Raw genomic sequence first — 922746 nt, 5'->3', positions numbered from 1 at the left:
CGTTTGAAGCCGATCCAGAAGCGGAAATTCGCCAACTGAATAGCCGTCGCGTTGAACTGGAACGTGCGCTGACCAATCATGAAAATGATAACCAGCAAAGCCGTATGCAGTTTGAACAGGCGAAAGATGGCGTCTCTGCGCTGAACCGCCTGCTGCCGCGCTTGAATCTGCTGGCAGATGATACGCTAGCCGATCGCGTAGACGAAATTCGCGAGCGTCTGGATGAAGCTCAGGAAGCCGCGCGTTTTGTACAGCAACATGGCAATCAGTTGGCGAAACTGGAACCTATCGTTTCGGTTCTGCAAAATGACCCTGAGCAGTTTGAACAGCTGAAGGAAGACTATGCGTATTCCCAGCAGATGCAGCGCGATGCGCGTCAGCAGGCTTTTGCGCTGACCGAAGTCGTACAGCGTCGGGCGCACTTTAGTTATTCCGACTCAGCCGAAATGCTGAGCGGCAATAGCGATCTGAACGAAAAATTGCGTGAACGCCTGGAACAGGCGGAAGCCGAACGTACCCGCGCTCGTGAAGCGCTGCGCAGCCACGCCGCACAGTTAAGCCAGTACAACCAGGTCATGGCATCGCTGAAAAGCTCTTTTGACACCAAAAAAGAGCTGCTGAACGATTTACAACGTGAACTGCAGGATATTGGCGTTCGTGCGGACAGCGGTGCCGAAGAGCGCGCGCGTATCCGTCGTGACGAACTGCATGCACAACTCAGCAACAACCGTGCACGCCGCAACCAACTTGAGAAAGCACTGACCTTCTGCGAAGCGGAGATGGAAAACCTGACCCGCAGACTGCGCAAGCTGGAACGTGATTATCATGAAATGCGCGAGCAGGTAGTCACCGCCAAAGCCGGCTGGTGTGCAGTCATGCGGATGGTGAAAGATAACGGTGTGGAACGTCGTCTGCACCGCCGCGAGTTGGCCTATCTTTCCGGTGACGAACTGCGTTCCATGTCGGATAAGGCGCTCGGTGCGCTACGTCTGGCGGTTGCGGATAACGAGCACCTGCGCGATGTGTTGCGTCTGTCTGAAGATCCAAAACGTCCAGAGCGCAAAATTCAGTTCTTCGTCGCGGTTTACCAGCATCTGCGTGAACGTATTCGCCAGGATATTATTCGTACCGATGATCCGGTTGAAGCTATTGAACAGATGGAGATTGAGCTGAGCCGTCTGACGGAAGAGTTAACCTCACGCGAACAGAAGCTGGCGATCAGCTCACGCAGCGTGGCGAACATTATTCGTAAGACCATTCAGCGTGAACAGAACCGTATTCGCATGCTGAACCAGGGGCTGCAAAGCGTGTCGTTTGGCCAGGTCAACAGCGTTCGCCTGAACGTCAATGTGCGTGAAACACATGCTACCTTGCTGGACGTACTTTCAGAGCAGCATGAACAGCATCAGGATTTGTTTAACAGCAATCGCCTGACCTTCTCAGAAGCGCTGGCGAAGCTGTATCAGCGTCTGAATCCGCAGATAGACATGGGGCAACGTACGCCACAAACCATTGGTGAAGAGCTGCTGGATTATCGTAACTATCTGGAAATGGAAGTTGAGGTTAACCGTGGCTCTGACGGCTGGCTGCGTGCTGAGTCTGGTGCGTTGTCAACGGGGGAAGCGATCGGGACCGGGATGTCTATTCTGGTGATGGTGGTGCAAAGCTGGGAAGATGAAGGCCGCAGATTGCGCGGGAAAGATATCTCTCCTTGCCGCCTGCTGTTCCTTGATGAAGCTGCACGACTCGATGCGCGTTCTATTGCGACCTTGTTTGAGCTGTGTGAGCGTTTGCAGATGCAGCTGATTATCGCTGCGCCGGAAAACATCAGCCCAGAGAAAGGCACCACCTACAAACTGGTGCGTAAAGTCTTCCAGAACACCGAACACGTTCACGTGGTGGGGCTGCGCGGATTTGCGCCTCAGTTACCGGAACCGCTGCCGGGGACTGAAGATGCCTCCTCGCAGGCAAGCTAAGCAAAAAGGCGGCTACATGGCTAATGCTCATCAGTTAAGCATGTATGATGAACATGTGATTCTTGCTCAGGGTTCCGTTCACCTCAGTGGTGTCATTTCTCTGAAGCGCAGATACCTGTGAACGTGCAAGGGAGGCTCACCGCCACCTCCCTTGCAACCCAGACTCCCGGCGGGAAAATCGTCGCTGCGCGAGTTATTCGTCTTATGCCGTCTGCCTGTCGGGTCGGGGCCGAGCCTGCATCCATGCAGGCCATCCCCTCTGCCCGCATCCCTGCGGGCAGTCCCGGGCAGACGTCAACGCCTCATCGATTTTCAGCCGGACAGGGGTCATCGCTTCAATGCCCTGACTTTCAGTAAAAGCTGTTTTGCTGTTTAAACAAAAACGCAGATGGTCAGGCGTGGCTGGTCCGGCTGAAAATTGCCGACGTGTTTCCGTAAGGCCGGGAGAGCCAGCATGGATGCTGGCTCAGGGCGCGCTTTGCAGGGACGCTTCCTCGCGCCCGGCCCGGTAGCCAGGAGGAATAAGCGGAGGGTATTGCGTAGCAACAATTTTCCCGCCGGGAGCCGGGATTGTAAAGGGCGTGGCGGAGAACGCCCTTTACACGTTCACGGGAATCCGTGTTTCAGAGAAACAATGAGCATGAGGTGAACGGAACTCTATTTCCGAGATAGCATGTTCTTTACCTCCGCCAGTTTACTGAAACTGAGGCGCTAACTGACTGGCATTACGGCTACATGGCCGCCTTATTTTTTTCCGAAAAGACTTCATGCCTGGTGTAATTTCTTTAGACTTCTTTACATTAGGTTAGGCAAAAAGTTTTTGATGTTTATATACTAAAGGTGAGCCTAACGCGTCACAGGCTTGCTCGTCATACTTCAGTTTGTATTGGCGTTTTACAGGTCCGACCCTCGTCAGAATAAAGAGGAATACAGACGGCCTGGCTATTCAGAGTATGATAAAGAAAACAGGGGGCAAGGGATGTTGCTTAATAAAATGTTTGGTCGTCGGCTGTCGGCAATCAGTTTGTGCCTGGCCGTAACATTCGCTCCACTGTTCAATGCTCAGGCCGATGAGCCTGAAATGATCCCTGGCGATAGCTCTGCGACCGTCAGTGAACAGCCAACAGCGTTATCGCAGCCGCAGGTTCAATCTTCTGCGACGGCCATCATGGCGGGTATTCAACCGCTGCCAGAAGGCGTGTCTGTCGATAAAGCCCGCGCCGAAATACACTCTCAGCTGCCAGCAGGTTATACGCCGGTTTACATGAGCCAGCTGGAACTGCTGTATGCCGCACGCGAAATGAAGCCGATGTGGGAAAATCGTGATGCGGTAAAGGCATTTCAGCAACAGTTAGCCGAGGTCGCAATTGCCGGCTTTCAGCCGCAGTTCACTACCTGGGTTGCACTTCTGACTGACCCGGCAGTAACCGGTCAGGCGAGAGACATCGTGCTCTCTGATGCGATGATGGGGTATCTGCACTTTATCGCTAACATCCCTGTCAAAGGTAATCGCTGGCTTTACAGCGATAAGCCCTATGCGCTAACGACGCCGCCGATTTCCGTCATCAACCAGTGGCAGGTCGCACTGGATAACGGTCAACTGACTTCATTTGTGGCCAGCCTTGCGCCTCAACATCCGCAGTATGCAGCCATGCATGAATCACTGCTCAAGCTGGTGGGCGATACACGTCCCTGGCCACTGCTCACCAGTACAGCAACGCTGCGTCCGGGGGAGTGGAGTAATGACATCCCCGCGCTACGTGAAATTTTGCGTCGAACCGGGATGCTGGAGCCTGCCGTCAGTACGTCTGGCAAAGAAGGTCGTGGCACCTACGATCGTGAATTGGTTGATGCGGTAAAGCGTTTTCAGACGTGGCAGGGACTTGGCGCAGATGGCGCGATTGGCCCAGCCACACGTGACTGGCTGAACGTGACGCCTGCTCAGCGTGCGGGCGTGCTGGCGTTAAATATTCAGCGCTTGCGCCTGCTGCCGAGTGAGCTGTCTACCGGTATCATGGTGAACATTCCTGCCTATTCGCTGGTTTATTATCAGAATGGCAATCAGGTGCTGGCCTCGCGCGTTATTGTCGGGCGTCCCGATCGTAAAACGCCGATGATGAGCAGTGCGCTGAATAACGTGGTCGTTAACCCACCGTGGAACGTGCCGCCAACGCTGGCCCGAAAAGATATCCTGCCTAAGGTCTGGAATGATCCGGGGTATCTTGAGCGTCACGGTTATACCGTGATGCGCGGCTGGAACAGCAAAGAAACGATAGATCCGTGGCAGGTTGACTGGGCGACCATCACTGCCTCCAATCTGCCGTTCCGCTTCCAGCAGGCTCCGGGAGCGCGTAACTCGCTCGGACGCTATAAATTCAACATGCCGAGTTCGGACGCTATTTATCTGCACGACACGCCGAACCACAATCTGTTCCAGAAGGATACGCGGGCATTAAGCTCCGGCTGCGTGCGGGTGAATAAGGCCTCTGAGCTGGCAAATATGCTGCTACAGGATGCGGGCTGGAATGATACGCGCATCTCGGATGCCCTGAAGCAAGGGGATACGCGGTACGTGAATATTCGCCAGAATATCCCGGTCAACCTCTACTATCTGACCGCATTTGTCGGCCCTGATGGGCGCACGCAGTATCGTACAGATATTTACAATTACGATCTGACAGCGCGATCCAGCGCACAAATTGTGTCAAAAGCCGAGCAATTAATCAGATAAATGAAGCAGTTCGAGGAAAATGATTGTCGTAAGTTATGCTGGAAACGGGGCAAAATGGCTGTGAGCCCCGTATTTCCTGGGGTTGGGAGCCTTGACGTGGACTACTTAGCCAGATAAGGTTTCCCGCGTGCGCTAGAGCATACATACGATAACATTGACCTTGTAGACCTTAATACCATGGACAAATTTGACGCTAATCGCCGCAAACTGCTGGCGCTTGGTGGCATTGCCCTCGGCGCTGCCATCTTGCCTACGCCTGCGTTTGCAACACTCTCTACCCCACGTCCGCGTATATTGACTCTGAATAACCTGCATACCGGTGAGTCAATAAAAGCAGAGTTTTTTGATGGCAGGGGCTATATTCAGGACGAATTAGCAAAACTTAACCACTTTTTCCGTGATTTTCGGGCCAATAAAGTGAAATCCATTGACCCGGGACTGTTTGATCAACTCTTCCGTCTGCAGGGCCTGCTGGGCACGCGTAAACCCGTACAGCTGATCTCAGGCTATCGCTCTATCGATACCAATAATGAACTCCGTGCACGTAGCCGTGGTGTGGCCAAGAAAAGCTACCACACTAAAGGTCAGGCCATGGATTTCCATATTGAAGGCATCGCATTAAGTAATATTCGCAAAGCTGCGTTATCTATGCGCGCAGGTGGTGTAGGATACTACCCCAGCAGTAACTTTGTGCATATTGACACCGGCCCTGCACGGCACTGGTGATCCATAAGCTTAATGAAACAGGAGCTGTATGAACTATCGTATTATTCCGGTCACTGCATTCGCCCAGAACTGCTCGCTAATCTGGTGTGAGCAGACTCGTCTGGCCGCGCTGGTCGATCCCGGCGGCGATGCCGAGAAAATCAAACAGGAAGTGGATGCCAGCGGTCTGACGCTAATGCAGATCCTGCTTACTCACGGTCATCTTGACCATGTTGGGGCGGCGGCTGAACTGGCACAGCATTATGGTGTACCGGTTATTGGCCCGGAAAAAGAAGATGAGTTCTGGTTACAGGGACTCCCTGCTCAGAGCCGCATGTTTGGCCTGGGAGATTGTGAGCCGCTGACGCCCGATCGCTGGTTGAATGAAGGTGACCGGATAAGCGTTGGCAACGTGACGTTACAGGTTCTGCATTGTCCGGGTCATACACCGGGACATGTGGTTTTCTTTGATGAGCAATCAAAGTTACTGATTTCTGGTGACGTGATTTTCAAAGGTGGCGTAGGGCGCAGCGATTTCCCGCGCGGTGATCACAGCCAACTGATCGATTCGATTAAACGTAAACTTTTGCCGTTGGGCGATGATGTGACGTTTATTCCGGGTCACGGCCCAATTTCTACGCTGGGTAACGAACGGCTACATAACCCGTTCCTGCAGGATGAAATGCCTGTCTGGTAATATCTCAGATAAACAAAAGGCCGCTATTGCGGCCTTTTTTGTGCGCGATAGATTACAGTACTGCGACAATCGCTTCGCACAGCGGCGCCATATTATCTGGCGTCATTCCTGCCACGTTTACGCGTCCGGAAGCGACGGCATAGACGCCAAATTCTTCACGCAGACGCAGAACCTGTTCTTTGGTCAGGCCGCTGAATGAGAACATGCCGTTCTGTTTGATGATAAAGCTGAAGTCGCGGTTTGCACCTTTCTCCTGCAGCGTATTCACGAACAGTAGACGCATGCGCTGAATGCGCTGGCGCATATCAGTCAGTTCCTGTTCCCAGATGGCACGCAGCGCATCGTTGCTCAGAATCGTGGCCACTACGGATGCACCGTGTGCTGGTGGGTTGGAATAGTTAGCGCGAATGGCTGATTTCATCTGGCTGAACGCACGGTCAACGGTTTCAGTATCGGCAGCAACCAGCGTACAGGCGCCTACACGCTCATTGTACAGTCCAAAGTTCTTGGAGTAGGAGCTGGCAACGATCAGCTCTTTGTGCAGAGCCGCAAATGCGCGCAGACCTTCTGCATCTTCTTCCAGGCCACGGGCAAAACCCTGGTATGCGAAGTCGAACAGCGGTAACCAACCTTTTTCGACAGACATCTGAGCCAGCGTTTGCCACTGTTCCAGCGTAGGATCGATGCCGGTAGGGTTATGGCAGCAGCCGTGGAATAGCACCACGTCGCCAGCCTGCGCTTCGCTGAGGCTTGCCAGCAGCGCATCAAAATCTAACGAGTGGTTTGCTGCATCGTAATAGTTGTATTCACAAACTTCCAGGCCTGCAGAGTTAAAGACGCTCTTATGGTTCGGCCAGCTTGGATTGCTCACCCATACGCGTTTAGCCGACGTATTTTTTGCCAGGAAATCAGCTGCCACACGCAGTGCACCAGTGCCGCCAGGGGTCTGTGCGGTACGTGCACGCTTATCGTTGATCAGCGAACTTTCTTTACCAAACAGTAGTTCCTGAGTGCAGCGACCAAACTCTGGAATACCGTCAATGCCAAGGTAATTTTTGGTGGTTTCATTTTCCAGTATATATTGCTCGGCTTTTTTAACGCTGGTCAGCACCGGCGTTTTGCCTGTCTCATCTTTATATACACCGATCCCGAGGTTTATTTTTCCAGGGCGGTCATCGGCACGAAACAAATCAGCCAGACCCAAAATGGGGTCGGCAGGAGCGGCGGTAATGTTCTCAAACATGACGAGGTTCCATAGTGATTACAGAAGGGAAGTCCGCTATCAGGTTAACGGTAGATTTAAAAAATGCCAACCGTTACTGACGAAAAGCTGAGGTGTTTTTTTAAGACGCAAGAATTCGCTAGCAGATATAAAAAAACAGGACCGAAGTCCTGTTTTATAGGCATTTAACAAAGAGGTCTGCTATTAGAACTGGTAAACGATACCGACTGCTACGGTGTCGTCAGAGTTCACGCCCAGTTTGTTATCAGAGTCGATCTGGTTGATCTGGTAGTCAACATAGGTGGACATGTTTTTGTTGAAGTAGTAGGTAGCGCCTACTTCAATGTAGTCAACCAGATCTTCGTTACCCACGCCTTCTACGTCTTTCGCTTTAGATTTGTTGTAGGAGAGGGATGGACGCAGACCGAAATCGAACTGGTACTGAGCGACAACAAAGAAATCTTCAGTTTTGTTGGCGAAGCCACTGTTTCCGGCACCTGAGATGCGAGTTGCGTTACGGGTTTCACCGTAGTTCGCTGCCAGGTAGATGTTGTTAGCATCGTATTTAACGCCAGTTGCCCACTGCTCAGCTTTTTTGCCGCCGTTAGCGTAGAAAGAGTTTTCCTGCGCGTTGGTACGGTCAGCTGCACCGTAAGCGCCAACGATACCGAAGCCATCCATTTCGTAGCTTACAGAACCGCCAACGCCGTCACCGTTAGAACGACCGGTATTGCCATCACGCTCGTTTTTACCCAGATACTGGATACCGAAGTTCAGGCCGTCAACCAGACCGAAGAAGTTAGAGTTACGGTAGGTTGCAACACCACCCACACGGCCAACGAAGAAGTTGTCGCTGTATGCGGTATCACCACCAAATTCTGGCAGCATATCGGTGTAACCCAGTGCATCGTAAACGATACCGTAGTTACGACCGTAGTCGAAAGAGCCCAGATCGGCATATTTCAGACCAGCAAATGCCAGACGGGTTTTGTTGCCGTTCTGAGCGTCACTGCCGCCTTCAGAGTTATTACCGGCAAAGTTGTATTCCCACTGACCGTAACCGGACAGATCGGAATTAATCTGAGTTTCCCCTTTGAAACCAAGACGGGCATAAGTCTGATCGCCATCGTTGCCAGCGTTATCAGAAAAATAGTGCAGACCTACGGTTTTACCGTATACATCCAGCTTGTTGCCATCTTTGTTATAAACTTCTGCAGCGTTAGCTGCCCCGGCTACCAGCAGAGCAGGGATAACCACTGCCAGAATATTGCGCTTCATCATTATTTATTACCCTCATCGGTTTTTATATGACACCTGCCACTGCCGCCAATAAATTCCGTCAATCAAAATTTACGGAACTATTGATGAGAGTTTGGTGTCTTTATGTGTCTGACAGGCATCTTTCCATTCAAACTACCGTTTCGCTACCGTCAAAGTGCTACAAATATAAAGATTTGGTTTCAAAAAGAAAAAATGTGTAACAAATTGTTATTTTTGTGCAACTTTGTGAACAGCGTCAAACTTCGGATACCCCTGCGCTTAAAATTCTCGTTTTTATTTCTATTTATATGATTTTCTTATGTTTAATTTTGCTAAGGTCATTTTTTCTCCGTTATGCCGGAAAGTTCGGATTTTACAGGTAACGATTTTTGGACGTCTGGAGTGCCGTGCGAGAGGCTAAAAAATGTACTATTTAATCAGAAAATGCTAATCCACAATAAAATTGCTGATTATTTTTTGTGCAAATGTATTGCGACGAAATATTACGTAACAGGTGGAGGGGATTGAAAGGTTGTGTTTAACGTGAGATGGGTATCCAGATAACACTAAAGGGGTATAAAAAAGGCCAGCAATGCTGGCCTTTGAAACAATAACGCACGTTTAGAAGGTGGCGTTACGTGGAGTACGCGGGAACGGAATAACATCACGGACGTTCTGTACGCCGGTGACGTAAGCGATCAGACGCTCGAAGCCCAATCCGAAGCCGGAATGCGGAACGGTACCGTAGCGACGCAGGTCGCGATACCACCAGTAATCCTCTTTGTTCAGACCCATTTCCAGCATACGGGCATCCAGCACGTCCAGGCGCTCTTCACGCTGAGAACCACCGATGATTTCACCGATTCCCGGGGCCAGTACGTCCATTGCAGCAACGGTTTTACCGTCTTCGTTAAGGCGCATATAAAACGCTTTGATATCTTTCGGGTAGTTTTTCACTACCACCGGCGCTTTAAAGTGCTCTTCAGCAAGGTAACGTTCATGCTCAGAAGACAGATCCACACCCCAGTAAACTGGGTTTTCGAACTGTTTACCGCATTTTTCCAGAATGCTTACCGCGTCGGTGTAATCCACCTGCGCGAAGTCAGCGTCAATGAAACGTTCCAGGCGTGAAATCGCGTCCTTGTCGACACGTTCAGCGAAGAATTTCATATCATCCGCACGTTCTGCCAGTACAGCTTTAAACGCGTACTTCAGCATCGCTTCAGCCAGGCCTGCAACATCATTCAGGTCAGCAAAAGCCACTTCTGGTTCCAGCATCCAGAACTCTGCCAGGTGACGACTGGTGTTAGAGTTTTCTGCACGGAATGTCGGGCCAAAAGTATAAATTTTAGACAGGGCGCAGGCGTAGGTTTCACCGTTCAACTGACCGGAAACGGTCAGGAAGGCTTCTTTACCAAAGAAGTCTTTGTCGAAATCGACTTTGCCCTGATCGTTACGCGGCAGGTTTTCCAGATCCAGCGTAGAAACACGGAACATTTCACCGGCACCTTCCGTATCGGAAGCGGTGATCAACGGAGTCGATACCCAAAAGAAACCCTGCTCGTGGAAGAAACGATGCAGAGCTTGCGCCAGCGTATGACGTACACGCGCTACCGCACCAATCATGTTGGTACGCGGACGCATGTGCGCCACTTCACGCAGATACTCAATGCTGTGACGCTTGGCTGCCATTGGGTATGTGTCAGGATCTTCAACCCAGCCCGTTACTTCAACCTCAGTGGCCTGAATTTCAAAGCTCTGTCCTTGTCCAGGAGATGCAACGACTTTACCCGTTACGATAACTGAACAACCCGTCGTCAGGCGCAGTACGTCCTGATTGTAATTGGGCAGAGAATTATTGATGACGGCCTGTACAGGATCAAAGCAGGAACCGTCATAAACGGCGAGGAAGGAGATGCCAGCTTTTGAATCTCGGCGGGTACGCACCCATCCGCGCACGGTGACTTCGCTGTCAACGGCTACGCGGCCTTGGAGTACGTCGGCTACAGGCACAACGCTCATAATATTCTCTCTGTTAATAGTCGGATATATAAACACATGTCCACCCGTAATGGGGGGATACCTATGTTACCTGGCATCTGCAATCAGACAAGCAGAATTCGTAGCTGGAGTGAAAGATTTCGGAAATAAACGCGAAAAAGGGAGCCAAAATGGCTCCCTGGAAGGCTTAACTGGCTTTTTTGATATGCGGAAGATCGAAGGCTTTGCGCAATGCACGAACAAATGCTTTATCGTGGCAGATGGTTTTACCCGGGCTGTCAGATAACTTCGCCACCGGTTTGCCGTTACATTCCACCAGCTTAATAACGATATTGAGCGGCTTAACCTGCGGAATGTCGCATGTTAGCCGTGTCCCAATACCAAAACTCAGCTGTACGCGGGAAGAGAAGTGGCGGTAGAGTTCAATCGCTTTTTTCAGATCGAGATTATCTGAGAAGACCAGCGTTTTGCTTAGCGGATCAATACCCAGTTTTTCATAATGAGCAATGGCTTTTTCACCCCATTCCACCGGATCGCCTGAGTCATGGCGTAACCCTTGGTAGCGGGTAGCGAACTCAACGCCAAAGTCGCGTAAAAATGCGTCCATGGTGATGCAATCGGTCAATGCAATGCCGAGTTGATCAGGGTATTCATTTAACCAGGCTGCCAGGGCTACGCGCTGGCTGGTGGCAAGTTCTGGACTGATTTGCTGATGAGCCTGGAACCACTCATGCGCCTGCGTACCCATTGGGGTTAATGACAGGCGGCGGGCCAGATCGTAGTTACTGGTGCCGACAAACCAGGGCTCTTGCTGCAGGCGTTTAACGATAGCCTGCTGTACTTCGCGCGAAAAACGACGACGCGTACCGAAATCCATCAAATGGAAGCGGGACATATCGACATCTTTCGTTAAAGCAGAGAATTCTACTAGTTTGCTTTCCAGCTCATCGAGTGCCTGCGGGACGCCTGATTCAGGTGAACGGTAACGATGTACCAGTTCGCTAATCACCGCTAACAGCGGGACTTCCCACATGATCACTTCACGCCACGGACCGGTTAAGCGGATGTTTAGCTTGCCGTTATCATTGGTGACGCAAACCTGTTCCTGGTTATAGCGGAAATCACGTAACCAGGTGAGGTAATCAGCTTTAAAGAAAGGCAGGCCGGAGAGCCACTGGTACTCATCCTCCTGCAGTCGCAGGTGCTGCATAGCATTCACCTGCTCACGAATAGAATCGGCATAAATACCGAGCAGGTCATCGCCACGGCAACGAAATTCAGCCGCTACTTGTACATCATAGTAGTGGTGAAAAACGGCTTGCTGCATATGCAACTTATAAGCGTCTGTATCCAGCAGCGAGTGCAGAACAGGAGAAGCGAATTGTGTCATAGGTGCGCAGTAGCATCCTCTCACGGGAGCGTTTAGTACAATAAACAACTAAGAAAACCGCTGGAGTATACCCTGTTTAGCGATTTATTGAACCCCGATCACACCATAAGCTCTCTTTCTGGTCGAGGGCAATTCGTGCCACGTGTTATGAAAATGTAGCGATACCACCGCTAACCACTTGATTTAAATGCTATCTACTGTGCTGATACAATGCTTTGGGGCAGTGATGGGGCAAAACGTGAAAGAGCCTGGTTGAGCAGTGAAACCTGTTCGGCACTCTTTTCTGACATCCACCTTCCATACACCTTGTAAACCATCTGAGCATCGGTATGCCCCATCTGAGTTGCTATAAAGTTTGGGTTTGCACCAGCTGATAATGACCAGCACGCATAGGTATGCCGTGACTGGTACGCGTTACGGTAGCGAATACCCGCGCGCTTGATTATCGGGGCCCAAATTTTATTAATGGAATTAACCGCGTAGTGATATCCTGTGCGAGGTCCACGTTTGACACATTGAGGGCTGAATACGAAAGTGCACGGTTGTATGACGGACTGTCCATACTCACGCAATTTCACTTCAACCTCATACTGCCGGCCAAGGCGTGTCAACTGGGCCTGATCCCTCAGGGCATCAATAGCTGGTTGTATGAGATAAATCACCCTGTCAGTTCCTGCCTCGGTTTTTGGCAGGGTGAACTCATACGTTTGGGTCAGGTTACGTTTAACCGTAATGGTACCCGCAGTGAGATCGATATCTTCCCATGCAAGACCACATAATTCCCCATGCCTCATTCCGGTATAAACGGCAACGGTCCAGAGGTTACGCATCTGCTGGTGGCCACATGCCTGAATGAACCTGATGAACTCGTCTGACGTGAGTGGATCGGGTTCGTCTTTAGCCTTCCTGAGTCTGTTAATTCCGCTAAACGGGTTTTCCTTTGCATAACCGTTATCAGCTCCGAACTGGAAGATCTCGGCCATCAGCATCATGTAATTATTCACCGTGGAAGACTTCCGGCCTTTTACCTGTGTCCGGTGATCCTTCTTCATTACATGGAAGCCCGTCAGCAACTCTTTCCTGACATACAGCAAATCTTCAGTGGTAACCGCAGAAACCATTTTATTTTCGCCGATGCGCGGAAGCATGTTTTTTATGATGGATTCGTACCTACTCATGGTGTTAGAGCTGATCTCCATTCTCTTCAGCTCTGACCATCTTTCTGTAAGCTCCAGCACAGTAATTTCCTTTCTATCCTGACCGAACCGGGCAAGGTTCGGTGAGTTTGGGAATTTTTCTGCATAGTTAAAATTTCCCATCCTTATCGCAAAACAAACCGAAGAACGCAGCTCACCAGCTATCTTGCGATTTTTTGCAGTGTCAGGGACACCGAGGTTTTCCCTGACACGTTTACCTTTATACAGAAACCAGATGCGGAGTGAACCGCCGTGGTTTTCGACGCCTGTCGGGTATGATGTATTAGCCATTAAGCCCTCCTGACGTCCAGGAGCATCGACGAGTGTACTGCTTTTCATGCTCTTTGCGCACCTGGTTGATTTTTTTTCTGCGCCTCGATCCAGAGATCGACTGCTTTCCTGTTGTACATGCACTCACTTGATGGCTTCGGATTTCCATCTGGTGAGACATGAACGTACTCCCTGCCAAGTAGCCATGACTCCTTACGAGCGCGGGTGATGGTACCGGGCTTAAGCCCGGTTACAGATATCAAAACTTTTTCAGTTACCCAGTCGTTAGGTACCAGCATAATCACATTTGACATACCCACCTCACACTACATTCAGGCCACGGCAGTGGCACCAGACTTCAAACATTCTCTTTACCACTTCCTGGTAGTAGAAACCGTCGCAATCCCGCGTAAGGCCGTAACGGCTCCCGTACTGTTGGCGCACCCATATTTCGAATGCCTTGTGCATTACTTCACCTCCGCAGATAACGTCGTTCATGAAATTGAATCTCCGGCAGTTTCTTTTGTGTAGTTTTCCCATCCCCCATAACTGTTCACCATTTCCCCAAGCCTTGAGAAGCAGGCATTCATCCATCGGATTCCCCTTGGGGTTAATGTTGGTACAGCCCCCCAGTCGATGAAGTCAGAATTACTGCGGTGCATATATTTAATGAGGTCCAGAATGTTGATGTAATGGGCACGGCGTTTTTCCATATCCCAGCCTTTGTCTTCCAGATACGAATCGATGAATCCCTGTAATGCTGGCTGAGCAAGGGAAATATCACCGAACTGGTGGCGATAAACCGGGCGGCGGTGAAGGCTGACCAGATAAAACAGATACGCATCGCATACCCATGTCAGAGCTTGCTGGTGGGCTATCTGTAATGATCCCGCGGGATACCAGAATTGCTTATTCATTTCCCCGACCCTCCGGCGTATAAATCGCTTTATCGTGGCTGTACTCGCCATTCCAGGTCTTTTTCATAGGCAACTCACCTTTCATGTACAGTTGGTACAGGCGGTGACAGCCATTTTCAAGAAGCACGGGCGTAAACCGGGTAAATTCGTCTGATCCGTGCGGGGTGATTTGCGTTTCGTCTTCGGTCAGGTATTTGTCGCGGGCATATGATGCCACCCGCCACTTTGGGTTTTTATCCGGATCCCGCTGGGCGTTGTAGAGCCAGTTGCGCTCATAGGCCCACCAAGACATTTTGCTGACGTTGACACCGTTCAGACCCTTACAGAAGGCAGGGATCGTCATGCCTTTGGTGAAGTGCTTCTCCAGGCTTTCTACGGTGGCGCTGAGAGTTTTATTTTCCAGTGCAGCAGCTTCGGCACGTTCTTCTGCCTCAATCACCATTAGCGCCAGCTCTTTACGGCTGACTGGCAGGGCAATTGCGTCACGCTGCGTGAAGTAAAACTCCACCAGGTCTTCGTGGTAACCCCATGCCTGATCGGTTTCCAGCATTTTTGCGTGATTGGCTGCGCCACGCTCGGTCCAGAGAATCAACTGACTCGTATATTTACTAACCAACCCTCTTAAAGAGGGGAGCCTTTTGAACTCCTGCAATTCAGCACCTTCCACTTTGAAGAAATGCTTACCCTCAACGAAGCGCGATTCGTTGCGAGAAAAGTTATTTGTGAGCATTTTCTCCGTTGCACCATAACCCGCCGCCAACTGCTCAGTTGTCACAACGCGCTGACCGCGATACTCGATGCGCTGCAGATCGATTGCCGCTACCGGTACTAATTCAGTTTTCATGCTTTATCTCCAAAGGCGCGACGCAGCGCTTTCTTCATTTTCTTTCCGTTGTTCACTGAGCAATAAAGTTCTGCCAGCTTCTGGGCCATCATTTGCTCGCCGGTTTCTTCATTGACAAAATACTGATTCGGGTTGTTCTTTATGAACTCTTGCACCATTGGTAACGCGAGAAATTCATCAGGACTGTAAATTCTCGACTGGCGTCGAAGATGCTTTGCATTCGGCACCCTGTGCGAGGATTCAACTGCAAAAACGTTTGCGTTATCCTGGTTAGCCATCAGCGCACACCCTCTGGTTTGCTGGATTGAAGTTCATTGCGTTCTTTCAAGTAGCTGTCGTGCATGGCATCCCACTTTTCACACCATTTCTGCATTTCTCGCTTACGTGCCAAGATGCGACGCAGACGGCGAATACAACGTTGGTGGGCGGCAAGATATTCAGCCTTTGTTTCTCCGTCTCGCCATACCTCCCTGTCATCGCGATCAATACGCACCCGCGGGTGACGCTGCTCAAAACCAGAACGGCTGAAAGCTTCGGTGGTCATGAAGAAAGCCAGATAGCGGATCGCCGTATCCCGTGTGAAGCATTTTTTAGTGCGCCCGTGTCGTACTGCCACGAACAAAGGGCCAACTGGCGTATCGTGTTTATGTAACGCGAGGTCAATCGCGCTTACGGTACGGTTGTCAGTCATTCGATATCTCCTCAAGGCGTAGCTCCATTTCGCGAGCCATTTCGATAAAAGTGTCCAGTGCGCAAATATGTTCGTCGTCGAGCAGCCGGCGGTCGCATGTCACACGACCTTTTTCGATGTAAAGAACAACGCGCCCGGTGAAGTTCGGAAGGACGTGCAGATCCACGTTGAGAACTGGGGTGGGGATCTGCATTCCATGCATAATTGTTTGTTGTGAGGCCATTAGTTAATCCCTCCACATACGTATTTCTCTTTCGCGTGTTTAATTAATTCCGCAAAAATCTCGTCAACAATCATCTTTCCTGTTTCGGTCAGATATTCGGTGTGTCCATTGATATCGACACTTTTCATATACGTCAGGCGAAGAAATGTTTCCGCTTCTGTGTTGAATTCAGTCCGAGCCTGTTTTTCGAAACGCAGCAAAAGTTTCAGCATTGATTCTTCGTTAATCTCGATAACCTGAATATTGTCATCGGGCATATTTACGGAGAGGCAGTAACCTCCTGTCTTGCGCTTCATTCGGTTTAATGCCGCAATAGCAATACGGTGGCGATAAATTTCAATGGTGTTGTTTTTCATTGTCATTACCGCCCGTAAGCCTTGCGCAGAAAAAGGTTTGCAATATGCAGATAGCTATTGCCATAAGAGGCAAAGAGCTTTGCTGTTTTATGTGCCGCTTTATCTCTCAGAAAAGTCATTATTGCCCCCCCTTGGATGAATTCTCCATGGTCATTTGGGTCATGAAGCAAAGCTCATTAAGTAACGAGGTGAATCTTCCTGCTACCTTCACATCTGTACGCGTGATTGCTGGCATCAGTAACTGGATAAACTCTGCACGTAGCTCATGCGCGTATTTATTGGCACACTCTGCTGTTTTGTGTGCCTTGTTTATATAAAGAATGTCGTCATCCTGATTAACTGAATGGATCTTGTTATTTAAGACTTCACTTTTGACGGTAATATTCATCTGCATTTCCTCAGGGTGAGTGATGCCACACCAGTCAAGGCGTTAATTATTTATTTGCTAATTACGAGTTTATTATTTCAGATCTTTTGCTGATTACTTCTTGTAGCTCTGCAAGCTTTTCAAAAACTATAGTCAGAGTTCCGATTGCAGATAATTCCTGCGGAATGCAATCCATCGCATTACAAACCGCCATTTTGCAGTTTCCGGCTTCAGTAGCCCAGGAGTTAAGCACGCCAGATGTTAATCTCTTGCTTGCCCCTGTGGATGAATTATCGGCGATGGCGTGCTGGGTAATGCGCGTCTGGTGTAGCATAGTGACGTATTCATTAACACCATCCAGTGTTTTCTGCATTGAGCGAATAAGGCATGCAATTGCATTATCTGCTTCTGGTGGCAATTCATTGATACGGTAAATAACCTCAAGTAGTGAAGTATTCTCCACAATATCAGCTGCGATACTTTCGAGAATTTCAACTGGAGTTTTCATTTTCTATTCTCCATCTCGTTAGCATGGGCTGCTTCTGCGTATTGCTTGGCCAGAATAAAAATGCAGTCACCAAGATCTGAATGGTCTTCTCCATCTGTAACCGAAATAATTAATCCCGCTTCAATCATAACCGCTATCTGATGAAAAGCGGTTTCCGGTTCGAGGGTGAGGCCTTTAAAGGTTTTCATTGGCGTTTCTCCGATTCGTTCTGGTGGGCCTCATTTGCATAATTACAAACAAATGCAAGGAGGGTATCGCTGATCTCACGATACTTGTCATCGTTAGTTGCAGATAACAAACTAGCAGCTTCAATGATTAAGGACATATTCTTGAAAGCATCGCTTGGGCGAGTGGATAGCCCCTTAAATGTTTTTATCGTTTCTGTCATTTCCTATCACCTCTACGTTAACTTGATAGTTGAATGATAGAACCTGCTATTACTTATTGCAATAGATATTGCTATCTGTATTGCTATTATTTTTTATGTGATTGATATCAATAATAAAAAATCAGCTATTTGGTTTTTGTTGTATTGCGGAGAGCATCCAACGTTATGAAATTACGAGGTATCAATCCTGATAATCAAAGGGAGAGTAATTAGACGTCGTGCGATTATGAGTGGTTACACAGGTAGCGAGGGTGGTAAATAAAAACCCGGCACGGTGGCCGGGTTGGAAGCTATTCACTTTCTGTTGCTGGGAGTTTCATTGTCTTTGAACTGCTTTAACCATGTTTTCTGTACGTCTGTGGCATGCTGCCTATCACCTTTCCGAATATGAAAATTTTGTTCATCTCTTCTTTCTCGATCGGGTCCCATGGTCGATAAGTATGGTTGTCAGAGATAACCAAGAGCTTGTCTTTCATCTTCTGCAAACGCTTAACATGCGACGTATCGTCGTATATGAACGCATAAATGCCGTCGCCGTCAAAGTGCTGAACGCTGATATCGACGAAAAGTAAATCACCAGGCTCAATTGTTCCGGACATGCTATCGCCACGAACGTTGATGATGCGTATCTGTTCCTGTTTTCGTCCGTTAAACATTTGTCGTGCATCTTCAACTGAGTATTCCACGGAGCGCAACACCTCCACGAATTCGCTGTTAATTATTCCTGGGCCTGCACTAACCGTGAGGTCGAGTACGTCAACTCTGAAGATACTTGGGTCTGTTTTGTTGGTAATTTCGGAGGTTGTTTGTTTGGCATCAACTCTCATTGGCCCAGTCCCGTTTGACAACCACTCCGAGCGAACACCTAAAGCATTCGCAATTTCAACGATTTTTGTTGTTCCTCTAGCATTACCAGACGTTATGCGCCATATGGTTGGTTGCGCCATATCTGCTGCCTTTGCCAATTGACCTTGGCTCATGCCCATTTCATGCATTGCGTAGTTAAGTCTGTCTGCTAACGTCTTAAGTGTACTCTCTTGCATATTTATAGCCTCCGCTATCACATTCTAGTTCGGCATGATAAACAAGTCTATTGCTCATTCCAATAGCTATTGCTATTATTTATCGATAGCAATCGAATGAGGTGAGTAAAAAAATGAAATCAGCAATTGAAAGGGCTATTGACGCGGCTGGCGGAGTCAATGCCTTAGCTCGGGCTATAGGTGTAAAGCAGCCGTCAGTCTCTCGCTGGAGAAAGGTTGGTCTTGTTGGCGTTGAACATGTGCCTGATGTGGCTGCATTAACCGGAATTCCCGCCCATGAATTGAGACCCGATAAACCAAAATTATTCCCGCGCCCATCCTCAGAGGCATGACATGTCACACGCGAACACATCACCAAATCCGATTAAGTCACTCGATATCAATTATCGCGATCCGCGAGGTGTTGTTGTGCATGTCACCGGATGGAACCGGGAAAAGCAGCAGGTTTATTTCACTCGGCCCGGATACCCGCATGAGTGCATGCAACCGGTCTGGAAGTTTCAACAGTATTTCAAGAGGTTAACATCATGAGCAGCAAACTACAGGGCTATGTCTGGGATGCCTGCGCTGTTTCTGGTGTCAAGGGGACGCGGCTAATGGTTATGGTACGCCTGGCTGATTATTCCAGTGATGATGGGAAAAGCTATCCTGGCATAAAAACCATTGCCCGCCAACTTGGCGCGGGGGAGAGCACCATACGAACAGCCATTGCTGAACTTGAATCAGAGAAATGGCTTCGACGTGAGAATCGCCGGAATGGTAACCGCAATACATCAAATATGTACTTTCTGAATGTCGAAAAACTTGAAGAAATTGCACTTCGGGAGAGATCTGCTCTTCGTCTGGAACGACGCAAAAACAACCATTTTGACCCGTCAGATTCTGACGTATCGGATTCTGACAAGTCAGATTTTGACGCGTCAGAAATGAGTGACTCAAGTGCACTTGACCCGTCAGATTCTGGCAAAAACAACCATTTTGACCCGTCAGATTCTGGGGGACATGATCCACAAGGTTTAAAACATGATCCACAAGTAAAAGATCATGAACCACAAGAAGTGCGCGCAAAGCGCCAGAAAAAATCTTCTTTCGACCCTGCATGGCTAAAACCTGAAAACGTCAGCGCTGAAATCTGGCTGGACTGGATTAAATTTCGCCGGGAGAAGCGTCAACCGCTGACGGAAACAACCTGCGCATACCAGGCTAAGCAGCTTGCAGGCCATCAGAATGCCGATGAAGTGATCCGACGCTCAATTGCTGGAGGCTGGCAGGGATTGTTCCCGGATCGTGTGCCCAACAAGCCCGCAATGTCACTAGCTGAAAACGAAACGCTGACCGCAAGTCAACCGCCAGCTGGGTCATGGTGCACACCATCTGGAGATGGAACAGCGGAGGTATTTATCAACCAGGCCGCTATCGAGCGCATGAAGCGCGGTGGGTATCGCCAATGAAACCATTCCTCAAGAGCGTGCTGATTGCAGGTTATAACCACGGCGTTCTGAGCGAGGAATTCGTGACATGGTGTTTTGTTAAATTTGATTTACGGAGTGAGTGAGCATGACGCCCGCCGAACTTTCAGAAAAATTATGGGACAACGCCGAAAGGGTTGCAAAGTACCTGCTGCCAAAAGGTCACCTGGAAGGCAAAGAATGGTGTGTTGGGAATACCAACGGTGACGCCGGAAAGAGCCTTAAAATTAACATCGGTGGCAAAAAAACGTGGGCAGACTTCGCCAGCGGCGACAGTGGTGATCTGCTTGATTTGTGGGTGTTGGTACGCAACTGCCAGCTGCATGATGCGATGCGTGAGGCAAAAGAATTTCTCGGTCTGAAAGACGACGATCACCATTTCGAGGCGAAGAAAAAAACATTCTCCAGGCCGACGAAGAAGGGCGTGAAAAAAGCGAGCAATTGTTACGACTACCTGGCTACGCGAGGAATCACCCGCGAGACGGCGGATCTGTTCCGTGTGTCTGATGCGGTGGTCTGGTATCACGAAGAAAATCGAGAAGTACCCGCCGTGGCATTCCCGTACATCCGGAATGGCGAACTGCTGCAAGTAAAACGCATAGGTACTGAAAGACCAAACGGCAAAAAGATAATTATGGCTGAGGCGGATTGCGAGCCATGTCTCTTTGGTTGGCAGGCCCTGGACAAATCCACGCGTCTGGTTGTTCTGTGCGAAGGCGAGATTGACTGTATGACTTTCACGCAGCTTGGTTACGACGCGCTTTCTGTTCCCTTTGGCGGCGGCAAGGGTGCCAAACAGCAGTGGATTGAATATGAGTACCACAATCTGGATCGCTTTCAGGAGATCTGGCTTTGCCTGGATAACGACGATGTCGGCCGTGAAGCTGCAAAGGAAATTGCCAGACGACTTGGCGAGCATCGCTGCCGCCTGGTTGAACTCCCGCACAAGGATATCAACGATTGCCTGATGAGCGGCATGGACAGTGAGTCCATCCTGGAGCACATGGAACGCGCTAAATTTTTCGATCCAGATGAACTGTGCTCGGCAGGTGATTTACTTCAGGAAACCATTGAAGCGTTTGAGCATCGCGATGTTGGCTTGTTCACCAGCCCATGGACCTCGCTGAATTACAATTTCAAATTTCGCGCCGGAGAACTGACGCTGGTAAATGGCGTGAATGGTCACGGCAAGACCGAACTGGTTGGCCATATCGCAGTTGCTGCTATGAATCAGGGGATTCGGACGTGCATCGCCTCTCTGGAACTGAAGCCAGGGAAAATGTTGGCCCGTCTGACGCGGCAGACTATCTGTACCGCATCACCGAAACGCGAAGAAATCGTTATGACGAACGAATGGTTTTCCGATCGTCTGTGGGTGTTCAAACTCACCGGCACCGCGAAGGCTGGTCGTCTGCTGGAAATCTTCGCCTATGCCCGGCGTCGTTATGGGATTGATCTGTTCGTAATCGATAACCTGGCGAAATGCGGACTCGATGAGGAAGACTACGGGGGACAGAAAGAATTTATCGACACCCTGTGTGATTTCAAAAACGAACATAACTGTCACGTCCTTCTGGTGACGCACGCCCGCAAAACTAACGAAGCGGCACCGACCGGGAAAATGGACGTCAAAGGCACCGGCGCATTAACTGATATGCCTGATAACGTTATGTCCGTCTGGCGCAACATTCCCCGCGAGCTGGCACAACGTAAGGCTGAAAAAATGGGATACGAAAGCCTGGATAAGGATGAGCAGGCAGCGATCCAGATGCCAGCTTCAATGATTCGTCTGCTCAAACAACGCGAAGGTGAGGGGTGGGTTGGTGATATTGGCGCAAATTTTGATACCCGTTCACACCAGTTTCTGGAAGGAGAAAAACAACCATTTAACTATCTGGTCGGTAAGCCTCAGAGCGAGGTGGATCTGGAATGGGAAGCAGGCAACGTGACGAGGTACTGAGCATGACAAACGAAATTTTAAAAGAAGCTATTGAAAACTATCAGCACCTGAAAGCTCAGGTTCGCCAGCAGGAAGAAGACGATGATGACATTGAGTCTTTCGGTGGGGTTGATACGGATTTATTTGAACGGTTCATGTTTGCCAAAAGTCAGCTTCAGGAGCTGATTAACCCCGATGATTATTTTGCGATGAAGGATAAGGTGTCGCACCTTAACAACGAGATCGGGGCGCTGATACTAGAAAATATCATTCTTAAAAATGAGGTCGCCAGGTTAGGCGGCGATACTGATTTTTTGGGTAATGTGGACGTTGAGGGGAAAGCATGAAACTGGAAGCATCACTCAAACATTTCAGCCCTCAGGGGATGCATATCAGCGACGACGTGAAAGGAACCTCTCCGGATCGTCTCACCGGCACTGATGTTATGGCTGCTATTGGCACCACCAGCAGCCGCGCACGGTTTGGCTTGGCGGCGTTCTTTGGTAAGGCGGGGATCAGCAAAACTGATGAACAACTGGCGGTTCAGGCGCTGGCGCGTCATGCAATGGAATCAGCCCCGAAGAATGTCAGAAAGGCCGCAGGGAGCGAGCTTGGATGGTGTATGCAGGTGCTGGCGCAATTTGCCTTTTCTGAATACTCGCGTTCTGCGGCCACCAGCGTGATGTGTCACACCTGCAACGGTAGTGGTCTTATTTCTCAGTATGAGGACGTGGTTAAGTACCCTGGATTATTCAATCATGATGGTGATGAAATTGTCGCCACTGACATTAAACGCGAACTTGTGAAACGGCTCTGTATTGTTTGCGATGGAAAAGGCGAAATAAAAGCACGCTGCCGTTGCGGTGGAAAGGGCGAGGTACTCGACCGCAAAGCCACTAGCGAGCGAGGCGCACCGGTGTTTAAAACCTGTGAGCGATGCTCTGGTAATGGATTTTCTGCTATCTCCTCGGCGACGGTACACCGTGCCATTCTGAAGCGTCTCCCTGACCTCCATCAATCCTCATGGTCACGCAACTGGAAACCCTTCTATGAAATGCTGGTGGATACACTGCGGCAGGGGGAGAGTCACGCAGCTGTAGAATTCGAGAAGGCAACAACTTATTAATATGATCGGAGCAAATGGCGACATTTTTTTGCACGTTAATGTTGACTTTGCATAAAACTGTCCTGTATGCTTCTGATTATGGAGTATAACGCCTGTAGATAATTAACCTCGAAAAGCCCGCCACGTTGCGGGTTTTTTTGTATCCGCATTTCCTGCGCACCGCCCGCGCATCCATCACGTCGAACCAATCCATTTGAAATGAGCCTTTGAGGAAGTCGGTTAGCGCTGGCGAGCCTCGACGGGCTGATTTCCTGTGCGGCAAAGGTTCATCTCAAAGTAAGGTAAACGCCATGCAATTAGTTGAAATTAAAAAACTCGACCTTGTAACCAGCACTGTCTCTATTGCTGACGGGGTTGGGCGTGATCATGACACCGTCATTAAGTTAGTGGACCGTAACAAGGCTGATCTTGAAGAATTTGGAAGGGTCGGATTTGAAATCCGAACCATTCAAACTGACGGTGGTCTTCAAAAGCGTCGAGTGGCGCTACTGAATGAACAGCAAACCACTCTACTGATCACCTACATGCGTAATAACGATGTTGTCCGCAAGTTCAAAAAGAAACTGGTTGCTGAGTTCTTCCGCATGCGTGGCGCTCTGGCGGGCAAAAAAATGGATCGCAACACCGCCCGTCTGGAATATCGCCCGATGAGCGATGCCATTAAGCATGAGCGTGAAGTGCAGGGTAAAGAAATCAAGCCTTACCACTTCAGCAACGAAGCCGATTTGATTAACCGCATCGCGCTCGGTATGACGGCGGCAAAATTTCGTGTTTACCACGACCTCGACAAAAAAGAGAACATCCGTGACTACCTGACGCCGGAGCAGATCCACTGCGTAACTGAGTTGCAGCGGGCCAATACAGTTTTCATTGGCATGGGCTGGGACTTTGAGCAGCGCAAAGAGGCGCTAAAGGGTGTATTTGATCGCAATCATCGCCAGCCGCTGATTGAAGAACAGCACAGTTTAGCAGCGTAATGAGCGTCACTTCGACACACAACCTAATCATTGGAACCCTGCCATTCGGCGGGGTTTTTGCTTTTCGCACTCAGTGTAAGTGAAATATAACCATGTGCTTTCAGGGTGAGTTACTATGCAGATTCCTTTCAAAAGTTGTCTGGAGAGTGGCATGGAATTAACATTTAAGGATCTGAAAGAAAAACGCACTAAACTGGTCGAGGCGCAATGGAAGTTACAGGATAAACTTCAGGAGAAGGCGAGCGAACTACTACGAGAGTATTCAGGTTCTCTTGATCTTACATCTCGTGAGTGGACTGGTTCTGACGGAACAAGATGGCCTTATGTGGACATTGGTATTTGGGAGGAGGAGGGGAAGTTCTTTCCTGTCTTAATCCCCCAACTCAATATGGACAGCCGTTACCACTTGAATTTCGTGATTGCAACCACTCTTGATGATTCTCCGCTAACAGGTGGCTACAGGCAGGGCGTAAGCATCTCACTCTGGTATGAGAACTCATCATTTTATGCTGAAGTAGGCTCAGGAGACGACGTCTCCCGTTTTTCTGTCTCATCTCAGCTGGGTGGATTTTATCAGGTATGCAACGCTATTAAGGCGTTAATTAGCTCTTCTATGGATCGCGCCATGCCAGATATTCCAGCGAATTAATAAAGCATAAACATCTTTCAGGGCTATGCAAATGCGTGGCCTTTTCTATATCCCGTTGTGAAATGTTCGTGAGGCATGGGTTGTCAGCCAAAGGATCACCGGGACACACCCGGCACCACGCATCCATTATTGCATAGCAAAAAGGCTCACAACGGTGGAACTTTTAGCAGGGCGAAAAAAAGCCCGCATTGGGTTGCGGGCATAACAGAGAACAAATAGCTAATATTCAAGTTGTCTTTCATCAACTTGTCAGAAGAATTTAACCTTAAGAAAAATTGATGTAAAGACAATATTGATTTCTGGTTACAGGCTGCGCATTTGCGTGGCCTTTTCTATTTCAGGCTCACGGGAATCATCCGCTACGTGCTTTGTTGATAAATCCAGCCCGTGAAGCCTGCTCCCTTACTACAAACAGCACCCGCTAACTATGCGAGGTGAGGCTATGAAAATGAATGACAAGAACCCTGAATTCTGGGCTGCGGTTTTGACCGGACTCAAAAATGCGTGGCCCCAGATTCTGGGGGCGTCAATGGCCGGACTCATTGCCTATGGTCGTCTGATATATGACGGTGCAACACGAAAAAATAAATGGCTTGAGGGCGTCCTTTGTGGCGCCCTTTCTTTATGCATCACCAGCGCGCTTGATGTGGTTGGCCTTCCGGTATCGATATCACCGTTCGTCGGTGGTGTGATTGGATTCGTTGGCGTAGACAAGCTGCGCGAAATCGCTATCAGCGCACTTAAAAAACGGGCAGGAGTGAACGATGACAATCAGCAATGAACCGCGCTGGCTGGTGGAAGCCCGTAAATACATGGGGCAGATGGAAATTAAAGGCCCGCGACACAATCCGTTAATCCTCCAGTTCTGGAAGGACATTAAACGAGGTGGAATTAAAGATGATGAAACGCCCTGGTGTGCCGCTTACGTCGGGTCGATGCTTGAGCGCGTCGGAATCAAATCCACCCGTTTCGAGTCTGCAAAATCCTATCTCAACTGGGGCGTCGAACTTCGCGAGCCAGCCTATGGATGTGTGGTGGTATTCAGTCGCGACGGCGGCGGCCATGTCGGATTTGTGGTCGGGCAGCACCAGAATGGTGACCTGATGGTCCTCGGTGGTAATCAGTCCGACGCTATCAATATTCGTGCATTCTCACGTTCCCGCGTGACGGGTTATCGTTGGCCGGTTAACGAGCCGAGGGATAGCCGCATGTTACCGTTGATGAATGGCACCAGTTCGGTGAAAGAATCATGATTGAAGCTCTACTGGCATCACTGAAAACGTCATGGCGCTGGTGGCTGGTAATTATCGCGGTGGTTATTGTCGTTGGCGCTGTCGCTATTCTCGGTGTTCTGCTGGCAAACAGCCAGGCTGACCTGAGCACAGCGCAAAGCGATAAGCGAGTTCTGGAGCATGATAACGCGCTACAGGGACGGGTTATCGCGGTGCAGGCTTTCAACTTCAACCGCTTCAATCAGGTGGCTGAGAATGCCAGCCGCCTTAATTCGTTGATCGATGCAGGTACCGAAAAGACTGTCATCGAATACCGGGAGATTCTTCGACGTGAAAAAACTTGTGACCTGCCTGTTCCTGCTGATGTCGCTGGTGGGTTGCTCGACTACGCGAACCGTTTACGTACCGGGGCAATGCACACCGATTCCGGGAGCGCTGACGCAGCCAGTGATAACGCCACTACCGCCAGCACCCTGACATATTGCCAGGCTGTTCTATGGATTAAGCCGTTGCTGGCTGCTATTGAAAAAGCGAATAACCAACTGGCAGGAATACGCCGGATCGAACAGGAACGGCAATAGCATTACAGCAGGCATTCACTGAGTGCCTGCGACAAAGCTAAATGGCATCAAGCATGCGATGATGATTGATTAATAATTGAACTATGCATGGTATAATAAGCCCCATTCATTGAAAGGTTAACCACCATGTCATTTTTCGATTATGCAATGCAGCGTGTTGGGCTTGCAGCCAATACGACTGTCATGTGCCCGATATGCGGACATAAATCCACACACTCGACCACGAAAGTACGCCAACAACAGGCGTTACTTTGCCCTAAATGTAAATCTCTGTTTGTCATTCACAGGTAGTGGGTCGCGATACAAATAACCCCAGGCCTCGCAATTGCGGGGCTTTTTAATGCGCATCGCACGCGCACATCTAAGAAAGTCTTTCAGTTGTGAGCCTGGGTAATCCGTTAACTTTCGGCGGTTTTACCGTGCGACAGGCTCACGTCTAAAAGGAAATGAATAATGCATAAGCCAAACTATGAGCATATTGGTCGCTGTGTGGTGCTGAGCCAGCAAATTGAAAAAAATACTCGCAAGCTTCAGCAAATGAAGTACGACATAGCAGTAGCACCATCACCGATTCTGCATGGCAATGAATTAACATTTGAGACAAAAACAGTCGAGATTATCGAGTTAGTAGCTAGGGAATACCGCGATTTACTGGACGAAACAAAGCGTCTGGTGGCTGAGCATAATAAATATGCAGCTTCAGCAGGATTAGACGCAATAGGTTATAAAACATGCCAGCACTAATCCCCCGAGCCTGCCGCAAGCGCGGTTGTCCAGGAACGACTACTGACCGTTCAGGATACTGTGAGCAGCATCGCAATGAGGGCTGGCAGCAGCACCAACAAGGTAAGAGTCGCCATGAACGTGGTTACGGTAGCAAGTGGGATATCAAGCGTGCTCGTATTCTGAAGCGTGATAATCATCTGTGTCAGAACTGCCTGCGTACTGGTCGCGCTGTTGCGGCCACCACCGTTGACCATATCAAGGCCAAGGCTCATGGGGGTACCGATGAGGATTCGAACCTCGAAAGCCTGTGCTGGCCCTGCCACCGCTCGAAAACAGGGCGCGAACGCATTAAATGATAATCATTATCATCGTGGTGGAGGGGGGATCAAATCCCTGTGGCCGGGGGCCCAAAGGACCGCCGCCTAGCCTTTCTTCACATCGCCGCAGGTTAGAAAACTTTTTTTGGGGTCCCCCAGCTGATGATTAATAGGAGTTTTCGATTATGTCAGGACCGCCGAAAACCCCTACCCATCTGCGTTTGGTGAGGGGTAACCCTTCCAAACGACCAATCAACAAAAACGAGCCGCAGCCACCTAAAGGGGTCCCCCCAGTTCCCAAGCATTTCGACAAGCAGGGGAAGTACTGGTTTAAGCGGATGGCCGAAGAACTTGATGCCATTGGCGTCATATCTCAGCTGGATGCCAGGGCTCTGGAGTTGCTGGTAGAGGCATATACGGAATACCGCCATCATTGTGAAACGCTGGATCGGGAAGGTTATACCTATGCGGTATACAGCGATGATGATGCTGATGAAGGGAAAGAACGTGAAATACGCATGATCAAGCCGCATCCGGCAGCCATGATGAAAGCTGATGCCTGGAAGCGACTTCGCGCGATGTTAGCGGAGTTTGGTATGACTCCTTCCAGCAGGTCTAAGGTCAGTAAAGACAAACCAGACGATGATGATCTGTTAAGTCAATTTCTTAATTCGAGGGACTGATGGCAAAAGTTACTGATGGCATACGTTACGCCGAACGCGTCGTTGCCGGGGAGGTTATTGCCTGTGAATTTGTCCGTCTTTCCTGTCAGCGATTTCTTGATGATCTGAAGCACGGTGAAGAACGTGGCATCTATTTCAGCGAGCCCCGCGCACAGCACATCCTCAATTTCTATAAATTCGTGCCTCATGTTAAAGGAGCACTGGCAGGCCAGCCGATTGAGTTGATGGACTGGCATGTTTTCATTCTGATCAACATCTTCGGTTTTGTTATACCTCTGGTAAATGAAGAAACAGGCGAAGTTGTGCTGCGTAATGATGGCAGCGGTCGTCCGGTAATGGTCCGCAGGTTTCGCACGGCATATAACGAAGTTGCCCGTAAAAATGCTAAATCGACATTATCCTCTGGCGTTGGTCTTTATATGGCAGGCGCCGATGGTGAGGGCGGGGCAGAGGTTTATTCCGCAGCGACAACGCGGGATCAGGCTCGCATCGTTTTTGAAGATGCGAAAAACATGGTTAAAAAAGCGAAACCTACACTGGGGCGACTGTTTGAATTCAATAAACTGGCGATCTACCAGGAGCAGACAGCATCCAAGTTTGAACCGCTTTCTTCTGATGCCAACAATCTTGATGGTCTCAATATCCATTGTGGCATCGTCGACGAACTTCATGCGCATAAGACCCGTGATGTCTGGGACGTTCTGGAGACTGCAACCGGCGCACGATTGCAGTCTCTTCTGTTTGGCATAACGACAGCCGGGTTTAACAAAGAAGGGATTTGTTACGAGCTGCGCGATTATGCCATTAAGGTGCTGCGTGGCTATAACAGCGAAGTGGAAGGCGCGGTGAAGGATGACACCTTTTTCGCCATCATCTTCACCCTGGATAAAGATGATGATCCGTTTGATGAAACGGTCTGGCAAAAGGCTAACCCCGGACTCGGAATCTGTAAGCGCTGGGATGACCTTCGCCGACTGGCTAAGAAGGCCAAAGAACAAGTTTCCGCCAGGGTTAACTTTTTCACCAAACACATGAATATCTGGGTGACCGCTGAGTCAGCCTGGATGGACATGATTAAGTGGGAAAAATGTCAGTTTATAGCCCCCCGTCATGAGCTGAAAACCTACCCGATGTGGGCTGGCGTGGATCTGGCCCACAAGATTGATATTTGCGCAGCAGTAAAACTCTGGCGGGCAGACAACGGTCACGCGCATGCAGACTTTAAATTCTGGTTACCCGAAGGGCGACTGGAAAAATGTTCCGCTCAAATGGCGCAGATGTATCGCAAATGGGCTGAGCTTGGGAAGCTGGAACTGACCGATGGTGATGTTATCGATCATGCGCAGATTAAAGCTGATTTTCTGGAATGGATTAGTGGCGAAAACCTGAAGGAAACAGGATTCGACCCGTGGAGCGCAACGCAGTTTAGCCTCGCTCTGGCAGAAGAGGGCGTACCGCTGGTGGAAGTTCCGCAAACGGTCAGAAACTTTTCTGAGTCAATGAAGGAGGTTGAATCGCTGGTTTACGGCGGGCGCTTCCATCACAGCAATCACCCTGTAATGAACTGGATGATGTCTAACGTCACCGTCAAGCCTGACAAAAACGACAATATCTTTCCGAACAAATCCACGCCAGAAGCGAAAATAGACGGGCCTGCCGCCTTGTTTACCGCAATGAGCCGCATGCTTGTAAACGGCGGCGAACAACAGGACAGCCTCTCTGACCATCTGGAAAGTTACGGCGTCCGTTCATTATAAAGAGGCAGTTATGATCCTGATGATTCTCGCCCCACTGATCGGGGTGATGGGCGCTATTTTGCTTTCGTTTGGTGTATGGATGATTTATCCGCCTGGAGGCTTAATCAGTGCGGGTATGCTTTGCCTTATCTGGTCATGGCTGGTTTCCCGCACGCTTTCGCTGGCCGGGAAAACATCGCGAGGAGGGACTGACTGATGTTTTTCCCCGGAATGTTCAAAAAAAGTGACGCCCCTGTCACTACTCCGGCAGAACTCGCTGAAGCAGTGGGAATGACTTACGACACCTATACAGGGAAAAGGGTAAGCAGCCAGAAAGCCATGCGGCTTACAGCAGTTTTCGGTTGTATCCGTGTTCTTGCTGAGTCGATGGGCATGCTGCCCTGTAACCTGTACAAGATAACCGGAAACAGTAAACAAAAAGCGACTTCCGAAAGGCTGCATAAATTACTTACGATGAAGCCAAATGATTACATGACCCCCCAGGAGTTCTGGGAACTGGTCATTGTCTGTCTTTGTCTTCGCGGGAATTTTTACGCCTACAAAGTTAAAGCGCTTGGCGAGGTGGTGGAACTTCTTCCCATTGACCCTGGGTGTGTTGAACCAAAGCTTAACAGCCAGTGGCAGCCGGTTTACCAGGTAACATTCCCCGATGGCTCAACAGATGTGCTTGGGCAGGATGATATCTGGCATGTCAGAACGCTTACCTTTGACGGGCTGGTGGGGCTGAACCCTATAGCCTATGCAAGAGAAGCAATATCTCTGGGAATGGCAACAGAGGAACATGGGGCGCGGTTGTTCTCAAATGGCGCGGTTACCTCCGGCGTACTCCGCACTGAGCAAACGCTCACTGACGCTGCTTACGCAAGGCTGAAAAAGGATTTTGAGGATCGTCACCTCGGGCTGAGCAACGCGCACAGACCAATGATTCTCGAAATGGGACTGGACTGGAAGTCGATGGCGCTCAATGCGGAAGACAGTCAGTTCCTTGAGACCAGGAAATTCCAGCTGGAGGAAATATGCCGCCTGTTCCGGGTGCCGATGCACATGGTGCAGAACACTGACCGCTCGACGTTTAACAATATTGAAAACCTCGGCATGGGGTTTATCAATTATTCACTCGTTCCGTATATGACCCGCATTGAGCAGCGAATCAATATCGGGCTGGTGAAGGAATCAAAGCAGGGTGTGTACTACGCAAAATTCAATGCCGGCGCATTGCTGCGCGGGGATATGAAGTCGCGATTTGAGGCGTATTCAACAGGCATTAACTGGGGGATTTACTCACCAAATGACTGCCGGGAACTTGAAGAACTTAACCCACGCGCAGGCGGAGATATTTACCTTACGCCAATGAACATGACGACTAAGCCGTCAGACAGCAGCAAGAAGAAAACAACCGAGGAACAACATAATGCCGATGACTAAACAGCGGCTGGATATTCCGCTACAGCTAAAATCTGTCAGCGACAGCGGGGAGTTTGAAGGCTATGGCTCTGTTTTTGGCGTAAAGGACAGCTACGATGATGTTGTTGTGCCAGGCGCTTTTTCGACCTCCCTTCAGGCATGGAAAGAAAAGAATGCTCTCCCTGCGTTACTCTGGCAGCACCGTATGGATGAACCCATCGGTATTTACACTGAGATGAAAGAGGATGAGGTTGGCCTTTATGTTAAAGGCCGGTTACTCATTGATGACGATCCCCTTTCGAAACGCGCACACGCCCACATGAAGGCCGGTTCTTTAACCGGCCTTTCTATTGGCTACATGCTGAAAGACTGGGAGTACGACCGTGTTAAGGGCGTGTTCCTTCTCAAAGAGATCGACCTGTGGGAAGTCAGTCTCGTCACGTTTCCGTCGAACGATGAAGCGCGTGTAAGTGATGTCAAAAGCGCATTTTCCCGCGGAGAAATCCCTTCTCAAAAAAGTATTGAACGAGTCCTGCGCGATGTTGGGCTCTCACGCACCCAGGCTAAAGCATTCATGGCCTGGGGTTATAGCTCACTTTCACAGCGTGATGTTGATGAAGTGAGTACCGCACTGGATGCACTGAAAAACATCAAATTTTAATCAGGAGTTAATTATGTCAGTTGACGTTAAAGACGTAGAGCAGGTCGCGCAGGAACTGCAGGCGAAGTTTGATGCGTTCAAAGAAAAGAACGATAAGCGCCTGGAAGCAGTTGAACAGGAAAAGGGCAAGCTGGCGGGGGAAGTTGAAACCTTAAACGGTAAGTTGTCTGAACTTGATGAGCTTAAATCTGCTCTGGAAGAGGAACTGAAGCAGGTTAAACGTCCAGCCGGTGGTCCTCAGAGCAAAGCCGCAAGCGAACATAAAACCGCTTTCATTGGCTTTATGCGTAAGGGTAAAGATGACGGGCTTCGTGAACTTGAACGCAAAGCTCTGCAGGTTGGTGTGGATGAAGATGGCGGCTATGCCGTGCCGGAAGAGCTGGATCGCACGATCCTTAATCTTCTGAAAGATGAAGTGGTGATGCGCCAGGAGGCGACAACCATTACAGTCGGCGGCGCTAACTATAAAAAACTGGTTAATCTCGGCGGTACGGCGTCAGGCTGGGTTGGTGAAACGGATGCCCGTCCGGAAACCGATGCGTCTAAACTCGGTCAGATTGAGCCGTTCATGGGGGAAATTTACGGTAACCCACAGGCCACTCAAACCATGCTGGACGATGCCTTCTTCAACGTCGAAGACTGGATCAACAGCGAACTGGCAATTGAGTTTGCAGAGCAGGAAGAAATCGCCTTTACCAGCGGTAACGGGACGAAGAAGCCGAAAGGTTTTCTGGCATACGCTTCCACGCTTGATCCGGACAAGACTCGTGCATTTGGTACTCTCCAGCACATTCTCTCTGGCGCTGCGGCAGGCGTAACGGCTGATGCGATCATCAAACTGGTCTACACGCTGCGTAAAGTGCATCGTAATGGCGCTAAGTTCATGATGAACAACAACAGTCTGTTTGCTATCCGAATCCTGAAAGATTCAGAAGGCAACTACCTGTGGCGTCCTGGCCTGGAACTGGGTCAGCCTTCCTCTCTGGCCGGGTACGGTGTGGCAGAGAACGAACAGATGCCGGATATCGCGGCTGATGCTAAAGCAATTGCATTTGGCAATTTCAAGCGTGGTTACACCATTGTTGACCGCATCGGCACCCGCATTCTTCGTGATCCCTACACCAAAAAACCATTCGTTGGTTTCTACACCACCAAACGAACCGGGGGAATGCTGGTGGATTCTCAGGCCATTAAACTGCTGCAGATCGGCACTGGCGCTTAATTCTCTGGGGCTTCGGCCCCGATTTTTCGAGGTGATTTATGCCTGAATTATTGCGTGAACTTAAGTGGTCCCCAGATGGTTGTATTGTCGAATCCATTCCCGCAGGGGTGTATTCGGACGGTGAGCTACCTGTCCGCGCTGAGGAAATTGCTGCCGAACTTGGCATTATCAAATTTGGTAGTGGCGGTGTTCATGTTCCTGCAGAGCCAGAGCCACCGAAAACAAAACGTGAGAAGACCAAATGAAACCGTCTATTGCCGAATTACGGCAGCAATGCCGGATAGACAGCGATGATGTTTCTGAAGATCAGACACTGGCGATATATCTCAGTGCAGCAAAGTCCCATGCTGAGAAAATTGTAAACAGGGCTCTATACGATACGAGCATCCCGGATAGTGACCCTGATGGCATCATCATCAGCGACGATATCAAACTGGCGTTAATGCTTCTTGTCAGCCACTGGTACGAGAACAGAGAGCCGGTAAATATTGGCAATATTACAAGCACATTGCCGTTTGGTGTTCAGGCTCTCCTTGGGCCGCACCGGAAGCACCCGGGAACATAAGGAGGGTATATGCAGGCAGGTCGATTACGCCATCGCGTTACTATCCTGAACTTTACTTCTTTTCGTGATACGACAGGCCAGCCGGTTGAAGAGTGGCAGGAGGGAAAGACCATATGGGCGGAAGTGTTGGGTATCAGCGGCAGGGAGCAGTTGCAATCGGGTGCGGAAACGGCTCAGGCAACGATCCGGGTGTGGGTCCGTTTCCGGCGTGATGTGACTGCTGCGTCAAGATTAAAGGTGCTCACAGGACCATTTAAAGGCGCGGTACTGAATATCATCAGCCCCCCTATACCCGACAGTAAAGCCACCAGGCTGGAAATACTCTGTAAAAATGGAGCAGAAAAATGATTGATATCAGTCTTGATTTTTCTGGCCTTGAAGAGATATCCCGCGATCTGGAATTACTGAGCCGCGCCGAAAACAACAAAGTTCTGCGTGATGCCACTCGAGCTGGTGCTGAGGTTCTGAAGGATGAGGTGATAGTAAGAGCGCCTGAACGAACCGGCAAGCTGAAGAAAAACGTTGTGGTGCTGACGCAGCGATCACGTAAACGCGGTGATATTTCATCCGGTGTTCATATTCGTGGTCGAAACATGCGAACGGGTAACAGCGATAATTCAATGAAAGCCTCCGATCGACGTAACGCGTTTTACTGGCGATTTGTCGAAATGGGCACAGTGAATATGCCCCCACATCCTTTTGTCCGTCCTGCGTTTGATACCCGCGAAGAACTGGCGACGCAGGTTGCTATGAAACGCATGAACCAGGCCATTGATGAGGTGCTGAGTAAATGACGGAAGATGACCTTTATCTTTTGCTGAAGCCGCTGGCCGGAGGACAGGTTTATCCTTACGTTGCGCCGCTGGGCAGTGATGGACAGCCCTCGATATCACCGCCATGGGTGATTTTTTCACTTATTTCTGATGTGACCGCCGATGTTCTTTGCGGACAGGCCGAATCCGGGATATCGGTTCAGGTGGATGTTTACTCACTGACTCTCAAAGAGGCGCGGAATCTTTGTGAGATGGCGCTTCAGGTGGTTAAGCCACTCAATCCCACCAATATAAGCAAAACCCCTGGTTATGAACCAGAGAACCGGTATTACCGGGCGACGCTGGAATTTCAGGTCACTGTCTGACAAATCCATTAACTCACAGACCCGCTACGGCGGGTTTTCTATTTTCAGGAGACAAATATGTCCTCACTTTATGAAAAATCGCAGGGTACTAAAATTCAGATCACCTCTGCGCCAGCGACACTGGATACGATTGGCGCCGCAACCTGGCTTGATTTGCACTGCACTATCAAAGAGGTCCAGTTTACTGGCGGCCAGAAGCAGGACATCGATGTCACCACGCTGTGCTCAACCGAGCAGGAAAACATCAACGGCCTGGGCGCTCAGTCAGAAATCTCTATGTCCGGTAACTTTTATGTTAACCCGGCACAGGATGCGCTGCGTGATGCTTACGATAACGACACCACGTATGGTTTTCGGATTGTCTTCCCGTCTGGTATTGGCTTCCAGTTCCTGTCTGAAGTCCGTCAGCATACCTGGTCTTCAGGGACAAACAGCGTAGTGGCCGCAACGTTCTCGCTACGCCTGAAAGGTAAGCCGACGAAAATTGATAACGCGCTGCGCCTTACCACCGATCTGCCTGACACCAAATCCGTTACCTCTGGTGCGGCTTTGTCACTGACGGTCGTAGCTGCCGGGGGAACTGCACCTTATTCCTATGTCTGGAAGAAAGGCGGTAGCGCGGTTAGTGGACAGACGACAGCAACGTTTAACAAGGCAAACGCTGCTGCAGGTGATGCCGGTGATTATGTTTGTGAAGTTACCGACGCCTCCACACCTGCCGGAAAAGTTACCTCAGCAACCTGCGTCGTAACGGTAGCGTAAATCATCTTCTTTAATCAGGGATAAAAAATGGCTAAGAGTCTTAAAGAACTGGCGCTGGCTAAAATGTCAGGCTTTCGTCATAAAATCATTACGGTCCCTGAATGGGGCGGTGTGAAGGTTGTTCTCCGGGAACCTTCTGGCGAAGGGTGGTTACGTTGGCAGGAAATTGCAAAATCTGGTGCTGATGAAGAAGGCGAGGTATCTGTATCAGAAAAAGCACACCGTAATCTTTGTGCTGACGTCGTGCTGTTCATTGATGTCCTTTGCGATACCAACAAGCAACCGGTATTCAGTGTCGATGAAGAAGAGCAGGTACGTGAAATTTACGGCCCCGTTCACTCACGTCTGCTAAAACAGGCGCTTGACCTTATCAACAGCGCGGATGAAGCGCGGGAAAAGTCGCAACCCCCGGCGTAAAGTTTCTGATGGCGCTTGCGCTCCGCATGGGGCGCACGCTCTCAGAACTTCGGCAGACCATGACAGCAAACGAGCTTCTGATGTGGATTGAGTTCGACAGGCAAAGCCCTATTGGCGATATTCGCGGTGATATTCAGGCTGCTCAGATCGTCTCGGCCGTCTACGGATCACAGGGGGCAAAAGTACCGCTGGACGATGCAATTCTACGCTGGGGGGTTGATGAGCAGGATGAAGGTAAAGACCCGTTTGCTAGCCTTGAGGCTGCTTTAGAGGCGGCGATGAAATAGTGTTTTCATTAAAAATTTCTGTTTGCTAATATTTAATAAATTTTAACAAAGGGAAATAGTAATGAAAAAAATAATTATCTTTATTGGTATATTCTGCTCAAGTGTTTTTTTTACATTAAACGCTAAAACAGTCAACTTATCATGTCCCGGCTTGGATAAAAGAGCACAAGATTTAGAGGTGGTTTTAGATATTGATAATGGAACAGCATCCCTTCAATCACCAAGCAGCGGTAGTGGATTAAATTTTACCGAAAAGGCTTCATTTGGTGCTGATTTGGTTACTTGGTCAAAGAAGAGTTCTTCTTTTAAACAGAGCTTTTCTGTAAATAGAGCAACACTTGAGCTTCAAAGAAAAACTTACAGTAACGCAACCGGTGAAACATATAACGAAAAAACAGAATGTACTATTATTAAGAAAAATAAAGCATCAAAGTTTTAGCTTCATAAAAACAACCCGCCCTATGGCGGGTTTTTTAATAGGTGATATATGGCGACTCTCCGCGAACTGATAATTAAAATCTCGGCTAACTCTCAGTCTTTCCAGACGGAGATCGCGCGTGCCTCACGCACCGGACAAGATTATTACCGAACCATGCAAAATGGCGGTCGTCAGGCAGCGGCGGCTTCAAGAGAAACACAACGTGCTCTGGCAGAAGTAACAAGCCAACTTAATTCTGCAAAAGCTTCTGCTATGGGACTGGCTGGTGCATTTGCTGGAGCATACGCCACAGGACACCTGATAACTTTAGCGGATGAATGGAGTTCGGTTAATGCAAGGTTAAAGCAGGCATCTAAGTCTACTGATGATTTTAAAGAATCACAGCGTGCGCTGATGGATATTAGCCAGAGAACTGGTACTGCATTTTCAGATAATGCCAGCCTTTTTGCTCGTTCTGCCGCTTCGATGCGTGAATATGGATACAGTTCAGAAGAGGTTTTGAAAGTAACCGAAGCTATTTCAACGGGTCTAAAGCTTTCAGGTGCAAATACGTCAGAGGCAAGCTCAGTAATCACCCAATTCAGCCAAGCACTAGCGCAAGGTGTGCTTCGTGGTGAAGAGTTTAACTCAGTCAACGAAAATGGCGATCGTGTAATCCGTGCGCTGGCATCGGGAATGGGGGTGGCCAGAAAAGACCTTAAAGCGATGGCCGATCAGGGGCAATTAACTTCTGACAAGGTTGTGCCGGCATTAATCAGCCAACTCGGATCGCTTCGGGAAGAATACAACGCAATGCCACAGACAGTGGCGGCAGCTACAACAAAAATTGAAAATGCTTTCATGGCGTGGGTGGGCGGGGCAAACGAAGCAACTGGAGCGACAAGTGCTTTAACGGGCGTTCTCAATACCATTTCCGATAATATTAATACTGTTGCTGCCGCTGCTGGAGCATTGGCGGCTATTGGTGGCGCAAGATTTCTCGGAGGTATGTTTGGTGATCTCAGTGGGCAAACAGCACAACTGATCGATGCACGTAAAAATGAGATAGCGCTCGCAGCCGCACGAGCCAGTTCAGCGACACAGTCACAGAGAAAAGCCGCAGCAGACGCAATTGCAGCAGAAAGGGCATATCAACTGTCTCAGATGGAACTTGAGCTTACCCGTAATACTAATGCAGAAGCGACGGCAACCCAGAACGTGATTGCCAAACGTCGCGCAATGATTACGGCTAATGCTGCACTGGTTCAGTCAAACCGTGCTGTTACTGCATCTCAGCAAGCTCTTAATTCTGCAACTTCTGTTATGGGGCTTGTCAAAAGTGGTGCAATAGGATTGCTTTCATTGGTTGGCGGTCTCCCTGGAATATTGATGCTTGGGGCTGGAGCCTGGTACACCATGTACCAAAATCAGGAACAGGCGCGACAGTCTGCCCGAGAATATGCAAACCAGATAGATGAAATCAAAGAGAAGACATCAAAAATGTCTCTCCCCGAACTCGACAGTAATCGTAGTCAGACAGTTGCTGCGTTGGAAGAACAGAAGCGACTGATAACGGAGCAAGAAAAAAGTGTAGACAGCCTGAATCGTCGGTTGAATGAACTTAATGAGACGAGAAACAATCCTGCCTTAAATCAGCAAAACGATCTGAATATTGTTAGGGCAATAGCGATAGTCACCGATCAGATCGCAGTCGAAGAAGAAAAACTCGCGCAGTTAAGAGAAAAATCTCGCTCAGTATCGCAATCGCTTGAAGATAACGAAAGACGGCGCAATGACCTCATTAAAGAGCGAGCCTGGCGTCAAAATGCTGAGTATCAGTCTCTGGTAAACATGAATGGGCAACATACTGAGTTCAATAGGTTGCTGGGGCTAGGTAATGATTTACTTCGAGCGCGACAGGGACTTGCTAACATCCCGCTCCGCATCACTCAGACCGAGCTGACCAGCAAACAGAGTGATGCGCTAGCAAAGAGTCGCCGTGAATTGGAGTTATCTAGGTTACAGGGAGAAGCTAAAGAACGGGTTCGGCTTGGATATACTGCTGACGATCTCGGGCTGACAAATGATCCTCAGTATCAAACTAGCAGACAAGAGCTGATAAACAATGGACTGGCGGAGTGGCGAAATAATCAGGCTAACAAGCCGAAAGCAAAAGGTGGAAAAACAGAAGCTGAAAAAACTGCGGATACTTATGACAAGCTGATTAAGCAACAGAAAGAGCAGATCGCTCTTGCTGGGCAGAATACCGAACTGGCAAAGCTTAAATATCAGGTAAGCCAGGGCGAGCTGGCTACGCTGACAGAAACGCAGAAGCAAATTTTGCTACAGAATGCTGCACTTATCGACCAGCAGAAAATCCGCGAACAATTAGCGGCGTATGAAGCTAACCTCGCTGACTCAAACGCCAGCGCGCGAGCATCTAACCAGGCAGAACTTACCGGGTATGGACAGGGAAGCCGAATGCGTGAACGTATGCAGGAAATGCTACGCATCCGGGAGGAATTTCAGCAGAAGAACGTTGATCTGCAGCGGCAGTACCAGTCAGGCGATATTTCTGAAGATCTATACCGTCAGGAACTGGCACTGAATAAACGTTATCTCGATGAACGGTTACGAGATCAGGAAGCTTACTACTCAGCTTCTGACGCTCAGCGTAGTGACTGGACAACGGGTATGCGTGAAGGTTTTGCAAACTGGGCTGACACTGCTTCTGATTATGCATCTCAGTCTGCTGACCTGGTGAATAACGCAATGTCCGGGCTGGTGGGTAACATATCTGATGCACTGGCCGGTAATAAGGTTGACTGGGAAGATTGGGCCAGTTCGGTGCTTCAGTCTATGCAGAAAATTATCCTCAATGCGATGCTGGTGGATTCTTTGCGCTCAGCCAGTAACAGCGGTTTTTTCAGTTCAATCGGCGGTATGTTTGGTGCGGGCGCTGGGGCTGCATCTGGTAGCACTCCTTCCGGCGCTTATAACTCTGCCGCTTCAGGCATAAAGCTAAATGCGAAAGGTGGCGCATATGCTTCTGAAAGTCTGAGCGCTTACAGCAACAGCATTGTTAGCACACCGACATATTTTGCTTTTGCAAAAGGCGCCGGGCTTATGGGGGAGGCGGGGCCGGAAGCCATTATGCCATTGACACGATCAGCTGATGGTTCGCTGGGTGTTCGCATGGTTGGTACTCAGGGGGCTACATCAGGCGGCGGTGATACGATTATTCATCAGCATTTCTCTATTTCCGGTAACGGAGACGCTGCACTGAAACAGGCTATGCAGGAAGCTGCACGACAGGGAGCTAATGATGGTGCGAAACAGGCGCGTCAGGATTTGCTTCAGGACTTCTCTAATAGAGGTCAGGCAAGGCGACTACTTGGCGTGTAATGCACTATTAATATTCATTAAGCCGAAAGGCGGGAGACAGTTATGACTTTAGAAGAACGAGTTGAAGTGCTGGAAAAGTCGCTTTTGCGTATGCGCCAGGCCAATAATGAGATTAACTGTGCGATTGATGAACTCAGTGCTTCTGTTCGACAGCAACTGAAAGTTAATGATAATGGACTTCAGGAGCGGGGCGACAAAGTTACATTAGCAGATGGCGGTATTACTGTTCATCTTAAAGGGGGAGGGGTTATTGTTATTAACTGTTTTAGTTCCCCTGTAAGCGAATCAGATAAATTACGCCAGGCAATGGAGAAAGCCGCTACTGCTGGTGCGGAGGCGGCTATGAAACAAATACATCAAGACTTTATTTCTCGTGGACCACTACGCCGATTACTTGACTGAGGCGGAATATAATCCATTGAGGTACTGATTAACTTCTTTTTCAAGATCCACGAGAGTGCGACTCTTCGCATCCTTAATGTATATATGATTGGTGATGCTTTCTCCGTGCTCACCATAAACGGTAAATCTGACATTTGGATCCCCGGCTTCTGGTTCGTAATCACCTGGCATTCCAATGTGTAGCAGTTGCACTTTAGACAGGTAAAACTTCATTTTATTTCCTTATCCAGAGGTAATCAGCTATCCCTCCTTAATCTGAGTGCGTCAATGTCCCACCACTGACGGGCTGAGTAACAACCATAACCAGGTATGTAAATCAGTAACATCCTGACAAATGATCAGTAGCGCCGCCGTGCGCAGAATAATGCAGGAGAATCTATGGCTGTACTCGAATGGCCGGAAGATGTCTGTCCCGCGTCGCTGACCTGGCGACCGGAGAGTAATACCAAAACTTTTCGTTCCCCCTTCAATGGCTCATCGCAGACAGCACGCTTTCCCGGTACCCGCTGGGTCTGTTCCCTGACCTTTAATAACCTGACAGATGAAAAATCCAGACGTATTGATGCTCTGGTGGCTTCACTCGATGGCGAGTATGGCAGGGTAAAAGTTCGTGACTGGGGGAGAAGTGGCAGAACACCTGCTGGAACGCCAGTTGTTGATGGCGCTAATCAGACCGGAACCCAGCTTCAGAGTAAGGGCTGGACACCAGGAACGGTGGTGCTCAGACAGGGCGATTATTTCACTGTTAACGACGAGCTGAAGATGGTCACAGCTGATGTGACGAGTGCAGCGAACGGTACCGCAATGATTGCATTTGCTCCGATGTTGCGTGGTTCGCCGCCTGCTAATGCGGCCATTGAGGTCGCGAAACCTTACGGAATTTTCAAACTGAAGGACAACCAGCAGGGTGCAGGTAACCGTGTGCCGGGTGTTTTTACCAGTTACACGCTGGAGCTTGAGGAGGCATTTTAATGCTGTATTCCCCCTTTTCGGATTCGATGGTGGACTGGTTATCCCGCGACAGGGTGACGGTCGCGATCGCCGCTAATATTCAGTTTGAATCCGGTACCGTCTATGTGCATTCCGGTACCGGGACACTGGTTCTCGGCGGCTATGTCTATTACGGCATGGGGCGCATGGGTTCTGTTGATGATGCCAGTGAAACCAGCACGACCAGCCCCACGCAGGTCAAAATGACCCTTTCAGGTCTGGATATGGCCCTCTTTGCCACCACGCTGAATGAGCGATGCGTGGGCAGAAATGCCGAAATTTATCTGGTGGCCATGGATGATAGCGGTGTTGTCCAGGTTGCCGATCTCCTGTTTAAAGGGCGGGTATCCAGTACGGGGGCGACTGCTGGCGGGACGAACGCCCTGCAGTACACCATCAGTAATATTTTTGAAGACTGGCAGCGTCCTTTCCCCGATCGTTATACCGATGAATCGCAGCAGGCTGCTTATCCCGGTGACCGCATATTCCGGTATGTGGCTCAGATGTCAGAACGTTCTATTTACTGGGGCAGTAAAAAAGATGCGCCAGGATTTACCTATAAGTGAGGAAGCATGAAGCATCCGGACTGGCATAACAGATTAATCACTGTAATAAGGGCCGCTGAAAAGCGGCCTTTTTTATGGGGCAGTCATGACTGCTGCCTGTTCGCGGCGGACTGCGCTCAGGCCATGTGCGGCGAGGATTTTGCGGCAGGCTGGCGCGGAACCTACGACAGCGAGCATGGAGCTAAAAAGGCGATATTGCGCGGTGGCGGTTCGCTTGAAAAGGTGCTGGCCCGTTATCTCGATGAGGTGCCAGTGAAGCTGGCGCAGCGAGGGGATATTGCCGTGGTTGAAAATGCCGATGCGCGATGTGCCGGGGTGGTGTATTCCGGTGTTGTGTGGGTGCCCGGCGAAAATGGTCTTGTCAGTCTGCGGGTTAAACCGCTGAGTGTCTGGAGGGTGCGTTAATGCCTGCTGCTGTTCCTATTGTTGCCACCATTGCTGCAGGTGTGGCGGCGGCAAATGAAATGTATGCCATCGCGATGGTTATTACCGTTGCCGCACAGATTGCCACTCAGGCGCTGACCAAGACCCCGTCGCTGAATTCCTACCGTGATACGTCAGAACGCAAACAGGTTCTGCGCGCTGCGGCCAGTGCCAAAACCGTTGTTTACGGTCGCTCAACGTCGGCGGGCACTCTGTTCTTTTCCGAAGAGCAGGCTGGCGAACAGGATGATGGCGAAATGCTGCATCTGGGCATTGCCCTGGCGGGGCATCCGTTATCCTGTGTACAGACTGTCTGGCTGGGTGATGAGCCGATCAGTAGCTATCCTGAGCATGCCTTTTTCGAGCTGCACACCAATCGCCAGACGGCGGACCCCTACATGCTGGAAAACTGCCCGTCATGGAAAGAAGACATGATCGGGAAAGGGATCACCTGGCTGCGTGTATCCCTGAAATTCAATGCTGAAAAATTCCCGGCAGGCATCCCTAACATCAAGGTCGAAAAGCAGGGTCGGGCTATTTACGACCCGCGTACCGGACTGACGGGTTACAGCAATAATGCGGCGCTGGTTATCCTGGACTATTACCGCAATTACCTGAAAGTACCCGACACCGATATTCTCTGGGACCAGTTTCAGGAAGCGGCGAACATCTGTGATGAGGATGTGATTACTGGCGGTAATACCGTTGAGAAGCGTTACACGATTAACGGTGAGTTCGATCTCAGTGAAAACAAGGTCAGTATTCTGGAGGGAATGCTGGCGGCATGTGCCGGGGATGTAACATATACCGCGGGTAAACATGGCCTTCTGGTTGGGGCATACTACGGCCCCGCGACAGAGGTGATCACTGAGAGCCAGCTGGCCGGTGATATCGAAATCATGCCAGAAGTCTCTCAGGCGGAACGTGTTAACACTATCAAGGGGACATTTGTCGATCCGCAGCAGGGCTATACCGAAGCGGATTTCCCTTCTGTGTCTGTCAGTGAATGGGTGACGGAAGATGGCGTGGAAATATCGCAGGATATGAAGCTGCGATTTGTGACCTCTGAATTTCAGGCCCAGCGTCTGGCTGACGTGAAGTTAAAGCGCACCCGCATCGCCAGAACCATGAACGTTACGTTAAACCTGAGCGGGTACCGTTACCGCCCGGGAATGTATGTGAAGGTGAATTTCCCGTCTATCGGTATCGTGAATGTTGAGATGCGGGTAACTGACTGGAAGTTCGGCGTTCAGAATGGCGTGCAACTGACTCTGAAGCAGGAAACGGCAGATGTCTGGGGGGATGCCATAGGTAAACCGATCGAGCGACCGCCGTTCACTCAGTTGCCATCCGGTGGGGTGGCGCAGCCGCAGAATCTGAAATACACCGTGGAGGAAATTGGACAGGTTGTACAGGGCATTCTGTCATGGCAGAACATCGGGCAGGTGGTCTACAACAAGGTGGTCATTCGCCGCAATGGTCAGATGGTTATGTCCGTCCAGGTTCCGGGGACGTTCACGCGTCTTACCGGGTTACCGAAAAATACTTACACAGCCCACGTTATTGCCGTAAACCAGATGGGGGCAGAATCGCCAGAAGGATATCTGGAATTCAGCATTGAAGCCCCGCCAGCACCTTCCCATGTTGATATTGAGCAGGGATTCTTTGCCGTCACGCTGATCCCGCGTCTGGCGGCGATCACTAATGTTTCCACACAGTTCGATTTCTGGACGTCAGGCGAAACGAAACTGCCAAATACCTCAACAGCCACGGTGGAAGGGAGTGCCAGCTGCGAAGGCATGGGAACCACATGGACAAGCAATCAGCTACAGGTTGGACATACCTATTACTGGTACATCAGAACGGTTAACGCCTTTGGTGCATCCGGTTTTATCGAAGTGCCGGCGCTGTGCTCTATGGATACGGGCGGGCTGATTGACATCATAGATGATCAGATTCAGAACTCTGACGCGTTCCAGAATATTAAGGCCGGGGTTGATACTAACCTGGAAGGTATTATGGAAAATGCGCTGGCGAATCATGGAACGGTCCAGCGTCAGTTTGAACAGTACGGTGAAGTTAAAGCTGAAATTATGACGGTCAGGACAACAGTGGCAAATCTGGATGGTGCATTTGCTGAACTGGCTGATTATGTACAGGCGCAAATTGGTCCTGATGGACAGTTAATGGCTGCTGTAAACCAGAAGATGACAGCTGAAGTAAAAAGTGACGGAACAGCCAAAGCCTCTTACACCCTGAATATGGGTATTGTCAGGAACGGTGTGAAATATAATACCGGTTTCGGCATGTCCATTGAGCCGGACGGCAGCGGGTATAAATCCACAGTTGTATTTGCCGCCGATCAGTTCGGTATCTATTCCGGTAATAACCCCGGTAACTGGGAGGCTGCATTCTTTGTCTATAACGGTCAGGTATTTATTCGTAGTGCATTGATTCAGGAAGCATCCATAGATTTCGGAAAAATAACTGATTCTCTTCAGTCGTCAAATTTTATTTCCGGTGGTGGCGGGCGCGGCTGGAATTTACCTAAAACGGGGAATGCTGAATTTCATGGAAAGCTTTATGCCGACAGCGGGGAGTTCGCATTTAACGGATTAAATAATGTTGTGAGGATAGATGGAAACGGGTTGACGGTTAATTTGCCTGGTGGAGGAAAAGTTGTTGTCGGGAGGTGGACATAATGCCGGAGGGGATTCTGATTGACTACAATGACGGGCGCCCAGCCATGGCAATAACTGCTGGGCTTCGCGCTCCGTCTTTATGCGGTGAGTTAAGCATTAATAACCTGGTTCCTTCCGCAGCCCGCATAATTAACTTTGATATCAAGAGCACGCCGGGTTCACAGGTAATATTCATACCAAAAAGCGTGATTGATTATAACGATGTCACGTTCGTGCCACAGTTTTATTATGTTACTGAGTTCGGACTAAATAATCAGAACTCAGCATATATAAAATATGGAACCATCAATGGGACCAGCGGCAACCGGCTTACCAGCTTCTCAGGAACTGTTATGGAGATTATGCCAGCCAGTGCGGGTAGTGTGGGTATCCTCGTTGAAAACTCCACCGACTTCACGGCAATACCTGACAACGCAAGACTGATGACGGCGCAATATGTCGGGCGTGTAACTGTTGATGGCTATTTGCCACTTCCCGTCCAGGGGATACCTTTCGGGCGATGGGATAATGCCGGGGTATCAGTGGCATTCGACGGGTCAGGGCTGGTTTGCCGTAATATTCAGTATGATGGCAGGGATGATTTGGAGGGGAAGGTCGATATTGATCTTGTTATTTTTAATAACACGCCACCAGTAGCGGGGCATGGAATAACGATGACCAATAGTGCAGGGCAGGTAACGTTTTCCACTCAAAAACGTCCTTTTGTTTACCGTAACAGTATTTACCTGTCGCAGGATTTTAAGGATATAGGACAAGGTTTTTTCCCCATAATACGAAGCGGCATGGGAAGCCGTTTTATCGGAGGATATAACAATGTCAGGTACAACGGAATTGTAATGTCAGGGGGGCGCGTCAGAAGCGAACGTAATGCCGTGTTCGGAAATTACGCATCCACTGCGGGTAACTTCTCTTTCTACAGAGATGTGACCACGCCACTTCCCGTTATCCCAAATATGTATTGAGGAAAAATCTATGTCCGCAGGAACACTCACCCTGACGAATAACTCTGCTGCTGTTTCCGGCAGCGGAACAGCATTTACTACAGAACTGGCGGGCGGTGATTTCGCTGTCGTTACAGTGGGCGGTATTCCTTACACCCTCCAGGTTAAGACCGTCAACAGCAATACATCATTGACACTGGTGAGCAATTTCACCGGACCAACGCAGTCAGGTGCAGCCTGGTCTGCCGTCCCGCGTGTAGCACTGAATATGGTTACCTCCGCGCTGGTGACTCAGAGTGCGGAAGCACTGCGTGGACTGAATTATGACAAACAGAATTGGCAGCAGGTATTCAGCGGTGCCGGAACCATTACCGTAAGGCTGCCAGACGGCACTACCTTCACCGGCCCGTCATGGAAATACTTGGCCGATAATATGGCCACAAAAATAAATGGGGCTGTTCCTTTAGATCAGGGTGGGCTCGGATCAACGACCCCAGAAGGGGGGAGAAAAACTCTAGGCCTCGGAAGTGCTGCCACGGCCAATGCAACTATAGATAAATTAATGCCTGGCGTTAACTCAGAGAATCTTTTTAACGCAAAATCTATAGGGATGACAGTAGCGCGTCATATAGATAATTTCTCTGATACAACCTTAATTGGTTTTGGCCGCTACACTGGCAGTACAATAAATAAACCGCAGGGGCAGGGTGTAGGCTTGCAATTGCAGTTTGACACCACCCCATCGACTACGTGGTTTGTATGGACAACTGATGGCCGGGCATTTATTCAGACGGCACATGCACAGAACGGGACCTACAATTGGCATGAAGTTTACACGACGGCAAATACGACGAAATCCAGTGACGGTACTTTGAAGTCCGCCTCTCCGGTCGCCCGTATTGTCAAATCGCAGGAAGAAAACCAGCGTATGGATGTGGATAAAAATGGCTTTGCATGGTGTGGATGCGGCACAGCAAACGAAGAAGCTGAAGGTATCAGTATTTCACGTCAGGAAACCGGAGTGTATGTGCTTACCGGTTCGTCTGGCCTGGCATCACAAGGCTGGCAGTTGATTCCACCAATGGACCCAGGAGGTATGGGTGAACTTGGCATTGTCGAAGGAGAAGAGACGGAAAGCGGCGAAATCACGATCCGCCTGTTCAGGCGTAAATACATGATGATTGATGACGGCGAAATTATAAAAGTCAAAGGCGAGCCGATCGACGTCCCGGTCTGCAGTTGGATCGATGTTCGTATGGATATGCCAGAAGACAGCGCCTGGAACCGGAAGCAGGCAGAAGCAAACAATGGCTCCGATATACCGGATGGGGCCGGGATCTGAAAGTTGACGCAACCACGCCGTATGCAAGAGCATGGCAGCGACCGACTGGCGAACGTTCGATAGTGCGAGTATTGAATGATTGCCAGTCACGGCGGATTGTACTTAAGCAATATGATGGCTCAAGACGTTTAATCTGAAACCAGCCACATATCAGCCTCTTCAAACATTTCCTGAACAGTACGGCTTATCTGTTCTTTCTCATGCTTGCTGGCGTCAGTGTTGATTGCCGGCAGTGTCATCATCGGTTTAACCCGAACATCAGCATCGGGGAAAATCTGGTGCACCCGCTTCGTCAGTTCGGCCAGAATGATTTCTCTGGCCCCTTCGAGTCCTTCAACATTACGCTTGTCATAAACCAGTTCTACGAACATACGTGCTCCACTGTTTACTGTTTGGATATACAGTATTTTTGCTTTGGCGGTTTTGTCTGTCAAGGCATGAACCACTTGTTTTTAAATTTTGGGGAACATACTGCTGGTGTGTTTGTTATCGATTTGCCCTGCAGGGCTGATGGGGGCTGGCGTTGACTAAAATTATGTGTGGGGCATGGATGGGGCAAAAGTGGTCTGTGAAGTTCGTTAAAGTTCGTTAATCAAGCTTTATCTCGATCTCGCTCATCCCTTGTTTCATGCGCTCCTGGACGATCTTTATCGATATTAAAAATTATGAGTTCATATTATGAAAATGTAGCAAAAAGGGTGTTTGTGCCTGAAAAGATGAACATTCTGCGTAGCGCGATTTACGCAACAGGAATAGACTGAAGCCGAGACTCTATTAAAGATGCTAAAGGTTTTTTTATGACACAACAGCCACAAGCCAAATACCGTCACGACTATCGTGCGCCGGATTACCAGATTACTGATATTGACTTGACCTTTGACCTGGATGCTGAAAAAACCGTGGTCACCGCAGTGAGCCAGGCTGTCCGTCATGGCGCGTCCGATGTGCCCCTGCGCCTGAATGGCGAAGATCTGACCCTGGTGTCGATCCACGTGAACGACGAGCCGTGGACAGAATATAAAGAAGAAGAGGGCGCTCTGGTCATTAGTCAGTTGCCGGAACGTTTTACGCTGCGTATCGTGAATGAAATTAGCCCAGCGGCCAATACCGCGCTGGAAGGGCTGTACAAGTCTGGCGAAGCGCTGTGCACCCAGTGTGAAGCGGAAGGGTTCCGCCATATTACCTGGTATCTGGATAGGCCTGATGTCCTGGCGCGTTTTACCACCAAAATTATCGCCGATAAAACCCAATATCCGTTCCTGCTCTCTAACGGCAACCGTGTGGCGCAGGGCGAACTGGAAAATGGTCGTCACTGGGTACAGTGGCAAGATCCGTTCCCGAAACCGTGCTATCTGTTTGCGTTGGTAGCCGGTGATTTCGACGTTCTGCGCGATACCTTTACCACCCGTTCCGGGCGTGAAGTGGCGCTGGAACTGTACGTCGATCGCGGCAACCTTGACCGCGCACCGTGGGCGATGACCTCGCTGAAAAACTCCATGAAATGGGATGAAGAGCGCTTTGGCCTCGAGTATGACCTCGACATCTATATGATTGTCGCTGTAGATTTCTTCAACATGGGCGCGATGGAGAATAAAGGTCTGAACATCTTTAACTCCAAATATGTGCTGGCACGTACCGATACCGCCACCGACAAAGACTACCTCGATATTGAGCGCGTTATCGGTCATGAGTATTTTCACAACTGGACCGGCAACCGTGTGACCTGCCGTGACTGGTTCCAGTTGAGCCTGAAAGAAGGCTTAACCGTGTTCCGCGATCAAGAGTTCAGTTCCGATCTCGGCTCACGCGCGGTAAACCGCATCAGCAATGTGCGCACCATGCGTGGTCTGCAGTTTGCTGAAGATGCCAGCCCGATGGCGCATCCTATCCGTCCGGATATGGTCATTGAAATGAACAACTTCTATACCCTGACCGTGTACGAAAAGGGCGCTGAAGTCATTCGTATGATCCACACCCTGCTCGGTGAGGCTAACTTCCAGAAAGGGATGCAACTGTACTTTGAGCGTCATGACGGAAGTGCTGCAACTTGTGATGATTTCGTGCAGGCGATGGAAGATGCTTCTAACGTTGATCTCTCCCATTTCCGCCGCTGGTACAGTCAGTCCGGTACGCCGATTCTGACCGTGCGTGATGACTACAATCCGTCAACTGAGCAGTACACGCTGACGATCAGCCAGCGCACGCCGGCCACGCCGGATCAGGCCGAAAAACAGCCTCTGCATATTCCTTTCGCCCTCGAGTTGTATGACAACGAAGGGAAAGTGATCCCGCTACAAAAAGGCGGGCACCCGGTGAATTCTGTACTCAACGTCACCCAGGCAGAGCAGACGTTTGTCTTTGATAACGTCTACTTCCAGCCGGTTCCGGCGCTGCTGTGCGAATTCTCCGCGCCGGTAAAACTGGAATACAAATGGAGCGATCAGCAGCTGACCTTCCTGATGCGTCATGCGCGTAACGATTTCTCTCGTTGGGACGCGGCGCAAAGCCTGCTGGCGACCTATATTAAGCTTAACGTTGCCCGTCATCAGCAGGGACAACCGTTGTCGCTGCCGGTACACGTGGCTGATGCATTCCGCGCAATTTTACTGGATGAGAAAATCGATCCGGCGCTGGCGGCAGAGATCCTGACGCTGCCTTCAGTAAATGAAATAGCCGAACTGTTCGACATCATCGATCCGGTGGCGATAACCGAAGTACGCGAAGCGTTAACCCGCACGCTGGCGGCCGAGCTGGCAGATGAATTCCTCGCCATCTATAACGCTAATCATCTTGATGAGTACCGCGTTGAGCATGCCGATATTGGCAAGCGTACGCTGCGTAACGCCTGCCTGCGTTTCCTGGCCTTTGGCGAAACCCATCTGGCTGACACGCTGGTAAGCAAGCAGTATCGTGAAGCGAACAATATGACCGATGCGCTGGCGGCGCTATCCGCGGCAGTGGCTGCGCAGCTGCCTTGTCGCGACGCGCTAATGCAGGAGTATGACGATAAGTGGCACCATGACGGTCTGGTGATGGACAAATGGTTTATCCTGCAATCCACCAGCCCGGCGAAAAACGTGCTGGAAACGGTACGCGGCCTGCTGAAGCATCGCTCTTTCAGCATGAGTAACCCGAACCGAATCCGTTCGCTGATCGGTGCCTTTGCAGGTAGCAACCCGGCGGCATTCCATGCGGAAGATGGTAGTGGATATCAGTTCCTGGTCGACATGTTGACTGAGCTTAATAGCCGTAACCCGCAGGTGGCGTCACGTCTGATTGAGCCGCTGATTCGCTTAAAACGTTATGATGCAAAACGTCAGGCGAAAATGCGTGCGGCGCTGGAACAGCTGAAAGTTCTGGAGAATCTCTCCGGCGATCTGTTCGAGAAGATTGACAAAGCGTTAGCCTGAAACGTTGACCTGTAGTTTAGTAGGCCGGATAAGGCGGTAACGCCGCCATCCGGCAAAAGGCCCGGTAAGCGCTACCGGGCCTGGTTTTCTGAGCGGTTATCCATGTCGAAGGATCGGTTGTTCCGTCTCGCCGCGTTTCATAACCCGGTTCAACACTTCCGCTTCCAGATCGGATAACCGTACCGATCCCAAACGGCGGGGGCGCTGAATATCCACCGTCAGATCCAACCCGATTTTTCCGTCCTCAATCAGCAACACGCGATCGGCCATTGCCACCGCTTCACTGACGTCATGAGTGACCAGCAGTACGGTAAAGCCGTGCTCTTGCCATAAAGAGACGATCAGATCCTGCATTTCAAGGCGGGTTAGGGCATCCAGAGCGCCGAGGGGTTCATCCAGCAGCAGCAAACCGGGGCGATGAATTAATGCCCGTGCCAGGGCTACACGCTGTTTTTGTCCACCGGACAGCGCAGCCGGCCATTCGTGAGCACGACTCTCCAGCCCAACGGCGGCCAGCGCATCTCGGGCCGCATCGCGCCACTGACCTTTCAGACCCAGGCCCACATTATCGATAACCGTCTTCCATGGCAGCAGACGCGCATCCTGGAACATCATACGCGTATCATCCTGAATTTCCGCCAGTGGGGTGGTTCCGGCAAGTAATGCGCCTGAGGTCGGCGATTCCAGCCCTGCCAGCAGACGCAGCAACGTACTTTTACCACCGCCGCTGCGGCCAACCACGGCAACAAACTGTCCGGCCGGAATATGCAAATCTAATTGATTGAGCACTGTATTGGCGGCGTATTGTTTTGTCACGGCGCTCAGCAACAGCGGTGTACCCTGGTTCAGGCGAGCGGTATTCATACGGTAGCCTCCTTTACATGGTAAGCCGGATGCCAGCGTAGCCAGACTCGCTCCAGCAATTGGGCGCTGACGTCGGCAAGTTTGCCGAGCAGGGCGTAGAGAATAATGGCCACCACGACCACATCGGTTTGCAGAAATTCGCGGGCGTTCATCGCCAGGTAACCAATACCTGCATTGGCAGAAATAGTTTCCGCCACAATCAGCGTCAGCCACATCAGCCCGAGAGCAAAACGCACGCCGACCATAATCGAGGGCAGGGCGCCAGGGAGGATCACATGAACAAACAGTGAAAAGCCGGATAATCCATAGCTGCGCGCCATTTCTACCAGCCCACGATCGATACTACGGATCCCATGCCAGGTGTTGATGTAAATTGGGAACAGCGTGCCCAACGCCACGAGAAAGATCTTGGCGGATTCATCAATGCCGAACCACAAAATCACCAGGGGGATCAGCGCCAGATGCGGTACGTTACGCAGCATCTGCACCGAGGTATCCAGCAGGCGTTCTCCCCAACGCGAAAGACCGCTGATAAGTCCCAGTGTCAGGCCAATCGATCCACCGATGGAGAATCCGATCAGCGCGCGCCAGGAACTGATGGCCAGATGCTGCCAAAGCTCGCCGCTGGCGGAAAGCGTCCAGAAAGCTTCGATAACACCTTCCGGAGAGGGCAGAATGCGAGTGGACAGCCAGCCCATTGAAGATGCGAGCTGCCAGAGCGCCACCAAACCTACCGGTAAAAACCAGGGCGCGAGGCGTAATAACCACCTGTTTTTCGGCGTTGCCATTAGCCGCTCCTTAGCTTTGCGCGACTTTGCGCGGGATAAATTCGTTTGCCACCGCTTCACCTTGTTGTTGCAGGTATTGCGGCTGCGGAATTTCCGGTATAGCAACATCCAGATGCGGGAACAGCAGCTCGCCAACCTTGTATGCCTCTTCCAGATGTGGGTATCCGGACAACACAAAGCTGTCGATTCCCAGCGCGGCATACTCGTTGATACGCGCCGCGACAGTCGGACCATCTCCGACCAGCGCGGTACCCGCACCACCGCGTACCAGTCCAACGCCTGCCCACAGGTTCGGACTAATTTCCAGTTTGTCGCGTTTACCATTGTGCAGTGCAGCCATTCGCTGCTGACCAACCGAATCCGTTCTTGAGAAGGCGGCCTGGGCTTTGGCAATGGTGTCGTCATCAAGGTGGGCTATCAGACGATCCGCTGCCTGCCACGCCTCGTGGGTTGTCTCCCGTACGATCACATGCAGACGAATACCAAAGCGGACCTTGCGCCCGAGCGCCGCTGCTTTGGCCCGCACCTGTTCAATCTTCGCTTTCACCTGTTCCGGCGGCTCGCCCCAGGTCAGATAAAGATCAACCTGCTCGGCAGCAAGGTCTTGTGCGACATCAGACGAGCCGCCGAAATAAAGCGGTGGCCGGGGTTGTTGTACGGGAGGGAAAAGCAGCTTCGCGCCGCGGACATGAATATGTTTGCCGTTGAAATCCACCGTTTCACCTTGCAGCAAGCGCCGCCAGACCTGAGTAAATTCAGCAGAGGCTTCATATCGTTCTGTGTGATCGAGGAACACGCCGTCACCTGCCAGCTCCAGTGGATCGCTGCCGGTCACCAGGTTAAATAACGCCCGGCCATTTGAGAGTCTGTCGAGCGTCGCAGCCTGACGTGCGGCAACCGTTGGCGAGGTGACACTTGGGCGCAGCGCGACCAGAAACTTTAATCTCTGGGTGACCGGGATCATCGAAGCGGCGACCAGCCAGGCATCTTCGCAAGAGCGACCGGTTGGGATCAGGACGCCGGTAAATCCAAGACGATCGGCCGTTTGCGCGATTTGTTGCAGATAACTGTGATCAACCGGGCGCGAACCTTCTTCCGTTCCAAGATAATGACCGTCACCGTGGGTGGGTAAAAACCAGAACATATTCAGACTCATAATTTTTCTCCTGCCTGCTGAGTGGGTTGCCAGATACGCTGGCGAATATCGATTTTTTTCGGCACCAAACGGTTGTCATAAAACAGATCGGCGGTTTGTTGTTGTAGGGCAGCAACAGAGGCGTTGACTGGCACAATGGTGGTTGGCGGACGATGATCCAGATAAGACGCAATCACCGGTTCGGGTAGCCCCATGGTTTTGGCCAGCAGGGTAATGCTTTGCTGGCGCTGACTGAGCGTTAACGCATCGGCCTGGCTAAAGGTATCCAGTACGCCAAGTACAAAAGCGCCATTTTTCTCGGCATAAGGACGGGCGGCGAGATAAAACGAACCGGTTTGCTTGAGGTCTGAGCCGTCTTTCAGTACGCGTACATCACCTTGCAGTAACGCGGCGGAATAATAGGGATCCCAGATAGCCCACGCATCCACGTTTCCTTGCTGAAAGGCCGCTCGCGCATCGGCGGGAGTCAGATACGTCGGTTGAATATCGGTAAATTTCAGTCCGGCCTGTTGCAGCGCCCGGAGCAGTAAATTGTGGGCGCTGGAGCCTTTCTGGAAGGCGACTTTATGTCCTTTAAGCTGCGCGACGCTCTGGATCGGGCTATTTTTTGGCACCAGAATCACTTCGGCTTTCGGTTTGGGCGGCTCGACGCCCACGTAAACCAGATCGGCCCCGGCTGCCTGGGCGAAAATCGGCGGAATGTCACCGGTACTGCCGAGATCGATACTGCCGATATTGAGTGCTTCCAGCATTTGTGGTCCAGCCGGGAATTCGACCCACGAGATTTTAGTCTGCGGATAGCGTTTCTCGAGTAGCTGATGGCTTTTGGCCAGCACCATACTGACGCTTCCTTTCTGGTAACCAATACGCAGGGCATCGGGGGCCGATTCTGCGGCATGCCCCAGCGTTGACAGCGACAACAACCCGGTCAGTGCCAGCCATGACGTGTGACGCCTGAGAAAATCAAGCATGAGCGGCACCTCGCAGGGTGTTCAGTTGAGGAAGTTGGACATCGCGACGATGCAACGCCTGCCAGAAGGTATCGAGCGCACTGTCCAGACGCTGCTGAAGGTTGGGCGTAAACTGAGGTTTATGCTGATAATCAATCACCTGTGAATCATCAGCAAACACACCGTGCAGGATCTCTTGGGCCTTTAATGCGCTCAGTACCGGTTTCAGCGCGTAATCGACGGCAAGTAAATGCGCCACGCTGCCGCCGGTCGCCAACGGCAAAACCACTTTCCCTTCCAGCGCCCGCTCGGGGAGTAGGTCGAGCAGGGTTTTCAGGGCGCCAGAGTAAGCGGCTTTATAGACTGGTGTTGCGACAATCAGCCCGTCTGCATCCTGCAATTGTTCGATAAATGTGTTCAGCGCCGGACTGTCGAAACGAGCATAGATCAGGTCTTCCGGGGCAAAATTGTGCAGGTTCCAGTGAAAGATTTCGACATCCTGACCGTGAAGTTTTTCTCGGGCATATTCCAGTAACGCACTGGATCGAGAGGGAAAGCGAGGGCTCCCCGCCAGAGTGATGACGCGCATAATTTCATTCTCCCCTTATAACTAATTGTTTGCTTTTGGTTAACATTGATAACAATTTGAGCAGTCTGGCAGAGAGATTTTGTTTATCGAAATGATTTATACGGGATAGAAAAGTTGGAAATTGAATAAAAAGGCAGAGGCGAGGAAAACGATTGCTATTTATTGCCGCAGGTCAATTCCCTTTTTGCTCGCGATCGCACATAATACGCCCCCGGTTTGCACACCGGGAATCCAGGAGAGTTCATGTACTACCCCTTCGTTCGTAAAGCCCTTTTTCAGCTCGATCCAGAGCGCGCTCATGAATTGACATTCCAGCAATTACGTCGCATTACCGGCACACCGCTTGAAGCGCTTGTGCGCCAGAAAGTACCGGCAAAACCGGTTACCTGTATGGGGTTGACGTTTAAAAATCCGCTCGGGCTTGCTGCCGGACTGGATAAAGACGGGGAGTGCATTGATGCGCTCGGCGCGATGGGATTTGGTTCCATTGAGATTGGTACCGTGACGCCACGCCCTCAGCCGGGTAACGATAAACCGCGTCTGTTCCGTCTGGTCGATGCAGAAGGTTTGATCAACCGCATGGGGTTTAATAACCACGGGGTTGATAACCTGGTTGAGAACGTTAAAAAATCACATTTCGACGGTATTCTGGGTATTAATATTGGTAAGAACAAAGATACCCCAGTAGAGAACGGCAAAGATGACTATCTGATTTGTATGGAAAAAGTCTATGCTTATGCTGGCTATATCGCGATTAATATCTCTTCGCCGAATACGCCGGGATTACGTACGCTACAATACGGCGAGGCGCTGGACGATCTCCTGACGGCAATTAAAAATAAGCAAAACGATCTGCAAGCGATCCACCATAAATATGTTCCGGTGGCGGTAAAGATCGCGCCGGATCTTTCTGTGGAAGAACTGATCCAGGTCGCCGATAGTTTAGTTCGTCATAATATTGATGGCGTAATTGCGACTAACACCACCCTCGATCGTTCTCTTGTTCAGGGAATGAAAAATTGCGATCAAATGGGTGGTCTGAGCGGTCGACCGTTGCAATTAAAAAGTACAGAAATTATTCGCCAGTTGTCTCAGGAATTAAAAGGTCAGCTGCCGATTATTGGTGTTGGTGGTATCGACTCGGTGATTGCTGCACGTGAGAAAATAGCTGCTGGTGCAACCCTCGTACAGATTTATTCGGGCTTTATTTTTAAAGGTCCGCCGTTGATAAAAGAAATCGTCAGCAATATCTGAATGCTACCTTAATCACAAACCAGGGCTTTATTTCTAGCCCTGGTTGTTTTATATTCCTTTACTGTTGCTTATTTAAACATTCTGAGCTTTTATTATTAGGGCAATAAACGAAGCGGCAAAAGGATACTGTCGTAACGGTGATGATTAAGGAAAGGAGAGAAACTGATGCGAATTAAACCCGACGATAACTGGCGCTGGTATTATGATGAAGAGCACGATCGTATGATGCTCGATTTAGCCAATGGCATGTTATTCCGTTCGCGTTTTGCTCGTAAAATGCTCACTCCTGATGCATTTTCTCCGTCAGGTTTTTGTGTTGATGACGCCGCGCTTTATTTTTCCTTTGAAGAAAAATGTCGCTACCTGGATTTAGCCAAAGAACAAAAAGCGGAACTGGTGCTTAATGCGCTGGTGGCGATTCGTTATCTCAAACCGCAAATGCCAAAAAGCTGGCACTTTGTCGCACACGGTATTAACTGGTCGCCGGTCGTGGGTGACGCAGCCTGTGTTGATTTAAGCGATACCGATGAACAGGTAAACCTGTTAGTGGTTGAGCCGGGTGAAAACGCCGCGCTTTGCCTGCTTGCGCAACCTGGCGTGGTTATCGCCGGGCGTACGATGCAGCTTGGCGATGCGATTAAAATAATGAATGACAGACTGAAACCGCAGGCCGTTGTTGACAGTTTCAGCCTTGAGCAGGCGGTTTAGCTCTCCAGCCTGATTGCCGTTTTGGGAACACAGCTACAGCACAGAATCGTTCCGTCGTCCCCCATCGCTGATTTCTTCAACGGGCTAACTTCGCCTTCTACCAGTCGAATTCGACAGCATCCGCAAATGCCTGCCCGGCATGAATAGGGAACCCGGATACCCTGGTTTTCCAACTGCTCAAGCAATACCTGTTGATTATTTCCGCGAAAGGTCTGTCCCTGCCAGTCAATAAGCACCGTGGCATCAGGTTGTTGTTCGGGTGTAGTTTCGTCTGATTCAGCCGCGCCGTACGCTCTGGCGGGGCCGGTTGCCAAAATTTCTACCTCATCGCCGACGCGAACAACGCCACTGTTACGCGCGATAAGATTCTGACCGAAATCGACATCGCCGTTATCTACCGCAGTACGGAAGGTTTGCAATGTGGCAAGCGGTTCACCGGATGGATGTTTCTGGCCTTTTTCCGGGCTAACTGTCGTGAAAATACAGCGGCTACAGGGTTTTGCTACATCAAAAATGACGTCACCAATACGAACCACTTTCCAGGTATCTTCTTCCCAGGCACCAGCTCCCGAAACCACTATATTGGGGCGAAACTGTTCCATTTTGACGCTTGCCGGACAGCGCTGTTGCACATCGCGCAGGGATGCTTCGTTGGCCAGCAGATAGGGATAACCATCAGCGAAGGATAAAGGAACATCAACATGGCGTTTTACACGGCGCGTCAGCTGCGGGCCGACCCAGCGTAACTGCACGTCACGGGAGAAAAAGCCGCTAAGCCACTGGTTGATAGCCGCTGGCGCAATACGCGCGGTAAAATGGTTTCCCCATACTTCTGTTGGTGCATCCTGGGGAGCGAAGTCGGCAAATCGCACGAGCGCGCTGCTGCCATCTGGAGCTGTAAGATGCAGTCCATCGTGGAATGGGGAAGGCGTAAAACGGACCATTTGTGGGAACTGGCGGGCGGTTATGAACGTTCCGTCAGGTTCAGTGATCATAAATATGCGATCAAAGGCGAGACCGCTAATATCTGCCAGGGCATGCGTAAGCCCAATGCCTCGCATTGATTTAACCGGATGAATAAAAAGTCGGGTTAACGTGACCACTGTACAGCCCCTCGAATGAAAATAAGCCTTCAACTTTATGACATACAGCCCATATTAGCTATAATGCGCAGCAATTTTCTCGGAGTAAAAGTGACATTATGAATTCTCTGTTTGCCAGTACGGCCCGCGGGCTGGAAGAGCTGTTAAAAACTGAACTGGAAAACCTCGGCGCGCTGGAGTGTCAGGTCGTTCAGGGTGGGGTCCATTTTAAGGGCGACACGCGGCTTGTTTACCAGAGCCTGATGTGGAGCCGCCTGGCCTCGCGCATTATCCTGCCGATGGGAGAGTGCAAGGTCTACAGCGATCTTGATCTGTACCTCGGCGTTCAGGCAATCGACTGGACAGAGATATTTAACCCTGGTGCTACGTTTGCCGTCCATTTTAGCGGACTGAACGAGACCATTCGTAACAGCCAGTACGGCGCGCTGAAGGTCAAGGATGCAATTGTCGATGCCTTTACCCGCAAAAATATGCCGCGTCCGAATGTGGATCGTGAATCCCCGGATCTGCGCATCAACGTCTGGTTGAACAAAGATACTGCCAGCATTGCGCTCGATCTGAGCGGTGACGGTTTGCATCAGCGTGGCTATCGCGATCGCGCGGGTCAGGCACCGATTAAAGAGACGCTGGCTGCCGCTATTGTTATGCGTTCTGGCTGGCAGCCAGGAACCCCGTTACTCGATCCGATGTGTGGTTCCGGCACGCTGCTGATTGAAGCGGCAATGTGGGCGACCGATCGCGCGCCGGGTCTGCTCCGTGGATACTGGGGCTTCAGCGGTTGGGCGCAACACGACGAAGCTGTCTGGCAAGAAGTTAAAGCCGAAGCGCAGGTGCGTGCGCGTAAGGGACTGGCTGACTATACCTCGCATTTTTATGGATCCGATAGCGATGCGCGCGTGATTGAAAAAGCGCGTAGTAATGCTCGCCGCGCCGGTATCGCCGATCTGATGACGTTTGACGTGAAAGATGTCGCCAAACTGAGCAATCCGCTGCCGAAAGGACCGTATGGGACAGTTATCAGTAACCCGCCTTACGGCGAACGTCTGGATAGCGAACCGGCGCTGATTGCCCTGCACAGCCTGCTGGGCCGTACGATGAAAAACCAGTTTGGCGGCTGGAATTTGTCGCTGTTCAGCGCCTCGCCGGATCTGCTCAGCAGCCTGCAATTACGTGCCGACAAGCAGTTCAAAGCGAAAAACGGCCCGCTGGATTGTGTGCAGAAGAATTATCACGTTGCAGAGACCACTGCGGACAGCAAGCCGGCTACGGTAGCGGAAGATTATGCCAACCGCCTGCGCAAGAATATTAAGAAGCTGGAAAAATGGGCGCGTCAGGAAGGCATTGAATGCTATCGCCTGTATGACGCTGACCTGCCGGAATACAACGTTGCAGTAGATCGTTACGGTGATTGGGTCGTGGTTCAGGAATACGCACCGCCGAAGACGGTCGATGCGCAAAAAGCACGTCAACGCTTGTTCGACATCATTGCCGCCACGCTGTCAGTACTGGAAATCGCGCCAAACAAACTGGTGCTGAAAACCCGTGAGCGTCAGAAAGGCAAGAATCAGTATCAGAAGATGAATGAGAAGGGTGAATTCATTGAGGTAAGCGAGTACAACGCGCGCCTGTGGGTGAACCTGACTGACTACCTTGATACGGGTTTATTCCTCGATCACCGTATTGCGCGCCGCATGTTGGGGCAGATGAGTAAAGGTAAGGACTTCCTCAACCTGTTTTCCTACACCGGTAGCGCCAGCGTACATGCAGGATTGGGCGGCGCGCGTAGCACCACGACGGTCGATATGTCGCGTACCTATCTGGAATGGGCGGAACGTAACCTGCGCCTGAATGGATTGAGCGGTCGCGCTCACCGTTTAATTCAGGCCGATTGCCTGGGCTGGCTGCGTGATGCGAATGAACAGTTTGATCTGATTTTCATCGATCCGCCGACGTTCTCTAACTCAAAACGTATGGAAGATTCGTTTGATGTGCAGCGCGATCATCTGGCGCTGATGAAAGATCTGAAACGTCTGCTGCGTAAAGACGGCACGATCATGTTCTCCAACAACAAACGTGGGTTCCGTATGGATCTCGACGGTTTGGCTGAACTGGGATTGAAAGCACAAGAAATTACCCAAAAAACGCTTTCCCAGGATTTTGCCCGTAACCGTCAGATCCACAATTGCTGGCTGATTACCGCAGCCTGAAAGGATAAATAAATGTCATTGATCAGTATGCATGGTGCATGGCTGTCGTTCAGCGATGCGCCACTTCTTGATAATGCAGAACTGCATATCGAAGATAACGAACGCGTCTGTTTGGTTGGCCGTAACGGCGCAGGTAAATCGACGCTGATGAAGATCCTGAACCGTGAGCAGGGGCTTGACGACGGGCGTATCATTTATGAGCAGGATCTGGTTGTGGCGCGTCTGCAACAGGATCCGCCGCGTAATGTTGAGGGCAGCGTGTATGATTTCGTTGCCGAGGGTATCGAAGAGCAGGCCGAGTATCTCAAACGTTATCACGATATTTCGCGTCTGGTGATGACTGATCCAAGCGACAGAAATCTGAATGAGATGGCGCGGGTTCAGGAAATGCTCGATCATCACAATCTGTGGCAGCTCGAAAGCCGTATTAATGAAGTGCTGGAGCAGTTGGGGCTGGATCCAAACGCCGCACTTTCTTCGCTTTCAGGCGGTTGGCTGCGTAAAGCGGCGCTGGGCCGCGCGTTAGTGAGCAATCCGCGTGTACTGCTGCTGGATGAACCAACGAACCACCTCGATATTGAAACTATCGACTGGCTGGAAGGGTTCCTGAAATCCTTCAATGGGACAATCATCTTCATTTCCCACGACCGTTCATTTATACGCAATATGGCGACGCGTATCGTCGACCTCGATCGTGGCAAGCTGGTGACTTATCCGGGGAATTACGATCAGTATCTGCTGGAGAAAGAAGAAGCGCTGCGCGTAGAAGAGTTACAAAATGCAGAGTTTGACCGCAAGCTGGCGCAGGAAGAGGTCTGGATCCGTCAGGGGATCAAAGCGCGCCGTACCCGTAATGAAGGCCGCGTGCGCGCACTGAAAGCCATGCGTCGCGAGCGTGGCGAACGTCGCGAAGTGATGGGCACGGCGAAGATGCAGGTCGAAGAGGCGAGCCGTTCAGGCAAGATTGTTTTCGAAATGGAGAACGTGGATTACCAGGTTGATGGAAAGCAGCTGGTAAAAGATTTCTCAGCACAGGTACAGCGCAGCGACAAAATTGCGCTAATCGGACCGAACGGCTGCGGCAAAACAACGCTGCTGAAGCTGATGTTAGGCCAGCTTCAGGCTGACAGTGGACGCATTCACGTCGGCACCAAGCTGGAAGTGGCCTATTTCGATCAGCACCGCGCCGAACTGGATCCCGATAAAACCGTGATGGACAACCTGGCTGAAGGTAAGCAAGAGGTGATGGTTAACGGTAAACCTCGCCATGTGCTGGGTTATCTGCAGGACTTCCTGTTCCATCCGAAACGCGCGATGACGCCAGTGCGAGCGCTCTCTGGTGGGGAACGAAATCGCCTGCTGTTGGCGCGTCTTTTTCTGAAACCCAGCAATCTTTTGATTCTCGATGAACCAACGAACGATCTTGACGTCGAAACGCTGGAACTGCTTGAAGAACTAATTGATAGCTATCAGGGGACTGTACTGCTGGTAAGCCACGACCGTCAGTTTGTGGATAATACTGTAACTGAATGCTGGATCTTCGAGGGCGGTGGTAAAATTGGTCGTTATGTCGGCGGTTATCATGACGCGCGCAGCCAGCAATCTCAGTATGTGGCGTTTAAACAACCGGTCGCGAAAAAAACAGAGGAAGCTGTTGCTCCTAAAGCAGAAATTGTCAAACGTGGCACGAGCAAACTAAGCTATAAACTGCAGCGCGAACTCGAGCAACTCCCCGCGCAGCTTGAAGAACTGGAAGCTAAACTGGAAAGGCTACAAGCGCAGGTTGCTGACGCCGCTTTTTTCAGTCAGCCACATGAGCAAACACAGCAGGTATTAGCTAATCTGAACGAAGCGGAACAAGAACTTGAGCAAGCCTTTGAGCGCTGGGAGTATCTTGAGTCTTTGAAGAACGGCGCATAATTTAAAGGAGCACATATGTGCGAACATCACCATGCCGCGAAGCATATTTTGTGCTCGCAGTGTGACATGCTGGTGGCGTTACCTCGCCTTGAGCATGGTCAAAAAGCGGCATGTCCACGATGTGGCACTACGTTAACGGTTGAGTGGGACGCGCCGCGGCAGCGTCCTACCGCCTATGTTTTAGCAGCATTGTTCATGCTGCTTCTGTCAAATCTCTTCCCCTTTGTGAATATGAACGTTGCAGGGGTGAGCAGCGAAGTGACGTTGCTGGAGATCCCCAGCGTTCTCTTTTCTGAAGACTACGCCAGTCTCGGCACCTTCTTTTTATTATTCGTGCAGTTGGTCCCCGCGTTTTGCCTGCTGACTATCCTGCTGCTGGTGAATCGGGTGCAGATGCCCGCCAGACTTAAGGCGGGTCTTGCACGCGTCCTGTTCCAGTTAAAAAGCTGGGGGATGGCGGAAATCTTCCTTGCCGGCGTGCTGGTCAGCTTCGTTAAGCTTATGGCTTACGGCGATATCGGCGTGGGCAGCAGCTTTATTCCGTGGTGCTTCTTTTGCGTTTTGCAACTGCGCGCATTCCAGTGCGTTGACCGTCGCTGGCTGTGGGATGATATTGCGCCAATGCCAGTGATTAAGCAGGAGTTAAAACCTGGCGTGCCCGGCATTCGACAGGGACTGCGTTCCTGCTCTTGCTGCACCGCGATTCTTCCCGCTGATGAGCGGGTGTGTCCGCGCTGCCAGACGAAAGGCTATGTGCGGCGTAAAAACAGTCTGCAATGGACGTTGGCATTACTGTTTACGTCAATCATGCTTTATCTTCCTGCCAATATTTTGCCGATTATGATTACCGATCTGCTCGGGTCAAAGCTGCCATCAACGATACTTGAGGGGGTGGTTTTAATCTGGAGCGAAGGCTCGTATCCGGTGGCTGCGGTTATTTTTATCGCCAGTATTATGGTGCCGACGTTGAAAATGATCGCCATTGCCTGGTTATGTTGGGATGCCAAAGGCCACGGCAAACGTGACAGCGAACGTATGCACCTGATTTATGAAGTTGTGGAATTTGTCGGTCGCTGGTCAATGATCGACGTCTTTGTGATTGCGGTACTCTCTGCGCTGGTGCGCATGGGAGGGTTAATGAACATTTATCCTGCAATGGGTGCTTTGATGTTTGCTTTAGTCGTCATTATGACAATGTTTTCTGCGATGACATTTGATCCGCGTCTGTCGTGGGACCGTGAACCAGAACCAGGCCATGAGGAGTCCTGACAGCATGGAATCTAAAAGTGGGGAAGCCAAAGTGCAAAAGGTAAAAAACTGGTCGCCCGTGTGGATATTCCCTATCGTCACTGCACTCATTGGCGCGTGGGTTCTGTTTTATCACTACAGTCATCAGGGGCCGGAAGTCACGCTGATTACCACCAATGCCGAAGGTATTGAAGGGGGCAAAACGACGATTAAGAGCCGCAGTGTGGATGTCGGTATCGTCGAGAGCGCAACCCTGACTGATGATTTGACCCATGTGGAGATTAAAGCGCGTCTTAACTCCGGAATGGAAAAGCTGCTGCATAAAGATTCTGTCTTTTGGGTGGTGAAGCCGCAGGTTGGACGTGAAGGTATCAGTGGGCTCGGCACGCTATTGTCCGGGGCTTATATTGAACTGCAGCCCGGCAATAAAGGCAGTAAGCTGGAAAATTACCAACTGCTGGATTCACCGCCCCTGGCCCCGCCAGATGCAAAAGGGATCCGTGTGATTCTGGACAGCAAAAAAGCCGGTCAGTTGAGCCCAGGCGATCCGGTGCTTTTCCGCGGCTATCGTGTGGGCTCGGTTGAAACCAGCACGTTTGATGCGCAAAAGCGTACGATCAGCTATCAGCTTTTCATCAATGCGCCTAACGATCGTCTGGTGACCAGCAATGTACGTTTCTGGAAAGACAGCGGGATCGCCGTAGATCTTACCTCAGCAGGTATGCGCGTAGAAATGGGATCGCTCTCCACGCTGTTTGGCGGTGGTGTAAGTTTTGATGTGCCCGAAGGACTGGAACAAGGTCAACCGGTTGAGCAGCAGGCCTCATTTAACCTCTATGACGATCAAAAAAGTATTCAGGATTCCCTGTATACCGATCATATTGATTACCTGATGTTCTTTAAAGATTCGATTCGTGGCCTACAGCCTGGTGCACCGCTGGAATTCCGTGGCATCCGCTTGGGTACGGTGAGTAAAGTACCTTTCTTCTCACCGAATATGCGTCAGGTATTTAACAATGATTACCGCATTCCGGTGCTGGTGCGTATTGAACCAGAACGTCTGAAGGCACAGCTGGGAGAAGATACCGATGTTGGCGCTCATTTGGAGCAACTGCTTAAACGCGGATTACGAGGATCGCTCAAAACCGGGAACCTGGTGACCGGCGCGCTGTATGTCGATCTCGACTTCTACCCGAAAGAGCCGCCGATTACCGGTGTACGCGAATTCAATGGTTATCAAATTATTCCGACCGTGAGCGGTGGTCTGGCGCAGATCCAACAGCGTCTGATGGAAGCGTTGGATAAGATTAACAATCTGCCGCTGAACCCGATGATTGAGCAGGCAACCAATACGCTGTCGGAAAGCCAGCGCACAATGAAACATCTGCAAACCACGCTGGATAACATGAACAAGATCACGTCCAGCCAGTCGATGCAGGATCTGCCGGCGGATATGCAAAACACGCTACGTGAACTGAATCGTAGTATGCAGGGCTTCCAGCCTGGTTCCGCGGCCTACAACAAGATGGTGGCGGATATGCAGCGTCTTGATCAGGTACTGCGTGAACTGCAACCGGTACTGAAAACGTTGAACGATAAGAGTAATGCGCTGGTATTTGAAGCGAAGGACAAAAAAGATCCAGAGCCGAAGAGGGCGAAACAATGAAAAAGTGGCTAGTGGTGATGATGGCGGTCTGGCTGACGTCATGCAGCTCCAGCGGAGAAAATAAAAGCTATTACCAGCTCCCTATCGCACAAGGCGGTGTGCAGAGCTCTGCCAATCAGGGAAACCGTCTGCTGTGGGTTGAACAGATTGCGGTACCTGATTATCTGGCCGGTAATGGGGTGGTTTACCAGACCAGCGATGTGCAATATGTGATAGCCAATAATAATCTCTGGGCCAGCCCATTAGATCAGCAATTGCGCAATACACTGGTTGCGAACCTCAGTATGCAGTTGCCTGGCTGGGTTGTCGCTTCACAACCGCTGGGAAGCACTCAGGATACGCTGAACGTGACCGTAACCGGCTTCCACGGTCGGTACGATGGTAAGGTTATTGTGAGCGGTGAATGGTTGCTGAATCATCAGGGACAACTGATCAAACGCCCGTTCCACATCGAAGTTGTGCAGACGAAAGACGGCTACGATGAGATGGTGAAGGTTCTAGCCAATGCCTGGAGTCAGGAAGCGACGGCCATTGCTCAAGAGCTGAAACGCATCCCTTAAGCTTAAATAATTGTAAATTATGCCGCCCCTGGTTCATTGCCCGGGGCGGTTTTTTTTATTTTTTTAGCCGTGAAGATAGCTGTTCTGACTGACTATTTTTGTACAAATGATTTAGAGGCTAGCTCACAAATATGACACTGGCGTGAATTTTGCGCATTGACGAGCCTGATGTTTAGGGGTATTCGTTTAGTGTGATTGCACACTTAGTAATCACTGTTTTCTTTTCCACCAGACCCAAAAATGAGGGAAACGAGGCATGAAGAGACAAAAACGAGATCGCCTGGAACGGGCACATCAACGTGGATATCAGGCCGGCATTGCCGGACGCTCAAAAGAAATGTGTCCCTATCAGACGCTGAATCAGAGGTCATACTGGCTGGGAGGCTGGCGAGAAGCCATGGGGGATAGGGTTTTAATGGCCTGATTCTGTCTCTTTAGATAAAAGAAACCTCCGCAGAGCGGAGGTTTCGCCTTTTTGCACACCAGATAAAACGGGGAAACGTTAATGTCTGGCTGCTTCGCAGTTCTGGATTAGAACGCGGAAGTGTCCTGGAACAGACCCACTTTCAGATCGTTTGCGGTGTAGATCAGACGACCATCAACCAGCACTTCACCATCTGCCAGGCCCATGATCAGGCGACGGTTAACGATGCGTTTGAAGTGAATGCGGTAAGTGACTTTCTTCGCGGTCGGCAGAACCTGGCCGGTGAATTTAACTTCGCCTACGCCCAGCGCACGGCCTTTACCTTCGCCGCCCAGCCAGCCGAGATAGAATCCAACCAGTTGCCACATGGCGTCGAGACCCAGGCAGCCCGGCATCACCGGATCGCCGATAAAGTGACAACCGAAGAACCACAGGTCCGGGTTGATATCCAGTTCAGCTTCAACATAACCTTTGTCAAAGTTGCCACCGGTTTCGGTCATCTTGATGACACGGTCCATCATCAGCATGCTTGGTGCTGGCAGTTGTGGCCCTTTAGCGCCAAACAGCTCACCGCGACCAGAGGCAAGAAGGTCTTCTTTCGTATAGGATTCGCGTTTATCTACCATGTTCTCTGTAAGCCTTATTTTATTGAAGCACGCAGGATAGCTAACACGTGTACGCTGAACAAGTCCGATCAGTTCGGAATAATCCAGTTCAGCCAACGTAGCGGCCATGGAAAACGGTGACGACCTTCCTGTTGCGTTGCCGTGGCAATACGCTCCTGAATGGTTTGCATCAGCGTTGTCTGGCCTTCGCCATCCCACACCAGATTTAACAACAGTGGCAGCGCATCGGTCACGTCGTCCACCGCCCAGATAGTGAATTTTTCTTCTTCTATGGCCTGTAGCAGCGCAGGCTGCAGGCTGAGGTGTCTGACGTTAGCCGAAGGAATGATAACGCCCTGCGTGCCCGTCAGCTCACGCTGCTGGCAGATGGCGAAGAAACCTTCAATTTTCTCATTCAGACCACCGACAGGTTGCGCCCGACCAAACTGATCGACAGAACCGGTAATAGCGATACTTTGATTAACAGGTACGTCGGCGAGGGCGCTTATCAATGCGCACAGTTCTGCCATGGACGCGCTGTCACCGTCCACCTCACTGTAAGATTGCTCAAAGGTCAGCGAGGCAGAGAAGGGGATCTGTTGCTCCAGCTGGAGTTCCGACATCAGGAACGCCTGCATAATCATCATACCCTTGGCATGAATATTTCCGCCAAGCTCGGCTTTGCGCTCAATATCCGTAAACTCGCCGTCGCCAATATGCACGACGCAACTGATACGAGAAGGCTCGCCAAATGCGCGTGGGTGGCCCGGAAACTCAATCACCGACAAGGCGTTGATCTGGCCAATACGCTCGCCTTCCGTCTCGATAAGGATCTGCTCTTGCAGAATTTCATCCTGCATGCGTTCAGCCAGGAATCCCTCACGCCATTCGCGCTGAGCCAGCATCAGGCTGAACTGTTCAGCGTTGCAGGTTTCGCCCTCGCATAACGGAGCCACCTCTTTGAACTGTCGGGTGATCCACAGCGGGTTAAGCGGCAATGTATCCTGTTCACCGGTATAGCGAACGGCTTCACGGATCAGAACCTGCCAGGCATCAGGAGCGGGGTAAGGCAAATTATTGCGCATAGCAGTATGCGTGACCCATTGACACCACTGCGTCATGGTTTCGGCATCCACTACCTGCAGATTATCTTCAAACTCGCTGTAAATGGCCTGCTCAGCCAGCTCTGGTTCCATGTCCTGGAAATCCGCCAGCGATTCACGCTCACCTACTAAAATCACTTTCAGTTTAAGCGGCATAGGCGGAACGGAGACAGGCAGCGGGCGAGACTCATCAAAAGCCACCCAATCAAAACGCTCGTGGCTGACAATGGCTTTCAGGCGCATCCATAACAGCGGTTGGGCCAACAGCGTGCGCAATGAGATAACCAGCACACCTCCATTGGCCTGATGTACCAGACCTGGCTGCAGCGTAATTTCGCCATTGAACTGACGCAGACAGCCAAACAGTTGTTCGGCTTCGGCCCAGTCAGCGCTGACCACCTGCGTCAACGTCGCAAAATTGTCTTCCGCTTTCTCAGCTGTACGATAACGAATAGTGTGACCGGAGATGTCGTAATGGCCGCCAGTCAGGCTTCCCGCATCCGTGTGCAAGGGACGTGCAGCCTTTGCAATAAGGTTGAGATACTCAAGCTCTTCCGGTGCTTTTACCAACATGAACGAGGATGTTGTCCAGTGCTGAAGAAGCTGCTCTAGCGCGAATTGTAAACGTGGCTGAGTATCACTAAGTAAGGTGTCGGTGTCGTCAGTGACGTGCGGCTGTGCAAATACTTCCTGATAACTGTCGGTATCAGGAACCAGATCACGCCATGCAAGTTTCGTAATGGTCAAAGTTGATGTTTTTTAGTCTGTTGTAAAAAACGAGATTATACCGTAACCCTCACCACTAAACACCTGGAAAGCACCGCGAAACGGTTGTGATGACGCGCGACAGTTCACAGGCTGGATATTCTTTTCTTCAGATGCCGAAAAAGCTGATATTCTGATAAGAGTTACACGGTAACATTGAGATCGCAATGAAATATCAACAACTTGAAAACCTTGAAAGCGGCTGGAAATGGAAGTATCTGGTGAAGAAGCATCGTGAGGGGGAATTAATCACCCGTTACGTCGAGGCCAGCGCTGCCAAAGAAGCCGTTGATTTATTGCTAACCCTCGAAAATGAACCGGTTCGGGTCAATAGCTGGATTGAAGAACACATGAATCCTGCGCTGCTTAATCGTATGAAACAAACCATACGTGCCAGGCGCAAGCGGCACTTTAATGCTGAGCATCAGCATACCCGGAAGAAATCCATCGATCTGGAATTTATGGTCTGGCAGCGTCTGGCTGGTCTTGCGCAGCGGCGCGGAAAAACGCTTTCTGAAACTATTGTGCAGCTAATTGAAGACGCAGAGCATAAAGAGAAGTACGCGAACAAAATGTCGACATTGAAACAGGATTTACAGGCGTTGCTGGGGAAAGAGTAGCGGTCGGCTGGTTTAATGCGTGGCTTACTTTGGATGAAAACAGATGAAAAAAAACCCCGCATAGCGGGGTTTTTTATAAGACGATAACTTAAGCCTGAGGCTGAGTTACAACGTCTTTGATGCCTTTAACTTCGATCTCAACACGACGATCCGGAGCCAGGCAGTCGATCAGTGCAGCGCGAGCTTTCACGTTGTCACAGGTGTTGCCAGTAACTGGGTTGGATTCACCCATGCCACGTGCAGAGATTTTGTCAGAAGGAATACCTTTAGAGATCAGGTAATCAACAACGGACTGAGCACGTTTCTCGGACAGAGCCTGGTTGTAAGCGTCAGAACCGATACGGTCAGTGAAGCCCAGAACTACTACGGAACCGTCTTTCGGATCCAGGTTGCTCAGCTGGCTGTACATCTGATCCAGAGCCTGCTGGCCTTCTGGTTTCAGAGTTGCTTTGTTGAAGTTGAACAGAACGTCAGACTTCAGAGTGAAGTGCTTGGTCTGTACTTCTGGAGCCGGAGCCGGAGCAACAACTACTGGAGCTGCTTCTTCCTGCTGACCGAAACGGTAAGAAACACCAACGCTCAACAGGCCGTTATCCGGACGACCACCAACGGTGTTCGCGTCACCGATGTTGTTGGTCCACTGGTATTCCAGACGGGTAGCGATTTCAGGAGTAATTGCATACTCTACGCCACCAGCGAATACTGGGGATACACCAGTGTCGTGGTCTTTGAAACCGTTGCTGCTTTTAGCGTCTGCACGCCAAACCATACCACCCAGACGGGTATAAACGTCCAGATCGTCAGTGATTGGGTAACCCAGTTTAGCGGTCAGCTGAACGCCCTGAGCTTTGAAAGCGCCATTTTGATTGGTAGCGTCAGCAGTGCCTTTGTACGGCATACGACCTAACCAGTCATAACCCATTTCGAAACCAACGTACGGGTTAACCTGATAACCACCGAACGCACCGGCACCCAGTTGGCTTTCGTGGGTCGGACCGGTGTTGTTGATCTGGTTGTTGCCAATATCATGGTACTGAGACCAGCCCATTTTAGCACCAGCGTACCAGGTGTTATCTTTCGGAGCGGCCTGCGCCACGGTAGCGAAACCAGCCAGTGCCACTGCAATTGCGATAGCTGTCTTTTTCATTTTTTGCGCCTCGTTATCATCCAAAATTCGCCATGAATATCTCCGAAGAGAGATAACACGGTTAAATCCTTCACCCGGGGACCAGTTCAATAGTTACTCTACCGATATCTGCGGCTTACGCCGAGCACCCCTGGCGATGTAAAGTCTACAACGTAGTTGAAAACTTACAAGTGTGAAGTCCGTCAGGCATATGAAAAAAAAAGGCTTGTATACACAATATTTAACATTTATGGCTGAATAAATGTACTGAGGATATCCTGAAAACCGCTTCAGACAAGCGTTCAGACGAAAAACACATTACAGCTCAAAGACAAATTGAAAGATGAAAAAAAATTCCAGGATAAATCCTAATTTTACTCAATGATACAAATTCGAGTGAATTTTTAGCCCGGAATGCTGTCTCCCCGCAAGTGTCTGGGCGCGAACCGGACGCATGATAAAACCCATCGCATTACCTTCATCAGCCGCTTTGACCAGTTCGGCATGTTCATCTTCCGTTAATTCTTCCGCCAGCCAGCCAATAACGACGCTGTAATTACCCGTGCGCAGCGCACGAATCATCGATTCCAGCGTATTGCAGGGGGAGAGCTGACTAATTTGCATGACTTTCGTCAATGGAAGTCCAGCTGACTGCACCCACTCCCGGCTTAATTTTTGCTGAGGCGTCAGCCACAGCTGCCAGCGTGATTGTTGCCCTAACTGTTGCAGCAGGGGAAGCAGCAGCAGTTGTGTCATCATGGGCTGGTCCTCGCGATAGACAACTTCACTGATAAGCCCAGCGGTTGCGTTCTCTGATGAAACGCGCGCAATGTTGCTTGATGTGGAAGAGAACGACGATGAACGATTTGCATAGCCTGAAGTGTACATAATCAATCCAGCCCTGTGAGTTACTGTATGGATATACAGTAACCCTGCCATCAACAAAGATCAACCTTATTTTCGGAAACAGGTTCGCATTTTTTAGTCGTCGTCACGGGAAAAATAAAATTCATCTTGCCCCATACGCATAAGTTGCCTATTTTCGTCATTAACGGATCCGCTACTGAAAATCATTTGCTTACGTTATGATTTAAAAAGGATTTTTATGAAAGAGCTTTCTTATGCAAGGATCTATAAATCGCAGGAATATCTGGCTTCTCTGGGGACAATTCACTATCGCTCACTGTTTGGTGGCTACAGTCTGACGGTTGGCGATACGGTCTTTGCCATGGTTGCTAATGGTGAGCTGTATCTTCGCGCCTGTGAGCAGAGCGCCCAGTATTGTGTACAAAATTCTCCTGTCTGGCTGACATTTATTAAGCGCGGACGTCCTCTTGTACTTAATTATTACCAGGTGAACGATGCCCTGTGGCAAAACCAGCAGCAGCTGGTGTCGCTATCGCGATATTCGTTGGATGCAGCGGTTAAGGAAAAACAGAGTCGCTTTGCCCAGCATCGTCTGCGGGAATTGCCGAATATGACGTTTCATCTGGAGACTCTGTTGAATGAAGTTGGAATTAAAGATGAGGGGACCATGCGATCGTTGGGAGCACAAATGTGCTGGCTGAAACTTCGGCAAAATAACCCGGCTCTGACGGTAAAAGTACTCTATGCCCTTGAAGGCGCGGTAGGGGGGATACATGAAGCCGCGCTCCCGGCGACGCGTCGCCAGGAGCTGGTTGAGTGGGTAAGTTCTCTTACGCCGGAGCCGGGGTATTAGACGGCAGCACGTCAATTTGCTGCTGTAATCGCCGGATCTCTGGGAGCAGGGCGATCAATAGCCCAACTTGCTGAACGACCAGCGGCTCTTTACTGTCCGGGCGGGGTTCCAGGTGCTGAATTCGCTGCTTCAGCCCTTCTAACGCCTGATATACACGCTGCTCGTCAGCGGGTTGATGGTGAAGGGCATCATCAACATAGCAAACAGCGTCATCCAGCAATGCCAAAACATCTGGATTGGTCAGCTGTTCGCGATGTGCGCCCAGCGCAGAAATATAGCTGGTAAACGTATGGTTGAGACACAGTAAACGGAACGCCGTTTCGCGGGTTTGGGCCGTGACATCCGGCTCGCTCGACATGTTTGATACCACGGAGGCGAGTTCAGCATCACGATTATGCGCATCACGGCGAGCGATACGGTAGGCCAGACGATTATCACGACCCTGATGATATTGTTCGAGAATTGCATCAAGGTAGCGGCAGTTAGCGTCAGTCGCCCGCTCAATTACCCGTGGTAGATTACGAAAACGCCAGTCTGGCCAGATGAAACTGACAGCCGCCCAGGCGATGGCACAGCCAATTAGCGTATCGATGACACGCGGCAGCGCAACCTCAAAGCCTTCGCCGAGCAGGTTAAAGCACAGTAACACCAGCAGCGTGATAAACATGGTGGCGTGAGCATACTGGACGTTGCGAAAGGCAAAAAACAGTACACCAGTGATCACCAGGAGTATCAGTTGCCCTTCGAGAGAGGGCACAAACCACAGGATCGGTAAACCAATGGCAATCCCAACCAACGTGCCGATAATCCTGAGCGCCAGGCGATGTCGGGTGGCGTTGTAGTTTGGCTGACAGACAAACAGGCTGGTCAGCAAGATCCAGTATCCGTGATTCATGCCGGTTATCTGGATAATGGCGTAACCAACACAGAGCACTAACGACATGCGAACGGCATGGCGAAACAGAGCAGACTCAGGGGTGAAATTACGGCTCAGACGTAACCAGATATCACTGAATCCATGGGGACTGTCATCGGCAAGCTGATTTTCAGACTCATTGCGCGAGAGTACCTGAGCCTGTTCAGACTCTATGGTAGCAAGCTGCGCGTCGATTGCCCGTAGGTTTGACAGTAAAAAACCCAGCGTATTGAGCAGGTCGGCAGGTTCACCACTGGCACGCATGCGCTCAAGTGCGGCATCTATATGGGTGAAGGCGCGCTCAAAGTGCGGATCGTGCTGGTAAGGTGTGCGCAATAAAATACAGCGAGATAATTGTGAACAGGCTTGCCCTTGCATCGACATCAACCGCTGGAAACGGAACATCACATCGCTGTGACGGAAATGATCGCGTAGCGTTTGATACTGAATATGTGAAGAGCTTGCGCGTTCATGAATATCCTGCGCCACAAAATAGTAATGTAGCGTGCGACGTGTTCCCCGTTGTCCACGGTCACCGCGCAGGCGGGTCAGCAGCGACACTTTAGTCTGATTCAGCGTTGCCATCAGTTGGCCATTCGCGAGAGCTAAATCATACAACGGTGCCTGGCTTTCATCTTCTATGTCGGGGTCAAAAAGACGCGATTTCAGTTCCAGGTAGTGCGCTAACTGTTCGTAGCTGCGTGCCAGATTGTCCTGTAAGGGGCGGATGGGGAACAGAAGATGTCCGGTGAGCGTCAGCAGGTTATACCAGATAGCGCCAGCGAGCAGCAGGATGGGTTGTTGATACCACTGATCGTAAAGCGAGGTGCCCAGCATCGTGTAAATGGCGATCAGCAATGCGCCAAAAGCAATAGTTGCATAGCGCTGGCCTAATCCCCCCAGCAGAATAAAGCCGCTGGTGGAAAGCGTTAACCCAATAGCAAACAGCCATGGCCATGGGAAGAGCAGTTCAACGGAGGCCGAGGCAATAAAAAAGCACACCAGTGTGATGATTAAATTGCGCAGTCGGCCTGCGAGACGATCGTCCAGATCGGTAAGTGCGGCAGCGACCATACCTAGCGTGAGTGGGATAGTCAGCTTGACGTCACCCAGCCACCAGGGTAGCGCCGTTGTGCCGCATAGCGCGATAAAAATCCGCACGTAGTACAGCCATGTGCTGTTCCAGGTATAGCGTTTGAGCAGAGGACTTAACATAAAGGCCATCGGTCCTGATTATTCAAAACGACGACGTGCATTGGCTTCACGCGCTGCACGGGCAACTTCTACTGAAACCACCCGGCGACCCACCGGCCAGAGCGCAATGGCAGCGATTTTAAAGTTCGCAATGCCAACCGGAATACCAATAATTGTTATGCACTGGGCAATACCAGAGATAATGTGCATCAGGCACAACCACCAGCCGAAGAAAATCAGCCAGAAAATATTGAGCACGGTGCCGCCGGTATTTAACAGGACGCTTTTACCGGCCGGATTCAGTTCATCGACATGAATCGCTTCGTTACCATAGGGAAACAGCGAAAGTCGGGTTATCTCCCAGCATGAACGGGTCAAGGGTAAAGTAAAAATAAGCACGACACTGACCAGCGTTGCCAGTAACCAGGCCAGGGTGGTGGCGAACCCCCCAAGCACAAAATTTAAAATATTCAGAACAGTACGCATAAACCCTCGGTTAACTCTGGTTTTCTGTGAATTCGGCAATTGTAACGTTTTTTTGGGCTGGAGCACGTTTTCTCTGGCGGTTACACTGATAAGCAAACCTCTTCGTGTGGATCCGCTTGAGTCTTATGGAACTGAAAGCAACTTCTCTTGGAAAACGTCTGGCACAACACCCTTACGATCGGGCCGTTATTCTCAATGCCGGGATTAAAGTTTCCGGCGATCGTCACGAGTATCTTATTCCCTTCAATCAGTTACTGGCTATTCATTGCAAACGCGGCCTGGTATGGGGCGAGCTGGAGTTTGTACTCCCGGATGAGAAGGTGGTTCGTCTTCACGGTACAGAGTGGGCGGAAACCCAGCGCTTCCATCATCATTTGAATGCGCTCTGGCAACAGTGGAGCCAGGAAATGAGTGACGTTGCTGCGGGGGTTTTACAGCAGCAGTTGGATGCGATAGCGGCGCGTACTAGTGAAAGTAAATGGCTGACGCGCGAACAAACGTCAGGGCTGCAGCAGCAGATTCGCCGTGCCTTTGCCGCGTTACCGCTCCCGGTTAATCGGCTGGAGGAATTTGAAAATTGCCGGGAGGCGTTACGTCAATGCCAGGCATGGTTGAAAGACATTGAAGCCTGTCGCTTACAGCACAATCAGGCGTACACCGATGCAATGCTGGAAGAGTATGCCGAGTTTTTCCAGCATATTGAATCTTCGCCGTTGAACCCTGCTCAGGCGCGCGCGGTGGTGAATGGTGAGCAATCATTGTTGGTACTTGCAGGTGCTGGAAGCGGTAAAACATCTGTGTTGGTTGCCCGGGCTGGTTGGTTGCTTGCACGAGGAGAAGCTGCACCAGAACAGATCCTGTTGCTGGCGTTTGGACGCAAAGCAGCCCAGGAGATGGATGACCGCATCCGTGAGCGTCTGCATACGGATGAGGTCACCGCACGGACGTTCCATTCACTCGCGTTGCACATTATTTCGCAAGGTAGCAAAAAAGTTCCAACGGTGAGCAAGCTTGAAAATGATGCTATCGCGCGCAACAAACTCTTTATAACAACCTGGCGTCAGCAGTGCAGTGAGAAAAAGGCTCAGGCTAAAGGTTGGCGACAATGGTTAGAAGAAGAAATGCAGTGGTCTGTACCCGAAGGTAACTTCTGGGATGACGAAAAATTACAGCGCCGTCTGGCTTCCCGGTTGGATCGCTGGGTTAGTTTGATGCGTATGCATGGCGGAGCACAGGCGGAGATGATTGCTAATGCTCCGGAGGAGATCCGTGATCTGTTCAGTAAACGCATAAAGCTAATGGCGCCGCTGCTCAAGGCCTGGAAGAGTGCCCTGAAGGATGAGAATGCCGTCGATTTCTCCGGGTTGATCCATCAGGCTATTGTCATTCTGGAGAAGGGGCGGTTTATCAGTCCGTGGAAACATATTCTGGTCGATGAATTTCAGGATATTTCCCCTCAGCGCGCCGCTCTGCTAGCCGCCTTGCGTAAGCAAAACTCGCAGACTACGCTGTTTGCCGTGGGAGATGACTGGCAGGCCATTTACCGGTTCAGCGGAGCACAGCTTTCTCTGACAACCGCATTCCAGCATAATTTTGGTGAGGGCGATAGCTGTAATCTGGATACGACTTACCGTTTTAATAGCCGTATCGGCGAAGTCGCAAACCAGTTTATCCAGCAAAACCCACACCAGCTCACAAAACCGCTGAACAGTCTGGCGACCGGTGATAAAAAAGCCGTCACTTTGCTCGACGAAAGCCAGTTAGATCTGTTGCTGGATAAGCTGTCGGGTTTTGTAAAAGCCGAAGAGAGAATTCTGGTGCTGGCGCGATACCATCATCTCAAACCTGCCAGCCTGGACAAAGCGGCCACCCGCTGGCCCAAGCTGCAGCTGGATTTTATGACTATTCATGCCAGCAAAGGGCAGCAGGCGGATTACGTCATTGTTATGGGGCTTCATGAAGGGAATGACGGTTTCCCGGCTCCGGCTCGCGAGTCGATTATGGAAGAGGCGTTACTCCCGGCTGTTGAAGATTTTCCTGATGCAGAAGAGAGACGGTTGCTGTATGTGGCGCTAACGCGTGCGCGGCATCGGGTATGGCTACTGTTTAGCAAAGACGCGCCATCATGCTTTGTTGATGAGCTTAAGCAATTAGACGTTCCGGTGACCCGGAAACCCTGAAAAGCAGGCGGCAATTACCGCCTGCTTAGCGTTTATTTGAGGCGTTCTGCCAGATAACGGGCGTAATCCGGGATCAAGATATCCGTTGCGTCGTTGAAGTTTGGCGACTGGATAATAAAATCAGCCGTTGACACGTTGGTGGCGACTGGAATGTTCCAGACCGTGGCCAGGCGTAGCAGGGCTTTGACATCAGGATCGTGGGGAACGGCGTTGAGCGGATCCCAGAAGAAAATCAGCACATCAATTTTCCCTTCTGAAATCAGCGCACCCACCTGCTGGTCACCCCCCATCGGGCCGCTCAGCATGGCGTTGACGTCCATTCCTGTCGCGCGTTGAATTAAGTTTCCTGTTGTTCCTGTAGCATACAGAACGTGTTTTTCCAGTAATGGCTGGTGGCGTTCAACCCAGCTCATCAACATCTTTTTGCAGTGATCGTGTGCGACCAACGCAATATGTTTCTGCGCTGGCAATGTGCGAGTCGTTAATTCCATAGTACAGCTCCCAAGTTAACCTTGTTACAGAGTACTGGAAGCACTTGACGCTGCAAGAGAAAGACAAAAAAAATGCGTATACGAACATAAATGTCACGATGGGGGTTGTTTCTCCGCCCATTGTAAGAAGTTACTTCGCGTTTGTGCGTCAGCCTGTTGAAACCAATATTTTAAGCGCTGCTCGGTTAGTGTTTGCGACTGAGGCGGCACGCGATCCAGTTCAGACACTCCGGAAAGCAGCGAACTGTCATCGGCCATCATCGTGGCAAATTGAGGTAAAGACGCATGCTTAGCCGCTTTGTTATAGCGCTCTGTTTCCATTTCATAATCTACGATTTTTGCGGTGGACGTGATTGACAGAATATCCAGCTTAACCGGTATAGGCATGGAGTCCCCATCCAGCAGTTCTACGCGCGGGGCATCATCAAAATGCGTTGCATCCCGCTCGTTGCTCAGACGTGGGAGGTGGAAATTAACCTGACTGACGAGTTGGGTATCAAAGCTGATGACCAACGGAGGCGAAATATACAGACGTTCTTCGTGGCTGGACAGGCGAATGGTTTTTTCTACGCGAAACACGAGCTGGTGCCGACCATTTTCCAGCTCAATACTGTCGGCACCACGCAGTAATGAGCTGGAGACTTTTTTTCCGTCCAGTACCAGAAGGTCAATATCATTAGACAGACGTAAAGAGGTAGCAAAAACGGTTACCGGCAAACATAGGGCAATCAAGGCTGTCACAATGCCGGCTTTCATAGGTTTCTCCTGTCCAGAAAATATCTCTATAAGATGTATCTAAATTTTTCGATAATCATGTTTACTAACATATAGACATATTTTTGAGTTTAGCTCTCATGCGCCAGTATGGGATGAATGGTTGCGGGGGCAGGTTTGTCGTACACTTTGCTAAACAGCCTGGAGGAAAACGATGAAAGAGACCGATATTGCTGGCATTTTGACAACGACCCATACGATTGCGCTGGTGGGGGCAAGCGATAAACCCGATCGTCCAAGCTATCGGGTGATGAAATATTTACTCGATCAGGGCTATCACGTTATTCCTGTTTCACCGAAGGTTGCCGGAAAAACGCTGCTGGGGCAGCAGGGCTATGCGACGCTGGCAGATGTACCAGAGAAAGTGGATATGGTAGATGTCTTCCGTAATTCTGAAGCGGCGTGGGGTGTTGCTCAGGAGGCAATTGCCATCGGAGCGAAGACGCTATGGATGCAGCTCGGCGTGATTAACGAGCAGGCAGCCGTGCTGGCTCGCGATGCAGGGATGATGGTGGTGATGGATCGCTGCCCGGCGATTGAGATCCCGCGGTTGGGACTGGCGAAGTAAGGCTGATCTGTAGCCGAACAAAACGCACAGGCCCGATTAGCGAATCGCCATCGGGCCTGTGTTAGCATCAATTGCGCAGGCGCGGGGCCTGAAGCTGTTTTCGAATTGTTCGCGCCAGTTCATCCATCGACGGTTGTTCCGGATGTTCTTCCTGTAGCTCACTACTCAGCTGTGCTTCGGCCAGATACGTATGCACTGGCAGACCATTATCGTCTTCCATCACCACGTGATACCAGGGAGCGGCGCGAAGTTCGTCGTTAACCGCCAACTCATCGGCTGACGGTTGATCAAGCGAATATTCCGGGTCGATATCCACGACCACTCCGAGGTAACCTAACAGGGAATGGCGGACCTGCTGGCCGATACCGAATTTGCTGGCAATCATAGTCACCTCCCGGGAAATAGATACCCTTTATGTAAGGGTAATATTCCACTTTTCAAGTTACATGATGCGACAGGCAAACCCTTTCAGATACAGCCCTTCCGGGTAGGTAGCGATCACCGGGTGATCGGCGGCCTGACGGAACTGCTCTATAAATTGTACATCACGACCAGCATCTATTGCGGCATCAGCGATGATTTTCTGAAATAAATCGGTGGTCATTAGCCCAGAGCAGGAGAAAGTCAGCAGCACACCGCCCGGATTGAGCAACTGAATAGCCAGCATATTGATGTCCTTATAGCCGCGGCAGGCACCCATCAACTGGCTTTTGTTTTCGACAAATTTCGGCGGATCCATCACGATGACGTCGAATTTCTCACCACGATCGCGATAAGCACGCAGAAGTTTGAACACATCATCACGCACGAACTCAGCTTTGCTCAGATCCAGCTTGTTCAGTTCCACGTTCTGGCGGGCAATATCGAGCGCTTCCTGAGAGGTGTCAACGCTGACGACCTGACGGCATCCGCCCATTAATGCTGAGACCGCAAAGCCGCCGGTATAAGAGAAACAGTTCAGTACACGCTGATTTTCCACATAACGACGCGTGGCCAGGCGACTGTCGCGTTGATCGAGGTAATAGCCGGTTTTGTGACCATGCTGAATATCAACCAGCAGCTTCATTCCGTGCTCTTCAATTGGCAGCAGGGCTGGCGGAAGCTCACCCGTTACTGGCCCTTGAGTCAGCTCCATACCTTCTTTTTTACGTACGGCCACATCGCTACGGTCATAAATGGCGCAGTCCGGGAAAACAATTTGCAGAGCGCTAATCAGCGCGGCGCGTTGGTATTCAGCCCCCGCACTGAGCAACTGCAACACCAGGAAGTTGCCGAAGCGGTCAATGGTGATGCCCGGCAGGCCATCGGATTCTCCGGCGATCAGACGGTAACTGTCCAGACCGTCTTTTTTCGCCAGCCAGTCACGCCATGTTTGCGCTTGTTGTAGACGACGGGTGAAGAAATCAATATCGATGGACTCAGACTTGTCGAATGTCCAGACGCGTGCACGGATCTGCGACGCGGGTGAGTACGCGCCGCGTGCTAACCATTTACCCTGATGGTCAACAATATCGATGGTTTCACCGAGGTTGGCTTTACCTTCCATACGTGCGACAGCACCGGAAAATACCCACGGATGGCGGCGCAGTAATGATTTTTCGCGCCCTTTGGCTAACACTAAACGTACACTCATAATTTACTATTCTGTCAATTCAAAGAAATGGGCGCCATTGTCCTGAGTTTTACGCATATTTGCAACGCGCGCTGTGATGATAAGGAGAACCGCAATGTCGAAAGTCTGCATAATCGCCTGGGTCTATGGCCGGGTTCAGGGGGTAGGATTTCGCTACACCACCCAGCATGAAGCACAACGGCTGGGGTTGACCGGCTACGCGAAGAATATGGATGACGGCAGCGTAGAGGTTGTCGCCTGTGGTGAAAGCGACCGGGTAGAACAACTGATGAAGTGGTTGAAAGCCGGGGGGCCGAGCAGCGCCAGGGTTGACCGGGTTCTTAGTGAACCACATCGTCCTGGCGACGAGCTAAAGGGATTTAGTATCCGCTATTAAATACATTTCACCGGTTTCGGCAGGCCGGCAATTTTAGTCGCCTGCTTGGCCGGACCTTTCGGGAACAGGCGGTAGAGATAACGGCTGTTGCCTTTCTCTTCGCCAAACTTGTTGGCCATTGCTTTTACCAGCATGCGGATAGCGGGGGAGGTATTAAACTCCAGATAAAACTCGCGGACAAAACGCACCACTTCCCAGTGTTCCGCGGAGAGCGTAATGCCTTCGTTTTCGGCGATTCTCTCCGCCAGCGCCTCGCTCCACAGCGTGGTATCTTTCAGATAGCCTTCGCTATCGGTACTGATTTCTTTACCTTCAAAGATCAACATAATTCGTCACTGCGTTAGTCAAACTGGCGGCAGTTTACCAAAAAAGAAAGCCCCGCATAAGCGGGGCTGGATAATGCGTGTGGACATCTTAATCGCGGCTGGCGAAGCCCAGAATACTCAGCAGGCTGACGAAGATGTTGTACAGCGAAACATACAGGCTAACGGTGGCACGAATATAGTTGGTTTCACCGCCGCGGATGATATTGCTGGTTTCAAACAGGATTGCGCCTGAAGAAATCAGAATGAACACCGCGCTGATTGCCAGATGTAATGCTGGCAGTTGCAGGAAGATATTGGCAACCATACCAATCAACACCACTACAACACCCGCCATCAGCATACCGCCGAGGAAGGACATATCTTTACGCGTGGTCAGCACATAGGCCGAGCAGCTGAAGAAGACCAGTGCCGTACCGCCCAGCGCCATGGCGATAACATCACCCATGCCTGCGGACAGGTATGTATTCAGCATCGGTCCCAAGATGTAGCCCAGGAAGCCAGTGAAGGCGAACGCTGACAAAATACCAACCGGTTTATCTGCCGTTTTATAGGTCAGGAACATCAGACCATACATACCCACCAGCGTCAGGATAAGTCCCGGAGAAGGTAACATCAGTACGGTACTGGCGGTCGCAGTGATCGCTGAAAACGCCAGCGTCAGGCTGAGCAGGAAATAGGTATTGCGCAGCACCTTATGCGTGCTGAGTAGCGATGTACGCTCGCGCGAAGAACTAATAATACGATCCATGAGTCACTCTCTTATGACAGATGTAATTAATGATGGAGGATAATGAAATCAAGGGGAATGACACAGCGGTTTTACCCATCTTTACGCATTTTAGCCCGCCAAACTTAAGCATATTATTTCAACAAAAGTTCCCGAATTAGATGTTAGCACTGTATGTGCAAAAATGTCAGATCGCTATCTACCAGGTAACTGAAAAATATTGCGTTATTCCTGAATCTCTCTGACAGTGACAGCGGTGTCTACATAAAACAGAGCAATAAGGTAAAGGGAATGATTCAACATAAATCGAAGATATTGACGTTTACGCTGTTGGCTGTCTGTTTGATGTCTATAAACGGCGCGGCGAGGGCGGCAAATGTTCCCGCAGGAACACTACTGGCAGAAAAACAGGAACTGGTCAGAAACAACGGCAGTGAGCCGGCATCTCTGGATCCGCATAAAGTTGAAAGCAACGTTGAGTTTAATTTAATCAGCGATATGTTCGACGGTCTGGTTGCTGTCAAGCAGGATGGGTCTATCGAACCCCGTCTAGCCTCGTCCTGGGAGAATAAAGGCAACACTGTCTGGACCTTCCATTTACGCCCGGGCATAACCTGGTCAGATGGATCTGCTATTACCGCACAGGATGTCGTCTGGAGCTGGCAGCGTCTGGTTTCGCCGCAAACGGCTTCACCTTATGCTTCGTATCTGGGCAACATGCACGTTGCGAACGCGGTTGATATTGCCCAAGGGAAAAAAGATCCCGCCACGCTGGGAGTCAAAGCCCGGGATGATACCACGCTGGAAATTACCCTGACGCAACCGACGGCGGCGTTTCTGGCGATGCTGGCGCATCCATCTCTGGTCCCGCTGGATAAAGTGTTGATAGGTCGTTTTGGCGATAAGTGGACCAGGCCAGAGCATTTTGTCAGCAGCGGGCCGTACAAATTATCGCAGTGGGTGGTTAATGAGCGCATCGTTGCCGAGCGTAACCCACATTATTGGGACGATCGGCATACGGTTATTAATAAAGTTACTTATTTGCCTATTAGCTCAGAGTCGGCTGACGTAAATCGCTATAAGGCCGGTGAAATCGACATTGTGTATAGCGTACCGGTTAACCAGTTCGCGCAACTGAAAAAAACAATGGGGGATGAACTGCATGTCTCGCCTCAGCTTTCAACGTATTACTATCAGTTCAATACAACCCGCGCGCCGTTTAATGATCCGCGCGTGCGCCGGGCGCTGAATATGGCGTTGGATAAAGACATCATTGCGCAAAAGGTGATGGGGCAGGGGCAGCGAGCAGCGTGGGTTATCAGCCAGCCGGAAATAGGTGGGGTGAAACTGCATGCGCCGGAGTATGCGTCATGGCCGCTCGAAAAACGTATTGCTGAAGCCAAAAAACTGCTGGCTGAAGCCGGTTTTGGTCCTGAGCATCCGCTTAGCTTGAATCTGCTCTACAACACCTTCGAAACGCACCAGCGTATTGCGATTGCCGCATCGTCGATGTGGAAGAAAAACCTTGGCGTCGAGGCGAAGCTGCAAAACCAGGAATGGAAAACCATGCTGGACACTATGCACACCGGTAATTTTGACGTCGTGCGCTATGCGTGGATAGCCGACTATGATGATGCCTCAAGTTTCCTCAATATCTTCCGGACCGGTGATAGCGAGAACACCACCAAGTACAGTAACCCCGCCTTTGATGAAGCGATGCGTAATGCGGCAAAAGCAAGTTCACTGGAAGAACGCGGTAAATACTATCAGCAGGCTGAAGACCTTTTAGGTGAGGATGTGCCCGCGATTCCGGTTTACCACTATGTCCGCACGCATCTGGTGAAGCCGTGGGTGGGGGGATTTGCGCCGGATAACCGGGGAAATTACTACACCAAAGATATGTACATCAAAAAACATTAAGCGCTATAGCCGGTATTCGTGCTGAATAAATGGTCAATTTGTTGTTATTTCAGTCGATTAACAACATTTTGGCTGTTTTTCAGGCAAACGAACACATTGGTGCTTTACAGGTCCGTTCGGGATGTTTATAGTGCGCCTCATTGGAAGCGTGGCCGAGCGGTTGAAGGCACCGGTCTTGAAAACCGGCGACCCGAAAGGGTTCTAGAGTTCGAATCTCTACGCTTCCGCCAAACATGAAAAGGGGTTACCGAAAGGTAACCCCTTTTTGCTTTTGAGAAAGATTTAAAACATGGTGTCGTGAATGTCAGTGTTACTGTTGCGCATTACATGCTCTATATTTGGCAAGTAAACTGAATAACGTAAGCAGGCATCATATTCTCCAGCCCAGCCTGAGTGAGCTATGGTAATCCCTGATATCACTTGAAATGACTGGTGTAGACACTTCTTCAAAATCAAAGCCCTCCACATTTAGGTGTGAGGGCTTGTAATCGTTAATTGTTAAATTTACCTAAGTAGACTATAGCGGAGTTATCTGAGATGAATAATGAATAATATTCATTAGATGATACAGGTTCAATTCCTTTGTTAATCATATCAGCAAATTGATTTTTGCTTTCATTCACATCAGTATAACCATGTCGTGTTTGTGTTAATCCTTTATTGATCAATTGAAAGGACGCTAAGAATTCAGTGGCTGGGAAAACGAAGTAACCTATGAGGGGTTTGCTCTCTACTATTAGCTTTGCTCTTTCATTTATATTTAATTGACCTACAGTACCAATAGATACGATGTTTTTATGATTGGCAATATCTTGCGCAATCATGTTAAAAACAAAATCTTCGTATTCTTGTTGTGATTTCATTGTGTTGCTTAGTTGAGCACTAAAAGCAAGTGAAGCAATAACCGGTATCAATGCTGCATATTTAAAGCGTGGAGCAAAATGCATAATGGGTATAGCTATTATAACCAATATGACTGAAAATGATACTAAGGTGCGGGGGAGTACCGGTGCATCCTGAAGTAATATAGTTGGCCCCATAAGAGATATAATGAATATTAAAAAAGACAATCCACTATACAAAATAAAGGATACTATACTCCCTATATTTGTGCGATAAGAAATGAGCATAAACACCAGGCTAATTAGTATCGGAATAGCAAAGTAAATGTAAACAGGGTGGTAAAAATATGAAAGGGTTATTGCTTTTAAAGAGGTTAATGTTCCGATTAGGTGCTCAAATCCTCCCTTATCCAAAGATATTAACTCTGAGCGCGAGTTGTGTTTTGGAGAAAAGAAAATCATGTAGATAAGATAAAATGAGATAAATAAAATTGTTTTTTTAAATAAAAATATTACCGATTCTTTGATATGTGCCTGTTTTTTTATTGCGATAATTATTACGTCAACAGCCAGCAAACCGATGAAAATATTTGCACACGGTTGATACAATGTTAAGGATAATACACCCGCTATCAACTTTATTGCTATCTCTAGTGTCAAGTTTTTATTTTGGTATGTATATGCCACTACAGCCACGAAAAAGGAAATAGACATTCCCAGGCTATCGTATCTATAAGCGATATTTTGCAGGATAAATGGGTTGAATATTAAAAGTGCGGCAACCATTTTAGCGTTAGGTACATCTGATTTAATCAAATGTTTACTAAGTGCAAGTGAAGATGCTCCTAAGAGAATGCAGGACGCGATCATGGTATAAGGAAATAAATCTAGATTGTAGTGGCCACTTGCAGAAAAAATTCTTGCTATAACATCCGCAAAAGGTCGACCTAAACCTCGCCAGCCGTAGTTTCCAGTGATCGATCTGTCTAAATCATCTCTATAATATATTCCAGCTTGAATTAGAGGGTAAATAAATAGGAGGGCCAGTCCTGAATAAATAAAAAATAATTTTTTATCGAATTTAGAAAACATGTTAAATCCCATCTTGTTTTTTAACTATGTAGCGCGGTCTTTGTTTGGTTTCAATATATATTCTACCTATGTACTCCCCGAGTACACCGATTCCAATTAACTGAATACCGCCCAGGAAAAGAATTGAAACAATAATAGATGGATATCCCGCTACCGGATTGCCCCAAAATATTTTGTCTATAATCATCCATGCGCCGAATAAGAAGGATAAAGTGGCGACAAAAAAACCAATGTAAGTCCAAATTCGGAGTGGGAACGTTGAAAAGCTGGTAATACCTTCGAGTGCGAGATTCCACAATTTCCAGCCATTAAACTTTGATTTACCGGCTATGCGGCCTGCTCGAGTGTACTCCACTACGTCAGTACGACCTCCAACCCAGCTAAGAACACCCTTCATAAAGAGATTACGTTCCGGCATGAGTTTGATATTTTCTACGACATCGCGGGACATGAGTCTGAAGTCACCAACGTTCTCTTCGATCTTCGGGTCGCTTATTTTATTGTGCAATTTATAGAACCATTCAGCGGTTTTTCGCTTAAGTTTGCCATCTGTAGAACGGTCCGCACGCTTTGCCAGTACAATATCTGCACCCGATAACCATTTATTTATCATCAATGGAATTGTTTCAATTGGATCCTGTAGGTCGACATCGATTGGGATAACGGCTTCGCCAGTGGAACATTCCAGTCCTGCAAATATGGCGGCTTCTTTTCCAAAATTACGTGTGAATGAAACGGGAACAACGAGCGAATCAGATAAGGCAAGGGCATTAATAATTGATTCTGTAGCATCTTTGCTACCGTCGTTGATAAACACAATTTCAACATCGTACTTTTTTAGTTCTTCGTATCCTCGCACCGTCTTGTAGAAAATAGGTATTGTATCTTCTTCATTGAAGACTGGCACTATCAGAGAAATTTTCATTTCGGATCCCTAAAAACAACAAATTTAGAGTATACAAACCCACATACTAAGCTGATTGAGGAGAACTCAATCAGCGTTATGAGTGGGGAAATGTTAAAGCGATCGGAAATCTGACCGGAGATGAAACTCAACAACCCCATAAAACCAACAAACAGTATGTATCCTCTGCTGGTGGCTTTTGCATTGAAGGTGAATTTTGCGTTAGCAAAAAATGAAAATGTTACTGCGCATAAGAATGCCACTACATTGCTCACAGCTTGGTCATTTTTCATGATGTACACCATGATGCCGAACACGGCCCAATGCAATGCCGTGTTTACGATTCCGACAGAAATGTAGCGAGAAAGTAGTTTTATCATGATTAAAAATGCTGAACAGGAAGAAAGGGAGTTTAACATTGATGTAAAACCAGATCGACATGTTGACGCCAGTCAGCGCAGTAAGCAGAGTCATTTGGGGATGATTAAGGGGCTGTAAATGCTACAGCCATGTTATCTGTAAGAATAGGTTGCCGAAAGCCCCCGCTTTTTGCTTTATACTTTTGGCGCAAGTCAGCTGATATAAGGAGATTATGATGATAAAAGTTGGCACCTTGCTGGCGCTAAGCATTCTGTCATTGTCGGCGTACGCAGCAACGACTGGGCTAAACAGTCCAGCGCCGGGCGTATTGTGCGATAAAACCATCTGTGCCGATGAACACGGTTTGTCGGTGGCGTTGACCACGAAATATCTTGGCAAGCAGCAGGGCGAAAAACTGGCAGCTGCCGGACAGTTCGATACCTCGGCTTTTACATTCCGCGGTGGCCTGTTTTGTGACACCAACGAACGTTTGTGTCGGGATGACCGCTATTTCGGCACCGACGGTAAGCGCAGCGGTAAAATAAACACCCATTACACTATGTTACTGTTCGGAAGGGTCGACAAGCCCTGACAATCTCTGACGTGTTCCCAGCCTGTATTGCGGGGGGCACTACAACACTAACTCTCAAAAATGAGAGGCCGATCCTCTGAGCAGGACTTTTGTCCTCAATCACCTCACAAACGTCTGGTTACAATCCCTGCATATCTTCAATACCCATAATTCAGGAATTGTTATGACTGCACATATTAATGCCAAGCCAGGTGATTTCGCTCCAACCGTTATTATGCCGGGCGATCCGCTCCGCGCTAAATTTATTGCCGAAAATTATCTAATGGATTACCGCGAAGTCACCAATGTACGTAATATGCTGGGTTATACCGGTTTATATTTTGGGCAACCTGTTTCGGTGATGGGACATGGAATGGGCATTCCTTCAATGACGCTTTATGCCCATGAACTGGTACATGATTTTGGTGTGCAAAGAATTATTCGCGTCGGCAGTTTAGGGGCAACACAACATCATGTCAAAATGCGCGATATTATCCTGGCCGTCGCCGCCGGAACGGATTCAGTCACAAATTTAAAACGTAGCGCAGGCTATGCGATGGCAACATCCGCCTATTTCCCATTATTGCAGCAGGCGTGGACGCTGGCACAGAAGGCCGGTATCGATATTAAAGTCGGCAATGTTTTTAGCGGCGATCTTTATTACGATCCTGACGATAATTTAATACCGGCACTGGAAAAATTCGGTGTGCTCGGTGTGGATATGGAAGTAGCAGGATTATACGCTTTAGCGCATCAGTTTAATATTGAAGCGCTGGCTATTTTAACTGTCTCCGATCATTGCCTGACAGGTGAAGAAACAACTGCAGAAGAACGACAATTGACCTTTAATAACATGATTGAGCTGGCGCTAAATACTGCTGTTACCGCTTAGTTCCGGCTTTTAATTGAACCAATCAGAGATGGCATTATATGAAGAATAAAATAGCACTTACGCTGATTAGTTTTCTGGCAAATTTTATTATGGCAGGGTTTGCCAGTCAGTTCGGTATGCTAATCGAACCGATTGCAGTACGCTACGGTGCCGATGTGAATACCGTTGCTTCGATATTTTCGTTGCTCAATGGTGGAGCATTAGCCGGCACTATCGCCGCCTTTTTCCTGATTGAGAAAATCGGTGTGAAGCGTATGACGCTCATTATCTATTCGATAGTGTTCCTTTGCGCTCTGGTAATGCATTTAAGCCCTGGCTTATGGCCAGTGATGGTCGCCATGACCCTGGTGGGTTTTTGCGGAGGGATCGGTCTGTGCGTGGCGGGAACGATTGTGGTATCGGTCTGGCAGGATCGTATTCAAAGTACGATGCTGGTGGTGCAGGACGCCACTTTCAACGTTGCGGGCGTGGTTTTTCCGCTGATCACGACCTTCGCCCTGACGCACAATATGTCGTGGAGTTACAGCTATCTAAGCGTGGGTATGGTGGCCTTACTCACGCTGGGCGTTGTGGCGCTCACCCGCTTTACTGCCTGCGAGACGGCGCCCACGGCAGATCGGACAGATAAGGTAAAATCGGAGTGGAATCCAGGGATCATCAGCGGAGGCATTGGCCTGTTCTTAGGAATGCTGGCGCTGTACACCTTCCTGACCTGGGCACCATTATTTGTGAAGAACAAATTTGGCATTCCCTTTGAAGAAGCAGGAAATATTATTACGCAATACTGGGGCGCTGCGCTGGTCGGGGCATTAGTATCAACCGTCATTGTTTCTCGGGTGAAGATACATTATTTCCTGCTAAGTATTATTCTGCTGGCTAGCATTATTACCACAATTATCGTCACGAAGGATAATATCTCCGGGCTTGATTATCTGGCATACAGTTACGGGTTTGTCTGTGCTGCGCTGTATAACTCATTTATTGCCTACGGTGTTTCTTTCGTGAAGCGTGCGAGCAGTCAGAACGTTTCTTATATTTTAATTAGCGGCAGTGCCGGGGCCATGTTTAGTCCGGCGATCAGCGCGCTCATGGAAAAAACAATGGGATTGCAGAAAATTATGTACGCGATACCGGTGTTGTATTTAATTATCTTTGTCATGTTGATGGTGACATTAAAACTCAAGCGTAATTAAAAGCACTAATAACACTTACCTCTTTAATTAAATAGCCAGTCGCCACACCATTTATATGGTGGGGCGATACTCAACCTTACTCAAAGGAATTGAAAAATGCTGAAGAACAATAAGTTAATGATTAAAAAAACAATCCTGGGTGCAGTAGTGACAATGAGCTGTATGCAAGCATTCGCGGCTGACTATACTGATGGCAACATCCGTAAAAATGATTTTAACTGGATGCAGATGAACTTAATGCAAAGTGTGGACGCGAAAGTGCCATATGGTATTCGCAATGACACCTATCTGGAACTGGAGTTTGGTGCACGCTCTGGCATTATCGATCTGTACGGTTATGTGGATTTCTTTGATATTTTGGATCGCGAGCAGGACGATCGTCATGGGGGGGATAACTTCTTTGCCAAGATATCTCCGCGTTTTTCCCTGGACGCCATTTTTAATAAAGATTTATCCGTTGGGCCGTTTAACGAATTCTATATTGCAACGGTAAATAACATTGGCGACCGGGAATTATTTGAACATTACGTTGGCCTGGGTACAGATGTGAAGGTCCCGTGGTTTGGTCTGGTGGGAATGAACATCTATGCGCATTATGTTCGTGAAAACTACGGTGCGGATAACGAAGGAAAGTGGGATGGCTATATGTTCTCGACTAACTGGTCGACGCCATTCTATACCTTTGCCAACGGCAGTTATCTGAACTATCAGGGGTACTTTGACTACCAGTTCGCCGCGAATAAGATTGCTAATCAACCGTTATACAGCAATAACGCGATTGAATGGTATAACGGTATCTACTGGCATTCAGAGCATTATGCAGTCGGTTATGGCCTGAAGTATTTCCGTAACATGGCATTGATGGAAAACCACGGCGGAGCAGGGCGTACCACCGGGCTCGGTCACTATTTCAGCCTCACCTATAAGTTCTGATTGCGCCGAAATGACACACCAATGCTCTGTTAACGAGCGTTGGTGTGTCAGTCAATGATGTCATTGCCGAGAAATTTACGCAGCCCATCCAGATCCTTAATTTCCAGTCCTTGCTTCGTTCGCGTTACCAGCCCGGCATCCGTCAGCGCTTTAACCGCCCGCCGATAGACCCGGTCGGTAGTACCGAATCGCTCAGCTTCCTGGTATTTTTTATGGAAACCATCCATCGGCTGCTTGTTCTGATGCTGGCGATACAGGTCATACGCCACGTTATGTACGATAGGATAGAGCATCCGGTGCAGGAAGATTTCCAGCATATCCTGATAATCAATCGCCATTGCACTGGCAAAAAATATCGCCAGTCTGGGGTGCTGATTTAGCGCTTCTTCCAGACGGTCACAGCTGCACACCGCTACGGTCAGTGGTTCTTCCGCGACGATATCAAGCTGGCAGCGATACCCAGTAAAAAACTCCATTTCACCAAACAGCTGCTCGTCGCATTCCATGGCGCCCAACTGGAATCGGCGACCATTCTCCGCGCTGTAACGCAGCGAAATTCTTCCGGATTGCACCATGATCAGTCGATCGACAACCTGTCCCTGGCGGTATAGATACTCATCTTCCTGGATAATCTGCGTTTCAGAGAGCAGTTCCTGAAATATCTTCTCAATCAAGGCATCATCCTGCTGCCAGATGTTGTGAAAACGACCTTTCGTGAGGGGTTTAAGCTGCATGACTCAACGTCTTATTGTTTAAGATAATTCTTATCTCAGACTGTATGCCATCTGCTGGGCAATGTCATTAAGAGCGCGGGGCGGATAATAAAAGGACCAGCACCATGCTGGTCCTGACACACTAAGGATGGCTGATAAAGCGAGACAGGCGCTGGTGCAGCAGGCGGTTTTCCTGGCGTAACTGAGCGTTCTCCTCCAGCAACGTCAGCGCAACGGCAATCCCTGGCCAGTCAAGTTCCAGCTCCTGACGCAGGCGCACCGCGCGACGCATTACTGTCAGCGCATGATCGTCAAACGTCTCGTCTTCATGAGGTTCTATCACCCCTAAGCCGACAATCTCATGCAGTTCTTCTTCTGACACACCGGTGTACAGACAAAATTCGGTAATGGTAAAAGTGACGGTAACGTTAGCCATTATGCTTTCCCCCACTCTTTGCGCGGATCAAAGGTCTTTTGTGCATCCGCCAGTTGTTGCCACAGGGCGGCACTGGCGTCGTCAGGTTTCGGTGGCATGACGATCTTGATCACCGCATACAAATCGCCGGTATGTTTTTTACTTACCAGACCCTTGCCCTTAATGCGGAGTCGCTGGCCGGCCTGACTGCCTGCAGGAATGGTCAGCAGGATGCTCTCTTTCAACGTCGGAACGGTTACTTTCGCACCCAGCGCAGCTTCCCACGGCGCGAGGGGAACGACAACTTCCAGATCCTGATTAACAATATCGAACAGCGGATGCGGCGCAATATGAATCACCAGCCACAAATCACCGTTCGGCCCACCGTTTTCGCCGGGGGTGCCCTGGCCTTTCAGACGGATACGCTGACCGTTACCGACGCCAGCCGGAATTTTCACATTCAGCGTTTTAGGAATTTCTCGTTCTACCATGCCAAACGCATTATAGACTGGCAGGTTGTAACTGATAGTGCGGCTATGCTCAGTAAGCGTTTCTTCGAGGAATACGGCAACTTCAATTTCAATGTCGTGCCCGCGGCTGGCAGGGCGCTGGCGCGACTGGTGCGCACGCTGGCCAAAAATGGAGGAGAAGATATCGTCGAAATCTTCGGCGCTGTAGCTTTGATTCTCTCCTTGCTGGAATTGACGGCTGAACTGTGGGTCGTTGCGGTGCTGCCACAGCTGGTCGTACTCGGCGCGTCGCTGCTCATCACTCAATACTTCCCAGGCTTCTGCAACCTCTTTAAACCGGGCCTCTGCGTCAGTCTCTTTGCTGACATCAGGATGATATTTACGGGCGAGTCGACGATAGGCGGTCTTGATTGTCTTGAGATCGTCTGTCGGTTTCACGCCCATAATGGCGTAATAATCCTTTAATTCCATAGCGTTCTCTCGTGTAAATCAACACTTGCAGAAGGTGAACCCTGACAACAGGTATCACCGCTAAGTTTAGGGTAATCCTGATAACGGCGAATGCCAACCGGGAAGGGAGGATATTGCGATAAACGATGCAGGCATTGCACCACCAACAGCGCAGTTGAGGTTACGGCATCTGTTGTGTGGTGCGAAAAATGAGATTAGCTAAACATCAGGATTTGCTTATCAGGAAGCGGACCGTATCAGCATAGTTTTGCACGAATGCATTAAGATCATCTGACTTCAGTCCTTTTGGATTGATCATATATTTTCCGTTGATAAAAATGGCGGGCACACCGGTTAAATCAACTGCCTTCGCCATTTCTTGCTGCTTAGCGGTCAGTGATTTCACGGCAAAGCTATTCCATGCCGCATCATAATCACTGGCGCTGACGCCCGCGCTGATAAATACGTTACGAATATCGTCCGCTGTTTTAACGGTTTGTTTTTTCTGAACGGCATCAAAAAGCAACGGCTTAACTTTATCTTGTACGTTCAACAGCATGGCGACGGACCAGGCGTGGGTCATGTCTTGCCCCAGCGGACCTAAAAAGTCGACGTGGTATTCGGTGAGTTTGACATCTGCAGGCAATACTTTTTTCACGTTATCAGTGATTTCAAAAACTTCATCGTACTGATAACAGGAAGGGCAATAGAATGAGAAAAACTTCAGTGCGGCTGGAGCGGAAGCGACAGGTTTTTCCAGTGAGATATACTCTTTGCCGTCGGTAAATGATGCTGCCTGAGCGCTAACTGTAAAAAGTAACCCAATCAGGGGTAATAAATATTTTTTCATTTCCATATACTCTAAATAACATTTAATAAACAAATTATCTGCTAATGAATACGTTATTCATTGCGTCTGAATATAATAAGGAAATTCTCTGGAAATGCGCTGACCCTTACTTTCATTTACGCATCAGTACGTGGTGGGCATTATCTGTGTGCTGTCATGGAAATATCTTTTGGCATTCTTCGTAAATAGTGAATGATAACTTGCGTGATATTTTCAGGGGTGTTTTTAGCAATGTTATAGTGTAATAAATAAAGGCGGGAATATGATTAATTATCATTTCGTTTTTAAAGCGTGAATTACAGGTTGTTGCGTTAAGTTCTGCAAATAACTCCGTAGATTTTCTTTTTCTTGTCGCGCGTGAATGAATAGGGTAAGTGTCAGAGATGAGCAACCCAAATGGATATCGCTATGATTGACCACCTGGATCACCTGGTACTAACCACCAATCATGAAGAGGCTTGCGTTCGTTTCTATGTCGAGCTTTTAGGCATGAGGCTGGAAACCTTCGCGCAAGGTCGGAAAGCCTTCGTCTTTGGCAATCAGAAAATCAATCTCCACATTCGGGGAAAAGAGTTTGAACCCAAAGCCTACGCGCCAACGCCGGGGGCGCTGGATTTATGTTTTATCACCACGCGTACGCTGGAAGAGGTGATGGAGACGTTTCAAACCCACGGAGTCGAGATTATTGAAGGGCCCGTTGCACGTACCGGTGCGACAGGACCTATTCGCTCGGTGTATGTCAGGGATCCCGATCTCAATCTGATTGAAATCGCGGTATATCCAGCAGATGGCAGGACATAACTTTACAGCGTAAAGGTTGCCAAAACCTGGCGAGTGGTTAAGATAACTCGCATCAATGAGTGAGGGTATAATGGCGAAACGTCAACGGATGGGATGGTGGTTCCTCTGTCTGGCATGTGTTGTGGTGATGGTTTGCACCGCACAACGCATGGCGGGCCTGCACGCGTTGCAGATGGATACCGCCGTTACAAGCGTTGTCGCCAGCGCACAAGTGCAGACCGATGAGGCCTCACCCGTTACCCCTTGTGAACTGAGTGCGAAATCATTACTGGCTGCGCCACCCGTATTGTTTGAAGGTGCTATTCTGGTGCTGTGCCTGCTGCTGTCGTTGCTGGCGCCAGTACGGGCGTTTCGTCTACCTTTTTTCCCACCGCGAGCCATCTCGCCGCCCACTCTCCGGGTGCATCTCCGATTTTGCGTCTTCCGTGAATGACAGAACAGCCGTTGCTGACTGTTAGATAATTATTCACGGAGAAAAACTATGATGACTGTTTTCAGACAGGCGCTGCTCTGTCTGTTATTGCTATGGCTGCCCGTATCCTGGGCGGCTGAACCCGGCTGGCTGCGTTCACCCGATAACGATCACGCCAGCGTTCGGTTACGCGCTGATACGTCCGCAGGCGGAGAAACCCGTCTGTTGCTGGATGTCAAACTGGAGGACGGCTGGAAAACCTACTGGCGTTCTCCAGGCGAGGGGGGCGTTGCGCCTGCTATCGCCTGGAAAGGGGAAATGCCCGCGGTCGACTGGTTCTGGCCGACCCCTGCTCGTTTTGAGGTCGCCAATATCACTACTCAGGGGTATCACGATAAGGTGACGTTCCCGATGGGGGTGCGCGGTAGAGCGCCCGCCACGCTCAGCGGCGTTTTGACGCTATCCACCTGTAGCAACGTTTGCCTGTTGACGGATTTTCCTTTTTCCGTGAAGCCCACAGCCCAGGACCCGACTTTTGCACATGACTATGCTCAGGCGATGGGACAGATCCCACTTGCCAGCGGCCTGACCGATGCTCTGAGCGCTGGCGCACGGGCGGGAGAGTTAGTCGTCGAGGCTCGCCGTGTGGGAGGCTGGACTGAACCAGGGCTGTATCTGGATGCTGTTGATGATGCGGATTTTGGCATGCCGCAAATTCATGTTGCGGGGGAGACGTTACGCGCTACGGTACCTGTACATGACGGTTGGGGAGAAGGCGCGCCGGATCTGCGTGGTAAGTCAGTCACGCTGGTGCTGGCAGATAGCGGTGTTGCCCAGGAGAGTCGTCTTGCGATTGGCGAAGCCCCGGTTGTTGAGAACGCCTCACTCCCAATGTGGCAAGTGGTGCTCATGGCACTGCTGGGTGGTTTGATCCTCAATCTGATGCCCTGTGTGTTACCGGTTCTGGGCATGAAGCTGGGCTCTATTTTGCTGGTCGAGGAAAAAAGTCGTCGCCAGATCCGTCGTCAGTTCCTCGCATCGGTAGCCGGAATACTGGTCTCGTTTATGGCACTGGCGCTATTGATGACGGTGCTGCGTTTAACCAATCAGGCCCTTGGCTGGGGGATCCAGTTTCAGAATCCGTGGTTCATTGGCGTCATGGTGCTAGTGATGCTGACGTTCAGCGCCAGCCTGTTCGGGTGGTTTGAATTCCGACTCCCTTCTGCGATGACCACCACGCTGGCGACTCACGGCGGCAACGGACTGTCGGGACATTTCTGGCAAGGTGCATTTGCGGCACTGCTTGCCACGCCGTGCAGTGCCCCGTTTCTGGGAACGGCGGTGGCGGTAGCATTGACCGCTTCGCTGCCGACGTTGTGGGGATTGTTTATCGCACTAGGGCTGGGGATGAGCTTACCGTGGCTGCTGGTGGCCCTGCGTCCCGGTCTGGCGCTGCGTTTGCCGCGGCCAGGGCGGTGGATGAATATTTTGCGGCGTCTGCTTGGCGTGATGATGCTGGGTTCGGCTATCTGGCTTGCGACGTTGCTGCTCCCACACTTAGGGTTTAGCGGACAAAGTAGCGCTAAAGAAAGCGTGAACTGGCAACCGCTAAGCGAGCAGGCGATTGAGGATGCGCTGGCGCAACATAAGCGCGTGTTCATTGACGTCACAGCCGACTGGTGCATCACCTGTAAGGTAAACAAATACAACGTGTTGCATAAAGAAGACGTACAGGCCGCATTGCAACAGCCGGATGTGGTGGCGCTGCGCGGCGACTGGACACTCCCTTCTGAAGCTATTACCGAATTTCTAAAAAAACGCGGCCAGGTTGCTGTGCCGTATAACCAAATTTATGGCCCCGGTCTGCCGGATGGCCAGGCGTTACCCACGTTGTTAACCCGCGATGCGGTACTGCAAACGTTGAATGATGCCAAAGGAGTAACCCCATGAAAATGATGATTGTTCTGTTGTTAACCCTGTTTTCTGCCGTCGGTATCGCGAAAGAGCCTGCGCCGTTTACCCCGGAACAGGAAAAGCAAATTGAAGCATTAATTCAGGAAGCCTTGTTTAACGATCCCAACAGCCCGCGGATTGGCGCGAAGCAGGCGAAACTGACCCTGATAAACTTCACCGATTACAACTGCCCATACTGCAAGCAGTTGGATCCAATGCTGGAAAAAATTGTGCAGAAATACCCTGACGTGGCGGTAGTGATTAAACCGCTGCCGTTTAAAGGTGAAAGTTCGGAACTGGCGGCGCGGACCGTGCTGACGACATGGCATGAGCATCCGCAACAGTCCTTGGCATTACATGAAAAATTGATGCAGAAGAAGGGCTATCATACCGACGTCAGTATCAAACAGGCGCAGGAAAAAGCGGGGGCCAGTCCGGTGACGCTGGACGCCCAAAGTGCTGAAACGCTGAGCACTAACCTGCAACTGGCGCGACTGGTGGGGGTGCAGGGAACCCCGGCAACGATTATTGGTGATGAACTTATTCCCGGCGCGGTGCCGTGGGAAACCCTTGAGGAAGTGGTAAAAGAAAAACTGGCGGCGGCCAATGCTCAGTAAACTGCGCCGCTGGTTGCGCGAAGGGCTGATCTTACTGGCACTGTTGGCGGGGGCAATGCTGCTGATGGATGTCTGGCGCGCGCCGCAGCTCCCTGCCTCCTTTGACAGCACGCCTTTACAAACACTGGATGGTGAAACCGTCACGCTGGCGGCGCTCAGCAAAGATGAGCCGGTGTTGCTTTATTTCTGGGCGAGCTGGTGCGGCGTATGCCGCTTCACGACGCCGGAAGTCGCCAGGCTGCGTTCGGAAGGGGAAAATGTGATGACCATTGCGTTACGTTCCGGAAATGAAGCTGAGGTATCTCGCTGGCTGTCGCGTAAAGGCGTGGACTTTCCGGTCATCAATGATGCGAACGGGGCCATTTCCCGCAGTTGGGCAATCAGCGTCACGCCAACGCTGGTGGTGATGTCACAAGGTCGGGTAGTATCAACCACCAGCGGCTGGACCAGCTACTGGGGCATGAAACTTCGGTTGTGGTGGGCGAAAACGTTCTGATAAATGTGCCGGGGAAACCCGGCATTTTTTATGGCGTCGCCCTCCCCAGGAAGGCATATTTCGTTGCCTGACGAAGCAAACACGGTGATTAACGTCCAGAATCAGTCATCTTCTCTTTTCCAGGAAAGTGCAACATGACGAGTTCTTTAGCGTTTGGACCCGCTCTGGTGGTGATGATTGCCGCCACATTTGTCCTCGCCGGGATGGTGAAAGGCGTTACGGGTATGGGATTACCCACCGTGGCAATGGGGATCCTCGGATCGCTTATTTCGCCGGTTGCCGCGGCGGCCATGCTGTTATTGCCTTCGCTGATAAGCAATTTGTTCCAGTTTGGCGGTGGTGGAAATACACGCCAATTACTCAAACGACTGTGGCCAATGCTGCTGACAGTAGTGGTGGCGACACTGCTTGCCAGCGCCTGGATTACCGGTGGTGACACCACCCGAACTCAGTTTGTACTCGGCGTAGCGCTGGTGGCCTATGCTATCTGGACGCTGGCGGGAAAGAAAATCGCGGTGGCCCCGCAGCGTGAAAAACCGTACTCCCTCGTTATTGGATTTGTGACCGGCTTATTGACCGGCGGAACCGGGGTGTTTGTGATGCCCGCCGTGCCCTGGATCCAGTCCCTCGGCTTTGAGAAAGATGAACTGGTGCAGGCGCTCGGGATCTCTTTTACCTTTTCGACCCTGGCATTGGCGCTGGGTCTGTGGTGGCACAACGCGCTGCCCATACAATCGCTAAGTTTGTCGGCTTTGGCCATTGTTCCTGCGCTGATTGGCCAATGGATAGGTACCCGTGTGCGAAGGGTTATTTCTCCGCTCGTGTTTAAACGCTGTTTTCTGTTTTGTCTGGTCGGGTTGGGGACAGAGATGATGCTGCGTGCTGTGTGACCGGTGCGGTGACTTTGCGCGACTTTCATGGCATCGTTAATTCAGAGATTCAGGGCCAATGAGGTCGTTATGGCATCCGTGATGTTACATGAAGAAGAGGGCGATCTGGAGTCGAAAATGGCACTCACTGCGGCAGTGATGGCCGATAAATCGCGCTCACGTATGTTGTGCGCCCTAATGGATGGCTGCGCCTGGACTGCAACTGAGCTCAGCGCGGTGGCGGATATATCCGCGTCGACCGCCAGCGCGCATCTGGCGCGTCTGTGCGAACAACGTTTTGTTGTCGCGTTGGCGCAGGGCAGACATCGTTATTTTCGCCTTGCAGGTTCCGATATCGCTGAACTGCTGGAACGCCTGATGGGCGTTGCGTGGGCGACATCAACGCCCCGCAGAATCACTACACCGCCAGGTTTGCGGCATGCCCGCACCTGCTACGACCATCTCGCCGGAGAGGTCGCGGTGAGGTTGTTCGATACGCTGGTTTCCCGTCAGTGGTTAACGCCGGATGGTGAAACGCTGACTCCATTTGGCCAGGAAAAGCTGGCACAGATGGGGATTGTCCTGGCGGCTGGCTCATCCCGGCGGAAGTTAACCTGTGGTTGTCTGGACTGGAGCGAACGACGTTATCATCCTGGTGGTGTGCTTGGCGCAACGCTGCTGCGCTGGTTCAGTGAACAGCGATGGATAAAAACCGAACAGGGCAGCCGCCATGTCATCTTCACACCTCTTGGCATTCGTAAACTCGAAACCGAGTTTGGTGTTAAAACGACACGCTAGATGGTCTGTTTTGCGAAAGCGTTCCCGGAAATATGTCATATTTCTGTCACACTCTGTTGTGATTGATAACAACAAGAGGTCGTAGGGATGAATAAATCGTTAATCGCCACAGTCGTGGCAGGGGCTGTCTTATTGTCAACCGCCGCGCAGGCGCAGACCGCGCCGGAAGGCTATCAGCTTCAGCAAGTATTGATGATGAGTCGGCATAACTTACGCGCACCTTTAGCCAATAATGGCAGCGTTCTTGAGCAGTCCACCCCCAAACAATGGCCAGAATGGGATGTCCCCGGTGGGCAACTCACTACTAAAGGCGGTGTGCTGGAAATCTATATGGGCCACTACATGCGAGAGTGGCTGGCAGAGCAGGGGATGGTGAAATCGGGCGAATGCCCGGCACCGAACACGGTCTATACCTATGCTAACAGCCTGCAGCGTACGGTCGCCACGGCGCAGTTCTTTGTTACCGGTGCTTTCCCTGGTTGCGATGTTCCGGTCCATCATCAGGAAAAAATGGGTACCATGGATCCCACCTTTAACCCGGTGATCACCGATGATTCCGCCGCCTTCAGCCAGCAGGCCGTTCAGGCCATGGAGAAAGAGCGCAGCAAAATGCAGCTCAACGATAGCTATCAGTTGCTTGAGCAAATGACCGACTACAAAGACTCTCCGTCCTGCAAAGAAAAACAGCAGTGTTCCCTGACCGATGCCAAAGATACGTTTAGCGCGAAGTACCGGCAGGAGCCAGGCGTTTCGGGGCCGCTGAAGGTGGGGAATTCGCTGGTTGATGCCTTCACGCTACAATATTACGAAGGCTTCCCGATGGAAAAAGTTGCCTGGGGCGAGATTAAATCCGATCAGCAGTGGAAGGTTCTGTCGAAGCTGAAAAACGGCTATCAGGATAGCCTGTTCACCTCCCCGGAAGTGGCGCAGAACGTCGCCAAACCACTGGTGAAATATATTGATAATGCGCTGGTTACTGAACGTGCGAAAGCACCGAAAATAACCGTGCTGGTGGGGCATGATTCAAATATCGCTTCGCTGCTCACCGCGCTGGATTTTAAACCGTACCAGCTTCACGATCAGAACGAGCGTACGCCGATTGGCGGAAAGATTGTCTTCCAGCGCTGGCATGACAGCAATGCAAATCGTGATCTGATGAAAATCGAGTATGTGTATCAGAGCTCGCAGCAGTTGCGTAATGCAGACGTTCTGACGCTGAAATCCCCGGCGCAGCGCGTAACGCTGGAGCTGAAAGGATGTCCGATAGATGCGGATGGTTTTTGCCCGATAGATAAGTTCGATAGCGTGCTGAATGAGGCGGCTAAGTAAAAGAAAACTCCCCCGTGTTCGCGGGGGAGTCAGCGCGCTAGACGTTTTTGCGTTCGATAGTCTGTTCACCCCAAAAGAGCGAATCTTTGTCTGTTTTTTCAAAGGCTTTGATGAGTACCTCATCGCTACCTTCTTCCCAAATTTTTTCCGCCAGTTTCTCGTCATAATGTGCGACTTCAAAAATGGCTTCGGCTATTTCCGGCGATGTATTGCGCAGACTTGCCCATTCGCCGACGCGATGGGCTTTCGCTTCTTGAGTTGGCATTCGAATCCTCCTGTTGAAGATTAGCCGTTGAGTTTTACTGCCAGACCTGCGACATATTCACCCTGATAGCGGGCGATAGATAACTCTTCCTGACTTGGCTGGCGGGAGCCGTCGCCTCCGGCAATGGTGGTTGCACCGTAAGGGGTACCGCCGCGAACTTGAGAGACATCAAACAGCTCTTGCGCCGCGTAACCGATAGGTACAATCACCATCCCATGGTGGGCAAGCGTAGTCCAGGTTGATGTAATGGTTTGTTCCTGACCGCCGCCGGTTCCCGTTGAGCTGAATACGCTGGCGAGTTTGCCGTACAGGCCGCCAGAGGCCCACAGCCCGCCAGTCTGGTCGAGGAAGGTACGCATCTGACCGGACATATTGCCAAAGCGCGTGGGAGTACCAAAAATGATGGCGTCGTAATCAGCCAGTTCTTGTGGGGTTGCGACTGGTGCGTTTTGTGTTTTGCCGCCAGCCTTAAGGAAAATCTCGGGCTGCATGGTCTCTGGTACACGCTTAATAATCACTTCCGCGCCATCTACCTTATTTGCGCCTTCTGCGACTGCGTGGGCCATAGTTTCAATGTGTCCGTACATGGAATAATAAAGCACCAGAACTTTTGCCATTTTACACTACTCCTCGAGTTAACCGTGTCCGTAGCGATTCGCTACCTACCTTTAAAGATATGACGTACTGTCAGGAGTGCAAATTTCACAATCACTTCTTTGATTTATAACAATTTTTATAACAACCTTCTTTGTAGCAAAATGATACATATTTAACCGGGTAGAATTCGGTAGTCATAAGAAAGACTTATTGATTTCTTATGGTGATTATTTCTTTGTCACTCCTGATCCTGTTGCAGGATATTACAGTTAGCGTCTGCCCTGGCCACACTTCACTATGCTTATTCCCACGCAGTTATTTTCAGGGCCTCGCCCGTAACGCTGCGTGAGGTATCACTCCTCAGTACCTATGCAATATGATGTCTAATCAATGACGGAGGTCAGTAATGGCAAACCATCGGGGCGGTTCCGGCAACTTTGCGGAAGACCGCGAAAGAGCATCAGAAGCAGGTCGAAAAGGTGGCCAGCACAGCGGGGGCAACTTCAAGAATGACCCGCAACGCGCTTCAGAGGCAGGCAAAAAAGGGGGCAAAAATAGTCACGGCAACAACAAATCGTAATTGTCGGGCTATCTGTCAGATATGTCGTGACGGCTGAGAGTCAGAGACAGACGTTACGTAGCCACCGCCGCCGGGTCTTTCCGGCGGTTTTTTTTGTCTGCAAGGTTGAACTGTAACAAAACGCAACGCAGACTAATGACATTCAGTTAATCGGGTGTCTCATGTCATTACTTTCTCGTTATTCCTTCTCTGTTAAACCTCAGGAAGCGATCCTCATTGTGATCACCATGTTCTGGGGTGGCACGTTTTTGGCGGTGCAATATGCCGTTACCCTGAGCGGCCCTTTTTTCTTTGTCGGTGTGCGTTTTGCCACTGCCGCGCTGGCGGTCGCACTTTTGTCGTTACACACACTGCATAAGCTGACGTGGCTGGAAGTTAAAGCAGGGGTTGCAATCGGTATCGCAATTGCGCTGGGCTATAGTCTGCAAACCTGGGGGTTACAGTTTATTCCCAGCAGTAAATCGGCGTTTATTACCGCGATGTACGTACCGTTGGTGCCGCTTTTACAATGGTTGTGTCTGGGACGCATGCCAGGTCTGATGCCGTGCGTCGGCATTGTGCTGGCCTTTATCGGATTGATATTTCTTGCCGGACCGGGAGGCAATTTACTGGCTTTAGGCGAAGGCGAGTGGATCACGCTCGTCGGTGCGGTGGCGATTGCGGCAGAAATTATCCTGATTAGCGCGTGGGCGGGAAAAGTGGATGTACGTCGGGTAACGGTAGTGCAACTGGCAACCGCTTCGATAGTGGCGTTTATGGCGATGGGACCGGCCGGAGAGACCGTACCACCAATGTCTACCGGATTGCTGGTGGTGGCGCTGGGGCTGGGGATTTTTAGCGCGATTATTCAGGTCACCATGAACTGGGCGCAGCGCAGCGTTTCGCCGACGCGCGCGACGGTTATTTATACCGGTGAGCCGGTGTGGGCGGGGATCTTTGGCCGTCTGGCGGGTGAACGCTTACCGCTACTTGCATTGCTTGGTGCGGCATTCATTATTGTTGGCGTACTGGTCAGCGAGCTGAAGTTCAAAAAGAAAAAAGCGCTTGGACAAGAGGCGCCGCCGGAATCGCTTTAATTTAACCATTCACCGCGTGATTTGGTATGCTGACGCCCTCACAAGAAGGAGAGGGCGCATGGTCCAACGCGCAGAGAAAAAAACAGGTAAGCGCTCGCAGGCCGTCAGTGCAAAACGCCAGGCCATCTTAACCGCGGCATTAAATATCTTCTCCCAATATGGGATCCACGGCACGCGCCTGGAGCAGGTGGCAGAGCAGGCGGGCGTGTCAAAAACCAATCTACTTTATTACTACCCGTCAAAAGAGGTGCTTTATATCGCCGTTTTACGGCAGATCCTCGACATCTGGCTGGCTCCATTGAAGGCTTTTCGCGAAGACTTTGCGCCGCTGGTGGCCATTAAAGAATACATTCGCCTTAAGCTGGAAGTGTCGCGCGATTACCCTCAGGCCTCACGGCTGTTTTGTATGGAGATGCTGGCCGGAGCGCCTTTATTGATGGCAGAACTGGAGGGGGATCTCAAAACGCTAATTGATGAGAAATCCGCGCTGATTGCCGGTTGGATCAAAAGCGGAAAACTGGCTCCGGTCGATCCGCATCATCTGATTTTTATGATTTGGGCTTCAACTCAGCACTACGCCGATTTTGCCCCACAGGTAGAGGCGGTGACGGGCGCAACGCTGCGTGATGAAGCCTTTTTTAACCAAACGGTGGAGAGCGTACAGCGGATGATTATTGAAGGGATCCGCGTGCGTTAACTGGCCGGCGGTAACGGGCAGCTTAAATCGCCTTCTTCACACTGTAAGAGCGAGGCGAGAAACGCTTCGCGCTCGTTGGTCTTATCCGTCAGGCACTGGCTGGAAATCATCGCCTGAACGCTACCGCCTTCAGTGCCAGAACTGATTAACGCACAGTCCGCATCGCGCAAAGTTATCCAGGATATTTGCGCTTTTTTCAGTAAATCGCGCTGGGTTGGGGCGGCGCGCTTCAGCGCATTCTGATAAGTTTCATTAAGTTTGGCGTCGGCCGCCTTATACTGCTCTGCCGCACAGGTGTTCATCTCAATCTGCGTGTTCGCGTTGGCGCAGTCATCCGCCAGCGCCTGGCCGCTAAGCAGCAGCGCTGCACATGTCAGTACGATTCGTTTCATGCTTCCCTCTGGCTTCATAAAAAAAGGCCCCGTTACCGGAGCCTTAATTAACCACAACCTTAGCCGATTGTCATCAGGCTGGCGTTTCCCCCAGCAGCGGCGGTATTGACGCTCAGGGAGCGCTCAATATACAACCTTTCCAGCAGGATATTGCTTTCGCCGCGGGCAAAGCCCTGGACCGACACAATCGCCCCTTCGCGGGCCGCCACCGCTTCACACAGTGCGCGAAGCTGATCGGAATCACCGTGGAATATAACCGCATCAAACGGCTGCGTAGCGATGTTGTCCGCTTTGGCAAACTGGATGCGCCCGGAAACTACTGCTGGCAGGCGTTTTGCCAGGTCGCGATGGAATGTATCATCCGGCCACAGAATTAAGCTACCAACGGAAGTTACAGCGGCAACCTGTACCAGCGCATCCTGTTCATCATCGGCGATACACAGCACGCGTTCGCGCGGCAACAGCGTCCAGGTATTGCGCTCGCCGGTGGGTCCTGGCAGCAGGCGTTGCGTTCCGGCCTGCGCCAGTTCACCAAACTGTTGGCAGAGCGCACGCAGTGCTGGACGATCGGTTGCCCATTCGCTAAGCGCTTCCAGCGGCTGAACGAGCGCCGTTTTAAGCTGTGCATCGACCGGGTATTCGGCATCCTGACGGGCAAGCGTAATGCCTAACGCATTTTCCGGACGGTTTGCCAGCAGGCGGTACAGATACAGCGGTCCACCCGCTTTTGGCCCGGTTCCTGACAAGCCTTCGCCACCGAATGGCTGCACTCCGACGACGGCGCCGACCATATTGCGGTTAACGTACAGGTTACCCACATGTGCCGAACCCGTGACCTGGGCGATGGTTTCATCGATACGGGTGTGCACGCCCAGCGTCAGGCCGTAGCCGGAGGCATTAATTTGCTCAATCAGGCTGCCCAGATTGTTGCGGGTGTAACGCACAACGTGCAGTACCGGACCGAACACCTCTTTTTGCAATTCGTCGAAGCTTTCCAGCTCGATAAGCGTCGGCGCGATAAAGGTACCGGTTTGCCATTCACGCGCATCGTCGCTGTTTTCGCGCGCGGCCTGGAACACCGGACGCCCTTTGGCGCGCATGGCCTGAATATGGCGCTCAATATTGGCTTTGGCTTCTTCATCGATTACCGGTCCAATATCGGTGGTCAGGCGGCCCGGGTTACCCATGCGGCATTCCGCCATCGCGCCACGCAGCATTTTCAGCGTATGGTCGGCGACATCGTCCTGCAGACACAGGACGCGAAGCGCGGAGCAGCGCTGTCCGGCGCTGTCAAAGGCAGAAGCCAGAACGTCGACCACGACCTGTTCCGTTAACGCAGAAGAGTCGACGATCATGGCGTTCATCCCGCCGGTTTCGGCGATAAGCGGGATTGGACGCCCCTGAGCATCAAGGCGGGTCGCGATATTACGTTGCAACAGCGTGGCGACTTCCGTTGAGCCGGTAAACATGACGCCGCGTACGCGCTCATCGGAAGTGAGCTGTGCCCCGACCGTTTCACCTTGACCAGGCAACAGTTGCACCACGCCTGGCGGCACGCCTGCTTCGAGTAAAATGGCAATACCCTGGGCGGCAATCAGCGGAGTTTGTTCCGCGGGTTTTGCCAACACGCTGTTGCCCGCCGCCAGCGCAGCGGCAATCTGCCCGGTGAAAATGGCCAGCGGGAAGTTCCAGGGGCTGATACAGACCACCGGCCCTAACGGACGATGGGTTTCATTATCGAAGTCATCGCGGACCTGACCGGCATAATAGTGCAGGAAGTCTACCGCTTCGCGCACTTCCGCAATGGCGTTGCTGAAGGTTTTGCCCGCTTCGCGCACCAGAATGCCAATTAACTGCTGCATCTGGCCTTCCATCAGAACGGCGGCGCGATGCAAAATAGCGGCGCGCTCTTGTGGCGGTGTGGCGAACCAGATCGGCGTGTTATTTACCGCGTTCTGCAATGCCTGTTCCACTTCGCTGTGAGTCGCTTCACGCACGTAACCGACAATGTCTTTCGGTTCGGCTGGGTTGACGACTGGGGTCATTTCACCGTCAGCAACCGGATGTTCGAGCATCGGTTTAGCGTGCCATTTTTGCAGCGCGCTGTTGAGCAGGGCGGAGGACAGTGAGGCCAGACGATGTTCGTTCGCTAAATCCAGTCCGCCTGAGTTTTCGCGGCCTTTACCGTACAGGTCACGCGGCAGGGCAATCTTCGGATGTGGCAGACCAGCCTGGCCTTCCTGCTGCGCCAGTTTTTCAACGGCTTCGACCGGATCGGCTACCAATTCATCCAGCGGCAGGGTAGTGTCTGCAATGCGGTTGACGAACGAGGTGTTGGCGCCGTTTTCCAGCAGACGACGCACCAGGTATGCCAGCAGCGTTTCATGCGTGCCTACCGGTGCATAAATGCGGCATGGACGATTCAGTTTGCCATCGGCAACTTTACCTGTGACCTGCTCATACAGCGGTTCGCCCATACCGTGCAGGCACTGGAACTCGTACTGACCCGGATAGTAGTTTTGACCGGCCAACTGATAAATCGCCGCCAGCGTATGGGCGTTGTGGGTGGCGAACTGCGGGTAGATCAGATTCGGCACCGCAAGCAGTTTTTTCGCACAGGCCAGATAGGAAACGTCGGTGTAGACCTTACGGGTATAGACCGGATAACCTTCCAGACCGTCCATTTGCGCACGTTTGATTTCGCTATCCCAGTAGGCGCCCTTAACCAGACGGATCATCAGGCGACGGCGGCTGCGCGTGGCGAGGTCAATCAGGTAGTCGATAACATACGGGCAGCGCTTCTGGTAGGCCTGAATAACAAAGCCGATACCGTTCCAGCCCGCCAGTTCAGGTTCAAAGCACAGTTTTTCCAGCAGATCGAGGGAGATCTCCAGTCGGTCGGCCTCTTCAGCATCGATATTGATACCGATGTCGTACTGGCGGGCCAGCAGAGTAAGCGACTTCAGACGCGGATAGAGTTCATCCATCACGCGGTCATACTGCGCGCGGCTATAACGCGGATGCAGCGCTGACAGCTTGATAGAAATGCCCGGCCCTTCATAGATGCCGCGACCATTTGAGGCTTTACCAATGGCGTGGATTGCCTGTTGGTACGAAACCATATAAGCCTGGGCATCGGCGGCGGTCAGAGCTGCTTCACCCAGCATGTCGTAAGAGTAGCGGAAACCTTTTTCTTCCAGTTTACGGGCGTTAGCCAGCGCTTCGGCGATAGTCTCTCCGGTGACGAACTGCTCGCCCATCAGGCGCATTGCCATGTCGACGCCTTTACGCACCAGTGGTTCACCGCTTTTACCGATAATACGGTTGAGTGAGCGTGAGAGGCTGGCTTCATTATGCGTAGAAACCAGACGACCGGTAAACAACAGCCCCCAGGTCGCCGCGTTGACGAACAGGGACGGGCTGCGTCCAATGTGCGACTGCCAGTTGCCGTTGCTGATTTTGTCGCGGATTAACGCATCGCGGGTTGCCTTATCAGGAATACGCAGCAGGGCTTCGGCCAGGCACATCAGCGCGACCCCTTCCTGTGAAGAAAGTGAGAATTCCTGCAATAAACCCTGTACCATCCCGGCGCGGCCGCTGGCGGTCTTTTGGTTACGCAGTTTGTCGGCCAGATCGTACGCCAGCTTGTGCGCTTGCTCTGCGATGGGTTGCGGCAGACGAGCCTGTTCCATCAGCATCGGCACAGCATCGGTTTCGGCTCGGCGGTACGCGGCGGTGATTGCTGCGCGGGAAACTGACTGCGGCAGGATCTGTTCGGCAAATTCCAGGAAAGGCTGATGCGCTTCATTCTGCGGCGTGGTTGACTCCTCACCCTCATTCGCGGCACCCGCCAGCAGGGCCGGCAGTTCAGGAAGCGCGTCGTCATTTTCCAGTCTTTCGAGATAATTAAAGATGGCTTGCTTGATCAGCCAATGTGGCGTGCGATCGATTCGTGATGCTGCTGTTTTAATACGCTCGCGAGTGGCGTCATCCAGTTTAACCCCCATCGTGGTGGTTCCCATGCCGTTTACTCCTGTTGTACTGAAATACGGGTCTGATAGTTACCGAGAAATATCCACTATGTTGCAACTTTGTGCAACCGTGTTAAATGTGACTTGGTTTGCAAGCTTGGAAATGAATGAGATGTTAATAAATATGAGTCTTATGATGTGGGCTGTATAAATTACAGAATCTTTTTCTCTGCGGTAGTTAACACTTTTAAAAGGTGCAACCGAAAAAAATGTGAGAGAGTGCAACCTACAGAAAAATGCTATCTACTCTGGATCAAATTTGATGTAAATGGTGTGTTAAATCGATTGTGAATAACCATCGCTTCCGGCAGGATACGGTCGCCCTGGTCAACATAGATATCTTTGCCACGTTCCGGCAGGGTAATAAAACGGCAAGCCACGGCATTGCTGATACATAATTTTGGAGAGTTTTGATGGCTATTAGCACACCGATGTTAGTGACATTCTGTGTCTATATTTTCGGCATGATATTGATAGGGTTTATTGCATGGCGTTCAACCAAAAACTTTGACGATTACATTCTGGGTGGACGCAGTCTGGGTCCATTCGTGACCGCGTTATCCGCCGGGGCATCTGACATGAGCGGCTGGTTGCTGATGGGTCTGCCTGGCGCGATTTTCCTGTCGGGGATTTCAGAATGCTGGATCGCCATCGGCCTTATTTTGGGCGCCTGGATCAACTGGAAGCTGGTGGCCGGACGTTTACGCGTACACACCGAATACAATAACAATGCGCTGACGTTACCGGATTACTTTACCGGTCGCTTTGAAGATAAAAGCCGAATTCTGCGTATTATCTCCGCGCTGGTTATTCTGCTGTTTTTCACCATCTATTGTGCTTCCGGTATTGTGGCAGGGGCTCGTCTGTTTGAAAGCACCTTTGGCATGAGCTACGAAACAGCACTGTGGGCGGGCGCGGCCGCGACGATCATTTATACCTTTATTGGTGGTTTCCTGGCGGTTAGCTGGACCGATACCGTCCAGGCCAGCCTGATGATTTTTGCTTTGATCCTGACGCCGGTGATGGTAGTCATTGGCGTGGGTGGATTCGACGATTCGCTGGAAGTGATTAAACAAAAGAGCATTGAGAACGTGGACATGTTCAAAGGGCTGAATTTTGTTGCCATCATTTCCCTGATGGGCTGGGGTCTGGGCTACTTTGGTCAGCCGCATATTCTGGCGCGCTTTATGGCTGCAGATTCCCACCATAGCATCGTTCATGCTCGCCGCATTAGCATGGCCTGGATGATTCTGTGTCTGGCAGGTGCTGTGGCCGTGGGCTTCTTTGGTATTGCTTACTTTAACAACAACCCACAGCTTGCCGGTGCCGTTAACCAGAACGCCGAGCGTGTGTTTATTGAACTGGCGCAAATCCTGTTCAACCCGTGGATTGCCGGTATTCTGCTGTCTGCTATCCTCGCTGCGGTTATGTCGACCCTGAGCTGCCAGCTGCTGGTGTGCTCCAGCGCAATCACCGAAGATTTGTACAAAGCGTTCCTGCGTAAAAATGCCAGCCAGAAAGAGCTGGTGTGGATTGGCCGCATCATGGTGCTGGTTGTGGCCCTGGTGTCTATCGCGCTGGCTGCGAACCCGGAAAACCGTGTACTTGGTCTGGTAAGCTACGCCTGGGCGGGCTTCGGCGCTGCGTTTGGTCCGGTAGTCCTGTTCTCCGTAATGTGGTCGCGTATGACCCGCAACGGTGCGCTGGCAGGGATGATCATTGGTGCGGTGACGGTAATCGTCTGGAAGCAGTTTGCCTGGTTGGGTCTGTATGAAATCATCCCGGGCTTTGTTTTCGGCAGCATCGGTATTGTGGTCTTCAGCCTGTTGGGTAAAGCGCCTTCAACTGCTATGCAGCAACGTTTTGCCGAGGCTGATGCGCATTATCACTCAGCTCCACCATCGCGTTTACAGGCAGAATAATCTGCCTCAGTCTTCAAGCCCGCCGCGTGCGGGCTTTTTTATTGCTTCCGTTGTAAACCTGCTATAACCATTACCCGCCTGGCCTTTTACATTCAGTCATCATTCTCAAAACATTCTGCTTGAGTTTTTCTTTGCTGTAATGATAATCACTATCACTGTAATTTACTTTTCTTTTCATCAATTGACTGAGAATAACGTTTAAGGGTTCTTCGCATGTTTGTTCCATTTTTAATTATGTTGCGCGAAGGGTTAGAGGCCGCGCTGATTGTCAGCCTGATTGCCAGCTACCTGAAACGGACTCAGCGTGGTCGATGGATTGGTGTGATGTGGATTGGTGTTCTGCTGGCGGCGGCGTTATGCCTGGCGTTAGGGATTTTCATCAACGAAACCACCGGTGAATTTCCGCAAAAAGAACAGGAGCTGTTTGAAGGCATCGTGGTGGTCATTGCCGTGGTGATCCTTACCTGGATGGTGTTCTGGATGCGTAAAGTTTCGCGCAACGTCAAAGTCCAGCTTGAACAGGCTGTCGATAACGCGTTGCAACGCGGCAACCATCACGGCTGGGCGCTGGTGATGATGGTCTTTTTTGCTGTTGCCCGTGAAGGGCTGGAGTCGGTGTTCTTTCTACTGGCAGCATTCCAGCAGGATGTAGGTATCTGGCCGCCGTTAGGCGCGATGCTGGGACTGGCTACCGCGGTGGTACTGGGTTACCTGATTTACCTCGGCGGCATTCGCCTCAACCTCGGGGCATTCTTTAAATGGACCAGCCTGTTCATTTTGCTGGTGGCTGCCGGTCTTGCCGCTGGGGCAATCCGCGCTTTCCACGAAGCCGGGTTGTGGAATCATTTTCAGGATGTGGCGTTTGACCTGAGCAGTGTGCTGTCGACGCATTCACTGTTTGGCACATTGATGGAAGGCATTTTCGGCTATCAGGAAGCGCCAAGCGTTAGTGAAGTCGCTGTCTGGTTTATCTACCTGATTCCGGCGTTGGTTATGTTTGCGTTACCGCCGCGTTCAGGCACTACGGCATCGCGTACCGCACCTTGATAAAAACGCGATGCAGAATACTTTTTAGTTACAACATACTTATTTATAGGGATAGGTTATGACGTTTAATTTTCGCCGTAGTGCGCTGCAGCTAGGTATCGCCGCGCTGTTTGCCTCCGCTTTTAATGCACAAGCTGCCGATATTCCGCAGGTGAAAGTCACGGTTAACGACAAACAATGTGAACCGATGACTATCACGGTTAATGCCGGGAAAACGCAGTTCATCATCCAGAACCATAGCCAGAAAGCGCTGGAGTGGGAGATCCTAAAAGGCGTTATGGTGGTTGAAGAGCGCGAAAACATTGCACCAGGCTTTAGCCAGAAAATGACCGCTAACCTCCAGCCAGGCGAATATGATATGACCTGCGGTCTGTTGACTAACCCGAAAGGCAAACTGATCGTAAAAGGTAGCGCAACGGCGGATGCCGCGCAAAGCGAGGCTCTGCTGAGTCTGAGCGGCGCGATTACCGAATACAAAGCCTATGTGACAGCCGAAACCGCGCAGTTGGTTGCGGGCACTAAAGCCTTTACCGATGCGATTAAGGCAGGCGATCTGGAAAAAGCGAAATCGCTGTATGCGCCAACCCGTCAGCATTATGAGCGTATTGAACCGATTGCTGAACTGTTCTCCGATCTCGACGGCAGCATCGATGCGCGGGAAGATGATTACGAACAAAAAGCCGCCGATCCTAAATTCACCGGCTTCCACCGCCTGGAGAAAGCGCTGTTTGGCGACAATACCACCAAAGGTATGGATAAGTACGCCGACCAATTAAACAGCGATGTTCTTGACCTGCAAACGCGTATTAGCGAGCTGGCTTTCCCACCGTCTAAAGTTGTTGGCGGGGCAGCAGGACTGATTGAAGAAGTTGCTGCCAGCAAAATCAGTGGGGAAGAAGATCGCTATAGCCATACCGATCTGTGGGATTTCCAGGCCAACGTCGATGGTGCGCAGAAAATTGTCGATCTCCTGCGTCCTCAGTTGCAAAAATCCAATGCTGAACTGCTTGCGAAGGTGGATGCGAACTTCAAAAAGGTCGATACCATTCTGAGCAAGTACCGTACCAAAGACGGCTTTGAAACCTATGACAAACTGACTGATGCCGATCGTAATGCACTGAAAGGGCCAATCACGACGCTGGCGGAAGATTTGTCGCAATTACGCGGTGTTCTGGGTCTGGATTAAGCACTATGCAGCAAGATAATGAAAACGGCGTGAGCGAACCGTCACGCCGACGTTTACTGAAAGGGATGGGCGCCCTGGGTGGGGCGCTGGCGCTGGCGGGTGGGTGTCCGGTTGCCCACGCGCAAAAACCACAAAGCGCGCCGGGCACGTTGTCTCCGGATGCACGTAGTGAAGCGCAGCCGTTTTATGGTCAGCATCAGGCGGGGATCCTGACGCCGCAGCAGGCATCAATGATGCTGGTGGCGTTCGATGTTCTCGCCAGCGATAAGGCCGATCTTGAGCGTTTATTCCGGTTGCTGACCAGCCGGTTTGCGTTTCTGACCACCGGTGGACCGGCGCCGGATACGCCGAATCCGCGTCTTCCTCCTATGGATTCAGGTATCCTCGGCGCATACATTGCGCCAGACAACCTGACGATGACGTTGTCAGTCGGCTCCTCGCTGTTTGATGAACGCTATGGCCTGAAATCGCAGATGCCGAAAAAGCTGCAAAAAATGACCCGCTTCCCGAATGATTCACTGGATGCGGCGCTGTGCCATGGCGATGTGCTGCTGCAGATTTGTGCCAACACCCAGGACACCGTCATCCACGCGTTGCGCGATATCATTAAACATACGCCCGATCTCCTTAGCGTGCGCTGGAAACGTGAAGGTTTTATTTCCGACCACGCCGCACGCAGTAAAGGCAAAGAGACCCCGGTCAATTTGCTTGGCTTTAAAGACGGCACCGCGAATCCGGACGCTACGGATGCGAAGTTGATGCAAGACGTGGTGTGGGTTACGGACGGGCAGGGCGAGCCTGCCTGGGCACAAGGCGGAAGCTATCAGGCCGTCAGGCTCATTCAGTTTCGCGTTGAGTTCTGGGATCGTACGCCGCTGAAAGAGCAGCAAACGATTTTTGGTCGCGATAAACACACCGGCGCACCGCTGGGTATGCAGCATGAGCATGATGTGCCTGACTATGCCAGCGATCCTGAAGGCGAGGTGATTGCGCTCGACAGCCATATCCGTCTCGCAAATCCGCGTACGAAAGAGACCGACTCCAGCCTGATGATGCGTCGTGGCTACAGTTATTCGCTCGGTGTGACTAATTCCGGTCAACTGGATATGGGGCTGTTGTTTGTCTGCTATCAACACGATCTGGAAAAAGGTTTTTTGACAGTGCAGAAACGTCTGAACGGTGAAGCGCTGGAAGAATATGTCAAACCGATTGGTGGGGGATATTTCTTTGCTTTGCCGGGTGTTAAAACTGCAGATAATTATCTGGGACAGTCTCTGCTTGAAGCCTGATGATTATGCCCCGCAGTACAGCGGGGTTTTTCCTGACATCTTGATGAAGGAACAAACTATTTTTTATGATCGGTATGCGACTGAAATAATTCTGTCATCTTTCTGCAAGAGACTGTCTCTGGTGATAAGATAGAATTTAAGTTAACAACAAGTAAAAATATTGTTGCATTAGCGAAAGGTTATGATGTACTTATAAGTAATAGCGGTAGTTCCCGGCGGTGATTGTCATTCACTATGGAGATCGCGAATGGAAAAGTCCTGTATTGGACACGTTTTTCACAGTAACAGCAGTACCTTACGCGGACGTTTCTCTTCCGGTAGCCTCCTCGTCACCGCTAAATCTCTCGCTCATTCACTTCTTATCTTCGCAACTGACGCCCTGTACGGTGCGCGTAGCTGTGCGTGGCGTCTTATCCGAAAGCAAGCAATGGCTTACAAGGAAGCCAACCCTCAGATGTTCGTGCGCATAATCGTGCCGCCAACGGCGCGTGTGATGTATACCTACAACTCAAGGTGCTATCCATGGGAAGACAAAAAGCAGTGATCAAAGCTCGTCGTGAAGCAAAACGTGTGCTGAGGCGGGATTCGCGTAGCCATAAGCAACGTGAAGATGAATCGGTCACCTCGCTTGTGCAGATGGGCGGCGTAGAAACGATTGGTATGGCGCGTGACAGTCGCGACGCCTCGCCAATCACGGCGCGGAATGAAGCTCAGGCGCACTACCTGAATGCTATCGAGAGTAAACAGCTGATCTTCGCCACCGGTGAAGCCGGGTGTGGTAAAACCTGGATCAGCGCGGCAAAAGCAGCAGAGGCCCTGATCCATAAAGATGTGGACAGGATCATTGTAACCCGTCCAGTTCTGCAAGCTGATGAAGACCTCGGCTTCTTACCTGGAGATGTTTCCGAGAAGTTTGCTCCCTATTTTCGCCCCGTGTATGACGTGCTTGTCAAACGGCTGGGAGCCTCCTTCATGCAATATTGCCTGCGACCTGAGATTGGTAAGGTGGAAATCGCGCCGTTCGCCTATATGCGTGGACGTACCTTTGAAAATGCAGTGGTCATTCTTGACGAGGCTCAGAACGTCACTGCTGCGCAAATGAAGATGTTTTTGACCCGCCTCGGGGAGAATGTGACGGTGATTGTGAATGGGGATGTGACCCAGTGCGATCTACCAGCCCACGTTCGCTCAGGGCTTAGCGATGCGCTGGCCCGTTTCGAAGAAGATGAGATGGTTGGGATTGTTCGTTTCAATAAAGACGATTGCGTCCGCTCTGCGCTCTGTCAGCGGACGCTCAACGCTTACAACTGATAAGTACTCCGTCTTCAAGGCCCGGGAAACCGGGCTTTGTTGTTTGACGCCAGTACATGACCGGTCGGGGCTTCTCATCCCCCCCGTAGATGTGCAACATGCGAAAAAAAAGCCCGTACTTGCGTACGAGCTCTTCTTAAAATATGGCGGTGAGGGGGGGATTGACTCGCTTTGCTCGCCCTTCGGGCAGCCCACTCACTCCGTTCGCGGTCTGTCCAGCTGGCTGCGCCAGCAGTCGAACCCCGGTCGGGGTTTCTCATCCCCCCGCAGATGTGCAATATGTGAAAAAAAAGCCCGTACTTTCGTACGAGCTCTTCTTAAAATATGGCGGTGAGGGGGGATTGACTCGCTTTGCTCACCCTTCGGGCAGCCCACTCACTCCGTTCGCGGTCTGTCCAGCTGGCTGAGCCAGCAGTCGAACCCCGGTCGGGGTTTCTCATCCCCCCGCAGATGTGCAACATGCGAAAAAAAAGCCCGTACTTGCGTACGAGCTCTTCTTAAAATATGGCGGTGAGGGGGGGATTCGAACCCCCGATACGTTGCCGTATACACACTTTCCAGGCGTGCTCCTTCAGCCACTCGGACACCTCACCATATTGTTGTTCCTGTGCTACCGGAACGGGCGCTAATGTAGGGGAAACACCGCCCCGCCGTCAATCAACTTTTTGAAAAAAATGTGCATTTACACAAACTTCAAGCAACATGGAGCATAAATAAGCGGGAATTGTTTTTTTTGCCAGCATCCTAAAATTTGCTACTCTGATGTTCCCTCGAAAAATGATGATAATAAGTGCGAGAAAGTTCCGCACAACAATGTTCAGGAGACAATATGGATATAATTTTCTATCACCCAACATTCGATACGACCTGGTGGATTAATGCGTTGGCAAAGGCAATACCTGGTGCGAACGTACGTGAGTGGAAAGCGGGTGATAATGCACATGCTGACTATGCGCTGGTCTGGCATCCGCCGGTTGAAATGCTCGCAGGACGAAAATTAAAAGCCGTATTTGCGCTGGGAGCGGGTGTCGATTCTATTCTCAGTAAACTCAATGCTCATCCGGAAATGTTGGATGCGTCGATCCCGCTTTTCCGTCTGGAAGATACGGGTATGGGCCTGCAAATGCAGGAATATGCTGTCAGTCAGGTGCTGCACTGGTTTCGTCGCTTTGATGATTATCAGGCATTGAAAAATCAGGCGAAATGGCAGCCGTTGTCAGAATATACTCGCGAGGAGTTTACCGTCGGGATCATGGGGGCTGGGGTATTGGGCGCAAAAGTAGCCGAAAGCCTGCAAGCATGGGGATTCCCACTGCGCTGCTGGAGTCGTACGCGTAAATCCTGGTCTGGCGTGGAAAGCTTCGCCGGTACTGAGGAACTGGGCGCATTTTTGAGTCAAACTCGCGTGCTGATCAACCTTCTGCCTAATACGGCAGAAACCGTAGGCATTATTAACGCTGATTTACTTAGCCAATTGCAGGATGGCGCCTACGTGCTGAACCTTGCACGCGGTGTTCATCTTAATGAAGACGATCTTCTGGCATCGCTGGAAAGCGGCAAGGTGAAGGGGGCCATGCTGGATGTTTATAGCCGTGAACCGCTGCCAGAAAACAGCCCATTATGGAAACATCCGCGTGTGGCGATGACGCCACATATTGCCGCAGTTACCCGTCCGGCAGAAGCGGTGGACTATATCTCCCGCACGATTATGAACCTGGAGAGCGGGCAAGTCGTAACAGGTCAGGTCAATCGCGTTCGGGGATATTGATGGTAACCCGGCAAGTACCGGGTTTCAGCTAAAATACCCGTCATACTTCAAGCTGCATGTGCGTTGGCTACGGTTGTTCACCTGAATCACCTACGTAAGTAAGTGATTCAGGTATCACTCCCTTGCCACCTGCCTGCGACTCGAATTTTAGGGTATTAATGGCGGCGATACCTGCTATCCTTGACGGAAAATGACTACAGGAGAGAGTTATGTATCCCGTTGACCTGCATATGCATACCGTCGCCAGCACCCACGCCTACAGCACCTTAAGTGATTACATCGCGGAAGCTCGTCGCAAAGGCATCAAGCTATTTGCCATTACCGATCATGGACCGGACATGGCGGATGCGCCTCACCACTGGCACTTTATCAATATGCGTATTTGGCCGCGTGTCGTGGATGGCGTGGGGATCCTGCGTGGAATAGAAGCCAATATTAAGAATATTGAAGGTGAAATTGACTGTTCAGGTCCGATGTTTACCTCCCTGGACCTCATTATTGCGGGCTTCCATGAGCCGGTTTTTGCACCTCACGATAAAGACACCAATACCCAGGCAATGATAGCTACGATGGCCAGCGGTAATGTGCACATCATAAGTCATCCGGGAAATCCCAAATATCCTGTTGATATTAAAGCAATTGCGCAGGCGGCGGCAAAGTACCAGGTTGCACTGGAAATCAATAACTCTTCGTTTTTGCATTCGCGTAAGGGCAGTGAGGATAATTGCCGTGCGGTTGCTGCGGCTGTGCGTGATGCTGGTGGCTGGGTGGCGTTAGGGTCGGATTCACATACCGCTTTCACGCTGGGAGAATTTGGCGAATGCCGTAAAATCCTGGATGATGTTAATTTCCCTGAAGACAGAATTTTAAACGTCACACCTAAACGTCTATTGGCGTTTCTGGAATCGCGAGGCATGGAGCCGATCGCGGAATTTGCTGAACTGTAATTGTTACTAACTGGAATATATCAATGAACGAGTTTTCTATCCTGTGTCGTGTACTGGGCTCGCTGTTTTACCGCCAACCGCAGGACCCTTTACTGGTTCCCCTGTTTACCCTGATTAGTGAAGGTAAACTGTCCGCCAACTGGCCGCTGGAACAGGACGAACTGCTCACCCGTTTACAGAAGAGCTGCGATATGCCCCAGTTGGCTGCAGATTACAACGCGCTGTTTGTCGGTGACGAGTGTGCAGTGCCGCCTTATCGTAGTGCCTGGGTAGAAGGGGCGAAAGAATCTGATGTTCGTGCATTTCTTTCAGCCCGGGGCATGCCGCTGGCTGATACACCGGCAGATCACATTGGTACGCTGTTGCTGGCGGCTTCATGGCTTGAGGACCAGTCTGCGGAAGATGAAAGTGAGGCGCTTGAAACCTTGTTTGTAGACTACTTGCTGCCCTGGTGCGGTACGTTCCTTGGTAAAGTTGAAGCGCACGCGAACACGCCTTTCTGGCGTACGATAGCACCGCTGACGCGTGATGCCATTGGTGCGATGTGGGACGAATTGCAGGAAGATACAGACGAATAAATGTGACGTACGTCACTTAAAAGTGCAACTCAATTTATAAGCTTGCATAAATTGTGTGCGCGATCTCATTACCATGCCGTTTTTCTGCTAAGATGCGCGGCATGAACATACTTCTCTCAATTGCAATCACAACGGGCATTCTCTCCGGGATCTGGGGATGGGTGGCCGTTTCTCTTGGTTTACTCAGTTGGGCTGGCTTTCTGGGTTGCACGGCTTATTTCGCCTGCCCGCAAGGTGGGTTAAAAGGACTGTGGATCTCGGCGTGTACGCTGCTAAGCGGTGTGGTGTGGGCGTTGGTGATTATTAACGGTAGTGCGCTTGCTCCGCATATGGACATTATTGGTTATGTCATGACAGGAATTGTCGCGTTTCTGATGTGTATCCAGGCAAAGCAATGGCTGCTTTCATTTGTACCGGGCACGTTCATTGGCGCATGTGCAACATTTGCAGGGCAGGGCGACTGGCGACTGGTTGTACCGTCACTGGCACTGGGCCTCGTATTCGGCTATGCAATGAAAAACAGTGGTCTGTGGCTGGCATCTCGCCGTGAAAATAGAATATCGTCGACGCTGACCAGTAAATAAAAAAGCGTGAGGGTTTTCCTCACGCTTTTTATGCTGTATAGACCCATCAGGATTCTGGCGGTACCGACATATGACGGTATTTAACCAGGATGTCATTATCAACTTGTTTCTTATCCTGCAAATCCCACAATCCGCGATCGATGCCGTCATTAATCAGGAAGATAACGCCCGTTTCAATCGCTGACATCAGACAAAGCATAACCGGTTCGTTAGAGGTGTAGCCAATTTCACCTTCCAACAGACGCTGGTAGTCAATAAAGCGGAACACCCCAGCCTGTACTTCATAAGACAGAATGGTTTTACTGGTATTCACTGACGACAGGATCTCACCGGTGCTGACGTTAACTACGCGCAGGTTTACCGCTATCTGGTCGAGCTGGTATTGCGTATCGGCGCCAATACCAAAATAACGTGCACCGACACCACCCGATTTAACGTTGCTTTCATAACCGATAATTGATCCTTCCACCATGATGTTTGCCGCGGTCAGGGACTGTAGCGGGATCCGGTTATTAATCGCAACCGTACCGTTTTCCTGAGCTGCACGAATGATTTTGCGTTCGTTAAGCAAGTTCTGTAACCCCTGACGTTCCAGTGGGATGAACCAACGAGAATCTTTCAATGCGGTGACAAGCATAGCCGTGGCGCTTTGCGGGACGGCGGTTGAGAAGTTACTTGCCGGGTAAGGTTTAAATTGGCCAGTCTCATCCTGAATGTTGTATACCGACACAAAGATCTTACCTGTAGGCATAGGCAGATGCGTCAAGTCTTTATAGCTTTGGGCTCGGGGCATTAATGTCGGCTTAGCGGCTTCTTGAGGCGGAGCTGTTAAACATCCGCTGAGTAAAATTACTGCCACCATGATAAGTAAACGCTGCATGATTATTTCCTTTCGTGGCTATAACTTAGAAGTCGGTCGACTGTGTTTGTAAACCCGACACTTCAATTGTCGAAGTTTTCCCCGATTTCCTGTCGGTGACATTCAATTGCAGTTGTCCGTCCCGGTTGGCGATATCAATGATAAAATCATTGGTCACCATTCTTCCTGGTTTACCGGTATTAATGTTGGTGAGTAGGCCACCGAGAATTTGTGACTGAATCGCCTGAGTAAAGTTATCCAGAGCTGACGGGGTTTCAATACCGTAATCGTCATAGCTTGGATCTTTATATGAGTTCTGGGCCTGGGCGCTGTTCAACAGAAAAGCACCATTATTCGGGTTGCCACCAAAGTTTGGGTTGCGAAACTGGAACGTCATGTTTCCGGCCCAACTTAATGGTGAAATTAGCATGAGCAAAACCACTGCATGTTTAACACGCATGAAAGCCTCCGGACAAAATCATGTTTTAGAATTCATCACGCGCTAAATCGCTAGTGCTTAATAGTGTTTGATCTATTTGCCGGCGATTTAATGCTTCCTCAGTTTGTGCCAATGCGAAGACTACAATTTTGTCGAAGTCTTTTTTCGTCGGAAATAAAAAAGTCTGGAAGATAACGTCCTGATTGACCGTTATGGTGATCCAACTTCCCCAACGCGCACTGGGTCTTTCATTAATGGTTAAGTTTCCTGTGTACTCGCTTTCCCACTTATCACTAAAGGCCCGATAAAAATCATGCCCGATTGAAGAGACAGTGTGGTCAGTTAACAGCCCGGGAACCTCCACCTCTACGGTTGTCGCTGCGTGCAGACTCCCGGCAGCAAAGAATAAATTTGCTGCCACAATCCAGGTCAAATACCGTTTCATGGCTTTATCGCCTGAGGTTATCATTGGCCCATGAGACCGCCTGCGTACGGTTTTTGACAGCTATCTTTTTGAAAAGATTATAAAGATGTGTTTTTACCGTATTTTCACTGATAAACAGTGAGCGAGCGATTTCAATATTTGAGGCGCCGATACGCAATTTATTAAGGATCTCTTTTTCACGGTGCGTCAGCAGTGCCGACTCCGTGCTGTTATAACGATAATTTCCAGAGTGCGTGATCAGATAACTGGCAAGTTTTTGCGTGAAGTAACATTCACCGCGCAAGATACCCTGCAAGCCGCTTACGACACGCTGCTCGTCTTCAGTTGCGTAAAAAACACCATTGATATGCGGCCAGTTTTCGATATCCCGATAAGGGTAATCATCAGGAGTATTCAACAATAACGTCTTTATATTGTTGTTTTTTCTACTCAAATTATCTTGCCAGTAATGGATCAGTTTTTTATCTGCCTCCATCATATCCAGTAAAACAATGCAGCTGGAGGATATATCATCCAGAGAACGTTGAATATTATGTAGTTTTCCGGTGAGTGCCAGTGATTGTTTTAAATGCTGTAATAATGCAGTTGCCTGCAAAGAAGGTTTTGTGATCAACAATAATGTATGACCATGAATACTATGGACTTCATTAAACATGATGAAACTCCACTTTTTAGTCGCACACCTGACAGCTGTCTCTACTAAAATAGAGGCACCAGAAGTACTGACAGATGTTGCACTGCTGTGTAGATATAAAATATCGACCCAAAGGGGTGAAAATATTAAAACAAATGGACTTCAACTGATTTCAATCTAGCTATTACAAATCTTAAAGCAAGTGTTAAATATGTAACAACTTGTAAAATTATATATTAAAATGTGATTTTATGGTTTTATTAGAGTTTAGATTTGATAGGAAAGTTGTACATTTTACCTTTGCTGCATAGATTTAAAAAATCATACAAATTATACTAACGCATTGATTTTAAATTAGTTAATTAATGGTTGTTGAGTTTTAGATTTCTAATGAATTCTAAAATCCTTGTCTCAATTTACGTTGGTCAATTTTAGATGGAAAAAAATGACCTTTGTCACGACTTGTACCGATGTCTATCTCGACGTTGTACTGAGAGGCCCTGATATCGTGCAAAATGCACTTTCTCAGTGACTGCATAGAAATTCATTACTGATAGCAAAATAAAAATAAAAGCCAGACCAGAAGCGGTGTTATTCACTGTTAATTAGTACTTTGGTGTGAATCCGGATATAAAAATACCACTCGCGGGTGAGTTATTTAAAATGTTTCCACGGACATACTCTTCATCGTAACGTGGCGTTAACAAATGTAAGTCATGTTAACAACAATTTGAGTGGTAATTAATTTAACTTCATGTACGACCAGGTCCAGGGTGACAACATGAAAAACAAGTTGTTATTTATGATGTTTACAATACTGGGAGTGCCTGGGATTGCATCCGCAACCAGTTATGATTTAGCTAATTCAGAATATAACTTTGCGGTAAATGAATTAAGTAAGTCTTCATTTAATCAGGCAGCCATTATTGGTCAGGTTGGTACTGCTAATAGTGCAAATACTCGCCAGGAGGGCACCAAGTTATTGTCGGTCATTTCGCAAGAAGGTTCAGGTAACCGGGCGAAAACAGACCAGACGGGATCAAATAACTTTGCATATATTGATCAAACGGGTAGCTCTAATGATGCGAGTATTAAACAAAGCTCTTACGGTAATACGGCGATGATTATCCAGAAAGGCTCTGGTAATAAAGCCAATATTACCCAGTACGGTACACAAAAAACAGCAGTTGTGGTGCAGAGACAGTCGCAAATGGCAATTCGCGTTACTCAACGCTAATCCATAAACGACGTTTAAATCAATCCGATGGGGGTTTACCATGAAACTTTTAAAAGTGGCAGCATTCGCAGCAATCGTAGTTTCTGGCAGTGCTCTGGCAGGTGTTGTTCCGCAATGGGGCGGTAATCATCATGGTGGCGGTAGCAACTATGGCCCAGACTCTTCAATGAGTATTTACCAATTTGGCTCTAGTAACGTTGCGAATGCGCTGCAAAGTGATGCACGTAAATCAGACGTGACTATCACACAACACGGACATGGTAACGGTGCGACTGTCGGCCAAGGTGCTGATGACAGTACCATTAGCCTGAAACAGACCGGCTTCCAGAACAGTGCTGATATCAATCAGTGGAATGCAAAAAATGCTGATATCAGCGTAACTCAGTTCGGTGGTCGTAACGGTGCTGTGGTTAATCAGACAGCGTCTGACTCCAATGTGCTGATTCAGCAGGTTGGTTATGGCAACAATGCTACAGCTAACCAGCACTAATTCAGTTTTCTGACTGATAATAAACAGGGCGAAAGCCCTGTTTTTTTTCGGGAGAATATTATGCACACGCTATTACTCATTGCCGCGTTGGCAAATCAAATAACATTCAATACAACTCAGCAAGGTGACATGTACACCATTATTCCTCAGGTGACATTAGCTCAACCGTGCGTATGTGAAGTGCAAGTCCTTGCCGTACGTAAAGGAAAGGGCGGACAAAGTCAGTCACAGCAGAAAACAAGCCTTTCGGTCCCTGCTAATCGGCCAATTGAATTAACAAAAATGAGCTTTAATATTTCACCGGAGGATTCGGTCAAAATTATCGTTACCGTTTCTGACGGGCAGTCTCTGCATCTGTCGCAACAATGGCCTGACTCAAACAGTCACCCATAATTTTTTGCCGGATTTGCATTAAGGGTGTGGCTGGGAGTGCAGTGCTGTTCTATGAATATAGAAACGAACAAACGTTTTATTTGATCGTAACTCGCAGCGGTGAAGGATCATTGCGATCCCTCAAGGATGATTAATCATTGAGGAACCCTTATGTGTACATTATTAAAGCGTATTTTAAATACCGGTTTGTGGGCTTTTTCTCTTTTAACCCTCCCCGCAATGGCGACGCAAATCTTACCCGGCGGGGTAATTCATTTTCGTGGTGCAATAGTTGAAGCACCTTGCGACGTTAACACTCGACAACAACAGATTGAATTGTCATGTATGCGTGATGGCACGATGAGTAATAGTCTCTACGACCTGCAACAGGTCACGACAGCGCCTCAGAGTGTGCAACAAATTGCCACGGTGAAAATGCATTACCTCAATGAACAGAAAAGCATGGCTATTCTGAATATTGAATATAAATGAATCATTCTGGCGTAGGTATGCACGCTTATGGCTAAAAAGTGAGATTTCAAGGAAAACCCTGCTGTACACTTAACGGAGAGTGTTTTGTCAGGGGGAACTTATGCAATCGCGTGTTCATGTGTTACAGGGCGACATTACGACGATCGCGGTAGATGTGATCGTCAATGCGGCCAACTCCTCGTTACTGGGAGGAGGTGGAGTCGATGGCGCGATTCATCGTGCTGCCGGGCCTGCGTTGTTGGAGGCCTGCAAACAGGTTATACAACAACAGGGAGAATGCCCGACCGGGCATGCCGTTATCACGCTGGCTGGCGCGCTTCCGGCAAAAGCAGTTATTCACACCGTAGGACCCGTCTGGCAAGGCGGTGATCACCACGAGGCTGAACGACTTGAAGAGGCCTATTTAAATACATTACAACTGGCCTTAGCCAATGGTTATCAATCCATTGCTTTTCCAGCTATAAGCACCGGAGCTTATGGTTACCCACGTGCTGCAGCGGCAGAGATCGCGGTGAAAACGGTGTTGAAATTTATCACCCGACGTACGCTACCTGATCAAATATACTTCGTGTGCTTTGATGAAGAAAACGCTCGACTATACAAGAGATTACTTACCCAACAAGGCGATGAACGCACGGACTGATATGACGCGACTTGAGCGTGCCATCACGCCGCTATGCGTAAACCACCCGGGAGAATGCGGCATTCTGACGTTGGATGACAGCCTGGATGCGTTTGCTGCTCGCTATCGGTTGACAGAAATGGCGGAACGTACCCTGGATGTTCAGTATTACATCTGGGAAAGCGACATGTCCGGGCTATTGTTATTTTCCGTTTTGCTGGCCGCAGCGAAGCGGGGCGTCCGGGTGCGTTTGTTGCTGGATGATAACAACACGCCAGGTCTGGATGACACGCTGCGTTTGCTGGACAATCACCCTAATATTGAAGTCCGCCTGTTTAATCCCTTTTCCTTTCGCATCCTGCGTGCCCTGGGCTATTTAACCGATTTTGCCCGGTTGAATCGACGTATGCACAACAAAAGTTATACCGCTGACGGCGTCGTAACTCTTGTGGGGGGGCGAAATATAGGCGATGCCTATTTTGGCGCAGGCGAACAACCACTGTTTTCCGATCTGGACGTTATGGCTATTGGACCGGTTGTCCAGGATGTTGCAGACGACTTTGAGCGTTACTGGCACAGCCGCTCGGTTTCAACATTGCAAAACGTACTTGAGGTGGCTGAACCAGCTTCTACGCAAAAAATCGAACTTCCCGAATCCTGGTATAATGATGACATCACGCGTCGCTATCTACATAAGCTGGAAACCAGCCAGTTTATGACCCATCTCGATCAGAGGTCGCTGCCGCTAATTTGGGCGAAAACGCGCTTGCTGAGTGATGATCCTGCAAAAGGAGAGGGGAAAGCGCCGCGCCACTCACTATTACCGCAGCGTTTGTTTGACGTGATGGGATCTCCCACCGAGCGTATTGATATTATTTCCGCCTACTTTGTACCAACTCGCGCCGGTGTGGCGCAGCTCCTGAGACTGGTGAGAAAAGGCGTTAAGATCGCAATTTTAACTAATTCTCTGGCGGCGAATGATGTCGCGGTTGTTCACGCAGGCTATGCGCGTTGGCGAAAAAAACTCCTGCGCTACGGCGTGGAGTTATACGAGCTCAAACCAACCCGCGATCGCGTTTCAGCAGTACACGACCGGGGATTAACCGGTAATTCAGGCTCCAGCCTGCATGCGAAAACCTTCAGTATTGACGGTCGTAAAGTGTTTATAGGATCGCTTAATTTTGATCCCCGTTCAACGTTGCTCAATACGGAAATGGGGTTTGTGATTGAGAGTGAAGTACTGGCTGAGTTGATTCATAAACGTTTTATGCAAAGCCAGCGTGACATGGCCTGGCAACTACGTCTTGACCGTTGGGGCAGAATCAACTGGGTTGATCGGCTTTCTGGCAGCGAACAGGTACTGAAAAAAGAACCCGCTACAGGATTCTGGAAGCGGGTTCTGGTGAGGCTTGCATCTGTGCTGCCCATTGAATGGTTGCTCTGAACCATTCAATGCAAGAAAACTAACCGGCAACCGCCTTGTTTTTATCCTGCTTAATGGGCGGTTTACCCGAAAAGAGAAACTTCAGCACAGGGATCCGTAAATGGATTTCGTACAGAATGACCGCAATTCCAACCACAAAAAGCAGACCGCAGAGAAAACCCAGCAGGTTCGACTTGATGTGCGGTGTGATATACGCGCCAAAAAACAGCGTTAGCGGGTGGTGCACCAAATAGATGAACAGCGACGCGTTGACAAAATAGGTCACGCGAGCCGACTGGAAATTCAGTAAACGGTGGCCAAGCGAGAAGACAACGTTCACCATCCATAGCCCCATGACCATGGTAATGACATATTCGGTTTCATACATCCAGGCATCGCCGTTGCCGTAACGCTGATTGAGCAGGTATGCGACAAATGCGAATGCGGCGCCTAACGTGCAGCCGCGCGATGGCGTGGTAAACAGTGCTTTCAGATTCGGATTGATAAACGCCAGCGCACCGAGCATAAAGAAAGGCACATAGAACAACGTTTGCATAACGATAAAATTAAACATGCCATCGCTGAGAATCGAAGGGTAGAGGATGAAAATCGTTCTTCTGACGGCGGCATAGCCGACACCCAACAATATAAAAATCAGCGTTAATTTGGTCATTGACACCCCCGATGCAGGGGTACCGTCTCCACGCGATAGTCTGTTTTTCATCTGGGTAAACACCCACATGCTCAGGGTCGTTAACACCACCAGAACCAGTAAAAACCACAGATGGGAAATCAGCTCCCAGGCCAGCGCATTGTATTTGTCATAGCCGCTGAGGGTATGCCAGCTGTCTGCTTTCCCTTTCACGTATTGCAGCATGATAAATTGCGGCAGCGTAAGCAGCGGAATCGCGGTCAGCATGGGGATCCCCACGCGTTCTACACGCACCTTCCACCAGCGTTTTAACGGATAGCGCAAAAAAAGCATGTAGGAAAAATAACCTGAAATGACAAAGAAGACCTGCATGCGAAATGCATGGATAAAGTCGTTAAAAAGGGTTAACCACCAAGACGGTTCTGCGCTGTTCACGTGCCAGGTGTGGGTGGAGTAGATCAATGAAATATGGAATGGGATCCCTAACAACATTAGCCAGGCACGGATGGAGTCAAGAAAATATTCACGTGGTGGTGATACAGAGCTCATAGACAGTTACGTATTCTCAGACTTTTCGTCTTATCCCTAAGACGAATAATGGTTACATTCGAGGGCAACCCTACACGAAGTCCAACAACCTGTCTCCAGGATAAGCACGCAAAGTGAAAACAGGCAGATGAACCTGCTTAAACCATGAGCCAGCGCGCGAACAATACAGGGATTCAGTTGTCGGAGTACCCGATTATCCATTAAAATGGATCGGATCAATATAAGCACACAAAGGGGGAAGTGCTTACTAATTATGAAACATAAACTACAAATGATGAAAATGCGTTGGTTGGGTGCAGCAGTCATGTTAACGCTGTACACATCATCGAGCTGGGCGTTCAGTATTGATGATGTTGCAAAACAAGCTCAATCCTTAGCCGGGAAAGGCTATGAGGCGCCAAAAAGTAACTTGCCCTCCGTTTTCCGCGACATGAAATATGCGGATTATCAACAGATCCAGTTCAATCGCGATAAAGCGTACTGGAGCAATCTCAAGACCCCATTTAAGCTCGAGTTCTACCACCAGGGTATGTACTTCGACACGCCGGTCAAAATCAACGAAGTTACCGCCACGGCGGTGAAAAGAATCAAATACAGCCCGGATTATTTTAATTTTGGCGATGTTCAGCATGATAAAGACACGGTAAAAGATCTCGGCTTCGCCGGGTTCAAAGTGCTGTATCCGATCAACAGCAAAGATAAAAACGATGAAATCGTCAGCATGCTCGGTGCCAGCTATTTTCGCGTTCTGGGTGCAGGTCAGGTCTACGGCCTGTCAGCGCGTGGCCTCGCGATTGATACCGCTCTGCCTTCTGGTGAAGAATTTCCCCGCTTCCGTGAGTTTTGGATCGAACGTCCGAAACCGACTGATAAACGTTTAACCATTTATGCTTTGTTGGATTCTCCGCGTGCAACCGGAGCGTATCGTTTTGTCATTATTCCAGGTCGTGACACGGTCGTGGATGTTCAGTCCAAAGTATACCTGCGCGACAAAGTGGGCAAACTGGGTGTGGCACCGTTAACCAGTATGTTCCTGTTTGGACCGAACCAGCCGTCTCCGGCGACAAACTATCGTCCGGAACTGCATGATTCTAACGGTTTGTCTATCCACGCGGGCAATGGGGAGTGGATTTGGCGTCCGCTGAATAACCCGAAACATCTCGCGGTGAGCAGCTTCGCTATGGAAAACCCGCAAGGATTCGGACTGTTGCAGCGTGGCCGTCAGTTCTCGCGTTTTGAAGATATCGACGATCGTTACGATCTGCGCCCAAGCGCCTGGATCACGCCAAAAGGTGACTGGGGTAAAGGTAAGATTGAGTTAGTTGAAATCCCAACTAACGATGAAACGAACGATAACATCGTTGCGTACTGGACGCCGGATCAACTGCCTGAAGCGGGCAAAGAGATGAACTTCAAGTACACTTTGACGTTCACGCGTGATGAGGACAAGCTTCATGCGCCGGAAAGCGCCTGGGTACAGCAGACTCGTCGTTCTACCGGTGATGTAAAACAGTCCAACCTGATTCGTCAGCCTGACGGTACCATCGCGTTTGTGGTGGACTTTACCGGCACAGATATGAAAAAGCTGCCGCAGGATACCCCGGTTACCGCACAAACCAGTATTGGCGACAACGGTGAAATCGTTGAAAGCACTGTGCGCTATAACCCGGTATCTAAAGGTTGGCGTTTGATGCTGCGCGTGAAAGTGAAAGACGTGAAGAAAACCACTGAAATGCGTGCTGCCTTGGTCAATGCCGATCAGACGCTGAGTGAAACCTGGAGCTACCAGTTACCTGCCAATGAATAAGACAACTGAGTATATTGACGCAATGCCGCTTTCGGATATCGAGAAAGCGGCACTGCCGAAAACTGACATCCGCGCCGTTCATCAGGCGTTGGATGCCGAGCATCGTACTTACTCGCGCGAAGATGATTCACCGCAGGGTTCTGTGAAAGCTCGCCTTGAGCAAGCATGGCCGGATTCTTTGGCTAAAGAGCAGTTGGTTAAGGACGATGAGGGCCGCGATCAGCTGCAGGCGATGCCAAAAGCAACGCGTACCTCTATGTTCCCCGATCCCTGGCGTACCAACCCGGTTGGTCGTTTTTGGGATCGCTTGCGTGGGCGCGATGTGACGCCGCGTTATCTTTCGCGTTTGACGAAAGAAGAGCAAGAAAGCGAGCAAAAATGGCGTACCGTAGGCACCATCCGCCGCTATACGCTGTTGATTCTAACGCTGGCGCAAACGGTCGTAGCAACCTGGTATATGAAGACGATCCTCCCGTATCAGGGGTGGGCATTTATTAATCCGGTAGACATGATGGGGCAGGATTTATGGGTCTCCTTTATGCAATTGCTGCCCTACATGCTCCAGACCGGCATTCTTATTTTGTTTGCTGTGCTTTTCTGTTGGGTGTCTGCGGGATTCTGGACTGCGCTGATGGGCTTCTTGCAACTGTTGATTGGACGAGATAAGTACAGTATCTCGGCCTCAACGGTTGGGGACGAACCGCTGAATCCCGAACACCGTACCGCGCTGATTATGCCTATTTGTAACGAAGACGTTGATCGCGTATTTGCGGGACTGCGCGCTACGTGGGAATCGGTCAAAGCAACGGGCAACGCCGAACATTTCGATGTTTATATCCTGAGCGACAGCTACAACCCTGATATCTGCGTGGCAGAACAAAAAGCGTGGATGGAGCTGATTGCCGAAGTGCAGGGCGAAGGGCAGATCTTCTACCGCCGTCGTCGTCGTCGCGTGAAGCGTAAAAGCGGCAACATTGATGACTTCTGTCGTCGCTGGGGAAATCAGTACAGCTACATGGTGGTGCTGGACGCTGACTCAGTGATGAGCGGTGACTGTCTGAGCGGCCTGGTGCGTCTGATGGAAGCGAATCCGAATGCCGGGATTATCCAGTCTTCACCGAAGGCTTCCGGTATGGATACGCTGTATGCGCGCTGCCAGCAGTTTGCGACCCGTGTTTATGGACCGCTGTTTACCGCCGGGCTTCACTTCTGGCAGTTAGGGGAATCACACTACTGGGGCCACAACGCAATTATCCGCGTGAAGCCATTTATCGAGCACTGTGCGCTCGCGCCGTTACCGGGCGAAGGCTCGTTTGCGGGATCGATCCTCTCCCATGACTTCGTGGAAGCGGCATTGATGCGTCGGGCTGGCTGGGGCGTGTGGATTGCCTACGATCTGCCGGGCTCTTATGAAGAGCTGCCGCCGAACCTGCTGGATGAACTCAAGCGTGACCGCCGCTGGTGCCACGGCAACCTGATGAACTTCCGTTTGTTCCTGGTGAAAGGGATGCACCCGGTTCACCGTGCGGTATTCCTGACCGGTGTAATGTCCTATCTGTCTGCGCCGCTTTGGTTTATGTTCCTCGCGCTCTCTACCGCATTGCAGGTGGTGCATGCGTTGACGGAGCCGCAGTACTTCCTGCAACCGCGTCAGCTGTTCCCGGTATGGCCGCAATGGCGACCTGAACTGGCGATCGCGCTGTTTGCTTCAACGATGGTGCTGCTGTTCCTGCCGAAGCTGCTGAGTATCTTGCTCATCTGGTGTAAAGGGACGAAAGAGTACGGCGGGTTTATCCGCGTTACGCTGTCGCTGCTGCTGGAGGTTCTGTTCTCCGTGCTGCTGGCGCCGGTGCGTATGCTGTTCCACACCGTCTTCGTTGTAAGCGCTTTCCTCGGTTGGGAAGTTGTGTGGAATTCACCGCAGCGTGATGACGATTCGACCCCGTGGGGTGAAGCGTTTATGCGTCACGGTTCTCAGTTACTGCTGGGGCTGGTGTGGGCTGTGGGTATGGCCTGGCTGGATCTGCGTTTCCTGTTCTGGCTGGCACCGATTGTCTTCTCGCTGATCCTGTCACCGTTTGTTTCCGTGATTTCCAGCCGTTCCACGGTGGGGTTACGTACCAAGCGCTGGAAGCTGTTCCTGATCCCGGAAGAGTATTCTCCGCCGCAGGTGCTGGTGGATACCGATACCTATCTGGTGATGAACCGTAAACGTACGCTGGACGATGGCTTTATGCATGCGGTGTTTAATCCGTCGTTTAACGCACTGGCCACGGCCATGGCGACTGCACGCCACCGCGCCAGCAACGTGCTGGAGATTGCACGCGATCGTCATGTGGAACAGGCACTGAACGAAACGCCGGAGAAACTGAATCGCGATCGCCGCCTGGTGTTGTTGAGCGATCCGGTGACCATGGCGCGTTTACATTACCGTGTCTGGAATTCACCTGATAAGTATTCTTCGTGGGTGAACTACTATCAGGGACTGACACTGAACCCGCTGGCGCTCAGGAAAAAATAAGCGTTCTGTAACGTGAAAATACCGGCCTGGTGCCGGTATTTTTTTATATTGAATAGAATGAGTCGTGAGGTAGCAGGTGCGAATATTGGCTGTAGGAATAATGATCTTCTTCCTGAGCGGATGCGGCAGCATTATTAGTCGTACCATCCCAGGGCAAGGACACGGAAACCAATACTATCCTGGCGTTCAATGGGATGTTAGGGACTCCGCATGGCGCTACGTCACTATCCTCGATCTGCCATTTTCGCTAGTGTTTGATACGTTGCTGCTGCCGCTCGACATACATCATGGACCTTACGAGTAATTATCGCTCATCCCATTCATCGGCTGCGGTCTGTCCCTCTTCAGTATCAAGGGGAGGTTCCAGCTGGAATTCACCTTCATCCCATTCGTGAAGCGTATTTTCTTCCTGCCACTCCTGGCGGATTTCAATTTCATCATAGTCGCCATCAAAAACGCTCTGGGCCGCTTCCCCGCTCAGGATTGGAAGACATTCACCATCTACATCATCCTCGTCAGCAAAGAATTCCGCCTGCCACATAATGTCGCCATCCTGTAGCACGTATTTTTGGACGCTTAGCTGTTGAACGCTGGCGTCGTCTGACTCAAGGTCAGGGTTATCAGCCAGAAACACTTCACGAGCTGCATCAATAGCCTCTTCCAACGTGGCATAAAAATTCATGTCATTCTTTGCCATATTTCTTCTCCTAAGGCGAACAATAAAGGGGGATGATTCAATCTATAGACGGCGATCCGCAGAGCGTCAAACCCATTAGCTGCATGGTTCATTCAATCAGATGATTACTGCCTGCAATGCCTACGAGACTGGGGGAAAGTAACTTCGGTTGTTTATGAAAAATTTACATTGGCAGATACTGAAGCCGACGTAATATCAGGAAAAAAATTCAAGAAAAAATAGTAATGTATGTGATTTGCAATGTAGTAATGAAAATCAAAAAATTAAAAAATGACGTTATATAAGGAAATCTTCAGGGTTGAACGTTATTTTTTATGTGTTTTAGAGAGGGAATCCGATCGCTTATGACGTAATATTTCATAACTTAATAAAAACAAAGAAGAAAATTAATGCCCAATACGGAAGTGTCGCAGGTGCAATCAATGAAAGTGGCTAAACATAGTGGTGTCTCTGGTGGTGACAAAGTATCTTTTGTGTATGGGGGCTGTGAATGGTGTGAGTGATACTAAAATAGTATACATAATAAAATGTTATTAATGACAAAGGTTATAAATCTATAAGAAACCATTAAATAAGAAATGAATTAGTGTCATTGAATCTGTGCAGATATAATAGTTTGCAAAATCTTATGCTTTATTATATAAAATGCAAAATTAAGAGAGCCCTTAAGGTTGTTATGGATAACGGCAATTCAAATAATAGAAGGTTAATGGCTTTCTATATAATCTGTTTGGCTAGCTATGTTCTTGGTGGAGTGTGTCTTACACAATTTAAATTAACGATACAAAGTGTGCCGCAAACAGTATATCTGATTATAATTGTAGGGTTATTCTTTTTATATGGGATAATCTTCCTGTTTATGTTATTCCAGTATCTTTGTAGAAAAGATCTCACCTGCCTTATGATATTAGGTATGGCGTTTCTTGGGAATAACATATTTTTCATCGAGACTATCTACATCGTTCAGGACTTGATTAATGATTATGCCTCAATCGAAAAAAGAACTAACGATATAGCCATATTCTATTACTTTCGGCAGATTAGTTTCATTGCTCTGCTATTTGTTTCATTAAAATCTTATAAAGTATCCTCGACAGTTATTGAAACCAAAGAAAGAGAACCTTGCTATATCGTTCTGTCTTTTTTAATCATGCTTGTTATCGCGGTGGTGGCGCACGCTCTGGTCAGTTACAACCCTAATTTTACACTCGAGATCACAAGCCTGAAGCCTGATAATGTCACCGTGCACTGGCATATTGGGTACATTTATTCGCTTATTGTATCCTGGGGACTGGTCCTGTTGTATTTAATCATTAAAACCAGAACGCATAACATCTTGTGGAAAAGTATAGGGCTACTGTGTTGCTCAGCAATATTGACCAATGTACTACTTCTGAGCCTGGATGAATATAGCATGTATATTTGGTATGTAAGCCGGGGGATTGAGGTGATAAGTGCCCTGTGTATAATCTCAATACTGATGTACAACACCTTCATCATCTTAAAAAAAGAAACGGATTCAGCTATTAAAGACGCAATGACTAAAATATATAATCGTAAACTATTCTATAAGTCATTAAAATTATCATTAGCAAAAGGCACAGTATGTGTAATGGTTCTGGATATTGATAAATTCAAACGGATTAATGATACTTACGGTCATCAGGAAGGTGACAGAGTGATAATCAGCATTGTCGATATTGTCAATAAATCAATCAGAGATACGGATATTTTTGCCAGAGTAGGCGGCGAAGAATTTGCGATCCTTCTTAAGTGTAACGATAAAGATGAGGCAATTGTTGTTGCAGAGCGAATTAGGCGAAATGTAGAGAATGCTACGACAATACCAAATTCGTATGAGTTAAAAGAAAAAATGACGATAAGTATCGGTGTATATTGCAGTAAAATTGATGATGAATCAGTGGATAAAGTTGTTTCATACGCCGATGCCGCATTGTATGAAGCCAAAAATTCTGGCAGAAATAAGGTGTGTTACTATTATCATTAAGGTTGAAATATACGCCGTGTAAGATAAGTTTATTATTCCGAACCGGCGAATACAAATACACAAATCATCCCACGACCTCTGTACTCCGACGACGGCGCAGGCTATTCCACGAGTACAGGGCGTTAAACAGTACGACGCCCGCGGTCACACAGAAAACGGCACGAAAACCGTAGTTGGCGGATATCGCTGCCCCCATTAGAGGTCCTGTTACGTTACCGATATCGCGAAATGACTGATTATAACTGAAAATACGTCCAGCTATTTGATTGGTCGAGTTGTAAACCAGCAGCGTTTGTACCGCCGGGAGCAGAGCGCCGTCGGCCGCACCCAATAAAAAGCGCAGAACACCAAGCTGCCAAGGCGTATGGACAAATGACATTGGAATAAGCAGTAACACAGAAACGATCAGCGCGACGATCAGGATCTTCTCCGGGCCAATTCGATCGCCTAATTTGCCAAGTTTCGGGGCGCTGATTAATGCCGCAACGCCGGGGACAGAGGCTATCATCCCACTGATAAACGCAATATTGCTGACGTTGCCAGCCAACTCTCGAACGTACAGGGTCAGTATTGGCGCGATAGAACCGGTGGCTACCTGAATGATCATAGTGGTGATAAACAGGCTCAGCACCAGTTTGGGGTTCTTTAAAGAGGCCACGACTTCACGAATGTGCAGCATCTCCTTCTTGCTCACCGGCTGGAAACGCTCGCGGATAAAAAATAGCGTCAGGATGAAGCAGACCAGCAGCACGCTGGCGGTGATGAAAAATACAGGGCGTAATCCGTACTGATCCGCGAGCAGCCCGCCCGCTAGCGGCCCGAGCAGTGCGCCACTAACGCCACCGGTTGAAAGCGTTCCCAGTGCCCAGCCGCTTTTATTGCGTGGAACCTGGGTAGCGATCAGTGCATTCGCATTGGGGATGAATCCACCAAGCAGCCCTAACAAGGCGCGCAGGATTAAGAACTGCCAGATATTTTGCGCCAGTCCCATCAGCAGCATCACAATTGCCATGCCCAACGCGGAACGCAGCAGCATGATTTTTCGTCCTTTGCGATCGGCAAGGCCACCCCAGAAAGGAGAGGCAATGGCTGAAAAGAGAAAGGTGATGCTGAAGACCAGGCCTGACCACATATTCAGGGCGCTATGACCCGTGACGCCGAGACTCTCGACGTAAAGAGGCAAAAAGGGCATGACCAGGCTAAATGCTGCTCCGGTTAAAAAACAACCTAACCAGGCAACGGTGAGGTTGCGTTTCCAGTTTATGGGGGCATCTGAGGGTGACATAGCGATCCGCAGTGTGATGCGCTGTTTGCGCTATCGATTGAATATAAGTAAGCGGGCTAATTATGCGCCTGGTTGATAGTTGCTGCAATGTGGATAGCAGTTAAACCTAAAACGGGTTGGGAGGGTGTTGCAGCCCACTGGACTGCAACACTGCGTCAGTACAGAGAAGGGGAGCCTTCAGGACGCGTCTTGAAGCGACGATGCAGCCACATATACTGCTCTGGCGCCATCATTATGCATTGCTCAACAATTTTGTTCATCCACGCGGCTGTGGTTTCTGCGTCGTCCAACGGTGGTGAGCATTCTGGAGGCAACATAATCAATTGATACCCTTTACCGTCAGGTTTGCGGCGGGGAACAAACGGTACCAGGCAGGCATTGGACATGCGCGAAAGCATCCAGGTCCCTGAGGTTGTTGCGGCTTGTTCAACGGCAAAAAGTGGTACAAACACGCTGGCGCGAGGGCCGTAATCATGATCCGGCGCGTACCAGACCACTTCGCCCTTTTTCAAGGCTTTAATCATCCCTTTCAGGTCTTTACGATCGAGCATTGATTTATTCGAGCGCATGCGGCCCCAGGTTTGTAGCCAGTCCAGCAGCGGATTGTCGTTAGGGCGATACACACCAATACCCGGCTCCTGCAAGCCAAACTGGCGCGCACCCAGTTCCAGAGTCAGAAAGTGCAGACCCACTAACAGAATCCCGCGTTTTTGCGCCTGAACGTCACGGATATGTTCCATTCCGATCACTTCCGTCCAGCGCGAAATACGCTTATCGGACCAAAACCAGGCCATCCCGGTTTCCATTACGCCCATGCCTACGGATTCGAAGTTCTTGACGACCATCTGCTGGCGTTCCTGCTCACTCATCTGCGGGAAGCACAGTTCCAGATTTCGGGAAACAATTTTTGCCCGACGTTTCATCAAACGTAGCGCCAGTCGACCTAACGCACAGCCCAACTTAAAGAGGATGGGGTACGGTAACTGCACGATTAACCAAAGGATGCCAATACCCAGCCAGGTTAACCAATAACGTGGATGCAGTAACGCAGCCGAAAACTTGGGTAAATTCGTCATGTCTATCCTGTCTTCAAACGACCAATTCCCTGTATTGTCGCATTTTTTCGCGCGTATCAAAAATTTGTGACGGGAGAACGGTGATTAATTCCGCAATTGTTGTTGCGATTTTATCGTGAAGTATGAAATGTAGCGTAAAATGTGTGGATGTAAATTGGCGATGTTTGCTTTATTATGCCGCCGATTTTCATTTATTCCTTATTTGCAGGATACGTACACCATGCCAGTGTTACACAACCGCATTTCGAACGACGCCCTCAAAGCCAAAATGCTGGCCGAGACCGAGCCGCGCACGACGATCTCATTCTATAAATATTTCACCATTGCCAATCCTCAGCACACGCGTGATGCGCTGTACCAGATGTTCACCGCATTGAACGTCTTCGGGCGAGTATATCTTGCCCATGAAGGAATTAACGCGCAAATCAGCGTACCGCAAAGCAACGTCGAGGCATTTCGCCAGCAGCTCTATGCGTTTGATGCTGCATTGAAGGATTTACGTCTGAATATAGCGCTGGATGATGACGGTAAATCGTTCTGGGTACTGCGTATGAAAGTCCGCGAACGTATCGTGGCGGATGGTATTGACGATCCAGACTTTGACGCCAGCAACGTGGGGGATTATCTCAAGGCAGCAGAAGTGAACGCCATGCTGGACGATCCTGAAGCGGTATTCATTGATATGCGCAATCACTATGAATATGAGGTGGGTCATTTCGAGAATGCGCTGGAGATCCCGGCAGACACGTTCCGCGACCAGTTGCCGAAAGCTGTTGAAATGATGCAGGCGCATAAAGATAAAAAAATCGTGATGTACTGCACGGGTGGGATCCGCTGTGAGAAAGCCAGCGCCTGGATGAAACACAATGGATTTAGCAGAGTCTGGCACATTGAGGGCGGTATTATTGAGTATGCCCGCAAGGCGCGTGAACAGGGACTTCCGGTACGTTTTGTCGGTAAAAACTTTGTCTTTGATGAGCGTATGGGCGAAAGGATCTCTGAAGATGTTATCGCGCATTGCCATCAGTGCGGCACGGCGTGCGATAGCCATACTAATTGCAAAAATGATGGCTGCCATCTGTTGTTTATTCAGTGCCCGGCTTGTGCGCAGAAATATAAAGGCTGCTGTAGCGAGCTGTGTAGCGAAGAGAGTGAGTTGCCGGAAGAGGAACAACGGCGTCGTCGTGCGGGACGTGAAAATGGCAATAAAATCTTCAATAAATCACGCGGTCACCTGAATACCAAACTGGGTATTCCAGACCCTGCGCAATAACATGATGCCGGATGAGGGGCAGAACCTCATCCGGTAATTCATGCGTTACTTCTGCTGAACACCTTCCACTGAGATGATCAAATCGACTTCCTGCGATGCAGGTCCGAGATCGGTGGTGATGTTGAAATCCTTCAGCTTAATCTTACCTTGCGCTTCAAAACCAGCGCGCGTACCGCCCCAGGGATCGCCACCCTGACCGATGAGCTTCGCGTCCAGCGTAACCGGTTTAGTAACGCCGTTCAGGGTCAAATTACCGGTGATATCCAGGTCATTCCCCTCTTTTTTCACGCTGGTGGAGCTGAAGGTAGCCTGCGGGAATTTTGCCACGTTAAGGAAATCTGCACTGCGCAGATGCTTGTCGCGTTCGGCGTGATTAGTGTCAACGCTGTTGGTGTTGATGGTTACGTTAACCTTATCGGCTGCAGGATTTTTCTCATCAAAGGTAAACGTACCGTCGAAATCTTTGAAAGTGCCGTACAGCCAGCTGTAACCCAGATGCTGAATACGGAAATTAACAAAGGCATGCTGTCCTTCCTTGTCAATTTTGTAATCTGCCGCCACGGCCGACCCGGTGGTGAATAACAGAGAAGCGAGTGTAAGTCCCAGCAGGTTTTTTTTCATTTTAAGCTCCATAGTCAGATGACGATTTTCCCAACATGCGATTGAGGGTATCGTCGTTATCAATAAAGTGATGTTTCAGGGCCATCAGTCCGTGTAGTAGGGATAAAATCACCACGGTCCACGCAAGCCACAGGTGCAAGCTACCGGCGAGGTCGGCCTGGGTACCCGCATTGGCCAGGGTGGCAGGAATGTCAAACCAGCCAAAGACGCTTATCGCTTTGCCATCTGCGGTGGAAATCAGATATCCACTGATGACAATCGAAAAGAGCAGCAAATAAAGTGCGAGGTGACCCAGTGCCGCTGCGATACGGGTCAAACGGGAGTAGCTTGCCAACGCAGCAGGCGGAGGGGAGAACAACCGCCAGACAACGCGGATAACCAGTCCCATCATGAGTAGGATGCCGATGCTTTTATGCAGTTCGGGAGCCTGGTGATACCAGCCGTCGTAATAGCTGAGCGTGACCATCCATAACCCCAACGCAAACATGCCATATACAGCAATCGCAACCAGCCAATGTAATGTGGCTGACACTACGCCATAGCGCTGTGGAGTATTATTGAATTGCATAAGCACACCGATTGATATTTCAGAAGTGAATGAAAATGGCGTGTAAAAGACATTAATGCAACTAATAAATAACAATAGTGATGATATTTATTTTTTGTTCAATAAAGTTGACTGATTGTTGAGGTAATCATCAAGGGATTAGTGCGAAAATATGTGGCGGGGCTTAGTCTATGGGGTGTTGTGGTTTTTGTTATTATTCAGTTTATTGCAATGAAAATTAAGCTAATCTCAATTTTTGTCAATTAATGTCAGCGCGCAGGAATCAGAAAAACATAATATATATTACATCCATAATGGCCAGCAGTGACCATAAAATAATGTAGAGCATAAGATGCTCGCGAATATTATTAACCAGATAGTGAAAGATACGGCGCATTGACGTTATTCCTGTCATTAAAAATGGCCTCACCAACGAGGCCATTCATTTATTATCACTTAAAACGGCTTAGCCTGAAGGGGGTCAGGTCAAAGTCAGACGGTTTGTCCTGAGCGAAGTCTGCCGCAATCTCTCCCAGTACAGAGGCAAACTTAAAGCCATGTCCGCTCAGTCCGGTAATGATCAGCGTGTTGTCATGTTCCGGCAGAGTATCAATTATAAAGTCTTCATCTGGTGAATTATCGTAAGTGCAGGATGCGCCGTGCAGGCAACAGCCAATGCCAGGCAGAATTGTGCGCAGGAATGGGAAGGCTTCAGAACCGTCGCTGGCTACAGCGGCAAATGGCTTACGCTCTTCTGCAGAGTGAATTACCTGTCCTCCATTGTGCTTACCAATTTTCAGCTCGTCGTTTTCAGCCGGGAAACCGTAGTATTGATCGCCATTTGGCAGTTCGCCGGTGAAGGCCGGGAAGTTATTCTTAACGCTGTAGCGCCCATCGGCCTGATACCAGGCGAACACTTTGCGCACAGGTTGTATCGGTAGTTCAGGGACTAAAGCCTGCACCCAGGTACCGGCGCTGATCACTGCTTTCTTCGCGTGGTAGTCACCGTCAACCGTTTCTACCGTGATGCCATCATCACCGTGATGAATTGCGCTGACCGGGCATTTAAACAGTTGCGCACAGCCTGCTTCTTCCGCCAGACGGATCCAGGTTTTAATTGCTAACTCACTGCGTAAAAAACCGGACTCCGCTTCAAACAGACCGATATAGTTGTCAGGTACGCGAATTTCCGGCCAGCGAGCCATGATGGCCGCTGCATCTAATTGTTCAACGTTAAGTTGCCACTGTTTTGCGCTTTGCGCTGCAGTTGCTAAGAAGGTTGACTCTGCCGGACCGAGGTTGATAACTCCGGAGCGAACAAAAATCGGTTCTTCATTATGGGTGGATAGTTCATCCCACAATGTTTGCGCACGTAGCACCAGCGGAACGTATTTTTCGCCTTCGCCATAAGCATGACGAATTAATCGAGTATCGCCGTGGTGGCTGCCCTGTTGATGTGGTGGCATATGCGCATCGATCATCAGAACCTTCAGACCGGCACGAGTGGCATAGTATCCAGCTGCGGCGCCTACCGAACCGCTGCCAATAATGATTAAGTCGTATTTCATCCGCTTCTCTCTGCAATCGCGATAGTAGAAGGGTAAATAACTGACCTGGAATATTCAACCTGGAAATAAGAAAGGCACCGCTAAGGTGCCTTTTGATGGTTGGATGTATCAGGTTTAATGTCGCTGATACTCATTTACCTGGTAATCGCCAGATTCAATTTTGGCGATTCCTGCTTCTAATATCGAAATAAATTGCCTGGCAACATCAGTGGTTAACCAGAGCGTTTGACCAACTTCAGTCCCATCCGGGTCAGGGCGGTTCGGGGTTTGGTAGTGCAAACGCAGCATCAGCGCATCGTAGCTATCAACAGTGCTGATGTCCCACCCTACAAGCGGATGAGTCTGAATGACTTCATTATTCTTTTCCATCATGCCCCCTAATTCGTGTTACTAGACAACGGTTTTCGAGGTTCAATGCGTTTTTTTCTGAAGCAACTTCAGTATATCAATAAATAAGGGTATTCATTGAAAATTTAAAGAGGGAAGAGCATAAATTTTTTGTTTTCAGCGTTATCTGACTAAGAAACCGACATGTTATTCATTTTTTTTTAGTATGTTGCACAATTATTTTGTTGTTTTGGTTAAAAGATAATCGGTGGGTTAATATTAAATTAAATGCTCGTCAGAAGAAATGCGCGATTGATTACAAGATAGCGTGTATAAAAAAGCCGGGGCGACCCGGCAAACAAACATCACTGCATATCATTATTTATTCGTTGATGAACCAGTCATCCGCGCTTTCCCAGGTTTCCTGTAGGATCTCGCTGATGCGCTCTTTGTCCTCTTTGGTCGCGCCAATAACCGACAGATTGTTTGCGCCGGCATAACGGACGGTAACGTTACCTTCGTTATCCGGAAAATGGTGCTGAATACGGCGGGAGAGTTCACCTGCCAGTGCGTCAATTGCACCGGCAGGTAAAGGTGAAGTTTTGGCAATAGTGACTTCAATACGCATAGTAGCCCCCTGTGGAATATACTGTTTATTTATACAGTTATTCGAATCGGTTGGCTACACTTTTTTTAGCTTTTTACTGACCAGCGTACCGTTTCGCCACCCAGGAAAGGCACCAGCGTATCGTCTTCCAACGCTATGCTCTCAGGAACCAGGTGCTCCACGCGTTCCAGCTCAATAAAGGTCTCATTTACCGGCAAACCATAGAACTGTGGGCCGTTGAGTGAGCAGAAGGCTTCGAAATGGTCCAGCGCATTCATCTCTTCAAACACGGTGGCATAGCTGCCTAGTGCGGTCGGTGCATTAAAGCATCCAGCACAGCCACAGCTTGACTCTTTGCGATGACGTGCGTGCGGCGCTGAGTCGGTACCGAGGAAGGCGCGCGTAAACCCGCTGGCAACCAGTTCACGCAGCGCCTGTTGGTGGACGTTACGTTTGAGGATCGGCAGGCAGTACAGGTGAGGACGAATCCCGCCAACCAGCATGTGGTTGCGGTTAAACATCAGGTGCTGTGGCGTAATAGTCGCTGCCAGAAGCTCGTTACCGTCGCGCACGTATTCGGCAGCATCTTTGGTAGTGATATGCTCGAACACTACTTTCAGCGAGGTCAAACGCTGGCGCAGCGGTTCCATCACCGTTTCAATAAAGCGCGCTTCGCGATCGAAAATATCGATATCTGCATGCGTCACTTCGCCGTGCACCAGCAGCGGCATACCCAATTTTTCCATCCTCTCCAGCACCGGCATGATGGCGTCAATAGAGGTTACGCCATGCGTCGAGTTGGTGGTGGCATTGGCCGGATAGAGTTTTGCTGCGGTGAATACGCCTTCGTTAAATCCACGTTCCAGCTCGTTGGGATCCAGCGTATCCGTTAAGTAGCAGGTCATTAATGGTGTGAAGTCGTGTCCAGCAGGTACCGCGTCAAGAATGCGCTGGCGATAAGCGATAGCCGCGTCAACCGTGGTGACGGGCGGTGCCAGGTTCGGCATGACAATGGCGCGACCATAAATTTCACTGGTGTAGGGCACGACAGTTTTTAACATGTCGCCATCGCGAAAGTGAAGATGCCAGTCGTCTGGGCGGCGGATCTTTAAAACCTGGGATGGTGCAGTCATTAATATGCTCCGGCTGAGGATAGTCTTTTTTGCCGGAAACAAAGGATAAGCGGAAACGTTTTCGTTTGCACGAAAAAAAAGGGCGCATCGGCGCCCTCAGTTTTATTAGTCGGTGAACGGGATGATGATTTCCCCCGGTTTCACCTCAATTCCCTTCGCCAGTTTTTTCGCCAGTGCTTCACCCTGGCTACTGTCATCCTGCAGAATGTAGGCTGGCTGCTGGTTGAAATAGTTACGCAGCGACTGGTTTAAATAAGGCATCAGCGTTTGCAGTACCGACTGCATTTTTTCTGGTGTAACGGTCGCATCCACGACTTCCATCTCTTGCAGATAAATTGCGCCTTTCTCTTTGTTGAATACCGGTAAGGCTTTTAACTTCAGCTTCATGGTCGCTTTTTGGCTGCCAAACAGGGAATTCATGTCCAGGTTGGCATCACCGGTCAGCGTCACTTTATTGGGTTCTTCACGGCCAATCTGACTGGCGAGATTATTTAGTACGATGTGTGCTTCAGCAACGCCGGGCAAGCCGATATCTTTAGAAAAGTTATTATGCTTTGCCAGGGCCTGATTAATTTCTTGCTCGCTAACCGTGTATTGCGTGAGTTGATTACAACCAACCAACAGGCCGCTGACAATCAGTGCAGCGGCAAAAAAAAACTTTTTCATGGGGTTCCTCAACATGATGCATGTGGCGTAATCGTGACACAAAGCATCATCGAGTACCAGCGCCCCGGACGCCAGCAGAAAAAACTGAAAAGCGCCCGGAAGCAGGTTCGGCTATCAGGTGTCTGGCTCCAGCATGCCTCTCGTTGGGCGTTTGAGACTGAATTGCCAGCCCAGCGCCAGGAAGGTGATGAGGCCGATAATACCGAGCATCATCCAGGGTAACTCAGGCTGTGCCAGGGCCTTGCCCATGTCAAACAGCCAGCCGCCGCCGATATATCCAATTGCGCCACCGATAGCGAGCCCCAGTCGACTGAAGCCCATATAGCTTCCTCGGGCACGTGCATTCGCCAGTGAGGCGCTAAGGGTTTCACGCGCGGGTTCGGCGATGATCGAGCCAATATAGAACGTACAGATCAGGGTGAACAACTGCTGCAAATTCCCCACCAGACCGATCGGCATCATGCTCAGAGACATCACCAGCAGACCGGCCATCAGACGATGTTCAAGGCGAAAACGTTTTTCACTCCAGCGGGCAATTGGGTAGAGCAGCGTCAAGGAGAGGCACGCCTCGATGGCATACATCCATTTCACGGCGGCCGGTGAACCTGCGATGTCGTTCACCATGATTGGCAGCATCAGCATCACCTGTACCGCCAGCATGTAATAGCCCGCCAGCGTCAGCACATAGGTGACAAAGCGCTTGTCATGCATCACGTGGCTCATCCCTTCGCGCACTGGAATTTTCACCGTCGACAGCTTCCATGCCGGGAGCAGCCAGGCGTTAAACGCCGCGCACAGAACGAACAAAATTGCGCCGGTGGCACAGACAAGACGGAAATCGTATTGCAATAACCAACTGCCAAGCAACGCGCCAACCACGGCCCCGGCGCTATCCTGCATCATCAGAATAGAGAAAAAGCGCCCGCGCTTTTCCGGGCGGATCAGTTTAACCACCAGCGCCGAACGGGGTGGGTCGAATAGTGTACCGCCCAGTCCGGAGAGAAAGCAGGAAAACCACAGCAGCCACGGCTCATGGGCAATGCCCATGGTGGCGAACCCGGCAGCGCGCATCAGCATGCCGGTGACGATCATCGGTTTTGCACCGAAACGGTCCGCAATAGCACCGCCGAAAATACCCAACCCCTGCTGGATAAATTGACGTAATCCTAGTGCAATACCGACCATCACGGCGGCCCAGCCCATTTGGTCGACGAAACGAATTGAGATCAGCGGGAAAACGACGAAGAAACCCAGCACGACCAGCATATTATCGATGAGAAGGAAGTATTTACCCAGGTTCCTTGCCTGCGAGACTTGCGACATTTCCCCTCCAGGGAAAAACTCGTCACTCTGGATAGAGTTTAAAAGATAAGCACCTCCTATTCTGCGGTGTCGTCATCGCTTTTCCCACCCTTCGCGGGACAATATTTTTTTATCAAAAGTCCGTCTTGATAGAGAGTTTTCATCAAAATGTGTGAATAATTCAAAAAATGGCATTTTGCTCTTTTCACAGGGCGTATTCGCACAGGTATAGTAATGCGAATAGCGTATTGAAGACGTTACGGGAAGGAGTAGGTATAGAATGTTTGGCTATCGCAGTAACGTGCCAAAAGTGCGCTTAACCACCGACCGCCTGGTCGTGCGTTTAGTGCATGAGCGTGATGCCTGGCGTCTGGCAGATTATTACGCAGAAAATCGTCATTTCTTAAAACCCTGGGAACCTATTCGCGATGAAAGCCACTGCTATCCGTCCGGCTGGCAGGCGCGTCTGAGCATGATCTCTGAGTTTCATAAACAGGGCACCGCCTATTATTTTGCGCTGCTCGATCCGGACGAAAAAGAGATTATCGGCGTTGCGAACTTCTCAAACGTGGTGCGGGGATCCTTCCATGCCTGTTATCTCGGCTACTCCATTGCGCAGAAATGGCAGGGGCAGGGGCTAATGTATGAAGCCTTAACCTCGGCCATCCGTTATATGCAGCGCACGCAGCATATTCACCGCATTATGGCTAACTACATGCCACATAATAAGCGCAGCGGTGACCTGCTGGCGCGACTGGGTTTTGAAAAAGAAGGGTATGCCAAAGACTACCTGCTGATTGACGGGCAGTGGCGCGATCACGTGCTGACGGCGTTGACCACATCAGAATGGACCCCCGGCCGCTAAGTTTCAGATGCAGCCATGATTAATGGAGAAGACGATGAAATACGAATTAACCGCCACCGAAGCACGAGTGATTGGCTGTTTATTAGAAAAACAAGTGACCACGCCGGAACAGTACCCACTCTCCGTTAATGGAGTCGTAACAGCCTGCAATCAAAAAACGAATCGTGAACCGGTGATGAACCTGTCGGAATCGGACGTGCAGGAGCAGTTGGATAACCTGGTTAAGCGACATTTTCTGCGCACGGTGAGCGGTTTTGGCAATCGCGTCACGAAATATGAGCAGCGTTTCTGCAACTCTGAATTTGGCAATCTGAAGCTTAGTGCCGCAGAGGTGGCCATAATCACCACACTGCTGCTGCGGGGCGCTCAGACGCCTGGTGAACTGCGTAGCCGCGCATCCCGTATGTACGAATTCAGCGATATGGCCGAAGTGGAGTCGACGCTGGAAAATCTGGCGAACCGGGAAGATGGGCCTTATGTGATCCGCCTGGCGCGTGAGCCGGGCAAACGTGAAAGTCGCTATATGCACCTGTTTTGTGGTGAGGTTGATGAAGCCATTGCCGCGGCAGATGAACTCCCTGTAGCCTCCGGTGATCTGCAGGCGCGCGTGGAAGCGCTGGAAACGGAAGTCGCAGAGCTTAAGCAGCGACTTGATTCCTTGCTGGCGCACCTGGGAGACTAACGTGAATAAATTACGTATCGGCGTAGTCGGCCTGGGCGGTATTGCGCAAAAGGCCTGGCTACCCGTGCTAGGCACCTCCGCGGACTGGACGCTGCAAGGCGCCTTTTCACCTTCACGCGATAAAGCACAGCGTATCTGTGACACCTGGCGAATACCCTACGTGGATTCATTGAAGAATCTGGCGCAAACCTGCGACGCGGTTTTCGTCCACTCCAGTACCGCGACGCACTATGCGGTAGTCAGTGAATTGCTGAATGCCGGAGTTCACGTGTGTGTGGATAAACCGCTGGCGGAAAACCTGCACGAGGCTGAGCAACTGGTCGAGCTGGCCGCGCGGAAAAAACTCACGCTGATGGTCGGGTTTAACCGTCGATTTGCACCGCTGTACCAGGATCTCAAAACCCAGTTGAGCACCGCAGCGTCTGTACGTATGGATAAGCACCGTACGGATAGCGTTGGGCCGCACGATCTGCGCTTCACTCTGCTGGACGACTATCTGCACGTGGTCGATACCGCTTTGTGGCTGGCGGGAGGGCAGGCGCAGTTAAATAACGGCACGCTGCTGACCAATGAATCTGGTGCGATGCTCTACGCCGAGCATCATTTTTCTGTCGGTCAAATGCAGATAACGACCAGTATGCATCGCCGTGCCGGTAGCCAGCGCGAGAGCGTGCAGGCGGTGACGGACGGCGGCCTGATTGACGTCACTGATATGCGGGAATGGCGGGAAGAGCGTGGGCAAGGTGTTGTTCATAAGCCGATAGCGGGCTGGCAAACGACCTTAGAACAGCGTGGTTTTGCCGGATGTGCGCGTCATTTCATTGAGTGCGTGCAAAATCAGACGGTTCCCCAGACGGCAGGCGAGCAGGCGCTACTGGCCCAGCGTGTTGTTGAAAAGCTGTGGCGGGAGGCGATGGCTGAATAACCCCCTGTAACATCTGGCGGTAGTAATTCATTGTAATCCAGGTACTATATGCCCACTCAAAATAACACCTCTTTTCAACCATAGGCTGGTTTGTCGGCCTGATAAGGTGCCAGGGTGTCGCCATCAGGCACAGCAAAAGTGTCGGATGGCGGCGAGAATGCCTTATCCGACCTACGGGCAGGTTTGTCGGGGTTTTGCCTCAGAGTCTGGAATACAACATAGATGAATTTATTAAAGTCGCTGGCAGCCGTCAGCTCGATGACGATGTTTTCACGTGTGCTGGGTTTTGCGCGTGATGCGATTGTCGCCAGAATCTTTGGTGCAGGGATGGCGACAGATGCCTTTTTTGTGGCATTCAAACTTCCTAACCTGTTGCGCCGAATTTTTGCCGAAGGCGCATTTTCGCAGGCATTTGTGCCGATTCTTGCTGAGTACAAAAGCAAGCAGGGGGAAGATGCTACCCGCGTGTTTGTTGCCTACGTTTCCGGACTGTTGACGCTGGCGCTGGCCGTGGTGACGGTAGCCGGGATGTTGGCTGCGCCATGGGTGATATTAGTCACCGCGCCGGGATTTGCCGACACAGCGGATAAATTTGCGCTGACCACTCAACTGCTGCGGATCACTTTTCCCTATATTCTACTGATTTCACTGGCCTCACTGGTTGGTGCGATCCTTAATACCTGGAACCGCTTTTCCATTCCTGCGTTTGCCCCGACCTTTCTGAATATCAGCATGATCGGCTTCGCGCTATTTGCGGCACCCTATTTTAACCCGCCGGTGCTGGCGCTGGCGTGGGCCGTTACGGTTGGCGGCGTGCTACAGCTGATTTATCAGCTTCCGCACTTGAAGAAAATTGGCATGCTGGTGCTGCCGCGCGTGAACTTCCGTGATGCGGGGGCGATGCGTGTCGTCAAGCAAATGGGCCCGGCGATCCTTGGGGTATCGGTCAGCCAGATTTCACTGATCATCAATACGATTTTCGCCTCGTTTCTGGCCTCTGGCTCAGTTTCATGGATGTATTATGCCGACCGTTTGATGGAGTTTCCGTCCGGTGTTCTGGGCGTGGCGCTGGGGACTATCCTGCTGCCATCGCTGTCCAAAAGCTTTTCCAGCGGTAATCATGATGAATATTGTCGCCTGATGGACTGGGGCCTGCGCTTGTGTTTCCTGTTGGCATTACCGAGTGCCGTAGCGTTGGGTATTCTGGCCAAACCGCTGACGGTGTCTCTGTTCCAGTACGGTAAATTTACCGCCTTTGATGCCGCGATGACCCAGCGTGCGCTGGTGGCGTACTCGGTAGGTTTGATTGGCTTGATCGTGGTGAAAGTGTTGGCTCCGGGCTTTTACTCGCGCCAGGATATTAAAACGCCAGTGAAGATTGCCATTGTGACGCTGATTATGACCCAGGTGATGAACCTGGCGTTTATCGGGCCGTTAAAGCATGCCGGATTGTCGCTGTCGATTGGTCTGGCGGCATGTCTGAACGCTTCACTGCTGTACTGGCAACTGCGGAAACAGAAAATCTTTACCCCACAACCGGGCTGGAGCTGGTTCCTGGCGCGTCTGGTGATTTCCGTGCTGGTGATGTCTGCGGTGCTGGTTGGGATGCTCTACATCATGCCGGATTGGTCGCAGGGAACGATGTTGTGGCGTCTGCTGCGTCTGATGGCGGTCGTGGTGGCAGGTATTGCCGCTTACTTCGCAGCACTCGCCGTACTGGGCTTTAAAGTAAAAGAGTTTGTGCGTCGGACGGCGTAAAGGATCAATGCCGGATGGCGGCATAACGCCGTATCCGGCCTACAAAAGGCGTAGGCCTGATAAGCAAAACGTTATCAGGCTGACATCAAATAGAGAATTTTTTCCCGCCGCGGTGCGCAGCAGAGGTTTGACCGTTTGCGCCATACAACGCTGGTTCCTGGTGCGGTTTCAGCACTTGTATTGCTTGTTGATTACGCTCGATCTGCCCTTCCAGCAGCCAACCGTTGTGCTGGTTGAGGTCGCGTAAATGCTGTGTTTTCTTGGTGATAGTCTGCCAGCGTTCAGCAATCTCATCATTGGCGCTGCGCGTGGCGTCATGTTCCAGGCGGCGCTGCTGCTCAAGATAATCAAGGGTTGCCAGCAAGGAGCTTTTTTCTTCTGTAATACGCTGTAGCTGGCTGCCGTTGATATGCCCTGCGGAAAGCTGCTGCTGTTCAGCATCCATTACCGTTTTCAGGTCATTGAGGACGGTCGTCATCTGGTCAAGTATTTCTGACAAACGAGTCATACTTTATTTACTCTGTAGGTAGCTCTGCGCCTCGCGAATCAGCGAGTCGGCAATTTTTCCGGTATCCATTTTCAATTCACCGTTACGGATTGCGGTTTTCAGTGCTTCCACGCGTTCCATATTGATGTCATTGCTGCCGGGCTGCATCAGTTTGGCCTGGGCGTCGCTCAGCATGACGCTGGTGCTGGTGGTCGCGGTGGTTTTTTCCTTCCGCGCTTTTTGTACCGGCGCATCGCTGGTTTCACGCGGCTGAACGGTGCTTACTGGCTTCAATGGTGAGGTACGATCAATGCTCATTTTATTTTTCCTCATCGAGGGGTTACGCTATAGCGGCCCGCTGTAATCATTGGTTGTTTATCTATCGGCACACGCTAAAAAATCTTTAACCTATTATAGGTTAATAAGAATATTCCCATCAGAATCGACGACGCCGCTCACCACCTGGCCTGAAATCATCCGCACTCGCGCATTCTGTGCGACAGCGGCGTTGTTCAGCGCTTTACCTTCGGCATTGACCCGAAATCCATCTCCGTTGGCAATAACCAGTACGCGCTGACCGGCCTTGATCCGCCATGCCTGGCGCAACATCGAAAGCTGTATCGGTTGGCCCGGCACCAGATCGCGCAGGCTCACTGCATCTTGCACCTGACTCATATCCAGCACCGCGCGCGGCGGTAGTTGGTCCAGTCGACCACGTTTCAGCGTTACGCTGGCTGGGGTCAGGGTGCTACCTCGCGCTACGGATGCAGCGGCAACAACGTAGTTTCCCGTCGCCTGCACGTTCACTTGCAGATAACGTTTTTCGTTGGCACAGCGGGCCAGCACATTCACATTGCCCCACAGTTTTGCGCTACCTGACACGCTTAATGCCGGTTGTTCGCAGTTGGGCAATAAGTTTGGTGACGTTCGGATAGTGACTACCACCTCATCGCTAAATCCGGCCAGGCGCTGGGAAAACCATGCCGTTAGCTGCGAATTCAGGTCTTGTGCCAGCGTCATAGGGCTGAACAGCAGTGCTGCCACGACTATTCCACGTTTAAACGTTTGCATCAAAACCTCGCGCTTTTTCAGGTAGTGGCAGGATTTTACCTGTGTGACGCAGTCATCAACGCAACAAATAGCGACGCATTTTGCGTTTATTCCGGCGATAACGCGCGCGTAATGGGATTTAAGCTGTCGGCTGAATTTTGTCATTTGCGGAGGAGATATGCTCGATAAGCTCGACGCCGCCTTACGTTTTCAACAGGAAGCGCTGAATTTGCGCGCCCAACGCCAGGAAATATTGGCGGCCAACATTGCCAATGCCGACACGCCGGGGTACCAGGCGCGCGATCTGGATTTCGCCAGTGAATTAAAAAAAGTCATGGTGCGAGGACGGGAAGAAACCGGCGGCGTTTCGTTGACGCTGACCTCTGCACAACACATCCCAGCCCAGACCGTTTCTGCGCCGTCTACGGAGCTGCTCTACCGTATTCCTGACCAGCCGTCTCTTGATGGCAATACGGTAGATATGGACCGGGAGCGCACGCAATTTGCAGACAACAGCCTCAAATATCAAATGGGGCTGACGGCGCTGGGTGGACAAATCAAAGGCATGATGAACGTGCTGCAAGGAGGGAACTAATTCGTGGCGCTGTTAAATATTTTTGATATCGCAGGTTCTGCGCTGACGGCTCAGTCTAAACGCCTGAACGTCGCGGCCAGCAACATGGCGAATGCGGATAGCGTCAGCGGACCCGACGGTCAGCCGTATCGCGCGAAGCAGGTTGTTTTTCAGGTAGATGCTGCGCCAGGCGCGGCAACCGGTGGCGTAAAAGTTGCTGACGTCATTGAAAGTCAGGCGCCGGATAAGCTGGTTTATGAACCCGGTAATCCGCTGGCCGATGCGAACGGCTACGTAAAAATGCCGAATGTGGACGTTGTTGGCGAGATGGTCAACACCATGTCTGCCTCACGTAGCTATCAGGCAAACGTCGAAGTGCTCAACACCGTGAAAAGCTTGATGCTTAAAACGTTGACGCTAGGCCAGTAAAGGAGGCGCACATGTCTATTGCTGTAAAAATGAATGACCCGAGCACGACGGGGGTTAATGCCGCCACGGGGAACAGCTCCCTGACGGGCAGCAACGCCGCTGACCTGCAAAGCAGCTTTCTTACGCTGCTGGTTGCACAACTGAAAAACCAGGATCCTACCAACCCGCTGCAAAACAACGAACTGACTACCCAGTTGGCGCAAATCAGTACCGTGAGCGGGATTGAGAAGCTGAACACCACGTTAGGGTCGATCTCCGGGCAGATCGACAACAGTCAGTCGCTGCAGGCCAGTACGCTGATTGGCCACGGGGTCATGATCCCGGGTACCACCATCCTGACCGGTAAAGGGACAGAAGAGGGTGCCAAAACCACGACAACACCATTTGGAATTGAGCTGCAGCAACCGGCAGATAAGGTTACCGCAACCATTACCGATAAAGACGGCAAAGTGGTGCGCACCATTGACATTGGCGGGTTGAAAGCAGGCGTTCATACCTTCACCTGGGACGGCACCATGACCGATGGCACGGATGCACCAAGCGGTTCTTACAACGTGTCAATTGCTGCCAGTAATGGCGGAACGCAACTGGTGGCCCAGCCGCTTCAGTTTGCGCTGGTGCAGGGCGTTATTCGCAGTAACGGCGGTAATACGCTGGATCTGGGCACTTATGGAACCACCACCCTCGACGAAGTACGGCAGATAATTTAAGCCTTCACACTTATCAGGAGTAAGTCATGGCCTTTTCTCAAGCGGTCAGCGGTCTGAACGCTGCAGCGACCAACCTCGATGTCATTGGTAACAACATCGCCAACTCCGCCACCTACGGTTTTAAATCTGGCACGGCATCTTTTGCCGATATGTTTGCCGGTTCGAAAGTCGGTTTGGGCGTTAAAGTTGCGGGTATTACTCAGGACTTTACCGACGGTACGACCACCAACACCGGACGTGGTCTGGATGTTGCTATCAGCCAGAACGGTTTTTTCCGTATGGTAGACAGCAACGGTTCCGTTTTCTACAGCCGTAACGGTCAGTTCAAGCTCGATGAAAACCGCAATATCGTTAACATGCAGGGGCTGCAGCTGACAGGCTATCCGGCTACCGGTACACCGCCAACAGTTCAGCAGGGTGCGAACCCGGCGCCGATCACCATCCCGAATACGCTGATGGCGGCTAAATCAACCACCACTGCGTCAATGCAGGTCAACCTGAACTCCACTGACAAAGTGCCAACCAAGACCCCGTTTAATCCAAGCGATGCCGATTCCTACAACAAAAAAGGCAGTGTTACCGTTTTCGATAGCCAGGGTAATGCCCATGACATGAATATTTTTTATGTCAAAAATGCGCAGAGCAATACCTGGGAAGTTCACACTCAGGATGCTTCAACCGGCGATCCTGCAAAATCAGCCGGGTTTATGCGCTTTAACGAAAACGGTGTGTTTTTAGGGATTAGCGCCACGGCAGCCGAAGTACCACCGACGGCTCCAGCCGTCTGGCCAAAGGATATCAGAATCGATACAGGGCAGATTAACGGCGCAGATGTCGCTAATTTCTCCCTGAGCTTCCTGAACTCCATGCAGCAGAACACCGGTGCCAACAACATCGTTGCCACGAATCAGAACGGCTACAAGCCGGGCGATCTGGTGAGCTACCAGATTAACAATGACGGTACGGTGGTCGGTAACTACTCCAACGAACAGCAACAGGTTCTGGGGCAGATCGTGCTGGCAAACTTTGCCAACAACGAAGGTCTGGCGTCTCAGGGCGACAACGTCTGGGCGGCGACTCAGTCTTCCGGCGTGGCGCTGCTGGGTACCGCAGGCGAAGGTAACTTCGGCAAGCTGACCAACGGCGCGCTGGAAGCGTCAAACGTGGATTTGAGTAAAGAACTGGTGAATATGATTGTCGCCCAGCGTAACTATCAGTCGAACGCGCAGACCATCAAAACCCAGGATCAGATCCTCAACACGCTGGTCAACCTGCGCTAAGCGCCTGACGGGATGGCTTAATGGATCACGCAATTTATACCGCCATGGGCGCGGCCAGTCAGACGCTGAATCAACAGGCGGTGACGGCCAGCAACCTGGCAAACGCCTCCACGCCAGGGTTTCGTGCGCAGCTCAATGCACTGCGCGCGGTTCCTGTAGAAGGATTGTCTTTACCAACGCGTACGCTGGTCGTGGCCTCCACGCCGGGGGCCGATATGACGCCCGGTCAGATGGACTATACCTCCCGCCCGCTGGATGTGGCGCTGCAACAGGATGGTTGGTTGGCTGTGCAGACCGCAGACGGTAGCGAAGGATATACCCGTAACGGCGCTATTCAGGTAAGCCCTACGGGTGAACTGACTATTCAGGGACACCCGGTAATTGGCGAAGCCGGACCGATAGCCGTACCGGAAGGTTCAGAAGTCACCATTGCGGCGGACGGGACCATTTCTGCACTTAACCCTGGCGATCCGGCTAATACGGTCGCGCCAGTGGGGCGGTTGAAGCTGGTGAAGGCTACAGGACTTGAAGTACAACGTGGCGATGACGGTATGTTCCGTCTGACCCAGGCCGCACAGGCAACCCGTGGTGCGACGTTACAGGCTGACCCCAGCATCCGTGTGATGTCTGGCGTGCTGGAAGGCAGTAACGTTAAACCGGTTGCTGCGATGAGCGACATGATCGCCAACGCCCGCCGCTTTGAAATGCAGATGAAAATTATCAGTAGCGTGGATGATAACGCGGGCCGCGCCAACCAACTGCTGTCGATGAGTTAATACAGGACATTTTATGATCAGTTCATTATGGATCGCCAAAACCGGCCTGGATGCGCAGCAAACAAACATGGATGTGATTGCCAACAACCTGGCAAACGTCAGCACCAACGGATTTAAGCGCCAACGTGCCGTATTTGAAGATCTGTTGTACCAGACGATTCGTCAGCCTGGCGCACAGTCTTCTGAACAGACCACACTGCCGTCTGGTTTGCAGATTGGTACCGGCGTACGTCCGGTTGCGACCGAGCGTTTACACAGCCAGGGTAACCTGTCGCAGACCAACAACAGTAAAGATGTGGCGATTAAAGGCCAGGGCTTTTTCCAGGTCATGTTGCCCGATGGTACGTCCGCTTATACCCGCGACGGTTCTTTCCAGGTGGATCAGAACGGCCAGTTGGTGACGGCGGGTGGTTTTCAGGTTCAGCCTGCCATCACCATTCCGGCTAACTCGCTCAGTATCACCATTGGACGTGACGGTATTGTCAGCGTGACCCAACAGGGGCAGGCGGCGCCTGTTCAGGTCGGGCAGCTTAACCTGACAACCTTCATGAACGATACCGGTCTGGAAAGCATTGGTGAGAATCTGTACACCGAAACGCAGTCATCCGGTGCGCCGAATGAGAGCACGCCAGGGCTGAACGGCGCGGGTCTGCTGTATCAGGGCTATGTTGAAACCTCTAACGTCAACGTGGCGGAAGAGCTGGTAAACATGATCCAGGTTCAGCGCGCTTACGAAATCAACAGTAAAGCGGTATCGACCACCGATCAGATGCTGCAAAAACTGACGCAACTCTAAAGTGGAGCCCGGTGGGGTGAAAACCTCACCGGCACACTGATTTTGAAGATGACCGCAATGCGAAAATACGCGCTTCACCCATACCCAATTTTAGCCCTGCTGGTGGTTTCACTAACAGGATGTGCCTGGATCCCGGCCACGCCGCTCGTGCAGGGCGCAACGTCTGCCCAGCCCGTTCCAGGTCCAACGCCGGTGGCGAATGGCTCAATCTTCCAGTCGGCACAACCGATTAACTATGGTTATCAGCCACTCTTTGAAGATCGTCGTCCACGCAATATTGGCGATACGCTGACCATCGTATTGCAGGAAAACGTCAGCGCGAGCAAAAGCTCTTCGGCGAACGCCAGTCGCGACGGCAAGACAAACTTTGGCTTTGATACCGTACCGCGCTATCTGGAAGGATTGTTCGGTAACGAACGTGCAGACGTAGAAGCCTCCGGCGGTAACTCCTTTAACGGTAAAGGCGGCGCGAACGCCAGAAATACCTTCAGCGGTACGCTGACCGTAACGGTCGATCAGGTACTGGTGAATGGCAACTTACATGTCGTGGGTGAAAAACAGATCGCTATAAATCAGGGCACTGAATTCATCCGCTTCTCCGGGGTTGTTAACCCGCGCACCATCAGTGGCAGCAACTCCGTACCGTCAACCCAGGTTGCGGACGCGCGTATTGAGTACGTCGGTAACGGCTACATCAATGAAGCGCAGAATATGGGCTGGTTGCAGCGTTTCTTCCTTAACTTGTCGCCGATGTAAGCGAGGTACCCAGTGTTTAAATCTTTTGTTGGAATGGTACTGGTGCTGATAACCACCTTTGCGCATGCTGACCGTATTCGTGACCTGACCAGCGTTCAGGGCGTGCGGGAAAACTCGTTGATAGGTTATGGGCTGGTAGTCGGTCTGGATGGTACGGGTGACCAGACCACACAGACGCCGTTTACGACGCAAACGCTCAATAACATGCTTTCGCAGTTGGGGATAACCGTGCCAACTGGCACCAATATGCAGCTGAAAAACGTGGCGGCGGTGATGGTTACCGCGTCGTTTCCTGCATTCGGTCGTCAGGGACAAACCATCGACGTAGTGGTCTCCTCTATGGGGAATGCCAAAAGCCTGCGCGGCGGTACGCTGCTGATGACCCCGTTAAAAGGGGTCGATAGTCAGGTATATGCCTTGGCTCAGGGGAATATTTTGGTGGGCGGTGCGGGCGCGGCTGCAGGTGGCAGTAGCGTACAGGTTAACCAGCTCAATGGTGGACGCATTACCAACGGCGCGATTATCGAACGTGAATTACCCAGCCAGTTCGGCGGTGGTAACACCATTAATCTGCAGCTCAATAATGAAGATTTCACGATGGCGCAGCAGATTACCGACACCATCAACCGTTCGCGTGGCTTTGGTAGCGCAACAGCGTTGGATGCCCGAACCATTCAGGTGCGCGTGCCAAGTGGCAACAGCTCGCAGGTGCGTTTCCTCGCTGATATCCAGAATATTGAGGTGAACGTCACGCCGCAGGATGCGAAAGTGATTATCAACTCGCGCACCGGATCTGTCGTCATGAACCGTGAAGTGACGCTGGATAGCTGTGCTGTGGCACAAGGCAACTTGTCGATTACGGTAAACCGCCAGGCGAACGTCAGCCAGCCGGACACACCGTTTGGCGGTGGACAAACCGTGGTGACGCCTCAAACCCAGATTGACCTGCGCCAGAGCGGTGGTTCGTTGCAAAGCGTGCGTTCCAGCGCCAACCTGAACAATGTGGTGCGTGCGCTGAATGCGCTGGGGGCAACGCCGATGGATCTGATGTCCATTCTGCAATCGATGCAGAGCGCGGGTTGCTTACGCGCCAAACTGGAAATCATCTAATGATTGGTGACAGCAAACTGTTGACCAGCGCTGCCTGGGATGCGCAATCACTGAACGAACTGAAAGCGAAAGCGGGCCAGGACCCGGCGGCGAATATCCGTCCGGTCGCCCGTCAGGTTGAAGGGATGTTCGTGCAGATGATGCTGAAAAGCATGCGTGAAGCGCTGCCGAAAGATGGCGTGTTTAGCAGCGATTCAACGCGCTTGTATACCAGTATGTATGACCAACAAATTGCGCAGCAAATGACCGCAGGCAAAGGTCTGGGGTTGGCTGAAATGATGGTCAAGCAGATGACTGAAGGGCAAGCGCAACCTGCGGATGACGCGCCGCAGGTGCCGATGAAGTTTTCACTGGAAACGGTGACCAGCTATCAAAATCAGGCATTGACGCAACTGGTCCGCAAAGCCATCCCCCGGGCGACGGAAAGCAATGATGAGCCGCTGTCAGGTGACAGTAAAGACTTCCTCGCCCAGCTATCGCTGCCAGCTAAGCTGGCCAGCCAGCAAAGCGGGGTCCCGCATCATCTGATTCTGGCACAGGCGGCGCTGGAATCCGGATGGGGGCAGCGACAAATTCGCCGTGAGAACGGTGAACCGAGCTTTAACATTTTTGGTGTGAAGGCTTCAGGAAGCTGGAAAGGTCCAACCACTGAAATCACCACGACTGAATATGAGAACGGTGAGGCGAAAAAGGTGAAAGCCAGATTCCGCGTCTATAGCTCTTACCTTGAAGCGTTGTCGGATTATGTCGGTCTGATATCGCGTAACCCGCGCTATGCGGCAGTGACCGCTGCCGCGACCGCCGAGCAAGGGGCGCAGGCATTGCAAAATGCGGGTTACGCCACGGACCCTAACTATGCGCGAAAATTAACCAGCATGATCCAGCAGTTGAAATCGATGAGTGAAAAAGTGAGCAAAACCTACAGCACGAACATCGATAATCTCTTTTAAATAGCTCAAGTCTACCGACCTGCTGCCGATAATAACGAGTATTGAAGGATTACAAGGAACCTCCATGTCCAGCTTGATTAATAACGCGATGAGTGGACTCAGCGCAGCGCAGGCCGCGTTGAATACTGCCAGTAACAACATCTCCAGCTATAACGTTGCCGGATATACCCGACAGACGACAATTATGGCGCAAGCGAACAGCACGCTGGGTGCGGGGGGCTGGGTAGGCAATGGTGTCTATGTTTCTGGTGTACAACGTGAATATGACTCCTTTATCACTAACCAGTTGCGAGCAGCGCAGAACCAGAGCAGCGGTCTGACGACACGTTATGAGCAAATGTCAAAAATCGACAATCTGCTCTCCAGCAAAACCAGTTCTATTTCGACCTCCATGCAGGACTTTTTTACCAGCCTGCAAACTCTGGTCAGCAACGCCGAAGATCCGGCGGCACGCCAGGCCCTAATCGGTAAAGCTGATGGGTTGGTAAATCAGTTTAAAACGACTGACCAGTATCTGCGCGATCAGGATAAGCAGGTCAACACCGCGATTAAAGCCAGCGTTGATCAGATCAACAACTATTCGAAACAAATTGCCAGCCTCAACGACCAGATTTCTCGTATGACAGGCGTCGGCGCAGGCGCGTCTCCTAACGACCTGCTTGACCAGCGCGATCAGCTGGTCAGTGAACTGAATCAGATTGTCGGTGTTGAAGTCAGCGTTCAGGATGGTGGCACTTACAACCTGACCATGGCCAACGGCTATTCGCTGGTGCAGGGCAGCAATGCGCGTCAACTGGCGGCAGTGCCTTCCAGCGATGATCCTAATCGTACAACCGTGGCCTACGTTGATGGCGTTGCCGGAGCTGTTGAAATTCCGGAGAAACTGCTGAATACCGGTTCACTGGGCGGACTGCTCACCTTCCGTTCTCAGGAGCTGGATCAGACGCGTAATACCCTCGGCCAACTGGCGCTTGCATTTGCCAGTGCATTTAACGCCCAGCATAAAGAAGGTTTTGATGCCAACGGCGATCAGGGTAAGGATTTCTTTGCTATCGGCAGCCCGGAAGTCTTCAACAACGCGAAAAATACGGGCACAGGATCGTTAAGCGCTAAGATCACTGACAGCTCCGCTGTGCAGGCGACAGATTATAAAATCGTTTTTGATGGGACGGACTGGCAGGTTACTCGCCTGGCGGATAATACCAGCTTCAAAGCCACCGTTACCGGTGGAAAAATGTCCTTTGACGGGATGGAAATCACCGTTAATGCTGGCGCGAAAGCTAATGACAGTTTTACTGTAAAACCCGTGAGTAACGCTATCGTTGATATGAAAGTTATGGTGACTGATGAGTCGAAAATCGCCATGGCTCAAGTGTCTAAAAATGATACGGACCCCACCATCGATAAAGGCAAGAGCGACAACCGTAACGGTCAGAAACTGTTAGATCTGCAAACCAAAGCGACTGTCGGTAATAAGACCTTCAACGATGCATATGCCACGCTGGTAAGCGATGTCGGGAACAAAACCGCTACGCTGAAAACCAGCGCCACCACCCAGAACAACGTGGTGACACAGCTTTACCGGCAGCAACAGTCTATTTCCGGCGTTAACCTCGACGAAGAGTACGGTAATTTACAGCGTTTTCAGCAGTATTACCTGGCTAACGCTCAAGTGCTGCAGACCGCGAATGCGTTGTTTGATGCACTGATTAATATCCGCTAAGGGAGAGGGACACAATGCGTATCAGCACCCAGATGATGTACCAGCAGAATATGCGTGGCATCACTAACTCTCAGGCTGAATGGATGAAGTTCGGCGAGCAGATGTCAACGGGCAAACGTGTGATCAACCCATCAGACGATCCGATTGCCGCCTCGCAGGCCGTGGTACTCTCTCAGGCTCAGGCGCAGAACAGCCAATATACGCTGGCACGCTCATTCGCGACGCAAAAGGTGTCGCTGGAAGAGAATGTTCTGAGCCAGGTGACGACGGCAATTCAGGCTGCACAGGAAAAAATCGTTTATGCCGGGAACGGAACGTTAAGTGATGATGACCGTGCATCGCTGGCCACCGACCTGCAGGGGATCCGCGATCAGCTGATGAACCTGGCAAACAGTACCGACGGTAATGGTCGCTATATTTTCGGTGGATATAAAACAGAATCCGCACCGTTTGCCCAGGCAGATGGCGCTTACAGCGGCGGTACAACAAACGTTACCCAACAGGTCGATGCCTCCCGAACCATGGTGATTGGTCATACTGGCGATAAAGTATTCGCCAACCTGACCAGCAACGCTGTACCGGAACCTGGTGGCGGCACTCAGGAAAAGAACCTGTTTAAAATGCTGGATAGCGCGATTGCAGAGCTCAAAATCCCGATTGCGGGTGATGATGTGGCAAAAGACAAAGCCGCTGCTGCCATTGATAAAACCAGCCGTGGCCTGAAAAACTCGTTGAATAACGTCCTGTCTGTTCGTGCAGAATTAGGTACGCAGCTGAGTGAATTAAGCTCGCTGGATTCACTGGGTGCCGATCGTGCATTGGGCCAAACTCAGCAGATGAGTAATCTGGTGGATGTCGACTGGAACGCCGCGATCTCGTCCTACGTCATGCAGCAGGCTGCGCTACAGGCATCCTATAAAGCGTTCACCGATATGCAGGGAATGTCGTTGTTCCAGCTCAATCGTTAACGCCTCGTTTTGAAACATATCTTGAAACTGGGTATGTTTGTCTGCCCGCTCCTTTAACACCCCGGAGCGGGCATTTTTTTAGGCAACCGACGTCTTACTAAGCGACGGGTTCCCCGTCAGTCTTATGACCAACGCAATTGCACTGCTGAAGGTAGCCAACGCAACGACACCTTCCCAATTTGCCAGGGCGTAGACCTGACTTCCGAGAACCGAACCCAGCGCCATACCGATAAACACCATCGTAAACAGCAGAGCGTTCAATCGTCCTCGTGCCAGAGGCTCCAGGCTATAGACCAGATTCTGGTGAGCAACCAGGCTGGATTGCAATCCGAGATCAAAACCTACCGCCGAAAGGGCGATGAGCAGCCACTGCCCCTGAACGGGCAGGGCGGGTAACAAAAACATCAGTGCGAAAGATACCGTTACCAGCAAAGCACCCAATTGCGTTACTTTTGCCGCACCCACTTTATCGGCAAGATGGCCCGCCATCGGTGCGGCAAGCGCTCCGGCTGCCCCCGCGATACCAAAAGCACCCGCTATAGCGCTACCCATGTGGTAATGCTCAGATAACATTACCGCCAGCGTAGACCAGAAGGCGCTAAAAGCAATGGACAGAAAGCCTTGTGCCAGTGCTGCGCGGCGCAAGGTGGAATATCGTTGCCAAAGTTGCGCCATTGAGAGCATTAATGATGGATAACTCAACGTGGAATGGACCGTAAAGCGAGGCAGTACTTTCCACATAATCGCGGTAATTACGGCAATGCTGACGGCAGCGAGTTGGTACATCTCGCGCCAGCCAAACGCTTCGCCCACCAGTCCACTGACGGTACGTGAGAGTAAAATCCCCAGCAGAAGGCCCGTCATCACCGTGCCCACCGTTTTTCCCTGCTTGCCTTCGGGTGCCAGTATTGCCGCCGCAGGCACAATATCTTGTGCCATGGTTGCCGCCATTCCCATCAGCAGGCTCACCAGTAATAGCGAATGCAACTGACCGGTAAAGCTACAGGCCAGCAGCAGCGCGGCAAGAGAGATGCTTTTCAGCAGGATTAATGTCCGGCGGTCATAACGATCGCCTAATGGCAATAAAAACAATATACCTAACGCATATCCCGCCTGGGTCAGCGTCGGGACCAACCCCATACCGGTGAGACTTAAGGCCAGATCCTGACCCATTAAAGGCAGAAGAGGCTGGGCGTAGTAGATAGCGGCCACGCTGAATCCGGCGCCCATTGCCAGAACAAAAATGACCCAACGGGAAAGTGCGGTATGTGTGTTCACAAATGATTCCTCAATCACAGGATGTGCGGCTATTTTTATCCTTCAGCGAGTGGCGCGGTAGCGAGCGCAGTGGTAAAACAGTTATACGCCAGACGTATGATGAAACTGAAAATGATAAAAAATGAGCGTATAGACAGGGTGGAGCTGATGCGTACGTTTGTACGTATTGTTGAAGCAGGATCGCTTTCGGCAGCAGCAAAACAGATAGGGACGACGCAGGCGACCGTTAGCCGACGGCTGCAATCGCTGGAAACGCTGCTGGGTGTGAAACTGCTTATGCGTACCACGCATGCGATGAAATTGACCGACGATGGCGAAAGAGGCTATCAGCATGCTAAGAAGATTATTGATGCCTGGCTGGCGCTGGAAGATGGACTTAATGTCACAGAAGATGAACCGGTGGGGACGTTGCGAGTCCGCGCACCGCATGCGTTCGGGCAACAACAACTACTTGAGCCACTTTTGCAGTTTCTTTCGCGCTATCCCCAGTTGGCAGTAGAGTGGATGCTCAACGACAAAACCGTTGATTTTCTGAGCGATAATATTGATTGCGCGATCAGGGTTGGTGCTGAGGTGGATCCGGCCACGGTTTCCGTCTTACTGGCTGAAGTTCCCCGTAGTATGGTGGTGAGTCCAGGACTGCTGGAGCAATATGGCGAGCTTTCTCATCCTGAGCAGTTATCAGCGCTGCCCTGGATTGCAGTGAACACGTTTTATCAGCATAGCGTTTCGTTGTTGCACCAATTGCGTAATGAGCCAGTCACGCTGAATATTTCACCCAGATTAAGCACAGACAGTATTTATGTCGCAAGAAATGCCGCGCTGGCGGGGTTGGGAGTGACTATTGTTTCAAGCTGGATGGTGGCGGAGGATATTGCCGACGGACGTCTGGTTGCGTTGCTACCTGAGTGGCATGCGGCGCCGTTGCCTGTACATTTGGTTTATCCGTGGGCGCGTTACTATCCGACCCGCTTACGCAAGTTTCTGGCCCTAATGAAGGATGTTATGCCGCAGCTGACGGGGATGAAAGGCGTAGATCAGATATAAAAAAGCCGACCCGAAGGCCGGCTTTGATATTGATTATGGCTTACTCAACAGGCTGTGGACGTGTTGCTGGCGCAGTCGCTTGATGCGTTGCGCTATGTCCACCTGCGGCACCTTTGCCTTCAAAGGCGAATGCCGGACGCTGCCAGTCGCTATGACGCGGCGCTTCTGGCACATATTCCGGTGCCGGAGCGCGGGTCATTGGCGCGGTTGCATGGCTGTGCAGGTGTTCAGCATCAGCGCTGGCTGCGACAACTTCAGCCTTAACGACTTCAGTTTTGACGACAGGCGCGGCAACAACGTCTTTCGGCGCTGCAACTTCTTCAACAACTGGCGCTGTTTCCACAACCTCAGTAATCTCTTCAACCACTTCTGGCTGGGGAATAACAACCTCTGCAGGCTCTTCGGCAACCGGTGCAGTCACAACGTCAACCACAGGTTCGGCTTCAGCGGCGATTTCTTCTGCTACGGGCGCATCAGATGCAGCGATAATTTGCGGTTGTTCCTCGACCGGGGTCGCAATCACTTCCGGATGCGTGGTTTCAACCTGTGTGGTTTCAACAACGGCGGCCTGAGGCTCAGCTACGACAACCTCTGGTTGCACGGCTTCAACCGGCGCAGGGGTATCCACAATGTGTTCAACGGCAGCGGCAGCAACCTGAGGTTCTACGGCGACAGGTGCAGCTTGCTGCTGGACCATTTCCTGTTCACGCTGTTCTTCAACCTGCTGATCCTGAGGACGTGCAACAGGGTAGCGGATCCAAACCTTACCGGACGCTAATTCAGGAGATGCGCAGGCGACCGTTAACGGCATCGGCGACTGAACCGGATAACGCTCGTCACGGTAACGACGACGACGCTGTCCACTGACGCGCAGATGGCGAGGAGAGCGGCGAGAACGACGCGGCATACCGTTGGAGTCACGAGCTTCGCTGTTGTCTTCCTGCTCAGTCGCAACGACGGCTGGCAGATCAACTTTCGCCAGTTCGGTGCGCTGTGCCGGTACCGGCTGTTCTGTTGGTTGAGCAACAGCAGTTTCAGCGATTGCAGCAACAGTAGCCACTTCGGCTTCAACCGCCGGGCTGTCTGTGAAACGAACTTTCTGAGTCAACTGACGCTGTTTGCGGCGGGTTTGAGGCTGACGTACGCGCTCTTCCTGCTCAGTATCCTGCACAGGTTGTTCAGCCTGGTTCAGCTCTTTAACTTCCTGCTGAGCCTGACGCTTGTCATCGTTACGACGGCGGTTGCGTTCGCGACGCGGCGCCTGCTGTTCATCACCGGATTTCGCTTTGTCTGCAACATCAGTGGTTTGCTGGCGGTTATCGCGAGCTTCCGCATTTTGCTGCTGGGACTGACGACGATTACGGCGGTTATCTTCACGGTTTTCGCCGTTTTCTGAACGTTCGCTACGGTTGTCGCGGTCACCGCGATTATCACGGTTATCACGACGATCGTTACGGTCGCGACGATTGTTCTGACGCGGTTTACGACGATCCTGCTGGCGTTCGGTTTTCTCTTCAGCTTTCGGCGCAGGTTGTTCAACCGGTTTCACTTCTTCGCTACCACCGAAGATGGACTTCAGTGCGCCAAAGAAACGGCTAATCAAACCGGGTTGTGCGGCAACGGCTGCGGTTGCTGCTGCAGCTTTAGGCGCGGCGGCTTTCGCGGCAGGTTCCTGCAGAGCAGGGGCTGGCGGAACGTCTGGCATGGCGAAGGTGGCCAGCGCCGGTTGCTCAGGCTGTTTACGCTCGACGTACTCTTCTTCCGTCGGCAATGCCATTGCCTCTTCATGCAGTTTCGGCAGCAGGTAGCTCAGGGTCGGTGTTTCTTCCCCTTTGCGTACGCGCAGCACAGAATAGTGCGGGGTTTCCATCTGATCGTTTGGCACGATCACACAGCGCACGCCATTCTGACGCGTTTCGATAGCATTAACCGCAGTACGTTTTTCGTTAAGCAGGTAAGAGGCGATTGGCACAGGAACAATAGCATGAACTTCTTGCGTATTTTCTTTCAGTGCTTCTTCTTCGATCAGACGCAGAATAGACAGCGACAGTGATTCGTTATCACGTACGGTACCGGTGCCGGAACAGCGCGGGCACACGTGATGGCTGGATTCACCCAGAGACGGGCTCAGACGCTGACGAGACATCTCCAGCAGACCGAAGCGAGAAATATGGCTGATCTGAATACGCGCTCTGTCCTGGCGTACGGCCTCGCGCAGACGGTTTTCAACCGCGCGCTGGTGGCGAACCGGCGTCATATCAATGAAGTCGATTACAATCAGACCGCCGAGGTCGCGCAGACGTAGCTGACGGGCAATTTCATCGGCTGCTTCAAGGTTAGTGTTGAACGCAGTTTCTTCGATGTCGCCGCCGCGAGTTGCACGCGCGGAGTTGATATCGATAGCGGTCAGGGCCTCAGTGCTGTCAATAACGATTGAGCCGCCGGACGGCAGGCGCACTTCGCGCTGGAACGCGGATTCAATCTGAGACTCGATCTGATAGTGGCTGAACAGCGGGATTTCACCGGTGTACAGTTTGATTTTGCTGCTGAAATCCGGACGACCCAGTGCGGCGATGTGCTGACGCGCCATCTCCATCACTTTCGGATTATCGATAAGGATTTCGCCGATGTCCTGACGTAAGTAGTCACGGAAAGCGCGAACGATAACGTTGCTTTCCTGGTGGATCAGGAACGGAGCAGGGCGGCTGTCAGCGGCTTTTTGAATCGCTTCCCAGTGCTTCAGGCGGAAGCTCAGGTCCCACTGCAGTGCTTCGGCGGATTTGCCGACCCCTGCGGTACGCACGATAAGCCCCATGCCATCAGGCAGTTCCAGGCTTGCCAGCGCTTCTTTTAATTCGGTACGGTCGTCGCCTTCAATGCGACGGGAGATACCGCCCGCGCGCGGGTTGTTCGGCATCAGAACCAGATAACTACCCGCCAGGCTGATAAAGGTAGTCAGCGCAGCGCCTTTATTGCCGCGTTCTTCTTTATCGATCTGAACGATGACTTCCTGACCTTCGCGCAACACGTCTTTAATGTTGGGACGACCATGGGAGTTGTAGTTAGCGGGGAAGTATTCGCGGGCAATTTCTTTTAACGGGAGGAAACCGTGACGTTCAGCGCCGTAATCAACAAAAGCAGCTTCCAGACTCGGTTCAATACGGGTAATTTTGCCTTTATAGATGTTGGCTTTTTTCTGTTCGTGTCCAGGACTTTCGATATCCAGATCGTACAGACGTTGCCCATCTACAAGGGCGACACGCAACTCTTCCTGCTGAGTTGCGTTAATTAACATTCTTTTCATCGTAACTTACTCATTATTCTTACATTGACGACTAAGCTGCGGGCAGAGTAATGCCTTTCCGGGTGTGAACCGATGGCCTCGTGTCTATTCGCGTCGCCAACCTCACGGTTATCGTCAGCTCAAAGAGGCGCAGAGTGTCGGTTGCCTGTATTTCATACGGAAACACAGCGCAATTATCAGGGGAACAGTCTGGGTGTTACTCTCCAGAAAAGCTTCCATATTACCGGTAAGGACTGCAACCCGCAGCCCGCTAACTGCCTGAAAGATCAATACGTCTTACGCCATTGCTGCGTTGATGATCGGTCGGGCAAAATTGGGTCATTCCGGAAAAGTTCTTGTTTTAACAAGATTCAACACGGAAACAACCTCATTATTCCACTGCTAACCTTGTTATAGCAAGATGACTTTTGCCATTTATCACCCGGTTACTCACAGTTTTTTCACTTCCGCGTAGTGATTGCTTTAATAACCACCAAATCGGCTATGTCAAACTTAAGTAATAAGGTATAGCAGTTAATATAAGCATAGAAAAATGTGTGGCGCGAATCTTGATGGCTATTTAAAATCGGCCCCCATGAAAACAGAGACTCCAGCCGTAAAAACAGTTGCCATTACTGCCGACGAAGCAGGGCAACGCATCGATAACTTTTTGCGCACCCAGCTTAAGGGCGTGCCGAAAAGTATGATTTATCGCATTTTGCGTAAAGGCGAAGTGCGGGTGAATAAAAAACGCATTAAACCCGAGTACAAACTCGAAGACGGGGATATTGTGCGTATTCCACCTGTGCGTGTCGCTGAACGTGAAGAAGAGGCCATTTCACCGAACCTGCAAAAGGTCGCGGCGCTGACCGACGTCATTTTATATGAAGATGACCACATTCTGGTGCTTAACAAACCTTCAGGTACGGCCGTACATGGCGGAAGCGGGTTAAGCTTTGGCGTCATAGAAGGATTACGTGCGTTGCGACCTGAAGCGCGTTTCCTTGAACTGGTGCATCGCCTCGACCGGGATACCTCCGGCGTTTTGCTGGTGGCTAAAAAGCGCTCAGCCTTGCGTTCATTGCATGAACAACTGCGTGAAAAAGGCATGCAGAAAGACTATCTCGCGCTGGTTCGAGGCCAATGGCAGTCGCATGTCAAAATAGTGCAGGCGCCGCTGTTAAAGAACATTCTGCAAAGCGGCGAGCGTATCGTGCGGGTGAACCAGGAAGGCAAACCGTCAGAAACACGTTTTAAAGTGGAAGAGCGCTATGCGTTTGCCACGCTTGTGCGCTGTAGCCCGGTGACCGGACGTACGCACCAGATTCGTGTGCATACCCAGTATGCCGGTCATCCAATTGCTTTTGACGATCGCTACGGTGACCGTGAGTTCGATAAGCAACTGGCGGATACGGGGTTGAATCGACTTTTCCTGCACGCCGCAGCGTTGAAATTTACCCATCCGGGAACGGGTGAAGTGATGCGTATTGAGGCGCCGATGGATAAGCAATTGAAGCGCTGCCTTGAGGTTTTACGCAGTAAAGCCTGATGCGCGTTGCTTATCAGGCCTACAATCGTGTGATGCACCGTAGGCCTGATAAGACGCATCGCGTCGCCATCAGGCAGATCAATCAGGCATTCAACGGGTTCATCTCTTCCCGCCGCAGCATTTGACACAACGCGATAAGCGGCAAACCGATCAGGGTATTTGGGTCACGACCCTCCAGGCGTTCAAAGAGTGCAATACCTAACCCTTCACTTTTGAAACTACCTGCACAATGGAGCGGGCGCTCTTTACGCAGATAATCATCAATTTCCGCCTCGCTTAAATGACGGAAATGGACGTCAAAAGGTTCTACTTCAGTTTGTAAATGTCCGGTCGCAGAATTATACAGCGCCAGTCCGGTGTAAAACGTCACAATATTGCCACGGGCTTTGAGTAATTGTTGGCGGGCATTTTCTTCAGTTAATGGTTTGCCGGTTATTTCACCATCAAGAACACAAATTTGATCGGAGCCAATAATCAGATGCGATGGGTAACGGTGGGCGAGAGATTGCGCTTTTTTCTGCGCCAGTCGCAAGACTAAATGGCGTGGTGCTTCGCCGGGCAACGGCGTTTCATCAACCTCTGGCGCAGCGCATTCAAACGGGATTGCCAGTTTTTCGAGTAAAGCGCGACGCCAGGGGGAGGTAGAAGCAAGAATAAGTTGAGGCATATTTTTTCCCTCGCATATAGCGTATTGATGAGAGCCATTTTAAACTATGGACTTCGACCTACAAGCTGGCTGTAGTGGCTTGTCTTGAGCGATTTTAAGTCGATGACCCGCAATGTGTGCGAATTATTGGCAAAAGGCAACCACAGGCTGCCTTTTTCTTTGACTATATGACGTTACAAAGTTAATATGCGCGCCCTATGCAAAAGGTAAAATTACCCCTGACTCTTGATCCGGTTCGTACGGCTCAAAAACGCCTCGATTATGAAGGTATCTATACTTCTGATCTGGTTGAGCGCGTCGCCGATTCTGTAGTCAGTGTGGACAGTGATGTGGAATGCTCCATGTCGTTCGCTATCGATAACCAGCGTCTCGCCGTTATAACCGGTGATGCGAAGGTATCGGTTACGCTCGAATGTCAGCGTTGCGGGAAACCGTTCCCACTTCATGTTCACACAACATATTGTTTTAGTCCTGTCCGTTCTGACGAGCAGGCTGAAGCACTCCCGGAAGCGTATGAGCCGATTGAGGTTAACGAATTCGGTGAAATCGATCTGCTTGCAATGGTTGAAGATGAGATTATCCTCTCCTTGCCGGTAGTTCCGGTGCATGATTCTGAACACTGTGAAGTGTCCGAGGCGGACATGGTCTTTGGCGAATTGCCTGATGAAGCGCAAAAACCAAACCCATTTGCCGTATTAGCCAGCTTAAAGCGTAAGTAATTGAGGAGTAAGGTCCATGGCCGTACAACAGAATAAACCAACCCGTTCCAAACGTGGCATGCGTCGTTCTCATGACGCTCTGACCGCAGTCACCAGCCTGTCTGTAGACAAAACTTCTGGTGAACAACACCTGCGTCACCACATCACTGCCGACGGTTTCTACCGTGGCCGTAAGGTAATCGCTAAGTAATCACGCATGACTCAATGGCTTTCCCACTTCTGGTGAGAAAGACAAAGAGTGAACGCGTGATGAAGCTTAGTGAGGCTTTCCCCAGGTGACTGGGGAAACACCTAACCGGGCAGCGACGATACCTTGACACGTCTAACCCTGGCGTTAGATGTCATGGGGGGAGATTTTGGCCCTACCGTGACAGTGCCTGCAGCATTGCAGGCACTGAATTCTAATTCGCAACTCACACTTCTTTTAGTCGGGGATCCCGATACAATCACGCCATTACTTGCCAAAGCTGACTTCGAACAACGTTCGCGTCTGCAGATTATCCCTGCTCAGTCAGTTATTGCCAGTGATGCCCGGCCCTCGCAAGCTATTCGCGCCAGTCGTGGAAGCTCAATGCGTGTTGCCCTGGAGCTCGTGAAAGAAGGTCAGGCACAAGCTTGTGTCAGCGCCGGTAATACGGGCGCACTCATGGGACTTGCGAAGTTATTGCTCAAACCTCTTGAGGGGATTGAGCGTCCTGCGTTGGTGACGGTGTTACCCCATCAGCAAAAGGGCAAAACGGTGGTGCTGGATTTGGGCGCCAACGTAGATTGTGATAGCACGATGTTGGTGCAATTTGCTGTCATGGGTTCCGTGCTGGCAGAAGAGGTTGTTGGCATTGCCAATCCTCGCGTAGCGTTACTCAACATCGGCGAAGAAGAAACGAAAGGTCTCGACAGTATTCGAGACGCTTCAGCTGCGCTAAAAACAATCCCTTCCATTAATTATATCGGCTATCTTGAAGCCAATGAGTTACTGACTGGCAAAACCGATGTGTTGGTCTGTGACGGTTTTACAGGTAATGTCACATTAAAGACGATGGAAGGTGTTGTCAGAATGTTCCTTTCACTGCTGAAATCTCAGGGTGAGGGCAAAAAACGGTCGTGGTGGCTTCTGTTATTAAAACGTTGGTTACAAAAAAGCCTGACAAGGCGATTTAGTCACCTCAACCCCGACCAGTATAATGGCGCCTGTCTGTTAGGATTGCGCGGCACGGTGATTAAGAGTCATGGTGCGGCCAATCAGCGAGCATTTGAAGTCGCGATTGAACAGGCAGTGCAGGCGGTGCAGCGACAAGTTCCTCAGCGAATTGCCGCTCGCCTGGAATCTGTATACCCAGCTGGATTCGAACTGCTGGACGGTGGCGAAAGTGCAAAATCACGAGCACACAGATAACGGTGCGTTTGTGAATGTGGCCAACGTATCAGCGATTTGCTCGTAGCGGTATATAACCAAAAAGTGACTGAGCGTACATGTATACGAAGATTATTGGTACTGGCAGCTATCTGCCTGAACAAGTGCGTACTAACGCCGATTTGGAAAAAATGGTTGAGACATCTGATGAGTGGATCGTCACTCGTACAGGTATCCGTGAACGCCATATTGCAGCGCCAAATGAAACAGTTGCGACGATGGGCTTTGCCGCCGCAAACCGTGCGATTGAAATGGCGGGCATCGACAAAGAACAAATTGGTCTGATTGTGGTTGCTACCACATCATCCACTCACGCATTTCCAAGCGCGGCGTGCCAGATCCAAAGTATGCTGGGGATCAAAGGCTGTCCGGCGTTTGACGTTGCAGCCGCTTGTGCTGGCTTCACTTACGCCCTGAGCGTTGCCGACCAGTACGTTAAATCTGGCGCAGTTAAGCATGCTCTGGTCGTTGGCTCCGATGTCCTGGCCCGTACCTGCGATCCAACCGATCGCGGAACGATCATCATTTTCGGTGATGGGGCTGGTGCGGTTGTACTGAGCGCATCAGAAGAGCCAGGCATTCTCTCCACGCATCTGCACGCTGACGGTCGCTACGGCGAACTGTTGACGCTGCCTAACGCCGATCGCGTGAACCCGGAAAACCCGATCCACCTGACGATGGCGGGTAACGAAGTATTTAAAGTCGCGGTGACCGAGCTTGCGCACATCGTTGATGAAACGCTGGAAGCCAATAATCTCGACCGTTCTGCGCTGGACTGGCTGGTGCCGCATCAGGCTAACCTGCGCATTATCAGCGCGACAGCTAAAAAGCTGGGTATGTCGATGGATAATGTTGTCGTGACGCTCGACAGACATGGTAATACCTCTGCTGCCTCCGTACCGTGCGCGCTGGACGAAGCCGTCCGCGACGGGCGTATTAAAGCTGGGCAGTTGATATTGCTTGAAGCCTTCGGGGGTGGATTCACCTGGGGCTCCGCGCTGGTTCGTTTCTAGTATAAGGATTTAAACATGACGCAATTTGCATTTGTGTTTCCGGGGCAGGGTTCCCAGACCGTTGGGATGTTGTCTGAAATGGCAGCAAACTACCCAATTGTTGAAGAAACATTTGCTGAAGCATCAGCTGCACTGGGCTATGATCTGTGGGCGTTGACTCAGCAAGGTCCGGCTGAAGAACTGAATAAAACCTGGCAGACGCAGCCCGCGCTGTTGACCGCATCCGTTGCGCTTTATCGCGTATGGCAGCAGCAGGGGGGTAAAACACCTGCGCTGATGGCGGGTCATAGCCTGGGCGAATATTCTGCTCTGGTATGTGCGGGTGTTATCGGTTTTGCCGATGCCGTACGTCTGGTTGAACTGCGTGGCAAATTCATGCAGGAAGCGGTTCCGGAAGGCACTGGCGGCATGTCTGCTATTATCGGTCTGGACGATGCCGCTATCGCTAAAGCGTGCGAAGAGTCTGCCGAAGGCCAGGTGGTTTCACCGGTAAACTTTAACTCACCGGGTCAGGTGGTTATTGCCGGGCATAAAGAAGCCGTAGAACGTGCTGGTGCTGCCTGTAAAGCCGCGGGCGCTAAGCGTGCGCTGCCGCTGCCGGTCAGCGTTCCTTCTCACTGCGCGCTGATGAAGCCTGCCGCTGAGAAACTGGCCGTTGAGCTGCAGAAAATCACCTTTAACGCACCGACTGTTCCGGTTGTGAACAACGTTGATGTGAAGTGTGAAACTACGGCAGACGCAATTCGCGATGCGCTGGTTCGTCAGCTGTATAGCCCGGTTCAGTGGACTAAAACCGTTGAATTTATGGCATCCCAGGGCGTAGAGCACCTGTATGAAGTCGGTCCGGGTAAAGTTCTGACCGGTCTGACGAAACGTATTGTTGACACCCTAACTGCTTCGGCACTGAATGAGCCGGCGGCACTGTCTGCGGCGCTAGAGCAATAAAAGAGGAAGACCATGAGTTTTGAAGGAAAAATCGCGCTGGTTACCGGTGCAAGCCGTGGCATTGGCCGCGCAATTGCTGAGACACTTGTTGCCCGTGGCGCAAAAGTTATCGGTACTGCTACCAGCGAAAGCGGCGCGCAGGCCATTAGCGATTACTTAGGTGCAAATGGTAAAGGTCTGATGTTGAATGTGACCGATCCGGCATCTATCGAATCTGTTCTGGAAAATATTCGCGCAGAATTTGGTGAAGTCGATATCCTGGTCAATAATGCCGGGATTACTCGTGATAACCTGTTAATGCGCATGAAAGATGACGAGTGGAACGATATCATCGAAACCAACCTGTCATCTGTTTTCCGTCTGTCAAAAGCGGTAATGCGAGCTATGATGAAAAAGCGTCATGGGCGTATTATCACTATCGGTTCTGTGGTTGGTACCATGGGAAATGCGGGTCAGGCTAACTACGCTGCGGCGAAAGCGGGTCTGATCGGCTTCAGTAAATCACTGGCGCGCGAAGTTGCGTCTCGTGGCATTACTGTAAACGTTGTTGCTCCGGGCTTTATTGAAACGGACATGACGCGTGCGCTGTCTGATGATCAGCGTGCGGGTATTCTGGCGCAGGTTCCTGCGGGTCGCCTCGGTGGCGCTCAGGAAATCGCCAGTGCGGTTGCATTTTTAGCTTCTGACGAAGCAAGTTACATCACAGGTGAGACTTTGCACGTCAACGGCGGGATGTACATGGTTTAACCACGATGAAAAATATTTGCGTTATTGTAGGTCTTGGCCTCAAAATAACGTAAAATCGTGGTAAGACCTGCCGGGATTTAGTTGCAAATTTTTCAACATTTTATACACTACGAAAACCATCGCGAAAGCGAGTTTTGATAGGAAATTTAAGAGTATGAGCACTATCGAAGAACGCGTTAAGAAAATTATCGGCGAACAGCTGGGCGTTAAGCAGGAAGAAGTAACCAACAATGCTTCCTTCGTTGAAGACCTGGGCGCAGATTCTCTTGACACCGTTGAGCTGGTAATGGCTCTGGAAGAAGAGTTTGATACTGAGATTCCGGACGAAGAAGCTGAGAAAATCACTACCGTTCAGGCTGCCATTGATTACATCAACGGCCACCAGGCGTAAGTGAACATCTCCAGGCGGTCATTCGACCGCCTGAGTTTTATCTTTTTATCCCACTTGAATTATTTTCCCTCCCTGGAGGACAACCGTGTCTAAGCGTCGTGTAGTTGTGACCGGACTGGGCATGTTGTCTCCTGTCGGCAATACCGTAGAGTCTACCTGGAAAGCTCTCCTTGCCGGTCAGAGTGGCATCAGCCTGATCGACCATTTCGATACTAGCGCCTATGCAACGAAATTTGCTGGCTTAGTAAAGGATTTTAACTGTGAAGACATTATCTCGCGTAAAGAACAGCGCAAGATGGATGCCTTCATTCAATATGGAATTGTCGCTGGCGTTCAGGCCATGCAGGATTCTGGCCTCGAAATTACGGAAGAGAACGCTCATCGTATTGGCGCCGCTATCGGCTCTGGTATTGGCGGTCTCGGTCTGATCGAAGAAAACCATACCTCACTGGTAAACGGTGGACCGCGTAAGATCAGCCCGTTCTTCGTTCCGTCGACGATTGTTAACATGGTGGCTGGTCACCTGACCATCATGTACGGCCTGCAAGGGCCAAGCATCTCCATCGCGACCGCCTGTACTTCAGGCGTGCATAACATCGGTCATGCCGCACGTATCATTGCATACGGCGATGCAGACGCGATGGTTGCGGGTGGTGCTGAAAAAGCCAGTACGCCGTTGGGTGTGGGTGGCTTTGGCGCGGCACGTGCACTGTCTACGCGTAATGATAACCCGCAAGCGGCAAGCCGCCCATGGGACAAAGAGCGTGACGGCTTTGTGCTGGGCGACGGTGCTGGCATGGTGGTACTGGAAGAGTACGAGCATGCGAAAGCGCGCGGTGCAAAAATCTATGCTGAAGTCGTTGGCTTCGGTATGAGCAGCGATGCTTACCACATGACGTCGCCACCGGAAAACGGTGCAGGCGCTGCGCTGGCAATGGTCAACGCACTGCGCGATGCGGCTATTGAAGCGGGTCAGATCGGCTATGTCAACGCACATGGTACGTCTACGCCTGCAGGCGATAAAGCTGAAACCCAGGCAGTGAAATCTGTCTTTGGCGATGCGGCAAGCCGTGTGATGGTAAGCTCCACCAAATCCATGACCGGACACCTGTTGGGTGCGGCGGGCGCGGTAGAGTCTATTTTCTCTATCCTGGCGCTGCGCGATCAGGCTATTCCGCCAACCATCAACCTGGATAACCCGGATGAAGGTTGTGACCTGGACTTCGTACCTCATGAAGCGCGTCAGGTTAGTGGTCTGGAGTATGCGCTGTGTAACTCCTTTGGCTTCGGTGGTACCAACGGCTCTTTGATCTTTAAAAAGATTTAAGTCCGTCAGGTGATGCGCTAGCATCGATAGCAAATTGAAAAGGTCCGCTTGTCGGGCCTTTTTTTATTCGGTTTTCCGCCCTTGTCCTGTGTTACTCATCCTGCCAAACTAGCGGACCAGAAATAAGGAGCCACCATGTTCTTAATTAATGGCTGCGAGCAAGATATGCTGGCCGCAAGCGATCGAGCGACCCAATTTGGTGATGGCTGTTTTACCACTGCCTGTATTATCGACGGTGAAATTCCTCTCTTTGCAGCGCATCTAGAGCGTTTACAAGACGCTTGCCAAAAACTGCTGATCTCTTTTGAAGATTGGTCCGAGCTGCAAAATGAAATGAAAATGCTGGCGAAAGGGCACGTACGCGGTGTGTTGAAAGTGATTATCAGCCGTGGCAGTGGAGGCCGGGGTTACAGTGGCAAAAGTTGTCACAACGCTACACGCATCCTCTCCGTTTCAGCCTGGCCCGATCATTACGATCGTTGGCGACAAGAAGGCATTACGCTGGCGCTAAGCCCAGTGCGGCTGGGACGTAATCCACTGCTTGCCGGGCTTAAACACCTGAATCGACTGGAGCAGGTGTTGATTCGCTCTCATCTTGAACAGACGGACGCCGATGAAGCGCTGGTTCTTGACAGCGAGGGATGGGTTACGGAATGCTGTGCGGCTAATTTGTTCTGGCGTAAAGGCGATGTGGTTTACACGCCCCGGCTGGACCAGGCCGGAGTGAACGGTATTATGCGACAATTCTGTATCCGGATGCTGGCACAATCGCCATTCAGTATTGTCGAAGTGTATGCCGGGTTGGAGGAGGTAATGCAGGCTGATGAAATCGTCGTCTGTAACGCGTTAATGCCCATTATTCCCGTGCGTGCCTGTGGCGACACGTTGTTGTCTTCACGTTTGTTATTCGATTATTTAGCCCCACTTTGTGAGCACCCGAATTAGTCATGAAAAAACTGTTACTTGTTGTCCTGTTATTGCTGGTTGTGCTGGGCATTGCCGCTGGAGTGGGAATGTGGAAAGTTCGCCATCTGGCGGACAGCAAATTATTGATTAAAGAAGAAACGATTTTTACGCTGAAAGCGGGAACGGGCCGTCTGGCTCTCGGCGAACAGCTGTATGCAGACAAAGTTATCAATCGTCCGCGCGTGTTCCAGTGGCTGCTGCGTGTGGAGCCCGAGCTGTCGCATTTTAAGGCCGGAACATATCGCTTCACGCCTGACATGACGGTGCGGGACATGCTGCAACTGCTGGAAAGTGGCAAAGAGGCGCAGTTCCCGTTACGTCTGGTTGAAGGGATGCGCCTGAGCGATTACCTCAAACAGCTGCGTGATGCCCCGTATATCAAACATACGCTGAGCGACGATAGCTATGAGACCGTGGCCGAGGCGCTGAAGCTGGAAAACCCGCAATGGGTGGAGGGCTGGTTCTGGCCAGATACCTGGATGTATACCGCCAATACTACTGACGTAGCGTTGCTAAAACGCGCGCATCAGAAAATGGTTAAAGCGGTGGATACTGTCTGGGAGGGGCGCGCTGATGGCCTGCCTTATCAGGACAAAAATCAGCTGGTAACCATGGCTTCTATTATTGAAAAAGAAACTGCGGTTGCCAGCGAGCGCGACCAGGTGGCTTCGGTCTTTATTAATCGCTTACGTATCGGTATGCGTTTACAAACCGATCCGACCGTGATTTACGGGATGGGTACACGGTATAATGGCAAATTGTCGCGTGTGGATTTAGACACCCCGACCGCCTATAACACCTATACCATTACGGGACTGCCGCCAGGCCCGATTGCCATGCCGGGAGAGGCTTCATTGCAGGCCGCGGCGCATCCGGCAAAAACGCCGTATCTCTATTTTGTGGCTGACGGTAAAGGCGGCCACACGTTTAACACCAATCTTGCCAGCCATAACCGGTCCGTGCAGGATTACCTGAAAGTGCTTAAGGAAAAAAATGGGCAGTAACTATATCGTCATTGAAGGCCTGGAAGGCGCCGGAAAAACCACCGCGCGTAACGTGGTGGTGGAGACACTTGAGCAACTCGGTATTCGTGACATGGTTTTCACCCGTGAACCAGGTGGAACGCAGCTGGCTGAGAAACTAAGAAGTCTGGTGCTGGATATTAAATCGGTCGGTGACGAGGTCATTACCGACAAAGCCGAAGTTCTGATGTTTTACGCGGCGCGTGTACAGTTGGTCGAAACCGTTATTAAACCTGCACTGGCAAAAGGCGCGTGGGTAATTGGCGATCGTCACGATCTGTCGACCCAGGCGTATCAGGGCGGCGGACGCGGTATCGATCAAAACATGCTGGCAACCCTGCGCGATGCGGTGCTTGGTGATTTTCGCCCGGACCTGACGATCTATCTGGATGTGACGCCAGAAGTCGGGTTGAAGCGTGCCCGTGCCCGCGGCGAGCTGGATCGTATTGAGCAGGAATCTTTCGACTTCTTTAATCGTACTCGCGCGCGCTATCTTGAGCTGGCTGCTAAAGATGCCAGCATTCGTACTATAGACGCTACGCAGCCGTTGGAGGCTGTGATGGCTGATATCCGTCATACCATCACCCAATGGGTGAAGGAGCAGGGCGCATGAAATGGTACCCATGGTTACGACCGGATTTTGAAAAACTGGTAGCCAGCTACCAGACGGGTCGTGGTCACCATGCGTTACTGATTCAGGCGTTACCCGGAATGGGCGACGACGCGCTGATTTACGCCCTCAGCCGCTATTTAATGTGCCAGCAGCCGAAAGGGCATAAAAGCTGTGGACAGTGCCGCGGCTGTCAGCTAATGCAGGCGGGGACGCACCCTGACTACTATTCGCTGCTGCCGGAAAAAGGCAAAAGCACGCTCGGGGTTGATGCGGTACGCGAAGTCAGTGAAAAGCTGTACGAGCATTCGCGTCTCGGCGGTGCGAAGGTCGTGTGGATCCCGGATGCTGCCCAGTTAACCGATGCCGCCGCCAACGCCTTGCTGAAAACGCTGGAAGAACCCCCGGCACAAACCTGGTTTTTCCTCGCCAGCACAGAGCCAGCTCGTTTGCTGGCGACATTACGCAGCCGTTGTCGGTTACATCATCTTGCACCACCGCCGGAGTCGTATGCGATTTCCTGGCTTGCTCGTGAGGTGACTGCATCGTCAGAAGCGCTGCTGAGCGCGTTACGCCTGAGTGCTGGTTCACCTGGCGCGGCACTTACGTTGTTACAGGCTGAAAGCTGGGCGCACCGCACAGATTTTTGTGCGGCACTGGTGAACACATTAAACGCAGGCGACTGGTATATCTTGCTCGCGGCGTTAAACCACGATCAGGCTGCCGCCCGTTTACACTGGCTGGCAACGTTGTTGACGGATGCGTTGAAACGTCCATATGGGGTTTCCCATTTAACGAATCCTGATGCGTTGGACCTGATATCTTCTATCGCAGAACGGTTATCCGTTGCCCAGATACAGGCGATACTCGGTGACGTTTGTCATTGTCGTCAGCAACTGCTGAACGTAACAGGCGTAAACCGTGAGCTGGTGTTAACCGATCTTATTCTTCGTATTGAGCATTACCTGCAACCAGGCACCGTACTGCCTGTTCCCCATCTTTGAGAGAGACATTATGTTTTTAGTCGACTCACACTGCCATCTTGATGGCCTGGATTATCAATCTCTGCATAAGGACGTGGATGACGTGCTGGCAAAAGCGGCCGCACGTGATGTGAAATTCTGTCTTGCCGTCGCGACAACTCTGCCTGGATATCGCAGTATGCGCGAACTGGTCGGTGAGCGTGACAATGTCGTTTTCTCCTGCGGCGTGCATCCGTTAAATCAGGATGAAACCTATGATGTTGAGGACCTGCGTCGTTTTGCCGCCGAAGAGGGGGTTGTGGCGATGGGAGAAACCGGGCTGGACTATTTTTACACGCCGGAAACAAAGGTGCGCCAGCAGGAATCTTTTATCCACCATATTCAGATCGGCCGTGAGTTACTGAAGCCGGTTATCGTGCATACCCGCGATGCGCGAGCCGATACGCTGTCTATTCTGCGCGAAGAAAAAGTGACGGATTGTGGCGGCGTACTACACTGTTTTACAGAGGACAGAGAAACGGCGGGCAAATTACTGGACCTTGGATTCTATATCTCGTTTTCCGGCATCGTCACGTTCCGAAATGCAGAGCAGCTCCGTGATGCCGCCCGCTATGTTCCTCTGGACCGGTTGTTGGTCGAGACGGATTCTCCCTACCTTGCGCCTGTACCGCATCGTGGAAAAGAGAACCAGCCCGCCATGACTCGTGACGTTGCAGAGTACTTGGCCGTAGTGAAAGGTGTTGCCGTTGAAGAACTGGCGCAGGCAACCACTGATAACTTTGCCCGCCTGTTTCACATCGACGCTTCTCGCCTGCAATCTGTTCGTTAACTGACTTTTTTTAAAGCTCGTAATTAATCACTAATGCGAGTAAAGTTCACCGCCACAAAATGGGCGGTGAATAATCAGTTTGACACATTCAGAAACTCATTTTATCGGAATGTGCGGATTTTGTGGCCATTCACGACTGAACTGTGATAGCCGTCAAACAAAAACAAACTGAATTATTTTACTCTGTGTAATAAATAAAGGGTACTTAGATGCCCTGTACACGGCGAGGTTCTCCCCCCTCGCCAATGCGTGAGAACGTAGAATACACAAAGTCAATCAAGCTGCATCAAGGCGGCAAGTGAGTGAATTGCAGGAGCTTACTAGAGTAAGTGTCTGGGATGAACGAGCGCAGCCCGCGCTGAGGCGGTTTGAAGGATGAAGTGTATAAGCACAAATACTCAGGAGCACTCCTAATTATGTTTAAGAATGCATTTGCTAACCTGCAAAAGGTCGGTAAATCGCTGATGCTGCCGGTATCCGTACTCCCGATTGCAGGTATCCTGCTGGGCGTCGGTTCCGCTAACTTCAGCTGGCTGCCAGCCGTTGTATCGCACGTAATGGCAGAAGCAGGCGGTTCTGTTTTTGCGAACATGCCGCTGATTTTTGCTATCGGTGTTGCGTTAGGCTTCACTAATAATGACGGTGTATCTGCACTGGCATCCGTTGTTGCTTACGGCATCATGGTTAAGACCATGGCTGTTGTTGCGCCGCTGGTTCTGCATTTACCTGCTGAAGAGATCGCCGCTAAACACCTTGCTGATACGGGTGTTCTCGGGGGGATTATCTCCGGTGCGATTGCAGCGTATATGTTCAACCGTTTCTACCGTATCAAATTGCCTGAGTATCTTGGCTTCTTTGCGGGTAAGCGTTTCGTTCCTATCATTTCTGGTCTGGCTGCCATCTTCACAGGTGTGGTTCTGTCCTTCATTTGGCCGCCGATTGGTACTGCTATTCAGACGTTCTCTCAGTGGGCTGCATACCAGAACCCGGTCGTGGCGTTCGGTATCTATGGCTTCATTGAACGCTGCCTGGTACCGTTTGGTCTGCACCATATCTGGAACGTTCCATTCCAGATGCAGATCGGTGAGTACACCAACGCTGCGGGCCAGGTGTTCCACGGTGATATTCCTCGCTATATGGCGGGTGACCCGACTGCGGGCAAACTGTCCGGTGGCTTCCTGTTCAAAATGTACGGTCTGCCGGCTGCTGCTATCGCTATCTGGCACTCTGCTAAACCAGAAAACCGCGCGAAAGTGGGCGGTATCATGATCTCCGCGGCGCTGACCTCGTTCCTGACCGGTATTACCGAGCCGATCGAGTTCTCCTTCATGTTCGTGGCGCCGATCCTGTACATCATCCACGCGATTCTGGCTGGTCTGGCATTCCCGATCTGTATCCTGCTGGGTATGCGCGACGGTACGTCGTTCTCCCACGGTCTGATCGACTTTATCGTTCTGTCCGGTAACAGCAGCAAGCTGTGGCTGTTCCCGATTGTCGGTATCGGTTATGCGATTGTTTACTACACCATCTTCCGTGTGCTGATCAAAGCGCTGGACCTGAAAACGCCAGGTCGTGAAGATGCTACCGAAGACAGCAAAGCTGGTGCGACCGGTGAAATGGCTCCGGCTCTGGTTGCTGCATTCGGCGGTAAAGAAAACATCACTAACCTCGATGCGTGCATCACTCGTCTGCGTGTCAGCGTGGCTGACGTTGCTAAAGTGGATCAGGCTGGCCTGAAGAAACTGGGTGCGGCAGGCGTTGTGGTAGCTGGTTCCGGTGTTCAGGCTATCTTCGGGACTAAGTCCGATAACCTGAAAACTGAAATGGATGAGTACATCCGTAACAGCTAAGCAGTAAGAAGTTGGGGAGAACTAAGGCAGCCTGCGGGCTGCCTTTTTTATTGCATTAATTAGCCTGAACGCGAATCGGTGCGGTGGCAGCGAACAGCCAGGGACGAGCCTCTGCGTTCACGCGCGGGGATAGCGTCTCTCTGACCTGCTGGTGGTAATCATCAATCCACTGTTTCTCAGCATCACTCAGCAGATGCAGTTCGACCAGATTCAAATCAATCGGTACCAGCGTCAGCGTTGAGAAACGACAGAAACCAGGACGACTGTTGATAATCTCCACTTGATTTTCAATGCGGATCCCATATTGTCCAGCCAGATAATAACCTGGCTCGATGGTGATGATGTTGCCTGCGACCAGTGGCCACGGGTTTACTTTTTTGGCAATGCGATGTGGCTGCTCATGAATAAGCAACTGGTGACCCACGCCGTGTCCCGTGCCATGATCAAAATCCAGTCCCAGCTCCCACAACGCCCGGCGGCTAAAAGCATCCAGTTGATGGCCCTGAGTCCCGCTGGGAAACTGCAGCGAAATAAGCGACAAAAAGCCTTTCAACACGGCAGTGTAATGCAGGCGACGTTGCGGATCCTGTGGGCCAAACGCGAGGGTACGCGTCGTATCCGTCGTACCATTGTGGTACTGGCCACCGGAATCATTCAGATACATGGCCTGTGAGGTAATTGGCGTATTGGTTTTTTCACTGGAGTGGTAATGGCACATTGCGGCATTGCTGGCAGAGGCCGAAATCGTGCTGAAACTTTGCTCGATAAATCCCGGCTGCTGCTGGCGAAATTCCAGTTGCTTGGCCTGCGCTTCCAGCTCGGTGACCGGATTGCCTGCCGCTTCGCGCAAAGGAACTTCATGGGACAGCCAGGCAAGGAAGTTCACCCAGGCTGCGCCATCTTGTTCATGGCATTCACGATAGCCTGCCAGTTCAACGTCATTTTTGTGGGATTTCATCAGAGTGATGGGATCGGGCGCCCATAAGACGTTGCCACCGTGTTCTTCAATGGCAAAGCGCAATGCGACCGGGGCGTAGTCTTTATCGACCAGGAAACGCTTCCCATTAGCTAACTGCTGGCAGCGAGTCAGAAAATTCTCTTGCGGGGCCAGAGTAAGCGTATTCAGCAGTGATGCGGGGAGCTGTTGCGTTTTATTGCTATCCACAAACCATTCCAGCTCACCGCTGCGATGGAGCAGGGCAAACGAAAACGGCACTGGCACCATGGCCAGATCCGAACCACGCACATTCAATAACCAGGCAATGTTATCCGGCAGGGTAATTGCCAGCACGTCAGCCTGGTGTTGAGCGAGTTGTTCCACGACGCGGGCACGCTTTTGCGTGCTGCTTTCCCCGCTGATTTCAATGGGCATTTCACGAATGATGCCGCAGGGTGCTGCCGGGCGGTCTAGCCATACCTGGTCAAAAGGATCTTGCTCAAGAGGCACCAGCTCGCAGTGGGTTGCCGACAGTGCTTCAAACTGACTATTGACCATCAGCATTGGTTCAAAGCCGATACGTTTACCTGCTGCAACATGAGACTGCAAATAGTCGGCCAGCGGCTCATCGTGTAAATGATGAATCTCAAAATCATCCAGCGAGACTTCACTACGTACCTGGACCTGATAGCGTCCATCGACAAACATTAACGCGCGATCCCGAAGGACCAACGCGAGGCCAGCAGAGCCGCTAAAACCGGTCAGCCAGGCCAGTTTATTGTCATGCGGCGTACAATCTTCGCTTTGATGAGCATCGGCGCGCGGAACAATCATGCCATCCAGCCCCTGCGCTATCAGCAGGTTGCGCAGGGCGGAAAGAGGAGTTGAGTTGTGCATAGTTACCTTCAGGTCTTAACGGAACGGCGGTTCGTTGAATGTACGTAATTTACGGGAGTGCAGTCGGTCGCCTTCAGCACGCAAACGATCGATAGCCCGGATACCTATTTGCAGATGCTCAGAAATGGCACCTTCATAAAAACGGTTGGCCTGACCAGGCAGTTTGATCTCACCGTGCAGCGGCTTGTCGGAAACGCACAGTAGCGTGCCGTACGGAACGCGGAAACGGTATCCCTGGGCGGCGATGGTGGCACTTTCCATATCGATAGCCACCGCGCGGCTGAGGTTAAAGCGTAGCGCAGAAGCGGAATAGCGTAGCTCCCAGTTGCGATCGTCAGTGGTGACGACGGTACCGGTACGCAGGCGCTGTTTAACCTCTTCGCCGGGCATACCGCTGACTTCTTTGGTAGCGTCATACAGTGCGCGCTGCACTTCCGCGATGCTCGGAATTGGAATATCTGGCGGCAGTACGGCATCCAGCACGTGGTCGTCACGCAGATAAGCATGGGCCAGAACATAGTCGCCAATCGCCTGGCTTTCACGCAGCCCGCCACAGTGACCAATCATCAGCCAGACATCAGGACGCAGTACGGCCAAATGATCGCAAATGGTTTTGGCGTTAGACGGGCCAACGCCGATATTAACCAGCGTGATCCCCTGACCGTCGGCGGTGATTAAATGCCAGGCGGGCATCTGGTGTTTCTTCCAGGCGAGATCGGAGATGGCTTCTTCAGGCGCTTCAGTTTCAGCGGTGATCCAGATCCCGCCCGCACAAGAAAGCGCGATATACGGGCTGTCCGGGTCGAGGATCTGGCTGCAACCCCAACGCACAAACTCATCGACGTAGCGGGTGTAGTTGGTGAACAGCACAAACGGCTGAAAATGTTCAACCGGTGTTCCCGTGTAGTGGCGTAGTCGAGCCAGCGAAAAATCTACTCGTCGTGCGTCGAAGTGCGACAACGGGGAGAATTCCGCCGGATGATAGGTACCGTCGGCTGTTTCATCGCCAATCTGTGACAGCTCGGTTGTGGGGAAGTGGCGCGTTAGGCCGGCACTCATCGAGCGGTCGAGCGTCAGTTCAGAACCGTCAATGACATACGGATAGGGGATTTCATGCTGCGACGGCTCAACGGAGATATGCGCATCATAATCCTGATACAGCAGCGTGAGTTGTTCTTCAAGATACGGACGAAAAAGCGACGGACGGGTAATCGTAGTGGTGTAGCAGCCCGCATGGGTAAAACGACCATAGGCGCGGGTTTTAGGGGGATTGGTGGCGCTGCCATCCCAGGTGACACACAGTGATGGGTAAACAAAAAGACCGTTATGGCGGGCGATTACGTCAGGGAGCGTCCCTGTTTCAATATACTTACCAATGGCGCTACGCAGTGCTTTAACCGACTGCTCGTACAGCGCGTCCAGTTTATCCAGTGCCTGAGCTGGGGTCAGGCTGGAGCCCTTATTGTTCATGTCTGTCTCCTTGTTCCACAGATGTACTGCTCTCCCGATAGTATGTCACAGGAATGTGAAACAAAAGTCAGACGTTGAGGAAGATTGTGCGAAGACCGGACGGCCTCCGCACCCGGGCTTAACCGTGCTGCTTATCCCGCATCAGCAATGCTGTAGTGGCGGAAATAAGACAACCCGCCATCAGATAAATGGCCACACTGTGCCAGTCTCCGCCGGAGAATGTTACCAGCGCAGCAGCAATGAAGGGGGTAAAACCGCCGCCAACCACACTTGCTACCTGATAACCAACGCCAGCGCCGCTGTAGCGGTAGCTTGCGCCAAACAAACCGGTAAACATTGGTTGCTGCACGCAGACCACCATATCGTGTGCAATGTTGGCTAACATAATTGCGAAAAACACGATCCAGAAAATGGATTGCGCTTCTAACGCCATAAAGAACGGGAATGCGCTGAGCGTCCCCACCAGTGCGCCGGTAATGTAAACGCGCCGGCGACCAAAGCGGTCGGCGAGCCAGGCGAAGCAGGGGATGGTCAGACAGCTCAGCCCACCCACCAACAAGCCGATATTCAGAAACAGTTCACGGGGTAAGCCCAGATTCTGCGTGGAGTAATTTAGGGCAAACGCAGTGACGATATACATCGTCAGCAGTTCACACAGGCGCAGAGCGATAATTTTCAAAAAGGCACCTGGATGACGGATTAACGCCTCGACTACCGGTAGTCTCTTTTTCTCTGGTTGCGGCGCCTGTTGCTGCTGTTCGAATTCGGCCGATTCATCCATTCGGTTACGCATCCACAACGCGCCCAATACCAGCACGATGCTGAACAGGAATGGAATACGCCAGCCCCAACTCAGGAACTGCTCATCGGTGGTTTGCGAGCTAATCAGCGAGACCAGACCGGTAGAAAGCAGTAGCCCGACGCCATAACCGACCTGAACACCGCTGCTGTAGAAGGCTTTTTTATTTTTCGGCGCGCTTTCGACCGAGAGCAACGCCGCGCCGCCCCATTCACCGCCAACGGCGAATCCCTGAATAGCACGCAGCGTCACCAGCAGAACGGGAGCCCACCAGCCAATGGTGTCAAAGGAAGGAATAATCCCTATCAGTGCAGTGGCGATCCCCATCATCCAGACGGTGAGCATCAGCATACGTTTACGCCCCAGGCGATCGCCAAAGTGGCCGAAGATCACCCCGCCTAACGGGCGGAACAAAAATCCGACGCCAAAGGTAGCAAATGCGGCAAGTGTTCCCATTGCCGGGCTGACTTGCGGGAAGAACTCGCGGTTAAAGACCAGTGCGGCAGTGATGCCGTAAAGCAGAAAATCATACCAGTCGACCACGGCACCCGCGAAGCTACCAAGCGCAGCGCGTCGGGCGCGGTTAAGTGAAGAGGCGTCCTGTTGGGGACCCGTGGAGGTGAGGGAGGAATCCATAGTTATCCTGTCTGTACTGTTTTTTAGTTATTAGTATTTGAGTTGGGTTACACACATTGCAGTCGCAATATTAACGACCGTTATGAGATTACCGCGACAGACGGGAAGTGAAAACGATTATCTCCCTCATCTGATGGCAACATGAAAAATAAGATGAATGAGAAATCTGAACCTGGTGGAATCGTGGCCTGTCAGGAGTGTTCTGATTTCAGGTGGAGCATTAGGAGCGCTGTATTTGGGGAAGTTATAAACCCACTTTCATAATGGTATACGGAGATTAGGTGAAACCACATCGCTCATAAGCACGAATCGCACGCCCGTTATCTCCGTGGACATATAAGCGAAGCTCCAGTGCCTTTTCTGATTTAGCTTCTTTTGTAAGATGTTTGATGAGCTCATCAGCTAATCCCATCCCACGATGCTCCGGGGCGATATAAAAGCTTTGGATCCACCAGTAGTCATTTCCATGAAAATCACTCCATTCTTTTACGACAGAGGTATTGGCGATCACTGTTCCTGAAGAATCTTCCATGACCTAATATTTTGAACGTGGGTTTTCACTAAACGCCGACGAAACGCCACGCTCCACAGCAACAAGGACAATCACTGAACCTTCAGATTCTTGTGCTTCCTGAGTGGTGAATTCGATTATTTTATTGATATCGTCAGGCGTAGCTGGTCGAATAAAGTAGTTCATAAGTCTGGCTCTCATTAACGTTGCGGCTATACGAATCGCGCAATACCCTACATCAAATCTTGTTCAATGTCCGCTCTTGGCGCGAAGCGGACCAGGCAACTGAGCTGAAGGTCCGCTGTGAGCGAACAGCAGACGTTTGCACTTCCCCCCCCACAACGGCGTTAGCATAAACAGTCAGACATGGGGGTTCTGCGGACTGGCAGCACAGTCTTACCCTAAATTTCATAAATCTGAAGATCAGCTTCCTGGAATACTTCAGCATATTTTTTGCTCACACCCCCCTCAATGACGAGCACATCTATCTGGCTGCTACTTGCAACGACATAGCGAGCGGCCGCAGGGATCTTGTCGGATGTTAATCCCACAATCACTTCGCTGCACTGTCTGATAACCGCTTTCTTGAACTCACAATCAGCATAATCGAAACCAGTCAGACCTGATTCTAACGACATTGCACAACCTCCGATGAAACCCTGATCGAAGATAATTGCTTTAATTTGTTCAAGGGCAGGACTGCCAACACACCCTCCAGATGAGCGTTGAACCGCTCCACCCAGCATGATGACTTCGCATAACGGTTTTCTTAATAGAATGGCAGCTATTTCTGGCGAGTTTGTCACCACAGTTAAAGCCACTGACTCCGGAAGAGCTATGGCCATAGCAAGATTCGTCGTGCCTGAATCGATAAAGATACAGCTATTTGCTTTGATAAGTTGCGCGCACTTTTGCGCGATCATGCTCTTTTCATCTGTTTTTGTAGTTGTGCGATCAGCATAATTCCCTACTTCAGGCAGTGTGGCCACAGCCCCACCGTATACCTTTTTGCAAACGCCATCCTTACTAAGCTCATGTAAATCACGGCGAATTGTGTGTTCTGACACACCTAGTTGAGCAGAAAGCTCGACACAAACAACCCGTCCTTTTTCTTGTAAGAGCTCACGAATTAGGGCTTGTCGTTGATCCGGGAAAGCTGCATAATCGAGCACGTTAACTCCTAAGTTCATTTAAACGAGCAAGAGGGTGCATGATCGTGCATTCATATTATCTGTGTCAACTCCGTTGATTTACATTACTCCCCGGCGCATAGGGGATTCATAAATCAACATAAATTTCAGCTGGTTAAAGCATGTTTCGACCGTGCCCCTTTATCTCATTATCAGAGCAACATTTGTGTATCCATGAGTCAGGCTGGTGCAGTGCGAAAATGCGAAAGACCGCTCTCGTAACGAACGCAAAGCGAGCACAAGAATGAACGAAAAAGTTGCAACACGATGCATATTCTTCATCGCAGGATTGGCAACGTCAGCCTGGGCTGTGATGGTCCCTTTTGCAAAAATTAATACTGGAGCTAACGAGGCAGTTTTGGGTGTTTTACTCCTGTGCCTAGGAGGGGGCGCTATTATTTCTATGCCCCTTGCAGGGCCTCTCACAGCTCGCTTCGGCTGTCGTAAAATTATCGGCTGTGCAGTACTGATTATTCTGTTATCCATGCCGTTTTTAACATTAGCCAATGACCCCGTTTCACTTGGCCTTCTTCTACTCACGTTCGGCACTGGGATTGGCCTTGCCAACTGCGCCATGAATATTCAGGCAATACTGGTAGAGAAAAACGAAAGCATCCCACTTATGTCCGGTTTCCATGGGATGTATAGCGTAGGAGGTATTGCGGGAGCTGGCGTAATGACCTGCCTGCTCACTGTTGGTCTGAACATTCACACAGCATCATTGTCAGTCTGTCTCATTATCTTCTTGTTGTTAATAGCCAGTTACAGACAACTTCTTACCTATGCCAGCCCAGCAGAAGGCCCATCATTTTCCTTTCCTAAAGGAGATGTCCTGCTCTTAGGTGTCATCTGCTTTATCGTTTTTCTGGCTGAAGGAACCGTACTTGACTGGAGTGCTGTTTATCTGTCGGAAGTAAGGCAAGTTGCGGATTCTCAGGCAGGTCTCGGTTTCACTTGCTTTGCTGTCGCTATGACGGTGGGAAGACTTAGCGGTGATGCGGTCATTAGTCGCCTTGGCGCTTTGCCTGTCGTCATTTACGGTGCAATTCTGGCCTTTTTCGGTTTTTGCCTCATTATCCTGGTTAGCTCAATTCCTGCACTCCTTGCCGGCTATTTCTTTATAGGCGCAGGCTGCGCAAACATTGTACCTGTTATGTTCAGCCAGATTGGCAAACAGCAGAGCATGCCGCAGGCAGTTGCAGTTCCAGCTGTGACTACGATGGGGTATATCGGCGTACTTGCAGGACCAGCCATGATTGGTTTTATTGCCCACCGAAGTTCTTTGCCTGCTGCCTTTATCTTTGTAGCGGCACTCATGATTCTCGTATTAATGCTAAGTCTGGCATTAAGTAAAACACTAAAATTGCACCAGGAGATTTAAAGTGAAGCGTATTGTTTTGTTTTCTGGTGGCAGTGCATGCCGTTCTCTGAATATTGCGCTTTGCCACCATCCAGTTTCTTTGACTCGTATTGTTCCTGCGTGGGATAGCGGTGGAAGCTCACGATCAATTAGAGAAAATATCGATGTATTATCTGTAGGTGATATCCGCCAGGCGCTAATGACCATGGCCTATGGTGAAAACTGTTCGGGTGATATCGTTCGCATCTGCAATACCCGTTTATCATCCGAGGGGGAAACTCAGGAAGCTTTGAGAGAATTTCAGGCTTATGCGGAGGACAGACATCCTTTGCTTGAGCGCCTCGATACTGGATTGAGAGGCGCAATTGTTAATTATCTCCAGATTTTTTCTACCACGGTGGGTGTCGCATTTGACTACCGTAATGGCAGTATCGGGAATTTCATCTTAACCGGCGCCTATTTGGCACATAATCGGGATATGAATACCGCGATTTTTGTTTTCAGAAAACTCTGCGGCATTACAGGAGAAGTCTGGCCTTCTTCACTCAATAATGATCTTGTGCTTTCCGCTAATCTTAATGATGGGCAGCATGTTTCACCTCAGGACAGAATTACCCATCTTTCTAGGCAACAGGCGGAGATTGGCATCAATTCTGTCACATTGCAAACGTCCAACGGAAGCAATGCTCAGGTAAATACTGCCGTGCTGGAAGCCATAAAGAACGCGGATCTTGTCGCTTTCGGTCCTGGCAGTTTTTATACCAGTATCATGCCACATCTTCAGGTTAAGGGCTTAATCGCAGCCATAGCAAAAGCAGGATGCCCCGTAGCACTGATCGCTAATATTTTAGAATGCCGTGAGAGTCATGGACTGGGTTTGCAGGATGTTGCTAATCGTTTTATCCAGCAATGGCACGATGCAGACGCATCCATTGCCTTGCCTGAGTTGATGGTTCTGGGAAATCAGAGATTTCTTTCAATTGAAAAATATGTGGGTGAATTTGCCTATCTCTCGGATGAAATCAATGAATCAACCCGCTACACCTGTGTGCTGGATGAGTTTGAAGATGTCTGGGTGCGTGGTAAACACGATGGTGAAATACTTGCAAACAGGCTATTGTCTCTGGTTGAAAATTAATCGGAAAGAAGTCTTTTTGATTGATAAGTTGAATGCTTAGTTCGTTATTACAACATACGTGGAGTTCGAACGATGAATCATCATATTGGTGAAGTTATTCTTGATGAAGAAAGTATTGCTGTCGGTGTCAGTCGTGTGGCTGAGCAGTTGAACAATGACTACACCGATGCTGTTGTTATAACTGTTGTTCCAGGCGGTATTCTCTATACAGCAGACTTAACAAGAAAGCTGAAGTTTGATGTAAGCATGGATTACATATCCTGCCCTCACACACCTGGGGAACGAAATAACAACTCCACTATTGTTTACCATCAAAATATTGAGATTGAAAATCGTCATGTCATTCTTATTGATGATGCAATAGAATCAGGTGGTACAATGAAGCGCCTTATTAAATATATCTTAGATAATTTCAATCCAGCATCCCTGTCTGTTGCCGTCCTCTTCGTCAAACCTGGAAGAGTGAATATTCCTGTAAAACAGTATTTTGCCTATGAAATGGAGAGTGATGATCTACTCATTGGCTATGGTATGCCATGGGATAATAAATATCGCAATCGGCCCAATATTACTAAATTAATGAAATAACCAGTCGTGCACTTATGTTAAGTGGGGCTCGGTTACGGATAAATTGCCTTTAATGGTTAATTTTCTGGATCACTTTTCTGTGTGCTCGCAGATTCAATTCCCGCCAGCCCCACAAAAACAGTCAGTTAAGAAAAGTTACAACACTGACAGTAGACCGAAACAATGTCCGCTGTTGGCACGAAGCGGCCGGTCACCCGCTAGACAGCAATCCCCATAATCCTGATGACGCTCTGCTGTGAAGCTGTTTTGAAATAGTCTCTTTTAATTAAGGTCATGCCCTGTTTGCGGTAGAAATTACAGGCGCGTTCGTTCTGTTCAAGAACCTCCAGCCATACAAAGTCTTTCCCCCTGGCCCGGGCCAGGTCTTTGACGGTGTCAAACATGACCTGACCGTAACCTTTACGGGTGTCTGCAGGATCAAGATAGAGTTTGTTAAGCAGCATCCCTGACATATTCGTATCAGGGATGCTGCTTTCATAGGTCACTTTCGCAAAACCAATTGGCCTATCGGTCTCTGCTACATACCAACAGACCGCTTGCTCATTCAGGCTCTGTTCCAGCTCGTCCAGAGAATATTCGCTTGCTAAAAAAGCTTCCAGTTCAGACTTTGACTCCCACAGATGTTCAAAGTGTGCGCGGTAGATGCGGTAGCCCAGCGCATTAAGCAACATCGCGTCGGCAGGTGTGGCTTCACGGATTTGTAATGTCATGAATGATTCCTGTCCTGGTAATAAATTAACGATTACTGAACTATATCAAAACTGTCAGTGATACAGTGGGATGCGAACATTTCAGAGGCTTATCAGTATGAAGATTGTTTTTATCCCTGCGTTGATCGTAGTTCTGATTGATAAAGAACAGGACATAGGACGGGAATTGACCCGCGATGAGGTTGAGTCCATTCGCGATGGCGCTACAGCCATCCGCCTGCCAGCCGAAGCAGCTGAGGATATAATCAGAGAGCGTGGCTACCGCGATATTGATCCTGAGAATGTCTGGCGCGAGTGGCAGGCGTATAAAGCTGACTGAATGTTGATGGGAGCACGCTGCTTAAGTAGCGCATGAAAATTGTGCACTTACACGGATGGGTTTACTCCGCACCTGACGTGGAGCTGAGGAGCAACTTTGAGCGACATGCAGCCAGTGAGTTTTGAATAAAATTTAACGGCTAAATCGACGCCCCGTAATTTTTATAAGTGGGGCATTTTTATCTTCAGAACCTATTAACTCCAGCCTTGTTTTCTACGACGGATATAAGGTAATACGGATAATAAAGCCAGAACCGCTAATACCATTCCAATCCATAGAGCTGAACGTAAACCGAATCCAGATGAAATTGCCATTCCACCTAAATAAGATCCGCCACCTAATCCAATATTGATCACGGAAGTATGAACGGCATTGACCATTGGCCCTGGATGTGCCACGCTGACAATTCTTGCCATCATTGCCGGATTCATTGGTACGCCAGATAAACCGATAAGTATAACAGCCAGAAGAGCAATGACCTGATATTGAACAAATAGCGCCATGCCGAGCAAAGAAATACTCAATATTGTTAAGCCGACAACCATAACAGTTAAACTATGGCGATATGCAAGACGTCCCGTTACCATATTCCCGATGATATTGGCTAGTCCATAAAGCATCAAAATGAAGGGAACCGTCTGCATTGTAAATTCACTGACATCCGTCAGCACGGGGACAAAATAACTGAATGCCGCAAAACTTGCTCCCAAAATCAAACAGCTGGTTGCACAGGCTTTCCAATAGGCTTTATTTTTAAATGCCTTAATCTCTTCAGCCATCTTGATAGCACCGCCGCCACTCATATGTGGCAATAAACGTACTAATGCTAGCAGGCATATGAAAACCAGGACCGCGACCAGCCCAAAACTCATTTTCCAGCCCCAGTGCTGGTCAATGATTGTCGCGATAGGTACACCAAAGACATTGGATACCATAAAACCTGCTATCACTATTGATGCGGCACGAGGGCGATTTTCTACAGATACAAGAGCCATACTTGTCGCGAGTGAAAGACTTAAACACCCTGCACATAAAATACCTGTCACGATTCGAATAGCAACTAACACATTGTAATCAGAGGCAAAGACGCTTAATCCTTGTACGATAACATATAACCCTAACAGCCATAATAACGTTGAGCGATAGGGCGCTTTAAACTTAAGAAAGGTGTAGGTTAATACCGGGCCACCTAGCATTACACCGAATGCATAATATGAAATCAAATGCCCGACTTCGCCGACTGTAACACCAAATGCTTCAGATAGCGTGGTCATCATACCCGCCACCATTAACTCTGCTGTACCTAATGAAAAAATGGCTAACCCTAAAATATAAACGACTAATGGCATGTTTTTTTATTTTTCCTTGTATTGGAATGATCGTTACAAAAATGAGTGCAAGTAAATAATGAATTTTTTCGCTTAAATTTATAAATTGATTAACAGACCAGCGACGACATCTTCGAGGATTTTTCTATCTGAAATGTTTTTATTCAGTACACGTAAACCGTAATAGCCTGCCATAAAGCCTCTCGCCATTTCGACGGCTGATGCTTTATTGTTCAGTTCGCCGCTTCGTTGGCCTTCGATGAATACCGACACCAGCGTTTTTTCTAAATGCTGACGATATTCATTATTCAGGCTCGCAACGGCTTCATCTTTACTGCCCATCTCTAAGGCTGAAAATAAGACCATCGCATCATGCTGCTCTGGCTGAGAAAGATCTTCGGCAATACCCCAGAGCAGAAGGGTATGCAATCGCTCTTTTACCAGACCTGGTTGTGTGAGTATTGTTAACTGTGCTGACATAGTTTGTTCGTGGCTGCGCAACAAAGCTTGCTCGTACAGGGCTTGCTTGCTTCCAAAGGCATTGTATAGGCTTCCCCGCCCTAATCCCGTACCATTGCATAAATCTTGCGCAGAGGTGCCTGCATAACCATTGGCGCTGAAAACAGCGACGGCAGCATCAATGACATCCTGATCTTCGAACTTTCGTGGACGACCTGGAAAGGTTGGTTTTTCAGCACTCATAGGGATGTGGGACTTGAAATGAGTTGAGGCGGCATAGTATTGATTATGGAACGATCAGTCAAATAATTTTCATAAAAAAATCAGTGGTGATGCGCCGACAGATTTTCTTATGAATTGCTATGCGCTTCTATAGAGGGATGTGTGGATTTTATCCTCTCCAGGATAGTACGTTGATACAACGGCAACCACGCGTAATGGTTAATCATCATACCTGAATCTACCGTATTCTAGTGAACATACAGCGTCCAACGTCCCCCTTCGATTAAGGATAGCGTTGCATCGACCGATTGAACTCACAGGGCAGAGTGAAGTCATCGCAGCATGCGTGATATGACAAGCGACCTGTTGAGACCCTGCTACCATTACAGACTGTATCATCTACCTCACTACACACATCGGCCTGCCAGATACTGGTTCGGGGTGTATCTCCGTATCCACGCTGAATACGGTTCTCAGCAATCCAGGGTTCATCACCTCTTCTGGTGTGCCTTGCGCCATAATATGTCCGTTCGCCATGACCACCAGATGGTCACAGTACCGGCTGGCCTGATTAAGGTCGTGCAGCACGGCGACCACCGTTTTCCCCTGAGCCCGGAGTTCGCCCATCAGCCGCATCAGTTCCACCTGATGATTGATATCGAGATAGGTGGTTGGCTCATCGAGTAGTACAACGGGCGTATCCTGCGCCAGGACCATCGCCAGAAATGCGCGCTGTCGCTGACCGCCAGAAAGATCGGTTAACCGTCGGTCGGCAAGATGTTGGATCTGCGTCTGGCTCATAGCATCATGGACCCGCGTATTGTCTTCAACGGAGAGACGCCCCCAGAGTGACAACCACGGGTTGCGACCGTACGAAACAAGCTCCTGGACGGTGATCCCCTCGGGAGTTAGATGGTGCTGGGGCAGCAGCGCCAGCCTGCGGGCTAGCTGGCGTGATGAGAGCGTACTGATGGCACTATCGCCGAGAAATACGCCGCCGGACTGCGGCGTTAACAGTCGTGAAAAACAGTTTAACAACGTTGACTTCCCGCAGCCGTTAGGGCCGAGCAGGGCGGTTGTCTTCCCCGCTGGTAGGGCGAGTGAAACGCCATCAAGCACCTTGTTTGTACCGTAACAGACCGTCAGATTTTCAGTTCGTAATGTCATTTATCGCATTCTCACAAGCAGCCAGACAAACCATGGTGCACCGATAATGGCGGTCAGCACGCCAGCCGGAAGTTCCAGAGGAGGATGAACAATTCGCGCCAGCAGGTCGGCAACCACCAGCAGCAACGCACCTGCCATGGCTGAAACGGGCAGCAGCCAGCGGTGACGTCCACCGGTAATGCTGCGCACCATATGCGGCACCACAAGACCAATAAAGCTAATTGGGCCGCAGACGGCCACGCCGGTCGATGTCATGGCGACGGCCAGTAGCAAAGCCTGGAGCCGAATACGCGGCACCGACACACCGAGCGTGGTGGCGCGCGCATCGCCCAATGCCAGGAGGTCGAGATCGCGGCAAAAACGCAGACTCAGCGGCAGAAACAAAATCAGCAGTGGGGCGGCTATTTTCACAAAGCTCCAGTCACGGCCCCATAAGCTGCCGGTCAGCCACAGCAGGGCGCTGTTCACATCCTGCGGGTGCGAAAGCATCAGATAATCCGTCAGGCTGGCCCAGCAGGCAGAGAGCGCAACACCCGTGAGCGCCAGCTTCATCGGCTGGCTGGTGTTCGCCAGTATTCTCAGCAGGATCAGGCCCGCCATGCCACCGGCAAAGGCCAGTAGCGGCAGAGTAATCACCGGTAGTGACGGTAAGAGAAGCAGCGCGCCCACAGAGGCCAGGCTGGCGGCATGGTTTACGCCGAGGATATCCGGTGATGCCAGAGGGTTACGCACGATCCCTTGCACCAGCACGCCTGCCACCGCGAGGGCTGCACCGACAAGCAGCGCCAGCAGCAGTCGCGGCAGGCGGTACGCCGTTAATACGTAATGATATTCGCGCCCGGTCTGCCAGTCGCTCAGCAGAGCACGCCAGGGAACGGCGATCACCCCCATTTGTAGTGACAAAGCTGAAAGTCCTGCCAGCGCGAGGGTGATGAAAATGATGAACGCAATTTTCATCCACGCCTCCTGACCAGCCAGACAAAACAGGGTGCACCAATCAGCGCCACTACTGCCCCCGCGGGCAATTCGCCAGGGAAGGCCAGCGCTCGGGCCAGAACATCAGCCAGCAGCAGCAGCGTGGCGCCCATAAGCATGCTCATCGGCAGGACCTTGCGCTGATCGAATCCTACCCAAAAGCGAGCCAGATGCGGCATCAGCAGACCGATAAACGCCACCGGACCTGCCACGCTGACGCAGGTACCGACCAGAAGCAGCACCAGAACATTGATGATCAAACGGAGCTTCGGCAGATTCACCCCCAGCGTGCGGGCGGTGCTGTCACTGACGTTAAGCAGGTTCAGTTGATTAGCCAGCAGCAATACCACCGGTACAGCAACCACTACCATTGGGAAAAGCTGCCAGAACTCCTGCCAACGTGCGTGGGATACGCCTCCCGCAAGCCAGTAAAAAATGCCGTAGGCGTGATCTTCCGTCAGCAGCAGAGTGATGCGGGTAAGGGCCATGCAGAAAGCCGAGAACGCGATGCCCGTCAGGATCAGTTTGTTTCTGTCCTGGGAGTGGCGAAATCCACCACCTGCGGTCATCACCATCAGCCAGCTTACGCCGCCACCGCAGGCGGCGATAAAGGCGATGGAGTAACCCGTAACGGGCGCAGGGCTGATAGCGCTGGTAAGCGCCATCGCCAGCGCTGCGCCACTGTTAATACCGAGTAGTGAAGGGGAGGCCATTGCATTATGCGTCAGGGTCTGCAGCAGCGTTCCCGCCAGAGCCAGGCTTGCGCCGATCAAAATGGCGACCAGGCTTCTCGGCAAACGAAGGTTTTGCACCAGCGCTTGTGGAAGCGTCGGCGTATGGCCTGGCAGCAGGGCGTGAATGGCATCAACGCCAGAAACAGGAATGGCCGAGTAGCAAAACAGACTCAGCCAGAAGATAGCGATAAGCGCGACAAGGGGAAGCCCCCACTGTAGCGCTGGATGTTTGAAAACTGTCATTTCACATCGGATAAAGGCTGGTGGTGAAAGATTTTTACCGTGTCGCTGGCAATGCGTTCGGCTGCGAAAATGCCGCGCATCCGCGCCCAGGCGTTACTGTCGACCGACGCCGTCTGCTGTTTTTGCGCCGCAGTTAACATCTGCCACAGCGGGTCTTGTTGCCAGCGTTTCACGATGCTCTCTTCACGATAGTGCGCGACCAGCAGCCATGCCGGATTGAGCGCCAGCAGCTGTTCCAGACCGATGGACGGCATAGACGAACCCGCCATAGCTGCAGGCACCGTCAGCCCCAAAGAGGTCAGGACGCCCCCGGTCCAGGTCTCCTGAGTATGCAGGTTGAACTGCTGCTCCCTGGACGTACCAAACACCACCATTGTGTCTTTTGGCAGTTGGCTGGCCCACGCTGACATCTGTTGTTGGTGTTGCGCCAGGCGTGACTGCATCTGTGCTTTTTTACCCACAATTTCACCGATGATGGCCGCAGATTGCAGATTTTCAGCGTAAGTTTCATTGCGAGACTTGAGCAGCAGCACAGGTGCGATTTGCTGTAAGGCGCTGTAAATACCCGCATGGCGGCTGCTGTCGGCAATGATCAGATCCGGTTTCAGCGCGCTGATGGCTTCTAAACTCGGCTGCGCACGCGTGCCGACAGACTGCCAGGGTTTCAGATGGGCACGAACCTCTGGAAGAATGCGCATGGCATCGTTATCGTCGGCAATGCCGACCGGACTGACATCGACAGCAGCCAGTGCGTCCGCGAACGACAGTTCCAGCACCACTATCCGTTGTGGCGTTTTATCAAGCGTAAAGGTGCCATGTTCGTCATGAACCGTGGCGGCAAAAGCATGGCCGGTGAGCAGCAGAGCGGCGAATAGCGTGCGTAATGGTGTGAACATGTAAATTGCCTGTGTCGGGTGGCGTTTCGTTTGCCCGACCTACAAAACAGCATGCAGGCCGGGTAAACGGGGTTTAGAACTTCAACGAACCCTGCATATACAGCGTGCGCGGCTGGCCTGCGTAGATGCCTTTGTTGTTGTCGTCGTAAGAGCGGGTGAAATACTCTTGGTCGAAGATATTTTTCACACCGAACGCCAGGTTCAGGTCTGCCATCTGCGGGCCGAAGTCATAGGCTACGCGTGCGCCCCAGAGCATAAAGCCAGGGATGCGACCGGTACTGCCATCAGCGCTCTCTTTAACGGTGTTGGCGTTATCCGCAAACTGGCTGGACTGGAAATCGCTATTCAGGTTGAAGGTCCAGTTGCCCGGCTTATAGTCCACGCCCAACGTGCCTTTGTGTTTTGGTGAGAAGGGCACCTGATTGCCATAGGTATCGCCTTTCTCGCGAATCTCAGCGTTCACATACGCATAGCTTGCGTAGACTGAAACGTTGTCGAGCGTTGGCGTCAATGTGCCGAGATCATAGCGAGTCTGAGTTTCCAGTCCGGTATGACGCGTTTTACCGCGTGCAGTAACGGTGTCGTTGGTTTGGTTGGAATCGTACTGATTATTAAAGTTAATCAGGAACAGCCCCATTTCCGCCGTCAGCGCGCCATCGTCGTATCGGGTTCCGAGCTCCCAGGTTCGCGCTTTTTCCGGTTCCACATTGCCGCTTTGCACAGCCTTGCCAATTTGGCTGTACTGTACGGTGCCGAATGAGCCTTCAGTGTTTGCATAAAGATTCCAGCTATCAGTCAGGTGATAAAGCACATTTAGCGCCGGAAGTGGGGCGTTGTAGCTTACTTCCTCATGTGTGCCTTTGATGGCGTTGTTCTGGTATGACTCGATATGTTCAAAGCGCATACCCGGTGTGATAGTCCAGTTGCCAATGTCGATTTTGTCATCCAGATACCAGGCGTGCGCTTCGGTGCCCGAACGAGTGTCGCGATCGTAAGGGCTGGCGCTGGACGGCAGTTGTCCGCTGCTGGTGGCAGTGTAGTAACGCATTTCATGCGTCGACTCGCTCACATAACGGTATCCCACGCCCACTTCGTGCGCGGAAGGACCCACCATAAAGCTCTGACTGTAGCGTGGTTCAATGCCGCGTACCCAGTAGTTACGCGGTGAAAGGGTGAGGCGTTTTCCCTGTTCCAGGTAGCCGCTGCGCAGGGTTTCAGTGTAGAAGCCCTGAATATTGAATTTATGCTGGCTGTCCGGCTGGAACTGATAGCCGAGGCTTGCCAGCTTGCGGCGCCCCCAGAAGCGATCGTAAGGGCGCGTGGATTGCCAGCGGTCGGCGTCGTAATCCGCGCGAGACAGGCCGCCGGGCATGTCAGCTTCACCGTCGTAGTATTGCAACAGACTGTTGAAGGTATGCACTTCGTTTGGCGCATATTTGCTTTTCAGCATCAGGTCGTCAATGCGGGTCGCGCTGTGTTCGCGCCAGTCGCTTCCACGTGTACCGGAGTAGAGCAGGGCGGTACCAAAACCGTTATCCGCCGTGCCGCCCACCATCAGGTTGTGCGTTTCTTTTGGGTTATTTTGTGAAGATGTTGGGCTGAGCTGGCCTTCCACGCCGGCTTCCATGCCGAAGTCTTGCGGAATAGCGCGGGTAACAAAGTTCACCACCCCGCCCACGCTCTGTGGCCCGTAACGCACCGCGCCACCGCCGCGAACCACGTCGATGGCGTCCATATTTCCGAGTGAGACGGGCGCCAGTGAAAGCTGCGGCTGGCCGTAAGGGGCAAACGGCACGGGAATACCGTCCATCAGCACCGTTGAACGGCTGGCCAGGCGCGGGTTCAGGCCGCGAATACCAAAGTTCATTGCCAGATCGTGGCTACCGGTGCCGTTGTTTTCTGGGGCGGTAACGCCAGGAATGCGGTTCAGTACCTCGCGCATGGATGTTGCGCCGGTTTTGGCGAAATCCTCACGGCGGATAACGTCACGTGCGCCAGCATGTTCGAAAACGTCGTTTTCGCGCGCATCCCCCAGCCAGTCGCCCACCACGGTCAGGGCATCTTCTTGCGGTGTTGGTGCGGGCTCCAGCGTCCAGCTGTTATTACCCAGCGGTTTCACCTGCAGGCCACTACCGTTCAGCAGGTGTTGCAGGCCGGTTTCGACGTCGTAGTCACCGTGAAGACCGTTACTCTGTTTGCCGCGCGTCAGGCTGGCGTCAACCGACAGGGTAATTCCGCTGAGCGCGGCATACTGATTAAGGGCTTTGTCGAGCGAACCCGGTGCAATATCAACCTGCGCTGCGAAGGCGGATAACGACAGCCCGGCCAACGGCAGCAGGCTCAGGCGAACGGCGTTAACCAAAGGTGTTGTTTTGCGAAAAACGCGTAAAGGCGTCATACCTTCTCCATCATCATTTTTGTTGTGTTCATCTATGAGTCGAATGAGAAGGGGAAAAAGGACAATCGAAATGAGAATTATTTTTCTTACAGTGCGGAAATATTTACCCAGTATCGCGTAACTGACTGAATTTTAACTGGAAGAGTCTTGGCAATAACATCCAGGATTGCATCAGTATTTTTCAGCGGGAAAGTGCCACTCAGGCGTAACCCGGCTACAGCCGGATCGCAGCGCAGCACGCCGTTGCGATAACGGCTCAGCGTGGCAATCACTTCACTCAAAGGTTTATCGCTGAAGCTCAGAATGCCCTGCGTCCAGGTGGCGCTTTCATCATCCGCTGAGGCTACTGCACCAAATTCAGACGCGCTAAACTGCAGGCTCTCGCCAGCGCTGACGATGCGTTTTTCCTGCGGACGATTTGCCAGTAAGACTTCAACAGCGTGTTGTTGAACGACAACGCGTGTGACGTTGTCATGCTGGTAGACGGTAAATTCTGTGCCTAATGCGGTGAGCTGGCCCTGACGGGTCACAACGCGGAAAGGTCTCTGCTGCGCGTCTTTTGCGGTAGTAATAGCAATTTCTCCGTACCAGAGATGGACAGCGCGTTGACGCGTATCAAAATGAACGTCCGCGGCGCTTTGTGTGTTGAGCGTCAGCAGCGAGCCATCTTCCAGCCGCTGATGGCTGACCGCGCCTTTGGCGGTGCGGTAATCCGCGCGCAGACCTTCACCGGCTTCAGACTGCCAGAGCTGCCAGCCGCCGCCCACGCCGAGCAGCAGCAGTAGCCCTTTCATGACATGACGACGGGTAAGGCGCGTATCGTGCAGCGCCCGGCTGGCAACATCGCCCGGTACGCGGCTGAGCTGGCTGCGCAGGTTTTCAACCTGTTGCCAGGCCCACTGATGATCTTTGTCCTCTTCGTACCATTGTTGCCAGCGCGCTTCTTGCTGTGGGCTGACACGCTCGCCGCTCAATACAGCATACCAGTGCGATGCCGAGCGCAATGCCTGGCGGCGAGAATCGGTGATAGAAGCGTTCACAGACCGTGCTCCAGACGAAACAGCAGACAATGTTCGATAGCCTTTGCCATATACTTTTTCACCGAACTGACGGAGATACCGAGCTTCAGCGCGATCTCGCTGTATGTCAGACCATCCAGTTGCGAAAGCAGAAACGCTTCTCGTGTTTTTCCGTTCAGCCCGTCAAGCATGCTGTCGATGAGTTGCAGGGTTTCGAGCTGGCTCTCGCGTTCCTCGGGGGAAGGCGCGAGCGCCTCCGGCATAAGCGCCAACATCTCCAGATAGGCTTTTTCCAGCGCGTTTCGGCGAAACAGGTCGACCATCACCCGTTTGGCGAGAGTGCACAGAAAGGAGCGCGGATCGCGGATCGTCGAGAGCGAGTCGCTGCCCATTACCCGTAGAAAAGTGTCCTGGGCAATGTCATCTGCATCAAAGGCGGACTGGAGTTTGCGCGTCAGCCAGCTTTTCAACCAGCCGTGATGTGCGCCATAAAGCGACTCGAGCGTAAAGGAAGCAGTGGTAGTGGCGTGGTCAGACATGTGGAATGTATCAAAAGTTAATTATCACGCGATTATAGTAATATGAGAATGGTTATCATTACAATTAGAAATATAATTGTATTACGTTGAACTTCTTAATGCGTTGTTATTTATAAAAATGTTATGAGGTGGATATCGGATGGGGAAGGGGAGTCTGCTTCTGGCATGTGACGGTTGGAATGACATCTGACCATGTCTGCTGTGAGCATGGAGCAGACGAATGCTTTAAAGCATGCTGAACTCTTTAAAAGTAAACCGTCTTGGGAGGACACCGAGAGCAGAGCAGCTGTTACTTTTCGGGAAAAGGTGAGTTGCGGATCAGGAAATGCTCAATCGAGTCGATTAAACCGGGAGCTAAGGGGAGCGCGGGTTCAGCGTATGTCGCGATATTCGCTTTGCGATCGTCCGAAGTCACCTCTTTCATAACATGGTTCATATTGGGCAGTATAACCAGGGACGCTTGAGGATTCGCGGCCTTAAGCAGTCTTGCATCCGTTTCTTCCACCTGGAGATCGCGTTGCCCTTGTAGCACTAACACGGGTTTGGAAATACTCGAAATGAGATGACCCGGATTATATGAAAACGCATTGATCAAAAACCCCTGAACAGCAGGATTAAAGATACTTTGCAGTGCTGGGTGAATATTCGTAATATCGACTCGCCGCCGATGCTCCAGAGCATCAATTATCGGCAGCGCCTGCTTTAATAGAATTTTATTTTCCGGATTAGCGTTAAGTTGCCCCCTCAACACCTCGCCCATCGGCCTCCCAGGCGTTGCGATAAGAACCACACCGCACACATTCTCTTCTTGAGCCGAGGCAAGTGCGACTAGGCCCCCTTCGCTGTGTCCTAAAACCCAAACACAAGGAGTGTGCATGTGACGTCTAAGCACGTCTACCCAGGATCGAATGTCGTCAACATAGTCAGCAATCGTCACCGCATTGGCATCGTCTACGGCCATTGCGCTAGCGAACATTCCACGTTTGTCGATACGAAGTGTCGCAAAACCTTTGGCAGCCAGGCCTTCAGCAAGAAGTCGGTAAGGCGATGCATTCACACCAAGCGGGTTGTTTCCATTCCGATCGGTTGGCCCGGAGCCAGGAACGATAAGAACAACGGCTGTTGGTTTTGAATTCGGGGTGAGTAACGTGCCTTTCAAAGGGCCTTTTGGCCCTGCGGCATCCAGGGCAGTTTCGGAAAAGGTCTCCGGTACTGCCGCCAGACTCACAAATGGGCAAGCGCCCAAAAGGGCAATTGAGGCGGCAATATTCATTGGAGATGTTCCTGTAAAATTCAGCGTACCCGTCAATTTATATTATAAATATGGCCTGCTCTACATTGATTAATATATCAGCAGTGATAGAAAAGTCCTCTGCTGGCACAGAGCGAAGGTACTGGGTGAGTTTAAAGTCTACTGTGAGCGAAGAGTGGACATCTCAACTCATTGTTGTTCCTGTCTATTGATATGGAAGCCCGGAACGGCAAGCGTCTGGAACAAATACCTGAGGCTATTATGAATGAAGTATTGGTCAGACTAAGTTGAGGTTTTGGTATGCGCAATGAGCAATGGCATAAAAGCAAAAAGCCTGCTTAGTTTCCTAAGCAGGCTTCTTAAATATGGCTCCTCTGACTGGACTCGAACCAGTGACATACGGATTAACAGTCCGCCGTTCTACCGACTGAACTACAGAGGAATCGTTTGAACGAGGCGCATATTAGCGAGGGTGGTGAGGCTTGTCAAAGGGGTAAATACATTTGTGTGTTCGTTTGCTGACAAAATCAGCAAAGCGGCGATCTTTCCGTCTTTTTATGCTTTTGCCCCATTCTGGTGCGTGTCTACCTCTTCCAGGGCAGCCTGAATGAGATACTTAGGTGTGCAGAATGATCTTCCTTCGCTTTTACTCCTGACTTTACGCGGCTTTAACCGTAAAACACCGTTTTAGACGAAAGTGGCAAGCATCTTGCAATCCTGAATTTAATGACTGCCAGCACGGGTTCTGGTATTCCGACAGGAGGCAAAATGAACTTCAGACGACTGAAATATTTCGTGAAAATCGTCGATATTGGTAGCCTGACCCAGGCAGCGGAAGTGTTGCACATTGCGCAACCCGCGCTGAGCCAGCAGGTCGCTACGCTGGAAGGTGAGCTGGATCAGCAATTGCTGATTCGTACCAAGCGTGGCGTCACGCCGACGGAAGCAGGAAAAGTGCTATATACCCACGCCCGGACGATTTTACGTCAGTGCGAACAGGCGCAACTTGCGGTTAATAACGTGGGCCAGACCTTGAGTGGACAGGTCTCTATCGGCCTTGCGCCGGGGACAGTCGCGTCATCCATTACCATGCCGTTATTACAGACGCTACGTGCCGAACTGCCTGATGTGCTGGTCTATTTGCATGAAAACAGTGGGGCAGTGCTGAATGACAAGCTGCTCAGCGGGCAATTAGATATGGCAGTGCTCTATGAGCGTTCTCCTGTGGCGGGCATCAGCAGTCAACCGTTGCTTAAAGAGGATCTGTACCTGGTCGGCACGCGTGAGTGTCCTGGCCAAAGCGTCGATTTAGCCGCAGTGGCGCAGATGAATTTGTTCTTGCCACGGGATTACAGCGCGGTTCGCCTGCGCGTGGATGAAGCTTTTTCGCTACGTCGCTTAACGGCTAAAGTGATTGGCGAAATTGAGTCTATCTCCACCCTAACGGCCGCCATTGCCAGTGGTATGGGTGTCACAGTGTTGCCTGAGTCGGCCGCCCGTTCATTATGCAATGCGGCTAACGGCTGGATGGCGCGCATCACAACACCATCGATGAATCTGCCATTATCGTTGAACGTATCAGCCAGAGGGAGTTTATCGCCCCAGGCGCAGGCCGTGAAGGAGATTCTGTTGTCGCTGGTCAGCCGTCCGGCGCTGGAAAATCGCGAGCTGCAGCTGGTCAGCTAAACCTTATTCCCGCAAGGAATAAGATGCAGGTTTTTATTATTTGTTATGCCGGGCATCAGACTTTAACAATAGCGTAATGTCTGATGTGCCCGGAGCGAAACGTGAATTTCCAGCAACTTAAAATAATCCGCGAGGCGGCCCGTCAGGATTACAACCTGACAGAGGTCGCGAATATACTGTACACCTCGCAGTCGGGCGTCAGCCGACACATTCGTGAACTTGAAGATGAACTTGGTATCGAGATTTTTATCCGTCGCGGTAAACGCCTGTTGGGCATGACCGAACCGGGTAAAGCCTTGCTGGTTATTGCCGAGCGTATTCTGAATGAGGCCAGCAATGTTCGTCGACTGGCGGATCTGTTTACCAATGACACGTCCGGCGTTCTGACGATTGCCACCACGCATACCCAGGCACGCTATAGCTTGCCTGCGGTGATAAAAGATTTTCGTGAGCTGTTCCCTGAGGTGCGTCTGGAACTTATTCAGGGTACGCCACAGGAGATTGATGTCCTGCTACAAAATGGCGGGGCAGATATCGGAATTGCCAGTGAGCGGCTGAGCAGCGATCCATTGTTGGTGGCTTTTCCCTGGTTTCGTTGGCACCACAGCCTGCTTGTTCCTCATGACCATCCGTTAGTGAAAGCCTCTCCGCTCACGCTGGAGTCTATTGCTCACTGGCCGTTAATTACCTATCGTCAGGGGATTACAGGGCGTTCCCGCATCGATGAAGCATTTGCTCGCAAAGGGCTGATACCGGATATTATTCTCAGCGCCCAGGACTCGGATGTGATTAAAACTTACGTGTCGCTGGGGTTGGGGATTGGGCTGGTGGCAGAGCAATCCAGCGGCGAGCAGGAAGAGGGGACCTTAACCCGTCTGGATACCCGGCATTTGTTTGATGCAAATACCGTTTGGCTAGGGCTTAAACGCGGACAGCTGCAGCGCAACTACGTCTGGCGATTCATCGAGCTATGCAATGCAGGGCTATCCGTCGATGAAATTAAGCGTCAGGCGATGGAGCCAGATGAGGCGGTGATTGATTATCAGATTTAACTACAAAAGCCCGTGAGTAAACGGGCTTCCCTGACGTCGCTGAATGGCGGGTAGAAAGCTGCGTTACCTCAAGGTCTCCAGCCTCAGATCCTGCGTCGGCACCCGCGACAATATCGAACAAGACACCGCCCGTCCCGAATCCGCATAAATAAACTGAAATCCATTCTTCACCGAAAGAACATCTCGATTGGTAAACGTATAGAATTTATTACTCTGACTACGCCGGGCATCGGAAACATAAAAACTATTGTTTTCCCACAGCACGCTAACGTGCTGGAACAAATGAAATGTCACCTCCGCCCAGCCTCTGTCCGGGCAACGTAGCGTGACTTTCTCACCGGCTATTGTACTCAGTGGAATTACTAATAAAGCGATTAGCGCTGCTTTCAGCAGTATCGGCATGGGCAAGTATGGGTCTCATTCTGATGTCGTTGCACGATAAGATACTTAACCATGACGTTAACGAATTGGATCATAGAGACATTTTGCATAAGCAGACGGACATTCTCCCGTCGGCAGTATGGAAAAACCTGGTGTGGAGTGAAGCGGTCTACCTGGCGAATGGGATCGCAGAAAAGCAAAAAGCCTGCTTAGTTTCCTAAGCAGGCTTCTTAAATATGGCTCCTCTGACTGGACTCGAACCAGTGACATACGGATTAACAGTCCGCCGTTCTACCGACTGAACTACAGAGGAATCGTTTGAACGAGGCGAATATTAGCGATGCCGCTCAGCGTTGTCAAAGCCTGAATAGATAAATGCGATCGTTTGCTGAAATATTCCCCATTTCGCCGCTTATTCAGACGCAACCGGTTGTTTTATGCACTTTTCGCGTTCGGGGCGCGGGTATTTCCACAGCCAGCGGCCGGTGACCATACGCCAGTAAAATAACGCGGCGCGTACGGCCCAGTCGAAGAACATGCCTAACCAAACGCCGACAACTCCCCATCCTAATACGATACCCAGGGTGTAACCCGCGACTACGCGGCAGCCCCACATGCCCAGCATCGATACCCACATAGCAAAACGTGCATCTCGCGCACCTTTAAAGCCTGCTGGTAATACCCAGGAGGCTGCCCATATCGGCATAAATGCTGCGTTGAGCCAAATCAGGATGACTATGACCTCTTTTACATCCTGATCGTGGGTATAAAATGAGGCCATCACCCCGGTGAAAGGAGCGGTTAACCAGGCAATTGCCGTCAGGCCGATCGTCGACAGCCAGAATACATGCCGTAGCTGGATTTCAGCCTGGGCAATCTGGCCATTTCCCAAACGCCTGCCGGTAATGATTGTCGACGCGGAACCTAAAGCATTACCCGGTAAGTTGATAAGCGCGGCGATAGAAAATGCAATAAAGTTCCCGGCGATAACGCTGGTTCCCATGCCTGAAACAAACATCTGCGTCAAAAGTTTACCGCCATTGAACAGCACTGACTCGATACTTGCCGGAATGCCGATCCCCATCACCTCCCAGATAATGGCGAGATTGAGTGGCTTAAAATAGCTTTTGAAGGGAATTCGCAGCGCGGGGTTAAAACCAATCATCAGTACCCAGATGATGGCAATCGCCCCGATGTAGCGCGAAATGGTCAGTCCCAGACCTGCTCCCACAAATCCCAGACCTTGCCAGGAAAAGATCCCGTAAATCAGGATGCTACTGATGATGATATTCAGGATGTTCATGCCGCCGTTAATCAACAACGGTATTTTTGTATTTCCGGCTCCACGTAGTGCGCCACTGCCAATCAGCGCAATGGCTGCTGCCGGGTAGCTGAGCACCGTCAGCTCCAGATAGGTGAGTGCCAAAGCTTTAACGTCTGGCGTTGCTTCACCTGCGACAACGTCAATAATCTGTTGACCAAAATAGTGAATGACCGCTGCCAGAACGGTAGCAAAAATTGTCATGATCACCAGTGATTGTCTGGCCGCGGCTCTGGCCCGTCGACGATCTCGTTTCCCGAGGCTAAATGCTACAACCACAGTGGTGCCCAGATCGATGGCGGCGAAAAATGCCATGATGACCATATTAAAGCTGTCGGCGAGTCCGACACCGGCCATCGCTTCTTTTCCCAACCAGCTGACCAGGAAGGTACTGAGAACACCCATCAATAGCACACAGGTGTTTTCCAGAAAAATGGGGACAGCCAGCGGAGTGATTTCGCGCCAAAAGAGAACCTTATAACTCTTGCGTTTGGCATACCAGGGCGTGCGGGAAGCGACCTGGCGTAAGGCAGCGGAGACGTTCAAAGTGGACCTTAACGAAGAAAGTTGAAACCTCATTTCAAATGATGAGGGAGAATCAAAAAAGCTGCAAAGTTTTTTCTATTTAAAATGTCTGTAAATGCAACAAACTGTCGAGAGAAGCATCAATTGATTCGCATTTGAGGAAATGGAGTTTGACAAAATTTTTTTCGCCGCTAAGATAAGCCTCCACAACGATTCCTCTGTAGTTCAGTCGGTAGAACGGCGGACTGTTAATCCGTATGTCACTGGTTCGAGTCCAGTCAGAGGAGCCATATTTAAGAAGCCTGCTTAGGAAACTAAGCAGGCTTTTTGCTTTTTTGTTTCAAGCCTGGTCGAGCGAAGCTACGCCGGAATCTTACGCCGGGAAATCCCCATGCTGACGCGCAACCAACGTCAGAATGGAATACAGCGCCACCGCCTGCTGGTGCTGATTAAAGATCTCCACCGACCACTCCACCATGCCGGTCGCTTTTTCTTCGGCATTGCGCTGACGTTTCACCGTTTTGCGTTTGCAGGTTAAACGCACCTGGATAGTGTCGCCCGGCTTAACCGGCTCGATAAAGCGCAGGTTTTCCATGCCATAGTTGGCAATCACCGGACCGACGCCCGCGTCAACAAACAGACCGGCTGCGGCGGAAATCAGGAAGTAACCGTGCACCACGCGCTCGCCGAAAATGGAATCGGCTGCTGCAATCTTGTCCATATGGGCGTAGAAGTGGTCACCGCTGAGGCAGGCAAAGTTAACGATATCCGCTTCGGTCAGTGTACGACGTGGCGTCAGCAGGCTGTCGCCCGGCTGGATCTCTTCGAAGTATTTACGGAACGGGTGAATACGATCTTCCTCCACCCGAGCGCCACGCACCCACTGTTGGCTTACCGCCGCGAGCATGGTTGGGCTGCCCTGAATGGCGGTGCGTTGCATGTAGTGTTTCACCGCGCGCAGCCCACCCAGCTCTTCACCGCCGCCTGCACGTCCAGGCCCGCCGTGGACCAGCTGTGGCAGCGGAGAGCCGTGACCGGTCGATTCCGCCGAGGACTCTTCGTTCAGCACCTGAATACGCCCGTGGGCACGGGCCGCACCGAGGACAAACTCTCGCGCCAGTTCGCCGCTCGCCGTCACCAGTGTTCCTGCCAGACTGCCTTCACCGGCGCGCGCCAGCGTCATGGCATGCTCGGTATTTTGATACGGCATCAGCGTGGCGACCGGGCCAAAGGCTTCAATTGCATGTACCGCGGCAATTTCATCCGGCTGCGGACAAAACAGTAGCGTTGGCGGGAAGAAAGCCCCAGCCGTGCTCAGATCTGCTTTTCCACCCAGCAGCACCTCACACCCGGCTTCAACCAGACGATTCACATTATCCTGCACGTCCTGACGCTGATCGTTATTCACCAGCGACCCCATCTTCACGCCTTCCTGCGCCGGATCGCCCACTACCACTTTTTGCAGACGGGTAATCAGCGCCTCGCTGACCGCTTTCACCTGCGCCTGTGGCACGATAATGCGGCGGATAGCGGTACATTTCTGCCCGGCTTTGGTCGTCATCTCGCGCACTACTTCACGTACAAACAATGCAAACTCAGGCTGTTCTGGGGTGACGTCATCACCCAGCACGCAGCAGTTGAGTGAATCCGCTTCCATGGTGAAAGGAACCGATTTAGCCACCAGATTGGGGTGCACGCGCAGCTGCTGTCCGGTATGAGCAGAACCGGTAAAGGTCACCACATCCTGGCTGTCGAGGTGATCGAGCAGGTCACCCGTGCCGCCGCAGATAAGGCTAATTGCGCCGTTCGGTACCAGGCCACTGTCGATAATCGCTTTCACCATTGCCTGAGTGAGCTGCGCGGTGGCGGTTGCAGGTTTGATAATGGCTGGCATCCCGGCAAGCCAGGTTGGCGCCAGCTTCTCTAACATACCCCAGCAGGGGAAGTTAAAGGCGTTGATATGCACCGCAACACCGGATTTGGAGGTCAGCACGTGGCGTGCGGCAAAACCGCCCTGTTTGGACAGCGGGATCAGTTCGTCTTCCGGCCACAGCGTATCGTCCGGCAGCTCGCGGCCACCGAGACTGGCATAAGTGAAAAGCGTGCCAATACCGCCTTCGATATCGACCCAGCTGTCACCGCGCGTTGCTCCGGTTTGCGCGGATATGGCATAGAAATCGGCTTTCAGTTCCATTAAATGCTTCGCCACCGCTTTTAGCATCGCGCTGCGCTCAATAAAACTCATTGCCTGTAACGCTTTGCCGCCGTGCTCAATCGCAAAGCGGCGCGCCTGCGCCATATCCAGTCCAACGCTTGTCACTTCCCAAAGCGCTTCACCGGTAAGGGCGTGGTGGATGGTGCGGGTGCGGCCCCGGCCTGTCTGCCAGGCACCGGATAAATAACTGGCTAACTGCTGCATCGTTAATCTCCAGATGTGTTCCGTAATATCTCTTTAAATAGTTCTTTTATGAATCACAAAATGCAAGTGAGATTTTAATAATTTGTTAACAATGAGATCGCGAACACTTTACCTTTATTGGTTATCTATCTGTTATTAATGAATAAACAAAAACCATTTGCGACAAGTATCGCAAAATCAGCAAACAAAATTTGTGGTTTTATTTAACCAAGATGTAACTTTTATAAAACAAAGTGATTCGCAAATATTGATTTGTTGAAATTATCGGAATCATAAGGTGATGACGTGACAGAAGAACAACGCTTTGACCAGCGCATCGCGCAGGAAACGGCCATCGAGCCGCAGGACTGGATGCCGGACGCATACCGTAAGACGCTGATCCGCCAGATTGGCCAGCATGCGCACTCGGAAATTGTCGGCATGTTACCGGAAGGCAACTGGATAACCCGCGCACCCACGCTGCGGCGTAAGGCCATTCTGCTCGCAAAAGTACAGGACGAGGCCGGACACGGTCTGTACCTCTACAGCGCGGCGGAAACACTGGGCTGCGCGCGTGAAGATCTGTACCAGAAGATGCTCGACGGCCAGATGAAATACTCCTCCATCTTCAACTACCCAACCCTGAGCTGGGCGGATATCGGTGTGATCGGCTGGCTGGTCGATGGCGCGGCGATTGTTAACCAGGTGGCGCTGTGTCGTACCTCCTACGGCCCGTATGCCAGGGCGATGGTCAAAATCTGCAAAGAAGAGAGCTTCCATCAGCGCCAGGGCTTCGAAGCGTGTATGGCGCTGGCTACAGGTAGCGAGGAACAGCGTCAGATGCTGCAGGACGCCATCAACCGTTTCTGGTGGCCTGCGTTGATGATGTTTGGCCCGAACGACGACAACTCACCGAACAGTGCCCGCAGCATGGCGTGGAAAATCAAACTGCACTCCAACGACGAACTGCGTCAGCGCTTTGTTGATAACACGGTTCCGCAGGTAGAAATCCTCGGTATGACCGTGCCGGACGCCGACCTACAGCTTGATGAAGCGACGGGGAAATATCGATTCGGTGAGATCGACTGGCAGGAATTTAATGAGGTCATCAACGGTCGAGGTGTCTGCAACCACGAACGTCTGGGCGCAAAGCGTAAGGCCTGGGAAGAAGGGGCATGGGTGCGCGAGGCCGCACTGGCGCACGCCGAAAAGCAACAGGCCCGCGACGCGGCGTAAGGAGAGAGTCATGAGCAAAACATACTGGCCGTTATACGAAGTTTTTGTCCGCAGCAAACAAGGGTTATCGCACCGTCACGTTGGCAGTCTGCATGCCACCGATGACCAGATGGCGCTGGAAAATGCACGCGATGCCTATACACGCCGCAGCGAAGGCTGCTCCATCTGGGTGGTGAAAGCCAGCGAAATTGTTGCGTCACAGCCGGAAGAACGCGGTGAATTTTTTGACCCGGCGGAGAGCAAAGTCTATCGCCATCCCACGTTCTACACCGTGCCGGACGGCATGGAACATATGTGAGGCAACGATGAATAACCTGAATCCCGTTGCAACCTATGCTCTGCGTCTGGGCGATAACGGCCTGGTGCTGGCTCAGCGTCTGGGTGCCTGGTGCGGTCATGCGCCGGAGCTGGAGATTGATCTGGCGCTGGCTAACATCGGCCTCGACCTGCTGGGGCAGGCGCGCAACTTCCTCAGCTACGCCGCCGAACTGGCGGGTAGCGGCGACGAAGACACGCTGGCTTTTGGTCGTGACGAGCGTCAGTTCCGCAATCTGTTGCTGGTGGAACAGCCTAACGGCAACTTTGCCGACACGATCGCTCGCCAGTTCTTTATCGATGTCTGGCATGTGGCGCAGTTCACTCGTTTGGTTAACAGCCGCGATAAGCAGATTGCGGCTATCGCTGCCAAAGGACTGAAAGAAGTGCGTTATCACCTTCGCTTCAGCCACGGCTGGCTGGAACGACTGGGGAATGGTACTGACTACTCCGCGCAACTGATGCAGAAGGCGGTGGACAATCTGTGGCGTTACACCGGCGAATTGTTCCTTGCCGACGAACTGGAGATCGCTCTGGCCAGGCAGGGCATTGCCGTCGATCCGCGCGAACTGCAAACCGAATGGCAAATGACGGTACACACTGCGCTGATTGATTCTGGTTTACAGGTTCCGCAAGAGGCGGCGTTTCGCAACGGCGGTAAGCAGGGGCTACACAGCGAACATCTCGGGCCGATGTTGGCCGAGATGCAGTACTTGCAGCGTGCGTATCCTGGGCAGCAGTGGTAGCAGGAGGTGGCTATGCAACGTCTTACCGCGATCGCACCGCCAGAGGTGCACACCGTTTGGGGGCTGTTAAGTGCGATTCCCGATCCGGAAGTGCCGGTGCTGACCATCACCGATCTCGGCATGGTACGCAGCGTTGAGCGCTGCGGCGACGGCTGGGTTATCGGCTTTACGCCGACGTACTCCGGCTGCCCGGCCACCGAGCATCTACTGGGTGAAATTCGCATGGTGATGGCGGAGCACGGCTATACGCCAGTACATATCGTCCTGCAGCTTGACCCACCGTGGACCACTGACTGGATGAGCCCGGACGCCCGCGAACGCCTGCGCCAGTATGGTATCAGCCCGCCGCAGGCCCACGCCTGCCATGCCGAAATGCCAACTGACGTACAGTGCCCGCGCTGCGCCAGCACCCATACCTCGCTGATTAGCGAATTCGGATCCACGGCCTGTAAAGCGTTGTATCGCTGCGACAGCTGCCGTGAACCCTTTGATTACTTTAAATGTATTTGAGGTTGCGATGACAACATTTCATTCGCTTACCGTGGCCAACGTCGAAGCGGAAACGCGCGATGCGGTGACCATCACTTTCACCATTCCCGACGCGCTGCGTAATGACTACGCCTTTCGACCGGGCCAGCATTTGACGCTGAAAGCTCACCTCGGTGGAGAAGAGCTGCGTCGTTGTTACTCCATTTGTCGCAGCCGCTCGCCGTCGGAAATTAGCGTCGCAGTTAAAGCTATCGACGGTGGGCGTTTCTCCCGCTATGCCCAGCAGGATATCCAGCAGGGTATGGCGCTGGAAGTGATGGTGCCGCAGGGGCACTTCGGCTACCAGCCGCAGGCCGAGCGCGAAGCCGAATATCTGGCGATTGCCGCCGGGTCCGGCATTACGCCGATGATGGCGATTATTGAAGCGACGCTGACGACCGAACCGGCCAGCCAGTTCACGCTGATCTACGGCAACCGCAGCAGCCACAGCATGATGTTCCGTCAGGCGCTGGCCGATCTGAAAGACCGCTATCCGCAGCGTTTACAGGTGGTGCACCTGTTCAGTCAGGAGTCGATGGACAGCGATCTGCTACAGGGTCGTATCGACGGCGACAAACTGCGTGCGCTGGGCAAAAACCTGCTCGATTTCAGCCGCTTTGACGACGCCTTTATCTGTGGCCCATCGGCAATGATGGATGAAGCCGAAGTGGCACTGCGCGAACTGGGCATAGCGGAAAAATCCATTCACCTTGAGCGTTTCAATACGCCGGGGACCAGCGTGAAACGCGCCACCGGCGTGCAGGCGGAAGGCCGCACGGTCACCCTTCGTCAGGATGGGCGCGATCGCCTGATTTCACTGAGTGCGGAAGATGACAGCATTCTCGACGCCGCGTTGCGCCAGGGCGCTGACCTGCCGTTCGCCTGTAAAGGCGGCGTGTGCGCCACCTGCAAATGCAAGGTGGTCAGCGGCGAGGTGGCGATGGCCGCCAACTACAGCCTTGAAGCCGATGAACTGGCGGCGGGCTATGTGCTGAGCTGCCAGGCGCTGCCAACCAGCGGTGACGTAGTGGTCGACTTCGATGCGCGGGGGATGGCATGAGCGAACTGCTGATTTCCCGTCACGACCGTGTACTGCAACTGACCCTGAACCGTCCGCAGGCGCGCAACGCCCTGAACAATGCGCTGCTAACGCAGATTGCTGACGCGCTGGAAAGCGCGGCGGCGGACGCCAGCATCAGCGTTTGCGTGATTAGCGGCAACCCGCGCTACTTCGCTGCCGGAGCCGATCTCAACGAAATGGCGGAAAAAGATCTGCCCGCCACTTTCGACGATATTCGCCCACGCCTGTGGGCACGTATTGATGCCTTCAACAAGCCGCTGATCGCGGTGGTTAACGGTTACGCGCTGGGAGCCGGGTGCGAGCTGGCTCTTCTGTGCGACCTGGTGATTGCCGGGGATAACGCCCGCTTTGGTCTGCCGGAGATTACTCTCGGCACCATGCCAGGGGCGGGCGGTACGCAGCGGCTTATCCGTTGTGTTGGCAAAGCGCTGGCCAGCCGAATGGTGCTGAGCGGTGAAAGCATTGATGCCGAACGAGCGCAACAGGCCGGGCTGGTGAGTGACATTCACCCGGCGAACCTCTCCGATGAATACGCGCTCAAGCTGGCGGCGACCATCGCCCGTCACTCACCGCTGGCGCTGCGGGCGGCAAAACAGTCTCTACGCGCTGCGCAAGAAGTGGGTCTCCAGGCCGGTCTGGTGCAGGAACGTCAGCTGTTTACGCTGCTGAGCGGCACCGAAGATCGTCGTGAAGGCGTCAGCGCCTTTTTAGAAAAACGCACACCGGAATTTAAAGGACGCTAATCGTGGACGCATTTATTCTCAGCGAAGTGGAGCAGGGCGTGATGACTATCACCCTGAACCGCCCGGATCGACTCAACAGCTTTAACGACGTGATGCACCAGCAGCTTGCCGATTGCCTGAAACAGGCCGAGCGCGACGACACCATTCGTTGCCTGCTGATCACCGGCGCCGGACGCGGATTTTGCGCCGGACAGGATCTGAACGACCGTAACGTTGACCCGAGCGGCCCCGCGCCGGATCTGGGCATGTCGGTGGAACGCTTCTACAACCCGCTGGTGCGCCGCTTAGCCGCGCTGCCGAAGCCGGTTATCTGCGCCGTCAACGGCGTTGCCGCTGGTGCCGGTGCCACACTGGCCTTGGGCTGCGACATCGTCCTCGCCGCGCGCTCGGCGAAGTTTGTTATGGCCTTCAGCAAACTCGGCCTGGTGCCGGACTGCGGCGGAAGCTGGGTGCTGCCGCGCGTAGTCGGTCGCGCTCGCGCCGTGGGTTTGCTGATGCTTGGCCATAACCTCAGCGCCGAACAGGCCGCGCAGTGGGGCATGATCTGGCAAGTGGTCGACGATGCCGAGTTGAAAGATGCCGCGTTGACCATGGCGCGCCATTTCGCGACGCAGCCGACCTATGGCCTGGGGCTGATTAAGAAAGCCTTGCAGCTTTCCGAAACCAACACGCTGGATCAGCAGCTTGAGCTTGAACGCGACTACCAGCGCATGGCCGGTCGCAGCGACGACTACCGCGAAGGGGTCAGCGCCTTCCTCGCCAAACGTCCACCACAGTTCAGCGGGAAATAAGCCATGACGCAAACTCTTCATCGCGTTGCCGTGATCGGCGGCGGAACAATGGGTGCAGGTATTGCCGAGGTGGCTGCCAGCGCCGGACATTCGGTCCTGCTGTATGACATTTCCGCTGAGGCGATTACTCGCGCCATTGAGGGTATTCGCCAGCGACTCGACGTTCGTGTTGGTCGTGGAAAAATCAGTGCGGAACAGGCCAGTGAGCTGCTGGCACGGATCGCCCCCGCGACTGAACTGAATCAGCTTGCCGATGCACAACTGGTGATTGAAGCCGCTTCCGAGCAGCTGGAAATTAAAAAAGCGCTGTTTAGTCAGTTGGCGGAGATCTGTTTGCCGTCAACGCTGCTAACCAGTAATACCTCGTCGATCTCAATTACCGCGATTGCGGCGGGAGTGAAGCATCCGGAACGTGTGGCGGGGCTGCACTTCTTTAACCCGGCACCGGTGATGAAACTGGTGGAAGTGGTGAGCGGGCTTGCCACCTCAACCGAGGTAGTCGAGCAGCTTTGCCAGTGCGTGACTGCCTGGGGCAAACAGCCGGTGCGCTGCCGCTCTACGCCAGGCTTTATCGTTAACCGCGTGGCCCGTCCGTACTACGCCGAAGCCTGGCGTGCACTGGAAGAACAGGTTGCGTCAGCGGAAGTGATTGATGCCGCACTGCGCGACGGCGGCGGGTTCCCGATGGGACCGCTGGCGCTGACCGACTTGATTGGCCAGGACGTCAACTTTGCCGTGACCTGTTCGGTGTTTAACACCTTCTGGCAGGACCGCCGTTTTCTGCCGTCTTTGCTGCAACAGGAGCTCGCTCTGGCGGGGCGTCTGGGCAAGAAGAGCGGTCACGGTGTCTATCGCTGGCCTGCTGAAGTATCGCCTGAACTGGCTGTTGCAGCGGTAGCGCCTGAAAATGCAGCAAAAAATATCAAGCGTGACGTTGTCACTGAACTGGATGATGTGCTGCTCCTTGAAACGACCGGTGAAACCGCGCTGGCCTTAAGCGTGCAGCACCAGCGCCCGGTGGTGGTGTATGACCATGCTGCGGGCGACACCGTCGTGCTGGCAAGCGCACCAACCAACCCGGCTTCAGCCACCGACAAAGCGGTTTACTACTTCCAGCAGCAGGGCAAAAAAGTGCTGCGTATTGCCGACTACCCAGGGCTGCTGGTATGGCGCACGGTAGCGATGCTGGCGAACGAAGCGCTGGATGCGCTGCAAAAAGGAGTCGCCAGCGCCGAGGATATCGATACCGCCATGTGTTTGGGGGTCAACTACCCGCACGGGCCGCTGGCCTGGGGTGAATCGCTCGGCTGGGGACGTGTGCTTCGTCTGCTGGAAAATCTACAACAGCACTATGGTGAAGAACGCTATCGCCCGAGTGCTCTGCTGCGCCAGAAAGCGCTGATGGAGATGCGTCATGAGTAATGAAGCCTGGCGCAACGCCCGCGCCATGTATGTGAAAGACACCTGCGCGCAGGCGCTGGGGATTGAAATTATTGAGATGGACGACGGTTATTCGCAGATGACCATGACCGTGTCGCCGTCGCAGCTGAATGGACATCAGACCTGTCACGGCGGGCAACTGTTTTCACTGGCGGATACTGCCTTTGCTTACGCCTGCAACAGTCAGGGACTGGCAGCAGTAGCCTCAGCGGCCAGTATCGACTTTCTGCGTCCGGCCTTTGCAGGTGACAAACTGACCGCCACCGCGCGGGTCAAGCAGCAAGGCAAACTCACTGGCGTTTACGACATTGAAATTGTCAATCAGCAACACATAACCGTGGCTCTGTTTCGCGGCAAATCCCACCGCATCGGTGGCACGATTACAGGAGAAGTCTAATGCGTGACGCATTTATTTGTGACGGTATTCGTACCCCGATTGGTCGCTACGGCGGGGCGCTGGCAGGCGTGCGTGCCGACGATCTGGCGGCCATCCCGTTGCGTGAATTACTCAACCGCAACCCACGCCTGGATCCCAGCGCTATTGACGATGTGATCTTCGGTTGCGCCAACCAGGCGGGCGAGGATAACCGCAACGTGGCGCATATGGCGACCCTGCTGGCGGGTTATCCGCACAGTGTTGCCGGCACGACCATCAACCGTCTGTGCGGCTCCGGGCTTGATGCGATCGGCTTCGCTGCTCGCACGATCAAAGCCGGTGATGCCGACCTGCTGATCGCTGGTGGTGTTGAGTCAATGTCACGCGCGCCGTTTGTAATGGGCAAAGCGATCGCGCCGTTTCAGCGTCAGGCAGAAATGTTTGATACCACCATTGGCTGGCGTTTTGTGAACCCGCTCATGCAGCAACAATTCGGAACTGACAGCATGCCGGAAACGGCGGAGAATGTAGCTGAATTGTTAAATATAAGCCGAGAGGACCAGGACGCCTTTGCGTATCGCAGCCAGCAGCGCACGGCGAAAGCCCAGCGTGACGGCATTCTGGCGCAGGAAATTGTGCCGGTACAAATCATTGGCAAGAAAGGGGCAGTTAGCGCAGTACGTGAAGATGAACATCCGCGTGCAGAAACCACGCTGGAGCAACTCGCACAACTGAAAACACCGTTTCGTAAGAACGGCGTGGTCACCGCAGGCAATGCCTCTGGGGTGAACGACGGCGCGGCAGCAATGATCGTAGCCAGCGAGCAACACATAAAGGCCCAGGGACTAACGCCGCGTGCACGCATTGTCGCGATGGCGACGGCGGGCGTGGAGCCGAAGTTTATGGGGCTTGGGCCAGTTCCTGCGGTACGAAAAGTGCTGGAGCGCGCCGGGCTGAATATCAACGATATGGATGTGATTGAGCTGAATGAAGCCTTTGCCGCCCAGGCGTTGGGGGTGATGAGACAGCTTGGACTGGCAGATGACGCAGAACACGTGAATCCCAATGGGGGGGCTATCGCTTTAGGTCACCCGCTGGGGATGAGCGGTGTGCGGTTAGCGCTGGCCGCAACGCTGGAGCTGGAACGACGCAATGGACGTTATGCGCTGTGTACGATGTGTATTGGCGTGGGTCAGGGCATTGCCATGATCCTTGAGCGAGTGTGAGCTAATTGACCTGCGAGTGCCCTACAAAATGACAACGACAACAACAAAATTAGATCCGATTGAAACCGCATCGCGTGACGAATTACAGGCTTTGCAAACCGAGCGCCTGAAATGGACGTTAAAACACGCCTATGAAAATGTCCCGATGTACCGCCGTAAGTTCGACGCGGCGGGGGTTCACCCGGATGATTTCCGTGAGCTGAGCGATCTGAGCAAGTTTCCCTGCACCACCAAGCAGGACCTGCGTGACAACTATCCCTTCGACACCTTCGCGGTACCGATGGAGCAGGTGGTGCGTATCCATGCATCATCCGGCACCACGGGTAAACCGACGGTGGTGGGCTATACGCAAAATGATATCGATACCTGGGCTAACATCGTCGCCCGCTCGCTGCGTGCCGCAGGCGGTACCGCGAAAGATAAAATCCACGTCGCTTATGGCTATGGCCTTTTCACCGGCGGACTGGGCGCGCACTACGGCGCGGAACGCCTGGGGGCAACGGTTATCCCGATGTCCGGCGGTCAAACCGAGAAACAGGCGCAGCTGATTCGCGATTTCAAACCTGACATGATTATGGTTACGCCATCCTACTGTCTGAACCTGATTGAAGAGCTGGAGCGCCAGATGGGCGGTGACGCGCGGGGTTGTTCGCTGCGTACCGGTGTCTTTGGCGCAGAGCCGTGGACAACGGGGATGCGCGCGGAGATCGAACGTCGCCTGGGTATTACGGCGCTGGATATTTATGGCCTCTCGGAAGTGATGGGGCCGGGCGTGGCGATGGAGTGCATCGAAACGGGTGATGGTCCGACAATATGGGAGGATCATTTCTTCCCGGAAGTGGTCAATCCGGATGACGGTACGCCACTGGCCGACGGCGAGCACGGCGAACTGCTGTTCACCACGCTGACGAAAGAAGCGCTACCGGTCATTCGTTATCGTACCCGCGACCTGACGCGCCTGCTGCCGGGTACCGCACGCACGATGCGTCGTATGGATCGCATTAGCGGGCGCAGCGACGATATGCTGATTATTCGCGGCGTCAACGTCTTCCCATCGCAGGTGGAAGAAGAGATCCTCAAGATTGAACATCTGGCTCCACATTACCAGTTGGAAGTGGATCGCCGAGGGCATCTTGATTCGCTTTCGGTACGCGTGGAGCTTAAAGAGAGTAGCCTGGTGCTAAGCCACGAGCAGCGCTGCCAGATTTGCCATCATTTGCGTCATCGTATTAAGTCGATGGTCGGTATTTCAACGGACGTAAGCATTGTTAACTGCGGCAGCATCCCGCGCTCAGAAGGAAAGGCGTGTCGGGTGTTCGACCTGCGCAAAGTTGCCGCCAACGGTTAAGACTCGTAGGCCTGATAAGCGCAGCGCCATCAGGCGAGAGCGCACAAGTTACCGGATGGCGGCGTTGCCTTATCCGGCCTACAAATTCCTGCCATATCGCGGAAATTATCCTGTGCTATGATTCAAAAAGGACAAAAAAGACAACAGTATGAATCATATGGAAAAACTCGATAGTTTTATTCAGCAGGCGGTAACCGCAATGCCGGTCAGCGGCACCTCTCTTATCGCCTCGCTTTACGGGGACTGTTTATCGCAACGCGGTGGAGAAGTCTGGCTCGGTAGCGTTGCCGCGCTGCTGGAAGGGCTTGGCTTCGGTGAACGTTTTGTACGTACCGCGCTGTTTCGCCTTAATAAAGAAGAATGGCTGGACGTAGTACGTATCGGCCGCCGCAGTTTCTACCGCCTGAGTGATAAAGGGCTACGCTTGACGCGCCGCGCCGAGAGCAAAATCTACCGTGCCAGCGCCCCTGAGTGGGACGGTACCTGGCTGCTGCTGCTGTCGGAGGGGCTGGAGAAAAATACCCTGGCCGAAGTTAAAAAGCAGCTGTTATGGCAAGGTTTTGGCGTACTGGCGCCGAGTCTGCTGGCGTCGCCATCGCAAAAGCTGGCGGACGTACAGTCGCTGCTCCATGAAGCTGGGGTAGCGGAAAACGTCATCGTTTTTGAGGCGCATTCGCCGTTGGCACTCTCCCGCGCTGCGCTGCGTGAGCGGGTAGAAGGGTGCTGGCACTTAACCGAACAAAATGCCATGTACGAGGCGTTTATCACGCTGTTCCGTCCGTTGTTACCGCTACTGCGTGACGCCGGGCCGGACGAACTTACGCCAGAGCGCTGCTTCCAGATCCGCCTGTTGCTCATTCACTTCTATCGTCGGGTTGTGCTCAAAGATCCGCTGCTGCCGGAAGAATTGTTGCCTGCTCACTGGCTGGGTCAGACGGCGCGTCAGCTGTGCATTAATATTTATCAACGTGTTGCGCCCGGCGCCCAGGTTTTCGTCAGCGAAAAAGGCGAGAGCTCGGTGGGGGAACTGCCCGCGCCGGGTCCGCTCTATTATCAACGCTTCGGCGGATTAGCCGAGGTGTAACAGGAGAAGCCATGCCGATTTACCAGATTGACGGGATGATCCCGGTAGTTCCTGCAGAAAGCTATGTTCACCCAACCGCAGTGCTGATTGGCGATGTCATTCTCGGCAAAGGTGTTTATGTTGGTCCCAACGCCAGCCTGCGCGGAGATTTTGGGCGTATAGTGGTTAAAGATGGGGCGAATATCCAGGATAACTGCGTGATGCACGGATTTCCCGGCCAGGATACGGTGGTGGAAGAGGACGGACATATCGGCCACGGCGCGATTCTGCATGGCTGTGTGATTGGGCGTAACGCGCTGGTCGGCATGAGCGCGGTGATTATCGATGGCGCGACCATCGGTGAAAACAGTATCGTTGGTGCTTCGGCGTTTGTGAAAGCGCGCGCTGAGATGCCTGCCAACCATCTGATTGTCGGCAGCCCGGCGAAAGCGATTCGCATGTTAACTGAGCAGGAGCTGGTGTGTAAAAAACAGGGCACTCGCGAGTATCAGGTGCTGGTGGGGCGCTGTCAGCAGACGCTTGCAGAAGTGAAGCCGCTGACTGCGGTAGAACCCGACAGAAAGCGGCTGGAGTTTGATGAGAATTTGCAACCTAAGTCAGCGAGTTAGCGATTCTACGCAATACCCGGTGTCAGAACTGATAGCTGGCGGTAACGCTGACGTTACGCGGCTCACCATAAACGATAGAACCGTCGATATTCGTGTCGTAGGTTTTATCGAACAGGTTATTAAGGTTACCCTGCACTGAGAAGTTTTTTGTTACCTGGTAGCGGGTGAACAAATCTACCAGGGCGTAGCTTCCTTGTTCCGCGCGGAATGTGCCATAAGGCGTGACCGTATCGCTGTAAACACGGTTCTGCCAGTTAACTCCACCGCCGACGGTCAGTTCCGGCATGGCTGGCAGGCGATAACGGGTAAACAGTTTTACCGTGGTCCGCGGCAGGTTTGGGTTTACTGCATTGCCTTCGTTGTCTTCTGCAACATAGCGTGTCGCACCAAACGTCATCTGCCAGTTATCAGTGATCGCACCGTTAATCTCGAATTCGACCCCTTTGCTGACCGTACCATCCATCGCTTTAAAGGCCGTGTCGCCATTGCTACCGGCGATTGGCACGCCGGTTGATTGCGCTACGTTATCCTGTTCAATGCGGAACACCGCGAGCGTGGTGGTTAAACGGCTGTTCATCCAGTCGGACTTCAGGCCAAGCTCATAGTTGTTGCCGGTGATCGGAGAGAGATATTTACCGGAACTGTCGCGCTTGTTCTGCGGCTGGAAGATTGAGGTATAGCTGGCGTAGGTAGACCAGTTATCGTCAATGTCATAGACCAGACCCGCATACGGCGTGGTGTGGTTTTGCTCCATGCTGTAGGTCAGGGTGTCGATACGCCAGTTGGTGTAACGTGCGCCAACAATCAAATGCAGTGGGTCGGCCAGCGAAATACGCGTTGCGGCGTACAGCGATTTCATGTGCGTGGTATCGTCCTGAGCCAATGACTGCGGGTTCCAGTTGGTTTCCGGGAAGTTACCATCGTAGGTATAGAAGCTGCCGATTTCGTTGGGGAAAACGTTCGCCCACGAGCTTTCATAACGGTTATTCTGTTTACTGTAGCTGCCGCCCAACATCAGATTATGCTGGCGACCAAACAGATCATAACCGCCGTCGGCGAATAGATCGACAGCATCCACTTTACGTTTGCCGCTGTTCCAGCCGGTTCCTCCGACGTAGTCATATCCTGGACCATAGTTACCATATGGGCCAATCAGCGTGCCGTCGGCCTTATTAACATAGGCATCGACGTACATCATTTTACTGTCGAACTTGACCTCGGAGTGGGTGGCGTTCATGGTCGCCTGCCAGGTATCGGCAAAACGTTGTTTGATGGTGACAAACACTTTGTTGAAGTCTTTATCGTTGTAAGCCCAGTCCGGCGCAGTGCTACGCGAGCGGTCGTAGCTGTTTTTACTGCCATCGGTATTCCAGCGCGGCAATCCACCCCAGGTTGGGCTGTTGATATCAATGCGCTGATATTCATAGCCCGCAGACAGGCTGGTGGTGTCACCCAAATCGGCATCGACAATCCCGGAGAAGAACATTTTTTCGCTATTGTAGCGATCAAGCCAGGAGTCGTTATTCTGGTAACCCGCCACGATGCGGCCGCGCACGTTGCCGTCTGCTGTAAGCGGGCTTTGCAGATCGGTCACATAGCGTTGTTTGTTCCAACTGCCATATTCCGCTGAAACATTACCGGTGAACTCGCGGCTAGTGGCATGCTTACGGATCATGTTAATGGAGGCTGAAGGGTTACCCGTCCCGGTCATTAGCCCGTTTGCGCCACGGACCACTTCGACACGCTCAAAAAGGGCGGTGTCAGAAAGGGCGTCACCGAGATTCCAGCGGGATTCAAAATAGGTCGGGATCCCATCGACCATATAGTTATCAATCTGAAATCCGCGCGAGTAATAGCTGCTGCGATCTGAATCCGCCTGGCTTTTGCTTATCCCCAACGTGTTGTCCATCACATCGCCCAGCGTTTGCAATTGCTGATCTTCCATGCGTTGCTGGCTGACAATGCTGACCGATTGCGGAATATCGCGCTGTGTCATTTGCATTTTTGTGCCAGCGGTCGTCGATTTAACACTGTAATCCTGCTCCTCACTGGATGCGGATGGAGCAGAACCCTCCACGATCACTGTCTCTTCTGCAGGGGCTGCGAGGCTGGTGGAAGGTAAAAGGGCTAGCGTGACGCATGCTGCCAGCAAAGAAGGGGCAAGCCCCGGTTGGCGTTGAACATTCCCGTTGAGTGTTGTGAAAGACATCGAAAAGTCCTTGATAATTATTAATATTAAGTTCGAATCACCGGTAGTGTGATGAACCCTTTGGTTGTAAATTATTAAGTGCGCATGTAAATACAAATGCGAAATATACGCATTAATATTAAATGTGTAAACAGATGCTACGCGATAAATGAAATATTGTTTCAGTACTATGCTTAAGCGATAGCGATGGGAAATGGTTATAAGAACAGCAGCGGCAAAGGATTTTGCTTAAATAATCGAGGGTTAAAGTTGAAAGAGCGTGAGTAACTCGCTCATACTCTATACTCGCAGAGTTACCCGGCGTAGCATGGCAAAACGCTTGGGCTGTTAATGAAAAAGGAAAACGTCGTGGCAGAAGAAACTATATTCAGCAAAATTATTCGTCGTGAGATTCCGTCGGATATCGTATACCAGGATGAACTGGTCACTGCGTTTCGTGATATTTCCCCTCAGGCACCAACGCATATCCTGATCATTCCTAACATTCTGATCCCCACTGTCAATGATGTGACGGCGGAACATGAACAGGCATTGGGCCGCATGGTCACCGTTGCGGCGAAAATTGCTGAGCAGGAAGGCATTGCTGCAGATGGGTACCGCTTAATCATGAACACCAACCGCCACGGGGGGCAGGAGGTGTATCACATTCATATGCACCTGCTGGGTGGACGTGCGCTTGGCCCAATGCTTGCGCATAAAGGTCTGTAAGCATGACCAGAGGATGCATTGCGCTTTCACTGGGCTTGCTGTTGCTGGCGGGTTGTCGAACACATCCTGAAATCCCGGTAAGTGATGAACAGTCGCTGGTGATAGAATCAACAATTCTGGCGGCGGGTATTACAGCAGAGCAGCCCACGTTAACAACGTCTGATATTCAGGCTTCGGCATCCTCGCGACTCTATAACGAAAGACAAGAACCCGTTACCGTTCATTATCGGTTTTACTGGTATGACGCCAGAGGGCTGGAAATGCACCCTCTGGAAGCGCCACGCAGTGTGACTATTCCGGCTCATTCGTCGGTGACGCTGTACGGCAGCGCCAATTTTCTGGGGGCGCACAAGGTTAGACTTTATCTTTATTTGTAAGGGGTGAATCTTGATGAACAAAATGAATCGCTACGCACTGATTGCCGCGCTGGCGATGTTTCTCTCTGGCTGTGTGGCGCAACGTGAGCCCGCGCCGGTAGAGGAAGTGAAGCCGGTACCGGAACAGCCTGCGCAGCCGCAACAGCCGGTGCCGGTTGTGCCAACGGTGCCAAGCATACCGCAGCAGCCGGGCCCAATTGAGCATGAAGACCAAACGGCGCAGCCTACGCCACGTCAACGTCACTATGACTGGAACGGGGCTATGCAGCCGATGGTCGGCAAAATGCTGCAGGCAGACGGCGTCAAAGCGGGCGGCGTTCTGCTGGTTGATAGCGTGAATAACCGCACCAACGGCTCGTTGAACGCGGGTGAAGCCACCGAAACCTTACGTAACGCGCTGGCGAATAACGGTAAGTTTACGCTGATTTCTGCCCAACAGCTGGCTGTCGCCAAACAGCAGTTAGGTCTGTCGCCGAATGACAGTCTGGGAACGCGCAGTAAAGCGATTGGTATCGCCCGTAACGTTGGCGCGCAGTATGTGCTTTATTCCAGCGCATCCGGCAACGTCAATTCGCCTGCGCTGCAAATGCAATTAATGCTGGTACAAACTGGCGAGATAATCTGGTCAGGTAAAGGTGCCGTTCAGCAACAATAACAGACTCACGCGCGGCGAAGTGTTGTCGCGCTATTTCCCGCAGTATCATCCCGTCGCAACCAGCCAAACCGGCCTGAGCGGCGGGAGCTGCATCATTGAACACCGTTCCCACCGACTGGTACTGCGCTGCCATCACGACCCTGACGCGCCGGAATCTCATTTCTTACGCCAATATCATGCGTTAAAACACCTGCCAGAAAGCCTTGCGCCACGTCCTCATTTTTATACCCGTGGGTGGATGGCAGTCGAGTTTTTTCACGGTAAGGTAGAATCCAGATTACCGGACGCCGACGAACTCGCAGGCTTACTGTATCATCTGCACCAGCAACCCCGATTGGGCTGGCGAATCAACCTGCTTCCGCTACTTGAACAGTACTGGCAGTGTGGCGATCCGGCGCGTCGTACACCATGCTGGCTGCGCGCGCTGAAGCGGCTAAGGAAACGAGGTGAGCCTCGACCTTTGCGCCTGGGGCCGCTGCATATGGATGTTCACGGTGACAACATCGTACGTACGGCATCAGGGCTGCGGCTGATTGACTGGGAATACGCCGGAGACGGTGATATTGCCCTGGAGCTGGCGGCAGTATGGGTTAGCGATGAATCCCAGCACCAACAGTTGGTTAGCACCTACGCCCAACGAGCGCACATTGAGCCAGACGTTTTGTGGCGACAGGTCAGACAATGGCAACCCTGGATAATGATGCTGAAGGCGGGGTGGTTTGAGTATCGCTGGCGGCAAACCGGCGATCGACAATTTATCAGGCTGGCCGATGAAACCTGGCGGCAGCTAACAATGAAAGGATAAGGAGAGCAGTGTGGGCCCAGTAATGTTGGATGTCGAAGGGTATGAGCTGGACGCTGAAGAGCGTGAGATTCTGGCACATCCGCTGGTAGGTGGGTTGATCCTCTTTACCCGAAATTATCATGACCCGGAACAGCTGCGTGAATTAGTGCGTCAGATCCGGGCTGCGTCACGTAACCATCTGGTGGTGGCGGTAGATCAGGAAGGCGGACGCGTACAGCGTTTTCGTGAGGGCTTTACCCGCCTGCCTGCGGCTCAATCCTTTGCTGCGTTGCACGGTTTGGAAGAGGGCGGCAAACTGGCTCAGGACGCAGGGTGGTTGATGGCCAGCGAAATGATCGCGATGGACATTGATATCAGCTTTGCACCCGTGCTGGATGTGGGCCATATCAGCGCGGCAATCGGCGAGCGTTCTTACCATGCCGATCCGCTAAAAGCGCTGGCGATGGCGACCCGCTTCATTGACGGGATGCATGCTGCTGGCATGAAAACGACCGGTAAACATTTCCCAGGACATGGGGCGGTGACGGCGGATTCACACAAAGAAACGCCAACCGATCCACGCCCAGAAGCCGAGATTCGTGCGAAAGATATGTCCGTGTTCCAGACGTTGATTACGGAAAACAAACTGAATGCCATTATGCCTGCGCATGTCATCTACAGTGATGTCGATCCGCGTCCGGCGAGTGGCTCACCTCACTGGTTGAAAACGGTGCTACGCCAGGAGCTTGGCTTCGATGGTGTCATTTTCTCCGACGATTTGTCGATGGAAGGGGCGGCGATTATGGGAAGCTATGCGGAGCGTGGACAGGCGTCGCTGGATGCAGGTTGCGATATGATCCTGGTCTGCAATAATCGTAAGGGAGCGGTCAGTGTGTTAGATAATCTGTCGCCGATCAATGCAGAACGTGTTACACGTTTGTATCATAAAGGTTCATTTTCACGTCAGGAACTGATGGACTCGGCACGCTGGAAGACGGTAAGTACTCAGCTTAACCAACTTCATGAGCGCTGGCAGGAAGAGAAAGCAGGTCATTAACGCAAGTTTGGCGAGGATGCGATGATTATCTATTTACACGGTTTTGACTCTAACAGCCCGGGCAACCATGAGAAGGTGTTGCAGCTGCAATTCATCGACCCGGATGTCAGGCTGATTAGCTACAGTACGCGGCATCCTAAACATGATATGCAGCATCTGCTGAAAGAAGTAGACAAAATGCTGCAGCTGAATGTGGATGACCGTCCGCTGATTTGTGGTGTGGGGCTCGGGGGATATTGGGCTGAACGGATTGGTTTCCTGTGTGATATTCGTCAGGTAGTGTTTAATCCCAACCTGTTCCCGTATGAGAACATGGAAGGCAAAATCGACAGACCTGAGGAGTATGCAGACATCGCAACAAAATGCGTGACCAATTTCCGTGAGAAGAATCGCGATCGCTGCCTGGTGATCCTGTCACGTCATGATGAAGCGCTTAACAGTCAGCGTTCGTCGGAAGAGCTGCATCATTTTTACGAGATAGTCTGGGACGAAGAGCAGACGCATAAGTTTAAGAATATCTCTCCGCATTTGCAGCGCATCAAAGCGTTCAAGACGTTAGGTTAATTCTTATTGAGTGTGTAAAAAACCAGCCGCCGGGCTGGTTTTTTTGTTCTTAAAGTTCCGGTTGTCTATCTTTTCAGCATCAAAACTTGATACACATCAATTTTGGTATGACCAATGCACCGTTCGTGTTATTCTCACTCTCGAAGAACATTTTCATTGCCGTAACTTGTTGTTAATTAAAGGCTATGTTCATAACTTTTAATTAACAATTGGTTAATAAATTTGAGGGGGTCACGTTGACTACACCATTGAAAAGGATCGTGATTGTCGGCGGCGGTGCTGGCGGACTGGAAATGGCGACGCAGCTGGGTAAAAAACTCGGGCGTAAGAAAAAGGCCAAAATCACACTGGTAGACAGAAACCACAGTCACTTGTGGAAACCGTTACTGCATGAAGTGGCGACGGGTTCACTGGACGAAGGTGTGGATGCGCTGAGTTATCTGGCACATGCCCGTAACCATGGCTTCCAGTTCCAGTTAGGCTCGGTGGTGGATATCGATCGTGAAGCGAAGACCATTACTCTCGCTGAGCTGCGCGATGAGAAGGGTGAGCTACTGTTTCCTGAGCGTAAAGTGCCGTATGACACGCTGGTGATGGCGTTGGGCAGTACGTCTAACGATTTCAACACCCCTGGCGTGAAAGAAAACTGCATTTTCCTCGATAACCCGCATCAGGCGCGTCGTTTCCACCAGGAGATGCTGAATCTGTTCCTGAAGTATTCCGCGAATCTGGGCGCTAACGGAAAAGTGAATATCGCCATTGTGGGCGGCGGTGCGACGGGTGTTGAACTCTCCGCTGAGCTGCACAATGCGGTAAAACAACTGCACAGCTATGGTTACAAAGGGCTGACCAATGACGCGCTGAACGTTACGCTGGTCGAAGCCGGTGAGCGTATTCTGCCTGCGTTGCCGCCGCGTATTTCCGGTGCTGCGCATAATGAGTTAACCAAACTGGGCGTACGCGTACTGACCCAGACGATGGTAACCAGCGCTGACGAAGGGGGACTGCACACCAAAGATGGCGAATACATTAAAGCCGATCTGATGGTGTGGGCGGCGGGTATCAAAGCGCCAGACTTTATGAAAGACATTGGCGGTCTGGAAACGAACCGTATTAACCAACTGGTGGTTGAGCCAACTCTGCAGAGCACGCGCGATCCTGACGTGTACGCGATTGGCGACTGCGCTTCCTGCGCTCGCCCGGAAGGCGGTTTTGTGCCTCCGCGCGCTCAGGCAGCACACCAGATGGCGACCTGCGCGATGAACAATATTCTGGCACAGATGAACGGTAAGCCGCTGAAAGCGTATCAGTACAAAGATCACGGCTCTCTGGTCTCGCTCTCTAACTTCTCTACCGTGGGTAGCCTGATGGGCAACCTGACCCGTGGTTCGATGATGGTGGAAGGACGTATTGCGCGCTTTGTGTACATCTCACTGTACCGCATGCACCAGATTGCTTTGCACGGCTACTTCAAAACCGGCCTGATGATGCTGGTCGGCAGTATCAACCGGGTGATTCGCCCGCGTCTGAAACTGCATTAATATCGACCTGTGGCGTCGGATGATTTTACGCATCCGACGCCTTCCTTCAGAGTTGTCTGAATCATTCCGCTTTCGCTCCACCTCCCGCTATTTTCATCCGTAATCTGATTGGCATTCCTTACCTTCTGTTGCAAAGTTGTTGCTAATAGCAAAAAAGGAGGTAGTCCCGTGAATAAATCAATGTTGGCGGGTATAGGGATTGGTGTAGCTGCTGCGCTGGGTGTTGCAGCGGTGGCCAGTCTGAACGTTTTCGAGCGTGGCCCACAGTATGCGCAAGTTGTCTCTGCAACACCGATTAAAGAGTCGGTAAAAACACCGCGTCAGGAGTGCCGGAACGTAACGGTCACCCACCGCAAGCCGGTACAAGATGAAAACCGTATCGCGGGTTCCGTACTGGGCGCGGTTGCGGGTGGTGTTATTGGGCATCAGTTTGGCGGTGGACGTGGTAAAGATATTGCTACTGTGGCCGGTGCTTTAGGCGGCGGCTATGCAGGTAACCAGATTCAGGGTTCGATGCAGGAAAACGATACTTACACCACCACGCAGCAGCGTTGTAAAACGGTGTATGACAAATCTGAAAAGATGCTGGGCTACGACGTGACGTACAAAATTGGCGATCAGCAGGGGAAAATCCGTATGGATAAGGACCCCGGCGCGCAAATTCCGTTGGATAACAACGGACAGTTGGTACTGAATAACAAAGCGTAAAATAGCATTATCCTGAACATTAGCCCCCCATTCGCTCAGGCTGGGGGGCTTTTTTTATCAGAAGGTTAAGGCGTAGTTCAGACCAAAAGTACGACCCCGGCCCTTGTATTCATACAGTGACGGGCTGCCGTAGGTTGGGCTATACAGCAGTGGCGCACGTTGTCCCCACAGTGTGGTGTACTCTTCATTCAGCAGGTTTTCCACGCTGAAGGTCAGCTTACCCAACGGGAGCTGATAGCTGCCGATAAAGTCCATCGTGTTATAGCCATCCAGCTTGTTACCGCTGGCGTCGGTCAGATCAAATGTTTGCTGGCTCTGTACGCGCAAGGTCCACGGTTCTGGTGCCCAGCCGACCCACGCGGTTGCTTTGGACGGTGAGGCCAGCGTGACATCCCATTTTTGCCATTTACCGTTCTGTTTCACTTCCGATTTAATGACGTTGAAGTTGCCACCCAGGCTCCAGTCCGTGTCCGCAATGAAATAATCCACCGCACCTTCAACGCCATAAATGCGGCGATCGTCGGGCTGAACGTTAATGGTCATATCGCTACGGTTGATAACGATCGATTTATCTGAAGTCGAGTAGTAAGCGGCCAGTTGCGTGCGCAGACTATCGCCGGTGTAGCGCCACCCCAGTTCGTACGAGTTAACTTTAATCCCTTCCAGACGTGAATCCGCCACGTTGACGCTGCGCTGGAGCTGGTAATGATCGCCAACCAGCGAATAGGTACCGTTACCGTAATATTTCCCTGGGTCCGGAAGCTCCACGCCCTGAGAAAAGTTAAACCACGTTTGCTGACGGTCGGTCAGGTGGGCAAGGATACCGGCGTTGAACAGGAAATTATCGTAATCGGTTTTGCCGCCCGGAATAGTATCGGCAGAGTTCGCAAGCCCGGTCGCGATTCCCTGCTGTTGAGCATAGCCAACGAAATCATCAACCCTGTTTTCGGTCCACTGATAGCGCACGCCGCCGCTGAGGGTAAAAATGTCGTTAATGTCATAGCTGTTTTGCAGGAAAGGCGCGAAGTTGGTGATGCTGTAACCGGGGTAACGCCCGGTGGTATAAGCGGTACGGTTGTCCATGCCGCCGGAGGGCAGGGACCAGGCCAGATCGAAGAATTTCTGATTGGAGTCGAAGGTTTCGTGATCGGCATCGACACCCCACGTCAGCTCCCAGTTATCCATCAACTGGCTGTTGAGGGTAATTTTGGCACCAAACTGGTCTGTGTCCTGCTGTGATGCGGAGAAACTGGTGACTTTGCCTTTGCTGAGCGTAGGGAAGGGGTAGAATTTCAGCGATTCGTCACGGTAATAGATTTGGCTGACCAGGTTTTGGCCAAAAAAATCCGCATCTGAATATTGCAGGCTAATAAGATGACGTTCGGTGCCGGGAATACGATCGGAATTCAGTCCGCTGCTGGTATATGCTTTGCCGTTTCCGGTCACGGCGGACATGTTCTCGCCGAGATCCAGCCCGTAATCGTCATCCCCCTGACTTTTATAGTACTGCGTAACCAGTTGCAACTGACGGTTGTCGTCAAGTTCAATTGTCCCGGTGCCCATGACGTCCAGACGATCGGAGTGCTGTAGCCCGGTTTGGGTGTTATCGAGCAGCAGGGCATCGTGATTACCGTCATACCAGCCGCCAAATCGTTGATACGCGACGGACATACGCCCGGAAGCGCGATCGGTTCCGCCACTCACCGCCGCGGCAACGCGTTCATCATGATCGTTGCTATTGTTGAAGCCGCTTTTGCTCCCCAGTTCGAGTTCAACTTCACGCTCCGGCTGACCTTTTTTGGTGACAATGTTGATTAATCCGCCGGTACTGCCACCGCCATAAAGAGAGGTTGCGCCTGAAATGACTTCAATATGCGCAATGTTAAATGGGTCAATGGAGTCAAGCTGACGGCTGTCGGTTCGCGAGGAGTTCAGACGGACGCCGTCAATTAGCACGACAATGGCGCGACCGCGCATGTTCATGCCGTAGTTTGTGCGTCCCTGGCTACTAACATCGATTCCTGGGATTAGCTGAGCAAGAACATCCTTGAACTCTTTTCCTCCCTGAACCTGTTGTTCAATCTCGCTTCCTTCAATAACCCAGGTTGTTTGCGCCATTTCTGCCACTGTGCGCTGGCTACGGTTGGCGCTGACGATGAGGTTCTCTTCCTCAGCCGCAACAGCGGGTAGAGTTAAAGATAACAGGAGAGGATTGAGCACCCAGAGACGCTTATGCATTTGTATTCCTTTTAAAAAAAGTCGGTCTGTTTTTGTTATAGCGGTAGAGAAACCGATGGTTACATTGTGAAACAGTCATTAAAACAAATGCGAATATTGCTGATAATAATTGTCGTTATCAATACTTTTTACAAAAAATGATCGGGTAACACGATGAAAACAATGAGAAATGTAGGGACAATAGAACGGGAATCTAACCGGGGGCTTTATCAGCTCCCGGTGGTGTGAGTACAGCGGGGGAATTGCGGGAAAGGGTTAAGCTTTGACGAGTTCGGGCCACAGCCGCAGAGTTGTGTGTGCGATCTGCATCAGTTTTTCAAACGTTGCGCCTTCACGGGCGCTGATCGACATACCTTGTAAAATACAGTTCAGGTATTCGGCCAGTTTTTGCACGTCGCAATGGGCCGGAATTTCGCCTCGTTGCTGGCGCTGGTGAAGGAACTGGGTAAGCGTCTGTTCCTGCATTGCATGGCGGGATTTCACCGTGTGTGCAATATCGCGGGAAGAGGCTGCCAGCGTCGCAGAAGTATTAATCATGAAACATCCCGCCGGGGTGTCCTTGCTGGTAAAGCAGGTCGCTATAGCGGTGAAATAGTCTTCCAGTGCGGACTCAAGGCTTTTTTCTTCACAAAACAGCTGGGCTTCGTGTTTTGCCGCAAAGCGGGTGATGTAGCGGTCCAGTACGGCACGGAACAACCCTTCTTTATTGGTGAACTCCGCATACAGCGTGGGCGCTTTTGCGCCGGTGGCTTCCACGAGATCGGCGAGCGAGGTCGCTTCATATCCGTGCTGCCAGAAGAGTGTCATGGCCTTATCAAGCGCGGCTTCCCTGTCGAACACTTTTGGTCGGCCACGGCTTTTTTTTGCACAACCTGTCGTTTCAGTTGTCATGGCGCCGATGTACCTTTGTTGGGTTTATTGAATAACCATTATAAAAATATTCGACTGCACACTCCAGCGGATTCACGATAAAAATAATTTATAGCTATTAGTATGAAAAATAAGACCTTTATATTTTATATAACGATCATTATAAAAAAATGTTGACGTGTGACCTGGATCACATCTATGATTTACCTATCGATCGTTAAGTTAATCTTTTCGACACCCATTCATCTGCTAAAGGTCACTATCATGAAAAACGTAAAAACACTGTTTGTTGCTGCTGTTCTTAGCTCACTGTCATTTGCAAGCTTTGCCGCTGTTGAAGTTCAATCCACTCCTGCGGGCCAAGAGAAAGTCGGTACTATTTCTGCGAATGCGGGGACTAACTTAGGTTCTCTGGAAGATCAACTGGCGCAGAAAGCCGATGAGATGGGTGCGAAGTCTTTCCGTATTACTTCCGTTACCGGTCCTAACACTCTTCACGGAACTGCTGTTATCTACAAATAAGATTTAACCCATCGCAATGCCACTGCGAGTTAAATAAAAAACCCCCGCGGAATAAAATTCAGCGGGGGTTTTTTTATACGCTACGTTTACAGCGGTTGTTGAGCAACGTCATGATGACGGGTCACATCGACCGGCATGCCTGAGCGAATCTCCATCGCATGATCCATGACGGCGGTATCTGTTTGCGCCGCATTTTTAAATGTCTGCATGGACGCGTTCAGCACGATCGGCAGCAGTTGCGGGTCGTCATTGATTTTTTCGGACAGCGGTTGGTGTACTTCCACCAGGCGCACGCCGTTAGGCTCAACGGATGCTTTGATCGGCGTATTGATAATATTGACCTTAGTTCCGGGCGTTACCTGACGGAACAGGGTTTCTATATCACCGTCGCGCAGACGAATACAGCCGGAACTGACGCGCATTCCGATGCCAAAATCAGCATTTGTACCGTGCAACAGGTACACGCCGCCGTATGCCGCTAAGCGAATCGCATGATGGCCCATCGGGTTATCCGGACCGGCAGGCACAACGGCAGGCAGGTCAATCCCGTTTGCTTTGTATCGCGCGCGGATATTTGCCGTCGGCGTCCAGGTGGGGTTGGCGCGTTTATCAGAGATGGTGGTTACCATCGTAGGCGTCAGCGTGTCACCACCTAACTGGCCAATACCAATAGGATACACGGTCACCGAATTGGTCCCCGGCTGGTAATAATAAAGACGCAGTTCGGCGAGGTTGATAACAATACCTTCGCGCGGGGCATCAGGTAGCAGAGTTTGTAACGGGATCGTCAAAACGCTGCCCGGACGTGGTACGTAAGGGTCAACGCCAGGGTTGGCCTGCAGCAGCGCGAGAAAGCCGACATTGTACTTTTTCGCAATCGCTTCCAGAGAACCGCCATTGTCTTCAACAACGTGAACGGCATTCTGACCCACCAGACGGCTTCCCGGTGGCGGCAGCGGCCAGGTGTTTGCCTGAGCCGGAAGTGCTAACGCGAATGTCGCTGCAAGCGTAAAAAACGCGAGCCAGCGAGAGAGTCGTTTATTGTTTAACATCACCATAAATCCATTGTTTTTACGTGGTTTTTATTATGTAAAAGTAAACGAGAATTATGGCTGTTTGCTGTGTCGGGAAGTGCAGGGAAGTGCAAAGAGTTTGTAAATTCATCAGGCCGGGTGAGTGGTGTGCTCACCCGGCCTGTTCACTATGCTTATGCTACGGCGTTTTCTTCAAGCTGACGCATAAACTGGCGGACCCAGTCGATCCGCGTTTTACGCTCGCTCAACTCCTGCATAAATTTCAGCCGGGTTGGACCGTCCAGACGGAAGTGCTGCGGCTGCTTTTGCAGTAAACCAATCAGCCAGACCGGGTTGACGTGGTTTTTCTCGGCAAATTCAATGGTACCGCCTTTTTCATTGCCTTCGAGCTTTCTGATCCCCAGTTTCTGCGCCTGCTGGCGTAAACGGGCGATATCCAGCAGCGTACGAGCCGGGTCGGGCAGCAAGCCAAAACGGTCTATCAGCTCAACCTTAATTTCTTCCAGTTCGTTTTCGCCTTTCGCACTGGCAATGCGCTTGTAGAACGACAGTCGGGTGTTTACATCCGGGATATAGTCATCCGGCAGCAGAGACGGCATGCGCAGCTCAACTTCGGTTTGCTGGCTGGTGAGATCTTCCAGTGACGGCTCACGCCCTTCTTTGAGCGCATCGACCGCGTTTTCCAGCAGTTCCATATACAGTGAGAAGCCGATGCTTTCCATGGAACCACTCTGATCTTCACCCAGTAACTCCCCGGCGCCGCGAATTTCGAGGTCGTGGGTCGCCAGCGCAAAACCTGCGCCCAAATCTTCCAGCGAGGCGATGGCTTCCAGACGTTTTTGCGCGTCGGTGGTCATTGCTTTCGGATGCGGCGTCAGCAGCCAGGCGTAAGCCTGGTGGTGAGAACGTCCCACACGACCGCGCAGCTGGTGTAATTGCGCTAAACCGAAGTGATCCGCTCGTTCGATGATGATGGTGTTAGCGGTGGGGATGTCGATCCCGGTTTCGATAATGGTGGTACACACCAGCACGTTAAAACGCTGATGGTGGAAATCATTCATCACGCGTTCCAGTTCGCGCTCGCGCATTTGTCCGTGACCGATACCAATACGCGCTTCCGGCACCAGTTCAGCTAATCTGTCAGCGGTTTTCTGGATGTTTTCGACGTCGTTAAACAGATAATAAACTTGTCCCCCGCGCAGAACTTCACGCAGGATCGCCTCGCGTACCACCAGGTTGTCGTATTCGCGCACGAAGGTTTTGACCGCCAGACGACGAGCGGGCGGCGTGGCGATAATCGACAGATCGCGCATGCCACTCATTGCCATATTGAGCGTACGTGGAATTGGCGTTGCCGTCAGGGTCAGAATATCGACATCTGCGCGCATCGCCTTGATGCGTTCTTTGTGGCGAACGCCGAAACGGTGCTCTTCATCGACAATCAGCAGACCCAGATCTTTTAACTTCACATCCGCTTGCAGCAGTTTGTGCGTGCCGATGAGAATATCAATTTTTCCCTCGGCAACTTGCTCCAGAATCTGCGCTTGCTCTTTGGCGCTACGGAAACGGGACAACATCTCAATGCGTACCGGCCAGTTGGCAAAGCGGTCGCGGAAGTTGTCGAAGTGCTGCTGTGCGAGCAGGGTGGTCGGCACCAGCACGGCAACCTGCTTGTGGTTCTCTACGGCGAGAAAGGCCGCGCGCATCGCGACTTCGGTTTTACCAAAGCCGACGTCGCCGCAGACCAGGCGGTCCATGGCCAGCGGTTGACACATATCGCTGAGTACCGCGTTAATCGCCTGCGCCTGGTCAGGCGTGGTTTCAAACGGGAAGCTGTCGCAAAACAGCTGATACTGTTCACGGTCATGCTTAAAGGCAAAGCCTTCTTTCGCCGCGCGCTGGGCATAAATATCCAGCAGCTCTGCCGCAACATCGCGCACCTTCTCAGCGGCTTTCTGTCGGGCACGTGACCAGGCATCGCCGCCAAGTTTATGCAGCGGCGCATTCTCTTCTGCGCCACCTGCATAGCGGCTGATGAGATGCAGTGACGACACCGGCACGTACAGTTTGGCGTCGTTGGCATAGGTGAGCATCAGATATTCACCGGTGATGCCGCCCGCTTCCAGCGTGGTCATACCGGCATAACGACCCACGCCGTGCTCCAGATGCACCACCGGCTGACCGGGATGCAGCTCTGCGAGGTTACGAATTAACGTATCCGGGTTGATGGTGCGACGAGAATCCTGGCGGCGGCGCGCCACGCGTTCCCCAAGCAGATCGCTTTCACAAATCAGCGCCAGATTGCGTTTGCTATCGATGAAGCCGTGCTCAGCTGCGCCAATCATCAGATAACGACCGTTATCTACGGCTTCATCGAGTCGCAATATCCGCTTCGGCGCCACTTTGATACGGGCGAGCAGTTCGCCAAGTGCTTCACGGCGGCCTTCACTTTCCACCGAGAAAATCACCGGACCGGTGAAGCCTTCAAGGAATTTACGTAACGCATCTAACGGCGCTTTTTGCTGTGCCTGAACGGCGATATCCGGCAGCTTCTGGAACCCGAGGTTAGTATTCGCTGCTTTGTTCGCCAGACTCTCGGTTTTCAGTTGAACGCGCGGCCAGCGTTTAAGTTCAGAAAACAGCTCATCAACCCGCAGCCACAGCGATTCCGGCGGCAGAAGCGGGCGCATCGGATCAACACCGCGATTTTCAAAGCGCGACAGGGTATCGGCCTGGAAGCGTTCTGCGCTGGTCTCGATATCACCGGTATTCACCAATAACGTATTGGCGGGGAAGTAGCTGAACAGCGGCGGCAGCGGCTCGCTGAAAAACAGCGGTTGCCAGTATTCAATACCCGCAGGTAACGTGCCTTTACTGACCTGCTGGTAAATATGTTCGGCGTCGCGTTTCACCTCAAAGGTATCACGCCACTGGCTGCGGAATAGCTCGATGGCCGTTTTGTCAGTAGGGAATTCGTGTGCGGGAAGCAAATTAATGGCATCGACTTCTTCCAGCGTGCGCTGGGTGTCGGTATCAAACAGACGCAGGCTGTCGATTTCGTCATCAAAGAAATCCAGACGATAAGGCAACTCGCTGCCCATCGGGAACAAATCCAACAACGCGCCGCGTGTGGCGTATTCGCCGTGCTCCATCACCTGATCAACATGGCGATAGCCCGCACTGTCCAGCTGTTCACGCAGAGCGTCACGTGAAAGTCGCTGGCCCTTTTTCATGACCAGCGCATGACCGTGCAGATAGCTGTGCGGACAAACGCGCTGCATCAGTGTATTTACCGGAACGATCAGCACGCCGCGCTGCATGGCAGGCAGTTGATACAGCGTGGAGAGCCGCGAGGAGATAATCTCCTGATGGGGAGAAAAGCTGTCGTAGGGTAGCGTTTCCCAGTCGGCCAGGTTCATCACCATCTGGTCAGTAAACTGACGAATTTCATCATGCAAACGCAGCGCATTTTGCATGTCCGGCGCGATCAGGACCACTGGACCCGCGTGATGTTCGGCGATTTCGGCGACCAGCGTTGCGCAGGCGGCACCGGTAAGCTCACCTAACTGGCGCTGATCGCCAGCTTTCGCCGGGAGCGTGTAACGATGTTGTTCAGGCATTCGGTTGTCAGGATCTCGTTTAGATATACATCTGATAAGCAATGTTCTTTATTATCCGTGATCGTTTCTCATAAGCAAATTGATTCGCCCCCTGATGGGGGCAAAAGCGCGTAGGGGTTAGCGCGAGACAGCCGATAAAGAAGGCGGGGAAAAGAGCAGGTCGGCCACTGTTTTTTGTGAAATTTTACGTACCAACAGGCCAAACAAGGTGCACAGTAGCAGGCAGGCGAACGGATACACCAGCAGCAGGGCCAGCTCCGCATATACAGGCCAGGCGGTATGATTGATTTTGGGGATTAGCGTTAAGCTGAACAGCTCAACCAGAATACGGTGGGTGGTGTAGATGGCGATGGTATTGGCACCAATCACGCTTAACGGGCCGGACTCACGCATACCAAAGCGCAGCTCAAATTGATAAAACAGCTTCATGATCAGCACAATGGAAAGCAGAGAAAGTAATAGTGAGACATTTGCCAGCCACGCGACGACGGCGGCGATTGCGCTAACCAGAACAATGACCGCATGGCGGCGCAGGGGCACCTCCTTAATCCATACCATCAGCGTTGCGCCAAACCATGCACCGAGGCTGTACCAGGGCAGATTGCGAATCACGCTGTTCATTCCCCACCACGGCGTCGGGACAAAATTGATCGCCACGCTTAGCACCACAAATACCGCCAACAGCGGCACCGCCCAGCGGCTGAAAATTTTACACAGAACAAAATAGACAATCAGCGCGTACAGATACCACAAGCTGGTACTGGCGGTCAGCATTCCGTGGGTAAAACCCGCGATCGAATCGGCATACGCGGCGTTGGCAGCATGGCTCAGATCGCGCTGTGGGGCCAGCCAGTTATTGAGCGCGACTAACGCCAGCCATTGCACTACTCCCCAAAGCACCAGCACCCAGGCAATGCTCCAGATCCGCTTATCCACGCAGGTGGTCCACGGGACGCTATCAATGTAGCGACGGATCAGATACCCCGAAATAAAGAAAAAGACCGGCATGCGAAACGGCGCCAGGTACAAATTGAGGTAAATCCAGCATTTGCTCAGCAGCTCTGAAAGCGGATGCTGAAAAGTAGTGAGGTGCGGGTAAAACGTGATTACCGAGTGGTAAATCACCACCAGACAAATACATAACCCTTTGATTTGATTAATCCATAGTTCTTTTTTCTTCATCGAGACGGCGTATCCATATTGTTGGCTATAGCCTGCCATCCTGCGCAACCCGCTGTGCGCTGTAATGCGTAACTGTCTGCATTTTGTTTTTTTAAGATAAAGATCAGGGACCCGGGCTGAAGGGTAGAGGGACAACTTTAGCGAATTGATTTATTTATACTTTTAGGAATAGTGCTGACGAACACTTACGGTTCAGTCATTTACCCATTCCGCTTTCGCTTATATACTCGTGACTTTGCTAACAGCAACCAGACGGATTTCATGTACCAACCTGTCGCTCTATTCATCGGCCTGCGTTATATGCGTGGGCGTGCAGCAGATCGCTTCGGTCGCTTCGTTTCCTGGCTCTCCACCATAGGCATTACTCTCGGGGTAATGGCGCTGGTCACGGTGTTGTCGGTGATGAACGGTTTCGAGCGCGAGCTGCAAAACAATATTCTTGGCCTGATGCCTCAGGCCGTACTCTCGTCTGAACAGGGTTCCCTCAACCCGCAACAACTGCCGGAAAAAGCGGTGGTGTTGAACGGCGTCAACCGCGTTGCACCTATAACTACGGGAGATGTGGTGCTGCAAAGTGCGCGTAGCGTGGCGGTCGGCGTGATGCTCGGTATCGATCCGGCGCAAAAAGATCCGTTAACGCCGTATCTGGTCAATGTGAAGCAAACAGATCTGCAACCGGGTAAGTATAATGTCATCCTCGGCGAGCAGCTTGCCGGGCAGTTGGGCGTGAACCGTGGCGATCAAATCCGTGTGATGGTGCCCTCGGCCAGCCAGTTTACGCCGATGGGACGTTTGCCGAGCCAGCGTTTGTTTACAGTGATTGGCACTTTCGCCGCCAACAGCGAAGTCGATGGCTACCAGATGCTGACCAACATTCAGGATGCCTCGCGTCTGATGCGTTATCCGGTGGGTAATATCACTGGCTGGCGTCTGTGGCTGAACGAACCGTTAAAAGTTGACACGCTGAGCCAGCAAACGCTGCCGCAAGGCACCAAATGGCAGGACTGGCGCGAGCGCAAAGGGGAACTGTTCCAGGCCGTGCGCATGGAAAAGAACATGATGGGGCTGCTGCTTAGCCTGATCGTGGCGGTGGCGGCTTTTAATATTATTACCTCGCTGGGTCTGATGGTAATGGAGAAGCAAGGGGAAGTGGCGATTTTACAAACGCAGGGGCTAACGCCGCGGCAGATAATGATGGTGTTTATGGTTCAGGGGGCCAGTGCCGGGGTGATTGGCGCGCTGCTGGGCGCTGTACTGGGTACCTTGCTCGCCAGCCAACTGAACAATCTGATGCCAATTATTGGTGTGCTGCTGGATGGCGCTGCGCTGCCGGTCGCTATCGAGCCGCTGCAGGTTATCGTCATTGCGCTGGTGGCGATGGCCATCGCGCTGCTGTCTACGCTTTATCCTTCCTGGCGCGCTGCCGCCACTCAACCCGCTGAGGCTTTACGTTATGAATAAGATCCTGTTGCAATGCGACAACCTGTGCAAACGCTATCAGGAAGGCACTGTGCAGACCGATGTACTGCACGATGTCAGTTTTTGCGTCGGCGAAGGTGAGATGATGGCGATTGTCGGCAGCTCAGGCTCCGGCAAGAGTACGTTGCTGCATCTGTTAGGTGGGTTGGATACCCCGACTTCCGGTGACGTCATTTTTAGCGGTCAGCCAATGAGCAAGCTCTCGTCGGCGGCGAAAGCGGAACTGCGCAATCAGAAGCTGGGCTTTATTTACCAGTTCCACCATTTGCTGCCGGATTTTACCGCGCTGGAAAACGTAGCGATGCCGCTGCTGATCGGCAAGAAAAAACCGGCTGAAATCACCGAGCGCGCACGGGACATGCTGAAAGCGGTAGGGCTGGATCATCGTGCCAGTCATCGCCCGTCTGAACTGTCTGGCGGCGAACGCCAGCGTGTGGCCATCGCGCGTGCGCTGGTGAATAACCCGCGCCTGGTCCTGGCAGATGAGCCAACGGGTAACCTGGATGCGCGTAACGCGGACAGCATTTTCGAGCTTCTGGGTGAGCTGAACCGCTCTCAGGGCACGGCATTTCTGGTGGTGACGCACGATCTGCAACTGGCGAAGCGGATGAGTCGCCAGCTTGAAATGCGCGATGGTCGCCTGACGGCTGAACTGAGCCTGATGGGAGCTGAGTAATGGCTTCGCCTTTATCGTTATTGATTGGTCTGCGCTTTAGCCGTGGTCGGCGGCGCGGCGGTATGGTTTCGTTAATTTCGGTGATATCTACCGTTGGCATCGCGTTGGGTGTGGCGGTGTTGATCGTCGGTTTAAGTGCCATGAACGGATTTGAGCGTGAGCTGAACAACCGTATTCTGGCCGTAGTCCCACACGGAGAGATTGAAGCCGTAAATCAGCCGTGGAATAACTGGCAGGAAGCGCTCGACAAGGTACAAAAAGTGCCGGGTATTGTCGCCGCGGCGCCTTATATCAACTTTACCGGACTGGTGGAGAGCGGGGCGAACTTACGCGCGGTGCAGGTGAAGGGCGTAGACCCGAAACAGGAACAGCGTTTAAGCGCGTTGCCATCCTTTGTGCAAAACCACGCCTGGGATAATTTTAAAGCCGGTGAACAACAAATCATCATTGGTAAGGGTATTGCCGATGCGCTGAAGGTGAAGCAGGGTGACTGGGTGTCGATTATGATCCCTAACGCCAGTGCGGATCATAAGCTACAGCAGCCTAAACGCGTGCGTTTGCACGTGACGGGGATCCTGCAACTGAGCGGTCAGCTCGATCACAGCTTTGCCATGATCCCAATGGAAGATGCGCAGCAATATCTTGATATGGGAACCAGCGTCTCCGGGATCGCGCTGAAGGTTAACGACGTGTTTAACGCCAATAAGCTGGTGCGAGACGCGGGTGAAGTCACCAATAACTATGTTTACATCAAGAGCTGGATCGGCACCTACGGCTATATGTACCGCGATATTCAGATGATCCGCGCCATTATGTATCTGGCTATGGTGCTGGTGATTGGCGTGGCCTGTTTTAATATCGTTTCCACGTTAGTGATGGCGGTAAAAGACAAAAGCGGCGATATTGCGGTATTAAGAACCCTCGGGGCGAAAGATGGGTTGATCCGTGCCATTTTTGTCTGGTACGGCCTGCTGGCGGGTCTGTTCGGTAGCCTGATAGGCGTCGTCATCGGGGTGGTTGTCTCGTTGCAACTGACGCCGATCATAAACGGGATTGAGGCGCTTATCGGCCATCAGTTCCTGTCCGGCGATATCTATTTCATTGACTTCCTGCCATCGGAATTACACTGGCTGGATGTGATTTACGTGCTGGTGACAGCACTCGTGCTGAGTCTTTTGGCAAGTTGGTATCCGGCGCGTCGCGCCAGCAATATTGATCCTGCGAGAGTACTTAGCGGCCAATAACAACAATAATACACGACAGCATTCATGCTGCATCAAGGCGTAGCCAACGCAGAGGCATCTTGAAGGATGACGTGTATCAAGGAGCGGTGATGTATTACGGATTTGACATCGGCGGGACCAAAATTGCGCTGGGCGTGTTTGATAAGCAACGTCGTCTGCAATGGGAAACTCGCGTTCCTACGCCTCGCGACAGCTACGACGCTTTCCTTGATGCGGTCTGCAATCTGGTGACGGAAGCGGATCAGCGGTTCGGCATCAAAGGTTCGGTAGGCATCGGCATTCCGGGCATGCCGGAAACCGAAGACGGCACGCTGTACGCGGCCAATGTTCCTGCCGCCAGTGGCAAACCGCTCCGCGCCGATCTCAGCGCTCGCCTTGACCGCGATGTGCGTCTGGATAACGATGCGAACTGTTTTGCTCTCTCCGAAGTCTGGGATGACGAGTTCACCCAATATCCGCTGGTGATGGGGTTGATCCTCGGTACGGGCGTCGGCGGCGGCCTGGTGCTTAACGGGAAATCCATCACCGGGCGCAGCTATATCACCGGTGAGTTTGGTCATATTCGTTTGCCGGTCGATGCGCTGACGCTGATGGGCTTTGATTTCCCGCTGCGCCGCTGCGGATGCGGTCAACTGGGATGCATCGAAAGCTATCTTTCCGGCGGTGGATTTGCGTGGTTGTATCAGCATTACTACCATCAACCGCTGGATGCCCGCGAAATCATCGCGCTGTGGGAGCAGGGTGACGAACACGCGCGTGCCCACGTTGAACGCTATCTGGATTTGCTGGCAGTGTGTCTTGGGAATATCCTGACTATCGTCGATCCTGATTTGGTGGTGATTGGCGGAGGCTTGTCGAATTTTACCGCTATTACGACGCAACTGGCGGATCGACTGCCACGTCATCTGCTGCCGGTTGCCCGGGTACCGCGTATTGAGCAGGCACGGCACGGTGATGCCGGCGGGATGCGCGGGGCTGCTTTCCTACATCTTACCGATTAATACAAAGAGGTTGTTATGCTGTCGCGTCGGGGTCATCGGTTAAGCCGCTTTCGTAAAAATAAACGCCATTTGCGCGATCGCCTGCGTCAACGAATCTTTTTCAGAGACAGAGTGGTGCCTGAATTGATGGAAAAACCAAGAGTGCTGGTACTGACTGGAGCGGGAATCTCCGCTGAGTCAGGAATTCGAACATTCCGCGCGGCGGATGGTCTCTGGGAAGAACATCGGGTAGAGGACGTTGCGACTCCGGAAGGATTTAGTCGAAACCCGGAACTGGTTCAGTCGTTTTATAACGCCCGTCGCCATCAGTTGCAGCAGCCTGAAATCCAACCCAACGCGGCGCATATCGCACTGGCAAAACTCGAAGCCGAGCTGGGCGATCGTTTTTTACTGGTGACGCAGAACATTGATAATCTGCATGAGCGTGCGGGCAGCCAGAACGTTATCCATATGCACGGCGAGCTGCTCAAAGTTCGCTGTTCGCAAAGCGGGCAGATTCTGGAATGGACGGGCGATGTGACACCGGAAGATAAATGTCATTGCTGCCAGTTTCCGGCACCGCTGCGACCACACGTAGTGTGGTTTGGTGAAATGCCGCTGGGTATGGATGAAATTTATATGGCACTGGCAATGGCAGATGTGTTCATTGCGATTGGCACATCGGGACATGTTTATCCGGCAGCGGGTTTTGTGCATGAGGCGCGACTGCATGGGGCACATACGGTAGAACTCAATCTCGAACCGAGCCAGGTAGGCAGCGAGTTTGAAGAGAAGTATTACGGTCCGGCAAGCCAGGTAGTGCCTGAGTTCGTTGAGAAGTTATTGAAAGGGCTGTAACGGCTATCCGGATAATACTGTTTAAGCCTGTACAAGCTGGCGGTCCTCACGCAGGGCCGCCATAATCAAAAATCCTACGATGTAAAAACAACAGATCAGCCCCAGTGCGCTCAGCCATATGGGTAGTCGGGTAATGTAAACCAGGCTGCACGAGATAATCACCAGAATAATTCCGGTATACATGGGGTGCGCAATCCAGGCAAAAATGCCGCGCGTAACCCTTTTTGCACGAGGTAAATAGTAGCCTGTCCATGTGTGGCTCTCCCCCAAATCCCATTTTCCTTTGATGACCAGCGCGTTACCTACGATCGCCAAAATCAGACATCCCCACTCCACCGGGCCAATCTGATGACTGAAAAACAGGCTATAACCAAAAACCAGGATCGGTATTAAAAAGGTGAGCCGTAGCAGGCGGGTTGCGGTGACAGGCAGCAAAGGACGAGCGTTTACCGGCTGCTTACGTGGGAGAATCACCAGCGTAAATACGATCAGATTAGCCAACTCAAGTAGCAGCCAGAGTGTTGTCATTGGAAGCCTCAGAAGCCGGCCTGGAATACTGTAAGCATAGCCAGAAACTGGGGAGCGGGAATCAGCCGAAAGGCGTAAAAAGTAGGGATTGGCAGGTAGCAACCCGGCGCAGCGACGCCTGCCGGGTTGCACGAGTATTAGCGTCCTGCTTTTAGCTTCTGATAATACTCTTCGTAGATAGCGCTGGCGGAACCGACATCGTTTTGCCATTCCCCTTTGTTGATGGTTTCCGCGTCAGGGTAGAGCGTTTTGTCGTTCGCGACCTCAGGACTTAACAGCTTGCGTGCTGCCAGGTTCGGCGTCGGGTAACCGATAGTTTCTGCGACTTCTTTCGCGACGTCCGGGCGCAGCAGGAAGTTAATCAGCTTCAGCGCACCTTCTTTGTTTTTCGCGTTAGCCGGAATAGACAGGCTGTCCATCCAGAAAATGCCACCTTCTTTCGGCCATACCACTTCCAACGGTGTGCCCGCCTGACGCGCAACATACGCGGAGCCGTTCCACACCATCCCCAGATTAACTTCGCCTTCCATATACGGGTTGGCCGGGTTGTCAGAGTTAAATGCCGCAACGTTAGGCATCAGCTTCTTCAACTCGTTATAGGCGGCTTCAATCTCTTTAGGATCGGTGGTATTGCCGGAATATCCCAGCTTGCGCAGCGCCATCTGGAACACTTCTCGCGCATCATCCGTTAACAGCAGACTGCCTTTGTACTCCGGCTTCCACAGATCGGCCCAACTGGTGACGGTTTTCGGATCGATAGCATCGCTGTTGACGCCAATGGCCGTTGCACCCCAGATATACGGGATGGAGTAGTCATTGTTTGGGTCAAACGGCTTGTTGAGCATTTCCGGATCGAGGTTGTGGAAGTTGGTCAACGTCGACTTGTCGATCTTCTGGATCATGCCTTCTTTACGCATTTTATCGACGTAATAGGTGGACGGAACCACCAAATCGTATGCGCCGTCTTTATAGGTTTTGAGCTTGGCGTACATGGTTTCATTCGACTCGTAGGTCGAATAGATAACCTTAATGCCGGTTTCTTTGGTGAACTGTTCCAGCAGACCCGGTGGGACGTATTCAGTCCAGTTATAGAAATAGAGCGTGTTGTTGTCATTCGCGTGAGCGGCGCTCATGCCCAGTGCCAGAGCACCCGCCGCGAGCAGGTGGCGTGACCATTTTTTCATCATTTAACGTCCCCTGAATTAAGGGCCTTAGCGGCCCTTGGTTTTATCACGTGCAATAAGCTGGCTGGCAATCACCATAACCAGCGACAGAACCAACAAAATGGTCGCCAGCGCGTTCACCTCTGGTGATACGCCGACTTTAACCATTGAGTAGATTTTTAATGGCAAAATTTCATAACCCGGTCCGGTGACGAAAGATGAAACAACAACATCATCCATCGACAGCGTAAAACTCAGCAACCAACCCGCAGCCACCGCAGGCATAGCCAGTGGCAGTATTATCTTGCGCAGAATAGTTACTTCGCTGGCACCCAAATCTTTAGCCGCCTCAAGCATGCGGACATCAAAACCTTTCAGGCGAGAGTAAACCGTCACCACCACAAAAGGCAGACAAAAAGTGATATGCGAGAACAGCAGCGACCAGAAGCCCAGTTGAATGCCGATCAGCATAAACAGCACCAGCAGAGATATTGCCATCACAATATCCGGCGACATCATCACCACGAACAGCATGCCACTGACGAACGGTTTACCGCGAAAACGGTAACGGTACAGCGCAACCGCAGTGAGTGAGCCGATCAAGGTGGCAAAGGTGGCGGATAGCACCGCCATCGTCAGCGAGTGCTGCGCCGCCTGCAACAGGCTGTCGTTATTCATCAGCAGGCCGTACCATTTAGTAGTAAAACCCTGCCAGTTGATGCCAAAGCGCGAACTGTTAAAGGAGTTCACAATCAGAATGATGATTGGAATATACAGATACGCGTAGATAGCGGTCATAAAACCGCCGCGAAGCAGTCGACCGATCATTCGAGTTCCACCTTCTTGTTCAGTAAGCGGGAGGCGCGCCAGTAGATCAGCAGCATCAGACCCATCACGATGGTCAGTGTAATGCTGGTGGCTGCACCAAACGGCCAGTCGCGGATGTTCAGGAACTGAACTTTAATTACGTTACCAATCAGCAGGTTTTTCGCGCCGCCCATTAAGTCGGAAACGTAAAACAGCCCCATTGCGGGCAGCATGACCAGCAGGCATCCGGCGATAATCCCCGGCATCGTCAACGGAATAATGATGCGGGTGAAGGTCTGAAGCTTACTGGCGCCTAAATCGCGTGCGGCTTCCAGCAGCGGTTTATCGAGCTTTTCAATGCTGGAATAGAGCGGCATCACCATAAACGGCAGCAGGATGTATACCAGCCCGATAATCACCGCGCTGGGAGTAAACATAATGCGAATGGGTGTATCGATAACGCCGAGCCATAACAGAAACTCGTTGAGATAGCCTTTGGTGCTGAGGAAAATTTTGAGTCCGTAGATGCGAATAAGGGAATTGGTCCAGAACGGAACAATCAGCAGGAACAGCAGCAGCGGGCGTACTTTTTCCGGCAGTTTCACCAAAAACCAGGCAAACGGGTAGCCGAGTACCAGACAGGCGAGCGTGGCAATCAGCGCCATATTGAGGGAGTGAACCAGTACCTCAAAATAGAGCGGATCGAGCAGGCGCGTATAGTTCTCCAGCGTAAAGACCATTTTGACGAAATTGGCGTCGTCACGGGTCAAAAAGCTGGTGCCGATGATCATCAGGTTGGGCAGAAAGACAAATAACACAAGCCAACCGACAATGGTGAAGATCACCACATTCTGGAATTTACTTGTGCTCTTCATCAGCCAGTACGACCTCCCAGCTTTCTACCCAGTTAATTGCCATTTTCTGGTCGAGCGAGTGGTCAAAGTCAGGATCATCTTCGTTGAAGAATTCGCTGACCATCACCATCTTGCCATTTTCCAGTTCTACAACCGACTCCAGCGTCATGCCTTTGTAGTTGCGTTCGCGCACGTAGCCGATCAGGCCTTCGATATGATTATCATCATTGATTTCATCAACGCGCAAATCTTCAGGGCGTAACAGGACGTGCAGCTTTTGTCCGGGAACTACCGCGAAGTTGACATAAATATTGCACTCGCGGCCTTCAACGTTAGCACGAACACGCTGTTCATCCAGACGTTCAATCACCGTGGCGTTAAACATATTGATCTCGCCGATAAACCCGGCGACAAACAGATTCTTTGGCTCTTCGTAGATTTCGCGCGGCGTACCGTCCTGCTCAATCTTACCATCGCGCATCACCACGATGCGGTCGGACATGGTTAGCGCTTCTTCTTGATCGTGTGTGACAAAGACAAAAGTGATACCAAGCTTACGCTGCAGTGCTTTCAGTTCATTCTGCATCTGCTTACGCAGTTTGTAGTCCAGCGCAGAGAGGGATTCATCTAACAAGAGTAAGCGGGGTTTGTTGACCACTGCTCGGGCAATCGCTACGCGCTGCTGCTGTCCGCCGGAAAGTTGATGCGGTTTTCTCTGGGCGAACTCTTCCAGTTGCACCATGCGCAGGGCTTCGGTAACGCGGGGAGAAATGTCGGCTGCGGGCGTTTTTTGCATGCGCAAACCAAAGGCCACATTCTCAAACACAGTCATGTGGGGGAATAGCGCATAGCTTTGGAAGACGGTATTCACGTAGCGATTTTCCGCTGGAACGTGAGTGATGTCCTCGTTGTCCAACAAAATATGACCGGAATCAACCGTTTCCAGACCGGCAATCAGGCGAAGAACGGTTGTTTTACCGCAGCCAGAGGGGCCAAGCAGCGTAAGAAACTCGCCATTATTGATGGTCAAATCCAGGCTGGAAATCACCTCTTTGCCATCGAAACTTTTGCGAATTCCCGCTAATTGCACCAGTGGAGAAAGCGAACGCGGTTGTTTATTCAATTTTTTACTCTGTCCCATGTAAACGCAACGGATGGCTGACCGATGCGGGGTTTGTGGTTAACCACCTTGATGACTCTTAATGAGGGCCGTTATTCTACGGCAAACCATTGTAATCGCCAATCCTTGTTGCGAATTACTGACTTAGCCCTATAGTCAGAGGGGATGTCAGGGCGAAATATTCTCACTTGCGGGGATAAAAGTGACCTGACGCAATATTTGTCTTTTGTTGCTTATTGATAATGTTGTCACAAAAAGTGAGGGTGACTGCATGGATAAACTACTTGAGCGTTTTTTACACTACGTGTCACTGGACACCCAATCAAAATCGGGCGTGCGGCAGGTTCCCAGCACCGAAGGACAGTGGAAATTATTACAACTGCTCAAACAACAGCTCGAAGAGATGGGGCTGGTTAATATTTCACTGAGCGAAAAAGGTACGCTGATGGCAACGTTACCCGCGAACGTTGCTGGTAATATTCCTGCGATCGGCTTTATTTCCCATGTGGATACCTCACCGGATTTCAGCGGTAAAAATGTCAATCCGCAAATCGTTGAAAACTATCGCGGTGGCGATATTGCGTTAGGCATTGGTGATGAAGTTTTATCGCCGGTGATGTTCCCGGTGCTGCATCAACTTCTGGGTCAGACGCTGATCACCACAGACGGTAAAACGTTGCTGGGCGCGGATGATAAAGCAGGCGTGGCGGAAATCATGACCGCGCTGGCTGTGCTTATCCAAAAAGATATTCCGCACGGTGATATCCGCGTGGCCTTTACGCCGGACGAAGAAGTGGGTAAAGGGGCGAAGCATTTTGATGTTGCGGCATTCGATGCGCAGTGGGCCTATACCGTTGACGGTGGTGGCGTAGGTGAGTTGGAATTTGAAAACTTCAACGCCGCGTCGGTCAATATCAAAATTGTTGGCAACAATGTGCATCCCGGCACCGCAAAAGGGGTGATGGTGAATGCGCTGTCGCTGGCGGCGCGTATTCACGCTGAGGTCCCGGCAGATGAAAGCCCGGAGAAGACGGAAGGCTACGAAGGCTTTTATCATCTGGCGAGCATGAAAGGGACGGTCGATCGGGCGGATATGCACTACATTATTCGTGATTTTGATCGTAAGCAGTTTGAAGCGCGTAAACGCAAGATCATGGATATCGCCAAGAAGGTCGGCAAAGGGTTACACCCGGACTGCTATATCGAACTGGTGATTGAAGACAGTTACTACAATATGCGCGAAAAAGTGATTGAGCATCCGCACGTGCTGGATATCGCCCAGCAGGCGATGCGCGATTGCGATATTGAGCCGGTGCTGAAACCGATCCGTGGCGGCACTGACGGCGCACAGCTGTCATTTATGGGATTACCGTGTCCGAATCTGTTCACCGGTGGCTACAACTATCATGGTAAGCATGAGTTTGTAACCCTGGAAGGAATGGAAAAAGCGGTGCAGGTGATTGTGCGTATTGCTGAATTGGCCGCGAAACAAAAATAAAATATGTGTAGTTGCCGGATGGCGCTTTGCTTATCCGGCCTACAATATTTCACTCCAGTAGGCCTGATAAGACGCATGGCGTCGCATCAGGCACAGTCCGCATTACCCTTCGAAGAACCAGTACCCGCTGTTGACCAGCGCGGCAAGCATGGCAAGGAAAGAAGGATCTTCCAGCGCATCCTCAAAGTTCTCAGCCGTCAGCACAATATGACTGGCCAGCGCTTCCAGCGCAGGACGATGCGGTGAATCAATTTTCTCACCGTTAGCGTAGACGTCGTCGCCAATGCGCAATACGCGCAATCCGCCCAGACGCACTAACACATCACCTTGTTTCAGGGCATCATAAATTTCGTCTGGCTGATACGGTGGCTCCGGCGGGGCAATATCCAGCTCATGACGAGACTGAGAAATAAACTCGCCAAACCACTGCTGGAAATGTTCTGGCTGATTAATCAGGCCCAGCATCATTTCGCGCAGCTTGTCCATTTCCTGCGGCAGAACATCTGCCGGATGATCGCGCGGTGGCAGATCAGGATCGCTGTAATAGGTGCTGCCCAGTTCGCGTTGTAAAACGTAATCGGCGAAGCCGCTGATCAGCTCGCGAGTGTTTGGCGCACGGAAGCCAACCGAATAGTTCATCGCGTTTTCTAACGCATAGCCTTCGTGCGGGAATCCCGGTGGAATGTACAGGATATCGCCGGGTTCCAGCTCTTCATCGATGATAGCTTCAAACGGGTCGACCTGAAGGAGATCCGGGTGAGGGCAGTGCTGCTTCAACTGCAGCTTTTCGCCTACGCGCCAGCGACGACGACCGGTTCCCTGAATGATAAATACATCGTACTGATCCAGGTGCGGGCCAACGCCTCCACCGGGTACAGAGAAAGAAATCATCAGATCGTCGATACGCCAGTCCGGTAATTCACGGAACGGGCGCATCAGCGCGGCGGTAGGTTCGTGCCAGTGGTTGACCGCCTGCACCAGCAAAGACCAGTTGTTCTCGCCAAGATGGTCGTAGCTTTCGAAGGGACCATGGCTAACCTGCCATTTACCATCCTGATGGCTGACGAGTCGGCTGTCGACTTCGCTTTCCATTGCCAGTCCAGCCAGTTCGTCAGGAGAAAGAGGATCAATAAAGTTATTAAACCCGCGTTTTAAGACCACCGGGCGTTTCTGCCAGTGGCGTTCAAGAAAATCGGGCCAATTAAGTGTGAGTTGGTATTCCATAGTGAGCATCCCGCAGGCTGGTATCTGCAACCGATTATAACGGATACTTAACCTCAAGCGTGAAGTCAGTACATATTTATTACATGCGACGATTACTCGTCTTTCTGGCCCGGCTGCTGGCGACCAAAAATAACTTCCATGCGCGCACCACCCAGCAGGCTATCACCAGCAATAATCTGCCCGTCATACTGTTCGGTGATTTCTCGCGCCACCGCCAGACCGACGCCTTGTCCGGGACGTAGTGTATCTACGCGCTGTCCGCGGTCAAACACTACTTCCCGTTTGCTTTGCGGAATACCAGGACCATCGTCTTCGACCAGAATATGCAGCTGATCCTCAGACAGTTGCGCCGAAATCTCGACAAACTCCAGACAATATTTACAGGCGTTATCCAAGACGTTGCCCAACACCTCGACAAAGTCATTCTGTTCGCCCACAAAGCTGATCTCAGGTGAGATATCGAGATTAATGTTGACCCCTTTACGCTGATACACTTTATTCAGCGCCGAGGTGAGCTTATCCAGCAACGGCGCGACCGGGTGCAGCTCGCGGCTGAGTAGGGCACTGCTGCCACGCATACTGGCGCGATGCAGGTAATAGCCTATCTGTTGGGAAATACGGCTGATTTGTTCCAGCATGATAGGCTCTGCGTCGCTGACGTTCATCTTTTCATTGCGCATTGAGCGCAACGTACTTTGCAGTACCGCCAGTGGCGTTTTCAGGCTATGAGTGAGATCGGTTAACGTGGTGCGGTATTTATCGTAGCGCTCACGTTCGCTTTTTAAAAGCCGATTGAGATTACGAACCAGGCTGGTCAGTTCGCGTGTGGTGGCGGGATTTAGCATCTCACGATGATGTTCCTCAAGCTCACGGACTTCACGCGCCAGTGATTCAATCGGCCGTAGGCTCCACCACGCAGCCACCCATAACAACGGAATGACCAGCAACAGATTGGCGACCAGCACATAAATAAACCAGCTCCAGACCATATACGAGCGCTTTAGCTCTATAGGAATAGTGTCGACAACCACAATGGTCAGTTGCGGCATTCTGGCGGTGGCGGGGTAGACGTTCACCGCCACGGAGTGGGTCATTTCGGCGTCGTCATCATCTTCTCTGACTTCTTTTAACTGCTGCTGAGCGGAGTGATCTTCGCCCAGTAAAGTGCTGGTGGCGTCTACATTGGCTTCAATTTCATGAAAACCGTTCGTTTTTAGCCAGTCCGGTTGGATACTTTTCGTCAGCCAGGGAACATTGCGCTGAGCCCACAACAACTCACCGCTTTCGTTATAGATCAGCGACATTGTTGGGCTTTGCATATCGAGATTTTCAGGCAGCTCGACGTTTATCTTGCCGTTTTCCCACTTTGCCAGGGTATAAAACAGATTACTTTCACCCCGCAGCAGGCGAAACGTTGTCTTATCAAAGCTGACGCTGTAGCCCACCAGAGCAACCATGCCGTAGGCCAGCGAGAGCACTAATACAACGCCTGCGGTTGCCAGTAAAAAGCGCAACCGTAGCGATAGCGGGAAAAAATGACGCAATAGTTTATTCATTAGCGCAGTTCAAAAAGATATCCCTGACCACGCACGGTGGTGATGACGTCGTCCGGATATTGCGCCTGAATTTTCTTACGCAGACGTCCCATTAGAACATCAATGGTGTGACTTTCGCGCAGCTCGGCATCCGGGTAAAGCTGCAGCATGAGCGAATCTTTACTGACCACTTTGCCATTATTACGGATGAGCGTTTCCATAATGGTGTATTCAAACGCAGTGAGCTTGATAACTTCATCATTGACGGATAACTCGCGTCGAGAGAGGTCCACCTGAAAAGGCGGAAGGGAGATAATTTGCGATGCCAGACCGCTGTTGCGGCGCATCAGTGCCTGCATGCGCGCAGCCACTTCTTCGATGTGAAACGGTTTGGTGACGTAATCGTCAGCGCCAGCGCTGAGGACTTCCACTTTATCCTGCCAGCCTTCACGCGCGGTTAATACCAGAATCGGCAGCGAAACCTCATTACTGCGCCAGCGGCGGATCAGCGACAAACCATCTTCATCGGGGAGTCCTAAATCAACGATCGCGATATCCGGCAGATGTTCATTCAGATAATAGTCCGCTTCCTTCGCATCTTCTGCATCATCCACCTGATGCCCTAAATCCTGTAACTGAACCTTGAGGTGGTGGCGTAATAAAGCATTATCCTCGACAACCAGTACGCGCATCATCGTTTCTCCCTAAAATAATGGTATGAATAGTTTAACGCTGATTATGTGGATTGAAAGCAGCGCTATGAAATTAAATAACTTTTCTCATGCTCCCTGCCCGTGGGGGCGCTCCGATAGCATCCAGAGCGTATTACGCTCGGCCTTTACCCGGGTGTGCCGCGACAATGATGTTTAATGCCTTACTGCGGGAAAGGGGGACTATCAAAGCTAGGTACTCATGAAGTAAAAGAGGGCTGAATAACATGAATCTTGTCACTCCTTGCAAAAGAAGCATGCAATATAAACTGGCTTCTCTTCGAGAGAGTAAGCATTTCTGATAAAACTGCCATCTGTTTATTGACTGTTGAGAACGACCGCTCCAGGCCTTGATAAAAGTCATTCAAATCTTTAGTGTTTGGCTATGAATTTCGTAAACGTTTTGGCTACCGAGGAGTGTTTTGCGTCGTGAGCTAGTATTGTTCATTTACTCTAACCACCCCTGATGATGTTCAAAAATTAGTTACCATGATTATCTATTTACAAGTGATTTCAGAACAATACCGATACTGCCATAAAACAGTATCGGTATTGTTTACATTTTGAATTAAGATTATTTCCCTATGAGTGACACTTTTAATTTTCTTGAATAGGTAATGAAATCTCTCCTCCCAAACATTTTAAATAAATTAAACCATCGATTTTTACCGAGATAGTTTAATTTTATTAACTTTGGTTGGTAATGGTAACACATTATAAAAATGCCTTGATCGTCATCAACTATATTGTTTTTAAGCGTTTTCATTTGACATGCACAAACCAGTTCATAAAATTCTTTCCACTTTTCTTGTGTTGCTACAATGGCACCACCAATAATATAGGAACGATTATTAATCATATGGTCAAAAACCTGATGGATCGTTTTGGCTTTTAGCCCTTTTTTTATTGTAAATAGGTTAATTTTTTTTCTGTCAAAGGGATAACTCCAGCGAGATAACCCGTTTGTTACCTCTGTATTACGACAGTAACCAAAGTCAACCCATGCAATCATGTTATCCTTAACAAGTTTTAACTTTATTGCCCTGTTTACAAAGTATGTTTTTAGATTGCAAACAAGTACGTAATCTGCAGACCAGTATTCAGGATTAATTAACTGATGGGTTTCAAGTTTGCTTCTGAATTCGTCATTTTTTTGAATCTGCGAAATTCTATTTTTAAGATGGCGAAATTTTTTATTAATATCTACAGCGATTACAGTCGTGCGCTTTCCATCTCTAATCTTTTCAATTTTTGACTTTAGTTCTTTAGATGTAAAGATGATCATATCATTATCTAATTCAGACAAATTCTTGAAATACTGAATATAGGTGTCAGACGTTCTCTCTAAATGAGGAGAGAACCCCTTATCGCTTGTCCAACTACCTCTCCCTATATCGAAAAATGCTGTAACTATGGTAATAGATGAATTCATGTTATGCAGTCCGTATTTTTACCTATCCAATCACGACCTGGTCGTTAGAAATATATTTTTGAAGTCTACCTCATCGCGGCATTCTATCAGTATCAATGTGGGGCGGAAAGCATAATATGATGCACATTGCACAAAACAGTTTCACTTTCGGGCATTAGAGAAAATAAATGCAATTGCGACCAGCTAATTGAGGATTGCGCGATGATAGGGATTTGTCGCAGTTACGTTGCATGTATGAGAATCATCTGCTCTGACCGGCAAACATTCAAGGTTCCAATTGTTGCCACGCAATAGCTTGTGCAGGAGATGAATACATTTTATTGGAAATACAACAACTGCTTATCAGTTGATTACCAGCAGCTCATTTCATCCGGGTATTGTGTTCACTCTTCAGGGAAGGGATATTTTACGGGCGATAAAAAGCCGGAAACGCTGATGCTTTCCGGCTTACTACGATATGAACGGAAGGCCGGAACAGGCGCAAGCGCGCTCCGGCATCAAACAGATTACTTCAGTTCATCAACCATGGTGATGGCGCGACCAATATAATTGGCAGGTGTCATTGCTTTCAGGCGAGTTTTCTCTTCTTCCGGCAGCGCCAGACCGTCGATAAACTGCTTCATACCTTCGGCGTCAACGCGCTTACCGCGGGTCAGTTCTTTCAGCTTCTCGTACGGCTTCTCAATACCGTAGCGACGCATCACGGTCTGAATCGGCTCTGCCAGAACTTCCCAGTTATGGTCCAGTTCATCCAGCAGATGATCGCGGTTCACTTCCAGTTTGCTCACGCCTTTCAGCGTGGACTGATAGGCGATCAGCGCATAGCCAATACCTACGCCCAGGTTACGCAGAACGGTAGAGTCAGTCAGGTCACGCTGCCAGCGGGAGACCGGCAGTTTGCTCGCCAGGTGCTGCAGAACCGCGTTAGACAGACCCAGGTTACCCTCGGAGTTTTCGAAATCAATGGGGTTAACTTTGTGCGGCATGGTGGAAGAGCCAATTTCACCCGCGATGGTTTTCTGTTTGAAATGGTTCAGCGCCACGTAACCCCAGACATCGCGGTCAAAGTCGATCAGGATGGTGTTGAAACGGGCGATGCAGTCAAACAGCTCGGCAATGTAGTCGTGCGGCTCAATCTGCGTGGTGTACGGGTTCCACTGGATGCCCAGCGAGGTGACAAACTCTTCGCTGAACTGATGCCAGTCAACTTCCGGGTAAGCGGCGATGTGGGCGTTATAGTTACCGACTGCACCATTGATCTTACCAAGAATTTCAACCTGGTTGAGCTGACGATACTGACGCTCCATACGGTAAGCCACGTTAGCCATTTCTTTGCCTAGCGTAGACGGGGTGGCTGGCTGACCGTGGGTACGGGAGAGCAGAGGAATATCGCGATACTGTACAGACAGATCTTTCACCGCGTCGATAAGCTTACGCCAGTACGGCAGAACCACTTCGTCGCGTGCGGTTTTCAGCATCAGCGCGTGAGACAGGTTGTTGATGTCTTCAGAGGTACACGCAAAGTGGATAAATTCTGAAACGGCATGCAGTTCCGGGATATCCGCCACTTTCTCTTTCAGGAAATACTCAACTGCCTTCACATCATGGTTGGTCGTACGCTCAATGGTTTTGATGCGCGCAGCATCTTCTTCATTGAAGTTAGCGACGATCGCATCAAGGAAACCGATTGCGTCGGCAGCAAAAGCAGGAACTTCCTTGATCGCTGCGTGCGCGGCCAGTTTTTGCAGCCAGCGTACTTCAACCTGTACACGGAATTTCAGCAAACCGTATTCGCTGAAAATCCCGCGCAGCGCGCTGACTTTATCGCCGTAGCGTCCATCGACAGGGGAAACGGCGGTCAGTGAGGATAATTCCATAGATCACAACTCCGGGGTTAAATGAGCAAGAATTTGTTTTGCCTGAGTCGTCAGGCGATTACGAGAAAACATGAGTTGCAGACGGCCTCCACCAACCTGATGCCAGAGCACGGCAGCACGGATGCCAGCCAGCAGCGAAGCGCGTACTTTAGCCTGTACCTGTGGACTCTGAAGGATGGCCGGGGAACCCGTGACCTGAATACGCGGGCCGAGTGGGCTGATGACGTCAACATAAATGCCAGCCATCGCACTCATCAACGTTTCTGACTGCAAATCAAAATGGTCCAGCTGGCGCTGCAAGCCGCTAATACGGTCTCCCAGCGTGTCCATAGCGCCCTTGGCCGCTGACAGCTTACGCTCCAGCACCATCAGGCTTAGCGTATAGCGGGTGAGTTCCGCGTTCAGCCCCTGACGACTGCTGGCGTTCAGCACGCCAAGCAGCGTTTCAAGGCCAAGACGCAGGTTGGCTTCGCTGCCGCCAAACACGCCCAGCGTAGAGCTGGGATTCATGTCGATGACACTGTTCAGTGAAACGTGTAATGCATCGGCATCACAATGCCCCTGGTGCGCCAGTTCCTGCACCAGGCGTGCCGACTGACAAATGCCTGCCAGGGCGAGGGTGATGTCATAATAATTCTTTGCCACGTTCACTGCTTCCTTGTATCAAATGTGTAAGTAATTATACCGGCAGAGGCAATCGTTGTTCGATAATGCCGCCGCCGAGGCACACTTCGCCATTGTAAAAGACAGCCGACTGACCCGGCGTGACCGCCGCGACTGGCTCGTCGAAAATGACTTCAATACGCTCAGCATCCAGTGCCTTAACGGTGCACGGAATGTCGGTCTGACGATAGCGGGTTTTCACCGTACAGCGCATGGTGCCGGTGAACGGTTCGCGATCGACCCAATGCAGCTGTTGCGCCACCAGGCCAACGGACATCAGACGTGGATGTTCATGCCCCTGAGCGACAACCAGAATGTTGTTCTCAACGTCTTTATCCACCACATACCATGGATCTTCTGTCCCTTCTTTCGTTCCGCCAATACCCAGACCTTTACGCTGACCTAAAGTGTGGTACATCAGCCCCTGGTGCTGGCCAATCTCTTCGCCGTCAACGGTGATGATTTTGCCTGGCTGAGCCGGCAGGTAACGACCAAGAAACTCGCGGAACTTACGTTCGCCAATGAAGCAGATGCCGGTGGAGTCTTTTTTCTTGGCCGTAATCAGACCAAGATCTTCGGCAATTTTACGCACCTGCGGTTTTTCCAGTTCACCGACCGGGAACAGGCTTTGCGCGATTTGCTCATGGCCGAGCGTATAGAGGAAATAACTCTGGTCTTTATTGCCATCGAGCCCACGCAGCAGGCGGCTTTTGCCGTCGACATCCGCGCGACGCACGTAGTGACCGGTGGCGATGTAATCGGCACCTAAATCTTCGGCGGCAAACTCAAGGAAGGCTTTAAACTTAATTTCTTTATTGCACAGAATATCCGGGTTTGGCGTACGGCCCGCTTTGTACTCTTCAAGGAACAGTTCAAAGACGTTGTCCCAGTATTCTGCGGCAAAGTTGACGGTATGCAGTTCAATGCCGAGTTTGTCACAGACAGCCTGCGCATCCGCAAGGTCGGCGGCCGCTGTGCAGTATTCCTCGCCATCGTCCTCTTCCCAGTTCTTCATGAACAGGCCTTCTACCTGATAGCCCTGTTGTTGTAACAGCCAGGCAGAAACGGAGGAGTCGACACCGCCGGACATGCCGACGATCACTTTTTTTGGGCTTTCAGACATAGGAATACTCACGACATTGAACTTCAAGGCGGCATATTCTAGCACGCAGCCCTTTACTTGACACCCTCTGTAAACGGCCAGTTAAATTCGCCGATCATGGCCAGTGGGTAGCGCTGTCCGCTCTGATAACAGCGAATACTCTCCGCAACCAACGGCGAACGCAGGTTTGGCGCAGAGAAAATCTCTTCTGCGCTGACCCAACGACAGCAATCTATATCGCTGTCATGAGGTTCTGTAGCGCACATATTGGCAAGCTCAATAGAGAAAAGAAAACGCAAAAAGGGCGTTTTGTCCGGTGCAATCCATTGATGCATACGAATGAAATGCTGCGGCTGCGCTTTAATGCCCGTTTCTTCCCACAGTTCGCGTGCTGCGGCTTGCACCAACGTTTCATCGGCTTCCAGGTGTCCTGCAGGCTGATTCCACAAGGCTTTGCCATTGATCGTTTCTTCAACGACTAAGAATTTATCTTCTGCATGCACAATGCAAGCGACCGTGACGTGCGGTTTGAACATATTTTCCCCTTATTCCTCAGCAAATCCTTCGGCAACATCTGGCCAGCTAATTTCGCCGCTGGCCTTGTCGATACTAATATAAGCCACAGGAGGCGACGTTTGTGGGTCGGCCCCTCCACGGCACAATGCGGTTTGATGATCCTCGCGCACGATAATCTCAATGGCCTTTTTAGCATTCCAGCTTTCATAAAAAATACATTGGTGGTCGTGACGTAGCCCAAGGGTGGCGACTCTCGTTGCTTTGTCTGTCGACAGCGGGTTGATGTCGTCGCGATAGTGGTCACCGCTGTTTATAGCTTGTAACTGCGACTTTTTTAACCAGCCGCGTATGATTTGGCGATCGGTGGTGTAATAGACCGCTTCCATAAAATCATCGTTGGATTGTTCTTGTACAGAGACGAGGTCGCCGGGCACTAAAAATACGGACGGGCTGCGACACTGTTCGGTTGGCATCGCATAGAACCATGCGCGGGTGTCTCCTGTTACCTGATAGTGGTTTGTGGAGGAGGAGGGTAAGAACCCGCGCTGCGACATCGCTTTATTTGCCCATGTCTGGCAAGACGCGCTTACTGCAAGCGGACTGGATAACGGCGTTAATCCATTAACCGAGACCCAGCCGGTGGCGAAGGTTCCTTTAGCGTCCCGATAACGTACGTAACGATAAGGCTCATCTTTGGAAAGCATGCCCGTGCTTTTGTAGCGCTGTGAACTCCTGAGCACCTCGACGGTGTCGCCATTGACCATGAACGCGGGGAGTTGACACTCTGTTGCTGGTGCAGAATAGAAATGCAGGCGTGAGTCGGTTTTTACTTTGGCAGACTCATAAAGGTAGTTTGCCTCTCCTGCTGCTGTTCCGGCAATCGTCTCACAGTCCAGTTTTGCTGAACAAAACGGTGACGCGCCGAGCAGGATGAATGCTGCAAAAAGCTGCTTATCCATTTTTTTTCATTCTTCCCTGTTAACACTCACGTTAAACCGTACGGTTACGATTTCAGTTCCCGCCACTCGCCGTTAGCAAGATTTTCCAGCGTGTAATCCCCCATGGCATAGCGGATGAGGCGCAGCGTAGGAAATCCAACATTCGCTGTCATACGACGTACCTGACGGTTGCGACCTTCATATAAGGTAACTTTCAACCAGCTGGTGGGAATGTTTTTCCGTTCCCGAATCGGCGGATTTCTCGGCCACAGCCATACGGGCTCCTCTACTACTTCAATGCCTGCGGGTAGCGTGGGGCCATCATTGAGCGTTACTCCGTTACGCAGGGCGTCCAGCGCTTCTGCTGTCGGCTCGCCTTCAACCTGGACGTAATAAATTTTCCCGGTACGCTTACCAGGTTGCGTTAACCGCGCCTGCAGCGCGCCGTCATTGGTCAGCACCAAAAGCCCTTCGCTGTCCCGGTCGAGTCGGCCCGCCGCATAAATTCCCGGCACGGGAATAAAATCTTTTAACGTGCTTCTGCCAGCCTCGTCAGTAAATTGTGGCAAAACATCGTAGGGTTTATTGAACAAAACCACGCGTTTTGGCTGGTTTTCTTTACGCTGCTTAGTGACTTGTCGTGAGCTGAATCGCTCAACCCGGTGATTTCTAAAAGAAGTTTTTTGCATGGTATTTTCAGATTATATCAATTGCCGCATTATAGCCTAAGAACGAGTGTCTTTCATGGCGGCGAACAATAGGGTAGTATTGACACGCTCATTACAAATCATTAACAAAAGGTTGCTCTAACGCATCCGTGTAGCAGGACGCAAACGCGCATGCAGCGTGATGACAGACGAGCAGAACCAGAAGCGCTCGAAGGAGAGGTGAATGGAAAGCAAAGTAGTTGTTCCGGCGGAAGGTAAGAAGATCACCCTGCAAAACGGCAAACTCAACGTTCCTGAAAATCCGATTATCCCGTTCATTGAAGGCGACGGTATCGGCGTTGATGTAACCCCACCGATGATCAAAGTTGTCGATGCTGCTGTCGAGAAAGCCTATAAAGGCGAGCGTAAAATCTCCTGGATGGAAATCTACACCGGCGAGAAATCCACTCAGGTTTATGGCCAGGACGTCTGGCTGCCTGCTGAAACCTTAGATCTGATTCGTGAATATCGTGTTGCCATTAAAGGCCCTCTGACCACTCCTGTTGGCGGCGGTATTCGCTCTCTGAACGTAGCTCTGCGTCAGGAACTTGACCTGTATGTCTGCCTGCGTCCGGTGCGTTATTATCAGGGCACACCAAGCCCGGTTAAACACCCTGAACTGACCGACATGGTCATCTTCCGCGAAAACTCCGAAGACATCTACGCGGGTATCGAGTGGAACGCTGACTCTGCCGATGCTGAGAAAGTGATTAAATTCCTGCGCGAAGAGATGGGCGTGAAGAAAATCCGCTTCCCGGAACATTGCGGCATTGGTATCAAACCGTGTTCTGAAGAAGGGACTAAACGTCTGGTGCGTGCAGCGATTGAATACGCCATCGCCAACGATCGTGATTCAGTTACCCTGGTACACAAAGGCAACATCATGAAGTTCACCGAAGGCGCGTTCAAAGACTGGGGTTACCAGTTAGCGCGTGAAGAATTCGGTGGTGAACTGATTGACGGCGGTCCATGGGTGAAAATCAAGAACCCGAAAACCGGTAAAGAGATCGTGGTTAAGGACGTTATCGCCGATGCGTTCCTGCAACAGATCCTGCTGCGCCCGGCTGAGTATGACGTGATTGCCTGTATGAACCTGAACGGTGACTACATCTCCGATGCGCTGGCCGCACAGGTTGGTGGTATTGGTATCGCGCCGGGTGCAAACATTGGTGACGAATGCGCTCTGTTCGAAGCAACCCACGGTACTGCACCGAAGTATGCAGGTCAGGATAAAGTGAACCCAGGTTCCATCATTCTGTCTGCTGAAATGATGTTACGCCACATGGGTTGGGTAGAAGCGGCTGACCTGATTGTTAAAGGTATGGAAGGCGCGATTAACGCGAAAACCGTAACCTATGACTTCGAACGTCTGATGGACGGCGCTAAACTGCTGAAATGCTCAGAGTTTGGTGACGCGATCATCGAAAACATGTAATCCAGATCTTGGGTTGTATGAGAACGGGAGCCGAGAGGTTCCCGTTTTTTTGTGCACAGGAAACCCCCCAGCTAGGCTGGGGGGCCGGAAAGCTTTCAGCTTTGGGCCAGTTATTAAAACCCCTTTTGATTTGTTAAAACACTTTACGGTCTGGCAACTGCAAGGGTTAAACAAGAAATCAAAAGGAGGTCCCAATGAGGGACGAAAAGAGCTTAGCGCACACCCGATGGAACTGTAAATATCACATAGTTTTTGCGCCCAAATACCGAAGGCAAGCATTCTACGGGGAGAAACGTAGGGCGATAGGCAGCATCTTAAGAAAGCTGTGTGAGTGGAAAAACGTGCGGATCCTGGAAGCGGAATGCTGTGCAGATCGTATCCATATGCTTGTGGAAATCCTGCCCAAAATGAGCGTATCCGGCTTTATGGGGTATCTGAAAGGTAAAAGCAGTCTGATGTTGTATGAGCAGTTTGGTGATATGAAGTTTAAATACAGGAACAGGGAGTTCTGGTGCAGAGGTTACTACGCCGACATGGTAGATAAGAACACGGCGAAGATAACTGCCTGCAGGAGTACATCAGGACACAATGCCTGAATTAACTGAGCCAGCTTAATTGCGGATTTCATATACCTGGGTGTCCAATCAATTAAGCACAGTACAGTGACATAATCATGCGTCATGTCGCCGCAGTGTTCCGCATTAACTATGACTGTAGCCCGATGTGGTGATCCTTCACGCGGGTTTGTCCCTTAAGCCAGCTTCTACGGTGCTGAGTGGAAGAAACCGGACTACTAGTTCAACTATCATTATATTAATGGATTATTGTTCTCAACATCTTCCATGTATAAAAGCGTATCGTCAACAGAGTAGTAATGCCGTTTGTTATCATTGACATCCGTAACCCATCGGAAAACGCCAGCATTGACAAGTGTTGCAGTATATTCACGAAATGTGGATTTCCCGGAATAATGAATCTGGGCTGCTTTTTTTACTTGTTCCGGGTTCTTATTTGTACTGACTTTCAATAAGTCTCTTTTCCCTCTTATTAATATTACTTCATCATTTTCTGTCACAACTCTGATGTTATCAGTAGCCAGGTAGTAAATATAATAAGCAATATTCTGGCGTTTTAGTTCAGAGTAAAACCACGGAAAGTTATGTTCCTTTCTCACTTGCTCAAACATCTTTTCAAGAACATCAACCTGATCCATCAGGGTTATAACCTATTGTTAGTCATGAGAGCGTATAGTGTGCACGAACGGCTTTATCACTTCAATCTGGTCTGACTTCTTGGTGCGGACAGCAAAGCCATGAGAGCAATTGCGCACAGCCCATATACGCGTGCGCACCCGGTGCGTGCAATTATTCTTTTGCTGAAAGTTTGTACGGAAATACATGTAGAGCGTTAGCTGCTATGGGGTAAACGCCCAGGCCTTCTGTTCTGGCTTTGATTTCCTCGAAAGAGAGTGAAGGGGAGGGTTCTCGTCCGCCCCACAGATTAATGCCTTCAGGAACATCGTCCCGGCTGTACTCCTCGGCGATCTCGATGGTTCCGCCACTATTCAATTCGATGACAACGCTTTTTCCGTCAACAGGAATCAGGTTACCGTCATTGTCTGTGATAAAGATTTTCATTTGATTACCTCTTATTAGTGCATTCCAATGATAGCAAAATTGGATGAGGTGCAACGCCGGTTTTGTACTGCAAATTTCAGTAATGATTTTATCGATAAATTAGTAAGTTACGTTGTTATTGAGGAAATGTGACTGGGCGCATGGCGATTTCTGTTTCTGTCTACCATGCTCTTTAGTAACAAATTTGAATACGTCAATGTTTATCGCAACGACCGATCGACTTTCACCACAGGACATGAGAATGCGCAAAGCACTTTTACCGCTAACTGCTGCGGTGTGTCTTTTTTTAATCGGTGTTTTTATTCTTAATATGCAGCTTTGGTATTCCTCCTCGATGGAAACCCTCGGGGGGGCCAGATATGCCGCGAAAAATATGGATAACATACTTGATGAAGCTTTCCAGGCAACCCGTACCGCTATGCATATCGCTGAAAAAAAATGCGATCTGGAGGGACAATACCAACTTGGAACCGAAGCTGCGCTCCGACCCCATTTGCGAACGCTGATAATTATTCGACAGGGGAAGGTTTGGTGTACATCTTTGCCGGGTAATCGGATATTACTTAAGCGTATTCCCGTCATAGCTGATACTAATTTACAACTGACTCCCGCAAGCAATACCGAGAATGAAATACCTGTTCTGCTGTATCAAACACGTTTTCGCACAGGCCGTATCATCGTCACCATAAGTGGCGTGCATATCCGAGGGGCACTGAATGTCCCGTTAGCGGGAGTAACGTACTCGTTGCTTGTGGGTGACGCAGTACTCGGTTTAATGGGAGATGTGAAACCTGTTGCTGCAAATGCGCAGAAGTTTGGCCAAGTGAATTCCGCGAAATATTCCTTCAGCATCATTTACGCTGAACCACCATTGTTTAGTGCTAACAGGCTGATCAGGCATGGCGGAGGGATCCTGATTTTTATCCTACTGATATCGCTCGCCGCCGCATATGCCATTGATAAGTATCTGAACAAGAACGATACCCCTGAAGAAACGTTGCGCAGGGCGATAGTAAAAGGAGAGATCGTGCCTTTTTATCAACCTATCGTAAATGGTCGCGAGGGGACGTTACGCGGTGTTGAAGTGCTGGCCCGATGGAAACATCCAAAAGCCGGATATATCTCTCCTGCTTCCTTCATTCCCGTCGCTGAAAAATCAGGCCTGATAGTGCCACTAACTCAAAGCCTGATGAGGCAGGTCGCGGAAAACATGAACGCCATTGCCAGCAAACTGCCATCCGGCTTCCATGTCGGCATTAACTTCAGCGCATCCCATATCACATCCCCTACATTCGTGCAGGAGTGCCTGCATTACAGGGATAGTTTTAACCGCGATGACCTCAATCTGGTAATCGAAGTTACTGAGCGCGAGCCGTTAGATGTGGATGAAGATCTTGTGCAGAGGCTCAATATCCTGCATGAGAATGGCTTTGTGATTGCGCTGGATGATTTTGGTACGGGCTATTCTGGGCTTTCTTATTTGCATGACCTGCACATTGATTACATTAAAATCGATCAGAGCTTTGTGGGAAGGGTAAATGAGCTTCCCGATTCAACCCGAATTTTAGATTGTGTCCTCGATCTGGCTCGTAAACTATCTTTAAGCATCGTTGCAGAAGGGGTTGAAACAAAGGCTCAGCTTGATTATCTCAACAAAAACAACATTGTTTTCCTGCAAGGGTACTATTTCTATAAACCAGTAACCTTCACTGAGTTCGTCATGATTCTGCTGTCAAAGCCTAAAGTGAAGGTTTTTGTCGAATAAATACAAGATAACCTAATTGATGAAAAGTGAGCATGAAATCTGCTTCGATAGCAAAAATCCGACGATTATCTTTATCGTGAGACAAATCTCAGATTCTGTTAGTTAAAATCTATACCCTTATCGATGTGGTGGTTATTTATGTTTTCATATACAGCAACTGGATAATGGTATGGCAGATATAACATTCGCGATGGAGCGTGATTCAAGTCATAGAGCGGCGAAAAATAAGTTGGATGTGCGAAGCAAAGTGAAGAACACAAATCGCAACCAGCTTGCGATTGCCGCAGTCTTGTTTTTAGGCGGTATCGTCGGGGTTATTGTTTTGGCATTATATCTTATGGTGCAGGAAGGGGTGTTTCTGTATTAATTGTTTAAATATTCTTATATGTTAAAATAAGTTGCTGATTATATCTTGTGTCTTCTTTCAATAATATTCTGCTGGTCGGGGTATTAGTGTGCCCCGACCAGCAGGATCTTATAAAATTAGAACTGATAATTTAAAGATACCCAGTAGTTACGACCAGGGTTTACGTACCCAGTGGTGGATTGCGCCGTTTGATAGTAATCACCTGCGTAAGTACTATTACGCCCCACCTGATACAATTTGACCTCACTAAAGTCTTTATCCAGCACGTTATTAACCGCCGTATTAAGCGTCAGATCTTTGGTCAGCTTATAAGACATCCCCATATCGACAACGGTCCAGGCTTTTAAATCAGCGCCTTTATCGTCATAGACGGCCTTTTGTACCGCGCTAAGGTTGTCGTAATTTTCGGTAAAGCGTGGGGCTTTGCCGCGATAACGTGCGCTGAGCCAGGTGTTCATATCTTCCGTTGCCTGCCAGTTCAGACGGGCGTTAGCCATATGTTTTGGTGTGTAACTTAATGGCGCGCCTTTATTGTCACCATCTTTTTGCTTGCTCTGAGTGTAGGTGTAGTTGAGAGATAAGGTCAGCACATCCGACCATAGAGGGAAGGTGCTGGCAAATTCAACGCCATCGGTCCTTGCCTTGCCGCTGTTGGTATAGCTGTTGGTATTATCATCGATAGAATATGAGACAATTTTATTTTTGTATTCGGTATAGAAGCCGGTAATGTTGGCGTTAAGTCCGGCGTCGTTCTCGTAATACAGCCCGGTTTCGTAGCTGATACTTTCCTCAGGTTTGAGGTCCGGGTTACCGACCGTATTCACCGTTCCCTGCGCGGTTACACCGCTGATCCCGTTATGCAACTGGCTTAGTGATGGTGCTTTATAACCTGTCGTTACGCCGCCTTTGAACGTCCAGGCGTCGGAAACGTCCCATACCATATAGGCTCGTGGGCTGAGATGACCGCCAAAGACATCGTTATGCTCATAGCGTGTTCCTGCGGTTAAGGCCAGCGAGTCGAGAATATGCCATTCATCTTCCGCATAGGCTGCCCACGTTTTTTGATGGAACGTCTCGCCGGTATTGGCCAGTACCACACCATCTTTCATCCGGGCATCCCAGTATTCTCCGCCAAGGGTTAAGAGGTGCGAATCACCTAATGGCGTCAGCAGCACTGAGTCAAGAATGACGTTGGTGTTCTTCAGTTCACGCGCGTCACCGGCCCGGCCTGCGTTCTCTGGTGTGAGTGCGGAAGATACCAATTGCCGGCCTTTGTTTTCGGTTTCATTCCAGCCGAGGGAGGATTTCCAGGTGCCGAACGTTAAGGCTGTATCGTGGCCGAGGGTCACTTTGTTACGCTCATAGCGTAGCGTTTTATCATACCCCCCTGTCAGGTTGCCCAACTGCCCGTCATCGTTGTCATAGCGCTGTCTGGCGGAGTCGAGATCTAACCACAGCGTATTGTTCTCATTGGTTTTCCAGTCGAGGCGCGTGCCAATATTATAGTTTTCCGATTCGGTAGGATAAGGTACGCGGGTGGAGGCGGTATCGCTGAGGGAGGTGACGCTGGAACCCTGACGCTGGGTTGTGCTCCCCCGAACCTGCATATCCAGTACGCCCGCAATCAACGGGCCGCTTGACCAGAAGTTGGCGACCGTACTGTTACCCCATTTATTACTCTCTTGCAGGTTAACGCCGGTATTGATGGAAGTGCTCCATTTATCGGTGCTTTTTTTGGTGATGATATTCACCACACCACCGATTGCGTCGGACCCATAAAGCGTCGACATCGGGCCGCGGATCACCTCAATATGATCGATTGCCGCCAGCGGGGGCATAAAGCTGGTATTCATGGCAGAGAAACCGTTTGGTGTTACGTCGCTGCTGCCGTTTTGACGAATACCGTCAATCAGGATCAAGGTATAGCTGGCAGGCATGCCACGGATGCTGATCTCCAGACCGCCGGTTTTACCGGTGCTGCTTTCAACATCTACCCCTTCAACGGAACGCAGGGCTTCACCTAAGTCATTATATTTATTGGTTTGTAACTCTTGCTGCGAAATAACAGAGACGCTGGCGGCGGCATTGGTGATTTTCTTTTCATAACCGGAAGCGGTTACCACCATGACATCTTCAGCAAATACCAGGGGGCTGGAAAATCCTAAACAGGACAGAACGACAGAGGCAACAGGTTTTAAACGCATAGTCAAACTTCCTTTGTTAAAAATTCAAAGGCAGTAAGATAATTGATGGAAATGATAATACAAATAATTATCATTACAAATTTACATAACTTGTCACTTCTGGTGTTTTTCTTGAATAAATATACATAAATTGTCATGAATTTTAGATAAGGATTTAGCAGGAAGGGCCAATAGTCCGCATAGGCAATTATTAGTTCGGGATTAATATTCCTGTGAATAAATGGCGAGGGATTAATCTATTTTCTGAGATTCACATCGTACTCATAACGGAGTATCAGAAAAAAGTATGATAATTTTAGAAAATCGTCATACTTTTCTGCGCCGCATCATTTTTTTCATCATTTCGGTCCGCCATAATCCCTTCCCCAGGAGACTGCTTAACGACGGTAAATCGTTATGCGGCATAAAAATAACGTAAATCTGGATAACATAATGATCAAAGGCAAGCTGGCACTGCTTACGTGCGCATTGACTCTCGCATTAACCTCACCACTTCTTGCCGCGCAAAATGCGAGCGAAGGTCAGACGTTAAAACTGGCAATTGGACCAGAACCAACGGAAGGGTTTGACCCGATGCTGGGCTGGAGTCATGGCAGCTATTTGCTTTTACATGCACCATTATTAAAACAAAATGCAGATATGAGCTGGGGAAACCTGCTGACGGAAAAAGTAGAGACCAGCGCAGACGGCAAAACCTGGACATTGACGTTAAAACCTGACCTTAAATTCTCTGATGGTTCCCCGCTAACCGCTGAAGATGTGGTGTTCACCTATAACAAAGCAGCAAAAAGCGGTGGCAAAATCGACATGGGAAACTTCACCCATGCCAGCCTGAAAGATAACCGTACGGTAGAAATTATGCTGAATAGCCCACAGAGCACTTTTGTGAATGTGCTGGGTTCTTTGGGTATTGTTCCGGCGAAACGGTATGACGAAAAAACATTTGCCAAAAATCCGATTGGCGCGGGTCCTTATCGGCTGGTGAGTTTTCAGCCGGGACAGCAGTTGATCGTGGAGGCTAACCCCTGGTATGCCGGTAAGAAAAATGATTTCAGTAAGCTGGTGTTTGTCTTCCTTGATGAAGATAACGCTTATGCCGCAGCGCGCAGTGGCCAACTGGGACTCGTACGTATCGCGCCGTCGATGGCGGTCGCTCCTCAGCAGACAAATTTGAAACTTTGGGTACGCGATAGCGTGGAAAACCGGGGCATTGTGTTCCCGATGGTTCCTGCAGGTAAAAAAGATGCCAATGGCTATCCGATTGGGAACGATATCACTGCCGATGTTGCCATCAGGCGCGCCATCAACTATGCCATCGACCGTAAGCAGCTTGCCGATCAGGTCATGGAAGGTCATGCGATTCCTGCGTATAGCGCAGTGCAGGGGCTGCCGTGGCAGGGGCAATCCGTTGCGTTCAAAGATGGTGACAGCGAAAAAGCACGCACGATTCTGGAAGAAGCCGGCTGGAAGGTGGGTAAAGATGGCGTACGAGTGAAAGACGGCAAAGAGGCTCGACTGACTTTATGGTACGCCAGCGGTGACAGTACGCGCCGGGATTTAGCCGAAGCTGTTCGCGCAATGCTGGAACCGGTGGGCATTCAGGTATCACTACAGTCAGGAAGCTGGGAAACCGTTGAACGTCACATGCATGCGAACCCGACGTTATTTGGTTGGGGAAGCCTGGATCCGATGGAGCTTTTCCATCATTACAGTAATCAGGCCGCGGGCGTGGAATATTACAACCCAGGTTATTACAGCAATCCTGTTGTTGAACAGCACCTTAAACAGGCTATCGACGCCCCAGACTGGCAAAAGGCGTTACCTTTCTGGCAACAGGTGGAGTGGGATGGTAAGCAAGGGGCTGGCGTGCAGGGCGATTCTGCCTGGGCATGGCTGCTGAATATTCAGCACACTTATCTGGCAAATCCGTGTATTGATTTAGGCAAAGGCGCACCGGAGATTCACGGTAGCTGGTCACTGCTCAATAATCTGGACGAATGGACCTGGACCTGCCGTTGATGAAGTCTGTTGTGGGCCATTTTCTACGGCTGATTGTGCTATTAGTGCTGGTTTCGGCTGGCACTTTTGTGCTGCTCAGTTTTTCTCCAGTCGATCCGATTCGCGCTTATATCGGCAACGATCTCCTGCATGTGCCGCCGGAGCAATATGCACGCATTGCTGCTCGCTGGGGATTGGACCAGCCGCTATGGGAGCGTTTTGGTCACTGGTTTGTTCGTGTATTGCAGGGCGATCTCGGCTATTCCATGTTGTTTAATGCGCCGGTTGCCAGCGTGATCAAGGAACGCTTTTCCACCTCGTTTGCGCTGCTTGGCGGCGCGTGGCTACTCTCCGGCATATTGGGAACGGCAATGGGGTTTGTCGCGGGTCGCTACCTGAATCGCTGGCCGGACAAAGCAATCTGTCGCCTCAGCTATCTGCTTTCTTCGCTGCCGACCTTCTGGATTGGCATGTTGCTGCTGGCGCTATTTGCCGTGCGCTGGCCGGTATTTCCGGTCTGCTGCGCGTGGGAGCCGGGCAACAGCGGCGATATGGTGACGCTGACCGAGCGTCTGCGTCATCTGGTGCTTCCCGTTTGCGCGCTCAGTTTGCTGGGACTGGGGCAAATTACGCTTCACACGCGGGAAAGCATCGCCAGCGTAATGAAAAGCGAATTTGTCCGTTTTGCGCGTTCCCAGGGAGATAAAGGCTGGTCATTGTTACGCCATCAGGTTCTGCGTCATGCAATTACGCCTGCGCTGTGTTTGCAGTTTGCCTCACTGGGAGAACTGTTGGGAGGTGCACTATTGGCCGAAAAAGTCTTTGCTTATCCAGGACTGGGGCAGGCCACCATTGATGCCGGGTTACGCGGCGATCTGCCGTTACTGATGGGGATTGTGTTGTTCAGTACCGTACTGGTGTTCATTGGCAACTCGCTGTCTACCTGGCTTGTCCGTATGTTGAACCGTGCTCTGGAGCGACCTGATGCTCTATAACCCGACGCCGACGCTAATTCGTCTTTTGTTCTCTTTTAGCTGCCTGTTATTCATTGCAGTGTATGGTGCCGCAATGCTGGATAACCCGTTGAGCGTTAATCTGCTTGCCCGTCATCTTCCACCTGATGCGATGTACTGGTTTGGCACCGATAACCTCGGTCGCGATCTGTGGATCCGTTGTTTTCAGGGGGCACTAACCAGTCTGCAAATTGGTATTGGTGCGGCGTTGTGCAGCGGTTTCATTGCGTTAATGATGGCGGCGGTTTCGCGCATACATCCGCGTCTGGATGTGCTTATGCGTCTAATTACTGATGCCATGCTATCGATGCCGCATCTGCTGTTGCTTATTTTGATCTGTTTTACGCTGGGTGGTGGGAAAAACGGGGTAATCATGGCGGTTGCACTAACGCACTGGCCGCGTCTGGCGCTGATCCTGCGTGCTGAAGCGCAGCGCGTGGCCCACAGTGACTATCTGACGTTGACCTGGCGTCTGGGACACGGCCATTTTTACTGCTGGCGGCATCACTATCTACCGGCGTTGTTACCCCAGTGGTTAACCGGGACATTGCTGATGTTTCCCCATGCGGTGTTACACAGCGCGGCGTTAAGCTTCCTCGGTTTTGGACTGGCACCGCATGAACCGTCGCTGGGCCTGCTGCTGGCGGATGCGCTGAGGTTTATCAGTCATGGCGACTGGTGGTTAGTGCTGTTTCCAGGACTGATGCTGTTCAGTCTGGTGATGTTATTCGATCAGCTCGCAAGGGCGGTGCATCGTTTATGGTTACGAGGTGACGCATGTTGAGTTTAAGGCAGGTCTCGCTGGACGTGGCGCGTTATCGCTGGTACGGCGCGAAAAACTGGTCTTCGCTGTTGCAGGATATCTCTTTCGACGTAGCGCCTGGTCAGATGGTGGCGCTAGTTGGGGGAAGTGGGGAAGGTAAGAGCCTGTTGCTGCAATGTCTGCTCGATCTCTTACCAGACAATTTGCGTTTCAACGGCGTTATTACCCTGGAAGGTAAAGCGCTGGGCAGTGATGATATTCGCAAATGTCGTGGCAATACCTTCAGCTACGTCCCACAAGGTATTCAGGCACTTAACCCGCTGCTCTCGATTGAAAAGCATCTGCGCAGGGCATGCCAGCTTTCTGACCAGCAATGGAATGCCGGAAAAATTGAACGATTGCTCCAGCGTAGCCGACTGGAAAGTCGCGTATTAGATGCTTTTCCGCGTCAGCTTTCAGGCGGTATGGCAAAACGTGTTCTGGCTTGTCATGCGTCTCTGAGTCAGGCTCGCTATATTCTGGCGGATGAAATTACCGCCTGGCTTGATGCACCTCTCGCTAATCAACTGCTTGAACAGTTGCGTGAGCAATGTGAGCAAGGGGCTGGTGTTTTGTGGGTAACGCATGACCTCACGCTGGCGGCCCGCCATGCGGATCGTATTGTCGCACTGCATCAGGGAAGGGTGTCGGATAACGTCAGCCGGGAACAGCTGTTACGCGGAGAGATTAGCGAACACCTGCAACGACAATGGCGGGCGCTGCCTGAAAGAAATCAACTTTTTGGAGAGCGCGATGCTGTGCTGTCGTGATGTAACAATCCGTCAGGGGGAAAAGGTTCTGTGGCAAAATCTGACCTTTTCTCTACGCCCTGGAGAACGTATTGGGATTTGTGCGCCCAGTGGAACTGGCAAAACGACGCTGGGACGCGTGCTGGCGGGCTGGCAGAAACCAACTTCCGGTGACATTCTGATTGATGACCAACCGTTGCCGATGCACCAGTATTGTCCGGTGCAACTGGTGCCACAGCATCCAGAATTAACTTTTAACCCCCGACGCAGCACCGGTGATGCGGTGCATGATGCATGGCGACCGGATGCTGCAATGCTTACCCGTCTTCACATCAATCCAGAGTGGTTAACCCGCCGTCCCGGACAACTTTCTGGTGGTGAACTGGCGCGAATTGCTTTACTTCGCGCTCTGGACCCGCGGACACGTTTTCTTATTGCCGATGAAATTACAGCCCAGCTTGATCCTTCTATTCAACGGGATATCTGGGCGCTGCTGCTTGAAGAATCTCAGCGTCGGCCATTGGGTATGCTCATTATCAGTCATCAGCAGGCGCTGCTTGATCAGATCTGCACGCGAGCGCTACTCTCTTAGGTCTCTTTCGCATTTCAGGCAAATAACTAACGTGATCGTAAAAACTATCGCTGTGGCTGCGCTAATGTACGGGGCGGGTGCTTTTGCAGCACATGCTTCCATTCAGGTGGGTTTTTCACCGGAAGGGTCGGCTCGGGCTTTAGTGCTGGATTCAATTAACCATGCGCAGCACAGCATCGATATGATGGCTTATTCATTTCAGTCTGCAGATATTGTTCAGGCCCTGGTAAACGCTGAAAAGAGAGGCGTAGTGGTTCGGGCTGTGATCGATAAGAAACGTAACCAGGGCAAGGTTAGCCAGAAGGCCATCGCGTTTGCTGCCGCGAATGGGGTTGATGTGCAACTGGATGGTCACTACCACATCCAGCATGACAAGGTAATGATTATTGATGGCGACACGCTGGAAACCGGTTCGTTCAACTTTGCCAAATCCGCAGAATTTGCCAACTCTGAAAATGTGTTAGTTATTCGTGACGAACCTGCCGTTGTTGCGCAGTATCAGGCCCATTTTGACAGCCGTTGGAAAATCGCGCACCAGAGCGGTTAAATGCTTCACAACGCCGTTGATTTAAATTTGATGTTATATTATAACATTTCACTCGCAAATGATTTGAGGGTGAAATTTTGGCTATTCGTTTTAAGAAACTGACAATCGCTCTGGGGATGCTTTTAGTCAGTAGTTCGGTTCTGGCGCATGGTCATCATTCCCATGGTGCGCCAATGAGTGAAGCAGAACAAAAGGCGTCGGAAGGGGTATTTGATGACAACCAGGTGCAGAACAGGGCGCTGACCGACTGGGATGGCATGTGGCAATCTGTTTATCCGTATCTGGTCAGCGGCGAACTTGACCCAGTATTCAAAAAGAAAGCGGAGAAAGATAAAAGCAAAACGGCAGAACAAATCAAAGCGTATTACCGTACAGGCTATGCAACCAACGTAGACACTATCGGTATTGAAAATGGCGTGATGGAGTTTCATACCGGGAATCAGGTTGCATCATGTAAATACGACTACGCCGGATATAAAATCCTGAATTATAAATCAGGCAAGAAAGGTGTACGGTATCTGTTTGAGTGTAAAGCTGCTGACAGCAAAGCGCCTAAATATGTGCAATTTAGCGATCATATTATCGCGCCGCGTAAATCGAGCCACTTCCATATCTTTATGGGAAATACCTCGCAGGCAGCCTTGCTTGAAGAGATGGAAAACTGGCCTACCTACTACCCTTATCAGTTGAAGGGAGAAGAGGTTGTGGATGAGATGCTGCACCATTAATCCGGACTAACCTTATCTGTACACACCCGTCACCAGTGGCGGGTTTTTTAATTCATAACCTTCTCTTTCCATCACCCGATGCATTCGTTAGCATATTGTATCGCAGCAAGTGCATGTGTTTTTTCAGGAAGAGGTTAACGTGTTCGCAGAGTATGGAGTTCTGAATTACTGGACGTATCTGGTGGGAGCCATTTTTATCGTGTTGGTACCGGGGCCAAATACGATATTTGTGTTGAAGAACAGCGTCGGTCGGGGAGTGAAGGGTGGTTATCTCGCCGCAAGCGGTGTGTTTATCGGTGATGCCGTGTTGATGTTTTTGGCCTATGCCGGTGTTGCCGCATTGATCAAAACAACGCCCGTTTTGTTCAATATCGTTCGCTATCTTGGCGCGTTTTATCTGCTGTACCTTGGTGCGAAGATCCTGTATGCGACACTGAAATCGAAAGCAAGCGATGCTGCGGCCGAGGAAGTCCCGTTTGGCGCTATTTTTAAGCGAGCATTAATTCTAAGCCTGACGAATCCCAAAGCTATTTTGTTTTATGTTTCGTTCTTCGTGCAGTTTATTGATGTCAATGCACCGCACTCAGGGCTGTCATTCTTTATTTTGGCCATTACGCTTGAAGTAGTGAGCTTTTTCTATCTGAGCTTCCTTATTTTCTCCGGCGCGTTCGTGACACAGTATATTCGCACGAAGAAAAAACTGGCCAAAGTGGGTAATTCCCTAATCGGCCTGATTTTCGTTGGTTTTGCCGCTCGTCTGGCCACGCTTCAGTCGTGATGCTATCGGCCCGCTGGTTGCGGCGGGCCTTCAATATGACGCTTTGCTTTTCATTTATAATTGTAGGGTTATAACCAATAAATGGTATTTTAAATGTATATTTTGAGGCGTACCCTGTGTACAGCAGCGATTCAATAAGACTCGCTGGTTGTCGACTGGAAAAGGGAAGAAAAATGCTTCAAATTCCACAGAATCATATCCATACACGCTCTACACCATTCTGGAACAAAGAAACTGCGCCTGCCGGAATTTTCGAACGCCACCTTGATAAAGGAACTCGTGCTGGGGTTTATCCACGACTTTCTGTTATGCAGGGGGCGGTCAAATATCTCGGATACGCCGATGAACACAGTCCGGAGCCAGTAGAGGTGATGGTTATTGAAGCCGGTCAGTTTGGCGTTTTTCCGCCGGAAAAATGGCATAACATCGAAGTGATGACCGACGACACTTACTTTAATATCGATTTTTTCGTTGCCCCGGAAGTTCTGATGGAGAGTGCAAATCAACGAAAAGTCGTGCGCACCGGCAAGGAGTAAATCATGGGCAAAGCAACCTATACCGTAACCGTGACCAATAACAGCAACGGTGTTTCTGTGGATTATGAAACAGAAGCGCCTATGACATTACTGGTGCCGGATGTGGCAGCAGAAGTGGTCAAAGACTTGGTCAATACCGTTCGTTCGTACGATACCGAGAATGAGCATGAAGTCTGCGGATGGTAGGCGTTAAATACTCTTACTGATTGAATACACAGAATTTTAATGTACTAACCGCACAGCGTTTTGACGGCGCCGTGCGGTTTTTTTATTTGTGTTGAACGTAGTGATGTCCGAAAAAAGATTCCTTAAGAATACCTTAAGAAATTCGCATTGAATGCTAATTGTCGATCATTCACAGGAGTTATGATCGCAAAACAGTAACAATACAGAACATCGCGCTTATGAAACTGAATACCCAAATTACATTCCCCACACTTATTCTAGGACTGGTCATTGTGGCGATCCCGTTCACCGCGAACTGGAATCTTCCGCTGCTTAACGGCACTGTCGTCAGATGGATCGAAAATGGGCAGGCGCTATGGCTACTGTTTGGTGCCGTATTTACCCTTGGCTATATCCGGCCTTTATCACGCCCTGAAGGCGAGAAGCAATTTTGGCTTTGGGCAGCCGTGTGGTGGTTGGTATTGCTGGGGAGAAGCACCAGTTGGGGCCGTGACTATTTCCCGGAGCAGCCTAAACTTCTGTTCAGAGCTATCTCTGTTGTAATGATTTCCATGATTATTCTGCCGGTGCTGTTGTCGAAGCGCTTACGCCTGGATATTGTCCGACGCGTGCGTAATGAACCGCTACCGCTCTGGCTGCTGACGATCACCGCCTGCGCATTTTTGATTTCCGATACGGTAGAGCATCATCGTCTGCTGGCTCCCATCTTCCTGCACAATGTCCAATATGGCGATATGATTGAAGAATTGTACGAACTGCCGTTTATGGCTGGCCTGTTTCTGATGAACCTCGGTTTTATGCAGCGGGATATGCAGGAGGAATCTTCCTCCATCCGCTTCAGTGAACCACACCTGGTAAAGTAATGAGATAAAACCTGAGTCTGGGTATCCAGACTCAGGTGGCGAGGGTGGGGAATTACGCAATGGCCTCACATAAGCGTGATTTCATGTCGCTATACGATTGAGCGGCATACTTTTCAGCCCATCTCTGATCGCTAATGTGCTCGATATTTACGGCACAATATTTGGTTTCCGGCGTTTTCGAGATTGGATCGAGGTTATCCTGGGTCAACTCGTTGCATGCACCAATCCACCATTGATAGGTCATATACACCGTTCCGGAATTGATACGCTCGGATACATCCGCACGGCTGATGACCTTACCCCGACGCGAGCTGACCCACACCAGATCACGATGACGGATACCCAGTTTTTCGGCATCATGGGTATTGATTTGCACATATCCTGGTTCATCAGCCAACGCTTGTAACGCTGCGCAGTTACCGGTCATCGAGCGACAGGAGTAATGCCCAACTTCACGCACGGTACACAACACCAGCGGATAATTGTCATCCGGAACTTCTGCGGGCGCTCGCCACGGTGCGGCAAACAGTTTGCCTTTGCCGTTGGCGGTATCAAACTGGCTGTGCGCGTAAAGGTACGGCGTACCAGGACTATCGAGATCGGGGCACGGCCACTGAACATGCCCCATTTCCCCCATTTTCTCATAGGTCACGCCGTAGAACAGCGGGCACAGCTCGCGCATTTCATCCCAGATTTGTTGGTTATTTTGATACTGCATCGGATAGCCCATTTCGCTGGCCAGCAGGCTGATAATCTCCCAGTCACGCTTTACATCACCGGTGGGTTCAATCGCTTTCTCAAAACGCTGGAAGCCACGATCGGCGCAGGTAAAGACACCGCCATGTTCGCCCCATGAGGTGGCCGGCAGGAGGACGTCGGCCATTTCCGCTGTCTTAGTCATGAAGATATCCTGCACGACGATAAAATCGAGCGCGTTAAACCCTTCGCGAACCAGGCCCAGGTCGGCCTCGGTTTGCAGCGGATCTTCTCCCATGATGTAGTAGGCTTTTATTTTGCCTTCGATAGCAAGGTGAGGAACTTCGGTGATGCGCGTTCCAACCTTGTCATCCATCTGATTAACGTCAATGCCCCATGCGCTGGCGAATTTTTCCCTGACGGCGGAATCGGTCACGTCCTGATACCCCGGGAACTGGTTAGGTAGTACCCCCATATCGCACGCTCCCTGCACGTTATTTTGCCCGCGAACGGGACCAACGCCGACGTTAGGGCGACCCAGGTTCCCGGTCAACAACGCCAGGCTCGACAAACCGCGAACCACATCAACGGCCTGACCAAACTGGGTGACGCCCATCCCCCACATTACGGTTGCCGATGGTGCTGCGGCAAATGTACGCATTGCCTGACGAACCTGCTGTGCGGGAATGCCGGTCAAATGTTCAACGGCTTCAGGCGCATAGCCCTTAACGGTTTCCCAGTATGTTTCCAACCCTTCCGCATGCTTTTGCACATACTCGCGATCGTAGAGTTGCTCTTCGATAAGAACATGACCAAAGGCATTAACCAGCGCCATGTTGCAACCGTTTTTCAACTGCAAATGTTGGTCAGCAATACGGGCGGTTTCAATACGACGTGGGTCGCAAACAATGATTTTTGCGCCATTCTGGCGAGCTTTAATCACTCGTCGGGCCACGATTGGGTGCGAGTCGGCGCAGTTATAACCAAAGATCAGCAGGCATTTTGAGTTTTCAATGTCGCTGATGGAATTGCTCATGGCGCCATTGCCTAACGTTTCCTGTAATCCGGCAACGGAAGGGCCATGACAGACGCGGGCACAACAATCGACATTATTGGTATGAAGTACGCCACGTGCGAATTTTTGCATCACGTAGTTGGTTTCATTTCCGGTTCCCCGGGAAGAGCCGGTAGTCATGATGGCGCGAGGGCCATAGGTATTTTTGATTTCAGATAAGCGTTTTGCGGTGTAACGAATGGCTTCATCCCAGCTAACGGGCGTGAATTTGCCACCTTTTTCATAACGGATCATCGGGCGAGTCAGACGGGGAGTCAGGAGGCGTGTGTCGTTAAGAAAGTCCCAACCATAATAGCCTTTCAGGCATAACTGATTTTGGTTCGTTACACCCTCTGCGGCTTCGGCGCGGATGATTTTGTTATTTTCGACAACAAGCTTGAGCTTGCACCCGGCCCCACAGTATGGGCAAACACTGGTGATTTTTTTCATCAATAACAGACCTGTTAAATGCTGAAATAGCGCGAATTGTAGACGCAGCCGCGCGATAAGCACCGCGGACTACGATTTGTCGTATCGACGGGTTGTTTAAGCATAAAGTGTGCCAGAAGTGAAAACCCAGCAATAACGGGGCTGACGGCAAAAGAGTTAAGCATAATGACTGACGATTCGACATTAATGACGAGGAGCGGCAAAAATTTAGCCTGCCGGTCAGCAGTCATAACCTTATGAAACATCGGAAAAAGATGAAAATATGAAGTGATGACGATCACAAATTTTAATTTTTCAGCGCTATGCTATGCTTTTATACAACGAGTGAATCGTTAATTTAAAAACATAAGTGAGGAAAATTATGGGCATTATTTCATGGGTGGTTTTCGGTCTTATCGCTGGGATTTTGGCAAAATGGATTATGCCGGGTAAAGATGGCGGCGGATTCTTTATGACCATTATCTTAGGGGTTGTCGGTGCGGTAGTGGGTGGCTGGATCAGTACCTTCTTTGGTTTTGGTAAAGTTGATGGTTTCAACTTCGGCAGTTTCGTCGTAGCGGTTATCGGTGCGATTGTGGTGTTGTTTATCTACAGAAAAATCAAAAGCTAAGTAAACATGCAGATAATAAAGGCCACTGATAAGTGGCCTTTATTTTGGTTACCACCACCCCAGTTCCGTGCCCAGAACCACGATGATCGCCACGCCAATCATAATAATCGTTGTTTTTTTCATCGTTATGCTCCCGGCGCAGCGTAGCCGCCAATAAAAAACCAGGATAAGAAAACGACAGCGGAAATGAAAATAATGACAGGGAAAATAATACCGAGTCGCATACGATTATCTACCAGAGTTATTTAAAGACGAGCCAGCATAGCAGGGCTTAATGTACGACAAAAGGGGTTTTATCCTGACGCTTTTTATCCTGATACATTGCGCTGTCTGCAAGATGAAGCGCACAGTTTACATCAGTCTCCAGCGGATCAATTTCCACCACACCCAGGCTGGCACCAGGATAAAACAGATGAATGTCACCCAGGTGGTAGTCACCGCAAATCTGCTGTTGCAGCTGATTTTTCACCTGCTGCAGACGCATAAGTTGATCAAGTTCATCTTCCGCTGACAGGCGAACGACTAAAAATTCGTCACCGCCCAGTCGACCGAGAATGTCATTATCATTACATTCACGGAGCAGGCGCTGCCCAATCTGGATCAGGAACTGGTCACCAACCTCGTGGCCAAAGCGGTCATTAATCAGTTTGAAATCATCCAAATCGATATAGGCGACAACTATCTTCTGCCTGAGATGGCGGGCAAGCGAAAAAAGGGTTTCCACATTTTCAAATATTGCGCGCCGATTCGGTAAACCGGTCAGGGCATCGGTGTAGGAGTGAGCAATCAGCGCAGCGTTCGCTTCACGTAACTGAGCAACCAACGACTCTTTTTGAATCGACTGGGCGATCAGACCGGCAAACAGATGTAATACTTGTTCTCCACGTTGGCTCAATGCCTGCTGGCGGCGGCTGGTAGCGCAGAGTGTACCGTAAAACGTTCCGTCAGGAAGATGAACGGGAGTGCTCAGAAAGGTGGTGATGTCCAGTGCGCGAGCGGCGGTACATTCCGGCCAGCGTGCGGGCACGTTGTCACTGTACAGACAGTTTTCCTCAATAGCGCGTTTGCACAGCGTTTCATCCCACGGCACGGATAGCCCTTCGGGGATCTGCATTTGGCGGCTATTACGCGCATACAGAATATGCTGCAGACGGGCATCCAGATCGACCTTGGTCAAGTATGTGGATTCCATCTCAGTCACCATCTCCAGCATCTCCAAAAGTTGCCGAACCAGACTTTCAACAGACTGCTCCGTGGCTAAGGATTGTGAGACTCTGGCAAGGATCATGTCCGACATGAGATGTAAATACTCCTGAGTGATGACAAGGCTGGCATTGCCCGCATGATAGAACATCAGGGTGAAAGATGAAACATACCAACCGGGTCAAAATGTAAACATAAAATAGAAACCTGGTCGGAAAACATGGAGATACACGGGCTGACGGGGTAATCTGCCGGGATAACATTCTGAACAGGAGTAGAGATGAAACTGACATCTATTGTTTTGCCCGGCTTGCTGGTGCTGGCGGGGTGTACCACACAACCTGAAGCCCCTAAACCACCAAAAATTGGCATGGCGAATCCAGCATCGGTGTATTGCGAACAAAAGGGTGGTTCTCTGATTGCGGTGCAGACTCCGCAAGGTGTTAAGTCTGACTGCAAACTACCCAACGGGGAAGTAATTGATGAATGGTCACTCTGGCGTAGAGATCATCCGGCAACGGCCAAGTAATACGCGGTCAGCATTGACGTAGCCACTCAGCGAGCACCAGTGCGTGGTTTTGCTGGGTATTTTTCGCTGCATACAGTAGCGTTAAGGTTTGCTGCTGGGCAATCTCTGCGAGGCGCTTTCCTTCCTGCTGCTGTTGGGCCAGCTCTGCGCGATATTGCTCGGAAAAGTGTGAAAAATCGATCAGTTCTGCGTGGAATGCTTTGCGCAATTCAGAAGATGGCGTCAGCGTTTTGTTCCATTCGTTGAAAGTAAGGTCAGTCTTTTTTATCCCGCGTGGCCACAACCGGTCGACCAACACGCGATAACCATCGCTTTTTTCTGCCGGGTCATACACGCGTTTACACTGAATCTTCATCTCTTCATCCGCTCCTTTCAGCTACCGCTCAGGTATTGCTCATCAACTTTATTACGGTTAAATAAGATCGTAAAACGTGACCATTATAGCATTTTGCCCGCCCTGACTCCCAATTTAAGGGATTGTGATACCACTAAAAAGTCGGTAGGCTGAGGCTCCTTATGCTGTCCCTTATTGTCAGGACACAAGGAAAGCTTAATGGAAATTTCCCCAATTAAAGATACGCTTCGCATTGCGCTGGTGGGCGATTACAGCCCCGATATTGTGGCGCACCAGGCTATTCCCCTTGCTATCGATGATGCTGCCGCCGTCCTGGAATTGGTGGCTGATTATGACTGGCTAACTACGTCTGATATCAACAGCAGTGAGGACTTGATTGGCTATGATGCCATCTGGGTCGTTCCAGGCAGTCCATATCGCCATCTTGAAGGGGCGCTGATAGCGATACGCTACGCGCGTGAAAACAGCATCCCGTTCCTGGGGACCTGCGGCGGCTTTCAACATGCGATTCTGGAGTACGCCCGCAACGTGCTGGGCTGGAGCGATGCCGCCCACGCCGAGACGGACACCACGGGTCGGATGGTGATAGCACCATTGACCTGCTCGCTGGTAGAAAAAACGGATGATATTGAGCTGCGGGCCAATACGCTGATTGCCAAAGCCTACGGGCGGGATGTTATCACCGAGGGATATCACTGCAACTATGGCGTATCGGAGGATTTTGCCGCCGAGCTTGAAAGCGGCGATCTTCGGGTGACCGGTTGGGATGAGGTTGGTGATATTCGTGCCATTGAGCTGGTGACGCATCCATTTTATGTTGGCACGCTCTTTCAGCATGAACGCGGAGCGCTGGCGGGAAAACCCGTACCGTTAGTTCAGGCGATGCTGCGCGCCGCGCGCGGATAAAAAAACGGGCAGGTTGTTCACGAACCTGCCCTGTGCATTATGCGCTCGCGATCTCCCGATTACGCCCCGCGCACAGACCAAATACCGCCATCAGCATCGCTAACACGGCGACCCCGCCAAGAGGAATCAGCCAGCTATCGTTGAGGTCGTGAATTTTCCCCATCAGCGGTGGCCCGCAGGCGGCCAGTAAATACCCAACAGATTGTGCCATGCCGGACAGGGCAGCAGCCTGATGCGCTGAGCTTGCGCGCAGGCCAATAAAGGTCAAGCCGAGGATCATCGTCGCGCCTGAGCCAAAGCCAAACAGGATGGTCCATAGCAATGCCTGGTCGGGCATTATGGCGAATCCCGCCGCGCCGACGGCGCACATTAATGAAACCAGAGCGGCGATGGCGCGCTGATCCTTAAATCTGTTCAGGACGAGAGGAATCAATAATCCCGGCGCGGCGGTCGCCAGCTGCAGTAAACCATGCAGCGAACCGGCCTGCGCCTCGCTGTAGCCGTGGCTGATCAAAATGGCGGGCAACCAGCCGATGATGACGTAGTAGATAAGCGAATTGATCCCCAGAAACAGCGTCACCTGCCAGGCGAGGCTGGAGCGCCAGATCGCGCGGGAATGCAGAGCGCGCGAGTTGCTCAAGCTGGCATTGGCCGTCTGGCGGCATTGGGGTAACCAGATAATCAGCGCCAGCAGCGGAAAGGCCATCAGTACCATCAGCGCACCGCGCCAGCCAAACCCGTTCAACGCCAGCGGTACCACAATGGCGGAACCCAGTGCCGCTGCTGCGCCCATGGTCAGCGAGTATGCGCCAGTGAGTTTCGCCACATGCTGAGCAAAATCACGCTTAATCAGTCCGGGTAAAAGCACATTTCCCAATGCGATTCCGCAACCAATGATAGCGGTGCCGCTAAACAGGAACCCTGGTGAGGGCAGCGAACGTATCGCAATACCCACGCAAATCAGTAGCATAGCAACAAACAGGCTGCGTTCGATACCCCAACGGCGCGCAACGGCGGCAGCCAGAGGTGAAACCAGTGCGAAAGCCAGCAGTGGCAGGGTGGTCAGAAGCCCCGTCTGGGCGGTGCTCAGACCGTAGTCGGCGCGAATTGCATCCAGCAACGGGGCCGCACCGGTAAAGGTGACGCGCAATGTGGTGGCAATCATCAGGATCCCCGCGATCAGCAACGCTGCGTTCTTGCCACGGGAGGAAGGTGTATTTGTCATTTTTTTCTCATATCGTCAGGCGAGGCGATACCTTAGCGTTTTTACTCAATGGATGAATCAAGCTAAAATGACAGTTTATCGCTTAAATCGGACATTTTTATGTTAGGACTGAGGCTGGATGGATACGAACCCGATCTTCACCACGATGCAGCGGTGGCGTTTTGTATTCAGGCCCGGGAAGATGAACTTTTCAGTCCGCTGCATCAGCACCGTAAAGGCCAGTTGATTCTGGCGTTGCATGGCGCGATCACCTGTGAGGTTGAGAATGCTATGTGGATGGTGCCCCCGCAATATGCGGTGTGGATCCCCGGTGAAATTCCACACAGCAACCACGTTACCGTTGGCGCACAATTGTGCTTTTTGTTTATTGAGCCGCAGGCCGTCGTGATGCCCGATCGTTGCTGCACGCTGAAAATTGCTCCGTTGTGCCGGGAGCTTATTCTGGCGCTGGCATCCAAAACGGATGCCCAACGGCTGGAGCCGGCAATCCAGCGGCTGACGCAAGTGTTGTTTGATGAACTGCCGCAGCAACCCCAGGAGCAAATGCAGTTGCCGGTTTCCGATCACCCGAAAATTCGCAGAATGGTCGCAACGATGGCGAGAGAGCCTGCACAATGGCAGACGTTGGGGCAATGGGCCAGCGTATTTGCGATGAGTGAACGTAACCTTGCTCGCCTGGTCGTCAAAGAAACGGGGCTGAGTTTTCGCCGCTGGCGTCACCAGCTCCAGCTGATTCTGGCGCTGCAGGCGTTAATTGATGGTCGCAATGTACAACAGGTCGCGCAAATGCTCGGGTACGATTCGACCACGGCATTTATCTCTATGTTCAAAAAAGGCCTGGGACAGACACCAGGCCGTTATCTGAACGGGCTGGCTACTGCTTCCCAACAATCAATGAGACCAGACCTGCCGCAATAAGCGGCCCCACTGGCACACCGCGAAACAGCGCCACGCCCAGTACCGTGCCCACCAGTAAACCAGCAACAAGCTGAGGCTGGCTACCCATTAGCGTAACGCCGCGTCCGCCAAGCCAGGAGACAAATACCCCAACGGCAATAGCAACCAGTGATTTCCAGTTCACAAAGGAGTGGATGAGCGTGGAGGGCGGTAGCGTTCCGCTGGCGATCGGCGCCATGACGCCAATAGTCAGAATTATAATCCCGACGGTCAGGCCCTGTTTTTCAATCCAGGGAAAGAAGGTATTCAGTGGGGTAACACGGACAATAATCAGCACCAGAATTGAAACAGCGACAGTGGTGTTGTGGCTGACAAAGCCCAGAGCTGCCAGTCCGAGCAGGATCAGCAGAGTGACATCAAACATCGTAGTTTCCTTGCCAAAAGAAAAAATAAGCCTGCTTACTGTACGCGTAAATGCGTGACGGAACAGGCTTTTTTTAATGATTATGATTTTTTTTGGGCTAACGCACGAAGCGATGTTTTTTACTGCTAACTTGTGCAGTTATTGTTCTCTGCGGAATGGGATTAATTCCGGTTGCGCGATGCGCAGGTAATCTGCGGTATCCATGATCACAGATTTTTCCAGCATTCCGGCATTGAACGCAATTTCATTAAAACGCTCAAACAACAGTGGGTCGGCGACCAGCTTGAGGTTCGGATGAAAACTGAACGGTGGGATAGCGCCAAATACGCAGCCAGTCAGTTCATCTACCTCCGCCGGGCTGGCAAGTGACGCTCTCAACCCGCCAATATGGCTGGCCAACAGGCTCAGGTCGGCCTGCTGATCGGCAGAGAGGATCGCCAGAACATGCTGATTGACGCCGTTGCCTTTTACTTTGCAGACCAGCGCTTTTGCACCCTGACCCAGTGCGGTACCGCGAATTTCAGAGACAGCTTCACATTTGCCTACGGCTTCATGGCTGACTACGCGGTAGGTCGCACCGTGTTCTGACAACAGGGAGATTAAACGCTGGTGCGTTGCGTTACCTTTGTTTACTTCCGTCATGACTTACTCCTGGTACAACAATGAAAATCCCGTCAGAAAAATAATTACGCATCGGTGCGTTTTTTCTGTTTGTTCAGGTAGAGCTGTGCATCAGATGCTTTGTAGGCATCATCAATGGTGTCGTTTGGCTGCATATTATAAATCCCGACAGAGAAGCTGATTGATCTATCTTGCGCAATAATTTGTAAGTTATAGCGAATCCTCTCCAGCAGGCGGGGCGTTAATTCACTGGGGTGATCGATGAGGATAATGCAAAACTCATCGCCGCCGAGGCGGATGGCATAGTCGCTTTTGCGAATGGACGTTTGAATAGCTTTGGCCAAAATGGTGATAATGCGATCGCCTTCCTTATGCCCCAACGTATCATTAATAACTTTTAGTTTGTCGCAATCAATGGCGATAAAGGTCACGAGCGTTCCTGTGTTCACCAACTGTTGCAAACGCTGCTCAAGCGCTGGCGTTAAAATTTTACGGTTGTAGAGCCCTGTCATCGCATCACTGACATTTTCCCGTGTGACGTTGTGATACAAGCGAAAATGCGTTCTGACCATATTCAGCAGCAATATCGTTGCCAGTAGATAGAAGGCGAATATCTTCCAGGACGAGACAATAAAGTACATAACATCAAGTGAGAGGGTGATACGTATACCGCCAGGTATGTCCTTCTCATAGTGAACATAGCGGAACAGATCGGTTTCACTTTTGTGAACGAGGATCTCTTTACCTGAACTGGTGTCAGAGACCGTTACGTTAAGATAACGCCAGACGAGAGGGCGGTCGCTGGTATAGAAAATATTCTGTAAATTCTCTTTATTAATATCCACCATCACCACGCCTTTTAGCTTATTGGCGTAGTAAACCGGTGTTAAAAAGCTCATCACCTTTTTCTCGGTCAGGTTATCTTCATAAATACTGGAGATCACCGTGCGGCCAGTAAAAATACCGTCAATATCATTCTGGTCGATTCCCAACGTACCTTTTTGCAAAAACGACCAGTTGTGTATCGCAAATTTCCGCGAGTCGATCACATCATAGAAATAAACGTAGTTATTTTTGAGATCGACGTAATATCGAAATTTATACTCCAGCGTCCCTAATCCCTGACCGTAATCTTTCTGCTGGCGATTAACATTGACCGCCCGGTCAAAAGAGGGCAGCAGAAAAATGTCATCAAGCTGTTCGCTACATTTTGTTGAGGTGGTCTGCAACGTACCGTGTAATGGCAGATAGTTGCGCTTAGTGAGATTGAGCCCATGAGTGCCGTTAACGCTGTCGAAAGCGTTGCAAAGTACTTTTTGCTGTTCGAGAGAAGCAGGCCCCTGAGGGGACGAAAATGTGCGCATCAGATGGGCTGCGATGCTCTGATTTGTGTACTTATCATAGAGAAACGAGGAGTCGGCTTTCTCATTGATATAGCGCATGTACGCATTCATTGCTTTATCACTAGCAATGAGCTCATAAACCAAAAAAGAAGATGTCAAAACAATTACGCTGACGGAGATAAAGATCCTGAGCGCTTTATGATGCAATTTCATAATGATTTACAGCCCTGTAAGTCTGATACTTCAGTCTATCACACGGCATACATCCGCTCTAACGCTACGGGAAAGGACATTTTGAAATAAAAATCATTCGCGTACTTCACCTTTAACTCTTAATGTTGTATTTATAATGCAACTTATAAAAAGGAGACAGGCCAATGAGCGCGACTGAAAAAGCGGGTCATACATTTTTAGCCAGCCTGGGCAAAACCCGTCTGCGTCCGGGCGGTGTTGAAGCAACAGAATGGTTGTTTAGCCAGTCACAGCTGACGCCCGGCAGCCAGGTTCTTGAAGTGGCGTGCAACATGGCCACGACGGCGATAGAGTTAGTTCAACGCTATGGCTGTACCGTATACGCCATTGATATGGATAAAACCGCACTGTCAAATGCAAGGAATAACGTAGCGGCAAATGGTCTGGAAAATCATATTCATGTGATGGCTGCTAACGCCAACACTCTTCCTTTTGCGGATAACAGTTTCGATGTTGTGATTAACGAAGCCATGCTGACAATGTATGCCGATAAAGCGAAGGCGAAGTTAATTGCCGAATATTATCGCGTGTTGAAGCCCGGTGGGCGTCTGCTCACCCACGATATTATGTTCACCGCCCAAAAACTGGGCGCGGGCGATCAGGGCCAGCTTGTCGATGTGGTGAAATCAAACGTTAGCCCAATGACCAGACAAGGCTGGCGTGATTTGTTTCTTAACTGCGGGTTCGAACAGGTCCTGCAGCAGAATGGCAACATGTCGCTGATGTCGCCGCGCGGATTAGTTCGTGATGAAGGGCTTACGGGGGCGGTAAAAATTGTGTTTAACGGCTTACGCACGAGCGAAAATCGTCGTCGTTTCCTGAAAATGTTTCGCTTCTTCCGTTCGCAACGTCATCAACTCAATTACATTGCCTGCTGCTCTGTAAAGGGAAAATAAAAAGGATAAACGGATGAATATTGATAAGATGAAAAAACAGCACCCGTAACAAATCAGCCAGAGAAGATAACCTCTGGCTGATTTGTTTAGGTGGTTAACTATTGCTGGTCGTACTTTGTTTATGAAACAGTTCGCGGAATACCGGGTAAATATCATCCTGGTCGCGAATATGTTGCATCGCAAAGTTATCAAAGGTTGATTGCAGATGTTCGTATTCACGCCATAAGGTTTGGTGAGCGCGGCGAGTGATTTCGATATAGCTGTAATAGCGGACCACTGGCAGCAGCTTTTTCGCCAAAATCTCATGACACAGTGGTGAGTCATCCGCCCAGTTATCACCGTCCGATGCCTGTGCAGCATAGATGTTCCATTGGGCAGGGTTGTAGCGATCTTTCACCACTTCATCCATTAACTTCAGCGCACTGGAGACAATGGTTCCCCCGGTTTCCTGAGAGTAGAAGAACTCATGCTCATCCACTTCTTTCGCCTGGGTATGGTGGCGAATATAAACCACCTCCACGTTCTTATAGGTCCGGCTTAAGAACAGATACAGCAGGATATAAAAACGTTTAGCCATATCTTTGGTCGACTGATCCATTGAACCAGAAACGTCCATCAGGCAGAACATTACCGCCTGGCTGGAAGGGTCGGGGCGTTTTTCATAATTCTTGTAGCGTAAATCAAAGGTGTCGATAAATGGCACGCGTTCGATTTTTGCCCGTAGTTCGGCAATCTCTTTGCGTAACCGTTCCTCTTCCAGCAACTGTGCTGGTTCGCTTTTCGCGATGGTTTCCAGATCCGCTTCGAGAGCATGCAGTTCGCGACGCTTACCCGCTGTCATCGCCGTGCGGCGCGCCAGTGAGTTTTGCAGGGATCGCACCACGCTGATGTTGGCAGGCACACCGTTAGAGGTAAAACCTGCCCGGTGCGTTTTGTACTCCGTTAGCTGACGCTGCTGATTCTGCTTCAGGTTAGGAAGTGCTAAATCTTCGAACAACAGATCGAGATATTCATCTTTAGAGATCTGAAAGACGAACTCATCCTGACCCTCACCATCCTGGCTGGCCTGGCCTTGTCCGCTTCCTGAACCGCCACCGCCGCCCTGTGGGCGTTCAATGCGGTCATTCTGCACAAAATGGTCGTTACCCGGATGCACGCGATGGCGCAGGCCACCACGTCCCTGATGAAACATTGGTTCGCTAATATCATCAGTCGGAATAGAGACAGATTCGCCGCTATCCACATCAGTCACCGAACGCTTGTTAATGGCCTCGGAGATCGACTGTTTAATTTGCGATTTATAACGGCGTAAGAAGCGCTGGCGGTTTACCGTGCTCTTGTTTTTGCCGTTAAGACGCCGGTCAATAAACCAGGTCATAAGCCCCCCGTACTGCCAACTGTTCGCCATGTCTGTAAGTGCCGGATGGCGCTGGCGCTATCCGGCCTACGGAACATTGTTTTGCAAGCCCGGTAAGCGCATGCGCCACCGGGCACTTATGTTAAGACGATTTACGTACGCGCAAATACCATTCGCACAGTAAACGCACCTGTTTACGCGTGTAGCCTTTTTCCATCATACGGTCGACAAAATCGTCGTGTTTTTTCTGCTCGTCAGTCGAGGTTTTAGCATTGAACGAAATGACCGGCAGCAGCTCCTCGGTATTGGAGAACATTTTCTTCTCAATGACCGTGCGCAGTTTTTCGTAACTGGTCCAGTTTGGATTGCGACCGCTGTTATTCGCTCTGGCACGCAGAACAAAGTTGACGATCTCGTTACGAAAATCTTTCGGGTTACTGATACCCGCCGGCTTCTCAATTTTCTCCAGTTCTGAGTTCAGTGACTCGCGGTCAAACAGCTGACCGGTATCCGGGTCGCGATACTCCTGATCCTGAATCCAGAAATCCGCATAAGTGACATAACGGTCGAAAATGTTCTGTCCGTACTCAGAATAGGATTCGAGATAAGCCGTCTGGATCTCTTTGCCGATGAATTCAGCATATTTCGGGATCAAATAACCTTTCAGGAACTCAAGATAACGCTCAGCTTGCTCCTGCGGGAACTGTTCACGTTCGATTTGCTGCTCCAGTACGTAAAACAGATGTACCGGGTTAGCTGCCACTTCGGCATGGTCAAAGTTAAAGACGCGAGAGAGGATCTTAAACGCGAAACGCGTGGACAGACCGTTCATTCCCTCATCAACCCCGGCGTAATCCCGATACTCCTGATAGGATTTCGCTTTCGGATCGGTATCTTTTAGGCTTTCGCCATCGTAAACGCGCATCTTCGAGTAAATGCTCGAGTTCTCAGGTTCTTTCAGGCGAGAAAGAATGGTAAAGCGAGAGAGCGTTTCCAGTGTGCCCGGTGCGCAAGGCGCATGGGTCAGCTCACTGTGGTTAAGCAGTTTTTCGTAAATTTTGATCTCTTCAGAGATACGCAGGCAATAAGGCACTTTGACGATGTAAACACGGTCAAGGAACGCCTCATTGTTTTTGTTATTACGGAACGTTACCCATTCGGACTCGTTCGAGTGGGCAAGAATAATCCCGTTAAACGGCAGGGCAGAGATACCTTCTGTCCCGTTGTAGTTTCCTTCCTGGGTGGCGGTCAGCAGAGGATGCAGCACTTTAATCGGTGCTTTAAACATCTCAACGAATTCCATAATCCCCTGGTTTGAACGACACAGTGCACCCGAATAACCGTAGGCATCAGGATCGTTCTGGGCGTGGTGTTCGAGTTTACGAATATCCACTTTCCCGACCAGCGCAGAAATATCCTGGTTGTTTTCATCACCAGGCTCCGTTTTGGCGATTGCGATCTGCTCCAGAATAGACGGCCAGACTTTGACGACGCGGAATTTTGTAATGTCCCCGCCGAAATCGTGCAGACGTTTCGCAGCCCAAGGCGACATGATCGTACCGAGATAGCGACGCGGGATCCCATACTCTTTTTCCAGGATCTGCGCGTCTTCCTGCGGATTAAACAGGCATAACGGATGATCGTTGACCGGGCTACGTTCGCCATTGGCACTCAGGACATAAATCGGTACTCTCTGCATCAGCGACTTCAGTCGCTCAGCAAGAGATGATTTCCCCCCTCCCACAGGCCCCAGCAGATACAGAATCTGCTTCTTCTCTTCCAGACCCTGAGCCGCATGTTTCAAATAAGAAACAATTTGCTCAATGGCGTCTTCCATGCCGTAAAACTCTTCAAAGGCGGGATAGCGTGCAATTACCCGATTCGAAAAGAGTCGAGAAAGTCGAGGTTCGTGGGCAGTGTCGACCATGACAGGCTCACCAATAGCCATTAATAGCCGCTCTGCCGCGTTGGCATAAGCACTGCGATCTTGCCGACAAGTGGTAAGAAACTCCTGCAGCGTGAACTCTTCGTCCTTGGCAGCTTCATAACGCTGGCGATAGTGATCGAATATATTCATGGTATGCCGTCCTTTCGTTTTTTAGCACATGTTAAGAGCCGTTCATATGAATAGTAGAGGCCCCTGAAGAGGTAAACTGAACGACGTCGCTGCTGAATAAATAAGCAACTCTCATGCCATTTTGGTGGTCAGGAGATCAACGTATTCGGTGATACACCTTCTAAAATTAAGCGTAGATGGCATTTGCAAAACTTGCCTGTGTGCGCAAATGAATTTCAATGGCATATCAATAACTCATCAGCAAAAAAAGCACATCTTATGTAAAGAATTGGAGCGGGATTCATGCGGTGTTCACCGTCCTGCAAGCAAAATGTCATCACTCGCTGAGAAATTAGGGGGTTACATTCTGGGGCGAATACGTAAAATAGTTGGGCTGAAGCGTATTGGCGGTTACACTTTGACCGCTACACATTTGAATAAGGAATTATGGATTGTGACCAAACTCAAACTTCTGGCACTTGGCGTCCTTGCCGCAACCGCAGTTAGCACCGCACAGGCGGAAAGTCAGTGGACTGTTGGCGCGGGTGTCGGCGTGATTAACAGCCCGTACAAACAGTATGACCGCGATGTTTACCCTGTTCCGGTTGTCACCTATGAAGGCGATAATGTCTGGTTCCACGGCTTGGGTGGCGGCTACTATCTGTGGAATGACACGGCAGATAAGCTTTCCATCATGGCGTACTATGATCCGACGCATTTCAAGCCGGGTGATAGCGATAGCCATGCTTTGCGCCAACTCGACAAGCGTAAAAGCAGCTTGATGGCTGGCCTCTCGTATGTACATAACACCCAGTATGGTTTCCTGCGTACCGCACTGGCGGGTGATACTCTGGATAACAGCAACGGCTTTATCTGGGATCTGGCCTGGCTCTACCGTTACACTAATGGTGGGCTGACTCTGACGCCGGGTATCGGTGTACAGTACAGCAGCGAAAACTACAACGACTATTATTATGGCGTGTCCAATCACGAGTCTCGCCGCAGTGGTCTGAAAAGCTACAACGCTGACGATGGATGGGATCCGTACCTGGAGTTGACCGCGAGCTATAACTTCATTGGAAACTGGAACGTATACGGAACTGGCCGTTATGTGCGCTTGAGTGATGAAGTGAAGGACAGTCCGATGGTCGATAAGTCCTGGTCTGGCATCTTCTCAGTGGGTGTGACCTACAAGTTCTGATGACATTCAGTGTTGAACACAAGCTCGCAGACATGCGGGCTTTTTTGTGCGCTACCGATATGAATATTGATCTAAAACATGAGATTTCATCATTTGTGCTGATTTGACATTCTGTCAGGCTACAACGAATTTTTAACGTATTATTCCTGTCGCTGTTACTAAAAATAAACCTGCTATTTTATTAGCCTGTTATCTATTCATTTTTGAATGAAATAAAGTCGTGAAGGTTTAGCAAATCATTGTCATGAGGTAATGGTTTGTAGCTATACAATGCGTTGATAATACTAGGGTTTACGATCGAGGTAAGCGTTATTTTCTTATTGTTAAGCACAATGAAAATTATTGATAACTCTTTTAGCATGTTTATCTCATGGCGAAAGTTAACTTTCATGTGAAAAAACAAAAATTAATCGATTGATTTTAATTTTACATCTTTAGGTATTTATCTGAAAAAATTAAAATTGACATTAAATATCCCATTGCAGATATTAATTAAACTTTAAAGTATCGACAGCAACTCTTCATGGCATTAAATATAATTCGCCATGTGGATTTTTTGAGAATAAACCTGGTATATATAATGAAAAAGTTAATCATGATAGCTGTGATGGGCGGGATTCTGGCTGGTTGTTCCACCGAGGCTTCACGCATGAATGCTTGCGAAAGCAAGGGTGTGAGCCGTGATGCCTGTTATGTTGCGGAGCAAAACCGTCGGGCGACAATCAATGCTGCCGCTGAAAAACAGGCTATGGAAAACGCGCAAAACTTGTATAGCACTAATGATACTAATTCCAGCCATCACCACAAACACGATAAGTATTAAGGTGTAACGTATGAAAAAATTAATTATTATCGTTGCTTTGGTGGCTTCCTTCGCTGCACCTGCTTATGCCATTAGCGAGGCTTACCGCCAGCAGTTACAGCATGAACATAGAACCATGGTCAGTGACACGAATGCCCCGGTACACGCCAGTAAAATTATGCCCGTGCATGTGAATAAACTTGGAGTGGACTTTAAACGTGGTGCTGATGGCATTGCTTATATTAATGGCAAACCTGCAGCAAATGATGAGAATAGTGCTGAAGCTCAGTCTTATAGCGCAGGTTTGATTTCCGTTATCGTCTATAAAAACGGAAAAATCAACGCTATGAAAGAGGGGAAATATTTAGGTCGGTTGAAATAACCACTTCGTAGATAAGATTTTGTATTTTTTCGGCCCGGGAACATCTGCTGTTCCCGGGCTTTTTATTTCGCTCGCCTTAACGATCGGTTTCCAATCCATGATGGTGCAATTTGTGCACCCTAACAGGACACATGCACGTTGTTTTGCTTTACTGTGGTGCATTAACACAGGAGGGTGCGATGACAGCGAAACAGGTGACGTTTACAAACCAGGTATCGCTTCCTGCTATTGGGCAGGGAACATGGTACATGGGCGAGGATCCAAGCCGACGCCGGGATGAAGTGTCTGCGCTGCAGGCCGGACTGGATCTCGGCCTGCGATTGATTGATACCGCAGAAATGTACGCTGATGGTGCAGCGGAAGAGGTGGTGGGTGAAGCATTAACGGGACGGCGTGATAGCGCTTTTTTAGTCTCGAAAGTTTACCCATGGAATGCCGGTCGACAGAAAGCCATTGCCGCCTGCGAAGCGAGCCTGCGTCGACTGAAAACTGATTATCTGGATCTCTATTTGCTGCACTGGATGGGCGATTTTTCATTTGCAGAGACCATCGATGCCATGGAAACACTGATTGCGCAGGGGAAAATCTGCCGTTGGGGAGTCTCAAATCTCGATTATGATGATATGCAGGCGTTATGGCAGGTACCCGGTGGACGAGAGTGTGCAACTAATCAGGTGCTTTATCATTTAGCCTCGCGCGGTATTGAATATGATTTACTGCCGTGGTGCCAGCAGCAGCAGATGCCGGTCATGGCATACAGTCCGCTGGCCCAGGCGGGACGACTGCGTGGCGATTTGCTTTCTAACTCTGTGGTGAATGACATCGCGCGTGCGCACAATGTTAGCGCTGCGCAGATTTTGCTGGCATGGGTGATTCGTCAGTCGGGTGTAATAGCCATCCCGAAAGCCGCAAGCGTAGCGCATGTCGAACAAAATGCCGCCGCGCTGGAGATAACGCTCTCTGTAGATGAGTTGAAGCAGTTAGATAAGGCGTATCCGGCGCCAAACGGTAAAACCGCGCTGGATATGGCCTGATTTGCCAAATGCCGATGTTCCCGCAGCTTATCAGGCCTACGGCTGCGTGTAGTTTGTAGGCCGGATAAGGTGTTAGCAGCATCCGGTACGGTGCGTAGAGCTGCCTGATGCGCTGAGCTTATCAGGCCTACGGCTGCATGTAGTTTGTAGGCCGGATAAGGCGTTGGCAGCATCAAGGCACTGTGCGCGGAACTGCCTGATGGCGCTGTGCTTATCAGGCCTACGGCTGCATGTAGTTTGTAGGCCGGATAAGGCGTTGGCAGCATCCAGGCACGGTGCTCGGAACTGCCTGATGGCGCTGTGCTTATCAGACCTACGGCTGCATGTAGTTTGTTGGCCGGATAAGGCGTTAGCCGCATCCGGCATGGTGCGTGGAACTGCCTGAGGGCGCTGTGCTTATCAGACCTGCGGCTGCGTGTAGTTTGTAGGCCGGATAACGCGTTAGCCGCATCCGGCACGTTGCGCAGAGCGGTCTGATGGCGCTGCACTTATTAGGCCTACGGCTGTATGTAGTTTGTCGGCCGGATAAGGCGTTAGCCGCATCCGGCATGGTGCGTGGAACTGCCTGAGGGCGCTGTGCTTATCAGACCTACGGCTGCGTGTAGTTTGTAGGTCGGATAAGGCGTCAGCCGCATCCGGCATGATGCGCGGAACTGCCTGATGGCGCTGTGCTTATCAGACCTGCGGCTGCGTGTAGTTTGTAGGCCGGATAAGGCGTTAGCCGCATCCGGCACGGTGCGTAGAGCTGTGTTAGCGTTTAGCTACACGAATAGTCTGCGCGAGGCGAGATGGTTTTTCTTCGGTGGTTTTCTGCGGAGCGGTCGCGTAAGCCGTTTCTACACAAACAAACGTTTTGTAGCCATCATCCGGCATGTCGCCCATGCTGACGGACAGCGCCGGGCCAGGGTTCCAGCCCACTACATTCAGATGGTGGTGGTGGACAACATCTATATTGCGATTCAACGCATCATCATGAATCACGCTGCACGCTTCCGGATTCAGATAAACGCGATCGGTGCGGTCCGGGAAGGTCTGGATCCCATCAGCCAGCACATCTTCTTTAGCATCATTCACTTTATCGATCAGGCGATCGCCAAGACCACTGACTTTCACTGCCGCAATGTCACCAACGTTGAAATAGGTATGCAGTGCCGAGGTGGTTTCAAACTCACCATGAGCTTCCAGCTCCATTTCACAGGTGGCTCCCACTTTGAAGCGGGCAAGCAGGCAAAACTCGTGAGGCCAAAGCTGACGCGTTTCAGCGTTGCTCTGCAGTTCAAACGTCAGCACCACGCCATTGTCGTCTTCGTTGTGCGCTTTCAGCGTCCATGGCAGGTTGCGGGCAAAACCATGCGAAGGCAGGCCCTGCTTAGCAGCCGGACCAAACCACGGCCAGCAAATTGGTACGCCGCCACGCAGCGCTACGCCGGTTTTAAATGGGGTATTATTACTTAACCACAGGACTTCCTCTTCACCATTTGGTTTCCAGGAAAGAAGATGTGCGCCCTGCAGCGCGAAAGAAGCTTTAACCTGTGGGTGATCGACAACAAGAACCTCAAGCTCATCAAGCTGACGGCGGGAGAGGACAGGGGTAATTTGTTCGATTACCGGAAGTGCAAAAATTTTATTAATCATTACGCAATCCTTTCTTCAGGCAAAAAAAAGAGCGACCTGAGTCGCTCTTACAGATTACTGTTTCATCTCAACTTATTTGGAGATGTGAGCAATCAGGTCCAGAACTTTGTTGGAGTAGCCGGTTTCGTTGTCGTACCAGGATACCAGTTTCACGAAGTTGTCGTTCAGTGCGATACCAGCTTTAGCATCGAACACGGAAGTGCAAACTTCACCGTTGAAATCGGTAGATACTACGTCGTCTTCGGTGTAACCCAGAACGCCTTTCATCGGGCCTTCGGAAGCAGCTTTGATTGCTTTCTTAATTTCTTCGTAAGAAGCAGCTTTTTCCAGACGAACGGTCAGGTCAACAACGGATACGTTCGGGGTAGGAACGCGGAACGCCATACCAGTCAGTTTGCCGTTCAGTTCTGGCAGTACTTTACCTACAGCTTTAGCTGCACCGGTAGAGGACGGGATGATGTTCTGGGATGCGCCGCGGCCGCCGCGCCAGTCTTTGTGAGACGGGCCATCAACGGTTTTCTGAGTAGCGGTGGTCGCGTGAACAGTAGTCATCAGACCTTCGATGATGCCGAAGTTGTCGTTGATAACTTTAGCCAGCGGAGCCAGGCAGTTAGTGGTGCAGGAAGCGTTAGAAACGATGTCCTGACCTTCGTATTTGTCAAAGTTAGCGCCTTTAACAAACATCGGAGTGTTATCTTTGGACGGACCAGTCAGAACCACTTTTTTCGCACCAGCAGTGATGTGCTTACGAGCGGTTTCATCTGTCAGGAACAGGCCAGTAGCTTCAGCTACTACGTCAACACCAACTTCGTCCCATTTCAGGTTAGCCGGATCACGTTCAGCGGTAACACGGATTTTTTTACCGTTTACGATCAGATGACCGTCTTTCACTTCAACGGTACCGTTGAAACGGCCGTGAGTGGAGTCATATTTCAGCATGTAAGCCATGTAGTCAGCGTCTAACAGGTCGTTGATTGCAACGATCTCGATGTCAGAGCGTTCTTGAGCAGCACGGAAAACAATGCGACCGATACGGCCAAAACCGTTGATACCTACTTTGATAGTCATATATTCCACCAGCTATTTGTTAGTGAATAAAAGGTTGCCTGTAAAATTACAAAAACCTTACGCAGCGTCAAGCGGAATCGTGTCAATCATTGCGACAAATCAATCTGCTGCCTAAGCTTTGCGCAACTGACTCGCCTCACTCTTCCTTTGGGCTTGAAACCACATGGGGTCGGCGGCCCGAATTTTAAAGGGCAATCAAGATAAAAACGTGATTCTGATCACGAATTGCAGGCTGCCATTTCGCAAGGATCAAGTTTAGAACAAAAGTTCGCACTCCGGTGTTAATGTTTTGTTAGAATCTGTCTCGCGATGTGAGTTTAGATAAAGCGAGATGTGAGCAAATGGCTAATCAACCTTCTCCAGAAGAACTGAAAAAAAATTTAACCGAAATGCAGTTCTATGTGACGCAGAATCACGGGACAGAACCGCCATTTACCGGACGTTTGCTACATAACAAACGTGACGGCATCTACCACTGTTTGATCTGCGACAATCCGCTATTTCGTTCCGAGACAAAATATGACTCAGGCTGCGGCTGGCCCAGCTTTTACGAGCCTGTCAGCGATGAGGCTATCCGTTACATAAAAGATACGTCACACGGCATGCAGCGCATTGAAATCCGCTGCGGAAACTGTGATGCACACCTGGGACACGTCTTCCCGGATGGTCCGAAACCTACCGGTGAACGGTACTGCGTTAACTCAGCGTCTTTGAACTTTACCGATGGTGAAAACGGTGAACAAACCAAGGGTTGAAGAAACGATTCAGCAAATTATTCTACGGAGAGTGGATTTAACATGAATCTTGATGAGATGATCAACAGCATGACGCCGGAAGTTTATCAGCGCTTATCGACTGCCGTTGAACTCGGAAAATGGCCGGATGGCGTAGCGCTAACGGCAGAACAAAAAGAGAATAGCTTACAGCTGGTGATGTTATGGCAGGCGCGAAACAATATTGACGCGCAGCATATGACGATTGATACCAACGGTGAGATGGTGATGAAGAGCAAGCAGCAGTTGAAGGTGGAGTTTGGTATTACGCCAGAACCGATTGCGACGTTTAAATCCTGATTACCCAGGCCCGGCAGACATCGATGTCGGGCCCGTCAGTTGATATTATTTCTTGTTCATCATCGCCTTCAGATCGGCGAACGGGTTGTATTTCGCTTCGCCCACGGCCTTTTGCGCATCTTCTCCTGCAACCACCGTTGAACCATACTGGTCCGCTTCCGTATATTTGGAATGCTCGTGATCGTGGCAGTACAGGCACAACATTTCCCAGTTGCTACCATCTTCCGGGTTATTCGAGTGATCGTGATCGATATGGTGTACCGTCAGCTCGCGCAAATTTGAATACACGAACTCACGGGAACAGCGTCCGCAGACCCAGGGGAAGAGTTTAAGCGCCTTTTCCCGGTAACCGACTTCCAGACGGGCGTAATTTTTAGGGATAAAAGCCATAAAGCTCATGCCTCCAGTAGAAAATGAAGAGCTGCGCCAAAAGCTGGCGCAGCAGAATGCGCTAATCATAACCTATTGTGTCAGGCGTTGGGATCAGTGTTTGATGCCTAACGAATCGGCTAACTGCTTCGCCAACTGATTATTGTCATCTGCGCCGTACTCCCAGAACATGGCGCCTGCCAACCCTTTGCTTTTGATGTAGTCGGCTTTGATCGCCACCGAACGCGGGTTTTCATAGGAGAGGGCAAAGAGTTTTTTTCCATCCGCAGACTGTACCGACAGCCACGGCACTTTCGCTTCATCATCCCAATGTTGGCTAAAGCGTTTTTGCGGATCGTTGATCAACTTCGCCACAATATCGTTGTACTTCACGTAGGTGTCTTTGCTCAGGTCGACGCCCAGTGATTTGAACAACTCAATTTGAGCTGACTCGAAATAGGGTTGGGTAGCCGGGTTTTTCTGCGCGTCAGGTTTGCTCCAGTCAATACCTGGCTCAACGGCGCGTTTTGGTACGCGTCCATAAAAGCCAATGCCCAGATTCATTTGACTCGGTTTCAGACCGGCTGCGAGATAGTTATTGACCACAAAATCGGCGCTGTACTTATCCGCCGCGGCGACCGTCGGCCATTGCGTCGAATCATACAGGTTCGAGTTGAAATATTGGGTGCCGTAAGCCATGTCATAGGTCATCAGGTTGATGTAGTCGAGCGATGGTGCAATGGCTTTTACATCCACCCAGCTTTTCGGACTTTCCGCATTCGCGCCCACGGCGATGGTCAGCAGTTTTTTATGCCCCAATGCGGCACGCAATTCTGTTAGCAGCGCGGTGAAGTTAGCGCGGTCAGCCGGTTGGCTTTCGACCAGTCCCCAGGCGCCGTTAACCGGGTATTCCCAGTCGAGATCGATGCCATCCAGACCATATTTCGCAATTATCTCCTGCGCAGACTGAATAAACACTGCGCGTGTTTCCTTCGTTGCTGCCGCGCCAGAGAATCCACGCGCTCCCCAACCGCCGACGGAAAGCAAAACTTTTAGGTTTGGATTTTGTTTACGCAGCTGTGGAATTTTCAGCAAATCATCCTGCACTTTCTGTGAAAGCCAAATCTGATGCAGTTTGCTGGTGTCTTTTAAGGCGTCATTGGTTTCGTCTTTTTCGTTGTTGTAGACAAGACCAAACGAATAGTTGAGATGGGTTATCTGGCGAACATCCAGTTTGTTGATGTCGCCACCGGGACCGGCAGTGACGTCGCCGCCACCATTAAAGTAGCCAACTGACATCAGTGAACTGGCGGAAACAACGCTGGCGCAGAGCAGGGGTAATGCTGCCAACAAAGGCAATAGTTTCATCGGTGTTCCTCTTTGACATTTAAACAAGCAAACACGCCACGGAAATGGCGTGGCGAAAAAAACAGCACCCGCAGGTTAACAGTTTCATAACAGGAAAAATGCGAAGGGGTTCACGCCATGCTGGCGCAGCGGCAAACCAATTTTGGTAGGTTGTATTGGTTAGAGGAGTACTGGTTGAAAGGGAGATGCGTATTAATCCGGCCTATAAATTTGCAAAAATGTGCAGTTTCAATCGACCGGATATAACGTTTTAAAGCATTAGCGCTGGGTTTCCAGCCAGTCGTCCAACGTATACAGCGTTGCGCCCGCAGCTGCCATTTCCATAAAGGCGTTTGCACTGTCCTGGGGTTTAATATTAACGCCACGGCAGCCGTCGGTTATAACGCTGACGGTGTAGCCAAGATCGAGCGCATCCAGTACGGTGAATTTGACGCAATAGTCGGTAGCCAGACCCATGATGATGAGCTCGGCAATGCGGTGTTCGAGTAGCCATGCATTCAGCGCGGTTGCCTGACGACGACCGTTATCAAAAAAAGCACTGTAGCTGTCGACCAGCGGGTTCTCACCTTTAGTGAACGTTTGAGTTATCGCACGCTGGTTCAGCAGCGGATGCAGGGCAGCACCTTCGCTGTTTTGTACGCAATGATCGGGCCAGAACGTCTGCTCCAGGCCATCGAGTTGTCCCTGGCTGTAGGGCTCGACCTGATGCTGGCTGGCAAAACTACCGTGATTCTCCGGGTGCCAGTCCAGACTGGCAACGACCGTGTCGCCGCGTATGGCACACCAGTCAATCAGGAGGTTGGCGATATCGATCGTGCTGTCACCTTGTGGGACCGCGAGGGCACCACCGGCACAAAAGTCATTTTGTAAATCGACCAACAGTAAGGCTCGGGCCATGGGCATAGACTCCTTTAATCGTCAGGTGTGAGCTCACCACGCAGATTTTGCGTCATTGCTTCACGAATTGTCTGCGTATCCAGTCCCTGACTCAGCAAATAGTGCAGTTTGGTGAGTGTGGCTTCGACGGTCATATCCGCGCCGCCAATCACGCCAGCATGCGCCAGCGCATTCCCTGTCGCGTAGCCCCCCATGTTCACCTTGCCGGACATACACTGCGTAAGGTTCACCACCACAATGCCACGCGAGCTCGCATCTTCAAGTTCTTTCAGGAACTCTTTATTCTGCGGCGCATTGCCCACGCCGTAGGAGCGCAAAATTAATGCTTTTACCGGCTGGCGCAGGAAGTTGCGTACCACGTCAGCGGAGATCCCAGGATAAATGGTGACCACGCCAATCGGTTGTGGAGTGATAGGATGGACAATCAACTCACCTGTGCCGTGAGGTGCGGGCGGTGTTCCCAGCCGACGAATGTGGATTCCGGCTTCCAGCAGTGGTGCAAGGTTGGGTGAGGCAAACGCGTCAAAACCATCAGCATGCGCTTTAGTGGTCCGGTTACCGCGAAACAGTCGGTTGTTGAAAAACAGGGTCACTTCATTGATCGGATAATTTGCTGCAACGTACAACGCATTCAGCAAATTGATTTGTCCGTCAGAACGTAGCTCTGCTAATGGGATTTGTGACCCTGTCACAATGACTGGCTTACCCAGATTCTCCAGCATAAATGAGAGCGCCGAAGCCGTAAACGCCATGGTGTCAGTGCCGTGCAGTATGACAAAACCATCGTAATCGTCGTAGTGCGCTTTAATGTCTTCAGCAATATGCTGCCAGTCTTCTGGCGTCATGTCTGAGGAATCCATCAGCGGGACGTATTCGTGGATGGTGAAGTCTGGCATCTCTGGGCGGTGGAATTCAGGCATCAGTGCCAGCTGACGCTGGAGATGACCGGAAACAGGAATATAACCCTGTTCTGAGCGCTGCATACCAATGGTACCGCCGGTATAGGCAACGTAAATCGATTTCTTTTGCATGGGCGTCACAGGTTAAGTTGTGCATAAACAGGCGCAGTATAAAGTTCCCCCCGAAAAAATACAGTGCAAATGACGCATACCTGCCATCCGATCAATATGTCATTTATGTTCAGTGCCTTGTCTCGTTTGTTCAGTGTGGTTTTGCTCCCTCGGCCCTACAGTAGCAGCCTTGCTTTTTGGATATAGCGATTGCCGTTATCATGTTTCGTCGTAATGACAATACGCATGGAGCCTGAAGTGAAGAAAGACCTGAGAATTTATCAGCCAGGCGAGTGGGCGGATGGAGACATCATTACGGCTATCGATGCGAGTCAGACAGAGACACCGCGCAGACCACAGTTGAATGTCGGCATTCTTCTGTGGCCGGAATTTCCTCTGCTGGCGCTGGCGGGGTTAACCGATGCGTTACGTCATGCGGCGGATATGGGGGATGATAGCCAGAAAATTCGCTGCTCCTGGCGTCTGATGAGCGCTACACCAGACCGACCTGTTCTAAGCAGTTCAGGAATGGCGATGATGCCGGATAGCGCATTCGTTGCACCGGAACAATTTGATTATGTGGTGGTGATTGGCGGCTTGCTGCGCAGTATGGCGAAAGCCGATCGGGCCGCGCGACGTTACCTGCATCTTGCGCATCAGCTCAACATTCCGCTGGTAGGTATCTGCACGGGCAGCTTTGTTCTGGCGCAAGAAGGTTTCCTCAATGGGCTGATGGCGGCGATTCATCCCTGGCATCTGAATGATTTTAAAACGCAATTTCCTCAGCTGGCTGCCCGTAGCGGGGTCGATTTTGTTGAGGAAAAAGGGATTCTGACATGTCCGGGGGGCATTTCGACGATAGGGCTGGCAACAGAGCTTATTCGCCGCCACTGTGGTCCCGACAGGGCGACAAAAGCCATCTTCCAGATGTCCGTCCCCAACCGCATAGACAGCACGTCAGTGGCGGTCTCCAGAGCGATAGGTTTTACCCACGTGAGCGACAGTCGGTTACGCAAAGCGGTCTTTTTAATTGAGCAAGGACTGGTAAAGCCCATTTCGACCCGCTGGCTGGCCGCTGAAGTCAACCTGAGCCCGCGACAGCTTACCCGGTTGTTTAACGCCGAGTTCGCCCAATCGCCGGGAGAGTTTATCCGACGTGCGCGTTTGCGTTATGCCCACTGGCTGCTAATGAATTCTGGAGAGAGCGTCACGGAGATTGCGCTGCGTCTGGGATTTAGCGACTGTGCGCACTTTATTCGTTTGTTTAGTCGGGAGTTTGGCTGTACGCCTGGAGATTGTCGCAGTACGCGACATCAGAATGCATAAAAAATGCTGCCCCGACTTGGGGCAGCATTGGCAGATTAGCGAACGTTGGCGCAGGTCAGGCAAAACGCATAGCGGTTTTGCGGATCGTTAAACGCGGCCAGCTTATCGCTCTCCGCTTTAACCGTACTCGCCGCAGAAGCGAGCGGCGCCGGGAGCATCGCCTGGATCGCTTCAGGCAGCATGGCACGAACGGAACCGGACATGCTGTCCATCACCATATCAACGAATGTCGGTTCGTCCTGATAATACTCAATGTGCCATTGCTTCAGTTTGGCCAGCTCAGCCGCTTTCGCCACGGCGTCATCAAAATCACCCAGACTGTCTACCAGACCGTTGGCTTTCGCATCCTGGCCGGTCCAGACGTGGCCCTGCGCGATTTTGTCAATCTGCTCAGGCGTTGTCTTACGCGCATCTGCGACCAGCGTGATAAAGCGCTTATAGCCGTTCTCGATACTCAGTTGCATCATTTGCTGCACTTCAGGTGGTAACGCTTTGGTGATGGAGATATCCGCCAGTGGGGATGTCGCCACGCCGTCGGTGTGTACACCAATGGAATCCAGACTGTTTTCCACAGTGTTGATCACGCCAAAGATCCCGATTGAACCGGTCAGCGTGCTGGGGTTCGCCACAATGTAGCTTGCTGGGGTGGAGATCCAGTACCCGCCGGATGCCGCCATGCCGCCCATGGACACGACAACCGGCTTGCCTGCCGCTTTTGCCGCAGCCAGCTCAGCGCGAATGACTTCGGAAGCGCTGACGCTGCCGCCAGGGCTGTTCACGCGCAGCACAATTGCTTTCACTTTCGGATCAAGACGCGCTTCGCGGATCTGCGCGGCAGTCGTGTCACCGCCCACATTCCCAGGGGTTTCTTCACCGTCCATAATTGCGCCATTCGCGAAGACGACGCCAATGCTGTCCCCAGTATCCGCTGGCGTTTTCAGCGAGTAATCGTAATAGCTGACGGCGCGATAATTTTTATCCGCTTTGCTCCAGCCAAACTGTTTGGTCAGCATTTTTTCGACTTCGGCGCTGGAGGCCAGTGCATCCACCAGTTTGTTGTCGAGCGCATATTTCGCGGTATCACCATCGACTTTTGTCAAACCGTCCAGCATGGCCTGTGCGCCCGGGAACACCTGCTGAGCAGGGATCTGGCGGTTGGCAGCGACCGTGTCGAGATAGTTCTGCCACAGCTCGCCGATCCAGCGGCTGTCGGCCTCGCGCGCGGCAGGAGACATATCATCACGAATGAACGGTTCTACGGCAGACTTATAAGTCCCGACACGGAACACGTGTGTGGAAACTTTCAGCTTGTCGAGCAGGGACTTGTAGTACAAACCGTTGGTGGCAAAGCCGTGCAGATCAACGGAACCCTGCGGAGAGAGATAAATTTTATTGGCGAAACTGGCGAGGTAGTACTGCCCCTGGCTGAAGTTATCGCCCACGGCAAAGACCGGTTTGCCGCTGTCGCGGAATTCCCGCAGCGCTTTACCGATATACTGCATGGAAGGCTGGTCGGCCCCGGCAAAATTTTTCAGATCCATCACAATGCCGGTGATGTTGCGATCATCTTTTGCCTGGCGAATAGTATTCACGATATCGAACAGGGAGTTTTCCTGCAGACGATCGGAACTGGCGCCAAACAGCTGACGACCAATAACGCTTAAGCGACTGGTGCTCGAAGGCTTATCGACAATCACCCCCGAGATATCCAGCAGCAGTGCGCCTCGCTCAGCGTGTTCACTGGTATTGCTGCTGCTGACCTGCATCCAGATGCCCACGCCCACCAGCACCAAGAAGATGAAGAACAGGTTAAGCACAAATTCACGGACGAAATTGAGTAATCGCCATGTCCATTTAAAAAATCCGGCAATAAATCGCCACAGGGTTCGCATGTATTCTCCCTACCGATTAACAACACGCCACCCCGAAATTCCGGAGAAAGGCGATAAGATGAGGCTATCGTAATGACCCGACAGGCACTTGTCAGCAGGAATCACCGCCTGTGCTGTAACAAAATCCGCTCACGTGTTAATTTTGTGAACAAATCTCATTGTTGGAGTTAAGCAAATGGATGCACTCGAATTACTGATTACCCGTCGTAGCGCCTCTCGTCTCGTCGAGCCAGCCCCGACAGGAGAGCAGCTGCAAAACATTCTGCGTGCGGGAATGCGCGCGCCAGACCACAAAACGCTGCAACCGTGGCAATTCTTTGTCATTGAGGGCGAAGGGCGTGAGCGTTTTAGCGCGGTGCTTGAAAAAGGGGCGATTGCCGCAGGCAGTGACGAGAAAGCCCAGGAAAAAGCGCGCAGCGCACCGTTTCGCGCGCCGTTGATTATTACCGTGGTGGCGAAATGTGAAGAAAACGACAAGGTTCCTCTGTGGGAACAAGAAATGTCTGCCGGTTGTGCGGTGATGGCTATGCAGATGGCCGCAATTGCCCAGGGCTTTGGCGGTATCTGGCGCAGTGGTGCATTAACCGAAAGTGCGGTCGTTCGCGAAGCATTCGACTGTCGCCCGCAAGATAAAATCGTCGGTTTTCTCTATCTGGGCACACCGCAGCTAAAAGCATCCACGACGATTAACCTTGCCGATCCGAGCGCATTCGTCCGTTATTTCTGATATCAACGGCAAAACTGTCTGGATTCTGAGCAAAGACACCCGAATTCAGACAGTCACTCTTACCACATCATGGAATGAGCGCTACCATATCCGGATTGCAATGACAGGAGATGTCCATGAGCGAGCAAGCTATTCGTTTAACGCAATACAGCCACGGAGCCGGTTGCGGTTGTAAAATTTCCCCAAAAGTGCTGGAAACCATCCTGCACAGCGAGCAGGCGAAGTTTGTTGATCCGAACTTACTGGTGGGTAATGAAACCCGCGACGACGCGGCCGTATACGATCTGGGAAACGGCACCAGCGTTATCAGCACCACCGATTTCTTTATGCCGATTGTCGATAATCCGTTTGATTTTGGACGCATCGCCGCGACTAACGCCATCAGCGATATTTTCGCCATGGGCGGCAAACCGATTATGGCAATTGCTATTCTGGGCTGGCCGCTGGATAAACTGGCACCGGAAATCGCCCGCGAAGTCACCGAAGGCGGACGCTTTGCCTGCCGTCAGGCGGGTATTGCGCTGGCGGGCGGCCACTCTATTGATGCCCCAGAGCCTATCTTCGGCCTTGCGGTAACCGGCGTTGTGCCGACCGAACGCGTGAAGAAAAACAGCACCGCTGAGGCAGGGTGTAAGTTGTTCCTGACCAAGCCTCTGGGCATTGGCGTTCTGACAACCGCAGAGAAAAAATCACTACTGAAGGAAGAACATAAAGGACTGGCGACAGAAGTGATGTGCCGGATGAACATTGCCGGTGCGGCATTCGCCGATATTGACGGCGTGAAAGCCATGACCGATGTTACCGGTTTTGGTCTGCTGGGGCATCTGAGTGAGATGTGTCAGGGCGCAGGCGTTCAGGCGCAGATCGTCTACCAGGATATTCCTAAGCTGCCTGGCGTTGAAGAATACATCGCGCAGGGCGCGGTGCCGGGTGGTACCCAACGTAACTTTGCCAGCTACGGACACCTGATGGGTGAAATGCCGCAATCGGTACGCGATCTGCTGTGCGATCCGCAAACTTCAGGTGGCCTACTGCTGGCGGTAACGCCGGAAGCTGAAGCCGAAGTGAAAGCGGCAGCGGCGCAGTTCGGTATCGATCTCACCGCCATTGGTGAGTTAGTGGAAGCTCGTGGCGGTCGCGCCATGGTTGAGATTCGTTAACTCGATGCGGTTGTTTATTGCCGAAAAACCAAGTCTGGCACGTGCTATCGCCGATGTGCTGCCGAAGCCGCATCGCAAAGGCGATGGTTTTATTGAATGCGGAAATGGACAAGTGGTGACCTGGTGTATTGGTCACCTGCTTGAACAGGCGCAGCCGGATGCCTACGACAGTCGTTATGCTCGCTGGAGTCTGGTCGATCTGCCGATTGTCCCTGAAAAGTGGCAACTGCAACCGCGTCCCTCGGTGACCAAACAGCTCAACGTCATTAAGCGCTTTTTGCATGAAGCCAGCGAAGTTATTCACGCCGGTGACCCCGATCGTGAAGGGCAACTGCTGGTGGATGAAGTGCTGGATTACCTGCAACTGGCACCTGAAAAGCGCCAGAAGGTGCAGCGTTGCCTGATTAACGACCTCAACCCACAGGCCGTTGAGCGGGCTATTGAGCGGCTGCGCGCCAACAGTGAGTTTATCCCGCTGTGCGTGTCGGCACTGGCGCGAGCGCGTGCGGACTGGTTGTACGGTATCAATATGACGCGCGCTTACACCATTCTTGGACGTAACGCGGGCTATCAGGGCGTACTTTCGGTCGGTCGCGTACAAACGCCGGTGCTTGGGCTGGTTGTGCGTCGCGATGAAGAGATAGAGAACTTCGTCGCCAAAGACTTCTTCGAAGTGAAAGCGCATATCGTAACGCCCGCCGATGAGCGGTTTACCGCTATCTGGCAGCCGAGCGAAGCGTGTGAGCCGTATCAGGATGAAGAAGGGCGCTTGCTGAACCGCACGCTGGCTGAACACGTGGTGAACCGCATTAACGGTCAACCGGCGATAGTCACCAGCTATAACGATAAACGGGAATCAGAATCCGCGCCGTTGCCGTTCTCGCTGTCTGCGTTGCAGATTGAAGCGGCGAAGCGCTTCGGTTTAAGTGCGCAAAACGTTCTGGATATCTGCCAGAAGCTGTATGAAACCCATAAGTTGATTACCTATCCGCGTTCGGATAGCCGTTATCTGCCGGAAGAACACTTTGCCGGACGTCACGCGGTACTGAACGCGATTAGCGTCCATGCGCCGGATCTGCTCCCGCAGCCGGCGGTCAATCCCGATACGCGAAATCGCTGTTGGGACGACAAAAAAGTGGATGCGCACCACGCCATCATTCCTACCGCGCGCAGTTCGTCCATCAATCTGAATGACAACGAAGCGAAAATTTACAACCTGATTGCCCGTCAGTATCTGATGCAATTTTGCGCAGATGCGGTATTCAGGAAGTGCGTCATTGAGCTGGACATCGCCAAAGGCAAGTTTGTCGCTAAAGCCCGTTTTCTGGCGGAAGCCGGATGGCGCACGCTGCTCGGCAACAAAGAGCGCGACGAAGATAATGACGGGACGCCGCTGCCGGTGGTGGCAAAAGATGACGAACTGCTGTGCGAAAAAGGCGAAGTAGTTGAACGTCAGACCCAGCCCCCGCGGCACTTTACTGATGCAACTCTGCTGTCAGCGATGACCGGGATTGCGCGATTCGTGCAGGATAAAGATCTGAAAAAGATCCTGCGCGCAACGGATGGTTTAGGTACGGAAGCGACGCGCGCCGGAATTATCGAGCTGCTGTTTAAGCGCGGGTTCCTGGTGAAAAAAGGACGTTATATCCATTCGACTGACGCGGGAAAAGCGCTGTTCCACTCGCTGCCAGAAATGGCGACGCGCCCGGACATGACAGCGCACTGGGAATCTATCCTGACCCAAATCAGCGAAAAGCAGTGTCGCTATCAGGATTTCATGCAGCCGCTGGTGGGAACGCTGTATCAGCTTATCGATCAGGCGCGCAGCACACCGGTACGACGCTTTCGTGGAATTGCCGCGCCGGGCGGTAGTGGTAGCGATAAGAAAAAAAGCGCGCCGCGTAAACGTCCGGCGAAAAAAAGCCCGCCATCTGAAGAGGCGGGCCTGTAAGTTTGTAAGCCTGATAAGCATAGCGCATCAGGCTTAGCCGGATGCGGCACCCGTGCCTAATCCGGCCTGCAGAGACAATATTAAATCACGCCCTGACCCAGCATCGCGTCGGCAACCTTCACGAAGCCCGCGATGTTGGCGCCACGTACGTAGTTGGTCTGCTTGCTTTCGCCGCCGTATTCAACGCAGGCATGGTGAATATCCAGCATGATGTGGTGCAGGCGCGCATCCACTTTCTCCGCTTTCCAGCCCAGACGAGCGGCGTTTTGCGCCATTTCCAGACCGGATGTCGCTACGCCACCGGCGTTGGCGGCTTTACCCGGTGCGAACAGTACGCCCGCCTCGAGGAACAGATCGGTGGCCTCGATAGTGGTCGGCATGTTTGCCCCTTCGGCGACTGCTTTCACGCCGTTGGCGATCAGTACGCGCGCTGCATCGACATCCAGTTCATTCTGAGTGGCGCACGGCAGGGCGATATCGACCGGAACCGACCACGGCTGTTTGCCTTCCAGATAGGTCAGGCCAAACTCACGGGCGTAATCCGCCACGCGACCGTCACGGCTGTCTTTGATCGCGCACAGACGCGCCAGTTTTTCTTTAGTAAATCCGCTTTCGTCTACCACGGTACCGCTGGAATCGGAGGCGGTAACTACTCGCGCGCCAAACTCCATGGCTTTCTCAATGGCGAATTGCGCCACGTTGCCGGAGCCAGAAACCGCCACGCGCATGCCTTCAAAGCCCAGACCATGGCGTTTGAGCATTGCTTCGGTGAAGTACACCAGACCGTAGCCGGTGGCTTCCGGGCGGATCAGGCTGCCGCCAAAAGAGAGACCTTTACCGGTAAAGACGCAGGCGCTGTTGTTGGACAGTTTTTTCATCATCCCGGCCATAAAGCCGACTTCACGACCACCCACGCCGATATCGCCCGCCGGGACGTCGGTATCAGGACCTAAATGGCGGAACAGTTCGGTCATCAGTGCCTGGCAGAAACGCATGATTTCGCCTTCGCTTTTACCTTTCGGATCGAAATCGCTCCCGCCTTTACCACCGCCCATTGGCAGCGTGGTGAGGGCGTTCTTAAAGGTCTGCTCGAAACCCAGGAATTTCAGGATCGACAGGTTCACGGAAGGGTGGAAACGCATACCGCCTTTGTACGGGCCAATGGCAGAGCTAAACTGTACGCGCCACGCGCGGTTGACCTGCACCTGATTGCGATCGTCCAGCCAAACTACGCGGAACTGGATCACGCGCTCCGGTTCTACCAGACGTTCCAGCAACGACATCTGACGATAACGCGGGTTCTGCTCAAGAAAGGGCCACAGCGTCGTCATTACCTCACGAACGGCTTGCGCGAACTCGGTTTGATTCGGGTCGCGCTTTTGCACATGGTTGAGAAATGACTCCAGAGAACATGTCTGATCCATAGATATAAGAACCTCTTATGTATTGATATGGTTATATTTTTGATATTTATGTTATGTGTTGTGCAGTTTTTGACTATACCATCAGCAGTGTGACGTGACGCAAGAAAAAATTAACCCCGCTAAGTAAATTAATATTGCGCCGTGGGTCATAACCAAAAGCGATGATGGAAGGGACTAAAGTTTCTGCCGATCTATACCGTTATACTGAGCATAAATGTCAGTTAAAAAGGAAAGACAATGCGCCGTTTAATCATGGCAGGAGCGTTGGTACTAGTGTCCAGCGCGACGCTGGCAAATCAGCTTTATCGCCCGGATGTGCAGGTGAATGTACCGCCGGAAGTGTTCAGTTCCAGCGGTCAGCGGGCTCAGCCCTGTAGCCAGTGCTGTATTTATCAGGATCAAAACTACTCTGAAGGGGCGGTGATTAAAGCCGATGGCGTTCTGTTGCAGTGCCAGCGCGATGATAAAACGATCAGCACGAATCCGCTGGTCTGGCGGCGCGTAAAAGGATAAACGCCTCTAACAGCGGGATATCGGCGGGTGCCAGTGGATAACGCAGCGCCTCTTCAGGTGAGCACCAGACGATATCCTGATGTTCATGCGCTCTAAGTTCCCCTTGATACGAAGGCACATGCCAGGCATGCAGGTGAATCAATCGGCCTGAAACCTCGCGTTGATGACTGGCAATGTAGCGCCCCACGACTGCCTCAATACCCAACTCTTCACGCAGTTCACGGATCAGCGCCTCGGGCTGACTTTCGCCAGATTCAACCTTACCGCCGGCAAACTCCCACATGCCTGACTGATCCGCATGCAGCGGACGCTGAGCCAGTAAAATTTTGCCATCACGTTCAATGATAGCGGCGACCACGTCGAGGGTTTTCATCATATTCATCAAGATCTAACAGCAGAAAATGACATACTATCGTTATCTTTGTTTTATCTAAAGTATTCAGGAGTCACCGTTGAACGAACCTCAGTCGTGGGTAAAGCCGTTAACGCGTATCCCTTCCAGTTTAAAACCGCTCGTTGCCACGCAGAATAAACATTATGGCGATGTGCTGCATCCCACGCGCTGGTGGGGGCGGATGCCGTTTCTGTTCTGGCTGGTGGCGCTGTTTGTCGGGTTTCTGGAGCGTAAAAAGGCGCGCTTAACGCCGGTGATGCGCGCGCTGTTGATGACCCGCGTTTCTCAGGTCTGCCACTGCGCTTTCTGTGTTGATGCGAATAGTTTACGGCTGGCAGAACGCTGTGGCGCGCTGGATAAAGTCATGCAGGTTGCCAACTGGCAAGATTCGACGCTGTTTAGCGCTGAAGAACGCGTAGCGCTGGCCTATGCCGATGCGGTTACCGCAACGCCTCCACAGGTTGACGATGCGCTGAAAGTGCAGATGAAGCAGCATTTTACCGATGATGCCATTACGGAAATGACCGCGCTGATTGCGTTTCAAAATCTCTCGGCGCGTTTTAATGCCGCTCTCGATATTCCCTCGCAGGGACTGTGCGACAGTTTTAAAGGACGCCCGCATGCTTGACCGCCATCTTCATCCACGATTAAAACCGCTGTTGCATCGGTGCGTAGGTATTATCGATAAACCGGCGATTACCCCGGACGGACTTACGCTGGTCGGATTTGCCATTGGCGTGCTGGCGTTGCCATTTCTGGCGTTAGACTGGTATCTGGCGGCGCTGGTGGCCATTGTGCTCAATCGGTTGTTTGACGGACTGGATGGGGCGCTGGCACGGCGCAGAGGGCTCTCCGACGCGGGGGGATTTCTCGATATCTCGCTCGATTTTTTATTTTACGCCCTTGTGCCGTTTGGTTTTATTCTTGCCGCTCCGGCGCAAAATGCGCTGGCAGGCAGTTGGCTGTTGTTCGCGTTTATTGGCACCGGTAGCAGCTTTCTGGCCTTCGCCGCACTGGCAGCGAAACATCAGATTGATAACCCCGGTTACGCACATAAATCGTTTTATTATCTTGGCGGGCTTACCGAAGGAACTGAGACAATTTTGCTGTTTGTGTTGGGGTGTCTGTTCCCGGACTATTTTGCCGTGCTGGCGTGGGTCTTTGGCGCGTTGTGCTGGATGACAACGTTCACCCGGATCTGGAGCGGATATCTGACGCTGAAAACCGTTCAGCGTCAGGCGTAAGGTAATGCGTTGCCGGATGCGCTTCGCTTATCCGGCCTACAACGATGATATATCCAGGCTGGGTAAAGCGTTCTCGCCGCATCCGGCAATAATGCCAGTCTTACTTGCTGGCGTCCGGACCCCGTTCACCGCTGGCGACCGGGTTTTTCGGATTGCTGCTCCACTCGTACCAGCCACCATCGTAAACAGAGACGTTTTTCCAGCCCATCGCGCGGGCATACATAAACGTTTCTGAAGCACGCCAGCCGGTACCGCAATAGAAAGCGACCTGTTGATTCGGCAGGATATTCCATTGCTTCCACATGGCGGCGATGTCATCCGCGCTGCGCATGGTGCCATCCGGGTTATGGAAATCTTCCATGTGGGTGGAGTCGCTGCCCGCGTGGCCCCAACGCGCGCCTGCGATCTCACCTTTTGGCTTAATGTAGCTGTAACCGCTGGTGGTACCGACAAATTCCGGCCATGAACGAATGCTCACCAAAGATGCATCCTGGCGATGCAGCAGACCGCGCGCCTGTTCCATATCCAGCATAAGCTGCGGCTGGGCAGGGATTTTCACGCCGAAATCAGGCTCTGGTTTCACCGTTGGCGGAGTGCCGCGTTCGACCGGTAAACCTGAGTCGGACCAGGTTTGCCAACCGCCGTCGAGCAGACGAACGTCTTTCACGCCTGCGTACAGCATAATTTGCGCCACGCGAGCGGCGGCATAGACATCGCGGCCGTATAAAATTACCGTGGTGTCGTGGCGGATACCGTGTTTCGCCAGCATCGCTTTAAGCTGCTCGTCGGAAACTTTATTCCACAGCGGTTCGCTTTCAACTTCATTGGTATCAATGTAGCCCGCGCCGGGGATGTGGCTGAGCAGATACAACTTCGGCGCGCCCCAGGCGGCTTCAATCACTTTCCAGTCACCCGCCGGTTTGGCAGTCACGTCTTTACCCTGCTGAAGATCGTGCAGCCACTGTGGGTAAACCAACTGTTCGAAGTGCGGCAGACGTTGCAGACGGGCAGGGTCTGTCAGCGCATCGCTGAGGGTTGAAATCTGGTTAAAGCCAACTTTTTGCAGACGGGATTTAACGGCCTGCATGTCGTTATCGCTACCATACAGCGCCACCGGAGCGTCGGTCTTAAGTTGATGTGACTTAACCCAGGCGCTGAGTTGTTCATCATTCATCTTGTCGAGCCAGGCGGCAGACAGGTTCAGTGCGGAAGGTTCGTGTCCTGAAGGACCATTGAGCGATTGTGGCCAGCCGTTGTAAAAAGCGCTCTGACGGGTATCGATCGCCGCGCCTTGCTTTTGCTGTAACTGGTTGAGGGTGAGCGTCTGTGCTGTTTCAGCAGCCCAGGAAGAAGCGCAAGCGAGCCCTAAAGCCAGTGCCAGCGCGGTCATTTGAGAAACACGTTTCATCGAATAGCCCGACGTTGAAAAAAAGAAGACGACATTCTGTGCCGCCAGTTACGTAAAAACCTTGCGTTAACGCAGCATATCGCCACATTCACGCCCAGTTTTCCATCTGAAATACGTGGCCTGCAGGCGGAACGTCCTGCGCGTCATGGGTCACCTGTACCACCGGGATCCCCAGCTTACGCACCTCGGTGAAGACCCATTGGCGAAAGTTATCGCGTAGCGACGCATCCAGCCTGCTAAAGGGTTCATCAAGTAACAGCGCCTGGGGCTGCGCCAGTAGTGCGCGGAGCAGGGCGACACGTGAGCGTTGTCCGCCGGAGAGTGATGCCGGATCGCGCGAATAAAAACCTGCCAGGTCAGCGCGCGCGAGAGCGCATTCAATCTCATGGCGTCTGGCGGGACCTTGCAGGCTGGCGGGTAAGGCCAGCAGTAAATTCTGCCCAACGCTGAAATGGTCAAACAGCAGCGCATCCTGGAACAAAATGCCAATCTGGCGCTGCGCGGTAGGTAACGTATCGATGCGTCGTTCATTAAGCCACAGTTCGCCTGAGGCCTGGAACTGGGGAGACAACGCCCCGATCATCCATGAAAACAGCGAGGATTTCCCGCTGCCGGAAGGTCCCATAATTGTGACGATGTCACTTTTGTTAACCTGAAAATTAACGTCTTTCACCAGCGCTTTCACGCCCTGGTACAACGAAGCGCCTCGTACAGTAAGCATTAGCGGAGTCCTTGTCGAAAGCGGCCAATCCACGCGGTGAGAAAGGCTGCAAGTGCGAAAACGAGCAGTGGTAAAAGCAGCTGCCACAACGCCTGTGTTGCCAGAATCGCACTGCTACCGCCGCTGCTTAATGCCACCGCTTCGGTGGTTAACGTAGGATAGCGTCCGGCACCTAGCCACAGCGTTGGCATATACTGGGCGATACTAACCGAGAAGCCAACCGCGAAGGCAATCAATGCCGGGCGCGCCAGCTGCGGGCATTTCACCAGCCAGAATATCCGCCCCCGCGTCCAGCCCAGGGTTTGCGCAATCAAAATTAATCGTGGGTCAATGCGCTGCCACGCCGGTTTAAGCACAAATAGCATCCAGGGCATCACCCACAGCAGGTGGCCCCAGATAATGGTCGTCATCAGTCCATCTTGTTCGGCATATAACGCCAGCAGATATTGTCCGGTTACCAGCGGTAGCGCAGGAAAAATGAGCGGTAGCCAGACCCAGCGGTGTCCGGTTTGTGGACCCCATTCCAGCCAGGCAAAAAGTATCAGAAGCGCCAGCACGCTGGAAAGGAGCCCCAGTTGTAGGCTATTGCTGAGCGCCTCGTTGTTTAGCGAGGAATAGCTGGCGATAAGCGCCAGTACCAGCGCGCATACCACACCGCTGACGGGCAAAATCTGTACCAGCGGGCGTACGATTGTCATAGATGAAAAATGCTGGCGTTCACCGTTTACTGCCGGAATAGTATGTCGCCAGGTACGCCAGAGCAGATAACCCACCAGCGCGATAACAAGGAGTAACAGCACCAGCAACAGACTGGCAAGTGCGCCTTTCGCCTGCTGTTCGACGTCGCCCTGACTGAGCCACTGCCAGCTCAATACGGCAAGCGTTGGCGGATTGCCGGGGCCAAGAACGATTGCCACATCAACAACGGAGAGTGACCAGGCCACGACTGCCAGCATAGCTTTACCTAATGCCGGGCCGATAGCGGGCAGAACCAGCCAGTTCAGGCATTGCAGTCGGCTGTAACCCAGCGAATCCAATACGATAACCTGCTGAGAAAGTTGTTTTTCACTCAGCAGGGCCGAGAGAATCCATAACAAAAAAGCGCTCTCTTTCACCGCCAGCGTTACGCCAAGTCCAATGCCGTAGCGGTCCGGCTGTGGGCTGAGGAACGGGAGCCATTGCCAGAGCAGGCCGCCTTCAGCAAAAACCAACAGCACGCTCGTGGCGAAGGCAACGTGCGGAATTGCCAGCAGCCACGGAAGACGCGTATACAGACGTACCCAGCCTGCGCCGGGCCACAAGGCGAGGATCGCCAGCAGCGCGATAATCAGCGCGCCCCCAGCCGCGAGGCCGACGGAAACCAGCGTTGCCAGTAACGCCTGCGGGAGTTGAGGATCGGCAAAGAGCGCCAGCCAGTGTGTGGTACTAAGCGCCGGTGTTATCAGAGACCATGCCGCTGGCGCCAACGGCAGATAAACTGCCGCCATGATGGCCCAGAGTAGCAGAATTAATGCGTACCGTAGCGGCGTAGCCATTCTTGTTCCAGAGCGTTTACCCAGGCTGCATGCGGTTCTGGCAACACGGCAGGGAGCCCCTGTGGGATCCGCGCCAGCAGCGCATCACGCTGTTCGTCAGGCAATTTTTGTGGATCAAGCACCGAAGGATCTCCCCAGACAGCCGGGTCAGCTTTGCGCAGTTGCGCTTCAGGAGAAAGCAGGAAGTTTGCCACGACTTTTGCTCCGGCACTGGCGTGGGTATTCGCCGGAATGGCAACAAAGTGCACGTTGCCGAGCATGCCCTGTGAGAAACCAAAACTGTAGCTGCTTTTAGGCAATTCGCCGCTCGCCACTTTTTGCTGCGCGTGGGCAGGGTTAAAGGTCAATGATAAACGCAGGGTACCGCTATTGAGCAGTGAATCCATTCGTGCTGGCGTGGGCGGAAAATCTTTGCCTTCACGCCAAAGTACAGGATGCAAGGTATCAAGATACTGCCACAATGGCGCGGTAACTTTGGCGAATGTCGCTGCATCTGGCGCAACTTTCAATGCCTGTGGTTTGGTGGTGAGCGAAATTAGCAACTGCTCAAGAAAAGCCGTTCCAGTAAAGTCTGGCGGGCGTGGATAGGTCACCGTGCCAGGGTGCGCCTGCGCAAATTCAAGAAGTGCCTGCGGAGATAACGGCGGCTGCGCGGTGAGATCGCGCCGGGCAATAAAGGTGAGTTGGGCACCGCCCCACGGTGATTCAGCCCCCTCTGTTGGAACGGAGAAATCTTCGGTCACCGGTTTTTGTGTATCAACATAGCGCCAGTTAGGCAGCGTTTGCGCCCACTGGGTTTGCAGCAGCCCGGCTTCTTTTAGCGTACGGAAGTTTTCGCCGTTAACCCACAGTAAATCGACAGAGCCGCCGGTTTTTCGCCCGGATGCCGCTTCCGTCTGGATGCGTTTTACGGCATCGGCGGCGTCTGCCAGGCGCACGATTTTCAGGTTAATGTCGTAGTGCGTTTTCATCTCGCCGCTAACCCAGTCGAGATACTGGTTAACTGCATTGTCGCCACCCCAGGCGTTGAACCATACCGTTTGACCACGGGCGTCATTTTTGATTTGTTGCCAGATGGCCTCCTGGGCAAACGTCGCCAGCGGGCAGAGCAACAAACTCAGACACAATAAGCAGTAACGCATAATATCTCCATGGCTAAAAATGGGGGAAGGTCTCAGCTTTTTTTCCGTTGGCGCTCAAGATAAAGGCTTCTCGCCACCGATATCACCACGCTTAGGGCAAACAGGACAAACAGACCCGTCACAAACCAAAATGTGCCGCCGGTTAACAGGCTTCCCGCCCATGAGTAGACGATAGTGGCGGGTAACTGTCCGATGCCGGTGGCGATGAAAAAATGGCGAAAACGAATTGAGGTCAGGCCAGCCGCGTAGCTTACCGGGTCGAACGGCACAAAAGGTAACAGGCGGCAGACCAGAATAGTGTGCTTACCATAGCGCTCGAAAAAAGCGTCCATATTGTTCAGCACCGTTTTTCCGGTCAGCTTTTCTACCGCACCGCGACCTAAAATGCGGGCAATAAAAAAGCACAGCGCCGCACCTGCCATTGCGCTGCTCCAGGATAGTACGCCGCCCCAAAATGCGCCAAACAGCGAGGCATTGGCAAACGTGATCACAAACGCAGGAAGCGGTGCAACGATGGCCTGTAAGATCATCAGGAAGAACGACACCACCGCCGCCTGGGTTCCATAAGAACGAATAAAGTTCTCAAGAGCATGCTGATCGAGTGTGGTAAATACTGTCAGGCTGCCGTGGAGAAAATCACTCACGCCAGGTATCCATGCCCATGCCATTAGCGCGAGCAGTAGCAGAGCAATCAAACCCGCCCGGTAATAGCGAGCCAGCCGCGCTTTATTCCGTTTTATCATTTACCCGTACACTCATGGTTGGCTGACGGATCGATATGCTTATATCGGGCCCAGGCTTTGGCTGCCTGAACGAGGGCGAATAACGCCAGCCCTGCCACGCTGAGCTTACCGATGAATACCAGGGTAATGCCTTCGCTGGCGAGTTCATGCGACATCAGCGTATAGATAAAGATGCCGGGTAAGGTGGTAAGTGCCGATATTACGGTAAATGACCAGAACGGAATGGCCGTCAGCCCATAGGCGTAATTTTGAATATTATAGGGGAACAGCGGCACGAGCCGGGTCAGGATTAGAAAGTCTACTCCGCTATGGGCAATGCCTTTTTCGATAGCCTGAAACGTCGCCGTGTGCCCAACGTATTTCAGTAGTAGATCCCGTCCAAGCCAGCGAGCCAGCAAAAACGACAGCGCTGAGGCCATGGTTGCTGCCACTAACGAGATAAGCGTCCCAGCTACGGGGCCAAACAGCACACCGCCGACGATCACCAGGATGCTGCCTGGAATCAGACACAGCGCAGCAACAATAAAAAGCAGGATATAAAGCGCATAGCCGAACACACCGCTTTGGCGGATGACGTCTTGTAAATGATGGAAATTGGTTATCAGGTCGGTCAGACCATAATGATGGAAAACTCCCGCCAGAACGCAGAACAGGACCGCGACAATCAGCAGCTGGTATTCTGCTTTATGCGAACTTCTTTTTCATGGGGGTTCTCCTGTAAAACCGAGTGCAATGGAGCATTTTCATCAGCGAAAAGCGCGCGCGAAGATATAATAAATTCCCGGCCGTAACAATGTATTACCGTCACTTTATTGATTTTGCACAGAATAAACAGACTCTCCAGGCCGGGCCTGGAGAGTAAAAAGACGCAGAAGGTCAGACGCGGAATTTAGCCCATACAGGCGCATGGTCGGACGGTTTTTCCATGCTGCGAATTTCATAGTCGATGCCGGTTTCTTCGCAGCGTTCCGCCAATGGGTTGCTCGCCAGCAGCAGATCGATACGCAGGCCACGGTTATCGTCAAAGCCTTTTGAGCGATAGTCGAACCACGAGAACTGGTCATTCTTTTCAGGATTTGCGTGACGGTAAGTATCCACCAGACCCCAGCCCAGCAGGCGTTCCATCCACTCACGCTCCTCCGGCAGGAAGGAACATTTACCGGTACGCAGCCAGCGTTTACGGTTTTCTTCGCCAATGCCGATATCGAGATCGGTTGGGCTGATATTCATATCGCCCATAATCAATACCGGATTGTCGCGCTTCAGTTCAGTCTCCAGATAGTTTTGCAGGTTCTGATAAAACGCGGCTTTGGCCGGGAATTTGGTTTCATGGTCACGGCTTTCGCCCTGCGGGAAATAGCCGTTGATCACCGTGATGCTGCCCAGAGGGGACGGAATTTCTGCCATGATGATCCGACGCTGCGCTTCTTCGTCATCGCCCGGGAAGCCACGACGTACCGCAATTGGCGTTTCTTTCGTTAACAGCGCCACGCCGTAATGACCTTTCTGGCCGTGATAAAAGACGTTGTAACCGAGCTTTGCTACCTCTTCGAGAGGGAACATATCGTCGTGGACTTTTGTCTCCTGTAAGCCAATAACATCCGGTTGGTGTTTTTCGACAATGGCTGCCAGTTGATGGGGACGGGCACGCAGGCCGTTGATATTAAAAGAGACAAATTTCATAGTCGCTGCCACTTTGCAAGATGAATAGTGCAAGGATGGTAGCAGAATTTCTGCAGGCTGACTGCTTCTTGTCACCTGATTCCAACAATGATTGCTAATGGTGTTAACGATGGAGCAAAAACTGCACCGTTTTGGCGCGAAGCGCGTCGGAATGGAGCAATAATTTCCGAAAAATTTCGTATACGATCACAATTCCAGAATTATATTTGGCGACTGAATAAAACTGCGTTTTTTCCTCTGTTTAGTCGCCTGATGCGCAAACATATTCACTTTATATGCACATGCAGTGAATATCGCCACGTTGTAACCTGTTGATATTCCGTCATCGACATCCGTTTATGCACTTTTTTCGCTGGCTGGCACGAACCCTGCAATCTACATTTACACCGCAAACACTATATTTATTAACATATAAATAACCTTTTATTTACCGTTGAGGTCGCTATGTCTCTGTCAATTACGCGTGAAAATTTTGATGAATGGATGATGCCCGTATACGCTCCGGCCCCTTTTATTCCGGTGCGGGGTGAAGGTTCACGTCTGTGGGATCAGCAGGGTAAAGAGTATATCGATTTCGCGGGAGGCATTGCGGTTAACGCGCTGGGTCACGCCCACCCGGTATTGCGCGAGGCATTAAACGACCAGGCGAGCAAATTCTGGCATACGGGAAATGGCTACACCAACGAGCCGGTACTGCGTCTGGCGAAAAAGCTGATTGACGCCACCTTCGCCGAGCGCATTTTCTTCTGTAACTCCGGCGCAGAAGCCAACGAAGCGGCACTAAAACTGGCGCGTAAATATGCCCACGATCGATTTGGCAGCCAGAAGAGCGGGATTGTAGCGTTTAAAAATGCTTTCCATGGCCGCACGCTGTTTACCGTCAGCGCCGGAGGACAGCCTGCCTATTCACAGGATTTCGCGCCGCTGCCGCCGGATATCCGTCATGCCGTATACAACGATCTCGATTCTGCCAGCCAACTGATTGATGACACCACCTGTGCGGTTATCGTGGAGCCTGTGCAGGGTGAAGGCGGTGTGGTACCGGCAACAAAAGCCTTTTTGCAGGGGCTACGTGAGTTATGCGATCGCCATAATGCGCTGCTGATTTTTGATGAAGTTCAGACCGGCGTTGGCCGTACCGGGGAACTGTATGCCTATATGCACTACGGCGTGACGCCGGATCTGCTGACGACAGCAAAAGCGCTGGGCGGTGGTTTCCCCATCGGCGCACTGCTGGCGACAGAGCGTTGCGCCAGTGTGATGACGGTTGGTACACACGGTACAACGTACGGCGGAAACCCGCTGGCGACGGCGGTGGCAGGTAAATTGCTGGAAATTGTGAATACACCGGAAGTGCTCAACGGAGTAAAACAGCGCCACGACTGGTTTGTGGAGCGTATAAACGCCATTAACGAACGTTTTGGACTGTTTAGTGAAATTCGTGGACTCGGACTGCTGATCGGCTGCGTGCTGAACGCGGAATTTGCCGGGAAAGCGAAACTCATCTCGCAAGAAGCGGCTGTTGCCGGGGTGATGGTACTGATCGCTGGCGCTAACGTGGTGCGTTTTGCGCCAGCGCTCAACGTCAGCGAAGAAGAAGTCGCCACCGGACTGGATCGCTTTGCGCTGGCCTGCGAACGCATTAAAGCAGGAGGTTCATCATGATGGTGATTCGTCCCATTGAACGCGCGGATATCACCGCGTTGATGCAGCTTGCCAGTAAGACCGGCGGCGGGTTGACCTCGCTACCGGCGAATGAAGCTACGCTGATGGCGCGTATCGAACGTTCACTCCAAACCTGGCGCGGTGAGTTGCCAAAAAGTGAGCAGGGATATGTGTTTGTGCTTGAAGACAGTACCAGCGGGACCGTGGCCGGGATTTGCGCCATTGAGGTGGCGGTAGGGCTTAACGATCCCTGGTACAACTATCGGGTTGGTACCCTGGTCCACGCCTCGAAAGAGCTGAATGTCTATAACGCGCTGCCGACGCTGTTTCTGAGTAACGATCACACGGGTAGCAGCGAGCTTTGCACGCTGTTTCTCGATCCGGACTGGCGAAAAGAAGGCAACGGCTATTTGCTGTCAAAATCGCGCTTTATGTTTATGGCGGCCTTTCGCGACCGATTTAATGAGAAAGTCGTGGCCGAGATGCGCGGCGTGATTGATGAGCACGGTTACTCGCCGTTCTGGCAAAGCCTCGGTAAACGCTTTTTCTCAATGGAGTTCAGCCGGGCGGATTTTCTCTGCGGGACAGGGCAGAAAGCCTTTATTGCTGAACTGATGCCCAAGCATCCTATTTATACCCATTTTCTGTCTGATGAAGCGCAAGGCGTGATTGGTCAGGTGCATCCGCAAACGGCCCCAGCGCGGGCGGTGCTGGAGAAAGAAGGATTTCGCTACCGCAACTATGTCGATATTTTCGACGGTGGGCCAACGCTGGAATGCGATATCGACCGGGTTCGGGCTATTCGTAAAAGCAGGCTGGTGGAAGTGGCGGAAGGTCAGCCAGCAACCGGTGATTATCCGGCCTGTCTGGTTGCCAATGAAAACTATCAAAACTTCCGCGTCATGCTGGTTCGCGCAGACCCGGATACCCAACGTCTGGTACTGACGGCGGCGCAACTGGATGCCCTGAAATGCCACGCGGGCGACCATGTACGTTTTGTACGTCTTTGTGCAGAGGAGAAAACAGCATGACACTATGGATAAACGGTGACTGGGTGACGGGGCTGGGCGAGCGTCGGGTGAAAACCAACCCGGTAAGCGGTGATGTGCTGTGGCACGGTAATGATGCAGATGCAATGCAGGTGACGCAAGCGTGCCAGGCCGCACGAGCAGCCTTTGCCGGTTGGGCTAAACAGCCTTTCAGCGCACGCCAGACTATTGTTGAAAAGTTTGCTTTATTGCTGGAAAGCAATAAAGCCGAGCTAACTCAGATTATCGCCAAGGAAACCGGAAAACCTCATTGGGAAGCCGCGACTGAACTGACGGCGATGATCAATAAAATCGCCATCTCCGTCAAAGCTTATCATGCCCGTACCGGTGAGCAGCACAGCGAACTACCGGATGGTGCGGCAACGTTGCGCCATCGCCCACACGGCGTGCTGGCGGTTTTTGGTCCGTATAACTTCCCCGGTCATTTACCCAATGGTCATATTGTTCCGGCATTGCTGGCAGGCAATACGTTGATTTTCAAACCCAGCGAGTTGACGCCGTGGACCGGTGAAGCAGTAATAAAACTGTGGGAGCAGGCGGGGTTGCCGCCGGGCGTGCTGAATCTGGTGCAGGGCGGACGTGAAACGGGACAGGCGCTGAGTGCGCTGGAAGACCTCGATGGCCTGCTGTTTACCGGCAGTGCGAATACCGGTTATCAGCTGCATAAGCAGTTATCCGGCCAGCCGGAAAAAATCCTTGCCCTGGAGATGGGGGGCAACAACCCGCTGATTATTGAGAATCCGGAGGATATTGATGCCGCGGTGCATCTGACTATTCAATCCGCATTTGTCACCGCCGGACAGCGCTGTACCTGTGCCCGCCGCCTGCTCGTAAAAAAAGGCGCGCAGGGTGATGCGTTCCTGACGCGTCTGGTGGAGGTTAGTCAGCGTTTAATGCCCGGCAACTGGGATGCACAACCGCAGCCATTTATGGGAGGACTGATTTCCGAACAGGCAGCGCAACACGTTTATGATGCCTGGCAGCGTCTGGCGTCGTTGGGCGGTCGTACGCTGTTAGCGCCACGTCTGTTAAATGCCGGAACGTCACTGCTGACCCCTGGAATCATCGAACTGACCGGGGCGGGGAACGTACCTGATGAAGAGGTTTTCGGTCCGCTGCTCGGCGTCTGGCGTTATGACAGCTTTGATGATGCGATTCGTATGGCGAACAACACCCGTTTTGGATTGTCATGTGGGTTAGTTTCGCCCGATCGCGGCCAGTTTGAACAGCTATTGTTGGAGGCGCGGGCAGGGATCGTCAACTGGAATAAGCCGTTAACCGGCGCTGCGAGTACCGCACCGTTTGGCGGTGTAGGCGCTTCCGGGAACCATCGCGCCAGCGCGTGGTATGCCGCAGATTATTGCGCCTGGCCGATGGCAAGTCTGGAATCCCCGGCCTTAACGCTGCCAACGGCGCTTAGCCCCGGACTGGATTTTTCTCGCGAGGATAAGCTATGAAAGCCCGTGAGGTAAATTTTGATGGTCTGGTGGGACTGACTCACCACTATGCTGGATTGTCATTTGGTAATGAGGCCTCAACCAAACATCGATTTCAGGTGTCGAACCCGCGTCTGGCGGCAAAGCAAGGTCTGCTAAAGATGAAAGCGCTGGCGGATGCGGGATTTCCTCAGGCGGTGATCCCGCCCCACGAGCGGCCTTATATTCCGGTTCTGCGTCAGTTGGGTTTTAGCGGCAGTGACGAACAGGTGCTGGAGAAAGTGTCGCGTCAGGCGCCTCACTGGCTCTCCAGTGCCAGCTCCGCATCGCCTATGTGGGTAGCGAATGCGGCAACGGTTTGCCCTTCGGCAGACTCGCTGGACGGGAAAGTGCATCTGACGGTGGCGAATCTGAATAATAAGTTCCACCGTTCACTGGAAGCGCCTACTACCGAAGCATTGTTACGGGCGATTTTCCGTGATGAGAATAGCTTTGCGGTCCACGGTGCGTTACCCCAGGTTGCGCTTTTTGGCGATGAAGGGGCGGCAAACCATAACCGCCTCGGTGGAGATTACGGTGACCCCGGCGTACAGTTGTTTGTTTACGGTCGTGAAGAAGGCAATGCATCCCAACCGAAGCGCTATCCGGCAAGGCAATCCCGTGAGGCCAGCGAGGCGGTCGCGCGACTGAATCAGGTCAACCCACATCAGCGCATTTTTGCCCAGCAAAACCCGGACGTTATCGATCTTGGCGTGTTCCATAACGATGTGATTGCGGTATCGAATCGCCAGGTGCTGTTTTGTCATCAGCAGGCGTTTGTCAGACAGCAGGCATTGTTAGAGCAGTTGCGCAGTCAGGTGGCAGGTTTTACCCCGCTGGAAGTCCCGACAGCGGAAGTGTCGGTGCAGGATGCTGTGACCACTTATCTGTTTAACAGTCAGTTGCTGAGTCGTAGTGACGGTTCGATGATGCTGGTCCTGCCGCAGGAGTGTCGGGAGCATGCTGGCGTGTGGCGGTATTTGAACCGGCTTCTCGAGGAAGACAATCCGATCGATGACCTGCGGGTATTCGATCTGCGTGAAAGTATGTCCAACGGCGGTGGTCCGGCATGCTTGCGCCTGAGAGTGGTGCTCACCCCGCAGGAACAGCAGGCGGTGAATCCGGCGGTTATCATGAACGACACGCTGTTTAACACGTTGAATAACTGGGTTGACCGTTACTATCGCGATCGTCTTACCGCTGCCGACCTTGCCGACCCACAGCTGTTGCGCGAGGGGCGTGAAGCGCTGGATACGCTGACCCAATTGCTCAACCTCGGCTCAGTGTATCCTTTCCAGCAGGAGGGGATGCGCCATGGATAACTTTCTGGCGATCACGCTCGCAGGCGCCACTCCAGAGAAAACGCAAGGAACCACTCATGGTTTTGACTGGCAGTGGATCGGTCACGGAATTCTGGAACTGACGCCGCTTGCACCCGTTGAACATTCACTGGTGCTGTCTGCGGGGATCCATGGCAATGAAACCGCGCCGGTAGAGATACTCGATTCATTGCTTTCCAGTCTGTTTAGCGGCGAGCTGACACTGACATGGCGGCTGCTGGTGATTCTGGGAAACCCGCAGGCGCTGGCTGCGGGAAAACGATATTGTCATAGCGACCTGAATCGTATGTTTGGCGGCCGGTGGCAGATTTTTACCGCGAGTGAAGAAACGCACCGAGCCCACGAGCTTGAGCTGTGTCTTGAAGATTTTTATTCGCGCGCAAAGGAGCCTGTGCGCTGGCATTTGGATCTGCACACCGCGATCCGCGGTTCACAGCATCTGCGCTTTGGCGTATTGCCACAACGCAACGTTGCCTGGGACGAGGATTTTCTTGAATGGCTGGGGGATGCGGGACTGGAAGCGCTAGTTTTCCATCAGACGCCTGGCGGCACGTTCACCCATTTTAGCGGGGAACATTTTGGTGCGTTGGCCTGTACGTTGGAACTGGGTAAAGCGCTGCCGTTTGGACAAAACGACCTCACCCAGTTTGCACAAACGGCAGACGCACTGGAGAAACTGCTGCGGGGTGAACGAGGGGCGACGAGAGAAATATCCCCGCTGCGTTATCGCGTGGTGTCGCAAATCACGCGTCGTAGCGACGATTTCATTCTCCACATGGATAACCAGACGCTAAACTTTACCCCCTTTAAAGAAGGCACCTTGCTGGCGCAGGACGGAGATGAACGTTTTATCGTCACCCATGATGTTGAATACGTTCTCTTTCCCAACCCTAACGTGGCCTGTGGTTTACGTGCCGGATTGATGCTCGAAAAGTTGTGATAAATATATTCGCCCTCAGGTTTATCCCTAAGGGCTTATTTTTACGTGCTGTTTTTATTTATTACGGATTATTCCTGGTGAGTTGCTTTCTTAATAATCATGGTTCAGGTATAGTTCTTCATAATCCTTTCAAAATCATCCGCTTGTAATTTTTAATTTCAACTCTACGCAATTTATTCTTTTTTTCTCCATAATTGATGAAAGTTTGTTTTTTACACTTTCACGGTTTTACCGTTGCTCTGATTAATTGACGATTAAGCCGGTAAAGTTACTCTCGTCAACACGACATCACATTGCATAAGAGTCGCATGAGTGTCGTAAAAATAACTGAAAGAAAGGATAGAAATTATGCGTAAACTGACTGCTCTGTTTGTTGCCTCTACTCTGGCGCTGGGTGCTGCGAACCTGGCTCATGCTGCTGACACTACAACAGCTGCACCAGCGGATGCTAAACCGATGATGCACCACAACGGCAAATTTGCCCCGCATCACGACATGATGTTTAAAGACCTGAATCTGACTGACGCTCAGAAACAGCAGATTCGCGAGATCATGAAAGGCCAGCGCGATCAGATGAAACGTCCGCCGCTGGAAGAACGCCGTGCAATGCACGATATCATCGCCAGCGATAGCTTCGATAAAGCGAAAGCCGAAGCGCAGATTGCGAAGATGGAAGAACAGCGCAAAGCCAACATGCTGGCGCATATGGAAACCCAGAACAAAATTTACAACATTCTGACCCCGGAACAGAAAAAGCAGTTTAATGCCAATTTTGAGAAGCGTCTGACAGAACGTGCAGCGCAGAAAGGTAAAATGCCGGAAGCTGCCGAGTAATCGATCAGCGTCTACACTAAATCATTCACACTGTGTCGCGCTGATTGCCGCACAGTGTGAAACAAAACTCAAGACCGCCGCTCTTGTCCACAACACGTATAACGATGTGGGCAGGATCGGCGGTTTTTTCATTTCTGCCTATTGCACCGGACGCACGACACGCTATTCTCCTGAAGCCCGCGAAAATTCTACCTGGATCAGGGCGTTATTCTTTTTTGCAAAATGCCGGGTTCATCGCTAAGGCAAATCAACTCTGCTGCCGATAACAATAATCTGCAGGGTGAACATAATAATGATGATTTATGGCTGTCTGTTTACGGCAGGCTGCCATGCTTCTCCTTTCTGGAGGGATGATGGAATACTTTGATATCCGCAAAATGCCGGTTAACCTCTGGCGGAATGGTGCGGGGGAAACGCGTGAGATTTGCTGTTTTCCGCCAGCAACACGAGATTTTCACTGGCGGGCGAGTATCGCCTCCATTGCAGCAAACGGTGAATTTTCACTTTTCCCGGGTGTAGAACGCGTGATTACGCTGCTGGAGGGAGGGGAGGTCACTCTGGAAGAAGCGAACATCTTTACGCATACCCTCAAACAGCACCAACCTTTTACCTTTGCCGGTGACAAGGTGGTAAAAGCAAAGCTGACGGAAGGGCAGATGTCTATGGATTTTAATATCATGACCCGACGAGATGTTTGCCAGGCAAAAGTCAGAGTTGCCGATCGCACCTTTACGACCTTTGGTTCACGCGGCGGCGTGGTGTTTGTTATCAGTGGTGCCTGGCAACTGGGCGATAAACTGCTGACGGCCGACCAGGGTGCGAGCTGGCATGACGGCAAACACACATTACGACTGCTGGAGCGCGAGGGAAAATTGCTGTTCAGCGAGATTAACTGGATGCCGGGGCATTCTCCGGACACAGTTCAATAATGTCATATTGACCAGACAGAACAGGCCGGCAGAGAATTTTGTAACCATCATGGTCAAAGCCTGCTGGCATACGCGCCAGGGTAGTCGCTTCATCCAGCGTTGAAACGGCTCCCAGCCACAGCCAGTTGTTGATGATATGGTACTGTGTCATTTCAGCGCCGGTTTCCTGCAGTGCAATGGCATTGCTCCATGGCCAGCAAATCACTCTCACTCTTTCCAGCGCCGCTAACAGACGCAAATGATGCGCTTCATGACTCTCTTTCCCGCAGCACGCTCCGGCGCAGCGTTTAAGCGCGGAGCGAAAACAGGCGCGCCCGCGACTCAGGGGTTCCAGCCCCAACAGGCCGTAGCACAGCTGTTGTTCATCCGCGAGGCTTTGCAACGCTTGTAGCGCTGTGCGACGATTGGCAAACAGGCCAAACAGATTGGGTGCATGGGAGAAATCAATATCTCGTGCGTAGACAATCTGAACAGTTCGGTCGGTAAGCTGCAAGGCGCAAAGCTGACGATTGCGCCGCAGTCGTTTATTAAACAACGGCTGTTGTTCTTTGATCAACCGCGCTTCCAGCAGCAGGGCACCAATTTCTCCCGCCGTACAAATCCAGCTAATGCGTTTGGCCTGGCGCAGCATTGCCGCTTCGTCTGCGGTACGCAGGTGTGCCAGCACGCGGCTGCGAATATTGACGCTTTTACCAATATAGAGCGGCATAGTGTCGCTTTCACTGTGAAACAGATAGACGCCTGGCGCGGTGGGAAGCGCACTCAAAAATGGACGCAGGTGCTCTGGATATTCATAGATTACCGCTGCCTCAAATGTCAGGCGTGGGGCTGATTGACGCCGTACCACTTCTCACTCCGGATGCTGGTTATTCATCCAGTGTAGCAGTTTGAAACCGATTAAAAAAGCGGCATCAGACCAGGGGGAGGGGCCGGACAGCGGTGATCCCAGTGCTATCCGGCGATATGTGATTAAAAAAATTACGCTTTTTTCCAGAAGTCATCAAACACCGTAATCGGTGTGCGACGTTTGTGTTCGGTCTTCAGATACCAGCCTTCAATTTTTTTCGCGATGTCGGCAGCCAGCGTTTTTCCTTCCAGATAATCGTCGATGTTGTCATAGGTGACGCCTAATGCGGCTTCATCCGGCAGAGAAGGGCGATCGTCTTCGAGGTCGGCCGTTGGCGCTTTCTTATATAAATGTTCCGGGCAACCCAGTGCGGCAAGCAGCTGCTTACCCTGACGCTTGTTCAGGCGGAAAATAGGGTTAATGTCAGTACCGCCATCGCCGTATTTGGTGAAAAATCCGGTGATGGCTTCTGCTGCATGATCGGTACCCACGACAACACCGCTGGTCATTCCGGCGATACTGTACTGGGCCTTCATACGTTCACGGGCTTTTTCATTGCCACGGACAAAATCGCTCAGTTCAATACCCGCTTCACGCAGGGCCTGTTCACTGGCCAGTACTGCACCCTTAATATTTACTGTGAGCACGCGGTCAGGTTGGATAAAGGCGATGGCATCCTGACAGTCCTGTTCATCAGCCTGAACGCCATACGGCAGACGTACGGCAATAAACTGCAGCGCGTCATTCCCCGTTTCTTCACGAAGCTCGGAAATAGCCATCTGGCAAAGTTTTCCCGCGAGCGTTGAGTCCTGTCCGCCGCTTATCCCTAATACCAGTGATTTCAGAAAAGGGTACGTTTGCAGGTAGGATTTCAAGAAATCCACGCTGCGGCGAATTTCCTCTTCTGCATTAATTCGCGGTTTTGCGCCAAGCGCCTGGATTATCTCTTGCTGCAGAGTCATTTAACCCCCTCCGAAAAATGAAATGATCAAAAAAAATGATGTGTTAAAGCTAACGCGTTGGGACCCAAACGACAAGGGATGCAGGCCTGATCTAACATCATTTTGTTTTAATAGAATTTTCCGAAACGACCTAAGTATCATCTGATTGCTTGAAAAATGTGTTGTTGTGCTCCAGGCTTATATAACACGCTGAAATACAAGAGGACGGAATATGAACAAGAACCTAACAGGAATTCTAAGCGCAGCGGCTGTTTTGACTATGCTGGCAGGGTGTACGGCCTACGATCGCACCAAAGACCAATTTGTTCAGCCCGTGGTGAAAGATGTGAAGAAAGGGATGAGCAGGGCGCAGGTGGCGCAGATTGCCGGTAAACCTTCTTCTGAAGTCAGCATGATTCATGCGCGCGGGACATGCCAGACCTACATCCTGGGTCAACGAGATGGTAAAGCTGAAACCTATTTTGTTGCTTTAGACGACACCGGACATGTGATTAACTCCGGTTACCAGACCTGCGCAGAGTACGACACTGACCCGCAGGCGGCGAAGAAGTAACAACTGCTTATTGCCTGAGCATTCAGAAGAACCGGCCATCGCGCCGGTTTTTTTGTGCCGAACGATCTTATTTATTGCCGCGAATTATTTGCCCGAAATGTGAGGGGGGTCATAACAACAGGTCAAGGAGAGACAATTTAGTTGGTCAAGGAAATACCATCCACCGGTGCAATCCCGTATACTCATTTCAGCCACCTAAAAAAGTAATTTAGCTGACGCAAGTTACCCAGAGCATGGATGCAGGTTATGGCTTGCGGAGTGTCTGGTTGACAGATAATCGCACATGAGGATCGTTTTAATGGAAAAGAAACACATTTATCTGTTTTGTTCTGCGGGCATGTCGACTTCATTGTTGGTTTCGAAGATGCGTGCTCAGGCCGAAAAATACGAAGTGCCGGTTATTATTGAAGCATTTCCTGAAACGCTGGCCGGAGAAAAAGGTCCTGTCGCCGATGTCGTGTTATTAGGTCCACAAATTGCTTATATGTTGCCCGAAATTCAGCGTTTGTTACCCAACAAGCCTGTGGAAGTGATTGACTCGCTGCTGTATGGCAAAGTCGATGGTTTAGGCGTGCTTAAGGCTGCTGTTGCAGCAATTAAAAAAGCCGCAGCAAATTAATTATTTTATTTTAATTTTTCCCGTCAAAGAGTTATTTCATTAACATTCACCGCAATTATTAATTGCGGTATTTAAGGGTATTTTTCTATGAGTAACGCTATTGCTTCACTTGAAAAGGTACTCCTTCCTTTTGCTGTAAAAATTGGAAAGCAGCCACACGTTAATGCAATCAAGAACGGCTTTATTCGTTTAATGCCGTTAACCCTCGCAGGGGCCATGTTTGTATTAATCAATAACGTTTTCCTGAGCTTTGGGGAGGGGTCGTTTTTTTATTCAATGGGCATTCGACTTGATGCTTCAACTATTGAAACTTTGAATAGCTTGAAAGGCATTGGTGGAAACGTCTATAACGGTACGCTGGGTATCATGTCCTTGATGGCGCCGTTCTTTATCGGCATGGCGCTGGCAGAAGAACGTAAAGTCGACTCACTGGCTGCCGGGCTGTTATCCGTCGCCGCGTTTATGACCGTAACGCCTTATAGCGTGGGTGAAGCCTATGCCGTTGGCGCAAACTGGCTCGGCGGTGCCAATATTATTTCCGGTATTATTATCGGCCTTGCGGTCGCGGAAATGTTCACCTTTGTGGTTCGTCGCAATTGGGTCATTAAATTACCTGATAGCGTACCGACATCCGTATCGCGCTCTTTCTCTGCGCTGATTCCTGGCTTCCTTATCCTCTCGATTATGGGGATCATCGCCTGGGCACTGAACACCTGGGGTACGAACTTCCACCAGATCATTATGGATTCCATTTCAACTCCGCTGGCGTCGTTGGGCAGCGTGGTGGGCTGGGCCTACGTGATTTTTGTCCCGCTGCTGTGGTTCTTCGGTATTCACGGTTCACTGGCGCTGACTGCGCTGGACAGCGGTATCATGACGCCATGGGCGCTGGAAAACATCTCTATCTACCAACAGTTTGGTTCCGTAGATGCCGCGCTGGAAGCCGGTAAGACGTTCCACGTCTGGGCGAAACCGATGCTCGACTCCTATATTTTCCTTGGGGGTAGCGGAGCAACGCTGGGTCTGATTATCGCTATCTTCCTGGCATCGCGTCGTCCTGACTATCGTCAGGTTGCTAAACTGGCACTGCCGTCAGGTCTGTTCCAGATTAACGAACCTATCCTGTTCGGTCTGCCGATCATCATGAACCCGGTGATGTTTATCCCGTTCATTCTGGTGCAACCGATTCTGGCGGCGATTACGCTGGCAGCTTACTACTCAGGCATTATTCCACCGATTACCAACATTGCACCGTGGACTATGCCAACCGGTTTGGGCGCGTTCTTTAACACCAACGGTAGCGTCGCTGCTCTGCTGGTCGCGCTGTTCAACCTCGGTATCGCAACGCTGGTTTACCTGCCGTTCGTGGTGGTAGCCAACAAAGCTCAGAACGTTATTGACCAAGAAGAAAGCGAAGAAGATATCGCTAACGCATTAAAATTCTAAATTTAATCCGGCATGGCTTTACGGTCATGCCGGACTGAACCAGAGGAAAAAAGTATGTTGGATATCGAGAACATCGTCGACACGCAGTCAGAAGCAGAAGAACTTGAAGAAGTGGTGATGGGACTCATCATCAACTCCGGTCAGGCGCGTAGCCTGGCGTACGGCGCACTCAAAATGGCCAAGCAGGGTGATTTCGAGTCAGCTAAGACCATGATGGACCAGTCTCGTCTGGCGCTGAACGAAGCGCACCTCGTGCAAACGAAACTGATTGAAGGCGATCAGGGCGAAGGTAAAATGAAAGTTAGCCTGGTGCTGGTCCACGCACAGGACCACCTGATGACATCAATGCTGGCGCGTGAGCTGGTGACTGAACTGATTGAGCTTCACGAAAAGCTGAAATAGCGAGGAGTGCATAATGCAGCTACAGATTAACGCACCGGAAATCAAAACCGTTTATGAACAGCAGCTGTTTAATGGCAAAAATTTCCATGTGTTCATCTATAACAAAACTGAGAGCATCAGCGGGCTGCATCAGCATGACTACTATGAGTTTACCCTGGTTTTAACCGGGCGCTATTATCAGGAAATCAACGGTAAACGCGTACTGCTTGAACGTGGAGACTTTGTCTTTATCCCGTTGGGATCGCACCACCAGAGTTTTTATGATTTTGGTGCGACAAGGATCCTTAACGTTGGCATCAGTAAACGTTTTTTTGAACAGCACTATCACCCGCTGCTGCCATTTTGTTTCGTTGCATCGCAGGTCTACCGGGCGAATAACTCGTTTCTTACCTACATTGAAACGGTTATTGCATCACTTAACTTTCGTGAGAGCGGGCTGGATGAATTTGTAGAAGTGGTCACCTTCTATATTATAAATCGGTTACGCCATCATCGCGAAGAGCAAGTGCTGGATGATATTCCGCAGTGGCTTAAAACCACCGTCGAGACCATGCACGACAAACGGCAGTTTAGCGAGAATGCGCTGGAAAATATGGTACACCTGTCCGCGAAATCCCAGGAGTATCTGACCCGCGCTACCCAGCGTTATTACAGCAAAACGCCGATGCAGATTATTAATGAAATCCGCATTAACTTTGCTAAAAAACAGCTGGAAATGACGAACTATTCTGTAACGGATATTGCTTACGAGTCTGGCTACAGTAGTCCAAGCCTGTTTATTAAAACGTTTAAAAAGCTGACGTCGTTTACACCGAATAGCTACCGTAAGAAATTAACTGAATTTAATCAGTAGATATTATTTGCCAATAACACATTTTTTATAGCTTGCCCAAAATAGCGTCGGGACAGCCACGCTATACCTGACAAACGGGTTGAGCATAATACACGTCAGTGTTTTTACACTGAAGGGAGAAAGTATGAGCCAGAAATTAAAAGTCGTCACTATCGGTGGCGGGAGCAGCTACACCCCTGAATTACTTGAAGGCTTTATTAAGCGCTATCATGAATTACCGGTTTCTGAGTTGTGGCTGGTTGATGTCGACGGTGGAAAAGAGAAGCTGGACATTATTTTTGACCTTTGCCAGCGCATGATCGACAAAGCCGGCGTACCGATGAAGTTGTTTAAAACGCTGGACCGCCGTGAAGCACTGAAAGATGCTGATTTCGTTACCACCCAACTGCGCGTAGGGCAACTGAAAGCCCGTGAAAAGGATGAACGCATTCCGCTGAGCCACGGTTATCTGGGACAGGAAACCAACGGTGCTGGCGGGCTGTTCAAAGGTCTGCGTACCATTCCGGTTATCTTTGACATTATTAAAGATGTGGAAGAACTGTGCCCGAATGCCTGGGTGATTAACTTTACTAACCCGGCAGGGATGGTGACTGAAGCGGTCTATCGCCACACGAATTTCAAGAAATTCATCGGTGTGTGTAATATTCCTGTCGGCATGAAAATGTTCATTAGCGATGTGCTGGCGCTGAAAGAGAGCGATGATTTATCCATCGATCTGTTCGGTCTGAACCACATGGTCTTTATTAAAGACGTGCTGGTGAACGGTACATCACGCTTTGATGAACTGCTGGACGGCGTGGCTTCTGGACAACTGAAAGCTTCCACCGTGAAGAACATTTTCGACCTGCCGTTCAGCGAAGGGTTGATTCGTTCGCTGAAGCTGCTGCCGTGCTCGTATTTGCTGTACTACTTCAAGCCAAAAGAGATGCTGGCGATCGAAATGGGCGAGTACTATAAGGGCGGCGCACGTGCCCAGGTAGTACAAAAAGTAGAAAAACAACTGTTTGATCTCTACAAAAATCCTGAGCTAAACGTTAAGCCGAAAGAGCTGGAGCAGCGCGGTGGCGCGTATTACTCCGATGCGGCCTGTGAAGTGATCAACGCCATCTACAACGACAAACAGACCGAGCACTACGTCAACATTCCACATCATGGACATGTTGATAACATTCCTGCGGACTGGGCGGTTGAGATGACCTGCACGCTCGGACGTAACGGTGCTACGCCGCACCCACGTATTACCCATTTTGATGAGAAAGTGCTCGGTCTTATCTACACCATCAAAGGCTTTGAGGTTGCGGTGAGCAATGCGGCATTGAGCGGCGAGCTGAATGATGTGCTGCTGGCGTTAAACCTGAGTCCGCTGGTTCATTCTGACAGCGATGCCGAGATTCTGGCGCGTGAGCTAATCCTGGCGCATGAAAAATGGTTGCCAAACTTCGCCGGGTGCATTGAGAAACTCAAAAGCGAACAACACTAACTGAGGTCGGCTATGGAACGCGTACTGATTGTTAATGCGGATGATTTTGGCCTGAGTAGAGGACAAAACTACGGCATTGTTGAAGCCTGTCGTAATGGCGTTGTCACCTCGACAACGGCGCTGGTTAACGGTGCGGCGATTGACCATGCGGTACAGCTGAGTCGCGACATACCTGCACTTGCCGTCGGGATGCATTTTGTTCTGACGCTGGGTAGGCCGTTGACGGCAATGCCGGGCCTTACTCGTGACGGATTACTGGGGAAATGGATCTGGCAGATGGCAGAGGAGGACACTTTGCCGCTGGATGAAATTTCTCAGGAGCTGGCCGCGCAGTATCAGCGTTTTATTGACCTGTTCGGGCGGGAGCCGACGCATCTGGATAGCCATCACCATGTGCATATGTTCCCGCAAATTTTCCCTATCGTAGCCGGGTTTGCTGCCCAGAAGGGGATTGCATTGCGTATCGATCGTCAGACCGTGTTCCAGGCGTCTGATTTTCCGGAAACGTTACGTACCTCCCAGGGATTCAGCAGCGAGTTTTACGGCGAAGCGATTTCAGAGGCTCTGTTTTTACAGACGCTGGACGCGTCAGCCGATCGAGGCGAGTCCTCGCTGGAAGTGATGTGTCATCCGGCCTTTATCGATGACATTATTCGTCAAAGTGCCTACTGTTACCCCCGCTTAACTGAGCTCGACGTGCTGACGTCTTCGTCACTGAAATATGCAATTGCGGAGCGCGGTTATCGTCTTGGCAGTTTTCTGAACGTGTAGTTCCTGAGTTTGCGGCGCTTAATGCGCCGCATTTTTTTGCTTGTGGCACAAATAGCACCTGCAACCCGTCTGCGATCCCCGATATAGTCATTCCCTTCATGAATACGCTGTTTTTGCACCGCCCAGTGGCAAAATCGGCTAAGATAGCGGTTTTCTGATTTTTAGAATTTGTCTTTAGTGAAGCAACTGATTATGAAACCTCTTCGCCAACAAAATCGTCCGGTTATCAGCTATGTTCCTCGCGTGGAGCCCGCGCCACCAGAGCATGCGATTAAAATGGATGCGTTTCGTGACGTATGGATACTACGCGGAAAATATGTCGCTTTTGTCTTAATGGGGGAGGCGTTTCAACGTTCGCCTGCATTTACGGTCCCGGAATCAGCACAGCGCTGGGCTAATCAGGTTCGCCAGGAAAATGAACTAAGGGATTAATGGATATAAAAAAACCGCCGGAGCATGATACTCCGGCGGTTTTTTGTTTTTTAGCTGACAGACTTAGCGATGCGCCAGTTCGGCGTTATCGTCGCTGTCCAGAATCGTTTTATCAGTCTGCTTGAGCCATTGGCTGGTCAGCGTACCGGCAGTCATGGAACCGCTTACGTTCAGCGCGGTACGACCCATATCGATCAGCGGCTCAACGGAGATCAGCAGCGCAACCAGCGTGACCGGCAGACCCATAGCGGGCAGGACGATCAGCGCGGCAAATGTTGCACCGCCACCCACACCCGCAACCCCTGCGGAGCTCACGGTCACGATACCAACCAGCGTGGCAATCCACATTGGGTCCAGTGGGTTGATACCGACGGTCGGTGCAACCATTACTGCCAGCATTGCCGGGTACAGGCCCGCACAACCATTCTGACCAATCGTGGCACCAAACGAGGCGGCAAATGAGGCGATGGATTCAGGCACGCCCAGACGACGGGTCTGCGCTTCAACGTTCAGCGGAATTGAGGCTGCGCTGGAACGGCTGGTGAAGGCGAACGTCAGCACTGGCCATACCTTGCGGAAGTATTTTAACGGGCTAACGCCGTTCACACCCAGCAGGATCCCGTGTACCACGAACATAATGCCCAGACCGAGATAAGAGGCCACGACGAAGCTACCCAGCTTGATGATGTCCTGCAGGTTGGAACCCGCAACCACTTTGGTCATCAGCGCCAGAACACCGTACGGCGTCAACTGCATCACCAGACGAACCAGTTTCATCACCCAGCTTTGCAGGGTATCGATAGCGACCAGAACGCGCTCGCCTTTTGGTGCATCATCTTTCAGCAGTTTCAGTGCGGCTACACCCAGGAATGCCGCGAAGATAACCACGCTGATAATCGACGTCGGGTTCGCGCCAGTCAGATCGGCAAACGGGTTTTTCGGAATAAACGACAGCACCAGTTGCGGAACGCTGAGGTCAGCCACTTTGCCAACATAGTTGGTTTCAATCGCGTTCAGACGGGCGGTTTCGGCACCACCTTGCACCAGACCTTCGGCGGTCAGGCCGAACAGGTTGGTCACCAGAACCCCTACCAGCGCGGCAATCAGCGTGGTAAACAGCAGCGTTCCGATGGTCAGGAAGCTGATTTTACCTAACTGAGAGGCGTTATGCAGACGAGCAACGGCGCTGAGAATAGACGCAAATACCAGCGGCATAACAATCATCTGCAGCAGTTGGACATAGCCGTTACCGACAATGTTGAACCACTGTACTGAATCTTTAAGAACCTGGCTGTCGGAGCCATAAATGGTGTGCAGGGCAAGGCCGAACACGACACCCATGACCAGACCGACCAGTACTTTTTTGGCCAGACTCCACTGTTTGTGACGGGCTTGCGCCAGCACGAACAGCAGCACTACGAACACGATAATGTTCGCGATTAATGGAAAGTTCATCCCCGTTCTCCTGATCTTATTATGCGTATCACCGTTTAAAGGTGATTCTGTTGGCGCAAGATTAGCAGAACTGTGACTTGCCTCTTATATTCAAATGGAATTGTTTATACCTAAAATGATTTTTTGGCTGATTTATTAGTCAATCTGATGCGTTATGAAACGATTGAACTGCATTTGTAGCGTATTAATCATCTGCGAAGACCAGCGTACCGCGCTGTTCTCTTGTACGGTTTGCGGCATCCAGATTGCCCACGCGAACAGTGCCATGCACAAAAACCGCTCCAGTTGATTGCCTTTTTGCGGCACGAGGATGGGCAGACGAAAACGCCAGCGGCAGGGCCAAAGCAGGGGAACGCCTGCTGGAGTCAGCATGTCAGCCAGAATGTGACTAAGATAGCCGAGTACCATACCTTGTAAGGCATCAGCCGGTATTATCCAGGTATCCGGGACTTTCAGGTAGAACGTGGCCAGCAGGGCAAAAACCGCCAGCAGGCTATGTGTAAACCCGCGATGACCAAATGCCCGGGCAATGGGTTTTGATATCCACTTCAGACGCTGCCCCAGCAGAGATTTGGGATGATCGATATCCGGCAGCAGGCACGTTAAAATGGCTGAAGGAACAATATGCCACCAGTCACCCTGCGCAAGAACGGGCGTTAGCTCGGCATTCTTGGCAAATACCGCACAGGCAATAGAAAAAAGAAGGTGGCCTTCCGCCGTCATGATAAAACCCAATAAACTGTCGATTCATACAGTATAGGGGTTTTATACAGTAGGCGGAAGAGGTGACGTTGTAACCCTTTGTCACAAGTGCGCCTTTACCGCGCCAGCCAACCACCGTCCACGGCCAGCGTATAGCCATGAATATAGTCAGAGGCGGGACTTGCGAGGAACACGACCGGACCTTTTAGATCATCCGGCGTGCCCCAGCGCCCTGCGGGAATACGATCGATAATCTCCTGATTGCGCTCGCTGTCTGCGCGCAGTTGCTGGGTGTTGTTGGTCGCCATATAGCCGGGCGCGATAGCATTGACATTAATTCCTTTGGCCGCCCATTCATTGGCGAGCAGGCGAGTGATGCCCAGAACGCCGCTTTTTGATGCGGTATAGGAAGGTACACGGATACCCCCCTGAAAAGAGAGCATCGAGGCAATGTTAATGATTTTTCCACCATTGCCCTGCGCCACAAACTGGCGCGCCACGGCCTGCGACAGAAAGAAAACGGATTTGAGATTCAGATTCATCACGTCATCCCAATCTTTTTCACTGAAGTCCAGCGCATCCTGACGGCGTATAGTTCCTGCATTGTTGACCAGAATATCGACCCGGCCAAACGCCGACACCGTTTGTGTCACGATGCTGGTGAGAGCATCTTGTTGACTGAGGTCGGCCTGAATGGCCATAAAGCGTCGACCGAGGGCGTTAATTTTCTCTGCGGTTTCATGCGGTATTTTACGATTCACGCCGACTACATCGCAGCCCGCTTCAGCCAGCGCCACTGCCATACCCTGCCCGAGGCCGGTGTCACATCCAGTGACGATGGCGACTTTACCTTCGAGACGAAAAGCTTCCTGAATCATGTTTACCTCAACTATTTATGTCATTAACGCTTGCGCTATAGGGCAAGGATAGGAGAGGTTAAACAGAAATACAATTTAAAATGAAACGGTGTTTTAAAAAATCAAGGATGAAAAATGAAAAAGCGGGCAATACGATCATTGCCCGTTACAGGATTAGCCGCGCAGATGTGCGGCAGTAAGTTCGGTGAGCGAGGTTAGTTTGACGTCGGCAAGCACGAAGCGAGGATCGTCCTGATTCTCATGCGCTGGTACGACGATGGAACGCATACGGGCAGCTTTCGAGGCAATCATGCCGTTCACTGAGTCTTCCAGTGCTACGCAGTTTAACGGGTCAATGCCCAGTTTCGCTGCACAATCGAGGTAAACCTGTGGGTGCGGTTTGCTGTAAGGCAGTTTTTCTGCAGAAGCCAGCGCGTCGAAGTCATCGCGCAGATCAAACATGGTCAGCACTTTTTCCAGCATATGTAGCGGCGAGGCGGATGCCAGTCCTACTTTGATTCCCTGAGATTTGCACAGTGCCACAGCTTCACGAACGCCTGGCAGCAGCGGTTTTGTCTCTTCAACCAACGCAATGGCCCGGGTAATGATGCGCTCGGTGACTTCCTGACGTGAGGGGCCGTTCCAGGGTTGCTGCGCAAACCACAAATCAACCACCATGTCGATGCGTAAGCCAAGGGTATCGGGAAGTTCATGGCGGCGGGAGATATCAACGCCTAAACTTGCTATCACATCCAGTTCAGCCTGATCCCAAAGCGGTTCAGAATCGACCAGTAACCCATCCATATCGAAAATTGCAGCAAGAATTTGACGCGGGGTTGACATTACAACCTCTCCTTTACGGTGATAAAAGGGATTAGAGCCAGCCTGGACGGACTCTGAGCGTTCATTATGGCTAATTCAGAAGTATACCGCCTTTAAAGATCAGGCGAAAACGGTAATCAACGGGTAAACTTAGGCCAAAATGACACGTCTTAATCAAGGGGAACTCATGACGTATCAACAAGCTGGACGCATTGCCATCTTGAAAAGGCTGGTGGGATGGGTGGTTTTCATTCCCGCGCTGATTTCAACGCTGGTTTCAGTACTGAAGTTTATGTACGCGCACAGCGAAAAGCAGGAAGGGATTAACGCGGTCATGCTCGATTTTGCCCATGTGATGATCGACATGATGCGGGTGAACACACCTTTTCTTAACGTGTTCTGGTATAACTCGCCAACGCCCGATTTTCAAAGTGGGCTGAATCTCGTTTTTTGGCTGATATTCATCCTGATTTTTATCGGCCTGGCGTTGCAGGACTCAGGCGCCAGAATGAGCCGTCAGGCGCGTTTCTTACGCGAAGGCGTAGAAGATCAGCTAATTCTGGAACAGGCAAAGGGCAGTGAAGGATTATCCCGCGAGCAACTGGAGTCGCGAATTGTGGTACCTCACCATACGATCTTCTTACAAATTTTCCCGCTTTATATTCTGCCGGTGATCGTTATCGTGATCGGCTACTTCTTCTTCTCATTGCTGGGCTTTTTGTAAGTGCCGAACTATCGGGCCTGCCACGTTGCGAAACGGCAGGCCTGATAAGCAACGCGGTACGTCGTTAAGCCGCCAGTAATCTATCCAGTGCTTTCTGCGCCACAACCAAATGCTGTCCCCCGAACAGAATTGCCCGATTCAGCAGCGTATAGAGCTGGTAGATTGGCTGCCTGTCGAGAAAGTCCAGCGGCAGTGGCGAGACAGACTGGTAACCGTCATAAATTTGCGGCGGCTGATCGGTATGTAACGGCAGCATTGCCAGGTCACACTCTCTGTCCCCCCAGTAGCAGGCAGGGTCAAAGATGTACGGACCGTTAGGACCGAGGGCGCAGTTCCCGGACCACAAATCACCGTGCAGGAGAGACGGCTGCGGCTGATGAGAAGAGAGACGTTGCTGAACGTGTTCGACGATGGCGTCAATATTGCCAAACGCTATGCCTTTTTCAGCGGCGAGTTCCAGCTGCCAGCCTATACGCTGCTCGGCGAAAAAGGTTGACCAGCGCCGTTGCCAGGTATTTGGCTGCGGCGTGGTAGAGAGCGCGTTATCGAAGTCGAGACCAAACTGAGGCTGGTCGCTCCATTCGTGCAAATGCGCAAGCTGTTGACCGAGGATAAACGCGTTATGCGCATCAAGCGGACGGGGAGGGAGGAAATCCATCACCAGAAAGCTGTAATCTCTGTCTGCGCCTACTGCCCAGACTTTCGGTACAGATACAGTTTGACTGCGGGAAAGTAGCTCCAGCTGATCGGCTTCTGCCGTAAAGCCGGTTAACAGCTCTCTTTCATCGCATTTGACGAAAAAATCTCGCCCCGCATAGCGTAAATGCCATGCGGCGTGGATCTCTCCGCCGGGCAGTTCATTACGCAGTTCGATTTCGCCTTCACCTAATTGCTCGCTTAAAAGACGACTGATAGCCTGCCACATGATGTCTCTCCCCATGTTGTCTGCCAGATCATAAGGTTAGCGCAAGAATGCGGTTAAAAAACACGAACTGACGCACACCACGGACGCGTCATCGCTGGAAAGGCACTTAATGTTTGTCGCTCTTCTTCACCTCGCACCGTTGTGGAGACGTCTGACTGCACATGATTCACTTCTTTGTAATCACGTGATTTTTTATCATAGTCGCATAACACCCATGCTGACAGTTTTACGCGAGAATCCTCCTTTTTCTTCAAAAGAGGGACGGTGTTATTACTGAGCGAGATACGAATATATTTTTTGCGTGTCGTCCAAAGAGCACAGGCGAGTACCCTGATTCAGCGTTGCTGCGCTGCCCGCGGCGACACCGTAACGGACAATATCCTCAAAAGGCGCGTTCTCTGCCAGTTTAAGCGTCATGGCCCCGACCATACTGTCGCCTGCACCTACGGTACTTTGACTTTTCACCGGTGGCGGAACCACCTGAACGCAGGTATCGCGATCTACACCCAGCGCCCCTTGCGGCCCAAGCGAGACCACAACGCGGTGCGCTTTTCCGCTTTGCACGATTTCCTGCGCGGCCTTGCGCACATCATCGGGCTGTGTCAGTTCGCGGTTTACCAGCGCACTCAGTTCTTTGAGGTTGGGTTTGACCAGTTCGATATTGCCGATGGCTAACGCCGCCGTCAGTGCTTCGCCTGAACTGTCGACAATACAGCGGATCCCCTGTTTTTGTGCGGTGGTAATGAGTCGGGTCAACTTCTCAAGCTGTACGCCGGGCGGCAAACTGCCGCTGATGACCAGCAGCGCACCAGACTCAATTTCCTGCACCTGATCCTGAAGCTGGTAGAACTCTTCATCGGTCAGCGCAGCGCCTGGCATGACAAAACGATATTGTTCGCCGCTGGACTCCACGTGGACATGAAGATTTTGTCGGGTCCAGTCTTTGGCTTCGACGGTAGATACGGGAACATTTTCGTCGGCGAGCAATGCAACAAGATGCTCTCCGGTTGCTCCCCCCGCGGGGAAAATCGCCGTTGCGGTTCCGCCAAGATGGGCAATTGCGCGAGCGACGTTGATACCGCCGCCGCCGGGTTCAAAAACCGGCGAGGTACAACGAAGCTTACCTTCCGGGTAAATTTGCGGGGTGATTGTTGCGCTATCGAGAGAGGGCGCAAGTGTTAACGTATAGATACGTACCATCTTTACCTCCTGTTAGGCTGAACTCAGTCTGGCACTTAACCTCCCGAAAGTGAAGTAATTAACAACATGATTTTTCATATCTTTATTTAAAATTATCGTCATAAAGATATATAAATAAAATAAAGGTTTAGGAACGCTCTTATTCAAAAAATGAAATAAGAATTTATTGCTATGTTATTCGAGTCTTTTTATAATTTGTTACCTTTCAAGGGTCTTTTGTCATTGATCCATATGAAAGTTTCCGAGACCGTAATGGTCTCTTTTTTTGTTGTACGGACTCTTAATAAATGAAGCTTTTGAAGACAGTGCCCGCAGCATTACTGCTGACGGGAGGCCTGCTTGCGTCAATGCATGCTGTAGCCGATGATTCCGTTTTTACTGTCATGGATGACCCTTCCAGCGCGAAAAAACCCTTTGAAGGTAACCTGAACGCGGGATATCTCGCCCAGTCAGGCAACACAAAAAGTTCTTCTTTAACCGCAGATACCACCATGACCTGGTACGGCCAAACGACCGCATGGTCTCTGTGGGGAAATGCCAGCAATACCTCCTCAAATGATGAGCGTTCATCGGAGAAATATGCCGTAGGTGGCCGTAGTCGTTACAACATGACCGACTATGACTATCTCTTTGGACAGGCAAGCTGGTTGACCGACCGCTACAACGGCTACCGCGAGCGTGACGTGCTGACAGCGGGTTATGGTCGTCAGTTCCTCAACGGACCTGTGCACAGCTTCCGTTTCGAATTCGGTCCTGGCGTGCGCTATGACGAGCACACGGATGGCACCACCGAAACACAGCCGTTGGGCTATGCGTCCGGGGCCTATGCATGGCAGATGACGGACAATACCAAGTTTACTCAGGGTGTGTCGGTATTCGGCGCTGACGATACCACGCTCAACTCTGAAACTGCCCTGAACGTTGCCATCAACGAGCACTTTGGGTTAAAGGTGGCTTACAACGTGACCTGGAACTCTGAACCGCCGGCAACAGCGCCGGAGCATACCGATCGCCGCACGACAGTTTCCCTCGGCTATCGGATGTAATGACAAGCCGGGTCAAATAAATGACCTGGCTTTCCTAAATTAAAGTTAAGTTTATTTAATATTTAATTTGCGTTTTATTTTTTATCTGGCCATAACGCGCTATTTTCAGACAAATTCGATTAATCGATAAATAAACGAAACCGGAACAGTGGGTGAGCGTCATTTAGCCCCAGATCATCGCAGCCCAGCGCAGCATCAACATGGCCGCACAAATAACGAGCAGAATCACAACCATCTTCCAGTGTTTCTTCGCAAAGCGATTTGTGGGCATTGTTTTTTTCCTGCTCAGGTTAGATGACTTTGTGCAAGTGTAACAAAGACGGTTGGGTGTCAGTGAATTGATTTACATCATAGAGCGCGCGTTGATTGTTGCTTTGATCGACCCGTAATGCCGTGTACACTGTCAAACGGTGTTATCAAAAAGCGGGTGTAGGTCCAGTGTGGTCTCTAAGGCGACCAGTGACATATTTCGCAGAGTGAAGCGGGAATCAGCCCAGACCTTTTTGATAATTTTAAATATTGAATCTTTGTATGTGCTCTTACGTGTGGGGCACCACTGCAAATAAGGATATAACATGCCTGTTATTACTCTTCCTGATGGCAGCCAACGCCATTACGACCACGCTGTAAGCCCCATGGATGTTGCGCTGGACATCGGTCCAGGTCTGGCGAAAGCCACTATTGCTGGCCGTGTTGACGGTGAGCTGGTAGATGCTTCCGATCTGATTGAGCATGATGCGAAGCTCTCCATCATCACCGCGAAGGATGAAGAAGGTCTGGAGATCATTCGTCACTCCTGTGCGCACCTGTTAGGGCACGCGATCAAACAACTCTGGCCGCACACCAAAATGGCGATCGGACCGGTTGTTGATAACGGTTTTTACTACGATATCGATCTTGACCGTACGTTAACCCAGGAAGACGTCGACGCGCTCGAGAAGCGGATGCACGAGCTCGCTGAGAAAAACTACGATGTCATTAAGAAGAAAGTCAGCTGGTACGAAGCGCGTGAAACCTTCGTGAAGCGTGGCGAGACCTATAAAGTCTCCATTCTTGATGAAAACATTGCCCATGATGACAAGCCAGGCTTGTACCATCATGAAGAATATGTCGATATGTGCCGTGGCCCGCACGTGCCGAACATGCGTTTCTGCCATCACTTCAAACTGATGAAGACCGCAGGGGCATACTGGCGTGGCGACAGCAATAACAAGATGCTGCAGCGTATTTATGGTACTGCATGGGCAGATAAAAAAGCCCTGAATGCCTACCTGCAACGTCTGGAAGAAGCGGCCAAACGCGATCACCGTAAAATCGGTAAACAGCTTGACCTGTATCATATGCAGGAAGAAGCACCGGGTATGGTGTTCTGGCACAATGATGGCTGGACTATCTTCCGTGAACTGGAAGTATTCGTTCGTTCAAAACTGAAAGAATACCAGTATCAGGAAGTGAAAGGCCCGTTCATGATGGACCGTGTGCTGTGGGAAAAAACAGGTCACTGGGATAACTACAAAGATGCGATGTTCACCACCTCTTCTGAGAACCGTGAATACTGCATTAAGCCAATGAACTGCCCAGGCCACGTGCAGATCTTTAATCAGGGTCTGAAATCCTATCGCGATCTGCCGCTGCGTATGGCTGAGTTTGGTAGCTGTCACCGTAATGAACCGTCAGGTGCGCTGCATGGCCTGATGCGTGTTCGTGGCTTCACTCAAGATGATGCACATATCTTCTGTACTGAAGAGCAGATTCGTGATGAAGTCAACGCGTGCATTCGTATGGTCTACGATATGTACAGCACCTTTGGCTTCGAGAAAATCGTCGTCAAACTGTCCACTCGCCCCGAAAAACGTATCGGTAGCGATGAAATGTGGGACCGTGCTGAAGCTGACCTGGCCGTTGCGCTGGAAGAAAACAACATCCCGTTTGAGTTCCAACTGGGTGAGGGCGCGTTCTACGGTCCGAAAATTGAATTTACCCTGTATGACTGCCTCGATCGTGCATGGCAGTGCGGTACTGTACAGCTGGACTTCTCCCTGCCGTCCCGTTTAAGCGCCTCTTACGTTGGCGAAAACAACGAGCGTCAGGTTCCGGTTATGATTCACCGTGCAATTCTTGGGTCGATGGAACGTTTCATCGGTATCCTGACCGAAGAGTTCGCTGGCTTCTTCCCGACCTGGCTCGCGCCGGTTCAGGTTGTGGTCATGAACATCACCGATTCTCAGTCTGAATACGTTAACGAATTAACGCAGAAACTACAAAATGCGGGTATTCGTGTAAAAGCAGACTTGAGAAATGAGAAGATTGGCTTTAAAATCCGCGAGCACACTTTACGTCGTGTCCCTTACATGTTGGTCTGTGGCGACAAAGAGGTAGAAGCAGGCAAAGTTGCCGTGCGCACCCGTCGTGGCAAAGACTTGGGCAGCCTGGACGTAAATGAAGTGATTGAGAAGCTGCAACAAGAGATTCGCAGCCGCAGTCTTCAACAACTGGAGGAATAAGGTATTAAAGGCGGAAAACGAGTTCAAACGGCACGTCCGAATCGTATCAATGGCGAGATTCGCGCCCTGGAAGTTCGCTTAACAGGTCTGGAAGGCGAAGCTTTGGGTATTGTGAGTCTGAGAGAAGCGATCGAAAAAGCTGAAGAAGCTGGAGTAGATTTAGTTGAAATCAGCCCTAACGCCGAACCGCCAGTTTGTCGTATTATGGACTACGGCAAGTTCCTTTATGAAAAGAGTAAGTCTTCTAAGGAACAGAAGAAAAAGCAAAAAGTTATCCAGGTTAAGGAAATTAAATTCCGTCCTGGCACCGACGATGGCGATTACCAGGTAAAACTCCGCAGCCTGGTACGCTTTCTGGAAGATGGCGATAAGGCTAAGATCACGCTGCGTTTTCGCGGTCGTGAGATGGCCCACCAACAGATTGGTATGGAAGTGCTCAACCGCGTCCGTGACGATCTGAGTGAACTGGCAGTAGTCGAATCCTTCCCTACGAAGATCGAAGGCCGCCAGATGATCATGGTGCTCGCTCCTAAGAAGAAACAGTAAGGCCTTCAAGTAGCAATGTCTGTGGAGCCTACGGGTTCCACAGCCGTTGTTCGCCTACGTTTCGTTTATTAACAATGCGAAGTGGAAGTTATTAAAATGCCAAAAATTAAGACCGTACGCGGTGCTGCTAAGCGTTTCAAAAAAACCGGTGGTGGTGGATTTAAGCGTAAGCACGCAAACCTGCGTCATATTCTGACCAAAAAATCTACTAAGCGTAAACGTCACCTGCGTCCAAAAGGCCTCGTGTCTAAAGGCGATCTGGGTCTGGTTATCGCGTGCCTGCCGTACGCATAAGCCGTTAACGTTTAATTCATTTTTTTACTAAGAATATAGATACAGGAGAGCACATATGGCTCGCGTAAAACGTGGTGTAGTTGCCCGTGCACGTCACAAGAAAATTTTGAAACAAGCTAAAGGCTACTACGGTGCGCGTTCTCGCGTATACCGCGTTGCCTTCCAGGCTGTTATCAAAGCTGGTCAGTACGCTTATCGTGACCGTCGTCAGAAAAAGCGTCAGTTCCGTCAACTGTGGATTGCGCGTATCAACGCAGCAGCACGTCAGAACGGTATTTCTTACAGCAAATTCATCAACGGCCTGAAAAAAGCCTCTGTTGAAATCGACCGTAAGATCCTGGCTGACATCGCAGTATTCGACAAAGTAGCGTTCACCGCTCTGGTCGAAAAAGCGAAAGCAGCTCTGGCATAAGCCGGTGAAAAGAGGGAGCCTGGCTCCCTCTCTTTTATTTGTAGTGCAATCAATTAGTTGACAATTTATCCGTAAGCCTTTTCAATAAAGGTTGTCCGGTTTTTACCACACAAGGTAACGCAAGCATGAATGCTGCTATTTTCCGCTTCTTCTTTTACTTTAGCACCTGAACTCAGGAGGCTTGCGCGTGAAAGAAGAAACGGAAAACAGCGCCTAAAAGCCTCCCTGGTGGAGGCTTTTTTTATACGCGTCATCCTTCAAGTTGTCTCTGTATTGGCTGCATTCGCTCTTTGGCCGCGTTGATACAACTTGAATGATTTTGCGTATATACGAGCGACTAGTGAATATCGCAACATAACGAGGAAAACCATGTCACATCTCGCAGAGCTGGTTGCCAGTGCAACGGCCGCCATTAACCAGGCTTCAGATGTTGCCGCGTTAGACAATGTCCGCGTCGAATATTTGGGCAAGAAAGGGCACCTGACCCTTCAGATGACAACCCTGCGCGAACTGCCGCCAGAAGAGCGCCCGACAGCAGGTGCGGTGATTAACGAAGCCAAAGAGCAGGTACAGCAAGCGCTGAACGCGCGTAAGGCCGAATTAGAAAGTGCTGCGCTGAATGCTCGTCTGGCTGAAGAAACGATCGATATTTCCCTTCCTGGGCGTCGTATCGAAAACGGCGGTCTGCACCCGGTGACGCGTACAATCGACAGGATTGAAAGTTTCTTCGGTGAGCTGGGCTTTACCGTGGCGACCGGTCCGGAAATCGAAGATGACTATCATAACTTCGATGCGCTCAACATTCCTGGCCATCACCCGGCGCGCGCTGACCACGACACTTTCTGGTTTGACGCGACGCGTCTGCTGCGCACACAGACTTCCGGCGTGCAGATCCGCACCATGAAAGAAAAACAGCCGCCGATCCGTATTATCGCCCCGGGCCGTGTATATCGTAACGATTACGATCAGACACACACACCAATGTTCCACCAGATGGAAGGGCTGATTGTTGATACCAACATCAACTTCACCAACCTGAAAGGCACGCTGCACGATTTCCTGCGCAACTTCTTTGAAGAAGACCTGCAGGTTCGTTTCCGTCCTTCCTACTTCCCGTTCACTGAACCATCTGCGGAAGTTGACGTGATGGGCAAAAACGGCAAATGGCTGGAAGTGCTGGGCTGCGGGATGGTTCACCCGAACGTGTTGCGTAACGTTGGAATCGATCCGGAAATCTATTCCGGCTTTGCATTCGGTATGGGGATGGAGCGTCTGACCATGCTGCGTTACGGCGTTACCGATCTGCGTTCTTTCTTCGAAAACGATCTGCGTTTCCTCAAACAGTTTAAATAAAGGCAGGATAAAACAATGAAATTCAGTGAACTGTGGTTACGCGAATGGGTAAATCCGGCGATTGATAGCGATGCGCTGTCAAACCAAATCACGATGGCGGGTCTTGAAGTTGACGGTGTGGAACCTGTTTCCGGCGCGTTCAATGGCGTTGTGGTAGGTGAAGTGGTTGAATGCGGCCAACACCCTAACGCTGACAAACTGCGCGTCACCAAAGTGAATGTAGGCGGCGACCGCCTGCTGGATATCGTCTGCGGTGCGCCAAACTGCCGTCAGGGGTTGAAAGTGGCTGTGGCAACCGTTGGTGCCGTTCTGCCGGGCGATTTCAAAATTAAAGCCGCGAAACTGCGCGGTGAACCGTCTGAAGGCATGCTGTGCTCGTTCTCCGAGCTGGGTATTTCCGACGATCATAACGGGATTATCGAACTGCCTGCCGATGCGCCAATTGGCACCGATATCCGTGAATACCTGAAGCTTGACGACAACACCATCGAAATCAGCGTCACGCCGAACCGCGCCGACTGCTTAGGCATCATCGGTGTAGCGCGTGATGTTGCTGTACTGAACAAAGCCCCGCTGGTTGAACCGGAAATCGCGCCAGTAGCCGCGACCATTAGCGACGTCCTGCCGATTCAGGTTGAAGCCGTGGAAGCCTGCCCACGCTATCTGGGCCGCGTGGTGAAAGGCATCAATGTTAAAGCGCCGACCCCGCTGTGGATGAAAGAAAAACTGCGCCGTTGCGGTATTCGTTCTATCGATGCCGTGGTTGACGTGACTAACTATGTGCTGCTCGAACTGGGCCAGCCGATGCACGCATTCGACAAAGACCGCATTGAAGGCGGAATTGTTGTCCGTATGGCAAAAGAGGGTGAGACCCTGGTATTGCTGGACGGCAGCGAAGCGAAGCTGAATGCAGATACGCTGGTGATTGCGGACCACAACAAAGCGCTGGCGATGGGCGGCATCTTTGGTGGCGAACATTCCGGCGTGAATGATGAAACACAAAACGTCCTGCTGGAATGCGCATTCTTCAGCCCGCTGTCTATTACCGGTCGCGCGCGTCGTCACGGCCTGCACACCGATGCATCTCACCGCTATGAGCGTGGTGTCGATCCTGCGCTGCAACATAAGGCCATGGAACGTGCAACGCGCCTGCTGATTGATATCTGCGGCGGTGAAGCGGGCCCAGTCATTGACGTGACGAACGAAGCCACGCTGCCAAAACGCGCAACCATTACGCTTCGTCGTAGCAAACTGGATCGTCTGATCGGACACCATATTGCCGATGAGCAGGTGAGCGACATTCTGCGTCGTCTGGGTTGTGACGTGACGGAAGGGCAGGATGAGTGGAAAGCGGTCGCGCCGAGCTGGCGTTTCGATATGGAAATCGAAGAAGACCTGGTCGAAGAAGTCGCCCGCGTATACGGTTATGACAATATCCCGAACACGCCGATTCAGGCGGGTCTTATCATGGGTACGCATCGTGAAGCGGATTTGTCGCTGAAACGCGTAAAAACCATGCTGAATGACAAAGGCTACCAGGAAGTCATTACCTATAGCTTCGTCGACCCGAAAGTCCAGTCGCTGCTGCATCCGGGTGAAGAAGCGCTGCTGCTGCCAAGCCCAATCTCTATTGATATGTCGGCAATGCGTTTGTCCCTGTGGACTGGCTTGCTGTCTACGGTAGTGTATAACCAGAACCGTCAGCAGAACCGCGTACGTATTTTTGAAACGGGTTTACGTTTCGTGCCAGATACGCAGGCCAACCTCGGGATCCGTCAGGATCTGATGCTGGCTGGCGTGATCTGCGGTAACCGTCATGATGAACACTGGAATCTGGCAAAAGAGACCGTTGATTTCTATGATCTGAAAGGCGATCTGGAAGCGGTTCTCGACCTGACAGGCAAACTGGCAGACATTCAGTTCAAAGCTGAAGCGAATCCAGCACTGCATCCGGGTCAGTCTGCGGCGATTTATCTGAAAGGTGAACGTATTGGTTTCATTGGGGTTGTTCATCCTGAACTGGAACGTAAACTTGATCTGAACGGTCGCACTCTGGTGTTTGAACTGGAGTGGAATAAGCTCGCAGACCGCGTGGTGCCTCAGGCGCGTGAAGTTTCTCGCTTCCCAGCGAACCGTCGCGATATTGCAGTCGTTGTGGCAGAAAACGTTCCCGCTGCGGATATTTTATCCGAGTGTAAGAAAGTTGGCGTAAATCAGGTAGTTGGCGTAAACTTATTTGACGTGTACCGCGGTAAGGGTGTTGCGGAGGGCTATAAGAGCCTCGCTATCAGCCTGATCCTTCAGGATACCAGCCGTACACTTGAAGAAGAGGAGATTGCCGCTACCGTCGCCAAATGTGTAGAGGCATTAAAAGAGCGATTCCAGGCATCATTGAGGGATTGAACCTATGGCGCTTACAAAAGCTGAAATGTCAGAATATCTGTTTGATAAGCTTGGGCTTAGCAAGCGGGATGCCAAAGAACTGGTCGAGCTGTTTTTCGAAGAGATCCGTCGTGCTCTGGAAAATGGTGAGCAGGTAAAACTCTCTGGTTTTGGTAACTTCGATCTGCGTGATAAGAATCAACGTCCGGGCCGTAACCCGAAAACGGGCGAAGATATTCCCATTACAGCACGGCGCGTGGTGACCTTCAGACCCGGACAGAAGTTAAAAAGCCGGGTTGAAAACGCAACGCCCAAAGAAGAGTGATTTAACGATACGCAGAGTATGACGCGTATAACTAAAAAGGCCGCTATGCGGCCTTTTTCCTTTTCACTACCGAATCAGCACCGTAGAATCATCTCCATCTCTTTTCAGCAGAATGGAAAACATGCTGACTTTCGCCCATCAACAGCAGCGTCGAAACGTACGCTGGATACTGTCACTGTCAGTACTGATGCTACTGGCAACGATTCTAAGTTTGTGCGCAGGAGAACAATGGATCGCTCCCGGCGACTGGTTCAGCGCCCGCGGCGATCTGTTCGTCTGGCAAATTCGACTTCCCCGTACCCTTGCCGTTTTGCTGGTAGGCGCTGCATTGGCCTTATCTGGCGCAGTGATGCAAGCTCTGTTTGAAAACCCGCTCGCAGAGCCTGGATTACTGGGCGTATCTAACGGTGCGGGAGTCGGGCTTATCGCGGCGGTGCTGCTGGGGCAGGGGCAACTCCCAGGCTGGGCGTTGGGCCTTTGCGCCATTGCCGGAGCGCTGATTATCACGCTTATTCTGCTACGTTTCGCTCGTCGACATCTGTCTACCAGCCGCCTGCTGCTGGCGGGGGTGGCGCTGGGGATTATCTGCAGCGCGCTGATGACATGGGCTATCTACTTCTCTACCTCGTTTGACTTACGACAGCTGATGTACTGGATGATGGGGGGCTTCGGTGGCGTAGACTGGCATCAGGCCTGGCTCATGGTGGCGTTGATTCCGGTGCTGGTGTGGATCTGCTGTCAGTCGCAGCCGATGAATATGCTGGCGTTAGGAGAGACTTCTGCGCGTCAGTTGGGACTGCCATTATGGTTCTGGCGCAACCTGCTGGTGGTTGCCACAGGCTGGATGGTTGGCGTGAGCGTGGCTCTGGCAGGGGCGATTGGTTTTATTGGGCTTGTGATCCCGCATATTTTGCGACTGTGCGGCCTCACCGATCACCGTGTTTTACTGCCAGGTTGTGCGTTGGCTGGCGCAATCGCATTATTGTTTGCTGATGTTGTCGCGCGTTTGGTGCTGGCCTCGGCTGAGTTACCTATCGGCGTGGTAACGGCCACCATGGGTGCACCGGTATTTATCTGGCTATTGTTAAAAGCCGCGCGCTAGAACGCGTTGGTTCGGTCTATGATTAAAAACTGAAAATCCACCTGTTGTTCTGGAGATGCTATGCAAAACACTATCCTCTATACAGAAGTGACGACCATCAACGGCGAGGTTACCTCACTGCAGCCGTATTCCGGGAATGTGCTGTTAATCGTCAACGTTGCTTCAAAATGTGGACTGACGCCGCAGTACGAGCAACTGGAAAATCTGCAGAAAGCCTGGCACCAACAGGGCTTCAGCGTTCTTGGTTTCCCTTGCAATCAGTTTCTGGGCCAGGAGCCGGGCAGCGAAGAGGAAATAAAAACGTACTGCAGTACCACATGGGGCGTAACTTTCCCGATGTTCAGCAAAATCGACGTTAACGGCGAGGGACGCCATCCGCTGTATCAGAAGCTGATTGATGCCGCGCCAACGGCCGTTGCGCCTGCGGACAGTGGGTTCTACGAGCGAATGGCGAGCAAAGGTCGTGCGCCGCTCTACCCGGACGATATCCTGTGGAATTTCGAGAAGTTTTTAGTGGGTCGCGATGGAAAAGTGCTGCAACGATTCTCACCGGATATGACGCCTGAGGATCCCATCCTGGTGCAAACCATCAAGCAGGCGCTGGCAAACTAATGTCTCGATTGATGCAGCTACAGGACGTCGCGGAATCGACCCGTCTCGGCCCGCTTTCTGGTGAGATCAAAGCAGGAGAGATCTTGCATTTAGTGGGACCAAACGGTGCCGGAAAAAGTACGCTGTTGGCGCGTATGGCGGGTCTGACAAACGGAGAGGGCAGTATCACTTTTGGTGATATGCCGTTGGAGGAATGGCCGGCCGCCAGGCTGGCGCAATATCGCGCCTATCTTGCGCAACAGCAAAATCCGCCGTTTGCCATGCCGGTCTGGCATTTTCTGACGCTGCATCAACCCGACAAAGCACGCACCGATCTGTTACAGGAGATCGCCGATGCGCTCGGCCTGGGAGATAAACTGGGGCGCGGCGTGAACCAACTTTCCGGCGGTGAGTGGCAGCGTGTGCGCCTGGCTGCGGTTATCCTGCAGATTTGCCCACAAGCGAATCCATTAGGTCAGCTTTTACTGCTGGATGAGCCGATGAACAGTCTGGATGTCGCGCAACAAAACGCACTGGACCGCTTGTTGAGTCAGCTGTGTTTGCAGGGCATAGCGATTGTGATGAGTAGCCACGACCTTAATCACACCTTACGCCATGCACATAAAGCCTGGCTACTCAAACGCGGGAAACTGCTTGCCAGTGGTTCACGAGATGCGGTACTGACGCCGGCCAATCTGTCTGCGGCCTATGGCGTCAACTTCCGACGTTTGGATATTGAAGGGCACAGAATGCTCATATCAACCACTTAAGTGAAATGGGTTCTTGAAAATCATATAATTTCCACGCTAAATTGGCATAAAAATAAAATTCAGAGGATTCGTACTGAATGCGCTTTTGGCTCCTTTTCATCACAGCATTGTTTTTGGCGGGCTGCAGCAGCCATCGTGCGCCTGCGCCAAATGCCCGCTTGTCGGATTCTATTGCCGTTATCGCCGGTCTTAATGATCAGCTACAAACCTGGCATGGCACACCCTATCGTTATGGCGGTATGAGCCGTAGTGGGGTGGATTGTTCTGGATTTGTTTTGATGACGATGCGCGATAAATTCGACCTGCAACTTCCGCGCGATACGCGTACGCAATCAAAGATTGGTACCGAAATTGATAAAGACGATTTGCTGCCCGGCGATCTGGTTTTCTTTAAAACCGGGTCTGGGGAAAGCGGTCTGCATGTTGGTATTTACGATACCAATAATCAATTTATTCATGCTTCAACCAGCCGTGGCGTGATGCGCTCGTCTCTGGATAACGTTTACTGGCGTAAAAACTTTTGGCAGGCGCGACGTATTTAATCCCCCGCAACTCCGAGGCTGCCATCGAGTGCGCAGCCTCAACATCACCATTTGAAAGTTAACTTTTATTTCTGCTTTTGGTTAGACAATACCCCTGAACATTAAGAGCGTATCTTGCTAAAAATATGATTTATTCCGAGATATTAAAAAGTGCAAAGCTGGATATTCGCTTATAATCAGGATAAGCTAAAAAAAAGGATTCGATTTACCGGCTAAAAAGGGAAAAATGAAAGGGCCTCTACTTGCATCAGCAGTAACGTATTTCTCCATCCTTTGCTACAGGATGCCGGATAACACCCATGCAGCGGGGCTGGCACGATGATTGTTTCACTGGATAATCTTTACCATTCTGAGTTCTCTTTTCTTCCTGCGAGAAGCGAAAAAGGCGATCTTGAATTCGTCGATATCATCACCAGTTTCGCCAGTGCGCATGGGGATGTGCGTATACCCACCGAGCTGGTCCTACCTCGGATGTCAGACGACGAACAATGTCGTTTATTTGTAGAAAAACTAGAATTAATCGAAACGTGCCAACATTTTTTTATTCAGCGAAAAGTATCCGCCTGGATTAATTTAACGCCAGCAGTTGCTAATACTTTATTATCAGATACTGAATTTGCTTCACAAGTTGAACGATTTTCATTTCTGGAGCTGACTATTAATGAAAGCTATCCGGAGTTAAACAAAGGTAAAGATAATCCAATATTGGCCGCACTTGCTGCGCGATTTCCATTAGTCCTGACAAACTATGGTTCTGGCGGTATATCAACCCGGGCAATTTTTGACGGCCTGTTCAAACGCGTCGTGCTGGATAAAAACTTTGTTCAACAAAGGATTGCACATATTTCGTTTGAACCGTTTATGCGGGCTATTCTGGCGCAACTATCGCCCAGCTGTGAGTCAATAATCATTAGCGGAATTGATACACAAGAGATGCTGGAGCGCGTCTTGCCTGTGGGATTTAGTGCCATGCAGGGAGGATTGTGGCCTGCGGTGCCTCCTGCGCAGATAATTTCGCTCGCTAAGATATAACCCTTTTATTTGCTGGTGTTTAACAGCCTATTAACAGTCTACACTAGAGGCAGGAGGCCCTATGACCCTGTCTTTTACCACTCGCTGGCGTGATGAACTACCAGCAACCTATACCGCGCTTTCACCCACCCCTCTGAAAAACGCGCGCCTTATCTGGCATAACGATGCGCTGGCGGAGCAATTAGCAATTCCTGCGGCGCTATTTGATATTCCGACTGGTGCAGGCGTTTGGGGCGGCGAATCGTTGCTTCCCGGGATGTCGCCTTTAGCCCAGGTTTATAGTGGGCATCAGTTCGGCGTCTGGGCTGGTCAGCTTGGCGACGGACGTGGGATCCTGCTGGGCGAACAACAGCTCGCGGATGGTTCAACGTTTGACTGGCACCTGAAAGGCGCCGGACTCACGCCGTATTCCCGCATGGGTGATGGGCGTGCCGTGCTGCGCTCGACCATTCGTGAAAGCCTGGCCAGTGAAGCGATGTACTACCTGGGAATACCGACCACGCGAGCATTGTCGATTGTCACCAGTGACACGCCGGTTTATCGCGAAACGGTCGAAGCTGGGGCGATGCTCATTCGCGTGGCGCAAAGCCATATGCGGTTTGGCCATTTTGAGCATTTTTACTATCGCCGAGAGCCGGAAAAAGTGCGCGAGTTGGCTGACTTTGCGATTCGCCATTACTGGCCGCAATGGCAGGAAGAAGCCGATAAGTATCAGCTGTGGTTTAACGATGTTGTCACGCGTACTGCGACGTTAATCGCTGACTGGCAGGCGGTAGGATTTGCACATGGTGTTATGAACACGGACAACATGTCGATTCTGGGTCTGACGATGGATTACGGTCCATTCGGTTTTCTTGATGATTACGTGCCTGATTATATCTGCAACCACTCTGACAACCAGGGGCGATACAGTTTCGATAACCAACCGGCTGCCGCGTTGTGGAACCTGCAACGTCTGGCGCAAACCCTGTCGCCGTTTATCCAGGTCGAGGCGCTAAATGATGCGCTGGACAGTTACCAGCTGGCGCTGTTAACTCGCTATGGTCAGCGGATGCGGCAAAAGCTCGGCTTCTTTAGCGAGCAGAAAGACGATAACGAACTGCTTAGCGAACTGTTTAGCCTGATGGCGCGAGAAAGAAGCGACTATACGCGAACGTTTCGCATGCTCAGCGAAACGGAGCAGCACAGTGCGCAATCTCCGTTGCGCGATGAGTTTATCGACCGCGCAGCATTTGACGACTGGTTCACGCGGTATCGCTCGCGCCTTCAGCAAGACAATATTGCCGATGCAGTCAGACAAACACAGATGAAGGCGGTAAATCCGGCGATGGTATTACGTAACTGGCTGGCGCAACGGGCGATTAGCCAGGCAGAGCAGGGGGATTACGCCGAACTGCACCGGTTGCACCAGGTGTTGCGCACCCCGTTTGCCGATCGCGATGATGACTATGCCAGCCGTCCACCTGACTGGGGCAAACGGCTGGAAGTGAGTTGTTCAAGCTAAGGGGCCAGAAATACCTGCGGGGAGGCGTTGGCCGGATGCTGGCCAACGTGTACCTGAGCACCGTACCAGCGCTTCAGATCATCGGCCTGTAACACAGTTTCCGGTGTTCCCTGCGACACCAGCCTGCCGTTGTGCAGCAGCACTATTCTGTCTGCCCACAGTGCGGCGAGGTTCAGATCGTGAAGCACAATGCACACATGCAGCTCACCCGAAGCGGTTAGCGTTTTTAGCATGCGCAACAGATGCTGCTGGTGGTAAAGATCCAGCGCGGAGGTCGGTTCATCAAGGAATAACCAACCGCGAGGCGCACCGTCGCACCAGAGTTGCGCCAGCGCACGGGCTAACTGCACTCGCTGTTGCTCGCCGCCGGAAAGCGCGGCGTATTGCCGGCCTGCCAGAGGCGTACATCCGGTCATCTCCATTACCTGTGCAATAAGCTCAGGTTCCGGTCGTTGGGTCCAGGGCGCGCGACCCATCGCGATGACGGCCTCTACCGGCCAGTCAAATCCCAGTTGCGTTTGCTGACGCATTACCGCCCGGTGTCGCGACAGCATTTGGGTAGGCCACTCCTCCAGCGGTTTGCCCGCCAGCACGCAGCGCCCGGTAGCCGGTTTCAGAAAACCGGTCAGCAAGCGTAGCAGAGTGGATTTCCCCGCACCGTTTGGGCCGATGAGCGCCACCAGTTCACCTTTTGTAAGGGCGAGTGATACGTCGTCGATCACCGCTCTGCCAGCTACGTGATAGTGAAGCCCTTCAGCGATGAAATGTTCAGCCATGCGGTCCTCGCTGACGAAAAATAAGCCATAAAAACCACGGTGCGCCGAGAATACTGGTCAACAGACCGACCGGCATCTCCGCAGGCGCAACCGCCGTACGGGCCAGTGTGTCGGCAATCAGCAATAAAAACGCGCCCGCCAGCACGGAACCCGGAATAACGGCCCGATGGTCTGAGCCGAGCCACATACGTATTAAATGTGGGATGACCAACCCGATAAAGCCAATCACGCCGCTTACCGCCACGGCTGAGGCAACCAGTAGTGCGCTACAAAGCAGCAAAATACGCTGGATTGTACGCACATCAACGCCGAGATAATGCGCCTCTTCCTCACCCAGTTGCAGAAGATTCAGCGCCGGAGCAAGTCGCCAGATGATCAGCACTGTCGGGATTGTCAGTGAAGTGACAGCCAACAGTGTGGACCACTGCGCGGCCCCCAGACTTCCCATTCCCCATAGCGACAGCTGGCGCAGTTGCGCATCATTACTGACCCACGACAAAACGCCAACCGCCGCCCCACAGAGCGCGTTAATGGCAATGCCGACCAGCAGCAGGCGTGAGAGTGAACCGTCGCGCTGTTGGCTAAGGATAAAAATCACTACGGTTGCCGCCAGCGCGCCGAAAAAAGCGGCCAGCATTGGAGCATACAACATCAGCAGCGCGGGCAAGGAGACAGGCAGCACCACCCACAGGGCCACAGCGCAGGCGGCGCCGCTGCTTATTCCCAGTAATCCAGGGTCTGCAAGTGGATTGCGAAACAGCCCCTGCATCACGCAGCCCGCGAGCGCCAGAGAGCCGCCAATCACCAGCGCCAGCAGGACGCGGGGCAGACGAATCGTGAGCCAGATTTGACGCAGTGCCTCATCGCCATCACGCCAGAGCAGACTTACCGGCAGGCGCAACGCGCCAAAACCGGTAGCCAGAACCGTCATTACAACCAGCATCAATGCCAACATCCACAATGAACAGGTGATCCGCCGGGACATCAGGGCAATTGCTCCGCTTTAGCACGAAGCTGCAAAATAGCCTGTGGCGTGCGAACGCTGAAGCCCAACAGCGCCATATCGTCAACCTGCAATACCTGTTTATTCCTTCCGGCAGGTGTTTGCGCAAGTCCCGGTAGCGCCCACAGGTTTGCCTCGCCACCCATCGCCTTAACACCTTCTTGTGAAATCACTACCAGATCGGGCTGGCTGGCAATGACGCCTTCTTGTGACAGCGGCTGATAGCGATTAACGCCCTGCATCGCGTTGCGTAGACCTGCGGCACGAATCGCCGCATCGGCTCCGGTTTGCTGGCCCGCCGCCATCGCGCTCATCCCGCCATGATTGAGAATAAACAACACACGCTTATTAAGTTCAGATGACGGGAGCGTCGCCAGTTCCTGACGTAACGTTGCGCGCAGCGTTTCGCCGTCGGCCCCCCGATGAGTAGCCTCGGCGATAACCCGAACTTTTTCATCAATCGCGTTAAGATCGTTGCTTGCTGGGATCGTGACAACCCTGACGTTGCTCTGCTCGAGCTGTTTTAACACCAGAGAAGGCTGCGCCTGCGCGCTGGCAAGGACCAGCGTAGGGCGTGTGGCAAGGATCCCTTCGGCGTTGAGCTGGCGCAAATAACCAACATCAGGTAACGCGGTTGCCGCAGCAGGCCATTGGCTGGTGCTGTCTCTCGCCACAAGGGAGGGTTGTGCTCCCAGTGCGTATACGATCTCGGTGACATCGCCACCGAGGGCAACAACTCGCTCCTCGGGCGCAGCCAGTGCGGCGAAGGGCAGCAGCGCGATCAGGGCCAGCAGTTTTTTCATGCGGCCAGTCCTTTCGGCGTTAGCGCGTCAATCTGTGTGCGCCATTGCGTCTGTTCCGGCTCGCCTTCAGTACGTTGACCATACAATTGTGCGATTTGCGTACCGTCGGCAGCAAACAGTTCCAGACTGGTGACGTGGCCATCGACGGTCGGTTTGCGCGTCACCCACGTTTCGGCCACGCTCTCTTCCAGCAGATGCAGGGTAAAGGTTGGGTTGAAGATGTTTAGCCAGCCTTTCATCGGTACCAGTTTTTCAATCACGCCGGTAAAAATCTGTACACAGCCGCGATTACCCACAAAAACCATAATTTCGTTGCCATCCTGACGCGCGGTGTCGAGTAACTGCGCCAGTGCATTATTAGAAACCTTACAGGCCAGATCGTCGCCTACCAGATTAAATGCCTGTTGGCGGGTGAGTTCATGGCGTTTCAGCAGACCGAAGAACTGGTGGACATCGGTCATCGCTCGCCACTCTTGATCAACGGTCTGCGCATCGACCGTGACGGCGGCAGGCGCGGAATTGTTGGCGGGTTGCAGTGCCAGCGGCGGGTTTTCTGCAAAGATGAAACGGGTCAGCAACGCTGCCCATTCCTCAACGAGGGTATTTTGCGTGGTATAGACCTTCAGCAGCGCATCACCCTGATGGTCGAAGAACTGAATGCTCTGACGCTCACCATGGGCGGTTGTTTCGCTGATATGAAAGGTGCTGGCCCACTGATTCAGGAACAGACGCAGATCGAGGGCGCGCGGATTGAGAACCAGCCCAGCATGACCGTTGAGGTGCTGATTGGTAAAAGCACCTACCTGCTCATGTACTGCGTATTCATTGCGGCAAATACATTTGGTTTCGCCAACTGCTTCCAGTGCGCTGAGAATTTCACGCACTTCACCACGTAAGCGCCAGGCGTCGTGACCGACGCGTGCAAAGGTCAGTTCGGCTTCGCTAATATTCATCAATCCCGCAATATCACGTGCGTATTTGCCAGGATTTTCTTTCTTCAGTTCCAGCCAGCGTGTGTAATGATTCATTGTCTCTTCCTTCCAGATTGCGGCCCCGGCGAACCGGGGAAAAGTGATTACCACTGATAACTCACGAAAATTTTGCCATTACGACCATCCTGCGGAATGCCTTGCGGCGACCAGTACTCTTTGTCGAAGGCGTTGCCCAGTACCAGCGTGGTGGTCATGCCTTTCAGCGCTTGTTGGCCCTGATAGCTGACGTAGAAATCGTTTACCGCATAGCCGGGCTGTTTAGCGTAGGTGCTGCTGATATGCGTTGAACGGTCAGCAAATGTCCCTATCCAGCCGACAGAGAAACCGCTGTGCGCAACTGGCACATTCAGTTTGCTGGTGACGGTGTCCGGGTTAATGCTTGAAATGTATTCGCCGGTGTCAGTATCTTTTCCGCGTGTGCGGTTATAGGCCATGTCGAGGCTGAACAGATCGGTGGAATATTTCGCCATCACATCCCAGCCCCAGATTTTGGCGTTGGGTACGTTATAGGACATGGTTGTCGCAGCGGCGAAATCGACGCTGGTGGAGATGTAATCTTTCGCTTTGGTGTCGAAATAGCTGGCTTTAAATTCGAGCGCGTCGCTCGCCATCAGAAGATCGTCAAAGCGCAGGCCAAATCCGTATTCCTGTGTTTCGTTGGTTTCCGGGCGCAGGTTAGGGTTCGGCACCCAGTAGTTGGTGTAAAAACGACCAATCGAGAAGTGTTTCGCATCGTTATACATCTCGCCCATAGTCGGGGCACGGAAAGCCTGAGCGTATGAACCGAACAGCATCAGCCAGTCAGTTGGCGCAACCGTTAATCCGGCGCGGGACGACCATTTATCGGCATCGACATCTTCATAACCGTCGCTGCTGCCGCGATAAGAGTCATAACGGGTACCGCCCAGCAGCGTAACCGGCAGGTCGCGCAGGGTGATTTCATCCTGGAGCCAGCCGGAGCTGAAATCGATCTTAGCCTCCGGGAAACCAGTTGTTGCTCCTCCCGGTTGTTGTTCCTGACGATAGTATTCACCGCCGTAGGTCAACAGGTGAGATGCAAAAGAGTCGGTAAACAGACGGCTGCGGTTGTCGATCTTCCCGCCTTTGGTGGTTTGCTTGCGAAATTCGCCAGTGTTATCTGCATTCTGAGCATTAATGCGCGCTTCGGACCAGTAGATACGGGCGTCAGCGTTCAGCCAGTCATTGTCCGCCGGAGCGAGCGAGTAGGTCAGTTGCGCATCACGCTGGATCGTTGAACGGTTGGTCATCGGATTGCTGGCATCCGCCGCGCTGGTCTGCGGGTTTTTAGGTTCTCGGGCGTCATTATTGTAGTAACGCAGCGAACCGGCCAGCGTCTGGGCGCTGTCAATTTTCCAGCTACCTTTCGCCAGCATATTGTTAATTGCTTCGTCATTCGGCGCAGTAGTACCGTCACTCTGGCGTAAATCACCGCGATCGCGGCTGGACCAGGCAAGCAGTCCGTCCAGCGTATCGGTACGGCCATACGTGCTGGCGCCCATGCCGAGACTGTGATCGCCGGTCGCCGCGGTACCGAACACGCGATAACCACTGTTTTTCCCGACGTCCAGTAGATCTTTGGCATCTGCAGTGTCATAGGCGATCACGCCGCCTAGCGCGCCGCTACCGTACAGTAGTGCGGAAGGGCCACGCACGACTTCGATGCGTTTGATAAGCGCCGGGTCGAGGAAGGTACTGTTCAGGTGTCCGGTGTCGGTTCCCTGACGAACGCCGTCAACCAGTACCAGAACTCCGCGTCGATCATAGCCGCGCAGATTCACGTCCTGGCCGTTGGTACGGCCCGTACCGTCAAGGGTCAGGCCTGGAACCTTACGTAACAGGTCGGCAGCCGAGCTGGCGGTTTGGTTTTCTGGGGCGGTGGCGTCAATGACGCTAACCATCATTGGCGCTTCAAAGGCGCTACGGGCATTGCCGGTGGCGGTAACGGTCATATCCTCGACCGCCGCCCAGGCGACGGCGGGCAGGTTACTGATAATCGCCAGCGCCAACAGCGATGGGCGCAGGGAAGCGGTGTGCAGGTAAGGCATAGCAACTCTCCATTAGGAAATCGAAAAGCGCTGGCTGCCTGGGTATGACCTGGGTGGCTGGCGAAATGTGTTGTTTATTTAGTCAGAATGAGTTTTCCGGCTTGTGTCTGGCGCAGCAGGTAGTGCTGACCATCATGTTCTATGATCACGCGTCCTTCGTTACCAAGCAGGGTTTTACTGTCAATTCGTCGCTCGTTTGGCGCGACGGAAGGCGGTGTTTTGTCTTTTGCGGGCGTTGCCGTTGTGTTATCCATACGTGACATAGTGTTTAAAAATAACAATCAATGTAACAATGATAATCATTATCATCAAACTACAAATTTGCGGCAAGCGTTTTTGTGAAATAATTGTGACGAGAACGTTTTTTGCGCAATAAGCAAGGGGAAAACAAGGGATTAGCGCCGGGCAAGGTGATATTGCCCGGCGAACAGCATTAAAAACGGCTATCAACCGCAGAGGCGAGTTTTTCAACCAACAGTTCAGTATCTTCCCAGTTCAGGCACGGGTCGGTAATGGACTGACCGTAAACCAGCGGCTGGCCGCTAACGATTTTTTGCGTACCTTCACGCAGGAAACTCTCCGCCATAATCCCGGCAATCGCCGTCGAACCATTGCGAATTTGCTGGCATACATCATCACAAACGTCCAACTGACGGCGATGCTGCTTCTGGCAATTACCGTGGCTAAAATCGACCACCAGATGCTCAGGCAGGGAAAATTCGTGCAGGGTATCGCAGGCGGCAGCAATATCTTCAGCATAATAATTCGGCTTTTTACCGCCACGCATGATGATATGCCCGTAAGGGTTACCGCTGGTCTGATAAATGGTCATCTGGCCGGTTTTATCCGGCGAGAGGAACATGTGACTGGCGCGGGAGGCGCGAATCGCATCGACGGCGATGCGCGTGTTGCCATCCGTTCCGTTCTTAAAGCCAACCGGGCAGGAGAGCGCGGAGGCCATTTCACGATGGATCTGACTTTCGGTGGTGCGCGCGCCAATAGCTCCCCAACTGATTAAATCAGCAATAAACTGGCCGGTCACCATGTCGAGGAATTCAGTCGCCGTGGGGACGCCCAGTTCGTTGACCTGCAACAGCAGTTTTCGCGCCAGTTCAATACCGTGGTTCACACGATAACTGCCATTCAAATCCGGGTCGGAAATCAGGCCTTTCCAGCCTACGACGGTGCGTGGTTTTTCAAAATAGGTACGCATCACGATTTCCAGACGCGCCTGGTGCTTAGTGCGCAGCGCCTGTAACCGTGTCGCGTATTCCATCGCGGCATCAAGATCGTGAATCGAGCAGGGACCTACGATCACCAGTAAACGGGGGTCTTCACCATTTAAAATTTTTTCTATCCGACGTCGGGAGTCCGTAACATGACGGGCGACGGAGGACGAAACAGGATGCCGTTGCGCAAGCTCTGCTGGAGTGACCAGGTTGTCAATACGCGCAGTACGGAGTTCATCGGTTCTGTTCATTACTTGTCTCAGAAATTTGTTGCTTCAACGGCAGGACTACCGGGAAGTGATGTACATCACAATATCACACTCATCCTGCCTGGTGGCGAGCATAATAACAAAAAATCGAACCAATGCACTAGCATTCTAGTACATGCGGCGATTCAGTCCCATGATATCGAGGATCTTGGTAGCAATCTCTTCTACCGAATAATTGGTACTGTTCAGCCAGGGGATCTGGTTTTTCCGATAAAGCGCTTCCACCTCAGCAACTTCCATACGGCACTGACGCAGCGAGGCGTAACGGCTGTTCTCACGGCGTTCTTCGCGGATGGCCGCCAGGCGCTCAGGGTCGATAGTCAGACCGAACAGCTTATGCTGCAACGGCTTCAGGGAGGTGGGCAGCACCAGATTATCCATATCATCGGCAATAAAGGGGTAGTTGGCCGCGCGGATACCAAACTGCATGGCCAGATACAAACTGGTCGGGGTTTTGCCGCAACGGGAAACGCCGAGCAGGATCACCTGCGCCTGATCGAGGTTGCGCAACGAAATACCGTCGTCGTGGGCGAGGGTGTAGTCAATGGCAGCGATGCGCGCGTCGTACTTGTTGAGGTTACCGGGATTCAAACCGTGCGTGCGGTGGGCGATAGGCGTAGGGTCGAGTTTCATCTCGTGCTGCAGTGGGGCAACCAATGCCTGCACGATATCCTGACAAAACCCTTCGCTTTGCAGAATGATCGAGCGAATTTCCGGCAGGACGATGGAGTAAAACACTAAAGGGCGCACGCCAGTTTGTTGGTAGATAGCGTCAATCTGGTCTTTAACCGCGCGCGCACGACTCTCATTTTCCACAAACGGCAGCGTAATACTGCTGATCGTGACCGGAAATTGCGACATCACCGCGTGACCCAATACCTCGGCGGTGATGGCCGTACCATCAGAAATATAAAATACGTGACGATCAACAGCATTATCCATTTTGCTCATCCTGGGGCAGATATAATTCTCTGAAAGCATAAATTAAAATTCGCCAGAAGCGAATATTGCGGCATCTATTTTATAAAATGAAACGGTATTTTTATATTTAATGAAAAGTACATTTCATTTTTCGGAACAAATGTTTATACCGGTCATTTTTGTGGTGATCCCGTGTGGCTCGCGGGTTTGCGCAAATGCGGAAACAATCTGAAAAAATAAAAAATAAAGTTGCTTGAACGATTCACCGTTTTTTTCGCCGGAGTAAATATGCCAAGATAATTACGCAAAATTGAGTTTCCTAACCTCGTTCATATATAAGGATTGTTCGATGTCCAACAATGGCTCGTCACCGCTGGTGCTTTGGTATAACCAACTCGGCATGAATGATGTAGACAGAGTTGGAGGCAAAAATGCCTCCCTGGGTGAAATGATTACTAACCTTTCAGGTATGGGTGTTTCCGTACCGAATGGTTTTGCAACGACCGCCGATGCGTTTAACCAGTTTCTGGACCAGAGCGGTGTAAACCAGCGCATTTATGAGCTGCTGGATAAAACGGATATCGACGATGTCACTGAGCTTGCGAAAGCCGGGGCACAGATCCGCCAGTGGATTATCGACACTCCTTTCCAGCCCGAACTGGAAAATGCCGTCCGCGATGCCTACGCGCAGCTGTCAGCGGACGATGCCAATGCCTCTTTTGCCGTGCGTTCTTCCGCTACCGCAGAAGATATGCCAGATGCGTCATTTGCCGGTCAGCAGGAAACCTTCCTCAACGTCCAGGGATTTGATGCCGTACTGGTTGCCATCAAACACGTATTTGCCTCGCTGTTTAACGACCGCGCGATCTCTTATCGTGTTCACCAGGGCTATGACCACCGTGGCGTCGCACTTTCTGCTGGCGTTCAGCGGATGGTGCGTTCTGACCTCGCGTCCTCAGGCGTAATGTTCTCCATCGATACCGAATCCGGTTTCGACCAGGTTGTCTTTATCACGTCCGCCTGGGGCTTGGGCGAAATGGTCGTGCAGGGCGCCGTTAACCCGGATGAATTCTACGTGCACAAACCGACCCTGGCGGCTAACCGTCCGGCGATCGTCCGTCGCACAATGGGATCGAAAAAAATCCGCATGATTTACGCGCCGACCCAGGAACACGGTAAGCAGGTGACCATTGAAGATGTCCCGCAGGAACAACGCGACATTTTCTCCCTGACTAACGAAGAAGTGCAGGAACTGGCCAAGCAAGCGGTGCAGATCGAGAAGCACTACGGTCGTCCAATGGACATCGAATGGGCGAAAGACGGTCATACCGGCAAGCTGTTTATTGTTCAGGCGCGTCCGGAAACCGTGCGCTCTCGCGGTCAGGTGATGGAGCGTTATACGCTGCATGCTCAGGGTAAAATTATTGCTGAAGGTCGCGCCATCGGCCACCGCATTGGCGCGGGTCCGGTCAAAGTCATTCATGACATCAGCGAAATGAACCGCATCGAACCAGGCGACGTACTGGTTACCGACATGACCGACCCGGACTGGGAACCGATCATGAAGAAAGCGGCAGCAATTGTCACTAACCGTGGCGGTCGTACCTGTCACGCGGCAATCATTGCCCGTGAACTGGGGATCCCGGCCGTGGTTGGCTGTGGCGATGCGACCGAGCGCATGAAAGATGGTGAGAAGGTAACTGTCTCCTGTGCCGAAGGTGACACCGGTTATGTTTACGCTGACATGCTCGACTTTAGCGTGAAGAGTTCCAGCGTGGAGACCATGCCGGATCTGCCGTTGAAGGTGATGATGAACGTCGGTAACCCAGACCGGGCTTTCGACTTCGCCTGTCTGCCAAACGAAGGCGTCGGCCTGGCGCGTCTGGAATTTATCATCAACCGCATGATTGGCGTACACCCGCGTGCGCTGCTCGAGTTCGATGACCAAACGCCTGAGCTGCAAAATGAAATCCGCGCCATGATGAAAGGTTTCGATTCTCCGCGTGAATTCTATGTCGGTCGTCTGACGGAAGGGATCGCGACGCTGGGTGCGGCGTTTTATCCAAAACGCGTCATCGTGCGTATGTCGGACTTTAAGTCCAACGAATATGCCAACCTGGTCGGCGGTGAGCGTTATGAACCGCATGAAGAGAACCCGATGCTGGGCTTCCGTGGGGCGGGCCGTTATGTTGCCGACAGCTTCCGCGACTGCTTCGCGCTGGAATGCGACGCAGTAAAACGTGTCCGTAACGACATGGGCCTGACTAACGTTGAAGTGATGGTACCGTTTGTACGTACCGTTGCCCAGGCGAAAGCGGTGGTGGAAGAGCTGGCACGCCAGGGGCTGAAACGCGGCGAGAACGGACTGAAGATCATCATGATGTGTGAGATCCCGTCTAACGCCTTGCTGGCCGAGCAGTTCCTCGAGTACTTCGACGGCTTCTCCATCGGCTCAAACGACATGACGCAGCTGGCGCTGGGTCTGGATCGTGACTCTGGTGTGGTTTCTGAACTGTTTGATGAACGTAACGACGCGGTGAAAGCACTGCTGTCGATGGCGATTCGTGCAGCCAAGAAACAGGGTAAATACGTGGGTATTTGCGGCCAGGGACCTTCTGACCACGAAGACTTCGCAGCCTGGCTGATGGAAGAGGGGATCGACAGCCTGTCGCTGAACCCGGACACCGTAGTACAAACCTGGCTGAGTCTGGCTGAACTGAACAAGTAATATCATGCCTTATCCGGCCTATTCAACGTAGGCCGGATAAGATGCGTTAGCATCGCCATCCGGCGCTTTATCCTGTAATACTCTCCACGCTCAAACGCTGAATAATATCCTGACGAAGCTGGTATTTTTGTACTTTACCGGACGCCGTGCGTGGTAATTTCTCCACGATCACAATGTGCTCAGGGTATTTGTACTTTGCCACCCGCTTGCGGCTAAAAAAGGCCACCACTGATTCCAGCGACAACGAATGATGCGGGGGTTTTAGGACCACGTAAGCACACGACCTTTCACCTAAGCGTTCGTCCGGCATCGCGACAACACAGGCATCGTGAATGCGAGGATGCTGCAATAAAATATCCTCAACTTCGCGGCTGCTGATGTTTTCTCCACCGCGGACAATGATATCTTTTTTCCGTCCGGTGATTTTGATGTACCCCGCATCGTCCATTCGGCATAAGTCGCCGCTGTAATACCAGCCGTCTTGATCCAGCGCGCGGGCGGTAAGTTCAGGTTCATCGAGGTAGCCCATAAACACATTGGGACCACGCGAAGCTTCTTCACCTTCTACCCCCGCGGGCAACGTATTGCGTGCTTCGTCGACCACTTTAATTTCGACGCCTGCAGCAGCATATCCGTCGGTATTCATCATGCGAGAAAGCGAATCATCGAGATTGACCAGCGCATGCGGTGAACTCTCTGTCGAGCCATAAATGCTTAATAATTTTATGCCGAGCTGCTGGCAGTCACGGGCAATCTTCTGTGGAATGGTTGTGCCCCCACATAAGAAAAAGCGTAGCGATGAGAGATCGCGTGGTCGTTTTTCCATGCTACACAACATGTCGTAGACGAAGGGCGTTGCGCCGAGCACACAGGTACAGCGTTGTTGCTCCAGCAGTTCAAGACAGGCGGTTGGGGTGAAAATATCTAACAATACGCTGCGTGCGCCGATTAAAAACGGTGCAGTAACGCCATGCAGAAAACCGGTAGCGTGTCCCAGTGGTGCGGGCATCAAAAACACATCCTGCCAGGTGAGATTGAGGCGGGCACAGTAGGCGCGCTCGCTGGCAAGGATGTTGTTGTGGGTCAGCATTACGCCTTTTGGCATTCCCTCGGTACCGGAGGTAAACAACACTGCCGCCAGTTCATCGGCGTGAACATTAATCGTCTGGGTTAAAGGCGGAGCTAAAAGCAGTTGACTGAGCGCCAGCGAGGTAGTTGCCGGAGCCAGTTTATCCACGGCAACGATCTGTTGCAGATGCGGCAACTGGTTTTGTAAGGGGAGGATCAGATCGACCGGTCGGGTCTGTTTAAACAGCGTCGGTGCGAAAAAAATCTTCGCTTTGCACTTATTCAGCACCCATACCAGCTCTGCTTCACGCCACGCTGGCAGCAGCGGTACGGAAACGGCCCCGGTTTTCAGGCAGGCCAGGTAGATAATCGTAAACTCGCACCAGCCCGGTAACTGGAAGGCAATGCGATCGCCGGGTTGAATACCGCAGGCTAAAAACCAGGTTGCCAGACTGCTGGCCGCGCTGTCGAGTGCAGCATAGGTGTATGAAGCGCCATGGTTATCAACCACGGCGATTTTATCTGGCATGGCTCTGGCAGTTTGGTTCCAGTAATCGCCAAGCGAAGCATCTCCCCATAAACCCTGTTGCCGCCAGACTTCGCGGCGTTCGGCGTTAAACGTTAGTGTGATACTCATGAAGTTATTCCCAGGATGATTTCGGCATACATCTGACCGGATGGCCGGCGTGGCCGATCCGGTGTACTACAGGCAAAATCCATTAGCCGTAGCGAAAATCAACGCCAAATGTTCCGACCGGATATTCCCATTGGTCGAGGATCGTGTCGCCGCACAGTACTCGACACGTTCCGCACTCCAGGCAACCAGCAGAATCAAAATGAATGTTTCCACTCTCATCCTGCTTATACAGCCCGGCGGGGCAGGCTTTCAGCAGCTTGCGAAATTCATTAAGGTCTGGATGTTCGGCCAGGATAATGTGCGGGTGGCCTTCATTGACATTGAATTTATTGACGCCCAGTTTGACGTCAACGTTAACGGTATTGTCCTGATTCATAGTGCAGTTGCCCCCTTGATACCGTCTTTCAGTAAGTTCAACAGCCCGATTTGTTTTGCGTGGGACATAATCATCTTGCGAACCGGTTGATTTGGACGTCCGTCAACGGTGAACATATCGCTCATGATGTCGGCCACCATACGCGGATACTGAGTGAACAGCCGTGGGTTTTCCATTAACGCCGGGATCTTGCGAAAATGCTGTAAATCACGCATCACACAGCCCTGTTCGAGCGCGCGCTTGTAGTCCATCAGGCTGCTGGCAGAGAAATCCTGGCGTTCTTTTGCTGCAATAGCTGTTTGGGCAGCGGCTTCTGCGGAAGCGATGGCCAAATCCATACCTCGCACCGTGAAACCCAGGTTCAAACAGAAACCGGCGGCATCGCCCACGATCATCACACCGTCATCGACCAGCTTTGGAACCATTGCCAGACCGCCTTCCGGCACCATATGCGCGGAATATTCCAGTAGTTCTCCACCGGCAATCAATGGCCGAATAGTTGGATGTCGCTTAAAGTCTTCCAGCATTTGTGGAATGCTTTTTGTGGCATGGGCAATATCCCCCAGACCACACACCAGACCCAGAGAGATGGAGTCCTGGTTGGTATACAAAAATCCGCCTCCCATCAACCCATCAGACGGTGAGCCTGCAAACAGCCAGGCCGCGCCTTCATTACCTGAAAGATTGAAGCGATCTGCAATGACCGCTGGAGGTAAGCCGATCAGCTCTTTTACGCCAACGGCATAGTGATGTGCAGAAGAGGGCGGAACCATCCCCAGGGAACGCCCCAGCATAGAGTTGACGCCATCGGCAAGGATGACAATATTGGCTTCCAGGATATCGTCACCGGCCTGAACTCCGGTAACCTTATTACCTTCGCGGATCAGGGCATCGACGCGCACGCCGGGGATGAACTGCACGCCAGCTTGTTCCGCCTTATCCATTAGCCATGGGTCAAGTCTGTTGCGCAAAACGGTATACGAATCCTGCGTTGGTGCGTCAGCTTTTTCACAATGGAAATCGAGAGTGACGGCGCTTTCTTCGGTCAGAAAGGAGATTTTTTCGCGGGTGACTTTACGCTCGAGCGGCGCTTCCTGCGCGAACCCCGGCATGATGCGCTCAAGACTATGTGCATAGAGTCTTCCGCCGGTCATATTTTTACTGCCTGCACTGTTTCCGCGCTCGATGACCAGTACGTCCAGTCCGGCCTGAGCCATCACGTAGCCTGCAACCGTACCCGCCACGCCAGCACCGACCACAATGGCATCAAATTTTTCATCTGACATGCTTTATGCTCCCTTCCCGCTGCGAGGGCAGCGGGATATGTGCGTTAAATGTGGGGGTTAGCGGCTGAGATGCTCGATAAGAGCCGGAACGACTTTGTAGATGTCGCCGACCAGTCCGTAATCGGCGTAATTGAAAATAGGGGCTTTCTTATCTTTGTTGATGGCAACAATGACTTTCGCGCCGTTACCGCCAACCATATGCTGAATTTGTCCCGAAATGCCGAGGGTGAGGTAAAGGTCCGATTTCAGTAACACGCCAGAAACGCCGATGTAGCGTTCGCGTTCCATCCAGTTTTCGCCTTCGGCAATCGGTCGTGAACAACCCACTTCTGCACCCAGTACAGATGCCAACTGGTGCACCATCTCCAGATCGTTTTGCGCAACCAGGCCGCGGCCCACACCCACCACACGTTTGGCTTTGCTGAGATCCACGCTGCTTACGGATTTGGCGCGACGTTCCTGGCACATAATTTCATGGTGCGGTGCGATGTAAGGTGCAGAGACAACAGGGCAGGTATGTGAAGCATTAGCCTCTACCGGTTCAAGTACACCTGGGGCAAGGGTGATAATTGCCTGAGTTGTTTTGATTTTTTCTTTGCCGAATGCCAGGCCACCGTACATACGGTGTTCTGCGAACAGTGAGCCATCATCAAGCGTTACCGACGTGGCGTCATTTACCATCGCTGCATTGAGCTGAATACTTAACCGCGCACCAAGGGATTTAGCGCGTTTAGTCGCTGGCATCAGCAATAGTCCGGTATGTTCTTGTATCAGGGCGGCGATGGTCTCGGCGAAATTTTCAACACGCTGTAAACCAGACGTTGTTTCAAGCACGACAATCTCATCGGCACCCAGAGGTTTAACCTGATTGGCCTGTTCGTTGCCTTGTACAATAAGGTGTACCTGTTCACCCCACAGGCGTGCGCCGGCCATTAATTCTGCATAGCGTTCTACGTTATCGCTGAACACCCATACGTTAGCTAATTTACTCATGATAATTTCTCTCCGTTGGGCTTAGTTCAGGGCTTTTTTCAGATGCTCAGCCAGCTCGGCGATGGCTTCTGCTGAGTCATTTTCCAGAATGATGTGCTTACGTTCTGTTTGTGGCGGAACGGTGAGGCTCACCAGTTCTGCTAACGGTGAGGCAGGTGTCCAGCCAATATCGCTGGCTTGCCACGGTGTGACTGGTTTTTTACCTGCGCCCAGAATGGCTTTCATCGAGGGAATACGCGGCGTGTTGATATCCGAGGTTACGCACAGCACGGCGGGGAGCGACAGTTCAATCACTTCAACTTCGTCTTCCAGCGTACGTTCAACCACAATGCGATCGCCGTTACGTTGGATGTTGCTGACGGCGTTAATCACCGGAAGTTGTAAGAGTTCGCCAACCAGTAAGCCAACCTGCTGGGCGTAGATGTCTCCAGACCCTTCGCCGAACAGCATCAGGTCGAATTCAATGTTTTTGGCCGCGCAGGCCAGCGCCTGAGCCGTGTCTCGCGGTAATGAATGCTCCAGTTGGGGATCCTGCACCATAAACAAACTGTCCGGCCCGCGGGACAGTACGTCTTTACGCACTTTGGAGTTTTGCAGTAGCGAGCCGCCAACCGTTAGGGCGACGATTTCATCACCTTCCGCACTAAGTTGCGTCGCGGCCTCTATTGCATTCAAATCAAACTGACTGATTTTGGCATCGGCCCGGTCAAAGTTAAGCGAACGTTCTGGGGTAACAACAATGTCCTGTTCTTCAGGCACCAACTTAAAGCAGGTTATTAGTTTCATGGCATCTCCAGTGATTCTCGTGTGGATGATGACGGGGAGTGACATCATCAACAGTAGGGAAAATTGACTGAAAATAGTGTGCGGCAGAGGGAGACTGTTTTCGACGGGGCAATCTGTTTTCATTCCCAACAATCTTGCAAAAAAAAGGACTTTAGGAATGCTGAGTTTATGAACGTAAAGACGACGTCGGGTGTTAAAGTGATAAATATGGAAATAAAATCGAGACGTTTTTTTGAGAAATGGATCATATTTTTATCCGTTTCTGCATGCACTTTGTTTCTGGTGTGTAAATTATTATTGCTGACTTAATAACATTTACACTTTCCTGTTATTTTAAAATAAAAACAATTTGTGCGAGCAGCGTGCTGAAGTTGGAGGTGTCATCTTGCAGACGACGTAAATAATTTTGTTTCGCCTGGACAGAATAACGTTGTATAACGTCTTCATCGTTTTTACTTTTCAATATTAACTATCCGCAAAATTACTGCCTTTCGGTGGAGGTTGTCATGTATCAACGCTGTTTTGATAATGCCATGGAGACCCTTTTTGAACAGGGAAAAACCCCGAGATTTTCGCGATTCGTCATCAGTGATGATCCTAACTGGGAGTCGGGTCATCATGTTCATGACAATGAAACAGAGCTTATCTATGTAAAAAAAGGTGTCGCAAGGCTAATTATCGACTCTTCGCTGTATGTCGCACATGCGGGTGACATCGTAGTGATAGAACAAGGGCGGTTACATGCGGTTGCTTCCGATAGCAGCGCACCTGCAACCACTTACACCTGTGCGCTCTACGGCTTTCGTTTCAACGACTGGCAGGAGAACCAACTCTTGCAGATGCACTCGTGTCCGGTTATTAGCGTTAGCCAGGGCAAAGAGGTTATTAAAAGTATCTTTAATGAACTGAGTGTTATGATCCCGCAGAGCAAGAATAACCTGACGTCTTCCGCTTATGACGCCTTCGCTTATGCATTAACCGTTTTATATTACGAAAACTTTAAAAATGCTTATCGTTCTGAGCAGGGATATATTAAAAAAGATATCTTAATTAAAGATGTGTTGGTTTATTTAAATAACAATTTCCGAGAGAAAATTACGCTGGAACAGTTGTCTAAGAAATTTCGTGCCAGCGTGAGCTATATCTGTCACGAGTTTACTAAGGAGTATCGTATTTCGCCGATTAATTATGTGATTCAGCGGCGAATGACAGAGGCAAAATTTGCCCTGACGAATACGGAGTCCTCGTTGGCAGAAATTTCCTGGCGGGTAGGGTATGAAAATGTCGATCACTTTGCCAAACTCTTTCAGCGGCATGTGGGTTGTACCCCCAGCGATTATCGTAAGCAGTTTAAAAATAACCTTGTAGAACAGGAATGTTTGATGCCAGAAATATGATTAACCTGGCACGTGCCGGATAACGCATTTGCGCTATCCGGCAAGCATTACTGCTTACTTATTCTGATAATCTTTCAGGATTTGGCGACCCGCGACGTAAATCATGATTTCATCTGTACCACCGCCAATGCGTTCACAGCGGACATCACGCCAGAAGCGGGAAACGCGTGCTTCGTCGGTGTAACCCAGCCCACCCATAATCTGAATGGCGTCATCAATCACTTCCATTGCAGTACGTGCACAATACAGTTTTGCCAGCGCTGCACTGGTGCGCAGAGACTGTTCCTGATCGGCCTGCCAGGCGACTTTTAACACCATATTGCGCATGTTATCGATTTTAATCGCCATCAGCGCCAGTTTTTCCTGGATCATCTGATTGTGACCAATTGGCTTACCAAATGCGATGCGCTGGTTGGCGTAACGGGCGGCATCTTCGAAGGCGCATTCAGCAAAACCGGTACTGCGCGCAGCGTTGATCAAACGTTCCATTTCGAAGTTGTACATGACGTTGAGGAAACCCATGCCTTCCTCTCCGACCATATCGCTTTCATCCACTTCAACGTCATCAAGATAAACTTCGCAGGTGCTGAGCATATGCCAGCCGATTTTATGCAGCGGATTAACCTTAATGCCGGGTTTTTTCGAATCGACCCACCACAGCGTAAAGGCTTTTTTCGGATCTTTTGGCTCCGGATCGCGGGCCAGTACCAGCATATATGGATACTCTTTTGCGCCGGTGATAAAGGTTTTCTGCCCGTTGAGATAGACCTTACCGTTTTTGCGAGTGTAGCTGGTGGTCGCGCTGTTGTTGTCGGAGCCAGCTCCCGGTTCGGTTAATGCCAGCGCATACGCTGGATCGCCCGTTTCCATGGTGCTTTCTGCGGTCTTACGCAGCTGTTCAGCGGATCCAAAACGACGCATACTGTGAATGCACTGACCGTTAGTGATCAAAAAAGCGGGTGCGCCGCATTTTGAAACTTCCATCAGCGCCAGCATCTGTGTGACGTAATCCGCCGGGATGCCACCAAACTCTTCCGGAACGCCCAGCATCGAAATACCGTTGTCCGCCAGGGCACGCATAAACTCTTTCGGGTAGGTCGCCGTCTGATCACAGGTACGGAAATATTCTTCCGGGAAATTGCTGGTAATCAGTTCCCGAATACTGGCAAGCAGCAGTTCTTGTTCTTCAGTTAAAGAAAAGTCCATCAGGGTACTCCTTTTAATTGGCGGCGTCGGGTAATACAAAACCCATCGAGGCATCGATAAATAATCTTTCGTCCATCAGCTTCAGATTTGGCGAAATAATTGGCGTGAAATCCATCTTGTCCAGGATGTCTTCCTGTAAAGAGACTCCCGGTGCAATTTCGATTAAATGAAGACCATCTGCTTTTAACGTAAATACAGCGCGTTCAGTGATGTAACGCACATCAAGTCCACGTTCGAGAGCAATTTTTCCGCTGAAAGTCACTTCAGGTAATTCGTTGACGAATTTTTTCACCCGACCTTCCTGCACAATATTTAACTTGCCATCGGCAACTTCCGTTTTCAGACTTCCGGCAGTTAACGTGCCGCAGAAAATAATTTTTTTGGAGGTGGCACTAATATCGATAAAACCGCCGGTACCCATGATCTTGCCATTGAATTTGTGTACGCCAACGTTGCCGTGGCGATCGACTTCGGCAAAACTTAAATAGCACACATCCAGCCCACCACCGTGATAGAAGTCAAACTGGGAGGTCATATCCAGAATGGCGCGGGTGTTGACGTTGGCGCCGAAAGCAATACCTTGAGAGGTGATGCCGCCAATCGGACCCGTTTCGACTGTCAGAATAAAATCGTCAGCACAGCCTTCTTCGCGCGCGACGAGGCCAATGCCATCGGCAATGCCTACGCCAACGTTGCCGACCGCACCTTTGCGCATTTCAAACAGGGCGCGTCTGGCCACCAGTTTACGCTGATTGAGCGGCAGGGCAGTCTGTTGGCTGTCATCGAGAACAAAATCGCCAGAGATAAAGCGGTTAACCGGCGCGCCACCATACAGTTGCGTTTGGTCGGGGTCGATGACCACAATATCGACCAGATAGCCGGGAATACGCACCGATTTCGGATGCAACGTGGCTTTCTTCACCATCTTTTGCACCTGCATCATCACGATGCCACCGTTATTGTGTACGGCCTGGGCAATCACCAGCGCATCAAGATACATCACTTCATCTTCAAAGGTGGCGTAGCCTTCACTGTCGCAAGTGGTGGCGCGAATAAAGGCGATGTTTGGCGCAATGGCCTTGTAATACAGGTACTCTTTGTTATCAATTTCCACCAATTTGATCAGATCTTCGGTGGTCACTTCATTCAGCTTACCGCCCTGTTGGCGAGGGTCAACAAATGTACCGATGCCGATATCACTAAGGATCCCCGGCTGGTGAGCCGCCGATGCACGCAGGGTTTGGGTTAATACGCCCTGAGGATAGTTATAGGCGGCAATTTTATTTTGTTCAGCCAGATCGGAGATTCGCGGTGATTGTCCCCAGTGGCCGCATAATGCCCATTTGACTAAACCTTCCTGTGCCAGTGGACTAATTCCCCGGTCGGCACGGTCACCAAGACCTGTAGGACTAATCAACGCTAAATTTCGTGGTGACTGAGAATTTTTATATTTTTCAGCCAGTGCGTTAATTAATGTTGTTGCTTCGAGAATACCCCCGCCTGCACCTAATACACAAAGCGTTGCTTCATCAGGAATATAATTGACTGCATCTGCAGCGGATAATACGGGTACCCGACCATCTATACGATTTGGCCTTGAAAATTTCATGTGAACTCCAGATTATATGCGTGCGACTACCTGTCGATATATTCGACAATAATATTGTTAGTTATTTAATAACGCTTAATTACCGGCCAGATATCCGTGGTTAGACGAATATCTGGGGTAGGGCATTACTGATATTTATATGGATATATCTGTAATTAAGCCTGATGCAATATTGTCAATACAGTACGCAGGTCGGTGACCGAAATTTGTCCTGGTGCGGAGGCTTTTTTTACTGCCCCAAAGGTTGCCGCTGAACCGAAAACCTCACCAGACAGACGTGAAATCACCCCTGTTTTAGCCATCGACATGGTGATTATCGGGCGATCGGCATAGCGTTCTTGCATTTCCAGCGTGGCACTAAGCAGCGTCAGAACATCCGTTTTATTTTGCGGCATCAAGGCAATCTTCGGGATATCAGCATCAAGTTCCTGCATTTTACGCAGGCGCTGGACAATCTCTTCCGCGGCTGGTGTCTTATGAAAATCGTGATTAGACATAATCACAAAGACATTTTTCGCATGCGCATGCTCGACGGTCGCTTTGACCAGCTCGTCTCCGGTAAACAGTTCCAGATCGATCATATCCACCAGACCGCTGTCTACCGCCGCGCGGTTAAGTGCAATATAGTGCTCGACAGACAGAGCCTGTTCACCGCCTTCTTTGGCGCTACGGAAGGTGAAAAGCAGTGGTTTGTCAGCCATCACATCGCGGATGGTGCGCGCAGCTTCCAACACCGCCTCAATGGAAGAGACATCGGTGAAATGGTCTACGCGCCATTCCAGAATGTCGAAATCCGCTTCGCGATAGGACAGCGCTTCGTTTTTTATCGTTGCGATGTCTTTACCCATCAGCGAGACAATGATCTTCGGCGCACCCTCGCCAATAACGAGGTTTTTTACGGTTACGGTTTTCATTGATTACCCTTTAACTATTGTACAAATGCTTGCCCGTCAGGCGGCAAAACCCATAACCTGTTTCACATACTCCAGTGGGAAATCTTTCCCGGTCCAGAGCTTGAACTGTTCAGCCCCTTGCCACAACAACATGCCGTAACCATCAATTGTTTTGCAACCAGCACTTTGTGCCTGCTGCAATAATTTGGTCATATGCGGGTTATAGACGCATTCGGTTACCAGCAGTTCCGGGCGCAGCAGGGAAGCGTCGGTCACGAGAGATTCATTTTCCAGCGGCTTCATGCCGACTTTAGTGCCGTTGGTCAAAATATCTGCGCTGGCAAGTGCGTCAGCAAAAGCCTGGCGATCGGCGAGATCGATAACGGTGACCACGCAGTCGGTGTTTTCATTGACGCGTTTGGCAAACTCCTGCGCTTTGGCAAAAAACTCATCCTGGCGGTTAAAGAGTTTAATTTCTTTGATGCCTTCAATCGCTGCCTGTGCACCAATGGCCGTCGACGCACCGCCTGCGCCCAACAGTACCATGGTTTTACCTTTGATATCGAAACCACTTTCCTTAATTGCACGAATATGGCCCGTGCCATCGGTATTGTAACCACGCAGGTAACCATCATCATTGACGATAGTGTTAATTGCGCCGACCAACTTGGCTGCAGGCGTTAATTCATCAACATACTCACATGCCAGCTGCTTGTTGGGCATTGAGACCCCGGTACCCCGCATCTTTAAGGCCTTCAGACCGGCAATGGCATTAGCAAACGTTGAGTTATCAACTTCAAATGCCATGTAAGTGAATGGCAATCCCGCTTTTTCTAATGCCTTATTTTGCATTTCAGGCGACAGACTGTGTCTGATAGGGTAAGCCATCAAACCAATCAGTTCATATTTAGCAGTTACGTCCATTTGATACTCCTTCTAAACAATTTATTGAAAATAACGCTCGCCCAACCGCACATCATTTTTGGGGATATCAAATACGCGGTAGTAACGAATAAAGACGATGATGGCGGTGACAAAAGCCAACAGAGCAAATGCAAGGTCCAGCAAAATAATGTATTGCAGACCAATGTTAGAGAGGTATCCGGTGATTAATGGGATAATAAAGTTGGCTACGCCACCCATCATCATATAAATACTGGTGACTTTGGCTTTGCTCTTGGGAAAGAACTCTGACATCACCGAGACACCGAGCTGTAAAATACCGCCAGCGGCAGAGAATCCAATGAGAAATGAACCGGCGTTACATACCAGCGGAGATGGGTATAAATAGATCACGGCTGCGGTGATGGTTGCCAGTCCGGCATTAAATACATTCGCCCAAATAGGCCGTACCCATTTTTTCAACAGTGCGGCAAAGATAAATACGCAGACCAACGAACCCATACTGTAGTAAGAGATTGTTTTCAGTGCGTCGGATTCTGCCATGCCAGCAAAGGCCATCGCATATTTCGGCATCCAGACCACGATGACGTAAAAAGTCGAAAAGGCAGCAACACCAAACATGACGGATGCCACACCTTCCAGCCAGACCAACGGTTTACTGTTCATCTGTGGCAGATCTTTCGCGATGCCGGCATCCACCATCTGGCTGGGGAAACGACTTTTTAGCAGCATCAGGGTAATGACTACAAACAACGCACCTGGGATAATGACCGCATAACCGTACCAGATATGGTTGAGCAGCATGGTGCTGACGACGATGGGGTAGATCATCTGCCCAAACGAGACCATAGCTTTCACCAGGATAACGGCTGAGCCAGAGGCTTTAGGGAAGCATTCCATTAACGCCGGGTACCCACCGGTATCCAGTGCCGAGTTTGCCACGCCAACGCAAACGGCCAGAATAAAGGCAATCATCAGATTAGGGCTGGCGGGAATACCGAAGAAGAACAGTATATACAGAATAGCCCCTAACAGAATGATAGCCCGACGACCAAATTTATCTGAGAGCACGCCAAAGAATAAGATGCTCACCAGTCGTCCCAGACCAATGCCTGAAATTAAATAGGCAATTCCTGCATTGTCGGTGGAAAACTTTTCTGCAAGAGAGGTCATATTTTGCGCCAGTGTAATGACGCTAATGCCGTGTAGGAAATAACTTAAATAAATACAGGTTATCGCCAAAAGAAATGGCGTATTAAAGGTCTTGCTTTGAGACATTTTCACAACTCCTTGCGGATTTTAAAATTGTTCTGTGCTCGTCGATATTTTTTAAATTGCGGCGACCTTGTAATTAATATACCGGGCGGAAGCCACAGAACCTACATAGCATGGCGTTTAAGTTACCAGGTATATTGCATAACACACTGTGAAATTGAACTCTGCCAGCCGGTGTTTTGTTGATGTTTTAAAACATATGCCAATTATTTTGCAGAAGGGGGGAACAATATTGCATCCACGCTATTCTACGGCTTGTATCATTTTTAGCTGATGCTTTGACGCGATGTGGCTGCGATAACCAATAAACAACGCCAACAGGAACCCAACAGCAGCTATGCCAGTATCAAGCCACATGATGTGAGCAATACTGGTTTCTGAGAGTTTTGCTGTTATCAATGGAATAGTGAAGGTCGCAATGCTGCCCGCACTGTAGTAAATACCGGTCGCTTTACCCTTCGCATGCGGAAAGCGTGCGGCCATGAGCGTTAAACCGATTTGCACAACGCCCCCTGCGGAAGAAAAACCGATGACAAACGCAAAGATAATGACCACGTAGGGTGTCGGATGCAGACAAACCATCAGCAGTGCGACAAATGAGATAAACGTATACAGCATCAGCATCGATGTCGCGCGTTCTGCTTTTCGCGCCAGCGGGGCGGTGATCAGCACGCACAGTAGAGAGCCGCAGGTATAAATGCTTAACAGTTTGATAGATAACGTATAGGACATTCCTGCGACAAACTGTCCGTATTGCGCCAGCCACTGGCTTACCAGGTAAAATGTTGCCATTGCGATGTAGCCGTACAGGGTGTAACTGGCAAGGTCGAGCAGGGAGCAACGATGTTCAGGTTGTGCGGTTTCTCGTTCTGCAGGTTGTGCCCGGATGACGATATGAGGCCCGGGGTGTGGAGGAAACCGACAGCGAAACAAAAACACGCCGTTGAGTATCATAACGGCAGCCGCCAGCAGGAAGGACCAGCCAAACCAAAGTTCGGCCCACACCAGCAGGCTGATGATCATTGGCAGCAGGAACTGACCGCTGGAGACGAAGGCTTTTATCAAAATATTGGCCGTGCTGGGGGAGCGGGGGAATGCCTCCATCAGGCTGGGATAGGTTCCGGCATCGAGAAAACTGTTTGCCATTCCTGCTAAAAAACCAAAAGCATAGGCAAGAAAAATACTGTGAGTATTGATGATGCCAATAAAGAAAATCAGGTAGCAGGTCATACCAAGGATAATAAATGGTCTGCGACCGTAGCGATCGGAAAGCATCCCTGCCACTAATAAAACGCTTAAGCGGCCGATGCCGAGTGAGGAAATAACAATCGAGACGCCCGCAGCATTGGTTTGCCACTGTTGTTCCAGCGAAGACATATTGAGGCTCATCAGAATGACCCCCATGCCGTGCACCAGGTAATTTAGGTACAGCCCTATCGCAGTGGAGAAATAGGTGTTTTTCATAATGTGTTACTCAGCGAAGAGGCTAAATAGGTAAGGCGTTGCAATCTCTTAACACATACGCTCGAGATCGTGAGCATAGAGTTCAACAGCAGCCGACTGATAGATTTTCCAGTCGAGAAAACAATCGTGGTGATAAACCGCCTGAAAAGCGTTCAGATCGGGGAAAAAACGCATGGTGTTATTACCGATACGATTATTTATTTTGTCGATAATTGCATTAATTCTTAACTTCCTCCTTGCTTTCATTTCTGAACAAATGCGGATGATGTCTTCTGGAATTTCTCTTTCACCCTTTTCCCATTGCTGCCAGGCGGCAACATTGTTATCGCGCGCGATATACCTGGCGCTTTCTTCCACCGTCATAGCAAAAATATGGCGGATCGCCTGTAGTTCTAATGCGTTCATTATTTGGTCACTTCATAAAAGACGGTGGAATAGTAATAACATTGCTGTGGATATTTCTGCTTGAAGAGAGTCACAGTATTTTGTGCAATATTATTTGTTCCTTGACGGGGAAGATAATGTGTTGGTGCGTTAAGGTTGGTGGAGTGGCGCGCGAAGGACAAAAAAAAGCCCATCGTGGGAGATGGGCAAAGACTACACACAGCAATTCGTTGTTTCACTCAGGGGATTTCCATGCTTATAAATCAATGTGTTGATCTAAAGCCATGGCCTAATAGTAGGCATAGTGATTTTTTACGTCGATCAGATTCATCTCAATAGTTTAAAAACTGTAAAGAATTTGCGACACAAATGATTATTTTAAGAAGGACGAGGTTGGGTCTAATCCCGCAAGAGGAAGAATTGATTAGTATTGTTAAACAATCAGGCGGCGCTGCCGCCTGATGTTGGATTACTTATTGCGTTCGATTTCAGCAATTTCTTCGAGGATTTCATCCGGATTGGTACCTGGCGCAGGGGCTTCGTTTACCCAGGCGGAGAACAGACGCCAGGAAACGGCCAGCACTACTGGACCGATAAACAGACCAATCATGCCGAAGGCAATCAGTCCGCCGATGACCCCGGAGAGAATCAGGATCAGTGGCAAATCGGCACCCATACGAATCAGCATCGGTCGAATAACGTTATCCAGCGTTCCGACTACGCCGCTCCAGACCAGAAGAACCGTGCCCCAGGTTGAATCACCCGTCCAGTACAGCCAGATAATGGCCGGAATCAGCACCGGCAACGGCCCCAGTTGCACCAGACAAGACAGGATCATCAATACCGCCAGCAGCGTGGCGTAAGGCACGCCGGTTACCGCCAGACCAATTCCCCCGAGCACTGCCTGCACCAGAGCGGTGACCACAACGCCCAATGCGACGGCGCGAATGGCTTGCGCGGCCAGCAGAATGGCAGCATCGCCACGTTTTGAGGCAAGACGGCAAGCGAAGTGACGAATACCTAATGCGACCTGTTCACCGCGCCAGTACAACAGGGCACTGAACAGCAGCATCAGACCACAGTGCATCATAAAGCGGCCGATATGCGCGGCCTGACCGACAAACCAGGTGGTGGTGGTACCGATATAAGGACGAACCTTGGCCATAATGGCCGAACCGCCCATATCCAGTAAACTGTGCCATGCGCCATACATTTTGGCACCCACCAGTGGAATGCTGTTCAACCAAGCCAGATCCGGTAGCGTCATATCACCTGCGGTTACGGCATGGATCAGCGGCCCGCTGCCATCGACGATACTGTTAACCAGCAGCGCGATAGGGATGATGAACAACAGCACTAACAACAGTGTCATCACCAGTACGGCAAGTGAACGACGTCCCCAGAGCAATTTTTGTAAGCGTAGCAGGATAGGCCAGGTCGCAATGACAATCGTACCTGCCCAGGCAAAACCGAGGATAAAGGGCTGAACAATCCAGAGACAGGCCACAATCAGGATGGCTAAAAACAGCACCGATAGCAGCACTTGTGCAATATCCCTGGGCTGACGGAAATTTACCATAAATACTTTTCACCTTTGTCTTTGCGCCAGAACGTTGACGCGACGTGAACACGTTAATCACACTCTATAATGATGAGCAATTTCAGCGGTTTTGAACAGGCGGATTCTGCCTGTAAATCTGCTGAGCGTATTAGAAAAAAATGTGATACAACAAACAAAGCAACACGCAAACGATTAAATTCACAACACAGACCGCAGGAAAGGGTCACTATAATGATTCCACAAATTTCTCAGGCGCCAGGTGTCGTTCAGCTGGTGCTCAATTTTTTGCAGGCGCTGGAGCAGCAAGGATTTACGGGTGATACGGCAACGAGCTATGCCGATCGTCTGACAATGTCGACGGATAACAGTATTTATCAGCTGCTTCCTGATGCTGTCGTTTTCCCTCGTTCAACCGCAGATGTGGCGCTAATCGCCCGTCTGGCGGCAGAACCGCTATTCTCGTCGTTGATTTTTACCCCGCGCGGCGGCGGCACCGGGACTAACGGTCAGGCGCTGAACCAGGGCATTATTGTTGATATGTCCCGCTATATGAGGCGCATTATTGAAATCAACCCGCAAGAAGGTTGGGTGCGGGTAGAAGCCGGGGTGATAAAAGACCAGCTTAACCAGTTTCTGAAGCCATATGGCTATTTCTTTGCCCCGGAATTATCCACCAGTAACCGGGCAACGCTCGGCGGGATGATCAACACCGATGCGTCCGGGCAAGGATCGTTGGTTTACGGTAAAACTTCCGATCATGTGTTGGGCATCCGTGCGGTGCTGATGGGCGGTGATATTCTGGATACCCAGCCCATGCCGGTCGAGCTTGCCGAAATGCTGGGTAAAAGCAATACCACGATTGGCCGTATCTATAAGACCGTTTATGAGCGTTGTCGTGATAACCGACAGCTGATCATGGATAAATTCCCGAAACTTAATCGCTTCCTGACGGGTTACGATCTGCGGCACGTCTTTAACGATGAGATGACTGAATTTGATTTAACCCGCATTCTTACCGGCTCTGAAGGTACGCTGGCGTTTATCACCGAAGCCCGCCTTGATATCACGCCACTGCCCAAAGTCAGACAGTTGGTTAACGTTAAGTACGATTCGTTTGATTCGGCGTTGCGTAACGCGCCGGTGATGGTGGAAGCGCGCGCATTGTCGGTAGAAACCGTCGACTCCAAAGTACTCAATCTGGCGCGTGAAGACATCGTCTGGCACTCAGTAAGCGAACTGATTACCGATGTCGCGGATAAAGAGATGCTGGGACTGAATATTGTCGAGTTTGCCGGTGACGACGAAACCTTAATTAATTCGCAGGTCAGCGCACTCTGCGAACGCCTGGATGGGTTAATCGCTCGTCAGGAAGCGGGCGTTATTGGCTGGCAGCTGTGTACCGAACTGGCTGGCGTAGAACGAATTTACGCCATGCGCAAAAAGGCTGTCGGTCTGCTGGGCAATGCAAAAGGTTCCGCGAAGCCAATTCCGTTCGCCGAAGATACCTGCGTTCCTCCGGAGCATCTGGCTGACTATATTGCCGAGTTTCGCGCGCTGCTCGACAGCCATGGTCTGAGTTACGGCATGTTCGGCCACGTGGATGCTGGCGTGCTGCACGTCAGGCCTGCTTTGGATATGTGCGACCCGCAGCAGGAAGTGCTGATGAAACGCATTTCTGATGATGTCGTCGCGCTGACGGCAAAATATGGCGGTTTGTTGTGGGGTGAGCACGGGAAAGGTTTTCGTGCGGAATACAGTCCGGCGTTTTTCGGTGATGAACTGTATCGTGAACTGCGCAAAGTGAAATCGGTGTTTGATCCGCAAAACCGGCTCAACCCCGGCAAAATCTGTCCACCGGAGGACGTTGATGCGCCGATGATGAAAGTGGACGCGGTGAAACGCGGAACGTATGACCGTCAAATCCCGCTGGCCGTACGCCAGGAGTGGCGTGGGGCAATGGAGTGTAATGGCAACGGGTTATGCTTTAACTTCGATGCGAAAAGCCCCATGTGTCCGTCGATGAAAATCAGCCTTAACCGTATCCATTCTCCGAAAGGGCGAGCTACGCTGGTACGTGAGTGGCTGCGTCTGTTGGCCGATCGCGGGATCGATCCTGTGCAACTGGAAAAAGAGCTACCGGAGAAACGCGCCAGTTTACGCACGCTGATTACCCGTACCCGCAACAGCTGGCATGCACGCAAGGGCGAATACGATTTCTCGCACGAAGTAAAAGAGGCGATGTCAGGGTGCCTGGCGTGTAAAGCCTGTTCCACACAGTGTCCGATTAAAATTGATGTGCCGGAGTTCCGCTCACGCTTCCTGCAACTGTACCACACGCGTTATCTGCGCCCGTTGCGCGATCATATGGTGGCGACCGTTGAGAGCTATGCACCGCTAATGGCGCGGGCGCCTAAAACGTTTAACTTCTTCATCAATCAGCCGCTGGTGCGAAATCTGGCTAAAAAGCACATTGGAATGGTTGATTTACCGCTATTGTCTGCGCCGTCGCTGCAACGCCAACTGGTGGGACATCGTTCTGCCAATATGACGCTGGAACAGCTCGAATTACTCAGCCTCGAGCAAAAAGCCCGTACGGTGCTGGTGGTACAAGACCCTTTCACCAGCTATTACGATGCGCAGGTGGTCGCTGATTTTATACGTCTGGTAGAAAAACTGGGTATGCAGCCGGTACTGCTGCCGTTTTCGCCAAATGGCAAGGCGCAGCACATTAAAGGCTTTTTAAACCGTTTTGCCAAAACGGCGAAAAAGACATCCGAGTTTCTTAACCGGGTAGCGAAGCTGAATATTCCGATGGTGGGTGTTGATCCGGCGCTGGTGCTTTGTTATCGCGATGAATACAAGCTGGTGCTGGGAGAACTGCGGGGTGATTTCCATGTGCTGCTGGCCAACGAATGGTTATCAAAAGCTGTGGAAACACAGCAGTCAGTCGCTGTTGGCGGTGAACCGTGGTACTTCTTTGGCCACTGTACCGAAGTGACGGCTTTACCGGGCGCGCCTGCACAATGGGCGGCTATTTTTGCTCGCTTTGGCGCAAAGCTGAAGAACGTCAGCGTGGGGTGCTGTGGTATGGCGGGCACCTACGGTCACGAAGTGAAGAATCACCAAAACTCATTGGGTATCTATGAGTTATCATGGCACCAGGCAATGCAACGATTGCCACGTAACCGTTGTCTGGCTACAGGGTACTCCTGTCGCAGCCAGGTTAAACGCGTTGAAGGTACGGGCGTTCGCCACCCATTACAGGCACTGCTGGAGATTATAGGATGATCTGGAAACGTGAAGTCACACTCGAGGCGCTCAATGCCATGGGTGAAGGAAATATGGTTGGGTTGCTCGATATTCGTTTTGTGCACATTGGCGACGATACGCTGGAAGCTACGATGCCAGTGGACCATCGCACCAAACAACCCTTTGGGTTGTTACACGGCGGCGCATCCGTGGTGCTGGCGGAAAGCATTGGTTCGGTAGCTGGCTACTTGTGTACTCAGGGTGAGCAGAAAGTGGTGGGCCTGGAGATCAACGCCAACCATATCCGTTCTGCACGGGAAGGGCTCGTCAGGGGTGTATGTCGCGCGTTACATACAGGTTCTCGTCACCAGGTGTGGCAAATAGAAATCTTCGATGAGCAGGGTCGATTGTGCTGCACGTCGCGTCTGACGACCGCAATTTTGTGATGCATATTGCTTTTGGTCATTATCTGCACAGGGAATGGTGTTATACTGTGCAGGTTTTGAACACAAGCGAGGATGATATGTCTACCCAATTAGACCCTGCCCAACTGGCAATAGAATTTTTACGTCGTGATAAAACCGATCTTTCACCGGCTCAGTACCTGAAAAGGCTGAAACAGCTTGAGCTGGAGTTTGCAGATCTGTTGGCGCTCTCTTCCACTGAACTGAAAGAAGAGATCTATTTTGCCTGGCGCATGGGCGTTCATTGATTCCGGTATGCTTATCGTAACGAAACCCCGACACGCGTTCGGGGTTATTTTTTGCCTTAAATCTTCATTACCACTTCATCTCGCCGCTGTTAACTTTTGCACTTAGTTCCAGCGAGCTTACGTCTGCAAGGCCTGGCCATGCTGCCGTCATGGTTTTAATCACATAGTCCGATCCTTTCTTCGCCCCTAGCGCCTGCTCAAACGACTGCAAATAGTCCTGGGTGAAGCGAATAGCTTTATCACCGGTTGGGCGGTCGCCAATGTAATGACCCGGGACCACCTGAGTGGGCTGTAAGCTCTGCATTTCGCTCAGTACGCTACGCCATGCACTACGTTGTTGTTCAGACTGTGTATCCGCCGTCCAGACGTGAATACCTGAAGCCACGCCTGTGCCGCCAATAATGGCTCGATTCGCCGGGATCCAGATATACGCTGCATAATCGTTGGCGTGACGCAGTTCCAGCGTTTCGTCATCAACCGTGAACTGCGTTTGCGTAGTCGCCTGCGGAACGGTGAGCGATGTTGGTGCGCCGTCCTTCATTTGCGGGCCCCAGAACTGCAGCTTGGCCTCTTTGGTGGCGCGGATATGGTCTACCACCTGCGGCGTTGCCAGGACTTTTACCTGTGGGAAGGCCTTAACGATGGGCTCCAGACCAAAATAGAAATCGGGATCGCCGGAGGTGATCACAATAGCCTTCAGCGTTTTACCGCTGGCGCGAATCATTTGCACCAGTTGTTCACCATCTTTGGTACTGAACTGGGCGTCAAACAAAATCGCCTCTTTTGGGCCAGACACCAGCGTCGAAGAAACCGGGAAAATAGCCTTATCCTGTGGATTATAGACGTCCAGCTGTAGCGGCGCGGCGAAAGCTGAAGACGCAAACAGAGGTAACAGCAGGGCCAGAGTTTTAACTTTCATACCAGGTAACCTTGTGCAGGAAATTGTCTTTTGATAGTTCCCGTAGTTTAAGGATATTCGGATCTGTTAGAATTCCCTCATTAGGACATGCTGAGTTTCATAAAACGATCGGATGGGAACAATGGACAGAGTGATGGCGGCAACGGTATTCAACCATATCTGTGATTTGGGTAGCCTGAGCGCAGCCGCGCGTGCGTTGGGGCTTTCCCGTCCGATGGTCAGTCGTTATCTCGACGAGATGGAAAAATGGGCAGGCGCAAGGCTTATCCATCGCTCATCGCGTCGCTTGACGATCACGCCAGCGGGTGAAGATGCATTAGTGAAAACACGTTCTCTGGCGCAACTTTCGCTGGATATTGGTGCCGCCAGTGCCGCTCAAATTCCCTCCGGCACGCTACGTGTAGCCTGCGCCCATTTTACCGCGATGCATATTCTTGCTCCGGTTCTGCCGACGTTTATGGCGCAATATCCGCAATTACGTATTGAGGTGGAGATCAATAATCAACCGGTAAGCCTTGTGGGGGAACGCATCGATGTGGCGATCCGCATAACGGATAATCCAGAGCCAGGGACTATTGCCCGTCGGTTGGGCGACTGTAAATCGGTGCTTTGCGCGTCTGCAGATTATCTGCATCAACATGGCACGCCTGAGACAATCGACGATCTCACACGGCACAATTGCCTGTACTACAGCGGTTTTGCCGGACAATCCTGGCACTTTTTGGATCCTCAGGGGCAGCCTGTCTCCGTTGCAATCAAAGGGAATTTGAGTGCAGGCATCTCTTCGCTGCTCTGCGAGTCGGCAGTGGCCGGAATGGGGATCGCGTTGGTGCCAGAGCTGGAGGCGCAGGAAGGGCTGGAGCAGGGAAAGCTAATTCGATTACTGCCAGAACTTCAACCTAAGTGCCTGCCGATTTATGGTTTATACCTTTCACGTGAGCATCAACCCGCAGGGCTACGCCTGCTGCTGGACACGCTCAGTGAGGCACAGCGTTAAATATGTGATTGAACGCGTTTATAAAAGAGTCAAACCGCAATTAGTGTTAAAAAAAACTAATCGGTGTATGAGATTCTTCTTATCGCCCCTTCAAGAGCTAAGCCAATATGAGTGCCGGAGATAAGCGCCGGATGGGGCCGGAACCCTTAAGCCTGCCAACAAGCAGACTTAAGGGTTTTTTGTTGTTTGTTTATTATTTGAATTGTTTTTCCCTACCTTCATCCCCACCTATCCCTTAAATAGACATTTTCTATACATCTTTTGTCATTTGACCTGACTGAACGATTGGATTTTCATAATCCATTATTAATCAATGCATTGAACAAAATAATCCATCCCTGTAAACCCTCGCTGCAGGGTCTATGCTTAGTAAAAGTAGTCAAAAAGGGCGATTAACCCGAATGCCCCTGCTGTTGAGGGGTTGAAGTGATAATCATTATCACTAACATGGTGTTATAGCTTAAAAGCTAGTGACTCGAGGTAACTCTATGGAATTGCATTCAGGAACATTTAACCCGGACGATTTTGCCTGGCGTGGGCTGACGTTAACGCCAGCGGCTGCGGCGCATATCCGTGAACTGGTGGCAAAGCAACCTGACATGTTGGGTGTGCGTTTAGGCGTGAAGCAAACAGGGTGCGCGGGATTCGGTTACGTGCTGGATACCGTCCGCCAACCCGAAAAAGACGATCTGCTGTTTGAAACGGAGGGCGCCAGACTTTATGTGCCGTTGCAGGCGATGCCGTTCATTGACGGCACAGAAGTCGATTTCGTTCGCGAAGGATTAAACCAGTTATTTAAATTTCATAACCCGAAAGCCCAGAACGAATGCGGCTGTGGCGAAAGTTTTGGGGTATAGGCGGTACTATGTCTCGTAATACTGAAGCAACTGACGATGTCAACACCTGGGCTGGCGGGCACCTTAATTACAAAGAGGGCTTCTTCACCCAACTGCAAACCGATGAGCTGGCAAAAGGGATCAATGAAGATGTCGTGCGCGCGATTTCGGCAAAACGAAATGAACCCGACTGGATGCTGGAATTTCGCCTGAATGCCTTTAAAGCGTGGCTGACCATGGAAGAACCACACTGGCTTAAAGCGCATTACGACAAACTGAATTATCAGGAGTACAGCTATTACTCCGCACCCTCCTGCGGTAACTGCGATGAAACCTGTGCGTCTGAACCGGGAGCGGTACAGCAAACGGGCGCGAATGCATTTTTAAGCAAAGAGGTTGAGGACGCATTCGAACAGCTTGGTGTGCCGGTACGTGAAGGCAAAGAAGTGGCGGTTGATGCTATTTTCGACTCGGTATCGGTAGCGACCACCTATCGCGACAAACTGGCGGAGCAGGGCATTATTTTCTGTTCGTTCGGTGAGGCCATTCACGATCATCCTGAGCTGGTAAAACAGTACCTGGGCACGGTTGTCCCCGGCAATGACAATTTCTTTGCCGCGCTGAATGCGGCGGTGGCATCTGACGGCACGTTTATTTATGTACCGAAAGGCGTACGTTGCCCAATGGAGCTGTCGACCTATTTCCGTATCAATGCGGAAAAAACCGGGCAGTTTGAACGCACCATTCTGGTTGCGGATGAGGGCAGCTACGTCAGCTATATCGAAGGCTGTTCAGCCCCGGTGCGCGACAGTTACCAACTACACGCGGCGGTGGTGGAAGTCATCATTCACAAAGATGCCGAAGTGAAATACTCCACGGTGCAAAACTGGTTTCCCGGCGATGGCAATACGGGCGGTATTTTGAATTTCGTCACCAAGCGCGCACTCTGCGAAGGCGAAAACAGCAAAATGTCGTGGACGCAGTCGGAAACCGGCTCGGCCATTACCTGGAAATACCCAAGCTGCATTTTGCGTGGCGACAACTCGATCGGCGAATTCTACTCCGTCGCGCTGACCAGTGGACATCAGCAGGCCGATACCGGCACCAAAATGATCCACATTGGCAAAAACACCAAATCGACCATTATCTCGAAAGGGATCTCCGCCGGACACAGCCAGAACAGTTATCGCGGCTTAGTGAAAATCATGCCGACCGCTACTAACGCCCGCAACTATACCCAATGCGACTCGATGTTGATCGGTGCGGATTGTGGGGCACACACCTTCCCGTATGTGGAGTGTCGTAACAATAGCGCCCAGCTTGAACATGAAGCCACCACGTCGCGTATTGGTGAAGACCAGTTGTTTTACTGCCTGCAGCGCGGCATCAGTGAAGAGGATGCCATTTCGATGATCGTGAATGGTTTCTGTAAAGACGTGTTCTCTGAACTGCCGCTGGAGTTTGCTGTGGAAGCGCAAAAACTTCTCGCCATAAGTCTTGAGCACAGCGTCGGTTAAATTTTAAGGAAAGCACATGTTAAGCATCAAAGATTTACAGGTCAGTGTGGAAGATAAGGCGATCTTGCGTGGGTTGAGCCTTGAGGTTCGCCCCGGAGAGGTTCACGCCATTATGGGACCAAACGGTTCGGGGAAAAGTACGCTCTCCGCAACTCTCGCTGGACGGGAAGACTACGACGTCACTGGCGGAACGGTAGAGTTCAACGGCAAGGATTTACTGGAACTGTCGCCGGAAGACCGGGCCGGTGAAGGGATCTTCATGGCATTCCAGTATCCGGTGGAAATCCCTGGCGTCAGTAACCAGTTTTTCCTGCAAACGGCGCTGAATGCGGTGCGAAGTTACCGTGGCGAAGAGTCGCTGGATCGATTCGACTTCCAGGATCTGATGGAAGAGAAAATAGCGCTGCTGAAGATGCCGGAGGATTTGCTCACGCGCTCGGTAAACGTCGGTTTCTCCGGCGGTGAGAAAAAACGTAATGACATTCTGCAAATGGCCGTGCTGGAGCCTCAGTTGTGCATTCTTGATGAGTCAGACTCCGGGCTGGATATTGATGCGCTGAAAATCGTTGCGGATGGCGTGAACTCGCTGCGTGACGGGAAACGCTCATTCATTATCGTCACTCACTATCAGCGCATCCTGGACTATATCAAACCCGATTTTGTTCACGTTCTCTACCAGGGGCGAATTGTGAAGTCCGGCGATTTTACGCTGGTCAAACAACTGGAGGAGCAAGGTTATGGCTGGCTTAGCGAACAGCAGTAACGTGCTGCAACAGTGGCACCATCTGTTTGAGACGCAAGGGGAGACACGCTCACACCATGCGCAGCAGCACTTGCAACAGATGCTGCGTCTGGGGCTGCCAACGCGGAAGCATGAGGACTGGAAATACACGCCGCTGGAGGGATTAACCAACAGCCAGTTTGTCAGTCATGTCGCTGAGATAACGTCAGCCCAATGTGCAGCGTTGTCGCCGACAATTGATGCTGTACGACTGGTGTTTGTTGACGGGCAATTCTCTCCGACGCTCAGCGACAGTACAGACGGTAGCGGTTTTGACATTACCATTGACGATGCGCGCCAGGCGCTGCCAGCGGCTATCCAACCGGAAGTGTTTTTGCACCTTACCGAAAGCCTGTCCCGTAGCGTAACGCACATTCAGGTGAAGCGTAACCAGCGCCCCGCGAAACCGCTGCTGCTGCTGCACATAACCCAGGGGCTGGCGGGCGATGAGGTGAATACGGCGCACTATCGCCACCATCTGGAGCTAGCGGAAGGCGCAGAAGCCACCGTTATTGAACACTATGCCAGCCTCAGCGAGCGTCGCCATTTCACCGGCGCACGCTTAACGATGAACGTCGCGGCAAACGCCCATTTGCGCCATATCAAACTGGCGTTCGAAAATCCGTTTAGTCACCACTTTGCGCATAATGACATTCAATTGGGCGCGGATGCTACTGCCGTTAGCCACAGCTTCTTGCTTGGTGATGCGGTATTGCGCCATAACACCAGTACGCAGCTTAACGGTGAAAACACCACGCTTCGGCTGAACAGTCTGGCGATGCCGGTGAAAAATGAAGTCTGTGATACACGGACCTGGCTTGAGCACAACAAAGGGTATTGCAACAGTCGCCAGCTGCATAAAACGATTGTCAGCGATAAGGGACGAGCGGTCTTCAATGGTCTGATCAACGTCGCCCAGCACGCCATCAAAACCGACGGTCAGATGACCAACAATAATTTGTTGCTCGGAAAGCTGGCGGAGGTGGATACCAAGCCACAGCTCGAAATCTACGCCGACGATGTGAAATGCAGCCACGGGGCGACGGTAGGACGGATCGACGACGAGCAGATGTTCTATCTGCGTTCGCGAGGGATCGGCCAGCAGGATGCTCAACACATGATTCTCTATGCGTTTGCCGCTGAGCTGACGGAAGCCCTGGGCGATGAAACGCTGAAACAACAGGTACTGGTGCGGATCGCCCAACGCTTGCCGGGAGGCGCAGCATGACATTTCCCATTGAAAAAGTACGGGCAGACTTTCCGGTCCTGACGCGTGAAGTGAACGGTTTACCGTTGGCGTATCTGGACAGCGCTGCCAGCGCGCAAAAACCCAATCAGGTGATTGATGCCGAGGCCGAGTTTTATCGTCACGGCTATGCGGCGGTCCACCGCGGTATTCATACGCTGAGCGCCCAAGCCACGGAAAAAATGGAAAATGTGCGCAAGCTTGCCTCGTTGTTTATTAACGCCCGCTCAGCGGAAGAGCTGGTGTTTGTTCGTGGTACGACGGAAGGCATCAATCTGGTGGCGAACAGCTGGGGCAGCAGCAATGTGCGAGCGGGCGATAACATTATCATCAGCGAAATGGAGCACCACGCCAATATTGTGCCCTGGCAGATGCTGTGTGCCCGCGTAGGGGCAGAGCTGCGCGTTATTCCGCTCAATGCCGATGGTACGTTGCAGCTGGAGACGCTGCCGACGCTGTTTGACGATCGTACGCAACTGCTGGCGATTACCCACGTTTCTAACGTGTTGGGTACCGAGAACCCGTTATCGGAAATGATTGAGCTGGCGCATCAATACGGCGCAAAAGTGTTGGTGGATGGCGCGCAGGCGGTGATGCATCATCAGGTGGATGTCCAGGCACTGGATTGCGATTTTTATGTTTTCTCCGGGCATAAACTTTATGGACCAACCGGTATTGGCGTTCTGTATGCCAGAGAGTCGCTGTTGCAGGAGATGCCACCCTGGGAAGGCGGTGGTTCAATGATTGCGACGGTGAGTTTGAGTCAGGGAACAACGTGGGCTAAAGCCCCTTGGCGTTTTGAAGCCGGAACGCCAAACACCGGAGGTATTATCGGACTCGGCGCGGCTATTGAGTATGTTTCAGCACTGGGGCTTACTGAAATCAGCGAATATGAACAGTTCATGATGCGCTATGCGTTGGAGCAGCTCGCGGATGTGCCGGATTTGACACTCTACGGACCGGATAACCGCCTGGGTGTGATTGCATTTAACCTTGGTAAACATCACGCCTTTGACGTCGGCAGTTTTCTTGATAACTATGGAATAGCCGTGCGGACGGGGCATCACTGCGCTATGCCGCTGATGGCCTACTATAACGTTCCTGCTATGTGTCGGGCGTCGATTGCAATGTACAACACCCATGAAGAAGTGGATCGCCTGGTAACGGGCCTCAAGCGTATTCATCATTTACTGGGCTAACAGGGAGGCGTTATGGCTGCGCTACCGGATAAAGAAAAGTTGTTGCGTAATTTTCTGCGTTGCGCTAATTGGGAAGAGAAATACCTGTACATTATTGAGCTGGGTCAGCGTTTGCCGGAATTAAACGACGACTTACGCTGCCCGGAAAATAGCATCCAGGGATGTCAAAGTCAGGTATGGATTGTTATGAACCAGAATGGCGAAGGGATTATTGAATTACAGGGCGACAGTGATGCGGCAATTGTGAAAGGACTTATTGCCGTGGTATTCATTTTGTATGATCGCATGACGGCCCAGGATATTGTGAATTTTGATGTGCGTCCGTGGTTTGAAAAAATGGCGCTCGCACAGCACCTCACGCCGTCTCGTTCACAAGGGCTGGAGGCGATGATTCGGGCTATTCGCGCCAAAGCCGCAACTCTTAGCTAAACTGATAAAACACGTTAACTTTCAGACCGACTTGAAAGCGTTCGTGTAAGGCAACGCAGTGACTCGTAAGCCGGATTGGGCGCTCGCCGCCGTCCGGCAAGAACGCCAGGGGGGGTGAGTGAGTATGAAACGCGCGTCTGTTATTACGTTAATGCTAATCGGCGCTTACAGCGCTATTCAGGCCGCATGGGCGGTCGATTATCCTTTGCCCCAGGCGAACAGCCGCCTTGTTGGGCAAAACCAAACCTACACCGTGCAGGAAGGCGATAAAAACCTACAGGCGATAGCCCGTAAGTTTGATACCGCTGCCATGCTGATCCTTGAAGCCAACAATACTATTGCCCCCGTACCTAAACCCGGAACCCTGATTACTATTCCCTCACAATTACTGCTGCCGGATGCACCACGCGAAGGCATTATTGTGAATCTGGCGGAACTGCGTCTGTATTACTTCCCGCCAGGAGAGAATATTGTTCAGGTATTCCCAATTGGTATCGGTTTGCAGGGGCTGGAAACGCCGGTAATGGAAACCCGGGTTGGGCAGAAAATCCCGAATCCTACCTGGACCCCTACACCAGGCATCCGTAAACGCTCTCTGGAGCGTGGCATTACATTACCGCCTGTTGTACCTGCCGGGCCAAATAACCCGTTAGGACGCTTTGCACTGCGTCTGGCACATGGAAACGGTGAGTATCTGATCCATGGCACCAGCGCGCCGGACAGCGTGGGCCTGCGTGTGAGTTCTGGTTGTATTCGCATGAACGCGCCGGACATTAAAGCACTGTTTGCTCAGGTCCGCACAGGCACGCCGGTCAGGGTGATTAATGAGCCGATAAAATATTCGATTGAGCCGAACGGCATGAGGTATGTCGAAGTGCATCGACCGCTGTCGCCGGAAGAGGAACAAAACGTCCAGACCATGCCGTATGTGCTGCCAGCCGGTTTTACCCAGTTTAAAGACAATAAAGCGGTGGATAACAGTCTGGTAGAAAGGGCGTTGTATCGTCGCGCAGGTTATCCGGTCACCGTCACTGCCGGGCAAGTATCGGTCGCGAGCAATGGGCCAGAAGTGAAGTCTGCGCAAAATGGCGTGCCGGGAGGAGATGCTGAGGTGCGCGCTACGCAATAACAGGGAAGAGGAATTCAGAGCAAAAAAAATGGCGCACAATGTGCGCCATTTTTATTACACAGATACTATTACTTGCGGTATTTAGTAGCTGCGTTGTCCAGACGCTGGTTAGCGCGAGCTGCGTCATCTTTAGCAGCCTGAACGTCGGAACGCATTGCGTTCACGTCGTTGCTCAGCTGGTCAACTTTAGCGTTCAGAGTCTGAACGTCAGAAGACAGCTGATCGATTTTAGCGTTGCTGGAGCAACCTGCCAGCAGAGTAGAACCCAGGATTACCGCGCCCAGTACCAGTTTAGTACGATTCATTATTAATACCCTCTAGATTGAGTTAATCTCCATGTAGCGTTACAAGTATTACACAAACTTTTTTATGTTGAGAATATTTTTTTGATGGGAATGCACTTATTTTTGATCGTTCGCTCAAAGAAGCATCGAATTGTGCAAAAACGGCTAAAAACCCGAGTGAAAACAGAAAGCTTCCATCGGATTCATCTTAGATAATCACGGATTAGATAGTGAAATCCGATTTGATTTTTTATTAATTGTGGCTATCGATAAAATAAAAAAAGCGCCACCAGGGCGCTTTTTTAAGCAAATTAATTCGCGATGGAATTATTACAGCACGTGAACGGATGCGGTGTTGGTGGTGCCGCTCGGAACCAGTGCACCAGAAACCATAACCACAACGTCACCTTTTTGAGCCAGACCGCTTTCCAGAGCGACTTCTTTACCCAGACGATAGAAATCATCGGTAGAGCTGATTTCTTTAACCACCTGTGCAACAACGCCTTTGCTCAGCACCAGCTGACGCGCGGTAGTTTCGTTGGTGGTCAGCGCCAGGATGGTGGCATCCGGGAAGTATTTACGTACTGCGCGAGCGGATTTACCACCCTGGGTTGCGACGACGATCAGCGGCGCGTCCAGTTTTTCAGCAGTTTCAACCGCGCCACGGCAAACGGCTTCGGTGATGCGCAGTTTGCGGCTGTCGTTGTTGAAGTCCAGACGGCTGGTCATCACACGGTCAGTACGCTCACAGATGGTCGCCATGATGGTAACGGCTTCCAGCGGGTATTTACCTTTTGCAGACTCGCCAGACAGCATTACTGCGTCGGTACCGTCGAGGATGGCGTTCGCTACGTCACCGGCTTCAGCGCGGGTCGGACGCGGGTTTTTGATCATGGAGTCCAGCATCTGGGTCGCAGTGATAACGACTTTACGTGCACGGATACATTTTTCGATGATCATCTTCTGCGCGAAGATAACTTCTTCAACCGGGATCTCAACGCCCATATCGCCACGCGCAACCATGATGCCGTCAGACGCTTCGAGGATTTCGTCGAAGTTGTTCAGGCCTTCCTGGTTTTCGATTTTGGAGATGATCTGGATGTTTTCGCCGCCGTGCGATTTCAGGTGCTCACGGATTTCAACGACGTCAGAACGTTTACGGATAAAGGACGCTGCAACGAAGTCAACGCCTTGCTCGCAACCGAAGATCAGGTCTTGTTTGTCTTTTTCAGCCAGTGCTGGCAGCGCGATGGAAACGCCCGGCAGGTTAACGCCTTTATTTTCGCCCAGGTCGCCGTTGTTCAGCACTTTACAGATAACTTTGTTACCTTCGATGGCGGTAACTTCCATGCCGATTAGACCATCATCAACCAGAACGGTGTTGCCGACGGACAGATCTTTAGTGAAGCCTTCGTAAGTTACAGCAACGATTTCGTTGTTGCCTACGACAGATTTGTCGGTGGTGAAGGTGAAGGTCTGGCCCGCTTTCAGGGAAACGTCGTTACCGCCTTCCAGTTTGATGGTACGGATTTCAGGACCTTTGGTGTCGAGCAGGATTGCGGCTTTCTTGCCGGTTTTGCTCATGACGTTGCGCAAGTTCTTGATGCGCTGACCGTGTTCTGCGTAGTCGCCGTGGGAGAAGTTCAGACGCATGACGTTCATGCCCGCGTCCAGCATTTTGGTTAACATCTCTTCGGATTCGGTTTTCGGACCGATGGTGCAAACAATTTTCGTCTTTTTCATGACAGTCTTAGTCTTTAAGTTGAGAAGGATATGGAAATCTGGCTCCCATCGCGCACGGATGGGAAGCTAAACCTGAGTTACGAAAGTTGTGATGCCTCGCTCTAAGGATAGGTGACATCGAAAAAGCGTGCAGAGGAATGTGTGCTTGTGTTTCAGCCCAACGGGATGGTGAGTTCTGTAGTCGTTGAGTTTTACAGGTCAATGTGCTGAAACCATTCAAGAGACAATTGGCGCGCATTATACGCTGAAAATTATCAAAAAGGAAAATGGAAACAGCGTTTCAAAACACTTCTGTGCAGTTTTACAAAAATTATTCATTAATTTGTTCATCGGTATGGATTAAGAGGTTATCTGGCGTTGCGATTTGTTGCGCAACAAACAGCATTTAACATCTCGATGACTACGTTTTATGCCGTTGACGTCGATGCAGCACTATATTTCTAAAAGTTATATCAAATGCGTTTTAATTCATTTTAAAAGCCAATTCCACTGATTACACTCGTTTGGACATCCATACTGCTAAACAGCCAAAAGCGCTAGCAGAAGAACAATAAGCAGCAGCGGATACCCAAACGACATGATCGTCCTGAAAAATATTTCGAAAGTGTTTACGCCAGGCAGGCTTGCCATCACCGCTGTCGATAACGTCAACCTAACGGTTGAACAGGGGCAGATTTACGGCATTATTGGTTACAGCGGGGCAGGTAAAAGCACCTTAATTCGTTTGCTCAATGGTCTCGAAAAACCGACCTCCGGCAGCGTGACGATTAACGGCCACGATATCTCGGCCGCCAGTGGGGAATCGTTACGCCAGGCGCGACTGAAAATCAGCATGGTGTTTCAACACTTCAATTTGCTGTGGTCGCGGACCGTTAGCGAAAACATTGCGTTCTCTATGCAAATCGCCGGTGCGTCCAAAGCGTCCATCAAAGCGCGGGTTGCTGAACTGATTACGCTGGTTGGGCTGAGCGGTCGTGAAAATGCGTATCCTTCCCAGCTCAGCGGTGGGCAAAAACAGCGTGTAGGAATTGCTCGCGCGCTGGCGAACAATCCAGATGTCCTGCTGTGTGACGAAGCCACCTCGGCGCTGGATCCGCAAACTACCGATCAGATCCTCGATTTACTCCTCGATATTAACCGTCGTTTCAAATTGACCATTGTGCTGATCACTCATGAAATGCACGTGGTACGCAAAATCTGCGACCGCGTCGCGGTAATGGAAAACGGCAAGGTCGTTGAGGAAGGAGATGTGCTCAGCGTCTTTACCCATCCTCAGCAGCCTATTACCCGACAATTTGTTCGTCAGGTGAGCCAGTACACCGAAGAAGACGAGTTTAATCCGCAGCTGGCAAGCGAGTTGGGTGGGTTGGTTATCAAATTAACCTTTACCGGGCAACGTACCCATCGGCCTGTGGTTGGGGAATTGACCCTGCGCTATGGCCTGCCGTTCAACATCTTGCACGGCAAGATGACGCAAACCGCACACGGCGTGTTTGGGCAACTCTGGGTGCACGTGGTGGCCTCTGAGGAACAATTGAACAATATTTTGGCCGACCTGCGCCAGAGCGACATTGAAGGCGAGGTGATTCAACATGGCTGAAGAACTGTTTCCCCATCTGAAGTGGGATCAATTGTTAGCGGCAACCCAGGAAACGCTGTATATGACAGCTCTTTCGGGGGCGGCGACCTTTATTCTGGGCATCGCGCTTGGTCTGGCATTGTTCCTGACCGCGCGCGGCGGATTGTTCCCTAATCGCGCGGTATATAGCGCTATTTCGCTGGTGGTGAATATCTTTCGTTCGATCCCATTCATCATTTTGATCGTGCTGCTGATCCCGTTTACCAAAGCGATGGTAGGCACCATTCTCGGCGCCAATGCCGCGTTGCCTGCGCTGATCGTGGGGGCCGCGCCGTTTTATGCGCGTCTGGTCGAAATCGCTCTGCGTGAAGTGGATAAAGGCGTTATTGAAGCGACGCGTTCAATGGGCGCACGACTGAGCACACTTATTTTTCGAGTTTTACTGCCGGAATCATCTCCTGCTCTGGTGTCCGGGATCACCGTGACGCTAATTGCGCTGGTGAGCTACAGCGCGATGGCAGGGGTAATTGGTGCCGGTGGTTTAGGGAATTTGGCCTATCTGGAAGGATTCCAGCGCAACCACAGCGACGTCACGCTGGTGGCGACGGTGACGATTTTGCTCATTGTCTTCATCATCCAGCTTTGCGGCGATGTGATCACCTCTCTGTTAGATAAACGCTAATAAAATACGGAAACCATAATCATGAAAAAATCACTGACGTTACTCGCCGCAGCAACCTTAAGCGCCCTGAGCTTTGCCTCCTGGGCTGATACTCTGACCGTTGGCGCGTCTAACGTGCCGCATGCGGAGATCCTTGAACAGGCCAAACCGATTCTGGCGAAGCAGGGGATCGATCTGGAGATTAAACCGTTCCAGGATTACATTCTGCCGAACACTGCGCTGGCTGGCCGTGAGATTGACGCCAACTACTTCCAGCATATTCCGTACCTGAACAGCGTGATTAAAGACCATGCAGGCGATAAAACGTATGACTTCGTCAGCGCCGGAGCGATTCACATTGAGCCGATTGGTATCTATTCGAAAAAAGTGAAATCACTTAAAGATCTGCCGGAAGGCGGCAAAGTCATCATGCGTGACGCGGTATCTGAGGAAGGCCGTATTCTGTCGATTTTCGAAAAAGAGGGGGTGATCAAGCTGAAGCCGGGCGTGGATAAAGTAACCGCGCGCATTAGCGATATCGTCGAAAACCCGAAAAAGCTGAAGTTCCTGCCAAACGTGGAAGCCGCGCTGTTACCGCAGATGTATAACAACGACGAAGGCGATGCGGTGGTGATTAACGCCAACTACGCCATCGACGCCGGGCTGGATCCAGTGAAAGATCCTATTGCTGTTGAAAGTGGTGAAAACAACCCGTATGCCAACATCATTACCGTGCATCGTGGCGACGAGAAGAAAAAGGATATCGTAGCGCTGGTTGATGTCCTGCATTCAAAAGAGATCCAGGACTGGATCCGTACTAAATATAAAGGTGCGGTGATCCCGGTAAACAACTAATCTGCTTTTTGCCGGGTGGCGGCAGTGCTTTATCCGGCCTACGATGTCCTGTAGGCCGGGTAAAACGCGTTCGCGTTGCCATGTGGCACCTGAGCTACACTCGCTCAATTCTCGCTGGCAACCCCTGACGCACCGACGCACCCGACACCCAGTCAAGCCAGGTATTGGCTACCTGTCGGGTTGGGTCCGCAAAACCCAACTCGTTGAGATTAATCCCCGACTTAATCTGCTCATCAAACGCCATCGGCTCACCGTCGAGGGTATGCCGTGCCGCGCCCATTTCTTTATGCCCGTAACCATGCTCGATGGCGATAACACCCGGCATGACGCCATGCAGCAGGCTTATCTGCGCTTGCGCCTGACCACCTGGGGTGGTGATACGCACGATATCGCCGTGTGCTAAACCATACCGCTGACCATCCTGTGGATTGAGCGCCACCAGATTAACCGGCTTCAGATGATGAAGGCGTGGGATAACCGCCGTGGCGCTGGACATGGTATTGGATTTAAAGGAAATCAGTTTCAACGGCCACTCTTGTTCCGGGAACAACTCCTCGACCGCACGTCCATCTGACAGACGTGAAGGATACCAGGCCGGGCAGCCGCTGAAGCGCTCGCCGGTAATCGCATGGCGGTGCGCGGCGACGTTCGCATTCCAGATTTGGAGCGGTTTTTCCCAGGCATTGCCGACGCGGTTATCAACTCGCCCGCTGTTGTCCGGCGCAAAGCGCCCGCCGCGGGAGTAGATAAACGCCACTCGGCTGATTTCATCGGTTTTCAACGTTTGGGTCATCACAGGCATGATCCGCTGGACCCCGGTCAGCGCTATGTCTTCCGGCTGTGCTTCAGCAACCGGAGCTTTGCCCATAAACGCAATATTGGCCGCGAGACGCAGGTAGTAATCTTCCGCACGGTTTAACGGATAGTGATTACCTTGCGGATCGGTAATTGCATTGTCGCCGAATCCAGGTAGCCCGATGCGCTTTGCCACTGCGATACAGAAAGACTCCATCGAGGCCGGTTGACCGTCAGCCGTGAGGCTGGTCGCCGATCTGACAACTGGCCAACGCGCGGTGGTGGCTTTGCTGGCCACGCCCGCCCACGGAGCGCTGAATCCCCAGCTTTCGAAGTTGTGGGTATCCGGCACGATGTAATCTGCCAGCGCCGTGGTTTCGTTCATAAAGGCGTCAATGGCAATAAACAGCGGCAGACGAGCAGGATCCTTGAGCTTTTCTTCCGCCACGCCGCGTAACCCCGCAATGCCGTAAAACGGGTTGGTCATGTTGGAGATCCAGGCTTTCAGCGGATAAGGGTAACCTTCAAGCGCCGAGACGAGGAGTTCGGTAAGCTGACCGGCGACAAACGGATACCACGGCGCTTTAGCCGGGAAGGGCGATTGCCCGGCAGCCACCTTATTGCGGTACTCTTCCGAAGACTCATAAGCGGTTTTACTGCGCGCGATGCTTAACCCTTTCGGTTTTACCTTCCCGGCGAAGCTGTCCATGTTGTAGCGCGGACCGTCGGTGGCGCCATTAAACTTGCCGCCGCCGACGAACACGCCGCCTTCAAGGCTGAGGTTACCAATAAGCGCATTGAGCATCATCACCGACCAGGCGTTATAAAATCCATTGCCTGCCATCATTCCGCCGTGCGTGATCACCGCCGCTTTACGCCCGTGGCGGGTGAATGCGTCGGCCAGAGCGGCAATGTCTGCTTCTGACACCCCACACTGCTGGCTGTACTGCGTTAGCGACAGTTTCTCTGCGGACTCACGCAGACACTGGAAGCTGCTTTTTACCGTTACTGTCTGCCCGTCGGCCAGCGTCACTTCACGGGTAACAAACAGCTGAGCGCGCGGGCAACTGCTGGCGACGACAATCTCACCGGCCTCGTTGACGACCATCGGCTCCTGGGCTGCGTTTGCACTCAGATGGGCGAGGGTCAGGTGTTGTCCGGCAAGCGTTGGAATTTCATCGGTAATCACCAGATGCGTTGCATTAGTCCAGCTTTTTTCTCCTGCCTGCTGCATGGCCTGCACGCCGGGAATGGCGAGATAATCAGCGTTATAGCGTTGTTTATCGATAATCCAGCTTATCATCCCCATAGCCAGCGCGGAGTCGCTTCCCGGTCGTACGGGCTGCCAGTGGCCGCGATCGTCAGCCAGCACCGTGGTTAATGGCAGGGCTGGCGCCACCACAACATAGCGGAAGTCGTCACGTAAACGGGCGCTGGCCAGCTGGCGGGCCTGGCGCTTAAACGGGTTGCCGGATTGCGCCGGAGAGGTGCCCATAAACAGTGCGAATTCGACGTTATCCCAGTCGGGTTTTACGTGGGTATTTTTATCCAGATCGCCCATTAACGCACCTGAACCGGCCCGATAGGCCAGACCGCAGTAAGCGCCATGAGCGCCGAAGTTTTTACTGCCGAAACTGTTCAGTGCGAAGCGACGTAAAAAGGTATCACGTCCTTCATCGCTGGTATTGGTGACCAGCAGTTGATTGGATTTTGGGCCAAAGCCGGGATGTTTCGCATCAAGCGGTGTAGTGGGATCGTGGATGGCTCTCAGACCATCAACGTGGCCTTCACCAAACAAATCGCCACCTTCCACCACCTCTTTGATCAGTTGTTCGAAGCTGATGCGCTGCCATTTTCCTTCACCGCGTTTACCGACGCGCTTCATAGGCTCCAGAATACGTAGCGGGCTGTACAGACCTTCGAGTAAGGTTGCACCACGGGCGCAGGCGGTAGAACGTGCGTCAAGACCTGACTCCCCGGTCAACTGTTCCATTGCCGTGGCAAAGGGGACAGAGGCGTCTATATGGTGCTCGTGCGACAACGGATGATAAGGGTTGCCCGCAATGCGCAGCACTTTGCCTTGCTCAGTGTCAACGCGAACCCGTACACCACACTGCGTCCAGCAACCAAAGCACTGCGTCATCGAGATCACCTGCTGCGGGTTTTGCTGCCAGTGAGGCCGGGCGTTGGCTTCGGGGATGAGCGCGTTGGCAAAAATGCGGTCACGGGTAATTTTGCCCGAGGTTCCGTCCAACAAACCGTCTATCGCGCGCTTTGCCACATCCCGATAACTCAGGCCAAAAGTCACCATGCCACCTACGGCAAGGCCCACTTTAAGCCACTGACGACGGGTTAAATTAGCCATGTTGCATTCTCCTTGCGATCGCGTTCAGGGCTTCACGAACAATAATAATCAGTGCTATCCACAGGCCGAAGGTACCCACAATAGCCAGCCAGCCATCGGTGCCGCCGGGCAGAGTATAGGGATTAAACTGCGCGTTAAATTTCGGTACGGTCTGCACCTGGATGAGTAACGTCCAGCGCATTAGCCAGCACAGCGCCATAGCGCTAAAAGCGAGTAATATGCGCAGCAGTCGCGACAAGGGGTAACGTACAACCAACCCGCAAAGAGCAAGCGAAACAAGCCATAGCGCAACCCAACCGATAGCGTAGTGTTGTGCTGAAGAGGCAACATCCAGCCACTGACGGATAGCCGAACCGGAAAGCGTATTACCACTCGCCCAGATCGCCACCACGATAGCAAGCGCGATCAACGTGACCATTTGCCCCCACGCTAGCTTACGCGGTAGTGCGTCCTTGCTATTTGTCGTGGCAATAAGCAGGGCAAGAAATGTTTGCAGCGCGCTGAGGAACATCGCAACCGGAAAGGCGTAACTGAACCAAATGGGACGCGCCTGTACCACCGACACTTCACGGCCGGTGTAAACCAGCAATCCGATGGCGGACAGCGCGCTACCAAGTGCTAACCATTTTGTGACGCTGTAACTTTTTAGCGTTAGCCGTTTCACATGTTGCGCCAGAAACCACAGACCTAAAAAACCGGTAAACAGCGGTAAAAACAGCGCGCCCCACGGCATCCAGGACCATGGCGTCGGATACGCATAGAAATGCCAGACGCGGGCGGTTTGGTGTAGATCAGCGGTCAGCGCCAGTGGCGCGGTAATCGCGCAGGTCAGGGCGATTAACAGCGTCAGATTCTCCAGGTTTGCCGTTTCTTTTTTGCGCCAGTGGAGAACGCAGGCGAACAGCGCGGCGCAGGCGGCAATGCCGATGAAAAAGAAGTACTGTACGGCCCAGGGTAACCAGCTTACGTCCTGGGGATGGGCCAGAACCTCGTCGATAATCAGTGAATGGTTCATTTAAACCTCCTGCCAGAGAGCGGGTTGAGCTCGTCCCATCAATGGGGTGACAAACGCCTCATCCAGTCCCAGATAGAACACGTGAGGAGACGTACCGCTTTCCGGCTTCAGGACTTTGATGGCGTCATGGTGTTCATGCAGCATTTGTGAAATGCGGCTGTGCGGATCTTTAATATCGCCAATGATGCGCGCGCCGCCGACGCAGGATTCCACACAGGCCGGGAGCAACCCCGCTTCTAGGCGGTGAACGCAAAAGGTACATTTATCGGCGGTTTGCGTTTCATGGTTGATGAATCGCGCATCATAAGGGCAGGCCTGCACGCAATAGGCGCAGCCCACGCAGCGTGTGTTGTCGACCACCACAATGCCGTCTTCGCGTTGGAAAGTGGCTTGTACCGGGCAAACGGGCACGCAAGGGGGATTATCACAATGGTTGCACAGTCGCGGCAGCAGGACGTTGGTAACGCTTTGCTGACCTTCAATCTGTACTTGATACTGGTTGACGAGGGTACGAAATTCGCCCTGTGGCGTCTGGTTTTCAATGGCGCAACTGACGGTACAGGCCTGGCAGCCGATACATCGTCGCAGGTCAACCAGCATGGCGTAGCGATGCTGTTGTGAGCCTTCGTGGCGTTCAGGCGAAAAGGGAAATTGCGCCTGAGCCAGCGGAACCAGTGATGCGCCAGCGGTCAGGACGCCCAGTTGCTGGAGAAACTGCCGTTTACTGCTGTCCATATTTTCTCCCGTCACGATGCAACAACGAAACATTGGTCACGCCGTTGATTTGCGTGTGATGAATAAAGAATCTCAATGATTTACAGTGTAAAAATCGTGACGGGGTATACTCTATTGTGGTTAACCACATACCCGGCTTGTTGTTGATCTAAAACAACATAATTGACAGGGATAATTGAGTGGGACGCAACGTAGTAAGATGTCTGACGGTACTGGCGTCGCTGTGGATGCTAAGCGGCGCGGTCAGGGCGCAGACATGGAACATTGGCGTTTTGGCGATGCGCGGGGAGGTTTCTACACGTAATCACTGGCAGCCGCTGGAAACCTTGTTGAATCAGCAAATCCCCGGTGAGCAGTTTCATATTCAACCGCTGGACCTGCGGCAGATGCAGGAGGCGGTGAATCGTGGAACGGTACACTTTGTGGTCACCAATCCGGCGCAGTTTGTCCAGCTTAACAGCCGCTCGGCGCTACGCTGGCTGGCGTCGTTACGCTCCACCCGTGGTGGGAAAGCCACCAGTAACGTGATTGGCAGCGCCATTCTCGTCAGGCGCGACAGCGGGATAACCTCCGCACACGATCTGATCGGCAAAACGGTTGGCGCCATTGATGCTCAGGCGTTTGGTGGCTATTTGCTGGGATATAAAGCGCTCAGTGATGCCGGTCTGCGCCCGGAGCGCGATTTGCGTCTGACGTTTACCGGATTTCCCGCCGATGCCTTACTCTATTTATTACGTGAAAAAGCCGTGCAGGCGGTGATCGTGCCGGTGTGCCTGCTGGAAAAAATGGATGAAGAGGGCCTCATCCGTAAAACCGATTTTATGACCGTGTTGAATCATCCGACTTCAATTCCCTGTTTAACCAGTACGCCGCTCTATCCGGACTGGTCATTTGCCGCACTACCTGCAGTGAGTGACGAGCTGGCCGATCGCGTCACGCGGGTACTGTTCAATGCACCGCAAAACGCGACGTTTCGCTGGGGGGCGCCCGCCTCGACCCGTGAAGTAGAAGCGTTGCTGCGCGACGTCCGACAGCATCCGCAGCAGCGTCAGCTGTGGCTGGATGTCAAAAGCTGGTTTATTCAACACCGACTGGCGATGGGGGGCGTGGTCATCGTATTGCTGTTGCTTACGCTCAATTACATCTGGGTGATGCTGTTGGTTCGCCGACGTGGCAGGCAGCTGGAGCGGAACAACGTGTTGTTGCACAAACAGGAACAGGCGCTGGAGACTGCCCGCCAAATGAGCGTGCTGGGGGAGATGACCTCCGGTTTTGCCCATGAACTCAATCAGCCGTTGTCTGCTATCCGTCATTATGCCCAAGGCTGTCTAATTCGCCTGCGTGGTCAGGATGAGCAGCATCCGTTGCTGCCCGCGCTTGAGCACATAGACGCCCAGGCACAACGAGGAGCCGATACGCTGCGCAATCTCCGACAGTGGGTCAGCCAGGCACAGGGCAATCCGGTACTCTCCGATGACTGGCAAGCCATCAACGTTCACGATGCTATCCATCACGTTTGGCAATTACTGCGCATGCCCCAGCAATTCCCTGCGGTAACGCTGCACACGCAGGTTAGCAAGGCGTTAACGTTGATGCTGCCAAGCGTTCTTCTTGAGCAGGTGCTGGCTAATCTGGTACTCAATGCCGCCCAGGCAGGCGCTACGACGGTATGGTTTAGCGCCCTGCACAAGGATGGTGGCGTGCGTATTCAGGTGCAGGATAATGCCGGAGGCATTGACGAGGCTCAGTTGTATCAGGCGTTTCAGCCGTTTATGACCACCCGTAAAGAAGGTATGGGACTAGGACTGGCCATTTGTCAGCGACTGGTGCGCTACGCAAACGGAGATATTGAGATCAAAAATCAGCAGGCCCCGGACGGTAAAGCGGGGGCGAGAGTGACATTGTATTTTAAACCAAATCAGGAAGGAGGCCGTAGTGGCGATAATTCATCTGCTGGATGACGACATTGCCGTCACCCAGGCCTGTGCGTTTTTATTGGAAAGTCTGGGATATGAAGTGTCTTGCTGGGAACAAGGCGAGAAATTCCTCGCCGAGGCAAATCTGCACCAGGTGGGCGTACTACTGCTGGATATGCGTATGCCGGTTCTGGATGGGCACGCTGTGCATGAAATCATGCGTCAGAAAGCAAGCACGCTAGCGGTGGTCTTTCTCACCGGGCACGGCGATGTGCCGATGGCGGTTGAGCGAATGAAACGTGGCGCGGTCGATTTTTTGCAAAAACCGGTGTCAGCCGTGCCGCTTCAGGCAGCATTAGAACATGCCTTGCAGGTCTCGGCAGCGGCGTTCTCGCGACAAGAGATCATCTCATGCTACCAACAACTTACGCCAAAAGAACGGGAACTGGCGCATCTGGTAGCAAAAGGGTTAATGAATCGGGAAATTGCTGATGCCATGAATATTGCCGTGCGTACGGTTGAAGTGCACCGGGCGCGGGTGATGGAAAAAATGCAGGCAGGAAGTCTTGCTGAGCTCGTTAATCGACTTCAGAGAGTTCAGTAGAATGATGACATTTATTTGATTTTCATTGAATTTTGTCTAAATCGTCAGAGTGATATATGCTGTTGGTTTGAGTTAATGACGAGCGGGCAAAAATGGGAAATCAGACGAAAGACGACGAGTTGTACCGTGAAATGTGCAGAGTAGTCGGTAAAGTAGTGCTGGAAATGCGCGATCTGGGACAAGAACCTAAGCATATCGTCATTGCGGGAGTACTGAGAACCACCCTTGCTAACCAGCGCGTGAAGCGCAGTGAGTTAGAAAAACAGGCTATTGAGACCGTAATTAAAGCATTGGCCGGTTAATTCATAAAAAGAGGACCGCAGAAATTTTTTGCCGTCCTCTTATTCTCGATACGTTAATCTATCAATCTATATAATTTATCTCCGTTAATAATTGGTTGTAGAGAACTATAAATCGATATGTATTTATTTATATATCGGTTGTCGTACAGCATTATATTTGGGAGAGGGTTCACAAATATTTGTAATTTAAATGGGCTGCTATTTCACTCTATTTCTTAATGATAATAAATCTCACTCCGCATTAATTATATCCCTTCCGTTTTTTAATTGATGACGATCAAGACTATGCATGCTGAATAACCACATTATTTCTGTGCCTAACCCTAAAGGATTAGATTCATTCAGTTTAACCACCGTCATTTACGCGATCAGGTTAGGGCAAAAATTTACGTGTTGTTGGCAACATTAACCGCCCGATATGGCTTGAGCTGCGCTGGTTTAAATTAGCCTGGAGGTGTTGCTACCACAGCATTTGCGAAGAGGATGCGAAATAAATGAACCAGGTTGATCGTCCATTTTTAGATTGTGGTTTAACGCGACTAGAATTCCTGCGGATATCAGGGAAAGGACTGGCGGGATTAACGATTGCCCCCGCGCTGTTATCCCTATTGGGTTGTAAGCAGGAAGATATCGATAGTGGGACCGTGGGGCTTATCAATACGCCGAAAGGGGTTCTGGTGACCCAGCGAGCGCGCTGTACGGGCTGTCACCGCTGTGAAATATCCTGTACCAATTATAACGATGGTGCCGTAGGGACCTTCTTTTCCCGGATAAAAATCCATCGCAATTTCTTCTTTGGCGATGATGGCGTCGGGTCCGGTGGTGGGCTGTATGGCGATTTAAACTATACCGCTGATACCTGCCGTCAATGCAAAGATCCGCAGTGCATGAAGGTCTGCCCAATTGGTGCAATTACCTGGAAACAGGAAGACGGTTGTATTGCGGTGGACCACAAACGCTGTATTGGCTGTAGCGCGTGTACCACAGCCTGCCCGTGGATGATGGCGACCGTAAATACCGAAACGAAAAAGTCCTCAAAATGTGTGTTATGCGGGGAATGCGCCAATGCTTGCCCGACTGGAGCATTAAAAATTATCGAGTGGAAAGATATTACTGTTTGATAGATGACAGGCATACCTGATTCGCGCCATTAATTGCCAAAAATACTGCAGTTTTGGATAAAAAACTGCCTGAAGAATGGCGGGTATATCTATTAAACCTTCTTGCAAAGGAAAACATGATGGCTAATGGTTGGACAGGTAATATTTTACGGGTCAATCTCACCACGGGTAATATCACCCTTGAAGATTCCAGTAAATTTAAAAAATTTGTCGGTGGGATGGGCTTTGGTTATAAAATTATGTACGACGAAGTCCCGCCAGGCACCATGCCTTTTGATGAAGGGAATAAGCTAGTTTTTGCCACCGGACCATTAACGGGGTCTGGCGCTCCCTGTAGCTCCCGCGTCAATATCACCTCCTTATCGACGTTTACCAAAGGTAACTTAGTCGTAGATGCCCATATGGGCGGTTTCTTTGCTGCACAAATGAAATTCGCCGGTTACGACGCCATTATTATTGAAGGCAAGTCCGCATCACCGGTCTGGATCAACATCAAAGACGATAAAGTCAGCATCGAAAAAGCCGATTTCTTGTGGGGCAAGGGGACTCGCGCCACAACCGAAGAGATTTGCCGGATTACCAGCCCGGAAACCTGCGTTGCCGCTATTGGGCAGGCGGGTGAGAATCTGGTGCCACTGTCCTGCATGATCAACAGCCGCAACCACAGCGGAGGCGCCGGTACAGGTGCGGTGATGGGTTCGAAAAACCTGAAAGCCATTGCGGTAGAAGGGACTAAAGGCGTCAACATTGCCGATCGTAAAGAGATGAAGCGGCTCAATGACTACATGATGACCGAGCTTATCGGCGCCAACAACAACCACGTTGTGCCAAGCACCCCGCAGGCCTGGGCAGAATACTCTTCGCCAAACTCGCGCTGGACAGCCCGTAAGGGACTTTTCTGGGGCGCGGCAGAAGGGGGGCCAATCGAAACCGGTGAAATCCCGCCGGGCAACCAAAATACAGTGGGTTTCCGTACCTATAAATCGGTGTTCGATCTGGGGCCAGCCGCAGAAAAATACACGGTCAAAATGAGCGGCTGCCATTCATGCCCTATTCGTTGTATGTCGCAGCTCAATGTCCCGCGGGTGAAGGATTTTGGCGTGCCGAGTACCGGCGGCAACACCTGCGTGGCGAACTTTGTTCACACCACCATTTTCCCCAATGGCCCGAAAGATTTTGACGATAAAGACGATGGGCGAGTCGTAGGGAACCTGATCGGACTGAACCTGTTTGACGATTACGGTATCTGGTGTAACTACGGCCAGCTGCATCGTGACTTTACCTACTGTTATTCGAAAGGCGTCTTTAAACGCGTGCTGCCAGCCGAAGAGTACGCGGAGATCCGTTGGGATCAACTGGAGGCGGGCGATCCTAACTTTATCAAAGATTTTTACTATCGACTGGCGCATCGCGTGGGGGAACTCAGTCATCTTGCGGACGGTTCGTATGCCATTGCTGAACGCTGGGATTTGGGCGAAGAGTACTGGGGTTATGCCAAAAATAAACTGTGGTCGCCGTTTGGTTTTCCGGTCCACCATGCAAACGAAGCCTCGGCGCAGGTGGGGGCGATCACCAACTGTATGTTTAACCGTGACTGTATGGCGCACACCCATATCAACTTCATCGGTTCCGGTTTGCCGCTGAAATTACAGCGCGAAGTGGCGGGCGAGTTATTTGGGTCGCAGGACGCCTACGACGAAACCAAAAACTATACCCCAATCAATGCCGCCAAGATCAAATATGCCAAATGGACGCTGCTGAAAGTCTGCCTGCATAACGCGGTTACGCTGTGTAACTGGGTTTGGCCGATGACGGTTTCACCACTCAAGAGCCGCAACTATCGCGGAGATTTGGATCTGGAAGCGAAATTCTTCCAGGCAGTCACCGGTGATGAAACCACGCAGGCGAGTCTGGACCTGGCCGCTGAACGCATCTTTACCCTGCATCGTGCCTATACGGTCAAACTGATGCAAACCAAAGATATGCGTAATGAACACGATCTCATCTGCTCCTGGGTGTTTGATAAAGACCCGAAAATTCCGGTCTTCACCGAAGGCACCGACAAGATGGACAGGGAGGATATGCGTCAGTCACTGACGATGTTCTATCAGGAAATGGGCTGGGATCCCGAGTTGGGTTGCCCAACGCGTGAAACCCTGAATCGACTCGGACTTGAAGACGTGGCAGCCGATTTGGCTGCGCAGGATCTGTTGCCAGCGTAAGGAACGCGAGATGACTAACGTGAGCAACGTTCAGGCACCCGTTGGGGCGCTTCCTGACGAGGTTGATAGCCAAAAGAGACACTGGCTACAGGCGTTTCACCCGTCGGTCGAGCAGGTGACTGCGCCGCAGGTTCAGGAAGCCGCCAGCCCGGAGTCGATTGTGGCAGATTTTATCCGCCAGCATTCGGCATCGGGGCACCTGGTGGCGCGCAGCGTATTTCTGCAGCCACCTTATTCGGTCCCTGAAGCCGCTCTCTCCGCGCTGCTGGATACGCTATGTCAGGACGCAATTAACGCGGATATCACCCGTGTGCAGGGTGCGGAAGATGTCTATTTCTACTCAACGCAAACCATGACGGCAAACTACGCCAACATGTGCGTGCAGGTGGTTGAAAACGACATCTGCCGTGCGATTGCCGAGGCGGTACGCTTCGACTGTCGAACGTATCCTCGCCCCTATAAGGTCGCCATGTTGACGCAGCCGCCGTACAGCTTCGAGTCCCAACAAATTACAGCGGCGCTAACGGCCATGGAAACGCACCCTGATTACGCAGATATACGTACTGTGGAATCGTCAAATGCGGAGCCTTATTTGTTCAGCGAACGTTTTATGAGTTATGGCAAAGCGTACGGCCTGTGTGAATGGCTTGAGGTTGAGCAGTATCAGAACCCCTGAATTCTTCAGGTTGATGTCATGGAATGTGTGGACGACCACTGTCACAGCATTAGAGGATAACCCGATGTCCTTCACCCGACGAAAATTTGTCATTGGCATGGGGACGGTGATTTTTTTTACCGGCCCAGGTCAAAATCTGTTAGCGAGTACCAGGAGCCCTAAAGCCGTTCGTTACGTCATGATTCACGACGAATCACTGTGTAACGGATGCAATATTTGCGCTCGTGCATGCCGGAAAACCAACCATGTACCTGACCAGGGCAGCCGTTTGTCGATCGCTCATATTCCTGTAACCGATAACGACAACGAAACGCTGTATCACTACTTCCGTCAGTCCTGCCAGCATTGTGATGATGCACCTTGTATTGAGGTGTGTCCGACCGGTGCCTCCTGGCGAGATGAGAACGGTATTGTGCGAGTAGATACGTCTTGCTGTATTGGTTGCAGTTACTGTATTGGCGCGTGTCCTTATCAGGTGCGCTATCTCAACCCGCAAACCAAAGTGGCGGATAAATGCGACTTCTGCGCTGAATCTCGGCTGGCGAAAGGTTTCCCTCCGATCTGTGTTAACGCTTGCCCGGAACATGCGCTGATTTTCGGTCGTGAAGATAGCCCGGAAATTCAGACCTGGTTGCGAGAAAACAAGTATTACGAATATCAACTTGCAGGCGCCGGGAAACCCCATCTGTATCGTCGGTTCGGTCAACATTTGATTAAAAAGGAAAATGTATGAACGCGTCGCAGAATGCCGAACAGTTTCACGCCCAACTTGCACAGTATGTCCCCCTGTTTTCACCGGACTACTGGCCTGTGTGGTTAGTCGTTGCCGGGTTAATGCTGGTGGGAATGTGGCTGGTGCTGGCGCTTCACGCCATGCTGCGCTTTCGGGCGGCGCATAAAGCGTCGGCAGGGCATGGTGAGAAGGTCTATTTATATTCGAAGGCTGTCCGCCTGTGGCACTGGTCGAATGCGCTGTTATTTCTGTTGCTTTTGGTTAGTGGCCTGGTCAATCACTTCTCTGCCGTTAGCGCACCGGTAATGAAAAGCCTGCTCACCGTTCATGAGGTTTGTGGCTTTTTGCTACTTGCCTGCTGGATTGGTTTTGTGCTGATCAACCTGATTGGCGGCAACGGACATCACTATATTATTCAACGTCAGGGCTGGATCGCACGTGCGCAAAGACAAACTCGTTTTTACCTGTTTGGCATTATGCAGGGCGAGTCACACCCATTTCCGGCCTCACCTCGCTCTAAATTTAATCCGTTACAGCAGGCGGCCTATGTTGGCGTGATGTATGGTTTGTTGCCACTGCTACTGATCACTGGATTGTTATCGCTTTACCCGGTAGCTGTCGGCGATCTGTTCCCCGGTGTACGTTACTGGCTGCTTCAGGCGCACTTTGCGCTGGCAATAGTCAGTCTGTTTTTCATTTTTGGGCATCTTTATCTCTGCACTACGGGTCGCACGCCGGGCGAAACCTTTAAGTGTATGGTGGATGGCTACCACCGGCATTAAGCGATGATGATTACGCGAAGTGACTTACGGGCCTGGCGTGTTGGGCCCGTCATGTATCGCTGGTTTCTACGCGCGTTTCCCGCAGGAGGAAGCTATGCCGATGTTCATCGCGCGCTCCAGCGGGAAGGGTATACCGATTGGGCAAATAGCCTGGTGGAATACGGCTGGTCAAAATGGCGGGAAGAGGCGAGTTTTGCTCAGCAGGATATTGACGCGATGGGGAATATTTCCCGTGAGCAAGTCGCGGGGGAAACCAGTCGTCCGTTGGCGAGTGCGGAAGATTATGCCCGATTTAGCAGTGCGGGTGATAACGTAAAAATTGCCAGCGCCGGGTATGCTGCGCAGATCGCCTGTGCCGGTTACAGCGCACGGATTGGCAGTGTAGGCTATAACACGCATATCGGCAGTTCAGGCGATCGCGGGCGAATAGCGATTGCGGGAAACTCGGCGCGTATCAGCAGTGTGGGCGACGGAACGCGTATCGCCAGTACCGGCATGCGCGTACGTATCAGTTCGCTCGGCGACCGAAATCGGATTGCCAGTAGCGGTGATTTAACCCAACTGGCCTGTTTTGGCGCAGAGGCGAAAATCGCTAACTGCGCGGACAATATCCACATTATTGCCAGCGGAGAAAACGCCGTTGTTGCCAGTACCGGTGCTGTCGACTCGATAATTCTTGGTCCCGGCGGATGTGCGGCGCTGGCTTATCACGATGGCGAAAGAATGCGTTTTGCGCTTGCCGTTGAAGGGGAAAATAACATTCGGGCGGGCGTGAAATATCGGCTCAACGAAGACCATCAGTTCGTGGAATGTTGAGCCGAGAGGTCATTTTAGTGCGAATCGGCGCTGGGTGATTTTTTCAAGGCTAAAGCACAGCAGGTAATAAACCAGCCCGGTAAAGATAAAAATGGCTGCGGGGTAAATTTGCACCCGGCTGTTAACCTGACCGGCAACTGTCGTGAGTTCCGGCACGTTAACGATAAACGCCAGTGACGTATCCTTCAGCAGCCCAATAAAAATCCCTGTCAGCGACGGTAGTACGTTACGCAGCACCTGCGGCAGCAAGATAAGCCACAGGGCCTGATCCGGGCGAAAACCCTGAACGACTGCCGCTTCATATTGCCCGCCAGGCAGTGCGCTAATTCCAGCATACACCGAGTGCATCACCGAGGCGGCGGTGAACCATGCCAGCGCCAGCGTCACGGTAACGGCACCGGGCAGATCGCTTCCGGTCAGCATGGGTAGCAAATACCACATCCAGAAAATCACAAAGATGAGCGGAATGCCGCGAATAAATTCCGCCCAGATAAACAACCCGTTGCGAACCGCGCCCGGAAACCGCCAGGCACAACAGGCAAGAACGATCCCGCCAGGCAGCGCCAGCAAAGCCGCACTGATAGCCATCAGCAAAGTGAGCAGGACGCCACCGGGTTGCCCCTCAGCTACACGTCCCCACAGGAGATAGTCAAGATTGTCGGTAATGACCGAAACATTAGCGATCATGCAGTATGCTCCTGACGCTGAAGATGCGCATTCTTATCTTTGACGATTTACCCGACGCAGACTGCGGGCCAAGACGGGTAAGCAGCATACCCAGAACGATGCCGGTAAACAGATAGAGTGCAGTGCCAACGGCAAAGGCTTCCAGCGCGTGCGCGTTGTAGCTCTCAATTTGCCGTACCTGGTAGGTGAGCTCAGCAAATCCAATACCGCTGGCAAGCGAGGAAAGCTTCATCAGGTTGAGATATTGCCCAACAATCGGTTGCCAGGCGTTTGCCAGCCCCTGAGGCAGCAGAATGTGACGAAATATCGCCCAGGATGAAAACCCCTGCGCCACGGCAGCCTCGCGTTGTCCGGCAGAAACAGCCCGTAAACCCGAAGCGATCTCTTCAACCAAAAATGCTGATGTAAATACCCCAAGCCCCCATGCTGAACAGATAAACTCCGGTGTTAACCACCAGACATCACCTGGCAAAATTGACCATGGATGATCGGCATTGATAAAGCTAATGACGTTACGGGGTAGCCAGTTCCAGGCGGCAAAATACCAGAACATCAGTTGCACCAGTAAAGGCGTGTTGCGAAACACCGAGACCCACACCCCGACCATCGCTTTAGCGAGACGATTGCCCGTCAGGCGCAGGCCGAGCAGTGAGATGGCAATGAGCGTGGCGAGCACGATACCTGCCAGCGTCACCCAGAGCGTGGTGAGAAAACCGGAAATTATCCATTGCAGGGGTTGCCCGCTCAGCACCCCCTGCCAGTCCATTGCATGCATTATGACGATGACTCCTGGTGTAACGGGTCGAGCACTTTTTTCAGGAAACGCTGGGTTCTCGGGTGCTGTGGTCGGACGAAAAAATCCTCCGGCGCGGCCACTTCCAGAATATCGCCACCATCGATGAAAACCACCCGATCGGCAATCTCGCGGGCAAAATGCATTTCGTGGGTCACGACGATCATGGTGATACCGCTGTGGGCCAAATTTTTCATTACCTGTAATACCTCGCCGATCATTTCCGGATCCAGCGCGGAAGTGGGCTCATCAAACAGAATAATTTGTGGCGACGAGGCCAGTGCGCGGGCGATGGCCACGCGCTGCTGCTGCCCACCGGACAACTGCGCGGCATAGGCGTTGGCTTTTTCCGCCAGTCCCACTTTTTCCAGCAACTCAAGTGCCCGACGATCCGCTTCCGTCTTGTTCCAGCCGTGAACATATTCCAACGCCAGTGCGATGTTCTGCAGCGCAGTCAGGTGCGAATAGAGATTGAATTGCTGAAATACGAAACCGATACGGCTACGTAGCTGGCGTAACGCCGCCCCGCGCAACTGGCCAATCGGTTTACCATCAATGAAGATTTCGCCACCGCTGAGCGACTCAAGCTGGTTGATAAGACGAATAAGAGTGGACTTTCCTGAGCCGGAAGGCCCCAGAATAGTCACCACTTCACCGGGTTCAACCGCCAGGCTAACGCCGTTAAGGACGGTGTGAGCGTCATACTGTTTAATCACATTGCGTAGTTCGACGCTCGCCTGGCGCAAATGGGTAAAATCCGCAGCCGAAGCTGCGGATCGAGGAAAAAGGGCTGAGAGCATATTACTTGGCTTCTATTTTAAAGGCGCGGGCTTGCGGATTTTTGGTTTCAGGACCAAACCAGACATCATAAATTTTGGCTGCCTGCCCGGTAGATTCCAGCTTCAAAAGTTCATCGTTGACGGCTTTTAACAACGCTGGCTCACCTTTTTTCACCCCCACGCCGATCTCTTCTTTGCTCAGCAGGTCCGGCAGAATTTTGAAATCAGCTTTATCCGGCGCAGCGCCTAATAACCCGGCCAGAATCGTACTGTCCTGGGTAATGGCCTGAACATTGCCGTTGCGTAGCGCGGTTAACGCCAGCGGGATATCGTCGTAGGCCAACACGCGCGACTGCGGGAAGCGCTGATGCAGTGCCTGTTCACCAGTAGTGCCTTTTACCGCGCCGATGCGTGCTTTGCTGTATTCATCGAGCTTATCCGGAGATTTTGCTGGCACAAGGAACTGCTGGCCGGTAACAAAATAAGGAACGGAGAAATCTATTACCTGCGCCCGTTCAGGTGTAATCGTGATATCTGCGACGATTAAATCAGCTTTACCAGATTGTAATAACGGAATGCGGTTTGCCGGATTGGTCGCTACAAGTTCCAGTTTTACACCAAGGGATTTGGCCAGCGCTTCGGCAAAATCAACGTCGTAGCCGACAATCTTATGGGTTTTGGCATCGACGGAGCCAAACGGAGGATTCGCGTCAAATGTCGCGACTTTTACGACGCCTGCGGCTTTGATATCGGCCAGTTGGTCAGCCTGAACCTGCGAGACGGTAAGTCCTGAGGCCAGCAGCACGCCCAATGCCAGCAGTGTTTTTTTAGCGCGGTTAGTTTTCGTTGCCATCATTGTATGAAATCCCTGTAGTTTTTGGTTTGTGCTTTTTACGCTCCCATAACTTACGGTTGGGACAAAATAAGAAAAAATTCTTATCTATATACAAAATGTTATTAGTGAAGGATGTGTTAATAGCGGGTGAAAATAATGCATGAGTGAAAGGTAAAATCGTGCATAAGCCTGGTAATAATTCGCATTTTGTTTTTGTGTGAGAGCACGCTTGAATAAGATTGAGCTGTGCTAATGTCCAGAAATGCTACTGGAATACCCTCCGGACCTGTACCATATATCACAACAGGTCTGGAGTGGGGATAAGCATGCTGCGTGATAATTTTAACGATCTCTATTATCTCATTATCGTTGCCCGCGAGCGTAGTTTTACCCGGGCAGCGGCAAAACTTGGGGTTTCGCAATCCGCGCTAAGCCATGCGATTCGTGGGCTTGAAGAGCGGCTGGATGTACGGCTTCTGACCCGCACCACGCGCAGTGTTGCGCCGACCGAAGCCGGAGAACGGCTTATCAACAGTATCAGCCCGCGTTTTGATGACATTGAAACAGAGCTGCTGGCATTAACCGATGTCCGTCAGCGCGTGGCCGGTAACATCCGCCTGACGCTGGGCGAACATGCATTGCAATCTACCGTCTGGCCCGCGCTGGAGCCGTTTTTGCAGGCTTACCCTGATGTGAATGTGGAAATGACCATCGACAATAGTCTGACGGATATTGTGACTGGCCGTTATGACGCGGGTATTCGGCTCGGTGAGCAGGTGGCAAAAGACATGGTCGCCGTCAGAATTGGCCCGGACTGGCGCATGGTAGTGGTGGGGTCACCGGCGTATTTTGCTCGTCATGGCAAACCGCAAACCCCTCACGACCTGCAAAATCACAGCTGTATTAACATGCGCATGCCGACGTTGGGCGGATTATACGCCTGGGAGTTTGCTAAAGACGGGCAAGATTTGCGCGTACGGGTGGAAGGGCAGCTTATTTTTAACAATCTACCCCCGCGAATTAGCGCAGCGATGGCGGGAATGGGGCTGGCTTTTGTGCCGGAAGACACCGTCGAGCAGGCTGTTGCAGAGGGGGCATTGGAAAAAGTGTTGGAGGACTGGTGCGAACCTTTCCCTGGCTATTATTTGTACTACCCCAGCCGAAAACAGCATACCGCCGCCTTTGCCCAACTGATTGAGGCCTTACGATATACGGGCTGAAGTGGGTGGGGTTAACAGGCGATAAAAAACCGGCATTGCGCCGGTTTGGAAATCAGATTTTGCAGGCGTCGCCGCAGTCATTATCAGCAATAATTTCCTGCGCTTTCTTGTCTGCATCTTCCAGACGTTCAGCGTTACGCTCTTGCGCTTCTTCCAGTCCATCAAAGACCAGATTATCGAGATCAATTTCCATCATTCACCTGCTCAGGTTCAGCGTTTAACATCACGTTATTATATTGCAAAAATGTTGCTTAACAGCAGCGATTCTTGCTACTTAGCATCGAACGCAATCCGCTGTGCGTATTTATCCGCCAAAATAGCCTATGGTTCGCAATTGCTAAAGAATCGTTGGTTGTAAATACCGCAAAATCCTCGCTCTCTCTACCGTTTTATCTCCACTTTTTCATTAACGTGATGCGCGATCATTTTTAACAAATCTGCGACAAAATCACTATACATATAACTTAATATCTTTTATACATTAATTGTTCAACCCTGCGACTATTCCACAAAAGAGAAAGCAATATGGAACAGATACCTGATAAGAAAAATGATAATTTTCAAAAAGATGGCAAAGAACAGTTCAATCGCTCGATCGGTCTTATTTCAAACTTTGCGTTGGGTTTTACCTACCTGTCGCCGCTTACTGCCGTCTATTCGCTGTTTGCACTGGCCGTAACGCTGGCGGGGCCGCCCGCAGTATGGTGGATTTTAATCGTCGCATGTGGGCAACTTTTGGTGGCATTGGTGTTTGGTGAGGTCGCTTCCCAGTATCCGATAACCGGCGGGCTTTACCCCTGGGCCAGAAGGTTGTGGGGCAAGAAGTATGCGTGGATCGCCGCCTGGATCTACCTGTGGGCGCTGGTGGTCACCATTACGTCGATCGCGGAATATACATCAACGTTTGTTGAATCACTCTTCCACTATGGTCAGACGCCGGCCACGATGTTGGTGACTTCCGTCCTGCTGCTGCTGTTGATGATGGCCGTTAATATGTCCGGGACTAAAAATCTGGCCCGGGTGGCAAAAATTGGCTTCTGGTGTGAAATTGTCAGCGTGATCGCGCTGGGGATTTATCTGCTGATTTTCCACCGTTCACAGCCGTTCTCTGTGATTTTTGACTCGATGGGCGTGCTGGCTCATGACGGCAGCTACTCCACCGCATTTATGTCTGCTGCGCTGATGGGACTGTTTATGTTCTTTGGCTTTGAGGCCTGCGGTAACGTTGCGGAAGAGGTGCAGAATCCGAGTAAAAAGATCCCGGTGGCGATGATTTTAAGCATCGTATTCGGCGCGATTTCCGCCATTATTTCTGTTATGGGTTATTTGCTGGCTTCACCGAATCTGGTCAGTATCGTGAATGGCAAAACGTCCGATCCGATCCCGGCAATCCTTAATGAAGCTCTGGGCGAAACTGGCGCGACTGTCTTTATCGTGGTTGCAATTATCGCCATGTTGTCGTGCATTTTGTCTCTGCAGGCTGCGTTAAGCCGTCTTATCTTTTCTTTCTCACGCGACAGAATGCTGCCGGGAAGTGAATGGATGGCCAAAATCTCTAAAAATGGTGTTCCGGATAATGCCATGGTCGTCAGTTGCCTGCTGCCAGTGATCATCTGCGTTTGGGTTTATTTCCAGCCAGATAACCTGTCGCGTATCACCGCGTTTGCTGTTATCGGGATTTACATCTCGTTCCAGATGGTTGTGCTGGCCGCGCTGCGTCAGCGTCTGAAAGGCTGGAAACCGGCGGGGGAGTGGACCATTGGCGGTTGGGGCGTAATCGTGAATGTGCTGGCGTTAGCTTACGGATTGTGCGGGATCTGGTTACTGGCGCAACCGGCAGACAGCAGCGACTTCATCGACCGTTGGACGGTCCTGTTCGGCCTGGCGATTGTTGTTGGCTCGGGGCTTATTTATATGTTCCTGACCCGTCCGTTTGGTCGTTCAGCGGCGCCGGAAAACGACGCCATTGCGTACGCCAATAAGCTCAATATGGGGCAGGATAACTAAAAACTAAGGGCCTTCGGGCCCTTAGTTTTGATAGTGATAAAGGATAAAGTAGTCGCTCTGATACACCACGGTACTGTTTGCAGGTGACAGCAATTCACCCACGCGAAAACGTGGCCAACTGGAGAAAATGATCCTGTTTTCCAGATTAGTCAGAATCACATAGTCAGGATGGGCACAGGAAAGCAGTTCGGCTTCTATCTGACTGACCAGCAGATCGACCGCGGCAACACCGAGAAACTGATCGTTGTAGTAGACCGGGACGGCTGACGTTAAGGTATAGGAGATATTGCAAATATAGTCGACGTAGGGACCGTGGATATAGGCTTTGCCTGCCGGAGGAGAATGCTTAAACCACTCAAAGGTTCTGAAATCCAGTCGTTGTTGCGTGGCCTGATCCAAATCCAGATGCGCCTGGCTTAAACCATTATCTTTCTTATACCACCACTCCAGCAACCAGTACTCTTTTGTGGTTGCGGTGCTCTCAATATGGCTGGCGAATCCCGCCCCTGAGCAGTAATGGTTGTTATTGAGCGTGCGCTTGATGTGCTGTTGAACGGTGGATCTGACTGAGGGGTCGAGAACGATCTCGGCTGAGGCCTTTTGTACCCCTGAAATCGCCTCATGGATGCTCCTCGCCAGCGCAACGGTAGAATCTACGGTAGAAACAGTAATATCATCAATTTTACGAATTAATGCGCTTAGGGATGTCGAAGAGCTCATTGTCTGTCCTGCCTTCACTGATTGTCAGTTCGAGTTATATTTCAGCTTTTTTTCAATAAGGTAGTAGGTAAACGTGTCGATGATCTGCGTGGCAAACTGTACTGACTCTGCCTCGTTGTGAGCAGCCAGCGCATCGGCCAGCGCCGAATAAAGCGCGATAATTTCTGCATGAATACTGTCTGTGCGATAAAGTATCGCCACCAGCGATGCCCATTCAGCCTGAACCTGCAGCTCCTGATTGGCCAGTCGCGCTGAATGCGAACTGGCGGCAATCGCCAGCAGACAACGCATATCGGCCTGAGTCATCAGCTCAGGTGAGTTTGCCTTTCTGAGCACCTCGACAAACTCGCGAAATTTGGCGATATCCGCACCGGTCATCCGTCGGGAAGCCAGCCTCGCGCTATGGCTAATAATGGCGCAATGCATTTCACCCAGATCAGACAGATAATCCGTACTGATCGCCTTGAACGGATGCAGGGCGCTATTTTTGCCATCAATATTTTCGCAAACGAAACTCCCGCCATTACGACCACGAACCGTATGGATAAGATTATTAGCCCGAAGCGTGTTTAGCGCTTCCCTGATAGTGATATGTGAGACACCCATCATCTTTGCCAAATCAGTTTCGTTGGGGAGCTGTTCTTTTGGCTCCAGCAACCCCGTGATAATGGCATTTGAAAGGCGTTGGACTATCTGGTCTGAACGACTGACCTGCCCGATAGGCGCAAATATGACCGCGTGAGTAATCATAATCTTTTCTGTACTCAATTCCCTGAAACAACGACCATTTTTAACACATGCCCGTCGGGCAAGGAAGGTAAGAATGGCCGAGTTATTTTACATGCCTGGGCGCAACGTCACTGCACAAGCGGATGTGTGTCCCGATAACCTTATGATGAGCTGGGCGTAACGCGTCAGCTGGCAATAAAAAGCCTCATCCTGCAAATGTGAAAACTAAGTTAAAAATGCGAGGCTTATCATAGTGTCAATGTTGCGCATTTGAAAAAATTTTACAATATATATATTACATAAGATTCTTTATGTATTAATTGGCAGGAGACAAACATGAAAACCCCTGAAGCATTTTATTAATGGGCACTATGTAGCAGGCAGTAGCGAAGATAGCTTCGAACTGGTGAGTCCGGTTGACGGTGAAACGTACGCAATATCTCCCAACGCTAACGAGGCGGAGGTAGAGCAGGCTTACTCAGCAGCGGAGGCGGCGTTTAGCATCTGGAGAAAATCGACGCCGGCACAGCGGCAAAAGGCGTTATTGCGGCTGGCCGATGAGATTGAACGTAACGTTGAGCGACTGGTAACCGCGCAGAGTCAGGAAACCGGTCAGCTTCGCCATTTTATTGAGAAAGAGGAGATCGCAGCATCTTGCGATGCCATCCGCTTTTTTGCCGGTGCGGCGCGCTGTCTTGAAGGAAAGGCGGCCGGAGAATATTCCTCAGGATTTACTTCAACCATTCGTCGTGAACCGCTGGGTATTGTTGGGCAAGTGACGCCGTGGAACTACCCGTTCATGATGGCGGTGTGGAAGATTGCACCAGCGCTGGCGGCAGGCAACACGGTGGTGCTAAAACCAAGCGACACCACGCCAGTCAGTACGCTGCTGTTGGCTGAACTGGCCGCACCGTTGTTCCCGAGAGGGGCGTTTAACGTTGTGTTGGGCAAAGCCAGCACTGGTTCGCTGGTGGTTTCAAACCCGAAAGCCTCACTGGTCTCGATTACCGGTTCGGTCCGTGCGGGTTTGCAGGTTGCGGCTTCGGCGGCGGCAAATCTGACCCGAGCACACCTGGAATTGGGCGGGAAAGCGCCCGCAATCGTGTTCGCCGATGCGGATATGGACAAGGCGATTGCGACGATTACCACAGCTGGCTTTTTCAATGCCGGGCAGGATTGCACAGCGGCAACGCGGATCCTGGTAGACCAATCTATCTACGCTGAGTTTCTGGAAAAACTGATCCAGAAAACAAAAAGTATCAAATATGGGCCGCCAGAAGATCAAAATGCACTGTACGGCGCATTGAATAGCCGGAATCAGCTGGAGCAGGTGAAAGGCTTTATTGAGCGTTTACCGGCACATGCAAAAATTGAAACCGGTGGGCGCGCAGGATCTGGTCCAGGCTTCTATTTTGAGCCGACGATCGTCTCCGGTTTGCATCAAAATGATGAAGCTATTCAGCATGAAGTATTTGGCCCGGTAATGACTATTCAGTCGTTTTCTACTGACGAAGAGGTACTACACAAAGCGAATGATGTGGAGTATGGTCTTGCCGCCAGCGTCTGGACCAGTAACCATGGTCGCGCCCAACGCTTCAGCATTGACCTCGATTTTGGCACGGTGTGGATTAACAATCACATTCCTCTGTGTGCCGAGATGCCGCACGGCGGGTTCAAAAAATCGGGGTACGGCAAAGATCTCTCATCTTATTCACTCGAGGAATACACTCGGGTGAAACATATCATGTGCGATATTTCTGAATAGAGAGGATTACGATGAAAACATTAAAAATCGCGGTGCTTTCATTCGTGATGTTCTCGGGCTATAGCCTGGCAGAAAGTACATCGCTGAATACCGTAAAAGAGTATATGGCGGCGTGGAATGCGCATGATGCTTCGCGAGCCGCTCAATTTCTTGCTGATGATGCGGTCTATTATGATGCCGCCGCAGGAGAACCGATAAACGGCAGGGAAAAAGCAGAAAAAGAGGTTATCGGCGCTTTTATTAAGGCGGTTCCAGATCTTAGCTGGAAAATGGTTGGAAAACCCGTCTACGACGAAGATACCGTGGCCTTTCGTTGGGAATTTTCAGGCAAAAATAGTGGTGAATGGGCAGGGAGTCCGCCGACAAATAATCCGATCAAATTTGAAGGCGTCAGCTATATTCATGTTAAAGCAGGAAAAATCACCTGGCAGGGTGATTATTATGATTCTAAAAAACTGGATGAAGAGTTAAAGCCAGTGAAGTAGTCGGTTGTACCCCTTTATAAATAAGAAGGGGTATCTCTCTTATTTGTGTCGTATTAAAGGCAGTGTGTAGCAATAAGGAAAAAAGTTAATGGCAATTACCAGACGTGATTTTCTCAACGGCGTCGCGGTGACTATTGCGGCGGGACTTACCCCGCTGGAGTGGGTCAGGGCGGCAGGAAAGGGAAACGCATTTATAGATGGAAATTATTATCCTCCTGCGCTGACGGGGCTGCGGGGTAATCATCCTGGATCGTTTGAAATGGCGCATGCGCTAGGCCGCGAGCATAAACATTTTGATTTAAACGCTCTGCCCGTTGAGGAAGAGTACGATCTGGTGATTGTGGGTGGCGGGATTAGCGGGTTAGCTGCCGGTTGTTTTTGGCGTCAAGTTGCAGGGCAAAATAGCCGGATCCTGATCCTCGATAACCATGACGACTTTGGTGGACATGCCAAACGTAATGAATTTACCAGCTCGGGTAAGAAATTACTCGGTTATGGTGGCAGCGAAGCATTCCAGTCACCTGCGCATAATTTCAGCCCTGAAGTACAAAAGTTGATGGAAACCGTGGGCGTCAGCGTCACGCGGTTAAAAGAGAGTTTTGACGTAAACTTCTATCCCGACTGGCAGCTCAGTCGCGGCGTTTTCTTCGATAAGAAGAATTTTGGCGAAACAAAAATCGTCAGCGGCGATCCGGGACGAGCGGTATCTGATGATATTCCGCCGGACAGGCTCAATGGGCGTAAAATTGAAGACTTTATCAATGATTTTCCGCTAAGTGAGAACGACAGAAAAGCGCTGATCGACCTGCACGTCCGGCCCGGTGATTACCTGCCGGGGATGACGGTCGATGAGAAAATGGAATGGCTGGATACCCACAGCTACAGTGAATTTTTGGCAACAAAAGTTGGTTTGAGCAAAATGGCGCTGCTCTATTTCCAGCAGCGTTCCAACGACTTCTTTGCTATTGGTATTGAAGGTATTTCCTGTAGCGATGCCCGAGCGTGCGCCTTACCCGGCATGGAAGGGATGGGGTTACCGCCGTTGGACGGAGAGTCGCTGGCCGACCTCGAAGAGCCGTATGTTTACCACTTCCCGGACGGTAACGCCGGGTTAGCCCGCCTGTTAGTCAGATATATGCTGCCGGATGCGCTACTGGGCAACACGATGGAAGACTCTGTCCTCGCCAGACTACATTACGAAAAGCTGGATCTGCCGGAAAACACCACGCGCCTGCGCCTGAACAGCACGGTGATTAATGCGGCCAACGTGCAGGATGGCGTGGCGGTGACCTATCTGCGTGACGGTAAAATGCACCGTGTGCGCGGTAAGAACACCATCATGGCAGGCTATAACATGATGATCCCGTATCTGGTGCCTGAGATGCCGGAACAGCAGCAGGCGGATCTTAAACTGAACGTGAAGGCACCGCTGGTGTACACCAACGTGGTGGTCAAAAACTGGCAGGCGTTCAAACAGCTTGGCGTACATGAGTTTTATTCTCCGGCGGCACCTTATAGCAGGGTCAAGCTCGACTATCCGGTCAGTATTGGTGGGTATCAACATCCGGCCTCCCCGGACGATCCGATGGTCATTCATATGGTCTATGTGCCGACCTATCCGGGCAGTAACTTGTCGGCCAGAGAACAGTTCCGTCTAGGACGAGCCTATTTGCTGGGGACCACTTTTGCCGCGCATGAGGAGATGATTCGCTCCCAGTTGCAGGAGATGTTTGGCTCAACTGGATTTGATAATCAACGCGATATTGCCGCCATTACGGTTAACCGCTGGGCGCATGGCTATGCGTACTACGCCAACTCGCTGTTCGATGATATGGATAAGATGCCAGAAATTATCGAACGGGCGCGTAAGCCAGTCGGTCGCATTGCCATCGCTAACTCCGATTCTGACTGGAGTGCTTATGCCCACACGGCAATCGATCAGGCATGGCGTGCGGTTAATGAACTCAAGGATATGGGGTGATCTATGCGTAATGTAACCATTCTCGCCGCCTGTTTATTTACCGCTTCGGTTTCCGCTGCTGAATCTAACGGTGAATACATCGCGCGAATTTCAGACTGCGTCGCCTGTCACACAGCAGAAGGTGGTGCGGCGATGGCGGGGGGCAAAAAGTTTCCTACTCCGGTGGGGGATATTTATTCGACCAACATTACCCCGGACAAAACGCAGGGTATTGGAAATTATTCTTACGAGGATTTTGAAAAGGCCGTACGGCAGGGGATCGCCAAAGATGGTCATCCGCTCTATCCGGCTATGCCTTATCCCTCCTATGCGAAACTTTCTGACGAGGATGTTAAGGCGCTGTATAGCTATTTTATGCATGACGTCACGCCGTCAGCACAGCCCAATAAAGAGAATGCTATTCCGTGGCTACTCTCCGCCCGCTGGCCGCTGCATATCTGGAACTGGCTGTTTACCGACGCGCCAGTGTCAGCTGTAGAGGGCGCGAAAACGGATGATAATGCTGCCCTGGTAAAACGGGGTGCTTATCTGGTGGAAGGTCCCGGACACTGCGGTTCATGCCATACCCCGAGAGGCATGGCGATGAACGAAAAAGCGTATACTAATGCTGATGCCGAATACCTGAGCGGCGCGATGATTGACGGCTGGTATGCACCGTCGCTGCGCGGCACCGGTATGTCTGAGCAGGAGTTAAAATCGCTGTTGCTGACCGGTAAAAGCAAGCATGCCGCGGTTTCAGGTTCGATGGCTGAAGTCGTCACGCAGAGTACACAGTATCTGACCGACGAAGATGCCACGGCGATCGCCCAATATCTGTTGAGCCTGAAAAGTGCGAAGCCTGAAACGGTACGTGCTGCGGCGACTACAGCATCCTGGTCGAATTCACCTGAGGCGGGCAAAGTGACCTATAACCGCTACTGTTCAACTTGTCACGGTCTGGAAGGGAAAGGTACGGATGATAACGCGCCTTCTTTAGTTAACAATCCACTGGTGATGGTTGATGACCCGACACCGTTGTTCAGAGTGATTGCCCACGGCGCAGAAACACCGACAACGCGTGGCAGCGTCTCCTTTAAGATGCCTGCCTACGGTGGCTTGTTAAGCGACAACGAAATGCGCGACGTGATCAACTACGTGCGTAAGAGCTGGGGTGAAGGGAATGGCGAAGTAAGCCAGGAAGACCTGGCTGGCGTTAAAAAAGCGTCACATTAAACAGTATGCCGGAGAAGGTGCTTGTACCGTCATCCGGCAGTGCCTACACGGTGTTTACCCTGATAATATCCGCGAGTCGGGTAAACGCCGACGTCATTTCATTTTCTTCTATACTGGCAAATCCCAGCAACAGGCCGCTGCGTTTCTCTTCATTCACGTAGTAGCGTGACAGTGGGCGCACCAACAACCCTTGCGCATTCGCCTGTTGGGCAATGACCGTGTCATCGCTCCCGGCCGGTAACTGTAAGATCATATGCAGCCCGGCGTTGCTGCTGAAAGAACCAAGAAAATGTTCACCAAGCTGGCGGCTGATAAGCTCTACCAGCATCTGGCGACGACGACTGTATAGCTGACGCATTTTCCGAATGTGTGCCGCGTAATAACCCTCGCGAATAAACTCCGCCAGTGCGGCCTGAATCAACAGATGCCCACCACGATAGAGGTCGTTATGAACCTTTTTCAGCGGAGCGGCTAACGATTTAGGTAGCACGACATACCCGAGTCGCAGTGCGGGATAGAGTGTCTTACTGAATGTCCCGATGTAAATGACCGGTGTCTCTTCTTCCAGCCCCTGCAAAGAGGGAATCGGCTGGCCGGAAAAGCGGAACTCACTGTCGTAATCATCTTCCACTATCCAACTTCGCGTTTCACGTGCGCGAAAGAGAAGTTGCCGGCGGCGGCTCAGACTCATTACCGAACCGAGTGGGTATTGATGTGACGGTGTCACAAAAATAAGTTTTGGCGGTGTTTCACCTGCATCCGGCGGGACCATGCCTTGTTCATCAACCGGGATAGCCGAAAAATTAACGGCATTGATGCGCAGAATATTTTTGATTCCCCAGTAGCCCGGTTCCTCAATCCAGGCGTGATCGCCCGGGTTGCATAAAGTCCGGGTCACCAGATCCAGGGCCTGGTGAATACCTTCAGTAATCAGAATTTGCTCCGGTGAGCACCGTACGCCGCGAGCGGTGCGCAGATAGTCTGCCAGTGCTTCTTTTAGCTCATTCACGCCGCCTGTGGCATCGTAAGTGAGATACTCCGGGCGCAGTCGTCTTGCCAGCCTGTCCTGAATTTTCTTGAGCACCCGGTGCGGGAAATGCTCTACATCAGGTACGCCTGGAATAAATGCCCCCCACTGACGGGGACTGGCGCTGGCATGACCTAGCAGCTCAAGGCAGCGGTCGGATAAGCGGGTGTGATCTTCCAGAGCGGCAGCAACAGGCTCTTTGTCAGGACGCAGGTCGAGATTGTCCAGCACGCTGTCGGTCACAAATGTGCCGCTGCTGGTGCGCGCGGAAATATACCCTTCAGCTTGCAACTGCTCGTAAACCCGCAGGACGGTATTGCGCGATAGCGTCAGCTCTCCTGCCAGATCACGCGACGGAGGCATTCGGGTAGCCGGTTTCAGGCTACCTTCGAGGATGCAACTACAAATGGCGGCATACAGGCGGCGATGTAGTTTTTCGTCAGTCTGCTGATTAAATGCATGCTTGATCACATCTCCGGCAAGTGAACGCATTTGGATCCTTAAAATAAAACGATTTGGCTCTCGATTAAAGTACCAGACGGCGTCTAAATTTAAAGGGTAATTCAACCGAAATGTATTAATGGACAAGGTGTAGAGAATGAACAATAAAAACCTGCAACAACGTCGTCTGGATGCCACCCCGCGTGGCGTGGGTGTGATGTGTGATTTTTATGCCCAGTCGGCAGAAAACAGCACGATTACCGATATCGAAGGCAATCAGTACATCGATTTTGCCGCCGGGATCGCCGTGCTGAACACCGGACACCGCCATCCTCGCCTGGTGCAGGCAGTCGAAGCGCAACTTCAGGCTTTTACCCATACGGCTTATCAGATTGTCCCGTACGAAAGCTATGTGTCTTTGGCTGAGAAAATCAACGCCGTTGCGCCAATCGACGGCAAGCGTAAAACCACATTCTTCACTACCGGGGCTGAAGCGGTAGAAAACGCGGTGAAAATTGCGCGCGCGCATACCGGCCGTCCTGGCGTTATCGCATTTGGCGGTGGTTTTCATGGGCGTACTTACATGACGATGGCGTTAACCGGCAAGGTGGCACCCTATAAAAAAGGTTTCGGCCCGTTCCCAGGCTCTGTTTACCATGCGCCGTATCCTTCTGAATTGCAGGGCATTTCCACGGCGGATTCCCTAAAAGCGATTGAGCGTCTGTTTAAAGCCGATATCGATCCAACCCAGGTTGCGGCGATTATCTTCGAACCCGTCCAGGGCGAAGGGGGCTTCGTGGTGGCGCCGCCAGAATTTGTGGCTGCCATCCGCCGTATTTGCGACGAGCATGGCATCGTGATGATCGCTGATGAAGTACAAAGCGGGTTTGCCCGTACGGGTCAGCTGTTTGCGATGGATCATTACGCCGATAAAGCGGACCTGATGACCATGGCGAAAAGCCTTGCGGGCGGCATGCCGCTGTCAGGCGTCGTGGGCAAAGCCGAAATTATGGATGCGCCTGCGCCGGGTGGTCTGGGGGGAACCTACGCCGGAAACCCGCTGTCGATCGCAGCGGCCCATGCGGTGCTGGATATCATTCGTGATGAGCAGCTATGCCAGCGTGCGGCGGCTCTCGGCGAACAGCTGCGCGCCGCTCTGACAGACGCGCAAGCAGGGTGTCCTGAACTGGCCGAAGTGCGAGGTTTAGGCTCTATGATTGCTGCTGAATTCTGTGATGCAGCGACAGGAGAACCCAACGCTGCCGCCGCACAACGCGTGCAGAAGAAAGCCCTTGAGCAAGGATTGCTGCTACTGACCTGCGGTCAGTATGGCAACGTTATTCGTTTCCTTTACCCGCTGACAATTCCGCAGGATCAGTTCGCTAAAGCGCTCGATATTATCAAAGCAGCAACCAAGTAATTCGTTAGTTGTCATTTACCCAAAGCCGACGGTCGTCATCACCGTCGGCTTTTTTGTTGCCGTGGATTTACCAACCACATGTCGTTATATATTTACATATATATCGATTGGATCTATTCTATTCATCATACAAATATAATAACTGTACTCTTCAAGAGAAGGCGCTTGCGTTAGCGGCCTCCAGTCTTTCTATCTAACGAATTGAATTAACGAATGTTAAATAACAAATTTACCCCAGTGGCCTCTGGGTTGTTAACCTTTGCCTGTTTTTCCACCGCCGTCACGGCTCATGCTGAAGATACCGTCATCGTTTCGGCGCCAGCCACGTCACAATCCTCGTTATCGGAACATGAACCTCCGGCGAGCGAAAAAAAAGTCACGTTAGGTAGCCTCGGCGAGCGAGAGTTGATAGACGTTCCCTGGTCGGTGCAGACGTTGTCGAAAAAAGTGCTGGATCAGCAACAAGTCAAAGATGTGAAAGACGCCTATCGCTACCTACCGTCCGTTCAGGGTGACGGCGTCCGCCCACAAACCCGCGGCATGCAGGGGAGCGTGGTACAAAACCATATGATTGGTGGCCTGAACGCCGTCTCCACGACGGAATATTCGACCGAACAGTTCCAGAACATTGAGGTGTTGAGCGGCATCGCTGGATCGCTGTATGGCCCTGCTAATCCAGCAGGGATGTTTAATTTGGTGTCTAAACGACCTGTCGATACACCGTTGCATCGCGTCACAGTAGGGCAAGGTACAGGGTCGGGAACGTTGGCATCGATGGATTTCAGCGGCCCAATCGATGCGGGAGACCGGGTGAAATATCGCCTCAACTTGCTGAACGATGAGGGCCATAGCTACACCACCGATAGTCATGTCCGTCGACAGTACGCTGGCTTGGGGCTGGACTTTCAACTGACAGATCAAACGGTGCTGGAGAGTAATTTCAGCTATTACCATTATTACGAAAAAGGCATGCCGGGTAGCTTTGCCCTGGCGAAAGGCGTTCACTTTCCCGCGGCATTTGATCCTACGGACAGTAAATATGGTCAATCTTATGCGGGTCATGATGACGAAACGACTACCGTCGATATGCATATTAAGCATGATTTTGACGGCAACTGGATGCTGGATCTGGGGGCGCTGCACCAGGTTGCAGACCGCGAGTCGACGGCCGTGACCAACACCCTGACGGATAACCGGGGCGATTACACCACTACAACCTCTAATTCGGCGGCCAGTCGGTTTACCATCAACAGTTATTTAGCGAACCTGACCGGTAGCATTGATACCGGCTGGCTGACGCAGGATATTGCTACCGGAATGCGTGGATTTGTGTGGAAAAACTATAATCCAAGAAACGGCGGCACTTTCACTCTGGGGCATTCTTCCCTCGATCAACATCCCGACTATCCACGACCACCGTATCCAGATTTTAACGATCGCTATCATTCAGCGACCACCACTCAACATGCATTTTTGCTCAGCGATACGCTGCATTTTTCCCCGCAGTGGAGTTTGCTGCTTTCCGGCAGTGAGAACCTGTTTACCGTCAGTAACTACAACAAAGCTGGACATGAAAGCAGCCATCAGCAGGACAATGGCATGAGCGGTTCTACCAGCCTGATGTATAAACCGGTGGAGAACGTCACGCTGTATACCACCTGGGCGGACAGTTTGCAGCAGGGCGATACCGCGCCCGCCGGGGCGCGCAATGCCGGGCAGGTGTTAGATCCCTACCGTAGCCATCAACTGGAGGTGGGCGCAAAATATGCGCCAGTAAAAGATCTGCTGCTTACCGCTGCGCTTTTTGAAGCCAAACGCCCCTTTGCCTATACCAACGACAATGGCGATTTTGCTCAGGATGGTACGCAGAAAAACCGTGGGCTGGAACTGATGGCTGATGGGCATATCACCCGTAATTTGCGCGTGTTAGGCGGCGGAGCCTGGCTTGATCCAAGGCTTCATAATACCGCGGCCAGCAATGCGGATGGTAAGCAAGTTGTTGGTTTGCCGCGCTTCGCCTCGAATATCCTCGCAATCTACACCATCGAACGGGTTCCGGGACTGGATATCGACACGAACGTGCATTACGTCGGACGTCGGGCTACCGATAATGCCAACGACAGCTGGGTCGGGAGTTACACCACGGTGGACATCGGTACGCGTTATGCCACCAGACTGTGGAACACACCAACCACTTTCCGGTTTGATATCACCAATCTCACCGACCGTCACTATTGGACCAATATTGTTCCGGGCGCATTGACTGGTTACACGGGCGCAGGGGCTGCCAGCGCTCAACTTGGCGCACCGCGCCAGGCTCAGTTTTCTGTTCAGGTTGATTTTTAGGGGTTGCTTATGAAAACGTGCCACACATGGCTGCTTTGTGTGTGGCTGGCGTTTCCTGCCCTGGCAACACGCCAGGTTGTGGATGATGCTGGTCACACAGTTACCGTTCCCGCGCATGTTGAACGTATCGCGGATGGCTGGTTTGCCCATCATTCGGTGCTGATGACGCTGGGTGCTGGTCGTAACATTGTTGCGACGGTCAACCATGAGGAAAACCAGCCATGGATGTTCAAAATCAATCCTTCTCTGAGACAAGCCTTACATATACGAGGAACATCATTTAATAGTGAGGATTTGTTGGCCCGGCACGTCGACGTGGTGTTTGTGGCAAAAGGAAAAGGGGATGCTCAAAGCTACAGTCAGGCGGGTATTCCGGCCCTTGAAATGGCATTTACTGACTATGCTTCGATGGAAAAATCGGTCACTACGACCGCAGAGGTTCTGGGTACCGAGCAGGCTCGCGTCCGTGCAACGGCTTACAATCAGTATCTCAACCGTGTACTCGCGGATGTGCAGGCTAAAACTGCGGAGCTGGCGGAAAATCAGCGCCCTCGGGTACTTCATATTCAATCGCTAAATCCGCTTAAAGTCGACGGCAGGAACACGTTGATCGATACCTGGATTACGCTGGCGGGTGGACGGAATGCGGCAGGTGAAGTTGACGGCAACATGAAAGAGGTGTCGCCCGAGAGGGTGCTCTACTGGCAACCGCAGGTCATTATTCTCGGTGCGGGGTGTGGTGATATCGCCAGTTCGCCATACGCAGCATTGTTCAAAGAACTTAACGCAGTGAAACAGGGTAACGTCTGGCGCAATCCGGCGGGTGTGTTCCCCTGGGATCGCTACGGCACTGAAAGCGCGTTGCAGCTACAGTGGGCTGCATCGAAACTGCATCCGGCATTGTTTAGCGGCCTGGATATGGTCAGCGTAACGCGAGATTTTTATCGCCAGTTCTTCGATTATTCGCTCACTCAGGAGCAGGCGATGCGAGTTTTAAACGCGTTACCCCCACAGGAGTAGCGCTCACGTATAAAGACAGGCGTGATAAGGATTGCACGCCATTTTTACCCCTCTGAAATGTGGGGTTTGGTGCGCTCATGATGAAAATGGTTTGCCAGGCCTCTCGTTATATAATTTAATGCATATCGTTTTTACTCCTCTATTCAGATGGTATCCCATGTTAACTTTCCGCTCTTTTGTGCTGGTTTGCGCCAGCATGTTGTTTGCGTTTTCTGCTCAGGCCGACCGAACGATCACCGATCAGCTTGGTCGACAGGTCACGATTCCTGACCACGTGGACAAAGTGGTCGTGCTGCAACACCAGACGTTGAATATTCTGGTCCAGCTCAATGCCCAGCAGGACATTGTTGGTGTGATGTCGAGCTGGAAAAAGCAGCTCGGGCCTGAATTTGCGCGCTTTATGCCGACGATTACTACATTGCCGACGCCAGGCGATCTCACCAGCGTGAACATCGAAAGCTTGTTGGCGATTCATCCGCAGGTGGTTTTTGTCGCCAACTATGCGCCCGCGGAGATGATCCAGCAGATTCAGAACGCCGGTATTCCGGTCGTGGCTATCTCATTACGCAAGGATGCCACCGGGCAACAGAATAAAATGAATCCGACCATGGCCGATGAAGAGCAGGTCTACAACGAAGGGTTGAAGCAGGGTATTCGCCTGATTGCGGACGTGGTTGGGCGCAAACCGCAGGCCGAAACGTTAATCGACTACGTTTTTACCGCGCGGGCAAAATTCAATGCGCCGGTTGCAAAAATCCCGGATGCGCAAAAAGTCCGTATTTATATGGCTAACCCCGACCTGATGACTTACGGCTCCGGGAAGTACACGGGACTGATGATGCAGCACGCGGGGGGATTAAATGTGGCGGCTGCCAGTGTGAAAGGTGCCCGTCAGGTTGCGCTGGAGCAGGTATTAGCGTGGAACCCGCAGGTGATTTTTGTCCAGGATCGCTATCCGCAGGTGGTAACTGAGATCCAAAACGATCCGAACTGGCAGGGGATTGATGCGGTGAAAAATCATCGCGTCTGGTTGATGCCTGAATATGCCAAAGCCTGGGGCTATCCGATGCCGGAAGCGTTGGCGATCGGTGAACTTTGGATGGCCAAAAAACTGTATCCGGATGCCTATAAAAACGTGGACGTTGATGCGCAGGCCCAGGACTACTATCAACGTTTTTATCGTGTGAACTGGCAGTCTGATGCAGCTAAGTAACCGTATTTTGCCCCAGCAACCGCTCTTAATCGTTGTGGTCCTGTTGCTGGGCGTCAGTTCGCTATGCCTCGGACAGTATCCGCTGTCGTTAAGCGAGGTGTTTTACCACCTGACGCACTATAGCGACGCTGAGGGAATAGGCAGCCAGGTTATCTGGACGGTCAGGCTACCGCGTATTCTGATGGCACTGCTGGCGGGGGGCGCGCTTGGGTTATGCGGCGCGACGCTGCAAGGGGTATTTCATAACCCTCTGGTCGACCCGCATATTATCGGCGTGACGTCGGGGGCGGCCTTTGGTGGAACACTGGCCATCCTGCTCGGACTTTCGCCCTGGCTGATGATGGGATCAACGTTTTTCTTTGGTCTGACAGCGTTGATCTTGGTGTATGCCATTGCTGCGTTACAGGGGCTGGAGAATACGCTGGTATTGATCCTGTCGGGTATCATTTTGAGCGGTTTTTTTGCCGCGCTGGTGAGCCTGATCCAGTATCAGGCTGATACCGAAGAGACGTTACCTAATATTGTGTTCTGGCTACTGGGCAGCTTCGCGACGGCCAACTGGCATAAAGTGCTGCTGTTGGCGGTCCCGGTCGGTATCGCCGCGACGGTTTTGTACCAGCTACGCTGGCGGATAAACCTGTTGTCGCTCAATGACAAAGATGCCAGAGCACTGGGTGTGGCGGTGGTTCCTCTGCGACGCAGCATTTTGGTGTGCTGCGCATTTTTGGTCGCGGCTCAGGTGGCGGTCAGCGGCAGTATTGCCTGGGTTGGATTAGTGATTCCGCATCTGGCGCGTTTGCTGGTGGGGGTTGATCATCGTCGTTTACTACCGTGCGCCTTCTGGTTGGGGGGCGGATTTATGATTGTGGTGGACGATATTGCTCGCACCCTGATGCACGCGGAGATACCGTTGGGGATTATTACCGCATTGTTCGGCGCGCCGTTGTTTGCTTTCTTACTCATACGTACCAGCCGTCGGGAGAAATCATGATACCTGCCGCACTGCGTGTACATCAGCTTACTTATGGGTATAGTACGCCGCTATTTGAGCCGCTAACGTTCTGTTGCCAGAAAGGTGAGATCTGGGCCGTGCTGGGACGCAACGGCTTGGGTAAAAGTACACTGCTCGATACGTTAACCGGCACGTTGCCTGCTTTAGGCGGGAGTATTGAAAATAACGGTGGGATAGGGATTGTGGCACAGCATAGCCATCTGCCGTTTCCGTACACGGTCAGCGACGTGGTGCTGATGGGGCGAGCACAGCACGTGAAGCTGTTTGCGCAACCCAGTCCGCAGGATCAAAAAAGAGCAATGCAGGCGTTAGAGCAGTTGAATATCGCGTATCTCGCCTCCAGCTCATTTGGCTCACTTTCTGGCGGGCAGCAACAGTTGGTGATGATTGCCCGGGCTTTGGTGACAGAGTGTCAAACGCTGTTACTGGATGAACCGTGTTCCGCGCTGGATCTCGCCAATCAGCAGGTGGTGCTGCAGCTCATCAGCGATCTGGCCCATCAACAGGGATGCAGCATTCTCTTTTCGACCCACGATCCGCTTCATGCGTTACAGGTTGCTTCCCATACTTTGCTGCTACTCCCTGAAGGAAAATGGCGGGCAGGGCCCACGAACAGCATTGTGACGGAGGAGAATTTATTCCTGGCCTATGGCTTAACGCTGAGAAAACTCAGCGTGGAGAACTACCAGACGCCGTTTATCGCACCGTTGTTTTCTATTCGTCGTTAAGCGTTAAGAATCCTGCGGCGCTAAGAAATTCCTGCCCGCCGCGGGAGAGTATGAATTCAACCAGCGCCATGACTTCATTGGATGCATCAAGCACCGCCAGTTGGTATTCGCAGCGAATATTGTGCTCATCGGGAATAGCCACGTAAAGTACGTCGGGCATCGCGCGTAGCGCGTGTGCGTAATGCGCGTAACCGATAAACAGATCGGCCAGTCCCTGGCGCAAGATCCAGGCGCTCGCCAGTTCCCCTTGTGGGATTTTTACCGTATCACGACCACCCACCAGCGGGATTGCGCGCGTCCGAAGCTGCTGCCCGAGCCCTGGTTCCAGTACATCCATATTGTCGAAAAATGCCCAGGTATAGTCTCCGGAAGGGTCGCAGCCGGGCGTTGATGTACCAGGTCGCAGCGTTGGGTCGCGGAGTAAATCCAGCCAGACACCGGTTCGGTTGCTGACAAGGCTCAGTTTGTTCCAGCAAAAAGTGTGCGTAGAGACGGCTATATTACGTGCTAACAGGTTTTGCGGATGTTCCCGGTTGGCCGAGGCAAAGAGCGCACACGGTTCTCCCGCTTCAATACGCTCACGCAATAAACCGGCCGGACCATATTCAACATTAACGTCTATTCCACTCATGCGCGTGAACTGGCTTATCAGTGGCGTAAATGCCAACCGCAAACTGCCTGCGGCGAATAATGTGATTGGAGATGGCATTGTCTCGTTGTTCCCTTATATGATAAGCCATAAACGTTTTGTTATTATATATGCGAGCGTAGCGAAATGAAATAATGATATTACTTGTGGAGTAGTTCTTTGAGTATGTTGACAATTGAATTGATAATTAATTGAACCCGAAAAGGCTGCTCCGTTTTTTTGTTATAAATAACAAAGAGTTCCAATTTGGCAGTGTAGTTTTCGGGTAGAGTAGGTATCAGAACGTTAAGATTCGTTTCTTTAATGATTAAATCAGGCATAAATAAATAACCGAGACCCGATTTCGCAAGCTCAATGGCTGCATAAGAGTTATCACAGGCAAAGTCACCATTGATGATGGTTTTTACTCTCTCACCATTTGTTTTATCATCGATATACCAGATGTTATGGTTATTTTCCATATGAGAGAAAAAGAGAATACATGGACTTTGAGTGTAGTCGGCAATAGTACGAATGGGATTACGGGCAATCATTTCACGTGTGCCATAAATATTTGCAGGTATTGACGCAATATTTCTGGCAACCAGTTCATCATTGTCGGGTAATGAATGTGTAAAAAGAATGTCGCAGTTATCACTGAAAGGAACCCCAAGCGTGAATTCGGAGTTACTAAGGTTACTGGTAGTTAGCATTAATTTAATTTCAGGGTGCTTTTCTTTCAACCCTGGAATCACATATTTGGTGATAAAAAGTAGTTGACCCGTTGGTGCGTGGATCCTGACAAACCCATCAGAAGCTTGTTTATAGGCCATCATAAACGTCTGAATATCATCGCAAGACTTCATGTGTTTTTTGATATAAGGGAGAAGTTCTTCTCCAAAGCGGGTCAGTCTGATGGGGCGGCATGAGCGATCAAACAAGGAAAAACCAAAACGTTCTTCAAGCTGTTGTAATGTTCTGCTGATGTTAGGCTGTGCGATTTTCAGAGTATCAGCGGCCTGGCTCAGGCTTCGGGTACACGATAGTTCATAAAGTATTCGAAGCTCATTATCGTTAAAACCGATTTTTTGTACCACTTATCGCCTCAGTCATACCTTGTGAGTTTTATCCGCATAAACCGCGCAGGGTTTTCGCTGACGTCTTTTTAAATGGCAGGTATGACTGCTCATCTAATATAAAAAATAAATACAATAAATAGCAAGGACATACCATTTAAACTGCGGGTGGGGTTCGTTGCAATAATCTTTAAGCATGTGATGCCGATGCGTAAGATAACATGTTTTGCGTAAGAAAACAAAAAAGCCATAAATATGTAACAAGCTTCAGTGTTCGATGTTGTTATCCTGAAAATTATTATACATACAAGTTAAATAAACAACCTGTGTAGAGACGATTCACTGCGGTTCTGGCGAGCTCATTCATACATTATATCTAATACGCATAATGTTATGCGCATCTAGTACGGGACGAATGAGAATAATCCGACTAAAGTACCGCGCAAATTTATGGCTGTCCCTTTATTTTATGATTTAAGAATTGATTCTTAAAAGACTTTTAATAGCCTGGTAACGTTTTATTCACCTCCACGGCAAGTTCAATCCTGAGTTTCCAGCAAAAACCTCTAACACTATGATTGAAAGAATTGTCTGGCTTTGCCTGATCATAACGACACCCGTGCTGGCGGCAATAACAACCGCACCACAATCATCGCCGTGGCAAAACGAATTACTTGCCCGGCCTTCCGTTGTTTATGTATTGCAGAGCGGAGAAACTACGACATCAATTGCAGAACGCCTCGGGCTTACGACAACTCAGCTGCATTATTTCAACCAGTTCAGAACGTTCAATAAGCCTTTTGCGCAATTAAGTCCGGGAGATGAAATAGATATTCCGTCGTCATCATCCAGTGAGTGGAAGACAAAGGAGACTGCACACTCGCTGGACGAAAGACAGGATCGTGAAGCGGGCGCTAAACGACTGGCGGGTGGCGCAACAGGTCTGGCGAAAGTACTGGAAAATGGCGATGTGGCAGAGGCGGCCAATGGGTTAGTGCGCGCTGAAATTAACCGTCAAGCGAATGACACAGTTAATGATTGGCTGGGGAAACTCGGTACGGTGAAAACGCAGTTGAGCGTTGATGAAGAATTTTCGCTTGATGAAAGCAGTATTGACTGGCTTGTACCTTTACATGAAACAACGAACAACATCCTGTTTACGCAGTTGGGTTATCGAAATCAGGACCAACGAAATACAGTAAACGCCGGCGTAGGTGTTCGTCATTTCAGCGGTGATTGGATGCTGGGATTTAACACCTTTTATGATGCTGATCTAACCGGAAACAATCGCCGCTTAGGGGTGGGAACTGAGCTGTGGCGGGATTATTTTCAGCTTTCGGGGAATGGTTATTTGAGGTTGTCTGACTGGCAATCCTCTGATGATGTTAAAGATTACGATGAGCGCCCGGCGAACGGTTTCGATGTGCGTCTGCAGGGCTGGTTGCCACAATATCCACATTTTGGCGGCAAGTTTATCTACGAACACTATTTTGGTGATGAGGTCGGGCTGACGAGTGAGGATGAACGAGAAAGAAATGCCTGGGCTTTCACCACTGGAGTCACCTGGACGCCATTTCCGCTGATGACGCTGGGTATTGAGCAGAGTCTGGAAAAGGGCGATGAGAGCAACACCCGTGTGCAGATGGGCCTCGCATGGCGACTGGGTGAGTCCCTGAAATCCCAGATATCTCCTGATGAAGTGGCATCACTGCGCGAGCTCAAGGGCAGTCGTTACAGTCTGGTAGAGCGTAATAATGTCATCATCCTTGAATATCGCGAGCAGGATCTGCTTCAGTTGGCTCTTTCCGAAGAGGCTATCCACGACGCTGAATATACGGTACATACCGTTTCAGCCACTGTTTCAGGCAAATATCCACTGTCACAAATAACGTGGGATAACGCCGCGTTTCTGGCGGCTGGCGGTGAATTTCGGGCACTGAGCGTCAATCTGTTTTCCATGACGCTACCGCCGTACCAACACACACAATCCACGGACGGTGTGGCAAATCAATATCGTTTAGTCGCCCAGGCACAGGATAGCGAGGGGCATACCAGTAATACTCAGACATTGTTAATCGATGTATTACCGGTGAATCTGGCCTTTGATGATGAACTCAGGGTGGCGGGGAACGGCGCGCCTGCCGATGGTAAGACGCCGGTCACGATTACCGCAACTCTGGTGGATGATGTGGGAAAACCGGTGAGTGGAAAAACCATCAACATGGGAATGACCTTCGCTGATGGCAGTAAAACTGCAGAGGATATCGTCAGTAATGCCGCAGGCCAGGCGATTTACCATGTCGTATCGAGCGTGGCGGGCCCCGCGAAGGCCACGGCTCGGGTGTCCGATCTTATCCAGAGCGCGGACGTGCTGTTTAGCCCAGTGGCAGCAGATGGAACACGTTCATCGTTGCTGGTCAGCCCTGCGGTGATCAGAGCCGATGGTTACGACGTGGCTGATATCACCTTTAAAGCCTACAGCAGCCAGGGAGAACCGGCTTCGGGACTCGAGGATATTGCGTTTCAGGTTATTGGTGTCGACAACACAACGACAGGCAAGGTGCGGGAAATCTCACCGGGCGTCTATCATGCCAGGATGAGTGGCATAAATGCCGGAAAAGGTCTGGTACAGGTCGTTCAGGGGAACGTACCGACCAAAACGCAGCGTCGTCCTGTCACACTGACGGCCACAGGCAACCCGGTTGATCCGGCACAATCCACCTTAAGCGCGACGCCGCAACAAATCTCCGCCAATGGAAACGCGGAGTCTTTGCTGATGCTACGGTTAACCGACAGCAGCGGGAATCCACTCAAAGAAAAGAACGTCAGATTTTCCACGACTCTCGCCGGAACCACCATCAGTGATGTCACGAACCGTGAAGACGGTACTTATGTTGCAACACTCACTGGTACCACTACCGGGAAGGCTGAAATAGTCACACACGTAAACGGTGTTGTAACGACGATTGAGCCGAGGGTGGTGAAGCTGATTCCGGATGACAATGCGGCCAGCGTCGAGACGCTGATGGTGGTTGACGATCACGCCGTGGCCGATGGTGAAGACGAGAATATCATCAAGGTGACGGTGCTGAATGCGGATGGCACCCCGGCGGTTGGCGAAATCGTTCGACTCTACGCCGACAATGATGCGGAAATTCCCCAGTCGGCTACCACTGATGCTCACGGTGAGGCAACCATTGCATTAACCAGCAAAGTGGCCGGCCAGGCCACAGTGGTGGCGGAGATAAATGGCAACACGGAGAAGGTGGAAACCAATTTTACCGTGGACAGCGGCAGTCTGGATCCTGAGCGATCCCGGACAGGAGCCGTACCAGAACGCATTGAAGCGAATGGCAACGCGGAATCGGTTATTTATTTTGTTCTGCTGGACCAGCAAGGCAATCCGGTTCCCGGGCAAAAGGTGACGTTCAAAAGCACCCTTGAAGGAACAACGTTAAGCCCGGTGAGCGATAACAACAACGGTACCTATAAGGCCTCTTTGTCGGGCGTAAATGCGGGTGTGGCGCAAATTACTGTCAGCGTGAACGACAATCCGTTTCCCGTTTCGGCTGTAGGTATCACGCTAACACCACAAACAGGGGCGGCAGGACATGGCGAAACGACAGCGATCACGGACAATGCGTTGGCCAATGGTACTGCTGCCAATCGCGTGAAGGTCAAAATCAGCACTGCTGACGGAGAGCCTGCCACTGCTCAGGCGGTACGATTTGTCGCAACTAATGGCGCCTCGGTTCCGACATCTGTGATGACCGATAACCAGGGCGAAGCCATTGCGACAGTCAGCAGCCGCATTGCCGGTAAATCTGTGGTTTCCGCCATGTTTAACGGTCATGTGCAGCAGGTTGAACTCACTTTCCTGGCTGATGCGAGTAGCGCTTCTATTTTCCCGGGAGAGCTACGGGTCATTGCGGATAACGCACTGGCCAACGGCGTCGCAGAGAATGTAGTCAGCGCAACCGTTCGGGACGCGTTTGGAAATCCGCTCGCTGGACAAAGCGTCAAATTTAACGCGAGCCATGGCGCAATAGCCTCCGCCGAGGGCGTGACCGACGAAAAAGGCACCGTGATCGCGCGTTTTACGAACACCACGGCCGGGCGTAGCGAAGTACTGGCTACAGTCAATGGTCAGGGCCAACACGTAGCGATCGCTTTTTCGCCATTCGTCTCATCGGTAAACGTGCTGAGAGGTGGTCAAATACTGACCGGTCATCCTCAGGTGGGCGATCGATTATCCGCAGTGGTGATGTGCGGTGAGGGCGCCTGCGAAGAGCAACCCTCACGCTTTCAGTGGCAGGTGGAAACCGCTGTGGGCAGCAATCAGTTTACCGCTATTGCGCAGGCGACAGATCGTGAATACGTCGTGTCTCGCGAATGGCAAAAGCGCGCGTTGCGCGTTGAAACACAAGAAACACGATGATTCCTTTTTCCCGGCTGACGCCTTAATCCATCTTATTGTTGAGTACTTTTATGAAAAGCAAAAATTTCGCATTAACCGCCAGCAGCGCTTTATTATTGCTGTCATATCCCGCACTGGCCGTATTGTCTGACCCGACCGACAGTGTCAAAGGTCGTGCGCCGGTGATCACTCCGAGCACGATTGTTTCTGCAGATACCAACAGCAACGGCGTATTCGACATTGGTGACGTGATTTCTATTAGTGCACAGGGGACATTCAGCGATCCTGATGGTGACGCCGAGGGCCAAAAAACGTATCAGTGGCAGGCGGACGGTGCAGACATTACCGGTGCGACGAGTGAGACCTATACCGTCACGGCAGGCGATCTTGGCAAGAAAATCACCGTACTGATTACCCCACATACCGATCCGGCGATTACTGACCCGGATAGCGGTATTGCAGTTGCGTCCAATGAGCTATCGACAGCTTCGGCGAACACGCCTGTCGCCGTACAGATTGAAGGTGCGATCAATGGCTATCCGCAGGTCGATACTGCGCTGAATGCGGTGGTGCAACTGGCTGATGGTACCAACGGCAATGCCACAACGTATCAGTGGAAGATTGAAACGGCTGTTGGTTCCGGCGTGTATCAGAATATCGCTGGAGCAAACGGGAATACATATACGCCTGTCGGGGCAGACCAAAAACGTAAAATTCAGGTTGAGGTGCATTAATACCTCATATGCAGAAGCGAAGCAGTCAAGCGCTGCTGCGTGTAATCGTCCAACGCTCGGATTGTTATAACAATGAAGCTGAATCATGCCGCATTATTCCTGCATAGCGCTGCGGGAGTCCTGTGCGTATTTTTCGCCACTGAAGCGCTGGCGATCACTGCGCAAACTTCGACCGTAAAAGGGCGTCCGCCCGTTGCGGGTCAATTGCAGATCATCAATACTTCTGCGCCAGGGTTTAATCCAGCACAGGGAGATGAGCTGGAAATTGCCTATGTGTTTCATGATCCCGATGGATTACAGGAAAGCAAACAAGAAAGTCTGTTTCGCTGGCTGGCTGATGGACAAGAGATTGCAGAGGCAGACCGGCAGCGTTTCTCTCCAGGCAAAGCGCAGAATAAGCACTATCTGACCGTTGAAGTGCTGCCCGTAGAAAGGGAACCTTCCGACCCAGACCGTCCCGATGCGCCGTTTATTAGCCCGGAGACCGCAGCGCCGGTCCTTCCTCCTCGTGCTGCGCTGTTTTTAGCCTTTCAGCAGACCACCAACATGATGCGCTGGGGGGATGCGTACACTTACTGCGCTAACAATGGAATGCGTTTACCCGATGTGGATGACCTGCAGGCGATGTTTGTGACCTTCACTCGGGCCAATCGGGTGGGTGAGGATTCCATGGGCGATCTGCAGCATACCTATGGCATTCCTGCCAGAAATGCAGTCTGGACGACTCGCGCGGTGGGTGAGGAAAACCATTCGGTAGGGGATGTGTTTACCGACGGGCATGCCAGCATCGTATCAAATGGCAGTCGGCAAACGGTATTTTGTGCAAAGACGGGGCCGGCTCAGGGTCTTCCGGCGATCAGTCACTTAGCGATACCCGCGCCGCGCGAAGGGCAAACAGTAACGCTGTCTTATCAGTATTCCGGCAATCCTACGATTCCTGATCGATCGCGTTTTCAGTGGTTTAGGGCAGATAACGCAGCGGGCACATCGGGTAAAACGCCCATTGTGGGCGCGGTGGAAAAAAGCTATGTCCCGGTACAAGAGGATGTTAATCACTATCTGGTGGTTGAAGCTACTCCGGCGAGCTATGACACGGTTGTTGGAACGCAGGTCACTACGGTTAGTGAACAGGTCGTCGTGGGCGAAGATATTACAGTCCCGGCCACGACGACTATCCACGTCAACGGCGTCACGTTTGATACCAACAGCGGTTTTCCGCGCACAGGTTTTGTGGGAGCCAGTTTTCAGTTACGCATGAATGGCAATGCAGCAAACAATCGAAATTATGACTGGCGTGATGACAAGTCATGGCTAAGTGTGAATGAAAAGGGCGTTGTTAAATTTGCCAGCAAACCAGACGCTGTAGATAGAACAGCAACCATTCTTATCCGGACGAAAGATGGTAGTGCATCCTATGTTTACACGTTTTCAGTCAATAAATGGCTGATCACCAGTTCATCACCAGCAGGATTCAATAATGACTGGTGTGGTAAACAGGGAGAGGAATACCGCAGACCCTCAGCGGAAGAGTCAACGCTTAATGGAGAACGTTCGGCATCAACGGGGCGCTGGTGGAGTGAGTGGGGCGCGTTGTACAACTTTGGCGGCGGTTGGGTGAATGCACCTTACTGGGTTGACGAGTTAGGAAGTAAAAATACCATAAATATGAGCAACGGCCTGATCACCTACACCAAAAAGAGCAATCGTGTGGTGTGCATTACGGCGCTTGATTGAACTGTTTAACCTGACTGAATGTCTGCCTGTTCGGTGATTATTGCCTGCGGGCAGACATGACAAAATCTTGCCACATCAACGAAAGCTTGTGATACGCAAAGACGTACTAACAATGATTGTTTTGAATAAATAAAAAAGGAAGTATGAATAAATAGCACCAAATCAAAGGGATATGATTTGGTGCGTCCGAGTGGACTCGAACCACCGACCCCCACCATGTCAAGGTGGTGCTCTAACCAACTGAGCTACGGACGCAAAATGGTGCGTTCAATTGGACTCGAACCAACGACCCCCACCATGTCAAGGTGGTGCTCTAACCAACTGAGCTATGAACGCAACGTTGTAGGTGACAACGGGGACGAATATTAGCGGCACAGACCGAATGAGGCAAGAGGGAAATAGCATTTTTCTTCCTGATCTCACGCGATTGCAGAGTAATTAAGCAAGTTGATTATATTTTGTTGATTTTGCAGCGTGTTTTTTATTCAGACAGCGAACTGGGGCATACCAGGGGCGGTTCGAATTACAGAGGCGCTCAGACTTTAAGCGCTGTAAGGATAGTGGTTTCTATTTTCTCTGGGGTAGTGAAGGGGGCAAATCGCTTAAGCGGCTTGCCGTCACGCCCGATCAGGAACTTAGTAAAATTCCACTTGATCCGACTACCCAGCACGCCAGGTAATTCGTCTTTCAGGTAACGAAATACCGGGTGCGTAGCGGCACCGTTGACTTCCACTTTCTCAAACATCGGGAAGCTCACACCGTAGTTGATGTGACAGGTTTGCACGATTTCGTCGGCTCCACCGGGCTCCTGGTTACCGAACTGGTTGCAGGGAAAACCAAGCACCACCAGACCCTGCGCGGCGTACTTCTTGTAGAGCGCTTCGAGGCCTGCATATTGTGGAGTGAAACCACAATGGCTGGCGGTATTAACCACCAGAACCAGTTTGCCAGCGTAGTCGGCCATACAGATGGGCTGGCCATGCAAACTGGTGGCAGTCAGTTGATGAAAGGGGGCCATGCCAGAATCCTCAAATAAGATAGCATTACTCATGTTGCCCGCGAGTGACAGGCTTCGCTGCGTATCTATTTATTATGATCGCAACTGCAGTTTTAATAAACTTGCCATTGGTGCAGGGCAAAATGAATGAAGCACATTTGCGCTGGTTTATTCTCGATGATGGTTGTAGCGGCAGTGGATTGGGCAGAAAACTGATTCAGGAGGCGATGAACTTTCGCGAAGAACAGAAATTCTCTGCGGTACGGTTATGGACATTCCATAATATATTTTAACCAACCCGACGAGCGTTCCATTCGTCGCGCGTGATTTCCCAAAGTTCAGAATCCAGCAAACCGCTGACATACTCTTTCTTTTCCGTCTTGATAAGTCGCATGCCGCTACTGTCTGAAATACGTTTGGAACGGATATTGAGAGAGGCTTTCGGCGCACGCAATACCGTCTTATTTAACGTATTAAACCAGTAATCCGTAGCGACATTACTGGCTTCACGCATAAAACCCTGCCCCTGATATTCCGGAGCTAACCAAAATCCACGGTTATTATCCTCAACGTCATAAAGGCAAATTAAACCTATGAGAACGTCAGGGGCCTCACGGAGTCTGATAGTCCAGATCCACGCAATCCCTTTTTCCATATCAGGCAGGGCAACGTTATTGACGTAATTCTCCGCACCGTTATCAGGATAGGGCCAGGGTACTGAGGAGACCATATAGCGAACTATCTCCCAGCGGGGATAAAGCACCTGAATCTGCGAGGCATCTTCGGCTTGTAATGGTTTTAACAGCAAGCGTTCCGTATGGAGTATTGGTATTTTCATATGCACTTTTCCTACTCGATCAAGATAAGAGGATCAATGTGGGGAGGATTTTGAAAAAATATTAATAACCAGAACCCCAGCACAAATAAGAAGCATACCTGCGATCGCCGGAAAATCTAGCTTTTGCCCACTTACCAACCAGCCCAAAAGACTGATTAATACGATTCCAGCACCTGACCAAATTGCGTACGCAATACCCGTTGGAATAGTTGACAGGGTCTGGGAGAGAAGATAAAAGGCTGTGCAGTAGCACACAATAGTCGCTACAGATGGCCATAGGCGTGTGAATCCGTCAGAGAACTTCATCAGGGTTGTACCTATGACTTCAGCTACGATGGCCCCGGCAAGGAAAATGTATGAATTCAAAATCTGACCCCATATGACAATTTAAAGCAAATATCGTATCACAAAGGGGCGGGTGAGTTTGAACACAGGAGTTATCCGCGCAAGACCTTGAAGCTGCCGTACTGAACTCATAGCGATTAGATTTCCGTTGGTGAGTTCTCCTGCCAAGAGCAAAAGAAAACTCAGGCTGATAATGCGATGGACATATCCATACAACGCAGATCTGTTTGGGCAAGTCTTGATGGGGATGTCGTTTCCTTGATAAACATAAAACCATGCTTTTCGTAGAAAGTTTGCGCGTTTGGTGTTGAGGTCAAGGTTAACTGTTTCAGCCCTCTTTTAATCGCCTCATCTTTAATCGTTTCAATAATCAGGCTAGCAAAACCTTTACCAAAATAATCCGGCAACGTAAAAACAGCTTCTACACTACCTTGGGTAAGATCCAGATATCCCGTTGCTACCAATCCTGCATCAGGCAGGTCTACAACAAAGAAAGGATTTTCCGTAATAACCTCCCTGTAATGTTCAGGCATAGCTTCAGGCGTCCAGGCCTCAAGCACCTTGGCACAATAACTTGGCTTACATCCTTCCCGGATAGAAAGATTCCTTATATTCCAGCATGCTGCAGCCTCTTCAGGTACCGCAAGTCTGATTTTCATTTGTTCTTCCTTTTCGTCTTATTACATTTATAGATTTATCATGAAACGGTTTCGTTTCAACATCGTTGTTTAACAAAAGAGGGTAGTCCATTACTGGCACGGAGTGGACAAGTTACCATCATGAGCAGTGAGCAGATAATCGACTCTTGATGAGTCGATTATTCAATGCAAACGGGGCATAGTAATTCATTCAGTACAGGATTATGCAGCTCAATCCATCGACACAAAATAATTGTGAGGTTACAAATATGACGCCTACATTGCAAGGATCTCTTGTCACGCTCCGTCCTCTGCTTGAGACAGATGCTCAGCTATTGATTGATGCGGCAGCGGATGGGGAACTCTGGTCCCTGCCATTTACGGTGGTTCCGTCTGCTGACACCGCAGATTCGTACATTCAGAAAGCCCTCAAGGGGCAGATCGAAGGCACAGTCATGCCGTTTGCTGTAACGCTTTCGTCAGATCAACGTGTCATTGGGTCAACACGTTTCTGGAAGATTGATAGAGAAAACCGAAAGCTCGAACTTGGTCACACCTGGTATTCACAAAGCTGGCAAAAAACAGCTGCAAATACCGAGAGTAAACTGTTATTGCTGCGGTACGCCTTTGAGCAACTGAAGTGTGTTCGCGTTCAGTTTACGACTGATGTATTGAATGAGCGCTCGCAGGCTGCCATTCTCCGTATTGGTGCGATCCAGGAAAGCATCATCAGAAATGAACGAATTATGCCTGATGGTCGAAAACGTACTTCCATACGGTACAGCATAATTGATGATGAGTGGCCGCAGGTTCGGACCAACCTTGAGCACCGCCTTTCCAGTTACAGGAAAGAGAAATAACTCGAGGTTTTGCGGACAGAAGGTCTGCTGTGAGCGAGGAGCGGTCGTTACCGACACCAGCCGATTTTCATTAATGTAGCACTTCAAATTGGTAGATAACTTGAACCAGGTTCGACTTCGTCACTACATATGGAAAATAAAGTGTTGATGTATAATTATTTTTTCTTATGTTAATTCATTCTAACCTGAGCTCCAGAAATTATTCTTAACGACGGAAGTCCATAAAATGAATATCGAAGCATTTGCTTTTGGCACCACCAACTGGGGTGAAGTCGAAAAAACAGAACATCCAGGGGAAACAGGCATAGCCTACTGGCGAACACAATTTTTTGGCCACAAGCCGAACCAAATCCGTGTGCGAATGGTTGAATATACCCCAGGCTACCTTGCGGATCATTGGTGCAGTAAAGGTCATGTCCTTTTATGCCTGGAGGGAGAGCTCGAAACACTGCTCGCAGATGGCCGCAAATTCACTTTAACTGCGGGGATGAGTTATCAGGTTGGTGATAACGCAGAACCACATCAGTCCAGAACGGAGACAGGAGCAAAACTCTTTATTGTGGACTGACGGATTCGTTGTTGCGTTTGCGATGTCCGCTCCTGGCTCTGAGCAGTCGTATGAGGAGGTACTGTTTTTCACGTGAAATTTGAATAGTTGAAGGCCATAAGTACGGATGATGAGAGGCTTGAATAACCTGTGTGGTTTTGGAGTAGTTTTACACCACTTGAAGCGTGATTTTGGGGGCATCTTTAGGAGCAGGGACATACAAAGGGACACATTAATAGCTGCTATAACCCGCTATCAACTGTCCCTGAAGTTGTTTATCATGCTGATTTATATGTATTTTTTTAAATGATTATATTTTGTTAATTTTGCAGAATGCTATTTACTCAGGCTGTGCGCCGGGCGAGTCGCACCTGATTGTTAAACTGCGTGATGTTTTGCATTCCTACGTGCTGGAGTCACTTAAATAATTACACAGCAACTTCCATAAGTAATGAGCAGCCGGTGTAAAACGATGATCGGAGCTACGCAATACATGCCACTGACACTCTCTGGCAATATGATGATCAATCGGTATTGCCGTCAATTCCCCAGGATAAGAATTAGCATTAGCAGTTTGTTCTGTCATAAAAGCAATCCCCAGTCCCGCACGGCACAGGGCTATTGCGCTGGTAAACAGATTACAGCAGTAGGATGGCCTGAACATAATCGCTTCATCGCGAAACATCGCAGTGAGATATCGCTGAAGCCCAAAATTGTCATGCATAGCAATCAGGCGATGCCGGGAAAGTTCCTGAAGCGTTACTTTCTTTAAACCAGAAATAACATGATCCTTCCTGACAATGGCACAAATGGCTCCCCGGTTATAGCTATATCGTTTAAGTGCCGGTTGCCCAACGGGACCAAATCCTACGGCCATATCCACTTCACCTCTTGCAATGAGTTCCATCGATGTTTCCATGTTGCCAGAGGTGATATCGACAAACACATTCGGGTAGATTTGGGCAAAATCGCTCACGACGTGGGTAATGATTTCCTGGACCATCCCTTGTCCAACGCGCAGCGTAACTGTCCCTCCACGCATATGGCGCATATCGCTGAGTTGCCGCTCAAGTTCATTGCGTTTTTGTTGAGTAATGGCGTAGTCATCAGCCAGTAATCTTCCTGCCTCGGTGAGTACAACGTTACGTCCTCTTTTTTCCAACAATGGCAGCTGTATTGTTCTTTCCAGAAGAGAGATTTGGCGACTGACAACCGAAGGGTTAAAGCCAAGGATGTCGGCGGCTCTGCGGATCCCACCGTACAATCCGACCATATATAAATAACGGATCGCTTTTTCTGGATAGGTGCTCAATGTCATGTTTTTGCCATTATTGTTGACCTGAAGGCAACAATAATAGCATAGGAGCCTGATTCTTTTTCAACCGGGATTCATCACATACTAATGCTAAATACCTATGCGGAGAGTGTGGCAATGAAGAGCGTTGTTAATTACTTACAGAAACATACTGACCTTATCATGGAAGATATCAGCGATTTGGTACTGGCTGAGTCTCCTTCAACGGATAAAGCTGCTGTTGACCACTGTGGTGACGTTTTAAAAGCTATTTTCGAAAAGCGTCTGGGTATACAGGCTGAAACTGAAAAACAGACACATTACGGTAACCAGTTAAAATTTGTTCTGGGAAAAGAGGGCCCGCAAACCACAATTTTGGGGCATTTTGATACGGTCTGGGATAAAGGGGTACTCTCACTTCGCGAAGAAGAGGGGAAATGGTATGGCCCGGGGATCCTCGATATGAAAGCCGGGATGATTCAGTCTATCTGGGCAGTTCGTGCGTTAAAAGAGAGCGGGCAGCTCGGCGGTAAGCGCATTGTTTTCCTGTGCAATAGTGATGAAGAACTCGGAAGTCCAAGTTCGAAGGAATGGATTATCCGTAATGCTACAGGATCTGAGCAAGTTTTGGTTGTTGAACCGGCGACAACTCATGGTGATTTAAAAATTGCCCGTAAAGGCACTGGTCGCTACCGCATTGCTATCACAGGTCTTGCTGCGCATGCAGGCAATAATCCTGGTGAGGGGGTTAGTGCTATTGAGGAAATGGCTTTTCAGATCCTCAAATTGCGAGAGTTGAATGATCCTGAGCGCGGTACCACCGTTAACGTTGGTATTGTACGGGGTGGCAGTAGGGTCAATGTCGTCGCGGATTATGCCGAATTAGAAATTGATACCAGAGTGGAAAATCAGTCAGAAGCTGCACGGATCCATGATGCTATCACCCGTTTGACACCTCATTTGCAGGGTAGTCAACTCAGGATTGAAGGAGGGCAAACTCGCCCACCGATGGAACGTTCTTCAGCTTCCGAACAGCTATTTGAAAAAGCGCAAAAGATTGCGGAAATACTGGGCATTACGATTACCGCGAAATCGGCTGGAGGTGGTAGTGATGGAAACTTCACCGCGGCGTTAGGTATTCCTACATTAGATGGCCTTGGTGCGACAGGAGCCGGTATCCATGCGCTCCATGAGCATATATTACCCGAAAATATCGTTACCAGAACCGCACTGGTTGCTGGAATGATGCTTAACGATATTAATTCTGATGATGGAGCATAATTTTAGCTAAATACATCATACACACTCAACGACATTATTGTTTGTTATCCTCATGTAACCACTGTGGCTATATGGATTATTAATATCTTGACGAATAAATAACAGGACATATCCATGAGTGCTTTTATTATTGCGATAGTTATTACTGTCGTTGCGGCTTGGTTAATTATCAAGAATTACCAGTCGCAAACTATTTTGCTGTTAGCGGGGCTTTCCTTGTTAACAATTACAGCCATTTTCTACCCTGAAAAAAGTATCTTATATGGAAATGCAAAATCCACAGGGTCTGTCTGGATTGATATATTTGCTTTTGTAAAAGGTTCATTATCAACGCAGGTAGCAGGGATCGGTTTGATTATTATGGCGGCCGGTGGTTTCGCCAGCTATATGGATCATATTAAAGCTTCAAAGGCCATGGTTGACGTCTGCATTAGGCCGCTGGAGGCTTTAAAAGCACCTTACCTGATCCTTGCCATCGGCTACATTTTTGCGCAATTGCTCCATGTTGCCATCTCCAGTGCTGCGGGCCTTGCAATGTTATTGCTGGTGACATTTTTCCCGGTTTTGGTTCGGCTTGGGGTAAGTAAGGCTGCTGCCGCGGCTATGATTGGCATGTGTGCCTTTATGGATCTTGGGCCGGCCGTTGGCACCGCGAACTTAGCTGCTGAATATGCTGGCATGGAAACAGCACTGTATTTTGCTCATTATCAGATGCCGGTAGCTGCGGCGGTGATGGTTGTCGTTTCTATATTAATCTATTTTACGGCGAAATATTTTGACAAAAAAGATGGACATGTTGTTGCGTCACAATGTGCTGTGCAACCCGAGATTGCTGAAAAAGATGACGTGCCAGCACCTAAGTTCTACGGGTTATTGCCCATTTTTCCTGTCGTTCTGGTATTGGTGTTCAGTCCGTTGGTTGTTGATACCATTAAAGTAGATGTCGTGACTGCAATGGTTATCGGAACTATTGTCGCCTTTATTTTTGAGCTATGTGTAAAACGAAACTTTAAAGAGTGCTGCAAAGGAGTACAAGTCTTCTTTAAAGGTATGGGGAGTATGTTTACCAGTATCGTTTCATTACTGGTATGCGCCGAAATTTTCGCACAGGGATTACAAAAAATTGGTGCAGTGGATTATTTACTCGATGCGACACATAACGCTGGCTTTGGTTTCACCAGCATGACGATTGTAATGGCATGTTTGGTCGGGGTAACGGCCGTACTGACAGGGTCGGGGGTTGCAGCCTTCTTTTCATTTGCCGGTATGGCGCAGTCTATTGCAACAAAATTTGGTATGAACGCCGTACATATGCTTCTGCCAATGCAACTGATGGCTGGGATGGGACGCGCAATGTCGCCTGTTGCCGGTATTATTATTGCCGTCAGTAAATCGGGAGAGTGTTCCCCATTTATGATCGTGCGCAGAACGGTCATTCCGGCACTTGGTGGAATCATAACTATGCTAATCGCTAATACGCTAATTTCCAGTATGTAAGAGTAACTGAATACGGAAGGTTTTTATCTGGATGAACACTATGTTAAATGAAAATGTGGATAATTTGCTCTATATTCCTTACTCAGGTTCTGTTCTACTCGAATCTCCTCTTCTTAATAAAGGAAGTGGTTTTAGCGAAGAGGAACGAGTGATATTCAATCTGGAAGGATTGCTACCCAATGCAGTTGAAACAATTGAGGAGCAATCCCATCGAGCATATCGCCAGTTTAGCGATTTTAAGTCTGCTATTGCACAGCATATCTACCTTAGGAACATTCAGGACACTAACGAAACACTATTCTATTATCTGGTGAATAAACATTTAGCAGAAATGCTACCTATTATTTATACACCTGTTGTTGGCCATGCATGCGAACATTTTTCTGATATTTACCGTAGGGCCAGAGGGTTATTTATCGCATGGCCGGATCGCCATAAAATCGATGATATATTGCACAATGCCACGAAACAGCATATTCGTGTCATCGTCGTCACCGATGGTGAACGGATCCTGGGACTTGGGGATCAAGGTATTGGTGGCATGGGGATTCCAATCGGCAAACTGTCTTTGTATACCGTCTGCGGTGGTATAAATCCGGCAAATACATTACCCATTCTGCTGGATGTTGGAACCAATAATTCTCAACTGCTAAATGATCCTCTTTATATGGGATGGCGTCACCCAAGAATTACCGGGGAAGAATATTTTGAGTTTGTGGATATGTTCATAAACGCGGTTAAACGTCGATGGCCTGAGGTCCTACTGCAATTCGAGGATTTTGCTCAGCAAACGGCACTTCCTCTTCTGGAGCGATACAGAGATGAGATGTGCTGTTTTAATGACGACATCCAGGGAACTGCTGCCGTCGCGCTAGGATGTTTAATGGCGGCAAGCTCAGTCTCCGGTCGTTCATTATGCGAGCAAACAGTTGTATTTCTGGGGGCCGGATCGGCTGGTTGCGGTATTGCGGAGCATATTATTCAGCAGATGATCGCTGAAGGCTTGTCTGAAGTGGAAGCTCGCGCCAGAATTTATATGGTGGATCGGTTCGGATTGTTGACTGATGACCAGGCAAACCTTCCACCTTTTCAGCGACAACTGTCACAGCCTCGAACGATCGTCGAAAGCTGGGGTGTGGAAAGCGAAAAAATGACGCTGATGGATGTTGTTTGTCACGCACATCCTACGGTGTTGATAGGTGTTACCGGCCAACCAGGCTTGTTTAGCGAAGCTATTATTAGGGAAATGTACAAGTACTGTAAGCTCCCAATAATCATGCCGTTATCCAACCCAACTTCACGGGTCGAGGCGAGGCCGGAAGATATTATTGAATGGACAGAGGGAAACGCCATTGTTGCAACGGGAAGTCCATTTAATCCCGTAATATACAAAGGAAAGGAGTATCCCGTTGCACAATGTAATAATGTTTACATCTTCCCTGGTATTGGTCTAGGGTGTCTGGCAAGCCGCGCCACACGAATTACAGAAAATATGTTAATAACGGCAAGCCGAACGTTAGCCTCTTTTTCGCCAATGAAAAGCAATAAAGATTCTCCATTATTACCGGATATAAATAATATTCAGGAAGTAACAAAGGCTATTGCCTTTAGTGTTGGTATTGCAGCGCAACGCGATGGCGTAGCCATTCGTATACCGGAGGAATCATTACGAGGCAAAATTGACGAGATTTTTTGGCATCCGCAGTATCGTCAATACAAACGGACCTCATACTGACGCTAATCACCCCCCCCTCTCTGGAGGGGGATTGACGCCACTCATCGATAGGGAGGTTGGATTTTAGTACAATGCATCTTATTCTCAACGCAAGACACCCTTGCTGACCGATGGCGAAGGTCATGGGATATTAACCCGTTACTCAGGGAAGGCGGCAATGACAGATTATTGGTGGAAAGACCTGGTTGATCGTAATAACCAGTGGCAAGGGTTGGAACTGACCGTCAAAGAAAATCAAAGAACTGAGCCAGCGATGGAAATGCTCAGTGGCCATTTTGGACGCATGGTATTGCAGCTCGCCGGAGAGCCGTTATTCTGGGCTTCAATGCTTGAAGATCATTCCGGCGTTTGGCTGGTTTTTAATGCAGATCATCCACGGAGCCAGGAGATATTACCTGCGGTAACTTCTGAAGATATTGAACGGATAAAAGCCAAAGGCGAGCAGGTGCGGATCGGCGAATGGTGCCGGTATTTTGTTCGTCAGTTAATGAATGCGCCAACACCATTACTCTCACCGCAGCGTTGGTTGATAAGACCGATGTTACCGATTCAATGTTCATCGCGCTATTCCAGTCCCCAACCCATTGCGTTAGAAAACTGGCGTTTCTCAGCGCCAGAAAGCACTGAAAATATTAACTGCCAGTGGACGCTGTACGGTGAAGATTTCCCAGATCTGACGCAGCCGGAAAACGTCAGATTGGTTGACTGGTGGTGGGGCGGTTATTTGCTGCGGGGGCGTTATGCCATTCAACCCAATACGGGGAGATTAAAATGGTGGCGTAAAAAATGCCGAGAGGGGACGTTGCCGCCGATACTGGTCTGGTATATCGCCGGATTAGGATCTTATGTGATCCTTGATGGGCATTATCGATTACAGGCGGCGATTGAAGAGCAGATCCCCCCTTTATTTCTGGTGTTGAGCGAGCTTAATGAAACGGAATATCCTGCCGATGCTGCCCATCAGGCGCGTATCGTTCAGTCGCTGGAAAAGCAGCTGGCTAACAACCCCAATTACAGTGTCAATGCGGTAAATCAGACGCTGATTAGTCTCTATGACAGACGATATCTTTACGCGTCAACGCATAGCCGCGCTACTCTCGGTGAGGGAACCCAATGGGCTACGGAGGTGGAACGTTATCTGCAAAAACATCATCTTGATGCGTATCGGGACAAGATTTTTCAGCGGGTTAAAGGAGATTGATTTTTACCCTTAATTTTTTCGATAAAACGCGAGCCTGCTTCTGATAACTCCCGGCGGTGGCATTCAGACGGGAGTCATCGTTACTTATCGCTCCTGTTGCAACTCGATATCAGAACACCGGCAAACCCAGTCCTTGCTTCACTTCTCTTAATGTCTGCTGCGTAATCTCGTGCGCCTGCTCGCTTCCTTTTTTGAGCATCGCCATCAGCATGCCTTTATCCTGAATGTAGGTTGCACGCCGCTCGCGCATTGGCGCGATGAGTTCTTGCAAGCACACTTCCAGCTCGTTTTTGCATGTCCGGTCACCCAGTCCACCCCGTTGGTAATGCGCTTTCATTTCCGCCACTTTTGCTTTATCCGGATGAAAAGCATCGAGGTAAGTGAATACCATATTGCCGTCTATTTGCCCTGGGTCGGACACTTTCAGATGATTAGGGTCGGTGTACATTGCGCTAACCGCGCGGTGAATGGTTTCTTCGCTGGCTGACAGGAGCAATGTGTTACCAAGCGATTTTGACATTTTGGCATTTCCGTCGATCCCTGGAAGGCGGCTGGTTTCACTCAGCAGCGCTTTGCAGTGCGATAGGACGGGGGCCGGTAACAGGCTATTCATCTTATGCACTATCTCATTAGTCTGTTCAATCATCGGCAACTGATCGTCGCCGACGGGAACGATTTCGGCTTTGAAGGCCGTAATATCTGCCGCCTGACTGATGGGATAAACCAGAAAACCAACCGGTAACGAGCGGGCGAACCCTTTCTGCGCAATTTCGTTTTTGACCGTAGGATTACGCTCCACGCGAGCCACGGTGACGATGTTCATATAAAGCGCGGTTAACTCTGCGAGAGCAGGCAGTGCAGATTGCAGACAGATGGTGGTAAGTGACGGGTCTATTCCTGCGGCAAGATAGTCGGCAAGTACTTCGGGAATATTGTTGCGGATCTTTTGCGGTGTGCTGCCGTTATCGGTTAACCCTTGTAGGTCAGCCACCAATATAAACTGCTGATAATCGTGTTGCAGCGTGGCGCGCTGGCGCAATGACCCCACATAATGGCCAAGATGCAGCGGGCCGGTGGGACGATCGCCAGTGAGGATGATGGTTTTATTGTTCATGTAAGACTCCTTAGTCATAAAACCGAAAGGGGTCTCTAAATGCAAATAACCGCCTTTCGGCGGTTATTTAAAATGAGGAAAACACATTCTGACCGCCTTTAAGAAGGCAGCCACCACAGGTTGTGATTAAAACCGTTGATATCGTGTTTTGTGTTCATCCAATTAACATACCACCTGGCGTAGAGGTAAAGCAATGCCCGAAGTGCTGGCTCCTATCAGCTCGCTTCCAGCATGCCAAAGCTCACAATGCGCGAACGACCTAACTCTTTCGCGCGGTACAGTGCGACATCTGCGGCGCGTAACAGGTTGTCGCTCTGGGCATGCTGCGGGTAACTGGCGACACCTATAGAGACATCCACGTGTCCAATATCGGAAACGCCAAAGCGCAGCGACAGTTCGCGTACGCCGTTATAGATTTCCGTAGCAAAGCGGTTAGCGGCCTGTTCATCCGTATTGGCCAGCAGTACCAGAAACTCTTCACCGCCGTAGCGGAAGGCCATGCCGCTGTCGTGGACAACGCGCTGAATAGTCGCAGCGATACTTTTAATCACGCTATCGCCAGCCTCATGGCCAAAGCGGTCATTAATACTTTTAAAATGATCGATATCGATCATCAGGCAACTGATTGGTTCTTTGTTACGCACTGCCTGGTTCATCTGGGTACGCAGTGTATCTTCAAGATGATGACGGTTGCGCAGTCCGGTTAGCGGATCGTAGAGCGCTTTCTCCAGCAGGGCGTCACGCAGACGCTGGTTGGCTAATGCGAGGCCGAGTGCTTCTGCCATCAGCTCCAGGTATGCACGGGAGGGGGCGGAATCATCGCTAAGGTTCTGGAATGAGAGCAGGCCGATGGCTTCGCCCTGGGCAATCAGCGGGACGCACAGAGTGTGGTGCTGGCATGACTCTGGCAGATGGTAGCAGGCGATATCGGGTTCACCTTGTACCGGAGGATGACTCTGGCCGCGGCGCACAGCCCAGCATTCGTCCGGGTGGAACGCATCCGCTTTACCCTGCGGAGAAAGCCATTGTGCAACGCAGCGCATTTGCCAGGGTTCCTGGTCCAGTATGTAAAGCCGCCCGGCAATACCTGGAGCAATATTCGGTGCAAACAGCTCTGCCACATTGATGACATCGGCAAAACTCTCGCAACCCTGCAGACGTTGCGTCATGCGCGCCAGCAGATCGCGGATTGCCCAGTCGGCATCTCGCTCTTTCTCCAGTCTCTGACGCGCCAGACCGTTCTCGCGAAATATCCGGATCGCCTGTGCCATGTCGCCTATTTCATCTATCTGGTTAAAACTGGGCGTCTCAACGGCATAATCCTGCGATGCGAGACGGTTTACGACATCGCTCAAACGCACGACGGGGCGCAGGACGCGACGCTTTAAAATGAAACCGAGAACGAATAAAAACAGCAGCGCCGTCAGACCGACCATCACTTCAGAGGCCGTCCGCAGCATGCGGGATGACTGGGTTGCATCTTCAATCGTACTACGTACGCGGTTATCGAGCAGTTGGCGGAAATGATCTATCCGGTCCTGGGCGCGTTCCAGTTCCTGTTCATAGCTTTTCCCATAGAGCAGGGCAATAGCCTGCGACTCTTCTGCGCGCGCGACGCTGGCAAGCGCCGCAGCTTGCTCGTCCTGCAGGGCATCAACAATCTGTAGCCCTTCGTGCAATAGCGCCAGCTCTTCATCCGTTGCCCCAAGGTCTTTGAGCTTTGACAGCCGATGCTCAACAGCTTTCAGCGTCGCTTCTTTCTGACGGTAGGCGTCAAGCACCTCAGGATCTTTTGCAATAACATAGTCGCGTGCCAGGTCGGACAGCGACCAGGCATCGAGTTCGACTTCTTCGGTAAGTTGATCGAACTGATAACGCTGTTCTACCACCTGGCGTTCTGTGTTATCGGCGCTGGATGCCATCAGCATGACAACGCCTGAAGCGATGGTCAGGCATACCGTCGCGCTATAGGCCCAGTTGGTGATTGTGGCAATTCGCACTGATTAGTTCCTTCTGCGACGATTAATGAATACGCATGATTGCAATTATAGGAAACGCATGATTTTGCGTGAAAATAAAAAAGGCGGTCCAGAAACCGCCTTCTGTTATCGTCATGCAATCATAAATCTGGAGGATTTTTTCCTTCTTCCATAAAGGCTTCGTCGATTCCTTCCACGTTACCTTCATGGTCACGCCCGGAAAACAGGTTCCAGCAGGTTATGAATAGTGCAGCAATCAGGGGGCCAATCACAAAGCCGTTAATGCCGTAGATCTCCATGCCGCCGAGAGTGGTAATCAAAATCAGATAGTCCGGCATTTTGGTGTCTTTACCTACCAGCAGCGGGCGCAGGATATTGTCCACCAGCCCAACGATAATCACGAAGAAGCCAACGATAAACAGCCCTTGCCATAGCTGGTGGGTGGCGAACAGGAATATTGCTGCAGGTACCCAGACGATCGCTGAGCCCACTGCAGGCACGAGCGAGAGAAACGCCATCAACGCCCCCCACAGAACGCTGCCGTCGATATCCACAATTGCAAACGCGATGCCGCCAAGAATACCCTGAACCAAAGCGACGACCGCCGTGCCCTTGACGGTTGCCCGCGTCACGCCGACGAATTTGGCAAACAGGTGCTGTTTGGCAAAGTCAGAAAGGGGTAATGAGTCCAGAATCTGGCGCACCAGATACGGTCCATCCTTCAGTAAGAAGAACAGCAGATACAGCATGATGCCAAAACTGATAGCAAAGCCGAATGTCCCTTTCCCAATCAGAAATGCACTGCCAGCAAGGTACTGCCCGCCTTGCAGCACGACATCGGACAGTTTTTTCTGGATCTGCGCGACATCATCCAGATTGTGTTCTGCCAGAAATCCTCTGGCCCAGTCAGGAAGGTACGAAAGAATAGAAGTGACGACTTCCGGGAACTGCGTGTCATTCTGTTGCAGTTTGGTGTATACCACGTTCAGTTCAATGGCCAGCGATGACAGGATTACCATCAGCGGGATAAAGACAATCAGACAGATAATGACGATGGTAATCAACGATGCCAGCCCGTTGCGTTCGCCAAGCGCGCTACGCAGTCTGTTTTTTACCGGGTTAAAGATAGTCGTTAATATCGCGGCCCATAAAATGGCGGAAAAGTAGGGGGACAATACATCGAAGAACGCCCAGGTCACGAGGGCAAGTATGAAAATGAAGAAACCTTTAGTCAGTCCGTTAAATCGCATTAGTGAACCCTGTAATGAGAAGCAGTTCCGACTATAGAACCGTTCAGGGGATTTACCAACTTTAGTTGCAGATATTTAGAATAAAGATGTTGCACTAAGGCTACATTCTTATTGTCCTTGCTTCACTGGCGGGAGAGCTATCCTCGCCTCAGTTCAAACTTAATCTTAGACATATACGAATTCCTTCTTTTCAACGATACTCTTATGCTATGAGTTCAAATAAGCAGCGTTATTACAGCTCTTCAGGCAGATTCAAAATCAACATCGAATAATTTTTCGATATCCAAACTGCACCTTAATCAGTCCGGCGCATGGCAGACAGCCTCAATATTATGGCCATCAGGTGCAATGACAAATGCGGCATAGTAGTTTTCGCTATAGGAACGTAAGCCAGGTTCTCCGTTATCCTGGGCTCCTGTGCGCAAAGCAGCATTGTAAAATTCATCAACTTGCTGCCGGGTTTTTGCGACAAACGCCAGATGCAGAGGAGCCGGTTTGTCATTCGTGTGGAACAGACAAAGTGAAACATTATCGGAACCCATTTCAACACCGTAGCTTGGTGTGCCTTCATCGATGAGTTCTACGCCAAGCGGCTGAAGCGCGTTGAGAAAGAAAATTTTACTTTTTTCGTAATCACTTACACCGATTTTCACATGATCGAACATTCTTTATTCCTCATGAAGATATGAACAAATAAAGAGTATATAAAGAGATTGAAGTCGAATTCACGTAAGAACCTGTCAATGTGATGAACATCAATTTAGAGATCTATATATCTACAGTATCTGCCTTTGCTGTTTTAATTGGATTCTTTGATTGCCTGGTTTGTATCCCGCCTAAATATTCATTAGGAATGGCACGATTATGGGGGATACTTACACTTGCATCTATCAGTTCAACTCACAGCAGATAACTTACGCTATGATTTAATAGTGAAACCGTCATTTTTTCCCGAAAAGGGTCGTCAATTAACGAGAGGGTCGCTATGAACACTCAGCCTGTCATCGGGATTAGTGGATGTTTAACTGGTTCAGCCGTGCGATTCGACGGTGGGCATAAACGGATGGGGTTTGTGATGGACGACCTGGCTCAGTGGGTGACTTTCAAACCTGTCTGCCCAGAGATGTCCATCGGTTTGCCTGTACCACGTCCCGCGTTGCGTCTGGTTCAAACCGCCCAAGGGAATGTCCGCATCTGTTTTAGCCATGCGCCTGGTGAGGATGTAACCGATAAAATGTCCGATTTCACCAACTCATATCTTCAGGGACTTGGTGGCCTCTCGGGTTTTATCGTCTGTGCTAAATCACCGAGTTGCGGTATGGAAAGAGTGAGACTGTATGACGAGAAGGGAAATCGTGGGCGAAAAGAAGGGACTGGTCTGTTTACTGGCGCGTTAATGGAAACCTACCCGTGGTTGCCAGTCGAAGAAGATGGCCGCTTGCACGATCCAGTGCTGAGGGAGAACTTTGTCGAACGCGTGTTCGCATTGCATGAGCTTAATAGGCTGCGGGCCAATGGTCTTACTCGCCATGGCTTACTCAACTTTCACAGTCGCTATAAGCTACAGCTTCTGGCTCATCACCAGGCCGGTTACCGGGAAATCGGCCCATTCGTTGCCTCACTTCACCAGTGGGATGATTTGGACGCTTTTTTCGTTGTCTATCGTGAAAAGCTCATGACGATCCTCAAAAAGCCCGCCTCACGAAAAAATCACACCAACGTACTGATGCATATCCAGGGCTACTTCCGCGAACGGTTGAACTCCCGCCAGCGCGGAGAGTTACGTGACGTTATCCTCAACTATAGCGGTGGGCTGCTGCCAATATTGGCGCCTCTGACGCTACTCAAGCACTATCTGGCTGAATACCCAGACAGCTATCTGCTTACCCAGAACTATTTTGATCCTTATCCGAATGATTTAGCGCTACGGTTGATGATCAAATAGTCTGAGAGCGATTCAACCGTTTCTGATTTTCTCATCGATACAAGGCTGAGGTTTACCAAACAGATATCCTTGGGCGAAATCGCAGCCCAGCGCCTGAAGGCTTTTTAGTTGTTCCTGCGTTTCAACACCTTCAGCAACAGCCTTCATATTGAGGGATTTCGCCATGCCGGTGATCAGTTTGATGATATTAAGCGCATCTTCCTGTGTGGATATTGAATGGACAAACGACTTGTCTATTTTAATTTTATCGAAGGCAAGCCTGCTCAGGCGCGAAAGGGAAGAATATCCGGTGCCAAAATCATCGATCGAGATTTTTACACCCATGGCTCTGAGTTTGTTAAGTGTGTTCATCGGCGTCGTACTCTCAATGAAGAGAGAGGATTCTGTTACTTCCAGTTCAAGACGATCGGCTGGGAGTCCAGTTTCTTTCAGAATAGACAGTACGATACCGACAAAGGCTTTGCTGCTTAGCTGGACAGGAGAGACATTCACTGAAATTTTAGCCGGAACCGCCCAACAAGCCGCTTCCCGGCAGGCAATTTCAAGCACAGCTTTCCCCATCTCATTAATCATTCCGGTTTTTTCAGCAACAGGAATAAAGTTATCCGGCGACAGGAGGCCCTTTAGAGGATGGAGCCAACGAATTAGGGCTTCATAGCTATAAATTTCCTGGCTGAAGGAGTCAACAATGGGCTGATAATAAACCACGAATTCTTTGTTCACTATTGCCAATGCCATATCATGCTCAAGCGTTCTGCTTTCTTGTAGCTTTTCTAACATTCGTTGTCGGAAGACTTTTATCTTACCAGAGCCTTCACCTTTGGCTTCATAAAGGGCCAGATCGGCAAATTTATAAATATAGTCGGAACGACGTTCAGTGTCTGAGATAACAATGCCAACACAGGTGGTTATGTTGATAATCGTGTTATAAATAGTGTAGGGCTGGCTGATAAATTCACATATTTTCTGGGCGCGCGAAACAGCGTGGCTTTCTGTCAGGCCACTTGAGAGAAACGCAAATTCATCTCCACCCAGGCGATACAGCGTATCCGAAGTAAGGCTCATCGAAACCAGTCGGTCAGATATCTGGCGTAGCAACATATCACCGGCATCATGACCATACGTATCATTTACTTCTTTGAATCGATCTAAATCAAACAACATCACAGTCACAGAATCGTGATTTTTTTCTGCTCTCTCAATTGTTTTATTTAAATCGCTCCAGAATAGCTGACGGTTATTCATCTCGGTAAGAGAGTCATGGTAGACGTCATATTCCAGTTTAGCATTCTGAATTTGCAGTTTTTCTTTAGATTTCTGCAGTTCTTCGGCAAGACTCTTGACCTGCAGGTGCGCCCGCAGAATATTTCTGTTTTGATAGAAAATGAGCACGCCCAGAATCGCACTCAGTATTATCAGCAGCACAGAGGTTGCAGAATAAATATAGTACAGCGTCTGGATTTTTTGGTTGGCGTTATTGATCGAGTTAACATCTTTGTTTAACGCACCAGATGAAAGACGACCCAGTGGCGCATCCAGAGTATGCATTTTTTTCAGATAAGCCTGGAGTGCTGAACGGTTCATTTTTTCTAGATTAACATCCAGAAAACTAAGGGTATTTTCAAGTTTTACCGCCAGCTCGCGGTGGGCTATATTGCTTTCGATGTAGCGCCCCAGGTCACCTTCTTTTATCAAATCACTCTGGCTAAGCATAATGTCGAGGCGCATGCGTACATCATCGAGATTCATCGTATCATCGATAGTGTAAAGACCAAGCAACGATTCAAATCGGTAATATTGTGATACCAGCTGAGCAGCAGACCAGGAATCGGTGTAGTGAGTCAGTTTCTGTAACTCTTGTTGCCGTTCATGCACGAGGAAAGAGATATACCCGGTAGATATAAAAAGAAAAAAGATGATGCCAGCCAGTATTCTGTTCATGATGTTCCTCTGAACGCTTACTCAATATCCATACTACTGACCTGCCATGCAGACCTTGAATAATAAATCTGATTATTCAATTCTGGCATGCTGTCATAGGGGTACACAATGAATAACGGGCCTTTGTCACGGATGCGCATATATTTTCCGTTGATTTTTAACGCAAGGATAGCATTGTATTTTTTGAAATCACTAAGAGGGATAACAGTGGTGTAGTCATTGAGTGCAGTGACCTTAACAACAGAGCCGTTCGCCCCGACATAATCCATGAGTTTTTGTAGCGGAATACCCGTAAAGGTAGTGCGCCCATTATACCAGGGGGAGGTGGTCTGGAAACTGACCATGCCCAGCTTCTCAAGGCTGGCGGTCTCAAAAACGGCTTTCCCGTCTGCATTTGTATTTTCAATATTACCCGACAGCGTTAAAAGCACTTTACCGGTGGGCCTGGAAAGTTCACCTGCCCATAGCTGGGTGGAGAGTACAAAGCTTACCAACATGACCATTAATCGCATTCTTACCTCACCAATCAGCCGGATGTTAAAGAATTATAATTTAGATATCACGCTATTTATATATATTGCATGGGTATTATTGGTGTAATAACTTCAATAGCTTTTTAACTCTTTTAAATCAGTGAGTTAGTTGTTACCTGTTCTGCTGTGGTGCATTAAAAATGCTAGTGTGTTATTTGAGTAAAGCTAAATTTCACTATGTATGTACAAAAATAAATCATCTATTTACTCAGTGCCAATAAATACGCACGAAAATAAAGGTTTATTTTTTTCACTGCAGTTGGATTTGGTTGTTTACTGGTGGGTAACTATATCGGGCACGAAGCCGCCTTTAGTGTAGCGGGAGCGCTTCGTGTCGGTAATCAAGGACAAAAATTCTATACGCGGCAAGTGTGGTCTATCTGAACCCGTTTATTCACCCGCCTGAGCTGACTGGCGGGCATACAGATAGGCGGTGGCCCTCGATACGCCCAGATGCTGTGCAACCGTATCCATAGATTTGCGTACGTTCAGCAAACCGTCCTGGCGTAATTGTTGAATCAGCAGCTTACGGTCTTGAGGTTTAAGGGCTCGGGCCGTCGTCGCGCGTTTAGCGGCAAAGTCATCAATACGCTGGCGGATGACTTCATTACTGCCGGGATCGATATGTTCCTTAATGGGGGAATTTTCAGTTTCAGTAAAACGCGCAAGAGCACTCTGCATACCACGGAACAGCGTCATATCGACATTCAGGCAAAGTGCCGCTACGTATTTGCCGTCTTCGTCCTTGATGCCAATCGATGTACTTTTCACCGGGCGGCCATCGGCAAACTGATTACTGTAGTTCGCAATGATGCTGGGAAAGTCAGGTGATGCGATTCTCGCCAGGCCAAGCTCGGTTGCTGGCTGACCGGGTTGACGTCCGGAAAGATTATTATGGATGGACAAAATGGCATGTTCAGGATTTTTGAGGTCATGAACCACCACTTCGCAAAACGGAGAGAAGGTCTCACTCAATCCCCTGGCGATAGTATCAATTTGGCTGAGAAGCGAGTTATTGTCGGTTTTTGGCATGCCAGTCTCCTGCGGTGATGTCTGTTGCCATGATTGCGAGCAGTTTACAGTGACCTGGGAGCGTTTTTCCAGACGGGAGTGTACAGACAGTAAAAGTAGGGTATCTGCATGGCAGATACCCTGTTTATCATCCGGCCAGAAATTCACTGTAGCGACTGATATCCACATTTCCGCCGCTGATGATAATGCCGATTTTCTTGCCGCGAAGCTCAGCTTTACGCGCTCTGGCGGCAGCAAAACCCAGACACCCGGTCGGCTCTACGACGATTTTCATGCGTTCAGCGATAAATTTCATTGAGGCAACTAACTCAGCGTCTGAAACAGTCAGAATATCGTTCACGTTTTGCTGGATAATCTGAAACGTATAGTTCCCGAGATGTTGAGTCTGAGCACCGTCAGCAATGGTTTTGGGCGTATCGATATGAACTATTTTTCCACTTCGGAACGACTGTTGACCATCGTTACCCGCCTCAGGTTCGACACCATAGATGATGCAGTCAGGAGACAGATGTCTGGCCGCCAGGGCGGATCCTGAGAGCAGGCCGCCACCGCCCAGACACACGAAAAGGGCGTCTAACTGACCCACTTCTTCAATTAGCTCTTTTGTGGCGGTGCCCTGGCCTGCGATCACGTGCGGATGGTCGTAAGGGGGGATCAGCGTTAACCCCTGTTTCTCCGCCAGGTCCCGACCAATTTTTTCACGATCTTCAGTATAGCGATCGTAAGTTACCACTTTTCCGCCATAGCCTTTCGTCGCCGCAACTTTGGCCGCCGGGGCATCATGCGGCATGATAATTGTTGCTGGAATACCCAACAACTTTGCCGACAGGGCAATGGCCTGTGCATGGTTGCCGGAGGAAAACGTCACGACGCCCGCAGCGCGTTGTTGTGGCGTGAACTGGCGTAGCGCATTCATAGCGCCACGAAATTTGAAGGCGCCCATTCTCTGGAAGTTTTCGCACTTAAAGAAGACTTCCGCGCCAAATTCTTCATTTACCGTTCGGGAGGTCATCACCGGCGTTTTGTTAGCATAATCTGCGATGCGCTCTGCCGCAGCGGCAACATCGTTATAATCAGGCAGTGTCATTTCAGTCATTGTTGTTCACCTGTATGTTGTTAAACGTCACGCTTGCGGGGCCAACGCAATAGCTTCAACTTCCAGCGCAAAACCATAATGAAGTTCCGCAACACCTGCTACTGCACGGGATGGACGGAAATCACCGATCCACTCTCCATAGATTTTGTTAAACGTCGGCCACTGGTTCATATCCGTCACATAGACGCGAACAGACACCAGATGCTGACGTGATGCCCCAGCACCAGCCAGACAAGCATCAATATTCTTGAGTACCAGCCGGGTTTGATCTTCAAAAGAGGCATCCGCTTTTTTCTCGCCGTCGAAAGTGACCGGCAATTGCCCGGAAATGAAGACGAACCCGCCAGCCGTTGTACTGTGCGAGTAATGACCTGCTGGCGGGAAGCTTCCAGCAGATGAGTTCAGTGTAATGTCCGCGGTCATATGAGAATCTCCAGTCGCCGTTTGCGATTCATTTTGTATAAAATAATACTGTTTGTATTATTTTATACTCCTTCATAGTGCGTTCGGCCAGCGATAGTTTTCGCTAACGCTGATTTTGTGAACTACTGCAAACGTGGCCCAGCCTAAATCACTGTCCTGGAGCGGTGACGGGGATATCGCTGTTGAAAGGGGAAAGCAGGGGGAAATGAAGAAACGCCCCGGGAGGGGGCGTCTAAGGCAAAAGTTTAGCTGATATGACCGTGGTTAATTTTACTTAGCGGTTCATTGATATCGAAGATTTTGAACGTTACTTCCTCCACACCCAGGTGCTTCAGGCGGGCGGTATGCTTTTTGATATAGGCCTGAGCGGTGTCTTCGTCCTGGAACAGGTAGATGCCTCCCGCTTCGTGATTTGCTTCGTTCTCGGTCCAGATTTTCCAGATGAACCCCGGCTCCTGGTTGATTGATTCGGCCAGTTCAACGAGCTGATTCGACATCTCAGCCCCAAACGGACCATGAAAATCAAAGTGTATCTGCACGAGTTTGTTCGACATAAATCCTCCATGGATTGGTTATTTTGGGTAAGGCTGCTAGCGCAACAGCACTTTACCGGTCAGATAAGTTATCGCCTGCCCACTGATATATACACGCGTTCCTGCTAACTGACAGCGTAAATCCCCGCCGCGTTCAGAGACCTGGCGTGCCAGCATCTGTGTTTTATTCAGTTTTCCAGCCCAGTAAGGGATCAGCATGCTATGTGCCGAGCCTGTGACCGGGTCTTCCGCGACGGCTTCGCCCGGGCAGAAGAAACGGCTGACAAAATCGTATTCCCCGTCACCCGGCGCGGTGATGCATACCATTTTCCCCAGCGGAATCATGGCGTGGATGTTTGGGCGCACAGCCTCAACCTGCTGTTGATTTTCCAGCACCACCATGTAATCGCGTGCCACACGCACCTCTTTGTATTCGGTGATGCCTAATGTTTCCAGCAGTAAAGCGGGCGGCACGGCAGATTCGCTTTGCCAGGCTGGAAAATCAAGCGTCAGCCATTCACCGCAGCGCGTGACCGTCAGCGGTCCCACAAAGCGGGTAGCAAATTGGATTTTTGTATCCGGGTAATCCAGATGTTCAAAGATGACATGCGCGGCGGCAAGCGTGGCATGCCCACACAGATTAATTTCACCCTGAGTGGTAAACCAACGCAGCTCAAAGCCATTCTCATTGGCGACAAAAAAAGCGGTTTCTGACTGGTTATGCTGCTGCGTCATCTTTAATAATGTTTCATCGGGCAACCAGTCCGTGAGCGGACAGACTGCTGCGGCATTACCGCCAAATGTCGTGGTGGTAAAGGCATCCACCATGTAAAAATCGATTTGTTGCACAGAGTAACCCTCTCATCGCACTCAGGATAAATCACACTCTATCATGCCAGCCATTGGGTCAATGCTCAGATTCGCCACTGTGGTGAAAATTCGTTATCATCCGTTCCCACACCTCATTCTGGCCGCCTGATGTCTACGATCTTCGATACCTTTATTGCCCCGCCTTGCCATGACGAGATAGAGACCCTCTATCAGGACGAGCATCTGGTGCTCATCAATAAACCCAGCGGGTTGCTTAGCCTGTCGGGCAAAAATCCGCAGAATCTCGATTCGGTACATCACCGGCTGGTACAGATTTACCCTGGCTGCACGCTGGTACATCGGCTTGATTTCGGCACCTCTGGGCTGATGGTGGTCGCTCGTAACAAGGCTATCAACGCCGCGCTTTGCCAGCAGTTCAGCCAGCGGACGATCACTAAGGTGTACAGTGCGCTGTTATGCGGGCATCTGGAAAACGACGAAGGGGTTATCGACGCCGCAATTGCCAAAGACCCGGCGCTGTTTCCATTGATGTCGATTTGTGCTCTCAACGGCAAACCCGCGCGCTCGCGCTATCAGGTTGTCGAGCGTTTTTATCATCGTCAGGAAGAGGGGACGTTGCTCCCCTTGACGCGGGTACAACTGACCCCTGAAACCGGGCGCACCCATCAACTACGGATCCATTGTCAGCAGTTGGGACATCCTATTTTGGGCTGCGATCTGTACGGTGGACGTCTGCTGCCGGGGACTGAACAAACGTCACGGCTGATGCTACATGCCAGTGAACTGCATTTCAGGCATCCCATTAGTGAAGCGTGGATGAACGCCAAAAACGCCAGCCCGTTTTGAGGCGAAAAAAAGCCGCCAGGCGGCGGCTTTTATGAGGTTATCGCGCAGCGCGTTGTAAAATAACCGCTGACGGCTGGCGTTGCAGAAACCGCATCCGCAGCATCATCAGTATCGCCGCAGAGGTCAGGCCGATAATAAAGCCCATCCAGAATCCCGCCGGTCCCATCCGGTCAACTACCAGATCGGTAAGCGCCAGAATATAACCGCTCGGCAGGCCCAGCACCCAGTATGCCGTAAAGGTAATAAAGAAAATGGAACGCGTATCTTTATAACCACGCAGGATCCCGCTGCCAATAACCTGGATAGAGTCCGAAATTTGATACACAGCGGCCAGTAACATGAGCTGAGCCGCCAGGGCGACAACTTCCGGGTTATTGTTATAGAGCAGGGCAATATGCTCGCGGAATGTCACGGTGAAAATCGCTGTTACGACCGCCATGCACACACCAACACCCAGACCCGTTCTGGCTGCGGTTTGCGCATCCAGCGTGGAACCCTGGCCCAGACGATAACCGACACGAATGGTGACGGCGGCAGCCAGAGACATTGGCAGGACGAACATTAACGAGCTGAAGTTCAGTGCGATTTGGTGTCCGGCTACGTCGACAATCCCCAATGGAGAAACCAGCAGCGCGACCACCGCAAACAACGTCACTTCGAAAAATAACGCCAGCGCGATAGGTAAACCCAGCTGTACCAGACGCTTCATTACTGCGGTGTCAGGTTTCTGGAAACCACGCTCATTACGGATATCGCGCATTGAACGCGCACGTTTGATGTAAGAGAGCATGGCGATAAACATCACCCAGTAAACCGCTGCTGTTGCCACACCACAACCCACGCCACCCAGTTCCGGCATGCCTAAATGCCCATAGATGAAAACATAGTTAACCGGAATGTTCACCAGCAGGCCGAGAAATCCCATCACCATCGCCGGTTTAGTCTTGGCTAATCCTTCGCACTGGTTACGGGCTACCTGGAAGAACAGATAACCCGGGGCGCCCCACAGCAGGGCACGCAGGTAGCCAACGGCTTTATCTGCCAGCGCCGGGTCAATGTTATGCATGGAGTGAATAATGTACCCCGCGTTCCATAGCACAACCATAATCAGCACGGAGACGCTGCCCGCCAGCCAGAAGCCCTGACGTATTTGATGGGCGATACGGTCGCGGCGTCCGGAACCATTGAGTTGCGCAATTACCGGCGTCAACGCCAGCAGTAGTCCGTGCCCAAACAGAATGGCCGGTAGCCAGATGGACGTACCAATGGCGACTGCCGCCATATCCGTCGCGCTGTATCCGCCCGCCATGACGGTATCAACGAATCCCATTGCGGTTTGAGCGATTTGCGCAAGAATCACCGGAATTGCCAGAGCTAATAACTGACGCGCTTCACTTACATACTTTTGCACGTGTACACCACTATATTGTTGTTATTTGAGAGACTAAAAAAGCCGCCTTATATGGCAGCAAGGAGAAAAAGCAGGGGAAATTTCAGTCTATTGTAGCGAGGAATACGTAATTCTCCAGTGAAAAAACAGGCGCTGGTGGCGCATTGCTGGCAACCTGAATTTCCACCTGCTATTGTGCTGTGCAGAGATGTCTTAATTGAGTTCAGGAGTAGGAAGTATGTTTACGGGTATTGTGCAGGGCACCGCAAAATTGGTGTCCATTGATGAAAAACCAAATTTTCGTACGCATGTTGTGGAGTTGCCTGAATATATGCTGGATGCGCTGGAGACCGGCGCATCGGTTGCCCACAATGGATGCTGCCTGACGGTCACCGAAATTAACGGTAACCAGATAAGCTTCGACCTGATGAAAGAAACGCTGCGTATCACCAACCTGGGCGATCTGAAGGTTGGAGATTTGGTTAACGTTGAACGTGCGGCAAAATTCAGTGATGAGATTGGCGGACATTTAATGTCGGGCCATATTATGACCACTGCCGAAGTGTCGAAAATTCTGACCTCGGAGAATAACCGTCAGGTGTGGTTTAAAGTCCAGGATCCGTCGCTGATGAAATATATCCTGTACAAAGGATTTATTGGTATTGACGGTATCAGTCTGACGGTTGGTGAAGTGACGCCGACCCGTTTCTGTGTACATTTGATCCCGGAAACGCTGGAGCGTACGACACTTGGCAAGAAAAAGCTGGGCGCACGGGTTAATATCGAAATCGATCCCCAAACGCAGGCGGTGGTTGATACCGTTGAGCGTGTCCTGGCGGCGCGTGAAAGCGCCATCAGCAACATAACGGGCGAAGCGGGAGCCTAAGCCTGAGAGGAAAGCCCCCGTTGCTACGGGGGCGAAAACGATTAGCGGGGAACGCGCAGACCGTGTTCAACACCGCGGGAAAAGACCACCTGCCATAGCTGAATATCTCGAGCACGAAACGCCCCGGCGCAGGCGTTCAGATAATAGCTGAACATCCGCTTGAAACGTTCGGTATAGTTATCGGCGATTTCAGGCCAGGAACTCATGAAACGCTCGTGCCATGCCATCAGCGTCGTGTCGTAATCCGCGCCAAAATTATGCCAGTCCTCCATCACAAAATGTGGTTCGCTGGCGTTGGCAATCTGGCGAACTGACGGCAAACACCCGTTTGGGAAGATATACTTATTGATCCACGGATCAACGTTATTGTCGGTCTTTTTGGAGCCGATGCTATGCAGTAAAAAGAGACCATCCGGTTTTAAATTACGATCGACCACCTCAAAATAGGTGGCGTAGTTCTTCGGTCCAACATGTTCAAACATGCCGACGGAGACAATGCGGTCGAATTTGTCGTTCAGGTCGCGATAATCCTGCAGCAAAATGGTGACATCCAGCCCAGCGCAACGTTCCTGTGCCATTTTCTGCTGTTCTGCCGAAATGGTCACACCCACCACGCTCACGCCATATTGCGATGCCATAAACTGGGATAAACCACCCCAGCCACAGCCAATATCAAGCACCCGCATTCCTGGCTTCAGTTGCAATTTTTCAGCAATCATTTTGAGCTTCGCCTGCTGGGCAGATTCCAGAGTGTTGGCATCTTTCCAGTAGGCGCAGGAATACTGCATATAGGGGTCAAGCATGCGGGTAAAGAGATCGTTGCCCAAATCGTAATGTTCTTTGCCGACCATCCACGCACGTTTTTTGGTCTGTAAATTGAACAGGCGAGCCGTGGCGATACGTAGCGTATCTTTAAAGTGGCGGGGGAGTTGGTTTTCAAGACCGGCGCGCAAGACTTTACTAAAAAACATGTCCAGCCGGTCGCATTCCCACCAGCCATCCATATAACTTTCACCCAACCCTAACGATCCTTCCTGCAATACGCGTTTGAAAAAATCGGGGTTCTTTACTCGAATATCAGCCGGTGCAGGGCCATTAATGGCAATGCCTGCACGGCTCAATAATTCATTGGTAATGCGGTACCAGTCATCATCCGGTACGCTGACGTCTTCTATACATGATGAACTCATAGCTTCTCCATCACTGGTCGGTGATCAGAACCTTAAAACAGCGTAGACGCTTTTTTGGGCTTTGTGAGAAATCTCACGGAATTAATCCGCGAATCTATAATCCGACGTAGAACAGAGGAAGGGAGAAACCCTTGCCGAAAAGGCCATCCGTGGTAAAACGGGAACGTTCTTGTCCCCGTTAACGCATTAAAATTATCGTTTTTTTAACAACTGAAAATCAGTATATGCCTGAATTTTTGACGATTCAACCGATAATTGTTAGCGGGCTAACTAAATGCCCGCAACCATTATTAGTGCGACTCTCCGTGGGCAACTTGCGCACGATCATCTGTTTGCGGGGCGTCAGTTTTCTGCGATTGCACTTTGTAACCCACAGCAGCCAGCAATACTGTTGTCAGCATAACGCTGGTGGTGGTGAGCAGTGGGGTGGCAATCAACCAGGAAACGACAAGGCTTGCCAGGAAGCATAAACCCAGTTGCAGCGTATTCTGCAATGCGGCTGCGCGTCCCGTGGCCTGTGGGAAAGGGCGTAATGCCTGCGCGACAACGATAGGGTAGATTGCGCCGTTCGCAATCGCCATAACGCAGAATGGGATCAGGATTTCAGCCAATGCAACATGATGAATAAAGCCGGTCGCCCAGGTGCCTACAACGCTGAAGGCATACAGAATGAGTAACCAAGGTAGCAGCTGACGACCCTGCCATTTTTGCAGCGCTGCACGACAGCCGTAACCACCAATTAAGAAGGCGATAGTTTGCGGAACATAGCTCAGACCAATTACCGCTGGGCTATAACCCATTTCGCTGAGGATGAACGGGGAACCTGTCAGCCATGCGAAAAAGCTCGCGGAACAGGCGGCATAAATCAGCACGTTTCCACGGTAAGTTTTCGAGCGCAGCAAGGTGGCGAAAGTCAGTTTATCCTGGCTGTCATCGCGCGCTTTAGCCGTTGGCTTGAGACGCAGAGCCGGAAGCATCAGAATCAAAGTAATGGCAAACAGAGTGGCAAAAATGGCCTGCCAGGAAAAATGTACCAGGATCCAACTGCCTAATAGCGGGGCGAGTGCAGGAGATAACCCGACCAGCGGCATAATAGTGGCAAAGATGCGGTTTACTTTTTGTGAAGGATAATAATCGGTAACCAGCGCTTGCCAGATAACCGATGCCGCACAGACGCCAACGGCCTGAACAAATCGCAGTACCAGCAGACCAGTGGCGTTTTCAACCCATAGCATGCCCAGACTGCCCAGTGCGAAGATAGATAAACCCAGCAGCAAAATAGGCTTGCGACCATAGTGGTCAGAAAGCGGCCCCCACAGCAGTTGCGCGACGGCAAACCCCGCTAAGAACAAGCTCAGGCTGGCGCTGACGGCAGATGCAGGTGTTTGCAGATCGGACTGAATAGCAGCAAAGGCGGGTAGATACATATCCGTTGCCAGAAAACCGAGCACGCTAAGACCTGCCAGCCAGACTAAAAACCCTTTCCCAGGTTGCATCATCATTTCTCTTTTTTAGCAGTAGAACAATGCCGCTGAGTGTAGTGAGTGTAATTCTCGCTGTGAAACGCTAATATTTGCTTACTGATTTCAAATTTTTTGCAGGCAGAATATGTGGTCGGAATATTCACTTGAAGTGGTTGATGCGGTTGCGCGTAACGGCAGTTTTAGTTCGGCCGCGCAGGAGCTGCACCGTGTACCTTCGGCAGTAAGCTACACCGTGCGCCAGCTGGAAGAATGGCTGGCGGTGCCACTTTTTGAGCGACGCCATCGGGATGTGGAATTAACGCCTGCCGGGGCATGGTTTTTAAAAGAAGGCCGCTCTGTTATCAAAAAAATGCAGATCACGCGCCAACAATGTCAGCAAATTGCCAACGGCTGGCGCGGACAGCTGGCGATCGCCGTCGATAACATTGTCCGCCCGGATCGTACCCGACAGATGATCGTGGATTTCTACCGTCACTTTGATGATGTGGAGTTGTTAGTTTTTCAGGAAGTGTTTAACGGCGTGTGGGACGCACTGTCTGATGGGCGTGTGGAGCTGGCCATCGGGGCCACACAGGCCATTCCGGTCGGGGGGCGCTATACCTTCCGCGATATGGGAATGCTGAGCTGGAGCTGCGTGGTAGCCAGTCATCACCCACTGGCGTCAATGCCCGGAGCGTTAAGTGATGACACGTTGCGCAACTGGCCGTCACTGGTGCGCGAAGATACCTCCCGAACATTGCCGAAGCGTATTACCTGGCTGCTGGACAACCAAAAGCGCGTCGTCGTGCCGGACTGGGAATCCTCTGCGACCTGTTTGTCCGCGGGATTGTGCGTGGGCATGGTACCGACGCATTTTGCCAAGCCGTGGATCGATAGTGGTAAATGGGTTGCGCTGCAACTGGAGAACCCCTTTCCTGATGCCGCATGTTGTCTGACATGGCAGCAGAACGATACGTCACCGGCATTGAGTTGGCTGCTGGACTATTTAGGGGATAGTGAAACGTTGAACAAGGAATGGCTGCGGGAGCCAGATGAGACTCCCGCACAACAGGCTTAACGGCGGTAATCGCGGAACGGACCGTCGGCAACGGAGCGACGCTCAACCAGGCGCGGATGCACCTCGATAGACTGTGACTCTTCACGTTTATTCACGATACGGTCTAACAGCATGTTGAATGCCGTTTCACCCAGTGAATCCTTCGGCTGGTGAATGGTCGTCAAGGCCGGCGTGAAGAAGCGGGCGTTGCGCACGTTGTCGTAGCCGATGAGTGAGACATCCTGCGGTACGCGCAGCCCCATTTCGTCAGCGGCGCACAGCGCACCCATTGCCATAATATCGCCACCGCAGAAGACAGCGGTCGGACGATGTGACTGCGACAGAATTTGCTGCATGGCACGATAGCCGGATTCAGGCTCAAAATCGCCCTGGACAATCCAGTTTTCAGGCACTTTAATCAGCGCTTCTTCCATCGCTTTCATAAAGCCAGCCAGACGCCCAGCCCCGGTGTTACGTTCCATTGGGCCAGGGATCACGCCAATCTCACGATGACCGCGTTCTACCAGATACCGACCCGCCATATAACCGCCTTCGAAGGCGTTATCAATGACCGTATCAGTAAAGTCGGCTTTTGCTTCGCCCCAGTCCATGACGACCATCGGGATATGGCGATACTCTTCGAGCATAGAAAGCAGCGACTCCGGATACTCAGAACACATCACCAGCAAACCATCAACGCGCTTTTGCGCCATCATCGACAGATAAGCCTGCTGTTTTTCGAGACTGTTCCATGCGTTACCCAAGATCAGGGTATAGCCTTTCTGGAAACAGTTTTTCTCAACGGCTTCGATAATTTCGGCGAAATAGGCCGCTTCGCTGCTGGTCGCCAGCAAGCCGATAGACTTGGTGTGATTTACCTTCAGGCTGCGGGCAACTGCGCTCGGAGAATAGTGCAGTTCTTTGATTGCTGCCCAGACAGCATTACGTGTTTCTTCCGCGACAAAGCGCGTCTTGTTAATTACGTGTGATACGGTTGTAGTGGAAACGTTTGCTCGCTTCGCTACATCTTTAATTGTTGCCATTACATCTCACTCCAGACCATATCCTAAGCTCCTGAGAATACTCCAGGTAAACGTTTGCCTTTACACACCCTTATCGCAACGTAAGGGTTGCGGCACGCCGGGAAAACGACACGGAACGTCAGGAAGGGGTCAATGGCCGGTACGCTAATCAAGTAAGCGTGGAATTTTGTCTGATCTTAACGAAAAGGGGAAGAGTTAAAAGCAGTTATCAATATAAATCGTGAGAGATTTTTGCTTTCAAGTGTGTAAAAATGCGCAATATCACTTTTTGTGTGGGAATAAAAAGGAGAAAACTTGATGAGCACCGATCTGAAATTTTCGTTAGTGACTACCATTATTGTTCTGGGATTGATCGTCGCGGGTGGTCTGACCGCAGCGCTGCATTGATTTCCCCGAGGGAGTTAGCTCTCCCTCATCCCTTCGACTCGTTTTTCCCCTCTATTGTTTGCGAATAAGCAAAAGTCTTTTGCAGTTTTGTTAACTTTATTAATTTTGCGATCAATGTCATGCTTTTGACTCTTATTTATGTCGTGCCGCGGCTCGACGATACGGAGTCGAAATATGAAAATCAATTACCCTTTACTGGCGCTGGCAATCGGGGCGTTTGGTATTGGCACCACCGAGTTTTCGCCAATGGGGTTATTGCCCGTCATTGCCAAAGGTGTGGACGTCTCGATTCCGGCGGCTGGCATGCTGATCAGCGCTTATGCGGTAGGTGTGATGGTAGGTGCACCGCTGATGACATTGCTGCTGTCTCATCGTGCGCGACGTAATGCTTTGATATTTCTGATGGCGATTTTCACGCTGGGTAATGTGCTTTCGGCTATTTCACCGGATTACACCACGCTGATGCTATCGCGTATTTTGACCAGTCTTAACCATGGAGCCTTTTTTGGTCTCGGTTCTGTGGTTGCAGCCAGTGTGGTACCCAAACATAAGCAGGCCAGCGCCGTGGCAACGATGTTTATGGGGTTAACCATCGCCAATATTGGCGGCGTTCCGGCGGCAACCTGGCTTGGTGAAACCATCGGCTGGCGTATGTCGTTTATGGCCACTGCAGGGCTGGGCGTCATTGCGATGGTCAGCCTGTTCTTCTCACTACCCAAGGGTGGAGCAGGAGAGCGCCCGGATGTCCGAAGCGAACTGGCGGTGTTGATGCGCCCACAGGTGTTGTCGGCGTTACTGACTACCGTACTGGGTGCAGGAGCGATGTTCACGCTGTATACCTACATCTCGCCGGTTCTGCATACTATCACTCATGCTACACCGGCATTTGTTACCGGGATGCTGGTGTTGATAGGCGTTGGCTTCTCGATCGGTAACTATTTTGGCGGCAAACTGGCTGACCGTTCAGTCAACGGTACGCTGAAAGGCTTTTTACTGCTGCTGATGGTTATTATGCTGGCCATTCCTTTCCTTGCGCGTAATGAGCTGGGAGCTGCGGTCAGTATGGTGGTCTGGGGCGCGGCGACGTTTGCGGTCGTTCCACCGTTGCAGATGCGTGTGATGCGCGTTGCCAGCGAAGCGCCTGGATTATCATCGTCAGTCAATATTGGCGCGTTTAATCTGGGGAACGCCCTTGGTGCAGCGGCCGGTGGGGCGGTGATATCTGGCGGCCTGGGCTACAGTTTTGTGCCGGTGATGGGGGCGATTGTGGCGGGACTTGCGCTGCTGCTGGTGTTCATATCCGCAAGAAGACAGCCTGAAGAGGCTTTCACTACCGCGAATTAATGCAAAAACGCAGAAGGAAGTCCTTCTGCGTTATCTTTTTTATGCTGCGAAGTTCTTCGCAACAAATTCCCAGTTCACCAGTGCCCAGAAATGTTCCAGGTAGCCAGGACGAGCATTGCGATAGTCGATGTAGTAGGCGTGTTCCCACACGTCAACGGTCATCAGCGGCGTCGCGTCGGTAGTCAGCGGAGTACCTGCGTTGGAGGTGGAGACGATAGCCAGTTTGCCATCCGTTCCTTTAACCAGCCAGGTCCAGCCAGAACCGAAGTTTTTGATAGCTGCATCGGTGAATTGCGCTTTGAAATCTGCAAAGCTGCCAAAGGAAGCGGCGATTGCATCGGCCAGTTTACCGGTTGGTTCGCCACCTGCGTTCGGTGCCAGGCAGTTCCAGTAGAACGTGTGGTTCCATACTTGTGCTGCGTTATTGAATACACCGCCTTCAGAGCTACGAACGATCTCTTCCAGTGATTTGCCTTCAAACGCCGTGCCTTTAATCAGATTGTTCAGATTGGTCACGTAGGTTTGATGGTGTTTGCCATAGTGATATTCCAGCGTTTCGGCAGAAATGTGCGGTGCCAGAGCATCTTTGGCATACGGTAATGCAGGTAATTCAAACGACATTGCTTCTCTCCTTATTATTTATATTGAGTACACACAATAGCCTCATTGTGAGTAAGGATAGGGTAGCAAATTGAAAGGTTATGCAAAAGAAGAACTTACCCTACAGCATGTTCTGTAGGGTAAGTTTTTAGCGAATTGTTTTTGGCGTCATTACCCGACGAGCGCCCACATAGTGGCGCTGCCAGTAATCTTCGCTCAGAGAGGTGATTTGAATTTCCTGCCCGCTGCGCGGTGACTGAATAAACTTACCGTTGCCGACGTAGACGCCGACGTGATCGGCTGTGCCGCGACCCTGGGTACGAAAGAATACCAGATCACCATTTTTCAGTTCGCCACGTTCAATTGGTGCGGCATCACGCAGATGGTACATTTCATTCGCGGTACGCGGAATGCGGAACTTCACCAGATCTTTATAGGCGTAATAAACCAGACCGCTGCAGTCAAACCCGGTTCTTGGCGAGGAGCCGCCCCAACGATAAGGTTTGCCGATTTGGTTCATCAAGGTGGACATAGCGGTTTTAGTCGCTTTCTGCACTTTCACTTTATGTGCGTCAGCAAGCGTAGTCGGTGCAGTGGTTTTCACCTTCACGCAGCGTGGTTTATGACCTTTGCGCGGTGTGCATTTTTCCGTCCAGGTAACGGCTGTGGTTTGTGCTGCGGCAGTTTTACCACGGCGATTTGCAGTTTTAGTCGACTTTGCCGGAGTGGCTGTGCGTTTTTTAGAAGAGGAAGCGGTTTTGGTGCTGGTTTTGCTGGTGGTCTTTGTCGCCGTTTTCTTGCTGGTCTTTGTTGTTTTTTGGCTGGTTGTTGCGCTTTTCTTTTTATCTACCGTCTTGAGTGGGTGAGTACTGGTAGGTGTCGTCCTGGCCTGCTTGGAAGCATGAGCCATAGGCGTAAAAGGCAGTGTAGTAAAAAGCAAAGCACAGAGCGTGATCGAGATTCGGTTTATCCGCGCCACTGAGCAGTCCTCTGGTAAGGCAGGTCTATCGTGCCTGCGTGTGATTTTCAAAACTTGATGATTCTAATCTATAGAAAGAGGGAAAGTTAATAGCTTTTTTAGTTTAAAACTGCGTTTCGTAACCGACCGCAAAAAAAAACAGCAAATAGAGATAGAATTGGTGAACAGATAATCAAATCCACATGTTTGAAGGGGATAAGTGAGATTGTGAATGCAACTTTTAGCGTCAGGGGATAAAATAATAACGCGTAATGAAAATGTTATTTTCCGTTGCCTGTCTGACCCGTTACAATGTCAGACTACTGCCGTAAAAGAAGTTTAAGGAAGCAAGATAATGAGCACCACTATCGAAAAAATCCAGCGCCAGATCGCTGAAAACCCGATTCTCCTGTACATGAAAGGTTCCCCTAAACTGCCAAGCTGCGGTTTCTCCGCACAGGCTGTGCAGGCGCTGTCAGCCTGTGGTGAACGCTTTGCTTATGTTGATATTCTGCAGAACCCGGATATTCGCGCCGAACTGCCGAAATACGCAAACTGGCCAACTTTCCCACAGCTGTGGGTTGATGGTGAGCTGGTTGGCGGTTGTGACATTCTGATCGAAATGTACCAGCGCGGTGAGTTGCAGCAGCTGATTAAAGAAACAGCAGCGAAATACAAAACCGAAGAGCCGGACGCTGAGTAATACCAGCAGAAGTAAAAAAGCGACCTGAATGGTCGCTTTTTTTATGTCGCCGTTACGCTTCTTCAGGCACGGGAAGAGGCCAACCGCCGAGACGTTTCCAGCGGTTAACGATTTCGCAAAACAGCACGGCCGTACGTTCGGTGTCATACAACGCCGAGTGCGCCTGATTCCCGTCAAACTCCATTCCCGCCGCCAGGCACGCTTTTGACAACACAGTCTGCCCCAGTGACAGGCCGCTTAATGCCGCCGTATCAAAGGTGACAAATGGATGGAACGGATTACGTTTGAGCGAGGCGCGTTCTGCCGCCGCCATCATAAAACCGTGGTCGAACGTAGCGTTATGCGCCACCATGATTGCCCGATTGCAGCCGCTGTCTTTAATGCCTTTACGCACCATTTTGAAGATGGCATGCAAAGCATCATATTCGCTGACCGCACCGCGTAGCGGATTGTTAGGGTCAATACCGTTAAAGGCGAGCGCTTCCGGTTGCAAATTGGCACCTTCAAACGGCTCTACGTGGAAATGTAACGTCGTGTCCGGCATCAGCCAGCCTTGTTCATCCATTTTCAGTGTGATGGCGGCAATCTCAAGCAGCGCATCGGTTTTGGCATTGAACCCTGCGGTTTCGACATCAATGACGACAGGATAAAAACCACGAAAACGGTCACACAGACCGGAAAGTTGAGCGTTATCGGACATCTGGGTCTCTTAATACGGGAAAATTGCAGCGCGTATTATGGCAAAATGATGAGTATAAAACTATGGGCACAGACGATCTGCGCCCGAGGGGGAGATTAATCGCCCAGGCCGCGCCCGGCGTCTTTCTCTTCGATCAGCTCAATTTTGTAGCCGTCCGGATCTTCAACGAACGCAATCACTGTGGTGCCGCCTTTTACTGGACCTGCTTCACGCGTTACGTTACCGCCATTCTGGCGAATACGTTCACAGGCTTCAGCCGCGTTGTCTACGCTCAGGGCGATATGGCCATAGGCAGTACCCAGATCATACTTGTCGACACCCCAGTTATAGGTCAGTTCGATTACTGCTTCACTGGTTTCAGGACCGTAGCCGACAAAAGCCAGAGAGTACTTGTATTCAGGGTTTTCGCTGGTACGCAGCAGCTTCATGCCCAGCACGTTGGTATAAAACTCGATAGAACGCTGCAGGTCACCCACGCGCAGCATGGTATGGAGTAAACGCATCTTTTTCCCCTTCGAAAATGGCTAATACATTCAAAATGTTGTTTTAGTATAGCGGCGTTGTTACGCCGCTATCAATGGCAGAACGGAGATTGTGACGTTAGAGGGTAGGATAGTCGGTGTAACCTTCCGCGCCGCCGCCGTAGAAGCTCTCGGCACGTTGCGGATTCAGTTCTGCTTTGCGTTGCAGACGCGCCACCAGATCCGGGTTAGCAATATAGGCGCGACCAAAAGCAACGGCGTCGATCAGACCTTTCTCGATCAGCGCTTCTGCTTTTTCTGGGGTATAAGCACCAGCACCAATGATAGGGCCGTGGAAGCGTGCGCGAACTTTTTCGCGGAACGCATCGGAATACGGCTCGCCACCGGCCCAGTCCGGCTCAGACATGTGCAGGTAAGCGATTCCACGCTTGCCCAATTGTTCAATCAGATACAGCGCATCGGCTTCTTCGTTCGGACCATTGTCTACGTTCTGGAAAGTGCCAATCGGGGAGACACGAATACCAATGCGATCGGCACCCCATTCTTTAATACCGGCATCAACCACTTCCAGCACCAGACGCGCACGATTTTCGACGCTGCCACCGTATTGATCGGTACGCTGGTTAGAAGTTGGCGACAGGAACTGGTGCAGCAGGTAGCCGTGGGCAGAGTGCAGTTCAACCATATCGAAACCCGCTTCGCGCGCATTGGCTATCGCCTGACGGAAGTCATTAACGATGCCCGGAATCTCTTCAGTTTCCAGCGCACGTGGCATTGAGGTATCGGCACGCGTTGCCAGGCCGTTTTCATCGCGCAGCGAGGTGCGGGTTCCAGCGCTAATCGCGGAAGGTGCAACTGGAGCTTGACCGTTTGGCTGCAGACTGGCGTGAGAGATGCGTCCAGTGTGCCACAACTGGACAGCAATATGACCTTGCTCAGCGTGTACGGCAGCAGTGATTTTCTTCCATGCGGCAATTTGCGCTTCGCTATGTAAGCCGGGTGCTCCGGCATAGCCTTTCGCCTGTGCGGAAATCTGCGTCGCTTCGCTGATGATAAGCCCCGCGCTGGCGCGTTGACGGTAATACTCGGCCATCAGCGGAGTAGGGATGTCGCCAGGCTCAATACTGCGCAGACGCGTCAGTGGCGCCATAAATACGCGGTTTGCTGCCGTAATGGCACCCACTTTCAGTGGGGAAAACAGTTTTTCAGATGACATGTGGCACTCCTGAATAGACCGGTCGTCTAGTGATGAAGAAAATAAAAACGCCTGTTAAACGGCAGGCGTTGTGATGATGTTTTTAACGTGCGCCAGCGCATTTTCCAGCGGAGTGGCGCTACGAGAAATCTTGGCCTGCAGGTTGGCGCCAAGCCACAGCGCATACAGTACCTGCGCCTGCTGTAACGGCTCGCCAACAAAAGACAGACAATGGCTGGCCTGACCTTTCTCCAGCGCCTGCGCTAACAGTACAATAATGTGCCGCGCGCCTTTATCCATCGCTGTGCGCATATCTTCTGACAGATCGCACACTTCGGCAGACAGTTTTACAGTTAAACAGCCGCTAATAATGCCGTGCTGGCTAAACTGGTTCAGGGTTTCCTGATAGTAGGCCAGAATGCGATCGCGGTAGTTTCCCGCTCCCGTATCAAAGTGCGTAGCCAGTCGCCGATGATAGGCCGCATAGTGGCGTTCCAGCATCGCGACACCGAACGCTTCTTTAGAGCGAAAGTAATGATAAAACGAACCTTTGGGTACTTCAGCGGTTTTCAGTAGTTCGCTTAACCCCATGCCGGTGAAGCCGCGCTGCATACACAGCAGTTCGCCAGTCGCCAGCAGATGTTCGCGTGTATCGTGTTCAGTGATTTTGTTCATGGGAAGGAGTGTAATAGACCAGTCGGTCTAATGCAATAGCGCTTGCGAGAAATTCAGTTAACGTCTTCAATAGGTATATCAATCTTATTAAAGGAGGGGATGTGGCCGAACAGCTGGAGTTTTTCCCCGTCCAGAGCCCATGCCGTGGAATATGTCAGTCAGACGAACGCGGCTTTTGCCGTGGCTGTTTTCGCAGTCGGGATGAGCGTTTTAACTGGCAAAAGATGAGCGATACCCAAAAGCAGGAAGTGCTGCGGCTTTGTCGTCAGCGCCTGATGCGTAAATTACGTGCAAACAAAGCCAACCCTTCGGAAGAACCGCAACAACCTTCACTCTTTTAAAAGCGTAATTGCGTATACTCGAGGCACATTCACTTAAAAGGAAGCTGCTATGGTTCAGCGTATTACTATTGCGCCGCAAGGCCCGGAATTTTCTCGCTTTGTGATGGGGTACTGGCGCCTGATGGACTGGAATATGTCCGCGCGCCAGCTAGTCAGCTTTATTGAAGAGCATCTGGATCTTGGCGTGACCACCGTCGATCACGCCGATATTTACGGTGGATACCAGTGTGAAGCGGCGTTTGGTGAGGCAATGAAACTGGCTCCGCATTTGCGTGAAAAAATGCAGATTGTGACCAAATGCGGGATCGCGACGACGGCGCGCGCGGAAAATGCGCTGGGCCACTACATCACCGACAGTGCACATATTATTGCCAGTGCGGAAGAGTCGCTGAAGCTGCTGGCGACCGATCATATTGATCTGCTGCTGATCCACCGTCCCGATCCGCTTATGGATGCTGACGATGTCGCCGACGCTTTTAAAAAATTGCACCATAGTGGCAAAGTGCGTCACTTTGGCGTCTCCAACTTCACCCCGGCACAGTTCTCATTGCTGCAATCGCGTCTGCCGTTTACTCTGGCGACCAACCAGGTAGAAATTTCACCAGTACATCAGCCGCTCCTGTTGGATGGTACTTTAGATCAACTGCAACAGCTGCGAATTCGCCCGATGGCCTGGTCCTGTCTCGGCGGTGGTCGCCTGTTTAATGATGATGCTTTCCAGCCTTTACGTAATGAGCTTGCCGTGATCGCTGAAGAGTTGAATGCGCAATCTATTGAGCAGGTGGTATACGCCTGGATTTTACGTCTGCCGTCTCAGCCGCTGCCGATTATTGGCTCAGGAAAAATAGAGCGTGTACGTGCTGCCATTGAGTCTGAGTCGCTGAACATGTCTCGCCAGCAATGGTTCCGCATTCGTAAAGCGGCGCTGGGTTACGACGTACCCTAATCGCGTTTTTGGCGCATCTCCGTTCAAATTTGTGTCACTGGTTTACACTTAACAATCAGACACCTTTTGGACGGAGGTCTTATGAAGCGTTTGAGTTTGGCCATCATCACTCTACTTGCCTGTGCAGGTGCGCAGGCTGCCAGTGAAGAAAAAGTGACGATGAATCTGGTCACATCGCAAGGTGTCGGCCAGGCGATTGGTACGGTCACTATTGCTGAAACCGCAAAGGGGCTGGAGTTTACGCCCGATCTGAAAGCGTTGCCGCCAGGTGAACATGGCTTCCATGTGCATATGAACGGCAGCTGCCAACCCGCGATTAAAGAAGGGAAAGCCTCAGCCGCAGAATCGGCTGGTGGCCATTATGATCCGCATCAAACCGGTAAACATGAAGGCCCGGAAGGCGCAGGTCATATGGGCGACCTGCCGCTATTGGTGGTGAATAACGAAGGTAACGCCACAACGCCGGTCGTTGCGCCGCGGCTGAAAACGATCGATGAGGTTAAAGGCAAAGCGCTGATGATCCATGTGGGCGGCGATAATATGTCCGATCAACCGAAACCGCTTGGCGGTGGCGGAGCGCGCTACGCCTGTGGTGTTATCAAATAATCAACGACTGAGAGTACCCGGCGGCGGCGCCTGTTCGAGTTGTGAAAGCGAGCAGTGTAGCCGCCAGACCAGTGCCGACAGTTCCTGCGCAGCGGGTTGATGATGGTGGGCAAGCGTATCGCAGATGCGCTGTAGCTCATTCAGCGTGGCATTCAGTGGTCGTTGCTGGACGCCACGTTCGCTCATTACATCGCGCAGCAGCGAGATACACACGTCCCTGACGCGAGCCAGCGGATCGGAACGCGCCTCCCAGGTGCGCAGTTGCCACACCACATGCGAGCAGTTCAGTAAAACGACCCCCCAACGTAATAACCAGCGTCGCGCCAGCGCATCCTGACTGTTGCTGAGCTGGCTGACGTGATGATACGTCAGCGATTCAAATTCGTTTTCACTGAGCGATGGATGTCGGCTGAGCTGATCGACAAAATCCCGGCGCAGGGCGCGAATATGGCGGCGACTTTTCCGTGCATCCGATCCGGGGCGCAGAATGGCGAAGGCCAGCCATGACAGCGCCACGCCGGTGATTTTCGCCATATTGTCATTCAGGAAATCAGCAAAATCATAAACCGGCGGATTGGTCACCGCGATAAACGAACCCATAAATACAATCAACTGCCCCCAAAGACCTGCCAGGGCAGGCATTTGTAGCTTCAACAGTTGCATGGTGGTGAGTAGTGGGAAGAGAAAGAGAATAAACTGCCAGAGGTCGGAAATTTGCACCATCAGGCCAAACTTAACCACAAAGCTAAATAGCGACAGTAGAACCAGCGTACGCATCAGCAAAGAAAGCGACTTGAACGGTGTGGCAACGGCGGAATACAGCACACTGCTGATCGCGGCGAGCGTGAGTGCGCCAGAGCCTGATTCCCATTGTGCACCAATGCTCCATGCGCCGATAAGCATCAAAGTGCAGAACGTACGCAACCCGCTCCAGATAGCTTCCGCATTATCGGTATGACGGGCAAGCCCCGGCGTGCGGGCGATATTAATACGCTCGGCGGTAACACCATTTTCCAGTAAATGCAGATAATGACTGCTGCGCAGGTAGAGCCGACAAAAATAACGCAGTCGTTGCCAGAAGGCGACGTGTCGATAGTCGCGGGCATCGACGGGCCGCAGTGGGGCAATTATACGTGCGACGGTGTAGCTATTCGCATTGGATTTTATTAGTTCGCTGAGCAACTGCTCAATGATTTCCCGGGTGTTGGACGGGGGATTAGGCCAGTTCAGCAGCATCCTGCGCAGACTGGAAATCACGCTGGTCATCCGTAACTGCTGGTGCAACAGCGAATTGAGCAAAGCATTCTGGCGACGAAAGCGGTAATGACTCCAGAAAGCCTGAATACGCAGCAGGTTCATGGTCAGAATCTGCCCGATAACACCTTCATGGGCTGTGCGAATGGCATCCGTGGTTTCTGGTTGCCAGAGTAGGCTGGCATGTTCCAGTAAACGTGAATGCATGTTTTTCAATGCAGTCAGTAACGTGGTGCCATCGGAGGTACTGGGCAGGATCATCATCATCACGCCGCCACACAGGATACCGACGATGACTTCACACACGCGTGCCTGCGCGATATCCCATAACTGCGTAATTTCCACGGTATTGACCATGGGAAACGCAATGATCGCCGCCGTATAACCCGCCAGTTGAAAGGCGTAGGCAACGTTATTGGTGAAGTGCGCGCATGCCCAGGTACAAAAACCGATCCACACTGACATGCTCAGCAAAAACAGCCACGGCTCATTGAGAGTATGACCGGCAATAATCAATGCGGCGGTGGCTCCCAGTAGGCTACCCGCCACGCGACCCAGACTTTTGCTGATAACCCCGCCAACGGTGGGAAAACTAACCACCGCCGCCGAGGTCATCGCCCAGTAGGGCTCGTCCAGATTCAGATAATAAGCAAAAGTTAACGCCAGACACATCGCAATGGTGTTACGCAGCGCATAACGCCACTGTGCCGCCGTGGCTTTAAACCACGGCAAATTGCCTGGTGTCAGGCGGGGCAGTTTCATTTACGCTGGCCGATGGATACGCTGCAGGTTGTACCTGACACCAGCGTGACATCCCGCGGCAGGGCGTCGAATTCGATGCGTACCGGGACACGCTGCGCCAGACGCACCCACGGCACGTTAGGTTTGATGTCGGGAATCAGGCCGGAATCACTTTCCACACTTTGATCGTAGATGGCACGGCCAATGCTGGATACGTGACCCTGTAACTTTATATTACCGCTGTAGAGCGTAATCGTCGCCGGTGCGCCTTCTCGAATATGGCGCAATTTGGTTTCTTCAAAATACCCCATCACATAAAAAGAGTGACTGTCGACAAGGGCAAACAGGGGCTTACCGGTTGAAGCGTAATCACCGGTACGGGTAGACAGGTTTGTGACCCAACCCGCCACGGGGGCTTTGACCACCGTTTGCGTCAGTTGCCACTGGGCCTGGCGCAAACTGGCCTCAGCCGCTTCAACGCTTGCCTGCATGGCTTTCACGTTGAGATTTGCGGTATCCAGATCCTCGGCTGAGATGTAATTTTGCGATAAATGACGGCGGCGGTTGGCTTCGTTGTTGGCTTTCGCCAGGTCAGACCGCGCTTTTGCCAGTTGCGCTTGCGCATTCAGTTCAGCAATGTGAAATGGCGTCTTGTCGATAATAAAAAGGACATCGCCTTTATTCACAAACTGGTTATCTTTTATATAGAGTTCGCTAATGCTGCCTGACACCTGCGGCGTGATGCTGACCTGCTCAGCACGTACTTTGCCATCACGTGTCCAGGGCGATTGCATATAGTAATTCCACATCCACCATCCGGCGAAAACTGCGATTGCAGCGACTATAATAGTTGAGAAGTATTTAATGGTTTTAAGCGACATAATCACCACGCTATCAGCATAACAAAGGCCAGACATACGCAAAGCGTAAAGAGTGACAGATCCATTAGCAGGGGATGCCAGATTTCGCCGGAGTAAATCCAGTCGCGCAGCAGGCGATGAACAACCAGCCAGAGAATAAATCCTGCTACAATCGCCTTGAAAACAGGAGGAAAGTAGACAGATGCGCCGATCATTAAATCTTGTAGGGGCAATCCTGTTGCATTAAACATAAACTTCACGGGCAAAATCCTTGACGGAAGAGAGCATTGCTATAGGTTTAGCAAAAAAGAGACAATGAGTCTCCGTAACGCATAATGTCTGAAAAAATGTCAGCCGGTAAGCAAATTTGGCAATACATTTGTTTTGGGAATACAAATGCTGCACACTATTCTAAAATCAGCACAATAACTTAGCAAGCTAATTATAAGGAGATGAAATTGGAATCGCCATTAGGTTCTGATCTGGCACGGTTGGTGCGCATTTGGCGTGCTCTGATTGACCATCGCCTGAAACCTCTGGAGTTGACGCAGACGCATTGGGTTACGCTGCACAACATTCATCAGTTGCCGCCGGATCAATCGCAGATTCAGTTGGCTAAAGCGATTGGCATCGAGCAGCCTTCGCTGGTACGTACGCTTGACCAGTTGGAAGAAAAGGGACTCATTTCACGACAGACTTGCGCCAGCGATCGTCGAGCTAAGAGAATTAAACTGACAGAGAAGGCTGAGCCGCTGATCGCTGATATGGAAGCGGTGATCAACAAAACACGTGGAGAAATTCTGGAAGGGATTTCAGCTGAGGAAATTGATCTGCTGATTAAGCTGGTTGCCAAACTCGAACACAATATTATTGAACTGCAGTCACAAGGTTGAAACGATAAGTTACGTGTGGCCAGAGCCTGACCACACGTGAATTCGATTAGCGTGGCGACACGGTAACCTGGCTGCCGTTGTTAGCCATAACAACGCGCTGGCCGGCTGAAAACTTGGTCGCACCCTGTTTCTGAACCACCATGATGGTATTACCATCATCCTTACGGATTTCCAGTTCCACACCCTGGGTTTTATTCATCGCACCTTGTACGCCTTGACCCGCTACGCCACCGGCAACTGCACCTGCCGCTGTGGCTAATGAACGACCCGTACCGCCTCCGACGGTGTTACCAAGGAACCCGCCGAGTACCGCACCACCAATAGCACCAATCACGTTTGCGTCATCGCCACCCTGGATTTGCACCGGACGAACATGAACAATCGTACCGTAGGTAACGTTCTGAACTTGTTTCGCTTCGGATGCGGTATATACGTCGCCTGAAAGGCTGTCATTGTTAACGCAACCCGCTAAAGATACGCCCATTAATGAAACAATCAGCACACGTTTAATCATTTACAAATCTCCTTTGTCACCACGAAACGCTAATAAAGCACCCTTCATGGCTAAATTATATGGCATTTGTGAGCCTAAGGTCACATGTTCTACTGGAACAATATGAAAATCTTAACCGAAATCGGATTAACCGAGTATAAACGAATCATTCATGTAATTGATGTAATTAAACGATCATTGTAATGATTAGCCACCAAAAATCATTAAGGAAGCATGGCATTAGTCGACACTTTATGGTTGAGTGTCAAGGCTAATTTGCTTAAAAGGATGACCTATGAAATCGGGCCGTTTTATCGGTGTAATGTCTGGAACCAGCCTTGATGGCGTCGATGTTGTGCTGGCGACAATAGATGAAACGATGGTTGCGCAGCAGGCGAGTCTGACCTGGCCCATCCCCATTCATGTTAAACAAGCGATTCTGGATATCTGCCAGGGGCAGCAGCTTACACTTTCTCAGTTTGGTCAGTTAGATGCACAGCTCGGTTATCTATTTGCTGAGGCGGTGAATGCGCTGTTGGCGCAAGAAAAATTGAAACCGCAGGATATCGTTGCGATTGGTTGCCACGGGCAAACCGTGTGGCATGAACCGAACGGTGCTGCGCCGCACACGCTGCAAATTGGTGATAACAACCAGATTGTCGCGCGTACCGGGATAACCGTAGTCGGCGATTTTCGTCGACGTGATATCGCCCTTGGCGGGCAGGGTGCACCGCTCGTTCCCGCATTTCATCAGGCACTGCTGGCACATCCAACGGAACGGCGAATGGTGTTAAACATCGGCGGGATTGCCAATCTGTCTCTGCTTATTCCGCAACAACCCGTTCGCGGATACGACACCGGGCCGGGCAATATGCTGATGGATGCATGGATCTGGCGGCAATGTGGCCAGCCCTACGACAAAGATGCGCAGTGGGCCATTTCAGGAACGGTGATCCTGCCGTTGCTGCAGAATATGCTTAACGACCCTTATTTTTCCGCGCCTGCGCCGAAAAGTACCGGCCGTGAGTATTTTAATTACGGCTGGATAGAGCGTCATCTGGCGCAGTTTCCGGGAATTAGCCCACGAGATGTACAGGCGACGCTTGCCGAACTGACGGCAGTAACCATTTCAGAGCAGGTCTTGTTAAGCGGCGGCTGTGATCGACTCATGGTTTGCGGTGGAGGGAGCCGTAATCCACTGCTGATGATGCGTCTGGCGGCATTATTACCGGGTACAGAGGTTACCTCTACCGATGAAGCCGGGATCAGCGGTGATGATATGGAAGCGTTAGCCTTTGCCTGGCTGGCGTGGCGAACGCTGGCCGGATTACCGGGAAATTTACCTTCTGTGACGGGGGCGTCAGAGCCGAGTGTTTTAGGGGCAATTTATCCTGCCAATCCGCGAACTCAGAGTTAACTGAAATTATTCAGCGCGGTATGCCGGTAAACTAAGGATATTAGGGAGGGTGCCATTACCCTCCAGGACCAGGAAAGTCTTCAGGATATGGCTATGAAAAAACTGTTGTTAGTGTGTCTGCCCGTACTGCTTAGCGGTTGTAGTGTGTACAACCAATTTGTCGAGCGTATGCAAACGGATACGCTTGAATACCGCTGCGACGAAAAACCGCTGACCGTGAAGCTGAACAATACCCGCCAGACGGCAAGCTTTGTTTATGATAATCAGCTATTGAACCTCAAACAGGGCGTGTCGGCATCAGGTGCACGTTATACCGATGGTATCTACGTATTTTGGTCTAAAGGCGACGAGGCAACGGTCTATAAACGAGACAGAATTGTGCTAAATAACTGTCAGTTACAGAACCCGAAGCGTTGAGATTTTCACCTGGGCGGCGCACAATAGCGTCACCCACTGACAATCCGTAGCCCAACATCATGTCTGATAACGACGAATTGCAGCAAATCGCGCATCTGCGCCGTGAATACACGAAAGGCGGTCTTCGCCGCCGCGATCTTCCCGCCGAACCCCTTGCGCTGTTTGAGCGCTGGCTGGGGCAAGCCTGTGATGCCAAACTGGCCGATCCCACCGCAATGGTCGTTGCGACCGTCGATGAAAATGGTCAGCCGTATCAGCGCATCGTGTTACTCAAACATTATGATGACAAAGGGCTGGTGTTCTATACCAACCTTGGTAGCCGTAAGGCGCATCAGATTGAGAAAAATCCACGCATCAGCCTTTTATTTCCCTGGCATACTTTGGAACGGCAGGTGATGGTGATCGGCAAGGCAGAGCGTCTTTCCACACTCGAAGTGGTGAAATACTTCCACAGTCGCCCGCGCGACAGTCAGATTGGCGCCTGGGTCTCAAAACAATCCAGTCGAATCTCCGCGCGCGGTATTCTCGAAAGCAAATTCCTCGAACTGAAGCAGAAGTTTCAGCAAGGGGAAGTTCCTCTGCCCAGTTTCTGGGGCGGCTTTCGCGTGAGTATTGAACAAATGGAGTTCTGGCAGGGCGGTGAAAACCGTCTGCACGATCGTTTTTTATACCAACGCGAAGATAACGCGTGGAAAATTGATCGTCTGGCCCCCTAAAGATGCAAATTTCTTGTTTTAAGCGCTGGTGCTGATCAATCCGGCGCTTTATTCTATGTTTCTTTCGCATCAGGCGAAAAGTCGTGTACCGGCAAAGGTGCAGTCGTTTTATACATGGAGATTTTGATGGCAAGCAGTAACTTGATTAAACAATTGCAAGAGCGGGGGCTGGTGGCCCAGGTGACGGACGAGGAAGCGTTAGCAGAGCGACTGGCGCAAGGCCCGATCGCGCTCTATTGCGGCTTCGATCCTACCGCTGACAGCTTGCATTTGGGGCATCTGGTTCCATTGTTATGCCTGAAACGCTTCCAGCAGGCAGGCCATAAGCCTGTTGCACTGGTAGGTGGCGCAACCGGTCTGATTGGTGACCCGAGCTTTAAAGCCGCCGAGCGTAAACTGAATACCGAAGACACCGTGCAGGAGTGGGTGGATAAAATCCGCAAACAGGTTGCACCGTTCCTCGATTTCGACTGTGGCGACAACTCGGCGATTGCTGCGAACAACTACGACTGGTTTGGCGGTATGAACGTACTGACTTTCCTGCGTGATATCGGCAAACACTTCTCCGTTAACCAGATGATCAACAAAGAAGCGGTTAAGCAGCGTCTGAACCGTGACGATCAGGGGATCTCCTTTACCGAGTTTTCTTACAACCTGCTGCAGGGTTATGACTTTGCCTGCCTGAACAAACTGCACGGCGTGGCACTGCAGATTGGTGGTTCTGACCAGTGGGGTAACATTACTTCGGGTATCGATTTAACCCGTCGTTTGCACCAGAATCAGGTGTTTGGTCTGACCGTTCCGCTGATCACTAAAGCTGATGGCACCAAATTCGGTAAGACGGAAGGCGGCGCAGTGTGGCTGGATCCGAAGAAAACCAGTCCGTACAAATTCTACCAGTTCTGGATCAACACCGCCGATGCGGACGTTTATCGCTTCCTGAAATTCTTCACTTTCATGGACATTGAAGAAATCAATGCGCTGGAAGAAGAAGATAAAAACAGCGGTAAAGCGCCGCGTGCCCAGTATGTTCTGGCCGAACAGGTTACGCGTCTGGTTCACGGTGAAGAAGGTCTGGTCGCGGCAAAACGCATTACCGAAAGCTTGTTCAACGGCAATCTCAGCGATTTGAGTGAAGCAGATTTCGAACAGCTGGCGCAGGATGGCGTGCCGATGATCGAGATGGACAAAGGTGCCGATTTGATGCAGGCGCTGGTGGACTCCGAGCTGCAACCTTCTCGCGGTCAGGCACGTAAGACCATTGCGTCAAACGCGGTAACCATCAACGGTGAGAAGCAGTCCGATCCGGAATATTTCTTCCAGGATAGTGATATCCTGTTCGGGCGCTATACCTTACTGCGCCGTGGCAAGAAGAACTATTGTCTGATTTGCTGGAAGTAAGATTGAGTTAGCAGGGGCGTGGGAAACTACGCCCCTTTATTTTTTCAGGGTTGTGGTAAGTAAAATGAAGAATATCCTCGCCATCCAGTCCCACGTTGTTTTTGGTCATGCGGGCAACAGTGCAGCAGAATTTCCGATGCGTCGTCTTGGCGCAAATGTCTGGCCGCTGAATACCGTTCAGTTTTCAAACCACACGCAGTATGGCAAATGGACCGGTTGCGTTATGCCGCCGAGCCACCTGACTGAAATTGTTCAGGGCATTGCTGATATTGATAAACTCCAGACCTGTGACGCAGTACTGAGCGGCTATCTTGGCTCAGCAGAACAGGGCGAGCATATTCTGGGTATTGTACGCAAGGTAAAAGCGGCAAACCCGCAGGCAAAATACTTTTGCGATCCGGTGATGGGACACCCTGAAAAGGGGTGTATTGTTGCACCCGGAGTGGCGGAATTTCATGTACGCCATGCGCTTCCGGCCAGTGACATTATTGCACCAAATCTGGTTGAGCTCGAAATTCTGTGCGAGCATGCGGTGAACAACGTCGATGAGGCCGTTGCAGCAGCGCGTGAACTGATCGCTCAGGGACCTGAAATTGTACTGGTGAAGCATCTGGCACGCGCAGGTATCAGCACCGACCGTTTTGAGATGCTGCTGGTCACCGCTGAACAGGCGTGGCATATCAGTCGTCCGTTAGTCGATTTTGGCGCACGTCAACCGGTTGGTGTGGGTGATGTGACGAGTGGCTTGTTGCTGGTGAAACTGCTGCAGGGCGCATCTTTACAGCAGGCGCTTGAGCATGTGACTGCGGCGGTGTACGAAGTGATGATTGCCACTAAAAATATGCACGAGTATGAGCTGCAGGTTGTGGCCGCACAGGATCGTATCGCGAAGCCTGAACACTACTTTAGTGCAACTCAGCTGTAATTAATGCCCGATGGCGCTCACGCTTATCGGGCATATTTTAGCTGTAGGCCGGGTAAGTGCCACCCGGCAACAACTATTAATTTAACCCTTCTGCTTTCAGCGCTGCGGCAACCGCCGGGCGTTCAGCCATTCGCGCCATATAGGCGTCAATATTACTTAATCCTGCCATATTCAGCTTAACCGCATAGGCCCAACGCAGTACGGTAAACAGATATGCGTCGGCGATGCTGAAGCGCGGGCCGCAGATCCATTGGTTATCTTTCAGCGAGTCGTTCACATACTGCATTTTTTTCTCCAGCAGCGCGCGAACGGTTGGCTTGAAGTCTTCCGGCGTATCGGGACGGAACAGTGGCGTAAAGCCTTTATGCAGTTCAGTCGCAATGTAGTTAAGCCATTCGATGGTTTTGTAACGGGAGAGGCTGCTGGTAGGGGCAAGGAGCTGGCGGTCTGGCACACTGTCCGCCAGGTATTGCATGATGGCAACACCTTCGGTAAGTAGCGTACCGTCATCCAGCAGCAGTGCGGGAACTTGCCCTTTTGGGTTTACCGCGAAAAAATCATCGCCATTTTCCAGACGTTTCTTCATCAGATCAACACCATCCAGCGTGAAATCTTTACCGCTCTCACGAAGTGTGATGTGGGAAGCGAGAGAACAAGCGCCCGGTTTGTAGAACAGTTTCATCGGTAACTCCTTTTGGCTGAGGTATATCGTATGGTAGTGCTACCTCAGGCAAAAAAAAAGCCGCTAACAACAGTTAGCGGCCTGAAAATGAGTTTCCCTGAGAATTACGCTGTCGCGGCCTTAGAGGCTTTCTCATTGACGTCATCGTCCTGAGTCATACGGTTCAGTTTCGGAGCCGTCAGCAGCATCAGAACAGCGATAACAGCCGTTGCGACACCAATCTGCAGGAACACACGACCGTAGACTTCAAGGGACATCAGCGGGTCAGTCACGTTCTCTGGTACAGCCATCATGTTAGCGACGTAGCCACCGATGATGTTTGCACCGGCAGTGGTCAGGAACCAGCTACCCATGATGAAGCCCATCAGGCGTTGTGGAACTAACTGTGCCACCATTGCCAGACCCAGACCGGAGATCATCAGCTCACCGATACTTTGCAGACCGTAGCAGATAATCAGCCAGTTAACGGAAACGATGCCCGCATCGGTAGCGAATTTCGCGCCCAGTGGCAGGATCAGGAACGCACCGGAACACAGCACCATACCAATCGCAAACTTGGTCGGCATTGGCAGGGTATCGCCCATCTTGTTATAGATAGCAGCGAGGATTGGGCTACCAATGATGATCCAGAACGGGTTCAGCGCCTGGTACTGTTCAGGTTCAAAAGCAATGCCAAGAATAGAGTGCTCAACGTTACGAATCGCAAAGAAGTTCAGTGAGGTCGGCATCTGGCTGTACAGCACGAAGAAGATAATCGCTTCCAGCATCAGGATGAAGGCGACGATCATTTTGCGACGCGCAGCACCGTGCATGGTGAAGGCTTCTTTACCGAAGATGAACACGATACCCAGCGCAATGACACCCAGAACCATACGTGCGATCTGCTGGTTGTGCAGCAACCAGGTTGCAATCGCGATCAGTACCACAACGCCAGCAATGGTCAGCAGCAGGTTACGGAAGTTGATCGGTTCAAAGTCAGGTTTAGAACCGTACTGTTTAACCCAGCGCTGACAGAATGCGAAGTTAACAACGGTAATCAGCATACCCACGACGCTCAGAGCGAACGCGGTGCTCCAGCCGTAGCGCGCAGCCAACCACGGTGTTGCCAGCATAGAGAAGAATGAACCGATGTTGACGGACATGTAGTACATGGTAAATGCACCATCAAGACGCGGGTCATCTTTGGCATAGCAGGTAGAGAGCAGGGAGGATGGGTTTGCTTTAAACAGGCCGTTACCGACCGCGATGGCCGCCATGCCCATATAAACGATACCCGCATCGTGACCGGACCATGCTACCAACGCATAACCGATGGCCAGCACAACGGCACCCAGCATAATGACACGTTTTGTTCCCAGAACTTTGTCACCTAACCAGCCGCCAATGGCAACCAGACCGTACACCAGGGCGCTAAAGGACGAGAAAAGGGTGATGGAATCCGCTTCTGACATACCCAGCTGTTTAACCAGGTAGACGGCCATAATCCCTTGCAGGCCGTAATAACCAAAACGTTCCCACAGCTCAATAGAGAAAATGAGATAGAACGCTTTTGGTTGTTTGAAGGCGTTTAAACTTACGCTTTCTGTTGGTTTATTGTTTGCAGTAGACACTTTTACCTCTTTTTTTACATCCCATATCAACGGGGGTGTTCAGGTACGTGATGAGTCAAGTTCATCCGTCCGATTGTTATAGTGGGAGGGGAAACGGCAAGTAATGTTCACTATCTTGACCATTCAGACAAGTGGTTTGTAATAATCTGTTACATATATCATGACTGGTGAAATCGTCGGGGCTGTGAAATGTTATCTAGCGTTAAATTTCTTCATTTCTAAAATGGCAGATTTTTACACTGTTTAATCACCGCCATAACCGCAATGTGGCGATATGTTCTGCTATTTAAGGTTGAATCCAGTGATATAGGCCATTATCTGAAAAATAGGCAGTGTAATGTTTTGTTTGGAAACTGTGCAGTTAGGTCATCTAATTGTCACCTTAACTAAAAAATAAAAATTTATTAACATTGTGTTAGCTGGATGATCTGGATCACGTATAGATAGAAATTTCTTTTGCTAAAAAAACGATTAACCTGCTCAGGTGTTAATTAACAAGAATATTGCATTAGATATGAGCAATTGAATGGCATCATTGTCGGGAAAATAAACGCAGGGGAGTGCATAACTAATCGTTATGTATGTAAGGGGCGAGGAGGATGCCCCGGCAGCATTAGATATCGACTTTCTCTTTGAATTCGCAGAGATCTTCAATAATACAGGAACCACAGCGCGGCTTTCTGGCGATGCAGGTGTAGCGGCCATGAAGAATTAACCAGTGATGGCAATCGACTTTAAATTCACTGGGTACGACTTTCAGCAGCTTCTCTTCAACCTGCTCGACGTTTTTACCCGGGGCGAATTGCGTGCGATTACAGACACGAAAAATGTGGGTATCTACAGCGATAGTGGGCCAACCAAAGGCGGTATTTAACACCACATTAGCCGTCTTTCGCCCAACGCCGGGGAGAGCTTCTAACGCCGCACGGTCTTCTGGTACTTCACCATTATGTTGTTCCAGCAGAATGCGGCAGGTTTTAATTACGTTTTCTGCTTTGCTGTTAAACAAACCGATTGTCTTGATGTAGGACTTAACACCTTCAACACCGAGCTCCAGCATCGCAGCCGGCGTATTGGCGACGGGGTATAGCTTAGCTGTCGCTTTATTGACGCTGACATCGGTCGCTTGTGCGGAGAGCAAGACCGAAATCAACAGTTCAAACGGCGATGTAAAATTGAGCTCGGTTGTCGGATGCGGGTTGTTATCCCGCAGGCGCGTCAGTATTTCCTGACGTTTTGCTTTGTTCATTACGCATTCCCTGTTTCATCCGCGGGACTGTCCACGACAGCCGCCTCGGCACGACGTTTCTTCATTTTCTCATCAATCAGATACTTCACTGCCAGCATCAGACCCAGGCCAATAAACGCGCCCGGTGGCAGCATGGCCAGCAGAAACGGCGTATCAGTATGGAAGATCTCAACGCGCAAGACTTTGGCCCAGCTACCCAACAAACCGTCTGCACCATCAAACAGTGTACCGTTACCAATTATTTCACGCAGCGAGCCCAGAACAAACATGGCACCTGTTGCGCCCATGCCGATGGAGAAACCATCAAGTGCGGATAACGCAGGGCCCTTTTTGGCGGCGAAGGCTTCTGCACGACCAACAACAATGCAGTTGGTTACAATCAGCGGGATGAAGATGCCCAGAGACTGATACAGGCCGAAGGCGTAGGCATTGATCAACATCTGTACCGCACTCACCACGGAGGCGATAATCATGACATAAATCGGGATACGGATTTCAGGTGGTGTCCAGCGGCGAAGGGCTGAAATTGTCAGGTTGGTCAGCGTCAGGACGAGCGTAGTCGCAAGTCCAAGACCCAGCGCGTTAGTGGCGGTAGAGGTGACGGCCAACAGCGGACACATCCCGAGTAGTTGCACAAGCGCGGAGTTATTTTTCCATAACCCCTGGACAATCACGTCTTTAATTTCGCTCATGGTTATTCTCCACAGGCGCTAAGTTGAGGGAGTTGCGCAGGCAGCGTCTGTGCATACAGGCCGGCACGTTTAACCGCGTTAACCACCGCACGAGGTGTAATGGTTGCGCCAGTAAACTGGTCAAAGTCGCCGCCATCTTTTTTCACTGCCCAGTGAGAGGTGTTATCCGCAGAAATTGTTTTACCGCTAAAATGGGTGATCCAGTCGGACAGTCGCAGTTCGATTTTATCGCCCAGCCCAGGCGTTTCATGGTGTTCGGTAACCCGCGTACCCAACACGGTACCCGTGAAATCGACACCCACCAGCAGTTGAATCGCCCCGGAATAACCATCTGGCGCCGTAGCTTCAAGAATCGCAGCAACAGGACGATCGTCCTGGCGGGCAATATATACACGGTGCGTACCTTTGCCTAACGCTGGCGCATTGACCAGATAACAACTTTCAGACAAGTTATTATTGTAGCGATCGCCAGGCAGAACCTGATCGAACAGCGTTTTTTGCTGTATCGCGGCCTGTTCATCAATGGTTGACTTGGTTAATTGATTGATTGCTGCGGTTAACCCCGTTGAGCCCGCAGCAAACAGCGCCAGTGTAATACCGTGTTTACGAATCGTTTTCAGCATATCTAGTCCTTAGCGATGTCCGTACACGCGAGGGCGGGTGTAATAATCAATCAGGGGAACCGTGATATTTGCCAGCAACACGGCAAAAGCCACGCCATCAGGATAACCACCAAAACTGCGTATCAACCACACTAACAGGCCCGCAAGTGCGCCAAAAATCAGACGACCACGGTTGGTTGTTGATGCTGTAACGGGATCGGTAAGAATAAAGAACGCACCTAACATCGTCGCGCCGGAAAGCAAGTGCAACTGAGGCGATGCCAGTGAGTCTGGCGAAAAAATCCAACCTAAAGTGGCGCAAACAGCGAGCGACAGCAGGAAGCTAACCGGGATATGCCAGCGAATCGCTTTTTGCCATAACAGCACGATACCACCAACCAGCCAGGCAAGGTTCACCCACTGCCAGCCAGCGCCTGCCAGCATGCCGCTGTAGATCGGGTATTGCATCACCTGCTCAACGGTACGTCCGGCATGCAGGGATGTCTTAAAGGTATCAAGAGGTGTTGCCTGACTGATCCCATCGATACCCATACGCAGCGAATTCATATCCCCTCCGCTGGCGGTATGCCCGTTAAAGATAACGTTCAGGGCGTCAAAGAAACCAGGCACCGTGGCCGCAATTTCATGCGGCGGCAGCCAACTGGTCATCTGTACCGGAAATGAGATGAGCAGCACGACATAACCAATCATGGCAGGGTTAAACGGGTTCTGCCCGAGCCCGCCATACAGCTGTTTCGCAATGATAACCGCAAATACCGTGCCTAATACCACCATCCACCATGGCGCGAGGGGCGGAATACTGACGGCCAAAAGCAACCCAGTGAGTAGCGCAGAGTTGTCTTTTAAAATTGCCACAATGGGTTGTTTACGCAGTTTAAGCACACCCGCTTCGGCAGCAATAGCGCTGATGGCAGCGAGAACGATCTGGAACAACGTGCCCCAGCCGAAGAACCACAGCTGAGCGGCGATCCCCGGCAATGCAGCAAGTAACACCAGCATCATGATACGCGATGTCTGGCGCTGGTTATGGGTATAAGGGGAGCTTGCTATTCTGAATACCATTTATTCCTCGTTTACAACCTGCTGCTGTGCGGCTTTCTTTGCCTGAGCGCGTGCGATGGCGGCCGCGACGGCGGCTTTACGTGGATCAACCGGCTCGGCTGTTTCTGTTACCGCTTCTTGTTCAAGCTTGCGGGCTTTGGCGCGGGCGATTGCCGCTTCCACGGCAGCTTTACGCGGATCAACCGGTTCGGTTGTTTCTGTTACCGCCTGCTGCTCGAGCTTGCGAGCTTTGGCGCGGGCGATTGCCGCTTCCACGGCAGCTTTACGCGGATCAACCGGTTCGACTGTTTCTGTTACCGCTGCTTGTTCAAGTTTGCGGGCTTTGGCGCGGGCGATTGCTGCTTCGACGGCGGCTTTACGTGGGTCAACCGGCTCGGCCGTTTCTGTTACCGCTTCTTGCTCAAGCTTGCGGGCTTTGGCGCGGGCAATTGCCGCTTCCACGGCAGCTTTACGCGGGTCTGTACCCGTGCTGCTGCCTTCACTTTGCGGCGGATTTTCCTTACGGGAAGCACGAGCTTGCGCCTTACGCGCCTCGCGTGCGGCAATCACGGCGCTATTGTCAGGTTTTTCACCTGCCTGAATGACCACCGGTTGCAGCGCCTGAGCCTGCTTTTCTTTTACGCGAGCCAGCGCGGCGGCAATGGCATCATGATCTTTGGCCGCCGGCTGAGCAGCGGCGCTCTTATGGCGTTCAAGACGTGCCGCTTTTTCACGTTCAAGGCGCGCCTGTCGGGCTTCAAACCGAGCTTTTGCTTCTGCGGCGCGCTTTTCTTCCTGACTAATGGCGTAAATCTCGGCTTTTTCCTGACGGAAATACTGTACCAGTGGAATATTGCTTGGGCATACCCAGGCGCAGGCACCGCATTCAATACAGTCGGCGATATTGTGGGCCGTCGCTTTGTCGTGCTGTTGCCCTTTACTGAACCAGTAAAGCTGTTGTGGCAGGAGATCGGCCGGACAGGCATCGGCGCATGCGCTACAGCGAATGCAGCCTTTCTCTTCTGGCGTTTCACCCATTTCACTGGCAGAGGGGGCCAGAAGACAGTTGGTTATCTTCACCACCGGGACATCCAGCCACGGCAGCGTAAAGCCCATAAGCGGCCCGCCCATAATCACCATCTGGTCGGCGGAAGGGCAGAAACCCGCGTCGTTGAGCAGATGACGAACAGGCGTACCTAAACGCGCCCAAACGTTGCCCGGACGACTGACTGCTTCACCGGTTAGCGTCACGACACGCTCGGTGATCGGCTCTCCGTCGATTACTGCACGTTTAATTGCATAGGCGGTTCCGACGTTTTGCATCAATACGCCGATATCAGAGGAGCGTCCGCCGTGGGGAACCTGCTTGCCGGTCAGGATTTGTGTTAACTGCTTGGCCCCGCCGGATGGGTACTTGGTGGGGATCACGCGTAGGCTAATGTCGTGTGAATCAGCCAGCACTGCGCGCAGCATAGATATTGCCTGCGGTTTGTTATCTTCGATACCCAGGAGGATCTCGCGTGGCTGAAGAATGTGCGCCAGGATGCGGATACCTTCGACGACCTGAGCGGCACAGTCCTGCATCAGGCGGTCATCTGCCGTAATGTACGGCTCGCATTCGGCGGCGTTAATGATCAGCGTTTCAATTTTATCTCCGCCGCCCTGCAGTTTAACGCCGGTGGGAAAACCTGCGCCACCCAGCCCGGCGACGCCGTACTGATGAATACGCGCAATCAGCTCTTCCCGGCTGTGGGAGCGATAATCGGTCCAGCCGTCTCGCTCAATCCAGCGATCTTCGCCATCGGCGTCTATGATGACGCTCAACTCAGCCAGTGCTGAAGGATGCGCGGTGGAGTGCGGGGCAATGGCAACAACGGTGCCTGATGTTGGCGCATGGACTGGAAGCATTTTGCCACGTCCGCGGGTTAAGGGCTGACCACGCAGCACGGTGTCACCCACGTTTACGCACAGTTCACCCTCCGCACCAATATGTTGTTTCAGCGGAATAACGAAACGCGGCGCCAGCGGAACCTGTCGCAACGGCGTTCCGTTTGACTGGGTTTTCATTTCTGGTGGATGAATGCCGCCATCAAAGTCCCAGATTTTATTTTTTCTGAATGCAGAGAATAACTTAAACATGTTGTTCCACGGGAATGATGCGCACAGGGATGGTGTTTAAATCCCATTTCCAGCTATCGGGTGTCTCGGCTACCGGGCGTAATTCAATACATTGCGTCGGGCACGGGTCAACGCACAGGTTGCACCCGGTGCAGAGATCGCTCATTACCGTGTGCATGGCGCGGGTCGCGCCCACGATGGCATCGACCGGGCAGGCCTGAATACACTTAGTGCACCCAATACAGTTATTTTCATCAATGACCGCCAGCATTCGCACCGGCGTAACGTCTTGTTCATCGCCATCAATAGGCTGCGGATCGACATTCAGCAGGGCGGCAATTTTTAACATCACCGCTTCGCCGCCGGGGGCGCAACGGTTAATTTTTTCACCCTGAGACCCGATCGCTTCAGCATAAGGATGACAGCCCGGATAGCCGCACTGGCCACACTGGCTTTGCGGGAGAATTTCATCAATTTTCTCCACGACCGGCTCATCTTCAACGGCAAAACGTCGTGAGGCGTACCCCAAAATAGCGCCGAACGCCAGACCCAGTAGACTCACTGCGGCAACGGCAATCCAGATAGCATTCATTACAACTTCACCAAACCACTAAAGCCCATAAAGGCCAATGACATTAAACCAGCGGTAATCAGCGCAATCGCATTGCCGCGAAACGGCGCTGGGACGTCCGCCACGGCGAGGCGTTCGCGGATCGCGGCGAACAGTACCATCACCAGCGAGAAGCCGACGGCGGCGGAAAAACCGTATAGCGCCGACTGTAAAAAGTTATGGCCGAGGTTGATGTTCAGTAGCGCCACACCTAACACTGCGCAGTTAGTGGTGATCAGCGGTAGAAAGATCCCCAGCAGGCGGTACAGCGCAGGGCTGGTTTTGCGCACAACCATTTCGGTAAACTGCACGACGACGGCGATAACCAGAATAAAAGCCAGCGTGCGCAGATAGATGAGATTGAGCGGAATTAGGATCCAGGTATCAATCAGCCAAGCGCAGATGGATGCCAGTGTCATGACAAACGTCGTGGCAAGGCCCATACCCATTGCGGTTTCCAGTTTTTTGGAAACGCCCATAAACGGGCAAAGGCCCAGAAACTTCACCAGTACAAAGTTATTGACCAGTACAGTTCCGACAAACAGCAGCAGGTAATCAGTCATTTTTCGGCCTGAAATAAAAAGCCGCCTATTATCTGACAATCTTCAACAGGCGACAACAGGTTAACTGTAGGGTTATTACGGGTTCACAAACGTCGATTTAACGCGCTGCGATCGTTTGAAGTAGGGCACCAACAGTGCTGCAGCCAGTAATGGGAACAGCAGTTGGCGCACGGCAAAAGCGTCTGGGACGGGTGAAAACGCAAACGCTTTAATCGCCAGCAACACGGAGATCAGCAGCCACAGAATATAATGCTTAGGTACACAGGCTCTGCGTTTGAAAAACGCAATCGTCAGCCACAGTGTGTAATACCACATGGCGATCGCGGTAACAAAGGAGACACCCCATAACAGCAAATTTGCCGTACTTTGCTCACCCAGCGTTTTGAAGGTTTGCGGTGTAGCCAGCGCAGTGACATAAAGTAATAACGCCAGCGAAGCGCTCAACAACGCGACTAACAGCCAGGCCAGTGGCCCAAGTAGCCAGCCTCCGATACGTTGTGCCGGTGTCGTAGTCATCTCTTCTCCAGGTTTACGCGCGCAATCAATCATGCCATTCATTTTGGGGCAATTATTATAAAGCTTTTAACGTTGAGCGCTACTTTCTTCTTTATTGCACGTAATGCCAGACTGATTTAGGTACCTGACCAACATCAAACAGACGACCTCCGGAGATAAGCTCCGCACGGCGATGGTCTGCGGCACGGTACATATTGATAATGTCGTTATCATCGGTGAGCGTGTAGTTAAGATGGTCGAACAGTTTTTCCAGACTTTCGAGCGAACTGATTTTGCGGAATTTTAATAAGTAATCCTGAACGGTCATAAATGCAGATCCATATTAATAAAATAATACCAACGGAGTAGAAAATATAAAAATAAACAACGAGCACAGGTCAAAGCGCATTTACGTGCAAATGTAAGAAGAGTGTTCATACCTGTGAAAAATCAGGCGCTATGCGCGTCTTGAGCAAGGGTAACGCGCTTAGCGATCGCTGGCAATATGCAGCGGAGCGGGACGCGGCATAATTCGCTTTTTTTGACAGAAAGCGATCTTTTACCGGCAGACCCTGCAACTACCAATGTTAATTGCCGGGCAATAAAAGGCTGCGGATGCTTATTTCTTCTGCACTGCCGCAACGGGCTCTGGTGGCTGGTAATTGTCAATATGATTGGCAACACCCAGCAGGATCACGGAGACGGCGAGAACAATCCAACCTGTTAATTCAATAAGACGATTCATTACTGATGACATTTGCTTTGATTTATCCATAAACACAGGCTGCAAATGTTACTAATCTCTCATTAATACAGCAAGATGATTGGGAACGTTTTCTACCTCTTTTTCGCTGCAAGTTAAGCATAAGTGGCATATGTTTGACTTAAGTTAAAAAACAACCTTTGTAGCGCAAAGGTTATTAAACTATTGAGACGTTGCAAGGTATGGTGTGAAATAGGTAAGTCCTGAATTGAGAGGCAATAACATGAGTGACAACATTCGCGTTGGGCTAATTGGCTACGGTTATGCCAGCAAAACCTTCCATGCCCCACTGATTGTGGGCACGCCGGGTCTGGAACTGGCTGCAGTGTCCAGTAGTGATGAAGCAAAAGTGAAGGCAGACTGGCCTACGGTGGCGGTTGTTGCTGAGCCTAAGCATCTTTTTAACGATCCAAATATCGACTTGATTGTGATCCCCACACCAAACGACACGCACTTCCCGTTAGCGAAAGCAGCGTTGGAAGCGGGCAAACATGTGGTTGTTGATAAGCCCTTTACCGTGACACTGTCACAAGCACGTGAGTTGGATGCGCTGGCGCGTAGCCTCGGGCGGGTGCTGTCTGTGTTCCATAACCGTCGCTGGGACAGTGATTTTCTGACGCTGAAAGCTCTGCTGGCGGATGGTGTGTTGGGAGAGGTGGCATATTTCGAATCCCATTTCGATCGTTTCCGCCCACAGGTTCGTGACCGTTGGCGTGAACAGGGCGGTCCGGGAAGCGGTATCTGGTACGATTTAGCACCGCATCTTTTGGATCAGGCGATTAATCTGTTTGGTTTGCCCGTCAGCCTGACGGTAGACCTGGCCCAGCTGCGTCCGGGCGCGCAGGCGACGGATTACTTCCATGCCATCCTGACGTATCCGCAGCGTCGTGTGATCCTGCATGGCACCATGCTCGCTGCCGCAGAATCGGCCCGTTATATTGTGCATGGATCGCGTGGCAGCTATGTGAAGTATGGTCTTGACCCGCAGGAAGAGCGCCTGAAAAATGGCGAGCGCCTGCCTCAGGAAGACTGGGGTTATGATATGCGCGATGGCATATTGACCCGAGTAGAAGGCGAAGAGCAGGTTGAAGAAACCTGGCTGACCGTACCGGGCAACTATCCGGCGTACTATGCTGGCATTCGTGATGCGCTAAACGGCAACGGTGAAAACCCGGTACCGGCGAGACAGGCTATCCAAATTATGGAGCTGATTGAGCTGGGTATAGAATCTGCGAAACATCGTTCGACGCTGTGCCTTGCCTGATTAGGTAAATGGCGCAAGGCGATACCTTCCTGGCATCGTATCCGGCCTACAATGAAAACCAACGTAGGCCGGATAAGCGTTAGCGCCATCCGGCACTTTACCTGTTACGCTGCGGCGACTTTCTCGCGCAAGGCTCGTTTTTCCTCGTTACTCAGGAATGCCATTTCCAGACCGTTGATTTGCGCCTGGCGGATCTGTTCGGGCGTTAGGCCTGCAGCTGGTGCGGCAATGGTGTACTCGTGAATAATATCCACACCCTGAACAGCCGGGTCGTCCGTATTCAAACTGGCGATAACGCCATGCTCAAGGAACGTTTTCAGCGGATGGTTCGCTAGTGAGGCAACGGTGCTGGTCTGAATGTTTGATGTCAGGCAGGATTCGATGCCGATACGGTGCTCGGCGAGGTAATCCATCAACGCACGATCTTCAACGGCTTCAACGCCGTGACCAATACGCTCAGCGCCTAGCTCTTTAATGGCCTGCCAGATGCTTTCTGGTCCCGCGGCTTCGCCCGCATGTACGGTGATATGCCAGCCGGCATCGCGAGCCTGGTTGAAGTGAGACAGGAACAGGCTGCCCGGGAACCCCAGTTCGTCACCGGCCAGATCCAGTGCCGTAATATGGTCTCGGTGGGCTAACAGCGCATCCAGTTCCTGCAGACAGGCGGCTTCGCCGAAAGTACGGCTCATAATGCCGATTAAGCGAGCTTCGACGCCAAAGGTCTTGCAGCCCTCGCGTACGCCTGCGATGACGGCTTCAACCACACCTGCAACCGGGAGCTGATGCGCCATCGCCATGTAGCCTGGGGAAAAACGCAGTTCAACATAGTGCAGGCCGTTACGTGCTGCGTCCTCAATATTTTCAAATGCCACGCGACGACACGCATCCAGCGAGGCCAGTACCTTCACGCCCCAGTCGAGCTTGGATAAAAAACTCACTAAATCTGGCTCAGTTGATGTGACTTGCACATGAGGGATCAGCGTTTCCAACGTTTGTGCCGGAAGCGTTAAGTTGAACTGACGGCCCAGATCCAGGATCGTTTGTGCACGGATGTTACCATCAAGGTGGCGATGGACGTCGGTCAGGGGGAGGGAAGTATCAATCATGGTCGCACTCGTGTATTTAGGTAAAGTGCAGGCCATTATACAACAGAAAAATGTTCCTCTAAAAACTTTAAAAAAAGCGGTGCAGAGTTCGGGGTTATGGGGAAGCAAGCATCGCCAAATTGTTGACCATGCTGTTAGCGTACCATCAGAGTGGTGTTCCGACTCCCTGATCCTTGAGAACGTATCACGATGCTTTTGCCTTGCGGTGGTAAGACGGGCGTAAAGTAAGCAATAACGCATTTCCTGCAGCATGTGTGTAATAAAATGATTTTAATTTAAGATTATTTACCTCGTTTTTATTTAATTACTGTCTGTCAGTGTTATTTCATTCGGATATTTATTGAATAACATTGCTAATAGCGAAAAATGGACACTTTCCAGTTTATGAATGTGCTGCGAGGTATGTTATAAAAACACAATAACGACTGAGGGTATTAATAAAGTGAAAAGTGTAAAGCTAATTGTCAGTACAATGTTCTGTGGAAGTTTGCTGCTGGCAACTGTGCCTGCGCATGCGGCGTATAAAGCGGATGAAACGCATGTAATCCAGTTTAAGAAAGGTACCAGTGGCGCAGATATCAAGGGGACAATTACGGGTGATAAAACAAAAGATTATACGTTTGTCGCCAAAAAAGGGCAGACCATGCAAGCAGTTCTGAAAAGCGCCTGGCCTCATCCTTTCATGAGTATTATTGCACCGGGCGAACAATTCATTTTTGATGGCATGATGAGTGGTGACACTTATAAAAATACGCTGCCTGCCAGCGGTAAGTATACCATCAGAATATATCAAAAAGGCGCGGCGAAGGATGAGGGGAAAACCAACGCATTCCAGCTGCACATGAAAATTACCAACTGATCATGAGGAAAAGATCGCCCTGGTGGTGATCTTTTCCTTTGCGATTAAACTTCTTCGCCAGAATAGGCCACAACGCAATTACGGCCTCGGTTTTTTGCCATATACAGGGCGCGGTCTGCGCAATCAGCAAGTTGTTCGGGGGCTGAACGGTTATCAACCGAGGTTACGATACCCAGGCTTATGGTGATGATGCGTGGAAAATCACCTTTAGTCGTGGCCTGAGTTTGTTGTTCTACGTGTTTTCTGATTCGCTCTGCGATGTTAAATGCTGCATCTGCGTTAGTTTCAGGTAGCAGAATAGCAAACTCTTCTCCGCCAATGCGTGCCACGATGTCGTTACGCCGACTCAGTCGCTGCATAATTTCTGACAGTTTGATTATCACTCTGTCACCCTGCAAATGTCCCCAGGTGTCATTGACCGACTTAAAGAAATCAATGTCGCAAAAGACAATGCTCAGGGGTTTATGGGGCGCTGTCATTTTTATCTCATTGCTGAGTGCGTTATAAAAATAGCCACGGTTGAAAAGTCGGGTCATCGGGTCGCGGACTGAATTTTCATAGGATAATTCATAGGCCTGACGTGAGGCTTTGTAGCGCTTGAAAATATCAGACATGAGCACGATCATCACGGCCATTGCGCTAAGGCACTCCAGGCCTCTGGCGAGATACCATCCAGCGGAGTCTATATGCGTGTACTTCAGCATAATGATGACACTTAACAGATTGCTCAGGGCAACCAGTGACATACTTACCCAAAACTGTGTTTTTAGCCGGGTTAATTTTGCCCCTAATAAAACGATACAGGTCCACAAGATAATGAGGACATAAATAAAGCTACCACGCCAGGGTCTAAGCCATTCAAACGTTTCTGTGTCAACCAACTGAAACGATATTGGCGTAATACGGATGGAGTAGAGGATAGCCATTACCAGATGCAACATGCACCATGAATAAGTGGCGTAAATAACTGTTTTACCATGTTTTTCTTTTTTATTTTTAAACGTATATAAATAGTATGTTGCAAAAAACAACCCCGTAATTAACATATTCCTCATAAAGTATAAAACAGCAATGTCATTGTAGATGACACCAGGAAGGCCGTTTTTATAAAAATAAATATAGAGCGCAAGAAATAAGAAAACCCCCGAGAAATAAAACGCGCAGGCCAGGGGTAAAAGATATTTTTTGCGCCGATAACTCATGTAATTCATCGTCATAAAGCACCCCGTCTGAATGTGCAATACACCAGCAAAGGTTGCAATAACCGGGTAAAAAGAGAGGCTATAACGCTGATTACTAAAAGGGATATACCAAAGAAAAATGGATGTCGTTAGGGACAGGAGTAAAAAAAAAGTTAAATTCTTTTTGTGAATGTTTATTTGTGTTGTATTCATGATTTTTATGTATATAAAACAGCGCTATATTTCAGCTATCTTCTCAGCTTTGTATTTTGTCTTTTTGATTTTTATTGCTGTTGATTTTGACTGGCAGGAAAAGTCAGGGAGGAATTGGTATTAAAAAAACGATAAAAAACAGATTTGTTTTTTTATATAAGGAGTTGCGCAATGAGTTCTTCATTGCGCAAGACTATTTAACTTATTGTGCGGATGGCGTTAATCAACCCCTGAACGCCTTTTTCAAGTTTGGAACGTGGACATCCGGCATTGAGGCGCACAAAACCGCGTCCTTCTTCTCCGTATGTGTATCCGGGCATGATGGCGACTTTCTGCTGATGGATGAGTGCTTCCTGCAGTGCGTGGTCATCAAGGTTGAGTGGACGCAAGTCAATCCATGCCAGATAGGTGGATTGCGGAACCTGCCAGTTCAGTTCGGGGAATGCGTTATTCAGCTCGTGCGCGATGTAATCCAGGTTACTGGCAAGATAATCCCGCAGCGCATCAAGCCAGCTAGCGCCCTGTTGGTAGGCTGCGATATGTGCGCTAAGCGCGAGCACTGCAGGTGAGGAAAGACCATCCCGACCCTTTAACGCACTGAGGTAATCGTTGCGACTCTGCTCATCCTCAATAATCCCGTAAGCCCCGGTTAATGCCGGAATATTGAAGCTCTTTGAACCGGAGGTGAACAGCGCCCAACTGTCGCGCGCGACGTTACTCCACGGGATGTGTGGCTGGTCTGCCCATACCATATCCATATGGATCTCATCAGAGATGACTTTTACACCGTGGCGCTGACACAGCTCCGCCATGGTTTCCAGTTCATCGCGCGTCCACACCTTACCGGTTGGGTTGTGCGGGCTGCAAAGCAGGAGAATTTTGCTTTCAGGCCGGGACAGGGCTTTCTCTAGTGCGACCATGTCGCAAAACCAGCCGTCAGCGCGTTTTTCAAGTCCGACAGCGCATACCTGGCGCTGATTACCTTCAATCGCTTTGTAAAACGCGTCGTAAGCCGGCGTATGAATAACCACTGCATCACCCGCAGAAGACCACTGGCGGATTAGCTCCGATACCATATAGATGACCGAGGGGCCATAAACCAGCGACTCAGGATCGATTTGGGTATTATGACGCGATAGAAACCAGTGGCTAATCGCCGCCAGAAATTCATCATTTTTCCAGCGACTGTAACCCAACACGCCATGTGACAGGCGCTGAGTCAGCGCCTCCAGAATGCAGGGGGCGGTGGCAAAATCCATATCGGAGATGGTGAACGGCAGAAGGTCGGCTGAACCAAAACGGTCGGCAACGTAATCCCACTGAGTACACCAGGTACCATGCCTGTCCACAACCTTTGAAAAATCAAACATATTGTTGTCCTTAAGCCTGTACGGTGTTCATCAGAACTGCGATCTCGTCTTTCACTGACTGGACCTGCGGACCAATAACAACCTGAAGATTATGCTGATTGAGTTGCACTACGCCAATGGCGCGATTGTCCTTCAGTGCCTGTACGTTCACAAGCGACATATCCTTCACTGACAAGCGCAGACGGGTAATGCAGTTATCAAGGCTGACAATGTTTTCCGCACCGCCCAGCGCCGCCAGAATGGCAGGGACGTTGTAACCGGATTTACCCGGTGCTCCCGCCATGACTTTATCGATATTGCTGGCAATTTCGACGTCCCGCCCCGGGGTCTTCAGATTGAAGCGTGTGATGGCGAAACGGAAGATCACGTAGTACACCGCGAACCAGATCGCAGCCACGACAGGGACCAAATACCACTTGGTAGAGAGTCCGTGCAGGATGCCGAATACCACAAAGTCAATCAGGTTACCGTCCGTGTTGCCGATGGTGACGCCTAACACCGCCATCACGGTGAAACCAAGACCGGTCAGCAGGGCGTGGATTACATACAAAACAGGGGCAACGAACAGGAATAAGAACTCGAGTGGTTCGGTTGTACCGCCGATCACGCAGGCAATGAGACCAGAAATTAACAGCCCTTTAATTTTATGACGATTTTCAGGGCGAGCACAGTGGTACATAGCGAGCGCTGCCCCCGGCAAACCACCGAGGAACGCCGGCATTTTACCCTGCGACAGGAAGCGGGTTGCGCTTTCAGAGAAACCTTGTGTCGTTGGGCAGCTCAGTTGAGCCTGGAAAATAGTCAGTGCGCCGCTCACGCTGTGACCGCAGACTTCCTGCGTGCCGCCAGCTTCGGTGAAGCGAATGAGCGCCACCAGAATATGATGCAGACCAAACGGCAGCAGTAGACGTTCACCAGTACCAAACAGCATTGGACCAAATTCGCCCGCGCTGTTGATGATGTGGCCGAGCCCGTTAATGCCCATGGCGAAAACCGGCCAAACCAGGGGAATGACCAGGCCGACCAGTCCCATCACCACCGAAGAGATAATTGGTACAAAGCGGGTACCGCCGAAGAAGGCCAGTGCATCCGGCAGGCGAATGTTGTGGAAACGTTCATGCAGCATCCAGACGATGATCCCGGCAATAACAGCGCCGAGGATCCCGGTGTCGATCGACTGGATCCCCAGGATATTCTGTACGTTGTTAGCTTTCAGGATCGTGGCATCCGTGGTAGGCAAGATACCTTTCGCGGTTAACCAGAAGTTGACGGCAAGGTTCATCACCGCATAACCAACAAAACCGGCAAATGCCGCTACGCCTTTGTTCTCGCGGGCCAGGCCGAGAGGTATGGCAATACAGAACATCACCGGTAAGAAGCTAAACGCAAATGAGCCTACTTTGCTCATCCAGGTAAAAATAGCCTGCAGTACCGGATTACCCAATGCCGGAATCAGCGTTAAGACATCATGACTACTTAACGAGCTGCCGATCCCTAACATGATCCCGCAGAATGAGAGCAGAGCCACGGGCAGCATAAAGGTTTTGCCCAACTGCTGGAAAAATTCCCATAACGTAATTTTTGGTATGGTTCTCGTCGTCATCAAACGACTCCTCGTAAAAGCTAGCTGACTAATGATGGCGAGAAGATAAAACGTTTTACCTAATTTTAGTGCGGTATAAATCACATTATCGAACGATAATAGGGCGTATAAATATATGTGATTGATAAAACGTTTTATCCGTCACGTTATCAGGGAGTTTTCCGTTTTTTATGGCTATAGCCAAAAAAATAACCATCCATGATGTTGCGCTGGCCGCGGGCGTTTCGGTTAGTACCGTCTCATTGGTGCTCAGTGGAAAAGGCCGTATTTCATCCGCGACCGGCGAACGGGTGAATGCCGCTATTGAGCAACTGGGGTTTGTGCGTAATCGCCAGGCATCAGCGCTGCGTGGCGGGCAGAGCGGGGTAATTGGTTTGATCGTGCGCGACCTTTCCACCCCGTTTTACGCCGAGTTGACGGCGGGTCTGACGGAAGCTTTAGAAGCGCAGGGGCGCATGGTCTTTTTATTACATGGTGGCAGAGATGGCGAACAGCTGGCACAGCGTTTCGCTATGCTGCTTAATCAAGGGGTTGATGGTGTGGTGATCGCCGGGGCTGCCGGCAGTAGCGACGACCTACAACAACTGGCCGCGGAGAAAGGGATTCCGGTAGTGTTTGCGTCTCGGGCCAGCTACCTGGATGACGTTGACACCGTCAGACCTGACAACATGCAGGCAGCGCAATTGCTGGTTGAACATCTGATACGCCATGGGCATCAGCGCATCGCGTGGTTGGGGGGGCAGAGTTCTTCATTGACCCGCGCAGAGCGTGTCGGCGGCTATTGTACGACGTTGCTAAAGTATGGTTTACCGTTTCATAGCGACTGGGTGCTGGAGTGCTCATCCAGCCAAAAGCAGGCCGCAGAGGAGGTGACCGCGCTGTTACGTCGTAACCCAACGATCAGCGCAGTGGTGTGCTACAACGAAACCATAGCCGTTGGCGCCTGGTTTGGCCTGATGAGAGCAGGGCGTCAGAGTGGTGAAATTGGCGTAGACCGCTACTTCGAACAGCAGATCTCGTTAGCTGGATTTGCCGATGTAGCGGAAAATGCACTGGACGATATCCCCATTATTTGGGCCTGTACGCCCGCGCGTGAAATGGGATATACCCTTGCTGAGCGCATGCTACAGCGCATTGGGCACGATGATGGTCATTCGCGTAACTTAACGCTTTCCGCCCGTCTGGTGGTGGCAAAATAAAAAAGGCCCGATAAACACACGGTTATCGGGCCTGTTGTCACGCGTATTTACTGTTGCGGAATAGCCGGGGCATCCGGTTCGCCGAGAGAAGGCATACCGAACATGCCAACAAACTCATCCAGCGACATTTTTTGTCCGTTTAAGGTAACCTGGCCGTTTGCGTATTGCAGGCTGGAGCCGATGACGTTGTCCTGCATCGTTGTAATACGGAACATCTGACCCATTGCCGCCAGGCCATTCACCTGTTGTTTCGCCAGATCGGCCGCTTGTTCCTGCTGATAGCCTTCAATTTTGGCAATCTGCGTCATGAACTCAGTCGCCATATCAACCGGAATCGTCAGCTTAGCATCCAGTGATTTGACCGAACGATCCACTTCCTGAGCCAGCGTTTGTGGTTCCTCAGTATTTGCTGTCGGATCTTTTAGCAGCAGTGACAGATTAAATGCAGTTTCACCTTTTGCATTTTTCCAGCTCAGCGGGGCTATGGTGATAGCCGGCTCGCCTTTCATCAGAATCGGCAGCGCATTGAAGAAGGCTTCAGTGACTTTTTGCTGATAAAGCTCAGGATTTTGTACCACATCAATCTGCGCCATCAGCGCCTTGGTTTGGGCGCTATACTGCTGACTGAACTGGTGTAATGCTTCACCGTCAATCTGGCCAACTTTCAGCGTCAGTTTACCGCTACCCATATCCTGACCCTGCAATTTCAGACTGTTCAGCGTGTAATCCAACTGGCTGTTGACAGTTTTACCGTCGTTGATCAGATCGGATTTACCATCAATACCCATGCCTTCCAGAACCGCCAACTCTTTACCTTCGACGGAAATCGACAGTTTATCGAGTGACAATTTCTGGTCGCCTATGCGCTCACCAAAGCTGGCAATACTGCTGGAACCCTCAGTTTTCAGGTTATTGAAAGTCATTTGTACTTTCTGGTCATACTCGTTGACCGCATTGACCACGCCGCTTTGCGCATTGCCTGTCAGCGAGACAGCGTTACCTTCTTTGTCTGCTGTAAACTGGAATTCCCCGCCGCTGAAGGCTACTTTTTCGTCGCCTTTCTCATAGTTCAGTGGTTTGAGGGAGAGATCGGAACGGGTATCGCCGCTGTAGCCGATTCGGGAATTAATGACAAATGGCGACTCACCTTTGGCAATATCAAACAGTGGTTTGGTAACGTCGTTATTGACCAGAGTCGTTTTCACGGAGGCCATAGCCGGGACCAGATTCAGTGATTTCAACTGAGCCAGCGGGAATGGACCGTGATCGACGGTTTCATTCAGGACGATACTTTGCCCCGGTTTTAGCCAGGAATCTGCCTGCCCGGCGATTGGTTTCACCACCAATTGCAGTTGGCTATTGAACACCCCGCGCTGGTAGTTTTGATAACTCAGTTCAATGCCCGCCTCAGGGGAGAAACGTTTTAACTGATCGTTTGCCTGTGTCACCATCTCGGCGAGATGCGTTTCAAGTTTCTTACCTGTGTACCAGGCGCCGCCCGTCCAGACGATACCCAGCGCAACCACCACACCCGCAGCTACCAGCGATTTTTTCATTTCGATATCCATAAAATAAAACCAGGCGTTTGAAGACGCCTGGAGGAGTGACATGTCTTTAACACACTACAGCTTAGCAAGAGTTGTTAAAAATATCAGTATCTTGCTATAGCTTGTTATAAACCCGGGCTAAACGACCTGCGCCACTGATGTTAACCGGCGATTCATTCGCGCCAATAAAGGCCGATTCACCCGGTCGCAGAACCAGACGTTGCTCGCCTTTGCTCAGCACGGCTTCACCCTCGATGCAGAACAAAATAGCCGCACTTTGCTGGCTGATATCTGCGCCACTGGTAGTAAGCTCATGCAGGGAGAACGCAAAATCATCAACCGGGATTGGGAAGTCCAGTTCACCATCAGATTCAACCGGCGTGGTCAGTAACTGGTTTGCTGGCTTGGCGACAAACTTCACGTTGGCGACCAGTTCCGGGATATCAATATATTTTGGCGTCAGTCCGGCACGCAGCACGTTGTCCGAGTTAGCCATCACCTCAAGCGCCACACCTTGCAGGTAAGCGTGCGGGGTTTCGGCAAATAAGAACATAGCCTCGCCTGGATTGAGTTTCACCACATTGAGCAGCAGCGGGGAGAAAAGCCCACTGTCGTTCGGGTAGACGTCAGCGATCAGACGGATGGTTTGCCAGGGTTCACCCTGCTGGCTGTTCAGCGCTGATTTCAGGATCGCCAACGCATGGGATTTCTCCTCATCCTGCATATTCAGCAAGCTGGCGAAAAGATAGCTCAGACGTTCCGCACTCGGTTCTTCCAGGAAATGTGCAATAGCTGGATGTGCGGCGGAAACGGGTTGTAACAATGCAACAATGTCAGAGAACTCGCGGAATGCGTTCATCGCCAGGAAAGGCGTCAAAGCAAATACCAGTTCTGGTTTGTGGTTAGGATCTTTGTAGTTGCGCTCGGCGGCATCCATCGGGATCCCCGCGGCGTTTTCTTTGGCAAATCCAATTTCAGAATTGTGCTTGTTAGGATGAACCTGAATCGAAAGTGGTTGAGCAGCGCAGAGTACTTTAAACAGGAAGGGCAGTTCACCAAAACGTTGCGCAACAGCATCGCCTAGCAGTGCGGATTTATCGTGCTCGATAACGTCGCGCAGAGCAACCGTCTGACCGTCAGCGCCCAGAACCTGCGAACTGCTTTTCGGATGCGCGCCCATCCACAACTCAGCCATCGGTTGCTGAGTGGGGTTGGCAATGCCATAGAGTTCCGTTAACGCCGTTTTACTTCCCCAGGCGTAGTTCTGCACTGAGTTGATGAGTTTTTGCATTATCAAGCCCTGTTTCAATGTTGAATTTTCTACGGCTATTAAACCAAGAAACCCTGAGGGAAGTAACCTGCACATGTAAAAAGTCGTACTTGTCTCAGTTTTTGTTAAAAAAATGTGTAGGATATGGTGACTCGCTTTTAATACCCTGAGTAATTCCGGTTGCAGAAAGCTCTTCCTTCTACAACCGGATCTGCGGCAGGGAAGCAGGGCAATGGAACATCTGCCCAGAGAATAACCAGACCGAGCAGTAAGTGAGAGCACAATGTCAAACAAACCCTTTCATTATCAGCATCCTTTCCCCCTCAAAAAGGATGATACCGAATACTATCTGCTGACCAGCGACTATGTCTCTGTTGCCGAATTTGAAGGGCAGGAGATTGTTAAAGTTGCACCGCAAGCCTTAACCCTGCTGGCTCGTCAGGCCTTTCATGATGCGTCGTTTATGCTGCGTCCCGCACATCAACAGCAGGTAGCTGATATTCTGCGCGACCCGGAGGCCAGCGAAAACGACAAATATGTGGCCCTGCAATTCCTGCGTAACTCTGACATCGCGGCAAAAGGCATTTTGCCGACCTGTCAGGACACCGGAACTGCGATTATCGTGGGTAAAAAAGGTCAGCGTGTCTGGACCGGTGGGGGGGATGAGGAGGCGCTGGCACGAGGCGTCTATAACACCTACATCGAGGACAACCTGCGCTATTCACAAAACGCAGCGCTGGATATGTATAAAGAGGTGAACACCGGTACCAACCTGCCAGCACAAATCGATTTGTATACCGTCGACGGCGATGAATACAAATTCCTGTGTATTGCCAAAGGCGGTGGTTCGGCGAACAAAACCTATCTGTACCAGGAAACCAAAGCGCTGCTAACGCCGGGCAAATTAAAAAATTACCTGGTTGAGAAAATGCGTACGTTGGGCACTGCGGCTTGTCCGCCGTATCATATCGCGTTCGTAATCGGTGGAACATCGGCAGAAGCCACGCTGAAAACGGTCAAACTGGCTTCTGCAAAATACTACGACGAACTGCCGACAGAAGGTAACGAACATGGTCAGGCATTCCGCGATGTAGAGCTGGAAAAAGAGCTGCTGATTGAGGCGCAGAATTTGGGGCTTGGTGCGCAGTTTGGTGGGAAATACTTCGCGCATGATATCCGCGTGATCCGCCTGCCGCGTCACGGCGCGTCGTGTCCGGTTGGTATGGGTGTTTCTTGCTCAGCCGATCGAAATATTAAAGCCAAGATCAACCGTGAAGGTATCTGGATCGAAAAACTGGAACATAATCCTGGCAAATTTATACCGGAAGAGCTGCGCCAGGCGGGAGAGGGCGAAGCGGTACGTGTTGACCTCAATCGTCCGATGAAAGAGATTCTGGCTCAGCTTTCCCAGTATCCGGTTTCCACACGTCTGTCGCTCAATGGTACAATTATCGTTGGCCGTGATATTGCGCATGCGAAACTGAAAGAACGTCTGGATAACGGCGAAAGTTTGCCGCAGTATGTTAAAGATCACCCGATCTATTACGCAGGTCCGGCAAAAACGCCGGAAGGTTATGCCTCTGGTTCGCTGGGTCCAACTACTGCCGGACGTATGGACTCGTATGTTGACCAGCTTCAGGCCGCTGGTGGGAGCATGATTATGCTGGCGAAAGGCAATCGCAGCCAGCAGGTGACCGATGCTTGCCATAAACATGGCGGCTTCTATTTGGGCAGTATTGGCGGCCCCGCCGCGGTGCTGGCTCAGGGCAGTATCAAGAGCCTGGAGTGCGTGGAATACCCGGAACTCGGGATGGAAGCCATCTGGAAAATTGAAGTAGAAGATTTCCCGGCATTTATCCTGGTAGATGACAAAGGCAACGATTTCTTCAAGCAAATTCAGACGTCGCAGTGCGCACGCTGCGTTAAGTAACGTCAGCCGCCCTTCGGGGCGGTTTTTTTTACCGCACGAACCACCAAACGACAGTTTTATCCTCGTTAATACTCATAAGACCAATGCAAATGGGCAAAGTCGAAACATAACCTAATCAACTGTTAATGTAAGGAGCAGGTAATGGTAACGGTACGCCGCGAGAATGATTCAATGGGGGCGATTGATGTTCCTGCCGATAAGCTTTGGGGCGCGCAAACCCAACGTTCGCTGGAGCATTTTCGTATCTCTACGGAGAAAATGCCGGTCTCGTTGATCCATGCGCTGGCGCTGACGAAACGCGCCGCGGCAAAGGTTAACCAGGATCTGGGGCTGCTGGCGGAGGATAAAGCCAGGGCTATTATGCAGGCTGCAGATGAGGTGTTGGCAGATAAACACCGCGATGAGTTTCCGCTGGCCATCTGGCAAACCGGCTCAGGCACGCAAAGCAATATGAACATGAACGAGGTGCTGGCAAACCGGGCCAGCGAATTGCTGGGCGGCGTGCGGGGGATGGAGCGAAAAGTACACCCCAACGATGATGTCAATAAAAGCCAAAGCTCGAACGATGTCTTCCCGACCGCAATGCACGTTGCCGCACTGCTGGCGCTGCGTAACTCTTTGATCCCAAAATTAAATGTGTTGACTAAAACGCTCAGTGATAAGTCCCACGCTTTCGCCGATATCGTTAAAATTGGTCGTACACATCTGCAAGATGCAACTCCACTTACGCTTGGCCAGGAGATTTCCGGCTGGGTAGCAATGCTTGAACATAACCTCAGACACATTGAAAACAGTTTACCGCATGTGGCAGAACTGGCGTTGGGGGGAACCGCGGTAGGTACCGGACTGAATACTCATCCCGAATACGCCCGCCGGGTCGCGGATGAACTGCGGGTCATTACCTGCGCGCCGTTCGTTACCGCTCCGAATAAATTTGAAGCGCTGGCTACCTGCGATGCCCTGGTTCATGCCCACGGAGCGCTAAAAGGGCTGGCAGCGTCGCTGATGAAAACCGCCAACGATGTACGCTGGCTGGCATCTGGCCCGCGCTGTGGTATTGGCGAAATTTCAATTCCGGAAAATGAACCGGGCAGCTCGATCATGCCGGGTAAAGTCAATCCTACCCAGTGTGAAGCGCTGACTATGCTTTGCAGCCAGGTGATGGGTAACGATGTCGCCATTAATATGGGCGGGGCGTCAGGTAACTTTGAGCTCAACGTCTATCGACCGATGGTCATCCACAACTTCCTGCAGTCGGTACGCCTGCTGGCGGACGGTATGGAAAGCTTCAATGAACATTGCGCGACGGGAATCGAGCCCAACCGTGAACGAATAGATCAACTGCTCAATGAGTCGCTGATGCTGGTGACCGCGCTCAACACCCATATCGGTTACGATAAAGCGGCTGAAATTGCCAAAAAAGCGCATAAAGAAGGGCTGACGCTAAAAGCCTCCGCTCTGGCGCTGGGATACCTAACCGAAGCGGAGTTCGACAGCTGGGTACGTCCGGAGCTGATGGTTGGCAGCATGCGGCCAGGCAGTTAATCCGCAACGTACAGGTGCAGCCGGGGAATAATCAATCTCAACGGCTGCGCCTGAGGTTTAAAGCGATGCTGAACGTTATCGGCATCGTAATTCAGTAACTCGCCGATATCCGGTACGGTCATACCGTTGTCGTCATTAAGCAGTGCAATTAGTGGCGTCGGGCAGGCATATTGCACCTGTTTTTGCTCTCCTTTGTACCAGACTCGGGCAATAGGCTGCACTTTTACCGGCCTTTTAATTTTCAGGCGGGCCTGCTGCGGTAAGTCGGCGATATCCTGATATTCGCGTTCAAGCTTCGCCTGCCATTCTTCACGTGTCCAGGGATGTACGCTGCGCGGTGAGGTCAGGCTTTTTTCCAGTTGCTGCAGTACTTCATCACGTTTCAGGTTTTTAATAATGTGCTTGTTAGCCCAGCCGAATCGCAGGGTGGCAGGATCTCTGACAACGGTGAGCGTGCGATAGGCATTCAGTGTAATCAGCCCCGGCAGGTGGCGATGCACCCATTCGAAACGTGCTGCCGGCGCCAGCCCTGACTCTACTGTAACAATGCGCTCGAAGGTGGTTTTCAACTGGTTTATACGCTGGATTTGTTCTTCCAGAGCACATTGCGCCGCATTATCAACCTGGTAGCACAATACACCCGGCAGGCGGACGGCCGCTTTGCTGCTGCGGTTTTCGGACTGCTGCTGAATAAACAGGTGACGGTAATGGCGCAGTGCCAGCGCTTCAGCCTCTTTGCCTAAATGCTGCTTAACATCAATGCTCTGCAGAGGGGCATGCTCTGCCTCTTTGACCACTTCCGGTAACGAGAATACGCGGGCAATCAGCAGCGTCTGCTGCAACAGGTTTTCGTTCAGAAGCGCCAGTTCTTGTTCCATCTGGCGAAAGGTGCCGTTCAGGCGGTCAACGAGATCGTAACGGGCCATAGATTTACCATTTTAGTTACAACATACTTTTTTATAGTACAACATTCACCGCCTGGCCACCGAGCAGAATAGGTCAGGCAGCCGAAATTTCAGGAATGTTATGCCAGACGGGCCAACGGAAAGTAAACCGGGCGCCGCCAAGTTCACTTTCATCACAGACGACCGTCCCTCCCATAGCCAACGCTATTGAGTGGACGATGGCTAACCCAAGCCCACAACCCCCGGTCGCTCGGTCACGGCTGGGGTCAAGGCGTACAAACGGTTCAAAAACCTGTTCGCGAGCGTCTGGTGCAATACCGGGGCCGTCGTCTTCCACTACCAGCGTGGCTTGATTGCCGTTCAGCAGCAGACTGGCTTGCACCGTTGACTGGCAATAGCGTAGGGCATTATTCAGCAAATTATCCAGGACCCGCTCCATCAGACGCATATCCAACGCGCCGTAGTCGCCAGTTTCGAGATGACGTAATTGCACCGCACGGTCAGGATTTACGCTTTGCACATCCTCCAGATGGGTGGTTAACCAAGCAGGCAGGTCCGGTACGCTGAGTTTCAGTTCATTTTGCGGGCGATCCAGGCGGGCGTAGGTCAGTAACTCTTCTATCAACGCTTCCAGTTGGCCGATATCACGATTCAGCGCCTGAGATTCCTGCTCGGTGAGGTTATCACTCATTTCCAGCCGGTAACGTAAACGTACCAGCGGGGTACGAAGCTCATGGGCAATACCATCGATGAGCTGTTTTTTACTGGCGATCAGCGCATTGATATTGTCGGCCATTTGGTTAAACGCTACGCCCAGGCGCTCAAAGCTGGAACCGCTGTCAAAATGAAGGCGTTCACTCAGATGTCCTTCACCAAAACGTTGTGCGGCGGATTCGAGTCTGAGCATTTCCTGCCAGTGCGGGCGCATCCAGATCAGTACCGGGAAGGCCAGTGAGATAGCAATAAACGCCATCAGCGCGATGTCCAGCAAGCGCATTTGATGGAGAAAATAGAGGTAGGGAACCGGACCGACGGCCAGCACATAATGGCTGCGAGGAATGCGTTGAATGAAGGTGTATTGATCGTCAAGTGCCACAATATCGCCTTCGCGCAAACGCTGCATGGTTGGGGCATCCAGTGTGTACTTATTCAGCGGTTCAACGCGCAGGTCAAATGAGAGGTTTAAATCCATCTCCTTCAGCGTCTTACCCCAGTCGCGTGGCGGGATTTCGCGTAGTTCACTGCGCATCAGGTACAACGAGCTTTTCATCAAATCGTCGAGCGACTGTCTGCCTGCGCGTTCTGCGGTGAATTTGTATACCAGACCGACCAACAGGGTCATCACCAAAAAGCAGACAAACAGCAGGAGGTAAAACTGCACAAACAGTTTCTTCATAAAAAATCACCGAACGCTCAATGAGTTAGCGAGTGCACGTGTCCCACAGGGGAAAAGTGAGCACAGCGGTATCCGCCGATGCGTGGGTTCAGAAAGGTTCTCCGATCACCATCCGGCGTGCTTGTCCACGCAGAGTACACTGTATATCTCTTTTCTGCATTCTTATGGCTCCTACGGGCGCGGAATGACCTTTCGCTGGATCACGCATTGCTTTCTACGCTGTAAGTTAATCAAAATCGGGGTGGGGTTGTTCTGGCGTATGTCACGACCGCACCTAAAAGGTTACTTCGTTTCTCAACGTAGATGGTGTTGTTATATTCGTAGTTACCTTCGGGATAGCAAATTCTGATGTTAGTCCCGAGATCCGGATCGTCAACATCAGCCCCCGAACAGCTTTTAGAACTTCCTGTAGCATAGACGTATGTGGCGGTATAGGACGAGGGGACACCCGGAATGAACCAGGTTATCGCCATAACCATGATCACTGAAAACAGCACCATGGCAATGCTGATGCCACCAAATAATTTCAGATAGGTTTGGAAGGGACTTTTTTTCATTATCCCATTACCTACCAGAAATAAGGTAATTAACAATGACACTGCCAGAGAAATAAGCATGAGGTATTTGGATGTGAGCGGGTAGAGAAATGTCGCTCTGTAAATCGTTACCTTCCACCAGTAAAAGAGAAATATTGCGCCGAGAGATGAGACGGTAACAAAAAACAAATATGGATATGAGTATTTTCTCATCCTTGTGACTCCAGAACAATTTCTCCATTTGGGTTTAATAAATTACCATTTGTTTTGAATAATGAAAACGGCTCTCTTGTTTGAATTGTTAGGTACGCCGCAGACCAGAGAATTTGCGCTATCTTTGGGGATATAGGCATAATAATAAAAGGGATATTCTCACCCGTGGCAGGGATGACTGACCTTGCGTATAATGCGTGCCGATACTTCCTGAAAAGTGCTGTGACTGAAAATATGAATCTCAATCGCTGTTGTTATTCGCTACTCATTTTCGCAGCGGTCGGCTGCATTTTCACCGCTTATCCTCTTGTTATATGGTTTCTACTCGCCAACGTTTTGACGCTGCTGTTATACGGCGTGGACAAAATGGCGGCACGCAAGGACTGGCGCAGAGTGCCGGAATCCACATTGCTGGTGTTTGGCGTTGTGGGCGGGTGGGGCGGCGCGATAGCGGGTCAACAAATCTTTCGCCATAAAACACAAAAGCAGCCTTTCAAAACCTACTTTATTATCAGTGTGATAGTCAGTATTTCTGTGATGGGCGTGATTTATAAGTTCTATCCATTTTTACCTTCCTGAGCATGGTTGGTGAATAAACTGCCGGTTTATTTGAGGCAGGAAATATATTTTTCACCTGAACGGCGCACAATTTCATCGGCATTTTGCGTAATATCTTTACCTTCAAATGCGCCGTAAAGTTGCTTAAATTTCACTGTTCTCAGGCGTTGGATGATGTCGCTGACGGTGGCGGCTGGCAACGGTAGCATATTGGGGTAGCTCCACATAAATGAGACTGCATGGGCACCTGGTGTAACTTGAACGATGTCGCCAGAAAGCACCACGCCTTCGTCACGCGCCCAGTGCAGGACGCAGCCGCCAGCAAAGTGCCCGCCGAGACGTATCATCGTGACGTCACGGGTTAACTCAATGGTGTCGCCATCCCAGAATCTAATCCACGGGCTGTCACGCATTACCCACTTTCTGTCGCTCGCATGAAGGTAAATCGGCGCGCTAAATTCCGCAGCCCAGTCCTGCATGGTGGTGTAGTAATGAGGATGCGAAATCGCGATAGCCTTAAGGCCGCCAAGGGACGTTATTAGCGTTTTTGTGGCATCGTCGAGCGTGGCAATGCAGTCCCACAGAATATTTCCTTCTGGGGTACGCACAAGAAACGCGCGCTGATCAATTGCAAAATCAGGAACGGTGCGGATGCTGAGGAGGGTACTGTCGTGTTGCTTCCACTTATTTGTATGCGATGCACACAGGGTGTCAAAATCGATCCATTTCTGCCCGCTTGTGGGGACATATTGACGTTCATCCAGGCAGATATCGCAATGTTCCGGATGGGCGCCAGTTATCTCATAGGATGTTCCACAGGTTTTGCATAACGTGATCATCGTGTCCTCCTCATATACCGAACACAGTCAGCATGGCACACAGATACACAAGGATGTGCCTGTTAGTGCTCTACCCGATAAGTCAGTGATGATGGAAGTGGTGGTTGTGGCTCAACCAAAAGAAAACAGGAATAATGCCAACACGGATCCTTTTGATTACCATCTTCCAGAGAAAAATGAGGATATTGTTTGGAAAATCGTCTGTTCAACACCTGGCTCAACCGTTGGGGGCTCACTCCAGATGGTGAACCGTTTGAAACGCACACATCGCAGCTTTTGCCTGTGGTGGTGGTCAAGGACGGGCAGAAAGCCATACTAAAGATCACCGATGATGACAGTGAACGGATCGGCTGTGAACTCATGGTCTGGTGGAACGGAAATGGCGCAGCGAAAGTACTTGCTCATGCAGCAGGGGCGATTCTGCTGGAACGTGCGACAGGGACAGAGTCTTTAGCGGACATGTCCTGGACTGGCAACGATGCGCAGGCCTGTCGCATTATTTGCCATGCTGCCAGTAGACTCCATCTCTCCCGAAATGCGTCTACGCCTGCGTTAACACCTCTGCACCATTGGTTTCGCGATCTGGCTCCAGCCGCGAAAAAGCATGGCGGTATCCTGACGCGTTGTGCTGCGGTGGCAAACGTACTGCTATCTTCACCCCATGATGAAGTCGTATTACATGGCGATCTACACCACGGCAATATTCTTGATTTCGGAACGAGAGGATGGCTGGCTATCGATCCCAAAGGGCTGGTGGGCGAGCGTGGCTTTGATTACGCCAATATCTTTACTAACCCCGATCTTGCCGAACCTACCAGACCTGTCGCCATTGAGCCGGAAATATTCACGCAACGAGTCAACATTGTGTCTGAAATCGCCAGAATTGAACGGCAGCGTTTACTGATGTGGATTGTTGCCTGGTGTGGGTTGTCGTCCGTCTGGTTTCTGCAAGAGGGTGACAGCGCAACGGTACCTCTGCGTATTGCGGAGCTAGCGATGGCAGAACTTGCTTCAGGTGGTAATCAATTTTGATCTACGACACTGGGTTAGTAATTCTTAAGAGTTATCATTAGCCTGGTAAACGTTGTATTAATCAATCAATGAACGGCGGTGTGGTGTGTTGTTGAGCGAAAATTTGACAGGCCGGAAACAATGAACGCATTGTTTTCATTATTAAAAAAACGCCCGAATATTCTTTTTTTGATGGTCTTACTCATCGGGGCAAACATCGTAGCGTGGCTGTGGGCTTTCACCGCGTTTAGCAACAATACTTCCTTACTGGCACTGAGTCTGATTGCGTGGTGCTATGGTTTGCGCCATGCCGTTGATGCCGATCATATCGCCGCGATAGACAGCGCGACGCGTAAACTTATGCAGCAGAAAAAACGTGCCCTGACAACGGGGGCCTGGTTTTCTCTGGGACACTCTACCATTGTGGTGCTAGCCAGCATTGGCATTGCGCTAACTACCAGCGTGTTTAAGCAACATATGGCATGGTTTCAGAATGTCGGTGGTCTGATAGGAACTACGGTTTCTGCCGTATTTTTGCTGATTCTGGCTACCATCAATCTCATTATTTTCTGCCAGGTCTGGAAGGCATTCCGCCATCTTAAACGCACCGGTACTTACGATGGCACTACGGAAGACATTACAGTTTCAGGCCCTCTGAACTGGCTTTTCCGCTCAGCGTTTCGGCTGGTAGGTAAAGACTGGCATATGTATTTTGTCGGCTTTCTGTTTGGTCTGGGTTTTGATACCGCCACTGAAATTTCTCTGCTGGGAATTTCTGCTTCAAGCGCGTCCAGCGGCATGTCGATTTGGTCAATTCTCGTTTTCCCGGCGCTGTTTACCTGTGGTATGGCGTTAATTGATTGTCTCGACAGTATTCTGATGGTTGAGGCCTACGGATGGGCGTTCAATAAGCCGCAACGTAAGCTCTATTACAATATGACCATTACCGGGACTTCCGTGATTGTTGCGCTATTTATTGGCGGGCTGGAGGCGCTGGGACTTCTCTCTGACGCGTTTTCGCTTCAGGGTGGTTTGTGGGATACCGTCAGCAATTTGAGTGACCATATGGGGAATGTCGGTTTTGCGATTATTGGCGTCTTTATCGGCTGTTGGATTATCTCCGCCGTAAACTACCGTTGGAAAAAATACGACGGACTGACGTTTAGTTAGCTATCAATGTGACAGTGTAACGCCAGGTAATTAAGAGGGCCGATCAAAGTGACCGGCCCGGTTGGATTACTTATGAGGCTCGTCGTCCCAGGCGTGCGGTGCGAACAGATAACCTTTGTTGCGTACCGTTTTGATTCGATAGGGTTCAGTCGCGTTATCGAGCAGTTTTTTGCGTAAGCGGGAAATCGCGACATCGACGCTGCGATCCATGCCGTCATAACTTACGCCACGCAGGTTTTTTAGCAACGCATCACGGTCCATAATCTGCCCGGCATGGGTTGCCAACTCCCACAGTAATTCAAAATCAGCGGTGGAAAGAGAGATTTGCTCGCCGCCGAGCAGCACGGAGCGGTTGGTGGGATCGATAGTGAGTGTGCCAAAGCGCAGCGTTGTGTGCGGTGTGATGGTTGCCGCTTGAATGCCTTTAGACTGTGCGGAGTGTTCATTCTGGCGCAGGTGCAGGCGCAGGCGAGCCAGCAGCACAGCTGGCGGCGTTGTCTTCAGGATGTAGTCACAGGCGCCCATTTCCAGCGCCAGGATATGGTTCATGTCGCTGTCCAGCGAGGTGAGCAGAACAATCGGGCCTTGCCAGCGTCCGCGTAAATCGCGGCAGATAGTCATCCCGTCTTTGCCCGGCAGCATGATATCTAATAACACCAGATCGGGTTGAACGTGCAGGATTTTCTCCTCGGCCAAATCACCACGAGGTTCAAGGATAACCTCAATATCATGCCGGGCCAGATAGGCTGCAATCAGTGAGCCAACTTCGGGATCATCTTCAACAAATACGATGGTGTTCATATCATTCATTTTGAATATAAAACGCCAACATACACCGCCCCGGTTTTTCCTTCCATTAATCTTTTCTAAACAAGAACGCTTCCGTTATGCTAGAGGCTGATGTTATTGATGTGTTAAGGCAGAGTGATGGGACTCGTTATAAAAGCGGCGCTCGGTGCGCTGGTGGTGGTGTTGATAGGTTTGCTGGCGAAAACAAAGAATTACTATATTGCTGGATTAATTCCACTGTTCCCGACGTTTGCGTTGATTGCCCACTACATCGTGGCCAGTGAGCGTGGGATCGAGGCGTTACGTACAACCATTGTATTCAGTATGTGGTCGATTATTCCCTATTTTGTCTACCTTGTTTCACTGTGGTATTTCACCGGGTTTATGCGCTTACCCATCGCGCTCGGCGGTGCTGTAGTGTGCTGGAGCCTGAGCGCGTGGTTGCTGATCTTTTGTTGGATCAAACTGCACTAACGCAGATGACGCCCGCCATCAAGGGCAAAACTACGCCCGGTGACAAAACAACTAGTTAGTAGGTAGTCAATTAAATCAATGACCTCTTTTTCACCAGGCGCGGTTTTCATCAGTGATTTGTTTAGTGCCTGCTGGCGATACTCTGCATCGTCGCCCTCGTTAAACAGGATAAGTGAGGGGGCAATCGCGTTCACTTTCACTTCCGGTGCCAGTTTGCGCGCGAACGAGCGGGTCATATTATCCAGCGCCGCTTTGCTGGCAGCATAAGCAATGTGTTTGTCGCTGCCACGCTCCACAACATAATCCGTAAAATGAATGATGTCGCTGGCTGCGTGCCCATGACCGCGTAGCAATCCTTCCAGCGCGTGGTTGAGCAGGTAGGGCGTATTGACGTGGATCTGCATCATACGTGACAGTACTTCGCTAAGCGGTGTGCCGGGTTTTTCGGCGACCCAGGCGCTGGCATTATGCACAATGGCGCGCAAGCCATCCGTCTGCGCTTTGACCTCATCAGCAAAGGCCAGTACGCCTTCATCCGTGGAAAAGTCAGCCGGGATACAAATCGCGCCCGCTTCTCGCAGGCCGTCAATGGCAGGATAGTGAGTTCGGTAGCTGACGATAACTGGCTGTTTTTGGTTCAGAAAGTGCCATGCGACGGCGAGGCCGATACGACGACCACCTCCGGTGATAAGAATTGGCAAAGGAGGTTTTTTACCCATTGTTATACTCAGGCTCCGTTAAAAACAGCATCTTACAAGAGAAAGGGTGTAAGTGGTGTAGTGATCAGTACAAACTCATGTGTACACAGTAGCACACAGAAATAAAGTTGTTGGGGTTTGTTACAGCATCCTGATTTAGCGGCGAGCACATTTTAGTCGGGCTATAGTCGAAGGAGTAATAGAGAGAGGGGGATTAACGTAATAGAATGATTAGTCATTAAAAAAGGGAACCAGAAAACAGGCTCCCCATTGTAGCTATGTTTTCCTAAGCTCTCTCAGTTTATCCATTATTTTATTGAATTCTTCTGTGAACTTTCTGTGATCTCTTTCTTCTGCTTCTTGCATAATACGAGCGGCTTCAAGCCTTCTTGCTTCAATCAATCTTTGTTCTCGTTCTTTAATCTGAATCTTCAATCTCTGTTCAAATTCTGATATGTCGATAGAAGCAACAATCACCGGATTCTCTAAGAGTTGGTAGAGTGGGGAAAATAAATCTGAATACTGATCTACAGCGTCTTCTGGCGGTGGTGAACGATAGAAGGTTAAACCTTTTCTCCATCGTGATAGTTGTGCATAGTTCAGCTTAGGTTTCTTGCCTGTGCCTTCATACGCCTCTTTCACAGCATCTAACACAGCGGCAGGTTTTACGTCCTTGCTTATCTTTAACGCTTCTTTCATTCGGCGTTCTTGTGGCTGTGTGCTGTCTCCGAGTAAGATCAGATTTACGTTCTTCATTGTCTACCCTTAAATGATTAAGGAAGCATGATAATACACACAGCCTCTTGTGTTCAATCTGATGGCTTCCAATTAGGAAAGATAGCCATCATCATCTCTATTGCTTTCTGTTTTGCCCGTGTTGCTGCCTTCTCTGCAAAGGCTTTTAGTTCAGCTTGTGATTCTTCTTCGATACGTTCGACGATACCCGCAAAAATGGCTTTCTGATTGTCCTCAGAAGCGATAGAAGCAATAACCTGATTTTGTTGTTGTGACGCTCTCAGTTCCGCTGTGAGACGGGCAACTTCTTCCTTTAGCTTTTCTTCTGTGCTCTTACTGGGGGACTGCTGAAATCGTGCGGGAATTTCTCCGAGATCATCGGCGAAAAACTTGTTTAACCATCGTTCTTGTAAACGGCAACCAGCAGATGCATTTAACCATTTGAGGAAAAAACGGAGATTTACATGACCTTCTTTTACAGCAAGGCGTAGCTTTTCTAATTCAATACCACGCTGAACAGAGACACCTGCTTCATTGTTTGGCTTCTTGAATGGTTCAAGATCAATAAGTTTTAGAAAATCTGCTGCTGTTAAAACTGACATAATTATTTCCTCTAAAAAGGCTGGATTGCTCCAGCCTCATTTAGTTTAGATATTCCAATACAAGATGACACTATCACCGAGTTTATCGTTATACACGGTAGTCGCTGGTGTGGCTGGGGTAATCGTTGATGCTGGAACAACGTGAACCACGACAGGAGGATTCACAGGCGTCGCAGGAGTCAGAGGAGTTACGGGTACAACGTGTACGACAACTGGAGTTGGTTGTGGTTGTGGCGGAGTGATATCGGTGATTGTTTTCACTTCACCCGTTTTCAGATTTTCTGCCTTCTCTGCATAGTGACTAGGGCCATATGCCCCAACAGTTGCTATGCCAAGTGAATTGACTGAAGTTTCGATTGCATAACCATCTTCTTTAGCTAAGCCCTTAGAGAAACCATACCCAACAGTCTCATTTCCAACATAACCACGAAGGTGAGTGATTGTGAGATCACCTTCTTTCACCATAACATTATGAGTACGCATGGTTGGTGCAATCACTGTTGATGCTACACGAGTCAGGTCAGCGTTTTTGAGCGCGTGGGTAGTTTTCACTGCGTTGGATACATCGTTGTATGCAGTGACTGTACCAATAGCTTCATCACCTTCTTTAGTGCCGTGAATCGACAGGCCGCCAACGCCTTCAACATAGCTATGGTCGGAGAAATGCGTTACATCACCGTTCGTCACGTCAACGGTGTGGGAACGCATTTCAGGCGACACAACAGTTGATGCTGTTTTGGTCACACCATCACGAGTAACTGTTGAGGTACGAACCACACCTGTTTTTTGACTGATTGTGGTTGTCGCAGAATATTGTTCATTAACACCGTTGTAGGCAATGTTTTTAGTAACGACACCATCTTTCACACTGATGGAACGTGTCGTGTTATCTGCAATGGGGTGATCGCTCATATTGATGGAGCCTTTAGAGAATCCTGTGAAACCACCACCTGCATTCATGCGCTCCGCAAAGTGACCACCAAACGAATGACCACTAAAAGCATGACCAATGTTACCACCATGGCCATGGCCACCAAAATTGTGACCGCCCATACCTCCATGGCCACCGTGACCATGAGCAAAAGCAGACATTGGAAGAACTATTAATACTGCAACCACTGATTTCTTAAACATTTTAATACTCCATTTAGGATTAATAGGGGGTGTCATCATTAATTCTTTATTTATCATTTTGTTTGTCCTTCAATGACTAAATACTGCCGACTACATAATTAATCGATGCAGTAACAGCTATTAATAAACCTTTTTTATTTCCGACATAATTGACGAGGGGAGTGTAGCTGGTGGGACCAGCGCACGGGTTGCATTATTATCAAACACAAATATCAACACAACTGCATGATAAATCAAACACAAGATAAAGCACAAATAGTTAATTGTGTGATGATTAATTGTTCTTTTATTTATCCATATATTATGATGTGTATGTGTTCGTTAAGTGTTTCTTTTTTTATCTTTTATCAATATGAAAAGTGAACAAAGAATTGAGAAGGTTATGATGTGTTTCTGTATGTTATGTTGTGATTCATAAGAAGATAAAGCAGGTGATCGTGACTGACTGTTGCGCCGTAAAGCAGTTTGCGATTGTGAAGTGTAGAAAGAATAACTCGAACTCAATAGGGGGATCACACCTCGTGATGAGTCATCATCTGGAGAGCCGTGATAAGCGCTTCACACGCAGCAACAAATAGTGTGGGGGGCAAGCATGAAGGGAGAGCGAGAGCGATTATTTTCGATTAATCAGCGTTAACCATGATATCCCGATAATCCTTTATCAGGATATTCATAGTCTGATATTTTCCGAAGCCAGCGATGGGTATAACGTTAGCCTATCAGCATCCAGGTAGCTGGCACAGCAGCAACAAGCAGCAGGCCGATCAGCGCCATCTCCTGGCGTTTTAATACGTTTTCATGCGTGTGCGTTTTACGGGCATAAAGGAAAACCAACAGCCCTGGCGCATATAACACCACAGACAGCAACAGATGCATCGGACCTGACGCATACAATAACCAGATGCCATAAATACTCGCGCCGATACCGACAGCCTTATGAATCGGACGGGTGGCAATTTTTAACAGAAATGCGCCGACCAGCAAATAGGGCACCAGAATCATCTCTGAAGCGATTGTCAGTAACGTATTGTAGTCGGAGCCTGTGAGCCAGATTAGCACAAGGCAGATTTGTACACAGATGTTGGTTAGCCACAGCGATGCCGATGGCGCACCCTGTGCATTCTGTCGCGCAAAAATACGCGGAAACGCTTTGTGCGTGGAGGCGAGGAACGGCACTTCCGCCGCCATAATCGTCCAGCTTAAATAGGCACCGCACACGGAAACAATCAGACCCGCGGCAATAATAATTTCGCCCCATGGCCCCATCATTTTAACCATCAGACCGGCCATTGATGGATTGCGGATCTCTGCCAGTTCTGGCCGCGCGACAACGCCGAGGGATAGCAGGGTGACTAACAGGTAAACGCCCAGTGCGGCGAGTACAGCTAACAGCGTGGCGCGACCAACATCGCGTTTATTTCTGGCGCGGGCAGATACCACCACCGCGCCTTCCACACCAATGAAAACCCACAGGGTGATGAGCATGGTGTTTTTGACCTGCTCCCAGACAGGCACGCCCAACGCGACGCCGGTAAAATCGAGAGTAAAGGTGTCGAGCTTAAACAGCATGAATGCCAGCACGATAAAGAGGCCTAGCGGCAATAGTTTTGCCAGAGTAGCGACCAGGTTAATGCTGGCCGCGGTTTGTACTCCCCGCAACACCAGAAAATGGACTATCCATAACAGTACCGATGCGCCGACAATCGACTGCCAGGTATTACCGTCGCCGAACAGACGTAATTCCGGTGTGTCGGTAAAGAAACTGAGCGCAGAGAAGACGATGACCAGATACGAAACGTTAGCGATAACAGCGCACAGCCAGTATCCCCACGCAGAGCAGAAGCCAATCAACTCGCCGAAACCTTCACGTGCATAGGTGAAGATACCGCCGTCCAGTTCAGGACGGATACGCGTCAGGATCAGCATGGCAAAGGCGAGCAAAAGAATACCCGCACCGGTAATCGCCCAACCAATCAGTAATGCAGCCGGGCTGGCTACTGCCGCCATATTTTGTGGCAGGCTGAAAACGCCAGCGCCGAGCATTGAGCTTAAAACCAGCGCGGTCAGTGCGCTCAGACCCAATTTCTTTTCCATTTGTATCCAGTTACAAAAACGAGAGTGAGAGAATAATTATTTTGGCAAACCGCATAAAAATGGTGAAAGCCACTAAGGCGCGGGATTTTACGGAGAGAAGAGAACGCATGCAATGGGGATAGAGAGATTTGTGACTAATAGTGTGAAAAGTTGTCTTAATACTGCTGTTTTTGTTTTATCTGGAAACAGAACCGCGCGAAATTATCAGGTCTACAAGGACTGTAGACCTGATAAGGCATTGGGTATTACTTATACAGATCGGCGCTGATCGTCACGTTGTTACCACGTTCTGACCACTGGCGGGTAATGTGATAGTACTTCGCGCCTTTCTTCGCTGCGCGTTTTGCTACCTGATAAGAGACTTCCGTCATGTTGCCGTAGTTACCGGTGAACTTGATGCTGTCGAACGGTACCATCATGGCGGCGGTCGCTTTGTTCAGCTCTTCAACTTTGGTTCCATCCGGCAGCGTGACAGTGTAACGTCCGCCTTTGGTGGATTGCGTTTCGAAGAAGCGGCCAACTTCAGCACTCGGAGAAGCGGTAGTTGCTACGCCCGGGATCTCAACTTTCTTCGCGGCTTCGCCACCTGCTGCTAATGCGGCACGACCAGCATCTGAATCTGCTGGGATCGCATCAGGGCTTTGTACAATGCGTTTTTTCGCATCAGCTTTATAGATGAATGCAGTAATACGCTGGTTGCCGCCCTGGTTGGCATCGACCTGACGCACGATATAGAAGGAGTAAGCACCTTTCTCTTTCGCTGCTTTGGTGATGGCATCGTTTACTTCAGGCTGGCTACGGTAGAAACCTTGCACTGTAACGGTGTCGTAAGGTTCTATCAGAACGGCCTGATCTTTTGGCAATTCCATAACGCCGTTAATGACACGGTTTTTTGACGCTTCCGCTTTTTCAGCGTCGGCTTTATAGACGTCGGCAACAACGCGCCAGTTACCGCCGCTGCCAAAATCTGAAGTATCAACAACATAAAAGGAGGCTGCACCGTCTTTATCTGCACGGCGCGAAACGGCAGCAACCGCATCACCGATAGCATTAAAACGACCGGTGACCACAATGCGGTCATAGGGTTTCAGGGCAGCCGCTTGCTCCGGCGTCAATTCTGTCGCTGCATTTACAGAAAAAGCAGTCGCAGAAATTAGTGCGGACGCCAGGAGAGTGTTCTTAAGCTTCATAAAAATAATCCTTCGCCTTGCGCAAACCAGGTACTGGTATTGTTATTGACTAGAAACGTCGCTGATTATTGCATTTAAATTGTGTCAGTGTCTGCGTCATTTTTCACTCATCGTGTCACGTTAGGTAACAACAGCGATAACATTTTGTGATATGCCGAAAATTTCGGCGTTTGGTGACCAAAACTGATAAAGCAGTTGAATTTCATAAGTTAATTTAATGTTAATTAATTGTTTTTGGCAGGTAGGTAATCATGTTTTGCCGCTTCGCTTGAGCGAATTATCAGCCTTTGTGGGCTATTTTTAGGGCATTTTATCTGTCTGAGGTTCGATTCATCTCTATTTCGCGAATTTCATAATAAATACTGTTTTTTGGCGCTAGATCACAGGCGTCATTTTCAGTAGGTTATACAGAGTTTGTTACTGTTTTATTTTATTGAGGTAACACTGACCTCTTTCGAGAGTGCGCGCATGCCTCGTGCGAACATTGATAAACCATCATCATAATTACAGATGGAAGGGAACATTATGCGAATTGGCATACCAAGAGAACGGTTAACCAATGAAACCCGCGTTGCAGCCACGCCGAAGACGGTTGAGCAGCTGCTTAAACTGGGTTTCAGCGTCGCGGTTGAAAGCGGTGCAGGTCAACTGGCGAGTTTTGACGATAAGGCGTTTGTACAAGCAGGCGCAGAAATTGTTGATGGAAATGCAGTCTGGCAGTCAGAGATCATCCTGAAGGTCAATGCGCCGGAGGAGGCGGAAATTCCGTTACTCAATCCGGGCACGACGCTGGTGAGTTTTCTTTGGCCCGCGCAAAACCCTGAGCTGCTGCAAAAACTTGCAGAGCGCAACGTGACGGTCATGGCGATGGACTCCGTGCCGCGTATTTCGCGCGCACAGTCGCTGGATGCCTTAAGCTCGATGGCGAACATCGCCGGGTATCGCGCTATTGTTGAAGCTGCACATGAATTCGGTCGCTTCTTCACCGGCCAGATCACCGCCGCAGGCAAGGTTCCACCTGCCAAGGTCATGGTGATTGGTGCGGGTGTGGCAGGTCTTGCGGCGATCGGTGCGGCAAACAGCCTGGGCGCTATCGTGCGCGCTTTTGATACCCGTCCGGAAGTGAAGGAACAAGTGCAGAGTATGGGCGCAGAGTTCCTTGAACTGGACTTTAAAGAAGAAGCGGGCAGCGGCGATGGCTATGCCAAAGTGATGTCCGAAGCGTTCATCAAAGCTGAAATGGAACTCTTCGCTGCGCAGGCGAAAGACGTCGACATTATCGTTACCACAGCGCTGATTCCGGGCAAACCGGCCCCGAAACTGATCACCCGTGAAATGGTCGATTCGATGAAAGCGGGCAGCGTAATTGTCGATCTTGCCGCGCAAAACGGCGGTAACTGCGAATATACCGTGCCTAATCAGGTGAACACCACCGAGAACGGGGTGAAGGTTATCGGCTATACCGATCTGCCTGGCCGTTTGCCAACGCAATCTTCCCAGCTGTACGGCACAAACCTCGTCAACCTGCTCAAACTGTTGTGCAAAGAGAAAGACGGCAATATCACTGTCGATTTTGACGACGTGGTTGTACGTGGTGTCACGGTGGTTCGTGATGGTGAAATCACCTGGCCTGCGCCGCCGATCCAGGTTTCTGCTCAGCCGCAGGCAGCGCCAAAAGCCGCACCTGCGCCGAAAGAAGAGAAAAAACCTGTCTCTCCGTGGCGCAAATATGCGCTGATGGCGCTGGTAGTGATTTTGTTTGGCTGGCTCGCCGACGTCGCGCCGAAAGAGTTCCTTGGTCACTTTACGGTGTTCGCGCTTTCCTGCGTGGTGGGTTACTACGTGGTCTGGAATGTGTCACATGCGTTGCATACTCCGCTGATGTCTGTGACTAACGCCATCTCGGGGATTATCGTGGTTGGGGCGTTATTGCAAATTGGCCAGGGTGGCTGGGTGAGTTTCCTGAGCTTTATCGCGGTGCTTATTGCCAGCATTAATATTTTCGGTGGCTTCACCGTGACTCAGCGCATGCTGAAAATGTTCCGGAAAAACTAAGGGGTAACATATGTCTGGAGGATTAGTTACAGCTGCATACATTGTTGCCGCGATCCTGTTTATTTTTAGTCTGGCGGGGCTTTCGAAACACGAAACCTCTCAGCAGGGTAACAACTACGGCATCGCCGGGATGGCGATTGCGCTGATTGCCACGATTTTTGGTCCGGATACCGGCAACGTTGCGTGGATCCTGGTAGCGATGATCATCGGCGGCGCGATTGGTATTCGTCTGGCGAAGAAAGTCGAAATGACCGAGATGCCGGAGCTGGTGGCAATTCTGCACAGCTTCGTCGGTCTGGCTGCGGTACTGGTGGGTTTCAACAGCTACCTGTATCACGATACGGGCCTGGAGCCGATTCTGGTGAACATTCACCTGACGGAAGTGTTCCTGGGTATCTTCATCGGTGCGGTGACCTTTACCGGTTCTGTGGTGGCCTTTGGCAAACTGCGCGGCAAGATCTCCTCTAAACCGCTGATGCTGCCGAATCGTCACAAAATGAACCTGGCGGCGCTGGTTGTTTCTTTCCTGCTGCTGGTGGTGTTTGTTCGTACCGAAAGTGTGGGCCTGCAGGTTCTGGCGCTGCTGGTGATGACCATTATTGCACTGGCTTTTGGCTGGCATCTGGTGGCGTCCATTGGCGGTGCGGATATGCCGGTTGTTGTTTCAATGCTTAACTCCTATTCAGGATGGGCGGCAGCGGCGGCGGGCTTTATGCTGAGCAACGATCTGCTGATCGTTACCGGTGCGCTGGTCGGTTCTTCTGGTGCGATCCTGTCTTACATTATGTGTAAGGCGATGAACCGTTCATTTTTCAGCGTTATTGCGGGCGGCTTTGGTTCTGACGGTTCTTCTACCGGGTCTGATGAAGAAGTTGGCGAACATCGTGAGATTACTGCGGAAGACACAGCAGAAATGCTGAAGAACTCGCACTCCGTGATCATCACCCCGGGCTACGGCATGGCAGTGGCTCAGGCACAGTATCCGGTCGCGGAAATTACTGAGAAACTGCGCGCGCGCGGCATCAAAGTGCGTTTTGGTATTCACCCGGTAGCAGGGCGCTTGCCTGGTCATATGAACGTGCTGCTGGCGGAAGCCAAAGTACCTTATGACATCGTGCTGGAAATGGATGAGATCAACGATGATTTCGCCGATACCGATACCGTGCTGGTCATTGGTGCCAACGACACGGTAAACCCGGCGGCGCAGGATGACCCGCGCAGCCCGATCGCCGGCATGCCGGTGCTGGAAGTGTGGAAAGCGCAGAACGTAATTGTGTTCAAACGTTCAATGAACACCGGCTATGCAGGTGTGCAGAACCCGCTGTTCTTTAAAGATAACACCCATATGCTGTTTGGCGATGCCAAAGCCAGCGTGGATGCGATCCTGAAAGCGCTGTAATTGCCAGTAAAAGTAAGACGGCCTCTGCGGAGGCCGTTTTTTTATACATCCAGTTTACGCTGGGTGATCCATTCCACACGAGCAGGATCGCGATGCGAGAAGAACGCGCTGGTTCCGCTGTCCATCGCGGCAATTTGCGTCATCTCTTCCGCCGTTAGGGCAAAGTCCAGCACCTGAATATTCTCGGCCATCCGCGTTTTACGCACGGTTTTCGCCAGCGAAATTATCCCACGTTGATAAATCCAACGCAGCACGACTTGACCAACGCTTTTGCCATATTTTTCACCAATAGCCGATAAGACCGGGTTCTGAAACAGGTCATTGCGTCCTTCAGCGAACGGCGCCCAGGCTTGCGGTTGAATATTCCGGCTCTGCATCCAGGCTACGGCATGCGGTTGCTGATGAAAAGGATTCACCTCAATCTGGTTAACGGCTGGAATAATGCGATTGAAAGCGATTAAATCCGCCAGACGATCCGGATGAAAGTTACTCACGCCAATCGCGCGGATTTTCCCTTCTTCATATAATTCTTCCATCGCGCGCCAGGCACCGTGCACATCGCCATAGGGCTGATGAATCAAATAAAGGTCAATATAATCCAGTTGAAGCCGTTGCAGAGAACGTGCGAATTGCGCCTTTGCGCCTGCATAGTTGGTATCCTGTAACCACAGTTTGGTAGTCACAAAAAGCGCCTCGCGGGGGACTCCGCTTTGCTTAAGTGCATTGCCGACCTGAGTTTCATTCTGGTAGGAGGCTGCGGTATCAATCAGGCGATATCCTGTATCGATGGCATCCCGTACGGCTTGCTCACATTCGCTGGCATCAGTCATTTGATAAACGCCAAATCCGAGCAGGGGCATCTCAACTCCGTTATTCAGAACTGTTGTATTCATTGGGTTCTCCTGAGCATCATCGTTGCATTGGCTGCAGATTAGCAAATCTGTGTTGATACGATTAGCCTGTGAAATTCGCATGGACCTATGAGTAGAATTCATTTCTGAAAGGTAATTGTTGGAACTCAGTCACAAAATATGACGCATATGATTTCACCATTCATGATTTCAGTTCATAAACTCATGCGGTTTTAACCGTCTAATCACGGCAATACGTTGTCTATATACTGCGACCTGACTTTTTAGAACATGACAGGGCACTATGCGTACACGTGAACATGCCTCACCGGTAACCACCGCAAGCCAGACCGGTCTTACTTTTATTCTGATCCTCAGTGGCCTGATGGCCTTTACATCGCTTTCTACCGATATTTATCTTCCAGCAATGCCGACGATGGCCGAGGATTTACATGGCAATGTTGAGCTGACGATTACTGGTTTCTTAATTGGTTTTACTATCGCACAGTTGATTTGGGGGCCGATTAGCGATCATATGGGGCGGCGTAAGCCGCTGTTTATCGGCATGGTGCTATTTATCATTGGTTCCGCAGGGTGTGCGCTGTCTACAAGTATCACGCAAATTGTTTTCTGGCGGGTGTTTCAGGCGCTTGGAGCCTGTACCGGGCCTATGCTGGCGCGAGCGATGATCCGCGATCTCTTTGCACGTACTCGTGCGGCGCAAATGCTCTCGACCCTAGTGTTGGTGATGGCGATTGCGCCAATCGCCGGACCGTTGATTGGCGGGCAAATTATTCGCCTGAGCACCTGGCACTCTATTTTTTGGCTGCTGGTGGTGATTGGTGCGCTGATGTTTATCTCCCTAAACTGGCTGCCCGAAACATTGCCGGAAGATAAACGGGTGAAAGCCTCTTTGGCTGGCGCATTTCGTAATTACCGCTCGTTGTTAACGAATGGGCGTTTTATGCGCTATACCCTGAGCCTGACGTTTTATTACGTCGGTGCGTACGCGTTTATTACCGGGTCACCGTTTGTTTATATTAGCTATTACCATGTTGATCCACAGCATTACGGCTGGTTGTTTGCGCTAAACATTATCGGTGTTATGGCGATGAGCGTGGTTAACCGTCGTCTGGTTCAACGACATGCTCTGGAACAACTGCTGAAATATGCGACGATGCTGGCGGCGCTGGCCGCAGTGGCGCTTGCACTGCTGGTTAAGCTGGAGTCAGACGGAATTGTTGCCATTATCGTTTCCATTTTTCTGCTGTTCTCGATGAATGGCATTATTGCCGCGACGTCGACTGCCGCGGCGTTGGACGCGGTACCGAACATTGCGGGTTCAGCTTCGGCGCTGATTGGCGCGTTGCAATACGGCAGCGGTATTATCTCATCGTTGCTGCTGGCCGCCTTCAGTGATGGTACGCCCTGGACCATGGCGTGGATAATAGCGCTATTTACGCTGTTAAGCGCCGTTTTGGCTTTCCGCGTGAAACGATAAAGGAAATGCTCCGTAATGGCGGGGCGAAAACTCATTCTTTGTTCAGATCGCTAAGCAGTACGGCAATACTTTGACCGCCGTTGGTTTGCTCAAGCGCGATTTTCACGATGATGGTCAGCGGCACAGAAAGCAGCATCCCCACGGGACCGAGCAACCAGCCCCAGAAGATTAACGACAGAAATACTACCAGCGTGGACAGCCCCAGCCCGCGGCCCATGATCCGCGGCTCGAGGATATTCCCGAATACCAGGTTGATGACCAGATAGCCTGCCAGAACCACCAGCGCATCATAAAGACCGCTGAATGCCAGCACCTGAGCGATAGGGGGAATGGCCGCCAATACAGAACCGATATTAGGGATGTAGTTCAGGGCGAAGGCCAGTAACCCCCAGACAAAGGCAAAGCGCACATCCAATGCAGCAAGCATGCCCCAGGCGACCAACCCGGTCACAATGCTGATTGCCGTTTTAAGCACCAGATAGTGGGAGACGCTGTCGATGGCGCGTTGAATCGCCGCCATACCTTCAATGGGGCGACTCATCATTTGTTTGAGTTTGTTGGGCAGTTGCGGTACTTCCAGCAGCATAAAAACTACCGTCAGTAGCAGTAAAAATATCGATGACATAGCATTTGAAAGCTGCGCCAGTAAATTGGTCACCAGCGTCATTGCCGCGTTCGGATCGATATATTTGACGAGCTCGTCCACGGAAACGCCGATCCCTGCGCGTTGTAACCATGGTTCAAGATTTTTCAGTGGGATAACCAGTGAAGAGCGATATTGCGGTAGCGTTCGCGCAAGTTCATTTAAGGATGTACCTAAATACGCCAACAGCAGCACCATTAACATTACAATAATAACGATAAGCAATGACACCGCAATTACGCGCGGTATGCGAAGCTTGACCATCCGCTGCACCACGGGATTGAGCACAACGGCTATAAATAACGCCAGAATAAAGGGGACGATGATATCTGCGGCAAAGCGAATACCGCTCAGGATGATAACCAGCATGCCCAGCATAATGACTATTTTTAGACCGTTAAGCGTGATGATCGGTTTCGCCATGTGTATTCCCGCATTTTTCATTTTTGAATCTGCATAATAATGTGATTTGCGTCGAGCCGTTATAACAAAAATCAAACGGGGCAGGTAAAGAAGTGAAAAGACTTTGAGTTCGCCTTGAAGCTATGATACAAATCATCTGTGTTTAACTACCGAGGACAATTATCATCCGCGATGATGAGAAGCAACACTGCGGATAATTGTAATATTATGGACAATATGTTCAGGATGTTTTTGCGTTTACCTACACTTCTTCGTACCTCCTCCACTTTCTTGCTTGCGGGTGAGCAACACTGGCGCAACGCGCTTTAGTCCCTTCTTCTGCCTGAGCTGGCGCTGTGCGCTGAGCTAACTAATTTTATTTTTTGGTTTACTGCATGCAGTAGGCCTAAAGGACTATATTCTCAAGCAGGAGAAGCATCATGTTTTACTGGATATTATTAGGTCTGGCCATCGCGGCTGAAATTACTGGTACGCTGTCAATGAAATGGGCAAGCGTTGGCCATGGTAATTCAGGCTTTATTTTAATGCTGGTAATGATCGCCTTATCATATATTTTTCTTAGTTTTGCTGTTAAAAAAATTGCCCTTGGTGTGGCCTATGCCTTGTGGGAAGGTATCGGTATTTTATTTATTACGCTGTTTAGTGTGTTGTTATTTGACGAAACCTTGTCCACGATGAAAGTGGCTGGACTGGTCTCGCTGGTATTAGGCATTGTGCTGATCAAGTCTGGTACTCGAAAACCTGCCAAAACGAGCAAAGAGGTGACCCATGCAGCAGTTTGAGTGGGTTCATGGTGCCTGGCTTGGCATGGCCATCGTGCTGGAAATAGTCGCTAACGTCTTTTTGAAATTTTCTGATGGATTTCGCCGCAAGGTTTATGGCGTGCTGTCGCTGGCTGCCGTGTTAGCGGCCTTTAGCGCGCTGTCGCAGGCGGTAAAAGGTATTGACCTTTCTGTTGCCTACGCTTTGTGGGGCGGGTTTGGGATTGCCGCGACGTTAGCGGCTGGTTGGGTGTTGTTTGGTCAGCGCCTGAATAATAAAGGCTGGATCGGCGTGGCGCTGCTGCTGGCCGGAATGGTGATGATTAAACTTGCCTGATATCCGTGCTGCCCGTTAATGCGGGCAGCATATGTTACTCCTGCGCCAACTCTTCCAGCTTATCGCGAAAACCGGTCACGGATATGGCGCGATTATCGGCTCGCCAGCGATCTTTCGCCGCCGGAGCGGAGCTTTGTACGCCAATCAACTGCCAGCCTGAATCTGTCTTCAGCATCAACGGTGAACCGCTGTCGCCCGGGAGCGTGTCGCACTGGTGCGACAAGACGGTATTCTGCGCCCAGCCGGTCACCACGCAATCCTGATGGGTGTACAAATCGTCCAGATGATCTTCCGGATAGCCCGACTGTGTGACTTTGCGATCGGCGGTTTTCAGCGCCGCGGTTAACGCCGCTTTATCACCTTCAAATAATGGTAGGGGCGTGATTCCGGAAGGCGGGTAACGCAGCACCACCAGACCAAAATCCCACGGGGCTGCTGATGGCGGCACAATCCAGCCATCGCCATCGGCTTTCAAACGCTTACCTAGTGAGGGGTCAACCCGTCCTTCGATTCCATGGATTTCATAGCGCCAGACACCCTTTTTCGACACAAAGCGTAACGCGACGGCTTTATCCGGTTTGCCTTTCGGTGGAGCGAGCAAGCAGTGTCCGGCAGTCAGGGCCAGATGCGGTGAAATGAGCGTGGCGGTACACAGATTACCACTGGCGGTTTCCAGTTGTCCGATAGCGTCCCACGGTGATTGCGTTGGGTCCGTTACTTTCGTGCGATCGTCATGACCAAAAAACAGCGTTTTTATGCTTTCTGCTTCAGCGGTGGTCGTTGCTGGCTGATCCGCATGCGCAACAACAGGAAAAAAAAAATTGAGCCCAGTAATACAGCAATGGTTTTATGCATATCACACTCTGGTGGGGAATTATGATTATAAACAGCAAACCCTCAGTTAATACTATAGACGGGACGGCGAGAAAGTGGGAGTAAAATCAGATAACTACACTCAGGAAAGATAAAAATGCATGGCAATGAGGGCGCAAATTATCAGAGTAATAAGAATGAACTCAAAGCGGTAATGTGACACCATTTTACCCTCCGAAAGGCGGCGCTACATCAGGTTGATCTAGCGCCGTATGCTATGGCGTGGGGGACGCCATAGTGACTACAAATGCGTTATGCTGCAGGTTGAGCTGCTGGTTTAGCGGTGTCGTGTTTTACGGCTTTTTTGGTGTGTTTTTTAGCGGCCTGAGCTTTCTGCTCTGGTGCTTTTTGTTCTGCTGCTGGCTTGGTTGCTGCTTTTTTGGTGTGTTTTTTAGCAGCCTGAGCTTTCTGCTCTGGCGCTTTTTGTTCTACAGCCGGTTTAGTGGTGGATTTTTTAGCGTGTTTCTTGGCAGCCTGCGCTTTCTGCGGCGCTGCTTTGTGCTGTTTTTTATGATGCGTGGTTTTTGCCGGCGCTGCTTTGGTGGTTGCAGCAGCAGTCGGAGCGGTAGTAGCAGTTGTTTCAGCGGCAAAAGCAGCAGAAGACAGACCCATAGCAGCGGCAACAACCAGAGCTAATACTTTTTTCATTCTCATACCCTCGATTTGGTTTTTCATTCAACCCCACTGCGGGGCCGTTGAAATAACTATATCGCTGTAAACACAGGGCTTCCGTGAGTCATTGGTTTCGGCGTGTAACGATATGTACAATGACTCACGGTATGAGATTACAAATAGCGGGCTTCCAGATGAGAACGGAAATAACGGCTGCTGAGCGGCTCTCCGGTCGCCTGGGTAATAAGCTGTTCAGTAGTAAAGCGGCTGCCATGCTGCCAGATGTTCTGACGTAACCAGTCAAACAGGGCACCAAACTCACCTTGGGCAATAGACTGATTCAAATCAGGCAATGCGCGGTTAGCGGCACTGAACAACTGCGCTGCATACATGGCGCCTAAGGTATAGGAAGGGAAGTAGCCAAAGCCGCCGTCAGTCCAGTGAATATCCTGCATACAACCGTTACGGTAGTTTCCGATCGTTGACAGCCCCAGCCAGGCCTGCATTTTCTCGTTCCACAATGCCGGGATATCATCCACTTCAATATCGCCATTAATAAGCGCACGTTCGATTTCATAACGCAGGATCACGTGAGCGGGATAGCTTACCTCGTCGGCATCAACACGGATAAACCCGGGTTTGACCTGCTGGTTCCAGGCGATGAAATTGCTTTCTTCAAACGCTGCCTGATCGCCAAAGTGGCGCGTTACAGCCGGAATCAACCGCATCAGAAAGGCTTTACTGCGTCCCAGTTGCATCTCAAAGAACAGACTCTGGGACTCATGAATGGCGGTTGAGCGTGCCAGAGCAATAGGTTGCCCAGACCAGCTGCGTGGCAGGTTTTGCTCATAGCGCGCATGACCGGTTTCATGGATCACGCCAAACAGCGCGCTGAGTAATTCGTTTTCATCATAGCGGGTGGTAATGCGAACATCTTCTGGTACGCCGCCACAGAAAGGATGTGCACTGATATCCAGCCGACCAGCGGTAAAGTCGAAACCTAGCTGTGCCATTGTTTCAAGACCCAGCTCTCGCTGTACAGCTGTTGGGAAGGGACCTACCGGGGCGATGAGCGATTGCTGAGACTGCTTTGCCACCACCTTGTTTAGCAGATCGGGCAGCCAGCTTTTAACGTCTGCGAAAAGGACATCCAACTGAGCGCTGGTCATTCCTGGTTCAAAGATGTCCAGTAGCGCCTCATACGGCGAACAACCTTTAGCTTCTGCGCGCAGTCGGGCTTCTTCGCGGCTGTACTTCACAACTTCTTTCAGGTTATCGGAAAATCCTTCCCAGTCATTAGCTGGTCGCTGGCTACGCCAGGCATGCTCACAGCGGCTTCCCGCAAGAGATTTTGCTTCTACCAACGATTCGGGCAACAAGGATGCCTGGTGATGCAATCGCGACATTTCGCGCAGGTTCGCCTGTTCTACATCGTTGAGATCTTCCTGTTGCGCTGCGGCGATCCACATTGCCACTTTCGGATCGGTTAACAGTTGGTGCTCAAGCACGCTCAGCTCGGCCAGCGCTTCGCCTCGGGCTTTACTGCCTCCTGGCGGCATCATGGTAAACATGTCCCAACTGGCGATTGCCGAGAGGTGGGAGAAGCGAGAGAGCCGCTGGAACGTGCGGGTGAGCTGATGGTAATTATCATTGTTACTCATTTTTTGTTCTCGTTCTGTTTAGGTGTGGTTAAGAAGTTTACCGTGATTCACTCACTTTTCATAAACACACCTTTGTACCCGGTTTTCCGTAACAGCTTTTTATAGCGAAAAGCCAGCAGAACCACAAAACAGATGGCGTAGATAATAGGGAGCGGTGATAGCACTTTTACCGACCACAGATAATGCAGCGGTAGCAAAATGGCGGCCAGGTAGACGTAGTTGTGCAATGTTTGCCAGCGTTTGCCCATTTTACGCTGAGCGGCTTGTGTCGAGGTCAACGTCAACAGGAATAAGATAATCCAACCGGCCATACCCAGCATTAGCCATGGGCGTGAAACCAGTTCACGACCCAACAATTCCAGGTTTTGTATACCCAGTTCCAGCAGAGCATAGCTGGTTATATGCAGTGTGGCCCATGCAAAGCACCATAAACCTAACAACCGCCGGGTACGAAACAACAAAGGCTGCTTTGCATAGCGCGCAAGCGGCGATACCAGCAGGGTAGCCAGCAAAAACTTCAGCGCGGTAATGCCCGTAAAGTGCTGGATATCTTTTCCCGGGTCGGCACCTAATCCGCCATGCTGCGCGGCCCAGAAGAGCCATAGCAGGGGTATAAAACCGGCGAGATGCAGCAGCACTTTCAGACCGGTTATCTGTTTTGCAGTCAACCTCACTTAAAAATACTCCCGAAGATCCATGCCCTGATATAACGATACCACCTCATCGGCATAACCATTAAAAGGTAACGTGGGCTGTCGCTGTACATCGAGAATGCCCCCCGAACCGATAAAACGCTCAGTAGCCTGAGACCAGCGAGGGTGATCCACCTGCGGATTTACGTTGGCGTAAAATCCGTATTCATTCGGTGCTGACATATTCCAGGTCGTCGGCGGCTGTTCACGCGTTAGCTTGATACTGACTATCGATTTAATGCCCTTGAAGCCGTATTTCCAGGGTACGGTCAGGCGTATCGGCGCCCCGTTTTGCGGCGGCAATGCTTTGCCATATACGCCTACGGTGAGAAGTGTGAGCGGGTGCATAGCCTCATCCAACCGCAGACCTTCGACATAGGGATATTTCAACCCACCGCCAATAAAGCGGTCTTTCTGGCCCGGCATTTCATCAGGGGCGTAGCGTGTTTCAAAAGCGACGTATTTGGCGTGACTGGTTGGCTCAACCAGCGCCAGTAATTTATGCAACGGAAAACCCACCCACGGCACAACCATTGACCAGGCCTCAACGCAACGCATCCGATAAATACGTTCTTCTAATGGAAAGCGTGTGGTCAGCGCATCATGATCCAAGGTTAAAGGTTTGTTGACCTCACCACTGATGGTTAACGTCCAGGGATCGGTTTTCAGACTACCGGCATTGGCCGCAGGATCGGCTTTATCCAGACCAAATTCATAGAAGTTGTTGTAGCCCGTCACCTTGTCTTCTGGCGTCAGAGACAGGCTGTTTTGCCAGCGTTCGGGCTTAGTAAATTCGAGCGCTTTGCCTGCGGGTGCGGGTGGACGATCGTTGCCTTTAAACCAATCCAACAAATTAGCCTGTGTTGGGTAAGGCAGCGTGGCCGCCGCCGCGCCTATCCCAAGTGCTTTGAGGATTTGTCGTCGTTGCATAAAAAAAACTGATTCGGCTGTAACATCAGCTTCCCGAAGTGGACGTTTTTTCTGCATAACTTTTCCTTTTTATTTTCATGTTAAGGAAAACAAAGCGACGTTTCCCTGTTTATGCCTGACGTGTCTATAACGACATACTGCGCGTATGCGTATCCCTGGATCCTCACGAAAAGTTAAAAATTTTGTGATAACTTCCGCCCCTTGCCTGAGGTAAGCTTTCAGCATGACGAGAGGGGGATGACACTGATGGCAGGCGCGAAAAAGATATTTTTGGTGGAAGATGACAGCGATATTGCCTCACTTTTGCAGCTTAGCCTGAAGGATGAGGGTTACGAGATTGTTCATGAGGCGGACGGCACGCGAGCGCTTGAACAACTGGAGAAACACGTCTGGGATGCCGTTATCCTCGATTTGATGCTACCGGGTGTCGACGGGCTGGAGATTTGCCGTCGCATTCGCCAAATGAGTTTTTATTTGCCCGTCATCATTATCAGCGCCCGCACCAGTGAAACGCACCGTGTATTGGGGCTGGAAATGGGTGCCGATGATTATCTGGCCAAACCTTTCTCGGTGCTGGAGTTGATGGCCCGGGTAAAGGCATTGTTTCGTCGTCAGGAAGCGATGAGTCAGAACCTACGTATGGAGGCGGGGATTATCACCGTTCATGGCGTAGAGATTGACCCATTAGCCCGGGAAGTCCGCCAGCATGGTAAATCCCTCGATTTAACACCGCGCGAATTCGATCTGCTCTATTTCTTCGCCCGTCATCCAGGCGAGGTCTTTTCGCGTCAGGCACTGTTAGATCAGGTGTGGGGCTACCAGCATGAAGGGTATGAGCATACGGTGAACAGTCATATTAATCGCCTGCGGACCAAAATTGAAAAGGATGCTGCGGAGCCGGAAATTATTCTCACGGTTTGGGGACGAGGCTATAAGTTAGCAGCGGTTAATGCGGAGCATCAGGAATGATTTATCGCCTGTCGCTGAGCCAGCGTCTGACTCTGGTCTTTACTGCCATTATGCTGATTTGTGCGGTTACCGTCAGTGTTGTCCAGATCCGCAGCAGTAAACAGTATGGCGACGCCATGGTGCAAAGGCTCTCGCTGGAGCTGGCGAGCAAGATTGTCAAAAGTGAGTCGCTTATTGATACCAGCGGGCAGGTTAATCGCCAGACCTTAAAAGGATTGTTTAATCACCTGATGACGCTCAACCCCAGCGTGGAGCTGTATCTGGTTTCACCATCAGGTGAAATACTCGCTGATGCCGCACCGCCTGGGCATATCCAGCGGCAGAAAATTAGCGTACAGCCGATACAGGATTTCCTTAATTCAGAAGAGTTGCCTGTATATGGCAACGATCCGCGCAGCAGCCAGCAAAAGGTATTCAGCGCCGCGCCGGTTTTATATAACGGTGAGCTGCATGGCTATTTGTACATTATTTTGCAGGGTGAAGACCTGAATATGCTGGCGAATACCGCATGGCAAAAAACGCTCTGGAATACCGTGGCCTGGACGTTAATACTGGTTTTATTAGCCGGTGCCATCGCGGGATTCCTGGTGTGGCGATGGGTGACGAATCCAGTGAAAAGGCTGACTGGGCAGGTGGTCAAACTGGAACAGGACAGCATTAGCGTCATCAAACAACTGGCGCAAAAAAATCCCGAACCGGTACCGGAGAATGAAATTGCGCTGCTGAACAATGCGTTTATTGAGTTAGCGCAGAAAATTGCCCAGCAGTGGGATTTATTAGCTGACAGCGATCGTCAGCGCAGAGAGTTTATAGCCAATATTTCGCACGATTTACGTACGCCGCTCACTTCACTGCTGGGGTATCTGGAAATGCTGTCGCTGAAAGCCGATACGATGACGCCGGAGGAAAACCGGCATTATCTTAGCATCGCGCTGCGCCAGGGGCATAAAGTTCGCCATCTGTCACAACAGCTGTTTGAGCTGGCAAGGCTGGAGCATGGTGGTATAAAACCGCAGCGTGAACGTTTTGCTATTGGTGAATTGATTCAGGATGTGGCGCAGAAATTTGATCTCCCTGTTGCCACGCGTCATTTACAGTTGCACCTGGACGTAATGGGGCCGTTACCGCTGGTGAATGCCGATTTATCGATGATAGAAAGAGTCGTGACGAATCTGCTGGATAACGCTATCCGTCATACGCCTGACGGAGGTGAAGTACGGTTAAAAGTCTGGCGTGATGCAGACCGTTTATTCGCCGAAGTGCAGGACAGTGGGCCAGGGGTAGAAGAAGCTGTGCGAAAAGTATTGTTTCAGCGCCCGACCGCGTTAATTCCCCGTGAGAAACGAGCTGAGCGCGGTGGGCTGGGCTTACTGATCGTGCGTAGAATGCTCGAACTGCATGGAGGGGATATCAGCCTGGTTAGCTCAACGGCAGGGGCCTGCTTCCGTTTTTCGTTGCCGCTGGCGGATTCTCCCCTGAGTAGTTGACGGTGATGTTTCAGAGTAAATAGGGTTTTGGCATTGTCCCCATGGGCATTGCGTAAAAGTTGGTAGGTTGTCAGTGATAATGAGAATTTTTATCATATATCGATAATTCATCAGCTTATCTTCGATGAGCGCAAGGAGATCGTATGTCACAGGATGCCGACAACCTGTATATCGCCAGGACCAAAGCAGTTGCTGGCTGCTTTTCAATGTTTTTACTGATGTTTGGCCTTACGTTTACCCCGTTGTTTTTCCCCGCGAGTCAGGACCTGCTTGCCAAAGGGCTACTTTTTCCGCTGTTGTTTGCTTTGGAATTTGTTGTGCTGGTTCCGCTGTATTATTTCTTCTTTAGAAAAAGAGAGGGGCTGGGCAAAGGCATTTTCAACGCCAGGTGGTTTACCATTTTGTTTGCGGCGCTGCTTTTTATTCAGCTTATCCTGCCATTGGTTTTGGGGCTTAGACAAACCGAAGCGTGGGTGACCAGCCAAATATCCTTAAGTAGTTATGCGTTGTGGTTATCTACGTTGACCCTGATATTTATCGCGCCAGTTTATGAAGAAATTGTTTTCAGAGGCTGTTTATTCAACGCGTTCCAGTACTGGTTCAATAATAAAACCTGGCTGTCGTCAGTGGTGGTATCGGTCATTTTTGCCATCATGCATACGCAGTATGTGGATCTACGCACGTTGCTGATGTTGTTTCTTGTGTCGCAGGTGTTGATCCTGGCCAGACTGAAAAGCAACGGTCTGTTGATGCCAATTTTGCTGCATATAGTGATGAACGGGACAGTTGTTGCTCTGCAGATGGCGGCTCAGACGTTACAGCCAGGGTGATGAAGGTGATGCCCGGAACCCGGGCATCGCGGATTATACGTGCAGACGATGGTGCAAACGCGCACCGACCAGCAACGCCAACACCAGCATCAGGGCGATAAATCCGCCCACGCCGTTCCAGCCATAGCTGTGCCAGAACACACCGCCCAGCGTACCGGCAATGCTGGATCCCAGATAATAGCTGAACAGATACAGGGAAGAAGCCTGGCCTTTAGCGCGTTTTGCTCGTGGTCCAATCCAACTGCTTGCTACGGAGTGCGCGGCAAAGAACCCGGCCGAAAAGAGCAGCATCCCGGCGAAGATCAGCCATAGCGATGTGAACATGGTCATCAAAAGTCCAACCAGCATCACGCCTGTTGAAAAGAGCATTACCGGGCCACGGCCATAACGAGTGGTCATAGAACCCGCCTTTGGCGAACTCCATGTCCCGGTCAGATACGCCACAGATAACAAACCTACAACCGCCTGGCTGAGCTCCCACGGGGAGAGCATCAGGCGGTAGCCGATGTAATTAAACAGCGTGACAAACGATCCCATCAGTAAAAAACCTTCCGCAAACAGCAGCGGCAAGCCTCTGTCGCGCCAGTGCAAACGGAAGTTGATAAACAACGTTTTCGGGCGCAGCGACGTGGGTCTGAAATGACGGGATTCCGGTAAGATTTTCCAGAACATCAGCGCAGAGGCAAGGGCAAAACAGCCGATCGCCGCCAGCGCGATACGCCAGTTAAAAAAGTCGGTAAACACGCCGCTGATCAAGCGACCACTCATTCCGCCAATTGAGTTACCGCTGATATACAGGCCCATTGAGAAGGCGACGAAGCTGGGATGAATTTCTTCACTCAGATAGGTCATCCCTACCGCTGCGACGCCGCTCAGTGAAAGTCCTATCAGAGCACGCATGATTAAAATACCGTGCCAGCTGGTCATCATCGTTGAAAGCAGCGTACAACAAGAGGCGAGCAGCAGCGCGGTAACCATCACCGGCTTGCGGCCAATAGCATCTGAAAGTGGGCCGGTAAACAGTAACCCTATCGCCAGCATCGCCGTCGAGATGGAAAGCGAGATACTGCTGCTTGCGGGAGAGACCCCAAACTCGTGCGAGAGCACTGGCAGTATGGGTTGTACGCAATAGAGGAGGGCAAAAGTCGCCAGTCCGGCGGAAAACAGCGCCAGCGTGACGCGCATAAATGGGGATGTTCCGCGTTTGATAAATCCATCCGGCGGGGTAACTATCTGTTCATCAACATCGCTTGTTGGCGCGGTATCGACAGTTGTTGTACGGCTCACTTGAAATCCTTGCTCATTCAATTACGTCTACAGGACCAGCCTTAAGAGTATGAAAATCACAATATTCTGTCTAATATATTAATAATCTCAAATAATATTTTAAAAATATGAATATCGAACTGCGTCATTTACGTTACTTTGTGGCCGTTGCCGAAGAGTTGCATTTTGGTCGGGCGGCGGCGCGGTTAAACATTTCGCAACCGCCGCTAAGTCAGCAGATCCAGATCCTTGAACAGCAGGTTGGCGCCCGGTTACTTGCCCGAACTAACCGTAGCGTGGCGCTGACCTCTGCCGGAAAGCAGTTTCTGGCGGACAGTCGGCAGATCCTCGGGCTGGTTAATGAAGCCGCTGCCAGGGCTGAGCGTTTGCATCTGGGAGAAGCAGGGGAATTGCGTATCGGCTTTACGTCGTCCGCGCCGTTTATCAAAGCGGTTTCAGATACGTTATCGCTGTTTCGCCAAAGCTACCCGGCAGTGCATATGCAAACCCGTGAAATGAACACGCGTGAGCAAATTGCCCCGCTCAATGAAGGAACGCTGGATTTGGGACTTCTGCGTAATACGCAGCTTCCGGAAACGCTGGAGCGTGAAATCATTCTGCATGAACCACTGATGGCAATGATCCCACGTGCGCATCCGTTGGCGCAAAAACCCGTGGTCACGTTGGCCGAACTGGCGAATGAGCCATTTGTCTTTTTTGACCCCCATGTGGGGACAGGGTTGTATGACGATATTCTGGGCCTGATGCGTCGCTATGGACTGAAACCGACGATTGCGCAGGAGGTTGGCGAGGCGATGACTATCATTGGGCTGGTGGCCGCAGGATTAGGGGTTTCTATACTTCCTGCTTCTTTTAAACGGGTGCAACTGTATGAAATGTGTTGGATCCCGATAGCGGAAGAAGATGCTGTCTCGGAAATGTGGTTAGTGTGGCCAAAGCATCATGAGCAAAGTCACGCCGCGCAACGCTTTCGCGAGCAGCTTCTGGCGGCCGTTCAGAGCGGTTAATTTAGTTTAAAAATGGGCGAAAATGTGCAGTAAATCACAAGGCTAAGTAAAAAGTTGACGGAAGCCATTGAAGTGCTTCACCATAGCCCGCAGATTATTTCGGAGCGCGAAAATAAAGGGAGTAAGTGGTGGTTGCTGATAGTCAGCCTGGGCATATCGATCAAATTAAGCAGACCAATGCGGGTGCGGTTTATCGCCTGATTGATCAGCTGGGTCCGGTATCGCGTATTGATCTCTCCCGCCTGGCACAATTGGCGCCTGCCAGCATTACCAAAATTGTCCGCGAAATGCTCGAAGCGCATCTGGTGCAAGAGCTGGAAATCAAGGAAGCGGGTAGCCGTGGTCGTCCGGCCGTTGGGCTGGTTGTCGAAACGGAGGCCTGGCACTACTTATCCATTCGTATCAGTCGTGGCGAGATTTTTCTGGCGCTACGCGATCTGAGCAGCAAACTGGTGGTTGAAGATTGCCTGGACATGCCACTGGTCAGTGAAACGCCGTTGCTGGATCGCGTGATAACCCAGGTCGATCAGTTTTTCATCCGCCACCAGCAAAAGCTGGAGCGCTTAACCTCCATCGCCATCACTTTACCCGGTATTATCGATACTGAAAACGGTATCGTTCATCGCATGCCATTTTACGAAGATGTCAAAGAGATGCCGTTGGGCGAAGCGCTTGAGAACCATACCGGCGTGCCGGTGTATATTCAGCACGATATCAGCGCCTGGACGATGGCCGAGGCGCTTTTTGGCGCATCGCGCGGTGCGCGCGACGTCATTCAGGTGGTGATCGATCATAACGTGGGTGCAGGGGTGATCACTGACGGCCATTTGCTGCATGCAGGCAGCAGTAGCCTGGTGGAGATTGGTCATACGCAGGTCGATCCCTACGGTAAACGCTGCTATTGCGGCAACCATGGTTGTCTGGAAACAATCGCCAGCGTCGATAGCGTGCTCGAATTGGCGCAGGTGCGCCTGAAGCAGTCAATGAGTTCTTCTCTACATGGGCAACCGTTAACGGTAGACGCGCTGTGTCTGGCGGCCATGCAGGGTGATTTATTGGCGAAAGATATCATTAGCGGCGTTGGGACCCACGTCGGTCGAATTCTTGCCATCATGGTGAATTTGTTCAACCCGCAAAAGATATTGATTGGCTCTCCGCTCAGTAAAGCGGCAGATATCTTGTTCCCAACCATCGCTGACAGCATTCGTCAGCAGGCGCTTCCGGCTTACAGTCAGCATATAGTCGTTGAAAGTACCCAGTTTACCAATCAGGGGACGATGGCGGGGGCGGCACTCGTGAAGGACGCGATGTATAACGGTTCTTTGTTGATTCGTCTATTACAGGGTTAACATTTTTTAACTGTTGTACGAAAAATTGCGCTATCTCAAGCTGATCCTGGTCGTCATACCTTAGACTTTCTCCACTGTTTTATTTTCCTGACTTATATTTTCAAAGCATAGCGGTGGAGTTAGTGATGCTGAAGCGTTTCTTTATTACAGGTACAGACACTTCTGTTGGGAAGACCGTGGTTTCCCGCGCATTACTACAAGCGTTAGCGTCAGGGGGTAAAAGCGTTGCGGGTTACAAACCTGTAGCCAAAGGCAGCAAAGAGACGCCCGAAGGTCTGCGCAACAAAGATGCACTGGTACTGCAAAGTGTGTCATCTATCGAGCTGCCCTATGAGGCGATTAACCCAATTGCGTTGAGCGAAGATGAAAGTAGCGTGGCGCATAGTGGTCCGGTCAATTACACCCTGTTATCCAACGGTCTCGCAAGCCTCAGCGAAAAAGTCGATCACGTTGTCGTGGAAGGCACCGGAGGCTGGCGGAGCTTGATGAACGATCTGCGTCCGTTATCGGAGTGGGTGGTGCAGGAACAACTGCCGGTGCTGATGGTAGTGGGTATCCAGGAAGGCTGTATTAACCATGCGATCCTCACCGCGCAGGCGATTGCCAGCGACGGACTGCCGCTGATTGGCTGGGTTGCGAATCGCATTAACCCGGGGCTGGCACATTATGCGGAAATCATTGATGTGCTGGGTAAAAAATTACCTGCACCGCTGATCGGTGAACTGCCTTATCTACCTCGTGCAGAGCAGCGTGAACTGTCTCAGTACATCCGCCTGTCAATGCTCGGCAGCGTGCTGTCGGTAGATAGAGTCGTGGCGTAACGTACGCGAGAGCACCGACGCCAGGACACAGGCGATCAGTAATCCGGGGAGCAGGCGATACTCCCCGGTCATTTCACAAACCATCAACGTCGACATTATTGGTGCATGCGTGGTAGCCGCCAGCAGCGTGGCCATCCCCGTTAATCCCAGTAAAATAGCAATCTCATCCGAGCCTGTAAGCCATAATCCCCATACCTGACCCAGCAACATGCCCACCGACAAGCCGACAAACAGCGTTGGCGTAAACACGCCACCCGGGGCACCGGATCCACTGCTGGCAAGCACCGCCAGTAATTTGCAGATAAAAATCCCGCTAACCACGGCCAGCAGCGGTGGTGAAAGTAAATATGACTGCACCACGCTGTAGCCATTACCCCAGACCGTAGGCGTGAGCAATGAAAGCAGGCCAACGATCAACCCGCCAAGCGCCAGTTGCCACGGTGGCGAGAGTTTTAAGCGCAAAAATACATTATGGCTGGCGGTCATCAACCACATGAAGAGCGGTCCGCAGATGCCAGCAGCCAGACCGGTGCTGACAATCATAACGTATTCCAGAGCATGTAATTCCCGCGACAGGTGCACGGTATACAGCAGTGCATTGCTGTCGCTAAGCAGATTGGTGGTGAGTAATGCGACTACGGCGGACACCACTACCGGCCCCAGTGAGGCGAGGATCAGCGTGCCAAACAATACTTCGGCAATAAATAAACTGCCCGCCAGCGGGGCATGATAGGCTCCAGCCATACCTGCAGCGGCGCCGCAGGCAATCCATAACTTCCATTCTGTACGCGGGGTAAAGCGTTGAGCAAAGCAGGAGGCCGCCAGCGCCGCCAGTAAAATCATGGCACCTTCACGTCCGATGGCGCTCCCGCTGGCGACGACCAGTAACGAGGCCAGCGATTTCACCAGGCTTGCACTGACGTCAAATTGTCCGTCGGTTTGCAGGGCTTCCATATAATCAGTGGGAGCCTGCGGACGTAAACGGTTAAATTTTTGCCAACCCCACAGTAGTAATCCAGCCGCCAGACCGCCGAGTGCAGGTGTCAGCATACGCCTTAAAGGCGAAAGGTTTGTCGCTGCGTTGACCAGACTTCCCGTGTTGTTGCTCAGAAACAACCATTCGAGAAGCAGCATGGCATGACGAAATCCTGCGACGGCCAGCGCAGCAAGGACGCCAATCAACGCGGCGATCAGCAGGCGGCGGAACATGGCACGCAGGTCAGGGTAAGCATGTAAATGATGCATGAGTGGCCAGAGAGGAAGTTTCAGACGTTTTATTTTGCGGCTATTTGACAACAGAAGCAAAAGCTCAGCGTGCGCAACAGGATGCACCACAGGCAGGACAATTCCTGCCTGTGACGAAATTAACGAAACAAAGGCTTATCGGCTACCGGGATCAGTAACTGTGATTGCCACTGTGCCAGCGTCAGATGCGCCAGCTCACCCAGCGCCTGGTAAAACGGGTGATCGGCTTTTTCGATAAACACATTAAGGAAGCGCGATGACCATGGGAACAGATGCCAGGCCAGCAGTTGCTCGCACTCGGTGTGGCGTTCGTTCTCAGCAAGCCAGGCCGTTAGCAACAGCAGTGAACCAAAGTGATCTTCTGGCTCATTTTGCTGCATGGCAAACTGGATGCCGTTGTCCCGCATCCACTGACGCAAAGCCAGCGTGGAGTCGCCAAACAACACGTTTTCACGATCCAGCCAGACGGATCCCCATGGCGGAGAAGGGAGCGCATAAGGTCCAACAAACAGACGTTGCCAGGCCTGCGGGAGAAACTCATCGGCCTCAGCCTGAAACTGAGCGACTAACGGCGAAAGCGTTGTCTTTTCAAGCGGCCACTGCGCCTGCCAGCCATCGGTTCTTAACGCACTGACCAATGCCGAAGCTTCCGCACTGTCTGGGGCATAGTAAAACAGCGCGCCAAGCACGCGCGCTGCGGTAGAAAAGTTGTCACGTTGTGAAAAATGGGTCATGCAAACAATCCTGAACAGTGCGGGTTGCCCCGCACCCGAAAGTTAACCTGCGACAGCCATTCCGACTGTCATATGTAAACCGTAAAACAAACCGCGGCCAATGATTTCACCGACAAGCACCAGAATTAACCCGAGCGCCAACCCGCCAACTGACGGTCCTTTGCGACGGATCAACGGACATATCCAGCAACCCAGACCCGCGGCCAGCAGCAGGACTCGCCAGACCTGTAAACTGCCGTGGTCGGGAACCAGTGCGCTGGCGGATTGTACCGAACTGTGGATCTCGCCGAGTGACAGTCCCTGCAACACAATAACGGCCACCGTAACCAGCAGAGCCAATACGCTGATACCGGCGAATCTGGCGGCGTTAAAAGAAACACCTGCAGCATGCAGCAGCAGAGCGGCAAATAGCGGTCCACTGAGCAGCATCGTCATGAAAAACGCCAGTGTAGTATAACCGTTATACCAGGTTGGGACGGTGTCTATCTGGTAGACGTTGGTCATCGCAAAGACAAATACCAGGCCCAGCAACATGCTCAACAGCATCCAGATTTTACCTAACGCTGCGGGCATTTTACCGAGAAACGCCACCAGCCACCACAGGCCACCGACGGCGAAAAACAGCGAACCGCTGGCGATTTCGTTACTTAGCGCCGATGCGCCAATTCTGTTCAGCGAGTTAAACGCGCGCAGCGGCGAACCTAAATGCATAACCGAGGCGAGAAAGGCGATGCCCATTACCAGCCAGAGAAAAAACATACTGCGAACGATACGTTGTTTTACCAGCTCGTCTTTAGCGGTCAGCCAGCCGTAACCACTGACGATCAGCGCCCCGGCTACGCACTGGCCCAGCACCGTGAACAGTACCAGCGGCCATTCATGCCATCCATTTCCCATTTTACACCTCCTTTGGATTAGCCAGAAAACCCGTGGTATCCCCGGTCGGGCGGCAATTGGCGTTTGGTTTGATCACAATATTTGGTTTGGTGAAGTGCGCACCCGGCAGCGGGGCGACGGCAGCCAGTTCACCATGTTTTTTGCGCAGTTCGTCGATGGGGCCAAAATCCAGCGCACGCAGCGGACAGGACTCGACGCAGATGGGCTTTTTGCCGTCTGCAACACGATCATGGCAGCCATCACACTTGGTCATATGTCCTTTTGCAGCATTGTACTGTGGCGCACCGTACGGACAGGCCATATGACAGTAGCGACAGCCAATGCATACGTCTTCATCGACCACCACAAAACCATCCTCACGCTTATGCATCGCACCACTTGGACAAACCTTGGTGCAGGCCGGATCCTCGCAGTGGTTACAGGAGATGGAGAGATAGTAGGCAAAAACGTTCTGGTGCCAGACGCCGTTGTCTTCCTGCCAGTCACCACCTGCGTATTCGTAAATCCGCCGGAAACTGACGTCAGGAGTGAGGTCTTTGTAGTCTTTGCAGGCCAGTTCGCAGGTTTTGCACCCGGTGCAACGACTGGAATCAATAAAAAATCCATACTGAGTTGTCATGGGTTAGTCCTTAAACCTTCTCGATTTCGACCAGATTAGTGTGCTGTGGGTTGCCTTTTGCCAGCGGTGAAGGGCGCTGTGTTGTCAGCGTATTGACGCAGGCGCCATGGTCAATTTTGTCGCCGGCCATATCAGCATCGTGCCATGCACCCTGGCCCATTGCGCTGACGCCAGGCAGGATCCGTGGCGTCACTTTGGCCGGAATACGTACTTCCCCGCGGTCGTTAAAGACCCGCACCATATCGCCATTTGCAATACCACGTTTTTGGGCATCGACGGGATTGATCCACACTTCCTGACGACAGGACGCCTGCAGAACATCGATATTGCCGTAGCTGGAGTGCGTACGGGATTTGTAATGGAAGCCAAACAACTGCAGCGGAAATGCGCTGCGTTTGGGATCGTCCCACCCTTCAAACGTGGAGGCGTAGACGGGAAGTGGGCTAATTACTTCATCCTTCTGCAACTCCCATGTGTTGGCAATTTTCGCCAGCCGGCTGGAGTAAATTTCAATCTTTCCAGACGGTGTTTTGAGCGGATTGGCCTGCGGATCGTCGCGGAATTTTTTATAAGCGACAAAATGCCCGTTAGGATCTTTGCGTTTATAGATCCCCATTTTTTTCAGTTCGTCATAAGAAGGGAGCGCGGGGTCCTTGGCCAGCATTTTTGCATACAGATACTGGAGCCACTGTTCCTGAGTACGGCCTTCCGTAAACCGTTGATAGATATCATTGCCAAGGCGTTTGGCGACTTCGCTCATTATCCAGTAGATCGGTTTGCGTTCGAACTTCGGTGACGTCGCGGGTTGAATAAAAATGAGGTATCCCATGTTGCCCGCATAGTCGTTAGGAATGATGTCTTCCTGTTCGACGGTCATTAGGTCCGGCAGCAGAATATCGGCATATTTCGCCGAGGAGGTCATGAAGTTTTCGATGACCACTATCATTTCGCATTTCGTATCATCCTGAAGGATCTCATGCGTTTTATTGATATCTGAGTGCTGATTAGTAATGGTGTTACCCGCGTAGTTCCAGATAAATTTAATCGGTACATCGAGCTTATCTTTACCGCGCACGCCATCGCGGGTTGCGGTCATTTCCGGACCCCGGGCGATGGCGTCGGTCCAGCTAAAGCAGGATATTTGGGTTTTGATGGGATTATCCGGCAGCGGCATGCGTTCAATCGTGATGGTGTAGGTTGATTCTCGTGCACCGCTATTGCCGCCGTTGATGCCAACGTTGCCAGTCAGGATTGGCAGCATTGCGATCGCGCGCGAAGTCAGTTCGCCGTTAGCCTGACGTTGTGGACCCCAACCCTGACAAATATACGCCGGTTTTGTACTACCGATTTCTCGTGCCAGTTTAATGATGCGCTCGGCCGGGATCCCTGTGACATGCGAGGCCCATTGGGGCGTTTTAGCGACACCGTCATCGCCATTGCCAAGTATATAGGCCTTGTAATGTCCGTTAGCGGGGGCGTCAGCGGGTAGGGTTTTCTCGTCATAACCGACGCAATATGTGTCAAGGAACGCCTGGTCGACGAGATCTTCGTTAATCAGGACCCAGGCGATTCCCGCCACCAGTGCGGCATCGGTTCCCGGACGGATAGGGATCCACTCATCTTCACGACCCGCAGCGGTATCGGTATAACGCGGGTCGATGACGATCATGCGGGCGTTAGAACGCTCGCGGGCCTGCTCAAGGAAGTATGTTATGCCACCGCCGCTCATGCGCGTTTCGGCAGGGTTATTGCCGAACATCACCACCAGCTTCGTGTTTTCAATGTCGGAGGTACTGTTGCCGTCATTTGAGCCGTAGGTGTAAGGCATTGCCGCCGCGATTTGTGCGGTACTGTATGTGCCGTAATGGCTCAGAAATCCGCCATAGCAGTTCATCAATCGAGCGACCAGCGAGGCATAAGGGGAGGAGCGAGTAATATTGCCGCCGACAATGCCAGAGGTGTAGTTGATGTACACGGCCTCATTACCGTATTTTTGTACGGTATTTTTTAAACTGGTGCTGATGGTATCCAGCGCTTCCTGCCAGGTTATGCGTTCGAATTTACCCTCACCGCGTTTGCCCACGCGCTTCATAGGATAATTGAGACGATCCGGATGATTGATCCGTCGACGGATTGAGCGTCCACGTAAACAGGCACGCACCTGGTGCTGACCATAAATATCGTCTCCGGTCGTATCAGACTCCACCCATACGACCTCGTCATCTTTGACGTGGAGTTGCAGGGCACAACGACTGCCGCAGTTCACGGAACAAGCGCCCCAAACCACTTTCTCTTCAGCCGGTTGTATCGCCTGTTGTACCGCAGCAGCTGCGGTGCGCATCCCAAAAGGTAACGATAACCCGCCAGCGGCAAGCGCCAACGAACCTATAGCCGAGGATTTCACTAACATCCTGCGGCTAATGCCTCCATATTGCTCAGTATCAGACATAACTCACTCCATTATAGTTATCGCTATATATTAATCTCTACAGCGAAATTAATAGCATGCTAATAATAGAGTGAGTTTACCCATTTATGAGTATGACATCTTAATGCATATCAAACTGGAGTAACCCTCCGCGTACGGAGGGTATGATTTATTGCGGTTCGGCGACGTGCCCGTCCTGTGCAGGCGAGCTGTTGGCAGGGGCGTTTCCACTGTTAGTCCGGGTGTAGAGAATTTTGTGCGTATCGTTTGCACAATGTCCTACCACCAGTGAATCAGGTTGATCGGCCTGATCGTTGGGGACAATGTTCAGCGTAAAACTGGACTCTGCGACGCCATTATTGATGATGCGCTGCTCGATATCGCTTTTCACGCGTTCACATGACGCAGGTGCGGCCAGAACCTGTGGGGATGCAACTGCCAGTAAGATCGCGGCAATTCCTGTTACGTATTTCATCATCAGCTCCTTTATGATCGACATAGACTAAGATTAGCATTTCTGGTGTAAATAACTGTATTTGCTAATATGATTGAGAATTATCTTCTTATCCCGGTGAAAAATGTGAAGAAACAGACCCTGTTAGGTTTCCTGTGTGTCGTGCTGGTTGGGTGTGATAACGCCAAAGGGCTGGTTTCCTTTACGCCGGAAATGGCCAGTTTTTCCAATGAATTTGATTTCGATCCGCTGCGCGGGCCGGTGAAAGATTTCAGTCAGACGCTGCTCAACGACAAAGGTGAGGTCACCAAGCGCGTTGCTGGTACCCTGTCACAGGAAGGGTGTTTCGATACACTTGAACTGCACGATATCGAAAACAATACCGGTATGGCGCTGGTCCTGGATGCTAACTACTATCGGGATGCCGAAACGCTGGAAAAAAAGATCCGCTTACAAGGTAAATGCCAGCTAGCGGAACTGCCTGCTGCAGGTGTGGTGTGGGATACCGACGATAACGGTTTTGTCGTTTCCGCCACGGGGAAAGAGATGAAGGTGCAGTATCGATATGATGCCGAAGGCTACCCGCTGGGCAAAACAACCGTCAGTAAGGACAGCACTTTGCAGGTTGATGCTAAACCGTCGGTTGACCCATTGAAGAAGTTAGATTACACCGCGGTGAGTCTGCTCAACAATCATCCGTTAGGCAATGTCAAACAAACGTGCAAATACGATGAATACGCAAATCCGATCAACTGCCAGCTCGTTATCGTGGACGAGAGCGTGAAGCCGGCAGTTGAGCATCATTACTCGATTGAAAACACTATCGATTACTACTAATCGCCTTTACTGAGCGGTAGGTTGCAACAGGTTAGGGCCTGCCGTTTTGTGTTCTGCCAGATACTGCTGCTGGAAGATGCACATGCGGATAGTGTTGCGGTATTGGCCGTTGATAAAGAATTCATGAATCAGCTCGCCTTCCACCATAAAACCGAGTTTACGGTAGATGTGGATAGCCTTTTCGTTCTCTTTATCGACGATCAGATACAGCTTATAGAGGTTGAGCACGGTAAAGCCATAGTCCATTGCCAGCTTTGCTGCCCGTGAGGCCAGACCCTTCCCCTGATATTCCGGCGAAATAATAATCTGGAACTCGGCCCGGCGGTGTACATGGTTAATTTCAACCAATTCCACCAGCCCGGCTTTTTCACCGTCGCACTCCACCACGAAGCGGCGTTCGCTTTGGTCGTGGATGTGTTTGTCATACAGGTCTGACAGCTCAACAAACGCTTCGTAAGGCTCTTCGAACCAGTAACGCATTACGCTGGCATTATTATCAAGCTGATGGACGAATCGTAAATCTTCACGCTCCAGCGGGCGCAACTTAACACTGAGGGCGCTAGTCATATCGTATCCTTTCAATATCCTTCAAAGTGCAATGATTATGGGGCAACGGTACGGCCAGTACGGCGGTCGAGGCAGCGCAGGGTGTTAGGTTCCCAGTACGCATTAATATTAGCGCTCTGCTCGCACTTATCACGGCTATCAAAGGCCGTATCGGCTTTGTCCCACTCTTTCTCTGCACGTTTATTGACTTTCTGGCGAAGCTGACGCGTATCGTTCCATTGTTCCTTTTCCATTGCGGCTTGTTGACGACTTTGCGCACTGTCTCCGGATTCAATGACCAGTTTACTGGTTTCAGCAAATGCCGAAGAGGTGTACACAGCCGCAGCCAGGGTCAGCATAGCCGTCAGGCACAGGCGTTTGGTCAGTGTAATTTTCATGGTGAATTCCTTTTATGGGAAAGGGTAAAAACGATAAAACAGGGTTAAATTCTACACTATTCCAGTTTGCGGGCATACCCACCCGGTGGATATGGATACGCTAACGAGATTCTGTCGTATCATGGTTAAACCGAAGGTAACTGAATAACATCAATGCTTAAGACCACATTTCTTTTTTTCATCACCGCGTTATGCGAAATCATTGGCTGCTTTTTACCCTGGCTTTGGCTTAAGCGAGGAGCTACAGCCTGGTTGCTGATACCCGCCGGGGTGTCACTGGCTTTATTCGTCTGGTTGCTGACACTGCATCCGGCAGCCAGCGGGCGTGTATACGCAGCCTATGGCGGTGTTTACGTGGTGACCGCGCTGCTATGGCTACGTATTGTCGATGGTGTAAAACTCAGTTTATATGACTGGTCTGGCGCGCTGGTGGCGTTGTGCGGCATGCTGATCATTGTGGCTGGATGGGGGCGCGCATAGCGCCTTTTTTGTGATCAAACAGCGTTTTTTTGATCTTTATACTTGTATGGTAGTAGCTCAGTTGAGTAAATTTCCTGCATCACAAGAACAGATGTAGGGAATAAGAAATGAAGGTTGTTGGGGCTGAAGTGTTTGTCACCTGTCCTGGGCGTAATTTTGTAACGTTGAAAATTACGACAGAAGATGGGATCACCGGGCTGGGAGATGCCACGTTAAATGGACGCGAGTTGTCTGTGGCGTCGTATCTGAAAGATCACGTGTGTCCGCAGCTTATTGGTCGCGATGCGCATCGTATTGAGGACATCTGGCAGTTTTTCTACAAAGGTGCGTACTGGCGTCGTGGTCCGGTCACCATGTCGGCGATTTCTGCGGTGGATATGGCTCTCTGGGATATTAAAGCGAAAGCGGCGAATATGCCGTTGTACCAGTTGCTCGGCGGTGCTTCTCGTGAAGGGGTTATGGTCTACTGCCACACCACAGGCCATACCGTTGATGACGTACTCGAAGATTATGCACGTCATAAAGAAATGGGCTTTAAAGCCATTCGTGTGCAGTGCGGCGTACCGGGTATGAAAACCACTTACGGTATGTCTAAGGGCAAAGGACTGGCCTATGAACCCGCCACCAAAGGGCAATGGCCGGAAGAGCAGTTGTGGTCAACGGAGAAATACCTGGATTTCACACCAAAATTGTTTGCTGCCGTGCGTGACAAGTTTGGTTTCAACGAACACCTTTTACACGATATGCACCACCGTCTGACACCAATTGAAGCAGCCCGTTTTGGCAAAAGCATTGAACAGTACCGTTTGTTCTGGATGGAAGACCCAACGCCAGCTGAAAACCAGGAGTGCTTCCGCCTGATCCGCCAGCATACCGTCACGCCGATTGCGGTAGGGGAAGTGTTCAACAGCATCTGGGACTGTAAACAGCTTATTGAAGAACAACTGATCGACTATATCCGCACCACCATCACCCATGCGGGTGGTATCACCGGTATGCGCCGGATTGCTGATTTCGCGTCGCTGTATCAGGTTCGTACCGGTTCACATGGACCTTCCGATCTGTCGCCTGTGTGCATGGCCGCCGCGCTGCATTTTGATCTGTGGGTGCCGAACTTCGGCGTACAGGAATATATGGGCTATTCCGAGCAAATGCTGGAAGTGTTCCCACATAACTGGACCTTTGATAACGGCTATATGCATCCAGGAGACAAACCTGGTCTTGGGATCGAGTTTGACGAAAAACTGGCGGCGAAATATCCGTATGACCCTGCATATCTGCCCGTTGCTCGCCTGGAAGATGGCACGCTGTGGAACTGGTAAATATAAATTTTACGTACGAAAGATGTTGATTAACCCAATACCCTACAGAAGGTTAAACTTATGGTTAGTTCAGTCGATATTAAAAATAACGTAGATAATAAGCCTATTATTCGTCGAGTGGCTTCAGCATCCGCAATTGGTACTGCTGCTGAGTATTATGATTTTTTTGCATACGGGACAGCAGCTGTACTCTTTTTTGGTCATCTATTTTTCCCGAGTGACGATCCGTTAATAAGTACTCTCGCTGCTTTTGCAACCTATGCTGTTGGTTTCCTCGCAAGACCATTAGGAGGAATCGTCTTTGGGCATATTGGCGATAAGGTTGGGCGTAAAAAAGCACTGGTTATTACTATATTAATTGTTGGTTTGGGGACGTTCTGTATAGGGTTATTACCTACATATGAGAAAATAGGTGTCTGGGCTCCAGCTTTACTTATTTTTATTCGTGTATTACAGGGATTTGGTGTTGGAGGTGAGCAAGCCGGTGCAGTACTGATGACGGCTGAATATTCTGAACCCAAACATCGTGGATTTTTTTCCAGTTGGGTTCAAATCGGTGCGCCGGTTGGTTTCCTCCTGCCGTTAGCGCTCTTTGCGCTATTAAATGCCACACTTTCTCCAGAGGTAATGATGGATTACGGGTGGCGTATACCGTTTCTGTTGAGTCTGTTACTGGTTATTGTTGGACTGTTTATCCGCTTAAAAATTGATGAATCACCTGTCTTTGCTCAGATTAGAGAGACAAAAGCAGAAGAATCACGTCCATTAGTTGAAGTTATCCGCGATTTTCCTGGCATTGTTGTCAAGGGGGTCTGCGCGAAACTGATTGAAGCTTGCACATTTGCAATGTTCACAGTGATTGTTTTGGCTTACGGTAAGGCAAACAATCTTGATGCTAATATTTTGATGGAGACAATGATCGTTGCGGTCATAATAGAAATAATTGCAATACCGTTGATGGGGTCGCTATGCGATAAAATTGGACGTAAACCAGTCTATATTATCGGTGCGCTGCTGCAGGTCGTGATGATTATTCCTTTCTTCCTTGCGATTAATCAGGATAGTTTTTGGCTTACACAAATAGTAATGATCCTGGTGCTGAGTGTTGGGCATAGTATGTGTTATGCACCTCAGGCTTCTTATTTTCCGGAGCTTTTCCCAACTCATATTCGCTGTAGCGGAATAGCTTTAATTTGGCAACTGGGGTCGCTAATAGGCAGTGGCATTCTTGGCTTGGTAGCAGTAAAAATTCTGCAAGTAACAGGTGGACATTACTATGGACTTGCAACCTATGTGATTGTACTTGGAGTTATCTCAATTATTGGTTTGTTGATGATGCCGGAAACCGCTCCGCAAAGACTTAAGCGTGAATACCAGCAGTGGCAGAAACATTAATATCCTTTGGCGGCAGTATGCCGCCAAATTCACTGACTTTGGTATATAACTAAACAAATGATGTCATACCAATCCAAAAAAAGCTTAATGCAAATCAAAACATACAACCATACAGGCGTTACTCTGGAACAGTCCTGATTTCATTTATAAGTAGGCCATACCATGCAAAACAAGCTCTTAGCGGCAAAGGCTGCACTTCCTGACTACGATCGTACAAAACTGGTTCCGCGTATTGTTCATCTGGGGTTTGGCGCGTTTCACCGCGCACATCAGGGTGTTTACGCTGACATTCTGGCCGCCGATCACGGCAGTGACTGGGGCTACTACGAGGTGAACCTGATTGGCGGCGAGCAGCAGATTTTCGATCTGAAACAGCAAGATAATCTGTATACCGTTGCAGAGATGTCTGCTGATGCCTGGACTGCGAGAGTCGTGGGCGTGGTGAAAAATGCATTGCATGCGCAGGTTGATGGTCTGGAAAGCGTACTGTCAGCGATGTGTGAACCGCAGGTCGCGATCGTTTCCCTGACCATCACCGAGAAAGGATACTGCCATTCTCCGGCGACCGGCCAACTGATGTTAGACAACCCGATGATTGCCGCCGATCTGCAAAACCCTAAACAGCCTAAAACTGCGCCGGGCGTGTTGGTTGAAGCCCTGGCGCGTCGCAAAGCTGCGGGTTTAGCCGCCTTTACCGTGATGTCCTGCGATAACATGCCAGAAAACGGTCATGTGATGCGCAATGTTGTCATTGCATATGCCCGAGCGGTAGATATGGAACTGGCCGCGTGGATCGAACAACATGTGACATTCCCATCAACAATGGTTGACCGCATTGTCCCGGCGGTTACGCAGGAGACGCTGGACAAAATTGAACATATCACCGGTGTACGCGACCCGGCAGGCGTGGCATGCGAACCGTTCCGCCAGTGGGTAATTGAAGATAACTTTGTTGCCGGCCGTCCTGAATGGGAAAAGGCCGGGGCGGAACTGGTAGCTGATGTCATTCCGTTTGAAGAGATGAAACTGCGTATGCTCAACGGCAGCCACTCTTTCCTTGCGTATCTTGGGTATCTGGCGGGATATCAACATATTAACGATTGCATGGGCGATGAAAACTATCGTCTTGCTGCACGTGCGCTGATGTTGCAGGAACAAGCACCTACGCTGAAAGTAAAAGGTGTTGACCTACAGCGCTACGCCGATCTGTTAATTGAACGCTACAGCAATCCGGCGCTGCGTCATCGCACCTGGCAGATCGCCATGGACGGTAGCCAAAAACTGCCGCAGCGTATGCTTGATTCCATTCGTTGGCACATTGTGCACGGTAGTGACTTTGCGCTGCTGGCACTGGGTGTCGCTGGTTGGATGCGTTACGTCGGTGGTGTGGATGAACAGGGCCAGGCGATTGAAATTAGCGATCCACTGTTGCCGGTGATCCAGAATGCGGTGCGTAGCAGCAACGAGGGCGAAGAGCGCGTTCAGGCGCTGCTGGCAATCGATGCTATTTTTGGCCGTGAACTGCCACAGGTTGAACTGTTCAACCGTCAGGTCACACAAGCGTATCTTACTTTACTGGCTGAAGGGGCGAAGGCGACGGTTGCGAAGTATGCAGCAAAACTGAAGTAACGAAGATTATGCTTTATGTCGCCATCTGGCTTGCAACGGCCAGATGGCGCTGTGTTTTCTGGCATTCACACCAATTAGTTCATGCCTAAACGAATCAGCTCGAGGGGGGCGTATTTGCCTTCACATCCTTCGATTTCCACTGTTTTCCCGCGGCGAATCTGCTCAGCGGTCAGGCCATCGGTATCTATTGCTGTAATGCGGCCTGTGAGTCCGGTGTCGCTGATCATGACGCGGCTGCCAGTGGTGATTGCGTTACGGTTACGATCGTATGTTTTCATGGTGTTTTCTCCTTTCCAACTTACCGTCAAAGCCCGTGGGCTTTTAGTCCCACGTAACGGGCGCAATATAAATACGCTTCTCGTTAATGATTTTTTTTGTTTTCGATCAAAATCACAGCTTTTTTTATGCAGTTATGCGGGCGCGGGGAAAACGCAGGAGAAACTCACCCCGGAGTGAGGTGAGCGTAGTATTAATCTTCGCTGAACCAGTCGCTATTTTCCTGACGAATAAGCTGAACGGACTCACCAATTTCCTGAAGATGGAGCATCATTGCGCGCTCGACCGCATCGCCATCATGCTTCTCAAGGGCGGCAAAGATATCGTGATGCTGGCGTAGTAGCATTTCAGGCGGGGAAATATGATCCAGGCTCATATAACGAACGCGGTCAATTGTAGCCTTTATATTCTCAACGGTATCCCAGGCGAGTTGGCACTCGGCGATTAAAGCCAGTTTCTGATGAAACTCATCATCAAGCTGGAAGAAATCATTAATCTGTTTTCGGTCAATTGCGATGCGCTGCTGATGCAAATTCTGTTCAAGCTGATAGCACTGTTGATCGTTGATCAGCGATGCGGCGCGGCGTACCACGGCACATTCAATTGCCTGGCGAACAAAACAGCCGTTTTGCACCTGCGACAGCGAAATTTTATTCACGTAGCTGCCACGCTGCGGGCGGATCTGAATCAGACCGTTCTCAGCCAGTTTGATGAATGCTTCTCGTACCGGCTGGCGTGACACATTAAAGCGTACAGAAACCTCTTTCTCCGACAGCGGTGTACCGGGTGCAATCAGACAATGCACGATATCACGGCGAAGAATACGGTAAATCTGTTGATTTACTGGCTGTGTAGGGTTGAGCTGCGTTTCTACGGTCATTCATTCTTACTTTTTAGAGAGTTAACCCGGATATTTTATCACTTCTTTCAGGCTATCTATACCCGGCACAAGGCCGGGCAGAGAAATTAGCTCCGGTGGATACTCAGCCCGGCAAAAGACTGTGTGACAGGCATCATTTCAAGGGTGTTGATATTGACATGAGCCGGTAAAGAAGCCACCCACCATACCGCTTCTGTAACATCTTGCGGAGTCAGCGCCGTGGTATTTTCGTAGGCTTTTTCAGCTTTGGCGTCATCACCTTTAAAACGGACATTAGAGAACTCCGTACCGCCAACCAGACCCGGCTCGATGTCGGTAACGCGAATTGCAGTGCCGTGTAAATCAGTACGTAAATTCAGGCTAAACTGGCGAACAAATGCTTTGGTCGCACCGTAGACGTTACCGCCAGCGTATGGCCAGCTGCCCGCGGTAGAACCGATATTGATAATATGACCGCGGTTGCGTTCAACCATGCCAGGCAGAACGGCACGGGTCATATAAACCAGCCCCTTGTTGTTGGTGTCGATCATATTCTCCCAGTCTTCAATGCTGGCCTTGTGAGCAGGTTCAAGGCCCAGCGCCAGACCCGCGTTGTTGACCAGAACATCAATATTGAGCCATTCAGCAGGAAGGGCGTCCAGCATCTCTTCAATCGATGCACGATTACGTACGTCCAGCTGCGCGGTATAGAGGCGGTCACCCAATTCCTCTTTCAGTTCCTGCAGGCGCTCCTGGCGGCGTCCGGTGGCAATAACTTTATGCCCATTCTCAATAAAACGACGCGTAATGCACTCACCAAAACCTGCGGTTGCTCCGGTTACTAAAACGATCATCTCACTGTTCCTCAACGCTTTTTATGTCGTACTACCATAGCACGTCATTTCCGTTCAGAGCTATTCCTGCGTAACGCGATTGCGGTTGATTCCTGGTAAGTCTACTCTGGTAAACAAATCGTTTTCAGGAGTGAAAGATGTCGTTAACGAATCCTTTTTTACGTCACAGCACGTTGCCGTACCAGGCACCGCAGTTTGATCAGATAGAGGTGCAGCACTATCGCCCAGCGTTCGATGAAGGCGTGCGGCAAAAACGTGCAGAGATCGAGGCGATTGTGCAAAACCCGCAGGCCCCAGATTTTGCCAATACGTTGCTGGCGCTTGAACAAAGCGACGCTTTGCTGACACGCGTAACCAGCGTTTTCTTCGCGATGACGGCGGCGCACACCAACGATGAACTACAGCGCCTTGACGAAGAGTTTTCCGCAGAACTGGCGAGCCTTGCCAATGATATTTATCTCAATGGCGCGCTTTTTTCGCGCGTTGAAGCGGTCTGGCAACAGCGAGGTTCGCTGGGGTTGGATAGCGAATCATTACGCTTGCTGGAGGTCATCCACCAGCGTTTTGTATTAGCCGGCGCGCGTTTGAATGAGGTCGATAAAGCGAACCTTAAAGCGCTCAATACAGAGTCCGCCACGTTGACCAGCCAGTTTAATCAACGGCTGCTGGCGGCGAACAAGTCCGGTGCTCTGGTGGTGGATGATGCACGTTACCTGGACGGACTCAGCGCAGAGGAAATTGCTGTTGCCGCCGAAGCTGCAAAGGAGAAAGGGCTTGAAGCGCGTTGGGTTATCCCGCTATTGAACACGACTCAGCAACCGGCGCTTGCGGCGTTACGCGATCGCCAGACCCGTGAGAATCTGTTCAACCGCGCATGGGCGAGAGCAGAAAACAATGACGCTAACGATACTCGGGCGATTATTCAGCGACTGGTCGAGATCCGGATGCAGCAGGCGAAACTACTCGGTTTTGCCAATTACGCTGCATGGAAAATTGCCGATCAGATGGCAAAAACACCGGAAGCGGCACTCAATTTCATGCGGGCGATTGTTCCCGCTGCGCGAGCCAGGGCATTGGATGAACAGGCCGAAATCCAGAATGTTATCAATCACGAACAGGGGCAATTTAACGTCGAGGCCTGGGACTGGACATTTTATGCCGAGCAGGTTCGTCGTGAAAAATATGCACTTGATGAGGCGCAGCTCAAACCTTACTTTGCCCTTGATACGGTGCTGAACGAGGGCGTTTTCTGGACAGCTAATCAACTCTTTGGCATAAAATTTATAGAACGGTTCGACATTCCTGTTTATCACCCGGATGTTAGGGTATGGGAAATATTCGATCACGATGGCGTAGGGCTGGCGTTATTTTACGGCGATTTCTTTGCCCGGGAATCGAAAAGCGGTGGTGCCTGGATGGGCAATTTTGTTGAGCAATCGCAACTCAATGAAACCCGGCCGGTTATTTACAACGTGTGTAATTATCAAAAACCGGCAAAGGGTCAGCCTGCATTGTTATTGTGGGATGATGTTATTACGTTATTTCATGAGTTTGGGCACACGTTGCACGGCCTGTTCGCCACTCAGCGTTATGCCACGCTTTCAGGGACCAACACTCCGCGTGATTTTGTTGAGTTTCCTTCGCAGATCAACGAACACTGGGCGAGTCATTCGCAGGTCTTTGCTCGTTTTGCTCGTCATGTTGATACCGGGGAGCAAATGCCACAGGCGTTGCGGGATAAGATGCAGCGGGCCAGCCTGTTTAACAAAGGTTACGACATGACCGAACTGCTCAGTGCCGCATTGTTGGATATGCGTTGGCACAGTCTGGAAAAGAGCGCGTTATCTCTTTCGGTCGATCAATTTGAACAGCAGGCGCTGGCGGCTGAAGGTTTGGATCTCAAGGCTGTGCCGCCTCGTTATCGCAGCAGCTATTTTGCCCATATCTTCGGCGGCGGCTATGCTGCGGGTTATTACGCCTATTTATGGACGCAAATGTTGGCTGACGACGGCTATCAGTGGTTTGTAGAGCAGGGTGGATTAACCCGCGAAAACGGGCAGAAATTCCGTGAAGCTATTTTGTCCCGCGGTAACGGTACTGATTTAACTGAACTTTATCGCCAATGGAGCGGGCGTGATCCAAAAATGGAGCCAATGCTGGAACATCGTGGTTTGAGCGTCTAAGAGATTATTAGCCAGAATATTGAGCCGGGCGTGATGCCCGGTTTTTTATTATTTTAAAAGATGGCAATTTTTAGGGTTTTATATGAAAGTTGACAATAATAGTTATCAACAAATGATGATGAAATATATTCAGGAATGCTAGTTTAATAATGATGATGCCTTTGGATGTTTGATAAGATTAGCGTTCATGTACGGGCAGGTTTCTCAGGTAATTGTTAATGAAAATAGGGGTTCTAATAGCTGTGCTTGTTATGTCCGGATGTGCAGATAGTACAATTGTGCAATCCAGCGTCACTCCGTTTACGCCACATGTTTCACGCTCAAATGCTGAAATCATCGCACGGTATAAAGAAGCGCGTGAATCCGGGTTTTCCCATGGTTCTGCGTATCAATATGCCAGAGGCGACAAAACCTACACATCCGATCAATTAGAGGTGATTGGGCTTAATGAAATGCTGAATGAACCGTTATTGGTTTGACCACTTTATTGACAACGCTATGCCACACCAGAAGGTATAGCGTAATATCCTGTTAATTACGATTTATTAATTACTATTAAAAAATTTACATAAATTTTCTTTTTTATCGTTAAGATAATTCCATCAGAAACGCTCGAACAGGGAGGGAGAACGTGATGATGAGAAATACGAAGGAAATAGATGCAATTTTGATTGAGTTGAACAAGTCCATTGATGCCCACTACAAATGGTTAGTGACAATGTTCCGCTGCGTGGTGTCTTCAGATGTTACACTGCCGGATATTATGGGTGAAAACTCGCATTTTGTTTGTCGATTTGGACAGTGGCTTAATAATCAATCACGGTACAATGAGGATGATTGTAGTTACGTAAGCAAGATAAGCGCCACCCACGAAAAGATGCATTTATCAGGCAAGAAATTGCTAATGGCTATCGTGGAGAATCGTAGCCATTCATGGCATTTCGACAGCTTCCAGGATGCGCTGCTGGCATTTACCTCATCTGTAATGGACTACAAAATATATTTATTGAGTATCCGCAGTAATATCGACGCATTAACAGGTTTACCTGGCAGAAGAATGCTCGATGAGTCTTTTGATCGGCAGTTGCTCGATGCCGAACCGCTTAATCTTTATATATTGTTGTTAGATATCGATCGTTTTAAATACGTTAACGATACCTACGGCCATTTGGTTGGTGACGTGGTATTGCGGGCTCTGGCATCAAATTTATTGTCATGGACGAGATATGATGAGGCGGCGTACCGCTACGGTGGAGAAGAGTTCATTATCATCATCAGAACAAAAACGGACGAGCAGGCATGTCAGGCGGGTTTGCGACTTTGTCGTCTGATTGGTCAGAAAAAAATTCCCTACACTGAGGGAGAGATCGGTATCACGGTGACGGCAGGTATAACCCGGGTTCAACAGGGTGAAACGCTGGATACCGCGCTTGGTCGGGCCGACAGGGCGATGTATCAGGGGAAACAGACCGGCAGGAATCGCTGCATGTTTATAGATGAAAATGAGCAAATTGCGTTGGTGGACACCAATGACGGAACCTCGTATCCCCTCAGTGCGTGAGTTTTCGAAAAACGCTTTGAGGTAGTTGCGTTTCGTTTAACTTTCATTGGGGTTGTCGGTGATAGGTTAGCTGACTATCCGTTATCTTCGCAGGGAATTGCCAGATAGCGTATAAAAGCAAAACACAAATCTATCCATGCAAGCATTTACCGCTGGTTTATCCGGCGGTTTTTTTTATCTGTAAATCAGGAAAAAGGCACAGCGAGTGCGATTCAGGTAAAAAAAATGGCCCCTTGTGCAGTTACGCTACAAGGGGCCGGGTCGGTGCAGGACTATCTCCGTTCATCAATCATCCCATCTGTGGCTAAAATACGCGGCCAGGAAACCGGAAAATAAAATAATTCCCAGAACAGCCATAAAAATATTCATATTACCCAGCATAGTAAATGCTCCTTTATCTGTGAGTTTCCTCTCTTACCTTAAGTTCACCTCGCTTATGACTATAGTAGCAATTCAATCTTAAACAAAGGCTGAACTGTGTGATTATTTCGACTGAAAAGTAAATTTTTGACATGATCACGTCGAATAAAATAAATAATAGTGACGAGACACATTTATCTGCGCACAAATAACCCTGTTTTTAAACCCTGAGACGCTGTTATGACGGTGTGCTGCTGATACAGATTGTTGCACGTTTATAATGCAGAGTTGTCTCATGGTGGTTCAATTTTTCGTGTGATTAATCCTTTTTGCGGGAAAATGTAATACTGATTTATGTGTGCGAGATGCTAATTTATTGATTTTATATGAGGTTTTAATATTTGGCATTGTTTTTGCCTTATCACTTCTGAACACCCTTAATTTGCACCCTTTTGTCTGCCCGGCTGCACCGGAGCTTTCAGCAAGTCTAATTTCAGGAGTGAAACTATGCAGCGTCGTACATTTCTAAAAGCATTTGCACTTTCTGCCTCTGTTGTCGCAATGGGCGTGAGTTTTAGCGTTCAGGCAGCCGACACCATTAAGGTTGGCATCATGCATTCGTTATCCGGCACGATGGCCATATCCGAAACGCCGCTAAAAGATGTGGCGTTGATGACCATCGATGAAATAAATGCTCAGGGCGGTGTGTTGGGTAAAAAGCTGGAACCGGTGGTGGTTGACCCGGCCTCGAACTGGCCATTATTTGCTGAAAAAGCAAGACAACTGCTGAGTCAGGACAAGGTGGCGGCAGTTTTCGGCTGCTGGACATCGGTTTCGCGTAAATCGGTTCTACCGGTATTTGAAGAGTTGAACGGTCTGCTGTTTTACCCGGTGCAATATGAAGGTGAGGAGATGTCGCCTAACGTCTTCTATACCGGCGCAGCCCCCAATCAGCAGGCGATCCCTGCGGTTGAGTATCTGATGAGTGAGGACGGCGGTAGCGCGAAACGCTTCTTCCTGCTGGGCACAGATTATGTTTATCCGCGTACGACCAACAAAATTTTACGCGCCTTTTTGCACTCAAAAGGGGTCGCCGATAAAGACATCGAAGAGGTGTACACCCCATTCGGACACAGCGATTACCAGACCATTGTCGCCAGCATTAAAAAATTCGCCGCAGGGGGAAAAACGGCGGTGGTATCAACCATCAATGGGGATTCTAACGTACCGTTCTATAAAGAGTTAGCGAATCAGGGGCTGAAAGCCACCGATGTGCCGGTGGTGGCTTTTTCCGTGGGTGAGGAGGAGCTACGCGGTATTGATACCAAACCGCTGGTGGGCAACCTTGCCGCCTGGAACTACTTTGAGTCCGTCGATAATGCGGCCAACAAAAAGTTTGTCGCTGATTACCGGGCGTATGCCAAAGCGCACAAATTACCGAATGCTGATTCGGTGGTGACGAACGACCCAATGGAAGCCACATATGTTGGCCTGCATATGTGGGCGCAGGCGGTAGAAAAAGCCGGAACTACCGATGTGGATAAAGTTCGTGCAGCTATGGCGGGGCAATCCTTCGCTGCGCCATCAGGTTTTACCCTGACCATGGATGCGACCAACCATCACCTGCATAAACCCGTCATGATTGGCGAGATTGAAGGCAACGGCCAGTTTAACGTGGTGTGGCAAACCGATGAGCCGGTCCGCGCCCAGCCGTGGAGTCCGTACATCGCTGGTAATGATAAAAAATCTGAACAGCCTGTGAAAACCGCCAGCAACTGATCTAACGCCCTCCTGCGGGAGGGTAATGCTTTGGAGAACGCTCATGAAAGCTATGCGCTTTATTCGTGGTGTGTTGTTGCTGATGTGGTTTTTGCCGTGGATAGCCCAGGCCGCAGATGCTGATACCTTTACCGCCGCCAACCGTGCTCAGCAGGCCGCCTTGCTTGAACAATGGGCGGTGAATCCCGACGTTCAGCGCATCCCGCTGCTCAGCGCGCTGCGAGATGAGAACCTGCTGACCGATAACACGAAAAATGCCTTCATCATGAACGGCTCGCACGTACAGCCGTTAGGAACAGCGACAGCCCCAAACGGCGAGCTAAAAAAAATTCGCCTGACTAACCGCCTGCGTAATCTGGTAGCCGGAGCGTTGGCTGTCCATCAGCTCTTAAGTGACAGTGTCACGGTAAGGGTAAAGGCAGCTCGTACATTACAGCGTGAGGCGCAGCCGGGCATGCTGCCGTTTTTACAGCAACGACTGGCTCAGGAGTCAGATGGTGATGTGAAATCCGCACTCGCTATTGCACTGGCAAATCTGCAACTGAGCAGCACCTCGCCGGAGGTCAGGCTTCAGGCAATCGAACTATTAGGGGCGTCAAATGATCCTGAAACTCAGGCGCGCCTGCAGCCATTCACCAGGGCTGAACATGAACCCGATGCCCGAGTGCGTGCTGCCGCTGACGAAAGTCTGAATTCCATCTCGCATCGCATGAAGGTTGGGGATCTTCTTGGGCAGGCTTTCATGGGACTGTCACTGGGTTCTATTTTGCTGCTTGCGGCATTGGGTCTGGCGATAACCTATGGATTACTCGGCGTCATCAATATGGCGCATGGCGAGATGTTGATGCTCGGGGCGTACTGTACCTGGATGGTGCAACAGTTGATGGGGCAGTTTTTCCCGCACGGGTTAGCCTGGTATCCGGTTATTGCACTTCCGGTCGCCTTTTTGCTGACTGCGGTAGTAGGAATGCTGCTCGAGCGTGGGGTGATACGCCATTTATATGGCCGTCCGCTTGAAACGCTACTGGCGACCTGGGGTATCAGCCTGATGCTCATCCAGTTGGTGCGTATGACTTTCGGCGCGCAAAACCTTGAAGTCGCCAATCCGGCATGGCTTTCCGGCGGCATTCAGGTTTATGCCAATCTGATATTGCCGTGGAACCGAATTGTGGTGCTTGGCTTTGCCATGCTGGTGCTGTTCTTCACCTGGCTGCTGTTGAATAAAACGCGCCTCGGGCTGCGCGTGCGTGCCGTGACGCAAAATCGCAATATGGCGGCCTGCTGCGGCGTACCCACCGGACGAGTCGATATGCTGGCCTTTGGCCTTGGTTCAGGAATTGCCGGACTGGGAGGCGTGGCGCTCTCGCAACTAGGTAACGTAGGACCGGAGCTGGGGCAAAGCTACATTATCGATTCGTTTTTGGTGGTGGTACTGGGCGGCGTTGGACAGCTTGCCGGGAGCGTGGCTGCGGCATTTGGGCTGGGGATCTTCAATAAAATTCTGGAGCCTCAGGTGGGGGCGGTTCTCGGCAAAATCATGATCCTGGTGCTGATCATTCTGTTTATTCAGAAACGACCTCAGGGACTGTTCGCGCTGAAAGGGAGGGTTATTGACTGATGACGATGCCAATGACAATAACGCTGGCGCGTAAAGCGCCGCGTACAACACGCGTGCTGGGTCTGGGCTTACTGCTGGCGTTGATTATTCTGCCGTTTCTTGCGCTGTTACCTGCGGAGCATCCGCTGGCCATATCGGTTTGGACGTTGACGCTGGCCGGGAAAATTCTCTGCTATGCCATTGTGGCCGTTGCGCTGGATCTGGTGTGGGGCTATGCCGGAATGCTCTCGCTGGGACACGGTATTTTCTTCGCGCTGGGGGGCTATGCGATGGGAATGTACCTGATGCGCCAGGCTTCCGGCGAAGGATTACCGGCCTTTATGTCGTTCCTGTCGTGGAGCGAGCTGCCCTGGTTTTGGTGGGGGACGCAACATTTTCTCTGGGCAATGCTGCTGGTTGTTCTGGTGCCGGGCTTGCTGGCGCTGGTATTTGGTTGGTTTGCCTTCCGTTCAAAAATCAAAGGTGTCTATTTCTCCATCATGACCCAGGCCCTGACTTTCGCCGGAATGCTGCTGTTTTTCCGCAATGAAACCGGCTTTGGTGGAAATAACGGTTTTACCGGTTTTACCACCATTCTGGGGTTTCCGGTGACCGCGACGTCCACCAGGATCGCGCTGTTTCTGGCGACGGTTATGCTGCTGGTGCTGGCAATATGGCTGGGACTTGCGCTGGGCCGCAGTAAGTTTGGTCGTATTCTGACCGCCGTGCGCGATGCCGAGAACCGTTTGATGTTCTGTGGTTACGATCCGAAAGGTTTCAAGTTACTGGTGTGGACGCTTTCCGCTGTGCTGTGCGGCCTGGCCGGGGCGCTTTATGTCCCGCAGGTAGGGATTATCAACCCCAGCGAAATGTCGCCGACCAACTCGATTGAAGCGGCGATTTGGGTTGCTCTCGGCGGACGTGGAACCCTGATCGGCCCGGTATTTGGCGCTGTACTGGTGAACGGTGCTAAAAGCCTGTTTACCGTCATTATGCCGGAATACTGGCAGCTGTTTCTTGGCCTGATCTTTATTGGCGTTACGCTTTTTTTACCCCGTGGTGTGATTGGCCTGTTTCGCAAAGGAGACAAATAATGCAGCCGGATGAAGGACTTTTTACTCGCCAGATGCCGGGCGATCGGTTTCGCGAACAAACGGACCCGGTACTCCAACTGGAAAAAATTAACGTTAATTTCGACGGATTCCAGGCATTAACGGATCTCTCGCTCAATATTGGCGTCGGGGAGCTGCGCTGTATTATTGGCCCCAACGGCGCCGGGAAGACGACGTTAATGGATGTCATAACCGGTAAAACCAGACCGCAAAGTGGTCGTGCGATATACGATCAGTCGACCGATTTAACAACGCTGGATCCCATTGCCATCGCGCGTCAGGGGATTGGACGGAAATTTCAAAAGCCCACGGTATTTGAAGCATTAACGGTGGAAGAGAACCTGGAGCTGGCGCTGAAAAATGATAAATCTGTCTGGGGGGCTCTACGGGCACGACTCTCAGGCGAACAAAGGGATCGTATTGATGAAGTATTGGCGCTGTTGCGGCTTGGTAATGAGCGGGGCCGCCGCGCCGGTCTGCTTTCGCATGGGCAAAAACAGTTTCTCGAAATTGGCATGCTGCTGGTGCAGGAGCCGCATTTACTGCTACTGGATGAACCCGCGGCGGGGATGACGGATGCGGAAACGGAATACACGGCGGAGCTGTTTCGCCAGCTTGCCGGTAAGCACTCTCTGATGGTTGTTGAGCACGATATGGGATTTGTTGAAACCATTGCCGATCGCGTCACAGTATTACATCAGGGACGTGTCCTCGCTCAGGGGAGTCTTCGCGATGTGCAGGCCAACGAGCAGGTTATTGAAGTCTATCTCGGGCGTTAAGGAGTTCATATGCTGCAGGTGAAAGAACTGAATCAATATTATGGTGGCAGCCATATTCTGCGCGGGGTGAGCTTTGAAGCGCGTATCGGTGAGGTGACATGCCTGCTGGGGCGTAACGGCGTGGGGAAAACAACACTACTAAAGTGTCTGATGGGACTTATTCCGGCCCGTAGCGGAAGCGTGCTCTGGCAGGATAAAAATGTCACTCACTGGAAGCCGCATCAGCGGGTCAGGGCCGGTGTGGCGTATGTCCCACAGGGGCGTGATATTTTTCCGCGTTTGACGGTCGAAGAGAATCTGCTGCTCGGTCTTTCCCGTTTTTCAGCACCGGAGGCCCGGCATGTGCCGGATGATATTTACGCGCTCTTTCCGGTTTTACAGGAGATGAAGCATCGGCGTGGCGGAGATTTGTCCGGCGGGCAACAGCAGCAACTGGCCATAGGACGAGCGCTGGCAAGTCGCCCACAGTTGTTGATTCTTGATGAGCCAACGGAAGGGATCCAGCCGTCGGTGATTAAAGAGATTGGTCAGGTGATTTCTCAACTGGCGCACCGGGGGGATATGGCTATTTTGCTGGTGGAGCAGTTCTACGATTTTGCGCAGCAGCTGGCCGACAAATACCTGCTCATGTCGCGGGGCAGCATTATTCAAAGCGGCGATGGTAAAAATATGGAGGCCGAGGGCGTTCGGGGACTGGTTGCAATCTGAGGTATGCGACAGAGCGGCTTCGGCTCTGTCGCTATACTCATCAGCAGACCACCGTCTGCCCCCAGGGCCTGGCGCGCATGCCTTTTATCATGAGCGCCCAGGCAAGAACGATCGCCACTATCAGCGCGACAAACAGCGACCATGGCGGCAATGTGGTTAAAATGACGCCGCTGACTAATGGGTTAACCGCTGCGCCAAGCCAGCCCAACGACTGGGCGGAAAAATAGCTGGCTTTCATGCCTGCTGGCGCGATGTTGTCGATAAGCATGTATTCACCAGGCGCGTAAATGACTTCGCCGATAGTGAAAAAGGCAGCAGAAATCCCCCATAACAACAGACTGTTGCCGGAGAAAGCGAAACCGACCAGGCCAACGACAAAGAAGACTGTACCCACTGTCATCAGCGGGCGGATATTCGTGGCGGTGAGCCTGCGGCCAAGCGCGTATTGCAGTGATACTACGATGGCGGCGTTAACGGGCAAGACGACTGCTACCACTTTCTCGGCAAAATCGCCATCGGCGACCACCATAACGTATTGCGAAATACAGGACGCAAAAGCACCGCCAACAAACGATGCCAGAAAGGCCGACAACGTAAACCAGAATAATGCCCGGTCGCGCAGAAGTACCGATGGGGACCACACCGCGGCGTTTAAACCTTCTGATGGTGCTGTCGAACGTTTTACCCAGGTCTGGATAAACACCAGTGGCAATGCTGAACAGGCGGCAGCCAGCCAGAATGGCAGGTTAATGCTTTGCATCACCAGTAGAGTGCCCAGCGGTGGACCAACGGTCCAGCCAATATTCAGCACGGTATAGTTAAGCGAGAAAATTTTAGTCTTGTTGGTGGCAGACAGATTATCGGCAAACCAGGCCTTCAGCACCGTGGCAAAGACGGAGTAGGCACAGTTGATCAGGGCAAAGAGTAAAACCACTACCACCACGTTATGCACCAGCGGGATTGCAATAAAGCCGGAAGCAAAGCCACAAATTGCCAGCAGCATATAGCGTTTTTTATCGAACTTGTCGGCCAGAATACCAAAGCCAAGGCTGAACACCACGCCAATGGTCAGCGCGACCGTCATCGCATAGCCGATCAGGTCAACGCTCAGATGATACTGCCGACTGAGGTAAATCGTCATAAATGGCAGAGTGGCGCCACGGCCAATTGTTAATAATAATGATGACGCGAGTAACGCGAGAGTGGACCTTCTCAGAGAGATATTCATTTTCCTGCCCGACAATGCATGTTGTTATGTTTTTTTTAGATATAAGAAACAAATAGCATGTCAAAACTGTGATGTACACTCAATAAGTTGTCCGAAAATGCCTTGCGTGGCCTACCTGAAATAATGATCTGTTACGGCACAACGATTTCCGTTACTTTAACTTGTTTACAAAAATTTAATATTTGCAGAGGCGGTGGTATGTCGCGTAAAGACGGGTTGTTAGCGTTACTGGTTGTCGTGGTTTGGGGACTGAACTTTGTCGTTATTAAAGTGGGTCTGCACAATATGCCACCGCTAATGTTGGCGGGATTGCGTTTTTTACTGGTGGCGTTTCCGGCAATACTCTTTGTTGCCAGGCCGAAAATCCCACTTTCGCTGTTGCTCGGCTATGGCCTGACCATCAGTTTTGGGCAGTTCGCATTTCTCTTTAGCGCTATCAAATTCGGTATGCCTGCAGGGTTAGCTTCTCTGGTATTGCAGGCTCAGGCGTTTTTTACCATTGTTCTGGGCGTATTTGCTTTCGGTGAGCGCCTGCAGGGTAAACAATTGGTTGGGATTGCGCTGGCGGTATTTGGCGTGCTGATGCTGATTGAGGCCAGTCTGAATGGTCAGCATGTTGGCATGCTCGGTTTTATGCTGACGCTGGCAGCGGCGCTAAGCTGGGCCTGCGGCAATATCTTTAACAAAAAAATCATGCAGCATACATCGCGTCCGGCCGTTATGTCGTTGGTGGTATGGAGCGCGTTAATTCCCATTGTTCCGTTCTTCCTGGCATCATGGCTTCTGGATGGTCCAACGCAAATGACCCACAGTCTGGTGGAGATAGATATGACCACCATTCTTTCACTGGTTTATCTGGCGTTTGTGGCGACCATTGTGGGTTACGGTATCTGGGGTTCGTTACTCGGACGCTATGAAACCTGGCGTGTCGCGCCGTTGTCGCTGCTGGTGCCGGTCGTTGGACTGGCGAGTGCGGTCGTGCTGCTGGATGAAACGCTGACCGGATTGCAACTGCTCGGTGCGCTACTGATCATGGCAGGGTTGTATATCAATGTGTTTGGCTTTCGGTTGCGTAAGGTTGCATCGGTGAGGGGCTAAAAAAGCCCCGCAGTGGCGGGGCTATATAATTACAGGTTGCGCATATTGTAATAAGGCACACCTAATTCGTCGGACTTGTCGCTGCCTGCACCCATATGATTGAAATCGAACGGGGACTGATCGTGCGCAGGGGGCATAATCATCGCGTCGCGACTGTTCTGGGTGGCAGGTTGCGCGGTCTGTTCCGCCATGCTCTGGCCCGAAACAATAAACAGCAGGGCCAGCATTGCATAAGACAGAAGTTTCATGATTTCCTCGGTTACGTCGTTAACTGGTGATTAGCAATTACATTGATTGAGTGGAAGCAAATAGCGTGATTCGCCGTGCATATTCGTCATACGGTACTTATGCGGCGGAACATCAAAATAGTTTTTGAATGTCCGGGTCAGCGTCTGCTGAGACTCAAAACCGTAACGCTCTGCCAGATAAAGAATGGGCTCGTTACTCTCTTTTAATTTTTGCGCTATTTCAGTCATTTTACGGCTGCGAATGTATTGACCCAGTGAATGACCGGTTTCTTTTTTAAACATCCGTTGCAGGTGCCATTTGGAGTAACCTGAACGCTCAGACACTTTTTCCAGCGAGAGCGGCGATTCAAGGTTATTTTCGATCCAGTCCAAAATGCTATGAATAGTGATTGTGTCAGTATTGCGTCTGGACATCGTCATACCTCTTTCTGTTTACGGCAGGATTCTCTTAAGCAAGTGCTCAAGTGTGGCTACTTCATCCGCCGTTAAGTTTTTTGTTAGTTCCTGGTGCAGGTCTTGCCCTACTAATTGATGACACTGCTCGCAAATTGCTGCGCCATGCTCAGTGAGTTTCACCAGCACGCCACGCTTGTCATGTGGATTCGGAAGCCTTTCGATCCAGCCTTTACAGGCCAGTCTGTCCAGCATTCGCGTCAGGGCGCCAAGGTCGACAGACAGCACTTTTTTCAATTCGACAGGGGTGATGCACACCGCGCAACGGATGGAGCAGAGCACCTTGAACTGCGATGCCGTGATATCCAGCGGTGACAGATAGTCGTTTAGCAAACGATCTTTTTTCTGATTAACCATATAGATCAAACGACCCAGTGGGATGATTTCGTTAAACAGATCACTGGTGCTTTTCACAATGGTTGCCCTGGCAAGTAGTTAGTCACGGCTGATATTATTGCTTAGGCAAATATAAGTCAAATGAATGAGTCAGCAAATGCCACGTTTTGTTAAATCATCAGACTCAACATCCGATGAGTGAAATTTTAACGATCTGATAATTATGGTTTATACGCGTGGATGAAAAATGAATCCTTACATCGCGAAAATGGCTTATCTCGCGGATTTCACCGTATACTTGCCGTTGACGATTAACGCACAGGAAAGATGACATTATGATGGACTTGTTTAAAGCGATAGGACTTGGGCTGGTAGTCCTGTTACCGTTGGCAAACCCGTTAACCACCGTAGCGTTGTTCCTTGGCCTTGCCGGCAATATGAACAGCGCAGAGCGTAACCGTCAGTCACTCATGGCGTCCGTTTACGTGTTTGCCATCATGATGGTGGCGTACTATGCCGGGCAACTTGTGATGAATACCTTCGGGATTTCGATTCCCGGACTACGTATTGCGGGTGGGTTAATCGTTGCGTTTATCGGCTTCCGGATGCTGTTTCCGCAGCAGAAGGCGCATGATTCTCCGGAAGCGAGAAGCAAGTCAGAAGAGCTGGAAGACGAGCCGACTGCCAATATCGCCTTTGTACCGCTGGCTATGCCAAGCACTGCCGGTCCGGGAACGATTGCGATGATCATCAGTTCCGCGTCAACCGTGCGTCATGGTTCCGAATTTCCGGACTGGGTGATCATGGTTGCACCGCCGATTATTTTTGCGGTTGTTGGGATTATCCTGTGGGGCTGTTTGCGCAGTTCCGGGGGGATCATGCGCCTCGTCGGCAAAGGTGGTATCGAAGCGATTTCTCGTTTGATGGGCTTCTTACTGGTGTGTATGGGCGTGCAGTTTATTATTAACGGCGTGCTGGAAATTATTAAAACCTACGCTTAGAACGCTGTGCCCGGTAATAGTTAATGTTTACCGGGCACATTTTTTACGAATGCTGAGGCTGTTCTTCCAGCGATACCGGCCATTTACGAAAGACAATCACCGACCATATCAACGCGGCAACGGCAGGCACTGCGCCGACGTAACCAATCGTAGACATCGACCAGTGCAAACTCACCTGATTGCCTACCAGCGCACCAGCGCCAATACCGATATTAAAAATACCTGAGAACAGTGCCATTGCGACGTCAGTCGCATCCGGAGCAAGCGCCAGCACTTTCACCTGCATACCCAGACCTATCAGCATGATGGCGACGCCCCAGAAAATACTCAGGACAGCAAGGTGCATTTCGCTGTCAGCAGCGGGAAGTAACAGCACCAGGCATACCGTCAACAGGGCAATGGCACTGCTAATCAGCACTGACGCATGCAGATTCCCCAGCTTACCGAAAATGACGCTACCGACAATTCCCGCGCCACCCAGAACCAGCAATAGCACGGTAGCAAAGTTTGCGCTCAGGCCCGCGACGGTCTGCACAAACGGCTCGATATAGCTGTAGGCCGTGTAATGCGCGGTGACCACAATCACCGTCAGTAGATACAGACTCATCAATGCCGGACGATGGAATAACACCGGCAGGCTTTTTAAAGAGCCGGAGTGCTCACTGGGTAGTTTGGGCAGGAGCTTTATCAGGCAAAGCAAGGTAACTAACGCCCCCATACCGATGGCGAAGAAGGTCGTGCGCCAGCCAAAATACTGACCGACGATACGCCCGATTGGCAGCCCCAACACCATCGCCAGTGCGGTGCCAGTGGCAATCAGGCTGAGAGCCTGTGCACGTTTACCGGCAGGGGCCAGGCGGATCGCCAGCGATGCGGTAATCGACCAGAAAATAGCGTGCGCAAAAGCAATACCAATACGGCTAATTACCAGCACGGTAAAATTCCATGCCAGGAAAGAGAGCACATGGCTGGCGATAAACACAACAAACAGACAGATCAGCAGTTTTCGGCGCTCCACCTGACTGGTAAGTAACATAAAAGGGAGCGACATCAGGGCGACAACCCAGGCGTAGATCGTCAGCATGATCCCGACCTGAGCGGTCTGCATATTGAAGCTTTGTGCGATGTCGGACAGCAAGCCGACAGGGACAAACTCGGTGGTATTGAAAATAAAACCGGCAATGGCAAGCGTAACTACCCGTAGCCACGCGACCTTGCGGGAAACAGTGTCTGTTGTCATATCAAATAAGAGGATTAGCTGCGAAAAGGTAAGGCCACGATCTTAAAACGTTTGCTGGCGAAAATACAATCATTTTGTGATATGGATCTCATTTCATTGGCAGGGCGCCACAATGTGCTGCCGAACATTCCTCGGATTTTTAAGTATTTCAATAATAATGAAATTCCGGGCGTCTGACTTCACCCGGATTTACAGGTATTCATGTTCTTTGAGGATTGCCAGTTACTCCGGGCTCTGTGATAACTGAGGGTTCAACACCTCAATAAACGCTTCCAGCTGACGTGTCATTGCACCTCTGCGCCAGACCAGCCATGTATTCAGCCAGCGCCAGTTCTCGCTTAGCGGCCAGGCGTTGACCTGATGATGCCCTGGCATGCTCTCCAGCATCGATCGCGGGATCAGTGCGATACCCGCGCCGGCAATGACGCAGGCCAGCATGCCATGATATGACTCCATTTCATGAATGGTGCCGGGCATGGCGCGATCGGCATGAAACCAGCTTTCAAAATGGCGGCGATAGGAACAGTTGGCGCGAAAGGCGTAAATACTGCAACCGTTGACGTCGCTGGCCCGCTGAATGGGGGGATGGCCGTGCGGCGTCACGATCATCATCTCTTCACGGTAGACCGGCATTCCTTCAAGTCCCGGATGGGTAATTGGGCCATCGACAAAGGCCGCGTTCAATGTTCCGTCGAGTACGCCGTCCAGCATTGTGCCTGAAGGACCTGTCGCCAGCGCGAACTGAATTTTGGGGTAACGCTGATTATATTCAGCCAGCGTAGCGGGGATGCGAACTGCTGCTGTACTTTCAAGCGAGCCGAGAGAGAAGAGTCCTTGTGGCTCATCCCCGGCGACGACCATCCTGGCTTCCTCAACCAGTGCCAGGATCCGCTGGCTGTAGCGCAAAAAGTTGTGCCCGGATGGGGAAAGCCGCAGGCGCTGGTTTTCACGAATAAACAGATCAACGCCCAGGTCGGCTTCAAGCTGACGTATACGGGTGGTGAGATTGGATGGCACGCGATGCACCTTCGCGGCGGCCTGTGTAATACTGCCAGTCTCCGCGACGGCATTGAACATTTCCAGCTGCGTCAGATCCATAATCTTCTCTATTCGTGAATGGTATGGTTAATATTATTCATTTTTCAGAAAGAGTAAATATGCTCATGATATAACCATACCCTGCGATAAAGAGAGGCACTTATGACTATCACAGCAGCAACACATGCGATTTCCATTGACCCTGCCAGCGGTGAAAGGCTGACGGCGACGCCGTGGGCCAGCGCGGAAGAGATTGATCATGCGCTGAACCTTGCCGCGAATGGCTATAGCGAATGGAAACATACTTCCGTTGAGCACCGTGCGCAAACGCTGCGCCAGATCGGGCAATCTCTGCGCCATCGTGCGGAAGAGATGGCGCAGTGTATCTCACGTGAAATGGGTAAACCCATTAAGCAGGCGCGTGCTGAAGTCGCCAAGTCAGCTGCATTGTGTGACTGGTACGCCGAGCATGGACCGGCGATGCTCAATCCGGAACCTACGCTGGTGGAGAATAATCAGGCGGTGATTGAATATCGTCCGGTAGGAACCATTCTGGCGATCATGCCGTGGAACTTCCCGCTCTGGCAGGTAATGCGAGGTGCCGTCCCGATACTGTTGGCTGGAAATGGCTACTTGTTAAAGCATGCGCCTAACGTAACCGGCTGTGCTGCAATTATTGCGCAGGTTTTCGCTGATGCTGGTGTACCCGCGGGGGTTTACGGTTGGGTTAATGCCGATAACGCTGGGGTCAGTCAGATGATCAATGACCCGCGTATTACGGCGGTAACGGTGACAGGCAGTGTACGTGCTGGGGCGGCGATTGGCGCCCAGGCGGGTGCCGCGCTGAAAAAATGTGTGCTTGAACTGGGCGGCTCCGATCCGTTTATTGTCCTCAATGATGCTGACCTCGATCTGGCCGTTAAGGCGGCAGTCGCTGGGCGTTATCAGAACACCGGGCAGGTTTGTGCGGCAGCCAAGCGCTTTATTATCGAAGAAGGGATTGCGGCAGAGTTTACTTCACGCTTTGTGACCGCTGCGAGCGCGCTCAAAATGGGTGATCCGCTGAACGAAGAAAACGATCTGGGGCCGATGGCGCGATTTGATCTGCGTGATGAGCTGCACCAGCAGGTAGAAGCCACCCTTGCCGAAGGGGCACGGTTACTTCTCGGCGGGGAAAAAATTGCTGGTCAGGGCAATTACTATGCCGTGACGGTACTGGGCGATGTCACTCCAGAGATGACGGCGTTCCGCCAGGAGCTGTTTGGTCCGGTTGCGGCAATTACCGTGGCGAAGAATGCTGAACATGCCTTAGCGCTGGCGAATGACAGTGATTTCGGCTTATCCGCCACGGTGTTCACTGCGGATGAAGCGCTGGCGCAGAAGATGGCGTCACGCCTGGAGTGTGGTGGCGTATTTATCAATGGTTACAGTGCCAGCGATGCCCGCGTTGCGTTTGGTGGTGTGAAGAAAAGTGGCTTTGGCCGCGAACTTTCTCACTTTGGCCTGCATGAGTTTTGTAACGTGCAGACCGTCTGGAAAAACCGCCTTTGATGGTGTGGGTGCCTCCGCTGGGGGCACCTGTCTTATTTCTGCAATTTTTCTGTCATTTACTCTCCGTACACTCGCGGCTAACGCTTTGATACAGAAGAGTAATATGAACATAACGCAAATTTTCCATCGTCTAATACCCCGTCAGTTCGGTCTGTTAACCGGCATTTTTTGCATTATTGCGCTGTTCTCTGTTTTGCAGGTCGTGTCCTCCTTGATGCTCTCGGCCTCAGTCAGCGACGCACAGCATAATGAAGGGCGTAATCAACTCGCGCTTTTGCAGCAGGCAAAGGTCGATGAAGCGCGGGTGGCGTTATTATCTGCCAGCGATTTACTCAACCGTGCGGGAATTTATTTTATGCAGGATGCCGCCACCGGTTCGGACGGGAGTTGGCGTCCGTTAATGGAAGAGGCGTATCGGGCGCTGGCGCAGTCAAAAAGTGCATGGGATGCCTGGCGGGATATGAAGCCGCAGTCGGACCCGGATCTAACGGAGAGCTATCAGCGTTTTTATAGCGGTATTCAGGAGCAGGCGGATGGGCTGATGCAGTCAGGTTCCATTGATGCGTTTTTTGCCGTACCCGTGCAGGCCTTTCAGACAGACTTTAACGGTAATTACGCGCGCTTTCAGCAGGACAGTGGGCGACATGCGGAAGCTGGGCGTCAGCAGCTGTTGACCAGTCTTGAGCGTTTACAGAATCTATTTTTGTTTATTCCTCTGGTGCTGGTGGTTATCGCCTTTCTGGTCTGGCGTAGTATGTTCCGTTGGGTGATTATGCCGCTGCGACGGCTGATCGATCATATCGATATTTTAGCGGCGGGTGATCTTTCTCGGCCAGCCCCGCAGGTGAGTCAGTTTAATCGGGAAGTGACGCAATTAAGTTCGCGTATTGCTGCAATGCAGCAGGGGCTCTGCGCGCTGGTGCGGCAGGTGAATGATGCCACCACCGCAATGGTAGGAAATATCAACGAACTTGCGCAGAACAATAAACAACTATACCAGCAGTCGGCAAAACAAAGTGAAGAGTTGAGCACTGTGACATCGCATATTTCGGTTCTGGAAACGCATGTTGAGGATAACAGTGGCTTTGCTGAACTGGCGAATCAACGCGCAGTGCAGGCGCGTGATATTGCGGCAGGTGGAGACCGAATGATGGCGACGGTAAATGCGTCAATGCAGGCGATTGTGACTCGCTCGTCTGAAATGCGAGGGATTACAACGCTTATCGACAACATTGCATTTCAGACAAATATCCTGGCTCTCAACGCCGCAATTGAGGCAGCACATGCCGGGGAGCAAGGGCGCGGGTTTGCCGTGGTTGCGAAAGAAGTTGGGCTGCTGGCGCGAAAAAGCGGTCAGTCTACGCAAAACATTCAGACACTGATTAAACACTCGTTACAGGGCATTGAAGAGGGCTTTCACGCGGTTAACGGACTGGATAAGAATTTGCAGCAGGTTATCGCACTGGTGGAAAACCTCGGCGCGTTACTGAACGACATTTCGACTGCAACGTTAAATCAGGGGAACAGTATTCACCAGTTAACCCGTCAGCTCCATGTCCTGAACGGCGAAGCCCGACAAACCAGTGATCTGGTGAATGCTGCATCTGATTCTTCCTTACAGCTTCACCATGAATCTAACCAGCTTATGCAGGCCGTGGCCAGATTCCGCCTTCCGGCCTGACGCTGCGTATTCAGCTCTGTTATACTCGCAGGCCTTTCATACCTGCGAGCAAGGAGCATGTTGTGGCCAGGGCCATGGACAATTCAATTTTAGAGACCATTGTGCAGCAGGTTCGTCCGCTGATTGGTCAGGGTAAAGTCGCTGACTACATTCCGGCATTAGCATCCGTCGACGGTTCAAAACTGGGTATTGCTATCTGTACCGTTGATGGACAGCACTATCAGGCGGGAGATGCGCAAGAACGTTTTTCTATTCAGTCGATTTCAAAGGTGCTCAGTCTGGTCGTGGCGATGCGTCACTATCAGGAAGAGGAGATCTGGCAGCGCGTCGGCAAAGATCCTTCCGGTCATCCTTTTAACTCCCTGGTGCAGCTGGAAATGGAGCAGGGTATCCCTCGCAATCCCTTTATTAATGCCGGGGCGCTGGTGGTTTGCGATATGCTGCAAGGGCGTCTAAGCGCACCGCGTCAACGGATGCTGGAAGTGGTGCGGGCATTAAGCGGCGTTTCGGATATCGCCTATGATGCGACGGTCGCGCGATCGGAGTTTGAGCACTCGGCGCGTAACGCCGCTATTGCCTGGTTGATGAAATCCTTCGGCAATTTTCACCATGACGTGCCCACCGTTTTGCAGAACTATTTTCACTACTGCGCGCTGAAAATGAGCTGTGTGGAACTGGCGCGGACTTTTGTCTTTTTGGCAAATCAAGGGCATGCCTTTCATCTTGCGGAACCTGTGGTCACACCCATGCAGGCCCGGCAGATCAATGCGCTGATGGCGACCAGCGGCATGTATCAGAACGCAGGGGAATTTGCCTGGCGGGTCGGGCTTCCGGCGAAATCTGGCGTGGGTGGCGGCATCGTGGCGATCGTGCCACACGAGATGGCGATTGCTGTCTGGAGTCCGGAACTGGATCCGGCGGGAAATTCACTGGCCGGTATCGCCGTGCTGGAGCAATTAACACAACAGCTGGGGCGCTCGGTTTACTGATGAAAACGCTCGATCCTCTTTTTGCCCGGCTGGCGAAATCAACGTTTCGCTCGCGGTTTCGTCTTGGTCAGAAAGAAAGGCAGTATTGTCTGGATAAAGGGGCGCCAGTTATCGAACAACATGCTGCGGATTTTATAGCTAAACGACTGGCACCTGCGTTTCCCGCCAATGATGGTAAACAGACTCCTATGCGTGGTCACCCGGTATTTATTGCTCAACATGCTACGGCGACGTGCTGTCGAGGGTGTCTGGCGAAATGGCATGATATACCTCAGGGTGTAGCGCTAAACGATGAACAGCAACGTTACGTTGTCACGGTTATTTACCACTGGTTAGTGCTCCAAATGAATAAGCCATAGATAACATTATCCTATGATATGCCCCCTTGTGTTGTGTAATTGTTAAAAGCAGTATGAAGGGGTCAATCTAAGGAGAAACCATGGCTTCCGGCAAACCCTGCTTTGTGCTGAGCGCTGCACAGATTCTGTCGAGAATCGACGAGCTCAGCGATGTTCTTGAACAGTGCGTCAATGACGGCGCCTCCATCAGTTTTATGCTGCCCTTTAATCGCGAAAAATCAGAGCCTTTCTGGATGAAGGTCGCGCAAAGTGTTTCTCGCGGAGAACGGATCGTTCTTGGTATGCAGAATGCGCAGGGGGTGCTTGTCGGTACCGTCCAACTCATTATCGATCAACCCGAAAATCAACCTCATCGTGCTGATGTCGCCAAACTGCTGGTTCACCCCTCAGCGCGACGCGGTGGCCTGGCCCGTGAATTGATGAACGAACTGGAAAGTTGCGCGCGTCAACAAGGTAAAACGCTGCTGGTGCTTGATACGGCGACGGGCAGTGGTGCGGAGTTGTTCTACCACAATTGTGGGTGGAAAAAGGTTGGGGTAATACCTGACTATGCCCAAATGCCCAACGGGACGCTGACTGGAACCACACTTTTCTATAAAACGCTCTAATTTGTCGCCGGGGATTGATCAAAACAGGGTTTCAATGTATTAAAGTTTGCTAACCTATTGGACCAATTCAATCAGGTTGTATGACTAATCATAAAGGGAACCCATTGTGCAAACACTAAATCGTCGCGATTTCCCCGGTGCTCAGTATCCTGAACGCATTATTCAGTTTGGTGAAGGAAACTTCCTGCGCGCCTTTGTAGACTGGCAGGTAGATCTGCTCAACGAGCATACCGATCTGAACGCTGGTGTGGTCATTGTTCGTCCTATCGAAAGTTCCTTCCCGCCATCGCTGAGTACGCAGGATGGCCTCTATACCACTATCATTCGTGGTTTGAATGAGAAGGGCGAGGCCGTCAGTGATGCCCGTCTAATTCGTTCAGTTAACCGTGAAATCAGCGTCTATAGCGAATACGATGAGTTCCTGAAGCTGGCGCATAATCCTGATATGCGTTTTGTGTTCTCTAACACCACGGAAGCAGGTATCAGTTACCACGCAGGCGATAAGTTTGACGACGCGCCAGCGGTTAGTTATCCGGCTAAACTGACGCGTCTGCTGTTCGAACGCTTCAGCTATTTTAACGGCGCATTGGATAAAGGCTGGATTATCATCCCTTGCGAACTGATTGATTATAACGGTGATGCACTGCGTGAACTGGTTCTGCGCTACGCTCAGGAATGGGCGCTGCCGGAAGCGTTTATTCAGTGGCTGGATCAGGCCAATGCATTTTGCTCTACGCTGGTGGACCGTATTGTTACCGGCTATCCGCGTGATGAGGTAGCTAAGCTCGAAGCTGAACTGGGCTATCATGATGCTTTCCTCGATACCGCAGAACATTTCTATCTGTTTGTCATTCAGGGGCCGAAGTCATTAGCAGCAGAACTACGTCTGGATAAGTATCCGCTGAATGTCCTGATCGTGGATGACATCAAACCGTACAAAGAGCGCAAAGTGGCGATTCTCAACGGTGCTCACACCGCGCTGGTCCCTGTTGCCTGGCAGGCAGGGTTGGACACCGTGGGCGAGGCGATGAATGACGCTGAGATTTGTGCTTTCGTGGAGAAAGCGATCTATGAAGAGATCATTCCGGTACTGGATTTACCACGTGATGAGTTAGCTTCTTTCGCCAGCGCGGTAACCGGTCGATTCTGCAACCCGTATATAAAACATCAACTGCTGTCGATTGCCCTGAATGGCATGACCAAATTCCGCACCCGTATATTGCCGCAACTGCTGGCAGGGCAACAGGCCAGCGGTAAGCTGCCGGCGCGTTTGACGTTTGCGCTTGCCGCGTTAATTGCTTTTTATCGTGGAGAGCGCAACGGTGAGTCTTATCCGGTTCAGGATGATGCGCACTGGATAGAGCGTTTTCAACAGCTGTGGTCCCAGCATCGCGATCGCCAGATAAGTACCGAAGCGTTGGTCAAATCTGTACTGGGTGTCAAAGAACACTGGGAACAAGATCTGACGCAGGTTTCTGGACTGGTGGAACAGGTCTCTGCCGATCTCGATACCATTCTGGCAAAAGGTATGCGTGAAGCCGTTAAGCCACTGCGCTAAGACGACTACCGACAACCCGGCTCAGGCCGGGTTTTTTGTGGATATGCATTAGTTACAACATACTGTGTGGTTTATATCATAAACCCGGTCTGTAACTTAGGTGCGGCTTCATTTTAAGCAGGGCCAAAGTTGTTGGGATAATGTTGCGATTAACTTGCAACATTGATCGCTATCGCGTCTAATGTGACGGATTTCACATTTTCCCGAAGATAACCATGATCGTTCGTCCCCAACAACACTGGCTGCGCCTGATATTCGTCTGGCATGGTTCCGTATTATCTAAAATATTCTCACGGTTGCTGCTGAACTTCCTGCTCTCCATCGCCGTTATCATCATGTTGCCCTGGTATACGATGTTGGGTATCAAATTTACCCTGGCACCGTTCAGTATTCTGGGCGTGGCGATTGCTATCTTTTTAGGTTTTCGCAATAACGCCTGCTATTCACGTTATGTCGAAGCCCGACACCTGTGGGGGCAGTTGATGATTGCTTCCCGATCGCTACTTCGCGAGGTGAAAACCACCTTACCGGATGACGCCGAACTGGGGCAGTTTGTTCGTCTGCAAATCGCATTTGCCCACTGTTTACGCATGACATTACGTCGAAACCCACAGGCAGAGCCGTTGGCGAAATATCTCAGCGAGAAAGATCTGCAGACGGTATTTGCCGCACAATCGCCAGCAAACCGCATTTTGTTGCTGATGGGGGAGTGGTTGGCCATACGCAGACGTGATGGGCAGCTGTCCGATATATTATTTCATAGTTTAAACAACAGATTAAATGATATGTCGGCAGTACTGGCAGGTTGTGAGCGAATCGCGAATACACCCGTTCCGTTTGCTTATACTTTGATCCTTCATCGCACTGTTTATCTGTTTTGTATCATGCTGCCATTCGCGTTGGTGGTGGATCTTCACTACATGACGCCGTTTATTTCAGTGCTGATTTCCTATACTTTTATCTCGCTTGATGCGCTTGCGGAAGAGCTTGAAGATCCGTTTGGTACTGAGAACAATGACCTGCCGCTGGATGCGATTTGCAATGCAATCGAAATCGATTTACTGCAAATGAACGATGAAACCAATGTGCCAGCAAAACATATGCCGGATAAACATTACCAACTAACTTAGTTTCGTTCTGTTTCCCACCATGCTGGCCGCATATCAGAAAACGAATGAAACTCCGGCGCCAGATCTTCATCATTAGGATCGTCAAAAGCGCCGGCTAAAAGCGCAATGACCGGAGCGTCATCGATGGCGCCCACGGAACTACCGCACTGAGGGCAAAAAGCCCGGCTGGTAGTTTCAGATGAGCGCCAGGTTGTCGGTTTTCCGGCTTTTCCCGTCCATTCTACATTTTCTGCATCAAACTCAATCCAGACGACGGTCGGGGCACCCGTATGTTTCCGGCATATATCACATGAGCAGGTATGGGAATTATTAGGACTGCTGGCAGTGAAGCGGATCGAGCCACACAGACATCCACCAATGTAGACTTTAGACATAACAACCCCCGTCAGAAACATGTGGCAAGACACTAACAGATGCCTGACATAGCCACTAGATCCTTATGATAAAAAGGCGAGGGCGCGCATACTCGGTAGCCCTGTCCTGTGATCTGTCTGATGATAAACGCTTAACTATTGCGTCTGGCAACAATAAACAACCGCGGAAATGCCAGCAAAATATTGCCGTTTTCCTGCAACGGATATTGATCCTGAAGCAGTTCATGGTAGCGAGCCAGGTAATGACGCTGCTCGCTTTCGCTCAAATCCTGCAACCAGGGGCGTAGTCCCGTTGAGCTTACCCAGTCGATAATCGCCTGATGCGAATCCATAATGTGATAATACGTTGTACGCCAGATATCCACATCACAACCCGCTTCGGTTAAAATATCATAGTAGGCGTGAACGCCAGGAAGCGGAGCACGCCCCCGGTCGGGGTAATCTTGTTCATAAGCCACTTCGCGCATCAGTACATGCGTGGGCTCCAGCCAGTTATCCGGCATTTGCACGGCCAGAACGCCGTTGTGACTCAGCTGTGAGACCAAATGTGGGAATAATTCATAGTGATCGGGCACCCACTGTAACGACGCATTTGCATAAAGCAGATCCACGGGATGCTCGGGCTTAAACTGGCTAATATCCGCTTCGATAAAATGGCAGTCAGGTAATGCGTTGCGTGCTTCATTCAGCATAGCAGGTGAAGAATCGACACCTGTTGTCTTTGCCGTGGGCCAGCGCTGATGCAGCAATGCCGTACTGTTTCCCGGACCACAACCAAGATCAACAACTGAGCGGACATTTTCTAACGCCACACGGCTGAGTAATTCTGCTGCGGGTCTTGAACGTTCAGTTGCATATTGCAGATAAAGCGAAGGGTTCCAGTCGGCCATGTATAAATCTCCAGTATGAGAGAAAAAGTCGGAAAAGGACGGTATAAGACCTTGCCGATGAGCCACTTATTTTAGAAGATTATATGAAAATGAATGATAAGGGCAGGAATATGCTGGAAACATCAAGGTTGATATTACGGCAGTGGGAGGCTAAAGACCGAGCCCCTTTTGCTGCACTCAATGCCGATTCTGACGTGATGCGTTTTTTCCCCGCGCCGCTACAGAAAGCTGAAAGCGATAACCTGGCCGATAGATTTAGTGAAGGTATTGCAGAACGCGGCTGGGGATTTTGGGCCGTAGAGCTAAAAGAAACACACCAGTTTGTGGGCTGTGTGGGGTTGCATCCACAACCTGATAAATTTCATTTTTCACCCTGTACCGAAATTGGCTGGCGCCTTGCTAAAGCATACTGGCACCAGGGTCTGGCGTTAGAAGCCGCGCAAGCGAGTCTTGCATTTGCTTTTGACGTACTGGCGCTAAATGAAGTCGTTTCATTTACTTCTGTGCTGAATAAACCGTCAGAGAATCTGATGATACGACTTGGTATGAATAAAACAGAAGAGTTTACGCATCCCGCGTTGCCGCCAGATCATCGATTGGCACAACATGTTCTGTATCGTCTTTGCCGATAATTAATCAGTCTATTTTGCTCCTTTTCTCATATCAGAGAAAATAACTAAGCCAATTCCAGCCAAAATAATGACGCTTGCGAGAAGGATTCTGACGGTAAGCGTTTCGCCCAAAAATAGGATCCCACCGAGAGTGGCCAGACAAGGTACGCTGAGTTGAATAGTACTGGCAGTTGTGGACCTGAGTAAGGGGAGCAATGAATACCAGAGCAGATATGCACCTCCCGATGTAATTGCACCAGAAAGCACGCCCAGAACTAATCCATATATATCAATATGAAGATGAGAGCGGAAGAACAGAGGGATAATCAATGCGACCGGGATTGCCAGGATGAAATTCCCCCCGGTTGAGGCAGCCGCATCCGTGATTTTTTTCCCTGTGATACTATAGAACGCCCAGGCTAACCCAGCAATAACCATCATTATTGCAGCATACAAGGAAGGGCGTTCTGCACCAGGAAGCAGCAATATGGCTATTCCAGCCAATGCTCCGAGTATTCCTGTTATTTTTAAAATTACGAGCTTTTCTCCCTGAGCTATCCCCCATACTGTCATGACGAGCTGAACGGTACCAAAGAGCAGCAGGGCACCAGCACCGGTGCTGAGAGAAACATAGGCAATGGAGAATGAAAAAACATAGATACAAAGGAGCAGGGCATTTAACCACTTGAACTCAAATTTTCTGCTGTCAGATGTTATCGCAATAAAAAAGAAAAGGGCAATTGCGCCACTTATCAACCGGAGGCTGCTGAATGAAATAGCATCAGCATGCATCCCCTTCAATGCGAGTCGGCAAAGTACGGAGTTGCCGGCAAATGCGACCATTGCGATGATGATTCTGATGAGCAAGATAACGTCCTTTAGTCGATACGATAATTAGCGCAAGATGCAGGTGTTGTCTTTAAAAACAGGTGTGTTGATTAACATAATTGCCAACATCAACGACTCTATTCGTGTTGGGATCGACATTAAGAACGACAAAACGCATTTGTGGGCAGAACAGCTCTGCACTTTTCTTGCTGCATTCAGTTTGTAGCCATCGATGCTCACCCTGTTCGGTTACAACCGTGTTCACGTTTCCGTATTCGCTGCACACAAAACCTTTTTCAGTTGCTCTTTGCCTTGCTGCCTCCAGGCTCAGACCAATAACATTCAGCTCATCGACCTCTTTGGCATGTGTGCTGTCGGAAACACGGGTTAATGTGCAGCTCGACAGCGTAGAGGTAGAAAGTAGTAACAATATGATACGTAAGAAGATGTTATCGTCTTTCAGGAACATGGACTGATGCCTTAAACTGATCGTTATGGTGATGATTTCACGACGCACTGCGCCGGGTCAAATACGGTCTTCCAGTCCTGTTTCATATCAACCACGGTCCAGCCATGCGATTTCGCCTGCGTTAATCCATCAACAAGTTTTCCGCTTGCGGGTGGGTGACTATCATAGGCGTATTCACGTGCGGCATCGGTATGATGGACCAGCAGTCCGAAGGTTTTCGCGTCCGGATTGGCGGCCGTGTACTGCAGCATGGCGAGATCGCCATCGCTATTGCCAAATGCGCCCACGGGGCGCTGCCCCATAAACAGGTGGATCGCCACGGGCTTGTTCGCCGCGTCATCATTGAAGGCTCCCGACATCGTCTTGGTGATTGTTGTCCCATCTCCGGATAACGCGAACTCGCCGAGCGCGAACGATCCGATCACCTGTTCTGGCGGAATACCATACATTTTTTGCGAGAGCACGCGCATGAAATCTATCCCGCCGCCGGAAACAATCCAGGTTTTAAAGCCATTCTCTCGTAGATAATCCAGCAACTGACGCATAGGTTGATATCCCATCTGGTCATACTGGCAGCCAAAACGTGGGTCTTTATGCGTTGAAACCCAGTTGGCAACCCGCTGAGTAAAGTCCTCCGTTGTCATGCCACTGTGCGTGAGCGATAGCAGGTGCATAAGCCCTTTTTCTCCTGAACCGACGACGCTTTTGAGGTCGTCTTTCAATACGGCCTGCACCAGCGGATCGTTCGACCAATTGGGATTTTCTGGGGCAAGACGTTTAATCTCGTCCAGCGCGAACTGGATCTGAAACGTCATCGGCGCTTCCGGCCACAGTGTCCCGTCATTATCAAATACGACGTAGCGTTTATCAGTGGGAATAAACGTTGGACGATCGGGGTTGGTGGCATTTTGTACCCATTCTTCAATAGCGTGTTTGGCTGCCGTGTCATTCCATGCGGAGAGGGGCTCAGCCGCGGCGGTGCTGCAAAGGCCGCATAAAGCCAGTGTAATTAACGTATGCTTCATTGTGAGTTCCTGTTATCTGGGGTTTGTCCCGGTAACGAAATCGGCTGCCAGAATCGGCACCAGCGGTGAGATAAATAACGCGTGCTACGCAGCAATGTGCGGCGGAAAATAAACATAAGAACGAGTAAAGCGAGGCCGCCCGTCAGCAGCAGCACGGTCGACCAGGTGAAGGTGTCGCGGCTGCCTTTTAACACAGATTCTGCCCCAGCGGTGCGTGAAGCGGCAACGGTATATTTACTGCCGGGCAGTTCAGCGATTTGCCATTGCTGATGGGTTGTATCCCACCAACGTAATTTAATCGGCGGTAGTGTGATTTCTCCTGCAACAACCGGTAAATAGCGGAGTATTTCCACGCGTTCAGCGCCTGTAATGTCACCGCGCCCCGACGTCAGCATACGGTTTTCTGGTGTCAATCGTTGGGTGTGCGTGCCGTTTATAGCATACAGCAGCTGTGGGATCTGAGCGGGCATCACATCGGTAGCATTGGCTGTGACGACGCGTTCGATTACGTCACCGGCGCGCAGCGTTTTATCTTCACCACTGCGGTAAATATTGACCTTCTGGCTGAGCGAAAAGCTGGACGCGGGCAGAAAACGGTCCGGTTGTTGGACACCTGTCGGCCAGCTAACCGCCGTTTCCAGTGCAGGCAGTTTGACCGTAACGGGTGCTTGCCCGGATGCGGTTAATGTCATTTCGAAAGCCGGTAAATCCAGCTTACCCTGATCCCATGCAGTGATTTGGCGTTCCATGCGCACGCCGCTCCAGCTTGTACCGCCATCGTGACGGGTCAGCAACTGATTCGGTGACGTGCTGGTTAGAATATCGCCATTTTCTACTGGGAAATCGGGCCACTGCGGCGGCGGGTTAAACCAGGAATCTGTCCAGAACGTTACCGCTACCCGCACCGGCTGGCCAGGGACAACGTGTTCTGGGGCGATCAATTCGCGGGAGACCGTCATTGCCGCCTGGCAGGGAAGTACCGCCAGCAGTAATAACCAGATAAGCTTCATTGGTCTTCTCCTGGCTGGGTTCGGTAGAGGCTTTCTAACAGCCCAGAAGGTGAAACCGCCAGATTTTCATACCACTGATTCACCTGTGGATTCCCTCCGGCAATGGGCTGAATATCCTTTTGTTCTACCCCCTGGTGGGGCTTCAGGTCGTGCTTAATTTCATCGGGTTTATAATCTTCTTCTTCTCCCTGAGCCGATTTATTTTCGCGCTCCTTTTGTCGCAGTTGCATGATGATTGCGGCGATTTTTGCGCGGTTACCCTGCGCCAGATTCCAGTCCGGGCGCAGGCTTAACGCCCGATCGTAGCTGTTCAACGCCTGTTGCCACTGCTTTTGCTGGGCGTAGCTATTGCCTGTCCAGAGCAGCGCTTCCGGGGTTTGTTCAGCCTGTCGGAACGCGGCGGTAGCTGCGGGATAATTTCCCGCCCGATACCATGCGATACCTTGCCGGAGTGGATCGTTAAAATGCTGGGCAGCGCGTGTGTAATCCCCCTTGGAGAACGCACGCTGCCCCTGCACATCGGGGCTTATCCAGGCATCCAGCCAGGCGGCGTGGCCGGAAGGCTGCCAGAACAGCAGCGGCGCGACCAAAACCCAGCAAAAGAGCTGGCGTCGCCAGATTAACAGCAGGGCAAGTATTGGGATCGTTAGCATCCAGCCATCGTTCCGCCAGTGTAAATCGCTGCGGGCATTGTTTTGCGCGGTGACACTTTGCTGGATGTGGCTCTGTACCACGGGCAGGTCTTCATCATCGGTGGTTACCAGCGTGACCGGAATTCCGTCGTCGCGCATCTGCTCGAAGCGCGAAACGTTCAACCGTGTATCCGTACCGCTGGCGGCATATTTCTCGGGCAGCGCGCCCCCTTGCGCGGTTCCGGGCACCCAGATTTGTAACGGCGTCTTTTGTTCGCCAAGCCATCTGGTGTCTTCCGCGCTTAAGGTATCGGCCACCAGGATAATGCTGCGCGGCGCGGTGGGCATATTGTGGATTGCCAGCGAGACCGCATGTTGTAATCCAGAACCTTCGCCAGACGGTAATAGTGCAGGCGTTTGCGCATGCAGGAACAGCGAGTAAAAGGCCGTATCGACGGTAAGTGGGGTGGTGAGCCAGGCCCCGGCGTTATAGACCACCAGGCCAAAGCGTGTTCCCGGCATGCGTTCCATCAGCGACATGATTTTGGTCTGCATCCGCTGATGTCGGCTGGGAGGCAGGTCGCTGGCAAGCATCGCGGTATCCTGCTGCAAAATCACCATCACGTTGCTTTCTGGCGTCAGGGCGGCGGGAAGCTGACGCTGCCAGCTTGGGCCTGCGAGCGCGATAACACCAAGCATCACCAGCCACGGCAGCGCCCGACTAAGTTTACGTTGTCGCCCGACGATCAGCGCGTTTGCCAGCGACTTATCCATAATGCGTGACCAGGCGCTACGCCCGGCAGAGGGTAACCACCACAGCGCGATGGCAGGAATCAACAGCAGCAAACACCAGGGGTATAAAAAGTGAAAATCACTCATGCCATTCTCTCCCTGAGCGCGCGATAAATATTAAAAGCCAGCAATAAAACCAGTGCGGCAGCGAGAGGCCAGGCAAACAACGGTATTCGCCATGACCAGCCAATACTCTTCACCTGCACCGGCGTGATGGCGTCAATTTCTTGCCAGACCGCATCCAGCGACGCACCGCTGTTCTGCGCCGTCCATGCGCGCCCGCCGGTGGTATGGGCGATATCCTGCAAAAGACCTAAATCCACCTTGTCATCGCCGCTGCTGTTGACGTCGCCAAAAGCGATGGTGTGGACCTGTACGTGATGGCTGGCCGCCAGCTGTGCGGCAAGGCGAGGTGTCAACTGCGAAGCTGTGTCGTTACCGTCGGTCAGAAGAATGGCCAATTTGCTGGCTTCATTATCGCCGCTGGAATCTAACAGTTTCACCGTCACGCCCAACGCGTCGCCAATCGCCGTCTGTTGCCCCGCCATGCCTGGCGCAAGCTGATTGATACGGGTTTCCAGCGCCTGTTTATCCTCACTGACGGGCGCAAATGGCCAGGCGCTGTTAGCAAAGATCACCAGACCGATACGATCTGATTTGCGGGCGGCCACGAATTTTTTAACCGATTCCTGCACCGCCTGTAGCCGGGTAATGCCCCCCGCAACATCGTTTTTTTCCATTGATCCAGAAACGTCCAGAATCAGCATGATGTTGCGCATTGGTTTTTCAATATGTTGTGGCGGAGTCAGCAATTCCGGGCGGGCAAGCGCGCAGACCAGCAGCGCCCAGACCAGCCAGAACAGCCCGGTCGATAACTTTCCGCTGTGGGCCGGCTGGCTATTGAGCTGGAGTTCATTGATCAGCCCGGGCAAAAAAGGGACCCGAACATACTCTTTAAGAGAGCGCTCTTTGGCCATCACAAAGCGGCCTACCAACGGTAGGATAAGTAGCAGCCAGGCCCATGGCCAGGCGAACGCCAGGCGTGAGAAGTATTCAGACATGGGGTAGTCCTTCAAGCCAGGTGCGAAGCTGAACACGCAGCCGCGCGGTATCGGCATCACTCAACTGGTTGTCTGGCTGACAGTATCGTTCGCAAAGACGCTGACGCAGCGCATTATCCAGTGGGACGGACGGGAGCCATTGGGCAGGGTCCAGCGCACCGCTAACCTGTTCACGCGGCTGATGCACCAGCAAAATACGTTTCATCAGCAGCAGCCAGCTGTCCACCGTTTGCGGTTGAGTGAGGGCCGTCAGGGCCTGACGACGCCACAGATTGCGGCGCCATCTGGCGACGCGAAAGATGAGAAAAACCAGTATCACGAGAAGCACGACGCCGCCCAGAGCAAACCATCCCGGCGGCAGGGGAAACCATGACGGTGAATCGGGGAGAACCGGTTCCGCCAGTTCGGGTACCGTAAATCCTTTCTCCAGCATCTAAACCCCTTTTTGTAGCTGTCTGAGCAGATCCCCGGCGACAACAATCTGCTTCACCTGGACGCCAAGCCGCGTGAGGCGCGACGCCTGTGCCGAAAGCCGCGCTGTAATACTCTGTTTGATGCCGTCCTGTAGTTCAGGCGAGAGTGAAAATGCCGCCTCTTGCCCTTCATAACGGGCCGCCAGTCGCCCGTGAGCAGGCAGGCGCAAATGCAGATCGTCGAGCATCACGAACGCGCTTACTTCTCCCCGACGGCGCAGGGCCGCCAGCAGTGCATCGCATTCACTATCCATATCGTGAAAGTCGCTGATTAACGCGACCCAGCAGCCGGTTGGAATCAACGGCAGGCTGTGGCGCAGGATGGCTGCCAGCGTGAGCGGATGGGGGGCTTCATGCGGATAGTTGTCCGCCACGGCGTGGTTGTACTGCACTAAATCGTCGAGAAATGCAGGGAGTGAAGCGTTTGGCGCACGGCATTTGCGCAGGGAAAAGTCCTGGTCACCAAAGACGATACCGCCTAAACGATCGCCGTCGTGCCAGCTGCGCCAGGCCAGCAGCCCGGCGGTTTTAGCCGCAGCGACGGATTTAGTCTGCACGCGCGTCGAAAAAAACATATCCCGCCGCTGGTCGACCAACAAGAACACGGGACGTTCTTTCTCTTCGTTATACAGGCGAATCCACGGCGTGCGCATGCGCGCGGTGGCCTGCCAGTCAATCAGCCGGACGTCGTCGCCGGGCTGATAGCGGCGTAGGCTGTCAAAGTTCAGCCCGCGACCTTGCTGTCGTGATGTGCGCTCTCCGCCAAGTGCACCTGGTGGGATCTGCCCTGGCGGATTGGCAATGGCTCGCGCATCGCCAGCGAGCTTCAGCAGCGTATCGCGGTCAACGCGAACGGCACTGTTCATCACGCTACCACGGCATCAAGGAGCATCCGTACGGCATCATCCGGCGTGCAGTTGTCGGCGCTGGCCTGGTAGCTGAGCATCAGGCGGTGGCGCAACACGGCCGGGGCTATCTTTTTAATGTCTTCTGGCAGCACCGCATCCCGACCTTCCAGCCAGGCCTGCGCGCGACCGCAACGCTCAAGGGCCAGGGTGCCGCGGGGACTAATGCCAAAGGTCAGGTACCCGGCCAGCGTATCGTTCACCGACTGCGGATGGCGGCTTAAGTCCACCAGATTGACGATATAGTTTTCGACAGTAGAGGAAACATGAACGGCGGAAATAGCCTGCCAACATTCGGCAATTTCTTGTTGGCTCAGCATCAGCGCATCGGGTTGTTCAGGTGCGGCCGGTGTGGCGTTCGTCAATTGTTGGTACTTTTGCTGCTGTTCTCTGCGCACCAGTTGCATCACTTTCTGTTCGTTTTCTTTAGACGGGTAATGCACCAGCACCTTCATCAAAAAACGGTCCAGTTGGGCTTCCGGCAGCGGCCAGGTTCCTTCCTGATCCACCGGGTTTTGTGTGGCAAGGACCATAAAAACACCGGGCAGAGGCCAACTGTTGCCCGCCACCGTTACGTGACGTTCTTCCATGGCTTCCAGCAGAGCGGACTGCACGCGCGCCGAGGCGCGGTTAATTTCATCGGCGAGAATGATATTGCCGAACACCGGGCCAGGGCGGAAGCGGAACTGATCCTCTTCGCGGGAAGCGTTTTGCTGATAGATTTCGCTGCCGGTGATGTCTGAAGGCAGAAGGTCCGGCGTGAACTGAATACGGCGGTAATCCCCCTCAACGTGGCGCGCAAGCTCACGCACAGCGCGAGTTTTCGCCAGACCCGGTAGGCCTTCCAGCAGAACGTGTCCATCACAAAGCAGGGCGATGATCAGCATGCGCACCAGCTCTTCCTGACCGAGAACCTGCTCATTCATGCGTTGTTCAAGCTGTAATAATTTTTCTCGATTTATCATCGGCGTAGCCCTGCAAAATCACGTTTAAGTAAGGTTGTGATGCCCACCAGAATCGGCTCGGCATAGTTAAAAAAGGCTTTAATGCCCGGGCAAAGGTAGTTCAACCCCAGCTCGCCGTCCGGTGTGCGGACAATGCGGTTTTTCGGGCATTCGCCCCAGCACAGCTTCAGATAAGGGCAGGTTTTGCAGTAGTTGGGTAGCGTGTCGCGTTTGCCCATGCCGAAGGCTTTTTGCCGTTCGGAAAAAGCCAGGTGTGAAAGCTGGGCATGTTCAATATTGCCGATCTGGTACTCGGGATAGACGTAGTGATCGCAGGAAAAAATATCGCCGTTTTTCTCGATCGCCAGCCCTTTACCGCAGAACTCTGAATGGGTACAGATTTGAGCAGGCATTCCTATAGTCTGCGCGACCGCCGTTTCGAACAGATTGACCTGTACGCGGCCCAGATCGTTATTAACCCACTCTTCAAACACGGCGATCAGAAATGTGCCCCAGTCCTCCGGGTCAACTGACCAGTCGGTGACGATCGAATCGAGATCGCCAGGGCGCGCGCGGCGGCTACCGGTCAGCGGGATGCTTTCGTCCTGCCAGAACTGTGGTGCGGTTTGCTTGAAATCGACCGGTTCGACGCACGGGTTAAACTGTACGTAGGTTGCGCCCAGTTCACGGGTGACGAAGCGGTATACTTCCAACGGAAAGCGGGCATTGGTGCGGTTTACCGTGACCAGGGCGTTAAATGGGACGCCGTGACGCTTGAGGGCCTCAACGCCCGCCATCACTTTGTCGAATGTCGGTTTGCCGCTACGGGTAACGCGATAGCGGTCATGCAGTTCTCGTGGGCCATCAATGGACAGCCCCACCAGAAATTGATGTTCTTTAAGAAATTCAGCCCATTTGTCGTTCAACAACACGCCATTAGTTTGTAAATCGTTCTCGACGCGCTGGCCGGGCTTCTGGTACAGCTTCTGAAATTTGACTACTTTCTGGAAGAATTCCAACCCCATCAATGTGGGTTCGCCACCTTGCCAGGAAAAGACCACCTGGTCGCCGTCCTGGCCATCAATGTATTGACGAATGAAATTCTCTAGCACCTCATCGCTCATGCCAGTATGTCTGTCCTGATGCAGCAGCTCTTCTTTGTGCAGGTAAAAACAGTAGGAACAGTCAAGGTTACAGGTCGAGCCGGTGGGCTTGGCCATCACATGAAAGCGGCGCTTGTATTCTGGCCCTTTGCCGTCATATTTTTCCGCCGACGGAAGCGCTTTAACCGGTAGTGTGGTGCTGTACTTCATATAGCAGACCTCTAACAAGAAAACGTCACTACTCTTCAAAAAACGGGCAGGCTGTCTGAACAGCCTGCCCGGAGGCTTAGGTTATTTATTGATATTAGAGCCTTGTTCCAGCATCGCCGAAGCGTCGGAAATGGTGAACGAACCCGGTTTCTGACGCGGTGGGAACTCTTTGAAGGTTTCCAGCATCTCTTTCGCGTATTTCTGCGCGCCGCCCATAAGGAACAGACGGTCGTAGAACCAGGAGTTGTAGCCCATACCGTCGCTGCCTTTCTCCAGCGGATCGACTTCAAGGTCAAAGATCAGTGGCGTACGCAGCTTGGTGAACGGGTATTTCCATAGATCAAGACCGGTATGCTCCTGAATCATAAAGTGAACTTTCCAACGCTCGTAGCGCATAGCCAGCAGATCGCCGTCATCGCTCCAGTAGAAGAACTCTTTACGTTGATTCGGGCCCTTGCCCTGAAGGTAGTCGAGCTGGTTGTAGCCATCCAGGTGCACCTTGTAGGTAATGGACGGCGTTTTGTAGCCTTTTAACAGCTCGTTTTTAATGTTCGGATCGCCTGCAGCCGCAACCAGGGTAGGGAACCAGTCGTTACTGCCGAAAATGCCGTCAACGATGGTGCCAGGCTTAACGTGGCCCGGCCAACGAATCATCGCAGGTACGCGGAAACCACCTTCCCAACCGGTGTTCTTCTCGCCGCGGAAAGGCGTTTCGCCTGCATCCGGCCAGGTTCTGTCATCGGGCCGTTATCGGTGGTATAGACGAGGATCGTATTGTCTTCGATGCCGAGATCTTTAATCTTCTGCAGCACTTCACCAATCATCTTGTCATGTTCCACCATGCCGTCGGCGTAGGTTCCAAGGCCCGTAGCACCAATGCTCCCGTCTTTCAGGTGCGTTTTGTTATGCATACGGGTGGTATTGAACCAGGTGAAGAATGGCTTACCGGCTTTAACCTGACGTTCCATGAAGTCGTTGTTGGCCGCGAGCGTTTCTTCGTCCACGGTTTTCATACGCTGGACGGTAAGCGGACCGGTATCTTCAATCTTGCCATCGGCGGTGCTCTTAATGACGCCACGTGGGCCAAACTCTTTGCGGAAGGCCGGATCTTTCGGGTAGTCCGGGTTCTCCGGTTCTTCTTCGGCGTTCAGGTGGTAAAGGTTACCCATGAACTCATCGAATCCGTGCGCGGTTGGCAGGAATTCATCGCGATCACCGAGGTGGTTTTTACCAAACTGGCCAGTAGCGTAGCCCAGTTGCTTCAGGATGTTCGCAATGGTCGGATCTTCTTTTTGCAGACCCTGCGGCGCACCCGGCATCCCCACCTTACTCATCCCGGTACGGAACGGCATTTGTCCGGTAATGAATGAAGAACGGCCAGCGGTCGAGCTTTGCTCAGCGTAGTAGGAGGTGAACTTGGCACCTTCGGCAGCGATGCTGTCGATATTTGGGGTTTTATATCCCATGGTGCCCTGATTGTAGGTACTCAGGTTCCAGTAGCCGATGTCATCACCAAATATAACGACAATATTTGGTTTAGATGAGTCTTGCTTTGGCGCATTTTCCGGTGCGGTAGATGTCGCCGGTGCAGCATGAACAGTGGACACAGCGCCAGCTGCTAACGTTAGCACACTGGCAATCATCGTCCTTCTAAAAGGGACACTTTTATGCATGGTGGGGAACTCCGTTCATTAGGAAAGCCTTTTGAGTATAGACACGAAAAAAATCCTCCAAATTTTTTCTAATGGAGGTTTATTACTTTCACAAGATAACTATTCGAGAATTTCTGCAAAAATATGAATAATGCAGGGCATATCTTTCGCATCGTGATTAATTTAATGCAGCTTAATTAAGGCGGAGGGGTTATTCCATCTGGAAGTTATTTAATAATAAATTATGGAAGAAGTTATCATTATTGGATTTCAACATAATGCTGAATCGATGCAACACACACTGACAGTTAATTTTATGCACCAGGACGCTATGCAAGCCACGCGGATACATAGCTGCCAAATGCTCTATTCAGGTCAAAGAGGCGCTATTTCTTTACGAATGGATACGCTGACTGACCCCGTAGGGAAACGTTATTTACCTTTTTATCAGAGGGGATAATCGATCGTTTATATTTAGTGATGAGGAAAAGAGCCTTTGAAAGGCAATGTCATCTTTCACATGAAATGAAGATCTATTTATCACTAACATTGCGTAAGTGAAAGGCTGGTCTATGCTAAAAAAAGCAATCAAATTTGCGTTGGCTTTTTGAATAATAACGATAATTCTCGTGTTTTCGGTGGCGAATATGAACAGGATTGTGATCGCTTTTTTAATGTGCTTTCTTTCCTCTTTGGTTGTTAACACATATGCGGCGGAACCTCGTCAGGAGCCCACCGAAAAGGAACGCGCGCGAACGGTTTATATTTTTCATCAACCGATTGTCATGCTCCAGGCGAAATTCGGCCTTACCACGCCAGAAGAGAGGGTGCTGCGCATCCGCAATACGCTACGAAATTTCACTGAAGCCGATGTTCGCGAACCGCTACAGGTTGTGTCGGTCACGCGTTATAACCAGCCGGGAAGGCTTATCGTGATGAACGGTAAACCGGTGATGTTGCTGACACAAGGCGATCTCGACGAAGGAGACGATCTTACGCTCGACCAGGCGGCGCAGCGCGTACTGGCGCGCATGGAGGCGCAGCGGTCTGCATTGAGCGATCAGTATAACAGCGGCTGGCTGGCGCTGTCGGCGGTGAAAACGGTGGCTGGTCTGGTGGGACTGGTACTGTTTTGGTTCGGTGCATACCGTTCCTGGCGTTGGGTCAGACGCGTTTATCGTCGTCGCATTTTTGAGAACAAAAGCTGGATCCCCCAGAGTTGGCGGCGTTTTATCGGCGCTATCGAGACACGCCTGTACGCACTGTTGATGATCCTGCTGGGTATCGTTGCACTTTACGTTTGGCTGAGTTGGGTCTTTAGCCTGTTTCCCTGGACGCGCGTCTGGGGAGAGTCCCTTGGTGACTGGTCTGTACGCGTAGTGCGTGATATTGCATTGTCGATTGTCTCAGCGTTACCTGGCTTGATGATCGTCCTGATCATTTTTCTCATCACGGCCTTCATCCTGAAGTTGCTTAAAGTGGTTCTCAACCAGGTGGAGGCAGGGCGTTTGCAGTTGCCTGGAATTCACCCTGAAACCGTGGGCGCAACCCGGAAGTTGATCTCTGTGGTGGTGTGGCTCTTTGCGCTATCTGCAGCCTATCCCTTTTTGCCCGGTGCCAATTCACTGGCGTTTAAAGGTATCAGCGTTTTCTTTGGCCTGATGCTCACGCTGGGGTCGGCCGGGGTGATGAACCACGCAATGAGTGGACTGGTTTTGATCTATTCGCGCGCGCTGCGCAAAGGCGACATGATTCGGGTAGCGGACAACGAGGGATTGGTAAGCGAAATTGGTATGCTCGCGACCAAAATTATCACTCGTGAAAATTACGTGGTCACCGTGCCAAATGCGGTAGTGGTTAGTGGAAAAATTACTAACCTTAGCGCGCAAAGCACTAACGGCGGCGTCAACCTGACGGTCGGCGTTACCATTGGCTACGACACGCCCTGGCGCCAGGTCCACGCAATGCTGGAGTTGGCAGCCAAGCGGGCCAAAGGAATCGATCTTTCACAGCCGCCGTTGGTGCGTCAGCTGAGTCTGATGGACTGGTATATTTCCTATGAATTGCAGGTGCGCCTGCTGCCGGATGTATCACTGGCTGATGCCCGTAATGAACTGCACAGCAATATTCAGGACGTCTTCAACGAATTTAACGTGCAGATTATGTCTCCGAATTTTGTGCTACAACCAGAAAACAGCGTGATGGTGGCCAAAGAGAATTGGTATACCGCACCCGCAACACCGCCAGAAGGCGGGAAATAATGCGTTGGCTTTTTCTGCTAATTCCTCTGCTGTGCTGGCGCGCTATGGCGACAGGGCTTATCGATCCTGAAGACGGCATGGTGGACATGAGCCGTTATTTACAAGAAAACCCGTACGGTTTTCTACCGATTCCGCTGGTTATTACCGAACCGGCCATTGGTTATGGCGGTGGCCTGTTCGGTCTGTTTCTGCATGGCAAGGGACGACAGGTTGATGGGCAGTTTATTCCCCCGGCCATGAGCGCGTTTGGCGGTGGCGGAACGCAAAACGGTACCTGGTTTGTAGGTGGAGGGCATCGCCACACCTGGCAGGATGACCACATTCGCTATCTGGTTGCAGGAGGCTATGCCGATGTCAATCTGGATATATATTCTGGTGACGTATTGGGCTTTGGCAATAACCGGGCCGTGGAAACCGAAACTCGCGGTTATGGCGGTATGCAAAAGCTTCTCTTTCGCGCAGGGGATTCTCCCGTTTTTTTGGGAGCATCACAGTTCTGGGCAAAGATGGATATCTCTGCCCGCAATAATCCGCTCGTCAACCAGGTATGGCGGCAGCTATTGGGTGAAAGCAGCATCACCTCTGCATTGGGGCTGGTAGCGGAATACGACACAACTGATAACTTCTTTTGGCCCGGACGCGGGCTTTCTCTTAGCGGCGAGTATCAATTCTACGGCCACTATCTTGGGGGCGACTATCGCTATGACCTGCTGACGCTCGAAGGCAAGTTTTTCCTGCCACTGAACGCCGACTGGACGCTTTCACTTGCAGGGGACTATCAAACGCTGTCGCAGCAGGATAAACATCTGCCACCAATGGCGCGCCCTTATATCGAACTTCGTGGTATCTCTCGCTATCGCTATCAGGGGGATGACGTGAGTACCGTTCAGACGCAGTTAGCCTGGCAAATGTCGTCGCGTTGGATTGTTTTGGGTTTTGTCGGTGCTGGAAGTGCGGCAGACAGTACATCAGAGCTTTACCGTAGCGCAGAAGTGGCCTGGGGCAGCGGTATTCGATATTTGATTGCGCGCGAATACGGACTGCGTACCGGTGTAGATGTCGCTTTTAGCGATAACGAACAAGCAGTTTATTTTAATGTTGGCTCTGGCCTGTAGGGATGAGCGGAATGAATGAGGACAAATAATGAAATGGTTCCACGCGGTTGTTCCGTTGCTGTGGGTTTCCGGCGTGGCCAGCGCAGCTGAAACTGATGCCAGCACGTTTCCGATTTGGGGCGAGGAGGCCAGGGCGCGGGGATATGCCATTCCGCTACCGTTTGGCATCAACCTGAGCTATATGAACATGCGGCAAAATATTGATGTCGATAGCATCAGTTTTTCCGGACTGGCGCTTGGCAATCACCCGATTCCTGTCGATATGTTCAATATTGATGCCGGCCATACGCGTGAACAGAGCAAAACTGAAAACCTACGTCTGGACATGTGGGTCTTTCCGTTTTTGAACATTTACGGGCTGGTAGGGCACACACGCGGATCGTCGGTCTCGAATGTTTCAGTAGATGCAGACCCTTCGCGCTACACCGGTGTTGACCGCATTATCGCATCATCTGTGCATCAGCTTTATCAGAGCGGTGAGCTACAGGATATTGATTTTGTTCTCGATTTTAAAGGCACAACCTGGGGAACCGGTATTACTTTGGCAGGAGGATACGAAAACTGGTTTGCCCTGGTGGATACCAACTATACCCGTACTGATTTTGACATTCTGGATGGCAAAATTTCAGCCCTTACCGTGTCTCCCCGTGTTGGATATCGCTTTAAATTTCAGGGGCCGGTGGGCGAATCGCATCTGAGCGTCTGGGTGGGGAGTATGTACCAGAACGTGCAGCAGGAGTTCAGGGGTAGCCTCTCCGATCTGCATATGCCCGCTGAGCTTCAGCCACTGATCCAGGCCGTAAACCAGGATGGCAACGGGCGATTTGATGTTAAACAGAATCTGACCTCTCCGTGGAACATGCTGCTGGGGACTCAGTTTGAAATGACGCCACAATTTAACGTCCTGACGGAGTTTGGATTTAACGAACGCAATAGCTTCTTTATTGCCGGTGAATATCGCTTCTGATGAACGGTTATCGCGTCATGTTGACATCGCTATTGGCTCTGACGACCTGGTCTGCGGAGGCGTTAACATTGGATCAACCCTCAATTGACGCTTTCCTCGGGAAGCTGGGTGCGGATAACCAGTACGATCCGGCAAAAGGGGTGAACTGGAGCGTGTTGCCGGGGCCATTTTACACTCCAGAGCTGAAGCTGGGTCTTGGCATGGCGGTGGCGGGGATCTACCGGGTGGATGCGGCAGATAAAACAACTCAGAACTCTTCTGTTTCCTTGACGGGTTATGTCAGCGCCAGCGGGGCGTTGGGAATGGGGATCAGCAGTTATACCTTTTTTACCGACGACCGTTGGCGATTGTTTGTGGACGGCTCAGTGAACAAAGTGCCAACGGGTTTTTGGGGCATTGGCTACGACGCAGCCCAGGGTAATGAACAGGATTACACCAACAACTCCGTGAGTTTGCATCCTGTATTGATGCGAGAAATCGCTGAACGCGTTTATCTCGGCGCGGGTTGGGATTTTTCTTCTATGCAGGCGGACGTTGACGATCCGCATCAGGGGGACGTGTTCAGCCTAAATAATGCGCAGACATCGCCGTTATCGTCTGGACCCAGTGTAAGTCTGAGTTACGACACGCGTGACGTTGTCACGCGGCCACAGCATGGACACTATTTTAAGCTGGAGTACACCTGGTTTGATCCGTCTTTTGGTTCAGATACTCATTTTACGGCAGCACAGGTTCAGTACGATCGTTACCTTTTACTTGATGACAGGACTGTGCTGGCGTTCGATTTATGGGGACGTTTCACTCGCGGAGACGTGCCGTGGGATCGTTTATCAATGGCCGGAGACGACCGCCGTCTGCGGGGGTATTACCAGGGGCGTTATCGGGATAAGGATGTGGTAAGTGGGCAGGTGGAATATCGAAAAAAACTCAACTGGCGACATGGTTACGTGTTGTGGTTGGGCGCAGGAGCTTTAGGCAGAAACATTGACGATATGGGACATCATCCGATCTTACCTAATGCGGGTGTCGGTTATCGCTTTGAAGTGAAGCCCGCCATGAATATCCGCCTGGATTTAGGTTTTGGGAGAGAGAGTGCAGGATTCTATTTTCAAATTGCGGAGGCATTCTGAATGGCTAAAGGATTTCTGTTTTTACTGCTGGTAGCCGGATTTGCCTGCGCGGAAGTTCCTGGCCTCACTCTTAAACAAGCGCATAAGGCATATCCCGTTGTCGGCCATTTAGCACCGCCGGAGTCACTACGCCCATGCTGCGCGTTTGGCTATGATCTTCATGTCAGGGCGATAGGTGTGCCGATCCCTGTCTACCAGATTGGCAATGTATTAACGTTAGATTCACTGGGGCGTCATCACTATAACGATAGTGCGTTGGGGGCCGTGAAAAATATCGTTGGACTGAGTGAGGAAAAAAACGGACTGCTTTATACCCACCGTGGGGGTTTTATCGACATAGCGCACGTTCGCGATACGGCGGATAACACCTTTTACCTCTTTTCTCGTATTTATCCAAAACTTGGTCAACAGTGGCGTTTTTTTTTACAGCGAAGAATTGGGCGTCAGACGGATACAGCTACACGGTTTCACACCTCCTGCAGCAATGGCGCAGCGTTACACATTGGCCGCCTGGTTGGCGGGGAATCTGGCCTTTGAACTGGCTCAATGGCACGAAATTGCACAGTGGTATGGATTCGAGTCTGTTCCCGGTTTTTCTGAGCAGATTTCTGCATTTTCCCCGGAAGATCTCTATTCAAATCTACTGGGTGCTCGTATCGCCATCAATGTGATTTTACAGGGCAGGGTGGAATCCATTGCGGCCTACAACGCGGCGGTGGATCGCGAACTGCAGCGGGTTTTACTGCAACTTGGCGTCGCAACCCGGACTGAAACTGAGCGTAAGTTTCGCGAATTGGACGGTGACTGGTGGAACAGTAAACGTAGGGTTCCAGATAAATTTCTGGTGTTAAAGCGTAACTATAATCTTGAGCATAACCGGTTACCAACCCCAGTTTCGTACGAGAACGCCACGCCACTGCAACTGACTTTTCCCGCCGTGATCGAAGGATATCGGCTTGCGCGCCTGGGCGAGTTACAAATTTACCCGGGCACTTCCATGCAATCGCTTCCGCGACCGAAAACTTATTACGCACCAGATAGTTTTCAGTCCCTGGCTGACACAGCGAGTGAAGCAGACAAAATCCAGCTCGAACGTATGCACAAGTCGCGCTTTTAATCCGGTGCTTTTGCCTGACAATTTAAATGCTGCGAGCTACGCTTTTACAGACGCTAACTACTTCAATAATGAAGAAATTCTGCAGGTGGCCTATGAAAAAATTGACCTTGATTTATCTTAGTCTTTTTTGCTCGCCGTTAGCACAAGCTAGCGCACTCTATTTTTATGAAATAGGCACCGAAGATACGGCTTTGGCAGGGGCGGGGCAGGCAGCGCGTGCGCAGGATGCCTCCACCATCGTGACTAACCCCGCAGGAATGACGCGACTTCCGGATCATATGTTCACCGGTGGATTACAGGCAATGGATGGTGATGTGTCCTACACCCTTGAAGACGAGACGGGGCGTAAAAGCCCCGGTGACATCATGCGCTTCTTTCCAAATGCCAGCGCATTCTATGCCCAGAAGGTGAATGACGATCTTTATGCTGGTATTGGGCTATACGGAAATTACGGTCTGGGGATCGATTTTGGCAATTGGTCCGGCGACCGGCTGATTAAGAAAAGCACCATGGTTGCGATGACGCTCAGTCCATCGCTGGCTTATAAGCTTAGTGACAGGGTTTCCGTTGGGGGCTCTGTTAACGTCAATTACGGTTTTCTGTCACTCACTCGAAATGTTGATGGCAACGATGAAAAAGAAAAGGATCATGACTGGGCGATGAGCTATCGTCTGGGATTATTGATGGAACTGACCGATCAAACCCGGGCCGGTATCTCCTGGACCAGCAAAACTGAGTACGATTTTGATATTGACGGCAAAGCGCGTTTCCCGAACTTACCGAACGTGGAATACGATTTGCCTATTTCTGCGCAGGTACGTGCTCCACAGCAGATTATGTTAAGTCTGGTTCATGACATTAATAAACAGTGGTCAGTGATGGGCGATCTTGGCTGGCAGGACTGGAGTCAGTTCGGCGCGCCGCAAATAACGGTGGTCGGGCAAGAAGTTGATAAGTCCAGTCGTCTTAAGGATTCGTGGCATACAGCTTTAGGTGTGCAATTTCGACCTACGGAACAATGGCGTTTGAATGCGGGCGTAGCTTTTGATAGTACAGTCTATAATTCGCAAAGCGATGTGGCGCTGACGTTGCCGACCGGTGATGAATGGCGATTTGCTACCGGAGCGCAATATCAAATTACACCACAAAGCAATATCGGTGCTGCTGTGTCGTATCTGCATATGCAGTCGTCCCACGTACAGTCACCATCAATTTATCAGGGGAGTTACGATAATCCGTATCTGTGGTTTGCCAGTGTGAACTACAGTTATCAGTTTTAATGTTCAGTGAAGTGAGAGTCGCGGTGGAATTGTAGAAGACATAAAACAGCTATTTGCAGAACCAGCTGTAGTCGAGAGCCATCATCCAGAACTGTTAGCGCTGTTGAGGCAACTGCGCTTGAAAGGGTTTTGAGGCGTCATTATTGAGCAGCACAAGGATGACTATAAAACATCAGATTCAGCCTCTATCTACGTTGGTGCGCATAATGTATTGAACATGTTAAATGGCTGCATGAAGTGCAGACATTTAGCCTTCAGCGATGAACTTTCAGACAGTTAATATCGTCTCTGATGCAGCAACATCACTGAAACTCAGATTTTACAGATTGCCCTGATGTTTATTTGTTAAGTATATAGTGCAGCTATTTATAGCATTATCATCATTTTACAGCAATGCAGTTAATGAAGGGATTCCTGATTTCCCACTGAAGCCTGAGCCAGTTCAGGTAGGATACATAAATCTGTGTATCACCCTCCGTCATGTAACTGTTTCGCTGAATCTTTCTGGTCAGGGGATAGAATGCCACCGTACCATAGGGTGTTTCTGAGATAATGATTTTAGTATTCCCGTTATATGCAATTTCATAAACAATATTGTTTTTCTTAAGTTCATCCTCCGTATCCATAACTATTTCATTTCGTATTTTATTCACTTCGTGATAATGCTGGCTCAGTATCTTCATTGCTGAGCGTCGTAATGCTGCTTCCTTTGCATTCTCCATTGTACTGATGAAAGAAACTGTGTCCGGGGAATAGAAACGACGATGTGAAAAATCTTTATCCAACTCATATTCTCCGGGGTTATTTTTCCAGCGGGCATAGCCATTAAGTTTTGGAAGGTCATCGCAGAAATGCTGGAAGTTATGCCATCTTTCGCAAACCGTCACTCCCTTATATCCTTTAAAATATTGTTTCCCTTTAACTGTCATGTAGCACCTTGCCAACATATTATGCCAGAGAATGAACGCTCTTGTTCTCTGATGGCTTCGGGTGTTTTCAATTGTGGAATGCTTTCCATTTCCAATATATCCCACATCATAATAACGGGGCTTCATCAACAGTGTTATTCGTTCATCTTCTGAGGACGGGAACGCGTCATCTGAGACTGCACCTGATTTAATATGCGTACCGTAGGCCTCTTTGATTATGCCGCTGTCTTTAAATTGCACAACATAATATCCGCGTCTTGATTTATCTTCGGAGCGACCAAGAACAGAGCATTCACCATTATGCTTCGTGGTAAATACAGCACCGGGAAATAACGTGTTATGGTTGTAGTTCTGGTGGTATCTCTTGTTTCGAAAAAGCGTCATTTAATATTTCCTGAGTAAAGAATTGGAGGGAGAAAAAGAATCGGGTCGGGTCCTGTTTTTCCCCTTTAACTTCTGTCAGGCCAGCACTCCGGGTGGAGGTCAGGAATTAAATTTAAGAATCCATTCAAAAAAATAAAATTTAAAATAATACAGACAATGCAATGTGACAGGTATCGTGTCGTTCTGTCAGCAGTAATCTGAGGTTGTCACAAAGCAGGCTCAGCACCCTGCCTTATCATGCACTGGTGCGCTCAGAATGCGCTACAGGCACTGTAAATACGGGTCAGGGCAGGGTGTGCAGAGTCTGTCTGATGGCAGGATTCCGGCATATGCACCACTGTTCATTTATACAGTTAAATGAAATTAGTGCAGATTGTGACCGGAGGTTGCACTGGCGTGATTGTGGGCTGTTTCAGGGCTGAAGTATGGCTTTGCACCGACTGCATTCCCCTGATGGCCTGTAGCGCGTTATATGCTTCTGGTTATGCTGATGTGCTGTGCCGGAATCACCCGATAGGGTGGTAAAATAAAAATAAATATAATCAATTTACAGATTCAAATATCCATGCTACCATCGCCAAATGCCAAATCGCCAACCGGGGTTAAACCCTTATTATGATATATTTATTCTTAATCGGTTTTCTGTACTTACTCTGAACCTCTCAATATTATCCCAATATTAAGCCCTCCGCAGGAGAGCCATACGGCTTGAGTTAACAAAGAATCAGAATAAAAAAATAAGAATCTCCACCAAAATGAAGACCCTTACATGTCAGCATCAGAGAAATATCAGCAATCTACTTTATCAAAGTCTATCCTGAAATCATCTTTCATGGCATCGGCATTATTCATTTGCTTTCCATTTCTTAATAACTGAAGCTCTTTGAGTATTTCCTTCTGAATGTCCGCCTGAGTAAACAGAACTGTTTTTAGCTCATAGGATGTAATGCTTTTGATTATCCATGCAGCACAGACAACGGTGATAATGATTTTTGCCGTATCAAAGCTGATGAAAGCATACCCCTGAAGTATCGAATACCATGACGGGTTGTCAGTTCCAATAAAATAGAGCCAAATCAGTATGGTTATTGTAAGATTGATAGCGAGCGTTAATTTTGAAAGATGTTTTGTCAAAAATGAACTGTTCATTTTTTTGTATTCCTTTTTAGTTTTGTTTTCCAGTGTTGCATCCGGCGCGATATGCCTGAGTAACTTCAATATGCTCGGCTCGTTCCATTCCTCGTAAGTTTTCCGTCTGTTTATTAAATTTCTTTATTTTCTTCTCACAGGCGGAATTGCGATGCTGTATTGCGTCCCTGGCTCCGGTTATACATGCGCCATAAATAACATCCGGGTTGGCAATTCTGGAAAAATTTGCGTAAGAATCACATGTAGCAGTCACTCTCATCTGCATCTGTGATTGCGTAATCGCCAGTGACTGATTTGCAAATAACAAACCGGCCATTGATATCAATAAGGGAAGGGTGGTTGAATTTTTCATTCAGCACCTCCCTGTAAAATACAATCAATTCCCATTGCATCAGTACCCCAAAGCTTGATATCCGGTTCACCACCTGATGCACCCTGAGTGCTCATATCCAGAGCAAGGATATAGAAACTGTTTTCATCAACATCAAACTCGTAGTTAACAAGTGGAGCGCCACTGGTCTGATACACCGATTGCTGAATATCCTGAATACGTTTTTGTGAGATGAGCTTGCCGTGATGCAGTAACTTTATGACGCCAGCGTCTTTCATGTAGCTCATGAATCCACTACTGGCACTACCGGTAACGCGTCGCTCAATGCTCCAGCCATCATGACAAACAATATTGTCTGCCATTGCAGTAACCGGAATGGTCATACTGGCGGCAAAGGTAAGGATTGGTATCAATCGTTTCATTCGAATCAGGTCCTAAGAAAATTATCAGGACGCCCGGTAATCTCAGTGAAGGCCGCAAGACATTTCAATCGTTATGCGCAACAGAGAGTACGGGCAACACAGCCAGAACAAGGATGACCATAAAACATCAGATTCAGCCTTTATCTACGTTAGTGCGCATAATGTATTGAACATGTTAAATGACTGCACGAAGTGCGGGCATTTAGCCTTCATCGCGGGAACTATCAGATGATTATAAATCATTAGTTATACGTGTGTTTTATAGCATCTTCATGAGATTACGGCAATGCAGTCTATGAAAGGGTTCCTGCTTTCCCACTGACACCTGAGCCAGTGAAGGTAACAAACGTAAACTGAAGCATCACCTTCAGTCATGTAACCATTTCGCTGGATTTTATACGTCAGTGGGTAGAATGCTACCGTTCCATAAGGTGTCTCAGCAATAATCACCCGCATATTACCGTTAAGAACAACGCTATATTCTATTTTGTTTTCCTTTATTACATCTTCAGCCTCCTGTAATAATTCATCTCGCATTTTATTTATTTCATGATATCTGTCACCGGGAATCCTCATTGCAGACGCCCTTAATCTGGCCTCATGCGCATTATCAGACGTGCTGATAAACGAAACTGTATCGGGAGAGTAAATTCGTCGATGGGAATAGTCCTTATCCAGTTCATATTCTCCGGGGTTATTTTTCCACAGGGCATAACCATGAAGAGCAGGGAGGTCATTGCAGAAGTTCTGGAAATTATGCCATCTTTCACAAACAGTCACACCTTTATAGCCTTTAAAATATTGTTTTCCTTTGTTCGTCATATAACATCTTGCCAGCATGTTATGCCAGAGAATAAACCTCCTTGTTCTCTGGTGACTTCTGGTGTTCTCAATGGTGGAATGTTTTCCATTTCCAATATATCCCACATTATAGTAACGAGGTTTCATAAGTAATGTTGTGCGTTCTTCTTCTGAAGATGGAAAAACATCATCTGAGACTGCACCCGATTTAATATGCGAACCATAAACCTCCTTAACTATGCCACTATCCTTAAATTCCACAACATAATATCCACGCCTTGATTTATCTTCAGAACGACCAAGAATGGAGCATTCACCATTATGCTTTGTGGTAAATACAGCGCCGGGAAACAAAGTGTTATGGCTGTAGTTCTGGTGATATTTCTTATTTCGAAAGTAAGTCATTTGACATTTCCTGAGTGACGAAGGGAAGGGAGAAAAAAGAATCGGGTCGGGTCCTGCTTTTTCCTTTACCTTCTGTCAGGCCAGCACTCCGGGTGGAGGTCAGGAATTAAATTAAAGAATCCATTCAAAAAATAAAAATTAAAAATAATACAGACAATGCAATGTGACAGGTATCGTAGCACTCTACCAGTGCCGCTCTGCGACTGTCACTGAGTGGGCGTGGCATTCATGCCTTATCATGCACCAGTGCGCTCAGAATGCGCTACAGGCACTGTAAATACGGGTCAGGGCAGGGTGTGCTGAGCCTGTCTGATGGCAGGATTCCGGCATATACGGCGCTGTTCATTTATACAGTTAAATGAAATTGGTATAAATTGTGACCAGAGGTTGCGTGGGGGCGATTATGGGCTGTTTTAGGGCTAAAGCATGGTTTTGTACTGGCTGTAGCCCTTTAATGGCTCGTGATGCGTTATATGAATCAGATTATGCTGATGTGCTGCGCCGGAATTACCCGATAGGGTGGAGAGATAAAAAAATAAATATAATATATTTACGTAATTCAATATCCATGCTACCATCGCCAAATCGCCAACCGGGGTTAATCTCTTATTCTGATATCTTCATTCTTAATCGGTTTTCTGTACTTACTCTGAATCTCTCAATATTATTCCAATATTAAGCCCTCCGCAGGAGAGCCATACGGCTTGAGTTAACAAAGAGTAAATATAAAAGAATAAAGAGCCTCCACGGAAGTGAAGGCCAATAAGGTGCACGTTACAGGTCGAAGTTCAGAGTAACATTGCGCAGTACGTTATATACATCATCGCTCATTGAATTTATCTTAACCCCCTTGGTTGCCTGCAACGCTGCGGAGCAAAGTCCTGCATCACCAGATTCATCCTCTGCTGACAGCACTTCGCCTTTTTGAGACAGCCAGACCTTTACCGAACATTTCTTTCCGGAAAAGTCGGTTGTATGATTCATTCTTTGCATTACAGCATTGCGCAGAGAAGCTACCGACTGCTGCACCTGATGATTCATCACCATTTGTTTTTCTCTGTCTTTCCTATTTTGTTGGATTATTGCTGCATTCCTTTTCTCTTTTACCGCTCTCTCGGTCGCGTTCTTTTTCTCCCTTACTGCATCATTTTGCTCAGGTGAGCTAAGTTTGGGATGTGTTGAACCGATTTTATATGACTGTAGATAAACATCTCTGGCAATATCATTAAGACCAGCCATTAGTTTTTTATCGACAGGTTTTTGACCATTGCCATTCATGACCCCGGCAAGACAAACCATTTCAAATTCACTTTTAATTTGCTTCCATTCCGATAATGATATTTTTACATTTGGAGGAAGTTGGGATGTTGAATATTCTGCTGCATCTGAAGATATTGCATTACAGGTTTCATAAGGCGAAAAACCTGTCACAGGTGGTGCATTATTTTGTTCTGGCGCCTTCGGATAATCAAACCCGGAAAAACCGTTAAGCATGGCGTAATAGAGCAGGTGAGCAGTGGTATCTCTGAATGCTTTTTGTTCATCACTTTGGCCGGGTAGATTAGCATTTGACCATTGCCTTGATTCTGTTTCTGACTGGTCAGATGCAGCCCCAAATCCCATATCACCCATAGATTTTCCTTTGTTGCAGAATGATGTCATGGCGTCGGTAATTTTTTTCGACTCAGCCTGATATTGACTGAATGCGGTAATTGATGTCATGCCATAATCACTAACGGGGTGACTTTCACAATCCTTGTTGATACCTAATGAATCAGCTTTCGCCCAACATGCAGGTGTAAGTAGCATTAAGCTCGTTGTTGCTGCAATAAAAACAAGAAATCGTTTCATTTGAATTTGGTCCATCAGATAAACTATCAGGGAGTCCGATAATCCCAGTGAAGGCCGCAAGACATTTCAATCGTTATGCGCAGCAGAGAGCACATACAACACAGCAGACCAAGGATGACCATAAAGCGCTGGATTTTGTCTGATTCAACATTGGTGCGCATAATGTATATTATGTTAAATGCAATTTGATACGTACTCAGTTAAGTCCCCATGTGGCCCACGTTTGGCCATTGACCTCCTCTGCTCATTACAATCATGAAAGCCTGAGAAACAGAGTTCGTTCCTGCAGTTGAGATGCTTTGAATCCGTGGTGAAGATAAAAACGTTTAGCTTCGTCTGTGAGCGCATGCACCATAACGGCACGCACGCCAATATTTTCTGCCACTTTGTAACACCGCAGTACCGCATCGTGAAGCAGATCGGCCCCTAACCCTTTTCCACGAACAGAAAGATCTACGGCCAATCTGGCAAGGATAATTACGGGGATTGGATCTGGCATGTTACGCCGAAGATTGCCTGTTACTTCTGTGCGGTTGACGCTACCAGTGGCCAGTGAATAAAAGCCAGCGACTTTTCGCGTGTCTGTTTTGCAGACAACAAACGTTCTGGCTGCGCCGAGAGCCTGATTTTTTAGCCCTTTTTGCTTTAACCAATCATCGAGAACAATTTCTCCGCTGACAAATTCCGCCAATTGATGAATGTGAGTTAGTGGCTCAGGTGCGGTTACAAATCCCACTGTGGTTTCCTTGCCAGTAGCTTCCTGATAGCGGGATCTTCGGCAACCGGAGCATCAAGCATCTCGATAAACTCAGCGTATTGTTCATCATTAAAATTAAACACTCGGCGATCGAGAATAACGTTCTCTGCCGCCTGACAGGCCATTTCCAGAATAAAGTCTGTACGCGATTTATGTAGAATCTCTGCGGCCGCATCAATAAGCGCGCGTTGGGATTCTTTAGCTCTAAGGTTGAGCTGGACATCTGATTTCATTATTAAGCCTCTTGTATAGCAATTGCTTTACAAGCATACCATAAGGCTTATGTATAGCAACTGCTATACAGTCTCGTACAACTCAATACTCTGATAAGCAACAATAAAAAACCCGCCAGTGCTGGCGGGTTATGGCATGGTTTGTCTCTACAATTAAGGCGTTACCATGTTAAACCAGAAATCAAAGCTATCTAAATACCCGAGGAACTCATCAAGCTTGGCATGATTGCCGGAAATTTGTACATCACCCTTCTCTTCTGCCTGTTTCAGCGATTCTTCCTTGAGAATGATTTTGTTCAACGTTGCACGGCTAAGTGTAATGGAGGCATCAGCGTTGCTGGCCTGTGCATCAGCGCTATGGTTAAGAACACCGTTTTCCAGTTCCAGTTTGTATTTACCGCCGTCAGCACCTAAATCGACGTTGAAGACTGCCTGCGCATTTGCCGCTTTTTCTCCGTTAATATGTACCGCGAGATAATCAAAGAACATCTCCGGCGACATGGCCTTAACGGTATCCGGGCTGGCGGTATTTGGCGTCGCGCCTTTTACCACACCGTTGCGTAATTCTTGTGCACCTGTCAGATAAAAATTACGCCATGGACCGGACTCAGCCTGGTAACCCATTTGTTCAAGGGCATCGGCTTCCAGATTACGGGCTTCTTTATTGCTCGGATCAGCAAAGACGATATTGTTAGTGACTTGCGCCACCCAACGGTAATTGCCCTGGGCGTAATCCGTTTTCGCTTTTTGCATGATTGCATCGGCGCCGCCCATATAATCGACATATTTCTTCGCGGCATCAACGGGCGGTAATTCATTCAGTGTTGCCGGATTACCGTTGAACCAGCCGAGGTAAAAGACATACGTTGCTTTCACATCATGGCTGACAGAACCATAGTATCCACGGCTGGCCCATGATTTTTCCAGACCAGACGGCAGTTTGAAGTTAGCGGCGATTTCGTCACGGGTCAGCCCCTGGTTAGCCATACGCAGCGTCTGATCGTTGATGTAACGGTACATATCACGCTGACTTTTCATTAACTTCACCACATTTTCATTACCCCAGGTCGGCCAGTGATGCTGAGCAATAATAATGTTTGCCTTTCCACCCCAGCGGCCAATAACGTCATTGATATATTTTGACCATGCCAGCGGATCGCGGATCTTCGCGCCACGTAATGAATAGGTGTTATGCAGCGTATGGGTGACATCCTCTGCAGCTTCGATCATTCCCTTCTCTTCTACATACCACAGCATTTCAGAAGGTGCTTCCGATCCCGGCGCCATCATGAAATCATAGGTAAGGCCGTCGATAACTTCTTTCTGTCCGGTGTGGGTAATATAGTTAGTGGGTTCAATCAGCGTCACCGTACCCGCGGAGGTTGTCGTTCCCAGACCCGCACCGACCTGACCTTTTGCATCCGGTTTCAACAGATTGCCATACATGTAACTGGCTCGGCGACTCATGGCGTTACCTGCCATAATATTTTCAGATACAGCTTCCTTCATAAAACCAGCCGGTGCATATACCTTCACTTTACCGGATTTTACATCAGCTTCATCAATCACGCCGCGAACGCCACCGTAGTGGTCAACATGGCTGTGCGTATAAATGACGGCAACAACGGGTCTTTTACCGCGATTCTTATAATAAAGGTCCATTCCTACTTTCGCGGTTTCTGCCGATACCAGCGGATCAATGACCGTAATACCCTCTTTCCCTTCCATAATTGTCATATTCGAGAGATCAAGATTACGGATTTGATACACGCCATCAGTGACCTGGAACAAACCGCCAATATTGATCAACTGCGACTGACGCCACAGGCTTGGATTAACCGTGTCGGGGGCTTTTTCGCCCTCTTTGATAAAGGCATATTGCTGAGGGTCCCAAACAACATTTCCCTGCTTACCTTTAATCAATTCACTGGGAAGTGGAGCAATAAAACCTTTATGTGCGTTCATAAAATCGGTTTTATCAGTGAATGGCAATTGACCATATAAGGCGTCATTCGCACTTTTGGTCTGAGCAGTCGCATCTTTTGCCCCTTCCTGTGCCAATACAGGTAGTGATATTAATGATGTTGAACACACACCAGCTAAAGCCAGATAACTCACTAGTTTATTAAGTTTCATAAATCCTCGCTAATAATATATTATCAAGAAGAAAGAAACCCTGCTGCTCTGATTGTTGAGAAGCTTCCGTAATACTGTATTTATCAGGTTTCTATGATCTAATGCTCGTAGGCTAACATGGTCTTATGAAACAATGTAATGCAATGACATTTATTTTTAAATTTCCTTTTGTTTTTATTTAAACAAAATCGCTGTAGACACCTGACTGTATAAAAAGATAATGGCTGGCATCCATTGCCTTTAGAACACTATATATGCGCACTCTCTATCTACTTCTCATCACTGGGATACTTTCTGGCTGTAATACTTCTCCCCCAGAGAAAGTTGTTAAAATCAATAAAATGGTGATCCCTGTTGTTCAGGCACAACCCGAGTCAAAATCAAGTAGTGACTCGGCATCCCTGTCCTTATACCAGGATAATAAACAGCAAATTGAAAACGTCGTGATTTCGTTAAAAAATGAATATCTTCATGAGGTTAAGCCAAGAGAGATGTTTGACGTTCATAGCCAGGCATACCAGGTTTATGCTTCTTTAACCAAGCTCGAACAAATGCAGCAAATGAACAATTTTTATTATAAGGAGCATAATCAAACAGGACTGTTAAGCATTAATCAGTCCGTGAACTCTCTTATTGAATAACAAGAAATCCTCCTCAGCGAATGATGAGGAGGTTTTTACGATTGATATATAACCAATAGAATATTAAAGGTAGATAATTGATTTATAACTTGTTTGTGGGTTTATTTAAAATCGCTCAGGCAATTTATTGATGGAAGTAAGATACCCTCCGCGTTCAAAATCAATATACCCTCCTTTTTTTAACGCAGATACAACATTTAAAACACTGCTGCGCGATAAGTGGGTCCGATCCTGAATATAATCCAAAATAGAAACACGCTTGCGCGTCTCTTCCGGCAACAAAATCATCTCTTCGAGGTGGTTACGTATCACTGAATAAGTACGCTGCTGTACGACTAAATCATCACGATAAAAGAGATAACCCGTATGATATGAAAGCACTGCCGCCGCATCTTCCCACAAGCCTTGTTGATGAAAGAGTTCTCGTGCTTTATCGGCATCGACGCGTAATAAGGTTGATTCAGCTTCAGCGCGCAATAAATGGCCGTGTACCGGTTGGATCATTTCGGCAATACCGAACAGATGGGGTTCATAGACGGTCACGATTAACAGACCATCAGAAGAACGTAAAATGGACAGCTCCCCTTGCAAAAAAAGGTAGAGTTGAGGCTTATTCTTGTATTTCCACATGATACGCCGCCGCGGCACAACCTTCATCTTTTCTGCAATCGGTTCAAGTGCTTGCATTAAACGTTGTATGCTTTGTTCTGGGCGTACCGGAGGTGAAATTTGCATAATCAAACCTGTATTATTTAGATTGAAAACAATATGCTTTTACCTATATTCCATGAAGGTAGTACAGATTCATATTAAAACCATAAATAGCTCAATAATAAAAGTACAAATTTGTTTTTATTTAAACGAGCGTGTGTGATACGACCACCAGCAGACGGTTACCAGACACTGTCGGATAGATAATCCGCTATGGTGACTATTAACAATGCGTGAGATATTTAATCGGGAATAACGGCGCTAGAATTGATAGCTGTAGTTGACACTGGCAAACCATAACCACGGGTTCTTATACTGGCCTGCAAAGATATCAGATTTGACGTTGGACGACTGCATGTGCAAATACTCAACGGCAACGCCAATATTGCTGGCTGGCGTAATCTGGTACTGTGCACCGGTGGCAAGTCGCCATTCATCGCCGGTTGGCATCGAAAGCGCTACATCACTTTGCGATTTGTACGGTGAACTGTCATACGCAATACCGGCATTAATGCGCCACTGCTCATCGGGATGATATTGCACGCCCAACGCTGTATGCCATGTATCTTTCAGACGATTATCACGATCGCTTTGCTGACCATTTATTGTAATCTGCGGGCTGCCAAACTGACTCCAGTCCTGCCAGCCAAGATCGCCCATCACTGACCATTGACAGTTGATATCGTGAACCAGACTAAACATCACCTGCTGCGGAGCACGGACCTGTGTGGAGATCGGCAGATCATATCCAATATTAGGTATATTGGGAAAACGCGCTGTCCCGTCTATATTAAAATGATAATCAGTCTTGCTGGTCCAGGTTACACCCGCCCGAGTATTGTCAGTTATGTCCATTAATAACCCAAGGTGGTAATTCATCGCCCAGTCATGATCGCTTTGTTTCTCATCGTGGCCATCGACATCTCTGCTTAGCGACAGAAAACCATAGTTTAGCCCTGCAGCTGCGCCAACCGACACCTTATCACTTAGTTTCCATGCAACGGCGGGACTCAGCGTCATCGCAACCATGGTACTTTGTTTAATTAACCGAGCCCCTGCCCAGTTGCCGAAGTCGATACCTAACCCATAGTTACCGTACAGACCCAAACCGGCAGAAACGGTATCACTCAGCCGTTGCGTATAAAACATGCTGGCATTGGGGAAAAGCGTCATTACATTACCGGGGCTTTGTCTGCCATCTGTCGTATTATTCAGCGTATAGGGTATATCTCCGCCCATCGCCTGTAATCCTCCGGTGACCATATGGTCAGGTAAACGAGTCATCCCCGCAGGGTTAGTTAACAGCGTAGAGGCATCCTGAGCACGAGCGGCCTGCCCTGCACCAGCCAGTGCGGTATCTTCCGTTCCGATTTCATAGAAATAGAGCGCACTGGCGTGACCGACCGATGAAAAGATCATCCCGGAGAGAAAAATTATATTTTTTTTCATTGTATTACCTGTTTGGAGGGGGCGTTCTTTACTAAACGTAGGGTCAGCTATCACACGGTATTGATTTATGCTAATAGCATAATCAGGCATCAGGAATGATGTCGTGTTAAATTTCATCCAATATTAAATTTTATAATTCAACACAATGACATCTTAAAAGTCGACTTAATGAGAACTCTTCTTAATAAGTGATTTGACATAAATTCTAATGTAAAGAAATGAAAATTTAATCTTTTCATAAAAAAGTATGAGTGAAGTCGTCAACGGAAAAACCATAGTTATGATCATCACATAACTGTAATATGCGTTTTAAAAAGTAAAACCTTTACAGCCTTGAGGAGACCTTGTCTTCTCAAAACATTGTGTCTCAAATATGTCTGTGATTTCAATGGGACACGATGATCATTAACCTCTAAAACCTAATATATAAGTGAGGTGAATATCTTATTGTGCTAACTAATCCTCAGGAGAATAACGCTAATCTGGTCATGGATACATCATTTTTAAAATATGGACTTTTAATCATGCAATAACAATCAGGTATCTGATACGACTCATTCTTCTGTCATTTTTTGTAAGCGGAAGAAAAGAGTGATGATAGCTAATACAGGTAAAGATAGGGGTAATGACTTATGGCCTCACAATATGACTTTACTGTCACCCTGCACGATCTTGCTTTTATTCTTAAGCAGATCAAAATATCCGAAGCGGCAACTAACCCAGATGGTAGCGTTAATGCTGAATTGCTTAGAGAATTAGTTTCCAGCCCGCTATTACCTTATGGACTTCGCACGGTAGATGGTTCATGGAATAATCTTCTACCGGGTCAGGAGTTATATGGCTCTGCCGACCAGACAATGCCGAGATTAACCGCGTTAAACTGGCAAGATGCGGACCAAATGACCAGTTATATCCAAATTGGTGGCACCGTTATTGATGCCGACCCACGTATTATTAGTAACTTAATTTCCGATCAAACGGCATCTAACCCAGCCGCACTGGAGGTATTTAACGCGTTAAAAGATGCTCCCGGCGGGGGGACTATTACAGGAGACGGAGAAACGTTATCCATTCCTAACCAGTCTCCCGATATCGGTCTCTCCCCTGCTTTTAACGGCTGGATGACCTTCTTTGGCCAGTTTTTTGACCACGGTCTGGATTTGATTCCCAAAGGAGGCAACGGTATCGTTTTCATTCCGCTACAGCCGGATGACCCTTTATATGTGGAAGGGTCGTCAACAAACTTTATGCTACTAACCCGGGCAACGGTGGATGAAAATCGAGAGACAGTAAACCTGACGACCCCCTTCATCGACCAAAACCAAACCTACACCTCCCATCCTTCACATCAGATTTTCATCCGCGAATACGTCATTATTGATGGGAAACCTGAGCCTACCGGGAATTTATTAGGCGGTGCGAACGGTGGACTGGCGACCTGGGCCGACGTTAAAAACCAGGCTGAAACCCTGCTTGGCATTAAGCTCACCGATCAGGATGTGTTTAATGTTCCCCTGCTGGCTACGGATCGCTATGGTAATTTGATTTTAAGTGAAAATGGAAAGGTACAGATTGTTACCACCGGGGGACTGGTTGAAGCCAACGGCGGTCTGTTGCCTGAGGGAACATTCCGCACCGGCCATGCGTTTCTTGATGATATTGCGCATACTGCCGCGCCAAAAGCGGGTCTGCTGGCAGATGATGACACTGCGATTGGGGGCGAAGGAGCGCAACCGGCAGGAACCTATGATAACGAACTGCTCGATCGTCACTTTATTACCGGTGACGGGCGTGGGAACGAAAATATAGGTTTAACCGCGGTGCACGCCGTTTTTCACAGCGAGCATAACCGTCTGGTTGAGCAATATAAAACAACACTGCTGGAAACCGGTGATATCGACCTCATTAATCAGTGGTTGATGCCCAATCATCAAATCACGGAATTACCTGCCGATACCAGTACGCTGGTATGGAACGGTGAGTACCTATTCCAGGCAGGTCGTTTCTCCACGGAAATGCAATATCAGCACCTCGTCTTCGAGGAGTTTGCCCGTACCGTACAACCCGCCGTCGATCCGTTTGTTTTCTCCAACACGGCGGATATAAACCCGATGATCTTTGCCGAGTTTGCGCATGTGGTTTACCGTTTCGGGCATTCAATGCTGACAGAAACCGTGGCGCGCACCGACATTGATATGCAAAGCGGTGATATTGACCTGATTTCAGCATTCCTGAATCCGGTAGCATTTAATCAAATCAACGGGGCCACCGTCACGGACGATCAGGCTATTGGCGCAATTGTGCGTGGTATGACGCGTCAGGTGGGTAACGAAATTGATGAATTTATTACCGATGCTCTGCGTAATAATCTCATCGGCCTGCCCCTCGATTTAGGCGCGCTTAATATAGCCCGTGGCCGTGACACCGCAATGCCGACGCTGAACCAGGCCCGCGAGCAGTTTTTTGCATTAAGCGGTGATAGTCAACTGAAGCCTTATACCAGTTGGGCTGACTTCACTACCTACCTGAAAAATCCCGCTTCAATCATTAACTTTATGGCCGCCTATGGTCAGCATGAGCTGATCCTCAATGCCACCAGCCTTGAAGGTAAGCGTGCAGCGGTAAACTTCCTATTGTTTGGTGATGCTAACAATGCCCCGCCTGCGGATGCGATGGATTTCTTTAACAGTACCGGAGCGTGGGCAACCAAAGAGACCGGCCTGAATATGGTCGATTTCTGGATTGGCGGGCTGGCAGAGCGCAAAAATGAATTTGGCGGCATGCTCGGCTCAACCTTCAACTTCGTCTTTGAAACACAAATGGAAATGCTTCAGGACGGCGATCGTTTCTACTATCTGAGCCGCGTTCAGGGATTGAACTTGCTCAATGAACTGGAGGCCAACTCGTTTTCCGCGCTGGTAATGCGTAACAGCGATCTTGGTGATGAGGGATCGTCCCACCTGCCCGCAAATCTGTTCCAGACACCGGACCATATTTTTGAAGTGAACCGCGTGCTGCAAACGGAAATCGACCCGAAATGGGGAAATCCACTGAAGGATCTGCTCTCGCCGTTGTTGGTGCGTCGTGACCCAGGTGCGGATGTTGACGGCGATAGTTTTGCCGATGGCGGGTATCTGAAATATACCGGCGATGGGCATGTGGTGCTTGGAGGGACGGCAGGCAATGATACGTTAATCGGCGGTAAAGGGATCGACAGTCTGTGGGGTGATGGCGGAGATGACCGACTGGACGGCGGCGACGAAGCAGACGTGGTCCATGGTGGTGACGGTGATGACATTATTACCGATACCGGTACGCCTGTTGGTGATTCGGACTTCCTGCACGGTGATGCCGGACATGACGTTATCTTCTCCGGTAACGGAAACGATCTGGTCTTTGGTGGCAGCGGTAGCGACTTCGTGGTGGTCGGCGAAGATGCGCAGGAGGTCTTCTCGGGTCAGGATAACGACTTTGCGCTTGGCGGCTCGGGTGGTGATTTCCTGATGGGCAACGAAGGCGATGACTGGCTGGAAGGCGGCGACGGGTTTGACACGCTGGCGGGTGACAACTCTGAGTTGTTCTTCAACAGTACCATTATCGGTCACGATGTTCTTAACGGTCAGGGTAACGACACCGACTACGATGGCGAAGCCGGTGACGACATCATGGTTCAGGGCGCGGGGATCCAGCGCAATAATGGCATGGCCGGTTTCGACTGGGCTATCCATAAAGGCGACCCAAATGGCGCTAACTCTGACCTTGGGATCCCTATTTTCGTCAACCAGCAGGAGTTTATTCTACGCGACCGTTTTGATCTTGTTGAAGGGCTGTCGGGCTGGAAATACGACGATATCCTGACCGGGACAGAACAGCCGATAGGTACTGCGCCTGTTCAGGGCGTTCCCCTCTCTAACAACCTGACCCAGGAAGGTGCGGATCGGATCACCGGTTTACAGGCTATTCTCGGCGTAGAGCGTTCTACAAACCCGGACGCGGTGCTCCTGAATCCTGATGATGGTAGCGATATTTTACTCGGCGGTGGCGGTAGCGACCGCATTATGGGTAAAGCCGGTAACGATATCATTGATGGTGATGCATGGCTCAACGTGCGTATTGCCGTTACGGGTATGGCAGGACTCACCAGCGCCGAAGGTATGGCTGAACTGAAATCGTACATGCTGGCCGGCACGCTGAAACCGAATCAACTGTCGATTGTGCGAGAAATCCTGCATGAAGGTAACGGCACGGAAACTGACGTCGCGGTGTACCGTGATGTCAGCAGCAACTATGTCTTTACCCGTATGGCAGACGGTAGCCTGCGCGTCGAACACGCCACGCCGGATGCCGCGCTGAACCTGAATGATGGCATCGATCGTCTGTTGAACATCGAAAAACTGGAGTTTGGCGATGGGAAGCAGCTGTGGGTGACGGGGCAACAAGCGACGGGCGATCTTACCATCAGTAACCCTAACCCTTCGGTGGGCGACCTGCTGCGCGTCAACGTGGCGAACTTGCTGGATGGTAACGGGCTTGCGGCGGATGTGGCCATCACCATGACCTGGCAGGCATTCGTCAACGGCCAATGGCGAGATCAGGCAACCGGCGTTGAGTTCAGAGTGCCTGGTGCTATTCAGGGCGCACCGCTGCGTGTGGTAGCCAGCTTTAACGACCGCATGGGTGACGCTGAAACCCTGGTGTCGGCACAAACTCAGGCGATCCTACCGCGAAATCAGGCCACGACCGGTGTGCCGGTAATTAACGACCTCACCCCAACTGAAAGCCTGACGCTGACCGCGGTGGTTTCAGGCATTGCTGACGCCGATGGTCTGAGCGGCGGTAATTTCACTTATCAATGGAGAATGAGTTCGCCAACCGGATTCGTCAACATTAACGGTGCGACTTCCGCCACCTATACGCCGGGTCAGGCTATGGTTGGCAGAACATTGCAGGTGGTCGTTACCGTCGTCGACGATGAAGGCAACCCCCCTGTTGTCCTGACGTCGACCACCACCCAGCCCGTGGGCGATCTGATTGTGGGTACCAACGGGGCTAACACTCTCGTCGGTACTGCCTGGAGCGATATCCTACGCGGTGAAGGCGGTAATGACACCTTACTCGGCGGTGCAGGTGACGATCTGCTCATTGGTGGTGCGGGAAACGACAACCTCTCAGGTCAGGCGGGGCAAGATATTCTGCAAGGTGATGCCGGTAATGACACGCTTGATGGCGGGCTTGGTGCCGACAGTATGACCGGCGGCACGGGCGATGATACCTACATTGTTGATGATTTCGGTGATGTAGTTATCGAAGGTGTGAATGGTGGCACGGACGTTGTCCGAACCAACCTCAGCAGCTACGACCTCACCGATAACGTGGAAGAACTGGTATTTACCGGCAGCGGTAGTTTTATCGGTACTGGTAATGCCATTGCGAACACCATTACGGGAGGGACCGGTAACGACTATCTGTTCGGCATGGGCGGTAACGACCAGTTGTTTGGTGGTATCGGGAATGACTTCCTCGATGGCGGAGATGGCGCTGATAACCTGCAAGGCGGAGTTGGTAACGACGTCATGATTGGCGGCGCGGGCGCGGATACCCTCTCCGGCGGAAGCGGGGACGATATTCTCAATGGTCAGGAAGGTAACGACATTCTGGACGGTGGTGCCGGGAGCGATATCTTCGCCTTTGGCGCCAACTTTGGGCAGGACCGAATTACCGGTTTTGATAGTAACCCCAACGGCGGGCAGGACTTCCTTGATCTCGTCTTGTTAGGTATCAACGCGGGTAATTTTGCCAGCAGCGTGTCTATCACCGGAAACAATGGCAACACCATTGTGACTATCGGTACAGATACCATCACATTGGTGGGCGTCAATTCGACCACCGTGAATATTGGTGACTTTTATCTGGAAATGCCCACTACCCTTGCCAGTAACAATGGTAATAGTTCATTGATCGTATAAGGAGAAGACTATGTCGCGCCAGCATACGCCAACAGAACTGAATGATGCATTAAAGGGAACGAAGCCCACTTTTCTAATGCTGTTGTTTTTTAGTTGTGTGATTAATATGCTTATGCTGGCGCCGGCAATTTATATGCTACAGGTTTACGACCGTGTGCTGGTCAGTAAAAATACCACCACGCTGTTAATGTTGACCTTATTGATTGTCGGCTTGTACATCGTTATTGCCATGATTGAATCTGCCCGCGCGCAGGTTATGGTCAGGCTTGGCAACCGGCTGGATATAAAGCTAAGCCAGTTGGTCTTTAACGCAGCCTTTAAAAGAAAGATGGTTACCGGCGATAACAACCCGGCGCAATCTTTAGCCGAACTGGATCAGGTTCGTCAGTTTCTTTCCGGGAATAGTCTGTTCGCCTTACTGGATATTCCCTGGACGCCGATATATCTGTTCATCGCCTTTTTGGTCCATCCCCTGCTGGGATACCTTTCTCTCGGCGGAATAACGTTATTATTCATTCTGACGCTGGTATCTGAAATCTCTACCAAGCGCCCGATTCAGCAAGCGCACGCCTTAACCATTAACAATGCCAGCAAACTGAATAAACAGCTGCAAAACGCCGATGCCATTGAGGCGATGGGTATGCTCTCGACCCTGAAGTCCAACTGGCAGGAGCAACATAACAAAGTGCTGGCACTACAAACGCAGATTGCCGACAAAACGGCCGGGTTAAGCAGCCTCAGCCGCTTTGTGCGGGTGTTGCTGCAATCTATTGCGCTGGGCGCAGGGGCTTTACTGGTGATCGGCGGCCATATTACTCCGGGCTTGATGATCGCCGCCTCGATCATTCTTGGCCGCGTCCTCAACCCGGTAGAACAAGTTATTGGCAGCTGGAAGCAGTTCGTGCAGTTTCGTAGCGCGTGGCATCAGCTCTCAACCTTGCTGAAGGAGTATCCGGCACCGAAAGAGGTACTGACCCTGCCGCGTCCGAACGGCAACATCAGCGTCGAAAGCGTCTTCGCCGCTGCCCCCGGCCAGCCTTCCCCGCTACTGCGTAATATCTCATTCCAGCTGGAGCAAGGTGAAGTTCTGGGGATTATCGGCCCCTCAGCCTCAGGGAAAACCTCGCTGGCAAAGGTTCTGGTTGGCGTCTGGAAACCGATATCAGGGAAAGTCAGATTAGACGGCGCAGATATTTGTCAGTGGGATAAAGCGCTGCTGGGCCCGTCTATTGGCTATCTGCCGCAGGATGTGGAACTGTTTGACGGTACCATCGCGCAAAACATTGCCCGCTTCGCGCAGAATGACAGTGAGCTTATTGTCGCCGCCGCATTACTGGCAGGCGTTCATGAGATGATCCTGCGCTTGCCACAAGGTTATGACACGCTGTTGGGCGCAGGCGGATACCAGCTCTCCGGCGGGCAGCGGCAGCGTATCGGGCTGGCACGCGCCGTGTATAACAATCCTGCGTTCATCGTGCTTGATGAACCGAATGCTAATCTTGACGACGCGGGCGAATTTGCACTCGTTAAAGCCATCAATACCCTGCGTACACAGGGACAAACTACCGTCATTATCTCACACCGCCCGACGCTGCTCGGCGTGGTCAATAAGGTTTTGCTTCTTAACGATGGAGCTATACAGGAGTTTGGTACCCGCGATCAGGTTTTCGCCCATTTGCGTCAGGCCAACGTACTGAAACCGGTGGCTACGCCTTCTCCATCCACGACTGAACAGCAACGTGAGGCCTGATGATGAAAAAGAATCCCCACAACACGGCATCTGCTGGCGTAGATACCAATATCTGGTCGCCGATTATCCGGGGCGTGATCGTCATTGTGCTTGGTGTCGGTAGTTTTATCCTCTGGGCAGTGCAAGCTCCGTTAGATGCGGGCGTGGTCGCTGATGGTACGGTAACCGTATCGAGTAACCGCAAAACCATTCAGCATCTGAGCGGCGGTCGGGTAACGGATATCTTTATCAAAGAAGGCGACTTCGTGAAGAAAAATCAGGTTCTCGTCCGGTTGGATAAAATGCAGCTCGAAATGCGTTTTAGCGCGTTAAATGCCCAGTATATTTCTGCAAAAAGTATCGAAGATCGTCTGTTGGCAGAACGCGATGGCCTGGAAGCGATCCGCTTTAATACGACGCTGACGCAGCAATTCTCTGGCAATAAACGGCTGACAGAAGTCAGAAATCTGCAGGCCAAGCTGTTCGATACGCGTCGCAAAACGATTCAGGACGAACTGTCGATGATTGAGGAGACGCTCGATGGTCTGGTTGGGCAAACGGATAATCTCAATAAAATAAAAGGCTATCGCGACCACCAGTTTTCTCTGATTAACCGGGAGTTGGGGGCTATTCGCGCGCTGAGCGAAAAGAACTATTACCCCAAAGCGCAATTACTGGTGCTGGAGCGCGAAGCGGCTGAAATATCTGGCAGCGTTTCAGAAGATATTCTTAATATTGCCAAACTGAAATCGCAGCAAAACGAATTAAAAATTAAAGCCTACCAGGTGCGTCATCAATATTTACGTGAAGTTGAGTCTGAACTGACGGAAAACCAAAAAGAAGTGGCAATGCTGGAGGATGAACTGGTGTCCACCCGTCACGAGCTGGATAACACCGAGATCCGCTCACCGATTAACGGTATCGTGCTGGATGTTAAAGTCAGTACCGTGGGCGGCGTCATTCAACCCGGCGAACATCTTATGGATATTGTCGCCGCCGGACAACCCATGCAAATTGATGCCAAAATACCCGTGCATGCCATTGATAAACTGGTCCCCGGCTTAACCGTTGATGTGCTTTTCCCTGCCCTTAACCATGCCCTGTTGCCGTCGGTTCCGGCCCGTGTTCTGACTATCTCGGCGGACCGCTTAATTGATGAAACCACTCAGCAGCCTTACTACCTTGCGGAAGTACAGGTTTCAGCAGAGGGCGCACGTTTGCTGGGCGATTACAAAATTAAAGCGGGAATGCCTGCCAGCGTGACGATCAAGACCGGTGAACGAACCCTGATGAGTTACCTGTTTAAACCGTTGATTGCCCGTCTGGAACTGGCTTTTAAAGAGTATTGAGCCATCCATTGCCGGTATGGCGTACGGCTTGTCGCGCCATACCGCTTTCTGCCGTTGCTGGCAGCTTTGCTTTCTTGTAACCTTCTTCCCGTCACACTACTGACAAAATCTGGAACCACTGAACTGGACTTCATATGAATGCTCATATTTCTAAAGACCCTTTACATGGCGTAACGCTTGAAATGCAGGTCAATGCCCTGGTTGAACGTTATGGTTGGGCTGAACTGGCGCAACGCATTAATATCAACTGCTTTAAAAATGAACCGAGCGTTAAATCCAGTCTGAAGTTTCTGCGCCGTACGCCATGGGCGCGGGCAGAAGTTGAAGCGCTGTACCTTGATTCGCTGCATGACCTGGCCTCAAACAACACCCCCGAACCGGCCTTCGATCCCTGGGCTAACAGCCGCAATAAAAAGAAATAAGAGCAAAATCAGATGGCAGCATCCGGTTTCTTTTCAGGAAATTATCAGAAAAAACTGGCGAAGATTCTCGCCCGTTCTCGTGCCAGACTACCGCTGACCAACATGAAATGGTTTGCTGTACTCGTGGGCAGTATGTTGTTACTTGGCAGCTGTTCTTCACAACCGCCCGGCCCCAAAACCACTCCGCTATCTCCGGTGAGCAAACCACAGCAGAGCAAGGAGCCAGTGCGCGGGATCTGGCTGGCGACGGTTTCACGTCTTGACTGGCCGCCTATCTCATCCGTGAACATCAGTTCGCCTGCCGTACGCATCAGCCAGCAGCAAAAAGCGCTGACGGATAAGCTGGACAACCTGAAACGGCTTGGTATTAACACCGTTTTTTTCCAGGTTAAGCCCGATGGGACCGCATTGTGGAAGTCAAAGATTCTACCGTGGTCAGATACCCTGACCGGTACGATTGGCCAGGATCCGGGTTACGATCCGCTGCAGTTTATGCTCGATGAAGCGCATAAACGCGGAATGAAAGTTCATGCCTGGCTTAACCCCTACCGCGTGTCCGTAAACACCAAACCTTCGACGGTCTCTGAATTAAACAGCACGCTGTCACAGACGCCGTCCAGCGTATACGTCCTGCATCGGGACTGGATCCGCACTGCGGGCGAGCGTTTTGTGTTAGACCCCGGTATTCCCGACGTGCGCGACTGGATCACCAGCATCGTGGCGGAAGTGGTTGAGAATTACCCGGTTGATGGCGTGCAGTTTGATGATTACTTCTATACCGAATCTCCCGGCTCTGCGCTCAACGACAGCCAGACCTTCAGAAGATACGGCCAGGGATTCGCTTCCAAGGCTGACTGGCGTCGCGATAACACGCAACGGCTGATTGCCCAGGTATCGCGGACCATCAAGAAACTCAAGCCTGAGGTTGAATTCGGCGTCAGTCCTGCGGGTGTGTGGCGCAACCGTTCGCACGATCCAGCGGGCTCCGACACGCGCGGCGCGGCAGCGTATGATGAGTCGTATGCAGACACCCGCCGTTGGGTGCAACTAGGTTTACTGGATTACATTGCACCGCAACTCTACTGGCCTTTTGCCCGTGACGCAGCGCGTTACGATGTACTGGCAAAATGGTGGGCAGATGTCGTGAAATCAACCAACACCCGCCTCTACATTGGTGTGGCACTGTATAAAGTCGGTGAACCATCGAGAAAAGAGCCGGACTGGACGGTAAAAGGCGGTGTGCCGGAACTGAAAAAGCAGCTCGATTTAAACGAATCCGAACCGTACATCAACGGCACGATCCTGTTTCGCGAAGATTATCTTAATCAACCGCAAACGCAGGAAGCCGTGACCTATATTCGTAATCGTTGGGGACGTTAATAGTTGTCCTGAGTGGGAAGTCTGAGCCAGACGCTCACGTAGCGGGTAAATTTCCCCACAAAAACGCCGGCGAACATGCCGCCTGTAATGATAGCCAGAGCGCTCATTGCGGGTTGACGTAAAACGTCGGGAGCAGTGGCGTTAAGTACGCCAAGAACGTACTTAACGCCAAATGCCAGCAACATAAATGGCAATGCGGAATAATCTGCCGGACGATGAATACTCCGCGGTGCGCTACTGCGGCTCAAACGGTCTGGGTTAATTAATATGTAGCCAATTATCGCGCCGCTGATAATACCTATCGTCCACTGGATATAGGTAATGAGGGTCGGGTCGCGATAAATTATTAAATCGTAGATATCCCAGAACAGAAAAATAGCCGGGATCAGCGCCAGCTTTTCCAGCGTGACGGTGGCGGGTGTTCTGGCTTTAATCCCTCTGTAAAGTAGAAAGGCAAACAGCAGATACACCCAAACTGGCGTGTGTTCCAGCATACCCAAGACAAATTCAGCCATAACATTGCCCCGCTCAGATTTAATTCTTCGCTAAGTGTAGCGGCTGTATCTGCGTTACCGGGACATTAACCGACGGACATTATCATCAATTTGTTTCTGAATCGTCTTCAGCGTGGATTGCGTTATCTGATCGGGGTATTTGTCCCTGGCGATGGCGCTCAATGCCGTGGCAAAGTGACAGACTTTTTCGATTATGCCGTTCACATGGTCAGCAGATAACTCAGCTTCCTGAACGCCAAGCGACTGAAGGTGCTTTCTTTTGATATCCAGCGCCTCTCCCAGCACGTCCATTTGGTGATACCCGCCAGGCCCTTCGCACCAGGTGACATCGTAAGCCGGAGCCAGAGTCCAGTCTCCATCGGATGACATTAAATAGGCAAAATTCTTCGGATGATCGTCGCGGTTGTTAAATGCCACGTTGAAAACCACGCGTTCGAACGCTTTTGCCTTTTCTCTGACATCATTGGTACAAATCTGCGTGGCGCGCAGAAAATCCCGGTAGTCTAAAGCGCCGGGTATCTGGTAATTTGCCCCGGTAAGTGCCGCCAGGCTCTGCATAGGAATACGTATCGACTGGTCACGGTCGAAACGGCGAGTGGCAAATGCCGCCTGTCCGCCGGGCAGATTGAAATACGCAGTATCGGGCGTGGTGATCCCACATTGGCGCAAGCATTCAGCATAAACCGCTTCGATGGCACATACCTCAGCATGCTCATGCCTGGCGGGAAATTTAATCAGCCAGCTTTCGCTCCCGGGTAGCGGCGCTGTGGTGAATTTAGACGTGACAGTGTCACGATAAAGTAACACCTTAGGCCTTGCTCCCTGTGGCGAACCGCCCATCTGGAGTAGTTTTTGCAAGAATTCCCCGCCTTCGCCGCTCAGGACTTCCTGAACCTCAGCGGCCAGTTGTGCGAGAGGAACATCCTCTTTTGACAGCGTCTCGGCATCTGACTGAACGGGCTGGAATGTCATGGCGCCCATCGCGTTGTTGCCGACCCAGGTTAAGCGCTCCAATGGACCAATGCGTGCTGCGTTGAGCCCGCGGCGTTTAAATAGTCGGTCCATCAACAGCATACCCCAGCCGTCAGGTAGCGAATCATAGACTGGCCCAGGTAATCCCAGCTGATGAGCCGGGAAATCCCTGCGTAAACGGGGACCGTTCAGCGGTAACATCAGTCGGGACAGTTCCAGCCCCTTACGTAAGGCCTCTTCACTGTATTCAAAGGCGATCAACGGACGTCCGGTCAGGGCTGTGGAAGACACCAGTTTGCCCCACAGCCATTTCTCACCCCAGCCTTCATAGAAGACATCAACTTGCTCAGGCATCAGAATTTTTCCTTTTGATCCGCTGACGTGCCGCGCTCTTTTCGTAACGCAAAATATCATCGAGACTATCAATCCTGGGTTTGAATAACCCCTCCAGCGCATCGCCATAGCCTAACACCATCGCGACTTTGACCAGATTCTCAAATCCTACATTCTTACCTGTTTCCAGATTCGACACGGTATTCACACCGACACCTGAACGCGCGGCAACATCAGCCTGCGTCATTTGCCGGGCGAGTCGTTCTTTACGCAATCTGTCGCAAAGTAGTTTGACGATATCGGCTGCAGTATTTAGCGTTAAATCCATAATATTGGCTCTTATTGGGATAAAAACGACTTTACACCCAATATTATAGAGTTAAGTGGGGAATGATTCAAAGTCTTATAAGACACAATAAAAAGGAGTTAAACCGGAAAATCTTGCTTAAGGGACATTATACTGGAGTTATCCGGGCACAAGGTCTGCACCCGGAAATGATGCCGTTATCAGGCAACGGAAGGCTCAGGTAGTCTGAATGACGAAACCAGCATTGCCAGTTGTTCCGCCTCCTCTTTCAGCGCCTGCGTCCGTGCTGCGGCATCATCAATTAATGAGGCGTTTTGCTGAACGGTGCTGTCCATCTCGGTAACGGCCAGCGTAACTTCGGAAACGCCCTTACGTTGTTCTTCACCCGCAACGCGTATTTCCCCCATCAACTGGCGCACCTGACGCACATTGTTGACCAGTTCTCCCAGACGCTCACCGGCATTGTGAATTTGCTGACTTCCGCTACCAACATGAGAAACGGATTCATCAATCAACGTTTTAATTTCCTGGGCGGCGGTGGCACTGCGCTGAGCCAGCGTGCGCACTTCGGAGGCCACGACGGCAAACCCTCTGCCAGCATCTCCCGCTCTGGCGGCTTCAACCGCGGCATTCAGGGCGAGAATATTGGTCTGGAATGCAATGCTGTCGATGACCGCGACAATTTCCACCATTCTGCCGGATGAGGCGCTGACGTTATCCATTGTTGAGATCACGCCCTGCATCACATCGCCGCAGCGGTTGGCCGTTTGCGCGGTGCTATCGGATAGCTCATCCGCCAGTTGTGTGTTACTGGCGTTTTGCTGAACGGTCGCATTTAACTGCTCCATGGCCGCCGAACTCTCTTCCAGCGCAGCGGCCTGCTGCGTTACGCGAGATGAAAGCTCCATATTACTGTCAGCCAGGCTAACGGCGTTATTCGCTACCACTGTGCTACTGCTTCTGACGGTGATCAGGATGGCTGAGATTTTATCGACGAACAGGTTAAACGCCTCGGCGATAGCCGAAATCTCGTCTTTGCCACGAACATCCAGACGACGGGTAAGATCGCCTTCTCCCTGCGCGATGTCATCAAGTGCCTGACGGGTATCATCGAGACGCGAAATAAGTCGACGAACCACCAGCCATGATCCCACCAGCAACAGCGTCATGATAGGGATCAATACTTCCAGAACGTCCTGCATCATCACTTTGGCAAGACCGACAATACGAGATTCCGGGGTTGCAAGTCCTACGACCCAGCCGGTATCTGGCATCGGGAACAGCATTACCTGTGACGCGGTATTCAGGACGTTGTCGTTTGCCAGCGTGATAGTCTTCACCCCATCTGTCGGGCGCAAAGATTTCAGACCGTTTTGCACCGGGATAAGCCACTGCGCGCTTTGCGCCAAATCGTTAATGGTTTTATATTTTGCCAGGTCGGCCTGCGGGAAATAGAGAATTTGTCCCTGCTTGTCTACCACAAATGCGTAACCACCGGTGCTGTTTCCCTGCTGCTGCATGAAGGAAGCGACGTTATCCAGACGGATATCAGTGGTAGCGACACCGGCAAACTTGCCCGCCTGTTGATAAGGCACGCTGCATGTCACCATGTTGACGCCTGAACTGGCATCCTGGTAAACGTCAGACCATAAACAGCTGTTTTGTGAATGGCCTTTGGCCAGTTGATACCAGCTTTCATTGTGGTATCCACTCGATCCTTCGACGTTATAATCATTGGAATACACCAGCTTTCCTTCAGCATTACGCGCCCAGAAAAAGCTTCTTTTCTCCACACCTGCGGTGAAGGCGTCTGGTTCTGGCCAGATGCCGCCGCCGGTAATAATCGAGTCTTTACCTTCACCAATAAGATGCGGAACAACGCTTTGGTACAGAGATTCATCGTTAGGCAACACTTCAGCCAGTCGCGACAGGCTGACGGTCTCACCTTCAATTCGGGACAATACGGTACTCAACTGACGGGTTAAACCTTGCCCTGTTTCTTCGATCAGGGCGGTGTTGATTTCAACGACGCGCGGCTGACCGCGCCAGAGCATAATCACCACGATAACAAGGGTCGTTACTGCAAGCAGCAGAATGCCGCCGATGGTTAAACGCGTTGAAATACGAGTAGGATACCAGGCCATACAAACTCCTTCTGCAAAAGGCTAACTTTTATCCAGTATCGGCACAGGCGTTTATATCTTTATAAAGTTTTCTTAAGTATCACAAAACAAATTAGTGACAGCGTCACAAATAACAAAACCCAGCACTTTGGCTGGGTTTTAATAACGGTTTAATCTTATTTAGATAATTCTTTTTTGATTTCGTCTTTTATTTTACTTAATTCACTCTGCGGATGTTTCTTACAAAGTTCAACGGTCAGAGGAACTGCAGTCGTAACGGTTTCGTTATAGTCGACGTAGTCACCACCTTTGAAGTCTTCGTCTTCATTGAGCACCCAGAAGGCCACCGGAGCCATAGTTTGTGGGTTTAAATCAATAAACTCCTGGCAGTTCATGCCTTTCGGAGTCACTTCAGTTTTAGCGTTATCTGTTGCTGCATTGACGCTGACACTGGTTAACAGCGCTGCGACCAGAATACCTGCGGTAGAAAGGGAGAATTTATTCATTGTAGTACTCCATTTATAATATAAATAATATCTACACTTGCGCTTAACACCGTTAATGTAGCTCGCGAAAAATAATACCCCTACAGTCATAAGAATAAAGATTGCTGTTATTGATATGGCTGAAATTTATATTTCCCATTACTGATTCTTATGTCTGAGGGATAAATGTTGCCCACAATGTGATCGTTCCGACGAAATCAGCAGATTCATACCCCTCTTCCTCTACCGTTGCACCAAAACTGAACTACGCTGCACAAATGTTGATCATTGGTTAATGAATATAGGTTGGTTTTTAACAAAAACAGTCGGCGTGCCGCTGTTACGCACATGGCACGCGTCCTGCATTGTTAATTCGCTAACAGAAATACGGTATCTGACAGGCAACTAACAGCGAGAAGGTAATGACAGCCAAACCAGAGTTATTTACCCGCATAGAGCAAACCTTTAGCCAGCTGACGCCCAGCGAAAAGCGCGTGGCCGGGTGGCTGTTAGCCCATGCTGTGCAGATCCCATTTGAAACCGCAGATGGCATCGCCAAAGCAACCGGAACCAGCGGCATTACCGTCGGACGTTATCTGCGTAAACTGGGCTTTCGTAACCTGGAGGATGCAAAAGCCAGTCTGCGTGAGCTGCCCGTTGTTCCGTATCAGCCCTGGGGAATGAATGAACGACTGGATTCCTGGCACCAGCAACAAAGCCTGCCGGATCGGGCACAGCAGTCGCTGTTGCTGGAGATCGACGCTATTACCCACGTCTACCAGCTCGCACAAGGCGAAACGTTTTTACGCATTGCACAGCAGCTTGCGCATGCGGAAGCCGTGTACATCCTCGGGATCCAGTCCACCCGCGGGATCGCCAACGCCTTTTTTAGTCACCTGGAATACCTGCGACCTAAAGTCAGCTACTCCGAAGGCCTGTCCGGCAGTTGGGTCGAGTCGCTGAACTCGGGATTCAGCCAGCCTTACGTGGTTATTACCGATATGCGCGCCTACTCCGCTATTTCGCGACAATATTGCCGCGTCGCCACAGAACGCTGTATTCCGCTGGCGCTCATTACCGATGTGTGGTGCCCATGGGCCAGGGATTATTCCATTGATTTACTTCAGGTAAAAACTGACACCGGGCATTTCTGGGACTCACTGGCACCGGTGAGCTGTCTGTTCAACTTATTACTTTCTGCGGTGGTGGCGCAACTGGGTGACGCCCTCGCAGGACGCCTGCAAACCAATCGCCAGTTACAACAACAATTTGGTCAATTCGAACAATAAACAGGAAACGTGCTATGTCAGAACTCCCAGAACTGGTCGATCTGTCGGTGATATTTCCGTCGCTGCATATCGATCTTAAATACGCTACTGCCGACAACATTACCGGCGCACCTATCTACCGGGAAGCTCGTTGTCTGTTGCACACTGAGGCGGTAACCGCGCTGGCTAAAAGCATCAGCATTGCGCAACTGGCCGGCCTGCAGCTTGTGGTGTACGACGCGTATCGCCCCCAGCAGGCGCAGGCGATACTGTGGAATGCCTGTCCCGACCCGCAGTATGTTGTCGATGTCGCAATTGGTTCCAATCACAGTCGCGGAACGGCCATTGACGTTACGTTGATGGACGATCGCGGCCATCTCCTTGATATGGGGGCCGGTTTTGATGAAATGCACGACCGTTCCCATGCCTGGCACCCGTCTGTACCTCCGGCAGCGCAGCGTAACCGCCTGCTGCTCAATGCCATTATGTTTGGCGGTGGTTTTGTCGGTATTAACAGTGAATGGTGGCATTTTGAATTACCTGATGCCGCTCGCTATCCGCTGCTTGACGATCAAATAGATTGTTACACTGTCACGCCTATAACAACACAACATCCCCTTTAATTCTGGAGCCTGGTTATGAAGACTACACCTGCGTTAAACGCGTTTTTCCGCCCCGCTCTGATAGCCGTTGCGTTAGCATTTGCCCTGCCCGCCGCACAGGCTGCCGTTCCCAAAGATATGTTGGTGATTGGTAAAGCCGCCGATCCGCAGACGCTCGACCCCGCCGTGACCATCGATAACAATGACTGGACGGTTACCTATCCCTCTTACCAGCGGTTGGTTCAATACAAAACCGACGGAGGTAAAGGCTCCACGGAAGTTGAAGGTGATTTAGCCAGCGGCTGGAAAGCCTCTGACGATCAGAAAGAGTGGACGTTTACCCTGAAAAACGATGCCAAATTCGCCGACGGAACGCCGGTAACGGCAGATGCGGTAAAGCAATCCTTTGAACGTTTGCTCAAAATTGGTCAGGGACCTGCGGAGGCTTTCCCAAAAGATCTGAAGGTCGACGTCATTGATAACAATACGGTGAAATTTACCCTCAGCCAGCCGTTTGCCCCGTTTCTGTATACGCTGGCAAATGACGGTGCCTCAATCATTAACCCGGCCATCTTAAAAGAGCATGCCGCAGATGATGCCCGCGGATTCCTGGCGCAGAACACGGCAGGCTCTGGTCCCTTCATGCTGAAGAGCTGGCAAAAGGGACAACAACTGGTGCTGGTACCGAACCCGCATTATGCCGGGGCGAAACCGACATTTAAGCGTGTCTCAGTCAAAATCATTGGTGAAAGCGCCTCCCGTCGCCTGCAATTGTCGCGTGGCGATATCGACATTGCCGATGCGCTGCCTGTTGACCAGCTTGCCGCTTTGAAACAGGAAGGCAAAGTGAACGTGGCGGATTATCCCTCGCTGCGCGTGACCTATCTGTATCTCAACAACAGTAAAGCCCCGCTCAATCAGGTGGATTTACGCCGTGCCATCTCGTGGGCCACTGATTATAAAGGCATGGTTAACGGGATCCTGAGCGGCAATGGAAAGCAAATGCGTGGCCCGATCCCTGAAGGCATGTGGGGTTTTGACGATAAGGCCATGCAGTACAGCTTCGATGAAGCCAAAGCCAAAGCCGCGTGGGACAAAGTTGCTAGCAAACCTGAAAGCCTGAGCTTCCTGTACTCTGATAATGACCCTAACTGGGAACCTATCGCGCTCGCCACCCAGGCAAGCCTTGGCAAACTGGGTATTAAGGTGAAACTGGAAAAACTGGCAAACGCCACCATGCGCGACCGCGTGGGCAAAGGCGATTACGACATTGCCATTGGCAACTGGAGTCCGGATTTTGCCGACCCGTACATGTTTATGAACTACTGGTTTGAGTCAGATAAGAAAGGCTTGCCGGGTAACCGTTCGTTCTATGAAAACGGTGAGGTCGATAAACTGCTGCGCAGTGCGCTGGCCACAACCGATCAGGTGGCCAGAACCAATGACTACCAGCAGGCGCAAACCATCGTGATTGATGAAGCGGCCTACGTCTATTTATTCCAGAAAAACTATCAGTTGGCGATGAACAAAGACGTCAAAGGATTTGTATTCAACCCCATGCTGGAACAGGTCTTCAATATCTCCACCATGAGTAAATAAGCCACGTTTATGCGGAGCCGCTCTGGCTCCGCAAGGGGAAGCTAATGACGTTCTGGAGTATTTTACGCCAGCGATGCTGGGGACTTATTCTGGTGGTTATCGGTGTTTGCGTAATCACCTTTATTATTTCACACCTGATACCTGGCGACCCCGCGCGGCTGCTGGCGGGCGATCGCGCCAGCGATGAAATCGTCGAAAATATTCGCCAACAGCTGGGGCTGAATCAACCGCTGTATGTCCAGTTTTTTCGCTATGTCAGCGATATTTTTCACGGCGATTTAGGCATATCCATTCGCACCGGACGTCCGGTACTGGATGAGCTGCGCATTTTCTTCCCCGCGACCCTTGAATTGGCTTTCTGCTCTTTGTTGTTGGCGCTGGTGATAGGTATCCCGCTGGGTATTTTATCTGCGGTCTGGCGTAACCGCTGGCTTGATCACCTTGTTCGGCTAATGGCAATTACCGGTATCTCCACGCCTGCATTCTGGCTGGGGCTGGGGGTTATCGTGCTGTTTTACGGTCATCTGCAAATTTTACCCGGCGGTGGGCGTTTAGACGACTGGCTGGATCCACCTGCTCACGTCACCGGTTTCTACCTGATTGATGCTCTGCTGGAAGGAAACGGCGAAGTCTTTTTCAATGCGCTTCAGCACCTGATTTTGCCATCGCTGACATTGGCTTTTGTACATCTTGGGATCGTTGCCCGTCAGATTCGTTCCGCCATGCTGGAGCAACTGAGTGAAGATTACATTCGCACCGCGCGCGCCAGCGGGCTGCCGGGCTGGTACATCGTGTTGTGCTATGCATTGCCTAACGCACTTATCCCATCAATCACCGTCCTCGGCCTGGCGCTGGGCGATCTGCTCTACGGTGCGGTATTGACCGAAACGGTCTTTGCCTGGCCTGGCATGGGCGCCTGGGTGGTGACCTCAATTCAGGCACTCGACTTCCCGGCGGTAATGGGATTTGCGGTGGTGGTCTCGTTCGCCTATGTGCTGGTCAACCTGGTGGTGGATTTACTCTATCTGTGGGTAGACCCTCGAATTGGACGTGGAGGTGCTGAATGATGCTCACACAAGAAACACCGACCGCCCCTCAGACTGCACGCCGCCGCACGGACTGGGCCAAACTGTTCTGGATGATGAAAAGTAGCCCGCTGACGCTGGTTGGCGGGGTCATCATCGTATTGATACTGCTGCTGATGGTGCTGTCGCCGTGGATAACACCCCACGATCCGAATGCCATCAATTTGAGTGCGCGCCTGCTGCCCCCGTCAGCCGCTCACTGGTTTGGAACCGATGAAGTCGGTCGCGATCTGTTCAGCCGCGTTCTGGTAGGAAGTCAGCAATCTGTCGTTGCGGGTCTGGTGGTAGTGGGTATCTCCGGGGGATTGGGCTCACTGCTGGGTTGCTTGTCGGGTGTCATGGGTGGGCGTGCCGACGCGATAATTATGCGGATGATGGACATTATGCTGTCCATTCCTTCGCTGGTGTTGACGATGGCGTTAGCCGCCGCGCTGGGCCCCAGCCTGTTTAACGCCATGCTGGCGATTGCAATCGTCCGTATCCCTTTCTATGTACGCCTCGCCCGTGGTCAGACGTTAGTGGTACGCCAGTTTACTTTTGTACAGGCTGCCCGGACCTACGGCGCTTCACGCTGGCATCTGATTAGCTGGCACATTTTACGCAATTCTCTGCCGCCGCTCATTGTGCAGGCATCACTGGATATCGGCAGCGCGATCCTGATGGCCGCCACGCTCGGGTTTATCGGTCTGGGTGCCCAGCAGCCCAGCGCTGAATGGGGGGCGATGGTCGCAATTGGCCGCAATTACGTGCTTGATCAGTGGTGGTATTGTGCTTTTCCCGGCGCCGCCATTCTGATTACCGCCGTGGGCTTTAATCTCTTTGGCGATGGTATTCGCGATCTGCTGGATCCGAAAGCCGGAGGAAAACAGTCATGACACAACCCGTACTGGAAATCGAAGATTTGCATCTGAGTTTCCCCGGCTATAAAGCTGACGTGCATGCGCTGAACCACGTATCACTGCACATCAATCGCGGAGAAATCGTTGGTGTGGTGGGTGAATCCGGTTCCGGTAAGTCCGTGACCGCCATGCTCACCATGCGTCTGCTACCGGAGGGAAGCTATCGTATTCACCAAGGACGCGTTTCGCTGCTGGGTGAAGATGTGCTCAACGCCAGTGAGAAACAAATGCGCCAATGGCGCGGCGCACGCGTCGCGATGATCTTTCAGGAGCCCATGACGGCACTGAATCCGACCCGGCGTATTGGCCAGCAAATGGTGGAGGTGATCCGCCATCATCAGGCGTTAAGCCGCACGGATGCCCGCCAGAAAGCCGTCGCTCTACTGGAAGAGATGCAAATCCCGGGTGCGCCGGAGGTCATGAAACGTTTTCCGTTTGAGCTTTCAGGCGGTATGCGCCAACGCGTGATGATTGCGCTGGCCTTTTCGTGCGAGCCGGAGCTTATCATTGCCGATGAACCGACCACTGCACTGGACGTCACGGTGCAACTGCAGGTGCTGCGTTTGCTGAAGTTAAAAGCGCGCGCCAGTGGAACAGCCGTGTTATTTATCAGCCATGATATGGCGGTGGTTTCACAGTTATGCGACCGGTTGTATGTCATGTATGCCGGGAGTGTGATTGAGAGTGGCCCGACGCAAACTGTTATTCAACGCCCGACTCACCCCTATTCCATCGGCTTGCTGAAATGTGCACCGGAACACGGCGAACCGCGCACATTGCTGCCCGCCATTCCCGGCACCGTGCCGAACCTAACCTGCTTACCTGCCGGATGCGCGTTTCGCGACCGCTGCTTTGCCGCTGGTCCTCGTTGTGAAGAAACGCCGGCGTTAAGTAGTCAGGGAGGTGCAGATCAACAATCTGCCTGCTGGTATCCGCAACTGGAGACAACACATGTCTGATTTTTTACTGGCGCTGCAGGATGTTCATGTCAACTTTCCTGCGCGTAAAAACTGGCTTGGCAAGGTTACGGAACGGGTGCATGCGCTCAACGGTCTGGATTTACAGATTCGCCAGGGTGAAACGCTGGGGATTGTTGGCGAATCCGGCTGTGGAAAAAGTACGCTGGCGCAACTGTTGATGGGCATGTTGAAACCCAGTCAGGGAAGCTATTCTCGCCGTGGTGATAAGAAGCATAACGGTATGCAAATGGTCTTTCAGGACCCGCTTTCATCACTGGATCCGCGCTTACCGGTGTGGCGGATAATTACCGAACCGGTGTGGATCCAAAAACGGAGCCCGGAGCGTGAACGACGCATGCTTGCCGAGGATTTGGCACGACAGGTGGGGATTCGTCCTGAATATCTCGACCGCTTGCCGCACGCGTTTTCCGGTGGACAGCGCCAACGTATTGCTATTGCCCGGGCGCTATCGTCAGAGCCGGATGTTATCGTCCTTGATGAGCCCACTTCAGCACTGGATATCTCCGTGCAGGCGCAAATTCTCAACCTGCTGGTGTCGCTACAGGCGCGCAGAAACCTGACCTACGTATTGATATCGCATAACGTGTCGGTGGTCCGCCATATGAGCGACCGTGTGGCGGTGATGTACCTCGGGCAAATTGTTGAGCTGGGCGATGCCCAACAAGTTCTCACTCACCCCGCCCATCCGTACACACGATTATTGCTGGACTCGGTACCTAAAACGGGCGCACCGCTGGCGGAAGATTTGGTGTTACGTAAAACCGAGCTACCGGGAAACCGAACGTTGCCCCAGGGCTGCTTTTTCCGTGACAGATGTCCATTGGCAACCCACGGTTGTGAGAAAAAACAGGCATTGCTGAAGAGTGATACCGGCTGTGACGTTCGCTGCTGGCGGGCGGTTACATGACCTGAGCCGTTGAGAAAAGTCAGGTGCGATACGCCTTTTTCAGTGAATCCACCAGCACCTCGGAAGCGGTAGATAATTTATGATGCGCCGAACGCAAAACCCCGATCCGACGCTGGATCACCGGCGTATCCAGATCGATACAGGTTGCGCCTAACTCTGTCATTTGCGTGCGGCATAGTGCAGGTACGGCGCTACCGCCCAGACCGTTAGCCACCAGACGGCCAACGGTTACCAACTGATGGCTCTCCAGCGCTACTTCCAGCGTATGTCCGCTTTGCACCAGTTGTTCTTCCAGCATCAGCCGCACGGCGGACGGGCGTTGCAGGGTGATAAAATCCAGCGTCAGCAGTTCGCGCCACGCAATACGACCCCTGTCTGCCAGTCGACAGGTTGGCGGCACAATCGCGATAAAACGATCCACGCCGAGCGGCGTGAAATGCAGATGTCCCGAATAGTCCGGCTCGAAGGCTATGCCCATCTCGACCCGCCCTTCACTGACCATTTCAATCACGTGTTCATTAATTACATCGTGAACCGTTACGTTGATACCGGAATAAGAATCACGAAATGTTTTCAGTACCGATGGCAGGACGTTAGCGGCAAATGAGGGCATGGCGGCGATCGATATTTTACCGCGCTGCAGCGTAAAGCGCTGGCGCATGGCTTCTTCCGTATTCTCCCAGTCCGCCAGCAGCTGTCGCCCCATATTCAGCAGCGTTTCTCCCTCCTGCGTCAGGGTCACTTTGCGAGTTGTTCTTAACAGTAACGCCCCGCCCAGCGAATCTTCCAGTCCTTTAATCGCCAGGCTTAACGCGGGTTGCGACATATTCAGTCTTTCGCTGGCATGAGCAAAATTCAGAGTGTGAGCTACCGCTAAAAACGCGCGTAACTGTTTGATGCTCATTCCCATTTCGCATTCCTTTAACTTGTTGAATACCTTTAATTAACATTAAATTGATAAAAAAACCCAATGAGTGAGTCACAAATTTAAAATTAACAAATCATTTTTCACCCCCAATGATGTCGGCAAGGACAACTGGGGAGGCAAGTGTATGGCTGGACTGGATAAACGTGTTGCCACTTATCAAGAGGCGCTGGAAGGACTGACCGACAACATGACGCTGCTGGCGGGCGGTTTTGGTTTATGTGGGATCCCTGAAAACCTGATTACCGAAGTACGCCGTCGGGAGGTTCAGGGACTTACCGTTGTATCAAACAACTGCGGCGTGGATGGCTTTGGCCTTGGCGTGCTGCTGGAAACGCGTCAGGTGCGCAAAGTGGTCGCGTCCTATGTGGGGGAAAACGCCCTGTTTGAGAAACAGGTGCTTAGCGGCGAACTGGAAGCCATCCTGACGCCACAGGGTACGCTGGCAGAGCAGTTGCGCGCGGGCGGCGCGGGGATCCCGGCATTTTTTACCGCGACCGGATATGGAACCCCCGTGGCGGAAGGGAAAGAGGTTCGCGAGTTTGCCGGACGCCCTTACATCCTTGAGCAGGCGATAACCGGTGATTTTGCGTTGGTTAAAGGCTGGAAAGCCGACTGGTACGGCAACGTCATCTATCGCCACACCGCACAGAATTTTAATCCGCTGATGGCCGCCGCCGGGCGCATTACCGTCGTGGAAGTCGAAGAAATTGTCCCTCCCGGAGAACTGGACCCTGCTGCGATTCACACTCCCGGAATTTTCGTTAACCGCATTATTCAGGGGCAGTTTGAAAAACGTATTGAACAACGCACCCTGCGCCAGAAAGGAGCCTGACATGTTAACGCGTGAACAAATGGCGATGCGCGTCGCCCGCGAGCTGCGCGACGGTTATTACGTCAACCTTGGGATCGGCATTCCCACGCTGGTGGCAAATTACATCCCTGATGGCATGGATGTGATGCTGCAATCAGAAAACGGTTTGCTGGGTATGGGCCCGTTTCCCACAGAAGACGAAATTGATGCCGACATGATCAACGCCGGGAAACAGACAGTGACGGCGCGCAAAGGCGCGGCGATTTTCGACTCGGCGCAATCCTTCGCCATGATCCGCGGCGGCCACGTTGATCTGACGGTGCTCGGTGCGTTTGAAGTCGATGTTAACGGCAATATCGCCTCATGGATGATCCCCGGAAAAATGGTGAAAGGCATGGGCGGCGCGATGGACCTGGTTGCCGGAGCCGACAATATCATTGTGGTAATGACCCATGCTTCCAAAAGCGGTGAGTCCAAACTGCTTCCCGCCTGCACCCTGCCGCTGACCGGCGTGGCCTGCATCAAACGCGTGCTTACCGACCTGGCTCTGCTGGAAATTGCCGACGGTGCGTTCATTCTGCGTGAACGTGCACCGGGCATCAGCGTGGATGAAATTGTCGCCAGAACCGCAGGCAAGCTGATCGTTCCCGAAACTGTCCCCGAAATGCACTTTAGCTGAGGAGCTGACCATGCAGGATGTTGTCATTGTCGCGGCGACGCGCACCCCGATTGGCAGTTTTCATGGCGCGCTGGCACCACTTTCCGCGGTTGAGCTTGGTTCAGTGGTGATCCGTTCGCTGCTGGAAAAAACGGCTGTGGCGCCTGAGCAAATTGATGAGGTGATTTTAGGTCAGGTTCTGACTGCGGGCTGCGGTCAGAATCCGGCCAGACAAACGGCGTTACGGGCAGGACTGCCGGTCACCACGCCCGCGTTAACCATCAACTTGGTGTGTGGTTCGGGTCTGAAGGCGGTGCATCAGGCGGTACAGGCGATTCGCTGTGGCGATGCGCAAATCGTGATTGCCGGGGGCCAGGAGAGCATGAGCAATGCGCCCTATTATCTCGACGGCGCGCGGGCCGGTCTGCGGTTGGGTCATGCCAGTATGAAAGACAGCGTGGTGCATGACGGCCTGTGGGATGCGTTCAACGACTATCACATGGGTATTACTGCCGAAAATCTGGCGGATAAGTTCGTAATCAGTCGTGAGCAGCAGGACGCTTTTGCCCTGCACTCCCAGCAAAAAGCTGCCGCCGCCATTGAAGCGGGTCGTTTTAACGCGGAAATCACGCCGGTCAGCGTCCCACAGGGCAAAAAGCCGCCACGTGTGGTGGACCGTGACGAACAACCTCGCCCGGATACTCAGGCCGACAAGCTGGCGCAACTTAAACCGGCGTTTCGTCCGGGTAACGGCACGGTGACCGCCGGAAATGCATCATCCATCAATGATGGTGCCGCCGCGGTGATGTTGATGAGCGCCGCCAAAGCGGCGGAACTCAATCTGCCAGTGCTTGCCCAGGTGGCGGGCTACGCGGTTTCTGGCGTCGATCCCGCCATTATGGGCATTGGGCCGGTAGAAGCGTCACTCCAGTGCCTGAAGCGTGCTGGCTGGACGCTAAATGACGTGGATCTTATCGAAGCCAACGAAGCCTTTGCTGCGCAAGCGCTGGCGGTTGGCGAATCCCTGAACTGGGACAGCAACCGGGTAAACGTGAACGGCGGTGCGATTGCGCTGGGGCACCCGATTGGCGCATCAGGTTGCCGAATTCTGGTAACGCTGCTGCATGAAATGGCGCGTAGCAACGCAGCCAAAGGATTGGCCACGCTGTGCGTAGGTGGTGGTCAGGGGGTGGCGCTGGCGGTAGAACGTCCGCAGGGGGTAGCTCATGCAAAGTAAGCCTATCTGCGTTCTGGGCGCGGGGTTAATGGGTGTCGGCATTGCTACCCACTTCGCCCGTTTTGGTTACGATGTCTGGTTATACGATACCGATAGCAGCCGAATTGCAGAAATAAGCGCCGTAGCCGGCGGTATTCTGGATGAGCTGATTGTCACCGATCAATTTGCAATTGGTGAAAAAACGTCAGTCGTGGCTCGCCTGCACGGCACAACCTCACTACAGGATATTGCCGCATGCCGGTTACTGATTGAAGCGATCCCGGAGCGGCTCGAACTCAAACACGCACTGTATGCGCAACTGGAAGAGCTGATCGCGCCGGAGGCCGTTATTGCCAGTAATACCAGCGGCCTGCCGCCGGATGCGCTGGCAGAAAAACTCGCCCATCCTGAACGGTTGCTGATCGCCCATTTCTGGCACCCGCCACATTTTATTCCGCTGGTCGAAATTGTACCTGGCACCGCAACGAAGCCGGAATATCTCCATGAATTGCAACAACAACTGATCGCGATGCAACTTGAGGCCGTGGTGCTCGACCGCGCCGCCCCAGGGTTTGTTGGCAATCGACTGCAGTTTGCTCTGCTGCGTGAAGCGCTACATATCGTTAAAAGCGGCATCGCCAGCGCAGAAGTGGTTGATCAGGTGATGCGCGCCTCGCTCGGACGTCGCTATGCAATGGTCGGTCCGCTGGAGGCTGCTGATATGACCGGACTTTCTACGGTGCAGGACATTTGTCGGCATCTGCTTCCGGAACTGGCAACCGGCAGCGACATGATGTCGCTGGTCGCTGACAAGGTCGCCAACGGTGATACCGGGTTGCGCAGCGGCCAGGGATTTTATCGCTGGGATGATTCGCGCAAGGAATACATCCAGCAACGCAGGGAGCATCAACTGCGCTTTGCCCTGAAACCGTAACTTCTCTTTCTGTACCCCACTATAACAATGATATTGAGGAGTCATGATGAGTGTATTAATCGCCCTGGCAGCGTTGGGCCTGCTGATGCTGGCAGCCTATCGCGGATATAGCGTTATCCTGTTTGCCCCCATCGCGGCATTAGGTGCTGTATTGCTTACCGAACCCAGCGCCGTCGGCCCTGCTTTCACCGGCCTGTTTATGGAAAAAATGGTCGGTTTTGTGAAGCTTTACTTCCCGGTGTTCTTGCTGGGGGCCGTGTTTGGCAAGTTAATCGAGTTATCTGGGTTTTCACGTTCCATTGTTGCCGCCGCTATCAACATTCTCGGCCGTCGCCATGCCATTCCGGTTATTGTGCTGGTATGTGCGCTGTTGACCTACGGCGGCGTATCGCTGTTCGTCGTGGCGTTTGCGGTGTATCCGTTCGCGGCCGAACTGTTCCGTCAGAGCAATATCCCGAAGCGGCTGATCCCGGCAACCGTTGCGCTGGGCGCGTTCTCCTTCACCATGGATGCCCTGCCAGGCACACCGCAGATCCAGAACATTATTCCGACCAGTTTCTTCGGTACCAACGCCTGGGCCGCGCCGTGGCTGGGTCTGATAGGTTCCGTGTTTATCATCGTTGTTGGTCTGGTTTATCTCGAACGTCAGCGTCGTAAAGCGCAGGCAAAGAATGAAGGCTATGGGACTGAACTGTTAAACGAGCCGGAAACGCCGGATAACATTAATCTGCCGAACCCGATCATCGCGATCTCTCCGCTGATCCTGGTTGGGGTATTTAACCTGCTGTTTACCCGCTGGATCCCGCAATGGTATGGCGCCACGCATCAACTGGAGCTTCCGGGTCTCGCCAAACCGATTACCACCGAAGTCGGTAAAATCACTGCTATCTGGGCAGTGGAAGCGGCGCTAATTTCTGGGATCCTGCTGGTGGTGCTCTTCGGCTATCGCAACATTAAAGGTCGCCTGGCGGAAGGCAGCAGAACGGCGGTTGGCGGCGCGATCCTCGCGGCGATGAACACCGCGTCAGAGTACGGTTTTGGCGCAGTGATCGCCGCCCTGCCAGGTTTCCTTGTACTGTCAAAAGCGCTGGCGGCTATTCCTGACCCGCTGCTCAATGAAGCTATCAGTATCACTACGCTCGCCGGGATCACCGGTTCGGCGTCTGGCGGGATGAGTATTGCCCTTGCCGCCATGTCTGACACCTTTATCGCGGCCGCTCACGCTGCCAATATCCCACTTGAAGTCTTTCACCGCGTGGCGTCTATGGCCAGCGGCGGTATGGACACCCTGCCGCATAACGGCGCAGTCATTACCTTATTAGCTATCACCGGTCTCAGCCACCGTCAGGCGTATGGCGGAATTTTTGCTATTACCGTCATTAAAAGTCTGGCCGTACTGTTTGTCATCGGCGTCTTCTACACCACCGGAATTGTTTAAGGAGAATCATCATGAACTTAACGGGAAAAACCGCCCTGGTTACCGGCTCGACCAGCGGTATCGGATTAGGTATCGCACAGGTGCTGGCGCAATCGGGCGCCACCCTGATCCTCAACGGGTTTGGTGATGTGGATGCCGCCAAAGACGCTGTTGCGCAATATGGCAAAACGCCAGGTTATCATGGTGCGGATCTGAGCAATGAAGCGCAAATTGCCGACATGATGCGCTATGCCGAGAGCGAATTTGGCGGTGTTGATATTCTGGTCAACAACGCGGGGATCCAGCATGTATCCCCGGTGGAAACCTTCCCGGTTGATAAATGGAACGCGATTATCGCCATTAATCTCTCTTCCGTTTTTCACACCACGCGTCTGGCGCTTCCTGGTATGCGCGCGCGAAACTGGGGGCGCATCATTAATATCGCTTCTGTTCACGGCCTGGTGGCCTCAAAAGAGAAATCTGCCTACGTAGCGGCGAAGCACGGCGTGGTGGGATTCACCAAGACCATCGCACTGGAAACCGCGCAGACGGGTGTCACCTGCAATGCGCTGTGTCCCGGCTGGGTGCTCACGCCGCTGGTCCAGCAGCAGATCGATAAGCGTATTGCCGAAGGCGCAGAGCCTGAGGCTGCGCGTGACGCCCTGCTGTCGGAAAAGCAGCCGTCGCGCGAATTCGTTACGCCGGAACAGTTAGGTGAGCTGGCACTATTTCTGTGTTCAAACGGTGCGGCGCAGGTGCGCGGCGTGGCGTGGAATATGGATGGCGGTTGGGTAGCGCAATAACATCATCAGGTGCCGGATAAGACTGACTTACATCCGGCACAGTCGTAGGCCGGATAAGACGCAGTCGCATCCGGCGCGCCATGATTAAGACTTCAGCTGATAATCCAGCGTAATATCCGCGTTCAGTACCTGCGATACCGGGCATCCGGCTTTTGCTTTCTGGATGATGCCGTCAAACGTGGCGGCGTCTATACCCGACACGCTCACCTGGCTATGCAACGCGACTTTAGTTATCGCAAACCCGGCATCTGCTTTATCCAGAGAAACATCGGCAGTGGTATCAATGGCATCTGGTGTAAACCCTGCTTCGCCCAGCATCAGCGAAAGTGCCATCGAGAAGCAGGCTGCATGGGCCGCGCCAATCAATTCTTCAGGATTGGTGCCTTTCACACCTTCAAATCGTGTATTAAACCCATACGGTTGCTGATTCAACACGCCACTTTCGGTCGACACAGTGCCTTTGCCGCGCTTAATGTCGCCTTCCCAGTGTGCCTGACCTTTCTTATGGATAGTCATTACCGCTCTCCTGTATTGTCGTCGGAGTTACTAGTATAGGACGGCTGAGAAAAAGCATGTTACATACGGGATAGTTCTCATTTGCCGCTTAAGCATTGACCTTTCAGATAAAATGACCGACCATCCAGAAAGCCGTTATGTTGAACATCGGCTTTATATCAGGTTGTATTTCGTCCGTTCTCTTACGGGCTCGCCCTTGAAACCAGTAACAGGATTAAGGAGTTAGAATGAAATCGAACCGTCAGGCCCGTCATATTCTCGGACTGGACCACAAAATCTCAAATCAACGTAAAATCGTGACCGAAGGTGACAAAACCAACGTGGTCAATAATCCTACTGGAAGAAAGCGCCGCACTGACGGCAAGTAGCCTTTCGCACGTCTGACTGAGTAACGAGATAAACACCATTGCAACCGCAGTGGTGTTTTTGCTTATAAAACCCCTTAACCCATTCACAATGCTTTATACTTCGCCCGTTTCCCTGGCGGACAGGCCACATACGATCATAAAGAGCGCCAGGGACGGTTATTCAAAAAAGAGTGAGTGACATGGAAAACGAAACCAAAAAACTGCGTTCCCTTTACATCCCCTACGCTGGCCCGGTACTGCTGGAATTCCCTTTACTGAATAAAGGGAGCGCCTTCAGTGTGGAAGAACGCCGTAACTTCAACCTGCTGGGGTTACTGCCGGAAGTGGTCGAGACGATTGAGGAACAGGCTGAACGCGCCTGGATCCAATATCAGGGATTCAAAACCGAAATCGACAAACATATTTACCTGCGCAACATCCAGGACACCAACGAAACCCTGTTTTACCGACTGGTGCATAATCACCTGGATGAGATGATGCCAGTTATCTATACCCCAACGGTCGGCGCGGCCTGTGAGCGTTTCTCTGAGATTTATCGTCGTGCGCGCGGCGTGTTTATCTCTTATCAGAACCGCCACAATATGGACGATATCCTGCAAAACGTCCCTAACCACAATATCAAGGTCATCGTTGTCACCGATGGCGAACGTATTTTAGGTCTTGGCGATCAGGGGATCGGCGGGATGGGTATTCCAATCGGTAAACTGTCGCTGTATACCGCATGTGGCGGAATTAGCCCGGCCTATACTCTTCCGGTGGTACTGGACGTGGGGACCAACAACCAGCAACTGCTGAACGATCCGCTGTATATGGGCTGGCGCAATCCGCGTATCACTGATGATGAATACTACGAATTCGTTGATGAATTCATCCAGGCCGTGAAGCATCGCTGGCCGGACGTGCTGTTGCAGTTTGAAGATTTCGCCCAGAAAAACGCTATGCCACTGCTGACCCGTTATCGTGATGAAATTTGCTCGTTTAACGACGATATTCAGGGCACCGCGGCGGTTACTGTCGGTACGCTGATTGCGGCTAGCCGCGCGGCCGGTAGCCAGTTGAGTGAACAGAACATCGTCTTCCTCGGCGCAGGTTCCGCCGGTTGCGGGATCGCCGAGCAGATCATTGCGCAGATCCAGCGTGAAGGTTTAAGCGAAGAAGCGGCGCGTCAACGTGTATTCATGGTCGACCGCTTCGGCCTGTTAACAGACAAAATGCCGAACCTGCTCTCCTTCCAGACAAAACTGGTGCAAAAACGCGAAAATCTCCAGCATTGGGATACCCAAGAAGATGTACTGTCGTTGCTCGATGTGGTCCGCAACGTTAAGCCGGATATCCTGATTGGCGTTTCCGGACAAACCGGCCTGTTTACCGAAGAGATCATCCGCGAAATGCACAAGCATTGTCCGCGTCCGATCGTCATGCCGTTGTCCAACCCCACTTCCCGTGTTGAAGCTACACCACAGGATATTATCGCCTGGACCGAAGGTAACGCGCTGGTTGCGACCGGTAGTCCGTTCGCACCGGTACTGTGGAAAGATAAAATTTACCCAATCGCCCAGTGTAACAACGCCTATATCTTCCCGGGTATCGGCCTGGGTGTGATTGCGTCTGGCGCGTCGCGCATCACTGATGAAATGCTGATGTCGGCGAGTGAAACGCTAGCGCAGTATTCACCGCTGGTGCTCAACGGTGAAGGTCTGGTGCTACCGGAACTGAAAGATATTCAGACCGTTTCTCGCGCCATTGCCTTTGCCGTCGGTAAAATGGCTCAGCAGCAAGGTGTGGCAGTGAAAACCTCCGCCGAAGCGCTGCAACAGGCAATTGACGATAATTTCTGGCAGGCAGAATATCGCGACTACCGTCGTACCTCTATTTGACGGTTTGCCCGGCGGCACACTGCTGTCGGGCGTTCAACACTTGCGCTTTTGCGTAACTTACGATTACACTTTCACCACCGATTAACATTCTGAAAAATAAAAGGAGGATACTTATGCTGTACTGTGAACGTTTTATCGTTTCACATGCTTTTGGCGATCGCCAGTGCTCAAGCGTTATCGGTATCGTGCTGCGATAACTTCTGCTTGAGCGAAGCTAACTTCTAAATCCCCTTCTCTCGGGCTTACCGGGTTATCGTCAGCGATGTTTGACGAGGCATTTTCACGCCTGTAACTCTTGAGTAAGCAACAATGAGCACATTACTAACCGCACAATCCTTACACGTTGATACGGCATTCGGCACGCTATTCGACGATCTTTCCTTTACCCTGAAAAAAGGTGACCGCATCGGGCTTATCGGTTACAACGGCTGCGGCAAAAGCACGCTGTTAAAACTGCTCGATGGCACGATCTCGCCCACCAGTGGGGCAATCTCGCAGGCGAATCACTGCCATCTCGCGCGTGTAGAACAACATCTACCTGACGATATACTGCCGCTTACGCTGCAGGAAGCCGTTCTCGCTCAACTTCCCGAGCATGAACGCGCAGCTCAGCAGTGGCGGGTTGAAGCACTGCTTGCCGAAATGGGTTTTACGCCAGAGAATTTATCTCTTACAGCGCAAACGTTGAGCGGTGGCCAGCACACGCGCTTGCTATTAGCGCGGGCACTGATGCGTAATCCTGACCTGCTGCTGCTGGATGAACCGGGTAACCACCTGGATTTGCCTACATTACTGTGGCTTGAGCAGTTCTTACAGAACTGGTCTGGCAGTTTTGTGGTGGTCTCCCACGACCCGCAACTGCTGGACGCGGTGACTCACGGAACCTGGATCTTGCGCGATCGCACCCTGCATGCCTTCGATCTACCCTGTAGCGCGGCGCGTCAGGCTCTGGCAGAAAGAGATGTCAGCGATGCTCTGCGCCACAAGGCTGAGCAAAAAGAGATAGACCGGGTGACTGCCAGCGCCAAACGGCTGGCTACCTGGGGGCGGGTCTACGACAACGAAGATCTCTCCCGCAAGGCCAAGCAGATGGAAAAACAGGTACAGCGCCTGAAAGAGGTGCAAACAGAAGTAACGTCAGGAAGTCAGTGGACACTAACATTGCAGGGTGATGCCCTGCGTGCAGATCGTTTGCTGGAGATGACCAATCTGTCTGTAGCCCCTGCTCCCGGTGCAGATACACTGTTTTCCATTGCCGGTATCCGGTTAAAAAGCGGCGATCGCGTGGCGATTGTCGGGCGTAACGGTTGCGGGAAATCATCGCTGTTAAGGCTTATCTGGCAACAGTTTCAGTCACAGCTGGCATCGCCTTCATTGGTGTTACACCCGCGCGTTACCCTGGGTTATTACGACCAGACGCTGCATCAGCTTGCCGATAACGATTCATTGTTTGACGCGCTGGAAGCGTTTGCCGCGCAGCCAGAGATTCGCAAGATGGCGCTGATTAGCGCGGGATTTCCGTGGGTTCGTCATGCGCAGCGAGTCAGCACGTTAAGCGGCGGTGAGCGCTCCCGGTTACTATTTGTTGGGCTGACGCTTGCGCGCTACAGTCTGCTGATGCTCGATGAACCGACCAACCATCTGGATATGGAAGGCAAAGAGGCGCTGGCAGAAACGCTACAAAGCTATAACGGCGGCGTGTTGCTGGTCAGTCACGACCGGCAGCTTATCAGCCAAAGCTGCAACCGGTTCTGGCTAATCGACAATGGCGAACTCAGTGAATGGCACGATCTGGAGGCGGTCAATGCGCGTATTCGGGAAACGTCCGCGGAGATAACCGTTCCCAAAACGGCGGTCGAAGCGAAAACTGAAATAAGCGGTGACAGCGATAGATTGCTGGAACAACTTCTCGATCTGGAGCAGCGTCTGGCCGACGATCTCGCCCGCAAGCCGAAACATCAAAAACCGTTGTTACAGGCGCAATGGCGTAAAGAGATTGAACGTCTGAACGCACAACTGGAGTAACCTTTATTGCCGGATGGCGCAAGCTTATCCGGCCTACATCAGCAAAATGTGCGTGTAGGCCAGCCATCCGGCAATTCTTGCGTGACGCTTTCCAGTTATTCCCCTTCTCCCTTTTTCTTTTTGCACATTCGCCGCACAATTTTAAATATCGCAATCTTGGTGTTGCGTTTAACGGAACATTGATGGTAGTGTTCCTCTTGAAGGAACAAGGATGATACGGATGATCATGAACTTCAGGCACAAGGGATTGCGCGATTTGTTTCTTCATGGACGAACATCAGGCGTTATGGCGAAACATGTCCGACGATTACGACACAGACTTGCCGTTATTAATGCGGCAAGCAAGGTTACAGATATCAATATGCCCGGTTATAAGCTACATCCTCTGGTGGGTGAACGCGACGGCATATGGGCAATTTCTGTTTCAGGTAACTGGCGTATTACGTTTGAATTCGTCAATGGCGACGCGTACATACTGGATTACGAGGACTATCATTGATGAAGATGGCAAATCATCCCCGTCCTGGGGATATCATTCAGGAAGCGCTGGAAGAACTCAATGTCAGCCTGCGCGAGTTTGCCAGAGCTATGGAGATTGCACCGTCAACGGCAAGTCGACTATTAACCGGGAAAGCGGCTCTGACGCCTGAGATGGCGATTAAACTCTCCGTAGTGATTGGCAGTTCACCCGAAATGTGGTTAAACCTGCAAAATACCTGGAGTCTGGCAGAGGCCCAAAAAAGCGTGGATATTTCACGTCTGCGTAAGCTGGCGGTACAGTGATATAAATGCCGGATATACTTTTGTCATCCGGCATACCATTTATTGCTGCGGTTTTTTCTCTTTCCAGGCATCCCAGGCCTGTTTGATCTCTTGCTTTGCCGTAGCGGCGTCATTGAAACCGTTTAATTCGACCTTCTTGCGCCCTTCCGGCAGATCTTTGTACACGCGGAAGAAAGATTCCAGACGTTGAACTTCAATCTTGGGCAGATCGCTCAACTCTTTGATGTCATCATAAGTGGGGTCAATTTTACTGGCCGGAACGGCGACAATTTTGTCGTCCTTTTCACCGCCGTCGATCATCTTCAGGACGCCAATAGCGCGCAGCTTAATCAACGTTCCCGGAGCAAGCGGCGCACGGGTATAAAAAATGACGTCCAGCGGGTCACCGTCACCGGCTAAAGACTGGGTGAGTGAACCGTAGTTGGCGGGATAGGCAACCGGCATTGACTGGAAGCGATCGGCAACGATAAAACCGGTTTTGGCGTCGGTTTCATATTTAATCATTCCACCTGCCGGAATTTCGGTTACGGCATAAAACTCTTCCGGGTTGTTCTCCGGCTGAGGAAATTCGAGGATGTTTTGCGCCTGAGCTGAAGCACAAAGAAACACGCTGACTGCGAGTAATTTTTTCACCAGATGCATTGTCTTTTAACTCTTCTATTATCGGAAAGACAACACCTTACGTTCAGCAGATGACAGAAACATGACGTTTTTTTGGCAAAAAAATGGCGCTACTGATGTAGCGCCATTGCGTAGAGGGAACATCAGGGATTAGTTAACCCCCTCCTCGCTCTCTTTTTTCGCTTCTTGTCTTTCAACTTCGCGATACCAACGTGGGTGATGTTTCTTCGCCCAACGACGGCTCACTTTCCCTTCGACCATACCTTTAATCGATCCTTTCACCCAGAATGCCATATACATATGGATGAGGATGGCGTGCATCAGGATAATCCCCGCAGCCGCATGGATCAGCAGGCTATAGCGCACGACCTGCATCGGGAAGAACTGCGCAAAGTACGGACGCCAGATAATGATACCGGTAATCAGCAGCACGAAAATCATGCTCATAATCGACCAGAACATCATTTTCTGCCCGGCGTTGTATTTGCCCACATCCGCCACTTTGTGTTCATTGCCTTTCAGTACTTCCACAATGTTTTTCAGCCACGGAATATCTTTCTTATCCGGGATGTTGTGGTGCACAAAGCGTACAAACATGAACATCAGTGCCACGAAGATCAGTATGCCGAAGAACGGGTGCAAAATGCGTCCCATCTGCGGCGTACCGAAGGTTTGCGTCAGCCATTGCAGAGTCGGGAAGAAAAATGAAATCCCCGACAGCGCTACCAGGAAGAAGCAGATCACCACCGTCCAGTGACAGGCGCGGTCGATAAATTTCGTGCGCACAATCATTTTCGACTTACTCATGATGATCCTCCTCGTCGTCGTCCACTTCCTTATTCGGACCAATACCAATGTAGTGGTAAATCAGTCCGGCGAAGGTGGCGATAAATCCGGCAGCGGCCAGCGGCTTCAGCGCCCCTTTCCACAGATTGATAGAGGTATCTATCTGCGGGTCTTTTGGCAGGCCGTGATACAGTTCAGGCTGGTTGGCATGATGCAGAACGTACATGACGTGCGTGCCGCCCACACCTTCCGGGTTGTAAAGACCGGCATGTTCAAAACCGCGTGCCTTCAGTTTGGCCACACGCTGTTCACCCATTTCCAGCATTTCCTGCTTGGTGCCGAAATGTATTGCCCCGGTCGGACACGTTTTCACGCAGGCAGGTTCCTGCCCGACGCTGACACGGTCCACACACAGCGTACATTTATACACCCGGTTATCCTCTTTATTGAGGCGCGGAATATTAAATGGACACCCGGCAATACAGTAGCCGCAGCCAATGCAGTGCTCTGACTGGAAATCGACAATCCCGTTGGCGTACTGGATGATGGCCCCGGCAGACGGGCACGCCTTCAGGCAGCCCGGATCTTCACAGTGCATACAGCCGTCTTTACGAATCAACCACTCCAGCTTGCCGTTCTGTTCGGTTTCGGTAAATCGCATCACCGTCCAGGACTTGGCGCTGAGATCGGCGGGGTTGTCATAAACCCCGACGCAGTGGCCAACTTCATCGCGGATATCGTTCCACTCTGAGCATGCCACCTGACAGGCCTTACAGCCTATACAGGTGGAAACGTCGATCAGCTTCGCGACTTCTGCTTTGTAATCACGGGCCTGAGGCGGCGGCGTGATGGAGTTTGTTGCGGACCGTTTGATGATGTCCTGCGTTTCCATAGACATATGTTCGCCTCCCTTACGCCTTCTCGATGTTAACTAAAAACGCTTTGTATTCCGGCGTTTGCGAGTTTGCATCACCGACATTCGGCGTCAGGGTGTTGGCGATAAAGCCTTTACGCGCGACTCCTTCAAAGCCCCAGTGGATTGGGATCCCAACCGTTTCTACCTGCTGACCGTTGACGTTCAGGGTACGCAGACGACGAGTGACCACGGCAACTGCGCGAATAAATCCACGTTTGCTGCTGACTTTCACGTGATCGCCGTTGTTGATCCCCTTCGCTGCCGCCAGCGTTTCGCTGATTTCCACAAACTGCTCCGGCTGGGCAATCGCATTCAACAATGCGTGCTTGGTCCAGGTATGGAAATGTTCGGTCAGACGATAGGTCGTCCCGACGTACGGGAAGTCCTGTTTCGTGCCCATACGAAGTTTATCCGCTTCGTACAGACGCGCTGCCGGGTTGGAGATCACATTCGGGTGCAGCGGGTTAGTGCCCAGCGGCGTTTCCATCGGCTCGTAGTGTTCCGGGAACGGACCTTCCGCCATCTTATCGATAGCAAACAGACGCCCCAGCCCTTCCGGCTGCATGATAAACGGATTGGTGCCACTGCCCGGTGCTGCGGTATTGAAGTCAGGGATATCGTTCCCCGTCCACTTCGTACCGTTCCACTGGATAAGCATGCGTTTTGGATCCCACGGTTTACCCTGCGGATCCGCCGAAGCGCGGTTATACAGCACGCGACGGTTCAGCGGCCATGCCCAGGCCCAGCCCAACGTATTACCGAGGCCTGACGGGTCGGCGTTATCGCGATTGGCCATCTGGTTGCCCTGCTCGGTCCAGCTGCCGGTATAAATCCAGCAGGATGATGACGTAGAACCATCATCGCGCAGCAGCGCAAAGCTGTTGAGCAACTGACCTTTCTTCGCAACCAGCACGCCGTTGGCATCATAGAGATCTTCCAGCGCATAGCCGTTGTTCTCTTTCGCCACTTCTTCGGAGTGCGGTTCGTCCGGCTGCTTATAGTTCCAGCTCATTTTCAGAACGGGTTCTACAGCTTTACCGCCTTCAGTGCGATACATGTCGCGCAGGCGGTGGTAAATACCGGCAAGAATCTCGCCGTCGTTGCGGGCTTCACCCGGTGCGTCCTGACCTTTCCAGTGCCACTGCAGCCAGCGGCCAGAGTTGGCGATGGAGCCGTCCTCTTCCGCAAAGCAGGTAGAAGGCAAACGGAAAACTTCGGTCTGAATCGACGCCGGATCAACGTCGTTTGATTCACCGTGGTTCTGCCAGAACGTTGAGGTTTCGGTCACCAGCGGATCGATAACCACCAGATACTTCAGTTTGCTGAGGCTCTGCACCACTTTGTTTTTGTCCGGGAAGGACGCAACAGGGTTAAAGCCCTGACAGATGTAGCCGGTGACTTTCCCGCTATCCATCATGTTGAAGTATTTAATGACGTCGTAGGACTGATCCCACTTCGGCAGCCACTCAAAGCCCCAGTCATTTTCTTTCTGCGCTGCATTGCCGTAGAAAGATTTCATCAGGCTGACGAAGAACTTCGGATAGTTGCCCCAGTAGTTAACCTGATCGGCCAATGTCGCTTTTGGCGTGTTTGCGGCCAGATAGGTTTGCAGGTCTGTCTGTTTCTCTGACGGCAGCGTCAGGTAGCCCGGCAGGCTGGTAGAGAGCAGACCTAAGTCGGTTAACCCTTGAATGTTGGAGTGGCCGCGCAAGGCGTTGACACCGCCACCTGCCATCCCCATGTTGCCGAGCAGCAACTGGATCATCGCCATGGTGCGGATGTTCTGTGCCCCGACGGTATGCTGAGTCCAACCCAGCGCGTACAGGAACGTGGTGGTGCGATCGGCTGCACTGGTGGAAGCCAGCACTTCGCAGACTTTCAGGAAGTCTTCTTTCGGCGTACCACAAATGTTTTCCACCACATCCGGCGTGTAGCGGGAAACGTGCTGTTTTAGCAGGTTCCAGACACAGCGAGGATGGCTTAACGTTTCATCGCGTTTCGCGTAGCCGTTTTCATCGAACTGGTAGTTCCAGGACGATTTATCGTATTGGCGTTTTTTCGCGTCGTACCCGCTGAACAGACCGTCTTCAAAAGCATAGTCATCCCGCACCAGCAGGCTGGCGTTGGTGTAATGCTTAACGTATTCAGCGTTAATTTTGTTGTTTTCAATCAGGTACAGCAAGACGCCGGACAGGAACGTAATGTCCGTGCCGGAACGAATTGGCGCATAGATATCCGCCACCGAAGCTGTACGTGTAAAACGAGGGTCAACAACAATCAGCGTGGCATCATTGTTGTTTTTGGCTTCCATCGCCCAGCGGAATCCCACCGGATGTGCTTCAGCGGCGTTACCGCCCATCACCATCACGACGTTAGCGTTTTTAATATCAACCCAGTGGTTGGTCATCGCACCGCGACCAAATGTTGGAGCAAGACTTGCTACCGTTGGTCCGTGTCAGACGCGCGCCTGGTTGTCTACTGCCAGCATGCCGAGTGAGCGCACAAATTTTTGCGTCAGCATACCGGTTTCATTACTTGCCGCAGATGCACACAGCATCCCGGTTGAAAGCCAGCGGTTTACCGTTACGCCCTGCTCATTCTTCTCAATAAAGTTGGCGTCACGGTCAGTTTTCATCAGCTTCGCGATACGGGTGAATGCTTCATCCCAGCTGATACGCTGCCATTTGTCGGAACCTGGTGCACGGTATTCCGGGTAACGCAGACGGTTTTCACTGTGCACGTAATCCAGTAATCCTGCGCCCTTAGGGCATAATGCCCCACGGCTCACCGGATGATCCGGATCCCCTTCAATATGGTAAATCGACTCTTTGGCGTTTTTTGCTCCATCTCCCAGGCTATACATTAATAGCCCGCAACCTACGGAACAGTATGTGCAGGTGTTTCGGATCTCTTTGGCGCGTAACAGCTTATAGTTTCGCGCCTGAGCCAGTGCCATTTTGGGTGCAAAACCCAGAGCAGCTACTGTTGTTCCCGCCATACCGCCCGCGCAGATTTTAAAAAATTGTCTGCGGCTGACGTCCATTGCTTTCCTCTTTTTTGCAGGGATTCGTACAGGACATCTCTCAAATCGCGCCAGCGCGGCATAATTGAAAGATGACATGTACAACTTCGCGACGAAACTATCAGCTATATCCATATTTTTTTTGCGTCAAATCAATAACGAAACGGTTCCGCTACTAAATAGTGCACTTTGTTTAACCTTTGTACCCATAAGGGGGTAGGTGAAAGGTAATTAGTTAGCGCGCTACGGTGTAAAAGTGCTATAAATTTCAGCTTGAATTTTTGCCAGCACCATGGACAGACAATCAGAATGACAAAACAAAAAGCGACGTTAATTGGGCTCATTGCCATCGTGCTCTGGAGCACGATGGTCGGGCTAATGCGTGGGGTAAGTGAAGGACTGGGTCCTGCGGGTGGCGCAGCAATGATTTTTTCGTTAAGTGGCCTGTTGCTGATTTTTACCGTTGGCTTTCCGAATATCAGAAAAATTCCTGTGCGTTATTTAATCGCGGGTAGCGTGCTTTTTGTTACCTATGAAATATGTTTAGCGCTGGCTCTCGGTTATGCGGCTACTCGTCACCAGGCTATTGAAGTCGGTATGGTCAATTATCTCTGGCCGAGTCTGACGATATTGTTTGCTATTTTATTTAATGGTCAAAAAACAACCTGGCTGGTAATCCCTGGATTAATTATCGCATTGACCGGGGTTTGTTGGGTATTGGGTGGCGAAAATGGCCTTAATCCTGGTGAAATTATAAACAATGTTGCCAGCAGCCCGCTGAGCTATTTCCTCGCCTTTCTTGGCGCATTTATCTGGGCAACGTATTGCACGGTGACCAATAAATACGCAAAAGGCTTTAACGGTATTACCGTATTCGTTTTACTAACGGCTGCAAGTTTGTGGGTTTACTATTTTATGACTCCGCAACCAGAAATGAATTTCAGCACTTCGGTGACTATTAAAATGTTCTCAGCGGCATTAACGTTAGGATTTGCCTATGCGGCGTGGAATATTGGCATTTTGCATGGCAACGTGACCATCATGGCCGTAGGTTCCTATTTTACCCCAGTGCTATCCTCCGCTCTGGCTGCTGTGTTACTCAGCGCCCCGTTGTCACTATCTTTCTGGCAGGGTGCATTGATGGTTTGTGCGGGTTCGCTACTTTGCTGGTTGGCAACACGCCGCGCCTGAAAAAAAATCCGGGTTTTATCGCGCAAATCTAAAACCCGGCTACACTGTAATCAAATTAATGAATAATAAATGTTCATTCCACTTGTTGTTTATGTTTATTTTTGTTTAATTTAATGTTAAATAATTGGTAATTAATTAACTCCCGAAAATATTGCATGCTTATCTATATTCCTCAGTATGTATATATTATACCTGCGTGACTAACGCCATTTAAACCATAGACGGCACAATAGTCCCCTACGTAAATATACCCATTCAGATTTGTCACATATAAAGATTAATACAATCAGCTATATTATGTAGATCTGGATCACACAAATTCAAATATTTCGCAATATTATGAAACTTATTATTGAACTTATACCACTGCGTCATTTAAAAATAGTTTGCCATTGACGAACCCCTTCGTTTAGCAATGGTTTAGGAAACACACCAAGAAAAAATTATAAGGATTATTTAGAATGAAACTTAAATTAGTTGCAGTGGCAGTGACTAGCCTGTTGGCGGCAGGTGCGGTAAACGCAGCTGAGGTATATAACAAAGACGCAAACAAACTGGATATCTACGGTAAAGTTCACGCTCAGCATTACTTCTCTGACGACAACGGCAGCGATGGCGACAAAACCTACGCGCGTCTGGGCTTCAAAGGCGAAACTCAGATCAATGACCAGCTGGTTGGTTTTGGTCAGTGGGAATATGAATTCAAAGGTAACCGTACTGAATCCACCGGTGGTTCCAACAGCGACAAAACTCGTCTGGCATTCGCTGGTCTGAAATTCGCTGAATACGGTTCTTTCGACTACGGTCGTAACTACGGCGTAGCATACGACATCGGCGCATGGACCGACGTCCTGCCTGAGTTCGGTGGTGATACCTGGACCCAGACTGACGTATTCATGACTGGCCGTACTACTGGCGTTGCAACCTACCGTAACACCGACTTCTTCGGTCTGGTAGAAGGTCTGAACTTTGCTGCTCAGTACCAGGGCAAAAACGACCGTGACAACGACAAAGAAGCTAATGGCGACGGTTTCGGTCTGTCTTCTACTTACGAGTATGAAGGCTTCGGTGTAGGTGCTACCTATGCGAAATCTGACCGTACTGATTCCCAGAACAACCACAATGGTCTGTTCAAAGCTGACGGTAAGAACGCTGAAGTTTGGGCTGCTGGCCTGAAATATGATGCGAACAACATCTACCTGGCAACTACCTACTCTGAAACCCGTAACATGACTACCTTTGGTGGTACTGTTAACGGTAATAAGATCAACGGTATTGCAAATAAAGCACAGAACTTTGAAGCTGTTGCTCAGTACCAGTTCGACTTTGGTCTGCGTCCGTCCGTTGCTTACCTGAAATCCAAAGGTAAAGACATTGCAGTATACGGCGACCAGGATCTGGTTGAATACGTAGACCTGGGTGCTACCTACTACTTCAACAAAAACATGTCTACCTTCGTTGATTATAAAATCAACCTGCTGGATGATAACAACTTCACTCGCGCTGCCGGTGTAAGCACTGACAACATCGTGGCTGTTGGTCTGAACTACCAGTTCTAATTTTGTTGTAGTCTGAATACAAAGCCAGTCCTCCAAGGGCTGGCTTTTTCTCTTAATGTAGACTCGGTCATAAGGAGTATGCCGTGCAGACATTCACTGGTCGTTGTCTTTGCGGACAGAGTCATTTTACCGTTGACGTCGAAATGCTGGATGTCTATGCCTGCCACTGTACGCTGTGTCAGAAATGGTCAGGCGGCATCGCCATGTATCTGGAAGCCAGCGCTCACCCGCAGATGTCGCCAGAATCGGCAGAACCTTCGCACTTTCCTTCTTCAAATCGTGGTGAACGGTTCTTCTGTTCCGGCTGCGGATGCCCACTGTGGTTTACGTTGACGGACAGCGATCGCTACTTTATTCCATGGACACTTCTGGAACTTAATGAGGTAGATCGCCGCCGCCTGATATTAGCGGCAGAGATCTATACGGAAACACAGCCTGCGTTCTGGAGACTGACGGGGCAATACGCTCGACTGAGTGGGAAAGAAGTCGAAGAGATGGATTACCCCTGTCATTTAGCTCACTAGTTATTAACGTTGTACCTTTGCCAGACTGAACCACATTCCTATCGCTAATATGATAAGCATGCTGCCGGCGCTGCTTAAGGCCACGCTATGTGACCAGGTGAACGCTTCTCTGGCAGCCGTCAGCAATGCCTCACTCAGTGACGACGGGAGCGAGTGCGCCAGTTGTACCGCCTCCCCCATTGACGATGTGGCTCGTTCTACTTCCTGCGGATTAAGTCCGGCTGGCGGCAGAATCGATGCAGAAAAGCTACGGCTCAGCAGTAAGCCAAAGATAGCGATCCCAAGTCCTGCCCCCAGTTCATAAGCCATTGTCTCAATGGCGCCAGCGGCCGCGGCTTTTTCCGCCGGCGCTGCTGCCATGATAGCCGTCGTTGAAGCCAGGAGCGCACTGGCGGCGCTGAAACCGAGCAAAGCCATCAAAATCCAGGCTTGTACCTGTTGGCTACTGAAATCCGTCATCGCCAGGCCGTAAAAACTGACGGCGCTCAGCGCCATGCCCGCCGTTGCCACACAACGTAATCCAAGGCGTGAAACCAACATACCGGCAATCGGTCCGCTGAAACCACTTGCCAGCATCACAGGCAGCATGAACAATCCAGCCTGATATGGTGTTAAACCGTGAACAAACTGTAGTTCCTGAGCCATCAGCAACTCAAAACCCACCAGCGTTATCATCGCGGTCATCGCCATCACTACACCGCTCAAGATAATGCGATGCGTGAACAGACGCATATCAATCATCGGGCGAGCTGCCGCAAGCTGGATACGGACAAACTGCCACAACAGTAAAGCGCCGGTTAACAGCGTCAGGGCGATGGCAACGGTCGCCGTATGCCCTTTCAGCGCAGTTTTAGCGCTGTAAACCAACAGCAGAATGGCAACAATCAGCATTATCGCATGACCAAAATTTAACGATTGATCGCGACGTCCGGCCTGGCGTGGCACTAAGCGTGCGGTTAAGGCCATTACCACCAGGACAATTGGCACATTAATTAAGAATACGGACCCCCAGTAGAAGTGCTCCAGCAGCATCCCGCCGACCAGTGGGCCAAACGCCGCACCGCCGGAACCGACCGCTGCCCAGACGCCGAGCGCCATATTTCGATGCCGTTGCTCAGAGAACGTGGCGCGAATACCCGCCAGCGTTGCCGGAACAATCATCGCCGCGCCAATCGCCAATACCGCTCGGGTGGCAATCAGCCAGCTTGCGCTATGAGCAAAAGCGGCCGCCAGCGATGCGAGACCAAATAATCCACCGCCTAACAGCAGCAGACGTTTAAAGCCGATGCGATCGCCCAGCGCACCCATTGGCAATACCATTCCGGCCATTACCAGGGAATAAATATCAATGATCCACAGCAGCTCGTTGCCACTGGCACCCAGCGTCATACTCAGCGTGGGCGCGGCAACGTGCAGCACCGTTGCATCAATCGCAACAGGGATGTAGACCAGCACAATAATGACTAACGTTAACCACTGACGAAACATAAAACTCCCTAACGAAACCAAAACTGGACACATGTCCAGCTTTAGCGATCCTACGGAAAATTGAACATATGTCCAACTTTTTGTTAGACTGCGATCTATACGGGTACAGGAGGAATGATGAGCTATCTAAATCGGGATGAACGTCGGGAAGTGATTCTGCAAGCAGCAATGCATGTCGCACTTGAAGAAGGATTTTCCGCCATGACGGTTCGACGCATTGCTGCAGAAGCTCACGTCGCGACGGGCCAGGTACATCACCATTTCGCCTCTGCCGGCGAACTCAAATCCCAGGCATTTGTGCGCCTTATCCGCACTCTACTTGATGCCGAACTGGTCAGCGAAGACGCCAGTTTCCGTGAGCGACTGCATGCGATGCTAGGCAGTGAAGATGGTGGTCTGGAACCCTATATTAAGCTATGGCGTGAAGCACAGGTTGTTGCGGGTAAAGATCCGGAAATTAAAAGCGCCTACCTGTTGACCATGCGAATGTGGCACGAAGAAACCGCCAACATCATTACACAAGGACAGAAAGCCGGTGAGTTCTCATCCGCGCCTGATGCCGCCGACGTCGCATGGCGCTTAATCGCATTAGTCTGCGGCCTGGATGGTATGTACATATTAGGTATTGAGGAAATGGCCGATCCTGCATTCGATCGTCATCTTGATCGTATGATAACGCAGGAGTTATTTATTTGATGTAATAGATGGATTAACAATACATCTTTTATGTTTACAATTAGTAACACTTAAGCAACGTGTAATTCTCCCATCACGCCGCGTTATTGCGCTTTTTTATCTATTCTTTCAGTCAATATTCCTAAAACTTTTCAATAGTTTCTAAAAAGAAGCCGCGCGGCGCTGCATGCGTTTATTTCTTTTTCATGAACGGCATGTGCATGGAGAATAATATGTCATCATCAAATGAGAAAAATAATCGTTATCTTTTAACGGACTGGAAACCAGAGAACCCCGGCTTTTGGGAAAATAAAGGCAAGCACATTGCGCGCAGAAACCTCTGGATATCAGTGAGTTGCCTGCTTCTTGCGTTTTGCGTTTGGATGCTGTTCAGTGCCGTAGCCGTCAATCTGAATAAAATTGGTTTTAATTTCACCACCGACCAACTGTTTTTATTAACGGCATTGCCATCTCTTTCTGGTGCAATATTACGCGTACCCTACTCCTTTATGGTACCTATATTTGGTGGTCGTCGCTGGACCATTTTTAGCACGATTATTCTGGTTATTCCCTGCGTCTGGCTCGGATTTGCCGTGCAAAATACCGCTACTCCGTTTGGAGTATTTATAATCATTGCGCTGATGTGTGGTTTTGCTGGCGCTAACTTTGCCTCCAGCATGGGCAATATCAGCTTTTTCTTCCCCAAAGCGAAGCAAGGTAGCGCATTAGGCGTTAACGGTGGTCTCGGCAACCTCGGCGTCAGCGTGATGCAGTTGATCGCGCCACTGGTGATCTTTCTGCCCATATTTACCTTTTTGGGCGTACAGGGCGTACCGCAAGCTGACGGCTCGTTATTGTCGCTGGCCAATGCAGCATGGATATGGGTGCCGTTACTGCTGATAGCCACCGTGGCAGCGGGAATGGGAATGAACGACATTGCCAGCTCGAAGGCCTCAATTGCCTCCCAGTTACCGGTACTCAAGCGTTTTCATCTGTGGTTATTAAGTCTGCTGTATCTCGCCACCTTCGGTTCATTTATAGGTTTTTCGGCAGGCTTTGCCATGCTGGCGAAAACCCAGTTCCCCGACGTGAATATCCTGCAACTGGCGTTCTTCGGCCCCTTCATCGGCGCGCTTGCACGATCGGCGGGTGGTGTTATCTCTGACAAGTTTGGTGGTGTGCGTGTCACCTTAATTAACTTCATCTTTATGGCACTGTTCAGCGCCCTGCTGTTTCTCACTTTGCCCGGCTCGGGCGAAGGTAGCTTTATCGCGTTTTACCTGGTGTTTATGGGCTTGTTCCTGACCGCGGGTCTGGGCAGCGGTTCAACCTTCCAGATGATTGCGGTGATCTTTCGCAAAATCACAATTTATCGGGTGAAGCTGCATGGTGGTACCGAAGAACAGGCTCAGCGGGAAGCGGTAACCGATACCGCAGCCGCCCTGGGATTTATTTCCGCTATTGGCGCAGTGGGGGGCTTCTTCATTCCTAAAGCGTTCGGCTCATCGCTGGCGTTGACCGGCTCTCCGGTGGGTGCCATGAAAATATTCCTCGTGTTTTACATCGTCTGCGTGCTGGTGACCTGGTTGGTCTATGGCCGTAAATCACAAAAAAAATAACAAAATGGATACCGCAGGATCGGACATTTAGGTAGGTCGGATCAGGCCTGGAGTTCGATTCACCGTCGGCAATATTATCGAAGCAGGAGTTATGTCATGAGTAAACTGTTAGACCGCTTTCGCTACTTTAAACAAAAGGGCGATACGTTTGCCGAGGGGCACGGGCAAGTGATGCACACCAACCGGGACTGGGAAGACAGCTATCGTCAGCGCTGGCAGTTCGACAAAATTGTGCGTTCTACCCACGGCGTTAACTGTACCGGCTCATGCAGCTGGAAGATCTACGTTAAAAACGGGCTGGTGACCTGGGAAACGCAGCAAACCGACTACCCGCGTACTCGTCCTGACCTGCCAAATCATGAGCCCCGTGGCTGTCCACGCGGCGCCAGCTACTCGTGGTATCTCTATAGCGCTAACCGCCTGAAATATCCCCTGGTGCGTAAACGCTTAATCGAATTGTGGCGCGACGCCCTCTCCCGCCAGCCCGATCCGGTGCTGGCCTGGGAATCCATTATGAACGACCCGCAAAAATGCCAGAGCTACAAGCAGGTACGCGGGCGCGGTGGATTTATCCGTTCGAACTGGAAAGAGCTTAATCAGCTGATTGCTGCCGCCAACGTCTGGACGGTGAAAACCTACGGCCCGGATCGCGTGGTCGGCTTCTCCCCGATCCCGGCGATGTCGATGGTTTCCTATGCCGCCGGCACACGCTATCTCTCGCTAATCGGCGGAACCTGTCTGAGTTTCTATGACTGGTACTGCGACTTACCGCCCGCGTCACCGATGACCTGGGGCGAGCAGACCGACGTTCCTGAATCCGCCGACTGGTATAACTCCAGCTATATCATCGCCTGGGGTTCTAACGTGCCGCAGACCCGTACCCCGGATGCGCACTTTTTCACAGAAGTACGCTACAAAGGCACCAAGACGATTGCCATTACGCCGGATTACTCGGAAGTCGCTAAACTGTGCGATCAGTGGCTGGCCCCCAAACAAGGGACAGACAGCGCGCTGGCAATGGCGATGGGCCACGTCATCCTGAAAGAGTTCCACCTCGACAATCCCAGCGATTATTTCCTCAATTACTGTCGTCGCTATACCGACATGCCGATGCTGGTTTTACTGGATGCCCGCGAAGATGGCAGCTACGTGCCTGGACGCATGATGCGTGCTTCAGACCTTGTCGATGGCCTGGGTGAAAGCAACAATCCGGAGTGGAAAACGGTAGCCTTTAACAGCGCTGGCGAACTGGTTGTCCCGAACGGATCTATCGGTTTTCGCTGGGGGGAAAAAGGCAAATGGAACCTGGAACCACTGGCGGCTGGCGCTGAAACTGAACTTTCTCTTTCGCTGCTTGGTCAGCATGATGAAGTGACCGGCGTGGCATTCCCCTATTTTGGCGGCAACGAAAACCCACATTTTCGCAGTGTAAAACAAGAACCGGTGCTGATCCGTCAACTGCCGGTAAAACATCTTACCCTCGCTGACGGTAGCCGTTGCCCGGTGGTGAGCGTCTATGATCTGGTGCTGGCAAATTATGGCCTCGATCGTGGTCTGGATGACGTTCATAGCGCGCAAGATTACAGCGAAGTGAAAGCCTACACCCCGGCCTGGGGCGAGCAAATTACCGGTGTGCCACGCCGTCATATCGAACAGATCGCCCGTGAGTTTGCCGATACGGCGCACAAAACGCATGGCCGTTCGATGATCATTCTCGGGGCTGGCGTCAACCACTGGTATCACATGGATATGAACTACCGTGGCATGATTAATATCCTGGTGTTCTGTGGCTGTGTGGGACAAAGCGGCGGCGGCTGGGCGCACTATGTGGGTCAGGAGAAACTGCGTCCGCAAACCGGTTGGTTGCCGCTGGCCTTTGCGCTGGACTGGAACCGACCACCGCGTCAGATGAACAGCACTTCGTTTTTCTACAACCATTCCAGCCAGTGGCGTTATGAAAAACTTACCGCGCAGGAACTCCTCTCTCCACTGGCCGATGCGTCGAAGTTTAGCGGACATTTGATTGACTTTAACGTGCGGGCTGAAAGGATGGGCTGGCTGCCGTCTGCGCCGCAGCTTAACCTCAACCCTTTGACTGTTAAAGCAAAAGCCGAACAAGCAGGGCTATCTCCTGCGCAATACACCGCACAGGCGCTGAAGTCAGGTGATATTCGTTTTGCCTGCGAACAGCCAGATAACGGCAAAAACCATCCGCGCAACCTCTTCGTCTGGCGCTCTAACCTGCTCGGCTCCTCCGGTAAAGGGCATGAATACATGCTCAAATATTTGCTGGGTACCGAAAGCGGGATCCAGGGGGAAGCGCTCGGTTCAAGCGAGGGTATTAAACCTGAAGAGGTTGAATGGCAGTCGGCGGCGATAGAGGGCAAGCTCGATCTGCTGGTCACGCTCGATTTCCGTATGTCCAGTACCTGTTTGTTCTCCGATATCGTTCTGCCAACCGCTACCTGGTATGAAAAAGACGATATGAATACCTCGGATATGCATCCGTTTATTCACCCGTTGTCTGCGGCGGTCGACCCGGCATGGGAATCGAAGAGCGACTGGGAAATTTATAAAGGCATCGCCAAAGTATTTTCTGAGGTTTGCGTCGGACACCTTGGACAAGAAACGGATGTGGTATTGCAACCGCTGCAACACGACTCTCCGGCAGAGCTGGCGCAGCCGTTTGACATTCAGGACTGGCGCAAAGGCGAATGCGATCTCCTCCCGGGCAAAACGGCACCGAATATCGCCGTTGTGGAGCGTGACTACCCCGCCACCTACGAACGCTTTACTTCACTTGGCCCGCTCATGGACAAACTCGGTAACGGCGGGAAAGGCATTGCGTGGAATACCCAGGCGGAAGTCGATTTCCTCGGCAAGCTGAACTACACCAAGCGCGAAGGCCCGGCAAAAGGACGCCCGCTGATTGACACCGCGCTGGATGCCTCTGAGGTGATCCTCGCCCTGGCACCGGAAACAAACGGTCAGGTGGCGGTGAAAGCCTGGGAAGCGCTGGGGGCGATGACCGGACGCGACCATACGCACCTGGCGTTGAACAAAGAAGACGAAAAGATCCGTTTTCGCGATATCCAGGCGCAGCCGCGCAAAATCATCTCCAGCCCCACCTGGTCCGGGTTGGAAAGTGAACATGTTTCCTATAACGCAGGCTATACCAACGTCCACGAGCTGATCCCATGGCGTACCCTGTCCGGTCGCCAGCAGCTGTACCAGGATCACGCGTGGATGCGAGCGTTCGGTGAAAGTCTGGTGGCGTATCGTCCACCTATCGATACCCGCAGCGTCAGTGAAATGCGCGAGGTTCCGCCTAACGGCTTCCCGGAAAAAGCGCTCAACTTCCTGACGCCGCACCAGAAATGGGGGATCCACTCCACCTATAGCGAAAACCTGCTGATGCTGACGCTGTCGCGCGGCGGACCGATTGTCTGGATCAGTGAAACCGATGCCAAAGAGCTGGGCATTGAGGATAACGACTGGATTGAAGCCTTCAACGCCAACGGTGCGCTCACCGCGCGTGCAGTGGTGAGTCAACGCGTGCCACCGGGAATGACCATGATGTATCACGCTCAGGAGCGAATCATGAATATCCCTGGCTCAGAAGTGACCGGGATGCGCGGCGGGATCCATAACTCGGTGACCCGCGTCTGCCCGAAACCCACGCACATGATAGGTGGCTATGCGCAGCTGGCATACAGCTTCAACTATTACGGTACGGTCGGCTCTAACCGCGATGAGTTCATCATGATTAGAAAAATGAAAAATATTAACTGGCTGGATGATGAAGGTCGCGATCAGGTACAGGAGGCGAAAAAATGAAAATACGCTCACAGGTAGGCATGGTTCTTAATCTGGATAAGTGCATCGGCTGCCACACCTGCTCCGTCACCTGTAAAAACGTCTGGACCGGGCGTGAAGGGATGGAATATGCATGGTTTAACAACGTCGAGACTAAACCGGGGATTGGTTATCCAAAAAACTGGGAAGATCAGGAAGAGTGGCAAGGCGGCTGGGTTCGCGATGTTAACGGCAAGATAAGACCGCGTCTGGGCGGTAAGATGGGCGTTATCACCAAAATTTTCGCCAACCCGGTAATCCCGCAAATCGATGATTACTATGAGCCGTTTACTTACGATTATCAGCATCTGCATAGCGCGCCGGAAAGCAAGAATCAGCCCACCGCGCGTCCGCGTTCGCTGATCGATGGTAAGCGGATGGACAAGATTATCTGGGGTCCAAACTGGGAAGAACTGCTTGGCGGCGAATTTTCAAAACGTGCCCGCGACCGTAACTTCGAGAAGATGCAAAAAGAGATGTACGGCCAGTTCGAAAACACCTTCATGATGTATTTACCGCGCCTGTGCGAGCACTGCCTGAATCCAAGCTGTGTCGCCACCTGCCCAAGCGGTGCTATCTATAAGCGTGAAGAAGACGGCATTGTGCTGATCGACCAGGACAAATGTCGCGGCTGGCGCTTGTGCATCAGCGGCTGTCCGTACAAAAAAATCTACTTTAACTGGAAGAGCGGTAAGTCAGAGAAGTGCATTTTCTGCTACCCACGTATTGAGTCCGGCCAGCCGACGGTATGTTCGGAAACCTGCGTTGGACGTATTCGTTATCTCGGCGTATTGCTGTACGACGCCGACCGCATCGAAGAAGCGGCCAGCACCGAGCATGAAACCGATCTCTATGAGCGTCAGTGCGATGTGTTCCTCAATCCGCACGATCCGGCGGTCATTGAAGAGGCGTTAAAACAAGGTATTCCGCACAACGTCATCGAAGCGGCCCAACGTTCGCCAGTCTACAAAATGGCGATGGACTGGAAACTGGCGCTGCCGCTGCACCCGGAATATCGCACCCTGCCGATGGTCTGGTATGTACCGCCATTGTCACCGATTCAGTCGGTCGCCGACGCGGGCGGACTGCCGCACAATGGCAACATTTTGCCGGCGGTTGAGTCGCTGCGAATTCCGGTTCAGTACCTCGCCAACATGCTCAGTGCGGGTGATACCGGTCCGGTGCTGCGCGCGCTGAAACGTATGATGGCCATGCGCCACTATATGCGTGCGCAAACAGTGGAAGGCGTGACGGACACCCGCGCGATTGAGGAAGTAGGTTTGACCGTTGAGCAGGTTGAAGAGATGTATCGCTATCTGGCCATCGCCAACTATGAGGACCGCTTTGTGATCCCGACCAGCCACCGTGAAATGGCGCGCGATGCCTTCCCGGAGAAAAACGGCTGCGGATTTACTTTCGGTGACGGCTGCCATGGCTCAGATACCAAATTCAACCTGTTTAACAGTAGCCGTATTGATGCCATCGACATCACCGAAGTGCGCGATAAAGCGGAGGGTGAATAATGCAAATCCTGAAGGTTATCGGCCTGCTGATGGAATATCCCGACGAGCTGCTGTGGGAGTATAAAGACGACGCGCTGGCGCTTGTGGCCAGCGATGCCCCCATGCTTACCGAATTTAGCCAGGGATTGCTCAATGCGCCACTGCTGGATAAACAAGCGGAATGGTGCGAAATCTTTGACCGGGGCCGGGCCACCTCTCTGCTGCTGTTTGAGCACGTGCACGCCGAGTCCCGTGACCGGGGTCAGGCGATGGTTGATCTGCTGGCGCAGTATGAAAAGGTCGGGCTACAGCTCGACTGCCGCGAACTACCGGATCATCTGCCGTTGTATCTGGAGTATTTGAGCGTGTTGCCGGAGGACCAGGCCAAAGAAGGACTGCAGAACGTTGCTCCGATTCTGGCTCTGTTGGGCGGGCGCTTAAAACAGCGCGATACGCCATGGTATCAACTGTTTGACGCCCTGCTGCTGCTTGCCGGAAGCCCTCTTTCAAGTGACAGTGTCACTAAGCAGGTTGGTGCTGAAACCCGCGATGATACTCGTCAGGCGCTGGATGCGGTGTGGGAAGAGGAACAGGTGAAGTTTATCGAGGATAACGCCACCGCCTGCGACAGTTCACCGTTACAAAACTATCAACGACGCTTTAGCCAGGACGTTGCGCCGCAGTATGTCGACGTCAGCGCGGGAGGCCCGAAATGATACAGTACCTGAACGTCTTTTTTTACGATATCTACCCGTACCTGTGCGGTACGGTATTTATCCTCGGCAGTTGGCTACGCTATGACTACGGGCAATACACCTGGCGCGCCTCTTCCAGCCAGATGCTGGACAAACGCGGCATGGTGCTGTGGTCAAACCTGTTCCACATCGGCATTCTGGGGATCTTTTTCGGTCACCTGTTCGGCATGCTAACGCCGCACTGGATGTATGCCTGGTTCCTGCCGATTGCGGTGAAACAACAGATGGCGATGATTGCCGGTGGGCTTTGTGGCGTACTGACGCTGGTTGGTGGCGCAGGCTTGCTGGTGCGGCGTCTGACCAACCCGCGCATACGTGCAACGTCTTCCACCGCTGATATTCTGATCCTTTGCGTTCTGCTGATTCAGTGTATCCTCGGCTTAACCACCATCCCGTTCTCCGCACAACATCCTGACGGTAGTGAAATGCTGAAACTGGTTGGTTGGGCGCAGTCAGTGGTAACTTTCCAGGGCGGCGCATCTGCACATCTGGATGGTGTGGCGTTGATTTTCCGTGTGCACCTGGTTCTGGGGATGACTATCTTCCTGCTATTCCCGTTCACCCGTCTGGTCCACGTATGGAGTGCGCCGTTTGAGTACTTCACTCGCCGCTATCAAATAGTTCGTTCCCGCCGATAATTGAACTCTGATGCCCGGTAGCGCTTGCGCTTACCGGGCCTGCATCGCTATCCCGCTTTTTGTACGTTATGATGCTTCTCCATTTCAGGGAGAACGCTAATGAAACCACAGGTTTACCACGTCGATGCCTTTACCCCGGTCCCTTTTCGCGGCAACTCAGCAGGTGTGGTTTTACATGCTGATGGGCTGAGTGACGCGCAGATGCAGCTCATCGCTCGCGAGCTGCGTCATTCAGAAACCGCATTTCTGCTGACCAGTGACGACAGCGATGTTCGCATCCGCTATTTCACCCCGACGGTAGAAGTTCCTATCTGTGGGCATGCTACCGTCGCCGCGCATTATGTGCGGGCTAAGGTGCTGGGTCTGGGCAACTGCACGGTCTGGCAAACCTCGCTGGCCGGACGTCATCGGGTGGATATTGACGCTACCGGGAATGACTATCGCATTAGCCTTGAGCAAGGTGAACCGGGTTTTGAACCTCCGCTGGAGGGCGCTGTTCGTACTGCGATTCTCGATGCGCTGCACCTGAGCGAAGACGATATGCTGGCAGGCTTACCCATTCAGGTTGCCACGACCGGACATTCGAAAGTGATGATTCCACTGAAACCCGAGGTGGACCTTGACGCCCTTTCCCCTGATTTACCGGCTTTGACCGCCATCAGCCAGCAAATTGGCTGTAACGGCTTTTTCCCTTTTCAAATCCGCGAGGGCGAAAATGCCACTGATGGCCGCATGTTTTCACCTGCTATTGGTATTGTGGAAGACCCGGTTACCGGCAATGCCAACGGTCCAATGGGCGCGTGGCTGGTCCACCATGGGCTGATGGCGCATGATGGGAAAACGTTACGTGTTCAGGGACATCAGGGCCGTGCGCTCGGGCGCGACGGGATTGTTGATGTGACGGTGACTATCCGTGAAAACCAGCCGGAAAAAGTCACCATTACCGGTTCGGCGGTGATCCTGTTTCACGCAGAATGGGCGATAGATTTTTAATTGTTCCCGAAGGCCGGATAAGGCGATGACGCCGTATCCGGCATGACTTCCGATGCCCCTATTTCCCCGCCTCCGGATGCGTATCAAACGCCGCCATGACCGTCGCCAGCTCATCTTCGGTAAACCCATGCTTCACGTCATCCACACCCAGTCCAAATCGTTCTTGCAACAACGCATACAAACTGGCGACATCAGGCAAATTAATCTGCTCTACCGCATGTCCATCCTGATAATGGGTAAAGTGAAAATTGGTTAACGTTAATTTCCCGCCGTCGGGCAGATGACGGCACATCAGCAGATGATGGCGAAAATGTGATTGCGGCCAGTGTGCGGACCAGAAGTTGCCCATCAGATAATCGCTCTGATGCTGCACGACCAGATCGAAACGATACATTGACTGCCAGTGTTCGTGATGACGGAACTGGAGGATCCAATCTTCACCTTCCTGAATCAGCCGATATTCGCCGTGTGGCGTCTTCTGCTCAGTGTTGGCCTGCAGACGAATCGGCGCCGTCAGCGTTTGTCCGCCGAAACCAACGTCGGCGATCCACTGTTCACCCTGCAATTCAACCAGCAACAAACGATGCGTGCGCGGCGGCAGACTTGACGGATTTGCCAGTACCACGCGACCGAGAAGGCTACGTACGTTAAAACCGATTTCGCGTAGCGCGCGTTCAAACACGCCATTCTGTTCAAAGCAATAACCGCCACGACGCGCCGTTACCAGCTTCTCTTCCAGCGACAAATCGTCAAGCTGCATCTCTCTTGGCAGTAATACATCCAGGTTTTCAAAGGGAATTGCGCTGTTGTGCAGTAGATGTAGCGCTTGCAAGGTTTCAAGGTTGACGTTGGCCGAACCTGACCAGCCAATACGGGCAAAATAAGCGGTTAAAAAAGGCGTCATACGGAGTTCCTGTTCGATTAATGCAGTACTTATAACGTATTTTTCGTTTTACGCTGTCGATTTTGTGCGTTGTTAATTCCTGTGAGGCGACAAAATCGCTAATACCGTTAATATCTATGTTTATTGTGGTGTGTTATCTCTCAGCCAAGGAGCATCCATGAGCCATTTTCGTCCGATCGAATTAAAACATGCCAGCCGGCTACTCAATCATGGCCCAACGATATTGATAACCAGCCGGGATGAGCATACCGAGCGGCGAAATGTGATGGCTGCGGCATGGTCAATGCCCGTGGAATTTGAGCCGCCGCGGGTAGCAATTGTTGTTGATAAGACCGCCTGGTCGCGGGATCTCATTGAACGTAGCGGTAAATTCGGCATCGTTATTCCGGGTATCGCCGCCGTCAACTGGACCTGGGCCGTAGGCAGCGTTTCCGGTCGCGTGGAAGATAAATTCAACTGTTACGGCATTCCCGTGGTGCAAGGACCCGTGCTAGGTTTACCGCTGATAGAAGCGAAATGTCTGGCCTGGATGGAGTGTCGCCTGTTGCCAGCCACGGCGGCACAGGAAAAATATGACACTCTGTTTGGGGAAGTGGTCTCCGCTGCCGCTGATGAGCGAGCCTTCGTGGAAGGACGCTGGCAGTTTGATGATGGCAAGTTCAATACTCTGCATCACCTTGGGGCCGGAACGTTTATCTCCAGCGGGAAACGTATTATCGCAGGAGAATGATAGTATGCTAACGGATGGCAGTTCTGCTCTGTCATCCACAACTGTTTTCTTAAAACTTCTGAAAAACCAGTTAGATAAATTACTCTGCCTTCCTTGCCTAATCATTCATGTGAATTATAGTTAATCTTGCACTAACTCAAATACCTAATCAAAACGCTATCCGTCAAAGCAGCATCCCCAACTGTACTTTTGAAGTGTCAGAGAGGTTTTACGATGCAACTTAATAGAATCGCACAAAGTTTTATACTTGCTGGGTTACTCACATCGTTTTCTGTTCCCCTTATGGCCGCTGAAGCCCCCAAAGACGCTACAGCCGCCACGCAACAAGCCAACAACGCGCTTTACAATCAACTGCCCTTCTCCGATAACACCGACTTTACCGACGCCCACAAAGGCTTTATCGCCCCACTCCCGCAGGACGTGATCAAGGGCGAGCAGGGAAATGTTATCTGGAATCCGCAGCAGTACGCGTTCATCAAAGAAGGCGATAAAGCCCCGGATACGGTAAACCCGAGCCTGTGGCGTCAATCTCAGTTGATCAACATCAGCGGGCTGTTTGAAGTAACGGATGGCGTTTACCAGATTCGTAACCTCGATCTGTCAAACATGACCATTATTGAAGGTAAAGAAGGCATCACCGTTGTTGACCCGCTGGTCTCGGCAGAAACGGCCAAAGTCGGGATGGATCTTTACTTTAAAAACCGCGGTAAAAAACCGGTTGTTGCAGTGATTTATACCCACAGCCACGTTGACCATTACGGCGGCGTACGCGGCGTTGTCGATGAAGCCGACGTTAAAGCGGGCAAAGTGAAAGTTTATGCGCCAGCCGGCTTTATGGAAGCCGCGGTCGCTGAGAATATCATGGCCGGTAACGTCATGAGCCGCCGCGCGAGCTACATGTACGGCAACCTGTTAAAACCTGATGCCAAAGGCCAGGTCGGCGCGGGACTGGGAACCACGACCTCCGCGGGAACCGTTACCCTGATTGCGCCAACAAATATCATTGAGAAAGATGGACAAAAAGAGGTCATCGATGGCCTGACCTATGACTTCATGCTGGCTCCGGGTTCCGAAGCACCATCGGAAATGCTGTGGTACATCGAAGAGAAGAAACTGATTGAATCCGCAGAAGATGTTACCCACACCCTGCACAACACCTACTCCCTGCGCGGAGCCAAAATTCGTGAGCCGCTGCCGTGGTCCAAATACATCAACGAAGCGATTGTGCGCTGGGGTGATAAAGCCGAAGTGCTGATGGCGCAGCACCACTGGCCAACCTGGGGTAATGACAAGGTGGTCAGCCTGCTGAAAAGTCAGCGCGATCTGTATCGTTACATCAACGACCAGACGCTACGCATGGCTAACGAAGGTCTGACCCGCGATGAAATCGCTGCCAACTTTAAGCTGCCGGACTCACTGGCACATACCTGGGCTAACCGCGGTTACTATGGTTCCGTGAGCCATGACGTAAAAGCGACCTATGTGCTCTATCTCGGCTGGTTTGACGGCAACCCGGCAACGCTGGATGAGCTGCCGCCGGAAGAGTCTGCGAAGAAATTTGTCGACTACATGGGTGGTGCGGACGCCATTTTGCAGAAAGCAAAAGCAGACTATGACCAGGGCAACTACCGCTGGGTGGCACAGGTGGTAAGCAAAGTCGTGTTTGCCGATCCAAATAACCAGGCCGCACGTAATCTGGAAGCAGATGCGCTTGAGCAACTGGGTTATCAGGCTGAATCCGGCCCGTGGCGTAACTTCTACCTGACCGGCGCGCAAGAGCTGCGTAACGGCGTGGTCAAAGGCCCAACCCCGAATACCGCCAGCCCGGATACCGTTCGTGCTATGACACCGGAAATGTTCTTCGATTATCTGGCAGTGCATATTAACGGACAAAAAGCGGGTGATGCGAAGTCGGTGTTTAACATCGATCTTGGCAGTGATGGCGGTAAATATAAGCTTGAGCTGGAGAATGGCGTCCTGAACCATACCGCCAATGCCGAAGCGAAAGATGCCGATGCTACGATCACGCTTAATCGCGATACGCTGAACAAAATCATCCTCAAGGAAGTGACGCTGAAACAGGCACAAGACAGCGGTGACGTGAAGATAACCGGTGACGGCGCCAAGCTTGATGCCATGCTCGGCTATATGGATAAATTCGAATTCTGGTTCAACATCGTTACGCCATAAGCACAACGAAAACGGGCGGATTTCCGCCCGTTTTTTCTTACATACTGTAGCCAGGTTTTTTAATTAATCTCGCCATCTGCGGCACAATTTCCTTATCCCACACGGCCTGCCACGCCTCTGGCTCAACTTCATTGAGCGCCACGCTGACTGAACTGTCTTTGCTTTGCAAATGACGAATAATAACCTCGGTAATATCCGCCGCCAGGGCGGTTTTCTGTTCGTCGGTAAGAGAGCGAGGAAAACATTTAATATCAACGTGCGGCATAGCAGATTCCTTATTGTTTTGGGTTGCAGGTAACTTATGCGGACTCTCGTTCTACCAGATGAAAACCGACATCAATAATATCGTCTTCACGCGGAATTTGTTCGATACGATCGGCAAGCAGTGAGGCAGCACGTTGCCCGATGGCCCGTCTGTCGACGCTGACGGTGGTGATGGCGGGCCGATTGCTGGCAGCAAAATCCAGATCGCCAAAACCGATTACCGCCAACTCTTGCGGCACGCGTATACCGCGACTTTCGGCCTCCATGATCGCCCCCTGGGCTAGCGTATCAGAGCTACAGACAATGACATCAAACTCGCGCTCCGCCAATAGCTGCGTTAATCCAGTGCGTCCCAATGCCAGAGAGGCCGGTAGCGGGACGTCCACCTGTGCGTCAGCCGCAATACCATGACGACTCAACGCATCGCACAGTCCTTGTTTACGCTGGCCTGCCCGGCGATCGGCAGTCCATAACAACCCCGGACGTCGATAGCCTTTATTCAGCAGATAGTCTGCCACCGCTTGCCCGACCTTTTCATGCGAAAAACCGACCAGCATATCGATGGGTGTTGGGGTTAAATCCCAGATTTCCACAACCGGGATGGCCGCATTAAGAATCACTTTTTTCAGCTCAGCGGTATGATGAATACCGGTGAGTACTACACCATCCGGGCGACGAGAAAGCAGCGTCGCCACCAGCTCCGCCTCTGTTTGCGGCGTATAACCCGACACGCAAAGCAAAATGTGGTATCCGCGTTCTGCCAGTTCATCACTTAATGACTGGATGGTATCGACAAACATATTGTTGTTAATTTGCGGAATAACCACGGCGATAAGCTTGCTGCGACGCGACGCCAGTCCCCCAGCCAGTGCGTTGGGAATATAGCCGGTGGCGCGCACCGCCTGCATCACTTTTTCAACCGTTTTCGGGCGCACCAGCTGCGGGGTATTCAACGCCCTGCTCACCGTCATGGGTGACAATCCCGCGGTACGGGCAACATCTTCCAGCGTGGGAGCGCGCGGTGGTTTGGGATTTTTCACTGTCGATGCCCTTGTCAAAAATCGCTGATTTATCCTGGCATTATTCATCATGATTTTGGCTATTGCCAGCGTTGCTCAGTGATAACGCAGGGAAAACAGCAGCTTAGTTAATTATCGCCACTCACAATGATAGCGCAATCACAATGATTTGTGCATTTCTCCATAAAGTACTGGAATGTGACGTCGTTTATAATTTACCACCCTTCTCTCTCTGAATTTGTGAGCAATTGTTCAAATCGCAGTCAATTCGCTGGCACAGTGATTGCGCTAACATTAAAAATGATAGCGCAATCATTTGTTATCACCAGGAGAGAACAATATGTCTTTAAGTGCCAATTCCGATGCCGTGACCTATGCCAAATCGGCTAACGCTAAAACCGCAGCAGAAACCGGTGACCGTATTGAATGGGTAAAACTGTCTCTGGCTTTCCTTCCTCTGGCAACACCCGTGAGCGATGCCAAAGTGCTCACCGGTCGCCAGAAACCGCTAACTGAAGTCGCCATAATCATCGCCGAGATCCGCAGCCGCGACGGGTTTGAAGGCGTGGGATTTAGTTACTCCAAGCGGGCTGGCGGCCAGGGAATCTATGCGCATGCCAAAGAAATTGCCGATAACCTGTTAGGCGAAGATCCAAACGATATTGACAAGATCTACACCAAGCTGCTGTGGGCTGGCGCTTCCGTGGGGCGCAGCGGCATGGCGGTACAAGCCATCTCCCCTATCGATATCGCATTATGGGATATGAAAGCCAAGCGTGCAGGATTGCCGCTGGCAAAACTGCTTGGCGCGCATCGGGACTCCGTGCAGTGCTACAACACCTCCGGCGGATTCCTGCATACGCCGCTGGATCAGGTGCTAAAAAACGTGGTTATTTCCCGTGAAAACGGCATTGGTGGTATCAAACTCAAGGTTGGTCAGCCAAACTGCGCCGAGGATATTCGCCGCTTAACCGCGGTGCGTGAAGCGCTGGGGGATGACTTCCCGCTAATGGTCGATGCCAATCAGCAGTGGGATCGGGAAACCGCCATCCGTATGGGACGTAAAATGGAGCAGTTCAATCTAATCTGGATTGAAGAGCCGCTGGACGCCTACGATGTTGAAGGTCACGCCCAACTGGCCGCCGCGCTTGATACCCCGATTGCCACAGGTGAAATGCTGACCAGCTTCCGCGAACATGAACAGCTGATCCTCGGCAATGCCAGCGATTTTGTTCAGCCCGATGCACCGCGTGTGGGAGGGATTTCACCGTTCCTGAAAATTATGGACCTGGCGGCTAAACATGGTCGCAAACTGGCTCCGCACTTCGCTATGGAAGTTCACCTGCATCTGTCCGCTGCTTATCCGCTTGAGCCATGGCTGGAGCATTTCGAATGGCTGAACCCGTTATTTAACGAACAACTTGAGCTGCGCGATGGCCGGATGTGGGTTTCCGATCGTCACGGTCTGGGCTTCAGCATCAGCGAGCAGGCGCGCCGCTGGACGCAATTAACCTGCGAGTTTGGCAAACGTCCTTAATTAATTTGGCGGGTAAGCAATACCCGCCCTCCTCCCCTACAAAAACGCTCTCAACCTTATGAAAGGAGTGGGTGATGAACACAATAATAAAGCGTACAAAAGTGCGTTACGGCATTCTGATATTTCTGTTTCTTGCGACCGTATTTAATTACGCCGATCGCGCGACGTTATCCGTCGTGGCGCCGATTATGAGCAAAGAATTAGGTTTTGATCCTGAAGCAATGGGGCTGGCCTTTTCTGCCTTCGGTATTTCTTATGTCATTATGCAACTCCCCGGCGGCTGGCTGCTGGATCGCTATGGCTCGCGTCTGGTATACGGCTGCGCACTGATTGGCTGGTCGCTGGTCACTATGTTTCAGGGCACCATTTATCTGTACGCCAGCCCGCTTGTCGTATTGATTATCTTACGATTACTGATGGGTGCGATTGAAGCTCCGGCCTTTCCGGCCAATAGCCGATTAAGCGTGCAGTGGTTTCCTAATAACGAACGGGGCTTTGTTACCTCTGTCTATCAGGCCGCGCAATATATCTCGTTAGGGATTATTACGCCGCTAATGACGATTATTTTGCATAATCTCAGTTGGCACTTTGTGTTTTATTACATTGGGGCAATAGGCGTTATTCTTGGCATCTTCTGGTTGGTCAAAGTCAGAGACCCTATGCATCATCCAAAGGTGAACCAGCAGGAAATTGACTATATTCGGGAAGGCGGTGGTGAACCGTCGCTGGGTAATAAAAAAGAGCCACAGAAGGTTACCTTTGCGCAAATTAAAAGCGTCTGCGTCAACCGCATGATGATTGGCGTATATATCGGACAGTTCTGCGTGACATCCATTACCTGGTTCTTCCTGACCTGGTTCCCTACTTATCTGTATCAGGCGAAAGGCATGTCGATCCTCAAAGTGGGGTTTGTCGCCAGTATCCCTGCCATTGCCGGTTTTATCGGTGGGTTACTGGGCGGCGTTTTCTCCGACTGGCTATTAAAGCGCGGCTACAGCCTGACGATTGCCCGTAAGCTGCCGGTTATCTGCGGGATGTTACTTTCCTGCGTCATCGTTATCGCCAACTACACCTCGTCAGAATTTGTGGTGATCGCGGCGATGAGCCTGGCGTTTTTCGCTAAGGGCTTTGGCAATCTGGGATGGTGCGTACTTAGCGATACCTCGCCAAAAGAAGTGCTCGGTATTGCAGGTGGCGTTTTCAATATGTGCGGCAATATGGCCAGTATCATCACGCCACTGGTGATCGGCATCATTCTGGCGAATACCCAGTCTTTTGATTACGCCATTCTGTACGTCGGTTCGATGGGGCTGATTGGCCTGATTTCTTATCTGTTTATCGTGGGTCCATTGGATCGTATTACGCTGACCCCTTCTGTCGCGTAATTTAAAACTTATGGCGATAGTTCGCCCGCTGTTCCGGGATTTGCACTCCTGCGGAACAGCGTTTTTTACTCAAATAATCTTATTGCTTTTCAGTACGGTACGCAGCCTCGGATGCTGACAAACCGCATCGGCGATGGCGCTAATATTCGGCGTGTTGTCCTGAAACCAGTCATGCCCTGGTCCCCAGGAGCGCATAACGGCAATGTAAATGTCCAGCAGTGTTAGCTGATCCCCAAATGCGTACGGCTCGGCGCTTAGCTGGTTGTTCAGCCACATATAGAGGGATTTACGGTACTCAATGCAGTTCTTTTTCAACTGCGCCGGGGCGTCCGGTACCCATCTGTCAGGATAATCGGCATAGGTAAACGTGGGATAGACATTTGCCACCAACCATATCAGCAGACGCTGAAACTGCTGGCGTTCGGCGTGTCCGACGGGTGGTGAAAGTTCAGGGCGACGATCGAGGATCATCAGCGCGATCGCCGCCGTTTCCGTCAACACGCTGCCATTTTCCAGTACCAGCGTGGGCACCTGGCATAGTGGATTCATTGTTTTAAGCAACTCCCGCGAAGGACCATCGCTGTCAAAACCGTCCACATCAATAAAGCTGTAAGGGATCTCCGCCAGTGTGAGCATCACTTCACTGATGGCCGATCCCCAGCCCGGTACCCCATAGACCTTAATCATGCTGCAACCCCCAACGTTAAAACACTAAGTGTAGAGCAGCATTCGGCAACCTATGCAGGCATGATTATTACTTTCATAATAACAATGGTCGAATACCGGGGGAGAATAAGCAATGCGTTCCAGTATGTTTGAATACATGAACATTTTTGTACAGGTTGTTGAGCAAGGTGGATTTGCCAGAGCCGCAGATGTGTTACACCTGCACCGCCCTGCGGTCACCAAAGCTATCCAACATCTTGAAGACGATCTGGGGGCAAAGTTGCTTAACCGCACGACTCGTAAAGTGAGTCTGACAGAAGAAGGTGATGCTTTTTACCAACGCACAAAAATACTGCTCAGTGACGTTGATGACATCATGGCTTCTTTCTCGCCAACTCGCCCGCCACGCGGAAAACTCAGGGTTAATGCACCTCTGTCGCTGGCGCACTCCGTGTTAGTTCCTGCGCTGAAAGATTTCCAGTCGCGATATCCTGACATCGAGATGGTACTCACCTCCACCGACCGTAGAATCGATATGCTTGCCGAAGGCATCGACTGCATGATCCGTATTGGCGAGCTACAAGATTCGACCTTGATCTCCAGGCGGCTTGGTGAGGTCAAAATGGTGACCTGTGCTTCACCGGATTATCTGCAAAAACAGGGGGTGCCGCAGGTACCAGAGGATTTATCCCGACACCAGGCGCTTAACTTTTTTAGCGAGCGTCATCGCGAAGCGCTGGAATGGACCTTCGTCAATAGAGGTAAAACCGAATCGTTCACCCCCGCAGGGCGGATAAGCGTTGATAACTCCGATATTCTGTTGACCGGCTGCTTATCTGGACTCGGCATTATACGTGGCGTTCATGCTGTCCTTGCACCCTATCTTCAGTCAGGCCAGCTTGTTGAGGTGCTGGCCGATTATACCGGTGAATCAAAACCAGTTTCGGTGCTTTACCCGGACAGACGTCATCTCGCCCCTCGGGTTCGGGTATTCATTGACTGGTTATGCGAACTTTTTAGCCAACAAAAACCGCGACTTCAGGGATTATTACAAAATAAGTAATAGTGAAGTTCCGCAACAACGGTTTTTCACTCTCATCTGAGTCGTTAAATTGTGCAGACCCAATACAGAACAATTTACTGAGGTCTGCTATGTCTAAGGTCGTAGTTTTTAATCAAATTGGTGGCGCTGAAGTCCTGAAGATTCAGGAGATGCAGGTTCCCGCGCCTGATGCAAATGAGGTTCAGATCCGCGTGCGGGCTATTGGTATCAACCGTGCGGAAGTTATGTACCGCACCGGACAGTATATTTACCAACCTAATTTCCCGGCGCGACTGGGTTATGAAGCTGCCGGAGTCATTGAATCAGTGGGAGACAACGTACGTGAGTTTGCACCTGGCGATTACGTTAGCGTCATCCCGGCATTCAGCTTTCATCAATATGGAATGTATGGTGAAGTCGTTAATGCCCCCGCTCACGCGGTCGTAAAGCATCCACAAAACCTGAGCTTTACCGAGGCTGCTGCCAGCTGGATGATGTATGTGACCGCTTTCGGTGCGCTGGTTGAATATGCGGATATTAAGCCCGGTGATAACGTGCTGATCAATGCTGCTTCCAGCAGCGTCGGACTGGCGGCAATTCAGATTGCTAACATGCGGGGAGCAAAACCGATTGCGATGACACGGACCAGTGAGAAACGTGATCAGTTGCTGCAACTGGGCGCGGCAGAGGTTATTGCAAGCCAGGAGCAGGATCTGGTGGCCGAGATTCAGCGGATTACTGAGGGTAAAGGAACCCGCGTGGTGTTCGATCCGGTCGGTGGCCCAGCGGTGGCAAAAATTGCCCAAGTGATGCCAGCCGGTGGGCTCTTTTTCCAGTATGGTTCGCTTGATTCACGTGACCTTTCTATCCCGGTCATTGAGATACTCGGTCGTCATCTGACCTTCCGCGGCTATGAGATTTTCGAAATCACCACGGACGCAGAAAAACTTGCGCGGGCGAAACGGTTTATCTTTGAAGGATTGCAGTCTGGCCAGCTCAAGCCGCTGATTGATAAAACCTTTGCCTTTGATGATATCGTCGAAGCACATCAATACATGGAAGCCAACGGCCAGGTAGGCAAAATCGTCGTCACTCTGTAATCTCTGTGCGGCACAGCCTTGTGCCGCAATGTGTCTCAAAGCACTTTCGACAAAAACTGCTGAGTGCGCGTGTGGCGTGGATGATTCAGCACTTGCTCGCTGCTGCCCTGCTCGATGATTTTGCCATCGACCATAAACACCACCTGATCCGCCACTTCCCGGGCGAAGCCAATCTCATGCGTTACCACAACCAGCGTGGTTCCCGACTTCGCCAGCGCTTTAATGACATCCAGTACTTCACCGACCAGTTCAGGATCCAGTGCAGATGTAGGCTCATCAAACAGCATGACACGCGGATTTAACGCCAGCGCACGGGCAATAGCGATACGCTGCTGCTGACCTCCGGATAAGTGACGCGACCAGGCATCGGCTTTATTCCGTAACCCTACCGCATCAAGCAGAGTTAATGCCCGCTCGGTGGCGGTTTTACGCGTTGCCAGTCCGTGCGCAATGGGCGCTTCAATCAGATTCTCCAGAACCGTTAAGTGGGGGAACAGATTAAAGTTCTGGAACACATAGCCGACGTTAACACGCTGGCGCAAAATTTCCGCCTCTTTCAGCTCATATAGCTTGTCTCCCTGCCGACGATAGCCAATGTAATCGCCATCGATTTGAATAAACCCCTCATCAACGCGTTCCAGATGGTTGATGGTCCGCAAGAGTGTGGATTTCCCTGAACCGGACGGGCCAAGAATAACCGTTACCGTACCGGGAGGGATCTCCAGCGACACATTATCCAGCGCTTTGTGGCGACCAAAGTATTTGCTAACGCCGGTAATAGAAATATGGCCTTCAGGCGAGCGGGACATGGACGGCCTCCTGCTGTGGACGTTGACGACTGCGTTTTTCTGCACGACTCACCCGGGCTGTGTTGATCGCTGAACGTCGTTCGCTGCGTGCCAACGCACGTTCAACCAGGTGCTGAATTAACGACAGGACGCTGGTGATCACCAGATACCACACCGCACCCACCATCAGCAGCGGGATCACTTCCTGCGTGCGGTTATATATCATCTGGATGGTGTAGAACAGCTCCGGCATTGCCAGCACATATACCATCGCCGTCCCTTTCGCCAGGCTGATGATTTCATTGAATCCAGCAGGCAAAATGGTGCGCAGCGCCTGCGGCAGAATAATCCGCAGCGCACGTCGCCCTGATGGTAAGCCCAGTGCTGCCGCTGCCTCGTACTGACCGTGATCGACCCCTAAAAATCCACCCCGAATAATTTCAGCGGTATAGGCGCTTTGCACCAGCGTCAGGCCAACCACCGCAGTGGAAAACTGACCGAGTACATTGATGGTCTCAAAACTTCCCCACTGAATGGGAGTGAACGGAATACCAATCGTCAACGTGTCGTACAGATAGGAGAAGTTGTACAAAACGATCAGCACCACAATCAGCGGTAACGAACGAAACAGCCAGATGTACCCCCATGCCAGACCGTTCAACAGCCAGGAAGATGAAAGCCGTGCCAACGCCAGCAGACCGCCGATGACAATACTCAACAGCGTCCCGATCAGCGTCAGTAACAGCGTTTGCCCGAGGCCGGACAAGATAACCGGATCAAAGAACCAGCGGGCAAACACGCTCCATTCCCAGCGCGGATTAAACGCCACGGACTGGAGAATTACCGCAAGGGCAAATAAGGCAATGACCGCGCCTACGGTACGCATGGGATAACGTGCCGGTACGACTCTAATGCTATCTGTCGTTTTCATTTTCTCTCCTCAGGCGATTCTGGCCTGACCGGCAATAGTCAGCAGTTTGGTAAAGCGCAGCCGTCCATCAAACGGCGGCAGGCTGTACTCTTCGGGATCGCGCGTCGTATCAAATTGCGGATCGTAGCCCTGGCTTAAATAAAGTCTGACGGCCTCCGGCTGGCGAAATCCCGTGGTCAGATAAATCCGGCTGTAGCCTGCGAGCAGCGCTCTACGTTCCAGTTCCTGCACCACGCGCGCCGCCAGCCCCTGCTGACGCAGGCTGCTTTTTGTCCAGATGCGCTTAATCTCGGCGGTATCTTTATCGTAAGGTTTGTAAGCCCCGGTGGCGATAATTTCGCCGCGGCGCTCCAGTACCACAAAAAGTCCCTGCGGCGCCAGATACCATTCGGTCAGTTCCACTTCAGCGTCGCGAGAAAAGTAATCGCCATAGCGGGCGGCATATTCACCGAACAGACCGTTCAAAATGGGCTGCAGCTCGCTGGCTTCCGGTGAGAGCACGCGAAATTGATCGCTCACGATGACCTCCTTAGTCGCCTAAACCGGCCGGGTTGATTTCAGATTGTGGAATGCGTTCCACCCCTTCTCCCCAGCGATTCAGCACCTTGTCATAGTCGCCGTTGCCAATCACGCCGTTGAGGGCGGTTTGTACCGGCAGAACCAGACCGCTGTCTTTTTTCAGCGTCACAGCGATATGTGCCGCTTTTGGCCAACCGCCATCAACGCTACCCACTAATTGCGTTTTACCGTTGAGTGCAGCTTTCCACGCGCCGATTACATTAGGACCGAAGTAGGCATCGGCGCGGCCTGACTGTAGGGCCAGGGTTTGCGCGGCATCATCTTTGGTATATACCGGCGTAAACGGCTGTAACCCTTTCTTCACGTTCTCATCGTTCCAGGCCAACAGAATGGCTTCCTGGTTTGTCCCCGAACCGACGATAATGCGTAGTCCTGCGATATCTTCCGCCTGCTCGATTTTCTTCAGCTTGCTACCGGTTTTGACATAAAAGCCAAGAGAGTCCTTCCGATACGTCGCGAAATCGAATTTTTCTTTGCGTGCTTTGGTAACGGTAATATTGCTGATCGCGGCATCGTATTTGCCGGAAGTGACGCCCAGCGGCCAGTCTTCCCATGACGTAGGTACAACGTTGAGTTCCAGCCCCAAACTGTCAGCCACCAGACGCGCGATATCCGCCTCGCTGCCGATCAGCGTTTTATTGTCATCTGCAAATACGGTCAGCGGCGGCTGGCTGAGCCCGGCAATCGCCACGGTGAATTTACCCGGTACGGCCAGGTGCAGGTTTGCGGGCAACTGCGCAATCGCCTGCGGATTCTTAGCTGTATTGATCGGCGCTTTATTGGCTTCCAGGCTTACGCCGGTGCCGTTAATCGTCACTTCATTTGCCCAAACGGTCGCGCTTAAAGCCAGTGACAGCGCGAGAAATACTGATTTTTTCTGCATAGCGTTTTTCTCTTATTGTGTGAATTGATTTGCAGGTGTCGCTAATCCCAGGCTTGCGCGCAGGGTCGTACCGGGATATTCATGGCGGAACAGGCCGCGCGCCTGAAGCACAGGGACAACCTGTTCGACAAAACGCGGGAAGGTATCCGGCGTGCCACCCTGGATGATAAAACCGTCTGCGGCTTTTTCGTCGAACCACTGCTGCAGGCCGTCGGCAACCTGTTGTGGCGTGCCGCTGAAACGCGGACGTGGACTGGCCGCTTCCAGAGCAACCTGACGAAGTGTTAAACCACGCTCGCGTGCATTGCGTTTGATCTCATCAGTCGTACTGCGAAAGCTGTTTTGTCCGAGAGAGCCCAGATCCGGGAACGGTGCGTCCAGCGGATATTGGGCAAAATCATGATGTTCAAAGTAGCGGCCAAGATAGTTCAGCGCGTCAGTAACGGAGACCAGCGCAGCGGTAGTCTGATACTGCTGCTCAACGTCTTCTGCGCTGTCGCCAACAATAACGCTGACGCCCTGGAATATATGCAGTTGATCGGGATGTCGTCCGGCGACTTCCAGCTGGCTTTTTACATCCTGATAGAACGCTTTAGCCTCTGCCAGCGACTCCTGATGGGTAAAAATGGCATCAGCATGCTGCGCCGCTAATTTTTTACCATCTGCTGAAGCGCCCGCCTGAAATATAATCGGACGGCCTTGTGGTGTACGCCCAATATTTAATGGCCCGGCGACCTGGAAATAATCTCCATGATGGTTAAGCGTGTGCATTTTTTGCGGATTAAAAAATTCCCCGCTTGTTTTATTACGGGTAAAAGCATCATCTTCCCAGGAATCCCACAGCCCTTTCACTACCTGTAAATATTCATCGGCAATACGATAACGCTGGGCATGCTCTGGATGCTGAGCGCGAGAATAGTTTTTTGCCGATCCTTCCAGAGGCGACGTCACCACGTTCCAACCCGCGCGCCCCTTGCTGAGATGGTCCAGGCTAGCGAACTGCCGTGCGGTCGTAAACGGCTCGCTGTATGATGTGGACACCGTGCCAACCAGCCCCAGATTCTGGGTGATACTGGCCAGAGCGGATAATACCGTCAGCGGCTCAAAACGATTTAAAAAGTGCGGGATTGATTTTTCATTAATATACAGACCATCGGCGACAAAAATAAAATCCAGCTTCCCTTTTTCCGCAATAAGCGCCGTCTCTTTGACAAAATCAAAATTAATACTGGCATCAGCCTGAGCCACCGGATGGCGCCATGCGGACATATTTCCCGATGCGCCATGTAGAATAGTGCCGAGCCGTAGTTGCCGATTTTCAGCCATAATAACCCCTACCCAACAGGTAAACTTAAAGGTGTGCGAATGCCGTTTTTGCTAACTGCGCAAAGTAATGCGCGGCAGGTTCAATTAAACGCTCGTCCGGATTAAATCCCGGGTGATGTAATCCGTATTCACTGGCGCTGCCAATACTGACAAATGCGCCAGGTGTATTTTGCAGGTAGACGGCAAAATCCTCCCCGCCCATATGCAGGTCGGCATGGTGGGTGGTATAACCTGACTGTTTCGCCACCGCGGTGGCAATATCGGCCCAACGATCATCATTTACCAATGCGGTTGGTCCCGCATGCCAGATTACGTCGATTTGTGCGCCAAAGGCGTGGGCAAATCCGGCGGCGATGTCATTAACGCGGGCCTTAACCTGCTGCTGCACCTGGGTTCGGTGCGTTCTGAGTGTCCCTTCCAGCTCAACGGACTCCGGCAGTACGTTCCAGGTGTTTCCCCCCTGAATACGGGTCACGCTGAGCACCACCGAATCCAGCGTGTTTATGTCGCGGCTGGCAACGCTTTGCAGCACCGTTACCAACTGGCTGGCGAGCAGGATGGCATCTTTACCTTCATGCGGACGCGCCGCATGTGCGCCCTTGCCATTAATGCGCAGTACGAAGCGGTCGACATTGGCATAAAATGCGCCGCCGCGTGTGGCAAATTCGCCCACCGGCAAACCGGGCTCATTGTGCATACCGAAAATAGCCGCTACGTTTTGCAGCGCACCGGCGCGGATCAACGTTTTTGCGCCGCCGAAACTCTCTTCAGCTGGCTGAAACAAAATACGTACTCGCCCCGGTAAGGTTATTTCCTGCTGTTTTAGCAGCAGTGCTGCACCAAGCATGACGCTGGTATGGACGTCATGCCCGCAGGCATGCATCACGCCCGGCGTGAGTGAACGAAACGGAACATCGGCGCTTTCTTCTATCGGTAGCGCGTCGATATCCGCCCGCAGCGCGATGACATCTTCTCCCTGACCAATTTCCACGACCAGACCGGTTTTCAGCTCGAACGGCAGAATGTCGACGTCCGCAGCGTGCAACCAGGCGTGAATGCGCGCCGTGGTTGCTTCCTCCTGCAGGGAAAGCTCCGGATGCTGATGTAGTTCACGACGCCAGTCGATAAGCGTTGAGCCGAGAGTCATCAGAGCACCTCCACGGCGTTATGGGCTTGCGCTAACAAACGCAGCGATGTCAGACGCGCATGCCCTTGCGCCACTGGCGTGTCGATAATGAACTCGTCAATGCCTAATTGCGTATGCAGAGCATTCAGCTTTGCCATCACCTCCTGAGCGGTGCCGTGTAGCAACCCCTGCTCACGACGCGCGATTTTGCGTGGTGGGCTGCCAGACTGAGCGGCAAACGCCAGCGCCTGTTCTTCGCTGGCTACCGTGACACGTTGACCATCTTCCAGCTCCACGCCCCAGATTTGTACGTTTTCCGCCAGTTGCGCAGCGGTGTCGTAACTGTCAGCCACAATCACCTGGACGGCGACTATCGTCGGGCGTGCACTGTGGGTCTGCCAGAAGGACAAAACGTCATGCAATAACGCTTTGTCACCATTGAGGTGCGCTGCGAAGATGAAATTCCAGTCGGATTGCGCTGCTAACTGCGCGCTTTGCACACTGGCTCCCAGGACAAACTTTTCCGGTGGTATCGGTGGAATTGGCGTCGGGAATACCGTTTCCCCGCTTTCCGTTCCGCTCAGCGCCAGCCAATCGTTAAGCAAAGAAAGCTGGTCGGCAAAACTGCCTTTTTCTTCCTGATGCAGCCCATGCTGTAACGCCTGGGTCGACAGCGGTAAGCCGCCAGGGGCTTTCCCTACGCCGAGATCAACACGTCCAGGAGCCAGCGATGCCAGAAGATTGAAGTTTTCCGCCACTTTGTACGGGCTGTAATGTTGCAGCATTACGCCGCCGGAACCTACGCGGATATGCTGGGTTTGCCCGAGGATCCAGGCGATCACCAGCTCCGGCGATGGGCTGGCCAGCTGTGCCGTATTATGGTGTTCCGCGATCCAGAAACGATGGTACCCCCACTCTTCTGCCAGTTGCGCCAGGCGCAACGTACGGGAAAGCGCGGTCGCGGCAGTTTCACCTTCCCCGATGGGGCTTTTATCCAGAATACTCAGGCGATATGACATGTTACGAGCCTATGTTTGTTAACATGTCTTTATTATTAATTTATCAAATAGCCATACTGAAACATTTAATTCACATTTGCTCAGCTAAAAAGTAGATAACAACCCCTGTCGCTGCCAGGGTTAAAATTTGGATCGCCCAGTACAGGTTGTAACGCTAAACAGAAAAACACCCGCAATTAATAGCCTACAAAATATAATAGGGTCGTTGGCATCACGGTAATAACATCAAAATCATTTCATGCCAGTTTTCTTTTTACGAAAAGGTTTTTTAACGCGATTTACGTTAAGTCAGTTTAAACGACTTGTCACGTTATGCGCTTGTATTAATTGTTTCACTTTTATGACACAGGATGAATGATTTACATAGGAATTTTTATTTTAACTACTTCCACAGAATTGATGATTAGTAGAGAATGCAACGTTCTTATTAAAACGGTTTAAAACAGATTTTAATATCCCCCGATTTTATTGCGGGGATTTTTGTATGGATTATACATAGCACCATGGGACCTCTATGAAAAGTAACATGCCCGTTACACAAATTGAGCACGCACTTAACGATAAAGCGACGCTGCTTTCTACGACGGATAAAGAAAGTCATATTACCTACGCCAACTCCGCGTTTATTGATGCCAGCGGATTTAACGAACACCAGTTAATGGGCGAACCACATAATATTATTCGCCATCCCGATATGCCTCCCGCGGCGTTCGCCGATATGTGGTACACGCTACAGCAGGGAGACAGCTGGACGGGGATGGTGAAAAACCGTCGACAAAATGGCGACCATTACTGGGTTCGCGCCAACGTTACGCCGGTCTGGCACAATGAAAAACTCACCGGCTACATCTCGGTGCGTACCGTTCCTTCGCGCGATGAAATAACTCAAAGCGAAAGCTTATATCAAAAAATTAATAATCAGCAGCTTAAAGGGTTTCGTCTTTTTAAAGGTATTTTCATTCGTCGCGGAATATTGTCATGGGCATCAATGTTTAAATGGCTGAGCATTAGCCAGCGCGTCAATTATTCTTTAGGGGTAATCGCCCTGCTCGCTGTGCTATTTCTCTTCGCTCCTGTTAATCCATTTATTCAGGCGGGAGGGTTATTGTTCTTATTTCTGATGCTTGCTATTTACCTTAAGTATCAAATTTGTCAGCCAGTTAATACGCTACTGACGCAAATGAAGAAAGTGGTATCCGGGAGAAAACCTGATAACTGTCATTTAAATCGGGTGGATGAGATCGGAATGCTGATGCGTCTGGTTAATCAGTCCGGGCTTAATCTGAATTCCCTGGTCGATGATGTCAGTACGCAAATATCCGGTATTCGCGCCATCAGTCAGCGGGTATCAAAAGAAGGTACGGCGCTGCACAAGCGTTCAGAAGAAACCTCCGCCGACCTGCAACAAACCGCTGCCGCCATTGAAGAAATTGGTAGCGCGGTACAGCAAACTGCTGAGACTGCGGCTCATACTATGACCATGGCCGATAAAACCAGCGCCAATGCGGCAGAAGGCGGCGATATTATGAAACAAACTATCGCCATGATGCAGGCGATATCGCGTGACAACGGGCAGATAGTCGACATCATCGGCGTTATCGACAGTATTGCTTTCCAGACTAATATTCTGGCGCTCAATGCCGCGGTTGAAGCCGCGCGGGCCGGGGAGTCCGGGCGTGGTTTTGCCGTTGTGGCGGCAGAGGTCCGTAATCTGGCGCAGCATTCGGCGTCTGCAGCAAAAGAGATCAAACAGCTGATTGAGAAGAATGTCGCTAACGTTAACAGCGGTGTCAAAATGGTGGAGCAAACGGAAACGCATCTCACTGGGATGATTGGCGATGTCCTGCAGATGTCGATGATGATCAAAGATATTAGTCTGGCGACGCGTGAGCAAACCCAGGCGCTGGATCTGATTAACGATTCGATTTCACGCGTTGGCACCATGACACACAATAACGCCGAGATGGTGGAGCGTGTCACCGATGCTACCGCCGATCTGACCCAACGTTCAACGCGCTTACAGCAGGCCGTTCAGGTCTTTGGCGTATCAGCATAACGTTGTAGCGCTTATCGGGTGAATGTCTCGATAAGCGCACACCTCTCCACGTATTTACGCCCTTCTCTTTTATTGGCTGAATCGAGGCCACACCGCGCCAGTGCTGGCTGTACAAAAATGCTGAATTCTTGTTATCGGGGCTTTGCGGAACCGAACAATTGAATGTAGGATGCTCGGCCGGCAGTTTTCCCCCATAACTCAATGAAGGGTAAGGCTGTTTTCGCCGCAGCAGGTGCGGCAAAAAGGATTTTGTATTTTTGTCAGGTCAACAGGAAAAGTAATGAACACAAACAACACGCAAGCCGCGGAACAACATGCGGCGAAACGACGCTGGTTGAATGCCCACGAAGAGGGGTATCACAAAGCGATGGGTAATCGACAGGTACAAATGATCGCCATTGGCGGCGCAATTGGTACCGGGTTGTTTTTAGGGGCTGGCGCACGCTTGCAAATGGCGGGTCCTGCTTTGGCGCTGGTCTATCTGGTGTGCGGTATTTTTTCGTTCTTTATACTGCGCGCGCTTGGTGAACTGGTTTTACATCGCCCTTCCAGCGGCAGCTTTGTCTCCTACGCTCGCGAATTTTTAGGTGAGAAAGCCGCCTATGTGGCTGGCTGGATGTACTTCATCAACTGGGCGATGACCGGCATTGTCGATATCACCGCGGTGGCGCTGTATATGCATTACTGGGGCGCATTTGGTGATGTACCGCAGTGGGTGTTCGCCCTCGGCGCGCTGGCCATTGTTGGCACCATGAACATGATCGGCGTGAAGTGGTTCGCGGAGATGGAGTTTTGGTTTGCGCTGGTCAAAGTGCTGGCGATTGTGATTTTCCTGGTGGTGGGTACCGTCTTTTTAGGCACTGGAAAGCCGCTGGATGGTAACGCCACCGGTTTTCACCTGATCACCGACAACGGTGGATTCTTCCCACATGGCCTGCTGCCGGCGCTGGTACTGGTCCAGGGGGTGGTTTTCGCGTTTGCCTCCATTGAACTGGTGGGAACCGCTGCTGGAGAATGCAAAGATCCGCAAACCATGGTGCCAAAAGCAATCAATAGCGTTATCTGGCGTATTGGTCTGTTCTATGTGGGTTCTGTCGTGCTGCTGGTTCTGTTACTGCCGTGGAATGCCTATCAGGCGGGGCAAAGCCCGTTTGTTACCTTCTTCTCCAAACTGGGCGTGCCGTATATCGGCAGTATCATGAATATTGTGGTGCTCACCGCGGCGCTTTCCAGCCTTAACTCTGGGCTGTACTGCACCGGGCGTATTTTACGTTCCATGTCGATGGGCGGATCGGCGCCTAAATTCATGGCTAAAATGAGCCGTCAACAGGTACCCTGGGCTGGGATCCTCGCCACGTTGGTCGTCTATGTCGTCGGGGTATTTCTGAACTATCTGGTGCCGTCGCAGGTGTTTGAGATTGTGTTGAACTTCGCGTCGTTGGGCATTATTGCGTCGTGGGGCTTTATCATGGTCTGTCAGATGCGTCTGCGCCGGGCCATAAAAGAAGGTAAAACGGCAGACGTCAGCTTTAAACTGCCGGGCGCTCCGTTTACCTCGTGGCTAACCCTACTGTTCCTGCTGAGCGTGCTGGTGCTGATGGCGTTTGACTATCCAAACGGCACCTACACCATCGCGTCATTACCGTTGATTGCCATCCTGCTGGTTGCAGGCTGGTTCGGCGTACGTAAACGCGTCGCGGAAATCCACCGCACCGCGCCGTAATGGCTGAAGGCCTGACTGGTTAACCCTTCAGGCCTTCATTTTTAGTTCGCTTCAATCAACTGCGCTACATCGTTGCTGTTAATTTCCCGCGCATTTCCATCCTGATCGGTATAGCTGGTCATTCCCGTATCTTTGTCCAGTTTTGGCTTACCCTGGGTGGTGATGGTTTGTCCGCTTTTGGTCGTCATGACGTAATCGGTGGTACATCCTGCAAGGGTAAAGAGCATTACGCCTGCACAAAGACAGATAAATGGCTTTTTCATGGTATTCCCGTGTTATTCAGTTAGCCGTTGAGGGCGTAGTGTAAGTCCCTGAAGTGGCTCGGGCTACTGGCGGGGTGTAACGAGGCGTATCGTGGGGTTTAGAGAAATGACAGGAGGGGTTTCCCCCTCCGGATGTTTTATAGCGCAATACGAATAACATCGTCCGGCTGAGTGGCTTCCTGCTCGCGGGTAGATTTCTGTTTCACGCTGACGTACAGGGTTTTACCATCGGCGGAGAGCGCCAGGCTATTCGGGAACGTTGGGGTCTCGAATGTTTTGACGACTTTATAGCTTTTCGCGTCGATCACACTCACTTTACCGGCCTGGCGATGAGTCACGTAGGCTTCATTACGCGTTGGGTTGAACAACACGGCCAGGGATTCCGGCGCGGCGACTTTTGCCAGTACATTGCCATTACGGGTGTCGATTACCAACACTTCCGCCGCTTTAGAGTCGGTGACAAATGCGCGGTTGCCCGCTGTGTCCAGGCTCAGGTTGATAAAGAAATGCTCTTTCCCATCATCCAGCAGTTTTTTGCGGCTGAGAATTTTGTTAGTGGCGGTGTCAATGGTAATGAATTCACCGTCGGCATTGGCGGTGTACAGGCGTTTAGCTTTGCTGTCGACAGCCAGAGCGGTGCTCATTTTGCCGGTATTCTGGATGGTGTCCTTCAGCTTGATCGTCTCACCGTCCACCACCCAAATCACGCTCTCTTTACCAATACCGCTAATGTATACCGTGTTGGTGGCATCATCGGCGACCAGCTCACGCGGCTGCAGCGGGCGAACGTCTTCAGAACGCTTACGCGCATCCAGCACCAGACGTCCTTTCACCGCACCGGTTTTGGCATCCATCGCCGTAACCGCGCTGTTTACCGTGTTGCCGAACCACAGCGTTTGCGTGGCGTTGTTGATGGTGGCACCAAATGGTTTGAGATCGTTATGAATCACCTGGGTCACTTCGAGGGTGACCGGGTCAAGACGATAAACCACCCCGCCGGTATCCAGTTTGCGGCTCTGTGAGGTCGCCAGCCACAACGCGTTCTCTTGCTGGCTGTACGCCATTTCATAGGCGCCTTTGCCGACGGCTTTGCGCAGCAGTTCTTCTGCAGCCTGCGTAGTAAAAGATGATGCAACGAGCAGTGAACCTAACAGTAAAGAACCACGCAGACGCGGCGAAAACAGATGACGTAAAGACATGACGACTCCCTTTGATAAATTCGTTTGTTACTGCTTCACATAGCTTCAATGAGCAAAATCATGGTTTTGCCTTTTTAAGAATGAGAATAGTAATCATTATTTATCTCAATGTGGAGTGTTTATTCGCTTTCGGGTAGTAACCTTCTTATTTTCTCCATGAATACCAGATAACGACATTGGCATTTTACCAGGCCTACATTTTGTACGAAGCAGGCCTGGTTACAGGCATTCACCGTCTTCCACCTTTACGCATCAATCCTCAGCAAGACGAATCACTACCTTGCCGAAGTTTTTGCCGGTCAGCAGACCGATAAAGGTTTGTGGCGCATTTTCCAGACCGTCGGTCACCTGCTCGCGGTAGTGGATTTTGCCCTCTTTAACCCAGCGCCCCATCTCCCGCTGAAACTCATGAATACGGTGTCCATAATCCTGACCAATGATAAAACCCTGCATGCGGATACGCTTTTTCAGCAGCGTTGCCATTAACAGCGGTAATCTGTCAGGTCCGGCCGGAAGCGACGTTGCGTTATAACCGCTGACCAGGCCACAAAGCGGGATGCGCGCTGAGGTGTTGAGTAACGGCAGGACAGCATCAAATACTTTTCCACCGACGTTTTCGTAATAAATATCAATACCCTGTGGACAGGCTTTTGCCAGTTGTTGCGCAAAATCTTGTGCGTGGTGATCGAGACAAACATCAAAACCCAATACCTCGGTGGCATGTCGGCATTTCTCTGCCCCACCCGCCACACCGATCACCCGACAACCCTTAAGCTTACCGATCTGCCCGACCGTTGCGCCAACCGGCCCGGTTGCGGCAGCTACCACCAGCGTTTCCCCCGCTTTTGGCTGACCGATATCCAGCAGGCCCATATAAGCGGTAAACCCCGGCATACCCATAACACCCAGCGCCCAGGAGGGATGCTCGGGATGATCGCCAAGCTTCACCAGCCCGTTTCCGTCGGAGATGTCATAGTCCTGCCAACCGCTGTAGCTCAATACCCATTCGCCTGGCTGGTAGTCCGGATGGTGGGATGACACCACGCGACTTACGGTACCCCCCACCATGACACCACCAATCTCTACTGGTGGTGAGTAAGATGGCTCATCGCTCATGCGGCCACGCATGTAGGGATCGAGGGAAAGATAAACTGTGCGCAACAACATCTGGCCTTCGCCCGGTGTTGCGACTTCATCTTCTTCAAGACGGAAGTTCTCTGGGACTGGCGCGCCATGTGGACGGGAAGCCAGTACCCAACGACGGTTACGATTAGTCTGTTGACCCATGATGTGCTCCTCTGCTTTTGGCATGAATCCATCAATAGTAGCAGCCCGTTCCTGCTATTTAGCTGACGACGTGATTTAACCGCACAACCAGGTAAACGCAAGGTTGCGCGGTTTCATTGATAAACCGACAGTCATTCGGCGGGCCAAGTTCCAGGCAATCACCTGCCTGCATTTCATGGCGTACGTCCCCTTCGACAAAGACTAATTCCCCCTGCTGTAACCAGATAAGTTGTCTGGCCTGCACATAGGAAGAGGCTGGCATCGGGATATCACTTCCGGCAGGTAATTCGATCTGCACCAGATCGATAGGCAGATCGCTGCGCGGTGAAACATGGCGGCGCAGATAGTGGCTTTGTGGATCGTGCCAAACAGGCTGATCGACGAAGCGCAATAGCTTGCCCTCCTGCATTTCAGCCCGCGCAATCAGGGTAGACATGCTGATGCCAAACGCGCCGGAAAGCCTGCCCAGCAGCGTAGCCGTTGGACTACTCTCGCCGCGCTCTATTTTATGGATCATGGCCCGCGACACACCCGCGCGCTCGGCAAGTTCCGTGAGTGACCAACCGCGAGATTCCCGCTCAATGCGAATTCTTGCACTGATCCGTTGATTTATGCTGTCTTCAATAGTATTCATATTGTAATACTATAGTGAACAACCCCTGAGGTTCAACATGTCAATTCGATTTGCCAGCAAAGAAGACTGCGCCGCCATTGCAGAAATCTACAACCATGCGGTACTGCATACGGCGGCTATCTGGAACGATCAAACGGTCGATGCCGAAAACCGTATTTCCTGGTATGAAGCCCGCCAATTGATGGGGTATCCGGTGCTGGTGAGTGAAGAGAATGGCGTGGTTACAGGATACGCCTCCTTTGGCGACTGGCGTAACTTTGATGGCTTCCGTCATACCGTTGAACATTCGGTGTATGTTCATCCTGAACATCAGGGAAAAGGGCTAGGACGGGCACTGCTCAGCAGACTGATAGACGAAGCCCGCGCATGCGGCAAGCATGTGATGGTGGCAGGTATTGAGTCTCAGAATCAGGCATCACTGCATCTGCACAGCTTGCTGGGTTTTAAAACCACCGCGCAAATGCCGCAGGTTGGAACCAAATTTGGCCGTTGGCTGGATCTGACCTTCATGCAGTTACAGCTAGACGATCGCCGCGATCCGGATGCCCGTAGATGAACCAGACGCTGACCCTCTCCTTTCTGATTGCCGCAGGTATTGGTCTGGTGGTGCAAAATACCTTGATGGTACGCATCACCCAGACATCCTCGACGATCCTCATCGCCATGTTGCTTAACTCGCTGGTCGGGATCGTGCTGTTTGTCAGCATACTGTGGTTTAAACAAGGAGCTGCGGGATTTGGAGAACTGGTATCCAGCGTGCGCTGGTGGACGCTCATCCCCGGATTGCTGGGATCGTTCTTTGTTTTTGCCAGTATCAGTGGGTACCAAAATGTGGGGGCCGCTACCACTATCGCGGTGCTGGTGGCTAGCCAGTTAATCGGCGGGCTGGTGCTGGATATTCTACGTAGTCACGGCGTGCCGCTGCGGGCGCTGGTAGGTCCGGTCTGTGGCGCGGTGCTGTTGGTCATCGGGGCGTGGCTGGTGGCGAGACGTTCATTTTAATTGCCTGATGGCGCTTCGCTTATCAGACCTACAGAACGTGTCTGTAGGTCGGATAAGTGAAATATCAGAGGATTGTGCCGCCTTTGGTCAACTGTTCGCGACGGGCTTCCATATCTTCTTTATGCTGACGGCCATGATGTGCGATAGCCGTACGCAAACGCTGTTGCTGGGTATAGCGATCTTCCCGGCTCAACGCGACATCATCGCTGAGCTCAATCAGCAATTCATTCATATGCGTAATGACGCTCTCTTCAATGGCGGCATCAACACGTGCGCTGACCTCATCCAGATGCGACATAACCTCTCCTTAACTCATTAATTTAATTTTGCTTTTGAAAAATCACTGCCCATCAGGCTGACGCTGTATCCGCTAACGTTGCTGCGCGTAGCATAGAACGTTTTACCGTTTGCCAGGGCTATCCACGGAGCCTGCTGGTAGAAAATCTCTTGCGATTGCTGGTAAAGCGCGGCGCGCTCTTCCGGTTTACTCACCAGCTTCGCCTTTTGAACCAACGAATTATACTCTTTATCGCACCAGCGCGCGGCGTTAGATCCGGTTTTTATGCTGTCGCAGCCCAGCAGCACATCGGCGAAGTTATCCGGATCGCCGTTGTCTGACATCCAGCCAAACAATGCGGTGTCATGCTCACCTTTACGCATTCCGGAGAGATATTCCCCCCACTCGTACGACACAATTTTCGCCTTCACGCCCACCTTTGCCCAGTCGCTCTGGATCATCTCAGCAATCCGTCGGGAGTTCGGGTTGTAAGGGCGCTGAACCGGCATTGACCACAGCGTCGCTTCAAAGCCGTTTTCCAGCCCCGCCTGCTTCAGCAGATCTTTCGCCTTTTGCGGGTCGTAAGTGTAATCCTGCAGATCTTTATTGAAGCCCATCATATTCGGCGGAATCGGCGATTTCGCCACCGTACCGGAACCTAAAAAGACGGCGTTAATAATGGCCTTTTTATCGGTCGCGTAGTTTAGCGCCTGACGCACCAGTACGTTATCAAACGGTTTTTTCTCGGTATTAAACGCCAGATATCCGACGTTCAGCGCTTCAACCGCATGCAGCGTCAAATCTTTATTCTTTTTAATCTCGTCAAACTGTACGGGGGCTGGTGCCGGGATTATCTGGCACTCATTGGTTTGCAGTTTTGCCAGCCGCGTCTGGACGTTTGGCGTGATTGAGAAGATCAGGTGCTTCGTTGGAACGGCGCCATCCCAGTAGTTCGGGTTGGCAAGATAGCGGATTTGCGAGTCCTGCTTGTACTGTTGCAACACGTAAGGCCCGGTGCCAATCGGCCAGTTATCGACGTTTTCCGGGGTGCCTTTTTTCAGCATCGCGTCGGCATATTCCGCAGAAAGGATAGAGGCAAAATCCATACCCCAGTCGGCAAGAAACGCAGCATTAGGTTCATTGAGGACAAACTGAACATGATAATCATCGACCTTCTTCACTTCTTTAATCAGTTTATCCAGACCAACATCGTTAAAGTATTCGTAGCTTCCCTGAGAAACCTTGTGATACGGATGATCGGCATCTTTCTGCCGTAATACCGAGAAAATCACGTCATCTGCGTTGAAGTCGCGGGTCGGTTTAAAGAATTTATTACTGTTGAATTTCACGCCCTGACGCAGGGTAAACGTATAAGTCTTACCGTCCGGGGAAATCGTCCAGTCCGTTGCCAGAGACGGTATCGGGGTATTCTTTACCGGATCAAAGTTGATGAGTCGGTTGTAGAGCACCTGTGAACTGGCCACAAATGAAGGACCTGAACTGGCGATTTGCGGGTTAAATGACTCCGGAGATGCTTCAGAGCAATAGATGATGGTGTCAGTATTGGCCGCGAACGCAGCGCCTGACGGTAAGACGGCGCTGAGAGCCAGCGCGAGTAACGTTTTCCTTGCAATCATGGTTATAAGCCTTCTTATTTTATTATTAACAGGGATATCAGAGCATAGCTGACAAAAACTGACCAATAACAAATCACTATCAGGTTATTCTAATCCGGTGTATTTCGCTGAATAATTCATCACTCCAAGCGAATTAATTTCCCTTAAGTCTTTTTCAAAACGTCAAGATTTTTCCCGGCACTCTATGCCATGAAAATTAGCCCCTTTTTGCCTCTCTTTCGCCGTTTGCTCGTTTTTATAAAACGTAAAGTAGATACGTGAAGAAGTCTAAGGGGTAACAACGTGGCAAAAACTCTCTTGCGCAGCGGCAATTTGGATGACTATCAGGCCGTGGGCGGCGGTGGTCAGGCCGTGTTTGATTCAGCATTGCAAATTCGTGAAACGCTTCGTCTGCGTAAACAGCAGGCGATGGTGGATTGTCTGGCGATCCCACAAATTAACGACAACGGCGATCGGGTTGACTGGTATTCCCCGATAGAAGGGAAAGCCGTGGCGTGGAAAGCCGCTGATGAAGAAGCACGTTTTCGTGCGCTGCGCTATCTGGGGAGCACGCTGGAAAATGCGGCGACCCTGAGCCGTAAAAGCCTGCAATCGGGGAAAACCTCCCTACAGCTGTTTGGCTCGCTGCTCGAAAAAGCCATCCAGTTTCCCGGTGAAAATCACGTGTTTCTGGTTGATGGCAAACCCGTTATTACGTTCTGGGGCTTCGTCAATCTGAATGAAAATCCCCGCGACGATGTGCTCGACTGCCTGCGCATTGCCGATGTTCCTCCTGTGGTTACCGTAGCAGAGCCAGAACAGGAAGATGAAATCGCACCGGAAATTACCTTTGCCGAGGCCGATGTCCCCTTACTGACGCCGGTCGTTGATCTGCCAAAACCGGCTGAACCTGAACCTCAACCCCCGGTTATTGTTAACGAACCTGAAGTCACTGCCCCGCCGGTACATGAAAAGCCCATACGCCGCATATCGCTGTGGAGCCTACCCGTTGCCGCAGTGATTATTGCAGCCATCGTTGGGCCGCTGCTTTGGAAGCAACAGACCACCCAGCCCGTACCCGCAGTAGCCGCTATTGAAGTCGCTAAGGTTGATATGGCACCGCTGCCAGCACTGACATCTGTACTGCCCCTGCATCGTGCTGAAGTGACTCCAGCTGCGAAGAAAGAGAAACCTGTCGAAGGACCGGTGGTGATCGCCGCGATTCCAAAAGATGCGCTGGTGATGGATGCCAACCAGATGAAGGCAGGAACGACGCGTTTTCTCAACGGTAACTGGCGCGTCATGGTCGATGTTAAAGATCCGGTGAGCGGCAAAGCGCCGTCGCTGCGCTATCAGATCCAGGCCAATAAAGGCACTGCGCGCGTGGTTCATGGTGACAACATTGTTTGTCGTGCCGAGATTTTCTCTGGTTTGCACCAGTCGGGTGAATTAATGATTAAGAGTCGCGGCAATGCCCGTTGTACCGACGGTTCACGTTATCCGATGCCTGAAATTACCTGCAAAGCGGGAACCAATGACGTCGCCGCCTGTACCGCGCGTTATGACGATCACGCGGAAATCCCTCTGACGATCAAAAAGATAGGTGCCTGATTTTATGTTGGTGAATCTGTGTGATTACAAACAGAGCGTGACGCTCATCGCCAATAGCGGTGTGCAATTTCTGGATTTCGGCCTCACGCCGCAGGAATCTGCGCACCATGGACGCTTTGTGCGCAAAACGGCAAACGGTCCGCTACTGAGACTAGACTTCGATCTGACGTCAGGACGCTATACCCTACCGGGCAGCACCGGCGCGCAACCCGAAGTGGTGAAGCCGGAAAGTACTCAGACGCTGCACTATTCGCTGGACGTGCTCGACGGCGTCTGGCTGCCGCTGCCGTTTTTGCGCTTTAACCCGCCGCGTACGTTTGTTGAAGGCCCGGATAACTGGGCACGCGTGCAGGTGCGAAAGCTGCCGCAGCCGGACAGCGCAGGCAACACCCACCGTGTTACCGTAGCGCTGGACAGCCAGCTTACTGAAAATGCCCCTGCGGCGTTAACCCCCAACGAAAATGATCTGCTTAACGGTACACGGTTTGCGCTGGCCTGGCATGACAACGAAATTGCTGATTTCCTTGACCAGACCTGGATTGACGGCTGGTTGCGCGAATCTTTTATGCACCATGTCACCCAACATGAGAACCGCTCAGAACAAGAGATCCAGCAGGCGCTGCGTAACTTTGAATACCAGGCGCACTGGCTGAATGTGCTGACCCTGTTAGGTGAGCAGCTTTCCGTCCCGGAAGTGAAACTGGTTACGCACACCCTTAGCACACCCGCCATTCCCGTCGATCTTATTTTGGATATCGGTAATACCCATACCTGTGGTGTCCTGATTGAAGATCACGGGGATGCCAATGACGGGCTGCGTCAGACCGCTGAATTGCAGGTCCGTTCGTTAAGCGAGCCGCAGTTCCTCAACGATCCGCTATTCACCAGTCGGCTGGAGTTTTCCGAAGCGCGGTTCGGTAAACAGCACTTTTCCGTTGAGAGCGGACGTGATGACGCCTTTATCTGGCCGTCGATTGTACGTGTGGGTGATGAAGCCCGTAAGTTGGCGATGCAGCGTATGGGCACCGAGGGCAACAGTGGGATCTCCAGCCCGCGCCGCTATCTGTGGGATGAAACGCCGGTGCTGCATGACTGGCGCTTTAGCCAGATGAATGGCAAAACCCAGCGCGAACCGCTGGCTACCGCCTTCCCGCTGATGAACCTGATGAACGATGACGGGCAGCCGCTGTTCAGCCTGCCGCAGGACGATCGTCTGCCAGTGTTCTCACCACAATACAGCCGCAGCACGCTGATGACGCATATGCTGTGCGAAATACTGGCCCAGGCGCTGGGGCAAATTAACAGCGTAGCGACGCGTTTGCGCCTCGGATTCCCGGCGTCTCCTCGTCAGTTACGGACGCTGATCCTGACCCTACCGTCGGCGATGCCCAAACAGGAGCGCGAGATTTTCCGCCTGCGCATGTTTGAAGCTATTGCCCTGGTCTGGAAAGCAATGGGCTGGCACCCGCAGGATGAAGACTTCACCACCCGTAAGCAGCAGGAAAAGAGTGTGGTTCCCGTACCTGAAATTCAGATGGAATGGGATGAAGCCAGCTGCGGGCAACTGGTGTGGCTGTATAACGAAGCTATCTCACACTACGATGGCCACACCGAATCGTTCTTTAACGCCCTTGCCCGCCCGGACCGTTTGCCGGAGCCTGGTGAGACTAAAGGTCGAGCACTGCGCGTGGCATCGATCGATATTGGCGGCGGGACAACGGATATGGCTGTCGTTCATTACCAGCTTGATGACGGCGTTGGCGCGAATGTCAAAATTACCCCGCATCTGCTGTTCCGTGAAGGTTTTAAAGTTGCGGGCGATGACATGCTGCTGGACGTGATTCAGCGCTGCGTGTTGCCTGCGCTGCAAACCCGCTTACAACAGGCTGGCGTGACCGACGCCGCCGCATTGCTGGCCACGCTATTTGGCGATTCCGGGCGCATCGATACTCAAGCAATTCTGCGTCAACAAACGGCATTGCAGCTCTTTATGCCGCTTGGTCATGCGGTCCTCTCTGCCTGGGAACAAAGCGATATTAACGACCCGGTCGCCGGGCTACATGCCACCTTTGGGGAACTCCTGAGTCAACAACCCACGCGCAACGTGATGAACTACATCCAACAGGCTATCGACCATGCGTTGCCAGCAGGGTCGCTAGCGTTTGATGTTCTGAGCGTGCCGTTACAGGTACAGTTCAGGCAGTTACAAGAAGCACTATTGGCGGGGCAATTTACCCTGACTTCCCCACTGCACGCGGTTTGTGAGGCCATTTCACACTATCGCTGCGATATTTTATTAGTAACAGGCAGACCCGCCTGTTTACCGGGTGTACAGGCGTTGATCCGCCATCTGCAACCTGTTCCGGTTAACCGTATGATCTGGATGGATAACTACCGCGTGCATGAGTGGTATCCGTTCAGCCAACAGGGGCGGATTGGTAACCCTAAATCCACCGCTGCTGTAGGCGCTATGCTGTGCAGCCTGGCGCTGGATTTGCGTTTGCCACGTTTTAACTTTAAAGCTGCCGATATCGGCGCTTACTCGACCGTACGCTTTCTCGGTGTGCTGGATAATACGGTCAATACCCTGCGCGATGAGAACATCTGGTATCACGATATTGATCTGGATAAACCTGGGGCGAAGCTGGATGCCCGGTTGCATTTCCCGTTACGTGGCAACGTGACGTTAGGATTTCGGCAACTGGCAAACAGCCGCTGGCCTGCCACGCCGCTGTATACGCTCAGCATAAACTCTGCCGAACTGGCAAAAACTATCGCCGGAGATGGCGTATTGAATGTTCGGCTGCAGCTACGCGGCGGCAGCAAAGAAAGTGGCCCGGAATTCTTCATCCTGAGTGATGCCTGGTTACAGGATGGCACCCCCGTTGCCGCCAATGCCTTAACGTTAAAACTGAATACGCTGGCAGACCGTCGCCATAGCGGAAGCCATTACTGGATTGATAGCGGGAGCGTGTACCTGAAATGAGTAAGATGTTAAATACCGCGCAGGCCGCCATCGAGTGGGTGGTAGATACCCGTCAACGTGCGGCGCGTCTTGATGATGAAGCGGATGCCCTGCTGGCACAGCTTACGCTAGCCGCAGTGAGTGAATCTGCGTTGAAGGAGACCTTTTCATCGCAAGGATGTATAGGGTTATACGGACACTCACAATCGGCAAAAGCACATCTGCTGGCGGCATTGTGCTGCAATGCCACTGGCAAAGTGAATATTGTTACCCCGGATCGCAGCTTTGATTATTTCTCACATATTAATCCGGGCCATGCACCAACCAATATGGCGATCCGTTTTACGCGCGATGAAAATCCGCATGATAGCGAATGGCCGTTGCGTCTGCGATTACTCAGTGAAGCCGAACTGGTACAGCTATTTATCGCCCAGTTCAGCGCGCTCCCGGGCAACCGACAGGTCGAGAAATCGATTATTGAGGCGCGCCTGGAAAAATGGCAAACGCTGCGTCAGCGTCACCCGGTGCCGGGTATTACCGCACATGATGTTGCGGCAATTGGTCGTTTCTGGCGCTCCTGCATACCGGCAAACCAGCAGCAAATTGACGATGCACTATGGTATCAGTTTGCCACGTTGCTGCCCGCACTGGACCTGACTACCCGGGCAAACGCCTGGGCGTTACTGTGGGGAGAGCAACCAGAGCTGACGCAGCAGTGGCTGGCGCTGGCGCACACGTTGCAACAAACCGGACACGCGCAAGAATTAGCGGCCCCGCTGAGTCTGCTGGTTGATCATTTTGGTTTACCGGCCGAAAGTTTCCTGACCCAGGTGGCATTGACCGGCAATAATGAGACGCAAAGCGATGTGGTGGTTCATCCGATTGAAAATCATCAGTTGCTCAATGCGGTCAGTCTTTCTTTGTCGTCACTGGCGCTGCTCACGCGCGAGCTGGTTCTGACGGTTGAAGACTCGGTGCTGGAGAATGTCGATCTGCTCGATATTCCCCTCGCCCCGGATGCTCATCCTAACCCACTGTGGCAGGCAAAATTAGGCTGGATGCTGGAACATTATCGCCAGCACCTGCAACCGGATGTGCTCTTAATCTGCAACGCGGTCTCTGCCCGCGCCCAGACGCCCGCCATCACCCGCAAGCTGTTGGGCTGGGTCAACGATACCCAACCTGTTCATGATGCCGCATTACCGGGCGTGGTTTGGGCCATCACCCCACAGGATGCGCGTTTTAGTACCCAGCAAAACCTTGATGAATCCGTGCAGCAATTAATGGGCAAGCCCGGGCTGCATTGGGGTACATTGCAGGCGCTGGATAAACATAGCTTACAACGTCTTGTCGAATGGCTGACTCAGGCAACCTCACCACAGCAGCGCCAGGCCAGGTTGACTTCTCTACGCGAGCAGCATCAACAGCGCATCCGCGAAACGCTGATAAGCTGGATTAATCCCGCTCAAGCTGAATCGGATAGCCACGAGTCGGTGATCCGCCAGTTACAGGCGCAAGCGGCAAAACATGGCGAACTGCTGGATGGTTTGCTCCCGCCGATGCGCATTTTTGAGTCGCTGCTGCGTATTCAGCAACCACGCGAGGAGCAGGTAAGCGGTTTATTTAATGAAGAGATTGACCTGTTTGCCGAAGTGCGTGACACACTACACTCGCCGGAAAGTCAGGAGACCGGATATCAGGCACACAAAATGTGGATTAACCACGTGCGCCAGTGGTGTCGCGATGAAAATAATGCCCGCCGTTTACGACTCGATCCCCGTACGTTAAGGCTGGTTGCCGACATTCTCGTCACCACCAGCTATCGCCTGGAGATGCCACAACGCTTACAGCGCATTATGCAGCGAGAAAACGTCTGTGCCGCGCAGTTACACGCCGATATTGGTGATTTTATTACCTGGCTTGGATTTGCCGACGTTGCTGAGGAACAGCGCCCTGCCAGCAGGATCCAAAAAGGATCGGCTATTTTTAGCGCGCCGAAGCAATCGCCGATGTTACGCCTGACGAAGCTGGATGAACAACCTTCGCACGGCGCAAGCCGGTACGTTTACGACTGGCTGGTCGCGTTGTATACCCGCGCCAATGAAAACGTGGGATATCAGCATCCGCAGGATGTCAGCGAAGCCGATAAAAAACGATTAGATGCCCTGTTTTCCTCCTGAAACGGCGTATACGCCGTCATCAGAAAAGAGAAAACATCAGCGCAACGGGAAAACTCATCGGCCAGGTCGCCCCAACTAATACCGCGCTAAGAAAGCGGATCCGCTTTTTATCGCGGGAAAGAAACCAGGTGATGATTGCTGTGATGACGGCCATCACCGCATAAAAAACCAACATTTTTTGGTATAGGGACATTTAAGGCATCCTGGCCAGAAGAGAAAATCGCGCGCAATATGCTATTTTTCATGACTCACATCAAGTTTTATTAATTAATTTAAGAAAAACGGCTGTAAAACAACCCATTTTCATTATGTTCAGAATTCGTACTATTGCGGATAGTTATAAGCCGTACTATACCCATAAGGGTTAAAACGAAAGGTGGCAAAAATGAATGTTTCCAGTAAAACTGTGGTGCTGATAAATATATTTGCTGCTGTAGGACTTTTCAGTCTGATATCCGCAAGGTTCGGCTGGTTTGCTTGATGTAACTCTTCTTGATTAATTGCAGCGTCCGCTGGCAGAGAGGATCTTCTCTCTGCCATCAGTAAACGATCTTCCCACTCTGCTATCACTGGGTAAATTATCCTTAATATGTAATAACCCTAATCCTTCTGCGGCATTATATTGCCCGAATATCGGCCAGGTGTTGTGCCGGTATGTTGATGGAAGAACGCAATAAAAGCACTGTCGCTGACAAACTCCAGATATTGCGCGACCTGGCTGATATGGCCTCCGTCAGCCAACATCTCCATGGCTTTTAACAGCCTAAATTGCTGCCGCCAGTCCTGATAATTCATCCCGGTATCCCTGATAAATATTCGGCTGATCGTCCTCTCGCATGCCCCAACCTGTCGGGACAATTGATTCAGTCGTGGTGGCAATTCCCCCATGCGTAATCCCTTGAGCCACACGTTAAGCCGCGGATCTGAGGGATACTGCAATGTCCAGTTTTCAGTGCGGGCGGCACGCATTTCCTCACAAAAAACGGTAATGAGGCTGGACTGCTGTGCGGCAGGCATTTCCCATGGCCAGAAGGCCATACGTTCTATCACTTCAAAAAACAGCGGATTAACTTCGACTATCTGCAGCGGTAACTCAGATAACGGCAATGTGGTTGAAAAGTACAAAGAGCGATAAGCCATCACACCACGCATTATGGCGCGATGTACCGTGCCTGCCGGGATCCAAACCGCACGGCGTGGCGGTAGCAGACACAGGGCCTGCTCCAGTTCAATCGTAATACTTCCCGCTGCCGAAAAAAGTAGCTGATGACGAAGATGACTATGCCGCCCGGAATCATGTACGCCCATATCGGCAGCAATACCGATTACCGGTTTATCAAAACTATCCGCATCAAAAGCATCATCAGGGGCAATTTTCATTATCTGTCTGATATTTGATATTTAAAGTCCTGATAATGGTAATACGACATATTCCTTTCAGCAATAATGCCCGCCTGTTTTCTGTCTCTTTGGATATTGCTATGAACGCACTTCGTCGCCCACCGCTGTGGCTTCTTACGCTACTGATTATGTTTCCACAACTGGTGGAAACCATTTACAGCCCGGCATTGCCGGGTATCGCTACCTCTTTTCACGTAAGCAGTGAGCGCGCGGCTCAAACACTCTCCGTTTATTTTGTTGCCTTTGCCGTCGGCGTAGCGATGTGGGGTTGGCTAAGTGACTGCATCGGACGACGTTGGGCGATGCTGGCAGGGCTTATCTGCTATGGAACAGGTTGCGCATTGGCCGTTGTTGCCACCGACTTCAGCGTTTTGCTGCTGGCGCGGATGATCTCCGCCATCGGTGCGGCTGCGGGGTCGGTCGTGGTACAGACCATGCTAAGGGACAGTTATGAATCAACTGCGCTATCCCGCGTCTTTTCCTTGATGGGGGCCGCGCTGGCATTGAGTCCAGTTTTTGGCCTGCTAAGCGGAGGTTGGTTAGTGAGTCTGTATGGCCATACCGGTGTCTTTGTTGCCCTTGTGCTGTTGGCGTTGCTACTGCTAATACTGACAGCGACCATGCTGCCAGAAACCCGGCCCGAACATACGCTCAGCCCGAAGCTTGCCGCGCTGTTTTCCCGCATGATGCGGGACAGTGAGTTGCGGAAAAACGCCTTGCTGGTTGCCCTGCTGAACACCATGCTATTTAGCTATTACAGCCTGGCGCCGTTTCTTTTTGGGCAATTAGGATGGAGCTCCAGAGCCTTTGGCTGGACGGGGTTGCTACTTGCGTTTGCTTCTCTGTCAGGTAGCCTGCTGAACCGAAGACTGTTAACGACAGGTCTGACGCCGGAGCGACTTGTACGTTATGCCTGTGTGCTGGCAGCGTTGTCAGGTCTCGTCGCGTGGTGTTTACAGCACTCCGCGTGGATCTTGATTCCGGTGTTCGGCGTGGTGATTGCCTATGGTATCGCCATTCCCAATGTGCTGAGTCAGGCGCTGCGTCACTACCGTGAACAGGCCGGTGCCGCAGGTGCTTTGTTCGGATTAAGCTATTACCTGTTACTTGGGATGATGCTGGGTTTAGCAGGCATGGTGCAGCAACTGGGGCTGGTTCTGAGCGTCTGTGCCCTACTCGCCTGGCTTTGCAGCCAGGGCCGCAGATAAACCCGATGGCGATCCTGAAAGCACAAAGCCCCGGCTATATGCTGGGGCTTTGTTGTATCAATTAGCCTGACCTCGCGGATATTTCCAACTTACCGCCGTCCGATGGCGACGAGGCCAGTGGCGCGAATAGTATAGACACACGTATGCCAATATTTAGCTATCCGTGCCCCATTCGCCGATCGCGCTTAAGATATTACTCATGCTTGATCATAACATGGCGAATAACCGTGTAATCCTCTAGCCCATAAACCGACATATCCTTTCCATAGCCAGACTGTTTTTGCCCACCGTGCGGCATCTCGCTAACCAGCGTGAAATGGGTATTGACCCAGGTACAACCATATTGCAGGCGAGCGCTAAAGCGATGCGCTCGCCCAACATCCCTGGTCCAGACGGAGGATGCCAGGCCGTATTTCGAATCGTTGGCCCATGCTAGCACCTGATCTTCATCATCAAATACGGTCACGCTGACCACCGGACCGAAAACTTCCCGCTGTACGATGGCATCGTCCTGCTTCGCCCCAGCAAGCAGCGTCGGGGCAAAATAGTAGCCTGAACCATCCACTTTTTTACCGCCGGTGATGACCTTAATATGGCCCAACGCTTTAGCCTCATCGACCGCTTTAGTCACGCGATCGAGATGTGCCTGCGAGCTCACTGGTCCCAGCTCGGTCGATTCATCATTCGGCGGACCAATTTTCAGGCTGGCAACGGCGGCGCCAAGTTTTTCGACCAGTGCATCATAAATGCCTTTCTGGGCATAAATTCGGCAAGCGGCGGTACAGTCTTGCCCGGCGTTGTAATAACCAAAGGTCCGCACGCCGCTCACCACTGCATCCAGATCGGCATCATCAAAAATGATCACCGGAGCTTTTCCGCCCAGTTCCATATGCGTACGCTTAATTGACGGCGCGGTGTGCTGAATAATGTGTTCACCGGTTGCAATGGAGCCGGTCAGCGAAACCATGCGCACTTTTTCATGACCGGTCAGCGGATCGCCCACCGTTTTACCGCGGCCAAACAGCACGTTAATCACGCCAGCCGGATAAATGTCTTTGGCGAATTCGGCTAATTTAAGCGCCGTCAGCGGGGTAATTTCTGACGGTTTAATCACCACGCAGTTCCCCGCCGCCAACGCTGGAGCCAGCTTCCACGCCGCCATCATCAGCGGATAGTTCCACGGCGCAATAGAAGCCACCACGCCCAGCGGATCACGGCGAATCATCGAGGTATGCCCTTCCAGATATTCACCGGCCGCCTGTCCTTGCAGGGTACGCGCCGCACCGGCGAAGAAACGGAAAACATCGACAATAGCGGGAATTTCATCGTTGAGAACACAGTGTAGCGGTTTACCGCAGTTAAGTGATTCCAGCTCAGCGAAGGTTTGCGCGTTATCAGCAATAGCATCCGCTAGTTTCAGCAGCAGTTCAGAGCGGACTTTCGGCGTGGTTTGCCCCCAGGTGGCAAACGCGGCGTCTGCCGCACGTACAGCGGCATCAACCTGCATGGCTGACGCCTCAGCAATCTCCAGAATGAGTTCACCAGTGGCAGGGTTATAGACTGGCTGCTTTTCACCTTCACCGTTGACCAGCTCGCCATTAATCAGTAATTGATGTTGCATAGCAATTTCCCATATCGTCGTTTATTTACCGTTTCCGGCGAGAGTGTCGCCTTCACGCGTTAGCCACCAGGCCCCTAAAATTGGCAGTGTTGTCACCAGCATTACCAGCAATGCCACAACGTTGGTGACCGGCACATCCCGTGGACGGCCCAATTGATTGAGCAGCCACAGAGGAAGTGTTCTTTCATGTCCGGCGGTGAACGTTGTCACGATGATTTCATCAAACGACAAGGCAAACGCCAGCATCCCCCCCGCCAGAAGTGCCGATGCCAGGTTTGGCAGCACGACATAACGAAAGGTTTGCCAGCCATTGGCGCCAAGATCCATAGACGCTTCAACCAGACTCCATGAGGTACGGCGAAAACGCGCCACAACGTTGTTAAACACCACCACCACGCAAAACGTCGCATGGCCCACCACGATCGTGAGAAAACCCGGTTCCAGGTTGATGGTTTTAAACGCGGTCAACAGCGCAAGGCCGGTAATAATGCCCGGCAGCGCGATCGGCAACAGTAGCAACAGCGATATTGCACTTTTGCCAAAAAAGTCCCTACGCCACAGCGCGGCCGCGGCCAGCGTCCCCAGAACAAGGGCAATAGCTGTCGACAACGCAGCGATCTTAAGTGACAACGTCACAGACTCCAGAATATCGCTACGCTGCGCAGCAACGCTAAACCACTTCAGCGTTAATCCCTGGGGTGGAAAACTAAAAGCAGCCTCCTCAGTATTAAAAGCATAGGTGGCGATGATGAGGATGGGAAAGTGCAGGAAAATAACCCCGCCCCATGCCGCCAGTTTGAGTAGCCAGGGTGCGCGTTCAGAGTGCATCGAAAGCTCCCAGACGCTTCACGAACGCCAGATACAGTGCGATTAACACAATCGGCACCAGAGTAAATGCCGCCGCCATCGGCATATTGCCGATCGCCCCTTGTTGTGAATACACCATGTTGCCGATGAAATAGCCCGGCGGTCCCACCAGTTGCGGCACAATAAAGTCACCCAACGTCAGAGAGAAGGTAAAGATTGAACCCGCTGCAATGCCCGGTATCGCCAATGGAAGCACCACATAGCGGAAGGTTTGACGCGGACGCGCGCCCAAATCAGCAGAAGCCTGTAACAGCGACGGCGGAAGTCTCTCCAGCGCGGCCTGTACCGGCAGGATCATAAACGGCAGCCAGATATAGACGAACACCAGGAAACGCCCTAACCCTGAAGTCGACAGCGTATTGCCGCCTACCGCAGGCAATGTCAGGAACGAAAGCAGCAACGGCTCCAGCCCAAGGTGGGTTAAAAACCACTGCGCCACGCCGTCTTTAGCCAACAGCAGCGTCCACGCATAGGCTTTAACGATGTAGCTGGCCCACATTGGCAACATTACGGCAATGTAAAAAAAAGCCTTCATTTTGCCGCTGGTATAGCGAGCCATATACCACGCCATCGGAAACGCCAGAATCGCGCTGGCGATGGTGACTGCTACCGCCATCGTCAGAGTGCGCAAAATGATGTCGTAGTTAGCGGGATTAAACAGCGCCTGCAAATTCGCCAGCGTCAGGTCTGGTGTGACCGACATGGTGAAATCGTCGAAGGTATAAAAACCTTGCCACAACAGCGTCAGTAATGAGCCAAAGTAGACGATGCCAAACCACATCAGCGGTCCGAGGAGCAGCAAAAATAACCCCAGCCCCGGATTACGCCAGAAGTAACCTGAGATCCGGTTCAGGTTGGTCGACTGTGGAGGCGAATGTAAGACGTTCATAGCCATTCACCTCTCCTCAACCAGCGGTACCATCACGTCGCGTGACCAGGATGCCATCACCTGCTGACCTGGCGACAACGTTGACGGTAGCATTTCTCCCGTCAGGTTCGCCTGGCTAACCAGCAATTTTTCCCCTCCGGCGAGTTTTAGCTCAAACCGCGTCGCCGCCCCCTGATACTGCACCGCCTGAATAACCCCCCGGGCCTGAACTTCTCCTCCGGTATCATTCAAGCGAATGTGTTCCGGACGCAGGGAGAACATCCCCTGTAGCCCACAAACGTTAGCCGACATCGTCGCATCGAAGACATTGGACGTCCCGACGAAACTTGCCACAAACGGCGTACGTGGACGCATATACAGTTCACGCGGAGAATCTACCTGTTCAATGCGACCGTTATTAAACACCGCCACACGATCGGACATCGACAGGGCTTCACCCTGATCGTGAGTAACAAAAATGAACGTGATGCCAAGAGATTGCTGTAATTTTTTCAGTTCCAGCTGCATCTGTTCACGCAATTTAAGATCCAATGCCCCGAGCGGCTCATCCAACAGCAGGACGCGCGGCTCATTGACCAGCGCCCTGGCAATCGCCACGCGCTGACGTTGCCCACCGGAAAGCTGCGACGGTTTACGCTCATGCACAAAACCGAGTGCGACCTTATCCAGCGCTTCACGTGCTTTCGCGTGGCGCTGTTTTTTATCGATGCCTTTGACCATCAGCCCGTAGGCGACGTTGTCGAGAATCGACATGTGCGGGAACAACGCGTAATCCTGAAATACCGTATTGACGTCCCGTTCCCAGGGCGGCAATTCGCTGGCCTGCTTACCAAAAATGGTAATTGCGCCGCCTGACAGCTGCTCAAACCCGGCAATCAGGCGCAGACAAGTGGTCTTGCCGGAGCCGGATGGCCCCAGCATAGAGAAAAACTCACCGTCGTTAATCGCAATACTTACCCCATCAACTGCACGAACATCCCCATACAAACGCGAGACGTTATGAAACTCCACTGCGTACGTCATAAAACCCCCAGTGGAATTAACGACCGCCCATAATGGCGATGTAATCCTGCGTCCAGCGACTGTAAGGAACGAATTTTCCACCTTCGGCAATCGGCGTTTTCCAGAAGGCAATTTTGTCAAAGTAGCTATAACCGTTGATTTCACAACCCTTTTCACCCAACAGAGGGCTGGCTTTACAACCTTCAGGCACCACTGGCAGAGAACCAAACCAGGCCGCTACGTCGCCCTGTACTTTCGGGGTTAATGACCAGTTCATCCATTTGTAAGCACAAACTGGGTGTTTCGCTTCACTGTGCAGCATGGTGGTATCAGCCCATCCGGTAACCCCTTCTTTTGGGAAAACCGTGGCAATTGGCTGACCTTCGCCTTTCAAGGCGTTAGCCTGATAAGGCCAGGCGCTTGACGCCACCACGCCTTCGTTTTTGAAATCGCTCATTTGCACGGTGGTATCGTGCCAATAGCGATGGATCAGCGCGTGCTGATCGCTCAGGACTTTGATCACCGCCTGATACTGTTTTTCAGTGAGCTGATAGGGATCGGTAATACCCAACTGCGGCTGAGTGGCTTTAACGAATAACGCGGCATCGGCAATATAGATCGGGCCATCGTAGGCCTGAACGCGCCCTTTATTGCTTTTCCCATCCTCAAGTTTTTGCTCAACAAACACCACGCTCCAGCTATCCGGCGGCGTTGGGAAAATTTTGGTGTTATACATCAGCAGGTTTGGTCCCCACTGGTACGGTGCGCCGTAAACTTTTCCGCCAACGTTAAACCATTCGCCTTTTACCACGCGTGGATCGATGGTTTTCCAGTTAGGGATCAGCGCGGTATTAATTGGCTGAACGCGTTTTCCCATAATCAGGCGCAGTGAGGCATCACCAGAAGCGGTAACCAGGTCGTAGCCGCCTTTTGCCATCAGGCTGACCATTTCATCAGATGTGGCTGCCGTTTTTACATTAACCGCGCAGCCAGTATCTTTCTCAAACTGTGAGACCCAGTCATATTGTTTATCGGTTTGCCCACGTTCGATATAACCCGGCCAGGCAATAATATCCAGGCGGCCTTCCGGTTTATCTAATGATGTGGGGGGTTCGGCTGCCTGCGCAGTCATCAGCGTCATACTGAGTGCGCACAGGCTACTGAGGGCAAACTGCTTGCTCATAACGTCTTACTCCTGTCTAAAAAATATTGAGCGGCAGCCTTGCCGTAAATATATGTCCTTTTCTAAAAATAGTCGGGGTGTTGTAAGCGTTCCTGTTGGCGCAAGGAAATTTAATCAGGTTGTGAGCTAACGCTCATTACGCTACAGACTCTGACCTGGGGGTAATCTTCTGGAGTATAGACAATGAGTTAGACGCAGAGGTGGCAATAGTAATAACTATTGATATTTTGTATGGACGCACCCGATATAAATAATACCGTGGTTCAGCATTCACTATTTCGAAAATAAGAACACGCTATTCATTTATATTGAATAGCGCGTTATGGTTTATTTCATCATTTCACGAATTAATTTACCAAGCTGTTTTACGGCCTGCTCTTCGCGATCTCCCCAGTGCCATGCCGTATTAAAACGAATAAAACGTGTCCAGCTTCCCGAGGTCGAGAACATTTTCCCCGGCGCAATACTGATGTGGTGTGCCAGCGCATGGGTACTGAGCACACCAGCATCAAGCGGTTCCGGCAGTTCCAGCCATAGAAAATAACCGCTGTCGTTGTGGTGAATTTTGACTTCCGCCGGAAGATGACGCAGCAGCGTTTGCCAGGCCTGTTGTTTACGTTCCGCCAGTTGCCGACGCAAGCGCCGTAAATGCGCGTCATAGCGCCGGGTTGAAAGATAATCAACAAGGGCAAGCTGCATGGGCGAACTGGTAGATAAGGTGCTCATTAGCTGGAGTCGCTGAATACGCCGGGCATGTTTCCCTGCTGCCACCCAGCCAATACGAAATCCTGGTACCAGACACTTCGAGAAGGACGAACAATGCAGAACGCTGTCGGCGCGATCCCAGGCTTTGGCGGGCAACGGTTTTTCGCGGCCAAAGTACAGCTCGCTGTAAACATCATCTTCAATCAGCATTACGTGGTATTTTTCCAGCAAGGCGACCAGACGCGCCTTTTTCTCTGCGCTGAGCGTAAAACCCAGTGGATTTTGGCTGTTTGTCATTAGCCAGCAAGCTTTTACCGGGTACTCCTGCAACGCCTGCTCCAGCGCGGTGAGATCGATCCCCTCTTTTACGTCGGTGGCAATCGAAAGCGCCTTCAGACGTAATCGCTCCAGGGCCTGCAACGCCCCGTAAAAACAGGGGTTTTCGACAATTACCCAATCACCCGGTTCGGTGACTGCTTGCAGGCTCAGGTTGAGGGCTTCCATCGCGCCGGTGGTGATGACGATTTCATCAGGTGAAATGGTCATCCCCTGTTGAGCATAGCGACGGGCAATGGCATGACGCAGCTCAGCATTCCCCGGCGGCAGGTTTTCAATCACGCTCATGGCGGTGGCAGTTTTACTCACCTGCGCCAACGAGCGATTCAACTGCTGAAGTGGAAACAGCCGCGGGTCGGGGAATGCGGAGGCAAAGGGCATCACTGACGCATCCCGGCTGGCCTGCAACATATCAAAAATGTAGGTATTGATATCCACTGCTTCATCGCGCATGACCTGCACCTGCGGCGCAGCAAATTCACGTTCGGGGCGCGCGGCGACATAATAGCCAGACTGCGGTCGGGCAATAATTCGCCCCTGGCTTTCCAGCAACTGGTATGCGTGTCCGACGGTCATAAAACTCATTCCGCTGCTGACCACCTGCTCACGCAAGGATGGCAAGCGATCGCCTGGCTGCCATACGCCAGACGCAATTTGATCGCGAATTTGCTCTGCCAGTCGCTGGTACTTTTTCATTTTTCGTCCTGATTACCGGTGTCGGTGACAACCACTGTGTATATCAGTTTACATAATCAGGGTATTTTATTTAACTGTTATAGTTAACAGTTTTACAACATCGGTAATGACAGTTCTTTGCCTACGGCGCGTATTTCAAGAAGAGAACGCTATTCAATAACAGGAATCAAGCTTCCAGATTTCATATCAGCGAGTGCAACTTATAACAGCGCTGCAACTGTTATGGTTAAAAAGAACTGTTCTGTTTCTGCCTTCCATTGTTCCTCAGACTTAGAATTGCGCTAAATCAATTTTGCCTGCGGAGTTAAGCATGTTCGGTCTTGACGCGTTTCACCTGGCAAGGATCCAGTTCGCGTTTACGGTATCCTTTCACATCATTTTTCCGGCTATTACTATCGGGCTCGCCAGTTATCTGGCTGTGCTGGAAGGGCTATGGCTAAAAACGAAAAATCCCACCTGGCGATCGCTTTACCACTTCTGGTCGAAAATATTCGCCGTAAATTTTGGTATGGGTGTAGTTTCCGGGCTGGTGATGGCTTATCAGTTCGGCACCAACTGGAGTGGTTTTTCCGAGTTCGCCGGGAGTATCACTGGGCCGTTGCTGACCTATGAAGTATTAACCGCCTTCTTCCTCGAAGCTGGTTTCCTTGGGGTGATGTTGTTTGGCTGGAATCGGGTTGGTCCAGGACTTCATTTCTTTGCCACCTGCATGGTCGCACTGGGTACCATTATTTCAACCTTCTGGATCCTCGCCTCCAACAGCTGGATGCAGACACCGCAAGGCTATGAAATAGTTAACGGCCAGGTCGTTCCCGTCGACTGGTTCGCCGTTATTTTCAATCCCTCATTCCCCTATCGTCTGCTGCATATGTCGGTTGCCGCCTTCCTGAGCAGCGCGTTGTTTGTTGCTGCCTCGGGGGCATGGCATTTGCTGCGCGGGAATAACACACCAGCAATTCGAGCGATGTTTTCGATGGCGCTGTGGATGACATTAATCGTCGCTCCATTGCAGGCCTTGATTGGCGATATGCACGGTTTGAATACGCTGAAGCATCAGCCGGCAAAAATTGCTGCGATTGAAGGACACTGGGAAAATCGCCCCGGTGAACCGACTCCGCTGCTGCTGTTCGGCTGGCCGGATATGGAGCAGGAACGCACCCGCTATGGGCTGGAAATCCCGGCGCTGGGCAGTCTGATCCTGACCCATAGCATGGACAAACAGGTTCCGGCCCTAAAAGAGTTTCCTAAAGAAGACAGGCCCAACTCCACCATGGTGTTCTGGTCGTTTCGCATAATGGCCGGGCTAGGCATGCTGATGATCCTGTTGGGCGCGTTTGCCCTGTGGCTGCGCTATAAGCAGCGTTTATACACCTCGCGCCCTTTTCTGCGCTTTGCCTTATGGATGGGCCCCTCCGGTCTGATTGCCATCCTTGCCGGTTGGGTGACCACTGAAGTTGGCCGTCAGCCTTGGGTGGTTTACGGTCTGCAACGTACGGCGGATGCGGTTTCTGCACATGGCGATTTACATATGAGCATCAGCCTGCTGTCCTTCTTTGTGGTGTACAGCTCAGTGTTTGGCGTGGGTTACAGCTACATGATCCGCCTGATCCGTAAAGGGCCACAGGAAGATGACCCGACCATTCCGCCAACAGGCACGCCTGCCCGGCCGCTTTCAGCCGCCGTCCTCGATTCTCAACCGGAGGCACATCGCTAATGGGTATCGATTTATCAGTTATCTGGTTTGTGATTATCGTCTTCGCCACGCTGATGTATATCGTGATGGACGGTTTTGATCTCGGGATTGGCATTTTATTCCCAGCGATTCAGGACGCTGACGACCGCGATGTTATGGTCAACAGCGTCGCCCCGGTATGGGACGGCAATGAAACCTGGCTGGTGTTGGGCGGAGCCGGATTATTCGGCGCTTTCCCCCTGGCCTATGCGGTGATTGTCGATGCGCTGACGATCCCGTTGACCCTGATGCTAATCGGCCTGATTTTTCGCGGCGTCGCGTTCGAGTTTCGCTTCAAAGCCACACCGGCTCACCGACCATTCTGGGATAAAGCCTTTCTCGGCGGTTCAATCCTCGCGACATTCACGCAAGGTGTCGTGGTGGGTGCCGTACTCAACGGGTTTTCCGTTACCGGACGCAGCTACAGCGGCGGTCCTTTCGACTGGTTGACCCCGTTCACGTTGTTCTGCGGCGTTGGTCTGGTCGTGGCTTACGCCCTGCTGGGGGCGACATGGCTGGTGATGAAAAGCGAAAATCCGTTGCAGGATAAAATGCGCAGTGTGGCCAAAAAACTGCTGCTGGCAATGTTGGTTGTGATTGCCATTATCAGCCTGTGGACACCACTGGCACATAGCGCGATTGCCGAGCGTTGGTTTAGCCTGCCCAACCTTTGGTTCCTGATGCCGGTTCCGCTGCTGGTTGCGCTTATCAGTCTCTGGCTGTGGCGTTCGCTGGGGCAACATAACTGCCATACACTGCCTTTTGTATTAACGCTGGGGCTGATTTTTCTCGGGTTTAGCGGGCTGGGGATCAGTATCTGGCCACATATCATTCCACCGTCTATTACGCTCTGGCAGGCGGCGGCTCCGGCACAAAGTCAGGGCTTTATGTTGGTTGGCGCACTGCTGATTATCCCGATAATCCTGGGGTACACCTTCTGGAGCTACTACGTTTTCCGCGGGAAAGTTCAACATGGTGAGGGGTATCATTGATGCAACAAACAATCTGGAAACGCCTGATGTGGCTGGTGATCCTCTGGGGCGGCAGCGTGCTGGCCCTGGCCGCCGTTGGTATGTTCTTTCGTCTCCTGATGACGGCCGCCGGATTTAAGTCCTGAATCTCGCCCTGATCACACCCGGTCAGCGCGCTGCACTGCCCGGGTGTTACAAATCCCAACATCGACTAAACAAAAATGTAAAAAACATCGAAATGGCAAAACAGAGATTGTCATTAACCCGATTAAAATATTGAATAGTCACCGGGCGAAATTATCGCCAATTCCGCAGCTAACGTACCAGAGGGTGCATGATGTTTAAGAAAGGGTTAACGGTGTTATTGCTGGCCAGCGCGCTTTTTTCCGGTCAACTTTTCGCTACTAATCAGGGACATGAATATCTTCAGGTGCAGGATGCCGATCATTTACTACGACACACGGCCGACAGCGATGAACTTCGAGTGACGGCGGAAGAATCCGCCGCCGATCTTCGTGAGCACCATCACTGGCAAAAATCACGCAAACCCGATACACATCTGAGCTAACGATTAACCTTTGCGCTTTGGCAGTGTCTTCATCAGTTCTTCTGGACTGACCGAAGCCACGACGCTGCCCGGCAACGGCATCTTCAGAATGTGGTGCTTCATCTTGCCGATTACGTGCATTTCGCACGGTCGGCAATCAAATTTCAGCGTCAGGACTTCATCGCCGTTAACCAGTTGCATCGGTGTTGCTTTCCAGCTTTTGATGTTACCTTTCGCCTGTTTCGGACACAGGTTAAAGGCGAAACGCAGGCAATGTTTGGTGATCATCACCGGCACTTCGCCCTTTTCTTCATGTGCTTCATAGGCTGCATCAATCAACTGAACGCCATAACGGTGATAAAACTCACGCGCTTTTTGGTTGTAGACGTTAGCCAGGAAACTCAAGTGCGTTTGTGGATAAACCGGCGCTGGCTGAGATACCGGTTTGCGGCTACCGCGCTGATAGCTTTGCAGGCGCGCTGCATCCAGCATATCAACGGCTTCACGCCGGAACTGATTTAGTTGACCGTTTGGCACAAACAGTGCGCCCGGCAGATTCACCTGAATATTACGGGCGTAGTACATCGTCTGACCAAGTTTTGCCAGTCCGTCCTGTAGGTTACTCAACGCTTTTTCCGCATTGTTCGCTTCCTCAAACTGGCCGTCCAACGTATGGGTGATACTCACGCCCTCTTCACTGGTGAGCGTCAGAATCAACTGCTCCTGCCAGCCGCCGAGCTCAATATCGATCGCAACACGGCGTTCGCTGGAAGTTTTTGTTAACGCTTGCTGCCAGTTATGATCGAGGTTGCGATTCAGCGGATGATGCGGACGCACTTTGTGCAGGTCGGCAGGCATTTCATTCGGCCATACCCGATAACGATTGTTCCCCGTTTTTTCCACGGTGTTGGCGCGAAATCCAACAACCTCACGTTTGATTAACACGTTCAGGCCATCCCCGTTTGCCAGCGGTTCAGTCACCTCAACATCGAGATGATCTTTCGCCACCTTCAGGACTTCGCCGACCGGTAAACCGATAAACTTTGGTGAGTCGAATGCGCCAATATCCCCTTTACGGGCATTCACAAAATAATCGGTACTGCCGCGATGGAAGGTTTTCTCTGTGGATGGAGTAAAGAAATGTTCGGTACGTCCCGCTGATGAACGGGCCAGATCGCCGCGCTCTTCAATAATGGCGTCGAGCATCTGGCGATAATGCGCGGTAATATTCTTCACATAACTCATGTCCTTATAGCGCCCTTCAATTTTGAAGGAACGCACACCTGCGTCAATCAACGCGCCCAGGTTGGCGGTCTGATCGTTATCTTTCATCGACAGCAGATGTTTTTCATAGGATACCACGCGCCCCTGATCGTCTTTCAGGGTATACGGCAGACGGCAAGCCTGGGAACAGTCGCCGCGGTTAGCGCTGCGTCCTGTTTGTGCATGTGAAATATAACACTGCCCTGAATAGGCAACGCACAGCGCACCGTGAATGAAAAACTCAATGGTCGCATCAGTAGCCTGATGGATAGCGCTAATCTGCTCAAGGCTCAGTTCGCGCGCCAGCACAATCTGGGTGAATCCCACATCGGATAGAAATTTCGCCTTCTCAACGCTGCGAATATCGCACTGGGTGCTGGCGTGCAGTTCAATCGGGGGAATATCCAGTTCAAGAATCCCCATATCCTGCACGATCAGGGCATCAACGCCGGTCTGATACAGATCGGTAATTAACCGTTGTGCGGGCTCCAGCTCATCATCATGCAAGATCGTGTTTAGCGTCACAAAGATTTTTGCCCCGTAACGATGGGCAAAAGGCACTAATTCGGCAATATCTTTCAGGCTATTACTGGCGTTATGACGCGCGCCAAAACCTGGTCCACCAATGTAAACGGCGTCTGCGCCGTGCAAAATGGCTTCGCGCGCAATGGCGGTATCCCGAGCCGGGCTTAACAATTCAAGGTGATGAGGCTGCTGGCGCATACAGTTGTTACCATCCACAAGCGGTAAAAATGGCGGTTATTGTAGTCACAAGCGCGGCGTTTCGGAATAGTTTTCCCGATTAACCGCGTGGGTAATGGATCAGCGAGTGAAAATGAACCGTTTGCTCGCTACTGTTACGGTAGCTATGTGCCGTATCTCCGGCGAAACGGACACCCTCACCGGATTTAAAGGTGCGCCACTGCCCCTCAATACTCATATCCAGCAGACCACTAATCACCACCACGTGCTCAATTACGCCGGTTTCATGCGGAGTAGATTCACTGAGCGCGCCGGGTGCCAGCAGTATCGAAAAATGATCGAAACACAACTGAGGATCCCACGGGAACAGCGGTGTGACGACCATCGTCTGGTGTTGGGGATCAAAAGTCGAGGAGCCCTCTGAATCAGGTGGTGAAATAAACGTCGAAAATGGAACATTCAGCCCGGTGGCGATTTTCCACAGGGTCGCCACTGTAGGGCTGGATTCATTGCGCTCAATCTGCCCTAGCATCGCTTTTGACACGCCGGTTTCCTCCGCCAGACGCGAGAGACTCCATTCCCGCTGGTGGCGTAGCGTTCTGAGCGTCGTCGCCAGATAGTGAGTTAAGTTATCCATATTTCTCCTCCTTCGCCCTTCCTTATCAAGGCTACAGCTTAGCACTTGTACGCTATAACGCACAGTGCTACAGTGACTGACCGTTATAACGCACGCGGAGTTGCTATGCGCACATTTTCCATCCCCTTGCCTACAGTTTTGTCGGGTTTTGTGGCTGTCCTGGTCGGCTACGCCAGTTCAGCGGCCATTATCTGGCAAGCGGCGCTCGCCGCAGGTGCGACGACCGGACAAATCGCAGGCTGGATGACCGCACTGGGGCTAGCAATGGGGGTCAGTACGCTGGCGCTGACATTGTGGTATCGCGCCCCTGTACTCACCGCATGGTCAACGCCCGGTGCCGCGCTGCTGGTGACGGGCCTGCAAGGGGTATCGATTCAGGATGCTATCGGTGTTTTTATCGTGGCTAATGCGTTGATTGTGCTGTGCGGTATAACCGGGCTGTTTGCCCGCCTGATGAAAATTATTCCCCACTCGCTGGCATCAGCCATGCTGGCCGGGATCTTGCTGCGTTTTGGTTTGCAGGCGTTCAATAGCCTGAACAGTGAGCTTATCTTGTGCGGCAGCATGCTGCTGGCGTGGTTAGTACTAAAAGTGATTGCCCCACGGTATGCCGTTATCGCAGCAATGTTGGTAGGTATAGCCATCGCCCTGGTTAAAGGTGACATTGTCACCGATGGTGTTAATCTGTCACCGGTGTTGCCAGCGTTTATTGCACCACACTTTTCATTAGCCCACAGTATCAGTATTGCGCTACCGCTGTTTCTGGTCACTATGGCTTCGCAAAATGCCCCCGGTATTGCGACCATGAAAGCATCTGGATATTCGTTACCCGTTTCACCCCTGATTGTTTTTACGGGTCTGTTGGCACTGCTATTTTCGCCGTTTGGCGTCTATTCCATCTGCATCGCCGCCATAACCGCCGCAATTTGCCAAAGCCCCGAAGCCCATCCAGATGTAAATCGACGCTGGCTCGCCGCAGCGGCAGCGGGTGTCTTTTACATTCTGGCTGGGGTGTTTGGCGGTTCGGTCACAGGACTGATGGCAGCCCTGCCCGTAAGCTGGATCCAGATGCTTGCTGGTCTGGCATTACTCGGCACGATTAGCGGTAGTTTATTTCAAGCCTTACATAATGAAGCAGAACGCGACGCGGCCATTGTGACTTTTCTGGTTACGGCAAGTGGTCTGACGGTATTTGGCATTGGGTCTGCATTCTGGGGGCTGGTCGTCGGCGGTATCTGCTACTCAGTGTTGACATTATTTCGCCGCGCGTAGCTGCGTTGGCGTTTGACCCGTCACTTGTTTAAACCGGTTACTGAAATGGCTCGCCGAACTGAACCCACAGGCCATTGCAATATCCGACAGGCTGCGTGATGAATAACAGACCAGTTGCTGCGCCAGCGCCATACGGCGTTGCATGACGTACTGATGAGGCGCCATATTCATCGACTGGCGAAACATTCTGGCAAAATGGAATTCACTTAGCGCTGCTTCACCTGCCAGATCGCTCAACGTTATGGGATACGCCAGATGTGCTTCAATATAGGCCAGCACGTTGCGCAATGTGGCAGGCGCAAGCCCTCCGGTGACGACGGGAAGTCGCCATTGCACATTGCTGTAATGCTGGATCAGATGCGTTAACAGTAGTGAAGATGCCGCGCTAAGCGTGAGGTGATTGGCCGGTTGCTGCCAGTCATTACCAAGCAAAAACTGACGGTAAACCGCCGTGATCCCCGGGTCACTGCCAAACGTATGCTCGTCCAGCGTGAAGCTATAGGGGCTTTTGTCCCAGACTTTTTCACCCACTTCGCGCAAATGCGCGTCCGTACAATAGAGATGAACAAAGGAAAGATCGTCACGAATATCCCAACTGGACTCACTCTCTTTCGGCATCAGGCAAAAACGGTCTGGTCCCCCACCATTCTTCCAGCCTCCCGCCGTCTTGTGGTAACTCTCGTAACCATCTGCGATGTATAAACTGAGCGTATGGTGATCGCAATATTGGGTGATGGTATCGCGTTTGTTCGACCAGGCCGCCAGTTGGATCCCTGAATGTAACGCAACCGATTCATGCAGCACGGCATTATGTTTGCGCAAGTTTTCAAAGGCACCGTAGGGCTGAGACATACCATCACATTCAAAATAAGTTAGCAGGCTTTCAGTCTATATCAGCTACATATCGTTAACAGCTGCCTTTTCACTATTACGCTAAAAAAAGCGCAAGATTTTGCAAGTCCACCGCAAGCCGATGAAAGCCTCCTGCATTCCGTCGTGACACAGTGTAAGTCTGACGACAAAAAGAGAGAGTTGTATGAACGCACTGTTGTACTGCCTGGTGGTGGTTATTTGGGGAACGACATGGATTGCGATTTATTTGCAGCAAGGTCCGGTTTCTGCACCGGTTTCTATCTTTTGGCGCTTCGCCGTTGCCAGCTCGGTGATGATAGTGGTCCTGTTGCTAAGCGGTAAATTACGCAAACTGTCTGGCCGCGATCATCTGTTTTGTCTGTTACAGGGCGGATGCGTTTTTTGCTTTAACTTCTGGTGTTTTTATACGGCTGCGGCGTGGATTAATACCGGCCTGGAGTCGGTGATTTTCTCGATGGCCGTCCTGTTCAATGCAGTCAATAGCTTCATCTTTTTTGGGCAAAAACCACCGCTGCGCTTCTATATTGCAGCCGGTCTGGGAGTGACTGGCATCGTCACCTTATTCTGGCAAGATTTGCTCAACAGCGGGTTTAATCATTCACTGTTACTGGGCATCGGTTTGAGCGCTCTGGGAACCTTCGGCTTCTCACTGGGCAATATGATCAGTCTGCGTCACCAGAAAAAAGGGTTAGAAGTGTTAACGACCAACAGCTGGGCCATGCTGTACGGCACATTGCTGATCGCGGCCATTGCGCTGGTACGCGGCGACAACTTCACGCCACAGTGGACATTCAGCTATCTTAGCGCGCTGTTATATCTGGCTATTTTCGGCTCAGTGATTGCCTTTGGCGCTTATTTCACGCTGGTAGGTCGCATTGGTCCCAGTAAGGCGGCATACAGCACGCTGCTGTTCCCTCTGGTGGCGCTGACGCTGTCAACATTGTATGAAGGATACATCTGGCAAGTTAATGCGATTGCCGGATTGGTGTTGATTTTACTGGATAACCTGGTGATGTTTGCCAGGCCGGAAGCGCTGATGGGTAAACTATTCTATCGTCGTCGTGTGGCATAAAAAAACGCACCATCCTGAGATGGTGCGTTCATCATTTTTATTGTGGTTTTTTGTTCACATCAAACATGGAGGCATCGGTCGCCATGTCATCAACAACCTTCTTCAACGTTTCGAACGCCATCGGCGTGCTTTCGTTGTTCAGGTCTTTACCTTCACCCTTACGTACAACTTTAATCACCGGTTTATTGGTCGCTGCATCAATCAACTCACCCTCGAAATAGAGGTTGGTATCCATGGTACGGTGACCCGTCGCCATTTGCGTTCCCGCAACGAGCAGTGCAACCGGGACCACTTCATAGAACTGCAGTCCTTCTTTGCTGGTCGCAACACCGGTAATCGCTCCGCGGAAAATCAGGCTACGTGGCCCTGGGGTTGTAACCAGAGGTTTACGCTGACCGATCGCCGTTTTCAACTTCGTATTGGTATAGGTCAGTAATTGATCAAGAACCTGCTGCCCTACCTGTGTAGTAGGTTTAGGAACCGGATAATACGTTACCGGGTTATACACGATGTTGTCATATTTGGATTCGTTGTAGCTCGGATCAACCCAACGGAGTACCGTTTGTCCCGATGCTGATTTTGTTTCCTTCAGATCAGAGTAATTTTTTAAAAACCCAGAATATTTATCCGGCTCGGTCACTTTTGACGCACAGCCGGATAATGCCAACAAGCCAGTAAGCACTGCAACTTTAAATAAAGTTTGAGTACGCATGAAACGATCCCTTTAGTTTTCGCAATGATGCCTAAAAAGGATAGCAAAACAGTTTCATTTTGGATGTACTAAAAATGGTAAGCACCGCACAATTTTATCTCTGCGCTCAGCACAAAAAATGCTGAACGCAGAAAGAGTTAACCCAAACGGGAGGTTCAGGAAGTTTTGCGTGCCAGCATGGTGGCAAAGCGCAGTTTAATTCGATTACCGTTTTCATCTGTACGATGAAGTTCACCTACGTCTTCGTTATATTTCAGCAGATCCCACCCACTGTAATAGTTGCGTAATTCTCCGGTTTTAAACGCGAACGGAAAACCAACTGTGCACGGAAAATCATCAGTATCCATCGCTGCGACGATTAAGTTATATCCACCCGGTTTAGTACAACGTTGCATATTCTCAATAAGGCCAGGGATTGTTTTGGCTTCAAGAAACATCAGCACAACGGTAGATAGAATAAAATCGTATTCACCCTCAAAACGTAACGCATTAAGGTCAGCGACCTTCGCGTTCAGGTTGGTCAGCCCCTCAGCCGCTTTGATGCGCTCAAGGTTAGCGATGCTCATGGGGTTTTTATCCCATGCAGTAACGTCATAGCCGTTTGCCGCCAGGTACAGGCTGTTTCGGCCGTTACCGCAGCCCAGATCTAACGTTTTACCTGGTGCAACCACTTTTGCCGCTTCAACGACATCGGAATGCGTACGGGTTAAATCATATTTTTCAGTAAAGTAGTTTTCGTCGCAAAGGGTCATTATTTATCCTCAGATTTCAGTAATGCAGCACGCTCCGTGCGGATGAGCAGTTTCCCCTGCATCAGCAATGCAAACGTACGTATCAGTAATAATGCAATGATAAAATTGGTAAAAATAAACAGTGGGATAGACAGCGTATGAAAAAATCCTGATTCGCTGCCGTGTCCAAGATGCAATCCCGTTGTCGCCAACGCAGACACGCCAAACGAGAAGCTCCAGAATGACGCATTAAATGGCTGTGACAAATACCACGGCATAAGGCGTAGCATGAACAGAAGTTGCAGCAGACCATAACCAAATAGCATTTTAGCTAACGTATCCCCCTCGCCACCGTTGACGCTAAGCCAGGCGCTACAGGCCACCAGCGCGGGTGCCAACTGTATACCAAGTGAAGTCCGTAAAACCGTCGGCAGTTCACCGCAGCTACGTAAACGCTGCAGAATCACCGGCTCCAGGCTGAGCCAGGAAAATACCCCGGCGCCCAAAAAAACCAACCCGGCATCGTTGAACCCAAGTGCACCACAGGCCATGGCGCTGATAAAGTTATTGGCAACGGTTGGCAGATACAGACCCGGCGTGGTGGCCTCTTCCGGATGCTCCCCACGCCACAGCCCTGCCGTTTGCCAGGCGGCGTACGCCAGCTGTATCACCACGCCGATGCTGAACAATCCTAACGCCAGCGGTCGATACCACGGTACAAAACCAATCGCAACCAGCATCGTTGTTGCTGGAAACAGACTGACAAAACTGCTCATCACCGGATGACGAATTTCTGCCAGTACGCTGTGCGGAAAACGTAGTAAGCGATTCACAAATGCCAGCGTCAGCAATCCCCAGATGACCATCGCAAGGATGACTAAGCCATCACCAATCCAGTGGCTCACCGGCCACACCTGGCTGGCGTAACGCCACGCAAATCCCATCCCAATTGTACCCAGTACCATGCCAAAATAACCGGCCGGAAGATTGAGGACCCGTTCACTCTGTTTGTTCTTACTCATTTTGTTTATTTTTTAAAGTATATTTGAAATGCATTTTATGGAATATCTGCCGGTTTAGCCAGTGCAGAAAACTTTGCTACGTTTAACTAAGGTGCGCAACATGGAAATGAGCTATGACCAAATACCGTCTAAGCGATGAATCTCGCTCCTTTAGTTACCAGGATAATGGCAATAAAAAAAGTGTATTACTACGCCAAATCATCGCACTCATTGATTTTAATGATGTTAGATCCGGTACGCTCGGTGGCTGGATTGATGATGAAAGCGTTCTGTCGCAAAGCGGTAATTGCTGGATATACGATGAGAATGCGCTCGCGTTTTGCGGCGCGACGATAACCGGAGACGCCCGTATTACACAGGCAAGCGTGGTCAGAGATGGCGCGCAAATTGGTGATGCCGTCTGGATTGACCGAGCAGAAATCAGCCATAACGCGCAAATACGTGACAACGTCACCATTCAGGATTCTGTTGTTCGCGGTGAGTGCCTCATCTGCGGTGATGCACGCATTGTGTGTGACTCTGAAATCATTGCGGCCAGAGGGTTAACCCGTGAAAGCGACCAGCTCCTGCAAATTTACGAGCGGGCGGCAGTCAGCAATTCACGCGTGGTGCATCAGGCGCAAATCTATGGCGATGCGATGATCAATTATGCCTTTATAGAACATCGGGCTGAAGTTTTTGATTTTGCACGGATAGAAGGCAACGAAGAGAATAATGTCTGGATCTGCGATTGCGCCAAAGTCTATGGGCATGCACGCGTCATCGCCGGAACGGATGAAGACGCCATTCCTACCCTGCGCTACAGCTCGCAGGTGGCGGAACACGCGGTGGTTGAAGGTAACTGCGTGCTGAAACACCACGTGCTGGTTGGGGGGCATGCGCAATTACGTGGCGGACCGCTCCAGCTTGACGGTCACATCCTTATTGAAGGCCATGCCTGTATTCTGGGTGAAGTGCTGATCGAGCATCATATTGAGATAACCGATCAGGCCCAAGTTGAAGCCTTTGATGGCGATGCGATCCATCTGCGCGGGCCAAAAGTGATTAACGGCGAACAACGTATCACGCGCACCCCTATCGCCGGTTTATTCTGAAGAGCCATCAATGATGCGGGCGTAGAGATTCATGTCATGGTAATCGCCATTAAGGAACTCCGCCTGTTGCATACATCCTTCCAGTCGGAAGCCATTGCGCAGTGCAACCTGGTTGCTCTTGACGTTATTTACACGACATTTAATCACGAAGCGGCGAATCTCCTGGCGCTGCGCATAATGATGAATCATTGCCTGTAGCGCCTGAGACAGAATGCCTTTGCCCTGGTGCTCTTCATCCAGCCAATAACCAATATAAGCGGCTTTGTTCAGCGGCTCTATCTGGTTAAACGAGATAACGCCAGCCACCTCCCCTTGTTCGAAAATAAGGAACATTTTGGCGTAGCCGCGCTGGTGCAACATCATATTCCCCTGCACGTTCTTACGCGTGTCGTCCTCAGATTCGACAAACTGCGGCCAGTTCAGTGACTGTTGGAGCCAGGTTTTATTTTTAAGCACCAACTGATGCAGAGGGGTGACGTGGTGTTCTTCTACCGCCCGCAGTTCCAGCGCGTCACTAACGATAATTATTTCTGACATGTTTATCTCCTTTGCGATCGTAAACGGGGCATTTCTGACTGGCAGTAGCCGATATTACTCTGTTTAGCGCCGGGAATGTCTTATTTTTATGCTGTAACAGCAATCACTTAGAAAGAATCTCTGGCGTGGAACCCGTTACTCTGGTGATCCGGGTATCCCCTCATGGATAGACCGTAATGATGACAATAACACTTTCATTCTATTGCTAAGGAGCAAGCATGGCAGCACCTTTGGGTCGTTTAGCACTTATTCCGCTTTTACTGATTACCGCCTGTCACCAACCTGTTTCTACCACGCAAGCGGGCCCCGTTCCCTTTGCCGTCAATAAGCAACAGGTCGTGGATAATACCACGCTGGAAATTTCCCGTAGCGCGCTGGAATATAACATTCATAAAGTTCAGCAACTGCTGGGAGATAAAACCCGGATGTGCGCCATTCTTAAAGGCGACGCGTATGGCCACGATCTCTCACTGGTAACGCCAGTGATGATGCAAAACGGCGTACAATGTATTGGCATCGCCAGCAACGAGGAGATTAGTACCGTTCGCCTGTCAGGCTATACATCGCAGCTCATGCGCGTGCGTAACGCGACGGAAAAAGAGATGCGCCAGGCGGCGGATTTCGATACCGAAGAGCTTATCGGTAATCTGGATATGGCTAAGCGTCTAAGTGCAATCGCTCAGGAGAAAGGTAAAACTATTCGTATCCATCTGGCGCTGAACTCTGGCGGTATGTCGCGTAACGGTCTGGAAGTCAGTACCGCTGCAGGTCTGGAAGAAGCACGCGCTATTTCCGCATTACCTGGCCTGAAAATTGTCGGCATCATGTCGCATTTCCCGGAAGAAGATGCGGCAGTGGTAAAACGCGATCTGGCCCGTTTCAATACGCAATCAGCCCAGGTACTGAAAATTACCGGGCTTAAGCGCGAAGATGTCACCCTGCATGTCGCGAATACGTTCGCTACCCTGACCGTTCCAGAATCCTGGCTCGACATGGTGCGTGTTGGCGGTATTTTCTATGGCGATACCATCGCCAGCACCGAATACAAACGCGTCATGACGTTTAAATCTGCCATCGCGTCGGTAAACCATTACCCCAAAGGAAACACCGTCGGATATGACAGAACCTATACCCTTAAACGTGATTCCGTTCTGGCCAATATCCCGACAGGTTATGCCGATGGTTATCGCCGTGTGTTCAGTAATGCAGGGCACGTGCTGATCCGCGGCCAGCGGGTTCCGGTACTGGGTAAAACATCCATGAATACCGTGATCGTCGATGTAACCGATTTGCCGCAGGTTGCATCCGGTGATGAAGTGGTGCTGTTCGGTAAACAGGGAAATGCGCAGGTTAGTGCAGAAGAAGTCGAAGAAATTAGCGGCGCGTTGTTCACTGAAATGTCGATCCTCTGGGGGGCGACGAACAAACGCGTGATGGTCGATTAACACCTAAAAACAGGAAGGGCTTCCGTTTCTCGCAGGAAGCCCTTTTACACAGCAAGCGCCGTTCTACTTAGCTCTCACTGACACTCTCTTTTTGCAATATTTTGAGCAGATCTTCCTTCAGGTGGAGTTTCTGTTTCTTAAGACGAACAATGTCCAAACTATACCCCCGACCATCCGAACCTTCCAGTCTGGAGATCTCATGATCAAGGCTGTTGTGTTTTTCGAATAAGGACAGAAAGCGAGGGTTCTCGGATTTCAGTCGGGAAATAAGGTCTCTGTATTCTGGAAACATACTTTCTCCCTGTTAGTGGACAAGAACGTGTATAAGAAATACACACCCACAGAGTACCCATTTGCCATACAGAAAAATGCGAACAGGATCGAGTAAATAGTGTACAGAGTCGTTATGAGGATGATTGCAGATACGGCTCCCCATCAGGAGAGCCGTAAAGGGCATGATTAACGCATCTCGCGGTCGTCAACGTACTGACGTTTATCCGGCGCTGGCGGGAAGTACTGATACAGCCAGGTTTCGCTGATGGCGTCACCCTGACAACGCAGGAACATACGCATATCTACCGGATCGGTTGAGTCAGAGGTCGGATACCAGTCAAACTGAATGCGATAACCGTCGATAGGCTCCACGTAGAGGATCTCAATCTGTTTCGCTTCACCGCTGGAGAGCGTAATCACCGGTTCAATGCCTTTCGGCGCAGCCGCTTTTAGATCGCCACCAACGAAGTCAACGGCAAAACGACGCGCCCATTTTTCTGGGTAATGCTCGCCCGGTGCCCATCCTTCCGGGAAACCGCCCATGCCTGTCCGGGTCGCCATCACGCGAGCCAGCGGTGAACGCACCGGCGGCTGAGCGCTCCAGTACAGGCGATATTTGAATTCCAGCTCATCGCCAGCTTTGATCTTCTTGTCCGGCTGCCAGAAGCAGACAACGTTATCCAGCGTTTCGCCGGTCGTCGGGATCTCCATCAGACCGATGGTCCCCTTGCCCCACTGGTTGCGCGGTTCGACCCACAGGCTTGGGCGCTTGTTATACCAGCCCATGATGTCCTGATAATGGGAGAAGTCGCGATCGAGTTGCAGCAAGCCAAACCCTTTCGGGTTGTTATCGGTATAGGCGTTGAACTGCAGCTTTTGCGGGTTATTCAGCGGACGGCAGATCCACTCGCCATTGCCCCGCCACATCGCCAGACGATCGGAGTCATGGATTTGCGGGTGAATAGTGTCGCACATCCGACGCTCGTTGTTGCCACAGCTGAACATGCTGGTCATCGGCGCAATGCCGAGCTGCTTGATGTCTTTGCGCGCATAGATGTGGTTTTGTACATCCATAATCACCTGCGTTTTCTCGCAGTGGATCACGAACTTGAATGCGCCGGTTACGCTTGGACTGTCGAGAAGCGCATACACGGTAAAGGAGGTTGCGCCCGGTTTAACCGTTTCGAACCAGAAAGAGGTGAAATCAGGAAACTCTTCTTTGCTGTCGGTGTAGGTATCTACCGCCAGACCACGGGCCGATAAACCGTACTGATAGGTGTCATCCACGGCGCGGAAATAGCTGGCGCCCAGGAAAGAAACGACATCGCGGCGGGCCAGTTCTGGCGCTTTAAACACGCGGAATCCAGCGAATCCGAGGTCAGTCTGCCCTTCCAATTGTTTGGTATCCACACCCGCGTCGTTGTATTTAAACAGTTCCGGACGGAAGTGAATTTCACGCGCCATATGCGTACTACCATCAACCGAGAACATGCGTACACGACGACGGAAGCCCATTCCCACGTGGAAGAACTGCGCATCAAGCTGACGATTTTCAACATTGTTCCACAGAGACTGCTCTGCGTCATATTGAATGCTGTTGTAGGCCTGCGGCGTCAGTTTCGCCAGCGTGTCCGGTAACGCGCGTGGTGCGCCGCCCCAGGGTTTCTGTGCTAAGTCATGGGCCATCGATTGCAGAACGGAAAAATCAAAACGTACGGTTTTTCCGTCTGCAATGTCAGACTCTGCCGCAAAGGCGGCGCGGGAAAAGAGTGATGCAATACCACTGGTTCCGCACACGGCGGCCATTGCCATTGAACCTTTAATAAATCGTCTGCGATTCATGCCTGAAAGTGAGTCCTTCTGGTCGTGTAAATGGTCCCGCGCCGGTCAAAATCTGCGGCATGAGAGTGCACATTTCTGACCGCTCACTCTAGACAAAATTCATTAATAATCCAATTGTTGGTCGCCGATTATCTGTACAAAATCGAAAATATTTTATGTCGATGGGAACAGACCGAATCCCATGTAAATTCCATTAAAGTAAACCACACCGACGTTTACTTCGCTCTTGAGCCTCCTGATACAGCGCAAACTCATCATAAACCGCGCAACCCAGCGCCTGTTCAAACGCGTCGCGGCTGGAATTTCCGTGGCTGCGAGCCTGTGTTTCATTGCCCAAATTGGACTGGAAAATTCCTGCGGCGCTCACCGGTAAAAAATCTTCGTAGGTGATGGGTTGCGCAACCAGCCAGCCCCGTTCAATAAGCGGCTGCGGATCGTCATCAGGGCGAATCGCCTGCCGATGCGCTTCACCCGATGGCGTCAGACGATAGCGGAACCAGGCTAGCCCCTGCTGGCGCAGCAGGAATTCGCTGTCCGGGAAGGCTTTAAACACCTCCTGAAGATGTAGCTGGTGCGTCAGATTGTCTTTCCCCGTTCCCGCTTTATTCAGCAATTCGTCGTACAACGCCCTACCTTTCGGCGTCAGGGCCACGCCGCGCTGTTCGATCTCACCAAAACGTGCCGTGTGAGTGCCGCGCATTTCACCGGCAAACAACACCGGTTCTTCCAGCGCTTTGAAACTGGTCTGACGCAATAAAATGGGCACCTCGCGGCGCGGCGGCCCTTCAATCAGTATTTTCGGTTCAATGCCGCATTCCGGCATCATCGACTGCACCCGGTCAATATCCAGCGTTCGCGGTGTCAGATGGTTGATATGACAACCGGGGAAGCACACCACATCGGCAATCAGCCGGTGTTCGTTGTGTAATGCGTGATAGGTCGCTTCATCGACCGTGGCATGCTGATGCCAGCGGAATGTTTCCAGCGCTTCATGCACAAATTCTTGCGCCTGTTCAGATGTAAAACTGCCCTGCGCATCAAATTCATCCAGCAGTTCGTGGCAACGGCGAGTGAAAATATCGCGTTTCGCTAGGATCTCAGCGGCTTTTTGCCGCAGCGCGGCGTTTTCGATTAGTTCGAGCCGTAATAACGAGGTGAATACCCGAAACGGGTTGCGCGATAGCGAGGCATCGTCGATGGGACGAAAGGCTGTGGAATGTACAGGGACGCCCGCCTGGGAGAGATCGTAATAACTCACCGGATACATGCCCATAACGGCAAACATCCGGCGCAGCGTAGAAAGCTCCTGCGCGGTACCCACTCGAATGGCACCATGACGCTCAACGTTTAGCCGGGCCAGTTCATCCGCATTCGCCAGTTTTTCATGCAGCGTCGGATTATTTTCCAGTACCGCCAGATTCACATCAGCGACAAGTTCCAGCAACGTGCCGTACTGCGGGACTTCCTGCTGGTACATTGCTGACATTGCCTGCGAAAATTGTTCCCGAATCTCATCTGCCGTGATGGTGTTCGCCATAATGTCATGCCTCCAGTGAATATTACCTGGAGTGTAGAAAACGCCGCTGACTCCGGTGGGAAGAATTTACAAAGTGTGACCCCGCGTAAACTTCCCACCCATACAAAAGATGAACAGTACCTACTGGCGTGGTTTCAAATGACTTTCCAGCCAGGGCAGCATCTGTTTTTTACGGCTAAGCATACCTTCTACCTTGCAAGGCTGCGGGATGTCTGAAAGTTCTGATCCAGCAAACCATAGGCTGGTGTCACCCAGATTGATGTCAGTGAGCATCAGCACGACTAACGCAGCGTTCTTTTCTTCTGCATAGCGCGCCATTTCCTGACGGAGATCGTCCAGCACCGCATCCACCTGTTGCAGCGCATACAGTTCGAGCTGTGCTACACAGACTGAATGTCCATGGATGGTGAAAGTTTTAATGTCTTTCTGCAAAAGTTCCCGGGCGCTCATCCCTTCCACGCTTGTTTTAGCTGACAGCAGGTCGCGACTGAAAGCGTCAAGATCCACTCCGGTTTTTTGGGCCAGCGCATCAACCGCCAGGCGATCGTCAGTGGTCGTCGTTGGTGAACGAAGCGTGACAGTGTCACTCAATACGGCGCCGAGCAGTAAAACAGCCTCAGCTGAATATAATTGATTGCGTTCATCCTCCGTCATCAGTTGCCACAGCAGGGTTGCGCTACTGCCGACAGGCTTCACCCACACTTCCGGTGGCAGACGGGTGACTAACCCACCAAGTCGGTGATGATCTATAATTCCCACCACGTTACTTTCTGTTAACGATTCCGGTCCCTGGGCCGGCTCGGTGAAATCGACCAGCCAGACATCACGATCGGTCAGTTCAAACGTCAACCGTTCAGGCATCGTCAGACCCGCATGCTCAAAGATAAACTGCGTTTCGCGGTTAGGCTCGCCCAAACGCCATGCCGTCGCCTGCTGGCCACGTAAACTAAGCCAACGCGCCGTCATTGCGGCGGTGCAGATGGCATCGCTATCGGGATTAAGGTGCCCTATTACATGTATCATTCATCAGTGCCTTGTGAAGAGAAATCGTTCAAAAGTAAACAATCACCAAAGTATAACGACTGGGCACACTCCCTTCCATGATCCCACCACCCAGCAATGCTGTACAAAACATAAGCAAAATAAATCAGTTGTAAGTAAAACATGATAAATGTTAATAATATTTTGCTATCAAGTTATCAAAAACAAACAACTTTACTTGTCACCGATACGGCTCTGTTTTTAACATCGCTTATGGAAAAAAATGTTCTGTTCAATCAGCGCATTCGCTTGCGCCACCTTCATACTTTTGTCGCCGTTGCACAGCAGGGAACGTTGGGGCGCGCGGCTGAGACCCTTAACCTGAGCCAACCGGCTCTCTCCAAAACGCTAAATGAACTGGAGCAACTGACCGGTACCCGTCTCTTTGAGCGTGGCCGCCTTGGCGCGCAGTTAACGCTGCCCGGAGAACAGTTCCTTACCCACGCGGTAAGAGTGCTGGATGCGCTCAACACCGCCGGACAAGCGTTAAATCAGCGCGAAGAGTCGCAGACTGATGTCGTACGGATCGGGGCCTTACCCACCGCGGCACTGGGCATTCTGCCTGCGGTAATTGGTCCTTTCCACAAGCAGCAAATGGAGACCACGCTACAGGTCGCCACCATGAGCAATCCGATGATTCTGGCAGGTTTAAAATCCGGGGAAATCGACCTTGGCATTGGTCGCATGGCCGATCCGGAATTGATGGTCGGTCTGAATTATGAATTGTTGTTTCTGGAATCACTTAAACTGGTCGTGCGCCCTAACCATCCGCTGTTGCAGGAAACCATCACGTTAAGTCGGGTAATGGAGTGGCCGGTGGTGGTTTCGCCAAAAGGAACCGCGCCTCGCCAGCACGCAGAAGCATTGTTGCAAAGTCAGGGTTGTAAAATGCCGCCAGGCTGCATTGAAACGCTGTCAGCATCGCTTTCCCGCCAGCTGACGGTTGATTACGACTATGTGTGGTTTGTCCCTTCAGGTGCGGTTAGAGAGGATTTACGCCAGGCGACGCTGGTGTCGTTGCCGATACCTACCCACGGTGCGGGTGAACCCATCGGTATTCTTACCCGTGTCGATGTGCAACTCTCTCAGGCCGCGCAGATCCTTATCGCCGCAATACGCAAAACCGTACCGTTTTGATGCCAAATATTAAGGGACCATCAGGTCCCTTAATTTATTGTTAAAACGTTTCCCAGTTATCGCCACTGGCCGTTGCCGTCTGCGGACGCGAATGGTCAGGCGTAGTGCTTACGGGAGGGCGTTTAATTGCACTCGTTCCCGTTAAGCGAAATGTACCTACGGCTTCCGTTAAGCGCGCCGCCTGCTCTTCGAGAGAGGCCGCCGCAGCCGATGCTTCTTCAACCAGCGAGGCATTTTGCTGCGTAACCTTATCCATTTCTGATATCGCCTGGCTCACCTGTACGATACCCCGGCTCTGCTCATCAGAGGCCGCCGCAATTTCCAGCATGATATCGGTCACGCGTTTTACCGCGTCGACAATATCCGTCATCGTATTGCCCGCCGCGACGACTTCTCCGGAGCCCTGGTCAATCAGTCGGACCGATTCGCTGATCAATCCTTCAATCTCTTTTGCCGCCTGAGCGCTGCGGCTGGCCAACGTACGGACTTCACTAGCGACCACGGCAAATCCACGCCCCTGCTCTCCTGCCCGCGCCGCCTCAACCGCCGCGTTCAGCGCCAGGATATTGGTCTGGAAAGCAATGCTATTAATCACGGCTGTGATTTCGGAGATTTTCTTCGAACTCGTTGAGATATTACCCATGGTTTTCACCACGCCAGAAACCATCTGACCGCCGCGGCTGGCCTTACCGGAAGCATCTTCCGCCAGTTTGCTTGCGTGATGCGCATTGTCGGCGTTTTGCTTCACCGTGGCGGTCAGCTCTTCCATGCTGGCTGCCGTTTGTTCAATCGCTGCGGCCTGTTGTTCAGTACGTGAAGACAAATCGGTATTACCCGCCGAAATCTCACTGGTACCGCGGTATATTTCTTCCGCACCCTGACGTACCGTACCCACCGTTTTCCCCAACGATCGTTGCATTGTCTGTAGGTGACGGCTCAGACGGCCAATTTCGCTACGCCCGGTCGGTTCATCTTGCATGGTCAGATCGCCCGCGGAAATTTGCTCAATACGCTTGGCCGCGCGTAACAGAGGGTGAATGACGGTACGACGCAGAACAATGAACGTCATCACGGTCAGCGCCAGCGCAAGAACGAATGCACCCAGCATAAAAGCCATGCCGAGCTGTGTACGCTGGTGCGCCTGTTCGCTTAACTGGTTCGCCCTTGCGGTACGAATGTCGATCGCTTTTAACAACACCTTGTTGTAAGCAGAGTCCAGCGGTCTGGCCTGTTCATTTTCATGGTTGATGATCGCTTCAAACATGCCGTTTTTAGCGTACTTCAACATAGGCTGTAAGCCGTCGATATAGGCTTTGAAGCTGGCGCTCAGTTCAGCATCTAACGCTTCATCGGCAGACGTTTTTACCGCGCGTGACATATAAGCATTGAAACCGTCCTGCGACTGCTTAATACGTTTTTCTGCCTCGGCGATATTCGCCTTCATATCATCCATTTCGGCGATACGGCTCGCCGCGCCTGCGTGGATCATGTTGATACGCGCGGTGCGTAAGTGGTTAGAGCTGTTAGATAACCCCATCCTGACCTGAATCTCATCGGTCACGTCGCGCTGATCGCGATCGGCCTGCATAAGAAAATAGCTTGCCAGCCCAGAACTTAGGGCGAACAGCAGGAGAATGCCACCGAGAATGGAGGAAAACAGCGGAACCAGCCGGATTTGATGCAGAAAGCCCAGTTTATGCTGGGCTTGCATCGATGTAGTGTTGTCCATGACCGTCGACTCTCTTGTAGGGTTTATGCGTGAAAACACGCCCGTTAGATAGTCATCGGCAATCCGGGAAGTTTACTTACCGTGAAAAGCGCCGGATTCGTCACACTTTCACAACATAATTCTAAAAAATTCAGGAAAGTGCCAGCGGTTAAATCCGCTGGCCAATGAATCAGTTATCGCCAAAGTGGATAACGGTACGGATGGACTTACCTTGGTGCATTAAATCGAACGCTTCGTTAATCTGCTCCAGCGGTAAACGGTGGGTAATAAAGGGATCCAACTGAATTTTCCCGCTCATTGCTTCTTCAACCATGCCAGGAAGCTGAGTACGCCCTTTCACACCGCCAAACGCGGAACCGCGCCAGACACGCCCGGTAACCAGCTGGAACGGACGAGTTTTGATCTCTTGCCCTGCTCCCGCCACGCCAATGATGATGCTTTCGCCCCATCCTTTATGGCAACATTCCAGTGCCGCGCGCATCACGTTAACGTTGCCGATACATTCAAAGCTAAAATCCACGCCGCCGTCGGTCAGCTCAACGATCACATCCTGAATCGGTTTGTCGTAATCCTTTGGGTTGATGAAATCGGTCGCGCCCATTTCACCTGCCAGCTTAAATTTTTCCGGATTGGTATCAACGGCCAGAATACGCCCGGCTTTCGCCTGCACCGCGCCCTGAATTACCGCCAGACCAATACCGCCCAGACCAAATACGGCTACGGTGTCGCCTTCTTTCACTTTTGCGGTGTTATGGACTGCTCCGATACCGGTGGTCACGCCACAACCCAGTAGACACACTTTGTCCAGCGGGGCCTGCGGGTTAACCTTCGCCAGAGAGATCTCCGCGCAAACGGTGTATTCGCTGAAGGTGCTGGTGCCCATATAGTGATAAATCGGCTCACCGTTATACGAGAAGCGCGTTGTGCCATCCGGCATCAGACCTTTGCCCTGGGTCGCACGTACGGCCTGACACAAGTTGGTTTTACCCGATTTACAGAACTTACACTCGCCGCACTCCGCGGTGTACAGCGGGATCACATGATCGCCCGGCTTCAGACTGGTGACGCCTTCGCCTACTTCAACCACAATGCCGCCACCTTCATGGCCAAGTACCGCCGGGAATACGCCTTCCGGATCGTCGCCAGAGAGCGTAAAGGCGTCGGTGTGGCACACGCCGGTATGGGTAATTTTAACCAGCACTTCACCTTTCTTTGGCGGTGCGACGTCGATTTCGACAATTTTTAACGGTTGGCCGGGGCCGAATGCAACTGCTGCACGTGATTTCATTTGTCTCTTCCCATTATTGCGAGGTGATGATGTTATTTTAGATAAGCACGCAGAAGATGGCCGATTTCAGCCATGCGCACGGCACGCTGGTCTGGCGTTGTTTCTCCGCTGACCAGCTCGTCTTTCAGATGGATCTCAACCATTTCGCCCATCAGGCCATTGGATGCACCGCGCACGGCGGCAATTTGCTGCAGGATTGCCAGACACGGTTCGCCAGATTCCAGTGCACGCTCAAGCGCATCAACTTGACCGCGAATACGGCGTACACGGGTAAGAATGCGTTTCTTGTCTTCAGGTGAATGCGGCATATGCCCTCCAGATACTATAGGGGGGTATACTATCAGATTTGTTATTTCATTGTAAAATATAAGACTTATTTAATATCAGTAGATTAGGTTAAGTCACTTTCAGCCATGTGTGAACATATGCAGCCTTTCGGTGCCCCATACGTGCCCTCAAGGGTGCTGCTCGATGAATACAATGCTCTTTTTATTCCAGCATTTTCAAAGCCGATACCAACTTATGTGCAAGACGAGACAGGATTTAAAAATGGCATTGCTTTATTTTTTCTGCAATGAAAGTATCACCATCAGATTCTTAACATGTTTAACTAGCCAATTTAATTTTTTATACAATAAATAATTAAATAACAATATTCATTAATAATTGTCTGCATGAATAGTATTTGGCTTTATATTTCCTTCCGTGTACATTCCAGAAATACCAACTCAACCCTATACCCTTAACCGCCCAAAGAGCCAGCATGATAATTTTATTTGTTTTCGCACTATTAACTATTACCGTTATAATTCATACGTTTTGGATGTTATGGGTAATGGAAAAACTACGTATAAACAAAACGTCAACATTTCACTTCATATTCAGAAATGTAATTGTTGTTGCAACTGCTCTTATGGCACACCTCGCAGAAGCAGGCGTTTTTGCAATTTTTTACATAATTTCTGGTGCGCTGGAAAACTGGGAGTCGGCCAGTTACTTCTCTCTCGTAAGCTATGCAACTCTTGGCTATGGTGATGTGACATTACCGGCAGAATGGCGATTGATCGGCGCAGCTGAAGGGCTTGTCGGTGCCCTCATGGTAGGCTGGTCCGTAGCCGTACTGGTAGTATTTCTTCAGCAATTAAAATTCATGTTTAAAAAATAATAAAGTGACAATTTGAATGTGCGGTTCGGCGATCTGACAGAAACACGGTGGCGTAGCATCTCGTGAAGCCCCTGTCGGATCGCCAGAAACAAAACGACTATTGATGATTATTATCATATTAGTTTGAACAACACACGGATGGGTTTTAATTGTGCAAGATGCTCCCAAAGATTATGTAAATTAATAAGACCTGCCTGAGCTAATATTGCTATCGTGATCATCAATGTGGATGCAGTAATTACAAGCATTAAGCGGTTAATGTTTCGTTGGGTCCTGAACTGTTGCTTGTCCCTTCTCTCCTCAGATTCCCATGTGACAATTGTTGAAATAGCCTTGCCTTGTATATAATATTTTTCATCACTGAATCTGACATCCTCTGTAATTACAAGTGACTGGAGCAGCAGAAAGACCTTCCTCCTGAAATCTTCATTCTTGATATGTTTATACCAAAGCGTCCCGTACAATAGATCAATAACCTCATCACATGTTACTCCAGTGTGAGTTTTCTCTGGCGATTGATGTACATATTCGTTCACCAGCATCTGTAGCAACATTATACGATCAAGTCCACTCAACGCCTTGTTACTGGTGAATGAAGAAAAGAGATTGCTTTTTGCTCTCGTCAGCGCATTTTTTGCATAAGCAATACGTGTAAAATAATTTATTGCAAAAAGAAAAATCGAATCAAACCTTAATGGACCTTGCTTTCTCCAATGAATAATCTCAACATTCATTTTTTCAATATCCTTGAGTGGAAGGTTTATTTTCTCCATATAGGCGTGCTGCTCAGCATGCCATTTTTCAAGCACAACATTTTTGCCTCTTAGGCTCACAAGCTGATATTTTTCTTGTTTTACATCCGAAAAATAAACACCATAGTAATTATATACTTGATCATCCACATGATTTTTCAGAGTAAACCGTGGCAGAAAATAACGCCATAATCTACCTTTAGCTCTCGAAACTAAGGATTCTATGAACATAATTACGCTCTAACACCTTTAATTTGTCACAGTTAATGATAGTCCACTGTGCGAATAAAAAAGCCCTCCCCATTCGATAATGTGGAGGGCTTTTGTACACCGATTTAGTACTTATCAGTGATCTCAACAACGACATGGCGATCTGGAGCAAGGCAATTAATCAGCTGCTGTCCGGTCTGCCCATCACAACTGGATCCCGTGACAGAATCACTCGAACCATGTCCTTGTGCAGTAATATTTGCAGCTGGCATGCCTAACGCGACTAATTCATCGGCAACAGCCTGCGCGCGCTGGGCTGACAGTTGCTGGTTATAATCTGCGGCTCCGGTGCGATCGCTATAGCCAATAACAACGGTCGCTTTGTCTTTGGCCGGTTGCAGACCGGGATTTCGGTATAACTGCGCAATCGCCGCTTTCCCTTCTGGGGTTAATGCTGCTGAATCATAACCAAACATCACATCAGATTTTAAGTTAAAACGCTGAGGTTCAGGCGCAGGAGTTGCGGCAACCGCCGGTGCAGGCGTAACCTCCGCGTCGTCATGCTGGCCAAAGCGATATGACAACCCAGCGGTAACGGAACTAACATCACTTGATACGCCAATCTGGTTTTCATTACCCACATTGCTCACCCATTGATATTCCACGCGGCCAGCCCAGTTCTTGTTAAAGGCATATTCCGTACCAACAGCCACAACCGGACGCACACCGGTATCAAAGCGGTTATTGCCTTTAATATCTGACTCCGCGCGATATCCCATTGCCCCTGCTCGACCGTAGAGATCCCAATCATCAGTCAAACCATAACTTGCTTTCAGCGACAATTGCAGACCCTGGCTTTTCATTTGAGAACCAGAAGAACCATTTTTACCGTTGAATTGCATATTACCTAAATAATCATAGCCGCCTTCAACTGCCAGCCATGGAGTAATCTGGTAGCCTGTAAATACCCCGCCACCGACGTTATCGCTATCAAAACCAACATCACCATATTTATTACCATTGTCCCCCGTTTGCTGGCTTGCGCTGGTATCAAAGTAATGTGACCAACCAAATTTCCCACCAGCATACCAGGTTCCCGCATCCGCGGCGGCAAATGCCGTAGTCGCGGTCAGCGCATTTGCAATAATGAGTGTAATAAGCGTCTTTTTCATAAATTTCCTATTATAGACTTGCCGTTTGTCAGTTAGTTATCTGTTAGTCGGCGCTACAATAAGATTTTTAATGACGGCTGATAATCGTTTTTTTATTTATTTCTGGACAGTTTTAGAATCGCTCTGGTCGCTTATTTACGATAACAATAGCTATCCCACCCGCAGTAAATCGCTATATCTCGTTGTATAACGCGGTGAAAGCATATCTCGCTTCATTGCCCACGGTTGTTGTATACCTTGTCCGGCAAAATAGAGCGTTCCTTTACCTTTTTCAGCATTGAGCGTATCCAGAACGGCCATCAGCTTATCGCTGTTATGCCGTGGGGCGTTGTCATCAAACAGATTCAACTGCGCAACGCCAGAACTAAAAAAATCGCCCAGCATGACCCCTGCTTTTTGATAACGCAGCCCCTCCCGCCATATTGCGTCCAGGCTACGTGTGGCCGCCCTTATAATTTCCCGACTATCCTGGGTTGGTGTCAGCAGTTTTATCGATGCGCTGTTACCGTAATACGGTTCATTCAGGGAAAATGGGCTGGTTTTGATAAACGTAGAGATAAACCGGCAGAACTGGTGCTCTCTGCGTAATTTTTCCGCAGCACGTGCAGCATAGGTACAAATAGCCTCTCTCATCGCATTGTAATCCGTGAGTTTTTCACCAAACGATCTTGAACAAATGATCTCCTGCTTAACTGGCGCAAACTCTTCCAACGCCAGGCACGGTTCACCGCGCAATTCCCGCACAGTGCGCTCAAGCACAACGTTGAAATGTTTGCGGATAAAGCGAATATCGGTATCCGCTAGATCGCAGACCGTTTTAATGCCCATAGCGTCCAGTTTTTTACTGATACGGCGTCCGACCCCCCAGACTTCATCAACCGGGAGCGCAGCCATCAGCTTACGCTGACGCTCAATATTCGAGAGATCCACCACCCCGTCAGTCTGTTCCTGCCACTTTTTGGCAGCATGGTTCGCCAGCTTGGCCAGGGTTTTGGTCTGGGCGATACCGACCCCAACCGTGAGGCGTGTTTTCTGTAAAATGGTTTCTCTGATTTCACGACCAAAATCTGTAAGATCCCTGCAGTTTCGCACGCCGGTTAAATCACAAAAGGCTTCATCGATACTGTACATTTCCACGCGCGGAGACAGCTCCTCCAGAATCGACATTACCCTGCTGCTCATATCCGCATACAGCTCGTAGTTCGAACTAAAGCAGAACACGCCGTAGCGCCTGAACAGATCTTTCTGTTTGAAGTATGGTGCTCCCATATTGACGCCAAGCGCCTTCGCTTCCGCGCTGCTGGCAATGACACAACCATCATTATTTGAAAGAACAACAACGGGTTTACCTTTCAGGTCCGGTCGGAATGCCGATTCACAACTGGCATAAAACGAATTAACATCCACCAGCGCAAACATAATCAGCCCGCGGATTTAATGATAAATGTCACCACACCAAATATATCCAGCGTGTCCTCGCTGCCGATCATGATCGGCGCGTAGGCGCTGTTCTCTGGCTTCAGCATCACCACCGGATGCAATTGCAGGCGCTTAACGGTGAATTCGCCTTCAATAGCAGCAATCACAATGTCTCCGTGGGCCGCTTTTCTGGCACTGTCGACTACCAGCAAGTCGCCAGCACCGATCCCTGCCCCCATCATGGAGTCGCCAGACGATTTAACAAAATAGGTTGCGCTGGGATGCTGCACCAACAGGTCGTTAAGATCGATACGTTTCTCAACGTAATCCTGCGCCGGAGAAGGAAAACCGCAGGGCACGAGATCGCTAAATAGCGGGAATTGTTTGATTTCGCGATGTTCTACTGGCTGGAAAAACAACATAATAATCTGCCTCTCATGTAACTGTATTTATATACAGTAGTTTTAATGAGGACAGTGATCAAGTGACAGACGTGGCGAACTGAGCGTTGTTTAATCATCTTGCCGGTAAGCGTTTATGCTATCTGGAAAAATAATTTTCGGTTTTATTCCACAGAAGAAAGTACAAATTTTCGCGACATGTACTCAGCCGGAATGATAACGACTACGGCGCCCTGAAAGCGCGTATAGTGGCGTACTAAAATCATTAAAACGGACACATTATGACCACCGCAGGGAAAAGTCATCCGCTGGCCATTGGCGGCCTCATCACCTTAACGCTCATCTGGAGCTACAGCTGGATCGCGATGAAACAGGTCACGCACTACATCGGCGCGTTCGACTTCACCGCACTACGCTGTTCTTTTGGCGCATTATTGTTATTCATCGTTCTGTTACTGCGTGGCCGAGGAATGCGCCCAACACCTTTCGGCTATACGTTAGCGATCGCCTTACTACAAACATGCGGCATGGTTGGATTATCACAATGGGCGCTAGTCAGCGGCGGCGCAGGTAAAGTAGCCATACTGAGTTATACCATGCCATTCTGGGTGGTGATTATGGCCGCCATTTTCCTCGGTGAACGCATGCGGCGTTTACAGTATTTCGCCATTGCCGTGGCAGCTGCGGGATTATTGCTGGTTTTACAGCCATGGCAATTGAACTTTGCCTCAATGCAGAGCGCGCTACTGGCGATCCTTTCTGGGATCAGTTGGGGGGCGAGCGCGATTGTCGCAAAGCGAATGTATACCCGCCATCCGAATATCGATCTGTTAGCGTTGACCGCATGGCAGATGCTGTATGCCGCGCTGGTGATGAGCCTGGTGGCCTGGCTGGTTCCACAGCGAGATCCAGACTGGCAACCTGTCGTTTTCTGGGCATTAGCTTATAGCGCCGTGCTGGCGACGGCGCTGGCATGGAGTTTATGGCTGTTTGTGTTGCGTAACTTACCAGCCAGTATTGCCAGCTTAAGTACGCTGGCGGTACCTGTCTGTGGCGTTCTGTTTTCCTGGTGGTTGCTGGGTGAAGAGCCTGGCGTTGTTGAAGGCTGCGGTATTGTGCTGATTGTTGTTGCGCTGGCTATCGTCAGCCTGAAAAAACGCGTCTCCCAGGTTCAAAGCGTACGAAAAGCACCATCCTGCGAAAATTAATCGGCTAAAAAAATGCCCCGCATTTGCGGGGCGTTACCTCAGGAGCGTTTACGCGGCATCATGCGCAACAGCGTATTATCCTTCCAGAAATAGTGATGCATCAGGGCGGCAACGGCATGCAGACCAATAACAAAGTAACCCAGGTTTGCCAGCGTCACGTGCCAGGACTTCAGCATATCCACTAAATCAAAGTTAGCCTCTGCCGCATGTGGCATAACGATGCCGAATGCAATCCACGGATTACCCCGGTTGTACATCATCACCAGCCCAATAATAGGCAGCACAATAAACAACAGATAGATAACCAGATGCCCCAGATGCGCCATGCCGGTCATCATTGGCTTTGGTTTTGGCACAATCGGCGGTGCCGGATATTTCAGCCTGACCAGCAGACGCGCCACCATCAGCGTTAATATCGTGATACCACAGGATACGTGCACCATGTTGAATAAGGGACGATAGCTGCGCGGGAAAAATCCGCGAAACTCCATGGCGCTATAGGCCACAATAACTAACAAAAAGACCAGCCAGTGAATACCGATTTGCAGGCCAGAATACTTATTCCCCATAACACTTCCTGAATAAAAACAATAATGCGTCAACATAACGGGCTTTTGTTAAAAATTCATTAACTTTTGTTCACCCATTTTCAGTCGCTTACGCTTAACAGCAAGAACCGCTATTGCCGAGGATGCCTGTCTGGACTAAGCCTGGTAAGGAAAATATGTCGTACCGCCTCATCCTGACAGGAGAAAACCATGAGTAAAATTGGCATTAACGGTTTTGGTCGTATCGGTCGTCTGGTATTGCGTCGGCTACTGGAAGTCAAAAGCAACGTGGAGGTTGTGGCCATTAATGACCTCACCTCGCCCAAAATTCTCGCCTATCTGTTAAAGCACGATTCAAACTACGGCCCGTTTCCCTGGAGCATCGACTTTACCGAAGACGCGCTGATTGTCGACGGTAAAAAAATCGCAGTCTACGCAGAAAAAGAGGCCAAAAATATCCCGTGGAAAACCACTGGCGCTGAGATAATCATCGAATGCACCGGTTTTTATACCTCGACAGAAAAAGCCAACGCACACCTGGATGCAGGGGCCAAAAAAGTGCTGATATCCGCCCCGGCTGGCGACATGAAGACCATTGTCTTTAACGTCAACGACGACACAATGGATGCGAACGATCGGATTATCTCGGTCGCATCGTGCACCACCAACTGCCTGGCACCGATGGCGAAAGCGCTGCACGATAGCTTCGGTATTCAGCTTGGCACTATGACCACCATCCACGCCTACACGGGAACGCAGTCGCTGGTTGATGGTCCACGCGGGAAAGATCTGCGCGCCTCACGGGCAGCAGCAGAGAACATCATTCCCCATACCACTGGTGCCGCCAAGGCCATTGGTCTGGTTATTCCGGCGTTGAGCGGAAAATTAAAAGGCCATGCCCAGCGTGTTCCGGTGAAAACAGGATCTGTCACGGAACTGGTATCGATATTGGGGAAAAAAGTCACTGCTGAAGAGGTCAACAACGCGCTGAAAAAAGCCACGCAAAATAATGAGTCGTTTGGTTATACCGACGAGGAAATCGTCTCGTCAGATGTCATTGGCTCGCATTTCGGTTCGGTATTTGATGCAACACAAACCGAGATTACCGAAGTGGGCGATCTGCAACTGGTAAAAACCGTCGCCTGGTACGATAACGAATACGGTTTTGTCACCCAGCTTATTCGTACGCTGGATAAATTTATCAAGCTCTAATGTTCTGGCGGAGGCCTGCCTCCGCCCTCTTTCATTTCCCGCGAATTCAATACGTTGTGAGTCTCTCCCCGTTTTCGATTCACTGACTGTGCTATAGCTAACCTTTGCCACTGAGGGAGCATAGTAATGGAAGCACTGAGTCGTGAAACGTTAGAAAACATGATGGAGCAAGCCGTTGCCCACGCAACCACCGTCTCATTCTGGCCGCAGAGTGAAGCCCCCGGAGCAAAAAACAGCGATGCGGTGTTTACGCCTGAACCCCGACATACAGGAACATCTCAGTATGATCGTGCTGTCACCGGTATTCGCGCCCCGGAAATTACCGTTTATGCCCCCGAAAAACCTAACGGCGTAGGGATCCTTGTTACACCGGGAGGTTCTTACCGTCGCGTGGTGATGGATAAAGAAGGCAGCGTACTGGCACCATTCTTTAACGCCCGCGGTTATACCCTGTTTGTGATGACCTACCGCATGCCGGGTGATGGCCATGAGGAAGGTGCAAACGCGCCGCTGGCCGATGCCCAGCGCGCCATGCGCTACATTCGCGCCAACGCCCATGAATGGAAAATTAACCCTGATCGTATCGGTGTGTTGGGCTTTTCTTCCGGTGGTCACGTGGCCGCCAGCCTGGGAACCCGGTTTGCCGAACCGGTTTATACACCGATTGATAGCATAGACGAGCAACCAACGCGTCCTGCGTTCATGGCGTTGGTCTACCCGGTGATTACTCTGCGTGAAGACATCGGTCACCCGGGCTCTCGTCTTGAGCTGGTTGGCGCTACGCCCGAAAAGGAAGATCTGCGCCACTATTCTCTGGAAGAGCGAGTGGATAGCACAACGCCGCCGACGTTCCTGCTACACGCCATCGACGATCCGGCGGTGAAAGTAGAAAACAGCCTGGTTTTCTTTAATGCGCTACGTGGGCTGGGCGTTCCGGTCGAAATGCATCTGTTTGAACGCGGTAAGCACGGGTTTGGTATTCGCGATGCGCAAGGGTTACCGCTGGCCATCTGGCCGGAAATGATGATGAACTGGATCGCCACCAAAATGTGAGAATTGCGCCGGGTGGCGTACAGGCTCACCCGGCGAAAAACTTAAGACTGCAAATACACTACCTGTGTTTGCAGGTATTCATTCAGACCGTGTTTACCATCTGCCCCGCCAATCCCGGACTTGCGCCAGCCAGCGTGGAAGCCCTGCATCGCCTCGAAGTTTTCGCGATTAATATAGGTTTCGCCAAACTTCAGCCCCTTAATCGCCTTCATTGCCGTATTCAGATTCTGCGTATAGATCGATGAGGTCAGTCCGTAGTCGCTGTCATTGGCCATTGTCAGCGCCTGTTCCAGCGTATCAAATGCCACCACCGGCAGCACCGGACCAAACGTCTCCTCGTGCATAATCGCCATATCCTGGCGCACGTCTAACAGTAACGTCGGCGGATAGTAATAACCTTTACCAGCAACGGCTTTACCACCCAGCACCACACGGGCGCCTTCCTGCACCGCTCGCTCGACTTTTTGCTCTACACGCGCCAGCGCAGCGGCATTAATCAGCGGCCCCATCGCAATGTCATTGCGTTCGGCCGGATTGCCAAACTGCACGGCTTTCATCGCCTCACCCAGACGATTAACGAACTGGTCATAGATACCTTTCTGAACGTATACGCGCTCGGCACAGTTGCATACCTGTCCGGTATTGATCACCCGCGAGTCAACAATAGCCTTCACCGCCAGCTCAAGGTCAGCATCGTCCATCACGATAGCCGGGGCCTTGCCACCCAACTCCAGACAAACTTTGGTGATGTTTTTGGCCGCTGCGGCCATAATTTTCTCACCCGCACCGACGCTACCGGTCATGCTCACCATGGCGACCTTCGGGTTTCCGGCCAGCTCCTGCCCGACCGTTTCACCGCGTCCCAGCACCAGGTTAAAGACCCCGCGCGGTAAACCAATGTCATCAACAATTTTGGCAAAGGCGATGGCGTTATTCGGTGTGAATTCACTCGGCTTAACGACGATGGTATTTCCCGTCAGCAAGGCGGGAGCCAGTTTGCGGGCAATCAGGAAAAACGGGAAGTTCCACGGCAGAATGCCCGTCGTCACGCCCAGTGCACGCTTAAACAGCAGGATATTCTCACCCGGACGATCGCTTTGCAGGATCTCGCCTTCATAGCGACGCGCCCACTCCGCCATGTAATCGATATAGTCGGCGGTAAACGCGACTTCAACGTCAGCCAGTTGTTGAATTTTTCCACCTTCCGCCACAATCAACGCGCTGATTTCATCGGCTCGCTGGCGGATACCTGCAGAAATTTTGCGTAACCAGTTTGCCCGTTCAATGGCAGGCAACGCTTCCCAATGCGGCTGAGCGCGATCCGCGGCATCGATCGCTTTACGCGCATCTTCGGCACGCCCATCGGGAATACGCGAGATAATCTCTTCCGTGGCCGGATTGACGACATCAATCCAGGCGTCATCGTGCCAGGTCACAAACTGCCCATCGATATACATAGGATGTTGTACGGGTACTGACATGCGGCTCTCCTGTGACTGATTTGTTTTTAACAAGTAAAACTATTGTTAATTAATATCAATCATGCATGACGCATTATCGCTGGAGTGGCGGTTCTGTGAACTGCTTCATAAAAGCGTCTGGAAAAGTAAGAATAAAGAGAAAAACCAGGTGGGATTTCTGCCCGTTTGCCGTAAAACACCGACAAACGGGCAGCAAGAATTACAGAGAACGGCTCTCCAGTAAGTCGGTCAACGCGGTATCATTTTTTAGCTGCTGCCAGGCTTGCTCGACGTCCTGGGGTATATCAACATGTACGATAAAATCGTGTCCACTGGGCCCGTAGCCGGTTGCATCATCACGCAGACGCGGAAGTTCACCGGTAATGAGAGAAAGATAGCGTTCTACCGACCACAGACCTTCTGCGGCGGGCACAAAATCCACGCCGCTGTGCTGTTGGGCCAGTTCAGGGATGAAACCAGGGAAACCCAACCAGCGCGGCGCATGCGGTTCATCGCGGGTGACGCGCTGAAACGTGGCCATTGTGCGGCGTTGCATAGTGGGATCCTGCACCACAATGACGGTATGAATACTTTCTGCCGCCTGATTCAGTAATGCACAGCTAAACCGGGCATTCTCACCGCAGTTTGTCGACTGATCTTCCACCCAAATTTTCTCACCCGGAATTTGCCAGAACTGGTGAGCAATATCGGCAAGGATCGCCGCTTCCGCGCGTCCGGTAGTACGAATGATGCTATAACGCGGATGCTGGGCAATCGCATCATACAGAAAGCGCGTGGAATGACCGATGCCACCGCTAATCAGCAAGGGAACCTGTTGCTCTTTCGCGATCCGACAGGCGGCGTCGATGGTCGGAATAACCGCGTTCCCTGCCAGAATCACGCAATCTGACTGAACGGTGATATTCCCCGTAAAATCATTCTGCGCCAGCCATCGCCCTACGGTATTGATAGCCGCAAGGGTGGTTGCGGAAAGTGTCGGAAACTGACTCATATTGATGACTCCTGGTGTTTATTCGTCGCAGAATACGGCACTCTATCACAATGACCAGGTGAGAGCGCTGAAAGACGAAAAGGGAGCCAAGTAGGGCAAGATTACGAAACCCCGCGCCCCGCAAGGACTGACGCGAGGTACTCTCTGTCCATCGTCGCTCTTCTCATCTTTCTTCTCAGCCCTGCTTTGAATTCCTTATTTTCTGTCAAAATATTTACCGCAATATGTCTTATACCAGAAAATATGACCACATATTACTCACAACACCCCAGCCTGCACCTTAAGGGCGACTGGCTGAAAGAGGCGGGATTTGAGACCGGGCGCGGCGTGACGGTGAAGATCTCGGACGGGTGTATTGTGCTGATGGCAGACTGTAACGAGGTGCAGGAGCTGCGCGAGCAGCTTTATCAGGCTAAACAGGTGGTTAAGGGGATCAAAGATGTGCTTGTTTAGTAGACTTAACCAAAACTGAATAATAAAAAAGCCGGGAAGATTTATTCTTTCCCGGATTTAAAAATTTATAAAAATAATCAGGTAAACATATTAATATCATCAAGAGCATCTTCAGCTCTCGATGATATTATCTCATTTGAATTATTAATTTTCTCTTTCAAAAATGGGATTACTATGTCTTTATTTATTGTACCATTTATTCTGGCTATGTGCCCCAAGCAAGTTAAAGCCAATCCACTAATATCATTATCAGGATCATTTGCCATTCTCATTAACTGCTCTTCGGCCCATTTTATATCACTTATATTATAGGCAATATAAAGAAGAGTCTCTGTAACTTTCTCAGGCTCACCAGAGTTAAGCAGTTTTTCTAAGCGTAACTTATCTTCAGCCACCACAGATCTTTCCTTTTCTCGTCGTTTTACCAGATTTGATCAAGGCAGATTGTTGCTTGTTATCCAAAGCATCCCAATCACGAACATGCCCATGATATTCATCCACTTGATCTGATAACGCTCGCGTTTTATCTAATACAACAATTTCATTATTAACAATATCAATACCAACCCGTCTTGGTGATGTTGGTTTTACTTGAACAGAGTTATCTAAAGCTATCTGACCATTTGTTGGTGCTCGGCTTTTTACTGAATTATCAGAAGTACCATGGTACGGAGCATCTTTATATACATTTACTTTATCACCACTTAGTCCAAGTGGATCGATCCATGTCAGCGGATTAGGCGCATAAGCATAGAGGTTTAACCCGCCTTTTAGCCCTATCGGGTCCGGCTGCGTAAACCGCCCCATATCCGGCGCATAATACCTGAATGTATTGTAGTGAAGCCCCGTTTCCCTGTCCAGATACTGACCCGCGAACCGCAGGTTCTCTTCCGGCGCACCACCCCATATCTTCCGCCACCTGCCTCCCTCTTCATCCGCGTATTCCGACCGCGTTTCTCCCCACGTCTCCACATCCTGACGCCAGTGCAGTTTCCCGTCCTCATCCGTCAGCGCCTGCGGCATACCGTTATGGCTGCAGCGGTAGTAGTCCACACGCTGTTTGTCTCCGGTGCCGTAAACCCTCGCCAGCGGCGTGTAACTCCCCGCCCCTTCGTACACGTACACCAGCGACTGTCCGTTGCGGGTCTCCGCCAGTAGCCGGAACCCTTCCCACACAAAGGTCGTCACCTCCTGCGTCCCGGTGACACGCCCGTCATCCGGCGCAGATACCGTCACCTCGCTGCGCTTTTCTGTTCGCCGCCCAAACGGATCGTAGGTAAACATCACCCGGTGTCGCGGATTTCCGGCCCCGGTTGCGTCCGGCGTGTCCAGCACCGCTTCCGTCATCCGGTGTTCACTGTCATAACCGTAGCGCCACATCCCTCCCGGGCCCGGTTTCTGCACCATCCGGCCGTAAACATCATACCTGCACGCGTTATTCCCGCACTGAGGCTGCCGGTTATACTTCAGCGACAGCCCTGCCTGCGACGCCGTCAGCAGGTTACCCGCCACATCGTACGTATGATGCGTCACCCCACGAAAACTGGTGTCGTGGCGACAGACGTGGTCACCGTCATCGTAATGGTAGCCCTGATAGCGGTAGTCGCTGATTTGCGTTTCACTCAGCAGGTTGTGGCGGCTGTCGTACTGCCAGTGCCACGCCTCCACCGGCCGCATCCCGTTCTCTTTGCGGTAGATTTCCCGGCGCGCCTGCCGCCCCAGTCGGTCATAACGCGTACGTGTCGTCAGGCCGCCCTGCGTTCGACTGATTTCCCGGTGCAGGTTGTCACGGGTAAATTCCGTAATCAGCCGCTCATCCAGACTGATACTCAGCGCATGACCGCTGCCGTAATACAGCGTCTTCAGGCTGCGGCCATCCGGTAGCTGAACGGATGTCCGGTTACCCAGTTCATCCAGGCTGTAGCTCACCCGGCCAGAGTCGTTCTCCTCCGCCGTCAGCCGGCCGAGCAGGTCATGCTCCAGCAGCACGCGCTGTGCAGGACTCTCTGCTCCCGGCGGATAAAACAGCGCCGCCTGCAGAGTCCCTCCCGTCGTGTACCGGTAGACCGTGTGCCCATCCGGCGTTTGCTTATCGGTCACTTCCCCGGCTGCGTTATACTGCCAGCGGTGCGTCAGCGCATCCGGCGTGCCGGCCGCCCAGGTTTTACTGACCACCCGGTCACAGACATCGTATTCGTAGCGGGTGATAATACCATCCAGACCCCGCTCTTCCGTCAGATGCCCATTTATGCCGTGGATAAACCGGTACAGCTCACCACTTTCGTTATACAAACGCGTCAGCCGGTTGCGCGCGTCATATTCACGCCGCACGGTATGGCCCAGCGGGTCAGTCACCACGCTCACCCGACCACAGGCATCATACTGCCAGCGCACCGGATTATTGTGTCCCACCCGGTAGCTTTCCGGCAGCCCCTGTGCCGTCCAGGACAGGCTGGCCGTCCAGTCCTCGGCACCGGAAACCGTTCTTAGCCTGCCTGCCGGGCTGTAAACATAGCGGGTACTCTCCCCGGCCGCATCCACCTCTTCGGCCAGCCGGTAAGCCGCATCGTACCGGTACTGCGTTGTTTTCCCGGAACAGTCCTGAACGCTGATAAGCTGCCCACGCTCATTACAGCTAAAGCGTTGTACGCCGCCCTTTTCATCTGTGAATTCGACGACCTGGCCCCATTCATCACGACGGTAATAACAGCACAGCCCGAGTGCATTGATTTCTGCACGCAGACCAAAGTTCGCATCATAAAAATACTGGTGTACGCTTCCCTCCGGCCCGCTGGCCTGAACAGGCAGCGCCCGGTCTTCAAGCCAGCGTGTACAAACGGCCCGGCCCAGCGGGTCGGTCTCCAGAATCATGTTTCCCGCATTATCATAGTGATATGCTCTGCTGGCACCCAACGGGTCGACGGTACGCGAAAGCTGCCCGTCCTCGTTCCACTCATAGCCCCATACCTGCCCGGATTCATCGGTGTACTTCTCCACCAGATAGCGATGATCCCATTCATGCCGGTGCGTTTCGCCACCGCCATGGGTGACGGTGGTCACGCCCTGTGTCAGGTCATAACCAATCGTGGCGCTGTCGCCTCCGCTGGACTCATAGGCCACCACCCGCCAGCCGTCGCTGAACTTTTTCCACTGATAGCGGTGACGGGCCCCGCCGGGCATCCGGTGCCCTGCCATCAGGGCATCCGGGGTGTAATCAAATTCACGCAGGCAGACATCATCCGCATCGGTCACACGGCACAGTTCCCCCTGCGGGGTGTAGTCGTAGGACATCAGTAGCCGATGAACCGGCTCGCCACCGGGGGGGGCCGGGGTGAGCATGTGCTCAGTGATCCGGGTCGGACGCTGCGGGGAGTGTAAGTCCTGATAATGCAGCACCACCCGCAGGCTTTCCTGGGTATCGGTAATCGCCTGCAGGCGATCCTGTTCGTCATAATGGAGCCGCAAGCCATTGCCATAATTATCCGACAGCAGGTGCAGGCGCAGCTGCGAGGGCGCTAGCGGGTGCGGAAGATAGAGCCGCCAGGTGGCGCCGTCCAGATCACCAATCACCACCATGCCCTGTTCGCTCTGCGCAAATAACAGTCCTTCATCGGGACTGAACCCTGCCTCACCCGGCGGGGGACAGACAAAACGGAGTTCACGCCCCCCTTCATCATGGAAGCAGGTGTATTCCTCCTCCCTGACCACGCGGGTTTCAAATGCGGTGCGCCAGCCGCGACCAAAGAGCCCTTCATGCGGGTTACAGCTGTTGTAGATGCGCTGCCAGATGAGAGGGAAACGGGCCGGGAGCTCAAAATCACAGTCCTCTTCCCCGCTCAGAACCTTCGCGCCCGTCGCGGCATGTACCGGATTCCACAGTGCCCGCACAGATTCGCCAATCTTACTGGCAAGCATTGCCGCCGCCATCCCCATTATCATGCAGGGAAGCTGTTTCAGTAGCTTAGTGGGGCGGCACGTCAGGACGGAAAGCGCGAGCAGCGCGGTTTCCACGCCGGGTGATTTGCCGCTATGAATAGGGCGAACCACAACCGGTTTCCCCCCGATGATGACGTTGGGAGAGACCACCGTAGAAACGGTGCCGCCGCAGGTTGTCCGGTCTCCGGTGCGGACAGCAGGCAGACCATTGATACTGACCTGAGAAGAGCCTTCGGCCATAAACTGTATGGGATTCGGTGGGTGTTTTTCGCATAGCACCACATCGTGCTCAGCTTCCACCACTCCGCCTGACGGCCCGGCCACGACAGGGTTAATCAACTCTCCCAGCAGTTCGCTGCCATAGCTGAACAGTGCAGACACCCCGTTCAGCACTTTCATCCCTGTGGACATCCGGGCGTCCTCTTCTTCCCGCCGTTTCTTCTCTTCCGCCTCCATTTTTTCCCGCGTGGCATTTTCGGCGGCGGTCATCAGACGCCCCGCAGCTCTGGCGGCAGGCAGACCATTGGTCTGCACATTTAAAGAGCCTGTCGCAATTTTCCCCTGCGGTGACGGGGGGGAGATAAAGTTTGCCGCGCCCTGAGCAATATCGCCGACAACCTCAGCAGCGCCCGATAACGAAACGGTCAGCCCTCCGACAATGCCCGCGGCTGTACAGGTTGTTGCGGCGGCTGACGCGGCCGCAACCGTCGCAGCTGACACGCCTGCAGCAGTTGCCGCCGCGGCGGCAAGAGGGGCTGCAGCAGCAACCACGACGACCCCAACAGCAACGCAAATAGCCGCTTCAAAAGCTCCCCCCAGTATATCGGCCAGAATACTGGTATGAATGATGTCGTCGCCCAGACGGGCGGCGTTCGGATTGCTCATGGCAAAACGTCCTCTGTCTGATCTCAGTCCCTGTCCCTGTCCAGCGTATTTTTAACCTGCAGCCAGAACCGTTCGTCCTCTTCGCTAAAGGTATTCAGTGCGGTGCAGGTCAGCATCAGCAGCCGCCTTTCTGGCATCAGTACGGCCAGCTGGCGCTGACAACAAAAATAAGGTTCACGAAGATATGTAGCCGTCGTTTCCCGGGCGGGACAGTCAGGCAATAAAGGCAACGTTAATGTGACGGGTGGCGTCTGTTGATAGTTATCGATCTGTGCAGCCACCTGTGCCCACTGGAATACCAGTTCGTCATCAAACGACCTGTCCCCGGCAATAACTGCGCGGGTGATCACCAGTGAGGTGTGGGTGCGGGTATTGCGGATACCGCCGAAGTTTCTGGGGTTCATTAAAGTAAAATGACGAAAAATAAAATTATAAATAATGTATTTACAGTTAATTACCGACGACCCCCTATCCAATATTCACCGTTCCGCTACCGATTATCACGCCACCACAATCCACAGCATCGCCTGTTCTGGCTGCGGGCAATCTGTCGATAAATACCATTGATGAACCACTGGCGATTTTTCGGGGATGTTCCGGATGCTTTGGCTTATCGTGGGGCGTCAGAGGATCGCCCAAACGGGCGGCGGGTATACCATCAATAAAGACTGTTGGAGAGCCCGCAGTAATTACGGTTTCATGGTACCCATCGTGCTGGGTACCTTTATCATTGAGTTTTGCGGCTATGGGCATTTTTCCTCCAGGAGACAATGCAATAGTGACTTTCCAATTTACCTAGGATAATCTATAAAAACTATTACCCCTATTTTTTACATATCAGAATAAAGAACTATAAGGCTATTACCCATTTAAAACTCAACGAACCAGAACTATTTTATTATCAATAACAGCAAAAAATGGATTCCATGAGAATATTCGCTTTCCGTCAGCATTGAAAAATTCGAGTGGAGAATTCCTGTTAACATTATTAGCACCAAGACAAAAAACCCTGCCATTCTGATAAGTCAATAAGGTATATTCATCCCAATTTGGATTTGGATTTATCTTTCCTTTCTCAACAGCATTCACTATGCCAATAGAATCAAAGAAAAAATCAGTATCGTCCGTGAGGTCCGCCAGAGCATATTCATTCAGAGCCATTGCATATTTTCTGTTTATTGTAGTAAGATCACCGACTCTAAGATCATTTATTAAGTCTTTATAAGCATCAATTAATCTGTTCCTTAACGTTAAATCATTAGTCTGAGGTGATGCTTTAGTCCATTGCCAGATGGGAATACCTGAAACCGTTATGTTTCTTGTGGCAGTTAACCAGTCTTCAGGTTTAGTGTCACCAGCAAATATTATCCTGTTAGATATTCCTTTGATAATAGGGTTATGTGTAGTATCGCTGATATCATTAATTTTGTAGCCTTCTGGATCATTAAATGGCCGACCGTTTTCACCATTAAATGTAACTTTAAAATTTGTTACTACCACATCAGGCTCTTTTGGTTTCGATCTTACGATCTTAACTTCACATGTGTAGATATCAGTTTTTATTTTAGACTCCGAGGGAAAAAAAATTAAACCTACGATATTACTGGTGCTATTCTCCAGAGAATCTGTTATATCCGTCCCTGTACTAATAGTCCTTGAGCCACGTAAAGTGCTAAGATAATCCAGCCCATTAATTGATAAAATACAGCTACTGCTTAATGTTTTAAAATAAGCGGAATATCTTACATCATTCATATCATTTCCCCCAAAAGAGTTTAGTGAAACAAATAAAATACTAGCAGCTAATAACTTCTTCATAAGAAACCTCAAAAATTTATTTTATAAGGTGATGCTTCCTTACTTACTGGCTTGCATAAAGTCCATTTACCTTCGCCTTCCTCCCAACTATCATCAGATGATTCACTTTTACTCGGTGGGATATTTTTATCCTGCTCATCATTTCCAATGTCTACTTTTATCTTATACTTCGCATACATTACAACCCCATGATGATAGAAGATCAGCTCTAAATCTTTCTTTTGTTTTTTATCTAATACAAAGCAACACTCAGCTGATATTTTCGCTTCAGCACTGAAAAATGCTTCAACTACCACAACCCTGAGTCCCGCCTCAACTTTAGACTCTAAAGATAAGCCAATCCTGCCCTTATTTTTATCACCAGGTTCAGAGTGAAATTCGTTATTCTCGTCAGCGGCATAACGATAGGAGAGATTAACATTCCCGCTTACAATCAAGTTCAGGACAGCTTTGGCATAAGCACCATTCTTCCCACTATTAACATCGCCTTCTTGTGACTGCGCTTTTTCTCTGATCCTGGCAATGTTTCTCTCCTGATGAAAATACGCAGCAAATGCCTGAATCAAGTCAAGAGTGATAGTAAACTCAATCAATGGAGCCAGATTAACATCTACACCACATTTGACATATGGCTTGTTATCTTTTCTGAGCAATAGCTCACCACTACCCTTAATATCAAGAGATGGATACTTTATATCAACGGAAAGTAATTGTATTTTCTTGTCATCCGCTCTAAAAAGATTAGTGACAGTATCAATTGTTTTTTCTGCATTTCTTAATAAAGATAATTTATCTTTATAACGCGTAAACTCTTTCTCTATTGTCTTTTTATAATCCTTGCTGGCGCTTCCAACCGCAATTGACGCGCTTCCAGCAATGGCAACGCCCCGTGTGATGGCATATTTCCCGACACTCATCTGTTCATTCTGAGCTCTGCCCTGAACAATATCGTATCGTTCATCATCAGTCAGCTTTTTAGTGCCATCATTTTTAGAAGCAGAAATATTAACATCGACATCCCAGGCGAGTTTTGGATATACGACTATACGAGTATCTACAGTGGTATATATAGGGTATTTTGCTCTATCATTCGCAGTTGTTTTAAGAGGAAAAATCATTTCCTGGATTGGTTGTCCCAGACATTCTCCAACTTGCAAGGCATATTCTGTCCTACCTATTTTGTCGATACCTTCCAATACAACATCAGTCAGAAATGTGACTATATCAAGATATTCTAATGTTCCATAAACATAACCAGAACCAGGTGTTTTTATGTTAACATTACTGGTGCCTTCCGTCGTTAGTTTAAGTTTTTCTTCGTAGCTCAAATATTTCAGCTTATTATTCTGTCCTTTTTTAAGCTGACTTAGATAGTATTCGTTGTATATTACACCTGATGGACAATCGGGACTACTACTGACACAAGTTTTTCCTGTAAGTGTTGTTATGACATCAACGCCTTTTGCATCCCTGTCGTGGAGATAGATAACAGGTAAAGACTCGCCTTGCTTATATTCATACGTTTCGTCTGGAACTGTTGTTTTGATTTTCAGGGCATGTGTACAAGTATCTGGATTTTTGCAGTTACATTTTGGTGAACCCGCTGTAAGACTTATTGGCATGATAGAACATTCCTTTTCCATGCAGGAATTACCCCGTTAATACTTAATAGTAACTGCTCTGCACGATAATGGCCCGGGTGCGTCGTCCCCTCCAAAATCTTTTTGTAATCGTGAGGAATATTATCCAAGTTAAAAATATGCTCTCTGGTAAATAATTTTGCTAATTCATCTATACTTCTTCGGTCTGTGATCCATAAATTACGAAGGTAATTAAATAACTCCCCTACCCAGGTAATAGAAACATTGTTTATAGACGTGGATACAGTTCTCATTGTTTCAGCCAACTCTATAACATATCGGCGTTCAAAGATAACTTCTAATAACGAATATTGTTCTTTACTAATAGACATCAGCTTCGGTTTTATGGTTTGCGCTGCAGGATACCTTTCATGAAGTTTTGTAAAAGACACATCCTGTTGTAGCCGATAAACTGTCTCTATTCGACTGATATCGCCAAGGAAAAGATGTTTTTCCCAGTCAGATAATACGCTCAGGAAATCCCAAATATTGCGAGGATCATAAAAACGGAATATCACCGGTTTGGTTTCATTCGGAAGAAGGACTTGCAAATACTTTCTGAGATGTTGTCGCAATGCTCGCATCGTTGCTTTCGTTGTCAGATATATACCCCACGGGCAGGTATTCCATTGCAGCCACTTCTCGACTTCTGATGTTACTTCGAGCAAATAGGGTGCAAGCCCGACTAATTCAGGCTGAAGGGGTTCTGAATACAGACAGGCATGTGGTGGATTGTATCCGGAAAGAAAATCCATAAGATCTTCCACAACAGCGCCATCAATAATAGCGTAACGAACTGGAAACATTGTTATTCCTCATCCATCGGACAATGAGCCACAAACATGGTTCCTTCTCCTGCTGCAGCCTTCAAAATGGCCGGACGCATGGGCAGAATGACTTCTCCTGGGCAACCACCGCCATTGAGGTTTATCTTCGGCCCCCTGACATCAACGCCACCTGCATGTATCACAATAAAAGAACCACCTACGCGCAGGCTGATTTTGCTGTCACTCTGTAGAACAATATCCCCATGAACACTGATACCCAGCGTACCCGCCACTTTTTGGGCCAAATCGCCTTTCACTTCTAAACCACAATTACCTTCCACCAGACTCACATGGTCTTTAGTTGTTTTGTGATCCTGTTTCCCCTCCACCGTCACTTTTCTATCATTTGCCACAGCGAGGGATTCATCATGACCAATGCTCACCATGCGATCATAATCAACCCGCACGTCCTGGCTGTTGAGCACCTTTACCTGCATGTTTTTCTGTGCATGCATCGACAACAGTTCCTGACCTGTTTTATCCTCGAACATCAGCTCGTTATACCCGCTACCTTTATAGGTTTTCGAGCGGATGGTCATCTGCGTCTTCGTCCCCGGCAGACCGCCCGGCGGCGGGTTATCCGCATGGTACGTCCGCCCCATGATGATTGGCTGGTCAGGGTCCCCGTTCAGGAAGTCCACTATCACCTCCTGTCCCACCCGCGGTATCGCCAGGTTGCCGAACCCCGGTCCCGCCCACGCCTGCACCACCCGTATCCAGCACGAGCTGTCCTGGTTCGCCGGGTTATACCGGTCCCAGTTAAACTTCACCCGCACCCGGCCATGTTCGTCACAGAAGATTTCCTCCCCCTCAGGGCCGGTAACAGTAGCTGACTGCGGGCCGTCCACTGACGGCTTTTCCATTGGCCGGGGTCGCCACGTCCTGTCCGCCGGTATCACCGTAAAATCATTCTCAAGGGTGGTCCCTGAACCGGAACGCCCCGCCACCGCCTGCGGTTGTTTCCCCTGCAAATCGCTGCTCACCACCTGCCATTCCCGGTTCAGGCCCGCCTGCGGATGCTCCGTCAGCTGAATGCGCCGTCCTGGCCATATTGCCGGCGAGCGGCTTTTTCCCTGCGCCTCTTCGGCATTATTGCGCCAGCCCTCCACCTGCCAGCGGGCGAAGTTCTGTCCGTGGCCGTCCTTGAAGCGCCCCGGATAATCAAACACTTCATACTGTGTACGCTGATAATCCTGGTTCTGCCCCTGCTGCTCAAAGCGGCCCGCCCAGCCGGGGCGTTTAAAGGTGTAGTCCTTGCCAATGACAGAAGAGGGGCGTATCTGTGCGCTGTGGCGGAACTGGCTGATGCACGGCGTGCTCACTTCGGTCCGGGTATTCGGGTTCCACGGGATGTCAAACGCCTCCGGCAGAAAGCGCACCGTGTCACACAGCACCAGACTCTGGTCGTCGCTGTCAGGCGAGTGCTCTTCGTAGAAGAACAGTCCTTCCTCCGCCGCCATCCGCGCCAGAAAGTCATAATCCGTTTCACCGTACTGCACGCAGAATTCCCGTGCCGGATGCGCCTCACTGAACAGCGGACTCCAGTCCGTCACCCCGTTTTCCTGCAATATCGTCCCCAGAATGCTTTTAATGTCCTCATTCTGAAAAATACGGGAGTTCTGCCGCAGGGCTGCACGCCACACCGGTGGCCGGACAATCATGCTGTACAGCATCTGATGTCCGTCGTTTTCCCCCTGCTCAAACCAGGTCACAATACCGTTCACCCGGCGCTGTATCTCCGTGCCCTGCCAGATTTTAAGATGGGCTGTTTTTTCCAGTACCTGAGAGAAATCAATGCTGAGAAGCTGCTGGCTGACCAGCGAAATATTGAGGGTGAACAACGAGGAAAGGGACTGCTCCAGGTGAAAGGACGCCACGGCCAGCGCATCCGGTGGCAGGCCGTCCACCTCCAGTGTGAAACGTAATCCTGTAGACATAAAGAAACTCCTGGGATAAAGCAGTAAACACACTCATATCGAAAGCTATTGTGAGTGATTTTTATTTACTATTTCGAGTGTTAACCTTTTTATATGCAACCCGAATAAATTCATCATGAGAATATTTAAAAAACAACTTAATGAATTATTAAAAAACATATAGATTACGTTACATAATGACGTTGATTATAATTATAAAAACACAATCTTTTCATTCACTGAATCAATGAAATCATTGCAATACAGACTTTTAAAAATCGGATTCACAGAACAAAAGGAAACAATATTAATTATATGAATAAATGCCATCTATATATACAATGCTACCGCCACACCATGATTATCTATCTGCACCCTGGCAGCATACTCTTATTATATTTTATTCAACATACTCCGTATTATTTTCAGAATTCATAAATAAACCCGGCGCTTATGCTAACCGGGTTTATTAAAGAGCAAGAAAATGTATAACGTAATCAGCCGCTAATCTGCTCCATCGCCTGCAGAATACGTTTATCGGAGATCGGATACGGCGTACCAAGCTGCTGGGCAAAATAGCTGACGCGCAGCTCTTCTATCATCCAGCGGATCTCTTTGACATCGGCATCTTGACGGCGCGCGGGAGGCAGTTTATTGAACCACTGCTGCCAGGCCTGCTGCACACTGTCCACTTTCAGCATCTGTGCACGGTCACGGTGCGGGTCGATAGCCAGTTTTTCCAGACGTTTTTCAATAGCCTGCAAATAACGCAACGTATCGCCCAAGCGTTTGAAACCATTGCCGGTAACAAACCCGCGATACACCAGTCCGCCCATTTGCGATTTGATATCCGCAAGACCCAGCGCCATGGTCATATCCACGCGCCCTTTCAGACGTTTGTTGATATTAAACACTGCGGTCAGGATCTGTTCGACCTGCTTCGCAATCTCCACCACCGTATCGTTCAGTTCAGCCCGCACTTTCTCATGCAGCGCGGTAAAGCCTTCTTCAGTCCACACCGGACCGCCGTTGGCGTCAATTAACTGATCCACACCGCAGGAGATACAGTCGTCAATCAAATCCAGAACTTTACCGTATGGGTTAAAGTACAGCCCCAGCTTGGCTTTATTGGGCAGCTTCTCGTGCAAGTATTTGATTGGCGAAGGAATATTCAGCAGCAACAGGCGGCGTAAACCACACCACATCGCCTGCTGTTGCTCCAGTGGGTTATCAAACAGTTTGATGGCGACGCTGTCACGCTCATCCACCAGCGCTGGCCATGCTTTGACCTTATAGTTACCGCGTTTTTGTTCGTAACTTTCCGGAAGCTGACCGAAGCTCCAGATGTGCAACCCACTCTGTTCGATGCCGTCATCAGCCACCGCAGACAATGTTTCCTGAACTTTACCCTTCAGCGCATCCTTCAAATCTTGCAGCGAACGTCCTTCCTGTAGCTTCTTATTTTTATCATCCACCACCCGGAAGGTGATTTTTAGGTGATCGGGCACCTGATCCCAGTGCCAGTCTTCACGGTCAACGGTAACGCCGGTCATTCGGCGCAGTTCACGCTCCAGCGAGTCCAGCAGCGGCAGTTCCAGCGGTGTGACGCGGCCTAAAAACGCTTCCGCATAGTTCGGCGCGGGCACAAAGTTGCGTCGTACCGGTTTTGGCAACGACTTAATCAGGGCGATCACCAGTTCGCGGCGCAGCCCCGGGATTTGCCATTCAAAACCGCTCTCTTCGATCTGATTAAGCAGCGGGAGTGGAATATGTACGGTCACACCGTCCGCATCGGCTCCAGGTTCGAACTGGTAGCTCAGGCGCAGCTTAAGGTTACCCTGATGCCAGAAGTTCGGATAATCCAGCTTACTGATTTTCTCCGCGCCCTCTTTGATGAGCATGCTCTTTTCAAAGTTGAGCAGGTCCGGGGTCTCGCGGGAGACTTTCTTCCACCAGCTATCGAAGTGGCGGGCAGAAACCACATCATGGCTAATACGCTGGTCGTAAAACTCAAACAGCGTCTCATCATCGACCAGAATGTCGCGACGGCGTGATTTGTGTTCTAACTCTTCCACTTCAGCCCGTAACTTCAGATTGTCACGGAAAAACGCATGGCGCGTTTGCCAGTCGCCTTCCACCAGCGCATGACGAATGAACAGTTCACGCGACAACGCGGGATCGATCTGGCTGTAATTTACCTTACGGGCCGCAACAATCGGTAAGCCGTAGACAGTGACTTTTTCTGTCGCCATCACAGCACCCTGCGCGCGTTCCCAGTGCGGTTCACTGTATGAACGTTTGATCAGATGCTGGGCTACCGGTTCCACCCATTCGGGATCGATACGCGCGGCAATACGTCCCCACAGGCGGCTGGTTTCCACCAGCTCGGCGACCATCGTCCACTTCGGCGGTTTTTTGAACAAACCTGAACCCGGGAAGATCGAGAAGCGAGCGTTACGCGCCCCGGTAAACTCCTGTTTATCGGTATCTTTCATCCCGATGTGCGACAGTAAACCGGTCAGCAACGCGACGTGGATCTCCCGATATTCAGCGGGTTCGCTGTTGACCGGAATACCCAACTCTTTCACCACCTGGCGCAGTTGCGTGTAGATATCCTGCCACTCACGCACGCGCAGGTAGTTCAGAAAATCAAGTTTGCACTGGCGACGGAACTGGTTTGACGACAGCGCTTTTTGCTGCTCGCCGAGATAGTTCCACAGGTTCACAAATGCAAGAAAATCAGACTCTTTGTCATGGAAGCGGCGGTGCTTCTCGTCGGAAGCTTGCTGCTTGTCCATCGGGCGCTCGCGCGGATCCTGAATGGACAGCGCTGAGGTGATGATCATCGCTTCGCGCACACAACCATGTTTTTGTGCTTCCAGCACCATTCGCGCCAGCCGTGGGTCTACCGGAAGTTGCGACAGCTGACGGCCCAACGGCGTTAACTTGTATGCAGTTGCCTGTTCGTCGGTGGTTATCGCCCCCAACTCTTCGAGCAGGCGTACACCGTCCTGAATATTGCGCTTATCCGGCGCTTCAACAAACGGGAACGCCGCGATATCGCCCAGCCCCAACGCGGTCATCTGCAAAATAACGGATGCCAGGTTGGTACGCAGGATCTCCGGGTCGGTAAACTCCGGGCGCGACAGGAAATCGTCTTCGGAATACAGACGAATACAGATCCCTTCCGAAACACGACCGCAGCGACCTTTACGCTGGTTAGCAGAAGCCTGCGACACCGGTTCAATCGGCAAGCGCTGAACTTTGGTGCGGTAACTGTAACGGCTGATACGCGCGGTGCCCGGGTCAATTACGTATTTGATTCCCGGAACGGTCAGCGACGTTTCCGCCACGTTGGTCGCCAGCACGATACGGCGACCGCTGTGCGACTGGAACACGCGGTTCTGTTCGCTGTTTGAAAGACGCGCATACAGCGGTAGCACTTCGGTATGGCGCAAATCCAGCTTATTCAGCGCATCGGCGGTATCGCGAATTTCACGTTCGCCGCTCATGAAGATCAGAATGTCGCCAGGCCCTTCACGCCCCAGTTCATCTACGGCATCAAAAATTGCCTGCAGTTGGTCACGCTCAGTGTCATCTGCATCTTCAACAATTGGACGATAGCGCACTTCCACCGGATACGTTCGGCCGGAGACTTCGATAATCGGCGCGTTATTGAAATGCTTTGAAAAACGTTCAGGATCGATGGTCGCCGAAGTGATGATAATTTTTAGATCCGGGCGACGCGGTAGAAGTTCTTTCAGATAGCCGAGCAGAAAATCGATATTCAGACTGCGTTCATGCGCTTCATCGATGATAATGGTGTCGTACTGCATTAGCAGCCGATCCTGTTGGATTTCTGCCAGCAGGATACCGTCCGTCATCAGCTTGACCATGGTGTTATCACTGACATGATCGCTGAAACGAACCTTATAACCGATACAGCCGCCCGGCTCGGTCTGCAGCTCTTCCGCAATACGGTTCGCCACGGTGCGCGCCGCCAGACGACGCGGCTGGGTATGGCCTATCAGCCCTTTTACCCCGCGCCCCAGTTCCATACATATTTTGGGTAACTGGGTGGTTTTCCCCGAACCGGTCTCACCGGCGACAATCACCACCTGATGGTCGCGAATAGCCTCCAGAATATCCTGTTTTTTCTGGCTGACGGGCAGGTTTTCCGGGTAGCGGATTTCCGGACGCGCAGCTTCACGCAGCACAACTTTACCGGCTGCCAGTTCAATCTCTTTCGCCATCTCCTGGTAAATGGCCTGTTGTGCATCAGGATTTTTAACCTTCTTCACACCGTGCAGGCGGCGGGCAAAACGCTGTCTGTCACGTAGCATCAGTGAGTCCAGCTGTTGCTGCAACATGTTGAAGGTTAATTTTTGTTGTTCTGTCATAGCGTTAAAAGGCAGTGCTCTGCCGGGTTAAATCTCTTTTAGATGATGGGTATAGAGTACCACATCGGCGCTTTTCATGTGTTGTTCAATAATTTCGAACATAGGATTCGATATATTGCGCTATCACTGCGACAGGATTGTGAATAAAGTGTCAACAAGCAACGGGGCACTACCCCTTCAAACACATAAAAGGAAACACCCATGAGCAAGGTATTAGTTCTTAAATCCAGTATTCTGGCAGGGTACTCTCAGTCTGGTCAGTTGTCTGATTATTTTGTTGAACAGTGGCGTGAAAAGCACTCTGCTGATGAAATCACTGTCCGCGACCTGGCTGCAAATCCTGTACCGGTACTGGATGGCGAACTGGTGGGTGCGATGCGCCCGAGCGATACACCGCTGACGCCGCGTCAGCAAGAAGCGCTGGCGCTGTCCGATGAGCTGATTGCTGAGCTGAAAGCGCATGATGTGATTGTTATCGCCGCGCCGATGTACAACTTCAACATCCCAACGCAGCTGAAAAACTACTTTGACCTGATTGCCCGTGCAGGTGTGACTTTCCGTTATACCGAGAAAGGCCCGGAAGGTCTGGTGACAGGTAAACGCGCGGTGGTGCTGACCAGCCGTGGTGGTATCCATAAAGACACACCAACCGACCTGATCACGCCGTACCTGAACGTATTCCTGGGCTTTATCGGCATCACCGACGTGAATGTCGTCTTTGCTGAAGGTATTGCTTACGGCCCGGAAGTGGCGTCTAAAGCACAGTCCGATGCGAAAGCCGCTATCGACAGCGTGGTAGCTGCCTGATAATTCCCCCTCTCACCATCCGGTGGGAGGGTTTCTCCGACACTTACTTCTTTCCCTGCATTTGTATCTGTTTGCCGTGAATGCGATTGATATCACGCCAGATGGTTGCATAATCCCTGCATTTCGCCAGATTCTCTTCCCAGCAATGAAGCAAAAATTGTTCAGGCTCCGCGACATCCCGGCTTAACAGCTTGAATACCCAACGATTCCAGACATACCACTTGAGAAGCCACATGATTTCATCCCACGACGCGACCGGTGTTGGACTATACCAGCATCCATTTTATGCCGTGTGGCAACTATTGCGATGTCGATGAATAATCCAGATGAATGCTACACAAGCAGTACCAGCCAGACAGCCCACAGAATAGCTGCCAGGCAGAGCGTATGCCAACACTGTTGCAATGCGCCGGACTGGCGCTCGGCCAACGTTAGCGTTTTCAGTCGCTCACGACGCCAGATAAAGCACAGCGCATCGCCTGCCTGCACATTGTTATGTGCAGTGATTAGCGAAAAATAGCGCTCATCGAGCCATAATCGCCAGCAGCCAAACCAGACAATGGCGCACAGCAGCGCGATAATGGCACGCAGGACGCCTGGCGGTGCGACAAAGAGCACCCACACCATCGGCGGGAGGGAAAAAAGCAGGATGAAGCGCCAGCTTGCCAGCGTGTTTCGCAACAAGTCATGCCGAAGCGCCTCACTATCTGTTACGTTGTCACTTTCCGTTGCCATTGTTGCAGCATCTCCAGATGTTTATCAGTCAGCACCACCTGTGGGCGGCACGCACGGATCTGTGCCACGGCCTGCTCTACCGTGGTTGCATGGCCATGGCGCAACAGCCACGCCGCAATCACCATCGCACTACGCGATAGTCCTAAAGCACAGTGCACCAGCACCGTGCCCTGTGTCTCACGCAGGGTCTCCAGACTGCTCACCGCCTGCTGAAGTTCAGTTTCATTCGGGATCACTAAATCCAGCATTGGTACGCAGTGATACGTTCGCAAGGCAGTCGCCCGTCCACGAGGAAACTCAAAGGTCACGTCAAGTACCGCATGTTGTGCTGGCTCCTGGCGCGGAAAACTACCGAGATACACGCCAGGTGCCACCGAACTTACCGCAGGCAAACGGCGGGTAAACCAACGCATCGACAGCCACATTCCTGCTCGCCACGGCAATGACAGCCAGTAAACAGCGGGAGGGAGTCGGCCATGCGAATCTTTCGCCGTCGTTGCTGCACCGAATCCAGCATAGCCGCACCCGGCGATCAACAACGCCAGCGCAGGCCATAACAACCATGGCGTCAGCAACACTGCAGAAATGAAGCATACTGCCGCCCCTGTCAGGTATCGCTGCATCAACCTCATGCGCGCTGCATCCGGTTTACACCAGCGCCAGCGGCGTTGTTCCGGAACCATCCAGTCAATCAGCATTCCTGCTGCCAGTCCGGTAATAATATCGATAAAATGGTGTTGCCAGGTGGTAAGAACAGAGATAGCAATCAGCAAAAACCAGCTATCAAAGAGCCTGCGCCAACCGCCTGACAGATAGCGACTGAAATGCCGCCACAGCAGCCAGCAGAGAATAATATGCAGTGATGGCGACTGGTTATAAGGCAGATCGAACTGCTCCAGTTGCGCAAACAGCCAACCCGCCGCCCCCGTCACCTCGGGACGCGTAAAACTAAACTGCAACGGAAACAGTAAAAAACCACCGCAGGCAATCACCGATGCCAGTACCAGCCGGAGCACCAGTCGACGCTGTTCGAAACGCGTGGTGCAAACAAACAGAGATAATCCGTAAAACAGATCCAGGCTCCAATAAGGAAGAATGGTCCACGGAATAAAAGGAATGGCCGACTCCCAGTCAAAAACGATACTTCCTACGTTCTGATATTGCGCATCTTGCCAGGCGGTAAACTGATTTACCTTGCCATACGTAAGGAAAAAAAACGGTGCCAGCAGCAGTAACCAACCTGCTGCCTGCACCATGACTTTACGCTGCTCAGGAGGCACGACGCACCGCCATAGAAACGGTGAAGATACCCCATTCATCAATCAGCTGTGTACACTTCTCAAAGCCCGCGTCACGAACCAGCGCATCCATTTCCCCCTGCGTACGCACGCGCATCACCCACGCTTTACCATCTTTATGGCTGGTCAGCGACCAGGCGATCGTTTTTAGCTGTGGATGCCAGGGTTGCCCGGTATAGATCAACACGCCCCCCGGCGCTATCGCCTCTGCCAACCCGGCCAAAGAGTTTTTGACCAGCGTGTTGTCAGGAAAGAGTTCGTACAAACCGGAGACAATCCCTAATGTGGGACAAGGTTCCAGCGCTGCCAATTGTTCGCGGTTGAAGGCATCCCCTTGTTCAAAGTGCGCAATGTCAGTCATGCCTCTGCTGGCGATCATTTCGCGACCTTTATTCACGTTCAGCTCACTGTAATCGCGCAATAAAATTGAACTTACCGCCGGTTCGCCTTCCAGCGCATCGAGTACATAGCGTCCATGTCCGGCAGCAATATCCACCACATGCACCGGCGTGCCCTGCTCCGCCAACTGAGCGACTGCCTGGCTAATCAGCATCTGCAAATGAACCTTACGCTGGCGGATCCCCTGCCAGCCGACATTGTTCAGGTAGTTCTTGTCAATTAAACGCCCCAGCGCACTGCTACCCTGAGGCTGGTTGCGATAGACATAATCCAGCATACTGCCGGAATCAAAACCGGTGTCAAACCCCAGACGTACACCCGTAGATTGCGTCCCCAGAAGCTTCATGCCATAGCGCAAACCGCGGTACGCAAGATCTTCAAGAGAATACGGCGCAGGTCCGCCATTGAGCATCCGCCAGGTATCCGCACCCGGGCTCCAGCGGTCTTCGTTACCGTAATCAAAACGCTGCACCGGCGTAGCATAGAGCGTCGTAATAAAATCGCGCATTTTATCGAATGCCAGGTACCGATCTTTTTCACCCAACGTGTCGTGGTAAAAACCCGGCAGCACGTGCAATTCTTTCAGGGGATTCCTCAGGCGCTGATAAAAATCAATCTGCGGCTGGCGATGCACAACAAAATCATCCCCGGACACCAGCAACTGCACAGGTAACGTAATAGCAGCGGCATCGCTGACAATTCGCTCTGCCGTTTTGTAGAGATCCAACAGGATGTTCACCGCAATGGCACGGGTGATCTGAGTATCAAGGCTAAAGCTGGCCACGCGATCAACATCGTGCGTCAGGTATTTGCCTTTAACATAAGAATTAACGAAAAACAGGCCACGTAGCCGGTGCAGTAACGTTAGCCCCTGGCGGGCAAACGGCACATACAATTTTACTTTGAAAGCCGGTGACGCCAGCACCAGTCCACGAATATCAGGCGCATAGTCATGTGCCCAGGTTGCAGCCAGTACCGCGCCTACGCTTTGGGCTACGACGACCACATCTTCCATTGCGGCCTGGCTGTCTGCTGCGGCGAAACGTACGAATTCTTCAACATCCTGCACCGAGCGCGCAAGCGAGGGGCTATAACCACGCTGACCCGGCGAGTGCCCGTGACCACGTGCATCCCAGGCATAAAATACGGTGTCTGGCATCGCCAGTTCATCCACAATATGCTGCAGCCGCCCGGAATGTTCGTGTCCACGATGGAACAGAACAATCACTTTGGGTGTCATGCCTGGCGCAGGCGCAGGCCAGTGACGATAAAACAGCACGGTGTTATCGCTGGTCAAAAAATGTCGCTCGTCTGGCACGCGTATATTATTCATGTGGCTGCATTCCTGTGGTTTGTTGCTGTAGCAGCAACAGCTGCTGCCTGAATTCGTCCATGAAGCGGTGTTTATCATCATGAAAACGCAATGCTCTGCCAATATTGACGTCAATAAACAACGGCAGCGGTATACGATTCCCTTTAGCCATTACGTGTTCCGTCCCACGTAGCCAGACGGGAATAATCGGCACGTCCGGCACTCGCTGGCTCAGATGCCATAACCCGGATTTCAGCGGTGACAGTTTTCCCGGCTCACCGCGCGTCCCTTCAGGGAAGAGGATTAGGATCTTGCCGTCGCGTAATGCCTGTTCACACTGCGCCAGCGGATTGGTTTCTCCGCCCTTACGCGAAATGGGAATAATGTTGAGAATATTCAGCGCAAACCAGGCCATCGCCTTATTACGCAGGAAATAATCAGCAGCAGCCACCGGATGAATGGACGCCTGGCGGCGCAGCGGAAAGAGCGAAAGGAGTGCAAACACGTCCATATGGCTGTTGTGATTAGCGACAATAATCGCCGGGCCTCGAATGGGCAGACGATCCCGATGCCTGATACGCAGCCCAAGCCACAGCCATATCACTGGCCAGACAATGCAAAGCGTAAACAGCGTTCGCAAAATTGAGCTCATCATAAGTTAGTAGCAAAAGTAGCGGATGAAGTGGAAAAAAACGGGGGCGGTGAAGATCAGAGAATCCAGTCGATCAAGAATACCGCCGTGGCCTGGCAACAGTGTTCCGCTGTCCTTCACGCCGATATCACGTTTTATTGCCGACATCACCACATCGCCACAAAAACCGCTGAGACCGATAATAAAACCCGCCAGCAGCGACAGCGGTAAGTTTAATGGCGTCATCACAGGCCCAAGCAGTGCCGCCATCAGCGTAGTCGTTGCCACGCCGCCGATCAATCCCGCCAGCGTCTTGTTAGGGCTAACCTTAGGCATAACCTTCATACGCCCAATCGATTTTCCCCACAGGTACTGCGCAATATCGTTGAATTCTGTTAAACCTACCAGGAAGAGCACCAGCAATGCGCCGGTTTGTTTGCCATCATCAGGCAGTACCAGCAAAAACGCGACATGGCTGAACGCAAATACGGTGGTCATCAGGCTCCAGTGATGCTGCGAGGCAAAACGTAAGAAGCCCTGCGTATCACCCGCAATCACCATACGAACAGGTAAGAATAAGAATGCATAGACCGGGATAAAAACGACAAACATGCCGTACCAGTTGATGCCAATCAGCCAGTAGTTAATCGGAATAGCGATGAACATCCACAACAGCGGCATGCGATCGGTTTGGCGCGACGGCGCCAGCGTCAAAAATTCCTTTAGCGCCATAAAACTCACCAGCGCAAAAAAGGTTAACGCTAGCCAGTGTGGACTTAAAATAGCCAGAGAAAACAAGACGATGATTACCCACCAGGTGCGAATGCGCAACGTCAGTTCCCGCCAGTCTTTGCCCGGTCGTCGCCACACCAGTAATCCATTCACCACCGTTGCAACCAACAGCAGCGCAAAAATGACCGCGAGAGACCTCTCTAAAAGCATCATTTCACGGCCTCTTCACGCAATGCACTTTTACAGCGATTAATCACCGTCCATAGCAGTAAGAGCGTAGCAATACCCCAGAGCACATTGTTCCACTGCGCAACCTGCGGCCACAGCGCCAGCGCCAGACCCCACGCGCCAAATACCAACGCTCTGTCGCTTTTACCCAGCGGTCCGGCATAGCTGCGGACGCCATTAATCGTTTGTGCCAGGACGCCGCAAAACTCCGTCATCACCGCACATAACAGCATCACCAAAACCAGTAATACGTTACTGTCGGGGAGCAGCATAAACGGCAGGTAAAGCGCAATGTCGGAAAGAATGTCTCCGATTTCATTAAGAATGGCCCCAAGTCGCGATTGTTGGTTGCATTCCCGGGCCAACATGCCGTCCAGTGCATTGAGCGCCATCCGTATGAACAACACGATGGGCAGGAGAACAAAAAATTCAGGTTGGGGGAAAATAACCAGCACTGCACCGGTCACAAAAGAAAGCACCATCGCGGCAAGAGTAACGTGATTCGCTGTGACGCCTTTTTTATGTAACCAGAACATGAGAGGCCGCAAAAGCGCCTGAAAGGCGGGCTTTATCTGATAAAGCGTCATCATCACTCCTTGATAATTTGTTGATTTAAATATAGTGGATTAATTAATCGTTGCCGCCTATTACTTTTTATGGGAGTAACTAAATAAATCGAGCATATAAAAATACTCTATTGTTTTTTCAGCCACTTACCATTTATACCCTGGACGTATTCACCCGGTTTAGCGCGAGCAACCAGCTTTTGTCCAGCCATTTTTGCCACTTCATCTGGCGGAATATTATTGCTCTCAGCCAGTTGCTGATAGCTGGCGTGGCGCGCTTTATTAATCTCACTCACCAGTGCCTGCGTTTCGGCATCGGTTTGCAATGCAACCAGATAGCCATTGAGCGTTTCCCCTGCTCGCCCCTGAGTTCTGGCTTCATTCAGGGTCAATGCCCACGCATTGCTACTGAGTAAACTCAGGACGACCAGCGCCACTGCAAACTGTTTTCTCATCATGACCTCAGAACAAATCGCTGCGCGATTTCAATAAACTTTCGACGTCCTTATCAACTTTGATATGGATCTCATGCTCGATTTTGACGTTCATATTAATGGTGATGGGCTCTTTTGGCGCAGCCACTTCGATTCTGGGAGTACACCCTACCAGCAGAGATGAAGTCAGCAGACCCAGCATGGCAGCTATCGTTTTCATTGTTGTTCCTCACATTCCTTGCCTTCCGGGCAATGGGTTTCCGGCAGCGCTGCATTTTGTTCAAGCCATGCCTGTAAATTGTCGCCAAAACGCAAACTGCGCCATAGCGTAAAGACGTTTTCCTCGTGGGTATAATTCAAATTAACCGTACCTACTTTGCCATCTACCCGACTATTGCCAGTCACGGTTGACTGCATGGTTAAGACACCGAGGTTATCCAGATTTATTTTCGTCCACGAATGGCTTATTTCCATATAACGCAGCCAGTTAATGGCCGCCCCCGCCGCCATGTTATCTTTGACGACCGCATCCGCTGTGTCCTTATCAATACGCAACGTCATCGGTCCTGGATTAGTCAACCAGCCGTCTTTAATGATCCATTTTTCGTTATCCAGCCATAATGGCAACGCGCCACTGACCGGGCCAGACATGGCGAACTGTTTGGGGTTAACTGCACTGATAAGCTCGCTGGAAGAGATATTCTGCACCCGCAATAAGGCCGGGTCGTGCTGCGGCATCCGCAGTTGCTGCATGATGATTTTGCCACCCAGCAGGTCGGCACTGACATCGCTCAACAGTAACGGGGTGTTTTCACTCCAGGGGTACGCCCCCTGCAGATCGGCGGCGATATTCTTCACCGTCACCTGATTCACCACTTCCGCAATACGCAGTGAAATAGGTCCACGCGTACCCAGTTGCCAAGCGCCTTCACTGAACCGGAAAGGCAATACAAAATCGACACCGTTGATTTGGTTATCGGGCATCCAGGCGCTACCGCCTTTTAACACCCCATGACCGCCTGCTTCAAAGCCCTGCTCCGGGGCTGCCGAAAACGCGACCTGCGCATACAGATCACCTTCACGTAGCTTCATTTTCCAGTCAGGTGGAACCAGAGGTTGGAATACGGTGAGCGATTGTTTTGGCCACCATGCCTGTCCGCGCAGACGGATACCGTCCCAACGACCATTCAGCTGTACGGGCCCAATCGCCCCCGCGTGAAGCTGGCCTTTGAACTGGAAAATTGTCGGATCGCTACCTTCCACGCTGAACTTCAGCGTCGATGGTGGTAACACGCTTCCCCCGGTGAAGGTGGTGTTTCCTGCGTCCAGCGACAGCGCGCCGCTAAATGTCGGTTTGGTTGCATCCCGCACCCAAACTATCGGTTCGTCCATCACCAGACGCGGATTTTCCACCTTCATCGTGCCGTATTGCAGATGATCAAATCCGGTAGAAAGATCAAATAGCTTCAGGGTGTTGTCATGCCATTCTCCCTTACCCGCTACGTCCCAACGGGCATGCATCGGCGTAAAGCTGCCTTCCCCCCAATATCGCCACTGCCAACGACCGGCATCAGGAAGAAAATCATTTGCCAGGCCATCCAGATGCAGTTCAAAGCCCCCCATCTGGTTTTCATGCGCACGTAAAATAGCCTGCAGACGCCCATCCACACCACGTTGCGTGACTTTTACGCCTGCCAGCGGCCAGCGAATCTCGTCAATATCCAGCGAATCAATCACCCGCCCACGTGAGCGCAGCAGCGCTCCTGGCTCAAAAGCCAATTGTGGATCGTTCAGACTTCCGCTAAGTCTGGCGGGCAATTTCGCGTAGAAGATCAGATCGCCCTGTTTCGCTTCACCGGTCAACTGTAGCGGCATCTCGCTACTATCCATGCCAAGCTTACCCGGCCCCAGCGTTAATACGGCATTTCCTTTACCGGCGTCGCCATGCGTCAGAACGTTCAGACGCCCGCTCACCACCGCGTTTTCCGGTCCGGCCTGCCAGTTTTCAACTTTTATGCCCAACCGCCCGCTTAACGGGAATCCCTGATAAGGCCAGTTCCAGCGTCCGTCGCTGATGGTCAGTTGCTGACGTGTTATTTCCCACGGAAGGTCAAGCAGCGGATCGGCATTATCACGCGCCATGACGATCAGTTGTCCGCTGTTTTCTTGCCACTCCAGTTCGGCGTCCACAAGCGTAGGCTCTTGCGGCAAACTTAACGTCGCAACCGCATGACCGCTTACAGGTAGTCCATCGGGCACCAGTGGCATAGTAAATTCACCGACCAGTTTTACCGGCGGCTGGCCTTCAAATGCCGCAACATCCAGCTCCGTTACCGTGAGGTTTTGCCCGTGCAAACGCCCCTGAAATTTAACTTTTTCACCCTGGTAACGCAGCTGTTGAGTAGCGGGAGTGAGCGAGAGTGACAGTTTTCCCTGCCATTCCTGCCATGGAGAAAGAATAAGTTTGTCGATGTTAATCCAGGTATTGGGCAGCATTGACTGCCATTCGGCCAGCGTTTTAGGCGCTACCGGCGATGGCTCTGCCTGCGGAAATTTGGCCAGGCAAGCTGAATCCAACTCAATGGTCCCGACATTCAGCGCCCAGCGGCTGGGGTGAGACAGATCCGCCTGAGTGATGCGCGCTAGCGGGCAATCTTCAACCAGATAGCGGAGTTCAGGTATATGCAACCCATGCCGTGTCAGCCGCGGGCTCTCATCCAGCGCGATGCGTGTTCCAACGGGTAACCAGATACCCACCAACGTAGGCACCCACAGGCCAAGCGTCATCACTAGCGTCAGCGGCACGAGAATCAATAATAAGAGGAGTGCCAGAACGGCTTTATATTTACCCTTCATGGGTAGTTAATATCCTGATTTAGCAAAAATTTAAGCCGGTTTAGGCCTGTATTGTGGCATGTTTAACTGGATATGCCCACATTAAGGATAGATAACCAATTTATAGGCACGCTGTTACACGTGCCGTCGGGGATATTAAGATTCAGACTCAATGAGGCCTCAGTTGTCCATCGCTATGTTTAGGTCCGATACGACCTGCTTCTATCAGAATTTCCTCAATGAGTTCTTCGAGGCACTCCCTACCATGATGATCGCAGACCAGATGTACCTGCCGGGAAATCTCATCAGGTTTCATACCATCGCATAATGCCGCCTGGAGCATTAGGGTGGCCCATCGTTTTGCTTCAGAGTGAGTCAGCATAACCCCTCCCGATAATTGCTACCTGTATAAGCGTAGCTGCCCGGATGTGATTCGGCTGGCTTTTTACCTTCGTTAAGTGCGACATCCCATAATGGCAAACAGCGTTTCGCCGCCTTGTTCCCCTGCCGCCAGATACCCCTCCGAGGTAAGCACCAGCGGACGACGTGTGACTGAGTTCCCGACATTTCCGCCGATGACGTCAATCTGATCGGTACCCACTGAAACTACCAGGTCGGTGTGGCTGCTGTAGTTGCCAAGATACTGATGATCATAATCAACCACCTTATCCGTATCCCTGTCCCAACAGACTAAATCCCCTACCTGCGGTTTACGCTCATTCAGTCTGTATCCCCAGTACAACGCATTGGCATTACCCTGATTTCGATCACGAATCGATTTGCTGATGTACGTCGCATGCGAAGAGGAATAGGAAAAACGATTCCCGGCTCCGGCCTGGCGCATCACCCATGAAATAAACGCCGCCGACCATGGCCAGTCATGATCACGGCCATCAAGATCGTCTCGTCCTATCTTCTCCCAATACAAACCTACGCGCTGCCACCAGCCATCCTCGCCTTCTTTATGACCGGAATGAATAATGCCACCGTTGCGGTTATAGCGCTGATCGCCGAAAAAATGCCATTCATCGATAGCGATGGATGCGGCATTTGCGGTAAAGCCGGCGGCGGGCGTCGACACTGGCGGTATTCCCTCGCCACCGTTAGCCATTTCACCAAGAAACGGGACAACAGGCTTTTCTGTCGGCAGGGCGGTTGTCTGGCGCATTAATATTTCAGGTGACGGTCCGACGAGTATGCCATTGGCATTTATGGGGACCAGCGAGAGGTCCCAATTACCGCGATCGATCTCAAATCGCAAACACTTTGTCCGGTATACGGTAGGATGAAGCTCAGGATTGCTGTGATTTGCCAGCCACTCATGTCGCACATTCACATATTGGGAAATCCAGGTGCGCTCATCGCCACCGCTGGCCGGAGGAACCTCAGGAAATCTGGCGCGCAGAAACGATAAAATACTGCCACTGTGAACAAAAGAGTCATAGATGACCAACATGGAAAGTGCATCTTTGAAGCCAAAAGACTGCGCCCAGTTCAGTGCGGGAACGTAATATCTCTCATCAAAGAACCGATCCTGAACCGTCTTCATTATTGGATCATCTCGTCCTGCGCGCCGCAGTAAGATTTTGAACTGTTCGTTATCAACCAACGGCGTATTCCCAACCTGTAGGGCATACGGAGAAAGATCGGCGCTGAACATCCCATTTGCGTTCACATATCGGGTCACCAGATCCTGTAATTTACCGTATTCAGTGGTTTGCGAACGACCATATGTCACCTGCCGAATCCCGTGCGGACCGTCATGGAATATCGCAATTACCGAGTAGTCCCCCTCGGCCGAACCGGTTTCAAACGCATTCAGAACCCGTTCACAAAGGCTCTTTATTGCTGGCGTCAGTATCATAAAACCCTCCTCGATCGACATTAATGGCTATTCTGACCGTCATGCTTTGTACTGTCGGGTTTGTTCGGTTCCGCCGGTTTTGGCCCGGTGGAACGGACCTGCATTACGCGTTGAAGAATGTCGAACCAGAAAGGTCCGCCAAGCGAGACAGCGAAAACAGTGATCAGTAATCCCACGACTTTCGCCAACAATGCCTTACAACCGTCTGGCCATGTTTGCCATCCCATTTCGAGACCAGCAGATTTCAAATCTGCAACAGCATCGTTATATTGTTTATTGGCTGATTTGAGTTCTGCGGTTACCGGTTGGGTGCAGATATCCGTCGTATTGTGATTCACACATTGGGTCGCTTCATCGATTTTTTGTTGTGCGATTGTCACCAATTTCTCTCGTACTGCAGAATCGGAAGCCAGTACCCTCGCCAGATTCAGGCTGTCAATATTTCCGCCCCCCACAAGGAATACAGCGACAACGAATGTAATCAGTTGCGTTCTGCGTTTATACCAACCTGAAGCTCGGTCCATTACCGCATCAAACTGTTTTGCAACCGCATCGCGAAAGCTGGCTGCATCATTACCCGCTTGAGCCACAAATGTTTCGAGGATGCCTTTAATTCGGTTACTTTCCGCGGTTCCCGGCAGAGAACTCACTCCGGCAGGGATCGTTGCCATTACGTTTTTCCCCACCACTAGCGCTTCCACGACCCGGGCAACAATTTCAGGGGGGATATAGGAGGGACGCCCATTTTGGCCTTTGCTAAGCGATTGAACCAACGGATGCTCAAAAAACTGGGTAATGAATTGCTCATCAGGCGCTAACTCTCCTGAAAAAAATTCTTCTAGTGCCGTGACAAGATTTTTACTGCGCAGGTTGATGCAGGCTGAAATCGCTTCAACAATGGCCGTACACGCTATTGCAAAGACAAAATAGATGGTCATCAGCCCAATCAAAACATCGAGTGCTTCAAGCCCAAACATAGTGTTTTCCTCACCACCCGGAGTGTCAGGTCAACCGGAAGCTGAACGTCGTGCAGATTCCTCCCTGAGAATATGGTTCTCATGCGGTGAATGATCGGTAAGAGATTTGTCGTAGATGAGGATGAAAAATCAATCAGAAGTCGCATGCCGTCTGGTGGGAGTAAAAACAGTTGTTGAAATCGCCTAACCTGCCCACACTAACAACAGATACGCTGAAATTATTCATTACGCCTATGACTATCAATAACTTTTTATATTTTGTAAAATAATTTGAATTGGATTAATGTGACGTCAAAATCACTGGAGAAAGTCTTATGAAACTCGCCATCTATAGTACAAAACAGTACGACAAGAAGTATCTGCAGCAGGTTAACGAGGCTTTTGGTTTTGAACTTGAATTCTTTGACTTTCTGTTGACGGAAAAAACAGCGAAAACCGCCCATGGCTGTGAAGCTGTGTGCATTTTCGTCAACGACGATGGCAGCCGCCCCGTTCTGGAAGAACTGAAAAAGCATGGCGTGAAATACATTGCGCTGCGTTGTGCCGGGTTCAATAACGTCGATCTCGACGCAGCAAAAGAGCTGGGTCTGCAGGTGGTTCGTGTTCCAGCTTATTCACCAGAGGCCGTCGCTGAGCATGCGATTGGCATGATGATGACACTGAATCGCCGTATTCACCGCGCCTATCAGCGTACCCGTGATGCCAACTTCTCTCTTGAGGGGCTGACCGGTTTTACTATGTACGGCAAAACCGCTGGGGTGATCGGTACCGGTAAAATCGGTATTGCTGCGCTGCGGATCCTGAAAGGTTTTGGTATGCGTCTTCTGGCGTTCGATCCTTACCCGAGCGCTGCTGCGCTGGAGTTAGGCGTTGAATATGTCGATCTTAAAACGCTGTTTGCCGAGTCCGATGTCATCTCTCTGCACTGCCCGTTAACACCGGAGAATTATCATCTGCTCAATCACGAAGCCTTTGAACAGATGAAAAACGGCGTGATGGTCATTAACACCAGTCGTGGTGCATTGATCGACTCACAAGCCGCTATCGATGCGCTGAAAAACCAGAAAATTGGTTCTCTGGGTATGGACGTGTACGAGAACGAACGCGATCTGTTCTTTGAAGATAAATCCAATGACGTCATTCAGGATGATGTATTCCGTCGTCTCTCAGCCTGTCATAACGTGTTGTTCACCGGACATCAGGCATTCCTGACAGCTGAAGCGTTGACCAGTATTTCTGAGACTACGCTACAGAATCTGGCCCAAATCTCCAAAGGCGAGACCTGTCCAAACGCCCTCTTCTAATTCCTGTGCTCCCCTGGCGTCAGGGGAGCATTTTCAGACAATCACCGATGATAAAACAGTCAATATCATTACTATATTGATTGTATTCCCGTCACAAACGTAGAGAAATTTAATGAAGAACGTTGTCACGTTGATTGCGCTCAGCCTGCTGATGGCGGGTTGTGTGGGCAATGGAAAAGTTTCCGTCAATCGCGAACAGTTGCAGCATCACCGCTTCGTTTTGCAAAGCGTGAATGGTAAAGCCGTCACCGCCACCACCCCACCTGAGTTAAGTTTTGGCGAAAACATGACGGTATCAGGAAAGATGTGTAATCAATTCCACGGTCAGGGCAAGCTGTCCGACGGTGAGTTGAAGGTAAAAGATATGGCGATGACACGTATGATGTGCGCCGATCCACAGCTTAACGCGCTCGACGGGATCGTCAGCGAAATGTTTAAGCAAGGCGCACAGGTCGATCTGACTGCTGACCAGTTAACGCTGGCGACAGCAGAACAAACGCTGACGTATAAACTCGCGGATTTAATGTAGGAAACGTGGTGGCTTAATAGCTCCCACAACTTCCGGCGGCAAGCGACTGCTCACTACAGCGTTTGCCGTTGGGTAGCGCACACATCCCGATAGCAGAACCATCCAGTTGACGAGCAACAGAGAGCGAACCGCCAATCATGGCGCAATTAGCTTCTCCTGAACTGGACATTGCTGCCTTCATGCCCGGTGCGACATGCGCGGCGGTTGCCTGCTGAACAGGTTCGCTGCTACAAGCCGATAATAATAACGCGGCACATCCTACCCAAAACGCTGCGCGCATCTTACTCCCCTCTGAATATTAACCAAACGACACAGCCATAAATAATAGGCAGCGGAAACACCGCCGTCGAGAGGCAAAATACGCATTTATGCGTACGGTTTACATTTTCTGGCAATTTTTTGCCTGCTCCTTTGATCAAACCATTCATTCTGTTTATTCCAGGGACACAAAAGCGAAAATCTGTCTTTAGCGCTTTTGCTAAAATAGAAGAATAACAACCAGGATTCGCCGCTGTTACGCGTGTCCCTCTTTTTGCGCAATGTAAGGGTGTCAGTATGATCACAATTGACGGTAATGGTGCGGTTGCTTCAGTCGCATTTCGTACCAGCGAGGTTATCGCCATCTACCCGATTACGCCCAGTTCGACGATGGCTGAACAGGCAGATGCCTGGGCCGGGAACGGGCTTAAGAACGTGTGGGGGGATACCCCTCGCGTCGTAGAAATGCAGTCAGAAGGCGGCGCGATCGCAACCGTTCATGGCGCGTTGCAGACCGGTGCGCTCTCTACGTCGTTTACCTCATCGCAGGGCCTGTTGCTGATGATCCCAACGCTGTACAAACTGGCCGGTCAGTTGACCCCGTTTGTACTGCACGTTGCGGCTCGTACAATTGCTACTCACGCATTATCGATCTTTGGCGATCATTCCGACGTGATGGCGGTGCGCCAGACAGGATGTGCGATGCTGTGTGCCAGCAGCGTTCAGGAGGCACAGGACTTTGCGCTGATTTCGCAAATAGCCACCCTGAAAAGCCGGGTTCCGTTTATTCATTTCTTTGATGGTTTCCGTACATCCCATGAAATCAATAAAATTGTGCCACTGGCCGACGACACGATCCTCGGACTGATGCCGCAGGCGGAAATCGATGCTCATCGCGCTCGGGCGCTTAATCCTGAGCATCCGGTTATTCGCGGTACGTCTGCGAATCCGGACACCTATTTCCAGTCACGCGAGGCAACAAACCCGTGGTACAACGCGGTTTACGATCATGTAGAACAGGCGATGAACGATTTCGCCGCAGCGACAGGTCGCCAGTACCAGCCATTTGAATATTACGGCCATCCTCAGGCTGAGCGCGTCATTATCTTAATGGGCTCGGCGATTGGAACCTGCGAAGAAGTCGTTGAAGAACTGCTGGCGCATGGCGAGAAAGTCGGCGTTCTGAAAGTGCGTCTGTTCCGTCCATTCTCTGCCAGACATTTACTGCGCGCGCTGCCGGAAACCGTACGTAGCATCGCCGTCCTGGATCGCACCAAAGAGCCCGGCGCACAGGCCGAACCATTGTATCTGGACGTGATGACCGCGTTAGCAGAAGCCTTCAACTGTGGCGAGCGAGAAACGCTGCCGCGCGTGATTGGCGGACGTTATGGCCTTTCTTCCAAAGAGTTTGGTCCAGACTGCGTGATGGCGGTCTTTAATGAGCTGAGCAGCGCGAAGCCGAAACCTCGCTTTACGGTCGGTATCTATGATGATATCACCAACTTGTCGCTACCGTTACCGGAAAACACCCTGCCCGGTACGGCTAAGCTCGAAGCGCTGTTTTACGGGCTGGGTAGCGACGGTAGCGTGTCAGCCACCAAAAACAATATCAAAATTATTGGTAACTCGACGCCATGGTATGCGCAGGGTTATTTCGTCTACGACTCGAAAAAAGCAGGCGGTCTGACGGTTTCCCACCTGCGCGTTAGCGAGCAACCTATTCGATCAGCGTATCTGGTTTCACAAGCCGATTTTGTTGGCTGTCACCAGCTGCAATTTATCGATAAGTATCAGATGGCCGAGCGCCTGAAACCAGGCGGTATCTTCCTGCTTAATACGCCATACAGTGTGGATGAAGTCTGGGGTCGTCTGCCACAGGAAGTTCAGGCGGTACTGAATCAGAAGAAAGCCCGTTTCTACGTGATTAATGCGGCCAAAATCGCCCGCGAATGCGGTCTGGCAGCGCGTATTAACACCGTTATGCAAATGGCCTTCTTCCATTTGACGCAAATCTTACCCGGCGACAGCGCGTTGGCTGAATTGCAGGGGGCGATTGCGAAAAGTTACAGCAGTAAAGGACAGGACCTTGTTGAACGTAACTGGCAGGCTCTGGCCCTGGCGCGCGAATCCGTCGCCGAAGTAGCACTCCAGCCGGTTGATCCGCACAGCGCAAACCGACCACCGGTGGTTTCTGATGCCGCACCTGATTTCGTGAAAACCGTCACCGCGGCAATGCTCGCCGGTCTGGGTGATGCCCTCCCCGTATCAGCGTTGCCGCCAGACGGCACCTGGCCAATGGGCACCACGCGTTGGGAAAAACGTAATATCGCCGAAGAGATCCCCATCTGGAAGGAAGAATTGTGTACCCAGTGTAACCACTGCGTTGCCGCGTGCCCGCACTCGGCAATCCGCGCCAAAGTGGTTTCACCTGAAGCGATGGAAAACGCCCCTGCCAGTCTGCATTCTTTGGATGTGAAATCACGCGATATGCGCGGTCAGAAGTATGTCCTGCAGGTTGCACCAGAGGATTGCACTGGCTGTAATCTGTGTGTCGAAGTTTGCCCGGCAAAAGATCGCCAAAACCCGGAAATCAAGGCCATCAATATGATGTCGCGCCTTGAGCATGTTGAAGAAGAAAAAGTTAACTATGACTTCTTCCTCAATCTGCCGGAGATCGACCGCAGCAAGCTTGAACGCATTGATATCCGTACCTCGCAGTTAATCACTCCGCTGTTTGAATATTCCGGCGCCTGTTCTGGTTGTGGTGAAACGCCGTATATCAAACTGCTTACGCAGCTGTATGGCGACCGCATGCTGATCGCTAACGCGACCGGCTGTTCATCGATTTATGGCGGTAACCTCCCCTCAACGCCGTATACGACCGATGCCAATGGTCGTGGACCTGCGTGGGCAAACTCTCTGTTCGAAGATAACGCTGAGTTTGGTCTGGGCTTCCGCCTGACGGTGGATCAACACCGTGTACGCGTCATGCGTTTGCTGGAGCAGTTTGCGGATAATATTCCGGCTGAACTGAATGACGCCCTGCATGCTGAAGCGACGCCAGAAGTACGCCGTGAGCAAGTTGCTGCGCTGCGCCAGCATCTGAAAGATGTCGAAGGTGCACAGCAACTGTTAACCGATGCCGACGCGCTGGTCGAGAAGTCCATCTGGCTGATTGGCGGCGACGGCTGGGCTTACGATATTGGTTTTGGCGGGTTGGATCACGTCCTGAGTCTCACCGAGAACGTCAATATTCTGGTACTGGATACCCAGTGTTACTCCAACACGGGTGGACAAGCGTCGAAAGCCACGCCGCTTGGGGCGGTTACCAAGTTTGGTGAGCATGGCAAGCGCAAGGCTCGCAAAGATCTTGGCGTCAGCATGATGATGTACGGGCATGTTTATGTCGCACAGATTTCTCTGGGCGCCCAGTTGAATCAGACGGTCAAAGCTATCCAGGAAGCTGAATCCTACCCCGGCCCGTCGCTGATTATCGCGTATAGCCCATGTGAGGAGCATGGCTATGACCTCGCGCTAAGCCACGATCAGATGCGTCAACTCACGGCTACCGGATTCTGGCCGCTGTACCGCTTTGACCCACGCCGAGCAGACGAAGGTAAGCTGCCGCTGGCGCTCGACTCGCGCCCACCGTCAGATGCGCTGGCCGAAACATTGCTTAACGAGCAGCGTTTCCGCCGCCTGAACGCCCAACAGCCAGAAGTTGCAGAACAGCTGTGGAAGGATGCGACGGCTGATTTGCAAAAACGCTACGACTTCCTGGCCCAACTGGCAGGCAAAGCGGAAAAGAGCGGTACCGAATAATACGTTTTTCTCAGTATTAGCCCGGAACCAAAAAAAAAGCCCGAACAGTTGTTCGGGCTTGTCAATTTATTCGCTGGCTAATTAATAAGTGTCATCAATATACCAACGAAAAATAAAACGTGACAATAAAGGCATATAACACGCGCAGAATAGCCCAACAAAATTCAATTGTATAATTTTTATTTTATATATATTTTCATTAACTCATTCATGTAAACTATCACTATTTCCGTAGAATTATTTGTTTAAGGTTTTACTTAAGACGTAACAATTCATATTTATCTCTTTACGGAACTTCTCCTTTAGCATGCTTTTACTCCCTACATGGGTGGTCACAGGTTAATAAAAAAACTAAAGGATTATTTCAATGAACAGAAAAGTATTGGCTCTTGTTATTCCTGCCCTGTTAGCTGCTGGTGCTGCTCACGCTGCAGAAGTTTATAATAAAGACGGTAACAAATTAGATCTCTACGGAAAAATTGATGGTCTGCGTTACTTCTCTGACGATGCCAGCAATGATGGCGATCAGACTTATTTCCGTGGCGGCTTCAAAGGCGAAACTCAGATTAACGATATGCTCACCGGCTATGGCCAGTGGGAATATCAGGTAAATGCCAACACTACTGAAAGCAACCGCAGCAACAACTTTACTCGTCTGGCCTTTGCAGGTCTGAAATTCGGCGACTACGGTTCATTCGACTACGGTCGTAACTACGGCGTTATGTACGACGTAGAAGGTTGGACCGATATGCTGCCAGAATTCGGTGGCGACTCTTACACCAAAGCCGACAACTTCATGACCGGTCGTGCGAACGGTGTGGCAACTTACCGCAACACCGACTTCTTCGGTTTGGTGAACGGTCTGAACTTCGCGCTGCAGTACCAGGGTGCGAACGAGCAGAAAAGCGACGAGTACGGCCAAGAAGGTACCGGTAATGGTGATGGTCGTAACGTTCAGAACTCTAACGGCGACGGCTTCGGTCTCTCCTCTACCTACGATCTGGGTATGGGCGTAAGCTTCGGTGCGGCTTACACCACGTCTGACCGTACTAACGAGCAGACCACTAAGGGCGGCGACGTTGCTGGCGGTGACAAAGCTGATTCCTGGACTGTCGGTATGAAATACGACGCGAACAACATCTACCTGGCAACCATGTATGCAGAAACTCGCAACATGACTCCATACGGTAATAGCGGCGTAGCCAACAAAACTCAGAACTTCGAAGTAACTGCACAGTACCAATTCGACTTTGGTCTGCGTCCGTCCGTTTCCTTCCTGATGTCTAAAGGTCAGGACCTGGGTGCTAACGGATCTGACGGCGATAAAGATCTGGTTAAATACGCAGACATCGGTGCGACTTACTACTTCAACAAAAACATGTCTACCTACGTTGATTACAAAATCAACCTGCTGGATGAAGACGATAGCTTCTACACCAGTAAAAACATCTCTACTGATGACGTAGTTGCTGTAGGCCTGGTTTACCAGTTCTAAGTTCGTCAGCCCGCTGGCAACGGCGGGCTATCCTTATTTTCCGTGTAATTCTGTTTTATCTCATTCAAAACATTATATCTGTTGCGTTAAAACACATCTCTGATAGATGATACCTTGCATTGAGTCTGTAGTAGAGGATACCTGCAATGAATCATCATCCTGTAAAATCATCCCGTATTGCATCCGTCGGCTATGACGAATCCTCTTGCACGCTAGAAATTCGCTTTCACCAGTTGGCTACCCTGCAATATCAGCAGGTCCCTGCCCGTATTTTTCGTGATTTCCTGATCGTGGTCTCTAAAGGCCGATTTTACGATGGAGTAATAAAAGGCAAATTTCCTGAAATCAAAATAAAGTGATGCCAAAATGTGATCGTTGTCATTGTACATAAAGTGCCATTACGCGGTAAGCTTTAGGTGGATACTTAAACAGGAGGTTTTATGAACAGAACGATTCTTGTACCCATCGATATTTCAGACTCAGAATTAACTCAACGCGTTATTGCCCATGTTGAAGCAGAAGCAAAGATTGACGATGCGCAGGTTCATTTTTTGACCGTTATTCCGTCATTGCCCTATTACGCTTCCCTGGGACTGGCCTACTCGGCAGAGTTACCGGCCATGGACGATCTGAAAGCCGAAGCGAAATCTCAACTGGAAGAGATTATCAAGAAGTTCAATATCCCAACGGACAGAGTGCACGTTCATGTCGCAGAAGGTGCGCCGAAAGACAAGATTCTGGAGATCGCTAAAAAATTACCGGCTGATATGGTCATTATTGCCTCACACCGACCTGACATCACCACCTACCTGCTGGGCTCTAACGCCGCGGCTGTAGTGCGTCACGCGGAGTGTTCGGTACTGGTAGTCCGCTAAGCTGTCTGGCCCGCATATCGTTGCGGGCTTTTTGTTTCTACGCCTTATCCCTCACGATTCCTGTCTTAAATGTGCGGACATTTTTCCCGCCAGAACATTCAGCACGTTGCCGCAAAAGGCAAACTTACTTGTTCCTTTATTAAGCGCCTGTAGTTTCAGTTTTATGAAATTTGATAATGATCCACTTGTGCAAGCAACCTATGCCCCTTATGCGATAAAATCTACAGTTTTTGCCGCAGGTGGAAAACCAGATAGTGAGATAAATATTCCGGAAATCAATGGGACTTGCATCAACTACACTTTAAGAAAAGATGCAGAGACAATGCCTTTTTATGTGGCATTCGATAAGAATGGGAATAAAAAACATTTTGGCTATATCTCCTGCCAACAGGCGAGAGATAGAGGAATATTTAGCCAATAAGGAAGAATCCTGGCAAGGAGTCATTTAAACAACCCGTTAAGCGATGAGGGTATCATTACTATTTTTTAAATGAGGACATTCAAAAAGAATAAATCGGCCCGCAAAAAAATATATTACATAATGGACCCTATGTTTCTACGCATCTATCCTACATGACTACCCTAAATGACAGTTCGATGCGCAGATAATATCGATGGTAAGGTTCCCGCTTTCCTGCGTTGATGTATCGCTACGTCACGACAACATTACGTCCTCTCTTGAAACCCAGGTAAAAACAGAGTATAAATACTGTATATAAATCCAGTAAAAGAGCGATAAGCAATGTTCGTGGAACTCGTTTATGACAAAAGGAATTTTGATGGTCTGCCCGGCGCAAAAGATATTATTCTCGGCGAATTGACCAAGAGGGTTCATCGGATCTTCCCCGATGCTGAAGTTCGGGTTAAACCGATGATGACACTTCCGGCGATCAACACTGACGCCAGCAAGCATGAAAAAGAACAGATAAGCCGAACGGTTCAAAAAATGTTTGAAGAGGCTGATATGTGGCTGGTTTCAGATTAAGCACCTTGAACCGTCATATTGCTTAAGTACCATCCGCTGTGACTGGCAATCATTCAATACTCGCACTATCGGACGCTTGCCGGTCGGCCGCAGCCATGCTCTTGCATACGGCATGGTTGCGGCAGTTCGCCACACCCTGCGTTTTTCGCTCCCTGACATTGCTCGTTGATAGTTCAGAACTGAATTATCTGGCGGTGAACTGCTCCACAATTTTCTTCAGCGCTTCAATATCTGCTTTCAACTGATTAATTTCTTCCTGTCCGGGACCATGTACCTTTATTCAATCGTTCGGTTCACAGTTTATTCTGGTCTGGTCACGGAGAGCAAAAATCTTACTACTCTATGAGTAGCATCGATGCCAGATAGAACGCAGCTGTAAAACGTGCTGGTATTCGTCGCCGTAATCCGTACCATACGCGGCATACTTTTGCCTGCTGGCTGTAATCGGCTGGAGCGAACCCATCATTTATAGCTAATCAGATGGGGCATGAAAACGCGCAAATAGTGTACGACGTCTACAGTACATGGATTGAAGAAATGAATGACGATCGGGTTGCAATGTTGAATAACCAACTAGCCCTGTGATTGAAGTTTGCCCATTATATGCCCCTTTTGGTTTTTGAGAACGGTAAGAATGCAAGATAATCAACAAGTTACAAAGAAAGAACAATACAACCTGAACAAGTAGCGCCACCTCAAATAACTCATTGAAAATGGTGATATTTTCATTTTATTCAATACGTTAGCCACTTCACTTATCTACCTTAAACTCCAATAAAGTACATTTTACCTGTCCCATTTCATGCCCCAAATGGCGTTTTGCCCCAAGATTTGCCCCATCCGAGCCCCTAATTCCTAAAAGATAATTTCGGCGAGGCACTTTCCAGAGTCTTGATGGTTACATTTACAGAGCATGTAAATGGCTCATCAACTATCACAACACGACTTTCATGTTTGCTGGCGCGCAACACTTTTTTCTCTGCCCTATACTTTCAGTCTGACATCTGGCTGGAGGTTTCTATGTGTGGACGTTTTTCACAGTCAATGACACGAGAGGCCTATCTCGCCCTGCTCGCCGAAGAAGCCGAACGCGACATTCCATACGATCCGGAACCTATTGGACGATTCAACGTCGCGCCGGGTACCAAAGTTCTGCTACTGAGCGAACGTGACGAGCAGCTGCATCTTGAACCAGTGCTTTGGGGATACGCCCCGGGATGGTGGGATAAACCACCGCTAATTAACGCACGTTCTGAAACTGCGGCCACCAGCAGAATGTTTAAACCACTCTGGCAACATGGGCGCGCTATTTGCTTTGCTGATGGCTGGTACGAATGGAAAAAGGAAGGCGACCAAAAACAACCCTACTTCATTCATCGAGCTGATGGCCAGCCGATATTCATGGCGGCAATCGGCAGCACACCATTCGAACGTGGAGATGAAGCAGAAGGATTTCTGATAGTGACGGCTGCTGCCGACAAAGGACTGGTAGATATTCACGACAGGCGGCCACTGGTACTGTCACCAGAGGCTGCTCGTGAATGGATAAGGCAGGACGTTGGAGGGAAAGAAGCTGCAGAAATTGCAGCCGACGGTTCCATTCCGGCTGATAAATTTATATGGCACGCCGTGAAGCGTGACATTGGGAATGTGAAAAATCAGGTAGCTCAGCTACTCCAGCCAGATTAATGCCAACCATTTGATATAAAAACATAATCCTACCAATTCACACTTAACTAGCTATTATCATTTTTCTACTCCGCTTATTATTATTATTATAGTTTTTGGGGTTTTGATAACCGTTTTTGGCATCCTGGGGAGTTGCCGCCGTAATCCAGGCTATTTTTTATTTGTACAACATAATCACATCTGAATTATAGGGGACAGTAAAATCCGCGTTGTTAGTTACTTCTGGATATGTCAATGTAATGGCTAAATCTAGCATGCTTCCAGGCAACCCAATACGCCTATCCTCCTCTGAATGACGTTGATTGCAATGGTTAACTATATAAAAGGTAAACTGCATGGTCGCGATGAAATTTCCATTAAACAAACTAACCATATCAACAAATAAATTACTACGATTTACTTATTGTTATTTATTATTACGGTTACTATATACATCTATATAGCTGTTCACATTATGCCAGTGTACCTTATTAAATTTTCAGGTGAACATATGTACAAGCACAAATCAAAGTTATTATCATCTTTATTCCTTTTTAGTTCGGCACTTCTTGCCTGCCCAGATGATCAATACGAGCAATGTGTGGCTTTCGTTTGTGCATGCTTACCGAAAGTTGATGGTGACATTGGAAAAGCAGGTGAAACAATCAAAAACACACTACCTTCGGTAGATGTAAATTCTTGCCTAGCTGATATATCTAAATGTGTAACGACTATATTAGCCGCGCCTTTAGCCGCACCAATTAAAACCTATCTCGCTAATTTATATGTAAACACAAACAACAGTGCACAACATTTCACTCCAGAATTCATTGCGTTGGTCCAACCTTATTATGAAGCGAATCTTAGCAATGTCACTTTCGCAAATAATGTTAATACAGGAATAAACAACTCCGTTTCTTATTGTGACCGCATCTTTTTTACTACAAATGGAAACCCTTGGGCTGATAAAAATGAATTACATTTAACTTTGCATGAACTTGAACACGTTGTTCAGTGTGAAAAAAGGGGGAAAGATACTTACCTAGCTGAGTACATGTTAAAAGCTTCACTTGATGTTTTAAAATCGGGAACTTTTAATGTTCACGACATTCATGACTATGAAGTTGCTGCAGAATCAAAAGCAAACCAACTCACGGATAAAATCTGGAATAGTATTCAAAATGGTTCTGTTCCTGTGCCTCCATGGCTTGCAATCCAACGTCAAACACCTGCAAATACACCTTACCTTACTGTTAGTAATCAACAATGCATGGCTGGCTATTATTTTATAAACTCCCCTGGTGGGGTGTGTTGTTCTAATAACAACAAAAAATGTATGAATTTAACCACAGGGATAACTGTTTGCAGCATTAGCGGGTGCTAAAATACCATACGAGTAGGCTCTTGCCCTCTGCAGTTTATAAATGAGTCGGGTTCAGGCAGTGTGCAATGGTCTCGTCCTGCAGCCGGTCATTGACGGAGCGCACCATGTCACACCTCGTCCGGTGGTGGTTCGGTCAGCGAAGATGACTCTGTCAATAGCTCGCTCAGCACCAAATCGGGATCCGCATCAGCATCAATCAGGTTGAGCTTTTGCAGTGCTTTAATGGCGTCCACGCGGCGAATATCACCACCCTGACGCAGTGACTGAATAGCCAGCGCAGCAGGCGGGTTGAACTCTTTCGACTCGACATCCAGCTCGGTGCGGACATCGACGTTACCACCCTTAGATTCCCCGATGTACTCAGCCATAATTTGCAGGATGTTGTCGATCGCATCCTCGAGGCTGGTTGCCATGGTGTAGAGCGGTGACTGCTCCTGCATCTTCTCTTCTGAGGTCTGGTCAACAGACTTGGCGAAGTATTGTCGGTACGCAGCAGCTTCGCGCCAGCCTGACGCATCTGCTCTACCAGGTCGGTCAGCGACTCTTTACCCGATGCTATTGAAGTGCCGGTGTGTTCAACGAACTCAAGCCCCTGCTTCTGACGGTCGGAGAACTGAGTTGCAGACGAAGAGCCAATTACCAGTTCCTGCCCATCCTCTAGGCCGAATACCGTAAGCAACGGGACACGCGCTACGTGCAGGATGTTGTCCTGCTCGCTCTGGCTCTGCCAGTGCTTAACATTCAGCAGCGCCATGTTGAGCAGCGGCGGAGAGCCGCACATAAACCCGGTGCGTTTGGTGTATAGCGTGACCAGCGTGATGTCCTGCCGGGATTTTTGCCACTCCTCGTGCAGCGTCCAGTTCACCTGGGCGTTGTCGCCAGTGGCCTTGCGGTAAATCTGCACCTGCCCGGGCGTCAGCAGGCGAATCTGTTCAACCTTCGTCTGCCCGAAGTCGTCGCCATCTTCGACAACTACCTCTTTGATACGCAGCTCCGTGAGCACGACCTTGCCGGCAGTCATCTTTGACTTCCAGCCAATTACCTGTCGGGGATTGAGCATCGTTACGTATGGCCGCGCACCGGTGGCTTTCTCATCAGCCTTAGTCTTCACCTGTTCGGCATCTACCCGCGGATAATCCACCAACGCATGAGAAAGGCCGTACTGCATCGCCAGACTGAAGAATGCCTGCGCCCATACATCGAGACGACTGCCTTCAAGATCCACGCCCTTCACGAACTCGCGCAGTGCATCCGGGACGTTCTCGCCCAACTGAACTGGCTCCGCGAACACCCGCCCAACGTTCTGGTTAATCGTCTCTTCATTCGCAGGGAGTAACGTGGCCACGGCCAGGCGCTTTTTGTAGTCCTCTTTGTCTTCTTTCGGCCAGCGCGGCATATAAGCCTCACCGAGCTGGCGCATATACAGCGTGCCGCCCATAAGGGCGTCGTTAATGTCCCACGCCTGCACCATGTTCCCATAGTCCAGATTGGGTGTTGAAATATCAGGCATGGGGTTAGAGCCTCAGGCTGGTGACTTTGCCGACTTTCTTCGGCGGTGAATGCAGGACGGCATATCGCGTACCGTCCCAATCGTGATCTTCCTGCTGGGTATCAACGTCATCAGGGTTCTTACTGTCGCGAACGAGCACCGGCACGCGGCTTATCCACCCCCGGCAGTAGTCAAACACGTAGAATGCTGGCTTCTCAGGTATGCCTGATTCCAGCTTCTTACCTTCAATGACGGCCTCAAGCATGTCAGCAAACAGGGCTGCGCCGTTCACGCGCGACCCTGGTTTCTTGTTGGATGGAACCCACTTAACGCCCTGCGATTCCATCTTCTGGGCAATAGAGAGTTCGTCATCGCCAGTGTTGTAAATTGCGCCGTCAGCCGGGCCGGGGGTAACCTTCTTGCAGATACCGGGCATGATGTTCAGTTGCCCCTGAGTGATTCCGTAGAGCTTTATTTCTTCGGGTTCAGCCAGCTCTTCGCCCACCAGCCGCTTATCCACCCACGCCACGCCTTTAGCGACGTTTGTGGACGACATATTCAGGCCTTTGTTGAGCTCATCAGGCGGGCAGCCGTACCACTCGCCAATCAGGATAAGCGACCCGGCAGGCGGGCAGAACTGACGGCCATCGGGCAACTCTGCGGCGGTACCGTCGGCGCGCGCCCACCAGAGGTTAGAGAACGGCTTCGACTCGCCCCAGTCATGGGAGCGGTCAACTGTCCAGCAATCCGGGATGCGGAACGGCTTAATGACGTGTAGTGACTCATTCCACAGGTGGTCAAAGCGCCCGCCGCTGGTGACGTCCCACCAGCCCTCTACCCATGCTTTGCGGCGATTAGGGTCTTTGATGGCCATCAGCGTTGCGATGTACTGGGGGTCGAGATACGGGTTCTCTTTGAACGAGCCGTGAATAGCCACTCGCGTCAGCGTCACATCCTCTTCGCGTTCGGTCTGCGGGTTAAACACCTTCTGCGTTTCGCGAATGATGGTGCCGCGTGGTGCGGGCTCAATGAAGCGCTTCTTCACCCAAGTATGGCCGATGCCAAAGGGGTTTGTGGTGCTAAACGTCTCCAGGGGGATCGGCTTGAGTAGCGAGCCATCATCCAGCGGGTAGTTTTCCGGGCGGAACGACGAACGTCGACAGGAGAACATCATTTCGTAGAACTCAGCCGATTGCTGCTTTGTCAGTTCGTTGAACCTGATAAACGGGAATTCCTGACCGTGGTAGTCCCAGTAGTCGCCCTCTTCCTTCCCGAAGCGGAACAACAGCTCTTCGCCAGTAGGCCACACCCAACGTAATTCACTGGCCGATGCCAGATAGCGTGCGCCGTCGTTAAATAGGCGATACATACGCTTTGACTGGGTAATGATGTCGGTGAGGTTCTTATACTCGGTATCGAAAATGACGCCACGCCAGAACGAGCCATAGCCCAGACAGACCAAGCGACGAAAGCGCGCCAGTTGCGCTGCAGTTTTACCGGGGCCGCGCGTTCCCTCATAGAGGATTTCGTTACATGGGCAGCTCAGGGAGAGCGATTGCGATCCCGGCAAAGGTTTCCAGACGGCTTTGTAATTCATCCACCAAGAATCTCACTCTGCTGTTTCTGCGCTGCCGCTTCCCAACTATCCACATTGTCGCTGGTGGGTACCAGCATGACGTTGTGAGTCGCTACGACTTTCTGCTCGACCTGCTCTTTGAAGGCCTGCACACGAACGTGCTTACCGAGCAACTCAAGGTTCTTCACCTTATCCGGCCACTTAACCTTTTTGAGGATGGTTTCCGCCGTCTCCTCGTCGAAGTTCTGAATCGTGGTGCTAATATCCAACCCAGTGAGTGTGGTTCGCCACGACTTTGGCCAGAGGCTGATCGCTTTAAGACTGCCATCGTCATTGAGGATGTCCAGCACGTCCATCTGGTCGATTTCAACCAAGCGCCGGAGCACATAATCAGCATCAATACCCACAACTTCGTTGCGCTTCGTTTTGAGTTCGGCGATCCTGTTTTGAATATCAAGTTTTGACAAGTTCTGGCCGGCTATGCGGTTCGCAGTTTTGACGCTGTACCCCGCCCGAATAGCCGCCTGCGTGGCGTTTAAATCGATGAGGTACTCGCGACAGAACATATCTTGTTTGTCGGTGAGTGCCATTTAAATACCTTTGGGAGATGCTGATGGGCAACGTGAAAATTTACGTTGGATTGGTTAACGGCGCACTTATGCCAATCATTGAAGATAAAACCTCAGAAGAGATCGTTACTGTCTTCACTGGTGATGATACTGGCGCACCACCAACATCTGTCACGATTGAAGTGACTACCGAAAATGGATCAAAAGTCAAAATTTACATACCCAATAGTTCTGCTGATGCCAGCGTTACGGTTGACGGTAAAAGCGTATAATCACTATGGACATGGCATTGTTTCTGTCTATGGTGATGGCCTCATATAATTACAACTCTTTCAAAACATTATGGTTGAAGTATGAAATTACAAATCCCAGTTCGTGGCGACATAATTCGGACCAAACGCACAGAAGATATAATGAATGTCAAACTTACCTTTTGGCATTGGGCTGTCTTTGTATCACCGAATGAGGTCATTCATTACACGTCACCAAAAAGCGATGCGGGCGGTGATAGCATGAAAATACAACCAACTGACTTTGAAGGTTTCTTGAAGAGAAATAACCATTTTGAAATAGTCGAATTCCCTTCTGAATATCACGCTCAAAAAAAATACTCTCAAGGAGTAAAGTCGTCAAACCATGTAACCAAACAACTTCCTATCAGCCCTCTTAAATGGCTGCTCCCTGGATTTTTGAGCATTCCAATGTCTGCCGCCAAGGTTGCTGCAAAATTAAATTCGTTCAGATATCAACTTGCGACACCCGACCAAGTAGTTGAAAGAGCGAGATCCAGATGTGGAGAGCAAAAATATAATTTCATGTTGAATAACTGTGAGCATTTCGCCGTTTTTTGCAAAACAGGAGTAGCTGAAAGCGAGCAAACTGCTCTATGGAAGTACCTTGAAAGTATAAACAGGAAGATCGATAACGTCGGAGAACACTCGAGAAGTATTCATAATCTTATGACGTAAGGTCATAACTAAGCAGAAGGCTTTTTATCCGCCTGGAAAGGATATTCAGGTGCTTATCCCTTCCGAAATCGCCATTACATTGGCCTGCCCATGCTGATGGCAATAAAAAAACCGCCCGTAGGCGGCTTGCTAATATTGCCTGTAAGTGGATTACTTTAGCTTATTGAGTGCGGTGTTAACGAGCTTCATTAAAAAATCGCTCCCACCTTTATCTGAATGAAGGGCAGCCGAAAATTTGATTTTCTTTGTTTTAAGTTGTTCTGGAGTTGGCGTTTCGCCACTCTTAAAACCAAGCACCGTCAACGGATCAAGATTATTGAAGTCGATATCGTTTTTTCTCGATTGCTGAAGTTGCGTGATCTGTGATTGAAGGTTCTGAATTTCACTCTGAAGTCGAATTATCTCTTGATTGTCAAATTCTTTAGCCATCTCTATGGCAGACTTTGAGTCGATTGCCCAGTAAGTTCTCCAAGGAGTAAAACCTTGAGCTAAAAAATCCTGGTATTGTTCGTTATATGCACCTAAGAATAAATTGTTATACACATCATGAACTGCGACATACACATCATTTTTTTTCATGACTGCATAACTACGATTCTGAAAGAGCGAGTTACTCCCTAGGCCAGAAAAATAATCTGTCATACAAACCTCCTTATTAAGTGAGAGGTTGTAAGATATCGTAGTTGTAAACCAATTTACTAGAGTTATGAATGCCATACCCTCGATATAACCGCGTTTAGCTTTTGAGGTGCTGTCGCCCTGTGACCGCCCATAACCCGTTCTGGATTGACTTCCCGATGCTTCCCCGGAGCTACTTCGATTCATTAACCCTAACCAAATGCGAAGCTGGCTCACGACGAGAAACTCGGGTGCAGGTTGCTCTCCTGCGATTAACGCCTTTCGGCTACTGAGGTCTACTTGCTTTACAGCTTTATTCTCTGCTCATTCTGGCAGTTCGTCTGCCACGCTTTGTTATGAATCAGCACATCACGTTTGGTCCGCGCGTTCATAACGGTGATATCGTTGTCGGTGAGATAAATTGGCTTTACCCAGTCGCAACCAGTATCGATGACCTCAACCTTTTCGGGTCCAGTTTCTGCGTAGCTCGCGATCAAGATCGTCATCAGGCATGTGGCTAACAGTCTGCTGTAAATTGCTGGCCTCTTTGGTTACTTCGACGCGGCGTTCAGCGGCTGCCTTGGTGGCGGCTGCGTTATCGTCGGTACGCTGCTTATCCGCTTTGGCTTCGGCCTTCTCCCGGCCCCGCATGCTGCCCAGACCGAAAGCACCGAGCACCATCAGGATCGCAAACCCGATTGCTGCCAGTATTGCTTTGAGTTTGGTCATAGGCTCACACGCTCCCGTACCCAGCCATACACAAATGACTCGTTAGCCGGACGCTGCTCTGCCAGCTCGAGATAGCGCTGCCCTTGGCTGCAATTCAGTGCAAAGAGCAATACTGATTCCCCTTCGCTACCGCGTTTAGCCAGGAATGATTTCAGGGCGCCGATGCTACGAGGGCCAATCTGACCGTCGGCAATTAAGTCGGGATAGAGCTGCTGCTGATTGTTGAATACGTTCAGCCAGCGCTGGAACCATTTCACCTGAACTGATGGCCCCATGTTCACTCCGGTGTCGCAAAGTTCAGCAGCTATAGATGGGGAGGCGGTAGCCACTTGGTCGAAGCGTGGCCCATACCAATAATCAGCCTCAAGGATTTCCAGAGCTTGCTGGCGTGTCAGGTTACGCATATCACCGGTATAGCCATGGGCACGCGCCGTTACCTGGGTAATTCCCCAGTTCGTCGGACCACCTTTGTCGTTCGGGTGATTAACGTAACCACCTTCTTTGCCGAGGATGCTGTTGAAGATATCGTCTTTGGTCATCATTCAGCCCTTACAACTTTTGCCAGGTTGCCTTTGGCTCGCCAGACAGCAATTCAGATTGCCAGGTTGAGGAATAGCTCACCCGGGTCAACGTTGCTGTAATGGCCGAGAAGGATACGGAAAGCGGTGAAGCCAGCCGACAGGATCAGCAGGTAAGCCATCCACGCGTAACCGGGTCGGTGTGTCTTCCCGGCTTTACTGAAGAACATCAGACGCATCACGATCGCCATACAGATGATCGCGTTCGCGTCCAGGATGACGGAATGCCATGTCATTTCCCTTCCTCCTCCAGTCCGGGCATCTTGCCGCGCCGAGATTTGGCGACGATTCGAAGCAGGACTGCGACGGAAATGGAAGCGGATACCAGCGCACCGACATTCGGTGAGACTTCGATACTGACCGGCGGCTGCAGCAGCCCAAGAGCAGTGTTAATTACCCCGGCGAGAATCTTGGCCATGGGAACGGAGAAGAACACGCCGCCCATGAACGAGATGACCGCAAAGAGCATCTGCTTCCAGAGTTGATGAGGCTCTGAGGTCAGCACATACATTGCCGACCCGGCAAGCGCACATAACATTACGCCAGGCGTCGCCTCCGGGAACATAGTGGCGAAAGTGATCCCTACCGTAGCGGAGGTCACCCCACTGGCAATTGTGATTGGCTCAGACATAGTTATTCCGTGTGTAGAGGGTCAGGCTTCTCGGGCTGGATTTATCAACAAAGCCCGTGGCGGATGATTCCCGTGAGCCTGAATTAAAAAAACCGGCGTATGCTAGGGTCCATATGGTGCTATTAGTTGTGTGACTGGCAGTATTTATCCGCTTTTGATACTGTTAAACAGCCAAAAGTAACCATTTAAAAACGGAGTTTTTTATGTCAGAAGAAAAGCAAAAACAGGGTGGCAGCAAATCACAGCAACCGGTTGAGCAGAAGCCGGTGCCTGCACAAAGCACTTCAGATTTTGCCACTCAACGTGTCTTTATAGGTGATTCTGCTGATTCAATCAGAGAATACAAAAAGAAATAGCGGAAGCTAACATAGCAACTACTGGAGCAAGGATCGTATACATCCTCGCTTTTTCAAGGCATGTCCTCAGCTTTTCATTTTGTACTAACAGTTCTTTTGCAGTGTCAGTGAGATTAACTAGTCGATAACGCCTGATAATTTGCAGCTTGTTATCATCGCCTTGATATCCTGCATTACGGAATATCACGTATGTTTCTGGCTTCATGTTTTTAAAGGCTCGGGTATAAAGAGTATGTGGTGGAGCACTAATCATTGCCCTCATCTTTACTGACAGTCCTGTGTGAACTAGATAAATAGCACACCAGGTCCAGAGGACCGTGAAGGTTGCAATCCCGAAAGCAAGAAAATCAAAATCCGTCTTCTGCGTAAGAAGCAGAAATGAAGATCCAATACCTACAATCTGGATACTTAGAAGCTTGTAACCATTTTCGATATTTGTTTTATTTGAGGCCTGAATCTCTCGTATCGCATCTTCACCCTGCCTTTCAAGATAATCAACCAAGTCATCGTCAGCATTGAAAAAGTATTCAACCGGGTTTTCATCCATTGATTTTATCTCCCTAAATTCACTGATAATTTACTGACAATACAATTAGCTATCGAAGCAATTAGATAAAAGGGGTAAGTTTTCTGATGCTATCTTATAAAAGGGCCATTCCATCCAAAAGATGGTTGCTCTTTCATCTGAACTACATGAACATGTTCCATACGGTAATTGATGTTTTGCCGTTAACTTTGGAAAACAAACGGAGATAATATGAGCCATCAGTTCGGATTGACTGGACCCTTTAATGTCATGCAAGAGTATGAAAGCTTGTTTCGAGAGCATGATATTTTTTACACTCAAGTGGGGAATAGCAACGGCCTTCAGATTGTAGTGTTAGAGGATACCAATAATGTTTATACACTTCACGATGGTTTTATTGCACAGGTCAGCGTATTGATCAGCGAGATGTCATCAGCGCATGGCCTGTATCTGCTTAAGGACGGGGATTACATCATACGTCTTTCTAAAACGAATTCATAAACAATAAAACCACGCAGTGCGTGGTTTTATTTATAGATGTAACACAATATCAAATCAGACTTAAATGTGCGCTATTTTCTCTACTTTTGCAATACTTTGTTCAAAATTAGTCGTCTTTTGTTGTGAACGTGATCGCGAAACCTTGAGCAAAGCATTTCTATCAAGCGATTCAAAAACCGTGTGCATAGCCTGCCAGTGGTCACCAAATGTCTTGTGCCAGTTTTTCTCTTCGACTCCAGCCAGTTCCGCCAGTTCAACGCCTCTATAGTGTTCGATACCACGGATATCTATTCCGGACTGAGGCATGGTGAGCTTGCCGCGCTCGCCTGGGAAGATATTGATCTGGCAGGCGGTACCGTAAGTGTAAAAAGGAACCTCAATACCCTGGGTATGTTTGGCCCACCTAAAACGGATGCGGGGTTCAGAACTGTCACACTGCTTCAACCAGCAATTAGCGCGCTATTAGCCCAGCACGAACTGACTGGTCGTTTCCTGAAAACGGAGATTACTTTCCATCACCTTGAATACGGGTTGACTGAGAAGCAGAACGTCCATTTCGTTTTTATGCCGCGGGTACGAAACGGAACCCAAAAAGCACACTACTCACTGGGCAGTATTGCAGCTCGCTGGGACTCTGCTGTAAAACGTGCTGGCATTCGTCGCCGTAATCCGTACCATACGCGGCATACTTTTGCCTGCTGGCTGTAATCGGCTGGAGCGAACCCATCATTTATAGCTAATCAGATGGGGCATGAAAACGCGCAAATAGTGTACGACGTCTACAGTACATGGATTGAAGAAATGAATGACGATCGGGTTGCAATGTTGAATAGCCAACTAGCCCTGTGATTGAAGTTTGCCCATTATATGCCCCTTTTGGTTTTTGAGAACGGTAAGAATGCAAGATAATCAACAAGTTACAAAGAAAGAACAATACAACCTGAACAAACTGCAAAAACGTCTGCGTCGTAACGTGGGCGAAGCCATTGCCGATTTCAATATGATCGAAGACGGCGATCGCATTATGGTGTGCCTTTCCGGCGGGAAAGACAGCTATACCATGCTGGAGATCCTGCGTAATTTGCAGCAAAGCGCCCCGATCAGTTTTTCCTTAGTTGCGGTTAACCTCGATCAAAAACAACCCGGTTTCCCGGAGCACATTCTGCCAGAGTATCTGGAACAGCTGGGCGTTGAGTACAAGATCGTCGAAGAAAACACTTACGGGATCGTCAAAGACAAAATCCCTGAAGGCAAAACGACCTGCTCGCTCTGCTCTCGCCTGCGTCGCGGCATTCTGTACCGTACGGCAACCGAATTAGGAGCCACCAAGATTGCGCTCGGCCACCATCGCGACGATATCCTGCAAACGCTGTTTTTAAACATGTTCTACGGCGGGAAAATGAAAGGCATGCCGCCGAAGCTGATGAGTGATGACGGTAAGCACATCGTGATCCGCCCACTGGCTTACTGCCGTGAGAAAGATATCGAACGTTTCTCCGAAGCGAAAGGTTTCCCGATTATTCCGTGCAATCTGTGCGGCTCACAGCCTAACCTGCAGCGTCAGGTCATTGCTGACATGCTGCGTGACTGGGACAAACGCTATCCAGGCCGCATTGAAACCATGTTCAGTGCGATGCAAAACGTTGTACCTTCACATCTGAGCGATATCAATCTGTTCGATTTTAAAGGCATTAAGCACGGTTCAGAGGTTGTGGACGGCGGGGATTTAGCGTTCGATCGTGAAGAGATCCCGCTGCAACCTGCGGGCTGGCAGCCAGAAGAAGATGATGCTCAACTGGATGAGTTACGCCTGAACGTGGTGGAAGTGAAGTAAGCGTCTGTCAGGCCTACAACGTGCATAAGCGCCTGTAGGCCTGATAAGCGGAGCGCCATCAGGCGCCCCAACGGGTAGTTATTTCAATAACCGGACCCGGCAAGTCTTGCCTTTGATCTTACCGTTTTGCAATTGTTTCCACGCCTTGTGCGCTATGTTCTGGCGAACGGCGACATAGACGTGTGCCGGATGAACGGCAATTTTGCCGATATCAGCGCCATCCAGACCAATATCACCGGTCAGAGCCCCCAGAACATCACCAGGGCGCATTTTCGCTTTTTTACCGCCATCAATGCATAACGTCGCCATCTCTGCTTCCAGCGGCAGGATTGAGCCGTTAGCTGGCGCAGTTAGCCAGTTCAGCTTCAGTTGCAGCATTTCAGAAAGAATGTTGGCACGCTGCGCTTCTTCCGGCGCACAGAAGCTAATCGCCAGACCGCTGTTGCCGGCACGCGCGGTACGTCCGATACGATGGACGTGTACTTCCGGATCCCACGCCAGTTCGAAGTTAACTACCAGCTCAAGTGATTTGATATCCAGGCCACGTGCGGCCACATCGGTTGCGACCAGGACGCGCGCGCTACCGTTGGCAAAACGAACCAGCGTCTGATCGCGATCGCGCTGTTCCAGGTCGCCATGTAATGACAGTGCGCTTTGCCCTGCCGCATTCAGTGCATCACAAACGGCCTGACAATCTTTTTTGGTGTTACAAAAAACCACGCACGATGCGGGTTGATGCTGGCTGAGTAGCTTTTGCAGCAGCGGAATTTTTCCGTGGCTGGAGGTTTCGAAAAACTGCTGTTCAATCGCCGGTAACGCATCGACCGTATCAATTTCAATCGTTAATGGATTTTGCTGTACCCGGCCACTGATAGCAGCAATGGCTTCCGGCCAGGTTGCGGAAAACAGCAAAGTCTGACGTGACGCAGGCGCAAAGCGAATGACATCATCAATCGCATCGCTAAAGCCCATATCCAGCATGCGGTCGGCTTCATCCATAACCAGCGTATTCAGGGCATCCAGAGAAACGGTGCCTTTTTGCAGGTGGTCAAGTAAACGACCCGGTGTGGCAACAATAATATGTGGTGCATGTTGCAGGGAGTCACGCTGTGCGCCAAAGGGTTGCCCACCGCACAACGTTAAGATCTTGGTGTTTGGCAGGAAGCGCGCTAAACGACGCAGTTCACCCGCCACCTGGTCGGCAAGCTCGCGCGTTGGGCACAACACCAGAGACTGCGTCTGAAACAGCGCGGCATCAATATGCTGTAATAACCCAAGACCAAAAGCAGCCGTTTTGCCACTGCCGGTTTTAGCCTGCACGCGAACATCTTTACCCGCCAGGATTGCCGGTAACGCAGCAGCCTGAACAGGCGTCATTTCAAGATAGCCCAGCTCGTTAAGATTCTCGAGTTGAGCAGCAGGTAAAACATTCAGGGTTGAAAAAGCGGTCACAATTTAATCTCGCGGTAAAAACTCACATTCAGCAGGCGCGTATCCTCGCAGATCTGTGCCCGTGATGCGACAATTTAATCGGTTCTTCATCCGGCGGCGGATCCGGCATGGGCTGCGGACGAGGTATGGGATCGGGAATGGGAACCGGATCGGTCGGTAGCGAATCAGTGTTCGACGTTGCAATCAGACAGGTCATATACCCCTCCAGTCATTCAGGTTGACTCTTTTAGGGTAGACGCTGATTTCCTGCAGGCAAAAAAAAGCCGACTAATCTAAGTCGGCGTCGTACGAATCAATTGTGCTATGCAGTAATTCAAAAAAGGAAGTAAGACAATATGGAGCGCAACGCCCATCGCTTGACGTTGCATTCACCTGCGAGAGAGATATTGCCCCGAATAGGTAGATGGTTTATTGACTTCGCTCAAAAATCAGGACGTTTTCATGCGCAAAAGCCACTAAAAAACGTTGCTGTTACAACCATTTACTACGATGCAACCATAAAGTAACACCACCAATCAGGACCACTAACAGAATACAAAAAAGTGAGAAACCAAACTGCCAACCACCGCCGGGGATACCGCCGAGGTTAACGCCGAAAAGCCCGGTTAAAAATGTGCTGGGAAGAAAAACCATTGCCATCAATGACATTGTATACGTTCGGCGAGCCAGAGACTCCTGCATCACCTGCGCAATTTCATCCGCCATAATACCGGTCCGGGCAATACAGGCGTCTATTTCATCCAGCCCTCTCCCCAGCCTGTCAGCGATATCCTGCATCCGTCTCCGATGGTCGTCGGTCATCCAGGGTAAACGTTCACTCGCCAGACGGGCATAGACATCACGCTGTGGTGCCATATAACGGCGCATCACAATTAGCTGCTTACGCAGTAAAGCCAAAAAACCACGCGGTGGGATCTGCTGATCGAGCAGGTTATCTTCCAGATCGATAATCTTGTCGTGCAGCTGTTCGATAAATTCGCTGGCATGGTCGGTTAGCGCATCACAAACATCCACCAGCCAACTGCCACAATCAGCCGGTCCCGTCCCTTCCTGGAGATCGCTGACCACATCATCCAGCGCCAGCACTTTGCGCTGACGGGTTGAGACAATCAGACGTTCATCCATATATAAACGCATCGCCACAAGTTGGTCAGGACGCTCGTCGGTGCTGCCGTTAATGCAGCGCAACGTGATCAAGGTACCTTCCCCGACTCTACTGACGCGTGGGCGTGTACTTTCGCCTGCCAGCGCATCACGCACATTGTTGGGAAGAAGAGGTGTTGTCGCCAACCATTGGGCACTTTCAGGATGAGTGTAATTAAGGTGTAGCCAGCAGGGATGCTGACTATCAATTACATCATTATCGCTCAGCGGTTTTACTCCACCTCGACCATCCAACAGCCAGGCAAACACGGCATCCGGCACATTAACATCAGTTCCCTTAATGGCTTCCACAGCGCCTCCACAAACATTCAGCCTTTTTCGTTAGTCTAGCTGTCAGAATATGTTAAGCAATATCTCATTGTCCCATTGTGCTGAAATGATTCATAAAAGTCTCTGATAACAGGAAAAGCTCTGACGAATACGACGCTTGCTTCGAGATACCCGGTTAAGCCCGCTGCCATCTCGCTGACTCAAGAGTGTTACTTAAGCGAAATTTATGTGTCCGCGACTGGAGATCAATCACCTGGTTTTTCAGGATACCCGAGGAATCAGAAAGCTCATCAACCATAATGGCATTACTTTGGGTTACATTCTCCAGTTCGGCCAGTGCATGAGTAATTCTGATAATTCCTTTCTCCTGTTCCTGTGTAGCGGTTAATATCTCGCCCATCAGTTGGTTTAATTGACCGGCACCACCGACAATATCATGCATATTTTTTTCTGCTTCACGCACAATAGCTGCACCTTGCTGAACATTTTGATGGGTTTGCGCAATCAGCTGCTTAATATTCTTAGCAGCATCCGCACTACGGTGTGCAAGCATTCTGACCTCACCGGCCACCACGGAAAAACCTTTGCCATGTTCACCGGCCCTCGCCGCTTCCACGGCAGCATTCAATGCCAGAATATTTGTCTGGAATGCGATACCATCAATTAGCGTAATAATTTCCGTCATCTGCTGTGCACATTCGGTGATTGAACGCATATTTGTCGCAACCTGCACCATTAATTCGCCACCCTGAATGGCACATTGCGTGGCAACTGTTGCCTGGACGCTGGCGATCTGCGTGTTGTCAGCATTATTTCGCGTATTAACGGCTATTTCATCCATATTAGCAGCCGTCTGCATCAATGCTCCGGATTGTTGTTCCGTTTTCACTGAAAGCTCGGCGCTGCGTTCCGCAAGCTGTTCAGAGAGCGCCATCGCCGTTTGTGAAGATGTTCTGATCTCATTAACGAGTGTTGAAATATTACTCGATAAACTATTGATGCCCGGTATTAGTCTACCCGCACAATTATTACCAAACTCAGGAATACTGATCGCCAGATTCCCTGACGTCACTTCCTCAATGCTCCTTTTTACCGTATTGATCGGCATGACCAGGTATTTCGTCATATACCACCATAAGCATAATATAGAAATAACGTTTACCACATTTGTACCAATTATAATTTCCGGCGCGGCCGAGAAAATCATCTCAACAATATTGAGAGCAACTGCCGAAATGAGCAGAAATAAAATAATAAAGGTTCTGACGCTAATATCATTTAACATTTTAGTCCTGTGCACTAAGAAATTATGTAGATATTATTTTTTATAGCACCTGCAATGCAGAATGCCATTGCTCTGCGACGAAAGCTGAACTTTCAATGAGAGCCTGCAATCCTTTTACTTAAGGCAAGAAATTACACCTTTTATTCCTGTTAGTTCAGTGTTTTATTCCATCAAATGGCTGTGATGGTGCCAGTCATCAGGTTATTGTGATGACAAGCACATGGAGAGCATAAAACACACAGAACTATAAATTTGGTGAATGTTTATATAAGTAATGGCTCGTTATTTTCACTATCTTCCTGTTTCCTCTAATACCAGTGTAAAAACATAAGAACATTCCCGGTTTTATCATGTTAACTGGACAAAACCTGCTAGATTTATTACCACGGCTTTTTTTCGATAGGTAGTATGATGTTGAACGTGTCGTGGGACCCTGTATTGATTGGGATTTCCTTTGTTGTCGCGTTTATTGCCTCTTTTATTGCTCTCGATAGTGCGGGCAAGGTGGCAATCTCCAATCGACGTGAATCAACCTTCTGGCGCCTGTCTGGCGGGGCTACGCTAGGGATGGGTATTTGGTCAATGCATTTTATCGGTATGCTGGCCATGAAAATGAGTATGCCGATCAATTACCATTTTTCGCTCACGGCATTTTCTTTCTTTATTGCGCTCATTTCTGCAACTCTCGCCATTAATATCGCCATTTCCGGTAATACGCTTTCAACAAAACGATTAGTCGTAGCCACAGGAATATTAAGCGCCGGTGTCGTCACCATGCACTACGTTGGCATGTATGCCATCATTGAGCATGTTGCCATCCTATGGAGTCATTCGCTGATACTGCTCTCAGTGATGATTGCCATCGTTGCATCTGGTGTAGGTTTGTGGCTGGCGTTTCATTTACGCCAAAATACCCGTCGAGCCCTGATCAATCGGCTTGTCGCCGCCCTTATTATGGCGCTGGCGATTGCCTCTATGCATTACACCGGGATGGGAGCGGCAACATTCACCCATTTTGGACACACTGTACACAATGGGCTCAGCACACTGGAACTCTCTGTCTGGGTCTGCGCCGTCACGCTGGTTATTTTGGGTATCATGCTGGTGGTGTCGATGGTGGATTCGCAACTGCGTACCTCCCGACTGGCTGACAACTTACATCAACTTAACTGCCAGCTTGAGCATCAGGTCCACTTCGACGCACTTACTGGACTTGCCAATCGCACACAGATAGATGCCTGCTTACAGGCCTGTCTGCAGCATTCCAAACTGCATCAGCATCAATTTGCTCTGGTATTCATCGATCTCGATCGCTTCAAAGTCGTTAACGATACCTGGGGACATCACATCGGCGATCAGTTGCTGATCGCCAGTACGCAGCGAATCTACAGCTGCCTTGATGACAACATGACGCTGGCGAGGCTGGGGGGAGATGAGTTTATTCTTCTGGTTCCTGACTGTAATAAAAAGGATATCACCGCTCTGCTGACCCGGATTGCCGCTGCGATTGGTGATCCTTTCACGCTGTTTGGGTACACCATTCGGGTTTCGTTAAGTGCGGGAAGCAGTATTTATCCTGAACATGGTTCCACGTTGCATGAGTTAAAAGTAAAGGCTGATATGGCGATGTATCATGTCAAACAGGCTGGCAGAAACGGTTGGGCTATTTATAGCCCGGAAATGGAAGCTATCGCCGATACACCGCCGACATTTTTACAGGAACTGTCACAAGCACTGGAACACGATCAATTTGAGCTTTGGTACCAACCCAAATACACCGCCGGGGATCATTCCCTGACCGGTTTTGAAGCGTTATTACGCTGGCATCACCCGGAACGCGGCATGCTGTTACCCGCAGAGTTTCTGCCTGCGCTGGAAGAGACAGGCCTTATCATTCCGGTCGGGAAATGGGTTATCCAGCAGGCATGCCAGCAGTTACATCAATGGAAGTTACAAGGCCATGCGGAATGGACCCTCGCCGTTAATCTTTCCCCTTCCCAGTTTGAACAACATGACATCGTTGATGTGGTTTGCAGCGCCCTTGCACAATATCAACTATCACCTGCATATCTCACGCTGGAATTGACTGAAAGTACAGCACTTAAAAATTTAAAACGTAGCGCTGAAGTCTTAAATGCATTTTCAGCTTTAGGGATCACCGTTTCTATTGATGATTTCGGTACCGGTTATTCAAATATATTGATGTTGAAGTCTCTTCCGGCACGGGAATTAAAAATTGACAGAGTATTTGTTAAAGATATCAGCGAGAACAGCAAAAATACAAAGATTGTGTCTACTATTATTGACATAGCCCACTCCATGAATATGCAAGTAGTGGCTGAAGGAATAGAGACCCAGGAGCAGGAAATACTCCTGACCCAGATGGGATGTGGCGTGCTGCAAGGTTTCTTGTTTGCAAAACCGTTGCCTGCGCATCAGATCCATGAATTGATTCCAACAGAAAGTAACATTAAGCAGCAGCGAATCGTACAGTCTTTGTCTCCTCAACAATCAATAACATTATGAGACTGTAATATAAAAAACAGATGCCATTAAACGGGCAACACAGCAGATAAAGATAACGGGATTATCGATGAGCACAACCGAGCTGCATTCACTGGATTTATTAACCCTGCCGGTGTGGATTGTTTCGCCGCATACCGAAGAACTGGTGTTCGCTAATACCGTTGCACGGGAACTGATGCAGGCCCCCTGCTTTTCTCTACTCCGCAAGGGCATATTTTCAACACATGCCCAGAATGATTTAACCATGTATCTCAGCGATTTGAGAAATCATCACGACATTGTAGAAATCCTTACGGTTTGCCGCGAAGGTGAAGACGTCGCGATGGCCAGCCGCCTGTCCATCCGCTCTCTGCCGGAATCAGGTGACGTTATTCTTTTCGAAGGCATTGAAACACCGACTTCGCAAGGTCTGAAAGCGAGCCGTTCAGCGAATTATCAGCGAAAAAAACAGGGATTTTACGCGCGTTTTTTCCAGACTAACTCGGCCCCAATGTTGCTTATCGATCCGTCCCGTGATGGGCTTATCGTTGATGCAAATCTCAGTGCGCTAAATTTTTATGGCTATAGCCATGATACGATGTGTCAGAAACATACATGGGAAATCAATACGCTGGGCCGTCATATACTCCCGGTGATGCATGAAATCGCCCATCTTCCAGGTGGCCATAAACCTTTGCATTTTGTGCATAAACTGGCAGACGGCACATCCCGTCACGTACAAACCTACGCCGGGCCAATCGAAATCTACGGTAATAAGCTCATGCTGTGCATTATTCATGATATTACCGAGCAAAAACGGCTGGAACAGGAGCTTGAGCGTGCGGCCCTGCGTGACGCCTTAACGGGATTGCTTAACCGCCGACATTTTTATCAGGTAACCGAGCCGGAACAGACCCACGCGATGTCATTGACACAGGATTACAGCCTGCTGTTGATCGACACCGATCGCTTTAAAAGCATTAACGATCTTTTTGGTCATTTAAAAGGTGATGAGGTACTTTGCGCTCTGGCACGCACACTTGAATCCTGTGCAAGAAAGGATGATCTGATTTTTCGCTGGGGAGGTGAAGAATTTGTGCTGCTGCTGCCGCGAACCTCGTTAGATATTGCCCTCAATCTCGCAGAAGTGATACGGGCGACGGTGGCCAAAGTGACTCTCCCTGGCCTTCCCCGCTTTACCGTCAGCATTGGCGTAGCTCGGCACGAAACAAATGAAAGCATCGATGAGTTATTCAAACGCGTTGACGACGCGTTGTACAAAGCCAAGAACGAAGGCAGGAACAGAGTGCTGGCCGCCTGATGTTTACGTCGTTCAGCGACTACGTTTAGCGTGACGCTCCCAGTTGTCCTGTTTTGCCTGTGCGGTTTTACGCAATGCCACATAACATGCCCCGCTGCCGCCGTGATGCGGCAGTGCGGCGCAGTATGCTTGCACGTCGTCAAATTCCGTCAACCAGCGCGCCACGTAGCTGCGAACAATATTGGCATGGGAGTTATCGTCACGTCCCTTGCCGTGTATCACCAGCACGTTACGCAACCCTTCCTGCTGCGCCTGCAGAATAAAGCTAAAGAGCATCTGGCGACATGTTTCAACAGGTTGGCGAATAAGATTAAGGCTCGCCTGCTGCGGGTATTTTCCGTTTCGCAGCTTGTCGGTCACGCCGTTCTGTAAACCTTCGCGACGAAACTCGAGCGGCACATTCAACGGGACAATATCGAGAAATCCCGTCGAGAGAAAATTATCCAGTTGTAGCGTATCGATACGCGCCGGAGTGCGAAGATTGCGCATGGGCTGCCAGTGCACATCGGCATGGTGTTTCAGCGGTTGAACATCCCCCATTGCGTCAAGAAACAGCGATGCATCATCAAGGTTCATGTTTCATCCTCCAGCGTATTGCGACGGGCATTATCATAACCGCGCACAATTATACCGACAACTATACCGGTAACGGTTTACGGATATTTCCAATAATTAACCGGATCCTCCGCGCTGAACCGATCTACCCACAACAAGTTGATATCCGTTTTTAGGGGTATAGCTGCGACGGTCACTGGCGTGATAATGTGTAGCCTCGCCTGAATGCTGTAATGAGAGAAACGGATGCTTAACTTACTGGAAGACACCATCGACACGCCGCTGGGCCCGCTGTGGGTTATTTGTGATGAGCAATTTCGCCTGCGCGCAGTGGAATGGGATCAGCACAGCGATCGCATGGAACAATTGCTTGATATTCATTACCGTAAAGAAGGTTATCAGCGCATTACCGCCAAAAATCCTGGTGGATTAAGCGACAAACTCTCTGAGTATTTTGCCGGAAACCTCAGCATAATTGACACGCTGGAAACGGCAACCGCTGGGACGCCTTTCCAGCGTGAAGTCTGGCAAGCATTACGCACTATCCCCTGCGGGCAGGTCATGCATTATGGTCAGTTGGCCGAACAGTTGGGGCGCCCCGGCGCTGCAAGAGCGGTCGGCGCAGCTAATGGCTCCAATCCAGTAAGCATTGTGGTCCCCTGTCATCGCGTCATTGGACGTAACGGCACCATGACCGGATATGCCGGCGGTGTACAACGAAAAGAGTGGTTATTGCGCCACGAAGGTTATTTGCTACTCTAGATTCCAGGCAATTAATGCCTTATTCATCACACTTCCGCATAATGCGCCACCAAATTAAGTGTGGTTAATCAAGCAGATATAAACATTCGCTCCAGTTATGCCTGAATTATTCTCTATTGGGAGTAGCTCAGGCTTACGTGCTCACCAAAAAGATGTTAAAATTGACAAATATCAATTACGGCTTGAGCAGACCTATGATCCCGGAAAAGCGAATTATACGGCGCATTCAGTCTGGCGGTTGTGCTATCCATTGCCAGGATTGCAGCATCAGCCAGCTTTGCATCCCGTTCACACTTAACGAGCATGAGCTTGACCAGCTCGATAACATCATCGAGCGCAAAAAGCCTATCCAAAAAGGGCAGACGCTCTTTAAAGCAGGTGATGAGCTTAAATCACTCTACGCTATCCGCTCCGGAACGATAAAAAGCTATACCATTACCGAACAAGGCGATGAGCAAATTACCGGTTTCCATCTGGCGGGTGACCTGGTAGGTTTTGACGCCATTGGCAGCGGCCATCACCCGAGCTTTGCTCAGGCGTTGGAAACCTCAATGGTATGCGAAATTCCTTTCGAAACCCTTGATGACCTGTCTGGTAAGATGCCGAACCTGCGTCAGCAGATGATGCGTCTGATGAGTGGCGAAATCAAAGGCGACCAGGATATGATCCTGTTGCTGTCGAAGAAAAACGCTGAAGAGCGCCTGGCGGCCTTTATCTACAATCTGTCTCGTCGCTTCGCCCAGCGTGGGTTCTCGCCTCGTGAATTCCGCCTGACCATGACCCGTGGCGACATTGGTAACTACCTCGGTCTGACGGTTGAAACCATCAGCCGCCTGTTGGGTCGTTTCCAGAAAAGCGGCATGCTGGCGGTGAAAGGCAAATATATCACTATTGAGAACAGCGACGCGCTGGCAGTTCTTGCCGGCCACACGCGTAACGTTGCGTAATCTTTCCGCAAGCCTCTCTGTTATCCTTCTGTCAAATCGCTAAATTTTCCCGATTTATTGATCTGGCAGGAGGTTATTCCCTGTTTCAAACCACATTATTGGGTTACTCTTTTAGTTACAAACTGCGATGACAGTTGTAAGGAGACCCTGTATGGCTATGTATAAAAATATGCTGGTCGTCATCGACCCTAACCAGGACGATCAACCAGCATTACGGCGAGCTGTTTATTTGCATCAACGGATTGGTGGCAAAATTAAAGCCTTTTTGCCGATCTATGACTTTTCCTATGAAATGACTACCCTGCTGTCGCCTGATGAGCGTACGGCAATGCGTCAGGGGGTCATCAGCCAGCGAACTGCATGGATACGTGAACAAGCGAAATACTACATCGAAGCAGGGATCCCTCTGGAGATTAAAGTGGTCTGGCATAACCGACCCTTTGAAGCCATCATCCAGGAAGTCATCAGCGCCAGGCATGACCTGGTCCTCAAGATGGCGCACCAACACGACCGCCTCGAAGCCGTAATATTTACGCCAACCGACTGGCATTTATTGCGTAAATGTCCAAGTCCGGTATGGATGGTGAAAGACCAGCCATGGCCTGAAGGGGGTAAAGCACTGGTTGCCGTAAACCTCGCCAGTGAAGAGGCTTATCACAACGCGCTCAATGAAAAACTGGTCAAAGAGACGCTACAGCTTGCAGAACAGGTTAACCATACCGAAGTGCATCTGGTTGGCGCCTACCCTGTCACACCAATCAACATCGCGATTGAACTGCCTGAATTTGATCCCAGCGTTTATAACGACGCAATCCGTGGACAGCATCTGCTGGCCATGAAGGCGCTACGCCAGAAATTCAGTATTGATGAGAAAGTGACGCACGTTGAAAAAGGCTTACCTGAAGAGGTCATTCCTGATTTAGCCGAGCACTTGCAGGCGGGTATTGTGGTATTGGGGACCGTCGGACGTACCGGTATTTCTGCTGCGTTTCTTGGTAATACCGCGGAACAGGTTATCGATCATCTACGCTGTGACCTGCTGGTCATCAAGCCGGATGAATATCAGACGCCAGTTGAACTGGACGACGAAGAAGACGATTAACCACACAATGAAATGCCGGATGGCGATATCATCCGGCATTTTAAACGCCTAGTGTTGCTCCTCACCGCCGAGGAAATAGATACCAAGCGGGATAGCCAACAGAATCGTAAACACCATGCTGTAGACACAAATCATTGCAGATTGAATGGCGTACATTGAAGCGGTCCAGTCGGATAGCGGAATGTCATACTGTTCAATAACGCCACCGATCGTCGCTCGCGTCACGACCGACGCTGCGATAATAAACACCCCAAGCAGGCACAACAGAAACTTCCGTCCCTTCGCTGTTTTCAGCTTAGCCATGATCATAGTACTGTCCTTTTGCAAATGAAAAACCTTGTTACTTTGCGCTAACAATACCATGACATCAACTGACTGTCTGCTACATAAACCGCATACAGGGTTGACGTCAGCGTTATTTCGCTGAAAATAGCGCTGATTGCATTATTTATCTCTCCTTTTGATTAATGATCTGACCGCCTTAACTGAGTAAAATATCTGGGGATTAGGATGTCAGATGATATTTAGCTAACACGGAGTTGCCAGGAAGAATCATGATCGCTGAACTGTTTATGAATAATGCGTTTAATTTGACGGTAATTCTTAGCTGCTGTGCCGCGCTGGTCCTGATGAGCGTCTGGTATCATCGTGGAGAGCGTCGCTGCAAAGGATTCATATTTCATGCCGCACAATTTTTTGTCTATGCCATTATCATTGGGACGTTTGGCAGCATTGCTAATAACGTTATCGAAAGTTACAGCCTGAAATTTATCTCCCCCAGCGTGGTCGACTTTATCTGCACCTCGTTGATTGCGTTGATCCTGACCATCAAACTTTTTCTGGTGATTAATCAGTTTGAAAAGACGCAGATTAATAAAGGCAGAGATATCACCAGCGCGAGGATCCTGTCGCGTATCATCAAGATTACCATCGTGGTTGCCATCATTTTACTGTATGGCGAACACTTCGGTATGAGCTTATCCGGCCTGTTAACCTTTGGCGGTATTGGCGGTATCGCAGTGGGTATGGCGGGGAAAGATATTCTGAGCAACTTTTTCTCAGGCATTATGCTCTATTTCGACAGACCGTTTAGCATAGGCGATTGGATCCGCTCCCCGGACCGCAATATTGAAGGCACGGTAGCAGAAATTGGCTGGCGAATGACTAAAATAAACACCTTCGACCATCGTCCGTTGTATGTGCCAAACTCGATTTTCTCCTCCATCAGCGTAGAAAACCCAGGGCGCATGACCAACCGGCGAATTAAAACGGTGATCGGGTTACGATATGAGGATGCCGATAAAGTCGGTGCCGTTGTCGAGTCGGTCAGAGAAATGCTGCAAAACCATCCTGGAATAGACCAGAAACAAACTCTGTTGGTCTATTTTAATGAATTTGCCGATTCATCGTTGAATATCATGGTGTATTGCTTCACGAAAACCACCGTCTGGAAGGAATGGCTCGCGGTACAGCAAGACGTTTATTTAAAGATTATCACGATAGTCCAGGCAAACGGCGCCGACTTTGCATTCCCCAGCCAGACGCTGTATATGGATAATCCTGAAGCATCGCCATTGACACACTAACAAAAGAAAAGACGCGGAAATCCGCGTCTTTTTTGTACTTATTTCAATGAGGAAATATCAATTACAAAGCGGTATTTCACATCGCTTTTCAACATCCGCTGCCAAGCACGATTAATATCCTGAATATCGATCACTTCGACATCGGCGGTAATACCATGCTGACCGCAAAAATCCATCATCTCCTGCGTTTCAGCAATGCCGCCGATAACTGAACCCGCCACAGACCTACGCCCAAGGATCAGGGGAACCGTATTCAGAAACGGATCCAACGCACCAAGATAACCGACCAGCACCAGCGTACCGCTTAGCGCCAGGGTTGGGATATAAGGGTTCAGGTCATGAACGTAGGGCACAGTATCGATAATCAGATCAAACTGATTCGCTGTCGCTTTCATCTGTTCACTGTCAGTGGAAAGCACAACGTGACTGGCACCCAAACGTCTGGCATCAGCTTCTTTGCCCGGTGAACGCGTAAACAGCGTAACTTCCGCGCCCAGCGCATTTGCAAGTTTGATTGCCATATGCCCGAGTCCACCCAGACCGACAACCGCGACTTTACTGCCCTCGCCTACCTGCCAGTGGCGCAGAGGCGACCATGTTGTGATCCCGGCGCAAAGCAGCGGCGCCGCACCGCGTAAATCGATCCCTTCAGGGACCTTCACCACAAACTTTTCGGTAACGACAATTTTGTCAGAATAGCCGCCGAAAGTAGGCAGACCGTCATGACGGTCGATATCGTTATACGTTAGCGTGTTACCTTCTTCGCAATACTGCTCTAGCCCCTGCTCGCAGGCGCTACAGTGTTGACAGGAATCAACCATGCAGCCGACCCCTGCGAGATCGCCCACTTTGAATTTTGTTACCGACTTACCAACATGCACCACGCGGCCAATGATCTCATGCCCTGGTACCATCGGATATTTAGCACCGCCCCAATCGTTGTAGGCGTTGTGAATATCCGAGTGGCATACACCGCTGTATAAAATATCGATAACCACATCATCTTCACGCGGATCGCGACGAACAAAATTATGGGGGACTAAATCTTCTTTCACCGCCAGAGCAGCATAACCCTTCACATTCATGACCATTGAGATCTCCTCAGGGATTAGGTGTTACCAGAACCAGCATAGTTCAGGGCAGCAGGTTGTACTCAGCGTCGCTAACCGGTTCCAGCCATTCGTTCGACGCGCCAGGGGCCGGGATTTCCACGGCGATATGGGCAAACCAACTATCACGCGCGGCGCCGTGCCAGTGTTTCAATCCCGCCGGAATGTGCACGACATCGCCGGTTTTCAGCTCACGTGCCGGTTTATTCCACTCCTGATACCAGCCTCTGCCACCGGTCACCAGCAATATTTGTCCACCCTCATGATGAACATGCCAGAAGTTACGACAACCCGGTTCAAATGCGACATTGCCAATTACCACGCCTTCCATGGAGAGCATGGTCAGATAGCTGTCGCCAGTGAAATACTTCGCATACGCTTCATTTTTCTCTCCACGTGGAAAGACGCTGTTACCATCAAATTGTTCGTTCATAGTGACTCCAGTATGGATAATGTCCGCGGTGTTCATACCAGACATTCATCAAGAACCGTACGGGCATTTTCCCCAATCCCGGCTCCACAGTGCTGTTCGAGTATCGTAATAAACTCACTGAGTTGCTCAGGGAGGATCCCGATGTTAAGGCATATCGCAAAATGGCTTTTCAACTGGCTGTTAACGCCGCCCAGAACGGCCAGCGCCGAAACGGTCACCCATTCACGGTCCTGCCAGTCAAGTACATCTCGCTGAAAAATATCGCCAAACAGATGTGCTTTAAGCCAGACATCAATAGCGGGTGCAAAGTCAAACAGCGGACCGCTTACAGGCTGTCCAACCAGTTGCGTCTGAGTTAGGCTCCCAGCCTGAACACTGTTCCAGTCTGCAGGTGGCGGCGTGGCCGTTCTACCTTCGTCGTCTGAAAGCCCTTTCTCGCTTCGACTTTTCACCACCGACATAAAGCAGGACAGACCGTTCAGGCTGCGAGGGAAACCGCAGTATGCGTAGAGCTGTAGCAGGATCTCTTTTACTTCATTGAGCGTGAGTCCCGCATCCAGTCCGGCGTTGAGCGCGACGTCCAGCTTTTCCATCTGTCCTGTGGCAGTGAATGCCGCAATGGGAATGATTGCCTGTTGTCTGGCATCCAGTTGGTATTGCATATTCGACTCTCCAAATGGTGGCAACATTGCACCACCGGGGGCTGAAAACAGTAAAATTATAGAGACTCGACGTGTCGGTGATTAGAGAGGAAAAGAAGGACAAACTTATGAGCTGTACTCATTAATAATCAGCAGCAGGTACTCTTTATTTGCAGGTAACTGATTGAAGACTTACGCCACAATCTCGATTAAATTGCCGTCAGGATCTTTTATCACCGCTTCGTAATAACCATCGCCAGTAGTGCGCGGACCTGAGACTAATATCCCCTGTCCCTGCGCTTGCATTGCAATGGCATCAACATTTTCATTGCCGCCAACAGAAATGGCGAGGTGTACCCATCCGCAACGATTATTGTCAGGTTGGTGCCCGATAAGACCCGGTTTGGTCATTAACTCAATCGCAATTTCCTCGCCAATTTTGACAAAATAAGATTCAAACCCAGGATTGGTTTTACTGCGGTATTTCTCGTTGATCTTGCCGTCAAAAAACGAGACCCAGAAGCGAGCTTGCTGCTCGAGATCCTGTGTCCATAACGCCATATGCGCAATCTTCATAGCGAACCTCTTCCCGTTGTATCCAGAATAGTACGGCCCCTGTAAGGGATGTTGACATCGTTAATCATAATGCACGATCATGCACTCTATTGCTCGATGTTTATTTCACCTGGAGTATCCATGCTCGATTACGCCGCATTCCCGGAACAGCGCCAGGCGCTTATCTTTCAGATCCTGCAAGAAAACGGCAGGGTCATTTGTTCTGAACTTGCTAACCGATTAGGTGTTTCTGAACACACAATTCGTCGTGATTTGCATGAATTGAGCAAAGATGGCGTGTGTAAAAAAGTCTATGGTGGCGCGGTCATTACACTCCCTGAATCCGAAGACATCGACGTACGCAAGAGTATTAATGTAGCCAAAAAGAGCAACATCGCGCAGAGATGTGCCCGACTGGTCAAATCTGGAAGCTGTATTTTTATCGACACGGGTAGCACCAATCTGGCAATGGCAGAAGCTCTACCCGCCGAACTGGCGTTAACCGTGGTGACAAATTCACCGGAGATTGCCGCCGTTTTGCTAAAAAAACCGCTGTTTGAAGTCATTATGCTGGGTGGCGTGGTGCAGAGATCTTCAGGTGGGTGCGTGGGAGCTTCCGCCATCGCACAAGTGCAGGACATTTTATTCGATCAGGGATTTATTGGCGGCTGCGCGATGTCGCCTGAATCCGGCTTAACGGGATTTGATTATGCGGATTGTGAATTCAAAAAAGCGGTGATTAAACAATGTAATGAAACTATCGTCGCGCTAACGGCTGAAAAAATCCCAGCCGTCGCCCGATATGTCGTTACCGAAAGCAGCAATATCGATGTGATTGTTGTAGAGGACAACATCAGCAAAGAGTACGCCACAGCGTTCCAGGCGCACGACATTCGAATTTATACCGTCTAACCGCGGTAGGCCCGCTGAAAATTTACTGTGCTAAACGTCGCTCCTGGCGTCAGCGCGATGATCGCTGACAGATAATCCAGACGGATTTTTTGCTGGTTTTCAGATTGCCCCACGACCAGAAATTCTTCTTTTTCCACGGTGGTACACGTCGTCAGCGCTTTAGCATCAAAACATGTGCCATCCGTTAGTTCAATGCGCAACCAATAGTGGTACATGCAGGCGATTTCCAGATAATCATGAAGATCGCAATCTATCGGGTGATACTCTTCGGTCGTTTTCATCATGCTACCTTCCCCAACGTCTTGTATATTCGGGAAATCGCCAACGCAACTTCCCGAACTATCCAGCTATTTCAACGCTTCAATGGGAGCGCCGAAATTAATATGCAGCACATTGCCGTCAATCACCAGCGCCGGAACAGATTTCACGCCAGCCACTTCAGCCTCAGCAACCCGATCAGGTTGCTCTCCCAGATGAACCACATCGATTTCAACATCTGCAGACAAATGCTGCAGAAGTGTCTGTTCTGCGGAAACACAAACCGGGCAACCTGCATGATAGAAACGAGCTTTAGTCATGATACATCTCCTTTAAATTATAGTATCGATTCGATACTATAATTCATGCTACGCTGCTTTTATCCTTTGTCAATATAGTTTTTAATCGATACTATATGCCGAGGAGGATTTGTTATGCCCGACATGTCACTTTTCGACGTACTTGACCGGCTTTCCAGCCTGACAAGGATGTGGTTTCGCCAGCATCCTTTACTGGCGGATCTCCAGCCAGTGCAACTTAGCGCGTTAATGTATCTGGCCCGTTGCAACCGTTATTCCAATACGCCGCTTGGCGTGACAGACTACCTTGGGCTCACCAAAGGTACCGTGTCACAATCGCTGAAGCTTTTGGAAAACAAAGGGTTGATTGTTCGCAAGCCGGATGACCGTGATAAACGTAGCGTCCATCTACACTTAAGTGAGTCGGCCAATACCTTACTGGACGCCCTGCTCCCGCCAACGTTTTTAGTGGAGGGTGAATCGGCAATGGGTGAACGGGCGATCGTGCTCAGAGAGCTGCTGTTAGAACTGTTACGCGGGATCCAGAGGACCAACAATGTGCCTGGCTTTGGACTTTGCCATAGCTGTCGCTTCCACCAAAAAATTGATGGTCAGGGATTTTGTAATCTGACGAAAGAGAGATTGAGTGAAGAAGATTCATTGCTGATTTGCCGGGAGCATCAGCCGCCGGAAACATAAAATGGCTGGTGCAAAATCACACCAGCCATTATCTCTGTTAGTGCTTAACGATATACATTGTGCGGCTGTATGCGACATCTTCAGGGTTAGTAATCGGATACCCTTTCAGCCACGGTTTAATTAAACGCCCGTTGGTATACTGATAAATCGGTGCAATAGGTGCCTGTTCCATCAGAATTTTCTCCGCGGCGTTATAATCGGCATTGCGCGCTTTCTCTGTATTCTCCAGAGTTGCCTGGGTCAACACTTTGTCGTACGCCGGATCATTAAATCGGGAGATATTGCCCGTATGGGTCGATGTTAATAGCGACAAGAACGTAGAAGGCTCATTGTAGTCACCCACCCATGAGGCGCGGATCACATCAAAATTACCGGTATTACGGCTGTCGATATACGTTTTCCATTCCTGATTCTGCAATTTTACGTCAACACCGAGGTTCTTCTTCCACATAGAAGCCACTGCGATAGCAATCTTCTGATGATTTTCTGAGGTGTTGTACAGCAGCGTCAGTTTAAGCGGTTTCTGTGGGCCATAGCCCGCCGCACGCAGCAGCGTTTTTGCCTGCGCATTTAATTCTTCCTGACTCATTTGCTCAAACGGTGAAGGTTCCGGCACAAATCCTGCCGTTACATCCGGCGTAAAATGCCATGCCGGCTTCTCACCTGTACCCAATACCTTCTCCGCCATCAGACGACGATCGATAGTCATGCTGAGTGCCAGCCGCACGCGTGAATCGGCGGTCGGTCCCTTCTGGGTATTGAAAGCATAATAATAAGTACCAAGCTGCGGCGGGGTGTAAACCTGACCCGGGATATCCTTCAACAGTTTCTGATACATATTTTTCGGGAAGGATTCCGTGATATCAATATCACCAGCAAGATAGCGCTTGGTGGCAGCTGATTCCTGGTTGATCGGCAGGAAGGTGACTTTTTGCAGCACCGTTTTGGCGTTGTCCCAATAATGCGTGTTCGGCACCACTTCCAGTTTTTCGTTCACGACGCGATCTTTGAGCACATAGGCGCCGTTACCAATAAGATTGCCTGGTTTTGTCCACTCTTTGCCGCTCTCAACGTTAGCTTTTTGTACCGGATAGAATGCAAAACTCGCTGTCAGATTGGCAAACCAGGGCAGCGGTTTATCCAGTTGAACTTTCAATGTCCGTGCATCGACAGCACTAACGCCAAGTTTATCAGGCGTGGCTTTGCCATCGATAATAGCCTGAGCATTATTAATTCCCGCCAGCGCCGCAAACCAGGCAAACGGCGACAGCGTTTTTGGATCAACCAGACGCTGCCAGCTATAGACAAAATCCTGCGCCGTTACCGGCGTACCATCGGCCCATTGCGCATTGTCACGCAGCGTAAACGTCCAGATGCGGTTATCGTTACTCTTCCACTGGGTAGCGACGCCAGGCACGATCTCACCCTTCTCATTCTGGTTGACCAGCCCTTCAAATAGATCACGAATAACCTGTATTTCAGGCAGCCCTACAGCTTTTGCCGGATCAAGCGACGCCGGTTCGTCTTTTATATGACGCACCAGTTCTTGTTTCTCTGCCAGTACCGTTCCGCTGGGAACATCAGCAGCCCAGGATAAAGAAATGCTGCTAACCAACAACGCACAACAGGTTACTGAAACAGAATGCTGCATAAGATACCCTCAATTCCGGCTACTAAGTGAATGTGTAATTATTTGTATCGCCAGCAGGAAATGCAATTAACTTCCGACAAGAAAGTGATATTACACCTGAAAAGATAAGTGTGTGAAAACGATTTGATTATCCATACATTTTGCACAACACTGCGAGTAACAATCCAAGCATTCAGAGATGACTATGACCGTTACCCGTCCCCGTGCCGAGCGCGGCGCATTCCCACCTGGAACCGAACATTACGGACGTTCATTGTTAGGCGCACCGCTAATCTGGTTTCCTGCACTGGCAGCCGATCGTGAAAGCGGCCTGATACTGGCGGGAACGCACGGCGACGAAAACTCCTCGATCGTTACCCTTTCTTGCGCATTGCGTACGCTTAACCCTTCCCTGCGTCGCCACCATGTGGTGCTGGCCGTAAACCCTGACGGTTGCCAGCTTGGGCTGCGCGCAAATGCGAACGGCGTCGATCTGAACCGTAATTTTCCCGCCGCAAACTGGAGAGCGGGCGAAACGGTGTATCGCTGGAACAGTAGCGCAGAAGAGCGTGATGTGGTGTTGTTGACCGGAGAAAGTCCGGGTTCGGAACCAGAAACCCAGGCGTTGTGTCAGCTTATTCACCGAATTCATCCCGCCTGGGTAGTCTCTTTTCACGATCCACTGGCCTGTATTGAAGATCCCAGAAGCAGCGAGCTGGGTGCGTGGCTGGCACAGTCGTTTGAATTGCCTCTGGTCACCAGCGTAGGTTATGAAACGCCCGGCTCTTTTGGTAGCTGGTGCGCAGACCTGAATTTACACTGCATAACCGCCGAATTTCCGCCCATTTCATCGGATGAAGCGAGCGAAAAATACCTGCTGGCCATGTCCAATCTGCTGCGCTGGCACCCTAGAGATGGAGCTGCCCGGTCGTAAAATGCAGGGCTGGCTCCGCATCGCTGGCAAGCCAGGTAGGGCCATCAAGATCGGCAAAGTTAACCTGCGGCGTAAGCGGTAACGCCGCACCGATAGCCCGGGAGGTACACAGCATGCAGCCCAGCATCAGCGCAAATCCCTGCTCGCGGGCTTCCGTTGCCAGCGCCAGTGCTTCCGTCAGACCGCCTGTTTTGTCCAGTTTGATATTGACCATTTCATAGCGTCCGTGCAGCGCTTTCAGGCTGCTGCGAGTGTGGCAACTTTCATCTGCGCAGATGGGCAGCGGATGCACAAAATTCTCCAGCGCGGCATCATCCTGAGCCGGCAGCGGCTGCTCCAGCATTGCCACCCCTAAATCAGCCAACAGCTGACAGCGTGCCGCAAGGCCTTCTGCCCGCCAGGATTCATTGGCGTCGACAATAATCGTAGCGTCAGGAACAGCCGCACGAATGGCAACCATCCGCTCACTAATCAAGCGAGCATCCAGTTTAACTTTCAGCAGTTTTGCGCCATTTCCCCACAGCGCAGCCGCGCTCGCAGCCATTTGTTCCGGCGAGCCAATCACTACGGTTTGCGCCGTCGTCACCACTTCCGCCAGTTCACTTCCCACCAATTCCGCCAGCGACTTCTGCTGTTGACGCGCACTTAGATCCCACAACGCGCAGTCTACGGCATTTCGCGCAGCCCCTGCTGGCAGCAGCTTTTGCAGCTCTTCACGCGTAAGTCCGTTTTCCAGCTGTGGCGCAATGCTCATAATTTGCGCCAGAACAGAGGCATCGCTTTCACCGTAGCGCGGGTACGGTGTGCACTCGCCAATACCTGTGACGCCATTTTCTGTCAATTCGACGACAACCACATGCGCTTCGGTCCTGCTCCCACGGGCTATGACAAAGGGAGTGTGCAGCGGCCAGGCTTCCTCATATACCTTAACTGTTCTCATTTGTTTTCCTTAATGCAGTCCCTGAAGCGGATATCCGCAAATAGCGTTTGCCGTGTTAACTGTTGATGGCATAAACTAGCCTCGACGTTAACTATATGTAAACAGGAAGATAACCATGTCACAAACCGTTCATTTCCAGGGCAACCCGGTTGCAGTTGCCGGCTCCATTCCTCAGGCTGGAAGCAAAGCTCAGGCTTTTACCCTTGTGGCTAAAGACCTGTCTGACGTTACGCTGGGCCAGTTTGCAGGCAAGCGCAAAGTGCTGAATATTTTCCCAAGCATCGATACTGGCGTTTGCGCGGCATCGGTACGTAAGTTTAACCAACTGGCGACAGAAATCGACAATACCGTCGTACTGTGTATTTCGGCCGACCTGCCATTCGCCCACTCTCGTTTTTGCGGCGCGGAAGGTCTGAGCAACGTTATCACGCTGTCCACCCTGCGCAACGCAGAATTCCTGAAAAACTACGGTGTTGAAATCGCTGAAGGCCCGCTGAAAGGTCTGGCCGCACGTGCCGTAGTTGTTATCGATGAAAATGACAATGTTGTTTTCAGCCAACTGGTCAATGAAATCACCAACGAACCAGACTACACAGCAGCGCTGGACGTTCTGAAAGCGTAAGCTGCGTTTGCATACAAAAATGCCTCCGGATGGAGGCATTTTCATTTACGGCATTACTCTTCGCTTTTTTTCTGTTGGCTCAGGCCGTACTCGCGCAATTTATTGGCAATCGCGGTATGCGAAACGCCGAGGCGCTTGGCCAGCTTGCGCGTGCTGGGATAATTCATATACAGCTGCGTCAGCACGGAGCGTTCAAAGCGGCTGGTAATTTCATCCAGCGACCCTTCCATCACCTCTTCTCCGACCGCAACCGTTGCCGCATCATAATCCGGCAGCAAAATATCCTGTGGCCGTAGCTCATAGCCTTCAAGCTGGGTCAGCGCCCGGTAGATAGCGTTTTTAAGCTGACGCACGTTGCCCGGCCAACCGTAACGGGTTAACACCGTGCTGAGATCGGCGGACAGCTTCGGACGCGGCACGCCCTGCTCATCGGCAAAACGCGCTACGAACAGTTCGGTGAGCGGCATAATATCTTGTGGGCAATCGCGCAGCGGCGGCAGGTTTAACGTCAGTACATTCAGACGATAATAGAGGTCTTCACGGAAAAGTCCTTTCTGCACCAGCTCCACAAGGTTCTTTTGCGTCGCGCAAATCACACGGACATCAACATGAACTTCGTGATCTTCTCCCACGCGACGGAACGTACCGTCATTGAGAAAACGCAGCAATTTGGTCTGCATACGCGGCGACATTTCGCCAATTTCATCTAACAGAACCGAACCGCCATTCGCCTGCTCAAAGAACCCTTTTTTGCCTTCCGGCGCATGGCCAAACAGCTCGCTTTCAACCGCATCTTCAGGGATTGACGCACAGTTCAGCGCCAGATACGGTTTCGACGCACGCGGGCTTGCCAGATGACAGGCATGAGCAAAAAGATCTTTGCCGGTGCCGGTATTACCAGTAATCAGCAGCGGTGCACTCAGCGTCGCCAGCTTGCGCGCTTGTTCTACGACGTGTTTCATTTTGGCGCTGACGGCAATAATCTGGCTAAACGCACTGAGATCCTGCGTTGTCATATTTTGCAGCTGACGTCCCATTCGGATGGTGGAGCGCAACATCACCACCGCGCCGGTCAGCATCTGCTCCTGATTTTCGCCCTGCAAATGGACAGGCGTAATTTCCATCAGGAAATTCTGCCCGTTAATCACGACATGTTCGCTATGGGAATCCTGCGGATTGCTTTCCAGCCAGCGCTGGAAGTTAAACCCATTGATTAACTGGGCTGCGGTATGGTTGCGCATCCGCTCCTGGGTGTGTGCAAAAAGTTGACAGCTCGCAGGGTTCGCCATCTCAACTTTGCTTTTCATATCAAGAGAAAGGACCGGCTCAGGCAACGCTTCAAGAAGCGCACTTAGTGCCAGATGTTCACGTTCAGAAGGCATCCAGGGCACGGTGCGCACATCCGTAACCCCTGAAATACGGCGAATTTCAGCCATCAGGCTGCTGAAGTTGGTGAACTCCAGCTCCGCAAAATTAAGGTAAATCCGCCCGATGGGGTCAATTTCGATACCGCGTAAATCAATGCTTCTCAGCACCAGTAAATCGAGCAGTTCGCGGGTCAGACCAAGACGGTCTTCACAAAAGACTTCCAAACGCATAGGAACCTTCACCTGGACAAGGGATTATGTGTTAAATGATAAGACAGTATTTGGTTTGCAGAAAGAACTCTGTCAACAAATATTGACAGCGCGCTGGAAAATTAGGCACCGGGGCGTAAAGTTATACGATCGGCGCCTGTTTTATAGCTAACTTTCGCGCGGAGATTTGTTCTTTTGTAAGGTCTCTTTCACCTGACCAATCAGTTGACGGCGAAAATCGCCCAGTCGTGGCTTATCATCATCGATCCACGGCAGCGGTCGGCAAAGCTCCATAGCTTTAATGCCCAGACGCGCCGTTAATAACCCCGCGCCAATGCCCTGTGCGGCACGCGTTGATAAGCGGGCGGCTAAATCCTGCGACATCCAGTCCATCCCTACTTCCCGCACCAGCTCACTGGCCCCGGCAAAAGCGATATTCAACAACACCAGGCGGAACAGGCGCAGACGGCTGTAATAACCAAGTTCAATGCCATACAGCGATGCAATGCGATTAATCAGCCGCAGATTTCGCCAGGCGATAAACGCCATATCCACCAGCGCCAGTGGGCTGACTGCAATCATCAGCGTGGACTCCGCTGCTGAACGACTGATCTCACGCCGGGCTTGCGCATCCAGCACCGGCTGCACCAGATGGGCATACAGGCTGACCACTTCGCGATCGTTCTGCGTTTCATGAATTGAGGCATACCAACGCTGTAGCGCCGGATGCGACTGATCGATACCCGCCTGCTGCGCCAGTTTTTCACAAAATGCACGACCTTTTCCGGTTCCATGGCTGTGGAGCAAGTCTCGCGCTTCATCACGTTCGTGCGCGCGCTGACGCAATCGCCACAATCTGCGCCACTCGGTCGCCACCGATCCGACACCTGCGCCGATAATCAATGCGCCTGCGGCACATCCTCCCAGCGCGACCCAGTCCTGAGTCTGCCAGGCGTTCATGGTCCACTGCACACCCTGAGCAACAACGCTTACGCCAAACAGCGCCAGCCCGCCCATCACCATCTTGCGCCACAGACTGCGTTTGGGGCGTAAGGCCGCATCAATGACGGCCTCCGCCTGACCTTCGTCTTCCAGGGGTTCATCCACTTTCGCTGGAGAAAAAGTCTGCGCCTCCGTCTCATTGAACATTTGCTGCGCTTTAAACGCCGTGTTTTGTTCCACGTCCAGCGGACCTGAGAAATCGATACGCGGTTTTAACGGCTCGCTCATCGCAATTTATCTCCTATTAAAAACTCCAGCGCGGCATCAAGGCGGATATGCGGTAAGGGTTTATCGACATCCATAACCTGCGGGCGAAACGCCTCAAACTGAAAGCCCTGGCTGTCCCAGAACGCCTGTCCTGGCAGTCGCGCGGGCACTTCCCCCGGATAAACTGTTAGCGGTTCGCCATCGCTCAGACGATTACCTCGCAGCGCCGGGATCTTTTCACCTTTCACGTCGATCAAGCCGCTGGTGGTTGCCTGCACCGATGCCAGCCCCAGACAGTCCATGCTGATACCTTCGAACGCCGCGTTTTGCCATGCGTCCTGGATCAGCTGCTGCAATAACGACACCATATTGGCGTGCTGATCCACCGTGACGTGGTCGGCTTTGGTGGCGGCAAACAGCAGCTTGTCGATCACCGGAGAAAATAGCCGACGAAACAGCGTACGCTGCCCGTAATGGAAGCTTTGCATCAACTGGGTAAGCGCCAGGCGCATGTCGTTGAACGCCTGTGGCCCGCTGTTGAGCGGCTGCAGGCAATCTACCAGCACAATCTGGCGGTCAAATCGCAGGAAGTGATTCTTATAAAACCCTTTGACGACCTTTTCGCAGTAATAATTGAATCTTTCGCGCAACATGCCCGCGTTGGTGTGTTTGTCAGCCTGCGCCAGCTTTGATTCCCCCCAGGCATCGACATCCGGCCACGGGAAGAATTGCAGCGCAGGCGCGCCCGCCATATCCCCGGGCAGGACAAAACGGCCCGGTTGAATAAAATGCAGGCCCTGCTGTTTACACTGATGCAGATACTCCGTCCAGGCGGCAGCAATTTCCGCCAGACGGTTTTCATCAGCAGGCGCCAATGGATCCAGCCCCTGACATAACTGCCGCCATTTTGCCGACCATTCGCCCCGCTGCCCCTGCAATAATCCGGTCATTTGCCGCGACCAGCTCAGATAATCCTGGGCAAGCATCGGTAAATCGAGCAGCCACTCCCCCGGATAATCGACGATCTCCAGGTACAGCGTGGAGGTGTCTTTAAAGTGGCGCAGTAAAGAGTCATTGGATTTATAGCGCAGCGCCAGACGCATTTCACTCACGCCGCGCGTAGGGGTCGGCCAGGTTGGCGGAGAGCCGTACAGTTGCGCCAGTCCCTCATCATAGGTAAAGCGCGGAATGCCAAAATCGCGTTGAGGAACCCGTTTTACGCCGAGCAAACGCTCTTCGCGCACGCAGCTGAGCAACGGCAGACGCGCACCGGCATGAATATTGAGTAACTGGTTTACCATCGCAGTGATAAACGCCGTCTTACCGCTGCGGCTAAGTCCGGTGACAGCCAGGCGTAAATGCCGGTCTACGCCGCGATTAACCAGCGAATTGAGTTCATTTTTAAGTCGCTTCATCGCCATCCCTTTTTGCTGAAGGAACCGAAGAAATTATAACAAACAGGAAGTAAAGATAGGGGTCAATTCTTACTTATCAACTACCTGGGCGGAACCTGGCGGCATTATTCTTACCGCCAGGAGCAGAAGAACTGCGTACGGCTTATTTATTCTCTACTTTAGGAAGCGAGATCTGGTTGATGCCACCTTCATTCGTCACCTGCGTATAGCCCATTTCAGTCAACATATCCTTCGCTTGTCCCGATTGACGCCCGGAGTTGCAGTACAGCTTCACAGTGTCGTTCTTATCAGGAACTTCAGCTGCAATACGTGCCTTCATTTCTTTTAACGGAATATTGACGGCCCCCTGAATATGCTGCTGTTGGTACTGTTCAGGAACGCGAACATCGATCCAGTGTTCGGCTGCGTAAACCGGCATGCCGATGACCAGAGCCAACGCTAATATACCTTTTTTCAACATAATATCTTCCTGACTGATAGTTGGATTTACCTCTACACTATACGCCAGTTCTTAAGAAAATATTGCTGACCGACTTCCTGATATAAAACCTGGGTATTAATGCCCTGCGAAATAGATTTTTTAGTTCACCCTCAATACCCGTGGTAACAACCCAAAAGAATTTTGACAGCCCCCAAATTATATTTGTAAGCTGCCGCAAATTAACTGAGGGAATGTTGATTAATTGTTGCTTGCTTTTGCTGATTCAAATATCAGGGTTGATTACCTGAATAACGTTTCGACAATTTTGCCGCAGCCCGACTCAACACCGGTTCCAGAACCAACGCCAGCAGCATTTTTAGCGGGCGTCGGGCGACGGACTTCACCGCCCACCCTGCTACACCCGCCGGGCCGTAGCGCAGCGCGGTCAGAAGCACCAGCTTACCTGCTATTTTAAAGCCCGGCTTAACCCTTTGCCCGGCACGTTGCCAGCGATTGTTCATTTCTGTCCTCACAATTGACGGAAGCGACTACGTAAGGAAAAAGTATCGGACGTCACATAACGTTCCATTTCACGTAAACGCTTTTCACTAGCAGCCAGCTCGCGATCGACGGCATCCAACAGCTCACCGCTTGATGGCTGCTGCTCGCCGGAAACCACATTGTCCGGCATCGGGTCCAACACAAAGGTCAGCACGATGTAGGCGACGAAGGTGAAAAAGGCCAGGCCAAAAAAGACTGACAACACCACCAGGATCCGTACCAGCTTCACAGGCACATCGAGATAATGCGCAATCCCAGCGCAAACCCCCTTCACCATGCCCTGCTGCGGAATACGCCACAGTTTTTTGTTCAGATTAACGCCTCCCATTAGCGGTCCCTCCAGTTTGGATGTTCAGCATCAAGAATGTCTTCCAGCGCCTGAATGCGCTCGCGCATCCGCTGTGCGTCATCGTTGAGTTCAACCAGGCGTTGCTGTTCACTTTGCGACAGTTCGCCACGGCTGGAACGGTTGCTGTAATGCAGCCAGAGCCAAATCGGTAAAACGAACAACACAAAGATGGTTAACGGGATGGCCAGAAATAGCGCGCTCATGAGTACTCCTTACAGGTGATGAGCGGCGGCGCGTTCGGGCGCCGCCAGATGTTATTATTGCTTGTCTTGCTGCATTTTGGCTTTAAGTTGCGCCAGCTGCTCGCTGATTTCATCATCTGCTTTCAGGTCAGCAAATTGCTGATCCAGAGACTTCTGTTTACCGAAGTTATGGCTTTCAGCCTCAGCTTCCATCTGATCGATACGACGCTCGAAAGATTCAAAGCGCGCCATCGCTTCATCGAGTTTACCGCTGTCCAGTTGACGACGGACATCACGCGAAGAACTCGCTGCCTGATGACGCAACATCAACGCCTGCTGACGAGCACGGGTTTCACTGAGTTTATTTTCCAGCTCACCGATCTCTTTTTTCATACGCGCCAGCGTATCGTCAACCAGCGTCACCTCATGCTCCAGAGAGGCAATTAAATCGGTCAGTTTCTGCTTTTCAATTAACGCAGAACGCGCCAGATCTTCTTTCTCTTTACGCAGCGCAAGTTCTGCTTTTTCCTGCCACTCTGCCTGTTGGGCACTGGCCTGTTCGATACGGCGAGATAATTGTTTCTTTTCTGCCAGCGCACGCGCTGAGTTAGAACGTACCTCAACCAGCGTGTCTTCCATTTCCTGGATCATCAACCGCACCAGTTTCTGCGGATCTTCAGCCTTTTCCAGCAACGCATTAATGTTGGCGTTCACGATGTCGGCAAAACGAGAAAAAATACCCATAATGTAATCCTCACTTACTGTTCTGATATCGGGCTATGCCCTGCTGTTTTCGTAATGCACTTGGCGTGCCAACTTTTTATATAATTGATTTTATTGTAATAATATAATTTTACCTGCCAGGCTAATTAGCGTAAATTGGTGAATAACACTAACAAATGGTGAATTTCATCATGGCTGGATACAAAGATAATCTTCTGGGTGAAGCGAACAGCTTTATTGAAGTGCTGGAGCAGGTTTCTCATCTGGCACCGCTGGATAAACCTGTACTGGTTATAGGTGAGCGCGGGACCGGGAAAGAACTTATTGCCAACCGCCTGCACTACCTCTCCACCCGCTGGCAAGGCCCGTTTATTTCGCTTAACTGCGCGGCTCTAAACGAAAATTTGCTTGATTCCGAACTGTTTGGTCACGAAGCGGGTGCCTTTACCGGCGCGCAAAAACGCCATCCAGGACGTTTCGAACGCGCCGACGGCGGTACGCTGTTTCTCGATGAACTGGCAACCGCCCCGATGTTGGTACAGGAAAAATTACTGCGGGTTATTGAATATGGCGAGCTGGAGCGCGTTGGTGGCAGCCAGCCGTTGCAAGTTAACGTACGACTTGTTTGTGCGACCAATGCCGACTTACCTCGCATGGTCAGCGAAGGCACTTTCCGCGCTGACCTGCTGGATCGCCTGGCCTTTGACGTGGTGCAACTCCCACCGCTACGCGAGCGTCAAAGTGACATTATGTTAATGGCCGAGCATTTTGCCATTCAGATGTGCCGCGAGATCGGATTACCTCTGTTTCCGGGTTTTAGTGCCGAGGCCAGAGAAACTCTCCTCCACTACCGTTGGCCGGGCAATATTCGTGAACTGAAAAACGTCGTGGAGCGATCCGTTTACCGGCATGGAACCAGTGATTACCCGCTGGATGAGATAATCATTGACCCCTTCCGCCGCCACACTACACAGCCGCAGGCGCCGGAAACTAAACCGATGTCTGTAGGGTTACCGCTGGATCTGCGTGAATTCCAGCAGCAGCAAGAGAAAGACTTTCTACAAACCAGCTTACAGCAGGCAAAATTTAACCAGAAAAAAGCCGCTGAATTACTGGGTCTGACTTACCATCAGCTTCGCGCTTTGCTGAAAAAACACCAGATTTAACGCACATTTGCAGATGTCATATTAGCGGATTTGACGCATAACCTCATCAGGGTTTACCATGACGCCATTACTGTATAAAAAAACAGGTACAAATATGGCTCTGGCACTCGTTGGCGAAAAAATTGACAGAAACCGCTTCACCGGTGAGAAAATTGAAAATAGTACATTTTTTAACTGTGATTTTTCAGGTGCCGACCTGAGCGGCACTGAATTTATCGGCTGTCAGTTCTATGATCGTGAAAGCCAGAAAGGGTGCAATTTTAGTCGTGCGATGCTGAAAGATGCCATTTTTAAAAGCTGTGATTTATCCATGGCGGATTTTCGCAATGCCAGTGCGCTTGGCATTGAAATTCGCCACTGTCGTGCGCAAGGCGCAGATTTCCGCGGCGCAAGCTTTATGAATATGATCACTACTCGCACCTGGTTTTGCAGCGCATATATCACTAACACAAATCTAAGCTACGCCAATTTTTCGAAAGTCGTGCTGGAAAAATGTGAGCTGTGGGAAAACCGTTGGATGGGTGCCCAGGTACTGGGCGCGACGTTCAGTGGTTCAGATCTTTCCGGCGGCGAGTATTCGACTTTCGACTGGCGAGCAGCAAACTTCACACATTGCGATCTGACCAATTCGGAGTTGGGTGACTTAGATATTCGGCGCGTTGATTTACAAGGCGTTAAGTTGGACAACTACCAGGCATCGTTGCTCATGGAACGTCTTGGCATCGCGATTATTGGCTAGTCTTCAGGGAGCGGTGAATATTCCGCCCCCTGCACAGCTTTTTACCCCTCAGGCATCGCTGAAGAGTGGTGTGTGGAAATTTTCCACTCTTTACCGTCCCATGCATAAGTGAATGTGTAGCGGGCTGAAACCGTTGATTTGTCCGCGAAGGTAAATGTGTAGGTACCGGTGTCTATCGCCTTATTACACCCCAGGCGAATGGTACGCATGTCAATTTTCCCGGTCGGCTTTTTCGCAAGAAAATGCTTGAAATAATCAACACGTTCAGCATCCGTTAAACGCGCTTTATTGGATACAGTAGGCAGCAATACCGCATCGCTAAGATAATTTTCAGATACCGTCTGCGCGTTACCTGTTTTCAATGACTCGTTCCACTTATCAAATAGCGCTTCGATTTGCGCTTTATTCACCTTCACACAGTCTGGAGTCGACGCTGCAAAAACGGCTCCAGGCAATAGGGCAAGTGAAACAACAAGGCTCAGTAATTTATTCATACAATTCATTCCATTAGAAGTTAAATGGCAACAGAAAACCGTTCATAACCAGGATCAAAGCCAAAATGCATTTAATAACCAATGGAAATCATCACCATAAATGGGTGAGAAGATTAAGATGCCATGAAGAAAAAATGGAATTAACATATTGAAATAATTATAGGTACTTTAGCTATTACAACTCACATAACGTGTACTACTTCCTGAATTATTATAGTTCAGCATTGATAGTGACACTCTAAATGCTCGCTCCACACTTCGTTATCGATGCCATACTCCATCTTCCGAGCACACACTGATATCAATCAGTAAACAACGACAGGTACGCCCCCACGTTTATAGCAAGTCAGATGGGCCATGAAAATGCTAAGATAGTTAACAGAGTAGATTCAAAGTGGATAGCAGGTATGAATTTTGACCATGTCGCGGTGTTGAACTCGAGCTTATCGAGCCTGTTACTCCCAAAAACAAACGGTAATGGCAAATGTCATTAAGTATTAGTAAGATAGCCTCTTTATATAATCCATTAAAATTATGCGCCTGGTTTTATCATCTCTGATCGTGATGGCTGGATTTCTGAGTGGTCAGGCTGCTGCTGCGCCTGAGCAAGCTCCGCACGCTGATATCCGTGACAGTGGGTTTGTCTATTGCGTCAGCGGGCAAGTCAATACGTTCAACCCACAAAAAACGAGCAGCGGTCTCATCGTCGATACGTTAGCGGCCCAATTGTATGACCGACTGCTTGATGTAGATCCCTACACCTATCGGCTGGTGCCTGAGCTTGCTGAAAGCTGGGAGGTGCTGGATAACGGCGCAACCTACCGCTTCCATCTGCGTCGTGACGTTCAGTTTCAGAAGACGGCCTGGTACACCCCCACCCGCAAACTGAATGCAGACGATGTGGTGTTTACCTTCGAGCGCATCTTTGATCGCCACCATCCGTGGCACAATGTGAACGGCAGCAGTTTCCCCTACTTCGACAGCCTGCAGTTTGCCGATAACGTCCAAAGCGTGCGCAAACTGGACAACAACACCGTTGAATTCCGCTTAACGCAACCGGATGCCTCCTTTATGTGGCACCTTGCCACACACTATGCCTCCGTAATGTCGGCGGAATATGCCGCTAATCTGGCAAAACAGGATCGCCAGGAGTTGCTCGACAGACAACCCGTCGGCACAGGCCCGTACCAGCTTTCGGAGAATCGTGCCGGCCAATATATTCGGTTGCAGCGACATGAAAAATTCTGGCGTGGCACTCCTCTGATGCCGCAGGTCGTAGTGGATCTCGGCTCTGGTGGAACCGGACGATTATCTAAATTACTCACTGGCGAGTGCGACGTCCTGGCCTGGCCTGCCGCCAGCCAGCTCAGCATATTGCGTGATGACCCTCGCCTGCGTTTGACGCTGCGCCCGGGGATGAACATTGCCTATCTGGCGTTCAACACCAATAAACCGCCGTTGAATAACCCTGCCGTGCGGCATGCGCTGGCGCTAGCGATCAACAACCAGCGCTTAATGCAGTCTATCTACTACGGGACGGCAGAAACCGCGGCATCTATTTTGCCTCGCGCCTCGTGGGCTTATGATAACGAAGCTAAAATTACAGAATACAACCCGGCAAAATCGCGCGAGCAGCTAAAAGCGCTGGGGCTGGAGAATCTGACGTTACAACTTTGGGTCCCTACCAGCTCTCAGGCCTGGAACCCCAGTCCGCTGAAAACCGCCGAGCTGATTCAGGCAGATATGGCTCAGGTGGGTGTGAAAGTGAAGATCATCCCGGTAGAAGGTCGTTTTCAGGAGGCGAGATTAATGGATATGAACCATGATCTGACGTTATCCGGCTGGGCGACGGACAGTAACGATCCTGACAGTTTTTTCCGGCCGTTGCTCAGCTGTGCCGCCATCAATTCGCAGACCAACTTTGCCCACTGGTGTAATCCGCAGTTTGACAGCATTCTGCGCAAGGCCCTCTCTTCGCAGCAGCTTTCATCGCGAATTGATGCCTATGACGAAGCGCAAAATATTCTTGCCCAAGAGTTACCGATCCTGCCGTTGGCCTCTTCGCTACGTCTACAGGCTTACCGCTACGACATCAAAGGGTTGGTGCTCAGTCCATTCGGTAATGCCTCTTTTGCCGGCGTGTCCAGGGAAAAGAAAGATGAGGTGAAAAAACCATGATTATCTTCACCTTGCGTCGATTTTTATTGCTACTGGTAACCCTGTTCTTCCTGACCTTTATTGGCTTCAGCCTGAGCTACTTCACGCCTCATGCGCCGTTACAGGGTGCATCGCTGTGGAACGCCTGGGTATTCTGGTTCAATGGTCTCATTCACTGGGATTTCGGCGTATCCAGTATCAACGGTCAGTTGATCTCAGAGCAGCTGAAAGAGGTGTTCCCGGCCACAATGGAGCTGTGCATTCTTGCCTTTGGTTTTGCACTAATGGTTGGGATCCCCGTTGGTATGCTGGCCGGTATCACGCGGAACAAATGGCAGGACCGCTGCATCAGCGCATTGGCTCTTATGGGGTTTTCTATCCCCGTTTTTTGGCTGGCGCTGCTGCTGACATTGCTCTTCTCGCTGACCCTCGGCTGGTTACCCGTTTCCGGGCGTTTTGATCTTCTCTACGAGGTGAAACCCGTTACCGGTTTTGCCATTATTGATGCGTGGATCTCCGACTCGCCCTGGCGCGATGAAATGCTGGTCAGCGCTATCCGTCATATGGTGCTCCCGGTGCTGACGCTCTCCGTTGCGCCCACCACCGAAGTCATCCGCCTGATGCGTATCAGCACCATTGAGGTCTTTGACCAGAACTACGTCAAAGCGGCGGCCACGCGCGGTTTGTCACGATTAACGATTCTGCGTCGTCACGTCCTGCACAACGCCCTTCCGCCGGTGATCCCGCGTCTGGGATTACAGTTTTCCACCATGCTGACGCTGGCGATGATCACCGAGATGGTCTTTAGCTGGCCAGGTCTTGGCCGTTGGCTGATTAACGCGATTCGCCAGCAGGATTACGCGGCGATTTCAGCGGGCGTGATGGTGATTGGTTCACTGGTTATCATCGTTAACGTCATCTCTGATATTCTGGGTGCTATGGCTAACCCTCTGAAACATAAGGAATGGTATGCCTTACGATAGCGTCTACAGCGAAAAACGCCCGCCAGGTACGTTGCGCACCGCATGGCGCAATTTCTATGGCGATGCGACTGCGATGATCGGCCTGTACGGCTGTGCGGGACTGGCTATTCTGTGTATTTTTGGTGGTTGGTTTGCCCCTTACGGCATCGATCAGCAATTTCTCGGCTATCAGCTTTTACCGCCGTCATGGTCGCGCTATGGCGAAGTCTCATTCTTCCTCGGGACTGACGATCTGGGACGTGACGTTTTAAGTCGTCTGCTCAGCGGTGCGGCCCCGACCGTTGGCGGCGCGTTTGTCGTCACTCTTGCCGCCACGCTGTGTGGCCTGGTATTGGGCGTAGTTGCCGGTGCGACGCACGGCTTGCGCTCTGCGGTGCTGAACCACATTCTGGACACCCTGCTGTCGATCCCTTCTCTGCTGCTGGCGATTATTGTGGTGGCCTTTGCCGGGCCGCACCTGACACACGCCATGTTTGCCGTCTGGCTGGCGCTGCTGCCGCGCATGGTGCGCTCCGTTTACAGCATGGTGCATGACGAGCTGGAGAAAGAGTACGTCATTGCCGCTCGCCTGGACGGTGCAACCACACTGAATATTCTGTGGTTCGCCGTTCTGCCCAATATTACCGCTGGCCTTATTACTGAAATCACCCGCGCACTGTCGATGGCGATTCTGGATATCGCCGCGCTGGGTTTTCTCGATCTTGGCGCACAGCTGCCGTCCCCGGAATGGGGAGCCATGCTCGGCGACGCGCTGGAGCTGATTTATGTCGCACCGTGGACGGTGATGCTGCCAGGCGCGGCAATTATGATAAGCGTGTTGCTGGTTAACCTATTGGGTGACGGCGTGCGCCGCGCAATTATTGCGGGGGTGGAGTAATGCCATTACTGGATATCCGCAACCTGACCATTGAATTCAGGACCGGTGACGACTGGGTAAAGGCTGTTGATCGTGTCAGCATGACCTTGAATGAGGGTGAAATCCGCGGGCTGGTCGGTGAATCTGGATCAGGCAAAAGTCTGATCGCTAAGGCCATTTGCGGGGTTGCTAAAGATAACTGGCGCGTAACCGCAGACCGTATGCGTTTTGATGATATCGATCTGCTACGCCTTTCGGCGCGTGAACGACGCAAATTGGTCGGTCATAACGTCTCCATGATCTTTCAGGAGCCGCAGTCATGTCTCGATCCGTCCGAGCGTATCGGACGTCAACTGATGCAAAATATTCCGGCATGGACCTACAAAGGTCGCTGGTGGCAGCGCATCGGTTGGCGCAAACGCCGTGCGATTGAACTCTTGCACCGCGTCGGGATAAAAGACCATAAAGACGCCATGCGCAGCTTTCCATATGAGCTGACCGATGGCGAATGTCAGAAGGTCATGATCGCTATCGCATTAGCGAATCAGCCGCGTTTGCTGATTGCCGATGAACCAACGAACGCGATGGAGCCAACCACCCAGGCGCAAATTTTCCGTCTGCTAACCCGTCTGAATCAAAACAGCAATACTACCATTTTGTTGATAAGCCATGACCTGCAAATGCTCAGCCAGTGGGCTGACAAAATCAACGTGATGTACTGCGGACAAACGGTCGAAACCGCGCCAAGTAAAGATTTGGTGACAATTCCGCATCATCCTTATACTCAAGCGTTGATTCGCGCTATTCCGGATTTTGGTAGCGCGATGCCGCACAAAAGCCGCCTGAATACCATGCCAGGAGCTATTCCATTGCTGGAGCAATTACCCATCGGCTGCCGTCTGGGGCCACGCTGTCCTTATGCACAACGCGAATGTATTGAAACCCCAAGACTGACCGGAGCAAAAAATCATCTCTACGCCTGTCATTTCCCGCTGAACATGGAGAGAGAGTGAGATGGTAGAAACCCTGCTCGAAGTTCGTAATCTGAGCAAAACCTTTCGCTACCGGACAGGTTTATTTCGCCGCCAGACCGTTGAGGCCGTTAAGCCCCTGAGTTTCACCCTGCGTGAACGTCAGACGCTCGCCGTCATTGGTGAAAACGGTTCGGGGAAATCTACGCTGGCAAAAATGTTGGCGGGTATGATTGAACCCACCAGCGGTGAGCTGCTGATTGACGATCATCCGTTAAAATATGGCGATTATTCATTTCGTAGTCAGCGGATCCGTATGATTTTCCAGGATCCGTCAACATCGCTTAATCCGCGGCAACGTATCTCGCAAATCCTCGATTTTCCGCTTCGTCTGAATACCGACCTCGAGCCTGAGCAGCGTCGTAAACAGATCGTGGAGACCATGCGCATGGTCGGGCTGCTGCCCGATCACGTAAGCTATTACCCACATATGTTGGCCCCAGGGCAAAAACAGCGTCTGGGCCTTGCCCGTGCGCTCATTTTACGCCCCAAAGTCATTATCGCCGACGAAGCCCTGGCCTCTCTGGACATGTCGATGCGTTCACAGCTCATCAATCTGATGCTGGAATTGCAGGAAAAACAGGGGATTTCGTATATCTATGTGACCCAACATATTGGCATGATGAAGCACATCAGCGATCAGGTATTAGTCATGCATCAGGGCGAAGTGGTAGAACGCGGCAGTACAGCGGATGTTCTGGCGTCCCCGCTTCATGAGCTTACCCGCCGCCTGATTGCAGGTCATTTCGGCGAAGCGCTCACCGCTGATGCCTGGCGAAAAGATCGTTAGCAAACGGCTGCCCTCCTCAACCGGGGGCAATCTGTCATCAGTGACACAACGTGGGTAAGAGCAGCGTATCAACTTCGGTAAACGCGACTGACGGGTAAAGGGCACCACCTTGCATTGCCCAGACACCTGCGGTACTGGCCTCGTCGATAAGTCGTACTGTTTCTACTCCCTTCACCACAACACGGTCGCAATATTCCCGGATATTTTTGATCAGCACCGGGAACATCGGTTTTTCTACCTGTTCCAGGAAGAAACCGCGATCCAGTTTCACAACGTCAAAATGACCGCAAACCAGCGGACTGGCCCCTACGCTGCCGGAGCCAAGATCGCCCAACCACAATGCGTTTGGGCCGTCGCGAAGTGAATTAATCAGCAGATTATTCAGGCACACGGTATTCGACAGAAAACGTTCTGAAAGTTCCAGTGCAATAAATGGTAGAGCATGTAAGGCCGACTTGATGGCTGGATCACCAATCGCCAGCAGTGCCATTTCGTCAATGAGGTTCAGGGTGCAAATAAGGCTGTTGCGCTCAAACCAGTCACGCTTTTCGGCAATTAGTCGAATTTGCTCGAGCATGAAATTACGCTTTTGTTCGCTATCCCACGCTGAAATGATGAAATCTGGATGCAACGGGTGAACCGTATCTGAAGTAAACCGGGCGTTAATCTCTACACCCAGTAATTTATCTGTTGTGTCTCTCATCGGTTCCGCGATGAAATGATAGTGCATAAGACCACTCCAATTGATCATAACATCCTGATAATGCACTTCTAATCACAATCAATCAATAATATCGATCAATGAATCGATATTGATCGATAAAAACAATATATCATAACAAGCTGAATATTGTCATGTTTTATGTTTTAAGAAAGTTCCTACCTTGCTATGTTTATTAACATCAGCTAGCAATGAAATAATACCATTTCAATGCCTTTGAAACCTCGTATTTTCTCTGATTCACCGACGTTAGATGCCTGAACGAAGCATAAGCGGAGGGGGATGATATACTCCTCACATGTAATAACGTGACATGTCACGTGAGGCGGATAACCATTCTCCAGGGAAAAAGCGTGGGATATAATTTCAGGCCAATTTCGAGTGCATTTAATGTGTCAATCATAACTCATTGATTGATAAAAGATAAGTGTTAACCAAAAGGATTAAAGCCATGGGTTTTTTATCAGGTAAGCGTATTCTGGTGACAGGCCTTGCCAGTAAATTGTCTATCGCATGGGGAATCGCTCAGGCGATGCATCGCGAAGGTGCCGAACTGGCGTTCACCTACCAGAACGACAAGCTGAAAGGTCGTGTGGAAGAATTTGCAGCGCAGTTAGGCTCCAACATTGTTTTGCAGTGTGATGTAGCTGAGGATGCCAGCATTGACGCCATGTTTGCTGAACTGAGCAAAGCCTGGCCGAAATTCGACGGTTTCGTACACTCCATCGGCTTCGCACCTGCTGACCAACTGGATGGTGATTATGTGAATGCAGTTACCCGCGAAGGATTTAAAATTGCGCATGACATTAGCGCTTATAGCTTTGTTGCGATGGCAAAAGCATGTCGTTCTATGCTAAACCCTGGCTCTGCGCTATTGACGTTGTCCTATCTGGGCGCAGAGCGTGCAATCCCTAACTATAACGTGATGGGCCTGGCGAAAGCCTCATTGGAAGCAAACGTCCGTTATATGGCTAACGCAATGGGGCCTGAAGGCGTACGCGTAAACGCAATTTCCGCAGGTCCAATCCGCACCCTCGCCGCTTCCGGTATCAAAGATTTCCGTAAAATGCTGGCCCATTGCGAAGCTGTTACGCCGATTCGCCGCACTGTTACCATTGAAGATGTGGGCAACTCTGCGGCATTCCTGTGTTCCGATCTTTCTGCCGGTATCTCAGGTGAAGTTGTACACGTTGACGGTGGTTTCAGCATCGCTGCAATGAATGAACTAGAACTGAAATAATCTTCCACTCTTTCTGGGCGGCCCACTGTCGCCCATGATGCTCGTTTTTAATTCCCCTCTACCCTGTCCCATATATGCTTTTCTGATATTTATTATCACGTAACAATCTTTCATCCCCTCTTCTGCTTACGTCAGGATATTGCAGCGCAAACGATCCGGCGTAGTGGTATGACGACGTGTCCGGGTCGCCACTTTTTAGACCAAGGACCGCCCATGGAACAACGCCGAATTGAAGGCAAAAGCCACTGGTATCATGAGACACAATCCAGCATGTATCCACAAGATGTTCTGCCGCTGGTGCCGGAAGCCGCTCATGTCGACGACTGCTTTTTACTGGATCTGGCGATATCTGATGACGCCCTTTTACCTTTTCAATCCTGGTTAATCCCTGCCCGTAAACTTGCACAGATCCTCTTCCCGACCCACGTAAATCTGAGTCAGATGCACACATTCAGTGCCTATGAACGGATGAGTACGGCGTTAACCGTCGCTCAGGTATATGGCGTCCAGCGATTATGTAATCACTATGCCGCGCGTCTAACACCGCTTCCTGGGCCGGACTCCTCGCGGGAAAGTAACCATCGACTGGCGCAAATCACCCAATATGCTCGTCAACTTGCCAGCTCTCCTGCCGTGATAGGCGCGCGCGATCGCCAGCATCTGGATGCAGTCGGGCTGACCACCAGCGATAGCATTCTGATGAATCAAATTATCGGATTCGTCGGTTTTCAGGCCCGTATCGTGGCCCTGTTTCAGGCCTGGTGTGGACATCCGGTGCGCCGAATTCCGGGTCTCGATATACAACAATTCGCTCACGCTTCACCATTTAGTGCAGCAAACGCTACCTGGCACGCTTCGCCATTTCCGATTGAAAAACATCTTAATCATGATGAGTCGATAGAAAGACGTTATCCCGAGGAACTGCAAGCGTTACTGCCATTACTGATACATTCCCCCGTCATTTTGGATTTACTCGGGTCGCTCATTTCCAGCACGCAACGTAGCGGGATACCGGTACAGGCATTTTCATTGGCGACGCTGATGACTTCACGGATTAATGGCAGCGTGGCCTGTTTTAATGAACATGCGTATTCAACTCATGAATTAACCGAGGCCATTACCGTTCTTCGTCAGGATGAACGTGAATTACAACGGTGGGAACAACGACATCCGGTTGAGCGCGTCACCCTACAGGCGGTACAATGGCTGACCCGGGCGCCCGACCGCTTTAGCACCGCACTGTTAACGCCTTTGTTCGATCAGGGAATCTCTTCAGAGCAGGCCATTAACCTGCTAGCCTGGAGTGGATTGTGCGGATGGTTGAATCGCTTGAAAATCGCGCTGGGCGACACTGATTAACCGATCCACTTACTGAAAGAGCGCTTGCTGCAACTGGCAGAATCGCGTAAAACTGTCAGCCGCTCTTTTAGCCACGAAAATAGACAATTATGCTTCAGGACAACCCGCTGCTAGCGCAGCTTAAACAGCAACTACATTCCCAGACGCCACGTGCTGAAGGGGTGGTAAAAGCCACGGAAAAAGGCTTTGGCTTCCTGGAAGTCGATGCACAAAAAAGCTATTTCATTCCACCGCCGCAGATGAAAAAAGTGATGCATGGCGACCGTATTGTTGCGGTTATCCATACAGAAAAAGACCGTGAGTCTGCTGAGCCGGAAGAACTGATCGAACCCTTCCTGACGCGCTTCGTGGGTAAAGTTCAGGGCAAAAATGACCGTCTGTCCATTGTGCCGGATCATCCGTTACTGAAAGATGCTATTCCTTGTCGTGCAGCCCGCGGCGTTGAACATGAATTTAAAGAAGGCGACTGGGCTGTTGCAGAAATGCGCCGCCATCCGCTGAAAGGCGATCGCACCTTCTACGCCGAGTTAACCCAATTTATCACTTTTGCTGATGACCACTTTGTCCCGTGGTGGGTCACACTGGCACGCCATAATCTGGAAAAAGAAGCACCAGACGGTGTAGCAACCGAAATGCTGGACGAAGGCCTGGTTCGTGAAGATTTAACCGCCCTCAATTTCGTCACCATCGACAGCGCCAGCACCGAAGATATGGACGATGCGCTGTATGCTGAAGAACAAGCTGACGGCACGCTACAATTAACCGTCGCCATTGCCGACCCAACAGCCTGGATTGCAGAAGGCAGCAAGCTGGATAAAACGGCTAAAATTCGCGCGTTCACCAATTATTTACCGGGGTTCAATATCCCGATGTTACCACGTGAATTGTCTGACGATCTCTGCTCTCTGCGCGCGAACGAAGTGCGCCCGGTTTTAGCTTGTCGTATGAGCATTACCGCCGATGGCACGATTGAAGACAACATCACCTTCTTCGCCGCAACCATCGAGTCTAAAGCGAAGCTGGCCTATGACAATGTTTCCGACTGGCTGGAAGGTACTGGCGAGTGGCAACCAGAAAACGACGCGATTGCGGAACAAATCCGTCTGCTGCATCGTATTTGCCTGAGCCGAGGAGAGTGGCGTCATAACCACGCGCTGGTCTTTAAAGATCGCCCGGATTACCGTTTCGTTCTCGGTGAAAAAGGTGAAGTACTGGACATCGTCGCTGAGCCGCGCCGCATCGCAAACCGTATCGTGGAAGAATCCATGATTGCGGCAAATATTTGCGCCGCCCGTGTGCTTCGCGACAAGCTGGGCTTCGGTATTTACAACGTCCATATGGGATTCGACCCGGCCAACGCCGACGCTCTGGCCGCGCTGCTGAAAACCCACGGTATGCACGTCGATGCCGAAGAAGTACTGACACTGGAAGGTTTCTGCAAACTGCGCCGCGAACTGGATGCACAGCCATCCGGCTTCCTCGACAGCCGAATTCGCCGCTTCCAGTCTTACGCTGAAATTAGTATTGAGCCAGGTCCACACTTTGGGTTGGGTCTGGAGGCATATGCCACCTGGACTTCCCCAATCCGTAAGTACGGCGATATGATCAACCACCGTCTGCTTAAGGCCGTCATCAAAGGCGAAACCGTCGCCCGACCTCAGGATGATACCACCGTGCAAATGGCGGAACGTCGTCGCCTGAACCGGATGGCTGAGCGTGACGTGGGTGACTGGCTATACGCCCGTTTCCTGAGTGATAAAGCCGGAACCGACACCCGCTTTGCGGCCGAGATCATCGACGTCAGCCGCGGCGGCATGCGCGTACGTTTGGTTGATAATGGCGCTGTTGCCTTTATTCCTGCACCCTTCCTGCACGCCGTGCGTGATGAACTGGTCTGCAGCCAGGAAAGTGGTACCGTACAAATCAAAGGTGAAGTGGTTTACAAAGTCACTGATGTGATTGACGTAACTATCGCCGAAGTTCGCATGGAAACCCGTAGCGTTATCGCGCGTCCAGCAGCGTAAACTGACAAATCCAACGACCTTTCTCTTTTTTGAAAGGTCGTTTTCTTTTTTTAGCGGCCAAATTTCAACCACACACTACACTTCTCTTATCCAGTCAAAATTTTTTTTTACTATTTTTCAGTTCCGCTGGCTTTGCTTTTTATGGATTCTGGATTACATATAAATATATAAATAAAACAATACGTTCAGCCATAATCACCCTGAATGAATCATGGCTACCCTTACTTTTGAGGCTTTATGCGCTTTAAACGGGATAGTACACATCATGAAAGACGTCCGGGAGCTGGTTACGTTGTATAGCTATGTGGGCACTCATAACCCCTACTGGCGTTTGTCAGAGGATTTCAACATCCTGCATTTCTCTATTGACGAAACAGCAGACGCTGAGCAGACCATCGAATTATCACCCGAGCAGGCCGACCGCATTCGCGAGATGACGGTAATTACGTCAAGCCTGTTGATGACGTTACCCATTGAAGATGACGATATTCCGGTACATTTGGTCGGGCGGAAAATCAATAAGCGCGAATGGGCCGGCAGCGCATCAGCCTGGGATGACACCCCATCCGTCGCACGCGACCTGGCTCAAGGTCTCTCTTTTGCCGAACAGGTGGTTTCAGAAGCCAATTCCGTTATTGTCATTCTTGACCGCATGGGCAACATTCAGCGTTTTAACCGTCTGTGCGAAGAGTACACCGGACTCAGAGAACGTGAAGTCATTGGCCAAAGCGTATTCACACTGTTTATGAGTCGACGTGAAGCCGCAGCCTCCAGACGCAACATCGAGGTCTTTTTTCGCGAAGGCAACTCATATGAAGTCGAACGTTGGGTGAAGACCTGCAAAGGTCAGCGCCTGTTTCTTTTTCGCAATAAGTTTGTACATAACGGTAGCGGCAAGAACGAAATATTTCTGATCTGTTCCGGCACCGATATCACTGAAGAACGCCGCGCGCAGGAACGCCTGCGTATGTTGGCTAATACCGACTCCATCACCGGATTACCGAACCGTAACGCCATTCATGAGCTAATAAGCGACGCGATTGAGAACGCAGGTGATACTCAGGTTGGGATTGTATATCTCGATCTGGATAACTTCAAAAAGGTGAACGACGCCTACGGGCATATGTTTGGCGATCAGCTGTTGCAGAGCGTGTCGCTGGCAATTCTCAGTTGTCTTGACGACAACCAACTATTGGCTCGGTTTGGCGGTGATGAATTTATCGTCCTTGCCACCGAAACGTCCCAGAGCACTCTGGAAGCTACCGCATCGCGCATTCTGACACGCCTGCGTCAACCCTTTCGCATTGGCCTGATTGAAGTCTATACAGGCTGCTCTATTGGTATTTCCCTCGCTCCACAGCATGGTCAGGACTGCGAGAGCGTCATTCGTAACGCCGATACGGCCATGTACACCGCGAAAGAAGGCGGCCGCGGACAGTTTTGTGTTTTCTCTCCGGAAATGAATCAGCGGGTATTTGAATACCTGTGGCTGGATACTAACCTGCGCAAGGCGCTGGAAAACGATCAACTGGTTATCCATTATCAGCCAAAGATAACCTGGCGAGGCGAAGTGCGCAGCCTGGAGGCGCTGGTACGCTGGCAGTCTCCGGAACGCGGCCTCATTCCACCACTGGAATTTATCTCCTACGCCGAAGAATCAGGGCTTATCGTTCCGCTGGGTCGCTGGGTTATTCTGGACGTTGTGCGTCAGGTCGCAAAATGGCGCGCCAAGGGAATCAATCTGCGCGTGGCGGTAAACGTTTCTGCCCGCCAGCTCGCCGATCAGACGCTATTTACCGATCTCAAACAGGTGCTTCATGAACTCGACTTTGAATATTGCCCCATCGATGTCGAGTTAACGGAAAGCAGTTTGATTGAAAATGAGCAGTTGGCACTGTCCGTCATTCAGCAGTTTAGCCAGTTGGGGGCGCAAATCCATTTGGATGATTTTGGTACTGGATATTCGTCACTGTCTCAACTGGCCCGCTTCCCGCTTGATGCAATTAAACTGGATCAAACCTTTGTCAGGGATGTACACAAACAACCTATTTCGCAGTCGCTGGTACGTGCCATTGTTGCGGTCGCACAAGCACTCAATCTGCAGGTCATCGCCGAAGGTGTTGAAAGCGCGAAAGAGGATGCGTTTTTAACCAAAAATGGTGTCAACGAGCGTCAGGGTTTTTTGTTTGCCAAACCAATGCCAGCGGCTGCATTTGAACGTTGGTATCGACGACATCTGAATAAAAAAACGCGCTAATGCTGTGGGATCAAACGTCATTAATAGCCATAAATGGACATTACGTAACGATCCTATCTGCATGTAATCACAGAATATATAATATTCTTCTATCATTGATAGTTAATACTATTTTTCCCTTCTCTTTTGCCATGAAATTCTGCATCATGAAATTCAAACTCTATTGCTATTAGGATGATAACCATGTCTGATATCGACGCTCAGCGTCTGGCCGAACGCATTGATACCGTGCTGGATATCCTCGTTGCAGGTGATTACCACTCAGCCATCCACAATCTCGAAATTCTGAAGGCTGAGCTGCTAGACACGGCCAAAGAAGATGCCGAGTCTTTGCCCAAAAAGCACAAGGCTCCCTGGGAGATCTGATGACATTAACCCTTTAATGTCGCTGCTATAAGCAAACTGCGTATGAAGCAGTTTCCGTTTAATTTCCGATACGATATCGCAATAAAATTAATATTATGAATTCCCGACAACAATCTATTTTGCAGATGGTGACTGATAAAGGTCAGATGAGCGTTGCCGAACTGGCAAAAATCACCGGTGTCTCAGAAGTGACGATTCGACAGGATCTGAACACACTGGAAAAACAGAGCTATTTACGCCGTGCGCACGGTTTTGCTGTTTCATTGAACAGTGATGATGTGGAAACGCGCATGATGACTAATTTTACGCTGAAGCGTGAACTGGCCGAATTTGCCGCATCTTTGGTAAGCCCTGGCGAGTCCGTATTCATTGAAAACGGCAGCAGCAATGCGCTCTTGGCCAGAACGCTGGCGGAGCAAAAAGATGTCACCATCATTACCGTCAGCAGTTATATAGCCCATCTGCTGAAAGAAACCCCCTGCGAAGTGATTCTCCTTGGCGGCATCTATCAGAAAAAAAGCGAAAGCATGGTGGGGCCCTTAACTCGCCAGTTTATCCAGCAGGTACATTTCAGCAAGGCCTTTATCGGCATTGATGGCTGGCAGGCTGACACCGGCTTCACCGGACGCGACATGATGCGTTCTGATGTGGTTAACGCGGTGCTGGAAAAAGGTGCAGAAGTTATTGTACTTACTGACAGCTCAAAATTCGAAGCCATTCACCCTTACACGCTGGGTCCATTAGAGCGATTCAGCCGCGTAGTCACGGATTCCAGACTCAGCGCCAGCGTACAAATGCAGCTCGAGCATTCAGGATTAACCGTCAATATCATTGATGCGCACGCATAAAATCTTCAGCAGATGATTTGTCAGTCGGCAAATCATCCCCTCTCTGAGAGTTATCTGACAGTCCAATTAAGACTTTTTACCTGTCGTTAACAGGATTAAGTCGTAAAATTAATGTTAGCGATATAACAGGAACGAACCTCCAATCTCAGGATAGTGTTTGTCATGCCTTCGCTAAACGGTTTCACGGAAATATCTTCGTTAGCCTAAATTTAGCGCTACTCTTAAAGAACACTGGATTCCGTGAATCAATAATTCAGGAGAAAGTATTATGTTAGTAACGAGCAAAAAAATGACCGCTGCCATTTTGGCAATTACTCTGGCAATGTCGCTGAGTGCCTGCTCTAACTGGTCCAAACGTGACCGTAACACCGCAATTGGTGCTGGTGCTGGTGCAATCGGTGGTGCAGTCCTGACTGACGGCAGCACGCTGGGCACGCTGGGTGGTGCTGCAGTAGGTGGTATTATTGGCCACCAGGTGGGTAAATAATTTACGGTTAAACGGCTCGATATAATAATACGTTTACTTTTTCAGGTCTGTATTATTAAAAAGCCACGGAAAAATTCCGTGGCTTTTTTTATTAACCGCCAGCCAATTTAACTTTCATTCCTTTGGCTTCCAGCAGCGATTTAATCAGGTCGCGTTTATCACCCTGTATCTCAATCACGCCATCCTTCACTGCCCCGCCGCAACCACATTTTTTCTTCAGTTCCGCAGCTAATTTGGTCAGTTCAGCATCGTCCTGATCTATTCCAGTAATCAGGCACACGCCCTTACCTTTGCGGCCACTGGTCTGTCGCTGGATACGGACAATGCCATCGCCTTTGGGACGCTCTGGGACGGCTTTCGGTTCATCAATACGCCCGGTGTCAGTTGAGTAGACCAGACGAGAATTTGAGTCGTTCATTTACGCACCTCGTTTCAGGGAGGCATTGATCATCTTCAGCGTCTGAGCCGGATCTGCCGACTGCGTAACTGGACGACCAATAACCATATAATCCACGCCAGCTGACTGTGCCTGTTCCGGCGTCATAATGCGACGCTGGTCGCCTGCCTCGCTACCTTCAGGGCGAATACCCGGCGTAACCAGTTTAAATGCCTGACCAAATGCCTGCTTGAATCGCACTGCTTCCTGCGCGGAGCATACGACGCCATCCAAACCACAATGTTGGGTTAAACGCGCCAGCCTTTCCGCATGCTCCGCAGGTGACAACGTCACGCCAAGGTCGGCAAGATCGCTGGCTTCCATACTGGTCAGAACTGTTACTGCAATCAGCAGCGGCGCATCCTTGCCAAAAGGCACCAGGGCTTCACGTGCGGCGGTCATCATACGCGCCCCACCTGAAGCATGAACGTTAACCATCCACACGCCAAGCTCAGCCGCCGCCGCAACGGCATGCGCGGTAGTATTGGGAATATCATGAAATTTCAAATCAAGAAAAACGTCAAAGCCACGCTGTTGTAAATCGCGAACCAACTGAGGTCCAAAAAGCGTGAACATCTCTTTGCCCACTTTCAAACGGCAATCACGAGGATCAATTCTGTCGACAAAAGCTAATGCTTTATCACGATTGGAATAATCGAGAGCGACAACGACAGGAGAATCAGTAACAGCACGAGAAAAAGATGAAGCAGTAAACGTCATGACCAGACCTTCCTGAGGATGGGCGCCATCGGCGGCGCAAAATGGGTAAACGGCGTGCATTCTACCTGCGGCAATAGAAAATTAACAGGCGCGATTACATTTCTGCCAGGCGAATTTGGCGACGGAGGTTGAGGATGGATTGGTTACACATCATTAGTATGTTGTAACTAAAGTGAAGTTTTTTTTAAAAATTACAGCCCATCAAGTCCGCGAATAGGCTTAATGGTTGACCATGAGCGACAGGATGGGCAGTGCCAGTACAGTGTATATGCGGTAAATCCGCACTTCTGGCAACGATACCGAGGCTTGCTGCGCACCTGCTCCCCGACCATATCGCGCAGAACCATCAGGCTCTCTTTCGCGCGCCCTTCTTCTGCTTCGTTAAGATGGTAATCCATCAACTTGTGGAACACGCGCATCGTAGGATGGCGTTGTAGCTGGCGGGTAATATAAACCTGAGCGGTATCAGTCCCCTCACGCGCTTCAAGAATATCGGCCAGCATCAGCTCTGCGGCGGCGCCAGTATTCTCCTCAACGGCCCGACGTAAAAACTCGGCCCACTCATCGTTTTTCCCCAGATGCTGGTAGCAGCTTTGCAGCATTTCCAGCGTTTCGCTGACCAGTTCTTTATCCTGAGAAATCACGCGTTGCAGACTTTCAACGGCCTTCGCGTAATCGCCTTTCACCATGTACACACGGCCCATCATGATGGAAACACGGGCACTGTTTTTGTCTGCCGCAGCCCCTTTTTTCAACAGCGTCATGGCGCGATCCATATCGTCGCTGCCCATCTGCTGTAAGGCCAGTTCGCAGTAGAAGTGAGCTATCTCGATACGTTGTTTATCTTTACCGAGCTTCACCAGACGTTCTGCGACATCAATCGCTTTCTGCCATTCACTGGTCGCCTGATAAATTTGCAGCAGTTGCTGTAATGCACCGACGCGAAAATCTGTTTCATCGGTAAGCTGATTAAACATGTCTTCCGCGCGGTCGTACAGACCTGCGGCCATGTAGTCGCGCCCCAGCTGTTGTACGGCCAACAAACGCTGCTCGTAGGTTAGCGAAGCACTTTCCATTAACGTTTGATGGATGCGGATTGCGCGGTCGACTTCACCGCGCGAGCGAAACAGGTTTCCGAGGGTGAGATGCGCCTCAACGGTGCCCGTATCCTCTTTTAGCATATCGAGGAACAGATCCACCGCTTTGTCTTGTTGGTTGCTCAGAAGGAAGTTAACCCCGGCGACATAGTCACGGGAAAGACGGTTAGCTTCATCCTGCTTGGTTTGTTGCGCACTTCTGCGACCCATATACCACCCATAGGCAGCGGCTACAGGCAAAAGCAGAAACAACAACTCCAACATAAATAATTATTCCTTCACAACCGACGAATCGGCAGAAACCGCAACGTCGGTCGCAGGCGTAAGCTGGTTTTCCAGTCGTTTGATTTTACGTTCGGCACGCGCAAGAGACACACGAACCTTCAGCCAGAAAAGGCCACAAATTAACCAACCAATCGCAAAACCTGCGGCAAACAATACAGCAAGCAGCGTAGAGATACGATACTCACCCTGAGCCAGCAGGTAATTAAACGTAACCTGTTGATCGTTTTGCGCACCTAATGTCACCGAAATAACAAAAATCGCCAACACCAGTAAGAAAATGAGTAAATATTTCACATTACTTCCCGTTATGTGGTTTGAGCGAATAAATCGTGTACAACTTACCGCGTTGAGCCCTTTAAATTACCATTTTCACAACGAGTGCGAAACGGAAAAGCGCTTTCCCCTTTCTGATTTAAGGGCAAAATTCGAAAAATCAATCATGGCTAACTTTCTTGTTCACGCTGAGCGATTTCTTTTTCCTCCTGCAAAGGCGGCGTTAATGGTCCGCATACCCGCTGCGCAAGCCATGTCGCCAGTGTTACCAGCAACCATGAAATCAGCGTTGCAACGACCAAATCACGGGGCCAGTGCATGCCTAATAGCAAGCGGCTGCCCATAACGCCCGTAGCCCAGATAAGTAAAAACACAATTGTCAGCGTACGTCGGCGTGGCCATAACAGCCCAACGGCCAGTAAAGCCCAGCTGGCGGCAAACATCGTATGCCCTGACGGAAAGGCAAAACCCGTTTCTTTTTGCCAATGCTTACGTAGAAACGTCGGAATATCCTGTTGTTCGGCCAATTGCTCTTTAACGAAGTGACCACGATCTTTACGTTTTAAAGTGTAGAACTCATCAACCGGAATATGGTGCGTTTTTTCCAGCCACACGACAAAGGGCCGAGGTTCCTGCACCCTGTCTTTAACCCAGGACTTCACGCCCTGACCGACTAAGATTGCCGCAGCCAGGATCGCAAACAGCATTACCGCAGCTTTCAGACGAAAACGCAGACACCACAGAAACCATGCACAGAGAACAACGTGAGTGATAATGCCCCACGGCTGCGTCACCGTTTCCGTTATCCAGTACAGAGATTTTAGCCACCAAACGTTATGTCCCGGCTGCCAGCTCCAGCCCGATACCCATACGGCAACCGGCATAATAAGTAGCAGCCCGGCCCCGACCGCAGTGCGCTTTGCAATTGACAGCATTGCCTCTCCTTTCGTCGATAAGTCTCACAATCATAACTGAAAAAAGCGCATGCCGGGGAAATTGACAATTTTGTGCCATTCCAAAAGCGAATCCGTTGTCGCGATTAGGTGAACATCGTTGCCTTATGGCAAAATAGTGCAATATAGAACAGAAGCCAACAGGCGACGGCACGACAGTGCCAGCATAATCTGGAGAATTACATGCAGCTTAAACGTGTGGCAGAAGCCAAACTGCCAACCCCCTGGGGTGATTTCCTGATGGTGGGATTTGAAGAACTGGCAACCGGACACGATCACGTCGCACTGGTTTTTGGCGATATCACAGGCCAAACGCCTGTCCTGGCGCGTGTCCACTCCGAATGTCTGACTGGCGATGCATTGTTTAGCCTGCGTTGCGATTGCGGTTTCCAGCTCGAAGCGGCTCTCACCCATATTGCTGAAGAAGGGCGCGGTATCCTGCTTTATCATCGTCAGGAAGGACGCAATATCGGCCTGCTCAATAAAATCCGCGCCTACGCGTTGCAGGACCAGGGTTATGATACCGTTGAAGCTAACCATCAGTTGGGCTTTGCGGCAGATGAGCGTGATTTCACGCTGTGTGCGGATATGTTCAAGCTGCTTGGTGTGGACGAAGTTCGTTTGCTGACCAATAACCCGAAAAAAGTGGAAATTCTGACCGAAGCGGGAATCAACATTGTTGAACGCGTGCCGCTGATTGTGGGTCGTAACCCGAACAATGAACATTACCTGGACACCAAAGCCGCCAAGATGGGACATTTGCTGGGCAAGTAATAATTGTTACCGCCGATAAAAAAGCCTGCTCTTGCAGGCTTTTTACATTCTAGCTCAACATATTACGAATCACGTAGTGCAGTATGCCATCGTTTTGGTAGTACGTTAGCTCCGTCGCGGTATCGATACGGCAGCGGCATAAAACCACCTCTTTACGTCCATCCGAGCGAACCATACTCACCGGCACTGTTGCACCCGGTTTGATGTTTTGCAGATCCGTAATATCGATCGTTTCCTCACCGGTTAGTCCCAGCGTTTTACGCGTGACGCCCTGTGGGAATTCCAGCGGCAAAATCCCCATACCAATCAGGTTAGAACGGTGAATTCGCTCAAAGGATTCAGCGATAACCACGCGAACCCCCAGCAAGCGCGGGCCTTTTGCCGCCCAGTCGCGACTGGAGCCAGAGCCATACTCTTTCCCGGCAATAACCGCCAGGGGAATATTCTCCTGTTGATATTGCATAGCCGCATCATAGATAGCCACTACCTCAGTTCCCGGCAAATGACGCGTCATCCCACCTTCCACGCCAGGTACCATCTCATTGCGAATACGAATATTGGCAAAGGTACCGCGCATCATTACTTCATGATTCCCGCGCCGCGAACCGTAGGAGTTAAAATCTTTACGCTCTACGCCGTGGCTTTGCAGATAACGCCCCGCCGGGCTGTCCGGCTTAATACTACCTGCAGGAGAAATATGGTCAGTGGTGACGGAATCTCCAAGCATTGCAAGGATACGCGCGCCGTGAATGTCCTGGACCGGATCCGGCGTCGCCTGCATACCATCGAAGAACGGCGACAAGCGGATATAGGTTGAGTCAGACTGCCAGCCATAGGTATCAGCCCGATCGACCTGGATTGCTTTCCATTCTGGCGTGCCTTCAAACACTTCAGCATACTCTTTATGGAACATGGCGGTAGAAACCTGCTCCACGGCACGGGCAATTTCCTGAGCCGTCGGCCAGATATCTTTCAGATATACGGGATCGCCCTTTCTGTCATGCCCTAACGGATCTTTCGTCAGATTGATATTCATATTCCCCGCCAGCGCATAGGCCACCACCAGCGGCGGAGACGCCAACCAGTTGGTCTTCACGAGCGGATGGATACGCCCCTCAAAGTTTCGGTTGCCGGAAAGCACAGCACCAACGGTGAGGTCGACTTTTTTGATAGCTGTCTCGATAGGATCGGGTAACGGACCCGAGTTACCGATACAGGTGGTACAGCCATAACCTACAAGGTTAAATCCCAGCTCATCAAGGTATGGCGTGAACCCAGCCTGCGCCAGATAATCAGACACCACCTTCGATCCTGGCGCCAACGAGGCTTTCACCCACGGCTGAGGTTTCAGACCAAGAGTCACTGCTTTTTTCGCCAGCAGCCCCGCCGCCATCAATACGCTTGGGTTAGAGGTGTTGGTACAGGAAGTGATCGCTGCAATAACCACAGCACCATCCGGCAGCTGGTACTGGTGACCGTTCATTGTATAGTCCACTGGCTGGCGATCTTTCAGCGAGCTATTCACTTCGAGTTCATTACTCGCCGAAAACGCTTTCGGGACATCAGCCAGTGCCACCCGATCCTGCGGACGCTTCGGTCCGGCAAGGCTAGCTTCTACACTGCCCATATCCAGCTCCAGTGAACTGGTAAATACGGGTTCATCCCCAGGATTACGCCACATTCCCTGCGCTTTGGCATAGGCGCTGACCAGCTCAACCTGCTCCTCACTGCGCCCACTCAGACGCATATATTCAAGAGTGATGCTATCGATCGGGAAGAAACCGCAGGTTGCGCCGTATTCCGGTGACATGTTCGCAATGGTTGCCCGATCGGCCAGCGGTAAGGTGTCCAGCCCATCACCGTAGAATTCAACGAATTTACCGACCACGCCGTGCTTACGCAACATCTGGGTGACGGTTAAAACCAGGTCAGTAGCGGTGATGCCTTCCCGCAGTTTGCCCACCAGTTTGAAGCCCACAACATCCGGGATAAGCATAGAGACCGGTTGACCCAGCATTGCTGCTTCGGCCTCAATGCCTCCAACGCCCCATCCCAGCACACCGAGACCATTAATCATTGTCGTATGGGAATCGGTGCCGACCAACGTGTCAGGGTAAGCCACCCACTCACCGTCCTGTAACTCGCTCCAGACGGCTTTGCCGAGGTATTCAAGGTTAACCTGGTGGCAAATCCCCGTTCCCGGTGGCACAACGCTGAAGCGACTAAATGCCTGCTGTCCCCATTTCAGGAACACGTAACGCTCATGGTTACGTTCCATTTCCAGGCGAACGTTTTCTTCGAAAGCATCATCATCACCAAAACGGTCCACCGTTACCGAGTGGTCAATGACAAGGTCCACTGGCGAAAGCGGATTCACTTTTGCCGTATCCCCACCCAGACGTTTCACCGCTTCGCGCATAGCGGCCAGATCGACCACCGCCGGCACGCCGGTAAAATCCTGCATCAGAACACGAGCGGGTCGATAGGCAATTTCACGATCGGCATGGGCAGTCTTCAGCCAATGCGCGAGCGCATGAATATCATCTTCGGTTACGGAATTACCATCCTGCCAACGAAGCAGGTTTTCCAGTAACACTTTCAGCGATTTGGGTAGTCGGGTGATATCACCCAGTGATTTAGCGGCCAGAGGTAAACTGTAGTAGCGGTAGGTTTTATCTTTAACCTGCAATGTGTCCTTACTGGCTTCTCGTAGGGTCGACGACATAGCTCCTCCTTAAATGACAGGGTTGGATCCCCTGATTTCCTCAGGGTTAGTATTAAAGATAACACAAACAAAATGTAACGCTTTGATAACAACTCAAATTGATAAAAGTAGCGCGCGATACAAAAGCGCGAAGTGAGGTCAATGGTAGGGAGTAAGGTCTAGCCGTGTAGATGAATAGGATGAATATTCAGCAGGCAATAGCGCAATCGATAATACGTTGATTAGGTGGCTGATGGTGAATACATGGGATAAACAATTCGATATTTAAGGCCACGAGGTAATCGTTATTATTATAAAATACGTACGAATTATTGTTTCTGTTTATCATCATCGGTTAACAGGTCAATAAACGCCCGTTGTTCAGGAGAAAGATTCCAGGATTCGGGTATCTTTGGATCTTTCTCGGCTACGGTTTTGCTCTCTTGCTCATGGTCATGAGACGCTGGCGTCACGGTAGAGTGCTGCTCCGGTGCGGACATACTTACCCCCACACGTTCCAGGCCACGAGTGCGACAATAATCCAGAATATCGCAGAGCCAAGAAACACGGCGAACCAGGCTTTACGTTTCATCGCGGGATCCCGGCGTGCAGACTGGTTTCCTGAAGGCATCGCTAACCTCATACTATCGAAATCACTTATCATTTAGGCACCAAACAATTGGTACAATTAATCATCAGATAGGAGGAATCCTAATAAAAAAGGCGAAAAAAAGCCAGTTAATTTTCGGACTCGATCTGATAAATAAATCAATTGTTTGATCAATTATGAATATTTGAGCGTGATTTTTGGCAAGCTGACTAATTTGAAACTACTTTAGAGAACTTTTTCCATAAATAATATATGGTTAATATATAGGAGGAGAAATAATGAATAAATTCAGACTCTCCTGTCGGTATCACTTTATGCTTACGGATACCGACGAGGTAACAACCGTTATTATTTCTCAGGCAATTTAATATCTTTAAACATGGCTTCAATATCATCGTTGGAACGCAGTGCCACCGCCGTGTCCACCACATCACGCGTCAGATGCGGCGCGAAACGTTGAATGAAATCATACATGTAACTGCGTAAGAAGGTGCTGCGACGAAAACCAATTTTGGTGGTGCTATGGCTGAAGATATCGTGCGCATCCACACGTACCAGGTCAGGATCGGAAACAGGATCAACCGCCATACTGGCAATTACACCCACGCCGAGACCCAGACGGACATAGGTTTTAATAACATCGGCATCGGTCGCGGTAAAAACAATACGCGGCTCCAGACCCGCACGGTTAAACGCGGTGTCCAGCTCCGAACGCCCGGTAAATCCAAAGGTGTAGGTCACCAGTGGATACTGTGCCAGTTCCTCAATAGAAACCGAGGATTTTCCCGCCAACGGATGATCCGGCGTGACGACAATCGAACGGTTCCAGTGGTAACAAGGTAACATCACCAGATCGTCATACAGATGCAGGGCTTCCGTCGCGATGGCAAAATCCGCATTCCCTTTCGAGACGGCTTCGGCAATTTGCGTCGGCGATCCCTGATGCATATGCAATGAAACACGAGGATATCGCTCAATAAAACCCTTAATCACGTTCGGCAAAGCGTAACGTGCCTGGGTGTGCGTGGTGGCGATATATAGCGAGCCTTTATCCGGCCAGGTATGTTCGCCAGCAACGGACTTAATAGCATCTACCTTAGACAGTACTTCGCGCGCAATACGGATGACTTCCTGCCCCGCTGGCGTAACCTGGGTCAGATGCTTACCACTACGGGCGAAAATCTGGATGCCAAGTTCATCTTCCAGCATACGAACTTGCTTACTGATACCGGGCTGAGAGGTATAAAGCCCTTCCGCCGTTGAGGAGACATTAAGGTTGTGGTTCACCACCTCAACAATGTAGCGAAGCTGCTGTAATTTCATGTTATGCCATCCCGATTCGCGCCATCAAATCATCGTTTCAGTGCAGGCTCGTGGGCGCTGCTAATACGATTTAATAATAAAAAGACTGTTAACTATAACCACTATATCATTTATATGTCCGCTGTATAGGTATGACAAAAAATAATATGCCAGAAACAAAAAGGGCCGCTTTCGCGACCCTTTGAGGAGAAATTCAGCCGAAACGCTGTTATTTCTTCCCTTCTACCCATTTACCGTCAACGAAGAACGCGGACCAGCCAGTCGCCTTACCGTCTTTCTCAGCGGCAACGTATTGCTGCTTGGTTTTACGGCTGAAACGAACCATAGACTTGTTACCATCCGGGTCTGTTTGCGGCGCATCTGCCAGATAACGCAGTTTTTCCGGCAGGCGATCGCGGAAGCGGTACAACTCTTCCACCAACGGCGCACGAGTCTCACGTGATTTCGGGAACGTATTGGCCGCCAGGAAGATACCTGCAGCACCATCACGTAACACGAAATACGCGTCAGATTTTTCACACGGCAGTTCCGGCAGCGGAACCGGATCTTCTTTCGGCGGAGCAACTTCACCGTTACGCAGGATCTTACGGGTGTTTTTACACTCGTCGTTAGTACACGCCATGTACTTGCCGAAACGTCCCATTTTCAGGTGCATTTCAGAACCACATTTTTCGCACTCTACGATAGGACCGTCATAACCCTTGATACGGAATTCACCCTCTTCGATCTCGTAGCCGTCGCAGGTTGGGTTATTACCACACACATGCAATTTACGCTTAGGATCGATGAGATAACTGTCCATTGCTGTACCGCACTTCTGGCAGCGGCGTTTGGCGCGCAATGCGTTCGTTTCAGCGTCATCGCCTTCCAGCACGTTCAATACTTCGTTTTCCGGCACCAGGTTAATGGTGGTTTTGCAACGCTCTTTCGGGGAAAGTGCGTAGCCGGAGCAACCAAGGAAAACGCCGGTACTGGCGGTACGAATACCCATCTTGCGTCCGCAGGTCGGGCAATCAATGCTGGTCAGCACCATCTGGTTCGGACGCATACCGCCTTCTTCAGGATCTTTCTCGGCTTTATCTAACTGCTGAGTAAAATCAGTGAAGAAGTTGTCGAGTACGCCCTTCCATTCGGCTTCGTGATTCGCCACCTGGTCGAGGCTGTCTTCCATCTGCGCGGTAAAATCGTAGTTCATCAGCTCGCGGAAGTTTTCTTCCAGACGATCGGTGACGATTTCACCCATTTTTTCAGCGTAGAAGCGACGGTTTTCAACGCGAACATAACCGCGATCCTGAATCGTAGAGATGATCGACGCATAGGTGGATGGACGACCAATGCCACGCTTTTCAAGCTCTTTAACCAGCGAAGCTTCACTGAAGCGTGCAGGCGGCTTGGTGAAGTGCTGCGCAGGTGTCAGCTCGATAAGCGTCAAGGTATCGCCTTTGTCCACCGCCGGTAAGATGCGATCTTCATCGCCCTTACGCAGCGCTGGCATCACTTTGGTCCAACCATCGAAGCGCAGAATACGACCACGCGCTTTCAGACGGAAATCACCCGCACCCACGGTCAGGGTGGTAGAGTCATATTTCGCTGGCGTCATCTGACAAGCAACAAACTGGCGCCAGATCAGCTGATACAGTTTTTGCGCATCGGCTTCCATATCTTTCAGCGACTCCGCCAGTACGGCGACATCGGAAGGACGGATAGCTTCGTGTGCTTCCTGCGAGTTCTCTTTGCTGGCGTACTGGTTCGCGCTCTCCGGCAAATATTTTTTGCCAAAATTATCACTGATGTAATCGCGAACCATGGTGACAGCATCCTGGCTCAGGTTGGTTGAGTCAGTACGCATGTAAGTGATGTAACCCGCTTCATACAAGCGCTGCGCCATCATCATGGTTTTCTTCACACCAAAGCCCAGACGCGTGCTCGCAGCCTGCTGTAGCGTGGAGGTAATGAACGGTGCGCTCGGCTTGCTGCTGGTCGGTTTATCTTCACGTTCCAGGACGCTATAGCGCGCTTTTTCCAACAGGCTAACAGCGGCAAGCGTTTGTTCCCGATTTACAGGACGGAACGGTTTGTCATTTTGATGCGTCACCTCAAGCGGCAACGCGTCGCCGCCCGGCGTGGTCGTGTTAGCATCAATTTCCCAGAACTCTTCTGGAACAAATGCTTTGATTTCGCGTTCACGCTCAACCACCAGACGCACAGCCACAGACTGTACGCGACCGGCAGACAGACCACGCGCAATTTTTTTCCACAGCAGTGGCGACACCATATAGCCCACAACACGGTCCATAAAGCGGCGCGCCTGTTGCGCATTAACACGATCGATGTTCAACTCGCCCGGTTTTTCAAACGCCTGGCGAATAGCATTTTTGGTAATTTCGTTAAACACCACGCGGCTGTAGCGGGTGTCGTCGCCACCGATGACTTCCCGCAGGTGCCATGCAATGGCTTCCCCTTCGCGGTCAAGGTCGGTTGCGAGATAGATGTGGTCGGCTTTTTCAGCCAGTTGCTTCAGTTCAGAAACAACTTTCTCTTTACCAGGCAGCACTTCATAGCGCGCATCCCAGTTGTGCCACGGGTCAACACCCATACGGTTGACGAGAGCGCCACGTTCATCCTTTTTGGGCTTTTTAGCCGTTTTGGTGGAGGTTGAGTCGGCGCTCTTTTTAGTTGCTGAGCCACTGGTCGGCAAATCACGGATATGACCGACGCTGGATTTCACCACGTAGTCATTACCCAGATACTTGTTGATCGTTTTGGCTTTTGCCGGGGACTCAACGATGACAAGAGCTTTACCCATATTCACCTTTACCTAATTTGATTCTTCCAGAATGCGTCGCACGTTGATTCACCTTCCACTGGCGACGAGACATCGATATGGTCTCTGCGTCGGCGGATATCAACCCCTTAAACTGTTTCGCGCTTGTAATGTAACTCTCATGTAACTGAGTTAACAGGCTTTTTTTCTCACAAACGCTCTAGCACGACGAAGTATTGGTCGAATGTCAAGCAAATCTGTTGCCAGATTGACGAAAGCGTCACACTGTACCTGATAAAATGCGTTACGCAACTTTATTAGCATGCAAAAACAAATCTCGCCAGTTGTAACACTGTCGTAAAACCTTCATTTATGTCAGGGAATATTTGCCCATAAGGCGGGCTCAGCGTAGACTAATGTCCTTGTTTAAGGAGTAAATCATGCATAAAGACACTCAACCCATCGATCGCGAAACACTGCTGATTGAAGCCAACAAAATCATTCGTGAGCATGAGGACACGCTGGCGGGGATTGTCGCCACCGGCGTTACGCAGCGAAACGGCGTGCTGGTTTTCAGCGGAGATTACTTTTTAGACGAGCAAGGGCTACCAACGCCCAAAAGTACGGCTGTGTTTAATATGTTTAAACACCTGGCGCACGTACTTTCTGAAAAGTATCACTTGATCGATTAACTCGAGAAATAATTTGCCGGATGGCGACAACACCTTATCCAGCCTACATTGATGCCTATTTGTAGGCCGGATAGGATATGTGAGCATCGCTATCCGGCAATGACAATTTTACATCAGTGGCTTCTGCCCCCGCTGCCACCAGCGCATCAGCAAACGATCGGCGCTCTCCGCCGCACTACCGGTAAAACGATCCATCAGCTTTTTACGCTGCAGATAGCGAACGTTCAACACTTCACGACCTTCCATCAGCCCGAGGATCACCTCATCGCTGGTGTTGATCTCATCCACCAGCCCATTTGCCAGCGCCTGTTGACCAAACCAGTGTTCACCCGTGGCAACCTGCTCAATATCCAGAGTCGGGCGCATACGATGGACAAAATCTTTAAACAAATGATGTGTTTCATTCAGATCTTCACGGAATTTCTGCCGCCCTTCTTCCGTGTTCTCGCCAAGCAGCGTCAGCGTACGCTTGTACTGTCCGGCGGTGTGCAGTTCGATATCAATATCTTTCCCTTTCAGGAAGCGGTTAAAGTTCGGGATCTGCGCCACCACGCCAATTGAGCCGACGATAGCAAACGGCGCCGAAACAATTTTATCTGCCACGCAGGCCATCATATATCCGCCGCTCGCAGCGACTTTATCTACCGTGACGGTCAGTGGGATCTGCTTATCGCGCAGGCGTTGTAACTGGGACGCAGCCAGGCCATAACCATGTACCACACCGCCCGGGCTTTCCAGACGAACCACCACCTGATCCTGAGGTTTAACAACCGCCAGCACCGCCGTCACCTCTTCACGTAATGCGCTGACCTCGTGGGCATCCATACTGCCTTTAAAATCAAGCACCCATACACGGGGTTTATCTGATGACGTACTGTCACCCAGTTTCGCTTTTGCCTTGGCGGCCTTCGCCTCCAGCTTCTGTTTCTTTTTCTGCGCCTTATGCCAGAATTTTTGCTGATGCCCATCCAATAAGGCCAGCGACAGGTCTTCCTTCATCTCTTTATATTGATCGCTGAGGTTAATAACCCGCAATTCCCCACGCTGACGTTTGCGTTGTGTCGCGTTTACGATCAGCATCACCACCACTGCAATAGCCACCACGACAGTGACAATTTTTGCCAAAAACAGCCCATATTCAGACAACAATTCCACGAGACCCACCTTGGTTAAACAACGCGACTTCCGCTCAGTGTACAACAGGCGTGTCACCTCGTCTTGCTTCATACATCCAGTGCTGAATCAGTAAAAAGCATGACAAAGCGTTCATTTTGCGGTGTTATTGCCTTTGGCTGATTGAAAAAGAACAGGGTTTAAGGCATAAAGCCCAAAAGTTATTGCGAACGAGATGGCCAGGGCGTCGCCGAGGAGTAGCCGTGCATTACCAACCTAAACAAGACCTTTTACAGGGCCGCATTATTCTTGTCACCGGTGCCAGCGATGGTATCGGACGCGAAGCCGCGCAGACCTATGCACGCTATGGCGCGACCGTTATCCTGCTTGGGCGTAACGAAGAAAAACTGCGTCAGGTTGCCCGCACTATCGCCGATGAAAACGGAACACAACCACAGTGGTTTACACTGGATTTACTGACCTGTACCTCTGAAGAATGTCACCAGCTTGCACAGCGCATTGCCGCACATTTCCCACGTCTGGATGGCGTACTGCATAACGCCGGATTACTCGGCGATATTTGCCCAATGAGTGAACAAAACCCGCAGGTCTGGCAGGATGTGATGCAGGTAAATGTGAATGCCACTTTTATGCTGACTCAGGCATTGCTGCCGTTGTTACTCAAATCCGATGCCGGATCGCTGGTCTTTACCTCTTCCAGCGTCGGCCGCCAGGGTCGCGCCAATTGGGGGGCGTATGCCACATCAAAATTTGCTACCGAAGGGATGATGCAGGTTCTGGCTGATGAGTATCAAAACCGTCATCTGCGCGTAAACTGTATCAATCCTGGTGGAACACGAACTGGCATGCGAGCCAGCGCATTCCCCACGGAAGATCCACAAAAATTGAAAACTCCCGCCGATATTATGCCGCTCTACCTGTGGCTGATGGGCGATGACAGCCGCCGTAAAACCGGTATGACTTTTGACGCCCAGCCGGGCCGTAAACCAGGAATTGCCCAATGACTGAAGAACGCTATCAGCAACGTCAACAGCGCGTAAAAGATCGGGTTGACGCACGCGTTGCCGCCGCTACGGACGAGCGCGGGATCATCATCGTATTCACCGGAAATGGTAAGGGTAAAACCACCGCCGCATTCGGTACCGCCACGCGCGCGGTGGGCCACGGTAAAAAAGTCGGCGTCGTACAATTTATTAAAGGTACGTGGCCAAACGGAGAACGTAACTTACTTGAACCCCACGGCGTAGAGTTTCAGGTTATGGCGACAGGATTTACCTGGGAAACGCAAAACCGTGAGTCCGACACCGCGGCCTGTATGGCCGTGTGGGAACACGGTAAGCGGATGCTGGCCGACGATAAACTGGATATGGTGGTGCTGGACGAGCTGACCTATATGGTGGCATACGACTATCTGCCGCTTGAAGAGGTCATCACTGCCCTAAACGCGCGCCCTGCCCATCAAACGGTGATTATCACCGGCCGTGGATGTCATCGCGATATTCTGGAGTTAGCGGATACGGTCAGCGAGTTGCGCCCGGTCAAGCATGCGTTTGAAGCGGGCGTGAAGGCCCAGATAGGGATTGATTACTGACAGTAGGCCGGATAAGGCGCTTGCGCCGCATCCGGCTCCACGCTAAGGCCTGATGGCGCTTTGCTTATCAGGCCCACTCATAATTAACCGTTGTTGCTACGAGCACCCGGACGACGGCTGCTACCGACCTGTGAGTGCCGCTTCACCGCACGACGGATCTGATTTGCCTTCATGCGACGACGATCTTTCTCGACGGCAACTTTAGATGTCGTTTCCGGCTTCAGTTCCACCAGTTCACGCAGATAGTTGGTTTGCGCGAGGTCAAGCTCTGTCCAGCCACCACGCGGCAGGCCTTTCGGCAGCGGGATATCACCGTAACGAACACGAATAAGACGGCTTACCTGTACACCTACAGCTTCCCACAGGCGACGGACTTCACGGTTACGCCCTTCGGTCAGCGTGACGTTATACCACTGGTTGATCCCTTCACCACCGCTGAACTTGATCGTTTTAAATGCCGCCGGACCATCTTCCAGCTGTACGCCACGACTCAGATCGCGCAGTTTTGCATCATCAACCTGACCAAACACACGTACCGCATATTCACGTTCGACTTCACGGCTTGGGTGCATCAGACGGTTAGCCAGTTCACCATCGGTGGTAAACAGCAGTAAACCGCAGGTATTCACGTCCAGACGCCCTACGGCAATCCAGCGAGCATCACGCAGTTTTGGCAAACGATCGAACACGGTCGGACGACCTTCCGGGTCGTTGCGGGTACACAGTTCACCTTCTGGTTTGTAATAGGCCAGAACGCGGCAGATTTGCTCTGCAGACTCTTTAACCGAAATCAGATGACCGTCGATACGGATTTTCAGACCCGGAGTGACTTCAACGCGATCGCCGAGCGTGGCAATTTTGCCATCAACGCTCACGCGACCCGCGGCAATAATAGATTCGATTTCACGGCGAGAACCGTGGCCAGCGCGCGCCAGCACTTTTTGTAACTTTTCGCTCATAGAGCTTCCTTTAGATGTCGCCTTCACAGGCGTCGAACAGGAGAATCAACGGCGCCAGTCAGCGCCATTTTAAGGCCGCGTAGTATAGCGGTTCGCGCCCTTATAAGAAAGGTTTAACGTCGCCGACGCCTTCACGCAACACCACCGGGGAATCGTCGGTTAAATCGATGACCGTGGTCGGCTGCTGACCGAGATAGCCACCGTGAATAATCAAATCCACCAGTTTTTCCAGACGGTCTTTAATCTCTTCCGGGTCTGACTCAGTAAATTCACTGCCCGGCAGCATCAGCGATGTAGAGAGCATCGGCTCGCCCAGTGCTTCCAGCAGCGCCAGCGCAATCGGATTCGATGGCACACGCAGGCCGATGGTCTTACGTTTTTCCTGCAACAAACGGCGCGGAACTTCTTTCGTCCCTTTCAGGATGAAGGTGTAGTTACCCGGCGTGTTGTTTTTAATTAAACGGAATGCCACGTTGTCGACAAACGAATAGGTCGACAGTTCGGACAGGTCACGACACATCAGCGTAAAGTTGTGCCCGTCCGGCAGATGACGGATGCGGCAAATGCGCTCCATGGCGCCTTTATCTTCAATTTTGCAGCCCAACGCATAGCCGGAATCGGTTGGATAGACGATCACCCCACCTTTACGCACGATTTCAACGGCCTGATTGATCAGTCGCTGCTGCGGGTTTTCGGGATGAATATAAAAAAACTGACTCATACTTTCCTCTCTGTGATCTCGGGCTGCTCCCAAAGTTGCCAGACGCCTTCTACGCCTGCGGGCAACCAAAGTTTACGACCCAACTCAATCCATGGGCAGGGTAGATGAAAATCAGACCCTTGCGATGCCCACAGTTGATGCGAACGCGCAAGCGTCGCCAGATGGGTGCGTTCATTGGGAGACTGCTGGCACTGTGCTACTTCCATCGCGTCGCCGCGATGTTCAGCAAAATGTGCAACCAGTCTTTTCAGCCACTTAGCGCTAAGATCGTACCGCCCAGGATGAGCCAGAACAGCCTTACCGCCAGAATGATGAATGACATCAATAGCTTGTTCTATTGTACACCACTGTGGCGGAACGTAACCGGTTTTCCCACGGGCAAGATATTTTTTAAAGACATCCGCCATGGTTGTGGCTTTTCCACATTCCATCAGGAAACGCGCAAAATGGCCCCGCGTAACCGCCCCGCCATCAGCCAGGCGTAACGCCCCTTCCCACGCGCCGGGGATATGCGCTTTGTCGAGTCGTTCAGCAATCAGGCGTGCACGCTGCTGACGACGTTCCGTTTGTTGCGCCAGAAACTCACACATCATGGGATGGGCGATATCAATGTTCAGACCCACTATATGGATCTCATGGTTTTCCCAGACCGTTGATATCTCGACGCCAGGGATCAAATTTAAGGCTAAACCTGAACGTGAAATTTCTTCTCTTGCCGCCGCAATGCCGGCCGTGGTGTCATGATCGGTGATCGCCAGTGTACCGACTCGCATCTCTACCGCACGGTGTACTAAGGCTTCTGGCGTTAATCGCCCATCGGAGGCTGTAGTATGACTGTGCAGGTCATAAATCACTGCGTAATTCGTGTCGCTCAAGGCGGCTCCCGTTTCAATAAATGTCGTATCACGCCCATCATAGCGGTTTCGACAAATATACTGAAATCAGGTGTTGACTTTATTCCATCGAACCAGTTAACTAGTACGCAAGTTCACATGAAGAAGGTATCTGAGATGAAAGCAACATTTGTTCTGCACGGTTGGTGGCGCACTTCCTGATTTCGGGCAGTGTCTTACGTCTGCAATATGCAACCAGATACCCGGCCCGCCAAATGAGCGGGCTTTTTTTTGAACAAAATTAATGAGAATAACGATGCAAACTCAAAAACCGACACTCGAACTGCTTGCCTGCGATGCCGCCTACCGTGAGAATCCGACGGCGCTGTTTCATCAAGTGTGTGGCGCACGTCCAGCAACACTGCTGCTGGAATCTGCAGATATCGACAGCAAAGACGATCTGAAGAGCCTGCTGCTGGTCGACAGCGCATTACGCATTACCGCTCTCGGTGACACTGTCACTATTCAGGCATTGTCCGCAAACGGCGCATCGCTGCTGTCGCTGCTGGATGCTGCCCTGCCCGCTGGCGTTGAGAACGAACAACAGCCGAATGGTCGTCATCTGCGATTCCCTGCCGTCAGCCCACTGCTCGATGAAGACGCCCGCTTATGCTCCCTGTCCGTATTTGATGCATTCCGTTTATTGCAGGAGCTGGTTAATGTTCCAGCGCAAGAACGTGAAGCAATGTTCTTCGGCGGTCTGTTTTCTTACGATCTGGTTGCGGGTTTTGAAGAGTTGCCACAGCTTGAAGCGGGCAACCGTTGCCCTGACTACTGCTTCTATCTGGCAGAAACGCTGATGGTTATCGACCACCAGAAAAAAAGCACCCGTATTCAGGCCAGTATTTTTACCCCCAATGATGCGGAAAAACAGCGTCTTAATGCTCGTCTGGCGCAATTGAGCCAGCAGCTTACCGAGCCTGCGCCGCCGTTGCCGGTCACTGAAGTCCCGCAGATGCGCTGCGAGTGCAATCAGAGCGATGAAGAGTTTGGCGCCGTAGTTCGTGGCATGCAAAAAGCGATTCGCGCGGGCGAAATTTTCCAGGTGGTGCCATCCCGCCGTTTCTCGCTGCCCTGCCCATCTCCGCTGGCGGCCTACTATGTGCTGAAGAAAAGTAACCCCAGCCCATACATGTTTTTCATGCAAGACAACGAGTTCACGCTGTTTGGCGCCTCCCCGGAAAGCTCGCTGAAATACGATGCCACCAGCCGCCAGATTGAGATCTACCCGATTGCTGGTACTCGCCCGCGCGGTCGTCGTGCGGACGGTTCGCTTGATCGCGATCTCGACAGCCGTATCGAGCTGGAGATGCGTACCGACCATAAAGAGCTTTCTGAGCACCTGATGCTGGTTGACCTTGCGCGTAACGACCTGGCGCGCATCTGTACGCCTGGCAGCCGCTATGTTGCTGACCTCACCAAAGTCGATCGTTACTCCTTCGTTATGCACCTGGTTTCGCGCGTGGTCGGCGAATTGCGTAGCGATCTGGATGTGCTGCACGCTTACCGCGCCTGTATGAATATGGGCACGTTAAGCGGAGCGCCAAAAGTTCGCGCCATGCAGCTTATCGCCGAGGCCGAGGGTCGTCGCCGTGGCAGCTACGGCGGTGCGGTAGGTTACTTCACGGCGCATGGCGATCTGGATACCTGTATTGTCATTCGCTCCGCCCTCGTGGAAGACGGTATTGCCACCGTACAAGCCGGTGCCGGGATTGTTCTGGATTCTGTACCGCAGTCTGAAGCCGATGAAACCCGTAATAAAGCGCGCGCGGTTCTGCGTGCTATCGCTACCGCGCACCACGCACAGGAGACCTTCTAATGGCTGACATTCTGCTGCTTGATAACATCGATTCTTTTACCTATAACCTGGCGGATCAACTGCGTACTAATGGTCACAACGTGGTGATTTACCGCAACCATATTCCGGCCCAGACGTTGATTGACCGCTTAGCAACCATGAAAAATCCGGTGCTGATGCTCTCTCCAGGCCCAGGTGCGCCAAGCGAGGCAGGTTGCATGCCGGAGCTGTTAACCCGTTTGCGCGGCAAGCTGCCAATCATCGGTATTTGTCTGGGACACCAGGCCATTGTTGAAGCCTATGGTGGATATGTGGGTCAGGCCGGAGAGATCCTTCACGGCAAAGCGTCCAGCATTGAACACGACGGTCAGGCGATGTTTTCTGGTCTGGCGAATCCGCTGCCGGTGGCACGCTATCATTCGCTGGTTGGCAGCAACGTACCTGCTGGATTGACCATTAACGCCCACTTTAACGGCATGGTGATGGCGGTACGTCACGATACCGATCGCGTCTGCGGCTTCCAGTTCCATCCGGAATCAATTCTGACCACCCAGGGCGCGCGTTTGCTGGAACAAACGCTGGCCTGGGCGCAACAGAAGCTTGAACAAACCAATACGCTGCAACCCATTCTGGAGAAACTGTATCAGGCCCAGACGCTGTCCCAGCAGGAAAGTCACCAGCTGTTTTCCGCAGTCGTTCGCGGTGAACTGAAGCCGGAACAACTGGCTGCGGCGCTGGTGAGCATGAAAATTCGTGGCGAACACCCGAATGAAATTGCCGGTGCGGCAACCGCGCTGCTGGAAAACGCCGCCCCGTTCCCGCGCCCTGATTATCTGTTTACCGATATTGTCGGTACCGGCGGCGACGGCAGCAACAGCATCAATATTTCTACCGCCAGCGCCTTTGTTGCGGCGGCTTGCGGACTGAAAGTTGCCAAACACGGCAACCGCAGTGTCTCCAGCAAGTCTGGCTCTTCGGATCTGTTAGCGGCATTTGGCATCAATCTGGATATGAACGCTGATAAATCCCGTCAGGCGCTAGACGACCTCGGGGTGTGCTTCTTGTTTGCGCCGAAATATCACACCGGTTTTCGCCATGCCATGCCGGTACGCCAGCAGCTGAAAACCCGCACGCTGTTTAACGTGCTCGGCCCGTTGATTAACCCAGCGCATCCGCCGCTGGCGCTGATCGGCGTTTACAGCCCGGAACTGGTGCTACCGATTGCTGAAACGCTGCGCGTGCTGGGATATCAACGAGCAGCCGTGGTGCACAGTGGTGGCATGGACGAAGTTTCGCTGCATGCGCCGACCATTGTGGCAGAGCTGCACGATGGGGAAATCAAGAGTTATCAACTGACGGCAGAAGACTTTGGTCTGACGCCTTATCACCAGGAACAGCTGGCTGGCGGCACGCCGGAAGAAAACCGTGACATTCTTAGTCGCTTGTTACAAGGTAAAGGTGAAGCCGCTCATGAAGCTGCTGTTGCCGCGAATGTCGCCATGTTAATGCGCCTGCACGGTGAAGAAGATTTAAAAGCCAATGCGCAAACCGTGATTAATGTACTGCGTAGCGGTGCGGCCTATGACCGCGTCACTGCACTGGCAGCAAGAGGGTAAATGATGCAAACCGTTTTAGCGAAAATTGTCGCAGACAAGGCGATTTGGGTAGAAGCCCGCAAACAGCAACAACCGCTGGCCAGCTTTCAAAATGATGTTCAGCCTGGCTCACGTGATTTCTACGATGCGCTGCAAGGTGCACGCACCGCCTTTATTCTGGAATGCAAAAAAGCATCTCCATCAAAAGGCGTGATCCGTGATGACTTCGACCCGGCACAGATTGCGAGCATCTATAAACATTATGCTTCCGCGATCTCCGTACTGACCGATGAGAAGTATTTCCAGGGGAGCTTTGATTTCCTGCCTATCGTCAGCCGCATCGCACCGCAGCCGATTCTGTGTAAGGACTTTATTATCGATCCTTACCAGATTTACCTGGCGCGTTTCTACCAGGCGGACGCCTGTTTGCTGATGCTGTCGGTGCTCGATGATGAGCAATATCGTCAACTCGCCGCCGTCGCCCACAGCCTGAAAATGGGCGTACTGACCGAAGTCAGTAACGAAGAAGAGCTGGAGCGTGCTATCGCACTGGGCGCCAAAGTCGTTGGTATCAACAACCGTGACTTACGCGATCTGTCGATTGATCTGAATCGCACCCGTCAACTGGCACCGCGACTGGGTCATGGTGTGACCGTCATCAGCGAGTCCGGCATCAATACTTACGGTCAGGTGCGCGAGCTCAGCCACTTCGCTAACGGTTTTCTGATTGGCTCCGCGCTGATGTCGCATGCTGATCTGCACGCCGCCGTGCGACGCGTACTGCTCGGCGAGAATAAAGTCTGCGGTTTAACCCGGGCTCAGGATGCAAATGCGGCATATGAAGCGGGCGCCATTTACGGCGGCTTGATTTTTGTCCCCACATCACCGCGCGCGGTCAACGTAGCACAGGCGCGAGAGGTCATGACCGGCGCGCCGCTGCAATACGTCGGGGTGTTTCGCAACTCAGATATTACCGACGTGAGCGCAACAGCGGCGGAGCTGGGACTAACTGCCGTGCAACTGCACGGTAACGAAGACCAGTCCTATGTTGACGCCCTGCGCGACTTACTGCCCGCACAGGTGCAAATCTGGAAGGCACTCAGCGTCAGCGAAACGTTGCCAGCCCGTGATTATCAGCATGTCGATAAATACGTCTTCGACAACGGCCAGGGCGGCAGCGGTCAACGCTTCGACTGGTCACTTTTAGGCGGACAATCGCTGGATAACGTTTTACTGGCTGGCGGACTCGGCGCAGATAACTGCGTTGACGCGGCAAAAACCGGCTGTGCCGGTCTCGATTTCAATTCTGGCGTAGAGTCACAGCCGGGCATCAAAGATGCACGTCTTCTGGCTTCGGTCTTTCAGACGCTGCGCGCATATTAAGGAAAAGGACATGACAACATTACTCAATCCGTACTTTGGTGAATTTGGCGGTATGTATGTGCCACAGATTCTGATGCCTGCCCTGCGCCAGCTGGAAGAAGCTTTTGTCAGCGCACAAAAGGATCCTGAATTTCAGGCGCAGTTTACAGATCTGCTGAAAAACTATGCGGGTCGCCCAACCGCACTGACCAAGTGCCAGAACATTACTCAAGGCACCAACACGACGCTGTATCTCAAGCGCGAAGATTTACTGCACGGCGGCGCGCACAAAACCAACCAGGTGCTGGGTCAGGCGTTGTTGGCGAAGCGCATGGGTAAAACGGAAATCATCGCCGAAACAGGCGCGGGTCAGCACGGTGTTGCATCTGCTCTCGCCAGCGCACTGCTGGGGTTGAAATGCCGTATTTACATGGGCGCGAAAGATGTTGAACGTCAGTCGCCTAACGTTTTCCGTATGCGTTTGATGGGCGCTGAAGTTATCCCCGTTCACAGCGGTTCCGCAACGCTGAAAGATGCCTGTAACGAAGCGCTTCGCGACTGGTCTGGTAGCTACGATACCGCGCACTACATGCTCGGTACGGCGGCTGGTCCGCACCCCTTCCCGACTATTGTGCGTGAGTTCCAGCGCATGATCGGTGAAGAAACCAAGGCGCAGATTCTGGAAAAAGAAGGCCGTCTGCCGGACGCCGTTATCGCCTGCGTGGGCGGCGGTTCTAACGCCATCGGTATGTTCGCCGATTTTATTAATGAAACCAGCGTCGGTCTGATTGGCGTAGAGCCAGGCGGTCACGGGATTGAGTCTGGAGAACACGGCGCGCCCTTGAAGCATGGTCGTGTCGGGATATACTTCGGCATGAAGTCCCCAATGATGCAGACTGAAGAAGGACAGATTGAAGAGTCTTACTCTATTTCTGCAGGGCTGGATTTCCCATCGGTCGGGCCACAGCATGCATACCTGAACAGCATTGGTCGCGCCGATTATGTTTCAATCACCGATGATGAAGCACTGGAAGCCTTCAAAACGCTGTGTCTGCACGAGGGAATTATCCCGGCACTGGAGTCCTCCCATGCCCTGGCGCACGCGTTGAAAATGATGCGTGAGAATCCAGAAAAAGAGCAGTTGCTGGTGGTTAATCTCTCCGGTCGCGGCGACAAAGACATTTTCACCGTACACGATATTTTGAAAGCGCGAGGGGAAATCTGATGGAACGTTACGAAAACCTGTTTGCACAGCTGAAGGACCGCAAAGAAGGCGCTTTTGTCCCCTTCGTAACCCTGGGCGATCCGTCTGTTGAGCAGTCACTGAAAATCATTGATACGCTGATTGAAGCCGGTGCCGACGCGCTTGAACTCGGCATTCCGTTCTCCGATCCGCTGGCAGATGGCCCAACTATTCAGGAAGCCACCCTGCGTGCGTTTGCCGCCGGCGTTACACCGTCGCAATGCTTTGAAATGCTGGCGCTGATTCGCCAGAAGCATCCGACGATTCCCATTGGGTTGCTGATGTATGCCAACCTGATCTTCAGCAAGGGCATTGACGAGTTTTACACCCAGTGCGAAAAAGTGGGTGTGGATTCTGTATTAGTGGCCGATGTTCCCGTTGAAGAGTCTGCACCATTCAGAACCGCAGCGCTTCGCCACAACATCGCGCCGATTTTCATCTGCCCGCCGAACGCTGATGAAGAACTGCTACGCCAGATTGCCTCTTATGGTCGTGGCTACACTTATCTGCTTTCACGTGCAGGTGTAACCGGTGCCGAAAATCGTGCAGCATTACCGCTGCATCATCTGGTTGAAAAGCTTAAAGAATATGGTGCGCCACCTTCTTTACAGGGCTTTGGTATTTCTGCGCCTGAACAGGTCGCTGGTGCTATTGAAGCCGGTGCTGCCGGTGCAATTTCCGGCTCGGCAATTGTGAAAATCATTGAGAAAAATGTTGCGGCACCGGAACAGATGCTGGCTGAGCTGAAAGCGTTTGTCAGCACGATGAAAGCCGCCACCCACCAATAAGCTAAATCAACCGCCAGAAATTTCTGGCGGTTTTATCCTTCTTTCGTGTGCTTCATTCTATACATAGCGCTATCCGCATTCTGAATGGCCACATCAAGTTCACCATTCACCTCTGCAATCCCCCACGATACTGACAATGGCACGGTATGGCCATCCACCACAAACACATGGCTGGTCACCTGCCCACTAATACGTTGCGCGATTGCTATAGCGTCAGTTGCCTGCGATCGAAACAGCAGGATCATAAATTCATCCCCGCCGGTACGAATCACAATATCGTGACTGGTGCGGGTGTTTGACAGCATCCTGTTGGCGATAATTTGCAGTGCACGATCGCCTGCCGCGTGGCCCCAGGTGTCATTGACGGCCTTGAACTTATTACAGTCAAGTAGCACCACCGAGCAGTGTGATAAATCCCGACGCTTGATGATGTCGAGAATTCGGCGGTTAAAACAACCGGTCAGGGTATCAATATAAACCTTGAGGTCACTTTCGTTCAGCCATGATTTTAACGAGAAGCTGATCATGATGAAGAAAAACGGCGCCAGCAGAATCACGATACCTGCATGCGTATCGCGCGTCATAAAACGACCTAATGATAACGAATAGTGCAGCGCATATTTCTCTGAAAAATTGCGCACCATAAAGCGTGATTGACCGGTACATTTACCGGATAAGCAAAGACTCTCATTGTTGGTCAAATTAACCAATTCTACGTTCAATTCTGGTGGAATTTGGTAGTCAAATGCCTGGGCTAACGCTTCCTGCAATTCGGACTTTGAATGGTCATAGACCAGATAAGCCACGATTTGGTCTGATATCTCCTCACCGGAAAGGTCGTAGATATAGCTCACCACGCTGTAAGCTTTTTCACCGGTAATTTTATCGGTATAGAAATTCGTTGAGCTGAGGGCTTTATTTTTGACGTTTTTTTGCAGAAGCCGGGTATAGAAATCGACGGGGGGATAGAAAAATTGCGTGATATCCCGCGCCATTTCAGAATTAGAGAAACTGAAACTGCGAGAATCAGAAGCCATAAACCAGTAAAAATAATCTGAGTTTTTGGCGATAATATAACGATGTGCATCAAAACTGCCCGGGTTTAGCTCATTGACCATACCGCGAATAAACTCCGCCGCCGTATACATACACAGCGCGTTGTGATCAGTTTGCTGGGCAACCATTGTCCCCGTTGCCGAATGCAGCCGCTTTGGGTCGGCGTTAATTCCCCATTCATTCTCATCCCGGGGGGCGAATTGTGAAATATCACCGCATTGATCACCCGTTTTGATATGGTGGTAGCGCTCGCCAATCGCATCGGCGATCAGCTCGTTATCGTTAAAAATGTCCATCATGCGCGCTTGCAGGCGGTTAACACCTTCGCTGGCAGCGGCCATTCGCTGTTCATAAATAATAAACAGAAACAACGACGTAAATATCAACGTAATGAGCCCTGATACCAGCAGTGCCTGCCTGTTTCTGAGCTTATCCTGCACAATCTTCACGAGTCCACCCTGATAGTTAACAGTATTGCCAAATCGGTTACCCGTTTATGTTGTTGCATAACAGCGTTGTACGTTGATAGAGAATGTTCGCCACCCCGATGCAGGTAAGTTGATGTAGCCCGCAGCCGCGCGCTTAGGTTACAGTTTTATACAATAAAAGCACATAATTGTTAACATAAACGCAAACTAATCATCACCTTCAATAGGATACCCTGCCCGTCGAATGGCCTCGCGGCAGTCGTTTACGCCTGCGGCATAGCCCGCCTCAATCTCACAAACCGGACTGGCGCTGCAATAAGGTAGTGTAACTGGAGTCGCAATAAGTTTCTCCAGCGCCTCAATTTTATCCATGTAAAGCAATAACTCACGTGCAGCACTTACGGCAAACGCTGCCGTTTGATCTTCGGAGAACGGTTCCAGAAGTGCGATTTTTTGCTGTAGCAGATGGCGGGTCAACATCATTAGCAATACCCTGAAGTTGGTTTGCTTAAAGAGTAGCACTACATCAGAGGGGAGAAAGGTAGGATGGGATTGTTTAAACGATGAGTCTAGGTAAGGATATTGTCTGAAAACGGTAACAGACAGCTCCGTGCGAATCTCTGGCGAAGATCAGATATTTTTAGTTGATGACGATGGAGAATATCCGAGTTTGTAATAATAGTGCACTCATTGTTTCCATACTGTCTGAGACTGTCAATCGTTAGACTACTCTGAGCGTGAAGCGGACCATAATTTCTGATGTAAAGCTTCACTGATAATGTCGGGACAGTGATGAGTGAGAAACTCACGTTGTGCTTACACCAGGATTATCTGGAATGATGGAGTTAACATCTCAATTGTTCATAGCGGCGCTGAGTGGATGCAGGATATCGCGGGGCATATTGGACGTATAACGTTTATCGCGTACCTAAGAAGTTAAGACCAGAGGTTTTAATTATTACATTTTTAAGATAGTGGTTTTTATCTGTTTTTTAGAATTGCCATATCTGGCCAGACATTCTTATCCATAACAACTTTATGAGTTAAAAAAATCTGCCATAATGACAGATTCTTTTAATCTATCATTAGAGATTAGCAACGTTATGATATACTTTTTGAACATCATCGTCATCTTCAAGGGCATCAACAAGCCCTGCAAAGACTTCTAAATCTTCTGGTGAAAGTTCAATTTCTGATTGAGCAATCATCTCTAATTCTGTGGTAGAGAATTCAGTAATCCCTGCGGCTTTTAAAGCTGCAATGCCTTTGTGAAGATCTGTAGATTCTGTATAAATAACGATGTTTCCTTCTTCTTCGGTTACATCACGAACATCTACTTCAGCATTAAGCAAAATTTCAAAAATGTGGTCAGGATCTGTCCCTTCAAATACAATCACTCCGGTATTGTCAAACATATAGCTGACAGAACCAGCCGCTCCGATATTCCCGCCTTTTTTATTAAAAATTGAGCGGACATTAGCAATCGTACGGTTAACATTTGAAGTCAATGTTTCAGCGATAATCAGTGAGCCACTGGGACCAAAGCCTTCATAACGCCCTTGCACGAACGTTTCATCACTGCCGCCTTTGGCTTTATCAATGGCTTTATCAATAACGTGTTTTGGAACCTGCGCTTGTTTAGCACGTTCAATAACGAATTTTAAAGATGTATTTAATTCTGGGTCTGGTTCGCCTTGTTTAGCAGCAGCATAAATTTCGACACCGAATTTTGCATATACATTAGACGTTGCACCGTCTTTAGCTGTTTTTTTAGCAACAATATTTGCCCACTTACGTCCCACTGGAATGATCTCCTCAAAAATTCATTTACATGGCCGACAGTTAAATAACCTAGCATTGCATTATATCATGACGTATAAATCCTCGTCTATTAAAAATAAAAATATACGAATTTTACGATATGTTACTTTAATTTTATCAATAGTTAACATTATGGATAAATTATCCCCAGGGAATCCTCTGGTTCTTTTTTGTTCTTAATAAATGGTCCGCAGCATTAATGCATAAGAGAAGAGAAATAAAAGTGATATTCCAGACAACTAAAGTTACCACTGCACTGCTTACAGAGCGCTACCGATCCTCGTACGCAGCCCTTTATTGATTGTGCTTTTTCTCATTGGCTTGCGTGGATCATGGTCAGTCTACTTGGGGGAACTCTACAGAAAGGTATTAGCCAGTTGACAATCCAGCCATCTGACTATATTCCCCACGAAATCGAACATTCCATGCGGATATCCATTGATAAGAAGCGTGCACTTCTGACCGTCTTCTGACCAGCCGATTTTAATGTCAGAAGGAATATGGCCGTCTGAAATATCCTCGACATTGTAAATATGCACTGCATCCTGAATCGGGTTTCCTTCAACGGACTCATCGAGCGTGTAGAAATAACCGGTCTGGCCATCGTCTTCAAATACGGCAGCCAGCATACCCTCAGGAGCCTGGCTTTTTATCACCTGCGCTTCTCCAACAATGGGCTGAGCCCATATCGTCATACTGATTACTCTCCTTTCCCTGGTTATTTGATTAGGCCGCTTCCTAACTGACAAGCAATTTACTATTGCATCCCTGCAATGAACTAAACCTATGATCTGCGCCCATTTTGTTGACTCACGCTTGCTTTAAAGCTGTCTGGTACAAAACAGCCCCATAAAACCGTTTCAAAAGACCTCCTCCAGTATTTTGGGTTGATAGCCGCTAGCATTTTTTACGCTGCCATCCCAGCGTTGCGTTGCGTTGCGTTGCCCATCAGGGCGCTTCAAAAAGCACAAGAAAACTAGATTAGTGCAGCTATCGATGCTAGTTAATTTATGGTTGATGTGTTCTTTGGCAAGAGGGTCTGCGGGGTGGTATGAAAAAGAGTTCTTTGGTTTATGTGCTGTGTTTTGTCGGTGGATGTATGGACTGCATCAGTTTTTTATTGCTATTCCATACGCTGCTGGGTTTGATGACGTTTAATACCATGTACGGTTTGATCGGTTTTTTCAACCCCGAGCCTGGTATTAAGATTGGTCTGCACCTTTATCTGGTGGCATTTTTCATCGTGTCCGTTTTTCTGCTGAAACTGTTGCATGAAAAAGCCAGTGTAAGAAAAGCCATTGCCAACGAGACCTATATTCGCATCCAGGTCGGCCTGATTATTATTTACGCTATCGCTGGCAGTTACACGCTCAGGCATGGGTTATTAACCCCAGATGGATGGCAGTCGTTCCTGATCGTCAGCCTCGGGATGCTGCCTGTTTATCTGCAGAACTATGTTATAAATCATAACCACAAATCACAGACCGGTACGGTACTCATGACCGGTAACTACGTCAGTATGATCAGTAGTTTTGTGAACTGGCTAACCCAGAAAAACAGTGCACCTGAGCACAAAGGCACGGTAACGCATTATCTTAAAGTACATGGTAGTTTTTGCTGTGGTGTGGTGCTGATGGCTATTCTGTCTCGCTGGGTCGATTTTCTGGGCCTATTAATTCCCGCCGCGCTGCTCATGTTTCATAGCATGATGTTTAACAACAAAATAGTTGTTGGGGATAACCTGAAATAACCTGCCTATTATTTAGTCCCGGTGTCGCGTTTCTCGACCGGCTACGATTTTCACTAAAATTTACTGCCCGATTTGCTCCACTTAATTGCCGGAATTTCCCGCTATCATTCAAAGCGCAGGGAAAGGTCTTCAAACTGACCAAATGTCTGTTCTTTCAGGGCAGATTCAGCTATCAGTGGGCAACAAACGCTATCAACCAAGCTCTGTCTCATAAGTCTCAGAAGTGATGTATTTCCTGGCACAGAGCGGGCAAACTAACTGAGTTGAAGACCCGGACGTGACGTTATCGTTCGGTATTACGCGATCAATGGGAGCGTATTAATTTCAGCAAGCAACCAGCATTTAAAGCTTTCCAGCGCAGCCTCATTTATTCCCGTTTCCGTCGGTTTTACTAAACAAAATCTTTTGTTCAGCCTGTCTGAAGCTGGCCAGGGCGAAGCAAGCAGGCCGCAGTTCAATTCATTCTCGACATACATGCGTGGTACCAATGCTACACCTTGTCCCGCCATAACGGCAGCGATGGCCATTTCATGAAGATCGTACCGTACTCCCTGAGCCGGATTCTCGAGAAGTATCCCACTTTCCCGGGCATAGTGATGCCAGGCATCAGGGTTTTGTCGACGGTGAACCCGCGGCAGTTCGTTTAACTGTTTAGTGACGTCATTACTGGTTAGCAGTGCAGGATGACAAACAGGCACCAGATTTTCCTGAAACAGAAATTGCGTACGCATTCCTGCCCATGCAGGATGTTCAAAATGAATGACGGCGTCAAAGCCACTTCCAGGCAAAATGAAAGGGTCAGTTCTGGCCGCAATATTTAACGTTATATCTGGGAATAAAGAGGTAAAACCGTTAAGGCGAGGAATAAGCCAACGGCTGGAAAAGGTTGGCAGGACGGCGATATCCAGACTTTTACTGCCCTCTGGCATTCCCATAATGTACTGCGTATCTCTTTCGAGCCTGTCGAGCGTTTCACGTACGTGATGAGCATAGCGCGCGCCGACTGGGTTGAGCTTTACCCTGCTTCCCACACGATCGAACAATTTACAGTTCAGCAAAGATTCAAGCCGAGCAATCTGACGGCTAATAGCCCCTTCCGTTAACGATAATTCCTCTGCAGCGCGGGCAAAATTACCGTGCCTTGCAGCAGCATCAAAAGCCTGAAGTGACGTACTACTGGGTATTTTTCTGCGCATGAAACCTGTTCCCTGCTCTGAGCCTGTAGTCAGTTTTCATTGACTTAATGTCACTAATTCGTGACTTATTTTCGATTTAAAGCCGTATAACTAGCTTGTAGCATGATGAAAAATCATTGAGCAACTGTTTTTGCTTGCATCTATGACTCATGTGGAGATGAACTGATGTGGTATACCGTGGAATGTTCGTATAACGATTCTGAAAGCGAGGCAGAATGGAATGCCTTTTACAACCAGCAAAAATTGCCCGCATTGATATCTGTTACTGGATTCGCTACATCTCAACGCTTTCGTGCCGTCACATCCGGCTGCCCTGTTTACCTTGCAATTCATACTGTTAAAGATGCGGATACTCTCAGCAGTGATGATTACTGTTTAAAAGGAGGTGGTAATTTCGCTCGTTGGCAGGGCTGCATTACTGACTGGCATCGTAACCTGTATGAAGCTGAAGACCTTGCTCCAGACATATCTTCTGATGAAATTCTGCTATTGAGCTCAACGCCAATAAACTTTTTAGATACAGAAATGGGATACCGTGGGCTGGAAATATTTGCGGTGGGGCTGGATAAATCTCCTGAATATCGCGTTGTCTATGTTTTGCCTGTTGAGATTAGCACGCTAATCATGAATATACCCAGAGTGTACCTCTACGAGCCTCTTACACCGCAGTTGCAGAGTGCTTTAAAAGGGAAGCCAAAATATCATGCCTAATCTGATCTTTTATATTTCTGAAAATCACTCTGACAAGTTCAAAAACCTTAACAATTTTACCCATAGATGCAGTGACCTCTGTTGTGACATCCTTGGCGCAGAACTTAAAAACGTTCATATCATTTTTATCAATGTAAATTCAGGATGCTGGCAACCGGTCTATGCCGAACTCTTTTATCGTCTGACAACATTACGAACGCAGGAGGTGATGGAAAACTTTATTCGTGAACTGGATTTCGCTACTCACCAGGACACGTATTCGCTGCTTCGGATACCCAGCAGAACACATATTCGCCCGCAACTAATCCCGAGGTATTGATGAGCCATTCACTTCCGTTCCGACAGATTGGAGATTTTCAAATAACGGCGCTGAATGACGGTACGATGTCAGCCAGCCTGGATTTACTGTCAGGCATTGAAAAAACTGATGCGGATGTCATTCAAAATGACGCCGGGCTCGATGAGCCCGGCGATATTAATATAAACTGCTACCTTATCCGCGGTAAGGGTCGGGTCATTTTGATCGACGCTGGCACAGGGCCGCTAAGCAATAAAGCGGGTCATCTCAACATAAACCTTGCAGCAGCGGGGGTCAGTCCTGACGAGGTCGATACTGTTCTATTGACGCACTGCCATCCGGATCATATTGGCGGCCTGCTGGATCCTGAAAAACAGCCAGTTTTTCAGCACGCTGAAATTATGCTTCATCCTCTTGAAGCGCAACACTGGCAGGATGATGAAAAACTCAAAATGGATAATGAGCGCGGGCAACGTAATTTTTGGCTGGTCCGCCAAATGTTACACGCTTATGCGCGAAACCTGCATTTTTTGGACGGGGGTAACATTGTAGAAGGTATTCTCCCAGTATGGTTACCGGGCCATACGCCCGGGCATACAGGGTTTCGCATTGATGCGGATGATAAATACTTATTAATATGGGGAGACATCGTCCATTATCCTCATATTCAGTCAGCGCACCCGAATGTTTCTATTTTATTCGACACCGATCCTGCTCAGGCCGAGGAAACAAGGAAGAAAATTATGGAAGAAGCTGTCAGCAAAAAAATGCTCATTGCAGGTATGCACCTAGGCCAAGCAGGGTTTGCCAATATTCTCAGGGCGGGTAGTGGATACCGCATTTCATTCTCTGAGAATTGAACGAATATGCCCGACGGGCTTGTTATTGATCAGCATCATTCAATGTCATCATTGTCCGCTCTTGGCACTAAGCGGACAAAGATATCTGATGAAACGCATCAAACCTATGAAGATTAGAATATCTTGCGGTGTTACTTGCTGACAGCCTCTCTCTTCATCGTTCTCTTCTTCTGGAAACCTTGTCCAACGAAATAGAGCGCCCATTCCTTCTATGAACAGCGTTCTTTAGCTGAAATAATATTCAGGGGCAAGGAACGACATACAAATTCTGATAGGCCATAGCAGCTAAGTAATGACCGAGCACGACAACGACATGCGTGGGAAAAAATGGAAAAAAAACTGGTCGTTTGATGACCAGTTTTGCAGAAGCGTTTTACAGTAAAAATTAGAAACGATAACCCGCAGAGAACATAAACACCCACGGATCGAGGCGTACACTGTCTCGCTGCTGGACGCCACCCATTTTATAGCTTGCGGTGGTATCGATATCCATGTACCAGACCGACATGTTAATCAGCCAGTCGCGGTTAATCAGATAGTCCATACCGACTTGCCCTGCTGCCCCCCAGGAATCTTTCAGACTCAGGTCCGATAACCCTGTTTCTTTACCGTTATCGTTAAAGCCTTCATCGAAGAAGGTCGTGTAGTTCACCCCAACACCTACGTACGGACGCAGTTTACTGCTGGAGTCACCGAAGTACCACTGCGCCATTAACGTCGGCGGTAAATGATGTACGGTGGCAATATCACCCGTTGCAGCAGTGCCGATTTTATGGCGGAACGGCGTAGCTGCCAGTAATTCAACACCGATATTGTCGGTTGCCATGTAGGTAAATGTCAGACCCAACTGCGTGTTATTGCTGACATCAAAGCCACCTAAGCTGCCCAGCGTACCACCTGCACCTTCCGTCGGCCTGACGGTGGCAGAACCCGCACGAATAAAGAATTCTCCAGCTTCATGCGCAAATGCGTTACCAGAGAGAAGAGTTGTTAAAGCCAATGCTGCAACTGTTAATTTTTTCATGTCCGCTCCATCGTTATGGTTATAAAAGCGGAACGAATATACCCACATTGGAGTAATAAGTGATCTAACATGGATCACATTGACTTTGATAATTTAACATTTATTGATCCAGATTAAGTTAGAACTTGCATTCAAAATCCTGGTTAAATTAATTCAGATCAATTTTGATATATTTTCAATGTGCAAGTACCTCCAGCTCATTGCTGATGGTTGATGGATATCTGCGCGTGATGCGCAGATAACAAACAGCGTTCATGCACGACGCTGAAGTCATAGCCAAAAATTACTGCAGCTTTACAAAGATATGCTTTTCCATACATCGCGCGATGCTGCCACTGTAGAGTTATCCAGGGTACAATTGCCCGCAAATGAACACCTGCAAAACTCAAGGAGAGTGCATGTCTATCACGGCGAAATCCGTTTACCGTGACACGGGAAACTTTTTCCGTAATCAATTCATTACCATCTTGCTGGTATCGTTGTTGTGCGCGTTTATCACAGTGGTGTTAGGGCATGCCTTTTCCCCCACTGACGCACAAATTGCGCAACTCAGTGAAGGCGATCAGTTAACCAGCAGCGTGGGGCTGTTCGATCTGGTGCAAAACATGACCCCGGAGCAACAGCAAATTTTGCTACGCGCATCCGCAGCGTCGACGTTTTCCGGTCTGATTGGTAATGCCATCCTCGCCGGGGGGGTCATCCTGATGATTCAGCTGATTTCAGCAGGTCATCGCGTCAGCGCGTTACGTGCCATCGGCGCCAGTGCGCCAGTGTTACCGAAGCTGTTTATTCTGATTTTTCTGACTACTCTGCTGGTGCAAATCGGTATTATGCTGGTTGTTGTACCCGGTATTCTGCTGGCGATCCTGCTGGCACTCGCACCGGTGATGTTGGTACAGGACAAAATGGGTGTCTTTGCCGCGATGCGCAACAGTATGCGTCTGGCGTGGTCCAATATGCGACTGGTTGCGCCGGCAGTGATCGGTTGGTTGCTGGCAAAAACGCTGCTGTTGCTTTTTGCGCCAAGTTTTGCAGTACTTACGCCGAATGTAGGCGCGGTATTGGCGAATACGCTGAGCAATATGATCTCCGCCGTGTTGCTGATCTATTTGTTCCGCCTGTACATGCTGATTCGCCAATAAACCCTGAACGCATTCCGGGCTTGTACCCGGTGCTTTTGATGACGGAATCGAAGAATGAAGCAGTTTCTTGATTTTTTACCGCTGGTTGTCTTTTTTGCTTTTTATAAGCTTTACGACATCTATGCGGCGACCTCGGCGCTGATTGTCGCGACGGCTGTAGTGTTGATTTACAGCTGGGTTCGCTATCGCAAGGTCGAAAAGATGGCGTTAATCACCTTTGTCCTGGTGGCCGTATTTGGTGGCCTGACTATTTTTTTCCACAACGATGAATTCATTAAGTGGAAAGTAACGGTGATTTACGGGCTGTTTGCTGGTGCTCTGCTGGTTAGCCAGTGGGTGATGAAAAAGCCGCTGATTCAACGCATGTTAGGTAAAGAGCTGACCCTACCGCAGTCAGTGTGGTCGAAACTTAATTTAGCCTGGGCCGTCTTTTTCATCCTGTGTGGCCTGGCGAATATCTATATTGCATTTTGGCTACCGCAGAACATTTGGGTCAACTTCAAGGTGTTCGGTCTGACCGCCCTGACTTTATTCTTTACGCTGCTGAGTGGGGTCTATATTTACCGTCATCTGCCGCAAGAAGATAAATCATAATTCATGCTCGCCAGATCTGCGGATCTGGCGAATTTTTATCCCCTCGCGTTCCATTGTGCTGACAACCTGACTTACATCTGCTCTGCACGCCGCATCACCTCTGTTCTCAACGCACAAATTCTAGTAGCATCGCGCCTGTAATCTTTCTCTATAGTCGGTTCTACAATGACAACAACGAATAACACTCCCCAGGGTGAACTGGTTTTACGTACTCTGGCCATGCCTGCCGATACCAACGCGAACGGTGATATTTTTGGCGGCTGGCTGATGTCACAAATGGATATAGGTGGCGCGATTCAGGCCAAAGAGATCGCACATGGTCGTGTGGTAACGGTGCGAGTGGAAGGGATGAGCTTTTTGCGCCCGGTCGCCGTAGGTGATGTGGTGTGTTGCTATGCGCGCTGTGTGAAACGCGGGACAACCTCGATCAGCATCAATATTGAAGTTTGGGTGAAGAAGGTCGCTTCTGAACCTATTGGGCAGCGCTATAAGGCCACCGAAGCTCTGTTTATCTACGTTGCCGTTGATAAAGACGGGAAACCGCGTCCAATTCCCACGTTGGTCTGATAGCACACGTCAGTACTGCTATCCGGCAATCATCACTCTTGATCATTGCCGGACGGCCTGATGCTTACTCGATCTGCGTTGTGCCGTTTAATTTGAAAACAATATTCACCACAAGCCCGGAACCGGGTTTGCCTGCTTCATAACGCCATCTACGCATCGCATTTTTCACTTCACGCTCAAACATATTGGCAGGCTGTGCAGACAGGATCTCCACATTTTCAACCCGGCCATCCGGCGTTACGTTAAATTTGACCTTTACCCGGCCTTCAATGCGCAGCGCCTGAGCTCGCGCCGGATACTGAGGCTGATTACGGCTTAAAGCGCGTGGACCCGATGGCGCACTGACCACCGGTTTGCTGGTAGTTGCCGGCGCGGTATTGGTCATTGTGCGAGTAGGTGCCGTATTTTCCACTGGGGATGCCGGGCGCGGTTCTGCTGGTTTAACATCGCGTTTCGGTTGCTCTTCCACCTTTTTCACCGGTTTTGGCTTCGGTTTAGGCTTGGGCTTCGGTTTTTCAATCACCACCGGCGCCTCTTTTGGTGGCTCTGGAATCGGTTCAGGTTCCGGTTCAGGCTCGACAACGGGTTCCGGCGGCGGCTGAACGGCCTGAGGCGGTTCGAGATCGGCAGGCGCGACCATCGTGACAGAGATCGGCTGCGCTGGCGCAGGTAGTTCAATAACCTGATGTACCGAGGTATACAGCAAACCAGCCACTACGGCACCATGAATGCCGACAGACAGTAACGTTGGCCAGGGAAAGCGACGAGGTAAATCAAGGGTCATTGAAGTCATAATCGTTTCAGTAAAAAAACCAGGCCCTGATTTTAAATGCAAATAGCAATCATATTCAATAAGCCCGTGATGCTAACTGACATTTAAAACGCGATTTTATGATAAAAAACCACTTTCAGAGTATGGCCTTAACATATCAGTTATCTTTCCGTTGCAGTTGTTAGGCCTTTCCAATAACGTTATTAACGACTTTTACCGTTCAAGGAGCCCTACCCGTGTTGTATGTTATTTACGCTCAAGATATCGCAGACTCTCTCGAAAAACGTCTTTCCGTGCGCCCTGCTCATCTGGCTCGCCTGCAACTCCTTCATGACGAAGGTCGTTTGCTCACGGCGGGCCCCATGCCAGCAGTCGACAGTAACGATCCCGGTGCGGCGGGTTTTACCGGCTCGACGGTGATTGCCGAATTTGAATCTTTGGAGGCGGCACAGGCGTGGGCTGATGCCGATCCGTATGTTGCGGCGGGCGTTTATGCGCAGGTTTCAGTAAAACCTTACAAGAAAGTATTTTGACAAAACAAAAAGCCATTTTCATTTATAAAAATACTGAACAGTAAGCAAAATACATAGCCATTGAGGGCGCATTTAGGTGCACATTAGTCTAAACGCCCTCACTTCTCGTCTCTATGCATTAATTCAGCATATCAAAGCAATGATAAGTACCCTTATAAAAGGTAGCTACGACCGTTTATTAGCGTGTCATTGATTGTTTCTTACTCAACCTCAGTGTATTTTATTATCTGTCGAGATTAATTTGTCACAATGCAGACAGGCTGCGTTGTCACGATATACGGGATTTTAGTCAATTATGGCTTTTGATTCGTTCCGTCCCGCCTCTCCCTCTCCTAAAGCATTCCGCCATGATATCAATGGCCTGCGAGCATGGGCTGTATTAGCGGTCGTATTTTATCACTTTGGCGTACCTGGATTTAGCGGTGGCTTTATCGGCGTTGATGTTTTTTTTGTTATATCAGGTTTCCTGATGACCGCCATCATCGTGAACGGCCTTGAACGTGGCAATTTTTCATTATGGAGTTTCTATCTGGCACGTGCCAGACGAATTATTCCTGCCTTAATTGCATTATGTAGCACGTTACTTTTCTTGGGTTGGTTTTGGTTGCCCACCGCTGATTATCATGTGCTGGCAACCAATGCGATCACAGCGCTTACTTTTGTTTCCAATCTCAAGTTTTGGCGTGAAGCGGGTTATTTCGATATCACTTCCAGAGAAAACTGGTTGCTGCACACATGGTCTCTTTCGGTGGAGTGGCAATTTTACATTTTGTTGCCTGTTGGCTGCATTTTACTCTGGCGCTGGTTTGGCCGGCAGGGTGTTAAGTTTGCACTTATCGCCGCAGGCGTACTGTCATTAGCTCTATCAATTTACGTGAGCCCTCGACTCCCAGGTAGTGCGTTTTATCTACTCCCCACCCGCATTTGGGAATTATTAGCTGGAGGAGCTGTATGGTGGCTAACTCGTCGGCATTCTATGTCGCAACGCCCAGCCCGGATACTAGAGTTGGTGGGTTTTATTTTAATTGCCCTGTCAGTCACACTCCTGGATGCGACACGACCATGGCCGGGAAGTTATGCCGTGGTCCCTGTGCTGGGGACCATGCTGGTTCTTGCGGCTAATCGCCAGCGATCATTTTTTACATCTACGGCAATTTTTCGCCAGATAGGTGCCAGTTCTTATTCAATTTATCTGTGGCACTGGCCGCTTGCGGTGCTGCTCAGTTATGCCGACAAACATCACAATCCCTGGTGGATTGCTACTGGCATTGTAATGAGTGTGCTATTGGGAAAGATCTCTTTATTGCTCGTAGAGATTCCGACACGCAAACAGCTTGCGCTAACCCCTGCACGCAAACAGAGCTGGATACTATTACTGTTAATTTTGAGCACTGGTGGAATGGCCGCAGGGGCTCGTTATCAGCAAGTCGATGGCAGAATTAACCCGGCAATTGAATTAGCGATGATCCCGAAACTTGATTACGCAGTCCGATTTGAAAAATGTCTGCTCGCGCCGGGTAAAGGAAGCGAGTCTCCTATGTGCAGATATGGCAAAGGAGAGTTAACGGCCATTGTCCTGGGAGACAGTCATGCAAGCATGCTGGTTTCAGCTGTCGCAGAGGCTGCACCCGGTGCGGTTGTTGAGATGACCTATGCGAGCTGTCCGACAGTGTTAGGCATGAAACGAAGAGAAGATATTAATGATGACTGTAAACTATTTAATGATCGAGCTATTAATTTACTAAATAATGAATATAAAAATAAACTCGTCTTTATCGCCAACAGAAGTAGCCTCGCTATCCTGGGACAAAATGAAAAGGACGATTTTTTTAATATTCCTATGGGATTTTTTGATACACCGAATGAACACCCCAATCAGAATTTAACACAGCAGTTTAGCCAGCAACTCGTAAAAACTCTGTGTTCCATAGAGAATAGTCAGAGGGTATTTCTGGTCCGCCCTATTCCTGAAATGGCAGTCGATGTGCCTAATACAATGGCCAGGGCACTGATGTTTGGTAAGTCAGACAGTACAGTATCTATTTCTCTCGATGAATATTACCAGCGACAAACAGCCATTTGGGCAGCACAAGATGAGGCGGCCCTGCGCTGCGGCGTCAATATTCTCAATCCGTTACCCTATCTTTGCAAGGATGGGCGGTGTTGGGGAGATGCTGGTGGACGTCCACTTTACTCAGACAGTAACCACCTAAGTGCATTTGGCAGTACGCTTTTACTCCCCATGTTTCAACGCGCATTTAAACAAGCAGAACATACCGAGGCAACTAACGCCCTGCAACTTTGACGTTTGACCAGAAACATGGGGATCATATCCATTCGGATACTAATATTCACTCAAGTAAAAAAGCCGCAGATAGCGGCTTTAGTTGTTACTTTTTCTCGTCAGTGTAGCGACGAGCGTTGTCAAAAAGATTTGTACACATAATGACCTCCCTCAAAAGACAATAAACTAACAGAATAGGATAACGGGTAATACCTGACCACACTATTATGAACCACTAGCCCCAGAATGTAGAATCATCGCATTGATAATAAAAAGAAAAGTATAATCAGCGAGAAATTTACGCTGCTGTTTTTTCAACAGTTCTTTCTTGAAACAACGGTGCTTTATTCATTACGTCTGGGATGCACCCGGTTTTAACAATCACGCCAGGATTACCAACAACGACAGAAAAAGGCGGGATACTTTCGGTCACAAACGCCCCGGCAGCAATTTTACTCCCTTGCCCAATGATGACCCCGCCGACGATGACAGCATTTGGACCAATCCAAACTTCATCCTCAATAATGGGGTAACCCGTGATGCGGGTTCCTGCTCCCCGAATAGTATCTCGCTGACCGATGGTTACACCATGAAATAAGGTAACGTTCTTTCCAATCCTTGCACTCGGCGATATCACTATCCCCCAGCCATGAGTGATAGCCAACCCGGCACCAACCTGCGTGCTCGATGGAAAATCCATCGAGCCCATGTGAGCAGCACACCGATGCAAGATCTTAAATGGATAGAGCATGATACGCAGCGGTGTGCGCGAAACCGCACAGTATTGGCATAAACGCATCATCACAATGATACGGAATGTTCTGCTAATTACTGTACCAATTATTAGTTTACTCCATGAGAAATAACCAAATTCACGGTGGGTATCGGCTTTAATTTTGTCGAATGCCATCATACTGTCTCATTGTTTAATCGTTAAAATGTATCAGTTCTCACTGAAATAAAAACATATTTTCTTGTCACCAGCATTCTTTTTTTCGAGTAGATACGGCACCTGAAAGATGACAATAATATAAATAATGAAATGGCTATCTCTTACCTGGACCAAAACAATAATGGCAGCCAGGAAAGTATTTAAGAATCAATACGGGAAAACAGACATTGGGCACCGCCAGCGGTGCCCTTTTGGGATCAGATGCTGTGGATCGCAAACAACAACGAGTTACGTTGGTGGTTGAGAACGCACTTCCTGATGGTATGGATACGCATATTACGACGCGATTGTCCTTCAAGCCAACGTGCTTTACGGCGGCTAGCCTGACGCAGCATCCGCCAGCGTCCCACTTCCGTTCTACTACGCTTCATGTTAACTACTCTTCCAGTCACTGAGCGGCCATTATAACGCCAGACCGAATGCAGACCAGTGGTTTTCCCGTGTTTTTATTTGCCAGATTAATCCTGATGCGTAAACTCTTAACAATACGCTTTCAAAAGGATTTTTAAATTTATGACAACCTTCTACACCGTGGTGAGTTGGCTGGTCATTCTGGGTTACTGGGTACTCATTGCTGGCGTAACGTTACGCATTCTGATGAAGCGACGCGCAGTGCCCTCCGCAATGGCCTGGCTGTTGATCATCTACATTCTGCCATTGGTAGGAATTATTGCTTATCTGTCCTTTGGTGAACTTCACCTGGGTAAGCGACGTGCCGAACGCGCCCGGGCGATGTGGCCTTCAACCGCCAAATGGCTGAACGACCTCAAGGCCTGCAAGCATATTTTTGCCCAGGAAAACAGCAGCGTCGCCTCTTCGTTATTTAAACTGTGCGAGCGTCGTCAGGGTATAGCTGGCGTAAAGGGAAACCAGCTGCAGTTGCTCACCAGTTCAGATGACGTGATGCAGGCGCTGATCCGTGATATTCAGCTGGCGCGCCACAACATCGAAATGGTGTTCTACATATGGCAGCCAGGCGGTATGGCCGATCAGGTAGCCGAGTCGTTAATGGCTGCCGCGAGGCGTGGCATTCACTGTCGCCTGATGTTGGACTCCGCCGGCAGCGTGGCGTTTTTCCGCAGCCCTTGGGCGGCGATGATGCGTAACGCAGGTATCGAGGTTGTAGAAGCGCTGAAGGTGAACCTGATGCGTGTATTTTTACGCCGTATGGACCTGCGTCAGCACCGCAAAATGATCATGATCGATAACTACATTGCTTATACCGGCAGCATGAACATGGTCGACCCGCGTTTCTTCAAACAAGATGCGGGCGTCGGGCAATGGGTTGATTTAATGGCGAGAATGGAAGGTCCTGTCGCCACTGCTATGGGCATTGTCTATTCCTGCGACTGGGAAATTGAGACCGGAAAGCGCATTTTGCCTCCGCCACCGGACGTCAATATCATGCCGTTTGAGCAGGCCAGCGGCCACACCATTCACACTATCGCCTCGGGTCCTGGTTTCCCTGAAGATTTGATTCATCAGGCGCTGCTAACCGCTGCTTATTCAGCGCGTGAATATTTAATTATGACCACCCCCTACTTCGTCCCCAGCGACGATCTGTTGCACGCGATCTGCACGGCAGCGCAGCGTGGGGTTGACGTCAGTATCATTCTTCCACGTAAAAATGACTCCCTGCTGGTTGGCTGGGCAAGTCGGGCCTTTTTCACCGAGCTGCTGGCGGCTGGCGTTAAAATTTATCAGTTCGAAGGTGGCTTGCTGCACACCAAGAGCGTACTGGTCGATGGCGAGCTGAGCCTGGTCGGTACGGTTAACCTGGATATGCGCAGTCTGTGGCTCAATTTTGAAATCACGCTGGTCATTGATGATGCCGGATTCGGTGGCGATCTCGCGGCAGTGCAGGATGATTATATTTCGCGTTCCCGCCTGCTTGATGCCCGTTTGTGGGTAAAACGACCACTCTGGCAGCGGATAGCAGAGCGACTGTTTTACTTCTTTAGTCCGTTGCTGTAAAACGTGCCCATCAGACAGTAAACAGGTAGTCATTATGGATATGGATTTGAACAATCGCCTGACCGAAGACGAAACGCTTGAGCAGGCTTATGACATTTTTCTCGAACTGGCTGCGGACAATCTGGATCCAGCCGACATCATTCTGTTCAATTTGCAGTTTGAAGAGCGTGGCGGTGCGGAGTTGTTCGATCCGGCAGAAGACTGGCAGGAGCATGTTGATTTTGACCTGAACCCTGACTTCTTTGCCGAGGTGGTGATTGGTCTGGCAGATACAGAAGACGGCGAGATTAACGATATTTTCGCGCGCGTTTTATTATGTCGCGAAAAAGATCATAAGCTCTGCCATATTCTCTGGCGCGAATAATCAAACAAAAAAGCTGCTCTCGCAGCTTTTTTCATTTTTAACCCGGCAGTTTACTTCCACAGCGGTTACAAAATTGCGCACTATGTTCGTGCTGCGCCTGCTGGCACTGCGGACATTTTCGTTGGTGCCCGCGCTGCTGGAACGCACTGCTCATGTGCGTGGTAATCAATCCCGTCGGTATTGCAATCACCGAGTAACCAATCAGGATAAGCACAGACGCCACCATGCGCCCCAACGGTGTGTGCGGCGTGATATCGCCATAGCCGACGGTGGTTACAGTAACAATCGCCCAATACACCGACGCATTCAGCGTAGTAAACCCATATTTTGGCCCTTCAATCAGATACATCATCGCGCCAAAAACCACCATCAGGATGGCGATAAAGGAATAGAACAGCATCAGCTGATGTCGGGCGCTTTTTAACGCATTCCAGAACACCCGTAGAGAGGGCATAAAGCGCAGCAGCTTGAGAATACGCAGGACGCGCAGGACACGCATCGCTCGCCAGGCGAAAACATAGCTCAGACTGATTTCCGGCCATAGCCACATCACATACAGAGGCAGAATGGTGGCAAGGTCAATTATCCCCCAGAAGCTGAACACATATTTAGCGGGGTTAGCCCAGCAACATAAGCGCAGAAGATATTCGAGGGTGAAGACCAGAGTAATAAAGATCTCCAGCCAGACAAAAACGCGCCATTCCTCAAAGGTTAAATGGTATTGCGTCCCTACTCCGGACTCAATGAAGATAACGATAACGCTGAGCAAGGCAAATAGCGCACACATGCCTTCAAAGCGACGCCCTGAACGGGTGTTTAAATCAAATAATTTGCGATAGAGCGCACGGCGGACAGAAGAGACTAAACCTGGCACAGATACCTCACCAAAAAAAGGGCTGACCTTTGTCAGCCCTCAGGATTATAGCGGGTCTACTTTCAGGCAGGAAACTGCATGTCGGAAACTTCCTTCCAGAACCGGGCGCGTTTTTGCGCATTCCGGTCCAGCAATCGGACAGCGCGTACGGAACACGCAACCGGAAGGAGGATTAATCGGGGACGGTAACTCGCCTTCCAACAACTGGATAACCTTGTTCCTTTCCTGATCCGGATCGGGGATCGGCACCGCAGACATCAACGCTTTGGTATAAGGATGCAGCGGGTTATGGTACACCTCGTCATAAGTCCCTAATTCCACCGCATGTCCGAGATACATAACCAGCACACGGTCGGAGATGTGTTTAACCACCGCGAGGTCGTGGGCAATGAAGATTAACGATAATCCCATTTCGCGCTGAAGCTGTTGCAGCAGGTTAACCACCTGGGCCTGGATTGATACATCCAGCGCCGAAACCGGTTCATCGCAGATAATCAACTTCGGTTCGAGGATCAGCGCGCGGGCAATACCAATACGCTGACACTGGCCACCGGAAAACTCATGTGGGTAGCGGTTAATCAGGTTAGGCAGTAGTCCAACCTTCATCATCATCGCCTTCACACGGTCGCGGACTTCCTGACCAGGAAGATTCGGATGATAAGTTCGCAGCGGTTCGGCAATGATTTCACCAATGGTCATGCGCGGGTTTAACGATGCCAGCGGATCCTGGAAAATCATCTGGATATCGCTGCGCACTTCCCGCCACTCATCGGGTTTCATACCCAGTAAATCTTTACCCAGCCAGGCAACCTTTCCATCGGTGGCCTTCACCAGGCCGATAATCGCACGGGCAAAGGTCGATTTCCCGCAGCCTGATTCACCGACCACGCCCAGGGTTTCGCCCTCATACAGTCGCAGGGTTACGCCATCAACCGCCTTCAGGGTTTTAGACGGTTGCCAGAACCACTGTTTGCCATCTTTAATATCGAAATGGACTTTAAGGTCGGCAATCTCAAGGAGCACTTTACGTTGTTCGGTCGCCGTATTCATACCAGTTCCTCCACCGGCTTAAAGCAGGCACGCAGACGGCCTGGGCTAAATTCCTCCAGTGGCGGAGCACTGCTACAGATTTCCATCGCATGCGGGCAACGCGGCTGGAATGGACAACCTTTTGGTAGACGCAGTAAGTTCGGTGGGTTGCCAGGGATAGTGAGCATCTCTTCCCCTTCGGCATCCAGACGAGGTACGGCATTTAGCAAACCAATCGAATACGGATGAACGGGTTTATAAAAGACATCCCGCGCACTGCCGTATTCCATAGTACGTCCGGCATACATCACCAGGACTTTATCGCAAATACCGGCAACAACCCCCAGATCGTGGGTGATCATGATAATCGCGGTGTTGAATTCACTTTTCAGTTCATTCAGCAGCGTCATAATTTGCGCCTGTACCGTCACATCGAGCGCAGTGGTTGGTTCATCGGCAATCAGTAATTTGGGCCTGCACAGCAGCGCCATGGCGATCATTACGCGCTGACGCATACCACCGGAGAATTCATGAGGATACATTTTCATACGCTTACGCGCTTCCGGCATTTTCACCGCATCCAGCATTCTGACCGACTCTTCAAAGGCTTCCGCTTTGTTCATGCCTTTATGCAGCATCAGAACTTCCATCAACTGCTCCCCGACCCGCATGTACGGGTTGAGAGACGTCATCGGGTCCTGGAAAATCATCGAGATTTGCTCGGCGCGCAGTTTGTTCAGCTCACGTTCCGGTAAATTCAGAATTTCACGCCCGTTGAACGTTGCGGAGCCCCCGATACGACCATTCGCCGCCAGCAGCCCCATCAGGGCAAAGGCCGTCTGCGATTTACCCGAACCGGATTCACCGACAATACCCAACGTTTCTCCGGCTCGCAGAGAAAAGTTTAAATCGTTGACCGCAGTTACATCGCCGTCGGGGGTCGCAAACGTCACACGCAAATCTTTTACGTTCAGCAGCGCGTTAGCCTGTTGTTGCGCGAGCGGCGCGGTTGAGGTTTCAATTACGCTCATGGCTGCACTCCTTAACGGTCTTTCGGGTCGAGGGCATCACGCAGGCCATCGCCAATAAAGTTAAAACAGAACAAAGTGACCACCAGGAAACCAGCCGGGAACAGCAGCAGCCATGGTGAGACTTCCATAGAGTTGGCACCATCACTGAGCAGCGCGCCCCAGCTACTTAAGGGCTCCTGCGTACCTAGTCCCAAAAAGCTCAGGAAGGATTCAAACAGGATCATGCTCGGCACCAGCAATGAAGCGTAAACCACCACCACACCCAGCACGTTCGGCACAATATGGCGGATAACGATACGCACGGTAGACACCCCACCCACTTGCGCCGCTTCAATAAACTCTTTGCGCTTGAGACTCAGCGTTTGTCCACGCACGATACGCGCCATATCCAGCCAGGAGACCATCCCGATAGCGACAAAAATCAGCAGGATATTTTGCCCAAAGAAGGTGACCAGCAGGATCACGAAGAACATGAACGGGAAGGAGTTGAGGATTTCCAGCAGACGCATCATCACCGAGTCAATTTTTCCGCCGAGGTAGCCCGACAGAGAACCGTACAGCGTACCAACCACCACCGCGACTAACGCCGCCGCAATGCCGACCATCAGCGAAATGCGCCCGCCAATTGCCACGCGCACCAACAGGTCTCGTCCCGAAGAGTCAGTACCGAAATAGTGGCCTGATTCCGTATCCGGCGCGCTGGACATCATGCCCCAGTCGGTATCGAAGTAGGTAAACTGCGACAGCATCGGTGCCAGCGTCACGAACAGCGCAATAATTACCAGCACCACCAGGCTTGCTACCGCCGCGCGGTTATGCATAAAGCGTCGACGCGCGTCCTGCCACAGGCTGCGGCCTTCGACCTCCAGCTTTTCACTGAAATTCTCCAGCGCCTCGCTGTTTTTCTTACTTAACATCATAGCGAGCTCCAGTATCAGTAACGAATTTTCGGGTCGATAACGGCATACAGCACATCGACAATCGCGTTAAACACGATGGTCAGCGTACCCACCAGTATGGTCAGACTAAGAACCAGCGAATAATCGCGGTTTAACGCCCCATTGACGAACAACTGGCCAATACCCGGCAAACCATAAATGGTTTCAATAACCATCGAACCGGTGATAATGCCGACAAATGCCGGTCCCATATAGGACAACACTGGCAACAGCGCTGGTTTTAACGCATGACGGAAAATAATCCGCCGCATCGGCAGCCCTTTAGCGCGTGCGGTACGAATAAAGTTAGAGTGCAGTACTTCAATCATCGAACCGCGAGTAATACGGGCAATACTGGCGATATAGGCCAGTGACAAGGCCACCATCGGCAGGATCATAAATTTCAGCGCCCCGCCGTTCCAGCCTCCGCCGGGTAGCCATTTCAAGGTTATGGCAAATATCATGACCAATAAGGGAGCGACCACGAAACTGGGGATAACCACCCCAGTCATTGCCACCCCCATCACCGTATAGTCCCAACGTGTATTTTGCTTCAGCGCGGCTATCACTCCGGCGCTAACACCGACGAGTACCGCCAGAATAAAGGCTGCCGCACCCAGCTTCGCAGAAACCGGGAAGCTCGAGGCAACGAGGTCGTTAACCGTGTAGTCTTTATATTTAAAGGATGGTCCAAAATCGCCGTGCGCCAGCTGTTTCAGATAGCTGAAGTACTGTGTCGAGATGGGATCGTTAAGGTGATATTTCGCTTCAATATTCGCCAGCACCTCTGGCGGTAACGCGCGTTCCCCGGTGAATGGGCTTCCGGGCGCAAGGCGCATCATAAAGAATGAAATCGTAATAAGAATAAACAGCGTTGGAATCGCTTCCAGACAGCGACGTAATATAAATTTTAACATTGCCCGTACCTTCTGGCGTGTGCCTTTATACCCGTCATACTTCAAGCTGCAAGTGCGTTAGCTTTACTCGCTCACGCCAGTCACTTACTTAAGTAAGCTCCTGGTGATTCGCTGCGTTGCCGCCTTCCTGCAACGTGAATTATTTAGGGTATACCTCTCTTTGTCTAAAGAGGTATTTTTAGTTCGAAGAAAAAGACACTGTGGGGCAACATGATTGCCCCACGTCTTGCCATTAATGCTTGATAATATACAAGTCTTTAACGTGGATATTATCCATCGGGTCTTTACCGGAGTATCCGCCAACCCATGGTTTCACCAGGCGGGCGTTAACATAGTAATAAACCGGTACAATCGCAGAATCTTTATCCAGCTGCTGTTCCGCTTTCGAATACAGTTCGCTGCGCTGCGCTTCATCCGTCACTTTCAGCGTATCCGCAATCAGCTTATCAAATGCCGGACTCTTATAGTGGACGGTATTATTGGAGCTATCGGACAGTACCATATTCAGGAAGGAGGTCGGTTCGTTATAGTCCGCACACCAGCCCGCACGTGAAACATCATAGTTGCCCTGATGGCGCGTATCGAGGAACGTTTTCCATTCCTGGTTTTCCAGCTTCACATTAGCACCCAGATTTTTCTTCCAGATAGATGCCGCGGCAATAGCCAGCTTCTTATGCAGGTCTGAGGTGTTATACAGCAGATCAAAGGTCAGCGGTTTCTCAGCGGTATATCCGGCCTCAGCCAGCAGTTTCTTCGCTTCTTCATTACGTTTTTCCTGAGACCACTTGAACCACTCTGGCTCAACCAGTTTCGCGCCATCGGTGTATGGAGGAGTAAAGCTATATGCTGGCAGGTCACCCTGGTTTTTCACTTTATTGACGATAATGTCACGATCCAACGCCAGCTTCAGGGCAGTACGAACACGAACATCGTTGAACGGTGCTTTCTGGTTGTTGATTTCGTAATAATAGGTGCACAGATACGGGTCAACGTGGACTTCGTTCGGGATCTCTTTTTTCAGTTTCTGGAATAACTCAATCGGCATGTTGTTATAGGTCATGTCGATTTCACCGCTGCGATAGCGGTTAACATCAGTCACTTCAGAAGAAATAGGCAGGTAGGTTACCTGGTTAATAACCGTTTTGGCGTTGTCCCAATAGTTGGTATTACGCTCAAGCACAATGCGCTCGTTCACAACCCAGTCTTTCAGTTTATACGCACCGTTAGTAACGATATTAGCGGGCTGGGTCCACTTCTCGCCGAATTTTTCAACAGCCGCTCTGGGAACCGGTGAAACGGAAGAGTGCACAAGCAGTTTGTAGAAATAAGGAACTGGTTCGCTGAGGGTAACTTCAAAAGTATGATCGTCGAGAGCTTTTACGCCCAGATCGGTGACCGGTTTTTTACCGGCGATAATATCATCAATGTTGACAATATGACCGTACTGCAAATAACTGGCATACGGTGATGCAGTATTTGGATTAGCCAAACGTTGCCAGCTATACACGAAATCTTGCGCGGTAACAGGCGTGCCGTCAGACCACTTAGCATCTTTACGCAGATGGAATGTCCAGACTTTAAAATCTTTATTTTCCCATTTTTCAGCCACGCCAGGCGATGGTTTGCCATCGACATCACTGATTAATAAACCTTCAAACAGGTCACGGTTAATGTTGGATTCAGGTACACCTTCGATTTTATGGGGATCGAGTGATTGCACTTCCGAACCGTTATTACGCACCAGAGTCTGCTTTTCAGCAAGCTGCACACCCGCTGGCACTACTGCCGCCGTGGCAACATTTCCTGCGACTAGCGCAGTTAAGATCCCCGCAGCTACTAAACTTTTTTTAGTGATGTTAGTCATTGTGTTGTACTCCCTCATTATTATGGCTGGTTTTTTAACCAGACTGTTAATCCTGTTAGGATCCCTGTACGGCACCGGAGATTTTCTGCCGTCAGGTGGTTTATTGTTTTACTGCTTGCTATCACCGACTTTATTTATTCTGGCGATTCGTATGACCGCCTTGCGTCGATTCTCTACGTGCCTCCCCTGCCGGAAACACGCTATTACCCTGTTGAGAGAAACTAACTGCAAATGATTCTCATCAACGTGAATTCTTCTGCATAATACTTGGCCGGAAAGTATCAAATGCGTTTCTTAACCGCCAATACATTTTACAAATTTGTTAACCAATTCTCTTTTATTGGAAATAAATCTCACTTAAAAAGTCTTACGAATGAAGATTTATTATGGGAAGTTCACAAAAATCAATGCATTATGTCGACCATGGTGTTAACCATCCTGTCCTAAGTCAACGCCATGTCAAAATGCACATAAATTTAACAATTGGTTATTAATTAGCACATTCATCTGAAATAAAGGCTGAAATAACTAATAACATTTCGATAATCCTTCAGCAAGCCCCAGAGTATGATGTTAATAAAATAACAGCAGTATCGGTCTTCGCCGGGCGTACTGGGACGTGTTATATCTTTAGAATCAATGGCTAACAGGAGAGTTAATCATCAGCATTTTTTATTATTGCTCTGCTGATTTTCAACTTTAGTGAGAAGTTTTACTGATAATGAAAGGAAACGGAGCCGGACACGACTCCGTTTGCACAGAAGAGAGGTTTCAGGCCAGCAAACCAGGGAAAATGGATTTGATGCCTGTAACGATAAATTCGATACCCAAAGCCATTAACAGCAGCCCCATAATACGCGTAATGACGTTGATACCGGTTTGGCCCAACAGGCGCACTAACCATGGTGCCATGCGGAACAGCCCCCAGCAGCACAGGGCAAACAACGCAATCGCTACAAAAAAGCCAAACAGGTTAATCGCACTATGATATCGCGTACCCCAGACAATAGTTGAGCTTATCGCCCCCGGCCCCGCCATCAACGGCAATGCCAACGGCACAACGCCGATACTTTCACGGATTGCGGTTTCTGATTTTTCCTGTTTGTTTTGTTTATCTTCCCCTAGTTTTCCGCTAATCATTGACATCGCGATAGTCACAACCAGAATGCCGCCAGCGATCCTGAACGAGTCAATTGAGATGCCGAAGAGTTGCAGAATACCATCACCAAGAAACAGCGAAGTCCACAGGATGATTGCGACTGATAGGTTTGCCGTGAGGTTGGTTTTGTTTCGTGCTGCGGCAGTTTGATAGCTGGTCATACTGATAAAGACGGGGATGATCCCTACCGGGTTGACCAACGCAAATAACCCAATGAAAAATTTAAAATAGACAGGAAAATCAAATAGCGTTTGGATCACGGTTAGCTCCGAAGCGTTAGCCGGATAAAATGAGTCATAAAATTGATAAAATCCGCGCTGAAGATACGCCTTTTGTCAGCATACTTCACCTTCTATCTTCGTATATCAATGTAAATACGCTACCAATACTCAGTGTTATTAATATGTATTAAATATGCTAATGTTATTAGCATTCATTACGTCAATTTATTAACACTTAACGAGAAACGCTAAAAGGGCCTGCTGAAAGGTGTCAGCTTTGCGAATTTTTGATCCAGATCACGCAATTACTACTCAGAAGTGAGTAATCTTGCTTACGCCACCTGGAGGTAACGCGTTAGAGTTAACTGGCGCTAGCGTATAAGCTCTTTTAGTAAATCAAAGTAAAGTGGACGTTAATTAACCGTTTGATTTTCAAACCATTACACAAATTTTCGTCGGTCTGTCTATACTCTCGTATCGAGCAGATGATTTACTAAAAAAGTTTAACATTATCAGGAGAGCATCATGGCTGTTACTAATGTCGCTGAACTTAACGCACTTGTAGAGCGCGTAAAAAAAGCCCAGCGTGAATATGCCAGTTTCACTCAAGAACAGGTTGACAAAATCTTCCGTGCCGCCGCTCTGGCTGCCGCAGACGCTCGAATTCCTCTCGCGAAAATGGCCGTTGCCGAATCCGGCATGGGTATTGTCGAAGATAAAGTGATTAAAAACCACTTCGCTTCTGAATACATTTACAACGCTTACAAAGATGAAAAAACCTGTGGTGTGCTGTCTGAAGACGACACTTTTGGTACCATTACCATTGCTGAACCGATTGGTATCATCTGCGGTATCGTTCCAACCACTAACCCTACCTCTACTGCGATCTTCAAATCACTGATCAGCCTGAAGACTCGTAACGCCATCATCTTCTCTCCGCATCCGCGCGCAAAAGATGCAACTAACAAAGCAGCTGACATCGTTCTGCAAGCAGCAATCGCTGCTGGCGCACCGAAAGATCTGATCGGCTGGATCGATCAACCTTCCGTTGAACTGTCTAACGCGCTGATGCACCACCCGGACATCAACCTGATCCTTGCGACCGGTGGTCCAGGCATGGTGAAAGCGGCATACAGCTCCGGTAAACCTGCTATCGGCGTAGGCGCAGGTAACACCCCTGTTGTTATCGACGAAACCGCTGATATCAAACGTGCTGTTGCATCTGTTCTGATGTCTAAAACCTTCGATAACGGCGTAATCTGTGCTTCTGAGCAGTCTGTCGTCGTGGTTGACTCTGTATATGATGCAGTACGTGAGCGTTTTGCGACTCACGGCGGCTACATGCTGCAGGGCAAAGAGTTGAAAGCAGTTCAGGACGTTATCCTGAAAAATGGCGCGCTGAACGCAGCTATCGTTGGTCAGCCGGCATATAAGATTGCTGAACTGGCAGGCTTCTCCGTACCAGAAACCACTAAGATTCTGATCGGTGAAGTGAAGATTGTCGACGAAAGCGAACCGTTTGCTCACGAGAAACTGTCTCCGACGCTGGCAATGTACCGTGCGAAGGACTTCGAAGACGCAGTCATCAAAGCTGAAAAACTGGTTGCGATGGGCGGTATCGGTCATACCTCTTGCCTGTACACTGACCAGGACAACCAGCCAGAGCGTGTTGCTTACTTCGGCCAGATGATGAAAACCGCACGTATCCTGATCAACACCCCGGCTTCTCAGGGTGGTATCGGTGACCTGTACAACTTCAAACTCGCACCTTCCCTGACTCTGGGTTGTGGTTCCTGGGGTGGTAACTCCATCTCTGAAAACGTTGGTCCTAAGCACCTGATCAACAAGAAAACCGTTGCTAAGCGAGCTGAAAACATGTTGTGGCACAAACTTCCGAAATCTATCTACTTCCGTCGTGGCTCTCTGCCAATCGCACTGGATGAAGTGATTACCGATGGTCACAAACGTGCGCTGATCGTGACCGACCGCTTCCTGTTCAACAACGGTTATGCAGACCAGATCACCTCCGTTCTGAAAGCTGCTGGCGTTGAAACCGAAGTGTTCTTTGAAGTTGAAGCTGACCCGACTCTGACCGTTGTTCGCAAAGGTGCTGAGCTGGCTAACTCCTTCAAACCAGACGTAATCATCGCACTGGGTGGTGGTTCCCCGATGGACGCCGCGAAAATCATGTGGGTTATGTACGAGCACCCGGAAACTCACTTCGAAGAACTGGCACTGCGCTTTATGGACATCCGTAAACGTATCTACAAGTTCCCGAAAATGGGCGTAAAAGCGAAGATGGTTGCAGTTACCACCACTTCCGGTACCGGTTCTGAAGTGACTCCGTTTGCGGTCGTTACCGACGATGCAACTGGGCAGAAATACCCGCTGGCAGACTACGCGCTGACTCCGGATATGGCGATTGTTGACGCCAACCTGGTTATGGATATGCCGAAGTCACTGTGTGCGTTCGGTGGTCTGGATGCCGTCACTCACGCTCTGGAAGCTTACGTTTCAGTACTGGCTTCTGAGTTCTCTGACGGTCAGGCTCTGCAAGCGCTGAAATTGCTGAAAGAAAACCTGCCAGCGTCTTACCATGAAGGTTCTAAGAACCCGGTAGCGCGTGAGCGTGTACACAGTGCAGCAACTATCGCTGGTATCGCGTTTGCTAACGCCTTCCTGGGTGTATGTCACTCAATGGCGCACAAACTGGGTTCTCAGTTCCACATTCCTCACGGTCTGGCGAACGCCCTGCTGATCAGCAACGTTATTCGTTACAACGCGAACGACAACCCGACTAAACAGACTGCATTCAGCCAGTACGACCGTCCGCAGGCACGCCGTCGCTACGCTGAAATCGCAGACCATCTGGGTCTGAGCGCTCCGGGTGACCGTACTGCCGCGAAAATCCAGAAACTGCTGGGCTGGTTGGAAGAAATCAAAGCTGAACTGGGTATTCCTAAGTCTATCCGTGAAGCTGGCGTTCAGGAAGCTGACTTCCTGGCACACGTGGACAAACTGTCTGAAGATGCGTTTGACGACCAGTGTACTGGTGCTAACCCACGTTACCCGCTGATTTCTGAACTGAAACAGATCCTGCTGGATACCTACTACGGTCGTGAGTATAGCGAAGGTCACAGCGCCGCTAAGACTGAAGCAGTAGCTGCACCGAAAGCAGAAAAGAAAGCGAAGAAATCCGCTTAATTTGCTCAGATAAGTTTTAGCTTCATCATAAACGGTCCCAATTGGGGCCGTTTTTTTTTCGTCTTGTGTTATGAAAATCGGGGAATACACAATTTAACCATGTGAATAGAATGGCAGTGTAAGAGATGTATTCAGGAAGATGTGAGACCAGCCGTCAGAAAAGAGTCTGACAGGGTAGAGAACATTGACGAAGGTTCCGGCCTACCCTGTGTTTATAAGCGCTCAGAAGCGTACAGGGTTAATCGTGGCTGTGTCGTTCTTGTATCGCCGTCAGAGAGCCCTCAGACTGCGCTTGTTTGTAGTGTTTACGACATACCGACACATAGCGTTCATTCCCGCCGATAACCACCTGCTCGCCCTCGTTATAAGGTCTTCCAGCCTGATCAAGGCGTAATACCATGCTGGCCTTACGGCCACAGAAACAAATGGTCTTTAATTCAACCAGTTTATCTGACCACGCAAGCAGGTATTCGCTGCCACCAAATAACTCACCACGAAAATCAGTGCGTAAGCCGTAACACAAAACAGGAATATCCAGTTGATCGACAACTTCAGATAATTCATAAACCTGTTGTCGGGTCAGAAACTGAGACTCATCGACCAGTACACAGTGAATTCTTTGCTGCGCATTCTCAGCGCGAATCTCTTCGAACAATGATGAATTTTGGTTAAACAATTTTGCAGGTGACGACAGACCTATACGTGAACTTACTTTTCCAGCACCAAAACGGTCATCAATTTCCGCTGTATATACAACGGCACGCATCCCACGTTCCTGATAATTGTACGAAGATTGCAACAAGGCAGTCGACTTACCTGCGTTCATTGCAGAATAGTAAAAATATAGTTGTGCCATTGACCGAAGGCCCTCACGAGGGGAAATAAATATGGGCTGGATTGTATCATATTTCACGAACATGTCGGTGTAGCGTTGGCCGCAAAGGCGTATAAATGAGCGGGCAAGCTCGCACAGTGCCGCCTGAATTTAAGTAACGGATAGTGAAAGAGCATACAACCATCGACCAAACAGCCTGTGCTCGGACGCGTATATACACACTCTTTCACAAATAGTGCTCATGAAATTTATCAATGTCACTTATCATCATACGGCAATAAAGAAACCCTTCCCATATTGTTATTGAATCTACCCACTGTCGCCATGTATTAGCGAATTCACGTAAGCAAAACTAATACAAAAGGTTGAAATCACTGCAAAGAGATACTATTTGTACGCCATAAAATGTGACCTGAATCTTGAATTTTTACTCTCAGCCGCTGAGAAGCCCCCTCGCCAATAAGCCTTTTTTATGCCCAACATCATGGGGAATTTAAGACAGGAGAATTAATTCTGATACTAAATAAAGCGCAATTTTGAATTCCTTACATTCCTGGCTATTGCACAACTGAATTTATCGCTCTATTATTAGCTCAACAAACCACCCCAATATAAGTTTGAGATTACTACAATGAGCGAAGCACTTAAAATTCTGAACAACATCCGTACTCTTCGTGCGCAGGCAAGAGAATGCACTCTGGAAACGCTTGAAGAAATGCTGGAAAAATTAGAAGTTGTAGTTAGCGAGCGTCGCGAAGAAGAAAGCGCTGCTGCTGCTGAAGTTGAAGAACGTACTCGTAAACTGCAACAATATCGTGAAATGCTGATCGCTGACGGCATTGATCCGAACGAATTGCTGAATAGCATGGCTGCTGTTAAATCTGGCACCAAAGCTAAACGCGCTGCACGTCCGGCTAAATATAGCTATGTTGACGAAAACGGTGAAACTAAAACCTGGACTGGCCAGGGTCGTACACCGGCAGTGATCAAAAAAGCGATGGAAGAACAAGGTAAACAACTGGACGATTTCCTGATCAAGGAATAATTCAGAAATAGTTTGCTTAAAATCCCGCCACTGGCGGGATTTTTTTTACCGGTACTTCGCTCAACCCTACCCGGATTAGGTATAAAAAAACGGCACTGTTAATACAGCGCCGTTCTGACCAGATAATACCAGAAGGTTACTTCTTAATACCCATCTCGTCTTCCAACCAGGCTTTAAATTCGGCGCCGAGAGTATTATGGCGAATACCATATTCAACGAACGCCTGCATATAGCCCAGTTTATTACCACAGTCATGGCTTTTGCCCTTCATGTGATAAGCTTCAACCGTCTCTTTTTCAATCAGCATATCGATAGCATCTGTCAGCTGAATTTCATCACCCGCTCCCGGAGGGGTTTTAGCCAGCAGAGGCCAGATATCGGCACTAAGAACGTAACGACCCACAACGGCCAGATTAGAAGGCGCAACATCAGCTTTTGGTTTTTCAACCACGCCAACCATCGGAACGCTTTCGCCCGGGGATAATTCAACGCCTTTACAATCAACAACACCATAAGCCGTAACATCTTCTACCGGTTCAACCATAATCTGGCTGCTACCTGTTTCATCAAAACGATGAATCATTTCGGCAAGGTTGTCGCGGGATAAATCAGATTCGTATTCATCAAGAATTACGTCCGGCAGGATTACAGCTACCGGTTCATCGCCAACCACAGGGTGCGCGCACAATACCGCGTGGCCCAGACCTTTAGCCAGCCCCTGACGCACCTGCATAATAGTCACATGTGGCGGACAAATAGATTGCACTTCTTCCAGCAGCTGGCGTTTTACACGTTTTTCCAGCATCGCTTCAAGTTCAAAGCTGGTATCAAAGTGGTTTTCAATGGAATTTTTAGACGAGTGAGTTACAAGTACAATTTCAGTGATGCCCGCAGCAATACATTCGTTTACGACGTACTGAATTAATGGCTTATCAACCAACGGTAGCATCTCTTTCGGGATTGCTTTCGTAGCCGGTAACATCCTGGTTCCTAATCCCGCAACCGGGATAACGGCTTTTTTGACTTTTGAATTAAGGGCAGCCATTTAAAACTCTCCTGGACTGTTCATGTATTGAACGTGTTCATCATTCTGTATCGCATCCGAGTATATCAGTACAGCGACAAGCTTCTGGTCTGAAAAGGACGCGCGTCGGTATAATTAAGATAAATACGAATAAAACTGGCGCTGATAGTAGCACTCACAGCATGGGGAGGGTGAACCAATTTCATTTACACGCCTCTCAATTGTTCATTCTGCAGACAACATCAAGCGCAGGCGACCTCCCGCCCCCCAAATTTGGCATTGCCATGACTCACAATGTTGGCTCAGCTGATTAAGATACGTATTACCTAAGGTACCCAGCGGAACGCCATTGCTGATTTGCACTTGGTGGGAACCTGTATTTAATGTCGCATTCAGCCCTGCCGATACCAGAATCAGATTTTTTAATCCGCTGTGGTAATACCCCACCAGCAAGGGAAACTGCCCTGGTAAATTGGCTTGCCGCAACAGATGATTTACCTGTTTCAATAACGTACCTAGCTCTGGCAACCGTTGATTTTGTTGTGTCAGTTGCTCCTGCAGTAAACCATTAAATAGCGCTCGCAGTAATAATGCAGCCAGCACGCCATTATCCCCTGCCCGCGTCACATCAAGGCAATAGAATGCAAGGTCATGATCCGACAGCGGCGCAATATCCAGCACCAGCCCCGGTTGGTCGGCTGCCACCAATTGCCGATAGTTAATGCGACAGTGCGAAATCACTTGCGACACTGGAGGCTGTAATTCTTTTAGCAGCTTCGCGGCGGCGGCAGGATCGTCCACCATCGCATCCCAGTCGCGAAATAGCCGCTCTTCTTCTTCCACACGTGAATTAAACATATTGGGATAAAGACAGGCAAAGACGGTTTCTCGCAAGCGATTAAGGTCTTTCACCGGCTTCAACAGGACGTCATCCACACCGAGTCGTAGCGCTTTGGCTATGTCGGACATGTTTTCCGTCGCAGAAATCACCAGTATCGGGGTCTGATCGCCACGATTGCGTAAATACTCAACCAGTTTGAGACCGTTCATTCTTGGCATAGCCAGGTCGCAGATCATCAGGTCGGGTTTAAAATGCCCAAGCAAGTCCAGTGCTTCAAGTCCGTCACCAGCTACCGCCGTTGTCGCTCCCAA

896 protein-coding genes, 7 tRNA genes, 3 other RNA genes, 15 pseudogenes and 2 other annotated features (2 of these 923 cut by a window edge) are annotated in these 922746 nt (G+C 50.9%); of the genes and pseudogenes, 467 read left to right on the top strand and 454 right to left on the bottom strand.

The annotated features are described in order from the left end of the window. The 4 genes from mukB to GHC22_RS15275 all read left to right on the top strand — a co-directional run. Positions 1 to 1976 carry the final stretch of a chromosome partition protein MukB gene (gene mukB, locus GHC22_RS15290; RefSeq protein ID WP_153753419.1) on the top strand. The gene continues 2485 nt to the left of window position 1, outside the view, so only the last 1976 of its 4461 coding nucleotides appear in the window; the start codon falls outside the window, past its left edge; its stop codon occupies positions 1974 to 1976. Positions 1977 to 2955: 979 nt separating this feature from the next. Further along, entirely contained in the window at positions 2956 to 4707 is a 1752-nt protein-coding gene (gene ldtD / locus GHC22_RS15285) for a L,D-transpeptidase (RefSeq protein WP_153753418.1), read from the top strand. Positions 4708 to 4884: 177 nt separating this feature from the next. Beyond that, positions 4885 to 5433 (top strand): YcbK family protein, encoded by a 549-nt coding sequence (locus GHC22_RS15280; RefSeq protein ID WP_003831948.1) that lies wholly within the window; start codon positions 4885 to 4887, stop codon positions 5431 to 5433. 28 nt (positions 5434 to 5461) lie between these two features. Next, positions 5462 to 6109, top strand: coding sequence for an MBL fold metallo-hydrolase (locus GHC22_RS15275; protein WP_153753417.1), 648 nt, complete (start codon positions 5462 to 5464; stop codon positions 6107 to 6109). A 52-nt stretch (positions 6110 to 6161) separates the two neighbouring features. Here the strand turns inward: GHC22_RS15275 and aspC are convergent, their stop codons facing one another. The 18 genes from aspC to GHC22_RS15185 all read right to left on the bottom strand — a co-directional run bounded on the left by aspC (position 6162) and on the right by GHC22_RS15185 (position 18785). Further along, a complete protein-coding gene (aspC, locus tag GHC22_RS15270) occupies positions 6162 to 7352 on the bottom strand; it encodes an aspartate transaminase (protein WP_048235707.1) in 1191 nt (396 codons plus the stop codon). Between the two features lie 183 nt (positions 7353 to 7535). Then, a complete protein-coding gene (gene ompF / locus GHC22_RS15265; protein WP_048235705.1) occupies positions 7536 to 8612 on the bottom strand; it encodes a porin OmpF in 1077 nt (358 codons plus the stop codon). A gap of 600 nt (positions 8613 to 9212) precedes the next feature. Continuing rightward, on the bottom strand, positions 9213 to 10613 hold the full coding sequence (gene asnS / locus GHC22_RS15260) for an asparagine--tRNA ligase (protein ID WP_020996514.1): 1401 nt from the start codon (positions 10611 to 10613) through the stop codon (positions 9213 to 9215). Between the two features lie 166 nt (positions 10614 to 10779). Beyond that, on the bottom strand, positions 10780 to 11982 hold the full coding sequence (gene pncB, locus GHC22_RS15255) for a nicotinate phosphoribosyltransferase (protein ID WP_153753416.1): 1203 nt from the start codon (positions 11980 to 11982) through the stop codon (positions 10780 to 10782). 194 nt (positions 11983 to 12176) lie between these two features. Continuing rightward, positions 12177 to 13469, bottom strand: a complete 1293-nt coding sequence (locus GHC22_RS15250) for a site-specific integrase (protein WP_048998213.1) — start codon at positions 13467 to 13469, stop codon at positions 12177 to 12179. A gap of 44 nt (positions 13470 to 13513) precedes the next feature. Then, entirely contained in the window at positions 13514 to 13762 is a 249-nt protein-coding gene (locus tag GHC22_RS15245) for an excisionase family protein (protein WP_048998214.1), read from the bottom strand. Between the two features lie 7 nt (positions 13763 to 13769). Next, entirely contained in the window at positions 13770 to 13946 is a 177-nt protein-coding gene (locus GHC22_RS15240) for a hypothetical protein (RefSeq protein WP_153753415.1), read from the bottom strand. Then, positions 13943 to 14365, bottom strand: coding sequence for a hypothetical protein (locus GHC22_RS15235; protein ID WP_048998215.1), 423 nt, complete (start codon positions 14363 to 14365; stop codon positions 13943 to 13945). The genes GHC22_RS15240 and GHC22_RS15235 overlap by 4 nt, the downstream gene beginning before the upstream one ends. Next, a complete protein-coding gene (locus GHC22_RS15230) occupies positions 14358 to 15209 on the bottom strand; it encodes an ORF6N domain-containing protein (RefSeq protein ID WP_048998216.1) in 852 nt (283 codons plus the stop codon). Before GHC22_RS15230 ends, GHC22_RS15235 begins: the two co-directional genes overlap by 8 nt. Further along, positions 15206 to 15487: a hypothetical protein gene (locus GHC22_RS15225; RefSeq protein WP_048998217.1), complete on the bottom strand. Its 282-nt coding sequence runs from the start codon at positions 15485 to 15487 to the stop codon at positions 15206 to 15208. The genes GHC22_RS15230 and GHC22_RS15225 overlap by 4 nt, the downstream gene beginning before the upstream one ends. Continuing rightward, positions 15487 to 15900, bottom strand: coding sequence for a hypothetical protein (locus GHC22_RS15220; RefSeq protein WP_048998220.1), 414 nt, complete (start codon positions 15898 to 15900; stop codon positions 15487 to 15489). The genes GHC22_RS15225 and GHC22_RS15220 overlap by 1 nt, the downstream gene beginning before the upstream one ends. Next, the gene (locus tag GHC22_RS15215; protein ID WP_048998222.1) at positions 15893 to 16123 is read right to left on the bottom strand and encodes a hypothetical protein; all 231 of its coding nucleotides are present in this window, start codon (positions 16121 to 16123) and stop codon (positions 15893 to 15895) included. Before GHC22_RS15215 ends, GHC22_RS15220 begins: the two co-directional genes overlap by 8 nt. Next, a complete protein-coding gene (locus tag GHC22_RS15210; RefSeq protein ID WP_048998253.1) occupies positions 16123 to 16479 on the bottom strand; it encodes a hypothetical protein in 357 nt (118 codons plus the stop codon). Before GHC22_RS15210 ends, GHC22_RS15215 begins: the two co-directional genes overlap by 1 nt. A 118-nt stretch (positions 16480 to 16597) precedes the next feature. Next, positions 16598 to 16867: a hypothetical protein gene (locus GHC22_RS15205; protein WP_048998225.1), complete on the bottom strand. Its 270-nt coding sequence runs from the start codon at positions 16865 to 16867 to the stop codon at positions 16598 to 16600. Between the two features lie 61 nt (positions 16868 to 16928). Then, positions 16929 to 17354, bottom strand: coding sequence for a hypothetical protein (locus GHC22_RS15200; protein WP_048998227.1), 426 nt, complete (start codon positions 17352 to 17354; stop codon positions 16929 to 16931). Then, positions 17351 to 17542: a hypothetical protein gene (locus GHC22_RS15195; protein WP_048218896.1), complete on the bottom strand. Its 192-nt coding sequence runs from the start codon at positions 17540 to 17542 to the stop codon at positions 17351 to 17353. Before GHC22_RS15195 ends, GHC22_RS15200 begins: the two co-directional genes overlap by 4 nt. Then, complete coding sequence (locus GHC22_RS15190) at positions 17539 to 17742, bottom strand: hypothetical protein (RefSeq protein WP_048998235.1); 204 nt, start codon at positions 17740 to 17742, stop codon at positions 17539 to 17541. The genes GHC22_RS15195 and GHC22_RS15190 overlap by 4 nt, the downstream gene beginning before the upstream one ends. 335 nt (positions 17743 to 18077) lie before the next feature. Further along, positions 18078 to 18785 carry a helix-turn-helix transcriptional regulator gene (locus tag GHC22_RS15185; protein ID WP_048998241.1) on the bottom strand — a complete coding sequence of 236 codons (708 nt, stop codon included), beginning with the start codon at positions 18783 to 18785 and terminating at the stop codon, positions 18078 to 18080. Positions 18786 to 18898: 113 nt separating this feature from the next. On the opposite strand from GHC22_RS15185, the gene GHC22_RS24910 reads away from it, so the two are divergent. The 31 genes from GHC22_RS24910 (at position 18899) to GHC22_RS15035 (ending at position 40922) form a co-directional block, all read left to right on the top strand. After that, positions 18899 to 19117, top strand: coding sequence for a YdaS family helix-turn-helix protein (locus GHC22_RS24910; RefSeq protein ID WP_075206729.1), 219 nt, complete (start codon positions 18899 to 18901; stop codon positions 19115 to 19117). Between the two features lies 1 nt (position 19118). Then, positions 19119 to 19316 (top strand): DUF4222 domain-containing protein, encoded by a 198-nt coding sequence (locus tag GHC22_RS15175; RefSeq protein ID WP_075206730.1) that lies wholly within the window; start codon positions 19119 to 19121, stop codon positions 19314 to 19316. Then, positions 19313 to 20236 (top strand): helix-turn-helix domain-containing protein, encoded by a 924-nt coding sequence (locus GHC22_RS15170; protein ID WP_080100504.1) that lies wholly within the window; start codon positions 19313 to 19315, stop codon positions 20234 to 20236. Before GHC22_RS15175 ends, GHC22_RS15170 begins: the two co-directional genes overlap by 4 nt. A 106-nt stretch (positions 20237 to 20342) precedes the next feature. Beyond that, positions 20343 to 22214: a toprim domain-containing protein gene (locus GHC22_RS15165; protein ID WP_080100503.1), complete on the top strand. Its 1872-nt coding sequence runs from the start codon at positions 20343 to 20345 to the stop codon at positions 22212 to 22214. A gap of 2 nt (positions 22215 to 22216) precedes the next feature. Continuing rightward, positions 22217 to 22540 (top strand): hypothetical protein, encoded by a 324-nt coding sequence (locus tag GHC22_RS15160; protein WP_153753413.1) that lies wholly within the window; start codon positions 22217 to 22219, stop codon positions 22538 to 22540. Further along, positions 22537 to 23319: an antitermination protein gene (locus GHC22_RS15155; RefSeq protein WP_153753412.1), complete on the top strand. Its 783-nt coding sequence runs from the start codon at positions 22537 to 22539 to the stop codon at positions 23317 to 23319. Before GHC22_RS15160 ends, GHC22_RS15155 begins: the two co-directional genes overlap by 4 nt. 290 nt (positions 23320 to 23609) lie before the next feature. Continuing rightward, entirely contained in the window at positions 23610 to 24296 is a 687-nt protein-coding gene (locus GHC22_RS15150; RefSeq protein ID WP_003839229.1) for a Rha family transcriptional regulator, read from the top strand. 151 nt (positions 24297 to 24447) lie between these two features. Next, positions 24448 to 24945, top strand: coding sequence for a hypothetical protein (locus tag GHC22_RS15145; protein WP_000423994.1), 498 nt, complete (start codon positions 24448 to 24450; stop codon positions 24943 to 24945). A 448-nt stretch (positions 24946 to 25393) separates the two neighbouring features. Further along, positions 25394 to 25726, top strand: coding sequence for a phage holin, lambda family (locus GHC22_RS15140; RefSeq protein ID WP_094542926.1), 333 nt, complete (start codon positions 25394 to 25396; stop codon positions 25724 to 25726). Further along, positions 25710 to 26198: a TIGR02594 family protein gene (locus GHC22_RS15135; RefSeq protein WP_048240885.1), complete on the top strand. Its 489-nt coding sequence runs from the start codon at positions 25710 to 25712 to the stop codon at positions 26196 to 26198. The genes GHC22_RS15140 and GHC22_RS15135 overlap by 17 nt, the downstream gene beginning before the upstream one ends. After that, positions 26195 to 26758 (top strand): hypothetical protein, encoded by a 564-nt coding sequence (locus GHC22_RS15130; protein ID WP_228553192.1) that lies wholly within the window; start codon positions 26195 to 26197, stop codon positions 26756 to 26758. The genes GHC22_RS15135 and GHC22_RS15130 overlap by 4 nt, the downstream gene beginning before the upstream one ends. Positions 26759 to 26884: 126 nt before the next feature. Beyond that, the gene (locus tag GHC22_RS24905) at positions 26885 to 27049 is read left to right on the top strand and encodes a YnfU family zinc-binding protein (protein WP_213090494.1); all 165 of its coding nucleotides are present in this window, start codon (positions 26885 to 26887) and stop codon (positions 27047 to 27049) included. 162 nt (positions 27050 to 27211) lie between these two features. After that, complete coding sequence (locus GHC22_RS15125) at positions 27212 to 27502, top strand: hypothetical protein (protein ID WP_108961644.1); 291 nt, start codon at positions 27212 to 27214, stop codon at positions 27500 to 27502. Continuing rightward, positions 27490 to 27840 carry an HNH endonuclease gene (locus GHC22_RS15120; RefSeq protein ID WP_153753410.1) on the top strand — a complete coding sequence of 117 codons (351 nt, stop codon included), beginning with the start codon at positions 27490 to 27492 and terminating at the stop codon, positions 27838 to 27840. Before GHC22_RS15125 ends, GHC22_RS15120 begins: the two co-directional genes overlap by 13 nt. Positions 27841 to 27986: 146 nt before the next feature. Then, positions 27987 to 28484 (top strand): phage terminase small subunit P27 family, encoded by a 498-nt coding sequence (locus GHC22_RS15115; protein ID WP_003841734.1) that lies wholly within the window; start codon positions 27987 to 27989, stop codon positions 28482 to 28484. Further along, positions 28484 to 30241: a terminase large subunit gene (locus tag GHC22_RS15110; RefSeq protein WP_153753408.1), complete on the top strand. Its 1758-nt coding sequence runs from the start codon at positions 28484 to 28486 to the stop codon at positions 30239 to 30241. Before GHC22_RS15115 ends, GHC22_RS15110 begins: the two co-directional genes overlap by 1 nt. Before the next feature lie 10 nt (positions 30242 to 30251). Then, positions 30252 to 30437: a hypothetical protein gene (locus tag GHC22_RS15105; protein ID WP_088731911.1), complete on the top strand. Its 186-nt coding sequence runs from the start codon at positions 30252 to 30254 to the stop codon at positions 30435 to 30437. Further along, positions 30437 to 31666: a phage portal protein gene (locus GHC22_RS15100; protein ID WP_153753406.1), complete on the top strand. Its 1230-nt coding sequence runs from the start codon at positions 30437 to 30439 to the stop codon at positions 31664 to 31666. The genes GHC22_RS15105 and GHC22_RS15100 overlap by 1 nt, the downstream gene beginning before the upstream one ends. After that, positions 31653 to 32306 (top strand): HK97 family phage prohead protease, encoded by a 654-nt coding sequence (locus tag GHC22_RS15095; protein ID WP_153753404.1) that lies wholly within the window; start codon positions 31653 to 31655, stop codon positions 32304 to 32306. Before GHC22_RS15100 ends, GHC22_RS15095 begins: the two co-directional genes overlap by 14 nt. Positions 32307 to 32319: 13 nt before the next feature. Beyond that, positions 32320 to 33528, top strand: coding sequence for a phage major capsid protein (locus tag GHC22_RS15090; protein ID WP_016150485.1), 1209 nt, complete (start codon positions 32320 to 32322; stop codon positions 33526 to 33528). 38 nt (positions 33529 to 33566) lie between these two features. Further along, complete coding sequence (locus tag GHC22_RS15085) at positions 33567 to 33773, top strand: hypothetical protein (protein ID WP_153753402.1); 207 nt, start codon at positions 33567 to 33569, stop codon at positions 33771 to 33773. Next, positions 33770 to 34093 carry a head-tail connector protein gene (locus tag GHC22_RS15080; RefSeq protein ID WP_048221283.1) on the top strand — a complete coding sequence of 108 codons (324 nt, stop codon included), beginning with the start codon at positions 33770 to 33772 and terminating at the stop codon, positions 34091 to 34093. The genes GHC22_RS15085 and GHC22_RS15080 overlap by 4 nt, the downstream gene beginning before the upstream one ends. Positions 34094 to 34102: 9 nt before the next feature. Further along, the gene (locus tag GHC22_RS15075; RefSeq protein WP_057107378.1) at positions 34103 to 34441 is read left to right on the top strand and encodes a phage head closure protein; all 339 of its coding nucleotides are present in this window, start codon (positions 34103 to 34105) and stop codon (positions 34439 to 34441) included. Further along, positions 34438 to 34887, top strand: a complete 450-nt coding sequence (locus GHC22_RS15070; RefSeq protein WP_086539186.1) for an HK97-gp10 family putative phage morphogenesis protein — start codon at positions 34438 to 34440, stop codon at positions 34885 to 34887. Before GHC22_RS15075 ends, GHC22_RS15070 begins: the two co-directional genes overlap by 4 nt. Continuing rightward, positions 34884 to 35231: a DUF3168 domain-containing protein gene (locus tag GHC22_RS15065; RefSeq protein ID WP_127785621.1), complete on the top strand. Its 348-nt coding sequence runs from the start codon at positions 34884 to 34886 to the stop codon at positions 35229 to 35231. Before GHC22_RS15070 ends, GHC22_RS15065 begins: the two co-directional genes overlap by 4 nt. A gap of 57 nt (positions 35232 to 35288) precedes the next feature. Next, the gene (locus GHC22_RS15060; RefSeq protein ID WP_038642094.1) at positions 35289 to 35993 is read left to right on the top strand and encodes an immunoglobulin domain-containing protein; all 705 of its coding nucleotides are present in this window, start codon (positions 35289 to 35291) and stop codon (positions 35991 to 35993) included. 27 nt (positions 35994 to 36020) lie between these two features. Continuing rightward, entirely contained in the window at positions 36021 to 36410 is a 390-nt protein-coding gene (locus tag GHC22_RS15055) for a phage tail assembly chaperone (protein ID WP_023993431.1), read from the top strand. A gap of 8 nt (positions 36411 to 36418) precedes the next feature. Next, entirely contained in the window at positions 36419 to 36697 is a 279-nt protein-coding gene (locus GHC22_RS15050; RefSeq protein WP_048997961.1) for a DUF4035 domain-containing protein, read from the top strand. A gap of 61 nt (positions 36698 to 36758) precedes the next feature. Beyond that, positions 36759 to 37136: a hypothetical protein gene (locus GHC22_RS15045; RefSeq protein WP_048997960.1), complete on the top strand. Its 378-nt coding sequence runs from the start codon at positions 36759 to 36761 to the stop codon at positions 37134 to 37136. A gap of 48 nt (positions 37137 to 37184) precedes the next feature. Continuing rightward, the gene (locus GHC22_RS15040) at positions 37185 to 40520 is read left to right on the top strand and encodes a phage tail tape measure protein (protein WP_048997959.1); all 3336 of its coding nucleotides are present in this window, start codon (positions 37185 to 37187) and stop codon (positions 40518 to 40520) included. Positions 40521 to 40562: 42 nt separating this feature from the next. Further along, positions 40563 to 40922 carry a hypothetical protein gene (locus tag GHC22_RS15035; protein ID WP_016150474.1) on the top strand — a complete coding sequence of 120 codons (360 nt, stop codon included), beginning with the start codon at positions 40563 to 40565 and terminating at the stop codon, positions 40920 to 40922. Here GHC22_RS15035 and GHC22_RS15030 read toward each other — a convergent pair. Continuing rightward, a complete protein-coding gene (locus tag GHC22_RS15030) occupies positions 40911 to 41135 on the bottom strand; it encodes a hypothetical protein (RefSeq protein ID WP_003841703.1) in 225 nt (74 codons plus the stop codon). The genes GHC22_RS15035 and GHC22_RS15030 overlap by 12 nt on opposite strands. A 165-nt stretch (positions 41136 to 41300) precedes the next feature. Between GHC22_RS15030 and GHC22_RS15025 the strand changes: the two genes are divergently transcribed. Genes GHC22_RS15025 through GHC22_RS24700 form a run of 6 tightly spaced genes read left to right on the top strand, consistent with a single transcriptional unit; the run spans position 41301 to position 47886 of the window. Then, a complete protein-coding gene (locus GHC22_RS15025; protein ID WP_121581693.1) occupies positions 41301 to 41894 on the top strand; it encodes a hypothetical protein in 594 nt (197 codons plus the stop codon). Next, positions 41894 to 42478: a hypothetical protein gene (locus GHC22_RS15020; RefSeq protein ID WP_121581691.1), complete on the top strand. Its 585-nt coding sequence runs from the start codon at positions 41894 to 41896 to the stop codon at positions 42476 to 42478. Before GHC22_RS15025 ends, GHC22_RS15020 begins: the two co-directional genes overlap by 1 nt. Positions 42479 to 42484: 6 nt before the next feature. Beyond that, positions 42485 to 42883, top strand: a complete 399-nt coding sequence (locus GHC22_RS15015; RefSeq protein WP_121581689.1) for a hypothetical protein — start codon at positions 42485 to 42487, stop codon at positions 42881 to 42883. Continuing rightward, entirely contained in the window at positions 42883 to 45603 is a 2721-nt protein-coding gene (locus GHC22_RS15010) for a DUF1983 domain-containing protein (RefSeq protein WP_153753400.1), read from the top strand. Before GHC22_RS15015 ends, GHC22_RS15010 begins: the two co-directional genes overlap by 1 nt. Further along, entirely contained in the window at positions 45603 to 46565 is a 963-nt protein-coding gene (locus tag GHC22_RS15005; protein ID WP_153753399.1) for a DUF6453 family protein, read from the top strand. Before GHC22_RS15010 ends, GHC22_RS15005 begins: the two co-directional genes overlap by 1 nt. Before the next feature lie 10 nt (positions 46566 to 46575). Beyond that, positions 46576 to 47886, top strand: coding sequence for a phage tail protein (locus GHC22_RS24700; RefSeq protein WP_228553189.1), 1311 nt, complete (start codon positions 46576 to 46578; stop codon positions 47884 to 47886). A gap of 128 nt (positions 47887 to 48014) precedes the next feature. On the opposite strand, the gene GHC22_RS14995 is transcribed toward GHC22_RS24700, so the two are convergent. Next, the gene (locus tag GHC22_RS14995) at positions 48015 to 48257 is read right to left on the bottom strand and encodes a DinI family protein (protein WP_153753397.1); all 243 of its coding nucleotides are present in this window, start codon (positions 48255 to 48257) and stop codon (positions 48015 to 48017) included. A gap of 426 nt (positions 48258 to 48683) precedes the next feature. Between GHC22_RS14995 and pepN the strand changes: the two genes are divergently transcribed. Then, on the top strand, positions 48684 to 51296 hold the full coding sequence (gene pepN / locus GHC22_RS14990) for an aminopeptidase N (RefSeq protein ID WP_153753395.1): 2613 nt from the start codon (positions 48684 to 48686) through the stop codon (positions 51294 to 51296). A 96-nt stretch (positions 51297 to 51392) separates the two neighbouring features. Here the strand turns inward: pepN and ssuB are convergent, their stop codons facing one another. Genes ssuB through ssuE form a run of 5 tightly spaced genes read right to left on the bottom strand, consistent with a single transcriptional unit; the run spans position 51393 to position 55643 of the window. Continuing rightward, entirely contained in the window at positions 51393 to 52160 is a 768-nt protein-coding gene (gene ssuB, locus GHC22_RS14985) for an aliphatic sulfonates ABC transporter ATP-binding protein (protein ID WP_008784274.1), read from the bottom strand. After that, the gene (gene ssuC / locus GHC22_RS14980) at positions 52157 to 52948 is read right to left on the bottom strand and encodes an aliphatic sulfonate ABC transporter permease SsuC (protein WP_048235702.1); all 792 of its coding nucleotides are present in this window, start codon (positions 52946 to 52948) and stop codon (positions 52157 to 52159) included. Before ssuC ends, ssuB begins: the two co-directional genes overlap by 4 nt. A gap of 10 nt (positions 52949 to 52958) precedes the next feature. After that, the gene (ssuD, locus tag GHC22_RS14975; protein ID WP_153753393.1) at positions 52959 to 54104 is read right to left on the bottom strand and encodes an FMNH2-dependent alkanesulfonate monooxygenase; all 1146 of its coding nucleotides are present in this window, start codon (positions 54102 to 54104) and stop codon (positions 52959 to 52961) included. Further along, entirely contained in the window at positions 54101 to 55075 is a 975-nt protein-coding gene (locus tag GHC22_RS14970; RefSeq protein ID WP_048235698.1) for a sulfonate ABC transporter substrate-binding protein, read from the bottom strand. Before GHC22_RS14970 ends, ssuD begins: the two co-directional genes overlap by 4 nt. Next, on the bottom strand, positions 55068 to 55643 hold the full coding sequence (gene ssuE / locus GHC22_RS14965) for an NADPH-dependent FMN reductase (protein ID WP_153753391.1): 576 nt from the start codon (positions 55641 to 55643) through the stop codon (positions 55068 to 55070). Before ssuE ends, GHC22_RS14970 begins: the two co-directional genes overlap by 8 nt. A gap of 243 nt (positions 55644 to 55886) precedes the next feature. Between ssuE and pyrD the strand changes: the two genes are divergently transcribed. Then, positions 55887 to 56897 (top strand): quinone-dependent dihydroorotate dehydrogenase, encoded by a 1011-nt coding sequence (gene pyrD / locus GHC22_RS14960; RefSeq protein ID WP_003831973.1) that lies wholly within the window; start codon positions 55887 to 55889, stop codon positions 56895 to 56897. Positions 56898 to 57062: 165 nt separating this feature from the next. Next, positions 57063 to 57605, top strand: a complete 543-nt coding sequence (gene zapC, locus GHC22_RS14955; RefSeq protein ID WP_003035852.1) for a cell division protein ZapC — start codon at positions 57063 to 57065, stop codon at positions 57603 to 57605. Here the strand turns inward: zapC and GHC22_RS14950 are convergent. After that, complete coding sequence (locus GHC22_RS14950) at positions 57602 to 58708, bottom strand: YcbX family protein (protein WP_153753389.1); 1107 nt, start codon at positions 58706 to 58708, stop codon at positions 57602 to 57604. The genes zapC and GHC22_RS14950 overlap by 4 nt on opposite strands. A gap of 98 nt (positions 58709 to 58806) precedes the next feature. Between GHC22_RS14950 and rlmKL the strand changes: the two genes are divergently transcribed. From rlmKL to rmf, 6 genes are all read left to right on the top strand, one after another. Next, positions 58807 to 60915 (top strand): bifunctional 23S rRNA (guanine(2069)-N(7))-methyltransferase RlmK/23S rRNA (guanine(2445)-N(2))-methyltransferase RlmL, encoded by a 2109-nt coding sequence (gene rlmKL / locus GHC22_RS14945; RefSeq protein WP_153753387.1) that lies wholly within the window; start codon positions 58807 to 58809, stop codon positions 60913 to 60915. 12 nt (positions 60916 to 60927) lie between these two features. After that, the gene (locus tag GHC22_RS14940) at positions 60928 to 62835 is read left to right on the top strand and encodes an ABC transporter ATP-binding protein (protein ID WP_008784281.1); all 1908 of its coding nucleotides are present in this window, start codon (positions 60928 to 60930) and stop codon (positions 62833 to 62835) included. A gap of 15 nt (positions 62836 to 62850) precedes the next feature. After that, a complete protein-coding gene (gene pqiA, locus GHC22_RS14935) occupies positions 62851 to 64104 on the top strand; it encodes a membrane integrity-associated transporter subunit PqiA (RefSeq protein ID WP_032942902.1) in 1254 nt (417 codons plus the stop codon). A gap of 4 nt (positions 64105 to 64108) precedes the next feature. Continuing rightward, positions 64109 to 65749 (top strand): intermembrane transport protein PqiB, encoded by a 1641-nt coding sequence (pqiB, locus tag GHC22_RS14930; RefSeq protein WP_048235695.1) that lies wholly within the window; start codon positions 64109 to 64111, stop codon positions 65747 to 65749. Beyond that, the gene (gene pqiC, locus GHC22_RS14925; RefSeq protein ID WP_048214507.1) at positions 65746 to 66309 is read left to right on the top strand and encodes a membrane integrity-associated transporter subunit PqiC; all 564 of its coding nucleotides are present in this window, start codon (positions 65746 to 65748) and stop codon (positions 66307 to 66309) included. The genes pqiB and pqiC overlap by 4 nt, the downstream gene beginning before the upstream one ends. Positions 66310 to 66565: 256 nt before the next feature. Next, complete coding sequence (gene rmf, locus GHC22_RS14920; protein WP_003035871.1) at positions 66566 to 66733, top strand: ribosome modulation factor; 168 nt, start codon at positions 66566 to 66568, stop codon at positions 66731 to 66733. A gap of 107 nt (positions 66734 to 66840) precedes the next feature. On the opposite strand, the gene fabA is transcribed toward rmf, so the two are convergent. Together fabA and GHC22_RS14910 are read right to left on the bottom strand one after the other, a co-directional pair. Continuing rightward, positions 66841 to 67359, bottom strand: a complete 519-nt coding sequence (gene fabA / locus GHC22_RS14915; protein WP_003035875.1) for a bifunctional 3-hydroxydecanoyl-ACP dehydratase/trans-2-decenoyl-ACP isomerase — start codon at positions 67357 to 67359, stop codon at positions 66841 to 66843. Positions 67360 to 67427: 68 nt separating this feature from the next. Further along, a complete protein-coding gene (locus GHC22_RS14910; RefSeq protein ID WP_153753385.1) occupies positions 67428 to 69188 on the bottom strand; it encodes a Lon protease family protein in 1761 nt (586 codons plus the stop codon). A gap of 185 nt (positions 69189 to 69373) precedes the next feature. On the opposite strand from GHC22_RS14910, the gene matP reads away from it, so the two are divergent. Further along, positions 69374 to 69826 carry a macrodomain Ter protein MatP gene (matP, locus tag GHC22_RS14905; RefSeq protein WP_032942905.1) on the top strand — a complete coding sequence of 151 codons (453 nt, stop codon included), beginning with the start codon at positions 69374 to 69376 and terminating at the stop codon, positions 69824 to 69826. An 88-nt stretch (positions 69827 to 69914) separates the two neighbouring features. Here matP and ompA (GHC22_RS14900) read toward each other — a convergent pair whose 3' ends face one another. Both ompA (GHC22_RS14900) and sulA read right to left on the bottom strand, forming a co-directional pair. Beyond that, a complete protein-coding gene (gene ompA, locus GHC22_RS14900) occupies positions 69915 to 70973 on the bottom strand; it encodes a porin OmpA (protein WP_153753383.1) in 1059 nt (352 codons plus the stop codon). Positions 70974 to 71330: 357 nt separating this feature from the next. After that, positions 71331 to 71840, bottom strand: a complete 510-nt coding sequence (gene sulA / locus GHC22_RS14895; protein WP_008784287.1) for an SOS-induced cell division inhibitor SulA — start codon at positions 71838 to 71840, stop codon at positions 71331 to 71333. Between the two features lie 217 nt (positions 71841 to 72057). Here sulA and GHC22_RS14890 point away from each other — a divergent pair, with 217 nt between their 5' ends. Continuing rightward, the gene (locus GHC22_RS14890) at positions 72058 to 72672 is read left to right on the top strand and encodes a TfoX/Sxy family DNA transformation protein (protein WP_079934916.1); all 615 of its coding nucleotides are present in this window, start codon (positions 72058 to 72060) and stop codon (positions 72670 to 72672) included. Here the strand turns inward: GHC22_RS14890 and yccS are convergent. Further along, positions 72650 to 74803: a YccS family putative transporter gene (gene yccS / locus GHC22_RS14885; RefSeq protein WP_048236463.1), complete on the bottom strand. Its 2154-nt coding sequence runs from the start codon at positions 74801 to 74803 to the stop codon at positions 72650 to 72652. The two genes, GHC22_RS14890 and yccS, sit on opposite strands and share 23 nt — an antisense overlap. A gap of 18 nt (positions 74804 to 74821) precedes the next feature. Then, positions 74822 to 75268 (bottom strand): YccF domain-containing protein, encoded by a 447-nt coding sequence (locus GHC22_RS14880; RefSeq protein ID WP_003831998.1) that lies wholly within the window; start codon positions 75266 to 75268, stop codon positions 74822 to 74824. A gap of 125 nt (positions 75269 to 75393) precedes the next feature. Here GHC22_RS14880 and helD point away from each other — a divergent pair, with 125 nt between their 5' ends. Next, on the top strand, positions 75394 to 77448 hold the full coding sequence (gene helD, locus GHC22_RS14875) for a DNA helicase IV (protein ID WP_153753382.1): 2055 nt from the start codon (positions 75394 to 75396) through the stop codon (positions 77446 to 77448). 32 nt (positions 77449 to 77480) lie between these two features. On the opposite strand, the gene mgsA is transcribed toward helD, so the two are convergent. After that, positions 77481 to 77939, bottom strand: coding sequence for a methylglyoxal synthase (gene mgsA, locus GHC22_RS14870; RefSeq protein ID WP_003035897.1), 459 nt, complete (start codon positions 77937 to 77939; stop codon positions 77481 to 77483). A gap of 93 nt (positions 77940 to 78032) precedes the next feature. After that, on the bottom strand, positions 78033 to 78695 hold the full coding sequence (locus GHC22_RS14865) for a DUF2057 family protein (protein WP_016149882.1): 663 nt from the start codon (positions 78693 to 78695) through the stop codon (positions 78033 to 78035). Between the two features lie 172 nt (positions 78696 to 78867). Here GHC22_RS14865 and GHC22_RS14860 point away from each other — a divergent pair, with 172 nt between their 5' ends. Continuing rightward, positions 78868 to 79281 (top strand): CoA-binding protein, encoded by a 414-nt coding sequence (locus tag GHC22_RS14860; RefSeq protein ID WP_153753380.1) that lies wholly within the window; start codon positions 78868 to 78870, stop codon positions 79279 to 79281. 67 nt (positions 79282 to 79348) lie between these two features. Here the strand turns inward: GHC22_RS14860 and hspQ are convergent, their stop codons facing one another. Both hspQ and rlmI read right to left on the bottom strand, forming a co-directional pair. After that, a complete protein-coding gene (hspQ, locus tag GHC22_RS14855) occupies positions 79349 to 79666 on the bottom strand; it encodes a heat shock protein HspQ (protein WP_003035905.1) in 318 nt (105 codons plus the stop codon). 57 nt (positions 79667 to 79723) lie between these two features. Then, a complete protein-coding gene (rlmI, locus tag GHC22_RS14850; protein ID WP_008784294.1) occupies positions 79724 to 80914 on the bottom strand; it encodes a 23S rRNA (cytosine(1962)-C(5))-methyltransferase RlmI in 1191 nt (396 codons plus the stop codon). A 94-nt stretch (positions 80915 to 81008) separates the two neighbouring features. Between rlmI and yccX the strand changes: the two genes are divergently transcribed. Then, a complete protein-coding gene (gene yccX / locus GHC22_RS14845; RefSeq protein WP_020996508.1) occupies positions 81009 to 81290 on the top strand; it encodes an acylphosphatase in 282 nt (93 codons plus the stop codon). Here yccX and tusE read toward each other — a convergent pair. Together tusE and yccA are read right to left on the bottom strand one after the other, a co-directional pair. Next, a complete protein-coding gene (gene tusE / locus GHC22_RS14840; protein WP_008784296.1) occupies positions 81287 to 81616 on the bottom strand; it encodes a sulfurtransferase TusE in 330 nt (109 codons plus the stop codon). The genes yccX and tusE overlap by 4 nt on opposite strands. 88 nt (positions 81617 to 81704) lie before the next feature. After that, positions 81705 to 82364, bottom strand: a complete 660-nt coding sequence (gene yccA / locus GHC22_RS14835; RefSeq protein ID WP_008784297.1) for an FtsH protease modulator YccA — start codon at positions 82362 to 82364, stop codon at positions 81705 to 81707. Between the two features lie 270 nt (positions 82365 to 82634). On the opposite strand from yccA, the gene GHC22_RS14830 reads away from it, so the two are divergent. Next, the gene (locus GHC22_RS14830) at positions 82635 to 84263 is read left to right on the top strand and encodes an ABC transporter substrate-binding protein (RefSeq protein WP_153753379.1); all 1629 of its coding nucleotides are present in this window, start codon (positions 82635 to 82637) and stop codon (positions 84261 to 84263) included. Positions 84264 to 84405: 142 nt separating this feature from the next. After that, positions 84406 to 84493, top strand: a tRNA-Ser gene (locus GHC22_RS14825). Between the two features lie 261 nt (positions 84494 to 84754). Here GHC22_RS14825 and GHC22_RS14820 read toward each other — a convergent pair. The 3 genes from GHC22_RS14820 to GHC22_RS14810 are packed head-to-tail and all read right to left on the bottom strand — an operon-like array spanning position 84755 to position 87481. After that, positions 84755 to 86197 carry a glucosyltransferase domain-containing protein gene (locus tag GHC22_RS14820; protein WP_153753378.1) on the bottom strand — a complete coding sequence of 481 codons (1443 nt, stop codon included), beginning with the start codon at positions 86195 to 86197 and terminating at the stop codon, positions 84755 to 84757. A 1-nt stretch (position 86198) separates the two neighbouring features. After that, positions 86199 to 87122, bottom strand: a complete 924-nt coding sequence (locus GHC22_RS14815) for a glycosyltransferase family 2 protein (protein ID WP_048214496.1) — start codon at positions 87120 to 87122, stop codon at positions 86199 to 86201. Further along, positions 87119 to 87481, bottom strand: coding sequence for a GtrA family protein (locus GHC22_RS14810; protein WP_048214495.1), 363 nt, complete (start codon positions 87479 to 87481; stop codon positions 87119 to 87121). The genes GHC22_RS14815 and GHC22_RS14810 overlap by 4 nt, the downstream gene beginning before the upstream one ends. A 212-nt stretch (positions 87482 to 87693) precedes the next feature. On the opposite strand from GHC22_RS14810, the gene GHC22_RS14805 reads away from it, so the two are divergent. The 4 genes from GHC22_RS14805 (at position 87694) to GHC22_RS14790 (ending at position 91050) form a co-directional block, all read left to right on the top strand. Further along, the gene (locus tag GHC22_RS14805; protein WP_153753377.1) at positions 87694 to 88053 is read left to right on the top strand and encodes a YcgJ family protein; all 360 of its coding nucleotides are present in this window, start codon (positions 87694 to 87696) and stop codon (positions 88051 to 88053) included. A 163-nt stretch (positions 88054 to 88216) separates the two neighbouring features. After that, a complete protein-coding gene (gene deoD, locus GHC22_RS14800; protein WP_071444954.1) occupies positions 88217 to 88924 on the top strand; it encodes a purine-nucleoside phosphorylase in 708 nt (235 codons plus the stop codon). A gap of 38 nt (positions 88925 to 88962) precedes the next feature. After that, a complete protein-coding gene (gene tsgA, locus GHC22_RS14795) occupies positions 88963 to 90117 on the top strand; it encodes an MFS transporter TsgA (protein ID WP_032942923.1) in 1155 nt (384 codons plus the stop codon). Between the two features lie 96 nt (positions 90118 to 90213). Further along, complete coding sequence (locus tag GHC22_RS14790; RefSeq protein WP_032942924.1) at positions 90214 to 91050, top strand: outer membrane protein OmpK; 837 nt, start codon at positions 90214 to 90216, stop codon at positions 91048 to 91050. A 47-nt stretch (positions 91051 to 91097) separates the two neighbouring features. Here GHC22_RS14790 and GHC22_RS14785 read toward each other — a convergent pair whose 3' ends face one another. From GHC22_RS14785 to dsbA, 4 genes are all read right to left on the bottom strand, one after another. Beyond that, positions 91098 to 91784 (bottom strand): Crp/Fnr family transcriptional regulator, encoded by a 687-nt coding sequence (locus tag GHC22_RS14785; RefSeq protein WP_003832031.1) that lies wholly within the window; start codon positions 91782 to 91784, stop codon positions 91098 to 91100. Between the two features lie 121 nt (positions 91785 to 91905). Next, positions 91906 to 92199 (bottom strand): chaperone modulator CbpM, encoded by a 294-nt coding sequence (gene cbpM, locus GHC22_RS14780; RefSeq protein ID WP_153753376.1) that lies wholly within the window; start codon positions 92197 to 92199, stop codon positions 91906 to 91908. Beyond that, positions 92199 to 93119, bottom strand: a complete 921-nt coding sequence (gene cbpA / locus GHC22_RS14775) for a curved DNA-binding protein (RefSeq protein WP_003832035.1) — start codon at positions 93117 to 93119, stop codon at positions 92199 to 92201. The genes cbpM and cbpA overlap by 1 nt, the downstream gene beginning before the upstream one ends. Before the next feature lie 205 nt (positions 93120 to 93324). After that, positions 93325 to 93948: a thiol:disulfide interchange protein DsbA gene (dsbA, locus tag GHC22_RS14770; protein WP_008784313.1), complete on the bottom strand. Its 624-nt coding sequence runs from the start codon at positions 93946 to 93948 to the stop codon at positions 93325 to 93327. Between the two features lie 396 nt (positions 93949 to 94344). Between dsbA and GHC22_RS14765 the strand changes: the two genes are divergently transcribed. The 8 genes from GHC22_RS14765 to agp all read left to right on the top strand — a co-directional run bounded on the left by GHC22_RS14765 (position 94345) and on the right by agp (position 101223). Then, positions 94345 to 94749, top strand: coding sequence for a VOC family protein (locus tag GHC22_RS14765; protein ID WP_079934909.1), 405 nt, complete (start codon positions 94345 to 94347; stop codon positions 94747 to 94749). A gap of 70 nt (positions 94750 to 94819) precedes the next feature. Beyond that, entirely contained in the window at positions 94820 to 95182 is a 363-nt protein-coding gene (locus GHC22_RS14760; RefSeq protein ID WP_008784315.1) for a hypothetical protein, read from the top strand. Positions 95183 to 95230: 48 nt separating this feature from the next. Continuing rightward, positions 95231 to 97111: a protein-disulfide reductase DsbD domain-containing protein gene (locus GHC22_RS14755; RefSeq protein ID WP_153753375.1), complete on the top strand. Its 1881-nt coding sequence runs from the start codon at positions 95231 to 95233 to the stop codon at positions 97109 to 97111. Next, the gene (locus GHC22_RS14750) at positions 97108 to 97731 is read left to right on the top strand and encodes a DsbA family protein (RefSeq protein ID WP_153753374.1); all 624 of its coding nucleotides are present in this window, start codon (positions 97108 to 97110) and stop codon (positions 97729 to 97731) included. The genes GHC22_RS14755 and GHC22_RS14750 overlap by 4 nt, the downstream gene beginning before the upstream one ends. Then, on the top strand, positions 97721 to 98227 hold the full coding sequence (locus tag GHC22_RS14745; RefSeq protein ID WP_048235675.1) for a protein disulfide oxidoreductase: 507 nt from the start codon (positions 97721 to 97723) through the stop codon (positions 98225 to 98227). Before GHC22_RS14750 ends, GHC22_RS14745 begins: the two co-directional genes overlap by 11 nt. Positions 98228 to 98361: 134 nt before the next feature. Continuing rightward, positions 98362 to 99117 carry a sulfite exporter TauE/SafE family protein gene (locus GHC22_RS14740; RefSeq protein ID WP_153753373.1) on the top strand — a complete coding sequence of 252 codons (756 nt, stop codon included), beginning with the start codon at positions 98362 to 98364 and terminating at the stop codon, positions 99115 to 99117. A 69-nt stretch (positions 99118 to 99186) separates the two neighbouring features. Continuing rightward, complete coding sequence (locus tag GHC22_RS14735) at positions 99187 to 99894, top strand: helix-turn-helix transcriptional regulator (protein ID WP_100272666.1); 708 nt, start codon at positions 99187 to 99189, stop codon at positions 99892 to 99894. Between the two features lie 87 nt (positions 99895 to 99981). Continuing rightward, positions 99982 to 101223, top strand: a complete 1242-nt coding sequence (agp, locus tag GHC22_RS14730; RefSeq protein WP_153753371.1) for a bifunctional glucose-1-phosphatase/inositol phosphatase — start codon at positions 99982 to 99984, stop codon at positions 101221 to 101223. A gap of 37 nt (positions 101224 to 101260) precedes the next feature. Here the strand turns inward: agp and GHC22_RS14725 are convergent, their stop codons facing one another. Next, the gene (locus tag GHC22_RS14725) at positions 101261 to 101488 is read right to left on the bottom strand and encodes a YccJ family protein (RefSeq protein WP_003036015.1); all 228 of its coding nucleotides are present in this window, start codon (positions 101486 to 101488) and stop codon (positions 101261 to 101263) included. A gap of 20 nt (positions 101489 to 101508) precedes the next feature. Further along, entirely contained in the window at positions 101509 to 102105 is a 597-nt protein-coding gene (wrbA, locus tag GHC22_RS14720) for an NAD(P)H:quinone oxidoreductase (protein ID WP_003832057.1), read from the bottom strand. Between the two features lie 386 nt (positions 102106 to 102491). Here wrbA and GHC22_RS14715 point away from each other — a divergent pair, with 386 nt between their 5' ends. The 3 genes from GHC22_RS14715 (at position 102492) to rutR (ending at position 104438) form a co-directional block, all read left to right on the top strand. Continuing rightward, positions 102492 to 102665 carry a general stress protein gene (locus tag GHC22_RS14715; protein WP_003036022.1) on the top strand — a complete coding sequence of 58 codons (174 nt, stop codon included), beginning with the start codon at positions 102492 to 102494 and terminating at the stop codon, positions 102663 to 102665. A gap of 161 nt (positions 102666 to 102826) precedes the next feature. Further along, on the top strand, positions 102827 to 103741 hold the full coding sequence (locus GHC22_RS14710; RefSeq protein ID WP_153753370.1) for a DMT family transporter: 915 nt from the start codon (positions 102827 to 102829) through the stop codon (positions 103739 to 103741). A gap of 58 nt (positions 103742 to 103799) precedes the next feature. Continuing rightward, on the top strand, positions 103800 to 104438 hold the full coding sequence (gene rutR / locus GHC22_RS14705; protein WP_003036026.1) for an HTH-type transcriptional regulator RutR: 639 nt from the start codon (positions 103800 to 103802) through the stop codon (positions 104436 to 104438). Here rutR and GHC22_RS14700 read toward each other — a convergent pair. Beyond that, complete coding sequence (locus tag GHC22_RS14700; RefSeq protein WP_032936250.1) at positions 104435 to 104830, bottom strand: lysozyme inhibitor LprI family protein; 396 nt, start codon at positions 104828 to 104830, stop codon at positions 104435 to 104437. The genes rutR and GHC22_RS14700 overlap by 4 nt on opposite strands. A gap of 59 nt (positions 104831 to 104889) precedes the next feature. Further along, positions 104890 to 108852 (bottom strand): trifunctional transcriptional regulator/proline dehydrogenase/L-glutamate gamma-semialdehyde dehydrogenase, encoded by a 3963-nt coding sequence (gene putA, locus GHC22_RS14695; protein ID WP_153753369.1) that lies wholly within the window; start codon positions 108850 to 108852, stop codon positions 104890 to 104892. 422 nt (positions 108853 to 109274) lie between these two features. Here putA and putP point away from each other — a divergent pair, with 422 nt between their 5' ends. From putP to phoH, 6 genes are all read left to right on the top strand, one after another. Continuing rightward, entirely contained in the window at positions 109275 to 110783 is a 1509-nt protein-coding gene (gene putP / locus GHC22_RS14690) for a sodium/proline symporter PutP (protein WP_153753368.1), read from the top strand. 213 nt (positions 110784 to 110996) lie between these two features. After that, positions 110997 to 111830: an iron uptake transporter permease EfeU gene (gene efeU / locus GHC22_RS14685; protein WP_153753367.1), complete on the top strand. Its 834-nt coding sequence runs from the start codon at positions 110997 to 110999 to the stop codon at positions 111828 to 111830. 58 nt (positions 111831 to 111888) lie between these two features. Beyond that, a complete protein-coding gene (gene efeO / locus GHC22_RS14680; protein ID WP_008784327.1) occupies positions 111889 to 113016 on the top strand; it encodes an iron uptake system protein EfeO in 1128 nt (375 codons plus the stop codon). Between the two features lie 5 nt (positions 113017 to 113021). Further along, positions 113022 to 114305, top strand: coding sequence for an iron uptake transporter deferrochelatase/peroxidase subunit (gene efeB / locus GHC22_RS14675; RefSeq protein WP_008784328.1), 1284 nt, complete (start codon positions 113022 to 113024; stop codon positions 114303 to 114305). A gap of 247 nt (positions 114306 to 114552) precedes the next feature. Then, positions 114553 to 114849 (top strand): hypothetical protein, encoded by a 297-nt coding sequence (locus GHC22_RS24585; RefSeq protein WP_194841946.1) that lies wholly within the window; start codon positions 114553 to 114555, stop codon positions 114847 to 114849. After that, positions 114828 to 115616: a phosphate starvation-inducible protein PhoH gene (gene phoH, locus GHC22_RS14670; protein ID WP_032942942.1), complete on the top strand. Its 789-nt coding sequence runs from the start codon at positions 114828 to 114830 to the stop codon at positions 115614 to 115616. The genes GHC22_RS24585 and phoH overlap by 22 nt, the downstream gene beginning before the upstream one ends. 144 nt (positions 115617 to 115760) lie before the next feature. Here the strand turns inward: phoH and GHC22_RS14665 are convergent. The 3 genes from GHC22_RS14665 to GHC22_RS14655 all read right to left on the bottom strand — a co-directional run bounded on the left by GHC22_RS14665 (position 115761) and on the right by GHC22_RS14655 (position 116209). Then, a non-coding RNA gene (locus GHC22_RS14665) (RtT sRNA) lies at positions 115761 to 115897 on the bottom strand. Between the two features lie 44 nt (positions 115898 to 115941). Then, positions 115942 to 116077, bottom strand: a non-coding RNA gene (locus GHC22_RS14660) — RtT sRNA. Positions 116078 to 116121: 44 nt separating this feature from the next. Then, a tRNA-Ser gene (locus GHC22_RS14655) sits at positions 116122 to 116209 on the bottom strand. A 236-nt stretch (positions 116210 to 116445) separates the two neighbouring features. Between GHC22_RS14655 and ghrA the strand changes: the two genes are divergently transcribed. The 4 genes from ghrA to GHC22_RS14635 all read left to right on the top strand — a co-directional run bounded on the left by ghrA (position 116446) and on the right by GHC22_RS14635 (position 119493). Continuing rightward, entirely contained in the window at positions 116446 to 117384 is a 939-nt protein-coding gene (gene ghrA, locus GHC22_RS14650; RefSeq protein ID WP_032942943.1) for a glyoxylate/hydroxypyruvate reductase GhrA, read from the top strand. A gap of 209 nt (positions 117385 to 117593) precedes the next feature. Then, complete coding sequence (locus GHC22_RS14645; protein ID WP_008784332.1) at positions 117594 to 118331, top strand: phosphatase; 738 nt, start codon at positions 117594 to 117596, stop codon at positions 118329 to 118331. A 23-nt stretch (positions 118332 to 118354) separates the two neighbouring features. Further along, on the top strand, positions 118355 to 118909 hold the full coding sequence (locus tag GHC22_RS14640) for a molecular chaperone (protein ID WP_003832084.1): 555 nt from the start codon (positions 118355 to 118357) through the stop codon (positions 118907 to 118909). 101 nt (positions 118910 to 119010) lie between these two features. Further along, positions 119011 to 119493: a DUF1097 domain-containing protein gene (locus tag GHC22_RS14635; RefSeq protein ID WP_032934412.1), complete on the top strand. Its 483-nt coding sequence runs from the start codon at positions 119011 to 119013 to the stop codon at positions 119491 to 119493. Between the two features lie 46 nt (positions 119494 to 119539). Here GHC22_RS14635 and csgG read toward each other — a convergent pair whose 3' ends face one another. The 4 genes from csgG to csgD are packed head-to-tail and all read right to left on the bottom strand — an operon-like array spanning position 119540 to position 121891. Next, a complete protein-coding gene (gene csgG / locus GHC22_RS14630) occupies positions 119540 to 120373 on the bottom strand; it encodes a curli production assembly/transport protein CsgG (RefSeq protein WP_153753366.1) in 834 nt (277 codons plus the stop codon). A gap of 25 nt (positions 120374 to 120398) precedes the next feature. After that, positions 120399 to 120812: a curli production assembly/transport protein CsgF gene (gene csgF / locus GHC22_RS14625; RefSeq protein WP_003832089.1), complete on the bottom strand. Its 414-nt coding sequence runs from the start codon at positions 120810 to 120812 to the stop codon at positions 120399 to 120401. Between the two features lie 25 nt (positions 120813 to 120837). Continuing rightward, positions 120838 to 121236: a curli production assembly/transport protein CsgE gene (gene csgE / locus GHC22_RS14620; RefSeq protein ID WP_008784336.1), complete on the bottom strand. Its 399-nt coding sequence runs from the start codon at positions 121234 to 121236 to the stop codon at positions 120838 to 120840. A 4-nt stretch (positions 121237 to 121240) separates the two neighbouring features. Further along, complete coding sequence (gene csgD / locus GHC22_RS14615) at positions 121241 to 121891, bottom strand: biofilm master transcriptional regulator CsgD (protein ID WP_003832092.1); 651 nt, start codon at positions 121889 to 121891, stop codon at positions 121241 to 121243. A 760-nt stretch (positions 121892 to 122651) separates the two neighbouring features. Here csgD and csgB point away from each other — a divergent pair. From csgB to GHC22_RS14585, 6 genes are all read left to right on the top strand, one after another. After that, entirely contained in the window at positions 122652 to 123107 is a 456-nt protein-coding gene (csgB, locus tag GHC22_RS14610) for a curli minor subunit CsgB (protein ID WP_032941802.1), read from the top strand. Between the two features lie 40 nt (positions 123108 to 123147). Continuing rightward, positions 123148 to 123597, top strand: coding sequence for a curli major subunit CsgA (csgA, locus tag GHC22_RS14605; RefSeq protein WP_008784338.1), 450 nt, complete (start codon positions 123148 to 123150; stop codon positions 123595 to 123597). A gap of 60 nt (positions 123598 to 123657) precedes the next feature. Beyond that, positions 123658 to 123990: a curli assembly chaperone CsgC gene (csgC, locus tag GHC22_RS14600; protein ID WP_020996502.1), complete on the top strand. Its 333-nt coding sequence runs from the start codon at positions 123658 to 123660 to the stop codon at positions 123988 to 123990. A gap of 150 nt (positions 123991 to 124140) precedes the next feature. Further along, positions 124141 to 124461 (top strand): type 1 fimbrial protein, encoded by a 321-nt coding sequence (locus GHC22_RS14595; RefSeq protein ID WP_100272659.1) that lies wholly within the window; start codon positions 124141 to 124143, stop codon positions 124459 to 124461. Positions 124462 to 124561: 100 nt separating this feature from the next. After that, entirely contained in the window at positions 124562 to 125104 is a 543-nt protein-coding gene (ymdB, locus tag GHC22_RS14590) for an O-acetyl-ADP-ribose deacetylase (protein ID WP_003832103.1), read from the top strand. Then, entirely contained in the window at positions 125037 to 126527 is a 1491-nt protein-coding gene (locus GHC22_RS14585) for a phospholipase D family protein (RefSeq protein ID WP_370458776.1), read from the top strand. The genes ymdB and GHC22_RS14585 overlap by 68 nt, the downstream gene beginning before the upstream one ends. Positions 126528 to 126546: 19 nt before the next feature. Here the strand turns inward: GHC22_RS14585 and mdoC are convergent, their stop codons facing one another. Further along, positions 126547 to 127707, bottom strand: coding sequence for a glucans biosynthesis protein MdoC (mdoC, locus tag GHC22_RS14580; RefSeq protein WP_032942947.1), 1161 nt, complete (start codon positions 127705 to 127707; stop codon positions 126547 to 126549). A gap of 271 nt (positions 127708 to 127978) precedes the next feature. Here mdoC and mdoG point away from each other — a divergent pair, with 271 nt between their 5' ends. The 3 genes from mdoG to GHC22_RS14565 all read left to right on the top strand — a co-directional run bounded on the left by mdoG (position 127979) and on the right by GHC22_RS14565 (position 132339). Further along, positions 127979 to 129514 (top strand): glucans biosynthesis protein MdoG, encoded by a 1536-nt coding sequence (gene mdoG, locus GHC22_RS14575; protein ID WP_103014639.1) that lies wholly within the window; start codon positions 127979 to 127981, stop codon positions 129512 to 129514. Beyond that, positions 129507 to 132035 carry a glucans biosynthesis glucosyltransferase MdoH gene (gene mdoH, locus GHC22_RS14570; protein WP_032941800.1) on the top strand — a complete coding sequence of 843 codons (2529 nt, stop codon included), beginning with the start codon at positions 129507 to 129509 and terminating at the stop codon, positions 132033 to 132035. The genes mdoG and mdoH overlap by 8 nt, the downstream gene beginning before the upstream one ends. A gap of 100 nt (positions 132036 to 132135) precedes the next feature. Continuing rightward, positions 132136 to 132339, top strand: a complete 204-nt coding sequence (locus GHC22_RS14565) for a YceK/YidQ family lipoprotein (protein ID WP_003036125.1) — start codon at positions 132136 to 132138, stop codon at positions 132337 to 132339. On the opposite strand, the gene GHC22_RS14560 is transcribed toward GHC22_RS14565, so the two are convergent. Next, entirely contained in the window at positions 132340 to 132717 is a 378-nt protein-coding gene (locus GHC22_RS14560; RefSeq protein WP_008784346.1) for a MysB family protein, read from the bottom strand. Between the two features lie 691 nt (positions 132718 to 133408). Here GHC22_RS14560 and GHC22_RS14555 point away from each other — a divergent pair. After that, positions 133409 to 134740 (top strand): sensor domain-containing diguanylate cyclase, encoded by a 1332-nt coding sequence (locus GHC22_RS14555; protein WP_153753365.1) that lies wholly within the window; start codon positions 133409 to 133411, stop codon positions 134738 to 134740. A gap of 64 nt (positions 134741 to 134804) precedes the next feature. Here GHC22_RS14555 and mdtG read toward each other — a convergent pair whose 3' ends face one another. Together mdtG and GHC22_RS14545 are read right to left on the bottom strand one after the other, a co-directional pair. Continuing rightward, positions 134805 to 136025, bottom strand: coding sequence for a multidrug efflux MFS transporter MdtG (gene mdtG / locus GHC22_RS14550; RefSeq protein WP_153753364.1), 1221 nt, complete (start codon positions 136023 to 136025; stop codon positions 134805 to 134807). A 155-nt stretch (positions 136026 to 136180) separates the two neighbouring features. Then, entirely contained in the window at positions 136181 to 137101 is a 921-nt protein-coding gene (locus GHC22_RS14545) for a Kdo(2)-lipid IV(A) acyltransferase (RefSeq protein WP_003036136.1), read from the bottom strand. A 220-nt stretch (positions 137102 to 137321) separates the two neighbouring features. Here GHC22_RS14545 and GHC22_RS14540 point away from each other — a divergent pair, with 220 nt between their 5' ends. Beyond that, positions 137322 to 138374 carry a rhodanese-related sulfurtransferase gene (locus GHC22_RS14540; protein WP_125363403.1) on the top strand — a complete coding sequence of 351 codons (1053 nt, stop codon included), beginning with the start codon at positions 137322 to 137324 and terminating at the stop codon, positions 138372 to 138374. Positions 138375 to 138419: 45 nt separating this feature from the next. On the opposite strand, the gene GHC22_RS14535 is transcribed toward GHC22_RS14540, so the two are convergent. The 9 genes from GHC22_RS14535 to mdtH all read right to left on the bottom strand — a co-directional run bounded on the left by GHC22_RS14535 (position 138420) and on the right by mdtH (position 145166). After that, positions 138420 to 138995 (bottom strand): YceI family protein, encoded by a 576-nt coding sequence (locus GHC22_RS14535; protein ID WP_003832130.1) that lies wholly within the window; start codon positions 138993 to 138995, stop codon positions 138420 to 138422. Between the two features lies 1 nt (position 138996). Continuing rightward, positions 138997 to 139563 (bottom strand): cytochrome b, encoded by a 567-nt coding sequence (locus GHC22_RS14530; protein ID WP_153753363.1) that lies wholly within the window; start codon positions 139561 to 139563, stop codon positions 138997 to 138999. A gap of 262 nt (positions 139564 to 139825) precedes the next feature. Continuing rightward, positions 139826 to 139939, bottom strand: a complete 114-nt coding sequence (locus GHC22_RS14525) for a YceO family protein (RefSeq protein WP_003036148.1) — start codon at positions 139937 to 139939, stop codon at positions 139826 to 139828. A 55-nt stretch (positions 139940 to 139994) separates the two neighbouring features. Next, entirely contained in the window at positions 139995 to 141110 is a 1116-nt protein-coding gene (solA, locus tag GHC22_RS14520; RefSeq protein ID WP_137378162.1) for an N-methyl-L-tryptophan oxidase, read from the bottom strand. A 114-nt stretch (positions 141111 to 141224) separates the two neighbouring features. Then, the gene (gene bssS / locus GHC22_RS14515) at positions 141225 to 141479 is read right to left on the bottom strand and encodes a biofilm formation regulator BssS (protein WP_003036154.1); all 255 of its coding nucleotides are present in this window, start codon (positions 141477 to 141479) and stop codon (positions 141225 to 141227) included. Positions 141480 to 141819: 340 nt separating this feature from the next. After that, positions 141820 to 142065: a DNA damage-inducible protein I gene (dinI, locus tag GHC22_RS14510; protein WP_003036157.1), complete on the bottom strand. Its 246-nt coding sequence runs from the start codon at positions 142063 to 142065 to the stop codon at positions 141820 to 141822. A 65-nt stretch (positions 142066 to 142130) separates the two neighbouring features. Further along, positions 142131 to 143177 carry a dihydroorotase gene (pyrC, locus tag GHC22_RS14505; protein WP_032942952.1) on the bottom strand — a complete coding sequence of 349 codons (1047 nt, stop codon included), beginning with the start codon at positions 143175 to 143177 and terminating at the stop codon, positions 142131 to 142133. A gap of 105 nt (positions 143178 to 143282) precedes the next feature. Further along, entirely contained in the window at positions 143283 to 143843 is a 561-nt protein-coding gene (locus GHC22_RS14500; RefSeq protein WP_020996498.1) for a lipoprotein, read from the bottom strand. 114 nt (positions 143844 to 143957) lie between these two features. Continuing rightward, positions 143958 to 145166, bottom strand: a complete 1209-nt coding sequence (gene mdtH, locus GHC22_RS14495; RefSeq protein WP_153753361.1) for a multidrug efflux MFS transporter MdtH — start codon at positions 145164 to 145166, stop codon at positions 143958 to 143960. 259 nt (positions 145167 to 145425) lie between these two features. Here mdtH and rimJ point away from each other — a divergent pair, with 259 nt between their 5' ends. The 4 genes from rimJ (at position 145426) to murJ (ending at position 149375) form a co-directional block, all read left to right on the top strand. Further along, entirely contained in the window at positions 145426 to 146010 is a 585-nt protein-coding gene (rimJ, locus tag GHC22_RS14490; protein WP_003832145.1) for a ribosomal protein S5-alanine N-acetyltransferase, read from the top strand. Between the two features lie 34 nt (positions 146011 to 146044). Then, positions 146045 to 146692, top strand: coding sequence for a YceH family protein (locus tag GHC22_RS14485; RefSeq protein WP_153753359.1), 648 nt, complete (start codon positions 146045 to 146047; stop codon positions 146690 to 146692). A 1-nt stretch (position 146693) separates the two neighbouring features. Further along, the gene (locus GHC22_RS14480; protein ID WP_153753357.1) at positions 146694 to 147617 is read left to right on the top strand and encodes a Gfo/Idh/MocA family protein; all 924 of its coding nucleotides are present in this window, start codon (positions 146694 to 146696) and stop codon (positions 147615 to 147617) included. A gap of 222 nt (positions 147618 to 147839) precedes the next feature. Next, the gene (murJ, locus tag GHC22_RS14475; RefSeq protein ID WP_003832150.1) at positions 147840 to 149375 is read left to right on the top strand and encodes a murein biosynthesis integral membrane protein MurJ; all 1536 of its coding nucleotides are present in this window, start codon (positions 147840 to 147842) and stop codon (positions 149373 to 149375) included. 85 nt (positions 149376 to 149460) lie between these two features. On the opposite strand, the gene flgN is transcribed toward murJ, so the two are convergent. The 3 genes from flgN to flgA all read right to left on the bottom strand — a co-directional run bounded on the left by flgN (position 149461) and on the right by flgA (position 150933). Further along, the gene (gene flgN, locus GHC22_RS14470) at positions 149461 to 149883 is read right to left on the bottom strand and encodes a flagella biosynthesis chaperone FlgN (protein ID WP_003036178.1); all 423 of its coding nucleotides are present in this window, start codon (positions 149881 to 149883) and stop codon (positions 149461 to 149463) included. Between the two features lie 3 nt (positions 149884 to 149886). Continuing rightward, positions 149887 to 150180 carry a flagellar biosynthesis anti-sigma factor FlgM gene (gene flgM / locus GHC22_RS14465; protein ID WP_032942956.1) on the bottom strand — a complete coding sequence of 98 codons (294 nt, stop codon included), beginning with the start codon at positions 150178 to 150180 and terminating at the stop codon, positions 149887 to 149889. A 93-nt stretch (positions 150181 to 150273) separates the two neighbouring features. Beyond that, positions 150274 to 150933, bottom strand: a complete 660-nt coding sequence (gene flgA / locus GHC22_RS14460) for a flagellar basal body P-ring formation chaperone FlgA (RefSeq protein ID WP_008784358.1) — start codon at positions 150931 to 150933, stop codon at positions 150274 to 150276. Between the two features lie 157 nt (positions 150934 to 151090). On the opposite strand from flgA, the gene flgB reads away from it, so the two are divergent. The 11 genes from flgB (at position 151091) to flgL (ending at position 160984) form a co-directional block, all read left to right on the top strand. Further along, entirely contained in the window at positions 151091 to 151507 is a 417-nt protein-coding gene (gene flgB / locus GHC22_RS14455) for a flagellar basal body rod protein FlgB (RefSeq protein WP_003036189.1), read from the top strand. A 3-nt stretch (positions 151508 to 151510) separates the two neighbouring features. Further along, a complete protein-coding gene (gene flgC / locus GHC22_RS14450; RefSeq protein ID WP_003036191.1) occupies positions 151511 to 151915 on the top strand; it encodes a flagellar basal body rod protein FlgC in 405 nt (134 codons plus the stop codon). Between the two features lie 11 nt (positions 151916 to 151926). Then, a complete protein-coding gene (flgD, locus tag GHC22_RS14445; protein ID WP_008784359.1) occupies positions 151927 to 152625 on the top strand; it encodes a flagellar hook assembly protein FlgD in 699 nt (232 codons plus the stop codon). A 26-nt stretch (positions 152626 to 152651) separates the two neighbouring features. Then, positions 152652 to 153905 carry a flagellar hook protein FlgE gene (gene flgE, locus GHC22_RS14440; protein ID WP_153753355.1) on the top strand — a complete coding sequence of 418 codons (1254 nt, stop codon included), beginning with the start codon at positions 152652 to 152654 and terminating at the stop codon, positions 153903 to 153905. Between the two features lie 20 nt (positions 153906 to 153925). Beyond that, positions 153926 to 154681 (top strand): flagellar basal body rod protein FlgF, encoded by a 756-nt coding sequence (locus tag GHC22_RS14435; protein ID WP_003832161.1) that lies wholly within the window; start codon positions 153926 to 153928, stop codon positions 154679 to 154681. Between the two features lie 13 nt (positions 154682 to 154694). After that, positions 154695 to 155477 carry a flagellar basal-body rod protein FlgG gene (gene flgG, locus GHC22_RS14430; RefSeq protein WP_003036202.1) on the top strand — a complete coding sequence of 261 codons (783 nt, stop codon included), beginning with the start codon at positions 154695 to 154697 and terminating at the stop codon, positions 155475 to 155477. Between the two features lie 57 nt (positions 155478 to 155534). Next, entirely contained in the window at positions 155535 to 156233 is a 699-nt protein-coding gene (locus GHC22_RS14425; protein ID WP_032934415.1) for a flagellar basal body L-ring protein FlgH, read from the top strand. Between the two features lie 33 nt (positions 156234 to 156266). Beyond that, complete coding sequence (locus GHC22_RS14420; protein ID WP_032934416.1) at positions 156267 to 157343, top strand: flagellar basal body P-ring protein FlgI; 1077 nt, start codon at positions 156267 to 156269, stop codon at positions 157341 to 157343. Further along, entirely contained in the window at positions 157343 to 158293 is a 951-nt protein-coding gene (flgJ, locus tag GHC22_RS14415; RefSeq protein WP_016152632.1) for a flagellar assembly peptidoglycan hydrolase FlgJ, read from the top strand. The genes GHC22_RS14420 and flgJ overlap by 1 nt, the downstream gene beginning before the upstream one ends. A 64-nt stretch (positions 158294 to 158357) precedes the next feature. Continuing rightward, complete coding sequence (flgK, locus tag GHC22_RS14410) at positions 158358 to 160016, top strand: flagellar hook-associated protein FlgK (protein ID WP_071444809.1); 1659 nt, start codon at positions 158358 to 158360, stop codon at positions 160014 to 160016. A 14-nt stretch (positions 160017 to 160030) separates the two neighbouring features. Next, positions 160031 to 160984, top strand: a complete 954-nt coding sequence (flgL, locus tag GHC22_RS14405) for a flagellar hook-associated protein FlgL (RefSeq protein ID WP_048235651.1) — start codon at positions 160031 to 160033, stop codon at positions 160982 to 160984. A 78-nt stretch (positions 160985 to 161062) separates the two neighbouring features. Here the strand turns inward: flgL and GHC22_RS14400 are convergent, their stop codons facing one another. Then, a complete protein-coding gene (locus GHC22_RS14400; RefSeq protein ID WP_125363409.1) occupies positions 161063 to 162262 on the bottom strand; it encodes an MFS transporter in 1200 nt (399 codons plus the stop codon). Between the two features lie 21 nt (positions 162263 to 162283). Between GHC22_RS14400 and GHC22_RS14395 the strand changes: the two genes are divergently transcribed. Beyond that, positions 162284 to 163309, top strand: a complete 1026-nt coding sequence (locus GHC22_RS14395; protein ID WP_153753353.1) for a LysR family transcriptional regulator — start codon at positions 162284 to 162286, stop codon at positions 163307 to 163309. A 40-nt stretch (positions 163310 to 163349) separates the two neighbouring features. Here the strand turns inward: GHC22_RS14395 and rne are convergent, their stop codons facing one another. Then, positions 163350 to 166613, bottom strand: coding sequence for a ribonuclease E (gene rne, locus GHC22_RS14390; RefSeq protein WP_153753351.1), 3264 nt, complete (start codon positions 166611 to 166613; stop codon positions 163350 to 163352). A gap of 574 nt (positions 166614 to 167187) precedes the next feature. Between rne and rluC the strand changes: the two genes are divergently transcribed. Beyond that, positions 167188 to 168141: a 23S rRNA pseudouridine(955/2504/2580) synthase RluC gene (gene rluC / locus GHC22_RS14385; protein WP_172725517.1), complete on the top strand. Its 954-nt coding sequence runs from the start codon at positions 167188 to 167190 to the stop codon at positions 168139 to 168141. An 82-nt stretch (positions 168142 to 168223) separates the two neighbouring features. Here rluC and GHC22_RS14380 read toward each other — a convergent pair whose 3' ends face one another. Next, positions 168224 to 168808 carry a nucleoside triphosphate pyrophosphatase gene (locus GHC22_RS14380; RefSeq protein ID WP_003832177.1) on the bottom strand — a complete coding sequence of 195 codons (585 nt, stop codon included), beginning with the start codon at positions 168806 to 168808 and terminating at the stop codon, positions 168224 to 168226. Between the two features lie 197 nt (positions 168809 to 169005). Between GHC22_RS14380 and yceD the strand changes: the two genes are divergently transcribed. The 14 genes from yceD to ptsG all read left to right on the top strand — a co-directional run bounded on the left by yceD (position 169006) and on the right by ptsG (position 181621). Then, a complete protein-coding gene (gene yceD, locus GHC22_RS14375; protein ID WP_003036239.1) occupies positions 169006 to 169527 on the top strand; it encodes a 23S rRNA accumulation protein YceD in 522 nt (173 codons plus the stop codon). Positions 169528 to 169543: 16 nt separating this feature from the next. Next, positions 169544 to 169717, top strand: coding sequence for a 50S ribosomal protein L32 (rpmF, locus tag GHC22_RS14370; protein ID WP_003036242.1), 174 nt, complete (start codon positions 169544 to 169546; stop codon positions 169715 to 169717). 123 nt (positions 169718 to 169840) lie between these two features. Continuing rightward, the gene (plsX, locus tag GHC22_RS14365) at positions 169841 to 170920 is read left to right on the top strand and encodes a phosphate acyltransferase PlsX (protein ID WP_153753349.1); all 1080 of its coding nucleotides are present in this window, start codon (positions 169841 to 169843) and stop codon (positions 170918 to 170920) included. A gap of 77 nt (positions 170921 to 170997) precedes the next feature. Further along, positions 170998 to 171951 (top strand): beta-ketoacyl-ACP synthase III, encoded by a 954-nt coding sequence (fabH, locus tag GHC22_RS14360; RefSeq protein ID WP_003832181.1) that lies wholly within the window; start codon positions 170998 to 171000, stop codon positions 171949 to 171951. A 15-nt stretch (positions 171952 to 171966) separates the two neighbouring features. Beyond that, complete coding sequence (gene fabD, locus GHC22_RS14355) at positions 171967 to 172896, top strand: ACP S-malonyltransferase (RefSeq protein ID WP_003832182.1); 930 nt, start codon at positions 171967 to 171969, stop codon at positions 172894 to 172896. Between the two features lie 12 nt (positions 172897 to 172908). After that, complete coding sequence (gene fabG, locus GHC22_RS14350) at positions 172909 to 173643, top strand: 3-oxoacyl-ACP reductase FabG (RefSeq protein WP_003036255.1); 735 nt, start codon at positions 172909 to 172911, stop codon at positions 173641 to 173643. Positions 173644 to 173797: 154 nt separating this feature from the next. Further along, positions 173798 to 174034: an acyl carrier protein gene (acpP, locus tag GHC22_RS14345; protein WP_000103754.1), complete on the top strand. Its 237-nt coding sequence runs from the start codon at positions 173798 to 173800 to the stop codon at positions 174032 to 174034. Positions 174035 to 174119: 85 nt separating this feature from the next. Next, positions 174120 to 175361: a beta-ketoacyl-ACP synthase II gene (gene fabF / locus GHC22_RS14340; RefSeq protein ID WP_003036260.1), complete on the top strand. Its 1242-nt coding sequence runs from the start codon at positions 174120 to 174122 to the stop codon at positions 175359 to 175361. Between the two features lie 135 nt (positions 175362 to 175496). After that, positions 175497 to 176306 carry an aminodeoxychorismate lyase gene (gene pabC / locus GHC22_RS14335; protein WP_153753347.1) on the top strand — a complete coding sequence of 270 codons (810 nt, stop codon included), beginning with the start codon at positions 175497 to 175499 and terminating at the stop codon, positions 176304 to 176306. A 2-nt stretch (positions 176307 to 176308) separates the two neighbouring features. Further along, the gene (gene yceG, locus GHC22_RS14330) at positions 176309 to 177331 is read left to right on the top strand and encodes a cell division protein YceG (protein WP_008784373.1); all 1023 of its coding nucleotides are present in this window, start codon (positions 176309 to 176311) and stop codon (positions 177329 to 177331) included. Then, positions 177321 to 177962, top strand: a complete 642-nt coding sequence (tmk, locus tag GHC22_RS14325; RefSeq protein ID WP_048214457.1) for a dTMP kinase — start codon at positions 177321 to 177323, stop codon at positions 177960 to 177962. The genes yceG and tmk overlap by 11 nt, the downstream gene beginning before the upstream one ends. After that, entirely contained in the window at positions 177959 to 178963 is a 1005-nt protein-coding gene (gene holB, locus GHC22_RS14320; RefSeq protein ID WP_153753345.1) for a DNA polymerase III subunit delta', read from the top strand. Before tmk ends, holB begins: the two co-directional genes overlap by 4 nt. Before the next feature lie 10 nt (positions 178964 to 178973). Further along, positions 178974 to 179771, top strand: a complete 798-nt coding sequence (locus GHC22_RS14315; RefSeq protein ID WP_153753343.1) for a metal-dependent hydrolase — start codon at positions 178974 to 178976, stop codon at positions 179769 to 179771. Positions 179772 to 180187: 416 nt separating this feature from the next. Next, on the top strand, positions 180188 to 181621 hold the full coding sequence (gene ptsG / locus GHC22_RS14310; RefSeq protein WP_003836725.1) for a PTS glucose transporter subunit IIBC: 1434 nt from the start codon (positions 180188 to 180190) through the stop codon (positions 181619 to 181621). A gap of 55 nt (positions 181622 to 181676) precedes the next feature. Here the strand turns inward: ptsG and GHC22_RS14305 are convergent, their stop codons facing one another. From GHC22_RS14305 to GHC22_RS14285, 6 genes are all read right to left on the bottom strand, one after another. Further along, positions 181677 to 183455: an aminopeptidase P family protein gene (locus tag GHC22_RS14305; protein WP_153753342.1), complete on the bottom strand. Its 1779-nt coding sequence runs from the start codon at positions 183453 to 183455 to the stop codon at positions 181677 to 181679. Positions 183456 to 183470: 15 nt separating this feature from the next. Beyond that, positions 183471 to 184925 (bottom strand): AMP nucleosidase, encoded by a 1455-nt coding sequence (locus GHC22_RS14300; protein ID WP_032942969.1) that lies wholly within the window; start codon positions 184923 to 184925, stop codon positions 183471 to 183473. Between the two features lie 118 nt (positions 184926 to 185043). After that, entirely contained in the window at positions 185044 to 186360 is a 1317-nt protein-coding gene (gene shiA / locus GHC22_RS14295) for a shikimate transporter (protein WP_003832199.1), read from the bottom strand. Positions 186361 to 186637: 277 nt separating this feature from the next. Continuing rightward, positions 186638 to 186892: an N-acetyltransferase gene (locus GHC22_RS24695; protein ID WP_228553187.1), complete on the bottom strand. Its 255-nt coding sequence runs from the start codon at positions 186890 to 186892 to the stop codon at positions 186638 to 186640. Between the two features lie 3 nt (positions 186893 to 186895). Next, complete coding sequence (locus tag GHC22_RS24690; protein ID WP_228553185.1) at positions 186896 to 187057, bottom strand: hypothetical protein; 162 nt, start codon at positions 187055 to 187057, stop codon at positions 186896 to 186898. A gap of 215 nt (positions 187058 to 187272) precedes the next feature. Beyond that, the gene (locus GHC22_RS14285) at positions 187273 to 188043 is read right to left on the bottom strand and encodes a DeoR/GlpR family DNA-binding transcription regulator (RefSeq protein WP_003832721.1); all 771 of its coding nucleotides are present in this window, start codon (positions 188041 to 188043) and stop codon (positions 187273 to 187275) included. A 262-nt stretch (positions 188044 to 188305) separates the two neighbouring features. On the opposite strand from GHC22_RS14285, the gene GHC22_RS14280 reads away from it, so the two are divergent. From GHC22_RS14280 to GHC22_RS14270, 3 genes are all read left to right on the top strand, one after another. Next, positions 188306 to 189442 (top strand): MFS transporter, encoded by a 1137-nt coding sequence (locus GHC22_RS14280; protein WP_137377856.1) that lies wholly within the window; start codon positions 188306 to 188308, stop codon positions 189440 to 189442. A 1-nt stretch (position 189443) separates the two neighbouring features. After that, entirely contained in the window at positions 189444 to 190559 is a 1116-nt protein-coding gene (locus GHC22_RS14275) for a gluconeogenesis factor YvcK family protein (RefSeq protein WP_153753340.1), read from the top strand. Positions 190560 to 190631: 72 nt separating this feature from the next. After that, positions 190632 to 191147 carry a phosphoribosyltransferase gene (locus GHC22_RS14270; RefSeq protein ID WP_003832724.1) on the top strand — a complete coding sequence of 172 codons (516 nt, stop codon included), beginning with the start codon at positions 190632 to 190634 and terminating at the stop codon, positions 191145 to 191147. 197 nt (positions 191148 to 191344) lie between these two features. Here GHC22_RS14270 and GHC22_RS14265 read toward each other — a convergent pair whose 3' ends face one another. Beyond that, entirely contained in the window at positions 191345 to 191857 is a 513-nt protein-coding gene (locus tag GHC22_RS14265; protein ID WP_032942975.1) for a GNAT family N-acetyltransferase, read from the bottom strand. A gap of 97 nt (positions 191858 to 191954) precedes the next feature. On the opposite strand from GHC22_RS14265, the gene GHC22_RS14260 reads away from it, so the two are divergent. Further along, positions 191955 to 192176, top strand: coding sequence for a hypothetical protein (locus GHC22_RS14260; protein ID WP_003036289.1), 222 nt, complete (start codon positions 191955 to 191957; stop codon positions 192174 to 192176). Positions 192177 to 192370: 194 nt separating this feature from the next. Here GHC22_RS14260 and GHC22_RS14255 read toward each other — a convergent pair whose 3' ends face one another. From GHC22_RS14255 to GHC22_RS14210, 10 genes are all read right to left on the bottom strand, one after another. Continuing rightward, entirely contained in the window at positions 192371 to 193525 is a 1155-nt protein-coding gene (locus GHC22_RS14255) for an MFS transporter (RefSeq protein ID WP_153687032.1), read from the bottom strand. Between the two features lie 78 nt (positions 193526 to 193603). After that, positions 193604 to 194206, bottom strand: a complete 603-nt coding sequence (locus GHC22_RS14250; RefSeq protein WP_100272629.1) for a TetR/AcrR family transcriptional regulator — start codon at positions 194204 to 194206, stop codon at positions 193604 to 193606. 378 nt (positions 194207 to 194584) lie between these two features. After that, on the bottom strand, positions 194585 to 195352 hold the full coding sequence (gene fecE, locus GHC22_RS14245; protein WP_153753338.1) for a Fe(3+) dicitrate ABC transporter ATP-binding protein FecE: 768 nt from the start codon (positions 195350 to 195352) through the stop codon (positions 194585 to 194587). Then, positions 195353 to 196309, bottom strand: coding sequence for a Fe(3+) dicitrate ABC transporter permease subunit FecD (gene fecD / locus GHC22_RS14240; RefSeq protein WP_153753336.1), 957 nt, complete (start codon positions 196307 to 196309; stop codon positions 195353 to 195355). After that, positions 196306 to 197304, bottom strand: coding sequence for an iron-dicitrate ABC transporter permease FecC (gene fecC, locus GHC22_RS14235; protein ID WP_153753335.1), 999 nt, complete (start codon positions 197302 to 197304; stop codon positions 196306 to 196308). The genes fecD and fecC overlap by 4 nt, the downstream gene beginning before the upstream one ends. Then, positions 197301 to 198200, bottom strand: a complete 900-nt coding sequence (locus GHC22_RS14230; RefSeq protein ID WP_153753333.1) for a Fe(3+) dicitrate ABC transporter substrate-binding protein FecB — start codon at positions 198198 to 198200, stop codon at positions 197301 to 197303. Before GHC22_RS14230 ends, fecC begins: the two co-directional genes overlap by 4 nt. A 73-nt stretch (positions 198201 to 198273) precedes the next feature. Beyond that, the gene (gene fecA, locus GHC22_RS14225; RefSeq protein WP_057066425.1) at positions 198274 to 200598 is read right to left on the bottom strand and encodes a TonB-dependent Fe(3+) dicitrate receptor FecA; all 2325 of its coding nucleotides are present in this window, start codon (positions 200596 to 200598) and stop codon (positions 198274 to 198276) included. An 86-nt stretch (positions 200599 to 200684) separates the two neighbouring features. After that, entirely contained in the window at positions 200685 to 201638 is a 954-nt protein-coding gene (gene fecR / locus GHC22_RS14220) for a ferric citrate uptake sigma factor regulator FecR (RefSeq protein WP_153753331.1), read from the bottom strand. Beyond that, a complete protein-coding gene (gene fecI, locus GHC22_RS14215) occupies positions 201635 to 202156 on the bottom strand; it encodes a ferric citrate uptake sigma factor FecI (protein ID WP_008784388.1) in 522 nt (173 codons plus the stop codon). Before fecI ends, fecR begins: the two co-directional genes overlap by 4 nt. 289 nt (positions 202157 to 202445) lie before the next feature. After that, a complete protein-coding gene (locus GHC22_RS14210) occupies positions 202446 to 203429 on the bottom strand; it encodes an alpha/beta hydrolase (protein ID WP_153753330.1) in 984 nt (327 codons plus the stop codon). A 183-nt stretch (positions 203430 to 203612) separates the two neighbouring features. Between GHC22_RS14210 and GHC22_RS24900 the strand changes: the two are divergent. Continuing rightward, positions 203613 to 203699 (top strand): annotated as a pseudogene (locus tag GHC22_RS24900) (type II toxin-antitoxin system PemK/MazF family toxin); the annotation flags it as partial. Positions 203700 to 203774: 75 nt separating this feature from the next. Here GHC22_RS24900 and GHC22_RS14205 read toward each other — a convergent pair. After that, positions 203775 to 203850, bottom strand: a tRNA-Asn gene (locus tag GHC22_RS14205). Between the two features lie 326 nt (positions 203851 to 204176). On the opposite strand from GHC22_RS14205, the gene nac reads away from it, so the two are divergent. The 3 genes from nac to GHC22_RS14190 all read left to right on the top strand — a co-directional run bounded on the left by nac (position 204177) and on the right by GHC22_RS14190 (position 206748). Beyond that, complete coding sequence (gene nac, locus GHC22_RS14200) at positions 204177 to 205094, top strand: nitrogen assimilation transcriptional regulator NAC (RefSeq protein WP_008784390.1); 918 nt, start codon at positions 204177 to 204179, stop codon at positions 205092 to 205094. 101 nt (positions 205095 to 205195) lie between these two features. Further along, positions 205196 to 206146: an HTH-type transcriptional regulator Cbl gene (cbl, locus tag GHC22_RS14195; RefSeq protein WP_032942990.1), complete on the top strand. Its 951-nt coding sequence runs from the start codon at positions 205196 to 205198 to the stop codon at positions 206144 to 206146. A gap of 410 nt (positions 206147 to 206556) precedes the next feature. Next, positions 206557 to 206748 carry a hypothetical protein gene (locus GHC22_RS14190; RefSeq protein ID WP_153687041.1) on the top strand — a complete coding sequence of 64 codons (192 nt, stop codon included), beginning with the start codon at positions 206557 to 206559 and terminating at the stop codon, positions 206746 to 206748. A gap of 16 nt (positions 206749 to 206764) precedes the next feature. Here GHC22_RS14190 and GHC22_RS14185 read toward each other — a convergent pair. The 3 genes from GHC22_RS14185 to GHC22_RS24895 all read right to left on the bottom strand — a co-directional run bounded on the left by GHC22_RS14185 (position 206765) and on the right by GHC22_RS24895 (position 208581). After that, positions 206765 to 206840, bottom strand: a tRNA-Asn gene (locus GHC22_RS14185). A 99-nt stretch (positions 206841 to 206939) separates the two neighbouring features. After that, entirely contained in the window at positions 206940 to 208427 is a 1488-nt protein-coding gene (locus tag GHC22_RS14180; RefSeq protein ID WP_153753328.1) for an EmmdR/YeeO family multidrug/toxin efflux MATE transporter, read from the bottom strand. A 46-nt stretch (positions 208428 to 208473) separates the two neighbouring features. Beyond that, positions 208474 to 208581: a DUF5951 family protein gene (locus GHC22_RS24895; RefSeq protein ID WP_223115835.1), complete on the bottom strand. Its 108-nt coding sequence runs from the start codon at positions 208579 to 208581 to the stop codon at positions 208474 to 208476. 6 nt (positions 208582 to 208587) lie between these two features. On the opposite strand from GHC22_RS24895, the gene GHC22_RS14175 reads away from it, so the two are divergent. After that, positions 208588 to 208663, top strand: a tRNA-Asn gene (locus tag GHC22_RS14175). An 83-nt stretch (positions 208664 to 208746) separates the two neighbouring features. On the opposite strand, the gene paaZ is transcribed toward GHC22_RS14175, so the two are convergent. Beyond that, positions 208747 to 210792 (bottom strand): phenylacetic acid degradation bifunctional protein PaaZ, encoded by a 2046-nt coding sequence (paaZ, locus tag GHC22_RS14170; RefSeq protein ID WP_153753326.1) that lies wholly within the window; start codon positions 210790 to 210792, stop codon positions 208747 to 208749. A gap of 285 nt (positions 210793 to 211077) precedes the next feature. Here paaZ and paaA point away from each other — a divergent pair, with 285 nt between their 5' ends. The 13 genes from paaA (at position 211078) to paaY (ending at position 222293) form a co-directional block, all read left to right on the top strand. Further along, positions 211078 to 212007 carry a 1,2-phenylacetyl-CoA epoxidase subunit PaaA gene (gene paaA / locus GHC22_RS14165; RefSeq protein WP_032942998.1) on the top strand — a complete coding sequence of 310 codons (930 nt, stop codon included), beginning with the start codon at positions 211078 to 211080 and terminating at the stop codon, positions 212005 to 212007. Between the two features lie 10 nt (positions 212008 to 212017). Then, the gene (gene paaB, locus GHC22_RS14160) at positions 212018 to 212305 is read left to right on the top strand and encodes a 1,2-phenylacetyl-CoA epoxidase subunit PaaB (protein ID WP_153753324.1); all 288 of its coding nucleotides are present in this window, start codon (positions 212018 to 212020) and stop codon (positions 212303 to 212305) included. Positions 212306 to 212312: 7 nt separating this feature from the next. After that, a complete protein-coding gene (paaC, locus tag GHC22_RS14155; RefSeq protein WP_153753322.1) occupies positions 212313 to 213068 on the top strand; it encodes a 1,2-phenylacetyl-CoA epoxidase subunit PaaC in 756 nt (251 codons plus the stop codon). Positions 213069 to 213080: 12 nt separating this feature from the next. Next, positions 213081 to 213578 (top strand): 1,2-phenylacetyl-CoA epoxidase subunit PaaD, encoded by a 498-nt coding sequence (paaD, locus tag GHC22_RS14150; RefSeq protein WP_079934873.1) that lies wholly within the window; start codon positions 213081 to 213083, stop codon positions 213576 to 213578. 7 nt (positions 213579 to 213585) lie between these two features. After that, on the top strand, positions 213586 to 214656 hold the full coding sequence (gene paaE / locus GHC22_RS14145; protein WP_048235630.1) for a 1,2-phenylacetyl-CoA epoxidase subunit PaaE: 1071 nt from the start codon (positions 213586 to 213588) through the stop codon (positions 214654 to 214656). After that, positions 214653 to 215420, top strand: coding sequence for a 2,3-dehydroadipyl-CoA hydratase PaaF (paaF, locus tag GHC22_RS14140; RefSeq protein ID WP_048226908.1), 768 nt, complete (start codon positions 214653 to 214655; stop codon positions 215418 to 215420). Before paaE ends, paaF begins: the two co-directional genes overlap by 4 nt. A gap of 2 nt (positions 215421 to 215422) precedes the next feature. Then, the gene (gene paaG, locus GHC22_RS14135) at positions 215423 to 216211 is read left to right on the top strand and encodes a 2-(1,2-epoxy-1,2-dihydrophenyl)acetyl-CoA isomerase PaaG (RefSeq protein WP_153753313.1); all 789 of its coding nucleotides are present in this window, start codon (positions 215423 to 215425) and stop codon (positions 216209 to 216211) included. Between the two features lie 3 nt (positions 216212 to 216214). After that, the gene (paaH, locus tag GHC22_RS14130) at positions 216215 to 217633 is read left to right on the top strand and encodes a 3-hydroxyacyl-CoA dehydrogenase PaaH (RefSeq protein WP_153753311.1); all 1419 of its coding nucleotides are present in this window, start codon (positions 216215 to 216217) and stop codon (positions 217631 to 217633) included. Next, positions 217626 to 218048 carry a hydroxyphenylacetyl-CoA thioesterase PaaI gene (paaI, locus tag GHC22_RS14125; protein WP_153753309.1) on the top strand — a complete coding sequence of 141 codons (423 nt, stop codon included), beginning with the start codon at positions 217626 to 217628 and terminating at the stop codon, positions 218046 to 218048. The genes paaH and paaI overlap by 8 nt, the downstream gene beginning before the upstream one ends. Further along, positions 218048 to 219253 carry a 3-oxoadipyl-CoA thiolase gene (gene pcaF, locus GHC22_RS14120; protein WP_153753307.1) on the top strand — a complete coding sequence of 402 codons (1206 nt, stop codon included), beginning with the start codon at positions 218048 to 218050 and terminating at the stop codon, positions 219251 to 219253. Before paaI ends, pcaF begins: the two co-directional genes overlap by 1 nt. Positions 219254 to 219281: 28 nt before the next feature. Beyond that, entirely contained in the window at positions 219282 to 220601 is a 1320-nt protein-coding gene (gene paaK / locus GHC22_RS14115; RefSeq protein ID WP_003832244.1) for a phenylacetate--CoA ligase PaaK, read from the top strand. Between the two features lie 157 nt (positions 220602 to 220758). Further along, positions 220759 to 221685 (top strand): phenylacetic acid degradation operon negative regulatory protein PaaX, encoded by a 927-nt coding sequence (paaX, locus tag GHC22_RS14110; protein WP_020996484.1) that lies wholly within the window; start codon positions 220759 to 220761, stop codon positions 221683 to 221685. 11 nt (positions 221686 to 221696) lie between these two features. Beyond that, entirely contained in the window at positions 221697 to 222293 is a 597-nt protein-coding gene (gene paaY, locus GHC22_RS14105; protein ID WP_153753306.1) for a phenylacetic acid degradation protein PaaY, read from the top strand. Between the two features lie 22 nt (positions 222294 to 222315). Here the strand turns inward: paaY and fhuE are convergent, their stop codons facing one another. Continuing rightward, positions 222316 to 224502, bottom strand: a complete 2187-nt coding sequence (fhuE, locus tag GHC22_RS14100) for a ferric-rhodotorulic acid/ferric-coprogen receptor FhuE (protein WP_032943015.1) — start codon at positions 224500 to 224502, stop codon at positions 222316 to 222318. 348 nt (positions 224503 to 224850) lie between these two features. Here fhuE and hinT point away from each other — a divergent pair, with 348 nt between their 5' ends. The 8 genes from hinT to GHC22_RS14060 all read left to right on the top strand — a co-directional run bounded on the left by hinT (position 224851) and on the right by GHC22_RS14060 (position 230896). Next, positions 224851 to 225210 (top strand): purine nucleoside phosphoramidase, encoded by a 360-nt coding sequence (gene hinT / locus GHC22_RS14095; RefSeq protein WP_071444757.1) that lies wholly within the window; start codon positions 224851 to 224853, stop codon positions 225208 to 225210. A 2-nt stretch (positions 225211 to 225212) separates the two neighbouring features. Next, positions 225213 to 225587, top strand: a complete 375-nt coding sequence (locus GHC22_RS14090) for a YcfL family protein (RefSeq protein WP_153753304.1) — start codon at positions 225213 to 225215, stop codon at positions 225585 to 225587. Between the two features lie 13 nt (positions 225588 to 225600). Next, a complete protein-coding gene (gene lpoB, locus GHC22_RS14085) occupies positions 225601 to 226242 on the top strand; it encodes a penicillin-binding protein activator LpoB (RefSeq protein WP_008784426.1) in 642 nt (213 codons plus the stop codon). Continuing rightward, complete coding sequence (gene thiK, locus GHC22_RS14080) at positions 226223 to 227047, top strand: thiamine kinase (protein ID WP_048235622.1); 825 nt, start codon at positions 226223 to 226225, stop codon at positions 227045 to 227047. Before lpoB ends, thiK begins: the two co-directional genes overlap by 20 nt. Positions 227048 to 227057: 10 nt before the next feature. Beyond that, entirely contained in the window at positions 227058 to 228083 is a 1026-nt protein-coding gene (gene nagZ / locus GHC22_RS14075; RefSeq protein WP_153753302.1) for a beta-N-acetylhexosaminidase, read from the top strand. A gap of 21 nt (positions 228084 to 228104) precedes the next feature. Further along, positions 228105 to 228647: an alpha/beta hydrolase YcfP gene (gene ycfP / locus GHC22_RS14070; RefSeq protein ID WP_003030817.1), complete on the top strand. Its 543-nt coding sequence runs from the start codon at positions 228105 to 228107 to the stop codon at positions 228645 to 228647. Between the two features lie 236 nt (positions 228648 to 228883). Then, positions 228884 to 230188 (top strand): NADH-quinone dehydrogenase, encoded by a 1305-nt coding sequence (ndh, locus tag GHC22_RS14065; protein WP_153753300.1) that lies wholly within the window; start codon positions 228884 to 228886, stop codon positions 230186 to 230188. 168 nt (positions 230189 to 230356) lie between these two features. Next, positions 230357 to 230896 (top strand): glycine zipper 2TM domain-containing protein, encoded by a 540-nt coding sequence (locus GHC22_RS14060; protein ID WP_003030814.1) that lies wholly within the window; start codon positions 230357 to 230359, stop codon positions 230894 to 230896. A gap of 57 nt (positions 230897 to 230953) precedes the next feature. Here GHC22_RS14060 and GHC22_RS14055 read toward each other — a convergent pair whose 3' ends face one another. Together GHC22_RS14055 and comR are read right to left on the bottom strand one after the other, a co-directional pair. Beyond that, positions 230954 to 233134, bottom strand: coding sequence for a TonB-dependent siderophore receptor (locus GHC22_RS14055; protein WP_048235621.1), 2181 nt, complete (start codon positions 233132 to 233134; stop codon positions 230954 to 230956). 255 nt (positions 233135 to 233389) lie between these two features. Next, a complete protein-coding gene (gene comR, locus GHC22_RS14050; protein WP_008784432.1) occupies positions 233390 to 234025 on the bottom strand; it encodes a TetR family copper-responsive transcriptional repressor ComR in 636 nt (211 codons plus the stop codon). 243 nt (positions 234026 to 234268) lie between these two features. On the opposite strand from comR, the gene bhsA reads away from it, so the two are divergent. Further along, complete coding sequence (gene bhsA / locus GHC22_RS14045; protein ID WP_003030810.1) at positions 234269 to 234526, top strand: multiple stress resistance protein BhsA; 258 nt, start codon at positions 234269 to 234271, stop codon at positions 234524 to 234526. Positions 234527 to 234612: 86 nt separating this feature from the next. Here bhsA and GHC22_RS14040 read toward each other — a convergent pair whose 3' ends face one another. The 3 genes from GHC22_RS14040 to GHC22_RS14030 all read right to left on the bottom strand — a co-directional run bounded on the left by GHC22_RS14040 (position 234613) and on the right by GHC22_RS14030 (position 240362). After that, positions 234613 to 235578, bottom strand: coding sequence for a L,D-transpeptidase family protein (locus GHC22_RS14040; protein ID WP_032944376.1), 966 nt, complete (start codon positions 235576 to 235578; stop codon positions 234613 to 234615). A gap of 155 nt (positions 235579 to 235733) precedes the next feature. Next, entirely contained in the window at positions 235734 to 239180 is a 3447-nt protein-coding gene (gene mfd / locus GHC22_RS14035; RefSeq protein ID WP_008784434.1) for a transcription-repair coupling factor, read from the bottom strand. Between the two features lie 117 nt (positions 239181 to 239297). Further along, positions 239298 to 240362: an acyltransferase family protein gene (locus GHC22_RS14030; protein WP_153753298.1), complete on the bottom strand. Its 1065-nt coding sequence runs from the start codon at positions 240360 to 240362 to the stop codon at positions 239298 to 239300. A 261-nt stretch (positions 240363 to 240623) separates the two neighbouring features. Here GHC22_RS14030 and lolC point away from each other — a divergent pair, with 261 nt between their 5' ends. The 5 genes from lolC (at position 240624) to cobB (ending at position 245599) form a co-directional block, all read left to right on the top strand. Next, entirely contained in the window at positions 240624 to 241823 is a 1200-nt protein-coding gene (lolC, locus tag GHC22_RS14020; RefSeq protein WP_153753296.1) for a lipoprotein-releasing ABC transporter permease subunit LolC, read from the top strand. Beyond that, positions 241816 to 242517, top strand: a complete 702-nt coding sequence (lolD, locus tag GHC22_RS14015; RefSeq protein WP_003832278.1) for a lipoprotein-releasing ABC transporter ATP-binding protein LolD — start codon at positions 241816 to 241818, stop codon at positions 242515 to 242517. Before lolC ends, lolD begins: the two co-directional genes overlap by 8 nt. Next, on the top strand, positions 242517 to 243761 hold the full coding sequence (gene lolE / locus GHC22_RS14010) for a lipoprotein-releasing ABC transporter permease subunit LolE (RefSeq protein WP_003030804.1): 1245 nt from the start codon (positions 242517 to 242519) through the stop codon (positions 243759 to 243761). The genes lolD and lolE overlap by 1 nt, the downstream gene beginning before the upstream one ends. An 89-nt stretch (positions 243762 to 243850) precedes the next feature. After that, complete coding sequence (gene nagK, locus GHC22_RS14005; protein ID WP_153753294.1) at positions 243851 to 244762, top strand: N-acetylglucosamine kinase; 912 nt, start codon at positions 243851 to 243853, stop codon at positions 244760 to 244762. Positions 244763 to 244777: 15 nt separating this feature from the next. Beyond that, positions 244778 to 245599 (top strand): Sir2 family NAD+-dependent deacetylase, encoded by an 822-nt coding sequence (gene cobB / locus GHC22_RS14000; RefSeq protein ID WP_003832281.1) that lies wholly within the window; start codon positions 244778 to 244780, stop codon positions 245597 to 245599. Positions 245600 to 245620: 21 nt separating this feature from the next. Here the strand turns inward: cobB and GHC22_RS13995 are convergent, their stop codons facing one another. The 5 genes from GHC22_RS13995 to potA all read right to left on the bottom strand — a co-directional run bounded on the left by GHC22_RS13995 (position 245621) and on the right by potA (position 250092). Continuing rightward, positions 245621 to 246127 (bottom strand): isoprenylcysteine carboxylmethyltransferase family protein, encoded by a 507-nt coding sequence (locus tag GHC22_RS13995; protein WP_008784438.1) that lies wholly within the window; start codon positions 246125 to 246127, stop codon positions 245621 to 245623. Positions 246128 to 246264: 137 nt separating this feature from the next. Beyond that, positions 246265 to 247311 carry a spermidine/putrescine ABC transporter substrate-binding protein PotD gene (potD, locus tag GHC22_RS13990; RefSeq protein ID WP_003030797.1) on the bottom strand — a complete coding sequence of 349 codons (1047 nt, stop codon included), beginning with the start codon at positions 247309 to 247311 and terminating at the stop codon, positions 246265 to 246267. A 27-nt stretch (positions 247312 to 247338) separates the two neighbouring features. Then, complete coding sequence (potC, locus tag GHC22_RS13985) at positions 247339 to 248118, bottom strand: spermidine/putrescine ABC transporter permease PotC (RefSeq protein ID WP_003030794.1); 780 nt, start codon at positions 248116 to 248118, stop codon at positions 247339 to 247341. Then, complete coding sequence (gene potB, locus GHC22_RS13980; protein WP_103285051.1) at positions 248115 to 248972, bottom strand: spermidine/putrescine ABC transporter permease PotB; 858 nt, start codon at positions 248970 to 248972, stop codon at positions 248115 to 248117. Before potB ends, potC begins: the two co-directional genes overlap by 4 nt. Next, entirely contained in the window at positions 248956 to 250092 is a 1137-nt protein-coding gene (gene potA / locus GHC22_RS13975) for a spermidine/putrescine ABC transporter ATP-binding protein PotA (protein ID WP_003832287.1), read from the bottom strand. The genes potB and potA overlap by 17 nt, the downstream gene beginning before the upstream one ends. Positions 250093 to 250342: 250 nt before the next feature. Between potA and pepT the strand changes: the two genes are divergently transcribed. Next, complete coding sequence (gene pepT, locus GHC22_RS13970) at positions 250343 to 251569, top strand: peptidase T (protein WP_020996480.1); 1227 nt, start codon at positions 250343 to 250345, stop codon at positions 251567 to 251569. A 102-nt stretch (positions 251570 to 251671) separates the two neighbouring features. Here the strand turns inward: pepT and roxA are convergent, their stop codons facing one another. From roxA to rluE, 10 genes are all read right to left on the bottom strand, one after another. Next, a complete protein-coding gene (gene roxA / locus GHC22_RS13965; RefSeq protein WP_003030786.1) occupies positions 251672 to 252793 on the bottom strand; it encodes a [50S ribosomal protein L16]-arginine 3-hydroxylase in 1122 nt (373 codons plus the stop codon). Between the two features lie 92 nt (positions 252794 to 252885). Then, entirely contained in the window at positions 252886 to 254349 is a 1464-nt protein-coding gene (gene phoQ, locus GHC22_RS13960) for a two-component system sensor histidine kinase PhoQ (protein ID WP_008784442.1), read from the bottom strand. Next, positions 254349 to 255020 carry a two-component system response regulator PhoP gene (gene phoP / locus GHC22_RS13955; RefSeq protein ID WP_003846709.1) on the bottom strand — a complete coding sequence of 224 codons (672 nt, stop codon included), beginning with the start codon at positions 255018 to 255020 and terminating at the stop codon, positions 254349 to 254351. The genes phoQ and phoP overlap by 1 nt, the downstream gene beginning before the upstream one ends. Before the next feature lie 592 nt (positions 255021 to 255612). Beyond that, complete coding sequence (gene yibB, locus GHC22_RS13950; RefSeq protein ID WP_153753292.1) at positions 255613 to 256470, bottom strand: protein YibB; 858 nt, start codon at positions 256468 to 256470, stop codon at positions 255613 to 255615. 506 nt (positions 256471 to 256976) lie between these two features. Continuing rightward, the gene (gene purB / locus GHC22_RS13945) at positions 256977 to 258347 is read right to left on the bottom strand and encodes an adenylosuccinate lyase (RefSeq protein ID WP_003832400.1); all 1371 of its coding nucleotides are present in this window, start codon (positions 258345 to 258347) and stop codon (positions 256977 to 256979) included. Positions 258348 to 258350: 3 nt separating this feature from the next. After that, positions 258351 to 258992 carry a high frequency lysogenization protein HflD gene (gene hflD / locus GHC22_RS13940; protein ID WP_003832401.1) on the bottom strand — a complete coding sequence of 214 codons (642 nt, stop codon included), beginning with the start codon at positions 258990 to 258992 and terminating at the stop codon, positions 258351 to 258353. A gap of 34 nt (positions 258993 to 259026) precedes the next feature. Next, on the bottom strand, positions 259027 to 260133 hold the full coding sequence (gene mnmA / locus GHC22_RS13935; protein WP_003832402.1) for a tRNA 2-thiouridine(34) synthase MnmA: 1107 nt from the start codon (positions 260131 to 260133) through the stop codon (positions 259027 to 259029). Positions 260134 to 260186: 53 nt separating this feature from the next. Further along, complete coding sequence (locus GHC22_RS13930; RefSeq protein ID WP_153753290.1) at positions 260187 to 260648, bottom strand: NUDIX hydrolase; 462 nt, start codon at positions 260646 to 260648, stop codon at positions 260187 to 260189. Between the two features lie 9 nt (positions 260649 to 260657). Then, positions 260658 to 261587 carry a hypothetical protein gene (locus GHC22_RS13925; protein WP_153753288.1) on the bottom strand — a complete coding sequence of 310 codons (930 nt, stop codon included), beginning with the start codon at positions 261585 to 261587 and terminating at the stop codon, positions 260658 to 260660. A gap of 44 nt (positions 261588 to 261631) precedes the next feature. Further along, positions 261632 to 262255 carry a 23S rRNA pseudouridine(2457) synthase RluE gene (gene rluE, locus GHC22_RS13920; protein ID WP_137378236.1) on the bottom strand — a complete coding sequence of 208 codons (624 nt, stop codon included), beginning with the start codon at positions 262253 to 262255 and terminating at the stop codon, positions 261632 to 261634. A gap of 202 nt (positions 262256 to 262457) precedes the next feature. Between rluE and icd the strand changes: the two genes are divergently transcribed. Together icd and tnpA are read left to right on the top strand one after the other, a co-directional pair. After that, the gene (gene icd, locus GHC22_RS13915; protein ID WP_153753287.1) at positions 262458 to 263708 is read left to right on the top strand and encodes an NADP-dependent isocitrate dehydrogenase; all 1251 of its coding nucleotides are present in this window, start codon (positions 262458 to 262460) and stop codon (positions 263706 to 263708) included. Between the two features lie 194 nt (positions 263709 to 263902). After that, a pseudogene (tnpA, locus tag GHC22_RS13910) lies at positions 263903 to 264268 on the top strand (IS200/IS605 family transposase); the annotation flags it as partial. Positions 264269 to 264516: 248 nt separating this feature from the next. Here the strand turns inward: tnpA and GHC22_RS13905 are convergent. Continuing rightward, the gene (locus tag GHC22_RS13905) at positions 264517 to 264921 is read right to left on the bottom strand and encodes a DUF1398 family protein (protein WP_103285070.1); all 405 of its coding nucleotides are present in this window, start codon (positions 264919 to 264921) and stop codon (positions 264517 to 264519) included. A 151-nt stretch (positions 264922 to 265072) separates the two neighbouring features. Continuing rightward, positions 265073 to 265345 carry a hypothetical protein gene (locus GHC22_RS13900; protein WP_063941461.1) on the bottom strand — a complete coding sequence of 91 codons (273 nt, stop codon included), beginning with the start codon at positions 265343 to 265345 and terminating at the stop codon, positions 265073 to 265075. 241 nt (positions 265346 to 265586) lie between these two features. On the opposite strand from GHC22_RS13900, the gene GHC22_RS13895 reads away from it, so the two are divergent. Together GHC22_RS13895 and GHC22_RS13890 are read left to right on the top strand one after the other, a co-directional pair. Continuing rightward, positions 265587 to 267110: an EAL domain-containing protein gene (locus tag GHC22_RS13895; protein WP_153753283.1), complete on the top strand. Its 1524-nt coding sequence runs from the start codon at positions 265587 to 265589 to the stop codon at positions 267108 to 267110. 169 nt (positions 267111 to 267279) lie between these two features. Next, positions 267280 to 267477 (top strand): hypothetical protein, encoded by a 198-nt coding sequence (locus GHC22_RS13890; protein ID WP_071444734.1) that lies wholly within the window; start codon positions 267280 to 267282, stop codon positions 267475 to 267477. Positions 267478 to 267593: 116 nt separating this feature from the next. Here the strand turns inward: GHC22_RS13890 and GHC22_RS13885 are convergent, their stop codons facing one another. After that, positions 267594 to 269681 (bottom strand): TonB-dependent receptor, encoded by a 2088-nt coding sequence (locus GHC22_RS13885; protein WP_153753281.1) that lies wholly within the window; start codon positions 269679 to 269681, stop codon positions 267594 to 267596. Between the two features lie 396 nt (positions 269682 to 270077). Here GHC22_RS13885 and GHC22_RS13880 point away from each other — a divergent pair, with 396 nt between their 5' ends. The 11 genes from GHC22_RS13880 to GHC22_RS13830 all read left to right on the top strand — a co-directional run bounded on the left by GHC22_RS13880 (position 270078) and on the right by GHC22_RS13830 (position 278473). After that, positions 270078 to 271700, top strand: coding sequence for an ABC transporter substrate-binding protein (locus GHC22_RS13880; RefSeq protein WP_153753279.1), 1623 nt, complete (start codon positions 270078 to 270080; stop codon positions 271698 to 271700). Beyond that, on the top strand, positions 271700 to 272674 hold the full coding sequence (locus GHC22_RS13875) for an ABC transporter permease (protein WP_153753990.1): 975 nt from the start codon (positions 271700 to 271702) through the stop codon (positions 272672 to 272674). The genes GHC22_RS13880 and GHC22_RS13875 overlap by 1 nt, the downstream gene beginning before the upstream one ends. Further along, positions 272664 to 273476, top strand: coding sequence for an ABC transporter permease (locus GHC22_RS13870; RefSeq protein ID WP_008784503.1), 813 nt, complete (start codon positions 272664 to 272666; stop codon positions 273474 to 273476). Before GHC22_RS13875 ends, GHC22_RS13870 begins: the two co-directional genes overlap by 11 nt. Beyond that, positions 273470 to 274264, top strand: coding sequence for an ATP-binding cassette domain-containing protein (locus tag GHC22_RS13865; protein ID WP_008784504.1), 795 nt, complete (start codon positions 273470 to 273472; stop codon positions 274262 to 274264). Before GHC22_RS13870 ends, GHC22_RS13865 begins: the two co-directional genes overlap by 7 nt. Further along, positions 274248 to 274835, top strand: coding sequence for an ATP-binding cassette domain-containing protein (locus tag GHC22_RS13860; protein WP_008784505.1), 588 nt, complete (start codon positions 274248 to 274250; stop codon positions 274833 to 274835). The genes GHC22_RS13865 and GHC22_RS13860 overlap by 17 nt, the downstream gene beginning before the upstream one ends. A gap of 31 nt (positions 274836 to 274866) precedes the next feature. Beyond that, entirely contained in the window at positions 274867 to 275382 is a 516-nt protein-coding gene (locus GHC22_RS13855) for a phospholipase D family protein (RefSeq protein ID WP_003832425.1), read from the top strand. A gap of 116 nt (positions 275383 to 275498) precedes the next feature. Then, positions 275499 to 276110 carry a metal-binding protein ZinT gene (zinT, locus tag GHC22_RS13850; RefSeq protein ID WP_231133697.1) on the top strand — a complete coding sequence of 204 codons (612 nt, stop codon included), beginning with the start codon at positions 275499 to 275501 and terminating at the stop codon, positions 276108 to 276110. Positions 276111 to 276249: 139 nt separating this feature from the next. Then, positions 276250 to 276888: a leucine efflux protein LeuE gene (leuE, locus tag GHC22_RS13845; RefSeq protein WP_048227040.1), complete on the top strand. Its 639-nt coding sequence runs from the start codon at positions 276250 to 276252 to the stop codon at positions 276886 to 276888. A 173-nt stretch (positions 276889 to 277061) separates the two neighbouring features. After that, entirely contained in the window at positions 277062 to 277424 is a 363-nt protein-coding gene (gene yeaR / locus GHC22_RS13840; RefSeq protein WP_003030735.1) for a DUF1971 domain-containing protein YeaR, read from the top strand. Between the two features lie 3 nt (positions 277425 to 277427). Then, positions 277428 to 277610, top strand: a complete 183-nt coding sequence (locus GHC22_RS13835; RefSeq protein ID WP_003832433.1) for a DUF1869 domain-containing protein — start codon at positions 277428 to 277430, stop codon at positions 277608 to 277610. Positions 277611 to 277828: 218 nt separating this feature from the next. Then, the gene (locus GHC22_RS13830) at positions 277829 to 278473 is read left to right on the top strand and encodes a hypothetical protein (protein WP_071444731.1); all 645 of its coding nucleotides are present in this window, start codon (positions 277829 to 277831) and stop codon (positions 278471 to 278473) included. 52 nt (positions 278474 to 278525) lie between these two features. Here GHC22_RS13830 and fdhF read toward each other — a convergent pair whose 3' ends face one another. Continuing rightward, on the bottom strand, positions 278526 to 280673 hold the full coding sequence (gene fdhF, locus GHC22_RS13825) for a formate dehydrogenase subunit alpha (RefSeq protein WP_071444730.1): 2148 nt from the start codon (positions 280671 to 280673) through the stop codon (positions 278526 to 278528). A gap of 361 nt (positions 280674 to 281034) precedes the next feature. Between fdhF and GHC22_RS13820 the strand changes: the two genes are divergently transcribed. Further along, complete coding sequence (locus tag GHC22_RS13820) at positions 281035 to 281283, top strand: GlsB/YeaQ/YmgE family stress response membrane protein (RefSeq protein WP_003832440.1); 249 nt, start codon at positions 281035 to 281037, stop codon at positions 281281 to 281283. Between the two features lie 48 nt (positions 281284 to 281331). On the opposite strand, the gene yoaJ is transcribed toward GHC22_RS13820, so the two are convergent. Genes yoaJ through GHC22_RS13805 form a run of 3 tightly spaced genes read right to left on the bottom strand, consistent with a single transcriptional unit; the run spans position 281332 to position 282580 of the window. After that, entirely contained in the window at positions 281332 to 281406 is a 75-nt protein-coding gene (gene yoaJ / locus GHC22_RS13815) for a protein YoaJ (RefSeq protein WP_095533175.1), read from the bottom strand. A gap of 2 nt (positions 281407 to 281408) precedes the next feature. After that, entirely contained in the window at positions 281409 to 281507 is a 99-nt protein-coding gene (locus GHC22_RS13810; protein ID WP_032941789.1) for a YoaK family small membrane protein, read from the bottom strand. 47 nt (positions 281508 to 281554) lie between these two features. Next, positions 281555 to 282580, bottom strand: coding sequence for a sensor domain-containing diguanylate cyclase (locus GHC22_RS13805; protein ID WP_153753277.1), 1026 nt, complete (start codon positions 282578 to 282580; stop codon positions 281555 to 281557). Between the two features lie 186 nt (positions 282581 to 282766). Between GHC22_RS13805 and GHC22_RS13800 the strand changes: the two genes are divergently transcribed. Then, positions 282767 to 283015 carry a DUF333 domain-containing protein gene (locus GHC22_RS13800; protein ID WP_153753276.1) on the top strand — a complete coding sequence of 83 codons (249 nt, stop codon included), beginning with the start codon at positions 282767 to 282769 and terminating at the stop codon, positions 283013 to 283015. Between the two features lie 7 nt (positions 283016 to 283022). Here GHC22_RS13800 and GHC22_RS13795 read toward each other — a convergent pair whose 3' ends face one another. Continuing rightward, positions 283023 to 283370, bottom strand: coding sequence for a DUF488 domain-containing protein (locus tag GHC22_RS13795; RefSeq protein ID WP_048235531.1), 348 nt, complete (start codon positions 283368 to 283370; stop codon positions 283023 to 283025). Positions 283371 to 283568: 198 nt separating this feature from the next. Here GHC22_RS13795 and GHC22_RS13790 point away from each other — a divergent pair, with 198 nt between their 5' ends. Then, entirely contained in the window at positions 283569 to 284276 is a 708-nt protein-coding gene (locus tag GHC22_RS13790; RefSeq protein WP_153753274.1) for a CTP synthase, read from the top strand. Positions 284277 to 284313: 37 nt separating this feature from the next. On the opposite strand, the gene GHC22_RS13785 is transcribed toward GHC22_RS13790, so the two are convergent. Next, a complete protein-coding gene (locus GHC22_RS13785; protein ID WP_071444726.1) occupies positions 284314 to 285501 on the bottom strand; it encodes a CynX/NimT family MFS transporter in 1188 nt (395 codons plus the stop codon). 99 nt (positions 285502 to 285600) lie between these two features. On the opposite strand from GHC22_RS13785, the pseudogene GHC22_RS13780 reads away from it, so the two are divergent. Continuing rightward, positions 285601 to 286399 (top strand): annotated as a pseudogene (locus GHC22_RS13780) (helix-turn-helix transcriptional regulator). Here the strand turns inward: GHC22_RS13780 and GHC22_RS13775 are convergent. From GHC22_RS13775 to dgcJ, 3 genes are all read right to left on the bottom strand, one after another. Further along, positions 286376 to 286822, bottom strand: a complete 447-nt coding sequence (locus GHC22_RS13775) for a DUF441 domain-containing protein (RefSeq protein ID WP_003832453.1) — start codon at positions 286820 to 286822, stop codon at positions 286376 to 286378. The pseudogene GHC22_RS13780 and the gene GHC22_RS13775 sit on opposite strands and share 24 nt — an antisense overlap. Positions 286823 to 286960: 138 nt before the next feature. Beyond that, entirely contained in the window at positions 286961 to 287464 is a 504-nt protein-coding gene (locus tag GHC22_RS13770; protein ID WP_032943105.1) for a YbaK/prolyl-tRNA synthetase associated domain-containing protein, read from the bottom strand. A gap of 44 nt (positions 287465 to 287508) precedes the next feature. Next, complete coding sequence (dgcJ, locus tag GHC22_RS13765) at positions 287509 to 288999, bottom strand: diguanylate cyclase DgcJ (RefSeq protein ID WP_008784517.1); 1491 nt, start codon at positions 288997 to 288999, stop codon at positions 287509 to 287511. A 164-nt stretch (positions 289000 to 289163) separates the two neighbouring features. Between dgcJ and GHC22_RS13760 the strand changes: the two genes are divergently transcribed. After that, positions 289164 to 289934, top strand: a complete 771-nt coding sequence (locus GHC22_RS13760; RefSeq protein WP_008784518.1) for a class I SAM-dependent methyltransferase — start codon at positions 289164 to 289166, stop codon at positions 289932 to 289934. A gap of 94 nt (positions 289935 to 290028) precedes the next feature. Here GHC22_RS13760 and GHC22_RS13755 read toward each other — a convergent pair whose 3' ends face one another. Next, positions 290029 to 291312 (bottom strand): YeaH/YhbH family protein, encoded by a 1284-nt coding sequence (locus tag GHC22_RS13755; protein ID WP_003832459.1) that lies wholly within the window; start codon positions 291310 to 291312, stop codon positions 290029 to 290031. Positions 291313 to 291433: 121 nt separating this feature from the next. After that, positions 291434 to 293368: a protein kinase YeaG gene (gene yeaG / locus GHC22_RS13750; RefSeq protein ID WP_003030707.1), complete on the bottom strand. Its 1935-nt coding sequence runs from the start codon at positions 293366 to 293368 to the stop codon at positions 291434 to 291436. 433 nt (positions 293369 to 293801) lie between these two features. On the opposite strand from yeaG, the gene GHC22_RS13745 reads away from it, so the two are divergent. The 4 genes from GHC22_RS13745 to GHC22_RS13730 all read left to right on the top strand — a co-directional run bounded on the left by GHC22_RS13745 (position 293802) and on the right by GHC22_RS13730 (position 296766). Continuing rightward, entirely contained in the window at positions 293802 to 294548 is a 747-nt protein-coding gene (locus GHC22_RS13745) for a MipA/OmpV family protein (protein WP_008784520.1), read from the top strand. Between the two features lie 580 nt (positions 294549 to 295128). Further along, on the top strand, positions 295129 to 295371 hold the full coding sequence (locus GHC22_RS13740) for a hypothetical protein (protein WP_153753270.1): 243 nt from the start codon (positions 295129 to 295131) through the stop codon (positions 295369 to 295371). Positions 295372 to 295381: 10 nt separating this feature from the next. Continuing rightward, positions 295382 to 295732, top strand: coding sequence for a hypothetical protein (locus tag GHC22_RS13735; protein ID WP_153753268.1), 351 nt, complete (start codon positions 295382 to 295384; stop codon positions 295730 to 295732). A 179-nt stretch (positions 295733 to 295911) separates the two neighbouring features. Further along, positions 295912 to 296766, top strand: a complete 855-nt coding sequence (locus GHC22_RS13730; protein WP_153753265.1) for an aldo/keto reductase — start codon at positions 295912 to 295914, stop codon at positions 296764 to 296766. 750 nt (positions 296767 to 297516) lie between these two features. Here GHC22_RS13730 and GHC22_RS13725 read toward each other — a convergent pair. Both GHC22_RS13725 and gapA read right to left on the bottom strand, forming a co-directional pair. Then, a complete protein-coding gene (locus GHC22_RS13725; RefSeq protein WP_153687143.1) occupies positions 297517 to 298401 on the bottom strand; it encodes a D-hexose-6-phosphate mutarotase in 885 nt (294 codons plus the stop codon). Positions 298402 to 298473: 72 nt separating this feature from the next. Continuing rightward, positions 298474 to 299469, bottom strand: a complete 996-nt coding sequence (gene gapA / locus GHC22_RS13720; protein ID WP_003030697.1) for a glyceraldehyde-3-phosphate dehydrogenase — start codon at positions 299467 to 299469, stop codon at positions 298474 to 298476. 341 nt (positions 299470 to 299810) lie between these two features. Here gapA and msrB point away from each other — a divergent pair, with 341 nt between their 5' ends. After that, positions 299811 to 300224: a peptide-methionine (R)-S-oxide reductase MsrB gene (msrB, locus tag GHC22_RS13715; protein ID WP_003832475.1), complete on the top strand. Its 414-nt coding sequence runs from the start codon at positions 299811 to 299813 to the stop codon at positions 300222 to 300224. A 42-nt stretch (positions 300225 to 300266) separates the two neighbouring features. Beyond that, entirely contained in the window at positions 300267 to 300542 is a 276-nt protein-coding gene (locus GHC22_RS13710) for a YeaC family protein (RefSeq protein WP_003030693.1), read from the top strand. A 45-nt stretch (positions 300543 to 300587) separates the two neighbouring features. On the opposite strand, the gene yajD is transcribed toward GHC22_RS13710, so the two are convergent. The 4 genes from yajD to ansA all read right to left on the bottom strand — a co-directional run bounded on the left by yajD (position 300588) and on the right by ansA (position 304207). After that, complete coding sequence (yajD, locus tag GHC22_RS13705; RefSeq protein WP_003832478.1) at positions 300588 to 300932, bottom strand: HNH nuclease YajD; 345 nt, start codon at positions 300930 to 300932, stop codon at positions 300588 to 300590. A gap of 93 nt (positions 300933 to 301025) precedes the next feature. Further along, positions 301026 to 302279 carry a glycoside hydrolase family 18 protein gene (locus GHC22_RS13700; protein ID WP_153687144.1) on the bottom strand — a complete coding sequence of 418 codons (1254 nt, stop codon included), beginning with the start codon at positions 302277 to 302279 and terminating at the stop codon, positions 301026 to 301028. Positions 302280 to 302537: 258 nt separating this feature from the next. Next, entirely contained in the window at positions 302538 to 303176 is a 639-nt protein-coding gene (pncA, locus tag GHC22_RS13695; RefSeq protein WP_370458775.1) for a bifunctional nicotinamidase/pyrazinamidase, read from the bottom strand. A 14-nt stretch (positions 303177 to 303190) separates the two neighbouring features. Further along, the gene (ansA, locus tag GHC22_RS13690) at positions 303191 to 304207 is read right to left on the bottom strand and encodes an asparaginase (RefSeq protein WP_003832492.1); all 1017 of its coding nucleotides are present in this window, start codon (positions 304205 to 304207) and stop codon (positions 303191 to 303193) included. A 237-nt stretch (positions 304208 to 304444) separates the two neighbouring features. Here ansA and GHC22_RS13685 point away from each other — a divergent pair, with 237 nt between their 5' ends. After that, positions 304445 to 305512: a GlxA family transcriptional regulator gene (locus tag GHC22_RS13685; RefSeq protein WP_153753261.1), complete on the top strand. Its 1068-nt coding sequence runs from the start codon at positions 304445 to 304447 to the stop codon at positions 305510 to 305512. Between the two features lie 35 nt (positions 305513 to 305547). Here GHC22_RS13685 and sppA read toward each other — a convergent pair whose 3' ends face one another. Further along, complete coding sequence (gene sppA, locus GHC22_RS13680) at positions 305548 to 307404, bottom strand: signal peptide peptidase SppA (protein WP_008784539.1); 1857 nt, start codon at positions 307402 to 307404, stop codon at positions 305548 to 305550. A gap of 175 nt (positions 307405 to 307579) precedes the next feature. On the opposite strand from sppA, the gene GHC22_RS13675 reads away from it, so the two are divergent. From GHC22_RS13675 to topB, 3 genes are all read left to right on the top strand, one after another. Next, positions 307580 to 308131 carry an NAD(P)H nitroreductase gene (locus GHC22_RS13675; protein WP_008784540.1) on the top strand — a complete coding sequence of 184 codons (552 nt, stop codon included), beginning with the start codon at positions 307580 to 307582 and terminating at the stop codon, positions 308129 to 308131. 116 nt (positions 308132 to 308247) lie between these two features. Beyond that, complete coding sequence (gene selD / locus GHC22_RS13670; protein ID WP_003832497.1) at positions 308248 to 309291, top strand: selenide, water dikinase SelD; 1044 nt, start codon at positions 308248 to 308250, stop codon at positions 309289 to 309291. Between the two features lie 4 nt (positions 309292 to 309295). Further along, on the top strand, positions 309296 to 311242 hold the full coding sequence (gene topB, locus GHC22_RS13665; protein ID WP_032934436.1) for a DNA topoisomerase III: 1947 nt from the start codon (positions 309296 to 309298) through the stop codon (positions 311240 to 311242). Positions 311243 to 311322: 80 nt separating this feature from the next. On the opposite strand, the gene gdhA is transcribed toward topB, so the two are convergent. Next, positions 311323 to 312666: an NADP-specific glutamate dehydrogenase gene (gene gdhA / locus GHC22_RS13660; protein WP_003832501.1), complete on the bottom strand. Its 1344-nt coding sequence runs from the start codon at positions 312664 to 312666 to the stop codon at positions 311323 to 311325. A 252-nt stretch (positions 312667 to 312918) separates the two neighbouring features. On the opposite strand from gdhA, the gene GHC22_RS13655 reads away from it, so the two are divergent. Further along, positions 312919 to 313179, top strand: coding sequence for a YnjH family protein (locus GHC22_RS13655; RefSeq protein WP_170974251.1), 261 nt, complete (start codon positions 312919 to 312921; stop codon positions 313177 to 313179). On the opposite strand, the gene GHC22_RS13650 is transcribed toward GHC22_RS13655, so the two are convergent. Next, positions 313139 to 313552 carry a pyrimidine (deoxy)nucleoside triphosphate diphosphatase gene (locus GHC22_RS13650; protein ID WP_153753989.1) on the bottom strand — a complete coding sequence of 138 codons (414 nt, stop codon included), beginning with the start codon at positions 313550 to 313552 and terminating at the stop codon, positions 313139 to 313141. The genes GHC22_RS13655 and GHC22_RS13650 overlap by 41 nt on opposite strands. A gap of 79 nt (positions 313553 to 313631) precedes the next feature. On the opposite strand from GHC22_RS13650, the gene GHC22_RS13645 reads away from it, so the two are divergent. Both GHC22_RS13645 and GHC22_RS13640 read left to right on the top strand, forming a co-directional pair. Beyond that, on the top strand, positions 313632 to 314201 hold the full coding sequence (locus GHC22_RS13645) for a carboxymuconolactone decarboxylase family protein (RefSeq protein ID WP_153753259.1): 570 nt from the start codon (positions 313632 to 313634) through the stop codon (positions 314199 to 314201). Further along, positions 314194 to 314817, top strand: coding sequence for a CDP-alcohol phosphatidyltransferase family protein (locus tag GHC22_RS13640; RefSeq protein ID WP_153753257.1), 624 nt, complete (start codon positions 314194 to 314196; stop codon positions 314815 to 314817). Before GHC22_RS13645 ends, GHC22_RS13640 begins: the two co-directional genes overlap by 8 nt. A gap of 100 nt (positions 314818 to 314917) precedes the next feature. On the opposite strand, the gene GHC22_RS13635 is transcribed toward GHC22_RS13640, so the two are convergent. From GHC22_RS13635 to xthA, 7 genes are all read right to left on the bottom strand, one after another. After that, positions 314918 to 316225, bottom strand: coding sequence for a sulfurtransferase (locus GHC22_RS13635; RefSeq protein ID WP_153753255.1), 1308 nt, complete (start codon positions 316223 to 316225; stop codon positions 314918 to 314920). A gap of 88 nt (positions 316226 to 316313) precedes the next feature. Continuing rightward, positions 316314 to 316946, bottom strand: a complete 633-nt coding sequence (locus tag GHC22_RS13630; RefSeq protein WP_153753253.1) for an ATP-binding cassette domain-containing protein — start codon at positions 316944 to 316946, stop codon at positions 316314 to 316316. After that, the gene (locus tag GHC22_RS13625) at positions 316946 to 318481 is read right to left on the bottom strand and encodes a thiamine ABC transporter permease (RefSeq protein ID WP_153753252.1); all 1536 of its coding nucleotides are present in this window, start codon (positions 318479 to 318481) and stop codon (positions 316946 to 316948) included. The genes GHC22_RS13630 and GHC22_RS13625 overlap by 1 nt, the downstream gene beginning before the upstream one ends. Continuing rightward, on the bottom strand, positions 318454 to 319623 hold the full coding sequence (locus GHC22_RS13620) for an ABC transporter substrate-binding protein (RefSeq protein ID WP_153753250.1): 1170 nt from the start codon (positions 319621 to 319623) through the stop codon (positions 318454 to 318456). Before GHC22_RS13620 ends, GHC22_RS13625 begins: the two co-directional genes overlap by 28 nt. A gap of 32 nt (positions 319624 to 319655) precedes the next feature. Then, positions 319656 to 320366, bottom strand: coding sequence for a TVP38/TMEM64 family protein (locus GHC22_RS13615; RefSeq protein ID WP_153753248.1), 711 nt, complete (start codon positions 320364 to 320366; stop codon positions 319656 to 319658). Beyond that, positions 320363 to 321019: a TVP38/TMEM64 family protein gene (locus GHC22_RS13610; RefSeq protein WP_194841971.1), complete on the bottom strand. Its 657-nt coding sequence runs from the start codon at positions 321017 to 321019 to the stop codon at positions 320363 to 320365. The genes GHC22_RS13615 and GHC22_RS13610 overlap by 4 nt, the downstream gene beginning before the upstream one ends. Positions 321020 to 321242: 223 nt before the next feature. Continuing rightward, positions 321243 to 322049 carry an exodeoxyribonuclease III gene (xthA, locus tag GHC22_RS13605; RefSeq protein ID WP_003030642.1) on the bottom strand — a complete coding sequence of 269 codons (807 nt, stop codon included), beginning with the start codon at positions 322047 to 322049 and terminating at the stop codon, positions 321243 to 321245. Positions 322050 to 322493: 444 nt separating this feature from the next. Between xthA and GHC22_RS13600 the strand changes: the two genes are divergently transcribed. The 7 genes from GHC22_RS13600 to ves all read left to right on the top strand — a co-directional run bounded on the left by GHC22_RS13600 (position 322494) and on the right by ves (position 330281). Further along, positions 322494 to 323714, top strand: a complete 1221-nt coding sequence (locus GHC22_RS13600) for an aspartate aminotransferase family protein (protein WP_153753244.1) — start codon at positions 322494 to 322496, stop codon at positions 323712 to 323714. Beyond that, complete coding sequence (gene astA / locus GHC22_RS13595) at positions 323711 to 324745, top strand: arginine N-succinyltransferase (protein ID WP_060682309.1); 1035 nt, start codon at positions 323711 to 323713, stop codon at positions 324743 to 324745. Before GHC22_RS13600 ends, astA begins: the two co-directional genes overlap by 4 nt. Then, positions 324742 to 326220, top strand: coding sequence for a succinylglutamate-semialdehyde dehydrogenase (gene astD, locus GHC22_RS13590; RefSeq protein WP_125362989.1), 1479 nt, complete (start codon positions 324742 to 324744; stop codon positions 326218 to 326220). Before astA ends, astD begins: the two co-directional genes overlap by 4 nt. Then, on the top strand, positions 326217 to 327560 hold the full coding sequence (gene astB / locus GHC22_RS13585) for an N-succinylarginine dihydrolase (RefSeq protein ID WP_103285093.1): 1344 nt from the start codon (positions 326217 to 326219) through the stop codon (positions 327558 to 327560). Before astD ends, astB begins: the two co-directional genes overlap by 4 nt. Further along, the gene (astE, locus tag GHC22_RS13580) at positions 327553 to 328518 is read left to right on the top strand and encodes a succinylglutamate desuccinylase (RefSeq protein ID WP_100272575.1); all 966 of its coding nucleotides are present in this window, start codon (positions 327553 to 327555) and stop codon (positions 328516 to 328518) included. The genes astB and astE overlap by 8 nt, the downstream gene beginning before the upstream one ends. A gap of 348 nt (positions 328519 to 328866) precedes the next feature. Beyond that, entirely contained in the window at positions 328867 to 329352 is a 486-nt protein-coding gene (gene spy / locus GHC22_RS13575; protein WP_003832537.1) for an ATP-independent periplasmic protein-refolding chaperone Spy, read from the top strand. 353 nt (positions 329353 to 329705) lie between these two features. Continuing rightward, positions 329706 to 330281: an environmental stress-induced protein Ves gene (gene ves / locus GHC22_RS13570; RefSeq protein ID WP_103285095.1), complete on the top strand. Its 576-nt coding sequence runs from the start codon at positions 329706 to 329708 to the stop codon at positions 330279 to 330281. Here ves and cho read toward each other — a convergent pair. Both cho and nadE read right to left on the bottom strand, forming a co-directional pair. Next, a complete protein-coding gene (gene cho / locus GHC22_RS13565) occupies positions 330241 to 331128 on the bottom strand; it encodes an excinuclease Cho (protein WP_153753242.1) in 888 nt (295 codons plus the stop codon). The genes ves and cho overlap by 41 nt on opposite strands. A gap of 131 nt (positions 331129 to 331259) precedes the next feature. Then, positions 331260 to 332090, bottom strand: coding sequence for an ammonia-dependent NAD(+) synthetase (gene nadE, locus GHC22_RS13560; protein WP_100272572.1), 831 nt, complete (start codon positions 332088 to 332090; stop codon positions 331260 to 331262). Positions 332091 to 332301: 211 nt separating this feature from the next. Between nadE and osmE the strand changes: the two genes are divergently transcribed. From osmE to cedA, 8 genes are all read left to right on the top strand, one after another. Beyond that, complete coding sequence (osmE, locus tag GHC22_RS13555) at positions 332302 to 332643, top strand: osmotically-inducible lipoprotein OsmE (RefSeq protein ID WP_003030621.1); 342 nt, start codon at positions 332302 to 332304, stop codon at positions 332641 to 332643. A gap of 298 nt (positions 332644 to 332941) precedes the next feature. Then, entirely contained in the window at positions 332942 to 333262 is a 321-nt protein-coding gene (gene chbB, locus GHC22_RS13550; protein WP_003832547.1) for a PTS N,N'-diacetylchitobiose transporter subunit IIB, read from the top strand. An 87-nt stretch (positions 333263 to 333349) separates the two neighbouring features. Beyond that, the gene (gene chbC, locus GHC22_RS13545; protein ID WP_003030619.1) at positions 333350 to 334708 is read left to right on the top strand and encodes a PTS N,N'-diacetylchitobiose transporter subunit IIC; all 1359 of its coding nucleotides are present in this window, start codon (positions 333350 to 333352) and stop codon (positions 334706 to 334708) included. Between the two features lie 54 nt (positions 334709 to 334762). Beyond that, positions 334763 to 335110 (top strand): PTS N,N'-diacetylchitobiose transporter subunit IIA, encoded by a 348-nt coding sequence (gene chbA / locus GHC22_RS13540; RefSeq protein WP_003832549.1) that lies wholly within the window; start codon positions 334763 to 334765, stop codon positions 335108 to 335110. Between the two features lie 10 nt (positions 335111 to 335120). Then, positions 335121 to 335963 carry a transcriptional regulator ChbR gene (chbR, locus tag GHC22_RS13535; RefSeq protein ID WP_085951046.1) on the top strand — a complete coding sequence of 281 codons (843 nt, stop codon included), beginning with the start codon at positions 335121 to 335123 and terminating at the stop codon, positions 335961 to 335963. Between the two features lie 124 nt (positions 335964 to 336087). Continuing rightward, on the top strand, positions 336088 to 337443 hold the full coding sequence (locus tag GHC22_RS13530; protein ID WP_153753241.1) for a 6-phospho-beta-glucosidase: 1356 nt from the start codon (positions 336088 to 336090) through the stop codon (positions 337441 to 337443). Between the two features lie 12 nt (positions 337444 to 337455). Further along, positions 337456 to 338214: a chitin disaccharide deacetylase gene (chbG, locus tag GHC22_RS13525; protein ID WP_153753240.1), complete on the top strand. Its 759-nt coding sequence runs from the start codon at positions 337456 to 337458 to the stop codon at positions 338212 to 338214. Between the two features lie 189 nt (positions 338215 to 338403). Further along, positions 338404 to 338646, top strand: coding sequence for a cell division activator CedA (gene cedA, locus GHC22_RS13520; RefSeq protein WP_174771583.1), 243 nt, complete (start codon positions 338404 to 338406; stop codon positions 338644 to 338646). 63 nt (positions 338647 to 338709) lie between these two features. Here the strand turns inward: cedA and tcyP are convergent, their stop codons facing one another. The 4 genes from tcyP to hxpB all read right to left on the bottom strand — a co-directional run bounded on the left by tcyP (position 338710) and on the right by hxpB (position 342503). Next, positions 338710 to 340101: a cystine/sulfocysteine:cation symporter gene (tcyP, locus tag GHC22_RS13515; RefSeq protein WP_006684833.1), complete on the bottom strand. Its 1392-nt coding sequence runs from the start codon at positions 340099 to 340101 to the stop codon at positions 338710 to 338712. Positions 340102 to 340236: 135 nt separating this feature from the next. Next, positions 340237 to 340836, bottom strand: a complete 600-nt coding sequence (locus GHC22_RS13510; RefSeq protein WP_008784570.1) for a metal-dependent hydrolase — start codon at positions 340834 to 340836, stop codon at positions 340237 to 340239. Positions 340837 to 340919: 83 nt separating this feature from the next. Next, entirely contained in the window at positions 340920 to 341681 is a 762-nt protein-coding gene (kduD, locus tag GHC22_RS13505; RefSeq protein ID WP_071446884.1) for a 2-dehydro-3-deoxy-D-gluconate 5-dehydrogenase KduD, read from the bottom strand. Positions 341682 to 341834: 153 nt separating this feature from the next. Then, the gene (gene hxpB / locus GHC22_RS13500) at positions 341835 to 342503 is read right to left on the bottom strand and encodes a hexitol phosphatase HxpB (protein ID WP_003832561.1); all 669 of its coding nucleotides are present in this window, start codon (positions 342501 to 342503) and stop codon (positions 341835 to 341837) included. A 166-nt stretch (positions 342504 to 342669) separates the two neighbouring features. Here hxpB and GHC22_RS13495 point away from each other — a divergent pair, with 166 nt between their 5' ends. Then, a complete protein-coding gene (locus GHC22_RS13495; RefSeq protein WP_008784573.1) occupies positions 342670 to 343206 on the top strand; it encodes a YniB family protein in 537 nt (178 codons plus the stop codon). A 64-nt stretch (positions 343207 to 343270) separates the two neighbouring features. On the opposite strand, the gene GHC22_RS13490 is transcribed toward GHC22_RS13495, so the two are convergent. Both GHC22_RS13490 and pfkB read right to left on the bottom strand, forming a co-directional pair. Further along, on the bottom strand, positions 343271 to 344131 hold the full coding sequence (locus GHC22_RS13490) for a fructosamine kinase family protein (protein ID WP_003030598.1): 861 nt from the start codon (positions 344129 to 344131) through the stop codon (positions 343271 to 343273). 270 nt (positions 344132 to 344401) lie between these two features. Further along, positions 344402 to 345331 carry a 6-phosphofructokinase II gene (pfkB, locus tag GHC22_RS13485; RefSeq protein WP_153753239.1) on the bottom strand — a complete coding sequence of 310 codons (930 nt, stop codon included), beginning with the start codon at positions 345329 to 345331 and terminating at the stop codon, positions 344402 to 344404. A gap of 287 nt (positions 345332 to 345618) precedes the next feature. On the opposite strand from pfkB, the gene GHC22_RS13480 reads away from it, so the two are divergent. Beyond that, positions 345619 to 346377, top strand: a complete 759-nt coding sequence (locus GHC22_RS13480) for a YdiY family protein (protein WP_003832568.1) — start codon at positions 345619 to 345621, stop codon at positions 346375 to 346377. Between the two features lie 163 nt (positions 346378 to 346540). Here the strand turns inward: GHC22_RS13480 and yniD are convergent, their stop codons facing one another. After that, positions 346541 to 346648: a small membrane protein YniD gene (gene yniD / locus GHC22_RS13475; protein ID WP_003030590.1), complete on the bottom strand. Its 108-nt coding sequence runs from the start codon at positions 346646 to 346648 to the stop codon at positions 346541 to 346543. Between the two features lie 304 nt (positions 346649 to 346952). Between yniD and thrS the strand changes: the two genes are divergently transcribed. From thrS to selO, 14 genes are all read left to right on the top strand, one after another. After that, entirely contained in the window at positions 346953 to 348881 is a 1929-nt protein-coding gene (thrS, locus tag GHC22_RS13470) for a threonine--tRNA ligase (RefSeq protein WP_003832572.1), read from the top strand. 3 nt (positions 348882 to 348884) lie between these two features. Next, complete coding sequence (gene infC / locus GHC22_RS13465; protein WP_048997935.1) at positions 348885 to 349427, top strand: translation initiation factor IF-3; 543 nt, start codon at positions 348885 to 348887, stop codon at positions 349425 to 349427. Positions 349428 to 349523: 96 nt separating this feature from the next. After that, on the top strand, positions 349524 to 349721 hold the full coding sequence (rpmI, locus tag GHC22_RS13460; protein WP_003030583.1) for a 50S ribosomal protein L35: 198 nt from the start codon (positions 349524 to 349526) through the stop codon (positions 349719 to 349721). Between the two features lie 55 nt (positions 349722 to 349776). Further along, positions 349777 to 350133, top strand: coding sequence for a 50S ribosomal protein L20 (gene rplT, locus GHC22_RS13455; protein WP_003030578.1), 357 nt, complete (start codon positions 349777 to 349779; stop codon positions 350131 to 350133). A 120-nt stretch (positions 350134 to 350253) separates the two neighbouring features. Further along, positions 350254 to 350378: a sequence feature (Phe leader region), on the top strand. Further along, positions 350259 to 350303, top strand: coding sequence for a pheST operon leader peptide PheM (pheM, locus tag GHC22_RS13450; RefSeq protein ID WP_001386830.1), 45 nt, complete (start codon positions 350259 to 350261; stop codon positions 350301 to 350303). It overlaps the preceding feature by 45 nt. Positions 350379 to 350502: 124 nt before the next feature. Beyond that, positions 350503 to 351486, top strand: coding sequence for a phenylalanine--tRNA ligase subunit alpha (gene pheS, locus GHC22_RS13445; RefSeq protein ID WP_153753238.1), 984 nt, complete (start codon positions 350503 to 350505; stop codon positions 351484 to 351486). Between the two features lie 15 nt (positions 351487 to 351501). Then, positions 351502 to 353889 (top strand): phenylalanine--tRNA ligase subunit beta, encoded by a 2388-nt coding sequence (gene pheT / locus GHC22_RS13440; protein ID WP_032943162.1) that lies wholly within the window; start codon positions 351502 to 351504, stop codon positions 353887 to 353889. Positions 353890 to 353893: 4 nt separating this feature from the next. After that, complete coding sequence (gene ihfA, locus GHC22_RS13435) at positions 353894 to 354193, top strand: integration host factor subunit alpha (RefSeq protein ID WP_003030571.1); 300 nt, start codon at positions 353894 to 353896, stop codon at positions 354191 to 354193. 121 nt (positions 354194 to 354314) lie between these two features. Further along, positions 354315 to 355295: a vitamin B12 ABC transporter permease BtuC gene (btuC, locus tag GHC22_RS13430; RefSeq protein WP_003832584.1), complete on the top strand. Its 981-nt coding sequence runs from the start codon at positions 354315 to 354317 to the stop codon at positions 355293 to 355295. A gap of 60 nt (positions 355296 to 355355) precedes the next feature. After that, the gene (locus tag GHC22_RS13425; RefSeq protein WP_153753237.1) at positions 355356 to 355907 is read left to right on the top strand and encodes a glutathione peroxidase; all 552 of its coding nucleotides are present in this window, start codon (positions 355356 to 355358) and stop codon (positions 355905 to 355907) included. Beyond that, entirely contained in the window at positions 355907 to 356656 is a 750-nt protein-coding gene (btuD, locus tag GHC22_RS13420) for a vitamin B12 ABC transporter ATP-binding protein BtuD (protein WP_008784579.1), read from the top strand. The genes GHC22_RS13425 and btuD overlap by 1 nt, the downstream gene beginning before the upstream one ends. A 77-nt stretch (positions 356657 to 356733) precedes the next feature. Next, positions 356734 to 357198 carry an NlpC/P60 family protein gene (locus GHC22_RS13415; protein ID WP_003832591.1) on the top strand — a complete coding sequence of 155 codons (465 nt, stop codon included), beginning with the start codon at positions 356734 to 356736 and terminating at the stop codon, positions 357196 to 357198. Between the two features lie 318 nt (positions 357199 to 357516). Beyond that, positions 357517 to 358230, top strand: a complete 714-nt coding sequence (locus GHC22_RS13410) for an EAL domain-containing protein (protein ID WP_048235505.1) — start codon at positions 357517 to 357519, stop codon at positions 358228 to 358230. Between the two features lie 61 nt (positions 358231 to 358291). Next, positions 358292 to 359734 (top strand): protein adenylyltransferase SelO, encoded by a 1443-nt coding sequence (gene selO, locus GHC22_RS13405; RefSeq protein WP_103285103.1) that lies wholly within the window; start codon positions 358292 to 358294, stop codon positions 359732 to 359734. Here the strand turns inward: selO and GHC22_RS13400 are convergent. The 8 genes from GHC22_RS13400 to ppsR form a co-directional block, all read right to left on the bottom strand. Continuing rightward, the gene (locus GHC22_RS13400; protein WP_153753236.1) at positions 359731 to 360510 is read right to left on the bottom strand and encodes a heme ABC transporter ATP-binding protein; all 780 of its coding nucleotides are present in this window, start codon (positions 360508 to 360510) and stop codon (positions 359731 to 359733) included. The two genes, selO and GHC22_RS13400, sit on opposite strands and share 4 nt — an antisense overlap. Further along, positions 360503 to 361495, bottom strand: a complete 993-nt coding sequence (locus GHC22_RS13395) for an iron ABC transporter permease (protein ID WP_153753235.1) — start codon at positions 361493 to 361495, stop codon at positions 360503 to 360505. The genes GHC22_RS13400 and GHC22_RS13395 overlap by 8 nt, the downstream gene beginning before the upstream one ends. Further along, on the bottom strand, positions 361495 to 362316 hold the full coding sequence (locus GHC22_RS13390) for a hemin ABC transporter substrate-binding protein (RefSeq protein ID WP_153687165.1): 822 nt from the start codon (positions 362314 to 362316) through the stop codon (positions 361495 to 361497). Before GHC22_RS13390 ends, GHC22_RS13395 begins: the two co-directional genes overlap by 1 nt. Further along, the gene (chuS, locus tag GHC22_RS13385) at positions 362313 to 363344 is read right to left on the bottom strand and encodes a hematinate-forming heme oxygenase ChuS (protein ID WP_153753233.1); all 1032 of its coding nucleotides are present in this window, start codon (positions 363342 to 363344) and stop codon (positions 362313 to 362315) included. The genes GHC22_RS13390 and chuS overlap by 4 nt, the downstream gene beginning before the upstream one ends. Before the next feature lie 47 nt (positions 363345 to 363391). Then, a complete protein-coding gene (locus tag GHC22_RS13380; protein ID WP_008784586.1) occupies positions 363392 to 365374 on the bottom strand; it encodes a TonB-dependent hemoglobin/transferrin/lactoferrin family receptor in 1983 nt (660 codons plus the stop codon). A gap of 74 nt (positions 365375 to 365448) precedes the next feature. Beyond that, positions 365449 to 365637, bottom strand: coding sequence for a hemin uptake protein HemP (gene hemP, locus GHC22_RS13375; RefSeq protein ID WP_032943171.1), 189 nt, complete (start codon positions 365635 to 365637; stop codon positions 365449 to 365451). Between the two features lie 170 nt (positions 365638 to 365807). After that, positions 365808 to 366854: a 3-deoxy-7-phosphoheptulonate synthase AroH gene (aroH, locus tag GHC22_RS13370; protein ID WP_003030555.1), complete on the bottom strand. Its 1047-nt coding sequence runs from the start codon at positions 366852 to 366854 to the stop codon at positions 365808 to 365810. A gap of 126 nt (positions 366855 to 366980) precedes the next feature. Then, complete coding sequence (ppsR, locus tag GHC22_RS13365; protein ID WP_003832602.1) at positions 366981 to 367814, bottom strand: posphoenolpyruvate synthetase regulatory kinase/phosphorylase PpsR; 834 nt, start codon at positions 367812 to 367814, stop codon at positions 366981 to 366983. Between the two features lie 328 nt (positions 367815 to 368142). On the opposite strand from ppsR, the gene ppsA reads away from it, so the two are divergent. After that, a complete protein-coding gene (ppsA, locus tag GHC22_RS13360; RefSeq protein ID WP_003832604.1) occupies positions 368143 to 370521 on the top strand; it encodes a phosphoenolpyruvate synthase in 2379 nt (792 codons plus the stop codon). Between the two features lie 67 nt (positions 370522 to 370588). Here the strand turns inward: ppsA and fadK are convergent, their stop codons facing one another. The 5 genes from fadK to GHC22_RS13335 all read right to left on the bottom strand — a co-directional run bounded on the left by fadK (position 370589) and on the right by GHC22_RS13335 (position 375667). Then, positions 370589 to 372226: a medium-chain fatty-acid--CoA ligase gene (gene fadK / locus GHC22_RS13355; RefSeq protein ID WP_079933935.1), complete on the bottom strand. Its 1638-nt coding sequence runs from the start codon at positions 372224 to 372226 to the stop codon at positions 370589 to 370591. 82 nt (positions 372227 to 372308) lie between these two features. Then, the gene (locus tag GHC22_RS13350; RefSeq protein WP_008784590.1) at positions 372309 to 372602 is read right to left on the bottom strand and encodes a ferredoxin ydiT; all 294 of its coding nucleotides are present in this window, start codon (positions 372600 to 372602) and stop codon (positions 372309 to 372311) included. After that, positions 372599 to 373888, bottom strand: coding sequence for an FAD-dependent oxidoreductase (locus GHC22_RS13345; protein ID WP_153753231.1), 1290 nt, complete (start codon positions 373886 to 373888; stop codon positions 372599 to 372601). The genes GHC22_RS13350 and GHC22_RS13345 overlap by 4 nt, the downstream gene beginning before the upstream one ends. Before the next feature lie 57 nt (positions 373889 to 373945). Next, the gene (locus GHC22_RS13340; protein ID WP_057067844.1) at positions 373946 to 374881 is read right to left on the bottom strand and encodes an electron transfer flavoprotein subunit alpha; all 936 of its coding nucleotides are present in this window, start codon (positions 374879 to 374881) and stop codon (positions 373946 to 373948) included. Between the two features lie 21 nt (positions 374882 to 374902). Continuing rightward, positions 374903 to 375667 (bottom strand): electron transfer flavoprotein, encoded by a 765-nt coding sequence (locus GHC22_RS13335; RefSeq protein WP_020996442.1) that lies wholly within the window; start codon positions 375665 to 375667, stop codon positions 374903 to 374905. 506 nt (positions 375668 to 376173) lie between these two features. Here GHC22_RS13335 and GHC22_RS13330 point away from each other — a divergent pair. Next, complete coding sequence (locus GHC22_RS13330; protein WP_032943176.1) at positions 376174 to 377064, top strand: AraC family transcriptional regulator; 891 nt, start codon at positions 376174 to 376176, stop codon at positions 377062 to 377064. A 54-nt stretch (positions 377065 to 377118) separates the two neighbouring features. On the opposite strand, the gene GHC22_RS13325 is transcribed toward GHC22_RS13330, so the two are convergent. The 9 genes from GHC22_RS13325 to ydiK all read right to left on the bottom strand — a co-directional run bounded on the left by GHC22_RS13325 (position 377119) and on the right by ydiK (position 386377). After that, positions 377119 to 378270, bottom strand: a complete 1152-nt coding sequence (locus GHC22_RS13325; RefSeq protein WP_003832619.1) for an acyl-CoA dehydrogenase — start codon at positions 378268 to 378270, stop codon at positions 377119 to 377121. A 13-nt stretch (positions 378271 to 378283) separates the two neighbouring features. Further along, positions 378284 to 379879, bottom strand: coding sequence for an acyl CoA:acetate/3-ketoacid CoA transferase (locus GHC22_RS13320; RefSeq protein ID WP_008784596.1), 1596 nt, complete (start codon positions 379877 to 379879; stop codon positions 378284 to 378286). A 155-nt stretch (positions 379880 to 380034) separates the two neighbouring features. After that, the gene (gene aroD, locus GHC22_RS13315; protein ID WP_153753229.1) at positions 380035 to 380793 is read right to left on the bottom strand and encodes a type I 3-dehydroquinate dehydratase; all 759 of its coding nucleotides are present in this window, start codon (positions 380791 to 380793) and stop codon (positions 380035 to 380037) included. Between the two features lie 36 nt (positions 380794 to 380829). After that, positions 380830 to 381696: a quinate/shikimate dehydrogenase gene (gene ydiB / locus GHC22_RS13310; RefSeq protein ID WP_003836604.1), complete on the bottom strand. Its 867-nt coding sequence runs from the start codon at positions 381694 to 381696 to the stop codon at positions 380830 to 380832. A gap of 21 nt (positions 381697 to 381717) precedes the next feature. Further along, entirely contained in the window at positions 381718 to 382953 is a 1236-nt protein-coding gene (locus GHC22_RS13305; protein ID WP_032943180.1) for an MFS transporter, read from the bottom strand. Between the two features lie 240 nt (positions 382954 to 383193). Further along, complete coding sequence (locus tag GHC22_RS13300) at positions 383194 to 384414, bottom strand: MFS transporter (RefSeq protein ID WP_103285111.1); 1221 nt, start codon at positions 384412 to 384414, stop codon at positions 383194 to 383196. Positions 384415 to 384462: 48 nt separating this feature from the next. Further along, the gene (locus GHC22_RS13295) at positions 384463 to 384819 is read right to left on the bottom strand and encodes a YdiL family protein (RefSeq protein ID WP_153753228.1); all 357 of its coding nucleotides are present in this window, start codon (positions 384817 to 384819) and stop codon (positions 384463 to 384465) included. Between the two features lie 157 nt (positions 384820 to 384976). Beyond that, positions 384977 to 385084, bottom strand: an RNA gene (gene rprA / locus GHC22_RS13290) — antisense sRNA RprA. A 183-nt stretch (positions 385085 to 385267) separates the two neighbouring features. Next, positions 385268 to 386377, bottom strand: a complete 1110-nt coding sequence (gene ydiK / locus GHC22_RS13285) for an AI-2E family transporter YdiK (protein ID WP_003832632.1) — start codon at positions 386375 to 386377, stop codon at positions 385268 to 385270. 213 nt (positions 386378 to 386590) lie between these two features. On the opposite strand from ydiK, the gene GHC22_RS13280 reads away from it, so the two are divergent. The 3 genes from GHC22_RS13280 (at position 386591) to GHC22_RS13270 (ending at position 390320) form a co-directional block, all read left to right on the top strand. Beyond that, entirely contained in the window at positions 386591 to 389647 is a 3057-nt protein-coding gene (locus tag GHC22_RS13280; protein WP_153753226.1) for an FAD-binding and (Fe-S)-binding domain-containing protein, read from the top strand. Next, complete coding sequence (menI, locus tag GHC22_RS13275; RefSeq protein WP_008784603.1) at positions 389644 to 390054, top strand: 1,4-dihydroxy-2-naphthoyl-CoA hydrolase; 411 nt, start codon at positions 389644 to 389646, stop codon at positions 390052 to 390054. The genes GHC22_RS13280 and menI overlap by 4 nt, the downstream gene beginning before the upstream one ends. 77 nt (positions 390055 to 390131) lie before the next feature. Next, on the top strand, positions 390132 to 390320 hold the full coding sequence (locus GHC22_RS13270; RefSeq protein ID WP_003030540.1) for a YdiH family protein: 189 nt from the start codon (positions 390132 to 390134) through the stop codon (positions 390318 to 390320). 67 nt (positions 390321 to 390387) lie between these two features. On the opposite strand, the gene GHC22_RS13265 is transcribed toward GHC22_RS13270, so the two are convergent. Continuing rightward, positions 390388 to 391239: a Vmh family MBL fold metallo-hydrolase gene (locus GHC22_RS13265; protein ID WP_153753224.1), complete on the bottom strand. Its 852-nt coding sequence runs from the start codon at positions 391237 to 391239 to the stop codon at positions 390388 to 390390. Positions 391240 to 391360: 121 nt separating this feature from the next. Between GHC22_RS13265 and GHC22_RS13260 the strand changes: the two genes are divergently transcribed. The 8 genes from GHC22_RS13260 to GHC22_RS13225 all read left to right on the top strand — a co-directional run bounded on the left by GHC22_RS13260 (position 391361) and on the right by GHC22_RS13225 (position 399373). After that, positions 391361 to 392236: a LysR family transcriptional regulator gene (locus GHC22_RS13260; protein ID WP_020996441.1), complete on the top strand. Its 876-nt coding sequence runs from the start codon at positions 391361 to 391363 to the stop codon at positions 392234 to 392236. Positions 392237 to 392724: 488 nt separating this feature from the next. Then, complete coding sequence (gene sufA / locus GHC22_RS13255) at positions 392725 to 393093, top strand: Fe-S cluster assembly scaffold SufA (protein WP_003832645.1); 369 nt, start codon at positions 392725 to 392727, stop codon at positions 393091 to 393093. Between the two features lie 8 nt (positions 393094 to 393101). Continuing rightward, complete coding sequence (gene sufB / locus GHC22_RS13250; protein WP_020996440.1) at positions 393102 to 394589, top strand: Fe-S cluster assembly protein SufB; 1488 nt, start codon at positions 393102 to 393104, stop codon at positions 394587 to 394589. A 16-nt stretch (positions 394590 to 394605) separates the two neighbouring features. Then, positions 394606 to 395352: a Fe-S cluster assembly ATPase SufC gene (gene sufC, locus GHC22_RS13245; protein ID WP_003832649.1), complete on the top strand. Its 747-nt coding sequence runs from the start codon at positions 394606 to 394608 to the stop codon at positions 395350 to 395352. After that, the gene (gene sufD, locus GHC22_RS13240) at positions 395327 to 396598 is read left to right on the top strand and encodes a Fe-S cluster assembly protein SufD (RefSeq protein ID WP_153753222.1); all 1272 of its coding nucleotides are present in this window, start codon (positions 395327 to 395329) and stop codon (positions 396596 to 396598) included. The genes sufC and sufD overlap by 26 nt, the downstream gene beginning before the upstream one ends. After that, on the top strand, positions 396595 to 397815 hold the full coding sequence (gene sufS, locus GHC22_RS13235) for a cysteine desulfurase SufS (RefSeq protein WP_008784609.1): 1221 nt from the start codon (positions 396595 to 396597) through the stop codon (positions 397813 to 397815). Before sufD ends, sufS begins: the two co-directional genes overlap by 4 nt. 12 nt (positions 397816 to 397827) lie before the next feature. Beyond that, positions 397828 to 398244, top strand: coding sequence for a cysteine desulfuration protein SufE (gene sufE / locus GHC22_RS13230; protein ID WP_003832654.1), 417 nt, complete (start codon positions 397828 to 397830; stop codon positions 398242 to 398244). A gap of 124 nt (positions 398245 to 398368) precedes the next feature. Beyond that, positions 398369 to 399373, top strand: a complete 1005-nt coding sequence (locus tag GHC22_RS13225; RefSeq protein WP_153753988.1) for a L,D-transpeptidase family protein — start codon at positions 398369 to 398371, stop codon at positions 399371 to 399373. A gap of 68 nt (positions 399374 to 399441) precedes the next feature. On the opposite strand, the gene lpp is transcribed toward GHC22_RS13225, so the two are convergent. From lpp to GHC22_RS24820, 3 genes are all read right to left on the bottom strand, one after another. Further along, on the bottom strand, positions 399442 to 399678 hold the full coding sequence (gene lpp, locus GHC22_RS13220; RefSeq protein WP_003029373.1) for a murein lipoprotein Lpp: 237 nt from the start codon (positions 399676 to 399678) through the stop codon (positions 399442 to 399444). 309 nt (positions 399679 to 399987) lie between these two features. After that, complete coding sequence (pykF, locus tag GHC22_RS13215) at positions 399988 to 401400, bottom strand: pyruvate kinase PykF (RefSeq protein WP_153753220.1); 1413 nt, start codon at positions 401398 to 401400, stop codon at positions 399988 to 399990. A 7-nt stretch (positions 401401 to 401407) separates the two neighbouring features. Then, a complete protein-coding gene (locus GHC22_RS24820; RefSeq protein ID WP_244293978.1) occupies positions 401408 to 401602 on the bottom strand; it encodes a hypothetical protein in 195 nt (64 codons plus the stop codon). Positions 401603 to 401977: 375 nt separating this feature from the next. Here GHC22_RS24820 and GHC22_RS13210 point away from each other — a divergent pair, with 375 nt between their 5' ends. From GHC22_RS13210 to GHC22_RS13200, 3 genes are read left to right on the top strand one after another with little or no spacing between them, the layout of a single operon-like run. Then, the gene (locus GHC22_RS13210) at positions 401978 to 403000 is read left to right on the top strand and encodes a methionine ABC transporter ATP-binding protein (protein ID WP_153753218.1); all 1023 of its coding nucleotides are present in this window, start codon (positions 401978 to 401980) and stop codon (positions 402998 to 403000) included. Further along, positions 402993 to 403661 carry a methionine ABC transporter permease gene (locus GHC22_RS13205; RefSeq protein ID WP_048214308.1) on the top strand — a complete coding sequence of 223 codons (669 nt, stop codon included), beginning with the start codon at positions 402993 to 402995 and terminating at the stop codon, positions 403659 to 403661. The genes GHC22_RS13210 and GHC22_RS13205 overlap by 8 nt, the downstream gene beginning before the upstream one ends. Positions 403662 to 403682: 21 nt before the next feature. Then, positions 403683 to 404495, top strand: coding sequence for a MetQ/NlpA family ABC transporter substrate-binding protein (locus GHC22_RS13200; RefSeq protein ID WP_003029358.1), 813 nt, complete (start codon positions 403683 to 403685; stop codon positions 404493 to 404495). Positions 404496 to 404589: 94 nt separating this feature from the next. Here the strand turns inward: GHC22_RS13200 and ttrA are convergent, their stop codons facing one another. Genes ttrA through ttrB form a run of 3 tightly spaced genes read right to left on the bottom strand, consistent with a single transcriptional unit; the run spans position 404590 to position 409405 of the window. Continuing rightward, entirely contained in the window at positions 404590 to 407655 is a 3066-nt protein-coding gene (ttrA, locus tag GHC22_RS13195; protein ID WP_153753216.1) for a tetrathionate reductase subunit TtrA, read from the bottom strand. After that, positions 407648 to 408670 (bottom strand): tetrathionate reductase subunit TtrC, encoded by a 1023-nt coding sequence (ttrC, locus tag GHC22_RS13190; protein WP_153753214.1) that lies wholly within the window; start codon positions 408668 to 408670, stop codon positions 407648 to 407650. The genes ttrA and ttrC overlap by 8 nt, the downstream gene beginning before the upstream one ends. Continuing rightward, entirely contained in the window at positions 408671 to 409405 is a 735-nt protein-coding gene (gene ttrB, locus GHC22_RS13185; protein WP_020996438.1) for a tetrathionate reductase subunit TtrB, read from the bottom strand. 227 nt (positions 409406 to 409632) lie between these two features. Here ttrB and ttrS point away from each other — a divergent pair, with 227 nt between their 5' ends. The 9 genes from ttrS to ydhT all read left to right on the top strand — a co-directional run bounded on the left by ttrS (position 409633) and on the right by ydhT (position 418577). Beyond that, the gene (gene ttrS, locus GHC22_RS13180) at positions 409633 to 411366 is read left to right on the top strand and encodes a tetrathionate respiration histidine kinase TtrS (protein ID WP_153753987.1); all 1734 of its coding nucleotides are present in this window, start codon (positions 409633 to 409635) and stop codon (positions 411364 to 411366) included. Then, positions 411341 to 411925: a tetrathionate respiration response regulator TtrR gene (gene ttrR, locus GHC22_RS13175; protein WP_118262330.1), complete on the top strand. Its 585-nt coding sequence runs from the start codon at positions 411341 to 411343 to the stop codon at positions 411923 to 411925. The genes ttrS and ttrR overlap by 26 nt, the downstream gene beginning before the upstream one ends. Positions 411926 to 412017: 92 nt before the next feature. Next, positions 412018 to 412227 carry a fumarate hydratase FumD gene (gene fumD / locus GHC22_RS13170; RefSeq protein ID WP_003029345.1) on the top strand — a complete coding sequence of 70 codons (210 nt, stop codon included), beginning with the start codon at positions 412018 to 412020 and terminating at the stop codon, positions 412225 to 412227. A gap of 494 nt (positions 412228 to 412721) precedes the next feature. Then, the gene (locus GHC22_RS13165; RefSeq protein ID WP_049040484.1) at positions 412722 to 413348 is read left to right on the top strand and encodes a ferredoxin-like protein; all 627 of its coding nucleotides are present in this window, start codon (positions 412722 to 412724) and stop codon (positions 413346 to 413348) included. Positions 413349 to 413467: 119 nt separating this feature from the next. Then, the gene (locus GHC22_RS13160; protein ID WP_003832676.1) at positions 413468 to 415570 is read left to right on the top strand and encodes an aldehyde ferredoxin oxidoreductase; all 2103 of its coding nucleotides are present in this window, start codon (positions 413468 to 413470) and stop codon (positions 415568 to 415570) included. A 10-nt stretch (positions 415571 to 415580) separates the two neighbouring features. After that, positions 415581 to 416246 carry a YdhW family putative oxidoreductase system protein gene (locus tag GHC22_RS13155; protein ID WP_118262328.1) on the top strand — a complete coding sequence of 222 codons (666 nt, stop codon included), beginning with the start codon at positions 415581 to 415583 and terminating at the stop codon, positions 416244 to 416246. 64 nt (positions 416247 to 416310) lie between these two features. Next, on the top strand, positions 416311 to 416979 hold the full coding sequence (locus GHC22_RS13150) for a 4Fe-4S dicluster domain-containing protein (protein WP_020996435.1): 669 nt from the start codon (positions 416311 to 416313) through the stop codon (positions 416977 to 416979). Beyond that, positions 416976 to 417761 (top strand): thiosulfate reductase cytochrome B subunit, encoded by a 786-nt coding sequence (gene phsC, locus GHC22_RS13145; protein WP_048235471.1) that lies wholly within the window; start codon positions 416976 to 416978, stop codon positions 417759 to 417761. Before GHC22_RS13150 ends, phsC begins: the two co-directional genes overlap by 4 nt. Positions 417762 to 417764: 3 nt before the next feature. Continuing rightward, positions 417765 to 418577 (top strand): protein YdhT, encoded by an 813-nt coding sequence (gene ydhT / locus GHC22_RS13140; RefSeq protein ID WP_153753212.1) that lies wholly within the window; start codon positions 417765 to 417767, stop codon positions 418575 to 418577. Positions 418578 to 418586: 9 nt separating this feature from the next. Here the strand turns inward: ydhT and GHC22_RS13135 are convergent, their stop codons facing one another. From GHC22_RS13135 to GHC22_RS13120, 4 genes are read right to left on the bottom strand one after another with little or no spacing between them, the layout of a single operon-like run. Further along, positions 418587 to 419264, bottom strand: a complete 678-nt coding sequence (locus tag GHC22_RS13135) for an amino acid ABC transporter permease (protein ID WP_071446909.1) — start codon at positions 419262 to 419264, stop codon at positions 418587 to 418589. Then, positions 419254 to 420039 carry an amino acid ABC transporter permease gene (locus GHC22_RS13130; protein WP_153753210.1) on the bottom strand — a complete coding sequence of 262 codons (786 nt, stop codon included), beginning with the start codon at positions 420037 to 420039 and terminating at the stop codon, positions 419254 to 419256. Before GHC22_RS13130 ends, GHC22_RS13135 begins: the two co-directional genes overlap by 11 nt. Then, positions 420039 to 420857 (bottom strand): amino acid ABC transporter ATP-binding protein, encoded by an 819-nt coding sequence (locus GHC22_RS13125; RefSeq protein ID WP_071446911.1) that lies wholly within the window; start codon positions 420855 to 420857, stop codon positions 420039 to 420041. The genes GHC22_RS13130 and GHC22_RS13125 overlap by 1 nt, the downstream gene beginning before the upstream one ends. 1 nt (position 420858) lies before the next feature. Further along, the gene (locus GHC22_RS13120) at positions 420859 to 421692 is read right to left on the bottom strand and encodes an ABC transporter substrate-binding protein (protein WP_020996433.1); all 834 of its coding nucleotides are present in this window, start codon (positions 421690 to 421692) and stop codon (positions 420859 to 420861) included. A 305-nt stretch (positions 421693 to 421997) separates the two neighbouring features. Here GHC22_RS13120 and GHC22_RS13115 point away from each other — a divergent pair, with 305 nt between their 5' ends. Beyond that, positions 421998 to 422891 (top strand): LysR family transcriptional regulator, encoded by an 894-nt coding sequence (locus GHC22_RS13115; protein ID WP_032943239.1) that lies wholly within the window; start codon positions 421998 to 422000, stop codon positions 422889 to 422891. A 52-nt stretch (positions 422892 to 422943) separates the two neighbouring features. On the opposite strand, the gene GHC22_RS13110 is transcribed toward GHC22_RS13115, so the two are convergent. Next, a complete protein-coding gene (locus tag GHC22_RS13110) occupies positions 422944 to 423084 on the bottom strand; it encodes a hypothetical protein (protein WP_003832695.1) in 141 nt (46 codons plus the stop codon). Positions 423085 to 423416: 332 nt separating this feature from the next. Between GHC22_RS13110 and GHC22_RS13105 the strand changes: the two genes are divergently transcribed. Then, positions 423417 to 424898 (top strand): APC family permease, encoded by a 1482-nt coding sequence (locus tag GHC22_RS13105; RefSeq protein ID WP_125363180.1) that lies wholly within the window; start codon positions 423417 to 423419, stop codon positions 424896 to 424898. A gap of 21 nt (positions 424899 to 424919) precedes the next feature. Here the strand turns inward: GHC22_RS13105 and GHC22_RS13100 are convergent, their stop codons facing one another. Further along, complete coding sequence (locus GHC22_RS13100) at positions 424920 to 425618, bottom strand: cache domain-containing protein (protein ID WP_020996432.1); 699 nt, start codon at positions 425616 to 425618, stop codon at positions 424920 to 424922. Positions 425619 to 425642: 24 nt separating this feature from the next. Further along, positions 425643 to 426368 carry a FadR/GntR family transcriptional regulator gene (locus GHC22_RS13095; protein WP_008784630.1) on the bottom strand — a complete coding sequence of 242 codons (726 nt, stop codon included), beginning with the start codon at positions 426366 to 426368 and terminating at the stop codon, positions 425643 to 425645. 325 nt (positions 426369 to 426693) lie between these two features. Here GHC22_RS13095 and GHC22_RS13090 point away from each other — a divergent pair, with 325 nt between their 5' ends. From GHC22_RS13090 to GHC22_RS13075, 4 genes are all read left to right on the top strand, one after another. Next, entirely contained in the window at positions 426694 to 428112 is a 1419-nt protein-coding gene (locus GHC22_RS13090; protein ID WP_153753207.1) for a gamma-aminobutyraldehyde dehydrogenase, read from the top strand. A gap of 11 nt (positions 428113 to 428123) precedes the next feature. Further along, a complete protein-coding gene (locus GHC22_RS13085) occupies positions 428124 to 428597 on the top strand; it encodes an ester cyclase (RefSeq protein WP_153753206.1) in 474 nt (157 codons plus the stop codon). Between the two features lie 88 nt (positions 428598 to 428685). After that, complete coding sequence (locus GHC22_RS13080) at positions 428686 to 430578, top strand: FAD/NAD(P)-binding protein (RefSeq protein WP_153753204.1); 1893 nt, start codon at positions 428686 to 428688, stop codon at positions 430576 to 430578. 3 nt (positions 430579 to 430581) lie between these two features. Next, complete coding sequence (locus GHC22_RS13075; protein ID WP_153753202.1) at positions 430582 to 431790, top strand: cytochrome c; 1209 nt, start codon at positions 430582 to 430584, stop codon at positions 431788 to 431790. 43 nt (positions 431791 to 431833) lie between these two features. Here the strand turns inward: GHC22_RS13075 and GHC22_RS13070 are convergent, their stop codons facing one another. Further along, positions 431834 to 433309: a PLP-dependent aminotransferase family protein gene (locus GHC22_RS13070; protein WP_153753200.1), complete on the bottom strand. Its 1476-nt coding sequence runs from the start codon at positions 433307 to 433309 to the stop codon at positions 431834 to 431836. Between the two features lie 106 nt (positions 433310 to 433415). On the opposite strand from GHC22_RS13070, the gene puuE reads away from it, so the two are divergent. From puuE to GHC22_RS13040, 6 genes are all read left to right on the top strand, one after another. Continuing rightward, positions 433416 to 434678 carry a 4-aminobutyrate transaminase gene (gene puuE, locus GHC22_RS13065; protein WP_003832711.1) on the top strand — a complete coding sequence of 421 codons (1263 nt, stop codon included), beginning with the start codon at positions 433416 to 433418 and terminating at the stop codon, positions 434676 to 434678. 213 nt (positions 434679 to 434891) lie between these two features. Further along, positions 434892 to 437024, top strand: coding sequence for a TonB-dependent siderophore receptor (locus GHC22_RS13060; RefSeq protein ID WP_153753198.1), 2133 nt, complete (start codon positions 434892 to 434894; stop codon positions 437022 to 437024). A gap of 9 nt (positions 437025 to 437033) precedes the next feature. Beyond that, positions 437034 to 438044: an ABC transporter substrate-binding protein gene (locus GHC22_RS13055; RefSeq protein WP_048235459.1), complete on the top strand. Its 1011-nt coding sequence runs from the start codon at positions 437034 to 437036 to the stop codon at positions 438042 to 438044. A 157-nt stretch (positions 438045 to 438201) separates the two neighbouring features. Next, positions 438202 to 439257 carry an ABC transporter substrate-binding protein gene (locus tag GHC22_RS13050; RefSeq protein WP_048235458.1) on the top strand — a complete coding sequence of 352 codons (1056 nt, stop codon included), beginning with the start codon at positions 438202 to 438204 and terminating at the stop codon, positions 439255 to 439257. Further along, entirely contained in the window at positions 439244 to 440248 is a 1005-nt protein-coding gene (locus GHC22_RS13045) for an iron ABC transporter permease (RefSeq protein ID WP_153753197.1), read from the top strand. Before GHC22_RS13050 ends, GHC22_RS13045 begins: the two co-directional genes overlap by 14 nt. After that, positions 440245 to 440997, top strand: a complete 753-nt coding sequence (locus GHC22_RS13040; protein ID WP_153753195.1) for an ABC transporter ATP-binding protein — start codon at positions 440245 to 440247, stop codon at positions 440995 to 440997. Before GHC22_RS13045 ends, GHC22_RS13040 begins: the two co-directional genes overlap by 4 nt. Here the strand turns inward: GHC22_RS13040 and GHC22_RS13035 are convergent. Continuing rightward, positions 440984 to 441706, bottom strand: coding sequence for a substrate-binding domain-containing protein (locus GHC22_RS13035; protein ID WP_153753193.1), 723 nt, complete (start codon positions 441704 to 441706; stop codon positions 440984 to 440986). The genes GHC22_RS13040 and GHC22_RS13035 overlap by 14 nt on opposite strands. Positions 441707 to 441786: 80 nt before the next feature. Beyond that, complete coding sequence (locus GHC22_RS13030) at positions 441787 to 442722, bottom strand: LysR family transcriptional regulator (RefSeq protein ID WP_153753192.1); 936 nt, start codon at positions 442720 to 442722, stop codon at positions 441787 to 441789. Between the two features lie 553 nt (positions 442723 to 443275). Here GHC22_RS13030 and GHC22_RS13025 point away from each other — a divergent pair. The 3 genes from GHC22_RS13025 to GHC22_RS13015 all read left to right on the top strand — a co-directional run bounded on the left by GHC22_RS13025 (position 443276) and on the right by GHC22_RS13015 (position 449586). Continuing rightward, on the top strand, positions 443276 to 447139 hold the full coding sequence (locus GHC22_RS13025) for an inverse autotransporter beta domain-containing protein (protein ID WP_153753190.1): 3864 nt from the start codon (positions 443276 to 443278) through the stop codon (positions 447137 to 447139). Between the two features lie 50 nt (positions 447140 to 447189). Then, positions 447190 to 447852 (top strand): ZirU family protein, encoded by a 663-nt coding sequence (locus GHC22_RS13020; RefSeq protein WP_219987902.1) that lies wholly within the window; start codon positions 447190 to 447192, stop codon positions 447850 to 447852. 72 nt (positions 447853 to 447924) lie between these two features. Beyond that, the gene (locus GHC22_RS13015) at positions 447925 to 449586 is read left to right on the top strand and encodes a hypothetical protein (protein ID WP_153753188.1); all 1662 of its coding nucleotides are present in this window, start codon (positions 447925 to 447927) and stop codon (positions 449584 to 449586) included. A 178-nt stretch (positions 449587 to 449764) separates the two neighbouring features. Here the strand turns inward: GHC22_RS13015 and GHC22_RS13010 are convergent. The 3 genes from GHC22_RS13010 to GHC22_RS13000 all read right to left on the bottom strand — a co-directional run bounded on the left by GHC22_RS13010 (position 449765) and on the right by GHC22_RS13000 (position 450604). Further along, positions 449765 to 449841, bottom strand: a tRNA-Val gene (locus tag GHC22_RS13010). A 4-nt stretch (positions 449842 to 449845) separates the two neighbouring features. Next, a tRNA-Val gene (locus GHC22_RS13005) sits at positions 449846 to 449922 on the bottom strand. A 199-nt stretch (positions 449923 to 450121) separates the two neighbouring features. Beyond that, the gene (locus GHC22_RS13000) at positions 450122 to 450604 is read right to left on the bottom strand and encodes a glutathione peroxidase (RefSeq protein ID WP_153753187.1); all 483 of its coding nucleotides are present in this window, start codon (positions 450602 to 450604) and stop codon (positions 450122 to 450124) included. 125 nt (positions 450605 to 450729) lie between these two features. Here GHC22_RS13000 and GHC22_RS12995 point away from each other — a divergent pair. Then, positions 450730 to 450870 (top strand): annotated as a pseudogene (locus GHC22_RS12995) (MarR family transcriptional regulator); the annotation flags it as partial. A gap of 2 nt (positions 450871 to 450872) precedes the next feature. Here GHC22_RS12995 and GHC22_RS12990 read toward each other — a convergent pair. The 3 genes from GHC22_RS12990 to GHC22_RS12980 all read right to left on the bottom strand — a co-directional run bounded on the left by GHC22_RS12990 (position 450873) and on the right by GHC22_RS12980 (position 452425). After that, positions 450873 to 451421: a GNAT family N-acetyltransferase gene (locus GHC22_RS12990; protein ID WP_153753185.1), complete on the bottom strand. Its 549-nt coding sequence runs from the start codon at positions 451419 to 451421 to the stop codon at positions 450873 to 450875. Between the two features lie 33 nt (positions 451422 to 451454). After that, positions 451455 to 451787, bottom strand: coding sequence for an EmrE family multidrug efflux SMR transporter (locus tag GHC22_RS12985; protein ID WP_063941528.1), 333 nt, complete (start codon positions 451785 to 451787; stop codon positions 451455 to 451457). 161 nt (positions 451788 to 451948) lie between these two features. Next, complete coding sequence (locus GHC22_RS12980; protein WP_071446926.1) at positions 451949 to 452425, bottom strand: GNAT family N-acetyltransferase; 477 nt, start codon at positions 452423 to 452425, stop codon at positions 451949 to 451951. Positions 452426 to 452673: 248 nt separating this feature from the next. Here GHC22_RS12980 and GHC22_RS12975 point away from each other — a divergent pair, with 248 nt between their 5' ends. Together GHC22_RS12975 and GHC22_RS12970 are read left to right on the top strand one after the other, a co-directional pair. After that, positions 452674 to 453264, top strand: coding sequence for a GNAT family N-acetyltransferase (locus GHC22_RS12975; RefSeq protein ID WP_153753183.1), 591 nt, complete (start codon positions 452674 to 452676; stop codon positions 453262 to 453264). A 226-nt stretch (positions 453265 to 453490) separates the two neighbouring features. Continuing rightward, complete coding sequence (locus tag GHC22_RS12970) at positions 453491 to 453832, top strand: DHCW motif cupin fold protein (protein ID WP_048226653.1); 342 nt, start codon at positions 453491 to 453493, stop codon at positions 453830 to 453832. A gap of 382 nt (positions 453833 to 454214) precedes the next feature. On the opposite strand, the gene GHC22_RS12965 is transcribed toward GHC22_RS12970, so the two are convergent. Next, complete coding sequence (locus GHC22_RS12965; protein WP_032943279.1) at positions 454215 to 455129, bottom strand: LysR family transcriptional regulator; 915 nt, start codon at positions 455127 to 455129, stop codon at positions 454215 to 454217. Positions 455130 to 455243: 114 nt separating this feature from the next. Between GHC22_RS12965 and GHC22_RS12960 the strand changes: the two genes are divergently transcribed. The 4 genes from GHC22_RS12960 (at position 455244) to GHC22_RS12945 (ending at position 460819) form a co-directional block, all read left to right on the top strand. Beyond that, positions 455244 to 456386 (top strand): M20 family metallopeptidase, encoded by a 1143-nt coding sequence (locus tag GHC22_RS12960; RefSeq protein ID WP_048235450.1) that lies wholly within the window; start codon positions 455244 to 455246, stop codon positions 456384 to 456386. A 114-nt stretch (positions 456387 to 456500) separates the two neighbouring features. Continuing rightward, positions 456501 to 457883 carry a C4-dicarboxylate transporter DcuC gene (dcuC, locus tag GHC22_RS12955; RefSeq protein ID WP_153753181.1) on the top strand — a complete coding sequence of 461 codons (1383 nt, stop codon included), beginning with the start codon at positions 456501 to 456503 and terminating at the stop codon, positions 457881 to 457883. A 40-nt stretch (positions 457884 to 457923) separates the two neighbouring features. Next, complete coding sequence (locus tag GHC22_RS12950) at positions 457924 to 459618, top strand: NAD-dependent malic enzyme (RefSeq protein ID WP_153753179.1); 1695 nt, start codon at positions 457924 to 457926, stop codon at positions 459616 to 459618. Between the two features lie 157 nt (positions 459619 to 459775). After that, positions 459776 to 460819: a ParB/Srx family N-terminal domain-containing protein gene (locus GHC22_RS12945; RefSeq protein ID WP_153753177.1), complete on the top strand. Its 1044-nt coding sequence runs from the start codon at positions 459776 to 459778 to the stop codon at positions 460817 to 460819. A 109-nt stretch (positions 460820 to 460928) separates the two neighbouring features. Here the strand turns inward: GHC22_RS12945 and trpS are convergent, their stop codons facing one another. From trpS to GHC22_RS12925, 4 genes are all read right to left on the bottom strand, one after another. After that, a complete protein-coding gene (trpS, locus tag GHC22_RS12940; protein WP_153753175.1) occupies positions 460929 to 461933 on the bottom strand; it encodes a tryptophan--tRNA ligase in 1005 nt (334 codons plus the stop codon). A gap of 215 nt (positions 461934 to 462148) precedes the next feature. Further along, positions 462149 to 463933: a diguanylate cyclase gene (locus GHC22_RS12935; protein ID WP_128611927.1), complete on the bottom strand. Its 1785-nt coding sequence runs from the start codon at positions 463931 to 463933 to the stop codon at positions 462149 to 462151. 119 nt (positions 463934 to 464052) lie between these two features. After that, positions 464053 to 465162 carry an AI-2E family transporter gene (locus GHC22_RS12930; RefSeq protein WP_003832733.1) on the bottom strand — a complete coding sequence of 370 codons (1110 nt, stop codon included), beginning with the start codon at positions 465160 to 465162 and terminating at the stop codon, positions 464053 to 464055. A 299-nt stretch (positions 465163 to 465461) separates the two neighbouring features. Then, complete coding sequence (locus tag GHC22_RS12925; RefSeq protein WP_057067224.1) at positions 465462 to 465827, bottom strand: VOC family protein; 366 nt, start codon at positions 465825 to 465827, stop codon at positions 465462 to 465464. A 320-nt stretch (positions 465828 to 466147) separates the two neighbouring features. Between GHC22_RS12925 and GHC22_RS12920 the strand changes: the two genes are divergently transcribed. Then, complete coding sequence (locus GHC22_RS12920) at positions 466148 to 467107, top strand: DUF523 and DUF1722 domain-containing protein (RefSeq protein WP_008784653.1); 960 nt, start codon at positions 466148 to 466150, stop codon at positions 467105 to 467107. Between the two features lie 12 nt (positions 467108 to 467119). On the opposite strand, the gene GHC22_RS12915 is transcribed toward GHC22_RS12920, so the two are convergent. The 7 genes from GHC22_RS12915 to GHC22_RS12885 all read right to left on the bottom strand — a co-directional run bounded on the left by GHC22_RS12915 (position 467120) and on the right by GHC22_RS12885 (position 473514). Then, the gene (locus tag GHC22_RS12915) at positions 467120 to 469048 is read right to left on the bottom strand and encodes a bifunctional diguanylate cyclase/phosphodiesterase (RefSeq protein WP_153753173.1); all 1929 of its coding nucleotides are present in this window, start codon (positions 469046 to 469048) and stop codon (positions 467120 to 467122) included. Between the two features lie 17 nt (positions 469049 to 469065). Beyond that, on the bottom strand, positions 469066 to 469560 hold the full coding sequence (locus tag GHC22_RS12910) for a molybdopterin-dependent oxidoreductase (protein ID WP_153753172.1): 495 nt from the start codon (positions 469558 to 469560) through the stop codon (positions 469066 to 469068). Between the two features lie 411 nt (positions 469561 to 469971). Then, positions 469972 to 470613, bottom strand: coding sequence for a transcriptional regulator (locus GHC22_RS12905; RefSeq protein ID WP_008784655.1), 642 nt, complete (start codon positions 470611 to 470613; stop codon positions 469972 to 469974). Positions 470614 to 470740: 127 nt separating this feature from the next. Then, the gene (locus GHC22_RS12900; protein WP_100272521.1) at positions 470741 to 471709 is read right to left on the bottom strand and encodes a threo-3-hydroxy-L-aspartate ammonia-lyase; all 969 of its coding nucleotides are present in this window, start codon (positions 471707 to 471709) and stop codon (positions 470741 to 470743) included. A 27-nt stretch (positions 471710 to 471736) separates the two neighbouring features. Then, on the bottom strand, positions 471737 to 472132 hold the full coding sequence (locus GHC22_RS12895; RefSeq protein WP_003832744.1) for a RidA family protein: 396 nt from the start codon (positions 472130 to 472132) through the stop codon (positions 471737 to 471739). A 245-nt stretch (positions 472133 to 472377) separates the two neighbouring features. Beyond that, on the bottom strand, positions 472378 to 472686 hold the full coding sequence (locus GHC22_RS12890; RefSeq protein ID WP_057067232.1) for a monooxygenase: 309 nt from the start codon (positions 472684 to 472686) through the stop codon (positions 472378 to 472380). 36 nt (positions 472687 to 472722) lie between these two features. Further along, a complete protein-coding gene (locus GHC22_RS12885) occupies positions 472723 to 473514 on the bottom strand; it encodes a PhzF family phenazine biosynthesis protein (RefSeq protein WP_153753170.1) in 792 nt (263 codons plus the stop codon). A gap of 129 nt (positions 473515 to 473643) precedes the next feature. Here GHC22_RS12885 and GHC22_RS12880 point away from each other — a divergent pair, with 129 nt between their 5' ends. Then, entirely contained in the window at positions 473644 to 474342 is a 699-nt protein-coding gene (locus GHC22_RS12880) for an RluA family pseudouridine synthase (RefSeq protein ID WP_153753168.1), read from the top strand. 37 nt (positions 474343 to 474379) lie between these two features. Here the strand turns inward: GHC22_RS12880 and mdtK are convergent, their stop codons facing one another. After that, positions 474380 to 475753: a multidrug efflux MATE transporter MdtK gene (gene mdtK / locus GHC22_RS12875; protein WP_153753166.1), complete on the bottom strand. Its 1374-nt coding sequence runs from the start codon at positions 475751 to 475753 to the stop codon at positions 474380 to 474382. 217 nt (positions 475754 to 475970) lie between these two features. Between mdtK and GHC22_RS12870 the strand changes: the two genes are divergently transcribed. Further along, the gene (locus GHC22_RS12870; RefSeq protein WP_003832752.1) at positions 475971 to 476618 is read left to right on the top strand and encodes a riboflavin synthase; all 648 of its coding nucleotides are present in this window, start codon (positions 475971 to 475973) and stop codon (positions 476616 to 476618) included. 41 nt (positions 476619 to 476659) lie between these two features. Here the strand turns inward: GHC22_RS12870 and cfa are convergent, their stop codons facing one another. Together cfa and punC are read right to left on the bottom strand one after the other, a co-directional pair. Further along, entirely contained in the window at positions 476660 to 477808 is a 1149-nt protein-coding gene (gene cfa, locus GHC22_RS12865) for a cyclopropane fatty acyl phospholipid synthase (RefSeq protein WP_048214272.1), read from the bottom strand. A gap of 290 nt (positions 477809 to 478098) precedes the next feature. Continuing rightward, entirely contained in the window at positions 478099 to 479304 is a 1206-nt protein-coding gene (gene punC / locus GHC22_RS12860; protein ID WP_153753986.1) for a purine nucleoside transporter PunC, read from the bottom strand. A 112-nt stretch (positions 479305 to 479416) separates the two neighbouring features. Between punC and punR the strand changes: the two genes are divergently transcribed. Beyond that, positions 479417 to 480349 carry a DNA-binding transcriptional activator PunR gene (punR, locus tag GHC22_RS12855; RefSeq protein WP_153753159.1) on the top strand — a complete coding sequence of 311 codons (933 nt, stop codon included), beginning with the start codon at positions 479417 to 479419 and terminating at the stop codon, positions 480347 to 480349. Here punR and purR read toward each other — a convergent pair. After that, positions 480346 to 481371: an HTH-type transcriptional repressor PurR gene (purR, locus tag GHC22_RS12850; protein ID WP_003832757.1), complete on the bottom strand. Its 1026-nt coding sequence runs from the start codon at positions 481369 to 481371 to the stop codon at positions 480346 to 480348. The genes punR and purR overlap by 4 nt on opposite strands. A gap of 297 nt (positions 481372 to 481668) precedes the next feature. Here purR and cydH point away from each other — a divergent pair, with 297 nt between their 5' ends. Both cydH and GHC22_RS12840 read left to right on the top strand, forming a co-directional pair. Then, entirely contained in the window at positions 481669 to 481758 is a 90-nt protein-coding gene (gene cydH, locus GHC22_RS12845) for a cytochrome bd-I accessory subunit CydH (RefSeq protein ID WP_003029209.1), read from the top strand. Between the two features lie 174 nt (positions 481759 to 481932). Then, positions 481933 to 483102, top strand: coding sequence for an MFS transporter (locus GHC22_RS12840; RefSeq protein WP_008784665.1), 1170 nt, complete (start codon positions 481933 to 481935; stop codon positions 483100 to 483102). A gap of 39 nt (positions 483103 to 483141) precedes the next feature. Here the strand turns inward: GHC22_RS12840 and sodB are convergent, their stop codons facing one another. Together sodB and GHC22_RS12830 are read right to left on the bottom strand one after the other, a co-directional pair. Beyond that, complete coding sequence (gene sodB / locus GHC22_RS12835; protein ID WP_003029205.1) at positions 483142 to 483723, bottom strand: superoxide dismutase [Fe]; 582 nt, start codon at positions 483721 to 483723, stop codon at positions 483142 to 483144. 127 nt (positions 483724 to 483850) lie between these two features. Beyond that, positions 483851 to 484681: a C40 family peptidase gene (locus tag GHC22_RS12830; protein ID WP_153753157.1), complete on the bottom strand. Its 831-nt coding sequence runs from the start codon at positions 484679 to 484681 to the stop codon at positions 483851 to 483853. A 334-nt stretch (positions 484682 to 485015) separates the two neighbouring features. Here GHC22_RS12830 and grxD point away from each other — a divergent pair, with 334 nt between their 5' ends. Beyond that, entirely contained in the window at positions 485016 to 485363 is a 348-nt protein-coding gene (gene grxD, locus GHC22_RS12825; RefSeq protein WP_003832760.1) for a monothiol glutaredoxin 4, read from the top strand. Positions 485364 to 485415: 52 nt separating this feature from the next. Here the strand turns inward: grxD and rnt are convergent, their stop codons facing one another. The 4 genes from rnt to GHC22_RS12805 all read right to left on the bottom strand — a co-directional run bounded on the left by rnt (position 485416) and on the right by GHC22_RS12805 (position 488415). After that, complete coding sequence (gene rnt / locus GHC22_RS12820) at positions 485416 to 486063, bottom strand: ribonuclease T (RefSeq protein WP_048226615.1); 648 nt, start codon at positions 486061 to 486063, stop codon at positions 485416 to 485418. A gap of 95 nt (positions 486064 to 486158) precedes the next feature. After that, on the bottom strand, positions 486159 to 486566 hold the full coding sequence (gene gloA / locus GHC22_RS12815) for a lactoylglutathione lyase (protein WP_003832762.1): 408 nt from the start codon (positions 486564 to 486566) through the stop codon (positions 486159 to 486161). Positions 486567 to 486663: 97 nt separating this feature from the next. After that, positions 486664 to 487761, bottom strand: a complete 1098-nt coding sequence (locus GHC22_RS12810) for an alkene reductase (RefSeq protein WP_032943320.1) — start codon at positions 487759 to 487761, stop codon at positions 486664 to 486666. Between the two features lie 54 nt (positions 487762 to 487815). Further along, complete coding sequence (locus GHC22_RS12805; RefSeq protein WP_003832766.1) at positions 487816 to 488415, bottom strand: TetR/AcrR family transcriptional regulator; 600 nt, start codon at positions 488413 to 488415, stop codon at positions 487816 to 487818. 101 nt (positions 488416 to 488516) lie between these two features. Here GHC22_RS12805 and GHC22_RS12800 point away from each other — a divergent pair, with 101 nt between their 5' ends. The 3 genes from GHC22_RS12800 (at position 488517) to sodC (ending at position 490308) form a co-directional block, all read left to right on the top strand. After that, positions 488517 to 488756, top strand: coding sequence for a DUF1289 domain-containing protein (locus GHC22_RS12800; RefSeq protein ID WP_003832768.1), 240 nt, complete (start codon positions 488517 to 488519; stop codon positions 488754 to 488756). 49 nt (positions 488757 to 488805) lie between these two features. After that, on the top strand, positions 488806 to 489702 hold the full coding sequence (locus GHC22_RS12795) for an aldo/keto reductase family oxidoreductase (RefSeq protein WP_048214269.1): 897 nt from the start codon (positions 488806 to 488808) through the stop codon (positions 489700 to 489702). Between the two features lie 81 nt (positions 489703 to 489783). After that, positions 489784 to 490308: a superoxide dismutase [Cu-Zn] SodC gene (gene sodC, locus GHC22_RS12790; RefSeq protein WP_128611931.1), complete on the top strand. Its 525-nt coding sequence runs from the start codon at positions 489784 to 489786 to the stop codon at positions 490306 to 490308. Here the strand turns inward: sodC and GHC22_RS12785 are convergent. The 3 genes and pseudogenes from GHC22_RS12785 to GHC22_RS12775 all read right to left on the bottom strand — a co-directional run bounded on the left by GHC22_RS12785 (position 490284) and on the right by GHC22_RS12775 (position 493423). Beyond that, positions 490284 to 492324: pseudogene (locus tag GHC22_RS12785) on the bottom strand (FUSC family protein). The gene sodC and the pseudogene GHC22_RS12785 sit on opposite strands and share 25 nt — an antisense overlap. Next, on the bottom strand, positions 492321 to 493184 hold the full coding sequence (locus GHC22_RS12780; RefSeq protein ID WP_228553182.1) for an HlyD family secretion protein: 864 nt from the start codon (positions 493182 to 493184) through the stop codon (positions 492321 to 492323). The pseudogene GHC22_RS12785 and the gene GHC22_RS12780 overlap by 4 nt, the downstream one beginning before the upstream one ends. A 2-nt stretch (positions 493185 to 493186) precedes the next feature. Next, on the bottom strand, positions 493187 to 493423 hold the full coding sequence (locus GHC22_RS12775; protein ID WP_003029180.1) for a DUF1656 domain-containing protein: 237 nt from the start codon (positions 493421 to 493423) through the stop codon (positions 493187 to 493189). A gap of 192 nt (positions 493424 to 493615) precedes the next feature. Between GHC22_RS12775 and slyA the strand changes: the two genes are divergently transcribed. Beyond that, complete coding sequence (slyA, locus tag GHC22_RS12770) at positions 493616 to 494056, top strand: transcriptional regulator SlyA (protein WP_008784672.1); 441 nt, start codon at positions 493616 to 493618, stop codon at positions 494054 to 494056. Between the two features lie 46 nt (positions 494057 to 494102). On the opposite strand, the gene slyB is transcribed toward slyA, so the two are convergent. After that, positions 494103 to 494570: an outer membrane lipoprotein SlyB gene (slyB, locus tag GHC22_RS12765; protein WP_003029175.1), complete on the bottom strand. Its 468-nt coding sequence runs from the start codon at positions 494568 to 494570 to the stop codon at positions 494103 to 494105. 274 nt (positions 494571 to 494844) lie between these two features. Between slyB and anmK the strand changes: the two genes are divergently transcribed. The 5 genes from anmK to pdxY all read left to right on the top strand — a co-directional run bounded on the left by anmK (position 494845) and on the right by pdxY (position 499425). Then, the gene (gene anmK / locus GHC22_RS12760) at positions 494845 to 495966 is read left to right on the top strand and encodes an anhydro-N-acetylmuramic acid kinase (protein ID WP_008784673.1); all 1122 of its coding nucleotides are present in this window, start codon (positions 494845 to 494847) and stop codon (positions 495964 to 495966) included. Between the two features lie 87 nt (positions 495967 to 496053). Beyond that, the gene (mliC, locus tag GHC22_RS12755) at positions 496054 to 496383 is read left to right on the top strand and encodes a C-type lysozyme inhibitor (protein WP_003029170.1); all 330 of its coding nucleotides are present in this window, start codon (positions 496054 to 496056) and stop codon (positions 496381 to 496383) included. A gap of 59 nt (positions 496384 to 496442) precedes the next feature. Continuing rightward, entirely contained in the window at positions 496443 to 497099 is a 657-nt protein-coding gene (gene pdxH / locus GHC22_RS12750; protein WP_003029169.1) for a pyridoxamine 5'-phosphate oxidase, read from the top strand. Positions 497100 to 497225: 126 nt separating this feature from the next. Then, positions 497226 to 498500, top strand: coding sequence for a tyrosine--tRNA ligase (tyrS, locus tag GHC22_RS12745; protein WP_020996426.1), 1275 nt, complete (start codon positions 497226 to 497228; stop codon positions 498498 to 498500). A 64-nt stretch (positions 498501 to 498564) separates the two neighbouring features. Next, positions 498565 to 499425 carry a pyridoxal kinase PdxY gene (pdxY, locus tag GHC22_RS12740; protein ID WP_048214264.1) on the top strand — a complete coding sequence of 287 codons (861 nt, stop codon included), beginning with the start codon at positions 498565 to 498567 and terminating at the stop codon, positions 499423 to 499425. A 76-nt stretch (positions 499426 to 499501) separates the two neighbouring features. Here the strand turns inward: pdxY and gstA are convergent, their stop codons facing one another. From gstA to blr, 12 genes are all read right to left on the bottom strand, one after another. Continuing rightward, complete coding sequence (gstA, locus tag GHC22_RS12735; protein WP_003832787.1) at positions 499502 to 500107, bottom strand: glutathione transferase GstA; 606 nt, start codon at positions 500105 to 500107, stop codon at positions 499502 to 499504. Between the two features lie 104 nt (positions 500108 to 500211). Beyond that, positions 500212 to 501717 (bottom strand): dipeptide/tripeptide permease DtpA, encoded by a 1506-nt coding sequence (gene dtpA / locus GHC22_RS12730; RefSeq protein WP_020996425.1) that lies wholly within the window; start codon positions 501715 to 501717, stop codon positions 500212 to 500214. Between the two features lie 613 nt (positions 501718 to 502330). Continuing rightward, entirely contained in the window at positions 502331 to 502966 is a 636-nt protein-coding gene (nth, locus tag GHC22_RS12725; RefSeq protein ID WP_153753153.1) for an endonuclease III, read from the bottom strand. Then, on the bottom strand, positions 502966 to 503658 hold the full coding sequence (locus GHC22_RS12720; protein ID WP_153753151.1) for an electron transport complex subunit E: 693 nt from the start codon (positions 503656 to 503658) through the stop codon (positions 502966 to 502968). The genes nth and GHC22_RS12720 overlap by 1 nt, the downstream gene beginning before the upstream one ends. 2 nt (positions 503659 to 503660) lie before the next feature. Beyond that, the gene (gene rsxG / locus GHC22_RS12715) at positions 503661 to 504281 is read right to left on the bottom strand and encodes an electron transport complex subunit RsxG (protein WP_032943336.1); all 621 of its coding nucleotides are present in this window, start codon (positions 504279 to 504281) and stop codon (positions 503661 to 503663) included. 9 nt (positions 504282 to 504290) lie between these two features. Beyond that, positions 504291 to 505343, bottom strand: a complete 1053-nt coding sequence (rsxD, locus tag GHC22_RS12710; protein ID WP_008784680.1) for an electron transport complex subunit RsxD — start codon at positions 505341 to 505343, stop codon at positions 504291 to 504293. Next, positions 505344 to 507461, bottom strand: coding sequence for an electron transport complex subunit RsxC (gene rsxC / locus GHC22_RS12705; RefSeq protein ID WP_150388290.1), 2118 nt, complete (start codon positions 507459 to 507461; stop codon positions 505344 to 505346). Then, on the bottom strand, positions 507454 to 508032 hold the full coding sequence (rsxB, locus tag GHC22_RS12700) for an electron transport complex subunit RsxB (protein WP_153753149.1): 579 nt from the start codon (positions 508030 to 508032) through the stop codon (positions 507454 to 507456). Before rsxB ends, rsxC begins: the two co-directional genes overlap by 8 nt. Further along, positions 508032 to 508613, bottom strand: coding sequence for an electron transport complex subunit RsxA (rsxA, locus tag GHC22_RS12695; protein WP_003029144.1), 582 nt, complete (start codon positions 508611 to 508613; stop codon positions 508032 to 508034). Before rsxA ends, rsxB begins: the two co-directional genes overlap by 1 nt. A 75-nt stretch (positions 508614 to 508688) precedes the next feature. Next, positions 508689 to 509129 carry a DUF2569 domain-containing protein gene (locus tag GHC22_RS12690; protein WP_003832803.1) on the bottom strand — a complete coding sequence of 147 codons (441 nt, stop codon included), beginning with the start codon at positions 509127 to 509129 and terminating at the stop codon, positions 508689 to 508691. Positions 509130 to 509220: 91 nt separating this feature from the next. Next, entirely contained in the window at positions 509221 to 509436 is a 216-nt protein-coding gene (ydgT, locus tag GHC22_RS12685) for a transcription modulator YdgT (RefSeq protein WP_008784684.1), read from the bottom strand. Between the two features lie 291 nt (positions 509437 to 509727). Beyond that, a complete protein-coding gene (blr, locus tag GHC22_RS12680; protein WP_003029134.1) occupies positions 509728 to 509853 on the bottom strand; it encodes a division septum protein Blr in 126 nt (41 codons plus the stop codon). 241 nt (positions 509854 to 510094) lie between these two features. Here blr and GHC22_RS12675 point away from each other — a divergent pair, with 241 nt between their 5' ends. Further along, complete coding sequence (locus tag GHC22_RS12675) at positions 510095 to 511135, top strand: oxidoreductase (RefSeq protein WP_048214261.1); 1041 nt, start codon at positions 510095 to 510097, stop codon at positions 511133 to 511135. Positions 511136 to 511239: 104 nt separating this feature from the next. On the opposite strand, the gene add is transcribed toward GHC22_RS12675, so the two are convergent. Then, positions 511240 to 512241 (bottom strand): adenosine deaminase, encoded by a 1002-nt coding sequence (gene add, locus GHC22_RS12670; RefSeq protein WP_153753147.1) that lies wholly within the window; start codon positions 512239 to 512241, stop codon positions 511240 to 511242. Positions 512242 to 512683: 442 nt separating this feature from the next. Here add and GHC22_RS12665 point away from each other — a divergent pair, with 442 nt between their 5' ends. Then, positions 512684 to 513100, top strand: coding sequence for a hypothetical protein (locus GHC22_RS12665; protein ID WP_048235434.1), 417 nt, complete (start codon positions 512684 to 512686; stop codon positions 513098 to 513100). A gap of 44 nt (positions 513101 to 513144) precedes the next feature. Here the strand turns inward: GHC22_RS12665 and GHC22_RS12660 are convergent, their stop codons facing one another. The 3 genes from GHC22_RS12660 to malX form a co-directional block, all read right to left on the bottom strand. After that, positions 513145 to 514494: a sensor domain-containing diguanylate cyclase gene (locus GHC22_RS12660; RefSeq protein ID WP_153753145.1), complete on the bottom strand. Its 1350-nt coding sequence runs from the start codon at positions 514492 to 514494 to the stop codon at positions 513145 to 513147. A gap of 197 nt (positions 514495 to 514691) precedes the next feature. After that, positions 514692 to 515864 (bottom strand): MalY/PatB family protein, encoded by a 1173-nt coding sequence (locus tag GHC22_RS12655; RefSeq protein WP_153753143.1) that lies wholly within the window; start codon positions 515862 to 515864, stop codon positions 514692 to 514694. A gap of 10 nt (positions 515865 to 515874) precedes the next feature. Next, complete coding sequence (gene malX, locus GHC22_RS12650) at positions 515875 to 517467, bottom strand: maltose/glucose-specific PTS transporter subunit IIBC (protein ID WP_153753141.1); 1593 nt, start codon at positions 517465 to 517467, stop codon at positions 515875 to 515877. A gap of 170 nt (positions 517468 to 517637) precedes the next feature. Here malX and GHC22_RS12645 point away from each other — a divergent pair, with 170 nt between their 5' ends. Then, positions 517638 to 518666 (top strand): Mal regulon transcriptional regulator MalI, encoded by a 1029-nt coding sequence (locus GHC22_RS12645; protein WP_137377874.1) that lies wholly within the window; start codon positions 517638 to 517640, stop codon positions 518664 to 518666. 47 nt (positions 518667 to 518713) lie between these two features. Here the strand turns inward: GHC22_RS12645 and GHC22_RS12640 are convergent, their stop codons facing one another. Further along, positions 518714 to 520222 carry a YdgA family protein gene (locus GHC22_RS12640; RefSeq protein ID WP_079934113.1) on the bottom strand — a complete coding sequence of 503 codons (1509 nt, stop codon included), beginning with the start codon at positions 520220 to 520222 and terminating at the stop codon, positions 518714 to 518716. Positions 520223 to 520328: 106 nt separating this feature from the next. Continuing rightward, on the bottom strand, positions 520329 to 521504 hold the full coding sequence (manA, locus tag GHC22_RS12635) for a mannose-6-phosphate isomerase (RefSeq protein WP_103285159.1): 1176 nt from the start codon (positions 521502 to 521504) through the stop codon (positions 520329 to 520331). 262 nt (positions 521505 to 521766) lie between these two features. Between manA and fumB the strand changes: the two genes are divergently transcribed. Further along, positions 521767 to 523413, top strand: a complete 1647-nt coding sequence (gene fumB / locus GHC22_RS12630; protein ID WP_003832822.1) for a class I fumarate hydratase — start codon at positions 521767 to 521769, stop codon at positions 523411 to 523413. 141 nt (positions 523414 to 523554) lie between these two features. Next, the gene (fumC, locus tag GHC22_RS12625; protein WP_153753139.1) at positions 523555 to 524958 is read left to right on the top strand and encodes a class II fumarate hydratase; all 1404 of its coding nucleotides are present in this window, start codon (positions 523555 to 523557) and stop codon (positions 524956 to 524958) included. Here fumC and tus read toward each other — a convergent pair. From tus to GHC22_RS24890, 3 genes are all read right to left on the bottom strand, one after another. After that, on the bottom strand, positions 524955 to 525884 hold the full coding sequence (tus, locus tag GHC22_RS12620; RefSeq protein ID WP_153687211.1) for a DNA replication terminus site-binding protein: 930 nt from the start codon (positions 525882 to 525884) through the stop codon (positions 524955 to 524957). The genes fumC and tus overlap by 4 nt on opposite strands. Positions 525885 to 525957: 73 nt before the next feature. After that, complete coding sequence (gene rstB, locus GHC22_RS12615) at positions 525958 to 527259, bottom strand: two-component system sensor histidine kinase RstB (protein ID WP_060682245.1); 1302 nt, start codon at positions 527257 to 527259, stop codon at positions 525958 to 525960. Between the two features lie 230 nt (positions 527260 to 527489). Continuing rightward, complete coding sequence (locus GHC22_RS24890) at positions 527490 to 528008, bottom strand: hypothetical protein (RefSeq protein ID WP_079933994.1); 519 nt, start codon at positions 528006 to 528008, stop codon at positions 527490 to 527492. 234 nt (positions 528009 to 528242) lie between these two features. Between GHC22_RS24890 and GHC22_RS12605 the strand changes: the two genes are divergently transcribed. Next, positions 528243 to 528587: a DUF1294 domain-containing protein gene (locus GHC22_RS12605; RefSeq protein WP_032934568.1), complete on the top strand. Its 345-nt coding sequence runs from the start codon at positions 528243 to 528245 to the stop codon at positions 528585 to 528587. A gap of 26 nt (positions 528588 to 528613) precedes the next feature. Here the strand turns inward: GHC22_RS12605 and GHC22_RS12600 are convergent, their stop codons facing one another. Continuing rightward, a complete protein-coding gene (locus GHC22_RS12600; protein ID WP_153753137.1) occupies positions 528614 to 529405 on the bottom strand; it encodes an MBL fold metallo-hydrolase in 792 nt (263 codons plus the stop codon). 189 nt (positions 529406 to 529594) lie between these two features. Here GHC22_RS12600 and GHC22_RS12595 point away from each other — a divergent pair, with 189 nt between their 5' ends. Together GHC22_RS12595 and GHC22_RS12590 are read left to right on the top strand one after the other, a co-directional pair. Continuing rightward, positions 529595 to 530437: an aminoglycoside phosphotransferase family protein gene (locus GHC22_RS12595; protein ID WP_153753135.1), complete on the top strand. Its 843-nt coding sequence runs from the start codon at positions 529595 to 529597 to the stop codon at positions 530435 to 530437. Positions 530438 to 530557: 120 nt separating this feature from the next. Continuing rightward, positions 530558 to 531586, top strand: coding sequence for a HoxN/HupN/NixA family nickel/cobalt transporter (locus GHC22_RS12590; protein ID WP_153753133.1), 1029 nt, complete (start codon positions 530558 to 530560; stop codon positions 531584 to 531586). A gap of 66 nt (positions 531587 to 531652) precedes the next feature. On the opposite strand, the gene rstA is transcribed toward GHC22_RS12590, so the two are convergent. Further along, positions 531653 to 532396, bottom strand: a complete 744-nt coding sequence (gene rstA / locus GHC22_RS12585; protein WP_057095100.1) for a two-component system response regulator RstA — start codon at positions 532394 to 532396, stop codon at positions 531653 to 531655. A 117-nt stretch (positions 532397 to 532513) separates the two neighbouring features. Here rstA and GHC22_RS12580 point away from each other — a divergent pair, with 117 nt between their 5' ends. Then, positions 532514 to 532849: a GlpM family protein gene (locus GHC22_RS12580; protein ID WP_008784705.1), complete on the top strand. Its 336-nt coding sequence runs from the start codon at positions 532514 to 532516 to the stop codon at positions 532847 to 532849. Here the strand turns inward: GHC22_RS12580 and folM are convergent. From folM to ydgH, 6 genes are all read right to left on the bottom strand, one after another. After that, positions 532846 to 533568: a dihydromonapterin reductase gene (gene folM, locus GHC22_RS12575; protein WP_048214244.1), complete on the bottom strand. Its 723-nt coding sequence runs from the start codon at positions 533566 to 533568 to the stop codon at positions 532846 to 532848. The two genes, GHC22_RS12580 and folM, sit on opposite strands and share 4 nt — an antisense overlap. A 255-nt stretch (positions 533569 to 533823) precedes the next feature. After that, entirely contained in the window at positions 533824 to 534303 is a 480-nt protein-coding gene (locus GHC22_RS12570) for a hypothetical protein (RefSeq protein WP_048235422.1), read from the bottom strand. 53 nt (positions 534304 to 534356) lie between these two features. Then, entirely contained in the window at positions 534357 to 534884 is a 528-nt protein-coding gene (locus GHC22_RS12565; RefSeq protein ID WP_079933999.1) for a hypothetical protein, read from the bottom strand. Positions 534885 to 534929: 45 nt separating this feature from the next. Then, complete coding sequence (locus GHC22_RS12560; protein WP_153753132.1) at positions 534930 to 536075, bottom strand: hypothetical protein; 1146 nt, start codon at positions 536073 to 536075, stop codon at positions 534930 to 534932. A gap of 654 nt (positions 536076 to 536729) precedes the next feature. Beyond that, a complete protein-coding gene (locus GHC22_RS12555) occupies positions 536730 to 538112 on the bottom strand; it encodes an amino acid permease (RefSeq protein WP_048214240.1) in 1383 nt (460 codons plus the stop codon). Positions 538113 to 538357: 245 nt separating this feature from the next. Continuing rightward, positions 538358 to 539302 (bottom strand): DUF1471 family protein YdgH, encoded by a 945-nt coding sequence (gene ydgH / locus GHC22_RS12550; RefSeq protein WP_003832856.1) that lies wholly within the window; start codon positions 539300 to 539302, stop codon positions 538358 to 538360. Positions 539303 to 539827: 525 nt separating this feature from the next. Between ydgH and pntA the strand changes: the two genes are divergently transcribed. Then, a complete protein-coding gene (gene pntA, locus GHC22_RS12545) occupies positions 539828 to 541357 on the top strand; it encodes a Re/Si-specific NAD(P)(+) transhydrogenase subunit alpha (RefSeq protein ID WP_103285169.1) in 1530 nt (509 codons plus the stop codon). Between the two features lie 10 nt (positions 541358 to 541367). Next, the gene (pntB, locus tag GHC22_RS12540) at positions 541368 to 542756 is read left to right on the top strand and encodes a Re/Si-specific NAD(P)(+) transhydrogenase subunit beta (protein WP_003832859.1); all 1389 of its coding nucleotides are present in this window, start codon (positions 541368 to 541370) and stop codon (positions 542754 to 542756) included. Positions 542757 to 542797: 41 nt separating this feature from the next. Here the strand turns inward: pntB and GHC22_RS12535 are convergent, their stop codons facing one another. Then, positions 542798 to 543649, bottom strand: coding sequence for an aldo/keto reductase (locus GHC22_RS12535; protein ID WP_079934003.1), 852 nt, complete (start codon positions 543647 to 543649; stop codon positions 542798 to 542800). 262 nt (positions 543650 to 543911) lie between these two features. Here GHC22_RS12535 and GHC22_RS12530 point away from each other — a divergent pair, with 262 nt between their 5' ends. Beyond that, a complete protein-coding gene (locus tag GHC22_RS12530; protein WP_153753130.1) occupies positions 543912 to 545108 on the top strand; it encodes a multidrug effflux MFS transporter in 1197 nt (398 codons plus the stop codon). A gap of 31 nt (positions 545109 to 545139) precedes the next feature. Here the strand turns inward: GHC22_RS12530 and GHC22_RS12525 are convergent, their stop codons facing one another. Then, positions 545140 to 546174: an AI-2E family transporter gene (locus tag GHC22_RS12525; RefSeq protein ID WP_003832866.1), complete on the bottom strand. Its 1035-nt coding sequence runs from the start codon at positions 546172 to 546174 to the stop codon at positions 545140 to 545142. Positions 546175 to 546590: 416 nt separating this feature from the next. On the opposite strand from GHC22_RS12525, the gene mdtJ reads away from it, so the two are divergent. Together mdtJ and mdtI are read left to right on the top strand one after the other, a co-directional pair. Next, complete coding sequence (gene mdtJ, locus GHC22_RS12515) at positions 546591 to 546956, top strand: multidrug/spermidine efflux SMR transporter subunit MdtJ (protein WP_162623449.1); 366 nt, start codon at positions 546591 to 546593, stop codon at positions 546954 to 546956. Next, positions 546943 to 547272, top strand: a complete 330-nt coding sequence (mdtI, locus tag GHC22_RS12510; RefSeq protein WP_008784713.1) for a multidrug/spermidine efflux SMR transporter subunit MdtI — start codon at positions 546943 to 546945, stop codon at positions 547270 to 547272. Before mdtJ ends, mdtI begins: the two co-directional genes overlap by 14 nt. 34 nt (positions 547273 to 547306) lie before the next feature. Here mdtI and GHC22_RS12505 read toward each other — a convergent pair. The 5 genes and pseudogenes from GHC22_RS12505 to msrP all read right to left on the bottom strand — a co-directional run bounded on the left by GHC22_RS12505 (position 547307) and on the right by msrP (position 552097). Continuing rightward, a pseudogene (locus GHC22_RS12505) lies at positions 547307 to 548127 on the bottom strand (serine protease). A 270-nt stretch (positions 548128 to 548397) separates the two neighbouring features. Continuing rightward, positions 548398 to 548793, bottom strand: coding sequence for an acid resistance repetitive basic protein Asr (asr, locus tag GHC22_RS12500; protein ID WP_048214236.1), 396 nt, complete (start codon positions 548791 to 548793; stop codon positions 548398 to 548400). Between the two features lie 137 nt (positions 548794 to 548930). After that, a complete protein-coding gene (locus GHC22_RS12495) occupies positions 548931 to 550418 on the bottom strand; it encodes a carboxypeptidase M32 (protein ID WP_153753128.1) in 1488 nt (495 codons plus the stop codon). A gap of 47 nt (positions 550419 to 550465) precedes the next feature. Then, positions 550466 to 551092, bottom strand: coding sequence for a protein-methionine-sulfoxide reductase heme-binding subunit MsrQ (gene msrQ / locus GHC22_RS12490; RefSeq protein WP_128611551.1), 627 nt, complete (start codon positions 551090 to 551092; stop codon positions 550466 to 550468). After that, complete coding sequence (gene msrP, locus GHC22_RS12485) at positions 551093 to 552097, bottom strand: protein-methionine-sulfoxide reductase catalytic subunit MsrP (RefSeq protein WP_153753126.1); 1005 nt, start codon at positions 552095 to 552097, stop codon at positions 551093 to 551095. A 189-nt stretch (positions 552098 to 552286) separates the two neighbouring features. Here msrP and GHC22_RS12480 point away from each other — a divergent pair, with 189 nt between their 5' ends. The 3 genes from GHC22_RS12480 to GHC22_RS12470 all read left to right on the top strand — a co-directional run bounded on the left by GHC22_RS12480 (position 552287) and on the right by GHC22_RS12470 (position 555326). After that, positions 552287 to 553009, top strand: coding sequence for a response regulator transcription factor (locus GHC22_RS12480; protein WP_153753985.1), 723 nt, complete (start codon positions 552287 to 552289; stop codon positions 553007 to 553009). Next, a complete protein-coding gene (locus tag GHC22_RS12475; protein WP_153753124.1) occupies positions 553006 to 554496 on the top strand; it encodes an ATP-binding protein in 1491 nt (496 codons plus the stop codon). Before GHC22_RS12480 ends, GHC22_RS12475 begins: the two co-directional genes overlap by 4 nt. 143 nt (positions 554497 to 554639) lie before the next feature. Next, complete coding sequence (locus tag GHC22_RS12470; protein WP_060682237.1) at positions 554640 to 555326, top strand: CPBP family intramembrane glutamic endopeptidase; 687 nt, start codon at positions 554640 to 554642, stop codon at positions 555324 to 555326. Between the two features lie 33 nt (positions 555327 to 555359). On the opposite strand, the gene GHC22_RS12465 is transcribed toward GHC22_RS12470, so the two are convergent. Continuing rightward, on the bottom strand, positions 555360 to 556613 hold the full coding sequence (locus tag GHC22_RS12465; protein ID WP_153753122.1) for an MFS transporter: 1254 nt from the start codon (positions 556611 to 556613) through the stop codon (positions 555360 to 555362). A gap of 107 nt (positions 556614 to 556720) precedes the next feature. Between GHC22_RS12465 and GHC22_RS12460 the strand changes: the two genes are divergently transcribed. The 3 genes from GHC22_RS12460 (at position 556721) to bioD (ending at position 559790) form a co-directional block, all read left to right on the top strand. Continuing rightward, on the top strand, positions 556721 to 557620 hold the full coding sequence (locus GHC22_RS12460) for a LysR family transcriptional regulator (protein WP_032943386.1): 900 nt from the start codon (positions 556721 to 556723) through the stop codon (positions 557618 to 557620). Between the two features lie 128 nt (positions 557621 to 557748). Further along, positions 557749 to 558969, top strand: a complete 1221-nt coding sequence (mlc, locus tag GHC22_RS12455; RefSeq protein ID WP_048214222.1) for a sugar metabolism global transcriptional regulator Mlc — start codon at positions 557749 to 557751, stop codon at positions 558967 to 558969. Between the two features lie 125 nt (positions 558970 to 559094). Beyond that, entirely contained in the window at positions 559095 to 559790 is a 696-nt protein-coding gene (bioD, locus tag GHC22_RS12450) for a dethiobiotin synthase (RefSeq protein WP_020996409.1), read from the top strand. Here the strand turns inward: bioD and clcB are convergent. The 6 genes from clcB to GHC22_RS12420 all read right to left on the bottom strand — a co-directional run bounded on the left by clcB (position 559746) and on the right by GHC22_RS12420 (position 566191). Next, entirely contained in the window at positions 559746 to 561035 is a 1290-nt protein-coding gene (gene clcB / locus GHC22_RS12445; protein ID WP_153753120.1) for a voltage-gated ClC-type chloride channel ClcB, read from the bottom strand. The two genes, bioD and clcB, sit on opposite strands and share 45 nt — an antisense overlap. Positions 561036 to 561154: 119 nt before the next feature. After that, positions 561155 to 561769 carry a Tat proofreading chaperone DmsD gene (gene dmsD / locus GHC22_RS12440; protein WP_153753118.1) on the bottom strand — a complete coding sequence of 205 codons (615 nt, stop codon included), beginning with the start codon at positions 561767 to 561769 and terminating at the stop codon, positions 561155 to 561157. A 42-nt stretch (positions 561770 to 561811) separates the two neighbouring features. Further along, positions 561812 to 562666, bottom strand: a complete 855-nt coding sequence (locus tag GHC22_RS12435; RefSeq protein WP_153753116.1) for a dimethyl sulfoxide reductase anchor subunit family protein — start codon at positions 562664 to 562666, stop codon at positions 561812 to 561814. A gap of 1 nt (position 562667) precedes the next feature. After that, positions 562668 to 563285: a dimethylsulfoxide reductase iron-sulfur subunit DmsB gene (gene dmsB, locus GHC22_RS12430; protein ID WP_008784727.1), complete on the bottom strand. Its 618-nt coding sequence runs from the start codon at positions 563283 to 563285 to the stop codon at positions 562668 to 562670. A 10-nt stretch (positions 563286 to 563295) separates the two neighbouring features. Continuing rightward, entirely contained in the window at positions 563296 to 565734 is a 2439-nt protein-coding gene (ynfE, locus tag GHC22_RS12425; RefSeq protein ID WP_071446475.1) for a selenate/tellurate reductase subunit YnfE, read from the bottom strand. A gap of 148 nt (positions 565735 to 565882) precedes the next feature. After that, positions 565883 to 566191 carry a DUF1161 domain-containing protein gene (locus GHC22_RS12420; protein WP_008784729.1) on the bottom strand — a complete coding sequence of 103 codons (309 nt, stop codon included), beginning with the start codon at positions 566189 to 566191 and terminating at the stop codon, positions 565883 to 565885. Positions 566192 to 566293: 102 nt separating this feature from the next. On the opposite strand from GHC22_RS12420, the gene GHC22_RS12415 reads away from it, so the two are divergent. Further along, complete coding sequence (locus GHC22_RS12415; RefSeq protein ID WP_079934114.1) at positions 566294 to 567004, top strand: YnfC family lipoprotein; 711 nt, start codon at positions 566294 to 566296, stop codon at positions 567002 to 567004. 6 nt (positions 567005 to 567010) lie between these two features. Here GHC22_RS12415 and speG read toward each other — a convergent pair whose 3' ends face one another. Then, positions 567011 to 567571, bottom strand: a complete 561-nt coding sequence (gene speG / locus GHC22_RS12410; RefSeq protein ID WP_003832900.1) for a spermidine N1-acetyltransferase — start codon at positions 567569 to 567571, stop codon at positions 567011 to 567013. Between the two features lie 35 nt (positions 567572 to 567606). Then, a complete protein-coding gene (locus GHC22_RS12405) occupies positions 567607 to 567948 on the bottom strand; it encodes a DUF1283 family protein (protein WP_003032382.1) in 342 nt (113 codons plus the stop codon). Positions 567949 to 568101: 153 nt separating this feature from the next. Between GHC22_RS12405 and GHC22_RS12400 the strand changes: the two genes are divergently transcribed. From GHC22_RS12400 to GHC22_RS12385, 4 genes are all read left to right on the top strand, one after another. Beyond that, positions 568102 to 568428, top strand: a complete 327-nt coding sequence (locus tag GHC22_RS12400; protein WP_008784733.1) for a YnfA family protein — start codon at positions 568102 to 568104, stop codon at positions 568426 to 568428. A gap of 107 nt (positions 568429 to 568535) precedes the next feature. Then, positions 568536 to 569750, top strand: a complete 1215-nt coding sequence (rspA, locus tag GHC22_RS12395; RefSeq protein ID WP_153753114.1) for a starvation-sensing protein RspA — start codon at positions 568536 to 568538, stop codon at positions 569748 to 569750. 60 nt (positions 569751 to 569810) lie between these two features. Then, positions 569811 to 571145 carry an MFS transporter gene (locus tag GHC22_RS12390; protein ID WP_153753112.1) on the top strand — a complete coding sequence of 445 codons (1335 nt, stop codon included), beginning with the start codon at positions 569811 to 569813 and terminating at the stop codon, positions 571143 to 571145. Between the two features lie 162 nt (positions 571146 to 571307). Next, positions 571308 to 572774 carry a mannitol dehydrogenase family protein gene (locus GHC22_RS12385; RefSeq protein WP_153753110.1) on the top strand — a complete coding sequence of 489 codons (1467 nt, stop codon included), beginning with the start codon at positions 571308 to 571310 and terminating at the stop codon, positions 572772 to 572774. Positions 572775 to 572848: 74 nt separating this feature from the next. Here the strand turns inward: GHC22_RS12385 and ydfZ are convergent, their stop codons facing one another. The 3 genes from ydfZ to ydfG form a co-directional block, all read right to left on the bottom strand. After that, positions 572849 to 573052 (bottom strand): putative selenium delivery protein YdfZ, encoded by a 204-nt coding sequence (gene ydfZ / locus GHC22_RS12380; RefSeq protein ID WP_003032393.1) that lies wholly within the window; start codon positions 573050 to 573052, stop codon positions 572849 to 572851. A 191-nt stretch (positions 573053 to 573243) separates the two neighbouring features. Further along, entirely contained in the window at positions 573244 to 573930 is a 687-nt protein-coding gene (locus GHC22_RS12375; protein WP_003032396.1) for a GntR family transcriptional regulator, read from the bottom strand. 86 nt (positions 573931 to 574016) lie between these two features. Then, positions 574017 to 574763 carry a bifunctional NADP-dependent 3-hydroxy acid dehydrogenase/3-hydroxypropionate dehydrogenase YdfG gene (ydfG, locus tag GHC22_RS12370; RefSeq protein WP_153753108.1) on the bottom strand — a complete coding sequence of 249 codons (747 nt, stop codon included), beginning with the start codon at positions 574761 to 574763 and terminating at the stop codon, positions 574017 to 574019. A 137-nt stretch (positions 574764 to 574900) separates the two neighbouring features. On the opposite strand from ydfG, the gene dcp reads away from it, so the two are divergent. From dcp to GHC22_RS12355, 3 genes are all read left to right on the top strand, one after another. After that, positions 574901 to 576946 (top strand): peptidyl-dipeptidase Dcp, encoded by a 2046-nt coding sequence (dcp, locus tag GHC22_RS12365; RefSeq protein WP_153753106.1) that lies wholly within the window; start codon positions 574901 to 574903, stop codon positions 576944 to 576946. A 218-nt stretch (positions 576947 to 577164) separates the two neighbouring features. Then, a complete protein-coding gene (locus tag GHC22_RS12360) occupies positions 577165 to 577425 on the top strand; it encodes a hypothetical protein (protein WP_020996405.1) in 261 nt (86 codons plus the stop codon). A gap of 155 nt (positions 577426 to 577580) precedes the next feature. Continuing rightward, positions 577581 to 578507, top strand: a complete 927-nt coding sequence (locus GHC22_RS12355) for a diguanylate cyclase (protein WP_153753104.1) — start codon at positions 577581 to 577583, stop codon at positions 578505 to 578507. 285 nt (positions 578508 to 578792) lie between these two features. Here GHC22_RS12355 and mgtS read toward each other — a convergent pair whose 3' ends face one another. Further along, positions 578793 to 578888 carry a protein MgtS gene (gene mgtS / locus GHC22_RS12350; RefSeq protein WP_003032406.1) on the bottom strand — a complete coding sequence of 32 codons (96 nt, stop codon included), beginning with the start codon at positions 578886 to 578888 and terminating at the stop codon, positions 578793 to 578795. A gap of 486 nt (positions 578889 to 579374) precedes the next feature. On the opposite strand from mgtS, the gene urtA reads away from it, so the two are divergent. The 5 genes from urtA to urtE are packed head-to-tail and all read left to right on the top strand — an operon-like array spanning position 579375 to position 584842. After that, positions 579375 to 580646 (top strand): urea ABC transporter substrate-binding protein, encoded by a 1272-nt coding sequence (gene urtA, locus GHC22_RS12345; protein WP_003832925.1) that lies wholly within the window; start codon positions 579375 to 579377, stop codon positions 580644 to 580646. A gap of 43 nt (positions 580647 to 580689) precedes the next feature. Further along, the gene (gene urtB, locus GHC22_RS12340; protein ID WP_153753102.1) at positions 580690 to 582264 is read left to right on the top strand and encodes an urea ABC transporter permease subunit UrtB; all 1575 of its coding nucleotides are present in this window, start codon (positions 580690 to 580692) and stop codon (positions 582262 to 582264) included. Continuing rightward, entirely contained in the window at positions 582264 to 583337 is a 1074-nt protein-coding gene (gene urtC, locus GHC22_RS12335) for an urea ABC transporter permease subunit UrtC (protein WP_048214208.1), read from the top strand. Before urtB ends, urtC begins: the two co-directional genes overlap by 1 nt. Beyond that, complete coding sequence (urtD, locus tag GHC22_RS12330) at positions 583337 to 584134, top strand: urea ABC transporter ATP-binding protein UrtD (RefSeq protein WP_079934016.1); 798 nt, start codon at positions 583337 to 583339, stop codon at positions 584132 to 584134. Before urtC ends, urtD begins: the two co-directional genes overlap by 1 nt. Before the next feature lie 9 nt (positions 584135 to 584143). Continuing rightward, a complete protein-coding gene (gene urtE / locus GHC22_RS12325) occupies positions 584144 to 584842 on the top strand; it encodes an urea ABC transporter ATP-binding subunit UrtE (RefSeq protein WP_048214207.1) in 699 nt (232 codons plus the stop codon). 40 nt (positions 584843 to 584882) lie between these two features. Here urtE and ydeE read toward each other — a convergent pair whose 3' ends face one another. Further along, positions 584883 to 586070 carry an efflux MFS transporter YdeE gene (ydeE, locus tag GHC22_RS12320; RefSeq protein WP_008784745.1) on the bottom strand — a complete coding sequence of 396 codons (1188 nt, stop codon included), beginning with the start codon at positions 586068 to 586070 and terminating at the stop codon, positions 584883 to 584885. 198 nt (positions 586071 to 586268) lie between these two features. Here ydeE and eamA point away from each other — a divergent pair, with 198 nt between their 5' ends. Then, positions 586269 to 587168: an O-acetylserine/cysteine exporter gene (gene eamA / locus GHC22_RS12315; protein ID WP_153753100.1), complete on the top strand. Its 900-nt coding sequence runs from the start codon at positions 586269 to 586271 to the stop codon at positions 587166 to 587168. A 29-nt stretch (positions 587169 to 587197) separates the two neighbouring features. Here the strand turns inward: eamA and marB are convergent, their stop codons facing one another. Genes marB through marR form a run of 3 tightly spaced genes read right to left on the bottom strand, consistent with a single transcriptional unit; the run spans position 587198 to position 588283 of the window. Further along, complete coding sequence (marB, locus tag GHC22_RS12310) at positions 587198 to 587416, bottom strand: multiple antibiotic resistance protein MarB (RefSeq protein ID WP_153753099.1); 219 nt, start codon at positions 587414 to 587416, stop codon at positions 587198 to 587200. 30 nt (positions 587417 to 587446) lie between these two features. Beyond that, positions 587447 to 587830 carry an MDR efflux pump AcrAB transcriptional activator MarA gene (gene marA / locus GHC22_RS12305; protein ID WP_003032424.1) on the bottom strand — a complete coding sequence of 128 codons (384 nt, stop codon included), beginning with the start codon at positions 587828 to 587830 and terminating at the stop codon, positions 587447 to 587449. 18 nt (positions 587831 to 587848) lie between these two features. Then, on the bottom strand, positions 587849 to 588283 hold the full coding sequence (gene marR, locus GHC22_RS12300; RefSeq protein ID WP_042308445.1) for a multiple antibiotic resistance transcriptional regulator MarR: 435 nt from the start codon (positions 588281 to 588283) through the stop codon (positions 587849 to 587851). Between the two features lie 257 nt (positions 588284 to 588540). Between marR and GHC22_RS12295 the strand changes: the two genes are divergently transcribed. After that, positions 588541 to 589206, top strand: coding sequence for a MarC family NAAT transporter (locus GHC22_RS12295; RefSeq protein WP_003832936.1), 666 nt, complete (start codon positions 588541 to 588543; stop codon positions 589204 to 589206). A 43-nt stretch (positions 589207 to 589249) separates the two neighbouring features. Here GHC22_RS12295 and GHC22_RS12290 read toward each other — a convergent pair whose 3' ends face one another. Together GHC22_RS12290 and GHC22_RS12285 are read right to left on the bottom strand one after the other, a co-directional pair. After that, entirely contained in the window at positions 589250 to 590446 is a 1197-nt protein-coding gene (locus GHC22_RS12290) for a sugar transporter (RefSeq protein WP_153753097.1), read from the bottom strand. Positions 590447 to 590668: 222 nt separating this feature from the next. Beyond that, positions 590669 to 591544: a LysR family transcriptional regulator gene (locus tag GHC22_RS12285; protein ID WP_048214206.1), complete on the bottom strand. Its 876-nt coding sequence runs from the start codon at positions 591542 to 591544 to the stop codon at positions 590669 to 590671. 102 nt (positions 591545 to 591646) lie between these two features. On the opposite strand from GHC22_RS12285, the gene sad reads away from it, so the two are divergent. The 7 genes from sad to GHC22_RS12250 all read left to right on the top strand — a co-directional run bounded on the left by sad (position 591647) and on the right by GHC22_RS12250 (position 599360). Continuing rightward, positions 591647 to 593035: a succinate-semialdehyde dehydrogenase gene (gene sad, locus GHC22_RS12280; protein WP_057067522.1), complete on the top strand. Its 1389-nt coding sequence runs from the start codon at positions 591647 to 591649 to the stop codon at positions 593033 to 593035. A 103-nt stretch (positions 593036 to 593138) separates the two neighbouring features. After that, positions 593139 to 594716, top strand: coding sequence for a methyl-accepting chemotaxis protein (locus tag GHC22_RS12275; RefSeq protein ID WP_008784752.1), 1578 nt, complete (start codon positions 593139 to 593141; stop codon positions 594714 to 594716). A 62-nt stretch (positions 594717 to 594778) separates the two neighbouring features. Further along, a complete protein-coding gene (gene glsB / locus GHC22_RS12270; protein ID WP_003832944.1) occupies positions 594779 to 595705 on the top strand; it encodes a glutaminase B in 927 nt (308 codons plus the stop codon). Beyond that, positions 595705 to 596064, top strand: a complete 360-nt coding sequence (locus GHC22_RS12265; protein ID WP_008784753.1) for a DUF4186 domain-containing protein — start codon at positions 595705 to 595707, stop codon at positions 596062 to 596064. Before glsB ends, GHC22_RS12265 begins: the two co-directional genes overlap by 1 nt. Before the next feature lie 80 nt (positions 596065 to 596144). Then, positions 596145 to 596672 carry an N-acetyltransferase gene (locus GHC22_RS12260; RefSeq protein WP_153753095.1) on the top strand — a complete coding sequence of 176 codons (528 nt, stop codon included), beginning with the start codon at positions 596145 to 596147 and terminating at the stop codon, positions 596670 to 596672. Between the two features lie 106 nt (positions 596673 to 596778). Continuing rightward, entirely contained in the window at positions 596779 to 598230 is a 1452-nt protein-coding gene (locus GHC22_RS12255; protein WP_153753093.1) for a tagaturonate reductase, read from the top strand. A 215-nt stretch (positions 598231 to 598445) separates the two neighbouring features. Next, positions 598446 to 599360 carry a bestrophin family protein gene (locus GHC22_RS12250; protein WP_048235395.1) on the top strand — a complete coding sequence of 305 codons (915 nt, stop codon included), beginning with the start codon at positions 598446 to 598448 and terminating at the stop codon, positions 599358 to 599360. Here GHC22_RS12250 and GHC22_RS12245 read toward each other — a convergent pair. Continuing rightward, positions 599357 to 599734, bottom strand: a complete 378-nt coding sequence (locus GHC22_RS12245; protein ID WP_003832953.1) for a GFA family protein — start codon at positions 599732 to 599734, stop codon at positions 599357 to 599359. The genes GHC22_RS12250 and GHC22_RS12245 overlap by 4 nt on opposite strands. A gap of 131 nt (positions 599735 to 599865) precedes the next feature. After that, the gene (gene tam, locus GHC22_RS12240; RefSeq protein WP_057067518.1) at positions 599866 to 600624 is read right to left on the bottom strand and encodes a trans-aconitate 2-methyltransferase; all 759 of its coding nucleotides are present in this window, start codon (positions 600622 to 600624) and stop codon (positions 599866 to 599868) included. Between the two features lie 110 nt (positions 600625 to 600734). Here tam and GHC22_RS12235 point away from each other — a divergent pair, with 110 nt between their 5' ends. After that, positions 600735 to 601256 (top strand): GNAT family N-acetyltransferase, encoded by a 522-nt coding sequence (locus tag GHC22_RS12235; protein WP_048226507.1) that lies wholly within the window; start codon positions 600735 to 600737, stop codon positions 601254 to 601256. A 9-nt stretch (positions 601257 to 601265) separates the two neighbouring features. Here the strand turns inward: GHC22_RS12235 and GHC22_RS12230 are convergent, their stop codons facing one another. From GHC22_RS12230 to GHC22_RS12180, 11 genes and pseudogenes are all read right to left on the bottom strand, one after another. Then, a complete protein-coding gene (locus GHC22_RS12230; protein ID WP_153753091.1) occupies positions 601266 to 602102 on the bottom strand; it encodes a DMT family transporter in 837 nt (278 codons plus the stop codon). A gap of 52 nt (positions 602103 to 602154) precedes the next feature. Then, positions 602155 to 602532 carry a hypothetical protein gene (locus GHC22_RS12225; RefSeq protein WP_153753089.1) on the bottom strand — a complete coding sequence of 126 codons (378 nt, stop codon included), beginning with the start codon at positions 602530 to 602532 and terminating at the stop codon, positions 602155 to 602157. Positions 602533 to 602555: 23 nt separating this feature from the next. After that, positions 602556 to 603557 carry an HAD family phosphatase gene (locus GHC22_RS12220; protein WP_153753087.1) on the bottom strand — a complete coding sequence of 334 codons (1002 nt, stop codon included), beginning with the start codon at positions 603555 to 603557 and terminating at the stop codon, positions 602556 to 602558. Further along, positions 603554 to 604567 (bottom strand): BatD family protein, encoded by a 1014-nt coding sequence (locus tag GHC22_RS12215; protein WP_153753085.1) that lies wholly within the window; start codon positions 604565 to 604567, stop codon positions 603554 to 603556. Before GHC22_RS12215 ends, GHC22_RS12220 begins: the two co-directional genes overlap by 4 nt. Next, positions 604564 to 606078, bottom strand: coding sequence for a tetratricopeptide repeat protein (locus tag GHC22_RS12210; RefSeq protein WP_153753083.1), 1515 nt, complete (start codon positions 606076 to 606078; stop codon positions 604564 to 604566). Before GHC22_RS12210 ends, GHC22_RS12215 begins: the two co-directional genes overlap by 4 nt. Beyond that, positions 606075 to 607052, bottom strand: coding sequence for a VWA domain-containing protein (locus GHC22_RS12205; protein WP_071446458.1), 978 nt, complete (start codon positions 607050 to 607052; stop codon positions 606075 to 606077). Before GHC22_RS12205 ends, GHC22_RS12210 begins: the two co-directional genes overlap by 4 nt. Further along, positions 607045 to 607485, bottom strand: a complete 441-nt coding sequence (locus GHC22_RS12200) for a DUF4381 domain-containing protein (protein WP_079934027.1) — start codon at positions 607483 to 607485, stop codon at positions 607045 to 607047. Before GHC22_RS12200 ends, GHC22_RS12205 begins: the two co-directional genes overlap by 8 nt. Further along, a complete protein-coding gene (locus tag GHC22_RS12195) occupies positions 607486 to 608391 on the bottom strand; it encodes a DUF58 domain-containing protein (RefSeq protein ID WP_153753081.1) in 906 nt (301 codons plus the stop codon). Beyond that, positions 608391 to 609395 carry a MoxR family ATPase gene (locus tag GHC22_RS12190; RefSeq protein WP_153753079.1) on the bottom strand — a complete coding sequence of 335 codons (1005 nt, stop codon included), beginning with the start codon at positions 609393 to 609395 and terminating at the stop codon, positions 608391 to 608393. The genes GHC22_RS12195 and GHC22_RS12190 overlap by 1 nt, the downstream gene beginning before the upstream one ends. Next, positions 609392 to 610687: an anaerobic sulfatase maturase gene (locus GHC22_RS12185; RefSeq protein ID WP_153753077.1), complete on the bottom strand. Its 1296-nt coding sequence runs from the start codon at positions 610685 to 610687 to the stop codon at positions 609392 to 609394. Before GHC22_RS12185 ends, GHC22_RS12190 begins: the two co-directional genes overlap by 4 nt. A gap of 81 nt (positions 610688 to 610768) precedes the next feature. After that, positions 610769 to 612360: pseudogene (locus GHC22_RS12180) on the bottom strand (arylsulfatase). 626 nt (positions 612361 to 612986) lie between these two features. Between GHC22_RS12180 and GHC22_RS12175 the strand changes: the two are divergent. The 7 genes from GHC22_RS12175 to GHC22_RS12150 all read left to right on the top strand — a co-directional run bounded on the left by GHC22_RS12175 (position 612987) and on the right by GHC22_RS12150 (position 620209). Continuing rightward, complete coding sequence (locus tag GHC22_RS12175) at positions 612987 to 614600, top strand: mechanosensitive ion channel family protein (RefSeq protein ID WP_032943434.1); 1614 nt, start codon at positions 612987 to 612989, stop codon at positions 614598 to 614600. Then, positions 614600 to 615715: a BamA/TamA family outer membrane protein gene (locus GHC22_RS12170; protein WP_286573694.1), complete on the top strand. Its 1116-nt coding sequence runs from the start codon at positions 614600 to 614602 to the stop codon at positions 615713 to 615715. Before GHC22_RS12175 ends, GHC22_RS12170 begins: the two co-directional genes overlap by 1 nt. 28 nt (positions 615716 to 615743) lie before the next feature. Continuing rightward, complete coding sequence (locus tag GHC22_RS12165) at positions 615744 to 616682, top strand: hypothetical protein (RefSeq protein ID WP_008784763.1); 939 nt, start codon at positions 615744 to 615746, stop codon at positions 616680 to 616682. A gap of 17 nt (positions 616683 to 616699) precedes the next feature. Continuing rightward, positions 616700 to 617812, top strand: a complete 1113-nt coding sequence (locus tag GHC22_RS12160; RefSeq protein WP_225280800.1) for a BamA/TamA family outer membrane protein — start codon at positions 616700 to 616702, stop codon at positions 617810 to 617812. Continuing rightward, a complete protein-coding gene (locus GHC22_RS24815) occupies positions 617813 to 618349 on the top strand; it encodes a DUF4056 domain-containing protein (RefSeq protein ID WP_255448274.1) in 537 nt (178 codons plus the stop codon). It abuts the gene before it with no gap. After that, the gene (locus GHC22_RS24810) at positions 618297 to 618929 is read left to right on the top strand and encodes a DUF4056 domain-containing protein (protein ID WP_370458773.1); all 633 of its coding nucleotides are present in this window, start codon (positions 618297 to 618299) and stop codon (positions 618927 to 618929) included. The genes GHC22_RS24815 and GHC22_RS24810 overlap by 53 nt, the downstream gene beginning before the upstream one ends. Before the next feature lie 92 nt (positions 618930 to 619021). After that, the gene (locus tag GHC22_RS12150; RefSeq protein WP_079934034.1) at positions 619022 to 620209 is read left to right on the top strand and encodes an OmpP1/FadL family transporter; all 1188 of its coding nucleotides are present in this window, start codon (positions 619022 to 619024) and stop codon (positions 620207 to 620209) included. Positions 620210 to 620589: 380 nt separating this feature from the next. Here GHC22_RS12150 and GHC22_RS12145 read toward each other — a convergent pair whose 3' ends face one another. The 9 genes from GHC22_RS12145 to GHC22_RS12105 form a co-directional block, all read right to left on the bottom strand. Continuing rightward, positions 620590 to 621522 (bottom strand): hypothetical protein, encoded by a 933-nt coding sequence (locus GHC22_RS12145; RefSeq protein WP_047359281.1) that lies wholly within the window; start codon positions 621520 to 621522, stop codon positions 620590 to 620592. 789 nt (positions 621523 to 622311) lie between these two features. Next, the gene (locus GHC22_RS12140; protein ID WP_045269654.1) at positions 622312 to 622671 is read right to left on the bottom strand and encodes a hypothetical protein; all 360 of its coding nucleotides are present in this window, start codon (positions 622669 to 622671) and stop codon (positions 622312 to 622314) included. Positions 622672 to 622687: 16 nt separating this feature from the next. Then, a complete protein-coding gene (locus GHC22_RS12135; RefSeq protein ID WP_194841944.1) occupies positions 622688 to 623023 on the bottom strand; it encodes a hypothetical protein in 336 nt (111 codons plus the stop codon). Further along, positions 623020 to 623424, bottom strand: a complete 405-nt coding sequence (locus tag GHC22_RS12130) for a hypothetical protein (protein WP_153753073.1) — start codon at positions 623422 to 623424, stop codon at positions 623020 to 623022. Before GHC22_RS12130 ends, GHC22_RS12135 begins: the two co-directional genes overlap by 4 nt. A gap of 270 nt (positions 623425 to 623694) precedes the next feature. After that, entirely contained in the window at positions 623695 to 624630 is a 936-nt protein-coding gene (locus tag GHC22_RS12125; RefSeq protein ID WP_047359049.1) for a hypothetical protein, read from the bottom strand. 774 nt (positions 624631 to 625404) lie between these two features. Further along, positions 625405 to 626481 carry a cell envelope integrity TolA C-terminal domain-containing protein gene (locus tag GHC22_RS12120; protein ID WP_161799729.1) on the bottom strand — a complete coding sequence of 359 codons (1077 nt, stop codon included), beginning with the start codon at positions 626479 to 626481 and terminating at the stop codon, positions 625405 to 625407. Between the two features lie 253 nt (positions 626482 to 626734). Then, on the bottom strand, positions 626735 to 627217 hold the full coding sequence (locus tag GHC22_RS12115) for a GNAT family N-acetyltransferase (protein ID WP_079934035.1): 483 nt from the start codon (positions 627215 to 627217) through the stop codon (positions 626735 to 626737). Then, positions 627205 to 627471 (bottom strand): DUF1778 domain-containing protein, encoded by a 267-nt coding sequence (locus tag GHC22_RS12110; protein WP_008784769.1) that lies wholly within the window; start codon positions 627469 to 627471, stop codon positions 627205 to 627207. The genes GHC22_RS12115 and GHC22_RS12110 overlap by 13 nt, the downstream gene beginning before the upstream one ends. A gap of 153 nt (positions 627472 to 627624) precedes the next feature. Continuing rightward, entirely contained in the window at positions 627625 to 629607 is a 1983-nt protein-coding gene (locus GHC22_RS12105) for an alkyl/aryl-sulfatase (RefSeq protein ID WP_153753071.1), read from the bottom strand. A 254-nt stretch (positions 629608 to 629861) separates the two neighbouring features. Between GHC22_RS12105 and GHC22_RS12100 the strand changes: the two genes are divergently transcribed. Beyond that, the gene (locus GHC22_RS12100; RefSeq protein ID WP_111465586.1) at positions 629862 to 630248 is read left to right on the top strand and encodes a hypothetical protein; all 387 of its coding nucleotides are present in this window, start codon (positions 629862 to 629864) and stop codon (positions 630246 to 630248) included. A gap of 105 nt (positions 630249 to 630353) precedes the next feature. On the opposite strand, the gene GHC22_RS12095 is transcribed toward GHC22_RS12100, so the two are convergent. Both GHC22_RS12095 and GHC22_RS12090 read right to left on the bottom strand, forming a co-directional pair. Continuing rightward, entirely contained in the window at positions 630354 to 630983 is a 630-nt protein-coding gene (locus GHC22_RS12095) for a winged helix-turn-helix transcriptional regulator (protein ID WP_008784772.1), read from the bottom strand. A gap of 237 nt (positions 630984 to 631220) precedes the next feature. Next, positions 631221 to 632408 (bottom strand): OmpP1/FadL family transporter, encoded by a 1188-nt coding sequence (locus GHC22_RS12090; protein WP_153753069.1) that lies wholly within the window; start codon positions 632406 to 632408, stop codon positions 631221 to 631223. A 632-nt stretch (positions 632409 to 633040) separates the two neighbouring features. Here GHC22_RS12090 and GHC22_RS12085 point away from each other — a divergent pair. From GHC22_RS12085 to GHC22_RS12065, 5 genes are all read left to right on the top strand, one after another. Next, the gene (locus GHC22_RS12085) at positions 633041 to 638374 is read left to right on the top strand and encodes a peroxidase family protein (RefSeq protein ID WP_153753067.1); all 5334 of its coding nucleotides are present in this window, start codon (positions 633041 to 633043) and stop codon (positions 638372 to 638374) included. A 10-nt stretch (positions 638375 to 638384) separates the two neighbouring features. Next, positions 638385 to 640124, top strand: coding sequence for a type I secretion system permease/ATPase (locus GHC22_RS12080; protein WP_128611581.1), 1740 nt, complete (start codon positions 638385 to 638387; stop codon positions 640122 to 640124). Next, positions 640124 to 641452, top strand: coding sequence for an HlyD family type I secretion periplasmic adaptor subunit (locus GHC22_RS12075; RefSeq protein WP_194841943.1), 1329 nt, complete (start codon positions 640124 to 640126; stop codon positions 641450 to 641452). The genes GHC22_RS12080 and GHC22_RS12075 overlap by 1 nt, the downstream gene beginning before the upstream one ends. Positions 641453 to 641586: 134 nt before the next feature. After that, the gene (locus GHC22_RS12070) at positions 641587 to 641874 is read left to right on the top strand and encodes a VF530 family DNA-binding protein (protein WP_032943454.1); all 288 of its coding nucleotides are present in this window, start codon (positions 641587 to 641589) and stop codon (positions 641872 to 641874) included. A gap of 12 nt (positions 641875 to 641886) precedes the next feature. After that, positions 641887 to 643254 (top strand): glycoside hydrolase family 10 protein, encoded by a 1368-nt coding sequence (locus GHC22_RS12065; protein WP_153753065.1) that lies wholly within the window; start codon positions 641887 to 641889, stop codon positions 643252 to 643254. Here the strand turns inward: GHC22_RS12065 and GHC22_RS12060 are convergent. The 5 genes from GHC22_RS12060 to hdeB all read right to left on the bottom strand — a co-directional run bounded on the left by GHC22_RS12060 (position 643251) and on the right by hdeB (position 648010). Then, complete coding sequence (locus GHC22_RS12060; protein ID WP_153753063.1) at positions 643251 to 643769, bottom strand: hypothetical protein; 519 nt, start codon at positions 643767 to 643769, stop codon at positions 643251 to 643253. The two genes, GHC22_RS12065 and GHC22_RS12060, sit on opposite strands and share 4 nt — an antisense overlap. A 54-nt stretch (positions 643770 to 643823) precedes the next feature. Further along, positions 643824 to 645095, bottom strand: coding sequence for a type II toxin-antitoxin system HipA family toxin (locus GHC22_RS12055; protein ID WP_153753061.1), 1272 nt, complete (start codon positions 645093 to 645095; stop codon positions 643824 to 643826). Next, the gene (locus tag GHC22_RS12050; protein WP_048226497.1) at positions 645088 to 645402 is read right to left on the bottom strand and encodes a helix-turn-helix domain-containing protein; all 315 of its coding nucleotides are present in this window, start codon (positions 645400 to 645402) and stop codon (positions 645088 to 645090) included. The genes GHC22_RS12055 and GHC22_RS12050 overlap by 8 nt, the downstream gene beginning before the upstream one ends. Positions 645403 to 645581: 179 nt before the next feature. Next, a complete protein-coding gene (locus tag GHC22_RS12045) occupies positions 645582 to 647525 on the bottom strand; it encodes a methyl-accepting chemotaxis protein (RefSeq protein ID WP_153753059.1) in 1944 nt (647 codons plus the stop codon). A 155-nt stretch (positions 647526 to 647680) separates the two neighbouring features. Further along, on the bottom strand, positions 647681 to 648010 hold the full coding sequence (gene hdeB / locus GHC22_RS12040; protein ID WP_003019999.1) for an acid-activated periplasmic chaperone HdeB: 330 nt from the start codon (positions 648008 to 648010) through the stop codon (positions 647681 to 647683). Positions 648011 to 648411: 401 nt separating this feature from the next. On the opposite strand from hdeB, the gene GHC22_RS12035 reads away from it, so the two are divergent. Genes GHC22_RS12035 through GHC22_RS12005 form a run of 7 tightly spaced genes read left to right on the top strand, consistent with a single transcriptional unit; the run spans position 648412 to position 655329 of the window. Then, complete coding sequence (locus tag GHC22_RS12035) at positions 648412 to 649278, top strand: MurR/RpiR family transcriptional regulator (protein ID WP_048214192.1); 867 nt, start codon at positions 648412 to 648414, stop codon at positions 649276 to 649278. Positions 649279 to 649292: 14 nt separating this feature from the next. Further along, positions 649293 to 649880: a D-alanyl-D-alanine dipeptidase gene (gene ddpX, locus GHC22_RS12030; RefSeq protein WP_003832991.1), complete on the top strand. Its 588-nt coding sequence runs from the start codon at positions 649293 to 649295 to the stop codon at positions 649878 to 649880. A gap of 15 nt (positions 649881 to 649895) precedes the next feature. After that, positions 649896 to 651458, top strand: coding sequence for an ABC transporter substrate-binding protein (locus GHC22_RS12025; protein ID WP_126957183.1), 1563 nt, complete (start codon positions 649896 to 649898; stop codon positions 651456 to 651458). 44 nt (positions 651459 to 651502) lie between these two features. Further along, a complete protein-coding gene (locus GHC22_RS12020) occupies positions 651503 to 652525 on the top strand; it encodes an ABC transporter permease (RefSeq protein ID WP_008784784.1) in 1023 nt (340 codons plus the stop codon). After that, entirely contained in the window at positions 652522 to 653418 is an 897-nt protein-coding gene (gene ddpC, locus GHC22_RS12015) for a D,D-dipeptide ABC transporter permease (protein ID WP_153753057.1), read from the top strand. Before GHC22_RS12020 ends, ddpC begins: the two co-directional genes overlap by 4 nt. Beyond that, entirely contained in the window at positions 653415 to 654401 is a 987-nt protein-coding gene (locus GHC22_RS12010) for an ABC transporter ATP-binding protein (RefSeq protein ID WP_153753055.1), read from the top strand. Before ddpC ends, GHC22_RS12010 begins: the two co-directional genes overlap by 4 nt. Next, positions 654394 to 655329: an ABC transporter ATP-binding protein gene (locus GHC22_RS12005; protein WP_153753053.1), complete on the top strand. Its 936-nt coding sequence runs from the start codon at positions 654394 to 654396 to the stop codon at positions 655327 to 655329. Before GHC22_RS12010 ends, GHC22_RS12005 begins: the two co-directional genes overlap by 8 nt. Positions 655330 to 655348: 19 nt before the next feature. Here the strand turns inward: GHC22_RS12005 and GHC22_RS12000 are convergent, their stop codons facing one another. Further along, on the bottom strand, positions 655349 to 656239 hold the full coding sequence (locus tag GHC22_RS12000; RefSeq protein WP_153753051.1) for a LysR family transcriptional regulator: 891 nt from the start codon (positions 656237 to 656239) through the stop codon (positions 655349 to 655351). 142 nt (positions 656240 to 656381) lie between these two features. Here GHC22_RS12000 and GHC22_RS11995 point away from each other — a divergent pair, with 142 nt between their 5' ends. From GHC22_RS11995 to GHC22_RS11970, 6 genes are read left to right on the top strand one after another with little or no spacing between them, the layout of a single operon-like run. Further along, the gene (locus GHC22_RS11995; protein WP_003020020.1) at positions 656382 to 657089 is read left to right on the top strand and encodes a CoA transferase subunit A; all 708 of its coding nucleotides are present in this window, start codon (positions 656382 to 656384) and stop codon (positions 657087 to 657089) included. Position 657090: 1 nt separating this feature from the next. Then, the gene (locus tag GHC22_RS11990; protein WP_032943469.1) at positions 657091 to 657747 is read left to right on the top strand and encodes a CoA transferase subunit B; all 657 of its coding nucleotides are present in this window, start codon (positions 657091 to 657093) and stop codon (positions 657745 to 657747) included. Between the two features lie 10 nt (positions 657748 to 657757). Then, positions 657758 to 658963 (top strand): acetyl-CoA C-acetyltransferase, encoded by a 1206-nt coding sequence (locus GHC22_RS11985; protein ID WP_008784790.1) that lies wholly within the window; start codon positions 657758 to 657760, stop codon positions 658961 to 658963. Next, complete coding sequence (locus GHC22_RS11980) at positions 658953 to 659876, top strand: 3-hydroxyacyl-CoA dehydrogenase family protein (RefSeq protein WP_153753050.1); 924 nt, start codon at positions 658953 to 658955, stop codon at positions 659874 to 659876. Before GHC22_RS11985 ends, GHC22_RS11980 begins: the two co-directional genes overlap by 11 nt. A 43-nt stretch (positions 659877 to 659919) precedes the next feature. Beyond that, positions 659920 to 661314 (top strand): GntP family permease, encoded by a 1395-nt coding sequence (locus GHC22_RS11975; RefSeq protein ID WP_196776256.1) that lies wholly within the window; start codon positions 659920 to 659922, stop codon positions 661312 to 661314. A gap of 11 nt (positions 661315 to 661325) precedes the next feature. Further along, positions 661326 to 662096, top strand: coding sequence for a 3-hydroxybutyrate dehydrogenase (locus tag GHC22_RS11970; protein ID WP_153753048.1), 771 nt, complete (start codon positions 661326 to 661328; stop codon positions 662094 to 662096). A gap of 84 nt (positions 662097 to 662180) precedes the next feature. Here GHC22_RS11970 and GHC22_RS11965 read toward each other — a convergent pair whose 3' ends face one another. Next, positions 662181 to 662612 (bottom strand): OsmC family protein, encoded by a 432-nt coding sequence (locus tag GHC22_RS11965; RefSeq protein ID WP_153753046.1) that lies wholly within the window; start codon positions 662610 to 662612, stop codon positions 662181 to 662183. 227 nt (positions 662613 to 662839) lie between these two features. On the opposite strand from GHC22_RS11965, the gene sra reads away from it, so the two are divergent. From sra to GHC22_RS11940, 5 genes are all read left to right on the top strand, one after another. Then, positions 662840 to 662980: a stationary-phase-induced ribosome-associated protein gene (sra, locus tag GHC22_RS11960; protein ID WP_003833009.1), complete on the top strand. Its 141-nt coding sequence runs from the start codon at positions 662840 to 662842 to the stop codon at positions 662978 to 662980. Between the two features lie 179 nt (positions 662981 to 663159). Continuing rightward, the gene (gene maeA / locus GHC22_RS11955) at positions 663160 to 664857 is read left to right on the top strand and encodes a malate dehydrogenase (protein WP_003833011.1); all 1698 of its coding nucleotides are present in this window, start codon (positions 663160 to 663162) and stop codon (positions 664855 to 664857) included. Positions 664858 to 665166: 309 nt separating this feature from the next. Next, complete coding sequence (locus GHC22_RS11950; RefSeq protein ID WP_153753044.1) at positions 665167 to 666882, top strand: ABC-F family ATP-binding cassette domain-containing protein; 1716 nt, start codon at positions 665167 to 665169, stop codon at positions 666880 to 666882. Positions 666883 to 667102: 220 nt separating this feature from the next. Beyond that, a complete protein-coding gene (locus tag GHC22_RS11945) occupies positions 667103 to 667381 on the top strand; it encodes a type II toxin-antitoxin system RelE/ParE family toxin (RefSeq protein WP_153753041.1) in 279 nt (92 codons plus the stop codon). Beyond that, on the top strand, positions 667381 to 667665 hold the full coding sequence (locus tag GHC22_RS11940) for a HigA family addiction module antitoxin (protein WP_003833018.1): 285 nt from the start codon (positions 667381 to 667383) through the stop codon (positions 667663 to 667665). Before GHC22_RS11945 ends, GHC22_RS11940 begins: the two co-directional genes overlap by 1 nt. A 41-nt stretch (positions 667666 to 667706) precedes the next feature. On the opposite strand, the pseudogene GHC22_RS11935 reads toward GHC22_RS11940, so the two are convergent. The 4 genes and pseudogenes from GHC22_RS11935 to fdnG form a co-directional block, all read right to left on the bottom strand. After that, positions 667707 to 668307, bottom strand: a pseudogene (locus GHC22_RS11935) (inorganic diphosphatase); the annotation flags it as partial. A 129-nt stretch (positions 668308 to 668436) separates the two neighbouring features. After that, positions 668437 to 669093 carry a formate dehydrogenase-N subunit gamma gene (gene fdnI, locus GHC22_RS11930; RefSeq protein ID WP_003020054.1) on the bottom strand — a complete coding sequence of 219 codons (657 nt, stop codon included), beginning with the start codon at positions 669091 to 669093 and terminating at the stop codon, positions 668437 to 668439. Beyond that, positions 669086 to 669970, bottom strand: a complete 885-nt coding sequence (gene fdnH, locus GHC22_RS11925; protein ID WP_003833024.1) for a formate dehydrogenase N subunit beta — start codon at positions 669968 to 669970, stop codon at positions 669086 to 669088. Before fdnH ends, fdnI begins: the two co-directional genes overlap by 8 nt. 13 nt (positions 669971 to 669983) lie before the next feature. Then, positions 669984 to 673031 carry a formate dehydrogenase-N subunit alpha gene (gene fdnG / locus GHC22_RS11920; RefSeq protein ID WP_095533095.1) on the bottom strand — a complete coding sequence of 1016 codons (3048 nt, stop codon included), beginning with the start codon at positions 673029 to 673031 and terminating at the stop codon, positions 669984 to 669986. Positions 673032 to 673319: 288 nt separating this feature from the next. On the opposite strand from fdnG, the gene yddG reads away from it, so the two are divergent. The 3 genes from yddG (at position 673320) to GHC22_RS11905 (ending at position 676284) form a co-directional block, all read left to right on the top strand. Continuing rightward, positions 673320 to 674201: an aromatic amino acid efflux DMT transporter YddG gene (gene yddG, locus GHC22_RS11915; protein ID WP_048214181.1), complete on the top strand. Its 882-nt coding sequence runs from the start codon at positions 673320 to 673322 to the stop codon at positions 674199 to 674201. Positions 674202 to 674662: 461 nt separating this feature from the next. Next, positions 674663 to 675760: a porin OmpD gene (gene ompD, locus GHC22_RS11910; RefSeq protein ID WP_153753039.1), complete on the top strand. Its 1098-nt coding sequence runs from the start codon at positions 674663 to 674665 to the stop codon at positions 675758 to 675760. A 143-nt stretch (positions 675761 to 675903) separates the two neighbouring features. Next, positions 675904 to 676284 carry a GFA family protein gene (locus GHC22_RS11905; RefSeq protein ID WP_153753983.1) on the top strand — a complete coding sequence of 127 codons (381 nt, stop codon included), beginning with the start codon at positions 675904 to 675906 and terminating at the stop codon, positions 676282 to 676284. A gap of 3 nt (positions 676285 to 676287) precedes the next feature. On the opposite strand, the gene GHC22_RS11900 is transcribed toward GHC22_RS11905, so the two are convergent. Beyond that, on the bottom strand, positions 676288 to 677772 hold the full coding sequence (locus GHC22_RS11900) for an MFS transporter (protein WP_153753037.1): 1485 nt from the start codon (positions 677770 to 677772) through the stop codon (positions 676288 to 676290). Positions 677773 to 677889: 117 nt separating this feature from the next. Here GHC22_RS11900 and GHC22_RS11895 point away from each other — a divergent pair, with 117 nt between their 5' ends. The 7 genes from GHC22_RS11895 (at position 677890) to GHC22_RS11865 (ending at position 687809) form a co-directional block, all read left to right on the top strand. Then, positions 677890 to 678468 carry a TetR family transcriptional regulator gene (locus tag GHC22_RS11895; RefSeq protein ID WP_048214178.1) on the top strand — a complete coding sequence of 193 codons (579 nt, stop codon included), beginning with the start codon at positions 677890 to 677892 and terminating at the stop codon, positions 678466 to 678468. A 212-nt stretch (positions 678469 to 678680) separates the two neighbouring features. Beyond that, a complete protein-coding gene (locus tag GHC22_RS11890) occupies positions 678681 to 680066 on the top strand; it encodes a NarK family nitrate/nitrite MFS transporter (RefSeq protein ID WP_008784805.1) in 1386 nt (461 codons plus the stop codon). Between the two features lie 96 nt (positions 680067 to 680162). Then, positions 680163 to 683903 (top strand): nitrate reductase subunit alpha, encoded by a 3741-nt coding sequence (locus tag GHC22_RS11885; RefSeq protein WP_008784806.1) that lies wholly within the window; start codon positions 680163 to 680165, stop codon positions 683901 to 683903. Beyond that, positions 683900 to 685444 carry a nitrate reductase subunit beta gene (gene narH / locus GHC22_RS11880; RefSeq protein WP_008784807.1) on the top strand — a complete coding sequence of 515 codons (1545 nt, stop codon included), beginning with the start codon at positions 683900 to 683902 and terminating at the stop codon, positions 685442 to 685444. The genes GHC22_RS11885 and narH overlap by 4 nt, the downstream gene beginning before the upstream one ends. Then, complete coding sequence (narW, locus tag GHC22_RS11875) at positions 685444 to 686139, top strand: nitrate reductase molybdenum cofactor assembly chaperone (protein ID WP_048214176.1); 696 nt, start codon at positions 685444 to 685446, stop codon at positions 686137 to 686139. The genes narH and narW overlap by 1 nt, the downstream gene beginning before the upstream one ends. Then, entirely contained in the window at positions 686136 to 686816 is a 681-nt protein-coding gene (gene narI, locus GHC22_RS11870; protein WP_003833047.1) for a respiratory nitrate reductase subunit gamma, read from the top strand. Before narW ends, narI begins: the two co-directional genes overlap by 4 nt. A gap of 99 nt (positions 686817 to 686915) precedes the next feature. Further along, positions 686916 to 687809: a PhzF family isomerase gene (locus GHC22_RS11865; RefSeq protein WP_048227608.1), complete on the top strand. Its 894-nt coding sequence runs from the start codon at positions 686916 to 686918 to the stop codon at positions 687807 to 687809. A gap of 58 nt (positions 687810 to 687867) precedes the next feature. On the opposite strand, the gene nhoA is transcribed toward GHC22_RS11865, so the two are convergent. Further along, positions 687868 to 688713, bottom strand: a complete 846-nt coding sequence (gene nhoA / locus GHC22_RS11860; protein ID WP_048235350.1) for an N-hydroxyarylamine O-acetyltransferase — start codon at positions 688711 to 688713, stop codon at positions 687868 to 687870. A 157-nt stretch (positions 688714 to 688870) separates the two neighbouring features. Here nhoA and GHC22_RS11855 point away from each other — a divergent pair, with 157 nt between their 5' ends. Together GHC22_RS11855 and GHC22_RS11850 are read left to right on the top strand one after the other, a co-directional pair. Next, a complete protein-coding gene (locus GHC22_RS11855; protein WP_153753036.1) occupies positions 688871 to 689443 on the top strand; it encodes a flavin reductase family protein in 573 nt (190 codons plus the stop codon). A 213-nt stretch (positions 689444 to 689656) separates the two neighbouring features. Continuing rightward, positions 689657 to 691633, top strand: coding sequence for an alkyl/aryl-sulfatase (locus GHC22_RS11850; protein WP_057068212.1), 1977 nt, complete (start codon positions 689657 to 689659; stop codon positions 691631 to 691633). A 37-nt stretch (positions 691634 to 691670) separates the two neighbouring features. Here GHC22_RS11850 and pptA read toward each other — a convergent pair whose 3' ends face one another. Both pptA and GHC22_RS11840 read right to left on the bottom strand, forming a co-directional pair. Then, the gene (gene pptA / locus GHC22_RS11845) at positions 691671 to 691898 is read right to left on the bottom strand and encodes a tautomerase PptA (protein WP_032943490.1); all 228 of its coding nucleotides are present in this window, start codon (positions 691896 to 691898) and stop codon (positions 691671 to 691673) included. Positions 691899 to 691932: 34 nt separating this feature from the next. After that, positions 691933 to 692937, bottom strand: coding sequence for a LacI family DNA-binding transcriptional regulator (locus GHC22_RS11840; RefSeq protein WP_162623432.1), 1005 nt, complete (start codon positions 692935 to 692937; stop codon positions 691933 to 691935). 319 nt (positions 692938 to 693256) lie between these two features. On the opposite strand from GHC22_RS11840, the gene GHC22_RS11835 reads away from it, so the two are divergent. Together GHC22_RS11835 and GHC22_RS11830 are read left to right on the top strand one after the other, a co-directional pair. Then, positions 693257 to 694453: an L-talarate/galactarate dehydratase gene (locus GHC22_RS11835; protein ID WP_032943493.1), complete on the top strand. Its 1197-nt coding sequence runs from the start codon at positions 693257 to 693259 to the stop codon at positions 694451 to 694453. 74 nt (positions 694454 to 694527) lie between these two features. Beyond that, positions 694528 to 695838: an MFS transporter gene (locus GHC22_RS11830; RefSeq protein WP_100272444.1), complete on the top strand. Its 1311-nt coding sequence runs from the start codon at positions 694528 to 694530 to the stop codon at positions 695836 to 695838. A 69-nt stretch (positions 695839 to 695907) separates the two neighbouring features. On the opposite strand, the gene GHC22_RS11825 is transcribed toward GHC22_RS11830, so the two are convergent. Then, complete coding sequence (locus GHC22_RS11825; protein WP_071445649.1) at positions 695908 to 696525, bottom strand: glutathione S-transferase family protein; 618 nt, start codon at positions 696523 to 696525, stop codon at positions 695908 to 695910. 112 nt (positions 696526 to 696637) lie between these two features. Between GHC22_RS11825 and GHC22_RS11820 the strand changes: the two genes are divergently transcribed. Both GHC22_RS11820 and GHC22_RS11815 read left to right on the top strand, forming a co-directional pair. Beyond that, positions 696638 to 697567 (top strand): LysR family transcriptional regulator, encoded by a 930-nt coding sequence (locus GHC22_RS11820; RefSeq protein ID WP_071445647.1) that lies wholly within the window; start codon positions 696638 to 696640, stop codon positions 697565 to 697567. An 89-nt stretch (positions 697568 to 697656) separates the two neighbouring features. After that, the gene (locus tag GHC22_RS11815) at positions 697657 to 698646 is read left to right on the top strand and encodes a zinc-dependent alcohol dehydrogenase family protein (RefSeq protein WP_153753034.1); all 990 of its coding nucleotides are present in this window, start codon (positions 697657 to 697659) and stop codon (positions 698644 to 698646) included. 35 nt (positions 698647 to 698681) lie between these two features. Here GHC22_RS11815 and GHC22_RS11810 read toward each other — a convergent pair whose 3' ends face one another. The 6 genes and pseudogenes from GHC22_RS11810 to GHC22_RS11780 all read right to left on the bottom strand — a co-directional run bounded on the left by GHC22_RS11810 (position 698682) and on the right by GHC22_RS11780 (position 705298). Continuing rightward, positions 698682 to 699455: an amino acid ABC transporter ATP-binding protein gene (locus GHC22_RS11810; protein WP_008784819.1), complete on the bottom strand. Its 774-nt coding sequence runs from the start codon at positions 699453 to 699455 to the stop codon at positions 698682 to 698684. Beyond that, positions 699439 to 700365 carry an amino acid ABC transporter permease gene (locus tag GHC22_RS11805; RefSeq protein ID WP_153753032.1) on the bottom strand — a complete coding sequence of 309 codons (927 nt, stop codon included), beginning with the start codon at positions 700363 to 700365 and terminating at the stop codon, positions 699439 to 699441. The genes GHC22_RS11810 and GHC22_RS11805 overlap by 17 nt, the downstream gene beginning before the upstream one ends. Positions 700366 to 700374: 9 nt before the next feature. After that, positions 700375 to 700884, bottom strand: coding sequence for a GNAT family N-acetyltransferase (locus tag GHC22_RS11800; protein ID WP_003833076.1), 510 nt, complete (start codon positions 700882 to 700884; stop codon positions 700375 to 700377). 10 nt (positions 700885 to 700894) lie between these two features. Further along, positions 700895 to 703153, bottom strand: a pseudogene (locus tag GHC22_RS24675) (NtaA/DmoA family FMN-dependent monooxygenase). Between the two features lie 25 nt (positions 703154 to 703178). Then, a complete protein-coding gene (locus tag GHC22_RS11785) occupies positions 703179 to 704300 on the bottom strand; it encodes an amidohydrolase (RefSeq protein WP_032943504.1) in 1122 nt (373 codons plus the stop codon). Next, positions 704300 to 705298 (bottom strand): MsnO8 family LLM class oxidoreductase, encoded by a 999-nt coding sequence (locus tag GHC22_RS11780; RefSeq protein WP_153753028.1) that lies wholly within the window; start codon positions 705296 to 705298, stop codon positions 704300 to 704302. Before GHC22_RS11780 ends, GHC22_RS11785 begins: the two co-directional genes overlap by 1 nt. 514 nt (positions 705299 to 705812) lie before the next feature. Here GHC22_RS11780 and GHC22_RS11775 point away from each other — a divergent pair. Together GHC22_RS11775 and ansP are read left to right on the top strand one after the other, a co-directional pair. Next, positions 705813 to 707354, top strand: coding sequence for a PAS domain-containing methyl-accepting chemotaxis protein (locus tag GHC22_RS11775; RefSeq protein WP_153753026.1), 1542 nt, complete (start codon positions 705813 to 705815; stop codon positions 707352 to 707354). A 280-nt stretch (positions 707355 to 707634) separates the two neighbouring features. Further along, positions 707635 to 709077: an L-asparagine permease gene (gene ansP, locus GHC22_RS11770; RefSeq protein ID WP_003833088.1), complete on the top strand. Its 1443-nt coding sequence runs from the start codon at positions 707635 to 707637 to the stop codon at positions 709075 to 709077. Positions 709078 to 709118: 41 nt separating this feature from the next. Here the strand turns inward: ansP and GHC22_RS11765 are convergent, their stop codons facing one another. The 4 genes from GHC22_RS11765 to GHC22_RS11750 form a co-directional block, all read right to left on the bottom strand. Further along, the gene (locus GHC22_RS11765) at positions 709119 to 709340 is read right to left on the bottom strand and encodes a YgdI/YgdR family lipoprotein (protein WP_003020157.1); all 222 of its coding nucleotides are present in this window, start codon (positions 709338 to 709340) and stop codon (positions 709119 to 709121) included. Between the two features lie 137 nt (positions 709341 to 709477). Then, positions 709478 to 710539 (bottom strand): YncE family protein, encoded by a 1062-nt coding sequence (locus GHC22_RS11760; RefSeq protein WP_003833093.1) that lies wholly within the window; start codon positions 710537 to 710539, stop codon positions 709478 to 709480. A gap of 252 nt (positions 710540 to 710791) precedes the next feature. Next, the gene (locus GHC22_RS11755) at positions 710792 to 711826 is read right to left on the bottom strand and encodes an NADP-dependent oxidoreductase (RefSeq protein WP_048214160.1); all 1035 of its coding nucleotides are present in this window, start codon (positions 711824 to 711826) and stop codon (positions 710792 to 710794) included. A gap of 58 nt (positions 711827 to 711884) precedes the next feature. Beyond that, the gene (locus GHC22_RS11750; protein WP_003833097.1) at positions 711885 to 712460 is read right to left on the bottom strand and encodes an XRE family transcriptional regulator; all 576 of its coding nucleotides are present in this window, start codon (positions 712458 to 712460) and stop codon (positions 711885 to 711887) included. 37 nt (positions 712461 to 712497) lie between these two features. Between GHC22_RS11750 and mddA the strand changes: the two genes are divergently transcribed. Next, positions 712498 to 713016 (top strand): L-methionine sulfoximine/L-methionine sulfone acetyltransferase, encoded by a 519-nt coding sequence (gene mddA, locus GHC22_RS11745; protein ID WP_048235335.1) that lies wholly within the window; start codon positions 712498 to 712500, stop codon positions 713014 to 713016. Continuing rightward, positions 713013 to 713462 carry a DMT family transporter gene (locus GHC22_RS11740; protein ID WP_048227592.1) on the top strand — a complete coding sequence of 150 codons (450 nt, stop codon included), beginning with the start codon at positions 713013 to 713015 and terminating at the stop codon, positions 713460 to 713462. The genes mddA and GHC22_RS11740 overlap by 4 nt, the downstream gene beginning before the upstream one ends. Positions 713463 to 713526: 64 nt before the next feature. On the opposite strand, the gene GHC22_RS11735 is transcribed toward GHC22_RS11740, so the two are convergent. Together GHC22_RS11735 and GHC22_RS11730 are read right to left on the bottom strand one after the other, a co-directional pair. Beyond that, on the bottom strand, positions 713527 to 713760 hold the full coding sequence (locus GHC22_RS11735) for a YdcY family protein (protein WP_003020183.1): 234 nt from the start codon (positions 713758 to 713760) through the stop codon (positions 713527 to 713529). A gap of 17 nt (positions 713761 to 713777) precedes the next feature. Then, positions 713778 to 715376: an ABC transporter substrate-binding protein gene (locus GHC22_RS11730; protein ID WP_103285243.1), complete on the bottom strand. Its 1599-nt coding sequence runs from the start codon at positions 715374 to 715376 to the stop codon at positions 713778 to 713780. Positions 715377 to 715658: 282 nt separating this feature from the next. Here GHC22_RS11730 and GHC22_RS11725 point away from each other — a divergent pair, with 282 nt between their 5' ends. The 3 genes from GHC22_RS11725 to GHC22_RS11715 are packed head-to-tail and all read left to right on the top strand — an operon-like array spanning position 715659 to position 722111. Further along, the gene (locus tag GHC22_RS11725) at positions 715659 to 716966 is read left to right on the top strand and encodes an SrfA family protein (RefSeq protein WP_153753024.1); all 1308 of its coding nucleotides are present in this window, start codon (positions 715659 to 715661) and stop codon (positions 716964 to 716966) included. A gap of 4 nt (positions 716967 to 716970) precedes the next feature. Continuing rightward, positions 716971 to 719952 (top strand): virulence factor SrfB, encoded by a 2982-nt coding sequence (locus tag GHC22_RS11720; protein ID WP_153753023.1) that lies wholly within the window; start codon positions 716971 to 716973, stop codon positions 719950 to 719952. Next, entirely contained in the window at positions 719949 to 722111 is a 2163-nt protein-coding gene (locus tag GHC22_RS11715; protein WP_153753021.1) for a virulence factor SrfC family protein, read from the top strand. The genes GHC22_RS11720 and GHC22_RS11715 overlap by 4 nt, the downstream gene beginning before the upstream one ends. Before the next feature lie 19 nt (positions 722112 to 722130). Here the strand turns inward: GHC22_RS11715 and GHC22_RS11710 are convergent, their stop codons facing one another. Then, positions 722131 to 722304: a GhoT/OrtT family toxin gene (locus GHC22_RS11710; protein ID WP_003020198.1), complete on the bottom strand. Its 174-nt coding sequence runs from the start codon at positions 722302 to 722304 to the stop codon at positions 722131 to 722133. A 192-nt stretch (positions 722305 to 722496) separates the two neighbouring features. Between GHC22_RS11710 and yncL the strand changes: the two genes are divergently transcribed. After that, positions 722497 to 722592, top strand: a complete 96-nt coding sequence (yncL, locus tag GHC22_RS11705) for a stress response membrane protein YncL (protein ID WP_071524268.1) — start codon at positions 722497 to 722499, stop codon at positions 722590 to 722592. Positions 722593 to 722711: 119 nt separating this feature from the next. Here yncL and GHC22_RS11700 read toward each other — a convergent pair whose 3' ends face one another. After that, positions 722712 to 723491 carry a helix-turn-helix domain-containing protein gene (locus tag GHC22_RS11700; RefSeq protein ID WP_008784837.1) on the bottom strand — a complete coding sequence of 260 codons (780 nt, stop codon included), beginning with the start codon at positions 723489 to 723491 and terminating at the stop codon, positions 722712 to 722714. Between the two features lie 101 nt (positions 723492 to 723592). On the opposite strand from GHC22_RS11700, the gene GHC22_RS11695 reads away from it, so the two are divergent. After that, positions 723593 to 724720: a multidrug effflux MFS transporter gene (locus GHC22_RS11695; protein WP_153753020.1), complete on the top strand. Its 1128-nt coding sequence runs from the start codon at positions 723593 to 723595 to the stop codon at positions 724718 to 724720. 193 nt (positions 724721 to 724913) lie between these two features. Here the strand turns inward: GHC22_RS11695 and patD are convergent, their stop codons facing one another. From patD to GHC22_RS11665, 6 genes are all read right to left on the bottom strand, one after another. Beyond that, positions 724914 to 726341, bottom strand: a complete 1428-nt coding sequence (gene patD, locus GHC22_RS11690; RefSeq protein WP_003833127.1) for an aminobutyraldehyde dehydrogenase — start codon at positions 726339 to 726341, stop codon at positions 724914 to 724916. A 21-nt stretch (positions 726342 to 726362) separates the two neighbouring features. Further along, a complete protein-coding gene (locus tag GHC22_RS11685; protein WP_003020204.1) occupies positions 726363 to 727169 on the bottom strand; it encodes an ABC transporter permease in 807 nt (268 codons plus the stop codon). Next, on the bottom strand, positions 727159 to 728103 hold the full coding sequence (locus tag GHC22_RS11680) for an ABC transporter permease (RefSeq protein WP_003833133.1): 945 nt from the start codon (positions 728101 to 728103) through the stop codon (positions 727159 to 727161). Before GHC22_RS11680 ends, GHC22_RS11685 begins: the two co-directional genes overlap by 11 nt. Continuing rightward, positions 728104 to 729120 (bottom strand): ABC transporter ATP-binding protein, encoded by a 1017-nt coding sequence (locus GHC22_RS11675; RefSeq protein WP_048235324.1) that lies wholly within the window; start codon positions 729118 to 729120, stop codon positions 728104 to 728106. Positions 729121 to 729136: 16 nt separating this feature from the next. Then, positions 729137 to 730282: a putative ABC transporter substrate-binding protein YdcS gene (gene ydcS, locus GHC22_RS11670; RefSeq protein WP_153753019.1), complete on the bottom strand. Its 1146-nt coding sequence runs from the start codon at positions 730280 to 730282 to the stop codon at positions 729137 to 729139. 327 nt (positions 730283 to 730609) lie between these two features. Continuing rightward, positions 730610 to 732019: a PLP-dependent aminotransferase family protein gene (locus GHC22_RS11665; protein ID WP_153753018.1), complete on the bottom strand. Its 1410-nt coding sequence runs from the start codon at positions 732017 to 732019 to the stop codon at positions 730610 to 730612. Positions 732020 to 732329: 310 nt separating this feature from the next. On the opposite strand from GHC22_RS11665, the gene GHC22_RS11660 reads away from it, so the two are divergent. The 4 genes from GHC22_RS11660 (at position 732330) to GHC22_RS11645 (ending at position 735290) form a co-directional block, all read left to right on the top strand. Further along, complete coding sequence (locus GHC22_RS11660) at positions 732330 to 733733, top strand: cytochrome ubiquinol oxidase subunit I (protein WP_153753017.1); 1404 nt, start codon at positions 732330 to 732332, stop codon at positions 733731 to 733733. Continuing rightward, complete coding sequence (gene cydB / locus GHC22_RS11655; RefSeq protein ID WP_153753016.1) at positions 733733 to 734743, top strand: cytochrome d ubiquinol oxidase subunit II; 1011 nt, start codon at positions 733733 to 733735, stop codon at positions 734741 to 734743. Before GHC22_RS11660 ends, cydB begins: the two co-directional genes overlap by 1 nt. Beyond that, the gene (locus tag GHC22_RS11650) at positions 734743 to 734868 is read left to right on the top strand and encodes a DUF2474 domain-containing protein (RefSeq protein ID WP_003020230.1); all 126 of its coding nucleotides are present in this window, start codon (positions 734743 to 734745) and stop codon (positions 734866 to 734868) included. Before cydB ends, GHC22_RS11650 begins: the two co-directional genes overlap by 1 nt. 191 nt (positions 734869 to 735059) lie before the next feature. Then, the gene (locus tag GHC22_RS11645; RefSeq protein WP_003020233.1) at positions 735060 to 735290 is read left to right on the top strand and encodes a DUF2554 family protein; all 231 of its coding nucleotides are present in this window, start codon (positions 735060 to 735062) and stop codon (positions 735288 to 735290) included. A 3-nt stretch (positions 735291 to 735293) separates the two neighbouring features. On the opposite strand, the gene rlhA is transcribed toward GHC22_RS11645, so the two are convergent. Continuing rightward, on the bottom strand, positions 735294 to 737255 hold the full coding sequence (rlhA, locus tag GHC22_RS11640) for a 23S rRNA 5-hydroxycytidine C2501 synthase (protein WP_048227579.1): 1962 nt from the start codon (positions 737253 to 737255) through the stop codon (positions 735294 to 735296). A gap of 79 nt (positions 737256 to 737334) precedes the next feature. Continuing rightward, positions 737335 to 737871 carry a helix-turn-helix domain-containing protein gene (locus GHC22_RS11635; RefSeq protein WP_153753015.1) on the bottom strand — a complete coding sequence of 179 codons (537 nt, stop codon included), beginning with the start codon at positions 737869 to 737871 and terminating at the stop codon, positions 737335 to 737337. A 105-nt stretch (positions 737872 to 737976) separates the two neighbouring features. On the opposite strand from GHC22_RS11635, the gene GHC22_RS11630 reads away from it, so the two are divergent. Further along, complete coding sequence (locus GHC22_RS11630) at positions 737977 to 739143, top strand: benzoate/H(+) symporter BenE family transporter (RefSeq protein ID WP_048235317.1); 1167 nt, start codon at positions 737977 to 737979, stop codon at positions 739141 to 739143. Here GHC22_RS11630 and GHC22_RS11625 read toward each other — a convergent pair. Further along, on the bottom strand, positions 739126 to 739995 hold the full coding sequence (locus tag GHC22_RS11625; RefSeq protein ID WP_153753014.1) for a helix-turn-helix domain-containing protein: 870 nt from the start codon (positions 739993 to 739995) through the stop codon (positions 739126 to 739128). The two genes, GHC22_RS11630 and GHC22_RS11625, sit on opposite strands and share 18 nt — an antisense overlap. 184 nt (positions 739996 to 740179) lie before the next feature. On the opposite strand from GHC22_RS11625, the gene GHC22_RS11620 reads away from it, so the two are divergent. Continuing rightward, positions 740180 to 741088, top strand: coding sequence for a DMT family transporter (locus GHC22_RS11620; RefSeq protein ID WP_153753012.1), 909 nt, complete (start codon positions 740180 to 740182; stop codon positions 741086 to 741088). A 37-nt stretch (positions 741089 to 741125) separates the two neighbouring features. On the opposite strand, the gene GHC22_RS11615 is transcribed toward GHC22_RS11620, so the two are convergent. From GHC22_RS11615 to tehA, 3 genes are all read right to left on the bottom strand, one after another. Next, positions 741126 to 741800 carry a DUF3313 domain-containing protein gene (locus tag GHC22_RS11615; protein ID WP_003833157.1) on the bottom strand — a complete coding sequence of 225 codons (675 nt, stop codon included), beginning with the start codon at positions 741798 to 741800 and terminating at the stop codon, positions 741126 to 741128. A gap of 155 nt (positions 741801 to 741955) precedes the next feature. Continuing rightward, entirely contained in the window at positions 741956 to 742552 is a 597-nt protein-coding gene (gene tehB, locus GHC22_RS11610; RefSeq protein WP_003833160.1) for a tellurite resistance methyltransferase TehB, read from the bottom strand. Continuing rightward, a complete protein-coding gene (gene tehA, locus GHC22_RS11605; protein WP_003833162.1) occupies positions 742552 to 743553 on the bottom strand; it encodes a dicarboxylate transporter/tellurite-resistance protein TehA in 1002 nt (333 codons plus the stop codon). The genes tehB and tehA overlap by 1 nt, the downstream gene beginning before the upstream one ends. A gap of 113 nt (positions 743554 to 743666) precedes the next feature. On the opposite strand from tehA, the gene ydcK reads away from it, so the two are divergent. Further along, positions 743667 to 744647: a YdcK family protein gene (gene ydcK / locus GHC22_RS11600; protein ID WP_153753011.1), complete on the top strand. Its 981-nt coding sequence runs from the start codon at positions 743667 to 743669 to the stop codon at positions 744645 to 744647. Here the strand turns inward: ydcK and rimL are convergent. Next, positions 744639 to 745184 carry a 50S ribosomal protein L7/L12-serine acetyltransferase gene (gene rimL, locus GHC22_RS11595; RefSeq protein WP_153753009.1) on the bottom strand — a complete coding sequence of 182 codons (546 nt, stop codon included), beginning with the start codon at positions 745182 to 745184 and terminating at the stop codon, positions 744639 to 744641. The two genes, ydcK and rimL, sit on opposite strands and share 9 nt — an antisense overlap. Before the next feature lie 218 nt (positions 745185 to 745402). Between rimL and alr the strand changes: the two genes are divergently transcribed. Then, the gene (gene alr / locus GHC22_RS11590; protein WP_153753008.1) at positions 745403 to 746629 is read left to right on the top strand and encodes an alanine racemase; all 1227 of its coding nucleotides are present in this window, start codon (positions 745403 to 745405) and stop codon (positions 746627 to 746629) included. Positions 746630 to 746696: 67 nt separating this feature from the next. Here the strand turns inward: alr and GHC22_RS11585 are convergent, their stop codons facing one another. The 4 genes from GHC22_RS11585 to GHC22_RS11570 form a co-directional block, all read right to left on the bottom strand. Next, a complete protein-coding gene (locus tag GHC22_RS11585; protein WP_003833168.1) occupies positions 746697 to 746921 on the bottom strand; it encodes a YdcH family protein in 225 nt (74 codons plus the stop codon). A 167-nt stretch (positions 746922 to 747088) separates the two neighbouring features. Then, a complete protein-coding gene (locus GHC22_RS11580; protein ID WP_047411098.1) occupies positions 747089 to 748744 on the bottom strand; it encodes a glucan biosynthesis protein D in 1656 nt (551 codons plus the stop codon). Positions 748745 to 748937: 193 nt separating this feature from the next. Beyond that, positions 748938 to 750281, bottom strand: coding sequence for a VOC family protein (locus GHC22_RS11575; RefSeq protein WP_008784859.1), 1344 nt, complete (start codon positions 750279 to 750281; stop codon positions 748938 to 748940). A gap of 120 nt (positions 750282 to 750401) precedes the next feature. After that, on the bottom strand, positions 750402 to 751304 hold the full coding sequence (locus GHC22_RS11570) for a manganese-dependent inorganic pyrophosphatase (protein ID WP_153753006.1): 903 nt from the start codon (positions 751302 to 751304) through the stop codon (positions 750402 to 750404). A gap of 231 nt (positions 751305 to 751535) precedes the next feature. Here GHC22_RS11570 and pcaQ point away from each other — a divergent pair, with 231 nt between their 5' ends. Further along, entirely contained in the window at positions 751536 to 752459 is a 924-nt protein-coding gene (gene pcaQ / locus GHC22_RS11565; protein ID WP_003020288.1) for a pca operon transcription factor PcaQ, read from the top strand. A gap of 40 nt (positions 752460 to 752499) precedes the next feature. On the opposite strand, the gene GHC22_RS11560 is transcribed toward pcaQ, so the two are convergent. The 3 genes from GHC22_RS11560 to GHC22_RS11550 form a co-directional block, all read right to left on the bottom strand. Continuing rightward, positions 752500 to 754188, bottom strand: coding sequence for a methyl-accepting chemotaxis protein (locus GHC22_RS11560; RefSeq protein WP_153753004.1), 1689 nt, complete (start codon positions 754186 to 754188; stop codon positions 752500 to 752502). Positions 754189 to 754357: 169 nt separating this feature from the next. Next, complete coding sequence (locus GHC22_RS11555; protein ID WP_008784862.1) at positions 754358 to 755476, bottom strand: S-(hydroxymethyl)glutathione dehydrogenase/class III alcohol dehydrogenase; 1119 nt, start codon at positions 755474 to 755476, stop codon at positions 754358 to 754360. Positions 755477 to 755508: 32 nt separating this feature from the next. Continuing rightward, the gene (locus tag GHC22_RS11550) at positions 755509 to 755784 is read right to left on the bottom strand and encodes a metal/formaldehyde-sensitive transcriptional repressor (RefSeq protein WP_003833178.1); all 276 of its coding nucleotides are present in this window, start codon (positions 755782 to 755784) and stop codon (positions 755509 to 755511) included. A gap of 455 nt (positions 755785 to 756239) precedes the next feature. Here GHC22_RS11550 and GHC22_RS11545 point away from each other — a divergent pair, with 455 nt between their 5' ends. Further along, on the top strand, positions 756240 to 756641 hold the full coding sequence (locus GHC22_RS11545) for an ion channel (protein WP_032944417.1): 402 nt from the start codon (positions 756240 to 756242) through the stop codon (positions 756639 to 756641). A gap of 113 nt (positions 756642 to 756754) precedes the next feature. On the opposite strand, the gene GHC22_RS11540 is transcribed toward GHC22_RS11545, so the two are convergent. From GHC22_RS11540 to GHC22_RS11525, 4 genes are all read right to left on the bottom strand, one after another. Next, a complete protein-coding gene (locus GHC22_RS11540) occupies positions 756755 to 757543 on the bottom strand; it encodes a hypothetical protein (RefSeq protein ID WP_153753003.1) in 789 nt (262 codons plus the stop codon). A 185-nt stretch (positions 757544 to 757728) separates the two neighbouring features. Continuing rightward, complete coding sequence (gene ompA / locus GHC22_RS11535) at positions 757729 to 758775, bottom strand: porin OmpA (RefSeq protein ID WP_153753001.1); 1047 nt, start codon at positions 758773 to 758775, stop codon at positions 757729 to 757731. Between the two features lie 150 nt (positions 758776 to 758925). After that, positions 758926 to 760194 carry a Y-family DNA polymerase gene (locus GHC22_RS11530; protein ID WP_153752999.1) on the bottom strand — a complete coding sequence of 423 codons (1269 nt, stop codon included), beginning with the start codon at positions 760192 to 760194 and terminating at the stop codon, positions 758926 to 758928. Between the two features lie 2 nt (positions 760195 to 760196). Further along, complete coding sequence (locus GHC22_RS11525) at positions 760197 to 760616, bottom strand: translesion error-prone DNA polymerase V autoproteolytic subunit (RefSeq protein ID WP_032943548.1); 420 nt, start codon at positions 760614 to 760616, stop codon at positions 760197 to 760199. Between the two features lie 260 nt (positions 760617 to 760876). Between GHC22_RS11525 and GHC22_RS11520 the strand changes: the two genes are divergently transcribed. Continuing rightward, entirely contained in the window at positions 760877 to 761803 is a 927-nt protein-coding gene (locus GHC22_RS11520; RefSeq protein WP_079934082.1) for a DMT family transporter, read from the top strand. 38 nt (positions 761804 to 761841) lie between these two features. Here the strand turns inward: GHC22_RS11520 and cybB are convergent, their stop codons facing one another. After that, positions 761842 to 762372, bottom strand: coding sequence for a cytochrome b561 (cybB, locus tag GHC22_RS11515; protein WP_008784870.1), 531 nt, complete (start codon positions 762370 to 762372; stop codon positions 761842 to 761844). 189 nt (positions 762373 to 762561) lie between these two features. Between cybB and gap the strand changes: the two genes are divergently transcribed. Both gap and GHC22_RS11505 read left to right on the top strand, forming a co-directional pair. After that, positions 762562 to 763563, top strand: coding sequence for a type I glyceraldehyde-3-phosphate dehydrogenase (gene gap, locus GHC22_RS11510; RefSeq protein WP_008784871.1), 1002 nt, complete (start codon positions 762562 to 762564; stop codon positions 763561 to 763563). Positions 763564 to 763689: 126 nt separating this feature from the next. After that, a complete protein-coding gene (locus tag GHC22_RS11505; protein WP_153752997.1) occupies positions 763690 to 764616 on the top strand; it encodes an alpha/beta hydrolase in 927 nt (308 codons plus the stop codon). A 41-nt stretch (positions 764617 to 764657) separates the two neighbouring features. On the opposite strand, the gene aldA is transcribed toward GHC22_RS11505, so the two are convergent. From aldA to GHC22_RS11490, 3 genes and pseudogenes are all read right to left on the bottom strand, one after another. Continuing rightward, positions 764658 to 766097 (bottom strand): aldehyde dehydrogenase, encoded by a 1440-nt coding sequence (gene aldA, locus GHC22_RS11500; protein WP_137377966.1) that lies wholly within the window; start codon positions 766095 to 766097, stop codon positions 764658 to 764660. Between the two features lie 199 nt (positions 766098 to 766296). Continuing rightward, the gene (locus GHC22_RS11495) at positions 766297 to 767094 is read right to left on the bottom strand and encodes a YdcF family protein (protein WP_194841970.1); all 798 of its coding nucleotides are present in this window, start codon (positions 767092 to 767094) and stop codon (positions 766297 to 766299) included. Positions 767095 to 767189: 95 nt separating this feature from the next. Continuing rightward, a pseudogene (locus GHC22_RS11490) lies at positions 767190 to 767333 on the bottom strand (ISAs1 family transposase); the annotation flags it as partial. Between GHC22_RS11490 and GHC22_RS11485 the strand changes: the two are divergent. Next, positions 767332 to 767541 (top strand): SymE family type I addiction module toxin, encoded by a 210-nt coding sequence (locus GHC22_RS11485; protein WP_153752994.1) that lies wholly within the window; start codon positions 767332 to 767334, stop codon positions 767539 to 767541. The pseudogene GHC22_RS11490 and the gene GHC22_RS11485 sit on opposite strands and share 2 nt — an antisense overlap. A 77-nt stretch (positions 767542 to 767618) precedes the next feature. On the opposite strand, the gene GHC22_RS11480 is transcribed toward GHC22_RS11485, so the two are convergent. The 9 genes from GHC22_RS11480 to hrpA all read right to left on the bottom strand — a co-directional run bounded on the left by GHC22_RS11480 (position 767619) and on the right by hrpA (position 782963). Next, a complete protein-coding gene (locus GHC22_RS11480) occupies positions 767619 to 767936 on the bottom strand; it encodes a hypothetical protein (RefSeq protein WP_228553259.1) in 318 nt (105 codons plus the stop codon). Further along, on the bottom strand, positions 767929 to 772362 hold the full coding sequence (locus GHC22_RS11475) for an RHS repeat-associated core domain-containing protein (RefSeq protein WP_153752992.1): 4434 nt from the start codon (positions 772360 to 772362) through the stop codon (positions 767929 to 767931). Before GHC22_RS11475 ends, GHC22_RS11480 begins: the two co-directional genes overlap by 8 nt. Before the next feature lie 23 nt (positions 772363 to 772385). Beyond that, a complete protein-coding gene (locus GHC22_RS11470; RefSeq protein ID WP_153752990.1) occupies positions 772386 to 772766 on the bottom strand; it encodes a DcrB-related protein in 381 nt (126 codons plus the stop codon). Positions 772767 to 772830: 64 nt separating this feature from the next. Then, complete coding sequence (locus tag GHC22_RS11465; RefSeq protein ID WP_153752988.1) at positions 772831 to 773115, bottom strand: type VI secretion system PAAR protein; 285 nt, start codon at positions 773113 to 773115, stop codon at positions 772831 to 772833. Positions 773116 to 773238: 123 nt separating this feature from the next. Further along, positions 773239 to 774180 (bottom strand): hypothetical protein, encoded by a 942-nt coding sequence (locus tag GHC22_RS11460; RefSeq protein WP_153752986.1) that lies wholly within the window; start codon positions 774178 to 774180, stop codon positions 773239 to 773241. An 8-nt stretch (positions 774181 to 774188) separates the two neighbouring features. Beyond that, positions 774189 to 775802: a hypothetical protein gene (locus GHC22_RS11455; RefSeq protein WP_153752984.1), complete on the bottom strand. Its 1614-nt coding sequence runs from the start codon at positions 775800 to 775802 to the stop codon at positions 774189 to 774191. Beyond that, positions 775793 to 776626: a DUF4123 domain-containing protein gene (locus GHC22_RS11450; RefSeq protein ID WP_153752983.1), complete on the bottom strand. Its 834-nt coding sequence runs from the start codon at positions 776624 to 776626 to the stop codon at positions 775793 to 775795. The genes GHC22_RS11455 and GHC22_RS11450 overlap by 10 nt, the downstream gene beginning before the upstream one ends. A gap of 2 nt (positions 776627 to 776628) precedes the next feature. Beyond that, on the bottom strand, positions 776629 to 778584 hold the full coding sequence (gene tssI / locus GHC22_RS11445) for a type VI secretion system tip protein VgrG (RefSeq protein WP_153752981.1): 1956 nt from the start codon (positions 778582 to 778584) through the stop codon (positions 776629 to 776631). Between the two features lie 476 nt (positions 778585 to 779060). Then, positions 779061 to 782963, bottom strand: a complete 3903-nt coding sequence (gene hrpA / locus GHC22_RS11440; protein ID WP_032943558.1) for an ATP-dependent RNA helicase HrpA — start codon at positions 782961 to 782963, stop codon at positions 779061 to 779063. 201 nt (positions 782964 to 783164) lie between these two features. Here hrpA and azoR point away from each other — a divergent pair, with 201 nt between their 5' ends. Further along, entirely contained in the window at positions 783165 to 783770 is a 606-nt protein-coding gene (gene azoR, locus GHC22_RS11435; protein WP_003020341.1) for an FMN-dependent NADH-azoreductase, read from the top strand. A gap of 43 nt (positions 783771 to 783813) precedes the next feature. Here the strand turns inward: azoR and GHC22_RS11430 are convergent, their stop codons facing one another. From GHC22_RS11430 to GHC22_RS11370, 12 genes are all read right to left on the bottom strand, one after another. Then, on the bottom strand, positions 783814 to 784005 hold the full coding sequence (locus tag GHC22_RS11430) for a hypothetical protein (protein WP_008784880.1): 192 nt from the start codon (positions 784003 to 784005) through the stop codon (positions 783814 to 783816). Positions 784006 to 784103: 98 nt separating this feature from the next. Then, positions 784104 to 784505 (bottom strand): hypothetical protein, encoded by a 402-nt coding sequence (locus tag GHC22_RS11425; protein WP_153752979.1) that lies wholly within the window; start codon positions 784503 to 784505, stop codon positions 784104 to 784106. Further along, entirely contained in the window at positions 784481 to 785785 is a 1305-nt protein-coding gene (locus GHC22_RS11420; RefSeq protein WP_228553257.1) for a phosphatase PAP2/dual specificity phosphatase family protein, read from the bottom strand. Before GHC22_RS11420 ends, GHC22_RS11425 begins: the two co-directional genes overlap by 25 nt. Then, entirely contained in the window at positions 785775 to 787535 is a 1761-nt protein-coding gene (locus GHC22_RS11415) for a bifunctional alpha/beta hydrolase/class I SAM-dependent methyltransferase (RefSeq protein ID WP_153752977.1), read from the bottom strand. Before GHC22_RS11415 ends, GHC22_RS11420 begins: the two co-directional genes overlap by 11 nt. Next, on the bottom strand, positions 787528 to 788169 hold the full coding sequence (locus tag GHC22_RS11410) for a 1-acyl-sn-glycerol-3-phosphate acyltransferase (protein WP_153752975.1): 642 nt from the start codon (positions 788167 to 788169) through the stop codon (positions 787528 to 787530). The genes GHC22_RS11415 and GHC22_RS11410 overlap by 8 nt, the downstream gene beginning before the upstream one ends. A gap of 3 nt (positions 788170 to 788172) precedes the next feature. Next, a complete protein-coding gene (locus GHC22_RS11405) occupies positions 788173 to 789090 on the bottom strand; it encodes a phosphatidate cytidylyltransferase (RefSeq protein ID WP_103285274.1) in 918 nt (305 codons plus the stop codon). Further along, positions 789087 to 789692: a CDP-alcohol phosphatidyltransferase family protein gene (locus GHC22_RS11400; protein WP_103285275.1), complete on the bottom strand. Its 606-nt coding sequence runs from the start codon at positions 789690 to 789692 to the stop codon at positions 789087 to 789089. The genes GHC22_RS11405 and GHC22_RS11400 overlap by 4 nt, the downstream gene beginning before the upstream one ends. A gap of 107 nt (positions 789693 to 789799) precedes the next feature. Continuing rightward, positions 789800 to 790126: a YdbL family protein gene (locus GHC22_RS11395; RefSeq protein ID WP_153753981.1), complete on the bottom strand. Its 327-nt coding sequence runs from the start codon at positions 790124 to 790126 to the stop codon at positions 789800 to 789802. Positions 790127 to 790133: 7 nt separating this feature from the next. Next, a complete protein-coding gene (locus GHC22_RS11390) occupies positions 790134 to 790325 on the bottom strand; it encodes a YnbE family lipoprotein (RefSeq protein WP_008784882.1) in 192 nt (63 codons plus the stop codon). Further along, complete coding sequence (locus tag GHC22_RS11385) at positions 790322 to 792961, bottom strand: YdbH family protein (RefSeq protein ID WP_153752973.1); 2640 nt, start codon at positions 792959 to 792961, stop codon at positions 790322 to 790324. The genes GHC22_RS11390 and GHC22_RS11385 overlap by 4 nt, the downstream gene beginning before the upstream one ends. Positions 792962 to 793394: 433 nt before the next feature. Next, the gene (locus tag GHC22_RS11375) at positions 793395 to 794804 is read right to left on the bottom strand and encodes a DUF2272 domain-containing protein (protein ID WP_153752969.1); all 1410 of its coding nucleotides are present in this window, start codon (positions 794802 to 794804) and stop codon (positions 793395 to 793397) included. A gap of 20 nt (positions 794805 to 794824) precedes the next feature. Then, the gene (locus tag GHC22_RS11370; protein ID WP_153752967.1) at positions 794825 to 795781 is read right to left on the bottom strand and encodes a hypothetical protein; all 957 of its coding nucleotides are present in this window, start codon (positions 795779 to 795781) and stop codon (positions 794825 to 794827) included. A gap of 314 nt (positions 795782 to 796095) precedes the next feature. Here GHC22_RS11370 and GHC22_RS11365 point away from each other — a divergent pair, with 314 nt between their 5' ends. Together GHC22_RS11365 and hslJ are read left to right on the top strand one after the other, a co-directional pair. Next, entirely contained in the window at positions 796096 to 797085 is a 990-nt protein-coding gene (locus tag GHC22_RS11365) for a 2-hydroxyacid dehydrogenase (protein ID WP_003833196.1), read from the top strand. Positions 797086 to 797197: 112 nt separating this feature from the next. Then, positions 797198 to 797614 carry a heat shock protein HslJ gene (gene hslJ / locus GHC22_RS11360; RefSeq protein ID WP_153752965.1) on the top strand — a complete coding sequence of 139 codons (417 nt, stop codon included), beginning with the start codon at positions 797198 to 797200 and terminating at the stop codon, positions 797612 to 797614. A gap of 13 nt (positions 797615 to 797627) precedes the next feature. Here hslJ and GHC22_RS11355 read toward each other — a convergent pair whose 3' ends face one another. Further along, positions 797628 to 797894, bottom strand: coding sequence for a DUF333 domain-containing protein (locus GHC22_RS11355; protein WP_003833199.1), 267 nt, complete (start codon positions 797892 to 797894; stop codon positions 797628 to 797630). Between the two features lie 275 nt (positions 797895 to 798169). On the opposite strand from GHC22_RS11355, the gene nifJ reads away from it, so the two are divergent. The 9 genes and pseudogenes from nifJ (at position 798170) to GHC22_RS11315 (ending at position 808101) form a co-directional block, all read left to right on the top strand. After that, on the top strand, positions 798170 to 801694 hold the full coding sequence (gene nifJ, locus GHC22_RS11350; RefSeq protein WP_153752963.1) for a pyruvate:ferredoxin (flavodoxin) oxidoreductase: 3525 nt from the start codon (positions 798170 to 798172) through the stop codon (positions 801692 to 801694). A gap of 367 nt (positions 801695 to 802061) precedes the next feature. Further along, a complete protein-coding gene (gene ompC, locus GHC22_RS11345; RefSeq protein WP_153752961.1) occupies positions 802062 to 803189 on the top strand; it encodes a porin OmpC in 1128 nt (375 codons plus the stop codon). A gap of 146 nt (positions 803190 to 803335) precedes the next feature. Next, on the top strand, positions 803336 to 803548 hold the full coding sequence (locus GHC22_RS11340) for a KTSC domain-containing protein (protein WP_003833205.1): 213 nt from the start codon (positions 803336 to 803338) through the stop codon (positions 803546 to 803548). A gap of 81 nt (positions 803549 to 803629) precedes the next feature. After that, the gene (gene uspF, locus GHC22_RS11335) at positions 803630 to 804064 is read left to right on the top strand and encodes a universal stress protein UspF (RefSeq protein ID WP_003833207.1); all 435 of its coding nucleotides are present in this window, start codon (positions 803630 to 803632) and stop codon (positions 804062 to 804064) included. A 163-nt stretch (positions 804065 to 804227) separates the two neighbouring features. After that, positions 804228 to 804485 carry a hypothetical protein gene (locus GHC22_RS11330; protein ID WP_153752959.1) on the top strand — a complete coding sequence of 86 codons (258 nt, stop codon included), beginning with the start codon at positions 804228 to 804230 and terminating at the stop codon, positions 804483 to 804485. Between the two features lie 321 nt (positions 804486 to 804806). After that, positions 804807 to 805049 (top strand): DinI family protein, encoded by a 243-nt coding sequence (locus GHC22_RS11325; protein WP_153752957.1) that lies wholly within the window; start codon positions 804807 to 804809, stop codon positions 805047 to 805049. Positions 805050 to 805364: 315 nt separating this feature from the next. Then, positions 805365 to 805634: pseudogene (locus GHC22_RS24670) on the top strand (tyrosine-type recombinase/integrase); the annotation flags it as partial. A gap of 435 nt (positions 805635 to 806069) precedes the next feature. Next, positions 806070 to 806738, top strand: coding sequence for an SOS response-associated peptidase (locus GHC22_RS11320; RefSeq protein WP_153752955.1), 669 nt, complete (start codon positions 806070 to 806072; stop codon positions 806736 to 806738). A gap of 490 nt (positions 806739 to 807228) precedes the next feature. Further along, positions 807229 to 808101: a hypothetical protein gene (locus GHC22_RS11315; protein ID WP_153752953.1), complete on the top strand. Its 873-nt coding sequence runs from the start codon at positions 807229 to 807231 to the stop codon at positions 808099 to 808101. A gap of 107 nt (positions 808102 to 808208) precedes the next feature. Here the strand turns inward: GHC22_RS11315 and GHC22_RS11310 are convergent. The 3 genes and pseudogenes from GHC22_RS11310 to GHC22_RS11300 all read right to left on the bottom strand — a co-directional run bounded on the left by GHC22_RS11310 (position 808209) and on the right by GHC22_RS11300 (position 811756). Next, a pseudogene (locus tag GHC22_RS11310) lies at positions 808209 to 809611 on the bottom strand (DUF4055 domain-containing protein). 4 nt (positions 809612 to 809615) lie between these two features. Then, positions 809616 to 811187, bottom strand: coding sequence for a terminase (locus GHC22_RS11305; protein WP_153752951.1), 1572 nt, complete (start codon positions 811185 to 811187; stop codon positions 809616 to 809618). Next, positions 811184 to 811756, bottom strand: coding sequence for a terminase small subunit (locus tag GHC22_RS11300; protein WP_153752949.1), 573 nt, complete (start codon positions 811754 to 811756; stop codon positions 811184 to 811186). Before GHC22_RS11300 ends, GHC22_RS11305 begins: the two co-directional genes overlap by 4 nt. Before the next feature lie 23 nt (positions 811757 to 811779). On the opposite strand from GHC22_RS11300, the gene GHC22_RS11295 reads away from it, so the two are divergent. Together GHC22_RS11295 and GHC22_RS11290 are read left to right on the top strand one after the other, a co-directional pair. Then, positions 811780 to 812007 (top strand): hypothetical protein, encoded by a 228-nt coding sequence (locus tag GHC22_RS11295; RefSeq protein WP_153752947.1) that lies wholly within the window; start codon positions 811780 to 811782, stop codon positions 812005 to 812007. Positions 812008 to 812088: 81 nt separating this feature from the next. Further along, positions 812089 to 812703, top strand: coding sequence for a lecithin retinol acyltransferase family protein (locus tag GHC22_RS11290; RefSeq protein WP_153752945.1), 615 nt, complete (start codon positions 812089 to 812091; stop codon positions 812701 to 812703). 150 nt (positions 812704 to 812853) lie between these two features. Here the strand turns inward: GHC22_RS11290 and GHC22_RS11285 are convergent, their stop codons facing one another. The 5 genes from GHC22_RS11285 to GHC22_RS11265 form a co-directional block, all read right to left on the bottom strand. Next, positions 812854 to 813345 (bottom strand): hypothetical protein, encoded by a 492-nt coding sequence (locus tag GHC22_RS11285; RefSeq protein WP_153752943.1) that lies wholly within the window; start codon positions 813343 to 813345, stop codon positions 812854 to 812856. Positions 813346 to 813777: 432 nt separating this feature from the next. Continuing rightward, positions 813778 to 814050: a hypothetical protein gene (locus tag GHC22_RS11280; RefSeq protein ID WP_153752941.1), complete on the bottom strand. Its 273-nt coding sequence runs from the start codon at positions 814048 to 814050 to the stop codon at positions 813778 to 813780. After that, positions 814047 to 814592, bottom strand: a complete 546-nt coding sequence (locus GHC22_RS11275; protein WP_194841965.1) for a glycoside hydrolase family 108 protein — start codon at positions 814590 to 814592, stop codon at positions 814047 to 814049. The genes GHC22_RS11280 and GHC22_RS11275 overlap by 4 nt, the downstream gene beginning before the upstream one ends. A gap of 50 nt (positions 814593 to 814642) precedes the next feature. Beyond that, a complete protein-coding gene (locus tag GHC22_RS11270; protein ID WP_153752939.1) occupies positions 814643 to 814864 on the bottom strand; it encodes a phage holin family protein in 222 nt (73 codons plus the stop codon). Continuing rightward, entirely contained in the window at positions 814861 to 815259 is a 399-nt protein-coding gene (locus GHC22_RS11265; protein ID WP_047416721.1) for a putative holin, read from the bottom strand. The genes GHC22_RS11270 and GHC22_RS11265 overlap by 4 nt, the downstream gene beginning before the upstream one ends. A 203-nt stretch (positions 815260 to 815462) precedes the next feature. Here GHC22_RS11265 and GHC22_RS24580 point away from each other — a divergent pair, with 203 nt between their 5' ends. Further along, a complete protein-coding gene (locus GHC22_RS24580) occupies positions 815463 to 815615 on the top strand; it encodes a hypothetical protein (RefSeq protein WP_194841964.1) in 153 nt (50 codons plus the stop codon). Here the strand turns inward: GHC22_RS24580 and GHC22_RS11260 are convergent. Further along, complete coding sequence (locus GHC22_RS11260; RefSeq protein ID WP_153752938.1) at positions 815593 to 816162, bottom strand: hypothetical protein; 570 nt, start codon at positions 816160 to 816162, stop codon at positions 815593 to 815595. The two genes, GHC22_RS24580 and GHC22_RS11260, sit on opposite strands and share 23 nt — an antisense overlap. Positions 816163 to 816372: 210 nt before the next feature. On the opposite strand from GHC22_RS11260, the gene GHC22_RS11255 reads away from it, so the two are divergent. Then, complete coding sequence (locus GHC22_RS11255) at positions 816373 to 816642, top strand: hypothetical protein (RefSeq protein ID WP_153752937.1); 270 nt, start codon at positions 816373 to 816375, stop codon at positions 816640 to 816642. A gap of 60 nt (positions 816643 to 816702) precedes the next feature. Here GHC22_RS11255 and GHC22_RS24885 read toward each other — a convergent pair whose 3' ends face one another. Beyond that, entirely contained in the window at positions 816703 to 816948 is a 246-nt protein-coding gene (locus tag GHC22_RS24885; protein ID WP_370458817.1) for a bacteriophage antitermination protein Q, read from the bottom strand. On the opposite strand from GHC22_RS24885, the pseudogene GHC22_RS11250 reads away from it, so the two are divergent. After that, positions 816928 to 817491, top strand: a pseudogene (locus GHC22_RS11250) (site-specific integrase); the annotation flags it as partial. The gene GHC22_RS24885 and the pseudogene GHC22_RS11250 sit on opposite strands and share 21 nt — an antisense overlap. Before the next feature lie 49 nt (positions 817492 to 817540). Continuing rightward, on the top strand, positions 817541 to 818476 hold the full coding sequence (gene ttcA, locus GHC22_RS11245) for a tRNA 2-thiocytidine(32) synthetase TtcA (protein WP_032943567.1): 936 nt from the start codon (positions 817541 to 817543) through the stop codon (positions 818474 to 818476). Between the two features lie 78 nt (positions 818477 to 818554). Here the strand turns inward: ttcA and dbpA are convergent, their stop codons facing one another. The 4 genes from dbpA to GHC22_RS11230 form a co-directional block, all read right to left on the bottom strand. After that, positions 818555 to 819928 (bottom strand): ATP-dependent RNA helicase DbpA, encoded by a 1374-nt coding sequence (gene dbpA, locus GHC22_RS11240; RefSeq protein ID WP_008784890.1) that lies wholly within the window; start codon positions 819926 to 819928, stop codon positions 818555 to 818557. Between the two features lie 28 nt (positions 819929 to 819956). Beyond that, positions 819957 to 820124: a hypothetical protein gene (locus tag GHC22_RS24835; protein ID WP_095533097.1), complete on the bottom strand. Its 168-nt coding sequence runs from the start codon at positions 820122 to 820124 to the stop codon at positions 819957 to 819959. Between the two features lie 275 nt (positions 820125 to 820399). Beyond that, on the bottom strand, positions 820400 to 821383 hold the full coding sequence (zntB, locus tag GHC22_RS11235) for a zinc transporter ZntB (protein WP_003833215.1): 984 nt from the start codon (positions 821381 to 821383) through the stop codon (positions 820400 to 820402). Between the two features lie 154 nt (positions 821384 to 821537). Further along, positions 821538 to 822647, bottom strand: a complete 1110-nt coding sequence (locus GHC22_RS11230; RefSeq protein ID WP_153752936.1) for a methyl-accepting chemotaxis protein — start codon at positions 822645 to 822647, stop codon at positions 821538 to 821540. A 411-nt stretch (positions 822648 to 823058) separates the two neighbouring features. On the opposite strand from GHC22_RS11230, the gene GHC22_RS11225 reads away from it, so the two are divergent. Then, positions 823059 to 825173, top strand: coding sequence for a bifunctional diguanylate cyclase/phosphodiesterase (locus GHC22_RS11225; protein WP_153753979.1), 2115 nt, complete (start codon positions 823059 to 823061; stop codon positions 825171 to 825173). A 67-nt stretch (positions 825174 to 825240) separates the two neighbouring features. Beyond that, positions 825241 to 826473, top strand: a complete 1233-nt coding sequence (locus GHC22_RS11220; protein WP_008784893.1) for a sensor domain-containing diguanylate cyclase — start codon at positions 825241 to 825243, stop codon at positions 826471 to 826473. A gap of 12 nt (positions 826474 to 826485) precedes the next feature. On the opposite strand, the gene smrA is transcribed toward GHC22_RS11220, so the two are convergent. Further along, on the bottom strand, positions 826486 to 827049 hold the full coding sequence (gene smrA / locus GHC22_RS11215; RefSeq protein WP_008784894.1) for a DNA endonuclease SmrA: 564 nt from the start codon (positions 827047 to 827049) through the stop codon (positions 826486 to 826488). Between the two features lie 225 nt (positions 827050 to 827274). Here smrA and ogt point away from each other — a divergent pair, with 225 nt between their 5' ends. From ogt to uspE, 3 genes are all read left to right on the top strand, one after another. Next, positions 827275 to 827790 (top strand): methylated-DNA--[protein]-cysteine S-methyltransferase, encoded by a 516-nt coding sequence (ogt, locus tag GHC22_RS11210; RefSeq protein ID WP_153752935.1) that lies wholly within the window; start codon positions 827275 to 827277, stop codon positions 827788 to 827790. 194 nt (positions 827791 to 827984) lie between these two features. Continuing rightward, positions 827985 to 828737, top strand: a complete 753-nt coding sequence (gene fnr, locus GHC22_RS11205; RefSeq protein WP_003020397.1) for a fumarate/nitrate reduction transcriptional regulator Fnr — start codon at positions 827985 to 827987, stop codon at positions 828735 to 828737. 151 nt (positions 828738 to 828888) lie between these two features. Next, positions 828889 to 829839 carry a universal stress protein UspE gene (uspE, locus tag GHC22_RS11200; protein WP_003833229.1) on the top strand — a complete coding sequence of 317 codons (951 nt, stop codon included), beginning with the start codon at positions 828889 to 828891 and terminating at the stop codon, positions 829837 to 829839. Positions 829840 to 829887: 48 nt separating this feature from the next. On the opposite strand, the gene GHC22_RS11195 is transcribed toward uspE, so the two are convergent. Beyond that, on the bottom strand, positions 829888 to 830148 hold the full coding sequence (locus tag GHC22_RS11195; RefSeq protein ID WP_003020403.1) for a DUF2534 family protein: 261 nt from the start codon (positions 830146 to 830148) through the stop codon (positions 829888 to 829890). Positions 830149 to 830393: 245 nt separating this feature from the next. On the opposite strand from GHC22_RS11195, the gene GHC22_RS11190 reads away from it, so the two are divergent. Continuing rightward, complete coding sequence (locus GHC22_RS11190) at positions 830394 to 831425, top strand: mechanosensitive ion channel family protein (protein WP_003840804.1); 1032 nt, start codon at positions 830394 to 830396, stop codon at positions 831423 to 831425. A gap of 38 nt (positions 831426 to 831463) precedes the next feature. Here GHC22_RS11190 and GHC22_RS11185 read toward each other — a convergent pair whose 3' ends face one another. The 4 genes from GHC22_RS11185 to GHC22_RS11170 form a co-directional block, all read right to left on the bottom strand. After that, positions 831464 to 832516 carry an NAD(P)-dependent alcohol dehydrogenase gene (locus tag GHC22_RS11185; RefSeq protein ID WP_032943579.1) on the bottom strand — a complete coding sequence of 351 codons (1053 nt, stop codon included), beginning with the start codon at positions 832514 to 832516 and terminating at the stop codon, positions 831464 to 831466. Positions 832517 to 832559: 43 nt separating this feature from the next. Beyond that, positions 832560 to 832967 (bottom strand): cupin domain-containing protein, encoded by a 408-nt coding sequence (locus GHC22_RS11180; RefSeq protein WP_153752934.1) that lies wholly within the window; start codon positions 832965 to 832967, stop codon positions 832560 to 832562. 32 nt (positions 832968 to 832999) lie between these two features. Further along, on the bottom strand, positions 833000 to 833629 hold the full coding sequence (locus tag GHC22_RS11175; protein ID WP_020996377.1) for a carboxymuconolactone decarboxylase family protein: 630 nt from the start codon (positions 833627 to 833629) through the stop codon (positions 833000 to 833002). Between the two features lie 171 nt (positions 833630 to 833800). After that, a complete protein-coding gene (locus GHC22_RS11170; protein WP_153752933.1) occupies positions 833801 to 834184 on the bottom strand; it encodes a VOC family protein in 384 nt (127 codons plus the stop codon). Between the two features lie 120 nt (positions 834185 to 834304). Between GHC22_RS11170 and GHC22_RS11165 the strand changes: the two genes are divergently transcribed. Next, positions 834305 to 835075, top strand: a complete 771-nt coding sequence (locus GHC22_RS11165) for a DeoR/GlpR family DNA-binding transcription regulator (RefSeq protein WP_008784903.1) — start codon at positions 834305 to 834307, stop codon at positions 835073 to 835075. Here the strand turns inward: GHC22_RS11165 and GHC22_RS11160 are convergent. Together GHC22_RS11160 and GHC22_RS11155 are read right to left on the bottom strand one after the other, a co-directional pair. Then, positions 835072 to 835356, bottom strand: coding sequence for a Rho-binding antiterminator (locus GHC22_RS11160; RefSeq protein WP_153753978.1), 285 nt, complete (start codon positions 835354 to 835356; stop codon positions 835072 to 835074). The genes GHC22_RS11165 and GHC22_RS11160 overlap by 4 nt on opposite strands. 66 nt (positions 835357 to 835422) lie before the next feature. Further along, on the bottom strand, positions 835423 to 835653 hold the full coding sequence (locus GHC22_RS11155; RefSeq protein WP_008784905.1) for a glutaredoxin domain-containing protein: 231 nt from the start codon (positions 835651 to 835653) through the stop codon (positions 835423 to 835425). Between the two features lie 114 nt (positions 835654 to 835767). Between GHC22_RS11155 and GHC22_RS11150 the strand changes: the two genes are divergently transcribed. Beyond that, on the top strand, positions 835768 to 836331 hold the full coding sequence (locus tag GHC22_RS11150) for a MarR family winged helix-turn-helix transcriptional regulator (RefSeq protein WP_008784906.1): 564 nt from the start codon (positions 835768 to 835770) through the stop codon (positions 836329 to 836331). Between the two features lie 37 nt (positions 836332 to 836368). Here the strand turns inward: GHC22_RS11150 and mppA are convergent, their stop codons facing one another. Further along, positions 836369 to 837982 carry a murein tripeptide ABC transporter substrate-binding protein MppA gene (gene mppA, locus GHC22_RS11145; protein ID WP_008784907.1) on the bottom strand — a complete coding sequence of 538 codons (1614 nt, stop codon included), beginning with the start codon at positions 837980 to 837982 and terminating at the stop codon, positions 836369 to 836371. Between the two features lie 184 nt (positions 837983 to 838166). On the opposite strand from mppA, the gene mpaA reads away from it, so the two are divergent. Beyond that, a complete protein-coding gene (gene mpaA / locus GHC22_RS11140) occupies positions 838167 to 838895 on the top strand; it encodes a murein tripeptide amidase MpaA (protein WP_032943589.1) in 729 nt (242 codons plus the stop codon). On the opposite strand, the gene ycjG is transcribed toward mpaA, so the two are convergent. After that, on the bottom strand, positions 838870 to 839835 hold the full coding sequence (gene ycjG / locus GHC22_RS11135) for an L-Ala-D/L-Glu epimerase (RefSeq protein ID WP_008784909.1): 966 nt from the start codon (positions 839833 to 839835) through the stop codon (positions 838870 to 838872). The two genes, mpaA and ycjG, sit on opposite strands and share 26 nt — an antisense overlap. 115 nt (positions 839836 to 839950) lie before the next feature. Between ycjG and tpx the strand changes: the two genes are divergently transcribed. After that, positions 839951 to 840457, top strand: coding sequence for a thiol peroxidase (gene tpx, locus GHC22_RS11130; RefSeq protein WP_003020437.1), 507 nt, complete (start codon positions 839951 to 839953; stop codon positions 840455 to 840457). Positions 840458 to 840510: 53 nt separating this feature from the next. Here tpx and tyrR read toward each other — a convergent pair whose 3' ends face one another. The 8 genes from tyrR to pspA all read right to left on the bottom strand — a co-directional run bounded on the left by tyrR (position 840511) and on the right by pspA (position 846915). Beyond that, the gene (gene tyrR / locus GHC22_RS11125; RefSeq protein ID WP_008784910.1) at positions 840511 to 842055 is read right to left on the bottom strand and encodes a transcriptional regulator TyrR; all 1545 of its coding nucleotides are present in this window, start codon (positions 842053 to 842055) and stop codon (positions 840511 to 840513) included. 147 nt (positions 842056 to 842202) lie between these two features. Further along, positions 842203 to 843264 carry a YcjF family protein gene (locus GHC22_RS11120; protein ID WP_032943592.1) on the bottom strand — a complete coding sequence of 354 codons (1062 nt, stop codon included), beginning with the start codon at positions 843262 to 843264 and terminating at the stop codon, positions 842203 to 842205. Further along, on the bottom strand, positions 843261 to 844658 hold the full coding sequence (locus tag GHC22_RS11115; RefSeq protein ID WP_153752932.1) for a YcjX family protein: 1398 nt from the start codon (positions 844656 to 844658) through the stop codon (positions 843261 to 843263). Before GHC22_RS11115 ends, GHC22_RS11120 begins: the two co-directional genes overlap by 4 nt. A gap of 142 nt (positions 844659 to 844800) precedes the next feature. After that, the gene (pspE, locus tag GHC22_RS11110) at positions 844801 to 845118 is read right to left on the bottom strand and encodes a thiosulfate sulfurtransferase PspE (RefSeq protein WP_153752930.1); all 318 of its coding nucleotides are present in this window, start codon (positions 845116 to 845118) and stop codon (positions 844801 to 844803) included. A 251-nt stretch (positions 845119 to 845369) separates the two neighbouring features. Beyond that, positions 845370 to 845600 carry a phage shock protein PspD gene (gene pspD, locus GHC22_RS11105; RefSeq protein WP_003833267.1) on the bottom strand — a complete coding sequence of 77 codons (231 nt, stop codon included), beginning with the start codon at positions 845598 to 845600 and terminating at the stop codon, positions 845370 to 845372. Positions 845601 to 845608: 8 nt separating this feature from the next. Further along, positions 845609 to 845968, bottom strand: a complete 360-nt coding sequence (pspC, locus tag GHC22_RS11100) for an envelope stress response membrane protein PspC (RefSeq protein ID WP_003020497.1) — start codon at positions 845966 to 845968, stop codon at positions 845609 to 845611. After that, positions 845968 to 846192, bottom strand: a complete 225-nt coding sequence (gene pspB, locus GHC22_RS11095) for an envelope stress response membrane protein PspB (protein WP_003020509.1) — start codon at positions 846190 to 846192, stop codon at positions 845968 to 845970. Before pspB ends, pspC begins: the two co-directional genes overlap by 1 nt. A gap of 54 nt (positions 846193 to 846246) precedes the next feature. After that, positions 846247 to 846915 carry a phage shock protein PspA gene (gene pspA, locus GHC22_RS11090; RefSeq protein ID WP_003020532.1) on the bottom strand — a complete coding sequence of 223 codons (669 nt, stop codon included), beginning with the start codon at positions 846913 to 846915 and terminating at the stop codon, positions 846247 to 846249. A gap of 155 nt (positions 846916 to 847070) precedes the next feature. Here pspA and pspF point away from each other — a divergent pair, with 155 nt between their 5' ends. Further along, on the top strand, positions 847071 to 848060 hold the full coding sequence (gene pspF / locus GHC22_RS11085) for a phage shock protein operon transcriptional activator (protein WP_161495982.1): 990 nt from the start codon (positions 847071 to 847073) through the stop codon (positions 848058 to 848060). A 94-nt stretch (positions 848061 to 848154) separates the two neighbouring features. Next, complete coding sequence (locus GHC22_RS11080; RefSeq protein WP_153753977.1) at positions 848155 to 848799, top strand: QnrB family quinolone resistance pentapeptide repeat protein; 645 nt, start codon at positions 848155 to 848157, stop codon at positions 848797 to 848799. A gap of 41 nt (positions 848800 to 848840) precedes the next feature. Here the strand turns inward: GHC22_RS11080 and GHC22_RS11075 are convergent, their stop codons facing one another. Then, complete coding sequence (locus tag GHC22_RS11075) at positions 848841 to 849293, bottom strand: SgcJ/EcaC family oxidoreductase (protein ID WP_153752928.1); 453 nt, start codon at positions 849291 to 849293, stop codon at positions 848841 to 848843. A 534-nt stretch (positions 849294 to 849827) separates the two neighbouring features. On the opposite strand from GHC22_RS11075, the gene sapA reads away from it, so the two are divergent. Genes sapA through sapF form a run of 5 tightly spaced genes read left to right on the top strand, consistent with a single transcriptional unit; the run spans position 849828 to position 855110 of the window. After that, complete coding sequence (gene sapA, locus GHC22_RS11070; RefSeq protein ID WP_153752926.1) at positions 849828 to 851471, top strand: ABC transporter substrate-binding protein SapA; 1644 nt, start codon at positions 849828 to 849830, stop codon at positions 851469 to 851471. Beyond that, positions 851468 to 852433, top strand: a complete 966-nt coding sequence (gene sapB / locus GHC22_RS11065; protein ID WP_003020545.1) for a peptide ABC transporter permease SapB — start codon at positions 851468 to 851470, stop codon at positions 852431 to 852433. The genes sapA and sapB overlap by 4 nt, the downstream gene beginning before the upstream one ends. After that, the gene (sapC, locus tag GHC22_RS11060; protein WP_003833291.1) at positions 852420 to 853310 is read left to right on the top strand and encodes a peptide ABC transporter permease SapC; all 891 of its coding nucleotides are present in this window, start codon (positions 852420 to 852422) and stop codon (positions 853308 to 853310) included. Before sapB ends, sapC begins: the two co-directional genes overlap by 14 nt. Beyond that, positions 853310 to 854302 (top strand): peptide ABC transporter ATP-binding protein SapD, encoded by a 993-nt coding sequence (gene sapD, locus GHC22_RS11055; RefSeq protein ID WP_003020556.1) that lies wholly within the window; start codon positions 853310 to 853312, stop codon positions 854300 to 854302. The genes sapC and sapD overlap by 1 nt, the downstream gene beginning before the upstream one ends. A 1-nt stretch (position 854303) precedes the next feature. Further along, complete coding sequence (gene sapF, locus GHC22_RS11050) at positions 854304 to 855110, top strand: peptide ABC transporter ATP-binding protein SapF (protein ID WP_003020558.1); 807 nt, start codon at positions 854304 to 854306, stop codon at positions 855108 to 855110. A gap of 37 nt (positions 855111 to 855147) precedes the next feature. Here the strand turns inward: sapF and GHC22_RS11045 are convergent, their stop codons facing one another. Then, positions 855148 to 855840 carry an EAL domain-containing protein gene (locus GHC22_RS11045; protein WP_032943595.1) on the bottom strand — a complete coding sequence of 231 codons (693 nt, stop codon included), beginning with the start codon at positions 855838 to 855840 and terminating at the stop codon, positions 855148 to 855150. A 442-nt stretch (positions 855841 to 856282) separates the two neighbouring features. Between GHC22_RS11045 and fabI the strand changes: the two genes are divergently transcribed. The 7 genes from fabI to osmB all read left to right on the top strand — a co-directional run bounded on the left by fabI (position 856283) and on the right by osmB (position 864412). Then, a complete protein-coding gene (gene fabI, locus GHC22_RS11040; RefSeq protein ID WP_020996373.1) occupies positions 856283 to 857071 on the top strand; it encodes an enoyl-ACP reductase FabI in 789 nt (262 codons plus the stop codon). Between the two features lie 213 nt (positions 857072 to 857284). Continuing rightward, positions 857285 to 858430, top strand: a complete 1146-nt coding sequence (locus tag GHC22_RS11035) for a CMD domain-containing protein (protein ID WP_153752924.1) — start codon at positions 857285 to 857287, stop codon at positions 858428 to 858430. A gap of 89 nt (positions 858431 to 858519) precedes the next feature. Then, positions 858520 to 860454 (top strand): exoribonuclease II, encoded by a 1935-nt coding sequence (locus tag GHC22_RS11030; protein WP_057067367.1) that lies wholly within the window; start codon positions 858520 to 858522, stop codon positions 860452 to 860454. 265 nt (positions 860455 to 860719) lie between these two features. Next, positions 860720 to 862711 (top strand): cyclic di-GMP phosphodiesterase, encoded by a 1992-nt coding sequence (gene pdeR, locus GHC22_RS11025; protein WP_153752922.1) that lies wholly within the window; start codon positions 860720 to 860722, stop codon positions 862709 to 862711. A 183-nt stretch (positions 862712 to 862894) separates the two neighbouring features. After that, positions 862895 to 863077, top strand: a complete 183-nt coding sequence (locus GHC22_RS11020) for a hypothetical protein (protein ID WP_003833313.1) — start codon at positions 862895 to 862897, stop codon at positions 863075 to 863077. Positions 863078 to 863172: 95 nt separating this feature from the next. Next, positions 863173 to 863925 (top strand): DNA-binding transcriptional regulator YciT, encoded by a 753-nt coding sequence (locus GHC22_RS11015; RefSeq protein ID WP_003020580.1) that lies wholly within the window; start codon positions 863173 to 863175, stop codon positions 863923 to 863925. 268 nt (positions 863926 to 864193) lie between these two features. Continuing rightward, positions 864194 to 864412, top strand: a complete 219-nt coding sequence (gene osmB, locus GHC22_RS11010) for an osmotically-inducible lipoprotein OsmB (protein WP_003020583.1) — start codon at positions 864194 to 864196, stop codon at positions 864410 to 864412. 91 nt (positions 864413 to 864503) lie between these two features. On the opposite strand, the gene yciH is transcribed toward osmB, so the two are convergent. The 5 genes from yciH to pgpB form a co-directional block, all read right to left on the bottom strand. Then, complete coding sequence (yciH, locus tag GHC22_RS11005; RefSeq protein ID WP_003833315.1) at positions 864504 to 864830, bottom strand: stress response translation initiation inhibitor YciH; 327 nt, start codon at positions 864828 to 864830, stop codon at positions 864504 to 864506. Continuing rightward, the gene (gene pyrF, locus GHC22_RS11000; protein ID WP_103285296.1) at positions 864831 to 865568 is read right to left on the bottom strand and encodes an orotidine-5'-phosphate decarboxylase; all 738 of its coding nucleotides are present in this window, start codon (positions 865566 to 865568) and stop codon (positions 864831 to 864833) included. Between the two features lie 191 nt (positions 865569 to 865759). Further along, on the bottom strand, positions 865760 to 866929 hold the full coding sequence (gene lapB / locus GHC22_RS10995; protein WP_008784929.1) for a lipopolysaccharide assembly protein LapB: 1170 nt from the start codon (positions 866927 to 866929) through the stop codon (positions 865760 to 865762). A 6-nt stretch (positions 866930 to 866935) separates the two neighbouring features. Next, complete coding sequence (locus tag GHC22_RS10990) at positions 866936 to 867244, bottom strand: LapA family protein (protein ID WP_003020595.1); 309 nt, start codon at positions 867242 to 867244, stop codon at positions 866936 to 866938. A 149-nt stretch (positions 867245 to 867393) separates the two neighbouring features. Next, a complete protein-coding gene (pgpB, locus tag GHC22_RS10985; protein ID WP_153752920.1) occupies positions 867394 to 868158 on the bottom strand; it encodes a phosphatidylglycerophosphatase B in 765 nt (254 codons plus the stop codon). Positions 868159 to 868359: 201 nt separating this feature from the next. On the opposite strand from pgpB, the gene ribA reads away from it, so the two are divergent. After that, the gene (gene ribA / locus GHC22_RS10980; RefSeq protein ID WP_003020601.1) at positions 868360 to 868950 is read left to right on the top strand and encodes a GTP cyclohydrolase II; all 591 of its coding nucleotides are present in this window, start codon (positions 868360 to 868362) and stop codon (positions 868948 to 868950) included. A 49-nt stretch (positions 868951 to 868999) separates the two neighbouring features. On the opposite strand, the gene acnA is transcribed toward ribA, so the two are convergent. From acnA to topA, 5 genes are all read right to left on the bottom strand, one after another. Beyond that, on the bottom strand, positions 869000 to 871675 hold the full coding sequence (gene acnA, locus GHC22_RS10975; protein WP_153752918.1) for an aconitate hydratase AcnA: 2676 nt from the start codon (positions 871673 to 871675) through the stop codon (positions 869000 to 869002). 308 nt (positions 871676 to 871983) lie between these two features. Continuing rightward, the gene (locus GHC22_RS24575; protein ID WP_165612489.1) at positions 871984 to 872154 is read right to left on the bottom strand and encodes a hypothetical protein; all 171 of its coding nucleotides are present in this window, start codon (positions 872152 to 872154) and stop codon (positions 871984 to 871986) included. A 2-nt stretch (positions 872155 to 872156) separates the two neighbouring features. Then, positions 872157 to 872297 (bottom strand): YmiA family putative membrane protein, encoded by a 141-nt coding sequence (locus GHC22_RS10970; protein ID WP_220471133.1) that lies wholly within the window; start codon positions 872295 to 872297, stop codon positions 872157 to 872159. A 315-nt stretch (positions 872298 to 872612) separates the two neighbouring features. Beyond that, on the bottom strand, positions 872613 to 873587 hold the full coding sequence (gene cysB / locus GHC22_RS10965) for an HTH-type transcriptional regulator CysB (RefSeq protein WP_003020610.1): 975 nt from the start codon (positions 873585 to 873587) through the stop codon (positions 872613 to 872615). 208 nt (positions 873588 to 873795) lie between these two features. Next, positions 873796 to 876393, bottom strand: a complete 2598-nt coding sequence (topA, locus tag GHC22_RS10960) for a type I DNA topoisomerase (protein ID WP_003833325.1) — start codon at positions 876391 to 876393, stop codon at positions 873796 to 873798. 398 nt (positions 876394 to 876791) lie between these two features. Here topA and GHC22_RS10955 point away from each other — a divergent pair, with 398 nt between their 5' ends. After that, complete coding sequence (locus GHC22_RS10955; protein WP_003020616.1) at positions 876792 to 877043, top strand: YciN family protein; 252 nt, start codon at positions 876792 to 876794, stop codon at positions 877041 to 877043. Between the two features lie 108 nt (positions 877044 to 877151). On the opposite strand, the gene sohB is transcribed toward GHC22_RS10955, so the two are convergent. Continuing rightward, entirely contained in the window at positions 877152 to 878198 is a 1047-nt protein-coding gene (gene sohB, locus GHC22_RS10950) for a protease SohB (RefSeq protein ID WP_032934465.1), read from the bottom strand. 221 nt (positions 878199 to 878419) lie between these two features. Here sohB and GHC22_RS10945 point away from each other — a divergent pair, with 221 nt between their 5' ends. Together GHC22_RS10945 and cobO are read left to right on the top strand one after the other, a co-directional pair. After that, positions 878420 to 879181 carry a YciK family oxidoreductase gene (locus GHC22_RS10945; RefSeq protein ID WP_008784935.1) on the top strand — a complete coding sequence of 254 codons (762 nt, stop codon included), beginning with the start codon at positions 878420 to 878422 and terminating at the stop codon, positions 879179 to 879181. Next, entirely contained in the window at positions 879178 to 879768 is a 591-nt protein-coding gene (gene cobO, locus GHC22_RS10940; RefSeq protein ID WP_153752917.1) for a cob(I)yrinic acid a,c-diamide adenosyltransferase, read from the top strand. The genes GHC22_RS10945 and cobO overlap by 4 nt, the downstream gene beginning before the upstream one ends. A gap of 83 nt (positions 879769 to 879851) precedes the next feature. Here cobO and rluB read toward each other — a convergent pair whose 3' ends face one another. The 3 genes from rluB to rnm all read right to left on the bottom strand — a co-directional run bounded on the left by rluB (position 879852) and on the right by rnm (position 882323). After that, positions 879852 to 880727 carry a 23S rRNA pseudouridine(2605) synthase RluB gene (rluB, locus tag GHC22_RS10935; RefSeq protein ID WP_153752916.1) on the bottom strand — a complete coding sequence of 292 codons (876 nt, stop codon included), beginning with the start codon at positions 880725 to 880727 and terminating at the stop codon, positions 879852 to 879854. Between the two features lie 100 nt (positions 880728 to 880827). Further along, a complete protein-coding gene (locus GHC22_RS10930) occupies positions 880828 to 881448 on the bottom strand; it encodes an L-threonylcarbamoyladenylate synthase (protein WP_003833336.1) in 621 nt (206 codons plus the stop codon). Next, complete coding sequence (gene rnm, locus GHC22_RS10925) at positions 881445 to 882323, bottom strand: RNase AM (protein WP_008784938.1); 879 nt, start codon at positions 882321 to 882323, stop codon at positions 881445 to 881447. The genes GHC22_RS10930 and rnm overlap by 4 nt, the downstream gene beginning before the upstream one ends. A gap of 135 nt (positions 882324 to 882458) precedes the next feature. Here rnm and trpL point away from each other — a divergent pair, with 135 nt between their 5' ends. The 6 genes from trpL to trpA all read left to right on the top strand — a co-directional run bounded on the left by trpL (position 882459) and on the right by trpA (position 889127). Continuing rightward, positions 882459 to 882503 (top strand): trp operon leader peptide, encoded by a 45-nt coding sequence (gene trpL / locus GHC22_RS24570; protein ID WP_012905981.1) that lies wholly within the window; start codon positions 882459 to 882461, stop codon positions 882501 to 882503. Continuing rightward, positions 882480 to 882574 (top strand) — a sequence feature (Trp leader region). It overlaps the preceding gene by 24 nt. 23 nt (positions 882575 to 882597) lie before the next feature. Beyond that, positions 882598 to 884160 (top strand): anthranilate synthase component 1, encoded by a 1563-nt coding sequence (locus GHC22_RS10915; RefSeq protein ID WP_071446270.1) that lies wholly within the window; start codon positions 882598 to 882600, stop codon positions 884158 to 884160. Next, positions 884160 to 885755 carry a bifunctional anthranilate synthase glutamate amidotransferase component TrpG/anthranilate phosphoribosyltransferase TrpD gene (gene trpD / locus GHC22_RS10910; RefSeq protein ID WP_153752914.1) on the top strand — a complete coding sequence of 532 codons (1596 nt, stop codon included), beginning with the start codon at positions 884160 to 884162 and terminating at the stop codon, positions 885753 to 885755. Before GHC22_RS10915 ends, trpD begins: the two co-directional genes overlap by 1 nt. Continuing rightward, positions 885756 to 887117: a bifunctional indole-3-glycerol-phosphate synthase TrpC/phosphoribosylanthranilate isomerase TrpF gene (gene trpCF, locus GHC22_RS10905; RefSeq protein WP_225623043.1), complete on the top strand. Its 1362-nt coding sequence runs from the start codon at positions 885756 to 885758 to the stop codon at positions 887115 to 887117. 10 nt (positions 887118 to 887127) lie between these two features. Next, positions 887128 to 888321: a tryptophan synthase subunit beta gene (trpB, locus tag GHC22_RS10900; protein ID WP_003020645.1), complete on the top strand. Its 1194-nt coding sequence runs from the start codon at positions 887128 to 887130 to the stop codon at positions 888319 to 888321. Continuing rightward, positions 888321 to 889127, top strand: coding sequence for a tryptophan synthase subunit alpha (trpA, locus tag GHC22_RS10895; RefSeq protein WP_128611644.1), 807 nt, complete (start codon positions 888321 to 888323; stop codon positions 889125 to 889127). The genes trpB and trpA overlap by 1 nt, the downstream gene beginning before the upstream one ends. 32 nt (positions 889128 to 889159) lie before the next feature. Here trpA and GHC22_RS10890 read toward each other — a convergent pair whose 3' ends face one another. From GHC22_RS10890 to GHC22_RS10875, 4 genes are all read right to left on the bottom strand, one after another. Continuing rightward, positions 889160 to 890632 carry a GGDEF domain-containing protein gene (locus tag GHC22_RS10890; protein ID WP_153752913.1) on the bottom strand — a complete coding sequence of 491 codons (1473 nt, stop codon included), beginning with the start codon at positions 890630 to 890632 and terminating at the stop codon, positions 889160 to 889162. Positions 890633 to 890818: 186 nt separating this feature from the next. Beyond that, positions 890819 to 891094 (bottom strand): hypothetical protein, encoded by a 276-nt coding sequence (locus tag GHC22_RS10885; RefSeq protein WP_103285304.1) that lies wholly within the window; start codon positions 891092 to 891094, stop codon positions 890819 to 890821. A 602-nt stretch (positions 891095 to 891696) separates the two neighbouring features. Beyond that, the gene (locus GHC22_RS10880) at positions 891697 to 892413 is read right to left on the bottom strand and encodes a YebC/PmpR family DNA-binding transcriptional regulator (RefSeq protein WP_003020658.1); all 717 of its coding nucleotides are present in this window, start codon (positions 892411 to 892413) and stop codon (positions 891697 to 891699) included. Between the two features lie 375 nt (positions 892414 to 892788). Then, positions 892789 to 893127 (bottom strand): DUF2251 domain-containing protein, encoded by a 339-nt coding sequence (locus tag GHC22_RS10875; RefSeq protein WP_153752912.1) that lies wholly within the window; start codon positions 893125 to 893127, stop codon positions 892789 to 892791. A 356-nt stretch (positions 893128 to 893483) separates the two neighbouring features. Here GHC22_RS10875 and GHC22_RS10870 point away from each other — a divergent pair, with 356 nt between their 5' ends. Then, positions 893484 to 894182, top strand: a complete 699-nt coding sequence (locus tag GHC22_RS10870; protein WP_153752910.1) for a DUF1275 family protein — start codon at positions 893484 to 893486, stop codon at positions 894180 to 894182. A 296-nt stretch (positions 894183 to 894478) separates the two neighbouring features. Here GHC22_RS10870 and GHC22_RS10865 read toward each other — a convergent pair whose 3' ends face one another. Next, a complete protein-coding gene (locus GHC22_RS10865) occupies positions 894479 to 895378 on the bottom strand; it encodes a LysR substrate-binding domain-containing protein (RefSeq protein WP_153752908.1) in 900 nt (299 codons plus the stop codon). A 165-nt stretch (positions 895379 to 895543) separates the two neighbouring features. On the opposite strand from GHC22_RS10865, the gene GHC22_RS10860 reads away from it, so the two are divergent. From GHC22_RS10860 to GHC22_RS10850, 3 genes and pseudogenes are all read left to right on the top strand, one after another. After that, a complete protein-coding gene (locus GHC22_RS10860) occupies positions 895544 to 896089 on the top strand; it encodes a sugar ABC transporter (protein ID WP_153752906.1) in 546 nt (181 codons plus the stop codon). Beyond that, a pseudogene (locus tag GHC22_RS24880) lies at positions 896082 to 896394 on the top strand (hypothetical protein). The gene GHC22_RS10860 and the pseudogene GHC22_RS24880 overlap by 8 nt, the downstream one beginning before the upstream one ends. Before the next feature lie 13 nt (positions 896395 to 896407). Continuing rightward, positions 896408 to 897247, top strand: coding sequence for an MBL fold metallo-hydrolase (locus GHC22_RS10850; RefSeq protein ID WP_153752904.1), 840 nt, complete (start codon positions 896408 to 896410; stop codon positions 897245 to 897247). A 385-nt stretch (positions 897248 to 897632) separates the two neighbouring features. Here the strand turns inward: GHC22_RS10850 and ompW are convergent, their stop codons facing one another. Beyond that, positions 897633 to 898271 (bottom strand): outer membrane protein OmpW, encoded by a 639-nt coding sequence (ompW, locus tag GHC22_RS10845; protein WP_003833354.1) that lies wholly within the window; start codon positions 898269 to 898271, stop codon positions 897633 to 897635. A gap of 292 nt (positions 898272 to 898563) precedes the next feature. Here ompW and GHC22_RS24665 point away from each other — a divergent pair. The 4 genes and pseudogenes from GHC22_RS24665 to yciA all read left to right on the top strand — a co-directional run. Beyond that, a pseudogene (locus GHC22_RS24665) lies at positions 898564 to 898641 on the top strand (YkgJ family cysteine cluster protein); the annotation flags it as partial. 28 nt (positions 898642 to 898669) lie between these two features. Further along, a complete protein-coding gene (locus GHC22_RS10840; RefSeq protein WP_003020663.1) occupies positions 898670 to 899413 on the top strand; it encodes a YciC family protein in 744 nt (247 codons plus the stop codon). 54 nt (positions 899414 to 899467) lie between these two features. Then, positions 899468 to 900007, top strand: a complete 540-nt coding sequence (locus tag GHC22_RS10835; RefSeq protein ID WP_048235264.1) for a septation protein A — start codon at positions 899468 to 899470, stop codon at positions 900005 to 900007. 165 nt (positions 900008 to 900172) lie between these two features. Then, positions 900173 to 900574, top strand: coding sequence for an acyl-CoA thioester hydrolase YciA (gene yciA / locus GHC22_RS10830; RefSeq protein ID WP_008784945.1), 402 nt, complete (start codon positions 900173 to 900175; stop codon positions 900572 to 900574). A 64-nt stretch (positions 900575 to 900638) separates the two neighbouring features. On the opposite strand, the gene tonB is transcribed toward yciA, so the two are convergent. After that, a complete protein-coding gene (gene tonB / locus GHC22_RS10825) occupies positions 900639 to 901367 on the bottom strand; it encodes a TonB system transport protein TonB (RefSeq protein ID WP_170974248.1) in 729 nt (242 codons plus the stop codon). 215 nt (positions 901368 to 901582) lie between these two features. On the opposite strand from tonB, the gene GHC22_RS10820 reads away from it, so the two are divergent. Further along, on the top strand, positions 901583 to 901879 hold the full coding sequence (locus GHC22_RS10820; RefSeq protein WP_048211485.1) for a YciI family protein: 297 nt from the start codon (positions 901583 to 901585) through the stop codon (positions 901877 to 901879). A 295-nt stretch (positions 901880 to 902174) separates the two neighbouring features. Continuing rightward, positions 902175 to 904184 carry an acyltransferase family protein gene (locus GHC22_RS10815; RefSeq protein ID WP_153752902.1) on the top strand — a complete coding sequence of 670 codons (2010 nt, stop codon included), beginning with the start codon at positions 902175 to 902177 and terminating at the stop codon, positions 904182 to 904184. Positions 904185 to 904461: 277 nt separating this feature from the next. Here GHC22_RS10815 and GHC22_RS10810 read toward each other — a convergent pair whose 3' ends face one another. Together GHC22_RS10810 and GHC22_RS10805 are read right to left on the bottom strand one after the other, a co-directional pair. Continuing rightward, positions 904462 to 905076 carry a serine acetyltransferase gene (locus GHC22_RS10810; protein ID WP_048216256.1) on the bottom strand — a complete coding sequence of 205 codons (615 nt, stop codon included), beginning with the start codon at positions 905074 to 905076 and terminating at the stop codon, positions 904462 to 904464. A 236-nt stretch (positions 905077 to 905312) separates the two neighbouring features. Further along, a complete protein-coding gene (locus tag GHC22_RS10805) occupies positions 905313 to 905486 on the bottom strand; it encodes a YciY family protein (RefSeq protein WP_122984013.1) in 174 nt (57 codons plus the stop codon). 142 nt (positions 905487 to 905628) lie between these two features. On the opposite strand from GHC22_RS10805, the gene cls reads away from it, so the two are divergent. Both cls and GHC22_RS10795 read left to right on the top strand, forming a co-directional pair. Next, a complete protein-coding gene (cls, locus tag GHC22_RS10800; RefSeq protein ID WP_003020687.1) occupies positions 905629 to 907089 on the top strand; it encodes a cardiolipin synthase in 1461 nt (486 codons plus the stop codon). Between the two features lie 34 nt (positions 907090 to 907123). Further along, a complete protein-coding gene (locus GHC22_RS10795; RefSeq protein ID WP_003020691.1) occupies positions 907124 to 907453 on the top strand; it encodes an HI1450 family dsDNA-mimic protein in 330 nt (109 codons plus the stop codon). 37 nt (positions 907454 to 907490) lie between these two features. On the opposite strand, the gene GHC22_RS10790 is transcribed toward GHC22_RS10795, so the two are convergent. The 7 genes from GHC22_RS10790 to ychE form a co-directional block, all read right to left on the bottom strand. Then, a complete protein-coding gene (locus tag GHC22_RS10790) occupies positions 907491 to 908327 on the bottom strand; it encodes an ion transporter (RefSeq protein WP_003833361.1) in 837 nt (278 codons plus the stop codon). Between the two features lie 45 nt (positions 908328 to 908372). Further along, on the bottom strand, positions 908373 to 909377 hold the full coding sequence (gene oppF / locus GHC22_RS10785) for a murein tripeptide/oligopeptide ABC transporter ATP-binding protein OppF (protein WP_153752900.1): 1005 nt from the start codon (positions 909375 to 909377) through the stop codon (positions 908373 to 908375). After that, positions 909374 to 910387, bottom strand: coding sequence for a murein tripeptide/oligopeptide ABC transporter ATP-binding protein OppD (gene oppD / locus GHC22_RS10780; RefSeq protein ID WP_153752898.1), 1014 nt, complete (start codon positions 910385 to 910387; stop codon positions 909374 to 909376). The genes oppF and oppD overlap by 4 nt, the downstream gene beginning before the upstream one ends. 11 nt (positions 910388 to 910398) lie before the next feature. Then, positions 910399 to 911307 carry an oligopeptide ABC transporter permease OppC gene (gene oppC / locus GHC22_RS10775; protein WP_003020701.1) on the bottom strand — a complete coding sequence of 303 codons (909 nt, stop codon included), beginning with the start codon at positions 911305 to 911307 and terminating at the stop codon, positions 910399 to 910401. A gap of 14 nt (positions 911308 to 911321) precedes the next feature. Further along, a complete protein-coding gene (gene oppB, locus GHC22_RS10770; RefSeq protein WP_003020708.1) occupies positions 911322 to 912242 on the bottom strand; it encodes an oligopeptide ABC transporter permease OppB in 921 nt (306 codons plus the stop codon). Positions 912243 to 912474: 232 nt separating this feature from the next. Further along, positions 912475 to 914106 (bottom strand): oligopeptide ABC transporter substrate-binding protein OppA, encoded by a 1632-nt coding sequence (gene oppA, locus GHC22_RS10765; RefSeq protein ID WP_048216252.1) that lies wholly within the window; start codon positions 914104 to 914106, stop codon positions 912475 to 912477. Positions 914107 to 914877: 771 nt separating this feature from the next. After that, on the bottom strand, positions 914878 to 915525 hold the full coding sequence (gene ychE / locus GHC22_RS10760) for an NAAT family transporter YchE (protein ID WP_003020714.1): 648 nt from the start codon (positions 915523 to 915525) through the stop codon (positions 914878 to 914880). Between the two features lie 486 nt (positions 915526 to 916011). On the opposite strand from ychE, the gene adhE reads away from it, so the two are divergent. Further along, on the top strand, positions 916012 to 918690 hold the full coding sequence (gene adhE / locus GHC22_RS10755; protein WP_153752896.1) for a bifunctional acetaldehyde-CoA/alcohol dehydrogenase: 2679 nt from the start codon (positions 916012 to 916014) through the stop codon (positions 918688 to 918690). A 238-nt stretch (positions 918691 to 918928) separates the two neighbouring features. Here the strand turns inward: adhE and tdk are convergent, their stop codons facing one another. Next, on the bottom strand, positions 918929 to 919546 hold the full coding sequence (gene tdk / locus GHC22_RS10750) for a thymidine kinase (RefSeq protein WP_008784954.1): 618 nt from the start codon (positions 919544 to 919546) through the stop codon (positions 918929 to 918931). Between the two features lie 610 nt (positions 919547 to 920156). Between tdk and hns the strand changes: the two genes are divergently transcribed. After that, on the top strand, positions 920157 to 920570 hold the full coding sequence (gene hns, locus GHC22_RS10745; protein ID WP_003020723.1) for a histone-like nucleoid-structuring protein H-NS: 414 nt from the start codon (positions 920157 to 920159) through the stop codon (positions 920568 to 920570). Between the two features lie 136 nt (positions 920571 to 920706). Here hns and galU read toward each other — a convergent pair whose 3' ends face one another. Together galU and rssB are read right to left on the bottom strand one after the other, a co-directional pair. After that, positions 920707 to 921615 carry a UTP--glucose-1-phosphate uridylyltransferase GalU gene (gene galU, locus GHC22_RS10740; RefSeq protein WP_003020727.1) on the bottom strand — a complete coding sequence of 303 codons (909 nt, stop codon included), beginning with the start codon at positions 921613 to 921615 and terminating at the stop codon, positions 920707 to 920709. A gap of 204 nt (positions 921616 to 921819) precedes the next feature. Then, positions 921820 to 922746, bottom strand: partial view of a two-component system response regulator RssB gene (rssB, locus tag GHC22_RS10735; RefSeq protein WP_032943688.1) — the 3' portion only. It continues 87 nt past the right edge of the window; only the last 927 of its 1014 coding nucleotides appear in the window; the start codon falls outside the window, past its right edge; its stop codon occupies positions 921820 to 921822.

It is taken from the genome of Citrobacter sp. H12-3-2 (assembly GCF_009649895.1).
GTDB classification, from domain to species: domain Bacteria; phylum Pseudomonadota; class Gammaproteobacteria; order Enterobacterales; family Enterobacteriaceae; genus Citrobacter; species Citrobacter portucalensis.
Note: the sequence above shows the minus strand (reverse complement) of the source record. Positions and strands in the feature narration are given on the sequence as shown.

Coding starts and splice junctions, on each gene's coding strand:
- ldtD (WP_153753418.1), top strand. CDS start 2,956: ATGTTGCTTAATAAAATGTTTGGTCGTCGGCTGTCGGCAATCAGTTTG.
- GHC22_RS15280 (WP_003831948.1), top strand. CDS start 4,885: ATGGACAAATTTGACGCTAATCGCCGCAAACTGCTGGCGCTTGGTGGC.
- GHC22_RS15275 (WP_153753417.1), top strand. CDS start 5,462: ATGAACTATCGTATTATTCCGGTCACTGCATTCGCCCAGAACTGCTCG.
- aspC (WP_048235707.1), bottom strand. CDS start 7,352: ATGTTTGAGAACATTACCGCCGCTCCTGCCGACCCCATTTTGGGTCTG.
- ompF (WP_048235705.1), bottom strand. CDS start 8,612: ATGATGAAGCGCAATATTCTGGCAGTGGTTATCCCTGCTCTGCTGGTA.
- asnS (WP_020996514.1), bottom strand. CDS start 10,613: ATGAGCGTTGTGCCTGTAGCCGACGTACTCCAAGGCCGCGTAGCCGTT.
- pncB (WP_153753416.1), bottom strand. CDS start 11,982: ATGACACAATTCGCTTCTCCTGTTCTGCACTCGCTGCTGGATACAGAC.
- GHC22_RS15250 (WP_048998213.1), bottom strand. CDS start 13,469: ATGGCTAATACATCATACCCGACAGGCGTCGAAAACCACGGCGGTTCA.
- GHC22_RS15245 (WP_048998214.1), bottom strand. CDS start 13,762: ATGTCAAATGTGATTATGCTGGTACCTAACGACTGGGTAACTGAAAAA.
- GHC22_RS15240 (WP_153753415.1), bottom strand. CDS start 13,946: ATGAACGACGTTATCTGCGGAGGTGAAGTAATGCACAAGGCATTCGAA.
- GHC22_RS15235 (WP_048998215.1), bottom strand. CDS start 14,365: ATGAATAAGCAATTCTGGTATCCCGCGGGATCATTACAGATAGCCCAC.
- GHC22_RS15230 (WP_048998216.1), bottom strand. CDS start 15,209: ATGAAAACTGAATTAGTACCGGTAGCGGCAATCGATCTGCAGCGCATC.
- GHC22_RS15225 (WP_048998217.1), bottom strand. CDS start 15,487: ATGGCTAACCAGGATAACGCAAACGTTTTTGCAGTTGAATCCTCGCAC.
- GHC22_RS15220 (WP_048998220.1), bottom strand. CDS start 15,900: ATGACTGACAACCGTACCGTAAGCGCGATTGACCTCGCGTTACATAAA.
- GHC22_RS15215 (WP_048998222.1), bottom strand. CDS start 16,123: ATGGCCTCACAACAAACAATTATGCATGGAATGCAGATCCCCACCCCA.
- GHC22_RS15210 (WP_048998253.1), bottom strand. CDS start 16,479: ATGAAAAACAACACCATTGAAATTTATCGCCACCGTATTGCTATTGCG.
- GHC22_RS15205 (WP_048998225.1), bottom strand. CDS start 16,867: ATGAATATTACCGTCAAAAGTGAAGTCTTAAATAACAAGATCCATTCA.
- GHC22_RS15200 (WP_048998227.1), bottom strand. CDS start 17,354: ATGAAAACTCCAGTTGAAATTCTCGAAAGTATCGCAGCTGATATTGTG.
- GHC22_RS15195 (WP_048218896.1), bottom strand. CDS start 17,542: ATGAAAACCTTTAAAGGCCTCACCCTCGAACCGGAAACCGCTTTTCAT.
- GHC22_RS15190 (WP_048998235.1), bottom strand. CDS start 17,742: ATGACAGAAACGATAAAAACATTTAAGGGGCTATCCACTCGCCCAAGC.
- GHC22_RS15185 (WP_048998241.1), bottom strand. CDS start 18,785: ATGCAAGAGAGTACACTTAAGACGTTAGCAGACAGACTTAACTACGCA.
- GHC22_RS24910 (WP_075206729.1), top strand. CDS start 18,899: ATGAAATCAGCAATTGAAAGGGCTATTGACGCGGCTGGCGGAGTCAAT.
- GHC22_RS15175 (WP_075206730.1), top strand. CDS start 19,119: ATGTCACACGCGAACACATCACCAAATCCGATTAAGTCACTCGATATC.
- GHC22_RS15170 (WP_080100504.1), top strand. CDS start 19,313: ATGAGCAGCAAACTACAGGGCTATGTCTGGGATGCCTGCGCTGTTTCT.
- GHC22_RS15165 (WP_080100503.1), top strand. CDS start 20,343: ATGACGCCCGCCGAACTTTCAGAAAAATTATGGGACAACGCCGAAAGG.
- GHC22_RS15160 (WP_153753413.1), top strand. CDS start 22,217: ATGACAAACGAAATTTTAAAAGAAGCTATTGAAAACTATCAGCACCTG.
- GHC22_RS15155 (WP_153753412.1), top strand. CDS start 22,537: ATGAAACTGGAAGCATCACTCAAACATTTCAGCCCTCAGGGGATGCAT.
- GHC22_RS15150 (WP_003839229.1), top strand. CDS start 23,610: ATGCAATTAGTTGAAATTAAAAAACTCGACCTTGTAACCAGCACTGTC.
- GHC22_RS15145 (WP_000423994.1), top strand. CDS start 24,448: ATGGAATTAACATTTAAGGATCTGAAAGAAAAACGCACTAAACTGGTC.
- GHC22_RS15140 (WP_094542926.1), top strand. CDS start 25,394: ATGAATGACAAGAACCCTGAATTCTGGGCTGCGGTTTTGACCGGACTC.
- GHC22_RS15135 (WP_048240885.1), top strand. CDS start 25,710: ATGACAATCAGCAATGAACCGCGCTGGCTGGTGGAAGCCCGTAAATAC.
- GHC22_RS15130 (WP_228553192.1), top strand. CDS start 26,195: ATGATTGAAGCTCTACTGGCATCACTGAAAACGTCATGGCGCTGGTGG.
- GHC22_RS24905 (WP_213090494.1), top strand. CDS start 26,885: ATGTCATTTTTCGATTATGCAATGCAGCGTGTTGGGCTTGCAGCCAAT.
- GHC22_RS15125 (WP_108961644.1), top strand. CDS start 27,212: ATGCATAAGCCAAACTATGAGCATATTGGTCGCTGTGTGGTGCTGAGC.
- GHC22_RS15120 (WP_153753410.1), top strand. CDS start 27,490: ATGCCAGCACTAATCCCCCGAGCCTGCCGCAAGCGCGGTTGTCCAGGA.
- GHC22_RS15115 (WP_003841734.1), top strand. CDS start 27,987: ATGTCAGGACCGCCGAAAACCCCTACCCATCTGCGTTTGGTGAGGGGT.
- GHC22_RS15110 (WP_153753408.1), top strand. CDS start 28,484: ATGGCAAAAGTTACTGATGGCATACGTTACGCCGAACGCGTCGTTGCC.
- GHC22_RS15105 (WP_088731911.1), top strand. CDS start 30,252: ATGATCCTGATGATTCTCGCCCCACTGATCGGGGTGATGGGCGCTATT.
- GHC22_RS15100 (WP_153753406.1), top strand. CDS start 30,437: ATGTTTTTCCCCGGAATGTTCAAAAAAAGTGACGCCCCTGTCACTACT.
- GHC22_RS15095 (WP_153753404.1), top strand. CDS start 31,653: ATGCCGATGACTAAACAGCGGCTGGATATTCCGCTACAGCTAAAATCT.
- GHC22_RS15090 (WP_016150485.1), top strand. CDS start 32,320: ATGTCAGTTGACGTTAAAGACGTAGAGCAGGTCGCGCAGGAACTGCAG.
- GHC22_RS15085 (WP_153753402.1), top strand. CDS start 33,567: ATGCCTGAATTATTGCGTGAACTTAAGTGGTCCCCAGATGGTTGTATT.
- GHC22_RS15080 (WP_048221283.1), top strand. CDS start 33,770: ATGAAACCGTCTATTGCCGAATTACGGCAGCAATGCCGGATAGACAGC.
- GHC22_RS15075 (WP_057107378.1), top strand. CDS start 34,103: ATGCAGGCAGGTCGATTACGCCATCGCGTTACTATCCTGAACTTTACT.
- GHC22_RS15070 (WP_086539186.1), top strand. CDS start 34,438: ATGATTGATATCAGTCTTGATTTTTCTGGCCTTGAAGAGATATCCCGC.
- GHC22_RS15065 (WP_127785621.1), top strand. CDS start 34,884: ATGACGGAAGATGACCTTTATCTTTTGCTGAAGCCGCTGGCCGGAGGA.
- GHC22_RS15060 (WP_038642094.1), top strand. CDS start 35,289: ATGTCCTCACTTTATGAAAAATCGCAGGGTACTAAAATTCAGATCACC.
- GHC22_RS15055 (WP_023993431.1), top strand. CDS start 36,021: ATGGCTAAGAGTCTTAAAGAACTGGCGCTGGCTAAAATGTCAGGCTTT.
- GHC22_RS15050 (WP_048997961.1), top strand. CDS start 36,419: ATGGCGCTTGCGCTCCGCATGGGGCGCACGCTCTCAGAACTTCGGCAG.
- GHC22_RS15045 (WP_048997960.1), top strand. CDS start 36,759: ATGAAAAAAATAATTATCTTTATTGGTATATTCTGCTCAAGTGTTTTT.
- GHC22_RS15040 (WP_048997959.1), top strand. CDS start 37,185: ATGGCGACTCTCCGCGAACTGATAATTAAAATCTCGGCTAACTCTCAG.
- GHC22_RS15035 (WP_016150474.1), top strand. CDS start 40,563: ATGACTTTAGAAGAACGAGTTGAAGTGCTGGAAAAGTCGCTTTTGCGT.
- GHC22_RS15030 (WP_003841703.1), bottom strand. CDS start 41,135: ATGAAGTTTTACCTGTCTAAAGTGCAACTGCTACACATTGGAATGCCA.
- GHC22_RS15025 (WP_121581693.1), top strand. CDS start 41,301: ATGGCTGTACTCGAATGGCCGGAAGATGTCTGTCCCGCGTCGCTGACC.
- GHC22_RS15020 (WP_121581691.1), top strand. CDS start 41,894: ATGCTGTATTCCCCCTTTTCGGATTCGATGGTGGACTGGTTATCCCGC.
- GHC22_RS15015 (WP_121581689.1), top strand. CDS start 42,485: ATGAAGCATCCGGACTGGCATAACAGATTAATCACTGTAATAAGGGCC.
- GHC22_RS15010 (WP_153753400.1), top strand. CDS start 42,883: ATGCCTGCTGCTGTTCCTATTGTTGCCACCATTGCTGCAGGTGTGGCG.
- GHC22_RS15005 (WP_153753399.1), top strand. CDS start 45,603: ATGCCGGAGGGGATTCTGATTGACTACAATGACGGGCGCCCAGCCATG.
- GHC22_RS24700 (WP_228553189.1), top strand. CDS start 46,576: ATGTCCGCAGGAACACTCACCCTGACGAATAACTCTGCTGCTGTTTCC.
- GHC22_RS14995 (WP_153753397.1), bottom strand. CDS start 48,257: ATGTTCGTAGAACTGGTTTATGACAAGCGTAATGTTGAAGGACTCGAA.
- pepN (WP_153753395.1), top strand. CDS start 48,684: ATGACACAACAGCCACAAGCCAAATACCGTCACGACTATCGTGCGCCG.
- ssuB (WP_008784274.1), bottom strand. CDS start 52,160: ATGAATACCGCTCGCCTGAACCAGGGTACACCGCTGTTGCTGAGCGCC.
- ssuC (WP_048235702.1), bottom strand. CDS start 52,948: ATGGCAACGCCGAAAAACAGGTGGTTATTACGCCTCGCGCCCTGGTTT.
- ssuD (WP_153753393.1), bottom strand. CDS start 54,104: ATGAGTCTGAATATGTTCTGGTTTTTACCCACCCACGGTGACGGTCAT.
- GHC22_RS14970 (WP_048235698.1), bottom strand. CDS start 55,075: ATGCTTGATTTTCTCAGGCGTCACACGTCATGGCTGGCACTGACCGGG.
- ssuE (WP_153753391.1), bottom strand. CDS start 55,643: ATGCGCGTCATCACTCTGGCGGGGAGCCCTCGCTTTCCCTCTCGATCC.
- pyrD (WP_003831973.1), top strand. CDS start 55,887: ATGTACTACCCCTTCGTTCGTAAAGCCCTTTTTCAGCTCGATCCAGAG.
- zapC (WP_003035852.1), top strand. CDS start 57,063: ATGCGAATTAAACCCGACGATAACTGGCGCTGGTATTATGATGAAGAG.
- rlmKL (WP_153753387.1), top strand. CDS start 58,807: ATGAATTCTCTGTTTGCCAGTACGGCCCGCGGGCTGGAAGAGCTGTTA.
- GHC22_RS14940 (WP_008784281.1), top strand. CDS start 60,928: ATGTCATTGATCAGTATGCATGGTGCATGGCTGTCGTTCAGCGATGCG.
- pqiA (WP_032942902.1), top strand. CDS start 62,851: ATGTGCGAACATCACCATGCCGCGAAGCATATTTTGTGCTCGCAGTGT.
- pqiB (WP_048235695.1), top strand. CDS start 64,109: ATGGAATCTAAAAGTGGGGAAGCCAAAGTGCAAAAGGTAAAAAACTGG.
- pqiC (WP_048214507.1), top strand. CDS start 65,746: ATGAAAAAGTGGCTAGTGGTGATGATGGCGGTCTGGCTGACGTCATGC.
- rmf (WP_003035871.1), top strand. CDS start 66,566: ATGAAGAGACAAAAACGAGATCGCCTGGAACGGGCACATCAACGTGGA.
- fabA (WP_003035875.1), bottom strand. CDS start 67,359: ATGGTAGATAAACGCGAATCCTATACGAAAGAAGACCTTCTTGCCTCT.
- matP (WP_032942905.1), top strand. CDS start 69,374: ATGAAATATCAACAACTTGAAAACCTTGAAAGCGGCTGGAAATGGAAG.
- ompA (WP_153753383.1), bottom strand. CDS start 70,973: ATGAAAAAGACAGCTATCGCAATTGCAGTGGCACTGGCTGGTTTCGCT.
- sulA (WP_008784287.1), bottom strand. CDS start 71,840: ATGTACACTTCAGGCTATGCAAATCGTTCATCGTCGTTCTCTTCCACA.
- GHC22_RS14890 (WP_079934916.1), top strand. CDS start 72,058: ATGAAAGAGCTTTCTTATGCAAGGATCTATAAATCGCAGGAATATCTG.
- yccS (WP_048236463.1), bottom strand. CDS start 74,803: ATGTTAAGTCCTCTGCTCAAACGCTATACCTGGAACAGCACATGGCTG.
- GHC22_RS14880 (WP_003831998.1), bottom strand. CDS start 75,268: ATGCGTACTGTTCTGAATATTTTAAATTTTGTGCTTGGGGGGTTCGCC.
- helD (WP_153753382.1), top strand. CDS start 75,394: ATGGAACTGAAAGCAACTTCTCTTGGAAAACGTCTGGCACAACACCCT.
- mgsA (WP_003035897.1), bottom strand. CDS start 77,939: ATGGAATTAACGACTCGCACATTGCCAGCGCAGAAACATATTGCGTTG.
- GHC22_RS14865 (WP_016149882.1), bottom strand. CDS start 78,695: ATGAAAGCCGGCATTGTGACAGCCTTGATTGCCCTATGTTTGCCGGTA.
- GHC22_RS14860 (WP_153753380.1), top strand. CDS start 78,868: ATGAAAGAGACCGATATTGCTGGCATTTTGACAACGACCCATACGATT.
- hspQ (WP_003035905.1), bottom strand. CDS start 79,666: ATGATTGCCAGCAAATTCGGTATCGGCCAGCAGGTCCGCCATTCCCTG.
- rlmI (WP_008784294.1), bottom strand. CDS start 80,914: ATGAGTGTACGTTTAGTGTTAGCCAAAGGGCGCGAAAAATCATTACTG.
- yccX (WP_020996508.1), top strand. CDS start 81,009: ATGTCGAAAGTCTGCATAATCGCCTGGGTCTATGGCCGGGTTCAGGGG.
- tusE (WP_008784296.1), bottom strand. CDS start 81,616: ATGTTGATCTTTGAAGGTAAAGAAATCAGTACCGATAGCGAAGGCTAT.
- yccA (WP_008784297.1), bottom strand. CDS start 82,364: ATGGATCGTATTATTAGTTCTTCGCGCGAGCGTACATCGCTACTCAGC.
- GHC22_RS14830 (WP_153753379.1), top strand. CDS start 82,635: ATGATTCAACATAAATCGAAGATATTGACGTTTACGCTGTTGGCTGTC.
- GHC22_RS14820 (WP_153753378.1), bottom strand. CDS start 86,197: ATGTTTTCTAAATTCGATAAAAAATTATTTTTTATTTATTCAGGACTG.
- GHC22_RS14815 (WP_048214496.1), bottom strand. CDS start 87,122: ATGAAAATTTCTCTGATAGTGCCAGTCTTCAATGAAGAAGATACAATA.
- GHC22_RS14810 (WP_048214495.1), bottom strand. CDS start 87,481: ATGATAAAACTACTTTCTCGCTACATTTCTGTCGGAATCGTAAACACG.
- GHC22_RS14805 (WP_153753377.1), top strand. CDS start 87,694: ATGATGATAAAAGTTGGCACCTTGCTGGCGCTAAGCATTCTGTCATTG.
- deoD (WP_071444954.1), top strand. CDS start 88,217: ATGACTGCACATATTAATGCCAAGCCAGGTGATTTCGCTCCAACCGTT.
- tsgA (WP_032942923.1), top strand. CDS start 88,963: ATGAAGAATAAAATAGCACTTACGCTGATTAGTTTTCTGGCAAATTTT.
- GHC22_RS14790 (WP_032942924.1), top strand. CDS start 90,214: ATGCTGAAGAACAATAAGTTAATGATTAAAAAAACAATCCTGGGTGCA.
- GHC22_RS14785 (WP_003832031.1), bottom strand. CDS start 91,784: ATGCAGCTTAAACCCCTCACGAAAGGTCGTTTTCACAACATCTGGCAG.
- cbpM (WP_153753376.1), bottom strand. CDS start 92,199: ATGGCTAACGTTACCGTCACTTTTACCATTACCGAATTTTGTCTGTAC.
- cbpA (WP_003832035.1), bottom strand. CDS start 93,119: ATGGAATTAAAGGATTATTACGCCATTATGGGCGTGAAACCGACAGAC.
- dsbA (WP_008784313.1), bottom strand. CDS start 93,948: ATGAAAAAATATTTATTACCCCTGATTGGGTTACTTTTTACAGTTAGC.
- GHC22_RS14765 (WP_079934909.1), top strand. CDS start 94,345: ATGGATATCGCTATGATTGACCACCTGGATCACCTGGTACTAACCACC.
- GHC22_RS14760 (WP_008784315.1), top strand. CDS start 94,820: ATGGCGAAACGTCAACGGATGGGATGGTGGTTCCTCTGTCTGGCATGT.
- GHC22_RS14755 (WP_153753375.1), top strand. CDS start 95,231: ATGATGACTGTTTTCAGACAGGCGCTGCTCTGTCTGTTATTGCTATGG.
- GHC22_RS14750 (WP_153753374.1), top strand. CDS start 97,108: ATGAAAATGATGATTGTTCTGTTGTTAACCCTGTTTTCTGCCGTCGGT.
- GHC22_RS14745 (WP_048235675.1), top strand. CDS start 97,721: ATGCTCAGTAAACTGCGCCGCTGGTTGCGCGAAGGGCTGATCTTACTG.
- GHC22_RS14740 (WP_153753373.1), top strand. CDS start 98,362: ATGACGAGTTCTTTAGCGTTTGGACCCGCTCTGGTGGTGATGATTGCC.
- GHC22_RS14735 (WP_100272666.1), top strand. CDS start 99,187: ATGGCATCCGTGATGTTACATGAAGAAGAGGGCGATCTGGAGTCGAAA.
- agp (WP_153753371.1), top strand. CDS start 99,982: ATGAATAAATCGTTAATCGCCACAGTCGTGGCAGGGGCTGTCTTATTG.
- GHC22_RS14725 (WP_003036015.1), bottom strand. CDS start 101,488: ATGCCAACTCAAGAAGCGAAAGCCCATCGCGTCGGCGAATGGGCAAGT.
- wrbA (WP_003832057.1), bottom strand. CDS start 102,105: ATGGCAAAAGTTCTGGTGCTTTATTATTCCATGTACGGACACATTGAA.
- GHC22_RS14715 (WP_003036022.1), top strand. CDS start 102,492: ATGGCAAACCATCGGGGCGGTTCCGGCAACTTTGCGGAAGACCGCGAA.
- GHC22_RS14710 (WP_153753370.1), top strand. CDS start 102,827: ATGTCATTACTTTCTCGTTATTCCTTCTCTGTTAAACCTCAGGAAGCG.
- rutR (WP_003036026.1), top strand. CDS start 103,800: ATGGTCCAACGCGCAGAGAAAAAAACAGGTAAGCGCTCGCAGGCCGTC.
- GHC22_RS14700 (WP_032936250.1), bottom strand. CDS start 104,830: ATGAAACGAATCGTACTGACATGTGCAGCGCTGCTGCTTAGCGGCCAG.
- putA (WP_153753369.1), bottom strand. CDS start 108,852: ATGGGAACCACCACGATGGGGGTTAAACTGGATGACGCCACTCGCGAG.
- putP (WP_153753368.1), top strand. CDS start 109,275: ATGGCTATTAGCACACCGATGTTAGTGACATTCTGTGTCTATATTTTC.
- efeU (WP_153753367.1), top strand. CDS start 110,997: ATGTTTGTTCCATTTTTAATTATGTTGCGCGAAGGGTTAGAGGCCGCG.
- efeO (WP_008784327.1), top strand. CDS start 111,889: ATGACGTTTAATTTTCGCCGTAGTGCGCTGCAGCTAGGTATCGCCGCG.
- efeB (WP_008784328.1), top strand. CDS start 113,022: ATGCAGCAAGATAATGAAAACGGCGTGAGCGAACCGTCACGCCGACGT.
- GHC22_RS24585 (WP_194841946.1), top strand. CDS start 114,553: ATGGAAAAGTCCTGTATTGGACACGTTTTTCACAGTAACAGCAGTACC.
- phoH (WP_032942942.1), top strand. CDS start 114,828: ATGGGAAGACAAAAAGCAGTGATCAAAGCTCGTCGTGAAGCAAAACGT.
- ghrA (WP_032942943.1), top strand. CDS start 116,446: ATGGATATAATTTTCTATCACCCAACATTCGATACGACCTGGTGGATT.
- GHC22_RS14645 (WP_008784332.1), top strand. CDS start 117,594: ATGTATCCCGTTGACCTGCATATGCATACCGTCGCCAGCACCCACGCC.
- GHC22_RS14640 (WP_003832084.1), top strand. CDS start 118,355: ATGAACGAGTTTTCTATCCTGTGTCGTGTACTGGGCTCGCTGTTTTAC.
- GHC22_RS14635 (WP_032934412.1), top strand. CDS start 119,011: ATGAACATACTTCTCTCAATTGCAATCACAACGGGCATTCTCTCCGGG.
- csgG (WP_153753366.1), bottom strand. CDS start 120,373: ATGCAGCGTTTACTTATCATGGTGGCAGTAATTTTACTCAGCGGATGT.
- csgF (WP_003832089.1), bottom strand. CDS start 120,812: ATGCGTGTTAAACATGCAGTGGTTTTGCTCATGCTAATTTCACCATTA.
- csgE (WP_008784336.1), bottom strand. CDS start 121,236: ATGAAACGGTATTTGACCTGGATTGTGGCAGCAAATTTATTCTTTGCT.
- csgD (WP_003832092.1), bottom strand. CDS start 121,891: ATGTTTAATGAAGTCCATAGTATTCATGGTCATACATTATTGTTGATC.
- csgB (WP_032941802.1), top strand. CDS start 122,652: ATGAAAAACAAGTTGTTATTTATGATGTTTACAATACTGGGAGTGCCT.
- csgA (WP_008784338.1), top strand. CDS start 123,148: ATGAAACTTTTAAAAGTGGCAGCATTCGCAGCAATCGTAGTTTCTGGC.
- csgC (WP_020996502.1), top strand. CDS start 123,658: ATGCACACGCTATTACTCATTGCCGCGTTGGCAAATCAAATAACATTC.
- GHC22_RS14595 (WP_100272659.1), top strand. CDS start 124,141: ATGTGTACATTATTAAAGCGTATTTTAAATACCGGTTTGTGGGCTTTT.
- ymdB (WP_003832103.1), top strand. CDS start 124,562: ATGCAATCGCGTGTTCATGTGTTACAGGGCGACATTACGACGATCGCG.
- mdoC (WP_032942947.1), bottom strand. CDS start 127,707: ATGAGCTCTGTATCACCACCACGTGAATATTTTCTTGACTCCATCCGT.
- mdoG (WP_103014639.1), top strand. CDS start 127,979: ATGATGAAAATGCGTTGGTTGGGTGCAGCAGTCATGTTAACGCTGTAC.
- mdoH (WP_032941800.1), top strand. CDS start 129,507: ATGAATAAGACAACTGAGTATATTGACGCAATGCCGCTTTCGGATATC.
- GHC22_RS14565 (WP_003036125.1), top strand. CDS start 132,136: ATGATCTTCTTCCTGAGCGGATGCGGCAGCATTATTAGTCGTACCATC.
- GHC22_RS14560 (WP_008784346.1), bottom strand. CDS start 132,717: ATGAATTTTTATGCCACGTTGGAAGAGGCTATTGATGCAGCTCGTGAA.
- GHC22_RS14555 (WP_153753365.1), top strand. CDS start 133,409: ATGGATAACGGCAATTCAAATAATAGAAGGTTAATGGCTTTCTATATA.
- mdtG (WP_153753364.1), bottom strand. CDS start 136,025: ATGTCACCCTCAGATGCCCCCATAAACTGGAAACGCAACCTCACCGTT.
- GHC22_RS14545 (WP_003036136.1), bottom strand. CDS start 137,101: ATGACGAATTTACCCAAGTTTTCGGCTGCGTTACTGCATCCACGTTAT.
- GHC22_RS14540 (WP_125363403.1), top strand. CDS start 137,322: ATGCCAGTGTTACACAACCGCATTTCGAACGACGCCCTCAAAGCCAAA.
- GHC22_RS14535 (WP_003832130.1), bottom strand. CDS start 138,995: ATGAAAAAAAACCTGCTGGGACTTACACTCGCTTCTCTGTTATTCACC.
- GHC22_RS14530 (WP_153753363.1), bottom strand. CDS start 139,563: ATGCAATTCAATAATACTCCACAGCGCTATGGCGTAGTGTCAGCCACA.
- GHC22_RS14525 (WP_003036148.1), bottom strand. CDS start 139,939: ATGCGCCGTATCTTTCACTATCTGGTTAATAATATTCGCGAGCATCTT.
- solA (WP_137378162.1), bottom strand. CDS start 141,110: ATGAAATACGACTTAATCATTATTGGCAGCGGTTCGGTAGGCGCCGCA.
- bssS (WP_003036154.1), bottom strand. CDS start 141,479: ATGGAAAAGAATAATGAAGTCATTCAGACTCATCCGCTTGTAGGGTGG.
- dinI (WP_003036157.1), bottom strand. CDS start 142,065: ATGCGTATTGAAGTCACTATTGCCAAAACTTCACCTTTACCTGCCGGT.
- pyrC (WP_032942952.1), bottom strand. CDS start 143,177: ATGACTGCACCATCCCAGGTTTTAAAGATCCGCCGCCCAGACGACTGG.
- GHC22_RS14500 (WP_020996498.1), bottom strand. CDS start 143,843: ATGAAAAAGTTTTTTTTTGCCGCTGCACTGATTGTCAGCGGCCTGTTG.
- mdtH (WP_153753361.1), bottom strand. CDS start 145,166: ATGTCGCAAGTCTCGCAGGCAAGGAACCTGGGTAAATACTTCCTTCTC.
- rimJ (WP_003832145.1), top strand. CDS start 145,426: ATGTTTGGCTATCGCAGTAACGTGCCAAAAGTGCGCTTAACCACCGAC.
- GHC22_RS14485 (WP_153753359.1), top strand. CDS start 146,045: ATGAAATACGAATTAACCGCCACCGAAGCACGAGTGATTGGCTGTTTA.
- murJ (WP_003832150.1), top strand. CDS start 147,840: ATGAATTTATTAAAGTCGCTGGCAGCCGTCAGCTCGATGACGATGTTT.
- flgN (WP_003036178.1), bottom strand. CDS start 149,883: ATGACTCGTTTGTCAGAAATACTTGACCAGATGACGACCGTCCTCAAT.
- flgM (WP_032942956.1), bottom strand. CDS start 150,180: ATGAGCATTGATCGTACCTCACCATTGAAGCCAGTAAGCACCGTTCAG.
- flgA (WP_008784358.1), bottom strand. CDS start 150,933: ATGCAAACGTTTAAACGTGGAATAGTCGTGGCAGCACTGCTGTTCAGC.
- flgB (WP_003036189.1), top strand. CDS start 151,091: ATGCTCGATAAGCTCGACGCCGCCTTACGTTTTCAACAGGAAGCGCTG.
- flgD (WP_008784359.1), top strand. CDS start 151,927: ATGTCTATTGCTGTAAAAATGAATGACCCGAGCACGACGGGGGTTAAT.
- flgE (WP_153753355.1), top strand. CDS start 152,652: ATGGCCTTTTCTCAAGCGGTCAGCGGTCTGAACGCTGCAGCGACCAAC.
- GHC22_RS14435 (WP_003832161.1), top strand. CDS start 153,926: ATGGATCACGCAATTTATACCGCCATGGGCGCGGCCAGTCAGACGCTG.
- flgG (WP_003036202.1), top strand. CDS start 154,695: ATGATCAGTTCATTATGGATCGCCAAAACCGGCCTGGATGCGCAGCAA.
- GHC22_RS14425 (WP_032934415.1), top strand. CDS start 155,535: ATGCGAAAATACGCGCTTCACCCATACCCAATTTTAGCCCTGCTGGTG.
- GHC22_RS14420 (WP_032934416.1), top strand. CDS start 156,267: ATGGTACTGGTGCTGATAACCACCTTTGCGCATGCTGACCGTATTCGT.
- flgJ (WP_016152632.1), top strand. CDS start 157,343: ATGATTGGTGACAGCAAACTGTTGACCAGCGCTGCCTGGGATGCGCAA.
- flgK (WP_071444809.1), top strand. CDS start 158,358: ATGTCCAGCTTGATTAATAACGCGATGAGTGGACTCAGCGCAGCGCAG.
- flgL (WP_048235651.1), top strand. CDS start 160,031: ATGCGTATCAGCACCCAGATGATGTACCAGCAGAATATGCGTGGCATC.
- GHC22_RS14395 (WP_153753353.1), top strand. CDS start 162,284: ATGTGCGGCTATTTTTATCCTTCAGCGAGTGGCGCGGTAGCGAGCGCA.
- rne (WP_153753351.1), bottom strand. CDS start 166,613: ATGAAAAGAATGTTAATTAACGCAACTCAGCAGGAAGAGTTGCGTGTC.
- rluC (WP_172725517.1), top strand. CDS start 167,188: ATGAAAACAGAGACTCCAGCCGTAAAAACAGTTGCCATTACTGCCGAC.
- GHC22_RS14380 (WP_003832177.1), bottom strand. CDS start 168,808: ATGCCTCAACTTATTCTTGCTTCTACCTCCCCCTGGCGTCGCGCTTTA.
- yceD (WP_003036239.1), top strand. CDS start 169,006: ATGCAAAAGGTAAAATTACCCCTGACTCTTGATCCGGTTCGTACGGCT.
- rpmF (WP_003036242.1), top strand. CDS start 169,544: ATGGCCGTACAACAGAATAAACCAACCCGTTCCAAACGTGGCATGCGT.
- fabH (WP_003832181.1), top strand. CDS start 170,998: ATGTATACGAAGATTATTGGTACTGGCAGCTATCTGCCTGAACAAGTG.
- fabD (WP_003832182.1), top strand. CDS start 171,967: ATGACGCAATTTGCATTTGTGTTTCCGGGGCAGGGTTCCCAGACCGTT.
- fabG (WP_003036255.1), top strand. CDS start 172,909: ATGAGTTTTGAAGGAAAAATCGCGCTGGTTACCGGTGCAAGCCGTGGC.
- acpP (WP_000103754.1), top strand. CDS start 173,798: ATGAGCACTATCGAAGAACGCGTTAAGAAAATTATCGGCGAACAGCTG.
- pabC (WP_153753347.1), top strand. CDS start 175,497: ATGTTCTTAATTAATGGCTGCGAGCAAGATATGCTGGCCGCAAGCGAT.
- yceG (WP_008784373.1), top strand. CDS start 176,309: ATGAAAAAACTGTTACTTGTTGTCCTGTTATTGCTGGTTGTGCTGGGC.
- tmk (WP_048214457.1), top strand. CDS start 177,321: ATGGGCAGTAACTATATCGTCATTGAAGGCCTGGAAGGCGCCGGAAAA.
- holB (WP_153753345.1), top strand. CDS start 177,959: ATGAAATGGTACCCATGGTTACGACCGGATTTTGAAAAACTGGTAGCC.
- GHC22_RS14315 (WP_153753343.1), top strand. CDS start 178,974: ATGTTTTTAGTCGACTCACACTGCCATCTTGATGGCCTGGATTATCAA.
- ptsG (WP_003836725.1), top strand. CDS start 180,188: ATGTTTAAGAATGCATTTGCTAACCTGCAAAAGGTCGGTAAATCGCTG.
- GHC22_RS14305 (WP_153753342.1), bottom strand. CDS start 183,455: ATGCACAACTCAACTCCTCTTTCCGCCCTGCGCAACCTGCTGATAGCG.
- GHC22_RS14300 (WP_032942969.1), bottom strand. CDS start 184,925: ATGAACAATAAGGGCTCCAGCCTGACCCCAGCTCAGGCACTGGATAAA.
- shiA (WP_003832199.1), bottom strand. CDS start 186,360: ATGGATTCCTCCCTCACCTCCACGGGTCCCCAACAGGACGCCTCTTCA.
- GHC22_RS24695 (WP_228553187.1), bottom strand. CDS start 186,892: ATGGAAGATTCTTCAGGAACAGTGATCGCCAATACCTCTGTCGTAAAA.
- GHC22_RS24690 (WP_228553185.1), bottom strand. CDS start 187,057: ATGAACTACTTTATTCGACCAGCTACGCCTGACGATATCAATAAAATA.
- GHC22_RS14280 (WP_137377856.1), top strand. CDS start 188,306: ATGAACGAAAAAGTTGCAACACGATGCATATTCTTCATCGCAGGATTG.
- GHC22_RS14270 (WP_003832724.1), top strand. CDS start 190,632: ATGAATCATCATATTGGTGAAGTTATTCTTGATGAAGAAAGTATTGCT.
- GHC22_RS14265 (WP_032942975.1), bottom strand. CDS start 191,857: ATGACATTACAAATCCGTGAAGCCACACCTGCCGACGCGATGTTGCTT.
- GHC22_RS14260 (WP_003036289.1), top strand. CDS start 191,955: ATGAAGATTGTTTTTATCCCTGCGTTGATCGTAGTTCTGATTGATAAA.
- GHC22_RS14255 (WP_153687032.1), bottom strand. CDS start 193,525: ATGCCATTAGTCGTTTATATTTTAGGGTTAGCCATTTTTTCATTAGGT.
- GHC22_RS14250 (WP_100272629.1), bottom strand. CDS start 194,206: ATGAGTGCTGAAAAACCAACCTTTCCAGGTCGTCCACGAAAGTTCGAA.
- fecE (WP_153753338.1), bottom strand. CDS start 195,352: ATGACATTACGAACTGAAAATCTGACGGTCTGTTACGGTACAAACAAG.
- fecD (WP_153753336.1), bottom strand. CDS start 196,309: ATGAAAATTGCGTTCATCATTTTCATCACCCTCGCGCTGGCAGGACTT.
- fecC (WP_153753335.1), bottom strand. CDS start 197,304: ATGACAGTTTTCAAACATCCAGCGCTACAGTGGGGGCTTCCCCTTGTC.
- GHC22_RS14230 (WP_153753333.1), bottom strand. CDS start 198,200: ATGTTCACACCATTACGCACGCTATTCGCCGCTCTGCTGCTCACCGGC.
- fecA (WP_057066425.1), bottom strand. CDS start 200,598: ATGACGCCTTTACGCGTTTTTCGCAAAACAACACCTTTGGTTAACGCC.
- fecI (WP_008784388.1), bottom strand. CDS start 202,156: ATGTCTGACCACGCCACTACCACTGCTTCCTTTACGCTCGAGTCGCTT.
- GHC22_RS14210 (WP_153753330.1), bottom strand. CDS start 203,429: ATGAATATTGCCGCCTCAATTGCCCTTTTGGGCGCTTGCCCATTTGTG.
- nac (WP_008784390.1), top strand. CDS start 204,177: ATGAACTTCAGACGACTGAAATATTTCGTGAAAATCGTCGATATTGGT.
- GHC22_RS14190 (WP_153687041.1), top strand. CDS start 206,557: ATGGGTCTCATTCTGATGTCGTTGCACGATAAGATACTTAACCATGAC.
- GHC22_RS14180 (WP_153753328.1), bottom strand. CDS start 208,427: ATGAGGTTTCAACTTTCTTCGTTAAGGTCCACTTTGAACGTCTCCGCT.
- paaZ (WP_153753326.1), bottom strand. CDS start 210,792: ATGCAGCAGTTAGCCAGTTATTTATCCGGTGCCTGGCAGACAGGCCGG.
- paaB (WP_153753324.1), top strand. CDS start 212,018: ATGAGCAAAACATACTGGCCGTTATACGAAGTTTTTGTCCGCAGCAAA.
- paaC (WP_153753322.1), top strand. CDS start 212,313: ATGAATAACCTGAATCCCGTTGCAACCTATGCTCTGCGTCTGGGCGAT.
- paaD (WP_079934873.1), top strand. CDS start 213,081: ATGCAACGTCTTACCGCGATCGCACCGCCAGAGGTGCACACCGTTTGG.
- paaE (WP_048235630.1), top strand. CDS start 213,586: ATGACAACATTTCATTCGCTTACCGTGGCCAACGTCGAAGCGGAAACG.
- paaF (WP_048226908.1), top strand. CDS start 214,653: ATGAGCGAACTGCTGATTTCCCGTCACGACCGTGTACTGCAACTGACC.
- paaH (WP_153753311.1), top strand. CDS start 216,215: ATGACGCAAACTCTTCATCGCGTTGCCGTGATCGGCGGCGGAACAATG.
- paaI (WP_153753309.1), top strand. CDS start 217,626: ATGAGTAATGAAGCCTGGCGCAACGCCCGCGCCATGTATGTGAAAGAC.
- pcaF (WP_153753307.1), top strand. CDS start 218,048: ATGCGTGACGCATTTATTTGTGACGGTATTCGTACCCCGATTGGTCGC.
- paaK (WP_003832244.1), top strand. CDS start 219,282: ATGACAACGACAACAACAAAATTAGATCCGATTGAAACCGCATCGCGT.
- paaX (WP_020996484.1), top strand. CDS start 220,759: ATGGAAAAACTCGATAGTTTTATTCAGCAGGCGGTAACCGCAATGCCG.
- paaY (WP_153753306.1), top strand. CDS start 221,697: ATGCCGATTTACCAGATTGACGGGATGATCCCGGTAGTTCCTGCAGAA.
- fhuE (WP_032943015.1), bottom strand. CDS start 224,502: ATGTCTTTCACAACACTCAACGGGAATGTTCAACGCCAACCGGGGCTT.
- GHC22_RS14090 (WP_153753304.1), top strand. CDS start 225,213: ATGACCAGAGGATGCATTGCGCTTTCACTGGGCTTGCTGTTGCTGGCG.
- lpoB (WP_008784426.1), top strand. CDS start 225,601: ATGAACAAAATGAATCGCTACGCACTGATTGCCGCGCTGGCGATGTTT.
- ycfP (WP_003030817.1), top strand. CDS start 228,105: ATGATTATCTATTTACACGGTTTTGACTCTAACAGCCCGGGCAACCAT.
- GHC22_RS14055 (WP_048235621.1), bottom strand. CDS start 233,134: ATGCATAAGCGTCTCTGGGTGCTCAATCCTCTCCTGTTATCTTTAACT.
- comR (WP_008784432.1), bottom strand. CDS start 234,025: ATGACAACTGAAACGACAGGTTGTGCAAAAAAAAGCCGTGGCCGACCA.
- bhsA (WP_003030810.1), top strand. CDS start 234,269: ATGAAAAACGTAAAAACACTGTTTGTTGCTGCTGTTCTTAGCTCACTG.
- GHC22_RS14040 (WP_032944376.1), bottom strand. CDS start 235,578: ATGTTAAACAATAAACGACTCTCTCGCTGGCTCGCGTTTTTTACGCTT.
- mfd (WP_008784434.1), bottom strand. CDS start 239,180: ATGCCTGAACAACATCGTTACACGCTCCCGGCGAAAGCTGGCGATCAG.
- GHC22_RS14030 (WP_153753298.1), bottom strand. CDS start 240,362: ATGAAGAAAAAAGAACTATGGATTAATCAAATCAAAGGGTTATGTATT.
- lolC (WP_153753296.1), top strand. CDS start 240,624: ATGTACCAACCTGTCGCTCTATTCATCGGCCTGCGTTATATGCGTGGG.
- lolD (WP_003832278.1), top strand. CDS start 241,816: ATGAATAAGATCCTGTTGCAATGCGACAACCTGTGCAAACGCTATCAG.
- lolE (WP_003030804.1), top strand. CDS start 242,517: ATGGCTTCGCCTTTATCGTTATTGATTGGTCTGCGCTTTAGCCGTGGT.
- nagK (WP_153753294.1), top strand. CDS start 243,851: ATGTATTACGGATTTGACATCGGCGGGACCAAAATTGCGCTGGGCGTG.
- cobB (WP_003832281.1), top strand. CDS start 244,778: ATGCTGTCGCGTCGGGGTCATCGGTTAAGCCGCTTTCGTAAAAATAAA.
- GHC22_RS13995 (WP_008784438.1), bottom strand. CDS start 246,127: ATGACAACACTCTGGCTGCTACTTGAGTTGGCTAATCTGATCGTATTT.
- potD (WP_003030797.1), bottom strand. CDS start 247,311: ATGAAAAAATGGTCACGCCACCTGCTCGCGGCGGGTGCTCTGGCACTG.
- potC (WP_003030794.1), bottom strand. CDS start 248,118: ATGATCGGTCGACTGCTTCGCGGCGGTTTTATGACCGCTATCTACGCG.
- potB (WP_103285051.1), bottom strand. CDS start 248,972: ATGAAGAGCACAAGTAAATTCCAGAATGTGGTGATCTTCACCATTGTC.
- potA (WP_003832287.1), bottom strand. CDS start 250,092: ATGGGACAGAGTAAAAAATTGAATAAACAACCGCGTTCGCTTTCTCCA.
- pepT (WP_020996480.1), top strand. CDS start 250,343: ATGGATAAACTACTTGAGCGTTTTTTACACTACGTGTCACTGGACACC.
- roxA (WP_003030786.1), bottom strand. CDS start 252,793: ATGGAATACCAACTCACACTTAATTGGCCCGATTTTCTTGAACGCCAC.
- phoQ (WP_008784442.1), bottom strand. CDS start 254,349: ATGAATAAACTATTGCGTCATTTTTTCCCGCTATCGCTACGGTTGCGC.
- phoP (WP_003846709.1), bottom strand. CDS start 255,020: ATGCGCGTACTGGTTGTCGAGGATAATGCTTTATTACGCCACCACCTC.
- yibB (WP_153753292.1), bottom strand. CDS start 256,470: ATGAATTCATCTATTACCATAGTTACAGCATTTTTCGATATAGGGAGA.
- purB (WP_003832400.1), bottom strand. CDS start 258,347: ATGGAATTATCCTCACTGACCGCCGTTTCCCCTGTCGATGGACGCTAC.
- mnmA (WP_003832402.1), bottom strand. CDS start 260,133: ATGTCTGAAAGCCCAAAAAAAGTGATCGTCGGCATGTCCGGCGGTGTC.
- GHC22_RS13930 (WP_153753290.1), bottom strand. CDS start 260,648: ATGTTCAAACCGCACGTCACGGTCGCTTGCATTGTGCATGCAGAAGAT.
- GHC22_RS13925 (WP_153753288.1), bottom strand. CDS start 261,587: ATGGATAAGCAGCTTTTTGCAGCATTCATCCTGCTCGGCGCGTCACCG.
- rluE (WP_137378236.1), bottom strand. CDS start 262,255: ATGCAAAAAACTTCTTTTAGAAATCACCGGGTTGAGCGATTCAGCTCA.
- icd (WP_153753287.1), top strand. CDS start 262,458: ATGGAAAGCAAAGTAGTTGTTCCGGCGGAAGGTAAGAAGATCACCCTG.
- GHC22_RS13905 (WP_103285070.1), bottom strand. CDS start 264,921: ATGGATCAGGTTGATGTTCTTGAAAAGATGTTTGAGCAAGTGAGAAAG.
- GHC22_RS13900 (WP_063941461.1), bottom strand. CDS start 265,345: ATGAAAATCTTTATCACAGACAATGACGGTAACCTGATTCCTGTTGAC.
- GHC22_RS13895 (WP_153753283.1), top strand. CDS start 265,587: ATGCGCAAAGCACTTTTACCGCTAACTGCTGCGGTGTGTCTTTTTTTA.
- GHC22_RS13890 (WP_071444734.1), top strand. CDS start 267,280: ATGGCAGATATAACATTCGCGATGGAGCGTGATTCAAGTCATAGAGCG.
- GHC22_RS13885 (WP_153753281.1), bottom strand. CDS start 269,681: ATGCGTTTAAAACCTGTTGCCTCTGTCGTTCTGTCCTGTTTAGGATTT.
- GHC22_RS13880 (WP_153753279.1), top strand. CDS start 270,078: ATGCGGCATAAAAATAACGTAAATCTGGATAACATAATGATCAAAGGC.
- GHC22_RS13875 (WP_153753990.1), top strand. CDS start 271,700: ATGAAGTCTGTTGTGGGCCATTTTCTACGGCTGATTGTGCTATTAGTG.
- GHC22_RS13870 (WP_008784503.1), top strand. CDS start 272,664: ATGCTCTATAACCCGACGCCGACGCTAATTCGTCTTTTGTTCTCTTTT.
- GHC22_RS13865 (WP_008784504.1), top strand. CDS start 273,470: ATGTTGAGTTTAAGGCAGGTCTCGCTGGACGTGGCGCGTTATCGCTGG.
- GHC22_RS13860 (WP_008784505.1), top strand. CDS start 274,248: ATGCTGTGCTGTCGTGATGTAACAATCCGTCAGGGGGAAAAGGTTCTG.
- zinT (WP_231133697.1), top strand. CDS start 275,499: ATGCTTTTAGTCAGTAGTTCGGTTCTGGCGCATGGTCATCATTCCCAT.
- yeaR (WP_003030735.1), top strand. CDS start 277,062: ATGCTTCAAATTCCACAGAATCATATCCATACACGCTCTACACCATTC.
- GHC22_RS13835 (WP_003832433.1), top strand. CDS start 277,428: ATGGGCAAAGCAACCTATACCGTAACCGTGACCAATAACAGCAACGGT.
- GHC22_RS13830 (WP_071444731.1), top strand. CDS start 277,829: ATGAAACTGAATACCCAAATTACATTCCCCACACTTATTCTAGGACTG.
- fdhF (WP_071444730.1), bottom strand. CDS start 280,673: ATGAAAAAAATCACCAGTGTTTGCCCATACTGTGGGGCCGGGTGCAAG.
- GHC22_RS13820 (WP_003832440.1), top strand. CDS start 281,035: ATGGGCATTATTTCATGGGTGGTTTTCGGTCTTATCGCTGGGATTTTG.
- GHC22_RS13810 (WP_032941789.1), bottom strand. CDS start 281,507: ATGCGACTCGGTATTATTTTCCCTGTCATTATTTTCATTTCCGCTGTC.
- GHC22_RS13805 (WP_153753277.1), bottom strand. CDS start 282,580: ATGTCGGACATGATCCTTGCCAGAGTCTCACAATCCTTAGCCACGGAG.
- GHC22_RS13800 (WP_153753276.1), top strand. CDS start 282,767: ATGAAACTGACATCTATTGTTTTGCCCGGCTTGCTGGTGCTGGCGGGG.
- GHC22_RS13795 (WP_048235531.1), bottom strand. CDS start 283,370: ATGAAGATTCAGTGTAAACGCGTGTATGACCCGGCAGAAAAAAGCGAT.
- GHC22_RS13790 (WP_153753274.1), top strand. CDS start 283,569: ATGGAAATTTCCCCAATTAAAGATACGCTTCGCATTGCGCTGGTGGGC.
- GHC22_RS13785 (WP_071444726.1), bottom strand. CDS start 285,501: ATGACAAATACACCTTCCTCCCGTGGCAAGAACGCAGCGTTGCTGATC.
- GHC22_RS13775 (WP_003832453.1), bottom strand. CDS start 286,822: ATGTTTGATGTCACTCTGCTGATCCTGCTCGGACTGGCAGCTCTGGGC.
- GHC22_RS13770 (WP_032943105.1), bottom strand. CDS start 287,464: ATGACGGAAGTAAACAAAGGTAACGCAACGCACCAGCGTTTAATCTCC.
- dgcJ (WP_008784517.1), bottom strand. CDS start 288,999: ATGAAATTGCATCATAAAGCGCTCAGGATCTTTATCTCCGTCAGCGTA.
- GHC22_RS13760 (WP_008784518.1), top strand. CDS start 289,164: ATGAGCGCGACTGAAAAAGCGGGTCATACATTTTTAGCCAGCCTGGGC.
- GHC22_RS13755 (WP_003832459.1), bottom strand. CDS start 291,312: ATGACCTGGTTTATTGACCGGCGTCTTAACGGCAAAAACAAGAGCACG.
- yeaG (WP_003030707.1), bottom strand. CDS start 293,368: ATGAATATATTCGATCACTATCGCCAGCGTTATGAAGCTGCCAAGGAC.
- GHC22_RS13740 (WP_153753270.1), top strand. CDS start 295,129: ATGAAAAAGTTAATCATGATAGCTGTGATGGGCGGGATTCTGGCTGGT.
- GHC22_RS13735 (WP_153753268.1), top strand. CDS start 295,382: ATGAAAAAATTAATTATTATCGTTGCTTTGGTGGCTTCCTTCGCTGCA.
- GHC22_RS13730 (WP_153753265.1), top strand. CDS start 295,912: ATGACAGCGAAACAGGTGACGTTTACAAACCAGGTATCGCTTCCTGCT.
- GHC22_RS13725 (WP_153687143.1), bottom strand. CDS start 298,401: ATGATTAATAAAATTTTTGCACTTCCGGTAATCGAACAAATTACCCCT.
- gapA (WP_003030697.1), bottom strand. CDS start 299,469: ATGACTATCAAAGTAGGTATCAACGGTTTTGGCCGTATCGGTCGCATT.
- msrB (WP_003832475.1), top strand. CDS start 299,811: ATGGCTAATCAACCTTCTCCAGAAGAACTGAAAAAAAATTTAACCGAA.
- GHC22_RS13710 (WP_003030693.1), top strand. CDS start 300,267: ATGAATCTTGATGAGATGATCAACAGCATGACGCCGGAAGTTTATCAG.
- yajD (WP_003832478.1), bottom strand. CDS start 300,932: ATGGCTTTTATCCCTAAAAATTACGCCCGTCTGGAAGTCGGTTACCGG.
- GHC22_RS13700 (WP_153687144.1), bottom strand. CDS start 302,279: ATGAAACTATTGCCTTTGTTGGCAGCATTACCCCTGCTCTGCGCCAGC.
- pncA (WP_370458775.1), bottom strand. CDS start 303,176: ATGGCCCGAGCCTTACTGTTGGTCGATTTACAAAATGACTTTTGTGCC.
- ansA (WP_003832492.1), bottom strand. CDS start 304,207: ATGCAAAAGAAATCGATTTACGTTGCCTATACCGGCGGTACCATTGGT.
- sppA (WP_008784539.1), bottom strand. CDS start 307,404: ATGCGAACCCTGTGGCGATTTATTGCCGGATTTTTTAAATGGACATGG.
- GHC22_RS13675 (WP_008784540.1), top strand. CDS start 307,580: ATGGATGCACTCGAATTACTGATTACCCGTCGTAGCGCCTCTCGTCTC.
- selD (WP_003832497.1), top strand. CDS start 308,248: ATGAGCGAGCAAGCTATTCGTTTAACGCAATACAGCCACGGAGCCGGT.
- topB (WP_032934436.1), top strand. CDS start 309,296: ATGCGGTTGTTTATTGCCGAAAAACCAAGTCTGGCACGTGCTATCGCC.
- gdhA (WP_003832501.1), bottom strand. CDS start 312,666: ATGGATCAGACATGTTCTCTGGAGTCATTTCTCAACCATGTGCAAAAG.
- GHC22_RS13655 (WP_170974251.1), top strand. CDS start 312,919: ATGGCAGGAGCGTTGGTACTAGTGTCCAGCGCGACGCTGGCAAATCAG.
- GHC22_RS13650 (WP_153753989.1), bottom strand. CDS start 313,552: ATGAAAACCCTCGACGTGGTCGCCGCTATCATTGAACGTGATGGCAAA.
- GHC22_RS13640 (WP_153753257.1), top strand. CDS start 314,194: ATGCTTGACCGCCATCTTCATCCACGATTAAAACCGCTGTTGCATCGG.
- GHC22_RS13635 (WP_153753255.1), bottom strand. CDS start 316,225: ATGAAACGTGTTTCTCAAATGACCGCGCTGGCACTGGCTTTAGGGCTC.
- GHC22_RS13630 (WP_153753253.1), bottom strand. CDS start 316,946: ATGCTTACTGTACGAGGCGCTTCGTTGTACCAGGGCGTGAAAGCGCTG.
- GHC22_RS13625 (WP_153753252.1), bottom strand. CDS start 318,481: ATGGCTACGCCGCTACGGTACGCATTAATTCTGCTACTCTGGGCCATC.
- GHC22_RS13620 (WP_153753250.1), bottom strand. CDS start 319,623: ATGCGTTACTGCTTATTGTGTCTGAGTTTGTTGCTCTGCCCGCTGGCG.
- GHC22_RS13615 (WP_153753248.1), bottom strand. CDS start 320,366: ATGATAAAACGGAATAAAGCGCGGCTGGCTCGCTATTACCGGGCGGGT.
- xthA (WP_003030642.1), bottom strand. CDS start 322,049: ATGAAATTTGTCTCTTTTAATATCAACGGCCTGCGTGCCCGTCCCCAT.
- GHC22_RS13600 (WP_153753244.1), top strand. CDS start 322,494: ATGTCTCTGTCAATTACGCGTGAAAATTTTGATGAATGGATGATGCCC.
- astA (WP_060682309.1), top strand. CDS start 323,711: ATGATGGTGATTCGTCCCATTGAACGCGCGGATATCACCGCGTTGATG.
- astD (WP_125362989.1), top strand. CDS start 324,742: ATGACACTATGGATAAACGGTGACTGGGTGACGGGGCTGGGCGAGCGT.
- astB (WP_103285093.1), top strand. CDS start 326,217: ATGAAAGCCCGTGAGGTAAATTTTGATGGTCTGGTGGGACTGACTCAC.
- astE (WP_100272575.1), top strand. CDS start 327,553: ATGGATAACTTTCTGGCGATCACGCTCGCAGGCGCCACTCCAGAGAAA.
- spy (WP_003832537.1), top strand. CDS start 328,867: ATGCGTAAACTGACTGCTCTGTTTGTTGCCTCTACTCTGGCGCTGGGT.
- ves (WP_103285095.1), top strand. CDS start 329,706: ATGGAATACTTTGATATCCGCAAAATGCCGGTTAACCTCTGGCGGAAT.
- nadE (WP_100272572.1), bottom strand. CDS start 332,090: ATGACTCTGCAGCAAGAGATAATCCAGGCGCTTGGCGCAAAACCGCGA.
- osmE (WP_003030621.1), top strand. CDS start 332,302: ATGAACAAGAACCTAACAGGAATTCTAAGCGCAGCGGCTGTTTTGACT.
- chbB (WP_003832547.1), top strand. CDS start 332,942: ATGGAAAAGAAACACATTTATCTGTTTTGTTCTGCGGGCATGTCGACT.
- chbC (WP_003030619.1), top strand. CDS start 333,350: ATGAGTAACGCTATTGCTTCACTTGAAAAGGTACTCCTTCCTTTTGCT.
- chbA (WP_003832549.1), top strand. CDS start 334,763: ATGTTGGATATCGAGAACATCGTCGACACGCAGTCAGAAGCAGAAGAA.
- GHC22_RS13530 (WP_153753241.1), top strand. CDS start 336,088: ATGAGCCAGAAATTAAAAGTCGTCACTATCGGTGGCGGGAGCAGCTAC.
- chbG (WP_153753240.1), top strand. CDS start 337,456: ATGGAACGCGTACTGATTGTTAATGCGGATGATTTTGGCCTGAGTAGA.
- tcyP (WP_006684833.1), bottom strand. CDS start 340,101: ATGAACTTTCCATTAATCGCGAACATTATCGTGTTCGTAGTGCTGCTG.
- kduD (WP_071446884.1), bottom strand. CDS start 341,681: ATGATTCAGGAAGCTTTTCGTCTCGAAGGTAAAGTCGCCATCGTCACT.
- hxpB (WP_003832561.1), bottom strand. CDS start 342,503: ATGTCAACCCCGCGTCAAATTCTTGCTGCAATTTTCGATATGGATGGG.
- GHC22_RS13495 (WP_008784573.1), top strand. CDS start 342,670: ATGACGTATCAACAAGCTGGACGCATTGCCATCTTGAAAAGGCTGGTG.
- GHC22_RS13490 (WP_003030598.1), bottom strand. CDS start 344,131: ATGTGGCAGGCTATCAGTCGTCTTTTAAGCGAGCAATTAGGTGAAGGC.
- pfkB (WP_153753239.1), bottom strand. CDS start 345,331: ATGGTACGTATCTATACGTTAACACTTGCGCCCTCTCTCGATAGCGCA.
- GHC22_RS13480 (WP_003832568.1), top strand. CDS start 345,619: ATGAAGCTTTTGAAGACAGTGCCCGCAGCATTACTGCTGACGGGAGGC.
- yniD (WP_003030590.1), bottom strand. CDS start 346,648: ATGCCCACAAATCGCTTTGCGAAGAAACACTGGAAGATGGTTGTGATT.
- thrS (WP_003832572.1), top strand. CDS start 346,953: ATGCCTGTTATTACTCTTCCTGATGGCAGCCAACGCCATTACGACCAC.
- rpmI (WP_003030583.1), top strand. CDS start 349,524: ATGCCAAAAATTAAGACCGTACGCGGTGCTGCTAAGCGTTTCAAAAAA.
- rplT (WP_003030578.1), top strand. CDS start 349,777: ATGGCTCGCGTAAAACGTGGTGTAGTTGCCCGTGCACGTCACAAGAAA.
- pheS (WP_153753238.1), top strand. CDS start 350,503: ATGTCACATCTCGCAGAGCTGGTTGCCAGTGCAACGGCCGCCATTAAC.
- pheT (WP_032943162.1), top strand. CDS start 351,502: ATGAAATTCAGTGAACTGTGGTTACGCGAATGGGTAAATCCGGCGATT.
- ihfA (WP_003030571.1), top strand. CDS start 353,894: ATGGCGCTTACAAAAGCTGAAATGTCAGAATATCTGTTTGATAAGCTT.
- btuC (WP_003832584.1), top strand. CDS start 354,315: ATGCTGACTTTCGCCCATCAACAGCAGCGTCGAAACGTACGCTGGATA.
- GHC22_RS13425 (WP_153753237.1), top strand. CDS start 355,356: ATGCAAAACACTATCCTCTATACAGAAGTGACGACCATCAACGGCGAG.
- btuD (WP_008784579.1), top strand. CDS start 355,907: ATGTCTCGATTGATGCAGCTACAGGACGTCGCGGAATCGACCCGTCTC.
- GHC22_RS13415 (WP_003832591.1), top strand. CDS start 356,734: ATGCGCTTTTGGCTCCTTTTCATCACAGCATTGTTTTTGGCGGGCTGC.
- GHC22_RS13410 (WP_048235505.1), top strand. CDS start 357,517: ATGATTGTTTCACTGGATAATCTTTACCATTCTGAGTTCTCTTTTCTT.
- selO (WP_103285103.1), top strand. CDS start 358,292: ATGACCCTGTCTTTTACCACTCGCTGGCGTGATGAACTACCAGCAACC.
- GHC22_RS13400 (WP_153753236.1), bottom strand. CDS start 360,510: ATGGCTGAACATTTCATCGCTGAAGGGCTTCACTATCACGTAGCTGGC.
- GHC22_RS13395 (WP_153753235.1), bottom strand. CDS start 361,495: ATGTCCCGGCGGATCACCTGTTCATTGTGGATGTTGGCATTGATGCTG.
- GHC22_RS13390 (WP_153687165.1), bottom strand. CDS start 362,316: ATGAAAAAACTGCTGGCCCTGATCGCGCTGCTGCCCTTCGCCGCACTG.
- chuS (WP_153753233.1), bottom strand. CDS start 363,344: ATGAATCATTACACACGCTGGCTGGAACTGAAGAAAGAAAATCCTGGC.
- GHC22_RS13380 (WP_008784586.1), bottom strand. CDS start 365,374: ATGCCTTACCTGCACACCGCTTCCCTGCGCCCATCGCTGTTGGCGCTG.
- hemP (WP_032943171.1), bottom strand. CDS start 365,637: ATGTCACGTATGGATAACACAACGGCAACGCCCGCAAAAGACAAAACA.
- aroH (WP_003030555.1), bottom strand. CDS start 366,854: ATGAACAGAACCGATGAACTCCGTACTGCGCGTATTGACAACCTGGTC.
- ppsR (WP_003832602.1), bottom strand. CDS start 367,814: ATGGATAATGCTGTTGATCGTCACGTATTTTATATTTCTGATGGTACG.
- ppsA (WP_003832604.1), top strand. CDS start 368,143: ATGTCCAACAATGGCTCGTCACCGCTGGTGCTTTGGTATAACCAACTC.
- fadK (WP_079933935.1), bottom strand. CDS start 372,226: ATGAGTATCACACTAACGTTTAACGCCGAACGCCGCGAAGTCTGGCGG.
- GHC22_RS13350 (WP_008784590.1), bottom strand. CDS start 372,602: ATGAATCAGGACAATACCGTTAACGTTGACGTCAAACTGGGCGTCAAT.
- GHC22_RS13345 (WP_153753231.1), bottom strand. CDS start 373,888: ATGTCAGATGAAAAATTTGATGCCATTGTGGTCGGTGCTGGCGTGGCG.
- GHC22_RS13340 (WP_057067844.1), bottom strand. CDS start 374,881: ATGAGTAAATTAGCTAACGTATGGGTGTTCAGCGATAACGTAGAACGC.
- GHC22_RS13335 (WP_020996442.1), bottom strand. CDS start 375,667: ATGAAACTAATAACCTGCTTTAAGTTGGTGCCTGAAGAACAGGACATT.
- GHC22_RS13330 (WP_032943176.1), top strand. CDS start 376,174: ATGTATCAACGCTGTTTTGATAATGCCATGGAGACCCTTTTTGAACAG.
- GHC22_RS13325 (WP_003832619.1), bottom strand. CDS start 378,270: ATGGACTTTTCTTTAACTGAAGAACAAGAACTGCTGCTTGCCAGTATT.
- GHC22_RS13320 (WP_008784596.1), bottom strand. CDS start 379,879: ATGAAATTTTCAAGGCCAAATCGTATAGATGGTCGGGTACCCGTATTA.
- aroD (WP_153753229.1), bottom strand. CDS start 380,793: ATGAAAACCGTAACCGTAAAAAACCTCGTTATTGGCGAGGGTGCGCCG.
- ydiB (WP_003836604.1), bottom strand. CDS start 381,696: ATGGACGTAACTGCTAAATATGAACTGATTGGTTTGATGGCTTACCCT.
- GHC22_RS13305 (WP_032943180.1), bottom strand. CDS start 382,953: ATGTCTCAAAGCAAGACCTTTAATACGCCATTTCTTTTGGCGATAACC.
- GHC22_RS13300 (WP_103285111.1), bottom strand. CDS start 384,414: ATGAAAAACACCTATTTCTCCACTGCGATAGGGCTGTACCTAAATTAC.
- GHC22_RS13295 (WP_153753228.1), bottom strand. CDS start 384,819: ATGAACGCATTAGAACTACAGGCGATCCGCCATATTTTTGCTATGACG.
- ydiK (WP_003832632.1), bottom strand. CDS start 386,377: ATGGTAAATTTCCGTCAGCCCAGGGATATTGCACAAGTGCTGCTATCG.
- GHC22_RS13280 (WP_153753226.1), top strand. CDS start 386,591: ATGATTCCACAAATTTCTCAGGCGCCAGGTGTCGTTCAGCTGGTGCTC.
- menI (WP_008784603.1), top strand. CDS start 389,644: ATGATCTGGAAACGTGAAGTCACACTCGAGGCGCTCAATGCCATGGGT.
- GHC22_RS13270 (WP_003030540.1), top strand. CDS start 390,132: ATGTCTACCCAATTAGACCCTGCCCAACTGGCAATAGAATTTTTACGT.
- GHC22_RS13265 (WP_153753224.1), bottom strand. CDS start 391,239: ATGAAAGTTAAAACTCTGGCCCTGCTGTTACCTCTGTTTGCGTCTTCA.
- GHC22_RS13260 (WP_020996441.1), top strand. CDS start 391,361: ATGGACAGAGTGATGGCGGCAACGGTATTCAACCATATCTGTGATTTG.
- sufA (WP_003832645.1), top strand. CDS start 392,725: ATGGAATTGCATTCAGGAACATTTAACCCGGACGATTTTGCCTGGCGT.
- sufB (WP_020996440.1), top strand. CDS start 393,102: ATGTCTCGTAATACTGAAGCAACTGACGATGTCAACACCTGGGCTGGC.
- sufC (WP_003832649.1), top strand. CDS start 394,606: ATGTTAAGCATCAAAGATTTACAGGTCAGTGTGGAAGATAAGGCGATC.
- sufD (WP_153753222.1), top strand. CDS start 395,327: ATGGCTGGCTTAGCGAACAGCAGTAACGTGCTGCAACAGTGGCACCAT.
- sufS (WP_008784609.1), top strand. CDS start 396,595: ATGACATTTCCCATTGAAAAAGTACGGGCAGACTTTCCGGTCCTGACG.
- sufE (WP_003832654.1), top strand. CDS start 397,828: ATGGCTGCGCTACCGGATAAAGAAAAGTTGTTGCGTAATTTTCTGCGT.
- GHC22_RS13225 (WP_153753988.1), top strand. CDS start 398,369: ATGAAACGCGCGTCTGTTATTACGTTAATGCTAATCGGCGCTTACAGC.
- lpp (WP_003029373.1), bottom strand. CDS start 399,678: ATGAATCGTACTAAACTGGTACTGGGCGCGGTAATCCTGGGTTCTACT.
- pykF (WP_153753220.1), bottom strand. CDS start 401,400: ATGAAAAAGACGAAAATTGTTTGCACCATCGGTCCGAAAACCGAATCC.
- GHC22_RS13210 (WP_153753218.1), top strand. CDS start 401,978: ATGATCGTCCTGAAAAATATTTCGAAAGTGTTTACGCCAGGCAGGCTT.
- GHC22_RS13205 (WP_048214308.1), top strand. CDS start 402,993: ATGGCTGAAGAACTGTTTCCCCATCTGAAGTGGGATCAATTGTTAGCG.
- GHC22_RS13200 (WP_003029358.1), top strand. CDS start 403,683: ATGAAAAAATCACTGACGTTACTCGCCGCAGCAACCTTAAGCGCCCTG.
- ttrA (WP_153753216.1), bottom strand. CDS start 407,655: ATGGCTAATTTAACCCGTCGTCAGTGGCTTAAAGTGGGCCTTGCCGTA.
- ttrC (WP_153753214.1), bottom strand. CDS start 408,670: ATGAACCATTCACTGATTATCGACGAGGTTCTGGCCCATCCCCAGGAC.
- ttrB (WP_020996438.1), bottom strand. CDS start 409,405: ATGGACAGCAGTAAACGGCAGTTTCTCCAGCAACTGGGCGTCCTGACC.
- ttrS (WP_153753987.1), top strand. CDS start 409,633: ATGCTAAGCGGCGCGGTCAGGGCGCAGACATGGAACATTGGCGTTTTG.
- fumD (WP_003029345.1), top strand. CDS start 412,018: ATGGGAAATCAGACGAAAGACGACGAGTTGTACCGTGAAATGTGCAGA.
- GHC22_RS13165 (WP_049040484.1), top strand. CDS start 412,722: ATGAACCAGGTTGATCGTCCATTTTTAGATTGTGGTTTAACGCGACTA.
- GHC22_RS13160 (WP_003832676.1), top strand. CDS start 413,468: ATGGCTAATGGTTGGACAGGTAATATTTTACGGGTCAATCTCACCACG.
- GHC22_RS13155 (WP_118262328.1), top strand. CDS start 415,581: ATGACTAACGTGAGCAACGTTCAGGCACCCGTTGGGGCGCTTCCTGAC.
- GHC22_RS13150 (WP_020996435.1), top strand. CDS start 416,311: ATGTCCTTCACCCGACGAAAATTTGTCATTGGCATGGGGACGGTGATT.
- phsC (WP_048235471.1), top strand. CDS start 416,976: ATGAACGCGTCGCAGAATGCCGAACAGTTTCACGCCCAACTTGCACAG.
- ydhT (WP_153753212.1), top strand. CDS start 417,765: ATGATGATTACGCGAAGTGACTTACGGGCCTGGCGTGTTGGGCCCGTC.
- GHC22_RS13135 (WP_071446909.1), bottom strand. CDS start 419,264: ATGATCGCTAATGTTTCGGTCATTACCGACAATCTTGACTATCTCCTG.
- GHC22_RS13130 (WP_153753210.1), bottom strand. CDS start 420,039: ATGCATGCAATGGACTGGCAGGGGGTGCTGAGCGGGCAACCCCTGCAA.
- GHC22_RS13125 (WP_071446911.1), bottom strand. CDS start 420,857: ATGCTCTCAGCCCTTTTTCCTCGATCCGCAGCTTCGGCTGCGGATTTT.
- GHC22_RS13120 (WP_020996433.1), bottom strand. CDS start 421,692: ATGATGGCAACGAAAACTAACCGCGCTAAAAAAACACTGCTGGCATTG.
- GHC22_RS13115 (WP_032943239.1), top strand. CDS start 421,998: ATGCTGCGTGATAATTTTAACGATCTCTATTATCTCATTATCGTTGCC.
- GHC22_RS13110 (WP_003832695.1), bottom strand. CDS start 423,084: ATGGAAATTGATCTCGATAATCTGGTCTTTGATGGACTGGAAGAAGCG.
- GHC22_RS13105 (WP_125363180.1), top strand. CDS start 423,417: ATGGAACAGATACCTGATAAGAAAAATGATAATTTTCAAAAAGATGGC.
- GHC22_RS13100 (WP_020996432.1), bottom strand. CDS start 425,618: ATGAGCTCTTCGACATCCCTAAGCGCATTAATTCGTAAAATTGATGAT.
- GHC22_RS13095 (WP_008784630.1), bottom strand. CDS start 426,368: ATGATTACTCACGCGGTCATATTTGCGCCTATCGGGCAGGTCAGTCGT.
- GHC22_RS13085 (WP_153753206.1), top strand. CDS start 428,124: ATGAAAACATTAAAAATCGCGGTGCTTTCATTCGTGATGTTCTCGGGC.
- GHC22_RS13080 (WP_153753204.1), top strand. CDS start 428,686: ATGGCAATTACCAGACGTGATTTTCTCAACGGCGTCGCGGTGACTATT.
- GHC22_RS13075 (WP_153753202.1), top strand. CDS start 430,582: ATGCGTAATGTAACCATTCTCGCCGCCTGTTTATTTACCGCTTCGGTT.
- GHC22_RS13070 (WP_153753200.1), bottom strand. CDS start 433,309: ATGCGTTCACTTGCCGGAGATGTGATCAAGCATGCATTTAATCAGCAG.
- puuE (WP_003832711.1), top strand. CDS start 433,416: ATGAACAATAAAAACCTGCAACAACGTCGTCTGGATGCCACCCCGCGT.
- GHC22_RS13060 (WP_153753198.1), top strand. CDS start 434,892: ATGTTAAATAACAAATTTACCCCAGTGGCCTCTGGGTTGTTAACCTTT.
- GHC22_RS13055 (WP_048235459.1), top strand. CDS start 437,034: ATGAAAACGTGCCACACATGGCTGCTTTGTGTGTGGCTGGCGTTTCCT.
- GHC22_RS13050 (WP_048235458.1), top strand. CDS start 438,202: ATGTTAACTTTCCGCTCTTTTGTGCTGGTTTGCGCCAGCATGTTGTTT.
- GHC22_RS13045 (WP_153753197.1), top strand. CDS start 439,244: ATGCAGCTAAGTAACCGTATTTTGCCCCAGCAACCGCTCTTAATCGTT.
- GHC22_RS13040 (WP_153753195.1), top strand. CDS start 440,245: ATGATACCTGCCGCACTGCGTGTACATCAGCTTACTTATGGGTATAGT.
- GHC22_RS13035 (WP_153753193.1), bottom strand. CDS start 441,706: ATGCCATCTCCAATCACATTATTCGCCGCAGGCAGTTTGCGGTTGGCA.
- GHC22_RS13025 (WP_153753190.1), top strand. CDS start 443,276: ATGATTGAAAGAATTGTCTGGCTTTGCCTGATCATAACGACACCCGTG.
- GHC22_RS13020 (WP_219987902.1), top strand. CDS start 447,190: ATGAAAAGCAAAAATTTCGCATTAACCGCCAGCAGCGCTTTATTATTG.
- GHC22_RS13015 (WP_153753188.1), top strand. CDS start 447,925: ATGAAGCTGAATCATGCCGCATTATTCCTGCATAGCGCTGCGGGAGTC.
- GHC22_RS13000 (WP_153753187.1), bottom strand. CDS start 450,604: ATGGCCCCCTTTCATCAACTGACTGCCACCAGTTTGCATGGCCAGCCC.
- GHC22_RS12990 (WP_153753185.1), bottom strand. CDS start 451,421: ATGAAAATACCAATACTCCATACGGAACGCTTGCTGTTAAAACCATTA.
- GHC22_RS12980 (WP_071446926.1), bottom strand. CDS start 452,425: ATGAAAATCAGACTTGCGGTACCTGAAGAGGCTGCAGCATGCTGGAAT.
- GHC22_RS12975 (WP_153753183.1), top strand. CDS start 452,674: ATGACGCCTACATTGCAAGGATCTCTTGTCACGCTCCGTCCTCTGCTT.
- GHC22_RS12970 (WP_048226653.1), top strand. CDS start 453,491: ATGAATATCGAAGCATTTGCTTTTGGCACCACCAACTGGGGTGAAGTC.
- GHC22_RS12965 (WP_032943279.1), bottom strand. CDS start 455,129: ATGACATTGAGCACCTATCCAGAAAAAGCGATCCGTTATTTATATATG.
- GHC22_RS12960 (WP_048235450.1), top strand. CDS start 455,244: ATGAAGAGCGTTGTTAATTACTTACAGAAACATACTGACCTTATCATG.
- dcuC (WP_153753181.1), top strand. CDS start 456,501: ATGAGTGCTTTTATTATTGCGATAGTTATTACTGTCGTTGCGGCTTGG.
- GHC22_RS12950 (WP_153753179.1), top strand. CDS start 457,924: ATGTTAAATGAAAATGTGGATAATTTGCTCTATATTCCTTACTCAGGT.
- GHC22_RS12945 (WP_153753177.1), top strand. CDS start 459,776: ATGACAGATTATTGGTGGAAAGACCTGGTTGATCGTAATAACCAGTGG.
- trpS (WP_153753175.1), bottom strand. CDS start 461,933: ATGAACAATAAAACCATCATCCTCACTGGCGATCGTCCCACCGGCCCG.
- GHC22_RS12930 (WP_003832733.1), bottom strand. CDS start 465,162: ATGCGATTTAACGGACTGACTAAAGGTTTCTTCATTTTCATACTTGCC.
- GHC22_RS12925 (WP_057067224.1), bottom strand. CDS start 465,827: ATGTTCGATCATGTGAAAATCGGTGTAAGTGATTACGAAAAAAGTAAA.
- GHC22_RS12920 (WP_008784653.1), top strand. CDS start 466,148: ATGAACACTCAGCCTGTCATCGGGATTAGTGGATGTTTAACTGGTTCA.
- GHC22_RS12915 (WP_153753173.1), bottom strand. CDS start 469,048: ATGAACAGAATACTGGCTGGCATCATCTTTTTTCTTTTTATATCTACC.
- GHC22_RS12910 (WP_153753172.1), bottom strand. CDS start 469,560: ATGCGATTAATGGTCATGTTGGTAAGCTTTGTACTCTCCACCCAGCTA.
- GHC22_RS12905 (WP_008784655.1), bottom strand. CDS start 470,613: ATGCCAAAAACCGACAATAACTCGCTTCTCAGCCAAATTGATACTATC.
- GHC22_RS12900 (WP_100272521.1), bottom strand. CDS start 471,709: ATGACTGAAATGACACTGCCTGATTATAACGATGTTGCCGCTGCGGCA.
- GHC22_RS12895 (WP_003832744.1), bottom strand. CDS start 472,132: ATGACCGCGGACATTACACTGAACTCATCTGCTGGAAGCTTCCCGCCA.
- GHC22_RS12890 (WP_057067232.1), bottom strand. CDS start 472,686: ATGTCGAACAAACTCGTGCAGATACACTTTGATTTTCATGGTCCGTTT.
- GHC22_RS12880 (WP_153753168.1), top strand. CDS start 473,644: ATGTCTACGATCTTCGATACCTTTATTGCCCCGCCTTGCCATGACGAG.
- GHC22_RS12870 (WP_003832752.1), top strand. CDS start 475,971: ATGTTTACGGGTATTGTGCAGGGCACCGCAAAATTGGTGTCCATTGAT.
- cfa (WP_048214272.1), bottom strand. CDS start 477,808: ATGAGTTCATCATGTATAGAAGACGTCAGCGTACCGGATGATGACTGG.
- punC (WP_153753986.1), bottom strand. CDS start 479,304: ATGCAACCTGGGAAAGGGTTTTTAGTCTGGCTGGCAGGTCTTAGCGTG.
- punR (WP_153753159.1), top strand. CDS start 479,417: ATGTGGTCGGAATATTCACTTGAAGTGGTTGATGCGGTTGCGCGTAAC.
- purR (WP_003832757.1), bottom strand. CDS start 481,371: ATGGCAACAATTAAAGATGTAGCGAAGCGAGCAAACGTTTCCACTACA.
- cydH (WP_003029209.1), top strand. CDS start 481,669: ATGAGCACCGATCTGAAATTTTCGTTAGTGACTACCATTATTGTTCTG.
- GHC22_RS12840 (WP_008784665.1), top strand. CDS start 481,933: ATGAAAATCAATTACCCTTTACTGGCGCTGGCAATCGGGGCGTTTGGT.
- sodB (WP_003029205.1), bottom strand. CDS start 483,723: ATGTCGTTTGAATTACCTGCATTACCGTATGCCAAAGATGCTCTGGCA.
- grxD (WP_003832760.1), top strand. CDS start 485,016: ATGAGCACCACTATCGAAAAAATCCAGCGCCAGATCGCTGAAAACCCG.
- rnt (WP_048226615.1), bottom strand. CDS start 486,063: ATGTCCGATAACGCTCAACTTTCCGGTCTGTGTGACCGTTTTCGTGGT.
- gloA (WP_003832762.1), bottom strand. CDS start 486,566: ATGCGTTTACTCCATACCATGCTGCGCGTGGGTGACCTGCAGCGTTCT.
- GHC22_RS12810 (WP_032943320.1), bottom strand. CDS start 487,761: ATGTCATCTGAAAAACTGTTTTCCCCACTGAAAGTGGGTGCCATTACG.
- GHC22_RS12805 (WP_003832766.1), bottom strand. CDS start 488,415: ATGAACAAAATCACTGAACACGATACACGCGAACATCTGCTGGCGACT.
- GHC22_RS12795 (WP_048214269.1), top strand. CDS start 488,806: ATGGTTCAGCGTATTACTATTGCGCCGCAAGGCCCGGAATTTTCTCGC.
- sodC (WP_128611931.1), top strand. CDS start 489,784: ATGAAGCGTTTGAGTTTGGCCATCATCACTCTACTTGCCTGTGCAGGT.
- GHC22_RS12780 (WP_228553182.1), bottom strand. CDS start 493,184: ATGTCGCTTAAAACCATTAAATACTTCTCAACTATTATAGTCGCTGCA.
- slyA (WP_008784672.1), top strand. CDS start 493,616: ATGAAATTGGAATCGCCATTAGGTTCTGATCTGGCACGGTTGGTGCGC.
- slyB (WP_003029175.1), bottom strand. CDS start 494,570: ATGATTAAACGTGTGCTGATTGTTTCATTAATGGGCGTATCTTTAGCG.
- anmK (WP_008784673.1), top strand. CDS start 494,845: ATGAAATCGGGCCGTTTTATCGGTGTAATGTCTGGAACCAGCCTTGAT.
- mliC (WP_003029170.1), top strand. CDS start 496,054: ATGGCTATGAAAAAACTGTTGTTAGTGTGTCTGCCCGTACTGCTTAGC.
- pdxH (WP_003029169.1), top strand. CDS start 496,443: ATGTCTGATAACGACGAATTGCAGCAAATCGCGCATCTGCGCCGTGAA.
- tyrS (WP_020996426.1), top strand. CDS start 497,226: ATGGCAAGCAGTAACTTGATTAAACAATTGCAAGAGCGGGGGCTGGTG.
- pdxY (WP_048214264.1), top strand. CDS start 498,565: ATGAAGAATATCCTCGCCATCCAGTCCCACGTTGTTTTTGGTCATGCG.
- gstA (WP_003832787.1), bottom strand. CDS start 500,107: ATGAAACTGTTCTACAAACCGGGCGCTTGTTCTCTCGCTTCCCACATC.
- nth (WP_153753153.1), bottom strand. CDS start 502,966: ATGAACAAAGCAAAACGTCAGGAAATACTGACGCGCCTGCGGGATAAC.
- GHC22_RS12720 (WP_153753151.1), bottom strand. CDS start 503,658: ATGAGCGAAATTAAAGACGTGATTGTCCAGGGGTTATGGAAAAATAAC.
- rsxG (WP_032943336.1), bottom strand. CDS start 504,281: ATGCTGAAAACGATTCGTAAACACGGTATTACACTGGCGCTGTTTGCT.
- rsxD (WP_008784680.1), bottom strand. CDS start 505,343: ATGGTATTCAGAATAGCAAGCTCCCCTTATACCCATAACCAGCGCCAG.
- rsxC (WP_150388290.1), bottom strand. CDS start 507,461: ATGTTTAAGTTATTCTCTGCATTCAGAAAAAATAAAATCTGGGACTTT.
- rsxB (WP_153753149.1), bottom strand. CDS start 508,032: ATGAATGCTATCTGGATTGCCGTTGCCGCAGTGAGTCTACTGGGTCTG.
- rsxA (WP_003029144.1), bottom strand. CDS start 508,613: ATGACTGATTACCTGCTGCTGTTTGTCGGAACTGTACTGGTCAATAAC.
- GHC22_RS12690 (WP_003832803.1), bottom strand. CDS start 509,129: ATGACTACGACACCGGCACAACGTATCGGAGGCTGGCTACTTGGGCCA.
- ydgT (WP_008784684.1), bottom strand. CDS start 509,436: ATGACCGTTCAGGATTACTTATTAAAATTCCGCAAAATCAGTTCGCTC.
- blr (WP_003029134.1), bottom strand. CDS start 509,853: ATGAATCGTCTTATTGAATTAACAGGTTGGATTGTTCTCGCCGTCTCC.
- GHC22_RS12675 (WP_048214261.1), top strand. CDS start 510,095: ATGAGTGACAACATTCGCGTTGGGCTAATTGGCTACGGTTATGCCAGC.
- add (WP_153753147.1), bottom strand. CDS start 512,241: ATGATTGATACTTCCCTCCCCCTGACCGACGTCCATCGCCACCTTGAT.
- GHC22_RS12660 (WP_153753145.1), bottom strand. CDS start 514,494: ATGAATACAACACAAATAAACATTCACAAAAAGAATTTAACTTTTTTT.
- GHC22_RS12655 (WP_153753143.1), bottom strand. CDS start 515,864: ATGTTTGATTTTTCAAAGGTTGTGGACAGGCATGGTACCTGGTGTACT.
- malX (WP_153753141.1), bottom strand. CDS start 517,467: ATGACGACGAGAACCATACCAAAAATTACGTTATGGGAATTTTTCCAG.
- GHC22_RS12645 (WP_137377874.1), top strand. CDS start 517,638: ATGGCTATAGCCAAAAAAATAACCATCCATGATGTTGCGCTGGCCGCG.
- GHC22_RS12640 (WP_079934113.1), bottom strand. CDS start 520,222: ATGAAAAAATCGCTGGTAGCTGCGGGTGTGGTGGTTGCGCTGGGTATC.
- manA (WP_103285159.1), bottom strand. CDS start 521,504: ATGCAAAAACTCATCAACTCAGTGCAGAACTACGCCTGGGGAAGTAAA.
- fumB (WP_003832822.1), top strand. CDS start 521,767: ATGTCAAACAAACCCTTTCATTATCAGCATCCTTTCCCCCTCAAAAAG.
- fumC (WP_153753139.1), top strand. CDS start 523,555: ATGGTAACGGTACGCCGCGAGAATGATTCAATGGGGGCGATTGATGTT.
- tus (WP_153687211.1), bottom strand. CDS start 525,884: ATGGCCCGTTACGATCTCGTTGACCGCCTGAACGGCACCTTTCGCCAG.
- rstB (WP_060682245.1), bottom strand. CDS start 527,259: ATGAAGAAACTGTTTGTGCAGTTTTACCTCCTGCTGTTTGTCTGCTTT.
- GHC22_RS24890 (WP_079933994.1), bottom strand. CDS start 528,008: ATGAGAAAATACTCATATCCATATTTGTTTTTTGTTACCGTCTCATCT.
- GHC22_RS12605 (WP_032934568.1), top strand. CDS start 528,243: ATGAATCTCAATCGCTGTTGTTATTCGCTACTCATTTTCGCAGCGGTC.
- GHC22_RS12600 (WP_153753137.1), bottom strand. CDS start 529,405: ATGATCACGTTATGCAAAACCTGTGGAACATCCTATGAGATAACTGGC.
- GHC22_RS12590 (WP_153753133.1), top strand. CDS start 530,558: ATGAACGCATTGTTTTCATTATTAAAAAAACGCCCGAATATTCTTTTT.
- rstA (WP_057095100.1), bottom strand. CDS start 532,396: ATGAATGATATGAACACCATCGTATTTGTTGAAGATGATCCCGAAGTT.
- GHC22_RS12580 (WP_008784705.1), top strand. CDS start 532,514: ATGGGACTCGTTATAAAAGCGGCGCTCGGTGCGCTGGTGGTGGTGTTG.
- folM (WP_048214244.1), bottom strand. CDS start 533,568: ATGGGTAAAAAACCTCCTTTGCCAATTCTTATCACCGGAGGTGGTCGT.
- GHC22_RS12570 (WP_048235422.1), bottom strand. CDS start 534,303: ATGAAGAACGTAAATCTGATCTTACTCGGAGACAGCACACAGCCACAA.
- GHC22_RS12565 (WP_079933999.1), bottom strand. CDS start 534,884: ATGTCAGTTTTAACAGCAGCAGATTTTCTAAAACTTATTGATCTTGAA.
- GHC22_RS12560 (WP_153753132.1), bottom strand. CDS start 536,075: ATGATAAATAAAGAATTAATGATGACACCCCCTATTAATCCTAAATGG.
- GHC22_RS12555 (WP_048214240.1), bottom strand. CDS start 538,112: ATGGAAAAGAAATTGGGTCTGAGCGCACTGACCGCGCTGGTTTTAAGC.
- ydgH (WP_003832856.1), bottom strand. CDS start 539,302: ATGAAGCTTAAGAACACTCTCCTGGCGTCCGCACTAATTTCTGCGACT.
- pntA (WP_103285169.1), top strand. CDS start 539,828: ATGCGAATTGGCATACCAAGAGAACGGTTAACCAATGAAACCCGCGTT.
- pntB (WP_003832859.1), top strand. CDS start 541,368: ATGTCTGGAGGATTAGTTACAGCTGCATACATTGTTGCCGCGATCCTG.
- GHC22_RS12535 (WP_079934003.1), bottom strand. CDS start 543,649: ATGAATACAACAGTTCTGAATAACGGAGTTGAGATGCCCCTGCTCGGA.
- GHC22_RS12530 (WP_153753130.1), top strand. CDS start 543,912: ATGCGTACACGTGAACATGCCTCACCGGTAACCACCGCAAGCCAGACC.
- GHC22_RS12525 (WP_003832866.1), bottom strand. CDS start 546,174: ATGGCGAAACCGATCATCACGCTTAACGGTCTAAAAATAGTCATTATG.
- mdtI (WP_008784713.1), top strand. CDS start 546,943: ATGCAGCAGTTTGAGTGGGTTCATGGTGCCTGGCTTGGCATGGCCATC.
- asr (WP_048214236.1), bottom strand. CDS start 548,793: ATGAAAAAAGTATTAGCTCTGGTTGTTGCCGCTGCTATGGGTCTGTCT.
- GHC22_RS12495 (WP_153753128.1), bottom strand. CDS start 550,418: ATGAGTAACAATGATAATTACCATCAGCTCACCCGCACGTTCCAGCGG.
- msrP (WP_153753126.1), bottom strand. CDS start 552,097: ATGCAGAAAAAACGTCCACTTCGGGAAGCTGATGTTACAGCCGAATCA.
- GHC22_RS12480 (WP_153753985.1), top strand. CDS start 552,287: ATGGCAGGCGCGAAAAAGATATTTTTGGTGGAAGATGACAGCGATATT.
- GHC22_RS12475 (WP_153753124.1), top strand. CDS start 553,006: ATGATTTATCGCCTGTCGCTGAGCCAGCGTCTGACTCTGGTCTTTACT.
- GHC22_RS12470 (WP_060682237.1), top strand. CDS start 554,640: ATGTCACAGGATGCCGACAACCTGTATATCGCCAGGACCAAAGCAGTT.
- GHC22_RS12460 (WP_032943386.1), top strand. CDS start 556,721: ATGAATATCGAACTGCGTCATTTACGTTACTTTGTGGCCGTTGCCGAA.
- bioD (WP_020996409.1), top strand. CDS start 559,095: ATGCTGAAGCGTTTCTTTATTACAGGTACAGACACTTCTGTTGGGAAG.
- clcB (WP_153753120.1), bottom strand. CDS start 561,035: ATGCATCATTTACATGCTTACCCTGACCTGCGTGCCATGTTCCGCCGC.
- dmsD (WP_153753118.1), bottom strand. CDS start 561,769: ATGACCCATTTTTCACAACGTGACAACTTTTCTACCGCAGCGCGCGTG.
- GHC22_RS12435 (WP_153753116.1), bottom strand. CDS start 562,666: ATGGGAAATGGATGGCATGAATGGCCGCTGGTACTGTTCACGGTGCTG.
- dmsB (WP_008784727.1), bottom strand. CDS start 563,285: ATGACAACTCAGTATGGATTTTTTATTGATTCCAGTCGTTGCACCGGG.
- ynfE (WP_071446475.1), bottom strand. CDS start 565,734: ATGTCTGATACTGAGCAATATGGAGGCATTAGCCGCAGGATGTTAGTG.
- GHC22_RS12420 (WP_008784729.1), bottom strand. CDS start 566,191: ATGATGAAATACGTAACAGGAATTGCCGCGATCTTACTGGCAGTTGCA.
- speG (WP_003832900.1), bottom strand. CDS start 567,571: ATGACTAGCGCCCTCAGTGTTAAGTTGCGCCCGCTGGAGCGTGAAGAT.
- GHC22_RS12405 (WP_003032382.1), bottom strand. CDS start 567,948: ATGAAAATTACACTGACCAAACGCCTGTGCCTGACGGCTATGCTGACC.
- GHC22_RS12400 (WP_008784733.1), top strand. CDS start 568,102: ATGCTTAAGACCACATTTCTTTTTTTCATCACCGCGTTATGCGAAATC.
- rspA (WP_153753114.1), top strand. CDS start 568,536: ATGAAGGTTGTTGGGGCTGAAGTGTTTGTCACCTGTCCTGGGCGTAAT.
- GHC22_RS12390 (WP_153753112.1), top strand. CDS start 569,811: ATGGTTAGTTCAGTCGATATTAAAAATAACGTAGATAATAAGCCTATT.
- GHC22_RS12385 (WP_153753110.1), top strand. CDS start 571,308: ATGCAAAACAAGCTCTTAGCGGCAAAGGCTGCACTTCCTGACTACGAT.
- ydfZ (WP_003032393.1), bottom strand. CDS start 573,052: ATGAAAACATACGATCGTAACCGTAACGCAATCACCACTGGCAGCCGC.
- GHC22_RS12375 (WP_003032396.1), bottom strand. CDS start 573,930: ATGACCGTAGAAACGCAGCTCAACCCTACACAGCCAGTAAATCAACAG.
- ydfG (WP_153753108.1), bottom strand. CDS start 574,763: ATGATCGTTTTAGTAACCGGAGCAACCGCAGGTTTTGGTGAGTGCATT.
- dcp (WP_153753106.1), top strand. CDS start 574,901: ATGTCGTTAACGAATCCTTTTTTACGTCACAGCACGTTGCCGTACCAG.
- GHC22_RS12360 (WP_020996405.1), top strand. CDS start 577,165: ATGAAAATAGGGGTTCTAATAGCTGTGCTTGTTATGTCCGGATGTGCA.
- GHC22_RS12355 (WP_153753104.1), top strand. CDS start 577,581: ATGATGAGAAATACGAAGGAAATAGATGCAATTTTGATTGAGTTGAAC.
- mgtS (WP_003032406.1), bottom strand. CDS start 578,888: ATGCTGGGTAATATGAATATTTTTATGGCTGTTCTGGGAATTATTTTA.
- urtA (WP_003832925.1), top strand. CDS start 579,375: ATGCAGCGTCGTACATTTCTAAAAGCATTTGCACTTTCTGCCTCTGTT.
- urtB (WP_153753102.1), top strand. CDS start 580,690: ATGAAAGCTATGCGCTTTATTCGTGGTGTGTTGTTGCTGATGTGGTTT.
- urtC (WP_048214208.1), top strand. CDS start 582,264: ATGACGATGCCAATGACAATAACGCTGGCGCGTAAAGCGCCGCGTACA.
- urtD (WP_079934016.1), top strand. CDS start 583,337: ATGCAGCCGGATGAAGGACTTTTTACTCGCCAGATGCCGGGCGATCGG.
- urtE (WP_048214207.1), top strand. CDS start 584,144: ATGCTGCAGGTGAAAGAACTGAATCAATATTATGGTGGCAGCCATATT.
- ydeE (WP_008784745.1), bottom strand. CDS start 586,070: ATGAATATCTCTCTGAGAAGGTCCACTCTCGCGTTACTCGCGTCATCA.
- eamA (WP_153753100.1), top strand. CDS start 586,269: ATGTCGCGTAAAGACGGGTTGTTAGCGTTACTGGTTGTCGTGGTTTGG.
- marB (WP_153753099.1), bottom strand. CDS start 587,416: ATGAAACTTCTGTCTTATGCAATGCTGGCCCTGCTGTTTATTGTTTCG.
- marA (WP_003032424.1), bottom strand. CDS start 587,830: ATGTCCAGACGCAATACTGACACAATCACTATTCATAGCATTTTGGAC.
- GHC22_RS12295 (WP_003832936.1), top strand. CDS start 588,541: ATGATGGACTTGTTTAAAGCGATAGGACTTGGGCTGGTAGTCCTGTTA.
- GHC22_RS12290 (WP_153753097.1), bottom strand. CDS start 590,446: ATGACAACAGACACTGTTTCCCGCAAGGTCGCGTGGCTACGGGTAGTT.
- GHC22_RS12285 (WP_048214206.1), bottom strand. CDS start 591,544: ATGGATCTGACGCAGCTGGAAATGTTCAATGCCGTCGCGGAGACTGGC.
- sad (WP_057067522.1), top strand. CDS start 591,647: ATGACTATCACAGCAGCAACACATGCGATTTCCATTGACCCTGCCAGC.
- GHC22_RS12275 (WP_008784752.1), top strand. CDS start 593,139: ATGAACATAACGCAAATTTTCCATCGTCTAATACCCCGTCAGTTCGGT.
- GHC22_RS12265 (WP_008784753.1), top strand. CDS start 595,705: ATGAAAACGCTCGATCCTCTTTTTGCCCGGCTGGCGAAATCAACGTTT.
- GHC22_RS12260 (WP_153753095.1), top strand. CDS start 596,145: ATGGCTTCCGGCAAACCCTGCTTTGTGCTGAGCGCTGCACAGATTCTG.
- GHC22_RS12250 (WP_048235395.1), top strand. CDS start 598,446: ATGATCGTTCGTCCCCAACAACACTGGCTGCGCCTGATATTCGTCTGG.
- GHC22_RS12245 (WP_003832953.1), bottom strand. CDS start 599,734: ATGTCTAAAGTCTACATTGGTGGATGTCTGTGTGGCTCGATCCGCTTC.
- tam (WP_057067518.1), bottom strand. CDS start 600,624: ATGGCCGACTGGAACCCTTCGCTTTATCTGCAATATGCAACTGAACGT.
- GHC22_RS12235 (WP_048226507.1), top strand. CDS start 600,735: ATGCTGGAAACATCAAGGTTGATATTACGGCAGTGGGAGGCTAAAGAC.
- GHC22_RS12225 (WP_153753089.1), bottom strand. CDS start 602,532: ATGTTCCTGAAAGACGATAACATCTTCTTACGTATCATATTGTTACTA.
- GHC22_RS12220 (WP_153753087.1), bottom strand. CDS start 603,557: ATGAAGCATACGTTAATTACACTGGCTTTATGCGGCCTTTGCAGCACC.
- GHC22_RS12215 (WP_153753085.1), bottom strand. CDS start 604,567: ATGAAGCTTATCTGGTTATTACTGCTGGCGGTACTTCCCTGCCAGGCG.
- GHC22_RS12210 (WP_153753083.1), bottom strand. CDS start 606,078: ATGAGTGATTTTCACTTTTTATACCCCTGGTGTTTGCTGCTGTTGATT.
- GHC22_RS12205 (WP_071446458.1), bottom strand. CDS start 607,052: ATGTCTGAATACTTCTCACGCCTGGCGTTCGCCTGGCCATGGGCCTGG.
- GHC22_RS12200 (WP_079934027.1), bottom strand. CDS start 607,485: ATGCTGGAGAAAGGATTTACGGTACCCGAACTGGCGGAACCGGTTCTC.
- GHC22_RS12195 (WP_153753081.1), bottom strand. CDS start 608,391: ATGAACAGTGCCGTTCGCGTTGACCGCGATACGCTGCTGAAGCTCGCT.
- GHC22_RS12190 (WP_153753079.1), bottom strand. CDS start 609,395: ATGATAAATCGAGAAAAATTATTACAGCTTGAACAACGCATGAATGAG.
- GHC22_RS12185 (WP_153753077.1), bottom strand. CDS start 610,687: ATGAAGTACAGCACCACACTACCGGTTAAAGCGCTTCCGTCGGCGGAA.
- GHC22_RS12175 (WP_032943434.1), top strand. CDS start 612,987: ATGAACAGGATTGTGATCGCTTTTTTAATGTGCTTTCTTTCCTCTTTG.
- GHC22_RS12170 (WP_286573694.1), top strand. CDS start 614,600: ATGCGTTGGCTTTTTCTGCTAATTCCTCTGCTGTGCTGGCGCGCTATG.
- GHC22_RS12165 (WP_008784763.1), top strand. CDS start 615,744: ATGAAATGGTTCCACGCGGTTGTTCCGTTGCTGTGGGTTTCCGGCGTG.
- GHC22_RS12160 (WP_225280800.1), top strand. CDS start 616,700: ATGTTGACATCGCTATTGGCTCTGACGACCTGGTCTGCGGAGGCGTTA.
- GHC22_RS24815 (WP_255448274.1), top strand. CDS start 617,813: ATGGCTAAAGGATTTCTGTTTTTACTGCTGGTAGCCGGATTTGCCTGC.
- GHC22_RS24810 (WP_370458773.1), top strand. CDS start 618,297: ATGGCGCAGCGTTACACATTGGCCGCCTGGTTGGCGGGGAATCTGGCC.
- GHC22_RS12150 (WP_079934034.1), top strand. CDS start 619,022: ATGAAAAAATTGACCTTGATTTATCTTAGTCTTTTTTGCTCGCCGTTA.
- GHC22_RS12145 (WP_047359281.1), bottom strand. CDS start 621,522: ATGACGCTTTTTCGAAACAAGAGATACCACCAGAACTACAACCATAAC.
- GHC22_RS12140 (WP_045269654.1), bottom strand. CDS start 622,671: ATGAACAGTTCATTTTTGACAAAACATCTTTCAAAATTAACGCTCGCT.
- GHC22_RS12135 (WP_194841944.1), bottom strand. CDS start 623,023: ATGAAAAATTCAACCACCCTTCCCTTATTGATATCAATGGCCGGTTTG.
- GHC22_RS12130 (WP_153753073.1), bottom strand. CDS start 623,424: ATGAAACGATTGATACCAATCCTTACCTTTGCCGCCAGTATGACCATT.
- GHC22_RS12125 (WP_047359049.1), bottom strand. CDS start 624,630: ATGACTTACTTTCGAAATAAGAAATATCACCAGAACTACAGCCATAAC.
- GHC22_RS12120 (WP_161799729.1), bottom strand. CDS start 626,481: ATGAAACGATTTCTTGTTTTTATTGCAGCAACAACGAGCTTAATGCTA.
- GHC22_RS12110 (WP_008784769.1), bottom strand. CDS start 627,471: ATGAAATCAGATGTCCAGCTCAACCTTAGAGCTAAAGAATCCCAACGC.
- GHC22_RS12105 (WP_153753071.1), bottom strand. CDS start 629,607: ATGAAACTTAATAAACTAGTGAGTTATCTGGCTTTAGCTGGTGTGTGT.
- GHC22_RS12100 (WP_111465586.1), top strand. CDS start 629,862: ATGCGCACTCTCTATCTACTTCTCATCACTGGGATACTTTCTGGCTGT.
- GHC22_RS12095 (WP_008784772.1), bottom strand. CDS start 630,983: ATGCAAATTTCACCTCCGGTACGCCCAGAACAAAGCATACAACGTTTA.
- GHC22_RS12090 (WP_153753069.1), bottom strand. CDS start 632,408: ATGAAAAAAAATATAATTTTTCTCTCCGGGATGATCTTTTCATCGGTC.
- GHC22_RS12085 (WP_153753067.1), top strand. CDS start 633,041: ATGGCCTCACAATATGACTTTACTGTCACCCTGCACGATCTTGCTTTT.
- GHC22_RS12080 (WP_128611581.1), top strand. CDS start 638,385: ATGTCGCGCCAGCATACGCCAACAGAACTGAATGATGCATTAAAGGGA.
- GHC22_RS12075 (WP_194841943.1), top strand. CDS start 640,124: ATGATGAAAAAGAATCCCCACAACACGGCATCTGCTGGCGTAGATACC.
- GHC22_RS12070 (WP_032943454.1), top strand. CDS start 641,587: ATGAATGCTCATATTTCTAAAGACCCTTTACATGGCGTAACGCTTGAA.
- GHC22_RS12065 (WP_153753065.1), top strand. CDS start 641,887: ATGGCAGCATCCGGTTTCTTTTCAGGAAATTATCAGAAAAAACTGGCG.
- GHC22_RS12060 (WP_153753063.1), bottom strand. CDS start 643,769: ATGGCTGAATTTGTCTTGGGTATGCTGGAACACACGCCAGTTTGGGTG.
- GHC22_RS12055 (WP_153753061.1), bottom strand. CDS start 645,095: ATGCCTGAGCAAGTTGATGTCTTCTATGAAGGCTGGGGTGAGAAATGG.
- GHC22_RS12050 (WP_048226497.1), bottom strand. CDS start 645,402: ATGGATTTAACGCTAAATACTGCAGCCGATATCGTCAAACTACTTTGC.
- GHC22_RS12045 (WP_153753059.1), bottom strand. CDS start 647,525: ATGGCCTGGTATCCTACTCGTATTTCAACGCGTTTAACCATCGGCGGC.
- hdeB (WP_003019999.1), bottom strand. CDS start 648,010: ATGAATAAATTCTCCCTTTCTACCGCAGGTATTCTGGTCGCAGCGCTG.
- GHC22_RS12035 (WP_048214192.1), top strand. CDS start 648,412: ATGACAGCCAAACCAGAGTTATTTACCCGCATAGAGCAAACCTTTAGC.
- ddpX (WP_003832991.1), top strand. CDS start 649,293: ATGTCAGAACTCCCAGAACTGGTCGATCTGTCGGTGATATTTCCGTCG.
- GHC22_RS12025 (WP_126957183.1), top strand. CDS start 649,896: ATGAAGACTACACCTGCGTTAAACGCGTTTTTCCGCCCCGCTCTGATA.
- GHC22_RS12020 (WP_008784784.1), top strand. CDS start 651,503: ATGACGTTCTGGAGTATTTTACGCCAGCGATGCTGGGGACTTATTCTG.
- ddpC (WP_153753057.1), top strand. CDS start 652,522: ATGATGCTCACACAAGAAACACCGACCGCCCCTCAGACTGCACGCCGC.
- GHC22_RS12010 (WP_153753055.1), top strand. CDS start 653,415: ATGACACAACCCGTACTGGAAATCGAAGATTTGCATCTGAGTTTCCCC.
- GHC22_RS12005 (WP_153753053.1), top strand. CDS start 654,394: ATGTCTGATTTTTTACTGGCGCTGCAGGATGTTCATGTCAACTTTCCT.
- GHC22_RS12000 (WP_153753051.1), bottom strand. CDS start 656,239: ATGGGAATGAGCATCAAACAGTTACGCGCGTTTTTAGCGGTAGCTCAC.
- GHC22_RS11995 (WP_003020020.1), top strand. CDS start 656,382: ATGGCTGGACTGGATAAACGTGTTGCCACTTATCAAGAGGCGCTGGAA.
- GHC22_RS11990 (WP_032943469.1), top strand. CDS start 657,091: ATGTTAACGCGTGAACAAATGGCGATGCGCGTCGCCCGCGAGCTGCGC.
- GHC22_RS11985 (WP_008784790.1), top strand. CDS start 657,758: ATGCAGGATGTTGTCATTGTCGCGGCGACGCGCACCCCGATTGGCAGT.
- GHC22_RS11980 (WP_153753050.1), top strand. CDS start 658,953: ATGCAAAGTAAGCCTATCTGCGTTCTGGGCGCGGGGTTAATGGGTGTC.
- GHC22_RS11975 (WP_196776256.1), top strand. CDS start 659,920: ATGATGAGTGTATTAATCGCCCTGGCAGCGTTGGGCCTGCTGATGCTG.
- GHC22_RS11970 (WP_153753048.1), top strand. CDS start 661,326: ATGAACTTAACGGGAAAAACCGCCCTGGTTACCGGCTCGACCAGCGGT.
- GHC22_RS11965 (WP_153753046.1), bottom strand. CDS start 662,612: ATGACTATCCATAAGAAAGGTCAGGCACACTGGGAAGGCGACATTAAG.
- sra (WP_003833009.1), top strand. CDS start 662,840: ATGAAATCGAACCGTCAGGCCCGTCATATTCTCGGACTGGACCACAAA.
- maeA (WP_003833011.1), top strand. CDS start 663,160: ATGGAAAACGAAACCAAAAAACTGCGTTCCCTTTACATCCCCTACGCT.
- GHC22_RS11950 (WP_153753044.1), top strand. CDS start 665,167: ATGAGCACATTACTAACCGCACAATCCTTACACGTTGATACGGCATTC.
- GHC22_RS11945 (WP_153753041.1), top strand. CDS start 667,103: ATGATCATGAACTTCAGGCACAAGGGATTGCGCGATTTGTTTCTTCAT.
- GHC22_RS11940 (WP_003833018.1), top strand. CDS start 667,381: ATGAAGATGGCAAATCATCCCCGTCCTGGGGATATCATTCAGGAAGCG.
- fdnI (WP_003020054.1), bottom strand. CDS start 669,093: ATGAGTAAGTCGAAAATGATTGTGCGCACGAAATTTATCGACCGCGCC.
- fdnH (WP_003833024.1), bottom strand. CDS start 669,970: ATGTCTATGGAAACGCAGGACATCATCAAACGGTCCGCAACAAACTCC.
- yddG (WP_048214181.1), top strand. CDS start 673,320: ATGACAAAACAAAAAGCGACGTTAATTGGGCTCATTGCCATCGTGCTC.
- ompD (WP_153753039.1), top strand. CDS start 674,663: ATGAAACTTAAATTAGTTGCAGTGGCAGTGACTAGCCTGTTGGCGGCA.
- GHC22_RS11905 (WP_153753983.1), top strand. CDS start 675,904: ATGCTGGATGTCTATGCCTGCCACTGTACGCTGTGTCAGAAATGGTCA.
- GHC22_RS11900 (WP_153753037.1), bottom strand. CDS start 677,772: ATGTTTCGTCAGTGGTTAACGTTAGTCATTATTGTGCTGGTCTACATC.
- GHC22_RS11895 (WP_048214178.1), top strand. CDS start 677,890: ATGAGCTATCTAAATCGGGATGAACGTCGGGAAGTGATTCTGCAAGCA.
- GHC22_RS11890 (WP_008784805.1), top strand. CDS start 678,681: ATGTCATCATCAAATGAGAAAAATAATCGTTATCTTTTAACGGACTGG.
- GHC22_RS11885 (WP_008784806.1), top strand. CDS start 680,163: ATGAGTAAACTGTTAGACCGCTTTCGCTACTTTAAACAAAAGGGCGAT.
- narH (WP_008784807.1), top strand. CDS start 683,900: ATGAAAATACGCTCACAGGTAGGCATGGTTCTTAATCTGGATAAGTGC.
- narW (WP_048214176.1), top strand. CDS start 685,444: ATGCAAATCCTGAAGGTTATCGGCCTGCTGATGGAATATCCCGACGAG.
- narI (WP_003833047.1), top strand. CDS start 686,136: ATGATACAGTACCTGAACGTCTTTTTTTACGATATCTACCCGTACCTG.
- GHC22_RS11865 (WP_048227608.1), top strand. CDS start 686,916: ATGAAACCACAGGTTTACCACGTCGATGCCTTTACCCCGGTCCCTTTT.
- nhoA (WP_048235350.1), bottom strand. CDS start 688,713: ATGACGCCTTTTTTAACCGCTTATTTTGCCCGTATTGGCTGGTCAGGT.
- GHC22_RS11855 (WP_153753036.1), top strand. CDS start 688,871: ATGAGCCATTTTCGTCCGATCGAATTAAAACATGCCAGCCGGCTACTC.
- GHC22_RS11850 (WP_057068212.1), top strand. CDS start 689,657: ATGCAACTTAATAGAATCGCACAAAGTTTTATACTTGCTGGGTTACTC.
- pptA (WP_032943490.1), bottom strand. CDS start 691,898: ATGCCGCACGTTGATATTAAATGTTTTCCTCGCTCTCTTACCGACGAA.
- GHC22_RS11835 (WP_032943493.1), top strand. CDS start 693,257: ATGTCTTTAAGTGCCAATTCCGATGCCGTGACCTATGCCAAATCGGCT.
- GHC22_RS11830 (WP_100272444.1), top strand. CDS start 694,528: ATGAACACAATAATAAAGCGTACAAAAGTGCGTTACGGCATTCTGATA.
- GHC22_RS11825 (WP_071445649.1), bottom strand. CDS start 696,525: ATGATTAAGGTCTATGGGGTACCGGGCTGGGGATCGGCCATCAGTGAA.
- GHC22_RS11820 (WP_071445647.1), top strand. CDS start 696,638: ATGCGTTCCAGTATGTTTGAATACATGAACATTTTTGTACAGGTTGTT.
- GHC22_RS11815 (WP_153753034.1), top strand. CDS start 697,657: ATGTCTAAGGTCGTAGTTTTTAATCAAATTGGTGGCGCTGAAGTCCTG.
- GHC22_RS11810 (WP_008784819.1), bottom strand. CDS start 699,455: ATGTCCCGCTCGCCTGAAGGCCATATTTCTATTACCGGCGTTAGCAAA.
- GHC22_RS11805 (WP_153753032.1), bottom strand. CDS start 700,365: ATGAAAACGACAGATAGCATTAGAGTCGTACCGGCACGTTATCCCATG.
- GHC22_RS11785 (WP_032943504.1), bottom strand. CDS start 704,300: ATGACTCTCGGCTCAACGCTTATCGACTGGCGTCGTGAACTACATCAG.
- GHC22_RS11780 (WP_153753028.1), bottom strand. CDS start 705,298: ATGTCATATCGCCTGAGTATTCTGGATAAAAGCCCCATCGGGGAAGGT.
- GHC22_RS11775 (WP_153753026.1), top strand. CDS start 705,813: ATGAAAAGTAACATGCCCGTTACACAAATTGAGCACGCACTTAACGAT.
- ansP (WP_003833088.1), top strand. CDS start 707,635: ATGAACACAAACAACACGCAAGCCGCGGAACAACATGCGGCGAAACGA.
- GHC22_RS11765 (WP_003020157.1), bottom strand. CDS start 709,340: ATGAAAAAGCCATTTATCTGTCTTTGTGCAGGCGTAATGCTCTTTACC.
- GHC22_RS11760 (WP_003833093.1), bottom strand. CDS start 710,539: ATGTCTTTACGTCATCTGTTTTCGCCGCGTCTGCGTGGTTCTTTACTG.
- GHC22_RS11755 (WP_048214160.1), bottom strand. CDS start 711,826: ATGGGTCAACAGACTAATCGTAACCGTCGTTGGGTACTGGCTTCCCGT.
- GHC22_RS11750 (WP_003833097.1), bottom strand. CDS start 712,460: ATGAATACTATTGAAGACAGCATAAATCAACGGATCAGTGCAAGAATT.
- mddA (WP_048235335.1), top strand. CDS start 712,498: ATGTCAATTCGATTTGCCAGCAAAGAAGACTGCGCCGCCATTGCAGAA.
- GHC22_RS11740 (WP_048227592.1), top strand. CDS start 713,013: ATGAACCAGACGCTGACCCTCTCCTTTCTGATTGCCGCAGGTATTGGT.
- GHC22_RS11735 (WP_003020183.1), bottom strand. CDS start 713,760: ATGTCGCATCTGGATGAGGTCAGCGCACGTGTTGATGCCGCCATTGAA.
- GHC22_RS11730 (WP_103285243.1), bottom strand. CDS start 715,376: ATGATTGCAAGGAAAACGTTACTCGCGCTGGCTCTCAGCGCCGTCTTA.
- GHC22_RS11720 (WP_153753023.1), top strand. CDS start 716,971: ATGTTGGTGAATCTGTGTGATTACAAACAGAGCGTGACGCTCATCGCC.
- GHC22_RS11715 (WP_153753021.1), top strand. CDS start 719,949: ATGAGTAAGATGTTAAATACCGCGCAGGCCGCCATCGAGTGGGTGGTA.
- GHC22_RS11710 (WP_003020198.1), bottom strand. CDS start 722,304: ATGTCCCTATACCAAAAAATGTTGGTTTTTTATGCGGTGATGGCCGTC.
- yncL (WP_071524268.1), top strand. CDS start 722,497: ATGAATGTTTCCAGTAAAACTGTGGTGCTGATAAATATATTTGCTGCT.
- GHC22_RS11700 (WP_008784837.1), bottom strand. CDS start 723,491: ATGAAAATTGCCCCTGATGATGCTTTTGATGCGGATAGTTTTGATAAA.
- GHC22_RS11695 (WP_153753020.1), top strand. CDS start 723,593: ATGAACGCACTTCGTCGCCCACCGCTGTGGCTTCTTACGCTACTGATT.
- patD (WP_003833127.1), bottom strand. CDS start 726,341: ATGCAACATCAATTACTGATTAATGGCGAGCTGGTCAACGGTGAAGGT.
- GHC22_RS11685 (WP_003020204.1), bottom strand. CDS start 727,169: ATGCACTCTGAACGCGCACCCTGGCTACTCAAACTGGCGGCATGGGGC.
- GHC22_RS11680 (WP_003833133.1), bottom strand. CDS start 728,103: ATGGCTATGAACGTCTTACATTCGCCTCCACAGTCGACCAACCTGAAC.
- GHC22_RS11675 (WP_048235324.1), bottom strand. CDS start 729,120: ATGACGTACGCAGTGGAGTTTCATAACGTCTCGCGTTTGTATGGGGAT.
- ydcS (WP_153753019.1), bottom strand. CDS start 730,282: ATGAGCAAGCAGTTTGCCCTCAGTAGCCTGTGCGCACTCAGTATGACG.
- GHC22_RS11665 (WP_153753018.1), bottom strand. CDS start 732,019: ATGAAAAAGTACCAGCGACTGGCAGAGCAAATTCGCGATCAAATTGCG.
- GHC22_RS11660 (WP_153753017.1), top strand. CDS start 732,330: ATGTTCGGTCTTGACGCGTTTCACCTGGCAAGGATCCAGTTCGCGTTT.
- cydB (WP_153753016.1), top strand. CDS start 733,733: ATGGGTATCGATTTATCAGTTATCTGGTTTGTGATTATCGTCTTCGCC.
- GHC22_RS11650 (WP_003020230.1), top strand. CDS start 734,743: ATGCAACAAACAATCTGGAAACGCCTGATGTGGCTGGTGATCCTCTGG.
- GHC22_RS11645 (WP_003020233.1), top strand. CDS start 735,060: ATGTTTAAGAAAGGGTTAACGGTGTTATTGCTGGCCAGCGCGCTTTTT.
- rlhA (WP_048227579.1), bottom strand. CDS start 737,255: ATGCGCCAGCAGCCTCATCACCTTGAATTGTTAAGCCCGGCTCGGGAT.
- GHC22_RS11635 (WP_153753015.1), bottom strand. CDS start 737,871: ATGGATAACTTAACTCACTATCTGGCGACGACGCTCAGAACGCTACGC.
- GHC22_RS11630 (WP_048235317.1), top strand. CDS start 737,977: ATGCGCACATTTTCCATCCCCTTGCCTACAGTTTTGTCGGGTTTTGTG.
- GHC22_RS11625 (WP_153753014.1), bottom strand. CDS start 739,995: ATGTCTCAGCCCTACGGTGCCTTTGAAAACTTGCGCAAACATAATGCC.
- GHC22_RS11620 (WP_153753012.1), top strand. CDS start 740,180: ATGAACGCACTGTTGTACTGCCTGGTGGTGGTTATTTGGGGAACGACA.
- GHC22_RS11615 (WP_003833157.1), bottom strand. CDS start 741,800: ATGCGTACTCAAACTTTATTTAAAGTTGCAGTGCTTACTGGCTTGTTG.
- tehB (WP_003833160.1), bottom strand. CDS start 742,552: ATGACCCTTTGCGACGAAAACTACTTTACTGAAAAATATGATTTAACC.
- tehA (WP_003833162.1), bottom strand. CDS start 743,553: ATGAGTAAGAACAAACAGAGTGAACGGGTCCTCAATCTTCCGGCCGGT.
- ydcK (WP_153753011.1), top strand. CDS start 743,667: ATGACCAAATACCGTCTAAGCGATGAATCTCGCTCCTTTAGTTACCAG.
- rimL (WP_153753009.1), bottom strand. CDS start 745,184: ATGTCAGAAATAATTATCGTTAGTGACGCGCTGGAACTGCGGGCGGTA.
- alr (WP_153753008.1), top strand. CDS start 745,403: ATGGCAGCACCTTTGGGTCGTTTAGCACTTATTCCGCTTTTACTGATT.
- GHC22_RS11585 (WP_003833168.1), bottom strand. CDS start 746,921: ATGTTTCCAGAATACAGAGACCTTATTTCCCGACTGAAATCCGAGAAC.
- GHC22_RS11580 (WP_047411098.1), bottom strand. CDS start 748,744: ATGAATCGCAGACGATTTATTAAAGGTTCAATGGCAATGGCCGCCGTG.
- GHC22_RS11575 (WP_008784859.1), bottom strand. CDS start 750,281: ATGGCGAACACCATCACGGCAGATGAGATTCGGGAACAATTTTCGCAG.
- GHC22_RS11570 (WP_153753006.1), bottom strand. CDS start 751,304: ATGATACATGTAATAGGGCACCTTAATCCCGATAGCGATGCCATCTGC.
- pcaQ (WP_003020288.1), top strand. CDS start 751,536: ATGGAAAAAAATGTTCTGTTCAATCAGCGCATTCGCTTGCGCCACCTT.
- GHC22_RS11560 (WP_153753004.1), bottom strand. CDS start 754,188: ATGGACAACACTACATCGATGCAAGCCCAGCATAAACTGGGCTTTCTG.
- GHC22_RS11555 (WP_008784862.1), bottom strand. CDS start 755,476: ATGAAATCACGTGCAGCAGTTGCATTCGGCCCCGGCCAACCGTTAAAA.
- GHC22_RS11550 (WP_003833178.1), bottom strand. CDS start 755,784: ATGCCGCATTCACCTGAAGACAAGAAACGCATTCTTACCCGTGTACGC.
- GHC22_RS11545 (WP_032944417.1), top strand. CDS start 756,240: ATGATAATTTTATTTGTTTTCGCACTATTAACTATTACCGTTATAATT.
- ompA (WP_153753001.1), bottom strand. CDS start 758,775: ATGAAAAAGACGCTTATTACACTCATTATTGCAAATGCGCTGACCGCG.
- GHC22_RS11530 (WP_153752999.1), bottom strand. CDS start 760,194: ATGTTTGCGCTGGTGGATGTTAATTCGTTTTATGCCAGTTGTGAATCG.
- GHC22_RS11525 (WP_032943548.1), bottom strand. CDS start 760,616: ATGTTGTTTTTCCAGCCAGTAGAACATCGCGAAATCAAACAATTCCCG.
- GHC22_RS11520 (WP_079934082.1), top strand. CDS start 760,877: ATGACCACCGCAGGGAAAAGTCATCCGCTGGCCATTGGCGGCCTCATC.
- cybB (WP_008784870.1), bottom strand. CDS start 762,372: ATGGGGAATAAGTATTCTGGCCTGCAAATCGGTATTCACTGGCTGGTC.
- gap (WP_008784871.1), top strand. CDS start 762,562: ATGAGTAAAATTGGCATTAACGGTTTTGGTCGTATCGGTCGTCTGGTA.
- GHC22_RS11505 (WP_153752997.1), top strand. CDS start 763,690: ATGGAAGCACTGAGTCGTGAAACGTTAGAAAACATGATGGAGCAAGCC.
- aldA (WP_137377966.1), bottom strand. CDS start 766,097: ATGTCAGTACCCGTACAACATCCTATGTATATCGATGGGCAGTTTGTG.
- GHC22_RS11485 (WP_153752994.1), top strand. CDS start 767,332: ATGACCACATATTACTCACAACACCCCAGCCTGCACCTTAAGGGCGAC.
- GHC22_RS11475 (WP_153752992.1), bottom strand. CDS start 772,362: ATGAGCAATCCGAACGCCGCCCGTCTGGGCGACGACATCATTCATACC.
- GHC22_RS11470 (WP_153752990.1), bottom strand. CDS start 772,766: ATGAACCCCAGAAACTTCGGCGGTATCCGCAATACCCGCACCCACACC.
- GHC22_RS11465 (WP_153752988.1), bottom strand. CDS start 773,115: ATGCCCATAGCCGCAAAACTCAATGATAAAGGTACCCAGCACGATGGG.
- GHC22_RS11460 (WP_153752986.1), bottom strand. CDS start 774,180: ATGAAGAAGTTATTAGCTGCTAGTATTTTATTTGTTTCACTAAACTCT.
- GHC22_RS11455 (WP_153752984.1), bottom strand. CDS start 775,802: ATGCCAATAAGTCTTACAGCGGGTTCACCAAAATGTAACTGCAAAAAT.
- GHC22_RS11450 (WP_153752983.1), bottom strand. CDS start 776,626: ATGTTTCCAGTTCGTTACGCTATTATTGATGGCGCTGTTGTGGAAGAT.
- tssI (WP_153752981.1), bottom strand. CDS start 778,584: ATGTCTACAGGATTACGTTTCACACTGGAGGTGGACGGCCTGCCACCG.
- hrpA (WP_032943558.1), bottom strand. CDS start 782,963: ATGACAGAACAACAAAAATTAACCTTCAACATGTTGCAGCAACAGCTG.
- azoR (WP_003020341.1), top strand. CDS start 783,165: ATGAGCAAGGTATTAGTTCTTAAATCCAGTATTCTGGCAGGGTACTCT.
- GHC22_RS11430 (WP_008784880.1), bottom strand. CDS start 784,005: ATGTGGCTTCTCAAGTGGTATGTCTGGAATCGTTGGGTATTCAAGCTG.
- GHC22_RS11425 (WP_153752979.1), bottom strand. CDS start 784,505: ATGGCAACGGAAAGTGACAACGTAACAGATAGTGAGGCGCTTCGGCAT.
- GHC22_RS11415 (WP_153752977.1), bottom strand. CDS start 787,535: ATGAATAATATACGCGTGCCAGACGAGCGACATTTTTTGACCAGCGAT.
- GHC22_RS11410 (WP_153752975.1), bottom strand. CDS start 788,169: ATGATGAGCTCAATTTTGCGAACGCTGTTTACGCTTTGCATTGTCTGG.
- GHC22_RS11405 (WP_103285274.1), bottom strand. CDS start 789,090: ATGATGCTTTTAGAGAGGTCTCTCGCGGTCATTTTTGCGCTGCTGTTG.
- GHC22_RS11400 (WP_103285275.1), bottom strand. CDS start 789,692: ATGACGCTTTATCAGATAAAGCCCGCCTTTCAGGCGCTTTTGCGGCCT.
- GHC22_RS11395 (WP_153753981.1), bottom strand. CDS start 790,126: ATGAGAAAACAGTTTGCAGTGGCGCTGGTCGTCCTGAGTTTACTCAGT.
- GHC22_RS11390 (WP_008784882.1), bottom strand. CDS start 790,325: ATGAAAACGATAGCTGCCATGCTGGGTCTGCTGACTTCATCTCTGCTG.
- GHC22_RS11385 (WP_153752973.1), bottom strand. CDS start 792,961: ATGAAGGGTAAATATAAAGCCGTTCTGGCACTCCTCTTATTATTGATT.
- GHC22_RS11375 (WP_153752969.1), bottom strand. CDS start 794,804: ATGATACTGACGCCAGCAATAAAGAGCCTTTGTGAACGGGTTCTGAAT.
- GHC22_RS11370 (WP_153752967.1), bottom strand. CDS start 795,781: ATGTTTGGGCTTGAAGCACTCGATGTTTTGATTGGGCTGATGACCATC.
- GHC22_RS11365 (WP_003833196.1), top strand. CDS start 796,096: ATGAAACTCGCCATCTATAGTACAAAACAGTACGACAAGAAGTATCTG.
- hslJ (WP_153752965.1), top strand. CDS start 797,198: ATGAAGAACGTTGTCACGTTGATTGCGCTCAGCCTGCTGATGGCGGGT.
- GHC22_RS11355 (WP_003833199.1), bottom strand. CDS start 797,894: ATGCGCGCAGCGTTTTGGGTAGGATGTGCCGCGTTATTATTATCGGCT.
- nifJ (WP_153752963.1), top strand. CDS start 798,170: ATGATCACAATTGACGGTAATGGTGCGGTTGCTTCAGTCGCATTTCGT.
- ompC (WP_153752961.1), top strand. CDS start 802,062: ATGAACAGAAAAGTATTGGCTCTTGTTATTCCTGCCCTGTTAGCTGCT.
- GHC22_RS11340 (WP_003833205.1), top strand. CDS start 803,336: ATGAATCATCATCCTGTAAAATCATCCCGTATTGCATCCGTCGGCTAT.
- uspF (WP_003833207.1), top strand. CDS start 803,630: ATGAACAGAACGATTCTTGTACCCATCGATATTTCAGACTCAGAATTA.
- GHC22_RS11330 (WP_153752959.1), top strand. CDS start 804,228: ATGAAATTTGATAATGATCCACTTGTGCAAGCAACCTATGCCCCTTAT.
- GHC22_RS11325 (WP_153752957.1), top strand. CDS start 804,807: ATGTTCGTGGAACTCGTTTATGACAAAAGGAATTTTGATGGTCTGCCC.
- GHC22_RS11320 (WP_153752955.1), top strand. CDS start 806,070: ATGTGTGGACGTTTTTCACAGTCAATGACACGAGAGGCCTATCTCGCC.
- GHC22_RS11315 (WP_153752953.1), top strand. CDS start 807,229: ATGTACAAGCACAAATCAAAGTTATTATCATCTTTATTCCTTTTTAGT.
- GHC22_RS11305 (WP_153752951.1), bottom strand. CDS start 811,187: ATGAATTACAAAGCCGTCTGGAAACCTTTGCCGGGATCGCAATCGCTC.
- GHC22_RS11300 (WP_153752949.1), bottom strand. CDS start 811,756: ATGGCACTCACCGACAAACAAGATATGTTCTGTCGCGAGTACCTCATC.
- GHC22_RS11295 (WP_153752947.1), top strand. CDS start 811,780: ATGGGCAACGTGAAAATTTACGTTGGATTGGTTAACGGCGCACTTATG.
- GHC22_RS11290 (WP_153752945.1), top strand. CDS start 812,089: ATGAAATTACAAATCCCAGTTCGTGGCGACATAATTCGGACCAAACGC.
- GHC22_RS11285 (WP_153752943.1), bottom strand. CDS start 813,345: ATGACAGATTATTTTTCTGGCCTAGGGAGTAACTCGCTCTTTCAGAAT.
- GHC22_RS11280 (WP_153752941.1), bottom strand. CDS start 814,050: ATGACCAAACTCAAAGCAATACTGGCAGCAATCGGGTTTGCGATCCTG.
- GHC22_RS11275 (WP_194841965.1), bottom strand. CDS start 814,592: ATGATGACCAAAGACGATATCTTCAACAGCATCCTCGGCAAAGAAGGT.
- GHC22_RS11270 (WP_153752939.1), bottom strand. CDS start 814,864: ATGACATGGCATTCCGTCATCCTGGACGCGAACGCGATCATCTGTATG.
- GHC22_RS11265 (WP_047416721.1), bottom strand. CDS start 815,259: ATGTCTGAGCCAATCACAATTGCCAGTGGGGTGACCTCCGCTACGGTA.
- GHC22_RS24580 (WP_194841964.1), top strand. CDS start 815,463: ATGTCAGAAGAAAAGCAAAAACAGGGTGGCAGCAAATCACAGCAACCG.
- GHC22_RS11260 (WP_153752938.1), bottom strand. CDS start 816,162: ATGGATGAAAACCCGGTTGAATACTTTTTCAATGCTGACGATGACTTG.
- GHC22_RS11255 (WP_153752937.1), top strand. CDS start 816,373: ATGAGCCATCAGTTCGGATTGACTGGACCCTTTAATGTCATGCAAGAG.
- GHC22_RS24885 (WP_370458817.1), bottom strand. CDS start 816,948: ATGCCTCAGTCCGGAATAGATATCCGTGGTATCGAACACTATAGAGGC.
- ttcA (WP_032943567.1), top strand. CDS start 817,541: ATGCAAGATAATCAACAAGTTACAAAGAAAGAACAATACAACCTGAAC.
- GHC22_RS24835 (WP_095533097.1), bottom strand. CDS start 820,124: ATGACCTGTCTGATTGCAACGTCGAACACTGATTCGCTACCGACCGAT.
- GHC22_RS11230 (WP_153752936.1), bottom strand. CDS start 822,647: ATGTTAAATGATATTAGCGTCAGAACCTTTATTATTTTATTTCTGCTC.
- GHC22_RS11225 (WP_153753979.1), top strand. CDS start 823,059: ATGTTGAACGTGTCGTGGGACCCTGTATTGATTGGGATTTCCTTTGTT.
- GHC22_RS11220 (WP_008784893.1), top strand. CDS start 825,241: ATGAGCACAACCGAGCTGCATTCACTGGATTTATTAACCCTGCCGGTG.
- smrA (WP_008784894.1), bottom strand. CDS start 827,049: ATGAACCTTGATGATGCATCGCTGTTTCTTGACGCAATGGGGGATGTT.
- ogt (WP_153752935.1), top strand. CDS start 827,275: ATGCTTAACTTACTGGAAGACACCATCGACACGCCGCTGGGCCCGCTG.
- fnr (WP_003020397.1), top strand. CDS start 827,985: ATGATCCCGGAAAAGCGAATTATACGGCGCATTCAGTCTGGCGGTTGT.
- uspE (WP_003833229.1), top strand. CDS start 828,889: ATGGCTATGTATAAAAATATGCTGGTCGTCATCGACCCTAACCAGGAC.
- GHC22_RS11195 (WP_003020403.1), bottom strand. CDS start 830,148: ATGATCATGGCTAAGCTGAAAACAGCGAAGGGACGGAAGTTTCTGTTG.
- GHC22_RS11190 (WP_003840804.1), top strand. CDS start 830,394: ATGATCGCTGAACTGTTTATGAATAATGCGTTTAATTTGACGGTAATT.
- GHC22_RS11185 (WP_032943579.1), bottom strand. CDS start 832,516: ATGGTCATGAATGTGAAGGGTTATGCTGCTCTGGCGGTGAAAGAAGAT.
- GHC22_RS11180 (WP_153752934.1), bottom strand. CDS start 832,967: ATGAACGAACAATTTGATGGTAACAGCGTCTTTCCACGTGGAGAGAAA.
- GHC22_RS11175 (WP_020996377.1), bottom strand. CDS start 833,629: ATGCAATACCAACTGGATGCCAGACAACAGGCAATCATTCCCATTGCG.
- GHC22_RS11170 (WP_153752933.1), bottom strand. CDS start 834,184: ATGAAGATTGCGCATATGGCGTTATGGACACAGGATCTCGAGCAGCAA.
- GHC22_RS11165 (WP_008784903.1), top strand. CDS start 834,305: ATGCTCGATTACGCCGCATTCCCGGAACAGCGCCAGGCGCTTATCTTT.
- GHC22_RS11160 (WP_153753978.1), bottom strand. CDS start 835,356: ATGAAAACGACCGAAGAGTATCACCCGATAGATTGCGATCTTCATGAT.
- GHC22_RS11155 (WP_008784905.1), bottom strand. CDS start 835,653: ATGACTAAAGCTCGTTTCTATCATGCAGGTTGCCCGGTTTGTGTTTCC.
- GHC22_RS11150 (WP_008784906.1), top strand. CDS start 835,768: ATGCCCGACATGTCACTTTTCGACGTACTTGACCGGCTTTCCAGCCTG.
- mppA (WP_008784907.1), bottom strand. CDS start 837,982: ATGCAGCATTCTGTTTCAGTAACCTGTTGTGCGTTGTTGGTTAGCAGC.
- mpaA (WP_032943589.1), top strand. CDS start 838,167: ATGACCGTTACCCGTCCCCGTGCCGAGCGCGGCGCATTCCCACCTGGA.
- ycjG (WP_008784909.1), bottom strand. CDS start 839,835: ATGAGAACAGTTAAGGTATATGAGGAAGCCTGGCCGCTGCACACTCCC.
- tpx (WP_003020437.1), top strand. CDS start 839,951: ATGTCACAAACCGTTCATTTCCAGGGCAACCCGGTTGCAGTTGCCGGC.
- tyrR (WP_008784910.1), bottom strand. CDS start 842,055: ATGCGTTTGGAAGTCTTTTGTGAAGACCGTCTTGGTCTGACCCGCGAA.
- GHC22_RS11120 (WP_032943592.1), bottom strand. CDS start 843,264: ATGAGCGAGCCGTTAAAACCGCGTATCGATTTCTCAGGTCCGCTGGAC.
- GHC22_RS11115 (WP_153752932.1), bottom strand. CDS start 844,658: ATGAAGCGACTTAAAAATGAACTCAATTCGCTGGTTAATCGCGGCGTA.
- pspE (WP_153752930.1), bottom strand. CDS start 845,118: ATGTTGAAAAAAGGTATATTAGCGTTGGCTCTGGTCATCGGCATGCCG.
- pspD (WP_003833267.1), bottom strand. CDS start 845,600: ATGAACAATCGCTGGCAACGTGCCGGGCAAAGGGTTAAGCCGGGCTTT.
- pspC (WP_003020497.1), bottom strand. CDS start 845,968: ATGGGAGGCGTTAATCTGAACAAAAAACTGTGGCGTATTCCGCAGCAG.
- pspB (WP_003020509.1), bottom strand. CDS start 846,192: ATGAGCGCGCTATTTCTGGCCATCCCGTTAACCATCTTTGTGTTGTTC.
- pspA (WP_003020532.1), bottom strand. CDS start 846,915: ATGGGTATTTTTTCTCGTTTTGCCGACATCGTGAACGCCAACATTAAT.
- pspF (WP_161495982.1), top strand. CDS start 847,071: ATGGTGAATTTCATCATGGCTGGATACAAAGATAATCTTCTGGGTGAA.
- GHC22_RS11080 (WP_153753977.1), top strand. CDS start 848,155: ATGGCTCTGGCACTCGTTGGCGAAAAAATTGACAGAAACCGCTTCACC.
- GHC22_RS11075 (WP_153752928.1), bottom strand. CDS start 849,293: ATGAATAAATTACTGAGCCTTGTTGTTTCACTTGCCCTATTGCCTGGA.
- sapA (WP_153752926.1), top strand. CDS start 849,828: ATGCGCCTGGTTTTATCATCTCTGATCGTGATGGCTGGATTTCTGAGT.
- sapB (WP_003020545.1), top strand. CDS start 851,468: ATGATTATCTTCACCTTGCGTCGATTTTTATTGCTACTGGTAACCCTG.
- sapC (WP_003833291.1), top strand. CDS start 852,420: ATGCCTTACGATAGCGTCTACAGCGAAAAACGCCCGCCAGGTACGTTG.
- sapD (WP_003020556.1), top strand. CDS start 853,310: ATGCCATTACTGGATATCCGCAACCTGACCATTGAATTCAGGACCGGT.
- sapF (WP_003020558.1), top strand. CDS start 854,304: ATGGTAGAAACCCTGCTCGAAGTTCGTAATCTGAGCAAAACCTTTCGC.
- GHC22_RS11045 (WP_032943595.1), bottom strand. CDS start 855,840: ATGCACTATCATTTCATCGCGGAACCGATGAGAGACACAACAGATAAA.
- fabI (WP_020996373.1), top strand. CDS start 856,283: ATGGGTTTTTTATCAGGTAAGCGTATTCTGGTGACAGGCCTTGCCAGT.
- GHC22_RS11035 (WP_153752924.1), top strand. CDS start 857,285: ATGGAACAACGCCGAATTGAAGGCAAAAGCCACTGGTATCATGAGACA.
- GHC22_RS11030 (WP_057067367.1), top strand. CDS start 858,520: ATGCTTCAGGACAACCCGCTGCTAGCGCAGCTTAAACAGCAACTACAT.
- pdeR (WP_153752922.1), top strand. CDS start 860,720: ATGAAAGACGTCCGGGAGCTGGTTACGTTGTATAGCTATGTGGGCACT.
- GHC22_RS11020 (WP_003833313.1), top strand. CDS start 862,895: ATGTCTGATATCGACGCTCAGCGTCTGGCCGAACGCATTGATACCGTG.
- GHC22_RS11015 (WP_003020580.1), top strand. CDS start 863,173: ATGAATTCCCGACAACAATCTATTTTGCAGATGGTGACTGATAAAGGT.
- osmB (WP_003020583.1), top strand. CDS start 864,194: ATGTTAGTAACGAGCAAAAAAATGACCGCTGCCATTTTGGCAATTACT.
- yciH (WP_003833315.1), bottom strand. CDS start 864,830: ATGAACGACTCAAATTCTCGTCTGGTCTACTCAACTGACACCGGGCGT.
- pyrF (WP_103285296.1), bottom strand. CDS start 865,568: ATGACGTTTACTGCTTCATCTTTTTCTCGTGCTGTTACTGATTCTCCT.
- lapB (WP_008784929.1), bottom strand. CDS start 866,929: ATGTTGGAGTTGTTGTTTCTGCTTTTGCCTGTAGCCGCTGCCTATGGG.
- pgpB (WP_153752920.1), bottom strand. CDS start 868,158: ATGCTGTCAATTGCAAAGCGCACTGCGGTCGGGGCCGGGCTGCTACTT.
- ribA (WP_003020601.1), top strand. CDS start 868,360: ATGCAGCTTAAACGTGTGGCAGAAGCCAAACTGCCAACCCCCTGGGGT.
- acnA (WP_153752918.1), bottom strand. CDS start 871,675: ATGTCGTCGACCCTACGAGAAGCCAGTAAGGACACATTGCAGGTTAAA.
- GHC22_RS24575 (WP_165612489.1), bottom strand. CDS start 872,154: ATGTCCGCACCGGAGCAGCACTCTACCGTGACGCCAGCGTCTCATGAC.
- GHC22_RS10970 (WP_220471133.1), bottom strand. CDS start 872,297: ATGAGGTTAGCGATGCCTTCAGGAAACCAGTCTGCACGCCGGGATCCC.
- cysB (WP_003020610.1), bottom strand. CDS start 873,587: ATGAAATTACAGCAGCTTCGCTACATTGTTGAGGTGGTGAACCACAAC.
- topA (WP_003833325.1), bottom strand. CDS start 876,393: ATGGGTAAAGCTCTTGTCATCGTTGAGTCCCCGGCAAAAGCCAAAACG.
- GHC22_RS10955 (WP_003020616.1), top strand. CDS start 876,792: ATGCATAAAGACACTCAACCCATCGATCGCGAAACACTGCTGATTGAA.
- cobO (WP_153752917.1), top strand. CDS start 879,178: ATGACTGAAGAACGCTATCAGCAACGTCAACAGCGCGTAAAAGATCGG.
- rluB (WP_153752916.1), bottom strand. CDS start 880,727: ATGAGCGAAAAGTTACAAAAAGTGCTGGCGCGCGCTGGCCACGGTTCT.
- GHC22_RS10930 (WP_003833336.1), bottom strand. CDS start 881,448: ATGAGTCAGTTTTTTTATATTCATCCCGAAAACCCGCAGCAGCGACTG.
- GHC22_RS10915 (WP_071446270.1), top strand. CDS start 882,598: ATGCAAACTCAAAAACCGACACTCGAACTGCTTGCCTGCGATGCCGCC.
- trpD (WP_153752914.1), top strand. CDS start 884,160: ATGGCTGACATTCTGCTGCTTGATAACATCGATTCTTTTACCTATAAC.
- trpCF (WP_225623043.1), top strand. CDS start 885,756: ATGATGCAAACCGTTTTAGCGAAAATTGTCGCAGACAAGGCGATTTGG.
- trpB (WP_003020645.1), top strand. CDS start 887,128: ATGACAACATTACTCAATCCGTACTTTGGTGAATTTGGCGGTATGTAT.
- trpA (WP_128611644.1), top strand. CDS start 888,321: ATGGAACGTTACGAAAACCTGTTTGCACAGCTGAAGGACCGCAAAGAA.
- GHC22_RS10885 (WP_103285304.1), bottom strand. CDS start 891,094: ATGATGTTGACCCGCCATCTGCTACAGCAAAAAATCGCACTTCTGGAA.
- GHC22_RS10875 (WP_153752912.1), bottom strand. CDS start 893,127: ATGACGATATGGGCTCAGCCCATTGTTGGAGAAGCGCAGGTGATAAAA.
- GHC22_RS10870 (WP_153752910.1), top strand. CDS start 893,484: ATGAAAAAGAGTTCTTTGGTTTATGTGCTGTGTTTTGTCGGTGGATGT.
- GHC22_RS10865 (WP_153752908.1), bottom strand. CDS start 895,378: ATGCGCAGAAAAATACCCAGTAGTACGTCACTTCAGGCTTTTGATGCT.
- GHC22_RS10860 (WP_153752906.1), top strand. CDS start 895,544: ATGTGGTATACCGTGGAATGTTCGTATAACGATTCTGAAAGCGAGGCA.
- GHC22_RS10850 (WP_153752904.1), top strand. CDS start 896,408: ATGAGCCATTCACTTCCGTTCCGACAGATTGGAGATTTTCAAATAACG.
- ompW (WP_003833354.1), bottom strand. CDS start 898,271: ATGAAAAAATTAACAGTTGCAGCATTGGCTTTAACAACTCTTCTCTCT.
- GHC22_RS10840 (WP_003020663.1), top strand. CDS start 898,670: ATGTCTATCACGGCGAAATCCGTTTACCGTGACACGGGAAACTTTTTC.
- GHC22_RS10835 (WP_048235264.1), top strand. CDS start 899,468: ATGAAGCAGTTTCTTGATTTTTTACCGCTGGTTGTCTTTTTTGCTTTT.
- yciA (WP_008784945.1), top strand. CDS start 900,173: ATGACAACAACGAATAACACTCCCCAGGGTGAACTGGTTTTACGTACT.
- tonB (WP_170974248.1), bottom strand. CDS start 901,367: ATGACTTCAATGACCCTTGATTTACCTCGTCGCTTTCCCTGGCCAACG.
- GHC22_RS10815 (WP_153752902.1), top strand. CDS start 902,175: ATGGCTTTTGATTCGTTCCGTCCCGCCTCTCCCTCTCCTAAAGCATTC.
- GHC22_RS10810 (WP_048216256.1), bottom strand. CDS start 905,076: ATGATGGCATTCGACAAAATTAAAGCCGATACCCACCGTGAATTTGGT.
- GHC22_RS10805 (WP_122984013.1), bottom strand. CDS start 905,486: ATGAAGCGTAGTAGAACGGAAGTGGGACGCTGGCGGATGCTGCGTCAG.
- cls (WP_003020687.1), top strand. CDS start 905,629: ATGACAACCTTCTACACCGTGGTGAGTTGGCTGGTCATTCTGGGTTAC.
- GHC22_RS10795 (WP_003020691.1), top strand. CDS start 907,124: ATGGATATGGATTTGAACAATCGCCTGACCGAAGACGAAACGCTTGAG.
- oppF (WP_153752900.1), bottom strand. CDS start 909,377: ATGAATACGGCGACCGAACAACGTAAAGTGCTCCTTGAGATTGCCGAC.
- oppD (WP_153752898.1), bottom strand. CDS start 910,387: ATGAGCGTAATTGAAACCTCAACCGCGCCGCTCGCGCAACAACAGGCT.
- oppC (WP_003020701.1), bottom strand. CDS start 911,307: ATGATGTTAAGTAAGAAAAACAGCGAGGCGCTGGAGAATTTCAGTGAA.
- oppB (WP_003020708.1), bottom strand. CDS start 912,242: ATGTTAAAATTTATATTACGTCGCTGTCTGGAAGCGATTCCAACGCTG.
- oppA (WP_048216252.1), bottom strand. CDS start 914,106: ATGACTAACATCACTAAAAAAAGTTTAGTAGCTGCGGGGATCTTAACT.
- adhE (WP_153752896.1), top strand. CDS start 916,012: ATGGCTGTTACTAATGTCGCTGAACTTAACGCACTTGTAGAGCGCGTA.
- tdk (WP_008784954.1), bottom strand. CDS start 919,546: ATGGCACAACTATATTTTTACTATTCTGCAATGAACGCAGGTAAGTCG.
- hns (WP_003020723.1), top strand. CDS start 920,157: ATGAGCGAAGCACTTAAAATTCTGAACAACATCCGTACTCTTCGTGCG.
- galU (WP_003020727.1), bottom strand. CDS start 921,615: ATGGCTGCCCTTAATTCAAAAGTCAAAAAAGCCGTTATCCCGGTTGCG.